Here is a 671627-nt window from a genome sequence, read left to right as displayed (position 1 = left end):
GGCGGCAACGGTTCTCACCGACCGGCAGCAGCGGCGCGTGGATTTGGGAACGAAGATCGCCGCGGTGCATCGCGCATCGCACGGCACGTACGGATCGCCGCGGATCACCGGTGAGTTACGCGATCGGGGCGTACAGGTGTCGGCGAAGACCGTCGCCAGGATTATGGCGCAGGCCGGGCTCGAAGGTATCAGTCCCCGCACGTTCAAGATGAAAACCACCATCACCGATCCGGCGGCGTCGTTCCCGCCCGACCTGGTCGGCCGGCGCTTCGACCGGGGTCGGCCCGACGCTGTCTGGACGACCGACATCACGTATCTCACCTGCGGTGAAGGCGACATGTTCCTCTGCGCGATCCGTGACGGACACACCCGCAAAGTGCTCGGCTACAGTCTGGCCGACCATATCGGCGCCGGCATGGTCACCGACGCCATCGACGCTGCGGTCACGCTGCGCGGCGGCCGGGTCCAGGGCACAATCCTGCACTCGGATCGCGGCGGGGAGTTCACCGCACATTCCACCGCTGTGGCCTGCCGGCGGCACGGGTTGCTCCGATCGATGGGCGCGACCGGAATATGCTGGGACAACAGCCCTTCCGAATCACTGTGGTCAAGTTTCAAACACGAGCACTACTACCGGCACACCTACACTACGAAGTCCGAACTCGTTGTCTCAGTTGACAAGTGGATGAACTTCTACAACACTGACCGGCGGCATTCCGCGATCGGGAACCAAAGCCCCGACAGCTACGAGCGTTCACTTCGAACCACTGCCGCCTGAAATCTGTAAGCCCCTGTCCACCATTCGGGGTGAACCTCACACGCCGTCCCCTACATCGAGGCACTGCCGTGATCGCCGTTCGCTGGGGCGCCCGGCGAATTCAAGATCGATCTCGGCAGCACCGGCGCGCACGTCGACTACGTGGACTCGCCCGCGCTGGGGGCCCCGACGACCTTACGACTGTGTTGCAGATAGAGGTCCCTCGGAACGGTTGCCCGCGTGGCGAATCCGTCGGTGTGGGACGCGCTGGCGGCCACGACCATGCCGGAGGTGATCCAGGCCAGCCACGCCCGCGAGCGCTACAGCGCGTTCTGCACCGCCCACGACGACCAGGTCACCGACCGGGGCGTTGAAGCCTCGGATCCGAGCAATGCCGAGTGCGCTGGGTGGAGAGCCTCGTTGCGAGTTCCGGCGAGACCATCATCCAGTTGCACGAGCAGCACTCCGCTGGCGACGCTGGCGGAGCCGGAGCGTGGTAATCCGGTCGTGCCCACAAGGGGCCACTTCGCATGTTCATCGTCATGGCGAGGGCACCGACTGGCCTTCACGATGTCATGACGGCCGACGAAGATGTATCAGGCCGGTGTCAGCGATCCGGCGAATGGAGCTGGAACATCGTCCGAGGACTCAACGGCGTATCGGTGACACGGTCCTCCAGCACGATCGCAGGATTGCAGTCGGCCACGACCATTCCCTGGCCGTATGCTTTGTTGCCCAGAGGGTCGAACCACTCGTGGCCGTGTTCGATCATGATGAACCTCGTAGAAGGAAGTTCCTGGATCGCCGTTGGTTCAACACGATACTCGTGCACCCGCGCTTCGGTCTGCGAGACTCCCTGGGCCGCTGCTTCGGAAAAGTTCTTTCCGGTTCCCCAGCCGGAGTTCTGACCGAACGACTCGTTGGTTCCCTGTCCATCAGTCTTCGTGTAGCTCGCATTTTGGCCGTAGGTGGACACCACAAATTTATGCGCTTTGCCGATGTAATCGGCAGCCGCTGTCGCCTCAGTAACGTTTTTAAGCTGCATGAATATCGCGGCGCTGTCGGCACCGCCGAGCAAGGGTCTGAGTTCCTCACGCAGATGCTCGATGATCAAGACCAGCCGTAGCCCGGCGCGCCTCGTGTGGGTACTCAGGTCTTCCAGACCCTCCAGGCCCATATGGTCCGCCCCTACCACGATCAGGGTGTCGGCCCCGACAGAGCGCAGGTCCCGGGTAGCATTACGATCGGCGAAATTTCGTTCGCGCAACTCGTGCAGAACACTCTGGAACACTATCCGGTCGAGGAGATCTTTTTGCCGATTGCGCGGGCTGGCCGTGGCCAGCACCGATATCCCTGCATTCGGCCAGAGCATCAAACGCTCGCCGAGGTACCCGCGCCGAGCACTCTGACCGATATTTCGTGCCAGCGACCCGGCCAGCTCGGTCAACGTCTGCAGTTCACCCGTCACCCGCTCCGTGGTGCCGACATCATCGGCGATCGCATTCAGTCTGGCCAACTCGGCATCGCTCAGCACAGCATCGCCGCCGCGCCGGTAGAGCCTGCTCAACACCAGCAACCCGGCTTCGATGCGCGCGAAGGTCGCCGAGCCGTCGAGTCGTTCGCACACCATCCGCACCAGCCGCGCGTCCAGATTGCGCAGATCGACACTGCCGCTGTATTTACCGAGCTTGGCCTCCGATTCGCCACTGCGCGCCGAATGCACCGCCTCGGAGACCAGGTCAGCGACCTCGTCGGCACTCAATCCGACGAGAAGGTCGTCCACACTCACGATACGTGTGCCGGCCGGATGGACGGAGTTGAACCGGCGGCTGGTCCCCGGCAGATCGACGATATGCACAGGGCAGCGCTGCGAGGCGGCAAGACCAGCCAGGTCGGTCGCCACATGTTCCTCGGTGAAATCCACGACCAACACGTGGCCACCGGAGGCGAGCTGTCCGGCCCCCAACGTCGCGACCAGTCCTCGCCACCCTTCGGGGGTGCCACCGAACACCTCGATCCGCCGCGGTTGGGTCTCCGGCCGGACCGGGAACCATACCGGTGTCGCGGCAACACGTTGACGTTCCCGTTGATCGTGCGCGGCCACCATCGACTTCCACTCCTGTTGCCTTTGCTGGAACTGAGCGATCGCATTGTCCCGAAACGCATCCAATTCACGCACAGCAGAGGTGTACCGCCCGCGTTTCAGACCGTAGATCCCGAAGCTGGCCGCCATCCCACCGAGCAAAACAACCGGTGCCGCATACAATGAGACCGCCGCCGCCCCGGCCGTGATCGGCAACACGAACGCCGCCCCGGCTACGAGATACTGCCAGGCATATTTGCTGGCATAGTACAGATTCGCAAGTTTTTCCCGATCCGGGATCCCTGGTTCGATCCACACCGGAGCTGGAACCGGACACGGAACCGGCGGTGGCGGCGACAGATACTCCCACCCCCACCGTTCGACCGGCGCGAACAACTTGCCCGCCAGCACGACCTCTCGACCACTTTCCACACCCTTGATTGCCATGGCCGTCAAACTCCTTGCGATCCAACATGTTCTGCAGCGTCCGCAGGTCGCCGTCGGACATGCCACCGAGCAGGCGCAGACACACCTCGCCAGCATACGTATCCGTCAACCCACCCGGAGAGCGAAATCCGCTCCGTACCAAGGCGATCAGTGTACGACCTCGCACCGACAAAGCGGCCCCAGAGGAGCGATTCACACCCAAAACTCAAACAGACCGACCAGCCCGAGAAAGCGCAAACCAGTGAGGCACCAACTGCGAAAGCAGCACGGGCGGAACGGTAAACACCCGACAGCGCTCGATCCGAACCTCCAGCATCGTCCAGAGGCCGGCAACAGCCCATTCAGGCAATCTGCGCAAAGCACAGCCACCAGCGGCATCGACACCCCGGCCGTACCGGCTCAAGGACCGACCTCCGATCGGGTAGCGCCATTCGGGATTGATTGCGTAACAAAGCCTTAACGAATTCAGTCATGCCCATGGGTAAGTTCGCGGCTGGCCGATGACGTTTGCGCGTATCGGAGCAGAAACAGCTCGGCGGGTTTACCCTGAACTCGATTGGGAGACAGGGGGGTTAGCAATAGTCGAGGACCGAGCATCTGCCGCGACCGGTCGGCTTTTCCGCACGTCCGGCAACGCCATGGCCACCGCGTTGTTCGTACCCGCCGAACGACGGGGCTGGGATACAACCGGAGCTCACCGACGCGGCGGCGACAGCAACACTTTCGGCGAAGCCACCGTGTCACCCTGCGCCGCAAACGACGACTCCACCACCGGCACCACGTACTGGTCGAACACCGCACCACGTCGTTTCGGACCACAACCGTGATGCCACTCGTAACCGGTGCACCGCAATTGCCTCAGCATCCGTCCGCGGCGGACCCGTTCGCCCTCTCGGCACTGACACCGCAGTGGCTCAGGCGCACTGAAACATCACCACGAGTTCCAGCGTCCTGCCGCCTCCTACGGAGCCGAACATGTTGTCGGACTATGTATTTCACCGCATGATCCAGACCCCACGGCCGGTCACCGCCACGCCCGCCGACGAGGACCGCCACAACGCTATCCTCGGTGCGAAGCTGGCCGCCGCGCTGACCGCCGCCCATGCCGAACTGACCGCCCTCGACACCGTCGACAGAGTCGACGTCACCGGTGCCGGGCACACGCACCCGGGGATCGCGGTGGCCTGGGACCGACCACCAGGCAGCCAGCAATTCCGGATCCTCGTCGGCGGCAACCCGTACTTCCCACCCGCCACCGGCCCGTTCACACCCCACAGCAAGACCTCCAATCCGGACACGGCCGCCAGGCCGGACACGGTGGTGTCGGTGCTGTATCCCCCGGGCAGCAAGGCCGTACCGATCGCCACCTCGACCGTGACCGCACAGTGGGCGTCGCTGCCGGTCTGGCTGCGCTGCGTCGGACGCTCCGACCCGCTGTGGACCCCTGGCAGCGACACCACCACCACAGCGCCTCGCCGTGGTGGTTTCGAGGATTTCGTCGAACACCTCCCCGACGAGTTCGCGTGGCTGGTCATCGCCGAACCGCTTCCGGTCACCGCGGTCGAACAGGAAATGCGCGGCCTGGAACTGGACCTGTCACGCCTGCGCAACCGGCCCAACCACGAACCCGACCGCATCGCACTACGCCGCGGCGAAGCCCGATTCCACGAACTCGCCCGCGCCAAACCCTCTGGGCTATGGCATCTCCACGCCCTTGTCGGCGCGACCAGTCTCCCCGCGGCCCGCCGGGCCGCCGGACTTTTGTGCAGCGCCAGCGAACTCGACCAACTCCCCTACACGCTGTACCCCCACCACACTCCCGGCTCCCTGGCACAAACGCTGGCCATCACCGTCATCCCGGCACCGGACCCCGGCAACGACCAGCAGCCGGCGTCGCCGTTCGCCGCGACCGGGGAACTGGTGGCCGCACTCGCCCGGCCGCCGCGCACCGAGCTGCCCGGGATCGAGGTCCGCGAGCCGGCCCGTTTCGACGTCACCCCCCACCACGGCCACTCCCTCACCGGCGGAATACATCTCGGTACCATCCTCGACAGCGCCGACCGGCCCGTCGGCGAATTCGCCGTCAGCACAGAAACACTCAACCGGCACACCTTCGTCGCCGGCGCCACCGGCTCCGGCAAATCCCAGACCGTCCGCCACCTCCTCGAAGGCCTGCACCGGCGCGGGATCCCGTGGCTGGTCATCGAACCCGCGAAAGCCGAATACGCCGGCATGGCCGGCCGCATCGCCGCTACCGGCGGCACCGTCACCGTCATCCGGCCCGGCCAGCCCGACGCCATCCCCGTCGGCCTCAATCCCCTCGAGCCCGAGCCGGGCTTCCCGCTGCAGACCCACATCGACCTCACCCGGGCCCTGTTCGAGGCCGCCTTCGAGGCGGCCGAACCCTTCCCGCAAGTCCTCGCCCACGCCTTGACCCGCTGCTACACCGATATCGGCTGGGACACCGTCCTCGGCCAATCCCGGCTCGCCAGCGGGGTCCGTCCCAAATACCCGTCCCTGGGCGACCTGCAAACCACTGCCCTGCAAGTCGTCGAAGGCATCGGGTACGGCCGCGAAATCACCGACAACATCCGTGGATTCATCGACGTCCGCATCGGGTCACTGCGGCTCGGCACTCCCGGGCGGTTCTTCGAAGGCGGTTACCGGCTCGACGTCGCTGACCTACTCGCCCGCAACGTCGTCCTCGAAATCGAAGACGTCGGCAACGACACCGACAAAGCCTTCTTCATCGGCGTCATCCTCATCCGCCTCTACGAACACCTCCGCATCCGCCACACCCATCGTCCCCACCAGCACGGGCTGGCGCATGTCACAATCGTCGAGGAAGCCCACCGGTTGCTGAAGAACACCGACCGCGACACCCCCGCCGCCCACGCCGTCGAACTGTTCGCGTCCCTGCTCGCCGAAATCCGCGCCTACGGCGAAGGACTCGTCGTCGCCGAACAGATCCCCTCCAAGATCACCCCCGACGTCGTCAAGAACACCGCGCTGAAGATCGTGCACCGGCTGCCCGCCCGTGAAGACCGCGACACCCTCGGCGCCACCATGAACCTCGACGACACCCAATCCCGCCACGTCGTCTCCCTCCCACCCGGACGCGCCGCCGTTTTCACCGACGGCATGGACCGCCCACTGCGCCTGCACATCCCCCTGGCCGAACACACCGAATCCACTGACAACGCCACCACCGACATCCGTATCCACCACGACAGCAGCGCCGGGCTGCCGCCGCTGCCCCTGGCCGCCCTCGCGGCGGCCCGCCGGCTTGCCGACGATCATGCCCTGACACTCTGGATCGAGCTGGTCATCGTGGCCCACATCGTCGGCGGCCCACCGCCCTGTCCCCGACCGGACTGGCTCGAACAGCTGATCCACACGTATGGACGCGAGTTGGTCACCGCCGCCATCGTTTACCGGATCCAGGCCGGCATCGACATCCGCTACCGGGGCCTGGCCAACACCTATCAGCCTGACCAATTCGCCGAGCATCTCGTCACCACCACGCTCACCTGCCTCGACGGTCAGCGGCCGTGCCGGCGAACTATCACGCAGGCACCTGACGAGGAAACGCGATGGCAGGCCGGGCCCTACCGGTGGGCCGACGTGGCCACAATTCTGCGCAACGACGTGCACAACGGACCAGCGAACCTGCCTCCCCACCCAAACACTGCCGATTGGCGAGAGCGGGGCCTGGATCTCGCCGGCAACTCACGCGCCGACCAACTCGACGCACTGCGCGCCCGCCCCGACTACTGGAACGACCCCGACGCCGGCCACGATACCCTCGTCACCGGCGTTGGGACACCGCCGTACATCTCCGCCATCCTGCACCTCGGCCACACCATCGACCCCGCCCAAGGCTTCACCCCTGCATGCCGTCACCTCGAATTCGAGGAACCGAACGACCTCCAATGGCTGACCACTCCCTTGGAACTGGCCCGCTATCTCGAACGGCCAGCCAACACCGACCCACCGTCACCAGCACTGCTCAATCAAGTACCAGGCAACGGCAACTCATGAACCTCGACCGAAATTACACGCCAGAGCCACCGCCTCAGCGAACCTCCGTACCCGAGTCTCGCTCACCAGCAGCAGAGAAGGTAGCCCCGGTCGACCGCCGCGAGATCACCGGTCGACCGGCCCTGGCCGGAAACGAGCCGGTCACCAGATCGTCTAACGAGCAACGCGAAACCAACCGTCGCGACGTTCCTCCACCGCCACCGCCAATGCAGACAGCGCCGAGCGAGCGTGGCCGACCAACCGGAGACAATGAACGACCACAGTCGGATACGACTACCGCTGCGCAGGTACCAGAACGCCAGAGCCCAGAGCCCACCCCTGAAACGCGCCACGAAAACATCGCCCCTCTAGACAACGCACCCCTCAATCGGAACGACAGCATCCCATCCGCTGAAACCGAAACGCCACCGAACCCGGTGTCCGCCGACACAATCGATCCCAGCGTGCCCGGACAGGACAGTGGCACAGCACCAACAGCCGGCGACGTGCCTCCTGACAGGGGCGAGAGCGAACTTCACCCAACCTCCAGCTCCGCAGCCGCGTCCGATCAGCCAGACCAACCGGACAACACAACGTTGGCAACGGCAGATGGACGCCCTTCGGAGGATGTCGACCAGGGCCCAGCAAGCACCGAGCAAGCCGCCGACGGACGCACGGATGCAACGTCTTCGGACGTCAACCCAACTACCCCTGAAATTGCCGGGCCAGACGAACCGCGCATGCTCGACGAGGCCGACCGAACCAGGAGCGCGGACACAGCCGGAGTCCCCGAGTCGGCAGCGAACGACCTGGATGCTGAACGCGTCAACCCGAACCAGCCAGCAACTCCGGATCTCGACGATCCACACTCGTCCGACGTGCCCTCTTCGAGCAGCGACTCGCCCAGCTCCGAACCGAGTGAATCGCAAAGCGGTGTGGACGATGGATCCGCGACAGAATCCGACGGACCAGAGCCGGAACCGCCGGAGCCAACGATACAGACAGGCCACGATAGTCCGACCGATCCGAATACAACGTTACAAAAATTAGAAAGCGAACGCCCGGCTCCACCCGAAAACGCCGAACCGGCCCACAAACCTGACAATTCCACCGGCGACGGCCGACTGAGCCATGTTGCCCCCCCGTCATCAGAGTCGCAGGACGAGGATGCCGAACCCCGCCAAGAACAGAGTGGCGAGAACGCCTATCACCCAAAGGTCGAGCCCGGTCCTGAACTCAATGCATCCGAGGAAAAAACCAGCTTCGACGAGATATCGTTGTCGGACCCCGCCGATCCGAGCGAGTCAGCCGACAGCGAAGTGTTGCTTGCCCGGGAGCCGGCCCTCACCGGGAGCGATACCACCACGGACAAGCCATCGCCAGAAGGGAACGAGCTTCACGACAAGATCGATGTCCAGCAGCACATGAATGAACTGAAGCAATTCAGAGTGACCAGAGGTCGCATTTTCGAGAATTCGGACGGGAACGAGATTTACAGGGACGATTCCGAAGGATTCAGAATCGAATTCGAGATGCATTCCGGATTCAAAGAACAGGATCTTGTGAAGTCAGTCAATGATCATCTACATCAAGCGGACAGCCGAGAATGGAATGAAGGTCACGAATACCCTATAAGCTGTCATGTCGAGACGAAGTATGCCGCGTGGATGCGAGACAACCCGGACAGGCTTCAACACGCAGTAGTGATCATCAACAAAGAAGGCGGTCCATGCCACGACGACTTTATTATAGGCTGCGATGACGCCCTTGAGGCGATACTGCCGACAGGCTCGACGATGCGTGTATATTACCCATTCAACGGCAAAATAGAAAACCATCTGTTCGAAGGAGATGCTTCGTGATCCTGTCCGCCGCCATTCACGGCGAGATACAATATGCAGAGAATCCTGATGAAATGGCCGCATTGATCGACGAGGTTATCGAGAATTTGCAGCCGGAGGACCCGGATTACCAGGGCGTGAGCGCTGGCGAGATCGCTGCTTTAAGCTTCGGCGAGCAGCGTGCTCAGCGCGGCCTGCGCAATTTGCGCCCGGATAATATTCTGCTCGTATCCGTCAACGTCAGATCCGGATTCGGTGGACTCACTTGGCACTCAGCCCGCAAACCGGATGGAATATCCGAGTATCTATGGCTGTCGGATAATCCCTCCCCTCCCGAATTCGATCCCCGTGTCGTACTCGATCCGCACGTACCCTCATTCTTCGACCCCAAATGCACCTTCCCTTCCGAGCGAATTCGTGAGGTGCTCGAGGAATACTGTCGCGCGGGTACGGGAGACCGCCCCGAATGCATATCGTGGGTGCGGGGAAGGATATCGGGAAAGCGCCTGGACTAGGCTGATTACTTGTGGCACAACAAGTCCCTTTCCTTCGCCTGAGGCTTCCCTCGCCTGAGGCACGGAACACAATCAGCAAGCCGAGTCCAGTGAGGCGAAGCGCGAAGTAACGATCAGCACCAACTGGTCTCGGCCTGCTCCAGCTCCAAAAGTAGATGCGCAGATGTCCACCGGCGATCAGCACTCAGAATGAGATCAGAGCAGAGTCCAACCCTTCTCACTCCACCAGAAAGGCCGCTCGACAAGCAATTCTGATGAGGACGTCGGAGCCCGGGTCATGAACGCGTGCGATGCCGGACGCGATCCGAGACTGACAACTGACTGGCCAGTCCGCCCGTGGAGGTGAAATCGCGCGGCCAGAGTTGTTTGTCGGTGCGGCGTCGTGCACTGATTGCCTTGACACGAAGGGGAATTGGTCCTTTTCGATAAGCAGCTGCGGCAGGCGTGTCGATAGCGTGCGTACGCTCAGTTTCGGGAAGGACACATCGGGGCCTGTCGGGCGCCTGCGCGCAATAGAACTTGTTGGACTGCGAGGAGTTTGACGACCATGCCGACGAAGGGTGTACCCAGGGGTCAGGAGATCGTTCTGGCCGGCGAGTTGTTCACGCCGGCCGAGCGGTGGGGCTGGGAATATCTGGTCCCGCCGCCCCCGGTCCGGGAGTGTCAGGATTTTCGTGGGCGGATCGATGACCGATTCGACTAGTTTCCGGTCAATCGCTCGCCGTAGAACATCGCGAGCGTGTTCAGTATATCTTTCCAACCGCTGATTTTTCCAGTAATGTTCTGCCGATTCTTCAGCGGATTGCGAATGACGAGGTAGAGTACTTTCATCGCCGCCTGCTCGTTCGGGAAGTGGCCCCTTCGTCGCACAGCATAGCGGAACCGGGAATTCAGGCTTTCGATCGCATTCGTGGTGTACACGAGTTTCCGAATGGCGACCGGGAACTTCAGGAACGGGATGAATTGCTCCCAGCTATTGGTCCATACCGCGATCATCGCCGGATACTTGTCTTCCCACTCGGCGCGGAATTCCCCGAACAGTGTTTCGGCGGCCTCCACGGTCGGGGCGGTGTAGATCGCCTTGAGCTGACCGGTGATCTGACCCCAGTACCGACGGGAGGAGAATTTCAGACTGGCTCGTACGAGGTGCACGACACATTGCTGGACATCCGCCCGCGGCCAGGTGGCGTTGATCGATTCTGGCAGCTGAATTTCCCCGGTCGTCAAACCCTTAGAAAACAGTGACATGGCGGACTCGTCGAACCCCTCGATCCGCCGGGCATGCTTCGGCACGATCTGTGGCTCGAATTCACCATTCCGATCCCGCGGCACATCGATCTGCACCGCCCCGATATCGGTGTGCACCGTCTTCGGCGACCGGCCGTTACGATGATTACCGGTGCCACGGCCGGCCGGATCACCCTTCCCGTAGCCGAAATGGGAGTCCATCTCTGCATTCAGCGCAGCTTCCAGAACAGTTTTCGTGATCCGCGACAACAAACCACCCGCACCGGCCAGCGACACCCCCTCCGACTTCGCCTGCTCCATCAATTCCCGAGCAATATGAATGTCCAGACCACCCGATTTCACAGGCTCAACTGAAAATTCAGACTTCTCCGACAAAATGATCCTTTCCGCTGAGGCGAGATGCCTCAGCTTGCCGGATCACCGCCCCGCCCACAGGATTTCCGACAGACCCTCCCCGAGCAGGAGATGCGCGCAGATGTCGGTGCGTACCGAGGTTCGCCACACTGGTGCGAGTTGTCCGCTCCGGCCGGCCTAGAGTCGCGCGCATGAGCGAATCCATTACGGTCGCAATCGCATCGGCGGCCGAGGCGCGGGCGCGTTTCGACGAGATCTGCGAGCTGTATGTTGCAGTGTTCTGTGCGCCGCCGTTCACCTGGCCTGGTGACGAGCCCGCTCGGCAGCGGCGCATGCTCGGGCGTCTGCTCGGCGACGATTCGTTCGCGCTGGCGCTGGCGCTCGACGGGGAGGAACTCGCCGGGTTCGCCTACGGTGTCGGCTTGGGAGCGGATACCCGATGGTGGCAGGGGTTCGTGGACCCGATCCCTGAAGCGTCCGTGTTGCAGGAGTGGCAGGGCCGGACCTGGTCGGTGATCGACGTTGCGGTGGGCCAGCGTTGGCGCCGCCGTGGTGTTGGGCGTGGGCTGGTGGAGACGCTGCTGGACGGCCGCAGCGAGGACCGGGCGACGCTGGCGGTGCAGCCTCAGGCCGGGGACTCGACGGCGTTCTGGGCGGCGCTGGGCGGGTGGGACAAGCTCGGTCAGCAGTACGTGCCAGATGCCGGATACACCGCGGACAGGTTCGACATCTACGTGCGAGCGCTGAAACCGTAGACGGTCAGCTTGGTGTCCAGGTCGCGGACGTAGCGGCTGGCGGACCAGGGGTTCAGGCCGGCTCGGGCGTCGCGGATTCGAGTGGTCAGCCGGTCGGAGGGGCAGGAGACGGCCAGGTGCGCGCTGGCGGTGATAGCGGCGGCAGCAGCCTCGACGTCGCGCAGGTCGGTGTGCGCGTGGGCGAGATCGAGGTGCACCAGAGCGTGGTTGCGGGTGTGGCCGGGATTGATGGTGCCGAGCGCGATTTCGGCGGCCTGCAGTGCCGGGCGCCCCTCACCGAGGCGGTGCATGCAGTCCGATCGCAGGCTCGCCGCGAGGCCGGGTCCGTGGAAGTAGGCCACCGACGAGGTGGAGCCGGCGGACCGGTCGGCGGCGGCGATCACGGTGTCGGCGCTGTCGAGCGCAGTCAGGCAGGATGTACGATCACCGTTGGCGGCGTGGATGTAGCCGGCGATGCTGTCGGCGTAGGCACGCATCCGCCAGTCCTCGGATCGGCCTGCCCAGTACTGGGCGGCGACCACGTGGTCGATGGCCGTCCGTGGCCTGGCATTCGGGCGGCATACTTCGAGGTAAGCCAGATTGCACAGGGCCAGCGCGGCGAGAGCGTGATGGCCGGCGTTGTGCGCTGACTCCTTGGCGGTCAGATACCGGGTTTCGGCGGTGGCGAGGTCGTCGAGATCGAAGAAGTCCCAGCCGGCCAGCTGTGACAGTGAACCGTGCAGGGCGTGCAGACGCGGCCGCAGGTCGGGCGGGCAGTGGCCGAGTAGTGCTTCCGCGATCAGTCGCTGTGCCTCCACGGTCGGCAGCGCGACTGCGGCACCGTAGCGGTCTCCTTGCTTGAACGCGATCGCCAGCGCTTGTTCGATGTCGTCGATCGCCGTGGCGTCGACTCGGCGGGGGTTGATCAACACCGACGTCATCCGGGACCGTTCTTCCTCTCCGAGCGCCGCGAGAATCGCAGCGATCACCGGCAGCGCGGACGTTCCGCCACCGAACAGTTGAAGCAAGGTCCGACGATTCATCTCTATCCACCTGCGCAAGTCGTCATCGATCCAGGATCCGTGTCCAGCGTCGAGCAGCCCGGCAGCGGGCAGCTGGCCGTCGACGAGGGCGGCGAGGTCGCCGCCGAGACTGAGGAGGACCTGGCCCTGCTCCCGAGCGTCCGCGTGCGCGGGCTGTCCGTCAAGTCGCGCTGGTGAATCCACCCGGACACCGAAACCGACGTTGTCGTTGGTGGTGGACGATGCCGACACGGCCCGCCTCGCCGCGGCGGTACCGGTGGTCAGGTAGGTGGCGCGCCACTGCTGGTCGCCGGCGGCGACGATCTGCTCGAACCGGGCCCGGTCGTCCTCTGTCGTCTTCGTCCGCCAGACCGTATCCAGCATCTCCTGCGTGTGCAGTCGCAGGCGGACATCGGTGAGCCGTGAGCGCCAATTCGACACGGTCGTTGGCTCGACGCCCAGCAGCTGCGCGAACTTGTCGATCGACAGCCGCATCGCCACCTGCAGCGACGCCGCCTCGAAACCCGTCCACACCTGTGTGCGCATCATCGACAACCCCCTGCCTCGCCCGGATCGCTGGATTCCACGTCAGCTCGTCACTCCGCACGTTACTCCAGCGGTGCGGCATTGATGACGAAACCAATTGCACAGCAAGCGCTCTTGGTGCGCACCGCGACAGATACACCGGGCAAGCGCCATCGTTAGACCATCCTTACGCCGTCCTCAGACGATGGTTTCCGGCCGTGCAGCCGATGACGATGAGAGCAGCGCCCGCAAGGACTTTCAGGTCAGGCGAACAAGTCGACGGCTGAAACAGCGTGCGCTGCCCCACTTCCGACCCGGGTGAGCGAGGAATTGCCTGTGCACGATCGCCGCGAAACGGACCGCCAGCCCCGGCCCGAACGCCGATGCCGCTCGAATATGACTGTCTTGCCAATACTTTCGTCGGACCACACTGCGCTGCCGTACGTGGCCGGGCGGCGCGCACACCGAACGGGTGGCGGTCGTATCCGGTGTTGCCATCGCTTGCCGGTGGCAACACCGGTCGTGGGGGTGCCGTCGTGTCCGAACTGACTGATACCCAGCAGGAGGTGCTCGCGACAATCGGTGCGACGCCGCAGTTCTGCACTCTCGCAGATCTCGTGGAGAGCTGGCCGGACAGCGGGCCGGACTCGCTGCATTCCGACGCTCTCGCGTTGCGTGACCTCGGATTCGTTGTGCCGGTGCAGGCGTGGAAGGTGACCGCGGCCGGTCGAACCCGGCTTGCTGGGCGCCACCTGGCGGCGGACCTGCAGATACTGCCGTCGTCACAGGATCTGCTGGCGGCCGCGGACGGTGAGATCCCGCCGGATGACCCGTTCGCGGGTGTTTTGACCACGATGTTCATGGCGTGCACGGTGCGGCAGTGGTTCGATCCCGACCGGATCATCACCAATGCCGGCAGCGTTGGCTCGGACCTGTTGCAGCGGATCGGCATCGACGCCAGGCAGCTACAGGACGCGATGGCAGCACGGCTGATGCGCCATGTGCAGGCCGAGGTCCCGCACATCGCAGGCTATGGCTGCGCCGTGGGCGGCATCGTGTCCGCGTGGCCCACCGGCCACCGACAACGCGCGCCCGGTGCACACCGCAAGGCGCTGGCGGATGCCTGCCTGCGATACGACGCCCTGACCCGATGATGGAGCCATCCGATGTGGGCGGGTTACCGGGCTGGCGTGATCTGCTGAATGCGGTTCACGGCTCGGTGGACGTCGCACACCCAGTGACCTGCGCGGCGGCCGCCTTGGCGGCCCTGCATCGCTCCTCGGTGACCGTGGCCGGTGAACAGCGGCGGCTCGTCGGCGAGATCGATGCGTGGATCGCCGGGAATGTCTGCTGGCCTTCGACCAGGCCGTCGAGGTCGCTTGGTGGTCTGGTCGATCGGATCGTGGTCGCCGACGCTCACGCGCGGACCGCGCTGGCCACCGGCGATCCGCGCAGCGAAACGACGCACCGTCAGTGGGCCCGGCTGGCCGAACTGCTGTCCGAATGGGTCTGGCTGACATGCGATTCCGTGGTCTCCTACTGGGGAATACCACTGTGCCCCAACAGTTCTCGCACAACATCTGTTCTCGTTCCACACAGAGGCGACCAGCCCCGCGGGTGAGGGTCCGGCCTGCGCGAGCCCCCTTCCGCGCGGCACTGGGGCGCAGTCGTGGCCCAGCTGCCGGCCTCGCTTCGGTGATGGCCTGCTGGTTATTCGAAATATGTTGCAAGCCAAGAGAAAAGGAGAATATCTATGCCGGGATCTCTGACGAGCGAGGTGGCGGGCTCACCGTGTGTCACCGGAGAGTTCGGGGTCGTGATGTGCGCGGCGTGGCTGGTCCGAATGGCGGTGGGCTGGGCTGCTCGCTTCGATCTTGTCCCCGCCCGAGTCCGGCGCCGGTTCTGCACGGTCATCGGCCCGCAGGCTGCGGAAGGCATCGGTGAGGGCAGCGAGTCGGCGGATCGGCACGAGTTCGTGGCGGCGTCGGGCGGGGACGAGGTCCGATGAGCAATGAGCATCCGGGCGGGCCGGTGCCACGCGAGTGCCCGGCCGGCGCCGGTGTGGCGGCGAGCGTGGGTCCGGCGGCCGTGCCGATGTACGGACCGCAATTCACCAGTGATGCGCACAGCGTCTACGAGGAAATGTGCCGGCAGCCCGGCGGTGTGGCCAGAGTCGAGGTAGCTGCGGGGGTGACGGGGGTCGCGGTCACCGATTACGGTGTGGCGCTGGAGGTCCTGCGTGACCGGGAGGGTTTCCGCTGTGATCCGAGTGCGTGGGTGCAGCGGTGGCCTGCTGAGCACCCGGCGCCGCCGCCGTTGTGGTGGCGTCCGGATGTCGCGCACACCGACGGCGATCGGTGGAAGGTGTCTCGTCACGCTATCACCGTCGCGTTGACCACGGTCGACCCTCTCACCGTCCCGGCGATCGTCCTGCGGCAGGCGCACCAGTTGCTCGGCGGTGTCGGTCCGGCCGGTACCGCGGATCTGGTGCGTGATTTCGCGGTACCGCTGGTGTCGTCGGTGCTGGCGGCGCTGCTGGGGGTCCCGGCGCCGTTGCACGGCCGACTGGCCGCGGCGGCGTGGATCGCGACCGAATCCGGGGGTCCGGAGGCGGTGGAGGCGGCACGGCAGCAGGTGTGGTCGGTGATGTCGGCGACGGCGGTGGCGGCGTCGGCACCGGGGTGGGAGACAGAGACCACCGTGGCCGGTGGGCTCACGGTGGCGGGTCTGCCGGAAACGGTGGCCTCGCATCAGTTGACGTTGTTATTTCTGTCGGGGACGGTCGCGACGGCGGCGGTGATCACCTCGACGCTGCTGCGGTCGCTGACCGATACGGTGTTCGGGAGCGCGCTGCGGTCGGGGGCGATGCCGCTGCGTGACGTGATCGACACGGTGCTGCTGTCCGATCCCACATGGTCGGGGCTGGCGCGGTTTCCGACGCAACCGAAACTGCTCGGCACCATGATGGTGCAGCCGGACGAACTGGTGCTGGTGGTGCCGGCAGCCTGCCACCGTGGCGAGGCGTTCACCGGCGGGGTCGAGGTCACCCGGGCCCACCTCGGGTTCGGCGCCGGCCCGCACGGATGCCCGGCCAGGGTGCTCGGTACGGAGATCGCGGTCGCGGCCCTGGAACAGGTCCTCGATCTGATCCCGGAGATGGTGTCGGCGGGTCCGCCGGTGTGGGCGACGGGCCTGCTCCAGCACGCGCTGGCGGCATTGCCGGTCCGCTTCCCCCAGTTCATCACGACCGTGATGCCGGTGCAGGAGCAGGCGCGTGCCCACACCGTATGACGATCCCACCCGGCCGGTCCCGATCGAGGAGCTCGGGCCGCCGGTGCCGCTGTACGGCCGGTCGTATATCGAGGATCAGGCCGGGGTGCATGCGCGGATGTGGCGCGATTACGGGCCGCTGGTACCAGTGGAACTATGGCCGGGGGTCGCGGCGACGCTGGTAATCGGTTATCGCGCGGCACGGCAGATTCTCGGTGACCCGTACCGATTTCCCGCCGATCCGCGGGGGTGGGCGCGGCGGTTCCCACTGCCGGCGGGGTGCCCGATCGCGCCGATGATCGAATGGCGGCCCAACGCGTTGCGCAGTGCCGGTGACGCGCACACCCGCTACCGGCGGGTCGCCGTCGACGGCCTGTCCGGCATCGATCCGTACCGGTTGCGGGCACTGGTGCTCGACACCGCCACCACGCTCGTGAACGGATTCTGCCGGGACGGGACCGTCGAGATCGTCGATCGATACGCGTATCCGCTGACCTTCACCGTCCTCAACCAGTTGGTCGGATGCACCCCCGAGGTCGGGGCGGCCGTGGCGGCGGCGCTGGCGGCGATGTTCGACGCCAGCGACACCGCCACCGTCAACGCCCGGCTCACCGCGACGCTGGGCGGACTGATCGCGGACAAGCACCGCGACCTGCGCGAGGGCCGACTCGCACCGGACGGTGACATCACCACCCGGATGCTCACCCATCCGGCGGGGTTGACCGAGCAGGAGACGATCCATCAGCTGGTCACGGTGTATGCGGCGGGGATCGAGCCGACGGTCGGGATGCTCACCAAGACCCTGCTCCAGATCTTGACCGACCCCCGCTACGCCGTCAACGGTGCCGGGCACGGGCCGCCGGTGGCCGACGCGGTCGACACGATGCTGGTGACCGGCCCGCCTATGGACAACTACTGCCTGTCCTACCCGACCTCGTCGGTGGAGGTCGAGGGCGTCTGGCTGCCGGCGTTGCGGCCGGTGCTGATCAGCATGTTCGGGGTCAACAACGATCCGTCGCTGGGCCGCACCTGCGACTACAGCCGCGCGCACTGGCACATGGCCTGGGGCGGCAACAGCGTCCACAACTGCCCCGAACCCGCACGGGTCATCGCCCGCACGATCACCGAGACCGGTCTCGAAATCCTCCTCGGCGCCTTCCCCGACCTCACCCTGGCGTGCCCGGCCACCGACCTGCCCCGCCGGCACAGCCCCTTCCAACTCGCCCTCACCCGTCTACCAGCCCGCTTCTCCCCCGGCGTGCCCCTGCCGGCGGCGTTCGGGTCCTCTTTCTCCCTGCGACACCAACGACAGCCGTGACCAGCACCATGCTCGAGCCCGTGGACCACAACGGATACCCGGTCCCGCACCGGGTCCTCGACGTCCACCAGCACCTGTTCCGCGACCAGCACGCCCTCCCTTATACCGACGACACCTACCGCGAGTACTTCGCCGCCGAGCTGGCGCGCGTGGACCTCACCCCCCTGCAGGCGCTGACGTTGTGCGATGTCGTCTCCGACTACACCCTCGACATCACCCGGGGCACGGTCACGGGTGCGGCCATGTCGGCGCGGGCCCGGACCGACGACATGATCGACAGCTGGCTGGCTGACCCCGCTCGCGGGCTGGTCACCGCGATCCGCGTGTTCGCCGCGCACCCGCACCCGAGCGAACGTTGGGGCGTCGACTTCAGCGAACTCGAAAGGGTTTGTGCGGCATGGGAACCCGGGCAGGCCTTGGCGGTCCTGGACGCGGTGTTCCGCAGTTACCGCGTTTCCGCCGATGTCGTGGCCACCCTGTCCCTGGTCGGCCTTCTCCACGACCGAAACACCCTGTAGCACCGCGGGTTTCCCGTCACCGGCACGAACCGAATCGAGTGTTCCATGACCCTCAGCGACAACGGCCAGCAGACCACCACCCCCACCGCCACGACCGCCGCGTTGCGGCGGGCGCTGCACGGCCCCCACGACCAGCAGCGGGCGCGGGTGCGGCAAGCGGTGGCCGCCCTCGGCGATGCACCCCGTCCGGGCATGACCTATGTCGAGCAGGCCGCGCTGGCGCCGGCGTTGCTGCGGCAGGTGATCGCCGGGCTGGGTGGCTCGGCGCAGGCGATCGCCGCAGACCCGGTCCTGCGCGGGCAGTTGTGTGAGGAGGCCGCGGTCTGCGCCCCCCACCTGTTACCAGTCCTGACCGGCCATTTCAGTCTGGCAATCGGCGCTGTCATCGCGTTGGGCACCCCCGGTGACACCTACCAGCAGTCGTGCCTGCAAGCCCTGGACGGCGGGGACGCGGTTGGGGTGCTGATGCTCACCGAGCTCGGTGGCACCAACGGCAACGACCAGCGCACCACCGCCACCTGGGACCCGGCCACCCGGGAATGGGTCCTGTCCACCCCGGACCTGCCGGGCGCGAAGTTCATGCCCAACATCGCCGCCGGCGGGGTGCCGAAGATCGTGATCGTTACCGCCCGCGCCTTCGTCGACAGCCGCGACGAGGGAGTGCTGCCGTTCCTGGTTCGGCTGCGCACCACCGACACGGTCCTGCCCGGCACCACCATCGCGGCGTTGCCGGAGAAGACGTTCACGCCGATGGACCACGCACTCACCTGGTTCACCGACTGCCGGATCCCCGCCTCGGCGCTGCTCGGCGGGGACTGGGCGCGCCTCGACGGCGACCGGTTCATGTGCGAGGTGGCGGTGCCGCAGCGCTGGCATCGCGTCACCGGCCCGCTCGGCGACGGCCGCCTGGACCTCGCGGTCGCGTCCCTCGCGTGTGCCCGCGCCGGCATCGCCGGACTGTGGAATTTCGCCGTCCAACGCCGCCGCCCTGGCCACCACGCGCCGATGGCCGAACTCGACGCCGTCGTGCACAACCTGCTCGACGCCGTCATCAGCGTGTACGCGGGCAGCGTTCTCGCCCGCCTGTTGCGTGAGCAGCGCGCACACACTCCCGGCGACCCCGATCACCTGCTGCGGGCCACCGCCACCAAACCCGCGCTCACCCTGATCGCCCGCGACGTACTCGACGTGTGCCGACTGCGCACCGCCGCCCACGGCAGCCTGCTGCCGTCCCGGCTGGGAACCTGGGCCGACACGGTGTTCGCGGCCCTGATCGCCGAAGGCGAAACCCAGGTCATGCAACTCACTGCCGGACGCGCCCTGCGCGACCGCGCACCTTGGCACCTGCCCGGCACCCCTGCCACCGTGGCGTGGCCGGTCGGGCTGCTCGCCGAACGGGAACGGATCCTGCGCGACGAGCTCGACAAGGGCAACCCCACCGGCGCCGGGCCCGTGCTCGGGCCGGATGCGGCGACGCTGGTCTGGTGGGCCGCGGTCCTGGACCGGCTGCTGGCCACCGCGCTGCTCGTCGCCGCCGCCGCCACCAACGACCCCCGTGCCCAGGACCTGCTCACCGAGATGAGCTGCGCCTATGCCTGGGCCCGCGTCCGCACCGACGCCTCCTGGCTGCTCGACCACGACCAGGTCTTCGGCAGTGATGCCCGCATCACTGCCATCATGCTCGGCCACTACGAGCGGCTCGCCGACGCGCTTCCGCTGCTGGTGGCCGCCCTCGACGTTCCGGACCTGCCCGGCTCACCGCTGTCCGGGCCCGACTACACCGCACCGTACCGGGACCTGTTCGCCGGTACGGGCTTCCGGTCATGACCACCACACGGGAACCGGCCCCGGCCCGGGCTCTCGACGACACGCGGCCCGATGTCGCGGTGGCGGACCGGGTCCGCGACTGTCTGCTCGGCGGCAAGGACAACTACACCGTCGATCAGGCCCTCGCCCGCGCGCTGCGGTCGCAGTGTCCTGGGGTCGTGGCCGGGATGTGGGAAGCCGAACGGTTTACGGTGCGCGCCGCCACCTACCTCGCCGCCACCGGAATCCGGCAGTGGCTGGTCATCGGTGCCGGTTACCCCCGCACACCCGACCTGCACAGCCGTCTCACCGACACCCGCGCCGACGGCGGCGCACGGCATCGGATCGTGTCCGTCACCGACAACGTGGTCGCCGCCGCGCATCAGCGGGCGCTGCGGCCCCATACCGCGGTCCTCGTCCACGACGAGGCCACGGCTGTCGTCGCCCGGATCGGCGAGGTGCTCGATTTCGGCCTGCCGGTGGCAGTGTCACTGATCGGCGCGCTGGAACACCGGTGGCCCCAGGGGCTCGTCGATCAGGTCGCGGCGGTCCTGGCGCCCGGGTCCGCGCTGGTGGTCAGCGGCCTGGCCGCCGACCTCGACCCCCACGCCGCCGAAACCGCTGCCGCCATCTATGGTGCCGCGGGCCTCACCTGCACCCCGCTGGCCGGCGCCGAGCTCGCCGCGATGTTCACACGTGGCGGTTTCACCGTCACGGACCCGGGCATCGTGGCCGTCCACCGCTGGCACACCACCGAACCTGCACCCGAGCTCCCGGCTGTCGTCGAACACTCCGGTATCCGAGTGTGCTGGCACGCCGCAGTCGGGCGGCGGCCATGACCGGCACGCCCTCGCGCCATCGGACCGGCGCCCCGAACCATCCTGCCCCTTCCCCTGGAGGACCCACCGATGCCCAGAACACCAGCTGTCCTGCCACGACACCTGGCGCCCCTGGATTCCCCGCTGGGCGCGAAGATCCTCAACGGTGAAGTGTCCGTCGCCATCTGTACCGATGTCGGTGACGACGCCGACGACACCGCCATGTTGATCGCCGCAGCGCGGATGATCCCGAAACTGGCCGTTTTCACCAGCGAAGAGAACTGCGGCCAGCTGGCCCAAGCCGTCCAGGAAATCCTGGACCGGGTCGGGCGTACGAACGTCCCGCTCTACCGCGGCCGGGAACTGAGCGCGCAACGATTCATCCTCGACACCCCCGAACTGCGGGCCCCGATCCCCGAGCCCGTCGACCTTGTCGACGCAACGCGCGGGTTGTGTGAGGCCAGTACCGAACAGGTGCTGTGGATCGGGTGCGGGCCCGCGACCAACCTCGCCCACATCCTCACCCGGGCACCGGAACTCACCGAACAGCTCACCGTCACCTGGATGGGCGGCTGGCTCGATCCCACCCGTTATCGATCCCCCGGTCGCGCGAGCCACAACTTCCGTGCCGACACGCGCGCGGCCGGGACCGTGCTGCGCATGTGCCATGCACATCCGGCTGGTCCTCAGCGAGCACACCGGTGTCCCGGAAACCCTGATCACCGCCGACTCCGAGCTCGTGAAGTACCGGGACTGCGCGTCGCAGGTGCTCGGAGGACCGCGGCCTCGGCGATACAGGCCGGTGATGTGGCGGCCGCATGGACCCGGATCGCCCCGCGTATCCGGCGAGCACCGCATGTCGAGTTGCCGACGTCGCGACCACCAGCGACAGCGCCCCCGGACCGACTACGGACTCACCGACCGGGGAACCCCAGACAATCCAGGTCGCCGACGCTGCCGTCGGCACGACCCGGAACTTGTTGTACCGCCGCGGATATCGAGTCGGGCTCGAAGGCTCGCTCGCGCTGGCGGCACTGATAGCAGCTCGCACCGACAACGCTCACCGCATAACTCCGATCAAGAGAATCGAATCCTCCATGCCTCAATTGCTTCTCCCGTCGCCCACAGCCGTCGAGCACCCGGAACCCCAACGTGAATCCGATAGCACCGCACCGGATCCCGTGTTCCTGGATACCGACATTGCCTACGACCCCGACGACATCGTGACCGCCGTGCTGGCCGCAGCAACGATCGAGAACCTGATCGTTGTCACTGCTGATGAGATCGGCGGGCGCCGGGCCCGCGTCGCCCGCCGGGTGCTCGACCTCTTCGGCCGTGACGACGTGCCGGTAATCACCGGCCTGGGCCTGGATTCCGGCGATCACCGCATCGTCGTGGACGGCCCGGCAGCGCCGACCTGGGCCGAGCGCACCGACCTGGTCGCCGGAATCGCCCAGGCGTGCGCGGCCGCCCAAGGCCGGGCCCGGTGGATCGGGTGCGGGCCGATGCGGAACCTCGCCACGGTCCTGTCGGTGGAACCGCACCTGGCCGACGTGCTCACCGTGACCCAGATGGGCGGCTGGTACCGCCCCGCTCGATACCGCAACCCGCACAGGGCATCGCACAACTTCCATGTCGACATGCAGTCCGCTGGGCTGGCGTTGCGGGCTACCCGCAGGGACCGTACCCGGCTGGTGCTCAGCGAGCACACTGCCGTCGACGAACTGCACATCACCGAGGAATCTCCGCTGTATCGGCAGCTCGCGGCATCGACGATGCCGTGGGCACAGCTGGTGACCGAGAATTTCGACAAATGGTTCGCTTATCAGCAGGGCCGCGGCAAGGCGGCGGGCAGCTGGATGCACGATCCACTGACCCTCGCCGCCGCGCTCGAGTTGCCATGCATCACCTTCCGCACCGAGCGGCTGCGGATCGGCGCGGATGCGCGCCTGTTCCCCGACCCGAATGGGCTGGATATCCAGGTCAGTGACACCGTCGATTACCCGGCGGTCGTGCAGTGGATCACCGATATTCTCACCTCGGCACTGTGAGAGAACGAAAACCGTTGCGGCACTGTCTTAAAGTATTCGAAAGTATCGAGACGACCTGATCGCCTATCTATTCGTCGGGCTGGCGGCCGGCGAGGTCGTGCGGCACGTTCCCCGCCTGCACCGCCATGGCTTCCTCGTCGCTTGTTTGCTCGCCGTGGCGGCGTACAACCGCACCTCTGGCTCTGCGCGTGTTACGCCGGGCCGTGCGTTCCGCCGGTATCCGTATCGAGAGGTCACGGTACCGGAGACAGCGTGGTGCCGTGGGTCGGGCCGGGCCGCACGCTGGACGACCATGCTCGATCGGCTACGGCGCCGGGCCGAGCGGCGACGACGCGATCCGCTGTCGACGTGCGAGTTTCGCGGGAACATCGGATGATTGAAAAGTGCGCGTTGTCAACGCGTTTCGAAATTATCTGTTGACGCAGGGTGCCGGTCGCGACGAGACTTCGGGTCTTGTCGCTTGTACGGGGGGTGGCGGATGTGCGCTGCTGAGGTCCGGGGGTTGCCGGAGTACGTGCCGCTGCTCGCTGCCGCTCTGGAGCAGGTCGACGACGGCAAGGTAGGCGAGTGGGGTGCGGAGCTGGCGGCGCGGGTGCGACGGGGTGCCCGGGTGCTTGTGGCCGGGAACGGCGGGTCGGCGGCGCAGGCGCAGCATCTGGTCGCCGAGCTGGTCGGTCGTTTCGTGGACGAGCGGTGGCCTCTGCCGGCGGTGGCGTTGTCCGCGGATACCGCGGTGGGCAACGATTACGGCTTCGACGAGGTGTTCGCGCGGCAGGTTCGCGCGCATGCCCGGCCCGGTGACGTACTGGTGGTGTTATCGGTGTCGGGCCGGTCGCCCAATGTGCTTCAGGCGGTGCAGGCCGCGCGCGAACTGGGAGTGACGACATGGGCGCTGACCGGTGCCGCACCGAATCCCGTTGCTGCCGCATGTGAGGACCGGATCGCGATCGACGCGGCAGCGGTGCCGACTGTGCAGGAGTGCCACCTCGTGGTGGCACATCGGTTGTGTGCGGCGGTGGACCGTGCCCTGTGTGCGCGCTCGGCCGACACTGTGCAACCGGTGCCGCCGGCGCGATCGTTGTCGATGGCCGTGGTCGGTGACGTGCTGCTCGATCGTGATTGGGACGGGGAGGCGGACCGGTTGTCGCCGGAGGCGCCAGTGCCGGTAGTCGACGTCACTTCGCGGCGGGAGCGTGCCGGGGGCGCGGGGCTGGCGGCGGTGCTGGCCGTCGCCGACGGTCATCGGGTGACGCTGGTGACCGCGCTGGGCGGTGATGAGGCCGGACGCCGGGTGCGTGAACTGCTCGCGCAAGCGGGTGTACGGGTCGTGGATCTGGGTGCGGCGGGGCCGACGGTGGTCAAGATCCGCGTGCGGGCCCGTGGCCAGACCGTGCTGCGTGTGGACGAGGGCACGTTGTCCGGCGGTGAAGTGGGGGCGTGGACGCCGGAAGCGGCGGACGCGATCGAGGCCGCGCAGTGCGTGCTGGTGGCCGATTACGGACGGGGTGTGGCGGCGTCGGCAGGGGTGCGGGCAGCGATCGCGGGGCGGGTGGGGCAGGTGCCGATCGTGTGGGATCCCCATCCTCGCGGTGCACAGCCGGTGGCGGGAATCAGTGTCGTCGTTCCCAATCGCGACGAGGCGGCCGCGGCACTGCACGAATCTACGCAAACCGGCAGCCTCGCCGTCGATGTCGACCGCGCTCGCCGACTGCGCGCGTACTGGCGCGTCGGTTATGTCGCGGTAACCCGGGGGCCGCTGGGTGCGGTGTTGGTCGACGCCGACGCGACCGCACCGCTGGTGGTGGGTGCGCCCCGCGTGGCGGTGGGGGACAGCAGTGGTGCCGGTGATCGGTTCGCGGTAACGATGACCGCGGAACTCGGCGCCGCGGCGGGCCCTTCGACCGCGGTCGCTCGTGCTGTGCACGCCGCCACGGGGTTCGTGGACGCAGGCCACCACACCATTGTCACCGCGGCGGGCTTGGAAGTGCCGGATGGCTGGGGCTTGGTGGCGCGAATGCGGGCCGAAGGGCGGACGGTGGTGGCCACGGGCGGCTGCTTCGACCTGCTGCATGCCGGGCACGTCGAAACGTTACGCCAGGCAAGGGATTTGGGTGATTGCCTGGTGGTGTGCCTGAACAGTGATGCGTCGGTGGCACGGCTGAAAGGCGCCGCACGGCCGGTGGTGCCGGTGAGCGAGCGAGCGGCACTGTTGCAGGCGTTGGGGTGCGTGGACGCGGTGCTGGTGTTCGACGAGGACACCCCCGCTCAGCTGCTGCGGCGGATGCGCCCGGACATCTGGGTCAAAGGTGGTGACTACGCCGGTGTCGAGTTGCCCGAGCAGTCGGTGCTCGCCGAGTGGGGCGGCCAGGTGGTGCTGGTCCCCTACCGGGAGGGCCTGTCGACGACCACGTTGATCGCCCGCGCGGCCGGTGGGGTCGGACGATGAGCAGACGGGTCTTGGTGACCGGCGCCGCCGGGTTCATCGGATCGCATCTTCAGCGCGGTCTTCCGGCGGCCGGGTGGGAGGTGATCGGTGTCGACGTGCGCCCGACGAGCGACACCGTCTGCGGCAACCGCACGGAGGGGCTGGTGGGCGATGCCGCGTCACCGGCGGTGCTGGCGCGGATCTCAGACGGAGAGTTCGACGCGGTCCTGCACCAGGCGGCGATCACCGACACCCTGGCACCGGACAGCACGGCCTTGCAGTACGCGAATGTGGTGACGCCGCTGCGTCTCGCCGATGCCTGCGCACAGGGTGGTGCTCTGTTCGTGTATGCGTCGTCGGGCAGCGTCTACGGGGCGGTGACCCGCGGCCATCGATCGCGGGAGTCCGATCCCGGCAGCGCCGAACACGCGGGCCGGCCGTTGAACGCGTACGCGTGGTCGAAGCTGACGCTGGATGAGGCGATGTTCCGCCGCGAAGGTGACCTGCGGTGGGCGGGGTTGCGGTACACGAACGTGTTCGGGCCCGGAGAACAACGCAAGGGACCGATGGCGTCGATCCTGTCCCAGATCGTGGCCGCGGCCGCCGCCGGCCGACCGGTGCGGCTGTTTGCCGACACGATGACCGCCGCACGCGATTTCATCCCGGTACACGCGGTCACCGCGACCGTCGCGGCGGTGTTGGAGTCACCGATCCCGTCGGGGGTGTACAACCTCGGCGCCGGGACCGCGATCGGTTTCGCCGAGCTGCTGCAATGGTGCGCCGCGTGGCGCGGTGGGGACCTGACGGTGCAGTTGGTGCCCAACCCGATCCCGGACCGCTACCAGTACTGGACCTGCACCGATCAATCAGCGCTGGCGGCCGCGCTCCCGGACCTGCCGCCGATCACCGCGACCGAGGTCCGCCGCGCCGCCGCGGAGCTGTTCCGATCGCATCAGGCCGCGCACGCGGCACCGGAATCCACACGACCAGAGGAGTTTTCGTGACCACCAGCCGCACTCCCGAAGACCGTTTGCGCCGTTCCCTCACGGTGCTGTCGGCGTCGCTGCGCCGCCCGGCCGACGGTGTGCGGCCGTCGCAGCCGCGGTGGGTGGAATACGACAGCATCCGCGACAGCGAAGGCCAGGTGTACGGCCGGAAGAAAGTAATCCTGATGTCGGGTGGATGCTCGGTGCCGACGTGCACGATGTGCCCGTTCACCAACGAGAACAACCACGGACACACCAGCAATGACGATGGACTGGTGGCCCAGGTCGAGCAGATGCTCGCGCGTGCCGACGGTGAGCCGGACTACGAGGTGCTGGCCCTCTACAACGACGGGTCGTTCTTCGCGCCCCGGGAGGTTCCCGAACCGGTGCGGGTCCGGATCGCGGAGTTGGTCGCCGTGTCGGGAGTGCGACGGCTGGTGGTGGAATCGCTGCCGCAGTTCGTCACCCCCGAGGTGGTCGGCCCGTTCGTCGACGCGCTGAGCGGGGTCGAACTCGAGGTCGGCATCGGCCTGCAGTCCGCGGACGATCTGGTCCGCGAGACGCTGGTGAACACCCGGGTCAGCCGCGCCGCGTTCGAAGCCGCGGTCGTGACGATGTCGGATCTCGGGGTGCGGCCGAAGATCTATCTGATGATCAAGCCGCCGTTCCTCACCGACGCCGAGGCGGTGACCGATGTGCTCGGCTCTGTGCGGTATGTGCGGTCGCTGGGCATCGACGGGGTGACACTGTGCCCGACGCGGGTGTCGCGCAACACGGTGGCGTGGCAGCTATACCAGGCCGACCGTTACCGGCCGCCGAACCTGTGGACGGTGGTCGACGCGGTACGCGGCGCGCACGAGCAGGCCGCGATACGGGTGGCGTGTATCAATCTGCGCGGCAACGATTTCGACTCGATCTTTCCCGACAGCTGCCCATGGTGTGCGGACCGGATCGTCGACGGCCTGGTCCGCTACAGCGAAACCGGCGACCTGGCGGACCTGCCCGACGACTGCCCGTGCCGGCCCCAGCTCACCCCGGCCGTCCTGGACCACGCCGCGATCCTCGCGCGCACCACCTGCGACCTGGCCGCCGCGGCGCCGGAGCCACGATGACCGCGCCCCCGGAGCTGGCCGCCGATCTGGATCCGGACCGGGCGGTGGAGATACTCATCGAGGGCCACCGTGCCCACGGTGGAGTGTTCACCCTGACCGGGACCGGCATCCCGCTGGTGTGCTGTGTCGGCGACACGGCACTGGAGATGTTGCGCGGCGAGCGCCGGCATTTGGCGGTGCACAACACACCGGTCGTGCACGAGTTGTTCGGCCGCGCGGTGTTCACCCTCACCGGCGCCGAGCACACCGCCGCGCGCCGGCTGCTGCGCACCGGGCTCACCCGCACCGCGGTCGCCGCGTCGGCAGCGACGATGATCGACCTCGCCGGAGATCATGTCGCGCGATGGGCCGCGGCCGGGCCGATCGACCTGTATCGGGCGGTGCGCGAGTTCACCGTGACCGTGTGCCTGCACGTGGTGACCGGGCTACCGCAATCCGTGCACCGGGAGGCCGCCGAGTTGTTCGAAGCGTTCGCCGCGGGAACCGCAGTGACCGCTGGCGCCGAACCCGCCGGCATCCATCGGAGGGCACTCGAGGCGGCAGCGGGACTGCGCGTCGTCCTGCGGGATCGACTGTCGCGCACCGGGTCCGGGACAGATGTGGTCTCCCGGCTGCTGACCGCCGGTGCTGTGGCAGATGAGGACTTGCCGGATCATCTGCTGGCGCTGCTGATCGCGGCGCGGGAGACCACCGCGAGTCTGATCACCTGGTCCCTGCTGGAACTGGCTGCCCATCCGGAACTGGCCACGGCGCTACGGGCCGACGCTGTTGTGGGCCTGGGTGATCCCCGGCGCCTGGTGTCCGCCGAGACGCTGCCCGGGTTGCGGGCATGGCTGACCGAAGTCGAGCGGCTGCATTCACCGAACGCGATCAGTGTGCGAAAGACGCTGTGCCCGTGGCAGATCGCCGGTTTCACTGTTCCAGAAGACACGCTGCTCGCCTATTCTCCGGCGGCCAATCATCTGCTGCCGCACCGGTGGCCTGCGCCGCACCGGTTCGATCTGCGGCGCCACCTCCATGCTGGCGGTCGGTCGGATCTGCTGACGTTCGGGCGGGGCGCGCATGCGTGCCTGGGCCGCGAGTTCGCGGAGACGATGACGCTGGCGATGCTGGCGGTGGTTCTCGCCGGGCACCGGATCAGCGTCGACACGACACCGGCGAAAGTACGGTATCTGCCGGTCAAGGCCCCCTGCGAACCGATCAAAGCCCGCGTCGAACCTGGTCTCCGGGTGGGCTCGTGCTGAGCCGGGCCGAGCTGGTCGAGCGGGTGCTGCGCTATCAGGAGACCAGCACGCGACGGTTGCACCTGGTGCCGAGCGAGAACAGCCTCGAGCTCGCCGCGCGGCTGCCGATGGTCACCGATCTGCTGCACCGCTACAGCTTCCCCACTGGCAACGGCGAGAACTGGGCGTGGCCGGGCAACACCGACCCGGCCGCGATCGAAGCGGCCGCCTGCGACGGGCTGCGCGAGCTCTACCGCGCCCGGTTCGTCAACATCAAACCGGTGTCCGGGCTCAACGCCATGACCGTCGCGCTGTCGGCGCTGTCCGGTTCGGGCGGAACCGTGGCATCGATCCCGGAAGCCGACGGCGGGCACGGCTCGACAAGTTTCATCGCCGCCCGGTTCGGGCAGACCGTCGCCGAGCTGCCGTTCGACCGGTACCGGTGGAGTATCGACCTCGACCGGCTTGCCGATCTCGCACTCACCTGGCCGCGACCGGTGCTGGTCTATCTGGACCAGTTCATGTGCCTGTTCCCCCACGACCTGCCCGGCATTCGCGCCGCGGTCGGCGGCGACGCGGTGATCTGCTACGACGGCTCGCACGTGATGGGGCTGATCGCCGGGGGGAGGTTCCAGGACCCGTTGCGCGAGGGCGCGGACGTGCTGTGCGGGTCGATGCACAAAACCTTCCCCGGCCCCCACAAGGGCATCCTCGCCACCGACTCTGCACACTTGGCCACCGCCATCGACGAACACGCCGGCCACTGGGTCTCGCACCACCACACCGCCGAAGTCGCAGCCCTTGCCATCAGCGTGGCCGGAATGCGCACCGGCGCAGTCGAATACGCCGACCGGATCGTGGCGAACGCCCGCACTCTGGCGGCAGCACTGCACGCCGGCGAGCTGGCGGTGTGCGCTGGCGAGCGGGGCTGGACCGCTTCGCATCAGCTGTGGGTGGATATCGACGCGGTGCTGCCCGCCGAGCAGGCCAGCGCCCGGTTGCTGGAGGCCGGGATCGTGGTGAACGCGATCGACGTGCCCTACCTGCAGCGCCCCGGCCTGCGTCTAGGGGTGCAGGAAGCCACCCGCCTGGGCATGGGCAGCGACGCCATGTACGAGATCGCCACCGTAATCACCACGGTCCTGACCGGCCGCACCACCACCACGGCCGCCGCCCGGCGGGTCGCCGCATTGCTCGACAGCCACCGGCACGGCATCGGGCAACCAGGACTGGAAGATTTGCTCGAATTCCTCGGTGCCACAACCAGTTCGGAGGCCACACCATGACCGGCCAGGATCCGGGCCCGCTGGCCGGCTTCCACTGGAATGCGGACTGCCGGGAGTTCGTCGGCGGGTACCCTTGCCGACGCTGGCGGGCCTGCCCAGGGTGCGAGCACTACGATCCCGTCGACCGGCGGGTGCTGATCGTGATGCTCGACCTGCTCGGGGACATGCTGATCGCGTCACCGCTGCCCGCGCGGATCAAACGCGACCATCCGGGCACCCACATCACCTGGCTTGCGTCGGCGGCCAGCGTGCCGATGCTGGCGATGAACCCGCATATCGATCGGGTCCTCGCTTTCGACTGGCAGGCCGCGGAAACGCTTCTCGGCGAGCGCTACGACGCGGTCTACTCCTTCGAGCGCACCCCCGCCGCGGCCAGCCTCGTCGAACGTATCGACGCTGCTCACAAGGCTGGTCTGGCGTGGGGCGGGGAGCGCAACGGGCTCTACCCGATCGGGGAGGCCGCACGGCATTTCTTCGCGATGAACACCTGGAACGACTTCCGCACCCGCGGCAACACCAAGACATGGACCGAGCTGTACTTCGAGGTCGCCGGATACGCCTACCACGGCGAACCCTACGAACTCGCGGTCCCCGACACCGCACAGCAGTCCGTGCGCGGGTGGCTGGGCGAACCCGGCTGGGTCTGCCTGAATGTCGGTGCGTCGCTGCCGACGAAGATCTGGCCCCCACAACAGTGGCTGGCGCTCGGGCAGGCGCTGCTGGCCGGCGGGCACCGACTCGTGCTCACCGGCGGGCCCGCCGACACCGAGCGGTGCCTGCAGCTGCAACGCGACCTCGACGATGACCGGGTGCGGTTCCGGCCGTTGTCGCTCCAGGAGTTCGCTGCCGTACCAAGCCTGTGCGCGGTGATGGTGACCGGCGACAGCCTCGGATTCCACCTCGCGCTGGCCCACGATATCCCCGTCGTGGTGCTGCTCGGTCCCAGCAACGGCGCCGAGGTGATACCCAAGGACGCCACCACCATCACTGCCGTCCGCTCGCTGCTGGCGTGCTCACCGTGCGCGCATCAAGTCACCTGCGGCGGCGTCGGTGGATGCATGGACACCATCACCACCGACCAGGTGCACCGCGCCGTCACCGCCGCCCTACACACCCGCGAACAGCAGGAGCAACCGTAGTGGGATACATCCTCGGCCTGGGCGGACCGTACTTCCACGACGCCGCGGCCTGTTTGATCACCGACACCGGCGAGGTGATCGCTTTCGCCGAAGAAGAACGCTTCACCCGCGTCAAACACAACATGCATTCCCGCTCCGCGACCCACGCGGCCGCCTGGTGCTGCCACCGAGCGGGAATCCACCTCCGCGAGGTCGACGAAATCGCCGTGGCCTGGAACCCGGCCTGGCCGCTGCCGCTGGACCACATCGACGACCGCGAGCTGATCAGCGAACTGCTCGACCCGCGGTTCTTCGGCGGCCACACCCCCGCGAGAGTGACCGTGCTCGAACACCACCTCGCCCATGCCGCCGCCGCGTTCTACCCCTCCGGATACACCGACGCCGCCGTGATGGTGGTCGACGGATCCGGCGACGGCATCTCCACCAGCATCCACCATGGCACCAGCGCCGGGCTGCGCCGGATCCGCGACTGGCCGTTCACCCAATCACTGGGATGGTTCTACGAAACCGTCGCCGAACACATCGGCCTCGGCGACTGGACCTCCGCGGGCAAGCTCATGGGCCTGGCCGCCTACGGCACCCCCGTCTACAGCCTGCCGTTCCTCCAGGTCACCGACGACGGCTATCGTCTCGACCTCACCCGTTACGGACTCCATCCCGGCGACGCCACCACCGGGTACACCGACCTGTCCTACTACCGCGACCTCAAACGCGCCTACCAGGCCGCCCTGTCCGACATCGTTGCACCGCGGCACCGGCGCCTGTACCGCTACAACCCCACCGGGCGCTACGACCCCGACACCCGCGTCCTGCCTCACCACGCCGACCTCGCCGCCTCGGCGCAACAGCTGTTGCAGGACTGTCTGCTCGCCGTGGCCCGCACCGCGCTCCGGGAAACCGGCACCGACAAGCTGTGCCTGGCAGGCGGAGTCGGCCTCAACTGCACCGCCAACGGTGTCCTGCACGACAAGTCCGGCACCCGTGCTCTGTTCGTGCAACCGGCCGCCGGTGACGCCGGATGCGCCCTCGGCACAGCGCTGGAATGTGCTCGGCGGCAAGGCACCCTGTCGTTCCCACTGGCACCGCAGCAGCACACCGCGTTCGGGCCGGAATTCGACGACGCAGCGATCCGCGCCACCCTCGACATCCACGGCATCGCCTACACCGAGCACGGTGACGCCATCGCCGACCTCGCCGCCGACGCCCTCGCCGACGGCGCGGTCATCGGCTGGTTCCAAGGGCCCACCGAAGCCGGGCCTCGCGCACTAGGCAACCGCAGCATCCTCGGCGACCCCCGCGATCCGACCACCCGCGACCGGATCAATTGCGAGATCAAACGCCGCGAACCCTGGCGGCCACTGGCCCCGAGCCTGCTGGACCCAGCCCGCTGGAGCGAAACCCCCACCCGCCCCGCAGATTTCATGATCGTCGCCCACCCCGCCAGCGACGCCGCCATCAAACAGATCCCCGCAACGGTCCATGTCGACGGCACCATCCGGCCGCAACTCGTCCACCCGCACCAGCAGCCCCGATATGCGCGGCTGCTCAACAGATTCCAGGAACACACCGGGATCGGGGCAGTGCTGAACACGTCGTTCAACGCCGATGCCGAACCGATAGTGTGCACTCCGGCCGACGCGCTGCGCACCTTCTACGCCACACCCCTGGACGCGCTGGCGATCGGCGGCTTCATGATCACCAAACCCCGCTACCGGGCCGCTCGTCACACCCGGTGACCACCACCAGTGAAGGACAACCAACGATGACGTCCGTCGACTCCAGCCAGGCCGACGCACTCCGCCACAAGCACGGCAGCGCCATCAGCATTGGCGAGAGCTGTGACCTGCCCGCCGATCTCACCGTAGAACTCGACCCCGGCGCGACCCTGCACCTCGGCAACCGGGTCAGCATCCGCCGCGGCACCACCATCCAGGTCAACCGCGGCGCCACCATCCACATCGGCAACGACGTCGCCATCGGCGAACACGTCTTCCTCTCCGCCATGGTCAGCATCACGATCGGCGACGGTGTCGGCATCTCCAACATGGTCGATCTACACGACCACAACCACCGCACCCGCACCCACCAGCACCTCACCGGAAGCGACGACTCGGTGACACCGTGGGCCAGCGGATTCGACGCCGCCCCCATCACCATCGAAACGGGCGCGATCCTCTCCAACAAGACCACCGTCACCGCAGGGGTACGCATCGGTGAGAACACCCTGCTCGCCGCGAATGCCGTCGCCACCACCTCGCTGCCACCGAACGCCGTCGCCGCCGGCAGCCCTGCCCGTGTCATCCGTACCTTCGACGGCCCGATCACCCACCACCACCCCCGGCCCGGTCTGCGGTTCGGCTGGTGGGGCACCTCGCTGATGGAACACCTCGAAGCCCACAACCAGCAGATGACGACACAAGCCAACCTGCCCGCGATCGGCTCGACGGTCACCGTCGAGCAGTGGCGCGGCCGCGGCTACGTCCAACGCCTGCACGTCGCCCTCACCGCCAGGCATCCGCACGTGGACTTCGTGTTCGACAACTACGGTGAAGGCGGCGCAACCAGCCGCGACGTCCTCGGCCATGTCACCGCCGCCACCAGCACCTCACCGCGCTACGACGTCGCCGTGCTCGGCTGCGGCATCAACGACGTCTGGCGCGGATTCCAAGGCCGCGCCAGCGAAGCCGTCGACCACGACGAATACACCCGCAACTACCAGGACATGCTCGACCTGCTCACCGGCCACTCACGGCGAGTCATCTGCATCGGCGAACCACCGTTCGGCTGGGAACCCGGCATCGACACAGCCGCCGCCAACACCGTTCTGACCCGGTACAACACCACCGCCGCCGAACTCGCCGCACGCGCCGGAGCCGAATTCATCGACGTCTGGTCGGCATTCACGCGCACCGCCCAACTACTGAGCACCTGGTCACCAACGGCACCGGCCGAACCCGCCGGCGCCAGCCCCTGGAGCGACGGCGTCCATCTCTCCGACATCGGCGACGAACTCATGCGTGAACTCGTCGGCGCCTCAGTCACGGACGCCAAACTCATCGAGAACCTGACCACGCGCGAACGCCTCGAACGCGAACATGCCCTCCAGCACTTCCTGCCCTGATTGCCGGACCGGTCACCGAACCGGTGATCGCTGAGGTCCAGGCGCCGCGGTCGACAGCGGCCGCATCGCCTGGGCCGGTCTCACCTGCCTGCGGCTCCATGTCGACACACGGGTTACACCCGAGCTCGCATCAGGCGAATGTCGTTGCACGGAAGCGTCGACATTGGCCTCCATCTGAGCGGCGTGGGTGGGACTGTAGAACGAACGGCTCTGTCCCCAATTCGGTGGTAGTGGCGAATAATGTTTCACCCCAGTAGGATTCGGTGTCGAAGCAGAGAAACCCTGCTCGGCCATACATTTGGCGTTTTATAAGCTTCGTTTTGGTGTTGACGCCCTCGGTGGGGCCGTTGCTGTAGGGCAGGGTCAGTCCGGCGACAACGGCGTCGTGGTCCTGGTCGAGGCCGGTCAGGAACGGTTCTAGCTCGACGAGGCCAGCCTCGCGGACCTGCTTGATCCAGCCATCGATGTCGGTGCCGCGCCGTTCGCTCATCAGCTGCGCGAACTGACCGACCAACTCGGCGAGGGCAGTCATCTCGGGGCAGGCGCCCAGTAGTTCGTCCAGGTGAGCTTGCCGGGCCTCGGGCAGGTTCTCCCGGCGGGTCAGGACCCAGCGGGTGACCCGCCGCGGCGACGGGGTGATCCGGTCCCCGTCGAGTCTTCCCTGGTTGATGTACCGGTAGAGCAGGTTCTGGCCGCCGGTGTAGCCGAGTTCGGTGATCTCGGCGAGTAACTTCAGCACTGGGACGCCGGGTTCTTCGGCGCGGCGGGCCCGCAGGTAGTCGCGGTAGGGGTCGACCAAGCACGCCCGGTACTGGGGTGGTCGGCGCAGCCGTTCCGGTTCGGGGACCCGTGCGTACCGTTTCACCGTGTTCAGTGAAAGTCCCAGCCGCCGTGAGCAATCCAGTAATCCGACACCCTTATCGAGAAGATTGTGGATGGTGTGCCAGCGTTCGATGGTGCTCTCCTCCTGCACCAGCGATCCCCGCTTCGGGCCGGCCGCGGCCCAGCAGCTCGAGTGCGCGGCGACTACCTTCTCCGCTGCCTGGGCCAGGCCGTGCCATAGATGCCAGCGGTCCGACGCCTGGATCGCTGCGGGCAGTGCCCGCCGCACGGCCTCGGCATAGGTGGTCGACCCGTCGCGGGCGACGACTTCGACGCCGGGATGTTCGCGCAGCCAGGCGGCGAGGGTGTCGGCCTTGCGGTCGGGCAGCACGTCGATGCGTTCGTGGGTGTCGGCGTCGATCACGATCGTCGAATACGTGTGCCGACGGCGCAGGGCGAAGTCGTCGACCCCGATCGCGGCCGGGATCGGCCGCACCGGCAGCGGGATGCGCAGCAGGACCCGGATGGCGGTCTGTCGCGACACCCGCAGCGCGAACGTTGCCAGCAGCCGGACGCTCGCACGCCCGGCCAGTTCCCGCACCACCGACCGGACCCGGCCGGTCAACCGGATGGTGCGGCGCTGATACCGCTCCAGAACACCAGGCACCTGTTCGCGGAAGGTGCTGCGGCAGTCCGGGGTTGGGCAGACCAGCCGTCGGACCCGCACGCGCACGACCACGGGGCGTCCGTCGAGCGGGACGTCGGTGACCGTCCGCAGGTGATAACCATGGATCCGAGCGGATTCAGCCCCGCAACCAGGGCATACGGCCGATCCGCCGGGCGTGCGGGCCCGCACCAACAGCCGCCCACCGTCATCGACCACTTCCTCCACCACCAGCGGCAGCAAACCTGAAAACACCACGGCGGCAGGTATATTCACCTCACACACGATGGAACATCGTGCCGTCACGACAGCGTCACCACCGAATTGGGGACAGAGCCGAACGAGGCTCTTGTGCACATTCGGTGGTCGGCGGCAGCGAGCCCGGAGCCTCGAGGTTATGCCTGCCGAATCACACCGGGACAGTTGATGTTTCGCGGTATTGGCGCCTCTCCGAGAGCCTCTGTACAAGGCCCGACGACCGGCCACCACCGAATGTGCACAAGAGCCGTTAAATTGACAGACCCGCGTGGGTCAGAGGCCGAGCTCATCGGCACGGTCGGGCGTGGTGGAGGAAATGGCATTCGGAGGGACGGGCGAGGCCGATTCCTGGCGGGATGATGGTGTGCGGTCCTGGTCTTCGACGGCCAACTGCTCGGCGGACAGGTCGTCGCGTCGGGTCTGCTCGGCTTGGGCATCGGTGAGCCGGCGTTCGAGACGGGCGATTGCATCTGCGGTGCGCTTGTCTTCGCGGTGTTGACGTTCTCGTCTTTCAGCGGCTGCCAGGTGCGCGGCGGCGAGGTCTGTGGTGCGTTGATCAGGATCGGTTGCCTCATGCATGACGATGTCCCAATGCTCAGCGGGACCGGCTGCCAGGGTTGCGAGGCGTTGCGCTTCGGCGTGGGTGGCACGGGCGGTTGCTACCCCAGTTTCGAGTGTGCGCTGCGTCTCGAGGGCCTCGGCGAGTGCGGCGGTGGCTGCGCGTCGGTCGCTGCGGCGGCCTGTGGTGGTGTCGGTGCGTAGCTGGTCGGCGTTCTTGCGCGCCACGGAGAGGGCGTTTTCGGTCGCGCGCCGGGCATCGGCGGCGGCGCGCGCGGCGAGGATGGCCTGGTGGGCGCGTGCGAGGTTGGTGCGGCGGGTGTCGAACTGTTCGGTCGCGGTGGGCGCTTTCGGGAACGTGGTGGCATCCAGGGCGCTGCGGGCAGACGCGATCTGCGACGTGAGTAGCCGAATGTGTTCTTCTAGCTCGGCGGTGGGAATCTGCTGCAACGGGTTGGCCGGTGTCTGCGCTGGGTCCGGGGGCAGGTTCGGTGGCAATGGTCGGGTCGCCGGTGGGGTGGCGCCGATGTTGTCGGGTGCCGTGTGGTGTGGACGGTCTGTGCCTGGTTCGGTGAGTGGGTCGAGGAGTTCGGGATCGGCAGGTTCGGGTGGCAATGTGGTGGGGTCGAGGTCGGTGTGGCGGTGGATCGCTTCGACGCGCCAGGCCAGTGCTGTCGCGATTTCGTCGGGGCGTAGTTGACTCAGATCTCCGGGTTGGTTGCTGGTCAGCAGGTCGACGGCGGAAGCCAGGAGCGGCTGCGGCGCCCAGGCGTCGGGGTCGGCTTCCTCGAGGGCCGCGACCAGGTGCGGCCAGGACGGTGAGGCCATGACGTGCTCGGCGATCTCGGGGCCGAGAAGATCCCGCAGGGTAGTGATCCATTCCGGGCTCGAGTGCCGCCCTGCCGGTAGGCCGGTGTCGAGGGCGGCGGTTCCGATTCGGTCGTGCAGGCGCCACCAGAGTGCGGCGGCGGGCAATTCATCCGGCAGCGGGGCTTGTCCGGCGGCGTGGCGGAGCAGCGCGGTGACGTTGAGGCCGGCGCGGTCGGCGAGGTCGAGTCGTTCGGCCAGTACGGGCCAGAACGAGTCGGACACGATGCGGGGATCGATCTCCTGCACGGTGGGGGCCCAGCGGGCCGTGCCAGGGGTGAGATCGCCCAGGATTCGGGTGAGACGTTCGTCGAGGCGACGTTGACACCGACGTTCGACGATGCGGTAACGCTGCGGTCCGGTCGGGCGCCGGTCGTTGTCGGGCACGCGTTGAGCGGCCCGCCACACAGCGAGGTCGGCCAGCAGTGGCAGATGCCGTCCTGCGATGGGCCTGGCCCACAGTGGCGCGGTGGCGGGGGTCCAGCGCGCGGAGTCACGCCCGACGTGGCCGGCGAGTTCGCGGACGCGGGTCGCGCGGCCGGTCAGGCTCGGGCCGAACTCGGGATCGTCGCGCAGGGTGTCGGGGATGCCGGGCAGCCATGGTAGCGGTCCGGGCTGGGTGCTGTGACCGCCCGTTTCGTCGAGACGCCAGTCCAGGACGGCGGCCGGGTCCCGGGCGGGGTTGGCGGGGTCGTCCTCGAGGGGCCGGCGCGCGATCGCGGCGGCGAGTTCGGTAACGGGGTCGCGGTCGTCGACGGCGAGGAGGGCCAGATGCTTGCGCAGGGTCGGCCAGGCCGGTGCGCTGGTGAGCCCGGGGTGGAGGTTCTCGGCGCCACTATCGATGGCGGCCATGGTTGCCGGCCCGGCTCTGTGCTCGGCGGCGGCGCCGAGGGCGTAACTGTAGGTGTCGGCGAGCGGGCCGAGGCGTGTGTGCGGGTTGAACGCGTCGCGTTGCGCGGTGGTGGCGGACTTCTGCGCTCCGTCGTGGGCGAGGATGTCGGTGAGGAGGTCGACGGCGGTGGGTGGGGCGGCGGCAAGGTCGGTGAACAGCGACAGCTCGGTGCCGTCGAGGGTGGTGGTCACGTACCAGGTATTGCCGTGTTTACCGCGGGTAGCGGCGACGTAGAGCTGGTTGCGGGTGACCGACGGGGTGAACACGGCGTGGCAGGTGTGCGCGGTAACGCCTTGGGCGGTGTCGATGGTCGAGGCGTAGCCCAGGGTCGTGTCGCTGGTGAGGTAGTCGGCGGGGAGCCGGACCCGGCGGTGAGAGGCGAGGTGGGAGGCGGTGAGGCTGCCGTCGGTATGGATTTCGACGACCTGCCACCGGTAGCCGTTGCGGACGTAGTCGTTGCCGGCCAGCGTCAGACGCGGATCGTTGCGCCGGGTGCAGATGGTGTCACCGACCGAGGCGTGCAATCCGTCGGCGAGGTCTACTTCGCGATCGGGGTCCGGGGTGCCGTCGGCGGCGAGCCGGTCCGCGCGAGCACGCTGGTTGAGCTGTTGCACCAGGTCATGGGTGGGTGCCAGCATCACCGCGTCGTTGCCTGTGGCACGGTCGCGGTTCCAGGCGGTGTAGGCCAGGTCGGCGACGGTGGCGGTGTCACCGCTGCGGACCCGGTTCTTGTCCAGATAGAACGCGATTGCGGCGGGGTCGCCGTCACGCAGCGCCAGGGAGGCGGCGCCTTCGGTGCGGTCGGGAAACCGGATCACGTGCGAGAGGGACAGCGCGCCGACGGTTTCGGCGATATCGCGCACGACACCACCGGCCGCGACGGAGGTCAGCTGCTGATCGTCCCCGATCCCGCGGACCGTCGCGCCGCGCGCGAGCAGCCAGGTGACCGCATGGTCGAGGTGGCGGGTGCCGGCTTTGCCGATCTCGTCGATGATGACCAGGGTGCCGGGCCCGATGTCGTGCATCCATGGCGGCACCACCGTTTTCGCCCCACCGTCGGCGAGTACGGCATTGAGGGTGTGGGTGAGTTTGTCGATGGTGTGGACGGGGGCGTGGATGTCCTGGCCGAGCACCGCCGCGGCGCTGGCGGTCGGAGCCAGGCCCAGCACATTGCCGCCCTCGGAGCGCCAGGCGTTGGCCAGCACTTGCATGGCGGTGGTCTTCCCGGTACCGGCCGGGGCGATGGCCAGCTGGAATCTGTTGCCCGACAGCGCGAATTCGCGCACCAGGTCGATCTGACCGGCGGTAAGTTTGCGGTCGTCGGTGTTGTCGGGGTTGTTGTTGATGTCGAACTCGAGCAGCGCGATATCGACCACGGTCGGTGACAGGGTGCGGCCGCCGGTGAGTTTCGCGGCGGCGACGAGGCGATATTCGGCGGCCAGAACCTCAGCGGAGGTGTACTGGGTGGCTCCTTCGACGGTGAACACCGACGCGCCCGAGCGCCGCCGCAAGAGTCCGGGGTCGGTGAACATGTCCGGCTCGCGCCGGGGTATCGACTGATCCGGCCCCAGTGCCGCTGCCACGACGTCTGCGGTCACCGTGTCCCACTGGCCCGGGTCGACCCGGCCGCGGACGCGTCGCTCCACTTCGGAGCGCACGTGGGTGACCTGCCACGTCGCGCGCGACAGCGACACCGTGTCGATCACCTCGCCGGCGAGCGTGGCAATCCATTGCGGCGTGATCACCGGTCGCGGCACCGACGCTGGGTGCAGGGCGGCGGCGACCATGGCGGCAATCGCTTCATCGCCACCGAGCAGTGCGCGGGCTTCGGCCCGCCACGCTGCGCGCTGCTCGGCCAGGCTGCGGGGTTCGTGTTTGGGGTCCCGGGTTTCCAGAATCGCGCGCTGAGACAGCCGGTAGCTTTCTTCGGCGGTGGGTTCGCGGCCGTGCTCGAGCTGGAACAGGGTGGACAGCTCGCCGAGTCTGGCCACGATCAACTCGTCGCGGCGTGACCAGCGGCGGTTCAGTTCCGGTGCGACACCGATGATTTCGCGGACCGGCCGCTTGCGGGGATCGCGGCCGGGGCGCTCGGCGAATTCCAGCCCGAGTGTTGCCTGCAGGTGCATTTCCAATCGGGTGTTGTAGATCTCCGACACCGTGACCAGCGCCCGGTACAGCATCCGCGCGTCCAGGGTGCGCCACAAACCGTCTGCGGTCCGGACTCTGTTGGCGATGACGAAGTGCGTGTGCAGGTCGGGGTCGCCGGCGCGACTGTCCCTGTGGTCGAAGGCGGCGGCCACGAGGCCTTCCACGTCGACTTGGGCTACGCCGTTGGCGCCGAGGCGGGTACGGGCGACATGTTTCTCGAGGTAGGTGAGGGCATCACCGATGGCGGCATGATGGGCGGCCTCGATCGTCCGGGCGATTGGGCGGGGCGCGACCGCCCATAGCGTCGATACGCTCTTGACCGGCGAGAACGTGACGTCGAACCCGGCCACGGAGGTGGGCACGGTACGCGAGTTACGCGCGACCCATCCGGACAGTTCGCGGTCGGTGGACGATGGGCGGTCGTATTCTGCGGTGAACATCTCGGTGGCGATGGCGGTGCGGATCTGCGCGCGTTCTTCGTCGGCGATCCGGGCCTTCCACGGCTGGCCGCGTGCCTGGTTGTATTCGCCGTAAGAGACCGCGCACTTCTGGCGGAATTCGCTGCTGGGCTTCGGGATCCGGTACGGTATGCCGAGTTCGGTAGCCTTGAGCGCGATCTGTGCCGCAACCTCGCGGCTGGTTCCCTGAGCCATGTGCTCGGCCAGGATGGCTTTCTGCATGGCGTCGGCGTCGGGGTGGCGGCCTTCCCCGAACAGCGCCCGCATCTGGGTCTCGGTCACTGCCGTACCCGGCGCGATACCGAGGGCGGCCATCCCGGAACCCATCCATTGCCCGGGTGACTCCCCGCGCGAGGAGTAGTAGTCCTCCAGCGAGGATTTCCCCAGGGTGGTTGCGTCGTGCTTGGCCACCTGCTTGGTCAGATACGTGTAGCCGGATCCGGCCGCGAGCTTGTGAATGGTCGCCGTCATGACCACACACCTGTGGCGCACAGGGGATTTCGCCCCACACGATCGTGACCGCTACGATCACGTTCCCGGGCGTACGGGGCTGACGTCGGGGTGACGAGGCGGCAACCGGCAGGACTGCAACAGCATTCGGATGACGGCGGGTCGATGTGATGGCGTTGCTTCGCTGCACAGTTCCGCGCCGGCCGCAGGGCTGGCTGCGCCGATCGATCCAGGGAGGAAATTCTTCCGTCTACAGCTCCATGACAAACGCGAAATATGTTGCGTGTCAATATATTTCGCAGCCACTGTCAGTGGCCCCACCGCGAGTGGCGACTACTCGACATCTATCATGCCCCAGACCTGCGGAAATGACGCAATCCTAACGAAACCCATTGAGTGCGTTATTGTTTCGTGACCTGGATGCAAGAGGTATGTGGCGAAAAAAAAATTGGGTGTGGATGGGGGCGAGAGATAAGTGCGTTCGGGTGCGCGTGAGTGGTTGGTGCGGTCTGGGGCTGGTGCGTGGTGCGCGTGGGTGGATGGGTATGGGTGGGTGTCGGACGTCGGTCCGGCGGGCCGACGCGCGCGGGTCCGCCGGACCGGTCGGCCTACGCGGCTGCGGGCTGGGACTGCGGCGCGCTGGCGGGAACCTCGACGGTGAGCGTGCCGTCTCGGATTTCATCGATGAATCCGTCGTTACGGGCGAGAATATCGGCGTCGGAAGACATTCCGCCCAGCTCTGGGGGGTTCTCCTCGGACCCTGAGACCTGGGTATCGAGCATGACGGCCGGTGCGGGTTCGGGCGTCGGCTCGGGCGGCGCGGCGGTCTCCTGGGGCGGTAGGTAGGTCTTGGCTACCTCTTCGATGACGGTTCGGGCGCTGGGGCTCGAGAGTTGCCAGCGGCGGCGCAAGATAGCTCGGGCGGGCTTGGGGTGCCGTGTCGCGACGGTGATGCACCACGCGGCTACGTACTCCTCGAGCGTGGTCACCGGAACAGGTCGGCCATGCGCCATGGTCAGGAATCCGGGGCGGCGGCGGGAGCGGCATTCCCCGCACAGTCCGTCTTTCTTCTGCTTGTCGCGTTGCGAGCGTTCGCAAAAGCAACACACGCACGGCAACCCGAGCACTTCGCGGGCGGCGAGATAATCGATATCGTGCTGGTAGCCTGCGGGCTGCTCACGGGGGGTTCGCTCCTCGGCAGGCTCGGGGCCGCGTTCGGCCAAGTACGCCCCGGCCTGGACGTCTCCGTGGATACGACGCGCGTCGCGGGCGGTGGCTTGTCGGGGCGTCGTATAGCGGGTCTGGACCGGTGCGGCCGAGGCTGCGTCCTCGGGGGTGGCCGCATGCGGACGATAGGTACGCGGGTCCTGGCCTGGTGTGCACTGCGCGATCAGTGCCGCGTCGGCGGGGTTCATCCGCGCGAGATTGCCGAGTTTGCGGCGGGCAATATCGTACGGGTAGATCTCGAGAATGCGTACGCAGTGGGTTATTACCCATCGTTGCTCATGACTCACCCGGTCCAGCGCTTCGCCTGCGATCTCTCGTGCGCGCGCTATCCGGCCCGCTCCGACAAGATCGGCGATATGCGTTATCTCTATGACGGTCGGTGCCTGTTCCGCTGGCGCGGATACTGCGACGGACATAATTTCACACCCTCCGGTTACCGTTTCGGCTCACATTCCGGGCTTGACCTTCCCGAATTGCTCTTCAGCTTCTATTCTAGTCCACTACGGGAGAGAACAATTGATATTCAGCGTCCACAGAGAATGAATTAAGAGTGAATCACACCATTGCCCAACGGTTTTCATCACAGTTTTTCGGGGGTGTTCAAGACTGAAGCGAGCGGAGCTTCTTTTGCCCGCTAGGGCGCGGGTGCGCCCATGACGGGCAGGCCCCCTGGCCTGCCCGTTAGCGCCTGCGCGCGGTGTCGCAGAGGCTCCGGGATCAAGTTTTCGTGGTGGAACGCGCCTGAGCGTGCGCATGCGAATTTTCGCGCGATCACAAGCCGAAGTGAGACATCAATGAAACGCCGCGCCGGGAAATTCGTGTGCGCCGGGCGCGGGCCGCGACGAAAACTTGAGGCAGGAGGGGCGGCATCGACATAATGCAGGCGAGCCCGATGCGGGCACGACGCCGCCGGCGTCGGACGCGGGCGGCCACGCCCGCGCAGTCCAACGGCGGCGGCTGCCGCACACGCCGAGCGAGTCGGCAAGACCGTGACAGTCGTAGCAGTGCCAGTCGAAACACCGGGAAATAATCTAACCGTTCCTGGTCGGCGTACCGTATTTATTTGCATCGACTCGACGTGCAGTCGACTTTCCCTCGATACGCCGCCATTGCAACCAGCTGACTCCGAATGCCGATCCGATAAGGACAACCGATAATGCTGACGCACACCGGCTGCGTCCTCGCGGCGGTGGTGTGTGCGGGTGGTACGCGTCGAACGACGATGCCGGGTTGACGCGCCTCGTGCGCCGAGGGCACCGGATGACGCGTCTTCGGACGGGTGCGCGGTGACGCGCGCCCGAGAAGTACGCGTCCGGATTCCGCTGTTCCCGGCTGGCCCGGGACGCCCTGGAGGGCGGCGTCTACAGTGGCGGTGAGCGTCCGGTCGCGGGTCGTTACTGTCCCAGTGCCGGTCGGGCGCGGTGTCGGCGCGGTCTTGACCGGCCACTCGAACCCGCAAGGTTATGAGTGGCGAGCCTTCGTGCTTGCCGCGCCGACACATCTACCGGCCCGGGCGGCTATGGGGTGGTGGGCCCGAACCCGGCGGCGGATCGAACAACCGTCCGTATACCCGGGCAACGTCGTGCCCGGTGGCGGTCGAGATCAGGCGGGCCGAGTCGCCGAGCTGGCGGGCCCGGTGGGAGCCGGGTCGGGGATCGCGCCGACGGCGGCGTATCGGACGGTGTCGGAGTCGGCAGCGAAGGCGAAGCCACTGTGCCGGGCCCAGCCGCGCCGGGCGAGCACGGCATCGACCGCCTCGGGAGTGTCCCGCGGTACGACATCGGTGTCGGTGCGTCCTGCGTCCTGCCACAGCGTGAGAGTGCGAGTCTGGGAGTCGTACCAGACCATCCCTGCTGTCGCAGAGGAAGATTCGGGCACGACGGGAGCGTTACCGGTGATGTCCATGGGCGGTTCCCCTCTGGTGTGGGTTCGGTGTCGCAGCGGCTGGTCCACAGCCGCGGGCCGTCCGGCCGTCCCGAGGGTGCGGGACGGCCGGACGGGGATGAGCAGGTCAGGCTGCGGGGGCCAGCAACGACTCGTCCACGGCCGGGTGATCGGCGTCAGTGTGGGCCGAGCTGGACGGATCCCTGTCGTTCATCGGTTCCGGATGAGCAAGGACCCCGGCCGCGATCACGGCCCGCATGTGCTCCGGTGAACGCCGGTACTGCTCACGCAGCATCGCCTTCGCCACGGCCGGGTAGGTGATGGTGAGATAGGAGCAGAACGCCAAAATCTCGTCGCCCCACTCGTATCCGGGATCCAGTGCCGGGATGCCGGGCATCCCCGCGTCGCGGCAGCTGTCGCACAGGCCGTCATCGCTGCGGCCCTCACCGGTGCGAGGATCGCGCGGGCGCGCGTCGGCGACTGCGCGTTCGATGAAGCACGAGACACACCGCCACCCGAAGACCGGGTACATCGCGGCCTTGTCGAAGTCGATCCCGTAGCCCACCGGCACGTCGCGCTGCACCGCGTAGGCGGGCCTGGTCGCGGGGGTGTCGGTGTCGTCACGCACCGGCAGGTGCTCCGGGTCGTCGTCCTGCATATAGCGGGTGGCGAAGTACTCGAGCACCTCGCGGGGTTCCTCGACGCACGGCCGCCGAGCAGCACGCCGGGCCTCGAGTCGCTGCGAGTCCGTCGACGCAGCGTCCTTAGTGGCTCGGCTGGGCCGACGATAGAACTCGTCCCGCTGCTGAAGCCGGACTCGCCGTGGTCCGGCGGACGGGTCGGTGTCGTCGAACCAGTCGGACTCCCGCGCGGTGGTCACCGGCTCGCTGGATTCTTCGGTCGAGACCGTGCGCGGTGTGTAGGCGGGCGGGCAGTACAGCTGCGGGTCACTGTGCGGCACGCACAGCTCGAGCAAGCGCCGATCGTGCGGGCGCGTACTCCACATCGTGCGCAGGTCGGCCAGCGCCACGGTGTAGAAGTCGCCCTCGAAGATCCGCACCATCTGCATCATCAGAGCGATTTCGTCGGGTTCGGCGATCTCGGCGATGGCCTGGGCGAATTGGCGGCGGGCGGCGGCCGGATCACCGGCGTCGAACAAGCCGCCCGTGGCGGTGATGGCCTCGGTCAGCGTCATGGACTGCGACATCGGAAAGGTCCCTTCTGCGGGAAGCGAATGCCCCTCCGGCACACGCAGATACCGGAGGGATGGGCGGCTGGTCGCTCGACCAGCCGAGGGGCGTTGGACCGGGTTGTGGTGCCGCACCGGAGGGAACGCGCCGGGGCGTGCGCGGCCGGATTTCCGCGCAGACCACACGATGTGGGCGATGGCTGGGTCATCGCGCCCGGAAATGCGGTTGCGCCGGGCGTGGGCCCTCGGGTGTGGCACCACGACCCGGTAGCCCTCCGGCTGGCTGGTCGAGCGACCGGCCGAACAGCCCGGCCCCCACCACCACCTCCCTTGTCGTCACAGAGTCGAAGGACGCAGGGGCGCAACGAGCCCCTCGAGAAGTCGTGGCCACCGCGCTCGGCGCTGGGCCCGCTCTCGCGAGAGCGGGCCAGGCCGCGGGCCGATCAGAACGGCGGTTCGTCGTCCTGAGCTCGGGCTCCCACTCCGGCGAGCGCGGGGCTCTGCGCGGCGTTCGCGTTCTGCCACGGATCATCGCTCGCGGCCGGAGCCGACGGAGCCGATCCGCCGTTGCGGGTGATCTTGGTGACCTGCGCGGTCGCGAACCGCAACGACGGGCCCATCTCGACGACCTGGAGCTCGACGGTGGTGCGCTTCTCACCCTCGCGGGTCTCCCACGTCCGCGAGACCAGCTTGCCGGTGACGATGACCCGCGCGCCGCGCACGAGGCTCTCGGCAACATTCTCCGCGGCCTCGCGCCAGATGTTGCACCGCATGAACAGCGCCTCACCGTCCCGCCACGAATTGGTGGCACGGTCGAAAACCCGCGGCGTCTGCGCGACAGTGAAATTCGCGACGGCCAGACCACCGGGGGTGAACCGGATCTCCGGATCCGCAGTCAGGTTCCCGATGATGGTGATATAGGTTTCCTCAGCCATGATGGCACTCCTTCGATAATGTTTCGACACAAGGGGATTCGCGTCGGAAGTCGGCGCGGCAAACTCACACACGACCGGGCCGCACGGGACGCGCCGCGAGTGGGACGAACAATGGAAATCACGGTGACGAGAGAAGCGAACGCGCGCACTGCGCGATCACCGTGGATCACACCGCTACCACCGGGAGCTGCCCGTTCCCATCGCGTTATCCGTCAGATACGCCACGAACGGCGGGCTCTGGTCACCGTGGGTCCGCCCGCGCTGCGTTGTGGTCGCAGCACGGCATCGCGGGCGAGTATCCGTTGTGGCGATGATTGCACCAGTGCGCTTCGGGCACAACGAATTCCGAGGTACTGCGCTGATCCGCACGGCGCTGGCAGCGAATCGAGAGCCACGTGCTGCTGTGGCCGGATCGTCTCGGGGCCGGGCACTCCGCGCACGGTATTGCGCGAGCGGGCAGTGCACCGAGCCACGTCGGGGATTTGGTCCGAGTGGCTTCAGAAGGGGGGCTCGTCGTCGAGGCGGTTCTGAGCACGGTGATAGTCCGTGGCGAGATGATTGACGATGATATCGAAACGCTCGGTGAGAACGTCGCGGAGCCAGGTGCGCAAATCGGGTCCGGTGCCGGGTTCGCTTTCGATGGGCGCGTCGATACTGAAAAGGCCAGCCCCGGAAAACCTCAACTCGAGTGTATGTGGCGCGGGACTGAGATCGATGGTGACGTGACGGTCCCAGTGGTCGGTGTCCTGGAAATTCATGACTCTCATTTCGACGAGTGGTGTGCGGAGGTGGTGCTGGATCGTCCGAAGAGACGAGGGCCGGTGACGATGTCGCGCTGGTGGTCCAGCAGCCGTACCTGCTCGGTCACGGGTTCTCCGGAACAAACCTGGAGGGGCGGACCATGGGCGGTCCACCCCTGGCAGTCGGGATCAGAGGGCGGGAAGGTCGGACCCGGTTCCGGTGTCGATGCTCGTGCGGCGAGTAGTGACGTCCACAGTGATGACAGGTCGCCGCCGCGCGTTGTAGGCCAATGTCGCGACCGTGCCGCCGCGGGTGATGCGCCGGTCTCGAACCGCGATGACCACGTCGGCGTCGCCGATCTTCTTGGGGGAAGCGGGATCTGTTGCGTGACGTGGTGTCGCGGACACTCCGGCGGGGTTTTGCGACGGTTCTCTGGGGTGTGTAGCTCTGTGGCTTCGCGTTGTTCGACTACGGAGTGGAGGGCGAGTGCGAGCGTTTCTGGTTCGAATGCCGTCAGGCGGCCGCTACTGGACGGTGATCGACGATAAGTACGTCGTGGAGCCGGTCGCGGACCAGTATCTGAGGGAGTTGCGATTCGGCCGTGACAGGGCCGAATCGACGACGAAGGCGTACGCGGAGAGCGTGTCGCTGTATCTACGGTGGTGCAGCGGCACGGGACGCGAGTGGCGCACCGCCGCACGCGACTTCGGCTTGTTCATGGTGTGGCTGAAGTACACCCCGGCCCGTCTTGGGACGGTCGTGATGGGTCCTGGAGCGGCTCCGGTGCGCGGGGAGTCGCGGATCAACAAGATCCTCACCGCGGTGCGTGGCTTCCTGGTGTTCGCTGTGGTGGCCAAGGAAGCCGAGAGCTGGGTGATGGAACAGTTGTACGAGGTGGCCGACATCCGGGACCTGCCGTTGGTCGCGCAGGGAGAATCCAGCGCGCTGAGGCAGCGGTTGCGGGCGCGGCATCATGTCCACGAACCGGAGACCGTGGTGGACCGTGCCACCGATGCCGAGATCGTTGCGATGTTCCGGGTGTGCCGGTCAGCGCGTGATCGGCTGATCGTTTTGCTGCTCGCCCGCAGCGGCTTGCGCCGTGGAGAGGCCGCGGGGTTGCGACGCTCGGATCTGCATCTGTTGCCGGACAACTCGGTGCACGGCTGCCGGATTCTGGGCGCGCACCTGCATGTCGTCCGGCGTGAGAACCCGAACGGAGCATGGGCGAAATCCCGGTATGGGCGCGCTGTTCCGCTGGACTTCCTCACGGTTCGCGCGCTCGATCTCTACCTGATCGAACGTGGCCGACTGGCTGCCGCAGTGGCCTGTGACTTCCTACTGGTGAATCTGTTCCGGAAGCCGCTGGGCGCGCCGTTGAGCGTCGATGCGGTCAACGAGCTGTTCGAAACCCTTTCTCGCCGTGCCGGGTTGGACCGGACAGTGACCCCGCATCAAGGCCGCCACGGGTTTGCCAGCAATCTTGCTGACGCAGGGGCCATGCTCGACGAGATCCAGGTGCTGATGGGCCATGCCAGCCCGACCTCGTCGCAGCCGTACCTGCACCCGTCTGCCGAGCGGTTACGCGCCGCGGTCGAGCGGGTACCTTCGCCGCGGGAACTGATGGAGGAGCTGCGGTGACACCCTCCCAGGCGGCCATCGCCCCCACCGTGCCCGCAGTCAGCGATGACAGCGTCGAAGTGCTGTGGGCGGCCATCGGGCCAGAGTTTCTGTCGTTGATCGGGTGGTCCAATGACACTTGCGTCGTGCGTCTTCCACGAGACCACCCTCTGCTGGGCTGGCCTACGTGCGCGGTGGCGAAATGTGATCAGTACGGGTTGTCGGGCAACGGGCTGTGCGCGTCGTGCAACCTTCGTTGGAGAAAAGCAGGCATGCCGGCGGTCGAGGAATTCACGACGATCGAACGTATCCGGTTGCGTGAACAGACGATCCAGAAATGCCTCGTCCCGGCATGCGAGCGGCCGTGGGTCACCTCGAAGGTCGCACTGTGCGGCACCCATCACTGGCAGCGGCGGAACAAGGTCGTGCTGCCGCTGGAAGAGTTCGTGGCTCACCCGGACATTGTGGGGCTGAAGGGATTCGGCCGATGCGACGTTGCCTCGTGTGTTCGTGACAAGACCGACGGCGGGCCGTACTGCCACTTGCACAAGATGCGTCGCCACGAACAGCGTCGTAGGTTCTCGGCGGCGGGCAACCGGCTCGAAGATTGGGATGAGCGATGGTGGTGTCGGACAGCGCCGAGCGTCGCCGTCCTGGGTGAGGTCAGTCTGCGGGGCCTGCCCGATCGTGTCGTCGCCGAGATCTTGTACGGCGTGCATCAGCGGATTGCGCGGGGAGTGAAGACTGCTCCGCACGTGATTCGTCGGCTCGGAGACTGCGCGCGGCAGGTGGAGTGCGGCTCACTGGCGGACCTGGATCCGGGGGTCCTCGGTATGGATACCAGAGCCGTGCACCGGAAGCTCCTCAAGGACGTTGCCCGCAGTCTGCGCCACCCCGACACCGAGCGGCTGAAGGACGAATGGGACGTGACGGTCTTCGGCGGCACCGGCACGCTGCATTTCACCGGCATCCTCCAGCCGTGGCTGCGGGAGGCATCGAAGATATGGGCCTGCGACGAGCTCCCGCAACGCCGCGGTCGGCAGCGCACCAACAAGATCCGATACGACCTTCGCGCGATCGGAGTGCTGTCACACAGCCTGCACCTGCAGCGTATCGACCAGGGCGCGGTCCCGGGTGCGCTCGGGCGGGCGGACATTACCGCATTCCTGAACCGGATGGCCTACCTGCAAGCTAGCGGGGCCGTCAGTGCTCATCAGCGGACAGGTTGGGTCCGGCGGCTGCGGGTGATCCTGCAGAGGATGCGCACGCTGAACCTGGCCGGAGCCGGGCAGCCGCTGCACGGGCTGCCGGAGGACTTCGCGCTCATCCCTGGCGACGTTCCCAAGGACCCGGAAACCGAGACCGGCAAGGATCTTCCGGCTGAAGTGATGCGTTTCCTGGCCGGCCGCCTCGGCGGATTGGAGAGGGCCAGTTGCCCCGAGATCCGCGTCGCAGTAGAGATTCTCATCGACACCGGGCGCCGGCCCGCGGAGATCTGCGAACTGGGCCTCGACTGCCTCGACCGGGACGAGCAGGGAAAGCCGGTGCTCATCTACGACAACTTCAAAGCGAACCGGATCGGGCGGCGTCTGCCGATCACCGAGCAGACCGCAGCGCTGATTGTGCTGCAACAGCAGCAGATCCGCGCACGCTACCCCGACGAACCTGCCAAGCACGTGAAACTTCTGGCGGCGCCGACGAAGAACCCGCACGGCCAGCGGGCGGTCACGAGCATGTGGGTATCCCAGCGACACCGCGAATGGATCGATGCGATGCCCGAGATCGAGGTCCCCATGACCGTCGAGATCGACGGCAAGCAGGTACGGACGATGGTGCCCTTCGATAAGAGCCGAATCATCCTTTACGCCTACCGACACACCTACGCACAACGCCACGCCGACGCTGGCGTTCCCGTCGACGTCTTGCGTGAGCTGATGGACCACCGGCAGCTCACAACTACCCAGGACTACTACCGAGTCGGCGAGAACCGCCGCCGTGACGCGATCGAGCGGGTCACCAGTATGCAGTTCGATCGAAGCGGCCACCGCGTCTGGCGAGAAGCACAGACCCTACTTGATGATGAACACCTCCGGCGCGCTGTAGGTGAGGTCGCTGTGCCGTACGGCACCTGCAGCGAACCTAGCAACGTCGCCGCCGGAGGCCACGATTGCCCGGTCCGGTTCAGGTGTGTGGGCTGTGCGCACTTCTCGACAGACGTGTCCTACCTGCCGGATCTGGAGTCCTACTTGGCGGACCTGTTGCGTAGTCGCGAACGCCTGCGTGGCGCGTTCACTGCGGCCGACAGCTGGGCCAAAGCCGAGGCCATGCCGTCGGACGAGGAGATCACCCGCATCCGGCGGCTGATCTCCCGGATCAACGCCGACATCGACGAACTGTCCGTCGAGGACCGCGCCGAGATCGAGGACGCGGTCGGCGTCGTGCGCCGCGCCCGCAACAACATCGTGGGCCTCGGCCTGCCGAAGATCAATCAGCCCCTGTCCGATACCCGCCCGAACAGGACCGCATAAGCCATGGCCGACACTATGACTCAGGGACGACAGGCAGACTCCGCCAGGCGCAGACAACGAGTTGTCAAGGCGCTCAACATTGCTCGCGGCGACGGCGACGACATCAGTGTGTCGGCGATCGCCCGCGCCGCGGGCGTCGACCGCACATACATCTACCGCCACCGCGACCTGCTCGCACAAGTCCACGCAGCCCAAACCGCGCCGCGACAAGACGGCGCGGCTGCAACGTCGGTGACTGCGGCGTCACTGCGGGCGGACTTGGCCAACGCCGAGGCCCGCGTCGCGCGTATGGCTGGTCACAACAAGCAGCTGGAAAAGCGGCTGTCCGAGCTGCTGGGGGCTGAGGCTTGGCGGGAGTCGGGGCTCGGAGCCCCGGCCGATATCGATCAGCTGCAGCGCCAAGTTGTGAACCTGGAACAGCAAGTTACCGAACTGAGAGGACAACTTCGGGAACGGGACCAGGAGCTCGATGCGGCCCGCGCGGCGAACCGGGAGCTGTTCGCCGGAATGAACAAGCGACGCTGACCGTTTGGGCAGCTACGGGTGCCCCGCCGGGTCGTCGTGCACGGCAGGCGCCGCTCACGACGACCCGCCGGGGCGCCAGATCACGCTCGGCATTTCGCCGAGCCGAACCTACCCCGTCAGGCGATCCACCCAGTCACGACCAGCGTTCAGGTAGTCGGCGAGCATCCCCATGGTCGGGTTTCCATGAAAAGCCTGATCGTCGTCCAGCGCATCGGCGGGAATGTCCGGGCTGGAGCTCGGCACACCGATCCGAAGGAACTTCATCCGCTCGCTGGCGGGGTTGCAGACGCCAGCGGTGCAGGGCCGGCCGGCGAAATAGTGCGCGGCACGCTCGGCGATCACATCCTGAAACCGGTCCGGATCCAGCGCGACGACAGTGTCGCGCACCCACGAGTATTCGCCCTCGGCACCGAACTGCGGGTCGTCCCGAAGAGTCATCGCGAACTGGAACATGACCTCGGTGTGGGGATCTACGCCGTTTCCGGAGGTCCACGTTCGATAGAGCGACGCGATGTGGCGTGCGTACTCCTGATCTACGAGTTCGGTGTCGCCAGCCCGCAGCTTCGTGACGATACGCGGCACGGACCGCCGCGGATCGAGCTGGTCAAAGGTCTCCTGACGGATCGTGGAACCGCTCACCGATACCCGTTGCCGCGTCCGTCGTTCCAGCGGACGTTTGACGCGGAGGAAATCCTCCTGATGACCCGATCGTGCGATCAAGTCGATGGACCAGTCCACACAACGGCCGGCGTGCTCGCCGACCCGAACATGGAGCTCAGCTTCCGCGGGACCCCGGATGGGCCCAAGGACACCGACGAACTCGTTGTAGACGGTGCCCGCAGGAACCCGATAGCGCCCCGCTGCCCCGCCTGTCCGCGCCTGAGCGCGTTTCCTAGCCATACCCAGCTCCTCACACCTGGCATGCCGTGCCGGCGGCCCTGATCGATATCCGACCGATCTGGACCATGTGAGGTAGGTTCGGGCTGCACGGACCAAGTGCTACCGAACGAGCCTCATGCCGGTTGCCCCGGTTGGGGCTCGTTCCTGTTCAGGAGAGCCTGCCTGGCACTTGAACACTACACCTGGGGTCTGACAGATTTCCTGAACACGACATGTTGTGTCTGCCAGCGTTCTCCAGGCAATTGCCGAGAACTCTTGTCGACAGCCACCGAGGTTGCTTGTGGGCAGCCGGTAGTGGACCATCGGCACTGTCGACATCCCGGTGGCGCGTGGCTGGTCTGGGCTCGGGTGCGCTGCGCTCAGAGCGGGTCGGTGATGAGGGTGAATGCTCCTGTGGTGGTGAGGATCAACGCGCCGATGACCAGGAAGACGACGGGGACCAGCCAGTGACTGACCCGACCCAGGGCTGTGACCACGGCCCGGTGAGAGCGAGCAGTGCGCCGAGTCCGCACCACACGCCGACCAGCACCAGGAACCCGAGCGCGGTACCGATCGCGCCGAGTACCGGCAGGCTGCGGACCAGTGGGGTGAACACGCCGATGTTGTCGGCACCGTTAGCGAAGGTGACGGCGGCGATGCTGGTCGCGGTCGACGCCAGCGCAGGCCGGGAATCCTTGTCGGTGCGGCGTAATCGCCACAGGCCCCAGAGCCCGAAGCCGATGGGTACGAACCCGAGCAGTCCGACCCAGCGATCGGGCACGGTGTGCAGTCCGGCGGCAGCGGCCAGGGAGATGCCGACGATGGCGGTGAAGCCGATGTACTGGCCGGTGATGATGGTGGCCGGTCGTGGTTTCCGGGTGGCGCGGCTGGTGGTGAATAGTGCGGTGACGATGATCAGGTCGTCGACGGTCGTCGCGATGAAGGCGACGAATGCGGCCACCAGTAGGGAAACGGTCACGGGGCTCCATAACCGAGGTCGCGGCCCTGGCGCCCCGATGGGTGGTTGCGGCCGGATTGCTATGGCGGCCAATTGGGTCCGCGGTGGCTTGCCACCGATAGGGAATCCGACTGGCCCTGAGAATCTCTGCGCCAGCAGTTCAGCGACGGCGTGTATCGGGGCGCGGCACGTCGCGAGGAGCGCTCTCGACCCGTCGATGCAGGTTGTGAGACCGCCGTGAGGGCAACCGCGACACCTGTTGCGATCTGATACTCTCCGTGAAGATCGCTGAGCTGCACAAAGGCCCACGTTTGCAACCCATTCCGGGTGGTTTCCCCAGAGAACCGATCATGACCTCGTTGCGCGCGAACAGAAACCGCGTGTGGGCGGTGGCCCCGATAGTGAGCGTTCGGTCGGCGGCGGCGAGCAACCGGCGGTGGTCGGCCTGCTGGGCGGGAGTCCACCGGTCGGACTGGCCGGGGAACGGTACGTATGCCCACAAACTCATCCCGCCGGTCTGCTGGACCACCTCGGCCCACCAGGTGTCCGCGCCGGTGGCCATACCACTGCACCCCACGGTGGTGGCGTGCTGGGTGTGAAGTCTGCGGGTGACACGCGCGAGTTCGTCTCGGACCCAGTCGTGTACGCCGGGGTCCAGAAGGTGCTCCCGGTGGCCGGTCAAGGCAGCGCGGGGCCAGTGCACCGCCGGGTCCAGCCCGCGCAGTCGGGTGCGGGTGCGCATCAACTGCCACCCGAGTTCGTTGCCGCCGGTGGCCGCTAGGTATCCGGGCCGCTGCCAGCGTCCCCACGTTCCGTCACGCCAGGTGTTGCCCTCGATCAGCAGCGCATCACCGGTCGCGGTCAACCGGTCGGCCATCGCCGCGACGGAGAACTTCGAGGCGAGAATGTCGCGCATCGCTTCGAACCGCACGCGACGGTCCCAGCCGGGCCGCAACGGGACAGCTCGCCCGGCAGCCTTGGCGGCCCTGGGAGTAGCCGATTCGCGGATCGCGGCGCGTTGAGCGAGGTCCAGGGTTTTCGCTGCGGCGAAGGCGTGCTCACCGGACGGATACTCCACCTCGTCGTAGACAGCGGGGTGGTCGGAACAATTCGACAAGAAAAAGAACTCGTCGCGGAAACTGTCGATGACATTCACGGTCTCGGACTCCCTCGAATTACACATCACCTGGCGGGGTGTGGATGCGTGGATGCTGCGCCGGATGGCGTTGAACCGACCTGCGGCCCGATGGCGGATGCGACGCGGCGAAGCGGTGCGCAGCGCCCTGGGTGGTCAGGGCGAGCACGTGGGATTCGCAGTAGGCGCGATCAGGGCACACGGTGGTCGCATGTGCTGGCCGGTGCCGGCGCAGCCGCGATGACGACGTGCATCGTTGCGGCGGAGGGCGGCACGGTGACGATGATCACGATGTGCGTATCGGCTGGGGTGGCGCCGCGTTCGTTGCGGGGATCGAGGTCGCATTCGCATCGCGCAGCAGCCAGGCGAGAAGTACGGCGGCGACGAGCGCGGCGACCGAGAGGGCCGTGAGCGGAATCTCGGCGGGGATCATGGCGATTCGGTCGGATCCTCACATCCATCGACGTGTGCCGCTGGAGCGGGGGGCGGGCCGGTGATCGGGCAGTTCAGACCGTCACTGCGGCGTGGGCGGCGATCAGGGCATCCGAGGCCAGCAGCCGCCCGACGAAACCGGGAGCTGTGGCCGGGTGTGGATACCATGCTTCGGCCCGGCGGTGCGGGTGCCGGCGCGCGTCGGCGTCCACCGCGGGGTCCGTGTCGGGGCGGAACACCCGCAACCCGCCCGCGTCGACGGCGAGACCGGACCCGACAGCGTCATTGAACTGAACGCGTGCGGCCTCCTCGATCAGGACCACACGGGCCAGTCCCGCGCACGAGCGGGCCGTCTCGGCCGCGATGTCGGCGAGGTTGCTGCGTTCGCGGCGCAGCCGGGCGAACAGTTCGGGCTCGCTGCTGAGCACGACCACCGGGATGCGGCGCTCGAAGTCGGTCACCTGTGCTGCCAAGGCTTCTCCCCCGTCCTGGCCACGGACGACGGTGGGCGACACCGAGAGCGGATCATCGGCGAATCGTGGCCGCACACCGCGCGCGATCAACTGCTGCACCAGCCACGGCGAGGAAAGATAGTCGTGCCGATCCTCGCCACTGCGGTGCACATCCACCGTGAGCCATCCCGACGGCGGATCGTCGGACCGATCGCGGCTGCGTATCGCGGCGACCTCGGTGGTCTCCCGGGTGCCGTCCGGCAGGGTCTCGGTCAGGCATGCCCGGAACGACAGTCGGCCAGGCGATTCGGAGGTGTGCCGGGAGGACTGGAGAAACCCGTACGCTGCGTCGGATTTCACCTCGACCCATGCGTCGAAGACCTCGTCCGCCAACGCGCAGACATTCTCGGAGTCATCGATCCAGGACGCAGTGAACAAGTGAGGCATGAGAATCACTCCATGTCGAGGTGAATAGGCGATACAGCGGGCAGCGTCGGCGGTCAGGCGATCGCGGTCATCGCAGTCGGGACGCGGCGTGACGTCTGGACAGGTCGATCGCGCGAGCGATCTGGGCGCTGGTGAGGTCGGGGGTCTTCACCAGCGTCATCAGCTCTCTCTTCTCGTCGGCGGTTAGGGGCTCGCCCTCCGTGCCGACCGTGGATGGAACCGATTGCGATGCATCGTCTGTGGTGCTCATGGCGTACTCCTGACCGAAGGTCGAGTAGGGCCGGTCATCGACGGCTCCGCGCACGGCCGAGTGGCGTGCGGACCCAGCGAGCAGGACGGTGCGAGGCAGACCGTGACCGGCGGCCCGGCCGCTGGACATGGTGGAGGTGCGAGAACCTCTGGTACGGAGAAGATCTCGCGCACGGCGGCCGAACCGAAGCCTCACAATTGCGCACCTGGACGAGGTGGTATGTGGGAGACGGGCCTGCCGGAGGGCGGTGGCGTGTCACCGCTGCGGCGAGGGCACGCGGGAGCGGATCGCGCGCGTGGTGGGCGCGGGGTCCACCAGCCACGCGAGCGTAGGTCGGGGCCGTTCATGCCGATGTAGGCGCGAAGGCTGCCGGATTCGAGGGGAGTCATCCTCCATTGCGGCAGATCGCGGTTCCATTCGTGCGCGGTGGCGAGGTGCCCGTCGCGGAACCCGGCCACGATCGGGTCCCAGGCCGATTCGCGCGTCGGGTTCCAGATCGTGGCTGTTTGGACGATGTGCGCGATGTCCTGCCTCTCGGTGGTCGTCAGCAGAGGCCAGATCCCCGAGGTGTAGAACGCCGGCCAGGCGGTCCACCGGCGCACCGCGAACGTCTGCGGGACGGCACGCAGGGTGCGCCGGCGGACCAGGAAGATGCGCGGCGCGGTGAAGTTGCGGCGCGCGGCGTTCCACTGCTGGGTGTACGGGTTGAGGCTGCGTGTGTAGTAGCGGTCGAATCCGTTGCGGCCCTTGTCCATCCACGACAACATGGTGGTTCGGGTGAGCCCGTACCGGTGGTCGCGATCGATGACCGCTGAGGACTCGTCGGTATGGTCCCGCAGCACCTCGGTCACCACACGACGCACGTCCGCGGTGCCACGGTGGCACGGCGCGCGACCGTGCGGCCGGGGCTCTGGATGATGTGGGATGCTCGTCTGGACGGTCATCAATTCCGCTGTGCAACTGTGGATGATATGAGCCGAGACACTGTGGTTCGCATCACTGGGCCCGTGGCCGTTATCGGCAGCGTCGGTGAGGGGCGGGCCCGCCTGGTGGCGGGCCCGCCACGGCGGTTCGGTGTCGTCTACTGCGATTGCAGCAGGGCGGTGAGCTGGGTTTCGACCAGATCCAGCGAGGAGCTGGTGTCGCCCAGGCTGGTCTCGAGCCGATGGGAGTAGTCGGCGGCCTGGTGTTTGAGGGTGCGGAACCGGTCGAACAGGGCCTTGCGCTTGTTGTCGGTGACGGTGGTTCGCTGGGCGGCGGCGATGTCCGCGGACAGCCGCTGGAGGGCGTCCTTGGCGGAGGCGATGAACGAGGTGATGATCAGCTGGCGCATCTCGGTCTCGTCGGGCAGCGGGATGCGGGCGAACATGCTGTGGTGCCCGAGGCCCTCGATGAACTGGTGCAGACCCTCGAGGGTGGCCGCGTGGTCGGCGGTGACGAAATACACACCACCGGTGGGCCGCACCGGGACCGCGTCGATGTGGTGCATGTAGTCCCGTAGCAGGGTGCGGATCCGGTCGGCCCCCAGATACCGGCACTGCCACCGATGCTGCTCCTCGACCGCACGCACGAGGGCGTGCACACGCGGCAGTTCGGCGGGCGCGAGCTCCGCGGCGATCGCCGCGTGGTCCAGCCGGATCACCAGCCGGCCGGACCTGCTCGACGCGCTGTCGCGTTCGAAGACGACTTCACCCAGGTGGGTGTCGTAGGCGAGGGTGGAGGCGGACTCGTCACGCAGTTCGCGCACGATGTGGCGCACGATGCGCTGGCTGTCGCGGCGCACGGGGCGGATCATCAGGCTGGCCGACCGCACGGGACCGGCCGGGCTCGGCGCACCGCTGGCGGGGGCGTCGGTGCCGTCGTCGCGCAGGGTGTCCAGCCGGTAGGTGTCGCGGATACCGTCGGCGCCGGTGACACGCAGGAACGCATCGTCAGGGCGCAGCGGTCCGGGCAACAGGTCGGTTTCCAAACCCAGATCCTGGAACTGCGCGGTCGTGTCGTCCAGGGTGATCTGGCCGCGGAACACGCTGTAGACCACGATGTACCCCAGCAGCGGGTTGCGGCTGGTCTGGTCGGTGTAAGCGGCCAGCGAGTTGTGATTGGCGGCGGGTGCGGTGGGCGTGACAGCAGTCATCGCGAGGGGCGCGATGTAGATGGGTGCGACAGCGGTCATGGTGGTGGTTTCCCTTCTCGAGGCTCTGCGGGCCAGAGCTCTGCGGGGCTACAGGAGGGCGAACACCTCGTCTGCGGCGGCGGGGACGAGGTCGTCGACGAGGGTGAGATGGTCGGCCAGGGCGGTCAGTGTGTCGGTCGGGGCGGTGTCGATGGCAATGATGAACGTGCGGAATCCCAAGCGGGTCTTGCGATCTCGCCACCGCGAGAGCCAGGTGTCGGCGAGGTGGTCCTCGCCGTCGGTGATCAGCACGATGTCGCCCTTGACGGCACCGTCGCGGTTGTATTGGCGGGCGAGAATTTCCGAGGCCTGCTCCAACGGGGCCCGGAAGTCGGTGCCGTGGCCGCTGGGATGGTCGGCGAATGCCAGCACCTGATCCAGGAGCGGATCGTCGCCGGCGGGAAATCGGTACACCGAGACGTCGTCGGCAGCGGCGAACATGACGGCGACGAAATCGCGGCGCTGGCGGCGGGCCTGGTCCAGCAGCGCCAGCCCACAGGCTCTGGCCCACGCTTCGCGAGTGACTTCCCGGCCACCGGGACCGGGGTGGCGGTGGCGCATCGAGGGGGAACAGTCGATGCACGCGACGATCGCTCCCCGGCTCTCCGGCTGCGGACCGATGGTCTGATAGATCACGAGTTGCTGTTCGGCATGTCTGGCGGCGAACACCGCCCGCAGCGCGGGCACCCCGATCGCGGCCAGCTCGGACGGGATCAGCCGTGACAGATCGTCGCCAAGGGTGACGCCGATGACCTCGTCGCGGCCGTGGCTGCTGCGGCGCGCGGAGATGCCCGCGGCCATCACCCGGAACCGGCCGATCAGATCGGCGAACTCACCCAAACGCCCCGACCGCAGCCGCTGCGCCAACGCGGTCCGCTCCCGAAACGACATCCGTTCCAACTGCTCATCAGCGATATTCCACGCCGCCGTGAGGGCATGCTCGGCGGCAGCGTCCTGGGCGGCCTTGTCGGCCGCGGCCCGCAGGGACGCCCGTAGCGCGGCCCCGACCTCGGCCGCGGCGTGCTGGGCGCCTGCGGTCGCGTCGGCCGCTGTCGCGGCGGCGGCGGATGCCTCGGCGATGGCCTGATCGACGATGTCGACCTGCTGATCCGGGACCGGGTCGGACAGGTCCCGTCCCATGGCCGCGTCATCGAACGCGGCGGTGACCGCATCGGTGGCGTCCCGGGCGTCGCGAGTATGCCGGTCAGCATCGTCGGCGACCGATTGCGCCTGGTGACTGTCTGCCGACCAGGATCTCAAGGCGTCGGCGTGGGCCAGCACGGCCATCGCGGCAGCATGCCGGTCACCGACGGTGTGCCGGTGCAGAGTGCGCCACTCGGGAGTCTCGGTGATCGAGGACACGACCGCGTGATTGGGCAACCGGGACACCAGCATGTCCTCGGCGTCACGAATACGGGGCTGCGCCTTGTAGGCGGCCAGGAACATGTCGTGCAGCAGGTCGCCGGGGTGGGTGTGACCGTCGCTGATCCGGTTCTCCAGCACGCCCAGGGCCTGGGCTTCATCGCGGGTCTGGGTCCAGGTGTGCTCGTCGAGCCGGTCCCCGACCACGGCATGGCGGTACTGCGGGGTGGGTTGGTCCAGCCCGAGCCAGCGTGCCGCCCGCGCCGCGAGCTCACCGACGGTCGTGTGCGGCTGCGGTTGCGGCGCGCTCACGGCTGCGTCCCGTTCGCCTGGGCGGGGGCGTTGAGCAGCTGGGACATCATACGTTTGTGCAGATCCGCGCGAACGGCCTCGACCCGGTCGATGGTGCCGGTGGACCGTGCCGCGGAGCTTGCGTGGGTGTGCAGATCCGCCAGGGTCGTTTTCAGGGAGTTGAGTTTGCTGTTGGCCTCCTTGATCACCCACACGCACAGGTCGTCCGGGGACAGGTCGGCGTGTTTCTGGTCGAACTCGCGGCCGAGTTCGGTGATCGCCTCTTCGGCGGTCAACGCCTCACGCTCGTCGGGATTGACCGCTTCCAGGACCCGCTCGGCGACGGTGTGCCGTTCGGTGAGGGTGGACCACAAGACATGCGTCAGGATGATCAGATCGGTGTCCTCGACACGGTCGCGCCCGGCCAGCCACGCCGAAGCCCGCAACAACCCGACGCTCTGTTTCCAGCGTCGATCCGACACGACGATGCCATCTTCGCGCAGCGTGGCACGCAACCTCGCGACAGTCTCGAAAATCGCGTCGGGCACCGCTACCGCGGGTACTTCGATGCGGACCGCGTGCAACAGCGCGTCCAGATCAACCGTGGTGACAGGTCCGGGCCCGGACTGGTCGGCCTTGAGCAGGTCGATGAACGTGGACTCGGCGTGCAGGTAGTCGACTTGGATGCGGACGCTGAGCCGGTCCCAGATCGCGGCGGTCTCCTCGCCGTCGGGCAGTTCGTTGGAGGCGGTCACTGCGGAGATCAACGGGCACTCGATCGGAGCCCCGCCGGATTCCGGGGAATAGCGGCGCTCGTTGAGCCACGACAACGTCTCGTTGAGCGCACCGACGCCGCATTTGAAGATCTCGTCGACGAAGGCGATATGGGCGGTGGCGGCGTGGTCGTCCAGGATCTGCCGATACTGGCCCTGGGCCAGTGCGCCGACGTCGATGGGCCCGAACATTTTGGTGGGCGAGGTGAATTTCGACAGCAGCATCTCCCACTGGCGGGCACCGGTGATCCGCTGGGTCAGCGCCCGGCACAACTCTGATTTTCCGGTGCCGGGCGGGCCGAGCAGAAACGAGTGCTGCTGGGCCAGCACAGCCACGACAACCGCTCGGACCACCTCCCCACGCTCGTAGAACCGATCCGACAGCTCCGAGACGATCGCACGCATGACCGCGTCGGTAGACGCGGGTACCGACGCGCTGGCGACGGCAGGTGAAACAGCAACGGTCACAACAACTCCCGAGTAATGAGAACGGAAACAGCAACAACAGAAGGGAAATACATACAGGGACCACTGGACCGGCCCCGTCCGTACCGGCGACGGCGGGAATCCTGGCCCGACGACGGTGGGCACCGGCCTCGATGCGCCGGGGTGTCGGTAATGCGGTTCGCTGTGGAGCGAAAGGTCGGGGTTGCGGGCAAGCAGCGGCCGCCCGACGGATATCCAGCCCGAGTCCGGCGGTATCCACGGCCGGCCGCAGCGGTGATGGCGAGTGTCGCGCCAGTGCAGGGTTGGCCCGCACGGTCGGCGGCGGTCCTCCACGTCACTCCGGTGTCCTGGTGACGTTGCAACGAATCCAGCAGGGCCCGCGCGGGCGGGGTGAATCGTTGCAGACGTCGGTGGCGAGACGACCCGAACCCGACATGCCCACGGTGTCTTCCGTGGCCCGCTTCATATTCCAGTTCCCGCAGAACGCCTGCCGAGCAACCCATTCCGGTGAGAACGGCAGCCACCAAGCAGTTCGGTGCACCGTGCACTTGGTAGCGGGGCGAGTGCACCGCCGCGAGGTAGGCGTCGCGGGGATCGGGGGTCGCGCACCACCACACCCCCTCCGGCGGCGATCGGTACCGCGGGGTGTCGTCGAGGCGGCGGGCAAGGAGCCGCTGATCGGGGGCGGAATTGTTATTTGTGGGTGAATATTCCGGCGATACGCGGCTACGAAACAAGAGAACTGGTATGGAGAGAACGCTCGGCGACGGTGGCACCGGATCTTCCGGGACGACGGACAGTGATTCGGACCGCAGGCGTGTGGTATCGGAAGTCCAGCAGCGCAGGCGTGTTCGCTGCCTGCCGTCGGGCGGTGTGGAAAACGATCTGCCCTCCGGCCATCGGCCCCGAGGAGCGGTCTCGTCGAATTCGTGGTCCCCGTCGCGAGTACGGGCCATCGTGGCGGTGGATTCACGATGCGATGACCTGCGCGGGCGCACTGCGGATCGAATGCACTCGAGGATCGGCACGTCAGAATCGCGCGCCCGCCGCCGTTACCACGGAGTGAATTCTTCTGGCGGACAGGTGATCCTGCGGATCAGCAGGATCAGGATACTCCCCTGGCCGCGCCGGCTGGGACTGCTCCCATGAGCGGGTGGCCCGACTGCAGGCAGGCTGGTGTTGTGCTGATCGGTACAGCAGGACAAGCTGGCCGAGATCGGCAGTGATCGGCGAATTCCGTAAGTGCCTGTGTACAAACTGATCGAATAGTGGTCTTGGCGTGGTGATCTGCGGGAATGGGCGGGGTCTGTCGGAGTGGTTGCTGGGGGCCTATCCTCGTGGCGGTGACACAGTCGTGGCGTGGGGAACTGGCCCGGCGGGAGGCTGCGGCCGTGGAGGAGGCCGAGGGGCTGCGGCGGCGGATCACCGAGCTGGCCGGGCAGTTGCAGGCGTGTGAGCAGCGGTTGTCCCGGTTGGTGATCACGCGGGAGACCCTCGCCGAGATCGATGCTGAGGCTGGGCCCGGTGACCCGGGTCCGGAGTCGGAAGTGGCAGCGCTGCATCCTGTTTCGGGGAGCGCGTCGCCGATCGGCGCGGTGGTGGTGCCGCAGCGGGAACCTGGGATGGACCCGGCGGTGGTGCTGCCGGGCGATTACCTCGACATTCTCGAGGTTCTCGCCGACGCCGGTGAGGGCGGGTTGCGGGCCGGGAAGGTCGCCGCCGGACTCGGGGTCCCGGTCGAGGACCGGTCGAAGGTGGAGGGGGTGCGGGCGAAGCTGAAACGCCTGGCTGCTCGCGGGTGGGCCGATCAGCAGGCGACGGGGCTGTTCACCGTCGCGCGGTGACGTGGCGCCCGGGCCAGCCGGCGGGTCATGAGCAGGATCATCGACCAGTGCACGAGGGCTTCGTGGTGGACAGGTAGTCGTTCGTAGTCGCGGGCCAGCCGGCGGCTGCCAGACAGCCACGACAGGCTGCGTTCGACCACCCAGCGGCGGGGCAGGACGACAAATCCGCTGGTGTCGTCGCCGCGTTTCACGATCTCGATCGTGATCCGGAGTGCCTGTTTCGCCCAGACGACGAGTTTCCCGGCGTAGGCGCCGTCGGCCCAGACCAGCGCGATCGTGTGGAACAGCTGCCGGATGCGTTGCAGGACCAGGCGTGCGCCGTCGCGGTCCTGGACCGACGCTGCGGTCACCGCCACCACCAGCAGCAATCCCGTGGTGTCGACGACGACGTGCCGTGTGCGGCCGTTGATTTTCTTCCCGGCGTCGAACCCGCGACTGCCGGCACCGACGGTCTCGGCCGCACGGACGGACTGCGAGTCGATGATCGCCGCGGTCGGGTCCGGGTCGCGGCCCTCGGCAGCGCGCACCAGGTCCCGTAGATCGTTGTGGACGGCGAGCACATCCCCGGACACCCACCAGCGGGTGAACGCCGCGTGCACGGTCCGCCAGGGCGGGAAGTCCGCAGGCAGATTGCGCCACTTGCAGCCGTTGTCGTCCACATAGAAGATCGCGTCGATCACCTGCCGCCTGCAGTACTCCTCCGGGCGGCCCCCACCGCCGTCGAGCCACACCGGCCACGGCAGCAGCGGTCCGAGGATCGCCCACTGCTCGTCGGTCAGATCGGACGTGTAACGGCGTTGGCGCACAGCATGTTTCCTGCCGTGACCGAACCGGCAGGCGACACACCCGCAACCGTTATCGGCGATTTCGCTGCCAACCTCGGCAGCGGTGGAGTACAACGACATACGGGACCTTTTGAGGCAAACGGTGATTCGTAGCCATCCGTTGCTACCAGAAGGTCCCACCCATTCCGCCCCGACACGCGGGCCCCCAGCACACACACCGCAAGCCCCCTACGCGCCAGCGATCAGTTTGTACACAGGCACTAAGGGGGATATGAACTCTCGGATCACTCGGTGTAGAAATGACGGTAGGCGTCGATGTCGACATCGGTGGCTCGGTGCAGAATCCGTGGCAGATCGGGATCGGCAGCAGCGTGACGGATCACAGATGCGGCATAGTCGTGGTCCTGGGCACTCCACACGAACTCCGTGGTCTGACGCCGGCCCAGGTCTGCGACGAGATCGACGACCCCAGCCAGGTCGTCGACAGGTGCGACGGCGGGGAGAACGAGCCGGACACCGTAGTTCTGGACGAACTCCAGATCGCCGCTGCCGGGTCGGTAATAGACGTCGATTTCGTAAGGTGTCGCGGGGCACATGCGAATACCCATGAGGTACTTCCCCCCGTTCTCAGGTGAAAGCGATGACCGAAAGCATTTGCGGCCGTGGCATTTCTCGTCCCGCAGACCGCGTCCCGACTACCGGTGGTCAGTGAGGACCAGCCTCACGTTGACCAAGTGCGCCCTCAACAGCGTTGGACCCGAGCAATACTGACAAACAGACGCCCGCGGGTGCCGATGACGTGCGAGCCGATGCGGCGGAGGCACGGGCAACGCCGGGAATGCCACCGTACCGGGGTGTGCGCGACGCGGAGACGGGTCGCGATCAATATTTCGGCGCATGACTCTGTCGGCCCGAGACCGTCTCCGCGATGTTCGCGCACCGATGATGACGTTCCGCGGCGAAGTGGAAAGTCACCGGGAAGGAAGGAGTGCGACGGTCCCGGGCCGGCCGGGGGTGTTTTGCTGTGGCGCACCCGCAGTCGCGCCGGTGTCGGAGGCCGTGAGGGTTCCGCGAACGGCCGGAGTACTCCGGCGTGGATCCCTGCGGAGGATGGCAGTCGGCGCGGAGCGGAACCCCCAGTGCGGGACGGTGCGCACGGCAGGTGAAGGGGTGGACCCGCAGAGCGGATCTGACGTTACAGTTGCGTGGTTCCCGGTGGCAGCGGTTGTCCCGTAGGCGCGGTGCGGGGGCGGGCGATCGCAGCGAGACCCGTGCCGCTGCCGGTCAGGGCGTAATAGCGGTGATCGATGGCGATCACGTCACCGCGTGCCAGCGGACGGTTGCCGCGATCGACGTAGCTGGCGAGGCGATGATCAGCGGCTCGGTCGGTGGGATCGGGCGCGACACCGAACGTCTCGATGATCTGCTCTGCGATGTCCAGGTCGGACATGCTGTTGGGGACATCGTGCTGGTAATAGGAGTAGACCTCGGCAACCTGGTCGGTGTCGGCGGAATAACCGTCGGTCACTGCCGACTGAGGTTCACCCCGGGGAGTGGACACCGAGTTAGCGGGATGGTTGTTCCTGCTGGTTAGGATGTCTGCTGTGCCTCCTCGTAAGCGTCGGTCGTTCACGGCCGAGTACAAGGTCGAGGCTGCGCATCGTGTGATCGATTCCGGTCGCACGGTTGCTGAGGTTGCTCGTGAGCTGGGTATTCACGAGAGTTTGCTGGGGACGTGGGTCAAAGACGAGCGGCGCAGGATCGCCGCCGCCGAGTCTCATGGTGAGAAGCCTTTGGATGCCGCGGAGCGAGCCGAGTTGCAGCGGTTGCGGAGGCAGGTCGCTGAGCAGGACAAAGACATCGCCTTCCTGAAAAAAGCGTCGGCGTACTTTGCCGCGATGCAGACGAACCGGCCCGGTTCGCTCTGATGGCCGAGTACGCCGGCCCCGACACTGTCACCGGCATCGCTGGTATCGATCGGCCTGCCGGGCAACGGTTTTCGATTCGCCGTATGGCGGGGCTCCTGCAAGTATCCAAATCGGGCTACTACGCGTATGTGAAGCGCGGGGCGGCAACGGTTCTCACCGACCGGCAGCAGCGGCGCGTGGATTTGGGAACGAAGATCGCCGCGGTGCATCGCGCATCGCACGGCACGTACGGATCGCCGCGGATCACCGGTGAGTTACGCGATCGGGGCGTACAGGTGTCGGCGAAGACCGTCGCCAGGATTATGGCGCAGGCCGGGCTCGAAGGTATCAGTCCCCGCACGTTCAAGATGAAAACCACCATCACCGATCCGGCGGCGTCGTTCCCGCCCGACCTGGTCGGCCGGCGCTTCGACCGGGGTCGGCCCGACGCTGTCTGGACGACCGACATCACGTATCTCACCTGCGGTGAAGGCGACATGTTCCTCTGCGCGATCCGTGACGGACACACCCGCAAAGTGCTCGGCTACAGTCTGGCCGACCATATCGGCGCCGGCATGGTCACCGACGCCATCGACGCTGCGGTCACGCTGCGCGGCGGCCGGGTCCAGGGCACAATCCTGCACTCGGATCGCGGCGGGGAGTTCACCGCACATTCCACCGCTGTGGCCTGCCGGCGGCACGGGTTGCTCCGATCGATGGGCGCGACCGGAATATGCTGGGACAACAGCCCTTCCGAATCACTGTGGTCAAGTTTCAAACACGAGCACTACTACCGGCACACCTACACTACGAAGTCCGAACTCGTTGTCTCAGTTGACAAGTGGATGAACTTCTACAACACTGACCGGCGGCATTCCGCGATCGGGAACCAAAGCCCCGACAGCTACGAGCGTTCACTTCGAACCACTGCCGCCTGAAATCTGTAAGCCCCTGTCCACCATTCGGGGTGAACCTCAGACGGCGAGGTGTTGTGGTAGAGGTTCGTCACCACGGCATAGCGCGCCGACCGGGACGGAATCAGTAACGGGGCCGGCACAGCGGACCGATCTTCGGCGTGTTCGGGCATGGCCGTCGCTCCTAACGGGATAAGGATGGGGTGGCTGCCGCCCGCCTCGGCGGCGGTGGCGGCACGCTTTCCATAACATCCCGAAAGTGTTGGCATGTCCAGGGATTCGGCCACCACGGCAAGTGGTCCCACAACCCGTGGCGGTGAAGTCGCCGCGCAAGCATCGATCTCGAGGTCGAGCCCACCTTCCACGGCACCGACGCTCCGTCTCCCTGGCGGGTAAGCAACGGTCCCCTGTATCATTTCGGGCCCGCAACTCGATCGGGTAATCAAAGATATTGTGGCACAACCGGTTTACGGCCGGAGATCAGCTAAATGAGCAGGGAGAGCAGTACTGTGACCAATTCGGTGACGAAGGAGCGAGGACCGGGACAATAACGGTCAGCATCTCGCACGCCAGGGCAGGCGCCGACTTATGTCCCGGGAGCCGGCACATCGTCAGGGTGGGACCCGGATCGTTGGAGAAGGGCGCGGCACAGGCGTGCCCAGCATCTGGACGCGCGCGCAGCGTGCACCTCGGCGATCCGATGGGCGTGAGCAAGGGCCTGTTGAACGTCATGACCGGTCACGGCATCGGCAGCGGCGCCGAGGGCATCCGGCCACCGATCGAACATGGGAGCATGCGTGACGGTCATCCGACCTACTCCTTATTGTGTTGCAGCGGAACGGGTTACGTAGCGGGCAGTAAATACGCCTCGCCGCAGGGCCGGTGTTCCTGTTCCGGTCGTGGGTCGCGATGGTCGAAGCGGTCGGCGTCCCAGTCCTGGACAGCCTGGTAGCAGGCGCCGCACCAGGGATAGGCACAACCGTCCTCGCGGACGTCCACGCTGTGCTGGTGGGTCCTGTAGCTGCATCGGCAGTCGTGGTCGGCGTAGCATTCGCGGTCGCCACCATCGGGATGGTGGCGGTCCCATTCGTGCCGCGAAAGGTTCTCGTCATCGAGGACGGGATAGTTTTCCAGGGCAGTGATCACCGCGTCGAGTGCACGCAGCGCGCCGGCATCGTCGGCGCGGACTACGAGAGTGCGGAGGGTTCCTCCGGGCCACAGGTCGTATCGATGGCGGGCTCCGAATGCGGAGGCAGCGTCGATGCGGGATTCGGCCACGGCGAAGTTCGATTCCGCAGTGGGGGTGTCGCCTCGGTCGTCGACGGTCAGCGGCGTGGTGAGCTCGAACCACTCCTGTGAGGTGGCGCGGCTAGTCATCGGACTGCTGTCGCACTCGGCGGCGTATGCACGCAACGTGGAGGCCAATGGCATTGCCTCGGCGACCCGGCGCGCGCGGCGTGTTCTGGCTCCGGTCATCGCACGGGCTCCTTCCCGGAAACGTTCAGATCACAGCACATCGAATGGGTCGGTTTGAACCAGAATGAGGTGACGGCCGCTGTCCCAGGCGACGAAGATCTGGGTCCCCCAGGAATGAGGTGCGACGGCGGTGACGGTGCCCTCCTCCCCGATCTCCAGGGGCGCGGGATCGTGCATAGCGCCGGTGATCCGGACCCGGTCACCACTGTTCGGTATCTGTGTCATAAGGGGTACCGCCTTTGTGTGTGCCATGGATCCGCCGCGAGGTCCGGAACCAGCGGTGGGAGAAAGTGACGACTTGCCACGGCCGGTGGCTAGTAGCCGAAGTGAGGCAGCTGACCGAAGGCATCGATGAGGTACGCCTCCAGCTCGGGGAGATCCACCACGACGAAGACCGCGTAACCGCCCAGTTCCGTATTGGCGGTTACGGAGACCTGGCCGCGCAGCGGAGCGGGGCAGTGCCCTGCCTGCCAGGATTCGAACGAGACGCCGGCGCCGGCGAGCATCGCCCATGCTTTCGGGCAATACAGCCGCAGGATCTCCGGCCATACCCGCTCGGGGACATCGACCCAGCCGTTGGTCACACACGCCACGACCGCTGCCGTGGATGCGCGGCCGGTCAACAGATATTCCCAGTTCGGGTCGAACTGCTCGGTCGGGCGTTGCCGTTTGTACCGGCCGGTCGCCGGCGGCAACACGGTGCCCGCCTCCGGTTCGGCCGTACGGTACAGATCCGGCGACACCGCCATGAACTCGATCGCCATGATGGATGTCCTGTCCTCGGCATTGTCCTGCAGGGAGATGCCTTGTCGTACAGTGTGATTCCCGCTCGCGGCGTTCCGCGGCCCGCAGCGCCCGACCGCTGCGACCTGGTTGCGGCCCGGGGCGCGGTAGTCGTCGGGGTCGGGTTCGGGCGTTGTGGTCACCGGTGGCGCGTACGACTGGATCGGACCACGTGAGTCCGTTGTGGGGGCCGCTGCCCAGTCGGCTCAACGCGTTCACTGATTGCGTTGGTGTGCAACGGCAATTCACGTTGCCGGATGGGTGTCCGGCTGCATGACGGGATGCGGTCGTGGTGGGCTGGGTCAGGTGTCGGTCGAGGTGATGGGCCGTTCGACCACCAGATTGAGATAGCCCCATCGGTCCAGGCCATGATCGGTCACTACGCGCCATCCGTGTCGTTCGAGTACATCGACGGGATCCTCTCCGATCGGAGAGAGCGGACTGGTGTGGACGGTGTAGGCGGCGACGAGCGTGCGGTCTGTGCCTTGGACGGTGACGGCGATGTCGGCGCCGGGTCGAGACGGCGCCCCGGCGAGTTCCTCGGCGAGCTCGGGGTCGGCGAGGTCTTCGCTGGTTGCCCAGATACTGTCGTCGGTGACACAGCGCGCCAACAGTATCGCGTCGTCGGGGATCCGTGGTGTGGTGACGTAGCGCCTGGTTTCGTGCAGGGTCTCGATGAGCAGATCCACGACGGCCGCGGGCATCGTGGGTTCGCCGAAGTCGCCGGCCAGGACGATCTGGCCGTCGTGGAGCACGACGGCGTGGCCGTCGGCGTACCGGGATCGGCCCCTGACGGACAGTCGGCCGTGCGAGTCGCGATCGGTGGTGATGCGGGACATGATCTCTCCAGACATGTTGAAACTCCCGGCCGGGGTGCTTCGGTGGTGCACTGACGGAAGGAGGGCGGATTCAGTGTGATCGCTGGTGCGCGGAGCGCATCATGCGGTGGATCTCGTTGTGTGGCAGTCCGATGTCGGAAGCTGCGGCCGCGAGGTCGTCGAGAAGTTCTGGTTCGCGCGCTCGCGATACGCGCGGGATGCCGCCAAGAACAGGGCCTGGTCGCGATGGCCGGGCTGGGCGCGCCGCACGGATCGTCGGCAGACAGAAGACGGCCTCCCTTCTCCCCCAGGTTCTCGCCAGCCAGGTTCTCGCCAGCCGTGTACGCCCGGGTACCGACTCCAGCCGGATCGCGCGGCGCCGGTTTCGACGAGTTCGATCGGTCGGGCAGCTCGATCACCGACGACGACCGGCGATGAGATCGGCTCACCGGGCGGTGGTCGACGACAGCATGGACTCGTCCGCGAGGTTCCCCAGGGGCGAGCTGCCGACGGTATCCGGGTTCTGGCGCTGTGCCGTCACGGTCGATTCGGTCCGGATGCCGGCCGTTCGAATGCGGCCTCGAGTGTTTGTCGGGTCTGCGGGTCCGAGCCGATCGCTCGACCTGTTCTCAGCGACTCGAAGGCGGCTGCGACGGCCGCACGCAGATTCGAATCGAAACCTGCGGCAACGAATGCACCTGCTTCGTAGACACCGACCATCCAGCCGACGCTGCTGAGTTCTGCGCGCGGGTCGTTCGCCCGGACCAGCGAACCGTCCCATCTGTTCGTCGCAAGCATAATTCGAGCATCACCGACTTCCACGTACAGGGCTGTGCATCCGCCGCCGGTTTCGGTGACTTCGGCATCACGTCCCACGGTCGCGAGATAGGCAATCTCGGACGCATACATCTTTGTCAGCGGTGCGCGCCGACGGGATACACGAAGAAATACCAAGATAAGCAGAATGATGACAGTTGTCGCGACAATACCGATAATTGTGAGGGCCATGTGAATTTGAGCCCGCCTTCCTGATAGTTGGCGTTGCGCCGCGATAAGGTCAGCGCACGTGCTTGCATCGCTGCGGCACGGCGCGGAATTTCGCACTGCATCACAGAGTTGTTCGCCGCAGTATCGCGCAGCGCAGCAGAGACGCATGGACACCGCCGATGGCACAGTGAATCCGAGGCAGATCGACGTATTCGCGAAGTGTGTCGATAGTGGCCGATGTCGAGGGCAGATCCGGTCGAGACGGCGATCGGGAGACACGTCAGATGCGTATGGCGACCTGTGGACCGTGGTCGTCCTCGGTGGCGTACGCTTCGGCGACGCGCTGGAGGGCATCGATCTGACTACTGCTCAAGACGTCGAGCTGGTCGCCTGCGGTGCCGAAAAGTTCGACACCAGCGCGGGCGGCGGCAACGAGTTCTCCCAGTGACACCACCGATACCCGGTCACTGGGCTCGGCCGATGGAGCACCCGGCTGCATCCGCGGTGAGTCGCGGAGCGCGGTGAGTCGCGTGTCGGCCTGTTGGTCCTGGTCGTGGAGCCATCGCAGGATGGAATCGAGTACGGTGCGAAGGGGCGCGTTGGTGGTGTAGCCCTGATCGTCGCGAGGGCCGTTGAATTCCCGGTCGTAGTCCACGCCGGAGAAGGTGACGGTTACGTCGCCTCGGGGTGTGGGGACGTCCCTGCTGAAATAGCCGTAAGGACCATTGTCGTCACTGGCATCATGGAAGTGGATATCGGTCGACACCAGCCCGGCGTCATGAAGAATATGCAGAATGGTGTCCATGTCGTACGCATCGTTGATGCGATACCGATCTTCGACGGTGATATCGGCACCGTGATACATTGACAGGGGCGTGAGGATTCTCTGTATTCGCTCATCGAGAAGGTCGGGATGAATCATCGAGCTGTCACCTTCAGAGAATGCGGGCGAAGTGGCGATAGAGTCGTTGGGCCCGGGTCGAGATGCCGTTCAGCATTGGACCGAGCGGGCGAGCTGGTAGAGTGCTCGCCCAGCCGTACAGCGCGGTGGCAAGGGCGCGTGCTGCGGCCGGGGTCAGATCGATTCCGGCCGTGGGATCCTCGGGATTTCCAACCAGCAGCAGTAGTGCACTCTCGTCGATATCTGTCAACTCGAGATAGAACCCGTCCTCGTCGACGAGTCGGTCGCACCCATTGATCTGGACGACGCCCACTGTTACATCCGTTCTGGTCTCAGGATTGGCAGGCAGGTGCCGGGACACGCGGTGAGGATCCGTTTCCCAGCATCAACGCTGTACCGGTTCCACCGTTGCCGCGAACGCGTGCTCCGCGGTCGGGTGGGTCACCACGTGATAGGCCAATGCCACGTAGGGTAAGTGGTGCGTCCGTGTGGTTTGGTTGTGCTGTTTGATTTTTCGGGTGCTTGTGGTGGGGGTGTGGCAGTGTCTCGGGGGTGACGGACGTGGTGGTGGCGACGCCGGACATGGTGTCGCTGGGTGTGCTGGCAGGGGTTGTGGACCGGGCTCGGGTGGAGGATGCGGTCATGGTGTGCGGGGCGCGTGCGCAGCGGTCGGGCGGGAAGTTGCCTCCGCATGTGGTGGCGTATCTGACGATGGCGTTGTGCCTGTTCGGCGGCGATTCCTATGAGGAGGTCGCGGTGAAGGTGACCGGGGCGCTGACCCGGTGGGGTTGCTGGGATGCGGGCTGGTCGCCGCCGACGGCATCGGGGATCACCCAGGCGCGTAAACGGTTGGGGCCCAAGGTTCTCGAGCGGGTGTTCGAGTCGGTTGCCGCACCGGTGGCGACTCCGGCGACGCGGGGGGCGTGGCTGGCGGGGCGCCGGCTGGTGGCCATCGACGGTTTCGATGTGGACGTGGCTGACACCGAATCGAATGTGGCCGAATTCGGGTATCACGGGTCCGGGGACAACCGCTCGACCTATCCGAAAGCGCGGGTGGTCGCGTTGAGCGAGTGCGGTACGCATGTTTTTCTGGCCGCGGAGGTTACCGCGATCACTGTCGGGGAACGTGCCGCGGCTGCCCGGTTGTATCCGCGGCTGCTCGGTGACGAGATCTTGTGCGCGGACCGGGGTTTCTACTCCTTCGATGCGTGGGCGGCCGCGAAAGCCGGTGGGGCCGAACTGGTGTGGCGAGCACCGACCAATCTGCGCCTGCCGGTGGTGCGGGTACATGCGGACGGCACCTACGTGTCGGTACTCATCGATCCTGCCGTGCAGTCGAAACGGCGGCGTGCAGCGATCCTGGCCGCCGCGGCCGCGGGCGAGGACCTCGACGAAGCCGAGGACGCGCACCTGGTGCGCGTCGTGGAATACGATGTGCCCGACCGTAATCCCGACGGTGAGCTGATCGTGCTGCTGACCACCCTCACCGATCCCGCGGCCGTGCGCGCCGACCAGATCGCCGGCGCCTACCACGAGCGCTGGGAACACGAAACCGCGAACGACCAGCTGAAAACCCACCTCCGCGGCCCCGGCGCCGTACTCCGGTCGAAGTCGCCGGAATTGGTCCATCAGGAGATCTGGGCGTGGCTGACCGTCCACTACGCCATCGCCGCGGTCATGGCCCGCGCCGCCGAAGCCGCCGACCTGGACCCCGACCGAATATCGTTCATCCACGCACTCAACATCATCCGCCGCACCGCCACCGGCACGGCGGCTTTTCCCCCCTCACCGCTGGACCGACCCCGACGTGACCGCCTCGGTCGCCACTGAGATCACTACCCGGCTCAACCCACCCCGGCGCCACCGCAGCTACCCACGCAAGATCAAACGCGGACGTCACAACGCCTACCTGATAAAACGCAAGTGCGACAAAGGAATCCGACACACCGGCCCGGCCACCATCAACCTGCGACGCCTACCCGCCGCATGACAAACCACACGGACGCACCACTTACCCTACGTGGCATTGCGTGATAGGCCGCCGGATGGGCAGCAATATTCGACAGATAGCGGTGGTGGTCGCTGAAACAGTCGATGGCATGCACGATTTCGGGACTTTCTCTCGGAACAACTGCCCCGGCCGGTCGGGGCCGGACTCGATCACCGGCAGGTGGGGCTCGGTCACGGCACGGTGGTGGAAACGGTGTTCGTCACCGCAGCACACAGGCCACGAAGCAGCGGGTTTCCGGAGAGCCGGAGCGGGGCGTCGATCGGTCAGTACGCGGGCAGGCCCAGCAACGGTTGGGTGCCGGTGTAGCGGCGGTCCCACGGCCACAATCCGTAGCGATCCGGGTGGGCCAGTTGCACGGCGGCGATGTCCGGGCCGAAGACCGCTTCGGCGACGAGCAGTCGCGCGGTGGGGTCGACCACGGTGAGCGACTCGTACACGATGCCCGAGATCGTGATCCGTGCCCCCGGGGTCGTCGCGGTGGCGGGGAGCCGGGCGGCATGGTCGAGGACGGCCGCTGCCCGCGGATGCCGGAGGCCGGTGACGACGAGTTCGGGACGATCGCGGCGGGTCAGCCCGACGGTGTAGGCACAGCCGGCGGTTTCCGGGTCACCGGTGACGCCTTGGATGAAGTAGTCGTGATCGGAGAGGATGGCGTGGAGCCCGTCGAGATAATCGTCGAAATTGTGATCGGGATGGTCGCAGAGCCAGCACATACGAGCGGCTTCCTGATCGGCGCCACCGGGAGGTGGCGCGAGCGGGACACCACCGGGTCACACCTGCGTGGTGCCTTCGGGCAGCAGCGATTCCGGCACCGCGATGCGTGGGACGGCCGATCGGCGCGATACCGGTGCCGGCGAGGGCGTGGCGTTGATGTCGTGTCAGACGTCGAGGACGGCCGACGACCGGTACGTCCGCGGGATGTCCACCGGGCGTAGCGGCAGTGGCGTGGACGGTCGCCGCGGCCTGCCTGCAACCGGCCGATCAGATCCGCGAACTTACGCATCCGGCCCGACCGGAACCGTTGCGCGAGCGCAGTCCGACCTGAAACGACGTGCCCTGCAATCGATCCGGAGCGAGATACCTCGCTGCCATCACCGACCGCTCGGCCGCGGCATCGGCGGCCGCCTGGTCGGCGGTGGTCCGTAGCCCACCGCGCAACGCCGCCACAGCGTCGGCGATGGCGGCGTCGACGGCGGCAACATAGTCATCATCGACGAGATCGCCGGGGGCCTGCCATAGCGTCTCACCTGACGAGCACCCGGACATACGGATCGGCGCAGACCATGGTCGACTACCCGGCCGGGTGTGCCCCAGAGCCGTTGGGGCACAACGTATCGGCGGTCAGCGGCGGCACCGCGAAGCCAACCAGCAGCGTTACGATGCCCGCGACCAGGACCATGATCCCGGCGAACCCGAGCAGACGAGCGACCGCCGACAGCAACGCGCCATTCACGAAGCGACGGTTGACGTAATCGGTGACCACGGACACGGCGATCAGTACTGTCGCGGTCAGCAATTGCGCCCACCAAGCATGTACTGAATATTGTTCATACGCTGCTTCTTTCAGTGCAGGTACGCCGATCCAAAGGCCGACGGCCGGGCAACCGGACGGCAATGTGGCACCGGTGTGGCCCGGCATCGGCCGCGGGTTGCGCTGGCAGGTCGTCAGTCACCGCGTCCGCCAGCGCTCCAGGCACGCTTGCGGACGGTGGGCCGACCCGTGTCGTGCGAGCCGGCCGCGATGGCGCTGTTGATGATGTCGTTGCCGAGGGCGTCTGCGATCACGGTGAGATCGGGGCGGGACTTGGCGTGACCATCAGCGGCGGTGACTGATCCAGAACGGTCATGGCTGTCCTTATATGGTCGCGGGAGCGAGAAGTTTGTCGAGACATTGGGTTCCGGCGGGAAGCCGGAACACCTGGCGCGGCCGGACGGTTACAGGATTTCGAACGGGTCGTCTTCGAGCAGGATGAGCCCGCGGCCACTGTCCCAGTTGACGAAAATCTGGGTTCGCTCGTACGCGAGTTCGTTGATCCCGGTGACGGTGCCGGTCTCACCGATGTCGAGCGGATCGGGATCGCCGGGCATGACACCGGTCATGCGGACCCGGTCACCGGCTTTCGGAAGTCGTGCCAACTGGATACGCCTTTCTCGAGTGGGTGCGCACCGATCGTGTTGCTGATCGCGGGGGTGTGGGCGGTGGGACATCGCCGACCCGAACGCCGCCGTGATGCTCGGCGAGTCGTGATCGCACTGTCCTGGCTGTGGCCCCCACCGGCGAATCCCCGGACCGGCGAGCCCGAAAAGCGGTGAGAGGTTTGGCGCGCGGCCCTGGGTCCCTTGTTGGCACCTGGATGAGAAGGTCGCATCATGACAGAGTGGGCAGTGCCGCGCGCGGCGGGCCCGGCGCTGGAAATGGCGGCCACAGCGTGGTGACGGCGCGGGTCGGCGTGGTCCTCGGATCCGGGCAACCGGTACAGATCGTGGCGTCTGCCAGCGTACGAGCCGATGCGGGAGACGTCGTACTCGAATGTATCCGGGGCCGGGTGTCGTTGACCGGCCGGCCCCAGTCCGTGCGCATCGATGTCCGTCCGGACAGCCGTCAGCGCGGCTCGATCGTCGGCGAAGGCGTGCGTGGCAGGCTGTCAGGCCGCTGGCCGCCGTGTGTCGTGGCAGTGCTCGGCCCGGTTGCTGCCGGATGGTGGTGGCCGCTCGGTGGTGGTTGTCGATCCAGGTGAGCGACGCGGGCGGCTTCGGCTGTGACCGGTCCGAGCTGGGTTGCTTCTGCTGCTGTGACCCAGCGTGATTCGCAATGCTCGGTACTGAGGGTTGCTGGGATGGTGGCGTCCACGCTGTAGAGCAGCAGAAGCAGTTCCGATGTGTCGGGAAAACGGACGCCGGGAAGACGCATGGCGGCGAGGATGCCGCCGATCCTGATATCGGTGACACCGGGCAGCTCCTCGAGGATCTCGCGCCGGAGGGCTTGGGTGATGGCTTCGCCGCCTGTAGCGATCCGGCCGCCGATGAGATCCCAGGAGCCGCCGTGCGTGTGTTTCGCCACCAACAGCCGTTGTTGCTGGGTGATCACGGCTTTCACTCCGACCTGGAACCGTTGGTGTTCGTCGGGCTGATTGTTTCCGGGCTGGTCCCGGTTGTGTTGAAGGTGCTCGTCGAGGCTCATGTTTTCCTCCTTGTACCCAAACGCGCCAGCGTTCGCGGTGCAGGTATGTGCTGTACGGCTACGAATGTACGAATGTACGAATGTGGGGTACCGCGGTCTGCACGGGTTCGTCGAGGAGGCAGAGACCGACACTCCACATCACAAGAGGCTCTTTCCGTGCGGAAGAAACCTGTCCCGGCCGTGGCCGGGGCCGGCAGTAGCGAGGCGACGGGGCTGGGCTGCGATGTCAGGCGGCGTGCGCGTACCCGGCCGTGGTGTCGTAGCCCGTGGTGTCGTAGCGGTCGATGTCTTTGCCGGTGATGGCTTCGGCGAGGGCGCAGATCAGCACTTCGGAGGCGCAGGGGGTGACGGCGTTGCCGTACTGGCGGACCTTGTCGCGTTTGGTGCCGTGCACGATGTAGTTCTGGTCGAACGCCATCGCGGCACCGATTTCGTGGGGTTCGAGCATCCGGAACCGGACGTCGTCGATGTCCGGTTCGTGGATGTCACTGGTGAGGGCGTAGGTGTCGCGACTGGTGAGCGCGCCCATCGGCACGGTCACCGGGCGTGGGAGGCTTCTGCTGAAGTAGGGCAGCAACATCGACTCCCACACGTGTGCGGGCAGTCCGGGCGGGGTGACCAGCCCGTGGTGGTTGCCGCTGGCGGTGACGGTCGCGAGCGCGTGGTTGACCGGGCGGGCGTCGGAGGCGCCGCCGCGAAGTTCTGCGATGAACGGTACGAACGCCACTGCGGTTTCGGCGCGGGTGGTCTGTGTGCGCAGCGGCAGCGTCGCGGGCACGGCCTCTTTGCCGTCGCGGCCTTCGGCGGGCACCAGCAGTGTCGGCGGGACCACGAGGCCGTGGTTGGAGCCGTCGGCCACGATCGTGGCCATCTGCTGGTGCAGTCCGATGGTGCGGGGGCGGTCCGAGCGCAGCAGCGCCAGAAAAGGTCCCGGGATCGCGATGCCGTCGTTTTCGCGGGTGGTGCGGCAGCCCATCGGCGTGGTGACCGGGGTGGGGTCGTCACGCCAGGTGCCGCCGGCGGGCACCATCATCGGTGTCGTGGTCGCATACCTGCGCAGCCCGATCCGGATGCGGTCCATGGTTTTCTCCGCCAGCGGCCGGGTCCGGTCCCCGATTCGGGTGCCGGGCATGGTCCAGTCGATCGCGGCCGCCGCGGGCATCGCGGGCGGTTCGACGATCGCGTTGCGGCAGGATACGCGTGGGCACCGGTACACGTACTGGGCCCGGTATCGGCCCATGTCGGCGTCGGCGTTTTTGAACACCTGGATCGCGGGCACCCATTGGTCGCAATGCTGGCAGAACGCTTGGGGCCGTAACCATTTGTCCCAGTCCGGTTCCCGCTGCAACGCCTGATCCCAGTAGACGAGGTACAACCGGTCGCGGGATTGCGGGGCCAGCGCCACACTGCGCGGCTGGGCATGCATCGAGTTCAACGCGATGGTCCTCGTCTGGTAGCCCAGAACACGGATCTCGCGCAGCCAGCGGCTCCACTGGTCCCAGGCCCGCACCTCTACCACGTTCTCGACCACCCCCGCACGGACACGGCGGCCGCGGGCGATCGCACCCCGCAGATATTGCGGAACCTCCTCCATCAACGCGCGGGATCGTTCGGCGGCCTCGTCGTGCGGGACCAGTTCGTCGAACAGGTCGCCTTGCAGGGTGGCGTCGTAGTCACGGCGTTTGCCGCGGGCGCTGCTCCACTGCGGGCATTCCGGGGAGGCCCAGAAGATGTCGGCTACCGGCCATTTCTCCACCGGCGCGGTCCGGATGTCCCCGAGATAGTGATCGACGTCCGGGAAATTGGCGGAGTGACTGGAAATCGCTGTCTCCCAGTGGTTCGCAGCGTGGGTGACCCGGACACCGGGCACAGCGTGCGCGCCCTGGCTGGAGCCACCGGCGCCACAGAACCAGTCCATCAACGTCAGCATTACTGTTGTGTCCCTTCGGATTACACGCAGCAAGACGCGCAGGACCGCAACCGGCAGGGGCAGGAGCGGTCGGTGGGGCGCGCCCCTGCCGGCGGGCAGCCGGGCAGGCCCGGCACGCGCCGGTGCGCGGGTGAGCAGGAAGTCGAATCGGTCGTGCGCCCGCGGCCCCGTGACCCCTATGAGGGGCACGACCGCTGTCAGAACTCGGTGGCGGTGCCCGCAGGAGTCAGCGAACGTGCGGCGGGGTGCCGGAGGCGGCGATCAGGTGTTCCTGGTTCGCGGTGATGTCCGGGACCGTGAAGACGGCGTAGCCGCCGCTGGATGCCGGTCGCACGGTGTCCGCGTCGGGCTCGGCGCTGCGGTACACATCGGGCGGGATCGGCGTGAACTCGATGGTCGGCAATAGAACTCGCCTGATCGAATACGAAGTCGGGCAGAGCAATTCAGGAGTTCGGTGCCGCGATGCTGTGGCGCGTCGGCGCAGGTGTGGCGGGCGCGTTCAGGCGTGTGTGGGTGGGCCGGGATTGGGTGCGTCCGCGCCGGTGTGTGTTGGTGTTCGTGTGTCGATGGCGGCAGTGACGTGGTCGATGAACGTGATGGCAGCGGCGCGGATGCTCGCCGCGTCGGTAGCGGTGTCGACAACGTCCCGGAATGCGCGCAGTTGGCGCAGCAGGCGGGCGCCCTCGGCATCGCCGACGATCAGGGTGCCGTCGGTGCCGGCGATGCCGGTGTCGATCAACCGACCGGCAGGGCCGGTGGCGTAGACCAGTTCGAGGATGGTCCGCGTCGACACCTCGATCAGCGCGATATCGCCGGTGATCAGCAGAGAATCGATACCGATCCCTTGCGCGTCGGCGACGATCTGGCGGGCATCGGATTCGGTGTCGGCAAAGACGTGCAGACAGACCACCGCCGTCACATCGAACGCGTAATCGTTCACATCCTGACCTTCCATATTCCCCGGCGAAGTCGCCGTCGGTCGTGGATCATCGGGGTTCCGGTTCGGGATCGCACGTGAGGCAGCAGCGAGAGTGGTTGTCGATCTCGATTGCGAGACAATGGGTCCGTGATCAGGGCAGGCCGTGGTCGTGGCGGTACGGGTTACTGGCGTACTGGTGGCCGGGTGTGCCGTCGGCGCCGCGTTTGATGTCGGTGAGAGCCGCCCGGTAACCGGCTTCCCACGCGGCATGCTCGCTGCCGTGCCCGACCTCGGCGGCGAGTGCGTGATAGCGAGCGTTCGAGGCGGTCTTGATGCACTCTCGACACTGGCCTTGCGGGCGGCCTTTGCGGAGGTAGTACTGGTCCCACGGTTTTTCGACCCCGCAGCCCAGGCAGATCTTGGTCTCGGTGGTCACCGGTCACACTCACGGCCGGCGGCGTTTCGCGTGATACCGGCGACCAGTACGTGCTCGCAATCCCAATGCTCGCGTCGCGCCTGGCCGAGTTCTCTTATGTCGCAATGCGACCAGGTCGAGCACCCGGATTCGTAGCCATAGCATCCGTCGACCACGATGACCGCACCGCGGAAACCAGCCGATCCACCCGTCGGTGTCCGAGGCAGGCGCGGATGGATCGCGCTGGCCTCGGTGTCGTAGCTGCCGAGCGCATCGATCGGACAGTCGACGATCGTCCACTGGTCACCGCCGGTCACGGGATCGATGGCCCGGACGGCGACCCGGACACGCTCACCGTTGAGGGTGGACTCGATTGTCGCGATACCGGAACTCTTCGCGTCGTCGATGTCGTCGTAGACGTAGGTGTCATCCCATCCGGGGTCGTGGTACCGGTCGTGCGAGATCCGCAAGGTGAGGTCGCCGTTGTCGGCGTGCTGCTTGATCCGCAGGAACCAGCTGTTCCACTGGGCCGTGATCCACTGCGTCGCTTCCCATTCCGCGAGCTCGTGCGGGTCGGTCTCGTGGTGCCATTGAAGCGGCGGCACGACGACAGGAGCGCTGAGATCGATAACCAGGTCACGAGGCTGCGGTCCGGGTGTGTTCACGGGAGACTCCTTGTGGAACAGTGAGTTCGGGCATGGCAGAAGCAGCCGGCTGCCTGGCGACTGGACCGGGCGGCCCGAGCACTGAGACCGGCGTGCACCCTCATGGGGCTCGGCCGGTTTGATGTGGGTGCTCTGGTCGTCCGCCCGGCTGAGGCAGCAGCGTGTCCTGGAAGTTTCGGCGCCGTAGCGGGTCCCACCCCGCCTTCAGGGCTGGGTGGTGGTGGCGCTTCGCAGCGCTGCGGCGGCTGCGGTGAGTCGGTGCGTTCGGGTGCGGTCGAGCGGGCTGCCGGGTGGCTGGGTGGACAGGTAGTGGTTGTATTCGTCTGCAGCTGTGGTCAATTCATGGACAGCGTCGAGGACGGCGCGTTGAGCGGGGGTCATGGGTGCTTCTTCCCGAGGGGAGGCTGTGCACTGGTTGCCGGCGGCAGCGACCCGGTCCGCGGTCGAGGAGGGTCATGCCGTGAGGCGGTGTGGTGTGTCCTGGGTGCTGGGCGTCGATATCGTTGTGGCGGGGAAGTTTTCGGCGTTCGGGGGTGATGTGCTGGGTGCCGGGGTGTGGGTGAGCAGGTGCAGGCGGTGGTGGAAGGCACGCCATCGGTTGATGACCGTGGCGGCGTGAGTTTCCAGGTCGGCGATGTCGGTGTGCTGGTCGGCCATCTGGGCCAGCCGGGTACAGCCGTCCCAGAGGTCGCGGCGGTAAGCGTCCTCGACGACCTGCGCGGCATAGGAGAAGAGGTTCGGCGGCCAGCCGAGGGTGTAGACCTCGGCGAGGTGACGCACGACCACGAGATGGTCGTAGGGTCGCGTGTGCGGGTCGCGAGGGTCGGCGAGTTGCCGTGCCCGAGCGGCGACGGTGACAGGGTCGGGTTGGCGGCCTTCATGGACGATCGCGCGGATGATCCCGAGGAGCAGTCTCGGTAGTTCGGTGTGGATGTCCTGGTCGTCGACCAGAGACAAGACGGCTGCCGCGGTGGCGGCATGGTGGTGCAGCAGCGCACCGATCAGGTTGTGCTCGGGGTCCACGCGAACTGCGTGCCGGGCCAGCGCGTGCTCGGCGATGGTCCGGGCGACCTCATCGATGGCGGCGGCCGCTGGAGTATCCGGTGGTGGTCGGCGGCGGGTCACGCGGGAACCTCCGTTCACCGGCTGGGGTGGCGTGTGGGTTGGTCAGGCAACCGCCGGCGTCGTGGCAGTGTCTTCGCGGTGGCCCAGGAAGGACCTCAGTTGCCGGAGGCCGGCGAGGAGGTCTTCTTCGAGTGCGATGATCTCGGCGAGGATGTCGTCTTTTATTCGTTGTCATCGAACGCGTCGACGATCGCGCCGACTGCGTCGGGGATGCTGGAATTCGGGATCGCGTCGTCCAGCCGATCCATCTCGCCGTCGGACAGTGGCCGACCGACCCAACTCTCGGCCTGTGCCCGGGTGATCAACTGCCGCGGGTACAGCGATTCCCACATCTCCGTGCCCATGGCGTGCCCGATCGACTTGGCGTCCTCCCACAGCCGGACCGCACGGGTTTTCAGGTCGATCACATCGTCGATTGCGAGGTCCATCGATGCACTCAAGGTTGCGGTGATCCGAGCATCGGCGAAGGCGCCGGCTGCTTCCAACTCGGCGATGAGGCGCGCGAACTGCACGGTGTCGTTGGTCCACATACAGTATCCTTCTGGTGTCATTACGGAGTTGAAAGAGCCGCGTGCGGCGGTACCCGGGGCCGGATGGAATGTTTGCGACGACGCTGGGTGGCGCCCGCACCGCGACTGGTGATGCAAGGCAGCGGACATCGCGGTGGCTGGTCACTTCTCGCAATCGGCGGAGAAGACGCCGACATCGTGGACTGCGATCAGCATCGGCACGCGGCCTGCATCGTTGAGCAGCCACGGCGCGACGGTGTCCAGATCGACCGACACTCGCAGCGCCCGCCGAGAGTGGTCGAGGTAGACGAAGACGAGCACACCGGCAATCTCGATCGCCGGGGTCCGTATCGGCACTTCAGCAGGAATGCAGAATTGCGGCGCGGTGAGCGCCCCGGCGCGTTGACGCCACTGGTCACCTTCCGCGCCAGGCGCCTGTAAGCGCGCCGGCTCGACGAGGGCGGGTCAGCCTTGTCCGGATGGACAGCAGACGCCGGAAACGAGGATGCAACGGTCTCCTCCAATCGCGGGAGGTGGGATGGGCTGTCCGGCCGGGCACCTTTAGCTCGAAGAGATCGGACCTGCGATCCAGCTCCGCTGGAACGCACTGTCGTGCAACCCGTTTGCTCGGACCGTGAGCTGGTGAACGGTTCAGAACAGTGGCCGTTGGCTGCGCAGGTCGTGTACCCACCGGCGTACGGTGGGCAGCAGCTTGTCGGGACCGTAGGTGAGGTAGGTGCCGTCGGCGGTGGAAGCGCCGAGGTGGTCGGCGTAACGCAGCCTGGTCAGCGAGTTGACCCGGCCGAGATGTACAGCCAGTCCGTGGTCGACGGCGACGCGAGCGAGTTCGGCCGCGGCGGGACCGAGCTTCCATCCGGTGGAGCCGCCGATGAACAGGACATCGAATGCCTCCCACAGGTCAGAGCTGTGATCGTGTTCCATGCCGTCCTGGGCGACATACGCAGCGGGCAAGCCGAGGTCACGGATGCGCGGCAACAGGTCCCGAGACAGGGCCCAGGTCGCGAGATGGTGACCCACCACGTCCGGCGCGGTTGCCCACAGGCACCGATCTGCCTGCGTGGCAAGGCTTTCCAACCAGCCAAGGTATCGGGAGTCACCGGGATATCGGCCGGTGTAGGCGGAATTGTCGGCCGCCCACAGAGCATCGTCCGGTACCGGATTGCCGGCGGCGGGGCTGAGCAGTGCGCCGAGTTCGCCGCGACGCATCGCGGCGCGGATCGATGCTGTCGACGGCGGCGACAAGTACAGCGGCGCTGACCAATCCACGCAGTTCCAGGGATTCGATACGCTCCGGTCATCAGTGGAAACCGCGAAGGTGGTGTCAGAGGTGTTGGCGGGCAAGGCATCCTGCCAAGGATGAGGAGGGATCGGTGGCGAACCCCGAGCGGGAGAGCCTGCATGTGGTGCAGTCGGGACGCCGCCGCTGAGCCATCCGGGACGTCCGCGATTGAGTACTGGTCCACTTCGGGGTCGTGATACTCGGCGACGTCTGTGCTCGCAGCCTTACGGCGGTTACCGGGTTCGGCTTCCTGGAGAGAACATGGGTAGCCGTCTTGCCGCGAGTTTCGCCACACCGACGATGTCCTCGGTGAAGTGCCGGTCGGTCTGGTCGTAGCTGTGCTCGTCAGCCGACATGCCGTGACGGGCGAAGGTCGGCGATCCTTGTCCTACCGACGTCACCGCCGGAGGTCTGTGCACCTGTTCCGGCCGCAGGCGAACCGTAACGGGTGGGTCCGGCGCCGCGATGAGGATCGAAATCGAGAGGTGACCCGCCGAGTGCTACCTGTCATCAGCGACTGAACCGCGCAGCACCCAGCTCGTATTCGCTGGTGTGACCTGCTGCCTGGACCAGAGTTACTGTCACGACTCGAGGTGGGCCATCGCCTCACGGGCTGCTTCGTAGGCGGCGATGAGGGTCTGCTGGCGGCGGAAGACGTCGGCGTGGGCGAGGATCCGGGCTTTCTCGAGTTCGACCACCTCTGAGGTTCCCCCCGAACCGTGGACAGCTGGTTACGCAGCGTTCGCTGCGGCTGTCATGAGTGACTGCTCGTAGCGGATCGGGCTGATGCCACCGATCGCGGAGTGTCTTCTCGTAGTGTTGTAACGGATGATCCATTTGTCAACTGCGGCAATGAGTTCGGCTTTCGTGGTGAAGGCGTGCCGGTAGTAGAATTCATGCTTGAAGGTCGACCACAGCGATTCGGCGGGGCTGTTGTCCCAGCATATGCCGGTGGCCCCCATCGACCGCCGCAGGCCGTGGCGAGCACAGGCTTTCACGGTCAATCCCGCAGTGAACTCGCCGCCGCGGTCCGAATGCAGGATCGTGTCGCGCGCCCGTCCGCCGCGCACGGCAACGGCCTGCTCGATCGCGACCTCGACCACGTCCGCACCGATGTGGTCGGCGACCGCGTGACCGAGTACCCGGCGGGTATGCCCGTCCCGGATGGCACATAGATACATGTCGCCTTCTCCGCAGGTCAGATACGTGAAATCCGTGGTCCAGACGGCGTCCGGGTGGCCCTGATCGAACTCCCTCGCCACCAGGTCCGGCGCGAACACCGCAGCTGGATCGGCCACGGTGGTGCGAACTTTGAAAGTGCGAGGGCTGATGCCCTCGATCCCGATCTCGGCCATGATCGCCGCGACTGTCTTGTAGTTCACCCTCTCGCCGCGTTCGCGCAGCTCGTCGGTGATCCGAGGTGATCCGTACGTGCCCGCGGAGTCGTCATGGATGTCGAGGATCTTCACCGTCAGGTCCGCGCGGCGCTGCTGGCGCGGCGTCAAATCCGTTGCGGCCCTGCGCTTGCGCCACGCATAGAATCCCGCCCTCGACACCTCCAGCAGCCGTGCCATCCGGGTCACATCGAAGCATTGCGGGCTGGTCGTGGTGCCGGCGGTCGCGGCCACCGCCTGCGCATCAGGGGCGGCGTACTTCGCCATCAGTTCGAACCGGGTCGGTTGTTCTGCATCGCAGCGAAGTACGCCGAGGCTTTTTTAAGGAATTGGATGTCCTTGTCCTGCTCGGCAACTCGCTTCCGGAGAGCCTGTAACTCGGCCCTCTCCACGGCTGACAACGGCTCGCCACCACCGTCTTCACCACCTCCGGCGGCGGCCCCGTTGCGGCGGCGTTCGTCTTTCACCCAGTAACTGAGCATGCCGGCGTCGATCCCCAACTCCCGGGCGACGTCGGCGATCGTGCGACCGGTATCGATCACACAATGTGCTGCCTCGACCTTGTACTCGGCCGTGTACGACCGGCGCTTGCGAGGTGGCATAGGGACATCCTTCCAACAAGACCATTCGGTCTGTCAAATCGGTGTCCACTTTCCAGGGGGAACCTCACTCGGCCCGTACCGCGTTGTAGACAGTCCTGTAGTCGGCGGTTTTGCGGCCCAGGTGGCGCTGGACGAGGCTGATCAACTCGGTATCCCCGTCGAGGTTGGCCTGTGCCAGCATTTCTTGGGCGCGGACCACGTGCTGGTTCGCGGTTTGCAGTTCGGCGATGAGCGCATCTTCGCGGGATCTCGAGACGAGGGACTCGGCAGCGGTGATGCTCTCGGCAGTGGTCAGTTCGCGCAGCGCGGCTTCGGCGCGCGCGGCGAGGCGCTGCGCGCGGTAGAGGTTCGCGAAATCCATTGTGCTCCCCCATGCCTGGCTGCCGGCACGTTGTCAGGGTCCAGTGAGCGGGCGATCACCATGGTAGTTCGGCGACGGATCATGCACACCACCACCGCCCCAGGTGAGGATTCAGTATGCTTGGTGTACATGACATCTCGTTGGGAAGATCTGTGGCCGGACGTTTTCTCCGGTCACGACACGACGATCCGGCGTTCGGTGGCCGCAGCGTTGTCGGATGCAACCTTGGCCGGTGTGGAACCGATCCGCGACGACGCGGTGGACCTGATCGCGGTGGCGACCGGCGAGATCCCGGAGTCGGAGTACCGTCGGCGTACCCTCGCTCGCCTAGCCGGAGGAAATCCTCCGTCCGGGGTATGACCAATCCGGAACCGGTGGAGTGGTGGGCGTATCTGACAACAGGAAATGGCGGTAAGCCGATGCTGCGCAACAGGATCGGTGCGACCAACGCCTATCGTCTCTAGTGCCTCGTCTAGAAAGGTTGTGCTGGTAACCGGGTGTCGGTTTGCTCGGGTGCTCGCCGGCGGCGAAGCTGCCGGTGGAGGTGGTGCCCGGTGGCTCGGAAGCCGGAAGTGTTTGTGCGAGCGGTGACCCCGGAGGAAGGGCGCCGGTTGCAGCGGATCACGAAGACCAGCAGGCAACCGGTCCGGATGCGGCGCGCGATCGTGGTGATGGCTTCGGCTCAGCGTCAGCCGGTCCCGGCGATCGCCCGGTTGATGCAGGTGTCGGAAGCCTATGTGCGGCAAGTGATTCACGAGTTCAACGAGCGGGGGTTCGAGGCGCTGGACCCAAAATGGAGCGGGGGCAGGCCGAAGAAGGTCGACCGGGCGACGCGTGAACGTATCGCCTGTATCGCCCGGTGCTGTCCCCGTGACCTGGGTTGGCCGTTCTCGACATGGAGCCTGTCGAAACTGCGGGAGGCATTGCAGAACAACGCTATTGCCGACATAAGCCGGGAGACCCTGCGCGCAATCCTCAAGGCCGAGGGTGTGTCGTGGCAGGCGGTCAAGACCTGGAAGGCCGGTCGCGACCCGGATTTCACCGCGAAGATGAACCGGATCCTGGACCTCTACGACCACCCGCCCGCTGACGGGCGGGTGATCTGCGTCGACGAGTTCGGCCCATTGAATCTGCAACCCCGTGCTGGTAGAGGCTGGTTTCCGCAACGAAGACCGAAGCGGTTGCGGGCGACTTATCACCGCACCCAGGGTGTCCGGCACTTGCTCGGCGCACTGGACCTGGCCACCGGAAAGATCCACTATCGGATCCGTGACCGCAAGCGGTGGACCGAGTTCCTGGCGTTGCTGAAGTCGCTGCGTGCTCGCTGGGCCGGCGAAAAGCTCTACATCGTCGCCGACAACTTCTCCCCGCACAAGCGTGCCGAGGTCCGCGACTGGGCCGCCGCCCACGACGTGGAGCTGGTGTTCCTGCCGACCTACTCGTCGTGGCTGAACTGGATCGAGTCCGAGTTCGCGGCACTGCGTTACTTCGCCCTCAACGGCACCGATCACCACAGCCACGATGAGCAGGACTCCGCCATCGCCGCCTACATCCGCTGGCACAACCAGCACGCCAAACCCAAACGCGAGTTCGCCGCCAACTCCAAAATCCGCCAACCCGATTACCTACCGAAGGTTGCTTGACGAGGCACTAGATTCTCGAGTACCGCGAAATCCTGGCCCGGACTCAGGGGATCGACAGCGGGTCGGTCACGATCCCCCAGGCCGGTGATCTGTCGCAATGGCAGACGATCCACGCTCACCAGTTCGGCAACGTCTACGAGTGGGCCGGACAACTACGAACCACGGGTATCGCGAAGGACGGGGCCCCGTTCGCAGCACACGGTGACGTGGAATCTTTTCTGCACGTACAGGTCCCGGACGTGGCGTCACTGCCGTGGGGTGGGATGGATCGGGACGAGTTCGTCGGCGCAGCCGCGCGGTCGTTGGCGGTGTTGAATGCCGCGCACCCGTTCCGGGAGGGCAACGGCCGCTCACTACGGCTGTTACTGGATCAGCCGACCGAACCATCGATCTGGTGGATCGACGACTCACGGGCCAGCCGCGACAGTGTCGAGTAGTGGGACGATGACTTTTAGAGGTCAGCTCGAATCCGGCCGGATTGGTTTCGGCCAGCCCGCTCGGATAGCAACGGCTTTCTCGGCCGGCGTCAGCGCTTGATCGTTGTGCCGGGCATTTGGCGTGTCGCCATGCGTGCTGGCACAGGCGCTGACGGTCGCTCAGGTCCGGGGACACGCACGACGTGTCGCGGCCGAGGGTCGCCACTGATAGTGGGGCCACCAATGGTGGTGCCGAAATCTCTTTACACACAGTGCATTTCGGCATGTGATGGAGCCTGTGACCGCCTCCCGAACCATCTCTGGCAGCTACCGGTCGTATCCGGTTGCGATGTCGCCCCACCGGAAGTTGCGTGGCAGAGCTTCGGTGGCGCCATCAGCCAGACCTAGTGGCACCGGTGCCGAAGTCGGTCGCTATGAACCGACCACGAACGGCCGGTAGTCCTCCGAAGTCAGCTGCGCCGTGGCGCGATTCGCGGCCAGTACCCGGAATGGCGGACGTCGGCGCGCAGGCGGATTCGGCATGGCTGGCGAGTGAGCACTGGGGGCGGGAGCGTCGTGGCCGGGTGGGTGAGCGACGGTGACGGCGTGGTTCGACGACCCGTACGTGCAGGACGGCGACGACGGTGAGCCGATGATGCGGAATCTGGCCGGGGCCAGCAATTCCGCCGACCTGACGTTGATGGAATATCGGCAGACGATGCTGCGCGCGGTGGAGATCCAGCTCGGGTTGGCCGACATCCCGCAGACACGAGACGTGGATCAATGGAAGGCGATCCACGGCCATCTGTTCGGCGGCCTGTACGGCTGGGCGGGACAGTTCCGGACCATCAATATCGCCAAGGGCGATGTCGTATTCTGCCCAGCGGAATACTTGGAGACCTTCACCTGGCAAGCTGTGGCCTCGACAGCTGGTTTTCCGTGGGCCGACCTCGGCCGCGACCAATATCTCGAGGCCGCAGCGCACTCGCTGACCGTGCTCAACGCGGCGCACCCTTTTCCCGAAGGCAACGGCCGCTCGACCAGGGTGCTGTTCAGTCAGTTGGCCGGCGACGCCGACTGGACCATCGACTACAGGACGATGACCAGGAAGCGGTGGGAAAGCGCTTTCCGCGAGACGATGGCACGGGGCCGTCCCCACCTCAGCCCCGAACCGGTCCGTCGACTTCTCGCCACCGTGATCGAACCCATGCCCGGCGACGCGGAGACCATGCCCGACCGCATGCGGCGCGTACTGGATATGACCGCCATGGTGCCACACCGCCTCTCGACAGCAGCCGAGACGGCACCCGACCACGAGACCGAGACCGAGACCGAGACCGAGACCGAGACCGAGACCGAGACCGAGACCGAGATCAGCATTGTCACCGATCCGGACTGGTCACCAGAGCCACCGGCCTCCCAGCTCGAGTGAACCCGGTATCCGGTCGGCCGTGGCCACACCGGCCCGTGCCGCCGCTGTCATGCTGCCGTCCCGTCCCAGACGGAGCCGGACCGGCAACCATACGGTGAGCAGCCGTCCGGATCGCCCTGCTCAGCCAGCTCGTCGAAGATGTCTATCTGCCGATTACGCCACTCGGCGGCGGTCACACGGTCGATCGGCGCGATCTCAAGCGGTACCCGCGAGCGATGCAGGAAGGCTTCGCCGTCCAGCGGGGCCGCGCTGGCGCCGCCCTTGCGGACGCGGCGGTCGAAGTCGACCGCGTCGGCCCACTCCTCGGGCCGGTGGTCACGCATCTCCCGCCACCGGGCGTTGCCATGAACGGGCAAGTTATTGCGAATATCTGGTAACGATGGCCGATAGTCCCAATCGGGTCGGTGTCAGGTGCGACCCGGTTGCACTCACGGCAACAGCCCGAGATGATCTCGGGTTGTTGGTCTCCAGGAGGGCTGCGCGGCCGTAGTGCCTCCTTCGGCGGGGCTCTTTCGTCCTGGCATGTGAGCTGCCCACTGTCGCTCGATAAGCGGCATTACAGGATATTCGAACCGGCACCCAGTGATGTTCTGCCGACCGCTATACCGCGTACTCCTGTCGGCAACCGCCCGAGAGTTTCTGACGCTTCAGTCAACGTATCCCTACTGGTCGGAGTCCAGCAGGATTTCGAGTTGGTGGATGTCTTCGGCGGAGAGTAGCTCGGACACGGTAGTGCGGAACAGCTGGGGGCCCAGTTGCTGCCGTAGCCGACGTAACGCGTTCAGATCTATTGCTACCTGTGGAGTGCCGACCTGCGTGCGTAGTAGGAGTGCCTGGATGTGCAGAGGTATCGCGTCGGCGAGCTGGTCGCGTTCGGCAGCGAGGGTTCCTTGGGCCGAGTAGCTGGTGGCGGTGCCGGCGCGGTCGCCGAGTTCCTGCAGGATGGTGAGGGATTGCTGGTAGCGGCGTTCGGCCTCGGTGTAGTCCCCCCGCAACTGCGCGAGCATCCCCAGCTGGTGGTAACTGCTGGCGATGCCGGCGCGGTCACCGAGTTCCTCTTTGATGGTGAGGGATTGCTGGTAGCGGCGTTCGGCCTCGGTGTAGTCCCCCCGCAACTGCGCGAGCATCCCCAGCTGGTGGTAACTGCCGGCGATGCCGGCGCGGTCACCGAGTTCTTCGAAGAGTGTGAGGGATTGCTGGTAGCGGCGTTCGGCTTCGTCGTAGTCACCTCGGGCCTGCGCGAGGATCCCCAGCTGCCCGTAGCTGGTGGCGGTGCCGGCGCGGTCGCCGAGTTCCTCTTTGATGGTGAGGGATTGCTGGTAGCGGCGTTCAGCCTCCGCGTAGTCCCCCCGGTCCTGCGCGAGGATCCCCAGCTGGTGGTAGCTGGTGGCGGTGCCGGCGCGGTTGCCGAGTTCCTCGAAGATGGTGAGGACTTGCTGGTAGCGGCGTTCGGCTTCGTCGTAGTCCCCCCGCAACTGCGCGAGGATCCCCAACTGCCCGTAGCTGCTGGCAGTGCCGGCGCGCTCGCCGAGTTCCTCGAAGTGGGTGAGGGCCTGCTGGTAGCGGCGTTCGGCGTCGTTGTAGTGCCCCAGGGCTTGCGCGATGATCCCGAGTCGGTGGTACCAGGGGGCGCGGTCGGGGGAGTCCGGTGGAAGCTGGGTGAGGGTGTGGCGGACGAGGGTGGCTTCGTGGTCCCAGGCGCCGATGGTGTCCAGGCGGTCACAGATCGCTGCGGTGATGGTGATGGCGGCGGGGATGTCGCCGGCGGTGAGGTAGTGGTGGCGGGCTTCGAGCCGGTCGTGCAGGTCGGCATCACGGTCTTGGGGCCAGACCTCGACCCGCCACACCCAATATTGCGCGGCGCGGGAGTGGGCGGTGGTGTGTTCGCTGGTGCGGTCGTAATGGGTGAGGATGCCGGTGAGGGCGGTAGCGGTGGATCGGTGCACGAACCCGTTCTGGCCGTCGGGGTCGATGCTGATCAGGCTGTGGGACCACAACTCGTCTACGAGAGCGGATAGGTCGAGGCCAGTGGCTACCGGTGGCCGGGGGTCGGCATTGAATTCGGTGAGGGCGGGGGTGATGTCGGTGAGGATCTCGGCGGGCAGTTGGTCCAGGCGGAAGTTCTCGGCGGCGGGGTCGATACCGTGGCCGGTGAGGATCGTGGTGATCTGCTCGCCTGCTTGCTGCCGGTCGGGTGTCCAGGCAGCGTCGGGGTCGTCGGTACCGATTTGGTAGAGCAGGCCGGCGTGGCCGACGGGTTCGCGGTAGACAGCGGCACCGATGAGTAGTCGTTGTGCGGCGGGGGTGAGCCGGTCGAACAGGTCGGTGAGGAGGATGTCGTCGGCGATGAGAGTCACAGCGGTGGCGACCGCGGCATCCAGGCTGCTGGCGGTGAGGGCCGGTCGGGTGGCGGGATTGGCAGCGAGGGCGGTGTGCAGGCGTGCGGTGATGTCGCTGTAGCGGGCGATCCGGTTGTTGAGCAGTGCGTCGAGGTATTCCAGGCTGCGGGGATGCCCGCCGACCAGCCGCCACACCCGGTCGAGTTCGGTGTCGTCGAGGCGATCCAATGCGGGCAGGGACCAGATCAGTTTGAAGGTCTCGGCTTGGGTCATCGGCCCTACGACGTGTTGAAGCAGGCGTGTGTGTGCCTCGTGCGGCAGGGTGATTGGGTATCGGCAGGTGATCAGCAGCCGGCTACGGCCGGGATCGGTGACCCACGTCGCGAGGAGTTCGGCCAGTGACGGGTCGGTGAGTGTGCAGGTGTCGGGGGTGAGGTTGTCTTCGAAGTTGTCCAGCACCATCAGGACCGCGACATTGTCGAGAACATGTTCGCGCAGGACGGCCAGTCGCTCGGCCCACGGTAGGTCCACCCGGGTCGCGTACTGCAACGCGGCGGACATGCGCGGATCCGGTACGGTGCCGGTCTCGATGGCGTGGTGGCGGTGGATGCGGGTGACGAGGGCGGCCAGGAGTGTGTCGGGGTTGAGTTCACCGGTAGCGATGACGATGAGGGGGCTGTGGTGCAGGCGGTGTAGCAGTTGGGTGGCGAGGGTGGTTTTCCCGATCCCGCCGATCCCGTGCAACGCGATCCCTGCATACCGGTTGCCCGCCAAAACATCTGGCAGGGTACGCAGTTCACGGCGGCGGCCCACGAAATCCCCGGTCTCACGCTGCACCAACCCAGGCACGGTCTTAGCCGCTGACAGTGCGTGGCGATCCCCGGTGTCCGGCATCGCTGGGTCGTAGACGGTGACGGTGGGGCGTGCGGTGAGGACGGTGACCACGCTCCACTCGTCCAGGCCGGCGAGAAGGTGGTCGCGGGGGTTGGGGGAGGCCGACCATTGGCGGTGGATGGTGCGGCGCGCTGTCGTGACCGCCGCGACGACATCCGGTACCGGTTGATTGGCCAGGTCTTGATAGACGCGGGCGAACAAGGACGTGGCATACCGGTCGGTGACGGTGGTCTCGGTGGCGATGACCACGCTGGCCCCGTGGGTGAGCAGGCTGGTGGCGAAGGAGGGGGCGTCGGCTTCGGCGGCGACGTCGGTGTAGCAGGCCGCGAGGCTGATCACCGGCGGCATCCCTCCGGGCGGGATGGCTTCGTCGAGTAGCTGTTTCGCGGTGACCGGGCGGGCGGCGCCGGTGCCGGTTTCCAGGATCAGGTGCCCGGGGCTGCCGTGCCCGGACAGGTGCAGGATGTGGGCGGGGGCTTGTTGCAGTTCGGTGTGGATAGCGTCGGTGGTGGCGAACTCGACGATCCGCACCTGCGCGTCCCCATACCGGGCGCCCTTCACCGCCTTGAGCACGTTGCGGAGTTCGTGTTCGTAATCCAGCACCGGGCCACCGGATTCGGTGGGGGCCGCGATCGCGACCAGGATCGCTAACGGTCCCGGAATCGACCGCACCGGCGCCGCGGCTGCGCGCCGGTAGACAGTGATCAACGGGTGCAGCGCCAGTGGTGTGGCGGAGAGGGGATCCGGTAGCGCTTCCCATGGCACCCCCGTGTAGGAGCCGGGTTCGATCCCGAGCCGCACCGGCACATGCGTCTCGGTCGCCCGGGTGAGCAGGCCAGCGAGTGTGTCCGCGATCGGTGGCGGCAGAAACGATTCCGCCGCCAGCATGCCCGCCCGACGCAACGACACCGCCCCCAGCGCCGGCTCGGACTGCCGTTGCTCCACCTGCGTGCGGACGACGCTGGTCGCGCCGCGGCGCGCCCGTTCCCGGTGGACGTCGGTGAGCGCACCGGCCAGTCCCGGCCGTACACCCTGGTGGGGTGCGGTGACGTCGATTCCGTTGCCGTGCAACCTGACTCGGGTGTCGGTCACGGTGAGAGTGAGGTCGACCGCGGCCGTCAGCGGGGGCGGTCCGGTGACCTCGATCCCCGCGATCCCTTCCAACAGTGGTTGGAGGTCTTCGATGCGGGCGACCAGGACACTGTCGCGGGCCCACCCGTCGGCGGAGTTGTAGCGCTCGGAAACCACACCGACAACGAAATCGTCACTACGACGGCGGACCGGGCTACCGCTCATGCCCTTCATCACCGACTCCGCCTTCACCCGGCCCAGGGGAACCTGCTCGTCGCGGGTGGTGCCACCAGCCCAGGAACCCGCGGCGTCCAGATACCGGTACTCGTGATGACGGTCGGGGACCTCCGAGACACCGGTGATCACCGTCGCGGTACCCAACTCGGCCACATCGGTGGCCACCCATCCCGCCACAGAACCCGGCAACGCGACAACAGAAGTGAGGACCGCCAGATCATGGATCTCATCGACCCGCACCACGGTCGCCTCGAACACCGGTAGCCCACCAGCGAGCGCATCCACCCGCACGACCGCATCCGGATACCCGGCGTCGACCTCACGCAGGACGTGCGCGGCGGTCACCAACACCCCACCGGTGGCCTGGAAACAGGTTCCCGCGGGGGTGTTTTCGTGGTGGAGGATGCGGCCCAGGAACCCCGGCACCCGCCGATCCGCCGGCGGTGGCGGCGTGAACTCCGGGTCGGTCATGGCTGCGGGGTGTCGTCGGTGTGGGCTTCGTAGACGAGTTTGACTTTCAGTGTGGCGTCCGCGGCGCCGGAGGCGACGATGACGTTGGCTTTCAGCGAGAATCCGATCCCGAATTCGACCTCCACCCGGTCCGGGCGCGTCGCCTCCCCCAATCGGCGGACCGTGTGCGCCGTGGACGTCGCTGCCGCGGTGATCACCTCCTGGGCCAGTTCCAGTGCGTCCACCAGCACATCGGGACCACCAGTACTGGTCGGTTCGGTGCCCCCGACCCGTACCGTCTCGACCAGTACCTCCACGCCACCGAACTGCATCGGCACCACCGGTCCACCAGGCACGACGAATCACCCCTCATCAGAAATCACGTAAATAGTTGTCATCCCTGCCGGTGGCGCCCCGAGTCATCCGTGCCGGACGAGGCCCACCGTACACACATCCACCCTCTTGTGCCGGGGCATTCGCGACAACCGGACGTGCCGCCGCGTGAGGACCGCAACCCGCAATGCGCGGTACGAAAATCGCTGAACTGCAATAGGATTCGGGGAAATTATCGACCGACCAGTCTGTGGTGCGGCACCGTCGAGAATCCTTCGTCCGTCGACCGATCTCAAACATCCGGTAATCGGCATGAGCGGATGCTTTTTGGGCACAGCAGATTTCGCTCGGTATGCGGCATCGTCGTGTGTTCCCCTGTGAGAGAGTTGCTTTCATGCCAGCTGGAGTGACGCCGGGCCGCGAGGTTGTGTTGGAGACCAGTCGCCTACTGCTCAGGCCTTGGCGGGTAGCCGAGGCCGTCGTCCAGCGCGAGCTGTGGACCGAACGTGATCCACGAGTGCCTCCGCACCGTCGAATCGACGCGGATGGATACCCCACACTCGCAGAGCTCGAGGATGGGATCCGTACCGAGCAGCCGTCGTCTACCGGCTTGCTGGCGGTCCAGCGCAAGGTCGACCGGGACGTCATTGGCTACTGCGGACTGGTAGACACTGGACGGGGAGCAGAGGGGGAACCGGAGCTGGCGTTCGAGTTGCTTCGCCGAGTCTGGGGTCACGGGTACGCCACCGAAGCCTCGTTGGCGGTTCTGGACTGGGCGAGATCCTCCGGGTACGAACGTCTGTGGGCTACAGTCTGGGACTGGAACATCGCTTCTCGCCGTGTGCTGGCGAAGGTCGGTTTCACCGAAACCGAGCGCACCGAAGTCGACGCGGTCCGCGGGATCACCGTGTTCCTCACGAGACAGCTCTGACACCCGACTTCGTCCATCGTGACTCGATACCACTGGCCATCGCTCGTTCGATGCTCTCGCGAAGTAAGTGCGGCGCGGTAATCGGCATTTCCGTGACGTTCGCGAGCGGACTTCTTCGGTTGAAATGCGGGCTAGGTGGAGCCAGCCGACCGGCCGATACTCTCCTGAAGCTCGGTCAGTGCGATGAACGCTTGGTCTGTGCCGAGTTGGCTGGGCGTCGGTCCGGCAGGCGTTGGGACGTCGGCAAGTCGATCGGCGAGTTGGAGGAGCACCTCCCTGTCGCCCTCGAGCGCTTCGCGTTCGTCGTCGGTGAGTTCGAGGCGTTCGAGCATTTGGTCGACGCCCTCCTTGACTGCCAGAAGTTGGCCAGCACTGGATGCTTTCGGCAGGTAGAACGGGCATCGTGCACAGGCGAGCCGGTGCTGGCACTTGGCGAAGAAATCGTAGGTGCAGTAGCCGTCGCCGAGGTCGTAGTACTTCCAGGGCTGATCGCCTCCGCTGGCGGCGCCCGTGAGGATGGATTCCCGGTCGATGAGGACTTGGATGGTTCGGACGTTGCGGGCGAAGTAGTCGGCCTTACGATAGGCCGCGGTCAGCCGTCGTTGCAGGATCGCGGCGTAGTGGCGGGTGCTGGAGATGTGTTTGTGGCCGAGCCATTCTTTGAGATCAGCGATGGACAGCGGCTCGGGTGCGTTCAGTAGCTGGGTGGCGATCGTGGATCGGGCGCGGTGGCTGGTGAGTGCTCCGCGTGAATCACTCTCGGGGATACCGGCCTTCGCGCAGAGGACGGGAAGAATGTGGTCGTTGAGGTAGGCGTGGCCGATGGGCTCGCCGCGAACGCAGAACAGAAATTGTCGGCGTTGGCGGGTCTTGCGGTCCTCGATGTCGGGTTGCGGCGGCCGGACATGTTTCCAGGCATCGATGAGCTGGCCCACGATCGGATCGACGGGTTTGGTGAACGGTCGCGACGTCTTGTTGTGCGGCACCCGAAGCAGACAGATCGGGAATGCCTCCCCGGTCTGCTCATCGCGGCCCTCGTCGCGATCGACGCAGTCGAGTTCGAGGCGGCGGATCTCATCTATGCGGCATCCGCCGAACAGCCACACCCCGACAAGGGCCCGGATCATCTCGATGGGGTAGTAGGTGCGGCGAGCGGTGGTCGCGGCCTTCGCTCGGGGTGTGCCGTATTCCTTGAGGTCGTCGGTGTTGAGCGTCAACCCGGCTGCCATCAGCTTGGCCCATGAGACATCGTCGATGATGCGAGGGTTCGGCCCTATCTGGGCGCGCACCGAGAGCGGACCAGACAAGACCTTCCGAGGGTCGAATCTGGGCGTGATCCACTCCCACTCGATCAGATCGAGGAAGAAGGCCCGAAGGCTGTCGATGCGCTGGACCTTACCCACCGCGGTCAGCTCCTGGCCGAACTTGCTGGTGTTCCGGTTGTGACCAGCCCACTGCCCGTGAACGGCGTGCAGGGTGTCCGCGACGTACTCGGCGGCGATCTCGCGCGTCCACAGCTGTGGCTCCAGCGCCTCGGGGTGTTTCTCGGCGGCCCACCGGCCGGCGATGAGGATGACCGCGAATCTTCCTCGGATGGTGCCTGGTTCGCTGGTTGACAGGTCGCGCCAGCGTTGCGCCCAGCCCAGCCAGGTGGCGGGAACGCTGGCGAGGGTGTCTGGACGTGGTCCGCGTTGGCGCTGGTTGGGGTGGATCGGCTCGGCGATGATGCCCTTGTGCGCGAGCACTCGGGAGATCTTCAGCAGCCCACTGCGGCGGGCACCTTTGCCGTATCTGCTTGCCAGAGTCCGGATCTCGTCGTCGGTGATGTTGATCAGGGCCGGTTTGCCGGTGACCAACAGCAGGTCACTGAGAGCGGCCGGGATCTGGCCGATGACAGTTGTCGGCCGTCAGGCAATTCCTCCGGGTTGTCGTCACGGAATTCCTCCAGTGGACGTGCCTCGCTGGGAGCGTAGCGAGCGCCGTGTCGAGGGTCAGTTGGTGGGTCGGCCGGGTCGTTTGCGGGGCCGGAACGACGGCCCGTCCATCAGGACCTGATGGCTGGTGTTGATCAATCGGTCGAGCAGGCTTTCGGCGACGACCGGGTTCGGGAACAGGCCGTACCAGTCCTTCGGGGCCCGGTTGCTGGTCAGGATCAGCGGCTTGGCGGACAGGGCGCGTTCGCTGATCAGCTCGTAGAGATCGTCGGCGTGCAGTGCGGTGTGTTCCCGCATCGCGAAGTCGTCGAGGATCAACACGTGCGGGCGCGTGTATTCACGAATCCTCCTGCCCCAGGACCGGTCCGCGTGACCACCGGCCAGATCGGCGAGGACCCGGCTGGTCTTGGCGAAGCGGACGTCACCGCCGCGGCGGGCGACCGCATGGCCGAGTGCTTGTGCGACATGGGTTTTCCCGACTCCGACCGGCCCGTAGAGGATGACCGATTCACCGGAATCGAGCCAGCGCAGAGCGGCCAGGTCACGGATCATCGCGGAGGGGAGTTTCGGGTTCGCGGCGAAGTCGAAGTCCTCGAATGTGGCGTGTTCCTCGAACTTCGCTCGCCGGATTCGTCGTGTGAGAGCGTTGGTTTCGCGGCGGGCGATCTCGTCCTCGCAGAGGACCTGCAGGAATTCCAGATGCCCGAGCTTCCCGTCACGGGTCTGGGCCAGGCGCGCGTCGAGGGTGTCGAGCATGCCGGTGAGTTTCAGTGTGCGCAGAACATCGCGCAGGGCAGGGTCGCTGATGGACATGAGTGTGTTTCCTTGCTGGAGTGAAGAATTGAACAGATCGGGTGCGGCGGGTCGGGGCGTCAGTTGCTGCTGAACTGGCTGGGGCCGCGCAGGAACGCCGGGACGGAGCAGATGTCGCCGGTGCCGGTGCCGGCGAACGGATCCCCGGTTTCGGTGCCGGCCGCGAGGATGCCCTTGACGGTGCGGTAGGACGGGTCACCGACCTCGATCGCGCGCGAGCAGGCCGCTTCGAGCCGGTCGATGCCGTATTTCTCCCGCAACCGCAGGATGCCCTGCGCGGCGCGTAAATGGTGGATCGCGTTGGGTGACAACAGGTCACCGATGACCAGTTCGCAAGCCGGGCCGATATCGACGGCGATCTTGCGGCACCAGGTCGGGCCCTGCAGATGGAACGCGACCGTCTCCGGCGGGTAATGCTCCATATTCGTCGACCGGCCCGACAAGTGCAGGACGTGGGTGGCGACGACGTGCTGGTCGCGGAAGATCTGCACGATATCGCCGCTGGTGCGGGCGTGCAGGGTCTGCCCGATCAACCGCCACGGCACCGAATACAGGGCCTTCCCGATCTTGATGTGGGTATCGAGCCCGACTTTCCCGGTCGACCACCTCGTCAGCACGAACGGCGCCACCGGCAGTGGCATCAGAGCGTCGCGTTCGACCGCTTCGAACACCCGTAACGGCTGCCCGCCGTCCAGGGCCCGGGAATTGCGCAGACCGGCGACGTCGAGGCACCACCTTGCCGCTTCGTCCTGCATCTGGGCCAGGGTAGTGAAATCTCTTCCGCGCCAGAACGAGTCGCGGACGTATTGCATCTGGCGTTCGACGCGCGGTTTGTCCTTCGGCTTGCGGACCCTCGCGGGATCGATCAACGTCTGGTAATGAACGGCGAGTTCGGCGTAGGTGCGGTTGAGTTTCGGGTCGTAGAGATCGGGTTTGTCGACACCGGTGCGCAGATTGTCGATCACCAGCCGTGCGGGGACTCCGCCGAAGAACTCGAACGCCGCGACATGTGAAGCGCACCACGATGTTCGATCCATCGACAGCACCGGTTGCAGGAACGGCATCCGCGAACACGACAACACCATCACGAACGCCTGCACCGTCACCCGCCGCCCCGACACCGGGTCGAACCACGAACCGAGGCGGCCGTAGTCGATCTGGGCTTCGCTGCCCGGATCGACCGGTGGCCGTGGCACCGTCACCTTGCCGCGTGCGGCCTCGTCGGCGAAATGGGCTGCTATCCAACGCCTTACCGACGATTCCGATACTCCGACGCCATGGTCGTCGCGCAGTCTCTGCGCGATCGTGGCGACCGTGACACGGTGACCGAGCCAGGACTTGATGCGATCGGCGTGTGGGTCGATCAACGACCACGTCACCGCCCGCGCACCTGGATCATGCAGTGCGGGAAACCATTCCGCTACCCGCTGTGACCATTGTTCGGCCGACAGTGCCGGGCCCACGCCCGGTGTGATGCCGGCCGCGACCGCAGGCGCAACATACTTCCGGATCGTTTTCCGGTCGATACCCAGCGATGCTGCCAACTCGCGCTGCCCGCGACCGGCCTGCCAGTGGGTGTAGAGCTCGACAAGATCAAACATCGAGAAACTTCTCCTCGCCATCTCCGCTCGCCCTCCTCGCCGGAACAACTGCCGAGGTACAGGCGAACATGTGTGCGAGACACGCCGACCAGCGACACACCGCCGGGTGGAGGAATTACGTGACGGCCGGTGGAGGAAAACCGTGACGGACCAGTGGAGGAATTCCGTGACGGAACTACCCCTCACCTGGGGGAATTACTTGACCGCTGACCGTGTGCCGAGACGAGTCCCAGCTGCGCAGCGTGTCGACGACTTCATCGACCACGGCTTGGACGGCGTCGCGGCCGAAGACGAGCTCGGCAACCCACGCCTCGTTGACTTGTACGAGGTGATGCAGCCTGCGGTGCAGGCCCAGCGCGTGCGCCGCAGCGACGACGGGTCCGCGACGCGAACTGTCGGTGGACTTTCCAGCTCGTTCGGCGACGTCGACCCACACAGCATGGTCCCAGTCCCAGTACGGTCGGCGATCGAGGTACACGCGGTGCAGCAGCGTGTTGCGAACACGGGCCACGTTGGTCGAGGTCCACTCCCGCGTGACTTGGTCGAGTGGTTCCAGCAACCGGTGCAGCCGACGTCGCCGGTCCCCGGTGAGTCGTGGCGAGGTAGGAACGTATGCGCCTGCGAGAGCGTCGAGTTCGTCATCGGTCAGCATGGTCACCACACCTCCGCCAAAGCAGCGAGGCGCTGCTCTCGGTCCGCGTGCAACGAACGGGTGGCCTTGTGCATCTTGGCGGCGAGTTCTCGGCCCGACAGATGGATGTATTTCAACGTCGTCGACAGATCACGATGCCCGGCGTACTGGGCGATCTCGTCGATGGTCCAGTCGGCGCGAGCGAGGTCGGTCAGGCGCAGATGCCGGAACGTGTGAGTCGACAGCTGAGGAACGTGTGCTCGCTGCGCGATGCTGGTCACGATCTTCGACCAACTCGACAATCCCAGAGGCTTGCCCCGGTTGCGTCGCGATTGGCTCAAGAACAGCGCTCCGTCGACACGGCCGAACTGCTCACTGCGTTGACGCAGGTAGGCGACCAGCAGTTGCGCAGAGACACTGCCGAACGAAACCTCCCGTGCTCGTTTAGATTTAGTCGTTTCAGCACGCAGGTGAATCAAGGACCAGGCGGGTTCGAGGTCGCCGATCTCCAGCGACACCAGTTCCTCACGGCGAAGCGCGCCGTCGTAGGCGACGGTCACCATCAACCGGTTTCGGAGCGGTTCGGACTCGCATGTCGTCAGAATCTGGTCCCAGGCGTGCTCGTTGGGAATCCATGGTGCCTTCTCAACTCGTCGAACGAGCCCCTGCCGAGGAAGACGTCCGCCGCGGCCGGCTTGACCGCGGCGGACCGGATTTCGTTCACGGATCTCCTCCTCGACCAGAAAGTCGTAGAAGCCGCGCACCGCGACGACGCGTTGCTGGATCGTGGCATTCGCCAAACCTGCTGCGCCGGAACGAGGATTCGATCGTTGGAGCATATCGCCGATCCACGCGGCAACCAGGTCTGCTCGTGCGGTTGCAGGGTCTGCGCCGACCAACAGGCAGAATGCCAAGTGGTCCTGCACGGCTCGACCGTAGGCATCCACGGTGTTCGCGGCACGACCCAGATTGGCAGTGAACTGCAACCAACGACGCGCCTCGTCGTGCTGCTCGACCAGCGGAAAGTGTTCCCAACAGACTGTGATCATGAGATGGCAACGTAGTCCCCTCATATTCCACATAAGGCAACCGATGCACGCTGACTTCGCGACGCTGCCCCACCCAGCCGACCTCAGTGCCTGTGTACAAACTGATCGCTGGCGCGTAGGGGGCTTGCGGTGTGTGTGCTGGGGGCCCGCGTGTCGGGGCGGAATGGGTGGGACCTTCTGGTAGCAACGGATGGCTACGAATCACCGTTTGCCTCAAAAGGTCCCGTATGTCGTTGTACTCCACCGCTGCCGAGGTTGGCAGCGAAATCGCCGATAACGGTTGCGGGTGTGTCGCCTGCCGGTTCGGTCACGGCAGGAAACATGCTGTGCGCCAACGCCGTTACACGTCCGATCTGACCGACGAGCAGTGGGCGATCCTCGGACCGCTGCTGCCGTGGCCGGTGTGGCTCGACGGCGGTGGGGGCCGCCCGGAGGAGTACTGCAGGCGGCAGGTGATCGACGCGATCTTCTATGTGGACGACAACGGCTGCAAGTGGCGCAATCTGCCTGCGGACTTCCCGCCCTGGCGGACCGTGCACGCGGCGTTCACCCGCTGGTGGGTGTCCGGGGATGTGCTCGCCGTCCACAACGATCTACGGGACCTGGTGCGCGCTGCCGAGGGCCGCGACCCGGACCCGACCGCGGCGATCATCGACTCGCAGTCCGTCCGTGCGGCCGAGACCGTCGGTGCCGGCAGTCGCGGGTTCGACGCCGGGAAGAAAATCAACGGCCGCACACGGCACGTCGTCGTCGACACCACGGGATTGCTGCTGGTGGTGGCGGTGACCGCAGCGTCGGTCCAGGACCGCGACGGCGCACGCCTGGTCCTGCAACGCATCCGGCAGCTGTTCCACACGATCGCGCTGGTCTGGGCCGACGGCGCCTACGCCGGGAAACTCGTCGTCTGGGCGAAACAGGCACTCCGGATCACGATCGAGATCGTGAAACGCGGCGACGACACCAGCGGATTTGTCGTCCTGCCCCGCCGCTGGGTGGTCGAACGCAGCCTGTCGTGGCTGTCTGGCAGCCGCCGGCTGGCCCGCGACTACGAACGACTACCTGTCCACCACGAAGCCCTCGTGCACTGGTCGATGATCCTGCTCATGACCCGCCGGCTGGCCCGGGCGCCACGTCACCGCGCGACGGTGAACAGCCCCGTCGCCTGCTGATCGGCCCACCCGCGAGCAGCCAGGCGTTTCAGCTTCGCCCGCACCCCCTCCACCTTCGACCGGTCCTCGACCGGGACCCCGAGTCCGGCGGCGACCTTCCCGGCCCGCAACCCGCCCTCACCGGCGTCGGCGAGAACCTCGAGAATGTCGAGGTAATCGCCCGGCAGCACCACCGCCGGGTCCATCCCAGGTTCCCGCTGCGGCACCACCACCGCGCCGATCGGCGACGCGCTCCCCGAAACAGGATGCAGCGCTGCCACTTCCGACTCCGGACCCGGGTCACCGGGCCCAGCCTCAGCATCGATCTCGGCGAGGGTCTCCCGCGTGATCACCAACCGGGACAACCGCTGCTCACACGCCTGCAACTGCCCGGCCAGCTCGGTGATCCGCCGCCGCAGCCCCTCGGCCTCCTCCACGGCCGCAGCCTCCCGCCGGGCCAGTTCCCCACGCCACGACTGTGTCACCGCCACGAGGATAGGCCCCCAGCAACCACTCCGACAGACCCCGCCCATTCCCGCAGATCACCACGCCAAGACCACTATTCGATCAGTTTGTACACAGGCACTCAGCCATCGCTCGCAGTCCTTGCGGGACATGCCCAGCTCCAGCAGCGGATAACGCTTACGCGTGTACCGGTTGTCCTCGCGGTCTTTCACGCGGTCGATCTCATCGACAGAGAACCCGATCCACTGCTCCGCGACTCGACCACGCGGAACCGTGCGATAACGAGGAGGCTCGGCCCCCAACAACTCCCGCACTTTCCGGTTGATGGGGGCAAGCTTGTACTCACTGGTGCTTCTCTGCACCAGCTGGAACCAGTGACGGATACGGATGATCGGGCGATAATTCATTGTGTGAGTACAGAATTGGTTGGCTTGGCCGTCGCTGCGGTCGGCGTGGTCGGCACGCTTGGTGCCGCGGTAGCGGCACAGGTCGCCACGCTGCGCGGTAAGCAGATCGACGCCGACACGCAGCGTCTCCAGCGAGTCGAGGACGTCGCGAACTCCGATCGCAAGCAGGAGTTCGAAGAGAAACGTACCGCGTACTCGGATCTCAACACCTCGGCTCGGGACTACCGCATGTGTATGCACGACCACGTGATGCAACTCGGCGGTGTAGTCGTTGATGATCTGTCCCGAGTCGAAGCAGCACGCCTGCGCTATCGGGAGATGTATGCACGGGCGCAGATGATCGCGCCCGATCGCGTGCTGGATGTGGCATCTGAAGTCGACCTCGGGTTGGGCAGCTGCTACAGGACTCTGCTCGGTGTCGCCGCCGGCGGCGACACCGCGAACGACGCGGAGGCACTGCACCGTTGGCTGGATGGTCCGGGATCCAAAGCTGTCTGGCTGCTCCGCCGTGTCCTGCGCGAAGACATCGGAGTAACGCCGTCCGTAGGGGATCTGGACGCAGAGGTGACTGTTCTCCGCCGAGACCGGGAAGATCATTTCGAAGGCCGTGCTGGCGCCGACAATTGCAGGCTCGTTGGTGACGCTGGTCAGCGGTGAGACCTCCTTCATCCGTATCCGTGCTTCGCTCAGCTTTGGGTTCGACAGCCTCATCGCTTCTCCTGCGGGTCCAGTTCTTGGGGAATGACGGGGATGCCGATATCGACGGCAGGGCGATGCATTCGGCGTTGGGTATCGTCGCGTTTGGCCCGTAGAAACGTGAGCGTCAGTTCGATGCCCTCGATTTCCCCGGCCCAGCCTTCGGCGAGTGCGCGTTCGTGGCGGGCGGTCAGGTCAGCTTCGAGTTCGTGGAGTCTGGTGATCATTCGGGGGTTGACGTGCAGCATCGGGCAGCGGATGCAGGCGTGTTCGTGCTGGCAGGGTATGCCGTACGGGCGACCGCAGGAGCCGAGTTCGACTTTGCGTTTGTCGAAGTGGCCTTCGAATTCATTCCATTCATCGGCCGCGGGTGGGCGGTATTCGTCGGTCGGACGTAGTTGCCGCCGTTGTTCGAGGAACGCGGCGTAGTGGCGGATGACGTCCTCGTTGAAGACGGCGACGTAGCCGCGTGTGGTTTGCACGTTCAGGTGGCCGAGTACGGCGGCGCCGATGTGGATCGGCAGGCCGCTGTTGACCAGTTCGGTGGCGAAGAACCTGCTTGTCTCGGCAGTGGCCGTGTGCGGTCGGGTGCATGTGGCGATTGAGCAGCAAGGCGGCAGTGGCCTGCTTCTGCCACTCCGATGACGGCGCGTGTTGCATTGCAGCCCTGGCGAAGTGACCGAGGTCACGCCTCGACGAGATGGGACTGGCTCACCGATCGGCATCGTATGGGCTTCCCGTTGGGAGGTCCTCGAGGACCGTTCGATGTATCTCCGCCGGGTGGTTGAGTATGGGGTGTGCTTGTTCGCCAGCTGACTGACCGAGATCATGGATTGATCGATGCCGCGGTGCGGAGGTTCCGTGGTGTTGTGGTCTGAGGGGCGGGAAAGTTCTCGGACAGTGAGATTTTGACTTCTCAGGCTGCTCGATTCCGCTCGAACCATCCGGACTCTACTTCGTTGGGTGTTCGGTAGTCAATCCCGGAATGGATCCGAATCTGATTGTACCGCAATTCGATATAGCTGATGATGTCCTTCCTCGCGTGTTCGCGTGTGGGATACTGGGTGCGGTTCACGCGCTCGTTCTTCAGGGTTCCGTTGAACGATTCCGCCCAGGCATTGTCGTAGCATGATCCTGTCCGGCCTACGGACCGGCGGGCACCGAGTTCATCGGCTACCGAAGCGAATTCGGCAGAAACGTATTGCGCTCCCCGGTCGCTGTGGAAGATGGTTTCGCCGGGAATGAACGGCAGATTCCGGGCCGCCATGCGCAGGGCGTCGGCAACCAGTTCGGTGCGCATGTGCTCGGCCATCGCATATCCGACCACCTTCTTCGAATAGCAGTCCAGCACGGTTGCCAGATAGAGCCATCCCTCCCACGTGCGGATATAGGTGATATCGCCGACCAGTTTGCGTGCCGGCGCCTCGGCGGTGAAGTCGCGGTGCACCAGGTCCGGCAGCTGCGCGGCATCGCCGGCAAGGGTGGTGATCGGCCTGAACGGTCGCGGCTGACACGGCATCAGGCCCAGCTCGCGCATGATCACACGCACGGTGCCACAATCCGCGATCGTGCCCCAGCGGGCCAGCTGGGCATGGATACGCCGGTAGCCGTAGGTGCCGTCGGAATGCTCGAAACAGAACTGGACCTCCGCGGCGAGGATCTCACGATTCCGGGCGGTGGCCGACGGTCCACGGCCATGCCACGCGTAATACCCGGACCGCGAAACCTTCGCCCACCGGCACATAGCCACGACTGAATGATTGCCTTCTTCGGAGGCGATGAACGCGTACTTCGAGCTCACCGGTGCTTCTTCGCGAAGAAGGCCACCGATTTTCCCAAGAAGCGGTTCTCCTCTTCCAGTTCCCGGACCCGCCGCTCCAACTCCTTCAACCGCGCCCGCTCGGAAACCGACAAACCGGAATCGCCGGTATGCGCGCTCCGGAAGTCTTTCACCCAATTCCGGATCGTCTGCCCGGTCACCCCGCAGTCACGCGCGACATCCTCGATCGCACGCGACTTCTCCACCACTTCCCGCGCGGCCGTCTCCCGGAACTCCGGGCTGAACTGACGCGACTTCTTCTGTGCCACAACAACTCCGTTCAGTTACCCAAATCCTACTTTGAGCCACTGTCCGAAAAACTCCGGGCACCTCAGTCCGAGACCACGCGCCGTTCTTGCAGGATCCAGCGACGATCACCTTCGTCGCCTTGGAGGGCAGCGAAATCGTTGGATGGGTGTGGGGAATGCGGCAACGTCATGCTGGCGGCTATTCCCAGGTGCAGTTGTATGAGATCGGTGTCGTCGAGCGATTCCGGAAGCAGGGCGTCGGACGTGCACTGCTGACGGCGTTCCGCGATCTGGCGATGGCGGAGGGCCATCGCAGGATGTGGTTGTTCACCGATGAGGACAACGCTGCTGCGAAGGCTCTGTATGAAGCCGCCGGTGGGGAACCCTCGCTTCATAACGATGCAGGCTATTGGTGGCAACTCGACGCGGCCGAGCCCGGATCGCGCCACGATGCCGCGGTCGGTTAGCACGGTCCGATCAACTTCTGCCGCGTCGGCGGCAGGTGGGTGATGTTTGTTTTCGGATCGGCGACCGTGCGAAGCCGCTGGATCTCTTCGTGTTGCGCCGCGAGTCTCGAGAGAGCGTGGGTTCGGAAGGTGGTGAGTTCCTCGATTGTCGAATTTGCCTGTGTAAGGCGGTCTTTGAGCTTATCGGCCTCCACTTTCAGTCGTTGGATCTGCGCGGCTCTCGGGTCCGGGGTTTCTCCAGCGTGCTGCAGTTGCTGAATCCGGTGCTCGAACTCCGCGCGTAGGTGTGCGTAGGGCCGGGTGCCGTAGAAGGCTGTTCGGTCGACTCCGGCCTCGAGTGCGAGGGTTTTGATATCGCAGCCTCCGCTGGGTGGTATCTCGCCGCGTAGCAGCCGGTCCATGGCGGCGCGAATGCGGTTCTCGTTCTGGATGCGTTGTGTGGCACTGATTCTCATGCGACGTCCGTGTTCGTGTCGGAGATGGCGGCGGCGTCGATGGCTTCGATGACACGTCTGGCTCGGTCGTAGTCGGCTTGCAGACGGGTCCTGTCGGTGCGGCGGGTCGTGCCGATGGCGCCGAGGAACGTCTTGGTCTGTTCGGCGTGTTCGGCCCAGACGGGCCGGTGGTGTTGGTGGTGGGTGGCTTGCGGGCAGCGTGCCGAGTCACACATGCCCGCCAGGGGCCGGTCAGCGTGTGGGGTGCCGGCGAGTTTGAGGCAGAGCGCCCGGGATGGGTCGCTGAACCAGCAGTAGTTCGCGGTTCCCAGGTGCAGGGTGCGGGCGCGTTTGGTGAGCAGGTTGAGGATTTCCCGGTCGCTGGCTTGGATTTTCGGTGCGGTCGGGTCTGTGATCTCGCCGTCGACGTGGGCGAAGAATTCGGTCAGCTCGCGAGCGCCGGGGCCGGCGGGCAGGATGCCTTGCTGGTAGTTGCGGAACTCGGTCCAGACCAGCTCCACGTTGCGGTCGGCTTCGTGCTTGTTCACCTCGGCGACGCGTGAGGATCTCGCGACAGTGGGACCGGTAGAGGTCCTTGTTGCGCATCAACGGATGTGTGGGGCCCAACAGGCCGGCAGCGGCGATCAGAACACCGGCGTCCTGCGGGTATTGCGTGATCGCCGGGGCGATTTCTTGCAGAGCAACCGCATGGTGGGTCGGGAGAATCGCTTCCACGGTTGCGGCCCATGTGTGGCCGGAATCCATCGATTCGACGGCCGGTGATTTGTTGTCCACCCTCACGTCGCCTTTCGAGTCGGCTCGAAATCCGGCAGGGCGCACACCCGCATGGAGGTGTGCGCAGACGGGGCTGCTAGGTCTTGTCTCCCAATAGTTTGAGCCATTCGACTACGAGGGCCATGACGACGCCTGCACGGTAGGTCAGCGCCAGCTTGTCGTAGCGGGTGGCGACGGCCCGCCACTGTTTGGCCTTGTTGAAGGCCCGTTCGACGACGTTGCGTCCCTTGTACGCCTCCCGGTCGAACGAGGGCGCCCTGCCACCGTCACGGCCCTTGCGTTTCCGATTGGCGAGCTGATCGGCACGCTCGGGAATGACAGCTCGTATCCGTCTGCGGCGCAGCAGTTTCCGATTCGCTGCCGACGAATACGCCTTGTCGCCGAGCAGTGCGTCCGGATTCGTCCGTGGTGCCCCGCCGCCGAGGCGGGGCACCCTGACACCGTCGAGCACCTCACCGAGAAAGGGACTGTCGCCGGCCTGACCGGGCGTGATCAGCACCGACAGGCCGCGACCGGCACCATCGGTGATCAGGTGGATCTTCGTCGTCAGCCCGCCACGAGACCGGCCGATCCCGTGATCGGCAGGCTCATCGAGCAGATTCGTGTAATTCGAGGGAGCCCCCTGTGTGGCGGGCGGCGTTCGCACCGTGCTGGTGAACCCGCACGATCGTGGTGTCGATCGACGCCACCCAGTCCAGATCACCGGACACGTCGGCCAGCGCGGCCAACGCGATCAGCACCTTGTCCCACGTCCCATCAGCGGCATAGCGGCGATGGCGCTTCCACACCGTCTGCCACGGCCCGAACACCGCCGGCAGGTCCCGCCACGGCCCGCTGACCCGCAGCCGGTACAGCAATCCCTCCACGATCAGGCGGCTATCACTGAAGTTACGGCCCACGCGCCCTTCGGATTTCGGCAGCAGCAACTCCAGCAACTCCCACTGCGCATCCGTCAACACCCGAAACCGATCACCAACCACAACCACGACGACCATGCTGCCGCACCGCCACCGATCTATTGGGAGACACGCCCTAGTACTCCAGCATCACTTCGTGATGTAATCGGTGTCGCCGCTGGTGGTGGGCTTGTTTGGCGTGGTGCTGGTGTCGCCTGCGCCAGGCCGACCAGTGCAGTGCCGCCGTGAGGTTCGGGGTCGGGGTGATCAGGTGTGCCAGGAGACGTTTGATCTCTCCGAGGGTGAGTGGAATGAGGCCGCTGCCAATACTTTTGGGGAGATCGCGGCGGTGACGGCGAGGTAGGTGTGGGCGAGCATCGCGAGGGTGATGTGCCGATACCAGGCGTCGTAGCGGCGGACCTGGTACTGGTCCAGCCCGACTTCGGTTTTCGCGGTCTGGAAACAGTCCTCGACCGCCCAGCGGGCACCGGCAACCCGGACCAGATCGGCGTCGCTGGTACCGGCTGGGGCACCGCAGAAGTAATAAGCGACCTCCAGTTCACCGTTGGTGCCGCGGGTCAATGACCGGCGGGCCAGAAGCCAGCGCCGCCATCCGCTGCCGGCCTCGCTGACGCTGGGCAGCGTGGCCACGGCCCAGTCGAACAATCGAGGCCCCTTCGCGCCGTCACCGCAGGACAGACGTTTCCACGCCTCCGGTGGCGCGTCCGCGACGATCTGATCGGCGCGCCAGCTGCCTCGCAGTGACACCACCGGTGCGTTGCTGGGCACAGCCACCACATACCCGATCCGGCGCCGCTCGAGCCAGCGGCGGAACTTCGAATCACCCCCGTATGCCTCGTCGGCGGTGACCCACCGCGCGGGCACCCCCGCATCCAGCGCCCGCGCCAGCATCCGTTGCGCCAGAACCTGTTTCGTCGCGAACTCCACCTCGTCGGGCACCCCGGCGGTCCGGCAGCGGTCCCGATCACCGGTCCACGACTTCGGCAGATACAACTCCCGATCGATCAGCGTGCGGCCCTTCACACTCGTATAAGCACAGAACACACCGAGCTGGCAATTCTCGATCCGGCCGGCCGTACCCGAGTACTGACGTTGCACCCCAGCGGATTTCACACCCTTCTTCAGAAACCCGGTCTCGTCGACGACGAGCACACCGTCCGCGTCGCCCAGGTGCTCGACGGCATAGGCACGCGCGTCGTCACGCACACCGTCGACATCCCACGCCGCCGCGTTCAACAGCCGCTGCATCCCGATCGGCGTCACATCACCCGCAGCCTCGGCCAGCGTCCAACCGTTCTTCCCCGCCAACGGCGCCAGCAACCCCCGCACATACATCCTGGCCCGCCATCGCGGCTCCGCACGATGAAACCGGCCCGCCACCCGACCGAACAACTCCTCCAGCCCAGCCGACCACGCGACCAGATCCTCACCAACCACCACGAAAACACATGCTACCCAACAACATCACGAAGTGATGCTGGAGTACTAGCACGACAGTTGTATTTCGTTGTTTTGCAGTCGGACCGATGGTGGGATACCTTGTCGTCTCGTGCTGGGTGATGTTGCCGCAGAGGATGTTTCGGCGTGGCGAGTGAGTTTCGATGAGGTGTTCGCGCGGGTGGCGGGGGTGTTCTATCGGGCGGAGCCGCGGCGGTGGGCGCGGTCGTATCTGACGGGGTTGCTGGCGCCGGTGGAGCGGAAGAATACGTGGCAGTTGTCCGAGGCTGCGGGAGAGGAGGATCCGGGCCGGTTACAACATTTCTTGAATCGGTCGCGGTGGGACGCCGACGAGTTGCGCGATTGCCTGCGGGCGTACGTCGCCGAGGCGCTGGCCTGCCCTGATGGAGTCCTGGTTCCGGACGAGACCGGGTTCTTGAAGAAGGGGGTGAAGTCCGCGGGTGTGCAACGCCAGTACTCCGGGACGGCCGGGCGTGTGGAGAATTCTCAGCTCGGGGTGTTCCTCGCCTACGCCGGGCGCTCGGGCCGGGCGCTGATCGACCGAGAGCTCTACCTGCCCGAGTCGTGGATCGGTGACCGCGATCGCTGTATCGAAGCAGGCATACCCGAAACACGTTGCAGTACAGGTCTTCTGACGAAGCCCAGGCTCGCGGAGATGATGATCGCCCGGACCCTGGACGCCGGAGTGCCCGCAGGATGGGTGGCCGCGGACTCTGCCTACGGCCGCGACGGCCGGTTCCGGGCCTTCTGCGAGACCCGCCGCCTGTCCTACGTCCTCGAGGTGCCGGTCCGGCACACCGTGCCCGACCTCGACGGCCGCCGCCGCGTCGACACCCTCGTCGCCCGAGCACCCGCACAAGCCTGGCACCGCGTCTCGGCAGGACTCGGTGAACGCGGCGAACGCGAATACGACTGGGCCTGGGCCACCCTCCCCAATTTCGGTGACCTCCCCGCCGGATACACCAGAACCCTGCTGGCCCGCCGATCCCTCGACAACCCTGCCGATATCGCCTATTACCTGTGCTTCCACCCCGCCACCATCGAGCGGGAACAGGTCGTGGCCGTGGCCGGCGCCCGATGGGCGGTCGAAGAGTGCTTCCAGGCCGCCAAGGACCAGTGCGGCCTCGACCACTACCAAGTCCGCAAATGGCATCCCTGGTACCGGCACATCACCCTCGCCATGCTCGCCCACGCCTTCCTCGCCGTCACCGCCGCCACCGACCCAAAAGCCCACGCGGGCTGGGCCGAATCACAGTCGCCGACATCCGCCGTCTCCTGGCGATAGTGCTCCACCCCGCCCGCACCCTCACCCACGCACTCGCCACCTGCCACTGGCGCCGCCGCCACCAAGCACACGCCCGACAACTCCGCCACCAACAGAAACGATTACAAAACAACGAAATACAACTGTCGTGCTAGAGGTCCGTCGGGCGACGGGCGTGGAGGAAGACGCTGTCGACCTCGGTGCCGGAGGTGGCGAATGCCCGGGCGGGCAGTTCCTCGTAGCCGCCGTGTGTGGCGATGAAATCGCGCATCGCCCGGTATTTGTGCTGGGGTCGCCAGGTATAGCCGCCGGGCGCGATCGCCAGGAGTTGGCCACCGGGGATCAGCAGGTCCCAGGCGGTGTAGAGGTGGTCCATCCACACCGTCGGCTGGCCCGACAGCGCGAACGGCGGGTTCATCACCACCGCAGCGAACGGCCTGGGTGCGGTCGCAGCGAACTGCTCGAAGCTGGACACCACCACGCTCACCCGCGGATCAGATCCGATGGTGGCGGCGCGTTCGGGATTGGGCTCCACCGCCGTGACGTGCACGTCCGGATTGGCGTGCAGAATCGCCCGCACCAACGCCCCCTCGCCCGCAGAGGGCTCCAGGACGCCGGTACCCGCCTCGAGATCGGCGATGCCGGAGTGTTCGCCGGTGACAATGCGTGTGGCCAACAGCTCGGGTGTGGCGTAGTACGCCTCGAGGATCTTGCCGTCCGTGGTGGGGGTTCTGCCGCTGGCCACGGCTGCCGCGATGATTTCGGCAGGGTCACCGGGGAAAAGGTGGGCCTGTTCTCGGCGGCTCCATTTACCGCCCATGGCCTCGATCACCCGGTTGACTTTCTTGTACACGGACTGTGTGAGCTGCGTCGGGAGAAACAGTTTGTTTCCCTCGGTGCGCGATTCGGCCAGGATTTCCCGCGCGAATTGGGGCACCGGCACTGATGTTCTTACGGCCATCGACGACCGCCTTTCCGGTTGTGAAGGTTGACGGAATGGCCTGCGCATGATTCGGCTGGCCCCGGGCATTTCGCCGAGCGCGAGCGGTTTACCAGGTTCGGGGCAGTTGTTCGGCCGAGTTGTTTCCGATGGAGGCGGTAGAGTAGCTGCGGGTCAGAACGGGCGGACGGTGGCAGTGAGGTCCTGGTGGCGGGCCATGATGTCCTTGGCGAGATATTCCGCGCGCGCCCGGGATAGGACCGCGGCATGCACCCTCCGGTGCGTGGTCGTGCCGTCACCGCCGAGACGGCCCAGCAGTTTGCCGGTCGTTTCTCGCACGATCACCGTGAAGTGACCGTGGCCCGGAGCCCGGTCGCCGCACCTCCAGCCACACTCGCGTTCGGCAGCTGCACCCTGGTCTGGCGACGTCTGCGAGAGGTCGACCGAACTGTTGGGGTGACCGGGACCGACGGCACCGGGCTCAGGTGCGCGGCCCATCGTGGCGTGGGTGTCGGAGATATGGTTGTTCACGAGATCCTCTGAGGAGTAGAGAGTTTCGCCGGCGGCGGTCCCGGCCCGGCTGAGAAGAAGCCGCACGCCCGCGTTGGATGCACCCATTTCGGCTTGCCGGAGACGATCACCCTCACGGGTGGGGGCACAACGAAGTGCTCGGAGGTCGGCCCGATTGCCACAGCGGCAGATCCATTCGTCGCTGTCGAGCGCCTCGATCTCGAGTCCGCTGGTCGTGGCCAGGGCGGTGAATACCGGCCCCGCGGTGGTGGGATCGAACGAGGATCGCAGCGGGATCGGCCGGAAGGCGTGCTCGCAGTGGCTGTGCGGGCTACCCACTGTGTCGTGGTGTGCCGCAGTCGCGTTCGACCGGGTTGCGCACCCTGCCGGGAATCCGGGGACCGCGTCGAGGACGATCACCTCGCCCCGGCAGCCCCCGGGCAGCTGCTCGCCGATCGCGGCCTTTTCACCGGCGGTGTCGCCGAGCGCGCCGGTGGGGCAATAGGCGATGCGCCACTGCCCGCCGACCGGCTCAGCGGTACGGACCGCGACTCGGATGGTGGCAGTGTCGGTGAGGTTCAGTTCGGCGCGCACGGTGCTGTGGGTGATGCGTCGAGCGGGCCGTCGCCGCGGAGGTAGTGGTTCACGACGGCGATGAGGTTCGCGGGTGCCGCGCCGAAAGCCTGGATACGGACGAGCCCGCCGTCGAACCGGACGGAGGGGATGTTTCCCCAGAGCCGGTGCAGGTGCCGGTGCCGGTAATCGGCGATACCAGTGGGCCGGATCGTGCCGTCGGCATCGAGTGCGCGAGTGGGTACGAGCGCCAGCCAATCGTGGTCGGACCATACGCCGGGGGCCGGTGAGTCGGGGCGGATCACTCGCGCGAGCAGGTCCTCCCAGAGGTTGCCGTAGGCGAGTTCGAGGGCATACCACGCGGGCACGGCCGACACCTCGATGAGGATGGCGCCCGGGACTCGGCGGTGCGCGAGCGCGGCAGCGTCGGCGCAGGTCGGTGCTTCGACCTGTATTTCCTCGCCGGAGGCGAATTCGATGTACCACAACATATTCACGGGTGGCCCTTTCCTGAGTGTGCGCCTCGGGCAGTCGGGACGCTGAGAAGTTCTCGATGGGTTCGGGTGTGGTACCGGTTCCCGAGGCGGCGGTGTCAGGTGAGCAAAGTTGCGGTGTGAACGCAGCCTGTTCGAGGTGGGAAACGGGCCACCGTGGCAAGCGATACGTCCTCGGTGGCGGGGCGAGTGGCGCGCGCTGCCGCTGTCACCGGTGTCGCGGGGGCCAGGGTCCGTGGCGTTGATGAGGAGACCCGTCGCGATTTCCGGTCCGCACGTCATGGGTGACTGCGTCATGGATGAGTTCGGCGACGTCGTCTGCTGCCGTCTGGGGGTCGGCTGCGACAGCGTGAACGCCGGAGCGTGCGGGTCGGCGATCCACTGCTTGATCGCGTCGGCGTCAGGACGGCGGGCAACGGCGGACCGAGGGCGCCGGTGAACGCAGCACCGAGCGAGCGACCACCGTTCAGCGCCGGGGGTTTGCCTCGTGGTCGTGGGCAGGCAGCGGGGAAGACCCGGTGTCGAAGTTCGCGCCGCTAAAGTTAGAGTTCCGGTCGCGGGCCATCGCTAGTGGTGATCGCTCGGTGAGGTCGGCAGGGCTTGTGCTGTCGAAGGGTGAGAAGTCGTAGCCGGCTTCGGCGGGTCTGTCGATGAGATCGTACGACGACGCCCAGTCCGGCAGCGTGCCCAACAGGTCGCGGTGCTCGATCAGGTACCGCGTGAGCGCGGAGTCGGCGGTTCTGATCCGGTGGTACAGGTCGTTGCTGGGGGGCGGGCAGTCGAGGTCCTCGACGGACAACAGACTCTGAATGCAGGCGGCAGTGTCGAGTTCGACCAGTTCGCGCAGAAGCGCCTGCGCGTGCTGGTGAACCTGGAGGTGGTGGCCGGGGCACGGTGCGGACACAGCGGGTCGATCCTTTGCGCGGGAGGAGTTAGGAAGCCTCACGATGCGACTCCGCCAGCGGAGTAGACGGCGGTGCCGTTGACCGTGATGAGCATCGGGACGCACTCGTCGGCGTCCAGCAGCCACGGCTCGGTGGTATCCAGGTCCACCGACACATGCAGTGCTTTGCACTGTCGGTCGAGGTAGACGAAGACCAACGATCCCGCGACTTCGATGGCGGGCAAGGTGTCAGAGTCCGCGCCGCGATAGGGATGCAGCAATGCGGCGCTATGCGCGGCATCGATTCGCCGACGCCACCGCGCAGTCCGAAGTCTGGCCGGCCAGGTCCGTGGATTGAGGTGGCCCAGCCAATACAGTGCAGCCCGATAACGCAGTCGCAGTCGAAAAGAACGTTTCACGCTGTCCTCCAAGAGGATTGAGGTCGGCTCGGTCGTGGATGGATGAGCAACGAGTCGGCCTGGTTCAGCCCGCGAGTAAAGGCTCACGGCCGTCACCCGATTGCGTCGCGGACGCCACGCAGCGGGTTCGACCATGCCAATAGGGAGATGATCCCGGTTCGCGCGCTCTCGGGCGATCTGGGCGGGTGCTGGGACGGTTGCGCTTGAACGGTGACGCAGAGTCAGAGACTTCTGGCAGGATCGGCCCGTGATCCATTGGCTCGCAGCCGATCCTGCACCGCAGAGCAACAACGGCTCGTCCGGCTCACCCGGCCCGTGGTGGCTCCCATACCTCGCGCTGGTAGCCCCGCTAACCGCGCCCTTCATCGCTGGCCTGTTCTCGATGCGGACCACACGTAAAACTCCGCATGAGAAATTGGAAAAGCTCATCGGCGTGGTCAACAACTGGCCGGAGGACCTGCCCGGCAAAGAGACTGTGTATCAGTCGATAGAACTGACACTGGGCGAGATCCGAGAAGTCGACAAACTGGGCGATTTGCCAAAGGTCGAAGCATCTGAAACGCCTTCCGAGTCCTCCAATGCTGAGGAGCAGGTCGACGCTATCGTGCAGGCGCGGGCCGCCGCTCAAGCGACCACACAGCGGCTCGGGCTCGGGTTAATGATGGCTGCGTTTGGTCTGGTGTTTCTGGCCTTAGGTGCCGTTGCCACAGCGCGCGGTGATTCGTCCGCGTGGCCCTTCATTACGATCGGAGGTGGCTACGTCGCTTTGGCGCTCCTCCTCGCCTTCGACCCGGGTGGCTTCGGCGAGTTTGCCGCTCAGCTCTTGCGTGCTATCTGGAATCCCATGTTGACTGCGCAGATCATTGCTCGCCACATCTCCGACCGGAAGTCGAAGTAGGCGTCTGCTTATCTAGACCCGGCTAAGGCCGGCGGGCTCGACCTCACTGCGACCGTGCCTGTCCTCCGCCAATGACGGGCACGCACCACCGACGGCGCATGGCTGGGCCTGTGCGAGTTCGCCATCGAGACCGGTAGCGGCCACAGCCGTCTACACGTCGCGCAACTCTGCCCAGCCGAAGCGCCCCAGCCCGCGCCTACGACAGGTTCAGGTGCCGGTTCATCTCCATCGCCGCCTCGGCCAGTTCGGGCATCTCGATGACAGTGACACCTTCCTGAGCCAGCTTCTCCACACCGACGCAGTCCTCCACGAACGTCGACGGCTCACGCCAGGCGATCACCACCGTCGGGATCTTCGCCTCGAGGATCCGGTCCGTGCAGGGCAGGCGGGTCTTCGTCGCGCGCTCCGAGCACGGCTCCAAAGTGCTGTAGATCGTCGCCGTCGCCAGCCGCGGATCCGCCTTGTCGAGCTTGTCGAGAGCCGACTCCTCCGCGTGCACCTTCGCATCGGTCTCACGGGAATAGCCGGTCGAGATCTCCTCGCCGTCGGCGCCGACGATCACCGCGCCCACCGAGAACGCGCCCTCCACCACCGGGCACAACTTCGCCAGTTCGATGGCCCGATTCATCCAATGCGTGTGATCGAGTTCGGTCACGAATCCTCCTTGGGTCGGTAGTGCAACAGTGCGACGTCGCCGATCGCAGTGACGTCCACCAGCCTCATCCTTCGTGTGGGCCCACCTGGGTACCGGGCCGGGCGCGCGAACCGTGGTGCGCCCGCATCGCCGACAAGGGTAGGTCCGATCGCGAGCAGAAGATCATCGACCAGGCCACCCGCGAGGAATCCGGCGATAACCTGGCTCCCGCCCTCCACCATGAGTCGCTTCACACCACGCGCGCCGAGATCGTCCAGGATCGCGCTGAACTCGATCCGGCTGCCCGGCAGCGCGACGACGTCCGCGAGCCCGCCCAGTCGAGCGCCCGCCAGCACCGCGCCGGCCTCCGGCGCGTAGACGACCGGGGTCTGTTCGACCCCGTGATGCCAGACCTTCGCCTCGGGATCCAGGTCCCCGGACCGGGTGACCGTCACCTTCAGCGGATTCGGAGGCTGGCCCGCAGCGACCCGTTCCGCTTGCCGCTGCGCCGATTTCACCGTCAGACGCGGATTGTCAGTCCGAATGGTCTCCGCGCCGACCATGATGGCATCGGCCTCGGCGCGCAGCTGGTCCACGCGATCGAAATCCGCGTCGTTCGACAGCAACAACCGGACCGGGCTCGTGTCGTCGAGGAAGCCATCCACGCTGGCCGCCGCCGACAACACGACGTGAGGACGGCTCACGCGAGAGCCCACTGCGCGGCAGCGTCGCGGAACTGCACGATCGACTCGTGCCGACTATGCGGATCCAGGGCGCTGTGCACCGTCCGAAGGTTGTGCAGGATCCGCTCCGACCCTGTGCTGACCGCGCATCCCATCACCGCGTGGCCCAGCCGCGCGCCGGACTCGATATCGCCGGCCTGCACGTACGCGACTGCTTGCCGCGACACGTAGACGGCCTGATCGCGGGTCTGCCCCGAGCGCATCGAACTGATCGCCTCCCCGAACTGGTCGATCGCTGACCGGTAGTCACCGAGCGCCACCCGGCCTTGCGCCTGGTGCACGTTGATGTACTCCTGATCCAGGAAGAACCCCCAGGACGGGTCGACGTTCGCGTCCTGGGCGAGTGCGCGAGCGCGATCGAACTGCGCTTCGCTGCCGGACCGGTCGCCTGCCAGAGCACGACCGTGCGCGCCGAACGTATTCGCCACGGCCGCGAACCTGGTGTCCGGTGGCGCCTGGCGTACCGCGGCGTCCGCCAGCTCCAGCGCTTCCATCCCGTCACCCATGTCGGCCGCGATATGGGCCTTGCGGATGAGGACCGCCGCCACCGAGTAGGGATCGCCGAGCTGATGGGACCAGGTCAAGCCCCGGTCTGTCCAGTGCTGCGCGCGGTCCCACGAGCGGCAATCCTGATGCAGCCAGGCAGCGAATTCCGCGTACAAGATCCTCATGCGCTGCATCGTGACCGGGTCACCGACTCGGGCGCGGCGCAGCTGGCCGATGCGCTCGATGCTCTGCTCCACCAACGGGATAACGTCGCGAGCACCGTGCAAGTTGTCGGACTCGATCAACGACAACCGGAGCCGGTGAAAGTGTTCGAGACGGTCGATATCGGGACTGTTCGCGAGGACCGCCGCAGGCTTCACGCCAGCGGCTACAGCCAGGGCCCCAGCCCCGATGCCGGTGATGACGGTGCGGCGAGGAAGTGACACAAGAATGACCTCTCCAGCGGCGGTCCGGGCCTGAACCCAAACCTGGTCGGCTTCATCAGCACCCAGAACGGCCGGCATCGGCTGACCGAGGGTGTCGACCGCCAGCGTATCCGGCACGGCCGTACAGTTGTCATTCTCAGCGTCCACGCCCGTCATCCGCGCGAACCGCGCGACAACGTTCGGCGACGCCTCAGCCAATGCCTTGTCCAGCTGACGCTTACTCGATGGGCGTAACGACGCACCCGCCCCCGCTGATTCCCAACCCTCCACGGAACGGCTCGAAACCTGAACCAGGTTCGCGAACTCATCAATCGACAGCTGCATGGCATCGCGCAGCTGTCGAATCTCGATTCCTGTCCATCGGTACGTGATCATCGACCCAGCTCCAAGCCCCTGCTCTGCTGTCGTTGTTGATCGAAAGCTACCTGCTTCCAGTATCTCTCGGGGAGCGATCCACCGACGATGTACGGGAAGTTGCGGGAAAGCTGCGGAATTTCTTCGTGGTTAGTGCAGCCGGTGCGGCTCACGCTGAGACCAGGCCCCGCCGCCGGACGAGTCCAACCCGCCCTCAGCGCATCGGCCGACCCACACCCGTAACAAGGGACGCCACGGTCGGATGCGCCCGGACCCCGGCGGCGGGTGCCGTACCGACAATCACCGCCGAGAGGACACGGGCATGAATTCCCATCATGCGAGACCGTTAGCGGTTGGCCTGGTACGCGCTGACGTATCCGGTTCCAGCGCACTGGAACACGCGGCCGGGCTCCGCCGCCACGCCGAGGGACTGGGCTACCAGTACATCCACACTGTGCGCCCGCCGCACGACGACCGGGATCCTGTCGGGTACGCGCTCGGGATCGCCGCCGGCCTGGAAGTCGCCGCGCTCATCGTCTGGGACCTGGAGACCGTCGGCCACACCCCGTCACGGGTGTGCGAGCAGATGGATCTGGAGACCGTGGTCCCTCCCGAGACCTGGGCGGCCTCCGCGTACGTGCACCGCGACCCCGGCCACGGATACCCGGCCCAGCCGCTCACGGAACTCGTCGCGCGGCACATCATGCAAGATCACCTGACGTGCCGTGCGACTCGATGCCCGCGTAAGGCATTCGCGTACGCCTTCCTGGTCAAGGAGGGCAAGATCGTGCCTCCTACGAGCAGCCCGCGCGAACGGGCAGCAGCCCGCGGCCTGGAGTACCCGGCCCTCGACGAACTCGGCCCTGCCCTACCCGACGGTGTCGATCTGGCGGTCCTCGTCGGCGTGCTGGGCAAGCTCACCGATCCGGATCCAGATCCGGACCTCGAGGCCGCACGGCTCGACCGCTCCGTAGCCGGGCAGCGCTGACCGGCTACCACCATGAGCTTCGCGGGTCCTTCTGCGGCTCAAACGACATCGCCACGGCCAGACGAGCCCGACGTGCTCGTGTGCATCCGCCCAAGGATCCTGAAGCCACGGGAGCTGCGGTTCGTGGCCTGTCTCTCGGCGGCCTATCGATTCGCCGAGCACTGGGCAGGTCTACCACCAACGCGACGTCGTCACGTTCGAGCAGCTCCGGCCGGGGAGTCGGCGCCTTCCGTGCGAACAGCTCTGGGTCCTTCCATGACCATTCGAATCCGCCAAATCGATTGTGCACGTGACTGATTCGCGGATCTCAAACCTCTGAAGGATAGTGACATGACAGATACGCCGCTCTACGTCGACGAGGACATCAACAGGACGCTGATCGTGGTGTGTCCGTTGTGCCACAACGAAGTTCGCACCCAAGGCAACGTCGTCAGTGTATGGATCGTGACTCACGACTCGCCCGAGGGGAAGTGCCCGGCCTCCGACAGGGAAGTCCGCATGATGCCCAAGCGGCCCTGACGCTCGGCTGACACGGCCTCGCCGGTTTGAACAGTCGGGAAGCCCCAATTTACAACACAATTGAAGAACATCGTTGCCACCGACACCCCCGAACTCTCCCGACCGGAGCACGTCCCGCCGTCTGTTGCTGCCGTTCGCATCCGACCGGTAACGCCGCTCTTGGCTCCCGCGCGCATTTGGTCCGTAACCGAACTGCTCGACCGCAAGGAAGCACTGCTTGAGGAAGGCGTCGTACGCCAACTTCCCCGAGGTGGAGAAACAGCATAAGTTTCGGCAGCGGCCGGCATGGATGGCCAGTCCGGTGAGCCAGGCCAGATTTCGTGCGCCAGCCGGGTAGGCACTGGAATACGCAGAGTTGTCTGCGGCCTACAAGGCATCGGGGGAACGGCGTTGCCCGCGGCCGGGGTCACGACGGCGGCCATCTCGCCACATCACATGGCGGCACGAATCCGGGCATCGACGGCGGCGACAGATGCAATGGCGCCGACCAATCCACCCGAGCTCAGGGACTTACCGCCGCCCAGCCGCCAGCGGCCGTCGTCACGGTCCCCGACGAACAGACCGCTGCGAGACGGTCGCCGATCTCGGTGTTCGGCATCGCCGTGCGGGCTCCGCAGATTTCCACACGGCACAAGGTCGTTGCCTGGATCGGGCCGGCGACTCACTGGCCGGTGTCAGCGGCCTCGCGAATGAGCTGTTCGGTCTCGGCGGCACCGAACTGCTCGTTGAGGTACTCGATTTGAGCAGTGAGGCCGTTGTTGTTGATCTGGGACGCGGTGTTACTGGCAGCGTCATGTACGGCGTCGAACAGTTCGATACCATCGAGGCCGAGATCGTCGGCCAAACGCACCAGTTGTTCCGATGTCGATCTGGGCATGGAGAACCTCCTGGGAATGCGGACAACGGCTTGCGGTCACGGCACTGTGGGTCCGTGGGTGATGCCGGTGAGGTGGGTGAGGGCATCGGCGGCCGAGATATTAAGGGCGACTGGGGGATTCAGAGGCAGGGACGCCCGTTTCGGATCGAATCCCGGTCTCTGCTCGGCGGTCACGGTGGCCGGCGCCAGCGTTTATCATGAGTGGACCCCTGTTGCGATATTTCCAGATCACGCCGACGCTTCGTCAAGCCTCACAGGGCAGCGATCGCCTGGCCTGCTGCTCAGGCGGCTGCGCTGCTGGTGTAATGGGTTTGGACATGGTCGCGCAGTTGGTTGTGGACCTCCTCCACCCACGCGATGTCACCGTCGATCGCGACCTCGGAGACCGCGACCTCGACAGGTTCGCCGCGGGACACGAAAGTGGGTGTTTTCCCGGCTCGATACGCCGTGACGTGGATGAAACCCGGTTCGGTTACCGGCTCGTGCTCGCCGCGCCACCAGTTCTGCGGATGACGCCAGAACGCGTGGTACTCGACATCACCGACCCGCCATTCCCAGCGCTCGCCCTCGGCGGCGCGATAATGACGAAGTGTGACGCTGCCCCGTTTCCGAGCCGGACGCGGCCGGGCCGGCGCGGCATCGAGGACCGCGAACAATTCGGGGAACTGCTCATGGGCCTGCGCGGCGGTGAGATGGCCGGTCACCTGGTGATACGGCAGCGGCTGCGGGCGGCCGTTGCGGCGGGTCAGCGCGGCCATGGTTTGGACTCGACCGCCGACGGTGTCGTAGAGACCGGCGACACTGACCGACTTCGGGTTGACGCGGGCAACCTCGTGCCAGCGATCACGGCTCCAAGAGACGAAGTCGCCGACCGCGAAATCGCCAGGCTCCCAGACGTGCACGCCCGCCTCGTCGAGTACTCGCCACCAGTAGTCGATTTCCTCCAGCTTCTCCACGATCTCGGCTCGCGCGATCGCCAAAGAGTGATCCGACCACCGATCGCCATGCTGTTCCAGGTTCTTGCCGATACGGCGTAGATCGGTTTCGATGCCGAGGATACGGCGCTGGGTAGTGCCCGGATTCTCTTTATAGGCCCGGAAATTCGCTGCCGCCGCTGCACGGTCAATGCGGTTTTTGGCCTTGTCGTAGAGTGCCCACGCCTTGCCCTCACGCTGCCACAGCCGATCCAGCAAACGCCGGTGCCGATGCTCGGAATGATGACCGACGAGAATCGGCTGACCGTTGAGCATGTCGAAGGTGCGCTGGTTGTCCGCTCGGATGCTGTCGGAAGTCCAGAATTCGCGCCGCGCCATGTACTGCTGATACGCAGCCCGATCGTCGGCCCTGTCGTACTTTTCCTGCATGAACCCAGCGAAGTCGACCGCCGGCGTCGTGTCGTCGATGTCGACATCGATCTCGTGACCGAGTTCGCGAAGCCGCTCGACCGCACTGTCGATCTTGTAGGTGTCGGCTCGGCGGCGCCGCGAGTGCGGCAGATACCAGTACGGGTCACCCAACTCGTCATCGGCGGGCAGGTTCTCCGACCCGCGGAAGTTGCAGGGCCACTCGGTGAGCGCCTTCCCGACCCCTGACATACCGCGATAGGTACCGTAGACAAGCGTGCCGAGTTGACGGTTGTGGCGAATCGTGATGTGGCTCATCTGGTTACGTCCTTCCGGGGAGAAGCGCGGTCGGTGGATGAGAGCTCACCGGACGCGGGGCATCGGGTGATGCTCGAAAAGGCTGATTCCGGTCGGGGGCCGGCCTGGTGTCGCACGAATGAGGCTGGCGCGGTGCAGGGGGCTGTGCGTAGCAGCGGGGTCGACGGCGACGACTCGGCCGGCGTTGGATACCGGCTGCGGCTGCGGGTCGCCGGATCGGCACGAACATTCAGACGCTTACGGCTCCGCGGTCGCGAGCAGCGGCAGCGCGCGGCGTGCAGCTATGGCTGCGTGACCGCGAAGGCGATCTGTCGATCGGTCACGGTGAGCAGCACGTGGACGAATCCGTCGTCGACGGCTGTGCGAAGAAAGTCGAGCAGCGTGTCGCTGGTGTTGTCGTTCATAGGCTCGAGCAGATCGAACAGTTCGGCGGAGCCGTCACCGCCAGCGGCGACGCGGGATCGGTGCCGGGCCCCCACCCTTCCGCGTACGCGACCTGGACGGCGTCGTCGCCCGTGCGCGCCGCGTTACTCATCAGGTATCGTCCTTGACCCACCACAATGCGGGTTGGACCAGTCTCTGGTCATGCAACGGCCGCTGGTCGGCGGCAGTGGCGGTGTGGTCGGCGATGTCGAGGACTCGACGCAATGGAAAACGCAGGTCGAGGGGTCGATTGTCGGTGGTGTCGAGTGTCAGCGGCCACTTGAAGTTTCCCCGCGTACGGCCAGTTACGATTCCCCGCAGGCGGCCGGTTGTGGGCATCTAGCGCATCGCCAGCATCTCGACCAGGGTGTCCGCTCATGCCGATGAGCGAGTGTGGCGCAGGCTGTCCTCATATGCCGATTTACCTGCTCATAGATGCGCCGATCGGGCGAACTTGTTGGTCACCGGGAACTATAGGCGGGTCGGATCGTGTGTCGGCACCTGAAGGTCACGAGCCTCAGTCGGTGTGAGAACGCCCTTCGGCAAACGATGCCAAGTTGGCCAACGAGGAGGCGATTCCGGCTTCGTGAACGACTTGGTCTATCCCGCTGGGCACGTTCGTTGCGGTGACGGTCACCTCGGTTCCGGCGTCGGAAGCAGTGAGGGTCCAGGTCATCGTCATAGTGCCGGTGAACGAAGGATCGTCGGCTTCGAAGACGGCCGTCTGCACTACTCGTTGCCCTGGCAGCAACTCTGCGAAGGCGACGTCGATGACATCGGTCGCATCCGAAGTCTTACCCGGATTACCGACGGGGTCGAGATAGGTCAGCACCATGTGGAATCCTCCACCGGGCCGTGGGTCCCAGTCCGTGATGCGGCCGTGCATCCCGTCCGGCGGCAGCCATGCCTCGAGGGAGTCGCGGTCCAGCAGAGCGTCGTAGACAGCGGCCGGTGGTGCTGCGATGGTCCGGGTGGCACAGTCGATCCTCTCCATGACGAAAGCCTAGGGCCAGCACACGAACCTGCCCCATCCAGGGACGGATGGAAGCCCGCTCATGCCACATACCGCTCGAAACCGGTTGCGCCCGCGTGACATCCGCTCATGCCGATTACCGGATGTTCAGGGCGGGCCTGAATCCCATTGTTCGGCGGCGCAACAGGCCGCACGAGGGCTGCTGTGTTCGCTTCGGACCGGCTTGGCGGCAGCATCGGTTCGGCGGGCGCCGCCCGCTGGCGGCGCTGCCCACAACACCCGTCCGGAGCAGGTGTGCCGGCATCGCGATTCGTACTGGTCGGTTGATATTCGGTCTCGAAACATGGTGCAGTGTAGTGATTTTCGAATCGTGTGATGCAGGGTGTGGTCCCCGCGTGGGCAGTGTGTGTGGTTGCCGGGGAAGGTGCTGCGCGGGTGGGTGGAGGTGTGTACGGTGGGCGTCAATCGGCGTGGTTTGCTCGGGGGCCACCGGCGGGAACCGGAATCTTTCACATGATCTGTTTTCGATGAGGGGTGATTCGTCGTGCCTGGTGGGCCGGTGGTGCCGATGCAGTTCGGGGCGTGGAGGTACTGGTCGAAACAGTCCGGGTGGCCGGTGCCGAGCCGACCGGTACCGGTGGTACCGGTCCGGTGGTGGATGCGCTGGAGCGGGCCCGGGAGGTGATCACCGCCGCGGCGACGTCGACTGCGCACACGATCCGGCAGTTGGGGGAGGCGACGCGCCCGGATCGGGTGGAGGTCGAGTTCGGGATCGGGTTCTCGGTGAAAGCCAATGTCATCGTCGCCTCCGGCGCCGCCGATGCGACGTTGAAGGTCAAGCTCGTCTACGAGGCCCACACCGACGACACGGTCCCCGCTGTCGGCCCGGCCGGGACCGGGGACGCTGGTCAGCCATGACCGGTCCGACCGCCACATCGTCACTGGCGCAACCGGACTCGCGGGTGCCGGGGTTTCTGGGGCGGATACTTTACCCCGGCGGCGTCCCCGCGGGAACCTGTTTCCAGGCCGCAACCGGGGTGCTGGTGACCGCGGCCCACGTGCTCCGCGACGTCGATGCCGGGTATCCGGGCGCGGTGGTGCGGGTGGATGCGCTCGCTGGCGGGTTGGCGGTGTTCGAGGCGGCGGTGGCGCGTGTCGACGAGATCCACGACCTGGCGGTCCTCACCGCCGCGACCGCGTTGACGAGTTCGGTGGCGGGATGGGCAGCCACCGATGTGATCGAATTGGGCACGGCGACGGTGATCACCGGTGTCTCCGAAGTGCCCGATCCCCATCATGATTACCGTTACCTCGACGCCGCCGGTATCTGGGCCGGTGGCACCACTCGTGATGAGCAGGTTCCCTTGGGCCGGCTCAAAGCCGAGTCGGTGATGAAGGGGATGAGTGGTGGCCCGGTCCGCCGCCGTAGCGACGATTACGTCATCGGGGTGGTCTCGCAGCGCTACAACTCCGCCGACGGCTGGGCCCGCGACAGCGTCCTGATCGCCCGCATCGAAGACCTGCATCCCCTGCTGGAGGGGATCACCGCGATCGAGGTCACCGGACCACCACCGTTGACTGCGGCAGTCGACCTCGTCCTCACCGTCACCGAGACCCGGGTCCGGTTACACGGCGGCGGCATCGACGTCGACGCCGGTCATCAGGGTGTGCGGCCGGGGCTGGCCGCGGCCGTCACCGATGTGCATCGCGAACGCACCCGCCGCGCCACGACCAGCATCACCCGAACCTCGGTGGAGCAACAGGCTATCGAGCCCGCCACAGGGACCGTGTCCTTGCGTCGCGCGGGGATCTTGGCGGCGGAATCGTTTCTGCCGCCACCGATCACCGACGCACTCACCAATGTGCTGACCCGTGCAGTGCAAGCATATGTGCCGGTGCGGATCGGAATCGAACCGGGCCCGTTCCCGATGGTGCCGTGGGAAGCTCTGCCGGATCCGGTCTCGTCCACCCCGTGGGCTCTGCATCCGTTGATCACCGTCTACCGGCGGGTGGCCGCAGGGCCCGTGCGGGCGATCGCGGGACCACTACGGATTCTGGTCGCCATCGCCGCACCCACCGAATCCGGCGGCCCGGTCCTGGACTACGAGCACGAACTGCGCAATGTGCTGAAAGCGGTGAAAGGCGCCCGCTATGGTGACGCGCAGGTGCGGATCGTCGAGTTCGCCACCACCGACGCGATCCGCACCGAACTCGAACAAGCCTCGGCTCACGTCCTGCATCTGTCCGGGCACGGCAGTCCCGGACACTTGATCCTGGAAACCGATAGCGGTGCCGCGAGGCCGGTCACCGCGCGGCAGCTCCTGGAGGAGGCGATCCCGGCCGGGTTGATGCCGCCGGTGATCAGCCTGGCCGCCTGCCACACCGACGTCGCCGCCGAAGCCGGCGCCTCCTCCTTTGCCGCGGACCTGCTGGCCCACGGAGCGAGTGTGGTGATCGCGACCGAGACCACGGTCACCGACCGGTACGCGACCGCTCTGTTCGCTCGCGTCTATCAGGACCTCGCCCACCAGCCCGTACCGGATGTGGTCGCGGCGGTGACCGCGGCGCGGCGCACTATCCACCGTCAATGGTCCACCTCCCCCAGCCCCCGCGACACTCTCCTCGCCGGTTTGGACGAATGGAGTGTCGTCACCGTCCTCGCCGCACAACCCACGGTCACCGTCTACGACCCGGCAGTGCGCGACACCGCGGGCAACCCCGCGCCGGCGGTGGCTGGTCCCGTGGTGTCCGGGCTGGTGCAGCGTGATACCGGGGATTTCGTGGGCCGCCGCCGCGAACTGCGCACCCTGCCCGCGGTTTTGGCGGGCAACCGGTATGCGGGGATCGTGTTGCACGGGCTCGGCGGTATCGGGAAAACCACCCTCGCCACCCAGCTGCTGCACCGCCAGCAGCACAGCCCGCTGGTCGTCGTCGCCACCGGTGAACTCAACCCCGACACCCTGCTGGCCGCCATCGCCGCCCGCGTCAGCCGCTTTCACACGATCGAGACCGGCACCGTGCCCGATCCGCGTGTGCCTGCGGCGTTGCAGTACGTGACCCGGGTCGACCAGCCGTGGACCGAACGCCTGGCCGTGCTGCGCGAGTACGTCTTCGATGTGCTGCCGATACTGGTGGTACTGGACAACTTCGAGGACAACCTGACACCCGGCACCCACACAATCACCGACGCGTCGCTGGCCGATCTGCTGGCCGCGTGGGTCACCGACCCCGGCCGTAGCCGGCTGCTGGTGACCTGCCGGTACCCGCTGTCGCTGCCCGGCCAGGCGCACGGCCGGTTGCTGGCACAGGTGGTGGGGCCGATGACGCAAGCCGAAACCTTCAAACTGATCTGGTCCCTGCCGGAGCTGGATCGTCTCGACGATGCCGAACTCGAGCGGGTGTGGCGGCTGGTCGGCGGGCATCCCCGCAGCCTGGAATACCTCGACGCCCTCCTCGGCAACAAGATCGCCCGCTACCGCGACATCACCGCCCGCCTGACCACCGCCCTCGCCGCCCACCCCGCCACACAACCCGCCCTCACCAGCACCACCCTCGACGTCGCCGTCGCCACCGCGGTCACCCTCATCGCCGACGACATCCTCCTCACCGACCTCTTCGACCAACTCACCCCTGCCGCCCAACAACTGTTGATCGGCGCCGCGGTCTACCGCGAACCCATCGACCACACCGGGCTGCTCTACCAGATCGGCGTCGACGACCCCACCGCGGAATGGATACCCGACCGGCAGCAAGCCGGTGAGCGGATCACCACGATCCTCACCGGCCACGGCATCGACCCCACCGCCGGAGACTTCCACCTGGACCGGCTCCCACCCGACGTCCTCACCGACATCACCCCCGACCTCGACCTGTTGACCGCGGATCCGCGTCCCCCGGTGTCCACCGATGCCGATCTGCCCGCCCTGGTGGACGAGTTGTGGTCGCACAGCCTGATCAGCATCGACCCCGGCCGGCAGCGAGTGTTTGTGCATCGTTCCACCGCCACTGCGCTGACCGCCATCCTCACCCACCGCGGCCGCGCCGGCGAGCATGCCACCGCCCACACCCGCGCCGCCCGCTACTGGACGTGGCGTGTCGACGTCTGGCCCCAAGACCTCGACGCGGACCTCCACGACCGGCTCGAAGCCCGCCACCACCACCTCGCCGCCGGCGACATCCCCGCCGCCATCACCATCACCGAAGCGATCTGCACACGCCTGGACACCATCGGCGCCTGGGACCACGAAACCATCCTCATCCACCACACCCTCACCCAACTCCCCCCAGAGTCGCCCGACCGTGCCCCCTGGTACCACCAGCTGGGGATCCTCGCGCAGGCCCGGGGGGACTACGGGGAGGCCGACCGCCGCTACCAGCAAGCCCTCACCATCTTCGAGGAACTCGGCGACCGCGTCGGCATGGCCAGCAGCTACGGCCAGTTGGGGATCCTCGCGCAGGCCAGGGGGGACTATGCCGAGGCCGAACGCCGCTACCAGCAAGCCCTCACCCTCCTCGAGGAACTCGGCGACCGCGCCCGCATGGCCACCAGCTACCACCAGCTGGGGATCCTCGCGCAACGCCGGGGTGACTATCCCGAGGCCGAACGCCGCTACCAGCAATCCCTCACCATAGAAGAGGAACTCGGCAACCGCGTCGGCATGGCCAGCAGCTATGGCCAGTTGGGGATCCTCGCGCAGGACCGGGGTGACTATCCCGAGGCCGAACGCCGCTACCAGCAAGCCCTCACCATCTTCGAGGAACTCGGCAACCGCGCCGGCACGGCCACCGGCTACCATCAGCTGGGGAGGCTCGCGCAGGCCAGGGGGGACTATGCCGAGGCCGAACGCCGCTACCAGCAATCCCTCACCATCAACGAGGAACTCGGCAACCGCGCCGGCACGGCCAGCAGCTACCACCAGCTGGGGATCCTCGCGCAGGAGCGGGGTGACTATCCCGAGGCCGAACGCCGCTACCAGCAATCCCTCACCATCAAAGAGGAACTCGGCAACCGTGCCGGCACGGCCAACAGCTATGGCCAGCTGGGGACCCTCGCGCGGGACCGGGGGGACTATCCCGAGGCCGAACGCCGCTACCAGCAAGCCCTCACCATTCTCGAGGAACTCGGCAACCGCGCCGGCATGGCCAGCAGCTACCACCAGCTGGGGACCCTCGCGCGGGACCGGGGGGACTATCCCGAGGCCGAACGCCGCTACCAGCAAGCCCTCACCATCAACGAGGAACTCGGCAACCGCGCCGGAACCGCTACGAGTTACTCAGCCATGGGAGAGCTTGCGGGCCAGCAGGGACAGCTCACCGACGCGGTACATTTCCATCTTCAAGCTCTCGTTCTGCGCCTGGAGATCGGCGTCCCGCAGGCAGCGAACAACATACGCGCATTACGTCGACTGCGTCAGCGGATGAATCCGCAGCTTTTCCGTACCGCCGTGTCCGAGAAGCTTTCCGACGACGACAGCCAGCGACTCGCCACACTGCTGGACTCCGTCCCCGAGGAATAGCGGCAGCGAACCTCGGCAACCACCGGCGGCGACAAGCGTGCCCATAAACTCCGCTGTTTGCACGAACCCGTACACCGCAAGCACGCGAGCCTGGGAATCGAGGGCCGTCCGGAAGGCAGGAGCACATCCGGTAATGCCGCCTACCCGCCTTGGCTGGACGGCCCACCTTGTTGCGAGAGGGTGGGCCCGGCAGACAGTTATCTCCCCGCTAACTGGCCGCCAGTAGGGAGTTCGAACTGGCCGCTAACAGTCAAGCTCTGCGAGTTCGGCATCGGGTCAGGCGAGGTGTGACGAGTCCGCCTGCCGGAGGTTCGTCGTCAGGCTGATGTGGCAGATCCCGTCGGGAGATCAGCAGTGCTTCGACCTCGGTGCACCGACGTGGTGAAACGCGACCATGGCGCCACCTGCAGGTCCAGCTGGCGGCTCATCGTGATGATTCATGTTGTCCTGCAACGGCTTCCGCCCGTTCAAATCTCCTGTCGGGTGAATGAACGCCACGAACTTTTCGTCCATGTCGTGCTCACCATCGGTGCGTGGCGCACCTGGATCGAGCGGCAGACAGTCAGAGTTGGGATGCCGATTCGGCGGCGGCGTCGCATGCTGCGTCGAGGACCTGCCGCCTGAGGGCGACGCCCGCGTGGGCATCGAGCCGGGCTTTCGTCAGCTGGACGAGTTCTGCGCGCACGGTCGCATACAGCTCGTTGTACGCGAGGGTTTTGCGGTCGAGATGTCCGCGAACCAGGCTGATCATGCCAGGATCGCCGTCGCGGTCGGCGGCGACGAGCATGTCGCGTGCACGGTCCACGCCCTCTTTCGCGGCCTTCAACTGCCCGACGAGGGCGTCCTCTCGTGACTTGGACACGATCACCTCGGCGTCGGTAATGCTCTGTGCGGACGACAGCTCACGCAGCGCTGCCTCCGCGACGGCGACGTACTTCTCCACCCGATCGATGTCATCGAAGTTCATCGTGCTCCTGAGTACCGGGGATACCCGCATCGTCAGAATCTGACCAGCGCTGACCTCATGGTAGGCCGACGATTCGCGGGCTGCACGCGAGTACCTGTGCGGAGAGGACCAGTACCCTTGGTGTACATGGAATCTCGATTCGAAAGCACGTGGCCCGAGGTATTCGCGGGCCTGGACGCGACGGTCAGGCAGTCGGTGGTCGCCACTCTGGCCGATGCGGCGCTGGCGGGTACCGAGCCGACACGGCAGGACGCGGTGGATCTTGTCGCTCTCGCGTGCGGCGACATCTCCGAGGCGGAATACCGGCGCCGCACCGCTGAGCGCGTAGCGGGTGCCCTCGGCGGAGATCGTTCCGCCGAAGCGTGACCTCGCCGGAATCGTCCGAATGGGACAGCTACCTGACCACCGGAGCCGACGGCAGGCCGATGCTGCGCAATACGATCGGCGCAGTCAACGACTATCACCTCTGGGTGCTCGAATTCCGTGAAGTCATGGCGCGGACTCAGGAGATCCGCAGCGGAGCTGCCCTCATCCCCCGGACCGGAGACCTCGCTCAATGGAGGGCGATCCACGCCCACCAGTTCGGCAACATCTACGCATGGGCCGGCCGGTTGCGGACAACCGGGATGTCCAAGAACGGCACAGGATTTGCCACACCAGGCGAGCTGGAACCCTATCTGACCGAACACATCCCGGCCGTCGCCCGGATGCCGTGGCACACGATGGGCAGGAACGTGTTCGTCGAAGCCGTCGCCTGGTCGTTCTCGGTGCTCAATGCCGCGCATCCCTTCCGCGAAGGAAACGGCCGCTCGCTTCGGGTGTTCCTGGACCAGCTCAGCGAGCACGCTCACTGGAGGATCGACTACTCACAGGTGAGCGACCGTGACGGTGCCGAGCGTTGGGACGCGGCGTGTCATGCGACGCGAGCGCGATGGCCGGACATAGACCCAGCGCCCCTCGCGGAGCTGTTCGATCGGATCATCGAAATCGCCGATGTATCGGCTGCCGGGCAGGCCGGCGTCATGCCGACCGCGCAGCGACGCGTGCTGGGATTGACCAACATTCGGCCGGCCGAGCCCTCGCACGAGGTTCCGGATTCGGCACCGACAAGCGAAACCCATGCAGCGCCCCTCGACCGTGACATCGACCCCGACCTGCTCTGACCTACGTCTCCTGCACCAGCAGCGTTGCTGGTACACGGTTCGACAGGCATGGCCCGAGAAGCGGATGCCGGGTCAGCGCAGGAAGGGGATCCGCGCCGCCCGGCTGTGGGATCCTACGTGAAACTGGTCGGCCTCATGGTCGTTCCACGCCCGATTCTCTGGTGTGTGTGAGCGGCCCGGCACCGCGCTTCATGCTTCGGCACCCGCCTCGGGATGTTGTATGCAATTGGTGCGAGGCACACCGTAACCGTTTGCACACCAAATGAATTCGATGGAGCAGATGGCAAGAGCGATGAGCGGCGCGGCGACGTCGCAGACTGGCCAGTATCGCGGTCGCCGTGATAAGCCGTCCGCCGGTGTGACGACGACGGCTAAATCTGTTGGAGCCCAAGGTAGTTGACATGCCCGGAGTTGGCGTCGAGGAGCCCCGGGGACTGGGGAGGCGGGCTATCCGCAGCACGGTCGTTCACTGCTGCAACGGCATTGGCTGCACGGGCACACACGCGATGCCGCGGAGGTCTCGAGTGTGATGATCGCTGATGGACGCGAGGACGAGGACCGATGTCGGGCTGGGCGGCCGACACTGTCCCCTCGGCTGTTTCCTCGACGATCCGGAGGTTCAGTGCCGGAGTTCGGCCACATCGGACGATGCCGGCCCCAATGCGGACGGTGGTGGCCGAGCTGGGGATCGACGCGGCTCGGCGCGAGGACCTGGTGAGTCCTCGCGCCGAGTCGGTGGGTGCTATACGGGAGATGTACCGCGGTCACCCTCTGCGGGGTGCATGGTGGGTGACACCATGGCCGCGCGCTGTCCGGGTCACGGAAGTACCTGCGGAATACTCTGCGGCGCAACGTATCCGGTGCCAGCTCCCAGCAGTGCGCACCCGATGATCGGGGCGGCCGCGCCGAGAACGCCACCGATGGACGCGCCGATGATGCCGCCGATGACCGTGCCGGGCACCGTGAGCGTGCCGATCGGCAGGGTACCGAGAGCACCGCCGATCGCTGCGCCGGTCGAGGCACCGCTGGCGAGGCCACCAAAGAACCCGGGAATCGCCAGGATCGCACCGACACCGGCCCCGATCGCCGCGCCGTTGTCCACCGGGTTCGAATCGGCGATGTCCTGGGCGGACGGAAGCGGAGCCGACGGGGCCGTGGCCGCAACGAGGGCCGGCTGCGGTCCGGAGGTGGGCGAGGACGCGCTCGCAGCGCCGGCACCGACCGCGCTCACGAGCAGGGGAATCGCAACCACGCCCGCAACTTTGGATATCGAATGCATTGGATCTCCATTTCTTTCCAGTGGCTTATCGGCCCTCTACGCATCTCAACCAATAGAGGCCGGTCTGTCCATGCTTTCGACAGCCACTGTTGGTGGGGCCACTGACAGTGGTGACACGACGATAATTTCCTCCGCCAAACACCACTGGCAGTGGGACCACAAACAGTGTGTCCCACATGGATGGACAATTACCGCTCGCGGGGCTTTTCATTGGATCCATGCCTGCAACCCGTATTTCTCAGACAATCGACCGATCGCATCCGATCATCGAATCGACCGGAATCTCCGTCGCGGACTGCGTCCGCGGAGAATTGTTGCGGATGCACGGTCGAGATCCTCACCCATTGTTGCCGGACGACTGCGCGGACGGGCCGGCACGAACCCGGGCTCGAACCGGCGCGGCCGCAGAGAGGAGAAACCGGCGGCTGCGGTCAGCCACGACGCCATCGGGGCGGGCGATGGACGGTGTGGGGCCGGGCACGGAAGTGAGTATCGAGACGGTGGCCCGGACCGGAACCGATGCGGCAGCGGAAAGCCGGCGTGCGCGGTGACCTCGGCGAGAGAATCACGCCCGGAGGTGCAACGGCCGTTCGATGCTCTGACGCAGCACCAGACGTCGTTGCTGCGGCGCAGTGCCATGTCCATGGGCATTGATCGCTGCGGAGCGGTGGCCGAATCGATCTATGCCCAGTTCGCCGACATTCCCGGAACGCACTCGTTCCTGTACGACCTTCCGGCACGGATCCAATCAACAGCACGGTTTCTTGGAGTTCTGGTCACTCTCGTCAGCGCGCACCCACTGGACACCCGAAGGCTCGAGGTGGAATTCACCGCAGTGGGACGAGCGCACGCCCGCGCGGGGTTACCACCGGTTCTGCTCGACCTGGGGGCGGCGGTGTTCGTACGATGCATGGCCGCTGCGGCCGCCGAGAACGGCCGGGCGTGGTCCCCACAGGACATGTTCGTGTGGGAGACGCTCATGCGAACCGGTGTGGACATTCAAAAACGCGCATACACGCAGACTGCGAACCAGGACCAGAACGCTCCTCCCGCAGTGGCCGCTCCCCCGACCTCGGTTGCACCATACGCATCATCGGCGACAGAACCGGAAAACCGCGTCGAATGAACGACCGTTAGGGACAACCGATGGTCGATGAGTCCTGGCAGCATGACGAGTACGCGGTGACGTACATGACCGCGGGCGACGATGGTGAGCCGATGATGCGCAATCTCGTCGGCGCCACCACCGAGTACATCCTGCGACTCGTCGAGTACCGGCAGACCATGCAGCGCACGCTGGAGATTCGGCTCGGCTCCGCGGCCATCCCGCAATCACGGGATGTCGGGCAGTGGAAAGCGATCCACGCTCACCTGTTCCACGGTATCTACGAGTGGGCCGGACAGTTCCGCACCATCGACATGGGTAAACACGATGTGGATTTCTGCCCGCGTCACTACCTGGACGCCTACGCCCGCCAGGCCGTCGAAGCCGTGGCGAGCCGTCCGTGGGCAGACCTGGACCGCGAGGAGTTTCGCAACGCGGCAGCCCATGGATTGGCCGCGCTCAATGCCGCACACCCGTTCCCGGAAGGCAACGGCCGGTCGACCCGACTGTTCTTCGATCAACTCACCGATGCAGCCCAGTGGACGATCGACTACAGCGCCGTCAGTTCGGCCCGATGGAACGACGCCTCCCGCGCCACGCTGGTGTGGGCAAGCCCGAACACCGATCCCCACCCACTGCGCACGTTGCTCGACGGAATGATCGAGGCCAAGACCGAGAACGCCCAGGTCGATGAAACCATGCCCGACCTGATGCGGCGGGTGCTGGCAATGACCACGAAGATGCCCCATCTCATTGCCCCAGGCCAACTGGCGCCGGGAACCCTCAGCGATACCGACACGCTCATCGGTCTCATCGGGGACCCGACACAGCACCGGTCACCCGAGCCCCCGGAAACCCAACTCGAGTGACCGACATGCCCCTGGAAGCCGGACGGCCGGTGTCGGAGGGCCGATCAGTTATGCCCCGGTGGACTCGGGCAGCGCTCGGGCCAACGGTTCGGCTTCCTTGTCGGTGAGCAGGAATCCCTCCCCCGCCCGGTCCCTGGGCCGGCCGCGCGGGATGACGATCGCGGCCTGACGGGCATAAACCCCGGAGGTCATGACGCACCCCCTTCTCGGCGGCCGCTTGCTCAACAGGAGGCAAGCAGTTCGCCGCGAACCATCCGGACGGCCCTACGTGCAGCGATCGCAGCGGTGGTGAAGAAGGCGGCGTGGACACCGCCGGCGAGGTACAACGGGAAATCCATGTGCCGGGTCCGGTTGTCGATGCGCACATACCAGCCGCCGGGCAATTCGTCGTGTGGCGGATACAGGCGAGCGGAGACGTCAGTCCGGCCGGCGGGCGGTGTGATACGGATGCACGGCAGACCGTTGACAGGATCGTCGACATTCATGGTCCATCCAGCGGGAACGACGCCTCGAACGTCGTCGAGCTGGCGACCGAGGCAGGCACGGGCCTGCTGGCACCACCGGGCATTGCGCCCCTCGATCCCACGCCGCACCTTCTCGGCGAAGCTGACCCACTCGCCCGCCACGGTATCCAGCACGAGATAAACCCCGCACCGCTGACACCACAGGCAATCATGTCGCCGAGCGACAGAGACGCCGGGACAGCGGACGCAGACAACGGGCCCTGCGGTCGTGATGGTCTGCTCCTCGCGGGACCGAGTCTTATCCGGCATCCGCCGAGCAGCACCCACAACGGCTGGCGAAACACCAAGCGACGGCGACGCGGAGCCGGTGCTCACGAGGCACTCGCCACACATTGATGAAACTCCGCACACGCCTGGCAAGCCGCGACCGGCCCCAGCGGTCCACGATCGATGGTCACAACAGCCGGCACGGCCATCCAGCCATGAGCTACCGAATACGCACAATGAGCGTCCATGGATTTCGGGATAGATAGAACAGGCAATTCCAGGCCCTTCGTTCAGCAGGAATAATAGTTGCAAATCTGCCGATAGGTATCCGGTTGTACAAGATGAGCCACTCGCTCATCGGTCACACGACGCCGATGAAGCCGGCACCGAACAGCCGTGCTTGCCGAATGAGATGGCTCTCGTACTCCCGAATATCTTCCAGAACAGCGTCGCCCAGAATCGAGTCCTTGGTATCGAGCCAACCGAAATATCCCCCACCGGAACCTACTACCTCGCCGGATCCGCGTGCTACCGAGTACCCGAACACATCACCTTCGGCCCAATACGACAGCTCCCGAACGTCCTCACTGACCACACGGTCCGGATCAGATACCTCGGGCAACAACTCGGGGGTGATGAATGCGACGCCGCGGAACGCCCCACTGTGCATGGAAGTGTCAGGTTCGAACGGTGGATCGGCGGCGATCCGTCCATCGTTCCCGAGGTGATGCAGCGCGTGGATACCGCGGCATCCACGCAGGGTCAGCCACCGCACCACCGATGCCTCCGAATGGACACCATCCGCAAGGATCCGGGAAATCTTCTCAGCCATAGGACCGTAGCTGCAGGCGAGGGAACGCCGATCACGGGAGCGGAGTACGACGGACGTGAAGTGGTCATATTCATCGAACGGGTTGTTCACGTATTCGTCGACCCACCAGGTGACCTCGTAGGTGCCGAGGTCGCCAGCGATCGACTCGACGTCGATGGTATGCACCAGGATGGCTTCCAATCAGAGTAATAGGCGCGGGTCGATGGTCCTGGTAGCGTGGCCGTTGCTCAAACAAATGAGAGCCATGCTTGCAGGATGCGCCGTAGGGCGGGGCTCAGCCCGTGGTCCCACCACCACTGGTTAAGCTCCAGCGCAGTGACTTGACACGGAAAACAGCTGGTTAGCTGCGGGAACTGGACGGGAGCCACCGGGAACATCGACGAATGTCCGCGTGCATCCCTTCCACCCAGTGCCTGCAATCGGTTCCGCGCCCATCGAAATGGGTAGCGGGCCAGTTGCAAGGCGAAAATTTTACTCGGCGTGTCGTCGCTCGACACGCCGAGCAGAGACAGGGCAGACCGTGATTGCCGAGCGACCCATTGCAGATTCAATGCCGCGCCAGACCAGCAGTTGACAGGACACACCGGTCGGCCAGAGAAGGCGCCGGTTCACGGGAACGTCCGGGAACAGCGCTCCTATGTTCAGTGTCGTGATCGGCCGAGAATTGCGGGAACATGCGGGAATATCCGGGATACTCCGGGATACCCCAAGTCGATCGAACGCCGTGCTACAGAGACATTTTCGCCCCGAAATCGCAGGTGGCGAATAAGCCTGTTTCCAATCCACCAGATCACACCGAACATCAGTGCCACCCGGCCGAGTTCGACCCAGCCCGGATGTTCGCTGAACACGTGGGTCAGCTGGGTGATGGTGAAGACGAAGACCAGATCGAAGAACAGCTCCAGGGTGGAGGCGCGCAGTTGCCCGCCTTCGGCGGCATCCTCTGCCTGGCCGGATGGGTCGTTGCTCACGCGGGTGACAGTAGACGACGAACCTGGTTGCGCGCGAGGGCGAATGAGTGTCCCGAAGTTCGCTGCACGGTGCGGTCGACCGGTCGTCACCTCGCCCGAAACTGTTCTGTATGGACTCATCCGGCGATAAATTAGCCTGCTCACCCTGGGAGTTCCCGCGCCGCGCGCACAAGCTCTCGTGGACCGACAACGCGCTGTCCGATAGCCGGCAGCGTCGCCGCCCGCCACACTCGGGACGAGAAACTTCACCCGCCCGTCGTTCCCGCTCCGGGCGGACTCAGGAGACCGAGCCCGCCAATACTGCGTCCACGCCCGGTGAACCGGATTCGTTTCGACCGGACCGGGTGGGGAGGAATCTGCTCGCGCCGGATACCGCGACGACGCACAAGGCCATGGTCGACAGCGTGGCCACCCAGACGATAGGCGCGGACGACTGCGGGCGGTCGAGATGCAGGGCGATGACGAGCGGGAACCCGATCCCGGCGTTGGTGCCCACCATGGTGAGCGGGAACGCGATGAACAGACCCGCCGCACCCCACCAGGTGGCGGCCCGCCGCCGGATGTGAACGGCGAGAACGGTGAACAGGACGACCTGCGTACCCTCGAGAATCCCGATCACCAGTGGATAGTGCCAGATTCGCAGCACATACGGACCGTAGTACGTGTAGACATCGAATCCGGTACCGATGATTTCGAATACACACGATGCGGCGATCTCGGCGGCCCACACCGCGAACAGCCCACGACGGGTCCACCGGCCCTCGTACATCGCGCGACCCGCGTAGAGGCATGCGCTGGCGTACAGGATGATGTATCCGCTGTGCGTCCAGTTCGGCTGCACCACACCGAATGCAGTGAAATGCGAATACATCGCTCCGGACCGGCCGTCGTGAACGTCGTAGAACCACAGGTCGAATGCCACGTCGTACAGCGGCTCGGCGAACGCCGCGACGCCGGCGGCGAGGCACGCGAACAGATAGAAGGGCGTTCGCTGCCGGATCCCCAACCGAATCGCGGCGGCGAGCATGATCGCCACGATCGCCCAACTCGCCCAGGTGAAGATGCTCTGCCACAGCAGGTCGAGTTCGTGCTGCGCAACGCTCGGCGGGACTCGTTCCACGGTAGCTCCCTCGGGATCGAAGACTGTTCCGGCCCGGACCGCAGAGCCGGTCGGCAGGGCACCCTTCGACAGTAGGGACCTCGAGGAATTCGGACATCCCTCCACGGTGGTGTCAACACGCACCGTTGGAGGTATGCGATCCGCTCGCCGTGGCCGCCGGGTCGACCACGGATTCGCGCCGAATCGGAAGCCATGTGACCGGACGATCACTATCGACACGTATGGTATTCATGGAATTGCTCGGATTCGGTTAACGACGAGTGACATCACTCGAGACCAGGCGTCCGCAGGAGGTGGGTGATCGGCGAGCCGACGGCGCGTGTCCGCGATCCCGCGCGTAAGGACCGCATTTTGCGCGCAGCCGCGGACCTGGTCGCCCGCAAGGGGTTCCACGCGGTGTCGATGGCCGATATCGGCCGCGCGGCGGGCATCACCGGATCGGGCATCTACCGGCACTTCGACAGCAAATCCGCCGTTCTGGTGGCACTGTTCGATCGGGCGATCGACAATCTGCTGAGCGAAGAGCAATTGATCGTGGAGTCGGTGGACGATCTGCAGCTGGCGCTCAATCGGCTCATCGACGGTCAGGTCGAATTCGTGGTGGCCGATCGCGAGCTCGCGCAGGTTTACCACAACGAGATCAACAACCTGCCCGAAGAGGACAGCCGCCGGCTGCGGCGCAAGCAACGGATGTACATCGAGGAATGGGTACATCTGCTCGACGAACTCCGGGACGACCTCTCCGACGCCGACGCGCGAACACTCGTCCATGCCGCGATCAGCGCGATCCAGTCCGCGCTCTTCCACAACGCCGGCCTGTTCGAGGATCGGTCGCGTCAGCTGCTCGCCGACGCCGCCCGGGCCGTCCTCGGCGTCTGACCCCCCGGGCCGGGTTCGGGGCCGGCGGATTCGGCCGTCGATCGCGCTCCTGACGTACCTCCGAGGGGGACCCGAATTCCTCCGGCGGGGGGATTTCCGCCGTCCGTTTCACCACTACCGTCGAATTCGGCCGTCGATGCGCGGCGCCACCGGCCGTCCCGGAGCCGTCCAGCTCCGATCCATTCGATACCCGGTGCGCCGCAACATGTTCCGGGCCATCAACAGTGCCGCCGGGACGCACCCGATGGCAGATCCCGAGAAAGAGAGCTCATGCCTGATCAGGCCATCGTGTACGAAGCGATTCGCACACCTCGCGGCAGAGGGCGCAACGGCTCGCTGCACAGTATCAAGCCCATCGACCTCGTCGTGGGGCTGATCAACGAAATCTGTTCGCGCTCACCATCTCTCGATCCGGCCGCGATCGATGATGTGGTGCTCGGCGTGGTCACCCCGGTCGGCGACCAGGGCGGCGACCTCGCCAAGGCCGCGGCCCTGGTCGCCGGACTGCCGGAGACCGTGGCGGGCGTCCAGATCAACCGGTTCTGTGCCTCGGGTCTGGAGGCGACCAATCTGGCCGCGCAGAAAGTGCGCTCCGGCTTCGAGACGCTGGTACTCGCCGGCGGCGTCGAGTCGATGTCCCGGGCGCCTATCGGTACCGACGGCGGCCCGCTGTTCAACGATCCGGCCACCGGTTACGACCTGAACTTCGTACCACAGGGCATCGGCGCCGACCTCATCGCGACGATCGAGGGGTTCACCCGCGAGGATGTCGACGCCTACGCCGCCCGATCCCAGCGGCTCGCCGAAACCGCCTGGTCCGAAGGCTATTTCGAGAATTCCGTGGTCCCGGTGCGAGACCTCGCCGGCGAGGTCGTACTCGATCGCGACGAGCACCGCCGTCCCGGTACCACCGTCGATTCGCTGGCCGCGCTGCGGCCCTCGTTCGCATCCCTCGGCGCCGCCGGCTTCGACGCGGTGGCGATGCAGAAATACCCGTTCGTGGAGCGGATCGAGCACGTTCATCACGGCGGCAACAGCTCCGGCATCGTCGACGGCGCGGCCCTGGTTCTGGTCGGAACCGAGGAGGCGGGCCGACGTTTCGATCTCACGCCACGGGCCAGGATCGTCGCGACGGCGGTCTCCGGCGCCGATCCGACCATCATGCTGACCGGGCCGCGCCCGGCGACCGAGAAGGTGCTCGCCCGCGCCGGGCTGACCATCGACGACATCGACCTGTTCGAACTGAACGAGGCGTTCGCCTCGGTGGTACTGAAGTATCAGAAGGACCTGCGCATTCCGGACGAGAAACTGAACGTCAACGGGGGCGCCATCGCGATGGGCCATCCGCTCGGCGCCACCGGCGCCATGCTCGTCGGCACCGTGGTGGACGAGCTCGAGCGGCGCGGTGACCGGCGGGCACTGGTGACGCTCTGTGTCGGCGGCGGCATGGGTATCGCGACCATCATCGAACGCATCTGAGCGGGAACGGAATTCGGCTATGACACAGGCAACGACCGAGCAACAGCAGCTCATCCGATGGCAGCTCGAGCCCGACGGCATCGTCGTGCTCGTGCTCGACGATCCCACGGCGTCGGCGAACACGATGAACCGGCAGTTCCTGGCCGCGCTCACGGCGACGCTCGATCGGCTGGAGAGCGAGCGGGAAACCATCCGGGGCGTCGTCCTCACCTCGGCGAAGAAGACCTTCTTCGCGGGCGGGAATCTGGCGGATCTCCTCGCGACCACACCGTCCGACGGGCCGCGCTGGGCCGCCTACTGCAACGACCTCAAACGACAGCTGCGCCGGCTCGAGACACTCGGCCGCCCGGTCGTGGCGGCGATCAACGGCGCGGCGCTGGGTGGCGGTCTCGAACTGGCGCTGGCCACTCATCACCGCGTCGCCTGCGCACACGCGGTGGTCGTGGGCCTGCCCGAGGTGGGGCTGGGACTGCTGCCCGCAGTCGGTGGCATCACCCGGACCGTGCGAATGCTGGGTGTACGGCGCGCCGTGGACGAGGTGTTGCTCAGCGGCGCCAGGTTACGGCCGCAGCAGGCGCTGGATCTCGGCCTCGTGGACGAGATCGTCTCCACCGCAGCGGATCTGCTTCCCGCCGCCCGCGCCTGGATCGATCGCGGTGTGGACCCGGTACAACCGTGGGATGTGCCGGGACACCGCATTCCCGGCGGCACACCCGCCGATCCCGAACTGGCGGAACATCTTCCGGTGCTCACGGCGGCGCTGCACAGTCGATCGAAAGGCGCGCCCGCACCGGCGCAGCGGGCCATCCTGGCGGCGGCGGTGGAGGGCGCACAGGTCGACTTCGACTCCGCGGCGCTGATCGAGACCCGCTACTTCATCCCGCTGGTCACCGGGCAGATCGCCAAGAACATGATTCAATCCACCTTTTTCGACATGCAGACCGTAACCGGTGGCGCCGCCCGACCGGCCGGGATACCCGCCTTCGCCGCGACCAAGGTCGGCATTCTGGGGGCGGGCATGATGGGCTCGGCACTGGCCTATGTGTGCGCGAAGGCGGGGCTTGAGGTGGTGCTGAAGGATGTCACGCCGGAGAACGCCGGACGCGGCAAGGACTATGCCGCGAAACTGGAGGCCAAGGCGGTCGCGCGCGGCACCACGACCGAGCAACGGTCGGCCCGGCTGCTGGACCTGATCCATCCGACCGCGGATCCCGGCGATCTCGCCGGAGCAGATTTCGTGATCGAGGCGGTCTTCGAGGATGTGGAACTCAAACAGCGCGTGTTCCGGGAGATCCAGGATGTCGTCGCACCCGGCGCCGTGCTCGGATCGAACACGTCCACGCTCCCGATCGGCATCCTGGCCGAAGGCGTTCGCCGGCAACAGGATTTCATCGGGATCCACTTCTTCTCCCCGGTCGACAAGATGCCCCTGGTCGAGATCATCACCGGCAAGAACACCGCATCGGAGACCCTGGCCAAGGTGTTCGACTTCACCCGGCAGATCGGCAAGGTGCCGATCGTCGTCAACGACAGTCGCGGCTTCTTCACCAGCCGTGTGATCATGACCTTCCTGGACGAGGCCGTCGCCGCGGTCGGCGAGGGCGTCGATCCGGCGATCGTCGAACAGGCCGGAACGCAGGCCGGCTACCCCGCGCCGCCCCTGCAACTGCTGGACGAGCTGACCCTGACGCTGCCGCGCAAGATCCGCGAAGAGAAGAAGGCCGCGATCACGGCGGCCGGCGGTACGTGGCGGCCGCACCCCGCCGAGGCGGTGATCGACCGCATGATCGACGAATTCGACCGCCGGGGCCGATCGACCGGCGGCGGGTTCCACGCCTACGACGAGTCCGGCCGGCGCACCGGTTTGTGGACCGGCCTGCGTGCGGCGTTCGGCTCGGGTTCCGCCGACGTCCCGTTCCGGGATCTGCAGGAGCGCATGTTGTTCGCGGAGGCACTGGAAACGGTGCGCTGCCTCGACGAGGGCGTACTCACCTCGGTGGCGGACGCGAATATCGGCTCCCTGCTGGGCATCGGGTTCCCGGCGTGGACCGGCGGTGTGCTGCAGTACATCGACGGCTACGACGGTGGCCCGGCGGGCTTCGTCGCCCGGGCCCGCGCCTTGGCGCAGCGCTACGGCGGGCGCTTCACGCCACCGGATTCCCTGGTGGCCAAGGCTTCTCGTGACGAGGCATACAGCGCCCGAGACCGCCGATAACCGGATCCGGACGAGATCGGCCGCCGTGCCGCCCGGCCGATCTCGCCCGACGACGAAGCGGAGCGACCTCGAATTCGAGGTCGCTCCGCTTCGTCGTCGGGCGGTGCCGTACCGCGGCTACTGCGCCAGCTGGACCGCAGCGGCGTACGAGCCCTCGTGGTACAGCAGCGGCGCGCTGTCGGTGTCGTCGTGGTGTACGCCCACGACCGCGCCGATGACCAGGATCGAATCGCCCACCGGGATCAGCTGCCGGATCCGGGTGTGGATCCGGGTCGGCGTACCGTGCAGGACGGGCTCACCGGTCTCCAGCCGCGACCACAGCGACGGGTCGGCGAAGCGTTGCTCCGCGCTGCGCGAAAATCGTTGCGCGAGCGGCAGTTGATGCACACCCAGCAGATGTACCAGCACGGTTTCGGCGACCTGTAGCGCGCCGATGCTCGACGACGTGCCGGTGATGTTGAACGACACCAGCGGCGGCGCGAGCGACAGCGAGGCGAAGGACGTGGCGGTGAATCCCACCGGCCCGGTGCCGGAATCCAGCGTGATGATGGTGACCCCGGCCGGATGCCGGCGCAGGGTGCCGCGGTAGTCGTCCGCGTCGACGGTGTCCTCGTCGATGATGCGGCCGCGCAACGGCCGCCATGAACTCGGCATCGAATTCCTCCTGGGGGATGACCGGTCGGTGATGGGGCGCGGGCGGCTCAGGCCGGCCGACTGCGCTGTGCGGCCGGCGAATCGGCGTCGCCGCCCAGCGCCCGCAGGCGTATCTCGGCGACTCGTGCGGGCAGCAGCTGCACGCCCGCGGATTCCACGACGGGCAGTGTCCGGAAGGCGATGTGCCCCAGCACTTCCCGGTTGACCAGCGGGAGCAGGACGACACCGTCGGCGACTCCGGCGGCGTGGATGTCGGCGATCAGTCCGGCCAGCCCGGCGGGTGTCCCGACATAGCGCGGCGTCGCCGGTGGCGGCGGCGCGACGAGGTCGTCCAGTCGCTGCACGGCCCGGCGCGCGCTCGACGCGTCGAGTGCGATCATCACCTCGAGATCGACCAGTACGGCCACCCCGGCCGGATCGATGCCCGTCGCCGCGAGTTCCGATCGGATCCCGGCGACGAGCCGGGCCGCGGACGGCAGATCCGCTGCTCGCACCCGGGCAACCGTATCCGGTTGCCGCCCCGGCGATTCCACACCGCCGGTGAGGCCCAGCCAGTGGCCGGCGGCCGAAATGCCCGCCACCGCCGGATGATGTCCGTGTCCGGTCACCTCGAGGGCGATCTGCAACGGCGTCGCGCCGTCGTTCGTCGATCGGGACATGATGATTGTCTCCTGGGCCGGCCGCTCGCATGGTGATCCCGCCTCGGGATCACCATGCGCCGCGGCTGAATACGTCGTTCAGTGGGCGACCGGATCGATCACGATCGCGAACGCCCGATTCTCGATCCCACCGGATCGGTCCAGTGAGATGAACTTTCGCTCGGTGTACTCGTCGAGCGCGTCCGGCCCGCCTTCGCGGCCCAGTCCGCTCTCCTTGTAGCCACCGAAGGGGTACGCCGGGTGGATGACGTGCCAGTCGTTCACCCACACCATGCCCGCCTCCAGGCGCCGCGCGACCTCCAGCGCCTGTTCCTCGCCGCCCCAGACACCCGCGGACAGACCGTAATCGGTGTCGTTCGCGATCCGGACCGCCTCGTCCACCGAGTCGTAGGTCAGCACGGTCAGCACGGGCCCGAAGACCTCGTCGCGCGCGATCCGCATATCGCTGGTGACGTCGACGTAGACGGTGGGCTGCACCCAGTAGCCCTTCTCGTATTCCGGACCGGTGGGGACGCCGCCGCCGGCCACGGCCACGGCGCCCTCCCGCTCCGCGATCCGGAAGTAGTCCAGGATGCGGTCCCGCTGTACCGCGGACACGATGGGTCCGACGTGGGTCGCCGGATCGAGCGGATCACCGACGCGCAGCGTCGCGACGCGCTCGACCAGTCGGGCCACCACGTCGTCGCGCCGGGCGGCCGGCACCAGCAGCCGGGTTCCGGCCTCACAGGCCTGGCCGTTGTTGGCCATGCACGCGAACAGCGCGCCGTCGACGGCGATATCGAGATCGGCGTCGTCGAGCAGGATGTTCGCGCCCTTGCCGCCGAGCTCGAGGGTGACCCGCCGGATGCTGTCCGCCGACTGGCGCAGGATGGCCTTGCCGACCGCGGTGGATCCGGTGAACGCCACCTTGCGTACATCCGGGTGTCCGGTCAGGTGGGCGCCGACGGGTTCACCGTCGCCGGTGACGACATTGAGCACGCCCGCGGGCAGGCCGGCGGCCTCGAATTCCTTCGCCAGTTCCAGGGCGAGCAGCGGCGCATGCTCGTCGGGCTTCAGTACCACGGTGTTCCCCGCGGCCAGCGCCGGTGCGATCTTCCAGACCATTGTGAGCAGTGGGATGTTCCAGGGCACGACCGCCGCGACCACGCCCACCGGCTCGCGCCGCACGAGGCCGACGGCGGGAACCGGGCCGATCTCCGGACCGGCCTCCTCCCAGGGGTATTGCTCGACCAGCGACGCCAGGTAGTGGATCTGCGCCACCGACAGGCCGACGTGCAGCGCACCGGTGATACGGATGGTCGCACCGTTCTCCCGGGTCTGAAGTTCGGCCAATTCCGCGGTGCGGCAAGCCAATCGGGTGGCGACGTCGTTCAGCAACTCGGCCCGCCGGACCGGCGGCGTACACCGCCAGACGCCCGCCTCGTGGGCGGCCTTCGCCGCGGCCACCGCCAGGTCGACGTGCGAGACGTCGCCCTTGGCGACCGTCGCGACGAGCTCTTCGGTTGCGGGACTGCGAATTTCGTACGTCTCGCCGGTGTCGATCCACTTGCCGTCGATGAACAGTGAGTAGTGCGGTGCACTCATCGGTTACTCCTGAATTGAACTGCGATGTGCCGCGGGGAGATCTGCGGTGTCATCCGATCTGCCGCTCTCGCCCTTGCCAATACGGTGCTCGGATCGTCTTCTTGTCGACCTTGCCGGCCGGATTGACCGGCACGCTGTCGGTGAATTCGATCGTCTTCGGGGCGGCCACGCCGCCGAGCGCGGACTTCACATGGGCGATCAACTCGCCCTCGGTGACCCGTGCGTCGGCCTTCGGAACCACGACGGCGTGCACGGCCTCACCCCACTTTCCGTGTGGCACACCGACGACCGCCGACAGCGCCACCGCCGGATGGGTGGCGAGGACATCCTCGACCTGACGCGGGAAGACATTGAAACCACCGCTGACGATCATGTCCTTCTTCCGGTCGACCAGATACAGAAAGCCGTCCGCGTCGAGCCGGCCGATGTCGCCGGTGTGTACCCAGCCGTCGCGGAGCGCCTCGTGATTCCGCGACGGATCCAGATAACCCAGCATCTGCCCGAGCTGCCGGGAGCAGATCTCGCCGGTTTCGCCGACCGGAAGGTCCCGGCCGGCGTCGTCGCGGATGCGCACACCCACCTGGAACATCGGCCGCCCGGCGGAGGCGAGGCGGCCGATCCAGGTCGCCGAGTCCACCCGGTGCTCGTTCTTGCGCAGGCAGGAGACGTAGCCCTGTTCGGTTCCGGCGTAGGTCTGCACGAAGATCGGGCCGAACGCGTCGAGCGCCTCCCGCAGCCGTTCGGGCGCGATGGGCGACCCGGCGTAGATCATGGTCCGCAGCGACGACAAGTCGTGCTCGCCGCGGCGCGGATGGTCCAGCAGCAGGTAGACGATGGTCGGCACGACCGCGGTGGCCGTGACGCCGTAGCGCTCGACGCTGGTGAGCAGGCCGTCGACGTCGAGGCCGGGCAGCATCACGTTCACGCCGCCGCGCACGAACGTCGGCATCACGAAGATCTGGGTGAAGTGCGTCAGCGGGGCGCCGTGCGCGAACACCTCGCCGAAACGGGTGTCGCCGATCTCGAGCCCGGCGGAAATACTGTATTGCGCCCAGGTGCGGTGGGAGTTCACCACTCCCTTCGGCTCGCCGGTGCTGCCCGAGGTGAACAGCACATACGCCTCGTCGTCCTCGACCAGGCCCACGTCCGGCCGGGCGACCGGCGGCCCGTCCTCGAATACCTCCGAATAATCAAGAGCATCAACGGCATTCGATCCCGAACCGAGCCGGATCAGCGTCCGCAACTCGGGCAGCCGATCCCGGATCGCGGCGATCCGATCCTCGAACTGCGCGTGATAGATCAGCGTCGTGGCACCGGTTTGCGACAGGTTGGTGTGGAATCCGTCGGCCGAGGATCGGACCGGCAGCTGGACCAGCACGCCGCCGGCCGCCCAGATCCCGTGCTGCGCGGGGATGAACTCCAGGCAGTTCGGCAGCAGCAATCCGACCCGCTCCCCCTTGCGCAGGCCGAGCCCGATGAGGCCGTCGGCCACGCGATCGCGCCGGTCGAGCAGTTCCCGGTAGGTGAGCGACCGGTCGCCGTCGATGATCGCGGTCGAGTCGGAGTAATAGGTGCACGCCCTGTCGAGGACGTCCGGCAACGTACCCCACATGGTCAGGAACCGGCGAGCGTCGACGGGTCGAAGCCCTCGACCCAGTACTCGGGGGTGATGATGGGCAGCCCCAGCTCCTGCAGGATCGGCGTGTCGTTCCAGTAGGTGGTCTCCCGGGCGATCCTGCCGTCCGCGTCGAGCTGATGCCAGGTGATGCCCTGGGTGGTGAGGGTCCGTCCGTCGGTGGGAACGCCGCGGTAGGTGGCCAGCGCCTCCCCGGTCCACTGCCAGCGGATCACCACCGCCGCATGGCCACCGGCGCCCGCGAGCGGGACGCTGTCGAAGACGTCGAACCGGTGGATGCCGGCGCCGTTGCCGCGATCGGTGTTCGCGAACGGCGCCAGCCGGGGCGCCAGCTCGGCCTTGGTGATCGCCGTGGACAGCACGTGGTCGCGATCGGCGTGATCGTCGTACACCAGGTCGTCGGCGTACAGGCCGACCGCGGTGTCGGTGTCGGTGGTCAGCGCTTTGCTCCAGCGCCGGGCGTGCTCGTCGTGGGTGCTCATGACTTGTCTTCCTTTCGGGCAGTTCGGATTTCAGGCGGCGGGCAGTTGCGCGACCGCACCCGGCCGGATCGGCAGGCCCAGCTCGGCGACCGCGGTGGCCACATCCCACAGGCTGGCCTCGCGGACGATCAGGCCCTGTTCGTCGTAGGCGTGGAAGGTCAGTCCGCGGCTGCCCGGCACCTTGCCGTGGGTCGGCACGCCGACGAAGGCCGTCGCCGTCGGGGCCTCCCAGGTCCAGCGGTAGATCGCCGCCTTCTCGTCGCCGACCACCTCATCGATGCGGAAGTTGTTGATACCGATACCGTTCTCGGTGTCCTTGTTCGCATAAGGCGCGAAAACACGTAGCAGGTCGTCCTTGCTGGTGATCTTCTGCCCGAGAATCGGGTCCTCGAAAACGAACTCGTCGGCATAGAGCGCCACGACCGCCTCGGGGCTCTCCCGAAATGCCTTCAACCACTTGACCGCAAACGAATGACTCATGGAAATTTCTCCCTCGGTTCGCAGGAACGGACCCAAGGTATTGCCGGAACCCCGGGCGAATCGACTTCCCCTCGGGGGATATGCACTGCCCTAAGGGGGTACGACGGCGCGTCGAGCGACCGGCGCCGACGCCGCTGTTCCCCCTTCGTCGACCGCAAATCCCCCTTCCGGGAGGTGTGGTGGGCGGACCGGCATTGCCAGACTGGCGGTGCGCACCGCAGAGGACCCGTACCCACAGAAAAGCTAGGAGCAGACATGCTTGTCTCGGACATGACCGACGAGGAATTCCAGCCGTATTTCGAGAAGGCCCGGGAAGTGTCGCAGTACTTCCGCGAAATAGGTCCGGAATACGATGTGAAGAACACCTTCGCATATCCCTCGATCGAGGTGTTCAAGAACTCGGGGCTCGGCGCGCTGCCGGTGCCGAAGGTCCACGGCGGCCTCGGCGGCGGCCTGTTGCACGCCTCGAAGGTGATCAGCGAGTTGTCCCGGGGTGATTCCGCGATCACCCTCGCCTACAACATGCACTACATCATGGTCGGCATCGCCGGAAACCTGATGAGCGAGGAACAGAACAAGTACTGGCTGGGCCGGGTCGCCGACGGGGAACTCGTCTTCGGACCGTTCTCGGAGCAGCGCGCGGGATTCAGCGGGCTGGCCGATATGCGGGCCGTCCCGCAACCCGAGGGCGGCTGGCGCATCTACGGCAAGAAGACCTGGGGCACGCTGTGCGACGCGGCGACCATCATCACCACCAACGCCACCATCACCGACGCCGAGGGCAATCTGCCCGACGACTTCGCCGGACGGGTCGCCGCGGAGAGCTTCTTCATCGCCGATTTCGCCGTGGACGAGAACGGGGTCGGTGACGGCATCCGGATCGAACGGACCTGGAACGCCCTGGGTATGCACGCCACCGGCACCCACACGATCCACTTCGACGGCTTCCACATTCCCGCGGACGGCTTCATCTGTCCTTGGCGCGCCGGTGCATTCGGCGTGCTCGAATGGGCCTCGCTGATGTTCGCCAGCATCTATCTGGGCATGCAGTACCGAGTGCTCGAGGAGGCGCGGGCGACGCTGTCGAAGAAGACCCTGGGCGCCACCTTCGGCGCGATCGTGGCCGCCGAGACCCAGGTCGCGAGCGTCGGGCACATCATCGACGGCATCGGCGACATGGCCTCCCGCGTCGAACTCAGCCGGCGAGTGCTCTATCGGACCTGTGAGGAGGTCATCTCGGGCGCGGACGCCGACTGGCCCGCGGAACTACGGTTCCCCTACATCGGACTGGCCAAGACCTTCATCGCCGACAACGTCCTGCACATGACCCGGCACGCGATGAGCATGGTCGGCGGATCGTCGTTCCGCCGGGGCGCGATCTTCGAACGCCTCTACCGCGATTCCGCCGCATCGATGTTCCAGCCGCTCAACGCCGATCAGTCCCGGGCGTACATCGGCGAGCAGTTGCTGCGGACGCCGGACCACCAGGGCTGACCGGACCGACCGACGCACGACCCGGCGCACCCACCGGGATCGTGCGCCGTCCGGCGCGCCCGCACTAGCGCTCGGTGCGCAGCGACCAGGCGATCGCCTGGGCCCGGTTGGCCGCGCCGAACTTCCGCAGAATGTGTTTCACATGCGATTTCACAGTGCCCTCGGTGATCACGAGCTGCTCGGAGATGGCGCGGTTGGTGGCGCCGGAGACCATCAGCCGGAACACCTCGGCCTCGCGCTCGGTCAGGGTTTCCGTGCCGCCGTACGCGGCGGGCCCCGGATGTTCGGGGGTCGGGTCGAAGCCCGACTCGCACAGATCGTCCATTCTGTCCACCGCGGCCGCCAGCAGCTCCCGCATCTGATCGCGCTGGCGGTGCAGCCGTTCCAGCAGAACGGTCCGCTCGTAGATGTAACCGAGGCCGTCGGTGAACGCCCACAACACATCCCGGTCGATCTCGTCCGCGCGCCGATCCGCCTGGTGGTGGTCGGCGTGCAGTAATCCCACCACGTCACCGCCCTGCACGATGGGCGCGACCACGTACGACCGCGACCGTCCGGCGTCCACGATGATCGGCCGGTAGACCGGCGTGTTCGCGGTGTCGGCCACCAGCACCGGGCGGCGCTGGGTCATCAGCCTGCCCTCCGGCGCGGGCGAATCCAGGGGGATGCGCTCGTTACGCCAGCTGGCGAACCAGGCCGAATCGCGTTCGGCGGCGAAGTGGCCGAGCGCGGGCCGCCACGTGCCACCCTGCACCCAGGACAGCACCACCCGCTCGAATCCGCAGCGCGTCACGATCTGCTCGCAGGCCGAGCCCAGCAACGCGGCGGTGTCGGGAATCGCGCGCAGCCGGCTCAGCGCGGCCGCGCATTCGGCCAGTCGGTCACCGCGACCGGCGGTGTCGTTCAGATAGTGGTCCGTGGCCAGCCGCTGCAACTCCAGGATCAGCGCGCACAGCCGCTCGGCGGATGCGATGTCGGCGGCCGGCACGGTGCGCAGCCGGCCGAGGCAGATGTGCAGGAGTTCGGCGATCGCCTCGGCCGGCCCGTGGGCGCCGTCGTGCTCGGCGGACGGCACGAGGCCGCCACCGGTGTTGTCGCGCACCGCCTCTCGTAACCGATCGAGCCGGGCGGTGAGCTCGCCGTCGCCGCGCCGCGCGTCGCTCGCCATCGCCACCGCCATCGTCAGATCCGCCGTTCGTTGTTGTGGGCGCGCAGGTACCGCGCGATCGCGCCGGCGCGATTCGATACGCCCAATTTGTGCAAGATGCTCTTCACATGGGATTTCACGGTGCTCTCGGCCACCGTGAGATGCGCCGCCACCTGCGCATTGGTCGCCCCGCTCGCCAGCAGGGCGAGTACTTCGCGCTCGCGAGCGGTCAGCTGCGACGGGTTGCCGGATTCCGGCCGGTCGCCGGTCGTCGCAGCCGGCGTCGCGACAACAGCCGTCCCGACCGGCGACGGCAGCACCTCCGGCGCGGTGAATATGGTTTCCATCGCGCGAAATGCCTCCGTCAACTGCTCCCGTTGGCCGGCCAGTCGCGATTCGAGCAACTTCCGCTCGTAGATCGCGCCGAGGCCCTCCGCGAAGATTCGCAGACGGTCGCGGTCCATCGTGGTCAGCGGCCGGCCCGAGACCTGGTTGTCGGCGTGCAACAGCCCGATGACCACGCCCTGGGCGACGACGGGCGCACCCACGTATTCGTTCGTCCCCGAGACCGCCATCAACGCCCGGAACGCTCGTGGCTCGTGCTGCGCGTCGGTGACCAAGGCCGGCAGTCGGCGCCGCACGATCTCCGCCTCGACCATCGGCGAGGCCAGCGGGATCTCCAGATCGGTCAGGAAGTCGTACAACTGCTGATCTCCGCCACCGGATCGGAACAGCCGCCGCGGCGTCCAGACCGAGCCGCGGACGCCCGAGACGAGCACCCGATCGAAAACGCCTGTCGCGCATAGTTCGGCGGGCGCGCGGTCGAGCACTTCGGCGGCGAGGGGCTCGTCGCGCAGCCGTGCGAGCGCGGCCAATATTCCGGCGAGCGCCCGGCCGGGCCGCTGTGCCAGGTCCGCGTACACCGCGGCTTGCCCGGCGACCAACTCCGCGAGCAGGTCACACAGCCGGCCGAGATCGGCCGATCCGGTACCAACCGCGGCCAGACCCTGCCACACCGCCGCCGCGGCCTCCACCGCTTTCCCGCCGGGCCCGCCCGATCCGGGAATCCGCGCGATCGGCTCGGTGCGGGCCTGTTCTCGTACTACCGTCGATGACGTCATCGTCCCCTCGAGCTTCCATACATCGCCGGGCCGGCGGTCCGCGTCCAACGCTGCGCCGGCTCCCGCTGCTCGCGCGGACGCACACTGTGTCGCACTCACTGTCGGGGACATACTCGATGTGTTGGGCGATTTACTTATCGACACATGATCGGTGATGTAGATCACTCTGTCAAGCAACAGGAATCGTCGGTCACTCACGTGGGCAGCGAGGTCGGGCGGCCACCTCCACGCGGCCGAGGAGCGAGACAAATCGGAAAATTAGTGATTCATGATTTACTAACCGCATGGCCCTACCCGACTCTCTCGCGACCCGCCTCACCATTCCCGCGGTCGCCGCGCCGATGACCAGCGTGTCCGGGCCCGATCTCGTGATCGCGGCCTGCCGCAGCGGCGTGATCGGCTCCTTCCCCACCCACAACGCCGCCACCACCGGCGAGCTGGATGCCTGGCTGCACCGTATCCGCGCTGCGGGCGCACCCGCGCCCGCAGCCCCGAACCTGGTGGTACACAAGACGAACGACCGATTGCACGCTGATCTGGACTGCCTCGTCCGGCACGGCGTGGAACTCGTCATCACCAGCGTCGGATCACCCGCGCCGGTGATCGAACCGCTGCACGCGATCGGGTGCCGGGTCTTCGCCGACGTCTCCGGCATGGTGCACGTGCGACGCGCCCTGGATGCTGGCGTCGACGGTTTGGTACTGCTCACCGCGGGTGCGGGCGGCCAGACCGGCTGGGCGAACCCGTTCGCGTTCGTGCGCGCGGTCCGCCGGCTGTACGACGGTCCCGTCGTACTCGCCGGTGGCATCAGCGACGGCGCGTCGATGCTGGCGGCCCAGGTACTCGGCGCCGATCTGGTCTACCTGGGCACCCGCTTCATCGCGACCACCGAGAGCGAGGCCGGCGAGGACTACCGATCCGCGCTGGTCGAGGCGACGCTCGACGATGTGCGGCTGTCCACCCGGGTCGGAGGAATCCCGGCCAGCCTGCTCGCCGCCTGGCTGGCGCGCGAGGAGGCCACCGATCCCGAGGAGGGCACCGGATTCCGGCAGGACCGGCTGCTGCGCAACCGCACCGCATGGAGTGCGGGGCACAGCGTGGCCGGGGTGGACGAAGTCACCACGGTCGCCGCGCTGGTGGCGACGCTGACGAAGCAGTACGAGCAGGCCCGGCGGCGGCCGTTCGCACCGCTCACCAACTCAGAATAGTTACCGGCAGCTCACTTCCCGCGAGCAACGCAGGCACACTCCGGCAACTACGCGGCAGATTTCCCGAAATTCAGGTCTTCCCCAAGCCGAGTCCCCGAGTTAGTGTATAGCAATTCACTAACTCGTCCGGGCTTCCCAGCCTCGCGGCACCTGATCGCGACCCCCGAGTCGAAAGGCGTACGGATGTCCGTACTCAAATCCGAGGTCGACCCCACATCGTCGACATATCTCACCAATCAGCGCGTGCAGGCCGACGCCGTCGCCGCGTTGAACACCCAACTCGCGCTGGCCGCCGCCGGCGGGGGCGAGCGCTATGCCCAGCGCCACCGCGACCGTGGGAAGCTACTGGTCCGCGAGCGCATCGAACTGCTCCTCGATCGCGACGCCCCGTTCCTGGAGCTGTCCGCTCTCGCCGCCTGGGGCACCGAATTCACCGTGGGCGCGGCGATCGTGACCGGGGTCGGCGTGGTGTCCGGCATCGAATGCATGATCATCGCGCACGATCCGACCGTGCGCGGCGGCACCATGAACCCCTACACACTGCGGAAGAACCTGCGCGCCTTGGAGATCGCGCGAATCAACCGGCTGCCGGTGATGTATCTCGTGGAGTCCGGCGGCGCCGACCTGCCGACACAGGCGGAACTGTTCGTGCACGCCGGACGAATCTTCCACGAGCTGACGGAGCTGTCCTCGCTCGGAATACCCAGCATCGCACTCGTATTCGGCAACTCCACCGCGGGCGGAGCCTATGTGCCGGGCATGTGCGACTACGCCGTACTGGTGGACAGAGCCGCCAAGGTCTTCCTCGGCGGCCCGCCGCTGGTGAAGATGGCCACCGGCGAGGACGCCGACGACGAGGCCCTCGGCGGTGCCGACATGCATTCGCGCGTCTCGGGTCTGGCGGACTACTTCGCCGTCGACGAGACCGACGCCATCCGCATCGGGCGCGACATCGTCACCCACCTCAACTGGCACAAGCGCGGTCCGGGCCCGACCCTGCCCGCCGACGAACCCCGCTACGACGCAGACGAATTGCTCGGTATCGCGTCCGGCGACCCGCGCATCCCCTTCGATCCGCGCGAGGTCGTGGCCCGGATCGCCGACGGTTCCCGGTTCTCCGAGTACAAGCCGCGCTGGGGAACGAGCATCGCCACCGGATGGGCGTCGATCCACGGCTTTCCGGTCGGCATTCTCGCCAACACCCGCGGCGTGCTGTTCAGCGACGAGGCCAAGAAGGCGACGGAGTTCATCCTGCTGGCCAATCAGACCGACACCCCGCTGATCTTCCTGCACAACGTCACCGGATTCATGGTCGGCACCGAATACGAGCAGGGCGGCATCATCAAGGACGGCGCCAAGATGATCAACGCCGTCACCAACAGCGACGTCCCGCACATCAGCATCAACATGGGCGGCTCGTTCGGCGCCGGCAACTACGGCATGTCCGGGCGCGCATACGATCCGCGCTTCATGTTCAGCTGGGCCAATGCCCGGCTGGCGGTGATGGGCGCACCGCAGTTGGCCGGTGTGCTCTCCATCGTCGGCAGATCCGCTGCCGCAGCCGCCGGGCGCGAGTTCGACACCGCCGCCGACGCCGCGCGAACCGCGGCCATCGAACGGCAGATCGAGGCCGAGTCGCATCCGTTCTTCATCTCGGCGCGTCTCTACGACGACGGCGTGATCGACCCGCGCGACACCCGCGCGGTACTCGGAATGTCCCTGTCCGCAGCCCATTCCGCTGAGGTCGCCGGTCGGCGCGGCTTCGGCGTCTTCCGGATGTGAAAAGAGCAGTCGTGTCTCTCGATACCGAAATCCGTTCGATCACCACACTTCTCATCGCCAATCGGGGCGAGATCGCGGCCCGGGTCATCCGCACCGCACGGCAGATGGACATCGCCACCGTGGCGGTGTACTCCGACGCCGACCGGGACGCACCGTACGTGTCGCAGGCCGACGCAGCGGTGCACCTGCCCGGCACCGCACCCGCCGACACCTATCTGCGTGCCGACTCGATCCTGGCCGCGGCCCGTCGTACCGGCGCCGACGCCGTCCATCCCGGCTACGGATTCCTCTCGGAGAACGCGCATTTCGCGCGCGAGTGCGCCGCCGCGGGCATCGTGTTCGTGGGTCCGAGCCCGACGGCGATCGCCGCGATGGGATCCAAGATCGAGGCCAAGCGGATCATGGCAGACGCCGGGGTGCCGGTGCTGCCGGGGGCGACCGTCGAGCACGAATCCGACGGGGATCCGGAGCGCTTGCGCGCGGTGGCCGCGGAGATCGGCTTCCCCATCCTGGTGAAGGCCGCCTTCGGCGGCGGCGGGCGCGGCATGCGGATCGTCCGGGAGCAGAGCGAACTGGCCGAGGCCGTGCGCAGCGCCCGGCGCGAGGCCGCCTCCGCCTTCGGCGACGGCACGGTATTCCTGGAGAAGTTCGTCGAGGCCCCCCGGCACATCGAAGTGCAGATCTTCGGTGACCGCTTCGGCACGGTCGTCCATCTCGGCGAGCGGGAATGCTCGATCCAGCGGCGCTATCAGAAGATCATCGAGGAATCCCCGTCGACCGCCGTCGACGCGGAATTGCGCGCCGAACTCGGCCGGGCCGCGATCGCCGCCGGCAAGGCGCTGTCCTACGAGGGCGCGGGCACGGTGGAATTCGTGATGGCGCCCGACGGTTCGTTCTACTTCCTGGAGGTCAACACCCGATTGCAGGTCGAGCATCCGGTGACCGAACTCGTCACCGGCATCGATCTGGTCCGCGCGCAGTTGCTGGTCGCCGCGGGTGCGCCGCTACCGGAACAGCTGCTCACCGCGACCCCGCGGGGGCACGCGGTGGAGGTCCGGCTCTACGCCGAAGACGTTGCGGCGGGCTTCGTTCCGGTGTCGGGCACCCTGACGACGCTGGAATTCCCGGAGCTGCCCGGTATCCGGGTGGACGCGGGTTACGGTTCGGGTTCCCGGGTGAGCACCTTCTACGACCCGATGCTGGCGAAGGTGATCGGCTACGGGCCCGACCGCGACGCCGCCTGCGCGGTGCTGGCCCGGGCGCTGCGAGAGACTCGGGTGCACGGCGTCACCACCAACCGGGACCTGCTCATCGGCATCCTGCGTGAGCCCGAATTCCGTTCCGGCGCCATCGATACCGGATATCTGGACCGGCACGACCCGGCCACGCTGGCAGCCGGTGCGGGCGACGCGGACACCACCACCGCGACACACGCGCTGGTGGCCGCGCTCGCCGCCCAGGCGGCGCGCCGAGCCGGCGCCACGATCCTGCCCGGGTTGCCGTCCGGTTTCCGGACCCTGCCCAGCGCCGGCCAGACCATGTCGTTCACCCACGGCGACCGGACCCTGCGGGTGGAATACCGATTCGAGCGCACCGGCCCCACCGCGCGCGTCGATGACTGGCAGCCGGAGAACCTGACCCTGCTCACCACCACCGCGGATCTCGTCGACGCGGTCGTCGACGGCGTCCGCCGACGGTACCGCGTCACCGCCGACGGTACGACCTGGTTCGTCGACAGCGCGCTCGGATCCACCGAACTGAACGAGGTGCAGCGATTCCCGGACCCCAGCCGAATCCAGGAGGCCGGATCACTGCTGGCGCCGATGCCGGGCACCGTCGTGCGCATCGAAGTGACCGAGGGACAACCGGTTTCGGCGGGCGACCCGATCCTGGTGCTGGAGGCGATGAAGATGGAACACACCGTGCGCGCACCCGCCACCGGCGTCGTCGTGAGGATTCCGATTTCCCTTGCGGCCCAAGTCGATTCCGGTCAGCTACTCGCGGTCGTGCAGGACGGAGGGCAGTCGTGAACGCCGTGCGCTACGAGGTCCGCGACGGTGTGGCCTGGCTGACCATCGACCGGCCGCAGGCGCGCAACAGCCTCGACCGCGCCGTCCGGGACGGGCTCTTCGCGGGGGTTCGGCGATTCAACGACGACGACGAGGCGAAGGTGCTGGTGCTCACCGGCGCCGGCGACAAAGCGTTCTGCGCCGGTGGCGATCTGGCCGAGATGAGCCGGGACGGGCTGACCGTGCCGCCGGTCGATTTCGTGCCGCAGTTCGGCCGCAACATCGAGGTCGACAAACCGACGATCGCCGCGGTCAACGGAGCGGCCTACGCCGGCGGATTCCTGCTCGCGCAGACCTGTGACCTGTGCGTCGCGGCGACCACAGCCACCTTCGCCATCTCCGAGGTTCGAGTGGGACGTGGATCACCCTGGGCCGCACCACTTCCGCTGATGATCCCGAGGCGGGTGGCGATGGAGCTGGTGCTGACCGGTGCGCCCCTGACGGCACGACGCGCATACGAGATCGGCTTCGTCAACCAATTGACCGAACCGGGCGAACTGCGCGAACGCACCCAGGAACTGGCCCTGCGGATCGCGGCGAACGCGCCGCTGTCCGTGCTGGCCGGTAAGCGCACGATGGCGCTGACCGCCGAGCATTCGCTGCACGAATCCTTCGAGCGCGCCGAAATGATCTGGGCGCCTGTATATTCCAGTGACGACGCGCAGGAGGGCATGGCGGCTTTCGTGGCCCGGCGTGCCCCGGAATGGCAAGGCCGGTAATGGCCGTCGACTATCCCGCACTGCTCGGCGCCCTGGATTCGGAAACCGGCCACCTCCTGGATTTCCTCGCCACGACGACCGCAACATTCTGGCGAGCACCCACCCCTGCCGCGGGCTGGACGGTGCACGATCAGCTGTCACACCTCGCCTTCTTCGACGACTTCGCGTACCTGGCCCTGACCGACGCGGACCGGTTCCGCGTCGATGCCGCCGAATTGACCGCGCTCGGAACGGATTTCCCCGATCGGGTCGCGGAACGACACCGGCATCTGACGCGTCGGGAATTGCAGGCGTGGTTCACCGAATCTCGCCGTCGGCTGCTCACCGCGTTCGCCGAGGACGATCCCCGCCGCCGGCTGCCCTGGTTCGGGCCGGACATGAGCGTCGCCTCCGCGGCGACCGCGCGACTGATGGAGACCTGGGCGCACGGGCAGGACATCTACGACACCGCCGGCGTCGCACATCCGCCCGCATCCGGACTGCGCAGCATCGCGCACCTCGGCGTGAGCACGTTCGCGTTCGCCCACCGTCTGCACGGCCTGAGCGTGCCCGAGCAACCGGTTCGGGTCGAACTGACCGCGCCCGGCACCGGCGAGCTGTGGACCTGGGGCCCGGCCGGCGCCACCGACCGGGTCATCGGCCCCGCAGCGGATTTCGTGCTCGCGATCACCCAGCGACGGCACGTCGCGGACACCGCGCTGACCGTCCACGGCGACGTCGCCACGCGATGGATGACCATCGCCCAGGCTTACGCGGGCGCGCCGGGTACGGGCCGGCCTCAGCGAAACACCAACGGCCGAGAGGAATTTCATCGATGAACGCCCCGACTTCCCGGCGGCCGGTCCGGATCGGCAACATCTCGGGGTTCTACGGTGATCGGCTCGCGGCATTCCAGGACATGCTCGACGGCGGGCCGATCGACGTGGTGACCGGAGACTACCTCGCCGAACTCACCATGCTGATCCTCTGGAAGGCGCGGCAGCGGGACCCGGCGGCCGGATACGCGAAAACCTTTCTGACGCAGTTCACCCGGGTCGCGGCGACCTGCGCCGAGCGGGGCGTGAAGGTCGTGGTCAATGCCGGTGGCCTGGCCCCGGGCCGGTTGGCCGACCGGGTTCGCGACGTGGCGCGCGCGGCGGGACTGGACCTGTCGGTCGCGCACATCGAAGGCGACGACATCGTCGAACGCCTGCCCCACCTGCAAGCCGCCGGGCACCCGTTCCGCCATCTCGACACCGGCCGGACATTGGCGCAGGCCGGCGTGCGGCCCGTGTCGGCCAACGCCTATCTCGGCGGCTGGGGTGTCGCGGCAGCGCTGGCCCGCGGCGCCGACGTGGTGATCGCGCCGCGGGTTACCGACGCAGCCCTGGTTCTGGGTGTGGGCGCGTGGTGGCACGACTGGGAGCGCACCGACTTCGACGCCCTGGCCGGCGCAATCGCCGCCGGTCACATCATCGAATGCGGCCCACAGGCCACCGGCGGCAACTATTCACAGCTCGACGAGCTGACCGACCACCGATACCCCGGTTCACCCATCGCCGAACTGGCCGCCGACGGCAGTTTCGTGCTCACCAAGCACGACGGTACCGGCGGGCTGGTCTCGACCGGAACGGTCACCGCCCAACTGCTCTACGAGGTCGACGCACCGGCCTACCCGAATCCGGACGTGGTGGCGCATTTCGATACCCTCCGTCTGGTTCAGGACGGCCCCGACCGAGTCCGGGTGACCGGCGCCACCGGGTCACCGCCGCCATCGCAGCTCAAGGTCGCGATGAACTATCTCGGGGGCTATCGCAACACCATGACCATGGTGCTGACCGGACTCGACATCACGCGCAAGGCGCATCGGGCCACCGAGCAGCTGTTCGATATCCTCGGCGGCCGTGCGTCCTTCGACGAGGTCGACGTGGAGTTGCTACGTTACGACCGGAGCGACCCGATCCGGCTCAGCGATGCGACCGCCCACCTGCGGATCACCGTCAAGCACCACGACCGGGCGCGGGTCGACCGCGCCTTCTCGGACGCGGTGCTGGAGTTGGCACTGGCCGGATACGCCGGCTTCCACACCACGACACCACCGTCGTCCGCCTCCGAATTCGGGGTGTACTGGCCGACTCTGGTGCCCGCCGCGGAGATCGAGCACGTGGTGGTGCACGCGGACGGGCACCGAGAGGCCGTCGGCCACTGCCCACACACCGACGACCGTTGTCTCGCCGTCGTCCAGAACGACGACCCCGACACGAGCACAACGGATTTCGGTCCGGTCACCCGACGTCCGCTGGGCACCGTGGCCGCGGCCCGATCCGGCGACAAGGGCGGCAAGGCCAACGTCGGCGTCTGGACCGACACCCCGGAGCGATGGAACTGGCTGCGCACCCATCTCACTGTCGACAAGTTCACCGAATTGATCCCCGACACAGCAGGATTCGAGATCCGTCGCTACGAATTCCCGAACCTCCGGGCGCTGAACTTCGTGGTCGTCGGCTTCCTCGGCGACGGCGTCGCCTCCTGCACCCGCACCGACCCACAAGCCAAGGGACTCGGTGAATTTCTCCGAGCTACCCGGACCGAGATCCCGGACAGGCTCACGGCGGCCGGCCCGCGCCCGCCGGCCGGCACGGCACACGCCGCCCGTCCGGGGTGCGAGGTCCCCAGTTCGCCTCTAAAATAGAGGCATGTCCGAAAGTCTGATATTGCGGGTGTGGCAATCGAAAGACTCCACACAACTGCCGGCCCTGCTCGCCGAGGAGGCGGTCTTCTCGAGCCCGGTCGCCGATTACCACGGCCGGGCCCGCGCGGCACACCTCCTGGCCACGATCGCGACGGTGCTCGATTCGGTGCACCAGACCCGGCAGTGGACCGACGGGCAGCAGGGGATGTTCGCCTTCACCGCACGATTCGCCGACCAGGAACTTCAGGGGGTGCTGCGGGAAGAACTCTCCGAGACCGGCAGCCTGACCCACGTGACACTGTTCCTGCGACCGTATCGGGCACTGCGCGCGGCCATCGCGGAGATGGCACGGCGACTGGAAGACGCACCCCCGCCGCAAGCGGCGTGATCGTGGCAGCCGAAACGCCACGCCCAGGACGCCCGGTGCGCGGATCGACCACCGGACGCCCGATCATGGCCCTGTTCGATCTGATCGGGCGGCGCTGGGTGCTGCGGGTGATCTGGGAACTCGATCGGGCCCCCGGCCCACTCACCTTCCGCGAACTACGCACCGCATGCGGCGACCTCTCCTCGAGTGTGCTGACCCGTCGGCTGTCCGAGCTCACCGAGGCGCGTCTCGTCGAACACGAGGCGGGGTACCGGCTGACCAGCGCCGGGCGCACACTCGTCGAGCGGCTCGCACCATTGACGCAGTGGGCGGCGGAGTGGCACAACGATGATGGATGAGAGGGCATCGGTCAGTGGCCCATGCCGAGGCCGCTGGCCTGCCTCGCCGTGTCGGTGAGGGCTGGGCGGCGATCTGCTCGGTCCGGCGCTCGATGAAGGCATTCCAGTCGGAGGCACGCTCGACAAGCACATCACGGACGTTGTCGTGGGTTTCCGTCATCCGACAGCCGGCGCGGTGGCATCGGAGTGGTCCGGCAGTTCGACGATTCCGGCGTTGCGGGTGATCCCGATGCCTACGAGAACTGTCGCGGCTGCGGCGAGCGCCGCGCATATCAGGAAGGCGACGCGAAATCCCTCGGTGAGGGCGAATTCCGGGCGGAAGCCGGTGCGCACGAGCTGTGCGCTACGGTGACTTGCCACGGCACCGAGCGCTCCGAGTCCTATCGCACCGCCCAATTGCTGAGTTGTGGCGACCAGACCGGAGGCGAGTCCAGTGATGTCATCGTGGGTTTCGCCGACCGCGGCGATGGTCATGGCAACGAACCCGAGACCCATGCCGAGTCCGGCGACAAGCAGTCCTGGCAGCAGCGCCGGAAAGTCGCCGGTGTAGGACAGCCGCGACAGCAGGAACATTCCGATCGAGCCCGTACCCAACGCGGCCATCAGGATCACACGGACACCGACCCGCGGCACCGACCACGCGGCGGTCGCGAAGCCGAGGATTACCGTCGCGCAGAACGGGAGCCAGGCGGCGCCGGTACGAGCAGGACCCAGATGCAGCACTTGCTGCAGGTACAGGGTCAAAAAGAACAGCATGGATACGTTGGTCGAGCAGAGTGCGATGTTGGCCAGGTTCGCGACAGCGCGATCCCGGTTGCGGAAGAACGACAGCGGGATCAAAGGTGCGGTGTGCCGCGACTCGACGACTGCGAAGGCGATCAGGAGCACGACACCGGTACCGATTCGCAGAGCGATGGTGACCGGACCGACGCGTCCGGCGTCGATGAATCCGAGTGCCAGCATTGCCGCCGCCCCTGTCACCAAGGCCGCTCCGATTCCGTCGACCCTGCGCGGACCCGCTACCGGCCGCCGGGCCGGAACCAGCCGCGGTACCGCCACCAATGCGGCGACCGCTACCGGGACATTGATCAGAAAGCACCAGCGCCATGACATGTACTCCGTCAACAGGCCCGACAACACCACGCCGAGTGTGGCGGCGAAGCCGCCCAGACCGGCCCAGATCCCGAGCGTGCGACTACGAGCCCTCGGGTCGGAGAACAAACCGGCAACCATCGCCAGCGCCGCCGGCCCGGCCGCGGCTCCCCCGATCCCCTGCCCCGCGCGGCTGGCGATGATCATCGCCGAGTTCTGCGCCGATCCGGTCATCAGCGATGCGATTCCGAAGATCGCGACACCGATCAGGAATACCCGTCGGGGACCGAACAGGTCGGCACAGCGACCACCGAGCAACAGAAAGCCGCCGAAGGTCAGCAGGTAGGCATTGACTATCCAGGTCAGTCCGCCTTCGGACAGGCCCAGCGTGCGCTGGAGAGTCGGAAGGGCGACATTGACGACGGTGTCGTCGAGGTTCAGCATCATCTGCACCGAGCACAGCAATACCAGCGCCACATACACCGCTGGTGAAGTTTTTTCGGGCGACACCGAAGGTGCCGGTGGGGTCGCAGCAGAGTCCATCACTCACTCCATATATTGGTAGTTGACCACCATTACTCTCGGGCAGTCTAACTCCCGGAACATATTGGTGGTCAACCCCCAATTTTCTGTAGAGTCGGTACAGTGACCCAGCGCCATCCCCCCGATCATGCGGTCAACGCCTTGACCACCGGCGAGCTGGTAGATGCCCTACAGCACGCAGTCGGCCTGGTACGCAGTCATTTCGCGGCCGCCACCGCCGCGGCAGGCGTGACACCGGTGCAGGCGAAGGTGCTGCGGCAGCTGACCCGACCCACCACGGTCAAGGACCTTGCCACCCAGCTCGGCGCCGACATATCCAACACCTCGAGCACCATCGACCGGCTGGAGACCCTCGGCCTGGTCGAGAAGCAGACTGGCAGCATCGATCGGCGCGTCCGGCTCATCACGCTCACCGACCACGGTCGCCGCGTCCGCACGACCCTGGACGACGTCGCATTCAACTCCGTGCCGGCACTCGAAAACCTCTCCACGAGCGAGCGATACGACTTGTACCGGCTGCTGCGAAAGGTCGGCGGCGAGACACATCCAGCCTGACCCGCGGGCCGACCGGTTACGACCACACTCGCTCGCCGGCCCGTCGTCGCCGGGTAGCGGGCCCGCTACGTCACCGAGTCCAGGGACGAGAAGACCACCACATTGGACAGGTAACTCTTCGCGGTCTGGTCGAATTGGCCGCCACAGGTGACGATTTGAAGAGTGGCGCCGCCGCGGGGGCCGAAGACGACCTGGTCGGGGAACTGGGTCTTGTCGTACATGCGCACGTCGGTGACCTTGAAGTGCGCGGTCTTCCCGTCCGCGCGGGTCACGTCGATCATGTTGCCCGGCTCGACCTTCTTGAGGGAGAAGAACACGCCGACGCCCTGGTACGAATCGACATGGCCGAGGATGACCGCCGAGCCCTGCTCACCCGGTGCGGGGCCCTTCTGGTACCAGCCGGCCTGCCGGTAGTCCGCGGGCACCTGGACCGAGCCGTCGGTGTTGAGCCCCAGCGCGATCAGCGATCCCGCGGCATCGATCGAGGAGATCGTGAACGACACCGGGGTGGAGCGGCCGATCGGCGGCGCGGTCCGCACACCGGTGGTCGACGCGGCGGCGGTGTCGGCGGCCGCCGCCGGTCGGCTGTGGTCCGCTGATCCGCAGCCCGCGATCAGCGCCACGGCCGCCGCCGCGGCGGTGGCGCAGGCGCCGAGACGTGTCCGACCGGACTTCATCGTGATCCTCGCAATCCTGTTCGTGCTGCTCACTTGCCGCTGACCTCGGCGGCCATCCCACCGGCACCGGTGTCTGGCGCACCCTTGGGGATCACGTAACCGCCCGGCGGGACCAGGTCGGTGACCGCCGGACCGCCGGCGATACCGGTGGTCGCGTCCGGCGCGATGGCCATGCCGTACACGGTGTCCGCGCCGGCCGCCGCTGCCCCGGCGGTGACCAGGTCGATGCCGCCCAGGCCGCCGGCCTGCGCCGAGCCGCCGGCCCCGGCCTGCCCGCCCCCGGTGCCGCCCACGCCGACACCGCCACCCGTCTGCGCCGAACCGCCCGCCCCGACACCCCCGCCGACACCGGTCTGGGCCGAGCCGCCGATGCCGACCCCCAGGCCCGCACCGCCACCGGTCTGCGCCGAGCCGCCGTCGCCGGTCTGTGCGCTACCGCCACCGGTGCCACCGGTCTGGGCGCTGCCACCGGTCTGGGCGGATCCGCCCGCGGTGATGCCGATCCCGGTTCCCGGTGCGGCCTGGCCCGGCACGACCGGGTTCCCGCCGATCCCCGCTTCGCCGCCGGCGGAGGCGCTGCCCGTCGGGGCCGCGCCGCCGCCGACGGAGCTGTTGCCGCCGATGGTCACACCGTTGCCGCCCACGCCGACCCCGCCGCCCGCGTCGAGCCCACCGACCCCCACCCCGCCGCCGAGGGTGATGCCCGGGACCGGCTCCGGCGTCGTGCTGGCAGGAGCCGCAGCGGCCGACGACGCGTACACAGCGACCGCGGCCCCCACAACCACCACCGCCGAGAACATCCTTGCCGACATCTGCGAACTCCTTCCGAATGTTGTGGCTACGACTGCCCTTCCGTCGGATCTCGCGGACATTGTGTTACCAGGAGTTGTCCGGTTCCTGCGCGATAGCGGATTCCGGCCCCGGACCCGGCTCGCGTCCGCGCCACCGGGGGCCCGCCTGAGCGGCGGCAGCACCGCGGAGATCGAAGAATCGACGGCCCACCGCGGGATTCGCTGCGCGGCTACTGCGCGGTGACACCGGATGTCCGAACAGTGAGGATTTCCGTCCGAGTCGGTTCACCGGACATTCGGCCTTGCCGGGCAACGATACAGAACAGTACAGTACAGCCATGCGAGCACTGACCTTCGCCGGCCGAGACCGGCTCGAGTGGCGCGATGTCGCGGACCCGGTGGCCGCGGGCAGCGGCGAGGCCGTCGTCCGGCCGCTGGCCGTGGCCACCTGCGACCTGGACATCGAGATCATCCGCGGCCGTACGCCGTTCGAGCCGCCGTTCGTCCTCGGCCACGAATGTGTCGCCGAAGTCGTCGAGGTCGGCGACGGCGTGCGCGGCGTGCAGCCCGGTGCCCGCGTGGTCGTCCCCTTCCAGATCAACTGCGGCACCTGCGCCGCGTGCCGGGCAGGCCGGACCGGCAACTGCCTGAGCGTGCCCCTGATGTCGACCTACGGATTCGGGCTCGGTGAGCAGGGCACCCGGTGGGGTGGCTTCCTCGCCGACCTGATCCACGTTCCCTATGCCGACGCGATGCTCATCCCGGTCCCGGCGGGCCTGACCGCCACCGCCGCCGCCGGAGCCTCCGACAACCTCACCGACGGCTTCCGCGCCGTCGCACCCCACCTCGCCCAGCGCCCCGCAGCGCCCGTACTCGTCGTCGGTGGCGCCGGGTCCGGGTCGATCGGTCTCTATGCCGCAGCCCAGGCCAAGGCATTGGCCAGCGAACGGGTGCTCTACCTCGACACCGACCCGGCCCGCCGGGCCGTGGCCGAGAGCTACGGCATCGAAACCCTCGACCACATCCCGGACCGGCTCGACGCCAGGTTCCCCATCACCGTCGACGCGTCCGGAGACATCCGTGGTCTGTCCCTCGCGCTCGCGAGCCTGGACCGCGATGGTGTGTGCACCTGCACCGCCATCTACTTCGATCCGGCCGCGCAACCCCGGCTCCCCCTGCTCGCGCTGTACACCATGAACTCGACCTTCCTCACCGGCCGCATCCACGCCCGCCGCGACGCCCCGGCACTGCTGGACCTGCTCGCCTCCGGACGTTTCGACCCCACACCCGTCACCACGCGCGTCGTCCCCTTCGCCGACGCCGCCGACGCCCTGACCGCGCACGACTACACCAAATTGGTGTTCACGCCGTGACCCCGCGCGAGCGGGTCCTGGCAACCGCCTCGAAACTCTTCTACCGCGAAGGTATTCGCGCCGTCGGCGTCGACCGCGTCGCCGCCGAGGCCAACGTCAGCAAGATGACCCTCTACCGTCATTTCCCCACCAAGGACGACCTGGTCGTGGCGGTCCTGGAAGCCCGCGACGAGCCCGCACAAGCCATGCTGGCCGCCGCGACCGCGACAGGCACCGCCCGCGAGCGCCTGCTCGGCGGCTTCACCCTGCTGGAGATCTGGTTCACCAGCAAGGGATTCCGCGGCTGTCCGTTCATGAACGCCAGCCTGGAACTCGCCGACCCCGGACACCCCGCACGCGCCGTCGCCGAGCGGCACAAAACCGCCACCAGGGACCAATTCCGTGTCCTGGCCCACGACGCCGGAATCACCGACCCGAACAGCATTGCCGATCAACTCGCCATCCTGTTCGACGGTGCCATCGCCCAAGCCCAGATGCGGGACCCCGGGCTCGTCGCTCGCGCCGCCCTGGCCGCCGCGACCACCCTCGTCGACGCCGCCCTCGCACGGCGGTGAATCCGGTTCCACCGCCGGGTCGGCGCGCGGCCGGGACTTCGCGACGTTCAGTGGCCGGGTGGAGCGAGGCGATGACGTGCGGGGCGGGACTGTAACCCCGGCGCATACCTGTCTTCGAGGATCGACCGGCGGTGCCCCGGGCCCCTGCCCCGGGGCCGCGGACCCGACTCTTCCGCTCGGGCCGGCGCCGCCGGCAGTCCGTCACCAGAGACGAGGAACATGAGCACTCCACCCGGCGCAGGATCGCAACGGCGCAATATGCAGGCATGGTCGAGATGATCGCGAACGTGAGACGAGCGTGGCGGGGATTGGCACTGATCCCGGTGGCGATGGTGACGGTCGCGGGGTGCGGGGACAACACGCGCGGGGACGGCGCGGCGCCCGCCACGACGCCGGTAGTACCGATGACGTTGACGGGCAGCGATTTCAAGGGCGTGTGCCAGGGCGCGACCGTGTCGCGCGCGGCACCTTATTCGGCGGCGGGGTCGCACAAGGTGGTCATGCTGTCACCGGACAACAAGGCGAACCTGGTGGAGGACACCTCGACTCTGCCGGCCGACTGGATGGTGCAGTCCGACTCCGCCGGCGATGCCTACACGCGGATCGACACGGTCGCCTGTGTGCAGATCGCTACAGCCGACGAAATCCGAACCTGCGACGGCTACAAGGACGGCGACAAGCCGACGAAAAATACGGTGAAGCTGAATTCGACGACGTACAACGTATCGGTCCGTGAGGCCACCACCGGAAAGGTGCTCGGCGCCACCACATTGGCCAGCGCGGACGAATCCTGCCCGATGTTCGTGTTCTTCGACAACGACGCGCAGGTCCAGAACTATTACGCGCCACCGTCGTCGGACGAGCTGATCGCCTTTCTCAAACCCTTCGTCCAGCCCTGACCGCCGGCCACCGGTTCTGCACGAAAGTCATTGTGGGTCAAGCGGTCGAGTCGCTGTCAAAGCTGGGTGGTGCTGTGCAGGCGAGCCCAGGTCTCGGCCCGCTGCTTGGCCTCGGCCACCGATCGCGCCGAGTCCTGTCGCACGAACCGGTTGTCGCGGGTCACCAGCCACGCACACGCTTTCGCCCCGGAGGACGTCACGCGTAACCGGAAACCGTAGGCGTGCTTGATCAGATACCGGGGTGGGTTGCCCGCCAGCCCCCAGCCTCCCTCGGCGTGTTCGGGCCGGATCGGTTCGGCCGTGTCGGCGGTGACCGCCTGGTCCCGCCGTCGTCGACGCCATCGATCGGCACCCTCGGGGCGGGGCGGGCAGAACACCGCCGCGAACAGCACCGCCAGCGGGATCGCGAGGGCCGGCAGTATCTCGGTGAGTCCGTTCATCACGGCTGTCCTGCCGGCGCATCCCAGGCTCGGGCCGCGCGCCAGCGTCCGCGTGGATACGCCGCCAGGACCAGGTGCTCGCGGCTGAGGCGGTCCAGGGCCCGGCGTACCGTCCGCCGGGTCAGGCCCGCGGCCCGCTGGATCTGCTCCACTGTCAGTTGCCCGCCCGGTGCCAGCGTGCGGAACACTCTGACCTCCGCCGGGGTCATCCGCCGACCCCGGGAACGTGCCGTGGACGCATATCGCCGTCATGGTGACCGGTGTCGAAATCCCCATCCATCAGTGCCGTCCCCACTTCTGTCTCGTGGCGTTCACCCGTTGCGGGTGCCGGTGCAGCCCTGCGTCGGCGATTCCCCGTGGGTCACTGCCTGACGTGAAGTGGACCGCAGACAGCATGAGAAAACTATGACACTCGCTCACCGAGCGTCATAGGCCACTCCGGGTAGAGAGGAGATTTTCCTGTCGATCGGCGGTGTCTTTACAGATCTACCGCGTATTCCTGGCGGTAGGCCCAGCGATTTGCCGGATAGATCGCTTCGTCGAGTTCCACTGAGCGGCCGCTGCCGTCGTGGATCGTCAACCGGCACACCAGTACCGCGGCGTCGGTCAGGCCGAGCACCGCTGTCTCGTAGCCGGTCGCGGTGCGCGCGCACATCTGCTCGCGCGCGTACACCGGGCGGATCCGCAGCGCGTCGGCGAGCAGTTTCACCGTGCCACCACGGATCTGCTGCGGCTGTGCCAGCGGTGGCGCGATCTCGGCCATCTCGGCGGCGAACCAGCTGGTGGACAACTCGATCGGGCCCTCGGTGTCGCTGATCACCCGCCGGCGTTCGATCACCGGCGCACCGATGTCGAGCCCGAGCAGCGTCGCGACATGCTCCGGAGCACGGGACAGGCCGACGAAGGGGAACGTCACGGATTCGGTGTCCGAATAGGCCGTCCCCAGCCGTGCCGAGCGGACGAAACGTTCCCGGGCGCCCGGCGCCGCGTGCGGTGGCCGGACATAGGTTCCGCTGCCGGTGCGGGATTCGACCAGACCCTGCTCGCGCAACGCCGCCAGCGCCTTGCTCGCGGTGGTCCGCGCCACCTGCCACCGGGACGCGATCTCGCGGACCGACGGCACCGGTGCGCCCGGCGCCAGGTCACCGCGCACGATCAGGTCCCGTAGTTCCTGCGCGATCAGCAGGTACGGCGGCAGGTCGTCGATTCCGGACACGATCTTCCCTCCGGTGGCCTAGGACACTCCGACAGCAGTGTGCCACCATCGCCGCATGCCGAAGAAAGCGATCGCCGTCGCCGCCGGCGGCGGCGGCGATGCCATCACCACCGCGGTCCTGCGCCACCGGCTGCCCGATCTCGAGGTCGTGGCGATCGCGAGCTGGAGCTGGGACCGCTACATCGTCGACCCCACCCCCGGCCCCCGCCACGCCCGCGACTTCCGGGGCCTGCGCGACCTCGGCGGCGTATTCCAGGTCCCCGCGGACGCGGCCCTGCACGGTCCCGGCCGATCCACTCTGCCCCGGGTCGCCGCCGCCCTCGACCTCCCGGTACTCCTGATCGACGCCACCGGCGGAGCAGTCGGAATCGCGCACCTATTCCGCATCGCCGCACGCTGTTTCGAGGCGACCGAACTCGTGGTCGTCGATGTCGGCGGCGACATCCTCGCCGCGGGCACCGAACCCGGGCTGCGCAGCCCGCTGGCCGATTCGCTCGTCGCCGCCGCCGCGGCCGCCACCGGCCTGCCCGCGCGGCTGCTGGTCACCGGAATCGGTCTCGACGGTGAGCTGACCGTGCCCGAGGTACGCGCCGCGCTGAACCGGTTCGGCGCGGTACCGGCGTTCACCCTCACCGCCGCCGACGTCGCCGCGTACGCGCCGATGTGGAGCTGGCACCCTTCGGAGGCCAACGGCTTGCAGGCCGTCGCCGCCGGAGGATGGCGCGGAACCGTCGAATCCCAACGCGACGCGCTGATCACGGTCACCGACGAACAGACCCGCGTGTACACCGTGCACCTGCCGGCAGTCGTCGAAGGCACCCTCGCGGCCGGGCTGACCGCCACCACATCCCTCGACGACGCCGAAGCCGTCGTCCGCGCCGCGCGGGGACGCACCGACATCGACATCGAACGCGACCGGCGTGACCGGTCCTCGACGACGGTGCCGGTCACCGACCCGCTCACCGTCATCGACCGCCACGCCGGCACCGCCACCGCCCGGGGCGCCGACGCACTGACCATTCGACGGGTTCTCGAACTGTGCCGCACCGCCGGACCGGCGGCCGACGAGATGCGCGTGCAACTGACCACGCACCGCAGCCATCATCTCCACGGTCCGCTGTATCTCACCTCCGGGCGTTGCCCGGTGCTCGGGTAGGGCAGATCGCAGCCACGTCGGCCGGACCGCGCCTCCGCGGCGACACTCTCGCAGGCGAATTCCGATGCCGGGCATCACCGCCGGGGAAGGTGCTCTCACCGACACCGCCGCGAGCCGCGCGGGCCGGGCCGAGCATCCGAGTGTGCCGGTTCGGTTCGGTTATCAGCCGAAGTTGATGGTGCCGGTGTTGCCGCCCTGAATGTTCAGCTGTTTCGCCTGGTCATAAGCCCTGGCTACGAATACATCGACCTTTTTGTCCTCGCGGACGATGTCCACCAGGCGGTGCAGGGCCTCTGCGAATCCAGGATCGGTGCGCACAGCGGCTGCGATCACCTCGGCGGCCGCGGTCTGCTTCTCCGGACTCGCACCATCGGTCAATTCCAGTAGAGCAGCGGGAGTTTCGCGCCCGTGCCCGAATTTGTCGCCGATCAGTTCGCGCAGCCCGGTGACGGCGTGCCAGGTGCTGGAACCCGCGTCCTTGGCCAGCCCTTCCCCGAACTTCGATGCCAGCAGCGCTGCCGCTGCGACGCCCAGCGTCACCGGATCCATGATGTCCAACCCCTCGATCTGTCCCAGACCCGAACCCACCGCCCACCTTACCGGCGCAGGCCCCCCGTGTGCGCGAACCGGACTCTGCCGGTTGCATTCTCGCGCCTGCCGACCTGAAACGTGGTGGCCCGCCAACCGGGAAGCGACAAGACCGCTGTCACCCGGCAAGTGAAATCGCCGTTCGCAAAGACGAATACGGCGCTCTCGAAATCGATGTAGCTCCAAAACATCGTTCTCCGTTATCGATTCGGCAACAAGGCCGCTCACGGGCTTCTATGATGAAGCGTCCACGAGGCGCGTTCGTCGAGGTAGGGGTAATGAAGCCGGTGCCATCAGGGCCGCCGCCGCACAGCCGGTGCCGAAGCTCTGCACCAGAGTCACCGAGCAGATCATGGCGAACGCCTCGAATATGGTCAATCGACCATATCTACAATGGGAACCATCGGCGGATGATCCGCGAAACCGGTAGTGCCGCAGTCATATCGGCAATATCCCTGGGCAAGTAGGCGCCACCGACCGGCCACGCCGCGATCATCGAATCCGGCGCGACGACGGTGGTGAACAACCTGTGCGGCGTGCTGATCGCCGGGGCGACATAGCGGGCGACACAACCGGGTCGATGCCATCGGGTGCGCTCTCCGGATGTCGACTCTGTCTCTACGGCAACACCATCGGAGCTATCAGTTTCGGCTGACGAAGGAATCTCGTGTCCGAATTCGAGGCCCGCGACCGGGCCCGGCAAGTGAATATCGCCGGTGACAACACCGGCGAGATCATCGTGACCGACGGCAGCGGGACCACGCGGCCGCGCCCGGTGGTCACCGCGACCTTGCGCCACGATGTCGGCGCACTCGTCGGACGTGAGGAAGAACTGAATCAGATCCTGACCACGAGACGCGGATCAGGGCCGTCGATTCACACCATCGACGGCATGGCAGGCGTCGGGAAAACGGCTCTGGCCATCCGCGCTGCCCATGAACTGAGGGCGGGGTTTCCCGACGGGCAGTATTTCGTGGAGTTACACGGCCACACGCCCGGTAAAGCGCCGACCGAGCCGGCGGAGGTCTTGACCGGTCTACTGATCGGGCTCGGGGTCGATCCTCGATTCGTGCCCGAGACCCTGACCGGCCAGCGGGACATGTGGCGTGATCGGACCGCGGACAAACAGGTTCTCCTGGTTCTCGATGATGCCCGCGATCACATCCAGATCGAGCCGCTGCTGCCGAGTGGAAGCGGATGCGCGACGCTGGTCACCAGCCGTCGGCGCCTGATCGCGCTGGACGGGGCACAGCCGTTGGCGTTGCGCGTTCTCGAGGAAGACGCCGCCACCGAACTGTTCACGTCCTTGGCGCAGCGTATGACCGTCACGGTCGCAGAACGTGCTGCGGCCGCGAAGATCGTGCGGTTGTGCGGGTATCTACCGTTGGCAACCGTGCTGCTGGCCGGACGCCTGGCCCATCATCCGGCGTGGAGCCTCGATCAGTTGTCGGGAGAGTTCTCGGCAGCCGCAGACCGGTTGGCCGAACTCGATACCGGTGATCGAACCGTACGCGCAGCTTTCACGATGTCGTATCAGAATCTGCCTCCCCGGTTGCAACGAGTGTTCCGCCGATTGGGCTTACATCCCGGGCCCGAAGTCGATGCCTATGCGACAGCGGCACTGACCGATCTTCCGGTCCAGGTGGCGAGGCGGGAATTGGAGAGGCTCTACACCGATCACCTGCTCGACGAAACCGGCCCGGGCCGTTACCGATTACACGACCTGCTACGTGATTATGCCCGCACCCTGGCAACGGTCGGTGACATCGTCGCCGACAACGATCGATCGATGGACCGGCTCCTGGACTATTTCCACGACACTGCCGCGGCGGCCGATTGGCATCTGACGCGCCGCTTCCGGAGTAGTTCGGGTATCAATGTCCGGTCGGCGGCTTCCGGGAGGCCCATCTTCACCGATCAGCAAGAGGCGTTGGCATGGCTGCGCACGGAACGGCGCAACCTGCTCGCCTGTGTCGAGTACGTGACAGACGCACGGCCGACCCGAATGGTGGAGTTGACCGGGTTGGTCGCCGGATTGCTGGAGCGAGACGGGATGTGGTCACAAGCCGCCGACCTGTACCAGCGCGCGGCCGAAGCTTCGGCTCGCCTCGGCGACCATATCGGCCGGGCCGCCGCGCTGACGAATCTCCACGCCCTACACGAGCAGAGCCGACAGCATCACACGTTCGATGCTCCTATCCAACAGGCCAGGACCGCCCTCCGAGGGGAGATCGGTCACCGTCTCGATGAAGCCTCCGCGCTCAACACATTGGGCTTCGTGCGATCTCAGACCGGGCGATTCGCCGAGGCCGAAGACCTGCAACAGCAGGCTTTGGCGATCTTCCGGGAGATCGGGGACAGTTTCGGCGAGGCGTATGCCCTTCTCGGGCTTGCTCATATACGGCTGTGGACGGCCGCCTACGGCAAGGCTGTTCTCCTGCAACGGCGGGCTTTGGCGATCTTCCAGAAGATCGGAGACCGCTTCGGTGAGGCCAACATCCTGACGATCCTCGCTTTCGTGCGGACCTACACCGGAGAATTCGACGATGCGGTCACGCTGCACAGGCAGACATTGGAGATCTATCGCGAACTCGGCGATCGCATCAGCGAAGCCAATCCACTGGTAGGCATCGGGATGATCCGGGTATGGACCGGCGCCTACGGTGAGGCCGATGACATCCTCCACCAGGCGGTGACGACCTCTCACGAGATCGGCAACCGTTTCGGGGAAGCCAACGCACTCCAATGGCTGGGGAGCCTGCGTCAGCACACCGGCGACCATGGCGAGGCCGAAGACCTGTTGCGGCGATCGCTTTCGATTCAACGAGAAATCAACCACCGTATCGGTGAGGCATTCGCTCTGACCGCCCTCGGCGCACTTCAGGTGCAGGCCGGGAGACATCACGACGCCGGGGAACACCTTCGTCGAGCCCTGGAGATCTCCCGGGAGATCGGAGATCGACGCGGTGAAGCCGACACACTCACCGAGATCGGCAATCTGCTCCTACAGATCGGCGCGCCGGGCAGAGCCGCGTGGATTTTCACCGCTGCGCTGGACATCGCGCGCGACATCGGCATCCTGCATCAACAAGCCCGCGCCTTGGACGGCCTCGCTCACTGCCACGCGAATCTCGGTGATTCCAGGTCGTCCGTCGTCAACCTGCGCGAAGCCATCGAGATCTATCGACGGCTCGGAACGCCCGAAGCCGTCGCCGCCACAACCTATCTCACCTCTCTGGGACCTCTCTGATTCACGGCTTGCGCCCCACCGCAGCGAGATCGGTCTTGTATGAGGTGTCGTCGGGGCCGTCCGGATGCCAGGAGGCGGCGTAGACGACTCCTGGGTCGACCAGTTCGAAACCGTCGAACAGGGCGGCGAATTCGGGGTGGCTGCGGTACCCACCGGCGACCGTCGGCGGCGGCGCACGGCGAGCACCGCTACGGCCCGTAGCGGCCGGCCAGTTCACTGCCGATCCGGTGCAATTCGTCTCGCACCGACCGTGGTTCGACGACGTCGATCAGAGCGCCCCAGCCGGCGAGCTGGCGGGCGATGTCCAGTGGGGTCGGCGCCGCGACGCGGACGCGTACCCTGCCGTCGTCGAGTTCGGCCTCGACGTGACAGTGCCGGCCGAAGTGGTCGCGCAGAATCTCCGTGTAGCGCTGCTCGATCAGCAGGGTGGCCCGGGTGCGGGACCGCAATTCCTCGACAGTGCCGGTGATCTCGTCCCAGGCTCGGGCGAGGGCGAAATCGGCGGGCAGGTCGAAGGTTTCGCCGGTGGGGTCGGCGGCGGTCATGCGGTCGACGCGGAATGTGCGCCGACCCCGTGCCGTAACGGCGACCAGGTACCACGTGCCGTCCTTGTCGATGACTCCCCACGGCTCCACGACCGGCTGCGACCGGCGATTTCCGCTGTCGGTGTAGTCGAGTCGCACCTTGCGCCGCTCGACCACCGCGGTCTGCAATGCCTCGACCAGGTCGGGGCGCGGCCGGGTGCGCGCACCCCATCGGACGTCGTCGACCATCGTGGCCCGCGCGGCCGCTTCGGCTTCGGCACGGAAGGTCTGTGGCAACGCCCGGACCAGTTTCCGCAGCGCCGCCTTCGCCTCGCCGGACGCCGCGGCGGCGGGACCGGCGAGCAGGAACAGCGCTCGCGCCTCGACCGCCGACAAACCGGACAGATCCGTCCGCGCCCCGCCCACCAGCGACCAGCCCCCACCGCGACCGGGCTGCGAGTACACCGGAATCCCCGCGGCGGACAGGGCTTCCAGGTCCCGCCGCGCGGTCGCCACCGAGACCTCGAGTTCGGCCGCCACCTCCGCCGCGGTGACCTGTCCCCGCGACTGCATCAGCAACAACACCGCCAAGAGGCGATCGGCCCGCACGCCTCGATCCTGCCGGAAAAGTGCTCAGAAGGTGAGCACTTTTGCCCGGATCATGGAAAACACATCCACAGGAAAGGAACCCTCCGATGTTGCGAGGACTCAGCACGGTCACCCTGTTCGCCGACGATGTCGCCGCCGCGAGCGGCTGGTACACCGAAATGCTCGGCATGGCACCCTATTTCGTTCGCGAGATAGCGGGCACCCCGGCCTACGCCGAGTTCCGGCTCGGCGACCATCAGCACGAACTCGGTATCATCGACCGGCGGTTCGCACCGGCCGGCACCGGCGACACCCCCGGCGGCGCCGTGGTCTATTGGCACGTCGACGATCTGCCCGCCGCTGTCGAGCGGCTGGTCTCCGGCGGTGCGGTCGTCCACGAGCAGATCACCGAACGCGGTCCCGGATTCGTGACCGCCTCGGTCATCGATCCGTACGGCAACATCCTCGGCGTGATGTACAACCAGCACTACCTGGACATTCTCCGGACCCGGACCGGAGTCCGACCGTCTGCTTGACCCGGCGACCGGCCAGCGGTCGCGACAGTCCCCGTCCGCGCGGTCGGTCCGGCCTACATCTCATCCGCTGCGGTCTTCCGGTATCGGACGAGGTCCGCGCGGAACTGGCCCAGCTGCCGTGGTACCGCGCGCAGGAGAACAGAACCCGCGCTGTCAGCGCGGAACTGAGGCAGGGCGCCGCGATCCGGCTGCTGCTGGCCGACCACTCTCCCGCCGCGACGGCGCAAGCGGGTGAGAGGGCGGACATCCTGGTGCGAGAGATCGGGGCACAGCAGCGGCCACGAGCACGTGCCGAAGCCACCCTGCTGCAAGCCTGTTGCCTGTGAACCGCAGGCCGCCGCGAGTGCCGCCGGCCCGGCACTGGCGTTGTGCGCCGCGCACGGCCTGCCCCGGCTTCCCGAACTGATCGGCCCCGGGATGGCGCAGATCGCCCACGCCTGCTCCTCCGGCGCGGCCGACCGGGACTGCTGAAGATCTGCTCGCAACCGGCCACTTGCCGCCGATGCCGGGCGCGCGTGGGCCGCTGCGGTCCTGCCGCGGCGAGTCGCTCGTACCGGGTCAGCGCGCGAGCGCGCCGAGGTGTCGTCGCATCCGGTGCCGGGCCAGGGCGGTGTCACCGTGCCGGATGGCGTCGAGGATGCGGTGATGTGCCAGGGTGGCCTCGTCCGGGGTGGCCCGGGTTGTCGGCGGATCGTCGGCCCGGTACCGGGGGGACAGCGCCATGACGACCGAAAGGAACAGTGTCAGAATCGGATTGCCCGCAATCGCGGCCAGTTCGGTGTGGAACAAGCCGGTCCGGTGCGGCTGCCGGGCGGAGCACGGTTGGCTCGCCGTCGTGCCGAGCCGTTCGGGCAGTTCGGCGCCGGCCTCGGCGAGCCGGGCCGTCACCCGGGTGACGATGCCGAGTTCGAGGGCGTTGCGCACGATCCGGAAATCGCCGGCGGTGACGCGTTCGTAGTCCAGCAGCAGTGCGATGGTGTCCACGCTGGCCTGCGGCTCGGGTTCGGTGACGATCAGCCCGCCGCCGGGACCGGGACGCATCCGAGCCACCGAGTGATATTCCAGCAGCCGCACGGCCTCGCGCAGCGCGGGGCGGCTGATGCCGTAGCGGGCGACGAGGTCGGACTCCGACCCGAGAACCGCACCTACCGGCCACCCGCGGGCCGCGATGTCGTCGTGGATGCGGCTCGCGAGCACCTCCGCCAGCTTGCCCGCAGGCTCGGCGGCCCCGCCGACTCCGGTGTCCGGATCGCGGGTACGGCGCTGCGCTCGGCCCGGGTCGACCCAGGAGGCCAGGCATTCCAGATGTGTGCCCAGCGCGACCTGCGCGCGGGGTCCGTCGCCGTCGATCACCGCCTCGGCGATCGCACGATGGGCGGCGTGTGAATCCTGCCTGGCCGTGTCCACCGCCGCGGGAGATCGCCGGCGGGAGGCCTGCGCGTAGCGGGTGGTGAGACGGGCCAGCACGTCGATGAACAAGTGCAGCAACGGATTACCGGACAACCGCCCCAGCAGCCCGTGCACCGGATCGTGTGCCCAGCACTGCGGGCCACTCAACCGCGCGTGTTCCTCGCGCAGTGCCGCGCGCAGCGTCGTGATTCCGTCCTCGGTGATGCAGTCCGCGGCCAGCCGAGCGGCGACCGGCTCCAGCAGCGACCGCGCCTCGAGCAGATCGGCGACACCGGTGCCGACATACTCGAGGTAGATCACCATGGCCCGGGTGGCCGGTTCGGCGTCCGGGGCGCAGACGAACAGCCCGCCGTTGGGCCCGCGGCGCATCCGGGCGACCTGATGATGCTCGACCAGCCGGACGGCCTCACGCAACACCGGCCGGCCCACACCGTAGTACGCGCGCAGATCGCTCTCGGATCCCAGCGACTCGCCGACCGGCCAGCCGCGGCGGATCACGGTGTCCTCGATCCGCCGGGCGATCCGGGTCGCCAGCCGTCCCGCACCGGTCGCGATCGGCTCGTCGGCGGGCTCGCCGCCGGCGGGATCGAACTCGACGGCGCTCACCATGCACGGACTCCTCGCGGACGATTCGGTAGTCGGTCCGGTATGCCCGCGGCCGGAGCCGGCGCGCATCTCGGAGGCGAACAGTATCAAGGTTACTCATCGCCGTTGCCCGGGCCGGGCGCAGCCGACGTGCCCGCGACGAGGGCCACCGCACGATCCGCGGCCGGTTCCATCGAAGGAACAACAACCCTCCGAAAAAGGTCACCGAATCTGCCTCGGACGGACGGGCTTGTGGTGCCGCACAGATGTCGGCCGCGGCGCCGTCCCGCGATGGGACAGCGAACACAATGACACGAACGCCTCTGGCAGAAATCGGCCAATAGGTTCCGTTTATGTCCATTAAGGTGGTGAAATTGCGGTCGTAACTAGCCGATATATGAGAGTTGGGTTACCTCTTCTGTGCTGGTCGAGGTCCGAGCTCTCCTCCGGGAGGAAGGGGGAGCAACCGTCCCGGTGACAGTGCACGGCATCGGTACCCCTCCCGGCGCCGGGAGACGCCACTGTCATCGAAAATAAATACTGTCACTGATTACGATCCTCTCGACAGGCTGCGTTCCGATGACGCCGGAAGCCGCAGCCGGACAGCACTACCGGCGGTCACCGGCCGGGACATCACGTATTCCGGTGGCGTGGCTGCGGTGTGTGCAGATTCGGGCGTCGCGGAATCCCTCGATCGCGACGCCGTTGCGGAGTGGAACCAACGCTCCACTCTTCTCATTCGCCGTGCCCCGGTGGCAGCAGTGTGAGGCCCTGCCGCCGGGGCCGGTGCGTATTTCGTCAGCGTATTCCCGCGGGACCGGTCCCGCTGTCTGGAGGTTGTTCGTGTCCGCATTCTCACGCCGGAGTTTTCTCGGCGCCGCTGCCGCAGGCGCCGCACTGACGCTGAGCCAGCCGGGATTCGCGTTGGGCGGCAACGGTATCGCCGCGCGCGTCCGCCGGGTCGAGGTGGTCCGCGAGGAGCATCGCGTCATCGTGATCGGATCGGGGTTCGGTGGTGGTGTCACCGCACTGCGCCTGGCTCGGGCCGGTGTCCCGGTGCTGGTGCTCGAACGCGGACTGCGCTGGCCGACCGGCCCGAATTCCGACACCTTTCCCCGCGCCGCCGCACCCGACAAGCGCATCCTCTGGTATGGGTCGGCGCCCCAGTTATTCGGCAGGCCAGTGGGTTTCGATCCCTATCCGGGACTGCTCGACACGGTCGCCGGCGACCATATGACGGCGTTGTGCGCCGCCGGCGTCGGTGGGGGATCGCTGGTGTACCAAGGGATGTCGCTGCAACCGCGGAAGGAGGCGTTCCTCACCCAGTTCCCCGAGCAACTGGACTGGGACACGATGAACCGGGTGCACTACCCACGCGTGGCGCAGATGCTGCGACTGGCCACCGCCCCCGACGAATTGATCGACAGCCCCCACTACAACGTCGTGCGCGTCTTCGCCGACCACGTGCGCAAAGCCGGGCTGCCGGTGTCGAAGATCCCGATGCCGATCGACTGGAACTACGCACTCGACGAACTGAAGGGCCGGATGAAGCCCTCCTACACCAACGGCGACGGTGCACTCGGCGTCAACAACGGCGGCAAACATTCCGTCGATGTCACCTACATCGCCGCGGCGGAGGCGACCGGTCTGGTCCAGGTCGAGCCACTGCACCACGTCACCGATATCGAGCGGGCCGCCGACGGCCGGTGGACCGTCCATGTCGACCGGATCGACACCACCGGGACGGTGGTGGAGAACAAGATCCTCACCACACCCGCGCTGGTTCTGGCCGCGGGTAGCCTGAACACCACGAAACTGCTGGTGCGGGCCGCGGGTAAGGGGACGATCCCGGACCTGCCGGACGGGCTCGGCGCCAACTGGGGTACCAACGCCGACCGGATCTACACCTGGACCTGCCTGGACTCCGATTTCGGTGCGCCACAGGGCGGGCCCGTCGTCTACGGCAGCCTGAACTGGGACGAACCCGCGACGGCCGCGACCGTCATCCAGGCCTCGATACCCCCGATGGGAATCGATGCCCACACCACCATGCTGGTCGGCTACGGCGTCAGCGACGCTCGTGGCCGCTTCGACTACGACGCCGTCACCGACGCCGCGGTGCTGCGCTGGCCCGAAGACGGTGACGCGGTGATCCAGGACGGCCGCATCGGCCCGCTCGTGCGCCGGATCACCGGTGCCACGTGCACTCTCGTCGACACGAATGCGGTGATGCCGTCCACCTGGCACCCACTCGGTGGTGCGAGCATGGGCCCGGTCTGCGATCTGGACGGCCGGGTCCACGGTCAACGCGGCCTCTATGTGCTCGACGGCGCACTGATACCCGGCAACTGCGCGGCCTGCAACCCGTCGATGACCATCGCCGCAGTCGCCGAACGCGCGCTGGACAACCTGGTGACACAGGACGTCGGGTCCGTCATCTGAGGACTTCCGGCCTGGTATTCCGGCACCCGGAACGCCGGGACGGTCCATCGATCGCCGATCCCCGAATTCGTCAGGACAGCTTTATGCCGACAAGAACAGCGGGCCATCATGCACCCCGGACGACCGATGGCCTTTTCGCACAGAGGATGTACTCGAGCGCTCGAGCGCAGGCGTCTCGGTTGTGCTGGGAGTTCGTCACGTCGGCCGGCGACGGTGCGGCGGCGGACCGGTGTGCCGATCATGTGCACGACGCCGCACAACACTGGTCCGCCGGTGGTCTGCCCCATCGGAAAGCGCACATGGCGATACAGGAGGCCCTGCGCGGGACCATCGACCATCTCGGCCGGCAACCCGCTCGGGCCCTGCCCGGGCAACTGCGAATGCTCCTCGACATCTCACCCCGGCTGTGCCGATCCGTGCTGCTCGCCTACCACCCGGCCCGGCTCGACTATTTCGCGGCGCCACCGCCCTCCGGGCGATCCGCGGCGGTCACGCTGCTGGACAGCAGTGCGATCCGGCCACCCGGCATGACCGCAGCGACCGCCTACGATGTCGTCGCCATCCGCTTGTCCGCAGCGACCGATCAGGTGGTGGACCGGTCCCCGATGCGCCGGTTCCTGCGTGCACTGCGAGCGCACCGCGACGCCGTGTTGCCGATCGTCGCCGAATCCAGCGGCACCCTGTTGGTCCCCTCGACCCGATCCGAACGCGGACTCGACGATGTCCTGCTCACCTGCGGCGCCGATGCGGCACTCACGTTCACGGCGGCGACAGTCCACGCTCGACGGTCCGAACTCCGGCCCGCGCGCGACCACGCCCACCAACTGCTCGACCTCGTCGAGCAACTCGGCTGCGGGCCGGGCCTGTATCGCTTCGCCGATCTCGCTTTCGAATACCAGATCACCCGGAACGGCCCCGGCCGTGACCGGCTGGCCGCGATACTCGATCCGCTCGACGACCATCCGGAACTGCTGGCCGTGGTCGAGCACCACATTCGCACCGGCGGGGTGCGGGTCCGGACCGCGGAACTCCTCGGCATACACCCCATGACACTCGTCAACCGGCTACGCCGAATACGAGAACTGACCGGGCTGGAACCCACCGAACCCACCGGCCGCTGGCACCTCCATGCCGCCCTCATCGCCCACCTGACACGCCCCACCGCACCGGGCGAGCGCAACACACCGCCGGATCCTGCCTTGCCGACGGCGATGACCCTGCCCGGCCTGTCACCGCGCCACGACCTCGGAAATCACGCTGTCCACCCGGCTTCGAGCTGACGCCGGCCCGGTAACCTTGGTGCGGTTCGTTCGGGATCGCGGCGGCCGTGAGCGCGGCCGGACCGGGCACCGGAACATCCGCGAGGAGTGTGTGCATGGCCAGCGCCGTCGAGACCGATTCCGGCGATGGCGGGGCGCTCGGTGAGCCGATGGCTTCCGGTGCGGGCCGGCGGGCGGCTCAGGTCGCCCGGCGTATCGAGGAAACCGTGATCGGTCGCGGCTGGCCGGTCGGCGAGTTGCTGGGATCGGAAAGCGACCTGCGTGCGCATTACCGGGTCGGACGTCCGGTGTTGCGCGAGGCGATCCGCCTGGTCGAGCATCACCAGGTCGCCCGGATGCGGCGGGGGCCCAACGGCGGGCTGTTCGTCTGCGCACCCGACGCCGAACCGGCCATCCGCGCCATGGTGATCTACCTCGAATACGTCGGGACCAGCGTCGGCGACCTGCTCGAGGTGCGGGCGCTGCTGGAGCCGATCGCCGCCCGGCTGGCCGCCGACCGGATCACCGAGGAGGAGATCGCAACGCTGCGCGCGGCGATGCACGAGGAGCACGCGCAGCTGCTCGGCCCGGAGTGCTTCGCTGTCGACCCGGTGCACACTCTGATCGGCCGGCTGTCGGGAAATCCGGTGCTGCACTTGTTCATCGATGTGCTGGCCCGCCTGACCACCCGGTACGCGCGCGCCTCGCGCAAGCATTCGGCGGTGGAGTTGGATGCGACGAAACGGGAGGCCCATGCCGCCCATCGGGCAATCGCCGAGGCCGTGATCGACGGCGACGGTGCCCGCGCGCAGGTCGCCCTGACCACGCACCTCGAGCGCCTGTCCACGTCGGTCGACCCGAGCCGCGCGCATCGGCGCGTCGGTGACCGAGACGCCGGATTCGACAAGACCGCCGCCCCGGCGGCCAAACTGGCCGAAGTGCTCGCGCACCGCATCCATGCGGATATCGCGGGCCGAGGCTGGCCGGTGGGCACCGTGCTCGGCTCGGAGACCGACCTGGTCGCCCGCTACGGCATCAGCCGCCCCGCGCTGCGCGAGGCCGTACGCCTGCTGGAATACCATTCCGTGGCCCGGATGCGTCCGGGCCCCGGGGGCGGATTGGTCGTCACCGAACCCGAGCCACAGGCCAGTGTCGACACCATCGCACTACTGCTGGAATACGAACGCGTCACCGCCGACGATTTCCGGATCGCCCGCACCGCAATCGAACTCGCGACCATCGGCCGAGTGGCCGACCGGTTCACCGGCAAGGGCCGCGAACTGCCCGAACAGCTCGCCGCCGCCGCGCAGGGCCTCTGCGAAGGAGTGGGAACACCGTCGCCCCCGACCGGCTCCTTCCACACCGAACTCGTCAACGCCGCAGGTAATCCTGTTCTGGCACTGTACTTCTCGGTTGTCATGGAGCTCGGCCGACGCCATCCGGCCGGCGTTTCGGCGCCGGCTGCGAACGTGGCCGCCGACAGCGAACAGGCACATCACCGCATCCTCGACGCCCTGCGCAGCGGCGACCCGGCCGTCGCCCGGCACCGGATGCGCCGCCACCTCGCCATGCTCACCCATTGAACCGCCGGTCGCCGCGGCTCGCCGCCGGCGCCGCAGGTAGCGGCGGACGCTCGCGCCGTCGCAGCCCGTGCGGCGCTCGACCGCGGCGTCGAACCCGCCATCGCCGATATCGCGCGCACTCGGCGTGACCAGCCAGACGGTCTACCGCTACTTCCCCGGCACCGAGGCACTGCTGACGGCAACGAGATCGGCGTCCAGGACATGATCCGGGTTTTCGCCGAGGAGTTCGGTATCACGCTGCGATAGCGAACGGGGCCGCGCCGGAAGGAGTTTCGGCTATATAGTCGGTTCCGGCGGCATCGATCCAGGGTCGGTGCGCGGGAATCCGGGAGCGCGACAATGCCATCCTCGTTCAGCACCGAGACCGCGCTCGTCGCCGACCCCGCGGTGGCCGGGCGGTTCGCCACCGTCCTGAGTGGAGACTGGAATGCGCCGGTCTACACCCACGGGGGCATCACCACCGCCTTGGCCGTGCGCGCGATGCAGCAGCAGTTCGAGCAGCCGCTGCGGTCGGTGCACACGCTGTTCGTCAGTCCGGTTCCGCCGGGGCCGGTCACCGTCGACGTCACCGTGCTGCGGCGCGGGCGCAGTGTGAGCCAGGCCGTCGCCACGCTGCGCACCGAGGCGGGTACCGGGCTGGTCGCGACCGCGGCATTCGGCGACGACCGGCCCGGATTCGAGTTCACCGATCTCGTCGCGCCGGAGGTGGCGCCGCCGGAACACTGCCGTTCGTTCGAGGAGATCTCGGCCGCAAAGGGTTTCGAGCTGGCGCCGCTGTGGCAGCAACTGGACGGGCGGACGACCCGCGGCCGTGCGGACCGGGAACCGCAGGTGCCGCCGTCGTCCGAACAGGTTTTCTGGTATCGGTTCCGGCAGTCGCCCCGCGACGCGGACGGGGTACTCGATCCGGCGGCGCTGCTGGTCATCGCCGACCTGATGGCCGGGGCCATCGGCGAATACCTGGGCGACGAGGTGGCGCGGTGGCTGGCGCCCAGCGTGGAGATGACGGTGCGGCTGCTCGAACCGGTGCGCGGCGAATGGATCCTGTCGCGCATTCGCGCCCACCGGTCCGGTCACGGCTACGTCAGCCTGGAGAACCAGCTCTGGGATCCGGAGACCGGCACCCTCGTCGCGCACGGCACCCAGCTGGCGTTCTACTCCTTCCCCGACTCGTGACGCCGGTGGCGAATCCTGTTCAGGCCGCGGCGATGTCGAGCAGGGCCGCGGTCACGGCATCCGGTTCGGTGATCATGAGGTCGTGGCCGGTGTCGATATCCCACAACCGGCCCTCGGCGCGGGCCGTCGCCACCAGTTGCGGATCCCGCGTGGCCAGCGTCGAGGTGCACACGACGTGGTACTGGGGGATCTTCCAGAACGCGTCCTCGTTGACGAAGTCGAGCCTGTCCTCGAAGCACTGCCACGGATGGCCGGTCAGGCGTGCCGCCATCCATTCGACGTCCGCGGGATCGGTGACGCCGTAGAACAGCGGCGCTTCCGGCGCCGGCAGCAGCACCAGTTCGACACCGTCGATCACCGCCCCGAACGGCCGGGACGCCTCGATGATCGGACCGGCGACATCGACCAGGGATTGCCCGTTGACCGGATTCGCCGCGTCCAGGAACACCAGCCGGCCCACCCGCTCCGGGGTGTTGTCGGCGGCGCCGGTGATCACCATCCCGCCGTAGCTGTGACCGACCAGGATCACGTCCGACAGGTCCTCGTAGTGCAGCAACGACGCGACGTCCTGCACATGGGTCGCCAGGCCGATGTCGGTCTTGCGCAGATGTGAACGCTCGGCCAGTCCCGACAGCGTCGGGGCGTGCACCTCGTGCCCCGCCGCGCGCAACCGTTGCGCCACCTTCTTGTAGCACCAGCCGCCGTGCCCGCCGCCGTGTACCAGTACGAACGTCGCCATCCCGTATCTCCTGAAGCGCATTCTCGTAATGAGAGAGTGTTGTATCGAGTAATCGGATTACCCGAGTAATCAGATTACTCTGGAGGGATGGCTGTCGAGCGGGAATCGGAGACATCGCAGCGTATCCTCGCGGTGGTGCTCGATGCGCTCGAGCGCGGCGGCTACCAGGGGGTATATCTCCAGGAGGTCGCGCGCACCGCGCGCGTGTCGCTGGCGACGGTGTACAAGCTGTTCGGCACCCGGGACGAGCTGATCGTGGCCGCCCTGGAGCAGTGGATGACCCGCACCAGCTATGCCGATCTGGCCCCGCCGCAACCGGGAGAGTCGCTGTACGACGGGCTCATGCGCTTGTTCCGCCGGGTGTTCGAGCCCTGGGAGCGGAGTCCTCGGATGCTCGAGGCGTTCCATCGCGCCCGCAGCGGGCCCGGCGGCAACCGGCTCGACGCGCAGGGCCTCGTCGCGGTGCTACCGGCGGCCGCCGCCGTCCTCCAGGGAGCCGACCCGCTGTATCTGGAGGACATCGGGCAGATCCTGACCGGCCTCAGCCACGGGCTCATCGGCCGATACGTCGACGGGACCATGGAGATCACCGAGATCCTGCCCACGCTGGACCGCGCGGTCCGCCGGCTGACCACCGACAACGCCGCCGCGGCGGCAGCCGCTGTCGTCGAGCGCGCGGACCCCGCGACGACCATCGATCGGACGCGATCCTGACCGCCGCACCGCCCGGCCGACGACACCGGCCACCCGCTGGACGAGCCCGCTGCCGGTTCCTTCGCACGGCGGCACGGGATTCCGATAGTGCACGCCGGGCGGCGCGGCCTCGCACTGCGCGCGTAGCCCGGGGCAACATGGGAGCGAGCTGTGATACAGGCATTCCGCCACGGTTACCCGGTCCCGCAGGGCTTCCGCGACGATCCGCGCACCCGGCTGGCCGCTGGGCGGCCAGCCGCCGTCGGTGTGGTGGCAGATCTTGCAGGCCCTCGGCCTGGCCTGACCTCCGCGGCCCGGCCCGAGATCTGCTCGGCCGGGCCCGATCACAGCCTGCCTGCCGCGGCCGGTGCCGGCCGGCCGCCCCGGTGGTGTTCGCCGACTGGGCCTTTCGACGAGCACCACCGGACGCGGCGGCGACCACTGTTCGGACCAGGGCGCGTACCGGCCGCGCGGCGATCAAGCTCGGTCACGCTGCGGTGGACGGCGCAGTTACAGTGCAGGACATGGGCATTGCCGAGCATGATCGGGCCGTCGAGGTCCGTGACGTGGTGGCCGACCGGCTGCCCGGGTATCGGATCGAGACGGTGGCGATGCTCGGTGCGGGGCAGGACAACGTTGCCTATCTGGTCAACGGCGAGTTGATCGTGCGGTTCGGCAAGGAATCCGATCCTCGGGCACGAGCCGCGCGGATCGACACCGAGGCGCGGCTGCTGGCGGCCGTCGCTCGTGTCTCACCGGTGCCGGTGCCCGAGCCGGCATTCGTTGTCGCCGCCCAGGGATGCCTGGCGTATTTCGCGGTCCCCGGGGTGCCGCTGATCGAGTTGTCCGAGGCGCGGCGGGCACTGCACGCGAACTCGATCGCCGAGACGCTCGGGCGGTTTCTCGGTGCGCTGCACGCGGTTCCCACCGAGCGGTTCGCCGATCTGGTGGAGGTCGACATGCAGCCTCCGGAGCAGTGGCTCGTGGCGGCCACGGAGTGCTATGAATCGGCTGTCGGCGAGATCCCGCATACGCAGCAGGATGCCGTGGAGCGCTTCCTCGCCACGCCGCCGCCCGCCGAGCCGTACGAACCGGTGTTCTCGCACAACGATCTGGGGATCGAACACGTTCTCGTGCAACCCGATTCGGGAGCGGTGACCGGGATCATCGACTGGAGCGACGCCGCGATCACCGATCCCGCCTACGATTTCGGGCTGATCCACCGGGATCTGGGCGTGGATGCACTCGACATCGCCTTGCGCGCCTACGGGATCGGCGACCAGCCGCGGATACGCGCTCGCGCCCGGTTCTATGCCGTGTGCAGCGCCCTGGAGGATATGGCCTACGGGCTCGAGACCGGCGACCACCGCTATCTCGGCAACGGTCGCACGGCGCTCGAACGGTTACTCCTCCACCCGTGACCGGATCGCGGGCGCAACATGCGGCCACAGCCGTAGCGGCGAGTGCTCGCGCGCTCGTCCGGCCCGTACCGCCGCACACGGGTGAGAGCTTCCGGCCAGCACGGCAGTCGAACACTACTGTCGCACAGAACTTTCCGATCATCACAGCAGATGTGGCGCGCCTGCCGGCGCCTCATCCGATCCATTCCTCCATCACATCGGCCAGCGCCTGCGCACCCCGGTGACAATCGGCGATCTCGGCGAATTCCCTTGGCGAGTGCGATATTCCGGTCGGATTCCGGACGAACAGCATCGCGGTCGGCAGCTTCTCCGACAGGATCCCGGCATCGTGACCGGCGGCGGTCGGCTGGACCGGGATGTCGCCGAGATGGGCGAGGGCGGTGCACAGCCGGTCTCGGGTGTCGGCGGGGAATTCGACTATCGGCGTGACGGATTCGGTCTCCACGTCCAGGTCGATGCCGTCGATCTCGGCCTGCCGCCGCGCCTCGGCGGTGATCCGGTCGACCAGGGCCGACAGGGTCGGCTCGTCGGCGGCGCGGGCGTCGAGCCAGGCGGCGACCTCGGAGGCGATGGCGTTGGTGCCGTTGGGTAGTACCCGTACCTTGCCGAAGGTGGCGACGGCCTCGTGCAGGGCCGCGGCCTCGCGGGCGGTGTGCACGGTCGAGGCGAAGGTCAGCATGGGGTCGCGGCGGTCGATCAGGCGGGTGGCGCCGGCGTGATTGGCCTCGCCGGTGTAGGTGAACAGCCAGCGGCCGTGCGGCCAGATCGAGGAGGCGACCGCGACCGGCCGGTCGATCAGGTCCAGGGCGCGGCCCTGCTCCACGTGTAATTCGACGTACACCCCGACGCGGCGGGTGAGGTCAGGGTCGGGGCCGAGGTGGCGAGGGTCGCGGCCGCGGGCGTGCAGCGCCTCGGCCAGGGTGATGCCGTCGGCGTCGCGCAAGCGCAGAGCGCGCTCCGGAGCCAGTGCGCCGGTGGACAATTGGGAGCCGATGCAGGCGACGCCGAAGCGGGCGCCCTCCTCGTCGGAGAAGGCCGCGATGCCGGCCGGGCGGGTCGGCACGATGCCGCGGGCCCGGACGAGGTCGACGGCGGCGAAGGCGGAGACAACGCCCAGTGGACCGTCGAACGCGCCGCCGTCGGGGACCGAATCCAGGTGGGAGCCGGTGACGAACGCGTCGCGCGGGTCGCCGGACCAGCCCGGCGGCAGCCACCAGGCCCACAGGTTGCCGTTGCGGTCCTCCTCGACGGCCATGCCGCGCCGCCCGGCCTCGCCGCGGAACCATTCCCGCAGCGTCATATCGGCGTCGTTCCAGGCGAAGCGCCGGTAGCCGCCGGTGCCGGGATGGCGGCCGACGTCCAGCAGCGCCGTCCACAGGGCGTCGAAGGTGTCCACGCCGGTCACAGCCGGCCCGGGATCCAGGTGGTACCGGCCAGCGGCACCCGGGCCATGGCGGCCGCTTCGACGGTGAGCGCCACCAGATCCTCCGGTTCGAGGTTGCGCAGATGCGATTTCCCGCAGGCGCGCGCCAGGGTCTGCGCCTCCATGGTCAGCACCCGCAGATAGTTGGCCAGGCGGCGGCCACCGGCGGCCGGGTCCAGGCGCTCGGCCAGTTCCGGGTCCTGGGTGGTGATGCCCGCGGGGTCGCGGCCCTGCTGGAAGTCGTCGTAGAAGCCTGCGGCCGAACCGAGTTCGCGATACTCCTCGGCGTAGCGCGGGCTGTTGTCGCCCAGCGCGATCAGGGCCGCGGTGCCGATGGCGACGGCATCCGCGCCGAGCGCCATCGCCTTGGCGACGTCGGCGCCGCTGCGGATACCGCCGGAGACGATCAACTGCACCTTGCGATGCAGGCCCATCTCCTGCAACGCCTGTACCGCCTGCGGGATCGCGGCCAGGGTCGGGATGCCGACGTGTTCGATGAACACGTCCTGGGTGGCGGCGGTCCCGCCCTGCATACCGTCCACCACCACCACGTCGGCGCCGGCCTTGACCGCCAGTTTCACGTCGTAGTAGGTGCGGGTGGCGCCGACCTTGACGTAGATCGGCTTCTCCCAGTCGGTGATCTCGCGCAGTTCGATGATCTTGATCGCCAGGTCGTCCGGTCCGGTCCAGTCCGGATGGCGGCACGCGCTGCGCTGGTCGACGCCCTGCGGCAGGGTGCGCATGGCGGCCACCCGCTCGGTGATCTTCTGCCCCAGCAGCATGCCGCCGCCACCGGGTTTGGCGCCCTGGCCGAGCACGATCTCGATGGCGTCGGCCTTGCGCAGATCCACCGGATTCATCCCGTACCGGGACGGAAGATATTGGTACACCAAATTTTTCGACTGCCCACGTTCCTCGGGGGTCATTCCGCCGTCGCCGGTGGTGGTCGAGGTGCCGACCTCGCTCGCGCCACGGCCGAGCGCCTCCTTGGCCCGGCCGGACAGCGCGCCGAAGCTCATGCCCGCGATGGTGATCGGGATATCCAGGTGCAGTGGATATTTCGCATGCCGGTCACCGAGCACCACATCGGTGTCGCAGCGCTCGCGGTAGCCCTCGAGCGGGTACCGCGACATCGATGCGCCGAGGAACAGCAGATCGTCGAAATGCGGCAGCGGGCGTTTGGCGCCCCAGCCGCGGATGTCGTAGATGCCGGTCTCGGCGGCGCGCTGGATCTCGGCGATCACCCGGCGATCGAAGGTGGCCGACTCGCGCAGGACGGGATCGATGGTCATGAGAACTCCTGGGGCCCTGATCAATACGCCGAGGCGTTGTCGACATGGAAGTTGTACAGCCGGCGCGCGGACCCGTAGCGGCGGAACCCGGCCGGGTCGGCGTCGAAGCCGGCGGCGGCGAGCAGTTCCGCCAGTTCGGCGCGGTGTTCCTCGCGCATCGGCTTCTGCACGCAGTCGGCGCCGAGGGAGGCGACGTCGCCGCGCACGTAGATCCGGGCCTCGTACAGCGAATCACCGAGCGCCTCACCGGCATTGCCGCAGACCACCAACCGGCCCGCCTGACCCATGAAGGCGCTCATGTGGCCGATGTCGCCGCCGACCACGATGTCGATGCCCTTCATCGAGATGCCGCACCGGGCAGCGGCATTGCCCTCGACGACCAGCAGTCCGCCGTGCGCGGTCGCCCCCGCCGACTGCGAGGCGTCACCGCGCACCCGCACACTGCCGGACATCATGTTCTCCGCCACCCCGACACCGGCATTGCCGGTGATGGTGACGTGCGCGCGCTGATTCATGCCGGCGCAGTAGTAGCCGACGTGGCCGTCGATGGTCACCTCGAGTTCGGCGTCCAGGCCGCAGGCCAGGGCGTGCGCGCCCTGCGGGGCGGTGATCAGGGCACGGGCGGGCGCGTCCGGGGCGTGCAGGGCCCGGTTCACCTCCCGGACGGTGCTGGTGCGCAGGTCGTAGCCGACGGGCTCGCTCGCCTGCTGGTCCGGGCGGCTCGGGGCGGTCCCGGTCACTGACGGTGCCATGCGTAGACCTCTTCCGGTTCGGGCTCGAAGATCCGAGCGTTCTCGATGCCCGGCAGCTGGGCCAGGGCGCGGTACTCCGAGGCCATCGCGACCCACCGGCCGGTCTCGGCGGCCACGGCGGGTTTGCAGGCGATCGGGTCGCGGACGACGGCGAAGGAGTCCGCGGTGGAGACCAGCAGGGTGTAGAAGCCGTCGAAGGTCTCCCCCAGCGTCAGCAGCGCCTTCTCCAGATCGGCGCCGCGGGCCAGTTGCTCGGCGATGTAGCGCGCGCCGACCTCGGTGTCGTTGTCGCTGTCGAACACCACACCGTGCCGTTCCAGTTCGTGCCGGATCGACATGTGGTTGGAGAAGGAGCCATTGTGCACCAGGCACTGATCGGGACCCACCGAGAACGGATGCGAACCCGCGGCGGTGACGGCGGATTCGGTGGCCATGCGGGTGTGCGCGACGCCCTGCCAGCCGGCGGCGGCCGGCAGCCCGAAGCGGCGGGCCAGGCCGCTGGGGTCGCCCATCCCTTTCAGCACGGTCACATCGTCGCCGGACCCGATGATCCGCGCTCCCGGGGCGACCGCCCGTACGGCCGCCAGCAGCGCGGCCGCGGCGATCGGCGCGTGCACCACGGTCGTCGGATCGAGATCGAGCGCGGTGACGGCGACGCCGGCGCGCGCGGTCAGCGCTTCGGCCAATTCGGTTGCGGGCAGCGGACTCTCCAGCAGCGAGACGGTCGCCGAGCCCGCCGGCGACCAGGTCGGGTCGCCGTAGACGGCCATCCCGGCCGAATCGGGGCCGCGGTCGCACATCTGGTCGAGCATGCCGGTGAGCAGTTCGCCGAGCCGCGGATACAGTTCGGGGTCGCGCAGGTGCAACCCGACGATTCCGCACATGGTGGAACTCCTGTCGTGGTGGTGGTCAGAAGGCCGTGAGGTACCGGTCGATCTCCCAGTCGGAAACCGTGTTGTGCCAGGCGAAGAACTCCTCGCGCTTGCGGTCGGCGAAGTACGCCGCGACACCCGGACCGGCGATGTCGAGGGCCGCGGTCAGCACCGGATCGGCGCTGAGGTGGTCCATCGCGTGCAGCAACGTCATCGGCAGCGTCGCGGCGCCGGGGGCCGCGCTGCCGGGTGCGCCGGGATCCAGCGATCGGGCGATGCCGTCGAGCCCCGCGGCGACGGAGACCGCCACGGCCAGATAGGGATTCGCCGATCCGTCCGGGCCGCGCAACTCGACCCGGTTGCCGTCCGGCACCCGCAGATAGTGGGTCCGGTCGTTGCCGCCGTAGGTCGCCGAGCACGGGGACCAGGTCGCGCCGCTGCTGGTGGTGGTGGCGCCGGTGCGCTTGTAGGAGTTCACCGTCGGCGCCACGACACCCTGGAGCGCGCAGGCGTGTTCGAGGATTCCGGCGATGAACGAATAAGCGGTCGACGACAGGCCCAGCCCCTTCGGGTCGGTGCCGTCCGGGAAGGCCGGGCCCGCGCCGGTCCACAGCGACAGGTGCAGGTGCATCCCCGAGCCGGTGCGGCCGCCGAACGGCTTGGGCATGAACGTGGCCTGCATGCCGCGTTTCTCGGCGATCACCGACAGCAGGTAGCGGGCGGTGATCACCCGGTCCGCGGTGACCATGGCATTGTCGTAGTCGAAGTTCTGCTCGAACTGGCCGTTGGCGTCCTCGTGGTCGTTGGCGTAGTTGCCCCAGCCGAGGGTGTTCATGGCGTCGGAGATCTCGGTCAGATGGTCGTACATCCGCGTCACGTCGCGCGCGTCGTAACAGGGCTGGAGTTTCGTGTCGGCGGTGTCGGCGATCGTCAGCGCGCCGGCGTCGTCCCGGGTGACCAGGAAGTACTCGATCTCCGCGCCGACCTTCACCTCGAAGCCGGAATCGGCTGCCCGGCGCAGCATCTCGCGCAGGATGACCCGCGGCGCGAACGGCCACGGCCGCCCCTCGACGTGCGGATCGCAGTGCACCAGCGCGAGTCCGGGCCGGACGAACGGAATCGGGGTGAACGACGACGGATCCGGCATCGCGACCAGATCGGGATCCTTCGGCTCCTGCCCCATCATGCCCGCCGCGTACCCGGCGAAGCCGACGCCCTCGGCCTCCAACTGGGGCACCGCGGCGGCGGGAACCAGTTTGCCGCAGGGCTTTCCGGCGAGGGTGACGAACAGGGCCAGCACGAAGGTGGTGCCGGTGGCCCGGACCAGTTCGGTGAGAGTGGTGTCGGAGGGCCCAGCCGTGACGGCGGGCTCGGCGGTGTCGATGCTCATCGGAATTCCTGGGGTGGGAGGTGGATTCGGCGGGCTGTCAGCGCATCTCGCCGGCGCCGACGTAGGGATGCGGGCTCACCAGGGGGTCGTTCTCGGCGAACCGGGAGTAGCGGAAGTCGTGCGGATCGACGTTCGGCAGCGTGGTGACGCCGGTGGTCAGCAGGTCGGCGACCAGTTCCCCGACCGCCGGGGAGATCTTGAAGCCGTGCCCGGAGAAACCGGTGGCCAGGAACAGCCCGTCGGCCGGGGCGGGGCCGATGATCGGGTTGTAGTCCGGGGTCACGTCGTAGGCGCCGACATAGGACCCGGTGACCCGCGGATCGGGCATGCCGGGCAGCCGGGTGTCGAGTTTCATCACGGTCTTCTCGATGGTGCTCTCGTCGGCCCGGTCGGCGAACCGGTCCGGGTCGATGTACTGCGGCGCTTGATGATCCGAATTACCCACCAGCAGTTCGCCGTTGGGCTCCCGGCAGAGGTATTGCAGACCGGACAGGTCCGACAGCACCGGCACGTCCGGGGTCGGCATCCCCTGGTCGATCAGGACCAGTTGTGCGCGTTGGGCTTTCACGTCGACCTCGACTCCGGCGGTGGCGGCGAGTTCCGGCGTCCAGGGACCGGCGGCCAGCACGACGTGCCGGGCGTGGATCTCGCCGCCGCCGGCCAGCCGGACGCCGCAGACCGTGCCCGCGCCGTCCTGCAACAGCGCGGCGACGGCGGTGGACTGCCGGATCCGGACCCCGCGCGCTCGCGCCGCGGTCGCGAAGGCCATCCCGGTCACGTGCGCCTCGCCGCGGCCACCGGACCGCTCGTAGGCGAAAGCGGCGAAATCGTCCAGGTACAGGCCCGGCCACAGCGTGGCCATGGCCTCGTGATCGATCAGGTCGACCTCGATGCCCAGGCCGTGCATCATCGCGACGTTGGCGTGCAGGGCGGCGACGTTGTCCGCGCCGACCCCGACCACGTACCCGCACTGCCGGAAGGCCAGATCGTCGCCGTCGAACAGTTCGGCGGCCCGCGCGAAGACGCTCACCCCGTACCAGGACATCGCGGCGAGCGACGGGGTGCCGTAGTGGCAGCGGACCACGCCGCTGGATCTGCCGGTCATCCCGGAGCAGAGCGAATTGCGCTCCAGCACAACGACATCGGTCTCACCGCGGCAGGCGAGAGACCAGGCGATGGCGAGCCCCTCGAGGCCGCCGCCGACGATCACGTACTCAGCCGTCTCTGTCACTACCGCAACTCTCCGTGTTTCATGTGATTACTCTTTGTTGCATATCATGAAACACCCTCATTGTGACGGACCCGTTTCCGGCGCATCAACTACGGTGACGAAGCCCTCGACACGACCGGCCACCGCGCCGGAGGCTCGCGGCGATACCCGCTTGCGACAGGGATTAACCCAGTGGCAACGGCCGCCGTGTTTCCTATTGCTAGACCAAGTTTCATGGCCGATGGCGACCGTGCGGACCACACCACGGTTCGACCTGGACATGACGAACCCATGCTGGTTGAACATCATTCAACACGGATTCGCCACAGGAACTTCAGGTTGTCCATCTCCCGAACGTCCACACCTCCCGGAAGCAGGTACCCGGAAATGAACGAAGCCGTCGCGGCGGCCGACACCGCCTGGCTGCTCGCCGCGTTCTGCGCGGTCTCACTGATGATCGCGGGCCTCGCGCTGTTCTACGGTGGGATGGTCAGCGTCCGCAACACGCTCAACATGGCGATGATGATCTTCGGCGCCTTCGCCGTGGTCGGGGTGCTGTGGATCGTGGTCGGCCATTCGGCCGTCTTCGGCAGCTCCCTGCGCGGAATCGGGTTGCTGGGCAACCCGATCGAATACTTCGGCTCGTCGAAGCTGCTCGCCGCACCGGCCACCCCGGCGCTGGCGCCGGCGATCTTCTCGGCGTTCCAGTTGCTGTTCGCCGCCATCACCGTCGCGCTCATCGCCGGCGCGGTCGCCGACCGGATGAAGTTCGGCGCCTGGATGACCTTCGCCGGACTGTGGGCCGTGCTGGTGTACTTCCCGGTCGCGCACTGGGTCTTCGCCTTCGACGCCAAGGACGGCTCGGTCACCGGCGGCTGGATCGCGAACAAGCTGAAGGCCATCGACTTCGCGGGCGGCACCGCCGTGCACATCAACGCGGGGATCGCGGGCCTGGCCGTGGTGCTGGTCCTGGGTCCGCGCAAGCTGTTCCCCAACATGCCACGGCCGCACAGCCTTCCGCTGACCATGCTGGGCGCGGGCATCCTGTTCTTCGGCTGGTTCGGCTTCAACGGCGGCTCCGCGCTGTCGTCGGGCAACAGCGCCGCGGTGGTCGTGCTCAACACCCTCGCGGCCTCCTGCGCGGGCATCTGCGCCTGGCTGATCGTGGAGAAGCTGCGGGAAGGCCGGGCCACCTCGCTGGGCGCGGGCTCCGGGCTGATCGCGGCGCTGGTCGGCATCACCCCCGCCTGCGGCGCGGTGTCACCGCTGGGGGCGCTGGCCGTCGGGGCGATCTGCGGCGCGGTGTGCTGCTACACGGTCTCGCTGAAATTCCGCTTCGGCCTCGACGATGCGCTGGACGTGGTCGGAATCCATTTGGTCGGCGGCATTCTGGGCACGGTGCTGATCGGGCTGCTGTCGGATCCGCAGGCGCCCAACGGTGTTGCCGGGTTGTTCTACGGCGGTGGCGTGGCCCAGTTGTGGCGGCAGGTCGTCGCGGTGCTGGCCGTGCTCACCTACACCTTCGTGGTGACGTGGCTGATCGCCACGGTGCTCGACCGCGTCATGGGTATCCGGGTCGACGCCGAGAGCGAAGCCGAGGGGCTCGACATCACCGTGCACGGTGAGACCGCCTACGTCTATGACAGCATCGGCGTGACCGGCCGGGTGGTGACACCCGAGGACGCCGTGGCCGCCGCCTCCGCGATCACCTCCGCGGCAGCGGATCCGGTGCACTGACCCGCACCACCCCCGAACGCCGCACCCCGCGCGCCGACGCGGCCTCCGAATGCCACCGGAGACCGCGACCGGCCCGCGGGGTGCGGTTTCGTCAGCGCTCCTCGTGCCGGTCCGGATACGCGGTGATCGCCAGGAACCGAATCGGCAAGCGCACCAACTCGTTCGGGCCGTGCGGCCCCTCGCCGTCGAGCAGCAGCGCGTCACCGGGCCGCAGCGTGTACTCCGAATCGCCGTGCCCGTACACCATGACCCCCTCCAGCATGTACAGCAGTTCGGTGCCGGCGTGCTGGAACAGCGGAAAGGCCTCGCTCGCCTCGGTCAGGGTGACCAGCACCGGTTCCAGGCGCTTGTGCTGCCCGCGCAGCGCGCCGAGCAGTTCGTAATGGTGTCCCACCCGGGTGCCGCGGCCCACGATCACCGCGCCGTGCCCGGCCTGGGTGTACACCGCCTCCCGCGCGCTGTCCGCGCCGCGGAACAGCGAGGTCACCGGAACATCCAGTCCCCGTGCGAGATTCGCGATCGTGGACAGGCTGCATGAGGTCTGCGCGTTCTCGATCTTGGACAACATGGCCTTGGAGATGTCGGCCAGCCCGGCCAGCTCCGCCACCGACAGCCGCCGCGCCAGCCGCAGACTGCGGACCTGCCGCCCGATCACCCGCTCCAGATCCACCCCGGTCGGCGCGTCGCGCGCGATCTCCCGTTGCACCGGAGCCGGATCGCCCGTGTCCTGGTGCTCGGGCCGCGCTGCGGAGCTGGTCATCCGGTCATCGTAATACAGCGTCAGATCATGATCCGGAACCTCTTTCCCGGATCGGGCCGCGCGTACCGTCGCGGCAATGAGCCCCCTGTTCCTTCCGACCACCCTCGTCATCGTCGCCACTCCCGGGACCGGCGCGCTCTACACGCCGGCCGCCGGACTCAACCGCGGCACCCTGCTTGCGTCGCAACGCTCGGGGGCGCACAATTCATCACATAGTGAATTCAACACTCGATGAATTGAGATGACCATGACGGCTGCGAGTCCGCCGCCCGCGATCGAGATCGAGCACCTGCGGGTGCGGCGCGGGGGCCGGGAGGTGTTGCACGATGTGTCGCTGACGGTGCCGGCCGGATCCATCACCGGGCTGCTGGGACCGTCGGGGTGTGGTAAGACCACGCTGATGCGCAGCATCGTCGGCACCCAGCTGGTGGCCGCCGGGAGTATCCGGGTGCTCGGCGACGCGGCGGGGTCGGCGGGGCTGCGCGCACGGGTGGGGTATGTGACCCAGGCGCCGAGCATCTACGACGACCTCACCGTCACCGACAATGTCTCGTATTTCGCCGCGCTGTACGGGCGTTCGCGCGACGACGCCGCCGCGGCGATCGACGCGGTCGGGCTCGGCGAGCATGCGCGGCAGCACGGGAATCAGCTCTCCGGTGGGCAGCGCACCCGGGCCTCGCTGGCGTGCGCGCTGGTGGCCGATCCGGAACTGCTGGTGCTCGACGAGCCGACCGTGGGGCTGGATCCGGTACTGCGCGTCGACTTGTGGAAGCAGTTCCACCAGTTGGCCGCACAGGGCCGCACGCTGGTGGTGTCCAGCCATGTGATGGACGAGGCCGAGCACTGCGACCGGTTGTTGCTGATGCGCGACGGGCATCTGCTGGCCGAACTGACCCCGGACGAGTTGCGCGCCGACACCGGCGAAACCAGCCTGGAGAACGCCTTTCTCGCACTGATCACGAAGGGAGGGTCGCGATGACCGCCACTGTCGGGTCGCCGGCGGCCTCACTGCGCTGCTACACCGCCACCACCGTCCGCATCCTGCGTCAGCTGCGCGCCGATCCGCGCACGGTCGCGATGCTGCTGCTCGTGCCGACACTGCTGCTGGCGCTGTTGTATTTCGTCTACCACGACACCGCGTCGGTGCCGGGTATGCCGCGGCTGTTCGACCGGGTCGGCATCAGCATGCTCGGCATCCTCCCGTTCATCGTGATGTTCCTGATCACGGCCATCGCCATGCAGCGGGAGCGGACCTCCGGGACACTCGAGCGGCTGATGACGACCCCGCTGTCGAAGCTGGATCTGCTCGCCGGGTACGGCACCGCGTTCTCGGTGGCCGCCGCGGCGCAGGCGGGGCTGGCCTGCCTGGTGTCGTTCTGGCTGTTCGGCATGAAGGCCGCCGGGAGTGTGTGGCTGGTGCTGCTCATCGCGGTGCTGGACGCGGTGCTCGGCGTCGCACTGGGCCTGCTCGCGAGTGCGTTCGCGCGCACCGAATTCCAGGCCGTACAGTTCATGCCGGTGATCGTGGGGCCGCAATTCTTCCTGTGCGGGCTGCTGGTGCCGCGCGGTGAGCTGCCGCGCTGGTTGCAGATCATCAGCGATGTGCTGCCGCTGAGCTATGCGGTGGACGCGTTGCAGCAGGTGTCCCGGCATTCGGGGACGACCGTGGACATGTGGCGGGATCTGGGTATCGTGGCGATCTTCGCGGCCGTCGCCCTGGCGCTGGGAGCCGCGACGCTGCGGCGGCGGACGGCGTGACACCCGGCGGCGCAACGGAATCCGCCGACGGCGAGGCCGACGACGGGAGCGCGGGCGGCCGCACCGGCCGGCGGCCGGGGCAGTCCGGCACCCGGGAGGCGATCCTCGCCGCCGCGCGGTCCCGTTTCGCCGAGGTGGGCTTCGACAAGGCGTCCATCCGCTCCATCGCCACCGCGGCGGGGGTGGATCCCGCTCTCGTGCACCACTATTTCGGGACCAAGCAGGAACTGCTCGCCGCCGCCATGCACATTCCGATCGACCCGGAGCTGATCCTCGCCCAGCTGCGCTCGGTGCCGCTGGACACGCTGGGCGAGACCATCGTCCGCGCGGTGGTGAGCCTGTGGGACTCCCCCGTCGGGGTGCAGGCGGTGGTCGCGATCCGCAGCATCCTCGGCGGCGGGGAGGTCTCGCTGGCGCGGGCCTTCCTGTTCGAGGTGGTGCTGAAAGAGGTTCGCGCCCGGGTGGATTCGCCGCCGGGCAGCGGAACCGTGCGGGCCGGGCTGGCGGTCGCGCAGATGATCGGAGTCCTGGTCGCCCGCAAGGTGATCGGCATCGAGCCGCTGGTCTCCCTGTCCGTCGACGAACTCACCCGGCTGGTCGGCCCCACCTTGCAGCGCTATCTCACCGGCGATCTCGACCTCACCGGCGAGTCCGGGTGAGCGACGGCCACGTTCGTGTCGGTACCCACCGCTAGGGTCGGCGGACATGACGACGGACACCGCCCCCGCACCGGACCCGATCATGACGGCCATCGGCGAGGCCGTCACCGCGGGCCACCACGGCGACCCGGACCGCGCCCGCGCGGACCTCACCGCGTTGTGGGAGCGGGTCGGCGTCACCGGAGATCCGTTGCACCGCTGCACGATCGGCCACTACCTCGCCGACCTGTACGACGATCCGGCCGAGGCGCTGGTCTGGGACATCCGCGCACTGGACGCGGCCGACGCCCTCACCGACGAGCGCGCGCAACGGCACCACGCCGGACTGAGCGTCGCAGGTTTCTACCCGTCCCTGCACCTCAACCTCGCCGACAACTACCGCCGCCTGGGCTCCTTCGCCGCCGCCCACCGCCACCTGGACGCCGCCAGGGCCCGGCTCGACACCCTCGCCGACGACGGCTACGGCAGCATCGTCCGACTGGGCATCACCAACGTCGAGACCGCCCTGGCCACCGGCTCCACCGACCGCCTGCCGACCCACTGAGCCGGCAACGCCGCCGAAGACACGACCGCAGTGCACTCCGTGCCGGCGGCAGGCCGCATCTCCTCGGATCGCCCGCCACGGCCGGCGCGCACCGCGGGAGGATGGGCCTCAGCCCTGGGCGATGAACGCCTCGTGTTCGGCGTCGGTGACGTCGCGGGCCTCGTCGACGAGCAGGACGGGGATGCCGTCGTCGATCGGGTAGGCGCGGTGCAGGCGGGGGTTGTAGAGCCAGCCGCTGCCGTCCTGATCCTGGACCAGTGACAGCGGACCCTTGTCCTGGGGGCAGGCCAGCAGACTCAGCAGGGTGGGATCCAAGGTTTGCTCCGGCATGACCGACAACCTACCGGTCGTCCCCGGCGGGCTGTTCCGGTGCCCGCCGGAACGAGAAATACCGGTGGCCGAAATAGCTCGCGACCGCGACCACACCCATCACCACCACGGTCGCCGGGGTGTCCGGCAGGTGCAGCGAGCCGACGGCCAACTGCACGCCCACCGTGTTCAGCAGCAGCCCACCGGAATTCACCACGATGAAGCGGGCGAAGTCGCGCCACAGATGTCCGCGCACCCGGAACACCAGCGTCCGGTGCGCGACGAAGGCCGCCAGGATGCTGAGGCAGTACGCCAGCACCACCGCCGCCGCCGGCGGCCACGACGGCCCGAGCACCTTCAGCCAGAACACCGTCAGCACCATGCCGAGCAGCGTGTTGCCCCCGCCGACCGCAGCGAACGCGATCTCCTGCCGCCGCAGCAACCGCAACAACCCGGGAGCAGCCTGCTCACTCACCACCGCGTCGTCCGGCCCGCCCTCGGCCGCGGCTGCTGGTGATTCGCCCACCACGAGACCGATCTCGGTGGGTGGCAACACGATCGGGTCCGGTGCACCGTCGCGCGGCGGTGGCGGGCTCGCGGCCGTGGACTTCTCCGGGTCGGCAGCCGGTGGCGGTGGGGCCGCGCTGTCCGGATCGGCCGGGCAGTCGGGCAGGGTGGTCACGACAGCACTTCCGCGGGTTCGTGGCTCAGCGGCAGATCCGGGTCGCCGGGGTCGCGGCGGCGCCGGGTGCGGACATAGCCCCACTGCAACACGGCGAGACCCGCCAGGCCCGCCACCGCGGTGCCGATGCCGATCTTCCAGCCCGGGGGCCGCCACGATACGGTCAGTTCGGCGTTGTCGGTGCCGGCCGGGATGTCCACGGCCAGAATCGACTTCGAGACCGTGGTGATCGGCAGCGAGCGGCCGCCGAGGGTGGCCCGGTAGCCCGGCCAGCCCAGGCGGGCGAACACCACCCGGCCGCCGTCGGGCGAGGACACCCGCACCTTGCTGGTCATATCGGATTCGGACAGCGAGGTCGCGGTGACGTCGTGAGCGTCGGCGACGCGGCCGTTCACGGTGGAGATCAGGCCGTCCTCGCGCTCGAGCACCCAGATGTAGCGCTCGTGGCCGGGATAGTCGGCCCACTTCCAGCCGTCGGGAGCGGGCTGCTCGCCGACGTCGGGGAACATGGCCTTCTGCAACACCACCCGATCGAGTTTGAGCAGGTCGACCAGGGTGCGGCCGGTGGTCGGCTCGGGGGTGAACAGGCGGCGGTAGGCGTCGGGGCAGACGCTGGCGTCCCAGCGCATGCACAGCATGTCGCCGAACCAGAAGTGGCCGTTGGGGGTGTAGCCGTTGACGTAGCTCAGCTCGAGGTCGCGGGCGTAATTGCCGAACACCAGCGAGCCGTAGGCGCCCGCGAGGGACTTGTCGCCGGGCTGGAGCAGGCCACGATCACCGAGCTGGATGGTGGTCCCGGCGAACTGCGGGAAGGCGGCCTTCGCGTCGGAGCGGTAGGCGGGCAGATTCCACGACATCGGCGTCGGCTGCGCGGCCCACACCTGCCCGTAGGCGATCGGGAACATCGCGACGATGGTCAGCAGCGCCGCGGCGGCCGTGCCACGAGTGCGGCCGAGCCACACCGCGATCGCGCCGAGGCCGGCCACCACCACCACCGACATCAGATGCCAGGCCACGTCGTGCGGGTCGGCGCTGAAGGTGCGCACCCACAGCGCCGCGATCAGCACCGCGGCCGCGATGCACCGGTTGCGCCACCCGGACACCGTGCCGAAGCGCCCGACCAGCACGCAGACCAGCACCAGCAGGCCCAGCGCCACCATCGGCAGCACCCGCGCGGGCCAGCGCAGCGGGCCGACCGTGCCCGGCCCCGCGGCCCACATCAGGAACATGATCGCGAACAGCGCGGCGGCGGTGAACTCCTTCCACGCCTCGCGGGCGCGGCGCCAGTCCACGAACGCCAGCACCGGAATCAGGAACCAGGCGATGTAGGTCATCGGCAGCGGTTGAATGTAACCCCACCAGGAGGTGAACGCCGGGAGTGTGGAAGGCAAACTGGCGTTGAGGGATTCGGACCACGGCACGGTCAGGAACGCGTCGTTGTTGATCTGCGAATTGCCGCGCCAGCTCACCTTCGCCGACAACATGCTGGGCAGATAGGTGCTCAGGCCCGCCGCGCCCGCGCACAGCGCCACCGCGCTCAGCCGCGCGACCGGCTGCCACTTGCGCCGGTACACCAGCTCCCCCACCGCCACCGCGACCAGCATCAGCGCGGATTCGACTGCCGGGAAGACGTATTCGACCGAGATCGCCAGGTACAGGAATACGAACACCGGGATCGGGCCCGACGTGCCCCGCGAGTACCGGACCGCCGAGGCCCACGCGTTGACCATCCACGCCGTGCCGGTGAGCGAGGTCACCCAGCTGGCCTCGTCGAAGAACAGGAACCAGCCGGTGAGCGGGAAGGCGATGCCCGCCACCGCCGCCCAGGGTGCGCGGGCCCGGTACACCAGGCAGACCCGGTACACGCCGATGGCCGCGATGATCGCGAAGATCAGCTTGACGACGGTGTCCAGCAGGGCCAGGTTGTTCACCGAGGGCGCGATCAGATCGATCAGCAGCTGCGGCGGGTTGAACAGGCCCGCCTCCTCCTGGCTGTAGTTGCCGGTCATCCACTGCTCGGGGACGAGGATCGGCAGATGCCCGGACCGCAGCGCGCGGCCGAACATGATCCACAGCGGGGTGTACTGGGATTCGCTGTCGTCGGTGTAGAAGTGCCGGGGATTGGCCAGTAACACAGCGGCATACCCGGCGATGACACCGAGTACGGTGATCGCCGCCCAACGGAACGACTCGGTGCGCCACGGCCCGCCCCGACCTCGCGACTGCTCCTCGACGGGCGCATCCGGTGCGATCGGGGACGGCTCGGCGAGGGCCGTCGACAGTGCACTATCCACCACGATTGACAGACCCTACAGGGCCGCGCGCGCCTCGGCAGCCGCCGTGGTCCACGCGACGCGTGTGCGCCGGGTCCGCCACCTGCGCCCGTGTTACAGTTCACCCCACATTCGGGCCCTGCATACCATGCGAGGAGTTCCGGCGCGCACCGTCATCGAAAGTCGAACCAGCTGATGCCGATACCCTCCGCACGTTCGCACCACCGCATTCCGGTCGTCCACGCCCGGAGCAACGGCCACCAGGGCCGCGCGCACGGCATATCCGTGGTCGTCCCCGTGTATCGCGGTGAGGAGACGATCGCCGCGCTGGTCGCCGAACTCCATGAACTGGCCCGGCCCACCACGACTCCCGGCGGCGCGACCTTCCTGATCGAGGAGATCGTGCTGGTGCACGACCACGGCCCGGACCGCTCGGATGTGGTGCTGCAACGGCTGGACCGCGAGTACGAGCAGGTGCGGGTGGTCTGGCTCAGCCGCAACTACGGCCAGGACGCCGCCACCGTCGCGGGGCTGGCCGCGGCCCGGGGCGAGTGGATCGTCACCATGGACGAGGACGGCCAGCACGACCCGGCGTTCATCGGCACCTTCATCGATACGGCGCTGGCGCAGCGGGCCGATCTGGTCTACTCCAAGCCGAGCAACACCCGCCCGCACGGCTTCCTGCGCAACATCACCTCGCGCGGCGCGAAGCTGGTGCTGGCCACCCTGTTCGCCTTCCCGGACTCCACCCGGTTCGAGAGCTACCGGCTCATCCGCGGCGACATCGGACGGCAGCTGGCCGAGGTGGCCTCCGACGGCGTCTACCTGGATGTGGCGCTGTCCTGGGTGGTCGGTGAGGCGGCGCAGGCGCCGGTGGTGCTGCGGGCCGAGGGCCGCGACGAGTCCGGCTACAACTACCGCCGGCTGTTCTCGCTGTTCTGGAAGATGGTGCTGTGCAGCGGCACTCGCGGCCTGCGGCTGGTGAGCATGCTGGGGGTCACCCTCGCCGTCGCCGGGCTGGTCTTCGCGGCGGTCATCACCTGGCAGAAGATCTTCGGGGAGGGCAACAACCCCGAGGGCTGGGCCTCGACCATCGTGGTGCTGCTGCTGGTCTCGGGGGCGATCCTGTTCTCCCTCGGCCTGATCGCCGAGTACCTCGGGGTGGCCTTGCACATCCTGGTGGGTAAACCGCTGTATCTGACGGTAGATTCGCCGACACCACGGCCGGACGCGATCCCGCTGGACCTGCCCGAGCCGGAACTGATCACGACGAGCGCAGGGAGCGATACGGGTGAGCACTGACCGCATCATCTTCTCGCGGCCCCGCCGGGCCTCCGGCGAGCTGGCCAATCTGGAAGCGGTGCTGTCCTCGGACCACAGCCACGGCGACGGCCCGTTCACCGCGGCCGCGACGGCGAAGCTGCGGCAGATCACCGGCGCACCGCACGTACTGCTCACCACCTCGTGCACCCACGCGCTGGAAATGGCCGGGCTGCTGCTGGAACTGGGCCCCGACGACGAGGTGATCGTACCGAGCTTCGGCTTCACCTCCACCGCCACCTCGATGGCGCTGCGCGGGGCCACCGTGGTGTTCGCCGACATCGACGATCACGGCAACATCGACGCCAACTCGGTCGCCGCCGCGATCACCGAGCGCACGAAGGCGATCGTGGTGATCCACTACGGCGGTGTCGCCGCCGAGATGGATCGGCTGCTGGCGCTGGCGGAATCGCGCGGCATCGCGATCGTGGAGGACGACGCGCACGGGCTGGGCGGCACCTGGCGGGGCCGCCCGCTGGGCACCATCGGCGCGGTCGGCGCGCTGAGCTTCCACGACACCAAGAACGTGCACTGCGGTGAGGGCGGCGCGCTGCTGCTCACCGACGAGATCCTGATGGCCCGCGCGGAGATCATGCGGGAGAAGGGCACCGACCGGGCCCGGTTCCTGCGCGGCGCGGTGGACAAGTACTCCTGGCAGGACATCGGCTCCAGTTATCTTCCCAGTGAGTTGAATGCCGCGGTGCTCGATGCCCAGCTGGCCGAATTCGACGACATCCAGGCGGGCCGCTTCCGGGTCTGGAACGCGTACGCCGCGGCGCTGCCGGACTGGGCCGAACGCAACGACGTCCGGCTGATGCAGGTGCCCGCCGACCGCGAGCACACCGCGCACCTCTACTACCTGCGCACCCCCACCGAGCAGCGCCGCGACGATCTCATCGATCATCTTCGCGCGCAGGGTATCTCGGCGCCATTCCACTACGTGCCGCTGGATTCGAGCCCCGCGGGCCTGAAGCTCGGCCGCACCCCGAACCCGTGCCTGCGCACCGCGGAGTTCTCCGCCACCCTGATCCGCCTGCCGCTGTGGCCGGACCTCACCGAGGCCCAGATCGAGCGGGTCGTCGACGCGGTCACCGCATTCGTGGTCTGAGCCCGGCCAGTCGGTTCGCGGCATTCGTGACTCGCAGCCGGGACCGGGGCGGAAGCGAACTCGGCCCGAGCGCCGCGGCATCGGGCGTCTCGTCCCGGCTCGCCACTTTCGTGCCGGTGAACTGCCGGCCGGTCAGCCGAGCGTCGGCACCACCGCTGCGGTGGTAAGGATCTCGTAGGTGTCCGTCGCCCGGTCGTAGAACCAGGTGCGCTCGCCCGGAACGGGAGCGACGGCATCGCGGACCGCCGCGGCCGCGGGGCGGAAGGTGGTGCTGCGGGGGATGTCGTCCACCACGAAGACCAGGTCGGGACGTTGCACCGGATCCAGTGCCCGCATCGCCTCGGTGACATCCTTGGGGCTCAGGTGATGGCCGGCGCGGATACTCACGGCCACCGCGGCCAGGGTGCGGCCCGCGGCGGGGAGTGCGAAGGCGACCTCCGTGTCGACGGCGGTGATGTCGTTGAGGGTGTCCACGATCGGCTGGGTGTAGATCGGGCCGCGCGCGGTGGAGATCACCGTGTCCCGGCGATCCATCAGCCAGTAGTCGCCGTCGCTGTCACGGCGGAAGAGGTTCTCGGTGGGCAGCCAGGCATCGCCCGGCGCGAACAGGCCGCGCAGCACACCACCGGACAGATCGGCGCCGTCGGTGGCCCGGCCGAGCAGCAGACCCACCTCGTTGTCCGCCGCGCGCCGGGCGAAACCCTGTGCATCGGTGATGATCTCGTCGGTGGCCGGATCGTAGGCGACGAGTTCGACCCGTGCGGTACCCGGCACCGGGCGGCCCTTGCAGCCGATCTTCACCCCGGCCACGTTGGCCAGCACCACATCCCCGGAGACCGAGGCGTAGAACTCCAGCACCCCGGCCGGGGCGAATCGCTCGGCGGTGCGCCGCCACAGCCCCGCGGGCATACCGGAGCCGATGAACAACCGGATCGGATGCTGATGGCCGCCGGGGAAGCCGTCGGCGTCGAGGATGTCGCGCAGCATCGTCCAGGTGTAGGTGACGACGGTGACGCCGTAGCGGTACACCTCCTCGCCGAAGCGGGCGGGATCCAGCGAGCGGGCCAGCGCGATCCGGCTGCCGCCGGCCACCGCGCCGCCGAGGCTGACCAGCAGTCCGGACGAATGATGCAGCGGCGCCAGGCAATACACCGTGTCGCCGCGGTCCAGATCGGCCGCGGTGGCGGTGCCGAAGGCCGACAGCGCCCAGCGGTGGTTGGTGATGTACTTGGCCTCCAGGCCCGGACCGGTGCCCGTCACCAGGATGAAGGCCAGTTCCCGGGCCAGGCCCGGATCGGGCCGGAACCAGCCGGGCAGCGCCACCTGGTCCGGATCGATCTGCTCCAGATCGGTGACGTCCAGATCCGGGCCGCGGTCCTCGCCGCCGCCGAGCAGCAGCACCCGGGCGCCGGTGGCCGCCACATCCCGCAGATTCTCCGGATCGGTGACAACGGTCTGCACACCGGTCAGCGCGAGCGCGCGCGTCAGGTCGCGGCCCGGTGCCGGCAGGACGGCGACCGCGCCGATCCGCGACAGCGCCGCGACGGCGACCAGGGCACTGGGCCGGGTCTCCATCACCACGCCGATACGGGCGGCCGGCCGCACCCCGGCCGAGATCAACCCGCGCACCACGTTGTCGATGCGGGTGTCGACCGCGGCGTGGGTGTGGACCCGGTCGTCGAACAACAGGTATTCCCGCTGCGGAGCGCGGCGGGCCTGCTCGGCCAGCAACCGGCCCAGCGACACCCGGGTGTGCGGCTGGATCATGCCCAGGCGGGTCAGCCGCGGCAGCGCGCGGGCCGCCTCGCCGGTCAGCTCCACCGAACCGCGCAGCGCCTTGCCCGCGAGCGTTTCCAGGGTCTTGCCGATTCCGGCCCCGGCTTCGGCGAGTCCGGCGACGGTGTGCACCACCCGGGTCGTGGTCGAGGCCGGGCGTCCGGCCTCGACGTGCTCGGGCATCGGCTCGATGCCCGGTGGCGGGCCGTCGCCGCCCTCCTGCCAGCACACCCAGTCCCGCACCCTGGGCCAGGTGACCTCGGTCGCGGTGCCGCCCGCGACCAGGCCGAAATGACCGGCGACCAGGTCGGATTCGTACACATCCGCATTCGGCGCGGCCCGCACGATACCGCGCACCGCCGCGGGCTGGCCGATGTCGTCGACCTCGCCGACGAAGGCCAGGATCGGGCACTTCAGCTCGGCCAGTGAGACCGGCTGGTCGCGAATCACGAACCCGCCCAGCATCATCCGATTGTGGGTGACGAACTGTTTGAGCAGATCGGCGGCCGCGGGCCCGGCGTAACCGACCCAGCCGTCCTGTTCCAGGAACCGCCGCTGTCGTTCCCTGGGCAGCAGCGCCTCACGGTCGTGCAGCTGGCGCAGGAAATCCAGCCGGGCCTTGGCGGTCTTGACCGGGTCGAGCAGCTGGAAGCCGACCCGGACCATGGCCTCGGTGATCGGCAGCCGGTTGAGCACGTGATCGGCGACGAAGTCGGTGACCCCCGAGACCAGACCGTAGGGCAGGCCGAACGGCAGGCCCGCCACGATGTCGACGGGACTGCCGAAGGTGACGATGCTCGCCACGCCGCGGCCGTGCCGGTAGGCGGTGGTCTGGTAGGCGAACATGCCGCCCTGCGAGTAGCCCATCAGGTGCACGCTGCGGCCGGTGGTCTCGACCACGGTATCGATGGCCGCCGACAACGCCAGCAGGTGGTCGGCGAGGTCCCGCTGCCAGCCGCCCTCCTCGGTCGCCGGTGAACCGAAATCCAGTACCCAGCAATCGATTCCGGCACGGTGCAGGATGCCGACGGCGCCGCCTTCGGCGTTCACGTCGTACACGTCGGCGGACACCATCAGCGGCGGCACGAACAGCGCGACCGGGCGGTTTTCCCCACCTTCCCCGGGGAAGTAGTGCCGCAGCCGATACATCCGCTTGCGTTCGGCGATCTCGTACGGGGAGGACTGCATGTCGTGCGCCAGCCCACCGAACCGGATCACCTCGAGCCCGTTGCGTGCGGTGGACATCAACCGCCGCGCCGACTCGACGACCGCACTCGTACCGAACATCACCCCGTCGAGCTTGCCACAACCCTCCCCTGCTGCGGTGACACTCCGGCGGCAACCCGCCGCCGGAGTTCGTCCCGGGCGTGCCGCCTCACTTGCCCATCACGTTGTGATACATCGTCACCACCGGATCGGGACTCACGCTCAGATCGCCCCGGAAGGGGTAGTCCATGGCGGCGATGAGGAAGATCATCGTGCCGAGGAAGAAGGCGAACAGCCCGCCGAGCAGCAGGTGCGCGCCCCGGCCGGAGAGGCTGAACAGGCATACCAGGATCACGTTGACGACCGCCCCGAGCACGATCACGTACCAGAGCACGTTCGGCAGGCCGCCGGCGGAGGCGTTGATGCGATGCCTGCGCTGTTCGTCGAACTGGGCGAACTGGGCGATGGCGGCCTGGTGCACGATCTCCTGCGCGCGGGTCTGCGGCTGGAAGGCCAGCAGATGATCCTGGAAGCGGGTGACCAGCGCGGTGCCGCCGGGCGGGTCCTGCCCGTCGCGCAGCGCCGGGAACGCGACGTCGAGCAGGTTGTCGGTGTAGTCGACCAGGTCCTGTCGGAGCACGTCGCGCTGCGGCTCCGGATAGGCCGAGACCTCGCGGTACAGCGTGCCGACCGCGGCGGCCTCGTCGGCGACGAGATTCTGCGCGTCGTCGAAGGATTGATAGGTCGCCGCGGCGACCAGGCCGAGCAGCAGGCCGTAGAACACGCCGCCGACGGTCAGCACCATGGTGACCTGCTCGTTGCGGCCCGGCTCGGGCCCGAACAGCTTGTGTACCAGTGGCCGGGCCGCCAGGATGCCGGCGCACACCAGCAGCACCGACACACCGGTGATGATGACGAAGCCGGCCCAGGTCGGCAGTGAATAGATCCAGGTGAACATGCGAAACCCCCGTGCAGGGTGCGTGGCACCGATCGGAAGACAAATGATGGGCAACTGACCGGATACACGGTAGCGAGCCGGAAGCCACTGGGGTAGTGGGTAACTCGGAGAAAGACCGAATTGCCGTCGATGACCGATTGATCCGGGCGGCTCGGAATCGTTTGCCGGTCACCGCATTCGGATGGGTCGGCCGGTGAATCGATATCCGGTCGTTACCACCGGACGACTTTCCTGCGAGTTTCGCGATAGCTGTTCCCTGACCGCCGTTCGGCACGTACGATCAATGTCGCTGGAACGCACTGTCGCACTTGTCAATTCGTAGCTGCACCAGTTCACCCCTTGCACCGGTTCACAGCTGCATCAGTTCACCGTTGCACCGGTTCAACGCTGCATCGAGTCACCCTCGGTCGAGTCGCCACCGGACCGAACCGATGTTTTCCGGCAGCCGGAATCACCCCGCCGCCGATCTCCTGCTCCCATTGTGCCGCGCGCGCAATGGTCGTCACGAGGTGAGGACCCAGCATGACCCTTGAACTCCCCCTCCAGACCGACAACCACGTCCAGAAGAGTCTCTCCACCACCGCGGCCCGCCCGCTGGCGCACACCACCAAATCCGAGCCCCAGATGCAGGGCATCACCTCGCGGTGGCTGTCCCGCGCACTGCCGTGGGTCGAGGTCAGAGGTGGCGTCTACCGGGTGAACCGGCGCCTGACCCACACCGTCGGCAACGGTGAGGTGGAATTCGTCGTCGACGGTTCGCAGGCCCGGGTCATCCCGCTGGAACTGCAAGAGCTGCCGCAGCTGCGCGACTTCGACGACGAGGACGCGCTGCGGGCCGTCGCGCAGCGCTTCGAGCAGCGCGAACTCGAACCCGGCACCGTCGTCGCGGAATTCGGTAACCCGATGGATCAGGTGCTGCTGATCGTGCACGGCAAGCTGAGCAAACTCGGCACCGGCGATTTCGGGGAGACCACCCGGCTCGGAATGCTCGGCGGCGGTGACTATTTCGGCGACGCCACCCTCATCGACCCGGCCGCCATCTGGCCGGTCACGGTCAAGACCGTCACCCGCACCACGCTGCTGGCCCTGCCGCGCGCGGCGGTGGACCGGCTGGCCGCGGACATTCCCGCGCTGGCGGCGCACCTGTCGCTGGTGGCCGAGGCGCCGGCGGCGCCGCAGAACAAGCACGGTGAGGCGAGTATCGAGGTCGCCTCCGGCCATTCCGGTGAGCCGACGCTGCTGGGCACCTTCGTCGACTACGACGCCTCGCCGCGGGAATACGAATTGAGCCTGGCGCAGAGCGTGCTGCGGGTGCACACCCGGGTGGCCGATCTGTTCAACGAGCCGCACAATCAGATCGAGCAGCAGTTGCGGCTGACCATCGAGGCGCTCTACGAGCGGCGCGAGAACGATCTGGTGAACAATCCGGACTACGGGTTGCTCAACAATTGCGATCTGAAACAGCGTATCTACACCGAATCCGGCCCGCCGACGCCGGACGATATGGACGAATTGCTCAGCATGCGCCGCAGCACCAAGTTCTTCCTGGCGCATCCGAAGGCGATCGCGGCATTCGGCCGGGAATGCAGCAAGCGCGGGATCTATCCGGATCCGGTCGATCTCGACGGCCACCGGGTGCCGGGCTGGCGCGGCGTGCCGATCCTGCCGTGCAGCAAGATCCCGGTCAGCAACGGTCACACCACCTCCATCCTGGCGCTGCGCGTCGGCGAGAAGGAGCAGGGCGTGATCGGGTTGCACCAGACCGGGATTCCCGACGAGTACGAGCCGAGCCTGAACGTGCGGTTCAAGGGCATCGACGATCAGTCGATCATCTCGTACTTGGTGAGCTGCTACTACTCGGCGGCGGTGCTGGTGCCGGACGCGCTGGGCATCCTCGACAACGTGCTCGTGGCCCGCCAGACGGACTGACGAAGGGACCCGACCATGTCGGTACTGTCCCGTGCCGCGGCGCCGCCGGCCACCGACGAGGTGGCCGCGGCGATCGCGACACTGCTGAGCGATCTGGCCTCCGCTCCCCCGGCGATCCTGATCCTGCCGGGCGACACGGAAGCCGTTGCCCCCGAAGCACAGCCGGGCCCACTGGCGGGGATGACAGCGGGCTCGGTGCCGCTGCGACTGCTGGGCCCGGTGGGGCTCGGCGCCGCCGGCCTGCTGGACCCGCTGACCGGCGAGCACGAACCCGTTGCGGCGCCGGGCCTTACGGCGACCGCACCGGCGCCCGGTCCGGCCCGGGGGCGGATTCCCAGCGGGCCCGGCGGATTCGGCGCGGCGGGGCTGCCACTGACCCGTCTCGCCGTCGCCGAACCGGTCGCACCGCCCCCGGCGGCGCGATCGGAATCCGATGGCGCCTCGTCGATTCCGCCGCTGTACTGCCCGCCCCCGGTGCGCGACGATCCGGTCCTGGCCGAGGCGGTCAATGTCGGCATCGTGGCGTGGGCCGAGGCGATCGGCCTGTACGAGGGGCGGCTGGACGAGTTGCGCGAGGCCGACTTCGGCCGCCTGATCATGCTCGCCCATCCCGATTGCGACAACGCGGATCTGCTGCTGGCGGTGGCGAAATGCGCCGTCTCCGAATGGTCCGTGGACGACTACTACTGCGAGGAGGATGCCGACCCGCACGCCCCCGACGGCAGCATGTCCACGCCCGAGGCCGAACTCGGACCCCGGCTGGAGCTGGCCATGGCCACCATGGATCCGGCCCACCTGCCGGCGAAATACGTGGACCAGCTGGAGCGGGCATTACAGGCCGACCCCATCCTGCGCGCGTTCCGCACCTCGTTCGACCATCTCGCGCACTACGCCACGCCGGCCCAGTCGGCGCGGCTGCGCACCGAGATCGGTGGCTGGTTCATCGCGCTCGGCGCGGAGGCCGGCTGGCGGACGGCCGGGCGGATGCCGCCGGTCTGGGAATACCTGACCAATAGGCAGCCGCACAGTTTCCTGCCCTGTATGGCGCCGATCGATGTGGTCGGCGGCTACGAACTGGGCGCCGCCGAATACTGCGATCCGCGGGTGCGGCGGGTGGTCACCACCGCGGCCCTGGCCGCCCAGATGGTCAACGACCTGTACTCGATGGCACGCGAGGACCTTTCCGGCGGAAGGGAATTCAACCTGCCCACGGTACTGGCCGCGGAGGAGCAGTGCTCGCGCTCGGAGGCCGTCCGGCGCACCGCAGACGTCCACGACGAGCTGATGCACCGATTCGAGCGGGAGGCGGCCGTCGTGGCCGCCACCGCCACGCCCGAACTGCACCGGTTCCTCGTCGGACTGTGGTCCTGGATGGGCGGCAACCGCGCCTGGCACGCGCACAGCCGCCGCTACCACGACCAGTGATCGAAGCACCACCCAGCGCCAATTTCATTGATCGAGAGGATGATCGTCATGACCATGCTCGACCCGAAGGCCGAACCGGTCCTGCGTACCACCTATCAGCGGTCGGTCGCCGCGTACTGGAACAACAACCCGAACGACGACCGGGTGAATGTGAAACTGGGCGAGGTGGACGGCCTCTATCACCACCACTACGGCATCGGCGAGCCGGACCTGTCGGTGCTGGAGGGCCCGGAGCACACCCGGCAGGAGCGCATCGTCCGCGAGTTGCACCGGCTGGAGACCGCACAGGCCGATCTGCTGCTGGACCACCTCGGCGACGTGCGGCCCGGCGACAGCCTGATGGACGGTGGCTCGGGTCGCGGCGGCACCAGCATCATGGCCAATCAGCGCTTCGGCTGCCGGGTCGACGGTGTGACGATCTCCGAGTACCAGGTGGGTTTCGCCAACGAGCAGGCCCACGAGCGCGGCGTCGCCGACAAGGTGCAGTTCCACTTCCGCAATATGCTCGACACGGGTTTCGAGACCGGCAGCAGGCGCGGCATCTGGACCAACGAGACCACCATGTACGTCGACCTGGGCGAATTGTTCGCCGAGTTCTCCCGGCTGCTGGAGCCCGGGGGGCGCTACGTCTGCATCACCGGCTGTTCCAACGACGTCATCGGCGGGCGGTCGTCCTCGGTCAGCTGGATCGACGCGCACTACGGGTGCATGATCCACCCGCGCAGCGAGTACTTCCGGGCGCTGGCGGCCAACAACCTGGTGCCCGTGAACGTGGTCGATCTCACGGCGGCGACCATCCCCTACTGGGAGCTGCGCACCCACTCCGAGCTGGCCACCGGCGTGGAGAAGCCGTTCCTCACCTCCTACAAGGAGGGGAGCTTCCAGTATCTGCTGATCGCCGCCGATAAGGTGGGTAGGTGACCAGCAACCAGGCGGCGACACCGGTCGACCGGGAGACACTCCCGGTCGAACTGGTCGACGAGCGGGGCCGCCCGATCGGGTCCTGCTCGGTCGTGACGGCGCACACCGCTCCGGGGCAGTTGCACCGGGCGTTCTCGGTGCTGCTGTTCGACGCCACCGGGCGGGTGCTGCTCCAGCAGCGCGCCGCGGTCAAGACCAGGTTCCCGCTGCGGTGGTCCAACGCCTGCTGCGGGCATCCGGAACCCGGGGAGCCGGTGCCGGCCGCCGCGGCACGGCGGCTCGGTGAGGAACTGGGCGTGCGCACCGGGCTGACCGAGGTCGGCATCTACCGGTACGACGCGGTCGATCCGGCCACCGGCCGGATCGAGCGGGAGTGGGACCACGTCGTCGTCGGCCGCTACGCCGACCCGCCGCCGCAACCGGATCCGGCCGAGATCGCCGACTGGGCCTGGATCGAACCGGAACAACTCACCGCGGCCCTCGCGGTGGATCCGGAGAAGTACACGCCGTGGCTGGCGGGCGTGCTCGGGGTCGCGCTCACCGCGGACCTGGCCGTACCGCAACGGGTCCGCTCCGGCGACTGATCTACGCAGGGACGAGTGTGCCACGGACCCGGTTCGGGTCCGTGGCACACTCGTCTCGCATGGGCTCGCAGGGCTTCCGCGGGCACCGGTCCCGGATCCGGTTCCGGCGCAACGCCTAGACGGTGGCCGGCAGGGTCACGAACCGCGGCGCGAGTGCCCGGTACACCACCAGCCCGACGCCGCAGCCGATGAACCAGCTGTACTGGGCCGCGGTGTACATGCCGGTCAGATCCTTGAACAGCACCGGGAACACCGCGAAGAGCGCCGCGACCACGGTGGCGATGACCGCCGCCGGATTGTAACCCTTGCGGTACCAGTAACTTCCGCTCTCCGACATGGTGAACAGCTGGTCGACCACGATGTGCTGCTTGCGGACCAGGTAGTAGTCGCTGATCAGCACCCCGAACAGCGGGCCGATGAAGGCGCCGAGCACCTCCAGGGTGTAGTGGATCACGTCCGGGTTGTTGTACAGGTTCCAGGGCGTGATCACCACCGAACCGGCCGCCGCGATCATGCCGCCCATCCGCCAGCTGATCTTCTGCGGGTTGACGTTGGAGAAGTCGAACGCCGGCGAGATGAAGTTGGCCACGATGTTGATGCCGATGGTGGCGATGGTGAAGGTCAAGGCGCCCAGCACGATCGCGAAGGTGGAGTCGATGCGCGCCACCGTCTCCACCGGATCGGTGATCAGCTCGCCGTACACCGGGATCGTCAGCGACGCGGTCATCACGACGATGATCGAGAAGGCCAGGAAGTTGATCGGCAGCCCGAGCAGGTTGCCACGCCGCACCGCCGCCATCGACTTCGAATACCGGGAGAAGTCACCGAAATTCAGCATCGGGCCGCAGAAGTACGACACCACCAGCGCGATGGCGCCGAGGATCACCGGAACCGCGTGCAGGCCATGATATTTCACCGTGCCGAGGCTGAGGTTGATCGAATCCCAGCCGGCCTTGTAGATCAGGTACCCGCAGAGCAGGAACATCACCAGATAGACAGCGGGACCGCAGAAGTCGACGAACTTGCGGATGGACTCCATGCCGCGCCAGAACACGCACGCCTGCACCACCCACAGCAGCAGGTACGCGCCCCAGCCCAGCAGCGACAGCCCGAGGAAGCCGTAGTCGCCCACCTTCGCGTACGGCGCCAGCCCCGGCCACAGCTTGATCGCGACCACGACCAGCGCCGCCGACGCCAGATAGGTCTGGATGCCGTACCAGGCGACGGCCATCAGCCCGCGGATGATGGCCGGGATGTTGGCGCCGAGCACGCCGAAGACGCTGCGGCACACCACCGGATACGGCACCCCGGCCCGCTGGCTGGGCGCGGCCACCAGATTGCACAGCCCGTAGACGATGGTGATACCGATCAGCAGCGCCAGCAACACCTGCCAGCTGGCCAGGCCGAGCGCGAACAGGCTGCCGGCGGTGACGTAGCCGCCGACGCTGTGCACGTCCGACATCCAGAATGCGAAGATGTTGTACGTGCCCCAGGTCTGTTTGGGCAGCGGCGCCAGATCCTCGTTGGTCAGGCGGGGGTCGTAGCCCTCCGGCACGCCGGGGACCGGAACACCGGTGGTCGCCGTCACGCTGGGGTTGATGGTCTCGGTCATGGTGCATCCGATCCGAAGTCGAAACTGACTCACCGACCGTAGAAGCGCACCATTGCCCGCCCGTTGCTCCACCATTTCCCGGTCATTGCGCGAAAGATATATCGTCCGGTGGCGGCGCCAGTTCGGCCGGGGCGGGCTCGGCCAGCACGGACTCCAGCCGCTGGTGGTGGCGCTGCGCGATCGCGATCAGCCGCGGGGTGTCGCGGTTGAGGAATGCGTCGAGCATGAGCGCGTGATCGGTGTGCAACCGCATCCGATCCGGCTGCCCGACCTGCGCCATCGGCTGCACCGGCTCGGTGACGTTCCAGGCCGCCTCCAGCATGTGCAACAGCCGGAACAGCTGTGACGGCTGGGTCAGCGCCAGATGGAATCGCCGCGATTGCCGGTGGTATGCCACGGGGTCGTCGTCGCGCATCGTCTGTTCCAGCGCCTCGAAGGTCTGGGCGAGGGTGGCACGCTCGGCCGGGGTGGCGCGGGCGACGGCCGCGCTCAGCGCGGCCTCCTCCAGCGCCTGCCGGACGATGTACATCTCCCGTAATTCCTCCGGATGCAGGTGCGCCACAACATATCCCAGCTCCTCGTCGTGCCGGACGAGGCCGGCGCCGAGCAGGGTCTTCAGTGCTTCGCGCACCGGAATGTGGCTGACCCCGAACAGTTCCGCCACTTCGCGCAGCGGTATCACGGTGCCGGGCGGAACGGCACCGTCGAGTATCAGGCGGCGGAGTTCACCGAGGATTATCTGAGGACGCCCCGGCTCGTCCACCACCAGTCTCGCAAGCAACGCCGAACGTCGTCGTGGAGGCATGGGACCGACGCTACGGGCCGCATGTTTGCGGCAGCCTTCCACGATGTGACGATCAGGCAACGTGGATCGCACTTGCTATGAGATTGCTACCGGCCGAAGCAGTCACATTCGGCCACGGTCTGGCAGCATGACGCCCATGACGCTGATCGAGTGGGAGGATGTGGCGGCGGCCGCCGATTTGCTCGAGCCGGTGATCCGCCGCACCCCGATGGTCGCGTCCCGGGTGTTGTCCGAGCGCATCGGGCATCAGGTCCTGCTGAAATGCGAGAACCTGCAACGCACGGGATCGTTCAAGCCGCGCGGGGCCTACAACCGGATCGCGAATCTGCCCGCGGCCGAACGCGCGGCGGGTGTGGTCGCCGCCAGCGCCGGCAACCACGCGCAGGGCGTCGCTTGGGCGGCGACCACGCTCGGCATCGCCTCGACGGTGTTCATGCCCATCGGCGCCTCGCTGCCGAAACTGGCCGCCACCCGCGCCTACGGCGCCACCGTGCATCAGGTCGGCGACACCGTGGATCAGGCGCTGGCCGCGGCGCGGGAATTCGCGGACCGCACCGGCGCCACCATGATCCATCCCTTCGACCACCTCGACGTCGTCGCCGGGCAGGCGACGGTGGGCCTGGAACTGATCGAGCAGATGCCGGACGTGCGCACGGTGCTGGTCCCGCTCGGCGGCGGCGGGCTGCTGGCGGGTATCGCCACGGCACTGCATCATCGCGCGCCGCACGTGCGGGTGATCGGCGTGCAGGCGGAGGCCGCGGCGGCCTGGCCGGATTCGCTGGATGTGGGCAAACCTGTTCCGCTGCAATGGATGTCGACCATGGCCGACGGTATCGCGGTCGGCCTGCCGGGCGCGATTCCGTTCGAGCACGTCGCGAAGTACGCCGCCGACGTGGTCACCGTCGACGAGGACGCGCTGTCCGGCGCGCTGCTGCTGTGCATGGAACGGGCCAAGCTGGTCGTCGAACCCGCCGGTGCGGCCGGGGTGGCCGCGCTGCTCGCCCACGGCTGCGAAGGGCTGGGCATCACCGGGCCGGTGTGCGCGATCGTCTCCGGCGGCAATGTGGATCCGCTGCTGCTGACCCGGATGATCGGCCACGGGCTCGCCGCGGGCGGCCGCTACCTCGCCATGCGCATCACCATCCCCGATCGGCCCGGCAGTCTGGGGCGGATGCTGGCCGAGATCGGCCGGGTCGGGGCGAGCGTGTTCGAGATCGCGCACTCCCGCACCGGCGCCTGGCTGGCCATCGACGAGGCCGAGGTGGCCATCACGGTCGAGACCCGCGGCCGCACCCACCGCGACGAAGTCCTTCAGGCCCTGCGCGATTCGGGTTACACCGTCCGCGTGCAGGACTGAGTGTGCGGGCTGCGGAATCGAGCCGCGTCCGGGCTGCGGGCGCCACGAGCGCGGGCCGATTCGGACCGTGCAAACCGGACTGAACAGTCGAGGCTACCGTTCGGCATCGATCAGAGCTATCGTTGGGCAACAGGTCGGGGCCAGCCATGGCCCACCCGTGGAACGATGAGCAACTGATGGCCGAATCGAACGAGGCCGCGACGCAGCGGGGTATGTCCACCGGAGTCGCCGCAGAGCTGGTGGCGGCGGGTTTCGACGCTCCGGAGGAGATCGGGCGGGGCGGTTTCGGCGTCGTGTACCGATGCCGGGAGCCCGCGCTGGAACGCGTGGTGGCCGTCAAACTACTCACCTCGGAGGTCGGCGGCGACGAGCGCGTCCGATTCGTCCGGGAGCAGCAGGCGCTGGGCCGGTTGTCCGGCCATCCGCACATCGTGCAGATCCTGCACATCGACATCACCGCCACCGGCCGGCCCTATCTGGTGATGCCCTTCTACGCCCGCGGCTCGCTGGACCGGTTGCTGCGGGTGAGCGGGCCGTTGCGCTGGCCCGACGCGGTGTCGCTGGGTGTGAAGACGGCCGGCGCGCTGGCCGCCGCGCACGCCCGCGGCATCGTGCATCGCGACGTCAAGCCCGGCAACATCCTGCTCACCGACTACGGCGAGCCGCAGCTGTCGGACTTCGGGATCGCCCGCTTCGGCGACGACATCACCGCCACGAGCGCCCTCGTGCACGGCACCCCCGGTTTCACCGCGCCCGAGGTGCTGCGCGGCGCGACACCGACCCCGGCCGCGGACGTCTACGGCCTGGCAGCCACACTGTTCTGCCTGCTCAGCGGGCATTCCCCGGCCTGGCGCCAGGGCAGCGGGCCGCTGCGCGACATCCCGGCCGCCGAGGTGGCCCGCCGGGTCGCGGCGGCACCGCCGAATCTGCGCGAACACGATGTCCCCGAGGTGGTCTGTGCGGCGCTGGAGAGCGCCCTGGCCACCGATCCCCGCGACCGGCCGGGCACGGCGAGCGAATTCGGTGAGCGATTGCGCGCGGCGCAGCGCGATACCGGACAGCCGGTCGACGTGATGGCCGTCCCCCGCGACAGCGGGCTCACCGCGGCGGTCTCGCCGCAGGTCGCCACCCCACTGACCCCACTGACCCCGCCGACCCCGCCGTTCGCGGCGACCAAGTTCCGCCCGCCCGCCGTGACCCGCACCCTGATCGACCGGCCCCGGCTGCTGGAGGTGCTGCGCCACGGTGAGCGGCGGCGGCTGGTCGTCATCCACGGCCCGGCCGGATTCGGCAAGACGACGCTGGCGGCGCAGTGGGCCCGGCGGCTGCGCGACGAGGGCGTGCCGGTCACCTGGCTGACCGCCGATCCCGACGACGACAACGTGGTCTGGTTCCTCACCCATCTGGTCGAGGCGATCCGCCGGGTGCGCCCGGAGCTGGCCCGGGAACTGGGCGCCCTGTTGCAGGAACGATCCAGCGACGCCACCCGATCGGTGCTGTCGGCGCTGATCGACGAGATCCACGACAGCCGCCAGCCGGTCGTGCTGGTCATCGACGACTGGCACCGGGTGTCCGGCGCCGGGACCCGGGCGGCGATGACCTATCTGCTGGAGAACGGCTGCCATCATCTGCGCATCGTGATCGTCGGCCGGGACCGGTCCGGACTGCCGCTCAGCAAACTCATGGTGAACGATGAACTGGTCGAGATCGACACCACCGCGCTGCGTTTCGACGCCGACGAGACCGGCGATTTCCTGATCGGCGCGAGCGGCCTGGCGCTGAACGCGGACGAGGTCGGCAAGGTGCGGCGGTCCACCGAGGGCTGGCCCGCGGGACTGCGGCTGGCCCAGCTGTCGCTGTCCGGGCGCGACGACCCGGCCGAATTCATCGACAATCTCAGCGGCCGCCATCACGCCATCGGCGAATATCTCACCGAGAACGTGCTGGCGTCACTGGATCCGCAACTGCTCGACTTCCTGATGGCCACCACGATCACCATCCGGATCTCCGCCGGGCTGGCCACCGCTCTGTCCGGGCGCGCCGACAGCCGGGAGGTGCTGGAACAGATCGCCGACCGGAACCTGTTCCTGCAACGCCAGGACGACAACGACGAATGGTTCCGCTATCACCGGCTGTTCGCCGACCACCTGCAACGCCGGCTCGGCTACCTGGACCCCGATCGGGTGCAGATCCTGCACGCGCGGGCCTCGGCCTGGTTCGCCGAGCACGATCTGCTCACCGAGGCCGTCGATCACGCACTGGCCGCCGCCGACCCGCAACGCGCGGTCGATCTGGTGGAATCCCATGCGCTGCCGCTGGTCCAGGCATCACAGATGGCCACCTTCCTCGGCCTGATGGCGAAGCTGCCCAGCCCGCTGACCGACGACCGACCGCGCCTGCAACTGTGTGTCGCCTGGGCCAACGCCGGGCTGGGCCGGAGCACGAAAGTGCGTGCCGCGCTGAGCAGTGCCCGGACGGCACTGACCGTGAACCCGCTGACCGCCGCCGAGGACATCCGCTTCCGGGTCGAGGCCGATCTGGTCTCGGGTCTGGAGAGCTATCTCGCCGATCGGTACGAACCGGTATCCGAGTTCGTGACCACGCACATCGACAGCCTCGCCGACTCGATGCTGGCCCAGTCCGCCGCCGATCTTCTTGCGATCGAGGCGTTCAATCACTTCGACGCGGCCAGCATGGAAACCTGGTATCGCGCGGCGCTGCGATATGCCCGTGACGTGTCCCCGGCCGCGACCATCCACACCCATTGCATCGCGGGCCTGGCAGCGGCGGAGCGACTCGACACCGATGCCGCCGACCGGCACTATGCCGCGGCCTACAACGCGGACGGAATGGTCCCGGGCACGGACCTGGCGGCGCGGGCCCTGATCCTGGCCGATGCCCTGCTCGGCGCTCTGCGCTATCGCCAGGGCCGGCTCGCCGAGGCGGACACCCTGCTGTCCCGCGCCGCGGGCGCGCACCGGCAGCCCGGCACCGGCGACTTCCTGCTGGACGCCTATTGCACCGGCGCCCGGCTGGCGGCCCTGCTCGGCGACACCGAGCGCGCGCTGCGGATGCTGACCGCCGCCGACCGGTTCGCCGCCGAACTCGCGATGCCCCGGCTGACCGCGCGCGTGATCAACGAGCGCATCCGCCTGCGGCTTTCGATCCCCGACGACGTGCGGGCCCGGCTGCGGCAGCTGCCGCCGTATGAGCGGCAGGACACCCGGGTGCTGTGCGCGACCGGCGAACTGGAGCAGGATTCGGCGATCCGGCTGGCGCTGGCGCAGGGATCTCCGGAGGCCGTCGCGGCCGCGTGCGAGCGCGCGGGGCGGCTGGCCCGGGAGATCGACCCCCGCCGCGTCCAGGCGCAGGCCGAGGCACAACTGCTGTACGCCTGCTGCCTGTGGGCCGCCGGCCGCGCGGACGACGCCCGCGCGGCGGCGCTACCCGCGATCACCCTGTGCACCGAGCGCGGAGTGCCCCGGCTGATCGAGGACACCGGGCCGGTGATCGCCGAGATCGTCGCCGTCACAGTGCCGAATCCGGCTGCCGGGCACTGAGAGTCACGCTGCACTGCCGGAATTCGGTGCGCACTCCGGCATTCGGCGCGCGGCCTGAAACTCGGCGCGCCGCCCGGAATTCAGTGTGCCGCCCGGAATTCGGTGCGCCGTCTGAAACTCGGCGCGCGCCGCCCGGAATTCGGTGCACGCCTATGGGTTTCAGCGTGCGGCTCGGAAGTCAGTGCGCGCCACCGAGTTCCAGCGCCAGCACGCCGAGGATCAGCAAGCCGATGCCGCCGATCTGCATGGGCGCGAGCCGCTCCCCGAGGAACAGGGTGCCGATGACCGCCACGGCCACCACACCGACGGCCGACCACACCCCGTAGGCGACCCCCACCGCCATGCCCCGCTTCAGCGCCTGCGACAGGAACAGGAATGCGGCCACATAGCCGATCACGACTACCACCGAGGGGACCGGTTTGGTGAATCCCTCGGACAGCTTCAGCGACACGGTCGCCGACACCTCGGACACGATGGCCAGCAGCAGGAGCACGTACGTCATGTCCGCACCCTAACCATCGAACTCCCAGGGCGGGCCAGGCGTCATGGCGGTCCGGCCCGTACGGTGGAGGACATGGCCATCCGGCACATCGTCACCATCCGCGTCGCGAGCGGTCGTGCCGCCGAATTCACCGCGGCCTTCGACGCGCTGCGGGCGGTCACGCTGCCCGAACCGGGGTGCGAGCAGTACGAACTGTTCCAGAGCCACAGTGATCCCGACATCCTGGTGATCCTGGAACGCTGGACCGACCGCGAACTGCTGCACCGGCACATGACCGGCGAGCGCGACGGGAATGCCGCGCTCGTCGACGCGCTGGTCCGGCTGTGGGCACCGGGCACCACCCCGCAGGTGGAACAGTTCGAGGACTGAGCCCGCCGGTCAGCGCAACCGGGCGCGGGCCTCGGTGGCGCTCTGCCGGACCTCGTCGAGCTGCTTCGCGACCTGGATACCGGAGGTGCCGCCGCGGGCGTTGCGGGAGGCGATCGACCCCTGCACGGTGAGGACGTCGCGCACCTCGGCGGACAGGGCCGGGTCGACGGCGGCGAATTCGCCGTCGGTCAGTTCGTCCAGGCCGACGCCGCGAGATTCGGCCAGCCGGACGCAGGCGCCCGCCGCCTCGTGCGCGTCACGGAACGGAACACCTTGGCGGACCAGCCATTCCGCGATGTCGGTGGCGAGTGTGTAACCGGCGGGCGCCAATTCGGCCATCCGGGCGGGGTGGAAGGTCAGCGTGGCGACCAGGCCCGCCAGCGCGGGCAGCAGCAGTTCCAGCTGGGCCACCGAGTCGAAGACCGGCTCCTTGTCCTCCTGAAGATCGCGATTGTAGGCCAGCGGCTGGGCCTTCAGCGTCGCCAGCAGGCCGGTGAGATTGCCGATCAGGCGGCCGGACTTGCCGCGGGTCAGCTCGGCGACGTCGGGATTCTTCTTCTGCGGCATGATCGAGGAGCCGGTGGACCAGGCGTCGGCCAGCGTGACGTAGCCGAATTCCGGTGTGCTCCAGATGATCACCTCCTCCGCCAGCCGGGACAGGTCCACGGCGATCATGGCGAACACGAACGCCGCTTCGGCGGCGAAGTCACGGGCGGAGGTGGCATCGATCGAATTGGCCGCGGCGGCATCGAAACCCAGGTCGGCGGCGATCGCCTCCGGGTCCAGGCCGAGCGAGGATCCGGCCAGCGCGCCGCTGCCGTAGGGCGAGATCGCCGCGCGTTTGTCGAAGTCGCGCAACCGATCCAGATCGCGCAGCAGCGGATGGGCGTGGGCCAGCAGCTGATGGGCCAGCAGCACCGGCTGCGCGGACTGCAAGTGGGTCTTGCCGGCCATCACCACGTCGGGGTGAGCGGCGGCCTGGGCCACCAGGGCATCGACGACGTCCAGCACACCGGCGCCGACACGGCGGGCGGCGTCGCGCAGCCACATCCGGAACAGCGTCGCCACCTGGTCGTTGCGCGAACGGCCCGCCCGCAACCGGCCGCCGAGTTCGGGGCCGACCCGGTCGATCAGGCCGCGTTCCAGGGCGCCGTGCACGTCCTCGTCGGAGTCGGCGGCGACGAAGGCGCCCGAGGCCACGTCCGCGGCCAGGGCGTCCAGGCCCGCCCGCATGCCCGCCAGCTCGGCCTCGGACAGCAGTCCGGCCTTGTGCAGAATCCTGGCGTGGGCCTTGGAGGCGCGAATGTCGTAGGGCGCCAACGCCCAGTCGAAATGGGTCGACTTGCTCAGCGCCGCCATCGCCGCCGCCGGGCCGGAGGCGAATCGGCCGCCCCACAGCGCGCCCTCGTTGGTGCTGCCACCCTGGCTCATCGGTGTGTCGTCTCTCCTCACCCGCGGATCGCGGTCAGCAGTGTGTGTCGATAGGTCTCGTCCGCCGGGGTCGGGCGGCCGTGCGCGGTCAGTACCTCGGCCAATCCGGTGGACGACACCGTCCAGCCGTGCCCGGCGAACCACTCGACCGGGTCGCTGCGGCCCTCCTCGGCGTACCAGAGGCTGTCCACGTCGAGCTGGATGCCGACCTCGGCCAGCAATGCCGCGCGGCCCGCGCGCTCGCTCTCCGGCAGTCGCGGCAGGCCCTGCCCGGTGCTGGTGGCGAGCCGGCTGCCGGGCGCGCTGAGCGCCTCGATATTCTCGAACAGGCGATCCAGGGCGTCGGCGGGCAGGTACCGCAACAACCCCTCGGCCAGCCACGCGGTCGGCACGGTGGGATCGAAACCGTTGTCCCGCAGGGCCTGTGGCCAATCGTGGCGGAGGTCGACGGCGACCTCGTGGCGGTCGGCGGCCGGTTGCACCCCGGCCAGCGCCTCGGCCTTGAACGCCAGCACCTTCGGCTGATCGAGTTCGAAAAGCACGGTCCCGGAAGGCCATTCGAGCCGATAGGCCCGTGCGTCCAGCCCGGCGGCCAGGATCACCACCTGCCGCAGGCCGGCGGCCGACGCGGCGGCGAAGTACTCGTCGAAGTAGACGGTGCGGCCGACCAGGAAGCCGCCGTTGCCCACGCCGGGCCGGCCGAGTTCCTGCCGGCGCCGGGCGAAGTCGCCGTCGAGCATCCGGGCCCAGCCGTCGTTGCCGGTGGCCCGCACCAGCCGCTCCGCGTACGGGTCACGGAACAGGGCATCGTCACGGCGGGTCTCGGCGGCACGCATCGCCGCCACCCCGAGCGCGGTGGCACCGACACTCTCGGTGATCTCCCAGCTGTCGTCGTCGCTTCGCACCACGCCTCCTGTCGACCCTGCCGTTACATGAGCCACCACGCCGCAGCACCCGGGCCGGGATGGCCATCGCCTGCTCGACGGTACGCCCGCGCCCTCGACCCGGCACCCGGCAGGCCGTCGGGCACCCGACCGAGCCGTCGCACCACGAGCATCCGGCGGGAAGCCCCCGGCGGGCAACCTTGCGGCCGACCGACCCGGTGGATGGCCGCCCCGGCGCGACCATCCAACTCGGCGCCTGTCGAACCGGTTCGGCGGCCCGGCCGCCTCGGCGGCGGCGTTCCGTCCGGGACCGACCTACTTCTTGTTCAGGTCCCGGCGGGCGGCGACCTTGGAGGACAGGCCGTGGATCTGCACGAAGCCCTTGGCCAGGGACTGGTCGAAGGTGTCGCCCTCGTCGTAGGTGGCCAGGTTGAAGTCGTACAGCGACTGCTCGCTGCGGCGGCCGTTGACCACCGCGTTGCCGCCGTGCAGCACCATGCGGATATCGCCGGAGACGTGCTCCTGGGTGTCGCGGACGAAGGCGTCCAGTGCCCGCTTCAGCGGCGAGTACCAGAGGCCGTCGTAGGCCAGCTCGCCCCAGCGCTGCTCGACCTGCCGCTTGTAGCGGCCGAGTTCGCGTTCCAGGGTGACGTTCTCCAGCGCCTGATGCGCGGTGATCAGGGTGATCGCGCCGGGCGCCTCGTAGATCTCGCGGCTCTTGATGCCGACGAGCCGGTCCTCGACCATGTCGAGGCGGCCCACGCCCTGACGGCCCGCGCGGCGGTTCAGCTCGACGATGGCCTCCAGCACGCTGACCGGGCGGCCGTCGATCGCGACCGGCACACCCTTGTCGAAGGTGACGATCAGCTCGTCGGGCGCCTCGAAGTTGACGGTGGGGTCGACGGTGTAGTCGTAGACGTCCTTGGTGGGCGCGTTCCACAGGTCCTCGAGGAACCCGGTCTCGACCGCGCGGCCCCACACGTTCTGGTCGATGGAGAACGGCGACTTCTTGCTGACGTTGATCGGGATGCTGTTCTCCTCGGCGAAGGCGATGGCCTTCTCCCGGGTCCAGGCATAGTCGCGGACGGGGGCGATGACGTGCAGATCGGGAGCCAGCGCGCCGATGCCGACCTCGAAGCGGACCTGGTCGTTGCCCTTGCCGGTGCAGCCGTGCGCGACGGTGCCGGCGCCGTGGAACTTGGCGGCCTCGACCAGGTGCTTGACGATCAGCGGGCGGCTGATGGCCGACACCAGCGGGTACTGACCCTGGTAGAGCGCATTGGCCTGGATGGTGGGCAGGCAGTAGTCGTCGGCGAACTCGTCGCGCGCGTCGACCACGACGGCCTCGACCGCACCGCAGTCGAGCGCGCGCTGACGCACGACGTTCATGTCCTCGCCGCCCTGGCCCAGGTCGATGGCGACCGCGACGACCTCGGCCCCGGTCTCCTTGCCGATCCAGCTGATGGCGACGGAGGTGTCCAACCCGCCGGAGTAGGCGAGTACGACGCGATCGGCCATGTTCATGCGCTCCTCAAGGTTTTGTACGAATGGGCAGCCCGCACCACTTACAAATGATTATGCACGACCATGCAAGCCCATTCACACCCGGGGTCGGAACCGTACTCAGCCGTCCACGGCCTTGGGCGCGGCCGGATCGACGCAATAGGTACCGGGCCCGACGCAGGGCGTCAGGATCGTCGTGAAGTACTGGAACGCCGACCACAACAGGATCGGACCGGCCACCAGCGCGGCGCCGCCGATGGTGCCGACCGCGCCGATCAGCGCGGTTCCGGCGATACAGCCGATGACCGCGCCGGGCACCAGTCCGGTCAGCAGGGTGGTGACCGCGGCGGTGACCGAGCCCACGACCGCGCCCGCCAGGCAGCCGAGGCCGCCGCCGACGATCGCCCCGACCACCGCGCCGACAACCCCCGCGATGGTGGCCCGCTGCGAGAACGCGGACAGTTCCTGCTGGTCACGCGGGGTGAAGGATTCGACGGTCCGGGCCCGGGCCACATTCCCGGCGGTGAGCGGATGTTCGACGGCGACCCCCGCGTCCGTCGCCGGGGTGAGCCGCACGGTGTGGCCGTCGATCCGCACCCCGATCGGGAAGGAGCGGTCGTCGCGGCGATAGCGCAGCGGCAGCGAATCGACCACCGTGCCGCCGTCGCGTACCAGCAGGCTGTCCGCGGTCGCGTCGAAGGCGCCCTCGGCGGCGGTCAGGACCACCGAGTCATCGTCGCGTTCGACGACGTATCCGCGGCCGTCGATCGTGACGGGCTGCCCCTCGTCGAGCAATTGCTGTAGCGGTGCCGGATCCGCGGCGGCGAGCCCGGCGGCCAGCGTGATGGTGGTCACGGCGATCGCGAGTGAGACACCCGGTTTCATGGTCTGCGCACCTTCCCCTCGGTCCGGCGCCGCGGAAGACCGTGCTGCTGAAGCACTTCCGCCAGGCCGGGGCAAATGTTCGGCACGAGCGCAGCCAAGAGTAGGGCCGGGCACCGCGGGTGCGGATCGGATTCGCCGAACAAATCCGATCCGCACCGATTACCGAAAAATTGCCCTACAGTGGAGGATTGGATTCACCACGGGCCCGGATCGGGTGCGGCACGGCAAATCGGGCGTGCCGCCGGAATTCCGGTGACACGCCCGATCGGAGGGGCCGGTTACTTCGCGTCGGCCGGCTTCGGCGCGGCCGGGGCGGCCGGGTCGACGCAGTAGGCGCCCGGGCCGGTGCACGGCGCGGTGATGGTGGTGAAGTACTGGTAAGCCGACCACAGCACGATCGGGCCGGCGACCAGGGCCGCACCCGCGAGGGTGCCGACCGCGCCGATGGCCGCGGCGCCGGCGATGCAGCCGACCACGCCACCGGGCAGCACGCCGGCGAGCAGCGTGGTGATGGCGGTGGACACCGAGCCGACGATGGCTCCGGCGACACAGCCGAGGCCGGCGCCGACGATCGCGCCGATCACCGCGCCGGTGACGTTGGCGATGGTGGCACGCGAGGAGAACGCCGACAGTTCCTGCTGGTCACGCGGGGTGAAGGACTCGGTGACATGCTGCGCCTGGGCGATGTCCTGCGCGGTGATCGGGTGCTCGACCGGGCTGCCGCCGGTGGTGGCCGGGGTCAGCCGCACGGTGTCGCCGTCGACCTGCGCGTCGATCGGGAACGACTGGTTGTCCTTGCGGTAGGACAGCGGCAGCGAGTCGACGACGGCGCCGGCGGCGTCGTCCACGAGCAGGCTGCCGTCGACGGCCTGGAAGCTGCCGTTACCGGACTTCAGGACGACGGTGTCACCGTCGCGGTCGACGGTGTACTGCACACCGTTCACATCGACGTCCTGGGTGCCGGTGACGATGGGCTGCGCGAGTTGCTGCGCGGGCGCCGGATCGGCATTCGAGATGCCACCTGCAATGGTCACCGCGCTGACGACGAGCGCGAGCGAGACCGTGAACTTCCTCATCTACTGTCTTTCCGTTCCGGGTTCGCAGGCCGCATCACGCCGTCTCCGACGTCTATACGACTACGAAAAATCAATGCGCCGGAAGCCGATTGCACGGGCTCCCGACTGGGCTGTTGCCACCCATCGGTAGAGCTCGGCCCTGTGCGGGCGCGAGCCGGGCGGATGAACTCCCACGGATTCGAGAATGTCGGTCCCGCGAGGGCAGGTTCCGATCTTCGCGCATCCGGAGGCGTTGGCAACAATGTGCTCAGCCAAAGTAACCAACAGATTGCCAGCTCGCAACGATTATCCGCACGTAAATCTTAACTTTCTACTTTTTGAATTCATCCCATGTTATTCGAACCGACGGCCGGATGAGGTGTGCGGACACCGCCGCCGGAGAAAATACGAACGGTCATCGGAGCGGTACTGATCGGACAATTGCCCCAAAGTCGCTGATATTCAACGCATTCGCGTCGAGCGGCCGCCGCGGATATGTCACGCTGGGACGACCATCCCTCCGCATGTAGAAGGACGTGGCGAATGTTGTCGACGTTTGCGGGTATCTTCAGCACCATCGGTTCGGACGTACTGTCCCTGGGGCAATCGATCTTCACGCTCATCGGCGATCTCGCCAACTCCGGCGGCTACGGCTACGGCGGATACGGCGGCAGCTATCCGCCCGGCCAGTATCCGCTGGCGTGACCGATCCTTTCCTGGCGTGCCCGGCCCGTAGCGCGGGCCGGGCACGTCACACCACTGCGGCGCAATCGGATTCGAGCGCCGGAACGAGTGCGTCCAGCACCACCACCGGATTCGGCAGCCGTAACCGGCCCGGACGCGGTTCCCGGGCCCAGCGCCAGCCGAATCCGGTGTCGGACATCGGCAGCAGCACCGAGCGGCCGTCCGGATGCACGGTCACCGCGTGGTTGCCGAATCGGTCGGCGGTCGCGGCGGATGCCGGGTGGTCGTCGTCGCCGGGCCGAGCGGCCGGATCCGGCCGCACCCCGGCGACCAGGAAGGTCCAGATCATGCCCCGGGGGTCGGTCACCACCGGGCCGGACTGATTGCTGAGCAGATGCAGAACGCGGGCACCCAGCTCGGCCGGCATGCCGATCGCACCGATCGTGCCCCCGCACACCACCGCCGGCCGACCCGCGACCAGCCGCACCGGTAAACCGAAACGCATACGCAACAGGTATGTGACATCATGTGGTGTACAACAGGATTCGAACATCGACACTCCCTTCCGAGGATCCGGTGGCGCAGATTCGCCCCATCTGATCAGGGATCGATTTCCGATCTGTTGCTCTCCTGTTGCGGCAACATTGCCTGGGATTGCCGGTCGATTGCCGATCGGCCACAGCGGGACGATCGGCTCAGTACCGCAGTTCCGCGAGGGCGTGGTGGAGATAGCGGGCCAGATCCCACACATCGGGCACGCTGTCGGCACAGGCGACGATGCCGACATCCAGATGGCCGTCGTAGGAGATCGCCGTGATGTTCAGGCCGCCGGACAGATCCGTCAGCACCGAGATGGGATAGCTGGCCAGCACCGGAATTCCGCCCGCGTACAACGGCAGTTGCGGGCCCGGCACATTGGAGATGATCAGATTCGCCAGCGGCAGCGCGGGCGCGGCGACCCGCAACAGTGCCCGGGTGGCGGCGCCGTGCGCGATCGAGGGCAGTAGCCCGGCGGCCTGATGCAGCACCGTCGGCGTCCCGGCCCGGAACTTCTGCTTCGCCTCCAGCAGGTTGGCGTGCAGCAACTTCAGCCGATGCTGCGGATCCGGTTCGCCGATCGGCAACTCGCACAACATCACCGAGAACTGATTGCCCGCCGTGCCGAGTTGTTCGGTGGTGCGCACCGACACCGGCACGGCGGCCAGCAGCGGTGTGCCGGTGTCCACGTCGTGGTCGGCGAGCCAGCGCCGCAGCGCCGAGGTGCACAACGCCATCACCACGTCGTTGATCGTGCCGTCGACGCTGCGCTTGATCTCCTTCAGCGGCGCCAGCGGCAGCGAGGTGTAGGCGACGCTGCGGCGCGCGGTGTTGGTGGCGTTGAACGGCACCTCCGGATGCTTCTTGCGCAGATCCGCCAGCGCGCGCCACAGCGTGGGCGCCACCCGGGCCGGGGTCCGCACCCGCTCGGTCTGCCGGCCGACCACGGTGCCGACGCTGCGCGCGATCATCTCCACCGCGCCCGGCGTGTGGTGCAGCCGTACGCCCTCGGCGGGCACGTGCAACTCGCGATACTCCGGCGAGATGTCGAAGATCGCCGCCAGCACCTCCGCCGCCGAGACCCCGTCGATCACGGCGTGGTGCACCTTGGCGTACAGCGCCTGCCGGCCGCCGGGCAGGCCGGACACCAGCGCACATTCCCACAGCGGCCGGCCGCGATCCAGCGGCGCCTCGTGCAGCCGGGCGATCAGTTCGCCGAGTTCCTCGTCCCCGTCCTCATCGGCGGACTGCAACCGGACCTCGCGCACATGGCAGGCGAGATCGACGGTGGCGCAATCCTCCCAGTAGGGCCGGTCGACGCCGAACGGCACGGTCCGCAGCCGCCAGCGCAGCGCCGGAACCAGATGCAGTCGCGCGGCGAACAACTGCCGCAGCGCGGCCACGGTCAGCGGGGCCGCGGCTGCGGGCGTGTCGAGGACGGCCAGCACCCCGATGTGCAGTGGGGTGGTCGCGATGTCGGCATCGAGCAGTTGATGATCCAGCGAGGTCAGCTGCCGCGGTGCGGCGGTCGTCCGGGCGGCCGTGATCCGGTGTACCGCAGTGGTTTCCGGATCCGCCGCCGAATCCGGGGCCGACTGCCCGCCAGGCGCCTCGCCACCGCGGATGAACCGGAACCCTTGCCACAGTTGATCTTTCACGGCATCGAGCGGATTCGCCGGCAGGCGCGGCAGCTGATCTGTGAGGGGACGATAGGGGGCACGAGGCATCGGTTCTCCCGGGAAGTTCGACGCCTCCCGCCGACCCGGCCGACGACGACTTCCCGCGGGCGGGCTGGACCCCGGCGCCATCGGCGGACGCTCCGGCGGCGGCGTCCACTGACGATTGGCGTGCATCACGGCACGAGCGCGAAACGATCGGCTCCGGCGGCACTGCGCGGACTACGCCGACTCTCGAGGGCCTTGGCTACCAGGGAGTCTACTGGTCGGTCCCCTCTTTTCGCGGTGGTCCGACCGAACAGCTTGTAAAAACTGCGCGACCGAGCAGTCTGCCGGAACTTCTCCTGTTCGAGGGCTACCCGCTCTCCCCGGGCTCAACAAACGATCATGCGGAGGCTCCCGGCGCCGGATCGGCGCCGGCCCGCGCGCACCACTCCATCACCCCGGCCACATGGGCCAACGCTCGCGCGTGGGCCAGCCGTGGATCGCGAGCGGCGATCGCGTCACAGATGCCCCGATGCTCGGCGATGGTGCGGTCGAAGGTGTCCTCGGCGACGATGCCGCGCCAGATCCCCGCCCGCATGGTCGGCGTCGACATCGAATCCAGCAGAGAGGCCAGCACCATGTTCCCGGAGGCGGCCGCGATGGCCGCGTGGAAGGCGAGGTCGGCCGCGACCAGATCGGCGACCCCGGCGCCGGCGGGCCGCACGAGTTCGGACAACCGCCGCACCTGTTCCCCGGTCATCCGCTGGGCCGCCAGCGCGGCGGCCTCCGGTTCCAGGATGCGGCGCACACCGAGGATGTCGAGCACCGAATCCTGCTGATGGAATTCGAGCAGGAAACCCATCGAGTCCAGCAGGGTGCCCGGGGTCAGGCTGGAGACATAGGTGCCGTCGCCCTGCCGCACGTCGAGGATGCGCACCAGCGACAGCGCCCGCACCGCCTCCCGCAGCGAATTGCGGGAAACCCCCAGTTCAGCGGCCAGGTCGGCCTCGCGGGGCAGCCTCGAACCGGGCCGCAGCTCGCCCGTGACGATCATCGCCTTGATCTTCGTAATCGCGTCGTCCGTGACCGACAAATCCCGCTTACCTTTCGAGGACGTGAACACATGCCTGCCGATGACTGTAAACGTCCGGCATGCGGCCCTCTGCCCGGCTCAGTCCCCCGCGCAGGCCCGGCGGCCGGTGGACGGCCAATGTGCGGCAACCCAGTCCGCGATCGAATCCAGCACCGCGGGGGCGATCGGCCGGCGCACCGCGCGCCGATAGTCGCGCATCCCGAGCCGGTCGGGATCCGGCCGCAGCAGGTGGCCGAGGTCGCCGACGACGCGTCCGTCGAACGGGCCGCGGACCAACCGGCCCATCACCTCCACGTCCTCCGGCGGCACCTGCAGGTCGTGCCCGCCGGTGATCGCCAGCACCGGCACGGTGATCCGGCGCAGCGCGGGCGCCGGATCGTAGGCGGCGAACTCGCGCAGCCAGCGGGCGTTCACCCGGACCCCCCGCATCCGCTGCACGTCCGCCCCGGAGCGCCGGATCCGGTCCAGCCGCTTGCGCTGCCCGGCCGGCGAGTCGATGCGGGCCAGCCGCAGTCCCGCGGTCAGCCAGCCGGGCAGGGTGCTCAGCAGCGCGGCCGCCTGCCACTGCAACACCTGCTCGCCGGGCCGGGCGGCGGCGCTGAGCAGTACCGCACCGGCCACCGTCCCGTCGGCGGCCAGTTCGATCGCGTGCATACCGCCCTCGCTGTGCCCGACCACCAGCAGCGGGACGCCGGGCAGCCGATTCGCCAGCCAGTCCACCGCCGCCCGCGCGTCGTCGCGGCGGCGGCCGAATCCGGTGGACAGGTAGTCGCCGGCGCTGGCGCCGACCCCGCGCTTGTCGTAGCGCAGGGTCGAGACACCCAGCGGGGCAAGGGTTTCGGCCAGTATCCGGGTCAGGTCCAAGCGCAGCCAGCGCAGATTCGAGTCGCGGTCCACCCGTCCGGATCCGGGTAACAGCAGCGCGGCCGCGACCGGATCCGCGACGGGTGCGAAGGTACCGGCCAACCGGCAGCCGTCGCTGTCGAACGACACGTTCTCGGAGTTCAGCGCGCCCGCATCCCGTCGCCGGTGTCCCATGGGCATCAGTATCGGGGACCGGCCCCGGCGTTCTCGGTAGCCACGGACCGCACCGCGAGCCGGATCGCCTCAGGCGCCGGCGGTGGTGCGCAGATAGTGGTCGGCGATGTCGTCGCTGGTGGTGAGCCATACGCCGGGATGATTCGCGACGTAGTCCAGCGCCTCGTCCAGGTAACGGTGCCGGAACGGCTGGCCGGTGACGAACGGGTGCAGTGCCAGCGCCATCACCCGGCCGCTGCCGGCGGCGTCCGCGTACAGCTGGTCCAGTTGATCGCGCACCATCGCGACGAAGTCGGGACCGGTCAGCCCCTTGGTGACGAAGACGCCGATGTCGTTGAGCTCCACCGAATACGGCAGGCTCAGCATCCCCGGCACGGTCAGCCGGTAGGGCTGATCGTCGTTGGTCCAGTCCAGGGTGTAGCTCAGTCCGAGTTCGGCGAGCAGTTCGGCGGTGTGGAAGGTTTCGGTGAGGCCGGGGCCCATCCAGCCGCGCGGGCGCACGCCGGTGGCCTTCTCCAGGGTGGTGACGATGTCGCGCAACACGATTCGCTCCTGCTCGGGCGACAGGCCGCTGTGCAGGTGGCTGTTGCTGCTGCCGTGCGCCAGCCAGGCCCAGCCGCGCGCCTTCCCGGCCGCGATGATCTGCGGATACCGTTCGGCCACATCGGAATTCAGGAGGGCACTGGCCCGGATACCGTATTTGTCGAGCAGTTCGAGCTGCCGCCAGATGCCCACCCGGGGCCCGTAGTCGCGCCAGCCGTAGTTCAGCGGGTCCGGGGTCAGCGCGGCGGTGCCCTCGTAGGTCGCGGTGCCGGGCAGATCGGCGTAGAAGTGCTCGATGTTCAGGCCCACGTAGCAGGCGACCCGCTTGCCGCCGGGCCAGTGGATCGGCGCGCGTTCGGTGATGGGGCTGTAGTCGAAGAGGGTGATGTCGGTGCTCACGCCGCTATCCTGGAACCTTCACACAGATGTGAAGGTCAACCGAGAGTACCTGTGAGGTAGGACATATGCGGATCGGCGAACTGGCGGAGCGCACCGGCACCCCGGCCCGGCTGCTGCGGTACTACGAGGAGCAGGGCCTGATCCGGGTCGGGCGCTCCCCCAACGGATATCGCGACTACGACGAGCGCCTCGTCGATCAGATCACGCACATCCGCGGCCTGCTGGAGGCCGGGCTGCCGACCCGGCTGATCAAGCAGATCCTGCCCTGTCTCGACGATCCCGCCGACATCCATTTCGCCGACGCCTCACCGGAGATCATCGAAACCCTGGAGCAGCAGCGCGATCGCCTCACCCAGCGGATCGAACTGCTCACCCGCAATCGCGACGCGATGACCGGCTACCTGGAGTCGCTGCGCAGCTGCACACAGGTCTGATGCCGTTCGCCGAGAACGGAATTCGAGCGTCACTCGACCTTCCAGGTCACCCCGTACGCGGTGAGGAAGTCGAGGAAATCCGCGGGCTCGAACGCCAGGGCCGGAGGCAGCGCGCCGGCCGGTGACCCGCCCGCAGCCAGGCGCAGCGCGCCCTCGACCGCGATCACCGCCGTGAGGCCGTAGGAGTCGGGGCCGGTGACCCAGCCACGCGCCCTGGCGCCGTCGCCGGCGGTGGCCTCCGCCAGCATGAGCCAGCGGCCCGCCGCGCGCAGTTCGGCGTCGACCACCTCCGGGACCGATTCGACGATGTCCGCGGTCAGCCCGGCGAACATCGCGGCGGTCTCGGCACGGATCGCGCTGCGTACCCGGCCCGCGGCCACATGCCGGGGGATGGTGGCGACTCCGGGCAGCGCGAAGCTCTGCACCGGCACCGGATCCGATTCGCTCGGCACGAGAATCGTTGCACCCGAAGTCATCTCGGCCGGATGCCAGTTGCCGTCGGCGTATTCGAGCGGTCCGGTGCCGAGGACGGCCACCATCGACCGGGCGGTGCCTCGCGACGCGCCACCGCCGCTGCGCAGGTCGGCGATCAGCAGATCGGCCACGTCCGGCACGCGAGCGGCGGTCAGGTGGGCGATCAGGTCGCCGGGCCCGCCGTCGTCGGCCAGACCGGGCACCACCGTCACCCCTGCCCGCTCGGCGTCCGGGCCCACATCGCTCAATACCGCGTGCAGATACTGCATTTCGCCCGTGGTGTCGACGTAGTGGCAGCCGGCGGCGAGGGCCGCCCGGATCACCGGTTCACCCCATCGGCTGAACGGCCCCGCGCAGTTGACCACCGCCGCACACCCGTCGAATGCCCGTGCCAGCGCGGGAATGTCGTCGAGGCCCGCCACCCGCACCTCGGCACCACCGGCGACGGCACGCAGCCGGATCTCGTCGCGCCCCACCAGGACCGGCTGCCGCCCACGCCGGATCAGTTCGGCCACCACCAGGCCGCCGGTGAATCCACTGGCGCCGTATACCGCGATCTTCATCAGAGGAACTCCGTAGTCGGATGTCGTGAACCGGCGGTTGCCGGTTCCCGATCCACGCTAGGAATACGCCCGGCCACCAGCGATGTTCGAAGTACCGAGGCCGATGTCCGATCGTCCGGGCCCGGCGCCCGGCGCAACAGGGTGGTGCGATGGATGTTCTCAGCGATGTGGTCGCCGAACTGCGCGTCGGCGCGCCACATGCGTCCCGGACCGAACAGCGCACGCCGTGGGACAACCGGTTCGAGGCGACCGATGCGGTGGGATTCCATATCGTGCTGGGCGGCTCGTCCCGGCTGCTGACCACCGGCGGGCAGCCGGTGCTGCTCGGCCCCCGCGACGTGGTACTGCTGCCACGCGGGGACGCCCACTCGATCGCCGCCGCACCCGGCGCTGCCGCCTCGACCGTATTGCTCTGCGGTGCTTATCGTTTCGATCGTTCCCGGCATCACCCGCTGCTGTCCGAACTCCCGGCCGTCATCCATCTGCCCGCCCGTACCCGGCCACCCGCACCGCTGGACGCCGCCGTCGACCTGCTGGCCCGGGAGATCGAGACCACCCCCGAGTCCGGCGCCGTCGGCCCGCTGCTCGAGGTCCTGCTGCTCTACATACTGCGGACCTGGTACGACGGACAGGAACAGCCCACCGGCTGGGGAGCCGCCCTGCGCGATCCCGACCTCGGCGCGGTGTTGCGAGCCATCCATCGGGACCCGGCCCACCCCTGGACCGTGCGCACCCTCGGCGCTCGCGTGAACATGTCGCGCTCGACCTTCGCGCAGCGCTTCACCGACACCGTCGGCCTGGCCCCACAGACCTACCTCACCCGCTGGCGGATGACCCTGGCGGCCCGCCGCCTCCGCGACACCGGCGACACCCTGCGCGTGGTCGCCGAAAACGTCGGCTACACCTCCGAATACGCCTTCGCCAAGGCGTTCAAGCGTGAATACGGTGTCGCGCCCGGACGATACCGGCACACGCCGGGCAGCCCCGACTTCGCGGCGACCGGTAGTACTGCGGAGTGACACCGGAATCACCCGCTCGGGTGATCACGGGTTCGGTCCCGTCCCACCACGATCGACGGCATGCAGTCGCGCCCCGCCACGCCACCGGCCACAACCACACCACCCGCCGGTACGGCCCGCCGCGCCGACATCTCGTTCCGCCATCGAATCCGCTTCGACGCCGCACCGGACGACACGGCAGTATTGCTCCGTACCACCGTATTTCGGCCGGCCAGCGTGTTGCGCGCGACCATCGTGGCGATGCTCGTGGCCGGGGTGACGGTGGTGGTCGGTGGATCCGCGGCGGCGGATGGTCCGGCGTGGCAGCCGTGCCCGGAGAATGCCGCGGCCGAGTGCGCGACGGTGCCGGTGCCCGTCGATCCGGGGCAGCCCGGGGGCGAGACGATCGGGATGGCGGTGGCGCGGGTGCGGGCGCGCGGCGATCGGATCGGCACGCTGATCGAATTGCCCGGTGGTCCGGGCACTTCGGGTGTCGACACGCTGTTGCACGGTGACCGCTTCTCCCCCGAGTTGCACGAGCGCTTCGACATCGTCGGCTTCGATCCACGCGGGGTGGGACGCAGCAGCCCGCTGCGATGTGACGCGGGACTGACCCGATGGCCGGACCTGGTACCCGACGCGGGTGGGTCGATCGCGCAAATCCATTCCTACGCACGGCAACTCGCCGACAGCTGCCGGCGTTTCACCGGACCGGTGGCCGACCACCTCGACAGCGCGACCGTCGCCGGTGATGTCGACGCGCTGCGAAAGGCGCTGGGCGAACCGCGGATCAGCCTCTACGGCCGCTCGTACGGCACCATGATCGGCCAGTCCTACGCCGAGCGGTTCGGCGATCGGGTGCGGGCGCTGATCCTGGACAGCGTCGACGATCACAGCCTGGACGGTGCCGCGTTCCTGGCCTCGGAAGCGCGGGCCGGGCGGGACACCTTCGCCGGATTCGTGTCCTGGTGCGACCGCACGCCGGCCTGCGCACTGCACGGCACGAACGTCCCGGCCCGCTACACGGACCTGTTCCGCCGGGCCGAGCGCGGCACCCTGCGCGATCCGGCGGCGCCGGACCGGCCGCTGGACGCGCTCGGACTCAGCCAGGCGGTGACCGCCCGGCTCTACCAGCCCGACTGGGCCGCCCTCGGCACCGACCTGCGCGCCCTGGCCGACAGCCCGGACTCACCCGAACCCCTTGTCGCACCGCCGCTCCCGACCGGGGTACCGGCGTCGTCACCGGCGTACATCACCTGTTCCGACTGGCGTTTCGACATCCCCGGCCAGAGCACCTGGGAACGGCTGTGGCGTGAGCAGAACCAGGACGCCGGCGCTCTGCGCGCACACTTCGCCTGGGCAGCCGCGTCCGTCTGCTCCGGATGGCCGGTCCCCCCGGCGAATCCGCCACATCGGCCGCACCTCACCGGCACCCCGCCGATCCTGGTACTGAACGGCATCCACGACCCCGCCACCCCCTACGAATGGGCCACCGCCGTCACCGCCCACACCCCGGGTGCGACCCTGCTGACCTACGACGGCTGGGGCCACGGCATCTACGGCCGCACCGCGTGCACCACCACCGCCGGCGACCGCTACCTGATCGACCTCACCGTCCCCCCGGCCGGAACCCGCTGCCCGGCAGCGTGAGCCACCCCGACGACCGGCGAGTTCGGACGCGGTGCCGCCGTGCTTCTGTTCGCCGACTTATTTTGACCGATCGTTCTTAATGCGGCTACAGTGTCCCCATGCCGAGAACCAAGGAGTTCGACCCGGACGCGATGCTGGAACGGGCCCTGGAACTGTTCTGGCAGCGCGGCTACGAGGCCACCTCGATGGCGGATCTGGTCACCCACCTCGGCATCGCGAAGGCGAGCATCTACGCCACCTTCGGCGGCAAGCAGGCGTTCTTCGCCAAGGCGTTGCAGCGCTACCTGGACCGCACCGATCCGCTGATCATGGCCGAGCTGTCGCAGCCGGGCCCGGTACTGCCGGCGGTGCGGACACTGGTGGACCGCTACATCGGCGAGGCCGACGACGACCGGCGTCGTGGCTGCATGGTCGTCAACAGCGCCGTCGAATTCGCCGGTCGCGACGACGAGGTCACCCGCCTGGTGGAGTCCAGCTGGGCCCATCTGGAGACAACCCTGACCGTCGCCCTGCTGCGCGCGCGAGCCCAGGGCGAACTGTCACCGGAGGCCGACCCCCGGTCCCTGGCCCGCTTCCTGCTGGTGTTCTTCCAGGGCGTGCGCGTCCTGGAACGCACCCCCGGCTCCGCCGCCCGCCTGCGCGACGCCGCCCGGGTGGCCCTCGCCACACTCGCCTGACCACCCCGGCCACCCGTCCGGGGCTCACCCATACCCCAATTCAAGACCGATCATTCTCGAATACATTACGGAAAGGCCCCGATGAACGCCCGCTTCGACGACAAGGTAGTCCTGATCACCGGCGGCGCCGGCGGCATCGCCACCGCCACGGCCACCGCCTTCGCCGCATGCGGCGCCACCGTGGTGCTGGCCGGCCGCAACCCGGACACTCTGGCCGCCACGGCATCCGGCATCGCCCACCCCGGAATCGACTGGGTGACCGCCGATGTCACCGACACCGACCAGGTCGCGGCCCTGGTGGACGAGGTGGTCCGCCGTCACGGCGGCCTGCATGTCGCCGTGAACAATGCCGGAATCTTCGGCGCCGCAGCACCTTTGGCCGATCTCGACGAAAAGATCTGGCACGCAACGCTCGACGTGAACCTGACCGGCGTCTTCCTGTCGATGAAGCACGAGATCGCCCACATGCGCGAGCACGGCGGCGGCGCGATCGTCAACATCTCCTCCAACATCGGCGCCCACCGCCGCCTCGCCGGCCTCGCCGCCTACACCGCGTCGAAAGCCGCGGTCAGCGCCCTCACCCGCGCCGCCGCCCTCGACCACATCGCCGACGGTATCCGCATCACCGCCGTCAGCCCCGGCGCCACCGCCACCCCGATGTCGATGCGCCCCGGCGAAACACCCGCCGACCGCGACGCGCGCATCGCCGCCGCCACCCCCGCCGGCCGCGTCGGCGACCCGGCCGAGGTGGCCGCCGCCGTCCTGTGGCTGGCCTCCGACGACGCGAGCTACGTCGTCGGCCAGGACCTCGTGATCGACGGCGGCGCCACCGCCTGATCCCCGGCCCCGGAACCGATTGCGGCACAGATCATTCGGTCAGCTCCGCCAACATCTTCCGCAGCGGCTCCGGGTTCCCCCGCATACTGGCGACGGACGCCTCCAGGTTCCGTTCCCGCTCGAGAAGTTCCCGTGGATGTCGCCGACGATCGCGCGAGGGAATGCGCGGAGGTGCGCGAGGCCGTAATCTCCCGCGAACTCGACACGTTCGAGGCGATACAGCGCGAGCGTCGTCAGGTCTGCCTCGGCAGCCGCCAACCCCTCCGCGACATCGATCCCGAGCAGATTGGCCGACAGGCCGCTACGCGGATCGAGGTACGGATCGGCGGTCACCGTCGGCGGTGGCGTCGAAGGGCCTCTTCGTACGCCTCGTCCACTGTGATCTCACCACTGACGAGACGCTCTCGCTGGGCGATCAGGTCCGGAGTCGGCTCCGATCCCTCGGCTCGCACCGAGGCGAGGGCGCCGCGAAGGCACGGTACCGGGACAGCTCCTCGAGCACCCCCTCGCACTGCGCCCACACGGCCCCGAAGGCTTCGCTCGCCGTCCGATATGCGGTGTCGACCCTCGTAGCCGCCGTACGACAGCAGGACGGCCTCGGGCTATCGACAGGCGCTCGAGATTGCACAGGAGGGCATCGGGGGCCGATCGCACCCCGCTTGTGAATGAGCTTGCACAATCGTGCATAATCATCACATGGCGGATACCTCGAGTGGGCCCGTGTTGCGGGTCGCGGTGGCCGGTGCGAGCGGTTATGCGGGTGGTGAAGTGCTGCGGCTGTTGCTGGGCCATCCGGCGTACCGAACCGGGCGCCTCGAGATCGGGGCGCTGACCGCCGGGACCAATGCCGGGAGCCCGCTCGGGCAGTTGCAGCCGCAGCTGCTGCCGTTGGCGGATCGGGTGCTGACCGAGACCACGCCCGAGGTGCTGGCGGGGCACGACGTGGTGTTCCTGGGGCTGCCGCACGGGCAGTCGGCGGCCATCGCGCGGCAGTTGCCGGAATCCACCGTGATCATCGACTGCGGGGCCGACTTCCGGCTCACCGATGCCGCGGCCTGGGAGAAGTACTACAAGTCCGCGCATGCGGGGAGCTGGCCGTACGGGTTGCCGGAGTTGCCGGGCGGGCGGGATCGGCTGCGCGGGGCCACCCGGATCGCGGTGCCCGGATGCTATCCGACGGTGGCGAGCCTGGCGCTGGCGCCGGCGGTCGCGGCGGGTCTGGTGACACCCGCGGTCACCGTCGTGGCGGTCAGCGGGACCTCGGGGGCCGGACGCAAGCTCGATGTGGGACTGCTCGGCTCGGAGGTGATGGGGTCGGCGCGGGCCTACAGCATCGCGGGGGCGCACCGGCACACGCCGGAGATCGCGCAGAATCTGCGACTCGCGGCGGCGAGCGGCGGGGCCGACGGCGAGATCGCCGTCTCGTTCACCCCGGTGCTGGCGCCGATGCCGCGGGGGATCCTGGCCACCTGCACGGCGGCGCTGCGGCCCGGGGTGGACGCCGATCAGGCTCGTGCTGTCTACGACAAGGCTTATGCCGATGAGCCTTTCGTTCATCTGCTGCCGGAAGGCGTACTGCCGCAGACCGGTTCGGTGCTCGGTTCCAACGCGGTCACGTTACAGGTGGCCGTCGACGCCGACGCCGGACAGCTGGTGGTGATCGGCGCGATCGACAATCTGACCAAGGGCACCGCGGGCGCTGCGGTGCAGTCCATGAACCTGGCACTCGGCCTGGACGAGACCGCCGGCCTGACCACCGTAGGAGTGGCACCGTGACCGACACCCCCGACAACGGCGCTATCGACACCGCCGGTGGAACGCTGCTGCGCTCCCAGGGCGTCACGGCTCCGCTCGGCTACCGCGCGGCCGGGATCGCCGCGGGTATCAAGAAGAGCGGAAAGCCGGATCTGGCACTGGTTTTCAACGAGGGGCCGGAGTACGCGGCGGCCGGGGTGTTCACCCGCAACAAGGTGAAGGCCGCGCCGGTGCTGTGGTCGCAGCAGGTGCTCACCGGCGGCCGGTTGCGCGCGGTGATCCTCAATTCCGGTGGCGCCAACGCCTGCACCGGTCCCGGCGGTTTCCAGGACACCCACGCCACCGCCGAGGAACTGGCGAAGGCGTTGAGCAACTGGGGAACCGAGACCGGCGCCGGTGAGATCGCGGTCTGCTCCACCGGTTTGATCGGCGACCGGTTGCCGATGGACAAGCTGCTGCCCGCGGTCACCGAGATCGTCCGCGAGATGGGCGGCGGGCTGTCCGGCGGAGCCGAAGCGGCACAGGCGATCATGACCACCGACACCGTGCCGAAGCAGGCGGCCTACCACCATCCGGCCAAGTGGAACGTCGGCGGGATGGCCAAGGGCGCGGGCATGCTGGCCCCCTCGCTGGCCACCATGCTGGTGGTGCTCACCACCGACGCGGTCGCCACCCCGGACCAGCTGGATCACGCACTGCGCCATGCCACCCGGCTCACCTTCGACCGGCTCGACGTCGACGGCTCCTGCTCCACCAACGACACCGTGCTGCTGCTGGCCAACGGGGCCAGCGCGGTCGCGCCCACCCAGGACGAGCTCGACGCGGCGGTGCTGGCATTGTGCGACGACCTGGCCGCACAGCTGATGGCCGACGCCGAGGGCGTCACCAAGCGGGTGGAGGTCACCGTCACCGGCGCGCTCACCGAGGACGAGGCGCTGGTCGGCGCCCGCGCGATCGCCCGTGACTCGCTGGTGAAGACGGCGTTCTTCGGCTCCGACCCGAACTGGGGCCGGGTGCTGGCCGCGATCGGCATCGCGCCGATCACCCTGGACCCGGATCGGATCTCGGTGTCGTTCAACGGGAATCCGGTGTGCGTGGACGGCACCGGCGCGCCGGGCGCCCGCGAGGTCGACCTGTCCGGTGCGGACATCCACGTGGAGGTCGCGCTGGGACTGGGCGAGGGCACGGCGACCATCCGCACCACCGACCTCTCGCACGGCTACGTCGAAGAGAACTCGGCCTACAGCTCATGACCACGCGCACACCGGATCTCGTGGCCGACCCGGAGCTGTCGGCGCTGGACAAGGCGCACGTGCTGGCGGGCGCGCTGCCGTGGTTGCAGAAGTTCCGCGACAAGATCGTGGTCGTCAAATACGGCGGCAATGCCATGGTCGACGGGCGGCTGAAGCAGGCGTTCGCCGCCGACATGGCCTTCCTCCGCACCGTCGGCGTGCACCCGGTGGTGGTGCACGGCGGCGGCCCGCAGATCAACGCCATGCTCACCAAACTCGGTCTGCGCGGCGAATTCCGGGGCGGTTTCCGGGTCACCACGCCCGAGGTGATGGATGTGGTGCGGATGGTGTTGTTCGGTCAGGTGGGCCGGGAGCTGGTCGGGCTGATCAATCAGCACGGCCCGTACGCCGTCGGCATCTCCGGCGAGGACGCGCGGCTGTTCACCGCCACCCGCCGCACCGTCGACGTCGACGGCGTCGCCACCGATATCGGCCTGGTCGGCGACGTCACCTCCGTGAATCCGGACGCGGTGCTGGATCTCGTTCGCGCCGGGCGCATTCCGGTGGTGTCGACGATCGCGCCGGACGCCGGCGGGGTGGTGCACAACATCAACGCCGACACCGCCGCCGCGGCGCTGGCCGAGGGCATCGGCGCGGAGAAACTGGTGGTGCTCACGGATGTCGAAGGCCTGTACACGAATTGGCCGGACCGGTCCTCGCTGACCACCCACATCGACACCGCGGCGCTGGCGGCGCTGCTGCCGAGCCTGGACGCGGGCATGGTGCCGAAGATGGAGGCGTGCCTGCGCGCGGTGACCGCCGGCGTGCCGACCGCGCACGTGATCGACGGCCGCGTCCCGCACGCGGTGCTGCTGGAACTGTTCACCGGGGAGGGCATCGGCACGATGGTGACCCCCGCGACCGACCCCACGGAAACGACGACGGAAACGGCGATGCCATGACCGAGAGCAACCGGACGACCATCGGCACGGCCACGCAGGATCTCCAGCGCCGCTGGACCTCCGCGCTGATGAACAACTACGGCACCCCGCAGATCGCGCTGGTGCGCGGCGCCGGTGCGGTGGTCTACGACGCCGACGGCAAGCGCTACCTGGACTTCCTGGGCGGCATCGCGGTCAACAGCCTCGGCCACGGCCATCCGGCCATCCTGGAGGCGGTCACCCACCAGCTCGGCACGCTGGGCCACGTGTCCAATCTGTATGCCAGCGAGCCCGCGATCGAACTCGCCGAGCAACTGGTGGCGCGCTTCGGCGACGGGCACGGCCGGGCCTTCTTCTGCAACTCCGGCACCGAGGCCAACGAGGCGGCCTTCAAGATCGCGCGACTCACCGGACGCCGCAAGATCATCGCCTGCGAGGAGGCGTTCCACGGCCGCACCATGGGTGCGCTGGCGCTGACCGGCCAGGCGTCGAAACGCGAACCGTTCGAGCCGATGCCGCCGGGTGTCGTGCACGTGCCCTACGGCGACGCGGCGGCGCTGGCCGCGGCCGTCGACCGCGACACCGCGGCGGTGTTCCTGGAGCCGATCATGGGTGAGAGCGGCGTGGTGGTGCCGCCGCCGGACTATCTGGCCACCGCCCGCGCGCTCACCGCCGAACACGGCGCGCTGCTGATCCTCGACGAGGTACAGACCGGCATCGGCCGCACCGGCCACTTCTACGCCCACCAGGCCGCGGGCATCGTGCCGGATGTGATCACGCTGGCCAAGGGCCTCGGCGGCGGGCTGCCCATCGGCGCGGTGCTCGCACAGGGACCAGCCGCCGAACTGCTCACCCCCGGCCTGCACGGCACCACCTTCGGCGGTAATCCGGTGTGCGCGGCGGCCGCGCTGGCGGTGCTGCGCACCATCGACGAGACCGGGCTGCTGTCGCATGTGGAGACCGTCGGCAAAACCCTCGTCGACGGCATCGCCGACCTGGACCATCCGCTGGTCGATCACGTCCGCGGCGCCGGACTGCTGATCGGGATCCGGCTCACCGCACCGGTTTCCGCGCAGGTGGAGCTATCCGCCAGGGCCGCGGGCTATCTGGTGAATCCGGCGAAGCCGGACGTGATCCGGCTGGCGCCGCCGCTGGTGCTCACCGAGGTTCAGGCACAGTCCTTCCTCACCGACCTGCCTGCAATACTGGACGCTGCCGCCGAGGCGAAGGGATCGAAGTGACCATCCGGCATTTCCTGCGCGACGACGACCTCACTCCTGCCGAGCAGGCCGAGGTACTCACGCTGGCAACCGCTCTCAAGGCCGCACCGTTCTCCCGGCGCCCGCTGGAGGGCCCGCGCGGGGTGGGGGTCATCTTCGAGAAGAACTCCACCCGTACCCGATTCTCGTTCGAGATGGGCATCGCGCAACTGGGCGGGCACGCGGTGGTCGTCGACGGCCGCGACACCCAACTGGGCCGCGAGGAGACCCTCGCCGACACCGGCCGGGTGCTGTCCCGCTACGTCGACGCGATCGTGTGGCGCACCTTCGAACAGTCCCGGCTCGACGAGATGGCTTCGGCGGCAACGGTTCCGGTGGTGAACGCGCTGTCCAACGAATTCCACCCGTGCCAGGTGCTGGCGGACCTGCTGACCCTGAAGGAGCACAAGGGCGAACTGGCCGGCCGCCGGCTCACCTACTTCGGCGACGGCGCGAACAATATGGCGCATTCGCTGCTGCTCGGCGGCGTGACGGCCGGACTGCACGTGACCATCGCCGCCCCACCGGGTTTCGAACCGGCGGACTGGATCCACGAGGACGCGCAGAAGCGGTCCGCCGAGACCGGCGCGACCATCACGGTCACCAACGACCCGATCGCCGCCGCCACCGGCGCCGACGCCCTGGTCACCGACACCTGGACCTCGATGGGCCAGGAGCACGACGGCCTGGACCGGGTGGGCCCGTTCCGGCGCTTCCAGCTCAACGAGGATCTGCTGTCCCTGGCCCAACCGGATGTCGTTGTGCTGCACTGCCTCCCGGCCCATCGCGGCGAGGAGATCACCGACGCGGTGCTGGACGGCCCGCACAGCGTGGTCTGGGACGAGGCGGAGAACCGGCTGCACGCGCAGAAGGCGCTGCTGGCCTGGTTGCTGGAACGACGTTCGGAGGAGGAGTAGCGGTGGCGGACAAGCCCGGCCCGGCCATCGCTCGCACCCGCGCAGGCCGCCAGCAGCGCATCGTCGAACTGCTGACGGCCCACGCGGTGCGCAGCCAGACCGAGCTGGCGGCGCTGCTGTCCGCGGAGGGCATCGAGACCACCCAGGCCACCCTGTCGCGCGATCTGGACGAACTGGGTGCGGTGAAGCTGCGCGCCGCCGACGGCGGCGCGGGCATCTACGTGGTCCCCGAGGACGGCAGCCCGGTCCGGGGCGTCACCGGCGGCACCGACCGGTTGTCGAAGCTGCTCGGCGACCTGCTGGTCTCCACCGATCACAGCGGGAACATCGCGGTGCTGCGCACCCCGCCCGGCGCCGCCCACTACCTGGCCAGCGCCCTGGACCGGGCCTCGCTGCCGGAGGTGGTCGGCACCATCGCGGGCGACGACACCGTCGCCGTCATCGCCCGCGAGCCGCTGACCGGGGCGCAACTGGCCGCGAAGATCGAGCGGCTGGCCTGAGTCGCGCTCGCGCCGCCCGATCCGGCGGCGCGGGCATTCGATCCCGCAACTCGGCCACCCGATCCGGCGGCGTCGGCGCTCAGCCGTGTGGCGCAGCCCGATCCTGCGACGCCGACACGCGATCCTGTAGCTCAGTCGCCCGATCCGGCGGCGCGGGAGCTCGATCCGGCGGCGCGGGTGCCGGGGGCACGCAGGGCGGGGGCCAGGTGCGCGGGCAGGTAGCCCTGGTCGGCGAGGCGCGCGAGCAGCCCGCCGCTGGCCAGGATGTCTCGCAGCAACGGCGGCAGCGGCGCGAAATGCCCGGTGCTGCCGGTGGTGCGATACCGCAGGTGATCAGCGTGTACGCCACCGACGGGGATTTCGATCTGCACAGTCTGGTGATCGCCGCCGATATGCCGGCGCTGAGTGCGCTGCTGCTCGACCAGCTGCCCGCATTGCCCGGTATCGCCCGGCTGCGCTCCCGTACCGGACTGGCCTGGCACGGCGGGGCGCGCTGGCAGCTCGGCGCCATCGACCCGGGTCAGCAGCGCGCGGTCGCCGACGAAGCACCCGAGGACCGGCAGGCCGCCCGCACCCGGCTGTTCGACGCCGACGATCGCGCGCTGTTCCTGGCCCTGCAACGCGACGGCCGGGCCCGCTACCGGGATCTGGCCCGCGACCTCGGCACCTCCGAACATCTGATCCGACGCCGGGTGGACGCCCTGGTCCGGCGTGGCATGCTCGGCTTTCGCACCGACTTCGCGCGCGGCGAGGCCGGATGGCCGACCGAATTCGTGCTGTGGTTGTCGGCCCCGCCGCACCGGCTGGTGGAGATCGGCACCGAGATCGGCGGCTGGTCGCAGACCCGCATCTGCCTGTCGGCGGTCGGCACCGCCAATCTGATGGTGATGGTCCAGGTGCACCGGCTCGCCGACATCACCGCCGTCCTGGACCGTATCCACGCCACCGATCACGACATCACCGTGGCCGATCAGCGGCTGATCCTGCGCGCGGTCAAGTCCTGGGGGCGGCTGCTGGATCCGGCCGGGCGGACGACCGGTCTGGTCCCGGTGGACCCGTGGGCACCCACCGAGATAGTTATCAACCAGTAACTCCAAGTTCCACGGGAAACATCATGCATTACAAAGATGTTCACCTATGATGCGCGTACCGAATGGTCGCCGACCATTCGCTGTGATGGTGCCGTATCGACACCGCAGGCATCGCGTCGGTTGCCCGGAACAGCGTCTCGGCAGCAACCGTGGCGACTCCCCGGATCCGGCCGGGCATCACATCCGCCACCGGCCCGCGCATCCCCGCGCCGGCACTCCTCGACGGCCGGCGCCATGTCCGAGCAGGGCATCCGTTCCGGAAGGTGCTGTCGTACGATCCGTGCGGAGCGATCGGCCGACGCGATCCGGTCCGGAGCGAGACCCGAAGGAGCCCATGGTGATCGGCGACACCGGTACCGGAACAGTCCCTGGCATCCGGACGGACGCGACAGACGCGCTGCACGACCGCGTGATCGGCCCCGAGCACAAGGCGCTCCCACCGGCGGCCTGGGGCCGGAGCGTACGCGAATACCTCAGCAGCACACCGTATCTCGACGAGCTGCAAACACCGGTGCTGACGATCGACCGCGCCGCGCTGGACGGCAACCTCGCCGTCATGGCCGGCTGGGTGGCCGCTGCTGGTCTGCGGCTGGCCCCGCACGGCAAGACCACGATGGCCCCGCAGCTGTGGGCCGAACAGCTCGCCGCCGGTGCCTGGGGCATCACGCTGGCCACCGGCTGGCAGGCACAGCTGGCCCGCCGCTTCGGCGTCGGCCGTGTCCTGCTCGCCAACACCCTCGCCGACCCGATCGGATTGCGCTGGGCCGCATCCGAACTCGCGCACGACCCGGATTTCGATCTGCTCTGCTGGGCCGACGACGTGGCCACGGTCGAGGCGATGGACCGGCAGCTGGCCGGGGCCCCGGCAGCGGTACGGCTGCCGGTTCTCGTCGAACTCGGCGGGCCGCGGGGCCGCACCGGCGCGCGGACGGTCGCGGCGGCGCTCGACGTCGCCGCCGCCATCGAACGGTCCGCTCACCTGGAGCTCGCGGGTGTCGGCGGTTATGAGGGCCCGTTCGCTCGCGACCGCTCCCCCGCGGGCCTGGCCGCGGTGCGCGGCTACCTCGACGAGTTGGCCCGGCTGCATCGGGAGTTGGCCGCGCGGTATCCGCGCCGCGCGGTCGTCACCGCGGGTGGCAGCGCGTTCCCCGACCTGGCCGCGGAATGCCTGGCCGGACTGGCCGACGAGTCCGGTTCGGCCGGCGTGCCCACCACCGTGGTCCTGCGATCGGGTGCGTACCTGATCCACGACGACGGTTTCTACGCCGAGCTGTCACCGCTGGTCGCGGGCCGCACCGAACGCCCGCTGCGCTCGGCGATGCACGGCTGGGCCCGCACGCTGTCACGACCGGAACCGGAGCTGGCGTTGCTCGACGCCGGTAAGCGTGACCTGCCGTACGACGAGGGATTGCCGGTGCCGCAACGTATTTCGGGCGCCGGGCCGGTCCCGGCCGGGGCACAGGTCGCGAAACTCAACGACCAGCACACCTTCCTGCGACTGCCGGAGGGCGGCGATGTCCCGCTGGGCAGCGTGGTGCGGCTCGGCCTCTCACATCCCTGTACCGCCTTCGACAAGTGGCGGCTGATCCCGGTGATCGACAGCGCCGACGCCGATCGGCCGCGCGTCGTCGACTTCCTGCACACCTTCTTCTGACACCGGGCACGGACCGACGCGTCGCGCGGCGGTCGCCACCCAGCCAGTTGATATCGCCTCGCGCGCAGCATTTTTCGTGCAGCACCCCTGGCCGGATCGGCACACGGCCCGATCCTGAACACGCTCGACCCGGCACCTGGCCCGACCCGGCACCTGGCCCGGCGACCAGCCGACCCGGGGCCCCGGCCCGCGCTCAGGCCGCGCCGAGGATGCCCAGCACCATGTCCGAGGTGTAGAACGGCTCCAGCCGCGCGCGAATCAGCTTGGCCAGCATGCCGTCCCGCTTGGCGGCCTCGATCACGGCCGGGCCGTACCGCAGGATCTCCTCGGTGAGGTCGTCGGCGCCGAGTCCCAGTTCCGGCAGCAGCGCGGCGAGGGTGTGATCGCCGTATTTGGTGAAGAACACCTCCACCGCCTCGTCCAGCAACAGCCCGACGTACTCCTTGTTGCGGCTGCCGGTGGCGATCCGATGCCCGATCAGCACGAGCTCACGCAGATCGTATTGGGTCAGATACTGCCGCAACCCGCTGACCGGCTCACCGGCGTGCAGATCCCAGAACTGCATGGCGGCCCCGTGCACAGGTGCCTCGCGCAGGGTCTCCCGGATGGCGTTGGTGACGCGGCGCAGCGCGTAGAGGGTGCCCCGATTGGCCATATCGCCGACGAAGCTGCCCTCCGCGGCCTTCTTGGCGGACTTCACCGCGGACTGCCCCAGCGACATCAGCGACGTCATCCCCGGCACCTTGCCGACGACCTTCTTGTTCGCCTCCAGGATGTCGTCGACGAGCATGTCGACGAATTTCGATGCCACCGGGGCCGCCAGCGGCGCCTCGCCGAGCCGGTCCAGCAACCGCTCCTGCGCGTCGTGCAACCCCAGCACCTTCTCCACCAGGGCTTCCACCGGCTCGCGGTCCACCACGTCACCGAGGGTGTGCTCGTCGTTGTCGACGATGTGGTCGTACAGCGCGTCCGACAACACCCCGGCGAGATCCCGCAGCAGCGGACTGTCGGAGCGGTCGACCAGCTTCCGCAGGGTGGCCTGGGCCTGCTCGATCCCGACGACGTCCCGGAAGACGACCGTGTCGGCGACGGCGAGCGCATCGGCGACATCACGCGCGACCACTTCCGCGAGCCGCTCCCCGGTCACCTCCGCCAGCAGGAAGTCGACCTGGGCGTCCAGCAGTCGTGCGGCGATGTCCCGCGGCTCGGTCATCGAACCCACCCTCATTCTCTCCGGGCCGCCGGCGGGTCAGTCACTCGTCGCGCATCGACTTGCGGATCTGCTCCAGGCGTTCGCGCGCGGCCTTCTGCCGCGCGTCCCACTGTTCTTCCACGGTGCGGCCCGGCGGCGTCTGCGAGGACAGTTCCCCCATCCCCTGCGCGGTGCCGAACCGCTGATCGACCTTATCCCGAACTGACTCCCAAGTAGGTACGCCGCCGGGACCATACCCCGGCAATCCGGGTGCGGACCCGCCGATCGGAATCCCCGGCACCGCCCCGACCTGCCCGTACGGCTCGTCGAGAATCGGCTCCACCACGATCTCCGGCAGGTCCGTGGTGGAACTCACAACACCCCCCGCCTCCGCATGACCCCGCTCCGCCACCAACTCCGCCGCCACCAGATGCAACCGATCCAACCCCGGCCGCCCGGTGCTCGCCGCCAGCACCACGGCCAGCAGATCCTCGTCCGACAGCGCCGCCAGCACCGCCGTCACACCACTGATATCCGACATGAGATCCAGGCTACTGACGCACCGCGCGTTCCCGCCGGAATCGTTGCCGCGGAGACATCCGGGCCCGCCCACCGCGCTCACGGTGGTGACCGAAGCCCGGCAGAAGACATCGTCCCGATCGGCACGGCGGACACGAACACCATCCGGCAAGGTGACTCACCAGCTTTCGATCACCTTGTGGCCCTGGGGGATTGCCAGGGTGAGGAGGCCGGGGAAGCGGGTGTCCAGGTCGGTGCGGCGGAGGCGGTTGTAGCGGCGGGTGCCTTCGTCGCGCTGGCGGATGAGGCCGGCTTCGCGGAGGACCTTGAAGTGGCCGCTCTGGGTGGACTTGCTGACCGGGAGTGCGAAAGTGGTACAGGCGAGTTCGGCGTCGGGGGCCTCGGCGAGGCGCGCGACGATGGCCAGGCGGACCGGGTCGCTCAGGGCGGCCAGGATGGTGGTGAATTCCAGGTCGGCCACATCGGGGTGGGTCAGATCGGTGCTGGTTCGGCTCGCCATGGGGACAGCATAGTCGCTCATGTTCACATTTCCCGAACATGCGTGTTATGTTCGGAGAACTCGAACATAGACGGTTGGGGAAGGCATCATGGCACACACCCGCATTTCGTCCACAGCCCGCGCAGACGGGCCGGGATCGTCGAAAAATACTGGTGGAGGGCTGTTCTGGGCCACCGGGTACACACTGCTGGTCCTGCTCACGGGGACCAATCTGCCTACGCCGCTGTATCACGGGTATCAGCAGAGATTCGGGTTCTCCACGTTGACGGTGACCTTGATCTTCGCCGTGTACATGGCGGTACTGATCCCGTCGCTGCTGATCGCGGGGCCGCTGTCGGATGCGATCGGGCGGCGGCGGGTGCTGGCGCCGGCGGTCGTGCTCGCGGTGCTCGGCTCGCTGGCGTTCGCGCTGGCCCAGAACATCGGGTGGCTGTTCGTGGCGCGGGTCCTGCAGGGCATCGCGCTGGGGGCGGCGTCGGGGCCGTTGACGGCGGCGCTGAACGAATTGGAGCCGCGCGGGGATCGGCGGCGGGCCTCGCTGGTGTCGACCATCGCGTCGGTCGGCGGGCTGGGGACCGGGCCGGTGCTGGCGGGCCTCCTGGCACAGTACTTTCCGGCGCCGCACGTCACTCCGTTCGTGCTCGAGATCGTGCTGCTGATCCCGGCCGCGATCACCATCGCACTCCTGCCCCGAGGCACGGTCACCAGCCGGTGGCGGCCGCGGCGGCCGGGGGTTCCGGCGGGGATGGGTGAGCTCTTCGCGACCAGCGGTGCGGCCGGATTCCTGGCGTTCGCGGTCGTGGGGCTGTCGCTGACGCTCATCCCGACCTATGTGGCCACGCTGTCGGGCAGCCGCAACCTGCTACTCGGCGGGGCGGCGGTCGCGCTGGTACTGGCCTGCTCGGCGGTGGCACAGGTCGCCGGGTTCGGCAGATCGGCTCGGACCCTGCAACTTTCGGGCCTGCCACTGGTGGCCGTGGGACTGGTCCTGCTGGCGGTGGCCGGCAGCGTCTCGTCGCTGCCGCTGCTGCTGGTCGCGATCGTCGCGGCCGGCACCGGGCACGGGCTGGTCTTCCTCGGCGGGCTCACCGCGGTCAACCACGCGGCGCCGGCCGGCCGGCACGCCGAGGTGGCGTCGACCTTCCTGGTGGTCCTGTACCTGGGCACCAGCATTCCGGCGGTCGGCGTCGGCTTCCTCGCGACGGTGTCCGGATTGCTCAGGGCGGTACAGGATTTCGCGATCGTGGTGGCGGTGCTGTGCCTGATCGTGCTGGCCGCCACGGTCCGTCGCCGGCCGGTCACCGAGATCGGCGACGGCACCGGACAACTCAGCCGATGAGCGGGGTGTGGATGCGGCGGTCCGGGTCGATGCGAGCGCGAATGTCGTGGAAGCGCTGATAGTTGTGACCGAAGTAGCGGTCGATCCGGTCGCCGGGTTCCAGATAGTTGACATAGGCGCCCGCCGACGCGGGCTCGATCAGCCGATGCGCGTTGGCAATCCAGTCGCGGGACGCGTCGGCGGGATTCGGGTCGTAAGCGCCCCACTCCACCAGCGCCGCATGGTGCCGCCACGGGAAGGCCGCGAGATCCGGTGTGGTGTCACGCACCGCGCCGTCGAGGGTGTTGATCTGCACCCAGCCGGTGTGCCCGGCCCGGGAGAACATCGTGATCGCCTCGATGATCACCATGATGACCTCCGGGGTCAGCTCGGTGACCACGTCGGAGCCGTTGGCGAAGCCGCTGCGCGGCTCGGTGCCGCCGCCCCCGGCGAGGTAGGTGACGGTGTCCATGTGGGACAGCGTGCGGCTCTCCACCGTCAGCGGCGCCAAGCCGACCGCCTCCGTCAGCCCGGCGGTGGCCGTGGCGCCGGTCCCGGCCGGGCACACCAGCTGCACCCAGCAGCGCAGTCCGCCCTCGCCGTCGGCGTCGATGCTGATGTCGGCCCACTGGCCGCGCTCGGCGGAGGTGATCCACGACTGCCAGCCGGCGACCGCGCGCGCGACCTGGTTGCCGGGAAAGGTCACCTCCACAAGGTCTTTCGGCGCCGCCGGACAGGTGGCGTAGGTGAAGGAGGTCACGATGCCCAGGAAATGGCCGCCGCCGCGCAACGCCCACAACAGATCCGGGTACGAGGTCTTCGACACCTCGGCGATCCGGCCGTCGGGCAGCACCACCGTGGCCGCGGTGAGCCGATCGCAGGTCATCCCGTAGCGCCGGGACTCGAATCCCAGTCCGCCACCGAGGGTCAGCCCGGCGACGCCGACCATCGGGCACATGCCGGTCGGGATCATCTGGCCGAACCGATCGAGCGCACCGTACATGTCGTACAGGGTGAGACCGGGCTCCACCACCGCCGCCCCGTCCAGATAGCTCACGTTGCGCAACCGCCGCAGATCGATGATCAGCACCCCGGTCGCCGCGGAAACACCCAGATAGGAGTGCCCGCCCGAGCGCGCCGCCACCCGCAGATTGTTCTCGGCCGCGAAAGCCATTGCGGCGGCGACATCCTGGGTACTGGTGACCTGCACAACCGCGGCCGGCGCCTCGGCGTCGTACCGGGTGTTGAAGATCTCCTTGGCCGCCGCGTAGTCCTCGTCGCGGGCGAGCACGACGCGACCCTGGATACGCCGTTGCAGCGCAGCCCAGTTCGCGTTCGCCGCAGCCGCCGAGGTGGACGGGCTGGGATCGGCCTGCGCGATGGGGAAACCGGCGGCCGAAATGCCTCCGGCAACTGCGATCCCGAGCGCTCCCCGCAGAAATGTGCTGCGCGGGAAGGCACTGTCGGTGGTGTCGATCGCGACCCCTCCTGTTCTCCTGTCGTATTTACCTCCGTTCCAGATTAGTTGCCGAAAGGAACACACGCCGGGCTGTTCGGTCAGAACTTCCGGTGAGCTCACGGTGGCTCGTCCGCGACGCCGGACGGCACTGCCCGCACGCTGGTTACCACGCGGGCATCGGGCAGCAATTGTTGACCTCGAGGTCGCAAACGGTCTACGGTGGTCGCATGGGCAGGCCGCGCAACTTCGAGCCGGACGCCGTCGTGGAGCAAGCCATGGAGGCGTTCTGGACCTACGGGTACGCCGGCACCTCGCCGGCGTTGCTCGCCACCGCGACCGGCATCGGCAAGGGCAGCCTGTACCACCTGTACGGCAGCAAACGGCAGCTGTTCGAACAGGCCATCGCCCGCTACGACCGGCTGGGCCGGGAGAATGCCGCCGAACTACTGGACCGTCCGGGGCCGGTGCGGGAGGTGGTGCGCGAATTCCTGCGCGCACTCACCGATTCCGATCTGGCGCACCCGGTGCGGCGCGGCTGCCTGGCCGTGAATGTGGCGACCGAACTCGCCGCCCACGACCCGGACATCGCCCGCGCCGTGCACGACATGCAGGAACACGTGGTGGTGGAACTGACCGGGCGGCTCGAGCGAGCAGTCCGGGAAGGCGACCTCGGGCCGGGGACCGACCCGCGCGCCGCCGCCGAATTCCTGATGAACACCATCGCGGGCCTGCGCGTGATGACCAGGACCTACGACGCACCCTCGCTGTACCGCATCATCGACACCGCGGTCGGCACACTCTGACGCACCGCCGCCGACCGGCGGTTTCGTCACACCCTAATTATTGACCCCGAGGTCAACAACCCTCGGGCCGGAAAGGAACATCCCATGGATCTCGGACTCGAGGGCAAGACCGCCGTCGTCACCGGCGCCGGCCGCGGCATCGGCCTGGCCGTCGCGCAGGCACTGGCGGCGGAGGGGGTGCGGGTGCTGGGCGCGGCCCGCCACATCTCGGCCGAACTGGAGAAGGTCAGCGCGGCAACGGTTGCCGCGGACCTGTCGACCGCCGAGGGCGCCGCCGAGGTGGTCGCCACCGCGCTCACCGAGCTCGGCGGCATCGACATCCTGGTCAACAATGTCGGCGGCGGCGATGCCGCCGAACTGGGCCTGGGCGGCTTCCTCGACATCGACGACGCGCAGTGGCGAAAGCTGTTCGACCTCAACCTCTTCAGCGCGGTGTGGACCACCCGCGCGGCGCTGCCCAGCCTGCTGGAGCGGCGCGGCGCGATCGTCAACGTGTCGTCGATCAACGCGCGACTGCCTGCCGCCGGTCCGGTCGGCTACAGCGAGGCCAAGGCCGCGCTCACCAACCTCGGCAAGCGCCTCAGCGAGGAGTTCGGCCCGCGCGGCGTGCGGGTCAACACCGTCTCCCCCGGCCCGGTCGGGACGCCGTTGTGGCTGGCCCCCGGCGGTTTCGGCGCGAAGGTCGCACAGGCCCAGGGCATCGGGCACGAGGAACTCATCGCGGCGATGCCGGAACAGTTCGGCATCGCCTCGGGCCGGATCAGCGAGGCCGAGGAGGTCGCCGCGCTGATCACCTTCCTGGTGTCGGCGCGGGCCGCCAATATCGTCGGCGCCGATCACGTGATCGACGGCGGGGTGCTGAAGACCGTCTGATCCGGCGAACCGTCAGGTCCGATCGGCGGTGAGATGACGGCGGACGACCTCCAGCAGGTCGGTGCCGATCGGGACGCCGAGGCCGGTGCACGGATCCCAGCCCGCACCGGCCCGGTACTCGCCGTTGCTGCCGGAGACGATGTCGCGGAAACCGGGGGCCGGCGTACCCGCGGTGACACCGTTGTAGAAGGCCGGCTGCGCCAGACCGACCGGCTGCTTCAGGATTTCGGTGAGGCGGCAGATCAGCGCGGCCCACAGCGGGGCCGAGGCGCTGGTGCCGCCGATGCTCTGGTCCTGGCCGCGCCACCGCACGATGTAGCCCGTCGCCGGGTCGGCGTCGGCGGCCACATCCGGCACACCGCGGCCGGGGCGGCCGTTGCGCGCCGGCACACCCACGCCGGTCTGCCAGGCGGGCACGGGGAAGACCGAACTCACCCCGCCGCCGGTGGCGTTGTCGTCACCCGCTCCGCCCCACACGGTCTCGGCATCCACGGCCCGGGTGTCGGTGTGCGCGAACAGCGTGGTGCCGCCGATGGCGAGCACATGCGGGCTGGACGCCGGAAATGCCTGGTGCGGGCCGGGACTCGTGTCGCGGGAGCGGCTACCGTCGTCGCCGGAGGAGACGCAGACGGTGACGCCGAGGGCGGCCGCGTCGGCGAAGGCGTCATCGATCGTGGTCATCGCCTGCCGGGTCCAGCGCTCCTCGGACAGGCCCCAGCTGATGCTCATGGCCACCGGTGCGGGACTGGCGTGCGCGGCGGTGGCGATGGCGTCGACGATGCCGCGGTCCGACCACGGGGCGAAGTACACCACCTGCGCGGCATCGGGCGCGGCCGCGCCCAGGACCTGGATGTCGAGGGTGACCTCGCCGGACACGTCGTCGTCGGCGCTGCCGGAGTTCTGCACGCCGTCGACGCCGACGGAGGTGATCTTCGGTGCGCGCAACCCGAGTTCGGAGAAATATCCGTCGACGTCCTGCTGGTCGAATCCGCCGCCGAACTCCAGCACCGCCACGGTCTGCCCGGCCCCGGTGGCCGCGGGGAATTTGTAGATCTCCGCCAGCTGCGGCGGGGTGTAGAAGGCGGTGCGGGCGGCCGCGGCGTCGAGCAGGCGCAGATGCGGCCGGACCTGCGGACGGTCGTCGAGACCGAGGACCGCGGTGACGATGCCCGCCCAGGCGGCCGGAATGCGCAGCGTCCCGGTGCGCATGCGGTGCTCCACCGGCTCGCCGCCGAGCGGATCGGTCTCGCGGACCTGGGACAGTTCGACCCCGAACAACCGGTGCGCCACCGCGACCGGCGCGCTCGCGCACACCCGGCGCGATCCGGCGTGCTGCTCGTCGACCCGGGCGCCGGCGGCCTCCAGCGTATGCACCACCACGGCCAGGTCGGCCTGGTCGGCGCCGTAGCGCGCGGCGAGCTCGGCGGCGGTGACGGTGCGGGCGCCGGTCACCAGGTCGGCCGGCAGTTCGGCGCGGCGGCGCAGCACCACGGTGAACTCGACCGTGGTCGCGGGATCGACCGGGCCGAGGTCCTGCACATCGTGCAGGGCCTTGCGCTCGCTACCGGTCAGCTCGACCGAGTCCGGACCGCTCATCGGTCACACCCTCTCCGAATGAATCACAAAGGGGCTCCGTAGATCTCCACCCCGGACGAATCCGCACGAGTGTATCCGGCGGTCGGCTGCGGCTGCAATGTGAGCCGGACCGTGGCAACGTCCGGGTCACCCGGGGTGAGCACGGGTTCGCCGCGCATCTCACGGGCCCGGCCGGGGCATCGACGGGGACACCGGCCCGAGACGTCACCTCGGGCCGGGCCACCGGGCGGGACACGCCCCGTCACAACAGATCGTGCAGGATCCGCCCGACCAGATTCATGGTGGGCGGGCGGTCGAAATCGCCGTGAGCGCAGTCGACCTCGAACACCTCGATCCGGCCGGTCAGGTGCGGACGCCAGGCCGCCGCGAGATCGGAGGCGACATCGTCGATCCGATTGCCGTCGGCATCGCGGGTGCCGCCGACTATCGTCATGTCGCCGGTGTGGACGGGTGAGACGTAGCCGGCCAGCAGGGTGCTGTTGTTGATGAGCACCTTCGTCGCGCGTTCCACGAGCGCTCGCACGACGGGGGATTCGAGTTGTTCGCCGAATCTGTCGGCCGCCCAGGCCCGGATGCCGTCCAGCGCGTCGTCCTCCGAGACGTCGGGCTGTTCGTCCGACGGCACGGTCGGCTTGCTGTCCAGGATGCCGAGGAAGCCGATCCGCTGTCCGTCCTCCGAGAGTCGTTGCGCGAGCGCGTGCGCGACGATGCCACCGTAGGACCAGCCCAGCAGGTGATACGGCCCTTCGGCCTGGACGGCGCGAATCCGTTCGGCGTAGTCGTCGATCATCTCCGCGAACGAGCCGGCCAGCGGTCCGCCGTCCAGGCCGCGGGACTGGATCGCGTAGATCGGACGGTCGGGCAGGTGCGGGCCGAGTTGCCGATAGAACCAGCCGAGGCCACCACCGGGATGCAAGCACCACAACGGTTCTCCGGAGCCGGACGCCTTCAGCCTCAGCACCGGATCGAAATCCGTCGCCGATTCCACCGGATCGTCGAGACGGGGCGCCAAACGGGCGACCGTGGGAGCGTCGAAGATCACCCGGACCGGGACCTCCACACCCAGTGCCGCCCGGATCTTGCTGGTGAGGCGGGTCGCCAGCAGCGAATGACCACCGAGCGCGAAGAAGTCGTCGTCGATACCGACCCGGTCGAGCCCGAGGATCTCGGCGAACAGGTCGGCCAGGACGCGTTCGCGGTCGTTGCCCGGCGGCAGATAGGCCACCGCGGAGGCGAATTCGGGATCGGGCAACGCCGTGCGATCCAGCTTCCCGCTCGCGGTCAGCGGCACCTCGTCGATGACCATCACCACCGCGGGCACCATGTACTCCGGCAGGCGCCCGCCGAGCCAGCGGCGCACGTCGGCGGCGAGCAGACCCGCTTGTGGATTGTTGGCGTGATCGGCGGGATCGCCGAGCGGGCCGGCGGGCAGGTAGAGGTCGGTCAGTGGCCGCCGGCCGACGGTTGCCGCGTCGAGGAACACCGCGTCCATCCGGCCCGGATCGGCCGACCAGGTCACGGCGGTGGTGTAGCCGAACCGCTGCCCCAGCAGATGCAGTTCCTCGGGCAGCAGGCCCGCGCGCGTGCGCTCCGGGACCGCGGCGACCGGTTGTCCCGCCCGGATGCGTCGCGCCGCATCGACCTGGCCCGCGAGTCCCGCGTGCGGGATGCCGGTCACGCGGATCCCCTCCGGGCGAGTGGTCTTCAACAGCGCGCGCAGCCGATTCCGGTCGCGGAAGGGGACTTTCGGTACCGCTGCGGCCGAGACCGGATCCACCGGCGCCTTGCGCAGCACGACGTCGTAGCGATACCGGGTGAGTTCGTTGATCGCCTCGCCGCGCTGGAGCTGGATCTCGACGGTGTCGAAAACGGCGGCGCTGCCGCACAATCCGACGAAGAACTCCGGTGCCAGCAACAATTCCTGTTCGGCGGCGATGTCGCGGCGGACCCGGTCGCCGACCGCCGCCGGATCGTCACCGCCGTGGCGCGCGATCTGGACCGCGGTCGCGAACTCCGTCAGCAGCGACAGATTGCGCACGTCGCCGACGAACACCGCCCCGCCGGGGGCCAGCAGGTCGTGCAACCGCTCGAGGACGTCGCGCAGATAACGGCCGCCCGGGAAATACTGGATCACCGAATTCAGCACCACGGTGTCGAAGTGGTGCCGCGGCAGGCCACTGGTGTCGTCGGCGGTCCGCACGTTCAAGGTGATGCGCCGGGCCCGGTCCGCGTCCAGCGCGCTCACCTGCCGTTGCAGGGTGGCGATGGTGGCGGCGGAAAAGTCCGTCGCCCAGTACTCCTCGCACTCCGGGGCGAGCTGCGACAGCAAAAGACCCGAGCCGACGCCGATTTCGAGCACGCGCCGCGGCGCCAGCTCCCGGATGCGCTCGACCCGGGTGCCGCGCCACTCCCGCATCTGTTCCACCGGAATCGGTTCCCCGGTATAGCTGCTGTCCCAGCCGCCGAAATCCTCGCCGAACGCGGCGTCCGCACCGGTGTACAGGTCGTCGTACACCCGTTGCCACTGCCCGACGAATTCGTCCGAGGTCTCCCCCGGACCGGACCGGTCGGCGACCACGTAGCCGATCAGCTGCTTGCCGCCGGACTCGTCCGCGCGGGCCACGACCACCGCCCGGGATACCGAAGGGTGTTGCGCCAGCGCGGCTTCGACCTCACCGGGCTCGACCCGGAAGCCGCGGATCTTGACCTGATCGTCGGCGCGGCCGACGAAGTCCAACTGCCCCTCGGCATTCCAGCGCACCACATCGCCGGTGCGATACAACCGGCCGCCCGCGTCGAACGGATCGGCGACGAAGCGGACAGCGGTCAGCGCCGCCCGGCCGCGATAGCCGCGAGCCAGTTGCGCGCCGGCCACATACAACTCACCGGGCACGCCGACCGGCACCGGCCGCAACCAGGAATCGAGCACGTAGACACGGGTATTGGCCACCGGGGCGCCGATCGGCGCCGTCCCCGGCGCGGTCCCGGACACCACCGCGGCGGTGACGTTCACCGTGGCCTCGGTGGGGCCGTAGAGATTCCCGAGCGTGACCGCCGGCCACCGGGTCCGCAGCTCCTCGATCAGCCGGGCGGGGAGGCTGTCGGCGCCGGTGTGCACCTGCCGGAGGCTCTCGAACGGGTTGTCCCGCAGCGATTCCGTGTAGTCGGCCAGGGCCGACAGCAGCGGTGGCGTGGCGAACATCGTGGTCACCGCGCGGGTCCGCACCAGCCGGGCGATCTCCACCGGATCCGACCGCCGCTCACCCGCCACCACCAGCGTCGCACCACCACACAGCGCCGGCCAGATCTCGTACGTCGACGCGTCGAACGCCACCGACGAATGCATCAGCACCCGATCACCGGGGCCCACGGACCACGCCTGCGCGACGAGATTCACCACATTGCCGTGCGTGACCGCTACGCCCTTCGGCACACCCGTCGACCCCGACGTGTAGATCACGTACGCCGACTGCTGCGACCGCACCGGCACCGGACGCTCCTCACCGGCCTCGGCCCCGTCCGGATACACGTGCGGTATCCCGTTGCCGGGCAGCACCTTCGCGGTCACCGAGTCGGTGACCACCACGACCGGTGCGGCATCGGCGAGCACGAAGGCCAGCCGATCCGAGGAGTAGGCCGGGTCGATCGGCAGATACGCGCCACCGGCCTTCGACACCGCCAGCAGGGCCACCAGGAACTCCGCGGATCTCGGCAGGGCCACCGCGACGACCGTGTCGGGACCGACGCCGTGCGAGATCAGTTCCCGCGCCAGCCGATTCGCGCGGCGGTCCAGTTGCCGGTAGGTCAGTTCGGTGTCACCGCAGAGCACCGCGACGGCCTCGGGGGCCGCCGCGACCCGCGCCGCGAACACGGCGGGGAGGGAGGTGTCCGGGACGTCGGCCTCGGTCGCATTCCACTGCCGCAACACCAGTTCGCGTTCGTCGCGACCCAGGACGTCGATCGCGCCGACCGGGACGGCGGGGTCCGTTCCGATCGATTCCAGTACCCGCACCAGCCGCCGCGTCATCGCCTCGACCGTGGACCGATCGAACAGGTCGGTCGCGTACTCCACGAACCCGTTCCACGCCTGTCCAGCCGGGGTGTCGGCGACATTGAAGAACAGGTCGAACCGCGAGGTCGCGACGGCCGCCGGATACGGCTCGAACCCGACACCGGCCAGGTCGACCGTCGGCAGCGCGTTGTTCTGGAATGCCAGAGTGACCTGGAACAGCGGATGATGCGCCGCGGATCGAGTGGGATTCAGCAGTTCGACCAGCAATTCGAACGGGGCGTCCTGATTCTCGTAGGCCGCCAGTGCCTTCGCCCGTACCTGTCCGAGCAGCTCCGCGAACGACATGGCCGGAACCACCCTCGTCCGCAGCACCCAGGTGTTGACGAAGAAGCCGACCAGATCGGCGAGCGCTTCGTCGGTGCGCCCGGCGATCGGGGCCCCGATCGGAACATCCTCCCCCGCACCGAATTTGGACAGCAGCACCGCCAGCGCGGCTTGCAGGACCATCGAGACCGTCGCGCCCTCCCGCGCGGCCAGCCGCTCCACCGCGGTCCGGATGCCGGGCTCGATCGCGAAGGGCACCAGGTCGCCCCGATAGCTCGCGACCCGCGGCCGCGGCCGATCCGTGACCAGCTGGAGCTGTTCGGGCAGGCCGTCGAGTTCCTGGCGCCAGTAGTCGAACTGCCGGGACACCACACTGTCCGGATCGGTGACCGATCCCAGCCATTGCTGTTGCCACAGTGTGTAATCCACGTACTGCACCGGCAGCGGCTCCCAGACCGGGGCCCGATCCGCCAGCCGCGCGGTGTAGGCGTGGGCGAGGTCGCGCAGCAGCGGCGTCAGCGACCAGCCGTCACCGGCGATGTGGTGGATGACCAGCACCAGCACGCATTCCCCGGCGCCGTGGCGGAAGATGTCGGCGCGCAGCGGGATCTCGGCCGACAGGTCGAATCCGTACCGCAGCGCCGAGATCACCGCCGCGTCCAGGTCGGCGGGATCGAGATCGGTGACGGTGACCGGCACGTCCACGTCGGCGAGCGGCAGCACCCGTTGCGAGGGCACGCCGTCGACTTCGGCGAAGACGGTACGCAGACTCTCGTGCCGGGCGACGACATCGGCGATCGCCGCGGCGAAGGCGGCGGCGTCGAAGGCGCCGGTCAGCCGGGCGGCCAGCGGAATGTTGTAGGTCGCGGACCGTCCCTCCAGCCGATGGATGAACCACAGCCGGCGCTGCGCGAACGACAGCGGCACCACCTCGGGCCGGGGCCGAGCCGAAACCGCTGGGCGCAGTTGCGCATTCGGGTCCAGCCGGGTCGCCAGCCGCGCCACGGTCGGTGCGTCGAAGACCGCGCGGATCGGCACCTCGATCCCCAGCTCGGCGCGGATGCGGCTCACCAGGCGGGTGGCCAGCAGGGAGTGGCCGCCCAATTCGAAGAAGCTGTCGTCCGCGCCGACCCGCTCGCGGCCGAGGACCTCGCCGAACAGGGCGGCCAGGGTCAGCTCCCGGGCGCCGGCGGGCGCCCGATATCCGGCCGCGGCGGCGAAGTCCGGTTCCGGCAGCGCCGCCCGGTCGAGTTTGCCGTTGGTGGTCAGCGGGACCGCGTCGATCACCTGGATCGCCGCGGGCACCATGAACTCCGGCAGCCGGTCGGCGGCCCACCGGCGCACCGCGCGGCCGTCGAGCGCCGGGCCGCCGGAGACGACATACCCGATGAGCTGTTTGCCGCCGGTCCCGGCGCGGCGGGCCAGCACGATCGCGTGGGCCACCGAAGGATGCTGCGCCAGCGCCGATTCCACCTCACCGAGTTCCACCCGGAAGCCGCGGATCTTCACCTGATCGTCGACGCGGCCCACATATTCCAACTGCCCCTCGGCATTCCAGCGCACCACGTCGCCGGTGCGATACAGCCGGCCGCCGTACGGGTCGAAGGGGTCGGCCACGAACCGCGCGGCCGTCAGCCCGGCCCGGCCGCGATATCCGCGGCCGACGTGCGCACCGGCGATGTACAGCTCCCCCGCGACGCCCACCGGCGCCGGTCGCAGCATCGAATCCAGCACGTACACGCGGACATTGGCCAGCGGGAAGCCGATCGGCACCAGGGTGCCGTCGAAGGCCTGCCCGGCGTCGAAGGTCCGGGTGACCGCGAAGGTGGTGGTCTCGGTCGGGCCGTAGCCGTTGACGATGTGCGTGCCGGGGCACCGGTGCAGCGCGCGCCGCAGCACCGCCGCGGGAATCTCCTCACCGCCGACCCACACCTGGCGCAGCCCGGCGAACACCTCGGGACTGTGCTCGACGAACAGTTCGAACAAGCGGGTCGTGAAGAAGGCCGAGGTGACCCGCCGGTCGACCAGCAACCGGCCCAGCGCCGCGAGATCGGCGCGCTCCGGCGGCGCCACCACCACCCGGCCACCGCCGAGCAGCGGCACCCACATCTCGTAGGTGGAGGCGTCGAAGGCGATCGAGGAATGCATCAGCACGACCTCGTGCGCACCGCCGCGCCAGACGGGATCGGCCGCGAAGGCCACGATATTGCGGTGGGTGACGGCGACGCCCTTCGGCACACCCGTGGAACCGGAGGTGTAGATCAGGCAGGCGCAGTGCTGCGGCCGCACCGCGGCGGCGCCCTCGAGGCCGGGTCCGTACGAGAGGTCGATCGTGTCCAGCGACACCCGCGGTATCGCGTTGCCGGGCAACATCGTCGCGGTCCGCTCATCGGTCACGATCACGACCGGCGCGGCGTCGGTGAGGCTGAACGCCAGCCGCCGCGAGGGATATTCCGGATCGATCGGCAGGTAGGCGCCGCCTGCCTTCAGAACCGCCAGCAAGGCCACGATCAGTTCCGCCGACCTCGGCAGTGCTACCGCGACAACGGTTTCCGGTCGCACCCCGTGCGCACGCAACACCCGCGCGAGCCGATCGGTGCGGAGATCGAGTTCCCGATAACTCATTTCGGTGGCGCCGCAGACGATCGCGACCGCCTCCGGATGCGCGGCGACCCGCGCGCGGAACCGCCCGGCGACGGTGGTGTCGGGGAATTCGGCGCCGGTCCGGTTCCAGCGGTACAGCATCGCCTCCCGTTCGGCGCGGCCGAGGGTGTCGATCGCTCCCATCGGCAGGTGCACGTCGGTGGCGACCTGCTCGAAGATCCGCACCAGCCGCACCGCCAGCGCCTCGGCCACCGGCCGATCGAAGACATCGGTGCGGTATTCCAGATGCAGACGCAGCTCCGGCAGCGCGGTGGCGATGAGGGTGACCGGGTAGTGCGAGGGCGTGTCGGGCCGCACCTCGACGATGTCGAGGCCGCCCGCCGCGGCGACCCGGCCGATGCCGGCCTGGTCGACCGGATAGGACTCGAACGCGATCAGGGTGTCGAACAGGGCATGCACACCGACGCCCTGCTGGATATCGCTCAATCCGATGTGATGGTGGTCCAGCAGGGCGGCCTGGCGGGCCTGCGTATCGGTCAGGATCTCGGCGAGGGTGTCGGCGGGCCCGAATCGCACCCGCGCGGGCACGGTGTTGATGAACAACCCGACCATGGCGTCCACCCCCGCGATCGCGGGCGGACGTCCCGACACCGCCGCCCCGGTGATCACATCGCGCCGCCCGGTCGAGATCGCCAGCGCGATCCCCCAGCAGCCCTGCACGACGGTGTTCACCGTGACGCCGAGCGCCGTCGCCTGCCCGCTCACCGCCGCCACGGTGGCCGCGCCGAGGGGCACCTCGATCCGTTCCACCCCGCCGCGCGCGGAAACCTCGGCGCCACCGGGCCTTCCGAGGCTGTCGGCGAGCAGGGTGGGTTCCTCGACACCGGCGAGTTCGCCGAGCCACGCCCGCACCCCGGCACCGGTGTCCTGCGCGCCGAGCCAGGTCAGGAAGTCGCGATAGTCCGGCGCGGCGGGCAGCGCGTCGCCGGAGCCGTACAGCTGCAACAGATCCCGGATCAGCAGCGGCAGCGACCAGCCGTCGAGCAGCACGTGATGAGCGGTGAGGATCAACGCCGACCGCCGCGCGGGCAGCAGTACCAGCGTCAGCCGCAGCAGCGGCGCCACCGCGGGGTCGAAATGCGTGTCCCGGTCCTGCGCCAGCACCGCGTCCAGGTCCGGCCCGGGTGCGGCACTGTCGCGCAGATCGACCACCCGCCACGGCAATTCGACCCGGTCCAGCACCAGTTGCACCGGTGCGCCCGCGGCGTCGGCACCGAAGCACACCCGCAGCGTCGGATACCGGTCGAGCAGGCCCTGTCCGGCCGCGCGCAGCCGGCCGGCGTCGACCGGTCCGGCCAGTTCGAACACCACGCGCATGTGGTAGGCGTCGAAGCCGTTGTCTGCCAGACCCTGATGGAACAGCAACCCGGCCTGCATCGGCGTCGGCGGCCACACGTCGGACAGGCCCGGATACCGTTGCTCCAGCGTCTCGATCTCGGCCTGCCGCACCGCCACCAGGGGCAGATCCGACGGGGTCAGGCCACCGGCCCCGCCGGTGGTCGCGTGCCGCGCCAGCCCCAGCACCGCATCCCGCCAGAGCTCGGCCAGCTCGGCCACCTCGGAGCGGGCCAGCACCCCCGCGGGCGCGCCGAACACCACTTGCAGGACCGGTCCGTCGCCGGTGTCGATCACCATCGCGAGCACGTCGAGCACCGACAGCGCCGGCATCGCGGACAGGGCCGGATCCAGCGGCGTGATCAACTGCCCGGCGTCCGCCGACGGCGTCCAGCCCGCGCCGCGCAGCCGGGACGGCAGCAGATCCGCGGAGGTGAACCGGCCGAGGTAGTTGAATCCGATCTGACCGGTCGAGAACTGTTGCAGCACAGCGGCGGTCTCCGGATTGAGGTATCGGAGCAGCCCGTAGCCGATGCCCTTGTCCGGCAGTGCGCGCAACTGTTCCTTGATCGTCTTGAACAGGGCGCCGGCGGTATCACCGCCCGCGCGCAGTTCGTCCCAGGCCCCGGCGCCGGGCCACAGCCGGACCGGGAACATGCTGGTGAACCAGCCCACGGTGGTGGACAGATCGGCGCCGGGGATGACGTTCTCCTCCCGGCCGTGCCCCTCCAGCCGGATCAGCACCGATTCCTCGCGGACTCCGCGCACGGCACGCCAGCGCGTCACCGCGGCCGCCAGGGCGGCCAGCAGGCCGTCCTCGACGCCGCCGTGGAAGGCGGCGGGCAGGGCCGTCAGCAGCACAGCGGTGTCGGACACCGGAATCCGGATCTGCACATGCTCGGTGGTGGCCATGACATCGACGGCCGGATCCAGTGCGCGCGCGCCGAGCAGCGGATCGGGTCCCTCCGATACCGAACGCCACCACGACAACTCGGCCACCCGCTGCGGCCGCCGCGCCTCCTCGGCCAGGCAGTGCGCCCAGCGCCGCAGCGAGGTTCCCGAGGCGGGCGGGGGCGGGGGCGCCCCGGCCGAGACCGCCTGCCACGCGGAGGCGAGGTCCGGCAACAGGATTCGCCACGACACCCCGTCCACCGCGAGATGGTGCGCGACGATCGCCAACCGGCCCGCCCAGGCCGGACCGGCATCGAACCAGACGAATTGCGCCATGACCCCCGCGGCGGGATCGAGGCGGCCGACCGCGGCCTCCAGTGGCGTGACCATCGCCGCCGGCCCGGTATCGGTGGTCTCGACGCGATGCAGGAACCGCCCCACGTCGACCGAGCCCACCGGCGCGATCTCCAGTCCCGGGCCCCGCTCGTCGTCGGCCAGCCGCGCGCGCAGCACGTCGTGGCGATCGATCACCGCCGCCAGCACCGCCACCAGACCCGCCCGATCGATACCGACCGGCAGATCCAGGACCATGGACTGGCTGAACGCCCCGAAGCCGGCGCCGAGTTCGCGCACGTACCGCGCCACCGGCAGCAGCGGCATCCAGCCGGTGCCACCACCGTCGAGTTCGCGCAGCACCGGATTCTGTGCGCGCCCACCGGCCACCGCGGCCAGGGCCGCGACCGTGCGTCGTTCGAACACCTCGCGCGGACTCACCACCACACCCAGCGCGCGGGCCCGCGACACCACCTGGATCGACCGGATGCTGTCGCCGCCGAGTTCGAAGAAGCTGTCGTCGGCCCCGACCCGGTCCAGCCCCAGCACCTCGGCGAACACCGCGGCCAGCACCTGTTCCACGGCGCTGCCCGGCGCCCGGTAGCCGGTCGTGGTCATCGGTTCCGGGGCCGGGAGGGCGGTGCGGTCCACTTTGCCGTTGACGGTCATCGGCACGGCGTCGATCACCGAGACCACCGACGGCACCATGAAATCGGGCAGCCGCTCGGCGGCGAATTCGCGCACCCCGGCCCCGTCGACGCCGGCCGCGCCGGTCCGGTCCAGCACCACGTAGCCGACCAGCCGCTTGCCGGCGGCGCCGGCGTCCAGCGCGGTCACCACCGCCCGGGTGACCGAAGGATGTTGTGCCAGTACGGCTTCGACCTCGCCGGGCTCGACCCGGAAGCCGCGGACCTTCACCTGATCGTCGCCGCGGCCGATGAACTCGAGCATTCCGGCCCTCGTCCAGCGCACCATGTCCCCGGTGCGGTACAGGCGGCCGCCCGCGGGGTCGAACGGATCGGCGACGAATCGCGCGGCCGTCGCCGCGGGCCGGTCGCGGTACCCGCGCGCCAGCTGCGCCCCGGCCACGTACAGTTCCCCGGCGACGCCGAGCGGAACCGGCGCCAGCCACGGGTCCAGCACGTACACCCGGGTATTGGCCACCGGGGCGCCGATCGGCGCCACACCCGTGGCGTTCTCGGGCACCACCAGCGAGGTCACATCGACGGTCGCCTCGGTCGGGCCGTACAGATTGTCGATCCGGACACCGCCGCACACCGAACGCACCGCGTCGGCCAATCCGGCGGTGAGGCTGTCCGCGCCGGTGTTCACCTGGGTGAGGCTGCGAAGCGGGGTGCACCGCAACGGTTCCGCGTACTCGACCAGGGCGGACAGCAGCGGCGGCGTCGCGAACATCTTGGTCACCGACCAGGTTTCGATCAGCCGGGTGATCTCCACCGGATCGGAGCGCTGCTCGCTCGCGACCAGCAGGGTGGCGCCACCGCAGAGGGCGGGCCAGATCTCGTAGGTGGAGGCGTCGAAGGCCACCGACGAGTGCATGAGCACCCAGTCCCCGGGGCCGGCCGTCCAGGCCTGCGCGACCAGGTTCACCACGTTGCCGTGCGTGACGGCAACGCCTTTGGGCACACCGGTCGACCCGGAGGTGTAGATCACGTACGCCAGGTCGTGCGGCCGGGCCGCGACCGGGTCGGCGGTGGGGGCCTCGACGTCGTCCAGGTACAGGTGAGGTATCCCGTTGTCCGGCAACACCTTCTCGGTGCCGGGTTCGGTGAGCACGACGACCGGGCGGGCGTCGGCGAGGACGAACGTCAGCCGGTCCGAGGGGTAGGCCGGATCGATCGGCAGATACGCGCCACCGGATTTCACCACCGCCACCAGGGCCACCAGCAACTCCACCGACCTCGGCAACGCCACCGCGACCACCGAGTCCGGGCCCACACCACGGGATCTCAGGACCCGCGCCAACCGGTCCGCCCGCGCGTCGAGCTGCCGGTAGGTCAGATCGGTGTTCCGGCAGACGACGGCGACGCGGTCGGGCGTCCGGGCCACCTGCGCCTCGAACAATCCGGCCAGGGTGGTGTCCGGGACCGCCACGGCGGTCCGGTTCCACCTGTGCAGCAACAGTTCCCGCTCGTCGCCGAGCAGGTCCAGCGCGCCCACCGCGACCTCCGGATCGGCGGCCACCTGTTCGAAGATCCGCACCAGCCGCGAGGCCAGCGCCTCGACCGCCGGCCGGTCGAACACATCGGTGCGATATTCCAGCCGGAGGGTCAATTCGGGAACCGTGCCGGCCACGATCGCCAGCGGATAGTGCGTAGGCGCATCGGAGCGCAGTGCGGCGATGGCGATTCCACCGGTGCCGGCCGCCGCCCCGATCCCGTCCGGGTCGACCGGATAGGACTCGAACCCGACCAGCGTGTCGAACAGCACGTTCAGGCCGGTCGCCTGGTGGATGTCGCTCAGGCCGATGTGGTGATGGTCCAGCAGGGCGGCCTGCCGGGCCTGGAGGCCGGTCAGCAGGTCGGTCACGGTGTCGCCGTGGCCGAATCGCACCCGCACCGGCACGGTGCCGATGAACAGGCCGACCATCGATTCCACTCCGGGAATCGCCGGGGGGCGGCCGGAGACGGTCGCACCGGCGACCACATCGCGGCGGCCGGTGCAGGCGGCGAGCAGAATTCCCCAGGCGGCCTGCACCACGGTGTTCAGCGTGACGCCGAGCCGGCTCGCGGTGCCGCGCAGCGCCGCCGCGGTCGCCACGGGCAGCGGCACGTCGATCCGCTCGACCTCCGCCGCGGCGCTGCCGTCGGCGCCACCGGCGAGCAGGGTGGGTTCGTGGACGCCGTCGAGTTCGTCGGCCCAGGCCCGCACCCCGGCCGGAATATCCTGCCGGTGCAACCATCTCAGGTATTCGCGGTAGTCCGGTACCGGTGGCAGCGGTGTCCCGGCGGACCCGTACAGGCGCAGCAGATCGTGCAGCAGCAACGGCAGCGACCAGCCGTCCAGCAGCACGTGGTGAGCGGTGAAGATCAGCTCCGAACGCTGATCGGTCATGAGTGCCAGCGTGAATCGCAGCAACGGCCCGGCCGCGACGTCGAAGGGCGTGTGCCGGTCCTCGCTCAGCAGCAGTTCCAGCGCCGCCCGGCGCTCGGCATCGGTGTGGTCCCGCAGATCGACCACGTGCCACGGGATTTCGGCGCGGGCGGCCACCACCTGGATCGGGAGGCCCCGGGCGTCGTCCGCGAAGCTCACCCGCAGATTCGGGTACCGGTCCAACAGTCCCTGTGCGGCCGCGCGCATCCGGATCGGCTCCAGCGGCCCGGTCAGGCCGAACGCCACCTGCATGTGATAGGCGTCGAATCCCTTGCCCGCCAACGCCCGATGGAACAGCAGGCCCTGCTGCATCGCGGTCGGCGGCCACACGTCCGACAGTCCGGGGTAGCGCCGCTCCAGCACCTCGATCTCGCGCTGCGACAGCGCGACCAACGGCAGATCCGAGGGGGTCAGACCGCCACCGCCGACGGCGTGCCGGGCCAATCCGAGGGCCACCTGATGCCACAGCTGCGCCAGTTCCTGTGCCTCGACGGTGGTCAGCGCCCCGCGCGGGTTGGCGAACACCGCCCGCAGGATCGGGCCCCGGTCGGTGTCGACGACCATCGTGGTGACATCGAGCACCGCCGGTGCGGGCATCGCGGGATCCTGGCTGGCCACCGAACCCATATCGTCGCGGGTCGGCGCCCAGCCGGCGCCGCGCAACCGTTGCGGCAGCAGATCCGCCGAGGTGAACCGGCCCAGATGGTTGAAACCGAGCTGTCCGGTCGGAAACCCTTGCAGCACAGCGGCGGTCTCGGGATTCAGGTAGCGCAGCAAGCCGAATCCGATGCCCTTGCCGGGCACCGCGCGCAACTGCTCCTTCACCGATTTCACCAGCGCGCCCGCCGCGGGGCCGCCGGCGCAGATCTCCTCCCAGGCCGCGGCGTCCGCGCGCAGCCGCACCGGGAACACGCTGGTGAACCAGCCGACGGTGGCCGACAGGTCGGCCCCGGGCACGGTATCCTCCTCGCGCCCATGGCCTTCCAGCCGGATCAGCACCGAATCGCCGGCCACGCCGCGCGTCTGCCGCCGGTGTGTCACCGCGACCGCCAGGGCCGCCAGCAGTCCGTCCTCGACGCCGCCGTGGAACGCCGCCGGCAGGGTGGTCAGCAGCATCTCGGTCTCGGCCACCGCAATCTCGACCACCGTGTGGTCGACGGTCGCCATGACGTCGACCCGCGGATCCAGCGGCCGCGACCCGAGCAGTGGATCCGGGCCGTCCAACGTCGCACGCCACCAGGGCAATTGGCCGGTCAGTCCCGGCGTCGACGCCGCCTCGGCCAGCCCGTGGGCCCAGCGCCGCATCGAGGTCCCCGGCACGGCCCGCGCCGGGGGCGTGCCGGTCGACACCGCCTGCCACGCGGCGGCCAGCTCCGGCAACAGGATTCGCCACGACACCCCGTCGACCACCAGATGATGGGCCACGATCGCCAACCGGCCCGTCCGCTGCGGCCCGGCGTCGAACCAGCCGAACTGCACCATCACCCCGGCCGCCGGATCCAGCCGGGCGTGCAGCGCCTCGCCGAGTTCGACGCGGTGCAGCAACCGCTCCACCTCGATCGAGCCCGGCGGCGCGACCTCGAGTCCCGCGCCGCGCTCGTCGTCGACCAGCCGCGCCCGCAGCATGTCGTGACGATCGATCACCGCGGTCAGCACCGCCAGCAGGCCCGCCCGATCGATCCCGGGCGGCAGGTCCAGCACCAGGGTCTGGTTGAAACTGTCGAATCCGGCGCCGGACTCGCGCAGGAAGCGGGCGACCGGCAACAGCGGCATCCAGCCCACACCGCCGCCGGGCAGTTCGGCCGGGACCGAATCCACCACGCGCCCGGCGGCGATCGCGGCCAGCCCCGCGACCGTCCGCCGCTCGAACACCTCGCGCGGGGTCACCTCGACCCCCAGCGCGCGAGCCCGCGACACCACCTGGATCGACCGGATGCTGTCCCCGCCGAGCTCGAAGAAGCTGTCCTCCACGCCGACTCGCGCCAGACCGAGCACCTCGGCGAAGACCGCGGCGAGGATCCGCTCGCTCGCGTTCGCCGGGGCGCGGTACCGGGCCGAGGCGGTGAAGTGCGGCTGCGGCAACGCGATCCGGTCGAGTTTGCCGTTCGCGGTCAGCGGCATCGCGTCGAGCACCATCACGACGGCGGGCACCATGAAGTCGGGCAGCCGGTCGGCGGCGAATTCCCGGACCTGCGCGCCGTCGAGTGCGCCGGCGGCGGTGACGTAGCCGATCAGCTGGGCCCCGGACTCGGTCCCGCGGGCCACCACCACGGCCTGCGACACCGACGGGTGTTGCGCCAGTGCGGCTTCCACCTCACCCGGCTCGACCCGGAAGCCGCGAATCTTCACCTGGTCGTCGGCGCGGCCGACGAACTCCAGCACACCGGCCTGTGTCCAGCGCACCACATCGCCGGTGCGGTACACCCGGCCACCGGCCGGATCGAACGGATCGGCCACGAACCGCGCCGCCGTCAGCGCCACCCGGCCCCGGTAGCCCCGCGCCACCTGGGCGCCGGCCACGTACAGCTCGCCGGGCACCCCCACCGGAACCGGCGCGAGCCGCGAATCCAGCACGTAGGCACGGACATTGGCCAGTGGACGCCCGATCGGCACGGTGGCGCCGATCTCGCCGGTCACCTCGTGGTCGGTCGCGTACACCGTCGCCTCGGTGGGTCCGTAGCCGTTCACGATGTGCAGGCCGGGGTATCGCGCGTGCAGCCGGCGGGCCAGTGCCGCAGGCAGTTCGGAGCCCGCGCAGAACAGTCGCGTCAGTGATGCCAGCGCGTCGCCGGGCCCGGATCCGGCGTGGTCGAGCAGTGCGGCCACCAGCGGCGGTGTCGCGAACAGCCTTGTGACCGAACGGGTCTCGATCAGTGCCGCGATCTCCGCCGGGTCCGGGCGCTGTTGCGGCGGCAGTACCAGCCGGGCGCCGCCGCAGAGGGTCGGCCAGATCTCGTAGGTGGACACGTCGAAGGCGATCGAGGTCTGCATCAGCACGCGGTCCCCGGCGACGACCGGTCGCGCCCGCGAGATCAGGTTGACCGCGTTGCGGTGGGTCACCGCAACGCCTTTCGGGACGCCGGTCGATCCGGAGGTGTAGATCAGGTAGGCGAGGTGCTGCGGCCGCGGTGCCGCGACACTGCCGATCGGGTGCTCGGCACCGTCGAGAGCGTCCAGATGCAGGTGCGGTATCGCACTGTCCGGCAACACCTCCGCGGTGCGGGTGTCGGTCAGCACGACCACCGGCGCGGCATCGGCGAGCACGAAGGCCACCCGGTCCGACGGATACGCCGGATCGATCGGCAGATACGCGCCACCGGCTTTCGTCACCGCCAGCAGGGCCACGATCAGCGGCACCGACGGCGGCAACGCCACCGCGACCACCGTCTCCGGGCCGACACCGCGCGCGAGCAGGATCGCGGCCACATCCTCGGCGCGGTGGTCGAGTTCGCGGTAGGTCAGCGCGACGTCCCCGAGCGTGACCGCGATCGCGTCCGGGGTCCGGGTGGCCTGTGCCCCGAACAGGGCTGGCAGGGTGAGGTCGGGAACCGGGACCGCGGTGTCGTTGAACCGGTGCAGCACCGATTCCCGCTCCGCGGCGCCGAGGACATCGATCGACCCCAGCGGCCGGTCCGGGTCCGACGCCAGCTGTCCCAGCAGCCGCACCAGGCGCGCGGCCATCGCCTCGATCGTGGACCGATCGAACAACTCGGTCGCGAATTCGACCAGCCCGCTCCACCCCCGACCCGCCGGGCCGTCGGCGATGTCGAACAGCAGGTCGAATCGGGCGGTGCCGGTGTTCACGGGGTACGGCTCGAGCCGCAGCCCGGCCAGTTCCAGCCGGGGCGCGGCATTGTTCTGGACCGCCAGCGACACCTGGAACAGCGGATGATGCGCCGCCGAGCGCACCGGATCCAGCCGCTCCACCAGCAATTCGAACGGGATGTCCTGGTTGTCGTAGGCCGCCAGCGCTTTCCCCGCGATCTGCCGGACCAGGCCGGTGAACGAGCCCGCCGGATCGATCTGCGCCCGCAGCACCCAGGTGTTGACGAAGATCCCCACCAGTTCGTTCAGCGCCTCGTCGCAGCGGCCCGCGATCGGCGAACCGATCGGAATATCGGTCCCCGCACCGAGTGTGGACAACAGCACTGCCAGGGCGGACTGCCACACCATCGACTCCGAGGCGCCCGCCGTGGCCGCCAATCGTCCGACCGCGGTGCGGGTCTCGTGGTCGACGGCGAATTGCACGACATCGCCGCGATATCCGGCGGTCCGGGGGCGTGGCCGATCGACGGGCAACCGCAACTGCTCCGGCAGGCCGTCCAGCGCACCGCGCCAGTACTCGAACTGCCCGGACAGCAGGCTGTCCGGATCCTCCGGCGATCCGAGCAGGTCCCGCTGCCACAGCGTGTAATCCGCGTACTGCACCGGCAGCGGCGCCCACGCCGGGGCCCGCCCGTCGCACCGGGCGGTGTAGGCGGCCGACAGGTCTGCCAGCAGGGCCGCCATGGACCAGCCGTCGCAGGCGATGTGGTGGATCAACAGCACCAGCACGCATCCGGCCGGACCGTCGCGGAAGACGCCGACGCGCAGGGGGATCTCCGACGACAGGTCGAAGCCGTACCGGACCGCCGCGGTCACCGCGGCCGCCAGTTCGGCCGGGGCGACGTCGGTGACCGTGATCGGCGCCGCGACGCTGCCGGCGTCGAGGATCAGCTGAGCGGGCACCCCGTCGGTCTCGGCGAAGACGGTGCGCAGGCTCTCGTGCCGGGCCAGCACGTCACCGACGGCCGCCTCGAGTGCGGGGATGTCGATCGCGCCGGACAGCCGCGCCGTCACCGGCAGGTTGTAGGTCGCCGAGGGGCCCTCCAGACGATGCATGAACCACAGCCGCCGCTGCGCGAAGGACAGCGGAATCGGTTGCGGCCGCGGCCGGGCCGTCACCGCCGGGCGCACCGGCCCGCCGAGGCCGAGCCGGTGGGCCAGTCGCGCGGCCGTCGGGGCCTCGAAGACGGTGCGGATCGGCAACTCCACACCCAGTTCCACCCGGATCCGGCTCGCGAGGCGGGTGGCGAGCAGCGAGTGGCCGCCCAGTGCGAAGAAACCGTCGTCGACGCCGACGCGGTCGAGGCCCAGCACTTCGGCGAACAGCTCGGTCAGTACCCGCTCCCGGCGGTTGCCCGGGGCGCGATAGCGGGCCGTCGTCCCGATCTCCGGGACCGGCAGGGCGGCCTGATCTATTTTCCCGTTGGCGGTCAACGGAATCGAGTCGATCACCAGGACCGCGGCGGGCACCATGAAGTCCGGCAGCCGATCGGCGGCGAAGGCCCGCACCCGGGCGCCGTCGAGTGCACCGGCGGCGGTGACGTAGCCGATCAGCTGGGTGCCGGCGGCGGTGCCGCGCGCGAGTACCAGCGCCCGGGACACCGAAGGATGCTGTGCCAGGACAGCTTCCACCTCGCCGGGCTCGACCCGGAAGCCGCGGATCTTCACCTGGTCGTCGGCCCTGCCGACGAACTCCAGCACGCCGGCGCGGGTCCAGCGCACCACGTCGCCGGTGCGATACAACCGGCCACCGGCGGGATCGAAGGGATCGGCCACGAAACGCGCGGCGGTCAGCCCCGCCCGGCCGCGATAGCCCCGGGCCAGCTGTGCACCCGCCACGTACAACTCGCCCGGCACCCCCACCGCGACCGGCGACAGACCCGAATCCAGCACGAACACCCGGGTATTGGCCACCGGTGCGCCGATCGGCACCGTCGTGCCCGCCGGATCGTCCGGTACCGGCGCGGAGGTCACGTTCACCGTCGCCTCGGTCGGGCCGTAGAGATTGTCGATCCACACCTCCGGGCACGCGGCCCGCAGATCGCGGACCAGGTCCGTGCCGAGCGTATCGGCCCCGGTGTTCACCTGGCGCAGACCGCGCAGCACCGGCTCCGGCAGTGACCGCGCGTACTCGACCAGCGCCGACAGCAGCGGTGGTGTCGCGAACATCATCGTCACCGAACGGCTTTCGAGCAGCCGGGCGATCTCGCCGGGATCCGAGCGCCGCTCGGTCGCGACGACCAGCGCCGCGCCCCCGCACAGGGCCGGCCAGATCTCGTAGGTGGAGGCGTCGAAGGCCACCGACGAATGCACCAGCACCCGGTCCGCCGATCGCACCGACCAGGATTGGGCGATCAGGTTCACCACATTGCGATGGGTGATCCCCACACCTTTCGGCACCCCCGTCGACCCCGAGGTGTAGATCACGTACGCCAGTTGGTGCGGCCGCACCCTCACCACGAGATCGGCGCTGTCACCGGCTGTTTCGAGCTCGTCCAGCACCAGCTGCGGCGCCTCGGCCCGCGGCAGCGCCGGCGCGGTCGCGCTATCGGTGACGACGAGTACGGGTTTCGCGTCGTCGAGCACGAAAGCCAGCCGATCCGAAGGATATCCGGGATCGATCGGCAGATACGCGGCACCGGTCCTCGACACCGCCACCATCGCCACGATCAGCTCGGCCGATCGCGGCAATGCCACCGCGACAACGGATTCCGGGCCGACACCGTGCCCGGTCAGCGTCCGCGCCAGCCGGGTGGCCCGCAGGTCGAGCTCACGGTACGACAGGGCCAGCTCGCCGCACAGCACGGCGGGCGCGTCCGGGGTGCGGGCGACCTGGGCGCGGAACAGGTCGGGCAGCGCCGCGTCCGCGACCTCGACGTCGGTGGCGTTCCAGCGGCGCGTGATCAGTTCGCGCTCATCGGCGTCGAGCACGTCGACCGGCCCCACCGCCGCCTCGGGATCGGCCACCAGCTGCCGCAGCACCCGCGCCAGCCGTGCCGCCAGCGCCTCGGCGGTGGACCGGTCGAACAGCTCCGTGGCGTACTCGAGGTGGATGTCCCAGCCGCCGGACGCGGCGTCGGCGACGGTGAACACCAGATCGAAGCGCGAGGTCGTCGCCGCCAGCGGATACGGCTCGAAGTCGGCCCCCGGCAACGCCAGCGTGGGCGCGGCGTTGTTCTGGAAGCTCAGCAGCGTCTGGAACAGCGGATGATGTGCCGGCGAGCGCACCGGATTGAGCAGCTCGACCAGCAATTCGAACGGGATGTCCTGATTCTCGTACGCGGCCAGCGCCTTCGCCCGGACCTCGCGCAGCAACCGGGTGAACGACGCCGCCGGGTCGACCCTCGCGCGCAGCACCCAGGTGTTGACGAAGAATCCGACCAGATCGGCCATACTCTCCTCGGTGCGCCCGGCGATCGGCGATCCGATCGGAATATCGTTCCCCGCACCGAGTTTGAACAGCAGCACCGCCAGTGCGGCCTGCCACACCATCGACGCCGACGCGCCTTCACGCGCGGCGAGCGCCCCGGCGGCGGCCCGCAGCCGGGGATCGATCCCGAGCACGGCCACGTCCCCGCGGTGACCGGCCACCCGCGGTCGAGGCCGGTCGGTCGGCAGCGCCAATTGTTCGGGCAGTCCGTCCAGTTCCCGTCGCCAGTAGTCGAACTGCCGGGACAGGACGCTGTCCGGATCGCTCGCCGAGCCGAGCAGTTCCTGTTGCCACAGCGTGTAATCGACGTATTGCACCGGCAGCGGCTCCCATCCCGGCGCCTGCCGCCGCCGGCGGGCGGCGTAGGCCTGCGACAGATCCCGCAGCAACGGCGCCATCGACCAGCCGTCGCCGGCGATGTGATGCAGCAGCACCAGCACGACGCGATCGGCTGTGCCACAACGCAGGACGGTGATCCGGATCGGAATCTCGGTGGACAGGTCGAAGGCGTGCCCGGCGGCACGGGCGAGTTCCGCGTCCAGGTCGGCGAGCGGCACCTCCGCGCTCGACAGCGGCACCTCGACGCTGCCGGCGTCGAGCACCTGCTGGCCGGGTACGCCGTCCACCTCGACGAAGACGGTGCGCAGGCTCTCGTGCCGCGACACCACGTCGGCGACGGCGACAGCGAAGGCCGATTCGTCGAATTCACCGGTCAGCCGGATCGCCACCGGCATGTTGTATGCGGCGGAGGGTCCGTCGAGCCGATGGATGAACCACAACCGGCGCTGCGCGAACGACAACGGGATCATCACTGAACCGCCTTTCGATTCATCTTGCGCAGGGCCGGTCTCCGGGCCGGAGCCAGCTCCGCCCATTGCTGTGCCAGCTGGGCCACGGTCGGGGCGTCGAAGATCACCCGGACCGGAATCTCGACTCCCAGCTCCCCCCGGATCCGGCCGGCCAGCCGGGTGGCCAGCAGGGAGTGACCGCCCAGTGCGAAGAAGCCGTCGTCGACCCCGACGCGGTCGCGGCCGAGGACTTCGGCGAACAGGCCGGCCAGCACCCGTTCCCGTTCGGTGGCCGGCGCCCGATACTCCGCCGACGAGTGGAACTCCGGATCCGGCAGCGCCGCGCGGTCCAGTTTCCCGTTGGCGGTCAACGGGACCGCGTCGATCACCAGCACCACCGCCGGCACCAGGAAATCCGGCAGCCGCTCGGCCGCGAAGCCGCGCACCGCGGCCGGCAACAGCGTGTCGTGCGGATTGTTGGCGTGTGCGGCCGGATCCACCACGGCGGCCGCCGGCCGGTACACGTCGGTCAGCGACCGGTCGGCCACGATGTCGGCGTCGACGAAGACCGCCTCCATCCGGCCCGGTCGCGTGGACCAGGTGACCGCGGTGGTGTAGCCCAGCCGCGCGCCGAGCGCGTGCAGATCCTCCGGGAGCAGACCCGCCGGATCGGGTGCGCCGTCGAGCAATTCGGGCGGCACTCGGAGGCCCGCCCGGATCAGGCGGGTGGCCTCCAGTTCACCGATCAGTCCCGCGTGCGGAATGCCGGTGACGCGAATACCGTGGTGCCGCTGTGCTTCCAGCAGTTCCCGTAGCCGGTCCGGCGTGTGGAATTCGACCGCCGGCGCTTCGCCCACCGAGAGTGCTCGGGCGGGAGATCGGCGCAGCACGACGTCGTAGCGGTACCGGCTCAGTTCGTTGACCCGGCGGCCGCGTTTGAGTTCGATGCCGACCACGTCGAAACCGGTGAGGCCGAGGAAGTATTCGGGTGCGAGGAGCAGTTCCTTCTCCCCGGAGATGCTGCGGCGCACCCGATCCCGGACCGCGGCGGGATCGTCGCCGCCGTGCCGGGCGAGTTCGGTGGCGGTGGTGAACTGTTCCAGCAGAGCCAGATTGCGCACATCGCCGAGGAACACCGCCCCGCCGGGGGCCAGCACCCGCAGTACGGTGTCCAGTACCCGGCGCAGATAGGCCGGGCCGGGGAAGTACTGCACCACCGAGTTCACCACCACGGTGTCGAAGTGGCCTTCGGGCAGTCCGCGGGGATCGTCGGCGGCCTGGACGCTGGTGAACACCCGGTCGACCCACTGCCCGCCGAGGCCGCGCAACTGTGCCCGCAGCGTGCCGATGGTGGCCGCGGAGAAGTCCGTGGCCCAGTACTCCTCGCAGTCGGGTGCCAGCTGCGACAGCAGCAGTCCCGCGCCGACGCCGATCTCCAGCAGGCGCTTGGGCCGCAGTTCCCGGATCCGTTCGACCGTGGCCGCGCGCCATTCCCGCATCTGGTCCTCCGGGATGGGAGCGCCGGTGTAGCTGCTGTTCCAGCCACCGAAGTTGGCACCGAACCCGGAACCGCCTGCGCCGGAGCCGTTTCCGACACCACCGTTTCCGACACCGCCGTGTTCGAGGCCGCCGTGTTCGAGGCCGCCGTGTTCCGGGCTGCCGTAGAGGTCGTCGTACACCCGCCGCCACTGCCCCACCAGATCGTCCTCACCGGCGGCCGGGCCGGACCGATCGGCGACCACATACCCCACCAGTTGCTTGTCACCGGCGGCGGTGTCGCGTGCGAGCACCACCGCCCGGGACACCGAAGGATGCTGTGCCAGTACCGCTTCCACCTCACCGGGCTCCACCCGGAAGCCGCGGATCTTCACCTGCTCGTCGGCCCTGCCGACGAACTCCAGCAGCCCGGCGGAATTCCACCGCACCACATCACCGGTGCGGTACAACCGGCCACCGCCGGTATCGAACGGATCGGCCACGAACCGCGCCGCCGTCAGCCCGGCCCGGCCCCGGTAGCCCCGCGCCACCTGCGCGCCCGCCACGTACAACTCGCCGGCGACGCCCACCGGAACCGGCGCCAGCCCCGAATCCAGCACGAACACCCGGGTATTCGCCACCGGGCGGCCGATCGCGACGGTGCCGGGGGTGCCCGCCGCCTCGTGATCGGTGACGCACGCCGTGGTCTCGGTGGGCCCGTACCCGTTCACCACCCGGACGTCCGGACAACTCGCGTAGAGCCGGCGCACCACGTCGGCGGTCAGCTCGGCGCCACCGGCGATGATCCGCCGCAGCGTCCGCAACGGCGCGCCCGCAACGGGTTCGACGTGGTCGAGCAGGGCCGCGAGCATGGGCGGGGTGGCGAACATCTTGGTCACCGCCCGGTCCTCGACGAGCCGGGCGAGCTCCGCGAGGTCGGTGCGCGGCGCGGTGGCGATCACCACCGCCGCGCCGCCGCACAGGGCCGGCCAGATCTCGTAGGTGGAGGCGTCGAAGGCCGTCGACGTATGTGCCAGCACCCGGTCGTCGGGGGCCACCGGCCAGGCCGAGGTCACCAGGTTCGCGACATTGGCGTGGGTGACACCGACACCCTTCGGCACGCCGGTCGAGCCCGAGGTGTAGATCACGTAGGCCAGCTCGTCCGGTCGCACCCGCACCGGCGCGGCCCGGTGGCCGTCGCCGTCCGGCTCGTCGAGGTGCACCGGCGGTACGGCGTTGCGGGGCAGGCCCTTCGCGGTCGCGAGGTCGGTGACGAGCACGGCCGGGGCGGCGTCGGCGAGCACGAACGACACCCGCTCCGCGGGATATTCGGGATCGATCGGCAGATACGCGGCGCCGGCGCGCAGCACGCCGAGCATCGCCACCACCAGGTCCAGCGAGCGCGGCAGTGCCACCGCGACAACGGAATCCGGGCCGACCCCACGGGCGGCGAGGGTCGCCGCCAGCCGCTCGGACCGCTGCGCGAGTTCCCGGTACGTCAGGCTCGCAGCGCCGCAGATCAGCGCCGTCGCCGCCGGGGTGCGGGCCGCCTGCGCCTCGAACAGGCCGGTCAGCGTGGTCCCGGCGACCGTCGCGCCGGTGTCGTTCCAGTGGTGCAGCACCGATTCCCGTTCGGCGGCGCCGAGCAGGTCGATCGTGCCCACCGGTGCGGCCGGATCGGCGACGATGCGGCGCAGCAGGCTCAGGTACCGGGCGGCCAGCGCGTCGACCGTGGACCGGTCGAACAGGTCGGTCGCGTATTCGACGAGCCCGCGCCAGATTTCGCCCGCCGGGGCGTCGGCGATGCTGACGAACAGGTCCAGCCGGGCCGTTGCGGTGACCGCCCGATACGGCTCGATCCGCACGCCGGACAACTCGAGCACCGGCAGCGTGTTGTTCTGGAAGGCCAGTGACACCTGGAACAGCGGATGCCGGCCCGCCGAGCGCGCCGGATTGAGCATCTCGACCAGCAATTCGAACGGGACGTCCTGATTCTCGTAGGCCGCCAGCGATTTCGCCTTGACCTGGGCCAGCAGTTCGGCGAACGAGGTGGTCGCGCCGACCCGCGCCCGCAGCACCCAGCTGTTGACGAAGAAGCCCACCAGCTCGGCCAGCGCTTCGTCGGTGCGCCCGGCGATCGGCGAGCCGATCGCAACATCTTCTCCCGCACCGAGTTTGGACAGCAGCACGGCCAGCGCGGACTGCAACACCATCGACACCGTCGCGCCCTCGCGGGTGGCCAGTTGTTCCACCGCGGCCCGGGTCCCGGCATCGATGTCGAAGAAGACCATGTCACCGCGATAGGTCGCGACCCGCGGCCGCGGGCGATCGGCGGGCAGGATCGTCTGCTCGGGCACTCCGTCGAGTTCGCGCCGCCAATAGTCGAACTGCCGGGACAGCACGCTGCCGGGATCGGTCGGCGCGCCGAGCAATTCCTGTTGCCACAGGGTGTAATCCGCGTACTGCACCGGCAACGGCCGCCACCCCGGCGCCCGATCGCCGAGCCGCGCCGCGTAGGCGGTGGTCAGATCGCGCAGCAGCGGCGTCATCGACCAGCCGTCGCCGGCGATGTGATGGATCAGCACGACCAGCACGCAGTCCTCGGGCGCGGTGCGGAAGACGCGGGCGCGCAACGGAATCTCCGACGACAGATCGAATCCGTAACGCACGGCCGCGGTCACCGTCGCGTCCAGATCGGCGGCGGCCACCTCGGTGACGTCCACCGGGATCTCGAGATCGGCGGCGTCCAGCACCCGCTGAGCGGGCGCGTCGTCGGTCTCGACGAAGACGGTGCGCAGGCTCTCGTGCCGGGTGACCACGTCGCCGACCGCCGCCGCGAAGGCCGGGACGTCGAACGTCCCGGTCAGCCGTACCGTCAGGGCGATGTTGTAGGTGGCCGACGGTCCTTCCAGCCGGTGGATGAACCACAACCGCCGCTGCGCGAACGACAGCGGCACCACCTCCGGCCGCGGCCGCACCGACAACCGCGGACGCACCCGCGCACCGGCGTCCAGCCGGGTCGCCAGCTGCGCCACAGTCGGTGCGTCGAAGACGGTCCGGATCGGCACCTCGATACCCAGCACCGCCCGGATCCGGCTGACCAATCGGGTGGCGAGCAGCGAATGGCCGCCGAGTGCGAAGAATCCGTCGTCCAGACCGACCCGGTCGACACCCAGCACCTCGGCGAACAATTCGGCCAGCGTGCGTTCCTCGAGGGTGTCCGGCGCCCGGTATTCCGTCGCGGCGGCGAATTCCGGATCCGGCAGCGCCGCGCGGTCCAGTTTCCCGCCCGCGGTCAGCGGCACCGACCCGATCACCATGACCACCGCCGGCACCATGAATTCGGGCAATCGCTCCCCCGCGAACCGGCGCACCTCGGCGGCCAGCAGACCCGCCTGCGGACTGTTGGTGTACGCGGCCGGGTCGCCCACGCGGCCGTGCGGCCGATGGACATCGGTCAGGGTCCGGCCGGATGTCGTTGCGGCATCGACGAATACCGCCTCCATCCGATCCGGTCGCGCCGACCAGGTGACGGCCGTGGTGTAGCCGAGGCGCGCCCCCAGTTCGTACAGATCCTCGGGCAGCAGACCCGCGCCGGTGCGGGTGGCGGCTGGGTCGAGGACGCCCTCGAAGCCGAGGCCGCGGGACAGTCCCGCGTGCGGAATTCCGGTGATGCGCAGTCCGCCGGCGGGCCGGTCGGCCAGGAGTTCCCGCAACCGATCGCGGCCGGGGAATTCGACCTCCGGCAGGTGCGCCACCGACAGCGGATGCGCCGGTGTGGTGCGCAAGACGACGTCGTAGCGGTATCGGCTCAATTCGTTGACCGCGTAGCCGCGCTTGAGCCGGATATCGACGGCCTCGACACCGGCCACCGTCCGGACCAGGCTCGGGAAGTACTCGGGGGCGACCAGCAGTTCCTGTTCGGCGGCGATATCCCGGCGGACCGCGTCGGCGAGCGCCGCCGGATCCGCGTCGCCGTGCCGCGCGATCTGGATCGCCCCGGCGAATTCCTCGAGCAGCGCCAGATTGCGCACATCGCCGACGAATATCGCGCCGCCGGGTGCCAGGACGCGCAGAATCCGCACGAGCACGGTGCGCAGATACGCCTCGCCCGGGAAATACTGGATCACCGAATTCAGCACCACGGTGTCGAAGTGGCGCTCCGGCAATCCGATCGTGTCCTCGGCGGCACGGGCGTGCAGCGACACCCGATCGGTCCAGCCCGCTCCCAGGTCACGCAGCTGCCGTTCGAGATTGGCGATGGTGGCCGCGGAAAAGTCCGTGGCCCAGTACTCTTCGCAGTCCGGCGCGAGCTGCGACAGCAGCAGACCCGAGCCGACGCCGATCTCCAGCACCCGCCGCGGGCGCAGTTCCCGGATCCGGTCGACGGTCGCGTCCCGCCACTCCCGCATCTGTTCGACGGGTATGGGCGCGCCGGTGTAACTGCTGTTCCAGCCGCCGAAATCCGCGCCTAAATCCGCGCGGTCCGGGCGTTGTCCGGCGGCGGAGTACAGGTCGTCGTAGACCCGCCGCCACTGGCCCACCAGTTCGTCCGCGCCGACGACCGGCCCGGTACCGTCCGCGACGACGTAGCCGACCAGTTGCCTGCCGCCCGAACCGGTGTCGCGCGCCACCACGACCGCCTGCGCCACCGAGGGATGCTGCGCCAGTACCGTTTCCACCTCACCGGGCTCGACCCGGAAGCCGCGGATCTTCACCTGGTCGTCGGCCCTGCCGACGAATTCGAGTACTCCGGCCCTCGTCCAGCGCACCACATCCCCGGTGCGGTACAACCGGCCGCCGGCGGCATCGAACGGATCCGCCACGAACCGGGCGGCGCTCACACCGGGCCGGCCCAGATATCCCCGTGCCAGTTGCGCACCGGCCACGTACAGCTCGCCCGCAACGCCCGCCGGAACCGGCTGCAACCACGAATCCAGTACGAACACCCGGGTATTCGCCACCGGCGCACCGATCGGCACCGCGCCCTCGAAGCCGTCGGGCACCTGAAACGAGGTGACATCGACGGTCGCTTCGGTGGGTCCGTACAGATTGTCCACGCGCACACCGGCACAGGCGGACTTCAGGGCGTGGACCAGTCCGGCCGTGAGAGTGTCGGCGCCGGTCGCGATCCGCGTCAAGCTGCGCAACGGGCTGCCCGGCAGCACTTCCAGGTGTTCGGTCAGCGCGGACAGCAGGGCGGGGGTCGCGAACATCCCGGTCACCGAGTGGGTCTGCACCAGCCGGGCGATCTCCGCCGGATCAGATCGCTGTTCACCCGCCATGATCAGCGTCGCACCACCGCACAACGCGGGCCAGATCTCGTAGGTCGACGCGTCGAACGCCACCGACGAGTGCACGAGCACCCGATCACCGGGACCGGCTTGCCATGCCTGGGCAACCAGATTCACCACGTTGCGATGGGTGATCCCCACGCCCTTCGGCACACCCGTCGAACCGGAGGTGTAGATCACGTATGCCAGCTGCTGCGGCCGCACCAGCGCCGGGCGCTCGCCGGTGTCGTCGGCGATGTCGAGCCGATCCGGATACAGATGCGGTATCGCGTTGCCGGGCAGCACCTTCGCGGTCACCGAGTCGGTCACGACCACCACCGGCGCGGCATCGGTGAGCACGAACTCCAGCCGATCCGACGGATACGCCGGGTCGATCGGCAGATACGCGCCACCGGCCTTCGACACCGCCAGCATCGCCACCAGCGATTCCGCGGATCGGGGCAGCGCCACCGCGACGATCGTGTCCGGGCCCACCCCGCAGGCCCGCAATCGCCGGGACCAGCGCGCCGCGCGGCGATCGAGCTCGCGATAGGTCAGTTCGAGGTCACCGCAGATCATCGCCACCGCATCGGGATTCGCTGCGGCCCGGTGCTCGAACAGGGCGATCGCGGTGGTGTCGGGAATCGGGGCGGCGGTCTCGTTCCACCGGTACAGCACCGCCGTGCGTTCGTCGCTGCCGAGGATGTCGATCGAGCCCACCGGCAGCTCCGGGACCGACACCACCCGCCGCAGCACGCGCACCAGCCGGTGCGCCATCGTCTCCACGGTGGCCGCGTCGAACAGCTCGGTCGCGTACTCCACGAACCCGTTCCACGCCCGGCCCGCCGGTGCGTCGGCGATATCGAAGAACAGATCGAACCGCGAGGTCGCGGTGCCGGCCGGGTAGGGCTCGATCCGCACGCCGGTCAATGCCAGGTCCGGCCGGATGTTGTTCTGGAATGCCAGGGCGATCTGGAACAGCGGATGATGCGCCGCCGACCGGGCCGGGTTGAGCAGTTCCACCAGCAGTTCGAAGGGGACGTCCTGATTCTCGTAGGCGGCCAGGGCTTTCGCTCGCACCCCGCCGAGGATCCCGGTGAAGGGGGCCTCCGGCACGACAGCGGCCCGCAGCACCCAGGTGTTGACGAAGAAGCCCACCAGATCGGTCAGGGCCTCGTCGGTGCGCCCGGCGATCGGTGCGCCGATCGGGATGTCCTCCCCCGCACCGAGTTTGAACAGCAGCACGGCCAGCGCCGACTGCAACACCATCGACACCGTCGCGCCCTCGCGGGCGGCCAGCCGTTCCACCGCGGTCCGGGTGGCGAGGTCGATCTCGAAATACACCATCCCGCCGCGATAACTCGCCACCCGCGGCCGCGGCCGATCGGCCGGCAGCCGCAATTGCTCCGGTACGCCGTCGAGTTCGCGACGCCAGTAGTCGAACTGCCGCGCCAGCACGCTGCCGGCGTCGGAGCGGTCACCGAGCAGATCACGTTGCCACAGTGTGTAATCCACGTACTGCACCGGCAGCGGCGGCCACTGTGGCGTACGTCCCGCCAGGCGCGCGTCGTACGCCGCCGACAGATCGCCGAGCAGCGGCGTCAGCGACCAGCCGTCACCGGCGATGTGGTGGATCAACAGCACGAAGACGACCTCGCCGTCACCACCGCGGAAAACACCGGCGCGGACCGGGATCTCACCGGTGAGATCGAAGCCGTACCGCACCGCCTCGGCCACCGCGGCGGCCGGTCCGGCGGCGCCGGTGTCGGTCACCGTGAACGGCACCTCGACCGCGTCGAGCACCCGCTGCGACGGCACTCCGTCCACATCGGCGAACACCGTGCGCAGACTCTCGTGCCGCGCGACGACATCCCCGATCGCGGCGCGCAGGGCCGCCACGTCCACGCCGTGCAGCCGCACCGCCAGCGCCATGTTGTAGGTGGCCGAGCGGCCCTCCAGCCGATGGATGAACCACAATCGGCGCTGTGCGAACGACAGCGGCACCACCGCCGGGCGCGGGCGCGGCGTCAGGGCCGGGCGCACCTGCTCGCCGGCCGCCAATCGGGTGGCCAGTTGCGCGACCGTCGGCGCGTCGAACACCGTCCGGATCGGCACCTCGGCGCCGAGCACCGCCCGGATGCGGCTGGCCAGCCGGGTGGCCAGCAGCGAATGCCCGCCGAGGGCGAAGAAGCTGTCGTCCACCCCGACCCGGTCCAGTCCGAGCAGTTCGGCGAACAGTCCGGCCAGCACCCGTTCCCGCTCGCCGGCCGGTGCGCGATAGGCCACCGCCGACACGAACTCCGGGGCCGGCAGGGCCGTGCGATCCAGTTTCCCGTTGGCCGTCAACGGCATCGCGTCGAGCACCGTGACCACCGCCGGGACCATGAAGTCCGGCAGCCGGTCGGCGGCGAACGCGCGCACGTCGGCCCCGTCGAGCCCGGCCCGGCCGGGGACCACGTAACCGGCCAGTTGCATACCACCGGCGCCCGTGTCGCGGGCCACCACCGCCGCCTGCGACACCGCGGGGTGCTGCGCCAGTACGCTTTCCACCTCGCCGGGCTCGACCCGGAAACCGCGGATCTTCACCTGGTCGTCGGTCCGGCCGACGAACTCCAGCTGTCCCTGCGCATTCCACCGCACCATGTCCCCGGTCCGGTACAGCCGGCCACCGGAGGCGTCGAACGGATCGGCCACGAACCGCCCGGCGGTGAGCGCGGCCCGGCCGCGATAGCCCCGGCCCAGTTGCGCCCCGGCGAGGTACAGCTCTCCCGGCGCCCCGGCGGGCACCGGCATCAGGCCCGAGTCCAGTACGTACGCCCGCACATTGGCCAGGGCCGCGCCGATCGGCACCGCCGCGGCGCTCGCGCTCGCGGCGTCGGCGGCGAAACTCGTGGCGAACACCGTGGTCTCGGTCGGTCCGTAGACGTGGCTCAGCACCGCGGCGTCCGGCAGCCGCCGTACGGTCGCGGGGGTGAGTTCGGTGCCACCGGCGAGCATCTGGGTCAGGCTCCGCAGCGGATCGCCGGGCACCGCCTCGGCCCGGTCCAGCAGCATCGACAGCAGCGCCGGTGTCGTGAACATCCTTGTCACCGATCGGCTTTCGATCAGCCGCACGAGCTCGAGCGGATCCGAACGCCGTTCGGTGGCCAGCACCAGCGCGCCGCCGGTGGCCAGGGCGGTCCAGATCTCGTAGGTCGAGGCGTCGAACGCCGTCGAGGAATGCACCAGCACCCGATCCGCGGGGCCGACGGACCAGGGCTGGGACACCAGGTTGCGCACGTTGCGCTGGGTCACGGCAACGCCTTTCGGCGTACCCGTGGATCCGGAGGTGTAGATGACGTACGCCAATTGCTCCGGCCGCACTGCGACGGCGGGTGCGGGCAGGCCGGATGCCGGCGGGCCGAGCCGGTCCAGGTACAGCCGCGGTATCGCACTGTCCGGCAACACCTCCGAAGTGGCGGTATCGGTCACGACCACCACCGGCACCGCGTCGGCGAGCACGAACGCCAGCCGCTCCGACGGATAACCCGGATCGATCGGCAGATATCCGCCGCCGGCCTGCCACACCGCCAGCAGCGCGGCGATCAGTTCCACCGACCGCGGCAGAGCCACCGCGACAACGCATTCCGGGCCCACCCCGTGCGCGGCCAGTACCCGGGCCAGTTCCCCGGCGCGGAGCTCGAGCTCCCGGTAGGTCACCGCGGTGTCACCGCAGTACACGGCCACCGCCTCCGGCCGCCGGGTCGCCTGCACGCGGAACCGCTCGACGACGGTGGCCGCCGGGATCTCAGCGGCGGTGTCGTTCCATTGCCGCAGTACCCGTTCGAGTTCCGCGAGGTCGAGCACCTCGGCGGTGCCGATCGGGGCGTGCGGATCCGAGGTCAGCCGCCGCACGATCCGCACCAGCCGGTGCGCCATCGCCTCGACGGTGGACCGATCGAACAGATCCGTGGCGTATTCGACGAATCCCGCCCAGCCGGCGCCGGCGGGGCCGATGCCGACGGTGAGATCGACGCGCGCCGTGGTCGAGACCGGCGGGCGGGGCGCGACGTCGACCCCCGGCAGCGCCAGCGCGGCCAGCGGGTCGTCCTGGACGCTCAGCAGGACCTGGAACAGCGGGTGATGCGCCGCCGAGCGGACCGGATTGAGCAGTTCGACGAGCCGTTCGAAGGGCGCGTCCTGATTCTCGTAGGCGGCCAGCGCCTTCGCGCGGACCCGGCCCAGCACCTCGGCGAAGGTGGCCGCCGCGGTGACCGGTGCGCGCAGCACCCAGGTGTTGACGAAGAAACCCACCAGATCGGCCAGCGCCTCGTCGGTGCGCCCGGCGATCGGCGTGCCGATCGGGATGTCCTCCCCCGCACCGAGTTTGAACAGCAGCACGGCCAGCGCCGTCTGCCACACCATCGACACCGACGCGTGCTCGCGAACGGCCAGGCGCTCCACCGCGATTCGGGTCTCGGCGTCGATGTCGAAGAAGACCATGTCGCCGCGGTAGCTCGCCACCCGCGGCCGCGGCCGATCGGCCGGCAGCCGCACGTGCTCCGGCAGCCCGTCGAGTTCGCGCCGCCAGTAGCCGAGTTGCCGGGCCAGCAGGCTGTCCGGATCGTCGGCCGAGCCCAGCAGTTCCCGCTGCCACAAGGTGTAGTCCACGTACTGCGCCGGCAGCGGCGCCCATCCGGGCGTGTGCCCGGCACAGCGCGCGGCGTAGGCCACCGACAGATCCCGCGACAAGGCCGCCACCGACAGGCCGTCCCCGGCGATGTGGTGGATCAGCAACACCACGATCCAGTCGCCGTCGCACCGGAAGACGTCGGCCCGCAACGGAATCCCCGTCGCCAGGTCGAATCGGTGCGCCACGGCGGCGGCCACCGCGGCGTCCGCCGTCGCGGGATCGACCGTGGTGATCGTCACGGGCACTTCGACATCCGCGGCGTCGAGCACCCGCTGTGCGGGCACCCCGTCGGATTCGGTGAAGACCGTGCGCAGACTCTCGTGCCGCGCGACGACGTCGCCGACGGCGATCGCGAAGGCGGCGGTGTCGAAGGCGCCGGTCAGCCGCGCGGTCAGCGGAATGTTGTAGGTGGGCGAGGGTCCTTCCAGGCGATGGAGGAACCACAGCCGCCGTTGCGCGAAGGAGAGCGGGATCGTCGCCGGCCGTGGCCGCGCCGACAGGGCCGGGCGCACCCGGACACCGTCGTCGAGCCTGGGCACCAACTGCGCGACCGTCGGGGCGTCGAAGACCGTGCGGATCGGCAGTTCGACACCGAGCGCCACCCGGATCCGGCCGATGAGCCGGGTCGCGGACAGGGAATGGCCGCCCAGTTCGAAGAAGCTGTCGTCGACGCCGACCCGGTCCCGCCCGAGCACCTCCGCGAACAGTTCGGCCAGCAACCGTTCGCGGGTGCTGCCCGGCGCCCGGTACGCGGCCGTGGAAGTGAACTCCGGATCCGGCAGGGCCCGGCGATCCACCTTGCCGTTGGCGGTCAGCGGCACCGATTCGATCACGATCACCAGCGCCGGCACCAGGTATGCGGGCAGCCGGTCGGCCACGAAGCGGCGCACCTGCCCGCCGTCGACCGGCCGGTCCCGGTCGACGACGACGTACCCGATCAGGTGGGTGTCGTCGTCCGCGCCGGAGGTTCGGGCCACCACCACCGCCTGCGTGACCGAGGGGTGTTGTGCCAGCGCGGTTTCCACCTCGCCGGGTTCGACCCGGAAGCCGCGGATCTGTACCTGGTCGTCGGCGCGGCCGATGAATTCCAAGGTCCCCGCGCCGGTCCAGCGCGCCACGTCGCCGGTGCGGTACAGCCGGCCGCCGCCCGCGGCATCGAACGGATCGGCCACGAATCGGGCCGCTGTCAGCCCCGACCGGCCGTGATATCCACGCGCCAATTGGTTACCCGCGACATACAATTCCCCGGCCACACCCACCGGCACCGGCAGCAGCCCGGAATCCAGCACGAACACCCGCATATTTCCCAGCGGCGCACCGATCGGGCTGCCACCGCGCGGGCCGGGCACGGTGGGCAACTCCACTCTGGTCACGTGGACGGTGGTCTCGGTGATCCCGTACATGTTCACCAAGGCCGGACCGTCCGCGCGGCCCACGCCGTACCACGGCTGTACGTGCGCCTCTTTCAGCGCCTCTCCGCCGAATATCACCGTGCGCAGCGCGGCATCGGTATTCGGCCGCACGGCGCGGGCGCGGGCGAGCGCCTGGAATGCCGACGGCGTCTGATTGAGGATCGTCACCCGCTCGCCGACGATCAGATTCCACAATTGGGCGGGAGTGCGCACCACCTCCCACGGCACGACCACGACCCGGCCACCGTGCAGCAGCGCACCCCAGATCTCCCACACCGAGAAATCGAAGGCCTGGGAATGGCACCAGGCCCAGACGTCGGCGGGGCCGAATTCACACCGGTCGGCGGTACTCAGGAACAGCGACACCACATTCCGGTGCGTGACGGCGACGCCCTTCGGCGTGCCCGTGGATCCGGAGGTGTAGATCAGATAGGCGAGATTGCCGGGCGACACGGTGACCGGCGGCCGCGCACCGGACGCCACCGGACCGATCTGCTCCAGTTGGATTCGAGGAATTCCGTTGTTCGGCAGCACTTTCGAGGTATCGGCGTCGGTGAGCACCGCGACCGGCCCGGCGTCCCGGAGGATGAACGCCAGCCGGTCCGCGCGATGACCCGGATCGATCGGCAGATAGGCCCCGCCCGCTTTCGACACCGCGAGCATCGCGACGATGAATTCCGGCGATCGCGGTAAGGCCACGGCCACCACACGATCCGGGCCCACGCCCCGGGCGATCAGCTCCCGGGCCAGGCCGTCGGACCGGTCGTCCAGCTGCCGATAGGTCAGCTCCGTCGCGCCGGCGGTGATCGCCACCGCGTCCGGCGCCCGGCGGACCCGATCGGCGAACAGACCGATCAGGGTGGCCCCGTCGTCGATCGGCACGGCGGTGTCGTTCCACCCCTCGACCAGCGGATCGGGTTCGGCGCCCAGCAGTTCCAGCGCCCCGATGGGGGTGTCCGGATCGGCGACGGCCCGGCGCAGGCAGCGGGTGAGCGCGCCGAGGTAGGTGCGCAGATCGTCCTCGGTGTACAGCCGGGCATCGCCCTCCAGACGCAGGTATCCGCCACGGCCGGAACGTCTTTCGTAATGGAAGACGATGGACAGGTCGCCGCTGTTGCCCGCGGAGTACAGTTGCAGGTCGGCGGTTCCGCCGGTCATCCGTAGCGCGCCGAAGAAGGACATGACGTTGACGACCGGGCCGAACGGGTTGCCGTCACCGTTCGACGACCGCCCGGCATCCCGCCGGATGTCCGACATCCCGTAGCGCAGATGGTCCTTGGCGGCGGCGAAGGTGCGGCCGATCCGCCCGGCCAGCTCGGCCAGCGACGCATCCCGGCTCGCATCGATCAGCAGCGGAACGGTATCCGAGAGCTGGCACGGCGTACTGCCCGCGACGGCGTCCCGGTTCGACACCGGTATCTGCACGCAGAATTCGTCGCGCCGCGTCCAGCGCCCGATGACGGCCGCCGCGACGGACATGATCAGATAGGGAAGTTTGACGCCGGCCGCCCGCGCCGAATCCAGCAGTGCGGTCAGTTCGGCGGCGGACACGTCGTGGGTGCACCCGACCCGGCCCGGCCGGGCGCCGCCGTTCACGTTGCCGGGCAACCGAACCGGGTCGATGCCGACCGGCAGATGGTCGCGCCAGTACTCCCGATCGGCGGCCTGCCGCTCGCGGCGATAGGCCAGGTCGCTGTCGATGATGTCGCCGATGTCCACGAATTCGACGGGCGTCGCCGGAATTCCGGCCGTGGCGGCGCAGTACACATCCAGCACCCGCTGTGCCCAGGCCGCGACCCCGACACCGTCCATGATGATGTGGTTGAAACACATCGAGAGAATCCAGTGGTCGTCGCCGAGGGCCAGCAACGCGACCCGTAACAGCGCATCGTGCTCCAGATCGAAACCCGACTCCCGTTCCCGCGCCAGATAATCGAGGGCGGCGGCCGCCGGGTCGGGTTCGCCGCTCAGATCCCGGTGCACCGGCGTCCATTCCCGGTGGTCGCGCTCGACGACCAGCGGCCCGTCGGGACCCCGTACGAAATTCACCCGCAGTGCGCGCGATTCGGTGAACACCCGATGCAGCGCGGCGTCGAATCTCTCGATATCCAGATCGGCGTGGATGTCGATGTAGACGAGGCAGTTGTTCGGAATATCCGCCAGCTCGTGGGCCAGCCAGAGTTCTTTCTGAATCGAAGTCGAAGTGCGCAGCGGTGTTTCATTGTCGAATTGCATGGCAAACTCCCTCAAGTATCACCGGTGTTCGGCGACTCCAACCCGTGCGCGACCGGTCGCGTCGTTCCCGGCCTTTATTCCGGGCACGGCGATACGACAGGCCCCGACAGCGACGTGGCCCTGATCTGGATATTGCGTGATCGACGACGGCCCCGGCGCAGGCGTCGCGGTACGCGTGCGGCGTGAGCTCAGCTGGTTGACGGATTCAGATCGACAACAACTTCGGCCCCCTGAACACCGGCATATGTGCCCCCTGTCGATCGCACGATTGTCATCAGCAGAACTGTTGTAGACCGACAGCATTTCCGGTGGCCTTGCAGCCCGCGCCCCTGATCATGCTACAGCACAAGTTGATCGGGATGCCCAATAATTTTCGTCCGTAACCGGATCCACGCCCACGCGCCCGACCATGTGCCGGGTCCCGCCGACCGAGACCGGCTATGGACAGGCAATTCGAGTTCGATACCAACCAGTACGCGGTCCCCACCCGCAATTCACACATATCTCCTGAATACGAAACGACACGGCGGTCGGTTTCCATGGCAATTACCCGGCACCCGGCTCCGCGCCCACCGCCGCGAAGCTCCGGTCCACGCTCTACAGTGCGAGGCGACGACGACACGGTGATGATCCCGGCCGGATGCCGGGCGACGGGAGGCGGCATGGACGCGGCACAGGTACTGGAGGTCCGGCGCGCACTGCGCGCGGTCGGGGTCGAGATCTGGATCGACGGCGGCTGGTGTGTGGACGCGCTCGTCGGCCGGCAGACCAGGGAGCACGGCGATCTCGACATCGCGGTCGGCCGTGCGGATGTCGGCACCCTGCTGGAATGCCTGGCCGAACACGGCTACACGCTCACCGGTGACGACACCACCACCGAGTGGAACTTCGTGCTGACCCGCGCCGCCGACGGCGGCTCGGTCGATGTGCACGTGTTCGAGTTCGACGACGACGGCAACCACGTGTACGGCATTGCGTATCCCGGTGATTCGCTGTCCGGCATGGGCACCATCGACGGCGAGCCGGTCCCCTGCATCAGCCCGGAGCGGATGTTCCAGTTCAAGACCGCCTACCCGCCCGCGGCCGAGGACGTCCACGACGTCCGGGCGCTGGGCGAGCGCTTCGGATTCGAGGTCCCGGCCGGCTACCGCGATCGCGAGCGGTGATCGGCCCGGCGGCCGTCCGTGAGAATCCGGTGAGGAACACCCGGACCGGCTCGCCATCGGCGGCCCCGGCCCGCACCCTGAAGTCGGAACATCCGGCAGCGAGGCCGGAAGCGCACCGACAGAGGAGAAACGGGTACCGCGATGCCGCTCAGTAGACGAGGATTCCTGGCCGGTGGCGCCGCGTTCGGCGCGGCCGCCACTGCCACCGCCGGCGCCGCCGCCCCGGCCCGCGCCGACACCGATCCGGCGCGGCCCAACATCCTGGTGATCATCGTCGACGAGATGCGCGCCCCGATGTGGTTCCCCGCACCGGACGCCCTCGACGCGATCCTGCCCAACCTGGCCCGGATCCGGCGGCGCGCGGTATCGTTCGAGGGGCACTACACCGCCGCCGACGACTGCACCCCCGCGCGCGGCGCGCTGGTCACCGGGCTGTACTCGCATCAGACCGGCTGCCTGATCACCTCCCAGTCCACGCTGTCGCCGCAGTTCCCCACCTGGGGGTCGATGCTGCGGCAGGTCGGATACGAGACGACCTGGTGGGGCAAATGGCATCTGGGCCCGCACTCGGATTCCACACCCGGCGGACTGGAGCCGTACGGCTTCGCCGGCGGCACCTACCCGTCGCCGAACGGGGCGCCGAATCAGGGCCTGAACTCCGATCCGCACATCGCCGACCAGTTCATCGGCTGGCTCGACGGCGAGGCCGGGCGCGGGCCGTGGTGCAGTACCGTCTCGCTGGTCAATCCGCACGACATCCAGTGGTGGCCGCGCTTCACCCGGAACCTCCAGTCCCAGACCGCGATTCCGCGCTGGCTGACCGACCTGCCGGGCAATTACGAGACCCCCGAACAACTCGCCGCGAAGCCACGGCTGCAAACAGCCCTGATCCAGGCGTCCGCAGCGACTTTCGGGGTCGCCGAATACCACACCCCCGACGCCGCGGCTCGCTGGATCGACATGCGGAACCTGTACCTGTGGCTGCAACAGCAGGTCGACATCCAGATCGGCCGGGTGCTCGACGCGCTGGAGGCGCGCCCGGAGGTGGCGGCGAGCACCGTGGTCGTGTTCACCGCCGACCACGGTGACTACGCCGGTTCGCACGGCCTGCACGGCAAGGGTGGCGCGGCCTACGAAGAGGCGATCCGGGTGCCGCTGTACATCGCCGATCCGCGCGGCGATCTCACCCCGGGCGGCCGGGCGGCCACCCGCGCCCAGCTCACCTCGAGTGTCGACATCGCGCCGCTGCTGCTGACCATCGCCACCGGCGGTAACGCCTGGCGCGCCGACCCGGGCCACGAACATCTCAGCGCCCGTTGCGATCTGACCGCGATCTGCCGCGACCCCGGCGCGGCGGGCCGGCCGTTCGCGGTGCACGCCACCGACGAGATCACCCTCGAGGAGGCGGCCCTGCTGTTCGATCGCGACGCACCCGGGCACGTCGCGGCCGTGCGCACCGCCGCGGCGAAATACGCCTCCTACACCCATTGGCGGGACGGCACCACCGACGCCGATCCGGGCGAGCCCGCGGAATACGAGCTGTACGACTACACCGGCGACGACCGCGATCTGGAGTTGCAGAACCGCGCGAATGCCGACAGCGCCTTGCGCAGCAGCATGTCCGGACTGCTCGACCACGCGCTGCGCGACGAACTCCAGGCGCCGCTGCCGCCCTATCTGGCGCCCGCGCGTGAGGAGGGCCTCGCCGACTACCATGACCAGACCGCGAAGCTGCTGGCGATCGGCGAAACCGTCGCGCACGCACTGGGTTCCGGCGGCCCACGCTGACCGTGCCGGGTCGTGCCCTACCGGCACGACCCGGCACCCGTTCCCGCACAACGGAAATGCCGGTCCCGCGATGATCGCGGGACCGGCATCGTCGTTGCGCGGGTAGCGGAGTCGGTCACCGGCATCGCCCTGGCGCGGGCTGTCCGGTGGACCGGCGGCTTCGGCGGCGCGACCGAGTCCGGCGGGCCCGGCGACACCGGTGTCCCCCGTTGCGCCGATGCCCGGCCACCGCGTTCCGGCGCGGGTGGCGGGCCGGTGGGTGAACACCGGCCCGCGCGCGCCCTACAGCGCCGAACCGGTGCCCGATCCGGTCTTGGGCAGGAACGGGTGCAGCAGGTTGAAGAAGGGGTGGAGCAGGTCGAAGAAGGGGCCCTCGAACACCATGGTCGTCTCGCTTTCGGCTGTCGATCCGGTCGGGATCCGACCGGGGATGTCCGGGGAACGGATCACCCGAATTCGACGGTATGGACCGATCGTTAGCGCACCGGAAACCGAACTCTTAAGGGCCGATGAGGTTTCGTGGCGTGATCCTGCCGGTCCGCGTCCGCGCCCCGGGCCGCGGCCAGATCCAGCACCAGCCGGATCCCGCCCAGCGGGCTGTCGGTGAAAAAGGCCCGGCCGCCGTGCAATTGCGCCTGCTGCGCGACCAGGGCCAGGCCCAGCCCGGAGCCGTCGCGCGCGGCGCCGCTGCCGCGGTGGAAGCGCGCGAACACCGCCGCGCGCTCCTCGGGCGGGATGCCGCGCCCGTCGTCGTCGACGGTGATGCGCAGCCGCTGGTCCGCCGTCAGCTCGGCGGCGATATCGATGCGGGTGGCCCGGCCGTGCTTGATCGCGTTGGCGATGGCGTTGTCCAGCGCCAGCCGCACCCCGGTCACCAGCACGTCGGCGATCAGCGGCGGTTCGCTGGACACCCGGATATCGGCGCCGGGATAGCGGCGGGTGGCGTCGTGCACCGCCTCGTCGGCCAGTTCCACCACATCCGCGGCGACCCGGCGATCGGTGCGGATCAGTTCCCCCGAGGCGAGCAGTTCCAGTGCGGTGAGCGTGGATTCGACGCCGTTCTGCTTGCGCAGCACGTCGTCGAGGATTTCGGTGCGCTGCTCCCGCGGCAGGTCGAGCCCGCGCATCACCTCCAGATCGGTGCGCATCGCGGTCAGCGGGGTGCGCAGTTCGTGGGCCGCCGAGGCGGCGAAGGTGCGCGCGGACTCCAGCGCGGAATCGGTGCGGGCGTGCGCGTCCCGGATGCGCCCGAGCATGTCGGCCACCTCGGCGGTGACCTGATTGGCCTCCCGGATGGGGCCGGAGGCGGCCGGCAGCGGCGCGCCCTGGCCGATCCGGCGGGCCAGCTCCACCAGCGGCCGCACCGCGAGACCGCCGAACAGCCAGCCCAATCCGGAGGCGACCAGCACCGCCATCGCGCCCAGCAGCAGCACCCGGCGCTGCTGGGTGCGGGTGATGGTCTGGGCCTCGCGGATCGGCACGGCCACCGAGATGGCCAGGCGTTCCCCATCCCGCACGGTCGTCACCGAATCCACCCGATACCGCACCCGGTCGATGTCGACGGTGTGGAATCCCTCCGGCAGCACCGGGATCCGGGTGGTGGTGGCGGCCACCGGCCGGTCGTCGATCCGCATCGACACCGCGAACGCCCCGACGTCGCCGAGGCGGCCGAGGACCGGCTCGGCGGTGTCGGCGTTGAGCGCGAGCAGCTGTGCGGCGGTGTCGAGTTCGCGGTCGAGATGGTCGATGTTGTTGCGGGCGATGCCGACCGAGATGGCCGCGGCCAGGCCCGCCACCACGATCAGCGCGCCCAGTGCCGTGGACAGCGCCACCCGGGTGCGCAGCGACAGCGCCCGGCCGGGCGGCGACAGTTCCCGGGAGCTCACCGGTTGTCCTGCCGCAGCACGTATCCGACGCCGCGGACGGTGTGGATCAGCCGGGGCTCGCCGCCGGATTCCAGTTTGCGGCGCAGGTAGCTGACGAAGACGTCGACCACGTTGGTGTCGGTGGCGAAGTCGTAGCCCCACACCCGTTCCAGCAGCTGTTCCCGGGTCAACACCACGCCGGGATGGTCGATCAGGGTGGTGAGCAGCTCGTATTCCCTGCGGGTGAGCTCGATCGCGGAGCCGGCCCGGTAGACGCGGCGGCCGGCGAGGTCGATGTGCAGCGAGCCGACGGTGACGGCGTCGCGCCCGTCGGGGCGGTCGTTGCGGCTGCGGCGCAACAGGGCTCGCAGCCGGGCGGTGAGTTCGTCGAAGACGAACGGTTTGATCAGATAGTCGTCGGCGCCCGCCTCCAGGCCCTCGATCCGATCGTCGGCGGCGCTGCGGGCGCTGAGCACGCAGATCGGCACATCGCTGCCGTAGGCGCGCAGCGCGGTGATGACGCCGAGCCCGTCCAGCCGCGGCATCTGGAGGTCCAGCACGATCGCGTCGGGGTTGTGCCGGTGGTGCGCGGTGATCGCCATCGCGCCGTCCTCGGCGGTCACCACGTCGAATCCGCACAGCACCAGCCCGCGCTGCAACGACTCCCGGACATTGGGATCGTCGTCGACGATCAGGACCCGGCGTTGTCCCTGCGTTTCGGTTTCCACACCCACTGCTGCTCCCGACCTTCCGCCGCACACCGCGCACATCGAACCTCCCCAGTGTCGATGCTGCGCGGCCCCGCGTTTCTGAAGATCGCATGAGGAACCGGTGAGGAACCCGCGCGCACGGTTGAGTGCGACGGAACTCGAACGTACGCTTCGGGCAGCCGGCGCGGGAGGTAGACAGACGTGTCCACGACCGAGGGGTTTCCGACCACCTGGGTGCGCTGTGCCCTGCTCGCGGCCGTGGTGGGCGGTCTGGCCGGCTGCGCCGAAGACGGCCGGTACACCTTGCCCGACACCACGATGCGGGTCCCGGGCGACCCGGTGCTGCGGGGTGTGGTGTCCGCCGACGGCGTCGCCGACATCGCGGTGGACATCGGCGCCACCCGTCCGGTGACGGTGACCCTCGCCGAGGTGGCGGCAGGCGATTGCGGGCCGGGCGACCGCGGCGCCCTGTCCGCGGCGCTGACCCGCTTCCTGCCGGTGGGAACGCCGGTGCTGCTGGTGCGTTCGGCCGCGGCGGCGCGCCCGCGGACGCTGCCGGCCTTCGTGTATGTGCGCCCGGCGGATTCACCCGCCGCCGCGTCGTCCGATCCCGCGGGGCCGACCGGTCCCAGCGTCAACGAACTCGTCCTCGCCGCCGGTCTGGCCCGGCTGACCCCGGCGGTGGATCGCGCCGCGGCCGCCGCACCCGTGGACGGCCAGATCGCCACCGCCGCCGCGGGATTGCCCGCCCCCGACCGCGGCTACCTGCCCGCCCTGGCGGCAGCCGAGACCGCCGCGTGGCAGGCCGGGGCCGGCGTGCTGCCCGATTGTGTCGCGCGGCAGCACGATCTGGACGGCACCCGCGCGCCGGCTCCGGCCACGAACACCGTCTCCGTGGTGGCCGCGCACGATCCCGCCCCGGCGGCCGCCGCTCCCGCGACCGCGCCGGGAGATACCGTCCGCCGCACCGATATCCGCATCGACATCCAGATCCAGCGGCCGGCGCCGCAGCCGCGGCCCCGGCCGTGGTGCCGCTGGACCGACCGCTGCTGAATCCGGGCTCAGGACTGCGGGACCCGGGCCGCCAGGGCGGTGATGACCTGATGGGTCTTGGTGAACCCGTTCTCGATCTGCATGCCCTGCCGGCGCACCGCGGACTCCAGCCTGGAATGCATTGCGGCGGCGCGGGTTTCCACCGAGGCGAGCGATTCGCCCTCGCGCGGCTCGATGCGGGCGGTCAGTTCGAGCATGTCGAAGGAATCGGCGCACCAGCGTTCGACCTCCAGCTGCACATCGCCGAGTCGTAGCCGGGACCACCTGGTGGACTCGATCGGGCCCAGTGCCACCAGATGATCCACCGCCGCACCCGGTGGGGTGCAACTGACCAGGAACCGCCGCTGGGCGGAGTCCAGGGCGCCGGCGATATCGGCGCCGGGCGTGGTCGCCACCTCCCGCAGCGACCCCGCCGCGCGGCTGCTCACCACCGCGGCCGACAGCATCCGGCGGCGGCCGCTCCAATCGCCGACGAGCCGATATGCCAGCGCGCCTTCGGTGAAGGGCGCGGCCCACAGCCCGGCCAGCTGAGAACGCTGGCAGGGCCGCAGTTTCACGGTCAGGTCGTCGTGGTCGCCGCTGCGCAGCCGGATGATGATATGGCTGGACAACAGCGCCAGCGGTCTGCCCGTGCCACCGAACCGGGCCTCGGCGAACCAGATTCGGCGGCTGGTCGCCGGGCCGTCGGTCCCGCGCAGTCGGGTCAGCGCCGCGGTGACGTCGCCACCGACGTTGACCTTGATTTCGATCGGGGTGATCACGCGAGAGTCCCTTTCCGCTGCCGGCCCGAGTGGGTGTCCGCGGTCCGGCGACACCACCACCGACAGCGTTGCCGCACCGGCCGCCGCCGGGCGCGGGTATGGCACTACTCGATTGCGGTGGCCGATTCGTCCCCCGGGCCCCGGCGGGCGCGGGCGCGGCCGGGCATCGCAGCCGATCGGCAACCCGCTCGGGCCGGGTGCCGCGGCCGGGCGCGCCGGTTCACGGCGGACCGTCCTGCGGCCGATGAGCCCGCCGGGCGGCCGGAGCGGGCCCCGGCGGGCCTTTGAGGTAGTGGACTACGCGTGCCGGACCCGCACTCCGGCAGCAACACTGGGCGTCCGGTACCATCCCCGGCGAGCGCCGCTCGCGCGTGTCTTCTGGAGGTCCTCGAATGGTCGGGACAGAGCCGCTGGAGAATCCAGCGGCCACCGCGGTGCAACCGTTGCCGCGCCCTCGCCGTGTTTCCCCCGCCACCCGGGTGCTGGAGTGGGCCGCCGGCCGGCTCGACGGCAGCGTCGGCTGGTCGAAACTGCCCACGCCGCTGGGGCTGGCGGTACTCGTCGGCCTGCGCAGCCGGATGCGCCGGGAGAATCTGTTCGACACCGGCCCGCACCCGGCCGGTCCGCTGCCCGCCGACACCGAGGACAGCGAGCACGGCCGCGCCCGGACGGTGGACGGCACCTACAACCGGCTCGACGATCCGCGCGTCGGCTCGGTCGGCTGCCGATTCGGCCGCAATGTGCCGCTGTCGCACACTCGTCCCGAGGACGCGGCCGCGATGATGCATCCGGATCCGCGGCTGATCAGCCGGACCCTGCTGGCCCGCACCGAATTCCAGCCCGCGAGCAGCCTGAACCTGCTGGCGGCGGCCTGGATCCAGTTCGAGGTGCACGACTGGCTCAGCCACCCGGACTCCTCCGCCCCGCCGTGGCAGGTGACGCTGGCCGACGACGACCCGTGGCCGCAGCGGCCCATGACGATCTTCCGCACCGCCGCCACCCCCAGCCTCGACCCGCACGCCCCGCCGACCTACACCACCGGCGATACGCACTGGTGGGATTCCTCCCAGATCTACGGCACCACCGCCGAATTCGCGCGGGCGCTGCGCACCGGTGAGAGCGGCAGATTGCAGCTCGACGATCTCGGGCTGCCGCCGCGCAACGTCGAGGCCCTGGTGGACCTGACCGGTCCGGCCGGCAACTTCTGGGTGGGGCTGGCGCTGCTGCACTCGCTGTTCATGCGGGAGCACAACGCGATCTGCGACCGGCTGGCGCGCCGGTACCCGGATCTGACCGATCAGCAGCTCTACGACACCGCGCGCCTGGTGAATTCCGCGCTGATCGCCAAGATCCACACGCTGGACTGGACACCCGCGATCATCGCGCACCCCACCACCGTGGCGGCCATGCGCGGCAACTGGTTCGGCATCCTCGGCGAGCGGGTACAGAAGCGGTTCGGACGGGTCTCCGGCAACGAAGTGCTCAGTGGTATACCGGGTTCCGACACCGACGACGACGGGGTGCCGTACGCCCTCACCGAGGAGTTCGTGGCCGTCTACCGGATGCATCCGTTGCTGCCGGACGAGTTGCAGGTGCGCCGGCTGGCCGACGACACCGTGGTCACCGCGCACGAATTCCCGGATCTGCAAGTGGCGCAGGTGCGGCAGCGACTGGCCGAGGCGCCGATGGCCGATCTGCTCTACTCCTTCGGCCGCGCCCATCCCGGCGCGCTGACGCTGCACAACTATCCGCGCCATCTCCAGAACCTCGTCCGCCCCGGACATCCGCTCACCGACCTCGCCACCGTCGACATCCTGCGCAACCGGGAGCGAGGAGTACCGCGCTACAACGAGTTCCGGCGCCAGTTGAAGCTGGCTCCGGCCACCTCGTTCGAGGAACTGACCGACAACCCCGAGTGGGCCGCGGAACTGCGGGAGCTCTACGGCGAGGTGGAACAGGTCGATCTCATGGTGGGGCTCTACGCCGAGCCGAAGCCGAAGGGATTCGGGTTCAGCGACACCGCCTTCCGGATCTTCGTGCTGATGGCTTCGCGGCGGCTGTCCGCGGATCGCTTCTTCACCAGCGATTTCCGCCCCGAGGTCTACACCGAGGCCGGGATGGCCTGGGTGCGCGACAACACCATGCGCACCGTGTTGCTGCGTCACTTCCCCACGCTCGCACCGGCTCTCGACGGTGTCACCAACCCGTTCGCCCCCTGGAAGACCACCGCGCCCAGTACGGCCCGATGAAGGAACCGATTGCCATGACCGACCTGGCAGCACCGAACGCCACCGGGGACACCTCCGGGGACGCCTACGTCCGCTACAGCGACGATCTCGAGCGGCCGCGGCCCGACGAGGACGAGATCATCGACAAGATCGTCGGGGTGCTGCGCCACAACAACGAGCGCGCCTACCGCATCTACAAACGCGGCATCCGCGACGCGCACGCCAAGAGCCACGGCATCCTGCGCGGTGAGCTGACCGTGCACGCCGGCCTGCCGAAGGAGTTGGCGCAGGGCATGTTCGCGACGCCGGCCAGCTATCCGGTCATCGCCCGGCTGTCGAGCACCTCCGGGGCGATCCGCAGCGACCAGCTGCGGGGCGTGCGCGGACTGGGCATCAAGGTGCTCGGCGTCCCGGGGCCGCGCGCGCTGCCCGACGACGAGGCCACCACACAGGACTTCATCATGGTGACCCATCGTGAATTCCTGTTCGCCGACGCGCACGCCTATCTCACCCAGGGCATGCCGACGGCGTGGGCACTGGCCCGGTTGTCCGATCCGGTGATGCGAGTGGTCTCCGATGCGCTCGCCGGCCTGGACGAGAAGGTGCTGCGGCGCATCGGGCGGCCGCTGCCGCCGGCCCTGGCGGTGTTCGTCCGGCCCAACACCCACATCCTCGGCGACACCTTCTACTCCTCGGCGCCGCTGCGCTGGGGTGACCACGTCGCCAAGGTGCTCTACGCCCCGTCGTCGCCGGAAGTGGTGGCGCTGCAGGACCGTCCGATGGCCACCGACGGCGTCAACGCGTTGCAGGACCTCATGGTGGACTTCTTCGCCGAGCACAGCGCGGAATACGAACTGCGCGTGCAGTTGTGCACCGATCCGCGGGTGATGCCGATCGAGGACGCGACGGTGCCGTGGCCGGAATCGCTGTCCCCGCACCGCACCGTGGCGACGATCCGGTTCGACCGCCAGGATCCCTACACCCCGGAGCGCCGCGCGTTCGGCGACGACGTGCTGTCGTTCAACTCCTGGCGGGCACTGGCGGCGCATCGGCCGCTGGGTTCGATCAACCGGCTGAAGAAGCGAGTTTACGAGGCCTCCAGCAACTATCGCCATCATGTCAACAACGCCGCCCGCGTCGAACCCGACGACATCTCACAGCTCCCGCAGTGACGCGGCCCAGGACGCTCTACACTTCCAGCTCATGGATGAGCGCTGGCAGCTGCTCGATCGCCCCAGCGAATTCGAGAGGGTCCATACGGCATTGACGACCGGCGACATCGGCGGGGTGGTCCTCGTCGGCGCCGCCGGGGTCGGGAAGACGACGCTCGCGCGCATGGTGACCGGCAAGTTGCGGCAGACCGTGCGCTGGGCGGCGTGTACCCAGTCGTCGCAGGCGATTCCGCTGGGTGTGTTCGCCCCGTGGATCGCGCCGTCGGCGTCGCGCGACCCTCTCGCATTGCTGGGCTCGGCGCGGGAAAATCTGCTCGCGCAACCGAATTCCGTGCTGGGGGTGGACGACGCGCACCTGCTGGACACGTTGTCGGCGACCCTGCTGCATCAACTGGCCGTCGACCGCAGCGCGCGGATCGTGGCGACGGTGCGCAGTGGTGAGCCGGTGCCGGACGCGGTGACGTCGCTGTGGAAGGACGGGTATCTCGAGCGGGTCGAGCTGACGGCGCTGTCCAAGCAGCAGTGCGTCGGCCTGGTCGAGTCGGTGCTGCACGGCGCGCTGGAGGGGCTCAGCGCCGACGTGATGTGGGAATCCTCCGGCGGCAACCCGTTGTTCCTGCGCACCATGGTCGAGGGCGCGCTGGAGGCCGGGACCCTCACCGAGGTGAACGGGGTCTGGCAGTTGCGCGGGCCGACGGCGGTGCCGTCCGGGCTGGCGGCGCTGCTGGACGAAAGACTGGTCCGCGCGGGCGATTCCGTACTCGACGCGTTGCAGATGCTGGCGTTGTGCGAACCGCTGGATCTGGACATCCTCATCGGCCTCGTCGGTGAGGGGGCCGTGGACGCCGCGGAGATCGCGGGCCTGATCCGAATCGGCAACGACGGCAGGCACATCAGCGCGCGGTTCAGTCATCCGCTGCTGGGCGAGGTGGTGCACGGCCGGATCGGCACCGCCTCGGCACGGCGCCGGCGCGGCCGCATCGTGGCGGCGCTGCGTGAACGGGAGCCGGGTACCGCCGCGGACCGGATCCGGATGGCGCAGCTGTATCTCGACAGCGATCAGCCCGCGGACAGCGATCTGCTGATCAATGCCGCGAAAGACGCCATCTTCCTGTCCAATCTGTCGCTGGGTGAGCGGCTGGCCCGCGCCGCGTGGGAACGCGACGGCGGGCTGCGCGAGGGTGAGCTGCTGGCGCGGGCGCTGCTGTGGCAGGGCCGGCCCGGCGAGGCCGACGCCATCCTGGGCGGTTTCGATTCCGAGACGCTGGACCAGTTCCAGCTGGTGCAGTGGGGCGTACCCCGCGCGAGCCTGCTGTTCTGGTCGCTGGGCAAGGTGACGCACGGCCGGGAAGTCATGCAGCTCATGGACACTCGGGTCGAGTTCCCGGCGCTGCGGCTGGTCGTGGACGCCGCCGCGGCGGCGATGACGGTGCACGAGAACCGGATCGCCGAGGGCATCGCGGCCGCCGAGAAGGTGCTCGACGCACCGGATTCGCCGAAACAGGCCATCGACTTCGCCGCCTTCGCGGCGGGCCTGGCGATGCCGGTCGCGGGGCGCGGCCAGGATTTCGAGCCGATCGCCGCGCGCAGCCGCGCGGAGAAGAAACCCACCGACGGCATGATCCGGGTGATGGTGCGCTACTGCGACGTGCTCGCGCTGACCACCGTCGGCGAACTGGAGCTGGCCGAGCAGCGCGCCACCGAGTACAGCGAATTCTCCTCCACCGCACAGTTTCTGGGCTGGGCCATCGCGAAGATCGCGGTCGGTGTGGTGGCCATCCACCGCGGCCGGTTCCGGGAGGCCGTCACCACCTTCGAACAGGCGCTGGCGGCGCTGCACGCCGAGAAGTCGCTGCCCTGGCAGTTGCCCGCGCGGCTACTGCTGGTGCGCGCCTACGCCGCACTGGGCGACGTCGCCCACGCCGAACGGGTGCTCGCCGACGCCGAGCAACATTCCGGCCCGCATCTGGCCCTGCACGAACCGCAGCGCCTGCTCGCCCGCGCCTGGCTGGCCGCGGCGACCGCCGGCAAGCATTCGGCGGTCGACCTGGCCCGCAAGGCCGCCACCGTCGCCGCCGGGGCCGGGCAGTACGCGCTGGAAGCCGAGGCCCTGCACCACGCCACCCGCTTCGGCGACCGCACCCACGCCACCCGCCTGGCCACCCTGGCCACCCGCGTGCAGGGCCCGGTGGCGGGCATGTACGCCCGCCACGCCGCCGCCATCACCGAATCCGACACCGCCGCACTGGATGCGGTGAGCCTGGAATTCGAACAGGTCGGTCTGCTGCTGTCGGCCGCCGACGCCGCGGCCCAGGCGATCCCGCTGCACGACCGGGCCGGCCAGCGCCGCCACAGCGCCCAGGCCGCCGCCCGCGCCCTGCGCCTGGCCGCCCGCTGCGACGGCGCCGCCACCCCCGCCCTGATGGCCACCTCCCGCCCCCTGCCCCTGACCGCCCGCGAACGCGAGATCAGCGCCCACGTCGCCCGCGGCCGCTCCAACCGCGACATCGCCGAACGCCTCGGCGTCTCCATCCGCACCGTCGAGGGCCACATCTACCGCGCCTGCACCAAACTCGACGCCACCGACCGCGACCAACTCGCGGAACTGATCTGGCAGAACCCGGTCGAGTAGCGCGGACTCGATCAGCAGCGCCGACCCGATCGATCGGACAGCGCGGTGGAACGCCCGGTTCCGCCGCTCAGCGTTCGCGACGTCACACCGGATCGGATGGCACGGAATCCGGTATACCGTTGTCGCACGGCTCGATTCCGGCGTCGCCCGCGGCCTCGCGGATCGGGTCGGTGGCGGTGGTCCGCGCGGACCGTGCTCGCGCCACCCGGTGATCGCGCCGCGTCCGCAGGCCCCAGCGCATGGCGGCCACCGCCAGCGCCGCGTACAGGATCACGGCGAGGTAGACCAGGAAGATGCCGTAGTCGGTGGCCCACACCGGGATTCCGCGTGCGAATGCCGCCAGCACGAGCAGCATCGCCATGCCGAGGGCGAGTGCGGGCTCGGCCAGTGGGGCGATACCCGGCTCCGGTGGCGGCGCGGTGGGCGGGGTCGCGGCTGGGGGTAGCGGCGGCGAGGGGACCTCGCCTGACCGATCCGGCCGGCGGCGGCCGACGCGGGCCATCGGTCGGCGACGGCACCCGCCGGACCGCAGGGCGGCGCCGAACTTCGCGGCGGTGGAGACGGTTTCGGCGGTGCGGTCACCCTCGGCGGGCTGCGCCGGGGCGTGATTGCAGGCTGTATCACCAGCCATCGTGTTCCTCCGCGGAATCGGCGGCGACAGGCGCCACCGCGCTCGATGATTGCAACCTCGATCGAAATCGCCGGACGCGATCGGCACACGGGTAGCCGACTACCCGAATCGCACACAACGCCCACAACGCCCCGAATCCCGTGTGCCCGGGGGGATTCGAACCCCCGACCTTCCGGTTCGGAACCGGATGCTCTGTCCGTTGAGCTACGGGCACCTGATCCCGCGCCGGTGCCGTCGTCGGCACCACCTCGGCGCCGAGGTGCGCGGGACAGGTTGCGGGCGTGGTTCGCACAGTACGAGATACGCCCGCGGTCCATCGATGGTTCGGCGGGAAGCCGATCGGCGTGATCCGGCGAGGGCCCGGCGCCAGGCGGCGCGCCGGAACGCTCACGCGGATGTCGTCGTCGACACCTGCTCGACATCGAGATGCGGGAGCTCCCCCGGCCGGATCAACCCTCGTTCCGGCACTCTCACCAATAGTTTTCGCGGTCGTCGCGGTGGATCACGCGGGACCGGTCTGTGCTTCAACGGTAACACCGCGTATTCACCAGGGAAAACGAATTATCGGACCATCGAAGGGTGGCCGCACAGCCATGACCTCGTGCCGGGCGCCGGGGCGGCCCGGGGATGGATTCGCCGTCCTCGGGTATGCCGTCGACATCGCACGGAAGGAGACACCGATGGTTCTGGACATCCTCGTGTCGCTCGCCTGCACGGCGATACTCACGACGACCTGCTGGCTCCTCTCCCGCGACAGTATCGGTTCCCGGACCCGCCGCGGAACCCGCCGGACGCGGAAGCGAACCCGGCCGGTCGTCCCGATGGCGGACCCCGGCCCGACGCCACCGGCCGCCCTGGCGCTCACGGTCGAATGGGCCGACCCGGCCCAGATCTGGCCCGCCCTCAACGCCGCCAACGTGCTGCTGACCGCCCGCCTGAAGGGCCGGATCAGCGCCGACGAATACCGGCGGCGCACCGCGGAACTGGCCCGGCGCTGCGAACCACAGTCGGCGGCTGACACCGATTAGCCCACTGCCACCGAATAGCTCAATGACACCGAATAGCTCAATGACACCGAATAGCTCACTGCGCGAACATGATCCGGCCCGGACAGCCAAATGCGGGGCGCCCGTGGGCGCCCCGCATTCCGGTCCGGCGACTCAGTGGCGGAAGGCGTCCTTCACCTTCTCCCCCGCGTCCTTCAGGTTGGATTTCGCCTGATCGGCCTTGCCGCGATTCTCCTGATCGCGGTCACCGGTGACCTGGCCGGCCTTCTCGCGGGCCTTGCCCGCCAGTTCCTCGGCCTTGTTCTTCGCCTTGTCGGTGGTGCTCATGGTGCTCCTTCCGGTCGAAGACGATTCGCTGGGACCCATGTCCCACTTGTCGGCTACCCCGCTGATTCGGGCCGAAACGACGCCCGGTCGGCCGGGTCTTCGAGGCCGGTCGCGGTCAGGGTGAGGTGGCGGGTCAGCGCCTCGGCGGCGGCATCGGCGTCGCGGGCCAGCGCGGTTTCCTCCAGCAGCCGGTGTTCGCCCAGGTGGTCGCGGGTGGGGTTGCGATATCCGGACCAGCGGCGGGCCAGTTCACTCGCGGTCCACAGCCGGTCGAAGGTCTCCAGCAGCACCGGGTTGCCACAACCCTCCAGCAGGGTCCGGTGGAAGATCCGATGCGCGTGCGACCACTCCTCGCCGTAGTGCGGCCCCGGTTCGGTATACGGCCGGGTGCGGGCGAGGCGATGGTGGGCCGCGCGGACGCGGGCCTCCCAGTCGACGTCGCCGCGTTCCACCGACATCCGCAGGAGGACCGGCTCGATGGTGCGCCGGGCCTCGGCGACCTCCTGCCAGCGCCGATCGGTGCAGGCCGGGACCGCGAAACCCCGATTGTGCAGCCGGTCGGCCAGGCCGTCACCGACGAGCCGGACCAGCGCCTCGCGCACCACGGCCAGGCTCACACCCTGTTCCCGGGACAGGTCCTGTGGTTTCAGCGCCGTCCCGGGGGCGTGCTCGCCACGCATGATCGCATCCCGCAATCGGCCGTAGACCTGCTCGGAAAGCATCTGTTTGTCCGCCCCGGCGACGGGAACGACTGCCTGTGCCATGCCGCCATCATAGACAATCACTAAAATCATCGATTATTCTTCCGATCATCGACTATCAGGCAGTGCCAGTCGACATTGTCGAGAGGACGTCATGACCCACCACTCCACCGCCGCGAGGCCACACATCCCGACGGAGCTCGATGCGGTCCGCGCGGCCGCGAACGCCGTGAGCGCGGCCCACCTGTTCGCCTACCTGATCCCCGAAGCCGCCGAGGAGGCCGCCGCACTCGGCGTAACAGAGCGCACGCCACGGTATTTCGCACTCCGTGCGGCCGCGCTGGGCACCGTACCGTGGCAGGTCGCGCTCGCGACCTTCTACAACTTCAGTCCGCGCGCGGTGCGGACCCTGGCCGGGGTCTGGGACGTGGCGCCGCCCGCCCGCTGGCAGGCCGCCCGATTCGCGGCCGTCGGCCGGGCGATGCGACGGGTCGGCGTGCCACTGGCCCCCGACGCGATCGCGGCGGCCCGGTCACTGCTCGACCCGGTCGTCGCGGCCGCGGACTACGCCGGAAAACCGATGGCCGCCGCCAACGCGGCCGTCCCGCTGCCGGACGATCCGCTGGTCGCGCTGTGGCAGCAGATCACGGTGCTGCGCGAGTGGCGCGGCGACGCGCACATCGCCGTACTCGTCGCCAACCGGCTCGGCCCGTGCGACTGCAATGTCCTGCACGCCGCCACCGGCCGGCTCCCGGCGGCGGTGCTGCGCGCCACCCGGCTCTGGAACGACAACGAATGGGCCGCTGCGACAGCACGATTGGCCGCACGCGGCTGGCTCGACGCCGACGGTACCGCCACCGCGGAGGGTCTGGCCGCCCGCGAACAGCTCGAGACCGACACCGACGAGCACTGCGCCGAACTCTGGTCCCCGATCGGCGACCCGGACACCCGCCGCCTCGTCGCCCTCCTCACACCGATCTCCGACGCCTTCACCGCCGCAGGAACATTCGCCGGACTGCATTGACCCCGGGAAATCCGAGCGGCTTCGGCACCGGCCGGGTGGCCGGTCGCCGAGTCCGCATCGTACGCCGGAAGTCGCAGTCGCTGTGGCCATGTGCCCGGCCTCGGGCACTGCCGTGCTCGTAATCCGGGCCTCGGCCTCCGCGCCGATTCGGTTGTCGCACAAGCCGTGCCGATGACCAGTACGCGGACCCGGGTCACCAGTACCGATACTGTCTGCCGTCGGTGTCGGCGACGAAGACGACCGCGTCGGTGCTGTCGAGGTCGGCCGGAGTGAGTGGAATATGGCCCGGCACAACAGGTTCGGCAGTGCCGATCGACGCGGGCAGGGCGGCGCGCAGGGCCGGGGCGGGGAACAGGGAGCGGCGGGTGGTCGCCTCGGCCAGGGCGTGCTGGAGGGTGCCGGGTGCGCTGTCGGGACGGCCGTCGGTGGCCACGAAGACGTAGCGGTCGCCGAGGGTGAGGGCGGCGAGGGCGCCCGCGCCGCACCAGTGCGCGGTGTCGTCGCCGAACCGCAGGCCGGACCGGGCGCGTCGCAGGTGCACGTTGTGCGCGAATACCAGGCTGGGGCCGCGCGGCTGTTCTCGCGCGACGATCGCCAGCAGGTTGTCGGCCATCATCTCCGCGCGCAGGGCGAGCAGGGTGGCGACCCGGTCGGGTCCGGCGGTGGCCATCGCGGCGTGGCAGCGTAGCAGGCCGACGGCGGTGCGGGCGTGGGCGGCGGCGTGGTCGTAACCGGCCGGGTCGGCCGGGCGCAGGATCGGGGCCGCGCGCCGCAGAGTTCCGGCCAGGTCGTCGGCGGCCAGGCGCAGGGTGCGCACGCGCTCGGAGCCGCCGATCGACGCCGCGGGGTCGTACATGGCCGCCGGGGCGGTCCAGTCCTCGTCCGGGCCCAGCAGGGTGTCCAGGTCGCGGCTCGAATCGGGACGCAGCGACGGGGGCAGGTAACCGATGACCGTGGTCAGCGCCCGTCGTGGGCTCGGCACGAACGCGGACTCCGTCGGGGCGTCGAAGCCGTGGAAACGGACCCGGTCCGCCGCCGGACGGCCGGAGTTGTGGGCGCGCAGCCATTCGATCAGTTCACGGTTGCCCGGGACGGCGCCGAATCCGTGGCTGAACCCGGTCGCGAGGACGGTATCGATCTCCGTCGCCGCGCCGCTCACGTAGTCGTCGACCGCCGCGGCGGCGAAGCTGTCGGTCTCCAGCGCGACGGACCGGAAGCCGCGGTCCACCAGGTGGGCGAGAAGTTCGTTGCGCAGCAGCGGGAATGCGGCGATGCCGTGCGCCGGCTCACCGAGGGCCAGCAGGGCCGGGGGTTCGTGGCGAGCGGCCAGCAGTTCGTCGACGGCACGACCCAGCGTCTCCGGGTCGTCGCAGGGGCGAGCGAGTGCGCGCGGTGTGGTGGGCATGGGCTCGACAGTATCCTTGAAGATTCGAGTGAAACTTCACTGCGAACGACGTGGGATAACACTGCGGAAGTCTCACAAGGAGGCGTGGAGTGCGGCCGGTCGATCTGGCCCGGGAGCACGGATTGTCCGCGCAGGCGATCCGCAACTACGACGCGGCCGGGGTGCTGCCGCCGGCCGAGCGCAGCGCGGCAGGGTACCGCCGGTACACACCGGGGCACGCGCGGGCGCTGCGGGCCTTCCTCGCGCTGCGCGCCGGGCACGGGCATCGGGACGCGACGGAGATCATGCGCGCGGTCCACCGCGGCGACCTCGAGTCCGCCTACCGGCTCATCGATGCCGCGCACGTCGCGCTGCTCGCCGAGCGCGACACCCGCACCGAGGTCGCCGCCGCCCTGGGCGGTCTGTCGGCCGGCGCACCGGTCCCGATCGCCGGGCCGCCGCTGACCGTGGGCGAGCTCGCGCGGCGGCTCGGGGTGCACGCGGCCACGCTGCGCACCTGGGAGACCCACGGCATCCTGCGACCCGCCCGCGACCGGGCCACCGGGTACCGCGGGTACGGGCCGGACTGCGTCCGCGACGCCGAGATAGCGCGGCAGTTGCGGCAGGGCGGCCATCGACTCGCCCAGGTCGCGCAGTTCCTCGACGCGCTGCGTTCGGCGGGCGGGGCGCAGGCGCTGACCGCCTTTCTGGCCGCCTGGCAGGACCGGCTGACCGCCCGTAGCCGCCACCTGCTGACCGGAGCGGCACGACTGGATACCTACCTCGCTATGCTCGACCGACCACACCAGCGCGACGGGAGCTGATTCGTCACACAGATGTTCGGCCCGCCGGCACTTCCGTTCACCGGACGGCGGTCTGATGGCCGCACTCTGGTCGTGGTCGGGTCGACTGCCCGCTGGTGGCGGTGGACCGGGACAACGTTCGGGCATACTTGGCGAAAACGGTTGGTGAGGCAGGCGAATGCGGCCCGTGGTGGTGGAGAACGCTGTGCCTGTACGAGGCAGCGAGTATGCGGAGTTGTTGCGGCGAGTGCGGACCGCGGGACTGCTGAATCGGCGGCTCGGTTACTACGCCTGGAAGAGTGCGATCACCGTCGCGGTGCTCGCGGCCGGGTGGACCGCATTCGCGCTCGTCGGCGACTCCTGGTGGCAGCTCGTGGTGGCGGTGGTGCTGGCGGCGATCTTCCCCCATTTCGCCTTCCTCGGGCACGACGCCGGGCATCGGCAGATCTTCGCCACCCGGCGGGCCAATCAGTGGTACGGCCTGCTGTTCGGCAACCTCGCCATCGGGGTGAGCATCGGCTGGTGGACCAGTAACCACAACCGGCACCACGCGCATCCCAACACCGAGGACGCGGATCCGGACGTGCTGGGTGTGCTGGCCCATTCCGCGGACCGCGCCCGCACCGGCCGCGGTGTCCGGCGGCTGATCTTCCGATACCAGGCGTGGTTGTTCTTCCCGATGTTGTTGCTGGAGGGCTGGAGCCTGCACCTGTCCAGCGGCCGGGCGATCCTGCGCTGGCCGATATCGCACCGGGCCGCGGAGGGCGCGCTGCTGCTGGCCCACGCCGTCGGCTACCTAGGCGCGGTGTTCCTGGTCCTCTCCCCGGTCAAAGCGGTGGTCTTCATTCTGGTGCAGCAGGGCCTGTTCGGGCTCTACATGGGCAGCACCTTCGCGCCGAATCACAAAGGGATGGCGGTACTCCCGGTCGGCGACGCCACCGATTTCCTGCGCCGGCAGGTGCTCACCGCCCGTAACGTGCGCGGCGGACCGGTCACCGATACCGCGCTGGGTGGCCTGAACTACCAGATCGAGCATCATCTCTTCCCGGCCATGCCGCGGGTCAACCTGCGCCGGGCCCGGCCGCTGGTGATGCAGTTCTGCGCGGAAGCCGGTGTGCCGTACCACGAGACCGGCCTGTTCGAGTCCTATGCCGAGGCGCTGGGCCACCTGGACGCCGTCGGCCGGTCGCTGCGCGCCGGGCCGGAACCGGTTGCGGGCGATACCCGTTCGGCCCCGGTCCCGGTGGGACTGCGCGCGGAGGCGACGATCGAGCCGGAGCCGGAGCGGTGGCCGCCGACACTGTCGGCCGTCGACCACTAGCATCCGAAAGCGCGTGGAGCGCGGCCACTTCCGGCCGGGCCGAGCCGCGGCCGGCCGAGTTCCGGCAGCAGCGCGCGGCGAGGTCCGGCGGCTCAGAGTTCGTGGCTGGCCAGCCGCGCCCGATCCGGGCCGCCGGTGCGCTGATGCCCGATCACCCGGTCGCTGAGTTCGGCACGGCGGCGGCGCGATTCGGTGCGGTCGAGTGCGGGGGTCTCGTGACCGGGGCGCGGGGCGAGTCCGAATCCGGTGTAGACCACCCGCCGCTCGCCGCCGACCGGCGGCCTGCTCATGTGCAGGGTGCAGGACAGATGCACGGTGAGGTCGCCGGGGCGGGTGGGCAACGGCAGCGCGGTCAGGTCGAGCCCCTCGATGCCCAGGGTGGCGATATTGGCGCGATGCGAACCGGGCACCACGCCGAGCTCGCCCGTCTCCGGCCCCGCGCCGGTCACCGAGATGCCGACGACCAGCCCGGCGCAGTGGTGGCTGTGCCCGCCCATGGTGCAGTCCTTGTGCCAGCTGACATCGGACGCGCCCTCGACGACCCCGACCTTCTTCAGCAGCCCCTCGGCGGCGTCGTCGAGGAGCGGATCGCGTTGCACCCAGGTGTCGTCGGTGCAGCCGGCGAGGGACCGGAAGCGGGGGCCCGTCAGCAGTTCGCGGAGGGTGGCGGACTGATGGTTGAAGCCGAGGATGCGGGCCGGGTACCAGCCCCCGGGTTCGGTGCGCGCCCACCACGAGGCGCCGTCGTCGCGGGCCGCCGCGGCGATCGCGGTGTCGAGTTCGGCCGAGACAGCGGCCATCTCCGCTTCGGTGAACACCCCGCGCAGGTGCAGATATCCGGCTTCGGCCAGGAAATGCCCGTACTCGGCCGGATCGTCGTCGAGGGTGAACGAGCGTCGCGGGTCCAGCGGGCCGCCGGTCCGATCGCGGAAACCGATGTCACCGGGGCGGTGCACCGGCCGCCCGTCGATCAGGCAGCGCAGCACCGGTTCCCATTCGACGAACGCGGCGACCGTGCCGTGTACCAGTTCGGCGCGACCGGTCATCTGCGCGCCGAACAGGGAGACCACGTCCTGCACCAGATCGGAGAACGTGACCGGGTCCAGCGTGGCGAGCAGCTCCGCCGAGGCGTCCGGACGGACCGTGAGTTCGTCGCCGGGGACGAAGGTGAGTTGTTCGCCGCCGACGCGCAAGGTCAGCGGGGGCAGGCTCAGCCGCCGCGCGGCCGCACCGGCCGCGCGGCCGTGCCGGTCGAGTAGATCGGGCAGGTGGTGATCGCGGAAGGTGACGAGATCGACGGTCCCGACCGCGGCGGAGCGGGTGCGGAAATCGACGCTGACCATGGACAGCTCCTCGGTGCCGATGCGGATCGCACACGCGATCCACTGATTTGTACCGTTAGTAGAATAAACCATCGGTACAAATTTGTGCACCGGACCGGCAGGAGCGGCCGTCGGGGCCGGATCAGCGTTCGGGGTCGGACATCCCCATGAGCTGGAGACTCAGGACGATCCCGCCCGCTACGGCGAAGGTCGCGGGAACGGCGGTGGCCAGGTCCGAGCCGAGCAGCAACAGCCCGGACAGCACAGCCGCACAGATACCGGCGGCGACCAGGACACCGGTCGGATCCATGCTCGTCACCGTGCGGATCGGATGATGCGGAGTGGTCATGGTGAAGGGTTACACCGGCGCCACGGTGATCAAACCGTGATCGAATGTTTCGGGTTCGTGACAACACCCGCGGCGACCGGAACCCGCAGGGAGACGGTCCGCCCGCCGGAGCCCGGTCCACCCGGACGTATGGTGGTCCAATGCGTGATTCGGGTGCCGGGACTTCGGATGCCGGAGTCGGCCCGTCCGATTCGGATCGGGTACGGAAGTGGCTGGGCGAGGCCGCACATGCGCCGGCGGCGTTGCCGGACGAGGGATATGTCGCGCTGCTCGGCGCCGACGGCCCGGAGCTCGAGCAGTTGTGCGAACTGGCCGACGCGCTGCGCCGGCAAGCGGTCGGCGACACCCTGACCTATGTGGTGAACCGCAATTTCGATACCGCGGCGGTCTGCGGTGCGGACCGGTCCGCCCGGGCGCGGCTCACCGCCCTGGTGGCCGAGGCCCGGGAGCTGGGCGCCACCGAGATCTGCATGCAGGGCCCGCTGCCGGCCGACAGCGACGACGACCATCTGGCACTGATCGCCGCGATCGCCGCGGCCGGGCCGATCCACCTGCACGCCTTCCGCCCGCCGGAGTGGCTCGACGCCGCCGCGCGTCGCGGCGTGCCGGTGGCCACCGTGCTGGCCGAGGCCCGGGACGCGGGGCTCGGATCGGTGCCGGGCACGGCGGCCCGGATCCTCGACGACGAGGTGCGTCATCGTCTCAACGGCGGCCCGGACCTGCCGGTGCGGCAGTGGATCGAGGTCATCGAGGCCGCGCATCGCGCGGGCCTGTTCTCCACCTCGACCATGATGTACGGGCACGGCGAGACGCCCGCGCAGCAGGTCGCCCATCTGCGACTGCTCACCGAGATCCAGGACCGCACCGGCGGTTTCACCGAATTCATCGCGATGCCGTGGCAGCCCGGCGAGCGGACCACACCGCAGGCGTGGCGGCAGGCGCGGGCCGTGCACGCGGTCGCGCGGCTGCTGTTGCACGAGCGCATCGACCACATCCAGGCCGCCTGGCCCAAATTCGGCCTGGAATCGGCGGTTTCACTGTTGCGCGGCGGCGCCGACGACATCGGCGGGCTGCTCGTCACCGGCCCGCTCGCGCCCGAGGCCGGCGCCGAGGCCGGGCGGACGCTCACCGTCGCGGAGGTGGAGCGGACGGCCCGGTCGCTGGGCCGGTCCACGCGGCAGCGCACCACCCGGTACGGCGATGTCTGACCCGATCCGCGTCGATGTCCTGATCATCGGCGCCGGCTTCGCGGGCCTGGGCATGGGCATCCGGCTCGCGCGGCGTGGCCGGGAGTCGTTCATGATCATCGAGCAGGCCGGTGACGTGGGCGGCACCTGGCGTGACAACCGCTACCCCGGCGTCGCCTCCGACGTTCCCGCGCACCTGTATTCGTTCTCGTTCCGGCCGAATCCGCAGTGGCAGCGGGTGTTCGCCGAGGGCGCCGAGATCCATCAGTACCTGCGCGGCTGCGTCGAGCAGGAGGGGCTGGAACCCCATCTGCTACTGAATTGCGCACTGCACCAGGCCCGGTGGAACGATGCCGAGGCGCGCTGGCTGGTCAGCACCACCCGGGGCGAATTCTCGGCCGCCAATCTGGTCGTCGCCACCGGCCGTCTCACCGAACCGAAGTTGCCACCGATCCGCGGCCTCGGCGAATTCGGCGGTCGCCATTGGCATTCGGCGCAGTGGAATCCGAAGGTGTCGCTGGTGGGCAAGCGGGTGGGCCTGGTCGGTTCCGGCGCCTCGGCCGTGCAGATCCTGCCACGGCTGGCGCAGGAGGCCGGCGAGGTGGTGGTCTTCCAGCGTTCGGCGCCGTATGTGCTGCCGCGCGGCGACCGCCGGTACACCCGCGACGAACTGAGCCGCTTCGCCACCGATCCGGACGCCATCACGGTGCTGCGGGACGAACTGTTCGCCGAGGCCGAGCGCGGGATCGGCGCCCGCCGCTGGCATCACCCCGACACCGATCTGCTGCGCCAGCGCGCCCTGCACCATCTGGCCACCCAAGTGCCCGATCCGCGGCTGCGGCGGGAACTGACCCCCGATTACGAGATCGGCTGCAAGCGCATCCTGTTCTCCGACGACTACTACGCCGCACTGCAATTCGGGCACGTCCGGCTGGAGCCGACCGCGCTGACCGAGGTGCGCGACGGCGCCGTGGTGGCCGCCGGCGGCCGCGACTACGCGGTGGAGGTGCTGATCTTCGCCACCGGCTTCGACACCACCCGCCCGGCCGTGTCACGGAACATCTTCGGGCGCAACGGTCTACCGCTGGCCGAGCGGTGGAGCGACGGAATGATCGCGCACGCCACCACCACGGTGGACCGCTTCCCCAACATGTACATCCTGGACGGCCCGAACGCCGCGCTCGGCCACAACTCGGCGATCTACGTCATCGAGGCCCAGATCGACTACGTGCTGGGCGCTCTCGATCATCTCGCCGCCACCGCGCACCGGGTGCTCGAGGTGACCGCCGAGGCGGTGCAGTCCACCGCCCGGCACATCGACGAGCTGGCCCGCGAGACGGTGTGGACGCAAGGGGGCTGCTCCAGCTGGTACCGCGACGCGCGGACCGGCCGGCTGACCCTGCTGTGGCCGGACTCCGCCACCGCCTTCCGGCAGTCGAACGCCACCTTCGACGTCGCGGCCTATCGGTCGTCGACCGGCTGATCCGCCTCACGCCTCGGATCGGGCGGCGGACCAGCGGTCCTCGACCTTGGCCAGCCGCCAGTAGAGCAGGGCGACGGCCCAGACCGCGACGAACAGGCCGACGATGACGAAGCCGACGTTGTCCAGGCTGATCCCGGCGACCCAGTCGGTGACCGGATCGGTGAGACCGAGCTGGTCGTGCAGCACGCCGATCAGTTCGATGGAGCCGATCAGGGCCGCGACCGCGATCGACAGGCCGGTGATCGAGAGGTTGTAGTACACCTTGCGGACCGGGTTGGCAAAAGCCCAGTGGTAGGCGACGTTCATGAAAGTGCCGTCGAGGGTGTCGAACAGGCTCATGCCCGCCGCGAACAACAGCGGCAGGCAGAGGATCGCGTACCAGGGCAGCCCGGCCGCGGCGCCGGATCCGGCCATCACCATCAGCGTGACCTCGGTGGCGGTGTCGAAACCGATGCCGAACAGCAGACCGATCGGGAACATCTGGCCGGGACGGGTGATCGAGCGGGTCAGCCGACCGAGGACCCGGTTGAGCAGGCCGCGGCTGTTCAGATGCTTCTCCAGCTGGGCCTCGTCGAACTCACCGGCTCGCATGGCCCGGAACACCCGGCGGATTCCGGCCAGCGACACCAGGTTCAGCGCCGCGATCAGATAGAGGAAACCGCCCGAGGCAAGGGTGGAGATCAGCCCCAGATCGTGGTGGGTGCTGGAGTCGTCGCTGGTCAGCGTGGTAGCCAGGTGGGTGCCGGCGGCGATGGCGATGGCCAGCAGCACGACCACGGTGGAATGACCGAGCGCGAACCAGAATCCGACCGACACCGGGCGTTTGCCGTCGGCCATCAGCTTGCGGGTGGTGTTGTCGATCGCGGCGATGTGATCGGCGTCGAACGCGTGCCGCATACCGAGGGTGTAGGCGGTCACCCCCAGCCCCAGCCCGAACGCCTGGGTGCCCACGGTGTAGTGCCGCGGTACCAGGGTGAACAGGATGCCGAAGCCGGCCACGTGCAGGACGGCGATCACGGCGAGCAGGCCGCCGGTGCGGATCCAGTCCTCGCGCCGCCAGCGCAACACCGGCGTGGCGGCCGCACCCGGGGAAACCGTTGACGGGGAAGGGTTTTCGGACAGAATCATGGCGCGTTCGGCCTCTCCAGCACCTCGTGGACGAGAGTATTCGGTGCCGTGGCCGGTCTCCTGGCTGACGGGTCGAGCACCGCCGCACCCGGCCTTCCGGGACGCATGTGTCCCGTGGCCCTTCCCGCGAGGCGGGAGCGGTACGACGGCTAACCGATCACAGTGGCGAGGGCCGCTCCGGATTTGCACCGGTCTTCCCGTACACCACGGCAACCCTCACAGTAGAGGCAGGACGCCGCCGCGCGCAAAACTGCGTGGTTGCTGACCGGATTCAGTCACCCGGGCGGAGGCCGGCGGTCCATTTCTCCTCGATGCGGCCGTAGCGCCAGGCGAGCAGCGCGACGGCCCAGGTGAGCACGAACAGGCCGACGACGATGTAGCCGAGCAGGTTGAGATCGAGACCACCGAGCACATCCCAGAATCCGCCGGACCAGCCGAGCTGTTCGCTGAGCAGGCCGAGCAACTCGACGGTGCCGATGAGCAGGGCGACGGCGATCGACAGGGCGGTGATGGTGAGGTTGTAGTAGACCTTGCGGACCGGCTGGGCGAAGGCCCAGCCGTAGGCGAAGTTCATGAAACTGCCGTCGATGGTGTCGAGCAGGCTCATCCCGGCCGCGAACAGGATCGGCAGGCAGAGGATCGCGTACCACGGCAGCCCGGCGGCCGCGCCGGTGCCGGCCAGCACCAGCAGCGCGACCTCGGTGGCGGTGTCGAATCCGAGCCCGAACAGCAGCCCGGCCGGATACATCTGCCAGGGCCGGGTGATCGAGCGCATCACCGGGGCGAGGATCCGGTTCATCAGGCCGCGGTGGGCGAGTTGATGTTCCAGCTCGGCCTCGTCGTAGCCGCCGGTCCGCATCCGGCGGAACACGCGCAGGATGCCGGCGAGCACCACGATGTTGATCGCGGCGATCAGGTACAGGAACGTGCCCGACACGGTCGTGCCGATCAGGCCGGTGTAGTGGTGCAGCGCCGAGGAGTCGTCCTCGACCGATCCGGCGATCGCCTTCACCCCGGCCGACAACAGCAACGCGAGGGCGAACACCACCGAGGAGTGCCCGAGCGAGAAGAAGAATCCGACCGACAGCGGCCGCTGCCCGTCGTTCATCAGCTTGCGCGTGGTGTTGTCGATCGCGGCGATGTGATCGGCGTCGAAGGCGTGCCGCAGGCCGAGGGTGTACGCGGTGAGGCCGACGCCGACCCCCAGGGTCCGGTCGCCGAGGTCGAAGTGCCGCGGGGCGACGAACGCGAGCAGCGTGAACCAGCCCAGCACGTGCAGGCCGACGATCACCCCGGCGATCGCGGCCAGCCGCAGCCATTCGCCACGGGTGAGCCGCATCCGGGCGAGGAGGGATCGGAAAGGGTTGCGCTGCTGGGACACCGACGTCACGATCTGTCCTCTCCGCCGAACCCGACATGGTCGACGGTAAACCGCACCACCGTCTTGTTGCAACCGATTCGCAAGAACGCGACTCGCCAACGCGCGTCCCGGGCGGCAGACTGAGGAGTATGACCGGCGGCGACCACCTCCACGCCACCCTCGATCCGCGGCATGTCCTGCGCGACCACGGACTGCGCTGCACCACGCCCCGATTGGCGGTCCTCACCGCCCTGGGCGGGGCGCGGGAGCAGGGGCACCTCACCGTCGCGCAAATCCAGCAACTACTGTCCGGCACCGGCCATCAGGTCGACACCGCCACCGTGTACCGCACGGTGGCGACGCTGGTCGAGGCGAATGTGCTGCACGCCTTGGTCGTCGACGAACGCATCACCAGCTACGGCCTCACCGACACCCCGCACCACCACGCGGTGTGCACCCGCTGCGGCGCGATCGACGAGGTCCCGGCGGAACAATTGCGCACGGCACTGGCGGCGGCGCGCAGCGGCAGCCGCTTCGCCCTCCCGGAAACCGGCGGCCTGACCCTGCACGGCCTGTGCCCGTCCTGCCAGCAGATCCGGGAATCGGCCCGGCACCGACGGTGAGCCGTCACTCGTCGCGGGCGCGGGCGGATCCGAGCTCGTCGAGCAGCCGTTGCAGGAAGCGCCGGTACCCGATATCCGGTGCGCAGTGCAGGGTTTCGACGATGGGCTCGAGGGCCGGGCCGCCGCTGTCGAGGGCGAACCGGACCAGCCCCAGTTCGGCGCAGCGGGACAGCGCGGGGGCCAGTTCGTCGATCGCCTCCCGGGTGCGGCCGCCCGCGGCCAGGCAACTGCCGTAGCGCAGCCGGGCCGCCAGCAGCGCTCGGGGGCGCGGTTGCTGTTCGACCTCCCGGACGATCCGCTCGGCGCGGACGATGGCCTGCCGGTTGGCCGCCGGCGAGCGCTCCGCGAGCAGCACCCGGATCGCGCAATCCTGTTCGAGTTCCGCCGCGGCCGCGCGGATGTGGTCCGGCTGTGCCCGATACAGCGGCAGCTCCGTCAGGGTGCGGCGCTCGTCGTGGGTGATCGGCAGGCCCAGCCGGATCCGCTCGTTGAGCATGCGGGCCGCCAGCCGGGGCAGCGAAAGCTTGTGCGCCACTCGATGTCCCTCGGTGAGCAGTCGCGCCGCCATCGGCAGATCACCGCGCACCCCGGCCAGCCGGGCCGCGGTCCCGTGCGCGGTCAGCAGCACTTCCACGGGGGCCGCCTCGATATCCTCACCGGCCGGGATCAATTCGTCGGCCTCGGCGAATTGACCTGTCTGATAGAGGAGTTCGGCGAGTTCGGCGGCGGCGATGGATTTGTTCGTCCGCGGCCACATGCCGAATTCGAGGGTCATCGCCAGCGCCGCGCGCAGCGTGCTCTCGGCGCCGTCGATGTCGAGTTGCTCGAATTCGGCCGTGGCGGTGATGACCTCGCGCAGCACCGGGATGAACGGACCGAGATCGGCCGGATTCGAGAGGATCAGCGCGTGCCAGCGCCGCACCTCCTCGAAATCGAATCGGAAGAACGCCGAGGTGGCCACCGCGAGCGCCCCGACGGCGGCGAGGTAGGGCCGCACCTGCGGCAGTCGTTGTTTCGACGCCGGTGACAGGTCGGCGACCCGGTCCGCTTGCAGCTCCTGGCCCACCTTCACGATCTCGGATTCGAGCGCCAGATCCGCGGTGGTGTCGTCGCGCGGCCGGCCGGCCAGCAGCGCCTCCACCCGCACCCGGGCGGCCTCGACCGAATTCAGGTGGAACAGCGGCAGATTCGCCATCGCCACCGCGAGCTGGATGCGGGGATCGGATTCGGCCAGCGCCGGTGGCAGTTTGGCCACCAGGGCGACCAGGGTGGCCATCCGGGATTCGCCGAGCAGTCCGTCCGCGCGATCGGCGATCAGGCCCAGCGCGCGTTCGGGATCGCCGGCGGCGAGGCTGTGATCGACCGCCTCGATGAGCATGTCGTGTTCGGCGAACCAGCCGGCGGCGGTCGCGTGCAGCCGGGCCGTCGCCTCGGGATGCTGCCGGGTCAGCCGGTGGCGCAGGAAATCCGCGAACAGGCTGTGGTAGCGGAACCAGCGCAGATCGTCGTCCACGCTGCGCAGGAACAGATCTCGGCGGCGGACCTCCTCCAGCAGTTCCTGCGCGCCGGGGGCGCCGGTCAGCGCCTCGGCCAGATCGGCGCAGACGGTGTCGGGCACAGCGGTTTTCATGAGGAATTCGAGCAGTTCCGGCTCGAGTTCGCCGGCCACGTTCTCCATCAGGTAGTCGGCGATGGCGTGGTGGTGGCCGGAGATGCGGTCGATCTGCGCGGTGAGGTCGGTCTTTCCGCGCATCGACAGCGAGGCCAGTTGCAGCGCCGCCGCCCAGCCCTCGGTGGTGTCGCGCAGGTGATCCACCTCGGACCGCCGCAGCGGCAGTTCGCCGATGTCCAGCAGCATCCGCTCCGCTTCGGCATTGTCGAATCGCAGTGCGCGCTCGTCGATTTCGACCAGTTCGTCGCGGACCCGCAAGCGGGCCAGCGGAAGTCCCATCGAGGTCCGGCTGGTCACGATCAATCGCAGGTGGTGACAGCCGTTGTCGAGCAGGAACCGCATCGCGTCGCGGACCTCCTCGCTGTGGATGTGGTGCCAGTCGTCGAGGACGATCGCGACGGTGCGGCCGCTGCGGTGGATCTCGTCGACCAGGGTGGTCAGCACCCGCCGGGCCGCGTCCTGGAAACCCTCCTCCAGCACCAGCGCCAGTTCACCGGCCAGATTCGGGTGGACCTGGCGGACGGCCTCCACCAGCCGGGTCAGGGCCCAGGTGAGGTTGTTGTCGTCGGGTATCACGTTCAGCCAGGCGACCGGGACGTTCTCGGCCTCCAGTGCGGCGGCCCACTGGGCGGCCAGGGTGCTCTTGCCGTATCCGGGCGGCGCGTGGATGAGGACCAGGCGCCGCGGCTGTCCCTCGCGCAGCGTCCGCAACAGGCGCGGCCGGGACACCAGGCGGTGTGCCGCGGTGGGCGGCCGGTACCGGGTCACCGGCGTCGGCGGGCGCGGCGGCCGCTCGACCCGCGCTTCGGCCGAGACGAGCGCATCCACCGGCAGCCCCGAGGCGAATTGGATGTCGCGCAACCGCGTTCCGAATTCGAGCGCAGAACCGGGCCGATCGCCGGGGCGGCGATCCATCGCGGCCTCCACGGCCGAGCACAACGCGGCCGGAACCCCGGCCGGGCGCAGATCCGGAACCGGTTCGGCGCAGATCCGATCGAATTGCGCGGCAAGGGATTCGCCGTCCGTCGCGGCGAAGGCCGGATATCCGGCGAGCGCGGTGAACAGCACCGCGCCGAGGCCGTACACGTCGGCGGCCGCGGTGGCGGGTTCCCCGCGCAGCACCTCCGGCGCGAGATACGTGGGCTGCCCGATCCCCGCCGCGTGCGCCGCGCCGGGATCGCCGGCCAGGCCGAAGTCGCCCAGTTGCGGCTCGCCGTAATCGCTGATCAGGATGTTCGCGGGATGTACCGCGCCGTGCACGATGCCCGCGGCGTGCGCCGTGGCCAGCGCACCGGCCAGCTTCACGCCGATCGACAGCGTCTCCGCCCACGGCAACGCCCCCTCGTCGTGGATCCGCCGCTCCAGCGAGCCGCGAGCGTGGAACGGCACGACCAGCAACGGCCGTCCCGAGCCGGTGATACCGATCCGCAACACCGGCACGATGTGCGGATGCCCGGAGATCCGGTTCACCGCCCGCTGCTCCCGCAGGAACCGGTCCTGCCCGGCCTCGTCGAGCGCCGCGGCCCGCACTTCGACCGCCACAACCCGGCCCAGCGGCTGCTCCACCGCCCGGAAGACCACCCCGAAGCCGCCGCGGCCGAACTCCTCGACCTCCTCGAATCCGGCGATCAGCAACTCTTCGGCAATATCGGGTGTGCCCCAGGGCTGAGTGGCTTCCAGCGCGCCGTCGGAGATCATGGCCCACTCAACCGCCCATCCGGGCACGTCGACGCTCGGTCGAAGGCCCCCGACGGCTGGGGCGGAACCCCGTACGTTCCACACCGAGCCGCCAGCGCGCACACCGAGTCATGACCACGAGTCTAGTCAGCTATCTTCCGGCACAGTCCGGGCCGGAGCGGCCCGGACTGTGCATGCCAGGCCCCCTCAGCACGATGTCCGACCATCCGAGGGCGCCTGCGGAGACCACCGACTCGCGATCACGCGTCGGCCACTCGGCCACGCACGCCGGGCCGATCCGGCGCCGCGGCGCCCGGCCACCAGTGCACGAACGGTGTCGCCGCCCGGCGTCCGCCACGGAGCCGACAGCTGCCCAAGCGACGAAGTCGTTGCCGCAGTGAGGATCCGGTGGATCACGAGGTGTCCGGCGCCGAGTTCGGCGATGCGGTCCCGGTGGTGCACCACGGCCATGCGGTCATCGTGACAGGCGCCGCCGGCGGGCAGGCCGCCGGAGCCCGGCGGAACCGATCAGGAATCGAGAAGCACCGGTGACCCGGCCGGAATTAGCGTTGCTCACATGAACAGCACAACCGACCAGGCCACCATCAACTCCGTCATCCTCGAAGCGGCCGATCCGGCAGCCGCCGCGGCCTTCTACGAGGCCGCGTTCGGTCTCGGCGACCGGCTGCGTATCAGGGCCACCACCGCGCCGACGACCGGATTCCGCGGGTTCGTCCTGTCACTGGTGGTCTCCCAGCCCGGCACCGTCGACAGCCTCCTGGGCACCGCGCTCGCGGCGGGTGCGACGGCGATCAAGCCGGCCAAGAAGAGTTTCTGGGGGTACGGCGGTGTCGTCCAGGCCCCGGACGGGACGCTCTGGAAGGTCGCCACCTCGGCGAAGAAGGACACCCGGCCCGCCAACCGGGAGATCGACGATTTCGTGGTGCTCCTCGGGGTCGACAACGTGAAGAACACCAAGCAGTTCTACATCGACCACGGTCTGGCCGTGGGCAAGAGCTTCGGCAGCAAGTACGTCGAATTCGACATCCCGTCCTCCTCGGTCAAGCTGGCGCTCTACGGGCGCAAGGCCGCCGCCAAGGACGCCGGCGTCTCCCCCGACGGCAGCGGCTCGCACCGGGTCGCCATCGACAGCGGTTTCGGGGCGTTCAGCGATCCGGACGGATTCGAATGGGAGACCGGCGCGGCCTGAGCCGGTCGGACGGTCACAGCCACTTGCTGCGCCGGAAGACCACCAGCAGTCCGGCGCACAGCACCACCATCAGGGTGAGCGCGGCCGGGTAGCCCCAGACCTGGCGCAGTTCCGGCATGTGCTCGAAGTTCATGCCGTAGATACCGGCGATCATCGTGGGCACGGCGGCCATCGCGACCAGGGCGGAGATCTTGCGCATATCGGTGTTCTGCTGCACGGCGGTCTTGGCCAGGGCCGCGCCGATCATCGCGCTCAGGGATTCGTCGAAGACGGTGATGTGCTCGGTGACGGCGGTGTGGTGGTCGGCGACATCGCGCAGATAGCGGCGGACCTCCTTGGTCAGCGGCATCTCCGGCTGGATCAGCATCTGCAAGGGCAGCGCGAGCGGCACCACCGCGCGGCGCATCTCGACGATCTCGCGCTTGAGCTGGTAGATGGGTTCGATGGCGATCGTCGTGCCCGGAGTGAAGATCTCCTCCTCCATGGCGTCCACATCCTGCTCGACCGCCTGCGCGACCTCGATGTAGGAGTCGACCACGTAATCGGCGATGGCGTGCAGTACCGCACCCGGCCCGCGGCGCAGCCGTTCGGGATCGGCCTCGAGGTCCCGGCGCACACCGGCCAGCCCGGAATGTTCGCCGTGGCGCACCGCGACGACGAAATCCGCGGCGACGAAGATCAGGATCTGCCCGGTCAGGACGATCTCGCTGACGGTGCGCATGTCGTGTTCGACATGGGTGACGGTGCGCATGGCCACGACCAGGGTGTCGTCGTAGCGTTCCAGCTTCGGGCGCTGATGGGGGCGGACCGCGTCCTCGGCGGCCAGCGGGTGCAGGCCGTACGTTGCGGCGATATCGGTCATCTGCTGTTCGTCGGGCTCGTGCAATCCCAGCCAGACGAATCCGGCGCCGCGTTCGCGCACCTCCGCCAGCGCGGCCTCATAGGTGAAATGTCCGGGCAGGCGTTGCCCGTCGACGTAGACCGCGCAGTCGACGACGGCCCGCGCGGCCGGCACCCGGATCTTTGGTAGCGGCGGCCGGGCGGGGCGATGGAACGACGGCAGCGGCGGGGTGGACGACACCGGATGATCGTGACACCGTCGCGTCGGCCGCGAAAGCCGGGGGACCTATCCGGGTACGGCTCCGAGCCGGTAGCTGGCCGAGGTCACGCTGCCCATGAAGTCGTTCTCGTAGTAGATCCGGGTCGCCGGATCCGCTTCGGCGGCGCCGACCGCGACCATCAGCGGGATCAGATGGTCCTCGGCGGGGTGGCTGTCACGCGCGCTCGGCGCCCGATCCCAGGCCAGCAAACCCTCGACGCGCTGTTCGGGGGTGGAGTACACGACGGTCCGGGTCAGCCAGTCCTCGAATTCGCTGGACGCGCGCGCCGCGTCGGGACCGAAGCGGCGCAGATTGTGGTAGCTGAATCCGCTGCCGACGATGAGGACGCCCTCGCGGCGCAGCGGGGCCAGCGCCCGGCCCGCGGCCAGGTGCGCGGCGGGGTCGTAGTCCGAGGTCAGCGACAGTTGCAGGATCGGCACGTCGGCGTCCGGGTACATCACGAACAGCGGGGCGAAGGTGCCGTGGTCGAAGCCGCGCCGCACGTCGGCACGGACCGCGATACCGGCCCCGCGCAGCAACTCCTGCACGCGCTCGGCCACGTCCGGCGAGCCCGGCACCGGATACCGGATGTGGTAGGTGAATTCGGGAAAGCCACCGTAGTCGTAGTACATCGGCGGCCGCGGGTGGGTCTGCACGGTGAACGTGGTTTCCTCCCAGTGCCCGGAGATCACCAGCACCGCACGGGGTTTCGCACCGAGCTCGACGGGGATCGCCTCCAGCGAGGCCCGCAGCTTGCTCAGATCGCCCGGGAACCGGTCCTCGATCCAGGGCCAGGGGCCGCCACCGTGGGAGACGAAATAGGTGGGCAAAACGACGTCGGTCGAACTCATGATCCAGTCTTTCTCCGGCGGCGTCGCCCGCTGCGACGGAACTCTCGATGCGCGGTAACGCCACTGTACCGGTCGTCCACCCTCGGGCACGGGGGCCTGCGGCGCGTTCCGGCACCCGGAGCAGGCGGATTCACCGGCGCCCGAGAGGATTCGAACCCCCAGCCTCCTGGCTCGTAACCAGGCGCTCTGTCGGTTGAGCTACAGGCGCAAGACATCCCGCACCGAGGTGCGCGGGACTCGTTCCCCCGGCGCGGCACGTATAGCATCTGCACGTAACCGTACCCGTCATGAACTGCTGGTTTCCGCCACTGTTGATATCGTTCGGCGGCGTCGCTCCGGCGGTGCGCAGTGAATGCCGAACAGATCATGACCTGGTTGCAGGCCGATGGGTTGGCCTGCGTGGTGTGCGGAGCTGACTACCTCCCCATCCGCGTTGCGCATGTGCCGGTTGGCCGGTCGGCGATCGGTTCGCATGTATTCGCCTGTGCCTCCTGCGATTTGAGCGACTTGCACCGGGTGGGAGGTGCGCTGGGATGAGTACCGTAATTTCGGATCGCCGTGACCGGACGCTGTGGATCCAGTGTGGCTGATCGGCCGCGATGACAGCAGGGCTGCGGCTGGGGTGGCGGTTGGTGGCGCGGATGGGGTGGCGGATGCTCGGCGTCCTATGGCCGCCGCCGCCCCAAACGCCGGTTACGGCAAGCACATTCGGGCCGGTCGAGCACGTATTCGAGGCAATGGAACGGATTCCAGAATGAGTACTAGAACTCGGACGTACTCCCCCGGCGGGCGGCGTGGCGAGCGTAGTGTGCATCGGGGCGGGCATCAGGACGCGGGTGCATGGTTTCGCCTGCTCGATCGTGACCGGCGCCTGCTGGTCTTGCTTTCCGAGCACAAGGTGTTCACCACCGACCAGATCGCGGCGCTGGAGTTCGCCTCGGTGCGCCGCGCGCAGGATCGGCTGCGCAAGCTGCGGGAGATGGGCATGCTGTTCGCCTTCCGCGAGTCCCTCTACGGCGGCGGCACCAGCCAGACACGGCACGCGCTCGGATACGCCGGCGCGCGCCTGATCGCGGCTGCGCGCGCGCAGACCCCGCCCACACCGGCCAAGTACGCGCTGGAGCTGGAGCGGCTGGCGTGCTCGCCGATGCTCGGCCACCGGCTGGGTGTGAACGGGTTCTTCGCTGCCCTGGCCGCCCACCGCAACCGGGCTCGCCGTCGCGATCCGGTGGTGCCGGATTCGGTGCAGGGGCTGACCCAGTGGTGGTCCGAGCGCCAATGCGCCGAGATGTTCTGGACCCACGCCTCCGGCGAGGACCAACTCCATCCCGATGGCTACGGGTGCTGGGAACAGCATGGCCGCGTGGTGCGGTTCTTCCTCGAATATGACACCGGCACAGAGTCGTTGAAGACCGTGACCGCCAAACTCGCTGACTATCAACGGTTCCCGACCGACAAGTTCTGGATCCTTCTGTTCTCGGTGCATTCGGCCCGCCGCGAGACCGGGCTACGAGCCGTGCTGAGTCGCGCGCTCGGCAGCAGCTACAGTCCCGGTCTGGTGATCGCGACGACCAGCCGCGACCTGGCCCATCCCGACGGCCCGGCAGGCCCGGTGCGGGGATTATGGACGGCCGACGGCGGCGATGCTGTCCCCGAGCGGCTACGGCTGGCCGATCTCCCCGAACGCGGCCCGCGAATCGCCTACCACACCAGCACCGAGCAGCCCTGCAACGAAGCAGCCTTCGACCACGACGACCCCGAGATCCAAAACCTCCTCTACCCCAACCAGACTCGCACCACGCCGCCGACGGCGTACTGATCGAATGGGAAGCCCAGCTTCCGGCGGCTGGTGACAACAATGTCCGTTGAATGCAGGCACCGACACCGCGTCCGGCATACGTTCGCCGGTCGGCGGGTCGTGGTCGGCCCGGGGTCCCGCCCAATCGGCGCGTGTGGCGGCGGCGGAGGTGTGGGCAGGCAAGCAACGCGTTGGTGGGGAACCGGCCGGTGCCGGTTCCCCACCCGGGGGCGATTTCAGAGGTTCTCGGGGTTCTCGGCCAGCGCCCAGGTCCGAGGGCTGTCGCTGATGCGGCGCGCCACTCCCTGCCCGGTCAGCCAATCCCCTGGCCCCAGGCTCACAGCCCAGCTACTTATGGGGAGGTAGCCGGAAACAGGCAGATCACGGACTGTTCCATACGCCTTGAAGTCGAATACAAGATCCGCGGCGGCATCGGGGCTCTAAAAATCGGCTGGACCGGCGGAACTAGGATCGATCTGTACCTCTAACACCAAGGCTTGGGGGCTGCCCCTTCCCACAGCGCCCACCGACACCACTTGGAAGGCGTCTATGCACTCGGCCGACATCAGTAGCCGCGCCCTTCGTTTCTTCGAGGACCGGGGTCACACGGTGGTGCCCTCGGCATCGCTGATCGCTGACGACCCCACGCTGCTGCTGATCAACGCAGGTATGGCACCGTTCAAGCCCTACTTCCTGGGCGAGGCACCGGCCCCCTACCAGCGTGCGACGAGTTTGCAGAAGTGTGTGCGGACGGTCGATATCGAAGAGGTCGGCAAGACCAGCCGCCATGGTTCGTTCTTCCAGATGTTCGGCAACTTCTCTTTCGGCGATTACTTCAAGGAGAAGGCGATCCCCTATGCCTGGGAGTTCTTGACCAGTCCGGTTGCCGATGGTGGTCTCGGACTGCCCGAGGACAGGTTGTGGGTCACGGTGTACCTCGACGACGACGAGGCCGAGCAGATCTGGCGCCGCGACATCGGTGTGCCTGCCGAGCGAATCCAGCGTCTGGGCATGTCGGAGAACTTTTGGTCGATGGGCGTTCCTGGCCCGTGCGGTCCCTGTTCGGAGATCTGTTTCGATCGTGGCCCTGAGTTCGGTCAGGATGGCGGCCCAGTGGCCAACGATGAGCGCTATCTGGAGATCTGGAACCTGGTGTTCATGCAGAACATTCGGGGGGAAGGCCCCGCGAAGGAAGGCTATCCGATCCTGGGTGATCTGCCGTCGAAGAACATCGATACCGGGTTCGGGCTGGAGCGTATGGCGGCCTTGCTTCAGGGCGTGCCGACCATCTTCGATATCGACACCACCCGGCAGATCCTCGATCTGGCGGCTGAGCTCAGCGGTGCCAAGTACGGTGCCAGCGTCCGCAACGATGTCTCCTTGCGGGTCATCGCCGATCACATCCTGACCAGCGTCATGCTCATCGGCGATGGTGTCACCCCGGCCAACGACGGCCGTGGCTACATCCTGCGGCGCATCCTGCGCCGGGCTGTACGCATGATGCGCCTTCTCGGGTCCGAAGACCCGGTGGTGCACGAACTCGTCGGCAGGACGATTCGGGTGATGAGTCCGATGTATCCCGAGTTGACCCGCGGGCGGGAACGCATCGATCGAATCGCCGTTACCGAGGAAGCTGCCTTCATCCAGACCTTGAAGGCGGGCACCGCTATCTTCGATCTGGCCGCCGACGCAGTCCGTAAAAGCAGCAACCTCGTCTTGCCCGGTGACAAGGCGTTTCAGCTGCACGACACGTACGGGTTCCCTATCGATCTCACCTTGGAGATGGCCGCTGAAGCGGGCCTGTCCGTGGACGAGACCGGATTCCGCAAGCTGATGCAAGAGCAGCGGGCACGTGCCAAGGCCGACGCCGTCCGCCGCAAGACCGGCGGGCACGGCGAGACCAGCGTCTATCGCGATCTGCTTGCTCTCGGTCCGACGGAGTTCACCGGTTACAACGAGCTGGAATCCGAGGCAGTTGTCCGGGGCGTGCTCCGTGAGGGCGAGCGCATCGCGTCGGCTGGTGAAGACGACATCGTCGAAGTCGTTTTGGACCGCACGCCGCTGTACGCAGAATCCGGCGGTCAGGAAAGCGACGCCGGCCTCATCGTGGCCGACGGCATCGAACTGGAAGTACTCGACGTTCAGAAGGTCGCCCGCAAGCTGTGGGTGCATCAGGTGCGCGTCCGCCGCGGCGAGGTGACCGAGGGGCAGAACGTGCTGGCCAAGGTCGATCCTGAATGGCGGATCGGTGCCCGGCAGGCTCATTCGGGCACCCACGTGGTGCATGCCGCGCTGCGCCAGGTGCTCGGGCCGACCGCTCTGCAGAGCGGTTCCTACAACAAGCCGGGCTATCTTCGCCTGGACTTCTCCTGGGCAGGTGGGCTGTCGCCGGAGACCCGCAGCGAGATCGAGGAAGTGTCGAACCTGGCCGTACGGCGTGATCTGCCGGTGGCGGTCGAGTACATGACATTGCCGAAAGCCCGAGAATTGGGCGCTCTTGCGCTGTTCGGTGAAGCCTACGATGAGGAAGTTCGCGTCGTAGAAATCGGCGGCGCCTGGTCACGGGAGCTGTGCGGTGGGACGCATGTGTCCCATTCCTCGCAGGTTGGGCCACTGACGCTGATCAGCGAATCGTCGGTCGGGTCGGGCTTGCGACGTATCGAGGCATACGTGGGGATCGAAGCACTCCGCTTCCTGGCCAAGGAACGCGCAATGGCGGTGAAGGTATCCGACATCCTGCAGGTGCCGACCAGCGAGATCGGCGATCGTGTTTCTGCGGTGCTGAAGCAGCTGCGAGACGCCGAAAAGGAGATCGGCCGTTTCCGTGCGATTCAGTTGCGTCAGTCGGCGGAGGCGTTCGTCAAGAGTGCGCAGTTGATCGGTGATGTCGCCGTGGTCACCGCCCATGTGCCGGAGCCGGTGACCACCGAGGAACTGCGGAGCGTTGCGCTCGACATTCGCGAGCACTTCGAGGGGCGACCGGCCTCTGTCATCGTGACCGCGCTGGCCAATGAGAAGCCGATCGTTGTGGCTGCGGTCAACGAACGGGGTCGCGAACGCGGACTCAAAGCCGGTGATCTGGTACGGACCGCAGCCAAGGTGCTCAAAGGCGGCGGTGGCGGCAAGCCGGACATCGCCCAGGGTGGTGGTACCGACCCGCTTGCCACCGCCGAGGCACTGCAAGAAGTCCGCCGCGTGATCGAGCAGACCGTTACAGTGTGATCGCGGGTCGGATCAGTCGGCCCCCGAGGTGCCTGAGCACTCGCGGGCCGACTTGATCCGGTCCCGTGAGCAGAACATCCACGCCTTCGGTGCTGAGGACAGCGGGCCCAGCAAACCCCCATCCCGCGCCCACGGCCAGCACTTCGGCGGCCCGGGCGGCCCGCACATCGGTCGGCGTGTCCCCGACGAAAAGAGCACGCTCGACTGGAACGCCGAGACGTGTGCACGCGGCCAAGATACCGTCCGGTGCGGGTTTGGCCGGTGCGTCTTCGTGGGCGATGACAACATCGACCAACCCTGCCACCTCTGGCGGGAGGAGGTAACGTAGGCGGTTACGCGACTGAGCAGTGACGATGCCGAGTCCGGCTCCGGCTTCCGCCAGTGCTGCCATACCGGACACGACCGCCTCGAAAACGCGTAGCTTGCCGATGGCGAAAGATAATGCGTCGTCGAACTGGTCGCGGTATGCCTGGCGCGCTCCGGGTACACCGAGCGATTCGAGCGCATCAACGGGCGGGAGCATGACGCATGCGTCGAGTGCTGCCGAATCGACTGGTGCGGCAGCAGCCAGGACAAGCGCCCGAAGCGCTTCTTTTGTGGCTGCGCGCGTGTCGATGATGACCCCGTCCAGATCGAACAGCGCTGCGCACGAAGGCGTTCGATTATGCCGCATCAGCTGGCGTTTCTGTCGGGCTCGACCCCATAGAGCGTTGCTGGGGTGAGTAACAACCTCAGTTCTATCCCGTTCTGTTCCAACAGCTCACGGCCGCCGAGCTCCCGGTCGAGCACACAGAGGACGGCTATGACTACGCCGCCGGCCTCACTCAGAGTCTCAGCTGCTCGAAGGACTTGCGTGCCGCTGCGAACGACGTCATCGACGACTACCACTCTGCTGTCGTTGCCGAAGTCCGGCTCGATCTGGCGATAGGTGCCGTACGTCTTGGGTGTGGGCCGGTAGAAGCTGGCACGAATCCCGGCGGCAGCGGACGTCGCGACCGCGAGCGGCACGCCGCCCAGCGCTACGCCGACCAGGCTGTCGATCTGTCGTGGAAGCTCCCGGGCGAGCGCGCCAGCCACGTCGCGAAGCAGTACAGGATCAGCAGCGAGCGCGTACTGATCGAAGTACTCATCGAGCATCTCACCCGATGCCAGCGTGAACTCGCCGTGCTGTAACGCAGCTGCCCGAATGCGGACAACGAGGTTCGTCGGCAACATCAGCCACGTCCATTCGCTGGTGTAGTCGCCATCGCTGCATCAGCGAAGGCGCCTCTGTCGGTCAGCTGGGTGAGCGCCTGGCCGAATGCGGCGGCGTCGGGAATCTCCTTGAGGAAGCCGAGCGGCCGGGTTGGCGACTCGAACAACCAATGTTCCGATCGCAGGAAGGCCAACAGTCGCAGCACGGTCGCACCGGCCAGCCATACCGGCACCGGGCGGATGTTACCCGCGTACCACATTGCCGCGGTCAGCTCGTGCAGGGTTCCGACGCCGCCGCCCATCGCCACCACCAAGTCGGCCCCATCCAGGAACCGATGGAGTCGATCACCCATCCTGGGCAGTCGGAATGCTTGGGAGACATAGGGATTGAAGTCCCCCCAATTCATCTCGGCCAGCGTAACGGCAACGACCTCGCCAGCTGCGCTGGCCGCGCCGCGAGCGGCTTCCTGCATCAGGCCGTTGTACCCGCCGTGCTGAAGGGCGAACCCTGCTTCGGCCAAGGTTCGGCCGATGTCGCAGGCCAGCGACTGTTCGGCGTCCGACGCTGGCACAACGCCGCCGAAAAAGGTTGCGCTGAAGGATGTTCGGGTTGGCGAACTCATGGCAACTCCAGGTAGTAGCGGTAGGCGTCGATTGCTTGTTTGAGGTTGTCGACTGTTTCCGGCGCCACCATGTCCGCAACAGTGAGCACGTGGTCCAGTCCTTCGATCAGCCATGCAACCGTCGGGATCGCGGATGCGGAGATCAGCGCTACGAGGTGGTTCAGGCACTGCCGCCCGATCGGCGTCGTACCGATTTCCTCGTTCAGTTGGTACCAGCCGTAGAACGTCGACAGGGGCGCCAGCGCCGTCTTGATCAGGTTCTTCACCGCAGTGTTGAACAAGAAGACTTCGGAGTAGGCGATGAACTCCTGGCCGCGCGAGATCCGTTTGCGGATCAGATAGCCGATGACCAGCGCCTCGACCAGCAGATCCTGACAGGACCGAGGCTTACCGATCATGTTTGCCGTAAACCGCACGGTTCCGGGGACCGGCTGGTACACCGCCGCCGGGTCACGCGTGAAAATCGGCTGGCAGACCGTTTGTTCTCGTACACGACCGATGCAGCTGGCCGGAGCAAGGTACACATCGAGTTGCTGCAGACGGCCGGCCCATCCGATGAGGTAGACATAGCCGAGACCGCCCATGTCGCCGACGATGGTGTCGCACCACCCCGGCAGGACGCCGCCGAGATCAGTGGTGACCAGTGCGTCCAGCACCGAGACGAACTCTTCGAACAGGGAATCTTCCACGCCGACAACGAAGTCGACGTCGGACAGCCGATCGGCCGTACCGCGGGCCAGAGAGCCTCGCACCAGCAGGTGCGTCACCGCATCGCTCGTGGTGAGTCTCTTCGTCGCGTGCTCGAGCAGCACAAACTGCTCGGGACGGTTCGCCTCGGCGAGCCTGGTCAAGATCGGCGAATTCATGCTGTTCCCCCAGATCCAGCCAGGCCCAACATCGTGGTCTTGCTGGCACTCCACTCGCGAGCCGCGCCGGCGTCGCCAAGTACGTCGTACAGCGAGGAGATCAGGTCGTAGATCAGTCCCTCGGGCATCGATCGCTGGTAGAACAACCGCAGCAGATACCTCTCCGCCGACTGGCGGTAACCCAGGCGTGCCAACGAGAGCGCCTTCTGGAAGTGTCCCTGCAGTTCGGTCTCGGTCGCCGGGGGCAGTTGCACAAGGTCCGCGTCATCGAGCCATTCGTTGGCCATGAGCTCGGCCAGGCGGTCATCGGAATAACAGTCGAGCAGAAGGTGATACCGATCCGGACCGAGCAGGTTACATGCACCATGCACATGCGTCGGCGTCAGTCGCCAGATCCGGCCTGGGCGTAGCCAGACCCGAACGCCGCCGGCCACGAGCATGGCCGAACTGTTGGTCATCAGCGGTATGTGCAGGCGTTGGCGCGCGGAATCGCTGAGCTCGTCGTAATCGCGGTGCTCCCAGAGGAACGAATTCGGGCCGAGGCGAGCAAGCCGCACCCACATGTACCGCAATCCCAAGGATGCCAGCAGCTTTCGCGTCACGGGCATACGCTCCAGGAGCGTTGTCTCCACCGGAGTGCAGTCCATGATCCGCACATCCGTAGGTGATCCCGAGCCGTTGAGCAGGGATAGGGTCGACCACCCTCCCGACTGGTACTGCGAATATTCCTCGACCCACAGTTGCTCATCCGGAACGGTCAGTGCCTCATGGCGCAGCCGCTCCAGAAGTGAGTCGTCGATCGTCCGGAGACAAGCAACCTGTCTGAGTAGTGCCCGGTTGTCCACATCCGCAGTGGGCAGCATGTCACATCACCTTCCTTTCAGGGGCCTCGAACGGGGTGAGGCGAAACGGAGTTACAACACAGCCGCCGACGAGGACGGCGTTGCTTCGCACGAGCGACATCGACCGCGGCGGCAAGGCCATCACCGGGTTCCGGCGGAAGTGGTCCCTTTCCGGCGCCCGGGCTACTGCCCGGGGGCGAGGAAGATGCAAATCGGCGGCCATGCACGCTACTTTCGTCCAGGTCAGAGTCGCCTTTCGTTACACCATGTGAGCGGTTTCGGCTCCTTGAGTCTCCTTTGGTCACCTTCTCGGTAAGATCCCTTGGGAGAGAGCACTTCCGGAGTAGGAGGTCGGGGGGTTCGACCATGAGCATCGCTCTGAAGGTCCTTCTTCAGGACCAACGCTTGCATGAACACACCGCGTTCTCGGCGGAATACAAGAAACATGCCGCCGCTTTGGATTTGAGCGGGAACACGGCCACACCACCAACCAAAGGTCAGTACTACAAGTGGCTCGCCGGCACACTCAACACCGTTCCACGAGGGCACCACTGCCGCATTCTCGAGAGCATGTTCCCCGGTTGGACTGCCGAAGAGTTGTTCTCGCCGATCGACCTCGTGGCGGATCGCCTGAAGCGTCGTTCCCGCAACGGGTTTGGGTATGGACCACTCGTCGAGGCGGTCGCCGCGGCCTTGCAGACACGGGACACCAGTGTCACGGGCTGGGGTCCGGTACGTCTACCTGCTACGACCAGCACCGGCACACCGAAATTGCCTCAGGCAGTCAATGATTTCGACGCTGCCGACCTGTCTGAGGGCGCGCGGCGGATCGGAAAGAAGCTTGCTGCGTTGTCCCAGGTACTTCGGCTCAACTCGACGGAGACGGTGCAGCTGGCGAGCCTGGTAGGCAACGTCGTCGAGCTGGAGTTGCGAATCGAAATCCACGTCGATGTGGACGGAACGGCGCACGTCGGCTACACACACGACATCTTCAACATGTCCGATGAGCCGCTGACGCGGGTTGCACGGGAGTTGTGGTTCGAGCACGCTGAGCCGGACGGCCTGCGCATCGAACCTCTTCGTCGAGACCATCGCCAGATCTCCATCGATCGGACGCACAATGCGGGAGCGACAATGGCCAAGTTCTCCTGTCAGGTATCGCCGCCGATCCAGCCTGGGGAAACGGGCATGATCAGCTACGCCTGCACCGGTGGCCGATTCATCGACGCTTTCTACTGGCGACAGGACATTCGGCGGTACACCCGTAGGTTCACGATCGTCATGCGCCAGGCAGGCGGCCATCGGCTCATCACGTGTTCGGGCGAGGAGGTGCAACCGAATGGGCTGATCGGCAGCGCAACCGAGGACCTACTGTGGGACTACGACGGCGATGACATCGTGGTTACGCTGACCAGAGACTACCTGCGGCCGAACGAATCGGTCACACTACGTTGGGAGGTCGAACTGTGACGAGGGAGCTGCGTGACGCTGCCGAGCACACCCTGCGGGCGTGGAATCGCTACGAGATCGAGCGCGACGCACAGCCGGTAATCGACTACGACTGCTTCCCCAGCACGTCAGAGATCCCGGCCGTCGAAAGCAGGCTCGAGGCACTGCAACGCCTGTCAGTGCTGAAGTCTGAAGCTGATGCGGCTGGTGATTCCTCTCTTGCGACCAGGATCGACGCGGACATCGCATACTGCGCGGCCCTTCTCGGCCAGCGGGAACCGCTGCAACAGTACGTTCTCCGAACGCAGGGGTGCGAGCCCAAAGGCTGGTCACAGGGGTACCTCCACCAACATCTGGAACGAGCACGGCAGTGTCTCGATGCGCTCGGTGTGGGCTGGGGCCCGAAGACCATGGCCGACTTGATGCAGATGGAGGGAGTTCTCGACTCGACCGACAGCGGCGATGCGATCCGGGAAGCCGCGGCCGACTTGGAGCCGGCTGTACGAGCAGCGACGAAGTCGGTGGCGTCCTACGACCTCAGCATCGAATCTGTTGATATTGACGCCTATTGGAGCTATTGGCTCGATGGTGCCGGACAGAAAGTCAGGCTGCGAATCAACCACCGAAACTCCCGCTTCACCAGGGTCGCGGCCCGCCAGTTCGCTCTGCACGAAATACTGGGTCACGCACTACAATTCGCGACCATAGCGGCCCGATGTGCCAGTGAAGATGTGCCATGGATCCGGCTGTGCTCCGTCCACTCACCGAGTCAAGTACTGTTCGAAGGTCTCGCTCAGGCCATGCCCTTGATCGTGACGCCAGACGACGAAATGCTCGTCGCACGTGTGCGATTGGATCACTACCATCAACTTGTCCGCGGCCAGCTGCACTTGGCGCTGTCAGCTGGAGAGCCGATACTCGACCTGGCCGAGCAAGCCCGACGGAGTGTGCCCTATTGGACTGATTCGCAGATCGCCGACTTGCTGACCGACCGCGGCACTGATGTCCTGTTGCGATCTTACCTCTGGTCTTATTCTGCAGGAATAGACTGGTTCGTCCGGCTGGCCGACACGACCGGCGCGCCGGTATCGAAGGTTCTTCAGGCCGTCTACCAGGCACCGCACACACCTGACGAACTCATGGCGTATTGGCCCTCGGGGCCAGTGATAGGTGCCGAATAGATGACAGCGATCAAATTCGATCAAGTGTCGTCGACGATCTGAGGCAATGGCAGCGCCGCCGTGTATGTCACGGTCATCCCGGCGCGGAACCTCGCTCAAATTGATCTTGGTCGGATCTCCTTCCTAGCAGAGGCTCCGCGCTCCTCAGTTGCGCCACAAAAAGATTCGACCGATCCACCCGACAGCGAACACTCAGCTGCGCGGGTCGACACGCCGCCGATCAGTAAGTCTCCGGAATCACCGGGGGGATTCAGTTGGTGGTGCAGATGCTGTACGTTCCCCCGGCGAGATTCGAACTCGCAACATCCGGTACCTGAGACCGACGCCTCTGCCAGTTGGGCTACAGGGGATCAGCGCGGACGGAGGGATTCGAACCCCCAACGCACGGCTTTGGAGACCGTCGCTCTTCCGATTGAGCTACGTCCACTGGTGGAAACGGCCGGGACGCACGGGAATCGGCGACGCGCGGAGATACCGCGACGGGTCAGCGTAGTGCGGAACGGACCGACAGGGCGGTGGAACACCATCGGGAGCCGGTGAGCCGGCGCGAAGTGCTGCGTCGGGTCATTGCGGGCCTCCTCTCGGTGGTGTACTGCTGTGCGATGTTTCGATGGTAGCGCCGGAAGGTGGTGCGGGGAAAGGGATTTACCGGGTGCCGTCGCGACGGGTGGGCAATGGGCGCGCCGCCAGGGCGGTGCGGGCCCAGGCCGCCACGGTCGGGGCCCAGCCCGGGTCCAGGACCAGGTCGTTGTGGTGGCCGCCGGGGTAGGCGCGCCATTGCTTCGGGCCGGGGGCGGCGTCGAACAGGGCCCGGCCCATCCGGATGGGCAGCAGTTCGTCGGCGTCGCCGTGCATCACCAGGGTCGGCACGTGGATCGAGCGGATCCGGCGCAGGCTCGGGAAAGCGTTGGGTATCAACGGGTTCGGCAGCATCGGGTAGATCGAGCGGGCAGCGTCCCGCAGCGTGGTGAACGTCGACATGAGAATCATTGCGGCAGGCGGGAATTCGGTCGCCAGTTCGATCGCGACCGCGCCGCCGAGGGATTTGCCCAGGTACAGCACCCGTTGCGGGTCGACCTCGGGGCGGGACAGCAGCGCGTCGCGGGACGCGCGAGCGTCGCGGTACAGGCCGTGTTCATCGGGGCGCCCGGCGCTGCGGCCGTAGCCGCGGTAGTCGAAGGTGAGGACGTCGAAGCCGGCGGCGGACAGCAGCGCCAGGATCGGGGACCGGTCGCCGATGTTGCCGCCGTTGCCGTGGGCGTAGAGGATGTGGCCGATCGGCTGCGCGGCGGTGGTGCGGACGAACCAGGCGTGCAGGCGCACGCCGTCGGCGGCGGTGAGCGACAGGTCCTCGTGCGTCAGCCCGTACCGCGCCGGGGTCACGGTGATGCGCCGCTGCGGCTGGAAGGTCAGCGCGTTCATGATCGGGCGGGCGGGGTGGCGCATATGTCATTGATACTCGCCCCGGATCCGGCGGCGGACGCGACATCGCGGATTCGAGCGCCTAGGCTGCGGCCGTGCCGACCGTATCGCCGCTGCGTTCCGTGGACGAGTTGATGGGCCTGCTGGCCGACTGCGCCGATGCCTGGGATGCGCCGGATCGCAGCGGCGACCCGGTGGACCTGCTCGATCACGATCGGCAGTGCGCGGAACTGCTGCGCCGCGACCATCCCGGCGACGAGCAGTTGCAGATCGCCGGACTGGTGCACGATATCGGCCATCTCCTGGTCCCCGGCGACGACGCCGGGCACGGGCGGCACGGCGCCGACGCGGTCCGGGGACTGCTGGGCGAGCGGGTGGCCCGTCTGGTCGCACTGCACATCCCGGCGAAGCGGTATCTGGCCGGGACGAATCCGGCACACGACCTCTCCCCCGCCAGCCGGCGCACCCTGATCACCCAGGGCGGCGCGATGACCGCCGCGGAGCGCGCCGTCTTCGAGGCCGACCCCGATTTCGCGGCCGCGCTCGCACTGCGCCGGGCCGACGATGCGGGCAAGGTGGTCGGGCTGGCGGTCGTCGCGCTGGCGACCTGGCGGGACACCGTCGAACGCGTGGCCGCCGGGCGCTGAGCGACCCGCCACCCGGACAAGAGCCACCGAGTGCCGGGCGGACGCTGCCACCGGACACCGGGAACCCGGCCGCCACCTTGTGGAACGACCGCCGCCCGGCAGCGAGCACCACGCGCGGACATGCGGACGGGCCGCCCGGGACGGATGTCCCGCGCGGCCCGCCGGAGGGTCTACAGCTTGTCGACCGGTGCCTTGTTCGAGCCGGACACCGCCTTGTACAGCAGGTACAGGCCGAACACGATCGCGCTGATCATGAGGATCGGGAACAACGCCTTGACCAAGGCGCCGATCACGATCATCGCCACCCACACGAGTGCGACGATGCCGAGGATCTTCCAGAACATGACACTTCCTCCCGAAGGTTTCCGGGACCGCCTTGCGTACGACCCGACCACTCCATAGTGGCAATCGTTGGAGGGAAACGCACCGGTCGCGGGCCGAATTCCGGGTCGGGGCGGCGGGAAATCAGGGAGAACCCTGACCTGCGGAGTCAGTCCCGCTCGACGAGGGCGTATACCCGGGCGGGACTGCCGGTGCCGCCGACGATCGGCAGCGGCGCCACCACGAGCATCGCGCCGGACACCGGCAGCCGGTCCAGATTCTGCAACTGGGTCAGGCCGTACTTGTCGGCGCCGAGCAGGTGGTAGTGCACCGGGAACGGTGGTTCGAGCCCGCCGGCCTGCCCGGCGTCGATGCCGACGGTCTCCACGCCGAAACCCGTGATCGGCGCGGCGGCCAGCCACTGCGCGCCGGCGGCGGACACACCGGGGGTGTGCGGGCCGTTCTCGTCGGCGTTGGCGAACGCCACCGGATCGGCCGAGCGGCTGCCCCAGCCGGTGCGGAACAGCAGCCAGCTGCCCGCCGGCAGCGGGCCGTGCTCGGCCACCCACGCGTCCAGATGCGCCGGCTCCAGCAGGAAGTCGGGATCGGCGGCGGCCTCGGCGGTGAAGTCCGCGACCACCGCGGGGCCGAGCAGCCGTGACGGCGGGATCCGGTCCACGCTCGAGCCTTCCCGCCCGGACGCCCAGTGCACGGGCGCGTCCAGGTGGGTGCCGGTGTGCTCGCCGGTGTGGATGTTGTTCCAGCTCCAGAACGGCCCGTCCGCGTCGAAATCGCTGACCTTCTCCAGCGACAGCGGGATCGTGTTGGCGAACGGCTCCGGCAGGTGCAGCACCGGGGTGTCGGGGCTCAGCGGCGCGGTGAGGTCGAGGACCTCGAGGCGGCCGGTGGACAGGGCCTCGACCAGGGCGGGAAGGACGCTCACGAACACACTCTCTTTCCAGACGGCGACCGGCGACGCGGTTCCGTGCGAGCGTATCGCGTGCTCAGCGCCGCTCGGCGAGTTCGGTGAGGCGCTCCAGGGAGGCGTGCAGGCGTTCGGGCGTGGTGGACCGGGCGCGTGCCAGCCGGGACTCGTCGGTCAGCGCGGTCCAGTCGTAGGTGTGGGTCACCCGGGTGTGGGTGGCGTCCCGCGGTTCGAGTTCCCAGCGCCAGAGATGGCCGGGCGGGCGGCTGCCCGGTTCCGCCGGGCGCCAGGCGATGCGGCGGCCCTCCTCGAATTCGACCACGTGGTTCTCCCGGACCGCGCCGCTGGTGAGGATCGTCGCGAACACCGTGCCCGCGGCCCGCACCCGCTGGCCGGCGGCGGCACGGGCGAGGTTGTCGTTGCCGTCCCAGCCGGGCTGCCGGGCGGGATCGGCGATGAGTTCGAAGATGTCGGCGGCCGGGGCCGCGATCTCCCGCATCGCGCTGACGATCCGGGGACTGTCGCTGTTCTCTGTCATGGCTCGATCAGAACACAGTCCCGGTCACCGGAATTTAGTTGCCTTACGCAACTAGTTTGATATAGTAGCTCCGAGCAACTAAACACCGAAAGCGAGGAGCAGGGTGACCCAGCTCTCGGAAACCGGCCGCGCGCAGCACACTGCTCCGCCCGGACAGCCCATGACGCACCGGCAGATCATGGAAACCCTGACCGGCCTGCTGACCGGCATGTTCGTGGCGATCCTCTCGTCGACGATCGTCTCCAACGCGTTGCCGCGCATCATCGCCGACCTGCACGCCGGGGAGAACGCCTACACCTGGGTGATCACCGCGACCCTGCTGGCGATGACGGTCACCACCCCGATCTGGGGCAAACTCTCCGATCTGGTCGACCGGAAGCTGCTGGTGCAGCTCAGCCTGCTGATCTTCATGGCCGGTTCGCTGATCGCCGGATTCTCCGTCGACGTCGGGCAATTGATCGCCGCGCGGGCCATCCAGGGCATCGGCGCCGGCGGTATCTCGGCGCTGACCCAGACCGTGCTCGCGGTGATGGTGTCGCCGCGCGAGCGCGGCCGCTACTCCGGCTACAACGGCGGCGTCTACGCCCTGGGCACGGTGGTGGGCCCGCTGGTCGGCGGCGCCATCGTGGACACCTCCTGGCTGGGCTGGCGCTGGTGCTTCTTCATCGGCATCCCGATCGCCGCGATCGCGATGGTGGTGTTGCAGAAGACGATGCACCTGCCGAGCGTGAAGCGCCCGGTGCGGATCGACTGGCTCGGCACCACCCTGGTCACCGCCGCGGCCTCGCTGCTGCTGGTCTGGGTGTCGTTCGCGGGCGAGAAGTACGCGTGGCTGTCCTGGCAGACCGTGCTGATGGTCGGCGGCACGCTCGTGCTGGCGGTGGTGCTGGTGATCGTGGAACTGAAGGTGCGCGAACCGGTGCTGCCGGTCCGGTTGCTGCGCGGCCGCACCGTGGCCCTGGCCGTCGCCGCCTCGCTGGCGGTCGGCGTGTCGATGTACGTCGGCACCACCTTCCTGAGCCAGTACTTCCAGCTCGCCCGCGGCGCGTCGCCGACGATGGCCGGACTGGAGACGCTGCCGATGGTGCTGGGCCTGGCGTTCATGGCGGTCGTCGGCGGCCGGATCATCACCGGCACCGGCCGCTGGAAGCCGATTCTGGTGCTGGGCAGCCTGCTGGCCCTGGCCGGGGTCTCGCTGCTGAGCACCGCGCGCGCCGACACGCCGTACGCACTGCTCGCGCTGTACATGGTCATGCTCGGCGCCGGAGTCGGCATGACGATGCAGAATCTGGTGCTGGCCGTGCAGAATCAGGTCCGGATCCAGGAGATGGGCGCGGCCAGCGCGATCGTCACCTTCATGCGCTCGCTCGGCGGCGCGGTCGGCGTCTGCGTGCTCGGGGCCGTCCTCTCGACCCGGATCACCCACTACGTGAACGACGGGCTCGCCGCCATCGGCAGCCACGCCGCCGGCGGCTCCGGGCACGGACTGCCGAAACTCGCCGAGCTGCCGGGCCCGGTCCGGGCCGTGGTGGAGGCCGCCTACGGGCACGGTGTCGCGGACGTCTTCCTCATCGACGCCCCGCTGGCGCTGCTGACGGTGATCGCGGTGCTGTTCATCAAGGAGGTGCCGTTGCGGTCGTCCACCCAGGCGACCCACCCCGCACCTGCTGCCACCGCGGCACACTCGGCCGATACGATCGGCTCGTCGTAACCAACGAGGTCGGGATCCACGCATCATGACGGCACAGGATGTGGGCGCGGTGGGTGACGCGGTCGACGAGATCGAGGAGCAGTTGCTGGTCGCGCTGCGCCGCGGCCGCCGCGTCGCCCGGGAGGCCGCGGAGAAGGTGCATCCGGGCCTGGAACCCGCGGCGTACGCGTTCCTGGTGCGGCTGGACGCCGTCGGGCCCAGCCGCCCCAGCGATCTGGCCGCCTACTTCCACATCGGGAAGGCCACGGCGGGAAGGCAACTCACCGCACTCCAGGCGCTCGGCCTGATCGCCCGGCAGCCGGACCCGGAGGACGGCCGCGCGTACCTGCTGGACCTCACCCCCGACGGGCGGCAACGCCTGTCCGCCTGCCGCGCCGACCGGCAGCGCAGCCTGCGGGAACGGCTCGGCGCCTGGCCCGAGGCCGATCTCGCGACGCTCGCCGCACTGCTGGTCCGGCTCAACAACGACGCCGGTGGGGATTGACCGGAACCCGTTGCCGGGCTCAGCCTTCGGCGTCGCCGAGGATCGAGGGATCACCCTCCGACCACACGCCGAGCAGCGTCCGCTCCGCGATCCGCCAGCCGGATCCGGTGCGGCGCAACCGATCCCGGTAGCGGCCACCGGCGACGAACTGCCGGTCACCGCGCAGGTGCCGGGCCTCGTAGTAACAGGTGTGCCCGGCCTCGTCACCATGGACATCCACCACATGGTTGGTGACGTAATGCTGCGTGGCGTCGAACTTCTCGACACCGCGCACCCGCGCGACGATCGCCGCCGGCCCCACCCACCGTTCACCACCGGCCCGGTACTCCCACACCGCGTCGGCGGTGTACAAGGCCGCGAACGATTCCCAGTCGCGGGCGTCCACGGCGGTGGCGTAGGCGATGACGGTATCGATGACGGCGAGCCGGTCGGCGAGCTCGCCCAGGGTGCTGGTCATGATCTTCCTCCGTGCGGTAGCGCTGCGATGTCGGGATCATGATGGTGTCCGGCATCGTCGCAGCGGAAGAAGGCACTTTCGTGTCCCAGAGTCACATCGATGTAGCTGTCCTGGCAGGGCAGGCCTGCCCGGTGTCGGAGGTCCTCGACCACGTGTCCGGGAAGTGGAGCATCGGCATCGTCGCGGCGGCCGCCCAGCGCCCGGTCCGGTTCGCCGAACTGGAACGCGCGCTGACCGGGATCAGCCGCCGCATGCTCACCTTGAAACTGCGGCAGCTGGAACGCGACGGCCTGCTGATCCGGACCGTGTACCCGACCGTCCCGCCGCGGGTCGAGTACACCCTCACCGACATGGCCCGCGAACTGCACGACACCTTGCAGACCTTGCGGGGCTGGGCAGTGCGACACCGCGATTCGGTCGTCGCCGCCCGCACCGCCTACGACGACACCCATCCCCCGGCGATGCCACCCGGCAATCCGACACGGTGAGCGCGATCGGCCGGCGGCACACAGCCATCGGCCCGCGCGCATCCAGCCGGGGGATCAGCCGATGTCACCGCCGGGGCCGACACGACGCATACCCGGGCGATCGGCCGACGGTGTGAGCCGACGGATGTGCCCGGCCGACGGCCTGAATCGCGGACGCGATCAGCGACCCTGGTCGGCGAGTTCGGCGAGGGCCTGGGCCCAGCCGTCGAGGCGGTCGGCGGCGTCGCGCAGATCGGTCAGCGCCCAGCCGAGGTCGTCCGGGATCGCGGCGCTGAGCGGCGCGGCCAGGATGCGACCAGCGGCGGCCACCAGTTCCTCGTATTCGGCGACCCCGGAATCCAGGCGGGCCACCACCACGCGCACCCGCACGGTCAGGTCGGGGGCCGATTTCACCTGCCCGACAAGGGTTATCGCCTGTTCCATGGCCGTGACGTCGGCGGCGAGGGCGTGTAGCGCGGCGGCGCCGGAACCGGCGGTCGCCAGCGTATCGGCCAGGTCGTCGGCGGGCAGGCGGCCGTGCCGGGCGATCTGGGCGCCGAGGGCGTGCAGGGCCCGCTCGGCGCGGACCAGCCGGGCTATCGACGTGCGCGCGGCCGAGCGCACCGGCGGCAGCTTGGTGGGCACGAAGGCGGCCTGCGGCAACGGATTCCGCCGCAGCTCCAGGTAGCGGCGAGTACTGACGGCGGCCCCGGTGACCAGCGCCGCGGCCCCGCCCGCGACCACCACCACGGCCCATACCGGGGCCGAGGCGATCACCAGCCCGGCGGTGCCCAGCGCGGTGATCCCGGAGGCCGCACCCAAGCGCAGGGTGCGCCTGCGGATCCGGCGGCGCCGCCGCAGCTCTCGCTCACGCGGATCGGCCCACTTGCGGACCGCGTGCAACGCGTGCTCCCCCACCTCACGCACGGTATCAGACGCCTGCCGGGCCCGATCCAGCTGCTCGGCCTCGATCCCCCGCTGCGACAACATATCTCGCACCATGCCCGGAATCACCTGCCGGTCCCCGGCGGCACCGGCACGCGAGCCGTTCGCTGCACCCATACCGGCATTATCGGCCGCCCGGCGGCCCCGTGACCCCGCACCGGCCGAATCCGCCTGTACACCTGCGGCATTCGCCCGATTCCGCGAGCGACAGGCACCCGAACCGGACGGCGGAACCTCCACACCGGGCGAACCCTCGCCGACACCGAACCCCGCGGTCCTATCCGTGGTACCGGGCCGGGAATCCGGCGCGCCGAACATCTCGGCTGCATCCGGCCTGCCGAATCCCCGAGCTGTATGCGAGCCGGCACCGGGCCCGCCGCACCCTTCGGCAGCGCCGGGGCGGGCACCGGGCCGGCCGAGTCCATCGACGGCACCGGTGGTGGTGCCGGGCGCGGTCCCACTCGAGGGGGATAGCGGTGGCCCGGCCCGGCCGGGGGCAGGGTGGGCGGCTGCCGCTTGCCGGGCCGGAGGTGTCGGACCGACTCGTCCACGGCTGCCGGGGAATTCGCGCGGCTGTTCACGGGGGAACGGTGCGGCACTGCCCGGATCGGCGGAGGCGGTGGGCGGAGGCAGCGGGGCCGGACCGAGGGCCCCGGGGGTGGGCCCCGGGCGGGTGACACCGGGCAACCACCTGCCCCGGCGGGCGGTGGGCCGTATGCCTTCGTCCGGTGGCCTCCCCATCACATGGTCCTTCCGAGCGGGCCGTTACTGCTGGGCGGCTTGGCCCTTGTCGAGCTGCGCGGCGGCCGGGTTCGGGATCGCCTGCGGGGTGGCGGTGCCGCCGGCGGGCAGTTGGTCGCCGCGCATGGAGGCGCGGATCTGCTCCAGGCGGGAGTGGCCGGCCATCTGGACGCTGGCCTGCTGGACCTCGAGCATTCGGCCCTGCACGGTGTTCTGGGCCAGTTCGGCGGCACCGAGGGCGTTGGCGTAGCGACGCTCGATCTTCTCGCGCACGGCATCCAGGCTCGGTGTGGTGCCCGGCGCGGACAGGGTGGAGTCCATCCGCTGCAGCGAGGCCGAGACCTGCTCCTGCATCTTCGCCTGCTCCAGCTGCGACAGCAGCTTGGTGCGCTCGGCGACCTTCTGCTGCAACAGCATCGCGTTCTGCTCGACGGCCTTCTTCGCCTGCGCGGCGGCCTGTAGCGACTGGTCGTGCAGGACCTTCAGGTCCTCCACGGCCTGCTCGGCGGTGACCAGCTGGGCGGCGAACGCCTCGGCGGCGTTGGTGTACTGGATCGCCTTGTCGTTGTCGCCGGCGGTGGCGGCCTGGTCGGCGAGCAGCACCGCCTGCCGCGCGTTGGCGTTGAGCTTCTCCACCTCGTCGAGCTGGCGGTTCAGTTTCATCTCCAGCTGCCGCTGGTTACCGATCACCGAGGCGGCCTGCTGCGACAGAAGCTGGTGCTGACGCTGTGCTTCCTCGATCGCCTGCTGAATCTGGACCTTCGGATCCGCATGCTCTTCGATCTTGGAATCGAAGAGGGCCATCATGTACTTCCAGGCCTTGACGAACGGATTAGCCATCGGTTGATCCCGCCTCCATCTGACGCGCCGCACGATTCCCGCACGACTGTAGTGCGCGACCATCACGCACTCCTGTATGTCCCTATCCTCCACCACGCGGGGCCGAATGCGGAGAAACCCGACCGTCACCGACGCTTACAGAGAAATCTAACCGCTTCCTGCGTTTGCGCCCAGGTTTGCCGATACCGATCACGTCGCATTCGGCCGTTCGTCACTTCGCCTGCACCAGAACCAACCGCTCGGCCTTGGGCGCCGGGATGACGATCCGGGTGTCGGCCGCCAGGTGTCCCACGGCGGCGGAATCGACCGGGACCAGCACGGCGGCGGGCTCGGCGGGCACCGGCACGGCGGCGGCGGTGCCCGGGGCCGCCGGGGCCGGGGTACGCGCGTCGGTGGTCGCCATGGCCGCGCTGACGTCGGACAACACCTCCGACAGCGGCACGTCCAGCGCCTGGCAGATGGCCGCCAGCAACTCGCTGGAGGCCTCCTTGCGGCCGCGCTCCACCTCCGACAGATATCCGAGGCTGACGCGCGCGGCGGTCGACACCTCTCGCAGAGTCCGGCTCTGGGCGACCCGCGCGCGCCGCAAACTGTCCCCGATGGCCTCTCGCAGCAGCGTCATGTCGCTCTCCTCACGTTCTCTGTCGCCGGACCGAGCTTCTGCTGTGACAACGTCACGTGCCGCCCGCTTGGTTCCCGGCCGGCGGGGTGTGTCTTCACACGCCACCGGCCGGGTGAGTTCCGAGCGTGCGGATCAACTCGGTCACAGCCGCACGAACCGTTTCCATTCTGATGGTCCACCGGTCGCCGGACAGTTTCAACCGGATCACCTCGGTAGTCTCCGGCCCGGCGAAGCCCAGATAGACGGTGCCGACCGGATGACCGTCCTGCGGATCGGGCCCGGCCACCCCGGTCAGCCCCACCCCCCAGTCGGCGCCGCACACCGTGCGCGCCCCCACGGCCAGTTGCTCGGCGGTGCTCGCAGCGACCGGTCCGTCGGTGGCCAGCGTGTGCGGCGTCACACCGGCCAGGGTGTGTTTCAGATCTGTGGCGTAGACCACCAGGCCACCGCGCAACACCGTACTGGCGCCCGGCACCCCGGCGATGGTCGCCGCCAGCAGACCGGCGGTCAGCGATTCGGCGGTCGCCACCGTCGCGCCCGCGGCCCGCAGCGCGGTCACCAGTGCGGCGGCGGGCGCGGCCGCGATCAGCGGGTCGGGCCCGGCACCCGGGGGCGACGACACAGCAGTTCCCGCGGCGATCCGGTCAGGACCGCGGCCGGACGACCGGCGCGGACCACAGCCGGATCGCCTGCACGATGTAGTCCAGGCCGGTGACCACCGTCAGCACCACCGCGACCAGCATGAGCACCAGGCCCGCGGTCGCCCAGGCGCCGGACAGCGGCAGCAGCAGCACGCCGATCGCCAGCGACTGCACCAGCGTCTTCAACTTGCCGCCCCGACCGGCGGGAATGACCCCGCGCCGCACCACTGCCAGCCGCAGCAGCGTGATGCCGATCTCCCGGGCGCAGATCGCGATCGTCAGCCACCACGACAGGTCGCCCAGCGCCGACAGGCCGATCAGCGCGGATCCGATCAGCGCCTTGTCGGCGATCGGATCGGCGAGCTTGCCGAAATCGGTGACCAGGCCGTATTTGCGCGCCAACTGCCCGTCGATGCGGTCGGTGACCGCCGCCACCCCGAACAGCACCGTCGCGCCGATCCGCCAGGCCGGGGCGTGCCCGCCCGCGGCGAACAGGGTCAGCAGGAACAGCGGCACGATCGCGATGCGCAGCACGGTGAGGATGTTGGCGATGTTCAGCAGCGGTACCGCCGCTTCGGCCGCGCGGGCGGGCTCGTTCACCACGTTCGCCCGCGCCCGCGTGGCCTCGACCGGCCAGACGCGGTCCATGTCGTCACTCTGCACCGTCACCGGCACCCCCGACCAGGCCCGGCCCAGCCGCGCACCCGGACAGCACGGGTCGAACGGCAGGGCGAGATGTACGGCACTCCACCAGACTATCGGTAAGCGGTCCGACTACTGTGCACCCCATGACAACACGGGCCCCGCACAGCGATTCGATCGGTGACGTTGATACTCGACGCCCGGTCGTGCGACGTGCCCGCACCTCCGACATCCCGGAGATCAAAGCCCTGATCGACCTCTACGCGGGCCGGATCCTGCTGGAGAAGAACCTGGTCACCCTCTACGAATCGGTCCAGGAATTCTGGGTGGCCGAACTCGGCGACCGGGTGGTCGGCTGCGGCGCCCTGCACGTGCTGTGGGCCGATCTGGGTGAGGTGCGCACGGTCGCGGTGCACCCGGACGCGCAGGGCTGCGGGGTCGGCCACCTGGTGGTGCGGCAACTGGTCGACACCGCGCGGGAGCTCCAGTTGCAGCGGTTGTTCGTGCTCACCTTCGAGGTGGACTTCTTCGCCCGGCACGGTTTCGTGGAGATCGACGGCACCCCGGTGACCGCCGAGGTGTTCGCGGAGATGTGCCGCTCCTACGACACCGGCGTCGCGGAATTCCTCGACCTCAGTTATGTGAAGCCCAACACACTGGGGAATACCCGGATGCTGCTGACGCTCTGACCCGGTTGCGCCCCACGCCTTTCCGCCGTCCACCCGGTTGCACAGAGGAGTTCCCCGTGCCGATCTTCGCCGTCCACTACACCTACACCGAGGCCACCGTTCCCGGCCGTGACCGACATCGGCCGCAGCACCGGGCGTGGCTGGCCGGCCAGGCCGAGGCCGGTGTGGTCCTCACCACCGGTCCCTACACCGACGGCTCGGGCGCGCTGCTGCTGTTCCGCGCCGACGACGCCGAGGCGCTGGAGAAGCTGCTCGCGCAGGACCCGTTCGCCCAGAACGGCGTGATCGACGCCGTGCGGTTCGCCGAATGGCAGCCGGTGTTCGGCGCGTTCGCGGACTGAACCGCACGGCCCGGTCCGGGGTGACCGGGGCGGGATGGCCCGGCGGTACGGTGAACCGGTGCGGCTGGACGATTCCGAGGCGTGGCGGCGGTTCCGGGCGGCGCGGGTGGCCCGGCTGGCCACCGTGGGTGCGGACGGGGTGCCGCATCTGGTGCCCGTGACCTTCGCCGTGTCCCCGCCGCCCGGTGCGGCCACGGTGGTGATCGCCGTCGACCACAAGCCGAAGACCACCACGAATCTGCGGCGGTTGCGGAACATCACCGCGACCGGGCGGGCCTGCATCCTCGCCGACGAATACGACGAGGACTGGACCCGGTTGTGGTGGGTGCGACTCGACGGCCGTGCCGACGTGATGACCGGCGCGGCCGGACGGGTCGCACCGATCGAGTGGCTCGTCGCGAAATACCCTCAGTATCAAGGAAATACGCCAGAGGGCCCGGTGATCCGGATCGAGGCCGACACGATCACCGGCTGGGCCTACACCGGCTGAACCCCGGCCCGCACCTGATCGACACGTGCGCGATCCGCGGCGGGTTACAGGGCGATACGGAAATCCGGGACGCTCGCCATCAGTGCCGCCCACTCCGGATATTCCGCGAGTTTGCGCTGGTTGATCTCCATCACCTTCGCGGCCAGCTCCGGATCCGGGTCGTCGGTCACGTCCGGGCCGATGACCAGGGTGTGGATGTGCGGGATGATGTGCGGATCGCCCTCGATCTGCTCCGGGTCGTACATGTATCGCTCCAGCGCCGCCAGATCCGCGATGGCCACGTGATACCCGTGGGTGAGGCCGTCTTCGGTACTGTCGCCGAGGCGGCGGCCGACCGTCGAGAAGCTGACGGACTCCACCGTCGCTATGCGCCGCATCCGCGCCAGCACGGCCTCCCGCTGCTCCTCGGTGGTCTCGTCCCGAAATCTGAAACGCAGCTGGTGAAAGATCATGACTACCTCCCCGATTGAACTTGCTAGTTCAAAATAATGCTCCATCGGGTAACGATCAAGAGTGAACCGGCGAGTACAAGAAAGTTGACCCGAGATACCATTCGGGGGTGACGGAAGCTTCGACCGGCCGTGGCCGGATAGACAAGCGCCGCGCCATCCTGGACGCGGCCTTCACCGTGTTCGCCCGTCGCGGTTACGCCCAGGCGTGCGTGCAGGAGATCGCCGACGAGGCGGGCGTCGCCAAGCCCACCGTCTACAACCACCTCAACGACAAGGAGACGCTGCTGCGGCACGCGGTCGAGGCGGCGGCGGACGCGATCGGCGCGCAATGCCTCGAGGCGGTGGGGCGGGTGACCGACAGCGGCGCGAATCCGGAAGCGGCGCTACGGGACTGCGCGCACCGCCTGCTCCGGATCTGCAACAGCGACCGCTCCCACGCGCTGCGCGGCCTGACCTACGCGCAGCTGGCGAGCATGCCCGACCTGGCCGATGCCGTGCAGGACCGCACCTCGCGGCGGATCGCCGAGGCGCTGGCGGACCGGCTGGCCCGGCTGGTGCTGGCCGGGCGGCTGCGCACCGGCGATCCGGTGCTCGCCGCCGAGCAGTTCCTCGCCCTGCTCACCGGCCCGCTGGAGGCCCGCTCCCGCCTCGGCACCCGGAAGGTGCCGGTCGCCGAGCTGAAGACCGTCGCCGACGCCGCGGCGGACACCTTCCTCAGCGCCTACGCGGCCCGCTAGCCGGACAACGCCTGCCAACCCGTCAGTCCGGCAACACGCGCGCGAGGCACCCGCCTGCGAGACCCGTTCGCCGGACAACACCTGCGCATCCGCCGGACCGATCCGGCAGCGCTGCCGGCGGACGGCCGAGCGACAGCGCGACGGAATCGGCTGTGGGCCTGGGCCGCAGCGTTATTCGCTCTCGTCGACCGAGACCGGGCCGCCGCCGCGGATCGAGTACAGCAGGCCCTCCAGTTCGTCGGGCTTCACCAGCACGTCGCGGGCCTTGGAACCCTCGCTGGGACCGACGACGCCGCGGGTCTCCATGAGGTCCATCAAGCGGCCGGCCTTGGCGAAACCCACCCGCAGCTTGCGTTGCAGCATCGAGGTGGAGCCGAACTGGGAGCTGACCACCAGCTCCACCGCCTGCACGAACAGGTCGAGATCGTCGCCGATATCCGGGTCGATCTCCTTCTGCTGCTCGGCGGATTTGGCGGAGGTGACGCCCTCCTGGTACTCCGGCGCGGCCTGGTTCTTGGTGAACTCGACGACGCCGTGGATCTCCTCGTCGGAGATGAACGCGCCCTGCAAACGGGTCGGTTTCGAGGCGCCCATCGGCAGGAACAGGCCGTCGCCCATGCCGATCAGCTTCTCCGCGCCGGGCTGGTCCAGGATGACGCGGGAGTCGGTCAGCGACGAGGTGGCGAAGGCCAGCCGCGACGGCACGTTGGTCTTGATCAGGCCGGTGACCACGTCCACCGACGGCCGCTGGGTGGCCAGCACCAGGTGGATGCCGGCGGCGCGGGCCTTCTGGGTGATCCGCACGATCGCGTCCTCGACGTCGCGAGGGGCGGTCATCATCAGGTCGGCCAGCTCGTCGACGATGGCGAGGATGTACGGGTACGGGCGGTAGACGCGCTCGCTGCCCAGCGGGGTGGTGATCTCCCCCGACTTCACCTTCCGGTTGAAATCGTCGATGTGCCGGACCTTGCTGGCCTGCATGTCCTGGTAACGCTGCTCCATCTCCTCCACCAGCCAGGCCAGCGCCGCGGCGGCCTTCTTGGGCTGGGTGATGATGGGCGTGATCAGATGCGGAATGCCCTCGTAGGGCGTGAGTTCCACCATCTTGGGATCGATGAGGATCATCCGCACCTCGTCCGGCGTCGCGCGCTGCAACAGCGACACCAGCATGGAGTTCACGAAGCTCGACTTACCCGAGCCGGTGGAACCGGCCACCAGCAGATGCGGCATCTTCGCCAGATTCGCCGAGACGAATTCGCCCTCGATGTTCTTGCCGAGACCGATCACCAAGGGGTGCTGGTTCTTCCGGGTGGAGGGGGCCTTGAGCACATCGGCGAGGCGGACCAGCTCGCGGTCGGCGTTGGGTACCTCGATACCGACGGCGGACTTGCCGGGAATCGGCGCCAGCAGCCGGACATTGTCCGTGGCAACGGCATACGCGATGTTGCGGGCCAGCGCGGTGATCTTCTCCACCTTGACGCCGGGCCCGAGTTCGACCTCGTACCGGGTGACCGTCGGGCCGCGCACGAAACCCGTGACCGCGGCATCGATCTTGAACTGCACCAGCACCTCGGTGATCGCCTCGATCATCGATTCGTTGGCGGCACTGCGCTGTTTGGGCGGGTCACCGTCGACCAGCAGGGTGAGCGGCGGCAGGTGGTAGTCGCCGTCGACCTCGCGTTCGGCGACGAACTCCAGCTGCTGCGGCTCCGGGGGCGGCGGGGTCTGGTCGACCACCTTCGCCGCCCGCTTGGGTCTGGACCTGGGCTTCTCGGCCGCCTCGGCGGCAGCCCCGGCCGGGACGCTGGCCGCGGCCCCGTCGCCGGCGGCGTCGGGTCCGTCGTCGCCGCCGATCTCCTTGGCGTCGCGCAACGGCGGCTCGCCCAGCACCTCGGTGGCGGAGTCGGCGAACTCGTCGGCCGGGTAGTTCTCCGCCGGGGTGCGGCCGCGCCGGCGCGTCCGGGGCGAGTGGCTCGGCAGACCGTCCGCGTCGTGGGTCTCCGGGCCGTAGCGGTCGTAGCCGTCCTCCGGCTCGTCCGCGTAGTCGCCGAACCACAACTGCCGCAACCGCTGTGGCACCTCACGGACCGTGGTGCCGGTGAGCAACAGCACGCCGAAGGCCATGGCCAGCAACAACAGTGGCACCGCGAGCCAGGAGGTGAGGCCGTCGCGCAGCGGGCCGCCGACCACGTAACCGACGAAACCACCGGCGTGCGCGCGATCCTCGGGCTCGGTGGGCGCACCGGCGAGGACGTGCCACACGCCCAGCACCGGCAGACCGACCAGCAGGCCGCCGAGCACCAGCCGGGGCCGGATCTCCGGGCGCGGCTCGGTGCGCATCAACAGCACCGCGATCGCCGTGGCCACGAAAGGCACGGTGGCGGAGGCGGATCCGGCGATCCAGCGCACCACATCGTCGACGAAGTGACCGACCGGGCCGCCCGCGCCCAGCCACACCGCGGCCGCGATGACGATGCTGAAGGCGATGAGCCCCAGGGCGATTCCGTCGCGGCGGTGGCCGTGCTCGATCTCACCGCCGCGGCCCAGCGCCCGCGTGGTGGCGCCCAGTCCGCGGGCCAGCATGGTCCAGCCGTTGCCGATGCCGCGCGAGAAGACGGCCAGCGGCGCGGTATTCGAGGTGCGACGGGCCGGGCGGCGGGCAGGGGTGCGGCGCGGGGCCGCCGGCGTGCGTGGGCTGGTGCCGCGGGACCGGCCGCTCGCGCGGCCTCGGGCCGATCCGGTCGCCCCCGCCGGCGCGGCCCCGTCCCGCCCGGCTCTCGCCCGGGTGCGAGAGGTCGTGGTGCTGCGGGGCTTACCTGCCATGTCCCTCAGGCTAGCGGCACCGTCCCATCCAGACCATCCGCAACACCCACCTCACACATCTCATGAGCGACTCACCGGGGCACACACCGGCACGAACCGACGATTCGGACAGAGTTTCGGAAGCGGCCGTCGCACAGGAACGCACGAGTAGAATTTGCATATTCAATCGACAGATTCCGTTGCACCTGATGGGACATATGAACGACAACGATGTCCGAACAGGTCAGGCTCGACCGAGCATCGCCAGAACCTACGATTACCTGCTCGGCGGCCGTGACCACTACGTCATCGACGAAGAGTTCGGCAGATACTTCGAGAAGGTCCTGGCCGGGTCCGAGCAGATCGCCATCTCCAATCGCGGCGCGCTGGAGCTGGCCGTGCGGGCCCTCACGCACGCCGGGGTGGACCAGATCATCGACTTCGGCTGTGGCCTACCGGCACAGCGCAATGTGCACCAGATCGCCCGGGAGCAGGTCCCCGGCAGCCGGGTGGTGTACCTCGACAACGATCCGATCGTGGTCTCGCACGGCCAGGCCATGCTGGTCGTCGACGACGATGTCGCCGTCGTGCAGGCGGATGTGCGCGATCCGGAGTCGATCCGCAAACATCCCGAGGTGCAACGGCTGATCTCCTTCGATCGCCCGGTCGGCCTGCTGTTCAGTGTCGTGCTGGGCTTCCTGGAGGAGGACGCCGACCCGATCGGTCCCGTGCGGTACTGGGTGGATGTGCTGGCGCCGGGCAGTTTCGTCTACGTCTCCTGCTTCCGCGCCGGTGACAACCGGCGGACCGCGCTGGTCCAGGATCAGGTGCGCAAGGTGCTCGACCGCGGCAGCTGGCACAGCGACGCGACCATCGCGGCGATCTTCGAGGGCCTGGAGATGATCGGGCCCGGTGTGGTCCCGTGTGTGCAGTGGCGGCCGGACGGCAGTCCCGGCCCGGCGCCGACCGATTGGGAACAGCTGATCGTGTCCGGCCTCGCCCGCAAGAACTGAGCCCGCAAGAACTGAGCCCGAGCCCGCGACAGCCGAATTCGCGAGCGCGGGTGCGCGAGAACGGGATGTGCGCCGGGTTCAGATGCTGCGATCGCAGGCGTCGACCGCCTGCACCGCGGCCTCGGGCCCGGTCGCGTCCAGCCGGACCGCATTGCGGCCGAAGGCGTGCAGCACCAGCTCCGACGGCGGTCCGGTGAGCACCACCGGATCCTCGCCGGCGGCGGGCGAGTGCGCGATCACGCGCTGCCCGTCCGGGGTGGCCAGCGCGAGACCCACCGGCGACTTGCGGTAGGCGAGTTTCGCCATGCGGCGCAGCGTATTCCACAGCTCGGCCTCGTCGCTCGCGGGCAGTTCCCGTGGCTTCCACCCGGGTGCACCGCGCCGGACGTCCTCGTGGTGGACGTACATCTCGCTGAGGTTGACCAACGAGTCCAGCGGGCGCATCGGCGACCACCAGGGCGGACCGGTGCGGATCTGCTCGAGCAGCTGCTCGAACGGCCGCTGCGCCGCCTTGGCCTGCACCGAGTTCAGGTATCCGGCAAGCGGTTTCAGCATGATGCCGGGCGAGGCGTCCATCCGGCGCTCCCGGACCACCAGATGCGCGGCCAGATCCCGGACGGTCCAGCCCCCGCACAGGGTGGGGGCCTCGGGACCTGCCGCCGTCATGCTGTCGACCAGTGCAAGGCGTTCCCGCCGCGCCAGACTCATGCGCCGACCATAGCCCACGCCGGGCGCGGGCCGCTACCGCCGGATCGAGCCGGTGTCAGACCCCGATCACCGTCGGCACGATCATCGGCCGGCGCCGGTACTTGTCGGCCACCCAGCGGCCCACCACCCGTCGCACGCCCTGCGCGATGCGGTGGGTGTCGGTGATGCCCTCGCCGGCCAGCCGCAGCAGTTCGGCCTCCACCTGCTCCAGCGCGCCGGTCAGCGCCTCCGGATCGTCGGAGAAGCCGCGCCCGGACACCTCCGGATCGCTGACCGCCTTGCCGGTGGTCTCGTCGACGGCCACGGTGATGGCGATGAAACCGCCCTCGCCGAGGACCAGCCGGTCCGACAGGGTGGACTCGCCGACGTCGCCGACCGACAGGCCGTCGACGTAGACCTGACCGACCGGATACCGGCCCACGATCGAGGCGATGCCGTCGACCAGGTCGACCACCACGCCGTCCTCGGCCAGCATCACCCGCTCCTCCGGCACGCCGGTGGCGACGGCCAGCGCCGCGTTGGCGCGCAGATGCCGCCATTCGCCGTGCACCGGCATCGCATTGGTCGGCCGCACCGCGTTGTACAGGTACAGCAGCTCACCGGCGGAGGCGTGGCCGGAGACGTGCACCTTCGCGTTCTGCTGGGTGACCACCGAGGCGCCCAGCCGGGCCAGCCCGTTGACCACCGCGAACACGGCGTTCTCGTTGCCCGGGATCAGTGAGGAGGCCAGCACCACCAGATCGTCCGGGCGGATGTTGATCTGCCGGTGGTCGCCGCGGGCCATCCGGGACAGCGCCGACAGCGGCTCGCCCTGGGAGCCGGTGGAGATCAGCACCAATTTGTGACCGGGCAGCGTCGCGGCCTGGTCCAGATCGACGACCAGCCCGCTCGGAATCTCCAGATAGCCGAGGTCCTGCGCGATCTGCATGTTGCGGACCATCGACCGGCCGACGAAGCACACCCGGCGGTCGTAGCGCTGCGCGACGTCGACGACCTGCTGGATGCGGTGCACGTGGCTGGCGAAGGAGGCGACGATGACCCGGCCGCGTGCCTTGCCGATCACATTGTCGAGCACCGGGCCGATCTCGCGCTCGGGGGTCACGAAACCCGGCACCTCGGCATTGGTGGAGTCGACCAGGAACAGATCCACCCCCTGATCGCCGAGCCGGGAGAATCCGGCCAGGTCGGTGAGGCGGCCGTCCAGCGGCAGCTGGTCGAGTTTGATGTCGCCGGTGTGCAGGGCCAGCCCGGCCGGCGTGCGGATCGCGACCGCGATGGCGTCCGGGATCGAGTGGTTCACCGCGAAGTACTCACAGCCGAACGGGCCGTGCGTGGTCATCTCACCCTCGGTGACCTCCAGCAGCTTCGGCTGTAACCGGTGCTCACGGCATTTCGCGGCCACCAGCGCGAGGGTGAACTTGGAGCCGACCACCGGGATGTCGGGCCGCAGCCGCAGCAGGAACGGCACCGCGCCGATGTGGTCCTCGTGGCCGTGGGTGAGGATCACCGCGGCCACCTCGTCGATCCGGTCCTCGATCGGCCGGAAGTCGGGCAGGATCAGGTCGACGCCGGGCTGCTGGTCCTCCGGGAACAGCACGCCGCAGTCGATGATCAGCAGTTTGCCGCCGTATTCGAAAACCGTCATGTTGCGGCCGATTTCGCCGATGCCGCCGAGGGCGAACACCCGCAGGCCCTGCGCGGGCAGCTTCGGCGGCAGGCCACGCTGATGTGGATCCGGGGTGATCGCCTGGGGCACAGGCGGTTCCGAGCGACCGCGACCGGACTGCCGGCCCCGTCCGGCCCGGCGCGTCGACGACGCGCCACGATCGGCGGCCGCGGGTTCGGCCTGGCGCTCCCGGCCCGAGGCGCGGCGCGTGGGCTCGGCGGCGACCTCCGCCGTCGACTCCTCCCGGGCCGCGGACCGGCCGCGGCCGGTGGAACGCGCTGCGCCGGCGCCGGATTCGGCGGCCACCGGCTCCGGTGCGGATTCGGCGGGCGCGGTGGCGCGGGCGGCGCGCCGGCGGGCGGGCTGCTCGGGCTCGGCGGCGGGCGCGGCCGGCGGCGGCGCGGCGATCCGCGGCGCCACCGTCGGCGCGGGCTCGGGCGCACCGGCGGCGCGGGCGGCGGTTCTACGAGGACGACGCACAGGATCGGTCATGCAAGCACCCCCGCCTGTCGCAGGTCCGCGGCGATCGCGGCGGTCTGTTCGGAATTCGGCATCAGTTGCGGCAACCGCGGTTCTCCCACCTCGACGCCGAGCAACCGCAGCCCGGCCTTGCTCAACGCGACCCCGCCGACCCGGCTCATCGCCCGCGACAGCGGCAGCATGCCGGCATGGATCTCCCGGGCGCGCGCGACCTCACCGGCGGCATACGCGTCGCGCAACTGCACCAGCCGCTCCGGCACCAGATGTCCGACCACACTGATGAATCCGGCGGCGCCGACCGACAGCCACGGCAGATTCAGCACATCGTCGCCGGAGTACCAGGTCAGGCCCGTCTCGGCGATCAGTTCGGCGCCGGCGGCCAGATCGCCCTTGGCGTCCTTGACCGCGACGATGCGCGGATGCTCGGCGAGCCGGCGGAGGGTGTCGGGCGCGATCGGTATCACCGATCGTGGCGGAATGTCGTAGAGCGTCACCGGCAGCGCGGTGGCGTCGGCGATCGCGGTGAAGTGCGCGAGCAGCCCGTCCTGGGAGGGCCGCGAGTAGTACGGGGTGACCACGAGCAGGCCGTGCGCGCCGGCACGTTCCACGCCGCGGGCCAATTCGATACTGTGCGCGGTGTCGTAGGTACCCGCGCCGGCGATCACGGTGGCGCGGGCGCCCACCGCGTCGACGACGGCCTGCAGCAGATCGAACTTCTCCGATTCGGTGGTGGTCGGCGACTCTCCGGTGGTACCGGAGACGATCAGCAGGTCGACCCCGCGATCGACCAGTCGGGCCGCCAGCGCGACACCGGCATCGACATCGAGCTTCCCCTCGGGGGTGAAAGGGCTCACCATCGCGACACCGACCGTGCCGGAGGCGCGCAGCTCCGATTGCGTCGATACACCGTTCGTCATGGTCAGAAAGGCTACCCGGTCTCGGATACGACTTCGCACCGTTGTCCGCATCGGCGGCGGCGCGGCATCGCCGGTGACACACATCGGCGTCACAGACTTCTTGCGCGATGTCAATGATGGCGTCATCCTGGTGTCATGGACCTCGAGAAATACACCACCCGGCTACGGGAAGACCTGATCGTCGCGGCCGCCCTCGGCGATGAGAAAGCCCAGGCCACAGCCGCTGCCCTGGCCGCCGCCACCGAGAACGCCGCCCGGCTGACCCTGCTGGCGGCCCTGTCGGATCTGGCGGCCGAGATCAGCGCCGAACTCGGCGACCGCAGCGTGCACGTCTCGCTCGATGGCACCGACGCCACCATCGATGTCCGCCAGACCCGCGGCGAGCAGTCCCACCCCACCTTCGAGGAGATGACCGGCGACATCAGCCGGGTCACCCTGCGCCTGGTGGAGAATCTGAAGGCCCGCGCCGAGGAGGCCGCCGCCCAGAACGGGCAGTCGCTGAACTCCTGGGTCTCCGGAGCGGTGCAGGGCGCCCTGCGCGAGCAGCGCCGCTGGCACGGCTACGGCTGGCGCAACGACGAGGACGAGTAGCCGCGGGATCAGGTCGAAACCGTGACGTTCCCGTCGGTATCGATCTCGGTACGGCGGTCGTGTCGCGGGGAGTGCGCGAGGACGGTCGCCAGCACCCGGCGGCCCAGCGGCAACACCCGGACCGTCACCGAACCCGTGTTCGCCGCATCCAATTCCCTTGCCGCGGAATCGATCACACGCTGTCGCACCCATTGCGGAACGCCCGCGAATCCGCCGTCGTCGAGCAGCACCACCTCGACCCCGCGGGACCGGGCGCCGCGCGCGGCGCCGCTGAGCTCGTCGGTGACCAGTTGCGGCGCGCGCAGGCCGTCGCGCAGTTCGGCCTCCAGCAACCGGCACTCCTCCCGCTCGGCGGTGGTCAGTTCGGCGCCCTCGGCGATGCGCTCCAGGATCGGCCGGGCCACCCGGTCCAGCCGGTTCAGCTGACGCTGCCGTTCCCCGTCGGCGGCGGCCATCGTCGCCTCCGCCGCGGCGCGAATCGTCGCCTCCTCGCGCAGGATGCGCAGCGAACGCTGGGTCGGGCGCATGATCAGCGCGAACACCGACAACGCGATGAGCGTGCCGATCGGCACCACCGAACCCATCACGTCCGCGACGCGGGTGTCGGCCCGCACCGCCGCCACGATGATCACCGCCGTGACCCCGGCCATGCCGAGCCAGGCCGACAGCACCCGCCCGCGCAACACCAGCACCGACATCAGATACGACGAGGCGTAGGTGGTCCACATCATGTGATGGGCCGCGGCCGAGGTCAGATTGCCGACCGTCAACAGCGTCGCGATCGGCGGGGCGGCGGCCACGAACGCCGTCACCGGCAACGGCAGCGGGTCGACCGGGATCACCAGCACCACCGCGCCGGCCGCCAGCATCACCGCGGTCCCGGCCAGCACCGCCACCAGTGACGCGGCCGCCAGATTGCGGGCCATGTACAACATCATGGTCAGCTCCAGCATCAGCAGGAACAGCCAGGCCCCGCCGCCGCGCATCCCGAGCAGATCGCGCAGTCCGAACCGGACCTCGGCGTCGTCAGCAGCCACCGCCACCCCACACCAGCGTCACCGTCGTCCCCTCGCCGGGTTGTGATTCGACGAATCCGGCCCCGCCGGGCAGTTGCCGCATCCGGCCGAGAATGCTGACCGAGACGCCGAGCCGGTCCGCCGGGATGCGGGCCACGTCGAATCCGGCGCCGTCGTCGGCGAACACCAGCCGGATGCTGCCGGCGCTGATGGTGCAGGTGACCGTGCGCCCGACGATGCGGCCGGGTATCGCCGCGTGCCGCAGGCTGTTGCGGACCGCCTCGCCCAGTGCCGCGGCCACCGTCGCCGCCGCGTGCAGCGGCATCCGCAGATCGTCGAAACCGGGCCAGGTGCGGGTGGCGAACCGGACGCCGGGATTGACCTCCTGCACCGCCGAGCGCAGGAAGATCACCGCGGAGCGCGCGTCCAGCACATCGGGCTCGTGGACGTCGACGCGGATCTCGTCGAGCTGGGTGAGGGTGCGTTCGGCCTGCCGCCGCAGCACTTCCGAGGGTTCGCCACCGCGCGAGGCGTCCAGCAGCGTCGACAGCACCGCGTCGTGGATCAGCGCCGCGAACCTGGCGTGTTCGTGGTCGCGGGCGGCCGCCGCCGCGGCCGCGGCGGCCCGCCGGCCCGCCAGCGCCGACTCGCGGTCCACCCGCGCCGCCGCGCCCAGCGCCGCCGTGATCGCCCACAGGAACAGCGCCGACAGTCCGAACGCCCGCATCACCGTGGTCGTCACATCCGCCACGGTGAACGAATCGACGGTGTAGAAGCCCGCGAGCGCCACCGCCAGCGATACCACGATCAGGTAGGCGGTCGACACCGACAGCCGCCAGGCCAGGCCGGCGGCCAGCACACCCAGCGGCGCCATCCGGTACAGCCACACCACTTCGGCGTCCAGCGCGTGTGCGTGCAGGGCGAACGGCATGGTCGCCAGCGCCGCCAGATAACACAGCGCCGCCACCCCCGCCAGCCGGCGGATCGTGCGCGGCGTGGCGCCCAGCGAGATCAGCGCGAGGGCCGGTAGCAGGCCGAAGGCCAGCGCCGCGGAGGTAGGCGCCCACCAGGACGCCGCCGACCGGCCCTGCGCGGCGATCTCCGGCACCTCGGCCAGGCCCATGATCACCCCGGCCAGGCCCACCGACAGTCCCAGCCGCCGGATGATCCGGTCGAAAGCGACCACCGCCGTACTGGATTCGGTGACCAGGCGGCCCCGCCACCATGCTCCGGCGCGGCGCCACGGCCTCGGTCGCACGATCGGGGGCGCCACGGCTCCCGCGGCGGTCATGGGCGGGTGTTGCGCTCGGGTACCGGCAGCCATCCGTCCTCGACCGCCCGTTTGTACAGGTCGGTCTTGGTGGGAGCGGGACGGCCGGCGTCGGCGTACTTCTGCCGGATCCGGCCCAGGTAGTCGTTGACGGTCTGTTCGGACAGGCCCGTCATCCGTGCCACTCGGGAGGCCTTCTCCCCCGACGCGTACAGGGTGAGCACCTCCTGCTGCCGGGGGCTCAGGCCCACCTCCGACAGCTGCGGATCGCCGTCGATGGCGGCGGCCCAGTCGGTGGTCACCACCTGGCGGCCGGCGGCGGCCTCGCGCACGGCCTGCACCACCGTCCGCACGTCCTCGGATTTGCGGACCACGCCGAGCACCCCGGCGCGGGCCGCCGCGCGCATGAGATAGGGATTGTCGGCGCCGGTGAAGATCAGCACCTCCGCGCCCCGCTCCCGCAGCGCTCGCACATTCTGTTCCGGAGTGGAACCGTCGGCCAACCGCAGATCCAGCACCACCAGATCCAATTCCGGTGCCGCCGAGAGCAATTCACTCACCGTACCCGCGGTGGTCAGCAATTCCAGATCCGGTTCGCCGGCCAGCATCGCCGCCAGCCCGATCGCCACCGATTCGTGGTCCTCCACCAGCCCGATCCGGCGTGGCCGCGGCCGTTCGGCCGTACTTTCCGCTGTCCCGTCCACGAATCGAGTATGCCCGCGGCCGGGGGTCGCTTGTCAGCCACCAGAATTCGGGGGCCGAATTCACTGCGCGAGTTGCGCCGCCACGGTAGCGCCGAGTTCCCAGCACTTTTCGAGATCGTCCTTCGAGGGTTTGGCCATCACCACCACCGGCGCGGCGGACTTCACCCAGCCCAGGCCGGTCGTGATGCTCTCGACGCTGCGCTGCGCGCCCTCGGTACCCTCGTTGCCGTGCAGGTAGAGCCCGTACGGGCGGCCGCGGGTGGAATCCAGGCAGGGGTAATAACAAACGTCGAACGCGTGCTTGAGGGCTCCCGACATGTAGCCGAGATTCGCCGGGGTGCCGAGGATGTAGCCGTCCGCCTCCAGCATGTCCACCGGTGACACGGTGAGCGCCGGACGGCGCACCACCTCCACCCCCTCGATCTCGGGGTCCCGCGCCCCGGACAACACGGCCTCGAACATCGCCTGCGTGTGCGGGGACGGGGTGTGATGGACGATCAGCAGTCGCGGCACGCCCCCGAGCGTAACCGGCCGCATCACGGCGGCACCGGCGTGACGCTCGGACGCGATCTCCGTGACGCTCGGGGCAGTACCGCCGTACTGCCGGGACGCTCGGGCCGCACGCCGTGACGCTCGGGCGGCGATGTCCGCACTGCTCAGGCAGCGACGTCGGTGCTGTTCAGGATCGTGGCCAGATGGCCGCAGTAGCCGCCGACGATGTACGCGGTGTTGTGCTGGCCGGTGAGGTAGCCGATCACGTCCGCCGCGGCCTCGTCGTACCGCCGCCAGGTCCGGGCCGGATGCAGCCACCATTGTGGATCGCCCGGCTGCCACCGGTCGTGCCGCAGCCGATCGGCGAGATCCTCGGTCCAGCCGCCGAGTTCGGCGAAGGAGAACGCCGACATCGCGTCCGCGATCGTCCGCAGCGGGGAATCGGCCGGGCAGGAGGTGATGGTGTCCAGCGCGTTGGCGACCTCGAAATGCGGATGGGCCGGGTCGGCCCGCATCTGCCCGGCGATCCCCCAGCCGTACGGATTCGGATCGATCGAATCCCCTTCTCGCCGTAGCGGATTGGCCACGCATGCGGACCAGGCCACGACGCAGTCGGCGAATTCGCCGCGCGCCCTGGCCTCCAGGAAGCGGGAGATCACCTCCGCACCCAGGCTGTAGCCGAGCAGCCCGACGGGGTTGACGCGGGACCGGATCGACCGCACCAGCGCGTCGACCCCGGCGGCCACCGACTCGTCCTCCGAGGGACCGAGCGGATTGCCGTCCGGGCCGATGGGCCCGAGCGCCGCGGGATACGGGAGATCACCGGCGAGCGCGTACCGCGCGGGATCGAGTTCTCCGGTGACGTAGGTCAGCATGTTGTGCTCGCCGTCGAGCGGTTCGCTCGTGCCGCGGCAGGTGATGACATCGACCGTCATGGCCACCCTCCCGAGGGGGATTCGATGAAACCTCTACCGGCTATTCGTTGCCGCGACCGCCGTGGACACCGGAGCGTGCCGACCGGTGGTGAACGTTCAGCAGCCCCGCGACACCACCCGGTGCGGCGCCGCGGTCGGCTACCGTACCGACCGTGCCCTCCCGACCCCGTTTGCCGCGGTTGCCCGATCTGACCCCACCGGAGGACCCGCACCGCGGCTACACCCAGTACGAGATCCTCGCGGAACTGCGGCGGCTCGTGCTGAGCGGCAGCCTGCCGCCGGGCACCGGCCTGCCGCTGCGGGAGTTCTCGACACTGTTCGCCGTCAGCGCGATCCCCGTGCGCGAATCGTTACAGACGCTGATCGGCGAGGGGCTGGTGGAGCACCGGCCCAATTTCGGCTACACGGTCACCCGGCTCACCACCGCCGAGCTGCGTGAGCTCTACCTGGTGCGGGAGCGGCTGGAGTCGGCGGCGCTGGCGGCGGCCGCGCTGCGGGCCGGGGACGAGGACCATCGGCTCGCGGTCGAGGCGCATCGGCGGATGGAGCAGGCGGTGCTGGCCGACGACCCGGCCACTTATCACCGCGAGACCCGTAATTTCCACCTCGCGCTGACCCGGCCGTCGGGAATGGCCCGGCTGGTGCACATGCTCGAATACGCCTGGAACATCACCGAACCGGTCCAGCCCATGGTGCACACCAGCGCCGCGGAACGGGCCCTGTTGCAAGCCGACCATCATCGCCAGCTGGCGGCCTTCCTGGCCGGGGACGCCGAGGCCCTGCTCGCGGCAACCGAACAGCATCACGACCGGCTCAATCGCGTGGTGGCCGAGCTGCCCACCGATATCGGGCTGTTCGCCGATCCCGACACACCGTAGCGGGCAGGTCACCGGAAGATATACGACGGTTGCAACATACCGGCAATACCGGGCCGATACCGTCGAATCCATGGCGATCATGAGAATTCGCGTCGTCAATCCGAACACCACGGCGGCCATGACGGAGCTGGCCGGCGAGTGCGCCCGGGCCGTCGTCGCACCCGGCACCACCGTCGAGGCGGTGACCTCCACGACCGGTCCGGTCTCCATCGAGAGCCATTACGACGAGGCGCTGGCGCTGCCCGGACTGCTGGCCGAGATCGCCCGCGGCGAGGCCGACGGTGTCGATGGCTATGTGATCGCCTGCTTCGGCGACCCCGGACTGTACGCGGCGCGGGAGCTGGCCCGCGGCCCGGTGATCGGCATCGCCGAGGCCGCCATGCAGGCCGCCAGCCATCTCGGCCGCGGATTCAGCGTGGTGACCACCCTGGCCCGGACCATCGGGCAGGCCGAGGACCTGGCCGAGCGCTACGGCATGCGACGGTTCTGCCGGGGCGTGCACGCCACCGACATCCCGGTGCTGGAACTCGACGATCCCAAGGTCCGCACGGTGATCGCCGACGCCTGCCGGACCGCGGTGGCCGCCGACGGCTCCGATGCGGTCGTACTCGGCTGTGCGGGCATGGCCGACCTGTGTGAATACTTGACAGCAGAGATCGGGGTGCCGGTGGTCGACGGCGTCGCCGCCGCCACCCTCACCGTCCAGGCACTGGTCACAATGGGACTGAGGAAGTCCGGGCGGGGCGAGTTCGCCGTCCCGCCGCCCAAACCGTATACCGGGATGCTGTCCACCTTCGGGAGTAAGGGAGCGGTTCCATGAGCGAGGTCACCGGGCACCCGCACGGCGCGGCCGTCACCGGGGATAGCAGCGGAATCGCCACCGGGCCGGGTATCGCCGGGACCGGTGGCCGTCCGGGTCTGTCGCCGCAGTTCCTGGACTCGATCGCGGACCGGGTCCGCGCCGTGGATGCCGAGCTGGCCCGGCACTACCCCGGCGACCGGCCCGGGCAGCCGATCCACACCGCCTATGTCAGCGCCGCCGACGCGAGCAAGGAACTGCCGCACGAGTGGAGCGCGGCCGCGATGGAGCTGACCGACGACCACATCGACCTGCTGGCCGAGCTCGCCGACACCGATGTGCTGGCCCGGGTCCGGGATGTGTTGCAGCACCGCCCGATCCAGGATCTGCGGCTGGACTTCGAGGACGGCTACGGCATCCGCGAGGACGCCGTGGAGGACCGGGACGCGGTGCGGGCCGGGCAGATCCTGAACGCGCTGCCCGCGACCGTGGCCGTCCGCGGCATCCGGTTGAAGGGGCTGACCGGCACGGAATGGCGCCGGGCGCTGCGCACCCTGGAGCTGGTGCTCGACGGCGCCGGCGGGGTGCCTGCCGGATTCGTGTTCACCGTGCCCAAGTTCCGCGCGGTGGAGCAGGTCGACGTCGCCGTGCAGCTGTGCACGGCGCTGGAGTCGGCGCACGGATTGCCGCCGGGCACGCTGCGTTTCGAGTTGCAGGTGGAGAGCCCGCAGGCGGTGATCGCCGCCGACGGCACCGCCACCGTGGCCCGCGCGATCCATCGCAGCGCCGGTCGGTGTTCCGGATTGCATTACGGCACTTACGATTACAGCGCGGCCTGCGGCATCTCCCCGCAGTTCCAGTCGCTGGAACATCCGGCCGCCGACCACGCCAAGGCGGTGATGCAGGCCGCCGCCGCGCAGACCGGGGTGTGGGTGTGCGACGGCTCCACCCAGGTGCTGCCCGTCGGCGACGAGGACCAGATGGCGGCCGCGGTGTCCCGGCACTATCGGCTGGTGACCCGCTCGCTGCAACGCGGCTACTACCAGGGCTGGGACATGCATCCCGGACATCTGGTGACGCGCTGGCTGGCGACCTACGCCTTCTTCCGGGCCGCGATGCACACCGCCGTGCCGCGCCTGGACGGCTATCTGCAACGCCGCAGCGGTGGCATCGTCGACGAGCCCGCCACCGCGCAGGCGCTGGCGACGGTGGTGCTGCGCGGCCTGGACTGCGGGGCATTCGGCCCCGACGACGTCGAGGCGACGGCCGCGGCCGTGACCGTCGACGTGCTGACCGCATTGCGAGAGAGGACCCTGCCGACACCGTGAGTGGCACAACCGATACGGCGGACTACGACCTACCCGATTTCACGCTGCTGCCCGACCTGGCCGTCCGTCCGCTCGGCGGGGCCGTGATCTGGGCCAACGACGAATCCTTCGCGGAGAAGGAGAATCTGATCCGGCCGGAGGCCTCCGGCTTCCGGCCCGCCACCTTCGGCAACAAGGGTCAGGTCTACGACGGCTGGGAGACCCGGCGCCGCCGCGGCGCCGACGGCAACGCACCCGCGGCCGACGACTGCGACGAGGCGATCGTGCGGCTCGGCGTGCCGGGCGTGGTGCGCGGCGTGGTGGTGGACACCGCGTGGTTCAAGGGCAACTATCCGCCGGAGATCTCGGTCGACGGCCTCGTCGTCACCGGATTCCCGGCCGCGGCGCAGATCGCCGCGCGCACCGACTGGACGCCGCTGGTACCGCGCAGCAAGGTCGCCGGTGACACCGCCAACGCGTTCGACGTGCACGGCGACGGCCGGTTCACCCATGTCCGGCTGCGCATCCACCCGGACGGCGGCGTGGCCCGGCTGCGGGTCTACGGCGAGCCGAAACCCGATCTGCGCCTGGTGGATTCGGGCCCGATCGATCTGGCCGCACTGGAGTCCGGGGGCCGGGTCACCGACTGCTCGAACCGCTTCTACTCCCAGCCGCAGAACCTGTTGCTGCCGGACCGGTCCCGGGTGATGGGCGAGGGCTGGGAGACCGCGCGCCGCCGCGACAGCGGCAACGACTGGGTGCGGGTACGGCTGGCCGGGGAGGGGGTCCCGGACCTGGTCGAGATCGACACCTCGTACTACCTGTTCAACAGTCCCGGCGCGGCCACGCTGACCGGGATCCGCGCCGACGGCACCGAGGTGGAGTTGCTGCCGCGCACCGCATTACAGCCCGACACCCGGCACCGGCTGCCGCTCACCGCGGCCGAACCGGTCACCGAGGTGCGGCTGGACGTGTACCCCGACGGCGGCGTGGCCCGGCTGCGGGTGATCGGCGCCCTGACCGACGCCGCCCGGACCCGGCTGCGCGCCGAACTCCAGTGACCGCGACACGGCCGGGCCGCCCCGCCCGCGCCGGGAAAGGACCTCGCCGACATGACTGACCTCGACCCCGGCTATCCCCGCGACATGATCGGCTACGGCCCGACCCCGCCGCACCCGCATTGGCCCGGCGATGCGCACCTGGCCCTCAGTTTCGTGCTCAACTACGAGGAGGGCGGCGAGAACACCGTCCTCGACGGCGATCCCGGCTCCGAGACGTTCCTGTCGGATATCGTTCCGGCGCAGGCTTTTCCGGATCGCCATCTGAGCATGGAGACGATCTACGAGTACGGTTCGCGGGCCGGCCTGTGGCGGGTGTTGCGCGCCTTCGAAAGTCGCGGCATCCCGTTGACCATCTTCGGCATCGCCCGTGCGCTGGAACGCAATCCGGAGGCGGTGGCGGCGTTCAAGCGGCTCGACTACGAGATCGCCTGCCACGGCCTGCGCTGGATCTCCTACCAGGAGATCGACGTGGAGACCGAGCGGGCCCACATGGCGGAGGCGGTGGGGATCATCACCAAGCTGTTCGGCGAGCCGCCGCGCGGCTGGTACACCGGCCGCGACTCACCGCGGACCCGCGACCTGGTGGTCGAGCACGGCGGTTTCACCTACGACTCCGACTCCTACGCCGACGACCTGCCGTACTGGGTGCGGGTGCGCGACCGGGACCACCTGGTGCTGCCGTACACGCTGGAATCCAACGACATGCGCTTCGCCTCTCCCGCCGGCTTCGCCAACGGCGACGAATTCTTCACCTACCTGAAGGACGCCTTCGACGTGCTGTACGCCGAGGGTGCGGCAGGCGCCCCGAAGATGCTGTCGATCGGCCTGCACTGCCGCATCGTCGGGAAACCGGCCCGCGCGGCGGCCCTGCACCGCTTCCTGGACTACGTGCAGGGCCACGAGCAGGTCTGGTTCGCCCGCCGCATCGATATCGCCGAACACTGGCAGCGGGTCCATCCGCCGCGCTGAGTTCGGGCGAGTCGCGTTCCGGCCGGATGCCGCCCGGCGCCCGCCGTCGGCCATCACCGGGCGGCGGAGCGCGGGATCATGCTCGGCGGAACACCCTCTCGTGCCGCACCGCGGCACACGGCCGAACCGGCCTGCCGCGTCACTCGCCCCGGCGCTCGGCTCGCTCCAGATCGACTGCGCGGCGCATGATTTCGCGGGCACGGCTGCGGTCGCCGGCGTAGTCGTAGGCGCGGGCGACCCGGTAGTTGGTGCGCCAGTTGTCCGGGTCGGCCTCCCACTCCTGTTTGACGCGCTCGAACAGGGCGTCGGCGGTGTGCTTGACGATGCGGCCGGAGGGGCGGCGGGACAGTTCGGAGGTGTCCAACTCCAGGCCCTCGTCGTGCATGCGGCGGGCCAGGTGCTGGTGGGCCAGGGCGGCGCGGACGCTGGTCACGACCACCCAGACGCCGATGATCGGCAGGATCAGCACGCCGATGCCGATGCCGATCGCGGCGGGCTTACCGGTGCCGAGCAGGTCGAACGCGATCCGGCCGAGCACTATGAAGTAGAACGCCAGCGCCACCACGAGGAAGGCGATCAAGGCGACGACCCGGCTCACCCGGCCGCCGGTACCTTCCTGGTCGGAGGCGGTCATCGGGCGACCTCGATTGCCGGATACACGGTCGGCCGCTTATCGATGCGAACCCGCGGAATCCGGATACCTGCCGCCGGGGAGCCCGCGGGTCGGGCCGTGGCGAGGCCGAGGTGGCGGGTCGGCGTCGAGGCGAGGTGGCCGCTCACAGGCCCAGCAGGGGGTCGATGCCGACGGTGAGGCCGGGGCGGCCCGCGATCTGGCGGACGCCGAGCAGCACGCCCGGGACGAAGGAGGTGCGGTCGATCGAATCGTGGCGGATGGTGAGGGTTTCGCCCTGGGTGCCGAACAGCACCTCCTGGTGGGCGACCAGGCCGGCCAGGCGCACCGAGTGCACGCGCACCCCGTCGACGTCGCCGCCGCGGGCGCCGTCGAGAGCGGTGGTGGTGGCGTCGGGGCTGCGGCCGACCCCGGCGGCCTCGCGGGCGGCGGCGATCAGGTTCGCGGTGCGGTACGCGGTACCGGAGGGTGCGTCGGCCTTGTTCGGGTGGTGCAGTTCGATGATCTCGACCGAATCGAACCAGCGCGCGGCCTGCTCGGCGAACTTCATGGTCAGCACGGCGCCGATCGCGAAGTTGGGGGCGATCAGCACGCCGACCCCGGGGTGGTCGGCCAGCCGGGCACGCAACTCGGCCAGCCGCGTCTCGTCGAAGCCGGTGGTGCCGACGACGGCGTGGATGCCGTGGTCGATGAGCCACTTCAGGTTCGGCATCACCACATCGGGGTGGGTGAAGTCGACGACGACCTGGGTGCCGGCCGCGGTGAACGTCTCCAGCGCATCGTCCTTGTCGACCCGCGCCACCAGTTCCAGATCGGCGGCCGCCTCGACAGCCGCGCAGATCGCCTGCCCGACCTTGCCCTGCGCGCCGAGCACACCCACCCGGATCCGGTTCGTGGTCACCTGCCAACTCCTCACATGCCTGCGGATCGATGTTCGTTCCGTTCCAGAGCCTATCGGTCCGGACATCCGCGACCGGCACACCGGTCAGGTGATGCTGGGCGCACCGGACCACCGGCCACAGCGGAGCCGGCCGCTGCGTCGGCCCAGCCGGTCGCCACCGGGCTTCCGGCAAGTCACGGGCGCCTCCCGCGCCACCCGGCCGCACCGCGAATCCGGTACGAGCCTGCTTCCGGGCACGCGGTGCGACGACCGTGCTCCAGCGGGTGCGATCAGTCGAACAGGATCACCTGACGCAGCCCGTGGCCCGCGGCGAGTTCGTCCATCGCGTGGTTGACCTCGTCCAGGCCGATGTGGGACGAGATCAGGCGTTCGACCGGCAGCCGGCCCTCCCGCCACATGCGCACGTATTCGGGGATGTCGCGCGACGGCACCGCCGAACCGAGGTAGCTGCCGACGATCGAGCGCCCCTGGGCGACCAGGCCCAACGGTGAAATACTTGCTCGCGCTTCGGGATTCGGCAGGCCGACGGTCACGGTGACGCCGCCGGGGGCGGTCGCGGCCACGGCGGTCTCGAAGGCGCGGACATTGCCCGCGGCCTCCACCACCACCTCCGCCTGGACATGCTGTTCGGCCAGTTCGGCCGGGGTGTACACGCGGGTCGCACCGAGTTCGGTGGCCAGGGCCAGCTTCTCCGGCAGCGTGTCGACCGCGATGACCTCGTTGCCGGACTCCTTGTGCAGCGAGGCCGCCACCAGCACCGCCGCCATGCCGACGCCGCCGAGGCCGACCACCATGATCCGATCGCCGGGGCCGGGTTTCGCGGAGTTCAGCAGGGCGCCGCCGCCGGTGAGTACCGCGCAGCCCAGCACCGCCGCGATCTCCGGCGGGACATCGTCGTCGACGGGGACCACCGACCGGCGGTCGACGACCGCATGGGTGGCGAAACCGGAGACGCCGAGGTGATGGTTGACCGGCTCACCATCGCGCAGCAACCGGCGGCCGCCCGCGAGCAGTTCCCCGGCGTTGTTCGACATGCTGCCCGGTACGCACGGGGTGCGGCCGCCGGAGGCGCAGCCCTCGCACGTCCCGCAGCGCGGCAGGAAGGTCATCACCACCCGCTGCCCGACCGCGAGGTCGCCCTCACCACCGACCCGCTCGATCCGCCCGGCCGCCTCGTGCCCGAGCAGCATCGGCAGCGGCCGCACCCGGTTGCCGTCGACCACCGAGAGGTCCGAATGGCACAGACCGGCCGCCTCGATCCGCACCAGCAGTTCGCCGGGGCCGGGGTCGGCGAGGTCGAGTTCCGAGACGACGATCGGCTTCGAGTCCGCGTACGGCGTGGACGCCCCGATCTGTTCCAGTACGGCTCCGCGAATCCTCATGGACCCGACGCTACCGCCGACCTACGACAGCCCACCAGAGCGGGCTCACCGCCCGCGGGCGGGCGCACCCACCGAGGACGAACGGCCGCATCGCATGCCTCCGAAACCTGGCGAGCCGGGCGTGGCACCGCGCAGCGAGCGGTCGCAGCTGTGCCCGGCCCGCCCCTGAGCCGACGACGCCGAGCCGGGACACCAGCGCGGGACCGGTGCAGCGCAAGAACAGGCCGGTCGGCGGGGACAACGTGCCATCGGACCGGATCGGCCACACCGGGACCCGATGATCGACGCGCAGCCGGCCGGTTGGGTCGCGTCCGATCGGCACAGCAGGTGGGGGCCGATCGGCGCGGCGGGATAATGCGAGCGACTCGATCACTCCGACGGGCCGACCGCTTTCGAGGACTGGGACCGGACTATGAACAGCAGCATCGCTCCGACTCGTGGTTTCCACGACGTGATCACCGGTTCCTTCGGCCGGCTCGCCCGGGTCTACGACACCGCCGTCGTGCAGCAGGTGTTCTACCGGCCCCCGCAGGACGAGGCGATCGCCGAGCTGCGCCGCAACCGGTCCCGCCGGATCGCCGACATCGCCTGCGGCACCGGCATTCTCGCCGACCGGATCCAGCGGGAGTTGCAGCCGGATCAGGTGTTCGGGGTGGATGCGTCCCCGGGCATGCTGGAGCAGGCCCGCGCCCGGACGCCGCTGGTCACCTGGTTGCAGTCGACGGCGGAGCAGCTGCCCTTCGACGACGGTGCGCTCGACGCGATCGTCACGACCACCGCGTTCCACTTCTTCGACCAGCCGGCCGCCGTGGCCGAATTCGCCCGGGTGCTCGGCGTCGGCGGCCTGGTGGTGATCGCCACCGCGCACCCCACCGGCGTGGTGGCGCGGGGGCTGCGGCAGTTCACCCGCAGCACCCTGGCCCCGGCCCACGCGCCGGCGCCGGGTGAGACTCGGGAACTGTTGCGGGACAGGGGTTTCGATGTGCTCGATCAGCGTAAGGTGCACCGGCCGCTGCCGGACCGGTTGATCCCGGACGTGATCACGGTGGGCCGCAAGCGCTGACGCGGGTCAGACCGGGGTGGCGCCGGGCGGGATGGGCGGCCACAGTGCGGGGGCGATGTGGTCCGGCTTGCGGGACGGGTCCTCGTCCCAGTCGGTGAGCACCCCGACCCAGGACTTCGGTTTGTCGAAATCGACCACGCGCGCACCGAATTTCGTGCCACGGAAGGAGATCTCGCCGAAGAAGTCACCGCGGGTGAAGTACGCGGCCGCGCCTGCCAGCGCCGCGTCGGCGAAGGAGACCGTGCCGTGGTATTCGACCCGGCCGAAGTCGATCTCGGCGGTGCCGGGCCGCCGCCACCGGGACCGCACCCCGAGCCGGGCCTCGGCGAAGGTGGTGCGGTCGGCGTAGAACTGCACCCCCGCGAAGGAGATCCGCTCACCGCCGAATTCGGTCTTGTCGAAGAGGGTTTCGTCGCCGCCGAAGGTGGCGCCGGTGAAATCGGTGTGACCGGACAGGAACCGGACGTCGGTGAAGGTGGTGTGCGGGCCGAGGAAACCCGCGTTCGGGAAGGACAGCCGCTCACCGCGGAACACCGCCTGCTGGAACGACACCGGCGACCCGAACCGCACCCCGCTGAACACCACTCCGCTGCCGCGCTGCTCGCCGCGACGCGGTTCGCGCGGCGCGAACTCGGCCGCGCGGAACAGCGTGAGCGCACCCCGGAACTCGGCGTTGCGGAAGTTGACGTAGCGGCCGGTGAAGCGCGCGGACTCGAACGTGGTGGCCCGGAGGCCGGTGAACACCGTCCGCGCGAAATACGTTCGCTCCCCGTCGAACACCGCGTACCGGAAGTCCGGGTCCTCCAGCACCGCGTCGGCGAAGTCGAAATCCCGCTCCGACCAGGACACCTCGGCCGCGGGCCGGAGGTGGGCGGAGATCACGTCGACGATGGCCCGGCGCACCTCCCGATCGTTCGCGCGCAGTTGATATTTCAGCTCGGTCGTGGTGCCCTCGGCGGCGCTGGTCTCGGTGCGGGCCGCCAGATGGCTGGCACCCGACTCCGGTTCGTAGGGCAGGCGCAGATATCCGCACAGTACGTCGATGCACTGCTGTCGCCGTCCGGGCGTGGCGAATTCGTCCGCGACCCCGGCCATCGCGTACACCCCGGCCATCCGCACCGCCGCGTCGGGGTCGCCGAGTTGCCGTGCGGCCGCGCCGAACAACTCCGCGAACCGGCCGCGCTCGGCATCGCGCTGCCGCCGGTAGGCCACCACCAATCCGACCACGCCGCCGACCCCGACGGTCACCGAGAACGCGAATCTGGTCAGATCCGCCTTGCTGGGCGGTTCCGCGGCCACCCCGAGAACCTGGCGCAACAGCCACCACGCCGCCGCCGTCACCCCCACCCCGAGGACCACGGCGACCACGATCGCCACCAACAGCGACGATCGCCGCAGTCGCCGGCTCATCCGGTCCCCGAGTCTCCCGCGTTGCCACATTGCCGCATCGTAACCACGAAACCCGCCCCGCCGCAGCATGATCGGGCGATAGCCGGAGCGCATGCGGCGGCCGCCGCGGTCGGAAGCCGCGACGGCCGCCGGGTGCGGGTCAGACCGCCGCGCGGTTGCCCCGGACGCCGATTCCGGCCGCCACCAGGCAGGCCGCGGCGACCACCACGACGAACCACGGGAAGATGTGGCTCATCCCCCAGGTGCTCGCCGCCCAGCCGGCCAGCACCGTCGGCAGCGCCATCGCGGTGTAGGCGAGCAGGTAGTAGGCGGACATGGTCTCGCCACGCTTGGTGGGCGGCACGACATTCGACAGGTGCCGCAGCGAGCCACCGAAGCCGAGGCCGAAGGTGCTGCCGAGCACGACCCCGGCCAGCAGGACCACCAGCCAGTTGTGCGTGTCCAGCGCCGGAATGGTCAGCACCAGCGCGATGGCCATACCGGTGTCACCGATGATCGCGGCCCGGCGCGCGGGCACCCCGGCGGCGACCAGTTGCACCAGCGCCCCGGCGGTCGCGGTCGCGGCCACCACCGCCCCGCCGAACACCAGGTTGTGCACGCCGGTCTGCTGCGCCGCCAGCGTCGGGTACAGCGACAGCAGCACGCCGAGCACCGACCAGGACGCCATCACACCGAGGGCGGAGAACCAGAAGTCACCGCGGATCTCCTGCGGCACAGCCGGTTTCGAGATCCGAACCGGTCCGGCCGACCGGGCGGTGTGAGTCTCCTCCATCGCCACCACCCCGATGCCGACCAGCAGGCACAGGATCGTGATGGTCACATACGGTGTGCGCAGCGGGTACGGCACGTACTGCGCCAGCAACGCCGAGCCGAGAATGGCCACCGCCATGCCGACGTTGAACACCACCCCGGACAGCTGCCCGGTCCGGGCGCCACGCTGCGGCCGCAGGTCCAGCAGGGCCGCCGCACCGGCGACCACGGTCGAGCCGACGGCCAGGCCGTGCAGCGCCCGCGCCACCAGCAGCATCGCCACATCGTCGGCGAACAGGAACACCACCAGCCCGACCACCATGGTGACGAAGGCCGCCAGCAGCACCGGCTTGCGGCCGACCACATCCGAGATGCGCCCGGACACCAGCACCGCCGCCAGCGCGGCGACGGCGTACACCGCGAACACGACCGTCGTGGTGAGCGGCGAGAAATGCCATTGTTTCTGGTAGAGGCCGTACAGCGGCGCGGGAACGCCCGACACGCCCAGGGCGACGCCGGTCGCGGCGAGGATCAGCGCGTACGCCCAGCTCTGTGTGCTGCGCTCGGCGGCGGGCGCGGCGGTGACGGTTGCCGTCATCGTTTCATCTCCATCGAGGTGGCCGGGGTGGTTCGATTACCATCGAACCCAACACCACCCATCCTGGTTTGATTCCCATCAAACCGCAGCACACTGTGACGGTGATCATGACGGACACGAAGGCGGTCGTGGAGGCCCATCCGGTCGGCCCGGTGCAGACGGTCCTGGCGGCCTTGCAGGATCCGGTGCGCCTCGAGATGGTGCGCCGACTGGCGAATGCGGGCACAGCCCTGCAATGCGGCCTGCTCTACGACACGATCAACAAGTCGACCGCCACCCACCACCTCAAGACGCTGCGCGAGGCGGGGGTCACCGAGCGGATCACCGAGAACGGCCAGACCTACGCCCGGCTGCGCGCCGACGAGGTCGGCGCCGCCCTGCCCGGACTGCTCGAGGCGGTCGTGAGCGCGGCCAACCACGCGCAGGCCGCGAGCGCGGACACCCGCGACTGACCCGCCGGCATCCCGGCGCCGCAACCGTTCTCGGCGGCGCCGGGATGCCGGATCAGTCCACCAGCCGCCGGACCGGGGCCGGCAGGTCCCGGTTGCGGCGGTACGGCCCGGCGACGGCGACCCCGACGGGCCGGGCCAGCAACAGTCTCGCTACCGCCGACACCTCGTCGGTGGTGACCTTGTCGATCCGGGTCAGTGTCTCCGAGACGCTGCGGTGGTTGCCGTAGGACAGTTCGCTGCGGCCGATCCGGTTCATCCGGGAGCCGGAATCCTCCAGCCCCAGCACCAGACCGCCGCGCAGCGACCCCTTCGCCCGCGCGCACTCGGCATCCGTGATGCCGTCGGCGGCAACCTCTTCCAGCACCTCACGCGCCAAATTCGCGACCTGGCCCAGGTTTTCCGGCTGGCAGCCGATGTACACCGAGAAGGCGCCCGTGTCGGCGAAGGTGTCGAGGCTCGAGTACACCGAGTACGCGAGCCCGCGTTCCTCCCGGATCCGTTGGAACAGACGAGAACTCAGGCCACCGCCGAGCACCGTGTTGAGGACCGACAGCGGCCAGCGCCGGGAACCCTCGTGCCGGCCGAAGGCCCGCACGCCGAACACCAGATGCGCCTGTTCGCTGTCGCGGTAGAGCCGATGCAACTGCGGCTGCGCGCGCGTGCGGAAGCTGCCCTCACGCCGCGGCGCGGGCTCCCGGGCCGAATCCAGCTTCGCGGCGAAGGCCCGGTACACCAGTTCCACGGTGTGCTCGTGGTCGATGTTGCCGGCCACCGCCACCACCATCCGGTCCGGGGTGTAGCGCCGCTGATGGAAGCTGCGCAACTGCCCGGCGGTCATCGACTCGATCGACTCGATGGTGCCGATCACCGGCCGCCCCACCGGATGGTCGCCGAACAGCGCCGTCAGGAACGCGTCACCGACCATGTCCTCCGGGTCGTCGTCGCGCATCGAGATCTCCTCGAGCACGACCTGCCGCTCCACGTTCACGTCCTCGGCCCGGCACAACCCGTTCAGGACCACATCGGAGACCATGTCCACCGCGAGCGGCAGATCCTCGTCCAGCACGTGGGCGTAGAAACAGGTCTGCTCCTTGGCGGTGAACGCGTTCAGCTCACCGCCGACGGCGTCCACCGCCTGCGCGATGTCCAGCGCCGACCGGGTGGGTGTGGCCTTGAACAGCAGATGCTCGAGGAAATGCGCGGCGCCGGCGACGGTCGGACCCTCGTCACGCGAGCCGACCCCGACCCACACCCCGATCGAGGCCGACCGCACCCCGGGAACATGTTCGGTGACGATCCGCAGGCCGCCGGGGAGCACGGTCCGGCGGACGCCGCCGTCCACGGTCACGGTGTCGGTCACATCGAGTCCGAGCGACGAACCCCCCTGCCCGGCGCCGAGCAGGGGGGAACGGGACTTCTTCTTCGTCACACCGAAATTGTTACTCGGCACCGGCCTCGGCCGCGACTGTGTTGTCGGAAGCGGCGGCGACGGAGGCATCCGCGGTGTCTTCTTCTTCCACCGGCACCAGGGAGATCTTGCCCCGGTTGTCGATGTCGGCAATCTCCACGCGAATCTTGTCGCCGACGTTGACCACGTCCTCGACCTTCGCGACCCGCTTGCCGTTGCCCAGCTTGGAGATGTGCACCAGACCGTCGCGGCCCGGCAGCAGCGAGACGAACGCGCCGAAGGCGGTGGTCTTGACGACCGTGCCCAGGAAACGCTCGCCGACCTTCGGCAGCTGCGGGTTGGCGATGGCGTTGATCGCGTCGATCGCGGCCTGCGCCGACGGGCCGTCGGTCGCGCCGACGAACACGGTGCCGTCGTCCTCGATGGAGATGTTGGCGCCGGTGTCCTCGGTGATCTGGTTGATCACCTTGCCCTTCGGTCCGATCACCTCGCCGATCTTGTCGACCGGGATCTTGATCGCGGTGACGCGCGGGGCGTAGGGGCTCATCTCGTCCGGGGTGGCGATGGCCTCGGCCATCACGTCCAGGATGGTCAGGCGCGCGTCGCGGGCCTGGTTCAGCGCGCCGGCCAGCACCTTGGAGGGGATGCCGTCGAGCTTGGTGTCCAGCTGCAACGCGGTCACGAACTCGGGGGTGCCCGCGACCTTGAAGTCCATGTCGCCGAAGGCGTCCTCGGCGCCGAGGATGTCGGTCAGCGCGACGTAGCGGACCTCGTCCTCACCGGACTCGTTCTTCACCGCGTCGGACACCAGGCCCATCGCGATGCCCGCGACCGGCGCCTTCAGCGGCACGCCGGCGTTCAGCAGCGACAGCGTGGAGGCGCACACCGAACCCATCGAGGTGGAACCGTTGGAGCTCAGCGCCTCCGACACCTGCCGGATCGCGTAGGGGAACTCCTCCTGCGGGGGCAGCACCGGCACCAGGGCCCGCTCGGCGAGCGCGCCGTGGCCGATCTCGCGCCGCTTCGGCGAGCCGACACGGCCGGTCTCACCGGTGGAGAAGGGCGGGAAGTTGTAGTGGTGCATGTAGCGCTTGGACTTCTCCGGGCCGAGCGAGTCGACCTGCTGCGCCATCTTCACCATGTCGAGGGTGGTGACACCCATGATCTGGGTCTCGCCGCGCTCGAACAGCGCCGAGCCGTGCGCCCGCGGCACCACGGCGACCTCGGCGGACAGCGCGCGGATGTCGGCCAGCCCGCGGCCGTCGATGCGGAAGCCGTCGGCCAGGATGCGCTGCCGCACCAGCTTCTTGGTGACCGAGCGGAACGCCGCGCCGATCTCCTTCTCGCGACCCTCGAAATCCGAAGCGAGCGTGGACAACACGTCGAGCTTGATCTCGTCGATCCGCTCCTCGCGCTCCTGCTTGCCGGCGATGGACAGCGCCTGGCCCAGCGGGGTCTTGGCGGTGTTCTCGACCACCTGGTAGACGTCCGGCCCGTAGGGCGGGAACAGCGGGAACTCCTCGGTGGGCTTCGAGGCCAGCGCCGCGAGGTCCTGCTGCGCCCGGCACAGCCGCGCGATGAACGGCTTCGCCGCCTCCAGGCCCTCGGCCACCACGGCCTCCGTCGGCGCCTGCGCGCCGCCGTCGATCAGCGCGATCACGTGCTCGGTGGCCTCGGCCTCGACCATCATGATGGCCACATCGCCGGACTCCACCACGCGACCGGCGACGACCATGTCGAACACGGCCTCCGACAGTTGCTCGACGGTCGGGAAGGCCACCCACTGGGTGCCGATCAGCGCCACGCGCACACCGCCGACCGGGCCGGAGAACGGCAGGCCCGCGATCTGGGTGGACGCCGAGGCCGCGTTGATGGCGACCACGTCGTACAGATCCTTCGGGTCCAGGCTCAGCACCGTCACCACGACCTGGATCTCGTTGCGCAGGCCGTCGACGAACGACGGGCGCAGCGGGCGGTCGATCAGACGGCAGGTCAGGATCGCGTCGGTGGAGGGCCGGCCCTCACGACGGAAGAACGAGCCGGGGATGCGGCCCGCGGCGTACATCCGCTCCTCGACGTCGACCGTCAGCGGGAAGAAGTCGAACTGGTCCTTCGGGGACTTGCCGGCCGTGGTGGCCGACAGCAGCATGGTCTCGTCGTCCAGGTAGGCGACGACGGCGCCGGCGGCCTGCTTGGCCAGCCGCCCGGTCTCGAACCGCACCGTACGGGTGCCGTAGCTGCCGTTGTCGATCAGAGCGACCGACTCGAACACGCCCGGCTCGACCTCGATGGCGGAACTGGTCACGGTTTCTGTCATTTTTCTTGTCTCAACCTCTCGTCTGCACCGGATCCAGCGCCACAACGCAGGCGCGATCCGGTGACCGTCTGCCGTACCCGGTGCGGACGCGCGGCGGCGAAAATCCAACCTCTTGTGTGCCACGCGCGTACACCCGGCCGGTCCCCCTTGGAACCGGCGACGCGGAGGCGGTCATCGATCGAAGCCCTCCGGCGGAATCACCCTGCCGAAAAGCCACTACCGAAGACCGACGCCACGCGATCGAGTGTGTACAGCTGTCTCTTGTCTACCTCGTCACAGGTGAGCAGGTGCCCATATACGACTGGCCGACGAGGAGATTGTATGCCTCCTCGTCGGCTGCCTTGCGAACTGTCGGGAACAGATCGTGTCGCTCGAGCTCAGCGACGAAGCCCGAGCCGCTCGATCAGCGAACGGTAACGCTCGATGTCCTTCTCCTGCAGGTACTTCGAGAGCCGCTTGCGACGACCGATCAGCGCCATCAGACCGTGGCGGGTGTGGTGGTCGTGCTTGTGCTTCTTGAGGTGCTCGGTGATGTCGGCGATCCGCTTGGACAGCATCGCGATCTGCGCCTCCGGCGAACCGGTGTCCTTCTCGTGCACACCGTACTCGGTGAGGATCGCCTTCTTCTGCTCGGTGGTCAGCGCCACGTGTTCACTCCTGTGTTCCAGTCCGCGCTCGAGGTTCCGGGACAGGGCCCGGCCGGGCGCCACCGCGGACCGCAGCAAACCCGACGGACCACCTTACCGGACCACCACCAGGCGGCCGAATCGCGGTGCACCGGGACCGCCGGACCGGCGCTGCCGGGAAGTTCCGCCGTTACCTCACGGGTAATCGTCTTCCGTCGCCGATGCTGCGAATGTGGTTCCGGTAAGCCACTTTCCACAACGACGAGAGAGGACGACCACCGTGCCGTACTTCGAGACCACCGACGGAACCCGCCTGGCGTACGAGGACTACGGGACCGGGGAACCGATCGTGTTCCTGTCCAGCTGGGTGCTGAACGCGGACATGTGGGAGTACCAGGTGCCGTACTTCCTGGACCACGGCTACCGCTGCGTGCTGCCGGACCGCCGCGGGCACGGCCGCTCCGACCGGCCCGGCACCGGCTACGACGCCGACACCCGCGCCGACGACGTGGCTGCGCTGCTCGAGCACCTCGACCTGCGCGGCGTCACTCTGGTGGCGCATTCGGCCGGTGGCGGCGAGGCCGCCCGCTACCTGAGCCGGCACGGCGAGGACCGGGTGGCGCGGGTGGCCTTCCTGTCGGCCACGCTGCCGTTCCTGAAGCTCACCGAGGACAATCCGGAAGGGCTCCCGGCCGAACTGAGCGAGGCGTCGGTGGCGCAGTGGCGGCGGGACCGGCCCAAGTGGTTCGCCGACCGGGCCCAGGGCTACTTCGCCACCCACCTCGGCAACGATGTGTCACCGGCGTTGGTGGACAACGAGATTCGCCGCTGCCTGTCCGCCTCGCCGGTCGCCACGATCGCGGTGTGGCGGGCCACCTTCGACACCGATTTCCGGCCCGATCTGGCCGGGATCACCATCCCCGTACTGATCGTGCACGGCGCGGCCGATCAGTCCGCGGTGATCACGATGACCGGCCACCGGACCGCGAAGCTGGTCCCGCACGCCACCTACCGGGAATATCCGACCGCCGGGCACGGCCTGTACGTCACGCATGCCGACCAGCTCAACGCCGATCTGCTGGAATTCGCCGAGTCGCGGCAGTAAGCGCCACTCGCACCGGTGATCCCGAGCGGCTCAGTGCCCCTGCGCCACGAGCACCTCGCGGGTGCGCACCACGTCGCGGTCGATCTCGGCGACCAGCGCCTCGATCGACTCGAACTTGTGCATCCCGCGCAGGTGCTCGACGAAGTCCACCGCCACGTGCTGGCCGTACAGGTCCAGATCCACGTCCAGCACGAACGCCTCGACCGTGCGGGTCCGCCCGGAGAAGGTGGGGTTGGTGCCGACCGACACCGCCGCCATCCGCCGCTCACCGGAGAGCATGATCCCGCCGCGGGCGGGGGTCAGCACGGTGAACCAGGCCGCGTACACCCCGTCGGCGGGGATCGCGGCATGGTTCGGCGGCGCCACGTTCGCGGTGGGGAAACCCAGCTGGCGGCCGCGGCCGTCGCCGTGCACCACGACGCCCTCGACCCGGTGCGGGCGGCCCAGCGCCTCCGCGGCGGCGGACATGTCACCGGCGTCCACGCAGGCCCGGATGTAGGTGGAGGAGAAGGTCACGGCGTGCTCGCCGATCAGATGCACCCCGTCCACCTCGAAGCCGAAGCGGGTGCCCAGCTCGCGCATGGTCTCGACGGTGCCGGCGGCCCGGCGGCCGAAGGTGAAGTTGTCCCCCACCACCACCTCGACCACGTGCAGCTTCTCCACCAGCAGGTCGTGCGCGTACTCGGCGGGGTTGAGCTTCATGAACTCCTGGGTGAACGGCATCACCACGAACACGTCGACGCCGAGTTCCTCGACCAGCTCGGCGCGCCGGGTCAGCGTGGTCAGCTGAGCGGGGTGCGAGCCGGGGCGGATGACCTCCATGGGGTGCGGGTCGAAGGTCATCAGCACCGAGGGCACGCCTCGCACCGCCGCGGATTTCACGGCGCGACTGATCAACTGGGCATGACCGCGGTGGACGCCGTCGAAAACTCCGATCGTGAGTACACACCGGCCCCAATCGGCCGGTACGTCGTCGAGGCTTCGCCATCTCTGCACACACCGCAGCCTACGCAACCGCCTCGGCCCGCGCCGAAGTGGGAAACCGACGCAGGTTTGCCTAAGGTTGAATCGTGCCCGGAAAACGAGACATCGCCACGCGCCGCGAGCTGGCCGACAGCGCCGTCCCCTCCGAATTCGCGGGCACCGGCGGGATCGCTCCGGTACTCTCCTCGGTCGCACAGGACTACCTGAAGGTGATCTGGACCGTCCAGGAGTGGTCGCAGGAGAAGGTCTCCACCAAACTGCTGGCCGAACGGATCGGCGTCTCGGCTTCCACGGTGTCCGAGGCGGTCCGCAAACTCGCCGATCAGGGACTCGTCGAACACGCTCGCTACGGGGCGATCACACTCACCGAGAACGGCCGCCGCGCCGCCATCGCCATGGTCCGCCGGCACCGGCTCATCGAGACCTTCCTGATGAACGAGCTGGGCTACAGCTGGGACGAGGTACACGACGAGGCCGAGGTGCTGGAACACGCGGTATCGGAGACCCTGGTCGACCGCATCGCCGCCAAACTCGGCCACCCCGCCCGCGATCCGCACGGCGACCCGATCCCTTCGGTCGACGGCGCGGTCCCCACCCCACCGGCCCGGCAGCTCAGCCGATTCCAGGCCGGCGAGACCGGCCGGGTGGCCCGCATCTCCGATTCCGACCCGGCGATGCTGCGCTACTTCGACACCGTCGGCATCGCCCTCGACACACCCATCACCGTGGTGGAACGCCGGGACTTCGCGGGCACCATCGCCATTCGCATCGAGGACCGGCCGCTGGACCTGGGCAGCCCCGCCGCCGAAGCCATCTGGCTGACCCACTGAGCCGATCCGGCCGCACACCACCGCGAGATCCGCTCTGCGGACAGTGCCGTTCGGGTCGAGCACACCGCCACGAGTCGACCTGCCGCCCGGATCGCGCCCGTACCCGGGACGCGATCGACCCGCGGCGGCCGGAACAGTTTCAGTCCAGCAGGCCGCGGGGCCGCACGACCAGCACCGGTGCCGCGCGCTCACCATTCTCCTCCAGCAGCGCGATGGCCCGGCCGTCGGCGGTGAGCGCCGCGTACACTCCGTCGATTCCGATCGGGTCCAGCCAGCGGCCGTCGCGCAGCGAGTGCGCCTCGGCGTCGGTGATCGCGCGATGCGGGAAGGCCAGGCGCGCGGCCGCGTCCATGTCGAGGTTCAGCGTCGGATCGTCGGCCAGTTGCGCGAGGGTGCGGGCGTGTTCCAGCGTGAACGGGCCGACCCGGGTGCGGCGCAGGGCCGTGAGATGTCCTCCGACACCGAGCTTTTCGCCGAGATCGCGGGCCAGGGCCCGGATGTAGGTGCCGGAGGTGCAGTCGACCGTCACGTCCAGATCGACGAATCGTGTTGCACCGCTGTCGACATCGCGCCGAGCCAGAATATCGAAGCGGGACACCGTGACCGGGCGGGCCGCCAGCCGCACCTCCTCACCCGCGCGAGCGCGGGCATAGGCGCGCTCGCCGTTCACCTTGATCGCGCTGACCGTGGCGGGCACCTGCAGGATGTCACCGGTCAATGCGGTCACACCGGAAGCGATCTCGGCATCGGTGAGGTGCCCGGCGGGGGTGGTGTGCAGCACCTCGCCCTCGGCGTCGTCGGTGACGGTGGCGCTGCCGAGCCGGATGGTCGCGGTGTACGCCTTGGTGGTGAGCGTCAGCAGGCCCAGCATCTTGGTCGCGCGCTCGACCCCGAGCACCAGCACCCCGGTCGCCATCGGGTCCAATGTCCCGGCGTGGCCGATCTTGCGGGTGCGCAACACCTTCCGGGCCCGGGACACGACATCGTGGCTGGTCATGCCGCCGTCCTTGTCGACGATCAGCAGACCGCCGAGCGCGTCGACCAGTGCGGTGCGGGCCGCCTCGGCCATCAGCCCACCTCGATGGCGGTCAGGATCAGCCCCTCGGTGATCGCCCAGCGGCCGTCGAACGAGGTCAGCGGGGCGCCGCCGTCGACGACCTGGCCCGGGATCAGCAGTTCGCTGTGGAAGGTGCCGGTGTCGCCGGACGCGCCGACGGTGAAGGTGATGTGCGCGTCCTCGAAACCCAGCCAGCGCAACGTCAACGGGAACCACGCCTTGTAGGTGGCCTCCTTGGCGCAGAACAGCAATCGGTCCAGATGCAGGCCGAGGTCCGGGATCGCGCCGCGCAGCCAGTCGCGCTCGGGGGGCAGGCTCACCGAATCCAGCACCCCGTCCGGCAGAGCGCCGTGCGGCTCGGCGTCGATGCCGATCGACCGCCAGCGCAGCCGATGCGCCAGCGCCGCGGCCCGATACCCGTCGGTGTGGGTGAGACTGCCGACGATCCCCTGCGGGAACAGCGGCATACCGCGCTCCCCCTTGCCGATCGCCACCTGCGGCTCGCCCAGCTGCGCGAGCGCCTGCCGAGCGCAGTACCTGGCGCCGATGAAATCGCGGCGGCGCTTCTCGACCGCCTTCGCGATCAGATGTTCCTCCCCCGGAAACGGCGGCAATCCGTCCGGATAGTCCAGCAACTCGGCGGAGGCCACTCCGGCCGGCAGAATCTGCCCGATCAACCGCGCCGACCCCACCGAACTCGCCCGCTCCTCGATGACCGCCTCCTGACTCGAACCGTCCGTACCGATCGAAAGCCTACCGAGCCGGGCGGCGAGGCCCTCGCCGTGATCGCCCGGCCGCAGGCTCAGTCCAGCCCGCGACGGCGCTGGGCCATCTCCCGCATCTTCACCGCGGCGGCCCACATCTCGGGGGTGAGCTTGAAGTGGCCGCCCCACTCGTTGAGGTCGTCCGGACCGTACTGCGGGGTGGGCAGGATCTGCCGCAACAGCTTGTCCGGCAGGCCGCGGCGCTGCCACTCGCGCGGATAGCCGAGCGACACCTCCTCGAACCGCACCCCGTCGTACCAGGTGGTGCGCGGGATGTGCAGATGCCCGTACACCGCGCAGGCCACGTTGTAGCGGGTGTGCCAGTCGGCGGTCAGATCGGTGCCGCACCACAGCGCGAATTCCGGGTAGAACAGGGTGCGGGTGGGTTCCCGCAGCAGCGGGAAGTGGTTGATCAGCACCAGCGGGGTGTCCGGTGCGAGCGCGTCCAGTCGCCGCCGGGTGTACTGCACGCGGGCGTGGCACCAGGCGTCGCGGGTCAGATACGGCTGCGGCGACAGCAGGAATTCGTCGGTGGCGACCACATTGCGTTCCCGCGCCAGCGCCAGCGCCTCGGCGTTGGTCGTGGTGCCCTCGGGCCGCCAGGAATAGTCGTAGAGCAGGAACAACGGCGCCAGCGTGACCGGCCGGCCGAATTCCTCGGCGCCGCCGCCGATCCACTCGGGGAACGGATCCTCCGGGGTGAGCACGTCCAGATCCCGGCACATCGAGACCAGGTAGTCGTAGCGAGGCGCACCGTGCATCTGGACCGGATCCTTGGCGGTGGTCCACAGTTCGTGATTGCCCGGCACCCAGATCACCTTCGCGAACCGGCCGCGCAGGGTGTGCAGCGCCCAGCGGATGTCGTCGGTCTTCTCCCCGACATCGCCCGCGACGATCAGCCAGTCCTCCGGCGACTCCGCGTGGATCCCCTCGACGACCGGCTTGTTGCCCTGGTGACCGACATGAATGTCGCTCACGGCCCACAACTTCGGAGTCACCCGGTGCCACCTCTCTCCTCGCTGCCACGGTCCCGTTCGGCAACCACGACGCCCGACTCAAGATTCCCACGACGGCCGGAAACCCCACCAACCGCCCGCCTCACGCGGGCCGGGGCACCTCCGCGCCGACCCGGGTCCAGCGGCCCGACAGCGCCCGCACCGAGACCGCGACCAGCCGCAGCACCATGAACGCCGACAATCCGGACCAGATCCCGGCGATCCCCCACCGGCACGCCAGCGCCAGCCAGATCACCGGCAGGAAGCCCACGAGCGCGCCGGCCATGGTGGCGTTGCGCAGATAAGCGGCGTCACCGGCGCCCAGCAGCACCCCGTCCAGCGCGAACACCACCCCGGCGACGGGGATCAGCACCACGAAGAACCACCAGATCACGTGCACCCGGTCCAGTACCGCGGCATCACCGGTGAACAGCTGCGGGATCACCGCCCAACCCGCCACGAACACCACGGCCAGCGCCATCGCGAACACCGTCGACCACACGGTGACCCGCCGCGCCACGCCCTGTGCGCCCGGCACGTCCCCGCCTCCCAGCGCCGCGCCGATCAGGGTCTGCGCCGCGATGGCCAGCGAATCCAGCACCATCGCCAGCAGATTCCACAGTTGCAACACGAGTTGGTGCGCCGCCACCGAGGCCGCGCCGAACCGCGACGCCACCGCCCCGGCCGATACGAAGCAGGCCTGGAAGGCCAGGCTGCGCACCAGCAGGTCCCGGCCCAGCACCACCTGCGCCCGCATGATCCGCGGTTGCGGCGCCAGTGGCACCCGCTGCCGCACGAGCGCGACCAGGAACAACCCCGCCGCCACCACCTGCCCGGCCAGATTGGCCACCGCCGACCCGGCCAGGCCCATGCGCGGCGCCCCGGCCAGCCCGTGCACCAGCACCGGGCACAACACCCCCGACACCACCAGTCCCGACACCACGTACAGCAGCGGCCGCCGGGTCTGCTGCACGCCGCGCAACCAGCCGTTGCCGGCCATGGTCAGCAGGATCAGCGGCACCCCGAACAAGGCGATCCGCAGCCAGTGCGACGCCTCGGCGGCGATCTCCGGCCCGCCCGCGATCAGCCGCGGCAACGGACTCGAAACCGCTTCCAGCACAACGAGAATCAGCACCCCGATGCCGATCGCCGCCCAGCTGGCCTGCACCCCCTCGGCGATCGCCCCCAGCCGATCGCCTGCCCCGAACCGCCGCGCCGACCGCGCGGTGGTGCCGTAGGTCAGGAACGTCAGCTGCGAGCTGACCTGCCCCAGCACCAGCCCGCCGACCGCCAGCCCCGCCAACGCCAGCGCACCCAGCCGGCCCACGACGGCCATGTCCCACAACAGGTACACCGGCTCCGCGACCAGCACCCCCAGCGTCGGCACCGCGATCCCGAGTATCCGCCGGGGCCCGGCGGCCACCGGCTCGAGCGCGGGCTCGACGGAACATTCAGACTCGACCACGCCGAACTTCCCGCTTCCTGCCACAACCCACCATCCACCTCAGCGTACGAGACGGGCGCAGGCACGCTGCCGCGCTGTCCACGGTCGCCGGGTGACGTGCCTGGACCGGGCATGGTCCGGCTCCGCCCCGGTCACGGGGTCAGGAGGCGGCGACCAGATCCAGCGCGTGGACCAGCGCGGCCACCAGATCGTCCGGGGTGCCGGTGGTGGTGTATCCGGCGGCGTAGCGATGACCGCCGCCGCCGAGCCGACCTGCGACCGCGGCGACGTCGATCCCGTCGCCGGTGCCGACACCGGTGTCGCGGGAGCGCAGCGACACCATCCAGGTGTCCGCGGCGCTACGGGACTGTTTGAAGACGGCGGCCACCCCGGCCTCGGCGGTGGTCCGGACGATATCGATGACGCTCTCGGTCTCCTCCGAGCGCAGGCCGCCGATATCCTCCCGGAGCACGAAGGCGTACACCAGGCCCGCCCCGCCGATGCCGGGCAGCAGCCGGGCCGAACCGAGCACCCGGGACAGCATCGGCAGCCAGCCGAACGGATGGGAATCCATCAGGGTGCGAGTGATGCCGCCGCCGTCGATACCGGTCGCGAGCAGGCGTTCGGCCAGCACGTGCGAACCGGAACCACCCCAGCGGAACGAACCGGTGTCGGTGACCAGCCCCGCGTACAGGCAATGGGCGATGTCGCGGTCGATCGGCTCACCCCAGGCATCGAGGATGTCGGCCACCAGGCTGGTAGTCGAGGCGGCGGTCTCGTCGATGACGTTGAGCGTGCCGAATCGGGTGTTGGATCGGTGATGGTCCAGCACCAGCACGGCGTCGGCGCCGGCCAGCCGGTCGGCCAGCGCACCCAGCCGGCCGCGACTGCCGCAGTCGACGGTGACCAGCAGCCCCACCGCGGCGGGCACCGCCGCGGCGGGCACCACGTGCTCGACACCCGGCAGCGACCGCATCGAGGCGGGCAGTTCGGCGGGTTCGGCGAACGACACCCGGACGGGCACCCCGCGCCGATGCAGCACCTGAGCGAGGGCCAGGCCGCTACCCAGGGTGTCCGCGTCCGGCTGCACATGACACAACACGGTCACCGACCGCGCGGCCGCCAGCGCCGAGACGGCGGCGGCCACGTCTGCGGCCGGTACCTCGGCCGAGGTTTCTGCTGTCATCGCTCGCCCATCAGCCGCCGGCCGCCCCGGCGGTCAGTCGTCGTCATCCCCGTCGTCGGTCTTGTAGGGGTCCGCCTCCCCGGCATGGGTGGCGCCGGATGCCACTTGGGCCACCCGCTCGTCGACCGCGCGGGCGCGGGCGAGCAGTTCCTCCATCTGCCGTGCCGCATCGGGCACGGTGTCCAGGATGAATGCCAGCGTCGGGGTGAACTTGACGCCGGTGGCCGCGCCCACCTTGGAGCGCAGCACGCCGGTGGCCTTCTTCAAGCCCTCCGCGGCGCTCGCGTAATCCGGCTCGGCATCGATGGTCTCACCCATCACCGTGTAGTAGACGGTGGCTTCCCGCAGGTCACCGGTCACCTTCGCATCGGTGATCGTGACGAAACGCAACCGCGGATCCTTGATCTCGTGCTCGATCGCCGTCCCGACGATCGTCACAATCCGCTTCGCGAGTCGGCGTGCCCTGGCCTGATCCACCATGGCGCATCTCCTCTTCTAATCTTCGGGCCCGAAGATACGGCGGCGCACTGCCAGCAACTGTAACTCCGGACGCGCCGCGACGTTGCGTTCGCATCGGTCGAGCACCTCCGTGAGATGTCCCATCTCGGCGCTGACCATCGCGACACCCAGCAGCGTGCGGCGATATCTGTCGTGTTCCCCGCCCTCGGCCGCGCACACCCCGAACCGTTGTAATTCGGCGATGACGGGCCGGATCACGGAGCGCTTCTCCTTCAGCGAATGCACTTCGCCGAGCAGGATGTCGAATTCCAGCGCTCCCACGAACAACAGCTCACCTCTTCGTGAATCGGCGCACTCGATCGGTCGTCCCGGCGCCTGCCAGGACGACCGATCGGGTGTCGTCTCAGTCCCGCGGCTTCTCTCGGAGCTCGTAGGCCTCGATGACGTCGCCTTCCTTGATGTCGTTGTAGGAGAGCGTGATACCGCACTCGTACCCATCGCGGACCTCGGTGACGTCGTCCTTCTCCCGGCGCAGCGACTGGATGGTGGTCTCGGCGATCACCATGTTGTCGCGGAGCAGCCGGGCCTTGGCGTTGCGCTTGACCGAACCCGAGGTGATCATGCAGCCGGCGATGTTACCGAACTTCGACGAGCGGAAGATGGCCCGGATCTGCGCCCGGCCCAGTTCGTGCTCCTCGTAGATCGGCTTGAGCATGCCCTTGAGGGCCTTCTCGACATCGTCGATGGCCTGGTAGATCACGGAGTAGTACCGGATCTCCACACCCTCGCGGTTGGCCAGCTCGGTCGCCTTGCCCTCGGCCCGGACGTTGAACCCGATGATGATCGCGTTCGACGCGGACGCCAGGTTGACGTTGGTCTCGGTGACGCCACCGACACCGCGGTCGATGACCCGCAGCCGCACCTCGTCGCCCACCTCGATGTCCAGCAGGGCCTGTTCCAGGGCCTCGACCGTACCCGAGTTGTCGCCCTTGAGGATCAGGTTGAGCTCGCTGGTCTCCTTCAGCGCGGCATCCAGGTCCTCGAGGCTGATCCGCTTGCGGCTGCGTGCGGCCAGCGCGTTGCGCTTGCGCGCATTGCGGCGGTCGGCGATCTGCCGGGCGATGCGATCTTCCTCGACGACGAGCAGGTTGTCACCGGCGCCGGGCACCGACGTGAAGCCGATGACCTGGACCGGACGCGACGGCAACGCCTCGGTGACGTCGGCGCCGTGCTCGTCGACCATGCGGCGGACGCGGCCGTAGGCGTCGCCGGCGACGATCGAGTCGCCGACCCGCAACGTGCCGCGCTGCACCAGCACGGTGGCCACCGGGCCGCGGCCGCGGTCGAGGTGCGCCTCGATGGCAACACCCTGCGCGTCCTGGTCCGGGTTGGCCCGCAGGTCCAGCGCCGCGTCCGCGGTCAGCACCACGGCCTCGAGCAGCGCGTCGATATTCGTGCCCTGCTTCGCGGAGATGTCGACGAACATGGTGTCGCCGCCGTACTCCTCGGTGACCAGGCCGTACTCGGTGAGCTGCTGCCGGATCTTGTCCGGGTTCGCGCCCTCCTTGTCGATCTTGTTCACCGCCACCACGATCGGCACGTCGGCGGCCTGCGCGTGGTTGATGGCCTCCACCGTCTGCGGCATGACGCCGTCGTCGGCGGCGACCACCACGATCGCGATGTCGGTCGCCTTCGCGCCACGGGCACGCATGGCGGTGAACGCCTCGTGACCCGGGGTGTCGATGAAGGTGATCAGGCGCTCGGAGCCACCCACGTCGGCCTTCACCTGGTAGGCGCCGATGTGCTGGGTGATACCGCCGGCCTCCGCCTCGCGGACGTTGGACTTGCGGATGGTGTCCAGCAGTCGGGTCTTGCCGTGGTCGACGTGGCCCATGACGGTCACGACCGGCGGACGGACCTGCAGGTCGTCCTCGTCGCCCTCGTCCTCGCCGTAGGTGAGGTCGAAGCTCTCCAGCAGCTCGCGGTCCTCGTCCTCGGGCGAGACCACGTGCACGACGTAGTTCATCTCGCCGCCGAGCAGCTCGAGGGTCTCGTCGTTCACCGACTGGGTCGCGGTGACCATCTCACCGAGGTTGAACAGTGCCTGGACCAGTGCGGCCGGGTTGGCGTTGATCTTCTCGGCGAAGTCGGACAGCGACGCGCCGCGGGCGAGCCGGATGATCTCGCCGTTGCCGCGTGGCAGCCGCACGCCGCCGACGGCGGGCGCCTGCATCGAGTCGTATTCCTGGCGCTTCTGCCGCTTCGACTTGCGGCCCTTGCGGGGCGCGCCACCGGGACGGCCGAAGGCACCCGCGGCACCGCCGCGGCCACCGCCACCACCCGGACGGCCACCGCCGCCACCACCGCCACCGGGACGACCGCGGAAACCGCCGCCACCACCGGCACCTGCGCCGGCACCGGCCGCGGGCGCACCCTGGCCGCCACCGCCACCGCGGTAACCGCCACCGCCGCCACCGGGACGCGGAGCGCCACCGGGCGCACCGCCCGGACGCGCCGGACGGCCACCGGCCGACGGACCGGGACGAGCCGTACGGGACGGCATCGCACCGGGATTGGGCCGCGGGGGCATCGAGCCGGGGCTCGGCCGCGGGCCACCCGGACGCGGACCACCCTGCGGCCCACCGGGACCCGGACGCGGGCCACCCTGCGACGGACCCGGACGCGGACCACCCTGGCCGGCGCCGGGACGCGGACCACCCTGCGACGGACCGGGACGGGGACCGCCCTGGGCCGGGCCTGGACGCGGGCCACCCTGGGCCGGACCCGGACGGGGACCGCCCGGACGCGGCGCGGGCCGCTCGGACCGCTCCGGCCGCTCGGGCGCGGAGCTGAAGGGGTTGTTACCTACGCGCGGCGGCTTCGGGCCGGGCTTCGGACCGGGACCGCCCGGACGCTGGCCACCGCCCTGCGACCCGGCCGGCCGCGGCTGTTGCTGCTGGCCCGGATGCTGCTGCTGACCGGGACGGGGACCGCCCGGGGTCGGCCGCGGGCCGGACTGCTGCTGCGGGGGCGCGGACGGCGCATGCTGCGCCGCGGGAGCGACCGGAGCCGCGGGCGCCGGCGCCGGGCCCGGACGAGCCGCCGGACCGGGCTTCACGCCGCCCTCGACGCGCGGTGTCTCCGGGCGGGCCGTCGGCGCCGCGGGCGCGGCGGCCGCGGCGGGCATCGGCGCGGGCGCCTTGACCTGGTTCGGGACCGGCGCCGGAGGGCGCGGACCCGGACGCGGGCCGGGCGTCGCCCCCGATTCGGGCCGGGGGCCCGGACGTCCCTGGTTCTGACCGGGCTTACCGGATGATTTCGCGGAACCGTTCGACTTCGACGCGAACGATTCCCGCAGTCGGCGCGCGACGGGCGCCTCCACCGTCGACGACGCCGACTTGACGAACTCGCCCTGCTCCTTCAGCCGTGCGAGTAGTTCCTTGCTCGTGACACCGAGTTCTTTCGCCAACTCGTGCACGCGGGCCTTGCCTGCCACTGCTCTCCTCACTGAGAGGTCGAGCGTGGCGCTCGTCCCTGCGGGGGGACGAAAAGCCCGCACGACCTCCGATTATCTTCGATGGTCGATCATCGTTGGTACTTCACGGTGTGCTCATGAGTGCTCGTGCCTGTTCTCGAGGTAGTGCTCCAGGGCTGAGATATCCAGTTTTCCGGACACTCGTAGCGCTCTGCCGAACGCTCGGCGCCGCTCTGCCGTGCTCAGACAAGCGGAAGAGGGGTGCAACCACGCACCCCTTCCGGGAAGTCTGTGCCGCGGATCGGGAACGACCGCAACATCGTCGCCCGAGGACGACCACGCCACGACCCGCAACAGAGCGGCGGCCAGCTCGCGCCTCCGACATCCTATGCAGGTGCGAACCGGACCGGGCCGCCGGGGCGGTGCCGTTCCGGTCCGCGCGGAGCGCAGGGAAACCGGGGGCTCGTGCTGAGCCTGCGTCCACTGTACCGCTGCCATGTCCCGATCTCCGCATCCAGCCCTCTTGGAAGTTACCAACCTGTCATCCCCGGCTAGCTACGCTGCACTTCCGAACGGGTGGAACCGTTCACATCGGGGGCCGCGTCGCTGCGGATATCGATACGCCAGCCGGTCAGCCGCGCGGCCAGCCGCGCGTTCTGACCCTCCTTGCCGATCGCCAGCGAGAGCTGGAAATCGGGCACCACGACCCGGGCGGCTCGCGCCTCCGGGTCGACGATCGTGACCGACACAACCTTCGACGGGCTCAGCGCATTCCCGACGAAGGTCGCCGGATCGTCGGAGTGGTCGATGATGTCGATCTTCTCCCCCGCCAGCTCGCTCATCACGTTGCGCACCCGCTGGCCCATCGGGCCGATACAGGCGCCCTTGGCGTTCACACCCTGCACATTGGACCGTACGGCGATCTTGGAGCGATGCCCGGCCTCCCGGGCCACCGCGACTATCTCCACCGCGCCGTCGGCGATCTCCGGAACCTCCAGGGCGAACAAACGACGCACCAGATTCGGATGCGTGCGCGACAGGCTGATCTGCGGGCCGCGCGGCCCCCGCGAGACACCCACGACGTAGCACTTGATCCGGTCGCCGTGCTCGTAGCTCTCGCCGGGCACCTGCTCGGCCGGCGGGATCAGGCCCTCGGTGCCGTGCACCTCGCTGCCGATCCGCACCACCACCGTGCCGCGGGCGTTCATCCGGGCGTCACGCTGCACGACGCCGCCGACGATGTCGCCCTCGTGGGTGGCGTACTCGCCGAAGGACTTCTCGTTCTCCGCGTCGCGCAGTCGTTGCAACACCACCTGGCGGGCGGTGGTGGCGGCGATCCGGCCGAACCCCTCCGGGGTGTCGTCCCATTCGGAGATCGTGTTGCCGTCGGCATCCACCTCCCGTGCCATCACCCGGACGACGCCGGTCTTCTGATTGATGTCGATATGGGCGTTCGGCTGATGGCCCTCGGTGTGCCGATAGGCGGTCAACAGAGCCGACTCGATCGCGGAGATCACCGTCTCCATCGAGATTCCCTTGTCGGCGACGATCGCCCGGAGGGCTTCGATCTCGATGTTCATTCCACGATCCCTTCGGTCGGCGCTGCTGCTTCTGGTTGTGCTTCCCGTTCCTCGCCGTCGAGGTCCGGATCTCCGGGACCCGCGTCGCCGAGGTCCGCGCCCGCGGCGCCCGGTTCGGGCCGGCCGGGCGCGATGCCGGTCAGTGCCAGCTCCGCCGGGCTCGGCGGCGAGAACTCCACCTGCACCACGGCCCGGTCGATATCGGCCAGTGGCACGGTGACCAGGTGCGGTTTTCGTCTGCCCGCCGGGACCAGGGCCACCTCGGTCTCGGTGGCCGGGCCGACCCGGGCCTCGAAGCGGGCGTCGGTACCGGTGCCGGCCGCGTCCGGGCGCAGGGCTACGCGGACCTTGCGGCCGCGGGCCCGCCGCCAGTGCCGGGGCGCGGTGAGCGGACGGTCGACGCCGGGAGTGGTGACCTCCAGCAGGTACGGGGTCTCGCCGAAGTCCCCGGCGTCGTCGAGGGCGGTGGAGATGTCCGAGCTCAGCTCGGCGATCGCATCCAGGTCCACACCCTCGTCACTGTCGACGGTCACCTGCACCCGGGCCGGCCCCGCGGCCACGATCGTCACGCCCTCGAGGTCGAGGCCTCGGCGTTCGACGGGCCCAGCAACGAGCTGGCTCACCCTTTCCTCGGTCGGCATCGGCATGTGGGGCGGCTCCTGGTTCAGTTGTGACGTATTTGAGTTGTCGGTATCGGTCCTGGTCGAGCTCGGTCGGCGCGCTCAGTGGAGAAATACTCCGCTGAAGATCTAGCGTAACGCGCTGCAAGAGTGTAAAGGACCAGCCGCCGATCACGAGTTTCCGCACCACCCGCACGGGCTCACCTGCGGCGTCGCCGGGTTCGCCGGGATCGGCGCCCGCCGGGGCGCGCGTGTCGGACCGACCTCGGCCGACCGGCACTCCCCGGCACTGGCACGATGTACGCGTGCCGACCCCAGTTCCCCACGCCCGCAGCACCATGGATCGTCGTGCCGCCCTGCGGCTGGCCGGTAGCGCGGCCGTGGCAGCAACCGCCGCGAGCACTGCCGGCTGCTTCCGGCAGCAACCGCCACCGGCACCGGATCCCTTACTGGCACAAGAACTCTCGGCCCGAACCGATGTCCTGTGGGCGAAGGCCGCGGCCACCCTCGCCCCCGACCACACCGCCGCCCTCACGCTGATCGCCGCCCAGCGTGGTGAGCACGCCGACGCCCTGCGCACCGAGATCGATCGCGCCGCCGGCGTCTACCACGACGGGACCCGCCCGAGCTCGCGCACGCCACCGCCCACCGACGTCCCGGGCCCGCCGACGCCGCCGACGCTGACGGCCCTGCGCGACCAGCTGACCGGCTCCCAGCGTTCGGCCGCCGATCTGGCCGTGGGATTGTCGGGCTTCCGCGCCGGGCTGCTGGCCTCCGTCAGCGCGTCGTGCGCCACCCACGTGGCGGTGTTGCTGGGATGAACCGGCACGGGTCGGCGGCGGGCACGCACGCCTCGCGGCAGCCGTCCGCCGCCGCCCACCACGGGCCGTCCGGCCGCACTTCCCGACCTCCCGCGAACATCCGGCACGCCCTCGGCCGTGCCCGCACCTCCCGAGAAGGGACCGCATGACCACGACCGATCAGCAGGCGCTCATCGACGCCCTGAACGCCGAATACGCGGCGGTGTACGCCTACGGCGTCGTCGCCGCGTACGCCTCTCCCGAGCGCACCAGGATCGTCGGCGAGTACACGGCCGCGCACCGGGCCCGCCGCGACGCCACCATCGACGCCCTGAAGAGTTCCGGCGCGACGGTGCCCAGCCCGGCCGCCGCCTATACCACGCCGTCCCCGGTCACCGACCCGATCCCGGCGGCGCAATTGGCCGCCACGGTCGAATCGGATACAGCGATCGCCTGGCGTTCGGTCGTGGAACGCACCGACGACATCGACGCCCGGCGCAACGCGCTCACCGCCCTCACCGAATGCGCCGTCCGCCTGGCCACCTGGCAGGCGATCCTCGGCGTCAACCCACCGACGGCGTCGTTCCCCGGGCAGCCCTGACAACGGCCGCCCCGGCAGCCATCGGTCCTCCGGCACAGGACATCTCGGCCTGCGCCGCGCGGTCGGGCGGAAACGGCCGCGACGACCTGCCGTGCCGCCGATCACGCTCGCGGGCCCGGCCGGGGCCCGCGGCGTGGCGCTGCTCGGCGGCCGCACCGATGCCGATCGGGCGTCAGCGGGACCTGGCGCTCAGGGGCGAGCCTTGGCGAGGACGGTGGTGACGGCGTCGGCGGCCGGGATCTCGTCGGCGGTGCCGGCGAAGCGGTCGCGGACCTCGACCTTGCCGTCGGCCCAGCCGCGGCCGACGATCACGATCAGCGGCATGCCGAGCAGTTCGGCGTCCTTGAACTTGACGCCCGGGGAGGCGGTGCGATCGTCGAGGAGGACCTCGAGACCGGCGCCGAACAGGTCGGCGGCGACCTGTTCGGCGCCGGCGCGGGCGGCGTCGTCCTTGTTGGCGATGACGACGTGGACGTCGTAGGGGGCAACCGACCGGGGCCAGCGCAGGCCCTTCTCGTCGTGCATCTGCTCGGCCAGCACCGCCACCATGCGCGAGACGCCGACGCCGTAGGAGCCCATGACCAGGCGGATCGGCTTGCCGTTCTCACCGAGGACGTCGACCTCGAAGGCGTCGGTGTACTTGTAGCCGAGCTGGAAGATGTGGCCGATCTCGATGCCGCGAGCAGCCGCGAGGGTGCCGCGGCCGTCCGGTGAGGGGTCGCCGTCGCGGACCTCGGCGGCCTCGATGGTGCCGTCGGGGGCGAAGTCACGACCGGCGACCAGGCCCACCACATGCTTGCCGGGGGCGTCGGCGCCGGTGATCCAGGCGCTGCCGGAGACCACCCGCGGGTCGACCAGGTAGCGAACCCCGTTGTCCAGCAAACCCTTCGGGCCGATGTAGCCCTTCACCAGGAAGGGGTTGGCCTTGAAGTCCGCCTCGGTCAGCAATTCGACCTCGGCGGGTTCGACCGCCGCGCCGAGTCGCTTGTCGTCGACCTCGCGATCGCCGGGGACGCCGATGCCGAGGATCTCGGTCTTGCCGTCCGGGTAGCGCAGCTTCACCATGACGTTCTTGAGGGTGTCGGCCGCGGTCACCGGGCGGCCCAGCACCTGATCGATTCCGGCCGCGTTGGCCCAGTCCACCAGGGTCGCGATCGTCGGGGCGTCGGGGGTGTCGTGCACCTGCGCGGCCGCCTGACCCTCGATCGGGATCGCGGGCGGGGCGGCGGTGACCACGGCCTCGACGTTCGCGGCGTAGCCCGATTCGCGGCAGATCACGTAGGTGTCCTCACCGACGGGGCTGTCGGCGAGGAATTCCTCCGAGGCGCTGCCGCCCATCGCACCCGAGGTGGCCGCGACGATCACGTAGCTGACCCCGAGGCGGTCGAAGATCCGCTGATACGCCTCACGATGAGCGTTGTAGCTGGTCTTCAGGCCGTCCTCGTCCAGATCGAAGGAGTACGAATCCTTCATGACGAACTCGCGGCCGCGCAGGATGCCCGCCCGCGGCCGGCCCTCGTCACGATATTTGGTCTGGATCTGGTAGAGCGTGACCGGCAGATCCTTGTAGGAGTTGTATTCGCCCTTCACGGTGAGCGCGAACAGCTCCTCGTGGGTGGGGCCGAGCAGGTAGTCCTGCCCCTTGCGGTCCTTCAGCCGGAACAGGCCGTCACCGTATTCGGTCCACCGGTTGGTGGTTTCGTACGGTTCGCGCGGCAGCAACGCCGGCAGCGAGATCTCCTGAGCGCCGATGGCGTTCATCTCCTCCCGCACCACGTTCTCGACCCGGCGCAGCACCCGCAGCCCCAGCGGCAGCCACGAGTAGACGCCCGGCGCGATGCGACGGACGTAGCCGGCGCGAACGAGAAGTTTGTGGCTGGGCACCTCGGCGTCTGCGGGGTCGTCACGCAGGGTGCGCAGGAACAGGTGGGACAGGCGGGTGATCACGGATGCACAGAGTAGCCCGTGCCCCGGCGATATCCACAAGGCATTACCGTATCGGCTCGTGCTGGTGCTGCTGCCTCCCTCCGAAACCAAGTCCGACGGCGGTGCGCTGGGTCCGCTGGACCTGGCGGCCTTGTCGCTGCCGCAGCTCAACGACGTGCGTGGCCGGTTGGTCACCGAGCTGGTGCGGTTGGCCGGGAGACCGGAGACCGCCGCCGAAGCGCTGGGCCTGGGCAAGGGGGCTGACGCCGAACTGGCCCGCAACGCGGCGCTGCGCAGTTCGGCCACCCGGCCCGCGCTGGAGCGGTACACCGGCGTGCTCTACGACGCGTTCGACGCCGGCTCGCTGACCAAGGCACAGCGCGCGAAGGCCTATGCCCGGCTGGCGATCGGCTCGGCGCTGTTCGGGGTGGTGCGCGCCGCGGACCCCATCCCGGCCTACCGGCTGTCGGGCGGGTCGAAACTGCCGGGGCTGCCGACCCTGGCCGCACTGTGGAAACCGGTGCTGGCACAGGCGTTGCGCGAGGAGACCACCGGCGAGCTGGTGGTGGATCTGCGCTCGGGCACCTATCAGCAGCTGGGCCGGGTGCCGGGCGCCGTGACCGCGACCGTCGTCACCGAACGGCCCGACGGCAAGCGCAGTGTGGTGAGCCACTTCAACAAGCATCACAAGGGTCTGCTGGCCCGCGCCCTGGTGTGCGCGCGCAGTGAGCCCACCGATATCGGCGCGGTGGCGCGGGTCGCCGAAAAGGCCGGGCTGCGAAGTGAGATCACTTCTCCCACCGAGCTGCTGCTGTTCACCTGAACCACCGCCGGAGATGAATTCCGAGTGCCGTCGACGGTAATCGGAATGGAATAACACACATCGGTTCGGCGACGGAAAACGTCGAAGACGATCTCGAAAACAGCTCAGCCACAGCATTATTGATGTGGGGTCTGTTCGGGATATATTGCAGTTCCTGGGAACACCCGCCGGTGTCCCGTAATGTTGGCGCGGCGCCGTGCAATTGCGGCGCATCCCTGTCTGTGATCGTCGTCGATGATTGTCTAGGAGCTTGGCGTGGGTGTCGAAGCCACGGGAGACCACGGAGCCGGTCCCGAGGAGACCGCCGGCACGGTCGCGACGAGCGAATCGCGCGCCGCCACAGCCATTGCCGAGAAGGCGGCCCGCGAAGAGAAGGCCATCAAGGAGCTGACCGGCCGCCTGGTGCAGGCGTACACCGAGAGCTACTCCGCGGAGCGCGTGCACAGCGCCGTCGGCGCGGCGCGGCGACGGTTCGACGGCCATACCGTGCGCGATTTCGTCCCCATCCTGGTGGAGCGCATCGCCCGCCGCGAACTGGACGGCAGCCCGGAGGATCCGGGCACGGAAACCGTTGCCGCCCAGCAGATCACGGAGCCCTCCAGCGCCTCGCCGGCCGACCGGCTGCGCGCCGCGGCCCGGGATCTGCTGCCGCCGCCGTGGACCGCGCGCAAGCTCGTGCTCCCGGTGGCCGCGCTGATCGTGATCGTGGTCGCGGTGGCCGTGAGCATCGGCGGCGGTGGCGGCGGGACGCCCGCCCCGGCGGCGGCCGCCGAGCAGGTCCTCGTGCACGGCATCGTCGGCTCGGAGAAGATGGGCTTCTTCGACGACCCCCGCGTGGTGGATGCCTTGGCCCGCAACGGAGTACGCATCCAGGTGGAGGCGGCGGGCTCGCGTCAGATCGCCACCTCGGTGGATCTCGGGAAGTACGATTTCGCCTTCCCGTCGAGTACTCCGGCCGCCGAACGTATTCTGCGCCAACGCAATATCACCACCAAGTACACCCCCTTCTCGTCGCCGATGGCGATCGCGACCTTCGCCCCGATCGTCGATCTGCTGACCCGTGCCGGGGTGGTGAAGCCCGGCCCGGTACCGACCTTCGACATGAACCGGTATCTGGACCTGACCCAGCACGGCACGCAATGGGATCAGTTGCCCGGCAACACCGAATATCCGGTGAACAAGAGCCTGCTGATCGGCACCACCGATCCGCGGACCTCGAATTCCGCGGCAATGTATCTGGCCGTCGCCGGATATGTCGCCAACGACAACACGATCGTCCGCGGCCAGACCGCCGAGGATTTCGTGCTGGGCAAGGTGTCGCGGCTGTTCACCAAACAGGGATACACCGAGAACTCCAGCGAGGGCCCGTTCGCGGAGTACCTGCAGGGCGGCATCGGCCCGGCGCCGCTGGTGTGGATCTACGAGGCGCAATTCGTCGAGGCCGGCGTGCAGGGCAAGCTGAAGCCCGATATGCAACTGCTGTACCCGGGGCCGACGGTGCTGTCGCGGCACACCGTGGTGCCGTTGACCCCCGCGGGCGACCGGGTCGGGCGGCTGCTGTCGACCGATCCGGAGCTGCAACGACTGGCGACCGAACACGGCTACCGCACCGACAATTCGGCGGAGTTCACGAAGGTCACCACCGATCACGTGATCCCGGCGGCGCACGATGTGGCCGATGTGGTCGACCCGCCGACGTACGACACTCTCGAATACCTGCTGGACGGCGTCGCCAAGTCGTACAACTGAGCCGAGCCCCACCACCGAGCCGAGCCCTACCACCGAGCTGTTCCCTGCGGCCGAGCCGGTCCCTGCGGCCGAGCCGTTCCCGGCGACCGAGCCGGTCTCCATTGAACCGGCCCCTGCGACCGAGCCGCGCGGCGCACCTGGGCCGAGTTCCACAACCGATCGCCCGGGTGCGCTGCCGCCGCCCGGGACCCGTCGCATGGTAGTAGTGAGCGGGTGGAGACCGAGGGCACGGACCCGGACGTGGTGGAGTTGGCGTCGAAACTGTTCGGCCTGGCCCGGACCGGGGACACGGCGACACTGGTCGCATACCTGGACGCCGGGGTGCCGGTGAATCTCACCAACGACCGCGGCGACACCCTGCTCATGCTGGCCGCCTATCACGGCCACGCGGACGCGGTGGCGGCGCTGCTGGAACGCGGCGCCGATCCGAACCTCGGCAACGATCACGGCCAGACCCCCGCCGCCGGTGCGATTTTCAAGGGGGAGGACGAGATCCTCCGGGCACTGCTGGCCGCGGGCGCCGATCCGGACGCAGGCTCGCCGTCGGCCCGCGACGCCGCCGCGATGTTCGGCAAGACCGAATATTTGCAACTGTTCGGCAACTGAGCGGGACCGGCCGCCGGACGGTCCCGATCGGGCGCGGTCAGCGCGGCCCGGATCGGGAACGGCACGGCGATCGACAGGACCGTGGCGTGCACCGCCACCGGCGACTGCCGATACGCGCCGGACTCGTGATCGAGCCAGTACTCATAGACCAGCGGCCGGCCGTCGACACCGCGCTCCACCCGCCAGAAGTACGCGACCCCCGCGGCCGCGTACAGCGCCGGTTTGCGATACCAGACGTCGGTGCCGCCGCGCCCCGGCGCGATCTCCACCGCCAGCACCACGGCGGCGGGCGGAATCGGTTCGGCCACATAGAGATCCACGGCAGTCTGATCTACGACCAGCAGATCCGGGCGGAGCGGATTGCGTTCGTCGACATCGATGCACTGATCGGACAGCACCACGTACGGCGCCCGCCGGGACCGGCCCAGGACGGCACACAACGCCTCCCGGACGCCGCCGCGCCAGCGGTCCGCCCGATCGCGGACCACGAGCATGCCGTCCGACAGATCCCAGTCGAACGGTAGCGGCCGATCCCGTAACTCCCGATAGCGCCAGCCCCGCGGCGGCAACTGCGGCCGATGAATCATCGCGATACCCCCTTCGATCGCCATCTCTGCTACCGCCACGCTAACTCGCGTGCCGGCCCCGCGCATCAGACGATCGACAGCCGCACCCCGTGCCCGAAAGTCGCACCCCGCATCGGCATACGCACCCCCTTGCCGGACCCGAACTACCGGATCGAAACCGCCAGACCCGAACTGCCGGATCAAAAACCACCGGACCCGAACTGCCGATCAGAACCACCGGACCCGAACTGCCGGGATCAGAACCACCGGATCGGAACCGCCAGACAGGACAAGCGGATCGGAACGGGCGGATCAGAACACCCGGATCAGGACCGCTGCGCTTCCTCCTGCGCGTGCTGGGCCGCGGCGAGCTGCCCCGGGGTGTACCGGATGGTCAGCGAGAGCAGGATGAAGACCACCGACAGCACCGCGCAGATGAACAGCACCAGTGTGTAGCCGCTGCTCAACGCCGAGATCTCGGTCGTGGTCAGCGTGCCGGTGGTACTGCTGCGGCCGCCCAGCGACAGGGTCCGGGACAGGGCGATCGGGCTGAACATACCGATCGCGATCGGACCGCCCAGCGACAACGCCATCTGGCCGATCGCGGTCAGCGGGCCGACATTGCTCGCCGGTACCCCCACCAGCAGGCACAGCGGGATGAGCACGATCATCACCCCGACGCCCAGCCCGATCACCATCAGCAGCGACACCAGCGTCGGCGAGTAGTCGACGTACTGGTCGAGGGTGGAGCCGAAGAACAACCCGGCCGCCAGCACCACGCCCGCCCCCGCCAGCAGCCACCGCGGCCGGACCAGCAGCGCCAGTTTCGAGGTGGCCGCGCTGCCGATTCCCGCCCCCAGCGTGAACGGAATCGCCGCCACACCGGCGATCAGCGGGCTGAACCCGAGCACGTTCTGCAGGAATTGCGCGACGTAGAAGGTCATCGCGCCCATCCCGCCGCCGGCGAGCAGCAGGGCGAACAGCGTCGCCACCCGGTCCCGGCTGTCGAACAGCGACCACGGCAGCAGCGGATTGCTCGCATAGCGCTCGGCGAGGATGAACACGATCAGCAGCACCAGGCCCGCCACCGCCGAGCCGACGACGGCCGGACTGCTCCAGCCCAGGTCGGGGCCCTCGGTCGCGCCGAAGACGATGCCCACGCAGCCGAGGGTGCCGAGCACCGCGCCCCGCACGTCGAGCGCCCGCCGGTGATGTTCGGTGTCGCGCAGGTAGAAGACGGCGCCGAGCGCGATCAGCAGGCCGATCGGCACGTTGATCCAGAAGATCCAGCGCCAGCTGAACTGGGTGAGCGCACCACCGACCACCAGGCCGCCGATCGAGCCGATACCGGCCATGGACCCGAAGATGGCGATCGCCTTGTTACGCACCGGCCCTGGTTCGAACGTGCTCGCCACCAGGGCCATGGCGGTCGGCGCGGCGATGGCCGCGCCCGCGCCCTGCAACGCGCGCGCGCCGATCAGCATCCAATCGGCCTGTGCCGTACCGCACAACGCGGACGCGATGGTGAACAGCGCGACGCCGACGATCAGCATTCGTTTGCGGCCGAAGGCGTCGCCGAGGCGGCCGCCCAGCAGCATCAGCCCGGCGTACGGGAGTCCGTAGGCGGTCACCGTCCAGGCGCTCGCCGAGCTCGACAGCCCCAGCTGCTCCTGCAGCCGGGGAATCGCGAAGATCACCACCGTGCCGTCGAGGATCACCATGAGCTGCAATCCGCTGAGCACCAGGATAGGCAGACCGAACGCGCGGCTCGTCACCGGAAATTGCGTCGTCGTCGCCGTGGGGTTGTCCAGCACAGTGAGTCACTGTAACCGATGCCTCTCACCCCACCTCACTCTCACGGACCCCGCGCCGCGCCCGCTACCACCCGGTTCCGGAGACCGGACGCCCGGTTCACGAAGCCGCCGGGAACGGTTTGTGAAATCTCCAGGACCTGCGCAGATCCGGCGACCCGGCGCACGCGACGGCCGACGGCCCGGTTCACGGGCCGCCGACGACCACGGTACAGCCGCGAGTCCGGGTACAACGGAGAGTTCCGGAGCAGCCGAGAGTCCCAGCAGCCGTGCGACCCCAGCACAGCCGAACGGCCAGCACGGCCGTGCGGCCTCCGGCACAGCCCGAACAGCCCAGCAGCGAGGGGCCGACACAGCCGGGGATCCAGCGCAGTCGAGATTCCGGGGTAGCCGCGGGCTTCCGGCGACCCGGGGGGCTACGCAGGGCCCGGGAGTTACGGCGCAGTCGAGGGCTGGGGCTGGGTCTGTGCGACCGGCGCCGCGGTGAATCCGGCGGTCGGGCCGATGACGACGATGGCCGGGGGCCGGATGCCCTCGGTGCGGACCCGTTCGGCGACGCTGTTCAGATCTGCGCGCAGTACCCGTTCGGTGCGCAGACTGCCCTCTTGGACGACCGTGACGGGGGTGTCCGCGGCACGGCCACCGGCGAGCAGGGCGGCGGCGAACTGCTCGATGCGCTCCACCGCCATCAGCAGCACGATCGTGCCGCGCAACCGGGCCAGGGCGGGCCAGTCGACCAGGGAGTCCGGATGGTCGGGCGGGACGTGGCCGGAGACCACCACGAACTCGTGGGTGACGCCGCGATGGGTGACCGGGATCCCGGCCAGCGCGGGCACGGAGATGGCACTGGTCACACCGGGCACCACCGTCACCGGCACGCCCGCGGCCAGGCACGCCTCGAGTTCCTCGTAGCCGCGGCCGAAGACGTACGGATCACCGCCCTTGAGCCGGACCACGAACTTCCCGGCCTTGGCGCCCTCGATCAGCGCCGCGTTGATGGCCTCCTGGGCCATCGCCCGGCCGTAGGGGATCTTCGCGGCGTCGACGACCTCGACGTCGGGACCGAGTTCGGCGAGCAGTTCCGGTGGCGCCAGCCGGTCGGCGACGACCAGTTCGGCGCGGGCCAGCAGCCGCCGCCCGCGGACGGTGATCAGGTCGGGGTCGCCGGGCCCGCCACCGACCAGGGCGACACCGGGTGCGACCGGCTCGGAATCGTCGGTCACCACACCGGATTGCAGGGCCTCCAGCAGCGCCGTGCGCACCGCGGCCGAGCGGCGGTGCCGGCCACCGGCGAGGACACCGAGGGTCATGCCGTCGTAGCGCGCGGTGGCGGGGGTGACGGCGGTGCCCAGGCGCGCGATGTCGGCGCGCACACAGAAGATACGGCGGGCGGTGGCCTCGGCGACGATGGCGGCGTTGGTCTCCGGTTCGTCGGTGCACGCGATCGCATACCAGGCACTGTCCAGATCGCCGTCGGCGTAGTCCCGCACGTCGACGGTGATCTGCCCGGCCGCGCCCATGCCCTCGACGGCCGGGGTGACCGCGCGGCTGATCACGTGCACGTCCGCACCGGCGGCGATGAGCAACGGCAACCGGCGCTGGGCGACGCTGCCGCCGCCCACGACGACGACCCGGCGCCCGGCGAGATCGATCCCGACCAGGTAATTCGGGTCTCCTGCATGCTGGTCGTCTGGTGTGTTCGGCACAGACAGCGACATTACGGCGTGCCCGGGCGGTGACCGAACCGAAGGCCCGGCCACCGGTCGTCTCTCCTCCCATACGACGACAAGAACATGTTGCAGGCAACCGCACCGGTGGCAACCGGTCGGCTCGATTCGGTCACTCGCGCACCATCGCCACGAGACCCTCCACAGGAAGCCGATTTTCCCGCGTAGCGGTGGTAGAACACGTTACATTCCTTCCACCGCGTCGCCCGGGCCGTCGACTCTCGCCCGAGGCTGCGCGGAGCGCACCGCACAGCACGGTGCGCCGAGCGTTCCCGCGGCGAGGAGGACACATGTCGGCCGAATCAGATCCAGAATTCGAAACACGGCGGCAGTTGACCACCAGCGAACGCGATCTCGACGATCTGGCCGAGCGGCTCACCGGCTGGCTGGCGGATCGGGTCACCTCCGACACCCCGCCGGTGATCAGCGAGGTGCTCCGGCCGCAGTCCAGCGGTCTGTCCAGCACCTCGGTGCTGTTCCGGGCGTCGTGGCAGGTCGACGGGCGCACCGAGACCGGTTCCTACGTGGCGCGACTCGCGCCGGAGCCGGGCTCGTTCCCGGTGTTCGAGACCTACGACCTGGCGGCCCAGTACGCGGTGATGGCCGCCGTCGGGCAGCGGTCGGCCGTGCCGGTGCCGCCGCTGTGCTGGCTGGAGACCGACGAATCGGTGCTGGGCACAGCCTTTTTCGTGATGGGCCGGGTGGACGGCCGGATCCCCGAGGACAACCCGCCCTACGTGTTCATCGGCTGGTTGTTCGACGCCACCCCCGACGAGCGCTGGCGCCTGGCGCGCAACACCATCGACGTCATCGCCCGGCTGCACGCCATTCCCGATCCGCACGCCGCCTTCCCGGCGCTGCACGCCGCGGGCAGCGGTCTGCGCGCCCATGTCGACGCCACCCGGCGCTGGTACGACTGGGCGCTTGCCGCCGACGGCTATCGAATTCCCCTGCTGGAGCGGGCATTCGAGTGGCTGGAGCAGCATTGGCCGGCCACGACCGGCCCCGACGTGCTGAGCTGGGGCGATTCCCGGCCCGGCAACATCATCTTCGACCGGTGGGATCCGGTCGCGGTGCTGGACTGGGAGATGGCCGCGATCGGCCCGCGCGAGCTGGACGTGGCCTGGCTGATCTTCATCCACCGGTTCTTCCAGGACATCGCCACCGGATTCGATCAACCGGGGCTGGCCGACTTCCTGCGCCGCGACGACGTGGTCGCGCACTATCAGGAGATCACCGGACATCACTTGCAGGACATGGACTTCCACCTGGTCTACGCGGCGCTGCGGCACGGTGTCGTGATGGCCCGGATCAAACGCCGGATGATCCACTTCGGCGAGGACACCGACACCCCCGACCGCGACGACTACATCATGCACCGGGCCACGCTCGCGGCCCTGCTCGACGGCACCTACGAATGGGATCGACCATGAATTCCCCTGTCCCCCTGGACGAATACCCCATCCACCAGACCCCGTTGTCACTGGCCCGCGTGGCCAGTAGCGATCGGAACTTCTACGACCGCTGCTATTTCAACGCCTTCGATCGCGACGGCGGCACCATGCTGGTCACCGGATTCGGCGTCTATCCGAATCTCGGTGTGGTCGACGCGTATGCCGCGGTCCGGCAGGGCGACACGCAGCGGTCCGTGCGATTCTCCGACGCGCTCACCGTCCGCGGCCTGGAACAGCGCGTCGGCGGCTACCGCATCGAGGTGCTGGAACCGTTGCAGCGCATCCGGGTCGTCTGCGACCACGAGGACATCGGTGTCGATCTCACCTGGACCGGGTCGTTCCCGGCGGTGCAGGAACAGCCGCACCTGATCCTCAACGGCGCCCGGCCGATCATCGAGGCGTGCCGGTTCGCGCAGTTGGGCAGCTGGTCCGGCACCCTGGCGGTGGGCGGCGTCGAACTGACCGCCGACCCGGACGTCTGGCTCGGCAGCCGGGACCGGTCCTGGGGTATCCGCCCGGTCGGCGAGGCCGAACCGCCGGGCCGGGCCGCGGCCGAGGGCGGCGGCGGATTCTGGTGGCTGTACGTGCCGCTGCGGTTCGACGACTTCGCGATCGTGGTGATCGTGCAGGAGAATCCGGATGGCTTCCGCACCCTCAACGACGCGGTGCGGATCTGGCCGGACGGCCGGATCGAACAGCTCGGCTGGCCCCGGGTGCACATCGAATACCGTTCCGGCACCAGGATTCCGGTGGGGGCGCGGCTGGAGATGACCGCCGCGGACGGCAAACCGCTGGAGGTGGAGATCCGGACGCACACCTTCACCGCGCTGCACATCGGCTGCGGCTACGGCGGCGACCCGGACTGGACGCACGGCCAGTGGAAGGGCCGTGACTGGTCGCTGAGCAGCGTCTACGATCTGGCCGATCCGGCCGTCGCCGCGCGTGTGCCGTGGGGCGCGATCGACCATGTGGCACAGGTCCGATGCGGCGACGCCGAGGGCTGGGGCCTGTTCGAGCACGCCAGCGTCGGCCGCCACGACCCGACCGGATTCGCCGACTGGGGTTCGGTCGCGCCCTGACCGGCGGTGACTTGCGGGGCTGTCGGACCCGTCGGCTAGGGTCCCCGGCATGGCCTCACTGCGGAGTCGGGTGAATCAGGTTGCCGAGGCGGCGTTGGCCCAGCGTAGATACGTGTCGCCGGTCGAGGTCTTCACCCGCCTCGGCTGGCTGCGCAGCACTCAGGTGGACCAGTGGCAGCAGGGCCGGGTCGCCGCGCTGGAACAGTCGGCCGCCGTCGACGGCGCACGCCTGCGCGAGGCCGCGGAGTTGTTGCGGGAGTGGGCACAGCAGCGCGGTCTCGAATCCAGCGAGACCGCCTACCTGTCCAGCGCCCGCGATCGCGAGCCGCTGGCCTTCGTCCGCTCCGGTGACGATCCGATCTTCCGGATCCATTGGTTGGCAGCCGATCTCACCCCGGCGCGGCGTGAGCAGCTGGTGCGGCGGCAGAACAAGGCGCCCGATCTGATGGTCGTCGCGGTCGACCGGCCGTTCGCCTGCGTCGAATGCGCCGGGGTCGGTTCCCACCAGATCATGTCGGCCGCCGGGCCGTTGTGTGTGACCTGCGCCGACCTCGACCATCTGGAATTCCTGCCGGCCGGTGACGCGACGCTGAGCCGGCGCGCGAAGAAGGAGAGCACGCTCGCCGCGGTCGTGGTGCGGCTCAATCCCCGGCGCAAACGTTATGAGCGCCAGGGGATTCTGGTCGAGGAGCAGGCGCTGGCCCGCGCCGAGCAGCAGTGCCTGGCCGACGAGGAGGCCCGGGAGCGGCGCCGCGGCCGCGACCGGGTCCGCCGCGACGCCCAGGATGTCGAATTCCAGGCCCGGTTCGCGGCGGAGATCCAGCGGCTGTTTCCCGGATGCCCGGCCGAGCGGGCCACCGAGATCGCCGAGCACGCGGCGCTGCGTGGCAGCGGCCGGGTCGGCCGCAGCGCCGCGGCGAAGGTGTTCGACGCCGACGCGGTCACCCTGGCCGTCATCGCGTCGGTCCGGCACCGCGACACCGCCTACGACCGGCTGCTGATGGACGGGGTGGCGCGGATGGACGCGCGGGCGGCGATCCGCGCCGACCTGGACCGGGTGCTGGAATCCTGGCGCGGCTGAAATGGCGGCCCGCCGCGAGCTGGTAGCCTGCCAACCCGACTCACTCCCGGTCTCGATCGGGCCGGGCAACTGGCACAGCGAAAGGCAGGGTGGTATGAGCATTTTCGAGATGTCACGCAACACGGCCGGTGTCGTGCTCACCGCGGCGGCGCTGGCGGCGCCGCTGGGCTCCATGGCTTCGGCGCAGGCGGTCGTCACCCCGACGATGTCGATGTCGATGACCGGTTCGGTGCTCGGCGCCGCCAATACGGCGTCGGTCGGCTGCCGCCAGGTCGCGCACGTCACGATGAAGAATCCCGACGGCACCCCCGTCTCCGGCGGCAACATCGACTTCTTCAGCCATCTCAACGGTCAGGCCGGCAATGTGGTCGGATCCGTCCCCGTCACCGACGGCGCCGCCGAGATCCCCTGGGTGCCCGACGCCGCCGGCACCCACGTGATCAGCGCGATGTACCACGACGGCGGACCCGACTACCAGCCGGTGGCCGGGTCGATCACGATCAACGCCGTGAATCTGGGTGGCGCCTGCCTGTAGCGGTCACCGGGCGGCGGCCACCGTGACGCCGCCCACCACCCGCTTGCGCAGCACCAGTTCCCCACTCCCCGTGGCGAGCAGCGCCGCGGCCTCGGCGACACTCGGTGTCCCCACGGCCGCGGCGACCCGCGGCGACACCGCCGGCTCCGCCACGGCCGCCAGCTCCGCCGCTGTGAACACCACGATCGGCACCCCGAGCTCCCCGGCCGCCGCCGCCAGCCCCGCTTCCCCACCCCGCCGATCGATCGTCGCGAGACACCGAATCCCGTTATCCCCCAAGCACTCCCGCAACGCCGCCAGAATCACCGAACCCGCCGTCCCCGGCCGGAATCCGATACCGACGACCACGGCCGCCTCACACATCGATCGTGGTGGTCGCGTATTCGGCTGCGGCACTGACGAATCGGGCGATCGCCTGAGGGTTGCCCGCCGGGTGGGTGTGCAGGTAGGAGGCGTGCACGCGGTGGACGAGCAGGCCCTCCCGGGCTGCGGCGCCGTCCGGGGTGCGCCAGCCCCAGGCCGGGGTACCGGGGCCGACCGCCACGAGCCGGGTGCGGTGGAATTCGTGGCCGCGTACCCGCGCGCCCGCGGCCCACAGCATCGAGTCGCTCAAGGCCACGGCGTCCCGGTAGCCGAGGGTGAGGCGCGGGCCGAATTCGGCCACCGCGTCCACCACGCCCGCCATCCGGTGGCCGTCCAGCGAGCGGGTGAGGTACAGCAGCCCGGCACATTCGGCGTGCACCGGCAGGCCGCGTTCGGCGGCGGCCGCGATCGCGGCCAGCAGCGGCTCGTTGGCGGCCAGTTCGGCGGCATGTTCTTCCGGAAAGCCGCCCGGCAGCACCAATCCGGCTGTCCCGGAAGGCAATTCGTCCCGCAGCGGATCGAATACCGCAACCTCCGCACCCGCTGCGGCCAGCAACTCCCGATGTTCGGCGTACCCGAAGGTGAAGGCCGCGCCGCCGGCGACGGCGATCACCGGAGCCCCGGCCGGCCCGGCGGCTCCCGGCGCCACCTCCGCCACCGGAGCCTCGGCTGCTCCCGACAGCACCTCCACCACCGGATCCCAGACCGGGCCGGTGACGCGGGACGCGGCCAGCGCCACCACAGCCTCCAGATCCACATGTGCGGCAACCAGTTCCGTCATCGCGTCGACCGCTGATCGGGCGGCGGCGCCGTGCTCGACGGCGGGTATCAGGCCCAGATGCCGTGAGGGGACCGCCAATTCGCTCATCCGGGGTAGTGCGCCGAGGACGGGCAGGCCGACCCGGTCGCAGGCGGCGCGCAGCACCTCCTCGTGGCGGGCGCTGCCGACCCGGTTCAGGATCACACCACCGAGCCGGATATCGGTGGAGAAGGTGGCGAATCCGTGCAGCAGCGCCGCCAGGCTCTGGCTGTGGCCGCGCGCGTCGACGACCAGCAGGACCGGGGCGCCGAGGACCGCCGCGACCTGCGCGGTCGAGCCCTCGGCGACCGGGCCCGGGAAGTCGGCGTCGATCCGGCCGTCGAACAGGCCCATCACGCCCTCGACCACGGCGATGTCGCAGCCCCGGCTGCCGTGCCGGTACAGCGGCGCCACCCGGTCCGCGCCGGCGAGCACCGGATCCAGGTTGCGGCCCGGACGACCCGCGGCCAGGCCGTGGTAGCCGGGATCGATGTAGTCCGGGCCCACCTTGAAGGGCGCCACCTCGTGCCCCGCCCGGCGCAGTGCGCCGATCAGACCCGTTGCCAGCGTGGTCTTTCCGCTGCCGGAGGCGGGGGCCGCGATCACGACCGCGGGGACGCTCACGACCGGACGCCGGACGCGGGTGGCCGGGTCACCATTCGATGCCGCGCTGGCCCTTGCGGCCCGCGTCCATCGGATGTTTGACCTTCGTCATCTCGGTGACCAGGTCGGCGGCGTCGAGCAGGGCCTGCGGGGCGTCGCGGCCGGTGATCACCACGTGCTGGTTACCGGGCCGGGCCAGCAGGGCGCCGACCACCTCGTCCACGTCGACCCAGCCCCATTTCAGCGGATAGGTGAATTCGTCGAGCACATAGAACCGGTGCTGTCCGGCGGCCAGGCGGCGGGCGATCTCCTGCCAGCCGGCCAGCGCGGCCGCCGCGTGGTCCTCGTCGGACCCCGGCTTGCGGGTCCACGACCAGCCCTCGCCCATCTTGTGCCATTCGACCGCGCCGCCGGTGCCGGTCTCCTCGTGCAGCCGGCCCAGGGTGCGGAACGCGGCCTCCTCGCCGACCTTCCACTTGGCGCTCTTCACGAACTGGAAGACGGCGACGTCGAAGCCCTGGTTCCAGGCGCGCAGCGCCATGCCGAACGCCGCCGTCGACTTCCCCTTACCGGGTCCGGTGTGCACGGCGAGCACCGGCTGATTGCGCCGCTGCCGCGTGGTCAGACCGTCGTCGGGGACCGTCTCGGGGATTCCCTTCGGCATGCGGATGTGCTCCTTTTCCCTGCGGTGTCCGGTCCACGTTGCCATACCGGCCGGGCGGCACCCGCGCCGGATCGGTGGTCGTACGCTGGTGTCATGCCGAGTGTCGGGTACGCGAGCGCTGGTCCCGAGGTGACCGGAGCCCGTGCCCCGGCGCCCGAGAGCGATGTCGGCCGTCTGGCCGACCTGATCGGCGGGCGGCGGGTGGCGGTGCTCACCGGCGCCGGACTGTCCACCGACAGCGGCATCCCGGACTACCGCGGCCCCGACTCGCCACCGCGCAATCCCATGACCTATCAGCAGTTCGTCGGCGATCCGGTGTTCCGGCAACGGTATTGGGCCCGCAACCATGTGGGCTGGCGCCGCATGGATGCCGCCCGCCCCAATCCCGGCCATCGCGCGCTGGCCCGGCTGGAGCGCGCGGGTGTCGTCAGCGGCGTGATCACCCAGAACGTCGATCTGCTGCACACCAAGGCGGGCAGCCGCACCGTGATCGACCTGCACGGTACCTACGCCCGGGTGCGCTGCCTGGCCTGCGAGTCCCGCATCTCCCGGATGACCCTGGCCGACCGGCTCGAGGTCGCCAACCCGGGTTTCGCCGAGGCGGCGGCCGACGGCCTGGAGGTCGCCCCGGACGCCGATGCGGTGATCGCCGACACCGCGAGCTTCCGCATGGTCGACTGCCATCACTGCGGCGGCATGCTCAAACCCGACATCGTCTACTTCGGCGAGAACGTCCCCAAGGACCGGGTGGCCGCCGCCTACGCCCTGGTCGAGGCCGCCGACGTCCTCCTGGTCGCGGGCTCCTCGCTGACCGTCATGTCCGGCCTGCGTTTCGTTCGCCACGCCGCCAAGACCGGCCGCCCGGTCGCCATCGTGAACCGCGGCCACACCCGCGGCCACGACCTCGCGGACCTGGTTCTCGACACCGGCTGCTCCCCTGCCCTCACCGCCCTCGCCGAGCACTACGACACCGCCTGAGTCACGACCACGCCGTGGCCGGCGAGGGGCAGCTCCCGTACCGACGCGTCGCGCGGCCGACGGGTGCTCAGGCCGCGCGCACGCCCCGGACCACGCCCGCCACCGAATCACCGGTGAGTTCGCCGAGCCGCAGGTAGGTGGCGCCGAGGGTGCGGGCGAGGTCGGCGGCGAGGCCGAGACGGATCATGCCGCGTTCGCAGTCGACGACGACGGAGGTGACGGCGTCGCGGGCGAGTTGGGCGGCGGCGGCGCGGGCTCGGGGTACCGGGTCGGGGCCGCCGGTGGCGCGGCCGTCGGTGAGCAGGACCAGCAGGGGGCGGCGGTGCGGGTCGCGGACGCGCTCGCGCTGGATGATCTCGCGGGCCTTCAGGAGGCCTTGGGCCAGTGGGGTTTTGCCGCCGGTGCGCAGGTCCGCCAGGCGGCGGACGGCGATGTCCACCGAGGAGGTGGGCGGCAGCACCAGTTCGGCGGTACTGCCACGGACGGTGATCACGGCGACCTTGTCGCGACGCTGGTAGGCATCGCGCAGCAGGGTGACGACGGCACCGGTCACCGCGGACAGGCGGTCACGGGCGGCCATCGAGCCGGAGGCGTCGACGGTGAACACCACCAGATTGCCTTCGCGCCCTTCGCGATACGCGCCGCGCAGGTCGGTGGATTCCAGGGCCAGCGGGCCGGCGGTGCGGCCGCGGGTGTGCTGATGGGGCGCCGCGGCGAAGACGGTGCCGAGCAGGTGCAGGCCACCGGTGGTCTCGATGACCGAGCGCACCACCCGGCCGTGCCGGGTGTGCGCGCGGGAGCGGCGGCCGGGTGCACCCTCGCCGATACCGGGGATCTCCCAATGTGGCGGGCGGACAACGGAATTCACCGGCATACCGGCGGTGCCGGGGCGGGCGCCGCCGCCGGGCCGGTCCGGGCCGCCGTCCGGGTCGTCGTCGGGGCCGCGGGAGCCGCCGCCGGGCTGGTCCGGGCCGGAGTCCGGGTCCGTGGGGCCGTCCTGCGGACCGGGGCCGGGAGTGTCGGCGTGCGGGCCGGACTCGGTGGCCTGCGGACCCGAATCGAGTCGATCGGGATCGGCGGGGCTGTCGGGCCGATCCGGCTCTCCGGTCTCGGCTCGATCCGAGCCGGGGTCGGACGCGGTCGCATTCTGCTCCGAATCCGTTGCGCCCGCGGCCCTTTCGACCTCTTCGTCGGCCTGTCGCATGGCCTCGTCGAGTTGGTCGGAGCTGATGCCGGGTTCGTCGAAGGGGTCGCGGCGGCGGCGGTGCGGCAGCGCGAGTTCGGCGGCGACGCGCACATCGTCGGCGGTGACCCGGTCGACGCCGCGCCAGGCCGCATGCGCCGTCGCGGTGCGGGCCACGACCAGGTCGGCACGCATGCCATCGACGTCGAAGGAGGCGCACAGCGCGGCGATCCGGCGCAGTTCACCGTCGTCGAGCCGCACCCCCTCGATGCGGTCGCGGGCGGCGAGGATGCGCTCGGCGGTGTCGTGGTCGGCGGCGGCGTAGCGGGCGGCGAAGGCGTCGGGTGCGGCCTCGTAGTCCAGGCGGCGGCGCACCACTTCCATCCGGACGTCCACCTCGCGGGATGCGGCGACGTCGACGGTCAGGCCGAAGCGGTCCAGCAACTGCGGGCGCAGTTCGCCCTCTTCGGGATTCATGGTGCCGACCAGCACGAACCGCGCCGGATGCGAATGCGACACCCCGTCGCGCTCGATGTGCACCCGGCCCATCGCCGCGGCGTCCAGCAGCACGTCCACCAGGTGGTCGTGCAGCAGATTCACCTCGTCCACGTAGAGCACGCCGTGATGTGCGGCGGCCAGCAGACCCGGCCGGAACGCCTGCTCACCGTCGCGCAGCACCCGTTCCAGGTCCAGCGACCCGACCACCCGGTCCTCGGTGGCGCCGACCGGCAGCTCCACCAGCCGGGCCGGACGGGCGCCGGTCTCGTCGACCACCGGCGGCAGCAACCGCGCGAGCGCCCGGACCACCGTCGACTTGGCGGTGCCCTTCTCGCCGCGCACCAGCACGCCGCCGATCCCCGGATGCACCGCGCAGAGGATCAGCGCGAGCTGCAACTGCTCCTGCCCGACCACCGCCGAGAACGGGAAACCCGCCTCACCGCCGGCCGATGGGTACTGGTTGGCATCGTTTCGGGGATCGGACACGCCCCCACTGTATGCGCGGCGATCATCGGCACCCGCGTCACCCCGGGCGGACCGATGATCGCCGGACCGGTCGACCGGCGGCGATCACGCCCCGGCTTTCCGGCGCGGCGGTGACACGTCCGCACCGTCCGGAACTCGGCGGCTGCACAGCCGATCGCGGGACCCCGGACGACCCCGCAGCATGGCGATCACGTCACCACGACCCGGCCGGGAGAGTTCGCGCACACCACGGCCGTCGCGATCATGGTGGCCCGTTCACCCGGCAGGCCGCGTCGGCATCCGACCTGCGCCACAGAGCAATCAGCCGGCCGGGCCTCCCTCGTCACGCCCCAGCGCCGCGGCGGCCGGTCGGACCTGCGCCACAGCGAATCACATGGCCCGCGACCTCGCGGAACTGCCCCTCACGCCCCCAGCGCCGCGGTGTCCGGGTCGTAGGCGTCGACCAGTTCGGTCCAGTGCTCATCGGTCCACGCGCACAGGGCATTCAGCGGCTCGAGCAGGCTGCGGCCCAGCGGGGTGAGGGCGTAGGTGACGCGGCGGCCGTCGATCTCGCGGGCGACGAAACCGCGCTGTTCCAGGATGCGCAGCGATTGGGTCATCACCTTGGGGGTGATGCGCGCCAACGGGATTCGCAGTTCGGAGTAGCGGCGCGGGCCGGATTCGAGGCAGCGGACCAGTAGCGCGCCCCATTTGTCGCCGATGCGGATGGGCGACAACGTCGACGGGCACAGGTCGTCGAACATCTGCGGGTCCAGCGGGGGCATCCCGCCAGGGTAGCCGGATCGAGGTATCCGCAGGGATACCCGCGGCGTGGTTACCGTCGCCGGCATGGCAGAGATCATCGTTTTCGGGGCGGGTGGGCGGGCCGGGCGCACCATCGCGGCGGCAGCCGTCGCACGCGGGCACAGTGTGACCGGGGTGGTACGCGATCCGGGCCGGTATCCGGATCTGGACGTGGTCGCGGGCGACGTGACCGATGCGGCGGCCGTGGCGAGGCTGGCGGCAGGTCACGACGTGGCCGTGCACGCCGCCGTCGACCTCACCGATCCGGACTTCTTCGCGACGGCGGCCGCCGCGCTCGCGACGGCCCTGCCGGATGCGGGGGTGGCGCGACTGCTCGCGGTCGGATTGGCCTCGAATCTGCCGACCGCCGACGGGGTGCTGCTGCGCGACACTCCCGGCTATCCGAACGAGTACCGCGCGTTCTATCTCGGCCACGCGGCGGGGACCGATCGGCTGCGGGAGACCGCGCTGGAATGGACGGTACTCGCGCCCGCGGGCGATTTCGATCACACCGGCGAGCCGATCGGCGGCTACCGGTCCGCGGCGGCCGATGCGGACCTGCGGATCACCTATCCGGATTTCGCGCACGCGGTGCTGGACGAGATCGAAAAGCCCGGGCTCGGTCGCACTTACACCGGCGTCACCGGAACCATAGCGGTCTGACCGCCGAGCGCCATCGCAGAAAGAACGGTCCCGCAACCGAATTCGGTTGCGGGACCGTGTGCGTCTCAGCCGCGCCGCATCGGCAGGTGCGGGATGCCGTCCTCTTCGTACTCGTCGCCGTCGGGCTTGAACCCGTGCTTGGTGTACATCTCGACGAGATAGGTCTGTGCGTTCAAACGGACTGTGCCCGAACCGATCTCGGCCAGCGCCGCTTGCAGCAGCCGGGTGGTGTAGCCGTGGCCGCGCGCGGACGGCGTGGTGCACAGCCGGCCGATGCGGAACGACTTCACACCGTTGTCGTGCTCCTCCAGCAGACGCAGGGTGCCGATGATCTCACCCTCGTCGTCCAGCCAGAAGTGCCGCGTCTCCGCGAGCAGATCCCGGCCGTCCAATTCCGGATAGGCACATTTCTGTTCGACCACGAAGACTTGGACCCGCAGCTTCAACAGCCTGTACAGCGTGGCGGTGTCCAGATCCGCCGCCCACGACCGTCTGAGCGCAACCGTTGACATCATCGAGTCTTGCTATCACATATCGCTCAATGCCGCGCGGCATCCGCGAGCTTCGGCGATTTGTCGGTCAGCCGCAACGACTTCTCGGTCCAGTCCCAGACCTCCTGGAACAGCGGCTGATTGTCCGTCAGCTTGGTGCCCAGCGAGGGGACGATGGTCTTCAGGGTGGGGGTCCAGTTCGCGTACTGCTGTGGGAAGCAGCGCTGCATCACGTCCAGCATGGCGCTGACACAGGTGGAGGCGCCCGGCGAGGCGCCGAGCAGGCCCGCGATCGAGCCGTCGTCCGCGGTGATCACGGCGGTGCCGAATTCCAGCACGCCGCCCGCACCCTTGCGCCGGATGACCTGTACGCGCTGACCGGCGGTGATCAGTTCCCAGTCGTGCCCATCGGCGCGCGGTACGAATTCCTTCAGCGAGTCGACCCGGCCGGCCGGCGACTTCAGCAGTTCGGAGACCAGGTACTTGGTCAGGCTCAGCTCGGTGACACCGACGCCGAGCATGGAGAACAGATTGTTGGGCTTCACCGACTTGAACAGGTCGGAGTTCTTGCCGTCCTTGAGGAATTTCGGGGTCCAGCCCGCGTAGGGACCGAACAGCAGACCGCGATTGCCGCGGATGACGCGGGTGTCCAGGTGCGGCACCGACATCGGCGGCGCGCCGACGGCGGCCTTGCCGTACACCTTCGCCTCGTGCCTGGACACCAGCGCGGGATCGGTGCAGCGCAGGAACAGCCCGCTGACCGGGAAGCCGCCGATACCGCTCAGCTCCTTGATGCCGGCCTTCTGCAACAGCGGCAGCGCGTAGCCGCCGGCGCCGACGAACACGAACTTCGCGTTCACCGTGCGGGTGCTGCCGTTACGGGTGTTGCGCACCTTGACGTTCCAGCTGCCGTCGGACTGCTTGTCCAGATTGCGGACCTCGGTGCCGAAGGCGATGTCGACACCGGAGCCACCCAGGTACGCCAGCAACTGCCGGGTCAGCGAGCCGAAGTCGATGTCGGTGCCCTTGTCGCTCCAGTTCAGCGCGACCGGCTCGGAGAAGTCGCGACCCTTGCCCATCAGCGGCAGCCGCCGGGTGAACTCGTCGCGGTCGTCGATGAACTGCATGCCCTCGAACAACGGGTGCCCTGCGAGTGCGTCGTAGCGCTTGCGCAGGTAGTCGGCACCGTCGGCGCCGTGGCAGAAGCTCACGTGCGGGATCGGGTTGATGAACTGGCTCGGATCACCGAGCACACCGTTCTCCACCGCGTAGGCCCAGAACTGCCGCGACACCTGGAACCGCTCGTTGATGTCGACGGCCTTGGTGATGTCCACCGAACCGTCGGCGTTCTGCGGGGTGTAGTTCAGCTCACACAGCGCGGAGTGGCCGGTACCGGCGTTGTTCCACGGGTCGCTGCTCTCGGGAGCGGGCGCGTCGATCCGCTCGAACAGGGTGATCGACCAGTCCGGCTGCACCTGCCGCAGCAGGGCGCCCAGGGTGGCACTCATGATGCCGGCGCCGATGAGAACAACATCGGTCTTTTCGGTCTTCGCAGCGTTCGGCACGGGTACTTCGACTTCCTTGTCCTGCGCGGTCCGCCCCACGAGGCGCACCGACTGGGGGTGGTGTAGTGCGTCACCGATCGCCGACGGCGACGGGCGGGAATGAGGTTACCCGCCGTTCACTTCAACCCAATTGTGCCCCTTGCGATGCCTGTTTCCGAAAACGGATGCGCAGGATGTGACCGAATCAGCACCGGCGCGACGCCGCTGAGCGGGTCGAATAGGCTGGGGCCTGTGACGAACGAGACGCCGGCCGCCACACCGCCGGAACCCGCGCAGTCGGACAGCTGGCAGCCGGACGTGCTGGGCGAGGGCTACCAGCAGCTCACCCTCCCCCTCGGACCCGATCCGGACGGTGAGAGCGCCGTCGTGGCCACGCTGATCCGCCACACCGAACCGGTCCCCCAGCCCCGTGGCGCCGTGCTGTACGTGCACGGATTCACCGATTACTTCTTCCAGAAGCACCTGGCCGAGCACTTCGCCGCGCGCGGCTACCGGTTCTATGCCCTGGACCTGCGGAAATGCGGTCGCTCGCAGCGGGCGGGGCAGACACCGCACTATGTGAGCGATCTCGCCCTCTACGACGAGGAACTGAACCGGGCGCTGGCGCTGATCCGCGCCGAGACCGGGCTGCCGGTTCTGCTGAACGCGCATTCGACCGGCGGGCTGGTGCTGCCGCTGTGGCTGGACCGGCTGGAGCGCGCCGAAGGGGTTGCCGCACAGGGTGTCAGCGGTCTGGCGCTGAACAGCCCGTGGTTCGACCTCCAGGGCCCGAAGTTCTACCGGCACGTCGGCACCGTCGCGATCAACGGGCTGGGCCGGGTGCGCGCGATGTCGCGGATGCCCAGCGCCGGGGTCAGCACCTACGGCGCCAGCCTGCACCACAGCGCGTCCGGCGAGTGGGACTACAACCTCGACTGGAAGCCGCTGACCGGCTATCCGGTGCACTTCGGCTGGCTGCGCGCCATCCGGCAGGGGCACGCCCGGTTGCACCGCGGGCTCGATGTCGGGGTGCCGGCGCTGATCCTGCGCTCGAAACTGACGACGTTCATGCGGCGCTACGGTCCCGCCGCCGACGTCTCGGACACCGTCCTGGACGTGCGGCAGATCCAGCGCTGGTCCGGCTGCCTGGGACAGCGCACCACCATCGTGCCGATCGAGGGCGCCCGCCACGACGTGTTCCTGTCCTCGGCCCCCGTCCGCAAGCACGCGTTCGCCGAACTGGACGCCTGGCTGGACTGGTTGCACGGTCACGGGAGCAGCGCGACTGCGGGGTGAGGAACCGGGCCGAGGCGGCGGCGCTGCGGACTCGGCCGGACGGCCGTCGAGCCGGCCCGGCCGAAGGCAGTGCGGCATCCCGGCCCGGCCGCAGCCGGGCACCTCGGCCGGGCTCCGGTGCGGGTCGGCAGGCAGCCGAGACGGCGGCGCGGTTCAGCGCCGAGGGGTGGTCACCAGCGGCCGGTGCGGAGCACGATCTCGGTGGCCAGTTCGTGGTCGGCCTCGGCCAGTGGGTCGGCGGTGTCGAGTTCGGCGATGCGGAATTCGCCGTAGACGTAGCGCATGCAGCCGTCGGCGAGTGCGCGCGGCAGGCGTTTGGTGGCGACGACCGTGGTGGAGATCTCGACCGCCGGGCAGCTCGCGTCGGAAACCGTGCCCTCGGCGTCGGCCAGGGCCGGATGGCCGCGGCCGATGGCGACCATCCCGATGAACCGGCCGTAGCCGCGCGCGGCCAGCTGCCAGGCCACCTCGGCGCCGGCGCCGTTGCCGACCAGCACCGCCCAGGGCGCGTCCAGCTGATCGAGCAGCGCGTAACCGGTGGTGGCGTCCAGCCCCTCGACGGTCTCGAAGGTGACCGTCCGCAGTTCGGAGTTGTGCAGGCGGGCGATCACCCGGTCGAAGGCGTCCTCCGCATCGGCCGGATCCGGCAGTAACACCACGGTGTGCCGCGACTGCGGCCCATCGATGCGCACCGTCCAGCTGCGGTCACCGACCGCGATCCGCCGAGTTTCCATGCCGCCCCACGGTACACGGCCCCAACGGTGGGAAGTACCCGAAGAGTCCACCGCCACAGCGAGCGCGATCACGCTGTTTCCGGCGGGTACCGAGCCCGTCGACGGGCAACGGGTCTGCGAATATCTCACATCCCGGACATCGGTGAGATTCCGGCCATGTCCAGCCGGACGGCCACCGCCACCCCGGCCACCGAGCCCGCTCAGTGCCCGACGGTGAGCGTCGGCAGCCCGGCCGGAGCGCCGGACTCGATCAGCCGGGTGAGCCGGTCGGTGTCCACGTACTTCTCGATCAGGTCGGCGAGCAGGTCCAGCTGGGCAGCGCGCACGGCGGCCACCGAAACATCCTCGGCGACAACGAATCCGGTTCGACCGGCGGCGGCCGCGACCTCGCGCAGCCAGGCCCGCCGGAAAGCGTCGGACTCCATCAGGCCGTGCAGGTGGGTGCCCCAGACAGCCTGGCGGACACTGCCTTCGGGGCCCGTCGTCAATCGCAGCCAGCTCGGGTCGCCGCTGTGCAGTACCCGGCCGTGGTGGATCTCGTAGCCGTGCACCGGGATTGCGCCGGCGTCACCGCTGCTGCGGCACAGGGTCTTCGCGGCCGCGAATTCGATGTCCAGGTCGAGCAGGCCCAGCCCGGCGACCTCGCCCGCACCGGATTCGACCTCGTCGCGGATGCGGCGGGCCAGCATCTGGTAGCCGCCGCACACGGCCAGGATCGGGCGGCCCGCGGCGGCGCGATCGGCGACGGCGGCCGCGATTCCGGTGCGGCGCAACCATTCCAGATCGCCGACCGTGGATTTGGAACCGGGCAGCACTACCAGGTCGGCATCGGCGAGCCGGGACGGATCGGTTACCCAGCGCACCGCGACGCCCGGCTCACAGGCCAGCGCCTCCACATCGGTGGAATTGGAGATGCGCGGCAACCGGACCGCCGCGACGGTCAGCCAGTCGGTGCCGACCGGCGGCCGGGGCCGGCCCACCGGCGCGTCGGCGACGGTGCCGAGCGAATCCTCCGCGTCGATCCAGAGTTCGTCGGCGTACGGCAAGACGCCGAGGGTGGGGCGGCCGGTCAGCTCGGTGAGCCGGTCCAGGCCGGGGGTGAGCAGGTCCACGTCGCCGCGGAACTTGTTGATCAGGAATCCGGCGATCAGCCGCTGGTCGGCCGGGTCCAGGATGGCGACGGTGCCGAACAGGTGGGCCAGCACGCCGCCGCGATCGATGTCGCCGACCAGCAATACCGGCAGCTCCCCCGCCTGTGCCAGTCCCATGTTGGCCAGATCGGTCTCGCGCAGGTTGATCTCCGCCGGCGAGCCCGCCCCTTCGCAGATCACCACATCGAATTCGGCACGCAGCGAAGCCAGTTCGGCGGCCACGAGTTCCCGCAGCCGGGTGCGGTGCCGGAAGTAGTCCCGGGCGCCGACGGTGTCGATCGCGACGCCGCGCACCACCAACTGGGACCGCCGATCGCTGCCCGGCTTCAACAGCACCGGGTTGAAGCGCACGCTGGGCGCCAGCCCGCACGCCTGCGCCTGCAACGCCTGGGCCCGCCCGATCTCGCCGCCGTCGAGCGTCACCACCGAATTGTTGGACATGTTCTGCGCCTTGAACGGCGCGACCCGCACCCCCTGCCGGGCCAGCAACCGGCAGATACCGGCCGTCACGACGCTCTTACCGGCGTCGGAGGTGGTCCCGGCGACCAGCAGCGCGCCTTTCACCGGCCGCTCACGGCAGCGTCAGGATCTCGGCACCTTCGTCGGTGACCACCAGGGTGTGCTCGAATTGCGCGGTCCACTTGCGGTCCTTGGTGACCACGGTCCAGCCGTCGTCCCAGATCTCGTAGTCGATGCCGCCGAGGTTGATCATCGGCTCGATGGTGAAGGTCATGCCGGGTTCGATGACCGATTCGACGGCGGGCTGGTCGTAGTGCAGGATCACCAGCCCGCTGTGGAAGGTGGGGCCCACGCCGTGCCCGGTGAAGTCGCGGACCACGCCGTAGCCGAACCGGTTGGCATAGGACTCGATGACCCGGCCGATCACGTTCAGCGCCCGGCCCGGCCGCACCGCCTTGACGGCCCGCATGGTGGCCTCGCGGGTGCGCTCCACCAGCAGCCGGGCCTCCTCGTCGACGTCACCGGCGAGGAAGGTGGCGTTGGTGTCGCCGTGCACCCCGTGGATGTAGGCGGTGACGTCGATGTTGACGATGTCCCCGTCCTCGATCACCGTCGAGTCCGGAATGCCGTGGCAGATCACCTCGTTCAGCGAGGTGCAGCAGGACTTGGGAAAACCCTTGTAACCCAGCGTCGACGGGTAGGCACCGTGATCGCACATGTACTCGTGCGCGATCCGGTCCAGTTCGTCGGTGGTGACGCCGGGTGCGACCGCCTTGCCCGCCGCTTCGAGCGCCTGCGCCGCGATCTTGCTCGCGATCCGCATCTTGTCGATGGTCTCCGCGGTCTGCACCCACGGCTCCCGGCCCTCGTCGGCGGTCTTCTTCCATGCGTACTCGGGCCGCTCGATCGACCGCGGTACCTCGCGGGTCGGCGAGAGGATTCCGGGGACGAGCGGCTTGCGGGTGCGGACAGACATGTGGACCAGAATATCCGGACCCCGCTGAGTGGTTCCTGCCATACCGGGGAGGACGCCGCGCCGCCGCCGCTCGTCGACCGCCCAGACATTCCGTCTCCGGTACGGCGGACCGTGCTCGACCGCCGACGCCGGTACGACCGTCCCGCGGCGGTACCGGCGACCGCGCTCGCCGTGTTGGACGATGGGTCGAGCTGTCTGCTGTGGCGGTCGTCGCGGCTCCGGCCGCCCGGCCGCAGCATCCGGCACAACTGCCGCCGCGAGCAGCGCGGCCCGGAAAGGACTCTGATGTACGTACGTGACGCCATCGGGCAGACCCTCTTCGACCTGGGTGCGCGCGTCGCCTTCGGCGTGGTCGGCAGCGGGAACTTCCACTACACCAATGCGTTCACCGGCGCGGGCGGCCGCTTCGTCGCGGCCCGGCACGAGGGCGGGGCGGCCGGTATGGCCGACGGGTACGCCCGGATGAGCGGTGAGGTGGCGGTGCTGTCGCTGCATCAGGGCTGCGGGTACACCAATGCGCTGACCGGTGTCACGGAGGCGAGCAAGTCGAGGACGCCGCTGCTGGTGGTGACCGCCGAGGCCACCACGCCGACCTCGAACTTCTTCATCGATCAGGCGGGCATCGCACGCGGTCTGGGCGCCGAAGCGGTGCGGGTGCGCTCGCCGCGCTCCGCGATCGCGGAGGTGACGCGCGCGTTCCGGCTGTGCGCGCAGGGCCGCACGGTGGTGCTCAACGTGCCGATCGACGTACAGGACGAGGTGCTGCCGGACGATCAGGAGGTCGCCGCCGAGGTCGTCGTGCACCGGCCGCAACCGGCCGCCGCCGATATCGCCCGGTTCGCCGATCTGCTCACGGCGGCGCGGCGACCGGTGTTCGTAGCCGGGCGCGGCGCCCGCGCGGCCGGCGGCAAGCAGGCGATCGCGCGGCTGGCCGACCTGTCCGGCGCGCTGCTGGCGACCTCGGCGGTGTCGCGCGGCATGTTCCGGGGCCACGACTGGGACATCGACGTCTCCGGTGGTTTCTCCACCCCGCTGGCGGCGGAACTGATCGCCGGGGCCGACCTCCTCGTCGGCTGGGGTTGCGCCCTGAACATGTGGACGATGCGGCACGGCACACTGGTCGGTCCCGACGCGACGGTCGTACAGGTCGACATCGACCCGAAGGCCCTGGGCCGCACCCGCCCGATCGACCTCGGCCTGTGGGGCGGGGTCACCGAAACCGCCGCGGCGACAGCCGATCTGCTGGCGGCGCGCGGCGATGCGGGCTATCGGACGGCCGCGGTCGCCGCGCGGATTCGCACCGAGAAGCGCTGGAACGACGTGCCTTTCGAGGATGCCGGGACCGCGGACCGGATCGACCCGCGGGTGCTGTCGGCGGAACTGGATCGGCTGCTGCCGAAGGAGCGGGTGGTGTCGGTGGATTCCGGCAACTTCCTCGGCTATCCGAGCATGTATCTGGACGTGCCCGACGAATTCGCCTTCTGCTTCACCCAGGCGTTCCAGTCGGTGGGCCTGGGACTGGCCACGGCGATCGGGGCGGCACTCGCGCAACCCGACCGGTTGCCGGTGGCAGGCTGCGGTGACGGCGGTTTCATGATGGGCATCTCCGAACTCGACACGGCGGTGCGGCTCGGGCTGCCGCTGCTGGTGGTGGTCTACGACGACGCCCAGTACGGGGCCGAGGTGCATCACTTCACCCACGGCGAGGATCTCGCCAATGTCACCTTCCCGGACACCGATATCGCCGCCGTCGCACGGGGTTTCGGCTGCCACGCGCTGACCGTGCGGTCCCGCGCGGATCTGGCCGGGGTGAGGACCTGGCTCGACGGCGGCCCACGCCGACCGATGGTCGTCGACGCGAAGGTGGTCTCCGACACCGGATCCTGGTGGCTACAAGAGGCATTCGGGCACTGACCCGATGCCCGGCCGGTACGGCCCGGCGGTCCACCGACCGCAGGACCGCGCCCGGCCGGCGGATCGGTCAGTGGGCCGGCGTCAGGCTCCAGTCGTCGTACCGGCTCCACCATTCGGCGGTCCGGCCCGTACCGTCCTCGCGGGTGGTACCGCGCAGGTAGCCGTCGTCGAACCAGCTGCCTTGGTAGACACCGGTTTTCCCCTCCGACCAGTGGATGGTGAAGCCGATCGACCGGCCCTGGATGTGGCCCTCGCCGGGCTCGATCTTGCCGCGGCCGGTCAGCGAGTCCGCGAATCCGTTGAACGACACGATCGTGTTCGCCGCATTCGTCTCGTGCCAGGTGACCGTGACGTGGAAGCCGAGCGGATCGCCGGTGGTACCGGACGGGCGTTGATACATGTCCCAATCGGATTGGAGGTCAACCGAACTGGGCGGCACGGCCGCAGCGGTGGCGGTCCCGGCGAGACCGAGGGCAGCCGTCGTGCCGAGCACGAACAGTCCGGCGAACAGTGCGCGTGTCGAGTGGGAGAACATGGTCACTCCTGAGGATGGGTCGTGAGCGTCGGTTTCCGAGGGGGCGCTGCCGATTCACCGGTGATCCGGGCCCGGCCGGGCATCGACGGTCAGCGAGTGGTCGCCGATTTCGGTGTGGGATTCGCCGGTGTAGAAACGGATCTCGTGTCCGTCGGGATCGTGCAACCCGGGCAGGATCCAGCCGAGAGTGGCGGAATGCACACCGGCATGGGTCTCACCGAGGGCATCCAGAGGCGCCGCAAGGGCTTCCAGGGCGCCGCGGTCCGGCACCGCGATCGAGAAGTAGTCGAAACCCGCTGCCGCAAGCGCCTTTTCGCGATCAATCCGGAGGCCGAGCAGTGGACCACCCGCCGGGTGGCGCAGGCTGACGCCCATCAGGACGCCCTGTTCGTGCGCCCGGGAACTGTTGGAGCGGGCCGGGCCGCTGATCGCGGTCGGGGTGGCGGCCGAAGCCGGCGAACCCCTGATCGCCCGGGCCGCCCAGGCGGGACGGCAGGGCACGCACGAGAACATCGCCGACCTCTGGCGGCGAATGCACGCCGACGGCCTGCTGCATCCCGACGCCGACCTGGAGTGGATCATCTCCACGGCCGGCCCGCTCGGGCAGGCCGAGACCTACAACCTCATCGTCCGGACCCTCGGCTGGGACCCGGACACGTACCAGCAGTGGCTGTACGGGACCTGGCTACGCCTCGCGACGACACCGTCGACACTGACCGAGCCGTGATCGCGCACCACGACCCGATGCGCCCGGCCGCCGGTGGACTCCGGCGGATATGCGCGCACCGCGGGGCGGCACCGGAAAACGCATGTCCCGGCCCTACGCGGCGGTGTGATCCACCAGCCCGGCCGCCTGCCGCACGGCGGTGACGGCGAGCACCGCGGCGCCCCCGTCGGGCCGGGCATCGACGCCGAACAGTCCGTCACCCGCGGTCTCGGCCACGGTCTCGGCGATCTGGATCAGCAAGGCCCGGAAACCGGCGAGTTCGTCCGGCGCGCAGTCGGCGACGATGGCGGTCGCGGACCGGATCGCCGTCAGCGCGGGCCCTTCGTAGTCGGCATAGCTGGTGTCCGCCCGCAGTGTGGTGTCGAACACCGAGGTGGCGGTGAGTTCGCGCAGGAACCGGCTGGGATGGGTGAGGCTGACCTGCCGCACCGCGTTGATCAGCGCGGTGATCTCCGCGTAGTCCGCGCCGTCCTCGTCGAGCGCCACCACGATCCCGGCGGCCATCAGCGCCCGATGCAGGGTCGCCCACTGCGCGGCGGTGAAGTCGGCCTCGGTGGGACCGGCGTGGTCGCGGCGCAACACCTGAAAACCCGCGCGCGCCAACATCTCCGGTATCAACCGCGCGGCCTGGAGGTATTTGATCCGGGCCAGGTCGGGCAGTTCGTCCCAGGGCAGTGGCTGCGCGTCGTCCCGGTCGCGGCGACCGGGGGAATACCGGGCGCGCTGCATGGTCTTGTCGGCCATCCGGCGTTCGTATTCCAGCCGGGCCAGCACCTTGACCTCGGCTTCCTCGAGCACGGCGTCCAGCGCCGGATCACCGGCGGGCATCATCACGCAGCCGACCACCGTCAGGTTCTCCCCGAGGCGGCGGGCCTGCACGCGATAGGACCGCTTGCGTTCCTCCGGCAGATCGACCCACTCGCGCAACGCCTCCGCCCGCTCCGGCACCGCGCCGGTGGTCATGACGGCGTGCACCCGGGCCTGATGGTCCACCCGTTCCTCGGTGGCGTGCACCGCCTGCGCCAGCTGCTCGGTCACCTGGGTGGTCATATATCCGGTGAGGCTGTCGATGACCCGGTCCTGCGCGGTCAGCCGGGCCTGCATGCGCCGGCACTCGTACAGGATCGCCTCGGCATCCAGGAAGGTCTGCTCGGCGCGGCGGTCCCCGGTCCGGTCCAGCACGTCCTGGCCGACCATGATCACGATCATGAAGATCAGCTGGGCGAGCGTCGACAGGAAGGTCATGAAGGCGAACGGATACGGATCGAAGCGCTGAATCCCGAACTCCGCCAGCATCATCCACAGCAACTGGGTGACGGCGGCCAGATAGAAGGTCCACACGCTGCCCAGCCGCTGGGTCAGCCAGGCCGCGATCCGGTCGTTGAGGCCGATCGCGTGGTCGCGGGCCTGCGGCGGCGGTTGCACGCGGTGCCGCTCGATCCACGGGTGCGGGCTGCTCTCCAGCATGCTCACGCCGCGGCTGAGCATCCGGTCGTGCCGGTCCAGATGCGTCTGCAACCGCGCCACCTCGTCGAAGACCGCCTCGGTGTTCTCGTAGGTCTGCACCGCCCGCCGGTCGGCGGCCACGCTGAGCACCCGCTGCCCGACCAGGATCACCAGGCACAGCACCAACTGGACGATGTTGTCCAGGAACAACAGGAACTTGAACGGATACGGATCCACCGCCCGCAACGGCCCCCAGATCGCCAGTATCGTCCAGCCGCCGACGATCACCAGCGCCACATACAGCGCCGTCATCGAACCCACCCGCTGGGTCAGCACGGCCGCGATGGTGTCGTTCCACCCGATCCGCCGCTCCACGCGCACCGGAACCTGCTGTTCACCCCCGTCCCCGGCCCCACTCAATTCCATTGCCTTACCGCAGCACTGATCACGAAACGCCTCACTGGATCCGGCGCCGGACCGTTCCGGCGCCGCACAGCAGGCATAACCGCGTCCGGCGACCCCAATCCTCCGCACAGCGAAACCACCTGTGGTTTCGCGAATCACCGTGCGCGGTCGCGTCTTTCCCGCTCCCGCTCAACGAATTCGGGGTGCGGCTCCGCCCGGGAACGCGGCGGCGGCCGTCGAGGTGTACTCGGTCTGGATCTTGTAGTACCGGTCCGCGGGCCCGTAGGCGGCGTAGACCGTGTGCCGGCGGTCCGGTGCGGCCACCGGTCCGGTGGCGAAGGCGGCCAGTACCGGGTGCAGATCGCCGGGCAGTGTCGCGGATTCCACCCGCCGCGGGAAGCAGATCCGGACCATCCGCGGCGAATCCCAGGAGAAGGTCCGATACACGTTGAACGTGCCTGCGAACACAGCGAGTTCGGCCGCGCCGGGCGGCGTCATGCCGAGATCGTCGAGCATCGTGACGATATCGGCCGCGCCGATCACCTCCGGCATGAGCACCTGGGAGTACAGATTCATCGTCCGCGCCGCGAAGTCGAGCGCGATGATCCCGACCTCGCCACCGTAGCGGTTCAGGTGCTCCGCATGCCCCCGGGCGGCGTCCGGAATGCCGGGCAGCCGCAGCGCCTCGTCGACGGGCAGCGTCCGCCCGAGCACGAACCACACCTTCTGCACCCCGCTGCCGAGCGCCAGATCGACCGCCCCCGCCACCGGCATCGCCACGATCTCGTCCAGCAGCGCCTCCATCGGATGCCCGATGTACTCCACGAACCCCGCCGCCCGCAGCCGCCCGACGAGTTCGGTTGCCGGACCGGGATATTGCACCCGGGCATTGACCTGCCGCTCCGGCACGGCGTGTGTGGTGGTCCGCACCCCGACCACCGAATTGGCCCACGCGTCCGCGAAAATCTCCAGCACCGGATCCACGACCGCGTCGTCGTAGGGTGCATCGCACAACTCCGCGTAGACCCGCAGATCGTGCCGGAGCCGATCGAGTGTGGTCGCGACAGGAATGCCCATGTTGGGTCACCTCGTATCCCATCGGCCCCCGCGACCACAGCCGGCCGATTGCCCTCGGAAGCCGATTCCCTCCCCAGCCTAGATACCCCGGCCCGGATATTTCGGCGATCGACGACGCCGCACCCCTTCGGCGGAAACCGCCGCGATCCGGCACCTCAGTGGCCGGGCACCGCGGTCGGCGGATCGGGTGTGGTGATCGGATCCCCACCCGCCGGACTGCCGGCACCACGGTACCCCACGCGGTTCGGCGACCGGCTGCCATAATGCCGCGGGCAGGTGCGGAACAAATTCGGACCGCGGTCCGTTTTCTCGGGCGACACGAACAGGTGCAGCGATGGATCGAGGCGACCACATGGAACTGGGACTGACCACCTTCGCCGAGCGGCATGCCGTCGGTGACCGGCCCGCGCCGAATGCGGGCGAGCGGTTGCGGGAGGTGGTGGCCGAGGCGGTCGCGGCCGAACAGGCCGGACTCGACGTCTACGGCGTCGGCGAACATCATCGAGAGGATTTCGCGGCCTCCGCGCCGGCGATGGTGCTCGCGACGATCGCCGGGCGCACCGAACGCATCCAGCTGACCAGCGCGGTCAGCGTGCTCAGCTCCGACGATCCGGTCCGGTTGTATCAGCAGTTCGCCACCCTGGACCTGCTGTCCAGCGGGCGCGCGGAGCTCATGGCCGGGCGCGGGTCGTTCGTCGAGTCGTTCCCGTTGTTCGGTTTCGACCTCGGCGACTACGACGCCCTGTTCGACGAGAAGCTGGCCCTGCTGCTGCGGCTGCGCGCGGACGAGCCGGTGACCTGGTCCGGGCAGTTCCGGGCGCCCTTGCGGGATGCCGTCGTCCATCCGCGCACCGACCGGCCGCTGCCCGTCTGGATCGCCGTCGGCGGCAGTCCGGAGTCCGTGGCGCGGGCGGGACTGCTGGGCCTGCCGCTGGCGATCGCGATCATCGGCGGGCAGCCGGCCCGGTTCCGGCCGCTGGTGGATCTGTATCACCGCGCCCTCGAGCAGGGCGGGCACGGGCCACAGCCGATCGCGGTGCACGCCCACGGATATGTCGCCGACACCGAGGAGCAGGCGGTCGCCGACTTCTACGCACCGTATGCGGCGGCGATGAGCGGGCTGGGCCGGGAACGGGGATGGAGTCCGATGACGCCCGGACAATTCGACGGGATGCGCGGGCCCGGCGGATCGCTGTTCCTCGGCAATCCCGACCAGGTCGCGGAGAAGATCGCGGACATCCGCGACACCCTCGGCCTGGACCGGTTCATGCTGCATCCGAGCGTGGGCACGCTGCCGCACGACAAGGTGTTGCACACCATCGACCTGCTCGGCAGCAAGGTGGCGCCGCTCGTCCGGTGATCGGGGTCGGCGCCGCGGTCAGGATTCCGATTCGATCAGCAGATGCTCCAAGCGGACCGTATCATCGGAGTCCATGTCGACGCCGAGCACTGCCACGAACTCACGATCGCCGACACGCCGCTGGAGCGGGCTCCAGGAGTCGGCCAGGTAGCGACTCGCCCCGGTGGCGCCCCGGGGGCCCAGGCCCGCACAGAATATCCAGTATCGGTCGGGGTGCAGATCCGGGCTCGGTCGCACCCGTGCGACGACGCCGATATCGCGCTCTCCGCTCGGGTCGTACCGGCTACCGTCAGTCAACTCCAATTGCGTGAAACGCGCACTGCCGTTGACGGTGAACAGCGGACGATCGACACCCTCGCAGTACATACGGGTGCAGTCGTTGCTCATCAGTCCGAAGCTGATGCACGAACGGTCACTGTGCGCGACGACATACCGATCGCTGCGAATATCGATCGGAATCCCGGTGTGGTGCTGCAGCGACATGAACACATACAACAATGCACGGAATTCCGTCTCCGGCAGGGCCGTCAGCACATCCGAGTGACGGTCGGCCGCTAATGCGCGCACCTTCCTGCCGAATGTGCACCGGCGGGGAACCTCGGCCGCCGAGGGCGCCGGTGCGGGTTGGAGTGGTAGCTCGAAGGTCGGGTACACGAGCGTAATCCCACCGGCGATCACTTCGGCTCCGAGGAATGCTCCGAGCTCGAAGTCCGATGCGAGGAGCCCCGGCTCGCGCACCCGAGCGTCGACCGAGGCACCCTCTGCTGCCTGAAACAATCGCTCGACGGTCCAGCTCGGGAACATCTTGACCAGCACCCGGCAATGGTAGCCACGGGGGAGGCCGACCATTCTGCCCGAAAGCCATTGATAGAACTGCGTTTTCGCCGGCCCGTAGCCGGGTGGGATCGGGGGGACGAGTTGCGCGGCGCATCTGTCGTAGGCAGCCAGAAAATCGGAATGGTTCGTGAGATGCTGTTCCGCCAGCAGCATCCGCAGAACGGTAGCCATCACAAGACCTCCTTACCCCGGCACCTACCGCTGATGGCGCTGCCTCCGCTGCCGCAATGGTGTCCCTGCTCCCGCATCGGTCGGTCGCCCGACCGAATCAATGATCCACTCGTTCCATTAACCCCCGCTATCCATTTGCAGGGCAACGTATCTCCGATCCGTTTTCGTTCGTTTTCACATTGCCCGGCCGCCGGCGCCACAACGACGGCCGAACGTGTTGCCGCGACGGACTTGCCCGGCGACAGGGAAGTGTGCCGGTCGATACCGCTACCGCACAGTGGTTTCGAAGCCGCGGCAGCCATGGATGGGGTCATCTGCACTGCGCCCGAAGCGGAATCGAAGACGAACAAAAGCGAACCGGCAGACATATTGCCGGACCACCGATCTCGGGGCGTTACTGGAAGCAGCGGGCCCACTGACACAACCGGACAACCACCAGTGCAGCAACGAATCGTCATCACAACAGCAAGAGGAGACCCACTCCGATGCCTACCATCACCTCTCTCTCGCCGACCTCGGGCCCCACCGCAGGGGGTACGAATGTCACGATCACCGGGACCGGGTTCACCGGAACTCTCCTGGTGAATTTCGGTGTCCTCCCGGCGATATTCGTAGTCAATTCCGCGACCCGGATCACGGCTGTCGTGCCGCCGGGATGGCCCGGTACGGTGCAGGTCACCGTCAGCGGCCTCACGGGGATCAGTAACAGCGTTCCCTACACCTATGTCGCGGCCCCCACCCTCGCCGGCATCGCGCCCCGTTCTGGTCCTGTGACCGGCGGGACGACGGTCGTGCTCACCGGCACCGCGCTGACCGGCGCCACCGCGGTGAGTTTCGGTGGCATCCCGGCAGCTTCGTTCACCGTCAATTCGGCGACGCAGATCACGGCCGTGACACCCGCCGGTACGGCGGGAACCGTACAAGTCACCGTCACCACCGCGGGTGGCACCAGCAATGCCGTCGGTTTCACCTACATCGCGGTTCCCACCCTGACGACGGTGGTGCCGAACGACGGGCCGGTGACCGGCGGGACGACCGTCATTCTCACCGGGACGGCGCTGACCGGTGCGACCGCGGTGAGTTTCGGTGGCACACCGGCGGCTTCGTTCACGGTGAACTCCGCCACCCGAATCACCGCCGTATCCCCGGCCGGGTCGGCGGGGCCGGTGTCGGTCACCGTCACCACTCCGGGTGGCACCAGCAACGGAGTCCTGTTCACCTACTTCGCGGTTCCCACCCTGACCGCCGTCACACCCGCCGCGGGACCGGTGTCGGGCGGGCTCACGGTGACCCTGACCGGGACGGGCCTGACCGGTGCGACCGCGGTGAGTTTCGGTGGCACACCGGCGACGTCGTTCACGGTGAACTCCCCCACCCAGATCACCGCCATCACCCCGGCGGGGTCGGTGGGGACGGTGTCGGTCACCGTCACCACTCCGGGTGGCACCAGCAACGGCGTCCCGTTCAGCTATGCCGCGATTCCCACCCTGACCGCCATCGCACCCTCCTCGGGACCGGTGACCGGCGGGACGACCGTCGTCCTGACCGGAACGGCCCTGACCGGCGCCACCACGGTCAGTTTCGGTGGCATTCCCGCGGCGTCGTTCACGGTGAACTCCCCCACCCAGATCACCGCCGTCACCCCCGCGGAGTCCGTGGGGACGGTGCTGGTCACCGTCAGCACTCCGGGCGGCACCAGCAACGGCGTCCCGTTCACCTACGTCGCGATTCCCACCCTGACCAGCATCGTTCCCACCGCGGGACCGGTGACCGGCGGGACGACCGTCGTCCTGACCGGAACGGGCCTGACCGGCGCCACGGCGGTGAGTTTCGGTGGCACACCCGCGGCGTCGTTCACCGTGAACTCCGCCACCCAGATCACCGCCGTCACCCCCGCCGGGGTAGCCGGCACGGTACCGGTCACCGTCACCACCGCGGGCGGCACCAGCAACAGTGTCTCCTTCACCTACGCCGCGATTCCCACCCTCATCAGCATCGTTCCCGCCGCGGGACCGGTGACCGGCGGGACGACCGTCGTCCTGACCGGAACGGGCCTGACCGGCGCCACGGCGGTGAGTTTCGGTGGCACACCCGCGGCGTCGTTCACCGTGAACTCCGCCACCCAGATCACCGCCGTCACCCCGGCCGGAGCGGCGGGGACGGTGCCGGTCACGGTCACCACCGCGGGCGGCACCAGCAACAGTGTCTCCTTCACCTACGTGGTGGTTCCGACCCTGACCAGCATCGCTCCCACCGCGGGACCGGTGACCGGCGGGACGACCGTCGTCCTGACCGGAACGGGCCTGACCGGCGCCACGGCGGTGAGTTTCGGTGGCACACCCGCGACGTCGTTCCTCGTCAATTCCGCCACCCAGATCACGGCGGTCGCACCCGCCGGGGCGGCCGGCACCGTGTCGGTCACCGTCACCACGGCGGGCGGCACCAGCAACGGCGTCCCGTTCACCTACGCCGCGGTTCCCACCCTGACCGCCATCGCACCCCCGTCGGGACCGGTGACCGGCGGGACGACCGTGGTCCTGACCGGGACGGCCCTGACCGGCGCCACCGCGGTCAGCTTCGGTGGCACACCCGCGGCCTCGTTCACCGTCGACTCGGCGACGCAGATCACGGCGGTCACACCCGCCGGCACCGCCGGTACGGTGCTGGTCACCGTGACCACCGTGGGTGGCACCGGTAACGGCGTCTCCTTCACCTATGCCACGGTTCCCACCTTGACCGGGGTGGCACCGAACGCGGGGCCGGTGACCGGCGGGACGGTGGTCACGCTCACCGGGACAGGCCTCACCGGCGCCACCGCGGTGAATTTCGGCGGCACACCCGCGGCCTCGTTCGCCGTCGACTCCCCGACCCAGATCACGGCGATCACTCCCGCCCACACGGCCGGAGCGGTGTCGGTCACCGTCACCACGGCGGGCGGCACCAGCAACGGCGTCCCGTTCACCTACGCCGCGGTTCCCACCTTGACCGCCATCGCACCCGGATCGGGGCCGGTGGCAGGCGGGACGACGGTCACGCTCACCGGGACGGGCCTGACCGGCGCCACCGCGGTGAATATCGGTGCCACACCGGCGACGTCGTTCACTGTCGTTTCCGATACCCAGATCACGGCGGTCACCCCCGTCGGGACCGCCGGGACGGTGCTGGTCACCGTCACGACCGCAGGTGGCACGGTCGACGGTGTCTCGTTCACCTACGCGGGGATTCCCACCCTGACCTCGGTCAGCCCCTCGTCGGGAACGACGGCCGGCGGAACCACCGTCACCCTCACCGGGACGGCCCTGACGGGTGCGACCGCGGTGAGTTTCGGTGGTACACCGGCGACCTCGTTCTCGGTCGACAGCGACACGCAGATCACGGCCGTTGCTCCGGCCGAGGCGGCGGGAACGGTGTCGGTCACCGTCACCACGGCGGGCGGAACCAGTAACGGAATCGCCTACACCTACGTCTGACCCCCGAGGAGCGGCTGGGCCGCCGGTGGGCGATATGCCTCCCGGCGGCCCCGTCGCGTCGCGGTCGCGGATCGTCGGAACGCTGTTCGTCGCCAGTGCGGATCGGGCACTCAGCCGGAGGTGAGCGTCGCGATGGCGGCCGCCAGTTTCCCGGTGGCCACTGCGGCGATGTCCGGGATCTCGGGGGCCGCACTGAATCGGCTCATCATGGTGGGGTCCATGGCGTCGACGACGACGGTGCCGTCGCCCGCCGCGCGGACGACCACATTGCAGGGCAGCAGCAGCCCGATTCCGGGGTCGGCGGTCACGGCGCGCAGTGCCAGCGGGGGGTTGCACGCGCCGAGGATGAGGTAGTCGTCCAGCTCCGCACCCAGTTTCGCGTGCATGGTGGCTTTCACATCGATCTCGGTCAGAATGCCGAACCCCTGCTCCGCCAGCGCTTCCCGAGTTCGCCGGACCGCATCCTCGAACGAGGTGCGCAAGGTGGTGGACAGTGCCGAATCCATGGCGATCGGTCCTTTCCCGCAGCATAGGAGGCGGCCGGTGGTCCATCCGGAGTGCGGTGAACACCGGGTGGGGTGGATCGTGTCGGGAGCCGAGCATAGCCGCCGGCGGGTGCCCGGCCGCGCGACTCGTCCGGACTCGGCGCGTCCGCGCCGACGGTGCCCCGGACCAGGCCCGGCCCGCTCCGTCCGGCTGCACGATCCGGCCCGTCGGCGGTGATCGCGGGTAGCCGGACCTGCCGCAGCGTATCCGGATCCACCGCCGCGCAAGCGGGTGATGCGTTCCGGCGCTTCCGTGGGGAACCATCGCACGGTCGTCTCCGCTTCCCGGCGATTTCTTCGAGCGGATTATCTGTTCCCACAGGGAAATCCGCAGGTAAGTTCCCGGAAAGGGTTTCGCGCCAGGATGAGCGCGGGCCCGAGGGAAAACGGAGGAATCATGACGGGGAAGATCAGGGCGCTGCTGGTGGCGGTGGCCGCGATGGTGACGGCGATCGGTTTCGCGGGCACGGCGAGCGCGAGTCCGGATGCGCCGCAATATTCTTACAACTGGTTCCAGGCGCCGTCGGGCAATATCTCCTGCATGATCAGCGACGATACCGACGTGCGCTGCGACATCCAGCACTACCGGTTCACCGCGCCGCCGCGCCCCGCCGGCGGTTGCGGCCCCTCCGGATTCGGGCACGCGGTGAGCATGTCGGTCACCACGGCCGCCCGGTTCACCTGCGCCGGTGACACCACGATGGATCCGAGCCTGCCGGTGCTGCCGTACGGCGCCAGCACCACGGTCGGACAGATCACGTGCACCAGTACCACCGACTATCTGTCGTGCAGCGCGGGCGACCATTTTCTGCGCCTGTCCCAGGACGACTTCGCATTGCAGTGAATTCCCTTCGGCCGCACTCTGATTCGCGGTGATCCGGATCGTCGCGGGTGTCCGCGCCGGTGGCGCTCCGGTATCGTCCTGGACCGGGAGGTCACGGCCGTGGAGTTGTCGGAATGACAGCCCGGCGAAGTATTCGCCGGGTACCGCATCCCGCGCCGGGTCGGGGCCGGCGGGATGGGTGTCGGCTATCCGGCCGAGCATCCACGACTGCCGCGCCGCGACGCGCTGAAGATCCTCGATCCGGCGCCGGGCCGGGACCGAACGTGATTCTCGCAGGGCCCGCCGGTGCTGCCGCCGCGGCGGGCGGTCGCGATCCTGTCCGGCGGCGAGATCGAGAGCTGTGGCGCCACCGCCGTTTTCGAGCCTCGAATCACCGGGTGCGCCGCAGCCGCCGCCTCATTCGCGCAGTACGGCCTCGAAGGCGATGCGGTCGCCGCGATACAGCGAGCGGACGCGTTCCAGTGGGGCGCCGGCGCTGTCGGTGGTGTGCCGGTGCAGCAACAGCATCGGCAGTGCGGTCGTGCACTCCAGCAGGGCGGCCTCGCGTGGCGAGGCGAGCACGGTCTCGAGGCGTTCGGTGGCCTTGCCGAAGGTGACCCCGGCGGCGTGGATGGCGGCGTACAGGGAGGTGGTGGGGTCGTAATCGGTTCGCAGACCGGCGAATCGGTCCAGTCGGAGGAAGGTGCTCTCCAGGCCGATCTTCTCGCCGTCGGCGAGCAGCACCCGTTCCAGCTGCATCACCGGGGTGCCGGGGGCGAGGCCGAGACCGGTGGCGGTGTCGGCGTCGGCGGGGACGTCGTCCCAGGACACCAGCAGGCGGCCGGGCAGCCGGCCGTGGCTCAGGGCGGCCTCGGTGTAGGAGCGCAACGACAACGGCTGCACCATCTTCGGACGCGACACCACGGTGCCCCGGCCCTGGCGGCGAATTCTGCCCTCCACCAGCAGATCTCGCAGGGCCTGCCGGACCGTCTCCCGGGCCACCTCGAACCGGGCGGCCAGATCGCGTTCCGACGGCACGGGGTCGCCCTCGGCCAATTCGCCGAGGATGACCTCGATCTCGGTGCGCACCCGATAGGCCTTGGACACCCGGTGTCCGGCGCCGCTCACGTGGCCACCTGCGTTGCGTCCATGGCGACAGCGTACCAATCATTGGTCTATACCAATTATTAACCCGGCGTTTCCATGGGAAACACCCACCGGTCTAGACCATTACCCATGATTCTCGCATGCGTTTGGTCATCATCGGAGGTGGCATTCTCGGCACCGCACACGCCCTGGCGGCGGTCCGCCGCGGGCACGAGGTGGTCCAGCTCGAGCGCGAGGCCGAGGCCCGAGGGGCCACCGTGCGCAACTTCGGGCTGGTCTGGGTGTCCGGCCGCAGTCGCGGCGAACTGGAGTTCACCCTGCGCTCGCGGCAGCTGTGGGAGGAGATCGGCGGCCGGGTGCCCGGCGTCGGCTTCCGGCCCGCCGGCTCGATCACGCTGGTACGCACCGATGCCGAACTCGCCGTCGCCGAGGCGGCCGCTGCCGCACCGGATGCCGAGGCGCGCGGCTTCGAACTGCTCGACGCCGACCGGGTGCGCGCGCGCAATCCCGCACTGCGCGGGAAATTCCTTGCCGGCCTGCACTGTTCGACCGATGCCGCGGTGGAGTCGCGGCAGGCGCTGCCGGCGCTGCGGGCGTATCTGGCGGCGACCGGCCGCTACACCTTCCACGCGGGCGCCGAGGCGCGCGACGTCGCCGACGGCACCGTGACCGACGACCACGGCCGTCGCTTCGAGGCCGATCTGGTGCTGCTCTGCCCGGGCGCGGCGCACGGCGGGCTGACCCGTGAACTGGTCGGCGACCTCCCGGTGCGCCGGGTGCGGTTGCAGATGATGCAGACCGCGCCACTGGGCGAACCGCTACCCACCGCCGTCGCCGACGGCGACAGTTTCCGCTACTACCCCGCCTTCGCCGGACCCGCGCTCGATCATCTGAATCGCGAAGAGGCGCAGCCGTTCACCGCGGCCCGGCACCGCATGCAGCTGCTCTGCGTGCAGCGGCTGCACGGCGGTCTGACCCTGGGCGACACCCACGAATACGACGAGCCGTTCGCCTTCGACGTCGACGAGGCGCCCTACGAGCACCTGACGGCGGTGGCGGAGGAACTGCTCGGCCGCAAGCTGCCCCAGGTGGTGCGGCGCTGGGCCGGGGTCTACAGCCAGAGCACCGACCCGGACGCGCTGGTCACCCGCGCCCGCGCGGACGACCACACCTGGGTGATCACCGGGCCCGGCGGGCGCGGCATGACCCTCGGCCCCGCACTCGGCGAGGAAACCGCCGAACTGCTCGGCCTGTGAAGGGAGATCCATTGTCCGAGAAGAAGATCGAGCTGGCCGTGCTGGACCTGGCGGGTACCACCATCGCCGACGACGGGCTGGTGCTGCGCGCCTTCGACGCCGCCGCGACCGCCGCGGGCCTCTCGGCCGACGGTCCCGAGCGCGCGGCCGCCGACCGCTACGTCCGCGACACCATGGGGCAGTCCAAGATCAGCGTGTTCCGCACGCTGTTCGGCGACGAGGACCGCGCGCAGCGGGCCAATCGCGCCTTCGAGGCCGCCTACGACGAGTTCGCCACCGCGGCGCGGCCGATTCCCGGTGCGGCGGAGGCGATCACGCGGCTGCGGGCGGCCGGGGTGAAGGTGGCGCTGACCACCGGCTTCAGCCCGGACACCCGGGACCGGCTGCTGGCAGCGGTGGGCTGGGGCGAGCTGGCCGATCTGGCCCTGTCCCCCGCCGACGCCGGCCGCGGCCGCCCCTATCCGGACCTGGTGCTCACCGCAGTGCTGCGGCTGCGCATCGACGCCGTGGATCGGGTTGCGGTGCTGGGTGATACCGCCAGCGACATCGGCACCGGCCTGGCCGCCGGCGCCCGCATCGTCGCCGGGACCCGCACCGGCGCGCACACCGAGGAACAACTGCTGGCGGCCGGCGCCACCCATGTGGTGCCGTCGGTCGTCGAATTCGCCGAGCTGATCCTCGCCTGAGCCATCCGCCCTCGTCCCCCATCCCTTCGACTCACGTTCCGCACAACATGAAAGTTGCAGTCATCGTGCGCATTTCGACCAAACGCCTGGCACGCACCGCACTGATCCTGGCCTCGGCGACGGCGGTCACGGTCTCCGCCGCAGCCTGCGGCGGCACCGGCTCGAGCTCCGGCGGCGGTGACAAGACCGTCACCGTCTACTCCGCCGACGGCCTCGGCGACTGGTACAAGACCATTTTCGCGAAATTCAAGGACAAGACCGGGATTTCGGTGAACGAGGTGGAAGCCGGTTCCGGCGAGGTGGTGAACCGGGTGGACAAGGAGCAGTCCAACCCGCAGGCCGACCTCGTCGTCACGCTGCCGCCGTTCATCCAGAAGGCCGCCGCGTCGAACCTGTTGCAGGCCAGCGGCGCCGACACCGGCGCGGTCGCCGACGTCGACAAGGATCCCGGCGGCAAGTACGTGACGCTGGCCGGGAACTACCTGTGCTTCATCGCCAATCCGCGGGTGGCCGACGCCGGCAAGCTCACCTGGGACGATCTGCTGAAGCCGGATTACAAGGGCAAGGTGCAGTATTCGACACCCGGCCAGGCCGGTGACGGCACCGCCGTGCTGGTGCTGCTGCAACAGCTGTACGGCAAGCAGGCGGCGCTGGACTACCTGGGCAAGTTGCAGGCCAACAACGTCGGGCCGTCCTCCTCGACCGGCAAACTGCAACCGAAGGTCGACAACGGTGAGCTGCTGGTCGCCAACGGCGATGTGCAGATGAACGTCCAGGAGATCAAGGACAAGGGCGCGAAGTTCGCCGTGTTCTTCCCGGCCACCGCCGACGGCAAGCGCTCCACCGTGGCGCTGCCGTACGTGATGGGGATGGCCAAGGGCGCCCCGCACAAGGATGCCGCGAAGCAGTTGATGGAGTACCTGCTGTCCGCCGACGCGCAGCAGACTCTCGGCCCGGACGCCGTCGCGGTCCCGGTCCGCAAGGATCTGAAGGACGCACCGGCCCCGGCGGGAACCGTCTCCCCCGCGGCCTATCTGAAGGACGTCACCGTGATCAATCCGGACTGGACCAAGGTCCTCGGCGATCTCGACGGTGACGTCGCCGCGTACCAGAAGGCCACCGGTAGCTGATCGACACCGACAGGAGCGCAACCATGTCCACGCCCAGGGCCGTGACCGCCGCGACCACCGCCGCCACCGATCCCGATATCGCGCCCGCGATCGTGTTCGACCGGGTCGGCGTGAGCTACGGCCGGGGCCGCAAGGCCACCGTCGCGCTGGCCGACTTCTCCCTGCGCGTCGCGGCCGGTGAGACGGTTGCGCTCCTGGGCCCCAGCGGATCCGGCAAGTCGACCGCGCTGCGGGCGCTGGCCGGATTCGTCCGGCCCACCGCGGGCCGGGTGCGGCTCGCGGGCCGCGACGTCACCGGCACCTCGCCCGCCGCCCGCGGCATCGGCGTGGTGGTGCAGTCCTACGCGTTGTTCCCGCACCTGCGGGTGTTCGACAACGTGGCCTTCGGCCTGCGCTCACATCGGGTGCCGCGCAGGGAGATCGGCGCCCGGGTGGCCGAGGCTCTGGAGATGGTCGGCATGACCGGCTACGAGCGCCGGCTGCCGCGTGAACTGTCCGGCGGCCAGCAGCAGCGGGTGGCGATCGCCCGCGCCCTGGCCATCCGCCCCCCGGTGCTGCTGCTGGACGAACCGCTCGCCGCCCTGGACGCGCAGCTGCGGCAGAGCATGCTCACCGAATTGCAGCAGTTGCGAAAAGCTCTACCGGACACCGCGATGCTGTACGTGACCCACGACCAGGCGGAGGCGCTGGCGCTGGCCGACCGGATCGCGGTGATGCGCGATGCCCGCCTCGTCGACGTCGACACCGCCGAGAACCTGTGGCGCCGCCCGCCCAGCTCGTTCACCGCCGCCTTCCTCGGCGGCGCGAATCTGCTGCCCGGCAGCGTGAAACACGTCTCCGGGACCGCCGCCTTCGTCGCGGTCGGTGAGCTGACGCTGCGCGCCGAGGCACCGAAACCCGGTGTCGGCCAACTGGAATGGAAGCCCGACGACGACGGCATGCTCTGCGTCCGCCCGCACACCGTGCGGCTGTGCCCGGTCGGCGAGCGAGAATCCTTGCGCGCCACCGTGATCTCCGGCGTCTGGCGCGGCGCCACCACCCGGCTCGTGCTGGACGTCGACGGCCTGCCGGTCGACCTCACCGCGGACCTGCCCGGCCAGCTCGACACCACCCCCGGCGCCGTGGTCGGCGTCCACCTGCCCGACCCGGCGGGCGTCCTGATCCCCGCCGCCGTGGGGGCGGCATGAGGCCCGGCCCGGTCCCCGCCGCGGCCGCCGCATCCTGCCCGGATCGCGATGGAGCGCGCCTTGCCGCCGACCGTAGCCATGACCGCGGACGCTGTCGACTCCGTTGCGGTGGTGGCGGTTCCATTCGCCTCGGTCGGCTCACGACCCGGCCGCGGTCCCCTCGCGGCCGGTATCCGTGGAGCCCGGACCCGGTGGCGCCCACCGGCGTCGCCGTCCTCGCCGCCGCGCACCCGGCCCATGAGGGGGGCCGGGTGCCGGCCGTCGCCGACCGCGCCATCGTGGCAACGACGTCTGCCGGCACCGGCCGCACCATCGCCGTTCGAGCGGCCGCTGCCGAGATGACCGGCCCGCGGGCCACCGGCGATCAGCGCACCCGGTGCCGGGCCGACAACCGGACGGCGACCCGGCACCGGGTGCGCCTGCCGTACGGCTCGGCCGCTGCGGCCGTACTCCGGAGGGTGCGATGAGCGTATCGACAGTGCTGGAACCGCCGGTCGGCGAGGAGGATACGGAGAATCCGGCCGCGCGGTCGTGGTGGCGGCCCGTGCTGTGGTCGCTGCCGCCCCTGCTCGTGGTGCTGGTGATCGCCGTGTACCCGATCGTGCGGGTGCTGACCGAGTCGACGGTGACCCCGCACGGTCGCGGGACGGCGGTGTGGTCGCGGGTGCTGGGGTCGCAGGCGTTCCGGGATGCGTTGTGGCACACCGTGTCCATCGCCGCGTGCGCGACCGCGGGCTGTCTGGTGCTCGGGACCTTCCTGGCGGTGGTGCCGGCCTTCGTGCCGTTTCCCGGATCGGCGGTGGTCGGGCGGTTGATCGATACCGTGCTGACGCTGCCGTCGTTCCTGATCACGCTGGCGTTCACCTTCCTGTACGGCACCGCCGGGGCGGTCAACGCGCTGCTGGCGAAGATCGGCGGGAATCATGCCCCGGCAGTGCATTTCCTCACCACGCCGACCGGGGTGGCGCTGGCCGAGATCACCTACTTCACCCCGTTCGTGGTGCGGCCGCTGCTGGCCGCGTTCGCGCAGTTGCCGCGGGAGCAGCTGGAAGTGGCGGCGAGCCTGGGCGGGTCGCCGTGGCGGGTGCTGCGGCAGGTGGTGCTGCCGGAGGCGGGGCCCGCACTGGCGGCCGGTGGCAGCCTGGTACTGCTGTTGACGCTCAACGAATTCGGCATCGTGCTGTTCACCGGCGCCAAGGGGGTGCTCACGCTGCCCGCGTTGATCTACACCCGCGGCATCGTGACCTTCGACCTGCCGGGTGCGGCGGTGCTGGCGTCGGTGCAGGTGGTGTTGTCGCTGACCCTCTACGCCGGGTATCGGGTGCTGTTCGCGTGGTTCACCGGAACCCGCCGGGCACAGGAGGTCTGAACATGCTGGTGTGGACCGGCCGCGGTCGCGCGGTGATCCTGACGGTGTTCGCGCTGGTGGTGCTCGTGGTGTTCGCCGCACCGATCGCCACCGTGGTGGCCGCCGCGCTGGCGGGCCGGTGGACCGGTCCGCTGCCGTCGCGGCTGGGATTCACCAACTTTCACCACGCGCTGGCCGGGGAGGAGGCCGCGAGCCTGTCGGTGAGCCTCCAGACGGCGCTGCTGGCCGGAGCCGTCGCGCTGGTGCTGGGCACCTGGGCGGCGCTCGCCGTGCGCGAGACGCCGCGGTGGTGGCGGCGCGGCACCGACGCGGTGTTCCATCTGCCGGTCGCGGTGCCGTCGGTGGCGATCGGGCTCGGCGTGCTGATCGTGTTCAACCAGCAGCCGATCCTGCTGGGCGGCACCAAATGGATTGTCATCGTGGTCCATACGGTCCTGGTGCTGGCCTACTCCTACAGCGGCGTCGCCGCGGCGCTGGACCGGCTGGACCCGGCCTATCGGCAGGCCGCGCAGTCACTGGGCGCCGGGCCGCTGCGGGTGCTGACCCGGATCACGCTGCCGCTGCTGCTGCCCGCCCTGGGTGCGGCGGCGGGCCTGGCGATCGCACTGTCGATGGGTGAGCTCGGGGCCACCGTGATGGTGTACCCGGCGACCTGGAAGACGTTGCCGGTCACCATCTTCGCCGCCACCGACCGCGGCGACGTGTTCGACGCCGCCGCCGACACCACCGTGCTGGTCGCGGTCACGCTGGTAGCGCTGCTGGTCCTGGGCCGCGTCCGGGGCCGCGCCGCACTGCGCTGAGCCCCCGCCCCGCTGGGGGAGTCGATTTCCCGCGCTCGCACCCGCCGGCCCCCGAGCCGCTACTTCCCGTTGCACACCCGGCGCGGGTCCACCCCGCTGCGCTCCCACGCCTCGGCGGCCCACTTCACGTACAGCTTGTCCACCGGCAGCCGGTTGAACACCGGGTTCAGGGCTCGCATTCCGGCGGCGAAGCGCTGGAAACGCTTCTCCCGCTTGGTGTCCCAGTCCAGATCGCACACCGCGCGCATCTGCGGCGGCAGCGTGCCCACGACCACCAGCCGCAGGAAGGCGTTCAGCGGCGCGGACAACACGGCCCAGACGGGCGCCGGGATACGCCGCGGTCCCGGGAGTCCCCGGCGCAGATAGCCGGTGCCGTAGCGGACGGACCGGGTCGGCACGAAGCGGTCCAGCATGGCGTCCCAGTAGGCGAGGAACTCCTCGTAGGTCTGGGGTTCGCTGCGGGTGCTCACGCCGTAGAGCCGGTACCACGCCTTGCTCTCCTCGAAGATCCGCACCTTCTCGTCGTAGGACAGCCGGCGGATGAAGGTATCCGTGGTGTAGATGACCTGATCCACGAAAGTGGCGTGGCCCCAATAGAACAGCTCCGGATTCAGGGCGTGGTAGCGCGAGCCGTCGCTGTCGACGGTGCCCTTGATGTCGCGGTGGAAGTCACGCACCCGCCGGCCCCACTCGTAGGGGTTCTCCGAGTACACGGTCTGCATGATGGCCTTGGCGCTGCGGCGGGCCCGGCCGAGGGTGTCGGTGAACACCACGGAATGGTCCTCGACCGCCTTGCCCAGCTGTTCGATGCAGTTCTCGGTGCCCGCGACCCGCTGGAAGCCGAGGGTGCCGCGCACGTCCCCGTAGAACTTCCACACCAGCGACCCCGGCCCCAGTGGCGAGTCGCCGTCGGGAATCTCGTCGTCGACCGGCATCGGCACGGCCTCCCGGATTCCGGTGTCGAATCCGGTCGCATCGAATCCCGCCATGCCCTGCACTCCTCGATGAAAGAATGTGGTGAAAGAATGTAACGATATTTCTATCATTGTTTCAAGGACCGTGCCGTGACGCAAGTCGAGCCCCGTTCACGCCCCGACCAGCCGCAATGCCTGGACCGGACAGCTGTCGACAGCCAGCCGCGCCTCGGCCTCGGCCGCCGCGGGCACCCCGGCGGTCACCGCCGCCCGGCCGTCGTCACCCAGGGTGACCAGATCCGGAATCAGCGACAGGCACATGCCGTGCCCCTCGCACACCTCGTGATCGGCGATCAGCCGCATACGTTCTCCTCGCTGTATTCGTTTCCGGCGCCGTCGAATTCGACGGCGCCACCACCGCGTTCAGAGCCCGCCGAGTCCGGTCGCGGCATCGACGCAGAGCTGCGCGGCGGTGTCGATGAACACCTCCGGCGGCACCGGCAGGCTGCCGCCGAGATAGGCCGAGATGGTCTCCGCCAGGCCGCCGACCAGCATCGTCGTCGCCGCGATCAGCCGCGGCCGCAACCGCGGATCACCGAGCCCGGCCAGCTCCGCCATCTGCTCGGCCAGCACCGCCGCGAAACCCTGCAACACGGTGTCGCGCAGTTGTTGCAGATCCTCCCGCGAACTCGCCTCCCGGAAGGTCCGGGCCTTGCGCGGGTCGGCCGCCAGCACCTCGAACATCGCGGTCGCCGCGGCCTTGCAGCGGACCCGCAGCTGCGGCGGCTCGGTGGTCAGCGCGGCCATGATGACGCCGGTGACCTCCGCCAGCAGCTCGTCGACGACCGCACGCCGCAGGGCGTCGAGATTGGCGAAACTCTCGTAGAAGTACCGCTCGGTGAGACCGGCGGCCCCGCACACGGCCGTCATGGTCATCGCCGACATCCCGTCGCGGCCGACGACGTCCAGCCCGGCGTCCAGAATCCGCGCGCGGCGCTCGCCGCGGCGCTGCTCGGCGCTCAGGCCACCGTAGTTACGTGTAACTCGTGCCATTCCCCCATCTTGACAGACAATCCTGTCAGATCTACGTTTTCGACAGACATCACTGTCAGATGGACGGTGGTACCGCGCATCGGCGACGGCTGCGCCCCTGGGGTATTCGGGCGGCCGCGACCGCCGAACCACGAATCAGGAGACTCGGCCGTGAACGCATCGACCTGGAAGCAGGCCGCCCGGCTGGCGCGCAGCGGGGCCGCCGCGCTGACCGGCCGCTACCCCGCGGTATCCCGGCCGCTGGCCGCTCCCCCGGCCGGCAGCGGACTGCTGCCGGTGCCCGGCGACGGCGGCATCCCGTATCTGGGCGCCAGCCTGCAACTGCTCGACGACCCGCTGGGCTTCTTCCGGCGCGGCGAACGCCGCTACGGCCCGGTGTTCTGGTGCACCGCGATGGGCCGCGACGTGGTCGTGGTCGGCGATGCGGCCGGGATGGAACAGGTGCTGCTCGACCGCGACAAGGTCTTCTCCGCGAAGGCAGGCTGGGACTTCCTGATCGGCGCGTTCTTCGACGGCGGAATCCTGTTGCGCGACTTCGAGGAACACCTGTACCACCGCCGGATCATGCAGCAGGCGTTCACCCGGCCCCGCCTCATCGGCTATCTCGACATCATCGATCCCGCAGTGGCGCAACGGCTCTCGACCTGGCAGCCGGGCGGCGAATTCCGGCTGTTCGACGCCGCCAAGAAGATGCTGCTGGAGACCGCCACCGAGGTGTTCGTCGGTTCCGGACTGCGGCCCGGCCAGGCCGATCGGCTGGAACACGCCTTCATCGACGCGGTGCGCGGCGGCCAGGCGCTGGTCCGCGCGCCCATCCCCGGCGGGCTGTGGGCGCGCGGGCTGCGCGGCCGCCGGGTGCTCCAGGAGTTCTTCCGGAACGAACTGCCCCGCAAGCGATCCGGCGACGGGGCCGACCTGTTCAGCGTGCTGTGCCACACCGCCAGCGCCGAGGGGCACACCTTCACCGATACCGAGATCGTCGACCACATGATCTTCGTGCTGATGGCCGCCCACGACACCAGCACCATCGCGCTGTCCATGCTCGCGTATCACCTGGCCCGGGATCAGCAGTGGCAGGACCGGCTGCGGGCCGAATCGCAGGCGCTGGGCTCCGTGCACCTCACCTACCCGGATCTGGACCGGCTGCCCGGCCTGGAACTGGCGTTCAAGGAGACGCTGCGGATGTATTCGCCGGTGAGCCAGCAGATGCGAGAGGCATTGCGCGACACCGAGATCAACGGCCACTACATCCCCGCGGGCACCCTGATCGCGGCGGCCTCCTACCCGATGATGCGACGGTCGGGGGCCTGGCCGGACCCGGATCGCTGGGATCCGAGCCGGTTCGAGGCCGACGCCGCCGGGCGGCACCGGTTCGCCTGGGCGCCCTTCGGCGGCGGCGCGCACAAGTGCATCGGGCTCTACTTCGGTGGCATGACTGTGAAGTCGGTGCTGCACCAGATGTTGCTGCGCTACCGGTGGACCGTGCCGGACGGGTACCGGGTACCGCTGGAGATCGCCACCGGCCCGGTCCCCGCCGACGGCCTGCCGGTCCGGCTGGAGCGGCTGCCCGCCGCGGCCGAACTGCCCATCAGCTGACCGGGCCGGAACCGTTGGGAGACAGCATGACCACCACCACCGCGGCGGCGACCCCGCCGGACTCGATCACCCCCGGCCTGCTGGACCGGTTGCGGTCCCACCTGCCGCCGTCGGACGAACCGCGCAGCGCCACCGCACCGTTCACCGGCGCGAGTCTGCCGCCCCTGCCGCGTACGACCACAACCGGTCTGGCCGGCACGGTCGCGGCCGCCCGTGCCGCACAACCGGACTGGGCGGCCACGCCGGTGCGCGACCGCGAGCGCATCGTGCTGCGCTTCGCCGCACAACTGCTGGAACACCAGGACCTGCTCTGCGATCTCATGCAATGGGAGACCGGCAAGGCGCGGGTGCACGCCGCGGTCGAGGCGCAGGGCGTGGTGTCGGTGGCCCGGTACTACGGCCGCCGCGCGCACGAGCACCTGGCCGAACGACGAGCGCGCAGTGTCCTGCCCGGTGTGGTCACCACCCGGGTGGGCTACCGGCCCAAGGGCGTGGTCGGCGTGATCGCCCCCTGGAACTACCCGCTGTTTCTCGCCGTGGGCGATGTGATCCCGGCCCTGCTGGCCGGGAACGCGGTCCTCAGCAAGGCCGACTCGCAGGCCCCGTGGACCCTGCTCGCCGCCCGCGAGCTGGCCACGAGGGCCGGTCTCCCCCAGGATGTCTGGCGGATCGTCGCGGGACCCGGCGCCACGATCGGACCGGCGCTGATCGAGGCGGTCGACTATCTGTGCTTCACCGGCTCCACCGCCACCGGCCGCGATATCGCCCGCCGCTGCGCGGACCGGTTGATCGGCGCCTCGCTGGAACTCGGCGGCAAGAATGCGATGATCGTCTGCGCCGACGCCGATCTGTCCGCCGCCGCGCGGGGCGCGGTACAGGCCTGCTTCGCCAGCGCCGGCCAGATGTGCATCGGCATCGAGCGAATATACGTGCACGACAAGGTCTTCGACCGCTTCGTCACCGAACTGGCCGCCCGCACCGCACGAATGCGGCTCGGCGCCGGCTACGGCTGGGACGTCGACATGGGTTCGCTCACCACCGCGGCCCAGTGGGAGACCACCGTCGCGCACATCCGCGACGCCGTCGACCAGGGCGCCCGGGTGGTCGCGGGCGGCCACGCCCGCCCGGACCTCGGCCCCTACTTCCACGAACCCACCGTGCTCACCGGTGTCACCCCCGCGATGCGGGTGTGCGCCGAGGAGACCTTCGGCCCGGTCGTCTCGGTCTACCCGGTCACCTCCGAGGACGCCGCGATCGCCGCCGCCAACACCGGCGAATACGGCCTCAGCGCCAGCGTCTGGACCCGGGACACGGTGCGCGGCACCGATATCGCCCGCCGCATCGTCGCCGGAGCGGTGAACGTGAACGACGGCTACCTGTCCGCCATCGCCTCGGTGGACGCCCCCATGGGCGGCATGCGGACCAGCGGCCTGGGCCGCCGCCACGGCCGCGAGGGCATCCTCCGCTACACCGAACCCCAGACCGTCGCCACCCAGCGCTTCCCCACCCCGACCCCGGATCGCCTGCGCGACACCTTCTTCGATACCTACACCCGCGCCCAGCGCCTGCTGGCCGCCCGGTGGCCCCGCCCGTAGCGCCGTGCCCCGGCCCACCCGCAGTACGCGCGACAACCGCATCGCCCGGAAGGACGATCAGTGACCATCAGCCGACATCCCGGCTCTCCCGGATCTCACCCACGAACCTCGCTTGCCGGACCACCGGGCAACCGCCGGCGCAGCCCACGAACCGGGACCGGGACGGTGCGCCGGTGACCTCTGTTCCGCTCACGCGATTGCGTACCGGCGCTGCCGCATTCGCCGTGCTGCTGCGGTCGGGCATGCTGTCGCTGCCGCCGCAGGCCGCGTTGTCCAGTGCCCGGGCGGCGCGGCGATGGGGGCCGCTCGGCGGGCTGCCCGCCGGGACGGCCGCGGCGTTCGGTGACCGGATCGCCTTCCGGGATGATCGCGGCACTCTCACCTATCGCGAATTCGGCAGTCGTACCGAGCGATTCGCGCGGTTGTTCGCCACCGTGCCGCGGCCGGACGGCGGGCAGCCGGGTATCGGGATTCTGTGCCGCAATCATGCCGACGCGGTGGTGGCGCTGTGCGCGGCCATGGCCGTGGGGGCCCGGGTGGTGCTGCTCAACTCCGATTTCGGGCATCGTCAGGTCGACGAGGTGGCGGCGCGGGAACAGCTGGACGCCATCGTGTACGACGACGAGTTCGCGCCCGCGCTGGCCGGATTCGACGGGATCACCTGGTGTGCCTGGCATTCCGGGCCGGAGCCGGGGAATGCGCTGGCCCGGCTCGCCGCCGCGTTCCCGGCGGGGCCGCTGCCCCGGCCGGACCGGCTGGGTACCGTGGTGATCCTCACCAGCGGTTCCAGCGGCACCCCGAAGGGGGCGCCGCGCGAATCGCCGAATCCGCTGCTGCTGCCCGCGGGGCTGCTGTCGCGGATCCCGCTGCGGCGCGATGATCGAATCCTGTTGTCGGCGCCGGTCTTCCACGGCTGGGGGCTGATCGTCACCACCATCGCGCTGCTGCTCGGCGCGGAGGTGGTGTTGCAGCGACGCTTCGACGCGCAGCGCGCGCTCGACGAGCTGGCGGCGCGGCGGTGCACCGTGTTCGTCGCGGTGCCGACCATGGTGCGCCGGATGCTCGCGCTCGGGGATCGGCTCACCGCAGCGGATCTCGGTGCGCTGCGGATCATCGGCAGCGGCGGGGCGCGGCTGGCTCCGGAACTGGTCGCGGAGATCTCCGGCGCATTCGGGCCGGTGCTGCACAACCTGTACGGCTCCACCGAGGCGTCCTACATCAGCATCGCCACCCCGGCGGATCTGGCGCACGCGCCCGACTGCGCGGGGCGGCCCGCGCTCGGGATCTCGGTGCGCATCGCGGACGCGGACGGCCACGCATTGCCGCCGAACACCAACGGCCGCATCCTCGTTCGCACGTCCGGACAGGTCACGACGTACACCGACGGCAGCAGCCGGGCGATGATCGACGGGTTCCTCGACACCGGCGACCGCGGGCAGCTGGACGACCGCGGCCGGCTGTACGTCACCGGCCGGTCCGACGGCATGATCGTCTCCGGCGGCGAGAACGTCTTCCCGGAGGAGGTCGAGCTGGCGCTGCAACGGCATCCGGGGGTGGCCGACGCGGTCGTGGTGCCGGTCGCCGACGCCGACTTCGGGCAGCGGCTGCGCGCCTATCTGGTGGCCGACGGCGCGGCCGATCTCGACCTCGCGGCGGTGCGCGCCCGGCTGAGTTCCGAACTGCCGCGCTCGCGGATGCCGCGCGACATCATCGTCGTCACCGAACTGCCGCGCGGCGCCTCCGGAAAGGTGTTGCGCCGCACCCTGGAAGAACTCGAGAGGAGCCATCCGTGACCCGTTTCGTCATCGCCGGGAAGGTGGTCGTCGTCACCGGCGGCGCCCGGGGCATCGGCCGGGCCGTCGCCGCCGCACTCCGGAAGCAGGGCGCCCAGGTCGCCATCGGCGACATCGACACCGTCACCGTGAAGACCGCCGCGGGTGATCTCGGCATCCTCGGCGACACCATGGATGTCACCGATCCCGCCTCGGTGACCGCCTTCCTCGAACTGGTGCAGCGGGAGCTGGGCCCGGTGGACATCTGGATCAACAACGCGGGCATCATGCCGATCGGCCCGGTGCTGGAACAGTCCGACGCGCTGGTGCGCCGGTGCGTGGACATCAACGTGCACGGCGTGATCAACGGCAGCCGGGCCGCCGCCCGCGCGATGACCGGTCGCGGCGGCCGCATCGTGAACATCGCCTCGATCGCCGGGCGCATCCCGGCGCCCGGCATGGCGCTCTACAACGCCACCAAATTCGCGGTGGTCGGATTCAGCGAGGCGCTCGACGCGGAACTGGCCGCGCGGGACATCCGGGTGTCGGTGGTGCTGCCGTCGTTCACCGCCACCGAACTCATCAGCGGTATCAGCATCAATCGCCTCAGCCGGCCGGTGGCGCCCGAGCAGATCGCGGCCGCGGTCGTCGCGGTGCTCACCGGCGGTCGCCGCCAGGCGGTGATCCCCCGCAGTCTCGCGCCCAGCGCGGCGGTCTGGGCGATGCTACCGCGCCCGGTGACCCGATTCCTGCGCCGCGTCGCCGGTTTCGAGGAGGCCTTCCTGCACAGCGACGGCGCCCGGGCGGCCTACGACGCCCGGATCGCGGGCGAGTGAACGCAACTCGTCGACGCCGGTCCGCGCGACCGGCGTCACCACCAGCGGATCACCGCAGGCTTTCCGCGGCCTCGGTGATCAGGGTGATCGAATCGCGGGGGCTCAGCGCCATGGCGCGCAGCTGGTCGAACATGACGCCGAAGCGGCGCACCCCGTCGCGGCCCTCCACGATGTCGTCACCCGCGGCGCCCTCGATGTAGACGAGTTCGGGATCGGCGGGTTCGTGGAAGTCCAGCACCACGAACGAGCCGATCATCGCCGGATGCGCCCCGGCCTCGAACGGCAGCACCTGGAGGATCACGTTGCGCTTCTCCGACTCGTCGATCAGCCGCAGCAGCTGTTCCCGCATCACCTCGGGTCCACCGACCACCCGCCGGATCGCGGCCTCGTCCAGCACCACCCACAGTTCCAGCGGATCGTCCTGCCGGGTCAGCACCTTGGCGCGCTCGAAGCGGGCCCGCAGGCGCTGTTCGATCACCGAACTCTCGGCCTTCGGCATCGTCGTGTCCAATACCGCCCAGGCGTACCTTTCGGTCTGCAATAGGCCGGGTATATAGGACATTTCGAACAGGCGCGCGGACAATGCGGCGTTCTCGAAGTTGATGAACGCCGCATACACTTCCGACACCGCCGCCTCGAACGGCCGCGACATGCCCGGCTTCTGCGCTTCCTGTAGCAACTTCAAGGCATCCGCGCGGCGCTCCTCGTCGACCCCGTAGAGATCGAGCATGGCCATCAGCGTGCGCCGCTGCGGCCGCGCCTGCGCGGTCTCGATGCGGTACAACGTCGTCACGTTGATGCCGCTGCGGGCGCTGACCTCCTCTTTACTGACGCCGGCCTCCTCCCGCAGCTCCGTCAGCAGCACGGCGAGCCGCCGCAACTGCACGGTGAGCGCGGTACGTTTTCCTGCCATCGATACACTGACCTCCAGCCGCACCTCAGCTACCCGATGCAATTCCTAGAACGCATTTTTGCGTTCCAGCCCTTGTGTTCTTGCATCTGCAAGTAGCATCATGCTTACAAGCCTAGTTCTGAAACACCGATCCCATGACCGGTATAGCTGAAACCGGAGACCAATCATGTTGGTGCGATTAGTGATACATCTGGCCGTGCAGGGGGCGCAGCGATGACGATGTCGATTGCCGGAGTGCTGCCGACCGCGCCGCAATTACTGTGCGCGTTCCAGGGACGCCGGTTCCAGGACCGAGTGCTGTTGCGATCGGCACGCGCCCTGGCCGAGTTACACAGTCGGCGCGCGGAGATCGGCGACCCGTTGATGGTCGCCGAGATCGATTGCCGCCGTACTGAACTCGTCGAGGACATCAACGACTGGGTGGAGCAGGAACTGCCACAGCACCGCAACGGGTCCTCATTGCACACCGAGAGCCTCGGCGCGGTGGTCGATCGGATGGCCCGCAGTTGGGTCGACGCCAATATGGCCATCGACCGCGACGGGCCGCGCAGTGACAATACCCATAAACACTGGTACCACTTGGCCGAACTGGTGGACGGTTACACTGATCTCGTGATCGACGTGGCCGGTGGCCGGCGCCGATTGCCGGAGCAGTGAATCGCCGCGGAACACGTTGACACACACGGTCATTCCCTGCCAGAGGTGACGTCACCGAGCGGCCGGGTGCGGTTCGGGCCGGGACGTCGCCCGCCAGGTACGGCGGGCGCAACGAGGCGCCCGGCCCGGCGTGCCGCGTAGTCGACTGGCGCGGCACGCCTGCCCGGGCTCCCGCTCGCGCGCCCGGATTCACCCCGTGCGCGCCGGATTCAGGCCCGGCTGGCTCGCCGATAGCCGATCGCCGCGGGCACCGCGAACACCACCATCGAGGCCACCGACCAGGCCAGGGTGGCCAGCAGCGGACCCCGCACCGGACCGCCCACCGACAGCCCGCGCATCGCGTCGACGGCACAGCTCATCGGCTGATGCGCCACGATCGGCTGCGCCCAGTCCGGATAGGCGTCCAGCGGCACGAATCCGGTGCAGAAGAACATCAGCATCGACGAGCCCAGCGAGATCACCTCCACCAGCGCCGCCTTCGCGGTGTAGACGGCGGCGGCCGTGACCGCGGTGGCGAACGCCAGCCCGTAGACCAGCGGCAATCCCAGCAGCGCCAGCGCCGCCGGCAGCCCCTGCCGGAACCGGAAGCCCAGCAGCACCCCGACCCCGAACAACAGGCCGGTGCACAACAGGATCCGCGCGCCCTCGGCGCAGATCCGGGCCAGCAGGCCGGACGCGCGATGCACCGGCAACACCCAGAATCGGGCCAGCAAACCGGCATCGCGCTCCCGGCCGAGCGTCACCGCGCCGGCCAGCGAACCCGACATCACCGACACCAGGGTGGTCATCGGCACCGTCCCGTACAGCGCGTTCATCCCGGAATAGGACGAGATCTGATGTCCCAGTACGGAATTGAGGATGATCAGCAACAGCGCCGGGAACAGCACCGCCTGCATCATGGTCACCGTGTCCCGGCGCCAGCGCAGCAGCAGCCGCCGGGTCTGGATCAGCGTCTGCGGCAGCAGCCGGGACCAGGTCTCGGTGTGCGCCGGCGGCACCGGCATCGGCGACCGGACGAGAGCCGGGCGGTCGGAATCGGGAATCACCCGCGTCGGCGTCATCGCTGCCGCCGCACGGCCAGCAGCACGCAGGCGCCACCGAACACCACCAGCCCGGCCACCGTCCAGGCCAGCCCCGGCCCGACCGTGCCCCAGGTGACCGGCGTCCCGGCCCCCGGCACGTCACCGGCGAGCGCGCGCATCACGGCGACGAACCGCGACACCGGCTGGTGGTGCGCGAAAGCCCGCATCCAGGACGGGAACCGGTCGGCCGGGACGAAGCCGGTGGACACCATGCCGAGGATCAACTGCGGCAGGATCAGCGCCTGGGTCGCCGCCTCCGGACTGCCGGACAGCCCGCCGACCAGATCGCCGATCGCGCCCAGCAGCACCCCGAGCGACAGCGCGAAGAGTACGAAGGCCACGGTCTGCCACCAGCTTCCGTGGAAACGGAAGCCGATCACCAGACCGCACACCACCGCCGCGGCCAGCGCGATCGCCGTGCGGTAGAGCACCGCCGCCGTGCGGGCGACCAGCGGCGCGATCAGCGGCATGGGCATGGTCGCGAAGCGGGTGTCCAGACCGTCGCGGGTATCGCTGGCGGAGCGGAACGCCGCGGCGGTCGCGCAGAACGCCACCGCCTGCATCACGATCATCGGCATCAGGAACTGCGCGTACGAGCCGGACCCGTGGCCCACGCCGGACATCACCCGGTTCAACGGGACGAAGAAGCCGATGGTGAACACGCTGGGCGCCAGCAGCGCGGTCAGTACCTCGCCGTTGCGCAGCGACGGCCGCACCAGCCGCAGCGCCAGCACCCAGCACTGCCGCAGCGCCGACGGCCGCGGCGGCGCGGGCGCCGCGCGGTATCCCGATGCCATCGGGTCGATCACCTGGACGCTCATCGCCTCCTGCTTTCCCTCGACGACCGGTTCCCCACTGCCGGATCACGATTCATCTCACCAGAGTCATCGTCGCGCGGGCCGCATCCGCAGCGGGTTCGGCAGGTCTTCGGTTGTCAACCCCCATCGCCGCGAATTCCACCGGCGCGGCGCCGTCGCGGCGCCGGACCGGCGGCCGCGCATTAAGCTGTCCGCCGTGCTCGAACCCCAGCCGCCCGTCGCGCCGCATCCGGACATCGCCCACCTCGCCGCACTACTGGGCAATTGGCGTGGTTCCGGGCACGGCGAGTATCCGACGATCGAACCGTTCGACTACCACGAGGAGATCTGGTTCGGTCACGTCGGCCGCCCCTTCCTGACCTACCGGCAGCGCACCCGGCATGCCGGGGACGGCCGTTCGCTGCACGCCGAGACGGGTTATCTGCGCAGCGCGGGCAAGGATCGCGTCGAGCTGATCCTGGCCCACCCGACCGGTGTCACCGAGATCTGCGAGGGGCGCGTGGATATGGTCGGCGACGGGCTGCGCCTGGAACTCGACTCGACGCACATCGGACTCAGCAGTACCGCGAAGTTGGTGACGGCACTGGGCCGCTCGCTGGCCCTGACCGGTGACACCATCGACTACACCTTGCGTATGGCAGCCGTCGGGCAACCGACACGCCATCACCTTGCCGCCAGTTTGCGACGAACCGGCTAATATTACAAATCTAGGTCGTGACCTGCGACATAGCCTATATGTAGCTGCGCCTCCGGACACTGGGGACTTGTCGGAGAGACGTTTCCCGTTCTACGGTGTCCAAGTCGGCTATTAGTTGGCAAACGATGGTTCGAACTCTTCCCGACTCAGTGAGCGATAAGGGAGAAGGACATGAAGCGTTCGACGCTAACCCTCATCACCGCAGGCATGATCCTGGCCGGGACAGGCGCCGTCGAAATTCTGGGCGACGCCTCCGCGGGGGCGACGTCGCCCAGCGATCACGCCGCCACGATCAACGCGCACGGAACGGAGGTGCAATCGCCGTAACCTCCCCCGAGCTCGAAGCGACCACAGACAAACCGGATGCGCACCCTGCACAGCGCATCCGGTTGTTTGTGTTTCGAGCAGCGAAGCGGCGACCTACCGCGGCTTGCCCTGGAGGAGGTTGTCCCGGATCAGGATGCCGGCCAGGGCGGCGGCGAAGCCGATCAGGTAGATGTCCTCCACATGGCCTTTGTGGTTGCCGATCAGCATGCACAGGAGGATCACGACGACCACCCAGCCCGCGCGGCGGAAGGTCTTGCGCGACTCGCCGCTCCAGCCCCAGGCGGCGGACGGAACCTCGGCGGGGTCGACCTTCGTGACGACGGCGCTCTCTGCCGGTTCCAGTTCCGTGGCCACGTTCGCTCCCATCGGTTCGGGTAATGGTGTACTACCGCCACAATGGTGGCATACGACCGCTTGTCGTAGCCAGTTGGGCCGGGGGCGGTGTCGCGGTTACGGGACGGTTCGCAGGTCTCGGGTGGGGAGCGGATTCGGACACGTCAGAATGGAGACGTGTCCGACGTCGTCAAAGTTCTGCTGCTGGGCAGCACCGGTTCCATTGGCACACAGGCGCTGGAGGTGATCGCGGCCAATCCGGATCGGTTCCGGGTCGCCGGGCTCGCCGCTCGCGGCGGCAACACCGAGCTGTTCGGGGCGCAGATCCAGGCTACCGGGGTCACCGAGGTCGCCGTCGCCGATCCGGGGGCTGCCGCGAAACTCGGTGTGGCGCTGAGTGGTCCGGGGGCGGTCACCGAATTGGTGCGGCGCACCGATGCCGATGTGGTGCTCAATGCGCTGGTGGGGTCGCTCGGGCTGGAACCCACGCTGGCGGCGCTGGAGTCGGGGCGGCGGCTCGCGCTGGCCAACAAGGAGTCGCTGGTGGCGGGTGGGTCGCTGGTGACGCGGGCGGCGGCGCCGGGGCAGATCGTCCCGGTGGACTCCGAGCATTCGGCGATGGCGCAGTGCCTGCGGTCGGGGCGGGCCGCGGAGGTCGCGCGGCTGGTGCTCACCGCGTCCGGGGGGCCGTTCCGGGGGTGGACGCGCGCGATGCTCGAATCGGTGAATCCGGCGGAGGCGAAGACCCATCCCACCTGGTCCATGGGGCCGATGAACACGCTGAATTCGGCCACCCTGGTGAACAAGGGACTGGAGCTGATCGAGGCGCACATGTTGTTCGGCATCCCGTACGACCGCATCGACGTGACCGTGCATCCGCAGTCGATCGTGCATTCGATGGCCACCTTCACCGACGGGTCCACCATCGCGCAGGCCAGTCCGCCGGATATGCGGCTGCCGATCGCGCTGGCCCTGGGCTGGCCGGACCGGGTGCCGGGTACGCTGGCGCCGCTGGACTTCGGCGGGGCGTTCAGCTGGGATTTCGCGCCGGTCGACAACGAGGTCTTCCCGGCCGTCGAGCTGGCCCGGCGGGCGGGGCAGGCCGGGGGCAGTGTGACGGCCGTGTACAACGCCGCCAACGAGGTCGCCGTCGCGGCCTTTCTCGACGGGCACATCCGCTTCCCCGCGATCGTCGACACGGTGGCCCGCGTGGTCGAGTCGGCCGACATGTGGACCCCGGAACCGGCTACCTTGGACGAGGTGCTGGCAGCGGACACGTGGGCGCGGCAGCAGGCGCGCTCGGCAGTGCACGCTTGATCCCGCGCGGCAGCGCACGATTGATGCGGCAACGATTGGTCTAGGAAGGGTCGTACCGGATGGGATTCGCGTTCGGATTCGTGCTGTTCGCGCTCGGCATCACGGTGTCGGTCGCCCTGCACGAGTGCGGTCACATGTGGGCGGCCCAGGCCACCGGCATGAAGGTCCGGCGGTACTTCGTCGGCTTCGGCCCGAAGGTCTGGTCGTTCCGTCGCGGTGAGACCGAGTACGGGGTCAAGGCGCTGCCGCTGGGCGGCTTCTGCGACATCGCCGGGATGACCGCGCTGGACGAGCTGGAGCCGGAGGAACTGGATCGGGCCATGTACCGGCAGGCCACCTGGAAGCGGCTGCTGGTGATGATCGGCGGCATCCTGATGAACTTCCTGCTGGGCTTCCTGCTGATCGTGCTGCTGGCCGTCGCCTGGGGCCTGCCGCGGCTGGACAGCCCGCCGGCCACCCAGATCTTCCCCGCCGGATGTGTGGCCGCCCAGAATCCCGACGGCAGCGCCGCCCCCTGCACCGGTGAGGGTCCGGCCCAGGTGGCCGGGCTGAAGCGCGGCGACCTGGTGACCGCGGTGGACGGCTCCCCGATCAAGTCCTGGGACCAGTTCAAGGCCCGCACCGAGGCCGCGACCGGCCCGGTCACCTACACCATCCGCCGCGACGGGCAGAGCATGGACGTGAAGGTGCTGCCGGAACGGGTCGCCACCTACCCGGTCGATCCGGCCACCAAGGTCCGCAGCGCCACCCCGGTCCTGGTGGGCAAGGTCGGCGTCGGCCAGGACTACTACGACCCGCAGAAGTACAACGTGCTCGCCGCGCTGCCCGCGTCGGCGTCGTTCACCGGCGACATGTTCGGCAAGACCTTCGAATCGCTGGCCCAGATGCCCACCAAGGTCGTGAACCTGTGGCACGCCGTCACCGGCGGGGTCCGCGACCCGGACACCCCGGTCAGCGTGTACGGCGCCAGCAAGATCGGCGGCGAGACCGCCGAGCACGGCATGTGGGGCGCGTTCGTGCTGGTGCTGGCGAGCCTGAACTTCTTCCTCGGCGCCTTCAACCTGCTCCCGCTGCTGCCGCTGGACGGCGGTCACATCGCGGTCGTGCTGTACGAGAAGCTCCGCAACTCGCTGCGCGGCCGTCGCGGGCTGTCCCCCGGCGCACCCGTCGACTATCTGAAACTGCTGCCCGCCACCTATGTGGTGGTGGTCATCGGCGGCGCCTACATGATCCTCACCGTGGCCGCCGACATCGTGAACCCGATCAAACTGTTCCCCTGATCCCGGCTGTACCCGGCGCAGAATTAACACGGGCAGAACATGATTCGGCGTAGCGTCTGGTCCGCACGGACGGCCGGTCCGCACGGACCGGCCGATCCCCTGTGAAGTGCGAGAGGACTGCGGATGACGACGAAGAAGGCGGCGGGCGAGGCGATCCTGGCGGCCAAACAGCGGCTCGGCATCAGCTGGGCCCAGCTGGCCGAGACCATCGGGCGGCCGCCCGCCTGGACGGTGGCGGCGCTGCTCGGACAGCATCCGGTGCCCGAGGCGGAGGCGAAGACCGTCGTCGGGATGCTGGAGCTCGACGAGGACGTGCGCTGGGCCTTGCAGGCGCAGCCGAGCCGCGGCGCGCTGGACACGCCGGTGCCCACCGATCCCACCATCTATCGTTTCTACGAGGTATTGCAGGTCTACGGCCCGGCCATCAAAGAGCTCATCCACGAGGAGTTCGGCGACGGGATCATGAGCGCGATCAACTTCCGGCTGGACGTGCGGCGGGAGCCGGATCCGGCCGGTGACCGGGTGGTCGTGACGCTCGACGGGAAATTCCTGCCCTATCAGTGGTGAATGATCCGGCACGGCCGGGGTGGTGAATGATCCGGCACGGCCGGGGTGGTGAATGATCCGGCACGGCCGGGGTGGTGAGTGATCCGTCACGGCCGCGGGCATCCGCGGCGGCCCGGACTACGAATACCTGCTGGCGGATCCCCAGTGGTGTGGCCTCCGCGGGGGGATGTCGGTGTACTCACAGCGCCCCTGTCACACTCCGGCACTAGACTCGGGCGGCGAACGTGGAGCACGCAGACGAAAGTAGGCAGCCGAAGGTGAGTACAGCCGTCGCATTGGGGATTCCGTCCGCGCCAGCGGCCGTTCTCGCGCCGCGACGTAAGACACGCCAACTACGAGTGGGCAACGTCGGGGTCGGCAGCGACCATCCGATCTCCGTCCAGTCGATGACCACCACCAAGACCCACGACGTCAACGCGACGCTCCAGCAGATCGCGGAGCTCACCGCGTCGGGCTGCGACATCGTCCGCGTCGCGTGCCCGCGGCAGGAGGACGCCGACGCACTGGCCGCCATCGCGCGCAAATCGCAGATCCCGGTCATCGCCGACATCCACTTCCAGCCGCGCTACATCTTCGCCGCGATCGACGCCGGGTGCGCCGCGGTGCGGGTGAATCCGGGCAACATCAAGGAATTCGACGGCCGCGTCGGCGAGGTCGCGAAAGCCGCTGCCGCCGCGGGCATTCCGATCCGCATCGGGGTCAATGCCGGCTCGCTGGACAAGCGCATGCTGGAGAAGTACGGCAAGGCCACCCCGGAGGCGCTGGTCGAATCCGCGCTGTGGGAGGCGTCGCTGTTCGAGGAGCACGGCTTCGGCGACATCAAGATCTCGGTCAAGCACAACGATCCGGTGGTCATGGTGGAGGCGTACCGGCAGTTGGCCGCGCGCTGCGACTATCCGCTGCATCTCGGCGTGACCGAGGCCGGTCCGGCGTTCCAGGGCACGATCAAGTCCGCGGTGGCCTTCGGCGCGCTGCTCAGCGAGGGCATCGGCGACACCATCCGGGTCTCGCTGTCGGCGCCGCCGGCCGAGGAGATCAAGGTCGGCAGCCAGATCCTGCAATCGCTGAACCTGCGGCCGCGCAAACTCGAGATCGTGTCCTGCCCGTCCTGCGGCCGCGCCCAGGTCGACGTCTACAGCCTGGCCAACGCCGTCAGCGCCGGGCTCGAGGGCATGGAGGTACCGCTGCGGGTGGCCGTCATGGGCTGCGTCGTCAACGGGCCCGGTGAGGCCCGCGAGGCCGATCTCGGCGTCGCCTCCGGTAACGGTAAGGGACAGATCTTCGTCAAGGGCGAGGTCATCAAGACCGTGCCCGAACACCTGATCGTGGAGACCCTCATCGAGGAAGCGCTGCGGCTGGCCGAAGAGATGGGTGATACCGAGGGCAGTGGCGAGCCGGTCGTCAGCGTCGGTTAGTCAGAGCAAACACCAGCGCGTTTTCACAGTTCGTGGCAGGCTGTGAAGGTGCGGAGTGTGCTGGATCCGAGACGGTCGCGGAGCACCGGCGTTCGCCAGCTGTCCAACCGCGACGTCGCACAGGTGCTCGCGGTGTTGGACAGCGATCCGGTCGCCTGCTGCATGGTTGCCGCCCGGCTGCAGGAATGCGGTGTCGACACCCGGGCCGGTGGCCACGGTGAGCTGTGGACGCGCAGCAGCCCCGCGGATTCACTGTGCTTCTCCGGAGCCAATCTGATGCCGCTGCGCGGCGGTCGGGACGATCTGCGGGCCTTCGCGGAGCGGGCGGCCCGGTGGCCGCGGGTGTGCTCGTCGGTGGTGGGCCGCAAGGAACTGGCGCTGCCGCTGTGGGAGTTGCTCGCCGACCGCTGGGGCCCGCCCCGGGAACTGCGTCCCGATCAGCCGCTGCTGGCGCTGGACGGGCCCGCGCGCATCCTCGCCGATCCGCTGGTCCGCCGGGTGCGGCTCGACGAACTCGATCGGTATCTGGTGGCCGCGGTGGCGATGTTCACCGAGGAGATCGGCGTCGATCCGCGCGCCGGGGACGGCGGCCGCAGCTATCGCCGCCGGGTGGCGAGCCTGATCCAGTCCGGGCGGGCCTGGGCCCGGTTCGAGGACGGCGAGGTCGTGTACAAGGCGGAGGTGGGCGCGATGTCCCGCCGCACCGGGCAGATCCAGGGCGTCTGGGTGCATCCGGAGTGGCGGGGGCGCGGCATCGGCACCTCGGGCACCGCGGCGCTGGCCAATGCCGTGGTGGCCACCGGCCGCACCGCGAGCCTGTACGTGAACAACTTCAACGAGGTCGCCCGCCGCTCGTACGCGAAGATCGGATTCGACCAGATCGCCACCTTCGCCACGGTCCTGGTCGACTGAATCGGACGAAAGACCCCACTTCGGTAGCGGCGGCGGCACATTCGCGTGTCGGACGGCCACCGCGGGGGTGGCTGTCTACGATTACGCACCGATGCCGACACAGGTGCTGCTGCGTTGCGTTACCGCCGCCGTCCTCGTCGCCACCGCCGGTGGCTGTGCGGACGGGCGGCGCGGCCCGGCCGCGGCGGCCGACGATTTCGTCGCCGCCTTCGCCCGCCACGAGCCGACCGCCGCGGCGGCGCTCACCAACCACCCCGAACACGCCGCCGCGGCGCTGGCCGCGGCCTGGGACGACCTCCAGGCCGAGCAGCTGACCGCGCGGGTCGGCGCCGCGCGGATCAGCGGCGACACCGCCACGGTCGAGTACACCTATCAGTGGCGACTGCCGAAACGCCGGGTCTGGACCTACGGCGGGGTGTTGCAGATGGGCCGCAGCGAGGGCCGCTGGCAGGTGCGCTGGTCGGCCTCGGACATCCACCCGCGGCTCGGCGACACCCAGTCGCTGGAACTGCGCGCCCTGCCCGCCCCGCGGGCCCGCGTCAACGAGCGGGCCGGCAGCGATGTGCTGATTCCCGGTGTGGTGCACCGGATCTCGTTCACGGCGACGGCCGCGCCGGAACCGGCGGCCGCGGCCGCGGCGCTGGCGGCGGCGCTGGCGCCGGTCGACGAGACGGTGACCACCGAGTCGATCCTGGCCGCCACCCGCCGCCGGCTCACCGAACCGGTCCAGGTCGCGGTGCTCGGCGATGGCGAATTCGAGCAGGTGGCCGGGCAATTGACCGGGATGCCCGGGGTCGGCGTGGACCGGCAGTGGGATCTGCTGCCCACCGATCGCGGCTTCGCCCCGGATCTGCTGGCCGAGGTGCGCAAGACCGTCATCGACGAGGTGGACGGCAAGGCCGGGTGGAGTGTGGTCACCGTCAACGCCAACGGCGTGGACACCGACGTGCTCACCGAATCGGAACCGCAACCGGCGCCGTCGTTCTCACTGAGCGTCGACCGATTCGTGCAGAACGCCGCGCAGCAGGCGGTGAACCGGCCGGCCGAACCGGCGATGATGGTGGTGGTGCAGCCGTCCACCGGCGCGATCCTGGCGGTGGCGCAGAATCGGCCCGCCGATGTGGACGGCCCGGTGGCGATGATCGGCCTCTACCCGCCGGGGTCGACCTTCAAGACGGTGACCGCGGTGGCGGCGATGGACCGCGGCATGGCGATGCCCGACACCGTGCTGCCCTGCCCGCGCGACATCGTGATCGGCAACCGGACCATCCCCAACTACAACGAGTTCACCATCGGCGACGCACCGATGTCGGACGCCTACGAACGGTCCTGCAACACCACCTTCGCCAAACTGGCCAGCGAGTTGCCCGCGGACGCGCTGACGAGCACCGCCGCCGCCTTCGGCATCGGCCCCGACTACACCGTGCCGGGCCTGACGACGGTCTCCGGCTCGGTGCCCCCGGCCGAGGACCTGATCCAGCGCACCGAGGACGGCATCGGCCAGGGCCGGGTGCTGGTCAGCCCCTTCGGCATGGCGCTGCTGGCCGCCACGGTGGCGCGCGGCACGGTGCCGGTGCCCTACCTGATCGCCGGGCACGAGACGAAAGTCGGTGCGCGAGCCGAGAGCCCGGACCCGCCCACGCTGTCCCCGGCGGTGCTCGACGGCCTGCGCTCGATGATGCGCAAGGTGGTCACCGGCGGCACGGCGGGCCGGATCGCCGACCAGGGCGAGGTCTTCGGCAAGACCGGGGAGGCGGAGGTCGACGGCGGCTCACACTCCTGGTTCGTCGGCTACCGCGGCGACCTGGCCTTCGCGACCCTGCTGGTCCGCGGCGGCAGCTCCGATCACGCGGTCGCGGTGACCCGCGACATGCTCGCGGCGCTGCCGCCCGGCACGGCGTGAGGCAGCGCCGCGCGGTGACGAGCCGGCGGGTGGGCCGAGCGCGGACGTTCCGGAACGCGGTGGCGAGCGGTCAGCGGCCGCGGCGGCGAGGCGGTTTGCGCTGAGCCGCAGTGGTTTTGCGACCGGCGGGTGGTTGTCTGCGGGCCGGGGTGCGGGCGGCGGCGGTCGCCGCGTTCGGGCGCCGCGGTGTGCGTTTCGGATTCTCTTGCGGCGCGGGGGTTTCGGAGCGGGAGCTGCGTTCGGTGCGGCCGCGGACGATGCCGATGAAATCGTGGACGGCGGGGGTGTCGAGGGCGACCGGCCAGGCCAGGCCGATCTCGGTGTCGGGGAGGTCGGTCACCACGCGGCTGACCAGGTCGCGGCGGTGGTGCAGCCGGGCCACGGAGTGCGGCATGATCGCGGCGCCGCCGACCGCGACGACCAGTTCCACCGTGGCCGCCATGGCGTCGATGTCGGCGGCGTCCTGCATGCGCTCGTCGGCGAGGTCGGCGGCAGAGACCTCGTCGAACAACGAGATCGGGTGGTCTTTGGGGACCACGACCACCGGCTGCTCGCGGTAGAGCGGGATCAGGTGCAGGTCCTCGCGGTCGATCGGGATGCGGACGAAGCACATCTGCACGCGGCCCTCTCGCAGCGCGCTCTCCTGCTCGGCCTGCGGCACCTGGACCAGTCCCAGCGGGGTGTCCGGGAAGCGGTCGGCCCAGCGGCGGGCCCACTTCGCGACGGTCACGCCCGGTACGTATCCGATTCGCAGCGCCGTGCCGGCCGTGTCGTCCATGCGGGTCAGGGTACGTGAGCTGCGCGGTCAGCCCGGCAGGCACCAGTCGCTGCGGTAGGCGGCGAGGTCGCCGGGGGTGGCGGTGAAGTCGACGTAGAGCGCCACGCCGAAGGACTGCCGCTGTGGCGCGGTGCGGCTGAGGCCCAGGCGGGCGCCGCGCACGGCGCCGGCCACCGTCTCGGCGTCGCCGTGGTGCCCGTAGTCGTCGACCCAGAAGACCGGCACGCCCATCAGCAGCAGGGTCTGCGCGGGGGTCACCTGGAGCGCCAGTTTCGTCTGCTCGGCGAGATAGCCGCCATACAGCGATTCGGTCGGCATCCAGGTGTCGTAGGACATCACCGCGATCTGGTCGACGCGGCGCGCCACCTGCGCGAAATAGCTCTGGGCCCAGAACTTCCCGTGGCCGGACAGCGCGACGCCGAGCCGGTGCAGACCCGGGAGCGGGTCGATCTGCGGCGCCGACACCGACAGCTGCGCATGCCGGTCGGTGGTGAGCGCGCGGGTCCGGTCCAGCAGCGTCAGGTAGTCGGGGGAACCGGATCGCACCGGCTCCAGATCGTAATGGACACCGTCGAATCCGAGGTCGAGCACATGAGTGACGGAGTCCAGCAGACGATCCCGCACGACCGGATCGGCCAGATGCAGGGCATCGTGTTCCGGCGCCACGAAATCGCCGAGCCAGGATTGCACCCGCACACCGGGCAGCAGCCGATGCGCGGTGGCCACGAACCAGGCGGCCAGCGGGGCCAGCTGCGGATCCAGGCTGCCGTCGTCGGACAGCGGGCCGGTGTGCACGTACAGATCGGTGATCCCGCTGCCGGACAACCGCTGTCCCAGCGCCGCCACATCGGCCTCGGTCTTGCGGCCGTCGACCCAGGCGTGCCCGAGCCAGAAGGCATCGTGCCCCCGGGTCCGGGCCTCCGCCGCGGGCCGCCCGGCATCGGCGGTCCACAGCGTGAGCAGCGCCGTCAGCGGGAACAGCAGCGCCAGCCCCACGACCAGCACCGCGCTGATCGAGACCCGCCGCCACCGCGACCACCCCCGCCACCGCCGCCGCATCGCCACGAGCGGCCGCCGCACCAATTCCCGCATCCCGCAATGCTATGCGAGTGTTCATGATCGGGGACTCGCCCTGCGCCATCGCGACCGCCGGCCGGCGGCCTCACCTCGACTACGGCGCCCACCCGCAATGGCAGCAGAAGACATCGGCCCGGCATCATCGGTATTCGCCATTGCTCGCGGCACGGATCGGTTGGCGCGATGCCGTCAGCGTTGGCAAACCGAGCGGTCTGCGGACTGTGCGAGCATGGGCGGATGAGTGCAGGTCGCCGCAGCGTCGGCGGAGAGTCCCCGGACAGCCGGACCGCCGGGGTGCTGCGGTTCACCACCGAACTGATCGGCTGGGTGGCCACGCCGTGGGCGCTGGCCTCGGTCTCGATCGTGCTGTCGGTGTTGTCGGTGATCGTGCTGATCGGGGTGCCCGCGGTCATCGGCACACCCGGCGACCGGAACAATTCGGTGCGGGTGCCCGGGGTGGTCACCATCGCGATGATGGTCATGGAGTTCGCGGCCGCGGCGATCCCGGTGTGGTTCATCTGGTGGCCCGCGGTCGCCGCGCCGGTGGTGCTGCTCGTCGTGGCCGCGGTGATCGCCGGGCTGCCGCGCTGGCGGTGGCTGCTGGCGTACGACCGACGGAACGAGGCCGGGTAGCAGCCGGTTTCGTTGCGCGGCAACATGTTCTGCGGCTCGTATCGGGCACGGCGCTCTCGGGCCGCCGGGCACGTCGGCACACACCGGGACGGTGTGACCGGATCAGCCGAGCACGGTGGCGCCGGGAATGGCGTCGAGGAGCCCGCGGGTGTAGGGGTCGGCGGGGGCCGTGAAGATCCGGTCGGCCGGGCCCGCCTCCACCACGCGGCCGTCGCGCATCACCACCACCTCGTGGGCGAGGGCGCGGACGACGGCCAGATCATGGGAGATGAACAGCAGGCTCAGGCCGAGCCGCTGTTGCAGCCGCGACAGCAGGGTCAGGATCTGGTCCTGCACCAGCACGTCCAGCGCGGACACCGGCTCGTCGCAGACGATCAGCGGCGGGTCGACGGCCAGCGCGCGGGCGATGGCGACCCGCTGGCGCTGGCCGCCGGACAGTTCGCTCGGATGCCGCCGGGCGACCGATTCGGGCAGGGCCACCTGCTCCAGCAGTTCGGCCACCCGGTCCAGGCGGGCCTGGCGATCGCCGATCCCGAAGGCGCGCAGCGGTTCCGCGATCAACCGGGCGACCGTCCACATCGGGTCCAGGGAAGCATACGGATCCTGGAACACCGGCTGCATCGCGCGCCGCGCCGCCCGCCGCCCGGCGCCACCGAGTCCGCCGAGGTCGACGCCACCGAGGTGGATGCTGCCGGCGGTGGGGGCCACCAAGCCGAGCACCAGGCGCGCGACAGTGGTCTTGCCCGAGCCGGATTCGCCGACGATCGCGGTGGTGCGGCCGCGGCCGACGGTGAACGAGACATCATCGACCGCAGCCACTTTCGTGCGACGTCCGCGCAGCCGGTACACCTTCCGGAGGCCGCGGACCTCCAGGATCGGGACAGTGGGCAGGGTGGTCGCGCCGGCAGCGGTAGCCACGCCGGAAGCGGGGACCACGCCGGGTGCGGGGCGGCCGGCGGTGACGGCGGGGGCCGCGGCGACCAGGCGGCGGGTGTAGTCGTGGTGGGGTTCGGTCAGGACCTCGCGCGCCGGGCCGGATTCGACGATGCGGCCCTCGGACATCACCACCACGCGGTCGGCGCGTTCGGCGGCCAGTCCGAGGTCGTGGGTCACCAGGAGCAGGGCGGTGCCCAGGTCGCGGGTCAGGTCGGTGAGACTGTCCAGGATCTGGCGCTGCACGGTGACGTCGAGGGCCGAGGTCGGCTCGTCGGCGATGAGCAGTCGCGGGCGGCCGGCCAGGGCGATGGCGATCAGCACGCGCTGGCGCATGCCGCCGGAGAACTCGTGCGGGTACTGGCGGGCGCGGCGGGCCGGGTCGGGGATGCCGACCCGGCCCAGCAGTTCCACCGCGCGCTGCCGTGCTTCCCGGGGCACGCAGATCCGTTGGGCCACCAGGGTTTCCGCCACCTGAGCGCCGATCCGGGTGACCGGGTTCAGGTTCGACATGGGATCCTGGGGCACCAGGCCGATCGCGCGGCCGCGCAGTGGTCGCAGCTGTCGTTCCCGGGCGTGCGCGATATCCGTTCCGCACCAGCGGATCCGGCCGCCGGTCACCCGGCCGGAGCCGGGCAGCAGGCCCAGGACGGCATGGGCCAGCGTGGATTTCCCGGATCCGGAGGCGCCGACCACCGCGATCCGCTCCCCGGGCGTGACGATCAGATCCACCCCGCGCACCGCCGGCGCGCCGCCGAACGACACGTGTAGATCGCGGATCTCGAGCAACGGCGGCGTCACGATTTCCTCACCTCACCGGGCGGTCTTCGGGTCCAGCGCATCCCGCAGGGCGTCGCCGAACAGGTTGAACCCGAAGCAGATCAGGGCCAGCGCGACGCCCGGGAAGATCCCGGGCCACGCGGTCAGCGACAGGTACTGCTGGGCGTCGGACAGCATGATGCCCAGGCTGGGCGCGGGCGGGCGGATGCCCAGGCCGAGGAACGACAGCACCGCCTCCCCCAGCACCGCGATCGGCATGATCAGCGTCGCCTGCACGATCGCCGCCGCGGCGGCGTTGGGCAGGATGTGCTCGGCGAGAATGCGGCCCGGACGGACGTGCATGGCCCGCGCCGCCAGCACGAAGTCGGATTCCTTCAGCCGCAACGTCTCCGCCCGGACCACCCGCATCATCACCGGCACCTGCGAGATGCCCAGTGCGACAGCGGCATCCACCAGCCCGCCGCCGTCGATCGCGACCAGTCCCACGCCGAGCACGAAATACGGGAAGGCCAGCACCACGTCGCCGGCCCGGGACAGCACCGCGTCCGGGCCACGCCAGTAGCCCGCCACCAGGCCCAGCAGCCCGCCGACGAGCACCGCGCACAGCACCGACAGCCCGCCGACCTCCAGCGAGGCGCGGGTGCCGTAGAGCACCCGAGAGAGCACGTCGCGACCGAGATCGTCGGTGCCGAGCGCGAATCCGACCGTCCCCGGTCGCTGGAACGGCGCGTCGAAGTGCACCTCGGCGGGCCCGTACGGCGCCAGCACCGGCGCGCACACCCCGGCCGCGATCGTGATCAGCAGCAGGATCGCGCCGACGACCCCCTTGGGATCGCGGCGCAGCCGCCGCCAGGCGCCGGCCCGCGCGGGCGGCGGATCCTCGACGGCGCCGTCCCGCTGCGGAATCGTGGCGGTCATCGGGCTCCCCCGGCCACCCGCACCCGCGGGTCGATCACCGTGTACAGCACGTCGACCAGCAGATTGATCAGGATGTAGGCGGCGACGACGACCAGCACCACCGCCTGGATCACCGGATAGTCCCGGCTGAACAGCGAATCCAGGGTCAGCTTGCCGATCCCGGGCAGGGCGAAGATGCGCTCGGTGACCACGGTGCCCGCGATGAGCAGGCCCAGTTGCAGGCCGATCACCGTGGTGACGACGATCAGGCTGTTGCGCAGGCCGTAGCGGAGGATCACCGCCACCGGGCCCAGCCCCTTGGCGCGCGCGGTGCGCACGTAGTCGGCGGTCAGCGTCTCCACCATCGACGAGCGCGTCTGCCGTTGCAGCATCGCCGCGTGGGTGAGGCCGAGGACCAGCGCGGGCAGCGTCAGGCAGTAGACGGCGCGGACCGGATCGTGCAGCGGCGACACGTATCCCGACGCCGGGAACCAGTGCAGCCGCACCGACAGGTACAGCACACCCAGCAGTCCGAGCCAGAACGTCGGCACCGACATCGCCACCAGCGACACCCCGTCGACCAGCCACTCCGGCCAGCGACCGCGGTACACGGCGGCCAGCACGCCGCCGGACACGCCGACCAGCACCGCGATCACCATGGCGTACACCGCCAGTTGCAGTGTCACCGGGAAGGTGGCGGCGATCATGGCGCGCACCGGCGCCCCGGTCCGGATGGACCGGCCGAAATCTCCGGTCGCGCTGTGCCGCAGGAACTCCCAGTACTGCGCCCACAGCGGCCGGTCCAGGCCGAGGTGGGCGCGCACCGCGGCGACGGTCGCCGGATCGGCCTGCTCCCCGGCCATGGTGACGGCCGGATCGCCGGGCAGCGCCCGCACTCCCGCGAAGATCACCAGCGAGGCCAGCACCACGGTCAGGGCCGACTGCCACAACCGGTGCACGACGAACCGCAGCATCGGCCCGCGCCTCGTCAGCCGGCCAGGAATGCGGCCTTGCCCAGCCGCACCACCCCGTCGGGGTACACCTCGACCCCGGCCACCGCGGTCGATTGCCCGGTGAGCACGCGGATCCGGTAGGTGTACAGGTACGGATTGTCCTTCTCGATCAGCCCGACCGCCTGCCCGTACAGCCCGGCGCGCTGGCCCGGATCGGTCACCCGTCCGGCGCGCGACAGCAGATCGTCCATCGCGGGCGAGGAGTAGCCGCCGTAGTTGCCCGGCGATCCGGTGGTCAGGAAGCGCGCGGTGTTGGCGTCCGGGTCGATCCGGCCGGACCAGCCCAGGAACAGCGCCTCGAACGTGCCGCGCTTCTGCACGTCCAGCAGGGCGGAGTATTCGACCGGGACGATCTGGAGATCGAATCCTCCGGCGGCGACCGAGGATTGCAGTGCCTGCGCGTAGCGCAGATCGGCCTGCCGGTTGGAGACCTGCATCATGATCCGATACGGCGCCGGCACTCCGGCGGCGGTCAGCAGTTGTTTCGCGCGTTGCGGATCGTAAGCGGGACAGGTCGTTCCGGCGGCGGTGGCGTAGGTCGAGTTCGGCACGATCGGCGTGCAGGCGCTGTCGAACCAGCCGTCGAACACGGTCCGGACCAGCTGCGGCCGGTCGATGCTCAGCGACAGCGCCTCCCGGATCCGCGGGTCCCGGGCCAGCGGGGTGTCGATCGGCCGGACCGGCTTGCCGACGCCGTCGACGTTGCCGAGGTTGATGGTCAGCCCCTGGAAGCCGAGCGAACTCGATTGCAGCAGGCGCAGTTTCGAGTCACCGGCCAGCACCTGGGCGTCGGCCGGGGCGATGGTGTCGGCGACCTGGACGTCGCCGGAGCGCAGGTTGGCCGCGCGGATGTTGTCGTCGGCGATGATCCGGTACGTGATGCCGTCCAGGTGCACGTGCGCGGCGTCGTAGTACAGCGGGTCCCTGGTCACGGTGATCGAGGTCTGCGGTACGCGCGCAACGAATTTGAACGGGCCGACACACACCGGATGATCGCCGAAGTAGTCCCCCGCCGCGGCCAGCGCGGCCGGTGACATGATCATCCCGGCCCGGTCGGCCAGCGCGGCGGTGATCGGTGCGAACGGCGACTTGAAGTGCAGCACCACCCGATCGGCGCCGACGGCGTCGATGCGCATGATCGGCCCCATCTCGCTGGTGCGCTGCGAGGTCTTCATGGTCAGGTGCCGTTGCAGGCTGAGCTGGACCGCCTCGGCGTCGAAGTCGGTGCCGTCGGCGAACTTCGGCCCCGTGCGCAGCGGGACGGTGACGGTCAGGCCGTCCGGTGAGATGTCCGGCAGGGCCGCGGCCAGCTGGGGTACCAGATGACCGGCGGAGTCGTTGTCGTAGAGCTTTTCGCAGATCGAGTTCATCACGACGCGGGTGTAGAGCGAGCTGGAGGTGGTGGGGTCCAGCCGGTCCGGCTCCGAGGACAGGCCCATCACCAGATCGCCGCCCGCGCGCACCGCCCGGCCGGCGACCGGGCTGCCGAAATCGTCTGCGTGCGCGGGAGTTCCGGCGGCATGTTGCGTGGGTGAGCAGGCGGTCGTCACCGGCACACCCAGCAGTGCCACGGCGAGACCGATCGCGACCTTTCGGGCGATTCGGGAGAGCATGCCGTACAACATACTTCGGATCGCAGGACTTCGCTTTCCGGACAGCTATCCCTGATCGGTACCCTCACGACCCCTTTCGGGTCACTCGAAAGTTGCTGTGCCTCCGTTGTTTACATTCTCGTAAGGTGAGGATGGCGCAATTGTGAAATCCGGCCGCGAACGACCCTTTCCGGGCGGTAGCAATTCCTCAGCGCCCGGCCGCGTACCCCTGCATGCCGCGCGGGTTGGCCCCGGCGGACAGCACGCCGGTCTCCGGATCGCGGGCCACCGCGCAGATCCGGCCCTCCGACCAGGGACCGCCGACGGTGACCCGATGGCCGCGGCGGCGCAGTTCGGTGATCGTCGTGGCGCCGATGCGCGACTCCACGATCACCGCACCGGGATCGGTGGTGCGCGGGTAGAACGAGCCGGGGAAGCTCTCCTGATGCCAGTTCGGCGCATCGATCGCGCCCTGGAGATCCGGGCCGCCGCGCACCGGCTTGCCGAGGGCGACCGCGAGGAAGAAGTGCAGGCTCCACTGGTCCTGCTGATCGCCGCCGGGCGTGCCGAAGGCCAGCACCGGTTCCCCGTCGCGCAGCGCCAGCGACGGGGTGAGCGTGCTGCGCGGGCGGCGGCCGGGGGTCAGCGAACTCGCCAGACCCGGCTCCAGCCAGCTCATCTGCAAGCGGGTGCCCAGCGGGAAACCCAGCTCCGGCACCACCGGATTGGATTGCAGCCAGCCGCCGCTGGGGGTGGCCGAGACCATGTTGCCCCAGCGATCGACGACATCCAGATGGCAAGTGTCGCCGCGGGTTTCGCCGGTGGCCGCGACCGTCGGCTCCCCGGCTCCCGAGGGCACCGCGCCCGCCGCGACCACCCCGGCGTGCCGGGTCACCGACGGCTGCCGTCCGTCCGGGCTGCCGGGCCGCAGTTGCAGCGAGGCGGACGGCCCGATCAGGCCGCGGCGGCCGGCGTTGTAGGCCGGGGACAGCAGCGTGTCCAGCGAGACCGTGGCGCCGTCGCCGTACCACGCCTCGCGGTCGGCGAACGCGAGCTTCGAACCCTCGATCAGCAGGTGGTGGTAGTCCGGCGTGCCGTACTCCAGCCGATCCGGCAGCAGGGCCAGCTGTTGCAGGAACACCGGGCCCTGACTCCACGGGCCGGGCTTCGCCACGGTCCAGCCGTTCCAGTCGTAGGTGACCGGATCCTCGTACGTGGCACGGTAGTTCGCGAGATCGTCGGCGGTGAGGGTACCGGCGTGACGTTCCCCGGAGGTGTCCATGGCCGGGCGTGCGGCCCAGGCCGCCAGCGCCTCGCCGATGAATCCCTCCCGCCACACCCGCCGGGCCGCCTCGATCTGCGCCTCCCGATCGGCGCCGGCCGCCGCGGCCTCGGCGAGCAGCCGCCGCCAGGTCGCGGCCAGCGCGGGATTGGTGAGCAGTCGCCCGGCGGCGGGCGGCTTTCCGTCGCGCAGATAGACCGCGGCCGAACTGGTCCACTCGGTCTCGAACAGTCGCTGCACCGCCGTCACGGTGGCGCCGATCCGCTCCACCGCCGGGACGCCGCGCTCGGCGTACCCGATGGCGTACGACAGCACCTCGTCCAGCCGCCGGGTGCCGTGATCGCGCAGCAACACCAGCCAGGCGTCGACGGCGCCCGGCACGGCCGCGGCCAGCGGGCCGGTGCCGGGTACCAGGTCCAGTCCGAGCGCGGTGTAGTGCGCGATGCTCGCGCCGGCCGGAGCGGGCCCCTGTCCGCACAGCACCCGCGGCGGCCGCCCGGCCGGGGCCAGCAGGATCGGCACCTCACCACCGGGCCCGTTCAGGTGCGGCTCGGCCACGTGCAGCGTGAACGCGGCCGCGACCGCGGCGTCGAAGGCGTTGCCGCCGGCCTCCAGCACCGCCATGGCCACCGCCGAGGCCAGCCAGTGCGTGGTCGACGCCATGCCGAAGCTGCCCTGCAAGGTGGGGCGGGTGGTGAACACCCGCCGAGTATCACCCGACGAATGAATGTACGTCCAAGACATCTGGGACACCGTTCCCATAGCCTGTGTTTATGGAACGCCGGCAGCTCGAATATTTCGTCGCGATCGTGGAGAACGGCGGTTTCACCCACGCCGCGCGCGCCCTGCAGGTGGCCCAGCCGTCCCTGTCCCGGGCGATCTCGAAACTGGAGGACGAGCTGGGGGTGGCGCTGTTCCATCGGGTGGGGCGCAATGCGGTGCTGAGCAGCGCCGGTGAGCTGATGGTCGAGCGGGCCCGGCAGGTGCTGCGCGATCTGGACGCGCTGCGCGCCGCGGCGCAGACCGTGGGCGAGGGTGCGGTGGGCCGGGTCGACGTGGCAGCGACCTCGTCGTCGGCATTGGAACCGGTGATCAGCATCATCGCCGAACTGCGGGCGCGGCATCCCGGGGTGACGGTGAGCACCTCCTCGGCGCTGTCGGCCACCGAGGTGGTCGCGCTGGTGCTGCGCGGCCGCTGCGAGGCCGGGGTCTGCGCCAGCGCGGAACGCCCGGCCGGGCAGGGCCTGATCGCCCATCATCTGCGCGACGAGCAGTTCCTGCTGGTACTGCCGCCCGGCGCGCGGGTGGGCCCGGGCGACGGCACCGTCACCCCGGAGGATCTGCGCGGTATGCACTTCGTGGTGCCGCACGCCGCGACCGCCGTGCGGGCGCGGTTCGACCGGCTGGCCGCCGAGGTCGGCGAGCTGACGATCGCGGCCGAGGTCGGCGATCGCAGCGTGGTGCTGCCGATGGTGCTGCGCGGCGTCGGCGCCGCCCTGATGCCCGACGGCTGGGACTATCTGGCCCGCCGTTCCGGCGCCGCGGTCTACCGCTTCGCACCGCCGATTCGCATCCCGCAGTGGCTGATCCACCGCACCGGGCCGATCACCGCCGCCGCCCGCGCCTTCATCGACACCACCCTGGGCCACGCGCGGCAGCCGGCCGGACGGTGAATCAGGTTGCGGGAGCCCGCAATCGGTCCAGACGCCGCACCACCGGCTCGGCGAAGCGGGCGGCGATCGGGCCGAGCACGGCCATCAGCAGCACGTACGTCGTTGCCATCGCCGCGAATTCGGCGGGCACCGCACCCGCGGACACCGCCAGCCCGGCGATCACGATGGAGAACTCGCCGTGCGCGACCAGCGAGGTGCCCGCGCGCAACCGGCCGTAGCGGGAGGCGCCGGCCCGCGCGGCGGCCCACCAGCCGGTGGCCACCTTGGTCACCACGGTCACCACCACCAGCACGCAGGCCCAGCCCAGTACCGGCGGAATGCTCTGCGGGTCGGTCGACAGCCCGAACAGCACGAAGAACAAGGCGGCGAACAGATCTCGCAGCGGCTCCAGCATGGTGCGGGCGCTCTCCGCGGTGGTGCCCGAGATGGCGATGCCGAGCAGGAAGGCCCCGACCGCCGCGGACACCTGGAGCACGGTGGCCATCCCGGCCACCAGCAGCGCCGAACCCAGCAGGGTCAGCAGGAAGATCTCCCGGTCGTGGCTGTCGATCAGCATCGACACGTACCTGCCGTAGCGCAGCGCGATCACCAGCACCACGCTCACGGCCACCAGCGCGATCGCGACCGACGTCGCGCCGGTGACGAATCCGATCCCGGCCAGCACCGCGGTCAGCACCGGCAGGTAGGCGGCCATGGCCAGATCCTCGAACACCAGGATCGACAGGATCGCCGGGGTCTCCCGGTTGCCCAGCCGGCCGAAGTCGTTGAGGATCTTCGCGACGATGCCCGACGACGAGATCACCGTGACGCCCGCCATCGCGACCGCGCCGGTCGGACCCCAGCCCAGCAGCAGCGCGACCACGACGCCCGGGGTGGCGTTGGCCACCAGATCGACCACCCCGGCCAGCCACGATCGGCGCATGCCGGTGACGAGTTCCTCTGCGGTGTACTCCAATCCGAGCAACAGCAACAGCAGCACCACGCCGATCTCGCTGGCGAGGTGGATGAACTGGTCGACGTGGTGCAGCTCGACCAGACCACCGGTGCCGAACACCAGCCCGCCGATCAGATACAGCGGAATCGGTGACAATCCGATCCGGCCCGCGAGCCGGCCGAGCAGACCGAGGCCGAAGAACACCGCCCCCAGTTGGATGAGACCCAATGCAGTTTCGTCGGCGACCACTCGATTCAGCCGTCCACCAGAATCGCCGCGGCCGCGTCGAGCCCGGCACCGGTGCCCACCACGATCAGCTGATCACCCGCGGCCATCGGAAAGTCCGGGCCCGGTGAGGGAATGGTCTGCCCGCCGCGCACCACCGCGACGATCGAGGCGGTGGTACGGGTCCGCATCCGGGTGTCGCCGAGCGGCCGCCCGGCATACGGTGAGCCGGTCCGGATCGACAGCTGCCGGGTGTTCACATCGGCCAGTTCACGCTGTTCGGCGACCAGTTGCTCCACCAGTCGCGGGGCGCCCAGCAGTCCGGCCAGTGCGGCGGCCTCGGTGACGGTCAGCGCGACCTGTTCGCAGGCGTCCGGATTACCCGGCCTGCTGAGAATCAGATCGACGCCACCGTCCTTCCGATCGACCACACCCACCCGCCGGCCCGACGCGGCCAGCGGGAAGTCCTTCCGTACTCCGATCCCCGGCAGGGGCGTCACCTCGACATCCACGCCCCCATCAATACCGGACAATTGAGACATTCGCCAGGTCGATGCCGGACCGCTCGGACGAGCGCGGCCCGGCGCCGCACCGAAATCGGTTGGCGCCGGGCCGCTTCGACGGTGAGCCGGTCCGGGCTATTTCAGGTCGTTCAGACTCTTGCCGATGGCCTCCAGGGTCAGCGGTTTGCCGAGATCCTGCTTGTACACGTACGGCGTCATATCACAGCGGTACGGGCCGGTGTCCGGCTTGAAGGGCGCGGGCTGCCAGCCCTGCGGGGTCACCATCTCGACGTTGAAGCATTTCTGCACGGCCGCCTTGGTGGTGAAGTCCTGCGGCGCCACCAGGCCGCCGCCGGTCCACGCGGACTCCTTGGTCGCGGCGTCGTAGAGGCATTTGCGGGTCAGCGCGTCACCGCAACTCGCGGCCGACTTGGCGAACAGCGCCCATTCCGCGAAGGCGCGCACCGCCGGATAGGTGGGTTCGGAACCGGGGGCGTACTTCGCGTACAGCTGCTTCAACTGCGTGATCGCCGGCAGATCCGACTCCAGCGGCGCGGTGCCGGAGATGTCGGCGTAGTTGTGCTGCGCGGTGGCGGAATTGCCGAGCAGTTTCAGGAATCCGGCGTTGTAGGCGTTGCTGTTGGCGTCGATCCAGTCCAGGTGGTAGTCCATGCCGGTCAGCACGTCCTCCAGCTTCGGCAGGTCCACGTAGTTGCCGAGGAAGATCAGGCCCTTCACGCCCTTGCTCTTGATGGCCTGCGCGTACGGCGTCCAATCCGTCACGCCCGCGGCCGGATACAGATCGCCGTAGACGAGGGTGGCGCCCTCGGCGGGCAGCGACTCCTGATATCCGGACAGCATCGACTTGGTGGCCGGGATGTCGCCGGTGATCACCCCGATCGCCGCCGCCGAATCCGGATACGCCTCCTTGAACAGCCAGCTGTGCGAACCGGTGTAGATGTCCATCTGCGAGGCAGTGCCACCGCCGCCGACCTGGAGATCGGAGCCGGCGTTGGCGGCCGACACCACCTGGGCCGGGAATTCCGGCAGCAGGCAGTTCAGCCGGTCCTTCACACCCAGGCCGTCGAAGGCCGCGCCGCCACCGACCAGCGCGAAATCGTCGCGACACGCCTCGACCATGCGCTGGCGGACCTCCAGCAGTTTGGCGTCGTGCACGGTGTAGCTCAGCTTGCGCCCGGCGACACCGCCGTTGTCGTTGCACCAGGAGGTGAAAACCTTGGCGGCATCGACGAATTCGGGGTTCTTGGTGAAGCCGATGTCGCTGAAGACACCGAGTTTGATCTCGCTCGCGGTCACCCCCTGCGCCGGGGCGCTCGACGGCTTGCCGCTGTGGCAGATGCTCTTCAGATCGCCGAAATCACCCGATCCGCCCCCGCCGCCGGTCGCGCCGGACTCCTCGCTGCCGCCGCGGCTGCATCCCGCCGCCGCGAGCAGCGCCACCGCCATGAGCGCGATCAGTATTCGCCTCGGTGCCACCGTCGTTCTCCTTGTTCGAGGCCATGTAGGAGAGCGATGGTGTCACATATCGGAACTCCAATTATCGAGAATTGAGAACCTTTTTGGATGTCAGCGGAAATTGGATCTCCGTTGCTGATCGGGGCAATTTCTTTCCCCGGCGAAACACCGGCCCGTGCGGCGATGTGCCTGGTCCGCCCGGAATCTCCGGAACCACCGGGAATTGCCGGGAGCGACATATTCTCGAGGTAATCTCCCGGACTCGTGGTCGCAGCTGCCGCGCCGAAGCCGCGCAACGACGTGCTCGTGTGGGGTTGGGTGACCGCCGTCGGCGTGGCCGTCGGCTATCTGTCCGTCCTCCTCGCCGACCCCCGTCACTTCTACAAGGACGACACCGAGGCCCAGTACGGGCCGATGTGGGTGATGCTGGGCCGGCAGTTGCGGGAGGGCCGCTTCCCGGTGCTGGTGCCGTGGGAGTGGATGTCGGGCAACTATTCGATGGAGGAGGCCGGGCTCTACAACCCGCCGCAACTGCTGGTCGACCTGTTCGCGCCCGCGGTGGACAATCTCGCGCTGTACGTCACGGTGGTGAAGCTGCTCTTCTCGATCGTCGCCGCGCTGGGCGTGTTCCGGATCTGCCTGGCCTACGGCGCGCGGGCGCCGTGGTCGGCGCTGGCGGCGGTGGCGTTCCCGCTGTCGGGCTGGTTCCTGTTCTTCGACGAGTCCAGCTGGGTGACCTCGCTGACCGGCACCGCGTGGATGTTGCAGGCCTGGGCGTCGGCGGTACGGTACACGCGCGGGCGCGGCGGCCCGGTGGGGGTTTTCGTCTACCTGTACCTCGCCATCTCGGTGCAGTACGTGTTCCCGGCGGCCGAGGCGGCCCTGATGATCGTCGCGATCGCCGCCGGTGAGGTGGTGTATCTGCGCGACCGGTGGCCGTCACTGCGGCTGCTGCTGGTGGCCGGGTGCGCCGGGCTGGCCGGGCTGGAAACCTATCTGCCCGGCATCCTCTCGTCCCCGGCGACCTGGCGCGGCAACGAACGGGTGGTCAACGATCAGTTCCTGGACGTGCCCTGGTCGGAATCGCTGAACGCCAGCCTGCCCAGCACCATGCCGGCCTTCGACGGCTGGTGGGGCTACGTGCAGCCGATGCCGATGGTGTACATCGCCTGGTTCGTGATCCCGTTGCTGGCCTTCGTGGACTGGAGCGCGGCGCGGGCGGCGGCCCGGGAACTGGCCGGGGCGTTGCTGTTCGGGGCCGCGGTGCTGATGTGGACCGCCGGGCCCGGGTACATCGGCCCGCTGCGGTGGCCGGGCCGGGTGCTGCCGATGCTCGCGGTGGCGGTCCTGGTGCTGATGTGCGTGCTGCTGAGCCGGTTCGGCGCCTTCGCCGCACGGCGCCGCCGGGCACTGGCCGCCGGGTTGCTGATCGGCCTGATGGTCGTCCGATCGACCGCGGCGGCACCGGAATTCGTGATCCGGCACCTGGTCGCCGCGATCCTGGTCGGGGTGCTGACGGGGGCGCTGGTGTGGCTGCACCGGCAGTACGGCGCCGCGGCGGCGTGCGCGCTGGCGATCCTGGCCATGTTCCCGATCGCCTACGAACAGGTGCGCGATCAGGGGCCGTCGCCGATGTCGTACCGCTTCCCGGCCCGCCGCTCCGAGATGACCGCCGCCTTCCCGCCGTTCGAGGGGGTCACCCTGCAACTGGGCGACCGCGCGCTGGTCCGGCCCGCCGACCAGGGCGGCGATCGGGCTTGGGGCTCACTGGCTTTCGGCAACTACGCGAAGAACATGGGGCTGGACTACGTCAACGCCTACACCCCGATCGGGCACGCCGCCTTCAGCGCGCTGCTGTGCATGGGCTGGGACGGCAGCACCTGCCCCGACGCCTATCGGCGGGCCTTCGACGTGGAGCCGAGCACCCGGCGCACCGTCGTCGATCTGATGAAGGTCGACCGGGTGGTGTTGCAGCGGGCCCAATATCCGGACGCCGCGGACCATCCCGCGCCGCCGGGCTGGCGCTGGGTCGACTATCCGGGCCACGATCGCTACATCTGGGTGCTGGAACGCGAGGGCGGGCCGATCTCCGCCCGCAACGGCTTCGTCGCCGACACCCGGAACGTGACCACCGCCGTCATCGACCGCGACAGCGTCACCAGCCGCCTCCAGGTGACCTCCGTGCACGGCGGGCGGGTGGTGTTCGCCCGGCTGGCCTGGCCCGGGTATCACGCCGTCCTCGGCGGCCACGAGCTGGCGATCCGGCCGATCGCGAAAACCTTCGTCGCCGTGGATATTCCGGCCGGAACCAGGAACACCGAACTGGTGCTGAGCTGGCGGCCGCCGGGCTGGCAGGCGGGCATCGCCGCGGCGCTGGCCGGGCTGCTGGGGCTGGGCGCGTTGCAGTGGTGGTATCGCCGCCGGCCGCAGCCGCCGGTCCGGCGGTCCCCGGCGGCCGCGGAGTTCGCGACGGCCGAGCCGGAGTTCGCGACGGCCGAGCCGGAGTTCGCGACGGCCGAGCCGGAGTTCGCGACGGCCGAGCCGGAACCCGCTGTGCGGGTGCGACTTCCGGTGCCGACGCCGGGCGCGGATCGATGGGCGGCGCGGGCGCTCGGCGATCGGCTCCCGACCGGTGCGGGCGGCGGCGAGATCCGGCGGCCCGAGCGCGCCGGATCGTGACGGCCCGGATCAGGCCAGCGCGTCCCGGGACAGATGCTCCTGCGCGAGGCGGCGCAGCGCGGCGAGCAGGGTGTCACCGAGAACCGTTCCGACGATGACGGATTCGACGGTCTGCTCCAGGCTCGGCTGCCGAGCGACCACGGCGACGTCGACGGCGGCGATACGCTCCACCGCGTCGGCATAGCCGTCCAGCGCCGCCACGAAATCGTCGTGGCCCAGCCGGTGCAGCGTCGCGCACACCTCGATCAGGGTGTCGCGAGCCGGGCTGTCGGCCTGCACCCGCCAGCCGCGCCGGGCCAGCAGGGCCTCGACGGCGGCCCGCGCGGCCGGGTCGTCACCGGGGGTGACGGCGCGGCGGCGGTCCAGGGTGTACTGCGCCTTGCCCACCGATTCCCAGGTGGAATGCTCGCCCTCGTCGAGCACCTCGAGCACCCGGGCCGCGTCGGTGATCGACAGGCCACCGATCTCGATCAGCGCCCGGACCAGGCGCAACCGGCGGGCATGGGCGGGGCCGTAGTCGACCTGGTTGGCGTGGGTGCGCTCACCGGGCGGGAGCAGGCCCTCGCGGACGTAGTACTTGATCGTCGCGGTCGAAACGCCGGTGGTGCGACTGAGTTCCGCGATGCGCAAGCGACCTCCACGACGGTTGACAGGGTGCCGCCAGTGTACGACACTCAGCTATCGATAGTTCTACTATCGATAGTTCTGGTAACAAATTCCGTCACAGCCTTGCTCGGAAGCAGGTGCACCATGACCGATTCCCCCTTCCCCGACCCCGGCCGCCCGCGCGGGTGGCGCCGCCATCGTCCGCTGCTGTGGCTCGCCGCCGCGATGGCCGGGCTCGTGATCGTCTCCCTGATCGGCACGGTGGTCGACCATCGGATGCTGACCGGCCTGCCGATCTGGGACAAGTCCGTGAAATTCGCACTGTCCGTGGCGATCTACGCCGTCACCTGGGTGTGGTTGCTGGCCGGTCCGATCCGCCGGCCCCGGTCCGCGTGGTGGGCGGGCACCATCGCGGCCGGGGCGCTGGCGGTGGAGATGGTGATCATCGTGACCCAGATCGTGCGGGGCACCACCAGTCATTTCAACAACACCACCCCGTTCGACCGAATCCTGTTCGACATCATGGGTTTCTCGATCGTCGTGGTGTGGGTGGCGACCCTGGTGGCCTCGCTCGCGGTGGTGGCCGCACCGGCGGCGGATCCGGCCCGCGCGGCCGCGGTGCGCTGGGGTACGGCGTTGTCGCTGACCGGGATGGCGGTGGGGTTCCTGATGTTCCTGCCCGCGCGCGGAGCGCCGCGGCCGCGGTCGATCGGCGGGGCGCACACCGTCGGCGCGCCGGACGGCGGCCCCGGCCTGCCGTTCCTGGGCTGGAGTACCGCCCACGGCGATCTGCGCATCCCGCACTTCGCGGGAATCCATGCGCTGCAACTGGTTCCGCTGACGCTGGCGGCGCTGGAACTGGCGGCGGCTCAGGTGCCGACGTTGCGATCGGTGGCGGTACGGGCCCGGCTGGTCACCGTGGCCGGGACGAGCTACGCGGCGGTGCTGGCCCTGCTGACCTGGCAGGCGATGCGCGGGCAGTCGATCGTGCGGCCCGATCGGTGGACGCTGGTGGCGGGGCTGCTGGTGGCGGTGGTCGCCGCGGCCGCAGCCGTCCTGGCACTGCGCGGGCGGCGATCGACTGCCGGTACCGCTGTGGCGCTGGAGGTTTCGCGATGAATGCAGGGACTTCCGCGATGAGGCCGGGAAATTCGCGATGACGGAGGAGGTTTCGCGATGACGCACACGTTGTTCACCGTGTCGTTCTGGTTCGCGGCGCCGTTCTGGGCGGTGATGATCGTCGCGCCGACCTGGAGGCGCACCGCCGGACTGGTCGCCTCACCGCTGATCTGCCTGCCGCCGCTGGTGATCTACCTGATGCTGATGACACCGCATGTCGGCGCGTTCTTCCCGGTGATGACCCGCCCGAATCTGGTTGCGCTGCAAGCCTTGCTCGCCACCGCCCCGGCCGCGGCAGCGATCTGGGCGCATCTGGTGGGCTTCGACCTGTTCCTCGGGCGCTGGCTGTACCTGGACAGCCGTCAGCGTGGCATCCCGCCGATCCTGGTGTCGCCCATCCTCGTCGTGACGATCTTCTTCTCCGCCGTCGGGGTGGTGGTGTACCTGGTGCTGCGCACCGCGTATCGGCCGGGCGATCCGGTGGTCGCGCCGCAACCCGCAGCCGGACTCGTCGGCTGATCGTCGGGGGCGCCATCGATCACGCCGTACCGGCCGGGCAGGACGGCGTGATCGGTTCCGTCACCGCCGTCGTGGTGTGCGGCCCGGCAATCCGATGGTGATCGTCGCGATCGTGCCGCGATCCGGTGCGGGCTCCAGAGTGGCGGTGCCGTCGTGGATTCCGGCCACCCAGCGCACGATGGACAGGCCGATGCCGTGGCCGCGCCGGGAGGCGGTCGCGCCGCGATCGAAGGGGTCGGTGAGCGCCGGATCGAGTCCCGGCCCGAAATCGCGCACCGTCACCCGGCCCCCGGTCACCACCATCACTCCGGCTTTCGGCACGGTCTGCTCCCCCGCCACGGACCAGAGGTCCCGCGCGTCCGGCGCGCCTGCGGCGCCGGGCTCCTCGGTCGTGTGCGATGAGCTGCCCGTCGAGGGCGTCACCGCTACCTCGACCGGTCCGCCGCCACCGTGGACCAGGGCGTTGTCCACCAGGTTGCGGACGGCCAGGGCCAGGAGTTCCGGATCCGCCTCGACGACGGCCGGTTCCGCGGTCAACCGGAGGTGGGCCGGGGCGAAATCCTCGATCACGCCCTCCACCAACTGATCAAGCCGCAACGGCAGCCGTTCCGGTTCCGCCACACCGGTTTCGGTGCGAGCGCGAGCGAGCAGGCCGGCGACGAGGCGAGCCATCCGGTCGGTGAGGCGGCGGACGTCGGTCAGGGCGACGCGTTCGCCGCCGCAATCGCGCAGTCCGGCGTCGGTGCGCAGGCGCAGGGCCGCCAGCGGGGTGCGCAGTTCGTGCGCCGCGTCGGCGAGGAAGCGTTCCTGTTCGTCGAGCAGGCGCAGCGCCGACCGCATGCTGACACCGGACAGCGCGTGCCCGGCGGCCGCGGCCAGCACCACCAGGGCGGCGCAGCCGATCTCCAAGGCCAGCACCAGATTCCGGTGTTCGTGCGCGGCGGGAGCCGGATCGGCCGCGGCGAGGACGACCGCGCCGACGAAGGAATCGTCGCCGGGCCACACCGGCACGGCCATCAGCCGGGCCGGGCGACCGGTGCTGTCGGGCATGGTCCGGATGCTCGGATCGCCGCTGTCGGCGATGTCGTCGGCGACGGTGACCAGCGCGCCCGCCGTGGGCAGCCCGGCCCGGCGATGTGCGAAAACCTCACGCCAGGGCTGGTTCCGATCGCGGGCCAGCACCACGATCGCGACGGTGTCCTGGGTCAGATCGTCGTCGCGCAGACCCCCGACGTCGACGCTGCCGTCGTCGGTCCAGGACACCTCGCGGGCCAGGCCACCGGCGTAGCGGTCGATGCGGTCGTCGAGGGCGCGCTGCCGGGAGTGCGCGTCCACGGTGACGGCGAACGCGCCCAGAGCGATCAGGCAGATCGCCGTGATCGCGGTGAACAGTGCGGTCAGCACCCGGCGCGCTCTGCGCAGGCGGGCGACGGCCGGACGCGGGTCCGGGCGCTGCCGGCGCGCGCGGCGCGGGCGGGCGGGGCTCACGGCGTGATCGTGAAACCGGCGCCGCGCACGGTCTCGATCAGCGGCGGGGCGCCGAGCTTGCGGCGCAGTTGCATGATCACCGCGTCGACCACGTTGGAGGCGGGTTCGGCCATTTCGTCCCAGCAACATTCGATCAGTTCGCTGCGCGACACCACCACACCCGCGCGCTCCGCCAGCACCTCCAGCACCCCGAACTCCTTGGGGGTCAACGTCAGCAGCACACCGGCGCGCTGCACACGCCGGCGCGACCGGTCCACCACCAGATCACGCACCCGGGTATGGGCGGCGGCGGGCCGTTCCCGGCGGCGGCACAGCGCCCGCACCCGCGCGGTGAGCTCGTCCAGGGCGAACGGCTTGACCAGATAATCGTCCGCGCCGTCGGCGAATCCGTCGAGCCGGTCGGCGAGAGTGTCGCGGGCGGTGAGGATCAGCACCGGCGTGCGGCCGCCGGCCTCGCGGTGCGCGCGGATCAGGTCGAGGCCGTCACCGTCGGGCAGCCCGCGGTCGACCACCAGGCAGTCGTATTCGTTGACAGCGGTTTTCAGGTCGGCGGCGGCCAGATCGGGCGCCACGTCCACGGCGAATCCCGCGCCGCGCAACCCGGCCGCCACCTCGTCGCACAGCTCGGGATCGTCCTCGCACACCAGAATTCGCATCCCACTCATTTCAGCACAGGCAGCACACCGGGAATCGGCCGTGGGGATCCGGCCAGCACCTCCGAGGCGGGCACCCCGAACCAGGTATCGGCCAGCGTGGCATGGAATTCGGCCATCGGCACGGTGGCGACGACATTGCCGTCGGCGTCCAGGCGGCGCAGCGACGGCGGTTCGCCGGCCAGGCCCGGGACGGTCGGGCCGATCAGCAGCGCGGTCCCGGCGGCGCCGTGGTCCAGGCCGGATCCGTCGTTCTCCGGTACCCGGCGGCCGAATTCGCTGTGCGCGGCGATCAGCACCCGATCGGCCAGGCCGCGCCCGGCCAGATCGGCGCGGAACGCGGCCACGGCGGCATCGAATTCGGTCATCAACGCGGTGAAGCGATCGGGATGGCCGGTGTGGGTGTCGAAATCGGCGTCCATGGGCACGTGCACGATCCGCAGGCCCAGGTTCTCGTCCGCGAGCAGCCGTGCGGCCACCCGCAATTGGGCCGCGAGCCCGGAGTCCGGATAGCCGTCGGCGGCCGGTGGCAGCGTCGCGACCGCGTCGGAGAAGCGCAGTGCCGTGGCGGTTCCGGCGCGCGCCGTGGCCAGCAGCGGGGAGTCGGCGCGGTCCGGATGCGCCATCGCCCGCTGGGCGGCCAGCCAGGCGGCGTCGATCCCGTCGTCGTCGAAAGCCGGGAACCGGCCTTCGTTTCCGGCATCCACCGACAGCGTCGTCACCCGCTTGCTCGCCAGCGCCGGGGTCGCGCCGAGCCCCAGCGAGACGCCGACCGCGGGGGTGCCCGGCTCGCCGAGCACATCGCAGAGCCGGCCGAGGAACCCGGTGTCCGGCCGCGCCCGGCCGTCGGGATCGCCGCTCTGCCAGCGGTACATCATCTCGAAATGCGACAGGTCGGGGGTGGCGACACCGACGCCCGCGACCACCGTCGCACCCTGCCGCGCCAGCTGCGCCAACGCGGGGTGATACCCCCAGTGCTCGTCGAGGGGATGCGTCCCGGCGGCGGGGATCGCGGTGGTGGGGCGCAGCCGCCGATAATTCGGGTCCCCGGTCGGCGCCACCATCGACAAACCGTCACAGCCACCGGCCATTTCGATCATCACCAGCCGTCGCTGATGCACCGGCCCCGGCCGCAGGATCGGCGGCCGCAACCAGCCCTTGCGCGCGCACGCGCCGAAAACGCCGGTGGCGACCAGCAATCCGGTGGCCCCACCGGCCTGCAACACCTTCCGCCGTCCGACGGTGGTCCGTTCCATCTTCGTGTTCCCTGTCTTCCATATCGTGTCCCCCCGGGTCCCCCCGGGTCGCCCCGGGTAGCGGGCACCGCCGGAATCCGGTGCCCGCTCGGCCGCCGAGGGGGGTAGCGGCCGTGGTGTGGATCGCGCTCCGCATCGCCGGATGCGGTCATGAACGCACCCGCCCGGCCCTCGCCCGGCCACGAAGGGTGGCCGAGCGTCGGGTATCAGGGCCGTCGGGTCCTCATGCCAGCGCGAATTCCGGTGCAGCCAATACCGCGCCGAGCAGCACGGCCGACCGTTGCAGCGGCTCCCGGCCGCGCAACTGGTCGTGGAGTTCCCGCGCGGCGTCCGCGGTGGTCGCGGAGACCTGATAGAGCCCGGCCCGGGCGAAGGCGGCGGCGACGGGATCCGCGGCGCCCGCGATCTCGGGTAACGCCGGGGCCTGCACGGCCAGCGCCGACCGGGCCACCGCACAACTCGGGGCCAGCCATTGCGTACCGGCCGGCCACCCGGCGACGCTCGGCGGCGCGAACGGCACCTGCCCCAGCGCCGTCAGGGCGTCGTATGCCGTTGCCGCATCATCGATTCCGCACGCCGACAACGCCGCCACCACCCATTCGATCGGATAGCGCGGCCGGGCGCCGGCCGGGAACGAGTCGTCGTGCAGGATCGCCGAAACCAGCACGGAGATCTCGAGATTCGCGGCCCGGAACACCTGCGCCAATGCGTCCAGCCGCTCGGGCGCGGGCTCGGCGCCGACGAAGAACCGATACAGCGATCCGGCCACGAACCGAGCGCACGCGGGATGATCACAGATCGCGTCGACCACGTCCCGCGCCCCCGACACCGGCCGTCCGAGCAGCGTGACCGGCCGATCCGGCGCGGACCCCCGATCGAAGCGCACCCGCAGATCCTCGCCGACACTCCACCCCGCCAGCGCCGTGGCCGCCGCCCGCACATCGGCCTGGGTGTAGGCCCCACGGCCCAGCGCGAACAGCTCCATCAACTCCCGCCCGTAATTCTCGTTGGGCGCAGCGGTATCCGACCCGTCCCCGTCCAGATACCGCAACATCGCGGCATCGACGGTGACCGCGTCGAGCAGTTCCCGGAAGTTCCCGAGCGCGTGCCGCCGCAACAACAGATGCTGATCCCACATCAACGACCAGGAATCGACCTTCTCGTGACTGGACGTGAGATGCGCATGCCAGAACCAGACCAGCTTCTCGTGCACCCCCGCCGCCGGATGCCGCATCGCCTGCAACCACACCGCCAGCGGCCCGGCGGCGTCGTCGTCCGACTCCTCGTCGAACCGCGGCACGCCCGGGCTCACCGGCGGCGCCGCCAGCACCGCCGTCACCACCCCCTCCGCCCCCAGCCCGAGCATCGGCTCGACCCCACCGGGCCGCGGCCCGAACGTGGTGCGCCGCAATATCTGCGCGATGACCGCCCGTTCCTCCGACATGCCCCCACCCTGACAGGGCCCGAGTGAGGATTTCGTGAAGCGCCGGGCGGGCGGTCATCCCCCGGACGGGGACCGCCGGACGCTCAGGCGGCCGCGCCCAGTGCCGCCGCGACCACCACCGGCACCAGATACAGCAGGGGGAAGCCGACGTGGCCGTAGGCGCGAGCGCGCAGGACGGTGACGACCGCGCCGAGGAAGTACAGGACCAGGCCGATCGCGGCGGCGATGCCGATGGCCGGAACGGCCAGGCCGACAAGCAATCCGAGGGCGCCGGCGGCCTTCGCGATACCCAGCCACGGCCACCACGAGGCCGGTACACCGTACTCGGCCAGCGGCTCGACGACCCACTTCGCCCGGAGCAGCATCGACACGGCCGAGAATCCGACCCATGCCGCGGCCAGGATCGTGACGATGGTGTGCGCGACCGACATTGGTTCACTCCCGTCTGCACGGCACCGGCCTGCGTCGGCGCCGATACCTCCGCCGCGGTTGCGTCGGTTTCACAGACAAGACGAGAGCCGGGCCCGGAGTGTGACATCGGCTCCGGGCCCGGTGCGTTGGGTGGGAGCCACCGCGCATCCGCCGGACCCGATGCACCGCGCCGGAACCACTGTGCCACCGCCGAATACGCCGCCGGCGCAGCGCTTCAGTCCGGCTTCCCGCCGGTGCCGCGGTGGGTGCAGCCGACGGGGGTGGGCGGGGGTGACGGGCCGGGGTCGGGGTCCTCGCCGCGCATCGCGGCGATGTACGGGCGCAGGCCCAGGGCCATGTCGACGCAGGCGCCGAGCAGGGCGTCGAGTTCGTCCTGGTCGACCCGGCGCTCCACCACCAGGCGGGTGCCGAGGATCGGCAGCGGGAGGTCCTCGCCGCCGCGGTCCCACCACAGGTGGGTGTCCCACAGTTCGTCCACGTGGTGTGGCGACCAGCCGGCGACCGTGCGGATCACCTGGATGCGGCCGAACTCGTTGCCCGACTGGTCGAGGACCAGCAGGTGGAACAGGTCGGGGCGGCGTGGGACGGTGGGGTGGGGTACGAAGTGGCAGAGGGTGCCGCCGGTGGCGGCGGCCGCGGTGGAGCTGGTGCCGTGCAGGATGGTGCCGATCGGGGCGCCGGTGCCGCGGCGCAGCACCGTGGCGTCGCCGCCGCGCGGCTCGACCAGCACCACCGCGCCGTCGGCGTAGGTGAGCGAGTGCCGGGGGCCGAGGCTGTGGCGGCGGCCGAACAGGGCGCCCAGCCGCGAACCACCCGGGTCGGGAGTGCGCACGGCGACGGCCACGGGGTGGTCGGGCCCGCACCGGAAGGCGAGCCGCCACGCACCGGCCGGGGCATCGCGCCCGATCCGGCCCTCGATCATCATTGATCCGTTCCGCAGGCCTGGCATGGGTCAGATGGTAGAACTGTGATCTAGGTCTCACTGGGAAATCGGGCGTATGAAACTCGAGTGAGTCCGTTCGGGCGGCGACGGCGGCGGCCACACCCCCGAATTGCGCCACCGGCGCGGCGTGTCGCACGCGGAAATCGGCCGATCGGATCCGAACGGCGGCTCAGGCGCGCGGGTTACCATCGCTTCGGCCGACGCGCTTCCGCGGAGCGCGTATGCGCCCCGGCAGTCGACGGATGGGATCTCGATGATGAACTCTCGCAACGGACGACGACACAACTCCCGGACCTGGGCCGCCGCCCTTGCGGTTTCGATCGCGGCACTGTGCACGATCGGCCCGGCCCCCGGTCACGCCGACAGTCCGCCGGTGCCACCGCTGGGTGGCGATTTCCTATGGGGCGTAGCGTCTTCCGGATTCCAGAGCGAGGGTTCCGAACCCGACAGCAACTGGCTGCGGCACACCACCGCGACCGCGCCGGACCAGGTCGGCAACTCGGTGGACTTCTATCACCGCTATCGCGAGGACATCGGGCTGGCAGCGGGTCTCGGCGCGAAGGTGTACCGGATCAGCGTGGAGTGGGCCCGGATCCAGCCGCGGCCCGGCGAGTGGGACGAGCAGGGTTTCGCCTTCTACGACAACGTGATCGCCGCGATCCGGGCGGCCGGGATGCGGCCGATGATCACCCTCGACCACTGGGTGTATCCGGGCTGGGTGGCCGACCGCGGCGGCTGGGCCGATCCGGCCATGGTGGACGAGTGGCTGGCCTCGGCCCGCGCGGTGGTGGACCGCTACGCCGGCGACGATCCGCTGTGGGTCACCATCAACGAGCCGTACGACTATCCACGACTCATGGTGAGCCAGGGCCAGTTACGCCAGGATCAGATCCCGATGATGTACGACCGCCTGGTCACGGCACACGACGGGATCTACGACTACATCCACGCCCGGCAGCCGGGCGCGATGGTGACCAGCAACGCCTCGTATCTGCCCGGCGTCGAGACGCTCACGGCGCTGGCCTTCGAGAACCGCATCGCCGACAAGCTCGACTACGTCGGGATCGACTACTACTACGGCGAACCGCCGGGCTCCCCCGCGCTGAACAATCCACCGTGGCGCGATCCCCTGCAACCCGAGGGCATCTACTACGCGCTGCGGCACTACGCCCGCCAATTCCCCGGCAAGCCACTGTATGTCGTGGAGAACGGCATGCCGACCGAGGACGGGAAGCCACGCGCCGACGGCTGGACCCGCGCCGACGATCTGCGCGACACCGCCTACTGGTTGCAGCGCGCCCGCGCCGACGGGCTCGACGTCATCGGCTACAACTACTGGAGTCTCACCGACAACTACGAATGGGGCAGCTACACACCACGTTTCGGCCTCTACACGGTAGACGTGACCAGCGATCCGTCGCTCACCCGGCACCCCACCGACGCGGTGTCGGCCTACCGCGACATCATCGCCGCGGGCGGCGTCCCGGGCGATTACGCGCTCTCCCATCCGACCACGCCCTGCTCACTGGTCGATCCGCCGTTCAGCTGCGTGCAACCGGTCACCGGTCCGGTGCGCTGAGCCCCGGCGCCGGATCGTCCTGGAGATATTCCAGGACGGCCAGCACGCGGCGGTTGCCGTCGGTGTCCGCGAGGAGGTCCAGTTTCGTGAAGATGTTGTTGATGTGCTTGCTGACCGCTTGCGGGCTCAGCACCAGGGCCGCGGCGATGCCGCCGTTGCTGCGGCCCTCGGCCATGAGCGACAACACCTCTCGTTCCCGGTTGCTGAGCCGGGCCAGCGCACTGCGCCGGTGGGTGACCATCGCGGCGACCACCTTCGGATCGAGCACGGTACCGCCCGCCGCGACCCGGCGGATGGCGTCCAGGAACATGTCGATGTGCGCGACCCGGTCCTTGAGCAGATAGCCCAGCGCACCCTCGCCCGAACTCATCAGCTCGCGCGCGTAGAGCTGTTCGACGTACTGGCTGAGCACCAGGACCGGCAGGTCCGGCCGGCGGCGGCGGGCCGCGATCGCCGCCACCAGACCTTCGTTGGTGAAGGTGGGCGGCATCCGCACGTCGAGGATCACCAGGTCGGGTCGTTCCCGCTCGAGCACCGCGGGCAGGTCCGCGACATCCGCGAGGGCGGCCGCGACCTCGATGTCGTGGGCGTGCAGCAGCCGGGTCAGGCCGTCGCGGAGCAGGGCCAGATCCTCGGCGATCACCACTCGCACGGCAACTCCATGATCACCTCGGTCGGTCCGCCCGGCGGACTGCGCACGTCGAGCGTCCCGTCGAACGCCTCCAACCGGCGGGCCACCCCGCGCAACCCGGTGCCGCCGTCGAGGCGGGCGCCCCCGACGCCGTCGTCGACGACCACCACCGACAGCCGGCCGTCGTCGTGACCCAGCGTCACGCCGGCCCGCTCGGCATGACTGTGCTTGACCACGTTGGCGAGACATTCGGAGACGGCGAAATACAGCGCCGACTCCAGCGGCGCGGGCGGACGGGCCGGGAGCGCCGCGGTGACGGTGGTGGCGACCGACAGGTCCACCGCCAGCGCTTGCAGCGCGCCGACCAGCCCGCGATCGCCGAGCACCGGCGGATGGATGCCCCGCATCACCGTGCGCAACTCGTCCAGGGCCGCGAGGGCGCCCGCGCGTGCCTCCGTGACGAGGGCGATCGCCGCGTCGGGGTCGCGGGCGACCAGCTGTTCGGTGAGACCGAGCGTCATCGCCACCGACACCAGCCGGGCCTGGGCGCCGTCGTGCAGGTCCCGCTCGATGCGTTCCAGCTCCGCGGCCCGCACGTCCAGCGCGTCGCGCCGGGTCCGGGTCAGCACGTCCACCCGCTCGGCCAGCTCCCGCTCGCGACTCGGCGGCATCCGGCGGACCACCCGCCAGTGCACGACGAGCAGCGCGGTCATGATCGGGAACGGCCAGAGGGGCCAGAAGAAACCGCGCCCGACCAATGCCCACGCGGTGACCTGCACGGCCGTCACGAACAGGTACAGATTCCGGTGCGCGATCAGCACCCGCCGCCGACCCGACGGCGCGCGGATCACGTCGCGCACCGCCACCACCAGCGAGATCAGGATGGCCCAGCCGAACCAGACCCACCGCGGCCAGAAGTACCGGACATCGCCGGAGGTCCACAGCCACAGCGCCAGCACCCCGTCCAGCACCGCCAGGGTGCCGAGCGCCGCCAATGCCACCGTCCAGCGGGACGGCCGCCCGATTCGCTTGCCGGCCATGGTCATCAGACGGCCGGCGCGTGCAGGACAGCGATCGGGTCGAGGCGAGTGTGGCGCCGGGTCACCAGCACCGCCGTGGCGAAAGTCAGCGTCGCGACGACCGCGATCACGCCGAGGTAGCAGGCGATCGACACCGACGGCAGCAGCCGGTGCGTGGTCCGGATACCGAAGGGCACGACGGTCACCGCCGCGCCGAGGGTGCCGAACAGCAGGCCGACCACCAGGGTCAGCGCGGACTCCACGCCCACGACGCCGAGCAGTTGCCGTGGGGTGGCGCCGAGCAGCCGCTGCTGCGCGAACTCGCGCCGCCGCTCGGTGAGGGCGACGACGATCAGATCGACCAGCATGACCGCCGCGAACAGGGAAATCACACCCACCATCACATAATTCAGGGTCTCGACGTTCCGGTCATCCGAATTCATGTCGGGGTGAACCGAATTCGTGATCAACTGCATGTACAGCGTACCGGTCGCCACGCTGGTGGCCACCACGACCGGCATCATCGGGATGGCGGCCCGGCGCAGCCGCTGCCGGATCGCGGCGAGCGCGATCTCGCCGGACCGGCCGCCGAGCACCCTTGTCGCGGGTGCGAGCAGGGTGGTCGCGGCGCCGAGCAGGTGCGGGCCGAGCAGGGCGAATCCGATGCCGGCGAGGATGCAGCCCTCGGCGGCGACCGATTGCAGGGTGTTCACATCGCCGGCGTCCAGGACGAAGACCGTCAGCACGGCGCACTGCAACCCCAGGCCGAGCACGATCAGGCCGGCGATGGTCTGGACGCGACCGGTCCGGCGAGTGTCCGCCGTCGCGGTGAACAGCGCGTCGCGTACCGTGTGCTTCGCGGCGCGGGCCGCGGTCAGACGGGTGGCCGTCATGGACGCCACGAGCGCGATGCCCACGCCGATGCCGATCGCCGCCGGGCCGAAACGGTAGCCGACCGCGGCCGACACCTGGTGGGTGTGCCGCAGCAGGGCCAGCAGTGCGAAGCCGCCGCCGTATCCGGCCGGCAATGCGCACAGCACTGCCAGTGCGACCACCACCTGGTTCTCCCGCATGATCAGGGTGACCACCTGGCGCGGGGTCGCGCCGATACTGCGGAGCAATGCCAGTTCGGCGGCGCGTTGCCGGGTCGTGACGGCCAGGGCGGCGGCGACCGAGGCGGCGACGATGACCGCGCCCCAGCCGCCCACCACACTCGCGACGATGATCAGCGTCGTGCGGCTGTCCTTCGGCACTGCGTTTCCGGCGGCGGTGTCGAGCATGGCCGCGAAGGCCGTCACGATGCCCGTGCCGAGGAACACCGAGAGGAATGCGGCGGTACAGGCGCCCCATCTGGTGCGCAGGGACGCGAGGGCCACGGCGATCATGCGGACACCCCGGTCCGGGCGGCGATGTCGTCGAGGTCGGTCATGCGTTGCGCGATCGCCGCGGCCGACGTGCGGGGCATGGTGCCGACCATCACGCCGTCGGCGAGGAAGACGACGGTGTCGGCGTAGGCGGCTGCCACGGGGTCGTGGGTGACCATGACGATGGTCTGGCCGAAGGCGTCGGCCGACTCGCGCAGCATCGACAGCACCCGGCGGCCGCTCGCGGTGTCCAGGGCGCCGGTGGGTTCGTCGGCGAACAGGACTGCGGGGCGGGTGAGCAGGGCGCGGGCTATCGCGACCCGTTGTTGCTGTCCGCCGGACAGTTCCGAGGGTAACCGGTCGGCTGTGCTGGTCAGGCCGAGTCGCGCCAGCAGGTCGGCGCAGGCGCGGCGATCCTGTGCGCGGCCGGCGAACAGGGACGGCAGCGCGACGTTCTGGGTCACTGTGAGGTACGGGATCAGGTTGTACTGCTGGAAGACGAAACCTATGTGTTTTCTGCGGAATTCGGTGATGGCCTGTTCGTCGCCCCGGGGGAGTTCGAGGCCGGCGATGTGGACCTGGCCCTCCGAGGGGACGTCCAGGCCCGCGGCGCACTGGAGGAGGGTGCTCTTGCCGGAGCCGGAGGGGCCCATGATCGCGGTGAAGCTGCCCGATGCCAGTGTCAGGGAGATGCCTCGCAGGGCTGCTACGGGATTCACCTCGCCGTATCGCTTCGACAACCTGGTGAGGCGCAGGGCCTCGGTTTTCTCGGTCATCGTGGAAACTCCTTCTGCTCGTGGCGATTCGATAGATTCGACGCTATGAGAAGGGGGCGGGGGGCGACATCATGTCGGGATCCGTTTCGGGGTAGAGGCGGCTCTACCCCGAAGGGGGATGCTCGGGGTGCCGTATCCGGAGGCTGTTGCGGCGTCGACTCCGGGCGCCGGGTGTTCGGCCGGGTCCGGTCAGGGGACGAGGACGAGGCGGCCGCGTAGGCCACCGGCCTCAAGGCGTTCGTGTGCCTCGCGGGCTCGCTCCAGCGGCAGGGTGCCGGCGACGCGCAGTGCCGGGCGGGTGGGGGCCAGGGCGGCCAGGCGGGACCGTCTGCGCTGATCCATTGCTCGTGAATACTGATGCCGCGCAGGGGGATCGGGGTTGTGCCGCCTGCCACGGTGGTGAAGGCGCCGCGGGTGCGGACCGCGGCCAGGGCGCGCACGCCGAGGCCGGCAGTGTCCAGGGCTCCGTCGGCGCCGCCGGGGATCAGGTTGCGGACCGTCGCGGCCAGGTCCGGGGTGTCGCGATCGATGAACCATTCCGCGCCCCAGGTGCGTAGCAGTGGTTCGTCGGAGGGGGCGGCCACGGCGGCGACTCGCCAACCGCGGCGGACCGCGAGTTCGACGGCGAAGCCGCCTACGGCTCCGGCGGCGCCGGTGATCAGGAGCGTGTCGTCGGGGGCCAGGGCGAGCAGGTTCACGGTGAGGCCGTTCAGGGGGAGGGTGGCTGCTTCAATGGGGTGGCAGGTCCGAGGTGGCTACGGCGTTGGCGTCGAGTACGACATACTCGGCGTAGCAGCCGAGTTCGCGATCCAGCCGATCGTGGAGTCCGATCATGGGGCGGCCCAGGGGGAATCCGGTGACGCCGGGGCCGGTGGCGGCGATCGTGCCTGCGACGTCCCAGCCGAGGCCGGTGGTCGGGCGGGGGGTCATCAGGCCTGCGGCGGCCAGGGCGTTGGAGCGGGTGGCCAGGTCTGCGGGGTTCACTGTCGCGGCGGTCGTGTGGATCAGGACTTGTCCGGGGCCTGGGTGAGGTATGGGGGCTTCTGTGACCTTCAGCACTTCGGGACCGCCGTGGCCTTGGGCGATTACTGCGCGCATGGTTTTCGTGTTGGTCATGGGGAAACGTTGGGAGAGTTGCTCTCTGGTGGGAAGTACGCACTTTGGAGTGCGTTTCTTACCTGGGGGTTGGAGATGTGGTGGGGGGTGGGTGTGGCGGGGTGTGTGGCAGGGCGGGGTGTGGCGGGGCGGTGCGGGGTGTGGCAGGGCGGTGCGGGGTGTGGCAGAGCGGTGCGGGGTGTGGCAGAGCGGTGCGGGGTGTGGCAGAGCGGTGCGGGGTGTGGCAGAGGGGGGTGGGGGGACATACCTGGCTGGACGACGGGGCTGGCGGGTTGTCTGGTGTCGCTGCTGAGGGTTTGCCTTCTTGGTGGTGACCGGCTGTATTTTTGGCCTCCGCTTCGCTCCGGCGGGTTCTCGGCCCCTCAGTCTCGATTCTTCCCTCCTCCGCTCCTCCGCTTCGCTCCCCCGCTCCGTCAGTCCAGAATCGAGACGGGCCGAGAACATTCAGGTTTGGCCGTTTTCCGCAACCGCCCTGGGCGCAGGGCAGGGTTCCGCAGCCGCCCTGGGTGTAGGACAGGGTTCGGCAGCGTGCTGGGGGATAGTGGTCGCCGAGCGCTCGGGGGGTGGTGGGGGTTGGGTGGGGTGGGGTGGCGGGCAGAATTGGTTGGGGGGACACCGGGGGTTCGGCGGTACGGGTCGCGCGGTGGGGGTTGATCGGGTATGCCGGTGTTGTGCAGATCGATGTGACGTCCTCGGGGGGCGCCGGGGTGGGTGGGCTGTGATCTGTCCGCATTGCAATCAGAATGTGTTGCGCAAGGAGCGCACTGGGCGGCGGTGTTCGAAATGTCGGCAGGCCTTTGCGCTGGAGCCGAAGGAGACCGTGCTCGGGTTGCACGACGTTCGGGTGCGGAAGTTGAGTGAGCAGTTGGGGGATGGGCGCGGGTTGCGGTATACGCCGACGCAGCTCTGGTATGCGGCTGGGCGCACGAGGCTTCGGGATCCGCGGTCGCGGGTGAGCACGCTGCGGTTCTGGGTTTCGGTGCCGTTTGTTGTTCTTTGTTTCTTCGCTGTGGTTGGTCATCTGATTCGGCCGGTGTTCGGCATCGTGCTTGCCGTGTTGCTGGTGGTGGCGGTTCAGGTGGTGTTGTCGGGGTTGCGCGGGCGGATCGTGAATTCGGTGCAGATCCGGGTTCCGGCGGACTACAACACCTTTCAGCGGCAGGTGACGCAGCGGTGGATCGATGTGTACGGGTCGCCGCCGTTCGGGGCGGTGGGTGAACAGGGGGTGCTGCCGCGGCCGGGGGCGCGGCCGCGGTTCGGGTTGCTCTGCCCGGACCGCAGCGTGCTGGTCTGCCTTGCCGCCAACGATGTGCATCGGCGGCACGATCTGGTGCTGGCGGAGCGGGCCGAGCAGTTGCCGCCGGGGGTGCCGGTGATCGTGCTGCACGATGCGAGTCTGCCCGCGTTGCGTTTCGCGGAGCAGGTGCGGGACGGGCTGGCGCCGCGGCCGGTGGTGAATCAGTTGGCGCCGCGGGCCGTGCTGGGCAAGGGGGCGGCGTTGCGGCTGCGGGGGCCCGCGCCGCGGCCGGAGGAGCTGGCCGCGGCGCCGCGTAACACGTTGTCGCAGGAGGAATTCGACTGGCTGGCCGGGGGGTGGTGGTCGCCTGTTGCGGCGTTGCCGCCTGCTCGGCTGCTGGCGCTGGTCGACAAGGCCGTCGATCGTATCGAGCAGGCGATCGATCCGGACCGGCGGCGAGCCCGCGCGGTCGGCTTCCTGACCTGGCCGACGTGATGCGGGATCGGGTTCTGGATCGGTTGCTGCGCAGCGCGATCGAGCGGGCGGGGGCGCCGAACGGGTTGTGGTTCACCGAGCGTCAGCTCTATTACCAGTTCTGCCGGGCGGCGCTGCCGGCGCATCGGTTGCCGCATCGGGTGGCTCTGACGGTTCCGGTTCCGGTGGGCTATGCGGTGTTTCGGCGGGTGTTGCGCCGTCATGGGGAGGTGCCGGGGTTGCTGGCGCTGCGGCCGCCGCGTACCGGGCCTGCCGGCCGGCACACGGCGGAGCCGGATCTGTTCGATTACGGGTTGCCGCGGCTGCTGGTGTGTCAGTCCGAGTCGGTCGCACAGATGTTGCGCGCCAACGCACTTCCGATGGAGTCGGCCTGTCCGGTGCTCAGTGCCGCCGAACTGCCGTTGGATCCGCGGGTGGCCGCCATGCTGGGCCGGGTGGAGCGGTCCGCTGTGTACGTGCTGCACGATGCCAGCGCCGAGGGGCACGACTTTCCCGCGCGGGTCGCCGAACTCGCCGGCATCCCGGACACCGTGCGGGTGGTGCCGCTGGGGCTGCGGGCGAATCAGGCTGCCCGGCTGCATGTCTTCCATCAGCGGGGGGTCGTGCGGCCGGTGGTGGCGGCGGCTGTCGACCCCTGGGAGCGGGCCTGGCTGGACCGCGGCCGGTTCGCCGAGGTCGAGGCGGTCCGGCCGGCTTCGCTGCTGCGCACCGTGCACCGGCTCGTCCGCGACATCCGCAGGCCGCCACGGACACTGGCCGGTGAATGGCGGCGCGCCCGCGCCGCGGGCTTCCTGACCTGGCCCGCCGCGTGAGCGGGCCGCAAGCCACCGCGAAGCGGCGCCGCCGGGTCGCTTCGCACCGGCACAGCTCGCACCGGCACGGCCGGCACCACACCGGCGGGCGAGCACCGCGAGCCGTCAGGGAGCAGCGCCATCCGGTCGCTGCACACCTGCCCGATGAATACCGCGCGAGCAGGCCGCTACCGCGGGCGACGGCGGCCGTACGAGAGGGGCGATCGATGCCGGCGCACCGGCAAGTTACCTATACCGATGAACTGCTCGCCGACGGGACCGTGCATCGGCGGTACTCCGACGGGCGCGAGGAGTGGCGCAGCCGGACCCCGGTGGGGCAGGTCGCGTGGCAGGACAATCAGGGCAACAGTGGCACCGACGAACCGCTGGGGCGGAACCTGGTGAAGCGCCGCTATCGCGACGGGCGGGTGGTCTACGGGCGGGAGGGCGGTTACGGCCGGACCCTGTGGGGCGGGGGCATGCTCACCGTCAACCGGTCCTCGTTCGGCGGGCGGGTCGGCATCATCCTGGCGGCCGTGGCCGGGGGTGCGCTGCTGACCGCGATGGCGATGCCGCCGGATGTGCTCACCCTGGAGCAGGAGGAGGAGTTGCGGCGGCAGGCGGTCGCTCGGCAGTCGGATTCCGGGGACGGGTCCGGCGACAGCGGGTGGGGCGACGATTCCGGTGACGACAGTGGCGATTTCGGCTGAGGGGCAGGATGTCTCGTTGGTGTGCGGTCCTCGGGCCGGGTGATCCGGGCGAGCGGATCCGGGCGATGAGTGGTGAGCCGGTCGTCACGACCGGGCGGTACGGGCTGGGCACGGTGGCCGGGCCCGGGGCGCGGGCGGAGCTGTTCCGGGCCGCGAGTGCCACCCGCGGGGTGGATCTGGTGGCGATCGGGGATGTCACGCTGTTCAACGCCGATCGGTTGCGGGCCCGGCTCGGGGCCGCCGCTCCGGCGTCGGAGGTGAGCCACGGGGAGCTGTTGCTGCACTGCTACGCCCGCTTCGGGCTCGACGGGATCGCCGCCGCCGACGGCATGTTCGCCCTCGCCATCGCCGACGGCGGCGAATTGCTGCTGGTGCGTGATCATGTCGGCGCGCGCACGCTGTTCCATGCCCGGTCCGGCGGCGGCTGGGGCGCCGCCACCTCGCTGCGCGCGCTCATCCGGTGGCCGGAGCTGCGCACCGGGCTGAATCTGCCCGCGGTGCAATCCTTTCTGAGCTTCGCCTATCTGCCGGGCCGGGAGACCCTGCTGCGCGATGTGTACGAGGTGCTGCCGGGCCGCTGCGTCCGGTTGCGCGCCGACGGCTCGTCGGTCGAGGAAAGCTATTGGGAGCCGGAGGAGATCGCGGCGGACGGGCCGGCCGGCGGCTTCGCCGCGGGACTGCGCGAACTGCTCGAGGACGCGACCGCCCGGCGGTTGCCGGCCGGGGAACCGGTCGGCGTGCTGCTGTCCGGCGGTATCGACTCCAGTCTGGTCACCGCGCTGGCGGCCGAGCGGCACGACCATCCCGTGCGCACCTATTCGATCAGTTTCGGTGACAGCACCCCGAACGAACTCGCCTACTCGGGACTGGTTGCCGCGCACTGTCATACCCGGCACCGGGTACTGACCGTCCCGGGCGAGGCGGTGGCGGCCCGGCTCGCCGAGACCATGGGGCTGCTGGACTGCCCGGTCGGCGATCCGCTCACCGTGCCCAATCTGATGCTGGCCGAGGCGGTGGCCGCCGACGGCGCCCGCGTGGTGCTCAACGGGGAGGGTGGCGATCCGGTGTTCGGCGGGCCCAAGAACCTGCCGATGCTGATCTTCGAACTGTCCCGCGACGATCCGGATCCGCGGGCCCGCGCGCAGGCGTACCTGGACAGCTATCGCAAGTGTCACGCCGACCTGCCGGTGCTGCTGAGCCCCGAGGTCCGGGCCGCGCTGGCCGACACGCCCTCGCCGGCCGAGCATTTCACGCCGTATCTGTGGCCGGGCCGGATGCACGGCCTGCTCAACCAGTTGCTGCACGCCAATCTGCGGACCAAGGGCGCGCACCACATCCTCGGCAAGGTCGAGCGCATCACCACCGCGGCCGGGGTGCAGGGCCGCTCACCGCTGTTCGACCGGGCGGTGATCGACTACTCGTTCCGGATTCCGCCGCGCTACAAGCTGTCCGGCGCCAGCGAGAAGTGGATCCTGAAACAGGCCGTACGCGATCTGCTTCCGGCCACCATCGTCGATCGGCCCAAGAGCGGGATGCGAGTTCCGGTGCAGCAGTGGCTCGCCGGGCCGTTGCGCGATCTCGGGCACGATCTGCTGCTCGGGCAGGCCGCGCGGGACCGGGGGCTGTTCCGGGAGGACACCATCCGGGGCTGGTTGCACGGCCGGGGCGCGCTGCTGCCCCGCCAGGGCGGGAAGCTGTGGCTGGTGCTGTCGTTGGAGCTGTGGTTGCGTTCCTTCGAGGTCGGCCCCTGAGCGGCCGGCACCGATCGACAGACCGAGGAGTTCGCCGCATGCCCGAACCGCGCCTCAAGCACACGGCCGACGACGAGAACGAGGTCCACGACATTCGTGACTTCGCCGACGCCGGACGCAATGTCGTGACGCCGGTGGTGCGGTTCCCGGCGGAGATCGCGCTGGCGGTGGTGCAGGCGTTCGCGGCGATCGTGCGGCGCGCCACGACCTCCGCGGCCGCCACCACCGCCGACGCCGACGGGGTGGTGCGCTCGCAGACCTTCGAGGAGGGTGATGTCTACATGCTGGAGAAGCCCTTCGACGGCTACGTCGCCGACCGCTATCTGATGGACTTCTACGACGTCACCGAGCGCGACCTCTGCTCGCGCATGCATCTGCACACCGGCCTGCGCTTCGTCCGCATGATGACCGGCCCGGACACCCGCATCCGCGTCGGCAGCCTGTCCCCGTTCGAAGTCACTCACGTCGAGGGCGTCACCCCGTTCCGGCCCGACCTGTTCCGCGACGACCTGCCCGGCACCCCGCCCGGCGTGCGCCGGGTCCGCTACAACCTGATCGTCCCGCCGAACTCGTTCGTCGACATGCAGATTCCGCGCGGCACCAGCCATCAGTTCAACGCCATCGGCCCGCACGCCGTGATCGACTCGGTGCATCCGGAGGAATCCATCGAGGTGTTCCGCGAACGCATGTCCGGCTACCGCATGATGGCGCAGACCGTCTTCCTCGCCGAGGACCTGCCGCCGGCCGCCGAATGCCTGCTGCCACCCGGCTGAAGCGCTACCGGGCCGCGCCGAGATCCACCGCCAGCACCGAGCGCGCCGCATCCAGCGCGCCGTCACAGCGGCTCTCCGCCTCCGCCACCTCCGCGCCGCGCGACTGTCCCGCCCGCAGCTGCTGCAAGCGCTCGATGCGTTCCAGCGCGGTCAGCACCGCCGTCCCGGACGCCTTCGGGCCGTAGAGCTCGATCCGGGTGGCCGCCCGCCGCAACTCCGACAGGGCCGTCGCCGGGGTGACCGCTTCGCCGTCCTGCGGGGACCGCACCACGCGCGCGGCGGACAGGAACTGCACACATGCCTCCTCGTACTCGCGCTGCCGGGCGTCGCGCCGATCGATGTCGCGGGTGCGCAGGGCCAGCCGCATCGCATGGCGGCCGCTGAGGAGGCCGTTGGCGACGGTGGCGAGGTTGCCGACGATCGCCACGGCGGCAATCAGCCAGAGCTGGAGTGTCATGTGCCGACACATACCACCGCCGGGCGGCGGCGGCCACCGCTGCGACTGCGGTGATGATCATGAACGGCGTACCATCGACCACGGAGAGCGCCCACGGCGTCCGGCGGATATCGCGGAGATTGGAAATGCCGCGATTAACATCGCCGTGACGGGTTATCGCTGTGTTGTACCGGTTGTTCCGGTGCGCACACGACGACAGGAGACCATCGTGCTCGGACTCGGAATCATCGGCTGGATCATCATCGGCGGCCTGGCCGGATGGATCGGCAGCAAGATCATGAAGACGGATGCGCAGCAGGGCATCTTCCTGAACATCGTCGTCGGCGTGGTCGGCGGACTGATCGGTGGTTTCCTGCTGAAACTGCTCGGCGTCGACGTCCAGGGCGGCGGGCTGATCTTCAGCTTCCTGACCTGCCTCGGCGGCGCGGTGATCGTGCTGTTCCTGGTCAATCTCGTCACCGGCCGGCGGGCCCTGCGCTGAGTGCGCCCGATCCCGCACCGAATCACAGGTAATTTCCCCGGCCGCGACGCCCGATACCCGCCACCGCCCGATGCTCCGGCATCGGGGCACAGGAGGCGCACGGTATCGGGCGTCCCGGCGTTTCCGGGGCACCGCCGGGGCCGACCCGGATGTCCGTTCCGTCCGGTCGCAGGAGACGATGGCCCGGTGACGACAGAGATTTCGGCGACCGAGCCCGGCGCCCGTCCGGACGCACCCCTGGCGGGTCTGCGGATCGTGGAATTCGCCAGTTACGTGGCGGGTCCGTCCGCGGGAATGACCCTCGCGCAACTGGGCGCCGAGGTGATCCGGATCGACCCGCTCGGCGGGGCCCCCGACTACCGCCGCCAGCCGGTGTCGCGACACACCGGCGAAAGCCTGTACTGGACCTCGCTGAACCGGGGTAAGCGGTCGGTGGAGCTGGATGTGCGCTCCCCCGAGGGCCGTGAACTCGCGCTGGCGCTGGCCACCGCACCCGGCGCGGGTGCGGGCATCGTCCTGGACAACGCGGTGGGCCGCCCCTGGTTCTCCTACGAGGCGCTGGCCGCCCGGCGGCCCGATGTCATCAAGGTGCACATCGGCGGGATGCCCGGCGGCGGCCCGGCGGTGGACTATACGGTCAACACCGAGGTCGGCGTCACCGATCTGACCGGCCCGGCGGACAACCGCACCCCGGTCAACCACGTCCTGCCCGCCTGGGATCTGCTGGCGGGCACGACCGCCACCACCGCGCTGCTGGCCGCCCTGCACCGCCGCGACCGCAGCGGCGCCGGCGCCGATCTGCGGATCGCGCTGGCCGATGTGGCGCTGGCCGGCGTGGCGAACATGGGCTGGCTCAGCGAGGTCCGCGAACGCGGCGACCGGCCGCGGCACGGCAATTTCGTGTACGGCACCTTCGGCACCGATTTCGGCACCGCCGACGGCGGCCGGGTGATGGTGGTGGCGCTCACCGGCCGCCAGTGGCACGCGTTGTGCGCGGCCACCGGAACGGCGAAGGTCGTTGCGGCACTGGCGGAATCGCTGGACGCCGACTTCACCGACGAGGCCGACCGCTACGCCCACCGCGAGACGATCGCCGCGGTGATGCGCCCCTGGTTCACCGCCCGCACCCTCGACGAGGCCGCGGCGGCGCTGACCGACGCGGGCGTGCTGTGGAGCCGCTACCGCCGCATGGGTGAGGTGGTCGCCGATTTCGAGGCCGGAACCGCGAGTCCGATTCTCACCGAGGTCGATCAGCCCGGCATCGGCCCGGTGATCTCCGCTCGCAGCCCGATCCGCGACGGCGGGGACTACGGCGACTCCGCCACCGCCCCGGCGCTCGGCGCGGACACCGCCGGGGTGCTGGCGGAGGTGCTCGGCCTCGGCGCGGACCGGCTGGCGGAACTGCGCGCCACCGGAGTGGTGCCCGCAACCGCCTGACCGCCGGAAGCCGCTGCGGCCGTGCGGTATTCACCTCCGGCGCGGCGGTGGACGCCGCCCGACGACGATGTCCGGCGGCGTCCCGTCACCGGCAGCGCCCCGCGCCGGTGACGTTCGTCAGGGCCGCAGCACCAAAGATCCCGTGGTGGAACGGGATTCGATGTCGCGATGGGCCTGGGCCGCGTGGGCCAGGGCGTAGCTGCCGCCGAACCGGATGCGCAGGGTGCCGTCGGCGATCGCGGTGAAGACCGCGCCGGCCCGCCACAGCACCTCCGCCCGGGTGTGCACGAAATGCGGCAGCAGCGGCCGGGTGAGGCACAGCGAACCCAGTTCCGCGAGCCGCTGCGGATCCACCGGCGGCACCCGGCCGCTGGCGGAACCGAACAGCACCAGCGTCCCCCGCAGCCGCAGCGACGCCAGGCTCGATTCGAAGGTGGCCGCGCCGACGCCGTCGTACACGGCCGCGACGCCCTCCCCCGCCGTGAGTTCCCGGACGGCGGGGGCCAGGTCGGCGCCATAGCGCAGCACCCGCCACGCCCCGGCCTCCCAGGCCGTCTTCTCCTTCTCGTCGGTGGAGACGGTGGTGATCACCCGGGCCCCGTGCGCGGCGGCCCACTGCACCAGCAGCTGCCCCATTCCCCCGGCGCCGGCGTGGATCAGGATCGTCTGTCCCGGTTCCGGCCGGTACACCGATTCCAGCAGATAGTGCGCGGTGACCCCTTGCAGGATCGCGCCGCCGGCCACCGGCCAGTCGATGTCGTCGGGCACCGGCACGCACTGCGCCACCGGCACCGCGACCAGTTCGGCGTAACTGGATCGGCCGTACGCCCACGCCACCCGGTCGCCGAGGGCGAACTCCGCGACACCGTCGCCGCGACCCACCACCACCCCGGCGCCCTCCAGCCCGGGGACGGGCAGTTCGGCGGGATAGGCGCCGGTGCGCACGTAGACGTCGCGGAAGTTGACCCCGATCGCCTCGGTGCGGACCAGCACCTGCCCCGGACCGGGGACCGGGTCCGGCATCCCGCAGTAGCGCAGCACCTCGGGGCCACCGGGTTCGGTCACCACCACCGCGCGCATGCGTCTCTCCTTCCGCTGGGCCGGACCGCGCTCACGGGGTCCGGGCCTTGTATTCGCGGCGCCACCGGTACAGCACCGGTTCGGTGTAACCGTTGGGTGCGTCGGCGCCGCCGACGATCAACTCGTAGGCGGCCTGCCAGGCCAGGGCGTTCTCGGGCCGGGGCAGCAGCGGCCGATACCCGGGTTCGTCGCGCAGCCGCGCGTCGACCAGCCCGGCCACCCGCCGGAGGCTGCCGTGCACGTCGGCCTCGCTGATCAGGTTGTGGCACAACCAGTTCGCCAGCAGCTGTGTCGACAGCCGCAGGGTGGCACGGTCTTCCAGCACCACGACGCCGTCGTAGGCCGGGATCGGCGCGCTGGCCACCGCTCGCTCGATCCAGCGCACCGCGTAGGTCAGCACGGTGTAGCAGTAGGCATCCAGCTCCGCGGGCCGGACGGCGGCCGGCGGCGGGTCGGCCAGCGGCAGGTGCAGCAGTTCGGCGAGGGTCCGCCGCGGCCCGGCGGCGGCCACCTCCCGTTGCCGCGCAACGACATCCACGCGGTGGAAGTGCACGGCGTGCAGGGTCGCCGCGACCGCGGTCGGCACCCAGGTCATGGCGGCGCCCTGATGCAACTGCTCGATCTTGGATTCCAGCAGTTCGCGCATCCGGCCCGGCGTCGGCCACATGCCCAGCCCGACCAGCGCGCGGCCCGGAAGTCCGTGTGCCAGACAGGTATCGACGTGCCACTGCTCGTAGGCCCGCTGCCAGGGCTGGTCCCGCATGGCGGCGCGGCCCACCATCGGGCCCGCCGCGGTCGAGGTGCGGATCTCGTCGGCGCCGCGATCGAGCAGCCCGTTACCGGTGGCCACCACCCGATGCCGGACCTCGGCCAGACAGGCCGCGAGATTCACCGTGGTGCGCCGTTCCTCGTCCAGCAGGCCGAGTTTCACGGTGTGCTCCGGCAGCCCGAACAGCTGCTCCACCCGTGCGAAGAGGGTGTCGGTGAAGGCGAACTCCGCGGGGCCGTGCTGCTTCGGCACGGCCAGATAGACCGCGCCCGCCCGCGAATTCGCGCGCGCGGTGTTCCCGCGCAGGTCGTGCAGCGCCGCCAGGGTGGCGATCACCGCGTCCAGGATGATCTCCGGCACCTCGGCGCCCTCGGCGTCGAGGACGGCCTCGGTGGTCATCAGGGGGCCGACGATCCGGGCGAACAGCAGGGCCCGGCCGTGCAGGGTGCGGCGGGAGCCGTCCGGGGCGGTGTAGTGCCGGTCCGGGGCCATCGCGCCGGCCGCGAAACTGCCCCGCATCAGGTGCAGCCAGTTGCGGTAGACCTCGACCTTGTCCGAGACATCCACGGCGGCAACGCAATCCTCGAAGTCCATGATCGTGGTGATGCCGGACTCCAGGATCACGTCGTCGATCCCGGCCGTGTCGAGACGGCCGAACGGCCCGGCGGGGTCGATCCGCAGCTCGACGTGCAGGCCGTGGTGTTCGATCAGCACCGCCGACGGCCGCCGCGGATCGCCGCGGAACCCGGCCGGCCGGGCCCCGGCGGCGAGCGTGGTGACCGTGCCGCCCGCCAGCCGGACCCGCAACTCGCCGAGCGCCACCTCGTAGCCCGTCGCCTCGGCGTGCGAACCCGAGGCCAGCGGCGCGGCCGTGTCGAGTACGCCGCGCGCGTACTCGATCACGGCGAGCATCCGCTCACCCGGATCACCGGGGGCGACCGCATCGGTATCGCGCAGCGCGTGATACGGCGAGCCCCACCGGGCATCGACCCCCTCCAGCGCGAACGCGGTGTCCGCGACCGGGACCAGCAGTTGCGGGCCCGGAATCGCGGTGATCTCCACATCGGCGTGCGCGGTGTCGACGGTGAACGGCCGCGGCGGCGGGACCAGATAGCCGATCTCGGTCAGATATTCCCGATAGGCCACGGCGTCGAAATTCGCGCCGCGGTGCTCGGCGTGCCAGGCGTCCAGCTTGTCCTGCAATTCGGTACGCCGGAGCAGCAATTCGCGAGTGCGGGGGGCGAGTTCACCGATGAGCCGTTCGGCGCCGGCCCAGAACTCGGCGGGATCCACCCCGGTGCCCGGAATCGCCTCCCGTTCGACGAAATCCCGCAGTTCGCGCGCGACCCGCAGACCGCCGATCCGGACCTGACCGGTGCGGACCTCAGCGATGCTCATAGAGACACCACACCATCGACGCCTCCAGTTTCTTCAGGATCTTGAGGTTCTCGATGGATTCGACGACGTCCACCGAGCCGATGCAGGCGTCGGCGTAGTGCTCGCTGACCAGCCGCGCGGCCATCGGTTTCGCCTTCACCGTCGACAGTGAGATGTCGGCGGGCATGTGCTCGCGGACGAACTGGAGGGTCGCCGGATGCGAGACCGCGGAACGGATGTCGGCCAGGCCGCCGGGGAAATCCGAGTGGACGGCGACGCACATCTGCTTGGTCGGCGACTCCCACACGCCGACCATCGTCATCGACGCCAATTTACTGAAATGCAGATCGACCCAGGAGTCGATCACCGAGCCATCGGACATGTCCAGATATCCGGCGGCCACCAGCGCCTTCCCGCCGCGGGCCTCGGAATCGTCGATCGCGGCCCGGAAGGAGGGAAACAGTTCGATCTTCTCGCCCCCGATACGGACCGCCTCGGCGTGCGCATCCGTACCCGTGGGACCGAGTGTCTTGATGACGTCGTATTTCATGATGCACTCGTCCTGCCAGTGGGATTCGATAATTCGTGCGTCGTCAGCCGGGCCGCCTCCGCGACGGAACGACATCCGGCGAGGGCCAGATCGGTTTCCAGTTCCTCGCGCAGCAGCGCCAGCACGGCGCTCACGCCCGCGGCGCCGGACACCGCGAGCCCGTACAGGATCGGCCTGCCCAGCAGCACGCCGTCGGCGCCCGCGGCCAGGGCCTTGAGCACGTCCGTGCCGGACCGGACACCGCTGTCGACCAGCACCTCGATCTCGTCGCCGACGGTGGCGCGGATCTCCGGCAGCATCCGCATCGACGGCACCGCCCCGTCGAGTTGCCGCCCGCCGTGGTTGGACACCACGATGGCGTCGACCCCGGACCGCACCGCCAGCACCGCGTCCTCCCGGGCGAGGATGCCCTTGACGATCAGCGGCAGCCGGGTCTGCTGCCGCAGCCATTCGATATCGGTCCAGGACAGGGCGGGATCGAACATCTCGGTGGTGTGGGTGGCCACCGCCGAACCGCCGTCGCGGGAGCGCTGGGCGCCGATCGCCGCCGCACCGCGGAAATGCGCGGCGTAGACGTGCTCCGGCAACGCGAACCGTTGCGGTGGTCGCGCATCCGGCGGCCCAGCCGGGGCACGTCGACGGTGAGCACCAGCGCCCGGCAGCCCACCGCCTCGGCCCGGCGCACCAGCTCCGCGGTGGCGCCGCGGTCCCGCAGCCAGTACAGCTGCAACCACAGGTCGGCGCCCGATTCGGCGACCCGCTCGATCGGCGTCCCGCTCAGCATCGCCACGGTGAACGGCACCCCGGCCGCGCGGGCGGCCCGCGCGGTGGCGGCCTCGCCCTCCGGATGCACCAGGCTGTGGTACGCCATCGGCGCGATGGCCAGCGGCAGCGTCGACGCCGTGCCGGCCAGCCGGGTGGCCGTCGACACCCGCGACACGTCCCGCAGCATCCGGGGGACCAGGTACAGCTCGTCGAACGCGCGCCGGTTCGCCGCCGCCGTCAGCTCGGCGCCGCTGCCACCGGAAACGAAATCCCATGCGGCAGCGGGCATCACGTCGCGGGCCAGCCCGGTGTAGTCGGCGGCCGTGAGCGGCCCGGCGGGTCGTACCGTCGTCACCGCGACTCCCGTTCGTCCCGCTCCGCCTTCCTCGCCTCGAACAGCGCCTGGACATTGGCCTTGCCAAAGGTCTCCGCGCCGACCCGCTCGATCACCTCGAAGAAGAAGGTGTTGCGCGGATGGGTGGAGCGGGTGAATATCTGGAACAGTTCACCGCCGTGGTCCCGGTCGGCGAGAATGCCGAGTTCGCGCAATTGCTCCAGCCGGTGCCGGGTCACCCCGCCGAGCCGGGCGGGCAGCATGTCGTAATAGGCGCCGAGGGCGCCGAGGAATTCCACGCCCGATTCCCGCAACCCCTCGACTGCGGTCACGATGTCCGGGCAGGCGAAGGCCACGTGCCCGATACCGGGGCCGCCGTTGTTGCGCACGAATTCGGCGATGAACCATCGGAGAACGCGTCTGCAATTACTCGGGAGCCGTGGCCCCCTACCGGAAGAATTCAACTTCCGAATCGAAGTCTACGACAGCTCGAAGAGTGCTACAACTGCGGGAACAGTCCCTTTTGAAAACAGGAAGTAAAATCCGCATATCCCGGAATTGCTGCAGGTGCCGATCGCGGGCATCACTCGATACCGATGCCGGACAATTGCAATTCTCGCAGAATACGCCGCAATCGGACTGTCGTTTTCGCAAGAGGCGGCGGTCAGCCCGCGCTGGACGCCGGCACCTGATCCGGGGCGCCCACCGGCGCAGGCACGGTCAGCCGGATCGAGAACAGCGAGACGAAGGCGATCACCGCGGATATGGCCGGAACGGCGATCACACCGCCGATCGACAGGGCCAGCCCACCCAGCGCACCGCCGACGGCGACGCCGAGGTACTGCATGGAGAAGTGCAGGCCCAGCGCCTGGGACCGTTGCCGGGGCGCGAGCGCGGCGATCCGGGTCTGCTGCGAGACGCCACTGCAACACCAGAACGCGCCCAGGCACAGCAGCAACGGGAACGCCACCACGGTGGCCGCGGTGGTGGGCCGCAGCGCGGTGCCGACGGCCGTCGTCGCCAGCAGCAGCGCCATCACGGTGAGAGCCACCCGCAGCACCCCCGCCACCGGCCACCGGGCCAGGACCCGCCCGATCACCCGGCCCGCCACGAACGCGCCGGCGCCGAAGACGATCATCAGCGCCGCGACGCCTCTGCTCCCCATCCCGGTCGCCCCCGTCACGATCGGCGCGAGGTAGGTGTAGGTGCAGTACGAGGCCAGGAACACCCCGAAGGTGGTCAGCAGGCTCCAGCGGATGTCCGACCGCCGCACCAGGTCCAGGCGGCCGCTGCCGAGCGGCGCCACCGGTATCGCCGGCAGCCGGATCGCCAGCAGCGCAGCGGTTGTCAGGCCGAGCGCGGCGACGAACAGGAAGGTGCCCCGCCAGCCGAACGCCCCGCCGATCAGGGTGCCGATCGGGGCGCCCAGGGTGAGCGCGAGTGCATTGCCGCTGGCGGTGACCGCGATCGCGCTCGGCAGTTGCTCCGGGCGGCACAGCGCCGCGGCCGCCGCGGCCGCCGGCGCCGCCAGCAGCGCGGCGCTCGCCGCGGCCAGCACCCGTGCCCCGGCCAGCACCGCGTAATCGGGCGCGATCGCGGCCAGCAGATTCGACACCGCGAAAGCCAGTGTGGCCCAGACCAGTACGGGTTTCGGCCGGACCTTCGCGAAGGCGCCGATCAACAGCGGCCCGGCCAGTGCGTAGACCAGTGCGAAGATCGTGACCAGCTGCCCGCACACCGCCACCGAGACCCGCATGTCGCGGGCCACAGCCGGCAACACACCGGCGATGACATAACCCTCGGTACCGACGGTGAAGGTGGCCAGGGCGAGCAGATAGACCCGTGCGTTGAGCCCGCCCAGCAATGCGGATACGCCGAACATTCGAACCCCCGGGACGAGTGTGGACATGGACGGGTACGGGCCGCCGCTGCCCGCTCGGCGGCGTACGCGGGGACTAGACTGCGGCGGCCAGGCGCTGCCGGGCCAGCGCGTCGGCGGCGGCCGCGGTGGTGATGCCGGTCCGCGCGGCCGTCTCGAACAGACCGGTGAGGGTGTCGGCGATCGACTCGATGCGCTTCACCGCCGTCGCCGGATCGTCGCCGAGGATCTCGCGCGAGACCGAATTGACCACACCGCCGGCATTGGCGATGTAGTCGGGCGCCCACAGGATGTCGCCGGCGCGCAGCAGTTCGGCCACATCCGGTTCGGCCAGTTGATTGTTCGCCGCGCCCGCCACCGCGATGCACCGCAGCCGCGGCACCAGTTCCCGGGTCAGCAGACCGCCGAGCGCGGCGGGTACCAGCACATCCACCTCGGCGGTCACCGCGGACTCGGGGTCGGCGAACTCCGCCCCCAATTCGGCGGCGAGCGACCGCTTGGCCGGATCGACATCGCTGAGGATCAGCGCGGCCCCGGCGGCCGCGAGCTGCCGGGCGATCTGCGCGCCGACGTTGCCCGCGCCGATCACCGCGAAACGCTTGCCCGCCAGCTCCGGTGAGCCGGACATCGCCAGGCAGGTCGCCCGCAGCGCGGCGACCACGCCGAGGGCGGTGAACGGCGAGGGGTCGCCGCTGCCGCCGTCGGCCTCGGGGCGGCAGAAGACGTATTCGGTGCGCTCGCCGATGACACCCATGTCGGCGACGCCGGTGCCCGCGTCGGGGCCGGTCAGGTAGCGGCCGCCGAACTCCGCGACGATGTCGCCGACGTCGTACAGCGCGGCGCGGCGCTCGTCGGCGGTCAGGGGCCGATCGGCCGGGAGGACCACGACCGTCTTACCGCCTCCGTTGGACAGCCCGGCGGCCGCGCATTTGCGGGTCATCCCCTCCGACAGCCGCAGCGCGTCCCGCAGGCCGTCCTCCCAGCGGGCGTATCCCCACATCCGGCAGCCACCGACGGCGGGCCCCAGCACCGTGGAGTGCACCGCGACGATGATCGGCAACCGGCTCCGCTGCCCCCTGCGCAGCACGACCGTCTCGTGACCGAACTCCATCGCAACCTCCAATCGTTCTCCGGCACAGCCGGATTCGCTGCCCGATCGCTGCGGGCCGCCTCATGCTCCGTCCCTGCCAGCGTGCCCGCATCCAGGACGGGTAACCAGCATCGAAAACGAGAAGTTCTCATCAGCGCTTTTGCGGAATCCACAATGCCGCATTGTGCGCGCGTCGGTAATCACGTTCGGGGGCAGTGGATTCCGGGGGTTACGATGCATCGGTCGGACGTTTTCCCGCCGGTATCGGAGTTCGACACCCGGCATTCGTTACGAAATCCACAGTGGGAGGGCAGCGTGGAGTACGTGTCCGGATCGGCCGTCGGCACCGTGGCGCCGTGGCAACCGGTGATCGAGCTGTGCGAATCCGTCGCCGCGGAACTGCCCGCGGTGATTCCGGAGATCGTGGATCGCATCCGGCACGAGCTACCCAGCTACCGCATCGTGGACCGCGCCGAGCACGAACACGATGTCACCGACCACTACCGGGGCCTGCTGACCGGCCTGGCCGGCCGCCGCTCCCCCACCCGCGCCGAGATCGAGGCCGCCCGTGCGCTCGGCGCCGAGCGCGCCGCCGCCGGACTGCCGCTGCACGCCCTGATCGACGCCTACCACGTGGGCTATCGCGAGATGTGGAATGTGCTGCTCACCCGCGCCCAGTCCCGCAACGCCGAGGCCGGCGCGCAACTGGTCTCCATCGTCGGCATGGTGTGGACCTGGGTGCAGCAGTCCAGCAGCGCCGCCGCCGAGGCCTACGGCGCCGCCGTGCGGGCCGCCGACGCCACCCTGCTGAGCCTGACGCACCAGTTCCTCGACGGCCTGGCCACCGCCGCCCCCACCGGCATCGACCTCGAGCAGCTCGCCCACGCCCTCACCTTCGATCCGGCCGGCACGTTCCAGGCGCTGTGCGCACCGGCGGCGGACTGGCCCGACGAACGCCTGATGGAACTGCGCAACCGGCACTGGCCCGGCACCGTGCGCTGCGCGACCCGCGGCAATCTGATGATCGCACTGCTCCAGGACGTCTCACCGGAAACCGTGCTCGCCACCGCGCAGCGGCGGGCCCCCGACACCGCCTTCGGCATCGGCCTGCGGCGCACCGGTCTCGACGGCGCCACCGCGAGTGTGGCCGATGCCCGCGCCGCCCTGGCTCTCGCTCCCGCGGGTGGCACGGTGTCCTTCGCGGACCAGTGGCTGCTGGCCACGGTGACCCCGGCCGCGCACCGCTTCGCGGTCCTGCTCGAACCCTGCCGGGAAGCCGCCCGCCTGCATCCCGAATTGGCCGCCACCGTAAGGGGTTTCGCGGACAACAGCTTCTCCCTCACCACCACCGCCCGGGTGCTGCACGTGCATCCGAACACCGTCAAATATCGGCTGCACCGCTGGCAGCAACTCACCAACTGGGATGTGCGCACCTGGGAAGGCTTGTCCGCCAGCATCATCGCGCTCGGCCTGCCCCCGCTGACCTGAGCTGCCGAATCCGAGAACTTGCGGCGCCGTCGTTGCGGAATCCGCAAAACCGCAGGTGATCGGGCTCGCCCCCGGGACCGGAACGAGACCTGTTGTGGTACAACAGATATGGCGACGAACAAGTCGACGAGGCCGTACCGCTCGCCGCCCGAACACCATTCGCCGGCGTGCGCTCGCACGCCGCCGGCCGCCGCGCCCGCAGTGAGGTCCCCCGATGACCGACGCCCTGCCCGCCTTCCCCATGGCCCGAGCCACCGGTTGCCCCTTCGATCCGCCGCCGCAGCTGCGCAAGGCCGGCCCGATCAGCCGGGTGCGCCTCTGGAACGGCGCCACCCCGTGGCAGATCACCGGTTACGACGACCTGCGCGCGGTCCTGTCCGACCAGCGCTTCAGCGCCGACTCCCGGCACGACGGCTACCCCCACCAGTCGGCCTCCGTCCGGGCCCGGCAATCCACCGCCTACCGCGCCTTCATCGCCATGGACGACCCCGAACACGCCCGGCTGCGCCGCATGCTCACCGCCGAACTGTCGGCGAAACGAGTGGAGGCGATGCGCCCACAGCTCCAGCGCATCGTCGACGACCTGATCGACGACCTGCTCGCGGGCCCGAACCCGGTGGACCTGGTCCCCGCCTTCGCCTTCGCCGTCCCGTCCCTGACGCTGTGCCTGCTGCTGGGCCTGCCCCTCGCGGACCGTGACTTCTTCCGCACCACGAGCCGGAAACTGCTGTCCTGGACCACCCCGGTCGAGGAGGCCATGCTGATCAGCCGCGAACTACGCGCCTACCTCGTGGAAGTCATTGCGGCGAAACAACACTCACCGACCGACGATCTGATCGGCCGGCTCGCGGCCGGGCCCCTCGCCGCCGGCGCGGCCACCGTCGACGAGATCCTGGACCTGATCGTCCAAGTCCTCATCGCCGGCCACGAGACCACCGGCAACATGATCGCCCTCGGCACCCTCGCGCTGCTGGCCCATCCCGGCCAACTCGCCGAACTCCGCACCACCACCGACCCGCAGACGATCGCCACCGCCACCGACGAACTGCTGCGCTACCTCAGCGTGGTCCACGACGGCCGCCGCCGCGTCGCCACCGCCGACATCGAGATCGGCGGCCGACTGATCCGAGCCGGCGAAGGCGTCGTCCTCCTCCTCGAGGCCGGCAACCGCGACCACACCGTCTTCCCCGACCCCGACCGCCTCGACATCCACCGCCGGCCCCACCGCCACCTGGCCTTCGGCCACGGCACCCACCTCTGCCTCGGCCAGCCCCTGGCCCGCGCCGAACTCCGCACCGTCTACGGCACCCTGTACCGCCGCATTCCCACGCTGCGCCTCGCAATCCCCCTCGAGGAGTTGGAGTTCGAGCGGGAGACGGTGGTGTACGGGGTGCGGACGCTGCCGGTGGAATGGTGAGCCGAGCCCGATCGCCCCGGGCTGCCACGCGGCGATGGTCACCAGCAAGACCAACACAATTGTGGGCTCGCACACCGAGTTCCCGCCGGAACCCGTGACGGCGACGGGATTCGACTCCGAGCCGCCGAGAATGCCGACCGGTACGGGCTTTTCGGCGAGCGGCGCAATGTACCGGTGAACGGTCTGTGACTCTCTCGTTTTCAAACGTGAAGTAGATCACCCGTAGTACGCTGGGGGCGGGAAAGCCGGGGACGGTCGGGGGACCGGGGCATTTCCGAACGATGCACTGCCCGAAGGTGCGAACCACCCGGATCCTCACAACCTGTGCGCGTCGCGAGGCGTGACCGGTTGTGTCGTCCGCATTTCTTCGGGAGGAAGACCATGTCGCAGTCCACCGACCTCGGCACAGCATTCGAGAACGCATTGTCGACGGCCGCCGATCTGGATAAACAAGGCATTTTTCCGCAGGGGGACAACAGTCTGTTTCCGGATCGCAGACCGACCAATGTCGAAATCGTCGAGGCGTCCGCGCGCTTCTACCACGAACATCAGGCCGTCCTCGATCGCGCGGTGGACGATGCCAGGAACTTTCTCGATTCCCCGGACGGTATCGCCTACGTCAAGGCGCTCGAGGGGTCGTTCGACAGTGCGGAGCCCAATCCGCTCAGCGCGGAGATAGCGGCACAGATACTCCATCGGGGCGAATTCGATCTCGGGATGTCCCAGCCGCAGGGGTTGCGCGGGTTCGGGATCGGCGTCTCGGTCGGCGCCAGCGCGGTGGTCGGCGTGCTCGCGGGCGCCGACCTCGTCTTCGATTTCGAGGACCGGGCCGAGGTGATACCCCGGACGTGGCTGGGCGTCTCGGTCAAGGGCGGCCTGTCCGTCAGCGCGGGCCTGGAAATGAGTTTCTGGTTCGACAAACCCCTCACGGGCGCGATCGCCGGCTGGCTGCTGGACATCTACATCCCGAATCCGAGGTTCAAGCTGACCTTCTTCCTCCGATTCATGTACATCACCCAGCGACCGGAGGGCGCGACCGGCTTCGAATTCGCCGGCGTCTCCGTGCAATTGCCCTTCGGCATCGGATTCCCCTACCGGCCGGACAAGGGCAAGGACCTGCTGATCGCCCTTTTCGGAGCCCACCAGGAGGCGGCGTCCAGAACCAGAGGGGCCGTCCTGGACGTCGTGAACAAGGCGACGAACCTCGCCACCATCGCCGTGGCGGAAACGGCCACCCTCCAGGTCACCCTGAACAACACCGGTGGCGATATCCAATTGAGCAGCGGCGCCACCATGACGATCGGCATGCCGTCCTACTTCACCAACGACGATGTCACCGCGATGACCATCACCTATGCGGGCTGGAAATCCTCGACGACAACCGGCCCCGCCGGCGGCCTGAGCCTGTTGCTGACCCTGACCCAGGACTACACCTGGGAAGCCGGCGCCGATATCGTCTTCGCGATAGGTGACGTCCGCAGCAGCAATCAACCGCCGTACGGCCAGCAATCGCGACCGGGCCAGATCGTACTCACGGTGAAGGACGACACCTCCCTCACCAATCCCATCGTCTCCAATTCCGATTTCGCTCTGGTGTGGGCGAATTCCGAAGCCACGGTCTCCTGGTCGACCCAGATCAACACCACGCAATTCACCCTGGCAGGCGACTCCAGCGGCACCGTCGACGCCTACGCCCAACCGGGATATCAGGTCGTGGTCCTGACCGCGGCGAAGGACAACAAGGACGGCACCGTCTGGGAACTCGGCTACCAGTTCAACTACAACACCGCCGTTCCCGACACGGTGCTCCCCCAGATCCGCGCGGTCTGGCAGAAGAAGGGCTCCCCGAAGACCCCCAACACCTACTGGCAGGGCACCACCATCGACCCGGCCTCCCCCGCGGGCACCAGCTCCACCGCCAATTACGGCGGTTCGGCCTCGACGGGGAGTTCGATCACGATCAAGGCGACCTTCGGATAACACCGCCACCCCGGGCCGCCGATCCGGCGATCGGCGGCCCGATCGTCGGGGCCGGGCCGGGCACGCGCCACGAGCTTCACCATGGGATGTCCAGAGCTCCCGGCAGGTTCGGCTGGCTGGCATCGGTTGTGTTGCAGTGCATGATGTTTCGTTGTGACGGCACCCTGGATCGTGGATGACGAGTTGTGTGCGGTAATCGAACCGCTACTGCCGGTGAAACCGGCCGGGACACCGAGGCCGCCGCAACTCGACAGTCGACGGGTGCTGCAAGGGATCTTGTTCGGGCTGATCACCGGGATCGGATGGGAAGACCTGCCCCAGGCACTGGGATTCGGGTCCGGGATGACCTACTGGCGCAGGTTACGGGACCGGCAGGCCGCCGGGGCGTTCGAACGGATCCATCAAGCCGTGCTCGCGCGTGCCCATGCGGCCCGATTGAATGACGTCGACCGGGTCATGGCCGACGGATCGCACGTGCGGGCGAAAAAAAGGGGTGCCGCAACAGGTCCCAGCCCGGTCGACCGCGCCGAGACCGGGTCCGAACACCACATCCTGACCTGTGCGAACGGCTTCCCGCTCGCCGTCGCGCTGTCCGCGGCTATGTCAACGATCACCTGGTATTACCCACACTGCTCGACCGGGTCCGGCCCCTGCGCGGTCGGCCGGAGCGGCCCCGCCACCGGCTCACCACCCTGATCGCGGACAAGGAATATTACTATCCCAGCGTGTATTCCGCACTGCGGCAACGACCTATCACCGGCTACATCGCCCGCCGTGGCACCCGCGACAAGGTCACCGCCGGCCGCTGGATCGTCGAGCAGACCTTCGCCCTCCTGCACCAATACCGGCGGCTGGCCATCCGATGGGAACGACGCACCGACGTCCACCACGGATTCCTCGACCTCGCCGCAGCACGGATCTGCTGGCGACGACTCAGCAACCGAACCCGATAGGAACTATGAGGTATCCAATGGTTCGCTCACACAGCAAGATTCGGACCGGTACGAATTACAGTCTCCAAGGCAGGCGTCGGATACAGCGCCGGCAGCGGTCCGATCCGCATCACCAAGCGCGCCGACGACAGCGTGCAACGAACAATGCGCGTACCCGGTACCGGCATCTACAGCACCGAGGCGATCAGTGGTCGGCGGCGACCACTGGGACGGCCCGGGGCGGCCCTGTTGCCTCCTTCCTACTCACCGCCGCAGACCTTCAGCACCATGGCGCCGCCCGGACCCGCACCCGCACAACCGCGTCCGCCCAGCACCGGATCCGCTGGCCGCAAGGTACTGCTGGTGCTATCGGCCGTCCTGTGCTCTATCGTCGCGATAGCGTCGGCGCCTCGGGGCGTCATCGTCCTTCGTTCCACTGTTGGCGATCTTGGGGGTGATCGCGCAGTGGTTCGCGAAAGTCGTCTACGCACAGCACTATTGATCGGCTCATCAGTCGGCAACTATCGCGTTACAGGGCCGACAGCAGTCCGATTGACAACACCGCGGTGGTCCGATTTCATTACGACAGAGGCGGCTTCGGGCGCACGCCCGTCGTATCTGGGGTTCACACATTCGGGGAGTAAACATGCCGTACACGGCGGAGATCAGCCGCACCAATCCAACCTCCTTCATCTTCCTCGTCGATCAGTCGACGTCCATGGGTGACCTGATAGGTGGCGAAGTCCCGCAGAAGAAGGCCGATGTCGTTGCCGATGCGATCAACCGACTGTTGGCCGAGCTAGCGATCAAATGCGCCAAGGAGGAGGGGGTTCGGGACTACTTCCACGTCGCGGTGATCGGGTACGGCGCTACCGTCGGGTCGGCCTTCTCCGGTGCGCTCACTGGCCGTGACCTGGTGCCGCTCAGTGAGGTTGCCGATAACCCGGCGCGTGTAGAGGAACGGTCGAAGAAGATACCTGACGGCGCGGGAGGACTGGTCGAGACCACGGTGCAGTTCCCGGTATGGATGGACCCCGTCATCGGCGGTGGCACACCCATGAATCGCGCGCTCCGATACGCGGAAACCCTGGTACGTGCCTGGATCGCGCGACACCCCGGCGGCTTCCCACCCATCGTCATCAATCTCACCGATGGTGAATCGACCGACGGCGCCCCCACCGAAGCTGCCACCGCCATCACCTCACAGGCAACCGCCGACGGTGCGGTCCTGCTGTTCAACCTGCATGTCTCTGCAGCGGGCGGCGCACCGGTGACCTTCCCCAGCTCCGATGTCGGTCTGCCCGACACCTACGCACAAACACTGTTCGCGATGTCCAGTATGCTGCCCAGCCACATGCGGTCGTACGCCGCAGCACAAGGGCACCAGACAGGCGAAACCACAAGAGGATTCGTCTACAACGCGGACATCACCTCGGTCGTCCAATTCCTGGACATCGGGACCCGCGCGACCGAACTGCGGTGATGACACCGGGCCTGTACGTCACCCATCTCGTTGTGCCCAAGCGCGGCTCAACCGCGGCGGAGTGCGAGGATGCTGTGTGCGTACTGCCACAGACACCCTTCGACGAACTGGCCTCGGGCCCGATCGCCGTGAGTGTGTGCGACGGAGCCACCGAAAGCATGCTATCCAAGGATTGGGCCGCGTTACTCGCTGCCGCGTCGGCCACGAGGGCCCTGTCCGATCCGAGGTTCTTCGAAACCGGCGCGACATTCGAGGACTTTGCCACCGACGTGATAGCTCGCTGGGATCCATGGCTGGCCGCATACTCGTCCAATCGAGCCGCGGCGGGCCACCCGCTGGCATGGTACGAGCAGTCGAAGCTGGCAGGCAGCACGTTTGCGACCATGCTGTGTGTGCTGGTCACGCCGGAACGTGTCGCCGAATGGCGATGGCAGGCAGCCGCTTTAGGCGACACCTGCATATTCCATATCCGCGATGACCTGCCACTCGACGCGTTTCCGATGCAAAGCGCTGAGGAGTTTGGGACGAATCCGAATCTTTTCGGCAGCCGCAACCACGACACCACCCTGCTGTGGGAGCGCACCGAGATCACCGAGGGCGTATGCGTTCCCGGTGACCGGCTCCTGCTTATGTCCGACGCATTGGCGGCCTGGTTCCTGGCGGCCTCCGATCCCACCGCCGCACTACACGAACTGCTGGAGTTCGGCGGTCCTCACGACTCGAGCCGATTCTCCGATTGGCTGGATGCCCGCCGGGACCGGCAAGAGGTACGAAACGACGATGTCGCGCTGGTCCGAATCGATTTCGAGGGGCGGTAGCGCCGATGGTAGCGACTACACCACGGGAATTTCCGACGGCCGGCGCCTATCAGGAAGCCCTTCAACATCCGGGTATCTGCTTCACCGACGCCGAGCTGAGAACCTCCGTCCCCGAGTTCACCAAATTACGCCAGCCCCGTGCGATCTCCGGCGCCTTCGCCAGTGTCTTCCCGGTGACTCACCAGGCCAGTGGAACTCGGTACGCCATCAAATGCTTCACCCGCTACATTCCGGACCAGCAAGAGCGATACAGCGCGATCAGCGATCAATTGGCCACGCTTCCGGCGGCCAACCTTTCCCAACCGTGGAGAATCGGGTTCGAGTACCTACCCGACGCCATCCTGGTCGGCGGGAACAGATATCCCATCCTGAAAATGGAGTGGGCGCAGGGCCTGACCCTGTCGGCGTGGTTGGATCTTCATCACCACGAACGGCTGGGTGTCGATCGGCTCGCCGAAAGCTTCGCGGGCCTGATGTCCGATCTCGAAGCACACAGCATCGCGCACGGTGATCTACAGCACGGCAATCTCCTGGTCGCCGGAGACTGCACGCTGCGACTATTGGATTACGACGGAATGTACGTGCCAGCGTTGGGCGGATTAGGCGGAACCGAGCGCGGACATCGCAATTATCAGTCACCGCATCGTGGAAACAACGACTTCGGCACTGACCTGGATCGCTTCTCTGCCTGGGTCATCTACGGGGCGCTCAAAGCCATCGCGATCGATCCTGGCTTATGGCGGCAGTTGCACGAACCGCAGGGCGAGTATCTCCTGCTCGCAGCGGATGATTTCACCAACCCTGACTTCTCACAACGCTTTCCGGCCTTGCTCACACATGTGAATCGGGAGGTCCGGGAGCTGGCGGAGCAGCTGCGATCGCTTGCCGCACAGCCGCTGGACGCCCTGCCAGCCCTGGCGACCACTATGGTCGGCGCGGTCGCCGCCCCGATCGTGAGCTCCGCGACCACCGCCCAAGGGCTACCAGGCTGGATGACAGAGCATGTGTCGGCAGCGCTCTCACCCGCCCACCGACCTCTGTCCACGATCGCTCCCCTGCCGCGATTCACCGGACGCAAGGCCCGGGACGTCATCGCCGTGACCGTGTTGATGCTGTTGATCGCCGTCGCCTTGCCTGCCCTCCTCATCCTGACTCCCCCGCTGGCCGCAATCCCACCACTGGTGGCCGTGTTCCTCGCACCGGCGGCACGGAACGCCAGACCCGAAACCGCAGAGCTGCGGCGACATCTCGAGGAACTCCGACAACGACGAGCGGGCGTCCCCGACGTCGCCATGGCCGTGGCGGTCGTGCACCGCGAACAAGCGCAGTTCGATCACTTCGAGAACCAGCGATTACAGCAGCTCCCCGCTCAGCGAAAGTACTGGGAGGACAGGTACAAAGCGAACCTCGCGGCTATCGAGCAGGAGAAACAACGCACGCTCATCGACATCGACCGAAAGCGATACGACCTCCGCATCACGTTGCACTCCCGACTGGACCAGGCCCTTGCCGCAGAGATGACCGCGTTTGTCCGGCAACAGCTGACGCGGTTCTCGATTTCGGCGGCCGGTATCGCCGGCATCGGCCCTCGCCTTACCGATGAACTTGCTGCACAGGGTATTCGAACAGCAGCCGACTTCACCGGCATCAGCCTCAGCACACCCGGCGGTGCCTACAACTCGGTGACCGCCTACCTCAAGACCGTCCTGGGTCCGGTATATGTCAAGGGCATCGGTGAGGTAAAAGCCACCGCATTGGATACCTGGCGCGCCACACACGCCGCACGAATCGAGGCGCGATTCACACGTACCGAGCCGTCCAACGCCGATGCCATACGATCTGAGCATGAGCGGGAGATGAGCAGATTAATACTACGGCGACAAACGACGGAAAACGAAGTCGGACCGAAAAGAGATCGGGCCAAACAGCAGTACGAGGCTCAGTCGGCCCAGTTGGCGTCCGAGGCCGCCAACGCTACGGTGTTCGCCGCGAACAAGCGGCAGGAATTCGCCCATCGTCTCCTGGACTTGCAACGCGCCTCGGCTGAAATCACCGCACTCGATCAGCGAATCGCCGCGGCGACCAACCATCGCAGGGACCTGTCCCAGCTCAGCTACATCCGCTTCGCGCTGACCGGCCGCTAGGCATCAGAAATACTGCGACACAATAAACCCCCGCATCACAACTCTACTGAACCGGAAAGCGACAGGGGTCACCGATGGTCGATCCAACTCAGCTGGCAGTGCTGATTCGGAAATCAGCGAACGAGCCGTTCCAGAATCGCACCGCAGAAGTGGCGGCGGTGCGACCTGCGGCTGATCGCACTCACATCACCTTTCACGCTGGCGGAACCTTTCCCTATGGGCAGCAACGAACCCTCGTATTACAGCATCCGCAGGCCGTACTCCTCGGTCCGCACCAGCGCATCCTGGTCGATGGCAGACCCCGCGACGGAGCGACCGCAGCCTACCGATTCCAAGGAGGCGGGCAGGATTGGTGGCATATCTTCCCCGGCGAAATGCACCCCTTCTCGGCATACCGCGGCGACCGAATAAAGATCATCCGCGTCGACGCATACCATCCACAGGCCGATCAGTTACTGGCCTATTTGCGCGCAGTCGCCGCGCGGCTCCCGGAGGAAGGAAAGACGCTCCGGGAGGCACATGAGCGGCCGTTGCTCGTGCACCCGGACAGTGCGCTCCATCGCTATCTCCATCGAACCCCGATCGAGCAGGTCAAGCGTCCGGCGTCGCCGCCGCTGTACCCCTTCGACACGAATCTCAGCCAACGCGCGGCCATCGATAATTGCCTGCGCCACCCGATTTCGGTGATCGACGGCCCGCCCGGCACGGGCAAGACACAGACGATCCTCAATCTGATCGCCAATATAATCGTCGATCCATCCAAGACGGTGGTGGTCGTTTCATCGAGCAATCCGGCCGTGGACAACGTGCACACCAAATTGGTCAAGGCCGGTTTCGGTTATGTCACTGCGAATCTCGGCAAAAAAGAGAAGAAAGAAAAGTTCTTCGTGGAGCAGGCTACGCGAAATCTGGTCGTCCAGCAGTTGGGCTCGGCCGTATCGGCGCCCGTGCCCAGCCCAGAGGAAATGGCCGCCCTGGATCAGCGTCTGCTGCGGCTGCGCGAAATCGAACGTGATCTCGCGGACCTACATATCGAGCACGCCGCCTACGAACTGGAACGCGTGCACTTCCGCGCTTACTTGGAGCGGCATGAACTGCCCGACCACGAGCAACTACCAGTACTGCGGTGGCGGCCGGCCAAGATTCTCGCCTTCATCGCCGACACTGATCCGGAACTGGCGCGGGCCACCGGAATCGCGGGCTTGGTGAACCGGATCAGCAAATACTTCAGATATCGTTCCATGCGCCATGCCGACGCCCAGGATATCGATGTCGTGTTCCGGCTGCATCAGCTCTACTACGACGCGAAGATCGCCGAACTCCAACGCAAGATCGAACGGGCACAAAAATCATTGGAGGGATCCAAATTCAGCGATCTCGCCGCCCAGCAGCAGCAACTCTCGGTGTCCTGGCTCACCGAAAGCCTGCGTCAACGCTACGCGGGACGCCCCCCGCGGTTGTACGACTTCGGATATCGACGAGATTGGCAGCACTTCACCTACGACTATCCTGTCATCCTGAGTACCTGCCACTCCCTCGAAAATAGTATCGGTACAGGACAACTCGTCGACTACCTCATCATAGACGAGGCATCGCAGGTAGACTTGGTCGCCGCCGTTGTGGCGCTGGCCCACTGTCGAAACCTGATCGTAGTCGGCGATCTCCGACAGCTGCAGCCCGTTGTGAATATTCCGGAATCCGTCACCGGACCCGCCCCAGATCCCGCGTACGACTATCAGCAGCAGAGCATCCTCTCATCACTGATCGACATTTACGGTACCTCACTGCCGAGGGTCCTGCTGCGCGAACACTATCGCTCCGATCCCACTATCATCGGCTTCTGTAACCAAAAATTTTACCGGGACGACCTCATTCCATTCACGCGCCGTACCCCAGGCTACCAGTCCATGATTGTTGTCCGCACGCCACCGGGTGACCACATGCGCTGGCTCGACGAAAGAACTGGCAAGCGCGGCGGGCGGATCAACCAACGCGAGATCGATATCATTCGCCGGGATGTGCTGCCGCGGTACTGCGCCGAATTTCCAGACGACCAGGTCGGCGTTACTACTCCGTACCGGCCGCAGGCGAACCGGGTTACCGATGCACTGACCTCCAGTATCGAATCCGACACCGTACACAAATTTCAGGGCCGGGAGAAAACGGCAATCATCATGACGACGGTGCTGGACAGTAGACCCGACATAGAGAAAGCGCTGAAATTCGCCGATTCCCCGGAACTGATCAATGTGGCTGTATCCCGAGCTCGGAAACGCTTCATCCTGGTCACCCACCACGATCTGCAGCCGAAGAGTCGAAACCTGCGCGATCTAATCGGCTACATCCGCTATCAGTTTCCGGACAAAGAGTTCTTCGACAGCCCCGTCGTGTCAATCTTCGACCTGCTGTATAAAGACTATTCAGCCGTGCTGTCCACACTCGCGAACCACATCCGACACGAGTCGAAACATCCCTCGGAGAACATCATGCGAGCCGCCCTGGAAATGGTCCTGAGCGAACCCGACTTCCAGGGCTTCTGGTACAACGAGCAGGTCCACATCAGACATCTCCTGCCTGACACCGACCGCCTCGACCGACGGCAGCTCCAATTCACGCGATCCCGATCTGCCTCAGTGGATTTCGACCTCTACAACCACATCACCAAGCAACGGCTGTGCGTGATCGAGGTCGACGGCTTCGACTACCACGAAAACGACCCGCGCCAACTCGAACTCGATGCCATCAAAAACGCCGTCTGCGCCACCTACAATATTCCGATCCTGCGCTTCCCCACGACCGGGAGTGCAGAACTCGACCGCCTCCGCACCGAACTGGCCGCACTGATCGGCTGAGACTCGTGCCACGGTCCGGTTGCTGTCCAACGCCGAGGCTCTGGCAACCTTCGACCTATCAGCCCTCGGCGGCGAGTTGACCGCAGGCAGCAGCGATCTCCTGGCCGCGGGTGTCACGAACCGTGCACGGCACCCCCTGCGCCTCGACGCGCCGAACGAACTCCCGCTCAACAGGTTTCGGGGACGCGTCCCACTCGCTACCCGGGGTGGGGTTCAAGGGGATCAGGTTCACGTGAACTCGGGAGCCGAGAGCCTTGTGCAGCTTCGCGCCCAGCATGTCCGCACGCCACGGCTGATCGTTGATGTCGCGGATCAGGGCGTACTCGACCGAGATGCGGCGGCCGGTCTTGTCCGCGTAATACTGTGCGGCGTCGAGGACTTCGGACACCGGCCAGCGATTGTTGACCGGCACCAACGTGTCTCGCAACTCGTCGTCCGGAGTGTGCAGGGACACAGCGAGAGTCACCGACAGGCCCTCGTCGGCGAGCTTGCGGATCGCGGGTGCCAGGCCGACCGTGGAGACGACCACGTTGCGCTGGGAGATGCCCAGGCCGTCGGGGGCCGGGGAGATGATGCGGCGGACGGCATTCACCACACGCTTGTAGTTCGCCAGCGGCTCACCCATGCCCATGAAGACGATGTTGGACAGGCGGCCGGGGCCGCCTGCCACCTCGCCGTCTCGGAGTGCGGCGGCGGCAGCGCGGACCTGGTCGACGATTTCGGCGGTGGAGAGGTTGCGGTTCAGGCCGCCTTGGCCGGTCGCGCAGAAGGGGCAGGCCATGCCGCAGCCTGCTTGGCTGGAGATGCACAGGGTGTTGCGGTCGGGGTAGCGCATCAGGACCGACTCGAGGAGGGTGCCGTCGCCGGCGCGCCACAGGGTTTTGCGGGTGGTGCCGGCGTCGCAGACCACGTGGCGGACCTCGGTCAGCAGGGGCGGGAACAGGGCCTCGCCCACCTTGGCGCGCACGGGGGCCGGTAGGTCGGTCATCGCCTCCGGGTCGGACTGGAGGCGGCCGTAGTACTGGCGGGCGATCTGGTCGGCCCGGAATTTGGGGAGGCCGAGGTCTTCGACGGCCTTGCGTCGCTCGTCGGAGTCGAGGTCGGCGAGATGCCGCGGGGGCATGCCACGGCGCGGGGCATCGAAGACGAGCGGCAGGGGGATGCTCATAACCGTTCCAGTGTCCCATCCTGGGGTTCGGTGGTGGCGTCCGGGCCGGTCGGAGCGTGGGTGGGGGTGCGCGCGAGGGTGGCGGCACGGCATACTCGCGAGAATGTCGGACTATTCGGACTACGACGAATTCGGGTTGTTCGCCGAGAACGCGGAGGAGGCGGGCCTGGCCTGGACCGGACCGCCGCAGGTGAGCCGGTTCTCGGTCGATATCGGGGACGGGCGGCGGGTCAGCGGGCTGCGCTGGGGTGACGGCGAACCGGAACTGGTGCTGTTGCACGGCGGCGCGCAGAACGCGCACACCTGGGACACCGTCGCGCTGGCGCTGGACCGGCCGTTGATCGCGGTGGATCTGCCCGGGCACGGGCATTCCGACTGGTGGGACGATCATCTGTACACTCCGCAGCGGATGGCCGAGGCGGTCGCGGTCGTCATCGAGAAACTTGCGCCGCGCGCCGACGCGGTCGTGGGCATGTCGCTGGGTGGCCTGACCTCGATCCGGCTGGCGGCGGCGCATCCGGCTCTGGTGCGGCGGCTGGTCGTCGTCGATGTCACGCCGGGCACCGGCGATCATCCCGGCAAGACCGCGGCCATCGCCGCCTTCGTGAACGGGCCCGCGGATTTCGACTCTCTGGACCAGATCCTGGATCGCACGGTGACGCACAATCCCACCCGGTCGGTGCGCTCGCTGCGGCGCGGGGTGCTGCACAACGCGCGGGAGCGCGCCGACGGACGCTGGGAATGGCGTTACGACCGACTGCGGCCCACTGCGGACGGTTCGATGGATTTCGGGCCGATGTGGGAGGACGTGGCCGCGATCCCGGCGCCGCTGCTGCTGGTCCGGGGCGAACTGTCGCCGGTGGTCGACGATGCGGACGTGGCGGAGTTGCGGCGGCGGCAGCCGCGGGCCCGGGTCGTGGTCGTCGACGGGGCCGGGCATTCGATCCAGGGTGACCGGCCGATCCAGTTGGCGGCGCTGATCGGGGACTTCGTCGCGGACTGAGCCGGGAAACGCCGGGGCGCGGGATGTTTCGTGGACGTATGCATGGAACCCGCGCCGCGCGGTACCCCCCGGATATGACCAGCAATGCCGCGTCCGGACCGGATCCGGTCCCCGGCGACGCACCCAGCACCCCGGCGCCGGAGGCCACACCCGCCGCCACCACCGCGCCCGCCCCGGCGACCGATACCGCCCCGGTGACCACCACCACCCGGCCACCGGCCGACCTGGGCACCACCCCACCCAATCTCACCAGCCGGGTCGGCTTCACCTGGACCGCGCTGATCGCGGCCGCCGTCGTCGGGGTGCTGCTGCTGATCTTCATCCTGCAGAATCCGGCCAAGGCCCAGATCACCCTGTTCTTCTGGACGCTGACCATGCCGCTGGGCGTCACGATCCTGCTCTCGGGGATCGCGGGAGCGCTGGTGATGGGGCTGGTGTCCGGCTGGCGCATCATGCAGTTGCGCCGGGTGGTCAAGAAGGGCTGATCCCGGTGCGGAGCGACGATCGCTCCGCACCGGCTCCGCTCAGGCCTCCGGCGTCGACACCGACCCGTTACCGGTCCCGTTTCCACCGCTGAACGAACCGTCCTGCGGATTGTGCCCGTGCGGAGAATGGCAATCGATGGGAGCCACGTCGGACGTGCACTTCTGCGGTGCCGGATGGGCCGCTGCCGCCGCCGACCCGGCAGCCACCACCGGAACCACACCGATTGCCGCCACAGCCGCGGCAATCATCAACCGTCGCATCGGATTTCCTCCTGATCGATGAATGGGCTGGGGACCGGCATCAATCAGATATCCGCTACCTCGAGAGTTGCTCACGATCACCGTCGAGTTCGGCGAGAGATCCGGGCCGCGTTCACAGCTGGGACCGCGGATTCACAGCAGGGCGGTGAACACCAGCCAGGCGACGAACGCCGAGGGCAGCATCGAATCCAGGCGGTCCATGATGCCGCCGTGGCCGGGCAGCAGCGTGCCCATGTCCTTGATGCCCAGTTCTCGTTTGATCTGCGACTCGATCAGGTCGCCACAGGTGGCGACGAGCACCACGGCCACCCCCAGCACCACGCCCACCCAGGAGTTGGCCTGCAACAGCAGTGTCACGGTCAGCAGGCCGCCGATCACGCAGAACACCAGGGAACCGCCGAAGCCCTCCCAGGACTTCTTCGGACTGATCGCGGGCACCATCGGATGCCGGCCGAACAGCACGCCCGCGACGTAACCACCGACGTCGGAACACACCACCAGGATCATGAACGTCAGTACGCGCAGATTACCGCGCGGCTCCGACAACAACAGCACCGCGAACGACGCCAGCAACGGGATCCAGGAGACCACGAACACCGCGATCGCGGTGTCGCGCAGGAAGTTCCGCGGGGTCGCGGCCAGACCGTGATCGAACAGCCGCCATGCCATGCACACCAGCGCGGTGGCCCCGAACGCCCCCGCCACCCCCTGCGGGCCGTACGGCCAGGCCAGCCAGATGATCGCCTGCCCTCCGACGAGCAACGGGATGCGCGGCACGAGCACGTCCGCCTCCCGCAGCCGCTTCGCGACCTCCCAGGTGGCGACAGCGATGGCGACGGCGACCACGCCCACGAGCACGCGGGGCACCCACAGCAGGATCGCGATCAGCGACAGGCCCAGCGTGAAACCCACACCCAGGGCGGCGGGTAAGTTGCGTCCGGCACGTGAGGTCGGCGGCCCGGCGGGTGCCGCGGCGCCCACTACGGTGTCGTCTCCGGTCGTCTCGGCTGCCGGCTGACCGGCCGCGGCTTCATCGGCCACGATTGTCCCGTCGCTCACCCTGTCGTCCATTTCGTCCTGCGGCCCCCCGGCCCTCCCGGTGTACCCGGATCAGACCTCGAGCAGTTCCGATTCCTTGTGCTTCACCAAGTCGTCGACGTGGGCGACGTACTTGGCGGTCGTTTTGTCCAATTCCTTCTCGGCGCGGCCGACCTCGTCCTCACCGGCCTCGCCGTCCTTCTGGATGCGGCCGAGCTCGTCCATCGCCTTGCGGCGGACGTTGCGGATGGAGATCTTGGCGTCCTCGCCCTTGGACTTGGCGACCTTGACCATCTCGCGGCGACGCTCCTCGGTCAGCTGCGGGATCACCACACGGATGATGTTGCCGTCGTTGGTGGGGTTGACACCCAGGTCCGAATTGCGGATCGCGGTCTCGATCGCATGCAACTGGCCCTGCTCGTACGGCTTGATGACGACCATCCGCGGCTCCGGCACCGTGATGCTGGACATCTGGGTGACCGGTGTCGGCGACCCGTAATAGTCGACGACGACCCTGGAGAACATGCCCGGATTCGCGCGACCGGTCCGAATGGAACCGAGGTCGTCCTTCGCCACCGAGACGGCCTTCTCCATCTTCTCCTCGGCGTCGAAGAGTGCTTCTTCAATCACGACCGTATCCTCCACAGCGTTCGTCGTCTTGTCGTTCCCAGGTGCCGGGCGCGCCCGGCGGCGGACTCAGGACCGAACCAGTGTGCCGATCTTCTCACCGGCCACCGCACGGGCGATATTGCCCTTCGTCAAGAGATTGAACACCAGCATCGGCATCTGGTTGTCCATACAGAGGCTGAACGCGGTGGCGTCGGCGACCTTCAGGCCCCGCTCGATGACCTCTTTGTGAGTGACCTCGGAGAACATCTCGGCATCGGGATTGGTCTTCGGATCGTCGGTGTAGACGCCGTCGACCGCCTTCGCCATCAGCACCACCTCGGCGCCGATCTCCAGGGCCCGCTGGGCGGCGGTGGTGTCGGTGGAGAAGTACGGCATGCCCATGCCCGCGCCGAAGATGACCACGCGGCCCTTCTCCAGATGCCGCTTGGCCCGCAGCGGAATGTAGGGCTCCGCCACCTGGCCCATGGTGATCGCGGTCTGCACCCGGGTGTCGACGCCCTGCTGTTGCAGAAAGTCCTGGAGCGCAAGGCTGTTCATCACCGTGCCGAGCATGCCCATGTAGTCGGAACGGGCGCGTTCCATGCCGCGCTCCTCCAGTTCGGCGCCGCGGAAGAAGTTGCCGCCGCCGATCACGACCGCGACCTGCACACCACCGGAGACCACCTCGGCGATCTGCTCGGCGACCGCCTGCACCACGTCCGGATCGAGACCCACCCGGCCGCCGCCGAACATCTCGCCACCCAGTTTGAGGAGTACTCGGCGGTAGCCCTTACGGGCCGGTTCCGGGTCGGACATCGGTCTCCTTCTCCTCGGCTGGGTTCGTGCGCGCGAATGCACCATCCGATGTCACGCGGGCCCTGGACGGCGGCAAAGCTGCACCTATCCTGCCCTATGCGGGGGCGGAAGCGTGAATCGCCCCACAACCGCGCCGAAGACGGCGGCGGGCCGCGAGCGGGCGGCCGAGACGGCATTCCGCACGGCGCCAACCCGGACGATACCGGCCGGTCCACCGGATCGTGTCGCGGCAAGCTCACCGGGCGCTCACAGGGTGCTCTCTGCTGGACCCGGCTGAATGGACACCGTGATCGCCTCACTCGATACCTCGACGGTGCAGCCGCAACCCGCGGCCCCCCGCGCGACCGGGCGGGGCAGCAAAGCTGCCGAACGCGCCGGTCTTGCCGCTCTGCTGCTCGCAACGGCGGTGATGTACCTCTGGAACATCACCATCAACGGGATGGGCAACCAGTTCTATGCCGGCGCCGCCTGGGCCGGCTCCCGGAACTGGGAGGCCCTGTTGTTCGGTTCGCTGGATGCCGGGAACTTCATCACTGTCGACAAGCCTCCGGTGTCGCAATGGGTGATGGGGCTGTCCGGCCGGATCTTCGGCTTCTCCAGCGCCTCCATGCTGATACCGCAGGCGCTGATGGCGGTGGCCGCGGTGGCGCTGCTGTACGGCGCGATCCGGCGGGTCACCGGCAGTCACTACACCGGCCTGCTGGCCGGGGCCGCGCTGGCGCTGATCCCGGTGGCGGCGTTGATGTTCCGGTTCAACAACCCCGACGCCGCGATGGTGCTACTGATGATGGCCGGCGCCTACGCCACCGTCCGGGCGATCCAGCGCGCCTCGACCCTGTGGATCGTATTGGCCGGAGTGGCAATCGGTTTCGCCTTCCTGGCCAAGATGCTGGAAGGGGTGATGGTGCTGCCCGCGCTGGGCCTGGCCTATCTGATCGCCGCACCCAATCCACTGCGCACCCGGATCCTGCAACTGGTCGCCGCACTGGTCGCGACGCTGGTCGCCGCGGGCTGGTATGTCGTACTGACGCTGTTGTGGCCGGCCTCGAGCCGGCCCTACCTCGCGGGCTCGACCGACAACAACTTCATGAATCTGGTGCTGGGCTACAACGGTTTCGCCCGGGTGCTGGGCCGCAACCGCGGCGGTGGCGGCGGACGCGGCGCGACCCCGCCCGCGAACGCGGCGACGCCGGCGCCCGGCGCGGCCGGACATGCGGCGACCGCGGTTCCGGCCCCGGCCGGACGCGGTGGCGGCGGCTTCGGCGGCAATCAGGTCCGCGGCGTGGAGCGGCTGTTCAGCGGTGAGTTCGGGTTCGAGATCGGCTGGCTGCTGCCCGCGGCCCTGCTGGCGCTGGTCCTGGTGCTGATCGCGCGGCGGCACGCACCGCGCACCGACCTGGTCCGGGCCGGCGCGATCGTGTTCGGCGGCTGGGTGGTCGTCGACGGCGGCGTGCTCAGCTATATGAAGAACCTGGCCCACCCCTACTACACCTTGTCCATCGCGCCCGCGGTGGCCGGGATGTTCGCGATCGGTATCCACGAGATGTGGATCCACCGGCACACGCTGTTCGGCCGGCTGGGACTCGCGGCGCTGATCGCGCTGACCGGGATCTGGAGTTTCGTGCTGCTGCACCGCAACAGCGGCTGGTATCCGGAGCTGCGGTGGGCGATCCTGCTGGTCACGCTGTTCGCGGCGGCACTGGCGGTGATGCCCTGGGACCGCGGCGTGCGGCGGGTGGCGGCGGTCGCGCTGACCCTCGGCCTGATCGGCAGTCTCGCGGGCCCGGCGGCCTATTCGCTGGCCACCGTCGCCACCGCGCACTCCGGTGGCGGGCCGACCGTGGGCCCGGCGCGGGCGGGTGGCCGCGACGGCTTCGGCGGTTTCGGTCAGACACAGTCGAATCCGCAGCTGTCGGCCTTGCTGGGTGCGACGACGTCCACCTGGGCGGCGGCGGTCAACGGCTCGTCCACCGCGGCGGGACTGGAGATCGAGAGCGGTAGATCGGTGATGGCGATCGGCGGCTTCTCCGGCAGCGATCCGACGCCGACGCTGGCGCAGTTCCAGGCCGACGTGAAGGCCGGGAAGGTGACCTACTACATCGTCAGCAACCAGGGCGGGCGCGGACAGACCACCGGCGGCGCCACGGACACCCGCGACGGCACGGCAGGCAGCGCCGGTGCGGGCAACACCCGGACGGGCAACGGCACCACCGGCAACGGGGCTCCCGGCAACGGCCGTGCCGCGGGTAACGGCGGCGCGGGCAATGCCGCCCCGGGCAGCGGCACGGCGAACAACGGTGGCGCGGGTAACGCCGCGGCGGGTGGTGGCGGCGGCTTCGGCCGCAACCAGCACACCGACATCAGCGACTGGGTGACCGCGAACTTCACCCCGCAGCAGGTCGGCAACACCACGGTCTACAACCTGTCCGGCTACACCGGGTAGTGTCACGACAAGGCCCCCGGTGCAACGAAAAACGTTGCGCCGGGGGCCTTGTCAGGTGCTACAGCCGAAATGCGGCGGGCCCGGTCAGGCCTGGCCGACCTCGAACCGGGCGAACCGGGTCACGGTGACACCGGCCTCGTCCAGCAGCTGCTTCACGGTCTTCTTGTTGTCGGTGACCGACGGCTGCTCCAGCAGGACGACGTCCTTGTAGAAGCCGTTCACGCGGCCCTCGACGATCTTCGGCAGCGCGCCTTCCGGCTTGCCCTCCTCGCGGGCGGTCGCCTCGGCGATGCTGCGCTCCTTCTCGACCAGGTCGGCGGGCACCTCGTCGCGGGTGACGTAGCGAGCCTTCAGCGCGGCGACCTGCATGGCGGCGGCACGGGCGGCATCGGCCGCACCGTCACCGGAGCCCTGGTACTCGACCAGCACGCCGACGGCCGGCGGCAGGTCGGAGGAACGCTTGTGCAGGTAGGTCGCGACCGGGCCGTCGAAGGAGACGACGCGGCGCAGCTCCAGCTTCTCGCCGATCTTGGCGGCCAGCTCCTGCACCACCTGGTCGGCGGTCCTGCCGTTCACGTCGACGGCCTTCAGCGAGTCCAGGTCGGTGGGGTGCACCTTCGACGCGGCGTCGACGATATCGCCGGCGACGTTCTGGAACTCGTCGTTCTTCGCGACGAAGTCGGTCTCGGAGTTGAGCTCGATCATCACGCCGTTCTGCGCGGCGACCAGGCCCTCGGCGGTGGCGCGCTCGGCGCGCTTGCCGACATCCTTGGCGCCCTTGATGCGGAGCACCTCGACGGCCTTCTCGAAATCGCCGTCGGTCTCCTCCAGCGCCTTCTTGCAGTCCATCATGCCGGAGCCGGTGAGCTCCCGGAGCCGCTTCACATCGGCGGCGGTGTAGTTCGCCATCCTGGCGAGCCTCCTTGTAGTTTCGGGTCCTTCGAACGACACCATGCCGACCACTTCCTAACAGGAAGGGCCGGCACGGTGAACAAAAGTCGCGGTGGCGACTGCCGCTTATTCGGCGGCCGGAGCCGCGGCCGGCTCTTCGGCTGCGGGAGCCTCGGCGACCGGGGCAGCCTCAGCAGCCGGGGCAGCCTCAGCAGCCGGAGCGGCCTCAGCAGCCGGAGCGGCCTCAGCAGCCGGAGCGGCCTCAGCAGCCTCGGTCGCCGGAGCGGCCTGAGCCAGCAGCTCCTGCTCCCACTCGGCGAGCGGCTCGCCGGCGCCGGCTTCCGGCTTGGTATCACCGGAGGCACGCGCGGCGCGGGCCTGCACGCCCTCGGCCACGGCGGAGGCCACGACCTTGGTCAGCAGCGCGGCCGAGCGGATCGCGTCGTCGTTGCCCGGGATCGGGTAATCGACCAGGTCGGGATCGCAGTTGGTATCCAGGATCGCGATGACCGGGATGTTCAGCTTGCGAGCCTCGCCGACGGCGATGTGCTCCTTGTTGGTGTCGACGACCCAGATGGCCGAGGGCACCTTCTGCATGTCGCGGATGCCGCCGAGGGTGCGCTCCAGCTTGGTCTTCTCACGCGTCAGCATGAGGATTTCCTTCTTGGTGCGGCCCTCGAAGCCACCGGTCTGCTCCATCGCCTCGAGCTCCTTGAGGCGCTGCAGCCGCTTGTGCACGGTCGAGAAGTTGGTGAGCATGCCGCCCAGCCAGCGCTGGTTCACGTAGGGCATGCCGACGCGGGTCGCCTCCGCGGCGATGGACTCCTGCGCCTGCTTCTTGGTGCCGACGAACAGCACGGTCCCACCGTGGGCGACGGTCTCCTTGACGAACTCGTACGCCTTGTCGATGTAGGTCAGCGTCTGCTGCAGGTCGATGATGTAGATGCCGTTGCGGTCGGTGATGATGAACCGCTTCATCTTCGGGTTCCACCGACGAGTCTGGTGCCCGAAGTGTGCGCCGCTGTCGAGCAGCTGCTTCATGGTCACGACAGCCATTGCTGCGTTACCGCCTTTCGTTGCCGGTTGATACAGAGGCCACGCGACTACGCGACCACTGCCCTGGCGCCCGTGGCCGCCGGACCCGTGGGGACGGGACCAGCCGACGGCACTATTCGCCGGACGCGCGAAGTCGGCCCGCCCGAGCGGACCGCGGGACCAGTGTACGCAGACCTGGGTCGGCGGCATAAACGGGGTGGTCGGGACCGGTTTATCCACAGCAAAACGACGCTCCACAGGGTTGTCGTTCCCGCAGTTCGCGGCATCGGCGCCGGGGCGCCCGCGGCGGAGGCTGGGCGGGTGGCACACAATCTGGCGCTCGGCGCACACGGGGAAGAGCTGGCGGCGCGATTTCTGCGCGAGGCGGGGATGGAGATCATCGAGCGGAACTGGCGGTGCCGCTACGGCGAGCTGGATCTGATCGTGCGGGACGGTGAGGTCACCGCCTTCGTCGAGGTGAAGACCAGGACCGGGCTGGGGTTCGGGGTGCCGGCGGAGGCGGTCACGTTCAGCAAACAGCAACGCATCCGCAGGCTGGCCCTGCTGTGGCTCAACGAACAGGACGGGCCGTGGCTGCGCATCCGGTTCGACGTGGTGTCGGTGCTGATACCGCCCCGCGGCGAACCCGCCGTCGAGCACCTCCCGGCGGTGTTCTGATGGCGCTGGGCCGGGCCTACTCGGTCGCGGTGACCGGGGTGGACGGCCAGCTGGTGGAGATCGAGGCCGATGTCGGGCAGGGGCTGCCGTCGGTGCATCTGGTCGGCCTGCCCGACACCGCCCTCCAGGAGTCGCGTGACCGGGTGCGGGCGGCGGTCGCCAACTCCGGCGAGAAATGGCCGGACGGCCGGGTCATCCTGGCGCTGTCACCGGCGACGCTGCCGAAAGTCGGCAGCGTCTACGATCTCGCCCTGGCCGCCGCGGTACTCGACGCCGGGGATTCGGTGCCGGCCGAGCGGCTGTCGGGCACCGTGCTGCTCGGCGAGCTGGCCCTCGACGGACGGGTGCGGCGGGTGCGCGGCATCCTGCCCGCGGTGCTGGCCGCGCGCAACGCGGGCCGGTCCACCGTTGTGGTGCCGGCGTGCACGTTGATGGAGGCCGGGCTGGTCGACGGCATCGCCGTGCTCGGCGCCGCCACCCTGCGCGAGCTGATCGACTGGCTGCGCGGCGACGGCGAGTTGCACCGCCCGGAGTTCGTGCTGCCACCGGCCGAGCACGGCGGTGGCGATCTGAGCGAGGTGGTGGGTCAGAACGAGGCCCGCTGGGCGCTGGAGGTGGCCGCCGCCGGTGGCCACCACCTGCTGCTGACCGGTCCGCCCGGGATCGGCAAAACCATGCTGGCACAACGTCTTCCGGGACTGCTGCCGCCACTGACCGAGCCGGAGTCGCTGGAGGTCACCGCGATCCATTCGGTGGCCGGCACGCTGTCCGGCGAGCATCCGCTGATCACCGCGCCGCCGTTCGTCGCCCCGCACCACTCGACGTCGGTCAGCGCCATGGTCGGCGGCGGTACCGGCTCGGCCCGGCCCGGCGCGGTCAGCCGGGCGCACCGCGGGGTGCTGTTCCTCGACGAGTGCGCGGAGATCAGCACCAAGGTGCTGGAGGCCTTGCGAACCCCGTTGGAGGAGGGCGAGATCCGCATCGCGCGCCGCGACGGCATCGCCCGCTATCCGGCGCGCTTCCAGCTGATCCTGGCGGCCAATCCGTGCCCGTGTGCCCCGGCCCGTGATGTCGACTGCATCTGCGCTCCGCTCGCCCGCCGGCGCTACCTCGGCAAGTTGTCCGGCCCGCTGATGGACCGCATCGACATCTGGGTGCAGATGTACGGCCAGGCCGCCGGGGCGTTCGCGGCACAGGAGGCCGAGAGCAGTGAGCTGGTGCGCGAGCGGGTGGCGGTGGCCCGCGCCGCGGCGGTGCGGCGCTGGCAGGAGTACGGCTGGTCCACCAATGCCGAGGTGCCGGGACATGTGCTGCGCCAGCGGTTCCGGTTGCCGCGGGAGTCGATCGCACCGGTGGAGAACGCACTGCGGCACGGCCGCATGTCGGCCCGGGGCGCCGACCGGGCGATCCGGGTCGCGTGGACCATGTGCGACCTGCGCGGCGGCGAGGTGCCGTCGGTGCAGGATGTGTTGCAGGCGTTGAACTTCCGGCAGCGGGGTGCGGCATGACGACCGATATCGACGCGCGGCATCTGGCCTGGGCGTACCTCTCCCGCGTGGTCCAGGGCCCGTGCCCGGCGCTGTCGGCGCTGATCGAGCAGGTGGGGGTCGTCGAGGCCGCGCGTGCGGTGCGCGAATGCGAACTGCCGGAATCGCTGCACGGTCCCACCGAGCTGCGGCGCGGAATCGACTGCGCCGAAAAGGATCTGGAGACCATCGCCCGGCTCGGCGGCCGAGTGCTGACCCCCGACGACGCGGAGTGGCCGAGCTGGCGGCTGCTCGGGTTGAACCAGCTCGACTCGGCGCGCGATCCGGGCGCCGCCGTACCGCTGATGCTGTGGGTGCGCGGACCGGTGTCGCTGCCGGATTCCGCCGAGCCCGCGCTGGCGGTGGTGGGCGCCCGATGCAGCAGCGGGTACGGCGAACAGGTGGCCACCGAGATCGCGGGCGAACTCGCCACGCGCGGCTGGATCATCGTGTCCGGCGCCGCCTTCGGCATCGACGGCACCGCGCATCGCGCGGCCCTCGCCGCCGGTGGCACCACCGTCGCCGTGCTCGGCTGCGGCGTGGACCGCCCGTATCCGGCCCAGCACGATCGGCTGCTCGCCGAGATCGCCGAAACCGGGCTGGTGGTCAGCGAATACGCACCCGGCACCACCGCGCGCAAACATCATTTCCTCGCCCGCAATCGCCTGATCGCGGCCCTGTCCGACGGGGTATTGGTGGTCGAAGCGGGATTGCGCAGCGGCGCCCGCAACACCGTGAAATGGGCACGCCGCCTGGGCCGCCCGGCGCTGGCGGTACCCGGCCCGGTCACCGCGGCCGCCTCCGCCGGCTGCCATCGCATGATCCGGGAGGGCGAGGCCCTGCTGGTCACCCGCGCCGACGAGATCGTCGACGAGGCCGGTCCGCTGCGACTGTCCGTCCCCGGCGTGGTCACCGCCGACGAGGCGCCCGACGGTGACGAGGGCCTGGTCTACGCCGCCCTCCCCGCCGTCGGCTCCCGTCTGCCGGACGACCTGGCCGCCGATTCCGGTCTCCCCCTCGCCACGGTCCGCGCCGCCCTTCCCGCCCTGGAACTCGCGGGCCTCGTCGGCTCCGACCGCTCCGGCTGGTTCCGTCTCACCCACTCCGGAAGGCCACCCCGATGAACCGCACACCCGATCCCCGGCCGGCGATGTTCCGATTCGAACCCACGATGTGCACGCGATTGCGTTGTGCCGCGGTGAACAACGCACCCGGCACCCGCGTTCCGGTCACCCGCCGACGCTTCGACAGCGACGACGGCGATGGCGGGCACCCCCCGATGGACAAGGCCGGCGAGGGACGAGGGGGTGTCGGCGCGGAGAGTTGCGGGGGCGGTCCGGGCGGGGGACGGTGGTCGGATGGAGTCGTTGCCCGCGGAGTGGGAGTCGTTGCTCGAGGAGTACGGGCGGCAGTTGCGGCTGGGGCGCAATCGGTCCGCGCACACGGTCCGGGCCTATCTGGGCGATGCGCGGTCGTTGTTGCTGCATCTGCGGTCGCAGCACGCGGAATTCGAGATCGCGCAGCTCGATCTCGCGGGGTTGCGGTCGTGGCTGGCCGTGTTGTCGAAGGCGGGCGCGGCGCGGGCCACGATGGCGCGGCGGGCGTCGGCGGCGCGGACGTTCACCGCGTGGTTGCATCACACCGGGCGGCTGGCGATGGATCCCGGGCCGCGGCTGGCGGCGGCGCGGCCGCACCGCGCGCTACCGGCGGTGCTCGGCCGGGAGCAGGCGCGGGAGGCCATGGCGGCCGCGGAATCCGGTGCGGCGCAGCAGGATCCGATGGCGTTGCGGGACCGGCTGATCGTGGAGATGTTGTACGCGACGGGCATCCGGGTCAGCGAGCTGTGCGGACTGGACCTCGAGGACATCGATCGGGAGCGGCGGCTGGTGCGGGTGCTGGGCAAGGGCGGCAAGCAACGGACCGTGCCGTTCGGGATACCGGCCGAGGACGCGCTGGACGCCTGGCTGGTGCACGGCCGGCCGGCGCTGGCGACGGCGGCCTCCGGGGCGGCACTGCTGCTGGGCCGCCGCGGTGGCCGGCTCGATCAGCGGCAGGCCCGGACCGTCGTGCACGAGGTGGTGACGGCGATCCCGGGGGCGCCGGACATGGGGCCGCACGGCCTGCGGCACACCGCCGCGACCCACCTGCTGGAGGGCGGAGCGGACCTGCGGATCGTGCAGGAGGTACTCGGGCACGCCAGCATGGCCACCACGCAGCTCTACACCCATGTGTCGATCGAGCGGCTCAAGAAGGTGCACGATCAGGCGCATCCGCGCGCCTGAGCCGCTCAGAGGATGCCGATCGCGGGGTCGCGCAGGTTCGGGGGCAGCAGGGTCAGCAGGCGGTGGTTGACGAGGGTCAGCTGCCACAGCTCCCCGGCGGCGATCACGCGGCCGCCCTCCCGCAGCAGGTCGGCCGCCGCGGGAGTGGATCGCAGCGCGTCCTCCAGGCTGTGGAACAGCACCACCGGAAAGTCCGGCGAGCGGCGCACCAGGTCGACGTGGTACTCCGAGGCCTCGTCGAGTTGTTTGCGCAGCGCCTTGGAGTTACGCGTGCGAATGGCGTCCTCGGCACGGTCGCGGAGGTCGGTGAGCCGGTGCCGGTCCCGTTCGGTGCCGATCTGGTGGACCCGCATCTCGACGTAGCCGAGCCGCTCGTCGAGATCACGAACCAGTTCCGGCACCGCCAGGGCGTCGGCGACGTCGTCCAGTTCGGCGTGCGCGTCCCGCAGCCGGTCCTCGGCGGCCACCGCCGCGTCGGGGCTGGTGTCGGCGGCGGCGACCTGTTCGCGGGCCACGATCAGCGTGCCCTGCCGGTCGAAGGTGTGCAGCAGTTGCTGCGCCTGTGGCGCCAGATGCGCCGAGCCGCGCAACAGCAGCAGGCGCTGCTCGATCTCGTGCAATTGTTCGCGCAGATCCGGCGGGGTCGGCGGCTCGATACCGTCGAGGTTGATCGCCGCATCCGTCTGGATGTCCACCGCGGGTACGTCGGCGACCACCGCGACCATGCCGGAGGAATCCACCTCGAAGGTGACCTCGACGTCACTACCCATCGGCAGATCGACGGTGATGTCGGCCGATCGCACCTCCAGCATGCCGACCAGCCGGTTGCGCTCGCCCCGGCTGCGCTCGCCCTCGGCGACCGGAATGCGCAGCACCGCATCCAGTTCGGTGCGGCGCAGGGCCCCGGAGGTCTTGAAGGTGCGATGCGCGGTGGTCGGCAGCGTCACGCCCTTGCGGACGACCACCGAGAAGCCGCCGTCGGCATGTTGCACACCGAGCGAATCGGCCAGCCGGATGCCCTCGAACTCCGGACCGGACCGGTGGGTGATGGTGAACGTGCCCGGCTCCAGCCGGCATTCGGTGCCCACCCCGTCGAACAGCGCCACCTGGAACCGGGAGGTCTGCCGCGGGTCGATGTCGACCTCGCAGGTGAAGGCGCCGTTGACGTTCAGCGCGATGCGCGCCGACCGGAACGGCGGCCGGGCATCCGGATTGCTGAGTTCCACCGCGTAATTCGTCCAGGAGCCGATCGGATTGCCGTGCACGCGCCCGGCCACCACCGGATCGGTCACGGTCACCGTCGGCTCGTGGGTCATCTCGAGCGCGAAACCGCCGGGCCAGAGGGCGGGTGCGGCGCGGCGCGGCCGCCGCACGGTGCTGGCGAACAGCGCCGCGCCGTGGGCGACGACGGTGGTCGGATCGGCGCTGAAATCCAGTGGCGCACCGAGACCGAGTTCCGGATCGGCGAGTCGTTCCCGCAAGCCGGGGGACAGGGTCGTTCCGCCCACCAGCAGCACCCGATCGAGATGCCGGGTCTGGAGATCGGCCTCGTTGAGCGCCGACCGGGCCAGTTCGATCGCACGCACGTAGAACGGCTCGGCCACGGTGTCGAGGGCCTCGCGCGGCATGGTCACCTCGAAGGTCTCCTCCTGCCCGTCCACCACCAACTCGATGATCAGCTCCGCCGAATCGCTCTGGGAGAGATCGATCTTCGCCTGCTCGGCGGCCGCCTTCAGGCGCCCGAAGTTGCCGCGCCAGCGCGGTTCGGACCGGGTGAAGTCGGCCAGCCCCAGCTCCCGGGCAACGGCCGGAGCCAGGACCCGGTCGACGAGCGCCCAGTCGATCAGCTTGCCGCCCAGCGTGCGATCCCCGGCATGATGCAGGACCTGGAGTTCGTCGTCGTCGCGGTACAGCACGGCGGCATCGAAGGTGCCGCCGCCGAAGTCGAAGACCAGCCAGCGGCCGCGTCCGGCATTTTCCCGCAGTCCGAACGCGAACGCCGCCGCGACCGGCTCCTGAACCAACGGGCAGTCGCCACCGAGCCCGGCCAGTTCCGCCGCACGCAGCGTGGCGTTGCGCTGGTTCAGCGCGAAGGCCGCCGGCACCGTGATCACCGCCGCGTCCGGTGGCTCACCGAGCGCACTGGCGACATTGTGCCGCAACGACTTCAGCACCTCGGCCGAGAGTTGCTCCGGGGTGAGCCGGACACCGGCGCGGGCGAACCGGACGGCCGTGCCGTCATAGCCCATCAGCTGCTTGAACTCGGTCGCGGTGTTGTCGGGGTCGGTCTCGGCGCGCTTGCGGGCGCGCTGGCCGACATAGACGGTATCGGGCCGGGGCAGCCAGATCGCCGACGGTGTGGTGTCGGCGTTGTCGTTGTTCTTGATCACCGTCACCCGGCCACCGGCGGCGACAGCGACCGCGCTGTTGGTGGTGCCGAGATCTATTCCGACGTCGATGGTCTCGCTCACGAATGCCGGCCTCCCTCCGGGTCGGTCCCGTCGGCCCGGTCGCCCGGCGGGTATCCGACGATCACCTGTCCTCGCTGAATGTGCTTGTCGCGGAAATACACCGTGGGCCGTACGGTCGAGATCACCGTCTCCGCCGCGACTTCCCGATCTTCCTGGTAGTCGAGCACGTCCAGGTCGCGGCCGGGGTGGAAACGTTCACCGTCGTAATCCTGGATCTCCAGCGCGGCCTCCGCCAGAGCCGTTCGGCACCGGGCCAGATACCGCCCGGCCTGACGCACCGCATTCGACTGATCCGCCGACCGCAGCTTCCGTTCGGCCCGCCACAGATTCGTGGCGGCCTCGGCCAGCGCCTTCTCGTCCACCCCGGTCCCTGCACCCACCGCCACGTCCGCCTCGACCGCGCCGGTGTCGTCCGGCACCTCGGCGACGGACGGCTCCGCACCGGCCGCGGTCATGCCGGGGGTCGTATCCACAGGAGGCACATCGGCCACGGCCGTGTGGGGTGTCGCGCCTTCGGCCGCGTCGATGCGGTCGGACACGTCGTCCGGCGGTCCCGCGCTCCGGGCCGTCTCGGCGTCGGGATCCGTCGTCCCGTGGTCGACCGGATCTGCTTCGGCCGGGCCGGGGCCGTCGCGGGAGACGACGTCGGCCGGGTCGGCGATGCTACGCGCAGCGGCCCCGGCCGGACCTGCGGCATCGGGCACATCGCCGGGAGACGCCTCGACATCGGAGGTCTCCGGCTCGAGATCCGCGGTGCCGCACGTCGTATCGGTGCGGGCCGCGTCGGCCACACCCGAGTTCGCGCCTGCGGTCGTGGACGCTCCGGACGGCGATATGCCGTGGGCAGCGACCTCTTCCGGTGTCGCCTCGGGCTCGGACCGATCCGAGTCCGAGGCAGTCGATGCGGTGGTGTCGCGAGGCGGCACATCGAGCGACTCCGTCTCACCGGCGGTGCCCGTGCCCGGCTGATCGGCCGTGTGCGGTCGTGCCGGGCCCGGGCGCGGCACGGACGGCGGTCGGGTCTGTCCGGTGGACGGTGACGCGGGGGTGATCGGCTGGATGAGTGCGACGGCCCGCCTCGGCGCGGCCGGCGGTACGGACACCGTCGGCGGCGAGGTCGCGCTGCGCAGCGCCGTGACGACGCGGATCAGCCAGTTCATGAGGCCCGGCCCGGGGCTGCGGCCGCGTATCCGGTCGCCTGATCGGGCACGGCGACTCTGGTCACCGAGCGGCCGGCGGGCGGGGTCGGCAGTGACCGGTGGTCGGATTGTGGTGCGGCGCAGCGGGCGAACAGCAGGATGGAGAATCCGAGGATCACGGTGAGACCGACGATCACCATGGCGGGTCGCACGGGGCTCAGGTCCGTCACGCGTGGCCACCGCCGCGCCACCACCACCGGCCCGCGCTGCCGGCCGACCGGTGGCAGGGTGGAGGGCCGCCGGGACGGCTCGGTGGCCAGCGGCATCGGGTGGGCGGGCATCGCGAGCCGGTCCAGGGTCCGGCCGATCTCTGTCAGTTCGATGTCGATACCAGCCAATTGCGCTCGCAGTGTCTCCGCGCCTCCGGGATCGGCCGCGAGTTCCAGCGCGGCCCGCAACCACCGCGCGGCCTGGCCGAGATTATCGCGTCGTTGCGGCAAGCCCGAAACCTGTTGCGCGCCGGGCGAACGCGCGACGATCCGCTGCGCGCATTTGCCGAGCAACGCCGCGGCCCGATCGCGCACCACCCCCGTGCGGGGATGCCGGGCGGCCGGGAGCAGCGCCTCCAGCTGCCGGACGGCGGGGCCGATCAGGGTGTCCACTCGCTGTGCGGCGGTGCGGAAGTCGCCCAGTTCGAACAGTTCGTAGGCCGCGTCCAGCGCCGCGCTGGCCTCGTCGCGCACGGGGACGGCCAGCTCACCCAGCAAGCGTTCCCGCACTCCCGGGGGCATCGGCCAGTCGTGCACCACGTCGTACAGGTCCTGCTGTAGACCGGGATGGGAAACAATCAGCGCCAGCAGCGGTTTCACGAGCACGAGCGGCAGCTCGTCGAGCAGTACGCCGAGAACCGACTCGTCGAGCCGCGGATCGTCGAGGGTCAGCACCCGGTGCCGGATATGACCGGCGAAGCCGTCGCCACGCAGGGCCGCATCCCAGGACCGGGCCGCCTCGCGCCAGTGCACGGCCGTGCTCGTGCCCGGCGTCTCGCACTCGCCGAGCGCGAAGCGGTGAGCGGACACCGCCGCATCGTGGGCCGCGTGCACCTCCGGATCGCAACCGCACGCGCCCGGTGGCGTCCCCCACAGCCACAGCGCCTCATCGGCGATCCGCCGCCGGGGATCGCCCAGCAACAGGTCGAATGCGGCGCGGGCCCGGTCCGCGTCGAGGGGATGTCCGAGGTCGGTGTCGGCTCCGGCGGCCAGCGCGGCGAGTACCACGCGCCGGCGGTCGCGCAGGCTCCGCCGATCGGCGTCGGTTGCCATGTTGACGAGCCGGAAGGCGTTGTCCCGATACGGATCCGGACCCGTGAGCTCGCGCAACCGCGCCGCGGTCACATCGACCACCCAGCCCACCCCCGTCCCGCATGCCTTCGTCCAGGCTGCCGCGGTGACCGCACGTGCAGCCTCCGTACCGGCAGGTTGAACGTCACTATACGAGCGTGAGCCGGAAAAAGCTCGATCGATTCATCCGGATTCCGCACGTTCGCACCGCTCGGCACCCGCGCCGGCCGCCCCCGCCCCGCGCGCGAATATCGTTGTGCCACGGCCTCGGCCGTCGTGACGTCGCGCGACCGCCGGGCAACCGCGGCCGCTGTGCTCACCCCCGGTACGATCGGCGACATCGGGGCTGTGTCCGGAATGCGCTGCCCCCGGGTCCGCGCGCGAGCGCGCCGAAACGGCCGCGGCACCGGGTGATTCGAGACTCGCGGTGACAGGTGGGTTCGAAATCCGGTGTCCAGGTACACCGCCCGCCGTCACGGCCGGACAGCCGCCAGGTATCGCCCCGCCATCCAGTGCTGGAGCAGCCGCGACACCGGGCCGCCCAGACGGGTGTACCAGGCGCCCGGCCGGGAGAAGGCCGCCACCACGCCGTGCACGGAATCGTCGGCGGGATCGTGTTCGACCGCGAACAGCTCCTCCCCGATCTCGGGATGGCCGGGCAGGGTGCCGTAGGCGAAGCCGCGCCGGTCCGGCTCGTCGAGTACGTACACCACCCGGCAGGGGGCGGTGAGGGCGAACGGGCCGATCCCGAGCCGCACGGTCAGCAGGGTGCCGGGTGCGGCGACGGGGGTGTCGGCCGACCCGAAAATGCCCGCGCCGCGCTGCATTCGATAGGTCAGGATCTCGGTGGCCACCCGCTCGAACAGCTCCCGGCCCGCGCCGAGGCGGCGGCGCACCTCGAATCGGTGATAGCCGGGCGGGAAGTCACCCCGGGTGGCGCCGACCTCGGCATAGGTGAACGGGGGCTCTCCCGGTGACCGTGACATGTCCCCATCCTGGTGGGGTGGCGGCGTCCGCGGCACCGGATCTGCGTCACAGATTTACTCCGAGCTATCGGCGATATTCCGTGCTACGGCCTTTTAGGTAAACCTAATTATGAAGGAGCGCCCTATGCCCCGACCCCGCGTACCGCACAACTTCATCGTGCAGCGCACGCAACGATTGACCGACCACCTGATCCGGGTCCACCTCGGCGGCCCCGGCTTCGACACGTTCCAGCCGAACGCCTTCACCGACTCCTACGTCAAACTCCAGTTTCCCGGACCCGACGGCGACACCGTGCGCACCTACACCGTGCGCTCGATCGACCCGGCGGCCCGGGAGATCGCCATCGACTTCGTGTACCACGGCGACGAGGGTGTCGCGGGCCCCTGGGCGGCCGCCGCGCAGCCCGGCGACCCGCTGACGCTGAACGGCCCCGGCGGCGCCTACGCACCGCGCCCGGACGCCGACTGGCATCTGCTCGCCGGTGACGACTCGGCGCTGCCCGCCATCGCCGTAGCCTGCGCCGCCCTGCCCGCCGACGCGACCGGCCGGGTGTTCGTCGAGGTGGGTTCACCCGCCGACGAGCTCGAATTCGACCATCCCGCCGGCGTCACCGTCACCTGGCTGCACCGCGGCGACGCGGCGCCGGGTGAGCAACTCGTCGCCGCCGTGACGGCCGAGCCGTGGCGCGAGGGCCGGGTGCAGGTCTTCATCCACGGCGAGGCCCAGGCCGTGATGCACGGCCTGCGGCCCTACATCCGCAAGGAGCGCGGCGTGCCCGCCGACTCGGCCTCCATCTCCGGTTACTGGCGCCTCGGCCGCACCGAGGAGGGCTTCCGCTCCTGGAAGCGCGAACTCGCCGAGACCGAGGGCGAACCGGTCGGCGGCCGCGGCCGCCGGTAGTGACCCGCGGCCCGACCCCGAGGACCGAACGGTACCCGGCGCCGGGCCCTCACCGATCGCCCGACGGCACGGGATACCGGCCCGGTATCGATGCGGCCACCGTTGCGGACAACGCCCGGATCGAGTGACGCCCGGTGTGCTGAGCTGGGACGCGGGTGAATCCGCAGTCCGGTCCGACGGGGTGATTGCCCCGGCGGTATCGGGCCCGGCCGAGGCGAGAGCGGGTGAGCAGTGTGGCGGCGGAACCGAGCTGGAGCAGACCGGCGGCGATGGCCATTCCGGCGGAGGGTTATTTCGAACTACAGCGGGGTCGGTACGGCCCGACCTATCCCCGGACCCCGGCCTGTTACGGGTTCTCGATCATCGCCAAGGTGATCCCGGGCCGGGAGGCGGCGATCCGCGCCTACGGCACACGGATCGAGGAGGCGGTGGCGGCCGATCCGGAGGTGCTCGCCCCGCTGCGGCTGCACTATCTGCGCTGGGTGTTGTTCGACATCGGCCCGGACCTGTACTTCCAGTACCAGGGCATCTTCGACACCGATTTCGACAAGTACACCGAGGACGCCGTCGGGTTGTTCGCCGCGACCGGGATCGAGACCGTCTTCACCAATCTCGAGGGCTTCCCGGCGGATTGGCGGGAGAACCCGGAGTCCTTCGTGAAATTCGTTCGCGAGCACCACTTTCCGAGCTTCCTGGAGTACGGTGAATATCCGTTCGTCACCGCCGACGAGATCAAGAAGGCGCTGCGGCTGAAGGCGGCGTTCGCCGACATGCTCGACCAGATGCAGTGACCGGCCCGGCGCTCGACCTCGACGACATCCAGCACATCCTGCTGACCCGCACCCCGGCGATGACCGGGCGGTACGAATTCCTGTCCTTCGACGACCCCGCCGGCGGCCGGGCCTGGTTGACCGCACTGCTGGATCGCGTGCAGTCGGCGGCGGATGCACGCGCCTGCATGGACACCGACCGTCGGTGGATCACGCTGGCCTTCACCTGGCACGGACTGCGGGCACTGGGCCTGCCGGAACGATCGCTGGCGACCTTTCCGGACGAGTTCCGCGAAGGTATGGCCGGGCGCGCCGAGATCCTCGGCGACACGGGTGCGAACCATCCGGACAACTGGGTGGGCGGGCTGGCCGGTGACGACCTGCACGCGATCGCGATCCTGTTCGCCCGCACCGAGGCCGAGCACCGGCGCTGCACGGCCGTCCACGACGAGCTGGTGGCTCGCTGCCCGGGTGTGCGGGTGCTGTCGTTCCTCGATCTGAACGCGACACCGCCCTTCGATCACGCCCACGACCATTTCGGGTACCGGGACCGCTTGTCCCAGCCCGTGATCGCCGGGTCGGGGGACGAACCCACCCCCGGCTCCGGCGCGGCACTGCAACCCGGGGAATTCATCCTCGGCTATCCGGACGAGGAAGGGCCGCCGCACGGGCTGCCCCAGCCGGAGGTGCTGTCGCGCAACGGCAGCTACGTGGCCTACCGCCGGCTGCGCGAGCACGTCGGCGCGTTCCGGGCCTACCTGCGCGAGCACGCCGACACTCCGGCCGGACAGGAACTGCTCGCCGCGAAGCTGATGGGCCGCTGGCGCAGTGGCGCTCCCCTGGTCCTGGCCCCGGATCACGACGACCCGGCGCTGGGCGCGGATCCGATGCGGAACAACGACTTCGGCTACCGGGAGCAGGACCCGCACGGTTACGCGGTACCGCTGGGCTCGCACGCCCGACGGCTCAACCCGCGCGATACCGCGGTGAACATGAACCGCCGCAGGATGATCCGCCGCGGCGCGACCTACGGCCCGGCACTGCCCGAGGACGCCCCGGACGACGGCGCGGACCGGGGCATCGCCGCCTTCATCATCTGCGCCAGCCTGGTTCGCCAGTTCGAGTTCGCGCAGAACGTCTGGATCAACGACAAGACCTTCCACGAGCTGGGCAACGAACACGACCCCATCTGCGGCGCCCAGGACGGCACCCTCGACTTCACCGTCCCACGCCGGCCCATCCGAAAAGTGCTGCGGGGACTGCCCGCCTTCACCACGCTCACCGGTGGCGGGTATTTCTTCCTCCCCGGCATCACCGCACTGCGATATCTGGCCACGCTCGACAGCGGAGAGGCGAACCGATGAGCGCGCTGCCCGCGGCCCGCACCTACAACCAGGACCACATCCCGCGCCGCGCCGACGGGCGACGGCGGATCAGCATCTACTGGGCCTGGAGTTATCCGTGGGAGGCGCAACGCGATCCGGCCGAAATGTACAACCGCTTCTCCACGATGACGGAGGTGCGCAACGTCGCGTGGCCGGGCTACGAAACCCCCGAATACGATGCGGCCCACTTCCTCCAGGGCATCGCCGGCACGCTCGAACTCTTCCACCGCTCGACGCGGGCCTTCCAGCAGCTGGCCGGTGCGGCGACCGGCCACCCGGTCGCGGTGTTCCAGCGCATCGACCAAGCCGGCTACGTGCTGCCGATCGATGAGCGAATCCTCGCCGACACCGACACCCTGCTGGTCTTCGGGCTCGACCACCTCCTCTGCGGACAGCACGCCGCACCCGAGGAGAGCGCCGCCCTCCGGGACTGGCTGGAACGCGACGGCACGTGCCTGCTGCTGGCCCCGCATCACGACGTCGGCGCCACCGACGACTACGCCCAGCGACAGCGGGAACACGAGCACCACGGCGACCCGCTGGTGCCACGGCAGCAGCGCTTCGGCGGGTACACCCGCTCGCTGATGGAGGCGCTCGGCGTACCGATACGCAACCGCTGGGGCCTGCGTCCCGCGGTGATCGAGGGCACCACCGAGATCGCCCCGCTGACCGGCTACCGCGACCTGGACGGGCCACACCTGCTGGACCACGTGACCACGCTCAACTTCCACCCTCATCTGCCGCACTACGAGCTCACCGTCCCGGAGAGCGACGCGGTGCGTGTCCTGGCCCGCCAGCGTGTCGACGCGCGTCGGCCGCACCCCTTCCTCGAGGCCGGTGACACCGAACTCAACGCGCTGATCTGGATGCCACCCACCGGCCCCCGCGCCGGCGACATCGTCCTGCTCGACTCCACGAACTTCACCACCCTCTTCGGCGGCACGGACAGCCTGGAGCACCTCTGGCACAACCTCGCCACCATGGCCTAGCCCCTATGTCATGAGGAGACAGAACCTAGCTAGTCGATCGCTTCCAACTGCTCCCAGAGTGCACGTACCGGTCCGGAAACCGGCGCGTCGATCCGCATACCCTGCATGATCTCTTGAGGACGTTTGTTGCGGCGTAGGAACACCTTGTTGCCACTCGCGGACTTCGATTCGATCGACAACACACCGCTGGAGAGCAACGCGGCACGTACCGGCCGCCATCGCGCATCGGAAACAATCCAGGTCATGCCCGCGTCCGTTTCGGCGATAGCATTAGCTTTCAGATACAGCATGCACAGTTTGTCGATGATCCCGGATACGTCGGGATGCACGGTACGAGTAGCTTCTTCGCGCTCGGCCGCCGGCAGATCACACGCGTCGAGGATCGTGGCGAGCTCCAGCGGCGAGAAAATCCATCGCTCGCCGTACTCGGTTTTCAACCCCAGCCCGTGGAAATCATCCACTCGCAGTGCATCGATATCGAGTAGCGTCGTCGCCGGATCCACGAGCACGCGATCCATGTGGACGCTTTCCGCGCGGCAGCCGAAAAATTTTGCCCCGGACAGATCGGTACCGTTGAAATCACACCGCGAGAATGTACTGTCGGATATTTTGAGCTGGCCCATTTCGACATCACCGAAAATAAAGTTGGTAAGGTTCAATCCACTCGCCGAAATTCCGTTCAGATACCCGGCGGCAAGCGCACCGGAATTGCGTTTGACCTGTTCGGTGTCACCATTCGCTCGGCGGGTCGAATCGCTGAGGACGGTCAGCAGGGGCTGCGCCTCGCGGTCGCGTAGCCGTCGGCCCGCCATCGCGGCGGCCTCTTCTGGGAGTCGGCCTCGTCTCAGCAGCCTTGTCAACGACCGTACATCGGATTGCATCCAGGTGCGCGCTACCGGCTCGGCCAAGAAATACGAATAGTAGATATCGTGCTCGAAGGCCACGCCACCGGGCAGAACACCACGCGACAGAATCGCGCCGTAGGGTAACCGTTCCACCACCTCGCGCAATGTGTCGCCCTGGATACCTATCGCGCTACCCAATATCTCGGCGATCTCGCGGATCGAGGAATTGGACAGTTCTCGGGTCTCCTGCTTCCACATCTCTTCGGCCACCTCCGAAAGCAGGTATCGATACTGTTCCGAATCCAGCATCGACGACCCTGTTGCAGGGGACAATAACTTCTGCTCCACCTCACGGTTGACGTACGCGGTAACCAATCGATCCAACAGTCCGGTGCCCACTGGCAGATCAACGAGGCGATCTGATGCGACACCGCCGTCAGAGGTTTCTTTCTCAGGGATCATGATATCGACGGCACGCGAGACGAAGAACGGTTTGTAGCCCACGCCCTGCACATCCGCAACGCTCAGCGCGTTCTCGATCTTCTCCACGACTGCGTCCAATGCATGACCTGCACGTTTATCGCTCTTGGCCACACGACACAAGTAATCGTGCCGCTGGCTGCGACTCCAATCCAGCAGCCTTATCGCGCTCAGCATCCAGCTGTCGGAACCGAAGCCCAGAGTGGTGGAAGTGCGCGCGAGGAACTCCTGCTCATAGTAGGCACTGCGCGCGGCAGCGACGATACAACCATATCCACCCAGATCCGAGATGAAGCTCGCGAGACTGCTGAAGGCCTCGTCGTAACTGCCGACACTCCCGATCAGCTCGTCGAATCCGTCGACCACCAAGACCACAGTGCCTGCGCGTACCAAAGGCGCCGTCGCATGATAAGGAAATTTCGCTCGAACATCGTCCAGGACTGCGGCTATGGCCTGATCGAGTTGGGCGAGCCGACTGCCTTGAGCATCCACGTAGATCCAGAGCGCCGTTGTCGCACCTTTCAGATACTCAGCGGCCTTCAAACGAGTCACGTGCCGTAGCAGACTGGTCTTACCCACACCGGCATCGGCCGTGACAAAAATGACATTGGTCCGCCCGTCTCCGGGAACAGCCAGCTCGGCGATGACATCTCCACCGTCTTTCGCCAGATTGTCCACACTCAGATCATCAATACGACGAGCATCGAGAGACACATAGCTCGGAATCGGCTTCAGGATATTGAGCATATTCTTTGCCACGGCACGAAGATCGGCCATCTGCGAACCCGCCAGGAAACCTGCGTAGGACATTTTCGCGTTGTTGAACTCGACACCGAGCGGCCACGGGTCACTCGACTCCTCGAAAGTGAACAGCGCGTGCCGTCGCTTGTCGTCCTGCATCCAGCTGACACGGAACTTTCCGATACCCGCCGACTCGGCTCGTATCTCGGTGCCAGGATCCGCGAAACATGCCAGATCTGACCGCAGCATATCCAAAGCCGAATCGGCAGAATTCATCTCCACATCCCGTCCTCGAGCACCGTAACATTCTCTGGCGAAAAATGATGATCGTTCGGACTCGTTGTTCTCTTTCGCAGCCAGCGTACCGGACAGTGGAACTTGTGTCCGATGGCAACCACAACCGGCACATAGTCGTCATCGTTGGCAATTATCCCGACACAGTCGAAGAAATCCGATTCCGCGAAATGATAGGCATCGAGCGCCAACATTTGGTCGACCATCTTCTGGCCGCCGTTCTTGTAGGTTCCGTGGAACTGTGCACCGGGATGCGCTGCCAATGAACGAACGATCGTCGGCCTGATACGAACCCGACTCTCCAGAGTTTGCAGCCTCCGAACCCTCCTGATCGTTCTCACGTATTGCTCGGTCGGTCCGCCGCGTCGATCTACGAAACCGCCGTACAGGCGGCATTCTACGTCACATATATCACCGTGATCGGCCGGCTCGACGACAACGCCTCGTATGAGGTCACCGACAAGGTCCAGCAGGTCATCGTAGTCGCGATCGGTCCGCACGTTGGGTCCCACATTGAACAGGTCGACCAGAACAACTACGGCCTGCATGATCCCCCTGTAGTCCTCGTCACCTTCGTCGTTGCGTTCAAAGTATCGAACGATCGCAAAACCCGGCGCAGTTTCAGGGCGGTTCCGGATACTGCGGCGACCCAGATCCGGCCCCGCCGGGCTCCGCCGCGCCGCGGGGGCCGACACCGGCCACAGGCGCAGTGGCAGGGCGTGTACCAGGGCGAGCGGATCGAGGTATTCGTGGCCGCGCAGGGCACCCCAGTGCAGGCACACCTCGCAACCGTGGTGGCCGGGGACCAGCACGCCGAGCCGGTCGCCGCGAAATACGGTGCGCCCCACGGTGACCGATGCGGTGACCGGTTCGTAGGTGGTGCGCAGGCCCGACTCCCGGTGCGCCACCGAGACCACCGGCTTGGCGCCCACCGGGCCGGCGAAGACCACGACCCCGTCGGCGGCGGCCAGCACCGGTTGCCCGGCCGCACCGCCGAGGTCGACGCCGCGATGGCCGGGCAGCCAATCGTGGGCCGGTTTGTCGAACCGCCGCAACACCGGCGGCCGCGGCCGCAACGGCCAGCCGAATCCGGCCGCCGTCGCGCGAGCTCCGGGGGTGGGCAGCAACACCGTCACCATCAGTATCGGCAGCAACAGCCACCCCAGCAGGATCGTCGTCGTTCGGCGCATGCTGCCACCGTGCCGGACCGGTCCGGGTCGGGAAAGACGGACTTCGGCGAGTGTGGACAACTTTCCGGATGTGAACACCGTGTGTTCCGAACGCAACGATCGGGACACCGGTCGGTCGGTTATCCGCGGGGGACGGCACAGTGGGAGGATCGAGGTGGCGCGGAGAGGATGCGGTGATGGGCCCTGAGGCCGACAGCGACGAATCCGAGGTGGACTACCGGTTCACACTCGCCAACGAACGCACCTTCCTCGCCTGGATCCGCACCGCGCTCGGGCTGCTCGCCGGCGGTGTCGCCGTCCACCAACTGGTGCAGCCGTTCCGGCATCACGGGGTGCGGGCGGCGATCGCGGTCAGTTGCATCGTCCTGTCGGTCGTCATCGCGCTCGGCGCCTACGGGCGCTGGCGGCACGTCGACCGGGCGATGCGCCGGGGTGAACGGCTGCCGCGCACGATGATGGTCCCGATCCTCGCGGTGGGTATCGCCGTCGTCGCGGCACTGGCCGGGATCGGGGTCCTGCTGTCGTGACCGCGGGCAGCACCACGGCCGCCGATGCCGCCGACCCCGGATTGCAGGCGGAGCGAACGGTGCTGGCGTGGCGGCGGACCGCCGTGGCGGCGATGGCCAACGCGCTGCTGCTCCTGCACACCGCCCTCGACAGCGGCTGGCGTCCGGCGACCCTGGTGCCCCTGGCGGCGGTGCTGGCGCTGCTGGTGGCCGCGGCGGTCTGTGTGTGGCGCGGGCGGATGCTGAGCCTGTACCGGGACGGCGGGCCGCCGGACGTGCGGGCGACTGTGGCGCTCACCGCCGCCGTCGCCGTCGCCGCGGTGGGCGCCGTCAGCGCCGCGCTGGTCCTCTACTCCTGGGCCGAATAGCCCGGACACACCGGGCTTTTCGACCTCACCAGCTATTCCGGCAACCGCAGGTCGGTCTTCTCCAGCTCCTCGATGTTCACGTCCTTGAACGTGATCACCCGGACGTGCTTCACGAAACGGGCCGGGCGATACATGTCCCACACCCACGCATCCGACATGCGCACCTCGAAATACACCTCGCCATCGGCGTTCTGAGGGCGCAGCTCGACGGAATTGGCGAGGTAGAAGCGGCGCTCGGTTTCCACCACGTACGAGAACTGACCGACGATGTCCTTGTATTCGCGATACAGCGAAAGTTCCATCTCGGTTTCGTACTTCTCGAGGTCCTCGGCGCTCATCGGGTGGGACATCCTCCTTCTCGCCGCAATGCGTGTGCTGACATCATCGCGCATGCGCGGTATCGGTAGCCAGTCGCCTCGATTCGGGCATGTCCGGCACGTTGCGCCACGAGCGCCGATGCTCGTCGCTGGGACCCAGCCGCCGGAGTGCGGCAAGGTGTTCCGGGGTGTTGTACCCCTTGTGGGCGGCGAACCCGTAACCGGGCAGTCGCCGATCCAGATCGACCAGCATCCGGTCGCGGGTGACCTTCGCGAGAATGCTGGCCGCGGCGATACAGGCCGCCGAGGCGTCGCCGCCGATCACCGGCAGCGAGGGCACCGGGATGCCCGGCACCCGGAAACCGTCGGTGAGAACATAGCCGGGCACCTGGTCCAGCCCGGCGACGGCCCGCCGCATGCCCTCGATGTTCGCGACGTGGATGCCGATGGCGTCGATCTCCCACGCCGGGATCACCACCACGCTCCAGGCCAGCGCCCGGCGCTTGATGATCGGGAACAGTTCCTCGCGGGTGGCCTCGGTGAGCTTCTTCGAATCGTCGAGACCCGCGAGGGAATCGTAGGCCTTCGGCGCGAGCAGGCAGGCCGCCACCACCAAAGGCCCGGCGCAGCAACCACGTCCGGCCTCGTCGACCCCGGCGACGGGCCCGAGGCCGCTGCGGATCAGGGCGGCCTCCAGGGTGCGCAGACCGCTCGCGCGCCGCATGACCACCCGTGGCGGCCAGTCACCGCCGCGAATCACGGTGTCGCTCTTGCCGGCTGCGCCTCTGCCACCACGCGCTGCGGGCCGGCTCCGCCCCACTGCACCCATCGTTCGATTATCGCGCGACCGCCCGCGGTCAGTTCGACTGGGGATTCTGTGACCGCACCGGGCCGATCCGTCCCGGCGGCCAGATCTTGAACACGGCCTTGCCCCGAATGTCCTTGACCGGCACGGTTCCGGAGAATTCGTCATCGATGTGGGCGCGCGAATCGGCGGACTCGTTGCGGTTGTCGCCCATCACCCAGATGTTGCCGTCGGGCACCTTGATCGGGCCGAATTCGCGGCCCGCCGGATTGATGAGCACACCGTTCGCGGCGGCCGACTTGACGCCGTAGGCCAGGCCCGGCTGATACGGGTACAGGTAGCGGGCGTAGGGCTCGTCGAGCGGTTTGCCGTCGACGAGGACGCGACCCTGCGCATCGCAACACTGCACGGTCTGACCGCCGACCGCGATCACCCGCTTGACCAGGTCGTTCTCATCCGGCGGCACCAGGCCGAAGAAGGAGAAGAAGTTCTGGATCCCGCGCACCGCCACATTGCTGGATCGATTCGAGCGGTATGCCTTGTTCCAGGAATTGCTGGGGCCGACGAACACGACCACGTCGCCGGGCTTCGGATCGCCGAAGTCGTAGCTGAGCTTCTCGACGTAGATCCGGTCGCCGGTGCATCCGGAACAGCCGTGCAGGGTCGGCTCCATCGATTGCGACGGAATCACATACGGGCGTCCGATGAAGGTCACCACCAATGCCGCGATCACGGCGGCGATGACGATCAGGATCGGCAACTCCTGCCAGAACGGGCGCTGTTTCTTGGCCTTCTTGCCCCGCGCCCGCCGCGGCCCGGCATTTCCCGCACGTTCGCCATCCGCTCCGGACACCGTCACCGACCCGCTTTCGTCTGCCACGCCGAACAGGTTATCCCGCTTACCTGAGCGCCGCCGCCCCGGCTCACAGGGGCATCGAACAAAAACCCCCGGTCCGAGGGACCGGGGGCCGAGGCGGCCAAAGCCACCGCGCCGACTTCGGGGTCAGCGCTTTTCCTTGATCTTGGCGGCCTTGCCGCGCAGATCGCGCAGGTAGTACAGCTTGGCGCGGCGGACATCGCCACGGGTCACCACATCGAGGTGGTCGATGTTCGGGCTGTGCACCGGGAAGGTGCGCTCGACACCGACACCGAAGGACACCTTGCGGACCGTGAAGGTCTCGCGGATGCCGCCACCCTGACGCCGGATGACGACGCCCTTGAAGACCTGGACGCGCTCCTTGTTACCTTCGATGACCTTCACGTGCACATTGACGGTGTCGCCCGGGCGGAATTCCGGGATGTCGCTGCGCAGCGACGATTCGTCGACGAAGTCGAGGGTGTTCATTTCCGTCCTTTTGGAAAGTTCGCGTGAACAGAGGAACCTGGCGGCTGGTGCTCGGCCGGTTCGTGCTCCGGACATGGGCGGTGCGCTGGGCCTACTTCACCCAGGGCAACCCGAGTATTGTGCCAGACGGCTCCGGCCCCCGGAAAATCGGGTCCGCGGCTCACCCCGAGCGGCCGGAGACCGGGTCGGGCTCGCGCCGGTGGAACAGGCCCCCGTCGACCGGCGCCGGCGGTGCGGGCACCACGGTCCGTGCCAACTCCTCCTCCGTCGCCCGCCGCAGATGCGCCACGTCCGGTTTTCCGGCGATCAGATCCTGCACGAAGATCTTCGCCCGGATGACCGGCCGCCGGTACCGGCGCTCACGCCGGACCGACCGCTGCATGAGCTTCAGCCGCCGGGCGTAGCGCCACCGGGCCCACGGCGAGCCCGGCCGGGCCAGCCGCAGGGCGCCCACGACCAGCAGCGGCAGGAAGAACATCCCGAACAGCCCGGTCCAGATCTTGCCCTTGACGATGACGATCGCCGCCAGCGCCAGATTCACGAACGAGAAGATCGCCAGGAAGACCCGTCCGGCGGTACTCCCGTCGTGCCGGATGTCCCCGAGATCCAGCAGCCACAGCGGATGGAACCCCAGCAACAGCAGCCCGGTGACCGCGAGCGCCACGAACACCGCGTCCACCGAGGTACGGCCCTGTTCCTCCCAGTAGACGTCGCGCAGGTAGTAGATGAGGGCGAACTCGTCCAGCACCAGCGCCGCACCCAGCCCGAACATCGCGGCCAGCGCGCTGACGGTGCCCACACTGCTCTGATACAGCGTCACCAGCCCGATGCCGGACAGCAGCACCAGCACCACCCCGAACACCATGTGGTGGATGTGCACATCCCCCGCTCGCAGATTTCCGGGCCACCACCGCACCCGTTTGCGGATCAACCGGACGCTGAGCCGAATCAGCAGGAACGCGCCGATGAATCCCAGCAGGAAGCACAACAACGGCAGCCGTCCGTCCGCGATCACGGACTCGTCGAGCCACCGCCGCAACCCAGCCATAACCCCATAGTCTCCCGATCAGCACGGACCCCGTCACCGATTTCCCCGCGCGCCGCGAGGACCGTGCGCCGCTCCCCCGCCGATTCTCCTCGTCCTTCGTAACACCCGGCCCAACCCCGCCCCAACATCCCCCGCACCCGGCGCCGGCGGATTCCGCCCGAGCGGCGGCGCCACCTCGGCGCGCCCCGCACCCGATCGAATCCCGCCGCAGCCGAAAGGGGAAGCGGCGCAACAGGGCAACGCGCAGGGTTCACGAACCGTCCGCCACCGGACCCGCGACGGCATCCGGGCCGGTCCCCGCCGTGACGGCCAGCAGATCCGCCGTGCTCGCGGACAGCGTCTCGGCGATGTCGGCCCGCTCGTCGACCATCCATCGCTCGGCCGCGAGACGGTAGACGGCGGCCGCGACATCGACGGTCAGGCGGGCGGTCTGCTGATCGCAACCCCGGCGGCGCAGAGCGGCCATCAGCGCCTCGGACAACGAGGCCAGTTTGATCAATTCGCGTTCCTGCAACGGCGGATTCGCGGCGATGACCGCGGCGCGCTCGCGGAGGAATTCGCGCGGACGCAGCACCTCGCCCACCGTGCCGTACGCGGCCAGCAGCGCCGCCAGCGGACCGGTCGACGCCGGAACCGCCTCGATCGCGGTGACCAACTGCTGCTCCAGATCCGCGCCGCCGCCGAACAGCACCTCGCGCTTGTCGGCGAACCACCGGTAGAACGACCGCTCGGTGAGGTTCGCGCGCTGCGCGATCTGCGCGACCGTGGTGCGGTCGTAACCCTGTTCACTGAACAGGTCCAGGGCCGCGCGTTCCAGCCGACCGCGGGCGTTGCCTTCCCACCGTGCCATGCCGCGATCTTAGCGACAGCAGATGCTGTCGTCACAGTGCTACCGTGTGTAACGACAGCATCTGTTGTCATCACACGAGGAGACTCCCATGCGCACCCTTCGCTTCCACGAATACGGAGCACCGGCAGACGTCCTGCGCCTCGAGGACGCCGAACCACCGGCACCCGAACCGGGACAGATCCGCGTCGCGGTGCAGACCTGCGGACTCACCCCGGCCGACTGGGCCCTGTGCGGCGGACTGTTCCCCGGTGACCTGCCGCGCGGCATCGGCCTCGAGGTCGCCGGTGTCGTCGACGCCCTCGGCGCCGGGGTGACCGGCACCGAACCGGGCGACCCGGTGTTCGGGCCCGTGCCCTTCACCGGGCCGACCGCGGGCGCATCCGACTACGCCCTGCTCGACATCTGGTTCCCGCGTCCACCCGGCCTGGACCCCGTTCGGGCCGCCGCGCTGCCGATGGCCGTCGAGACGGCCTGTCGCGGTCTGGACATGCTCGGCGTCCACGGCGGCACCGTGCTCGTGCACGGCGCGGGCACCACCGTCGGATACGCCGCGGTGCAGATGGCCCTCGAGCGCGGAGCTCGCGTCTTCGCCACGGCGGGCGACACCTACGGCCCCGCCCTCCGAGCCATGGGCGCCGAGGTCACCGGCTACGGCGACGGCCTCGCCGACCGGGTACGCGACCTGGCGGGCGGACCCGTCGATCTCGTCCTCGACACCGCGCCCCCGAGCAATGCCCTCCCGGCGCTGATCCGGACCGTCGAGGCCCCCGACCACGTCCTGACCCTCAGCGACTTCGCCGCAGCCGCCGAAACGGGCGTACGCCTCGCCTTCGGCGACGCCGACGACGCGAAAGCCGCCTTGCGCACCGACGTCCTCGGCGAGTACGCCGACCGCGCTGCCGCAGGCCACTTCTCGATCCCGGTGGCCGCCACCTTCCCGCTGGCCGACTGGGCCACGGCCGCGAAGCTGAGCCTATCCGGCCACGCACACGGCAAACTCGTCTTGCAAGTGGGCCGGACCGAAACCGTTGCCCAGTAGCGCAACTGGACAGTCCTGGTTCCGATCCGCCCGTGCCAGGTGGCAACAGCCCCGGCCCGCACACCGCACCGAGGTGGCACCGCCACCGCGATCACCGCACACACCTCGGCGGCCGAATTCGCCGACGCGCCGGCGGCATCGACCGCCGAGGTGCCGAAAGTCCACATCGAGCCGAAGATGGTGCACCGGTACCGAACTCGGACATGCACAACGCACTCGGCGATCGCCTGGCCGTGACGAATGCCCCCGGCGTGGGAGTTCCCGGCCGACGCCGAGCGCGCCGGCCGGGGTCGGCTAGCGGCCGAAGCCGGCGCGGCGCAGGGCGTCCGCCATCGAGCCCGTCGGTTCCGGGGCGTTGCGGCGCTGGGAGTTGTTGCGGGACTGGTTGCCGCCGCGGTTCTGATTGCCGCGGTTCTGACCACCCTGTCCGCCCTGACCACCTTGACCGCCACCTTGGCGGTTGCCGCCGCCGCGCTGGCCGGAGCCGCGGCCGTCGCCCTTGTCGGGCTTGCCGGCGGCGGGGTCGTCGTCCAGGCGCAGCGACAGGCCGATGCGCTGGCGGGCCACGTCGACCTCGAGGACCTTGACCTTCACCACGTCGCCGGACTTCACGACCTCGCGCGGATCGCGAACGAAGTTGTGCGACATGGCGGAGACGTGCACCAGGCCGTCCTGGTGGACGCCGATGTCGACGAAGGCGCCGAAGGCGGCGACGTTGGTGACCACGCCCTCCAGGACCATGCCGGGCTTCAGGTCGGCGACCTTCTCGATGCCGGCGGCGAATTCGGCGGTCTTGAACTCCGGGCGGGGGTCGCGGCCGGGCTTCTCCAACTCCGCGATGATGTCGGTGACCGTGGGGACACCGAACTTGTCGTCGGTGAATTCGGCCGGGCGCAGCGAGCGCAGCACGGTCGTGTTGCCGATGAGTTCGGCCACGCCGGTGCCGGTGCCGTCGAGGATGCGGCGGACCACCGGATACGCCTCGGGGTGCACCGAGGAGGTGTCCAGCGGATCGTCGCCGCCGCGGATGCGCAGGAAGCCCGCGCACTGCTCGAAGGCCTTCGGGCCGAGGCGCGGCACCTGCTTCAGGCCCGCGCGGTTGCGGAACGGTCCGTTCTGATCGCGGTGCGCCACAATACTTTCCGCGACCGAGGAGGAGACGCCCGACACCCGCGACAGCAGCGGCACCGAGGCGGTGTTCACGTCGACGCCGACGGCGTTCACCGCATCCTCGACCACCGCGCCCAGCGAGCGGGCCAGCAGCGTCTCCGACACGTCGTGCTGGTACTGGCCGACGCCGATCGACTTCGGCTCGATCTTCACCAGCTCGGCCAGCGGATCCTGCAGGCGGCGGGCGATCGACACCGCGCCACGCAGCGACACGTCCAGTTCGGGCAGTTCCGCGGAGGCGTAGGCGGAGGCGGAGTAGACCGACGCGCCGGCCTCCGACACCACGACCTTGGTGGGCTTCTTGTCCGGAATGCGCGAGATGAGTTCGGTTGCCAGCGTATCGGTTTCGCGGGAGGCGGTGCCGTTGCCGATGGCGATCAGCTCGACGCTGAACCGGGCGACCAGCGCGCCCAGCACCGCCAGCGACTTCTCGGTCTGGCCGTGCGGCTTGTGCGGGTAGATGGTGTCGGTGGCGACCACCTTGCCGGTGCCGTCGACCACGGCCACCTTGACGCCGGTGCGGTAGCCCGGATCCAGGCCCATGGTGGCGCGGGTGCCGGCGGGGGCGGCCAGCAGCAGGTCGCGCAGGTTGGTGGCGAACACGTCGACCGCGTCCTTCTCGGCGGACTGGCGCAGCCGCATGCGCGTATCGATACCGAGGCTGACCTGCAACTTGGTCCGCCAAGCCCAGCGCACGGTGTCCAGCAGCCAGGTGTCGGCGGCGCGGCCCCGCTCGGCGATGTCGAACTTCAGCGCGATGCGGCCCTCGTAGATCGTGCGCTCGCCGTCGGCCGGCTCCTCGGTGTCGGGCTCGAGGTGCAGGGTGAGCACCTCCTCCTTCTCACCGCGCAGCAGCGCCAGGATGCGGTGCGAGGGCAGCTTGGTGAACGGCTCGCTGAAGTCGAAGTAGTCGGCGAACTTGGCGCCGGACTCCTCCTTGCCGGCCCGCACCTTGGAGCTGACCTGCCCACGGCCCCACATCAGCTCGCGCAGTTCGCCGACCAGGTCGGCATCCTCGGCGAAGCGCTCGACCAGGATCGCGCGGGCGCCGTCGAGCTGCTCGGCGGTGTACTGCGCGGGATCGGTGGTCGGGTCGCCCAGCAACGCGTCGGCGACCGGCTCGTGCCCGGCCTCGCGGGCGATCTGTGCCTTGGTGCGGCGCTTCGGCTTGTAGGGCAGGTAGATGTCCTCGAGCCGGGCCTTGGTCTCGGCGAGCATGATCTGCTGTTGCAGCGCCGCGTCCAGCTTGCCCTGACCGCGGATGGACTCCAGGATCGAATCCCGGCGCTCGTCGAGTTCGCGCAGGTAGTGCAGGCGCTCCTCCAGCTGACGCAGCTGCGCGTCGTCCAGGGCGCCGGTGACCTCCTTGCGGTACCGGGCGATGAACGGCACGGTCGACCCGCCGTCGAGCAACTCCACCGCGGCGCGTACCTGCTCCTCCCGCACGCTCAGCTCGTCGGCGATGCGACGGCCGACGCTGGCTAGGCGGACCGGCGCGAGCGGCGCGGAATCGGCGGCGGCTCCGGTGGTGGCGGGCGAAGTCTCTGTGCTGACGGATTCGGGTGCTGTCGTCACCCGGCAGACACTACCGCCGACGCCCGGCAACAGGCCACAGACCCGCGCCGAATCGCCTGTAGCCGCACCCGTTTCCGCTGTGCGGCGACGTGTGCTATGTGCGCGCGAACGAGCCCGCGGGCCGTACGTTCCGGCAGGCGAGCTCGGAATCCCTTCCGCGGCAACGATCTTGCCGCCGTCGTCACGGGTCGCGCCGCGCGGCGCGGGCATGCGGCGCCGACCGCACCACCGCCGCGACGACGAGCACACCGGCGGCGGCGACGGCCATGGCCGCGTGCATCCCGCCGACGATCGAGGGCGCCGCCGCTGCCACGGTGCCGAGCACCGCCACCCCCAGCACACCCCCGAACTGACGGCCGGCGTTGAACACCCCGCTGGCGGTACCGGCGAGGTCCGGCGGCGGACCGGTCACCGCCAGCGCGGCGATCGGCGGCAGCGCCAGCCCGCTCCACATCCCCTGCATCGCCAGCGCCGCTCCCAGCACCCAGTACCGGGACGAGCCGTCGCACCACCACATCAGCAGGAAACCCGGGACGCCGAACAACGTCGCGAGCAACACCGGTCCGCGCAGCCCGAACCGGATCATCAGACGACCGGTCAGCAGCGGCGGCGCCAGCGCCGTGGCCACGGTGAGGGGCAGCAGTTGCACACCCGCGGCCAGTGCGCCGGTCCGGTGCACCGATTGCAGATACAGCGGAAGCAGGAACAGCGCACCGAAATACACGAACTGGAACACCGGTCCCGCGATGGTCCCGATCGTGAAATCGCGGTCGGCGAACAACCGCGGCGGGATCAGCGGATTCCGGCCGCGCGTCTGCACCAGCACGAACGCCGGCGCCACCAGCAGGCCGACCACCCCGGCGCACAGGATCGCCGGCGCGGTCCAGCCGAACGTGGATCCCTCCGTCAGCACGAACGCCCACGCGCCCATGGCGAGGATCGCCAGCACCTGCCCCGGCACGTCGAACGCCGCCTCCACCGAGCCCGGCAGGTCCGGGACGGCCCAGCGAGCGAGGAAGTACACCCCCACACAGATCGGCACGTTCACGAAGAAGATGGCCTGCCAGCCCAGACTGTCGATCAGGATCCCGGCGGCCAGCGGGCCGACCGCCAGCGCCACCGCCCCGGTGCTGCCCCACAGCGCCACCGCGCGCGCCCGCGGCCCGGGTTCGGGGAACAGGTTCGGGATCAGCGCCAGCAGCGACGGCAGCAGCACCGCCGCGAACATCCCCTGGATCACCCGGAACCCGATCAGCGCAGCGAGATTCGGCGCCAGCCCGCACGCCGCCGAGGCCGCCGCGAAGCCGATCAGGCCGAGCCGGTACGCCCGCCCGCCGCCCAGCCGATCGCCGGTGGCGCCGCCGGGCAGGATCAGCGCGGCCACCGTCAGCGTGTACCCGTTGACCACCCACAACAGCAGGCCCAGTGAGCCACCGAGCGACGACCGGATGTGCGGCAGCGCCAGATTCACCACATTGGTGTCGAGCATGATCACGAAATTGCCGAGGCAGATCGCGAAGAAGCCCGGACGCCGGCGATCGACCACCGCGCCGGCCGATCCCGGCGTCATGCCGGATTCACGAAACCCGGAGTTGTGCCCCGGCGTGCCTCGATCCGCTGTTCGGCCATCCGGGCCGCGGCCCGCAGGGTGTTCGTTCCGTCCGCCCGCGCGACCTCGAGGACGGCCGTGGTGGTCGCGCCGACGGCCAGCACCTTCGCCCGGGTCCGCTGCGCCTCGTGCCCCAGCCAGTTGCCGACCAGCAGGATCAGCCCGCCCGCATTCGCCACATAGTCGGGTACGAACAGGATTCCGGCCGCGGCGAGCGCGTCGGCGTGCCGCGGCCGGGCCAGCACGTTGTTCGCGCCGCCGGCCAGGATCCGGCACCGCAACGCCGGGACCGTGTGGTCGTCGATCACCGCGCCGAGCGCACACGGCGCCAGCACGTCGCACTCCGTCGCCAGGATCCGGTCCGGCGCCACCACGGTCGCCCCGACCTCGCCGGCCAGCCGCGCGGCGCGGGTGGGATCGATATCGGTGATCGTGAGCCGGGCGCCCTCGGCGGCCAGCAGCCGGACCAGCGCCGCACCGACATGCCCGACCCCCTGCACGGCGACATGCCGATCCGCGAGCGGGCCGGCACCGAACACGTCGGCGACGGCCGCCCGGATCGCCTCCAGCACCCCCAGCGCGGTCAGCGGGGACGGATCCTGCGCACCGGCGAAGACCCGCTTCGCCTCCAGCGCCAGCACATCCATGTCCGGCTGGCTGGTCCCCACATCGACGCCGGGAATGTAGCGGCCGCCGAGACTCTGGACGAACCGGCCGTGCGCCCGCAGCAGCGCCTCCGTCTTGTCCTTGCCCGGATCGCCGAGGATGACGCTCTTGGCGCCGCCGAAATCCACCCCCGCGATGGCCGCCTTGTACGTCATGCCCTGCGACAGCCGCAGCACATCGGTCAGCGCGGCCTGTTCGTCGGGATAGTTCCACATCCGGACCCCGCCGATCCCCGGGCCCAGCGTGGTGTCGTGGACCGCGATGATCGAGCGCAGGCCGCTGGCCGGATCGCGGCAGAAGACCACCTGTTCGTGCCCCGTGGACTCGACGGAATCGAACACGTTCCCCCCGGTGGTCGTGGGTGCGGAAGTCGTCGTTGTCGATCGAACCGTCATGATCATCCGGCCTTTCCGGGTGGGGACCACGGCCAGAATAGGAAGGACGCGACGGCCCGCGGAACCGACGGAAGACGTAGTGACACCGGCCGAAAGTGACAGCCGCCGTGTCACTTCCCCCAGCCGGCCACCGCGGCGGGCTCGGAGACGCCCAGCGATCCGGGATCCCGCCAGATGTCCATGGGCACCGCGCGTTCGGCACGACCGGTGTCGTCGAGCACCCGGCCCATCAACTTCAGGTGCCGCAGCGTGAGCAACCGCTCGGTGATCCGAATCCCCGGAATTCCCACGGTGATCTGCATCTCCAGCGGTTGCAGTTCGGTGACCGAGCCGAGCCAGACGGTCAGCACCAGATTGCCGCCCCCGATCACCGCCGCGCACATCCGGGTCTGCGGAATCGTATTCAGTTCCCTTGCCGCGCCGGCCAACTGCTGCGGCGGCACCTCGATCCACAGCGTCGCCTCGACCGGCCGCCCGGCCGCCATGTGCGACAGTTCGCACCGGAATGCGAGTGTGCCGCTGTCGATGTGCCGATTCAGCCGCCGCCGCACGGTGCTGGTGCTGGTCCGGGTGCGCGCCGCCAGCTCGTCGAACGAGGCCCGGCCGTCGTGGCTGAGCGCCAGGATCAGCGCCCGGTCGATCGGCGACAGTGCCGGTCCCGCACCGGGTATCGACGCCGGACGCGGCGGCCGGCGCGGCGGCGCGGTCAGCGCGCGCCGCTGGGCGGCGTCGAGGGATCGCAGCCGCCAGCGGCTGCCCTCGGCGAACATCTCGGTGACCACCGAGACTCGGCTGGTGATCACCCCGGGTACCGGGCCCAGCCGGGCCATCAGATAGTGCGACAGCATGTTCAGGTCCGAAACCCACACCGCCAGAACCAGATCCGAGGTTCCGACGGTGTGCGAGACGGTGACCGCGTGCGGGTCGTCGAGCAGCGTCCGGCCGACCCGCAACACGCTGTCGGCCGTACAGGTGACGGTGACGAGCGCGTACGGCAACGACTGCATCAACGGCGAGGCGCAGTACGCCGTCACCCAGGCGTGCCCCTGCGCGATCAGCCGCTCCCACCTGCGCGCGGCGGTGACCGGGCTCACCCCGATGACCTCGCCGACGAGTTTCCACGGCGCGCGCGGCGCGATCTGCAACGCGTTGAGCAATGCATACTCGACTTCGTCGAGATGACCACTTTCATCCATCCCGGCCCCACTTGCTGACGTATTTCTTTCAATTGCCCGAGATATCCGCCCTCTGCCCCATCATCTAACCGAGGTCGATCGTCAGCACAATGACGTCCAGCGGTTGGCACGATATTTCGAAAGTTTTTACAGCTGCGAAATGCACGTTGATGTCGCCCGATCCACCGGCGCCCCGAAAGGCGGATCCACCGATGCTCGACAGTCCTGCTCCACCGGCTCCGAGCGGCGGAATCTCGCCGCCCACGATCGCCGCGCGGCTGAACCGGATGCCGATCATCCGGGTGCACGTGGTGGCCGTGGTGTGCATCGGCCTGGGCCTGTTCTTCGACACCTACGACGTCTTCCTCTCCGGCACGTTGTCGGTGGTGCTGAAGAAGGAGTTCCACCTCGGCGCCGATACGCTGAAGGCGGTGCTCGCCAGCGGATTCGTCGGCCAGTTCCTCGGCGCGCTGCTGCTGGGCCGGATCGCGGACCGGCTGGGCCGGCGGCGGGCATTCCTGGTGAATCTCGCCGCCTATTCGATATTCACGCTGATCGGCGGTCTGTCGCCGAATGTGACCGTGCTGGTGCTGTCGCGATTCCTCGCCGGTATGGGCCTCGGCGCCGAACTCGCGCTCGCCGACACCTATCTGTCGGATCTGCTGCCGGCGAAGGTCCGGGGCCGATTCATCGCCGTGGCCTACACCCTCGGCCTGCTCGGCGTGCCCGCCGCCGGATTCCTCGCCCGCTGGCTGGTGCCGCTGTCGCCGTTCGGGGTGCACGGCTGGCGCTGGATGTTCTTCGCCGGAGCGGTCGGCGCGGTGCTGATCTGGGCGCTGCGGTGGGCGCTCCCGGAATCGCCGCGCTGGCTGGAATCCGTCGGCCGCACCGCGGAAGCCGACGCCATCACCTCCGGCTGGGAGCAGATGGCCCGCGACCGCGGCAGACCACTGCCGGAACCGGAACCGATCACCGTCGCCCCGCCGCACCACGTTCCGGTACGGATCCTGTTCAGCGCCGGCTACGCCCGCCGCACGGTGATGGCCTGGGTGATGAACGTCGGATCGGCGTTCGGCTACTACGGATTCGGCACGATCGCCACCCTGGTACTGGTCGCCAAGGGCTATTCCGTCGTCGGCTCGCTGACCTACCTCTCGCTGACCTACATCGGCTATCCGATCGGGTCGGTGTTGTCGCTGTTCGTCATCGAACGCGTCGAACGGAAGCTGCTGATCGCGACCACCGCGACCGGGATGGCGGTGGCGGGGCTGCTGTTCGGCTACGCCGGGTCACCGGCGGCCGTGGTCGGCTGGGGTTTCGCCTTCACCGTCGTCAGCAACATCTACTCCAACGCCTTCCACATCTACCTTCCCGAGGTGTACCCGACCGCGATCCGCGCGACCGGTGCGGGCGCCGCGTACTCGGTGAGCCGCCTGACCACGGCGGCGCTGCCCTACATCCTCATCCCCGCGTTGTCGGTCGGCACCGGCTTCGTGTTCGTGATCGTCGCGATCGCGCTGGCCGTGCTGGTCGTCGACGTGCTGCTGCTCGGGCCGCCGACGACCGGACGGTCACTGGAGGCCACGGCGCCGGTCCGTGCGGCCCCCGCGACCGAGCCACTGCCCGTCGAACATCGGTAGCCGACAGCATTTCCCCCGAGAGGACCAGTCATGACCGCAGTCCCATCCCTCGAGGACGAGGCCGTCACGCTGTGCCACGATCTGATGCGCATCGACACGTCCAATTACGGCGACGACAGCGGCCCCGGTGAGCGGGTGGCCGCGGAGTACATCGCGGCGCGGCTCGGCGAGGTCGGCCTGCCGGTCGAGATCATCGAGCCGCGGCCGGGCCGCACCACGGTCGTCGCGCGCTGGGAGGCGGTCGACCGGGGCCGCCCGGCGCTGCTGGTCCACGCGCACACCGACGTGGTGCCCGCGGAACCCGCGCTGTGGCGGTTCCATCCGCTCAGCGGGGAGATCGCCGACGGCTACCTGTGGGGTCGCGGCGCGGTGGACATGAAATATTTCGCCGCCCAGGTGCTCGCGGTGATCCGGGCCCGGATGCGGGCCGGGCGCCCACCGGCGCGGGACGTCGTGCTCGCCTTCCTCGCCGACGAGGAGAACGCCGGGAAGTACGGCGCCCGCTGGCTGGTGGACCACCGGCCGGAGCTGTTCACCGACTGCACCGAGGCCATCGGCGAGGTCGGCGGATATTCCGCGACACTGCCCACCGGCCGCCGGCTCTATCTGATACAGAGTGCGGAGAAGGGGGTCGCCTGGTTCCGGCTGACGACCGCGGGCGTCGCCGGGCACGCCTCGATGCTGAACCCGCGCAACAGCGTCGTCGAACTGGCCGAGGTGGTGGAGCGGATCGGCCGGCACCGGTTCCCGGTGCGCATCACCGGATCCACCCGCATGCTGTTCGAAGCCCTGGCCGCCGAACTGGACGAGACCTTCGATCCGGCCGATCCGGCGCCGTTGCTGAAGGCGATCGCCCCGCTCGAGCGGATGGTCGGCGCGACGCTGCGCGATATCGCCTCCCCGACCCGGCTCGCCGCCGGGAACAAGACCAATGTGATACCCAGTGCGGCGACCGCGGAGATCGACTGCCGGTTCGTGCCCGGCTTCGAGGAGCAGTTCGTCGCGGAGCTGCGGCGACTCGCCGGTCCGGACACGGAGTGCGAGATCATCCTTCGCGAGGATGCCGTCGAAACACCCTTCGATGTCCCCTTGACCGATGCGATGGCGGCCAGCCTCGCCGCCGAGGACCCGGGCAGCGGGTTGGTCCCCTACCTGCTGCCCGCGGGCACCGACGCCAAGCACTTCAGCCGTCTCGGCATCGCCTGCTTCGGTTTCGCACCACTGCGGCTCCTCGGCGATTTCGATTTCCCGGCGGCGTTCCACGGCGTCGACGAGCGGGTGCCCGTCGACGCCGTACGCTTCGGCGCTCGGGTGCTCGACAAGTTCTTCGACCTGTGCTGAAAGGACGTGTGGCCGAGGTGCGTTCGTTTCCGCTGCCGCTGCCGCCCCGGGAAACCGTTCCCGGCGAGGCCGATTCCCCGCGCCCGATCCGCCTTCTGGTCGCCGACGACCACACCCTGTTCCGCGAGGGCCTCGCCGAGATCTGCGATGCCGAACCGGATCTGACGGTCGTCGGCCAGGCCGACAACGGTCGTGCCGCGGTCGCGCTGGCCCTGCGGGAACATCCGGACGTGGTGCTGCTCGATGTGGGGATGCCGGGCCCGCGGCCCGGGGAGCTGGTGTCGACCATGTTGCGCATCCCCTCGGCGCCGAAGGTCGCGATGCTCGGGGGGCACCACAATCCGGGACTGATCGCCGAACTCGTCGCGCTCGGCGCGCACGCCTACATCTCCACGAACACCACGCGGGGACAACTGCTGGCCGCCGTCCGCACGGTCGGCAGCAGCGAGGAACAGGTCGTGCTGTCGGTGCCGCGGAACACGCTGGCGCAGTGGGGCCGTCCGACGCCCGGACCGCTGTCGGCGCGGCAGCTCGATGTGCTGCGCCTGGTCGCGCAGGGGTTGAGCAATGCGCAGATCGCGACGAAACTGCACATCTCCGAGGGGACGGTGAAACGCCACCTGACCAACATCTACCTCGAACTGCACGTGCGGTCCCGGCTCAACGCGGTCAACAGGGCGACCCAGCTGTGCCTACTGTAGCGGCGGCAACAGGTCCGGCCGGCGGTCCCGGGTACGGGCCAGCGCCTGCTCCCGTCGCCAGGCGGCGACCTTGGCGTGATTGCCGGAGAGCAGGATCTCCGGCACATCCAGCCCGCGCCAGCTGACCGGGCGGGTGTAGCTGGGGCCCTCCAGCAGGCCGAGCGTCTCCGGCTCCGCGTCGGTCCCCGAGAACGAATCCTCCTGGTGCGACTGCTGATTGCCGAGCACGCCGGGTATCAGCCGGACCACGGCCTCGGCGATCACCAGCACCGCGGCCTCACCGCCGATGAGCACATAGTCGCCGATGCTCACCTCCTCGACCCGTACCCGCCGCGCGGCGTCCTCGAAGACGCGCTGGTCGATGCCCTCGTAGCGGCCGCAGGCGAAGACCAGATGCCGTTCGGCGGCCCAGCGCCGCGCGGTGACCTGGGTGAACGGGACACCGGCGGGGGTCGGGACCACCAGCAGCGCCTCGTCGGGGCACACCTCGTCCAGCGCGTCGCCCCAGACGGTGGGTTTCATGACCATGCCGGGCCCGCCGCCGTACGGCGAATCGTCGACGGCCTGATGCACGTCGTGGGTCCACCGGCGCAGGTCGTGCACGCCGAGCGACACGATGCCCTTGTCGATCGCCTTGCCCAGCAAGGCCGTTCGCAACGGCTCCAGATATTCGGGGAAGATGGTCAGCACGTCCAGGCGCAGCGGCGCCGCCCCGTCCCCGTCCGGGTCCGGCATCCTCACTCCTTGTCCGGCAGGCCTTCCGGCTCGAGCAGGCCCTCGGGCGGATCGACGACGATCAGCCGGTCCGCGATCGAGACGGTCGGCACGATGGCGGTGACGAACGGGATCAGGATCTCCCGGCCGTCGTCGGCGGCGCGCACCGAAAGCAGTTCGCCCGCAGCCGAATGCAGCACCTCGGTGACCGTGCCGACGACGGTGTCGTCACCGAGCAGGCGCACGGTGAGGCCCTCGAGTTCGTGATCGTAGTACTCGTCCGGATCCGCCGACGGCGGCAGTTCGGCCGAGTCGACCACGAACAGCATGCCGCGCAACGCATCCGCGGCGGTCCGGTCCGAAACACCGTGCAGATACACGAGAAGCCGGCCCGAGTGATCCCGGGCCGACTCGATCGTGTACGGCTGCGTGGCCTTCGCGCGCGGCAGCCGCCCCCGCAGGGTGATGCCGGGCGCGAAACGCAGCTCGGGTTCGTCGGTGCGCACCTCGACGACGAGTTCGCCGCGCACCCCGTGCGATTTGGCGACCCGCCCGACGACCAGTTCCACTATTGGTCCGTGTCGACCACGTCGACCCGGATACCCCGGCCACCGATGCCGGCGACGAGGGTGCGCAACGCGGTCGCGGTGCGACCGCCGCGCCCGATCACCTTGCCCAGATCGTCCGGGTGCACGTGCACCTCGACGGTGCGGCCGCGCCGGCTGGTGATCAGCTCGACGCGGACGTCCTCGGGATTGGCGACGATGCCGCGCACCAGGTGCTCGACGGCATCGGCGACGACCGCACTCATTACTCGGCAGCCTCGGTCGCCTCGGCGGGCGCCTCGGTCTCTTCCTTCTTGGCGGCCTTCTTCTTCGGCGTCACGGCCTCGGCGATCGGCTCGCTGTCGGCGGCGGCCAGCGCGGCGTTGAACAGCTCCAGCTTGGAGGGCTTGGCCGGCTTGACCTTCAGGGTGCCCTCGGCGCCCGGCAGGCCCTTGAACTTCTGCCAGTCGCCGGTGATCTCCAGCAGCCGCTTCACGGGCTCGGTGGGCTGCGCGCCGACGCCCAGCCAGTACTGCACGCGCTCGGAGTCGACCTCGATCAGCGAGGGCTCCTCCTTCGGGTGGTACTTGCCGACCGACTCGATGGCCCGGCCGTCGCGGCGGGTGCGGGCGTCGGCGACCACGATGCGGTACTGGGGGTTGCGGATCTTGCCGAGCCGGGTGAGCTTGATACGGACAGCCATGAGCTGATGCCTTTCGGTGGTGGCCGTCGCGAGGACGGCCGGTTGGTCACGGCGCAATTCAGCAGCCCGCTCGGAAAGCGGGCCCGGTTTTGCGAGAGTGTGTGACCGCCGCGCGGTACGGAACCGGAGACGGGCTGACACTGTCCTCGGACGAGGACGGTCGTTCATTCTGCCAGACCACTCCGTACGCGCGGAAATCGGCCCGAAACCGGGCCGGAACACGGCCGGCACCGGGCGCCGACCGGCCGGTCGGGTGCGATGTGCCGAACCAGCGACCGCCGGTGCGAGGCAGCCGATCGGCTGGTGGTCGCCGCGTGCCGGGCCGCCGCGACGAGTTGCCGCGCTGTCCGGTGAACGTCGGCCGGCCGATCTCAGCGGTGCGCGGTGACCGGGTCGCGGCGGTCGTACACCCGGCCGCGCAGCACCACCCAGGCGGGGGCGGCCAGCACGTCCCGGCCGTTGCGTGGGTCCTCGGTGTAGACGACCAGGTCGGCGGAGGCGCCGTGCTCGATGCCGGGGCGGCCCAGCCACTCGCGGGCCCGCCACGAGGCCGCGCCCAGCGCCTCGGTGCGCGACAGGCCCGCATGCGCCAGCGACTCGATCTCGTCGGCGACGCGGCCGTGCCGGATGCCACCGCCCGCGTCGGTACCCGCGTAGATCGGCACCCCGGCGGCATGCGCGTTCGCCACCGTGTCGCGGACGCGCCGGTGCAGGTCCCGCATGTGCGCGGCGTACGCCGGGAACTTCCCGGCCCCGTCCGCGATCTCCGGGAAGGTGTCGATGTTGATCAGGGTCGGGACCAGCGCGGTGCCGTATCGCACCATCAACTCGACCGTCTCGTCGGTGAGCCCGGTGCCGTGTTCCAGGCAGTCGATCCCGGCGGTGATCAGGCCCGGCAGCGCGGCCTCGCCGAAGACGTGCGCGGTGACCCGGGCGCCCTCGCCGTGCGCGGCGTCGATGGCCTCCTTCAGGATCGCGTCGCTCCACAGCGGGGCCAGATCACCGACGGACCGGTCGATCCAGTCGCCGACGATCTTCACCCAGCCGTCGCCGCGTCGCGCCTGCTCGGCGACGATGGCGGGCAGGTCGCGCTCGTCGTCGAGTTCGATGCCGAGCTCCCGGATGTAGCGCTTGGGCCGGGCGATGTGCCGGCCCGCGCGGATGATCTCCGGGAGTTCGGGGTGGTCGTCGATGAAGCGGGTGTCGATCGGCGAGCCGGCGTCACGCAGCAGCAACGCACCCGCGTCGCGTTCGATCTCGGCCTGGGCGACGGCGCCGTCGTGATCCTCGTGCCCGCCGCCGTACCGGATGCCGACGTGACAGTGCGCGTCGACCAGACCGGGCACGATCCAGCCCGAGGTGCACAGCGTGTCGGCGTCCCGGACGGGTTCGAACGAGACGACCCCGTCGTGGATCCACAGGTCGCGGACCTCGTCCTCGGGAAGAACCACACCTCGCAGATGCACCCGCATGCCGCCTCCTGATTCGCCGTCGCACCGACCAACCTACTGCGACAGCGGGCCGGGGTCACGAGCAAGATCGCCCCGATCGGATCGCGCACCCACTCCGGGCGGACCGCCCGGTCGGCGGCCGGCGAGCCGGTCCGAGCGGGCCGCCCGGTCCGCGGCGGCCGGGGCCGACCGGTGCACAGCCGCCGCGATCCGGCGGCGGCGATCACCCGAGCACCCGTGCCGCCGGATGCGCGGCAGGCCGGCCGCCCGGGCCGACAGGCCGGATGCATTGTGTGCTCAGCCGCCCAGGTTCACGGTGCCCGCGGCCAGATCCTTGCGCACCTGGTCGATGGCCGCGGCGGTCTGCGGGTCGGCCCCGCACAGCGTGATGCCGGTGGCACCGGTCGGCGAGGCGACACCGAAGGGCACCTGGGCGGCGGTGAAGGTGCCGCCGAGCACCGCGTTCACGGCGTATTCGAGTTCGGCGCCGGTGTCCTCCTTCACGTACCCGGAGATACCCGGCTCGGAGCCGCAGTCCTTGACCAGCGGGCCGCCCACCACCGTCGCGTTGCCCTGCTTGGCGGCCCGGGCCAGGCCCTGTTTGCCGAGGTTCAGCTGCTGGCCGAAGGCGTCCGCACCGGATCCGATATCGGCCTGCCCGGCCTGCTCGGACTTGGCGACGTCGTTGAAATCGCCGACGTACTGCGGTGGCAGCACGGTGACGCCGGGCTTCACCCGCTTGGCCCCGGCCTCGAATGCCTTGGCGGTCTTGACGATCGCGGGCAGCTCCTGGCCGCCGACGAAGGCCACCTTGCCGGTCTTGCTGCTGAGGGCGGCGTAGGCACCGGCCAGATAACCGCCGTCGGCCTGCGCCGGGTCGTAGTAGGCGAGGTTGGCCAGCGGCGCGGCGTCCGACGGCCCGCCGATCTCGACGAACTTCACCTGCGGGAAGCTCGGCGCGACCTGTCGCAGCACCGAATCGGTCTGGCCGCCGAAGGAGACCACCAGCTGCGAGGTGGTGGCCAGCCGGGTGAGGGTCTGCTGGTAGTCGGCGGTGGCGACCTGTTCGGCCTTGGTGAGCGCGACCTTGCCGCCGAGCGTCTGCTCGATCCGCTGGTAGCCCTGGTAGCCGGACTGCATGAAGCCGTCGTCGGACAGCGAGCCGGGGAACATCACCCCGACCTTCAGCGCGCCCCCGGCGGCGGTCGGGGTGGAGTTGCTGCCGCATGCGGCGACCGAGGTACCGAGGGCGAGGGTCAGGACGGCGACGGCGAGCTTCTTCATGATCGTGCTTTCCGCGAGAGGGTTAACGGTATGCCATTAATCTGACGGGGTGCCGATTTCCGGCCGGTTTCGGCGATGTCACCGGGTGGCGACGTGCCGCACCGGTCACGGCGCGGCCGCACCCGGCACCGCATCGGAACCGGGTGCGGTGGCGATGTCCGGCTGGAACTGCCCGGCGCGCAACACCATTCGCCGCGGCGGGCAGCTCACTACGGCCTCGGCGACGGTGCGGGCCGGCACTGCGACGAGATCGGCGCGCGCTCCGGGCCGCAGCCCGTAATCCTCCAGCCGCAACGCCTGCGCGCCCCCGAAAGTCGCTGCGGTCAGGGCGGATTCGATCTCGAAATCGGCGCAGTAGGACATCCGCTCGGCCAGCCGGTGGGCCCGGCGCAGCATGTCGCCGTCGCCGTAGGGCGACCACAGGTCGCGGATGCCGTCGCTGCCGGCGGCCACGGTCACGCCCGCGGCGCGCAGCCGGTCCAGTGGCAGCAGCGGATCGTTGTGCGCCGCGCAGGTTGCCAGCGCGATCCCGGCCTCGGCGAGCCCGACGATCAGCTCGCCCTGCCGGTCGGCGGCGACATCGCCGAGCGCGAAACCGTGGCCGATCGTGACCCGGTGCTGCATGCCGGTGGCCAGGGTGCGCTCGATGATCAGCTCGAATTCCCAGGCGCCCAGCGTGTCCCGATCGTGCAGGTGCAGATCGATGGGCACGTCCCAGGTGGTGGCCAGCCCGAACACCACGTCCAGGTGCCGCACCGGATCGCGATCCACCCCGGCCGGGTCGATACCGCCGACCACCTGTGCCGCACCGATTCTCAGCGCCTGTTCCATCAGTTCCGCGGTGCCGGTATTGGTCAGCAGGCCGTACTGCGGAAAGATCACCTGCTGCACGGTGATCCGATCGGCCAGCCGCTCGGCGGCCGCCCGCACCGCGTGCACACCGTCGAGCCCGAACTCCGGCGACACATCGGTGTGGGTGCGGACCCGCGTGGTGCCCGCCGCGGCCATCCGCTCGAGCAGCGCGGCGATCCGATCCACCGAGGGCACACCGTGTTCCGCGCGACCGGCCCGGGTGTACGCGATCTTGTCCGCGAGCCGGGAACCGGCGGGGTTGGGCACCCACGGGCCGCCCCACAGCGTCTTGTCCAGGTGGCAGTGCGCGTCGACGAACCCGGGGAGCAGGACGCATCCGCTCAGGTCCACGAGCTCGGCGCCGGCCGGGGCGGGGCCGCCGATTCCGGTGATCCGGCCCGACTCGACCGTGACGTCGGCCGGGGCGGCCGCTCCCCAGGGCACCGCGTTACACAGCAACAGTGACATCGCCGGTCATCCGATCAGATCGATCTCGGTGCCGATCCCGCGGTCGCGGGCGGCGTCGATCAGCAGCCGGGCGGCGGCCAGATCCTGGAGGCCGACCCCCAGGGAGTTGTAGAGGGTGACCTGATCCACGCCGCTGCGACCGGGCTTGGCGCCGATCAGCACCTCCCCCAGTTCGTCGCCGACGTGTTCCGGCCCGAAGGCGCCCTCCCGCAACGGGATCAGCACATCCCCGGACTCCCCCAGCGCCGTGGCCCGGCTGTCGACCACGACCCGCGCGAAACGCATTCCGTCGCTGTCGATCTCACGGTGATCGGCACGCGGTGGCGCTCCGACCGCGTTGACGTGCAATCCGGGCCGGAACCAGGCCCCGCGCACCACCGGCTCGCGCGCCGGGGTGAGCGTGCACAGCACGTCCGCCGCCCGCACCGCCTCCTCCGCGGAATCGACCGGCTCCGCACCGGTTTCGTCGGCGAAGGCGCGCGCGCTGGCCGCGGCGCGGCTCCACACCACGATCCGGTCGAACGGCAGCACCGCGCGCAGCGCCGCCACGTGGGTGTGCGCCAGCCCGCCGGCGCCGATCAGGCCCAGCACCCGGCTGTCCGGGCGGGCCAGGGCGGCGGTGGCCACCGCGGAGGCCGCGGCGGTGCGGAACCGGGTGACCGTGCCGCCGTCGAGCAGCGCCGTACAGGAACCGTCCGCCGCGGACAGCACCAGGATCGCGGAACGTTGCACCGGCAGGTCACGCTCGCGATTGCCGGGGATGTCGGCCAGCAGCTTCACCGTGGCCAGCCCGGCCGGACCGGAGATCGCGGGCATCGCGAGGAAGGCCGAGTCCGAGCCGGGCAGTCGCATCACCGCGGGCGCGGGCTGCACCGCCGTGCCGCGCGCGAGGTCGGCGTGCGCGCGGCCCACCGCGGCGATCACCTCCGGCAGGCTGATCAGCGCCAGCACATCGGATCTGGTCAGGACGAGGGTCATCGTCAACGGGCCTCTCGGGCGAAGGGACGGGTGAGGGCGGCGGGCGAGCGGCTCGCGCCGACCAGCCCGCTGACCGCCAGCACCGCCAGCAGATACGGGGACATGACCAGCACCGCGGTCGGCAGGTGCAGGCCCAGGGCGGGCGCGGCGAACTGCAACGCCTCGGCCAGCCCGAAGAACACGCAGGCCAGCGCCGTGGGCCAGGCCCGCCAGCGGCCGGCGATGACGGCGACCACCGCGAGGTAACCCGCACCGCCGGTGAGGTTGTCGGTGAACGCGTGCACATCGGCGAGGGCCAGGTGGGCACCGGCCAGGCCCGAGGTCGCGCCGACCAGCAGCCCCGCCAGCCAGCGCCACGCGACGACCGGCAGCCCACTGCGATCCGCTCGGGCTGCCGGTGGCGTGCGCGCCCACCGCACCGGCGAACGCACCGACCAGCATCATGCCCTCGAGGCTGAGGTTCAGCACTCCCGCGCGCTCGCTGACCAGTTCGCCCGCCGACCCCAGCAGCAGCGGAATCGCCAGCCGCACACCGCCGTCCAGCAGTTCCCCGGTGGCGCTCATGCCGCCGCCTCCGCCTTGCCACGCCGGAAGCGCCGTTGCCGGAACACCACCGCACCCGCGACGCACAGGATCAGCACGCTCTGCACCACCTGCACCGAGGACGCCGGAACCGCCGCCGCCACTTGCAGATTGATGCCACCGGTGGTGAGCAGGCCGAAGGCGAGCGCGATCCCGCCGACCGCGACCAGACTGCCGCGCGCCAGCAGACCCACCACCAGACCGGCGAAACCGTAACCGGAGGTGAAGTTCTCGGCCAGCACGAACGGCACCGTCGCCACCAGCCCCGCCCCCGCCACACCCGCGAGCCCGCCCGCGGTGGCCAGCGCCGCCACCCGCAACCGGGTGACCGGCAGCCCCAGCCGCGCCGCGGCCGCCTCCGAATGCCCGACCGCGGCCAGCCGCACCCCGGTGGCGGTGCGCCGCACCACGATCGCGGTGACCACCAGCGCGACCAGCGCCACCACCACGGCGATCGTGGCCGGCGACTGCGGCAGCCCGAGCAGCGGCAGCCGTGCCCCGGTCGCCAGCTGCTTCGACTGCGGCAGCGTCTCCACCGAGGTGACCGGCTGCCGCAGCAGCGCGGTCTCGTGCACGGCCAGCGACACCAGGCCCAGCCCCACGAAATTCAGTAGCAAGGTGGTGATGACCTCGCTGGTGCCGCGCCACACCCGCAGCCACGCGGCGATCCCGGCCCACAACGCACCGGCGGCGAACCCGGCCACCAGCACCAGCGGCGCCGCGACCAGCGGCGGCGCCCCGTCCGGCAGATGCACCCCGACCGCCGTCGCGGCGATACCTCCCAGCGCCAGTTGCCCTTCCGCCCCCACGTTCACCAGCCCCGCCCGATGCGCGGCGGTGAACCCGGTGGCGATCAACGCCAGCACGGCCGCGGTGTTCAACGCGCTACCGAATCCGTATGACGACCCGAACATGCCGTCCCACAAGGCTTTCCCCGCCGCCCCCGGCGCCGCCCCGCTACCGGCCGCCAGCAGCACGCCGACCACGGCGGCCGCCGCCACCGCAGCGCCGTACACCCAGAAATCCCGCGACACACCCTGCCCGCGTGTCTTTTTCAGCGACCACTCACGCAGCGGCCACTTCTCCGGCGGCCATGCCCGCACTCGCGGCCGGTCCACGGCCGTCTCCGACGACATCACCGGCACCTTCCTTCCCATCGAGACATCGAATTCCGGCGGCGGTCGGCACTCATGCCGTGCCTACCGGGCACGAGCGGCGAACCTGCGTGGTTACGCCCCACTCCCGCTGGGGCGCCCGAGCGAGAGACCTGCGTGGTCATGCTCCGCTCCCACCGGCGCCCCCGGCCGCTCATGCCGCGGCCCCCAGCATCAGGCGGGCGATGGCGTCGGCCGCCTGCCCGGCGGCGGGGTCGACCGGCCCGAGCAGCCGGCCCCGATAGGCGACGAGGATGCGGTCGCACAGCGCCAGCAGTTCCGGCAGCTCGTGCGAGACGAGCAGCACCGCCGCACCCGCGGCCGCCGCGCCGCGCAACTGCGTCAGGACGGCGTCCACCGCACCGAGATCCAGACCGCGCGTCGGCTGGGCGGCGATCAGGCAGCGCAGCGGGTCCAGCGCCAATTCCCTTGCCACCACCACCTTTTGCTGATTGCCGCCGGACAGGGTGTGCATCGGCGCATCCGGCGAGGCGGCCCGGATCCCGTGCGCCGCGATCGCGGCCGCCGCGGTATCACGCAACCCCCGCCGATCCAGCAACCCGCGCCGCCGCCACCGATGCAGCCGACCCAGGCAGAGGTTCTCGGCGACACTCATCGCCGGGATACACCCCTCGTGATGCCGATCCTCCGGAATGACCCCGAGCCCCGCGGCAGTCCGCACAGCCACATTCGCCTGCGTGATCTCCCGCCCGCCGAACTCGACCCGCCCCGCATCCGGCCGCCGCGCCCCACTGAGCACCGCGACCAGCTCACTCTGCCCGTTCCCCGCCACCCCCGCGATCCCGACGATCTCCCCCGCCCGCACCTCGAGCTCCAGCCCATCCAGCAGGGCCGCCCCATCCCCCCGAACCAACCGCAACCCCTCGACCCGCAGCACCGGCGCAGCTGCCGTCGCAGCGGTCACACCGGCAGCCGCCGCGCCGGCCGGGGGCCCGGCTGCGGCGGTGGGGGGTGGTGAATCACCCAGGACCAGAAGGGGATCCAGGTCGGCGAGGCGGCCGCCGACCATGAGGCCGACCAGGTCGTCGCGGGTGAAGTCGGTGAGGGGGCCGGAGCCGGCGACGCGGCCGCCGCGCAGGACGGTGGCGGTGTCGGCGACGCGTTCGATCTCGCCCAGTTTGTGGGTGATGAGCACGACCGCGCGACCGGCGGCGGCGATCCGGCGGCAGGTGTCCAGCAGGGCGGTCACCTCGGCCGGGCCGAGGACGGCGGTGGGTTCGTCCAGCAGTACCAGGTTCGGTTCGGCCAGTAGACATTTCACGATCTCGATGGTCTGGCGTTCGCCGACCGAGAGAGTGTCCACGCGGGCGGCGGGGTCGACCCGCAGGCCGTATTCGGCGGTGATCGCGGACAGCCGGGCGGTCAGTTCGGCGCGCCGGGGGCGCAGCCGGGCGGCCGGGCCCAGCAGCAGGTTCTCGGCGACCGTCAGGGTCGGCACCAGGCTGAAATGCTGGTGCACCATGGCGATTCCGCGACGCAGCGCGTCGGCGGGACGGCGCGGCCGGTACGGCTCGCCGAACAGCCGCATCGCACCGGTGTCGGGCGTCGCCGAGCCGTAGACGAGGTTGCACAGCGTCGACTTCCCGGCGCCGTTCTCGCCGAGCACGCAGTGCACCTCGCCGCGGCGGACCGTGATGTCCACCTCCGACAGCGCCCGCACCGCGCCGAACGATGTGCCGACTCCGGTGAGCTCCAGGGCAGTGTCCACGACCGACCTCCAGTTAGTGGTATACCGTTAACTCTCGGGGTCGGGTGTGGCGGCCGCGTTCCAGCTGTGTTTCGAGCGCGAAAACCACTCTGCGGCGAAGCTAGTGTGGAATGTCGTGACGGCACCAGGATCTCTGCGCGACCACGCCTACGAGTCGATCAAGCAACGCATCATCGGCGTGGAGCTGCGGCCCGGACAGCGGTTGGTCGAGCGCGATCTGGCCGCCGAACTGCAAGTTTCCCGTATTCCGCTGCGCGAGGCGCTGCGCGTGCTGGCCGCCGAGGGACTGGTGCTGCTGGTCCCCGGCAAGGGCGCGCTGGTCGCCCCGTTCACCCCCGCCGACGTCCGCGACCTGTTCGATGTGCGGGAATCCCTGGAGTCGCTGGCCGCCCGGCTGGCCGCGAGCAATGCCACGCCCGCCTCGGTCGAACCGCTGTCGGCGCTGCTGAAACAGGCCCGCGCGGCCACCGCCTCCGGCGACGCCCAGCGGATCGCCGGGGCCAATGCCGCCTTCCACGCCGGGATCATCGAACTGGCCGGGAATCCCTTGCTGAACACCCTGATGCGCCCGCTGGCGGCCCGCACCGAATGGCTGTTCCGCCTCACCGCCTCCCGCGACGCCGCCGAACAGTGCTCCGAACACGAGGCCCTGTTCACCCTGATCGCGGCCGGCGCCACCGAGGCCGCCGCCGCGAGCGCCTTCGCCCACATCGCCGCGGGCCGCGGCCCGAGCATCACACTCGCCGCGCAGTGGTCCACCACCGAATTCGACCCCGAACTCATCGCCCGCGGCCGGCGCCGCCGCCGCCCGGTGGCCGACAGCGCCTGAGCCGCCGCCGCAGCGAGCGCGCAGGGGACTTCAGCAGTGCGCCACCCCATTCAGCAACACTTCGGCTATCCATTCTTGGGCGGTCGTCGGCCGCGATTGCCGACCGTCGGCAGCGCTGCCCGGACCGCATGTCGGCACACGCCGAAACACTTCGGGAACAGGTTGTTCCGACCGAGTCGCCGTCGGCCGAGATGCGGTCGCCGACAGGTCTTCCCGGCCTCCGGCCTGCCCGCAGGTGATGAGCTACGGCGGCGACCGGTACGCGGGTCGAGCGCGCGAATACCCGCTCGGCTGTCGTGCCGAGCCGGCCGCCTCCTCCGAGGCGTGCCCGATCCGCGCCGCGCGGGACGGCGATCCGGCACCGCCGAAATGCCCGCGGCGGAAACGCATTCACTTCCGCCGCGGAACAATCCGGCTCAGTTCTTCGGGAACTTCAGCTTCGACAGGTCGAAACCCTCGAGGCCGGGGGGCAGCTCATTGAGCCCGGCGGGCATATCGGACAGGTCCGGGAAGCCCGCGGGCATTCCGGGCGGCAGGCCCGGCATTCCGGGCATCCCCGGGAATCCGCCGCGCACCTTCGGCGGGGTGGGCCCACGGCCGCCCTTCTTGCCCTTCTTGCCGCCCTTCTTCTTGGTGCCGCCGCGCGCCCCCGGCATGCCGAACTGACGGCTCATGGCGCTCATCATCTTGCGCGCCTCGAAGAAGCGGTCGACCAGCTGGTTGACCTCGGAGACCGCGACGCCGGAACCGTTGGCGATGCGCAGGCGGCGGGAGGCGTTGATGATCTTCGGATTCGCGCGCTCACCCGGCGTCATGCCGCGGATGATGGCCTGCACCCGATCCAGTTGCCGGTCGTCGACCTGGGCCAGCGCGTCCTTCATCTGGCCGGCGCCGGGCAGCATGCCGAGCAGGTTGCCGATCGGGCCCATCTTGCGGATCGCGAGCATCTGCTCGAGGAAATCCTCGAGGGTCAGCTCGCCGGAACCGATCTTGCGCGCGGCCTCCTCGGCCTGCTGTGCGTCGTAGACCTGTTCGGCCTGCTCGATGAGGGTGAGCAGATCGCCCATGCCGAGGATCCGGCTGGACATGCGGTCGGGGTGGAAGACGTCGAAATCTTCCAGCTTCTCACCGGTGGAGGCGAACAGGATGGGCTGGCCGGTGATCTCGCGCACGCTCAGCGCCGCGCCACCGCGGGCGTCACCGTCGAGCTTGGTCAGCACGACACCGGTGAAGCCGACGCCGTCGCGGAACGCCTCGGCGGTGGTGACGGCGTCCTGGCCGATCATGGCGTCGAGCACGAACAGCGTCTCGTCGGGCTGCACGGCGTCGCGGATGCCCGCGGCCTGCCGCATCAGCTCCTCGTCGATGCCGAGGCGACCGGCGGTGTCGACGATGACCACGTCGTAGTGCCGCTGCTTCGCCTCCTCGATACCGGCCTTCGCGACCTCGATCGGGTCGGCGGCCGACACGCCGAGCGCGTTCTCGCCGCCGCCGACCGAGGTGCCCGGGTGGGGTGCGAACACCGGCACGCCGGCCCGCTCGCCGACCACCTGGAGCTGGGTGACCGCGCCGGGTCGTTGCAGGTCGCAGGCCACCAGCAGCGGCGTGTGGCCCTGGCCCCTGAGCCATTTCGCCAGCTTGCCGGCCAGCGTGGTCTTACCGGCGCCTTGCAGACCGGCCAGCATGATGACCGTGGGCGGATTCTTGGCCAGTCGCAGCCGCCGGGTCTCGCCGCCGAGGATCGTGACGAGTTCCTCGTTGACGATCTTGACCACCTGCTGCGCCGGATTCAGCGCCCCGGAGACCTCCGCGCCCTTGGCGCGTTCCTTGATCCGGTTGATGAAGGTCCGGACGACCGGCAACGCGACGTCGGCCTCGAGCAGCGCCAGCCGGATCTCCCGGGCGGTCGCGTCGATATCGGCCGGTGACAGGCGCCCCTTGCCACGCAGGTCCTTGAGGGCACCGGCCAACCGGTCGGACAGGGATTCGAACACCGATCGCGCTCCTGATCTCGAGGGTGGTCACTCGAGATACCAGGGTAGTGGGAGAATCCGCCCGTGCGGATCCACCCTGGTGGATTACGGTGTCCGGCGGCGCGGCCGTTGCGGCGCCAGTCGGATGTCGTGATCCTCGGCCGCGATCATCAGCACCGCCTCCCGGCCGGTGAGACCGAGTTCCAGCGCCATGGTGTCCAGGGCGGCCCACTCGGTGTCGGTGGGCTCCCGGTCGCCCCGGGAGGCCAGCTTCATGGCCGTGACCGCCTGTTGCCCGGTCAGGGTCCGGCCGGGCAGCCAGGAGACGACCCAGCGGTCACCTCCGACGCACCGGGCGATGTGCCGGGTCATATCACTGGTCATGATCGACGAGGAAACGACTTCGATCGCCACCTTGCTCCCCTCGCTCGAATAGCCCGAACAAAGTCCGCGACAGCCGGAACTGAACTCCGATCGTAGGGTTGCCGGACGCGCCCTGGGGCAGGGCGCAGCAAATCTATGGCAACAATTGTGTTGCATGCGCCGATCCGGGAGCCCGGCGCACGCGATCGGCGCAATCCGTACACCGGCGGGTGCTAGACACGATCCATGAGCATCACGCCCACCACCCCGCCCGTCGGCGGCACGCTCAGCGTCATCCGTTCGCTGCTGCCCTCCCTGGTGCCCAGCGAGCAGCGGGTGGCCGTGCAGTTTCTCGAACATGCCGACGAGGTGGCGCTGCTGTCGGCCGCGGATGTCGCGGCCCGGGCCAACACCTCACCAGCGACCGTGATCCGGACCTGTAAGAACTTGGGATTCAAGGGTTTCCAGCACCTGCGCCTGTTGCTGATCCGGGACACGGGAGCGGCTCGGACAGCGGGGAATTCGAGCCTGGACGCCGCGGACAGCCGGGACTGGGCGCCGGCGCACTTCGACGCCGCGGTGCAGAACATGTCCGATGCCCTCGGCGCACTGGACTATTCGGAATTCGATCGGGCCGCCGCCGCGATCGCGCAGGCTCGGCGGGTGCTGGTGGTCGGCAACGGCGGCTCCAGTCCGGCCGCGCAGGCGTTCGCGCTGTTGCTGATCATCGCCGGACGCGGCAGCGAGGCGCCCGCCGATTCGGTGACCCAGCAGCTCAGCGCCCGCACCCTCGGCCCCGGCGATGTGCTCGTCGCGGTGAGCAGCAGCGGCCAGAACGCGGTCACCATGGACGCGGTCACAGCCGCGCGTGGCACCGGGGCCACGATCGTCGGGGTCACCGGATACGCCCGCTCGCGGCTGCGCGAGAACAGCGATCTGCTGCTGGTCGCGGGGTCGGGCGAAACGATCACGGAGTCGTACATCATCGCGTCCGGGATGGCCGTGCAGGTGCTGTTCCTCTCGGTGCTGAATACGGCGGTGACCCGGAAGATGGGCACGGAACGCCGGCAACACGTCATGGACCAGGTGCTGAACCTCGTCGGCGAGGAGCCGCAGAGCACGACCGACGCGCACTAGCGGGCACCGGTGCGCGGCCCGACAGTGTCCATCGTCGCGCCAGCGAATTTTCTCCATCGGGACGACTGACGTTCATCTTCTTCGGCCAGCATCCGTTTAGTACCGAAAATTCATACAAGGGCAGATGTATGAAATTTCATTTCACGTGATGAGGCTGGTGTGGGAACGATCGAGATCGCGGGCTTGACCCGGACCTTCAAGGGTGTCACCGCCGTCGATGACGTCACCCTGACCATCGACGACGGCGAATTCCTGGTCCTGCTGGGACCCAGCGGCTGCGGTAAGACGACGCTGCTGCGGATCCTGGCCGGACTGCTGGAGCCGACGGCGGGCAGCATCACCGTCGACGGCACCGATATCACCCGGACCCCTTCGCGCCGAAGGGATCTGGCCATGGTGTTCCAGAGCTACGCGCTCTACCCGCACCTGACGGTGGCCAAGAATCTGAGCTTCCCGCTGACCGCGCGCCGCGGCGGCGGCCCGCGCCCGGACCGCGCGGAGATCGAGCGCCGGGTCACCGAGGTCGCCCGGATGCTGGACATCGCGCACCTGCTGCACCGCCGCCCCCGGGAGTTGTCCGGCGGCCAGCGGCAGCGCGTCGCGGTCGGCCGCGCCCTGGTGCGCAATCCGCGCGCCTATCTGATGGACGAGCCGCTGTCGAACCTGGACGCCAAGCTGCGCACCGCGACCCGGCACGAGCTCACCGGCCTGCATCGCAGCCTCGGCGCCACCTTCGTGTACGTCACCCACGACCAGGTCGAGGCCATGACCATGGCCACCAAGATCGTGATCCTGGACCACGGGCGGATCGAACAGGTGGGCACCCCCGCCGAGGTGTACGACCGGCCCGCGACCCGCTTCGTCGCCGAATTCATCGGCAGCCCGGCGATGAACCTGCTCGACGCCGAACTCACCGGGGTCGCCGGGCACGTGTTCGTGAACGCCGACGGGATCTCCGGCCGGCTGTGGCCGGGCCGGCTGGATCCGGTGGCGATCACGCTGGGGGTGCGCCCGGAACATCTGTACCCCGTCCAGCCCACCGGCTCCGCCGACCACCGCGGCGTGCTGATCGACGCCGTCGTCGAGACCGTCGAGAACCTGGGCAACGAGGAGATCGCCTACTGCCGCACCGAATCCGGGGCTCCGATCGCCCTGCGCGGCACCCGCACCGGCGCCCTCGCCGAGGGCGCCCCGATCACCCTCGCCGCCGATCCGGACCGGATCCACCTCTTCGACCGCGACACCGGCGTCCGCCTGGAGTGGGTCGAGGACCCGGTGCCGAACCCGGCCGCCACCGATCTGGTGTCGGCCTGAACATCTTGTCACGCAACATATTTCAGGAGATACCCATGCGCCGATGTCTCGCCGCGCTGGCTGCGGTGGCGACCGTCGCCCTGGCCGGCTGTTCGACCGGATCCACCACCGGCAGCTCCGATCAGCAGGTGATACCGGAACTCGATCCCGCCCAGCAGGTCTCGATCACCTTCGAGTCCTACAACCTGCTCCAGGCCGGTGTCTGGACCGACACCGTCAAGGGCCTGGTCGCCGATTTCGAAGCGGCACACCCGAATATCCACGTGCACGCCCAGCCCACCCAGGGCGCCTCGGTGGTCGGCACCAACACCGCGGGCAGCGTGCAGACCCAGCTGCTGGCCGGGAATCCGCCCGACGTCGCCCAGTTGACCTTCGACAGCCTGGATTTCGCCGTCACCAAGCTCGGCGCGCAGCCGCTGGACAAACTGGTCGGCAAGGAGGCGGTGACCGAGCACTTCGGCGGCCGATACCCGTTCAGCCCGAACGCCGCCACCCTCGCCGACTGGAACGGCGGCACCTACGGCCTGCCGTACGTGTTCTCCACCCCGGTGCTGTTCTACAACGCGAGTCTGACCGCCCAGGCCGGGCTGGGTGACAACCCGGACCTGTCCACCTGGGACAAGGTGAAGGCCGCCGCCCAGGCGGTCACCGCGAAGACCGGCAAGCCCTCGCTGAGCATCGGCTGCACCCCGGGCGGCAACTGGTGCCTGCAGGGCATGATGCGCTCCAACGGCGGCCGGGTGCTGAGCGCCGACCGCACGACCATCCAGTTCGGCGAGGAACCCGCCGTCGGCACCGTCGCCATGATGCGCGATCTGTACGACTCGGGCGTGCTGGCCAATCTGGACTCCAGCAGCCAGTACGAGCAGTTCGCCCGCGGCGGATCACTCGCCTTCGAACTCCAGACCTCCGCGCTACAGGGCACGTTCATGTCCGGTGCGAAGGCCGGGAACTGGACGCTGAAGGACGCCCCGATGCCGGCCTTCACCGGAAAGCCCGCGATCCCCACCAATTCCGGCTCCGCGCTGTTCCTGTTCGCCAAGGATCCGGCCAAGCAGCGCGCCGCCTGGGAGTTCATGAAGTTCATGACCAGCCCGCACGCCTACGAGCAGATCACCACGAAGATCGGCTACCTGCCGCTGCGCCCGTCGATGACCGAGGGCGCCGGGCCGCTGGCCGCCTGGGCCGCCGGAAACCCGTTGGTGCGGCCGAATCTGGAGCAGCTGAGCCGGCTCGAACCGTGGGTCAGCTTCCCCGGCGACAGCTACACCCAGATCGACACCATCCTCGACAAGGCGACCCAGGACTCGGTCTTCTTCGGCAAGGATCCGCACGCCACCCTGGCCGACGCGCAGCGCCGCGCCCAGGACCTGGTGAACAAGTAAGGGACACGACGATGGTCACCCAACTCCCCGAACAACTCGGCGATCCGGCCCGCGGCGGCCGGATCCCTGTGGACGGCACCTACAATTTCCGCGACGTCGCCGGAATTCCGGCCGGCGACGGCCGGATCCGGCCCGGCGTGCTGTACCGCTCGGACGCGCTGCACGAGTTGACCGACGCGGGCCGGGACCTGTTGCGGCAGTTGCGCATCGGCACCGTGATCGACCTGCGCACGGTCTCCGAGCGGGACCGCGAGCCCAGCCTGCTCGACGGCCTGGACGCGGTGCGGCACCACGCACCGATCTTCGAATCCACCGCCGACGCCGTGCCGACCGGCCCGGACCTGTCGCTGACCGAGGTCTACGACTTCATCGTCGACGAGCGCGGCCCGCAACTGGCCCACGCGATCGGCCTGATCGCCGCCGCCGGGGGCCCGGCGGTGGTGCACTGCACGGCCGGTAAGGACCGCACCGGCCTGGTGATCGCGCTGACACTGGCCGCCGTCGGCGTCACCGACGCCGACATCGTCGCCGACTATGCCGTCACCGAGCGGCATCTGGGCGGCGAGTGGGCCGACCGCGCACTGGCCGGACTGGCCGCCGACTACGGCATGCCGCCGACCGACGCCACACGCGGCTTCCTGGCCGGGAGCCCGGCGGCACTGCTCACCCACAGCCTGGAGCGCATCCGCGACCGATCCGGTTCCGTGCGCGGCTATCTCACCGCCCACGGTCTCGGCGAACACGAATTCGCCGCGCTCACCGACCATCTCGTCACCACCGATCCGACCGAAGGGACCCTCCGATGACCTCCGCCTCCACCCAGTACCCGGAGCCCGAGCACTTCCTGCTGCACATCAGCGACACCCATTTCGTCGGCGGTCGCGAACTGCTGCACGGCGGCGTGGACAGCGACGCCAACCTGCGCCGGGTGTTCGACGACTTCGCCCGCTCGGGCGCCCGTCCCGAGGCGATCATCTTCACCGGCGACCTGGCCGACACCGGCGACGCCGACGCCTACGACCGGCTGCGCGCGATGGTCGAGCCGGTGGCCGCCGAGCTCGGCGCGCAGGTGATCTGGGTGATGGGCAACCACGACACCCGGCAGACCTTCCGCGTCGGCCTGCTCGACGAGCAGCCCTCCGACGATCCGATCGACCGGGTGCACTGGGTCGGCGGCCTGCGCATCATCGCGCTGGACAGCACCGTGCTCGGCCACCACTACGGTGAGATCGACGAGGCCCAGCTCACCTGGCTGGCAGCCGAATTGGCCACCCCCGCCCCCGAGGGCACCATCCTGGCGCTGCACCACCCGCCGGTGCCCAGCCCGATCGGCCTGATCGGCCTGGTGGAGCTGCGCGAGCAGAACCGGCTGGCGCAGCTCCTGGAGGGCTCCGACGTGCGCGCCATTCTCGGTGGGCACCTGCACTATTCGACGATGTCCACCTTCGCCGGCATCCCGGTGTCGGTGGCCTCGGCCACCTGCTACACCCAGGACCTCAACGTGGTGTTCCCGGCGGCCCGCGGCCAGGACGGCGGCCAGTCGTTCAACCTGGTGCACGTCTACGGCGACCGGGTGCTGCACTCGGTGGTGCCGGTCGGCGACTTCCCGACGCTCTACGAGATGCCGGCCGACCGGATCTCGGAGTTCCTGGCGCTGAGCCAGGAGGAGCAGACCGCCGCCATGGTCGCCGCGACGGCCCGGTAGTCGTGCTCGTCGCCGTGCGCGGCGCGCGGGAATCATCCGCCGCCACGGCCGCCCCGGTTCGCCGGGGCCGGCCGTGGTGGCGGCGGATCCCGTTGGCGCCCTACCTGTATGTGCTGCCCGCCCTGGCGATGCTGGTGGTCTGGGTCTACACCCCGCTGTGCGAGACGTTCCAATTGTCCTTCTACCGCTGGAATCTCATTCCCAGCCAGCCCAAGAAGCCGGTCGGGACCGCCAATTACAGTGCCGTCGTGCAACTTCCGGAGCTGCACCGGGCCCTGGTCAACACCGGCGTCTACATCGCCGCGCTGATGGTGTTCTCACTGGTGCTGCCGCTGCTGATCGCGGTGCTCTCGCAACGGGTCAGCGGCCGGGCCCGGACCTGCTACCAGGCGCTGATCTTCGTGCCGTTCCTGGTCACCCCGGTCGCCACCAGTGCGGTGTGGCGGTGGATGTTCGCCCCGGACGGCGGCACCATCACGGTGCTGGCCCAGCACTTCGGGCTGGAGCTGGGCAACGTCTTCCGCAGCACGGCGATGGCGATCTGGGCGATCGTGGCGATCTGCGGCTGGCAGATGCTCGGCTTCGGCGTGCTGGTGATGTCGGCCGGGCTGGCCGGGATCAATCCCGACTACGCGGCCGCGGCCGCCCTCGACGGGGCAAGCGCCGCACGGATATTCCGGCGCATCACCCTGCCGCTGCTGTCGCCGACGCTGGTGTTCCTGGCCCTGATGACGATCCTGCTGGGTGCGCAGTGGACCTATCCGGTGATCGACATCCTCACCCAGGGCGGCCCCAGCGACGCCACCACCAACATCTATTACCTGTTGTACGAGTTCGGATTCCGCAACTTCGACGCCGGCTCCGCCGCAGCCGCCGGGATGCTGTTCTTCCTGGCGTTCGGGATCGTCGCGCTGATCTTCGTCGAACTGTCCGAGCGACTCAGCTTCTACGACAACTGATTGCCCGGAGGACACGATGGCTCTCGTATCAACCGCGGTCGCCGTCCGGCCCGTCCGGGCGGCGGCCGCACCAGGCGTCACCGACGCCACCGCCACCGGCACCCGGACGAATCCGGTGCTGCGGATCGCCGGGCACGTGGTGCTCGCGCTCGCGGCGGTGGCGGCGATCTTCCCGATCTACTGGATGTTCGCCACCGCTTTCCGGGCCCCGGCGGATATGCTGTCGCACTCGCCGCTGCCCTGGCCGATCAGCCTGGACAACTTCCGGTACGTGTGGCACACCATCCCGATCGGCTCGATGATGCTGAACACCTTCGGCATGGCGGCGGCGCTGGCGGTATCGCAGTTGCTGCTGGCGATCTTCGCCGCCTACGGGTTCGCGATGTGGTCGTTCCCCGGCAAGCGGCTGCTGTTCATGCTGTTCGTCGGATCGTGGCTGGTGCCGTTCCAGGTGACGATGATCCCCAACTACCTGCTGGTCTCCCAGCTGGGGCTGCTCAACACGGTGGCCGGGGTGATCGTGCCCAATCTCTGCTCGGCGTTCGGCGTGATGCTGCTGCGCCAGCACTTGCAGGCGTTCCCGCGCGACCTGATCGACGCCGCGCAGATGGACGGCCGGACCAGTTGGGGCACCCTGTGGCGGGTGGTGCTGCCCAATCTGCGCCCGGCCCTGGCGGCGCTCGGCATCATGCTGTTCATCACCGCGTGGAACGAATACCTGTGGCCCGCACTGGTATTACGAAAGTCCAACGCGCTGTTGCAGATCGGCATCCGGAGCTTCCTCGGCGCGGAGGGCGACAACTGGGGCGCGGTGATGGCCGCCTCCGGCATCGCCTGCCTGCCGATCTTCCTGATCTACCTGTTCCTGCAACGGCATGTGGTGGACGCGTTCGTCCGCTCCGGCCTGAAATAGCGCCTCACCCGGCCGGATCGGGCTCCGCGACCTCCGGTTTGCGGGGCTCCGGCCGGGGGACCACCGCCAGCAGCGCCGCCTCCAGTTCGGCGCGGCGCTGCGGGCTGTCGGTATCGCCGAGGTGCAGGCAGAACGCGTCCACGACCGCGGCGCCGAGGGTGACCACCTTGGCCCAGCGGACATCCGCCCCCGCCCGGGACAGCGCGTCGGCGAGCCTGCTGAGCAGGCCGATACGGTCCTCGGCCCGCAGTTCCAGCAGCACCTCGCCGGCGGTCAGCGTGTCGGTCCAGATCACCCGGGGTTCGGCCTGGGCGTACGGGCTCGGCCGCAGCGCCGCCTCGCGTTCCTTCTTGGCCAGCACGGCGCCCACGTCCAGATCGCCGTCCAGCGCCCGGATCAGCTCCTGCCGCAGCAGCCCCGCATCCGGCGGATCGCCGAATTTCGGTGTCACCACGAAGGTGTCGATCGCGGACCGGCCGCCGGCCCCCACCGACTCGGCGCTCGCGCCGGCGATGGGCGCGCTGCCCAGCGAGGCCGACAGCACCCGCAGGGAATGCAGCGCCAGCACGCCCGCGGCCTCCGACAGCAGGCCCGGAGTGTCCGGCGCGATCACCGTGACGACATGGTTGTAGCGCCCGTCGCCGGGCCGCAGCTGCACGTGCACCCCGCCCGCGGTCGCCAGCGTGATCAGTTCCTCCGCGATCGGATCCGGCTTCGGCTGACTCTCCCCCGCCATCGCCAAGCGGCAGCGCCGGACCAGCTCACCGATCAGCGCCGACTTCCAGTCGCCCCAGACCCCGGGCCCGGTGGCCAGCGAATCGGCCTCGGCGAGGGCGTGCAGCAGGTCCAGCACCTGCGAGTCGCCGTCCAGGGCGGTGACAACCATCCGGACGGTCTCCGGATCGGCCAGGTCGCGGCGGGTCGCGGTCTCCGGCAGCAGCAGGTGGTACCGCACCACGGCGCTCAGGGTGTGCACGTCCGAGGGCCACAGCCCGAGTCGGCGGCCGATCTGGGTGGCCAGTTCGGCGCCGACCATGCTGTGATCCTCGGTGCGGCCCTTGCCGATATCGTGCAGCAGCGCGCCGAGCAGCAGCAGATCCGGACGCGACACCTGAGTGGTGAGCGCGCTGGCGTAGGCGACGGTCTCCATCAGGTGCCGGTCGACGGTCCAGGTGTGCACGGCATCGCGCGGTGGCAGGTCGCGCACCGCCCCCCACTCCGGGAACAACCGGCCCCACAGGCCCGTCCGGTCCAGCGCCTCGACCGCGTCGATGGTGCCGCGACCGGCGCCCAGCAGCACCAGCAGATCGTTGAGCGCCTCCCGCGGCCACGGCTCGCGCAGTTCGGGGGCGTCCTCGGACAACCGGTTCAGGGTGGTCGCGGACATCGGCAGCCCACTCTGCGCCGATGCCGCCGCCACCCGCAGGATCAACCCGGGATCCTTGGCCGGGCGCGCGTCCCGGGCCAGCACCACCTCTCCGGAGTGCTCGACCACCCCCTCATCGAGTGGTCGGCGCACCGGAACCCGGCGCAGACGGGCCAGACCGCGGCGCGGCAACGCGTTGCCCGCCGTGCGCAGCCCGACGTCGGTGGAGTAGTTGACGGTGCGGGCGGCGTCGCTGAGCGTGCGGGCCAGATCGAACCGGTCACCGATGCGCAGCGCGGCGCCGATCTCGTCGGCGTCCTGGGCACGGAGCTGATCGCGGGACCGTCCGGCCACCCGATGCAGTTCCGTGCGAACATCCAGCAGCCGCCGGCGCGCCTGCTTGAGCCCGCCGCCGGGCACGTCCGGGCCGAGGCCCGGCATGGCATCGGTCAGCTGCGCGATGGCCAGTGCGTCCAGCAGCTGGATGTCGCGCAGCCCGCCACGGCCGTTCTTCAGATCCGGTTCGGCGCGATGGGCGATCTCGCCGTTGCGATTCCAGCGGGCCTGGGCCTGCTGGACCAGATCCGTGAAGCGCGACCGGATACCGGTCCGCCACTCCCGGCGCACCCCGCCGATCAGCAGGTTGCTCAGTTCGGCGTCGCCGACGATGTGCCGGGCCTCGAGCAGGCCGAGTCCGGCGGTGAGATCGTCGGCGGCCACCCGCAGCGCCTGCGGCACGGTCCGAACACTGTGATCCAGTTTGATGTGGGCGTCCCACAGCGGGTACCACAGCCGGTCGGCGACCTCGGCCACCCGTTGCGGATCGACATCGTCGTGCAGCAGCACCAGATCCAGATCCGAGTACGGCAGCATCTCCTTGCGTCCGAGCCCGCCGACCGCGACCACCGCCAGACCGCTGTCGCGGGCGATACCGAGTTCGCCGCCCTTGGTGGTCAGCCAGAGGTCGTACAGATCGACCAGCGCCTGGCGCAGCGATTCCGCGTCCAGACGAGGACGGCGGGTGTCCCCGCCGTCCAGCAGTTGATTCCGCGCCCGCACCAGATCCGTTGCGCCGCCCGACAATTCGTCCTGCGTTCGCTGGTTGCCCACTACCGTACCCACCGCCCGTCTCACACGAGCGGCCCCGCCCCTACCGGTCTCACCGGGTGGAGCGGGGCCGCCGCTGGATTCGAATATCTGCTCCCGGATTCCGCCGCCGGCGCGCCGGAATCCGGTCGGCCTTACAGAGCGTCGGCGCCGCGTTCGCCGGTACGGACCCGGATCACCGCGTCCACCGGGGTGATCCAGACCTTGCCGTCACCGATCTTGCCGGTGCGGGCGGCCTCGGTGATCACCTCGACGACCTTCTCCACCTGAGTGTCGTCGACGACGACCTCCACGCGGACCTTGGGAACGAAGTCCACCGAGTACTCCGCACCGCGGTAGACCTCCGTGTGGCCCTTCTGACGGCCGTAGCCCTGGACCTCACTGACGGTCATGCCCAGCACGCCGGCCTGCTCCAGCCCGGACTTGACGTCCTCGAGCGTGAACGGTTTGACGATCGCAGTAACAAGTTTCATTTTCGTCATGCCTCCTTGACGGCGTCCTTGACGACGGCGGTGCGTGCCGTGCCACCCACAGCAGCGAAATCGTATGCCGATTCAGCATGCTCCGATTCGTCCAAGCCCACCGACTCTTCTTCGTCGTTGGCACGGATTCCCACCGTGAACTTCACGATGAAGGCGATGATGAGCGACGCGATGAAGGAGTAGGCCAGCACCGCACCCGCACCGACCGCCTGCTTGCCCAGCTGCGAGAAACCGCCGCCGTAGAACAGGCCCTTGGCACCGGACAGCGCACCCGACGCACCCGACTCGGGAGCGAGGAACAGGCCGATCATCAGGGTGCCGACGACACCGCCGACGAGGTGGACGCCGACCACGTCGAGCGAATCGTCGAAGCCCAGCTTGAACTTCAGGCCCACGGCCAGCGCGCAGAGGATGCCCGCGACCACGCCGATCACCAAGGCGCCCAGGATGTTCACCGAGGAGCACGACGGGGTGATGGCGACCAGGCCCGCGACGATGCCGGAAGCGGCACCGAGGGTGGTGGGCTTGCCGTCGCGGATCTTCTCCACCAGCAGCCAGCCCAGCATCGCCGAGCAGGTGGCGAAGGTCGTGGTGAGGAAGGTCGAACCGGCCAGGCCGTTGGAGCTCACCGCGGAACCGGCGTTGAAGCCGAACCAGCCGAACCACAGCAGACCGGCGCCGAGCATGACGAACGGAATGTTGTGCGGCCGAGCCGGAGTCGTCGGCCAGCCCTTGCGCTTGCCGAGCACCAGGGCCAGGGCCAGGCCCGCGGCGCCGGCGTTGATGTGGACCGCGGTACCACCGGCGAAGTCGATGGCCTGCAACTTGTTGGCGATCCAGCCACCCGCGTGCACCAGGTTGCCCGAGGAGTCGGAGACGTTGAAGTCGAACACCCAGTGCGCGACCGGGAAGTACACCACGATCGCCCAGATCGTGGCGAACACCAGCCAGCCCCGGAACTTCAGGCGGTCGGCCACCGCGCCCGAGATCAGGGCCACGGTGATGATCGCGAACATCAGCTGGAAGGCCACGAAGACCGTCATCGGGATCGTGCCCGCCAGCGGGATGTCGGTCTCCGGGACGGCCGCCGTACCGGCCGCGGCGGGCACGGCCTTCACGCTGTTACCGCCGATGAGACCCTTCAGGCCGAAGAACTGGCCCGGGTCGCCGATCACTCCGAACTTGTTGTTGCCGAACGCTTCGGAATAGCCGAAGAGCGCCCAGAGCACGCCCACGATACCCATCGCACTGATGCTCATCATGATCATGTTCAGTACGTTCTTCGAGCGGACCATGCCGCCGTAGAAGAACGCCAGACCGGGCGTCATCAGCAAGACGAGCGCAGAGCTCGCCAGCATCCATGCGGTGTCGCCGGTATCCGGCAGACCGGTCAGGGGATACGCCACTTGTTCCTCCTCATCTCGGGCCCGGCCAAAGTTCACGGCAACGAGCCTGCACGCCAAGAAGGTTGCTCATACGGTGTTTCGTCTGTGCCGCCGACGAGTTTCACCTGCGTGAACGGATCTGCGGGTGGTGTTGCATCTGTGTTTCGAAACCCGCACAGCACTTCCGGTTCACCGCTGTGAATCATCGGCGGTGAGCGTGCGAAAACGGTTGCGACCTGCGCATCCGATATCGCGTTGTGATCGGTTACAGAACGGTTGTCCGATATTTGTCCGGACAACCCGGCACACCGCCGAACCCGACCGGCCGGGCTCAGCCGAGCAACGCGTCGACGAACGCGCCGGGCTCGAACGGGGCGAGATCGTCGGCGCCCTCGCCGAGGCCGACGAGCTTCACCGGCACGCCCAGTTCGTGCTGCACCTGGAACACGATGCCGCCCTTGGCCGTACCGTCCAGTTTGGTCAGCACCACACCGGTGATGTCGACCACCTCGGCGAACACCCGGGCCTGGGTGAGCCCGTTCTGGCCCACGGTGGCGTCCAGGACCAGCAGCACCTCGTCGACGGCGGCCTTCTTCTCGACCACCCGCTTCACCTTGCCGAGCTCGTCCATCAGACCGGTCTTGGTGTGCAGCCGACCGGCGGTGTCGACCAGCACCGCGTCGACGCCTTGCGCGATACCGGCGGTGACCGCGTCGAAGGCGACCGAGGCCGGATCGGCGCCCTCGCGACCCCGCACGGTCTCCGCGCCGACTCGTTCGCCCCAGGTTTGCAGCTGATCGGCAGCGGCGGCACGGAAGGTGTCGGCGGCGCCCAGCAGCACCCGGCGCCCGTCGGCCACCAGGACTCGCGCGAGCTTGCCGGTGGTGGTGGTCTTCCCGGTGCCGTTGACGCCGACCACCAGCAGGATCGACGGGTGATCGGCGTGCGGCAGCGCCTTGATGGAGCGATCCAGTTCGGGGCGCAGCGCCCCGACCAGCACCTCGCGCAACACCGCCCGAGCCTGGTCGGCGCTGCGGACACTGCGGGTAGCCATCTGTTCGCGAAGCTTGTCCACGATGGTCGCGGTAACGGCCGCGCCCAGATCCGCCATCACCAGCGTGTCCTCGATATCCTCCCAGGAATCCTCGTCCAGATCACCGCCGCCGAGCAGACCGAGCAGACTCTTGCCGACCGCGTTCTGGGACCTGGACAGCCGCCCGCGCAGCCGATCCAGGCGGCCCTCGGTGGGTTCGATCTCCTCCAGCGGCGCGGCCGGGGTGGTCGGGACCGCGGCAGGGGCGGGAGCGGTCGTGGCAGCCACCGCCGCGGCCACCTGATCGGCCGCGGCAGCCGCGGCCTCCTCGGCGGTCGCGAGGTCCGCGGCTTCGGTACCGGATGTGGCGGAGTCGGCGACTCCGGTGGATTCGGCGGCCCCGGCAGTTCCGGCGGCCGCAGTCCCGGCGACTCCGGTGGACTCGGCGGTACCGGCGATCGCAGTGGACTCGGTGGATTCGGACTCGGCAGTCCCATTCACCCCGATAGTCCCAGCCTCAGCGCCGGTCTCGGTACCCGCACCGGAACCAGCAGCCTCAGCCGTCCCATCGGTCTCGGTAGCTGCCCGCGCCTGCTCCGCACCCGCGACCGCGGCCAGCGCTGCCGCCTCCTGGGCGACCGCAGCCGGTTCCGGCGTCTGCACGCTCGCCGCCTCGACGGCCTCCTCCCGGCCCGGCTCGGGCAACCGGACGTCGGTGATCGAGCGGCGGGTGGAATCGCGCGGCACGGCGGCGTCGTCGCCGATGTGCGGCTGCCCCTCGTCGTCGGTGCGCTCGCCCGGCACGGCGACCGCTTCCGGCTTCGCACCGCCCCGCGCGAAACTGAATCCGCCGGCCGCCGTATAGCCACCCGACCGATCGGTCACCTCACGGGTCGGAGCGGCCGGCGTCAAGGTCACCCGGCGACGCTTATACCGGACGAATCCGGCGACGACGAGCGCCACCACCAGGACGGCGGCGATTGCGGCGATCAGAATCCAGGCTTGCGCAGTCACAGCGCCCATCCTGTCAGAACACCGGCCGGTACTCGCGCGGGCCGCCGCCGGAAATGCCTGATCGTCCACCGCCGCCGGGCCCGATCCCGTTACTCTGGTGCCCGTGCGGATCGCCTTCGGCACCGACGAGTGCACCCAGCTCACCGACCACCTGAAGACCCGGCTGACCGAACACGGCCACGAACTGATCGTGGTCGGCGAGGGCATCGCCTGGCCCGACGCGGGCCGCGGCGTCGGCGAGGCCGTCGCCACCGGGCGCGCCGATCTCGGCGTCGTGTGCTGCTGGACGGGCACCGGCGTGTCGATCGCCGCCAACAAGGTTCCCGGCGTCCGCGCGGCGCTGTGCACCGATCGCGCCACCGCCGAGGGCGCCCGCAAATGGAACGACGCCAACGTCCTCGCGCTCGGCCTGCGGCTCACCTCCCCCACGGTGGCCGACGAGATGCTGGACGCGTTCCTCGCCACCGAACCGGACGAATCGGAGGCCGCGAACTACCGCAAGCTGGGCTGACCCGATTTTCGATCACACCATGGTCGAGAAGGCTCGGCGAATCCGACACCAAGACAATAGGATCGGCTTTCGTGACCGATCGTAATGTGCTTGGGGGACCGCTGGAGGAGTGTGGCACCGATCCTCTCACCGGCTTCTATCGGGACGGATGCTGCAGCACGGGCCCGGAAGACCTCGGTAGCCACACCGTGTGCACCGTCGTGACGGCCGAATTCCTGGAGCATCAGAAGTCGATCGGCAACGATCTGGTCACTCCACGACCCGACAACAACTTCCCCGGCCTGCAACCGGGCGACCGCTGGTGCGTGGTGGCGGTGCGCTGGCTGCACGCCCACGAGGACGGCGTCGCCGCTCCCGTGGTGCTGGCCGCGACACACGAGAACGCGCTGGAGGTCATCCCGATGGAGACGCTGCGCAAGTACGCGGTCGACGTGCCCGACGACGTCAGCGACCTGCTCTAGCGGCAGCCGCCCGCCCGGGCGCGTACGGTCGATCCGGTGAGCTGGTGGCGCCGATCCCGCACCCACCCGGAGGGCCGGCCACACGGCGCCGACGTCCTCGAGATATTCGGCCCGTCCCGCAAACACGTTCACGAACGCAAGGAGTGGGTGGCCGTCGCGAAGGCCGACGACCGCATCTCCGGCGACGAACCGGTGGTCGACCTGACCACCGGCGTGGCGACGATGCCGGCGCGCCCTGCCCCGGCACCGCCGGACAGCTGAATCGGCCGCAGCCGTCGGCCCCGGCCGACGCGCCCGCTGCTCGACCCCGGCGGCGGCCGCCGGTTCCCGAGTACCGGGACCGAGCATGCCGAGCACCGGCCCAGCGGACGACGATCGAGATATCGGCCACCACAGCCCGACGACCGCGCCTCGTCAGAATTCCGCGTGCGCCGGCGGCTGGGCGGCGCGGGCCGACCGGCGGCGGTGGCCCTTCTGGCGGCAGGCCGGTGAGCAGAACCGGGCGGGGCGGCCGGTGCCGCGACGGCGGAGGGCCGCACCGCATTCCGAGCAGTGGGCGGTGTCTGTTTCGTTACGCGTTTCGTCACGAAGAACAGCGTCGGAGGCGGGTTTCGTGACCGGCCCGCCGGCGCGCGGACGCAGCGCGTCGAGGGCAATCCGGGTGGGCCGCAGCAACTCCGGGCCCGCTCCCGAAACCCGCTGGATCGCAGCGCATCCGGTGAAGATGCCGAGCAGGTCGGTGAGGGTGAGGTCCGGCCGCACCGCCCCGTGGCGCTGGGCCGCCACCAGCAATTCCCGCAGGGCGCGGTGGAATCGCTCGCCGGCACCGTGCATCAGCGCGCGGGGCCAGCCGTCGTCCGTGGTCATCACGTCGCAGACCGCCTGATTGCGCGGCCCGGAAACGACCGTGTACACGCAGAATTCGAAGAACGCCGCGCCCACGTCAGGCGCGGACAGGCAGGCTGTCGCCCGGTCGGTCATCCGCTCGATGCGTTGCTGCATCACGGCTTCCAGCAGGTCGGCCTTCGTCGGGAAGTGGCGGTAGACGGTGCCCGCGCCGACTCCGGCACGGCGGGCGATCTCGGCCAGCGACACCGACACGCCCTGGTCGGCGAAGGCGCTCTGCGCGGCGGCCAGCACCAGCGCTCGGTTCCGGCGGGCGTCCGCCCGGGCGGCGAGCCCGGCTGTGGCGGAACTCATTTCGTTACGCACCCCTCCCGGTCGACCTGGTGAATCGGGTGTGAGCGCCCGTATCGTCCGGGATACGGGTTGCTCGACCCGGATTCTATCGAACAGACGAGGTGCACATGTCCCATCAGAACGAACTCGTCCTGGTCACCGGCGCCACGGGCCACCAGGGCGGCGCCACCGCCCGGCAGTTGCTGGCGGCGGGCCGCCCGGTGCGGGCCCTGGTCCGCGACCCGAATGCGGCTGCGGCGCAGGCCCTGGCCGAACTCGGCGCCGAACTCGCCGTGGGCGACTTCGACCGGCCGGAGACGCTGACGGCCGCCGTCGCGGGCGCCGGCGGCGTCTTCCTCGTTCCACCGGCCGCCTTCGGTCCCGGCGGCTGGGATGTGGACCTGGAGGCGAACCGGGGCGTGGCGCTCGTCGACGCCGCCCGGTCCGCGGGCGTCGAGCAGATCGTCTTCACCGGCGTCGCCTCCTTCGGCAACGAGGTCAGCTTCGCCAACCACGGCAAGCATCGGATCGAGGAGGCCGCGCGGGCGAGCGGGTTGCGCTACACCCTGTTGCGTCCGGTGCGCTTCATGGAGAACTTCCTCGGCCTGGCCGCGCTGCCCCTGGACGGCTTCCACGGCGGCGTCAACCGCCACATCTTCCGCACCGACCGACCGGTCCAGATGATCGCCGTCGACGATATCGGCGCCATCGCCGCGCTCGCCTTCGCCGACCCGGACCGCTTCCACGGCCTCGCCCTCGACCTGGCCGGCGACGCGCACACCCCACCGGAATCCGCCGAGATCATCGGCCGGGCCGTCGGCCACCCCCTGCGCTACCAGCGCCTCACCGAGGCGGAAGCCGACGCCCTGACCGCCTCGGTCGGCGACACCTGGCGACTCGCCGAAGCCGGGCACGGCTGGGAGGCCGACATCGCAGCGGTCCGGGCCATCCTCCCCGGCCTCCAGAATCTCGAGACCTGGCTCACCACCACGGGTGCGGCCCAGCTGAAAGCTGTCCTGGCAGTCTGATCGGCCCCGGCCGAAATGCCACCGCCGGAGCGGGCGGGCTTCGGCCCGTCCCGGCGGCGCCCGGGGATTCAGGAGCGCGGCGCGAGCCCGTCCAACAGCAGTTGCCGCATGCGCCCGGCCTGTTCGAGCTGATCGGGACCGCAGGCGAGATGGATGCCGACCAGGCTCGCGACCACATCCTCCGCATGCGCGTCGGCACGTAGTGTCCCGTCGGCGGCGCCGGCGTCGAGCAGGACCCGGACCGCCTCGGACAGGCGCTGCCGCGTCTGGGAGGAGGTCACCGCCCCGGAATCGATGAGCGCACGCAGCGCGTCGGCCATATCGCGCTTGGTGGCCATGTAGTCGGCGAAGCGGTCCGTCCAGGCGCGCAGCGCGGCATCGGCGGGTCCGGCGGCCGCCAGTTCCGCGGCGCCGGCGCAGAGCCGGTCCACCTCGGCCCGGTAGACGGCCTCGACGAGCGCCTCCCGGGTCGGGAAGTGGCGGTAGAGGGTGCCGATGCCGACGCCGGCGGCCCGTGCGATCGCCTCCAGCGGCACCTTCCCGGATTCCGTGGTGAGCAGTTCCCGCGCGGTCTCCAGCAGGAGTTCGCGGTTGCGCCGGGCGTCGGCGCGACCCGCCGTCACGGCAGCACCCTGTCGAATGTCACGGCACAATCCCCTCGAGCAAGCGGAGGGTCCTCCGTTTCTGTTAGGCTGACATCATCCGGAGGACCCTCCGGTTCTTCTGTTCCACTATGCCATTCGAGAGGCCGCCATGACATCCGACACCAGCCCGGTGGGCGCCGCCACCGGCAGTTCCGCAGCGCGGCCGCACCGCCCCGGCGGCACCGCGCTGCTCGGCGACCGGCCGGTCGCCCGCCTCGGATTCGGCGCGATGCAGTTGGTACGCAGGCGAGTTCCGCCGGTCGACCCGGAGGTCGCGGTCGCGGTGCTCCGGCGCGCGAGCGAACGCGGCGTGAACCACATCGATACCGCCCAGTTCTACGGCGCCGGCGCCTGCAACCGGCTCATCCACACCGCGCTGGCCCCCTACGACGCGGATCTGGTGGTGGTCACCAAGGTGGGCGCCGCCGACGACGGCGGTCCGCTGGTCGCCGCGCAACGACCCGAACAGCTGCGCGCCCAGATCCACGCGAATCTGACCGAACTGCGGATGGACCGGCTGCCGGTGGTGAACCTGCGGCGCACGGACATCCCCCCGGGCATCATCGCGACCGGCGACCAGGTGGTCGCCCTCGACGACCAGCTCGCCGAGCTGATCGCCCTGCGCGACGAGGGCCTGATCGGCGGCATCGGCCTGAGCAACGTCGCGGCCGACACGCTGCGCGCGGCGCTCCCCGCCGGAATCGTGTGTGTGCAGAACGTGTTCAACGTCACCAACCGCAGCACCGAATCGGCGCTCGAGGTGTGCAGGGCGCACGGCATCGCCTGGGTGCCGTACTTCCCCCTGGGCTCCGCCGCGTTACCCGGCCACACCCCGATCGCCGACAACCCGGTCGTCCAGGCCGTTGCCGCACGCCTGCACACCACTTCCGCGAGCATCGGTCTGGCCTGGCTGCTCGCCCACTACCAGAACACTCTGCTCATCCCCGGCACCGCGGATCCCGCCCATCTCGACGACAATCTGGGCGCCGGCGATCTCGTCCTCGATCCGGAGACCCGCGCGGCACTCGATGCGCTGGACGCACCCACCCGGGACTGATCCGATTCGGGGACCGGCACTTCCGGCTAGCTCTCCTGCAACGGACGGCCCTGCGGGTCGCGCACCTTGCCGGTCAGCATCATGATGCCGTCGATCAGTGGCCAGAGGGCGCCGACGCCGCAGGTCAGCCAGGTGACCGCGATCTGGGCGATGCCGATGCCGGTGTAGCCCAGGTAGAACCGGCCGATGCCGAAGCTGCCCAGGAAGATCTCCAGCAGGCCCGCGACCAGCTTCGACTTGTCCGAATAGGGCTCACCCTGCGCGTTGCGCCCGAACGGCGCCTCCGGATCGCCGCCGGGCCGGCCGTAGACCGGCGGCTGACCGTAGGCGGGGGGCTGACCGTAAGCGGGGGGCGGGGGCGGGACCGGGGGAACCGGGCCGCCGGACGGGCCTGCCTGCGGTCCGTATCCCGGCTCCTGCTGATAAGGGTCGGTCACGTGCTCTCTCTCCTGATTCGCCGAGGCCCTTCGACCCCGGAGTCGAAAATCGCACTGCGAAAGATAGGAGCACGCGATTGCGAACATGTTGGAAACCCGTTGGAGCCGGTCGATACCGGTCCGCCGGTTCCACCTGCCCGGCCCGGCGTCGGGCAGGGCTATGCGGTCGTGGGCGCCAGACTGTCGCCGCGCAGGTTGTTGTCCCCCCGCAGATTGTCATTGCGCAGGCGCTGCGAGATGACCTGGGTGATCCCGTCGCCGCGCATGCTGACGCCGTAGAGCGCGTCCGCGACCTCCATGGTCGGCTTCTGGTGGGTGATGACGATCAGCTGCGACTTCTCCCGCAGCTGCTCGAACAGCCCGATCAGGCGGCGCAGGTTGGTGTCGTCGAGGGCGGCCTCCACCTCGTCCATCACGTAGAACGGGGAGGGGCGGGCCCGGAAGATCGCCACCAGCAGGGCCACCGCGGTCAGCGACTTCTCACCGCCGGACAGCAGCGACAGCCGCTTCACCTTCTTGCCCGGCGGGCGGGCCTCCACCTCGACGCCGGTGGTGAGCATGTCGGAGGGGTCGGTGAGCAGCAGCCGGCCCTCGCCGCCGGGGAACAGTTTGCCGAAGACCCCGACGAATTCGCGGGACACGTCCTCGTACGCCTCCGAAAAGACCTGAAGGATACGGGCATCCACATCGGACACCACGTCCAGCAGATCCTGCCGGGCCTTCTTCACATCCTCGAGCTGGGTGGCCAGGAAGTTGTAGCGCTCCTCCAGGGCCGCGAACTCCTCCAGCGCGAGGGGATTCACCTTGCCCAGGGTGGCGAGGTCCTTCTCCGCGCGCTTGACCCGGCGCTCCTCGGTGGCCCGGTCGTAGGGCATCGGCTGCGGCGGGCTGACCGCCTCGCCGCGCTCCTTGGCCTGCTCGTACTCCTGCACCTCCAGCGCCGACGGCGGCATCGGCACGTCGGGGCCGTACTCGCCGATCAGGTCGTCGAGCGCGATACCGAACTGGTCGGCGATGGTCTGCTCCAACTGCTCGATGCGCAGCGCGGATTGGGCGCGGGCCACCTCGTCGCGGTGCACGGTGTCGGTGAGCTGGGCCAGCTGGGTGGCGAGCGCGCGGCTGCGCTCCTTGATGCGATCGACGGCGGCGGCGCATTCGGTGCGACGCCGGACCAGATCGTCGCGGCGGGCGGCGGCCGCGCCGACCACCGTTTCCAGTTCCGCCGCAACACGTTCGGCGCCGTCGGCGACCGCGGTGGCCACCTCGGCGGCGCGGCGGCGGGCGGACTGGGCGCGTTCGGCGCGGGCCCGGGTCTCCCGTTCGGCGCGGGCGGCGCGGCGCAGTGAATCCGCTTTGCCCCGAACGGATTCCGCGCGTTCCTCGGCGGTGCGGACGGTCAGCCGGGCCTCCACCTCCAGGGCGCGGGCCTCGGCCAGCGCGGCGGCGGCGTCCTCGCGCTGCTGCCCGGCGGTCTCGGTACCGGCGTCGGCGTGCGAATCCAGTTCGGACTGTTCGGATTCCGCGTGCCGCAGCCGGTCCTCCAGTTCGGCCAGCCGGGTCAGGTTCTCGTCGCGGGCGGTCTCGGCGTCGTCGCGCTGGGCCACCAGCCGCTCGCTGTCGGACCGCGCCACCCGGGCGGCCTCGCCGAGCCGGCCCAGCCGGTCGTAGGTCGCGACCATCGACTGATCGGATTCGTGCAACGCCAGCAGCGCCTGGTCGGCGGAGTCCTTGCGGTCGCGCTGCTCGTCCAGCGCCCCCGACAGCGCGGCCTCCAACTCCTCGGCCTGCCGCTGCCAGGACTCCAGTTCGGCACGCGCCGTGTCGATCTCGGCCTGCACCTCCAGCTGGCTCGGGGCCCGGTCGGAGCCGCCGACCAACCAGCCGGACCCGGCCAGATCGCCGTCGCGGGTCACCACCCGCAGCCCGGGATCGACGGCGAGCACCGCGGCCACCACGGTGAGATCGTCGGCCACCACGGTCTCGGCCCCGAGCGTCGCGATCGCCCCCCACAGTTCGGCGGGGCAGTCGACCACCTCGACCAGCCACCGCGCCCCGGCGGGCAGCGCGAGCTCCGGTGACCCCACCCGGCCACCGGCGGTGGCGGACACCGGCGCGCCGAACGGCGCGACCGAAAGATTCGTTCCCGCACCGGAACCGAGCGCGCCGGTATCGGCCGAGCCGATATGACCGGCCCCTGCCGAGTCCGCGCCACCGGCCTCGGCCCGCGCGGCGTGAACGATCCCGGCATCGGCCGCGCGCGACCGCGCCGCGGCACCCGCGTAGACCACGCCCGCCCGGCCGCTGTCGGCGGCCTTCATCGCCGCGACCGCCTCGTGCGCGACCCGGTGACCGTCGGCGGTGACGGCATCGGCGAGCGGCCCCAGCGCCGCGGCGACGGCGGCCTGATAGCCGGGGTGCACCCGCAACTGTTCGGACAGGCGGCCACGCAATCCGCCGCTGTGCTGTTCCAGCAGCCAGGCGCCGCCGTCCTTGCGGGCCAGCCCCATGGTCAGGGCCTCGATCCGGGCCGACAGCGAGGCGACCTTCTTCCCCGCCTCGCGATCGCGCTCGCGCAGTTCGGTGACCCGTTCCTCTGCCTGCGCCAGGGCCGCGGCGGCATGTTCGTAGGCGGCGTCGAGACTCTCCTCGCCCGCCTCCAGCTCGCCGAGTTCGGTTTGGGCGGATTCGAATTCGGCCTCGGCGGCGGCGCCGCGCTGCCGCGCGTCGGCCAGGGTGCCGGAGAGCCGGCCGATCTCGGCGTCCGCGGACTGCGCGCGGCTGCGCAGCATCTCCACCTGGCCGGTCAGCCGGGCCAGGCCCTCGCGGCGATCGGCGATGGCGCGCACGGCCGCCAGATGGGCCTGCTCGGCCGCCTTGGCGGCCTGTTCCCGCTCGTACAGCTGTTCCCGGGCGGCCTCCAGGGTCGCGGTGGCGACCTCGACGGCGGCCAGCAGTTCGGCCTCCTCGGCCTCCACCCGCTCGGCCTCGGCCTCCAGCTGTTCCGGATCGCGGCCGCCGCCGGTGGGTGCGGCGATGGCCAGGTTGCGGGCCCGGTCGCGGGCGATACGAATGGTGGCGTTGACCCGCTCCACCAGCGCCGACAGCTGGAACCAGGTCTGCGCGGCGGCGTCGGCGGCGGGATTGAGCCGGGACAGCTCGAATTCCTGCTGTGCGAGGGCGGCGTTGGCGGCATCCAGTTCGGCCTGCACGGTGATGTGCTGCTCGCGGGCGAACGCCTCCTTGCTCTGCTGGCTCTCCAGATCGCGGCGGCGCGACACCAGATCGTCGGCGGCCAGGCGCAATCGCGCGTCGCGCAGGTCGGACTGCACGGTGGCGGCGCGGCGCGCCACCTCGGCCTGCCGGCCCAGCGGCTTGAGCTGGCGGCGCAGCTCGGTGGTGAGGTCGGTGAGGCGGGCCAGATTGGACTGCATCGCCTCCAGCTTGCGGACCGCCTTCTCCTTGCGGCGGCGGTGCTTGAGCACGCCCGCGGCCTCCTCGATGAAGGCGCGCCGATCCTCCGGCCGGGACTCCAGGATCGCCGACAACTGCCCCTGCCCGACGATGACGTGCATCTCCCGGCCGATGCCGGAGTCCGACAGCAGTTCCTGCACGTCCATCAGGCGGCAGGTGTTGCCGTTGATCTCGTATTCGCCGGCGCCGTCGCGGAACATCCGCCGGGTGATCGACACCTCGGAGTAGTCGATCGGCAGCGCGCCGTCGGAGTTGTCGATGGTGAGCGTCACCTCGGCGCGGCCCAGCGGCGCGCGGCCCGCGGTGCCCGCGAAGATGACGTCCTGCATCTTGCCGCCGCGCAGGGCCTTCGCGCCCTGTTCACCCATCACCCAGGTGAGCGCGTCGACGACGTTCGACTTGCCCGAACCGTTGGGACCGACCACACAGGTGATGCCCGGCTCGAAACGGAGCGTCGTCGCGGACGCGAAGGATTTGAATCCCTTCAGCGTCAGACTCTTCAGATGCACAGCTGGCCAATCTACCCGCGTGCGCGGGCGATTGCCGCGAGGCTGCCGGGGGAATCGGGTTCTCCCCCGGCAGGGCGGCCGGTCAGTACGCGGTGACGGTCAGCGTGTAGTCCGCGGCGCCGTCGGGCGTGGAGACCGCGATCTGGTAGTCGTGGCCGTCGGCGACGACGTCGGCGTGCGGCACCTCCTGCGCCACCATCGGGCCGATCAGCGGCGCCACCGTGAGCACGGCGTTGCCGGACGCGGAGGTGACGTCGAAGGCCAGGTTCTGGCCCGGCGCGGTGGAGATGGAGTAGGCGTCGTTCTGGCCCGGGGCAATGCTGCCGCTGGCGCCGGTGCTGTTCTGACCCGGCAGGATCTGCAGGTGGTGCGAGGCGCCGGGGATGCCGAGCGCGGGCGGCATGCCGCCCAGAGGAGCCTGCGCGGTCGCCACACCTCCGACGGCGGTGAAGGTCGCGGCGGCGACCACGGCGAACAGCACTGCCGGTGCGGCACGCAACAGGGATCGAGTCACTCGAGATGCGGTCATGGACAACATCTTTCCCCACAACCACGAGAAGATCGCAAGTCCCTGGCCGAAATCGGGGCCGTATGCCCCCTGAACAGGGGGCATACGGGGGGCCCGGCGAACCGGCGGACGGGCCGGTCCGGAGCCTGTTCCAAACAGTTCCAACCACGTTCCGAACCGTCCGAATTATCGTGTGCGTATGTCGCTCCCGCCGCCCGGGTGGAACGCCCCGCCGCCGCCCGCGCGCCCGGCCGCCGCCGGATGGGAGGTGGCGGTGTCGGTCTGCCTGCTGGTCCTCGCCCTACTGGGCTGCGGACTGACCGGCGCGACGGGGTTGTTCCTGTTCGCCTTCACCGATGTCTGCCCGCCGGACCGGTGCAGCCCCGATCACGCGTTCTACGCGCTGGCAGCCGCGGTGCTGGTGGCGGGATTGCTGCTGGTGTGCGGCACGGTGGTCACGGTGGTGCGGATGCGCCGCGGCCGTACCGCGTGGCCGATCGCGGTGGCGGTCGCCGCCGGTTGTCTCGCGCTGTGCGCGGCCGGTCTGACCGGGGAGGCCGTGGCACTCGGATTCTGATCGGTGACAGCGGTTTCCGGCCGGTGACACATTACAGACCGGTCGGTCCTGTTCATGTTGTGACACTGGGAAAGTTCACAGGAAGCCGAGTCGCCGGTCTACAATCCCAGTGTTAGCGGAGGCACGGAGCGGGAATCGGGGATCGCGCCGCCGGAGGGATCGGCACGAGGATTTGGAATACTTTCTGTTCGGTCCGATGAGGGTGCGGGCCGATAGCGGAGAGCCGGCGCCCGGTGGTAGTGGTGAGCTGCCGCTCGGCGGCGGTGGCGAGCTGCCGCTCGGCGGTAGTGGCGACCCACCGCTCGGGGGCAACGGCGAACTGTCGCTCGGTCGTAACGGCGAGCTGCCGCCGGGTCGTACTACCGAGCTGCCGCTGGGTCGTCATGGCGAACTGCCGCTGGGTGGCCCGAAACAGCGAGCGGTACTGGCGATCCTGCTTCTCGCCGATGGTTCGGTGGTGCGGTTCGATCGGCTCGTCGACGGATTGTGGGGGCAGCGTCCCCCCGAGAAGGCGCTGGCCTCACTGCGCTCGTACGTGGCGAATCTACGCCGGGCGTTCCAGACCGCCGCGGATTCGCCCGCGCCGCAACGGCTGCTGACCCGCTCCGTCGGTTATCAGCTGGCGCTCGGCGGCGACCCGGTCGACATCCATCGGTTCGAGGAGCTGGTCGGCGCCGGTCGGCGGGCACTGGCCGACGGTGACGCCGCCGCCGCGCACGACCTGCTCACCCGCGCCGGGCAACTGTGGCGCGGGGATCCGCTGGCCGAGTTCAGCGGATGGTCCTTCGCCGATCCGGCGATCGAACGCCTGGCGGGGTTGCGCCGCAGCGCGATCGAGGCCCGCTTCGACGCCGCCCTGTTGCTCGGCCGCCATGTCGACCTGGTGCCGGAGATCGAGGCCGCCATCGCGGCGGCGCCGGTACAGGAGCGGCTGTGGGCGCAACTGATGCAGGCGCTGTTCCGCTCGGGACGCCGCGCCGAGGCGTTGCAGGCCTACGATCGCGTGCGCGAGGTGCTCGGCCGCGAGCTGGGCGTCACCCCCGGCGACGACCTGCGCCGGCTGTTCCACGGCCTGTGCCGCGACGACGCCGTCCCCCTGATTCCGCACCCGGCCCCGGTGACGGTCGCCGGCCCGGCCGGAACCGGCGGCACCGGACATCCCGTCGTCGGCCGGACCGCCGAACTCGCCTGGCTGGGCCGGATGGCCGACTCGGCACGCCGCGGCCGCGGCGGCCTGGCCGTGTTCTCCGGGGAGAGCGGCATCGGCAAGACCGCACTCGCGGCCGCCCTGGCCGGGGAGGCCCGCGCCGCCGAGATGGCGGTGGCCTGGGCCGGACACCCCGACGGCGTGCGCAGGCCGGCGCTGTGGGGCTGGATCCAGCTGTTGCGGGAGCTGGGTGAGCTGCTCGGCACCGGGCCGCGCGCGGCGGTGTGCGCCGCGGCCCCCGAAGTGGCGGCGCTGGTCCCGGAGTGGCCCGAATGGCCGCCGCGGCCGATCGCGCCCCGGACCGCCGATCCCCGCTTCGAGGCCATCGACGGGATCGTCCGGGCGATACGGGAATTCGCGGCCGCCCGCCCGCTACTGCTGGTGCTCGACGACGCGCACCGGGCCGACCGGCCCACCCGCGACGTCCTGGCCCTGCTCGCCGACCGGCTGCACCACCTGCCGGCCCTGATCGTGGTGACCTGGTCCGCGACGGGTTCGGCCGAGGATCGGGACGAATACGACCGCCTGGTCGGCCGCAGCGACATCTCGGCGCTCGAACTGGCCGGGCTCGACCACGAGGCCGTCGGCCTGCTGGTCGAGCAACTGTCCGGGGTCCCGCCGAGTCCGGCCTTCGTCGCGGCGCTGCGGCAGCGCTGCGGCGGCAATCCCTTCTTCGTCCGCGAGATCGTCCGATTCCTGTCCACCCGTGGCCGTTTCGACGGCCACACGCTGCCGGCCGACGGCGACACGGTGCCCGACGCGGTCACCGGCGTGGTGCGCCGGCGGATGGCGGAACTGGCCCCCGCCACCCGCACGGTCCTGGCCGCGGCCGCGGTGACCGGCGCGGAGTTCGAACCCGTCGCGATCGCCGAGATGCTGGGCCTGCCCGCCGCCACGGTCCGGGAGCGGCTGCGCGACGCCCGCCACGCGGCGATGATCGGCGAAACCGCCGGGCGCCCCGGCTGGTTCGGCTTCGGCCCCGACCTGGCTCGCAAAGCCGTTGTCGCCCAGCTGGATTCGGGCGAACGCGCCGAACTGCACGCCCTCGTCACCCGCACCCGGATGCGCGACGCCACCCGGCGATCCTACGAATGGGTGCTCACCACCGCGCATCACGCCTGGCAGGCCGGAACGGCGCTGGACGCCGACACCGCCCTGACGATCACCGATCTCGCGCTCACCGCCGCGACGACCCGCTCGGCCCACGCCGACATCGCGACCCTGTCCGAGCACGCGCTCCAGATCTGCGCCCGATTACCCCGGGAGCCCGAGCGTTTCGAACGGGAGGCGGGCCTGTGGCTGCGGCTGGCGCTGGCCTGGTCGGCGCTGAAGGGCCGCCACCACGAGGATGTCGGCCGGGCGTTCCGGCGCGCCTACGAACTGCACCGCGGCCCGGCGCCACTGCCGGTGGACGACCTCGGCGCCTGAACCCGGTGCGCCCCGGCGCATTCCAAACCGGCTCCAACGCCTCTGCAATCACCGCCGGATACCGTGCGGTTACTCGTGACCATCGATCCGTCCCGGTCCCGGGCGCCGTCGGCTGCGCCCGGGACCGTTGTCCCGCAGGAGCAATGATGAGATTCACCCGCTGCCTCACCGCGGCATTCGTCGTGTCCGCCGCCGCGCTGACCGCCTGCTCCGTGTCGGTGGGCACTCGTACCGTCGACAAGAACGAAGTGGCCTCGCAGATCAGCAGCAAACTCGAGGAACAGGTCGGCCGCAAGCCCGACAGCGTGGAATGCCCGCAGAACCTCGACGCGCGCAAGGACGCCACCCTCGTCTGCACCCTCACCGACCAGGGCTCGAGTTACGACGTGACGGTCACCGTCACCAGCGTCGAGGGCGACAAGGCGAATTTCGACATCAACGTCGCCAACACCCCGAAGAACTGACGCCCGACACCCGGCGGACCGCCTGCCACTCCGGTGGCGGGCGGTCCGTCGGCCGTTTCCGAAGGGAGCGTCAGCTCGCCAGCGCGCTGCCCTTCACCCATTCGTCCCAGGGCACCGTCCAGTCCCCGTTGTTCCACAGGCTCAGACCCGGTCCGCTGGTGTTGTGCACCTCGACCACGTCGCCCGGGATCGCCCAGTTGTAGAACCACTGCGCGTTGGTGGCGTTCAGATTGAGGCAGCCGTGCGAGGTGTCGGTATTGCCCTGCGCCCACACCGTCGTATCGAGTTGGTGCAGGTAGATGCCGTCGGCGCTGATCCGGGTGGCCCAGGCGATCGCCTCCTTGTAGCCGAGCCGGTCGTTGACCGGCAGGCCGTAGGTGGAGGAGTCCATGATCACCGGATTGCCCTTGTCCATCACCGTGTAGGTGCCCGACGGGGTGTTGAAGTAGATGGTCTTGCCGGCGAAGTTCTCGCTGCCGCCGCGGCCCATCGAGGTGGGCATCGTCCGGATCAGCTGACCGTTCTCGAAGACCTGCACCTCATGGGTGTTGTCGTCGGCGATCGAGACGTGCGACGGGCCGATCACGAAGGAGGTCTTCGTATCCTCCTGGCCGTACAGACCCGGACCGACCTGCGCGCCGTACAGGCTCGCGTTCACGGTGACCTTGGTGCCCGACGGCCAGTACTGCTGCGGCCGGAAGTGCGCGTTGCGGTCGTCGAGCCAGTTCCAGGAGCCCTGCACCGGCGGATCGGTGGTGACGTTCAACCGCCGCTCGGCGGCCGCCTTGTCCCCGATCGCCTCGTCGAAGTGGGCGACGATGACCGTGCCGACGCCGTAGGTACCACCGTCGGCGAGCGGCTGCCCGAACGTGGTGGTCAGGTACACCTTGGTCTGGTTACCCGGGGTCAGCGTCGTGAACGTCGAGCTGACCGGGCCGGTGGGGCCGGTCAGCGTGATGCCCTGCGCCGACACCGTGTAGGTGTGGCCGTACCCGAGCGCGCCGCTCGGTTTCCAGGCGGTCTTGTCCGGGGTGAGGATGCCGTCGACGGGTTTGCCGTCTTCGTTGGTCATGGACACCGACGTCAGAATGCCGTCGGTCGCGCTCACTTCGATCTTGCCCAGCGGATCGACATCGTCGCCGCCGTTCGGGGTGACGACGATGGCCGGTGCCGTGGGACCGCCCCCGTTCGTCGCCGGTTTCGGCGCCCCCGGGGACGAAGAGCACGCGGCCATCAGCATCGTCACCAGGGTCAAGCCCATCGCGACACTGAATCGGCAGCGGCGACCTGACATGGTGTGTCTCCTGCGCTTTCACCGTGCGGCTGGCGGAACCGGACCCCCAGCGCACCTCACCTACTGTTCCGGTTCGCCAGTTTACGGGTCGGACCAGGCGGGTGGCATCCGGAGGTGTTGCCGAGGTTTTACGAGCCGGTTGCCGGGGTATCAGTCCGGTCGGGGCCGTGCCCGCGCCCATCCCCGTCCCCCGAGCACGGATCGGTGACCATGCACCCCAGCCGACCTCGATCATCGACCGGTAGACTCGCAACCGTTATGAATGCGAACCTGCTGATCGTCGAAGACGACGACCGGGTTCGTGCCGCCCTCCGGCTCGCGATGGAGGACGAGGGCTACACGGTGACGGAGGCCGAGAACGGCGAGGTCGCCCTGGGGCTGCTCCGCGAGCACGGCGCCCCCGATGTCATGACGGTCGACCTGATGCTCGGCGGGATGGACGGCTTCTCCTGCATCCGCGAGATCCGCCGCGAGCACGACGTGCCGATCATCGTGCTCAGTGGCCGCGACGACACCCACGACGTGGTGGCGGCGCTGGAGGCCGGCGCCGACGACTACGTCGTCAAGCCGTTCGAGATCAAGGAGATCACCGCCCGGATGCGGGCGCTGCGCCGCCGGGCCCAGCCCACCGCCGAGCCGCCGCCCCCGCCGGAGCTGGCCCTGGACGCCGATCCGGACTCCCCGCTGCTGCTGTCGCCGGAGGCCGGGACCGTGCGCCGCGGCGAGGACGACGTCCATCTCACGGTGACCGAGTTCCGGCTGCTGTGCGAGCTGGCGGAGACCCCGGGCCGGGTGCTGTCGCGCAGCGCGCTGTTGGAGCGGGTGTGGGATCGCGGGCACTTCGGCGACGAGCGCATCGTGGACGTGCACGTGCGGCGGCTGCGCACCAAGATCGAGAAGGACCCCTCGGACCCGGCCATCGTGGTCACCGTCCGCGGGCTCGGTTACCGGCTGGATGTCCAGCGCTGACCGCCGGGCCGCGCTGGTCGCGGCCGGTTGCGGCCTCGTCGCGACGCTGCTGGCGACGGCCGCGGCGCTGCTCGGCGAACTGTGGGCCGGGCTGGCGGTGGCCGCGGCCGGCGGCGGCGGGCTCGCCGCGGGGCTGTGGCTGATCCTGCGGCGCTGGACCCGCCGGCACCAGGCCGCCCTCGCCTCGCTGCGGCGGCGGTCGGACCGGGAGGATCGCCTGATCGGTGACCTCGGCCACGAACTGCGCACCCCCGTGACCACGCTGTCGACCAGCGTGCAGGTACTCAGCAACCACGAGGCCGAGATCCCCGACCGGCCGCGCCGGGCGCTGCGGCTGGCCCGCGCGGAGATCGACCATCTGCGCCGGCTGCTGGACGATCTGCTCACCCTGGCCCGCGCCGAGGCCGGGGTGCACCAGATCGAGGCCCGCCCGGTGGCGCTGCGCGACCTGATCACCGGCCTGCTGACCGCGCGGCAGTTGCCACCGCGGCTGCTCGCCCCCGGCCCGGATGTCACGGTGGCCGCCCGGCCCGCCGAACTCGAGCGCGTCCTCACCAATCTGCTCGACAACGCCGAACGCCACGGCGGCGGGCTCGCCGGCATCGGCCTGGCCCGGGACGGGAGCGAGGCCGTGCTCACCGTCGACGACGACGGCCCCGGGGTGCCCGCGGCCGATCGGCAGCGGATCTTCGAACGCTTCGTCACCGGGCGCCGCAGCCGCCGCGGCACCGGCATCGGCCTCGCCCTGGTCGCCGAGACGATCACCGCGCACGGCGGGCAGGTGGACTGTGATGCGCGGCCCGGCGGTGGCGCGCGGTTCACGGTGCGACTCCCGGCCGTGACCGATCTCACTCCGCCTGGGATTGTCACGTAACAGCAAAGTTTCCGTCCGGTAAAACTCAACATCAACTGGCAACTCTGTCCCTGTGACACCGACCCGAACCCTCAGCCGGACCGACGCCGAGCCCGCGGTCCTCCGCGCGCCGCGGACCGGAGACGGCGCACCCCTGTGGCGCATCGCCGTGGAATCCGGTGTGCTGGACGCCAATTCCAGCTACGCCTACCTGCTCTGGTGCCGCGATTTCCGGACCACCTCCGTGGTCGCCGAGATCGATGCGGAGGTGACCGGTTTCGTGACCGGATACCGGCGGCCACAGGCGCCGCACACCTTGTTCGTGTGGCAGGTCGCCGTCGACCGCGGCGCCCGCGGCCGCGGCCTCGCCGGTGCCATGCTCGACCACCTCGTGGGCACCCTTGCCGGACAAGGCGTTTCGACCCTGGAAACCACGGTGTCGCCGGACAACGAGGCCTCGCTGGCGATGTTCGCCGCGCTGGCCCGCCGCCACGACACCGAGCTCGAGCGTGAACAGCTGTTCACGCCACCAGATTTTCCGGACGGGCACGAAGCCGAGGACCTGTACCGGATCGCGCTGCAATCGGCGGCGCACACCGAAGAGGAGATCATCGATGACCACCGCTGAGATGACCGTTTTCGACACCATGGAATCGAATGTGCGCGGCTACTGCCGTGACTGGCCGACGCTGTTCGACACCGCCTCCGGTGCCTGGCTGCGCGACAGCGAGGGCCGCGACTACCTGGATTTCTTCGCCGGTGCGGGGGCACTGAACTACGGGCACAACAACCCGGTCCTGAAGGCCGCGCTGCTGGACTACCTCGCGCGCGACGGGATCACCCACGGCCTGGACATGTCCACGGTCGCCAAGCGGGATCTGCTGCGCACCATCGACCGGGTGCTGCTGACCCCGCGCGGGCTGGACCACAAGGTGCAGTTCCCCGGCCCGACCGGCGCCAACGCCGTGGAGGCGGCACTCAAGCTGGCGCGCAAGGTGACCGGCCGCACCACAGTGCTCAACTTCACCAACGCCTTCCACGGCATGACCCTGGGCGCACTGGCCGTGACCGGCAACGCCGCCAAGCGCGCGGGTGCCGGTGTGCCACTGTCCCACGTGAATTCGATGCCGTTCGACGGTTACCTGGACGACGCCGACGAGCTGTTCTGGATGGAGCGGGCACTGGACGACGGGTCCTCGGGCGTCGACGAACCCGCGGCGGTGATCGTGGAGACCGTGCAGGGTGAGGGCGGGGTCAACGTGGCCCGGCCGCAGTGGCTGCGCCGCCTGGCCGAATTGTGCTCCGCGCGTGACATTCTGCTGATCGTCGACGACGTGCAGATGGGCTGCGGCCGGACCGGGCCGTTCTTCTCCTTCGAGGTCGCCGGCATCACCCCCGACATCGTCACATTGTCGAAATCCATCGGCGGCTACGGACTTCCGATGGCGCTGGTGCTGATGCGGCCGGAGCTGGACCAGTGGACCCCCGGCGAGCACAACGGCACCTTCCGCGGCAACAATCCCGCCTTCGTCACCGCGACCGCGGCGCTGGAGCACTACTGGTCCGACGGCACGCTCACGGAATCGACTGCGGCCAAGGGTGATCGGATCCGGACGTCGTTCACCGAACTGGCCGAGCAGTACCAGGGCATCTCCACCCGGGGCCGCGGCCTGGTGCAGGGCCTGGTGTTCGACGAGGCCTCCGAGGCGGGCAAGGTCTGCCACGCCGCCTTCGAACAGGGGCTGCTGGTGGAGACCTCCGGCGCCGACGACGAGGTGGTGAAACTGCTTCCGCCGCTGACGATCACCGACGACGAGCTGGATCACGGCCTGGGTGTGCTGGCCCGGTCGGTCGCGGCCGTGCGGGGAGGTCACTGAGATGATCGTGCGCACCACCGCGGAGATCACCGGCACCGACCGTGACGTCGCCGCCGAGCGCTGGCGCAGCAAGCGCATCGTGCTCGGCGGGGACGGGGTCGGATTCTCCTTCCACGAGACCACGATCGAGCCCGGCACCGTCCACGAGTTCCACTACCGGCATCATGTCGAGGCGGTCTGGCTGGTGGAGGGCGAGGGCACGCTGCACGACCTCGACAACGACACCACCTACCCGCTGGGCCCCGGCTCGATGTACCTGCTGAACGGGCACGAGCGGCATCGCGTCGAGTCCCGCACCCGGATGCGGATGCTGTGCGTGTTCAACCCACCGGTGACCGGTACGGAGGTGCACGACGAGAACGGCGTGTACCCGCTGGTTGCCGCCGAAGGATAGGAGCGACCGATGACCGTGTCGATACCGGAAGCGGCGACGCCGATCCCACCCACCTGGCCGGCCGCACCGGACCCGCAGCCGCCGAACGTACATCCCGTCGATCGCTACCGCACCCGCACGGTCGCGGCGGTGCCGCCGATGGATCGTGACGACCCCACCGTCTGGGGCGAGCTGTCGGCCCCCGAGCTGGCCTCCTACGACACCGACGGCTACGCGATCCTGGACGAGCTGCTCACCCCGGCCGAGGTGGCCGAGCTGACCACCGACACCGACCGCCTCGCCACCGATGCGGACCTGCGAGCGGACGACCGGGTGGTCGTCGAGAAGTCCTCGAACCGGGTACGTTCGGTCTTCGAGGTGCACCGGCTCAGCACCCTCGTCGCGGAGCTGGTGCGTCAGGAGCGGATCGCCGGCCTGGCCCGCCAGGTGCTCGGCTCCGAGGTGTACCTGCACCAGAGCCGGGTCAACTACATGCCGGGTTTCACCGGGACGGGCTTCTACTGGCACTCCGACTTCGAGACCTGGCACGCCGAGGACGGCATGCCCGCCCCGCGCGCGGTGAGCCTGTCGATCGCCCTGACCGACAACCATCCCTGCAACGGCAGCCTGATGGTGATGCCCGGTTCACACCGCACCTTCGTCCCCTGCCAGGGCGAGACGCCACCCGACCACTATCGGGCGTCGTTGCGGGAGCAGCGAATCGGGGTGCCCGCGCAATCGGCGCTGGCCGACCTGGCCGACAAGCACGGCATCGCGCAGTTCACCGGCGCGCGCGGCGCGGCGCTGCTGTTCGACTCCAATCTGCTGCACGGTTCGTCGAACAACATCACCCCGTTGCCCCGCGCCAACCTGTTCCTGGTGTTCAACAGCGTCGAGAACGCCCTGGACACCCCCTACGCCGCCCCCGCCCCGCGCCCGGAACACATCGCCGCGCGCGACGTGACGCCGGTGCGCTGACCGGAACCCGCGCCGCCCGAGGAGCATTCACTCCGCGACAGTCGAGACACGCCGCCCAGCAATAGTCGAGCACCGGTCCGGCGACCCGGGCACCCCATGGGTCGACCGGCCGGGCAGACACCGAGCGTGCGACGGCTGACCGCAACTCGGAGCCGAACGCCGGGCACCCACCGGACGGGCCGGACCCGTGACGTCGCGTAGCGGTGCCGACCCGGCCGGTCAGGCGGGGTCGGCAGCCGGGCGGGTCAGGGCGGCGTAGCGGGCGATGTGCGCGTCGGTGCTGCCCCATTCGTACTGCACGGCGGTCAGCCGCTTGAAGTAGTGACCGACGGCCAGTTCCTCGGTCATCCCCATGGCCCCGTGCAGCTGCACCGCCTCCTGCCCCAGCAGCCGGGCCGCGCGGCCGACGGTGGCCTTGGCCGCCGCGGCGGCGCGGGCCCGATCGGCCGGGGCCGCACCGAGTTTCAGCGTCACCAGATAGGTGGCCGCGACGGCCTGTTCGAGTTCCAGGTGCATGTCGACCATGCGGTGTTGCAGCGCTTGGAAACTCGCGATCGGCACGCCGAACTGCTGCCGCTGCTCGGCGTAGGCGACGGTGTCGGCCAGCACCCGGCGCATCCCGCCGACGGCCTCGGCGCAGAGCGCGGCGATCGCCTCGTCGCGGGCGGTGTCCAGCGAATCGTCCGCTCCGCCTTCGGATCCCAGCAGGGCCTCGGCGGGCAGCCGGACAGCCTCGAACACCAGGTCGGCGGCCTGCCGTTCGTCGATGGTCCGGTAGGGGTGCGCCGCGACCCCGGCGGCGTCCGCGTCCACCACGAACAGCGACACCCCGGCGGCGCCGGGAATCCGGGCGGTCACCAGCAGGTGGGTGGCCAGCGGGGCCGCGATCACCACCGTCTTCGCGCCGTCGAGCACCCAGCCGTCGCCGTCGCGCCGCGCGGTGGCGGCCACCCGGTGCAGGTCGTACCCCGAATCCGCTTCCAGCGCAGCGAATGCCGTGATCACCTCGCCACCGGCGATGCCGCGCACCAGCTCGGTGGCCCGGTCGCCGCCGGCCCGCAGCAGCAGCCCGGCGCCGATCACCGCGGTGTCGACGAACGGTTCCACCACCAGCGCCGCGCCCAGCGCCTCGGCGATGATCATCGTCTCGACCGGCCCGCCACCGGAACCGCCCACGGCCTCCGGCAGACTCGCGCCGAGAATCCCGACCTCGTCGGCGAAGGCGTGCCAGATCTTCGGCTGCCAGCCGGGCCCGGTGCGGGCGGCGGTGCGGCTCTCCTCCAGACCGTAACGGGCCGTGAGGAAGTCGGTGAGGGTGTCGCGGAGCAGCTGCTGCTCGGCGGTGTATTCGAAGTCCATCTACAGTCCCAGGGTTGCCTTGGCGATGATGTTGCGCTGAATCTCGTTGCTACCGGCGTAGATCGAGCCCGCGCGGTCGTTGAAGTAGCGCAGCGGCGCGACCGCCTGCCACGGCTGTCCGCCGAGGAAACCGTCGGCCGGCGCGCGATAGTCGACCACCGGGCCGCCCGGCATGGCCGCGTGCGGCTGATACATCCGCCCGCGCGGCCCGGCGGCCTCCAGGGTGAGTTCGGTGATGCGCTGACTCAGTTCGGTACCGAGGATCTTCAGCGTCGACGCCGCCGGGCCCGGATCCTTCCCGCGCGACACCGCGGCCATGGTCCGGTATTCCAGGATCTCCAGCACGTCGGCGCGGATGCGGGCGTCGGCGAGCCGGGCCGAGAAGGCCGGATCCTCCAGCAGCACACCGCCGTCCGGGCCGGGCACGGTGGCCGCGTGCCGGGCCAGGGTCTCCCCCAGCGCCTGCAGCGCCGGCCCGAGCGCGCCGCCGCGCTCGAAGTTCAGCAGGTACTTGGCGACGGTCCAGCCCTCGTCGACGCGGCCGAGCACATTGGCCTTCGGCACCCGGACCTGATCGAAGAACACCTGGTTCTGCACCTGTTCCCCGGAGGTCATCACCAGCGGCCGCACCTGGATACCCGGGGTGTTCATATCGATCAGGACGAAGGTGATGCCCTGCTGTTTGCGCTCCCGCTTCGCGGTACGGACCAGGGCGAAGATCCAGTTCGCCTCGGTCGCGTGGGTGGTCCAGATCTTGCTGCCGGTGCACACCAGATCGTCGCCGTCCGACACGGCCGCCATGGCCAGCGACGCCAGGTCGCTGCCCGCCTCCGGCTCCGAGTAGCCCTGGCAGAAGAACACCTCGCCGGTCAGGATGCCCGGCAGGAAGTACGCCTTCTGCTCCGCGGTGCCGAAGGCGATGATCGCGTGCGCCACCATCCGGATACCCATCGGCGACAGCGCCGGCGCGCCCGCGAGCACCGATTCCCGATCGAAGATGTAATGCTGCGCCGCACTCCAGTCGCAACCGCCGTATTCGACCGGCCACAACGGCGCGGCCCAGCCGCGCGCGTGCAGGATGTGCTGCCAGGCCATGCTGGCCTCGTGGTCGGGGTAGACACTGGTGGCCAGCCGCCCGGCGCGGCGTAGCTCGGGGGTCAGGTTCTCGTCCAGAAAACGCCGCACCTCGTCACGAAACGCCAGATCGGTGGGCGACCAGTCCAGATCCACGGAGAACTCCTTGTTCGGTATGTGGTGTCCCACCTTCTCATTCAACGCCATACGAGCGCAAATGGACGTTAACTTAGCGAGATCTGCGCGCGGCTTGACATTCCACAGTGAGAGGTAGATCCTGGACATACATTCCACTTAGGAACATTGATCCTGGAGGACCGTCCCATGGACATCGCGACCGGCACCCGCGCCTCCGACGCCGAGCGCCAGGAGATCGTCGCCCAGCTGTCCCGGCACCTGAGCGACGGCCGCATCGATCTCACCGAATACGACCAGCGGGTGGCCGCGGTCTACGCCACCACCACTCGCGACGACCTGCCACGGGTCCTGACCGACCTGCCGCCGCTGCGCGCTGCCACCGCGTCCGCCCCGGCGCCGAGCATCCGCCGCCGGGTGCCGCTGTGGCAGCGCATCGAGTTGAGCGCCTGGCTCGGGGTGAGCCTGCTCAACGTCGTGATCTGGGGTCTGGTCTGCCTGGGGATCGGCACGTTCGTCTACCCGTGGCCGCTGTGGGTGATCGGCCCGTGGGGCGCGGTGCTGATCTTCCGGATGTTCGCGGGCTGGGAGTCGAAGGCCTGCGGTCCCGCACGGCAGTGACGTCGGCGCCTTGCCCAACTCCGCCGCAACCCGGAGGATGGCGAGGAGACGGTACACCGTACGAACGCACCGAAGGACAGCCATGAAGACACGGATCAGTTGCCCCTGCGGCGAGTACATCACCGGTAAGGACGAGGACGAACTGGTGGCCAAGACCCAGGCCCACCTGTCCGAGAAGCATCCCGGCCACGATTACTCGCGGGACGAGATCCTGTTCATGGCCTTCTGAGCCACGGCGCAAGCCGGTCGGACCACCGACGAGACGGCCGCCCTCCTCCGTCGAGGAAGGCGGCCGTCTCGTATGCGGGCGGGCTCAGCCCCGGTACGGGTATTGCCGATCGAGCGCGAGGTTCAACTCGACCACGTTCACCCGCGGCTCACCGGCGAAACCGAGCACCCGGCCGTGGGTGTCGGCGTCGACCAGCGCTCGCACCCGGTCCTCGGTGATCCCGCGGGCCTTCGCGACACGGGGGATCTGGATGGCCGCGTAGGCGGGCGAGATATCCGGATCCAGGCCCGAGGCGGAGGCGGTCACCGCATCGGTCGGCACCGGGGTGTCGGCGGACGCGTCCCCGCGGACCGGCACGATCTGCCCCGCCGAATAGTCCGCACCGGGCTTCGCGCACTCCACCGCGACCCCCTTGTAGAAGGCCAGGAACGGGGTCTTGGTGACCCGGCAGTCCTCGTTGACGCTGACCACCCGCACCGGGTTCTCGACTGTGCCCTTGGCGTCGCGCGGGCCGATCACCGACAGCACCGCGCCGACCTCGCCGGAGGTGCAGAACGGCCGGCTGCCGTCCACGTTCTCCAGACTCGCCACGGCCTGACTACGCGAGCACACCGTGGACAGCAGAGCCGTTTTGTCCTTCTTCGGATCGTCCGGATCGAGGGTGTCGACGACACTCTCCGGCCCCTGATTGCCGAAGCTGGAGTTGGTCGGATCGTAGCCGTCGGGAATGCTGCCGTCCGACGGCGCGGCATTCGACGGCCGGGTCTGGAAATACTGGTTCAGCGCCGTGCCCTTACCGTCGGTATACGCCTGCCCGATAAGGCTGGAGCCCACCACCTTCCCGTCCTGCCGCAACAACGAACCCTCCGCCTTGTCGTGCAGGCCGGGCAGTTGCGCGATCGCGAAAATCACCAGCGGATAAGCGATTCCGGTGATCACCGTGAGCACCAGCAGCGCACGCAGCGCCGCGAGGTGCTGACGGATCCAGGTCGACATTCTCATCAGGACATCCCGGGGAAGAATTGGATCACGAGGTCGATCAGCTTGATGCCGACGAAGGGGGCGACGATGCCGCCGAGCCCGTACACATAGAGGTTGCGGCTCAACAACTTCGACGCGCTGGACGGCGTGTACTTCACGCCGCGCAGCGCCAGCGGGATCAACGCCACGATGACGATCGCGTTGAAGATCACCGCCGACAGGATCGCCGACTGCGGACTGTGCAGCCGCATGATGTTGAGCACGTCCAGCCCGGGGAACAACCCCACGAACATCGCCGGGATGATCGCGAAGTACTTGGCGATGTCGTTGGCGATGGAGAACGTGGTCAGCGCGCCACGGGTGATCAGCAACTGCTTGCCGATCTCGACGATCTCGATCAACTTGGTGGGATCCGAATCCAGATCCACCATGTTGCCGGCCTCCTTGGCCGCCGAGGTGCCGGTGTTCATGGCGACCCCGACATCGGCCTGGGCCAGCGCCGGGGCGTCGTTGGTGCCGTCCCCGGTCATGGCGACCATCCGGCCACCGGCCTGCTCCTGCTTGATCAGCGCCAGCTTGTCCTCCGGGGTCGCCTCGGCGAGGAAGTCGTCCACCCCGGCCTCGTCGGCAATGGCCTTGGCGGTCAACGGATTGTCGCCGGTGATCATCACCGTCCGGATGCCCATCCTGCGCATCTCGTCGAACCGCTCGCGCATGCCCTGCTTGACGACATCCTTGAGATGTACGACGCCGAGCACTGTCGCTGTGCCACCGGCGATCTCGCCGACCACCAGCGGTGTGCCGCCGGAGGCCGAGATACCGTCGACGGTCTCGCCGAGCTCGCTCGGTATCTCACCGCCGCCGGCCCGCACCCACTCGGTGACCGCGCTGGCCGCCCCCTTGCGCAGCTGATGCCCGTCGGCCAGGTCCACCCCCGACATGCGGGTCTGGGCAGTGAATTCCACCCAGGTGGCGCCGGTCAGCTCACCGGGCGTGCGTTCCCGCTTGCCGTACGCCTGCTTCGCGTACACGACGATCGAACGGCCCTCGGGGGTTTCGTCGGCGAGGCTGGAAAGCTGTGCCGCATCGGCCAATTCGTCGCCGGTGACACCCGGCACCGGCACGAAGTCCGACGCCTGCCGGTTACCCAGCGTGATGGTGCCGGTCTTGTCCAGCAGCAACGTGTTCACATCACCGGCAGCCTCGACCGCGCGCCCCGACATCGCCAGCACGTTGCGCTGCACCAGCCGATCCATCCCCGCGATCCCGATCGCCGACAGCAGCGCGCCGATCGTGGTCGGGATCAGGCAGACCAGTAGTGACACCAGCACGATCCCGGTGACACCGTTGATGTCCAGCGCCTGGTTGTCGGCCACCCCCGGGTTGTTCACCTTCGAGAAGATCGCCAGCGGCTGGAGGGTCGCCACCGCGAACACGAAGATGATCGTCAGCGCGGCCAGCAGGATGTTCAGCGCGATCTCGTTCGGCGTCTTCTGCCGCTTGGCGCCCTCCACCAGCGCGATCATCTTGTCGATGAACGAACCGCCCGGCTCCTGGGTGATCCGCACGACGATCCGATCCGACAGCACCGTGGTGCCGCCGGTGACCGCGGACCGGTCGCCGCCGGATTCCCGGATCACCGGCGCGGATTCCCCGGTGATCGCCGACTCGTCCACGGAGGCAATGCCTTCCACGACGTCACCGTCACCGGGAATCACCTCCCCGGCCGTCACCACCACGTGATCGCCGCGTTGCAGCTCCGGCGCCGGGACGCGCGACTCGATCAGCCGCGTCGCCCCCGGGCTCCAGTCCTCGAGACGGCGTGCGACGGTATCGGTCTTGGCCTTGCGCAGCGCGTCGGCCTGCGCCTTGCCACGTCCCTCGGCGACGGCCTCGGCCAGGTTGGCGAACAGCACGGTCAGCCACAGCCACACCACGATGGCCCAGGCGAAGAAGGTGGGCTTCGTGACGGCCAGCACGGTGGACCACACCGCGCCGATCTCGACGATCAGCATCACCGGGTTCTTCCACAGCGTACGTGGATCCAGTTTCCGCAGCGCGTCCGGCAGCGACCGCCACAACAGGTGCGGATCGAACAGGCCGCTGCGGACCCGGCCGGTGTGCACCGGCTGCTCGGGTGTCGACACCGCGGTGTCGAGAACGGGTGTGCTCATGATCAGTGAATTCCTTCGGCGATCGGCCCGAGCGCCAACGCGGGCAGGAAGGTGAGGGCGACCAGGATGACGGTCACACCGGCCACCATCCCCACGAACTGCGGCCGGTGCGTCGGCAACGTCCCCTCCGACGCGGGCGTACGCCCTTGCGCGGCAAGCGAACCCGCGAGCGCGAGCGCGAACACGATGGGCACGAACCGCCCGAACGCCATCGCCAGTCCCAGCGCGGTGTTCCACCACACGGTGTTGCCGGACAGCCCCGCGAACGCCGACCCGTTGTTGTTGGCCGCGGACGTGAAGGCGTACAACACCTCCGACAACCCGTGTGGCCCGGTGTTGGCCATCGCGGCCCGCTCCCCCGGCAGCGCCATCGCGACCCCGGTGCCGATCAACACGATCAGCGGCGTGGTCAGGAAGTAGGCCGAGGCCAGTTTGATCTCGCGCGGATTGATCTTCTTACCGAGGTACTCCGGAGTGCGGCCGACCATCAGGCCGGCGACGAACACCGTGATCACGGCGAGTATCAGCATGCCGTACAACCCGGAACCGGTGCCGCCGGGCGCGACCTCGCCCAGCTGCATGTTGAACATCGTCATCATGCCGCCGAAACTGGTGTACGAGTCGTGCGCGGAGTCCACCGCACCGGTCGAGGTGAGCGTGGTCGCCGTGGCGAAGGTAGCCGAGTTCGAGACGCCGAACCGGGTCTCGACCCCCTCCATCGCGGCGCCCACGGCGGTCGGCACCGTGCCGTGGTGGTGCAGCTGGAAGAAGTTCTGGAGCACCAGGCTGAACAGCGCCAGCGTGCCCATCACGGAGACGATCGCGTAGCCCTGCTTCTTGCTGCCGACCATCCGGCCGAAGGTGCGCGGCAGCGAGAAGCTGATCACCAGCAACAGGAAGATCTCGACCCCATTGGTCCACGCGGTCGGATTCTCGAACGGATGCGCGGAGTTCACGTTGTACGGACCGCCACCGTTGGTGCCCAGTTCCTTGATCACTTCCTGGCTGGCGATCAACCCGCCCGGCAGCGTCTGCGAACCACCGTTGCCGGCGGTCGACGCGACCTGGTCGTACAGGTGGAAGTTCTGGATCACCCCGCCGGCCATCAGGACGATCGCGAACACGATCGAGATCGGCAGCAGGATACGGATGGTTCCCCTCACCAGATCCACCCAGAAGTTGCCGAGATCATTGCTGCGACTGCGCGCGAAACCACGCACCAGCGCGATGGCGACGGCCATGCCGACGGCCGCGGACACGAAGTTCTGGACCGTCAGCCCGGCGATCTGGACCAGGTGCCCCATGGTCTGCTCACCGGAGTAGTTCTGCCAGTTCGTATTGGTCACGAAGCTGATCGCGGTGTTCCACGACAGATCCGCGGACATGGTGGTGCCCTGGTGATGCAGATGCAGCGGCAGATGCCCCTGCACCAACTGGAAGAAGAACAGGAAAAACACGCTGACCGCGGAGAACGCCAGCGCACTGCGCGCGTACACCGGCCACGGCTGCTCCACCTCCGGCTGCACGCCGATAATCCGATAGATCACCCGCTCTGCCCGGGAATTCTTGCTACCGGAATACACCCGGTACATGTAGTCACCCAACGGCACGTGCACGAGGGCGAGCGCGATGATCAGGGCCGCCACGAAGACGATCCCCGCCGTGGTCGTGTTCACTCAGAACCTCTCGGGAAAGAGCAGCGCAGCCACCAGGTAAACGGCCACGGCAACGGCGAGCACGAGGCCGATGATGTTCTGCGTCACAGCCTCTCCACCCCCCGCTGGATCAGGCCGAGCAGCGCGAAAATCGCCACCGTCAGCACCGTGAACACCACGACAGACATGTCGAAACCTCTCTCGAGACAGCCGCGCACCTCGAAGGTGCACTGCCTTGAAGTGAATCGCTCGTCCAGGTCCGTTTCGAGATCCTTGACGCCTTCTTTGCGCCCCGCACCCCGGCATTGACGAGCCGTTTACAGGTCGTCCCCCGAGCCGTAGGGGGATACAAAAGTCGACATTAGGGCCGCAAAAAAGCCGTCAACAGGGCCGATAGGCCCTGGTACGAAGGTAGAACGGAGGTCGCCCGGCGGGGCGCCCCGGTACCCAGTCGAAACGGAAACGTGCCGGATTCGAGGAGACGCCGGCACGGCAGCACCGCCGGCAACCCACTGGCATGCGCCGGTGAAATCGAAGAGATCACCGGTACCCACTCTCCGGGAACCCTTGCTGCACAATGGGTCTCATGGATCGAAGCCATCTCGCCGCACTGGAGCCCGTGCACCGTGATCTGGCGGCGACCTGCACCGTTCAACCGACGGTGATCGAAGAGTCTTCGAGGTCCTGCGCATGATATTCATGGATCGCAAGGAAATCGCCTCGTGGAAACCCGAGAGCAACTCCCTCTGCCACGCCTCCGCGGGAGCCTGGCGCTATCTCCGTGCCGCATGTTTCGACACCGACGGTCGCCTAGTGAGCTTGGAACCGTACGAAACATATTATCCGACTTGATCTCTCGAAATCTCCTCGAAAATTGCGAGGTCACCCTCACTCCGAACCGAGCCGAACGTCGCACCGACCGACTCGAAGAACGCCGACCTCGGCAGTATCCGAACAAAGCAACGCCGCCTGAACAGTTCTCCACCGGGCAGCAGTGCCAGGCCGGCAGAAATCTGTAACCAGCCGGTAAAGGTCCCCATCGGAACCGTCAAGAATCTGTCAAGAGCGTGGTACGAACCAACTCCGAAGGTAGACAGTACCTAGCCCGGCGCGGCGCCCGCGACCTCGGCCGAAACCGAAAATGCCCGATTCGAGGAGACGTCAGTGCGGCAGCGCGCACCACGATCGACACGCGCGATGATGGACGAGTGAAACGCGGGCAGTTGCGCATCTACCTCGGGGCCGCCCCCGGCGTCGGCAAGACGTACGCCATGCTCGGGGAGGCACATCGGCGCCTGGAACGGGGCCGGGACGTGGTGGCCGCCATCGTGGAGACGCACGGGCGGGACAAGACCGCGGCGCTGCTGGCGGGGATCGAGCGGATTCCGCCGAAGCTCATGACCTATCGCGGCGCCACGCTGCCGGAGCTCGACGTCGAGGCCGTGCTGCGGCGGCGGCCCGCGGTCGTCCTCGTGGACGAGCTGGCGCACACCAACGTGCCCGGGTCCAAGCACGAGAAGCGCTGGCAGGACGTGCACGAGTTGCTGGATGCCGGGATCGACGTGATCTCCACGGTGAACGTGCAGCATCTGGAGAGCCTCAACGACGTGGTGCAGCAGATCACCGGGGTGGTGCAGCGGGAGACGGTGCCGGACCGGGTGGTGCGCGGGGCCGATCAGGTGGAGTTGGTCGACATCACCCCGGAGGCGTTGCGGCGGCGGTTGTCGCACGGCAATGTGTACGCCGCCGACAAGGTCGACGCCGCGCTGCACAACTACTTCCGGCCCGGAAACCTCACGGCGCTACGGGAATTGGCGTTGCTGTGGCTGGCCGATCAGGTGGACGCGGCGCTGGCGAAGTACCGGGCCGAGCATCGGATCACCGATCTGTGGGAGGCCCGCGAGCGGGTGGTGGTCGCGGTGACCGGCGGGCCGGAGTCGGAGACGATCGTGCGGCGCGCCGGGCGCATCGCGGCCAAGTCGTCGGCGGAACTGATCGTGGTGCACGTGGTGCGCGGTGACGGGCTGGCCGGGGTGTCGACGCAGCGGCTCGCGCGGCTGCGCGATCTGGCCGACAGTCTCGGGGCCAGCCTGCACAATGTGACCGGCGACGACGTCCCGGGGGCGCTGCTGGATTTCGCGCGGCAGGTCAACGCCACCCAGTTGGTGCTGGGCACCTCCCGGCGGTCGCGCTGGGCGCGCATCCTCGACGAGGGCATCGGGACCTCCGTGGTCCGGGCCTCCGGCAAGATCGATGTGCACATGGTGACCCACGAGGAGGCCCGGCGCGGGTTCCGCTGGTCGGGGGTGACCCCGCGGGAGCGCACGCTGTCCTCGTGGGCGATCGCGCTGGCGATGCCGGCCCTGATCACGGCCGTGTGCTCGTACTGGCTGGACCCGCATCTGAACTTCGCCGGCGAGAGTTCGCTCTACTTCTTCGGGGTGATCGCGGTGTCGCTGCTCGGCGGCGTCGCCCCGGCGGCGCTGTCGGCGGTGTTCGGCGGCGTGCTGCTGAACTGGTTCTTCGTGCCGCCGCGGCACAGTTTCACCATCGCGGAGGTCAACAACTTCCTGACCATCGTGGTGATGGCGGCGGTGGCGATCGCGGTGGCCGCGCTGGTCGACGTCTCCAAGAAGCGAACCCTCCAGGCGCGCAAGGCCTCCCGGCAGGCCGAACTGCTCACCCTGTTCGCGGGGGCGGTGCTGCACGGCGCCGACCTGCACGACCTGCTGGAGCGGGCGCGCGAGACCTACGGGCAGCGGGCGGTGGCGTTCACCACCGACGAGGAGGTGCTGGCCTGCGTCGGCGAGGATCCGCCGCGCCGGGTCGCCGACGCCGATACCGCGCTGGAGGCCGGCGACGACATGCACTGGCTGTTGCTGTCCGGCCGTGCGCTCGCCCCCGGCGACCGGGTGGTGCTGGGGGTGGTCGCCAATCAGGCGGCCGGGCTGGTCCGCCAGCGGCAACTCGCGGCGGAGGCGCAGGCGGCGGCGGGTGTGGTGGAGGCGGATCGGCTGCGCCGGGCATTGCTGTCGGCGGTCAGCCACGACCTGCGCACCCCGCTGGCGGCCGCCAAGGCCGCGGTGTCGAGCCTGCGCAGCGACGATGTCGAGTTCTCCCCGGAGGACACCGCCGAACTGCTGGAGACCATCGAGGAATCCACCGATCAGCTCACCGGGCTGGTCGGCAACCTGCTGGACTCGTCGCGGCTGGCCGCGGGCGTGGTGCAGCCGCAACTGCGCCGGATCTATCTGGAGGAGGCGGTGAACCGGTCGGTGCTCGGCGTCGGCCTGGGCACCCGCAGCCTGCGCCGCGCCGCGCTGGATCGGGTGAAGGTGGAGGTCGGCGACGTGTCGGTGTACGCCGACGGTGGTCTACTGGAACGGGTGCTGGCCAACCTCATCGACAACGCGCTGCGCTACTCGCCGCGCGACACCCCGGTCCGGATCACCGCCGAACGCGTCGGCGACCGGGTGACGGTGGCTGTGGTCGACCAGGGCCCGGGAGTACCGTCCGGCCTGGAGGATCAGCTGTTCGAGCCGTTCCAGCGGCTCGGCGACCGGGACAATTCCACCGGTGTCGGACTGGGCCTGTCGGTCGTACACGGATTCGTCGCCGCGATGGGCGGCAGCGTGCACGCCGAGTCGACCCCCGGCGGGGGTCTGACCATGATGCTGGAGTTGCCCGCGGAACCCGGCGCGAACACCGAGCCCCGACGCGCGGTGCGGGTGCCGCGGGTGGACACCGAGGCCGCGGCGACGGGCCCGGCCGGAACGGACGACACGGAACAGGAGACGCGGTGACAACGGCGAACCCGACCGGCACGGCGGCACCGACACGGGTGCTGGTGGTCGACGACGAGCCGCAGATCCTGCGCGCTCTGCGGATCAATCTGTCGGTCCGCGGCTATGAGGTGATCACCGCCTCCACCGGCGCCGCCGCCCTGCGCGCGGCGGCGGAGAAACATCCGGCGGTGGTGGTCCTGGACCTCGGACTGCCCGATATGGACGGTATCGAGGTGCTGGGCGGCCTGCGCGGCTGGAGTCAGGCGCCGGTGATCGTGCTGTCGGCACGCACCGACTCCGGCGACAAGGTGGAGGCCCTCGACGCCGGGGCCGACGACTATGTGACCAAACCTTTCGGTATGGACGAGCTGCTGGCCCGGCTGCGGGCCGCGGTCCGGCGCTCGGCCGCCGGCGCCGGCGATGCCGCCGATCCGGTGGTGGAGACCGCCTCCTTCACCGTGGACCTGTCGGCGAAGAAGGTCACCCGGCACGGCAGCGACGTGCACCTGACCCCCACCGAATGGGGTGTGCTGGAGATGCTGGTCCGTAACCAGGGCAAACTGGTCGGCCGCCGTGAGTTGCTGCGCGAGGTGTGGGGCCCGTCGTATGCCACGGAGACCCACTACCTGCGCGTCTATCTCGCCCAGTTGCGCCGCAAACTCGAGGACGATCCGTCGAACCCCAAACACCTGCTCACCGAGGCCGGTATGGGCTACCGCTTCCAGTCGTGACGACGCCGACAGCGGGAATCCCGGGCCGGGCCCGCCGGGTTGGAAGCGGTGGGAGCCCGCGGTCGTGCGGGCCGCGAGCGACGGATGGCAGGATCGAGAGCATGGCTTCTCAGGCTGACAGCGCACAGACCGCAACGAACTCCACGGCGACGGCGCCGACCACGCTGTGGGTCGAGCGCACCGGCACCCGCAGCTACACGGGGCGCAGCTCGCGCGGGGCCGAGGTGCTCATCGGCTCGGAGAGCGTGCAGGGCGTGTTCACCCCGGGTGAGTTGCTGAAGATCGCCCTGGCCGCATGCACGGGGATGAGCTCGGACTTCCCGCTGTCGCACCGGCTCGGCGACACCTACGACGCCACCATCCGGGTCTCCGGCACCGCCGACCGGGAGAACGAGGTCTATCCGGAATTGGACGAGGTGCTGGAGCTGGATCTGTCCGAGCTGGACGAGGCCGCCCGGGAACGGCTGCTGGTCACGGTGCAGCGGGCCATCGACAAGGTGTGCACGGTCGGCCGCACGCTGAAGGCGGGCACCACGGTGAACCTGTCGTTCCAGGTGGACGCGTGACCCCGGTCACCCACCGACCGGTCGGCCACCGCGGACGCCGCCGGTGACCGCCGATCCGGTCCGGCTCAGCGCCTGGGTGCACGGGCTGGTGCAGGGCGTCGGCTTCCGCTGGTGGACCCGGTCCCGCGCGCTGGAGCTGGGCCTGACCGGCTTCGCCCGCAACGCGCGCGACGGCCGGGTGCACGTGATCGCCGAGGGACCGCGCGCACACTGCGAGCAACTACTCGAATTGTTGCGTTCCGGTCAGACGCCTGGTCGGGTGGACCTGGTTGTGGAAGACTGGGTCGCCGCCCAGGGTGAACTGGTCGGATTCGAGGAACGGTAGTCGGCGGGGAACAGGGAGCTGGACATGCCAACTGAATATCCGGGCACACCCCCTGAGGTCCCCGATCCACACGATGCCCCCTCCGGCTCCTCTGGAGCATCCCCGGGCAGCGCGGACGAGAATGCCCCCACCACCCGCCACCGGCGGCCCGAAACCCCGGGCGCCCCGGGCGATTCCGCCCCGGAGACCGGCAACACGGCCCGTTTCGACCGGTCCGGAGCCGGGCATCGGCCCACGGATGCCACCCCGACCGGCCCCGGCACCACCGACCCGGCCCGTTCCACCGGGATCCCCGGCGCCGCACCTGCCACCGACGACGCCGACTGGTGGGCCCATCCGCCACAGCCCGAGCAACCCTCCGGCACAACGGGTCCCACCGACACCCCGGCCGCGCCGCAATGGACCCTGCCACTACCGGGCGCCCCGGACCTGTTCCCGCGCGCCGACTCCGACGCACTGTCGGCGACCGTCGACCCCGGCGCCCTGTCCGTATCCTCGGAACCGGGCTCCCTGGGAGCGTCCCCCACACCCGGTAGACCGGGAGCGTTCCCCGCATCCGGCACACCGGGATTGTCCCCCGACCCCGGTGCGCCGACGCCGCCTCCCGAACCGGGCTCCGCGGCCACCACCGGCGCCCCGCCCCGGTCCATGTCCGGCGGGTCGAACCTGCGCGGCGCCGAACCGCCGCGCAAGGTCCGCGGCAGCGTGCGCCGGCAACAGGTGGGCGTCACCCAGGCCCGGGACCCCTCCCTCGGCGAGGCCCGCGCCCGGGAGAAGGGCCGGGAGCGGGCCGCGGCGGCGGAAAAAATGGCCGAGGAGCGCTTGGAAGCCAAGCGCCGCAACCGGAAACGCACGATGATCGGCGGCGCGGCCGTCGTCGGGGTGGCCGCCCTGGTCGGCGCCGGCTACCTCGCCTACTCGGCGGCCAACCAGCCGCGCGAGGTCACCGCCTACTGTGTCACCGACGACAACGGCCAGCAGACCGTGGTGTCCGACGACGACTGCGTGAAGGCCCAGGACTACGTCAGCACCTACGGGGGCGGCGGCTACGGCGGTGGCGTCTACCCCATCTTCTTGTACAACGGGCATCAGTACCGCTATTACTACGGGGGTAGCAATGCCGGTATCGGAAGTCACCCCCGGGGCGGCAGCTTCTCCGCGCCGTCGCATTCGGTCTCCAGCACCAAGAGCGGGACCACGGTGCGCGGCGGGCTGGGCGTCAAGGGCGGCGGCAAGAGTGGAGGATCGTAGTGCGACGAGTGACCAGCTCGCCGCGGCCCGGCTGGGAGCGCACCATCGCCGAGCAGGGCCTGGTATACGGCTCACCGGGCCGTGACACCAACGGCCGTCCCCGGCCGTACTGGGACGAATCGGTGCATTACGAATTCGATCTGGACGAGATCCTGTCGCTGGAGGCGCAGGTCGAGGTCCTGCACTCGATGTGCCTGGACGCCGTCGAGCAGATCGTGCTCACCGAGCGGTTCGCCGATTTCGGTCTGCCGCAGTGGAGTTGGGAGCCGATCAAACAGTCCTGGCAGCGCGGCGACCCGTACGTCTACGGCCGCTTCGACCTGCGCTACGACGGCCGCGGCCCGGCGAAACTACTGGAGTACAACGCCGATACCCCCACGGCGCTGCTGGAGGCGGCGATCGTGCAGTGGCATTGGCTGACCGACCGCTATCCCGGCGACGACCAGTGGAACTCGCTGCACGAGAAGCTGGTTGCCCGCTGGGACGGGCTGCGCTCCCAACTCGCCCGCGCCGAACTGCATTTCACCTGGTCCTCGGCGGACTCCAGCGGTGAGGACAACGTCACCACCGCCTACATGCAGGAGACCGCGGCCGAGGCCGGTTTCGACACCATCGCGCTACCGATCGAGGACGTCGGCTGGGACACCGAACTGAAGCGCTTCGTGGATCTGGCCGAGGCGCCGATCCAGTCGATCTTCAAGCTGTACCCGTGGGAGTGGGCGCTCGACGACCAGTTCGGCAAGCAGATCATCGGCGAACTGCCGCACACGATGTGGATCGAGCCGCTGTGGAAGGCGCTGCTGTCGAACAAGGCGCTGCTGGCGGTGCTGTGGGAGATGTATCCGGGCCACCCCAACCTGCTGCCCGCCTACGTCGACGACCCGCACGAACTCACCGAGTACATCAAGAAGCCGAAGCTCGGCCGCGAGGGCGCCAACATGACCATCGTCGGCGCCGGCCTGGAGACCGCGACCGCCGGCGTCTACGGCGAAGAGGGCTACGTCTACCAATTGCTGGACCCGCTACCGGAATTCGACGGCATGCGCCCGGTGCTGGGCGCGTGGATCGTCGGCGACGACGCCGCCGGGATGGGCATCCGCGAAACCCCGGGACTGATCACCGACGACGGCGCCACGTTCGTCCCGCACCGCATCCCCACAGCGAATCCCTAGGGAAGCGTTAGAGTGAGTGCGCCCGCACGTGCGGCCGACCGACGTCCAGGAGAATGACATGGCCACGATCGCTCTCGAACCCGGGTACTGGGGCAATCTCGGGCACGGAGTCGGGGCCATCGCCGCGTACGCGGCCGTCGGCCTGGTGCTCATGCTGGTGGGCTTCGCCGCGCTCGACATCACGACCCCCGGCCTGCTGCGCAAGCTGGTCGGCTCGGGCCGCCCGAACGCCAACATCATCGCCGCCGCCGGACTGCTCGCCACGGCGATCATCGTGGTGTTCGCCATCTACAGCTCCGGCGGGCACCTGTCCGAGGGCCTGATCTCGGCGGCGATCTTCGGCCTCGTCGGCATCGCCGCCCAGGTGATCTCGGCCCGGGTGATGGAGCGGCTCATCGGCATCAATATCGGTGATCTGCTGCACGCCACGGTCTTCGTCACCGAATCGCTGGTGGTGGCCGCGGCTCACCTCGGCATCGCCCTGGTGATCGGCGTCGCTATCGTCTAGTGAAGGCCGCCAGGTCTTCCAGGGGCCAGGTGTCGATGACGCGTTCGGGCGCAACGCCGTTGGCCAGGGCGCGTTCGCATCCGTAACCCTGCCAATCCAATTGGCCGGGGGCGTGGGCATCGGTGTCGACGGCGAAGTAGCAGCCCATCTCGACGGCCAGGCGGATCAGGCGACTCGGCGGGTCGCGGCGTTCGGGGCGGCTGTTGATCTCGACGGCGGTGCCGTAGCGGCGGCAGGCCTCGAACACCAGCTCGGCGTCGAAGCGGGATTCGGGGCGGGTGCCGCGTTCTCCGGTGACCAGGCGGCCGGTGCAGTGACCGAGGATGTCCACGTTCGGGTCGGCGACCGCGTACACCATGCGTTTCGTCATGGTCTCGCTGTCGGCGCGCAGATCGGAATGCACGCTGGCGACCACGATGTCGAGGCGGGCCAGCAGATCGGCCTGCTGATCCAGGGTGCCGTCGCCGAGGATGTCCACCTCGATGCCGGTGAGGATGCGGAACGGCGCGAGTTCGGCGTTCAGCTGGTCGATCACGTCCAGCTGCCGGCGCAGCCGCTGGGCGGACAGGCCGTTGGCGACCTTCAGCCGCGGCGAATGATCGGTCAGCGCGACGTAGTCGTGGCCCAGCGCGATGGCCGTCCGCATCATCTCCTCGATCGGACTGCCACCGTCGGACCAGTCGGAGTGGGTGTGCAGATCCCCGCGCAGCCGCTCCCGCAGCGCCTTGCCCTCGGGCCCGATCGGCGTTGCGGCGGAACGTGATTCGGCCAGCTTGTCCGGCACCTCACCCGCGCCCGCCTGCGCGATCGCGGCGGCGGTCTTCGGCCCGATCCCCGGAAGTTCCTGCCAGCGGCCACTGTTCAGAAAACTCGCATACTCCGGCTCGGGCAGCTCGGCGACGATGTCGGCCGCCCGGCGATACGCCCGCACCCGCTGGGTCTGTGCCCGGGAGCGCTCCATCCAGAACGCGATCTCCCGGAGCGCCGAGACCGCCGCCCGCTGGGTACTCACGATTATCGGATCCGGCTGTATTTCACGAAGGCCACTCCATCCTCGAAGACCCGGCTGGTCAGGACGCGGAACCGGGCCGGTTCCGGCAGTCGCGGACCGGTGCCGAACAACGGCCGCCCGTGACCGAGCACGATCGGGTGCAGTTTCACGAAAATATGGTCGATCTCCGGCAGCAGCACCTGGGCCAGCTCACCGCCGCCGCACAACCAGATTCCCATACCGGGTTCGCGTTTGAGTGCGCGCACCCGCGCGAGTGGATCCGCCGGAATCAGCTCGATACCCGGATCCGCGACCTCCGGCAGCGTCGTCGAGACGACGAACTGCCGCAGATGCGAATACGGGCTGGCCGTCCCGGTCCGGACCCCGAAATCGTAGGTCTTGCGACCCATGATCACCGTGTCGAAGGTCTGACCGAGTTTGTCGACACCGAGGACCTCCCGCACCTTGGTGGGCAGCGTCTCCGGATATTGAGCGAGGATCGCCGGGGTGTGATCACCACCGACCGGGAAGAAATCGACCGAACCGTCCGCGGTGGCGATGAAGCCATCGATGGTCGAAGCCACGAGATAGGTCATCTTGCGCATCGGGGTACTCCCTTCACGACCCGAAAAGGGGCCGTGAGAAAACGGTAGCTCTCCGGCGGCCGGCACCGGGAGGGGGCAGGTGATCGGGGCCGGTACGGGCGGCCCGCACCGACCGTTCGGGCCGCGATCGGCGGATCGGCGGCCCGGCGCCGCCGGCGGGTCGCGCGGGTCAGGCTTGGTGCTGCGAATTTCTCAGGGCGGCAATGCTTCCGGTCAATGCGCCCAGGCAGGAAGCCCGGACCTGATCGCGGGTGAGACCGCCGCGTTCGAGCCATTCCAGGCACAGGGTGTGCACGAACATCAGCCACGAGGTGACCACCGCGGACATGACCGCATGGTCGGGTCCGCTCGGGTCGACGGCCGCGAGCATCACCTCGCGCATGGCGGCGTGGTCACCGAAGACGATCGCCTGCACGACGGGATCGCCGGCGAGTGCGCGATTGGCCGCGAGCACGGTATTGCGATTGGCGGCGAAGTACTCCAGGTGGGCATCGAGTCCGGCCACGACCTGATCGGCCAACGGCAGGCCGGTCGCGAGTTGTACCTGATTCTGCAATGCCTCGGCGGCGCGCTGATAGATCGCCGCGAACAACGCGCTCTTCTTGGGGAAGTGCCGATACAGCAGGGTGCGGGAGATGCCGGCGCGCGCGGCGACATGGTCCATCTGCACCTGTTCGTAGGGCAGTTCGGCGAACAACCGCGCGCCGATGTCGAGCAGTTCGGCGCGGCGCTGGTCGGGGGTGAGACGGCGGCGCGGTGGCATCACCACACAGTAGTTGACGTGTGTACACCAGCGAGCTACGCTCCGAACAGCTTGGTTGACACATGTACACCAAGGCTCCCGGTACCCCGGGAAGGGGCGGACATGAAAACCGTATTGCGTTGGTACCTCATCATTTTCGGTGTCGTCTGCGTGCTGATCGCACTAGCGCACATCGTCGTCGGCCCGAGCACCATCATCGGAGCCACCGCACCCGACGCCACCGTGGACGGCGATCTCCGGTTCTCGATGGTGCTGTTCCTCGCCTACGGGGTCACCTGTGTGTGGGCGGCGCGTGATGTGGACGGCCGCGCCGGTGTCGTCCATCTGCTGATGGTCTTGTTCTTCGCCGGCGGACTGGTACGCCTGCTGACCGTGGCCTACGTGGGCTGGCCGCACTGGTTCTACATCGCCATGATCGCCGTGGAAATCGTCACCCCACTGGTGTATTCACCACTGCTGCGACAGGTCACCGGGCGCCCGATCCTCGCCGACCTGCGGCATGCGACCCGATAGGCCGCTGCCGCGCCGGTGGTGGCGGGGCTATCCCCGCGGTCGCGGCTGGCAGCGCGGGCAGGAGAAGGAGGAGCGGTTCATGAACTTCTCCCGGCGGATCGGCGCACCACAGCGGCGGCACGGCTCGTCCTCGCGGCCGTAGGCGGCCAGCGCGCGCTCGAAGTATCCGGACTGCCCGTTCACGTTCACGTACAGCGCGTCGAACGAGGTCCCGCCGGCGCGCAGCGCCTCCTCCATCACCGCGCCCACCTCGGTGAGCAGCCGGTGCAGCGCCGGTTCGGTGAGGGCGGCGGCCGGTCGTTCGCCGTGCACGCGGGCCCGCCACAACGCCTCGTCGGCGTAGATGTTGCCGATACCGGAGATCACCGTCTGATCCAGCAGGACCCGTTTGATCTCGGACTGTTTGCCGCGCAGCACCCGCACCACGGCGTCGGCGTCGAAGGCCGGATCCAGCGGGTCGCGGGCGATGTGGGCCACCGCCTCCGGCAGCAGGGCGCCGTCGACCTCGACCAGGGGATGCAACGCCCAGCCGCCGAAGGTGCGCTGGTCCACGAAACGCAGCTGCGCACCCGAATCGAGGGTGGCGACGATGTGCGCGTGCTTCTCCAGCGGCGCGTCACCGGGCTGGACCAGCATCTGACCGCTCATCCCGAGATGGACGACCAGCGCTTCGCCGGCGGCGGCCCAGCCGCCGGCCGTAGGTTCGTCCAGGGTCAGCCACAGGAATTTGCCGCGACGCTGCGCGGCATGCACGCGCAGTCCCGCCAGCCGGGCGGCCAGATCGTCGCCGCCGAGCAGATGGCGGCGCACCGACCGCGGATGTTTCACGGTGACGGCCTCGACGACGTGGCCGACCACATGTTCGGTCAGTCCACGCCGGACGACCTCGACCTCCGGCAGTTCGGGCAAGCTACCCCTCGTCGTTCAGCGCCTGCCAGGCGGCGCCGGCGGCCTTCTGCTCCGCATCCTTCTTGGACCGGCCTACTCCCGTGCCGTACGCGCGACCGCTGATCACCGCGGTGGCGGTGAACTCCTTGTCGTGGTCCGGACCGGTGGAGGTGATCTCGTAGCTGGGCACGCCGAGACCGCGGGCGGCAGTGAGCTCCTGGAGACTGGTCTTCCAGTCCAGCCCGGCGCCCATCCGCGGGCCGCGTTCCAGCAGTTCGGCGAACAGCCGCAGCACCACGCCGCGGGCCACTTCGATGCCGTGTTCGAGATGGACGGCGCCGAGCAGCGCCTCCATGCCGTCGGCGAGAATGCTCGGTTTGTCCCGGCCGCCGGTGAGTTCCTCACCCTTGCCGAGCAGCAGGTAGCGGCCGAGGCCGCCTTCCTCGCCGAGGCCGCGAGCGACCTCCGCGAGCGCGTTCATCTGGACCACACTCGCGCGCAGCTTCGCCAGCTCACCCTCGGACTTGTCCGGGTGCTCCAGATACAGGCGCTCGGTGATGCTCAGACCGAGCACCGAGTCGCCGAGGAACTCCAGCCGCTCGTTGGTCGGCAGACCACCGTTCTCATATGCGTACGAACGGTGGGTCAGCGCCAGCCGGAGCAGGTCCGGTCGTAGTTCTACCCCCAGCGCCTCGAGCAAGCTGGAAGAATCAGCGGCCTCGCCAACGGCTGGTGCGTCCGCTCCGTCCTTGGCCGTCACGTCGGGCTACCCGGGCGATGCGGTCAGACGGCCGAAGCGACCTGGCGGCCCTTGTACGTACCGCAGTTCGGGCAGGCCGTGTGCGGCAGGGTCGGCTGGCCGCAGGCGCGGTTGGGGCACGTCACCAGAGTCGGCGCGGTGGCCTTCCACTGACTGCGCCGCGAGCGGGTGTTGGAACGAGACATCCGGCGCTTCGGAACGGCCACGACTGTTTCTCCTCTGGGTCACACTCGCACGGCCGGCACGGCCGTACGAGAAATGGGTCTACGTCTTATTCTGCTGCGGCGTTCCCGGACGCCGCAGTGGGCGAGTCGGCCGCGAAATTCGCGAGGCCCGCCCAGCGAGGGTCAAGTATCTCATGACTGTGATCCGAACCCGCAATCGCCATCCGCACCCCGCATTCGGAGCACAACCCGGCGCAGTCCGGCTCGCAGAGCGGCTGCAGGGGCAGTTCCAGGCCGACCGCGTCGGCGAGCACCGGTTCCAGGTCGATCAGATCGTCGACCAGACGGTAGATCTCGTCCGCCTCGGTGGTCTGCTCGGTCGCACTGTCCGGATAGGCGAACAGCTCGGTGAGCTCCAGATCGAGATGGTCGGTGAACGGTTCCAGGCACCGGGTGCACTCCCCCGCGACCGGCGCGGACACCGTGCCGGTGACCAGCACGCCCTCCGAGACCGCTTGCAGGGTGAGATCGACCTCGACCTCGGCCCCGGCCGGGATGTGGACCAGGTCGAGCCCGATCTTGTCCGGCAGGGTGACCGTCCGGCGGATCTCACGCCGCGAGCCGGCACGCCGCCCGAGGCTGCGCGTATCCAGCACGAAGCCCGCGTCCGTCGAATGACGTCGCGAACCGGAACCGGTATCGGCAGGCATCAGGAAACTACTCTCGCTCACGCTGGATCGGGGACGGACAACCACTCCACAGTACATCCGGGGCCCGCTCCAGCATAAATCGCCGGTCCCGGGGGCGGATCAGCCCCGGAATTCGGCGGCGTAGTCCGGGATGGCCGTGCCGGACCGCAACTGCTGCCGGCCGCGGCCGACCGTGCGCAGGGCGCCGTGCAGGGCGTCCTCGAACTCGGCCAGTTTGGTGTCGACGTAGCGGTCGCAGTCGGTGCGCAGCCGATCCGATTCGGCCTGGGCGGAATCGAGCAGCCGGGCGGATTCGGCATGTGCGGCCCGGACCACCTCGATCTGCGACACCAGCCGCTGCTGTTCGGCGATGCCCTCGGCCACCGACCGGTCGTAGGACGCCTGACCGGCCGCGATCATCCGCTCCGAATCGGCGCGGGCCCGCCCGGCCAGCGCCTCGTATTCGGCCTTGCCCTCGGCGACCACCCGGTCCGCCTCGGTCTGGGCGGCGGCCACCAGCCGGTCGGCGTGCGCCCGGGCCTCGGCGACCATCCGGTCGGCGTGCGCCTTGGCGTCGGCGAGGATGCGATCGGCCTCCTCCCGGGCGCCGGTGACGGCCGCCTCGGCGGTCTCGGTGGCGGTGGCGACGGCCGTCTCGGCCGCGGTCCGGGCATCGGTGACGATCTTGTCCCGGTGATCCAGCACATCCTGGGCGTCGTCGACCTCACCGGGCAGCGCCTCGCGCACATCGTCCAGGAGTTCGAGCACCTCACCACGCGGGATGATGCAGTTACGGGTGGGCGGGATACCGCGCGCCTCCTCGACGATTGCCACCAGTTCGTCGAGCGCCTCGAATACGCGATACATCCTGCTGACCCCACTCTCGTGCCGATCGTAAGACGGCGCAATCACGCCACCGCCGTGTTGCAGCCTGGCTGCCAGTGTGCCCCCGCGGCATTCACTTGCCCAGTGCGCGCCCGGTGTGTCGTCCAGTGTTTCCCATGCCACACCATTCAAGTGGAGGAAATATCTCCGGTTGATGTAATGTTGGACAGCGGCGATAGACAGCCGGCTGCTGCCCGGAACATCGGAACCCGGCGGCGGTCAGTACGCGAGTGTTCCGATCGGAAAGACGATGGCGGTCTTGTTTCCGGTAGTCCCGGGCTGGTGGATGAGCCCGCAGCCCGAATCGGGCACACCCTCCGGCACCGAGGAGGGCCCGACGATCGCGGATCGGCTCGCGGCCGTCGCCGACTCCACCGCGGATCGGCTCGCGGCCGTCGCCGACTCCACGGCCGAGGCCACGCCCCGGCTGCTCACCCGTCTCGGCCGCTGGTTGCGCGGCGAGTACTGGCTGGCGCAGCTCATCCGGTTCGCCCTGGTCGGCGGCTTCAGCAATATCGGGTACTTCCTGCTGTTCATGGCCTGTTACGCGGAGGGCCCGCAGCTGGCCAATCTGACCGGCTCGGTGCTGAGCACCGCCCTGGCCAACGAACTGCACCGCCGCCTCACCTTCCACGCCGCCGACCGGGTCGGCTGGCTCACCGCGCAGCTCGAGGGCGGCGGCCTGGCGCTGGCCGGGCTGGCGATCTCCTCGGCCGCGCTGGCCGGGCTGGACTACGTGGCCCCCGGGCTCGGTGACACCGCCGAGGCCCTCGCGGTCATCGCCATCACCGCCGCCGTCGGCACGCTGCGCTTCATCACCCTGCGGTTCTGGGTCTTCTGACACCCGTCCTCGGCCACGGTGTGCGGCTGTGACCTGGTCGAACAAGTAAGGAACCGGGCCGGGCGCCTCCACGTCCAAAGAGAACAAAACCGAGTGTTCGGCCTGTTCTCAGCTGGGGAGGTTGTCTTGGAGCATTGTCAGAGATTTCGCACCTCGGATGCGGGGATCCGCCGCCGGCGGGACGTGGTCCGCAGCGGTATCACCGACGAGGAGATCCGCCGGATGTGCGTCGGCGGGCGCTGGTATCGGCTGCGTCGCGGCGCCTATACGGATCGGGTGGGTTTCGCGGGCCTCGGCGCGGCCGACCGGCATCGCATCCTGATCGCGGCGGTGGTCGCCAATCTGTCCGGCGACGCCATCCTCAGCCATCAGTCGGCGGCGGTCGTCTACGGCGCACCGGTGTGGGACCAGTTGCTGCCGCGGGTGTGCGTGACCCGCAACCGGCGCAACGGCGGCCGGATCAAACCCGATCTCAAGGTGCACTGCGCGCCGGTGGAGGCGGTGGCCGAGGTGGCGGGCCTGCGGCTGACCACCCCCGCGCGCACCATCGTCGACGTGGCCCGCACGGTGCCGTTCGAGGCCGCGGTGGTCGCCGGCGACGCGCTGGTCCGCACCTACGGCGTCACCGCGGACGAACTGGAGGCCGAGTTGGAGGCCGCGAAGCACCGGCACGGCGTGCATCCGGCCCGGCACGTGATCCGCTTCCTCGACCCGCACTGCGCGAGCGTCGGCGAATCCCGCAGCCGGGTCATGTTCCGGCGACTCGGCGTCCCGGTGCCGCAGTCGCAGGGTGAGGTGTTCACCTCACAGGGCACCTCGCTGGGCCGGGTCGACTTCTGGTTCGGCAACAGCGGCGTCCTCGGCGAGTTCGACGGCCGGGCCCGGCACGGCCGCCTGCTGCGCTCCGGCGACGATCCGGCCGAGGTGGTACTGCTCGAGCAGCGACGTGCGGACGCCCTGCGCGACAACGGCTTCCAGGTGGTGCGCTGGACCTGGGACGACCTGCCCGGCGGCGAGGTGGCCACCCGGGTCCGCCAGGCACTGCTGTCCGCCGGGCAACGGGCCCGCCCCGACGGCTGGATCCGCCGGACCGGCCTGCCCGACCCGAAACCGATCGTCGTCCACACCCTGTGAATCGGTCCGGCCGCACCCGCTGTCACGGTGGGTGCGGCCGGTGAGATCGGTCACCGCCGGCGAGGTACCCGCGAACGGTCGGTCACCACCTGGAGCCGGCTGCGAACCGGTCGGTCGCTGCACAGCGGCCCGGGCGGCGATCGGTGTCGGGTGCGACCGGATTGCTCGCGCCGGGTGGCGCTGTCCGGCCACGGAAACGGGCCTGTTAGCGTGCGAACATGGCTGGAGCACTGTGTCCTGGTTCGTTCGACCCGGTGACCAACGGGCATCTCGACGTGATCACCCGCGCCGCGGCCCAGTTCGACGAAATCGTCGTCACGGTGATGATCAACAAGAGCAAGCAGGGCATGTTCACCGTCGAGGAGCGGATGGACATGCTGCGCGAGGCCACCTCCGACCTGCCCAATGTGCGGGTCGAATCCTGGCACGGGCTGCTGGTGAACTTCGCCAAGGAGCAGGGCATCAACGCCATCGTCAAGGGGCTGCGCGACGCCACCGATTTCGGTTACGAGTTGCAGATGGCGCAGATGAACAAGAAGCTCTCCGGCGTCGACACCTACTTCCTCGCCACCAATCCGGCGTTCAGTTATCTGTCCAGCTCGCTGGTGAAGGAGGTCGCCACCTTCGGCGGCGACGTCACCGACATGCTGCCGCCGTCGGTGCACAAGCAGCTGCTGGCCCGCCTGGCCGAGCGAAACGGCTGAGCCCCATCCGTTTCCGTGGCGCCCGGCCCACGGTCCGGGCACGGCGGCCGACCGTTCAGGGCGTGAATTCGGCGATATCGATGCGGGTTTCGCCGTAGCGCCGCGATTTCTCGGCGGAACAGGCTGCGGGCCAGCGCGTTTCCGGGGATCGGGTGGCGCGCTCCACGATCACCAGCGCCCCGGGGTGCAGCCAGTCGCGGTCGGCGAGCGCGGTGAGGTCGGCGGCCACCTCGTCCCCGGACAGCGCATACGGCGGATCCGAGAGCACCAGGTCGTAACGTTGTGCCGGGGCGGTGGCGAGCACCGATCCGACCGTGCCGAGCCGTAGTTCCGCACCGGTCAGGCCCAGATCGGCGATATTGCCGCGCACCACGACGGCGGCCTTCCGATCCGATTCCACCAGCAGCGCGTGCGAGGCCCCACGGGACAGCGCCTCGAGGCCGAGCGCGCCGGAGCCCGCGTAGAGGTCCAGCACCCGGATGCCGTCGAAATCCAGGCGTGCGGTCAGGAGGCTGAACAGCGCCTCCCGCACCCGATCCGAGGTGGGGCGGGTGCCCGCCGGGGGCACCCGCAACCGCCGGCCCCCGACCGCACCTGCGACGATCCGGGTCACTCCGCCGCGACTTCGTTCGGACGCAGATCGATCAGGAGGTCACCGCCTTCGACCTGCTGCACGCGGCCGATCGCGACCCGCCGCACCGTGCCCGCGCGCGGAGCGGTGATGGCGGCCTCCATCTTCATGGCCTCGATGGTGCCGATGGTGTCGCCCGCGGAGACGGTCTCACCCTCGGTGACCGTCAGCGTGACGACACCCGCGAAGGGTGCGGCGACATGGCCCGAATTGCCGCGGTCCGCCTTCTCGGCGGTCGGGATCTCGCTGGCCACCGAACGATCACGCACGGTGATGGGCCGCAGCTGACCGTTGAGGATGCACATGACGGTGCGCATCCCGCGATCGTCGGGTTCGGAGATGGCTTCCAGGCCGATCAGCAGCGTCACACCCTTCTCCAGCTGGACACGATGCTCCTCACCGTGACGCAGACCGTAGAAGAACTGATTCGCCGACAGACCCGACGTATCACCGAACTTCTCGCGGTGCGCGAGGAATTCGGCCGTCGGGCCGGGGAACAGCAAACGGTTCAGCGTTTCCTGCCGCTGCCGTGACGAACCCTCCAGGGCAGCAGCATCGTCCACGCTCAACGGGGTTTCGGGTTTGGCGGGGCCGCGTCCTTCCAGCGCACGAGTCCGGAACGGCTCCGGCCACCCACCCGCCGGAGTACCGAGCTCACCACGCAGGAAACCGATCACCGAATCCGGAATATCGAACCGCGCAGGCTCCGCCGCGAAATCCCCGATATCCACACCACTACCCACCAACGACAACGCCAGATCACCCACCACCTTCGACGACGGCGTCACCTTCACCAACCGGCCCAGCAACCTATCCGCCGCCGCATACTTCGCCTCCACCTCCTCGAACCGGTCACCAAGCCCCAACGCGATCGCCTGCTGCCGCAAATTCGACAACTGACCACCAGGAATCTCATGCCGATACACCCGGCCCGTCGGACCCGGCAAACCCGACTCGAACGGGCCATACACCCTCCGCAACGCCTCCCAATACGGCTCCAGATCACACACACCCTGCAAATCCAAGCCCGTATCGAACCGAGAATGCGCCGCCGCGGCCACAATCGCCGACAACGCCGGCTGACTGGTCGTCCCCGCCATCGGCGCACTGGCACCATCGACAGCATCCGCACCCGCCTGCCACGCCGCCACATACGCCGCCAATTGACCACCAGGCGTGTCATGAGTATGCACATGCACCGGCACATCGAAATTCCGGCGCAACGCCGTCACCAGCGCATGCGCCGCCGGAACCCGCAACAACCCCGCCATATCCTTGATCGCCAGCACATGCGCACCCGCATCCACCACCTGCTCCGCCAGCTTCAGGTAATAGTCGAGCGTATACAGATCCTCACCCGGATCCGACAGATCACCGGTATACGACAACGCCACCTCCGCCACCGCCGTACCCGTCTCCAGCACCGCATCGATCGCCGGACGCATCTGATCCACATTGTTCAACGCATCGAAGATCCGGAAAATATCGACCCCCGTACCGGTAGCCTCCCGGACAAACGCCCGCGTCACCTGCTCCGGATACGGCGTATACCCCACAGTATTACGACCCCGCAACAACATCTGCAAACAAATATTCGGCACCGCCTCCCGCAACGCCGCCAACCGCTCCCACGGATCCTCGAACAAAAACCGCAACGCCACATCATAAGTCGCCCCACCCCAGCACTCCAACGACAACAACCCCGGCGTCAACCGCGCCACATGCCCAGCCACCTGCAACAACCCATTCGTCCGCACCCGCGTCGCCAACAACGACTGATGCGCATCACGAAACGTCGTATCCGTCACCCCCACCGCATCCTGCGCACGCAACGCACGCGCAAAACCGGTGGGCCCCAACGTGAGCAACCGCTGCCGCGATCCCGGCGGCGGTGGGACCGTCAGATCGATCGCGGGCAACTTGTCGTGCGGGTACAAGGCGGTGGGACGTTCACCGTGTGGCTTGTTCACCGTGACGTCCGCGAGGTAACGCAGGATCTTCGTGCCGCGGTCGGCCGAACCGCGCTGGGTCAGCAACTGCGGCCGTTCCTCGATGAACGACGTGGTCACCCGACCGGCCTGGAAATCGGGGTCGTCCAGCACCGCCTGAAGGAACGGGATGTTCGTGGAGACGCCGCGGATACGGAATTCGGCCACCGACCGGCGCGCCCGTGCCACCGCGGTGGCGAAATCACGACCACGACAGGTGAGTTTCACCAGCATGGAATCGAAATAGGCGCCGACCTCGGCACCCACCGCGGCCCCGCCGTCGAGGCGGATACCTGCCCCGCCGGGGCTGCGGTACCCGGTGATCCGGCCGGTATCGGGACGGAACCCGTTCGCCGGATCCTCCGTCGTGATCCGGCACTGCAACGCCGCACCCCGAATCCGCACCGACTCCTGACTCAACCCCAGATCCGAAAGCGACTCCCCCGCCGCGATCCGCATCTGCGCCTGCACCAAATCCACATCGGTGATCTCCTCGGTCACCGTATGCTCCACCTGAATCCGCGGATTCATCTCGATGAACACATGATTCCCACGCTCATCCAGCAAAAACTCCACCGTACCCGCACAGCTGTAACCGATCTCACGCGCAAACGCCACCGCATCCGCACACATCCGATCCCGCACCACCGGATCCAGATTCGGCGCCGGCGCCAACTCGATCACCTTCTGATGCCGCCGCTGCAACGAACAATCCCGCTCGAACAAATGCATCACATTCCCCCGACCATCGGCCAGGATCTGCACCTCGACATGCCGCGGATTCACCACCGCCCGCTCCAGGAACACCGTCGGATCCCCGAACGCCGACTCCGCCTCCCGCATCGCCGCCTCCACCGACTCCCGCAAATGCCCACGATCAGACACCCGCCGCATCCCCCGACCACCACCACCCGCGACGGCCTTCACGAACACCGGGAACTCCAACCCCTCCGACGCCACCAGCAACTCCCCCACCACCGCCGACGGCGCACAAGAATCCAGCACCGGCAACCCCGCCACCCGCGCCGCCGCGATCGCCCGCGCCTTGTTCCCCGTCAACTCCAGCACCGACGCCGACGGACCGATGAACGTGATCCCCGCCTCCACACACGCCGCCGCCAGATCCGGATTCTCCGACAAGAACCCATACCCCGGATAAATCGCGTCCGCACCGGCCGAAGTCGCCGCGGCGAGAATCTCCGAGATCGACAGGTAGGCGCGCACCGGATGCCCCGGGGTGCCGATCTGGTACGACTCGTCGGCCTTCAGCCGGTGTACGGAGTTGCGGTCTTCGTACGGGAACACGGCCACGGTGCCGATGCCCAGCTCGTAGGCGGCGCGGAAGGCGCGAATCGCGATTTCCCCACGGTTGGCGACCAGAACTTTGGAGAACATTGGTCCAAGGTACCCGGACGGTGGGTGCGCTCGGACGCAGAAGCCCCGCGTCCGGGCCCGGCGGTCGGCCCGCGCACGCAGCTAATCGGTGGACACGGTTTACCGGAAATGCGCTGAACCACCGGCTACACTCCCACGTCACAGGGGTGAGACGCACGCCACACCGTTCCGGCTTCGCACACTACACAGAGCGCGCGGAACACAGAAAGCTGTGGGACAGCAGATGTTTTTGGCCATGTGCGAGCAGAATTGCAATGTTTGCGAAGACTTTTGGGTAGCATCTTCGCGTGCGCAAGATGTATGCGGGTGCCCGGCTGCGGCGGTTGCGCGAGGAGCGGCGAATGACGCAGGCCGCCCTGGCCAAGAGTCTCGACCTGTCGCCCAGCTATCTCAACCAACTGGAACGTGATCAGCGTCCGCTCACCATTCCGGTCCTGCTCAAGCTGAACTCGACCTTCGATCTGGACGTCCAGTTCTTCGCCGCCGACTCCGACGCGCGGCTGGTGTCCGACCTGCACGAGGTGCTGGTGGAGGCCGCCGGTGGCACCGCACCACCCGCGGCCGAGGTGGAGGATCTGGCCACCCGCCTGCCCGAGGTCGCCAAGACCATCGTGGCCATGCACCGCCGCCTGCGCGCCGCGACCGACCAGCTCGACCTGCTGTCGTCGAAGGTCGCCACGCCCACCGGCGCACCCGGGGTGCCGATGCCGTACGAGGACGTCCGGGACTTCTTCTACGACCACCACAACCACATCGCCCCACTCGACCACGCCGCCGAGCGGTTGTTCGAGGAGGGCGGGCTGTCGATCGGCTCGCTGGACCGCCAGCTCGCCCGCATCGCCGAGGAGCGGGCAGGCGTCACCGTGCTGGTGCGCGGCGACGGCGCCGATCCGGCCATCCCGAAGCGCCACTACGAGCCGGAGACCCGCACCCTCACCCTGGCCCGCCGGCTGCGACCCGGCCAGCGCGCCTTCCAGATCGCCACCACCCTCGCCTTCCTGCTGTACGGCCCGCAACTCGACGAGGTGCTCAACGAGACTCCGTCGCTGACCGGCGAATCCCGCTCGCTCGCCCGCGTGGGCCTGGCCAACTATTTCGCGGGCGCCCTGGTGCTGCCGTACGGCCGGTTCCTCCGTTCCGCCGAGGAGTTGCACTACGACATCGACCTGCTCGGCCTGCGCTTCGAGGTCGGTTTCGAGACCGTCTGCCACCGGCTGAGCACCCTGCAACGGCAGGGTCAGCGCGGGGTGCCGTTCTTCTTCGTCCGCACCGACCGCGCGGGCAACATTTCGAAACGCCAGTCCGCCACCGCATTCCACTTCTCCCGCGTCGGCGGCAGCTGCCCGCTGTGGGTGGTGCACGAGGCGTTCGCCAATCCGGGCCGCATCCTCACCCAGGTGGCGGCCATGCCCGACGGCCGCCGCTACCTGTGGATCGCCCGCACCACCAACCCGGCCCCGCACGCATTCGGCACGGCGAGCAAGGAATTCGCCGTCGGCCTGGGCTGCGACATCGAATACGCCGACCGCCTCGCCTATTCCAAGGGCCTGCAACTCGACGATCCGGCCGCGGTGGTCCCGATCGGCGCCGGCTGCAAGGTCTGCGAGCGCTCCTCCTGCCAGCAACGCGCCTTCCCCCAGATCGGCCGCCCCCTGGCCGTCGCCGAGAACACCTCGATCGACCTGCCGTATCCGCACACCGTGCGGTGAGCGGCCGCACCGAGGCAGCAGCCCCTTTCGGCGCGGCGAGATCGCGCCGACCGGTTCGGGCCCGGTGAGACGCGGTCGAACACACCGCCGAACCGCGAGCGGCCGTTCAGCGGGCCGTGCGGGTAGCTCCCACGGACGCGGCGACCACACAGCCGATACCCGCCCACTGCACGACGCCCATCGGCTGACCGAGCACCGCCAGCCCCGCCCCGGCGGCCACCGCCGGCTCCAGACTCATCAGAATGCCGAACACCCGCGGCGGAATCCGCCGCAGCGCTTCGAGTTCCACCGAATACGGCAACACCGACGACAGCACGGCCACCCCGAAACCGGCGGCCAGCACGGACGGGCGCAGCAAGGCGGGCCCGGCGGCGGCGTCACCAGTCCGCCGAGCGCCATGGCCAGCGCCAGACCACCACCGCCACTGGTCTTCTCGCCCAGCTTCGCAGTCGCCAGGATGTACCCGGCCCAGCACGCGCCCGCGGCGACGGCGAACACGACCCCGGTCCACACCACCGGACCGTCCGACCGCATCAGCAACAGCACACCGGCGCCGGCCAGCACCGCCCACACCGGATCGAACCAGCGCCGCGACCCGGCCAGCGCCACCGCCAGCGGCCCCAGGAATTCGAGGGTGACCGCCATCCCCAGCGGAATCCGGTCCAGCGCAAGGTAGAAGATGGTGTTCATCGACGTCAGCACCGCGCCGTAGCCGAGCACCGCCGGCAGGGCCCGCCAGCCCACTCGCAGCGACCGCCGCCACAGCACCAGCAACACCACCCCCGCGAACGACAACCGCAGCCCCACCGCACCCACCGGCCCGGTCACCGCGAACAGCTCCTCCGCGACCGCCGCCCCCACCTGGGTACTGACCATCCCGACCAGCACCAATGTGGTCGGCGGCACCCCACCGGCCCCTTGCCACGCAACTCGCGAAAACCACACCGGCGGTACAACTCTGCCCCGCCACCCGACATCGATCGCTACCACCGGAATCTCCTCCCACGACGATGTCACCGCTACGGAGCATCCGACACCCCGCAGCGGCCCGGACCGCACCGCGTCCCCGCAGGGGCATCCGGTGCACCAGCCGCCACAGTATCCAGGCACCGCACACCACTTTTGTATCCCGTCGTCACGCGCGCCACCGCGGTATCCGGCGGCCCGGCACACCACTTCTGTCTCCGGTCGCCGGTGTCGCACGCGGCGTCGTTTCGCCCGGCGCCGGGCCGATCACCGCGGCAATCCCGGTCATGCCGCGCGAATCCAGCCGGGGTGCGACAAGTGACAGCCTCACGACTTGGCCAGGTACTCCAGCCGTTCGGCGTCGACGGCGGCGTGCATCATGGTGGCCAGGCCGGGGTGCCGGGCCAAGCCGGGATCGGTGGCCACCAGATCGCGCGCCACGTCCTGGGCGGCGGTGATGACCTCCAGATCGTCCAGCAGCGACAGCAGTCGCAGGCTGCGGGCCGTGCCGGACTGGGCCGAGCCGAGCACATCGCCTTCGCGGCGCTGGCGCAGATCGAGCACGGACAGTTCGAATCCGTCGAGCGTGCCCGCCACCGCCTCCAGCCGGGCCATGGCGGTGCCCATCGCGGAGGATTCGGTGATCAGCAGGCAGAGTCCGGGATGTTTGCCACGCCCGACCCGGCCGCGCAGCTGATGCAACTGGCTGACACCGAAGCGATCCGCGTCGACGATCACCATCACCGTCGCGTTCGGGACGTCCACCCCCACCTCGACGACGGTGGTGCAGATCAGCACATCCACCTCGCCGGCGTTGAACGCCTGCATCACGCGATCCTTCTCATCGGACGGCAGCCGGCCGTGCAGCAGGCCGACCCGGAGCCCGGCCAGCGCGCCCGCGCGCAGCGTCTCGTAGACGTCGACGGCGGCGTGGGTGGTCGGCCCCTCCTTCTCCTCCGCCGCTCTGCCCTTGCGGGACTTGCCCTTCGCGCCCTCCTCCTCGCCGTCGCCGATGCGCGAGCACACCACATAGGCCTGCCGGCCGGCATCGACCTCCTCCCGGATCCGCTCCCAGGCCCGGTCCACCCAGCTCGGATGTTGCTTGGCGGGAACGACTTTGGTGCTGATCGGGGAGCGGCCGCGCGGCAGTTCGGTGAGTGTGGAGGTCTCCAGGTCGCCGAGGGTGGTCATCGCGATGGTGCGCGGGATCGGGGTCGCGGTCATCACCAGCAGATGCGGGCTCGCACCGTCGCGTGCCTTGGCGCGCAACGCGTCCCGCTGTTCCACCCCGAACCGGTGCTGCTCGTCGACGATCACCATGCCCAGATCGTGGAATTCGACGTTGTCCTGGATCAGCGCATGGGTGCCGATGACGATGCCCGCCTCACCGGTCATCGCGTCCAGCAGCGCGGCCTTCTTCTCCTTCACCGACATCGAGCCGGTGACCAGCACGACCTTGGTGGCGTGCTCGGCGGCGCCGAGTTCACCACCGGCGCCGAGTTCGCCGAGCATCCCGCGCAGCGACCGATAGTGCTGGGCCGCCAGCACTTCCGTCGGCGCCAGCAGCGCGCACTGCTGGCCCGCGTCCACCACCTGCACCATGGCGTGCAGAGCGACGACGGTTTTCCCCGAACCGACCTCGCCCTGGAGCAGCCGGTGCATCGGATGCGGCCGGGACAGGTCGGCGGAGATCTCGCCGATCACCCGCTGCTGCCCCGCGGTCAGCTCGAACGGCAGCCGCTTCTCGAAATCGGTTGCGATGCCGCCGGTCCGGGGCGGGCACGGCTTCGCGACGCGGCCGCCCGCCTCGTGCCGGCGCTCCGCCAGCACCAGTTGCAGGGCCAGCGCCTCGTCGAAACGCAAACGCTCCCTGGCCTCTTCGATATCGGACTTGCCCTCCGGCAGATGGATCAGCCGCAGCGCGTCCGAGACCGCCATCAGGCCGCGATCGTCGCGCAGGTCGGCCGGCAGCGGATCGTCGATCGGATCGAGCTGGTCGAGCACCTGGCGCACGCAGGCCAGCAGATCCCAGCTCTGCACCTTCGCGGTCGCCGGATAGACCGGGATGTACTCCCGCTCGAAGAACGAGATGTCCACGCCCTCGGCGCCTTTGGCACTCTCGGCCAGTCCGCGCAGGCTCCCGCCGCCGCGCACGGCGGTGAGGCTCTCCACCGATTCCCCCGCCTCCGGCAGGATCAGATACGACGGATGCGACAGGTTCCACCGATCCGGCCGCCAATAGTGCACCGTCCCGGACATCATCGCCCGGACTCCCTGTTTGACCAGGTAGTTCACCTTGTCGCCGTTGAAGAACGTGATCTCGATCGGCTTCCCGGCGCCGGTGTCGAGCTCCACCCGTAGTAATCGGCCGCGACGCTGCTTCATCGGCTTCAGTTCGGTCTTGGTGACCGTGCCGATCACCGTGATGTGCGCGCCCTCCTCGGGCGCGTCCTCGGCCAGCGGCTGCCCCTGGGTGGCGTAGCGCACCGGATAGTGGCGCAGCAGATCCTCGACGGTAGTCATGTCGAAGGATTCGGCCAGCTGGTCGGACGCCTTCGTGCCCAGCACGTGGTCGAGCCGGTCCCGCAGTGTCGCCATCGGTCTATTCCACCCCGATCTGGATGAGGTCCACCGGCTGCCCGCCGTCGTAGACGACGACCTCCACACCCGGGAAGGTCGCCGTGATGTGCTCGGTCAGTTCGTCGCCCAGCCCCTCGGGGGAGTCGACGCCCACCAGCAGGGTGACCAGTTCGCCGCCCAGCCCCAGCATCCGGTCCAGCAGGGTGCGGGCCGCCACCCGGACATCCGGGTCGATGACGACCACATCGTGGCCGACCAGGCCGAGCCCGTCACCGCGCGCACAGGTGCCCACGATGGTCAGTGCCCGCTCGGCGGCCACCCGCACCGCTCCCCAGCGGGTCGCGGCGGCGGCCTCGGACATCGCGAACACGTCGTCGACGGCGGTGCGCTGCGCATCGTGCACCGCCAGCGCCGCCAGCCCCTGCACCATCGAACCGCTGGGCAGCATCAGCACCTCCCGCCGCGGCTGCACGGATTCGGTCCCGCGCGCGGCCACGCTCACCGTGACCAGTTCGGGCGCGGGCAACGCCCCGTTGGCCAGCACCAGCACCTCCCGATGCGGCATCGCGCGAATGGCGGCCAGCAGCGCGTCGGCGGTCACGTCGCCGTCGAGCACCACCGCCCCCGCATCCTCGAACAACTGCGCCGCCCCCGCCCCGAACGCCACCGTCAGAATGCCCCGATCGGCCCCGTCGAACGCCACCGGCCCCGACTCCAGCCCCTCGATCCGGATACCGCGCAGCTCCCCGGCACGCAGCCCGGCCTCGACGGCGGCACCCGCATCGGCAGTGTGCACATGCGCCGACCAGCTCCCCGCCCCGTCGCCGACCACCACCACGGAGTCACCGAGCCGCGCCAACTCCCACCGCAACCCCGCGATCAGCCCCGCATCGGTGCCCGACAGCACGTACATCACCTCGTATTGCGGGGCCGTGCCACCCGCTCCGTCCACCGGTGGTCGCGCATCGTGGGCGACCGGCCCGTCCGCCCGGATCGCACACTCACCCGCACCATCGGCAACGGCACTCGCCACCTCCGGCCCGGGTACCCGAGCACCCTCCGGGCGACCGCTCCCGACCGCGCCGGACGGCCCGGTCCCTCCGATCGAGTGATCGCCCGAGATACCGGCGCCGTTCGACCCGGACGTCCGCATGTCCGGCACAACATCGCTACCGGCCGTCCCGGACCGCGTATCCGGCACAACACCACTGCCGGTGGACCCGAACGACGGAATCCCCGACGCACCATCGCTATCGGCCGTCCGGGACCGCTGCGTATCCGGCACAACGCCACGACCGGCAGACCTGAACGACGGAATGCCCGGCGCAACGCCGCCACCGCTGGTCCCGGACCGCCACAGGTCCGAGGCGGCACCGCTGCCGGACCGGCGCGCATCCGCCCCCGACCGGTAGCGCGGCCGGACCGTCTGCTGCCCGGTGGTGAGGGCGACCAGACCGTCCAGCAGCACCAGCAGACCCCTGGCCCCGGCGTCCACCACCCCAGCGGTGCGCAGTACATCCAGCTGCGACGGTGTCTCCCCCAACGCCTTGGCGGCCCCGTCCGCCGCGGCGGTCGCCACCTCACCGAGCGACGCACCCTGCGCACACTCCGCGGCCCGGTGCGCCGCGGCGTCGAGCACGGTCAGCATGGTCCCCTCGATGGGATCGCTCAACCCCTCACGCACCAGAATTCCCGCGCGGCGCAACGCGATTCGCAACTCCTCGGCGCCGAGCGAGCCACTCGCGGCCGCATCGCCGAACCCACGCAACACCTGCGACAGAATGATCCCGGAATTCCCCCGGGCGCCCAGCGTCGCCGCCCGCGCCATCGCCGCGGCCACCGTACCGGCGACCCCGTCCCGGACCTCGTGGTCCGGCGCGTTCACCGACGCTGCGTCGACGGTGTCCACGTCCGCAGTCACCACCTCGGCAGTCACCGCCTCCCGACCTCGGCCGCCGCCGATCGACTCGCCGTCGGACACACGGTCCGGCTCGTCGCGCCCCACGGGCCGTACCCCGTGCTCAGCACGATCCGACTCACCCCTCGCCACGGGCCGGACACCGTCAGCAACACGATCCGCCCCGCTCCCAGCCGGTCGTGCATCGCCGGCAGCATCATCCGACCCGCTCCACGTCACCGGCGGTACACCGTGGCCCTGTTCGCTCGCGGTGGCACCTACCCGCCGCGCATTTCCGAGCGTGACAGCGTTGCCGGCCTCGGCGCTGTCGGCACGCTCGCTCCGAGCGATGCCGGAGGTTCCCGCCGGTCGGCCGCTCGACGTGGTCCCCGTATCGTCGCGGCCGGCAGGCTCGCCCGCCGCGCGCTCCGCTTCCAGCACCGCAGCACCCCCGGCGACGGCCGCGCGCATGGTGGACAGCAGATTGGTGCCGGTGTCGGCATCCGGTACCGGGAACACGTTCAGCGCGTTGATCTCGTCACGGTGCCGTTCCAGGCCGTCCAGGCAGAGCTGTCCCCACCGCACGAGCGCCGCACCGTCGAGCGCATCCCGGACCCCGGGCAACCGTCACCGTCCTTCCACCATGTCCGATGGTCGTCGCGCAGGTCGCTTCCGGCGCCTGCCCTTGTACCAGCCGTACTCGCCCGCCAGCGTAGTCGCCCGTACCGACACGAACGGGATGTGCCGGAGGTCGCCGGGCCGAGGGCGGGTACCGATGTGCGCAATACCCTGCCGACGGGCCCGGGAACCCGCGATTGGACAGCGGAGACGGGCGGCGGCTACCCTTGCGAGGTTGCCTGACGCGGCCATGTTCTTTCCTGGCGGAGAGCGGCTGCGGGTGCCGGTGGTTTCGTCGGCGGGCATTGACGATAAGGTTTCCGGACAGGCTGTCGTACCGACAGCTGTCCCACATGACATGAAGGAGCTCGCGACTATGGCTGCCGTCTGCGACGTCTGCGGCAAGGGCCCCGGCTTCGGTAAGTCGGTTTCGCACTCGCACCGGCGCACCAACCGTCGCTGGAACCCGAACATTCAGACCGTTCGTGCGCAGGTCGCGCCGGGTAACACCCGCCGCACCAACGTGTGCACCTCCTGCCTGAAGGCCGGCAAGGTCGTTCGGGGCTGAGTGCCGCACCCGGCCGGATGCCCGCGCTGATGCGCTGACCTCCGGCGAACGAAAGAATCTCCGACGCCCCGGTCATTCCCCGTCATGGGGGTGACCGGGGCTTCGTCGTCGGCACGGTAGCCCGGGGGCACATTCCATGACCGAGACCTGGCGGCTGGTCGCGCTCGCCGAGGCGGGGCCCGACCTGATCCGCAGCCTGGCCGAATGCCACATCACCTGCTGGCGTGAGGCGTACCGCAATCTCGTCCCGCAGCACGTCCTCGACGCGTTCGACCTCGATCGCCGCACCGAGCAATGGCAGCGGACCCGCCTGCGGCCCACCGGAACCACCGTCGTGGCGGTCGCCGGCCCGGCCACCGCCCTCGGATTCGCCTCGGTGTTCCCGGCGCGCGACAATCCGCCGGCCGCGCCGGCGGAACTCGGCGCGATGTACGTCCGCGCCGCCCAGCACGGCACGGGCGTCGCCCACGATCTGATGCGCGCGGTCCTCGACCCCGGCACGGATACCTCCCTGTGGGTGTTCGAGGAGAATCCGCGCGCCCAGACCTTCTACCGCAAATACGATTTCGAACTCGACGGCACCCGCAAGGTCGAGGAGTTCACCCTCGCCCCGCAGGTCCGTATGGTGCGACGCTCAGTTGCTGCCGTTGATGCAGTCCAAGCCGCCCGCGGCGCTGATGCTCTGGAAGAGGCACACGAACCGTGACGTGACGCCCGACGAGATGGACGATGAGCCCGTCTCCGGGTCGTACAGCGCCACCACGGGTGCGGCGGACTCCGCGGTGTCGGTTGTGGCCGGTGTCAACGGCACCGGTGCGGCTCCTGCCACCGCGGGTGTGCCAAGGATCGCCGCTCCGGCAGCGACGCTGAGCACGGCTGTCCGCACGGACTTCATCTGCATGCATCTTCTCCTGACTCGCTCGAACCTCGTCACCCGATCACGGCAACCGCCAATCGACCGGGGCGGCCCCCAATGTACCGAGCAACTCGTTGGTTCGGGAGAACGGCTTCGATCCGAAGAAACCGCGAGAGGCGGACAACGGTGACGGATGGGCGGATTCGAGATACGGAACAGTGCCCAGCATCGGCTTCAAGGTCGAAGCGTCACGGCCCCACAGGATTGCGACCATCGGCTGGTCACGGGCTACGAGCGCGCGAATCGCCTGCTCCGTCACCGCCTCCCAGCCCTTGCCGCGATGCGACGCCGGCTGCCCCGGCTGCACCGTCAGCACCCGGTTCAGCATCAGCACACCCTGATCCGACCATGGGGACAGATCACCGCAGGTAGGAGTCGGATATCCGAGATCCTTGGAATATTCCGAGAATATGTTGGCAAGACTGCGAGGAACGGGCGAAACCTCGGGGGCCACCGAGAAACTCAGGCCCATCGCGTGGCCCGGGGTGGGGTACGGATCCTGGCCGACGATCAGCACCCGCACCTTGTCGAACGGCCGATGGAAGGCCCGCAGGATGTTGTCGCCCTTGGGAAGGTAACCACGCCCGGCGGCGTTCTCGGTGCGTAAGAACTCGCCCATCTCGGCAATGCGGTCGTTGACCGGCTCCAGCGCCTCGGCCCAGCCGGTATCGATGATCTCCGGCAATGGTTTTGCTCCCATGGGCGGAAAACATATCGCGGCCCACCGACAACCGCCCGCTCACCCCGACGTGAACGACTCCCAGCCCGCCGATCCGGCCCGCGGCGCCCCGTCGACGGTGACCCCGGCCCCGCCGCCGACCCGCCCGATCTGGACCCAGCCCGGCGGAAGATCAAGTCCCGCACGGAAAGTGGCGGCGAAGCAGTGATCCTCGCCGCCGGCCAGCACCCAGTCCAGCGGATCGGCCCCCAGCGCTCGCGCCGCCGGTTCCAGCGCCGGGTCGCGCAATGCGTCGGAGTCCAGATCGATGGCGACACCGGAGGATTCGGCGATATGCCCGAGATCGGCGAGCAGCCCGTCCGAAACGTCGGTCAGCGCCGAGATCTCCACCGCCACCGGCAGGGTCAGCACCGCCTCGTACGGCGGCCGCGGAACCCGATGCGCGGCAACGACATCCGCGTACTCGTCACGATCGACCCCGGCGAGCAACACCGCCAGCCCGGCCGCGGACCACCCGGGCCGCCCCGCCACCGCGACGACATCGCCGGCCCGCGCCCCCGACCGCAGCACCGGCGGCCGCAACAGCGGATCGCCGAACGCGGTGATCGAGAGCACCAGCAGCGGGCTGCGCACCACATCCCCACCCGCGATCGATCCACCCGCCCGCGCGGCCTCGGCCCACATGCCGTCGACCAGCCCGTCCACCACGTCGACCGGCAGCTCCGCCGGGCAGCCCAGCGCGACCAGGAACGCGACCGGCCGGGCCCCCATCGCGACCACGTCGGCGGCGTTCTGCGCGATCGCCTTGGCGCCGATCTCGGCCGGAGCGGACCAGTCCAGCCGGAAATGCCGGTCCTGCACCAGCATGTCGGTGGTGACGACGTAGCGCCCGGCGGGCGCCGCGAGGATCGCGGCGTCGTCGCCGGGCCCCAGCAACACCCCCGGCCCCTGGGTGCGACCGGCGTTCATGCGCGCGATGAGCGCGAACTCCCCGAGTTCGCGCACCGAACGCGGGCTGCTGTCGGTGATGACCTGCTCCTCTCCTGGCCCGATCCCCTGCCGGGGCCGGGTCGACCGCACGACGCTACCGTGATCGCCGTCCGCCGCCGCATCGCACGGTCGGCACGCGCGCAACCGCGCGCGCCGCGTTCGCTACCCTCGGACCCGGTAGTTCCCCGCGTCGCCCCGACGCGCGGCCCCGACACATGTGGAGACGAATCACCGGATGAGCAGCGATACGGAGCAGCCGACCAACGCGATCGGCCCGACGTCCGACGCCGACGCCGCCCTCGGCGACTCCACCACCGCTGACTCCCGCTCCGGCAACGCTGCCCCGGACGGCACCACCACCGCGCAGGCCGAGACCGGCGATGCCACCACGAACGCCGGGCTGCTCTCGGCCACCGACGCCGAACCCCGCAAGACCGCCACCACGAACGCCGGGCTACCCTCGGCCACCGACGCCGGACCCCGCGAGATCACGGCCGCGAAGCGCGACGGCGCCACCGAAGCGTCCTCCAGCAGTACCACCGTGAGCGAAACACCCTCCGGCGCCGCCCCGGGCTCCTCCGCCGATCCCGCCTCCGGTGACAGCACACCCGTCCCCGCACCGCAGCGATCACCCGCGCTGATCGCCACCGCCGTCGCGCTGCCGGTCGCGCTGATCGTCGGCGTGCTGGTGGTGGCCGTGCTCGCGCGACAGCATCCGGCCCGCGAGCCGCTGGCGCTCGGTTCGGTGTCCGCGCCCGCCGCCACCGGCCCCGCCTGCACCACCCTGCTCCCGGCGCTGCCCGGCGCGCTCGGCGGCTACGACCGCGCGGAGTTGGCCCAGCCCGCGCCCCCGGCCACCGTGGCCTGGCAGCCCGCCGACGGCGGCGATGCGATCGTGCTGCGCTGCGGCCTGGACCGTCCGCAGGAATTCGACAAGGCCGCCGCACTCCAGATCGTCGACGGCGTCACCTGGTTCGAACTGCGCGACCGCACCGCCAACGCCAGCTCGGGCACCTACTTCGCCGTCGACCGCGGCACCTACATCGCGCTCACCCTGCCCGATCACGCCGGTCCGACCCCGTTACAGGAGGTCTCCGACACGATCGCGAAAGTGTTGCCCGCGCAGCAGATAGACCCGGGCCCGCTCCCGAACTGAACCGAACCGCCCGGGATCGATCGCACGTCGGCCCGGTCGAATCACCTCCGGCCGGGTCCGATTCAGTGGTCGAACTCCGCGGCGTCGCCGAATCGGGAGCCGGTCGATCCGCATCCCGACTCGACTCCGAAAAGACGCCAGGTGCACGCCCGCTCGGACTGTGCGGTGGCAGCGTGCCGGTCGTGCTCAGTCGGCCCGCAACCGCGCCCGCCCCGCCCGCAGATCGATGTCCACGCCGCCGGGCTCATCGGCGCCCGGATCCTCCCGGTGCATGAGCACCGCCTGCCGCTGCTCGAACTCGTGCCGCTTGGCCGCGTTGAACATCGCGTCGAACTGCTCGAACCCGATGGCCGAGGCGCCGCGACCGTCCTGTTCGCGCATCCAGGGCAGCGCCGCCCGCCCGGTGACCCGCCGATAGGCGACCTCCGCGCACGACACGGCGATGATCAGCAGGGCCAGACCGGGAATCGTCATCGCGACAATCACCGCACCGAGGGTACGCGCGCCGCGCCCAGCCGACGACCACCCGTGTTTCGTGCCGGCGATGCCGCGACGAAACACCTGTCGAACACGGCCTACCGCAGGCCGGTACCGCGGGCCAGAGCGGTGTCGATCAAGGTGGTGACCAGGGCGCGGTTGTCGATACCGGTGGCCTCCCACATCCGCGGGTACTGCGAGATGGAGGTGAACCCCGGCATGGTGTTGATCTCGTTGAGGATCGGCCCGGATTCGGTGACGAAGAAGTCGACCCGGGCCAGGCCCTGGCAGTCCAGCGCGGTGAAGGCCTGTACGGCCAGTTCCCGGATCTGCGCGGTCAGGTCGTCGTCGAGTTTGGCGGGGATGTCGAATTCGCAGACGTCGTCCAGGTATTTGGTCTCGAAGTCGTAGAACGCCGGGGCCGCGGCGGGATCGGCCGCGGTGTCCGCGTCCGGCATCCGGATCTCGGAGATCATGCTGGCCTCGACCCGGCCGTCCGGATACTCCAGCACCCCGCATTCCACCTCGCGCCCGAGCACCGCGGCCTCCACGATCACCTTCGGATCGTGCCGCCGCGCCTCGGCGATGGCGGCGTCGAGCCCGGCCCAGTCGTCCACCTTGGTGATGCCGATGGAGGAGCCGCCGCGCGCCGGTTTGACGAACACCGGCAGCCCGAGCCGCTGCCGGTCCGCCGTGGCGAGAGTGGCGGCGCCGGGGCGCAGCACCACGTAGTCGCCGATCGGCAGCCTGTCGACGGCCAGCAGCTTCTTCATGAACTCCTTGTCCATCCCGGCCGCACTGGCCAGCACACCCGGCCCGACGTAGGGCACGCCCACGAGTTCCAGCAGCCCCTGTAGGGTGCCGTCCTCGCCGTAGGGGCCGTGCAGCACCGGGAACACCACGTCGACCGCGCCGAGCCCGGCCGCCGCGAGACCGCCCTCGAGCCGGTCCAGCGGCACCAGCGCGGCGCCGGAACTGCCCGGATCCGCGGTCAGCGTCAGCGCGGTGCCGGTGTGGTCGACCGACGGCAGGCTGCGTTCGGAGATGACCAGCTCCCGGGGATCGGATCCGCTGAGTACCCAGGCGCCGTCGCGGGTGATGCCGATCTGCACCACCTCGAAGCGCTCCGGGTCCAGGCTGCGCAGCACATTGCCCGCCGATACGCACGACACGGTGTGCTCGCTGCTACGACCGCCGAAAATCACGGCCACCCGGATCCGCTCACTCATGCCCTGAACCGTACCTGGAGTTCAGGTCGGGGAATCGGTCGTGGCGCGCCGAACGTCCCATTCGCGCCCGATCCGATGCGGGCTACTCGGGTTTGATCCGCCGCCCGAGCAGCCAGCCGACCATGTCCGCCACCGACGCGCCCTCGTGGCACACCTGGTGGACGGCGCTGGTCAGCGGCATCTCGACGCCGTGCCGTTCGGCCAGCGTGCGGATCGAGGTGCAGGATTTGACCCCCTCGGCGACCTGCCCGTGGGTGGCCTGCTGCGCCGCCTCCATCGCCCCGCCGGCGCCGAGCACCTGCCCGAAGGACCGGTTGCGCGACAGCGGTGAGGTGCAGGTGGCGACCAGGTCGCCGACCCCGGCCAGCCCGGCCAGCGTCACCGGGTTCGCGCCCAGCGCCGACCCCAGCCGCATGATCTCCGCCAGTCCCCGGGTGATGATGCTGGCGATCGAGTTGTCGCCGAGCCCCATTCCGGCGGCGATCCCGCAGGCCAGGGCGATCACGTTCTTGCAGGCGCCGCCGATCTCGCAGCCGATCACGTCGGTGTTGGTGTAGGGCCGGAAGTAGTTGCCGGCGCAGGCGTGCTGCACGGCCTCGGCGCGGGCAGCGTCGGCGCAGGCGACCACCGACGCGGCCGGCTGCCGGGCGGCGATCTCGCGAGCGAGGTTCGGCCCGGACAGCACCGCCACCCGCCCCACATCGGCGCCGGTGACCTCGGCGATCACCTGGCTCATCCGCAGCAGGGTGCCGGTCTCGATCCCCTTCGCCAGGCTGAGCAGCGTGGAGTCCGGCTCCACCGCGTCCCGCCAGCAGCCCAGATTGACCCGCAAGGTCTGTGACGGCACCGCCAGCACCACGATGTCGGCGCCGGCCAGGGCCACCCGATGGTCGTCGGTGGCGTCGATTCCGTCGAGGTCGACCTCCGGCAGGTAGCCGGGATTGTGGTGCTCGGTGGCCAGCGCCTTGGCCACCTCCGGCCGCCGCGCCCACATCGTCACCTCGGTGCCCGCGTCGTACAACACCTTCGCGAACGCGGTGCCCCACGACCCCGCACCCATCACTGCCGCCCTTGTCACCAGGCCACTATGCCACCCGTGGCAGGGGTCTCGAGGCCGGTGTCGGTTACCGATGGGACGATGGGTCACATGTGCCCGGAAGCCGTCCACGCCGTGATCGCGGTGAAATACCTCGAGCACGCGAAGAGCCGACTCGCCGACCGGTTGCCGCCCGGCGACCGGTCGGTGCTGGTGCTCGCGATGCTCTCGGACACGGTGTGCGCCGCCCTCACCGCGGGCCTGGCCTCGGTGACCGTGGTGACCCCCGATCCGACGGTCGCCGCCGCGGTGCGCGCGCTCGGCGCGGAGGTCCGCCCCGACCCGGCGACCCCGGGCGACCGCGACGGCCTCAACACCGCGCTGTCGGCCGCGGCCGCGGCGGTGCGCGAGCTCCACGGCCCGGTGAGTCTGCTTGCCCTGCAAGCGGATCTACCGGCACTGCGACCGGCGGAGTTGACCGACGTGCTGCTGGCCGCGCCGCCGCGGGGCCGCGCCCTGGTGGTCGACCACGCCGGCGAGGGCACCACCGCCCTGCTGGTCCGCGACGGAACGGCCCCGCTGGCACCGCTTTTCGGGGCGGGCTCGGCCCGGCGTCACATCGACTCCGGGGCAAAGGATCTGGCCGGCGAGTGGCCCGGCCTGCGGCTGGACGTCGACACCGCCGCCGATCTGGCCGCGGCGCAGGCGCTGGGGGTGGGCCCGGCCACCGCGCGGGTATTGCACGATATCGGATGGTCACCCGTTGTCGGCGAAGATGTCATCCGGAAGTATCAGCTGAGGTCACATGTCTGCTAGATGATTGCCAGGCGGGCAAGAATTGCCGGGCGCGGGGCGATATGCCCGATTGACGACGTACGCTGTCTACTCGGGTGCCGTCTCGGCCACCGCCGGAGTGAGTCGTTAGGAATGATCGTGAGCGATACGGAAACCGTCCCGCAGCGGCCCCGACTACCCGTGGCGCCACCGGCCGCGACACCGGCCGCGACCGCCCTCGCGGCGGAGCAATTGCCGCCGGATCGCTATGTGAATCGCGAGCTGAGCTGGCTGGACTTCAACGCCCGGGTGCTGGCTCTGTCGGAGGCGGAATCGGAGCCCCTGCTCGAGCGCGCCAAGTTCCTCGCCATCTTCGCGTCCAATCTGGACGAGTTCTACATGGTCCGGGTCGCGGGGCTCAAGCGCCGCGCCGAAGCGGGCCTGTCGGTGCGCTCGGCCGACGGCCTGTCGCCCACCGAACAGCTGACCCTGATCGCGGCCCGCACCCAGGATCTGGCGGTGCGGCACGCCCGCGTCTTCCTCGACCAGGTGCGCCCGGCGCTGGCCGCCGAGGGCATCGACCTGATCGGCTGGCAGGACCTGGACCTCGACGAGCGGCACCGGCTGTCCGGCTACTTCCAGGACCAGGTGTTCCCGGTGCTGACCCCGCTCGCGGTCGACCCCGCCCACCCGTTCCCCTACATCAGCGGCCTGAGCCTGAACCTGGCCGTCACCGTCCGCGACTCCGACACCGGCGGTGAGCATTTCGCCCGTGTGAAGGTGCCCGACAACGTGGACCGGTTCGTGCGGGTGCGCCGCCCCGGCACCGTGGCGGTGCCGCGGCCCGGCCGCGACATCGCCGACGCCGACACCGGCCTGGGCACCACCCGGGCCTTCCTCCCGATGGAGGATCTGATCGCCGCCCACCTCGATCAGTTGTTCCCGGGAATGGATGTGGTGGAACACCATTCGTTCCGCATCACCCGCAACGCCGACTTCGAGGTGGACGAGGACCGCGACGAGGACCTGTTGCAGGCGCTGGAGCGGGAATTGGCCCGCCGCCGCTTCGGATCCCCGGTGCGCCTGGAAGTCTCGGACGACATGACCGAGCACATGCTCGATCTGCTGCTGCGCGAACTGGATGTCGATCCCGGTGATGTGATCCAGGTGCCCGGCCTGCTGGACCTGTCCTGCCTGTGGCAGGTGTACGGCGTGGATCGCCCGAATCTCAAAGACGCGCCGTATGTTCCGGCCACCCCGCCGGCGTTCGGGGAACGCGAGACCCCGCGCAACGTGTTCGCCGCGCTGCGCGAGGGCGACGTGCTGGTCCACCACCCCTACGATTCGTTCTCCACCAGCGTGCAGCGGTTCATCGAGCAGGCCGCGGCCGATCCGCAGGTGCTCGCGATCAAGCAGACGCTCTACCGCACCTCCGGCGACTCCCCCATCGTCAACGCGCTCATCGATGCCGCGGAGGCCGGCAAGCAGGTGGTGGCGCTGGTCGAGATCAAGGCCCGCTTCGACGAGCAGGCCAACATCAAGTGGGCACGGCAGCTGGAACAGGCCGGCGTGCACGTGGTCTACGGCCTCATCGGCCTGAAGACGCACTGCAAGACCTGTCTGGTGGTGCGGCGCGAGGGTGCGACCATCCGCCGTTACTGCCACATCGGCACCGGCAACTACAACCCGAAGACCGCGCGGCTGTACGAGGACATCGGGTTGCTCACCGCGGCACCGGAGATCGGCGCCGACCTCACCGACCTGTTCAACTCGCTGACCGGATATTCGCGAAAGGCCAACTACCGCAACCTGTTGGTGGCGCCGTCGAGTGTGCGGACCGGCATCGTCGAGCGCGTCCGGCGCGAGACGGAACTGGCCGCGCAGGGCCTGCCGGCCCGAATTCGATTGAAGTGCAACTCGATCGTCGACGAGCAGATCATCGACGCGCTCTATCGCGCGTCCCAGGCCGGGGTCCCGGTGCAGATCGTGGTCCGCGGCATCTGCGGACTGCGTCCCGGCGTGGCCGGGATGAGCGAGAATATCGAGGTGCGTTCGATTCTCGGCCGGTATCTGGAACATTCACGCGTACTGCACTTCCAGGCCCAGGACGAGTTCTGGATCGGCAGCGCGGACATGATGCACCGCAACCTGGATCGCCGGGTCGAGGTCATGGTCCAGGTGAAGGATGCGAAACTGACCGATCAGCTGACCGAGATGTTCGACTCGGCGCTGTACCCGTCCACCCGGTGCTGGGTGCTCCAGCCCGACGGCGGCTGGCAGGCCCACCCGCTGCCGGACGCGCAGGTCGACCAGATCCGGGACCATCAGGCATTCCTCATGCGGCTGCGGCGACCGGACCAACCGTGAGTCGTTCGGCCGCAAAAGCTTCCGAACACATCTGGTTCTCCGACCGCAGGGTCACCCCCAACGTTCTCGCCGCGGGTGGTGTGCTGTGGCGGCATCGTCCGGATCGCACCGTCGAGGTGGCGGTGGTGCACCGTCCGAAGTACGACGACTGGTCGCTGCCGAAGGGCAAGCTGACCAACGGTGAGACGCCGATGGTGGCGGCGGTGCGCGAGGTCGGCGAGGAGACCGGGTTGCAGTGCCGGCTGGGCCGATATCTCGGTCACGTCACGTATCCGGTGACCGGGCACCGCAAATTGAAGCGGGTCGACTACTGGTCGGCGCAGCCCACCGGCGGGCAGTTCATCGCGAATCCGGAGGTCGACGAACTGCGCTGGTTTCCGGTGGACCGGGTGATGGACGAGCTGTCCTATCCGATGGATCGCCACATCCTGCGCAACTTCCTGCGGCAGCCACCGGAGACGGCCACCCTGCTGATCGTCCGGCACGCGAAGGCCGGCCGCCGCAACCGTTTCGCCGGACCGGATTGGCAACGCCCGCTCGACAAGGCGGGCCGGGCCCAGGCCGCGGCGCTGACGGCCAATCTGCGGGCCTTCGGGGCCGCCGAGGTGCACTCGGCGCCACCGCTGCGCTGCCGCCAGACGGTCGCGCCGCTGGCGCACGAATTGGGCAGCGGCATCGTGCTGGAACCGCAACTGTCCGAGACCGGTTACGCGGAGGCGCCGCAGGCGGCGCTGGCGCGGGCCCGGTACCTGGTGTCGCCGGACCGGGTCCGGGTGATCTGTAGTCAGGGCAAGGTGATTCCCGACCTGCTGCGCCGCTGGGCCGAAAACGACGGTCTCGCACTGCCTGCGGCACGCAACCACAAGGGCAGCCTGTGGGTGCTGTCGATCACGAACGGGCAACTGGTGGCGGCCGATCACCTGGACCGCGCGCTGCGCGCGGATAACGACTGAATCACGCCCGCCCGCAGCGGAAGTCGCGATTCGATCACAGCGCCCACCACCCCCGAGACACGAAAACGGCTCCCCGGCATCATGGCTGGGGAGCCGTTTCGTGATCGAGACCTAGCGTGCCCGCTTCGCAGCGGCCTTCTTCGCCGGGGCCTTCTTGGCGGCCGTCTTCTTGGCGGTGACGGTCTTCTTCGCCACGGCCTTGGCCGGGGCGGTCTTCTTCACGACCGTCTTCTTGGCGGGCGCGGTCTTCTTGGCCGTGACCTTCTTGGCGACCGGAGCCTTCTTGGCCGGAGCCTTGGCGGCGACCTTCTTGGCGGCCACGGTCTTCTTGGCGACCGTCTTCTTGGCGGCGGTCTTCTTGGCCGCCGTCTTCTTCGCGGCGCCCGACACCGGCGCGGCAACACCGCGTTTGACGGCGGGGCCGACCGCCGCGATCTTCTGCTTACCCGCGATGATCGCCTTGAACTGTGCACCGGGGCGGAAAGCCGGCACCGAAGTGGGCTTCACCTTGACGGTTTCGCCGGTGCGGGGGTTGCGAGCGACCCGGGCGGCGCGCTTGCGCTGCTCGAACACACCGAAACCGGTGATGGTGACGCTCTGCCCCTTGTTCACCGCGCGCACGATCGTGTCGACAATCTGCTCGACTGCCGCAGTGGCCGTGCGCCTGTCAGTACCCAACTTTTCGGTCAGAACGTCGATCAGTTCCGCCTTGTTCATTGAATCCTCCGCAGACTAATGGCCCGTCGTCGGACCGACTAGGTACCACGGTAAACCCTCAATGGGCAAGAGTCTATGTGCCACGCCAAATTTCATGTGGCGTGGCACACGTCCAGCAACCCGGTTTGGTAGCTCTCAGCTAACGACCGGGACCGATTAGGCGGGCGAATTAGCCGCCGGAATGGTGATCGGTTTCCAACCCGGCCTTGCCTTTTCGAACCGGTCGATGGCCGCTTCCTGGCGGAGTGTCAGCCCGATGTCGTCCAGTCCCTCCAGCAGCCGCCACCGGGTGTAGTCGTCAATATCGAACGGCAACACGGTGGTTCCGGCGGTCACAGAGCGCCGCTCGAGGTCCACGATCAATTCGAGACCGGGCTGTTCCTCGAGCAACTTCCAGAGCAATTCGACATCATGTTGTGACATCTGGGCGGCCACCAGCCCGCCCTTGCCCGCGTTGCCTCGGAAGATGTCCGCGAACCGGGACGAGATCACAACCCGGAAACCGTAGTCCATCAGGGCCCATACGGCGTGCTCGCGTGAGGAGCCCGTCCCGAAATCCGTACCCGCGACCAGCACCGAGCCGCGATTGAAAGGCTCCACGTTCAGAATGAAGTGCGGATCCGAGCGCCAGGCCGCGAACAGCCCGTCCTCGAATCCTGTTCGCGTGACACGCTTGAGATACACCGCGGGGATGATCTGGTCGGTGTCCACATTGGATCGGCGCAGCGGCACTCCGATCCCCTTGTGCTCCTTGAACGGTTCCATGAGTACTCCCGAAGTCTTGTGGAAGGTGGGCAGATCAGTTCAGATCCGCAGGTGAGGACAGGGTTCCGCGGACCGCCGTAGCGGCCGCGACCAGCGGCGAAACCAGATGCGTACGGCCACCTTTGCCCTGCCGGCCCTCGAAGTTGCGGTTCGATGTCGAGGCACAGCGCTCGCCGGGTTCCAGCTGATCGGGGTTCATTCCCAGGCACATCGAGCAGCCGGCCTGCCGCCACTCGGCCCCGGCGGCGGTGAAGATCTGGCCCAGTCCCTCGGATTCGGCCTGCGCGCGCACCCGCATCGAGCCCGGCACGATCAGCATCCGCACCCCGTCGGCCACGCGCCGGCCGTCCAGCACCTCGGCCACGGCCCGCAGATCCTCGATCCGGCCGTTGGTGCAGGAGCCCACGAAGACCGCGTCCACCCGCACGTCGCGCAGCGGCGTACCGGGCTGCAAATCCATGTAGTGCAGGGCCTTCTCCGCCGACTCGCGCGCGGTCTCGTCCGTGATGTCGGCCGGATCCGGCACCGCGGCGCCCAGCGGCAGCCCCTGTCCCGGATTGGTGCCCCAGGTGACGAAGGGGGTCAGCGCGGTGGCGTCGATGTGCACCTCGGCGTCGAATGAGGCGCCCTCGTCGGTCTTCAGCGCATCCCACGCGGCCACCGCGGCATCCCAGTCGGCGCCCTGCGGCGCGTGCGGGCGGCCCTTCAGGTATTCGTAGGTGGTGTCGTCCGGGGCGATCATGCCCGCGCGCGCGCCGGCCTCGATCGACATATTGCACATGGTCATCCGCGCCTCCATCGACATGGCGCGCACGGCCTCGCCGCGGTATTCCAGGACATATCCCTGACCGCCGCCGGTGCCGATCTTCGCGATCACCGCGAGAATGACGTCCTTGCTGGTCACTCCGGGAGCCAGCGCGCCGTCCAGGGTGATCGCCATGGTCTTGAAGGGCCGCAGCGACAGTGTCTGCGTGGCCAGCACGTGCTCCACCTCGCTGGTGCCGATGCCCATCGCCAGCGCGCCGAACGCGCCGTGCGTCGAGGTGTGTGAATCACCGCAGACCACCGTGGTACCCGGCTGGGTCAGGCCCAGCTGCGGCCCCACGACGTGCACGATGCCCTGCTCGATATCGCCCATCGGATACAGCCGCACGCCGAATTCGGCGCAATTGCGGCGCAACGTCTCCACCTGGGTGCGCGAGATCGGGTCGGCGATCGGCTTGTCGATGTCGACGGTCGGGACGTTGTGGTCCTCGGTGGCGATGGTGAGGTCCGTGCGGCGCACCGGACGGCCCGCCGCGCGCAGACCGTCGAACGCCTGCGGACTGGTCACCTCGTGCACCAGATGCAGGTCGATGTAGATCAGATCCGGGTCGTCGTTCTCACCCCGGACGACGACGTGCTGGTCCCAGACCTTCTCGGCCAGGGTACGGGGCCGGTCGGCCGTCTCCGCCATCTCCGCTCACCTTTCGGTAGACATGCGCCGCGCGGGGGCTGACCGCGCGACTTGCTGTTCTCCGCCGCATCTCACGACCCGGCTCGGCCGGACCTGCGATCCGCAGCTTGAAATCTCAGCTTGTAATCCCAGAGTATGAGATTTTAATATCGTTCTATGAGACAGCATAGCGGTATCGGGGTACTCGACAAAGCCATGGCCGTACTCCAGGCGGTGGCCGAGCAGCCCTGCGGGCTCAACGAGCTGTGCGCTCGTACCGGGCTGCCCCGCGCCACCGCGCATCGCCTGGCCGTGGGCCTGGAGGTGCATCGGATGCTCGCCCGCGACAACGCCGGTCAGTGGCGGCCGGGGCCGGCCCTGTCGGAACTGGCCAGTACCGCCGGGGATCCGCTGCTGGACGCGGCCGCGGCCGTACTGCCCCGGCTGCGTGAG

Annotated in this window: 584 protein-coding genes, 4 tRNA genes, 10 pseudogenes and 1 riboswitch (1 of these 599 running past the window's edge); of the genes and pseudogenes, 263 read left to right on the top strand and 335 right to left on the bottom strand. The window is 69.2% G+C overall.

Annotated features, from left to right (window positions below):
- Positions 1–778: IS3 family transposase (locus LBW94_RS19730; RefSeq protein ID WP_225062842.1), on the top strand; the 778-nt coding region annotated here is incomplete at its 5' end.
- Between the two features lie 586 nt (positions 779–1364).
- Here LBW94_RS19730 and LBW94_RS19725 read toward each other — a convergent pair.
- Positions 1365–3287, bottom strand: a complete 1923-nt coding sequence (locus tag LBW94_RS19725) for a hypothetical protein (protein WP_225061370.1) — start codon at positions 3285–3287, stop codon at positions 1365–1367.
- Positions 3288–4289: 1002 nt separating this feature from the next.
- On the opposite strand from LBW94_RS19725, the gene LBW94_RS19720 reads away from it, so the two are divergent.
- From LBW94_RS19720 to LBW94_RS19710, 3 genes are all read left to right on the top strand, one after another.
- Positions 4290–7328, top strand: a complete 3039-nt coding sequence (locus LBW94_RS19720) for an ATP-binding protein (protein ID WP_225061371.1) — start codon at positions 4290–4292, stop codon at positions 7326–7328.
- A 575-nt stretch (positions 7329–7903) separates the two neighbouring features.
- Positions 7904–9169: a DddA-like double-stranded DNA deaminase toxin gene (locus tag LBW94_RS19715; protein ID WP_225061372.1), complete on the top strand. Its 1266-nt coding sequence runs from the start codon at positions 7904–7906 to the stop codon at positions 9167–9169.
- The gene (locus LBW94_RS19710) at positions 9166–9663 is read left to right on the top strand and encodes an Imm1 family immunity protein (RefSeq protein WP_225061373.1); all 498 of its coding nucleotides are present in this window, start codon (positions 9166–9168) and stop codon (positions 9661–9663) included. Before LBW94_RS19715 ends, LBW94_RS19710 begins: the two co-directional genes overlap by 4 nt.
- A 699-nt stretch (positions 9664–10362) precedes the next feature.
- Here LBW94_RS19710 and LBW94_RS19705 read toward each other — a convergent pair.
- Complete coding sequence (locus LBW94_RS19705; RefSeq protein ID WP_266271545.1) at positions 10363–11286, bottom strand: transposase; 924 nt, start codon at positions 11284–11286, stop codon at positions 10363–10365.
- Positions 11287–11456: 170 nt separating this feature from the next.
- Here LBW94_RS19705 and LBW94_RS19700 point away from each other — a divergent pair, with 170 nt between their 5' ends.
- Positions 11457–12020, top strand: coding sequence for a GNAT family N-acetyltransferase (locus LBW94_RS19700; protein ID WP_225061375.1), 564 nt, complete (start codon positions 11457–11459; stop codon positions 12018–12020).
- Here the strand turns inward: LBW94_RS19700 and LBW94_RS19695 are convergent.
- Positions 11996–13570 (bottom strand): hypothetical protein, encoded by a 1575-nt coding sequence (locus LBW94_RS19695; protein WP_225061376.1) that lies wholly within the window; start codon positions 13568–13570, stop codon positions 11996–11998. The two genes, LBW94_RS19700 and LBW94_RS19695, sit on opposite strands and share 25 nt — an antisense overlap.
- A gap of 512 nt (positions 13571–14082) precedes the next feature.
- Between LBW94_RS19695 and LBW94_RS19690 the strand changes: the two genes are divergently transcribed.
- The 19 genes and pseudogenes from LBW94_RS19690 (at position 14083) to LBW94_RS19600 (ending at position 34619) form a co-directional block, all read left to right on the top strand.
- Positions 14083–14700, top strand: a complete 618-nt coding sequence (locus tag LBW94_RS19690) for a hypothetical protein (protein WP_225061377.1) — start codon at positions 14083–14085, stop codon at positions 14698–14700.
- Positions 14697–15167 (top strand): hypothetical protein, encoded by a 471-nt coding sequence (locus tag LBW94_RS19685; RefSeq protein WP_225061378.1) that lies wholly within the window; start codon positions 14697–14699, stop codon positions 15165–15167. The genes LBW94_RS19690 and LBW94_RS19685 overlap by 4 nt, the downstream gene beginning before the upstream one ends.
- 132 nt (positions 15168–15299) lie before the next feature.
- The gene (locus LBW94_RS19680) at positions 15300–15554 is read left to right on the top strand and encodes a hypothetical protein (protein ID WP_225061379.1); all 255 of its coding nucleotides are present in this window, start codon (positions 15300–15302) and stop codon (positions 15552–15554) included.
- On the top strand, positions 15551–16837 hold the full coding sequence (locus LBW94_RS19675) for a cytochrome P450 (protein ID WP_225061380.1): 1287 nt from the start codon (positions 15551–15553) through the stop codon (positions 16835–16837). The genes LBW94_RS19680 and LBW94_RS19675 overlap by 4 nt, the downstream gene beginning before the upstream one ends.
- Positions 16821–18134: a cytochrome P450 gene (locus tag LBW94_RS19670; protein ID WP_225061381.1), complete on the top strand. Its 1314-nt coding sequence runs from the start codon at positions 16821–16823 to the stop codon at positions 18132–18134. Before LBW94_RS19675 ends, LBW94_RS19670 begins: the two co-directional genes overlap by 17 nt.
- Positions 18131–18652, top strand: a complete 522-nt coding sequence (locus tag LBW94_RS19665; RefSeq protein ID WP_225061382.1) for a hypothetical protein — start codon at positions 18131–18133, stop codon at positions 18650–18652. The genes LBW94_RS19670 and LBW94_RS19665 overlap by 4 nt, the downstream gene beginning before the upstream one ends.
- 45 nt (positions 18653–18697) lie before the next feature.
- Positions 18698–20479 carry an acyl-CoA dehydrogenase family protein gene (locus LBW94_RS19660; protein ID WP_225061383.1) on the top strand — a complete coding sequence of 594 codons (1782 nt, stop codon included), beginning with the start codon at positions 18698–18700 and terminating at the stop codon, positions 20477–20479.
- On the top strand, positions 20476–21297 hold the full coding sequence (locus LBW94_RS19655) for an SAM-dependent methyltransferase (RefSeq protein ID WP_225061384.1): 822 nt from the start codon (positions 20476–20478) through the stop codon (positions 21295–21297). The genes LBW94_RS19660 and LBW94_RS19655 overlap by 4 nt, the downstream gene beginning before the upstream one ends.
- 69 nt (positions 21298–21366) lie before the next feature.
- Positions 21367–22314 (top strand): nucleoside hydrolase, encoded by a 948-nt coding sequence (locus tag LBW94_RS19650; protein WP_225061385.1) that lies wholly within the window; start codon positions 21367–21369, stop codon positions 22312–22314.
- A 143-nt stretch (positions 22315–22457) separates the two neighbouring features.
- Positions 22458–23327, top strand: coding sequence for a nucleoside hydrolase (locus tag LBW94_RS19645; protein ID WP_225061386.1), 870 nt, complete (start codon positions 22458–22460; stop codon positions 23325–23327).
- Positions 23328–23829: 502 nt separating this feature from the next.
- A pseudogene (locus tag LBW94_RS19640) lies at positions 23830–24372 on the top strand (D-sedoheptulose-7-phosphate isomerase); the annotation flags it as partial.
- 39 nt (positions 24373–24411) lie between these two features.
- Positions 24412–25773, top strand: a complete 1362-nt coding sequence (rfaE2, locus tag LBW94_RS19635) for a D-glycero-beta-D-manno-heptose 1-phosphate adenylyltransferase (RefSeq protein WP_225061414.1) — start codon at positions 24412–24414, stop codon at positions 25771–25773.
- On the top strand, positions 25770–26756 hold the full coding sequence (locus tag LBW94_RS19630; RefSeq protein ID WP_225061387.1) for an NAD-dependent epimerase/dehydratase family protein: 987 nt from the start codon (positions 25770–25772) through the stop codon (positions 26754–26756). Before rfaE2 ends, LBW94_RS19630 begins: the two co-directional genes overlap by 4 nt.
- Positions 26753–27850: a radical SAM protein gene (locus LBW94_RS19625; protein ID WP_225061388.1), complete on the top strand. Its 1098-nt coding sequence runs from the start codon at positions 26753–26755 to the stop codon at positions 27848–27850. Before LBW94_RS19630 ends, LBW94_RS19625 begins: the two co-directional genes overlap by 4 nt.
- Positions 27847–29094 carry a cytochrome P450 gene (locus LBW94_RS19620; RefSeq protein WP_225061389.1) on the top strand — a complete coding sequence of 416 codons (1248 nt, stop codon included), beginning with the start codon at positions 27847–27849 and terminating at the stop codon, positions 29092–29094. Before LBW94_RS19625 ends, LBW94_RS19620 begins: the two co-directional genes overlap by 4 nt.
- Entirely contained in the window at positions 29088–30359 is a 1272-nt protein-coding gene (locus tag LBW94_RS19615) for a hypothetical protein (RefSeq protein ID WP_225061390.1), read from the top strand. Before LBW94_RS19620 ends, LBW94_RS19615 begins: the two co-directional genes overlap by 7 nt.
- Positions 30356–31498: a glycosyltransferase family 9 protein gene (locus LBW94_RS19610; protein ID WP_225061391.1), complete on the top strand. Its 1143-nt coding sequence runs from the start codon at positions 30356–30358 to the stop codon at positions 31496–31498. Before LBW94_RS19615 ends, LBW94_RS19610 begins: the two co-directional genes overlap by 4 nt.
- A complete protein-coding gene (locus LBW94_RS19605; RefSeq protein ID WP_225061392.1) occupies positions 31498–33234 on the top strand; it encodes a carbamoyltransferase in 1737 nt (578 codons plus the stop codon). The genes LBW94_RS19610 and LBW94_RS19605 overlap by 1 nt, the downstream gene beginning before the upstream one ends.
- Positions 33235–33260: 26 nt before the next feature.
- Entirely contained in the window at positions 33261–34619 is a 1359-nt protein-coding gene (locus LBW94_RS19600; RefSeq protein ID WP_225061393.1) for a GDSL-type esterase/lipase family protein, read from the top strand.
- Positions 34620–34864: 245 nt separating this feature from the next.
- Here the strand turns inward: LBW94_RS19600 and LBW94_RS19595 are convergent.
- From LBW94_RS19595 to LBW94_RS19560, 8 genes and pseudogenes are all read right to left on the bottom strand, one after another.
- A pseudogene (locus LBW94_RS19595) lies at positions 34865–36360 on the bottom strand (ISL3 family transposase).
- A 276-nt stretch (positions 36361–36636) separates the two neighbouring features.
- Positions 36637–41757 (bottom strand): MobF family relaxase, encoded by a 5121-nt coding sequence (gene mobF, locus LBW94_RS19590; protein ID WP_225061394.1) that lies wholly within the window; start codon positions 41755–41757, stop codon positions 36637–36639.
- Between the two features lie 587 nt (positions 41758–42344).
- On the bottom strand, positions 42345–43379 hold the full coding sequence (locus LBW94_RS19585; RefSeq protein ID WP_225061395.1) for a hypothetical protein: 1035 nt from the start codon (positions 43377–43379) through the stop codon (positions 42345–42347).
- 1186 nt (positions 43380–44565) lie between these two features.
- A complete protein-coding gene (locus tag LBW94_RS19580; protein ID WP_225061396.1) occupies positions 44566–44841 on the bottom strand; it encodes a hypothetical protein in 276 nt (91 codons plus the stop codon).
- A 133-nt stretch (positions 44842–44974) separates the two neighbouring features.
- Positions 44975–46054, bottom strand: coding sequence for a hypothetical protein (locus LBW94_RS19575; RefSeq protein WP_225061397.1), 1080 nt, complete (start codon positions 46052–46054; stop codon positions 44975–44977).
- A 425-nt stretch (positions 46055–46479) separates the two neighbouring features.
- Positions 46480–46971, bottom strand: coding sequence for a single-stranded DNA-binding protein (locus tag LBW94_RS19570; RefSeq protein ID WP_225061398.1), 492 nt, complete (start codon positions 46969–46971; stop codon positions 46480–46482).
- Positions 46972–47468: 497 nt separating this feature from the next.
- On the bottom strand, positions 47469–47729 hold the full coding sequence (locus LBW94_RS19565; protein ID WP_225061399.1) for a hypothetical protein: 261 nt from the start codon (positions 47727–47729) through the stop codon (positions 47469–47471).
- Positions 47730–47900: 171 nt separating this feature from the next.
- Complete coding sequence (locus LBW94_RS19560; RefSeq protein WP_225061400.1) at positions 47901–48119, bottom strand: hypothetical protein; 219 nt, start codon at positions 48117–48119, stop codon at positions 47901–47903.
- 79 nt (positions 48120–48198) lie between these two features.
- On the opposite strand from LBW94_RS19560, the gene LBW94_RS19555 reads away from it, so the two are divergent.
- Genes LBW94_RS19555 through LBW94_RS19545 form a run of 3 tightly spaced genes read left to right on the top strand, consistent with a single transcriptional unit; the run spans position 48199 to position 52382 of the window.
- A complete protein-coding gene (locus tag LBW94_RS19555; RefSeq protein ID WP_225061401.1) occupies positions 48199–49350 on the top strand; it encodes a tyrosine-type recombinase/integrase in 1152 nt (383 codons plus the stop codon).
- Complete coding sequence (locus LBW94_RS19550; protein WP_225061402.1) at positions 49347–51857, top strand: site-specific integrase; 2511 nt, start codon at positions 49347–49349, stop codon at positions 51855–51857. Before LBW94_RS19555 ends, LBW94_RS19550 begins: the two co-directional genes overlap by 4 nt.
- A 3-nt stretch (positions 51858–51860) precedes the next feature.
- The gene (locus LBW94_RS19545) at positions 51861–52382 is read left to right on the top strand and encodes a DUF6262 family protein (RefSeq protein ID WP_225061403.1); all 522 of its coding nucleotides are present in this window, start codon (positions 51861–51863) and stop codon (positions 52380–52382) included.
- A gap of 108 nt (positions 52383–52490) precedes the next feature.
- Here LBW94_RS19545 and LBW94_RS19540 read toward each other — a convergent pair whose 3' ends face one another.
- From LBW94_RS19540 to LBW94_RS19495, 10 genes are all read right to left on the bottom strand, one after another.
- The gene (locus tag LBW94_RS19540) at positions 52491–53282 is read right to left on the bottom strand and encodes a hypothetical protein (protein ID WP_225061404.1); all 792 of its coding nucleotides are present in this window, start codon (positions 53280–53282) and stop codon (positions 52491–52493) included.
- Between the two features lie 406 nt (positions 53283–53688).
- On the bottom strand, positions 53689–54240 hold the full coding sequence (locus LBW94_RS19535; protein WP_225061405.1) for a cadmium resistance transporter: 552 nt from the start codon (positions 54238–54240) through the stop codon (positions 53689–53691).
- A gap of 139 nt (positions 54241–54379) precedes the next feature.
- On the bottom strand, positions 54380–55375 hold the full coding sequence (locus LBW94_RS19530) for an NADAR domain-containing protein (protein WP_225061406.1): 996 nt from the start codon (positions 55373–55375) through the stop codon (positions 54380–54382).
- 265 nt (positions 55376–55640) lie between these two features.
- Positions 55641–55787, bottom strand: a complete 147-nt coding sequence (locus LBW94_RS19525; RefSeq protein ID WP_225061407.1) for a hypothetical protein — start codon at positions 55785–55787, stop codon at positions 55641–55643.
- A 73-nt stretch (positions 55788–55860) separates the two neighbouring features.
- On the bottom strand, positions 55861–56685 hold the full coding sequence (locus tag LBW94_RS19520) for a hypothetical protein (RefSeq protein ID WP_225061408.1): 825 nt from the start codon (positions 56683–56685) through the stop codon (positions 55861–55863).
- 67 nt (positions 56686–56752) lie between these two features.
- Positions 56753–56935 carry a hypothetical protein gene (locus LBW94_RS19515; RefSeq protein ID WP_225061409.1) on the bottom strand — a complete coding sequence of 61 codons (183 nt, stop codon included), beginning with the start codon at positions 56933–56935 and terminating at the stop codon, positions 56753–56755.
- A gap of 191 nt (positions 56936–57126) precedes the next feature.
- Positions 57127–57789, bottom strand: a complete 663-nt coding sequence (locus LBW94_RS19510; protein WP_266271529.1) for a hypothetical protein — start codon at positions 57787–57789, stop codon at positions 57127–57129.
- 227 nt (positions 57790–58016) lie between these two features.
- The gene (locus LBW94_RS19505) at positions 58017–59108 is read right to left on the bottom strand and encodes a DUF6744 family protein (RefSeq protein WP_225061411.1); all 1092 of its coding nucleotides are present in this window, start codon (positions 59106–59108) and stop codon (positions 58017–58019) included.
- A 48-nt stretch (positions 59109–59156) separates the two neighbouring features.
- On the bottom strand, positions 59157–60782 hold the full coding sequence (locus tag LBW94_RS19500; RefSeq protein WP_225061412.1) for a VWA domain-containing protein: 1626 nt from the start codon (positions 60780–60782) through the stop codon (positions 59157–59159).
- Positions 60779–61939: an AAA family ATPase gene (locus LBW94_RS19495; protein WP_225061413.1), complete on the bottom strand. Its 1161-nt coding sequence runs from the start codon at positions 61937–61939 to the stop codon at positions 60779–60781. The genes LBW94_RS19500 and LBW94_RS19495 overlap by 4 nt, the downstream gene beginning before the upstream one ends.
- Before the next feature lie 1385 nt (positions 61940–63324).
- On the opposite strand from LBW94_RS19495, the gene LBW94_RS19490 reads away from it, so the two are divergent.
- Positions 63325–63825: a hypothetical protein gene (locus tag LBW94_RS19490; RefSeq protein WP_225062794.1), complete on the top strand. Its 501-nt coding sequence runs from the start codon at positions 63325–63327 to the stop codon at positions 63823–63825.
- Here LBW94_RS19490 and LBW94_RS19485 read toward each other — a convergent pair.
- From LBW94_RS19485 to LBW94_RS19475, 3 genes are all read right to left on the bottom strand, one after another.
- Positions 63789–64631, bottom strand: coding sequence for an IS5 family transposase (locus tag LBW94_RS19485; protein WP_225062795.1), 843 nt, complete (start codon positions 64629–64631; stop codon positions 63789–63791). The two genes, LBW94_RS19490 and LBW94_RS19485, sit on opposite strands and share 37 nt — an antisense overlap.
- A 263-nt stretch (positions 64632–64894) precedes the next feature.
- Positions 64895–65218, bottom strand: coding sequence for a hypothetical protein (locus tag LBW94_RS19480; RefSeq protein ID WP_225062781.1), 324 nt, complete (start codon positions 65216–65218; stop codon positions 64895–64897).
- A gap of 587 nt (positions 65219–65805) precedes the next feature.
- The gene (locus LBW94_RS19475) at positions 65806–66138 is read right to left on the bottom strand and encodes a hypothetical protein (protein WP_225062780.1); all 333 of its coding nucleotides are present in this window, start codon (positions 66136–66138) and stop codon (positions 65806–65808) included.
- A 76-nt stretch (positions 66139–66214) separates the two neighbouring features.
- Here LBW94_RS19475 and LBW94_RS19470 point away from each other — a divergent pair, with 76 nt between their 5' ends.
- Both LBW94_RS19470 and LBW94_RS19465 read left to right on the top strand, forming a co-directional pair.
- Positions 66215–66538, top strand: coding sequence for a transposase (locus LBW94_RS19470; protein WP_225062779.1), 324 nt, complete (start codon positions 66215–66217; stop codon positions 66536–66538).
- On the top strand, positions 66538–67455 hold the full coding sequence (locus LBW94_RS19465) for an IS3 family transposase (protein ID WP_266271524.1): 918 nt from the start codon (positions 66538–66540) through the stop codon (positions 67453–67455). Before LBW94_RS19470 ends, LBW94_RS19465 begins: the two co-directional genes overlap by 1 nt.
- 819 nt (positions 67456–68274) lie before the next feature.
- Here LBW94_RS19465 and LBW94_RS19460 read toward each other — a convergent pair.
- The 7 genes from LBW94_RS19460 to LBW94_RS19430 form a co-directional block, all read right to left on the bottom strand.
- Complete coding sequence (locus LBW94_RS19460) at positions 68275–68907, bottom strand: hypothetical protein (protein WP_225062726.1); 633 nt, start codon at positions 68905–68907, stop codon at positions 68275–68277.
- A gap of 30 nt (positions 68908–68937) precedes the next feature.
- On the bottom strand, positions 68938–69132 hold the full coding sequence (locus LBW94_RS19455; RefSeq protein WP_225062727.1) for a DUF4314 domain-containing protein: 195 nt from the start codon (positions 69130–69132) through the stop codon (positions 68938–68940).
- Positions 69133–69221: 89 nt separating this feature from the next.
- Complete coding sequence (locus LBW94_RS19450; RefSeq protein ID WP_225062728.1) at positions 69222–69833, bottom strand: hypothetical protein; 612 nt, start codon at positions 69831–69833, stop codon at positions 69222–69224.
- 159 nt (positions 69834–69992) lie between these two features.
- Positions 69993–70544: a hypothetical protein gene (locus tag LBW94_RS19445; RefSeq protein WP_225062729.1), complete on the bottom strand. Its 552-nt coding sequence runs from the start codon at positions 70542–70544 to the stop codon at positions 69993–69995.
- Between the two features lie 501 nt (positions 70545–71045).
- A complete protein-coding gene (locus LBW94_RS19440) occupies positions 71046–71516 on the bottom strand; it encodes a hypothetical protein (protein ID WP_225062730.1) in 471 nt (156 codons plus the stop codon).
- A gap of 259 nt (positions 71517–71775) precedes the next feature.
- Positions 71776–72417: a hypothetical protein gene (locus LBW94_RS19435; protein WP_225062731.1), complete on the bottom strand. Its 642-nt coding sequence runs from the start codon at positions 72415–72417 to the stop codon at positions 71776–71778.
- Between the two features lie 13 nt (positions 72418–72430).
- Positions 72431–72709, bottom strand: a complete 279-nt coding sequence (locus LBW94_RS19430) for a hypothetical protein (protein WP_225062732.1) — start codon at positions 72707–72709, stop codon at positions 72431–72433.
- Positions 72710–72948: 239 nt separating this feature from the next.
- Here LBW94_RS19430 and LBW94_RS19425 point away from each other — a divergent pair, with 239 nt between their 5' ends.
- Positions 72949–74226, top strand: coding sequence for an IS4 family transposase (locus LBW94_RS19425; protein ID WP_225062805.1), 1278 nt, complete (start codon positions 72949–72951; stop codon positions 74224–74226).
- A gap of 444 nt (positions 74227–74670) precedes the next feature.
- On the opposite strand, the gene LBW94_RS19420 is transcribed toward LBW94_RS19425, so the two are convergent.
- The 17 genes from LBW94_RS19420 to LBW94_RS19340 all read right to left on the bottom strand — a co-directional run bounded on the left by LBW94_RS19420 (position 74671) and on the right by LBW94_RS19340 (position 86808).
- Positions 74671–75120, bottom strand: a complete 450-nt coding sequence (locus LBW94_RS19420; protein ID WP_225062676.1) for a DUF4262 domain-containing protein — start codon at positions 75118–75120, stop codon at positions 74671–74673.
- Positions 75121–75698: 578 nt separating this feature from the next.
- The gene (locus tag LBW94_RS19415) at positions 75699–76046 is read right to left on the bottom strand and encodes a hypothetical protein (protein WP_225062677.1); all 348 of its coding nucleotides are present in this window, start codon (positions 76044–76046) and stop codon (positions 75699–75701) included.
- A 296-nt stretch (positions 76047–76342) separates the two neighbouring features.
- Positions 76343–76543, bottom strand: coding sequence for a DUF4314 domain-containing protein (locus LBW94_RS19410; RefSeq protein ID WP_225062678.1), 201 nt, complete (start codon positions 76541–76543; stop codon positions 76343–76345).
- A gap of 466 nt (positions 76544–77009) precedes the next feature.
- A complete protein-coding gene (locus LBW94_RS19405; protein ID WP_225062679.1) occupies positions 77010–77588 on the bottom strand; it encodes an NUDIX domain-containing protein in 579 nt (192 codons plus the stop codon).
- Between the two features lie 226 nt (positions 77589–77814).
- The gene (locus LBW94_RS19400; RefSeq protein ID WP_225062680.1) at positions 77815–79518 is read right to left on the bottom strand and encodes a DNA cytosine methyltransferase; all 1704 of its coding nucleotides are present in this window, start codon (positions 79516–79518) and stop codon (positions 77815–77817) included.
- Positions 79519–79744: 226 nt separating this feature from the next.
- Complete coding sequence (locus LBW94_RS19395) at positions 79745–79921, bottom strand: hypothetical protein (RefSeq protein ID WP_225062681.1); 177 nt, start codon at positions 79919–79921, stop codon at positions 79745–79747.
- Positions 79922–80017: 96 nt separating this feature from the next.
- Positions 80018–80458 (bottom strand): hypothetical protein, encoded by a 441-nt coding sequence (locus LBW94_RS19390; protein ID WP_225062682.1) that lies wholly within the window; start codon positions 80456–80458, stop codon positions 80018–80020.
- A 130-nt stretch (positions 80459–80588) separates the two neighbouring features.
- Positions 80589–80873 (bottom strand): hypothetical protein, encoded by a 285-nt coding sequence (locus LBW94_RS19385; RefSeq protein WP_225062683.1) that lies wholly within the window; start codon positions 80871–80873, stop codon positions 80589–80591.
- Positions 80870–81517, bottom strand: coding sequence for a hypothetical protein (locus LBW94_RS19380; RefSeq protein ID WP_225062684.1), 648 nt, complete (start codon positions 81515–81517; stop codon positions 80870–80872). The genes LBW94_RS19385 and LBW94_RS19380 overlap by 4 nt, the downstream gene beginning before the upstream one ends.
- 204 nt (positions 81518–81721) lie before the next feature.
- A complete protein-coding gene (locus LBW94_RS19375; protein WP_225062685.1) occupies positions 81722–81898 on the bottom strand; it encodes a hypothetical protein in 177 nt (58 codons plus the stop codon).
- 72 nt (positions 81899–81970) lie between these two features.
- Positions 81971–82642, bottom strand: a complete 672-nt coding sequence (locus LBW94_RS19370) for a hypothetical protein (protein ID WP_225062686.1) — start codon at positions 82640–82642, stop codon at positions 81971–81973.
- Between the two features lie 161 nt (positions 82643–82803).
- Positions 82804–83172 carry a hypothetical protein gene (locus LBW94_RS19365; protein ID WP_225062687.1) on the bottom strand — a complete coding sequence of 123 codons (369 nt, stop codon included), beginning with the start codon at positions 83170–83172 and terminating at the stop codon, positions 82804–82806.
- Between the two features lie 141 nt (positions 83173–83313).
- Positions 83314–83508, bottom strand: a complete 195-nt coding sequence (locus tag LBW94_RS19360; protein ID WP_225062688.1) for a hypothetical protein — start codon at positions 83506–83508, stop codon at positions 83314–83316.
- A gap of 294 nt (positions 83509–83802) precedes the next feature.
- Positions 83803–84438, bottom strand: coding sequence for a hypothetical protein (locus tag LBW94_RS19355; RefSeq protein ID WP_266271515.1), 636 nt, complete (start codon positions 84436–84438; stop codon positions 83803–83805).
- Between the two features lie 744 nt (positions 84439–85182).
- Positions 85183–86112 (bottom strand): IS3 family transposase, encoded by a 930-nt coding sequence (locus LBW94_RS19350; RefSeq protein WP_225062807.1) that lies wholly within the window; start codon positions 86110–86112, stop codon positions 85183–85185.
- Complete coding sequence (locus LBW94_RS19345; protein ID WP_225062808.1) at positions 86112–86447, bottom strand: transposase; 336 nt, start codon at positions 86445–86447, stop codon at positions 86112–86114. Before LBW94_RS19345 ends, LBW94_RS19350 begins: the two co-directional genes overlap by 1 nt.
- Positions 86448–86511: 64 nt before the next feature.
- Positions 86512–86808: a hypothetical protein gene (locus LBW94_RS19340; protein WP_225062834.1), complete on the bottom strand. Its 297-nt coding sequence runs from the start codon at positions 86806–86808 to the stop codon at positions 86512–86514.
- Between the two features lie 572 nt (positions 86809–87380).
- On the opposite strand from LBW94_RS19340, the gene LBW94_RS19335 reads away from it, so the two are divergent.
- The 3 genes from LBW94_RS19335 (at position 87381) to LBW94_RS19325 (ending at position 90299) form a co-directional block, all read left to right on the top strand.
- Positions 87381–88451 (top strand): IS630 family transposase, encoded by a 1071-nt coding sequence (locus tag LBW94_RS19335; protein ID WP_266270995.1) that lies wholly within the window; start codon positions 87381–87383, stop codon positions 88449–88451.
- 11 nt (positions 88452–88462) lie between these two features.
- On the top strand, positions 88463–88888 hold the full coding sequence (locus tag LBW94_RS19330; protein WP_323137888.1) for a Fic/DOC family protein: 426 nt from the start codon (positions 88463–88465) through the stop codon (positions 88886–88888).
- 577 nt (positions 88889–89465) lie between these two features.
- Positions 89466–90299 (top strand): Fic/DOC family protein, encoded by an 834-nt coding sequence (locus tag LBW94_RS19325; RefSeq protein ID WP_225062712.1) that lies wholly within the window; start codon positions 89466–89468, stop codon positions 90297–90299.
- A gap of 47 nt (positions 90300–90346) precedes the next feature.
- On the opposite strand, the pseudogene LBW94_RS19320 reads toward LBW94_RS19325, so the two are convergent.
- The 3 genes and pseudogenes from LBW94_RS19320 to LBW94_RS19310 form a co-directional block, all read right to left on the bottom strand.
- Positions 90347–90652, bottom strand: a pseudogene (locus tag LBW94_RS19320) (hypothetical protein); the annotation flags it as partial.
- Positions 90653–90961: 309 nt separating this feature from the next.
- A complete protein-coding gene (locus tag LBW94_RS19315; protein WP_225062714.1) occupies positions 90962–95311 on the bottom strand; it encodes a tetratricopeptide repeat protein in 4350 nt (1449 codons plus the stop codon).
- The gene (locus LBW94_RS19310; RefSeq protein ID WP_225062715.1) at positions 95308–95646 is read right to left on the bottom strand and encodes a CU044_2847 family protein; all 339 of its coding nucleotides are present in this window, start codon (positions 95644–95646) and stop codon (positions 95308–95310) included. Before LBW94_RS19310 ends, LBW94_RS19315 begins: the two co-directional genes overlap by 4 nt.
- Positions 95647–96017: 371 nt before the next feature.
- Here LBW94_RS19310 and LBW94_RS19305 point away from each other — a divergent pair, with 371 nt between their 5' ends.
- A complete protein-coding gene (locus LBW94_RS19305) occupies positions 96018–96554 on the top strand; it encodes a GNAT family N-acetyltransferase (RefSeq protein ID WP_225062839.1) in 537 nt (178 codons plus the stop codon).
- Between the two features lie 131 nt (positions 96555–96685).
- Here the strand turns inward: LBW94_RS19305 and LBW94_RS19300 are convergent, their stop codons facing one another.
- The 5 genes from LBW94_RS19300 to LBW94_RS19280 all read right to left on the bottom strand — a co-directional run bounded on the left by LBW94_RS19300 (position 96686) and on the right by LBW94_RS19280 (position 102582).
- Complete coding sequence (locus LBW94_RS19300) at positions 96686–98410, bottom strand: tyrosine-type recombinase/integrase (protein WP_266271509.1); 1725 nt, start codon at positions 98408–98410, stop codon at positions 96686–96688.
- A gap of 135 nt (positions 98411–98545) precedes the next feature.
- The gene (gene istB / locus LBW94_RS19295) at positions 98546–99301 is read right to left on the bottom strand and encodes an IS21-like element helper ATPase IstB (RefSeq protein WP_225062723.1); all 756 of its coding nucleotides are present in this window, start codon (positions 99299–99301) and stop codon (positions 98546–98548) included.
- Between the two features lie 59 nt (positions 99302–99360).
- Entirely contained in the window at positions 99361–100902 is a 1542-nt protein-coding gene (gene istA, locus LBW94_RS19290; protein WP_323137885.1) for an IS21 family transposase, read from the bottom strand.
- A gap of 175 nt (positions 100903–101077) precedes the next feature.
- The gene (locus tag LBW94_RS19285) at positions 101078–101560 is read right to left on the bottom strand and encodes a hypothetical protein (protein ID WP_225062724.1); all 483 of its coding nucleotides are present in this window, start codon (positions 101558–101560) and stop codon (positions 101078–101080) included.
- The gene (locus LBW94_RS19280; RefSeq protein WP_225062725.1) at positions 101557–102582 is read right to left on the bottom strand and encodes a tyrosine-type recombinase/integrase; all 1026 of its coding nucleotides are present in this window, start codon (positions 102580–102582) and stop codon (positions 101557–101559) included. Before LBW94_RS19280 ends, LBW94_RS19285 begins: the two co-directional genes overlap by 4 nt.
- A 326-nt stretch (positions 102583–102908) precedes the next feature.
- Here LBW94_RS19280 and LBW94_RS19275 point away from each other — a divergent pair, with 326 nt between their 5' ends.
- Positions 102909–103751, top strand: a complete 843-nt coding sequence (locus tag LBW94_RS19275) for an IS5 family transposase (protein ID WP_225062795.1) — start codon at positions 102909–102911, stop codon at positions 103749–103751.
- On the opposite strand, the gene LBW94_RS19270 is transcribed toward LBW94_RS19275, so the two are convergent.
- The 4 genes and pseudogenes from LBW94_RS19270 to LBW94_RS19255 all read right to left on the bottom strand — a co-directional run bounded on the left by LBW94_RS19270 (position 103715) and on the right by LBW94_RS19255 (position 107386).
- On the bottom strand, positions 103715–104215 hold the full coding sequence (locus tag LBW94_RS19270) for a hypothetical protein (protein WP_225062794.1): 501 nt from the start codon (positions 104213–104215) through the stop codon (positions 103715–103717). The two genes, LBW94_RS19275 and LBW94_RS19270, sit on opposite strands and share 37 nt — an antisense overlap.
- 102 nt (positions 104216–104317) lie before the next feature.
- A pseudogene (locus tag LBW94_RS44225) lies at positions 104318–104554 on the bottom strand (hypothetical protein); the annotation flags it as partial.
- A gap of 755 nt (positions 104555–105309) precedes the next feature.
- Positions 105310–105987 (bottom strand): site-specific integrase, encoded by a 678-nt coding sequence (locus tag LBW94_RS19260; RefSeq protein ID WP_225062778.1) that lies wholly within the window; start codon positions 105985–105987, stop codon positions 105310–105312.
- Between the two features lie 227 nt (positions 105988–106214).
- Positions 106215–107386 (bottom strand): IS3 family transposase gene (locus LBW94_RS19255; protein WP_416276885.1). Its coding sequence is split into 2 segments (ribosomal slippage): positions 106215–107134 and positions 107134–107386, totalling 1173 coding nucleotides; the frame shifts between segments, so codons are not numbered across the junction.
- An 86-nt stretch (positions 107387–107472) separates the two neighbouring features.
- Between LBW94_RS19255 and LBW94_RS19250 the strand changes: the two genes are divergently transcribed.
- Entirely contained in the window at positions 107473–107832 is a 360-nt protein-coding gene (locus LBW94_RS19250) for a GNAT family N-acetyltransferase (RefSeq protein WP_225062784.1), read from the top strand.
- On the opposite strand, the gene LBW94_RS19245 is transcribed toward LBW94_RS19250, so the two are convergent.
- From LBW94_RS19245 to LBW94_RS19230, 4 genes and pseudogenes are all read right to left on the bottom strand, one after another.
- A complete protein-coding gene (locus LBW94_RS19245) occupies positions 107829–108287 on the bottom strand; it encodes a hypothetical protein (RefSeq protein WP_225062783.1) in 459 nt (152 codons plus the stop codon). The two genes, LBW94_RS19250 and LBW94_RS19245, sit on opposite strands and share 4 nt — an antisense overlap.
- Positions 108284–108787, bottom strand: coding sequence for a hypothetical protein (locus tag LBW94_RS19240; RefSeq protein ID WP_225062782.1), 504 nt, complete (start codon positions 108785–108787; stop codon positions 108284–108286). Before LBW94_RS19240 ends, LBW94_RS19245 begins: the two co-directional genes overlap by 4 nt.
- 350 nt (positions 108788–109137) lie before the next feature.
- Positions 109138–110056 (bottom strand): IS5 family transposase gene (locus tag LBW94_RS19235; protein WP_266271503.1). Its coding sequence is split into 2 segments (ribosomal slippage): positions 109138–109690 and positions 109689–110056, totalling 921 coding nucleotides; the frame shifts between segments, so codons are not numbered across the junction.
- Between the two features lie 37 nt (positions 110057–110093).
- A pseudogene (locus LBW94_RS19230) lies at positions 110094–111400 on the bottom strand (IS701 family transposase).
- Positions 111401–111512: 112 nt separating this feature from the next.
- Between LBW94_RS19230 and LBW94_RS19225 the strand changes: the two are divergent.
- A pseudogene (locus LBW94_RS19225) lies at positions 111513–112646 on the top strand (IS701 family transposase); the annotation flags it as partial.
- Positions 112647–112851: 205 nt separating this feature from the next.
- Here LBW94_RS19225 and LBW94_RS19220 read toward each other — a convergent pair.
- From LBW94_RS19220 to LBW94_RS19200, 5 genes are all read right to left on the bottom strand, one after another.
- On the bottom strand, positions 112852–113709 hold the full coding sequence (locus LBW94_RS19220) for a class I SAM-dependent methyltransferase (RefSeq protein ID WP_225062317.1): 858 nt from the start codon (positions 113707–113709) through the stop codon (positions 112852–112854).
- Between the two features lie 105 nt (positions 113710–113814).
- Positions 113815–114744 (bottom strand): hypothetical protein, encoded by a 930-nt coding sequence (locus LBW94_RS19215; RefSeq protein WP_225062316.1) that lies wholly within the window; start codon positions 114742–114744, stop codon positions 113815–113817.
- Positions 114729–115220, bottom strand: coding sequence for a hypothetical protein (locus LBW94_RS19210; RefSeq protein WP_225062315.1), 492 nt, complete (start codon positions 115218–115220; stop codon positions 114729–114731). The genes LBW94_RS19215 and LBW94_RS19210 overlap by 16 nt, the downstream gene beginning before the upstream one ends.
- Before the next feature lie 463 nt (positions 115221–115683).
- Positions 115684–116121, bottom strand: coding sequence for a hypothetical protein (locus LBW94_RS19205; protein WP_225062314.1), 438 nt, complete (start codon positions 116119–116121; stop codon positions 115684–115686).
- 38 nt (positions 116122–116159) lie between these two features.
- A complete protein-coding gene (locus LBW94_RS19200) occupies positions 116160–116345 on the bottom strand; it encodes a hypothetical protein (RefSeq protein ID WP_225062313.1) in 186 nt (61 codons plus the stop codon).
- 421 nt (positions 116346–116766) lie between these two features.
- Here LBW94_RS19200 and LBW94_RS19195 point away from each other — a divergent pair, with 421 nt between their 5' ends.
- The gene (locus LBW94_RS19195; RefSeq protein ID WP_225062312.1) at positions 116767–117417 is read left to right on the top strand and encodes a hypothetical protein; all 651 of its coding nucleotides are present in this window, start codon (positions 116767–116769) and stop codon (positions 117415–117417) included.
- A gap of 196 nt (positions 117418–117613) precedes the next feature.
- On the opposite strand, the gene LBW94_RS19190 is transcribed toward LBW94_RS19195, so the two are convergent.
- From LBW94_RS19190 to LBW94_RS19180, 3 genes are read right to left on the bottom strand one after another with little or no spacing between them, the layout of a single operon-like run.
- Positions 117614–118072, bottom strand: a complete 459-nt coding sequence (locus LBW94_RS19190) for a deaminase (RefSeq protein WP_225062311.1) — start codon at positions 118070–118072, stop codon at positions 117614–117616.
- The gene (locus LBW94_RS19185) at positions 118069–118737 is read right to left on the bottom strand and encodes a RibD family protein (RefSeq protein WP_225062310.1); all 669 of its coding nucleotides are present in this window, start codon (positions 118735–118737) and stop codon (positions 118069–118071) included. The genes LBW94_RS19190 and LBW94_RS19185 overlap by 4 nt, the downstream gene beginning before the upstream one ends.
- Positions 118738–118751: 14 nt before the next feature.
- Positions 118752–120101: a helix-turn-helix domain-containing protein gene (locus LBW94_RS19180; protein WP_225062309.1), complete on the bottom strand. Its 1350-nt coding sequence runs from the start codon at positions 120099–120101 to the stop codon at positions 118752–118754.
- A 301-nt stretch (positions 120102–120402) separates the two neighbouring features.
- Here LBW94_RS19180 and LBW94_RS19175 point away from each other — a divergent pair, with 301 nt between their 5' ends.
- Positions 120403–121068 carry a hypothetical protein gene (locus tag LBW94_RS19175; RefSeq protein WP_225062308.1) on the top strand — a complete coding sequence of 222 codons (666 nt, stop codon included), beginning with the start codon at positions 120403–120405 and terminating at the stop codon, positions 121066–121068.
- Between the two features lie 330 nt (positions 121069–121398).
- Positions 121399–121587 (top strand): hypothetical protein, encoded by a 189-nt coding sequence (locus LBW94_RS19170; protein WP_225062307.1) that lies wholly within the window; start codon positions 121399–121401, stop codon positions 121585–121587.
- A 661-nt stretch (positions 121588–122248) separates the two neighbouring features.
- On the opposite strand, the gene LBW94_RS19165 is transcribed toward LBW94_RS19170, so the two are convergent.
- The 4 genes from LBW94_RS19165 to LBW94_RS19150 form a co-directional block, all read right to left on the bottom strand.
- Complete coding sequence (locus LBW94_RS19165; RefSeq protein WP_225062306.1) at positions 122249–122464, bottom strand: hypothetical protein; 216 nt, start codon at positions 122462–122464, stop codon at positions 122249–122251.
- Between the two features lie 281 nt (positions 122465–122745).
- Complete coding sequence (locus LBW94_RS19160; protein ID WP_225062305.1) at positions 122746–124125, bottom strand: DUF3560 domain-containing protein; 1380 nt, start codon at positions 124123–124125, stop codon at positions 122746–122748.
- Positions 124126–124406: 281 nt separating this feature from the next.
- Positions 124407–124529, bottom strand: a complete 123-nt coding sequence (locus tag LBW94_RS19155; protein ID WP_255635254.1) for a hypothetical protein — start codon at positions 124527–124529, stop codon at positions 124407–124409.
- Positions 124530–125065: 536 nt separating this feature from the next.
- Complete coding sequence (locus LBW94_RS19150; RefSeq protein ID WP_225062304.1) at positions 125066–125542, bottom strand: SRPBCC family protein; 477 nt, start codon at positions 125540–125542, stop codon at positions 125066–125068.
- A 561-nt stretch (positions 125543–126103) separates the two neighbouring features.
- On the opposite strand from LBW94_RS19150, the gene LBW94_RS19145 reads away from it, so the two are divergent.
- Entirely contained in the window at positions 126104–126439 is a 336-nt protein-coding gene (locus tag LBW94_RS19145; protein ID WP_266271496.1) for a CU044_2847 family protein, read from the top strand.
- Positions 126436–131037 carry a tetratricopeptide repeat protein gene (locus LBW94_RS19140; protein WP_225062302.1) on the top strand — a complete coding sequence of 1534 codons (4602 nt, stop codon included), beginning with the start codon at positions 126436–126438 and terminating at the stop codon, positions 131035–131037. Before LBW94_RS19145 ends, LBW94_RS19140 begins: the two co-directional genes overlap by 4 nt.
- A 562-nt stretch (positions 131038–131599) precedes the next feature.
- Here LBW94_RS19140 and LBW94_RS19135 read toward each other — a convergent pair.
- Positions 131600–132004, bottom strand: coding sequence for a hypothetical protein (locus LBW94_RS19135; RefSeq protein WP_225062301.1), 405 nt, complete (start codon positions 132002–132004; stop codon positions 131600–131602).
- Positions 132005–132130: 126 nt separating this feature from the next.
- On the opposite strand from LBW94_RS19135, the gene LBW94_RS19130 reads away from it, so the two are divergent.
- Together LBW94_RS19130 and LBW94_RS19125 are read left to right on the top strand one after the other, a co-directional pair.
- Positions 132131–132370 (top strand): hypothetical protein, encoded by a 240-nt coding sequence (locus LBW94_RS19130; RefSeq protein ID WP_225062300.1) that lies wholly within the window; start codon positions 132131–132133, stop codon positions 132368–132370.
- Entirely contained in the window at positions 132367–133167 is an 801-nt protein-coding gene (locus LBW94_RS19125; protein ID WP_225062299.1) for a Fic/DOC family protein, read from the top strand. The genes LBW94_RS19130 and LBW94_RS19125 overlap by 4 nt, the downstream gene beginning before the upstream one ends.
- Before the next feature lie 817 nt (positions 133168–133984).
- On the opposite strand, the gene LBW94_RS19120 is transcribed toward LBW94_RS19125, so the two are convergent.
- A complete protein-coding gene (locus LBW94_RS19120; RefSeq protein WP_225062298.1) occupies positions 133985–134269 on the bottom strand; it encodes a hypothetical protein in 285 nt (94 codons plus the stop codon).
- A 754-nt stretch (positions 134270–135023) separates the two neighbouring features.
- Between LBW94_RS19120 and LBW94_RS19115 the strand changes: the two genes are divergently transcribed.
- Both LBW94_RS19115 and LBW94_RS19110 read left to right on the top strand, forming a co-directional pair.
- On the top strand, positions 135024–135572 hold the full coding sequence (locus tag LBW94_RS19115) for a hypothetical protein (protein WP_225062297.1): 549 nt from the start codon (positions 135024–135026) through the stop codon (positions 135570–135572).
- Between the two features lie 65 nt (positions 135573–135637).
- Complete coding sequence (locus LBW94_RS19110) at positions 135638–136420, top strand: Fic/DOC family protein (protein WP_225062296.1); 783 nt, start codon at positions 135638–135640, stop codon at positions 136418–136420.
- Between the two features lie 48 nt (positions 136421–136468).
- Here the strand turns inward: LBW94_RS19110 and LBW94_RS19105 are convergent, their stop codons facing one another.
- The 5 genes from LBW94_RS19105 to LBW94_RS19085 form a co-directional block, all read right to left on the bottom strand.
- Entirely contained in the window at positions 136469–136612 is a 144-nt protein-coding gene (locus LBW94_RS19105; protein WP_225062295.1) for a hypothetical protein, read from the bottom strand.
- A gap of 29 nt (positions 136613–136641) precedes the next feature.
- Positions 136642–137058: a hypothetical protein gene (locus tag LBW94_RS19100; protein ID WP_266271491.1), complete on the bottom strand. Its 417-nt coding sequence runs from the start codon at positions 137056–137058 to the stop codon at positions 136642–136644.
- A gap of 454 nt (positions 137059–137512) precedes the next feature.
- Positions 137513–138163, bottom strand: a complete 651-nt coding sequence (locus tag LBW94_RS19095; RefSeq protein ID WP_225062293.1) for a hypothetical protein — start codon at positions 138161–138163, stop codon at positions 137513–137515.
- A gap of 461 nt (positions 138164–138624) precedes the next feature.
- A complete protein-coding gene (locus tag LBW94_RS19090; RefSeq protein ID WP_225062292.1) occupies positions 138625–138954 on the bottom strand; it encodes a low temperature requirement protein A in 330 nt (109 codons plus the stop codon).
- Positions 138955–139231: 277 nt separating this feature from the next.
- A complete protein-coding gene (locus LBW94_RS19085) occupies positions 139232–140074 on the bottom strand; it encodes a hypothetical protein (RefSeq protein WP_225062291.1) in 843 nt (280 codons plus the stop codon).
- A 351-nt stretch (positions 140075–140425) separates the two neighbouring features.
- On the opposite strand from LBW94_RS19085, the gene LBW94_RS19080 reads away from it, so the two are divergent.
- The 3 genes from LBW94_RS19080 to LBW94_RS19070 all read left to right on the top strand — a co-directional run bounded on the left by LBW94_RS19080 (position 140426) and on the right by LBW94_RS19070 (position 144647).
- Positions 140426–140953, top strand: coding sequence for a TetR/AcrR family transcriptional regulator (locus LBW94_RS19080; RefSeq protein ID WP_255635252.1), 528 nt, complete (start codon positions 140426–140428; stop codon positions 140951–140953).
- A gap of 270 nt (positions 140954–141223) precedes the next feature.
- The gene (locus tag LBW94_RS19075) at positions 141224–142432 is read left to right on the top strand and encodes an acetyl-CoA C-acetyltransferase (RefSeq protein WP_225062289.1); all 1209 of its coding nucleotides are present in this window, start codon (positions 141224–141226) and stop codon (positions 142430–142432) included.
- Between the two features lie 19 nt (positions 142433–142451).
- The gene (locus LBW94_RS19070; protein WP_225062288.1) at positions 142452–144647 is read left to right on the top strand and encodes a 3-hydroxyacyl-CoA dehydrogenase NAD-binding domain-containing protein; all 2196 of its coding nucleotides are present in this window, start codon (positions 142452–142454) and stop codon (positions 144645–144647) included.
- Positions 144648–144764: 117 nt separating this feature from the next.
- On the opposite strand, the gene LBW94_RS19065 is transcribed toward LBW94_RS19070, so the two are convergent.
- From LBW94_RS19065 to LBW94_RS19040, 6 genes are all read right to left on the bottom strand, one after another.
- Positions 144765–145301, bottom strand: coding sequence for a flavin reductase family protein (locus tag LBW94_RS19065; protein ID WP_225057053.1), 537 nt, complete (start codon positions 145299–145301; stop codon positions 144765–144767).
- Between the two features lie 47 nt (positions 145302–145348).
- Positions 145349–145960, bottom strand: coding sequence for a hypothetical protein (locus LBW94_RS19060; RefSeq protein WP_225057054.1), 612 nt, complete (start codon positions 145958–145960; stop codon positions 145349–145351).
- Between the two features lie 78 nt (positions 145961–146038).
- A complete protein-coding gene (locus tag LBW94_RS19055; RefSeq protein ID WP_225057055.1) occupies positions 146039–147544 on the bottom strand; it encodes an aldehyde dehydrogenase family protein in 1506 nt (501 codons plus the stop codon).
- 49 nt (positions 147545–147593) lie between these two features.
- Complete coding sequence (locus tag LBW94_RS19050) at positions 147594–149156, bottom strand: AMP-binding protein (RefSeq protein WP_225057056.1); 1563 nt, start codon at positions 149154–149156, stop codon at positions 147594–147596.
- Between the two features lie 2 nt (positions 149157–149158).
- Positions 149159–149662, bottom strand: a complete 504-nt coding sequence (locus LBW94_RS19045; RefSeq protein ID WP_225057057.1) for a ketosteroid isomerase-related protein — start codon at positions 149660–149662, stop codon at positions 149159–149161.
- A 30-nt stretch (positions 149663–149692) separates the two neighbouring features.
- The gene (locus LBW94_RS19040; protein WP_225057058.1) at positions 149693–150142 is read right to left on the bottom strand and encodes a ketosteroid isomerase-related protein; all 450 of its coding nucleotides are present in this window, start codon (positions 150140–150142) and stop codon (positions 149693–149695) included.
- Positions 150143–150397: 255 nt separating this feature from the next.
- Between LBW94_RS19040 and LBW94_RS19035 the strand changes: the two genes are divergently transcribed.
- Positions 150398–151636, top strand: coding sequence for an acyl-CoA dehydrogenase family protein (locus LBW94_RS19035; protein WP_225057059.1), 1239 nt, complete (start codon positions 150398–150400; stop codon positions 151634–151636).
- 64 nt (positions 151637–151700) lie between these two features.
- Here the strand turns inward: LBW94_RS19035 and LBW94_RS19030 are convergent, their stop codons facing one another.
- Both LBW94_RS19030 and LBW94_RS19025 read right to left on the bottom strand, forming a co-directional pair.
- A complete protein-coding gene (locus LBW94_RS19030; RefSeq protein ID WP_225057060.1) occupies positions 151701–152816 on the bottom strand; it encodes a LuxR C-terminal-related transcriptional regulator in 1116 nt (371 codons plus the stop codon).
- Between the two features lie 2 nt (positions 152817–152818).
- Positions 152819–154069, bottom strand: a complete 1251-nt coding sequence (locus LBW94_RS19025) for a LuxR C-terminal-related transcriptional regulator (protein ID WP_225057061.1) — start codon at positions 154067–154069, stop codon at positions 152819–152821.
- Positions 154070–154188: 119 nt separating this feature from the next.
- Between LBW94_RS19025 and LBW94_RS19020 the strand changes: the two genes are divergently transcribed.
- The 8 genes from LBW94_RS19020 (at position 154189) to LBW94_RS18985 (ending at position 163079) form a co-directional block, all read left to right on the top strand.
- Positions 154189–155112 carry an NAD(P)H-dependent flavin oxidoreductase gene (locus tag LBW94_RS19020; protein WP_225057062.1) on the top strand — a complete coding sequence of 308 codons (924 nt, stop codon included), beginning with the start codon at positions 154189–154191 and terminating at the stop codon, positions 155110–155112.
- 183 nt (positions 155113–155295) lie between these two features.
- Positions 155296–156894, top strand: coding sequence for an acyl-CoA carboxylase subunit beta (locus LBW94_RS19015; RefSeq protein WP_225057063.1), 1599 nt, complete (start codon positions 155296–155298; stop codon positions 156892–156894).
- 29 nt (positions 156895–156923) lie between these two features.
- On the top strand, positions 156924–158924 hold the full coding sequence (locus LBW94_RS19010) for an acetyl/propionyl/methylcrotonyl-CoA carboxylase subunit alpha (protein WP_416276922.1): 2001 nt from the start codon (positions 156924–156926) through the stop codon (positions 158922–158924).
- On the top strand, positions 158921–159682 hold the full coding sequence (locus tag LBW94_RS19005; protein WP_225057065.1) for an enoyl-CoA hydratase/isomerase family protein: 762 nt from the start codon (positions 158921–158923) through the stop codon (positions 159680–159682). Before LBW94_RS19010 ends, LBW94_RS19005 begins: the two co-directional genes overlap by 4 nt.
- The gene (locus LBW94_RS19000) at positions 159682–160500 is read left to right on the top strand and encodes a TIGR03084 family metal-binding protein (protein ID WP_225057270.1); all 819 of its coding nucleotides are present in this window, start codon (positions 159682–159684) and stop codon (positions 160498–160500) included. The genes LBW94_RS19005 and LBW94_RS19000 overlap by 1 nt, the downstream gene beginning before the upstream one ends.
- Positions 160497–162353, top strand: coding sequence for an acyclic terpene utilization AtuA family protein (locus tag LBW94_RS18995; RefSeq protein ID WP_225057066.1), 1857 nt, complete (start codon positions 160497–160499; stop codon positions 162351–162353). The genes LBW94_RS19000 and LBW94_RS18995 overlap by 4 nt, the downstream gene beginning before the upstream one ends.
- A 4-nt stretch (positions 162354–162357) precedes the next feature.
- The gene (locus LBW94_RS18990) at positions 162358–162741 is read left to right on the top strand and encodes a nuclear transport factor 2 family protein (RefSeq protein ID WP_225057067.1); all 384 of its coding nucleotides are present in this window, start codon (positions 162358–162360) and stop codon (positions 162739–162741) included.
- A 35-nt stretch (positions 162742–162776) separates the two neighbouring features.
- Complete coding sequence (locus tag LBW94_RS18985) at positions 162777–163079, top strand: winged helix-turn-helix transcriptional regulator (protein ID WP_225057068.1); 303 nt, start codon at positions 162777–162779, stop codon at positions 163077–163079.
- A gap of 156 nt (positions 163080–163235) precedes the next feature.
- Here LBW94_RS18985 and LBW94_RS18980 read toward each other — a convergent pair whose 3' ends face one another.
- Positions 163236–164648 (bottom strand): MFS transporter, encoded by a 1413-nt coding sequence (locus LBW94_RS18980; protein ID WP_225057069.1) that lies wholly within the window; start codon positions 164646–164648, stop codon positions 163236–163238.
- Between the two features lie 168 nt (positions 164649–164816).
- On the opposite strand from LBW94_RS18980, the gene LBW94_RS18975 reads away from it, so the two are divergent.
- Positions 164817–165269 carry a MarR family winged helix-turn-helix transcriptional regulator gene (locus tag LBW94_RS18975; RefSeq protein WP_225057070.1) on the top strand — a complete coding sequence of 151 codons (453 nt, stop codon included), beginning with the start codon at positions 164817–164819 and terminating at the stop codon, positions 165267–165269.
- 65 nt (positions 165270–165334) lie between these two features.
- On the opposite strand, the gene LBW94_RS18970 is transcribed toward LBW94_RS18975, so the two are convergent.
- Positions 165335–165946, bottom strand: a complete 612-nt coding sequence (locus LBW94_RS18970) for a class F sortase (protein ID WP_225057071.1) — start codon at positions 165944–165946, stop codon at positions 165335–165337.
- 29 nt (positions 165947–165975) lie between these two features.
- Positions 165976–166758, bottom strand: coding sequence for a hypothetical protein (locus LBW94_RS18965; protein WP_225057289.1), 783 nt, complete (start codon positions 166756–166758; stop codon positions 165976–165978).
- Between the two features lie 317 nt (positions 166759–167075).
- Here LBW94_RS18965 and LBW94_RS18960 point away from each other — a divergent pair, with 317 nt between their 5' ends.
- The 3 genes from LBW94_RS18960 to LBW94_RS18950 all read left to right on the top strand — a co-directional run bounded on the left by LBW94_RS18960 (position 167076) and on the right by LBW94_RS18950 (position 169563).
- On the top strand, positions 167076–168110 hold the full coding sequence (locus LBW94_RS18960) for a zinc-dependent alcohol dehydrogenase (protein WP_225057072.1): 1035 nt from the start codon (positions 167076–167078) through the stop codon (positions 168108–168110).
- Positions 168107–168664, top strand: coding sequence for a TetR/AcrR family transcriptional regulator (locus LBW94_RS18955; protein WP_225057073.1), 558 nt, complete (start codon positions 168107–168109; stop codon positions 168662–168664). The genes LBW94_RS18960 and LBW94_RS18955 overlap by 4 nt, the downstream gene beginning before the upstream one ends.
- 266 nt (positions 168665–168930) lie before the next feature.
- Positions 168931–169563: a hypothetical protein gene (locus LBW94_RS18950; RefSeq protein WP_225057074.1), complete on the top strand. Its 633-nt coding sequence runs from the start codon at positions 168931–168933 to the stop codon at positions 169561–169563.
- Positions 169564–169619: 56 nt separating this feature from the next.
- On the opposite strand, the gene LBW94_RS18945 is transcribed toward LBW94_RS18950, so the two are convergent.
- The 3 genes from LBW94_RS18945 to LBW94_RS18935 form a co-directional block, all read right to left on the bottom strand.
- Positions 169620–170003, bottom strand: coding sequence for a hypothetical protein (locus LBW94_RS18945; RefSeq protein WP_225057075.1), 384 nt, complete (start codon positions 170001–170003; stop codon positions 169620–169622).
- Positions 170003–170212: a GntR family transcriptional regulator gene (locus LBW94_RS18940; protein ID WP_225057076.1), complete on the bottom strand. Its 210-nt coding sequence runs from the start codon at positions 170210–170212 to the stop codon at positions 170003–170005. The genes LBW94_RS18945 and LBW94_RS18940 overlap by 1 nt, the downstream gene beginning before the upstream one ends.
- Before the next feature lie 269 nt (positions 170213–170481).
- Complete coding sequence (locus LBW94_RS18935) at positions 170482–171219, bottom strand: GntR family transcriptional regulator (RefSeq protein ID WP_225057077.1); 738 nt, start codon at positions 171217–171219, stop codon at positions 170482–170484.
- Between the two features lie 55 nt (positions 171220–171274).
- Here LBW94_RS18935 and LBW94_RS18930 point away from each other — a divergent pair, with 55 nt between their 5' ends.
- Positions 171275–172375: a DUF1152 domain-containing protein gene (locus LBW94_RS18930; RefSeq protein WP_225057078.1), complete on the top strand. Its 1101-nt coding sequence runs from the start codon at positions 171275–171277 to the stop codon at positions 172373–172375.
- 162 nt (positions 172376–172537) lie between these two features.
- Here LBW94_RS18930 and LBW94_RS18925 read toward each other — a convergent pair whose 3' ends face one another.
- The gene (locus LBW94_RS18925; RefSeq protein ID WP_225057079.1) at positions 172538–172924 is read right to left on the bottom strand and encodes a hypothetical protein; all 387 of its coding nucleotides are present in this window, start codon (positions 172922–172924) and stop codon (positions 172538–172540) included.
- A gap of 706 nt (positions 172925–173630) precedes the next feature.
- Between LBW94_RS18925 and LBW94_RS18920 the strand changes: the two genes are divergently transcribed.
- A complete protein-coding gene (locus tag LBW94_RS18920) occupies positions 173631–176213 on the top strand; it encodes an ATP-binding protein (protein WP_225057080.1) in 2583 nt (860 codons plus the stop codon).
- A 1-nt stretch (position 176214) separates the two neighbouring features.
- On the opposite strand, the gene LBW94_RS18915 is transcribed toward LBW94_RS18920, so the two are convergent.
- Together LBW94_RS18915 and LBW94_RS18910 are read right to left on the bottom strand one after the other, a co-directional pair.
- Complete coding sequence (locus LBW94_RS18915) at positions 176215–176430, bottom strand: SAM-dependent methyltransferase (protein ID WP_225057081.1); 216 nt, start codon at positions 176428–176430, stop codon at positions 176215–176217.
- Complete coding sequence (locus LBW94_RS18910; RefSeq protein WP_225057082.1) at positions 176402–177346, bottom strand: helix-turn-helix transcriptional regulator; 945 nt, start codon at positions 177344–177346, stop codon at positions 176402–176404. Before LBW94_RS18910 ends, LBW94_RS18915 begins: the two co-directional genes overlap by 29 nt.
- A gap of 86 nt (positions 177347–177432) precedes the next feature.
- On the opposite strand from LBW94_RS18910, the gene LBW94_RS18905 reads away from it, so the two are divergent.
- Together LBW94_RS18905 and LBW94_RS18900 are read left to right on the top strand one after the other, a co-directional pair.
- Positions 177433–177861, top strand: a complete 429-nt coding sequence (locus LBW94_RS18905) for a VOC family protein (RefSeq protein ID WP_225057083.1) — start codon at positions 177433–177435, stop codon at positions 177859–177861.
- Between the two features lie 288 nt (positions 177862–178149).
- Entirely contained in the window at positions 178150–178332 is a 183-nt protein-coding gene (locus LBW94_RS18900; RefSeq protein WP_225057084.1) for a hypothetical protein, read from the top strand.
- A gap of 87 nt (positions 178333–178419) precedes the next feature.
- Here LBW94_RS18900 and LBW94_RS18895 read toward each other — a convergent pair whose 3' ends face one another.
- Entirely contained in the window at positions 178420–179880 is a 1461-nt protein-coding gene (locus LBW94_RS18895; protein WP_225057085.1) for a FadR/GntR family transcriptional regulator, read from the bottom strand.
- Positions 179881–180699: 819 nt separating this feature from the next.
- On the opposite strand from LBW94_RS18895, the gene LBW94_RS18890 reads away from it, so the two are divergent.
- The 5 genes from LBW94_RS18890 to LBW94_RS18870 all read left to right on the top strand — a co-directional run bounded on the left by LBW94_RS18890 (position 180700) and on the right by LBW94_RS18870 (position 186316).
- Complete coding sequence (locus LBW94_RS18890; protein ID WP_225057086.1) at positions 180700–182298, top strand: GMC oxidoreductase; 1599 nt, start codon at positions 180700–180702, stop codon at positions 182296–182298.
- A gap of 299 nt (positions 182299–182597) precedes the next feature.
- A complete protein-coding gene (locus LBW94_RS18885; RefSeq protein WP_225057087.1) occupies positions 182598–183578 on the top strand; it encodes a PucR family transcriptional regulator in 981 nt (326 codons plus the stop codon).
- A gap of 95 nt (positions 183579–183673) precedes the next feature.
- Positions 183674–185140, top strand: coding sequence for a FadR/GntR family transcriptional regulator (locus tag LBW94_RS18880; protein WP_225057088.1), 1467 nt, complete (start codon positions 183674–183676; stop codon positions 185138–185140).
- A 67-nt stretch (positions 185141–185207) separates the two neighbouring features.
- Positions 185208–185345 carry a TetR family transcriptional regulator gene (locus tag LBW94_RS18875; RefSeq protein WP_416276919.1) on the top strand — a complete coding sequence of 46 codons (138 nt, stop codon included), beginning with the start codon at positions 185208–185210 and terminating at the stop codon, positions 185343–185345.
- Positions 185346–185479: 134 nt separating this feature from the next.
- Positions 185480–186316, top strand: a complete 837-nt coding sequence (locus LBW94_RS18870) for a thioesterase family protein (RefSeq protein WP_225057089.1) — start codon at positions 185480–185482, stop codon at positions 186314–186316.
- Between the two features lie 19 nt (positions 186317–186335).
- Here LBW94_RS18870 and LBW94_RS18865 read toward each other — a convergent pair whose 3' ends face one another.
- The gene (locus LBW94_RS18865) at positions 186336–187055 is read right to left on the bottom strand and encodes an alpha/beta fold hydrolase (RefSeq protein ID WP_225057090.1); all 720 of its coding nucleotides are present in this window, start codon (positions 187053–187055) and stop codon (positions 186336–186338) included.
- A gap of 87 nt (positions 187056–187142) precedes the next feature.
- Here LBW94_RS18865 and LBW94_RS18860 point away from each other — a divergent pair, with 87 nt between their 5' ends.
- Positions 187143–187769 (top strand): TetR family transcriptional regulator, encoded by a 627-nt coding sequence (locus LBW94_RS18860; RefSeq protein WP_225057091.1) that lies wholly within the window; start codon positions 187143–187145, stop codon positions 187767–187769.
- 503 nt (positions 187770–188272) lie between these two features.
- Positions 188273–189169: a phosphotransferase family protein gene (locus LBW94_RS18855; protein ID WP_225057092.1), complete on the top strand. Its 897-nt coding sequence runs from the start codon at positions 188273–188275 to the stop codon at positions 189167–189169.
- 172 nt (positions 189170–189341) lie between these two features.
- Here LBW94_RS18855 and LBW94_RS18850 read toward each other — a convergent pair whose 3' ends face one another.
- Genes LBW94_RS18850 through LBW94_RS18825 form a run of 6 tightly spaced genes read right to left on the bottom strand, consistent with a single transcriptional unit; the run spans position 189342 to position 196129 of the window.
- Positions 189342–190565, bottom strand: a complete 1224-nt coding sequence (locus LBW94_RS18850) for an allantoate amidohydrolase (protein WP_225057271.1) — start codon at positions 190563–190565, stop codon at positions 189342–189344.
- A gap of 5 nt (positions 190566–190570) precedes the next feature.
- Positions 190571–191884 carry an FMN-binding glutamate synthase family protein gene (locus tag LBW94_RS18845; RefSeq protein ID WP_225057093.1) on the bottom strand — a complete coding sequence of 438 codons (1314 nt, stop codon included), beginning with the start codon at positions 191882–191884 and terminating at the stop codon, positions 190571–190573.
- 20 nt (positions 191885–191904) lie between these two features.
- Positions 191905–192636 carry a protein glxC gene (locus LBW94_RS18840; RefSeq protein ID WP_225057094.1) on the bottom strand — a complete coding sequence of 244 codons (732 nt, stop codon included), beginning with the start codon at positions 192634–192636 and terminating at the stop codon, positions 191905–191907.
- Positions 192621–193520, bottom strand: a complete 900-nt coding sequence (locus LBW94_RS18835; protein ID WP_225057095.1) for a class II glutamine amidotransferase — start codon at positions 193518–193520, stop codon at positions 192621–192623. The genes LBW94_RS18840 and LBW94_RS18835 overlap by 16 nt, the downstream gene beginning before the upstream one ends.
- Positions 193521–193545: 25 nt before the next feature.
- On the bottom strand, positions 193546–194898 hold the full coding sequence (gene glnT, locus LBW94_RS18830) for a type III glutamate--ammonia ligase (protein WP_225057096.1): 1353 nt from the start codon (positions 194896–194898) through the stop codon (positions 193546–193548).
- Between the two features lie 37 nt (positions 194899–194935).
- A complete protein-coding gene (locus LBW94_RS18825; protein WP_225057097.1) occupies positions 194936–196129 on the bottom strand; it encodes an NAD(P)/FAD-dependent oxidoreductase in 1194 nt (397 codons plus the stop codon).
- 366 nt (positions 196130–196495) lie between these two features.
- Here LBW94_RS18825 and LBW94_RS18820 point away from each other — a divergent pair, with 366 nt between their 5' ends.
- Complete coding sequence (locus tag LBW94_RS18820; protein WP_225057098.1) at positions 196496–197845, top strand: ammonium transporter; 1350 nt, start codon at positions 196496–196498, stop codon at positions 197843–197845.
- A 91-nt stretch (positions 197846–197936) separates the two neighbouring features.
- Here the strand turns inward: LBW94_RS18820 and LBW94_RS18815 are convergent, their stop codons facing one another.
- Positions 197937–198605, bottom strand: coding sequence for a helix-turn-helix domain-containing protein (locus LBW94_RS18815; protein ID WP_225057099.1), 669 nt, complete (start codon positions 198603–198605; stop codon positions 197937–197939).
- A gap of 76 nt (positions 198606–198681) precedes the next feature.
- Here LBW94_RS18815 and LBW94_RS18810 point away from each other — a divergent pair, with 76 nt between their 5' ends.
- The 5 genes from LBW94_RS18810 to LBW94_RS18790 are packed head-to-tail and all read left to right on the top strand — an operon-like array spanning position 198682 to position 201566.
- Positions 198682–198840: a hypothetical protein gene (locus tag LBW94_RS18810; RefSeq protein ID WP_225057100.1), complete on the top strand. Its 159-nt coding sequence runs from the start codon at positions 198682–198684 to the stop codon at positions 198838–198840.
- Positions 198841–198852: 12 nt separating this feature from the next.
- Complete coding sequence (locus LBW94_RS18805) at positions 198853–199584, top strand: ABC transporter ATP-binding protein (RefSeq protein ID WP_416276918.1); 732 nt, start codon at positions 198853–198855, stop codon at positions 199582–199584.
- Complete coding sequence (locus tag LBW94_RS18800) at positions 199581–200363, top strand: ABC transporter permease (RefSeq protein WP_225057102.1); 783 nt, start codon at positions 199581–199583, stop codon at positions 200361–200363. The genes LBW94_RS18805 and LBW94_RS18800 overlap by 4 nt, the downstream gene beginning before the upstream one ends.
- Positions 200360–201022 (top strand): TetR family transcriptional regulator, encoded by a 663-nt coding sequence (locus tag LBW94_RS18795; protein ID WP_225057103.1) that lies wholly within the window; start codon positions 200360–200362, stop codon positions 201020–201022. Before LBW94_RS18800 ends, LBW94_RS18795 begins: the two co-directional genes overlap by 4 nt.
- Before the next feature lie 46 nt (positions 201023–201068).
- Positions 201069–201566 (top strand): hypothetical protein, encoded by a 498-nt coding sequence (locus tag LBW94_RS18790; RefSeq protein WP_225057104.1) that lies wholly within the window; start codon positions 201069–201071, stop codon positions 201564–201566.
- 108 nt (positions 201567–201674) lie between these two features.
- Here the strand turns inward: LBW94_RS18790 and LBW94_RS18785 are convergent, their stop codons facing one another.
- The 3 genes from LBW94_RS18785 to LBW94_RS18775 are packed head-to-tail and all read right to left on the bottom strand — an operon-like array spanning position 201675 to position 204728.
- Positions 201675–201896 (bottom strand): Trm112 family protein, encoded by a 222-nt coding sequence (locus LBW94_RS18785; protein WP_225057105.1) that lies wholly within the window; start codon positions 201894–201896, stop codon positions 201675–201677.
- A 10-nt stretch (positions 201897–201906) separates the two neighbouring features.
- Positions 201907–202557: a GtrA family protein gene (locus LBW94_RS18780; protein ID WP_225057106.1), complete on the bottom strand. Its 651-nt coding sequence runs from the start codon at positions 202555–202557 to the stop codon at positions 201907–201909.
- The gene (locus tag LBW94_RS18775) at positions 202554–204728 is read right to left on the bottom strand and encodes a hypothetical protein (RefSeq protein WP_225057272.1); all 2175 of its coding nucleotides are present in this window, start codon (positions 204726–204728) and stop codon (positions 202554–202556) included. Before LBW94_RS18775 ends, LBW94_RS18780 begins: the two co-directional genes overlap by 4 nt.
- 297 nt (positions 204729–205025) lie before the next feature.
- Between LBW94_RS18775 and LBW94_RS18770 the strand changes: the two genes are divergently transcribed.
- Both LBW94_RS18770 and rffA read left to right on the top strand, forming a co-directional pair.
- Complete coding sequence (locus LBW94_RS18770; protein WP_225057107.1) at positions 205026–206132, top strand: glycosyltransferase; 1107 nt, start codon at positions 205026–205028, stop codon at positions 206130–206132.
- A complete protein-coding gene (rffA, locus tag LBW94_RS18765; protein WP_225057108.1) occupies positions 206122–207258 on the top strand; it encodes a dTDP-4-amino-4,6-dideoxygalactose transaminase in 1137 nt (378 codons plus the stop codon). The genes LBW94_RS18770 and rffA overlap by 11 nt, the downstream gene beginning before the upstream one ends.
- 132 nt (positions 207259–207390) lie before the next feature.
- Here the strand turns inward: rffA and LBW94_RS18760 are convergent, their stop codons facing one another.
- Positions 207391–210321 (bottom strand): AMP-binding protein, encoded by a 2931-nt coding sequence (locus tag LBW94_RS18760; RefSeq protein WP_225057273.1) that lies wholly within the window; start codon positions 210319–210321, stop codon positions 207391–207393.
- A gap of 88 nt (positions 210322–210409) precedes the next feature.
- Positions 210410–211198, bottom strand: coding sequence for a DUF4239 domain-containing protein (locus tag LBW94_RS18755; RefSeq protein WP_225057109.1), 789 nt, complete (start codon positions 211196–211198; stop codon positions 210410–210412).
- Between the two features lie 522 nt (positions 211199–211720).
- Here LBW94_RS18755 and LBW94_RS18750 point away from each other — a divergent pair.
- The 4 genes from LBW94_RS18750 to idi are packed head-to-tail and all read left to right on the top strand — an operon-like array spanning position 211721 to position 216057.
- Positions 211721–213127 carry a family 2B encapsulin nanocompartment shell protein gene (locus LBW94_RS18750; RefSeq protein ID WP_225057110.1) on the top strand — a complete coding sequence of 469 codons (1407 nt, stop codon included), beginning with the start codon at positions 211721–211723 and terminating at the stop codon, positions 213125–213127.
- A gap of 15 nt (positions 213128–213142) precedes the next feature.
- Complete coding sequence (locus LBW94_RS18745) at positions 213143–214552, top strand: family 2 encapsulin nanocompartment cargo protein terpene cyclase (protein WP_225057111.1); 1410 nt, start codon at positions 213143–213145, stop codon at positions 214550–214552.
- Positions 214553–214600: 48 nt separating this feature from the next.
- Positions 214601–215473, top strand: a complete 873-nt coding sequence (locus LBW94_RS18740; protein WP_225057112.1) for a geranyl diphosphate 2-C-methyltransferase — start codon at positions 214601–214603, stop codon at positions 215471–215473.
- Complete coding sequence (gene idi / locus LBW94_RS18735; RefSeq protein ID WP_225057113.1) at positions 215470–216057, top strand: isopentenyl-diphosphate Delta-isomerase; 588 nt, start codon at positions 215470–215472, stop codon at positions 216055–216057. Before LBW94_RS18740 ends, idi begins: the two co-directional genes overlap by 4 nt.
- A gap of 115 nt (positions 216058–216172) precedes the next feature.
- On the opposite strand, the gene LBW94_RS18730 is transcribed toward idi, so the two are convergent.
- Complete coding sequence (locus LBW94_RS18730) at positions 216173–217669, bottom strand: NCS1 family nucleobase:cation symporter-1 (protein WP_225057114.1); 1497 nt, start codon at positions 217667–217669, stop codon at positions 216173–216175.
- 82 nt (positions 217670–217751) lie between these two features.
- On the bottom strand, positions 217752–218474 hold the full coding sequence (locus LBW94_RS18725) for a GntR family transcriptional regulator (RefSeq protein ID WP_225057115.1): 723 nt from the start codon (positions 218472–218474) through the stop codon (positions 217752–217754).
- A gap of 136 nt (positions 218475–218610) precedes the next feature.
- Between LBW94_RS18725 and ilvA the strand changes: the two genes are divergently transcribed.
- Both ilvA and LBW94_RS18715 read left to right on the top strand, forming a co-directional pair.
- On the top strand, positions 218611–219831 hold the full coding sequence (gene ilvA, locus LBW94_RS18720) for a threonine ammonia-lyase (protein WP_225057116.1): 1221 nt from the start codon (positions 218611–218613) through the stop codon (positions 219829–219831).
- Between the two features lie 176 nt (positions 219832–220007).
- Positions 220008–223391, top strand: coding sequence for a serine/threonine-protein kinase (locus tag LBW94_RS18715; RefSeq protein ID WP_225057117.1), 3384 nt, complete (start codon positions 220008–220010; stop codon positions 223389–223391).
- Positions 223392–223569: 178 nt separating this feature from the next.
- Here the strand turns inward: LBW94_RS18715 and LBW94_RS18710 are convergent, their stop codons facing one another.
- Positions 223570–223893: a DMT family transporter gene (locus LBW94_RS18710; protein ID WP_225057118.1), complete on the bottom strand. Its 324-nt coding sequence runs from the start codon at positions 223891–223893 to the stop codon at positions 223570–223572.
- A 72-nt stretch (positions 223894–223965) separates the two neighbouring features.
- On the opposite strand from LBW94_RS18710, the gene LBW94_RS18705 reads away from it, so the two are divergent.
- A complete protein-coding gene (locus LBW94_RS18705; protein ID WP_225057119.1) occupies positions 223966–224262 on the top strand; it encodes a putative quinol monooxygenase in 297 nt (98 codons plus the stop codon).
- 9 nt (positions 224263–224271) lie between these two features.
- Here the strand turns inward: LBW94_RS18705 and argH are convergent, their stop codons facing one another.
- From argH to LBW94_RS18680, 5 genes are all read right to left on the bottom strand, one after another.
- On the bottom strand, positions 224272–225693 hold the full coding sequence (argH, locus tag LBW94_RS18700; RefSeq protein WP_225057120.1) for an argininosuccinate lyase: 1422 nt from the start codon (positions 225691–225693) through the stop codon (positions 224272–224274).
- A gap of 17 nt (positions 225694–225710) precedes the next feature.
- Positions 225711–226598 (bottom strand): class I SAM-dependent methyltransferase, encoded by an 888-nt coding sequence (locus tag LBW94_RS18695; protein ID WP_225057121.1) that lies wholly within the window; start codon positions 226596–226598, stop codon positions 225711–225713.
- A 294-nt stretch (positions 226599–226892) separates the two neighbouring features.
- Positions 226893–228095: an argininosuccinate synthase gene (locus LBW94_RS18690; RefSeq protein ID WP_225057122.1), complete on the bottom strand. Its 1203-nt coding sequence runs from the start codon at positions 228093–228095 to the stop codon at positions 226893–226895.
- Positions 228096–228200: 105 nt separating this feature from the next.
- Positions 228201–228965, bottom strand: coding sequence for a hypothetical protein (locus LBW94_RS18685; RefSeq protein WP_225057123.1), 765 nt, complete (start codon positions 228963–228965; stop codon positions 228201–228203).
- A 278-nt stretch (positions 228966–229243) separates the two neighbouring features.
- A complete protein-coding gene (locus tag LBW94_RS18680) occupies positions 229244–230041 on the bottom strand; it encodes a hypothetical protein (protein WP_225057124.1) in 798 nt (265 codons plus the stop codon).
- Between the two features lie 522 nt (positions 230042–230563).
- Between LBW94_RS18680 and LBW94_RS18675 the strand changes: the two genes are divergently transcribed.
- Positions 230564–230725, top strand: coding sequence for a hypothetical protein (locus LBW94_RS18675; RefSeq protein WP_225057125.1), 162 nt, complete (start codon positions 230564–230566; stop codon positions 230723–230725).
- Between the two features lie 46 nt (positions 230726–230771).
- Here LBW94_RS18675 and LBW94_RS18670 read toward each other — a convergent pair whose 3' ends face one another.
- The 5 genes from LBW94_RS18670 to LBW94_RS18650 all read right to left on the bottom strand — a co-directional run bounded on the left by LBW94_RS18670 (position 230772) and on the right by LBW94_RS18650 (position 235975).
- Positions 230772–231209: a hypothetical protein gene (locus LBW94_RS18670; RefSeq protein ID WP_225057126.1), complete on the bottom strand. Its 438-nt coding sequence runs from the start codon at positions 231207–231209 to the stop codon at positions 230772–230774.
- 190 nt (positions 231210–231399) lie between these two features.
- The gene (locus tag LBW94_RS18665; protein WP_225057127.1) at positions 231400–232899 is read right to left on the bottom strand and encodes a WS/DGAT/MGAT family O-acyltransferase; all 1500 of its coding nucleotides are present in this window, start codon (positions 232897–232899) and stop codon (positions 231400–231402) included.
- Between the two features lie 403 nt (positions 232900–233302).
- Positions 233303–233995: a FadR/GntR family transcriptional regulator gene (locus LBW94_RS18660; protein ID WP_225057128.1), complete on the bottom strand. Its 693-nt coding sequence runs from the start codon at positions 233993–233995 to the stop codon at positions 233303–233305.
- A gap of 78 nt (positions 233996–234073) precedes the next feature.
- A complete protein-coding gene (locus LBW94_RS18655; RefSeq protein ID WP_225057129.1) occupies positions 234074–235033 on the bottom strand; it encodes an alpha/beta hydrolase in 960 nt (319 codons plus the stop codon).
- Between the two features lie 69 nt (positions 235034–235102).
- Positions 235103–235975 (bottom strand): polysaccharide deacetylase family protein, encoded by an 873-nt coding sequence (locus LBW94_RS18650; protein ID WP_225057130.1) that lies wholly within the window; start codon positions 235973–235975, stop codon positions 235103–235105.
- Positions 235976–236040: 65 nt separating this feature from the next.
- Between LBW94_RS18650 and LBW94_RS18645 the strand changes: the two genes are divergently transcribed.
- The gene (locus tag LBW94_RS18645) at positions 236041–236409 is read left to right on the top strand and encodes a MerR family transcriptional regulator (protein WP_225057131.1); all 369 of its coding nucleotides are present in this window, start codon (positions 236041–236043) and stop codon (positions 236407–236409) included.
- Positions 236410–236438: 29 nt separating this feature from the next.
- On the opposite strand, the gene LBW94_RS18640 is transcribed toward LBW94_RS18645, so the two are convergent.
- Positions 236439–237446 carry a saccharopine dehydrogenase family protein gene (locus LBW94_RS18640; RefSeq protein WP_225057132.1) on the bottom strand — a complete coding sequence of 336 codons (1008 nt, stop codon included), beginning with the start codon at positions 237444–237446 and terminating at the stop codon, positions 236439–236441.
- Between the two features lie 149 nt (positions 237447–237595).
- On the opposite strand from LBW94_RS18640, the gene LBW94_RS18635 reads away from it, so the two are divergent.
- The 4 genes from LBW94_RS18635 to LBW94_RS18620 all read left to right on the top strand — a co-directional run bounded on the left by LBW94_RS18635 (position 237596) and on the right by LBW94_RS18620 (position 241608).
- Positions 237596–238465 carry an AraC family transcriptional regulator gene (locus LBW94_RS18635; RefSeq protein WP_225057133.1) on the top strand — a complete coding sequence of 290 codons (870 nt, stop codon included), beginning with the start codon at positions 237596–237598 and terminating at the stop codon, positions 238463–238465.
- Between the two features lie 60 nt (positions 238466–238525).
- Complete coding sequence (locus LBW94_RS18630) at positions 238526–240094, top strand: alpha/beta hydrolase (protein WP_225057134.1); 1569 nt, start codon at positions 238526–238528, stop codon at positions 240092–240094.
- Between the two features lie 98 nt (positions 240095–240192).
- Positions 240193–240771 carry a TetR/AcrR family transcriptional regulator gene (locus LBW94_RS18625; protein ID WP_225057135.1) on the top strand — a complete coding sequence of 193 codons (579 nt, stop codon included), beginning with the start codon at positions 240193–240195 and terminating at the stop codon, positions 240769–240771.
- Positions 240772–240852: 81 nt separating this feature from the next.
- On the top strand, positions 240853–241608 hold the full coding sequence (locus LBW94_RS18620) for an SDR family NAD(P)-dependent oxidoreductase (RefSeq protein ID WP_225057136.1): 756 nt from the start codon (positions 240853–240855) through the stop codon (positions 241606–241608).
- Positions 241609–241937: 329 nt separating this feature from the next.
- On the opposite strand, the gene LBW94_RS44445 is transcribed toward LBW94_RS18620, so the two are convergent.
- A complete protein-coding gene (locus tag LBW94_RS44445) occupies positions 241938–242120 on the bottom strand; it encodes an antitoxin VbhA family protein (protein ID WP_225057137.1) in 183 nt (60 codons plus the stop codon).
- 184 nt (positions 242121–242304) lie between these two features.
- Between LBW94_RS44445 and argC the strand changes: the two genes are divergently transcribed.
- The 6 genes from argC to LBW94_RS18590 are packed head-to-tail and all read left to right on the top strand — an operon-like array spanning position 242305 to position 248212.
- The gene (argC, locus tag LBW94_RS18615; RefSeq protein ID WP_225057138.1) at positions 242305–243384 is read left to right on the top strand and encodes an N-acetyl-gamma-glutamyl-phosphate reductase; all 1080 of its coding nucleotides are present in this window, start codon (positions 242305–242307) and stop codon (positions 243382–243384) included.
- A gap of 23 nt (positions 243385–243407) precedes the next feature.
- Positions 243408–244616 (top strand): bifunctional glutamate N-acetyltransferase/amino-acid acetyltransferase ArgJ, encoded by a 1209-nt coding sequence (gene argJ, locus LBW94_RS18610; protein WP_225057274.1) that lies wholly within the window; start codon positions 243408–243410, stop codon positions 244614–244616.
- Entirely contained in the window at positions 244613–245557 is a 945-nt protein-coding gene (argB, locus tag LBW94_RS18605) for an acetylglutamate kinase (protein WP_225057139.1), read from the top strand. Before argJ ends, argB begins: the two co-directional genes overlap by 4 nt.
- A complete protein-coding gene (locus LBW94_RS18600) occupies positions 245554–246777 on the top strand; it encodes an acetylornithine transaminase (RefSeq protein ID WP_225057140.1) in 1224 nt (407 codons plus the stop codon). Before argB ends, LBW94_RS18600 begins: the two co-directional genes overlap by 4 nt.
- Positions 246774–247712, top strand: coding sequence for an ornithine carbamoyltransferase (gene argF, locus LBW94_RS18595; protein WP_416276917.1), 939 nt, complete (start codon positions 246774–246776; stop codon positions 247710–247712). Before LBW94_RS18600 ends, argF begins: the two co-directional genes overlap by 4 nt.
- A 2-nt stretch (positions 247713–247714) precedes the next feature.
- Positions 247715–248212: an arginine repressor gene (locus LBW94_RS18590; RefSeq protein WP_225057141.1), complete on the top strand. Its 498-nt coding sequence runs from the start codon at positions 247715–247717 to the stop codon at positions 248210–248212.
- A 131-nt stretch (positions 248213–248343) separates the two neighbouring features.
- On the opposite strand, the gene LBW94_RS18585 is transcribed toward LBW94_RS18590, so the two are convergent.
- Positions 248344–248583, bottom strand: coding sequence for a hypothetical protein (locus tag LBW94_RS18585; RefSeq protein WP_225057290.1), 240 nt, complete (start codon positions 248581–248583; stop codon positions 248344–248346).
- On the opposite strand from LBW94_RS18585, the gene LBW94_RS18580 reads away from it, so the two are divergent.
- On the top strand, positions 248551–249303 hold the full coding sequence (locus LBW94_RS18580) for an AsnC family transcriptional regulator (protein WP_266271455.1): 753 nt from the start codon (positions 248551–248553) through the stop codon (positions 249301–249303). The two genes, LBW94_RS18585 and LBW94_RS18580, sit on opposite strands and share 33 nt — an antisense overlap.
- Before the next feature lie 334 nt (positions 249304–249637).
- Positions 249638–250957, top strand: a complete 1320-nt coding sequence (locus LBW94_RS18575) for an alanine racemase (protein WP_225057143.1) — start codon at positions 249638–249640, stop codon at positions 250955–250957.
- Positions 250958–251150: 193 nt separating this feature from the next.
- Here the strand turns inward: LBW94_RS18575 and LBW94_RS18570 are convergent, their stop codons facing one another.
- From LBW94_RS18570 to LBW94_RS18560, 3 genes are all read right to left on the bottom strand, one after another.
- On the bottom strand, positions 251151–252170 hold the full coding sequence (locus tag LBW94_RS18570; protein ID WP_225057144.1) for a hypothetical protein: 1020 nt from the start codon (positions 252168–252170) through the stop codon (positions 251151–251153).
- Positions 252171–252210: 40 nt separating this feature from the next.
- Positions 252211–252690, bottom strand: coding sequence for a hypothetical protein (locus LBW94_RS18565; protein ID WP_225057145.1), 480 nt, complete (start codon positions 252688–252690; stop codon positions 252211–252213).
- A gap of 156 nt (positions 252691–252846) precedes the next feature.
- Positions 252847–253188 carry an ArsR/SmtB family transcription factor gene (locus LBW94_RS18560; protein ID WP_225057146.1) on the bottom strand — a complete coding sequence of 114 codons (342 nt, stop codon included), beginning with the start codon at positions 253186–253188 and terminating at the stop codon, positions 252847–252849.
- Positions 253189–253276: 88 nt separating this feature from the next.
- On the opposite strand from LBW94_RS18560, the gene LBW94_RS18555 reads away from it, so the two are divergent.
- Entirely contained in the window at positions 253277–254527 is a 1251-nt protein-coding gene (locus LBW94_RS18555; RefSeq protein ID WP_225057147.1) for an MFS transporter, read from the top strand.
- Here the strand turns inward: LBW94_RS18555 and LBW94_RS18550 are convergent.
- Entirely contained in the window at positions 254517–255797 is a 1281-nt protein-coding gene (locus tag LBW94_RS18550; RefSeq protein WP_225057148.1) for an FAD-binding oxidoreductase, read from the bottom strand. The two genes, LBW94_RS18555 and LBW94_RS18550, sit on opposite strands and share 11 nt — an antisense overlap.
- Before the next feature lie 395 nt (positions 255798–256192).
- Between LBW94_RS18550 and LBW94_RS18545 the strand changes: the two genes are divergently transcribed.
- Positions 256193–256768, top strand: a complete 576-nt coding sequence (locus tag LBW94_RS18545; protein ID WP_225057149.1) for a TetR/AcrR family transcriptional regulator — start codon at positions 256193–256195, stop codon at positions 256766–256768.
- Between the two features lie 84 nt (positions 256769–256852).
- Entirely contained in the window at positions 256853–257641 is a 789-nt protein-coding gene (locus tag LBW94_RS18540; protein ID WP_225057150.1) for an oxidoreductase, read from the top strand.
- 12 nt (positions 257642–257653) lie between these two features.
- Here the strand turns inward: LBW94_RS18540 and LBW94_RS18535 are convergent, their stop codons facing one another.
- The 3 genes from LBW94_RS18535 to LBW94_RS18525 all read right to left on the bottom strand — a co-directional run bounded on the left by LBW94_RS18535 (position 257654) and on the right by LBW94_RS18525 (position 295021).
- Positions 257654–259237 carry a S53 family peptidase gene (locus LBW94_RS18535; RefSeq protein ID WP_225057151.1) on the bottom strand — a complete coding sequence of 528 codons (1584 nt, stop codon included), beginning with the start codon at positions 259235–259237 and terminating at the stop codon, positions 257654–257656.
- Positions 259238–259478: 241 nt separating this feature from the next.
- Positions 259479–279974, bottom strand: coding sequence for a non-ribosomal peptide synthase/polyketide synthase (locus LBW94_RS18530; RefSeq protein ID WP_225057276.1), 20496 nt, complete (start codon positions 279972–279974; stop codon positions 259479–259481).
- Positions 279974–295021, bottom strand: coding sequence for a non-ribosomal peptide synthetase (locus tag LBW94_RS18525; protein WP_225057152.1), 15048 nt, complete (start codon positions 295019–295021; stop codon positions 279974–279976). The genes LBW94_RS18530 and LBW94_RS18525 overlap by 1 nt, the downstream gene beginning before the upstream one ends.
- Positions 295022–295683: 662 nt before the next feature.
- Between LBW94_RS18525 and LBW94_RS18520 the strand changes: the two genes are divergently transcribed.
- Together LBW94_RS18520 and LBW94_RS18515 are read left to right on the top strand one after the other, a co-directional pair.
- Entirely contained in the window at positions 295684–296187 is a 504-nt protein-coding gene (locus LBW94_RS18520; protein WP_225057153.1) for a nucleotidyltransferase family protein, read from the top strand.
- Between the two features lie 141 nt (positions 296188–296328).
- Positions 296329–297975, top strand: a complete 1647-nt coding sequence (locus tag LBW94_RS18515) for a sulfatase-like hydrolase/transferase (RefSeq protein ID WP_225057154.1) — start codon at positions 296329–296331, stop codon at positions 297973–297975.
- A 282-nt stretch (positions 297976–298257) separates the two neighbouring features.
- Here the strand turns inward: LBW94_RS18515 and LBW94_RS18510 are convergent, their stop codons facing one another.
- The 3 genes from LBW94_RS18510 to LBW94_RS18500 are packed head-to-tail and all read right to left on the bottom strand — an operon-like array spanning position 298258 to position 300574.
- Positions 298258–298425, bottom strand: coding sequence for a hypothetical protein (locus LBW94_RS18510; RefSeq protein ID WP_225057155.1), 168 nt, complete (start codon positions 298423–298425; stop codon positions 298258–298260).
- A 26-nt stretch (positions 298426–298451) separates the two neighbouring features.
- Positions 298452–299861: a sensor histidine kinase gene (locus tag LBW94_RS18505; protein ID WP_225057156.1), complete on the bottom strand. Its 1410-nt coding sequence runs from the start codon at positions 299859–299861 to the stop codon at positions 298452–298454.
- Positions 299858–300574 (bottom strand): response regulator transcription factor, encoded by a 717-nt coding sequence (locus LBW94_RS18500; protein WP_225057157.1) that lies wholly within the window; start codon positions 300572–300574, stop codon positions 299858–299860. Before LBW94_RS18500 ends, LBW94_RS18505 begins: the two co-directional genes overlap by 4 nt.
- Before the next feature lie 177 nt (positions 300575–300751).
- Between LBW94_RS18500 and LBW94_RS18495 the strand changes: the two genes are divergently transcribed.
- Positions 300752–301603, top strand: a complete 852-nt coding sequence (locus LBW94_RS18495) for a hypothetical protein (protein WP_225057158.1) — start codon at positions 300752–300754, stop codon at positions 301601–301603.
- Between the two features lie 8 nt (positions 301604–301611).
- Here the strand turns inward: LBW94_RS18495 and LBW94_RS18490 are convergent, their stop codons facing one another.
- Positions 301612–302364: a hypothetical protein gene (locus LBW94_RS18490; protein WP_225057159.1), complete on the bottom strand. Its 753-nt coding sequence runs from the start codon at positions 302362–302364 to the stop codon at positions 301612–301614.
- Between the two features lie 578 nt (positions 302365–302942).
- Between LBW94_RS18490 and LBW94_RS18485 the strand changes: the two genes are divergently transcribed.
- From LBW94_RS18485 to LBW94_RS18475, 3 genes are read left to right on the top strand one after another with little or no spacing between them, the layout of a single operon-like run.
- On the top strand, positions 302943–304613 hold the full coding sequence (locus LBW94_RS18485) for a peroxidase family protein (RefSeq protein WP_225057277.1): 1671 nt from the start codon (positions 302943–302945) through the stop codon (positions 304611–304613).
- A 14-nt stretch (positions 304614–304627) separates the two neighbouring features.
- A complete protein-coding gene (locus tag LBW94_RS18480) occupies positions 304628–305764 on the top strand; it encodes a catalase family protein (RefSeq protein WP_225057160.1) in 1137 nt (378 codons plus the stop codon).
- 31 nt (positions 305765–305795) lie between these two features.
- Positions 305796–308396, top strand: coding sequence for a LuxR C-terminal-related transcriptional regulator (locus tag LBW94_RS18475; RefSeq protein ID WP_225057161.1), 2601 nt, complete (start codon positions 305796–305798; stop codon positions 308394–308396).
- Positions 308397–308478: 82 nt separating this feature from the next.
- Here the strand turns inward: LBW94_RS18475 and LBW94_RS18470 are convergent, their stop codons facing one another.
- Both LBW94_RS18470 and LBW94_RS18465 read right to left on the bottom strand, forming a co-directional pair.
- Positions 308479–309027: a hypothetical protein gene (locus tag LBW94_RS18470; protein ID WP_225057162.1), complete on the bottom strand. Its 549-nt coding sequence runs from the start codon at positions 309025–309027 to the stop codon at positions 308479–308481.
- Positions 309028–309168: 141 nt separating this feature from the next.
- Positions 309169–309241 (bottom strand) — tRNA-Arg (locus tag LBW94_RS18465).
- Positions 309242–309707: 466 nt separating this feature from the next.
- On the opposite strand from LBW94_RS18465, the gene LBW94_RS18460 reads away from it, so the two are divergent.
- Positions 309708–310055: a hypothetical protein gene (locus LBW94_RS18460; protein WP_225057163.1), complete on the top strand. Its 348-nt coding sequence runs from the start codon at positions 309708–309710 to the stop codon at positions 310053–310055.
- Positions 310056–310187: 132 nt separating this feature from the next.
- Here the strand turns inward: LBW94_RS18460 and LBW94_RS18455 are convergent, their stop codons facing one another.
- Both LBW94_RS18455 and LBW94_RS18450 read right to left on the bottom strand, forming a co-directional pair.
- Complete coding sequence (locus LBW94_RS18455; RefSeq protein WP_225057164.1) at positions 310188–310361, bottom strand: CsbD family protein; 174 nt, start codon at positions 310359–310361, stop codon at positions 310188–310190.
- Between the two features lie 53 nt (positions 310362–310414).
- Positions 310415–311125 carry a GntR family transcriptional regulator gene (locus LBW94_RS18450; RefSeq protein ID WP_225057165.1) on the bottom strand — a complete coding sequence of 237 codons (711 nt, stop codon included), beginning with the start codon at positions 311123–311125 and terminating at the stop codon, positions 310415–310417.
- A 91-nt stretch (positions 311126–311216) separates the two neighbouring features.
- On the opposite strand from LBW94_RS18450, the gene LBW94_RS18445 reads away from it, so the two are divergent.
- Positions 311217–312086, top strand: a complete 870-nt coding sequence (locus LBW94_RS18445) for an SCO6745 family protein (protein ID WP_225057166.1) — start codon at positions 311217–311219, stop codon at positions 312084–312086.
- A 193-nt stretch (positions 312087–312279) separates the two neighbouring features.
- On the opposite strand, the gene LBW94_RS18440 is transcribed toward LBW94_RS18445, so the two are convergent.
- Positions 312280–313491 (bottom strand): erythromycin esterase family protein, encoded by a 1212-nt coding sequence (locus LBW94_RS18440; RefSeq protein WP_225057167.1) that lies wholly within the window; start codon positions 313489–313491, stop codon positions 312280–312282.
- An 89-nt stretch (positions 313492–313580) separates the two neighbouring features.
- Between LBW94_RS18440 and LBW94_RS18435 the strand changes: the two genes are divergently transcribed.
- Both LBW94_RS18435 and LBW94_RS18430 read left to right on the top strand, forming a co-directional pair.
- A complete protein-coding gene (locus LBW94_RS18435) occupies positions 313581–314294 on the top strand; it encodes a MerR family transcriptional regulator (RefSeq protein WP_225057168.1) in 714 nt (237 codons plus the stop codon).
- A 184-nt stretch (positions 314295–314478) separates the two neighbouring features.
- A complete protein-coding gene (locus tag LBW94_RS18430) occupies positions 314479–315594 on the top strand; it encodes a fatty acid desaturase family protein (RefSeq protein WP_225057169.1) in 1116 nt (371 codons plus the stop codon).
- Between the two features lie 92 nt (positions 315595–315686).
- Here LBW94_RS18430 and LBW94_RS18425 read toward each other — a convergent pair whose 3' ends face one another.
- Together LBW94_RS18425 and LBW94_RS18420 are read right to left on the bottom strand one after the other, a co-directional pair.
- The gene (locus tag LBW94_RS18425) at positions 315687–316937 is read right to left on the bottom strand and encodes a phytanoyl-CoA dioxygenase family protein (RefSeq protein WP_266271445.1); all 1251 of its coding nucleotides are present in this window, start codon (positions 316935–316937) and stop codon (positions 315687–315689) included.
- 121 nt (positions 316938–317058) lie between these two features.
- Complete coding sequence (locus tag LBW94_RS18420; protein ID WP_225057171.1) at positions 317059–317265, bottom strand: hypothetical protein; 207 nt, start codon at positions 317263–317265, stop codon at positions 317059–317061.
- Between the two features lie 140 nt (positions 317266–317405).
- On the opposite strand from LBW94_RS18420, the gene LBW94_RS18415 reads away from it, so the two are divergent.
- Both LBW94_RS18415 and LBW94_RS18410 read left to right on the top strand, forming a co-directional pair.
- Positions 317406–318473, top strand: a complete 1068-nt coding sequence (locus tag LBW94_RS18415; RefSeq protein ID WP_225057172.1) for an FO synthase — start codon at positions 317406–317408, stop codon at positions 318471–318473.
- Positions 318466–319935 carry a flavin-containing monooxygenase gene (locus tag LBW94_RS18410; RefSeq protein ID WP_225057173.1) on the top strand — a complete coding sequence of 490 codons (1470 nt, stop codon included), beginning with the start codon at positions 318466–318468 and terminating at the stop codon, positions 319933–319935. The genes LBW94_RS18415 and LBW94_RS18410 overlap by 8 nt, the downstream gene beginning before the upstream one ends.
- A 6-nt stretch (positions 319936–319941) precedes the next feature.
- Here the strand turns inward: LBW94_RS18410 and LBW94_RS18405 are convergent, their stop codons facing one another.
- Both LBW94_RS18405 and LBW94_RS18400 read right to left on the bottom strand, forming a co-directional pair.
- Positions 319942–321063, bottom strand: a complete 1122-nt coding sequence (locus tag LBW94_RS18405; RefSeq protein ID WP_225057174.1) for a HoxN/HupN/NixA family nickel/cobalt transporter — start codon at positions 321061–321063, stop codon at positions 319942–319944.
- Positions 321064–321095: 32 nt separating this feature from the next.
- A riboswitch (cobalamin riboswitch) is annotated at positions 321096–321287 on the bottom strand.
- A gap of 47 nt (positions 321288–321334) precedes the next feature.
- Positions 321335–322402 (bottom strand): HoxN/HupN/NixA family nickel/cobalt transporter, encoded by a 1068-nt coding sequence (locus tag LBW94_RS18400; protein WP_225057278.1) that lies wholly within the window; start codon positions 322400–322402, stop codon positions 321335–321337.
- A gap of 170 nt (positions 322403–322572) precedes the next feature.
- Here LBW94_RS18400 and LBW94_RS18395 point away from each other — a divergent pair, with 170 nt between their 5' ends.
- Entirely contained in the window at positions 322573–323046 is a 474-nt protein-coding gene (locus LBW94_RS18395; protein WP_225057175.1) for a Fur family transcriptional regulator, read from the top strand.
- A 4-nt stretch (positions 323047–323050) separates the two neighbouring features.
- Here LBW94_RS18395 and LBW94_RS18390 read toward each other — a convergent pair whose 3' ends face one another.
- Positions 323051–326416, bottom strand: a complete 3366-nt coding sequence (locus LBW94_RS18390) for a serine/threonine-protein kinase (RefSeq protein WP_225057176.1) — start codon at positions 326414–326416, stop codon at positions 323051–323053.
- A 556-nt stretch (positions 326417–326972) separates the two neighbouring features.
- On the opposite strand from LBW94_RS18390, the gene LBW94_RS18385 reads away from it, so the two are divergent.
- Positions 326973–327605, top strand: coding sequence for a glyoxalase (locus tag LBW94_RS18385; RefSeq protein ID WP_225057177.1), 633 nt, complete (start codon positions 326973–326975; stop codon positions 327603–327605).
- A gap of 13 nt (positions 327606–327618) precedes the next feature.
- Here LBW94_RS18385 and LBW94_RS18380 read toward each other — a convergent pair whose 3' ends face one another.
- The 3 genes from LBW94_RS18380 to LBW94_RS18370 all read right to left on the bottom strand — a co-directional run bounded on the left by LBW94_RS18380 (position 327619) and on the right by LBW94_RS18370 (position 329764).
- Positions 327619–328686 (bottom strand): magnesium and cobalt transport protein CorA, encoded by a 1068-nt coding sequence (locus tag LBW94_RS18380; protein ID WP_225057178.1) that lies wholly within the window; start codon positions 328684–328686, stop codon positions 327619–327621.
- A 45-nt stretch (positions 328687–328731) separates the two neighbouring features.
- Positions 328732–329556, bottom strand: a complete 825-nt coding sequence (locus LBW94_RS18375) for a DODA-type extradiol aromatic ring-opening family dioxygenase (RefSeq protein WP_225057179.1) — start codon at positions 329554–329556, stop codon at positions 328732–328734.
- A 135-nt stretch (positions 329557–329691) separates the two neighbouring features.
- A tRNA-Arg gene (locus tag LBW94_RS18370) sits at positions 329692–329764 on the bottom strand.
- A 459-nt stretch (positions 329765–330223) separates the two neighbouring features.
- On the opposite strand from LBW94_RS18370, the gene LBW94_RS18365 reads away from it, so the two are divergent.
- Both LBW94_RS18365 and alaS read left to right on the top strand, forming a co-directional pair.
- Positions 330224–331375 (top strand): replication-relaxation family protein, encoded by a 1152-nt coding sequence (locus LBW94_RS18365; protein WP_266271440.1) that lies wholly within the window; start codon positions 330224–330226, stop codon positions 331373–331375.
- Between the two features lie 528 nt (positions 331376–331903).
- Complete coding sequence (gene alaS / locus LBW94_RS18360) at positions 331904–334576, top strand: alanine--tRNA ligase (RefSeq protein ID WP_225057181.1); 2673 nt, start codon at positions 331904–331906, stop codon at positions 334574–334576.
- Here alaS and LBW94_RS18355 read toward each other — a convergent pair.
- The 5 genes from LBW94_RS18355 to LBW94_RS18335 are packed head-to-tail and all read right to left on the bottom strand — an operon-like array spanning position 334566 to position 338122.
- Positions 334566–335249: an HAD family hydrolase gene (locus LBW94_RS18355; RefSeq protein WP_225057182.1), complete on the bottom strand. Its 684-nt coding sequence runs from the start codon at positions 335247–335249 to the stop codon at positions 334566–334568. The genes alaS and LBW94_RS18355 overlap by 11 nt on opposite strands.
- On the bottom strand, positions 335249–335791 hold the full coding sequence (locus tag LBW94_RS18350) for an orotate phosphoribosyltransferase (protein ID WP_225057183.1): 543 nt from the start codon (positions 335789–335791) through the stop codon (positions 335249–335251). The genes LBW94_RS18355 and LBW94_RS18350 overlap by 1 nt, the downstream gene beginning before the upstream one ends.
- A complete protein-coding gene (locus LBW94_RS18345) occupies positions 335791–336393 on the bottom strand; it encodes an LOG family protein (RefSeq protein WP_225057184.1) in 603 nt (200 codons plus the stop codon). Before LBW94_RS18345 ends, LBW94_RS18350 begins: the two co-directional genes overlap by 1 nt.
- Positions 336390–337259: a nucleotidyltransferase domain-containing protein gene (locus LBW94_RS18340; protein ID WP_225057185.1), complete on the bottom strand. Its 870-nt coding sequence runs from the start codon at positions 337257–337259 to the stop codon at positions 336390–336392. Before LBW94_RS18340 ends, LBW94_RS18345 begins: the two co-directional genes overlap by 4 nt.
- Positions 337256–338122 carry an aspartyl/asparaginyl beta-hydroxylase domain-containing protein gene (locus LBW94_RS18335; RefSeq protein WP_225057186.1) on the bottom strand — a complete coding sequence of 289 codons (867 nt, stop codon included), beginning with the start codon at positions 338120–338122 and terminating at the stop codon, positions 337256–337258. Before LBW94_RS18335 ends, LBW94_RS18340 begins: the two co-directional genes overlap by 4 nt.
- 345 nt (positions 338123–338467) lie before the next feature.
- Here LBW94_RS18335 and LBW94_RS18330 point away from each other — a divergent pair, with 345 nt between their 5' ends.
- Positions 338468–339571 carry a hypothetical protein gene (locus LBW94_RS18330; protein WP_225057187.1) on the top strand — a complete coding sequence of 368 codons (1104 nt, stop codon included), beginning with the start codon at positions 338468–338470 and terminating at the stop codon, positions 339569–339571.
- Positions 339568–340731: a hypothetical protein gene (locus tag LBW94_RS18325; RefSeq protein WP_225057188.1), complete on the top strand. Its 1164-nt coding sequence runs from the start codon at positions 339568–339570 to the stop codon at positions 340729–340731. Before LBW94_RS18330 ends, LBW94_RS18325 begins: the two co-directional genes overlap by 4 nt.
- Positions 340732–341007: 276 nt before the next feature.
- Here the strand turns inward: LBW94_RS18325 and LBW94_RS18320 are convergent.
- The 3 genes from LBW94_RS18320 to LBW94_RS18310 form a co-directional block, all read right to left on the bottom strand.
- Positions 341008–341081, bottom strand: a tRNA-Leu gene (locus tag LBW94_RS18320).
- Positions 341082–341085: 4 nt separating this feature from the next.
- Positions 341086–341158: transfer RNA gene (locus LBW94_RS18315), tRNA-Trp, on the bottom strand.
- 218 nt (positions 341159–341376) lie between these two features.
- A complete protein-coding gene (locus tag LBW94_RS18310) occupies positions 341377–342177 on the bottom strand; it encodes an alpha/beta hydrolase (RefSeq protein WP_225057189.1) in 801 nt (266 codons plus the stop codon).
- 71 nt (positions 342178–342248) lie between these two features.
- Between LBW94_RS18310 and LBW94_RS18305 the strand changes: the two genes are divergently transcribed.
- Entirely contained in the window at positions 342249–342800 is a 552-nt protein-coding gene (locus tag LBW94_RS18305) for an HD domain-containing protein (protein WP_225057190.1), read from the top strand.
- A gap of 170 nt (positions 342801–342970) precedes the next feature.
- Here the strand turns inward: LBW94_RS18305 and LBW94_RS18300 are convergent, their stop codons facing one another.
- The 3 genes from LBW94_RS18300 to LBW94_RS18290 all read right to left on the bottom strand — a co-directional run bounded on the left by LBW94_RS18300 (position 342971) and on the right by LBW94_RS18290 (position 344584).
- The gene (locus LBW94_RS18300) at positions 342971–343144 is read right to left on the bottom strand and encodes a hypothetical protein (protein ID WP_194291065.1); all 174 of its coding nucleotides are present in this window, start codon (positions 343142–343144) and stop codon (positions 342971–342973) included.
- 146 nt (positions 343145–343290) lie between these two features.
- Complete coding sequence (locus tag LBW94_RS18295; RefSeq protein ID WP_225057191.1) at positions 343291–344064, bottom strand: cyclase family protein; 774 nt, start codon at positions 344062–344064, stop codon at positions 343291–343293.
- A gap of 61 nt (positions 344065–344125) precedes the next feature.
- Positions 344126–344584, bottom strand: a complete 459-nt coding sequence (locus LBW94_RS18290; RefSeq protein ID WP_225057192.1) for an SRPBCC family protein — start codon at positions 344582–344584, stop codon at positions 344126–344128.
- 160 nt (positions 344585–344744) lie between these two features.
- Between LBW94_RS18290 and LBW94_RS18285 the strand changes: the two genes are divergently transcribed.
- The gene (locus LBW94_RS18285) at positions 344745–346295 is read left to right on the top strand and encodes an MDR family MFS transporter (RefSeq protein WP_225057193.1); all 1551 of its coding nucleotides are present in this window, start codon (positions 344745–344747) and stop codon (positions 346293–346295) included.
- A 25-nt stretch (positions 346296–346320) separates the two neighbouring features.
- Positions 346321–346779 (top strand): MarR family winged helix-turn-helix transcriptional regulator, encoded by a 459-nt coding sequence (locus LBW94_RS18280; protein WP_225057194.1) that lies wholly within the window; start codon positions 346321–346323, stop codon positions 346777–346779.
- 19 nt (positions 346780–346798) lie between these two features.
- Here LBW94_RS18280 and LBW94_RS18275 read toward each other — a convergent pair whose 3' ends face one another.
- Positions 346799–347236, bottom strand: a complete 438-nt coding sequence (locus LBW94_RS18275; RefSeq protein ID WP_225057195.1) for a nuclear transport factor 2 family protein — start codon at positions 347234–347236, stop codon at positions 346799–346801.
- A gap of 80 nt (positions 347237–347316) precedes the next feature.
- Here LBW94_RS18275 and LBW94_RS18270 point away from each other — a divergent pair, with 80 nt between their 5' ends.
- Entirely contained in the window at positions 347317–347724 is a 408-nt protein-coding gene (locus LBW94_RS18270; RefSeq protein ID WP_225057196.1) for a winged helix-turn-helix transcriptional regulator, read from the top strand.
- A gap of 159 nt (positions 347725–347883) precedes the next feature.
- Here the strand turns inward: LBW94_RS18270 and pspM are convergent, their stop codons facing one another.
- From pspM to pgsA, 5 genes are all read right to left on the bottom strand, one after another.
- Positions 347884–348765 carry a phage shock envelope stress response protein PspM gene (gene pspM, locus LBW94_RS18265; RefSeq protein ID WP_225057197.1) on the bottom strand — a complete coding sequence of 294 codons (882 nt, stop codon included), beginning with the start codon at positions 348763–348765 and terminating at the stop codon, positions 347884–347886.
- Positions 348766–349413: 648 nt separating this feature from the next.
- Positions 349414–350229, bottom strand: a complete 816-nt coding sequence (locus tag LBW94_RS18260; RefSeq protein ID WP_225057198.1) for a PspA/IM30 family protein — start codon at positions 350227–350229, stop codon at positions 349414–349416.
- Positions 350230–350440: 211 nt separating this feature from the next.
- Positions 350441–350851: a helix-turn-helix domain-containing protein gene (locus LBW94_RS18255; RefSeq protein WP_225057199.1), complete on the bottom strand. Its 411-nt coding sequence runs from the start codon at positions 350849–350851 to the stop codon at positions 350441–350443.
- Positions 350852–350945: 94 nt separating this feature from the next.
- The gene (locus LBW94_RS18250; protein WP_416276916.1) at positions 350946–351473 is read right to left on the bottom strand and encodes a CinA family protein; all 528 of its coding nucleotides are present in this window, start codon (positions 351471–351473) and stop codon (positions 350946–350948) included.
- 22 nt (positions 351474–351495) lie between these two features.
- Positions 351496–352161 (bottom strand): CDP-diacylglycerol--glycerol-3-phosphate 3-phosphatidyltransferase, encoded by a 666-nt coding sequence (gene pgsA, locus LBW94_RS18245; protein WP_416276915.1) that lies wholly within the window; start codon positions 352159–352161, stop codon positions 351496–351498.
- A 119-nt stretch (positions 352162–352280) separates the two neighbouring features.
- On the opposite strand from pgsA, the gene LBW94_RS18240 reads away from it, so the two are divergent.
- Genes LBW94_RS18240 through LBW94_RS18230 form a run of 3 tightly spaced genes read left to right on the top strand, consistent with a single transcriptional unit; the run spans position 352281 to position 353654 of the window.
- Entirely contained in the window at positions 352281–352823 is a 543-nt protein-coding gene (locus tag LBW94_RS18240; protein WP_225057200.1) for an amino-acid N-acetyltransferase, read from the top strand.
- 56 nt (positions 352824–352879) lie between these two features.
- Positions 352880–353164, top strand: coding sequence for a YciI family protein (locus LBW94_RS18235; RefSeq protein WP_225057201.1), 285 nt, complete (start codon positions 352880–352882; stop codon positions 353162–353164).
- A gap of 58 nt (positions 353165–353222) precedes the next feature.
- Positions 353223–353654: a TIGR03668 family PPOX class F420-dependent oxidoreductase gene (locus LBW94_RS18230; protein WP_225057202.1), complete on the top strand. Its 432-nt coding sequence runs from the start codon at positions 353223–353225 to the stop codon at positions 353652–353654.
- Between the two features lie 44 nt (positions 353655–353698).
- Here the strand turns inward: LBW94_RS18230 and LBW94_RS18225 are convergent, their stop codons facing one another.
- Positions 353699–354106 carry a Dabb family protein gene (locus LBW94_RS18225; RefSeq protein WP_225057203.1) on the bottom strand — a complete coding sequence of 136 codons (408 nt, stop codon included), beginning with the start codon at positions 354104–354106 and terminating at the stop codon, positions 353699–353701.
- Between the two features lie 107 nt (positions 354107–354213).
- Here LBW94_RS18225 and LBW94_RS18220 point away from each other — a divergent pair, with 107 nt between their 5' ends.
- Entirely contained in the window at positions 354214–354843 is a 630-nt protein-coding gene (locus LBW94_RS18220; RefSeq protein ID WP_225057204.1) for a TetR/AcrR family transcriptional regulator, read from the top strand.
- Between the two features lie 171 nt (positions 354844–355014).
- On the opposite strand, the gene LBW94_RS18215 is transcribed toward LBW94_RS18220, so the two are convergent.
- Positions 355015–357666, bottom strand: a complete 2652-nt coding sequence (locus LBW94_RS18215) for a DNA translocase FtsK (RefSeq protein WP_225057205.1) — start codon at positions 357664–357666, stop codon at positions 355015–355017.
- Between the two features lie 197 nt (positions 357667–357863).
- On the opposite strand from LBW94_RS18215, the gene LBW94_RS18210 reads away from it, so the two are divergent.
- The gene (locus LBW94_RS18210) at positions 357864–358658 is read left to right on the top strand and encodes an SAM-dependent methyltransferase (RefSeq protein ID WP_225057206.1); all 795 of its coding nucleotides are present in this window, start codon (positions 357864–357866) and stop codon (positions 358656–358658) included.
- A 78-nt stretch (positions 358659–358736) separates the two neighbouring features.
- Here the strand turns inward: LBW94_RS18210 and LBW94_RS18205 are convergent, their stop codons facing one another.
- From LBW94_RS18205 to dapA, 3 genes are read right to left on the bottom strand one after another with little or no spacing between them, the layout of a single operon-like run.
- Positions 358737–359366, bottom strand: a complete 630-nt coding sequence (locus tag LBW94_RS18205; RefSeq protein ID WP_225057207.1) for a TIGR03085 family metal-binding protein — start codon at positions 359364–359366, stop codon at positions 358737–358739.
- Between the two features lie 55 nt (positions 359367–359421).
- A complete protein-coding gene (locus LBW94_RS18200; protein ID WP_255634117.1) occupies positions 359422–361524 on the bottom strand; it encodes a ribonuclease J in 2103 nt (700 codons plus the stop codon).
- The gene (gene dapA / locus LBW94_RS18195) at positions 361521–362429 is read right to left on the bottom strand and encodes a 4-hydroxy-tetrahydrodipicolinate synthase (protein WP_225057208.1); all 909 of its coding nucleotides are present in this window, start codon (positions 362427–362429) and stop codon (positions 361521–361523) included. Before dapA ends, LBW94_RS18200 begins: the two co-directional genes overlap by 4 nt.
- Before the next feature lie 135 nt (positions 362430–362564).
- On the opposite strand from dapA, the gene LBW94_RS18190 reads away from it, so the two are divergent.
- Positions 362565–363020 carry a toxin-antitoxin system HicB family antitoxin gene (locus LBW94_RS18190; RefSeq protein WP_225057209.1) on the top strand — a complete coding sequence of 152 codons (456 nt, stop codon included), beginning with the start codon at positions 362565–362567 and terminating at the stop codon, positions 363018–363020.
- Between the two features lie 8 nt (positions 363021–363028).
- Here LBW94_RS18190 and LBW94_RS18185 read toward each other — a convergent pair whose 3' ends face one another.
- The 5 genes from LBW94_RS18185 to LBW94_RS18165 form a co-directional block, all read right to left on the bottom strand.
- Entirely contained in the window at positions 363029–364057 is a 1029-nt protein-coding gene (locus tag LBW94_RS18185; RefSeq protein WP_225057210.1) for a hypothetical protein, read from the bottom strand.
- Positions 364047–365327, bottom strand: coding sequence for an ATP-binding protein (locus LBW94_RS18180; RefSeq protein ID WP_225057211.1), 1281 nt, complete (start codon positions 365325–365327; stop codon positions 364047–364049). The genes LBW94_RS18185 and LBW94_RS18180 overlap by 11 nt, the downstream gene beginning before the upstream one ends.
- The gene (locus LBW94_RS18175; RefSeq protein ID WP_225057212.1) at positions 365324–366010 is read right to left on the bottom strand and encodes a response regulator transcription factor; all 687 of its coding nucleotides are present in this window, start codon (positions 366008–366010) and stop codon (positions 365324–365326) included. Before LBW94_RS18175 ends, LBW94_RS18180 begins: the two co-directional genes overlap by 4 nt.
- 60 nt (positions 366011–366070) lie before the next feature.
- Positions 366071–366547 carry a flavodoxin family protein gene (locus LBW94_RS18170; protein WP_255634145.1) on the bottom strand — a complete coding sequence of 159 codons (477 nt, stop codon included), beginning with the start codon at positions 366545–366547 and terminating at the stop codon, positions 366071–366073.
- Positions 366548–366666: 119 nt separating this feature from the next.
- Complete coding sequence (locus LBW94_RS18165; protein WP_225057214.1) at positions 366667–367437, bottom strand: PE-PPE domain-containing protein; 771 nt, start codon at positions 367435–367437, stop codon at positions 366667–366669.
- A gap of 152 nt (positions 367438–367589) precedes the next feature.
- On the opposite strand from LBW94_RS18165, the gene LBW94_RS18160 reads away from it, so the two are divergent.
- The 5 genes from LBW94_RS18160 (at position 367590) to puuE (ending at position 372451) form a co-directional block, all read left to right on the top strand.
- On the top strand, positions 367590–368315 hold the full coding sequence (locus LBW94_RS18160) for a GntR family transcriptional regulator (protein ID WP_416276914.1): 726 nt from the start codon (positions 367590–367592) through the stop codon (positions 368313–368315).
- A gap of 79 nt (positions 368316–368394) precedes the next feature.
- Positions 368395–369135 (top strand): aspartate/glutamate racemase family protein, encoded by a 741-nt coding sequence (locus LBW94_RS18155; RefSeq protein ID WP_225057283.1) that lies wholly within the window; start codon positions 368395–368397, stop codon positions 369133–369135.
- Positions 369132–370442 (top strand): DUF6986 family protein, encoded by a 1311-nt coding sequence (locus tag LBW94_RS18150; RefSeq protein WP_225057215.1) that lies wholly within the window; start codon positions 369132–369134, stop codon positions 370440–370442. Before LBW94_RS18155 ends, LBW94_RS18150 begins: the two co-directional genes overlap by 4 nt.
- Positions 370439–371482, top strand: a complete 1044-nt coding sequence (gene alc / locus LBW94_RS18145; RefSeq protein WP_225057216.1) for an allantoicase — start codon at positions 370439–370441, stop codon at positions 371480–371482. Before LBW94_RS18150 ends, alc begins: the two co-directional genes overlap by 4 nt.
- Before the next feature lie 51 nt (positions 371483–371533).
- The gene (gene puuE, locus LBW94_RS18140) at positions 371534–372451 is read left to right on the top strand and encodes an allantoinase PuuE (RefSeq protein WP_225057217.1); all 918 of its coding nucleotides are present in this window, start codon (positions 371534–371536) and stop codon (positions 372449–372451) included.
- Between the two features lie 139 nt (positions 372452–372590).
- Here puuE and LBW94_RS18135 read toward each other — a convergent pair whose 3' ends face one another.
- The 3 genes from LBW94_RS18135 to LBW94_RS18125 form a co-directional block, all read right to left on the bottom strand.
- Complete coding sequence (locus LBW94_RS18135) at positions 372591–373085, bottom strand: hypothetical protein (protein WP_225057218.1); 495 nt, start codon at positions 373083–373085, stop codon at positions 372591–372593.
- 142 nt (positions 373086–373227) lie between these two features.
- A complete protein-coding gene (dapB, locus tag LBW94_RS18130) occupies positions 373228–373983 on the bottom strand; it encodes a 4-hydroxy-tetrahydrodipicolinate reductase (protein WP_225057219.1) in 756 nt (251 codons plus the stop codon).
- A 269-nt stretch (positions 373984–374252) separates the two neighbouring features.
- A complete protein-coding gene (locus LBW94_RS18125; RefSeq protein WP_225057220.1) occupies positions 374253–375365 on the bottom strand; it encodes an alcohol dehydrogenase catalytic domain-containing protein in 1113 nt (370 codons plus the stop codon).
- A 412-nt stretch (positions 375366–375777) separates the two neighbouring features.
- On the opposite strand from LBW94_RS18125, the gene LBW94_RS18120 reads away from it, so the two are divergent.
- Positions 375778–376428, top strand: coding sequence for a class I SAM-dependent methyltransferase (locus tag LBW94_RS18120; RefSeq protein WP_225057221.1), 651 nt, complete (start codon positions 375778–375780; stop codon positions 376426–376428).
- A 6-nt stretch (positions 376429–376434) separates the two neighbouring features.
- Here the strand turns inward: LBW94_RS18120 and LBW94_RS18115 are convergent, their stop codons facing one another.
- Both LBW94_RS18115 and LBW94_RS18110 read right to left on the bottom strand, forming a co-directional pair.
- Positions 376435–377838, bottom strand: a complete 1404-nt coding sequence (locus tag LBW94_RS18115) for a pentapeptide repeat-containing protein (RefSeq protein ID WP_225057222.1) — start codon at positions 377836–377838, stop codon at positions 376435–376437.
- 139 nt (positions 377839–377977) lie between these two features.
- Positions 377978–379186: an MFS transporter gene (locus LBW94_RS18110; RefSeq protein WP_225057223.1), complete on the bottom strand. Its 1209-nt coding sequence runs from the start codon at positions 379184–379186 to the stop codon at positions 377978–377980.
- Positions 379187–379293: 107 nt separating this feature from the next.
- Between LBW94_RS18110 and LBW94_RS18105 the strand changes: the two genes are divergently transcribed.
- The gene (locus LBW94_RS18105) at positions 379294–379638 is read left to right on the top strand and encodes an ArsR/SmtB family transcription factor (RefSeq protein ID WP_225057224.1); all 345 of its coding nucleotides are present in this window, start codon (positions 379294–379296) and stop codon (positions 379636–379638) included.
- Between the two features lie 52 nt (positions 379639–379690).
- On the opposite strand, the gene LBW94_RS18100 is transcribed toward LBW94_RS18105, so the two are convergent.
- The 3 genes from LBW94_RS18100 to rpsO form a co-directional block, all read right to left on the bottom strand.
- Positions 379691–381136 (bottom strand): M16 family metallopeptidase, encoded by a 1446-nt coding sequence (locus tag LBW94_RS18100; protein WP_255634118.1) that lies wholly within the window; start codon positions 381134–381136, stop codon positions 379691–379693.
- Positions 381078–383363: a polyribonucleotide nucleotidyltransferase gene (locus tag LBW94_RS18095; protein ID WP_225057226.1), complete on the bottom strand. Its 2286-nt coding sequence runs from the start codon at positions 383361–383363 to the stop codon at positions 381078–381080. The genes LBW94_RS18100 and LBW94_RS18095 overlap by 59 nt, the downstream gene beginning before the upstream one ends.
- A gap of 377 nt (positions 383364–383740) precedes the next feature.
- Entirely contained in the window at positions 383741–384010 is a 270-nt protein-coding gene (gene rpsO, locus LBW94_RS18090; RefSeq protein ID WP_019929824.1) for a 30S ribosomal protein S15, read from the bottom strand.
- Between the two features lie 259 nt (positions 384011–384269).
- On the opposite strand from rpsO, the gene LBW94_RS18085 reads away from it, so the two are divergent.
- Entirely contained in the window at positions 384270–385094 is an 825-nt protein-coding gene (locus tag LBW94_RS18085; protein ID WP_225057227.1) for an alpha/beta fold hydrolase, read from the top strand.
- Between the two features lie 30 nt (positions 385095–385124).
- On the opposite strand, the gene LBW94_RS18080 is transcribed toward LBW94_RS18085, so the two are convergent.
- On the bottom strand, positions 385125–386090 hold the full coding sequence (locus LBW94_RS18080; protein ID WP_225057228.1) for a bifunctional riboflavin kinase/FAD synthetase: 966 nt from the start codon (positions 386088–386090) through the stop codon (positions 385125–385127).
- A gap of 155 nt (positions 386091–386245) precedes the next feature.
- Between LBW94_RS18080 and LBW94_RS18075 the strand changes: the two genes are divergently transcribed.
- The gene (locus tag LBW94_RS18075) at positions 386246–386908 is read left to right on the top strand and encodes a metal-dependent transcriptional regulator (protein WP_225057284.1); all 663 of its coding nucleotides are present in this window, start codon (positions 386246–386248) and stop codon (positions 386906–386908) included.
- A gap of 139 nt (positions 386909–387047) precedes the next feature.
- Here LBW94_RS18075 and truB read toward each other — a convergent pair whose 3' ends face one another.
- The 11 genes from truB to rimP form a co-directional block, all read right to left on the bottom strand.
- Positions 387048–387977, bottom strand: a complete 930-nt coding sequence (gene truB, locus LBW94_RS18070) for a tRNA pseudouridine(55) synthase TruB (protein ID WP_225057229.1) — start codon at positions 387975–387977, stop codon at positions 387048–387050.
- Entirely contained in the window at positions 387977–388642 is a 666-nt protein-coding gene (gene npt, locus LBW94_RS18065) for a 4'-phosphopantetheinyl transferase Npt (protein WP_225057230.1), read from the bottom strand. Before npt ends, truB begins: the two co-directional genes overlap by 1 nt.
- A 125-nt stretch (positions 388643–388767) precedes the next feature.
- Positions 388768–389727 (bottom strand): metallophosphoesterase family protein, encoded by a 960-nt coding sequence (locus LBW94_RS18060; RefSeq protein WP_225057231.1) that lies wholly within the window; start codon positions 389725–389727, stop codon positions 388768–388770.
- Between the two features lie 100 nt (positions 389728–389827).
- On the bottom strand, positions 389828–391189 hold the full coding sequence (locus tag LBW94_RS18055) for an MATE family efflux transporter (protein WP_416276913.1): 1362 nt from the start codon (positions 391187–391189) through the stop codon (positions 389828–389830).
- 139 nt (positions 391190–391328) lie between these two features.
- Complete coding sequence (locus LBW94_RS18050; RefSeq protein ID WP_225057232.1) at positions 391329–392354, bottom strand: DHH family phosphoesterase; 1026 nt, start codon at positions 392352–392354, stop codon at positions 391329–391331.
- A 33-nt stretch (positions 392355–392387) separates the two neighbouring features.
- Positions 392388–392834: a 30S ribosome-binding factor RbfA gene (gene rbfA / locus LBW94_RS18045; protein ID WP_225057233.1), complete on the bottom strand. Its 447-nt coding sequence runs from the start codon at positions 392832–392834 to the stop codon at positions 392388–392390.
- A 15-nt stretch (positions 392835–392849) separates the two neighbouring features.
- Positions 392850–393140 (bottom strand): DUF503 domain-containing protein, encoded by a 291-nt coding sequence (locus LBW94_RS18040; RefSeq protein WP_225057234.1) that lies wholly within the window; start codon positions 393138–393140, stop codon positions 392850–392852.
- A gap of 76 nt (positions 393141–393216) precedes the next feature.
- Positions 393217–396309: a translation initiation factor IF-2 gene (gene infB, locus LBW94_RS18035; protein ID WP_225057235.1), complete on the bottom strand. Its 3093-nt coding sequence runs from the start codon at positions 396307–396309 to the stop codon at positions 393217–393219.
- A gap of 114 nt (positions 396310–396423) precedes the next feature.
- On the bottom strand, positions 396424–396786 hold the full coding sequence (locus LBW94_RS18030) for a YlxR family protein (RefSeq protein WP_416276912.1): 363 nt from the start codon (positions 396784–396786) through the stop codon (positions 396424–396426).
- Between the two features lie 53 nt (positions 396787–396839).
- Positions 396840–397868: a transcription termination factor NusA gene (gene nusA / locus LBW94_RS18025; protein ID WP_225057236.1), complete on the bottom strand. Its 1029-nt coding sequence runs from the start codon at positions 397866–397868 to the stop codon at positions 396840–396842.
- Entirely contained in the window at positions 397865–398515 is a 651-nt protein-coding gene (gene rimP / locus LBW94_RS18020; protein WP_225057237.1) for a ribosome maturation factor RimP, read from the bottom strand. The genes nusA and rimP overlap by 4 nt, the downstream gene beginning before the upstream one ends.
- A 278-nt stretch (positions 398516–398793) precedes the next feature.
- Between rimP and LBW94_RS18015 the strand changes: the two genes are divergently transcribed.
- Together LBW94_RS18015 and LBW94_RS18010 are read left to right on the top strand one after the other, a co-directional pair.
- Positions 398794–399309 carry a hypothetical protein gene (locus LBW94_RS18015; protein ID WP_225057238.1) on the top strand — a complete coding sequence of 172 codons (516 nt, stop codon included), beginning with the start codon at positions 398794–398796 and terminating at the stop codon, positions 399307–399309.
- A gap of 145 nt (positions 399310–399454) precedes the next feature.
- A complete protein-coding gene (locus tag LBW94_RS18010) occupies positions 399455–399889 on the top strand; it encodes a ferritin-like domain-containing protein (RefSeq protein WP_225057239.1) in 435 nt (144 codons plus the stop codon).
- Between the two features lie 189 nt (positions 399890–400078).
- Here LBW94_RS18010 and LBW94_RS18005 read toward each other — a convergent pair whose 3' ends face one another.
- Positions 400079–401836 carry a proline--tRNA ligase gene (locus LBW94_RS18005; protein WP_225057240.1) on the bottom strand — a complete coding sequence of 586 codons (1758 nt, stop codon included), beginning with the start codon at positions 401834–401836 and terminating at the stop codon, positions 400079–400081.
- A 58-nt stretch (positions 401837–401894) separates the two neighbouring features.
- On the opposite strand from LBW94_RS18005, the gene yaaA reads away from it, so the two are divergent.
- The 3 genes from yaaA (at position 401895) to LBW94_RS17990 (ending at position 404993) form a co-directional block, all read left to right on the top strand.
- The gene (gene yaaA, locus LBW94_RS18000) at positions 401895–402638 is read left to right on the top strand and encodes a peroxide stress protein YaaA (RefSeq protein ID WP_225057287.1); all 744 of its coding nucleotides are present in this window, start codon (positions 401895–401897) and stop codon (positions 402636–402638) included.
- Between the two features lie 255 nt (positions 402639–402893).
- Positions 402894–404387, top strand: coding sequence for a three-helix bundle dimerization domain-containing protein (locus tag LBW94_RS17995; RefSeq protein WP_225057241.1), 1494 nt, complete (start codon positions 402894–402896; stop codon positions 404385–404387).
- Between the two features lie 213 nt (positions 404388–404600).
- Positions 404601–404993 carry an ankyrin repeat domain-containing protein gene (locus tag LBW94_RS17990; RefSeq protein ID WP_225057242.1) on the top strand — a complete coding sequence of 131 codons (393 nt, stop codon included), beginning with the start codon at positions 404601–404603 and terminating at the stop codon, positions 404991–404993.
- A 107-nt stretch (positions 404994–405100) separates the two neighbouring features.
- Here the strand turns inward: LBW94_RS17990 and LBW94_RS17985 are convergent.
- The 3 genes and pseudogenes from LBW94_RS17985 to cobA form a co-directional block, all read right to left on the bottom strand.
- Positions 405101–405580, bottom strand: a pseudogene (locus LBW94_RS17985) (Uma2 family endonuclease); the annotation flags it as partial.
- A 305-nt stretch (positions 405581–405885) separates the two neighbouring features.
- Entirely contained in the window at positions 405886–407373 is a 1488-nt protein-coding gene (locus tag LBW94_RS17980) for an MFS transporter (protein ID WP_225057243.1), read from the bottom strand.
- 431 nt (positions 407374–407804) lie between these two features.
- Positions 407805–409088, bottom strand: a complete 1284-nt coding sequence (gene cobA / locus LBW94_RS17975; RefSeq protein ID WP_416276911.1) for a uroporphyrinogen-III C-methyltransferase — start codon at positions 409086–409088, stop codon at positions 407805–407807.
- A gap of 299 nt (positions 409089–409387) precedes the next feature.
- Here cobA and LBW94_RS17970 point away from each other — a divergent pair, with 299 nt between their 5' ends.
- The 4 genes from LBW94_RS17970 (at position 409388) to LBW94_RS17955 (ending at position 413246) form a co-directional block, all read left to right on the top strand.
- Positions 409388–410530: a phosphotransferase family protein gene (locus tag LBW94_RS17970; protein WP_225057245.1), complete on the top strand. Its 1143-nt coding sequence runs from the start codon at positions 409388–409390 to the stop codon at positions 410528–410530.
- A complete protein-coding gene (locus LBW94_RS17965) occupies positions 410527–411630 on the top strand; it encodes a hypothetical protein (protein ID WP_225057246.1) in 1104 nt (367 codons plus the stop codon). The genes LBW94_RS17970 and LBW94_RS17965 overlap by 4 nt, the downstream gene beginning before the upstream one ends.
- Positions 411631–411679: 49 nt before the next feature.
- Positions 411680–412711 (top strand): DUF2293 domain-containing protein, encoded by a 1032-nt coding sequence (locus tag LBW94_RS17960; RefSeq protein ID WP_225057247.1) that lies wholly within the window; start codon positions 411680–411682, stop codon positions 412709–412711.
- A 109-nt stretch (positions 412712–412820) separates the two neighbouring features.
- On the top strand, positions 412821–413246 hold the full coding sequence (locus LBW94_RS17955) for a hypothetical protein (protein ID WP_225057248.1): 426 nt from the start codon (positions 412821–412823) through the stop codon (positions 413244–413246).
- Positions 413247–413249: 3 nt separating this feature from the next.
- Here LBW94_RS17955 and LBW94_RS17950 read toward each other — a convergent pair whose 3' ends face one another.
- The 3 genes from LBW94_RS17950 to cobO are packed head-to-tail and all read right to left on the bottom strand — an operon-like array spanning position 413250 to position 415675.
- Positions 413250–413594, bottom strand: coding sequence for a cobalamin biosynthesis protein (locus tag LBW94_RS17950; RefSeq protein ID WP_266271409.1), 345 nt, complete (start codon positions 413592–413594; stop codon positions 413250–413252).
- Between the two features lie 7 nt (positions 413595–413601).
- Positions 413602–415032: a cobyrinate a,c-diamide synthase gene (locus LBW94_RS17945; protein ID WP_225057250.1), complete on the bottom strand. Its 1431-nt coding sequence runs from the start codon at positions 415030–415032 to the stop codon at positions 413602–413604.
- A 28-nt stretch (positions 415033–415060) separates the two neighbouring features.
- Positions 415061–415675, bottom strand: coding sequence for a cob(I)yrinic acid a,c-diamide adenosyltransferase (gene cobO, locus LBW94_RS17940; RefSeq protein ID WP_225057251.1), 615 nt, complete (start codon positions 415673–415675; stop codon positions 415061–415063).
- Positions 415676–415768: 93 nt separating this feature from the next.
- On the opposite strand from cobO, the gene LBW94_RS17935 reads away from it, so the two are divergent.
- Positions 415769–416653, top strand: a complete 885-nt coding sequence (locus LBW94_RS17935; RefSeq protein ID WP_225057252.1) for an NAD-dependent protein deacetylase — start codon at positions 415769–415771, stop codon at positions 416651–416653.
- A gap of 67 nt (positions 416654–416720) precedes the next feature.
- Here the strand turns inward: LBW94_RS17935 and LBW94_RS17930 are convergent, their stop codons facing one another.
- A complete protein-coding gene (locus LBW94_RS17930) occupies positions 416721–418820 on the bottom strand; it encodes a magnesium chelatase subunit D family protein (RefSeq protein WP_225057253.1) in 2100 nt (699 codons plus the stop codon).
- A gap of 401 nt (positions 418821–419221) precedes the next feature.
- Positions 419222–419584, bottom strand: a complete 363-nt coding sequence (locus LBW94_RS17925; protein WP_225057254.1) for a winged helix-turn-helix transcriptional regulator — start codon at positions 419582–419584, stop codon at positions 419222–419224.
- A 64-nt stretch (positions 419585–419648) separates the two neighbouring features.
- Between LBW94_RS17925 and LBW94_RS17920 the strand changes: the two genes are divergently transcribed.
- The gene (locus tag LBW94_RS17920) at positions 419649–420266 is read left to right on the top strand and encodes an NAD(P)-dependent oxidoreductase (protein ID WP_225057255.1); all 618 of its coding nucleotides are present in this window, start codon (positions 419649–419651) and stop codon (positions 420264–420266) included.
- A 65-nt stretch (positions 420267–420331) separates the two neighbouring features.
- On the opposite strand, the gene LBW94_RS17915 is transcribed toward LBW94_RS17920, so the two are convergent.
- Complete coding sequence (locus LBW94_RS17915) at positions 420332–420781, bottom strand: GNAT family N-acetyltransferase (RefSeq protein ID WP_225057256.1); 450 nt, start codon at positions 420779–420781, stop codon at positions 420332–420334.
- 23 nt (positions 420782–420804) lie between these two features.
- Positions 420805–422322 carry a malate dehydrogenase (quinone) gene (gene mqo, locus LBW94_RS17910; RefSeq protein WP_225057257.1) on the bottom strand — a complete coding sequence of 506 codons (1518 nt, stop codon included), beginning with the start codon at positions 422320–422322 and terminating at the stop codon, positions 420805–420807.
- Positions 422323–422553: 231 nt separating this feature from the next.
- Between mqo and LBW94_RS17905 the strand changes: the two genes are divergently transcribed.
- A complete protein-coding gene (locus LBW94_RS17905) occupies positions 422554–423597 on the top strand; it encodes an alpha/beta hydrolase (protein ID WP_225057258.1) in 1044 nt (347 codons plus the stop codon).
- Positions 423598–423767: 170 nt separating this feature from the next.
- On the opposite strand, the gene LBW94_RS17900 is transcribed toward LBW94_RS17905, so the two are convergent.
- From LBW94_RS17900 to map, 3 genes are all read right to left on the bottom strand, one after another.
- Positions 423768–424331 carry an alpha/beta hydrolase gene (locus LBW94_RS17900; protein ID WP_225057259.1) on the bottom strand — a complete coding sequence of 188 codons (564 nt, stop codon included), beginning with the start codon at positions 424329–424331 and terminating at the stop codon, positions 423768–423770.
- A 200-nt stretch (positions 424332–424531) separates the two neighbouring features.
- Positions 424532–426046 carry a cobyric acid synthase gene (locus LBW94_RS17895; protein WP_225057260.1) on the bottom strand — a complete coding sequence of 505 codons (1515 nt, stop codon included), beginning with the start codon at positions 426044–426046 and terminating at the stop codon, positions 424532–424534.
- 7 nt (positions 426047–426053) lie between these two features.
- On the bottom strand, positions 426054–426917 hold the full coding sequence (map, locus tag LBW94_RS17890) for a type I methionyl aminopeptidase (protein ID WP_225057261.1): 864 nt from the start codon (positions 426915–426917) through the stop codon (positions 426054–426056).
- A 285-nt stretch (positions 426918–427202) separates the two neighbouring features.
- On the opposite strand from map, the gene LBW94_RS17885 reads away from it, so the two are divergent.
- Complete coding sequence (locus tag LBW94_RS17885) at positions 427203–428831, top strand: thiamine pyrophosphate-binding protein (RefSeq protein WP_225057262.1); 1629 nt, start codon at positions 427203–427205, stop codon at positions 428829–428831.
- Positions 428832–428898: 67 nt separating this feature from the next.
- On the opposite strand, the gene LBW94_RS17880 is transcribed toward LBW94_RS17885, so the two are convergent.
- The gene (locus tag LBW94_RS17880; protein WP_225057263.1) at positions 428899–429366 is read right to left on the bottom strand and encodes a hypothetical protein; all 468 of its coding nucleotides are present in this window, start codon (positions 429364–429366) and stop codon (positions 428899–428901) included.
- Between the two features lie 54 nt (positions 429367–429420).
- Positions 429421–429741, bottom strand: coding sequence for a VOC family protein (locus LBW94_RS17875; protein WP_225057264.1), 321 nt, complete (start codon positions 429739–429741; stop codon positions 429421–429423).
- Between the two features lie 31 nt (positions 429742–429772).
- Here LBW94_RS17875 and LBW94_RS17870 point away from each other — a divergent pair, with 31 nt between their 5' ends.
- Positions 429773–430093, top strand: coding sequence for a hypothetical protein (locus LBW94_RS17870; RefSeq protein WP_225057265.1), 321 nt, complete (start codon positions 429773–429775; stop codon positions 430091–430093).
- Positions 430094–430186: 93 nt separating this feature from the next.
- Here LBW94_RS17870 and LBW94_RS17865 read toward each other — a convergent pair whose 3' ends face one another.
- On the bottom strand, positions 430187–431965 hold the full coding sequence (locus LBW94_RS17865) for a DUF1003 domain-containing protein (RefSeq protein WP_225057266.1): 1779 nt from the start codon (positions 431963–431965) through the stop codon (positions 430187–430189).
- Positions 431966–432133: 168 nt separating this feature from the next.
- Positions 432134–433021 (bottom strand): aromatic prenyltransferase, encoded by an 888-nt coding sequence (locus LBW94_RS17860; protein WP_225057267.1) that lies wholly within the window; start codon positions 433019–433021, stop codon positions 432134–432136.
- 352 nt (positions 433022–433373) lie between these two features.
- On the opposite strand from LBW94_RS17860, the gene LBW94_RS17855 reads away from it, so the two are divergent.
- Positions 433374–434381 (top strand): LLM class flavin-dependent oxidoreductase, encoded by a 1008-nt coding sequence (locus tag LBW94_RS17855; RefSeq protein ID WP_225057288.1) that lies wholly within the window; start codon positions 433374–433376, stop codon positions 434379–434381.
- Between the two features lie 18 nt (positions 434382–434399).
- Here the strand turns inward: LBW94_RS17855 and LBW94_RS17850 are convergent, their stop codons facing one another.
- Complete coding sequence (locus LBW94_RS17850) at positions 434400–435389, bottom strand: hypothetical protein (protein WP_225057268.1); 990 nt, start codon at positions 435387–435389, stop codon at positions 434400–434402.
- A 485-nt stretch (positions 435390–435874) separates the two neighbouring features.
- On the opposite strand from LBW94_RS17850, the gene LBW94_RS17845 reads away from it, so the two are divergent.
- On the top strand, positions 435875–438859 hold the full coding sequence (locus LBW94_RS17845) for an IPT/TIG domain-containing protein (protein ID WP_266271401.1): 2985 nt from the start codon (positions 435875–435877) through the stop codon (positions 438857–438859).
- 110 nt (positions 438860–438969) lie between these two features.
- Here LBW94_RS17845 and LBW94_RS17840 read toward each other — a convergent pair whose 3' ends face one another.
- Positions 438970–439365, bottom strand: coding sequence for a DUF302 domain-containing protein (locus LBW94_RS17840; RefSeq protein WP_225057503.1), 396 nt, complete (start codon positions 439363–439365; stop codon positions 438970–438972).
- Positions 439366–439801: 436 nt separating this feature from the next.
- On the opposite strand from LBW94_RS17840, the gene LBW94_RS17835 reads away from it, so the two are divergent.
- Positions 439802–440248 carry a hypothetical protein gene (locus LBW94_RS17835; RefSeq protein WP_225057504.1) on the top strand — a complete coding sequence of 149 codons (447 nt, stop codon included), beginning with the start codon at positions 439802–439804 and terminating at the stop codon, positions 440246–440248.
- Between the two features lie 396 nt (positions 440249–440644).
- Here the strand turns inward: LBW94_RS17835 and LBW94_RS17830 are convergent, their stop codons facing one another.
- Positions 440645–441355 carry a GntR family transcriptional regulator gene (locus tag LBW94_RS17830; protein WP_225057505.1) on the bottom strand — a complete coding sequence of 237 codons (711 nt, stop codon included), beginning with the start codon at positions 441353–441355 and terminating at the stop codon, positions 440645–440647.
- A gap of 119 nt (positions 441356–441474) precedes the next feature.
- On the opposite strand from LBW94_RS17830, the gene LBW94_RS17825 reads away from it, so the two are divergent.
- From LBW94_RS17825 to LBW94_RS17795, 7 genes are all read left to right on the top strand, one after another.
- Positions 441475–442590, top strand: a complete 1116-nt coding sequence (locus LBW94_RS17825; RefSeq protein WP_225057506.1) for a TIGR03364 family FAD-dependent oxidoreductase — start codon at positions 441475–441477, stop codon at positions 442588–442590.
- Positions 442591–442601: 11 nt separating this feature from the next.
- Positions 442602–443276: a phosphonatase-like hydrolase gene (locus tag LBW94_RS17820; RefSeq protein WP_225057507.1), complete on the top strand. Its 675-nt coding sequence runs from the start codon at positions 442602–442604 to the stop codon at positions 443274–443276.
- Positions 443277–443323: 47 nt separating this feature from the next.
- Positions 443324–444406: a 2-aminoethylphosphonate ABC transporter substrate-binding protein gene (locus tag LBW94_RS17815; RefSeq protein WP_225057508.1), complete on the top strand. Its 1083-nt coding sequence runs from the start codon at positions 443324–443326 to the stop codon at positions 444404–444406.
- A gap of 23 nt (positions 444407–444429) precedes the next feature.
- Entirely contained in the window at positions 444430–445593 is a 1164-nt protein-coding gene (locus tag LBW94_RS17810) for an ABC transporter ATP-binding protein (protein WP_225057509.1), read from the top strand.
- A 191-nt stretch (positions 445594–445784) separates the two neighbouring features.
- Positions 445785–446060, top strand: a complete 276-nt coding sequence (locus LBW94_RS17805) for a hypothetical protein (protein WP_225057510.1) — start codon at positions 445785–445787, stop codon at positions 446058–446060.
- Entirely contained in the window at positions 446057–446962 is a 906-nt protein-coding gene (locus LBW94_RS17800; RefSeq protein WP_225057511.1) for a 2-aminoethylphosphonate ABC transporter permease subunit, read from the top strand. Before LBW94_RS17805 ends, LBW94_RS17800 begins: the two co-directional genes overlap by 4 nt.
- 2 nt (positions 446963–446964) lie before the next feature.
- Positions 446965–447762 (top strand): ABC transporter permease, encoded by a 798-nt coding sequence (locus LBW94_RS17795; protein ID WP_225057512.1) that lies wholly within the window; start codon positions 446965–446967, stop codon positions 447760–447762.
- Positions 447763–447821: 59 nt separating this feature from the next.
- Here LBW94_RS17795 and LBW94_RS17790 read toward each other — a convergent pair whose 3' ends face one another.
- From LBW94_RS17790 to LBW94_RS17780, 3 genes are all read right to left on the bottom strand, one after another.
- The gene (locus LBW94_RS17790) at positions 447822–448751 is read right to left on the bottom strand and encodes an oxygenase MpaB family protein (RefSeq protein WP_225057513.1); all 930 of its coding nucleotides are present in this window, start codon (positions 448749–448751) and stop codon (positions 447822–447824) included.
- Positions 448752–448847: 96 nt separating this feature from the next.
- Entirely contained in the window at positions 448848–449039 is a 192-nt protein-coding gene (locus LBW94_RS17785; protein WP_225057514.1) for a ferredoxin, read from the bottom strand.
- 60 nt (positions 449040–449099) lie between these two features.
- On the bottom strand, positions 449100–449729 hold the full coding sequence (locus tag LBW94_RS17780) for a TetR/AcrR family transcriptional regulator (protein ID WP_225057515.1): 630 nt from the start codon (positions 449727–449729) through the stop codon (positions 449100–449102).
- A 150-nt stretch (positions 449730–449879) separates the two neighbouring features.
- Between LBW94_RS17780 and LBW94_RS17775 the strand changes: the two genes are divergently transcribed.
- The 4 genes from LBW94_RS17775 to LBW94_RS17760 all read left to right on the top strand — a co-directional run bounded on the left by LBW94_RS17775 (position 449880) and on the right by LBW94_RS17760 (position 455528).
- Complete coding sequence (locus LBW94_RS17775; RefSeq protein WP_225057516.1) at positions 449880–451325, top strand: cytochrome P450; 1446 nt, start codon at positions 449880–449882, stop codon at positions 451323–451325.
- 26 nt (positions 451326–451351) lie between these two features.
- Positions 451352–452920, top strand: coding sequence for a succinic semialdehyde dehydrogenase (locus LBW94_RS17770; protein ID WP_225057517.1), 1569 nt, complete (start codon positions 451352–451354; stop codon positions 452918–452920).
- Between the two features lie 173 nt (positions 452921–453093).
- Positions 453094–454713 (top strand): AMP-binding protein, encoded by a 1620-nt coding sequence (locus tag LBW94_RS17765; protein WP_225057518.1) that lies wholly within the window; start codon positions 453094–453096, stop codon positions 454711–454713.
- The gene (locus LBW94_RS17760) at positions 454710–455528 is read left to right on the top strand and encodes an SDR family oxidoreductase (protein ID WP_225057519.1); all 819 of its coding nucleotides are present in this window, start codon (positions 454710–454712) and stop codon (positions 455526–455528) included. The genes LBW94_RS17765 and LBW94_RS17760 overlap by 4 nt, the downstream gene beginning before the upstream one ends.
- 49 nt (positions 455529–455577) lie before the next feature.
- Here LBW94_RS17760 and LBW94_RS17755 read toward each other — a convergent pair whose 3' ends face one another.
- A complete protein-coding gene (locus LBW94_RS17755) occupies positions 455578–456441 on the bottom strand; it encodes a helix-turn-helix domain-containing protein (protein WP_225057520.1) in 864 nt (287 codons plus the stop codon).
- 213 nt (positions 456442–456654) lie between these two features.
- Between LBW94_RS17755 and LBW94_RS17750 the strand changes: the two genes are divergently transcribed.
- A complete protein-coding gene (locus LBW94_RS17750) occupies positions 456655–457098 on the top strand; it encodes a DUF4254 domain-containing protein (RefSeq protein WP_416276910.1) in 444 nt (147 codons plus the stop codon).
- A 209-nt stretch (positions 457099–457307) separates the two neighbouring features.
- Here LBW94_RS17750 and LBW94_RS17745 read toward each other — a convergent pair whose 3' ends face one another.
- Together LBW94_RS17745 and LBW94_RS17740 are read right to left on the bottom strand one after the other, a co-directional pair.
- Entirely contained in the window at positions 457308–458159 is an 852-nt protein-coding gene (locus LBW94_RS17745; RefSeq protein ID WP_225057521.1) for an ABC transporter permease, read from the bottom strand.
- The gene (locus LBW94_RS17740) at positions 458156–459001 is read right to left on the bottom strand and encodes an ABC transporter permease (RefSeq protein ID WP_225057522.1); all 846 of its coding nucleotides are present in this window, start codon (positions 458999–459001) and stop codon (positions 458156–458158) included. The genes LBW94_RS17745 and LBW94_RS17740 overlap by 4 nt, the downstream gene beginning before the upstream one ends.
- A gap of 193 nt (positions 459002–459194) precedes the next feature.
- Between LBW94_RS17740 and LBW94_RS17735 the strand changes: the two genes are divergently transcribed.
- Both LBW94_RS17735 and LBW94_RS17730 read left to right on the top strand, forming a co-directional pair.
- Complete coding sequence (locus LBW94_RS17735; RefSeq protein WP_225057523.1) at positions 459195–459695, top strand: peroxynitrite isomerase; 501 nt, start codon at positions 459195–459197, stop codon at positions 459693–459695.
- A 171-nt stretch (positions 459696–459866) separates the two neighbouring features.
- Complete coding sequence (locus tag LBW94_RS17730) at positions 459867–460022, top strand: hypothetical protein (RefSeq protein ID WP_225057524.1); 156 nt, start codon at positions 459867–459869, stop codon at positions 460020–460022.
- Between the two features lie 93 nt (positions 460023–460115).
- Here the strand turns inward: LBW94_RS17730 and LBW94_RS17725 are convergent, their stop codons facing one another.
- Positions 460116–460388, bottom strand: coding sequence for a DUF2631 domain-containing protein (locus tag LBW94_RS17725; RefSeq protein ID WP_266271392.1), 273 nt, complete (start codon positions 460386–460388; stop codon positions 460116–460118).
- A gap of 144 nt (positions 460389–460532) precedes the next feature.
- Between LBW94_RS17725 and dxr the strand changes: the two genes are divergently transcribed.
- From dxr to LBW94_RS17695, 6 genes are all read left to right on the top strand, one after another.
- On the top strand, positions 460533–461672 hold the full coding sequence (dxr, locus tag LBW94_RS17720) for a 1-deoxy-D-xylulose-5-phosphate reductoisomerase (protein WP_225057526.1): 1140 nt from the start codon (positions 460533–460535) through the stop codon (positions 461670–461672).
- Between the two features lie 59 nt (positions 461673–461731).
- On the top strand, positions 461732–462952 hold the full coding sequence (locus LBW94_RS17715) for a M50 family metallopeptidase (protein ID WP_225057527.1): 1221 nt from the start codon (positions 461732–461734) through the stop codon (positions 462950–462952).
- 123 nt (positions 462953–463075) lie between these two features.
- A complete protein-coding gene (gene cynS / locus LBW94_RS17710) occupies positions 463076–463519 on the top strand; it encodes a cyanase (RefSeq protein ID WP_225057528.1) in 444 nt (147 codons plus the stop codon).
- A gap of 257 nt (positions 463520–463776) precedes the next feature.
- A complete protein-coding gene (gene ispG, locus LBW94_RS17705; protein WP_225057529.1) occupies positions 463777–464934 on the top strand; it encodes a flavodoxin-dependent (E)-4-hydroxy-3-methylbut-2-enyl-diphosphate synthase in 1158 nt (385 codons plus the stop codon).
- A gap of 48 nt (positions 464935–464982) precedes the next feature.
- Positions 464983–465846, top strand: a complete 864-nt coding sequence (locus LBW94_RS17700) for a GNAT family N-acetyltransferase (RefSeq protein ID WP_225057530.1) — start codon at positions 464983–464985, stop codon at positions 465844–465846.
- Between the two features lie 91 nt (positions 465847–465937).
- Positions 465938–467749, top strand: a complete 1812-nt coding sequence (locus LBW94_RS17695) for a penicillin-binding transpeptidase domain-containing protein (protein ID WP_225057531.1) — start codon at positions 465938–465940, stop codon at positions 467747–467749.
- 70 nt (positions 467750–467819) lie between these two features.
- Here the strand turns inward: LBW94_RS17695 and LBW94_RS17690 are convergent, their stop codons facing one another.
- Both LBW94_RS17690 and LBW94_RS17685 read right to left on the bottom strand, forming a co-directional pair.
- Positions 467820–468527 (bottom strand): LysR family substrate-binding domain-containing protein, encoded by a 708-nt coding sequence (locus LBW94_RS17690; RefSeq protein WP_225057532.1) that lies wholly within the window; start codon positions 468525–468527, stop codon positions 467820–467822.
- A 27-nt stretch (positions 468528–468554) separates the two neighbouring features.
- On the bottom strand, positions 468555–469619 hold the full coding sequence (locus LBW94_RS17685) for a hypothetical protein (RefSeq protein ID WP_225057533.1): 1065 nt from the start codon (positions 469617–469619) through the stop codon (positions 468555–468557).
- A gap of 222 nt (positions 469620–469841) precedes the next feature.
- Here LBW94_RS17685 and LBW94_RS17680 point away from each other — a divergent pair, with 222 nt between their 5' ends.
- Positions 469842–470237 (top strand): hypothetical protein, encoded by a 396-nt coding sequence (locus LBW94_RS17680; protein ID WP_225057534.1) that lies wholly within the window; start codon positions 469842–469844, stop codon positions 470235–470237.
- 102 nt (positions 470238–470339) lie between these two features.
- Here the strand turns inward: LBW94_RS17680 and LBW94_RS17675 are convergent, their stop codons facing one another.
- From LBW94_RS17675 to LBW94_RS17655, 5 genes are all read right to left on the bottom strand, one after another.
- On the bottom strand, positions 470340–471971 hold the full coding sequence (locus LBW94_RS17675) for a dipeptide ABC transporter ATP-binding protein (RefSeq protein WP_225057535.1): 1632 nt from the start codon (positions 471969–471971) through the stop codon (positions 470340–470342).
- Between the two features lie 12 nt (positions 471972–471983).
- Positions 471984–472868, bottom strand: coding sequence for an ABC transporter permease (locus LBW94_RS17670; protein WP_225057536.1), 885 nt, complete (start codon positions 472866–472868; stop codon positions 471984–471986).
- Positions 472865–473821: an ABC transporter permease gene (locus tag LBW94_RS17665; RefSeq protein ID WP_225057537.1), complete on the bottom strand. Its 957-nt coding sequence runs from the start codon at positions 473819–473821 to the stop codon at positions 472865–472867. The genes LBW94_RS17670 and LBW94_RS17665 overlap by 4 nt, the downstream gene beginning before the upstream one ends.
- A 14-nt stretch (positions 473822–473835) precedes the next feature.
- Positions 473836–475473, bottom strand: coding sequence for an ABC transporter substrate-binding protein (locus tag LBW94_RS17660; RefSeq protein ID WP_225057538.1), 1638 nt, complete (start codon positions 475471–475473; stop codon positions 473836–473838).
- Between the two features lie 187 nt (positions 475474–475660).
- A complete protein-coding gene (locus LBW94_RS17655; protein ID WP_416276909.1) occupies positions 475661–477478 on the bottom strand; it encodes a gamma-glutamyltransferase family protein in 1818 nt (605 codons plus the stop codon).
- A gap of 29 nt (positions 477479–477507) precedes the next feature.
- Here LBW94_RS17655 and LBW94_RS17650 point away from each other — a divergent pair, with 29 nt between their 5' ends.
- Positions 477508–478407: a LysR family transcriptional regulator gene (locus LBW94_RS17650; RefSeq protein WP_225057540.1), complete on the top strand. Its 900-nt coding sequence runs from the start codon at positions 477508–477510 to the stop codon at positions 478405–478407.
- 1 nt (position 478408) lies between these two features.
- Here the strand turns inward: LBW94_RS17650 and LBW94_RS17645 are convergent, their stop codons facing one another.
- From LBW94_RS17645 to LBW94_RS17635, 3 genes are all read right to left on the bottom strand, one after another.
- Positions 478409–479590, bottom strand: coding sequence for a cation:proton antiporter (locus tag LBW94_RS17645; protein WP_225057541.1), 1182 nt, complete (start codon positions 479588–479590; stop codon positions 478409–478411).
- 5 nt (positions 479591–479595) lie between these two features.
- On the bottom strand, positions 479596–480078 hold the full coding sequence (locus LBW94_RS17640) for a cation:proton antiporter regulatory subunit (RefSeq protein WP_225057542.1): 483 nt from the start codon (positions 480076–480078) through the stop codon (positions 479596–479598).
- A 126-nt stretch (positions 480079–480204) separates the two neighbouring features.
- A complete protein-coding gene (locus tag LBW94_RS17635; protein ID WP_225057681.1) occupies positions 480205–481536 on the bottom strand; it encodes an ABC transporter substrate-binding protein in 1332 nt (443 codons plus the stop codon).
- Between the two features lie 273 nt (positions 481537–481809).
- On the opposite strand from LBW94_RS17635, the gene LBW94_RS17630 reads away from it, so the two are divergent.
- The gene (locus LBW94_RS17630; RefSeq protein ID WP_225057543.1) at positions 481810–484224 is read left to right on the top strand and encodes a hypothetical protein; all 2415 of its coding nucleotides are present in this window, start codon (positions 481810–481812) and stop codon (positions 484222–484224) included.
- A gap of 9 nt (positions 484225–484233) precedes the next feature.
- On the opposite strand, the gene LBW94_RS17625 is transcribed toward LBW94_RS17630, so the two are convergent.
- The gene (locus LBW94_RS17625; protein WP_225057544.1) at positions 484234–484854 is read right to left on the bottom strand and encodes a MerR family transcriptional regulator; all 621 of its coding nucleotides are present in this window, start codon (positions 484852–484854) and stop codon (positions 484234–484236) included.
- A 120-nt stretch (positions 484855–484974) separates the two neighbouring features.
- Here LBW94_RS17625 and LBW94_RS17620 point away from each other — a divergent pair, with 120 nt between their 5' ends.
- Both LBW94_RS17620 and LBW94_RS17615 read left to right on the top strand, forming a co-directional pair.
- Positions 484975–485949: a hypothetical protein gene (locus LBW94_RS17620; protein WP_225057545.1), complete on the top strand. Its 975-nt coding sequence runs from the start codon at positions 484975–484977 to the stop codon at positions 485947–485949.
- Positions 485950–486006: 57 nt separating this feature from the next.
- Positions 486007–486468, top strand: coding sequence for an ABA4-like family protein (locus LBW94_RS17615; protein ID WP_225057546.1), 462 nt, complete (start codon positions 486007–486009; stop codon positions 486466–486468).
- Between the two features lie 60 nt (positions 486469–486528).
- Here LBW94_RS17615 and LBW94_RS17610 read toward each other — a convergent pair whose 3' ends face one another.
- The 6 genes from LBW94_RS17610 to LBW94_RS17585 all read right to left on the bottom strand — a co-directional run bounded on the left by LBW94_RS17610 (position 486529) and on the right by LBW94_RS17585 (position 492690).
- Positions 486529–487956, bottom strand: a complete 1428-nt coding sequence (locus tag LBW94_RS17610) for a sensor histidine kinase (RefSeq protein ID WP_225057547.1) — start codon at positions 487954–487956, stop codon at positions 486529–486531.
- Entirely contained in the window at positions 487953–488612 is a 660-nt protein-coding gene (locus tag LBW94_RS17605; RefSeq protein ID WP_225057548.1) for a response regulator transcription factor, read from the bottom strand. The genes LBW94_RS17610 and LBW94_RS17605 overlap by 4 nt, the downstream gene beginning before the upstream one ends.
- 5 nt (positions 488613–488617) lie before the next feature.
- Positions 488618–489865 (bottom strand): DUF1501 domain-containing protein, encoded by a 1248-nt coding sequence (locus tag LBW94_RS17600; RefSeq protein WP_225057549.1) that lies wholly within the window; start codon positions 489863–489865, stop codon positions 488618–488620.
- 223 nt (positions 489866–490088) lie between these two features.
- Positions 490089–491309, bottom strand: coding sequence for a DUF1800 domain-containing protein (locus tag LBW94_RS17595; RefSeq protein WP_225057550.1), 1221 nt, complete (start codon positions 491307–491309; stop codon positions 490089–490091).
- 83 nt (positions 491310–491392) lie between these two features.
- A complete protein-coding gene (locus tag LBW94_RS17590) occupies positions 491393–491740 on the bottom strand; it encodes a DoxX family protein (protein ID WP_225057551.1) in 348 nt (115 codons plus the stop codon).
- A 215-nt stretch (positions 491741–491955) separates the two neighbouring features.
- A complete protein-coding gene (locus LBW94_RS17585) occupies positions 491956–492690 on the bottom strand; it encodes a hypothetical protein (RefSeq protein ID WP_225057694.1) in 735 nt (244 codons plus the stop codon).
- A 247-nt stretch (positions 492691–492937) separates the two neighbouring features.
- Between LBW94_RS17585 and LBW94_RS17580 the strand changes: the two genes are divergently transcribed.
- Positions 492938–494263, top strand: a complete 1326-nt coding sequence (locus tag LBW94_RS17580; protein ID WP_225057552.1) for a glycoside hydrolase family 1 protein — start codon at positions 492938–492940, stop codon at positions 494261–494263.
- Here LBW94_RS17580 and LBW94_RS17575 read toward each other — a convergent pair.
- The 7 genes and pseudogenes from LBW94_RS17575 to LBW94_RS17545 all read right to left on the bottom strand — a co-directional run bounded on the left by LBW94_RS17575 (position 494244) and on the right by LBW94_RS17545 (position 499169).
- Positions 494244–494915, bottom strand: coding sequence for a LuxR C-terminal-related transcriptional regulator (locus LBW94_RS17575; protein ID WP_225057553.1), 672 nt, complete (start codon positions 494913–494915; stop codon positions 494244–494246). The genes LBW94_RS17580 and LBW94_RS17575 overlap by 20 nt on opposite strands.
- Complete coding sequence (locus tag LBW94_RS17570; RefSeq protein ID WP_225057554.1) at positions 494903–495934, bottom strand: sensor histidine kinase; 1032 nt, start codon at positions 495932–495934, stop codon at positions 494903–494905. Before LBW94_RS17570 ends, LBW94_RS17575 begins: the two co-directional genes overlap by 13 nt.
- A 5-nt stretch (positions 495935–495939) precedes the next feature.
- A complete protein-coding gene (locus tag LBW94_RS17565) occupies positions 495940–497298 on the bottom strand; it encodes an ABC transporter permease (protein ID WP_225057555.1) in 1359 nt (452 codons plus the stop codon).
- On the bottom strand, positions 497295–498053 hold the full coding sequence (locus tag LBW94_RS17560) for an ABC transporter ATP-binding protein (protein WP_225057556.1): 759 nt from the start codon (positions 498051–498053) through the stop codon (positions 497295–497297). Before LBW94_RS17560 ends, LBW94_RS17565 begins: the two co-directional genes overlap by 4 nt.
- Positions 498054–498242: 189 nt before the next feature.
- Positions 498243–498395, bottom strand: coding sequence for a hypothetical protein (locus tag LBW94_RS17555; RefSeq protein ID WP_225057695.1), 153 nt, complete (start codon positions 498393–498395; stop codon positions 498243–498245).
- A gap of 83 nt (positions 498396–498478) precedes the next feature.
- Positions 498479–498637 (bottom strand): annotated as a pseudogene (locus LBW94_RS17550) (NADP-dependent oxidoreductase); the annotation flags it as partial.
- A gap of 145 nt (positions 498638–498782) precedes the next feature.
- Positions 498783–499169 carry an alcohol dehydrogenase catalytic domain-containing protein gene (locus tag LBW94_RS17545; RefSeq protein WP_225057557.1) on the bottom strand — a complete coding sequence of 129 codons (387 nt, stop codon included), beginning with the start codon at positions 499167–499169 and terminating at the stop codon, positions 498783–498785.
- 1033 nt (positions 499170–500202) lie between these two features.
- Here LBW94_RS17545 and LBW94_RS17540 point away from each other — a divergent pair.
- The 5 genes from LBW94_RS17540 (at position 500203) to LBW94_RS17520 (ending at position 504926) form a co-directional block, all read left to right on the top strand.
- Positions 500203–500901 carry a hypothetical protein gene (locus tag LBW94_RS17540; protein WP_225057558.1) on the top strand — a complete coding sequence of 233 codons (699 nt, stop codon included), beginning with the start codon at positions 500203–500205 and terminating at the stop codon, positions 500899–500901.
- Positions 500901–501713 (top strand): hypothetical protein, encoded by an 813-nt coding sequence (locus tag LBW94_RS17535; protein WP_225057559.1) that lies wholly within the window; start codon positions 500901–500903, stop codon positions 501711–501713. Before LBW94_RS17540 ends, LBW94_RS17535 begins: the two co-directional genes overlap by 1 nt.
- Positions 501714–501919: 206 nt before the next feature.
- Entirely contained in the window at positions 501920–502402 is a 483-nt protein-coding gene (locus LBW94_RS17530) for a hypothetical protein (RefSeq protein ID WP_225057560.1), read from the top strand.
- 65 nt (positions 502403–502467) lie between these two features.
- Positions 502468–504153 carry an asparagine synthetase B family protein gene (locus tag LBW94_RS17525; protein WP_225057561.1) on the top strand — a complete coding sequence of 562 codons (1686 nt, stop codon included), beginning with the start codon at positions 502468–502470 and terminating at the stop codon, positions 504151–504153.
- Positions 504154–504191: 38 nt separating this feature from the next.
- A complete protein-coding gene (locus LBW94_RS17520) occupies positions 504192–504926 on the top strand; it encodes a hypothetical protein (RefSeq protein WP_225057562.1) in 735 nt (244 codons plus the stop codon).
- A 4-nt stretch (positions 504927–504930) separates the two neighbouring features.
- Here LBW94_RS17520 and LBW94_RS17515 read toward each other — a convergent pair whose 3' ends face one another.
- Positions 504931–505383, bottom strand: a complete 453-nt coding sequence (locus LBW94_RS17515; protein ID WP_225057563.1) for a hypothetical protein — start codon at positions 505381–505383, stop codon at positions 504931–504933.
- Positions 505384–505591: 208 nt separating this feature from the next.
- On the opposite strand from LBW94_RS17515, the gene LBW94_RS17510 reads away from it, so the two are divergent.
- Both LBW94_RS17510 and LBW94_RS17505 read left to right on the top strand, forming a co-directional pair.
- Positions 505592–505864, top strand: a complete 273-nt coding sequence (locus tag LBW94_RS17510) for a GlsB/YeaQ/YmgE family stress response membrane protein (RefSeq protein ID WP_225057564.1) — start codon at positions 505592–505594, stop codon at positions 505862–505864.
- A 186-nt stretch (positions 505865–506050) separates the two neighbouring features.
- Positions 506051–507301, top strand: coding sequence for a CoA transferase (locus LBW94_RS17505; RefSeq protein WP_225057565.1), 1251 nt, complete (start codon positions 506051–506053; stop codon positions 507299–507301).
- A 117-nt stretch (positions 507302–507418) separates the two neighbouring features.
- Here the strand turns inward: LBW94_RS17505 and LBW94_RS17500 are convergent, their stop codons facing one another.
- The 7 genes and pseudogenes from LBW94_RS17500 to LBW94_RS17470 form a co-directional block, all read right to left on the bottom strand.
- Positions 507419–508381, bottom strand: a complete 963-nt coding sequence (locus LBW94_RS17500) for a quinone oxidoreductase family protein (RefSeq protein WP_225057566.1) — start codon at positions 508379–508381, stop codon at positions 507419–507421.
- Between the two features lie 31 nt (positions 508382–508412).
- Positions 508413–510548 carry a malate synthase G gene (locus tag LBW94_RS17495; protein ID WP_225057567.1) on the bottom strand — a complete coding sequence of 712 codons (2136 nt, stop codon included), beginning with the start codon at positions 510546–510548 and terminating at the stop codon, positions 508413–508415.
- Entirely contained in the window at positions 510535–511077 is a 543-nt protein-coding gene (locus LBW94_RS17490; RefSeq protein WP_225057568.1) for a hypothetical protein, read from the bottom strand. Before LBW94_RS17490 ends, LBW94_RS17495 begins: the two co-directional genes overlap by 14 nt.
- Positions 511074–512131: pseudogene (locus tag LBW94_RS17485) on the bottom strand (alpha-hydroxy acid oxidase). The gene LBW94_RS17490 and the pseudogene LBW94_RS17485 overlap by 4 nt, the downstream one beginning before the upstream one ends.
- A 62-nt stretch (positions 512132–512193) precedes the next feature.
- Entirely contained in the window at positions 512194–512565 is a 372-nt protein-coding gene (locus tag LBW94_RS17480; protein WP_225057569.1) for a hypothetical protein, read from the bottom strand.
- Between the two features lie 275 nt (positions 512566–512840).
- A complete protein-coding gene (locus LBW94_RS17475) occupies positions 512841–514058 on the bottom strand; it encodes an MFS transporter (RefSeq protein ID WP_225057570.1) in 1218 nt (405 codons plus the stop codon).
- Positions 514059–514131: 73 nt separating this feature from the next.
- On the bottom strand, positions 514132–515166 hold the full coding sequence (locus LBW94_RS17470) for a Glu/Leu/Phe/Val dehydrogenase dimerization domain-containing protein (RefSeq protein ID WP_225057571.1): 1035 nt from the start codon (positions 515164–515166) through the stop codon (positions 514132–514134).
- A gap of 294 nt (positions 515167–515460) precedes the next feature.
- Between LBW94_RS17470 and LBW94_RS17465 the strand changes: the two genes are divergently transcribed.
- The 10 genes from LBW94_RS17465 to LBW94_RS17425 all read left to right on the top strand — a co-directional run bounded on the left by LBW94_RS17465 (position 515461) and on the right by LBW94_RS17425 (position 528259).
- Positions 515461–516633, top strand: coding sequence for a helix-turn-helix domain-containing protein (locus LBW94_RS17465; RefSeq protein WP_225057572.1), 1173 nt, complete (start codon positions 515461–515463; stop codon positions 516631–516633).
- Between the two features lie 214 nt (positions 516634–516847).
- Positions 516848–518050 carry a cytochrome P450 gene (locus LBW94_RS17460; protein WP_225057573.1) on the top strand — a complete coding sequence of 401 codons (1203 nt, stop codon included), beginning with the start codon at positions 516848–516850 and terminating at the stop codon, positions 518048–518050.
- A 381-nt stretch (positions 518051–518431) separates the two neighbouring features.
- Positions 518432–520030, top strand: coding sequence for a hypothetical protein (locus LBW94_RS17455; RefSeq protein ID WP_225057574.1), 1599 nt, complete (start codon positions 518432–518434; stop codon positions 520028–520030).
- Between the two features lie 153 nt (positions 520031–520183).
- On the top strand, positions 520184–520726 hold the full coding sequence (locus LBW94_RS17450) for a transposase (RefSeq protein ID WP_323137882.1): 543 nt from the start codon (positions 520184–520186) through the stop codon (positions 520724–520726).
- On the top strand, positions 520645–520983 hold the full coding sequence (locus LBW94_RS17445) for a transposase (protein ID WP_323137887.1): 339 nt from the start codon (positions 520645–520647) through the stop codon (positions 520981–520983). Before LBW94_RS17450 ends, LBW94_RS17445 begins: the two co-directional genes overlap by 82 nt.
- Positions 520984–520995: 12 nt before the next feature.
- Positions 520996–521688, top strand: a complete 693-nt coding sequence (locus LBW94_RS44440; protein WP_225057683.1) for a DUF4236 domain-containing protein — start codon at positions 520996–520998, stop codon at positions 521686–521688.
- Positions 521609–522445, top strand: coding sequence for a vWA domain-containing protein (locus LBW94_RS17440; protein ID WP_225057576.1), 837 nt, complete (start codon positions 521609–521611; stop codon positions 522443–522445). The genes LBW94_RS44440 and LBW94_RS17440 overlap by 80 nt, the downstream gene beginning before the upstream one ends.
- Complete coding sequence (locus LBW94_RS17435) at positions 522445–523263, top strand: protein phosphatase 2C domain-containing protein (RefSeq protein ID WP_225057577.1); 819 nt, start codon at positions 522445–522447, stop codon at positions 523261–523263. The genes LBW94_RS17440 and LBW94_RS17435 overlap by 1 nt, the downstream gene beginning before the upstream one ends.
- Before the next feature lie 5 nt (positions 523264–523268).
- The gene (locus tag LBW94_RS17430) at positions 523269–525407 is read left to right on the top strand and encodes a hypothetical protein (RefSeq protein ID WP_225057578.1); all 2139 of its coding nucleotides are present in this window, start codon (positions 523269–523271) and stop codon (positions 525405–525407) included.
- Between the two features lie 74 nt (positions 525408–525481).
- Entirely contained in the window at positions 525482–528259 is a 2778-nt protein-coding gene (locus LBW94_RS17425) for an AAA domain-containing protein (protein WP_225057579.1), read from the top strand.
- Between the two features lie 58 nt (positions 528260–528317).
- Here LBW94_RS17425 and rlmN read toward each other — a convergent pair whose 3' ends face one another.
- Positions 528318–529427 (bottom strand): 23S rRNA (adenine(2503)-C(2))-methyltransferase RlmN, encoded by a 1110-nt coding sequence (gene rlmN / locus LBW94_RS17420; protein ID WP_225057580.1) that lies wholly within the window; start codon positions 529425–529427, stop codon positions 528318–528320.
- 103 nt (positions 529428–529530) lie between these two features.
- Here rlmN and LBW94_RS17415 point away from each other — a divergent pair, with 103 nt between their 5' ends.
- Positions 529531–530430 carry an alpha/beta fold hydrolase gene (locus LBW94_RS17415; protein ID WP_225057581.1) on the top strand — a complete coding sequence of 300 codons (900 nt, stop codon included), beginning with the start codon at positions 529531–529533 and terminating at the stop codon, positions 530428–530430.
- A 74-nt stretch (positions 530431–530504) separates the two neighbouring features.
- Entirely contained in the window at positions 530505–530915 is a 411-nt protein-coding gene (locus tag LBW94_RS17410) for a LapA family protein (RefSeq protein WP_225057582.1), read from the top strand.
- Positions 530916–531308: 393 nt separating this feature from the next.
- Here LBW94_RS17410 and LBW94_RS17405 read toward each other — a convergent pair whose 3' ends face one another.
- The 3 genes from LBW94_RS17405 to pyrH all read right to left on the bottom strand — a co-directional run bounded on the left by LBW94_RS17405 (position 531309) and on the right by pyrH (position 533639).
- Positions 531309–532247: a phosphatidate cytidylyltransferase gene (locus LBW94_RS17405; protein ID WP_416276908.1), complete on the bottom strand. Its 939-nt coding sequence runs from the start codon at positions 532245–532247 to the stop codon at positions 531309–531311.
- A gap of 39 nt (positions 532248–532286) precedes the next feature.
- Positions 532287–532844, bottom strand: a complete 558-nt coding sequence (gene frr, locus LBW94_RS17400) for a ribosome recycling factor (RefSeq protein WP_225057583.1) — start codon at positions 532842–532844, stop codon at positions 532287–532289.
- A gap of 66 nt (positions 532845–532910) precedes the next feature.
- Complete coding sequence (gene pyrH / locus LBW94_RS17395) at positions 532911–533639, bottom strand: UMP kinase (RefSeq protein ID WP_225057584.1); 729 nt, start codon at positions 533637–533639, stop codon at positions 532911–532913.
- Positions 533640–533916: 277 nt separating this feature from the next.
- On the opposite strand from pyrH, the gene LBW94_RS17390 reads away from it, so the two are divergent.
- Positions 533917–536082: a glycosyltransferase family 39 protein gene (locus LBW94_RS17390; RefSeq protein ID WP_225057585.1), complete on the top strand. Its 2166-nt coding sequence runs from the start codon at positions 533917–533919 to the stop codon at positions 536080–536082.
- A gap of 84 nt (positions 536083–536166) precedes the next feature.
- Here LBW94_RS17390 and tsf read toward each other — a convergent pair whose 3' ends face one another.
- Both tsf and rpsB read right to left on the bottom strand, forming a co-directional pair.
- Entirely contained in the window at positions 536167–536991 is an 825-nt protein-coding gene (gene tsf, locus LBW94_RS17385; RefSeq protein ID WP_225057586.1) for a translation elongation factor Ts, read from the bottom strand.
- A gap of 108 nt (positions 536992–537099) precedes the next feature.
- Entirely contained in the window at positions 537100–538029 is a 930-nt protein-coding gene (gene rpsB / locus LBW94_RS17380; RefSeq protein WP_225057587.1) for a 30S ribosomal protein S2, read from the bottom strand.
- 300 nt (positions 538030–538329) lie between these two features.
- Between rpsB and LBW94_RS17375 the strand changes: the two genes are divergently transcribed.
- The 4 genes from LBW94_RS17375 to LBW94_RS17360 all read left to right on the top strand — a co-directional run bounded on the left by LBW94_RS17375 (position 538330) and on the right by LBW94_RS17360 (position 542494).
- On the top strand, positions 538330–538686 hold the full coding sequence (locus LBW94_RS17375) for a YraN family protein (RefSeq protein ID WP_225057588.1): 357 nt from the start codon (positions 538330–538332) through the stop codon (positions 538684–538686).
- A complete protein-coding gene (locus LBW94_RS17370; RefSeq protein ID WP_225057589.1) occupies positions 538686–540194 on the top strand; it encodes a YifB family Mg chelatase-like AAA ATPase in 1509 nt (502 codons plus the stop codon). Before LBW94_RS17375 ends, LBW94_RS17370 begins: the two co-directional genes overlap by 1 nt.
- Positions 540191–541336, top strand: a complete 1146-nt coding sequence (dprA, locus tag LBW94_RS17365) for a DNA-processing protein DprA (RefSeq protein ID WP_225057590.1) — start codon at positions 540191–540193, stop codon at positions 541334–541336. Before LBW94_RS17370 ends, dprA begins: the two co-directional genes overlap by 4 nt.
- A 234-nt stretch (positions 541337–541570) precedes the next feature.
- On the top strand, positions 541571–542494 hold the full coding sequence (locus LBW94_RS17360) for a tyrosine-type recombinase/integrase (RefSeq protein ID WP_225057591.1): 924 nt from the start codon (positions 541571–541573) through the stop codon (positions 542492–542494).
- A 5-nt stretch (positions 542495–542499) separates the two neighbouring features.
- Here the strand turns inward: LBW94_RS17360 and LBW94_RS17355 are convergent, their stop codons facing one another.
- The 4 genes from LBW94_RS17355 to LBW94_RS17340 all read right to left on the bottom strand — a co-directional run bounded on the left by LBW94_RS17355 (position 542500) and on the right by LBW94_RS17340 (position 548430).
- On the bottom strand, positions 542500–544965 hold the full coding sequence (locus LBW94_RS17355) for an Hsp70 family protein (RefSeq protein ID WP_225057592.1): 2466 nt from the start codon (positions 544963–544965) through the stop codon (positions 542500–542502).
- Positions 544962–546125, bottom strand: a complete 1164-nt coding sequence (locus tag LBW94_RS17350; protein ID WP_225057593.1) for a hypothetical protein — start codon at positions 546123–546125, stop codon at positions 544962–544964. The genes LBW94_RS17355 and LBW94_RS17350 overlap by 4 nt, the downstream gene beginning before the upstream one ends.
- Complete coding sequence (locus LBW94_RS17345) at positions 546122–547507, bottom strand: hypothetical protein (protein ID WP_225057594.1); 1386 nt, start codon at positions 547505–547507, stop codon at positions 546122–546124. Before LBW94_RS17345 ends, LBW94_RS17350 begins: the two co-directional genes overlap by 4 nt.
- A gap of 410 nt (positions 547508–547917) precedes the next feature.
- The gene (locus tag LBW94_RS17340; protein WP_225057595.1) at positions 547918–548430 is read right to left on the bottom strand and encodes a DUF1990 family protein; all 513 of its coding nucleotides are present in this window, start codon (positions 548428–548430) and stop codon (positions 547918–547920) included.
- A 124-nt stretch (positions 548431–548554) separates the two neighbouring features.
- Here LBW94_RS17340 and LBW94_RS17335 point away from each other — a divergent pair, with 124 nt between their 5' ends.
- From LBW94_RS17335 to LBW94_RS17320, 4 genes are all read left to right on the top strand, one after another.
- Entirely contained in the window at positions 548555–549331 is a 777-nt protein-coding gene (locus tag LBW94_RS17335; RefSeq protein WP_225057596.1) for a siderophore-interacting protein, read from the top strand.
- A 269-nt stretch (positions 549332–549600) separates the two neighbouring features.
- Positions 549601–550122, top strand: coding sequence for a hypothetical protein (locus LBW94_RS17330; RefSeq protein WP_225057685.1), 522 nt, complete (start codon positions 549601–549603; stop codon positions 550120–550122).
- Between the two features lie 59 nt (positions 550123–550181).
- The gene (locus LBW94_RS17325) at positions 550182–551465 is read left to right on the top strand and encodes a Dyp-type peroxidase (protein WP_225057686.1); all 1284 of its coding nucleotides are present in this window, start codon (positions 550182–550184) and stop codon (positions 551463–551465) included.
- The gene (locus LBW94_RS17320) at positions 551462–552475 is read left to right on the top strand and encodes a hypothetical protein (protein WP_225057597.1); all 1014 of its coding nucleotides are present in this window, start codon (positions 551462–551464) and stop codon (positions 552473–552475) included. Before LBW94_RS17325 ends, LBW94_RS17320 begins: the two co-directional genes overlap by 4 nt.
- Positions 552476–552504: 29 nt before the next feature.
- Here LBW94_RS17320 and LBW94_RS17315 read toward each other — a convergent pair whose 3' ends face one another.
- Entirely contained in the window at positions 552505–554817 is a 2313-nt protein-coding gene (locus tag LBW94_RS17315) for an NACHT domain-containing protein (RefSeq protein ID WP_225057598.1), read from the bottom strand.
- Positions 554818–555521: 704 nt separating this feature from the next.
- Positions 555522–555974, bottom strand: a pseudogene (locus LBW94_RS17310) (M23 family metallopeptidase); the annotation flags it as partial.
- Positions 555975–556201: 227 nt separating this feature from the next.
- Here LBW94_RS17310 and LBW94_RS17305 point away from each other — a divergent pair.
- Positions 556202–556552 (top strand): YidH family protein, encoded by a 351-nt coding sequence (locus tag LBW94_RS17305; protein WP_225057599.1) that lies wholly within the window; start codon positions 556202–556204, stop codon positions 556550–556552.
- Positions 556549–556899, top strand: coding sequence for a DUF202 domain-containing protein (locus LBW94_RS17300; RefSeq protein ID WP_225057600.1), 351 nt, complete (start codon positions 556549–556551; stop codon positions 556897–556899). Before LBW94_RS17305 ends, LBW94_RS17300 begins: the two co-directional genes overlap by 4 nt.
- A 32-nt stretch (positions 556900–556931) precedes the next feature.
- Here LBW94_RS17300 and LBW94_RS17295 read toward each other — a convergent pair whose 3' ends face one another.
- From LBW94_RS17295 to LBW94_RS17270, 6 genes are all read right to left on the bottom strand, one after another.
- Positions 556932–557237: a DUF2469 domain-containing protein gene (locus LBW94_RS17295; protein ID WP_019929973.1), complete on the bottom strand. Its 306-nt coding sequence runs from the start codon at positions 557235–557237 to the stop codon at positions 556932–556934.
- A gap of 43 nt (positions 557238–557280) precedes the next feature.
- Entirely contained in the window at positions 557281–558045 is a 765-nt protein-coding gene (locus LBW94_RS17290) for a ribonuclease HII (RefSeq protein WP_225057601.1), read from the bottom strand.
- A 28-nt stretch (positions 558046–558073) separates the two neighbouring features.
- Complete coding sequence (gene lepB, locus LBW94_RS17285) at positions 558074–558901, bottom strand: signal peptidase I (protein ID WP_416276907.1); 828 nt, start codon at positions 558899–558901, stop codon at positions 558074–558076.
- Positions 558902–559024: 123 nt separating this feature from the next.
- The gene (rplS, locus tag LBW94_RS17280) at positions 559025–559366 is read right to left on the bottom strand and encodes a 50S ribosomal protein L19 (protein WP_225057602.1); all 342 of its coding nucleotides are present in this window, start codon (positions 559364–559366) and stop codon (positions 559025–559027) included.
- A 160-nt stretch (positions 559367–559526) separates the two neighbouring features.
- Positions 559527–560405, bottom strand: coding sequence for a hypothetical protein (locus LBW94_RS17275; protein ID WP_416276921.1), 879 nt, complete (start codon positions 560403–560405; stop codon positions 559527–559529).
- A gap of 259 nt (positions 560406–560664) precedes the next feature.
- Complete coding sequence (locus LBW94_RS17270) at positions 560665–561264, bottom strand: TetR/AcrR family transcriptional regulator (RefSeq protein WP_225057604.1); 600 nt, start codon at positions 561262–561264, stop codon at positions 560665–560667.
- Positions 561265–561352: 88 nt separating this feature from the next.
- Here LBW94_RS17270 and LBW94_RS17265 point away from each other — a divergent pair, with 88 nt between their 5' ends.
- A complete protein-coding gene (locus LBW94_RS17265) occupies positions 561353–562303 on the top strand; it encodes an NADP-dependent oxidoreductase (RefSeq protein WP_225057605.1) in 951 nt (316 codons plus the stop codon).
- A gap of 294 nt (positions 562304–562597) precedes the next feature.
- On the opposite strand, the gene LBW94_RS17260 is transcribed toward LBW94_RS17265, so the two are convergent.
- The 5 genes from LBW94_RS17260 to LBW94_RS17240 all read right to left on the bottom strand — a co-directional run bounded on the left by LBW94_RS17260 (position 562598) and on the right by LBW94_RS17240 (position 569191).
- Positions 562598–564937 (bottom strand): Tex family protein, encoded by a 2340-nt coding sequence (locus tag LBW94_RS17260; protein ID WP_225057688.1) that lies wholly within the window; start codon positions 564935–564937, stop codon positions 562598–562600.
- Between the two features lie 292 nt (positions 564938–565229).
- A complete protein-coding gene (locus LBW94_RS17255; RefSeq protein ID WP_225057606.1) occupies positions 565230–566618 on the bottom strand; it encodes a DHA2 family efflux MFS transporter permease subunit in 1389 nt (462 codons plus the stop codon).
- A complete protein-coding gene (locus tag LBW94_RS17250; protein WP_225057607.1) occupies positions 566615–567664 on the bottom strand; it encodes a Glu/Leu/Phe/Val family dehydrogenase in 1050 nt (349 codons plus the stop codon). Before LBW94_RS17250 ends, LBW94_RS17255 begins: the two co-directional genes overlap by 4 nt.
- Before the next feature lie 164 nt (positions 567665–567828).
- Positions 567829–568914: an Lrp/AsnC family transcriptional regulator gene (locus tag LBW94_RS17245; protein WP_225057608.1), complete on the bottom strand. Its 1086-nt coding sequence runs from the start codon at positions 568912–568914 to the stop codon at positions 567829–567831.
- Between the two features lie 64 nt (positions 568915–568978).
- On the bottom strand, positions 568979–569191 hold the full coding sequence (locus LBW94_RS17240) for a hypothetical protein (protein WP_225057609.1): 213 nt from the start codon (positions 569189–569191) through the stop codon (positions 568979–568981).
- Here LBW94_RS17240 and LBW94_RS17235 point away from each other — a divergent pair.
- Genes LBW94_RS17235 through LBW94_RS17225 form a run of 3 tightly spaced genes read left to right on the top strand, consistent with a single transcriptional unit; the run spans position 569181 to position 572575 of the window.
- Positions 569181–570533: an MFS transporter gene (locus tag LBW94_RS17235; protein ID WP_225057610.1), complete on the top strand. Its 1353-nt coding sequence runs from the start codon at positions 569181–569183 to the stop codon at positions 570531–570533. The two genes, LBW94_RS17240 and LBW94_RS17235, sit on opposite strands and share 11 nt — an antisense overlap.
- A 30-nt stretch (positions 570534–570563) precedes the next feature.
- Positions 570564–571874, top strand: coding sequence for a M20/M25/M40 family metallo-hydrolase (locus LBW94_RS17230; protein WP_225057611.1), 1311 nt, complete (start codon positions 570564–570566; stop codon positions 571872–571874).
- A 17-nt stretch (positions 571875–571891) separates the two neighbouring features.
- The gene (locus tag LBW94_RS17225; protein ID WP_225057612.1) at positions 571892–572575 is read left to right on the top strand and encodes a response regulator transcription factor; all 684 of its coding nucleotides are present in this window, start codon (positions 571892–571894) and stop codon (positions 572573–572575) included.
- On the opposite strand, the gene trmD is transcribed toward LBW94_RS17225, so the two are convergent.
- From trmD to LBW94_RS17170, 11 genes are all read right to left on the bottom strand, one after another.
- Entirely contained in the window at positions 572567–573277 is a 711-nt protein-coding gene (gene trmD, locus LBW94_RS17220) for a tRNA (guanosine(37)-N1)-methyltransferase TrmD (RefSeq protein WP_225057689.1), read from the bottom strand. The two genes, LBW94_RS17225 and trmD, sit on opposite strands and share 9 nt — an antisense overlap.
- 35 nt (positions 573278–573312) lie before the next feature.
- Complete coding sequence (gene rimM, locus LBW94_RS17215; RefSeq protein ID WP_225057613.1) at positions 573313–573858, bottom strand: ribosome maturation factor RimM; 546 nt, start codon at positions 573856–573858, stop codon at positions 573313–573315.
- Entirely contained in the window at positions 573858–574100 is a 243-nt protein-coding gene (locus LBW94_RS17210) for an RNA-binding protein (RefSeq protein ID WP_225057614.1), read from the bottom strand. Before LBW94_RS17210 ends, rimM begins: the two co-directional genes overlap by 1 nt.
- Entirely contained in the window at positions 574100–574537 is a 438-nt protein-coding gene (rpsP, locus tag LBW94_RS17205; protein ID WP_225057615.1) for a 30S ribosomal protein S16, read from the bottom strand. The genes LBW94_RS17210 and rpsP overlap by 1 nt, the downstream gene beginning before the upstream one ends.
- A 371-nt stretch (positions 574538–574908) precedes the next feature.
- Positions 574909–576009 carry an amidohydrolase family protein gene (locus tag LBW94_RS17200; protein ID WP_225057616.1) on the bottom strand — a complete coding sequence of 367 codons (1101 nt, stop codon included), beginning with the start codon at positions 576007–576009 and terminating at the stop codon, positions 574909–574911.
- A gap of 276 nt (positions 576010–576285) precedes the next feature.
- Positions 576286–577272: a BMP family ABC transporter substrate-binding protein gene (locus LBW94_RS17195; RefSeq protein WP_225057617.1), complete on the bottom strand. Its 987-nt coding sequence runs from the start codon at positions 577270–577272 to the stop codon at positions 576286–576288.
- Positions 577273–577377: 105 nt separating this feature from the next.
- Positions 577378–578592, bottom strand: a complete 1215-nt coding sequence (locus LBW94_RS17190) for an amidohydrolase (RefSeq protein ID WP_225057618.1) — start codon at positions 578590–578592, stop codon at positions 577378–577380.
- A 6-nt stretch (positions 578593–578598) separates the two neighbouring features.
- Positions 578599–579570, bottom strand: coding sequence for an ornithine cyclodeaminase family protein (locus tag LBW94_RS17185; protein ID WP_225057619.1), 972 nt, complete (start codon positions 579568–579570; stop codon positions 578599–578601).
- 2 nt (positions 579571–579572) lie between these two features.
- Positions 579573–580001, bottom strand: a complete 429-nt coding sequence (locus LBW94_RS17180) for a hypothetical protein (RefSeq protein ID WP_225057620.1) — start codon at positions 579999–580001, stop codon at positions 579573–579575.
- A 129-nt stretch (positions 580002–580130) separates the two neighbouring features.
- Positions 580131–581186, bottom strand: a complete 1056-nt coding sequence (locus LBW94_RS17175) for an ABC transporter permease (protein ID WP_225057690.1) — start codon at positions 581184–581186, stop codon at positions 580131–580133.
- A 274-nt stretch (positions 581187–581460) separates the two neighbouring features.
- The gene (locus LBW94_RS17170) at positions 581461–583035 is read right to left on the bottom strand and encodes an ABC transporter ATP-binding protein (RefSeq protein ID WP_225057621.1); all 1575 of its coding nucleotides are present in this window, start codon (positions 583033–583035) and stop codon (positions 581461–581463) included.
- Between the two features lie 115 nt (positions 583036–583150).
- Between LBW94_RS17170 and LBW94_RS17165 the strand changes: the two genes are divergently transcribed.
- Positions 583151–583864: a GntR family transcriptional regulator gene (locus LBW94_RS17165; protein WP_225057622.1), complete on the top strand. Its 714-nt coding sequence runs from the start codon at positions 583151–583153 to the stop codon at positions 583862–583864.
- Between the two features lie 416 nt (positions 583865–584280).
- Here the strand turns inward: LBW94_RS17165 and ffh are convergent, their stop codons facing one another.
- Positions 584281–585858, bottom strand: a complete 1578-nt coding sequence (gene ffh / locus LBW94_RS17160; RefSeq protein WP_225057623.1) for a signal recognition particle protein — start codon at positions 585856–585858, stop codon at positions 584281–584283.
- 84 nt (positions 585859–585942) lie between these two features.
- Positions 585943–586221 (bottom strand): hypothetical protein, encoded by a 279-nt coding sequence (locus tag LBW94_RS17155; RefSeq protein WP_225057624.1) that lies wholly within the window; start codon positions 586219–586221, stop codon positions 585943–585945.
- 225 nt (positions 586222–586446) lie between these two features.
- Between LBW94_RS17155 and LBW94_RS17150 the strand changes: the two genes are divergently transcribed.
- The 7 genes from LBW94_RS17150 to LBW94_RS17120 all read left to right on the top strand — a co-directional run bounded on the left by LBW94_RS17150 (position 586447) and on the right by LBW94_RS17120 (position 593613).
- Positions 586447–587337, top strand: coding sequence for a MurR/RpiR family transcriptional regulator (locus LBW94_RS17150; protein ID WP_225057625.1), 891 nt, complete (start codon positions 586447–586449; stop codon positions 587335–587337).
- Between the two features lie 159 nt (positions 587338–587496).
- Entirely contained in the window at positions 587497–588651 is a 1155-nt protein-coding gene (locus tag LBW94_RS17145) for an ABC transporter ATP-binding protein (protein WP_225057626.1), read from the top strand.
- 35 nt (positions 588652–588686) lie between these two features.
- Positions 588687–590036, top strand: coding sequence for an ABC transporter substrate-binding protein (locus LBW94_RS17140; protein WP_225057627.1), 1350 nt, complete (start codon positions 588687–588689; stop codon positions 590034–590036).
- Positions 590037–590047: 11 nt separating this feature from the next.
- Positions 590048–590842: a tyrosine-protein phosphatase gene (locus LBW94_RS17135; protein ID WP_225057628.1), complete on the top strand. Its 795-nt coding sequence runs from the start codon at positions 590048–590050 to the stop codon at positions 590840–590842.
- Entirely contained in the window at positions 590839–591741 is a 903-nt protein-coding gene (locus LBW94_RS17130; RefSeq protein WP_225057629.1) for a phosphodiesterase, read from the top strand. Before LBW94_RS17135 ends, LBW94_RS17130 begins: the two co-directional genes overlap by 4 nt.
- 2 nt (positions 591742–591743) lie before the next feature.
- Entirely contained in the window at positions 591744–592700 is a 957-nt protein-coding gene (locus LBW94_RS17125) for a carbohydrate ABC transporter permease (RefSeq protein WP_416276906.1), read from the top strand.
- Between the two features lie 16 nt (positions 592701–592716).
- Entirely contained in the window at positions 592717–593613 is an 897-nt protein-coding gene (locus LBW94_RS17120) for a carbohydrate ABC transporter permease (protein ID WP_225057631.1), read from the top strand.
- A 4-nt stretch (positions 593614–593617) separates the two neighbouring features.
- On the opposite strand, the gene LBW94_RS17115 is transcribed toward LBW94_RS17120, so the two are convergent.
- The 4 genes from LBW94_RS17115 to ftsY all read right to left on the bottom strand — a co-directional run bounded on the left by LBW94_RS17115 (position 593618) and on the right by ftsY (position 600000).
- Positions 593618–596113, bottom strand: a complete 2496-nt coding sequence (locus LBW94_RS17115) for a [protein-PII] uridylyltransferase (RefSeq protein ID WP_416276905.1) — start codon at positions 596111–596113, stop codon at positions 593618–593620.
- A 107-nt stretch (positions 596114–596220) separates the two neighbouring features.
- On the bottom strand, positions 596221–596559 hold the full coding sequence (locus LBW94_RS17110; protein WP_225057633.1) for a P-II family nitrogen regulator: 339 nt from the start codon (positions 596557–596559) through the stop codon (positions 596221–596223).
- Between the two features lie 5 nt (positions 596560–596564).
- On the bottom strand, positions 596565–597926 hold the full coding sequence (locus LBW94_RS17105) for an ammonium transporter (protein ID WP_225057691.1): 1362 nt from the start codon (positions 597924–597926) through the stop codon (positions 596565–596567).
- Positions 597927–598284: 358 nt separating this feature from the next.
- On the bottom strand, positions 598285–600000 hold the full coding sequence (gene ftsY, locus LBW94_RS17100; RefSeq protein WP_225057634.1) for a signal recognition particle-docking protein FtsY: 1716 nt from the start codon (positions 599998–600000) through the stop codon (positions 598285–598287).
- A 103-nt stretch (positions 600001–600103) separates the two neighbouring features.
- Here ftsY and LBW94_RS17095 point away from each other — a divergent pair, with 103 nt between their 5' ends.
- The 3 genes from LBW94_RS17095 to LBW94_RS17085 all read left to right on the top strand — a co-directional run bounded on the left by LBW94_RS17095 (position 600104) and on the right by LBW94_RS17085 (position 601233).
- On the top strand, positions 600104–600511 hold the full coding sequence (locus LBW94_RS17095; protein WP_225057635.1) for an RpiB/LacA/LacB family sugar-phosphate isomerase: 408 nt from the start codon (positions 600104–600106) through the stop codon (positions 600509–600511).
- Positions 600512–600582: 71 nt separating this feature from the next.
- Positions 600583–600972: a DUF2237 family protein gene (locus tag LBW94_RS17090; RefSeq protein ID WP_225057636.1), complete on the top strand. Its 390-nt coding sequence runs from the start codon at positions 600583–600585 to the stop codon at positions 600970–600972.
- A 36-nt stretch (positions 600973–601008) separates the two neighbouring features.
- A complete protein-coding gene (locus LBW94_RS17085; protein ID WP_225057637.1) occupies positions 601009–601233 on the top strand; it encodes a hypothetical protein in 225 nt (74 codons plus the stop codon).
- Between the two features lie 153 nt (positions 601234–601386).
- On the opposite strand, the gene LBW94_RS17080 is transcribed toward LBW94_RS17085, so the two are convergent.
- Entirely contained in the window at positions 601387–602172 is a 786-nt protein-coding gene (locus LBW94_RS17080; RefSeq protein WP_255634216.1) for a TetR/AcrR family transcriptional regulator, read from the bottom strand.
- Between the two features lie 107 nt (positions 602173–602279).
- Between LBW94_RS17080 and LBW94_RS17075 the strand changes: the two genes are divergently transcribed.
- Positions 602280–603179 (top strand): NmrA/HSCARG family protein, encoded by a 900-nt coding sequence (locus LBW94_RS17075; RefSeq protein WP_225057638.1) that lies wholly within the window; start codon positions 602280–602282, stop codon positions 603177–603179.
- Between the two features lie 68 nt (positions 603180–603247).
- On the opposite strand, the gene LBW94_RS17070 is transcribed toward LBW94_RS17075, so the two are convergent.
- Complete coding sequence (locus LBW94_RS17070) at positions 603248–603802, bottom strand: TetR/AcrR family transcriptional regulator (protein WP_225057639.1); 555 nt, start codon at positions 603800–603802, stop codon at positions 603248–603250.
- 130 nt (positions 603803–603932) lie between these two features.
- On the opposite strand from LBW94_RS17070, the gene LBW94_RS17065 reads away from it, so the two are divergent.
- Positions 603933–604880, top strand: coding sequence for an aldo/keto reductase (locus LBW94_RS17065; protein ID WP_225057640.1), 948 nt, complete (start codon positions 603933–603935; stop codon positions 604878–604880).
- 26 nt (positions 604881–604906) lie between these two features.
- On the opposite strand, the gene LBW94_RS17060 is transcribed toward LBW94_RS17065, so the two are convergent.
- The 3 genes from LBW94_RS17060 to LBW94_RS17050 form a co-directional block, all read right to left on the bottom strand.
- Positions 604907–605317: a TM2 domain-containing protein gene (locus tag LBW94_RS17060; protein ID WP_225057641.1), complete on the bottom strand. Its 411-nt coding sequence runs from the start codon at positions 605315–605317 to the stop codon at positions 604907–604909.
- A gap of 158 nt (positions 605318–605475) precedes the next feature.
- On the bottom strand, positions 605476–609297 hold the full coding sequence (locus LBW94_RS17055; protein WP_225057642.1) for an AAA family ATPase: 3822 nt from the start codon (positions 609295–609297) through the stop codon (positions 605476–605478).
- An 82-nt stretch (positions 609298–609379) separates the two neighbouring features.
- Positions 609380–609826: a hypothetical protein gene (locus tag LBW94_RS17050; RefSeq protein ID WP_225057643.1), complete on the bottom strand. Its 447-nt coding sequence runs from the start codon at positions 609824–609826 to the stop codon at positions 609380–609382.
- Between the two features lie 178 nt (positions 609827–610004).
- Between LBW94_RS17050 and LBW94_RS17045 the strand changes: the two genes are divergently transcribed.
- From LBW94_RS17045 to LBW94_RS17035, 3 genes are all read left to right on the top strand, one after another.
- Positions 610005–610382, top strand: coding sequence for a hypothetical protein (locus tag LBW94_RS17045; protein WP_225057644.1), 378 nt, complete (start codon positions 610005–610007; stop codon positions 610380–610382).
- 196 nt (positions 610383–610578) lie between these two features.
- The gene (locus LBW94_RS17040; RefSeq protein ID WP_225057645.1) at positions 610579–613017 is read left to right on the top strand and encodes a BTAD domain-containing putative transcriptional regulator; all 2439 of its coding nucleotides are present in this window, start codon (positions 610579–610581) and stop codon (positions 613015–613017) included.
- A gap of 143 nt (positions 613018–613160) precedes the next feature.
- Complete coding sequence (locus LBW94_RS17035) at positions 613161–613481, top strand: DUF4333 domain-containing protein (protein WP_225057646.1); 321 nt, start codon at positions 613161–613163, stop codon at positions 613479–613481.
- Between the two features lie 70 nt (positions 613482–613551).
- Here LBW94_RS17035 and LBW94_RS17030 read toward each other — a convergent pair whose 3' ends face one another.
- Positions 613552–614742, bottom strand: a complete 1191-nt coding sequence (locus tag LBW94_RS17030) for a L,D-transpeptidase (RefSeq protein WP_225057647.1) — start codon at positions 614740–614742, stop codon at positions 613552–613554.
- Between the two features lie 291 nt (positions 614743–615033).
- On the opposite strand from LBW94_RS17030, the gene LBW94_RS17025 reads away from it, so the two are divergent.
- The 6 genes from LBW94_RS17025 to thpD all read left to right on the top strand — a co-directional run bounded on the left by LBW94_RS17025 (position 615034) and on the right by thpD (position 619825).
- On the top strand, positions 615034–615744 hold the full coding sequence (locus tag LBW94_RS17025; protein ID WP_225057648.1) for a response regulator transcription factor: 711 nt from the start codon (positions 615034–615036) through the stop codon (positions 615742–615744).
- Positions 615731–616618 carry a sensor histidine kinase gene (locus tag LBW94_RS17020; protein ID WP_225057649.1) on the top strand — a complete coding sequence of 296 codons (888 nt, stop codon included), beginning with the start codon at positions 615731–615733 and terminating at the stop codon, positions 616616–616618. Before LBW94_RS17025 ends, LBW94_RS17020 begins: the two co-directional genes overlap by 14 nt.
- 52 nt (positions 616619–616670) lie before the next feature.
- Positions 616671–617225: a diaminobutyrate acetyltransferase gene (gene ectA, locus LBW94_RS17015; RefSeq protein ID WP_225057650.1), complete on the top strand. Its 555-nt coding sequence runs from the start codon at positions 616671–616673 to the stop codon at positions 617223–617225.
- Complete coding sequence (gene ectB, locus LBW94_RS17010; RefSeq protein ID WP_225057651.1) at positions 617212–618474, top strand: diaminobutyrate--2-oxoglutarate transaminase; 1263 nt, start codon at positions 617212–617214, stop codon at positions 618472–618474. Before ectA ends, ectB begins: the two co-directional genes overlap by 14 nt.
- 1 nt (position 618475) lies before the next feature.
- Positions 618476–618868 carry an ectoine synthase gene (locus LBW94_RS17005; protein ID WP_225057652.1) on the top strand — a complete coding sequence of 131 codons (393 nt, stop codon included), beginning with the start codon at positions 618476–618478 and terminating at the stop codon, positions 618866–618868.
- Positions 618869–619006: 138 nt separating this feature from the next.
- A complete protein-coding gene (gene thpD, locus LBW94_RS17000) occupies positions 619007–619825 on the top strand; it encodes an ectoine hydroxylase (RefSeq protein ID WP_416276920.1) in 819 nt (272 codons plus the stop codon).
- A gap of 219 nt (positions 619826–620044) precedes the next feature.
- On the opposite strand, the gene LBW94_RS16995 is transcribed toward thpD, so the two are convergent.
- Positions 620045–621184: an acyl-CoA dehydrogenase family protein gene (locus LBW94_RS16995; protein ID WP_225057654.1), complete on the bottom strand. Its 1140-nt coding sequence runs from the start codon at positions 621182–621184 to the stop codon at positions 620045–620047.
- Positions 621185–622414, bottom strand: coding sequence for an acyl-CoA dehydrogenase family protein (locus LBW94_RS16990; RefSeq protein WP_225057692.1), 1230 nt, complete (start codon positions 622412–622414; stop codon positions 621185–621187). It abuts the gene before it with no gap.
- 168 nt (positions 622415–622582) lie between these two features.
- Here LBW94_RS16990 and LBW94_RS16985 point away from each other — a divergent pair, with 168 nt between their 5' ends.
- Together LBW94_RS16985 and LBW94_RS16980 are read left to right on the top strand one after the other, a co-directional pair.
- Entirely contained in the window at positions 622583–623014 is a 432-nt protein-coding gene (locus LBW94_RS16985; RefSeq protein WP_225057655.1) for a DUF1707 SHOCT-like domain-containing protein, read from the top strand.
- A gap of 82 nt (positions 623015–623096) precedes the next feature.
- Positions 623097–623243, top strand: a complete 147-nt coding sequence (locus tag LBW94_RS16980; protein WP_225057656.1) for a DUF1059 domain-containing protein — start codon at positions 623097–623099, stop codon at positions 623241–623243.
- Between the two features lie 84 nt (positions 623244–623327).
- Here the strand turns inward: LBW94_RS16980 and LBW94_RS16975 are convergent, their stop codons facing one another.
- From LBW94_RS16975 to kdpF, 4 genes are read right to left on the bottom strand one after another with little or no spacing between them, the layout of a single operon-like run.
- Complete coding sequence (locus LBW94_RS16975) at positions 623328–624245, bottom strand: potassium-transporting ATPase subunit C (RefSeq protein ID WP_225057657.1); 918 nt, start codon at positions 624243–624245, stop codon at positions 623328–623330.
- A complete protein-coding gene (gene kdpB, locus LBW94_RS16970; protein ID WP_225057658.1) occupies positions 624245–626398 on the bottom strand; it encodes a potassium-transporting ATPase subunit KdpB in 2154 nt (717 codons plus the stop codon). The genes LBW94_RS16975 and kdpB overlap by 1 nt, the downstream gene beginning before the upstream one ends.
- Before the next feature lie 2 nt (positions 626399–626400).
- Positions 626401–628074, bottom strand: coding sequence for a potassium-transporting ATPase subunit KdpA (gene kdpA / locus LBW94_RS16965; protein WP_225057659.1), 1674 nt, complete (start codon positions 628072–628074; stop codon positions 626401–626403).
- Positions 628075–628359 carry a K(+)-transporting ATPase subunit F gene (gene kdpF / locus LBW94_RS16960; protein ID WP_225057660.1) on the bottom strand — a complete coding sequence of 95 codons (285 nt, stop codon included), beginning with the start codon at positions 628357–628359 and terminating at the stop codon, positions 628075–628077.
- A gap of 902 nt (positions 628360–629261) precedes the next feature.
- Between kdpF and LBW94_RS16955 the strand changes: the two genes are divergently transcribed.
- The 7 genes from LBW94_RS16955 to LBW94_RS16925 all read left to right on the top strand — a co-directional run bounded on the left by LBW94_RS16955 (position 629262) and on the right by LBW94_RS16925 (position 636391).
- Complete coding sequence (locus tag LBW94_RS16955; protein WP_225057661.1) at positions 629262–631856, top strand: sensor histidine kinase; 2595 nt, start codon at positions 629262–629264, stop codon at positions 631854–631856.
- Positions 631853–632569 (top strand): response regulator, encoded by a 717-nt coding sequence (locus LBW94_RS16950; RefSeq protein WP_225057662.1) that lies wholly within the window; start codon positions 631853–631855, stop codon positions 632567–632569. The genes LBW94_RS16955 and LBW94_RS16950 overlap by 4 nt, the downstream gene beginning before the upstream one ends.
- A gap of 101 nt (positions 632570–632670) precedes the next feature.
- Entirely contained in the window at positions 632671–633135 is a 465-nt protein-coding gene (locus LBW94_RS16945; RefSeq protein WP_225057663.1) for an OsmC family protein, read from the top strand.
- Between the two features lie 43 nt (positions 633136–633178).
- A complete protein-coding gene (locus LBW94_RS16940; protein WP_225057664.1) occupies positions 633179–633460 on the top strand; it encodes an acylphosphatase in 282 nt (93 codons plus the stop codon).
- Between the two features lie 24 nt (positions 633461–633484).
- On the top strand, positions 633485–634711 hold the full coding sequence (locus LBW94_RS16935) for a hypothetical protein (RefSeq protein WP_225057665.1): 1227 nt from the start codon (positions 633485–633487) through the stop codon (positions 634709–634711).
- The gene (locus tag LBW94_RS16930) at positions 634711–635883 is read left to right on the top strand and encodes a glutathionylspermidine synthase family protein (protein ID WP_225057666.1); all 1173 of its coding nucleotides are present in this window, start codon (positions 634711–634713) and stop codon (positions 635881–635883) included. The genes LBW94_RS16935 and LBW94_RS16930 overlap by 1 nt, the downstream gene beginning before the upstream one ends.
- 58 nt (positions 635884–635941) lie before the next feature.
- Positions 635942–636391, top strand: a complete 450-nt coding sequence (locus LBW94_RS16925; protein WP_225057667.1) for a DUF350 domain-containing protein — start codon at positions 635942–635944, stop codon at positions 636389–636391.
- Here the strand turns inward: LBW94_RS16925 and LBW94_RS16920 are convergent.
- From LBW94_RS16920 to LBW94_RS16910, 3 genes are all read right to left on the bottom strand, one after another.
- Positions 636381–637403, bottom strand: a complete 1023-nt coding sequence (locus tag LBW94_RS16920; protein WP_225057668.1) for a PHP domain-containing protein — start codon at positions 637401–637403, stop codon at positions 636381–636383. The two genes, LBW94_RS16925 and LBW94_RS16920, sit on opposite strands and share 11 nt — an antisense overlap.
- A gap of 2 nt (positions 637404–637405) precedes the next feature.
- Positions 637406–637987 carry a dihydrofolate reductase family protein gene (locus LBW94_RS16915; protein ID WP_225057669.1) on the bottom strand — a complete coding sequence of 194 codons (582 nt, stop codon included), beginning with the start codon at positions 637985–637987 and terminating at the stop codon, positions 637406–637408.
- Between the two features lie 169 nt (positions 637988–638156).
- A complete protein-coding gene (locus LBW94_RS16910) occupies positions 638157–638750 on the bottom strand; it encodes a TetR/AcrR family transcriptional regulator (protein ID WP_225057670.1) in 594 nt (197 codons plus the stop codon).
- Positions 638751–638852: 102 nt separating this feature from the next.
- Between LBW94_RS16910 and LBW94_RS16905 the strand changes: the two genes are divergently transcribed.
- The gene (locus LBW94_RS16905) at positions 638853–639263 is read left to right on the top strand and encodes a DUF4345 domain-containing protein (protein WP_225057671.1); all 411 of its coding nucleotides are present in this window, start codon (positions 638853–638855) and stop codon (positions 639261–639263) included.
- A gap of 27 nt (positions 639264–639290) precedes the next feature.
- On the opposite strand, the gene mutM is transcribed toward LBW94_RS16905, so the two are convergent.
- From mutM to LBW94_RS16880, 5 genes are all read right to left on the bottom strand, one after another.
- A complete protein-coding gene (mutM, locus tag LBW94_RS16900) occupies positions 639291–640172 on the bottom strand; it encodes a bifunctional DNA-formamidopyrimidine glycosylase/DNA-(apurinic or apyrimidinic site) lyase (protein WP_225057672.1) in 882 nt (293 codons plus the stop codon).
- A gap of 1 nt (position 640173) precedes the next feature.
- Positions 640174–640911, bottom strand: a complete 738-nt coding sequence (gene rnc / locus LBW94_RS16895) for a ribonuclease III (RefSeq protein ID WP_225057673.1) — start codon at positions 640909–640911, stop codon at positions 640174–640176.
- Positions 640912–640934: 23 nt separating this feature from the next.
- Positions 640935–641117 (bottom strand): 50S ribosomal protein L32, encoded by a 183-nt coding sequence (gene rpmF, locus LBW94_RS16890; RefSeq protein WP_225057674.1) that lies wholly within the window; start codon positions 641115–641117, stop codon positions 640935–640937.
- A gap of 65 nt (positions 641118–641182) precedes the next feature.
- The gene (locus tag LBW94_RS16885) at positions 641183–641785 is read right to left on the bottom strand and encodes a YceD family protein (RefSeq protein ID WP_225057675.1); all 603 of its coding nucleotides are present in this window, start codon (positions 641783–641785) and stop codon (positions 641183–641185) included.
- A 99-nt stretch (positions 641786–641884) separates the two neighbouring features.
- Complete coding sequence (locus LBW94_RS16880; RefSeq protein ID WP_225057676.1) at positions 641885–642631, bottom strand: DivIVA domain-containing protein; 747 nt, start codon at positions 642629–642631, stop codon at positions 641885–641887.
- A gap of 277 nt (positions 642632–642908) precedes the next feature.
- Between LBW94_RS16880 and LBW94_RS16875 the strand changes: the two genes are divergently transcribed.
- The 3 genes from LBW94_RS16875 (at position 642909) to coaD (ending at position 645328) form a co-directional block, all read left to right on the top strand.
- Positions 642909–643490, top strand: a complete 582-nt coding sequence (locus LBW94_RS16875; protein WP_323137880.1) for a GtrA family protein — start codon at positions 642909–642911, stop codon at positions 643488–643490.
- Positions 643491–643616: 126 nt separating this feature from the next.
- A complete protein-coding gene (locus tag LBW94_RS16870; RefSeq protein WP_225057677.1) occupies positions 643617–644624 on the top strand; it encodes a type IV toxin-antitoxin system AbiEi family antitoxin domain-containing protein in 1008 nt (335 codons plus the stop codon).
- Between the two features lie 218 nt (positions 644625–644842).
- Positions 644843–645328 (top strand): pantetheine-phosphate adenylyltransferase, encoded by a 486-nt coding sequence (gene coaD, locus LBW94_RS16865; protein WP_225057678.1) that lies wholly within the window; start codon positions 644843–644845, stop codon positions 645326–645328.
- 55 nt (positions 645329–645383) lie between these two features.
- Here coaD and rsmD read toward each other — a convergent pair whose 3' ends face one another.
- Positions 645384–645941, bottom strand: a complete 558-nt coding sequence (rsmD, locus tag LBW94_RS16860) for a 16S rRNA (guanine(966)-N(2))-methyltransferase RsmD (protein ID WP_225057679.1) — start codon at positions 645939–645941, stop codon at positions 645384–645386.
- Positions 645938–649342: a pyruvate carboxylase gene (locus LBW94_RS16855; protein ID WP_266271321.1), complete on the bottom strand. Its 3405-nt coding sequence runs from the start codon at positions 649340–649342 to the stop codon at positions 645938–645940. Before LBW94_RS16855 ends, rsmD begins: the two co-directional genes overlap by 4 nt.
- 287 nt (positions 649343–649629) lie before the next feature.
- Between LBW94_RS16855 and LBW94_RS16850 the strand changes: the two genes are divergently transcribed.
- Positions 649630–651051: a short-chain fatty acyl-CoA regulator family protein gene (locus tag LBW94_RS16850; RefSeq protein WP_225061832.1), complete on the top strand. Its 1422-nt coding sequence runs from the start codon at positions 649630–649632 to the stop codon at positions 651049–651051.
- A gap of 106 nt (positions 651052–651157) precedes the next feature.
- On the opposite strand, the gene LBW94_RS16845 is transcribed toward LBW94_RS16850, so the two are convergent.
- The 4 genes from LBW94_RS16845 to LBW94_RS16830 all read right to left on the bottom strand — a co-directional run bounded on the left by LBW94_RS16845 (position 651158) and on the right by LBW94_RS16830 (position 657118).
- Positions 651158–651355, bottom strand: a complete 198-nt coding sequence (locus tag LBW94_RS16845; RefSeq protein WP_323137879.1) for an EamA family transporter — start codon at positions 651353–651355, stop codon at positions 651158–651160.
- Positions 651289–651957 (bottom strand): EamA family transporter, encoded by a 669-nt coding sequence (locus LBW94_RS16840; RefSeq protein ID WP_225061834.1) that lies wholly within the window; start codon positions 651955–651957, stop codon positions 651289–651291. The genes LBW94_RS16845 and LBW94_RS16840 overlap by 67 nt, the downstream gene beginning before the upstream one ends.
- A 387-nt stretch (positions 651958–652344) precedes the next feature.
- Positions 652345–654615 carry an ATP-dependent DNA helicase RecG gene (recG, locus tag LBW94_RS16835; protein WP_225061835.1) on the bottom strand — a complete coding sequence of 757 codons (2271 nt, stop codon included), beginning with the start codon at positions 654613–654615 and terminating at the stop codon, positions 652345–652347.
- Positions 654616–654619: 4 nt separating this feature from the next.
- Positions 654620–657118 carry a DAK2 domain-containing protein gene (locus LBW94_RS16830; protein ID WP_225061836.1) on the bottom strand — a complete coding sequence of 833 codons (2499 nt, stop codon included), beginning with the start codon at positions 657116–657118 and terminating at the stop codon, positions 654620–654622.
- Positions 657119–657488: 370 nt separating this feature from the next.
- On the opposite strand from LBW94_RS16830, the gene rpmB reads away from it, so the two are divergent.
- Positions 657489–657680, top strand: a complete 192-nt coding sequence (gene rpmB / locus LBW94_RS16825) for a 50S ribosomal protein L28 (RefSeq protein WP_026343524.1) — start codon at positions 657489–657491, stop codon at positions 657678–657680.
- Positions 657681–657816: 136 nt separating this feature from the next.
- On the top strand, positions 657817–658386 hold the full coding sequence (locus LBW94_RS16820; protein ID WP_225061837.1) for a GNAT family N-acetyltransferase: 570 nt from the start codon (positions 657817–657819) through the stop codon (positions 658384–658386).
- 232 nt (positions 658387–658618) lie between these two features.
- Here LBW94_RS16820 and LBW94_RS16815 read toward each other — a convergent pair whose 3' ends face one another.
- Positions 658619–659296 carry a uracil-DNA glycosylase gene (locus LBW94_RS16815; RefSeq protein WP_225061838.1) on the bottom strand — a complete coding sequence of 226 codons (678 nt, stop codon included), beginning with the start codon at positions 659294–659296 and terminating at the stop codon, positions 658619–658621.
- Positions 659297–659335: 39 nt separating this feature from the next.
- A complete protein-coding gene (locus tag LBW94_RS16810; protein ID WP_266271552.1) occupies positions 659336–660304 on the bottom strand; it encodes a thiamine-phosphate kinase in 969 nt (322 codons plus the stop codon).
- Positions 660305–660500: 196 nt separating this feature from the next.
- Here LBW94_RS16810 and LBW94_RS16805 point away from each other — a divergent pair, with 196 nt between their 5' ends.
- The gene (locus LBW94_RS16805; RefSeq protein WP_225061839.1) at positions 660501–661421 is read left to right on the top strand and encodes a DUF3515 domain-containing protein; all 921 of its coding nucleotides are present in this window, start codon (positions 660501–660503) and stop codon (positions 661419–661421) included.
- Positions 661422–661607: 186 nt separating this feature from the next.
- On the opposite strand, the gene LBW94_RS16800 is transcribed toward LBW94_RS16805, so the two are convergent.
- The 3 genes from LBW94_RS16800 to LBW94_RS16790 form a co-directional block, all read right to left on the bottom strand.
- Positions 661608–661907, bottom strand: a complete 300-nt coding sequence (locus LBW94_RS16800) for a DUF6191 domain-containing protein (RefSeq protein WP_225061840.1) — start codon at positions 661905–661907, stop codon at positions 661608–661610.
- An 89-nt stretch (positions 661908–661996) separates the two neighbouring features.
- Positions 661997–663127 (bottom strand): D-alanine--D-alanine ligase family protein, encoded by a 1131-nt coding sequence (locus tag LBW94_RS16795; protein ID WP_225061841.1) that lies wholly within the window; start codon positions 663125–663127, stop codon positions 661997–661999.
- Between the two features lie 82 nt (positions 663128–663209).
- Complete coding sequence (locus tag LBW94_RS16790) at positions 663210–664205, bottom strand: NAD(P)H-dependent glycerol-3-phosphate dehydrogenase (RefSeq protein ID WP_225061842.1); 996 nt, start codon at positions 664203–664205, stop codon at positions 663210–663212.
- Positions 664206–664274: 69 nt separating this feature from the next.
- Here LBW94_RS16790 and cofC point away from each other — a divergent pair, with 69 nt between their 5' ends.
- The 3 genes from cofC to LBW94_RS16775 all read left to right on the top strand — a co-directional run bounded on the left by cofC (position 664275) and on the right by LBW94_RS16775 (position 668257).
- Complete coding sequence (gene cofC, locus LBW94_RS16785) at positions 664275–664979, top strand: 2-phospho-L-lactate guanylyltransferase (protein WP_225061843.1); 705 nt, start codon at positions 664275–664277, stop codon at positions 664977–664979.
- Between the two features lie 111 nt (positions 664980–665090).
- On the top strand, positions 665091–667304 hold the full coding sequence (locus LBW94_RS16780; protein ID WP_225061844.1) for an RNA degradosome polyphosphate kinase: 2214 nt from the start codon (positions 665091–665093) through the stop codon (positions 667302–667304).
- Complete coding sequence (locus LBW94_RS16775; RefSeq protein WP_416276904.1) at positions 667301–668257, top strand: NUDIX hydrolase; 957 nt, start codon at positions 667301–667303, stop codon at positions 668255–668257. The genes LBW94_RS16780 and LBW94_RS16775 overlap by 4 nt, the downstream gene beginning before the upstream one ends.
- A 111-nt stretch (positions 668258–668368) precedes the next feature.
- Here the strand turns inward: LBW94_RS16775 and LBW94_RS16770 are convergent, their stop codons facing one another.
- The 3 genes from LBW94_RS16770 to leuC form a co-directional block, all read right to left on the bottom strand.
- Positions 668369–668974: an HU family DNA-binding protein gene (locus LBW94_RS16770; protein WP_225061845.1), complete on the bottom strand. Its 606-nt coding sequence runs from the start codon at positions 668972–668974 to the stop codon at positions 668369–668371.
- Between the two features lie 156 nt (positions 668975–669130).
- Positions 669131–669739, bottom strand: a complete 609-nt coding sequence (leuD, locus tag LBW94_RS16765; RefSeq protein WP_225061846.1) for a 3-isopropylmalate dehydratase small subunit — start codon at positions 669737–669739, stop codon at positions 669131–669133.
- Positions 669740–669773: 34 nt separating this feature from the next.
- Positions 669774–671195, bottom strand: a complete 1422-nt coding sequence (gene leuC, locus LBW94_RS16760; protein ID WP_225061847.1) for a 3-isopropylmalate dehydratase large subunit — start codon at positions 671193–671195, stop codon at positions 669774–669776.
- Between the two features lie 156 nt (positions 671196–671351).
- Here leuC and LBW94_RS16755 point away from each other — a divergent pair, with 156 nt between their 5' ends.
- Positions 671352–671627, top strand: the 5' portion of a protein-coding gene (locus LBW94_RS16755) for an IclR family transcriptional regulator (RefSeq protein WP_225061848.1). Its footprint extends 426 nt past the window's final position; only the first 276 of its 702 coding nucleotides appear in the window; the start codon lies at positions 671352–671354; the stop codon falls past the right edge of the window.

The organism is Nocardia sp. alder85J (genome assembly GCF_020176955.2).
Taxonomy (GTDB): domain Bacteria; phylum Actinomycetota; class Actinomycetes; order Mycobacteriales; family Mycobacteriaceae; genus Nocardia.
The sequence above is the reverse complement of the archived record's forward strand: the minus strand, read 5'-3'. Positions and strand labels throughout refer to the sequence as shown.

Coding starts and splice junctions, on each gene's coding strand:
- LBW94_RS19725 (WP_225061370.1), bottom strand. CDS start 3,287: ATGGCAATCAAGGGTGTGGAAAGTGGTCGAGAGGTCGTGCTGGCGGGC.
- LBW94_RS19720 (WP_225061371.1), top strand. CDS start 4,290: ATGATCCAGACCCCACGGCCGGTCACCGCCACGCCCGCCGACGAGGAC.
- LBW94_RS19700 (WP_225061375.1), top strand. CDS start 11,457: ATGAGCGAATCCATTACGGTCGCAATCGCATCGGCGGCCGAGGCGCGG.
- LBW94_RS19695 (WP_225061376.1), bottom strand. CDS start 13,570: ATGATGCGCACACAGGTGTGGACGGGTTTCGAGGCGGCGTCGCTGCAG.
- LBW94_RS19685 (WP_225061378.1), top strand. CDS start 14,697: ATGATGGAGCCATCCGATGTGGGCGGGTTACCGGGCTGGCGTGATCTG.
- LBW94_RS19680 (WP_225061379.1), top strand. CDS start 15,300: ATGCCGGGATCTCTGACGAGCGAGGTGGCGGGCTCACCGTGTGTCACC.
- LBW94_RS19675 (WP_225061380.1), top strand. CDS start 15,551: ATGAGCAATGAGCATCCGGGCGGGCCGGTGCCACGCGAGTGCCCGGCC.
- LBW94_RS19660 (WP_225061383.1), top strand. CDS start 18,698: ATGACCCTCAGCGACAACGGCCAGCAGACCACCACCCCCACCGCCACG.
- LBW94_RS19655 (WP_225061384.1), top strand. CDS start 20,476: ATGACCACCACACGGGAACCGGCCCCGGCCCGGGCTCTCGACGACACG.
- LBW94_RS19650 (WP_225061385.1), top strand. CDS start 21,367: ATGCCCAGAACACCAGCTGTCCTGCCACGACACCTGGCGCCCCTGGAT.
- rfaE2 (WP_225061414.1), top strand. CDS start 24,412: ATGGCCGTGGTCGGTGACGTGCTGCTCGATCGTGATTGGGACGGGGAG.
- LBW94_RS19630 (WP_225061387.1), top strand. CDS start 25,770: ATGAGCAGACGGGTCTTGGTGACCGGCGCCGCCGGGTTCATCGGATCG.
- LBW94_RS19620 (WP_225061389.1), top strand. CDS start 27,847: ATGACCGCGCCCCCGGAGCTGGCCGCCGATCTGGATCCGGACCGGGCG.
- LBW94_RS19610 (WP_225061391.1), top strand. CDS start 30,356: ATGACCGGCCAGGATCCGGGCCCGCTGGCCGGCTTCCACTGGAATGCG.
- LBW94_RS19600 (WP_225061393.1), top strand. CDS start 33,261: ATGACGTCCGTCGACTCCAGCCAGGCCGACGCACTCCGCCACAAGCAC.
- mobF (WP_225061394.1), bottom strand. CDS start 41,757: ATGACGGCGACCATTCACAAGCTCGCGGCCGGATCCGGCTACACGTAT.
- LBW94_RS19585 (WP_225061395.1), bottom strand. CDS start 43,379: ATGTCCGTCGCAGTATCCGCGCCAGCGGAACAGGCACCGACCGTCATA.
- LBW94_RS19575 (WP_225061397.1), bottom strand. CDS start 46,054: ATGTCGCAGTCCATGACGCTGACCGAGGCCATCACCGCCACGGGCGGC.
- LBW94_RS19570 (WP_225061398.1), bottom strand. CDS start 46,971: ATGGCTGAGGAAACCTATATCACCATCATCGGGAACCTGACTGCGGAT.
- LBW94_RS19565 (WP_225061399.1), bottom strand. CDS start 47,729: ATGAATTTCCAGGACACCGACCACTGGGACCGTCACGTCACCATCGAT.
- LBW94_RS19545 (WP_225061403.1), top strand. CDS start 51,861: ATGGCCGACACTATGACTCAGGGACGACAGGCAGACTCCGCCAGGCGC.
- LBW94_RS19540 (WP_225061404.1), bottom strand. CDS start 53,282: ATGGCTAGGAAACGCGCTCAGGCGCGGACAGGCGGGGCAGCGGGGCGC.
- LBW94_RS19525 (WP_225061407.1), bottom strand. CDS start 55,787: ATGATCCCCGCCGAGATTCCGCTCACGGCCCTCTCGGTCGCCGCGCTC.
- LBW94_RS19520 (WP_225061408.1), bottom strand. CDS start 56,685: ATGCCTCACTTGTTCACTGCGTCCTGGATCGATGACTCCGAGAATGTC.
- LBW94_RS19515 (WP_225061409.1), bottom strand. CDS start 56,935: ATGAGCACCACAGACGATGCATCGCAATCGGTTCCATCCACGGTCGGC.
- LBW94_RS19505 (WP_225061411.1), bottom strand. CDS start 59,108: ATGACCGCTGTCGCACCCATCTACATCGCGCCCCTCGCGATGACTGCT.
- LBW94_RS19495 (WP_225061413.1), bottom strand. CDS start 61,939: ATGCGTGCGATCGTCTCGGAGCTGTCGGATCGGTTCTACGAGCGTGGG.
- LBW94_RS19480 (WP_225062781.1), bottom strand. CDS start 65,218: ATGGGTATTCGCATGTGCCCCGCGACACCTTACGAAATCGACGTCTAT.
- LBW94_RS19465 (WP_266271524.1), top strand. CDS start 66,538: ATGGCCGAGTACGCCGGCCCCGACACTGTCACCGGCATCGCTGGTATC.
- LBW94_RS19460 (WP_225062726.1), bottom strand. CDS start 68,907: ATGACCGGAGCCAGAACACGCCGCGCGCGCCGGGTCGCCGAGGCAATG.
- LBW94_RS19455 (WP_225062727.1), bottom strand. CDS start 69,132: ATGACACAGATACCGAACAGTGGTGACCGGGTCCGGATCACCGGCGCT.
- LBW94_RS19445 (WP_225062729.1), bottom strand. CDS start 70,544: ATGTCTGGAGAGATCATGTCCCGCATCACCACCGATCGCGACTCGCAC.
- LBW94_RS19440 (WP_225062730.1), bottom strand. CDS start 71,516: ATGGCCCTCACAATTATCGGTATTGTCGCGACAACTGTCATCATTCTG.
- LBW94_RS19435 (WP_225062731.1), bottom strand. CDS start 72,417: ATGATTCATCCCGACCTTCTCGATGAGCGAATACAGAGAATCCTCACG.
- LBW94_RS19420 (WP_225062676.1), bottom strand. CDS start 75,120: ATGTGCTGGCTCTGCGACCATCCCGATCACAATTTCGACGATTATCTC.
- LBW94_RS19415 (WP_225062677.1), bottom strand. CDS start 76,046: ATGCCGGGCCACACCGGTGCCACATTGCCGTCCGGTTGCCCGGCCGTC.
- LBW94_RS19405 (WP_225062679.1), bottom strand. CDS start 77,588: ATGAGCCTCGACGAGCACCTTCAACACAACCGGGACCAGCCCGGAAAC.
- LBW94_RS19400 (WP_225062680.1), bottom strand. CDS start 79,518: ATGCTGACGTTGATGGACTGGTTCTGTGGCGCCGGTGGCTCCAGCCAG.
- LBW94_RS19375 (WP_225062685.1), bottom strand. CDS start 81,898: ATGACCCCCGCTCAACGCGCCGTCCTCGACGCTGTCCATGAATTGACC.
- LBW94_RS19365 (WP_225062687.1), bottom strand. CDS start 83,172: ATGTGGACCAACGACACCGTGCAGTTCGCGCGCCTCATCGCCGAGTTG.
- LBW94_RS19350 (WP_225062807.1), bottom strand. CDS start 86,112: ATGGCGAAGTACGCCGCCCCTGATGCGCAGGCGGTGGCCGCGACCGCC.
- LBW94_RS19345 (WP_225062808.1), bottom strand. CDS start 86,447: ATGCCACCTCGCAAGCGCCGGTCGTACACGGCCGAGTACAAGGTCGAG.
- LBW94_RS19340 (WP_225062834.1), bottom strand. CDS start 86,808: ATGGATTTCGCGAACCTCTACCGCGCGCAGCGCCTCGCCGCGCGCGCC.
- LBW94_RS19315 (WP_225062714.1), bottom strand. CDS start 95,311: ATGACCGACCCGGAGTTCACGCCGCCACCGCCGGCGGATCGGCGGGTG.
- LBW94_RS19305 (WP_225062839.1), top strand. CDS start 96,018: ATGCCAGCTGGAGTGACGCCGGGCCGCGAGGTTGTGTTGGAGACCAGT.
- istB (WP_225062723.1), bottom strand. CDS start 99,301: ATGTCCATCAGCGACCCTGCCCTGCGCGATGTTCTGCGCACACTGAAA.
- istA (WP_323137885.1), bottom strand. CDS start 100,902: ATGTTTGATCTTGTCGAGCTCTACACCCACTGGCAGGCCGGTCGCGGG.
- LBW94_RS19280 (WP_225062725.1), bottom strand. CDS start 102,582: ATGATCACAGTCTGTTGGGAACACTTTCCGCTGGTCGAGCAGCACGAC.
- LBW94_RS19245 (WP_225062783.1), bottom strand. CDS start 108,287: ATGAGAATCAGTGCCACACAACGCATCCAGAACGAGAACCGCATTCGC.
- LBW94_RS19220 (WP_225062317.1), bottom strand. CDS start 113,709: ATGCGCAGGCCATTCCGTCAACCTTCACAACCGGAAAGGCGGTCGTCG.
- LBW94_RS19180 (WP_225062309.1), bottom strand. CDS start 120,101: ATGATCACGTACCGATGGACAGGAATCGAGATTCGACAGCTGCGCGAT.
- LBW94_RS19175 (WP_225062308.1), top strand. CDS start 120,403: ATGAATTCCCATCATGCGAGACCGTTAGCGGTTGGCCTGGTACGCGCT.
- LBW94_RS19170 (WP_225062307.1), top strand. CDS start 121,399: ATGACAGATACGCCGCTCTACGTCGACGAGGACATCAACAGGACGCTG.
- LBW94_RS19165 (WP_225062306.1), bottom strand. CDS start 122,464: ATGCCCAGATCGACATCGGAACAACTGGTGCGTTTGGCCGACGATCTC.
- LBW94_RS19160 (WP_225062305.1), bottom strand. CDS start 124,125: ATGAGCCACATCACGATTCGCCACAACCGTCAACTCGGCACGCTTGTC.
- LBW94_RS19155 (WP_255635254.1), bottom strand. CDS start 124,529: ATGAACGACAACACCAGCGACACGCTGCTCGACTTTCTTCGCACAGCC.
- LBW94_RS19150 (WP_225062304.1), bottom strand. CDS start 125,542: ATGGAGAGGATCGACTGTGCCACCCGGACCATCGCAGCACCACCGGCC.
- LBW94_RS19140 (WP_225062302.1), top strand. CDS start 126,436: ATGACCGGTCCGACCGCCACATCGTCACTGGCGCAACCGGACTCGCGG.
- LBW94_RS19135 (WP_225062301.1), bottom strand. CDS start 132,004: ATGAACTTCGATGACATCGATCGGGTGGAGAAGTACGTCGCCGTCGCG.
- LBW94_RS19130 (WP_225062300.1), top strand. CDS start 132,131: ATGGAATCTCGATTCGAAAGCACGTGGCCCGAGGTATTCGCGGGCCTG.
- LBW94_RS19110 (WP_225062296.1), top strand. CDS start 135,638: ATGACCGCGGGCGACGATGGTGAGCCGATGATGCGCAATCTCGTCGGC.
- LBW94_RS19105 (WP_225062295.1), bottom strand. CDS start 136,612: ATGACCTCCGGGGTTTATGCCCGTCAGGCCGCGATCGTCATCCCGCGC.
- LBW94_RS19075 (WP_225062289.1), top strand. CDS start 141,224: ATGCCTGATCAGGCCATCGTGTACGAAGCGATTCGCACACCTCGCGGC.
- LBW94_RS19070 (WP_225062288.1), top strand. CDS start 142,452: ATGACACAGGCAACGACCGAGCAACAGCAGCTCATCCGATGGCAGCTC.
- LBW94_RS19065 (WP_225057053.1), bottom strand. CDS start 145,301: ATGCCGAGTTCATGGCGGCCGTTGCGCGGCCGCATCATCGACGAGGAC.
- LBW94_RS19060 (WP_225057054.1), bottom strand. CDS start 145,960: ATGTCCCGATCGACGAACGACGGCGCGACGCCGTTGCAGATCGCCCTC.
- LBW94_RS19055 (WP_225057055.1), bottom strand. CDS start 147,544: ATGAGTGCACCGCACTACTCACTGTTCATCGACGGCAAGTGGATCGAC.
- LBW94_RS19050 (WP_225057056.1), bottom strand. CDS start 149,156: ATGTGGGGTACGTTGCCGGACGTCCTCGACAGGGCGTGCACCTATTAC.
- LBW94_RS19045 (WP_225057057.1), bottom strand. CDS start 149,662: ATGAGCACCCACGACGAGCACGCCCGGCGCTGGAGCAAAGCGCTGACC.
- LBW94_RS19040 (WP_225057058.1), bottom strand. CDS start 150,142: ATGAGTCATTCGTTTGCGGTCAAGTGGTTGAAGGCATTTCGGGAGAGC.
- LBW94_RS19035 (WP_225057059.1), top strand. CDS start 150,398: ATGCTTGTCTCGGACATGACCGACGAGGAATTCCAGCCGTATTTCGAG.
- LBW94_RS19030 (WP_225057060.1), bottom strand. CDS start 152,816: ATGGCGGTGGCGATGGCGAGCGACGCGCGGCGCGGCGACGGCGAGCTC.
- LBW94_RS19020 (WP_225057062.1), top strand. CDS start 154,189: ATGGCCCTACCCGACTCTCTCGCGACCCGCCTCACCATTCCCGCGGTC.
- LBW94_RS19015 (WP_225057063.1), top strand. CDS start 155,296: ATGTCCGTACTCAAATCCGAGGTCGACCCCACATCGTCGACATATCTC.
- LBW94_RS19000 (WP_225057270.1), top strand. CDS start 159,682: ATGGCCGTCGACTATCCCGCACTGCTCGGCGCCCTGGATTCGGAAACC.
- LBW94_RS18995 (WP_225057066.1), top strand. CDS start 160,497: ATGAACGCCCCGACTTCCCGGCGGCCGGTCCGGATCGGCAACATCTCG.
- LBW94_RS18990 (WP_225057067.1), top strand. CDS start 162,358: ATGTCCGAAAGTCTGATATTGCGGGTGTGGCAATCGAAAGACTCCACA.
- LBW94_RS18970 (WP_225057071.1), bottom strand. CDS start 165,946: ATGAAGTCCGGTCGGACACGTCTCGGCGCCTGCGCCACCGCCGCGGCG.
- LBW94_RS18965 (WP_225057289.1), bottom strand. CDS start 166,758: ATGTCGGCAAGGATGTTCTCGGCGGTGGTGGTTGTGGGGGCCGCGGTC.
- LBW94_RS18960 (WP_225057072.1), top strand. CDS start 167,076: ATGCGAGCACTGACCTTCGCCGGCCGAGACCGGCTCGAGTGGCGCGAT.
- LBW94_RS18950 (WP_225057074.1), top strand. CDS start 168,931: ATGGTCGAGATGATCGCGAACGTGAGACGAGCGTGGCGGGGATTGGCA.
- LBW94_RS18945 (WP_225057075.1), bottom strand. CDS start 170,003: ATGAACGGACTCACCGAGATACTGCCGGCCCTCGCGATCCCGCTGGCG.
- LBW94_RS18940 (WP_225057076.1), bottom strand. CDS start 170,212: ATGACCCCGGCGGAGGTCAGAGTGTTCCGCACGCTGGCACCGGGCGGG.
- LBW94_RS18930 (WP_225057078.1), top strand. CDS start 171,275: ATGCCGAAGAAAGCGATCGCCGTCGCCGCCGGCGGCGGCGGCGATGCC.
- LBW94_RS18925 (WP_225057079.1), bottom strand. CDS start 172,924: ATGGATCCGGTGACGCTGGGCGTCGCAGCGGCAGCGCTGCTGGCATCG.
- LBW94_RS18905 (WP_225057083.1), top strand. CDS start 177,433: ATGTTGCGAGGACTCAGCACGGTCACCCTGTTCGCCGACGATGTCGCC.
- LBW94_RS18895 (WP_225057085.1), bottom strand. CDS start 179,880: ATGGTGAGCGCCGTCGAGTTCGATCCCGCCGGCGGCGAGCCCGCCGAC.
- LBW94_RS18885 (WP_225057087.1), top strand. CDS start 182,598: ATGGCGATACAGGAGGCCCTGCGCGGGACCATCGACCATCTCGGCCGG.
- LBW94_RS18880 (WP_225057088.1), top strand. CDS start 183,674: ATGGCCAGCGCCGTCGAGACCGATTCCGGCGATGGCGGGGCGCTCGGT.
- LBW94_RS18870 (WP_225057089.1), top strand. CDS start 185,480: ATGCCATCCTCGTTCAGCACCGAGACCGCGCTCGTCGCCGACCCCGCG.
- LBW94_RS18865 (WP_225057090.1), bottom strand. CDS start 187,055: ATGGCGACGTTCGTACTGGTACACGGCGGCGGGCACGGCGGCTGGTGC.
- LBW94_RS18860 (WP_225057091.1), top strand. CDS start 187,143: ATGGCTGTCGAGCGGGAATCGGAGACATCGCAGCGTATCCTCGCGGTG.
- LBW94_RS18855 (WP_225057092.1), top strand. CDS start 188,273: ATGGGCATTGCCGAGCATGATCGGGCCGTCGAGGTCCGTGACGTGGTG.
- LBW94_RS18845 (WP_225057093.1), bottom strand. CDS start 191,884: ATGACCATCGATCCCGTCCTGCGCGAGTCGGCCACCTTCGATCGCCGG.
- LBW94_RS18840 (WP_225057094.1), bottom strand. CDS start 192,636: ATGGCACCGTCAGTGACCGGGACCGCCCCGAGCCGCCCGGACCAGCAG.
- LBW94_RS18835 (WP_225057095.1), bottom strand. CDS start 193,520: ATGTGCGGAATCGTCGGGTTGCACCTGCGCGACCCCGAACTGTATCCG.
- glnT (WP_225057096.1), bottom strand. CDS start 194,898: ATGAGCATCGACACCGCCGAGCCCGCCGTCACGGCTGGGCCCTCCGAC.
- LBW94_RS18820 (WP_225057098.1), top strand. CDS start 196,496: ATGAACGAAGCCGTCGCGGCGGCCGACACCGCCTGGCTGCTCGCCGCG.
- LBW94_RS18815 (WP_225057099.1), bottom strand. CDS start 198,605: ATGACCAGCTCCGCAGCGCGGCCCGAGCACCAGGACACGGGCGATCCG.
- LBW94_RS18810 (WP_225057100.1), top strand. CDS start 198,682: ATGAGCCCCCTGTTCCTTCCGACCACCCTCGTCATCGTCGCCACTCCC.
- LBW94_RS18805 (WP_416276918.1), top strand. CDS start 198,853: ATGACGGCTGCGAGTCCGCCGCCCGCGATCGAGATCGAGCACCTGCGG.
- LBW94_RS18800 (WP_225057102.1), top strand. CDS start 199,581: ATGACCGCCACTGTCGGGTCGCCGGCGGCCTCACTGCGCTGCTACACC.
- LBW94_RS18790 (WP_225057104.1), top strand. CDS start 201,069: ATGACGACGGACACCGCCCCCGCACCGGACCCGATCATGACGGCCATC.
- LBW94_RS18785 (WP_225057105.1), bottom strand. CDS start 201,896: ATGCCGGAGCAAACCTTGGATCCCACCCTGCTGAGTCTGCTGGCCTGC.
- LBW94_RS18770 (WP_225057107.1), top strand. CDS start 205,026: ATGCCGATACCCTCCGCACGTTCGCACCACCGCATTCCGGTCGTCCAC.
- LBW94_RS18760 (WP_225057273.1), bottom strand. CDS start 210,321: ATGTTCGGTACGAGTGCGGTCGTCGAGTCGGCGCGGCGGTTGATGTCC.
- LBW94_RS18755 (WP_225057109.1), bottom strand. CDS start 211,198: ATGTTCACCTGGATCTATTCACTGCCGACCTGGGCCGGCTTCGTCATC.
- LBW94_RS18750 (WP_225057110.1), top strand. CDS start 211,721: ATGACCCTTGAACTCCCCCTCCAGACCGACAACCACGTCCAGAAGAGT.
- LBW94_RS18745 (WP_225057111.1), top strand. CDS start 213,143: ATGTCGGTACTGTCCCGTGCCGCGGCGCCGCCGGCCACCGACGAGGTG.
- LBW94_RS18740 (WP_225057112.1), top strand. CDS start 214,601: ATGACCATGCTCGACCCGAAGGCCGAACCGGTCCTGCGTACCACCTAT.
- LBW94_RS18730 (WP_225057114.1), bottom strand. CDS start 217,669: ATGACCGAGACCATCAACCCCAGCGTGACGGCGACCACCGGTGTTCCG.
- LBW94_RS18725 (WP_225057115.1), bottom strand. CDS start 218,474: ATGCCTCCACGACGACGTTCGGCGTTGCTTGCGAGACTGGTGGTGGAC.
- ilvA (WP_225057116.1), top strand. CDS start 218,611: ATGACGCTGATCGAGTGGGAGGATGTGGCGGCGGCCGCCGATTTGCTC.
- LBW94_RS18715 (WP_225057117.1), top strand. CDS start 220,008: ATGGCCGAATCGAACGAGGCCGCGACGCAGCGGGGTATGTCCACCGGA.
- LBW94_RS18710 (WP_225057118.1), bottom strand. CDS start 223,893: ATGACGTACGTGCTCCTGCTGCTGGCCATCGTGTCCGAGGTGTCGGCG.
- LBW94_RS18705 (WP_225057119.1), top strand. CDS start 223,966: ATGGCCATCCGGCACATCGTCACCATCCGCGTCGCGAGCGGTCGTGCC.
- argH (WP_225057120.1), bottom strand. CDS start 225,693: ATGAGCCAGGGTGGCAGCACCAACGAGGGCGCGCTGTGGGGCGGCCGA.
- LBW94_RS18690 (WP_225057122.1), bottom strand. CDS start 228,095: ATGGCCGATCGCGTCGTACTCGCCTACTCCGGCGGGTTGGACACCTCC.
- LBW94_RS18685 (WP_225057123.1), bottom strand. CDS start 228,965: ATGAAACCGGGTGTCTCACTCGCGATCGCCGTGACCACCATCACGCTG.
- LBW94_RS18680 (WP_225057124.1), bottom strand. CDS start 230,041: ATGAGGAAGTTCACGGTCTCGCTCGCGCTCGTCGTCAGCGCGGTGACC.
- LBW94_RS18675 (WP_225057125.1), top strand. CDS start 230,564: ATGTTGTCGACGTTTGCGGGTATCTTCAGCACCATCGGTTCGGACGTA.
- LBW94_RS18670 (WP_225057126.1), bottom strand. CDS start 231,209: ATGCGTTTCGGTTTACCGGTGCGGCTGGTCGCGGGTCGGCCGGCGGTG.
- LBW94_RS18655 (WP_225057129.1), bottom strand. CDS start 235,033: ATGGGACACCGGCGACGGGATGCGGGCGCGCTGAACTCCGAGAACGTG.
- LBW94_RS18645 (WP_225057131.1), top strand. CDS start 236,041: ATGCGGATCGGCGAACTGGCGGAGCGCACCGGCACCCCGGCCCGGCTG.
- LBW94_RS18640 (WP_225057132.1), bottom strand. CDS start 237,446: ATGAAGATCGCGGTATACGGCGCCAGTGGATTCACCGGCGGCCTGGTG.
- LBW94_RS18635 (WP_225057133.1), top strand. CDS start 237,596: ATGGATGTTCTCAGCGATGTGGTCGCCGAACTGCGCGTCGGCGCGCCA.
- LBW94_RS18630 (WP_225057134.1), top strand. CDS start 238,526: ATGCAGTCGCGCCCCGCCACGCCACCGGCCACAACCACACCACCCGCC.
- LBW94_RS18625 (WP_225057135.1), top strand. CDS start 240,193: ATGCCGAGAACCAAGGAGTTCGACCCGGACGCGATGCTGGAACGGGCC.
- LBW94_RS18620 (WP_225057136.1), top strand. CDS start 240,853: ATGAACGCCCGCTTCGACGACAAGGTAGTCCTGATCACCGGCGGCGCC.
- argC (WP_225057138.1), top strand. CDS start 242,305: ATGGCGGATACCTCGAGTGGGCCCGTGTTGCGGGTCGCGGTGGCCGGT.
- argB (WP_225057139.1), top strand. CDS start 244,613: ATGACCACGCGCACACCGGATCTCGTGGCCGACCCGGAGCTGTCGGCG.
- LBW94_RS18600 (WP_225057140.1), top strand. CDS start 245,554: ATGACCGAGAGCAACCGGACGACCATCGGCACGGCCACGCAGGATCTC.
- LBW94_RS18575 (WP_225057143.1), top strand. CDS start 249,638: ATGGTGATCGGCGACACCGGTACCGGAACAGTCCCTGGCATCCGGACG.
- LBW94_RS18570 (WP_225057144.1), bottom strand. CDS start 252,170: ATGACCGAGCCGCGGGACATCGCCGCACGACTGCTGGACGCCCAGGTC.
- LBW94_RS18565 (WP_225057145.1), bottom strand. CDS start 252,690: ATGTCGGATATCAGTGGTGTGACGGCGGTGCTGGCGGCGCTGTCGGAC.
- LBW94_RS18560 (WP_225057146.1), bottom strand. CDS start 253,188: ATGGCGAGCCGAACCAGCACCGATCTGACCCACCCCGATGTGGCCGAC.
- LBW94_RS18555 (WP_225057147.1), top strand. CDS start 253,277: ATGGCACACACCCGCATTTCGTCCACAGCCCGCGCAGACGGGCCGGGA.
- LBW94_RS18545 (WP_225057149.1), top strand. CDS start 256,193: ATGGGCAGGCCGCGCAACTTCGAGCCGGACGCCGTCGTGGAGCAAGCC.
- LBW94_RS18540 (WP_225057150.1), top strand. CDS start 256,853: ATGGATCTCGGACTCGAGGGCAAGACCGCCGTCGTCACCGGCGCCGGC.
- LBW94_RS18535 (WP_225057151.1), bottom strand. CDS start 259,237: ATGAGCGGTCCGGACTCGGTCGAGCTGACCGGTAGCGAGCGCAAGGCC.
- LBW94_RS18530 (WP_225057276.1), bottom strand. CDS start 279,974: ATGATCCCGTTGTCGTTCGCGCAGCGCCGGTTGTGGTTCATCCATCGG.
- LBW94_RS18525 (WP_225057152.1), bottom strand. CDS start 295,021: ATGCAATTCGACAATGAAACACCGCTGCGCACTTCGACTTCGATTCAG.
- LBW94_RS18520 (WP_225057153.1), top strand. CDS start 295,684: ATGGACGCGGCACAGGTACTGGAGGTCCGGCGCGCACTGCGCGCGGTC.
- LBW94_RS18515 (WP_225057154.1), top strand. CDS start 296,329: ATGCCGCTCAGTAGACGAGGATTCCTGGCCGGTGGCGCCGCGTTCGGC.
- LBW94_RS18485 (WP_225057277.1), top strand. CDS start 302,943: ATGCGCCGGGAGAATCTGTTCGACACCGGCCCGCACCCGGCCGGTCCG.
- LBW94_RS18480 (WP_225057160.1), top strand. CDS start 304,628: ATGACCGACCTGGCAGCACCGAACGCCACCGGGGACACCTCCGGGGAC.
- LBW94_RS18475 (WP_225057161.1), top strand. CDS start 305,796: ATGGATGAGCGCTGGCAGCTGCTCGATCGCCCCAGCGAATTCGAGAGG.
- LBW94_RS18470 (WP_225057162.1), bottom strand. CDS start 309,027: ATGGCTGGTGATACAGCCTGCAATCACGCCCCGGCGCAGCCCGCCGAG.
- LBW94_RS18460 (WP_225057163.1), top strand. CDS start 309,708: ATGGTTCTGGACATCCTCGTGTCGCTCGCCTGCACGGCGATACTCACG.
- LBW94_RS18455 (WP_225057164.1), bottom strand. CDS start 310,361: ATGAGCACCACCGACAAGGCGAAGAACAAGGCCGAGGAACTGGCGGGC.
- LBW94_RS18450 (WP_225057165.1), bottom strand. CDS start 311,125: ATGGCACAGGCAGTCGTTCCCGTCGCCGGGGCGGACAAACAGATGCTT.
- LBW94_RS18445 (WP_225057166.1), top strand. CDS start 311,217: ATGACCCACCACTCCACCGCCGCGAGGCCACACATCCCGACGGAGCTC.
- LBW94_RS18440 (WP_225057167.1), bottom strand. CDS start 313,491: ATGCCCACCACACCGCGCGCACTCGCTCGCCCCTGCGACGACCCGGAG.
- LBW94_RS18425 (WP_266271445.1), bottom strand. CDS start 316,937: ATGGTCAGCGTCGATTTCCGCACCCGCTCCGCCGCGGTCGGGACCGTC.
- LBW94_RS18420 (WP_225057171.1), bottom strand. CDS start 317,265: ATGACCACTCCGCATCATCCGATCCGCACGGTGACGAGCATGGATCCG.
- LBW94_RS18415 (WP_225057172.1), top strand. CDS start 317,406: ATGCGTGATTCGGGTGCCGGGACTTCGGATGCCGGAGTCGGCCCGTCC.
- LBW94_RS18410 (WP_225057173.1), top strand. CDS start 318,466: ATGTCTGACCCGATCCGCGTCGATGTCCTGATCATCGGCGCCGGCTTC.
- LBW94_RS18405 (WP_225057174.1), bottom strand. CDS start 321,063: ATGATTCTGTCCGAAAACCCTTCCCCGTCAACGGTTTCCCCGGGTGCG.
- LBW94_RS18400 (WP_225057278.1), bottom strand. CDS start 322,402: ATGCGGCTCACCCGTGGCGAATGGCTGCGGCTGGCCGCGATCGCCGGG.
- LBW94_RS18395 (WP_225057175.1), top strand. CDS start 322,573: ATGACCGGCGGCGACCACCTCCACGCCACCCTCGATCCGCGGCATGTC.
- LBW94_RS18390 (WP_225057176.1), bottom strand. CDS start 326,416: ATGATCTCCGACGGCGCGCTGGAAGCCACTCAGCCCTGGGGCACACCC.
- LBW94_RS18385 (WP_225057177.1), top strand. CDS start 326,973: ATGAACAGCACAACCGACCAGGCCACCATCAACTCCGTCATCCTCGAA.
- LBW94_RS18375 (WP_225057179.1), bottom strand. CDS start 329,556: ATGAGTTCGACCGACGTCGTTTTGCCCACCTATTTCGTCTCCCACGGT.
- LBW94_RS18365 (WP_266271440.1), top strand. CDS start 330,224: ATGGCCGCCGCCGCCCCAAACGCCGGTTACGGCAAGCACATTCGGGCC.
- alaS (WP_225057181.1), top strand. CDS start 331,904: ATGCACTCGGCCGACATCAGTAGCCGCGCCCTTCGTTTCTTCGAGGAC.
- LBW94_RS18355 (WP_225057182.1), bottom strand. CDS start 335,249: ATGCGGCATAATCGAACGCCTTCGTGCGCAGCGCTGTTCGATCTGGAC.
- LBW94_RS18350 (WP_225057183.1), bottom strand. CDS start 335,791: ATGTTGCCGACGAACCTCGTTGTCCGCATTCGGGCAGCTGCGTTACAG.
- LBW94_RS18345 (WP_225057184.1), bottom strand. CDS start 336,393: ATGAGTTCGCCAACCCGAACATCCTTCAGCGCAACCTTTTTCGGCGGC.
- LBW94_RS18340 (WP_225057185.1), bottom strand. CDS start 337,259: ATGAATTCGCCGATCTTGACCAGGCTCGCCGAGGCGAACCGTCCCGAG.
- LBW94_RS18335 (WP_225057186.1), bottom strand. CDS start 338,122: ATGCTGCCCACTGCGGATGTGGACAACCGGGCACTACTCAGACAGGTT.
- LBW94_RS18330 (WP_225057187.1), top strand. CDS start 338,468: ATGAGCATCGCTCTGAAGGTCCTTCTTCAGGACCAACGCTTGCATGAA.
- LBW94_RS18310 (WP_225057189.1), bottom strand. CDS start 342,177: ATGCGCCACCCCGCCCGCCCGATCATGAACGCGCTGACCTTCCAGCCG.
- LBW94_RS18300 (WP_194291065.1), bottom strand. CDS start 343,144: ATGTTCTGGAAGATCCTCGGCATCGTCGCACTCGTGTGGGTGGCGATG.
- LBW94_RS18290 (WP_225057192.1), bottom strand. CDS start 344,584: ATGACAGAGAACAGCGACAGTCCCCGGATCGTCAGCGCGATGCGGGAG.
- LBW94_RS18285 (WP_225057193.1), top strand. CDS start 344,745: ATGACGCACCGGCAGATCATGGAAACCCTGACCGGCCTGCTGACCGGC.
- LBW94_RS18280 (WP_225057194.1), top strand. CDS start 346,321: ATGACGGCACAGGATGTGGGCGCGGTGGGTGACGCGGTCGACGAGATC.
- LBW94_RS18275 (WP_225057195.1), bottom strand. CDS start 347,236: ATGACCAGCACCCTGGGCGAGCTCGCCGACCGGCTCGCCGTCATCGAT.
- pspM (WP_225057197.1), bottom strand. CDS start 348,765: ATGGGTGCAGCGAACGGCTCGCGTGCCGGTGCCGCCGGGGACCGGCAG.
- LBW94_RS18260 (WP_225057198.1), bottom strand. CDS start 350,229: ATGGCTAATCCGTTCGTCAAGGCCTGGAAGTACATGATGGCCCTCTTC.
- LBW94_RS18255 (WP_225057199.1), bottom strand. CDS start 350,851: ATGACGCTGCTGCGAGAGGCCATCGGGGACAGTTTGCGGCGCGCGCGG.
- LBW94_RS18240 (WP_225057200.1), top strand. CDS start 352,281: ATGACAACACGGGCCCCGCACAGCGATTCGATCGGTGACGTTGATACT.
- LBW94_RS18225 (WP_225057203.1), bottom strand. CDS start 354,106: ATGATCTTTCACCAGCTGCGTTTCAGATTTCGGGACGAGACCACCGAG.
- LBW94_RS18215 (WP_225057205.1), bottom strand. CDS start 357,666: ATGGCAGGTAAGCCCCGCAGCACCACGACCTCTCGCACCCGGGCGAGA.
- LBW94_RS18210 (WP_225057206.1), top strand. CDS start 357,864: ATGAACGACAACGATGTCCGAACAGGTCAGGCTCGACCGAGCATCGCC.
- LBW94_RS18205 (WP_225057207.1), bottom strand. CDS start 359,366: ATGAGTCTGGCGCGGCGGGAACGCCTTGCACTGGTCGACAGCATGACG.
- LBW94_RS18200 (WP_255634117.1), bottom strand. CDS start 361,524: ATGACCGATCCTGTGCGTCGTCCTCGTAGAACCGCCGCCCGCGCCGCC.
- dapA (WP_225057208.1), bottom strand. CDS start 362,429: ATGACGAACGGTGTATCGACGCAATCGGAGCTGCGCGCCTCCGGCACG.
- LBW94_RS18190 (WP_225057209.1), top strand. CDS start 362,565: ATGGACCTCGAGAAATACACCACCCGGCTACGGGAAGACCTGATCGTC.
- LBW94_RS18180 (WP_225057211.1), bottom strand. CDS start 365,327: ATGACCGCCGCGGGAGCCGTGGCGCCCCCGATCGTGCGACCGAGGCCG.
- LBW94_RS18170 (WP_255634145.1), bottom strand. CDS start 366,547: ATGCGGCCGGTTACGCTCGGGGGCGTGCCGCGACTGCTGATCGTCCAT.
- LBW94_RS18165 (WP_225057214.1), bottom strand. CDS start 367,437: ATGACGGTCGATGTCATCACCTGCCGCGGCACGAGCGAACCGCTCGAC.
- LBW94_RS18155 (WP_225057283.1), top strand. CDS start 368,395: ATGAGAATTCGCGTCGTCAATCCGAACACCACGGCGGCCATGACGGAG.
- LBW94_RS18150 (WP_225057215.1), top strand. CDS start 369,132: ATGAGCGAGGTCACCGGGCACCCGCACGGCGCGGCCGTCACCGGGGAT.
- puuE (WP_225057217.1), top strand. CDS start 371,534: ATGACTGACCTCGACCCCGGCTATCCCCGCGACATGATCGGCTACGGC.
- LBW94_RS18135 (WP_225057218.1), bottom strand. CDS start 373,085: ATGACCGCCTCCGACCAGGAAGGTACCGGCGGCCGGGTGAGCCGGGTC.
- LBW94_RS18125 (WP_225057220.1), bottom strand. CDS start 375,365: ATGAGGATTCGCGGAGCCGTACTGGAACAGATCGGGGCGTCCACGCCG.
- LBW94_RS18120 (WP_225057221.1), top strand. CDS start 375,778: ATGAACAGCAGCATCGCTCCGACTCGTGGTTTCCACGACGTGATCACC.
- LBW94_RS18115 (WP_225057222.1), bottom strand. CDS start 377,838: ATGAGCCGGCGACTGCGGCGATCGTCGCTGTTGGTGGCGATCGTGGTC.
- LBW94_RS18110 (WP_225057223.1), bottom strand. CDS start 379,186: ATGACGGCAACCGTCACCGCCGCGCCCGCCGCCGAGCGCAGCACACAG.
- LBW94_RS18105 (WP_225057224.1), top strand. CDS start 379,294: ATGACGGACACGAAGGCGGTCGTGGAGGCCCATCCGGTCGGCCCGGTG.
- LBW94_RS18100 (WP_255634118.1), bottom strand. CDS start 381,136: ATGCCTCCGTCGCCGCCGCTTCCGACAACACAGTCGCGGCCGAGGCCG.
- LBW94_RS18095 (WP_225057226.1), bottom strand. CDS start 383,363: ATGACAGAAACCGTGACCAGTTCCGCCATCGAGGTCGAGCCGGGCGTG.
- truB (WP_225057229.1), bottom strand. CDS start 387,977: ATGGCCGAGGCGGCCCGCACCGCACTGGTCGACGCGCTCGGCGGTCTG.
- LBW94_RS18050 (WP_225057232.1), bottom strand. CDS start 392,354: ATGACAGCAGAAACCTCGGCCGAGGTACCGGCCGCAGACGTGGCCGCC.
- rbfA (WP_225057233.1), bottom strand. CDS start 392,834: ATGGTGGATCAGGCCAGGGCACGCCGACTCGCGAAGCGGATTGTGACG.
- LBW94_RS18030 (WP_416276912.1), bottom strand. CDS start 396,786: ATGGCAGCGGTACAGTGGACGCAGGCTCAGCACGAGCCCCCGGTTTCC.
- nusA (WP_225057236.1), bottom strand. CDS start 397,868: ATGAACATCGAGATCGAAGCCCTCCGGGCGATCGTCGCCGACAAGGGA.
- rimP (WP_225057237.1), bottom strand. CDS start 398,515: ATGCCGATGCCGACCGAGGAAAGGGTGAGCCAGCTCGTTGCTGGGCCC.
- LBW94_RS18010 (WP_225057239.1), top strand. CDS start 399,455: ATGACCACGACCGATCAGCAGGCGCTCATCGACGCCCTGAACGCCGAA.
- cobA (WP_416276911.1), bottom strand. CDS start 409,088: ATGTCGCTGTCTGTGCCGAACACACCAGACGACCAGCATGCAGGAGAC.
- LBW94_RS17970 (WP_225057245.1), top strand. CDS start 409,388: ATGTCGGCCGAATCAGATCCAGAATTCGAAACACGGCGGCAGTTGACC.
- LBW94_RS17965 (WP_225057246.1), top strand. CDS start 410,527: ATGAATTCCCCTGTCCCCCTGGACGAATACCCCATCCACCAGACCCCG.
- LBW94_RS17960 (WP_225057247.1), top strand. CDS start 411,680: ATGGCCTCACTGCGGAGTCGGGTGAATCAGGTTGCCGAGGCGGCGTTG.
- LBW94_RS17955 (WP_225057248.1), top strand. CDS start 412,821: ATGTCACGCAACACGGCCGGTGTCGTGCTCACCGCGGCGGCGCTGGCG.
- cobO (WP_225057251.1), bottom strand. CDS start 415,675: ATGCCGAAGGGAATCCCCGAGACGGTCCCCGACGACGGTCTGACCACG.
- LBW94_RS17935 (WP_225057252.1), top strand. CDS start 415,769: ATGCCGAGTGTCGGGTACGCGAGCGCTGGTCCCGAGGTGACCGGAGCC.
- LBW94_RS17925 (WP_225057254.1), bottom strand. CDS start 419,584: ATGCCCCCGCTGGACCCGCAGATGTTCGACGACCTGTGCCCGTCGACG.
- LBW94_RS17920 (WP_225057255.1), top strand. CDS start 419,649: ATGGCAGAGATCATCGTTTTCGGGGCGGGTGGGCGGGCCGGGCGCACC.
- LBW94_RS17915 (WP_225057256.1), bottom strand. CDS start 420,781: ATGATGTCAACGGTTGCGCTCAGACGGTCGTGGGCGGCGGATCTGGAC.
- LBW94_RS17900 (WP_225057259.1), bottom strand. CDS start 424,331: ATGGAAACTCGGCGGATCGCGGTCGGTGACCGCAGCTGGACGGTGCGC.
- map (WP_225057261.1), bottom strand. CDS start 426,917: ATGTCTGTCCGCACCCGCAAGCCGCTCGTCCCCGGAATCCTCTCGCCG.
- LBW94_RS17885 (WP_225057262.1), top strand. CDS start 427,203: ATGTACGTACGTGACGCCATCGGGCAGACCCTCTTCGACCTGGGTGCG.
- LBW94_RS17880 (WP_225057263.1), bottom strand. CDS start 429,366: ATGTTCTCCCACTCGACACGCGCACTGTTCGCCGGACTGTTCGTGCTC.
- LBW94_RS17875 (WP_225057264.1), bottom strand. CDS start 429,741: ATGGGCGTCAGCCTGCGCCACCCGGCGGGTGGTCCACTGCTCGGCCTC.
- LBW94_RS17865 (WP_225057266.1), bottom strand. CDS start 431,965: ATGGAATTGAGTGGGGCCGGGGACGGGGGTGAACAGCAGGTTCCGGTG.
- LBW94_RS17860 (WP_225057267.1), bottom strand. CDS start 433,021: ATGGGCATTCCTGTCGCGACCACACTCGATCGGCTCCGGCACGATCTG.
- LBW94_RS17855 (WP_225057288.1), top strand. CDS start 433,374: ATGGAACTGGGACTGACCACCTTCGCCGAGCGGCATGCCGTCGGTGAC.
- LBW94_RS17850 (WP_225057268.1), bottom strand. CDS start 435,389: ATGGCTACCGTTCTGCGGATGCTGCTGGCGGAACAGCATCTCACGAAC.
- LBW94_RS17845 (WP_266271401.1), top strand. CDS start 435,875: ATGCCTACCATCACCTCTCTCTCGCCGACCTCGGGCCCCACCGCAGGG.
- LBW94_RS17840 (WP_225057503.1), bottom strand. CDS start 439,365: ATGGATTCGGCACTGTCCACCACCTTGCGCACCTCGTTCGAGGATGCG.
- LBW94_RS17835 (WP_225057504.1), top strand. CDS start 439,802: ATGACGGGGAAGATCAGGGCGCTGCTGGTGGCGGTGGCCGCGATGGTG.
- LBW94_RS17825 (WP_225057506.1), top strand. CDS start 441,475: ATGCGTTTGGTCATCATCGGAGGTGGCATTCTCGGCACCGCACACGCC.
- LBW94_RS17815 (WP_225057508.1), top strand. CDS start 443,324: ATGAAAGTTGCAGTCATCGTGCGCATTTCGACCAAACGCCTGGCACGC.
- LBW94_RS17810 (WP_225057509.1), top strand. CDS start 444,430: ATGTCCACGCCCAGGGCCGTGACCGCCGCGACCACCGCCGCCACCGAT.
- LBW94_RS17800 (WP_225057511.1), top strand. CDS start 446,057: ATGAGCGTATCGACAGTGCTGGAACCGCCGGTCGGCGAGGAGGATACG.
- LBW94_RS17795 (WP_225057512.1), top strand. CDS start 446,965: ATGCTGGTGTGGACCGGCCGCGGTCGCGCGGTGATCCTGACGGTGTTC.
- LBW94_RS17790 (WP_225057513.1), bottom strand. CDS start 448,751: ATGGCGGGATTCGATGCGACCGGATTCGACACCGGAATCCGGGAGGCC.
- LBW94_RS17785 (WP_225057514.1), bottom strand. CDS start 449,039: ATGCGGCTGATCGCCGATCACGAGGTGTGCGAGGGGCACGGCATGTGC.
- LBW94_RS17780 (WP_225057515.1), bottom strand. CDS start 449,729: ATGGCACGAGTTACACGTAACTACGGTGGCCTGAGCGCCGAGCAGCGC.
- LBW94_RS17770 (WP_225057517.1), top strand. CDS start 451,352: ATGACCACCACCACCGCGGCGGCGACCCCGCCGGACTCGATCACCCCC.
- LBW94_RS17755 (WP_225057520.1), bottom strand. CDS start 456,441: ATGGCAGGAAAACGTACCGCGCTCACCGTGCAGTTGCGGCGGCTCGCC.
- LBW94_RS17750 (WP_416276910.1), top strand. CDS start 456,655: ATGACGATGTCGATTGCCGGAGTGCTGCCGACCGCGCCGCAATTACTG.
- LBW94_RS17745 (WP_225057521.1), bottom strand. CDS start 458,159: ATGACGCCGACGCGGGTGATTCCCGATTCCGACCGCCCGGCTCTCGTC.
- LBW94_RS17740 (WP_225057522.1), bottom strand. CDS start 459,001: ATGAGCGTCCAGGTGATCGACCCGATGGCATCGGGATACCGCGCGGCG.
- LBW94_RS17730 (WP_225057524.1), top strand. CDS start 459,867: ATGAAGCGTTCGACGCTAACCCTCATCACCGCAGGCATGATCCTGGCC.
- LBW94_RS17725 (WP_266271392.1), bottom strand. CDS start 460,388: ATGGGAGCGAACGTGGCCACGGAACTGGAACCGGCAGAGAGCGCCGTC.
- LBW94_RS17715 (WP_225057527.1), top strand. CDS start 461,732: ATGGGATTCGCGTTCGGATTCGTGCTGTTCGCGCTCGGCATCACGGTG.
- cynS (WP_225057528.1), top strand. CDS start 463,076: ATGACGACGAAGAAGGCGGCGGGCGAGGCGATCCTGGCGGCCAAACAG.
- LBW94_RS17695 (WP_225057531.1), top strand. CDS start 465,938: ATGCCGACACAGGTGCTGCTGCGTTGCGTTACCGCCGCCGTCCTCGTC.
- LBW94_RS17690 (WP_225057532.1), bottom strand. CDS start 468,527: ATGGACGACACGGCCGGCACGGCGCTGCGAATCGGATACGTACCGGGC.
- LBW94_RS17685 (WP_225057533.1), bottom strand. CDS start 469,619: ATGCGGGAATTGGTGCGGCGGCCGCTCGTGGCGATGCGGCGGCGGTGG.
- LBW94_RS17680 (WP_225057534.1), top strand. CDS start 469,842: ATGAGTGCAGGTCGCCGCAGCGTCGGCGGAGAGTCCCCGGACAGCCGG.
- LBW94_RS17670 (WP_225057536.1), bottom strand. CDS start 472,868: ATGACCGCCACGATTCCGCAGCGGGACGGCGCCGTCGAGGATCCGCCG.
- LBW94_RS17665 (WP_225057537.1), bottom strand. CDS start 473,821: ATGCTGCGGTTCGTCGTGCACCGGTTGTGGCAGTCGGCCCTGACCGTG.
- LBW94_RS17660 (WP_225057538.1), bottom strand. CDS start 475,473: ATGCTCTCCCGAATCGCCCGAAAGGTCGCGATCGGTCTCGCCGTGGCA.
- LBW94_RS17655 (WP_416276909.1), bottom strand. CDS start 477,478: ATGTCTTGGACGTACATTCATTCGTCGGGTGATACTCGGCGGGTGTTC.
- LBW94_RS17650 (WP_225057540.1), top strand. CDS start 477,508: ATGGAACGCCGGCAGCTCGAATATTTCGTCGCGATCGTGGAGAACGGC.
- LBW94_RS17635 (WP_225057681.1), bottom strand. CDS start 481,536: ATGGCGGTGGCGCTGCTCGCGGCGGCGGGATGCAGCCGCGGCGGCAGC.
- LBW94_RS17620 (WP_225057545.1), top strand. CDS start 484,975: ATGACCGATTCCCCCTTCCCCGACCCCGGCCGCCCGCGCGGGTGGCGC.
- LBW94_RS17615 (WP_225057546.1), top strand. CDS start 486,007: ATGACGCACACGTTGTTCACCGTGTCGTTCTGGTTCGCGGCGCCGTTC.
- LBW94_RS17605 (WP_225057548.1), bottom strand. CDS start 488,612: ATGCGAATTCTGGTGTGCGAGGACGATCCCGAGCTGTGCGACGAGGTG.
- LBW94_RS17600 (WP_225057549.1), bottom strand. CDS start 489,865: ATGGAACGGACCACCGTCGGACGGCGGAAGGTGTTGCAGGCCGGTGGG.
- LBW94_RS17595 (WP_225057550.1), bottom strand. CDS start 491,309: ATGTCGGAGGAACGGGCGGTCATCGCGCAGATATTGCGGCGCACCACG.
- LBW94_RS17590 (WP_225057551.1), bottom strand. CDS start 491,740: ATGTCGGTCGCGCACACCATCGTCACGATCCTGGCCGCGGCATGGGTC.
- LBW94_RS17585 (WP_225057694.1), bottom strand. CDS start 492,690: ATGCCAGGCCTGCGGAACGGATCAATGATGATCGAGGGCCGGATCGGG.
- LBW94_RS17580 (WP_225057552.1), top strand. CDS start 492,938: ATGATGAACTCTCGCAACGGACGACGACACAACTCCCGGACCTGGGCC.
- LBW94_RS17570 (WP_225057554.1), bottom strand. CDS start 495,934: ATGGCCGGCAAGCGAATCGGGCGGCCGTCCCGCTGGACGGTGGCATTG.
- LBW94_RS17565 (WP_225057555.1), bottom strand. CDS start 497,298: ATGATCGCCGTGGCCCTCGCGTCCCTGCGCACCAGATGGGGCGCCTGT.
- LBW94_RS17560 (WP_225057556.1), bottom strand. CDS start 498,053: ATGACCGAGAAAACCGAGGCCCTGCGCCTCACCAGGTTGTCGAAGCGA.
- LBW94_RS17555 (WP_225057695.1), bottom strand. CDS start 498,395: ATGGATCAGCGCAGACGGTCCCGCCTGGCCGCCCTGGCCCCCACCCGC.
- LBW94_RS17545 (WP_225057557.1), bottom strand. CDS start 499,169: ATGACCAACACGAAAACCATGCGCGCAGTAATCGCCCAAGGCCACGGC.
- LBW94_RS17535 (WP_225057559.1), top strand. CDS start 500,901: ATGCGGGATCGGGTTCTGGATCGGTTGCTGCGCAGCGCGATCGAGCGG.
- LBW94_RS17530 (WP_225057560.1), top strand. CDS start 501,920: ATGCCGGCGCACCGGCAAGTTACCTATACCGATGAACTGCTCGCCGAC.
- LBW94_RS17525 (WP_225057561.1), top strand. CDS start 502,468: ATGAGTGGTGAGCCGGTCGTCACGACCGGGCGGTACGGGCTGGGCACG.
- LBW94_RS17520 (WP_225057562.1), top strand. CDS start 504,192: ATGCCCGAACCGCGCCTCAAGCACACGGCCGACGACGAGAACGAGGTC.
- LBW94_RS17515 (WP_225057563.1), bottom strand. CDS start 505,383: ATGACACTCCAGCTCTGGCTGATTGCCGCCGTGGCGATCGTCGGCAAC.
- LBW94_RS17500 (WP_225057566.1), bottom strand. CDS start 508,381: ATGCGCGCGGTGGTGGTGACCGAACCCGGTGGCCCCGAGGTGCTGCGC.
- LBW94_RS17495 (WP_225057567.1), bottom strand. CDS start 510,548: ATGAGCATCGCTGAGGTCCGCACCGGTCAGGTCCGGATCGGCGGTCTG.
- LBW94_RS17490 (WP_225057568.1), bottom strand. CDS start 511,077: ATGAAATACGACGTCATCAAGACACTCGGTCCCACGGGTACGGATGCG.
- LBW94_RS17475 (WP_225057570.1), bottom strand. CDS start 514,058: ATGTTCGGCGTATCCGCATTGCTGGGCGGGCTCAACGCACGGGTCTAT.
- LBW94_RS17470 (WP_225057571.1), bottom strand. CDS start 515,166: ATGGAGTTCGGTCACGAGACGGTCGTGCTGCGCAGGGGGCAGCGGAGC.
- LBW94_RS17460 (WP_225057573.1), top strand. CDS start 516,848: ATGACCGACGCCCTGCCCGCCTTCCCCATGGCCCGAGCCACCGGTTGC.
- LBW94_RS17455 (WP_225057574.1), top strand. CDS start 518,432: ATGTCGCAGTCCACCGACCTCGGCACAGCATTCGAGAACGCATTGTCG.
- LBW94_RS17440 (WP_225057576.1), top strand. CDS start 521,609: ATGCCGTACACGGCGGAGATCAGCCGCACCAATCCAACCTCCTTCATC.
- LBW94_RS17435 (WP_225057577.1), top strand. CDS start 522,445: ATGACACCGGGCCTGTACGTCACCCATCTCGTTGTGCCCAAGCGCGGC.
- LBW94_RS17430 (WP_225057578.1), top strand. CDS start 523,269: ATGGTAGCGACTACACCACGGGAATTTCCGACGGCCGGCGCCTATCAG.
- LBW94_RS17425 (WP_225057579.1), top strand. CDS start 525,482: ATGGTCGATCCAACTCAGCTGGCAGTGCTGATTCGGAAATCAGCGAAC.
- rlmN (WP_225057580.1), bottom strand. CDS start 529,427: ATGAGCATCCCCCTGCCGCTCGTCTTCGATGCCCCGCGCCGTGGCATG.
- LBW94_RS17415 (WP_225057581.1), top strand. CDS start 529,531: ATGTCGGACTATTCGGACTACGACGAATTCGGGTTGTTCGCCGAGAAC.
- LBW94_RS17410 (WP_225057582.1), top strand. CDS start 530,505: ATGACCAGCAATGCCGCGTCCGGACCGGATCCGGTCCCCGGCGACGCA.
- LBW94_RS17405 (WP_416276908.1), bottom strand. CDS start 532,247: ATGGACGACAGGGTGAGCGACGGGACAATCGTGGCCGATGAAGCCGCG.
- pyrH (WP_225057584.1), bottom strand. CDS start 533,639: ATGTCCGACCCGGAACCGGCCCGTAAGGGCTACCGCCGAGTACTCCTC.
- LBW94_RS17390 (WP_225057585.1), top strand. CDS start 533,917: ATGGACACCGTGATCGCCTCACTCGATACCTCGACGGTGCAGCCGCAA.
- tsf (WP_225057586.1), bottom strand. CDS start 536,991: ATGGCGAACTACACCGCCGCCGATGTGAAGCGGCTCCGGGAGCTCACC.
- rpsB (WP_225057587.1), bottom strand. CDS start 538,029: ATGGCTGTCGTGACCATGAAGCAGCTGCTCGACAGCGGCGCACACTTC.
- LBW94_RS17370 (WP_225057589.1), top strand. CDS start 538,686: ATGGCGCTGGGCCGGGCCTACTCGGTCGCGGTGACCGGGGTGGACGGC.
- dprA (WP_225057590.1), top strand. CDS start 540,191: ATGACGACCGATATCGACGCGCGGCATCTGGCCTGGGCGTACCTCTCC.
- LBW94_RS17360 (WP_225057591.1), top strand. CDS start 541,571: ATGGAGTCGTTGCCCGCGGAGTGGGAGTCGTTGCTCGAGGAGTACGGG.
- LBW94_RS17350 (WP_225057593.1), bottom strand. CDS start 546,125: ATGAACTGGCTGATCCGCGTCGTCACGGCGCTGCGCAGCGCGACCTCG.
- LBW94_RS17340 (WP_225057595.1), bottom strand. CDS start 548,430: ATGTCACGGTCACCGGGAGAGCCCCCGTTCACCTATGCCGAGGTCGGC.
- LBW94_RS17335 (WP_225057596.1), top strand. CDS start 548,555: ATGCCCCGACCCCGCGTACCGCACAACTTCATCGTGCAGCGCACGCAA.
- LBW94_RS17330 (WP_225057685.1), top strand. CDS start 549,601: ATGGCCATTCCGGCGGAGGGTTATTTCGAACTACAGCGGGGTCGGTAC.
- LBW94_RS17325 (WP_225057686.1), top strand. CDS start 550,182: ATGACCGGGCGGTACGAATTCCTGTCCTTCGACGACCCCGCCGGCGGC.
- LBW94_RS17320 (WP_225057597.1), top strand. CDS start 551,462: ATGAGCGCGCTGCCCGCGGCCCGCACCTACAACCAGGACCACATCCCG.
- LBW94_RS17315 (WP_225057598.1), bottom strand. CDS start 554,817: ATGAATTCTGCCGATTCGGCTTTGGATATGCTGCGGTCAGATCTGGCA.
- LBW94_RS17305 (WP_225057599.1), top strand. CDS start 556,202: ATGGGCCCTGAGGCCGACAGCGACGAATCCGAGGTGGACTACCGGTTC.
- LBW94_RS17295 (WP_019929973.1), bottom strand. CDS start 557,237: ATGAGCGCCGAGGACCTCGAGAAGTACGAAACCGAGATGGAACTTTCG.
- LBW94_RS17290 (WP_225057601.1), bottom strand. CDS start 558,045: ATGGGTGCAGTGGGGCGGAGCCGGCCCGCAGCGCGTGGTGGCAGAGGC.
- rplS (WP_225057602.1), bottom strand. CDS start 559,366: ATGAACACCCTCGACTTCGTCGACGAATCGTCGCTGCGCAGCGACATC.
- LBW94_RS17270 (WP_225057604.1), bottom strand. CDS start 561,264: ATGGCACGGTGGGAAGGCAACGCCCGCGGTCGGCTGGAACGCGCGGCC.
- LBW94_RS17265 (WP_225057605.1), top strand. CDS start 561,353: ATGCGCACCCTTCGCTTCCACGAATACGGAGCACCGGCAGACGTCCTG.
- LBW94_RS17255 (WP_225057606.1), bottom strand. CDS start 566,618: ATGACGCCGGGATCGGCCGGCGCGGTGGTCGATCGCCGGCGTCCGGGC.
- LBW94_RS17245 (WP_225057608.1), bottom strand. CDS start 568,914: ATGGATGAAAGTGGTCATCTCGACGAAGTCGAGTATGCATTGCTCAAC.
- LBW94_RS17235 (WP_225057610.1), top strand. CDS start 569,181: ATGCCGATCATCCGGGTGCACGTGGTGGCCGTGGTGTGCATCGGCCTG.
- LBW94_RS17240 (WP_225057609.1), bottom strand. CDS start 569,191: ATGATCGGCATCCGGTTCAGCCGCGCGGCGATCGTGGGCGGCGAGATT.
- LBW94_RS17230 (WP_225057611.1), top strand. CDS start 570,564: ATGACCGCAGTCCCATCCCTCGAGGACGAGGCCGTCACGCTGTGCCAC.
- LBW94_RS17210 (WP_225057614.1), bottom strand. CDS start 574,100: ATGAGTGCGGTCGTCGCCGATGCCGTCGAGCACCTGGTGCGCGGCATC.
- rpsP (WP_225057615.1), bottom strand. CDS start 574,537: ATGGCTGTCCGTATCAAGCTCACCCGGCTCGGCAAGATCCGCAACCCC.
- LBW94_RS17200 (WP_225057616.1), bottom strand. CDS start 576,009: ATGCGGGTGCATCTGCGAGGTGTGGTTCTTCCCGAGGACGAGGTCCGC.
- LBW94_RS17195 (WP_225057617.1), bottom strand. CDS start 577,272: ATGAAGAAGCTCGCCGTCGCCGTCCTGACCCTCGCCCTCGGTACCTCG.
- LBW94_RS17190 (WP_225057618.1), bottom strand. CDS start 578,592: ATGTCACTGTTGCTGTGTAACGCGGTGCCCTGGGGAGCGGCCGCCCCG.
- LBW94_RS17185 (WP_225057619.1), bottom strand. CDS start 579,570: ATGACCCTCGTCCTGACCAGATCCGATGTGCTGGCGCTGATCAGCCTG.
- LBW94_RS17155 (WP_225057624.1), bottom strand. CDS start 586,221: ATGACCAGTGATATGACCCGGCACATCGCCCGGTGCGTCGGAGGTGAC.
- LBW94_RS17150 (WP_225057625.1), top strand. CDS start 586,447: ATGAGCATCACGCCCACCACCCCGCCCGTCGGCGGCACGCTCAGCGTC.
- LBW94_RS17140 (WP_225057627.1), top strand. CDS start 588,687: ATGCGCCGATGTCTCGCCGCGCTGGCTGCGGTGGCGACCGTCGCCCTG.
- LBW94_RS17135 (WP_225057628.1), top strand. CDS start 590,048: ATGGTCACCCAACTCCCCGAACAACTCGGCGATCCGGCCCGCGGCGGC.
- LBW94_RS17130 (WP_225057629.1), top strand. CDS start 590,839: ATGACCTCCGCCTCCACCCAGTACCCGGAGCCCGAGCACTTCCTGCTG.
- LBW94_RS17120 (WP_225057631.1), top strand. CDS start 592,717: ATGGCTCTCGTATCAACCGCGGTCGCCGTCCGGCCCGTCCGGGCGGCG.
- LBW94_RS17110 (WP_225057633.1), bottom strand. CDS start 596,559: ATGAAACTTGTTACTGCGATCGTCAAACCGTTCACGCTCGAGGACGTC.
- LBW94_RS17105 (WP_225057691.1), bottom strand. CDS start 597,926: ATGCTGGCGAGCTCTGCGCTCGTCTTGCTGATGACGCCCGGTCTGGCG.
- LBW94_RS17080 (WP_255634216.1), bottom strand. CDS start 602,172: ATGAGTTCCGCCACAGCCGGGCTCGCCGCCCGGGCGGACGCCCGCCGG.
- LBW94_RS17075 (WP_225057638.1), top strand. CDS start 602,280: ATGTCCCATCAGAACGAACTCGTCCTGGTCACCGGCGCCACGGGCCAC.
- LBW94_RS17065 (WP_225057640.1), top strand. CDS start 603,933: ATGACATCCGACACCAGCCCGGTGGGCGCCGCCACCGGCAGTTCCGCA.
- LBW94_RS17050 (WP_225057643.1), bottom strand. CDS start 609,826: ATGACCGCATCTCGAGTGACTCGATCCCTGTTGCGTGCCGCACCGGCA.
- LBW94_RS17045 (WP_225057644.1), top strand. CDS start 610,005: ATGTCGCTCCCGCCGCCCGGGTGGAACGCCCCGCCGCCGCCCGCGCGC.
- LBW94_RS17040 (WP_225057645.1), top strand. CDS start 610,579: ATGAGGGTGCGGGCCGATAGCGGAGAGCCGGCGCCCGGTGGTAGTGGT.
- LBW94_RS17035 (WP_225057646.1), top strand. CDS start 613,161: ATGATGAGATTCACCCGCTGCCTCACCGCGGCATTCGTCGTGTCCGCC.
- LBW94_RS17030 (WP_225057647.1), bottom strand. CDS start 614,742: ATGGGCTTGACCCTGGTGACGATGCTGATGGCCGCGTGCTCTTCGTCC.
- LBW94_RS17025 (WP_225057648.1), top strand. CDS start 615,034: ATGAATGCGAACCTGCTGATCGTCGAAGACGACGACCGGGTTCGTGCC.
- LBW94_RS17020 (WP_225057649.1), top strand. CDS start 615,731: ATGTCCAGCGCTGACCGCCGGGCCGCGCTGGTCGCGGCCGGTTGCGGC.
- ectB (WP_225057651.1), top strand. CDS start 617,212: ATGACCACCGCTGAGATGACCGTTTTCGACACCATGGAATCGAATGTG.
- LBW94_RS17005 (WP_225057652.1), top strand. CDS start 618,476: ATGATCGTGCGCACCACCGCGGAGATCACCGGCACCGACCGTGACGTC.
- thpD (WP_416276920.1), top strand. CDS start 619,007: ATGGATCGTGACGACCCCACCGTCTGGGGCGAGCTGTCGGCCCCCGAG.
- LBW94_RS16995 (WP_225057654.1), bottom strand. CDS start 621,184: ATGGACTTCGAATACACCGCCGAGCAGCAGCTGCTCCGCGACACCCTC.
- LBW94_RS16985 (WP_225057655.1), top strand. CDS start 622,583: ATGGACATCGCGACCGGCACCCGCGCCTCCGACGCCGAGCGCCAGGAG.
- LBW94_RS16980 (WP_225057656.1), top strand. CDS start 623,097: ATGAAGACACGGATCAGTTGCCCCTGCGGCGAGTACATCACCGGTAAG.
- LBW94_RS16975 (WP_225057657.1), bottom strand. CDS start 624,245: ATGAGAATGTCGACCTGGATCCGTCAGCACCTCGCGGCGCTGCGTGCG.
- kdpB (WP_225057658.1), bottom strand. CDS start 626,398: ATGAGCACACCCGTTCTCGACACCGCGGTGTCGACACCCGAGCAGCCG.
- kdpF (WP_225057660.1), bottom strand. CDS start 628,359: ATGCCGGGGTGCGGGGCGCAAAGAAGGCGTCAAGGATCTCGAAACGGA.
- LBW94_RS16945 (WP_225057663.1), top strand. CDS start 632,671: ATGGCTTCTCAGGCTGACAGCGCACAGACCGCAACGAACTCCACGGCG.
- LBW94_RS16935 (WP_225057665.1), top strand. CDS start 633,485: ATGCCAACTGAATATCCGGGCACACCCCCTGAGGTCCCCGATCCACAC.
- LBW94_RS16925 (WP_225057667.1), top strand. CDS start 635,942: ATGGCCACGATCGCTCTCGAACCCGGGTACTGGGGCAATCTCGGGCAC.
- LBW94_RS16915 (WP_225057669.1), bottom strand. CDS start 637,987: ATGCGCAAGATGACCTATCTCGTGGCTTCGACCATCGATGGCTTCATC.
- LBW94_RS16910 (WP_225057670.1), bottom strand. CDS start 638,750: ATGCCACCGCGCCGCCGTCTCACCCCCGACCAGCGCCGCGCCGAACTG.
- LBW94_RS16905 (WP_225057671.1), top strand. CDS start 638,853: ATGAAAACCGTATTGCGTTGGTACCTCATCATTTTCGGTGTCGTCTGC.
- LBW94_RS16885 (WP_225057675.1), bottom strand. CDS start 641,785: ATGCCTGCCGATACCGGTTCCGGTTCGCGACGTCATTCGACGGACGCG.
- LBW94_RS16880 (WP_225057676.1), bottom strand. CDS start 642,631: ATGTATCGCGTATTCGAGGCGCTCGACGAACTGGTGGCAATCGTCGAG.
- coaD (WP_225057678.1), top strand. CDS start 644,843: ATGGCTGGAGCACTGTGTCCTGGTTCGTTCGACCCGGTGACCAACGGG.
- LBW94_RS16855 (WP_266271321.1), bottom strand. CDS start 649,342: ATGTTCTCCAAAGTTCTGGTCGCCAACCGTGGGGAAATCGCGATTCGC.
- recG (WP_225061835.1), bottom strand. CDS start 654,615: ATGGCGACACTGCGGGACCGGCTCGACCACGTGCTGGGCACGAAGGCG.
- rpmB (WP_026343524.1), top strand. CDS start 657,489: ATGGCTGCCGTCTGCGACGTCTGCGGCAAGGGCCCCGGCTTCGGTAAG.
- LBW94_RS16820 (WP_225061837.1), top strand. CDS start 657,817: ATGACCGAGACCTGGCGGCTGGTCGCGCTCGCCGAGGCGGGGCCCGAC.
- LBW94_RS16815 (WP_225061838.1), bottom strand. CDS start 659,296: ATGGGAGCAAAACCATTGCCGGAGATCATCGATACCGGCTGGGCCGAG.
- LBW94_RS16805 (WP_225061839.1), top strand. CDS start 660,501: ATGAGCAGCGATACGGAGCAGCCGACCAACGCGATCGGCCCGACGTCC.
- LBW94_RS16795 (WP_225061841.1), bottom strand. CDS start 663,127: ATGAGTGAGCGGATCCGGGTGGCCGTGATTTTCGGCGGTCGTAGCAGC.
- cofC (WP_225061843.1), top strand. CDS start 664,275: ATGTGCCCGGAAGCCGTCCACGCCGTGATCGCGGTGAAATACCTCGAG.
- LBW94_RS16780 (WP_225061844.1), top strand. CDS start 665,091: ATGATCGTGAGCGATACGGAAACCGTCCCGCAGCGGCCCCGACTACCC.
- LBW94_RS16770 (WP_225061845.1), bottom strand. CDS start 668,974: ATGAACAAGGCGGAACTGATCGACGTTCTGACCGAAAAGTTGGGTACT.
- leuD (WP_225061846.1), bottom strand. CDS start 669,739: ATGGAACCGTTCAAGGAGCACAAGGGGATCGGAGTGCCGCTGCGCCGA.
- leuC (WP_225061847.1), bottom strand. CDS start 671,195: ATGGCGGAGACGGCCGACCGGCCCCGTACCCTGGCCGAGAAGGTCTGG.